The organism is Glutamicibacter sp. BS14, assembly GCF_056934375.1.
The window spans coordinates 625437-1538679 of the sequence record NZ_CM167801.1 but is presented as its reverse complement, the minus strand read 5'-3'; the positions used below and the strand labels follow the sequence as shown (position 1 = coordinate 1538679).

The window sequence follows — 913243 nt, the reverse complement described above, 5'->3', positions numbered from 1 at the left end:
CAAATCGCCAGCATTTCACCGGAACGGTTCCTCGCGCTGTCCAAGGACGGGCAGTTGCGGGCCGAGCCGATCAAGGGCACCCGGCCGCGTGGCGAAAATGAAGAATCAGATCTCGCGTTGAAGCATGATCTGGCCACCCATCCCAAGGACCGGGCCGAGAACATCATGATCGTTGACCTGTTGCGCAACGACCTGTCGCACCATGCGGTTCCCGGGTCGGTGAAGGTTGCCCGGCTGTGCGCGGTGGAAACCTACGCGACAGTGCACCAGATGGTCTCCACCATCGACGCCACGCTATCCGCCCCGCAGCTGGCCGCCGAAGCCCTGCGCGAAGCTTTCCCGCCGGGCTCCATGACCGGTGCACCGAAGCTGTCCACGATGAGCATCTTGGATGAGCTCGAAGAGCACCGTGCCCGCGGCCTGTACTCCGGGGCCGTGGGGTATCTGGGTGCTGATGGTGCCGCCGATTTCTCCGTGGTGATCCGAACCCTGGTGTGCGACCGGCTAGCTGACCAGTCATGGCGGTTGAGCCTGGGCCTTGGCGGGGCAATCACCGCTGATTCGGTGCCCGCTGAAGAGTGGGACGAGGTCATCACCAAATCCCGCGGCGTGCTTCAAGCACTGGGCGCCAGTTTCCCGCAAGACACTTAAGCCAACTGAATTATTGCAAGGTGGCCGTCAAGCGAGCCACATTGTCGATCCAGCGTTGCATGCGAGGACGGCGGCGCCACTGCGAGAGGGTGATTTCCGAGGAAATCCCGCGGTAGTGGTTCTGCACCTGGTTAACCGCATCGACCATTTCCTTGCCCAGCAGCATCACGGAAATTTCCATGTTCAGGCTGAATGAGCGCATGTCCATATTCGAGGATCCCACCACGGCCACGTCGTTATCCACGGTGAAGCACTTGGTATGCAGCACCATCGGTGCCGGGTAGCGGTGAATGCGCACGCCGGCTTCCAGCAGCTGCTGGTAGTAGGACTGCTGCGCGTGGTGCACCAGGAACTGGTCGCCCTCTTCGCAAACATACAATTCCACTTCTACTCCGCGCTGGGCGGCAGTGGTGATGGCATAGAGCAGCGAATCGTCTGGAACGAAGTAGGGGCTGGTGATTTCCAGGCGTTCGGAGGCAGAATAGATCAGCGTATTGAACAGCCTGAGGTTGTTCTCGGTACCGTATCCGGGGCCGCTGGGCAGCAGCTGCGCCAGGGTGGAACCGGGACGTTCCTCATAGGCCAGCGGGTGGCGGGCCTCGGCCATGTCCATCAGCACTTCCTGGTCGTCGTCCTCCTGCCACCAGTCGGTAGCGAAAGTGACGTCGAGGCTGCGCACCAGCGGACCTTCGACCCGGAGCATCATTTCAACCCATTCGCGGCCCACCTTATGCGAGGACTCGCGCTTGTAGCCGGGTTCAATCAGGTTCTGGCTTCCGGTGAAGGCCACCTCGCCATCAACAACGAGGATCTTGCGGTGGTTGCGCAGATCCGGGCGGCGCCAACGACGGCCGATCAGGTCGATGGGCAGCATCGGGCGCCAGTTGATACCGGATTTCTTCAGCCGCTTCTTGAAATCCTTGTAGCCCTTGACGCGCAAGGTTCCCAGGTGGTCGAAGAGCAACCGGACGTGCACGCCGCGCTCCGCGGCCGCTTCCAGCGCATCGAGTACCGGTCCAACATAATCCGGGTCATCGCCCATGATGTAGAACTGGATGTGCACATAGCGGGTGGCGTTATCGATTTCCTTGCGCATGGCATCGAGCGAAGCCCGGTAATCGGAAATGACCTCTACCTGGTTGCCGCCTTCCAGCGGCATGGCACCAAGATTGCGGTTGAGCATGACTGCCGATTCGACCCATTCCTCCTGGGAATGGAATTCTTCGGGCAGCTGCATGTGGCTCGTGGCCTTCATGATTTCATCGTGCGCACGCCGCTGCTTTTCCAAGCGGCGGCGCGACAGGTGCGGATTGGCGAAAAGCCAGTATGCGACAAGTCCCACAACGGGCAGGAAGAAGATAGCCAATAGCCATGCCATGGCGGTGGTGGGGCGCCGGTTGCCCGGAACGATGCCGATCATGAAGTAGCGAACCGCTAGCTCTATTGCGACCAGCACGCTCCAGAGAACGCCGCCAATCTGCAAGAAGACTTCATTACTTGGCCACACTCGGGCACCCCCTTGGCTACACCCCGCGAATTCGGCATTATCGGCCTCTGATCTGCGATGTACAGGCCAAAATCCTTCGCTTAGCTTATCGAACATTGCCGGACTTGTCTGAATCTCCGCCTGCAGAAATCGCGCAGAAGACGCTGGGGTTCGATAATCTGTCTTTATGAGCTCACTTGTATTCTTGGATCCGGCCTATCCGGCTGGTCGTCTTGCAGACATCACTGCACCGCAACTTCTGGTCACAGCACAGGGAGTGACGCGAGGTGATGGCATCTTTGAATCGATGCTCTACACCAACCAGGCCGTACGCAAATTCGAAGCGCACCTGGCACGCTTGGCGACCTCGGCTGAAGTTGCCGACTTGGCCATTCCCGATGCGCGCAGCTGGTTTGCCGCGGTAGATACCGCTGTGGCCGATTTCGATGCCACCGGCGGCGCTGAAGAAGCGGTGGTCAAGCTGGTCGCCGCGCGCGGCGAGCACGACAATGATCCTGCCATTTGCTGGGTCACCGTGACCCCTGCCCCGGCTTTGGGCAGGGAACAGCGTGAAACCGGTGTGGATGTCCTGATGCTGGATCGCGGCTACGACTCGAAGCTGGCCGAACGTGCGCCATGGCTCATGATGGGCGCCAAGACCCTTTCCTATTCGATCAACATGGCCGCCCTGCGCTACGCGCACAAGCACGGCGCCCATGATGTCATTTTCACCTCCGCCGACGGGATCATCCTGGAAGCTCCGACCTCGACCGTGCTGGTAGCCCAGCGCGATGGCGAGACCAAGCGGCTGCTGACCCCGATGCTTGAAACCGGCATCCTGCCAGGCACCACGCAAAGCGCCATTTTCGACGCCGCGGCCCAGGATGGCTGGGAGCTGGGCTACGGCCCGTTGCGCCCGGAAGACCTGTACCAGGCCGATGGCGTGTGGCTGGTTTCCTCCATCCGCCTGCTGACCCCGGTGCGCACCATCGATGCCAAGCCGTTGCGCCTGGACGCTGAGCTCCATGAAGAGCTCAGCGCCCTGAGCGAAGCAATCCGCTAGGACCACACCAAGTTGTAGGTCCCTGCCAGCACGGCCGCAGCCATTGCGGCCGTGCCAAACAGGATCCCCGTGGCCAGCACCATGCCATCACGCCAGGTGAAGGTGGCCGTGCGAATCCATGTGCGCTTGGCCGTGCCAAACCCCTTGGCCTCCATCGTGGTGGCCAACCGTCCGGCGCGGCGAATCGCTTGCACCAGCAAGGCCAGCACCTGGCCGAGGGTTGCCTTGATGCGTTGGCCCACGGTGCCGAAGTTCCCGACACCGCGAGCGCGCCGGGCCAGCGTGAGCGTGGTGAATTCTTCCACCATCAACCCGAGTAGGCGCATGCCGGCCAAGGCCCCGAGCACAAACCGGTGGGGTACCTTCAGCTGCTGAGACAGCGCCCCGCCCAAATCGCTTGGATTCGTGGTGGCCAGCAGCAAGATGCACGGGATGGCCAGCGCGAAAGCGCGCAGTCCGGTGGCAATGCCCCCGGCCACCGATCCCTCGGTGATGCTGAAGGCGCCGAATTGGGCGTAGACCATGCCGCTATCCTGGCCCACCAAGGCGATGCCCCACGCCGCAAGGATTCCGGCAATCAGCAGTGGCCACGCGCGCTTGAGGAATTTCAGCGGGCTCAGCCCTGCCAGGGGGAAGAACACCACGGTCGCCACGATCACCACCAGCGCCGAAACCCAATCCAAGGTGGTGATCAACGGCAGTGTTGCCGCAGCCACCGCACCGAGCTTGGCCAGCGGATTGATCTTCGCCAACCAGCTATGCCCTACCGGCGCATCAAGCACCGGCCCCTGTCGCGGGGTACCAGCTTCCGGGGTGCCGGCAGTGAGCACCAGGTCCCTTGCTTTGAGCACCGAGGCAAAGTGATCGTCGTGGGTCACAGCAATGATCGCGGTGCCCTGCTGCAATTCCTCAACCAGCAGCCCGGCCAGTTCCCTCCACGTATTCGCATCCTGCCCGAAGGTCGGTTCGTCGAGGATCAGCACCTGGGGGGATGCGGCCAGAACAGTGGCCACGGACAAGCGCCGCTTCTCGCCCCCGGAGAGAGTGAACGGGTTCGCGTCTGCCAAATGCGCCAGGCCCAAGCGTTCCAGCAACGCGTCCACGCGCGCTTGGACCTGGGCCGGCTCGTATTTCGGCGCATCGGCGCTGCTGGCCTGCGCGCGGCTGGGAGCGAAAGCCAGCTCTTCCCGAACGCTCTGGGTCACGAATTGGTGTTCGGGTTCCTGGAACACCGAACCGATCCGCCCAATCAATGCACCGGCCTTCCAGGCAAACGGGGAGTTGCCCAGACCGTCGGCCAGTTGCGCGGTGGCCGCCAACCCGCCGTCGGCCGGGACGAGCAATCCGCCCAAGGTCAAGGCCAGCGTCGACTTTCCAGCGCCATTCTCGCCGCGAATCACCGTCGCGGTGCCCGCTTGCACATTCACGTCCACCGCTTGGGTGCGCGGTGCCGTGGCGGTGCGGGCGGATACCAGCTGCTGCGCTTCCAGCAGCGTGGCACCGGCACCGTTCGTTGCCCGAGCCACCTGCGGGAAGTAGCCTGGAATCCACAGCCCGGCAGCAGCCAGCTCCTCGCGCACCGTTTCATCGGTGTACAGCTGCTGCGGGTCCAGATCGTGCGCGACTCCCCCACCGGGCTGCAGCACGATAACCCGGTCCACATGCTGCGCCCAGGCTTCAATCCGGTGTTCCACGACGACCAGCGTGGCACCGGAAAGCCGGGCGGCGTTCAGCACCGCATCGCGCAATAGCTCAATGCTCTGCGGGTCCACATTGGCAGTCGGTTCATCGAGCAGCATGACGCTGGGTTCCATGGCCAGAATGCCGGCCAAGGCCAACCGCTGTTTCTGTCCGCCGGAAAGTTGCTGGGTGCGGTGCTCGAAGGACAGCGCACCCAGACCCGCAGCGTCCAGCACTTCGGGGATCCGCTGGCGGATCAGTTCGGGATCCATTCCGAGGTTCTCGGCGCCAAAGGCCACGTCATCGGCGACCCTGCTTTGCACTACCTGGGTTTCCGGGTCTTGCTGCATCAAGCCCACCGGGTGGCTCCGGATGAAGGCATCGCTGCCATCTATGAGCAGCCGGCCAGCGACCTGATCGTCCTCATCCGCTTCCAGCAACCCGGCCATCGCGTGCAGCAAGGTTGACTTGCCGGCGCCCGATGGACCGACCAGCAGCACCTTCTCACCGGCGTGGATCACAAGGTCCAGTCCCGAGATGGCAGGATTCTGCCTCTCGGAGTGCTGCCAGCCGAACCCCGTTGCGGTGATGGCGGCACCGCGCTGGGTCAGCGAGGCTGCGCCGGAATTGGCAAAGGAACTCATTTTGCGCTTTCCAGGTGCGCACGCCGGCTCGGCAGGGCGCTCAGAGCGCCGGTCTTCGCCAGTCCGCGCGTGGCCAACCAGGACAGAAGCCCTGCGACGACTACGCCGGAAATGCCGGTGGCGATCACGTGGAAGATCTTCATTCCGGCGGTGTACTCAACATAGTAGGCCAGGATGTAGGCCTCGGAAATGCCGGCGAACAAGCCGGCGAACAAGCCTGCCAGCAGCGCCACGCCCAGGTTCCACTTGCGGTAGCGGAATGCTGCGAAGACCAGCTCTGCACCCAGGCCCTGGACCAGGCCGGAGATCAGTACGGTCAAGCCGTAGTGCGAGCCGAGCAGCGCTTCAACTACAGCGGCCAGCAGCTCGCAGTAGATTGCGGCGCCTGGCTTGCGGATGATCAGTGCGCCGAGCACCGCCGGGAAGAGCCACATGCCGGTGAGCAACGCGGTGGCTGGCGGGAAAGCTGCAAAGGCGAGCGAGAACAGGCCATAGCCGGCACTCCACGCCCAGAAAATGACCCCTGAAGCGACGGCGATCACCGAGGCGACGACGATATCAACTACACGCCAGCCGGTCCGCTGCTTCGAAACTGTTTCGTTCATTGCTGGTCCTCCTGTGGAAAGGAGGGGAGATGGACGGAATGAGGGCATACTGCCGCGCCTATCCGCATCCGAGATGCTCGACTTCCTTCGCCGGTACTAGCCGGGGCAGGTTCGAGGGTCTGCGATCTATCGCACTCTCAGCGTCTTGCGACTTTTTAAAAGTCTGACGCTCCCCTGTCGGAATAATTACTGCTCCCCCACCATACCGCAGGTATGCTGGGCAGAGGAACGATATGTCAAGAGCTTGATCGCGAGGAAAAAATGGATAAAGTGCAGAAACTTGCCACTACCGGTATCACCGTTGGCGCTGGCATGCTCGGCGGCAAGCTGGTTGATTTCCTTTGGTTGAAGGCAACCGGCAGCAAAGCACCACGCAAGGGCACTGAGGAAGCAGCGGAAGCTTCTTTCCGCCGTGCCTTAGGCTTCGCAGTCGTTTCGGCCCTGGTCGCAGCAATCCTGCAGACGGTGGCTGACCGCAGCGCCAACAAGGTTGTTGCCAAGTTCACCAAGTAAGCTTCGGCGTTGAGCCAAAAGCGGGAGCCGCCCAGAGGGGCGGCTCCCGCTTTTTCTCAATCTTGTTCGTCTGGCGATCCGGTCTTGGAAACCGGGGTGGTTCCGGTCGGCGGTGTTCCGTTGACCTTGTTGACCACGTGGCTCAGCTCATCGGAGAACAGGGTTTCCTTGGCAGCGTGCTTGGTCCGGTAGCCGGAACGGCCAATCATGTGGGCCGAAACCGGTGCGGTCAATAGCTGCATTCCCCAGGCCAGCACGAGTACCGGGACCACAGCCCAGCTGCGCAGGTAAATGGCCAGTCCAGCGAAAATCAGCAGGAAGCCGAGTACCTGCGGTTTGGTCGCTGCATGCATGCGGGTGAGCATGTCCGGGAAGGTCAGCAAGCCGATACCTGCGATCAATGACATCAGGCAGCCAAGGATCAGCAGGACGGCAACGAGGACATCGAGGAAGATTTCCATTAGGCGTTCCTCTGATCCGAAACGAAGCGCGAGACGGTCACCGAACCGATGAACCCGAGCATGCAGGCGGCCACGACGAACAGCAAGTAGTCGGTGTGCTTGTGCAGCACCATTTCCAGGCACAGCGCGGCGGAGATGATCAGCAGCATCACGTCCAGGGCCAGCACCCGGTCAAGGATTGACGGCCCCTTGGCAACACGGACCAGGCAGGCGACAGCACCGAGCCCGAGCATGATGCCGCAGATCCAAATGACGATATCCAGCATGTTACCCCTTCCTCGCATCAAAGTTCGGTCCGCATTCGCTCTTGATCGCTTCGTACTCGTCTCGGCTGCCAATAGCCATGATCAGCCGGCGTTCGATGTCCCGGATGCCGGCACGCGCCTTCTCCACGTCCGCAGGCGACTCGATGTCGATGTAGTGCAGGTACAGCGTCGACGAGCTGCGGTCCACGTCGATCACGAAGGAGCCCGGGATCAGCGTGAGCACGTGTCCCACGGTCATCACGATCAGGTCCGAGTCGGTGCGCAGCGGGACCGCAATGACCGCGCTGCGGGTGCGCTTCCCGCGGACCAGCGCCAGCCAGGCCACATGGACGCTGGCGGCGAAGACCTGTCCGAGGAACCAGATGAACAGCTTCAGGCAGTACCAGGCATTGATCCGGCCCGAAAGGACCACCGGCGGCAGCGGGAACAGGTTCACGATCAGCAGCGCGATGATCACGCCGAAGACCATGTTCCCCAGGGAGAAGTCCTGCCAGAGAGCACCCCAGACAAAGAGCAGCAGCAGAAGCAGCGGCCATTCCTGCTTGAGTGTCGCGCGGTGGCGCACACCGGAGGTATCCAGCGCATCGTCAATGCGCTGGTCACGCGGTTCAAAGTTCTTGTTCGGCATCATCCCTCCAATCAGAATGGCAAGATCGAGCTGATATACGGTTCGCGGGCAATCAGTTCCGCAGCCACCCGCTGGCAGAATTCGAAGATCGGCCCGGCAAAGACGGTCAGGGCGATGCCCGCAAGCACCAGCGAACCGGTGGCGTAGCGCATGCCCCACGGCAAGGAGTCGGCTTCCAGCTGCTTGGCCAGCTTCAACCCCAAGCGGGGGTTCTGCGCGCCGCCGGCCAACGTCTCGTCGGCAACCTGCGTCGCTTCGGCCACCAGGTCCTGGTTGGGCACCTCGGCATCAGCGGCACGGCGCCAGAACACACGGGCCCACACGCGGATGATCGCCATCAAGGTCAGCAAGCTGGTCAGCAATCCGGCGCCGATCACGACCCAGGTCAACGGATCAGCATCCTGCGCGGCCGCATGCATCAGCCCGAATTTGCCCAGGAACCCGGAGAACGGCGGGATGCCGCCCAGATTGATGGCCGGGATGAAGAAGAGCAGGGCCAATGCCGGGGAGAGCTTGGCCAGCGAGCCGAGCCGGGTGACATTCGAGCTACCGGCACGGCGTTCGATCAGTCCCGCCACCATGAACAGCGAAGTCTGCACGATGATGTGGTGGCCCACGTAGTAGATGGTCGCGGCGATGGCCAGCGGCCCGCCCACGGCCACGCCGAAGATCAGGTAGCCGATGTGGCTGGTGAGCGTGAAGGAAAGCATGCGCTTGAAGTCCGTCTGCGCCAGCGCACCGAGGATACCGATGACCATGGTCAGCGCCGCCACCACCAGCAGTCCGGCGTTGACCGAGCCGCCCGGGAAGAGCAGGGTTTCGGTGCGGACAATCGCGTAGACGCCCACCTTGGTCAGCAACCCGGCGAACACCGCGGTGACCGGGGCCGGTGCGGTCGGGTAGGAGTCCGGCAGCCACAGGGACAGCGGGAAGACCGCGGCCTTGATGCCGAAAGCGATCAGCAGCAGCACATGCAAGATCAGCTGCGGGCCCTGGCCCAGCTCGGGCAGCTTCACCGCAAGGTCAGCCATGTTCACCGTGCCGGTGGCCGCATAGGTCATCGCGATGGCCATCAGGAAGATCACCGAGGAAACCACGGAAACCACCACATAGGTGGTACCGGCGCGGATGCGCTCGGCGGTACCGCCCAAGGTCAGCAGCACGTAGCTGGCGGTGAGCAGGATTTCGAATCCGACGTACAAGTTGAAAAGGTCAGCGGCCAGGAAGGCGTTGGACACTCCGGCCAGCAGGATCAGGTACGCCGGGTGGAATATCGACACCGGTCCGGGCTCGTCCCCGTCGGCCAGGCCCTGGCTGGTGGCGAAGAGCAGCACAGCCAGCGAGACGACGGTGGAGACCAGCAGCATGAAGGCGCTGAACCCGTCGACCATCAGGGCGATGCCGAAGGGCGACTCCCAGCCGCCAATATGGATGGCATAGCTTTCCCCGCCCCATACGGCGGCGAGCATTCCCGCTTCGAGCACCAGGGTCAGGCACAGGATGCCGATGGTGATCAGGCGCTGCAGGCGGACCTGGCGGCGGGCCAGGAAGGCTGCCCCGGCGCCGAAGATCGGCAGCACCACGGCCAAAGGGGCTAGATCCAGGAAATTCACTCTTCCCCCTCGCGCACTGGGCGTCCTTCTTCATCGACGAATTCGGTCGTATCCTCGGCCACTGGCGAGTCTTCTTCCTCGTCGTAGGCGGTCTTCTGGGACACCTTGATATCTTCGGTGTCATCGGTGAGCTCATCAGCGCTGGTCAGGGTCCAGGACCGGTAGATCATCGCCAGCAGGAAGGCGGTCACCGCGAAGGTGATCACAATGGCGGTGAGGATCAGGGCCTGCGGCAGCGGGTCCGAGTACGAGTCGGCCGCCGCATCCGGCTTGAACAACGGCGCCGCGCCCTTGCGCCCGCCGCTGGTGAGGATCAGCAGGTTGATGCCGTTGCCCAGCAGCATGATGCCCAGCAGCACCCGGGTCAGGGTGCGTTCGAGCACCAGGTAGAAGCCGGCCGCCAGCAGCACGCCGGTGACTACGAGGAAAGTGATGTTCACGCTCATCGGCCAACTCCAGTCCGGGAGGCCTGGATCTCGTCGTGGCGCTCCACCGGGCTGCGGCCCTCGGAGAGCGAATCAATCTCACTGCCCAAAGAACGCAGCACGTCCTGCACGAGGCCAAGGACCACCAGATACACTCCAATGTCGAAAATCGTTGAGGAAACGAACTTGTGCTCGCCGAAGAACCAGAATTCCAGGGCATAGGTGGTGAAGATGCCATCACCCAGCAGCAGCGGCACGATGCCCACCAATCCGGCCAGCGCTATGCCGCCGCCGATCAGCATGCCCGGAGCGATGCGCATCGACTCGGAAAGTTCCACGCGGCCGCCGGCCAGGTAGCGGATGGTCAGCGCCAAGCCGGCGATCAGCCCGCCAGCGAAACCGCCGCCCGGGGTATTGTGCCCGGTCAGCAGCGTGTACACCGACATGATCAGCACCGTGTGGAAAATCAGCCGGGTGACCACTTCAAAGATGATCGAGCGGCGCTCGGCGACCAGGGTGCTGCCAGCCATCAACCAGTCCTGGTTGGAGCTGGAGGCAAAGCGGCGGGCAATGCGCAGCTCGGTTTCCTTGGAGTCCTTGCTGCCCATGGCTTCGGAACCCGCGTCGATGCTGCCCGGTGCCACCTGGTGGGCCCGCACCCGGTTGCCGAAGCTGCGCCCGGCGAAGATCAGCGAAGCCACACCGGTGGCAGCCGCTGCCAGCACGGTGATCTCGCCGAAGGTATCCCACACGCGCAGGTCCACCAGGGCCACGTTGACGATGTTCTTGCCGTAGCCCTCGTAGTAGGCCAGATCCGGCCAAGCCAGGGAAATGCGGGCCTCGTTGCGGGCGGCCATCATCGCGATGGCAATGTAGACGACCATCACGGCCAAGGCGATCGACAGGATGGCCCGGCCCCACTTGATCCGGGTCAGGCCCACCCACAGTCGCTTGGGCAGGGCGCGCAAGGCGAGCACGAAGGAAACCAGCACGATGGTTTCCACCAGCAGCTGGGTCAGCGCCAGGTCCGGGGCGCCTTGCAGGGCGAAGATCGCGACCATGCCGTAGCCGGTCACCGAAACCATCAGCACCGCCATGAAACGCTTCGGCGCGGTAATGGAGACCACCGCACCGGCGATGATCACCGCACCGATCAGCAGCTGGGCCGGGTGGTCGGCGATGATCCAGTTCGTTGGCCACGGGGTGTAGACGGTCAGCGCGATGGCCAGCGGAATCACCAGCACCACGACCAGGATGACGCCCAGGTAGAAGGAGAGCGAACCACGCTGGGTGCGACCGGTGATCCAAATGGCCACCTTGTCCAGCACGTTCACCGACATGCGGTAGATTTCCTCGGCCGAGGTGACCATGCGGCGCAGCGGTGCGCCGGTGTCGGTGCGGTGACGCAGCCAGAAGAAGCACAGGCCCAGGCCCACCGAAATGGCGCTCAGCCCCAGTGCCGCGTTGAAGCCGGCAAATGGCAGCAGGTGCATTTTGCCCGGTCCGCCCTGCGCGGCCGACCAGTGGATGGCCAGCGGCTCCACCAGCTGCGGGTACAGGCCCAGGAACAGCGTCGCCGCCGAAAGAACCAGCAAGGGCGCCAGGAAGATCAGTGTCGGGGCCTTGCACTGCAATGCAGGCAGCTTCTTTTTCTTCACGCCGAAAGCCCCGAAGAAGAAGCGCAGCGAGTAGGCCATGGTCAGCGCCGCACCCATCAGGATGCCGACGAGCGCGGCCATCCCCCACCCGGTTTCCAGGTGCAGGGCCGATTCGTAGACCGCTTCCTTGGCAACGAAGCCGAACAGCAGCGGCACGCCGGCCATGGACGCCGCGGCGATGCCGGTGGTCGTGGCCAGGATCGGCATGGCACGGCGCAAGCCGCTGAGCTTGCGGATATCGCGGGTACCGGTGTTGTGGTCGATGATGCCCACGCTCAGGAACAGCGTCGCCTTGAACAGTCCGTGGGCCAGCGTCATGGCCAGTGCGGCAAAAGCCGCTTCGGGTGTGCCGAAGCCGAAGACCGCGATGATGAAGCCCAGCTGCGAGACCGTGCCGAAGGCCAGGATCAGCTTCAGGTCGTATTGCTTGAGCGCCCGGTAACCGCCGATGAGCATGGTGAGAATACCGATGCCTACGGTCATGGGGATCCACAGGGTGGTCTCGGCGAAGCCCGGAGCCAGGCGGGCGATCAGGTAGACGCCGGCCTTGACCATGGCTGCCGCGTGCAGGTACGCGGACACCGGAGTCGGAGCGGCCATCGCACCGGGCAGCCAGAAGTGGAAAGGCACCAGGGCCGATTTGGAGATCGCCCCGACAATAATCAGCGCCACCGCAACATCGGTGAAGGCCCCCAAGGCCACCAGTTCATCGGCCGATGCCATGATCTCCGAGAGCTGGTAGCTGCCGGCCGCCGCGCCGAGCATCAAGATGCCGGCGAGCATCACCAGTCCGCCAAGGGTCGTGATGATCAGGGCGTTCATGGCTGAACGGCGCGCGGTGATCAGGGCCTGGCTGAAACCGATGAGCAGGTAGGAAAGCACGCTGGTGATTTCCCAGAAGATGAACATGATGATGATGTCATCGGCCGTGACCAAGCCGGTCATGGCTCCGGCGAAAGCGACCATCTTCGCCGCGAAGCTGCCGATCTGCGGATCATCATTCTTGAAATAGCGGGCGCAATAGAACAGCACCAGCGCGCCCACGCCGAGGATCAGCAGCAAGATTGTCGCGGCCAAAGAATCCATGCGGAAATTCAGGGCGATATTCAGCCCGGGAATCCATTCCATTTGAACCGATGGCGGCGCATTTGGCGCACCATTGGCCAGGGAATTATCGGCAGAAAGCACCGCCGGCATGCGGGTCAGCAACCAGATGAATCCCACTGCGGGCACGGCCGCCACAACGTAAAAACCGTTTCGTTTCAAGGCCCGGAATATTAATGGGCATAAAACAGCGGTGGCAAACAGCGCAGTGAGAATTATTAGCACGCTTTTCCTCTGTCGGCTGGTGGTGGGCAGAGTATCCAGAGCACTTCGAAAAGCGCCTGCATCTGTAATTTTATCAGCCGTGACCTGCCTGCAATCGCACGAATGTGCCCTTTAAGGAATATTCCCTGCGTTTTCCGCGACCAGCTGATTTTCCAAGCTAGCCGCTATTCTCCAAAAGGTCGTTCCTATTCATCGCCTGATTACCTGTTACAGGTACGATGCCAGCATGGGAATCAATCAGGTCGAACCGTCGGCGATTCGTGAAAAGTGGCTTAATAAGTACACCTGGGCGTGGGCCAGCTGGGATTGGGGACAAGCCGCGATCAACGCTGTCATGATCACTTTCGTGTTCACCGTCTATCTCACCAGCGAGCTATTCGGCGACACCGACCATGCGTCGCTGGTCCTCTCGCAGGCACTGGCCATCGGCGGACTGGCCATCGCCCTGCTGGTGCCCGTCACCGGGCTTCGCGCCGATGTTGCCGGGCGGCGCAAGCTGTGGATCGTGGTCAACACCCTGGTTCTCGTCGCCATCTGCGCGGCCTGCTTCTTCGTCTACCCCGACCCTTCCTACCTCTGGTTCGGCGCGATCCTCGTCGCGGCCATGTCGGTCTTCGGCGAATTCGCCGGCGTGAACTACAACGCGGTGCTGAACCAGATTTCCACCAAGGCAACGGTCGGCAAGGTCTCCGGTTTCGGCTGGGGCATGGGCTACGTCGGCGGAATCCTCGCCCTCGCCCTGGTGCTCTTCCTGTTCGTGCAGCCAATCGTGGACTGGCCAGGTGCCAGCACCGAAGAATCGTTGAACTTGCGCTGGGTGGCAGTGTTCTCTGCCGTTTGGTGCTTGCTCTTCGCGCTGCCGCTGTTCTTCGTGATCCCCGAAGCGCCACCGAGCACCTCGAAGAAAATCCCGCTGATGCTTACCTACAAGGTGCTGTTCAACAACATCAGGGAACTGTGGCGCAGCGACCGCAACCTGCTCTTCTTCCTCTGCTCCTCCGCCGTCTTCCGCGACGGGCTAGCCGCCATCTTCACCTTCGGCGGCGTCATTGCCGCGGGCACCTTCGGTTTCGAATTGACCGAAGTGATCATCTTCGCGATCGTCGGCAACGTCGTTGCGGCCCTTGGCGCGGTGCTTGGCGGCCGCATCGATGACTTGGCAGGCCCGAAGGCGGTCATTGTCGGTTCGCTGATCGGCCTGCTGGTTGCCGGCGCCGGAGTCTTCTTCTCCCCCGAAGCCGCGGGCTTCTGGATCTTCGGCCTGCTGCTGTGCTTGTTCGTCGGACCGGCACAGGCAGCTTCCCGCTCCTACCTCTCGCGCTTGATTCCCGAAGGACGCGAAGGAGAGCTCTTCGGGTTGTACGCGACCACCGGTCGCGCCGTGTCCTTCCTGGCACCGGCGTTGTTTGCCGGAGCCATCGCCATCGCTACCCCGCTGGTGGCATCCGGCCAAGCCCAGCGTTACGGCATCCTGGGCATCCTGGTGGTCTTGGCGCTCGGCCTGCTCCTGCTCCTGCCAATCCGGTCGCCCAAGAAGGTCACCGCGTAGCTTCCAGCCGCAAACGGCGCTGGCCCCAACAAATGTTGGGGGCCAGCGCCGTTTGCGGGATCCTGAGCGGTACTGCCGCTTAGTTCTCGATGATGGTCCGGTGGAAGTTCAGGTGGCTGCGCGAAGCCGTGGGGCCACGCTGGCCCTGGTAGCGGTTGCCGTAGGGTCCCGAACCGTATGGATGCTCGGTGTCCGACGTCAGCTTGAAGAAGCACAGCTGGCCGATCTTCGATCCCGGCCACAGCTTAATGGGCAAAGTAGCCATGTTGGACAGTTCCAAGGTCACGTGGCCGGAGAACCCTGGATCAATGAACCCCGCGGTGGAGTGGGTCAGCAGGCCAAGGCGGCCCAAGGAGCTCTTGCCTTCCAGCCGCGCGGCCACGCCGTGGCCCAAGGTCACCACTTCGTAGGTCGAGCCGAGCACGAATTCGCCCGGGTGCAGGATGAATGGCTCATCGGGGTCGACCTCGACCAGGCGCGTCAGTTCATCTTGCTCCACCGAAGGATCGATGTGCGCATACTTGTGGTTATCGAAAAGCCGGAAGAACCGGTCAAGTCGAACATCCACGGATGCGGGCTGGACCATCTGCGGGTCAAAGGGCTCTAGCCCAATCTCACCGGACGCTATTTCTCGACGAATGTCACCATCTGAATACAACACGCGTATAAATTTATCCTGACTTTCCCCGGCAGCCGAACTATTAGGCCAATTATGTACAGTGAGTCGAGATCACTGGCCGCATCCTGTTCACCAGCTGGTCGCAGATTTCCCACCAATTACCCAGCGTTTCCAGCTATCGTTAAGCTGGGATTTCCCATCATCGCTCCGCAACTCAAGGGTTTATTCAACATGCGCCTAGCCTACGCGCTGACTGGCACCGTACTCGCATCGGCATTGCTGCTCTCCGGCACCGCCGCACTCGCTGCGCCGGCCGAGGATCTGCCTGCCGTCGAGAGCTCGCAGCTGTCGAAGGCATCGAGCCCCTTGGCCTTGATCAACCCCACAACGAAGCTTTCGCCGGAGGACTACGTTCCCGGCAAGCTAGTTGGTGTTGCCGGCAGCTCGATGACCCTGCGTCCTGAGGCGGCAGAGGCCATTGAAGTGTTCATTGCTGATGCGCGCGCTGCCGGCCATTCGATCAAGCTGCTGAGCGCATACCGTTCGTACCAGCGCCAGGCGGTCTTGTTCAACCAGTACCAAGCCAAGTACGGCACCGCTTATGCCGAACGGATTTCTGCGCGCCCCGGAACCAGCGAGCACCAGCTTGGTTTGGCCGCAGACCTGGGCTACACCGATAGCCGCGCCGAATTGAAAGCCGAATTCGGCCAGACCCCGGCCGGCCTGTGGATTGCCGAGCACGCGGCGGAATACGGTCTGATCATCCGCTACCCCCAGGGCAAGGAAGAGATCACCGGCTACAAGTACGAGCCGTGGCATGTGCGCTATGTCGGCGTCGAGCATGCCGAAGCGATGCTTGCTTCCGGAGCGGAAACGTTCGAAGAGTACCACCAGATGCTGGCCGCCTCGATAGCGGATGCCGAGCAAAGCGAAGCAAAGGCAACGGTCGAGAAAGAACCCGCGAAAGCCAAAGACGAAGAGCCGCACGAAAAATCCAAGAAGGCCGGCGAAGATGTTGTCGTGGACGAGGACTTGATGGTCCTGCGTTTCCTTCCGCCGTACCGCGACTGGGGCTTCGGCTTCACCCAGTAGCCCGGTCTGGAACAGGCCGCTGCCAGGTCCACCAGAACCGCCGGAACCACGAAAATTGCCGCTGCGAGTCGCCATTTCGCGGCTCTGCCCGCAATCCGCTGGGCGTTGGGCAGTGCCCGAATCATGGTGCAGCGGGGCATCCAGTACTAGCGTCCAATATTAACTAGTGCCCGGGACGCGAAGCAGCAAGTTCACGCAAAGTAGCTTCGTCAGCACCCTGCCCCTCTGCGGGAGCATCCTGGAATCTGCCCTCCGCACCGGCATGCAATCCCGGGAACGGTTTTCCAGGTTGCGTGCCGCCGGACGGCATGAAAATGCTCCCCAAAAGTTGCTGGCTTCTACAGTCCAACTTTTGGGGAGCAGTTCATGGCAGGTGGTTCCTGCCCAGAGCGCTGGAAAATTACTTCGCGCGCACCGGAATGCCGGTGAAGGTCGGCTTCAAGGTCTCAGCGAAGAAGTCCTCGCCCTTGTCATCGACAACGATGAAGGCCGGGAAGTCCTCGACCTCGATCTTCCAGATCGCTTCCATGCCCAGTTCCTCGTATTCGAGCACCTCGACCTTCTTGATGCAATCCTGGGCCAGGCGTGCCGCCGGGCCGCCGATGGAGCCCAGGTAGAAGCCGCCGTGGGTGTTGCACGCCTCGGTGACCTGCTTGGAGCGGTTGCCCTTGGCCAGCATGACCATCGAGCCGCCGGCAGCCTGGAACTGGTCCACGTAGGAGTCCATGCGGCCTGCGGTGGTTGGGCCGAAGGAACCCGAAGGCATGCCTTCTGGGGTCTTGGCAGGACCTGCGTAGTAGACCGGGTGGTCCTTGAGGTATTGCGGCATTTCCTCGCCAGCATCCAGGCGTTCCTTGACCTTGGCGTGTGCGATATCGCGGGCCACAACCAGTGGACCGGACAGCGACAAGCGGGTCTTGACCGGGAACTTGGTCAGTTCGGCCAGGATTTCGCTCATCGACTTGTTCAGGTCGATCTTGACCACCGAAGAGCCACCGGTGCCGGTGACGCCATCGGTCTCGTCGTCGTGCGCGGCCAGGGCCGGGTGGTCCTCCGCCGGCATGAAGCGGGCTGGATCGGTTTCCAGCTGCTCGACGAACAGTCCCGCTTCGGTGACCTTGGCCAGCATCTGGCGGTCAGCCGAGCAGGATACTGCGATGGCCACCGGCAGCGAGGCGCCGTGGCGAGGCAGGCGCACCACGCGCACATCGTGGCAGAAGTACTTGCCGCCGAACTGCGCGCCAATGCCGAAGTGGCGGGTCAGCTCAAGGACCTTGTCTTCCAGCTCGGTGTCGCGGAAGCCGCGGCCGGTCATCGCGCCTTCGGTCGGCAGCGAATCCAGGTACTTGGCCGAACCGTACTTCGCGGTCTTCAACGCCATCTCGGCCGAGGTGCCGCCGATGACGATGGACAGGTGGTACGGAGGGCACGCGGCGGTGCCCAGCGAGCGCAGCTTCTCATCGAGGAACTTCAGCATCGAGTTCTCGTTGAGGATCGCCTTGGTCTCCTGGTACAGGAAGGACTTGTTGGCCGATCCGCCGCCCTTGGCCATGAACAGGAACTTGTAGCTGGTGTCAGCGCCGTCCTTGGTGTTCGCGTAGAGGTCGATCTGCGCCGGGAGGTTGTTGCCGGTGGCCTTCTCTTCCCAGGTGGTGATCGGAGCCAGCTGCGAGTAGCGCAGGTTCAGGCGGGTGTAGGCGTTGTAGATGCCGCGCGAGAGCGAGATCTCGTCCTGCTCTTCGGTCAGCACGCGCTGGCCGCGCTTGCCCATGACGATCGCGGTACCGGTGTCCTGGCACATCGGCAGGATGCCGCCGGCGGCGATGTTGGCGTTCTTCAGCAAGTCCAGGGCGACGAACTTGTCGTTCGGGCTGGCATCCTCGTCGTCGAGGATATTGCGCAGCTGCTGCAGGTGGGCCGGGCGAAGGTAGTGCGAGATGTCGTGCAGCGCGGTCTCGGCCAGCTGCTCCAGTGCCTGCGGCGCGACCTTCAGGAAGTTCTTTCCATCCGGGCCGGCGACAACTTCGACACCTTCGGAGGAAATCTTGCGGTACGGGGTGGTATCTTCGCCAATTGGCAGAAGATCCTCGTAACGGAATTCAGGCATGCTCAGTCCTTGATTCAATCGTGTGTGCTCATCTGCCATTTTAGGCCTTTACCCCGAATTAACCGCATTCGGCGTTTGCACCTGGGGGTTTATCGCGACATGCTGTAGTACATGAGCAACGAGAACACCTCCGCCGCCGCTGAAGGCCAAGAACCAGACCAGGTCCCGGATGCGATCATCGAAACGCCAATGGACAAGCAGCGGGCACAGCCCAAGACGCATTTCGAAATGATGCTGCAGGCCGGGCTCAACAAACCTGAGCTGTCCGGCTCGGTCATCGGCGCTTTCATGAGCGCCGAGGTGTATTTCCTCTCCCGTGAAGAGGTCACCGGCGAGAACAAGAATGCCCAGCCGATGATGCTGACCAACCCTTCCGGCGAGGCCGTGGTAGCGGTCTTCACCACCTTGGAGCGCATCCCTTCCTCGTACATCGACATGGCGCCCTACGGCGTGAAGGTCCAGGGCGCCACCGTGGTGCGCGCCTTGGAGAACACCGGCTTCGTAGTGAACCCCGGCGACGAGCTCAGCTTCGAGGTCCCGGCCGATGGGGTGGCGATCCTGCGCGAGCAGCTGCTCAACGAGAAGCCCTCCGAATAGGCATTGCGTAACTTTGGCCACGATTTTCCGTGCCGTTTTCCGGTGCGCGGGATTCGTGGGATATGCTTTTGATGCCCGGGCCGTCAATAGGCCGCTCGGTGCACTGCGGGCGTAGCTCAATGGTAGAGCGCTAGCTTCCCAAGCTCGATACGCGGGTTCGATTCCCGTCGCCCGCTCAAGCGAACGCCGGGGCACCAATGGTGCTCCGGCGTTGTTGGTCTTCTGATAGCCAGCGAAGGAGCACGATGACCGGAGTCCTCGAAGGCTTCTCCATCATTTGGGTTGTCATTCTCGTCGGCTACTTGGTGGGCCGCACCGGGGTGCTGGGCGAGCAAGGCCGCCATGTGCTCAGCCGGGTCACCTTCTTCGTGGCCAGCCCCGCCCTGCTGTTCACCACCTTGGCCGAGTCCGATCCGGTTTCCGTGCTCGGGCCGCTGCTCTGGGTTGCCGCCCTGTCCGCGGCGCTGACCGCGGTGCTCTACTACCTGGCGACGGCCCGGATGCTCAAGCGCCCGGCCTCGGAAAGCATCATCGCGGCAATGTCCGCCTCCACGGTGAACTCCGCCAACTTGGGCCTGCCCATCGCGTTGTACGTGCTCGGCGACATGTCCTACGCGGCACCGATCATCCTCTTCCAGTTGGCCCTCTACCAGCCGATCAATCTGGCGATGCTGGATGCCACCACCTCGCGGCACCGCACCACCCCGATCGCTTTGCTGCTGGCCACCGCGAAGAACCCGATGATCATCGGGTCGCTGCTCGGCTTGGCCGTCGCGCTGACCGGCATCGAATTGCCCTCCATCGTGCTCGAACCGATCGACCTGATCGCCGGCGCCTCGATCCCCGCCATGCTCATGGCTTTCGGCATCTCCTTGGTGGGTTCCAAGCCGCTGGAAAAGAAGTCGGGCCGCCGCGCCGATGTGCTGATCGCCGCCGGGGCCAAGCTGCTGCTCCACCCGTTCCTGGCCTGGGCACTGGCCTACTGGGTATTCAATCTGCGTGGCGAGCTGCTGGTGGCGTCGGTCATCATGGCCGGCCTGCCAACTGCGCAGAACATTTTCGTGACGGCCATGCGCTATGACCACGGGGTGGTAATCGCGAAGGACACGGTCCTGGTCACCACCATCTGCGCGATCCCGCTGATGATGCTGCTGGCGATCGTCCTCGGAATTTAGCGTAACTTCCACCTGCAGGAATAAGCGATCATCACTAGAGTGTTCAGTAGGACAACAGCTTTTATCCACTCCCCTAGCGAGGTCACCATGAAGCGCACCGCACCACTGCTGGCTACTGCCGCAATTATCGCCCTGTCACTGAGCGCCTGCGGCTCGGCAGGCCCATCGACCTCCGCAAGCGAATCCGGTGGCGCCAAGTCCTCGGCGGACACCGGAGCCACCTTGAAGAAGGTCCAGGATTCGGGCGTGCTGACCGTGGGCACCGAAGGCACCTACCGCCCGTTCTCCTACCACGAGGGCAACGAGCTGACCGGCTACGACGTCGAGGTCATCGAAGCCATCGGCGAGAAGATGGGCGTCGAGGTCAAGTTCCAGGAAACCCAGTGGGACGCGATCTTCGCCGGACTGGATGCCGGGCGTTTTGATGCCATCGCCAACCAGGTCTCGATCAACCCGGAACGCGAAGAGAAGTACCTGTTCACCGAGCCTTACACCGTCTCCACCGGCGTGGTGGTGACCAAGAGCGATAACAGCGAGATCACCTCTTTCGAGACGTTGGAGGGCAAGACCACCGCGCAGTCGCTGACCAGCAACTTCTACGAGACCGCCAAGGCCGCCGGCGCGAACGTCGAGCCGGTGGAAGGCTGGGCCCAGTCGATCACCCTGCTCAAGCAGGGCCGTGTCGATGCCACCGTGAACGACAAGCTGACGTTCCTGGATGCGCAGAAGACCAACCCGGATGACAGCATCAAGATCGCTGCCGAATCCGCGGAGAAGAGCGAATCCGCTGTAGCCCTGCGCAAGGATTCCACTGAACTGGCCCAGGCCATTGACACCGCGCTCGAGGAGCTGCGCGCCGAGGGGGAACTGGCAAAGATCTCCGAGAAGTACTTCGGCGAAGACGTCAGCAAGTAGCAAACACTATAAGTAGACTGGCTCCACACGTAAGAACGCGTGGAGCCAGTCTCATTTGCGCAAAAGGTAGCCCATGGATTCGAAATGGCAGTTATTCCTCGACTCGCTCGGGCCGTTAGCCCTCGGGGCGATCACGGCAACCATTCCGCTGGCCCTGATCAGCATGGCCTTGGGCCTGGTCATCGCCTTGCTGATGGCGCTGATGCGGATCAGCAAGAACCGGGTCATCTCCTCGATTGCCCGGATCTACATCTCCATCATTCGCGGCACGCCGCTGCTGGTGCAGCTGTTCGTCATCTTCTACGGCATGCCTTCGGTGGGCCTGACCATCGACCCGTGGCCTAGTGCCATCATCGCCTTCAGCCTGAACATCGGCGGTTACGCCGCTGAAATCATTCGTGCCGCGATCCTCTCGGTCCCCCAGGGCCAATGGGAAGCCGGCTACACCCTGGGCATGTCGCGCACGCGCACCCTGTACCGGCTGATCTTGCCGCAGGCCACCCGGGTGGCTGTGCCGCCGCTGTCGAACTCCTTCATTTCCCTGGTCAAGGACACCTCGCTGGCCTCCACCATCCTGGTCACCGAAATGTTCCGCAAGGCCCAGGAAATCACGGCCTCCACCTACGAGTTCCTGCTGCTCTATTGCGAGGCCGCAGCCATCTACTGGGTCATCTGCCTGGTACTTTCGGCCCTGCAAAACTCTGTTGAAGGAAGGCTTGAAAAGTATGTCGCCAAGTAATTCCGCCCTGCTCTCCGTCACCGCCCTGCATAAGGCCTTCGGCGAGAACCAGGTGCTCCAGGGCATCGACTTCACCGTGCATTCCGGTGAAGTAGTTGCACTGATTGGCCCGTCGGGCTCTGGCAAGACCACCGCCCTGCGTTGCCTGAACGGCCTGGAAATCGCCGATGCCGGCACCGTCGGATTCGCCGGCGGGCCGGAAGTTTCCTTCAGCGCCGGGATGAAACCCAAGGCCGCACAGATCCTGCGCAAGCGTTCGGCGATGGTGTTCCAGGGACATCACCTGTTCCCCCATCTGACGGTGCTGCAGAACGTGAGCATCGGGCCGATCGAGGTGCAAAAGCGTCCCAAGGACCAGGTCCTGGCGCAGGCGAAGAAGCTGCTGGCCCGCGTGGGCCTTGAAGCCAAGGCCGACGCCTACCCGAACTCCCTGTCCGGCGGCCAGCAGCAGCGCGTGGGCATTGTCCGCGCGCTGATGCAGCAGCCGGATCTGCTGCTCTTCGACGAACCCACCAGCGCACTGGATCCGGAGCTGGTCGGCGAGGTGCTCACGGTCATCAAGGAATTGGCCCAGGAGGGCTGGTCCATGGTGCTGGTGACCCACGAGCTGGCCTTCGCCCGGGATGTGGCCGACACCGTGGTGTTCATGGATGGCGGGGTGGTCGTGGAGACCGGTCCGGCGGCCAAGGTGCTCGGCACGCCTGCCAACCCCCGCACCCAAACTTTCGTCCAGCGTCTGTTGCACCCGTTCTAAAAGCAATAGAGTGAAGCCATGACCCAGGAAACGAATACTTTGCTGACCAGCCTCGTTGAAGGCTACAACTTCGAATCCGATTGCTTGGAGCTCGGGGCTGCACTGATCGGCGGCAAGGCCGAGCCAACCGCGCAGGTCCGCCTGCCGTTGAAAATGCTCAACCGCCACGGCCTGATCGCTGGTGCCACCGGCACCGGCAAGACCGTCACCTTGCAGACCATGGCAGAACAGCTCTCTGTGGCCGGGGTTCCGGTTTTCCTCGCCGATGTCAAAGGCGATCTGAGCGGCCTGGCGCAGCCTGCCGAACCGTCGGAGAAGCTCAGTGCCCGACTGGCCGAGCTCGGCCACGAATTCGTTGCGCGCACCAACCCGGTCGAGTTCCTCAGCCTGGGTGGCAATGGGCAGGGCGTCCCGGTACGCGCCAGCGTGGACGCCTTCGGCCCGATTTTGCTGGCCCGTGTCCTGGAACTGAACGAAACCCAGGAAGAATGCCTGCAGCTGATCTTCCATTACGCCGATTCCAATAAGCTGCCGCTGGATGACCTCAGCGACCTGAAAGCTGTCATCAGCTTCCTGCTCAGCGACGACGGCGCCCCGGCGCTGGCCGCCCTGGGCGGCGTCTCCTCATCCACCGCATCGGTGATCCTGCGCGGCATCACGATCATGCAGACCCAGGGACTGGACCAGTTCTTCGGGCAGCCGGAGTTCGATACCGCGGACTTCTTGCAGGTGCGCGACGGCGCGGGCGTCATCAACATCCTGGAACTGCCCTCGGTCAGCTCCCAGCCAATGCTTTTCTCCACGTTCCTCATGTGGCTCCTGGCCGACATGTTCGAGGACCTGCCAGAAGCCGGGGACCTGGAGAAGCCCAAGCTGGTGTTCTTCCTCGACGAGGCCCACCTGCTCTTCAAGGATGCGACCAAGGCGTTCACCGATGCGATCATCAACACCGTGCGCCTGATACGCTCCAAGGGCGTGGGCCTGTTCTTCATCACCCAGTCCCCGACCGACCTGCCCGATGAGGTGCTCGGCCAGCTGGGTAACCGCATCCAGCATGCGGTGCGCGTGTTCACCGCCAAGGACCAGAGCGCGCTCAAGCAGATCATCAAGACCTTCCCAACCGGTGAGCTGGACCTGCAGGAAGCACTGACCCAGGCCGGTGTCGGCGAGGCTGTGGTCACCGTGCTGGGCGAGAAAGGTGCACCGACCCCGGTAGCGTGGACCAAGATGTCCTCGCCGGGGTCCAACATCGGCCCGGCCTCACCTGAGGTGATGGCCCAGGTCCGTGGCACTTCGACGCTGGCTGCGCAGTACAGCGCCGCAGTGGATCGTGATTCTGCCCGCGAAATGCTCGAGGCCAAAACCCGGGCCGCGGCGCCGGCGCCAGCGACTGCTCCCGAACCGGCGAAGGAGCCCCGACGGGAAAGCGCCCCACGCCAGAGCCAACCGCGCCAAGAAGAGAACCCGATGATGGACATGGCCATGGGCGCCGCCAAGGTGCTTGGCCGCGAGCTGATCCGCGGCTTCTTCGGCAACCGCAAGCGCCGCCGTTAGTAATACCTGGCTCTTCCAGCACGCCGTTTTCGGTCTGGGCCCGGAAACCAGATAGCCTAGCTACTGATGAACACTCGTAATTCCACGCCGATCTCCGCTGCCCGCCTGGCTCTTCGCTGGGCATTGGCTGCAGCGGCTGTCGTCGTTCTGGTCATTGCCGGAACGATCGCCGCCAACCGTACGCTCTTCTCCCCCCAGCACCAGGTGCAGGCACTGCAGCAGCATCTGGCCAGGGGCGAAGGCGCCGAAGCCCTGGGCCTGATGCAGGCCCAGGTCCCGCAGGGCGATGCTGTTGCCCTGGATGGGGACGTGCTCAAGCGCACCCAGGCCGGAATTACGGATTTCTCCACCGACAAGGCCCAGGCGGTAGAGGGCGATGAGCAGTTGCGCACCGTCACCGCGCATTACAAGGCCCACGGCGTGGACAAGGAATCGACCTACACGCTGCGCCATGCCGGCAAATCCTGGCTGCTGTTCGACAAGTGGGCCTTCGAGCCAAGCACGCTGCCCAGCGTGAAGATCAAGGCCAACACCGTCAACGAGGTCACGGTCAACGAGCAGAAGATCCCGTTATCGGCTGGCGTGAGCACCCTTCCGGTGTTCTACCCCTCGATCCTCGACGCGAGCTTCAGCACCAAGAACTTTGCGGCCGACACCCGCGGGATGGTGGTCACCAAGCCTGCCAAGGAGCCGGTGGAGATCGCGCTGAAGACCGAGCCGACCAAGGAATTCATCGCTGCCATCAATGCCAAGGTGAAGAACTACCTCAACGAGTGCGCCAGCGAGCAGGTGCTGATGCCTGCCGGATGCCCGTTCGCCTACAGCACCTCGGCGCGCGTGGACCCGGCAACCATCGACTGGTCCATCGCGAAGTACCCCACCATTGAAGTGAACTACTACAACGGCGCCTGGGTGCTGTCCCCGCTGAAGGCCACCGCTACCTTGACCCTGACCGAGCAGGATCTGCGCACCGGCGCCAAGGCCAAGAAGACCGTCAAGGATGACTACTCCTTCACCGCGCAGCTGACCACCAGCACCACCGAAGTTTCCGTGGTTCCGGTGGCCGGCGGCGAACAGGTGGCCGGCTAGCGTCCGAGCAGTTCGCGGAACTGGCTGCGCAGCGGCACCGCGTTGGTCTTGAACTTCTGCCAGACCACCAGCGCTGCCAAGCTGGCGGCCAGCGACAACCCGGCGCCAATGGTCACGGCGATCTGGATCCCGAACAGTTCAGCGAACCAGCCGATCAGCGGCGAGCCGATGGGCGTACCGCCCATCACCACCATCAGGTACAGCGCCAGCACGCGCGCCCGGTACTCCGGGGGCACCGAGGTCTGCACCATGGTGTTGCAGCTGTTCAAGAAGGTCAGCGACCCCAGTCCCACCGGGATCAGCACCAGCGCGAATGCGATGTAGTTGGGCATCCACGCACTGGCAATCCCGGCGATGCCGAAGAACACGCCGCCGCCGATCAGGAAGCGCCAGCGCGGAGCCGAACGCCGGGCGGCGAACAGCGCCCCGCCAAAGGTGCCCACGGCCATGATCGAGCCCAGGATCCCGTACTCCCCTGCTCCTACCCCGTAGACCTCGGTGGCCATCAGCGCGTTGGTCATCTGGAAGTTCAGCCCGAAGGTGCCGATCACGCCGGCCAGGAAGAAGATCAGCACCAGGTCCTTGCGGTTCTTCACGTAGGCCAAGCCCTCCCGCACCTGCCCCTTGGCGCGCGCGACCGGCTTAGAGGGGTTCAGCGCGTCCTTGCGCATGAACACCAGTGAGAAAATCACCGCGAGGAATGAGGCGCCGTTGAGCAGGAACGCCGGTCCGGTGCCCACCAGCGCGATGACCGCACCGGCCACGCCGGGCCCGGCCAGCCGGGCCAGGTTGAAGTTGGCGCTGTTCAACGCCACCGCGTTGGCCAGGTGGGTGCCGGGAACCACCTCGGAGACGAACGCCTGGCGTGCCGGGGCGTCGAAGGAGGCGCCGATGCCCAGCATCGTGGCCAGCACGTAGACATGCCACAGCTGCGCCGTGCCGGTAACCACCAGCAGGCCCAGGACCAGGGCGCAGACTCCCATGAAGCTCTGCGTGAGGATCAGCAGCCGGCGCTTGTCGAAGCGGTCGGCGATCAGTCCGGCATAGGGGCCCAGCAGCAGCACGGGCAGGAACTGCAGGCCGGTGGTGATGCCGGTGGCCACTGCATCGTGGTCGGTGAGCTCGGTGAGCACCAGCCAGTCCTGGGCCACACGCTGCATCCAGGTTCCGATATTGGAGACCAGCGCACCGATCACCCACAACCGGTAATTTGGTACTTCCAGTGCACGGAACATTTTCGACGCCATAGCTACCGCCAGATCCCTCCGGCTCCTCCCGTCCTCCAGTCTAGCCACCCGGGCAGGAAAATGCTGAGGTTTCCTCAGATTCTTGCTGCGGCGCTGCCCGGGCGTTCGGCGCCGGGCGCGCAAAAGGCGCACCATCGCTGGTGCGCCTGATGCATGCTTCGGGCCGGGGCTAGTTCACGCCACGCAGGTCAAGGAGCAGTTCATCCTCGCCCTCTGCGTCCAGCACCACCGGGATGCCCCAGTCCTGCTGGTACAGGTGGCAGGCCGCGTGATCGGGAATCTCGCCGCCCGGTTCGCCATCGCAGGCCGCCGCGCGGGCGGTAATGTGCAGCACGCCCTCGGCCACCTCCGGGTTCAGTTCCAGGGTGCGGGACAGGCCCACCGAGGTGCCGGCGCCGTCGAGGATCAGTTCCTCAGGGCTGGCCGAGATCTTCAGCTGGGTCGGATCGCCCCAGCGGTCATCGAGCTTCTGCCCCTTGGGTGCGGCGAAGCGGACCAGGATCCCGTGCTTGCCGGCCTGCACCCGGGTCTTGGGGCGCTGGGTCTGGCTGGCGCCCTGGTCGACCACCAGTGCTTCGGCAGGGATCGGGATGCGCACCAGCTGGTGGGAGTTGGTCTCCACGACCAGCAGCACCGGATCGCCGTCCACGGTGGTGTCCACCAGCACGTCGGCCGGTTCCTTCAGGCCCTTGGCCAGGGTGGAGACAGTCTTGGTGGCCGGATCGAAGCGGCGCACCGCGCCGTTGTAGGAGTCGGCGATGGCAATCGAGTGGTCCGGCAGCACGGCCACGCCCAGCGGGTGCTGCAGGCGCGCCTGCTGCGCATCGCCATCGCGGAAGCCGAAGTCGAACAGGCCGGTGCCCACCGCGGTGTTCACTCTCTTGGCCTTGCCTTCTTCAACCTCGATCCAGCGCAGGGCGCTGGTTTCCGAGTCGGCGATCCACACGTTTTCGCCATCCAGTGCCAGGCCCGAGGACTGGGCGAACCAGGCCTCATCCGGCGCGCCATCGGTTAGGCCTTCCAGCCCGGTGCCGGCGAAGACCGACACGGCGCCGGTGCGCGGATCGAAGGCGAAGATCTGGTGGGTTCCGGCCATCGCGACGATGACCTGCCCCGATGGGTGGTAGAGCACATCCCATGGGGACGAGAGCGAAATATTCAGCGCATCGGTGCCCAGCTCGGTGGGCTGGACTTCTTGGCGGGCGTTCTCCGAATCCAGCAGGCGCTGCACTCCGTTGCCGGCCAGGGTGCCCACGGCGCCGGTGGCCAGGTTCACCGAGCGCAGGCGGTGGTTGACGGTGTCGGCGACGATCACGTCGTAGCCGACTTCGGCGGCCAGTTCCGCCGGCAAGGCGGCCAGCCCCTGCAGTTCGTTGAACTGCGCGGTGGCAGCGTCCCCGTCGGCATAGCCCTTGACCCCGGCGCCGATGGTGCGCACCACGGTGGACAGGTCGCCGGCCAGTTCGACCAGGCGGTGGTGGCCCGAATCGCCCACCAGGAAGTTGCCGTTGGCTAGGGCGATCGCCTTGCCCGGGAAGCGCAGGTCGCCCTCGCGGGCTGCCGGTGCCACGTACGGACCGTTGCCGCGGTGCAGCGTGCCCTTGGCTTCGTGCTCGGCTACCAGTTCCTCGACCAGCGAGCCCAGGCCCTGGGCGTGGCCCTCGCCGGACAGATGCGCGACGATGTAGCCTTCGGGATCCAATACCACCAGGGTAGGCCAGGCGCGGGCACCGTAGGCCTGCCAGGTGACCAATTCCGGGTCGTCGAGCACCGGGTGGTGGATTTCGTAGCGCTCCACGGCGGCGGCCAGCGCATCCGGATCCGCTTCGTGCTCGAACTTCGGGGAGTGCACGCCGACGGTGACCAGCACGTCCTTGTACTGCTCCTCCAGCGGGCGCAGCTCGTCGAGCACGTGCAGGCAGTTGATGCAGCAGAAGGTCCAGAAGTCCAGGAGCACGATCTTGCCGCGCAATGCGTCCAGATCCAGTTGCTTGCCGCCGGTATTCAGCCAGTTGCGGCCCAGCAGTTCGCTGGCGCGCACCTTGTAATTGGCGCGGACGGATTCGGAAGTGCTCATGGTGATCCTTTCGCTGTCGCCGCGGCTGCGGCAATTCGAACCTCAATTATCTGCCACCGCGGCCCGCTGGGGCTAACGGTGTTAAGCAACATTGAGAAAAGTGTGAAACTCGCTCACGGTCTGCTGGTGTAACCGCAGGCCCAGGGCTTCTATTCCCTGCCGGGGCGGCGAGCTAGGGCAGCTGCGCGAGCACGGTGTCCATGATGCCGGTGGCCACCTGGTTGAAGGTGGCATCCTGCAGCGAGGTCGCCGAGAGGAAGGAGACCATCACCGCATACTCCCCGGTGCTCTTGATCAGCACCAGCGAATCCTGCGCATACTGCCCATCACGGCTGTAGTACAGGGCCGAATCGGCATCCTGCACGCCCGGATCGGAGAATGCCAGGGTCTCGCGGTAGTCCAGCCCGTTGAGCTTCACGCTCTTGCATTCCTCCAGGATGGTGGCCACGTTCGCATTGTGCGCCGCCACCTTCTCCGCCCCGTCGCCGAGCTTGGCCACCTCCACCGACCCGGTGATCGACTGGTTCTCGTTGGTGAAGTCGGTGCGCGCCGCCTCGGTGCCCAGCTGCACCGGCGACCAGTTCAAGTCCTCGATCGGAGCCGAGCATTGGGACGGCAGGACCACCAGGTCCTTGAGCGTATCGGTGGGCGGCGTGGCCAGGGATTCGAGGTCCTCGCCCTGGATCTTGGCGCTGGAGGGGAAGCCGAGCTCGGCGGCCATCACTGCGCCGGCCGTGGTGGCCACCTGCGCGGTGGTCATTTCTTCCGGCTGGGCAGGCTCTTGCGGCTCTTGCGATGCGCTGGGCGTCGCGGTGCCCTGCACGGCAATCTTGTGCGTTTCGTCCTGCGGCATTTCGGACTGCGCGGAGCAGGCGCTTGCGGCCAGCAGCGCGCACACCGCCAGGGAGGCGGCGAGGATTTTCTTGGTGCTAGGCACGTGGGTCCCTTCGGTCGGCTTGCTTGAAGCGGGCGAACATTTCGTTGTAGGCAGCCAGCTCGGCGTCGTTGTCACGCTCGGCCTGGCGGTCGTAGCGCTTGGTGTCCTTCTTGTCCTGGCGCAGCCACGAGATGACCACGAAAATGGCCAGGACCAGGGTCGGCACTTCGCCGATCGCCCACATCGCCCCGGCACCCACCACCTGGTCCTCCAGTGCGGTGCCGCCCCAGGTGCGGCCCATGTTCCCGAAGTAATCCGGGGCCAGCAGGGTTTCGGTGCTCATCAGCGCCACCCCGAAGAAGGCGTGGAAGGCGACGGTGGCCAGCAGCACCACCAGGCGCATCGGGTACGGGTAGCGCTTGGGGACCGGGTCGGCGTCCACCAGCGACAGCGCGAACAGGTATCCGGTGAGCAGGAAGTGCAGGTTCATCAGCTCGTGGCCCGCGTGGTAGCGCATGGCCGGTTCCAGCAACGGGGTGAAGTAGAAGACGACGATCGAGCCGGCGAAGTTCACCGCGGCGAAAATCGGGTGGGTGATGACCTTCGAGTAGCGCGAGTGCACCAGGTAGAGGATCCATTCGCGCGGGCCGCGGGTGCCGTCGACGCGCGATCCCAGCACCTTGAGCAGCAGCGTGACCGGGGTGCCCAGGACCAGGAAGATCGGCACGATCATGGTCAGCGACATGTGGTCGACCATGTGGGTGGAGAACTGGATCTTGCCGTACACGGCCACCGCGCCGCTGGTCACGTAGAACAGCGCGAAAAGGCCCACGATCCAGCTGGCCAGGCGCAGCACGCTGGGCTTGTCGCCGCGGCGGGCCAGCTTGATGAAGGCCCACAGGTACACGGCCAGGCCGAACAGGCACACGGCCACCCAGATCCAGTCCATGCGCCAGGTGGTGAACCACGCGGCGGTATCCGGGGCCGGCGGCAGATCGTAGCCGGTGAGCAGGCGGGCCGGGGTCGCTTGCACCGGAGGCTCATCGGAAGTCGGCGGAGCGGTGCGCGCCAGCACGGTGGCCACCGACATCACCGCAGCCATCAGGATGACCTCGCCGGCCACGACCTGCCAGGCCGCGCGCAGCGCCGTGAACTTGCCCTCCAGCAGCCGCGGGATCACCATGCGCCGGTGCCACAGGCCCAGTGCGCCCAGCCCCAGGGTGATCAGGATCTTCACGATCACCAGGATGCCGTACGGGGTCAGCCACTGGTCCCAGCCGGTGATGCGGATCACCGCCGAAGCCAGGCCCGAGCCGATCATCAGGAACACCGCGAAGGTGGCCAGCGCGGAATAGCGCTTGAGCACCACCCCGGCCAGCACCTGCCCGCGTTTGCGTCCCGGCGCTTCGCCGGCCAGCGTCGGAGCGAGCAGGGCCAGCACCATGATGCCGCCAAACCAGAGCACCACGGCCAGCAGGTGCAGGCCGATGGAGTTCACCGCGGCGAAGTGGTCGTCTCCCCCGGCCGCGTGGCCGATGAAGACCAGCGGCAGGATGCCGAACAGCGAGAAGAATGCGCTGAGACCCACCGTGGTCCTGGAGCGCGCGGCCAGGGCCAGCGAACTGGTGATCGCGGCGATCACCACCATCCAGGCCCAGGCCCGCCCGCTGGTGATCGACAGGATGTAGTCCAGGATCGCGGCCGAATACTGCGGATCCAGGCTCATCGGGATGCCGGCCAAATCCCAGAAGGTCAGCAGCATGACGGTGGCCGCGGACAGGGTCCACACCACCGCGGCCCCGGCGGCGATATTCATCGTGCGGGCGAACGCCGGATGGGCCTGGCCTTCGGCATCGCCGGTCACCTTGGCGGACCGCGGGATGATCGCCGCACCGAAAACCAGTGCGGCGATGCTCAGCGACATCGAGGCATGGTGGATGGCCCGGGAGATGGGCAGCGACCAGCGCACGAAAGCCCCGGGATCGGCCAAATCCGCCGGCCGGGCGATCCCGGTGAACAACACCGCCGCCAGGAAGGCCACCGCCGCAGCGAGGATTCCGGGCAGGATGAAGCGGGTGACTGAAACCGTGCGCTGTGCTGTATCCATAACCTTCTCATCATCTCATTTTTCGCCCGGCCGGTCACCGCGCGGCAGCCGGCTTTGGGCGCATCTCACACCTGGCCCAGCAACGCCTCCCCCAGGTAGCCGCCTTCGCGCACCCCGGGAAGGATCGCGTACAGGCCCGATCCCACCGGCTTCAGCCAGGTGTTCAGCGCATCTGCGGCCGCCAGCCGGTGCTGCACCGGGGTGAAGCTGGTGGCCGGGTCGCGCTGGTAGCTGGCGAACAGCAACCCGGAAGCCGCCCCGTCGAAGTTGTAGCCCCGCCGGTGCATGGTTTCGTCCGCGCTGGCCGGCTTGGCCAGCGCCACGTGGGCGTTGGCCGCGATCGCCGGCAGCCCCAGCTCATTGGCCGCGGCCAGGTCCACCGGATCATCCACGCTGGCGCCCGACAGCGGCGCGCCGTCGGACTGCCGGCGGCCCAGGGCATGGTCCCGTCCGGCGCCGTCCACCTCGTCCCAGCCGTCCAGGTCCATCTCGAACCTGCGCAGCGCCAGGGTGGTCCCGTTCTCGATCCAGCCCGGCTGGCCGAACACCGCGCTCTCGCGCAGTTCTCCGCCGGGGTTGTTGATCCCGTCGAGCTGGCCGAACAGGTTGCGGAACCCGCGCCCGCCGGGGTTGATGAACCCGGTCTGGGCGAAGCGCCTGGCGCCCAGCCCGCGCAGGTTCTTGGACACCGCCCGCACCGCATGGTGCAGCACGGTCTGCTCCTGCGCGCAGAACTGGATCAGCAGATCGCACTGCCCGTACTGCTCATCGAGCTGGTCCCCGGCGAAGCGCGGCAGCGTGCCGATCTGCCCGCGCCCGGCCACATCCAGCAGGCTCTGGCCCAGCCCCACGGTCAGCGTCAGCTCGCATCCGGGCTGCGCCATTTCCGGTTCGGTGTCGGCCAGCACCCCGCGGCCACTGGCCAGCCGGGCCGCATCATCGGTGATCATCTGCAGCACCGCGCGCAGCTGCTCCTTCTTGGAGCCCTCGCGCCAGTGCAGATCCCACCCGGCGAAGACCGCGTGGGCCTGCTGGCCGTCGAGGATCCCCGACTGGTACTTCCCGTAGAACGGGCGGTACCCCTGCGGGTTGGCGGTGGCCGCTGGGGCTGGAGCGCTCAGCTTTCCGGTGCCGAACCCGGTGAGCATTCCGCCCAGCGCGGCGGCCGCGGTGGTGCCCAGCAGCAGCCGGCGGTCGACGCTAGTGCCCGGCATGCGCATCCCCGGCATGCTCGTCGTAGCTTTCGTTGGCCCCGTCGAAGTTGCGGATCGGGAAGTCCACCTCGGTGCTCGACCCGTCGGCGAATTCCAGCTTCAGCCTCGCCGTCTGGGCCGCCACCAGCGGTTCCTGCAGGTCCATGAACATCAGGTGGTGGCCGCCCGGTGCCAGCACCGCGTCCTTGCCGGGTTCGATCACCAGATCCCCTTCGAGCTGCGCCATCGTCATCCCGTCGCCGGTGCCGCGCATTTCGTGGATCTGGATCTGATCGCCCTGGGCATTGCTGATCTTGCGCAGCGCAATCGGGGTGCCAGAATTATTGTGCAGGATGCCGAAGGCCGCGCTCATGCCCGACTCGGCGGCCTTGGCCCAGGTTTCGCTGGTGGCCAGCGCTTCGGCTTGCCCGGCGGTTTTCTGTTCGGCGGCCGGTGCGGGCTGCTGCCCGTCGGCGCTCTGCGCGCAGCCGGTGAGCAGCAGTCCAAGGCCCAGGGCCAGTGCAGTGGTTTTGCGGAAATTCATGTTCTCAAGCTTTCGGGTTCGGTGTGCAGGCGCGCCAAAGGCAGCGGTGGCCTCGGGCGCACCGGAAGGGTGGGGGCTACTTGGACTGGCGCATGAACTTGGCCAGCACGCCCAGCGCGCCGCCAAGGATGACTACGCCGATGATGACCCAGACCACCGGGCTCATCGAGCTGCCCAGGTCCTGGACCGGGTTAGCGCCTGGATCCAGGTCGGCGGACCCTGCGGAGTCGCTAGGCGCCGCTGGCGCGCTCGAGCTGACCAGGGTGGGGGCGGCCTGTGGCGCGTCGACGCTGAAGCCGATCTTGTTCTCGATCGGGTGGCCGTCAGACGAGACCACGCGGTAGGCCAGCTGGTACTCGCCGTTGCCCAGCTCCTTGGCCGGGGTGACGGTGACCTTGGTGCCCTTGGTCTTGGCCTCGGTGTCGATCTTTTCCCCATCGAGGGTCAGCGAGACCACCGTGGAGTCCACGCCGGATAGGCTCTGGAGCACGCCGGAGAATTCGAGGGTGATGTCCTCGGGCACTTCCTGGATGGTGGCCCCGGCCTCCGGGGTAGAGCCGATCAACTGGTCGTGCGCGTTGGCGGCACCGATCGAGCCGGCGAAAGCCAGCAAGGAGAATGCCAGTACTGCGACTAGTCGGGTGATGTTCTTGGTTACTACGCTCATGATGTTCCTTCCAAGCCCCTTGCGGGGCGCTTCAATTCTTTACTCAGGCAGCAAGAATGAAGCAGGGCGGACCGCGGCGCTCCGGCAGTCTTCCCAATTGCGCCAGCTTGAGTTGGAAACGCAAGGGGAAGTAGGCACGAAGCGGCCGGGCAGCAGGTACCTGCACGCGAATGCGCGAGAGGATCCGCCGGGCCGTTGAAAGGGTGAGCCAGCCGGCCATGGCCTTGAGCAGGCGTTCACCGCCGTAGAGCACCAGTACGCTGGCGATCGCGGCCAGCACGTGGGCGTAGAGCATCGATTCGGTATGCACGTTGGCGTACTGCGCGGTGATGTCCTGCGCCAGCGCTGGATTGCGCCCCGCATGGTGCGCGTGTTCCAGTCCGGAAAGATCGCCGCCCTGGTGGCTCATCACCGACAAGCTCAGGTGGTAGAGTCCCTGGCTGAGCAGCACGACCAGGCTGGTCGCCCACAGGGAGAACTTCCGGCCCACCAGCACGACGCCGATAGCCGCAGAGACGCAGGTAATGAGCACCATTGCCACCACCGATAGCGCTGTAGGCGCACTGTGGGCGTGCGCGGCAAAGGCTGTCCAGGTGCACACGCTTGCCGCCAACCAGCCGCGGATAACGCGGGTTGCGGGTTTCTGTGACACGATGGGCAGCCATTCTTCGCGGAGTTCTACGATCGAAGCTGATTCTACGCGAAGTAGAAGAGCGCCTCAAACGGTGCTCCGATAAAGCAGAAGGCCCGACCCTGCCTCCTGGATTTCTCCGGAGCGGGTCAGGCCTTGCGCAAAGCTCTAGCGGAAGCTTACTTCTTGGCTACAGCAGCCTTCAGCTTCGACCCAGCGGTCAGCTTGACCGAGTGGCCAGCAGGAATCTGGATTGCTTCACCGGTCTGTGGGTTGCGGCCGGTGCGAGCTGCACGATCGGTGCGCTCTACAGCCAACCAACCTGGGATCGACACCTTCTCACCCTTGGAAATCTGGTCGACGAAAACCTCGAAGACTGCATCCAGAACACCATTAACGGCAACCTGGGAGTTTTCGGTCTTCGCTGCAACAGCAGCAACAAGTTCGCTACGGTTCATAGCCAATGTATGGTCCTCCTGGACTAGTGATCCAAAGCCCTCTTCCGGGCCCCGAACGCCGCACGGTCGCACGGTCTTACCAGTGAGAACATATCAAACGTTTCGCCCCAGAACTGCGGAAAACAGGCGGAAAACCGGGATTTTTTCAACTAATTGCAGATTTCTTGGCTCAACGGCAGCATTTTTGGGTTCAATGAAGGCTTTTGCAACGTTCCTTAACGCCGCAAGGCCCGCCAATCCGGGAACGGACAGCGGGCCTTGCGCAAAGCTCTAGCGGAAGCTTACTTCTTGGCTACAGCAGCCTTCAGCTTCGACCCAGCGGTCAGCTTGACCGAGTGGCCAGCAGGAATCTGGATTGCTTCACCGGTCTGTGGGTTGCGGCCGGTGCGAGCTGCACGATCGGTGCGCTCTACAGCCAACCAACCTGGGATCGACACCTTCTCACCCTTGGAAATCTGGTCGACGAAAACCTCGAAGACTGCATCCAGAACACCATTAACGGCAACCTGGGAGTTTTCGGTCTTCGCTGCAACAGCAGCAACAAGTTCGCTACGGTTCATAGCCAATGTATGGTCCTCCTGGACTAGTGATCCAAAGCCCTCTTCCGGGCCCCGAACGCCGCACGGTCGCACGGACTTATCAAGAGTTGAACTTACCAGCTGAAAGCGACAAAAAGTGCATCATCTTGCGGATTCTGCTGAATTTTCGCCAAATCAAGGGTGTGAAAGTTCACCCGGGACCTACAGCGCGAACGGATCGAGGCCTTCGTTTGCCTCCACGAAAAGTTCCCAGGCTTTGCTTTGCAGCTCCTTGCCGCGGGTCGCTTTCGCCGGGCTGGCCAGTGCCGTTGGACCCTTCGTGAGGTATTTCGGCCCCAAATAGCTGCCTCGGGGCGCGTCTTCGAGTTCCGGCGCCAATGCCGCTTCGACCAATGCCACCGCACCTTCATGTTTGCCCTGCGCGAAACTGGACTGCAATTGGCCAATCAGCCGCTTGGCAAAGTCCGGTTCGTTGATGTTGGGCACCTGCGGGGTCAGCCCGGAAAGCGAATACCCCGGGTGGATGGCCAGCGCGCGAGCCGGCAGTTCCAGCTGGCGCAGCCGGTGGTCCAGGGCCAAGGTGAAGGCTTGCACTGCCGCCTTGGACTGCGCATAGGCACGGTATGGATGGTAGTCGCGGGTCAAGGCCAGGTTTTGCGGATCGGTAGCCAGCATCCGGGTGGACATCGATCCCAGCCCGATGAACCGCAGCGGCTGGGCGAAGCGTTCGGCCAGCTCGCCGACTAGCCGCGCATGCCCGATGAAATTCGTGCTCATGGTCAGCTCATGGCCCAGCAGGCCCTCGACGCGGCTCTGCGGCGCCCGGATGACCCCTGCATTGGCGATCAGCGCATCCAATGGCCGATTGCGCAGTTCAGCTGCCAGTCCCATTGCGGATTCCATGCGCGAGGAGTCGAACTGCATGAATTCCACGCTAGCCGCCGGTACGCGCAGCCGGATCTGCTCCATGGCATGCTCCGCACGGCTCTGGTTGCGGCAGGCCAGGATGACTTTCGCACCGGCTCGCGCCAAGCCGAGGCTCGCGAAGAAGCCAAGGCCGCTATTCGCGCCGGTCACCACAACGGTCTTGCCTTGGCCCAGCGGCGCCCACCGCTGCCGGTTCGCGTAGATGTCAGTTGCGGGTCTCGGATAGCGCGTCGCTGGCTTCATGGAATACACGCTACTACAGGGATAATGCTCGATTGCGGGTGGGACATGGCCGCTAATAGCGATCTCCAGCCACCCCCAGCCGCTTGCTGGGCACTGAATCCTTGGCGAAGCGCCCGAACCCGAAGGGAATGATTTTATCTTCCCAGCTCCCCCATCAATTGCTTCGGAAAGTCCCAGTGCCGTTGCCGGGCTCAGGCACACGGTGGGATCATTGGAAGATGGAGCACAGCGAGGATGCCGCACTGAATGCGGCCCGGTACAAGATGAAGCAGGACAGCGAGCCGTTGCCGGTGGACGAGTATGCGCAGGCCACCGGGATGGCTCCCGTCGAGAAGCAGAAGACGCCGCTGCAGCTGCATGCCGAGGACGAGGCATGGGAAGTGGCCAACTCCGTGCTCGATGAGGCTTTCGCCCGCGGGGACTTCGACAATCTTGCCCTCTCGGGCCAGAAGATCGACCATATCACCAGCAATGACGATCCCGACTGGTGGCTGAAGTCCATGATGCGCCGCGAGCAGCTTACCGGGCTGGGCCCACCAGCGCTGACCTTGCGGGTGGAAGATGAGCAGATGGAGCAGACCTTGGACCGCTTGCCCTCCGAGCGGGCCGTGCGTGAGCATATCGAGGATTTCAATGCCCGCATTATCGAGGCGCGGCGGCAGCTGCTTGGCGGCCCGCCGGTGATCACCGCTTTGCGCGATTCCACCGCAGAGGTGCTTGGTTGGCAGGAACGCCGGGCGGCAGAACCTGCACCGGTGGCAGAGAAAGCACCGGTAAAACGCCGGTGGTGGCGGCGTTAAAAGGCGAAGCCGCCTTCCCGAAAGGGAAGGCGGCTTGCTAAGTCAAAAGACTTGCAGGTCTTACCAGGAAGACTTGGTGATGCCCGGAAGCTCACCACGGTGCGCCATGTCGCGGAAGCGAACACGGGAGATACCGAACTTCTGGAAGGTGCCGCGTGGGCGACCGTCGATTGCGTCGCGGTTGCGAACGCGAATCGGGGAAGCATCGCGTGGAAGCTTCTGCAGGCCTACGCGTGCAGCTTCGCGAGCTTCGTCGGTTGCGTTTGGATCAACCAGGGTCTTCTTCAATTCGAGACGCTTTGCAGCGTAACGCTCGACAATGACCTTGCGCTGTTCGTTCTTTGCGATCTTGGACTTCTTGGCCATGTCTTAGCGCTCCTCTCGGAATTCAACGTGCTTACGGACGACTGGGTCGTACTTCTTCATGACCATGCGGTCAGGGTTGTTACGACGGTTCTTACGGGTTACGTAAGTGAAACCGGTTCCAGCGGTGGACTTCAGCTTGATGATCGGACGTACGTCCTTATCCTTCTTTGCCATTTTTAGAGCTTCACACCCTTCGCAATCAGGTCAGCAATTACAGCGTCGATACCGCGAGCATCGATGACCTTGATGCCCTTGACCGACAGGGTCAGGGTCACCTTACGGCGCAGGGAAGGCACGTAGTAGGTCTTCTTCTGGATGTTCGGATCGAAACGACGCTTGTTGCGACGGTGCGAGTGGGAGATGCTATGTCCGAAGGCCGGAGTAGTACCGGTTACCTGGCAAACAGCTGCCATGATCACTCCTCAGTTAGTTAGTAGTAAAATTCGGCGGTACTCGCGCACAGTGCCCATACCAAAATATCGACACCGCTTCTGCGTTATGAGTCCCGCCAACCAGTGAAACACCGTTAATACTGCACACTAGGAAGGTAACCAGGCTGGGTGAGAACCAACCGAAGAGCCTTAAAGTATGTAAGTCGGTGAACTTCGCAACCGGTCGAGCAATTTCCCCGTACTCAGTCGGCCACGATATTCGGTATTACGGGCAACGCGCAGTTGTTCTGCTGTTAGACGGCATAACAACACACGCGATTAACGCCTGATTAGCTTATCGAGAATTCCTCAGTGTTCCAAATCGAGGTTTTCCGAATTCAGGATCCAATGATCCGCATCAAGCGAAGTTGTAATTTTGCGTGCGATCCGCGTGAGATCGTTAACGTCCTTGTCATCAAGGGTATCGAAGAGAAGTCCGCGCACCGAGGCAACGTGGTGAGGCGCCATCTGCTGCACGGCTTCCCATCCGGCCTGCGTTAATGAGGCGATTTTCACACGGGCATCTTCTGCGGACTGCTCGCGGGTAACCCAGCCGCGCTTCTCCAGCTTCTTGACCACATGCGACAGTCGCGAAAGCGAAGCACTGGTGTGCGAAGCCAGCGTCGTCATGGTCAGCTGATGGTCCTTGGCCTCGGAGAGCATGGCGAGCATGTGGTAGTCGAAAAGCGTGATGCCTTCCAGGCCCTGCAGATCGGAATCCAAGGCCGCCGGAAGCAAAGTCATGACAGCATGCAGTCCAAGCCAGGCGTCGCGTTCAGGCCCGGAGAGCCAAACTGGCTTATCGCTCATGAAGTTTCCAATCGTTCATAGACCTGCACCTACAGGCCAGCAAGGTATCAACCTGTAGACCATATATTGTAAAGCTAAGTATTTACTATATGTCAGATGCCCGCATTTCGGCTCTCTGCCAATATTTCGTTCCGCCAGCCACCCTAATGGCCTTTGGGCGCGGCTGCATCCTGCAGGCAATGGTCCTGCAAATCACCGCAAGAGCAGCAAGCGGCCGGAGGCCTAGCGCCAGTCCAACAACGTGCAGGTCCCAGAGGGTGCAAGGAGCGAGCTGGGTACCGCTCACGCTAGTGACGATCCCTGCTTTTTGACCAGCTGGCAAGCCAAAGGCCCGCGCTGAAGAGCGCGGGCCTTTGGAACCTAGGAATTCTCCAGCTGTTTCTTCTTCCGGTAGCTGATCACCTGTCCGATGACCACCACGAGCAGGGCAAGGATGAACATCGCCGAACCAATGACATTCGCCTGGGCCGGGATGCCGCGGGTAGCTGCCACATAGATGAACTTCGGGAAGGTCTGGAAGGTGCCGGAGTTGAAATTCGTGATGATGAAATCATCAAAACTCATCGCGAAGGACAACAGCGCGGCGGCCACAATGCCTGGCAGCAGCAGCGGGAACGTCACCTTCCAGAAGGCCGCCCGCGGCGAGGCGTAGAGATCGGCGGCCGCTTCTTCCAATCGCGGATCCAGCGAGGAGACACGAGCCCTGACGGTGACGATCACGAAGGACATGCAGAACACAATGTGGGCGATCACGATGGTGGCGTAGCCCAGTTCCCAACCGAGGTTCAGGAACTGTGCCAGCAGAGAAGCGCCGAGCACGACCTCCGGAGTAGCCAACGGCAAAATGATCAGCACATCGGTGAGCTTGCGGAACCGGAACTTGTAGCGGACCAGGCCGATGGCGATCAGCGTGCCCAAGGCGGTGGCGGCAATCGTGGCCACCGTGCCGACCTGCAGCGAGTGCGCCAGCGATTCGCAGACCGCCGGAGCGCCGCAGGGGTTCTGCCAGTTCTCCAGGGTGAAGCCGCGCCAGTCCAGGTTGGTGCGGCCGGCATCGTTGAAGGAGAACACGAAGATGTACGCGATCGGGACCAGGAGGTAGATGAAAGCCAGCCCGCCGACAGCGGGGATGAACCAGCGTCCGATTTTCTGCTTCATGCTACATCAGCTCCTTGGTCCCGAAGCGGCGGATATAGATCGTGACCAGGACCAGGATCGAGACCATCAGCACGAAGCTCAACGCCGAGGCGCCCGGGTAATCGATGACCTTGAAGAATCTGGAATCGATGATCTGGCCGATCATCGTAGTATTGCGGTTATTGCCCAGCAGGGCCGCGTTCACGTAGTCGCCGGCGGCCGGGATGAACGTCAGCAGGGTGCCGGCGAAGACGCCCGGGGCGCTCATCGGCAGCGTCACCTTGAAGAAGGAGGTCATCGGGCTGGCATAGAGATCCCCCGAGGCCTCGAGCAGGCGTGTGTCCAGCCGGCCCAGGTTAGCGTAGATCGGCAGCACCATGAACGGCAGGAAGTTATAGGTCAGGCCCGCGACGACCGCGAACGGCGTGGCGGTCAGGTGCCCGTCGGCTGGCAGGATCGCCAGGAATTTCAGCGTTTGGGCGATGAACCCCTCGTCGGCCAGTATCTGCTTCCAGGCCTGGGTGCGCAGAATGAAGCTGGAGAAGAACGGGGCGATCAGCAGCACCAGCAAGATGCCCTGCAGCAGCGTCTTCTCGCGCAAGCGGACTGCCACCAGGTAGGCCATCGGGAAGCCGATGAGCAAGGCCAGGACGGTGGCGATCAGCGCGAACCCGAAGGAGCGCAGCAGCTCGGGCCAGTAGGCGGCGAGCACCGTGGCGTAGTTGCCGATTTCGAAACCCGGCACGAATTCGCCGATTTCCCCGCCCTCGGGTTTCACGTACAGGCTCATTGCCAGCAGGACAACCACCGGAAGCGCGAAGAACAGGGCGAGCACCAGCATGCCCGGGGCGATCAGGTAGACGCCGGTGCGGCCCTTGCGCCGCTCCGCCCGGATCTCCTCGGGGCTGCGCAGGTCGACGATGCCCTTCTTGGTCATGACCGTCATGGCTGGTCAACTCCGGCATCCTCGTGCTCGGCACCGGCCAGGCCGAAGGAATGCTGCGCCTCCCAGGACAGGTACACGGTGTCGCCTTCGGCAGCCGGCTGCTGGCCGCGATTCTGCGTGAAGGTCCCGAGCGTGCCGATCCCGTCCACCTCGACCAGGTACTCGGTGGTGGTGCCGGTGAAGGACACGTCGACCACGGTGCCGGACAAGCGGTTCTCCCCCGCATAGCCCTCGCGCGAGATCGTGATCTTCTCCGGGCGCACCCCGACGACCACCTCCCCTGAAGCCTGCACGGCGCGGTCGGCCGGCAGCAAGATGGCTTGGCCGTTGACCATGACGCTGAGCATGCCGGCGTCATTGCCGCTGACCGTGCCGCGCATCAGGTTCGACTTGCCCAGGAAGTTCGCGACGAACGCGGTCTTGGGCAGTTCGTAGAGTTCGCGCGGCGGGCCCATCTGCTCGATCCGTCCGCCGTTCATCACCGCGACCACGTCGGCCATGGTCATGGCCTCTTCCTGGTCGTGGGTGACGTGGATGAAGGTCAGGCCGACTTCGGTCTGGATGTTCTTCAGCTCCAGCTGCATTTGGCGGCGCAGCTTCATGTCCAGTGCCCCGAGGGGCTCATCGAGCAGCAGCACCTGCGGGCGATTGACCAGCGCCCGGGCCAGGGCCACGCGCTGCTGCTGCCCGCCGGAGAGCTGGATCGGCTTGCGATTGGCAAGGTGCCCGAGCTCCACCAGGTCCAGCCCGGCCCTGGCTTTCTCCATCGCCTGCTTGTCCTTCTTGCGCTTGAGCCCGAAGGCCACGTTTTCCAGCACGCTCATGTGCGGGAACAGCGCATAGGACTGGAACACGGTGTTCACCGGACGCTGGTGGCTGGCCAGCGCGGTGACGTCCTGGCCGCCGATCGAGATGCTGCCCTCGCTGGGGGCCTCAAGGCCCGCGATCATGCGCAGGGTGGTCGACTTGCCGCAACCGGAGGGTCCGAGCAGGGCGAAGAAGGTGCCCGAAGGGACCACCAAATCCAGGTCCTTGACCGCCACGAAGCTGGAAAAGCGCTTGGTGATGCCCGAGAGGTGCAGATCCGCGCCGGTGGCAGTGGTTTCGGTACGCGTTGCCAAGGTTGTCATGCCCCTATCACTTCCTGGAACTGGTTGTGGAAATCGGTTTCTGCTGCCGGTACAGCACGTGCGGAGGTTGCCCGGTTGACGACGTCCCTGGCGCGGGCCGGGCCCGGACCGCGGCCTTTGGACAGGCGCTGGCAGTTGATGGCTCGTTGGCGAGTCATGGTGTTCCCCGCTTTCTAGGCGCCGATTGCACTCTGGAATTCAGAGTTCAACGCGGTCTCTTCATCCGCTTCCAGCGAGCGGAAGACATGCGCCTTGGCCAGATCCTCATCGGTCGGGAAGATCAGCGGGTTGCCGACCAGGTCCGGGTCGATCTTTTCCATTTCTTCCTGGGCGCCGACCACCGGGCAGATGAAGTTCACGTAGGCTGCGACCTGCGCGGCCACGGCCGGGTCGTAGTAGAAGTCCATGAGCTTCTCGGAGTTGGCCTTGCGTGGCGAGGCCACCGGGACCATCAGGTTGTCGCTCCACAGGGTGCCGCCGGCCTCGGGGATCACGAACTCCCACTGGTCATCGTTCTCGAAGTTCATCTGCACGATATCGCCGGACCAGACGATGCCGGCGATCGCATCGCCCGAGACGAAGTCCTCCTTGTAGGAGTTGCCCTTGACCTGGCGGATCTGGCCATTTCCGATGTTCTCGCGCAGCACGTCGGCGGCGGCGCCGAATTCGCTTTCGCCCCATTGGCCGGCGATGTCCACGCCGTTGTGCAGCATCAGCAGGCCGATGGTGTCGCGCATTTCATCGAGCACGGTGATACGGCCCTTGAGCTTTGGATCCCAGAGGTCCTCGACGGATTTCAGGCCCTTGGGGAATGCCTTCTTATTCCAGGCGATGCCGGCGTAGCCGGACTGCCAGGTCAGCGAGTGCTTGCGTCCCGGGTCGAAGTCCACGTCCTTCAGATTGGGCAGCAGGTTGGCCGAGTTGGGGATGTTCGCCAGGTCCAGCTCCTGGGCGTAGCCCTGGCGGATCATGCGGCCGGCCATCCAGTCGGTCATCGTGATGATGTCCTGGCCGATGTCCTGGCCTGCCTTGAGCTGGCCCTGCACCTTGCCGTAGTAGGTGTCGTTGCCGTCGATATCCTCGCGGTAGTTCACCTTGATGCCGGTCTGCTTGGTGAACGCATCCAGTGTCGGGTAGGTCTTCTTCTCGTCGTCGTAATCCAGGTACAGGGTCCAGTTGGCCCAGTTCACGGTGGGGTCATTTGCGGAAATGTCCTCGATCGACGGTGCGGCTTTGGTGCTGCTTCCTCCGGTGCCGCAGGCTGCGAGCAGCCCGGTCAGGCCCAATGCGCCGGCCGCGGAAAGCACGCTGCGGCGGGAGTAGCTGCGCTGGCTCATGGCCTGGACCAGTGCGCGGACTTGGGGGTCTTGCGGAAGTCGGCGTTGCGAGTGCGACATGGCTGGAATCCTAACGACGAATGTGATCGGCCACACATGAAAGTGTTGTCGTTCATCCTGCCAGCAATGCACAGGTCCAACAAGACCCGAACGCAAGTTTCCTTGTAAAAATTACGTTACGAAAACTGAAAACTTTCAAAAATACCCCTTTCGCAACTGAATCAGTGACGGTAGGGTCTGTGGAAAGTCCCTTAGACCTAGGAGGTCGATATGACGCTGCCCTCGCATACGGCACAGGCCATTGATGAAATTTCCAAGGAGATCATCGAGCAGCTGCAGGAAGATGGCCGGCGCTCCTATGCCGCCATCGGCAAGGCAGTGGGCCTGAGCGAAGCGGCTGTGCGCCAGCGCGTGCAGAAGCTGGTCGAGAGCCGCGTCGTGCAAATCGTCGCAGTCACCAACCCGCTGGAGTTGGGCTTCACCCGCCAGGCCATGATCGGCGTCGTCGCCGCCAGCGACATCAGCGGCACCGCCGACCGGATCGCCGAACTTCCGGAAGTCGACTACTGCGTGGTCACTGCCGGCAGCTCGGACATACTCGCGGAGGTCATCTGCTCGAACGATGAGGACCTGCTGCGCGTGATCGGAACGATCCGCGGGCTCGAAGGCGTGGTCAGCACCAATACGTACACCTACCTTTCACTCAAAAAACAGGAATACAACTGGGGAACACGATGAACACACCACGTGGTACCGATCGCCAGCAAGCCGCTCGCGATCACCTTTGGATGCACATGGCCCGGCACTCCGGAATTTCCAACGGCGCGCACGTTCCGATCATCTCGCGCGGCGAGGGGCACAAGATCTACGACGATGCCGGGCGCGAATACATCGACGGCTTGGCCGGGCTGTTCGTGGTCAACGCGGGGCACGGGCGCGCCGAATTGGCCGAAGCCATGGCCAAGCAGGCCGAGAAGCTGGCCTTCATGCCGCTGTGGTCCTACGCCCACGAACCGGCGATCGACCTGGCTGAGCGCCTGGCCAGCTATGCACCGGGCGACTTGAACCGCGTCTTCTTCACCACCGGCGGCGGCGAGGCGGTCGAATCCGCCTTCAAGCTGGCCAAGCAGCATTTCAAGATGAAGGGCAAGCCGGGCAAAACCAAGGTCATTTCGCGCGCCCTGGCCTACCACGGCACCCCTCAGGGAGCCTTGGCCATCACCTCGCTGCCGGATATGAAGACCCCGTTCGAGCCTTTGGTCCCCGGCACCTTCCGCGTGCCGAACACCAACTTCTACCGCGCACCGCAGATGTTCGCGGACAACGAGAAGGACTTCGGGCTGTGGGCCGCGGAGCGCATCCGCGAAGCCATCGAATTCGAAGGCGCCGACACCGTGGCGGCGGTCTTCCTGGAACCGGTGCAGAACTCCGGCGGCTGCTTCCCGCCACCACCGGGGTACTTCGACCGGGTCCGCGAGATCTGCGACGAATACGACGTGCTGCTGGTTTCCGACGAAACCATCTGCGCGTTCGGCCGCATCGGCTCGATGTTCGCCTGCAACGACTTCGGCTACGTCCCGGACATCATCACCTCGGCAAAGGCGCTGACCAGTGGCTATGTCCCGCTGGGCGTGATGGTCGTTTCCGACAAGCTGTTCGAGCCTTTCACCAAGGGCGATACCACCTTCTACCACGGCTACACCTTTGGCGGGCATCCGGTGGCAGCCGCGGTGGCGATGGCGAACCTGGACATCTTCGAGCGGGAAGGATTGAACGAGAACGTCAAGAACAATGCCGACGCGTTCAAATCCACGCTGTCCAAGCTCACCGATCTGGACATCGTTGGCGATGTGCGCGGCGCCGGCTACTTCTACGGGATCGAGCTGGTCAAGGACAAGGCGACCAAGGAGACCTTCAGCGACGCGGAGTCCGAACGCCTGCTGCGCGGGTACCTCTCCCCGGCCCTGTGGGAGGCGGGACTGTATTGCCGCGCCGACGATCGCGGCGACCCGGTCATCCAGCTGGCTCCGCCCATCACGATCGGGCAGCCGGAGTTCGACCAGATCGAATCCATCCTGCGCACCGTGCTGAAGGAAGCGGCCAGCAAGATCTAGCGCCACGAAGGCTCGCAGGCATCGCCTGCGAGCCTTTTCGCAAGTCAGAGCGTGTTACTTCACGAAGCTGCACGCAATTGGTGCTTTGTGGCATAGGCCACTAGTCTGAGGTCATTAGACGATCAAGATCGCCTTTTGGAAGATTGCAGGAACCTCATGACTTTGGAACCGACCAGAATCAGGTTGGCACGCGAACGTGCAGCGCTGAGCCGGTCCGCCTTGGCCGCCTCGCTGGGTATTTGCGAGCGCGAACTCGCCCATGCTCCCGAGGATCTTTCCCTTGCGCTGGCCGATGCGCTGGGCTGCGCGCCGCAGTTCTTCCGGCTTCCCGCGGCCCAGGGCATCGACACCGAGCGGATCTTCTTCCGCTCCCCGCGCCGCACCAGCACCGCGCAGAAAGTCGCCGCGGCCGCGCTGGGCCGCAACGGCGTGGAACTCTACAACCTGATCACGCGGAACTTCCGGCTCCCGCACACCGGGATCCCCGAGCTGTGCGGCTTCACCCCGGAAGATGCCGCCGCGCATCTGCGCACCGAATGGGATCTGGGATGCGGCGCGTTGCCCGATCTGCTGCATCTGCTCGAAGCCCGCGGGGTGCGGGTGCTGAGCCTGCCGGCCTCGCTCGAAGCGGTCAAGACCTTCAGCTTCTGGGAAGACGGGCAGGCCTTCATCTTCCTGGCCGCCGGCAGCCGCAATGCACAGCGCCTGGCGATGGCCCACGAGCTGGGGCATCTGCTGATGCACTCCTCGCTGGGCGAGAACCGCGAGCAGGTGGCCGCCGCGGAACGCGAAGCCGACGAATTCGCGGCACGCTTGCTCCTGCCCTCCCTGTCCCTGCAGGTTCGGGTCTCCGATTCCCTGCAGATCCCGCAGCTGCTGGCACTCGAAGAGCAGTTCGGTGCACCGGCCCAGGTGATCCTCGCGCATTCGCGTGCCCGCGGCTTGCTGGGCGAAGGCGCCTACCAGTGGTTGTCACAGGAGCTGGCGCTGGAACCGGCCCAGGAGCACCAGCAGCTGGTCTCCCGGGTCTTCTCCCTGGTCTTCCCCTCCCTGCAGCGCGACCATCGGGCCAGCACCGCACGGATCGCCCGCGAATTAGGGCAAACCGCATCGCAGATCCATGAGCTGACCTTCGGGCAGGCGTTCGTGCTGCTCGAAGGAGAGAACCTGCACGACGCCGGCCAGGCGACCCGCGGCCACCTGCACGCGCTCTAGCAACCCCGGGGTTTGGCAGCTACGCTGGTGCCACCAGGCGATGGCGCCGCGGCCGATCGCCGAGCCAAAGGGGATCGCCATGCAAATCAACGCCGACAAATCCAGGCAAGTCGCCGAGGAGTCCCGCGAGCAGTTCGACCGGCCCAGCTTCGCCAAGGGCCTGTACATGGGGGCCGTGGACTTCTCCCTGATCGAACCATTGCCCAGCGCCCTGCATCCAGAACGCGGACAGGAATTCCTGCCGCAGCTCGAAGCGGTCCTCGATGGCATCGACCCGGAGCGCATCGAAGCCCAGGCGCGCATCCCCGGCGAATATATTGCCCAGCTTCGCCGCATCGGCGCCTTCGGCATGAAGATCCCGGTCGAATACGGCGGACTGGGGCTGAGCCTGCTGGACTACGGCCGGGCGCTGATGCGCGTCGGCGTGGTTTCCCCGGCCATCGGCGCGCTGCTCTCGGCCCACCAGTCCATCGGCGTCCCCGAGCCGGTGAAGGCCTTCGGCACCGAGGAGCAAAAACGCGAGTACCTGCCGCGCTGCGCGGCAGGAGCCATCAGCGCCTTCCTGCTCACCGAGAACGATGTCGGTTCCGACCCTGCACGGTTGGGCACCGAAGCCCGGCTCAGTCACGACGGCAGCCACTACATCCTGGATGGCGCGAAGCTGTGGACCACCAACGGGGTGGTCGCCGAGCTGCTCGTGGTGATGGCCGCGGTGCAGCCGCATGAGGCCCTCGGCCAAGAGCCTGCAGGTCGCGGCGGAATCACCGCCTTCATCGTCGAGGCCGATACCGCGGGCATCACCGTCGAGAACCGCAACCAGTTCATGGGCCTGCGCGGAATCGAGAACGGGGTGACCCGGTTCCGCTCGGTGCGCGTGCCGGCGGCCAACCGCCTGGGCAAGGAAGGCTCGGGGCTGAAGATCGCGCTGAGCACCCTGAACACCGGGCGCTTGTCCATCCCGGCCATGTGCGCCGGGGCCGGCAAATGGTCCACGAAGATCGCCCGTGAATGGTCCGCGGCCCGCGTGCAGTGGGGCCACCCGGTCGGCAAGCACCAAGCCGTCGCCGGCAAGCTCGCCTGCATCGCGGCCAGCAGCTATGCGCTGGAAGCGGTGTTCGAGGTGTCCGCCCGGCTGGCCGATGCCGGCATGAAGGATATTCGCATCGAGGCGGCCCTGGCCAAGCTCTGGGCTTCGGAGGCTGCCTGCACGATCGCCGATGAGCTGCTGCAGATCCGCGGCGGGCGCGGATTCGAGACCGCGCAGTCGCAGGCAGCGCGCGGCGAGCGGGCGGTGCCGGTCGAACAGATGCTGCGCGACCTGCGGATCAACCGCATCTTCGAAGGCTCCACCGAAATCATGCACCTGCTGATTGCCCGCGAGGCCGTGGATGCGCACCTGCAGGCGGCCGGGGACCTGGCGCGTGCCGGGTCGAGCATCCAGGACAAGGCCCGAGCGGCGGTGGATGCCTCGGGGTTCTATGCCCGGTGGCTGCCCAAGCTTGCGATGGGCGCAGGCTCGCTTCCGAACTCCTATGCCGAGCACGGCCCATTGGCCAAGCACCTGCGCTATGTGGAGCGGACCTCGCGGCGGCTGGCACGCCAGACGTTCGCCGGGATGGCGCGCTGGCAGGCCGGCCTGGAAAAGCAGCAGGTCTTCCTGGGCCATATCGTGGATATCGGCGCGGAGCTGTTCGCCATGTCCGCGGTGATCGCCAAGACCACTGCGCTGCCGCAGTCCCCGGCTGGCCAGCGCAACTCGGCGCAGGATCTTGCCCTGGCCTTCTGCGAACAGGCCGCGCAACGCTGCGAGGAGCATTTCGGCAGGCTCTGGAAAAACACCACCCGTACCGATGGACGGATCGCCGCGGACCTGCTGGACGGGAAGTTCCAGTGGCTGGAGGCAGGGGTCCGCGATGTCTCCGAAGGCACCGGAGAGTGGATCGCCCAGTGGTCCGATGGAGTTCGCAAAGACGTGCGGTGGCCCTACCCGGAGGATGCCTAGGGCTCCACGATCTCGATGTCCAGTTCCCCGGCACGCCACTTCGCGGTCATGCGCTCGGCGAGGGCATCGGCCGCCAGGGCTTCCTGCGGGGTCATCCAGTAGGTGTTCACCCGGAGTTTCTGCTGCGGGTCGAGTTCCTTGGACAGCAGGGCCATCGGCCGGCATCCAGGGATCTTCACCGCGTGGAACAACCCGCAATGCCTGCCGATATGGTGGATCATGCATCCCAAGGCCGCGGACTCGATGTCCGTGTTGCCGCCCTTTTCCCACGCGTCGAGATGATCCAGTTCGCATCGTTCGGCGGGCATGCTGCATCCCGGATACAGGCACCCTCGATAGGCCGCCCGGATGGCGCGGCCCTGCGCCTTGCTATACAGCCGCTGGGTGCGGCCCAGATCCAGGGGCAGGCTCTGGCCGTTCAGCACCAGCGGATAGATTCCGGCCGTGCACAATGCCGCTCTGGTTTCGCCCGGGGATAGCTGGATCCCGGTGGAAGTGACCGCGAATTCCTTGCCGTCGCGTCTCATCTTCTCGTAATCCAGGATGATGCTCACCTGCGGTACCGCCAACCCGGGTTGTTTCCCTGGCGAACCGCTCTGGTTGCGGTCGGTCATCAGCAAGGCCAGGAATCCTACGAGCCGGCGTCGTTCTGGCCTGAGCTCCTCGAACTGGGTGGCGGCCGGGCCGGCAGGTTCCTCGGGCTCTTCAGGTTCTTCGGGTTCCTCGGGTTCTCCAGGTTCGTCAGGTTTGTCAGGTTCTTCGGGTTCTTCAGGTTCGGCGGATCCCTCGGGTGCCGATCCGGCAGGTTCCCCGTCTTTGGCCCAGTCGGGCATCGATTCCTCGTCATCCCAGCCGCTGCCCTGGGCACCGGTGAACTGCGCCTCGGCGTGCGCCAGGGCTTCGCGGTTCCCGGCCACGGTGGCCGGGTTGTCCAGCGCGTTGAAATACGCTTCGATCATCGCCGCATGGGCGGGCAGGACGCGCAGGACGTATTCGACCAGGCCCTGGCGCATGCCCTTCTTGAAGATCCCGATCCCATCCAGCAGGGCCTGCAACGGGCGCTGGCCGGACTTCACCTGCGCCACCAGTGCGTTGATGTGCCTGCGGGCGGCCTTGGGTTCGCTGCGGATGAAGGCGGCCGATTCGGCTTGCAGCTGGTCCTTCTTGGCCTGCCCGGCCTGGCCTTCGCCGAAGTCCTTGCGGGCCGAATGCAGTTTCAGCGCGGCCGAGGACACCAGCCGGGGATCCACGTCGGGGTCGGCGAATTGCCCGGCCAGTTCCGGCAACCAGGCGGGCAGCGGTTGCCCTGCCTCGTCGACACCGCCCAGCAAGCAATCCACCAGGGCCAGCCGGTCGCGGACCGTGCTGCGCGGGATGTCCAGCCAGCCGTGCAGCAGCCCGGCCGTGTTCTTGAAATGCGTGCGGGCAGTGGTGGTGCGCCCGGCGGCCACCTGGAATGCGGCGAGGCTCGGGTGCTCGCCTGCCTCGGTGACGGCCTGGAAGGATTCCTGGTCGAGCTTGTGGGCACCGGTGCGGCGCAGCGCATGGGCGGCGTGCAGCTGGGTGCGGCTCTGGCGGCGGGCGAGCTTGTCAGCAAGCTGCGCAAAGCAGGCCGCGTGGCCGGGGCTCAATGGCCCGCCGGCAAGGACCGCGGTGGCCGATGCGATGAGTTCTTCCGCGTCGGCCAGGTCCTTCAGCGCCTGTGCCTGTTCTGTGCTCATGCCCCCATGATGTCTGCGGCGTCCTGCGGGGTTTTCTCACCGGGAGCCAAGTGTGGATAGCTCAGCCGTGCATGCGGTACCAGAGCAGCGCCACCTGCAGCGAGGCGCGGGACTCGGCGGAGTCCAGCTGCACCCCGAGCTTGGCTTCGAGCTTGGCCAGCCGGGAGTAGAGGGTGGGCCGCGAGAGGTAGCCGGCCTTGGCCAGCGCGGTTTTGTTCCCGCCGTGGGCCAGGTAGAGATCGAGCAGGTCAAGGGCGGCCAGGTCGAGCGGGTTGAGCAGGCCGGAGAGCTCGGCCAGCGCGAAGGTGCGCAGCTTCGGGTCGCTGCCCATGGCCGAGAGCACCCCGCGCAGGCGCAGGTCGGCGAAGCGGTAGTAGGGCTGGGCGCGGGTGGGCAGGTGCGGGACGATCTGCGCGACCTGCGCGGCTTCCTCCAGCCCGGCGATGCTGGTGGCCAGGGTGCCTTCGGGCCCCACGCCGATGGCCACCGGCGCGGTGAGCTGCTCGGCCAGCCGGCGGGTGAAGCCCTGCAGGGTGGAGTCCAGCAGTTCGCGGGCGCGCAGCGGCAGGATCAGCCCCAGGTACCCGGGCTTGAGCGAGCCGGCCAGGATGCCCAGGTGCAGGGTGTCGGCCAGCTGGTCGAGCACTTCGAGCAGGGCGCGGTCGGCCAGCTGGGTTTCGGTCGGCGTTCCGGAACCGGCCAGGGAGATGACCACCGGGACATAGTAGGGGGCGGCGGCCAGGCCCAGGGCCTGGGTGCGGATGGCGATGTCCTTGTCGCTGTAGCTGTGCCCGGCCTGCAGTTCGTGCAGCGTGGAGGTGCGCGCCTGGTAGAGCAGCTCGCGCTGGTCGCGCCCGGACAGGCGGGCGATGGTCAGCGCCTGGCCGGCCCGTTCCAGCACCAGGGCCGCGCGGTCGTCGTCCTCCAGGATGGCCGGGACGATCAGCCGCCCCCAGCGGCTGCGGACCGCGCCGACCGGGGTCTGCAGCCAGTTCTCGGTGCCGGTGGCGCGTCCAGTGTGCTCCAGGAACCCGACGAAGCGCGAACGGGTGATCCAGTGTTCCAGTTGCGCGCCGGACTGGGCGAGCACGTGGTGGCGGACATCTTCCAGGACCACGGGGGCCGAGAGCAGCTGCGCGGTGCGGTCCACGATCTGCGCTTCGTCGGCCTCGGTCAGCGAGAGCCCGGTGTAGATTTCGTGCACCGTGCGGGAGAACTGGACGGCCTCGAGCTGCTCGGCGACGAGTTTCTGGTGGATGACCTCGGTGATGGACACGAAGCGGGTGGTGGTGCGCAGGGCGATGACCGGCAGGCCCAGGTCGGCGACGTCCAGCGGTGCGCCGGAAAGGTCCTCGATGATGACCCCGACGGCCCCGGCCTCGCGCAGCGCGGTGATGAAGGCGCGCACGTCGCTCACGTTGCGCAGGGTCGTGAGGATCAGCTCGCGGCCCAGCAGCAGGTCGATGTTCTCGGTGGATTCGGTCACGTGCACCCAGCGAAGCGGCGCGTCCATCCCTGTTCCGCAGAGCACCTGGGGGTCGGCGGCCTGGACCACCGGCAGGTGCAGTACCTCGTCTACCGTCAGCATTTTTACACTCCGTCAGCACTAGTGCTTAAATCATGACACAGTGATGGTGTTGTCCCTCACATCCATGACCCATGATGAAGGCAGGCACCCAACTTCGAAAGGCCGATACGATGACCGCAACGCTGACCGGCACACTGCAGCACTGGATCAACAACGCCAATTACTCCGCCGATGACCGCACCGGCAAGATCTACAACCCCGCCACCGGCGAGGTCACCCGCCAGGTTGCGCTGGCCTCCAAGGCCACCACCGAGCATGCGATCGCCGCAGCCGCCGAGGCCTTCCCGAAGTGGCGCGACACCTCGCTGGCCCGCCGCACCGCGATCATGTTCAACTTCCGCCAGCTGCTGGCCGAGCGCAAGGGCGAGCTGGCCGCGATCATCACCGCCGAGCACGGCAAGGTGCTGGACGACGCGCTGGGCGAAGTGGCCCGCGGCCTGGAAGTCGTCGAGCTGTGCTGCAACGCGCCCTACCTGCTCAAGGGCGAGTTCTCGCAGAACGCCTCCACCGGCATCGACGTGCAGTCCATGCGCCAGCCGGTCGGCATCTCGGCCATCATCTCCCCCTTCAACTTCCCGGCCATGGTGCCGCTGTGGTTCTTCCCGGTAGCGATCGCCGCCGGCAACGCGGTGGTGCTCAAGCCATCGGAGAAGGACCCGTCGGCCGCCAACTGGCTGGCCGAGCTGTTCACCGAGGCCGGCCTGCCCGAGGGCGTGCTGAACGTGGTGCACGGCGACAAGGAGGCGGTGGACACCCTGCTGACCGATCCGCGCGTGAACTCCGTGTCCTTCGTGGGTTCCACCCCGATCGCGCAGTACGTCTACTCCACCGGCACCGCGCACAACAAGCGGGTGCAGGCCTTTGGCGGCGCGAAGAACCACATGCTGGTGCTTCCGGATGCCGACCTGGACCTGGCCGCCGACATGGCGGTCAACGCAGGCTTCGGCGCGGCCGGCGAGCGCTGCATGGCGATCTCCGTAGTCGTCGCGATCGACACCATCGCCGATGAGCTGGTGGCCAAGATCGCCGAACGCGCCAAGACGCTGCGCGTGGGCGATGGCACCCGCGGCTGCGACATGGGCCCGCTGATCACCGGCGAGCACAAGGCGAAGGTGGCCGGGTACATCGAGGCCGGCATCTCCGCCGGCGCGGACCTGGTGCTCGATGGCCGCACCGGCACCGTGGATGCTGATGGCGAGGGCTTCTTCCTGCATCCGACGATGTTCGACCATGTCGGCACGGACATGTCCATCTACACCGAGGAAATCTTCGGTCCGGTGCTCTCGGTGGTGCGCGTGGAGAGCTTCAACGAGGGCATCGAGCTGATCAACTCTTCGCCGTACGGCAATGGCACCGCGATCTTCACCAACGACGGCGGCGCGGCCCGCCGCTTCGAGGACGAGATCCAGGTGGGCATGGTCGGGGTCAACGTGCCGATCCCGGTACCGGTGGGCTACCACTCCTTCGGCGGCTGGAAGGCCTCGCTGTTCGGCGACCAGCACGCCTACGGCCCGGAGGGCTTCAAGTTCTTCACCCGCAACAAGGTGATCACCAAGCGCTGGCTGGATCCCAGCCACGGCGGCATCAACCTCGGCTTCCCGCAGAATGACTGATACCCATGACTGAACCACTGGCACAGCCACTGACGCAGGGCGTTTCCGCAGCGGATATCGCCGCTGGCCAGCACGCCTACGAGCTGGACCGCAAGCACGTCTTCCACTCCTGGCAGGCCCAGGGGCCGTTCGCCCCGATGGCCATCCTGAAGGCCGAAGGCTCCTGGGTATGGGACGGCGAGGGCAACGCGCTGATCGACCTCTCCAGCCAGCTGGTGAACACGAACATCGGGCACCAGCACCCGAAGGTGATCGCCGCGATCCAGGAGCAGGCCGGCAAGCTGGCCACCATCGCCCCGCAGCATGTGAATGACGCGCGCTCGGAAGCGGCCCGGCTGGTTGCCAAGCATACCCCCGGGCAGCTGGACAAGATCTTCTTCACCAATGGCGGTGCCGATGCGGTGGAGCATGCGGTGCGCATGGCGCGGCTGCATACCGGCAAGCACAAGGTGCTCTCCGCGTACCGTTCCTACCACGGCGGCACCCACCTGGCGGTGAACCTCACCGGGGATCCGCGGCGCTTCGCCTCGGATCATGCCACCGATGGGGTGGTGCACTTCTTCCCGGCCTACCCGTACCGCTCCTACTTCAATTCGAGCACCCCCGAGGAGGAGACGGCCCGGGCGCTGAAGCACCTGGAGGACACCATCCTGCTGGAAGGCCCCAGCACCATTGCCGCGATCATCTTGGAGAGCATTCCGGGCACCGCGGGCATCTACCTGCCGCCCCCGGGCTATCTGCAAGGCGTGCGCGAGCTGACCGAGAAGCACGGCATCGTGTACATCGCCGATGAGGTGATGGCCGGGTTCGGGCGCAGCGGGCAATGGTTCGCGGTGGACCATGCCGGCGTGGTTCCGGACCTGCTGACCTTCGCCAAGGGCGTGAACTCCGGCTACGTGCCGCTGGGCGGGGTGGCGATCAGCCCGGAAATCTTCGAGACCTTCCGCGAGCGGGTCTACCCGGGCGGGTTGACCTATTCGGGCCACCCGCTGGCCTGCGCGGCGGCGGTAGCCACCATCACCGCGATGGAGGACGAGGCCATGGTGGAGAACGCCCAGCGCTTGGGCGAGGAAATCATCGGGCCGCGCCTGGCGCAGTTCGCCGCCGAGCACCCGAGCGTGGGCGAGGTGCGCGGAACCGGCGTGTTCTGGGCGATCGAGCTGGTGAAGAACCGGGAAACCCGCGAGCCGCTGGCCGCCTATGGAGGCAGCAGCCCGGAGATGAACCAGGTGGTTGCCGCCGCGAAGGCCGCAGGGCTGCTGCCCTTCGCGAACTTCAACCGGCTGCATGTGGTGCCGGCGATGAATATCGAGGACGACGTGCTGATCGAAGCACTGGATCGCCTCGAGCAGGCCTTGGCCGTCGCCGACACGTTCGTTCAATAGCACCGATCTGGCAGGACAGCTCAGCTGTCCTGCCAGTTCTGCATTCAAAGGAGATCGAGATGACTACCGTGGCGACCAGTCCAGTGCTATGCGCCCATCCCCGGGCCTCGCTCGATGAGCAGGACCGCAAGCAGGCCAGCGTGGACCGCTCCGGCTATGTGCCCCCGACCTTTGCCGACGGGGTGATCTTCGCGCAGGACATCGATGATGTGGTGCTGGCGATGCAGTTGGCCCACAAGCATGGCGCCACGATCGTCCCGCGCGGGGCCGGCACCGGGCTGGCGGCAGGGGCCAGCGCCGAGGCCGGGCAGATCGTGCTCGACTTGTCCCGGATGGACAAGATCCTGGAAATCGATCCGGTGGAAGCCACCGCGGTGGTGCAGCCCGGCGTGCTCAATGCGGCGGTGAACCAGGCCGCCGGCGAGCACGGGTTGTTCTACGCCCCGGATCCTGCCAGTACCGCGATCTGCTCGATCGGCGGCAATATTGCGACGAATGCCGGCGGCATGTGGTGCGCCAAGTACGGGGTGACCCGCGAGTCGGTGCTCAGCTTGCTGGTGGTGCTGCCCGACGGGCAGCTGCTGCGTACCGGGCGGCGGACCATCAAGGGCGTGGCCGGCTATGACATGAATGCGCTGATGATCGGTTCGGAAGGCACCTTGGGCATTGTGGTTGAAGCACTGCTGCGCCTGCGCCCGAAGCCCAAGCACACCTCCACCTTGGTCGCCTACTTCCCCGATGAGGATACCGCGGCAAAGGCCGCCTCGGCGGTGATCGCCGAACGGCTGGCCCCCTCGGTGCTGGAGCTGATGTGCGGCAAGACCCTGAAGGCAGTGGATGCGGCGCTCGGAACGGATCACGAAGCGCGCGGCGGCGCGTTGCTGCTCGCGCAGACCGACGGCTACGGCGCGCAGCTGGAAATGCAGGCCCTGCAGGATGCGATCGCCCCGCTGGCCGCGCACATCGAGATCGCCACGGACCAGGAGCAAGCACAGGCGCTGATCGAAGCCCGGCGCCAGGCGATCCCGAGCATGGAGCTGCTGGGCACGGCCTCGATCTGCGATATCGGCGTGCCGCGCAATCGCTTGGCCGAAGCCTTCGCCGGCCTGCAGCGCATCGAGGATGAACGCGGAGTATCGATCTTCACTATCGCCCATGCCGCCGATGGCAACCTGCATCCGATCATCGTGGTGCCTGAAGGCCAATCCATCACCAGCGGCGCACCGAAGGCCGCGCTGGGAGACATGTTCCACCTCGCCAAGTCCCTGGGCGGCACGCTCACCGGCGAGCACGGCATCGGTTTGCTCAAGCAGGATTGGCTGGCCCAAGAGCTGGGCGAAACCTCGCTTGCGCTGCAGCGACGGGTGCGCGCGGTGTTCGATCCACAGGGCATCTTGAACCCGGGCAAGGCGATTTAACCCTAGAAGTCATCCGCTGACATGGGTAGGGTAAATACATGGATGAGTATCTACCGGTGGAATTCAGTCTTCCTCTCGTGTCGCTGGCGGCTTCTGTGATCTTCTTGCTGATCGGGTTGCCCTTGATCATCCACGCCCTGATCCGACGCAAGGGCTTCACGCGCCTGCGTGACGGGGAGCAGACTTATGCGCGACGCGCATCCATCCGCACCGAGTTCATTTCTGCCGGAATTGCTGTGGTGGCAACGGCCATCTGCCTGGTCATGGGCATCACCGGCTACAACACCGCGATGAGCAACCTCGTGGCGAACGTCCAGAAGGAATATTCGCCGACCGAGTTGGAGATCAAGTACTGGAACGGGTCGTGGGCAACAGCAGATATCGCCTTTGCCGATGGCACCAGCTACGTGGATGCCCAGATCTCAATGCAGTCTGCCTACCGTCCACTAGTTGAACCGAAGATGACTCAGGATTAGCTGGCAGAGAACTGTCGCCATGATCCAACTCCAGTATGAAATACTGGCCACAGCATATTTTCACGCCGATATCCTGTGGAGGGAAAAGACAATGACCGGAAGTGGTGCGCCAGCAGGCGATCCGTTCCAGCCGCATCTTGAATGGGGTCTGAAAACCTCGTTCGTGAGCTATATTTCTTCCCTCGCCGACGGACGCATTGAAGCTGCCAACGGGGTATGGCAGGCAGGCAACGCGTTGGCGTTCCCCGTCTCCCCCGCTGCAGAGGTACCGGAAAACGAAATCTGGTTCAACGGGCGTGTGTCCTTCTCCGGGCACGGCGGCATGATGAAGCTGGATCTCTTTGAACCGCGCATCGTGAACCATGACGAGAACATCAGCCTCACGATCGACGAAGCCGGCGAACGCGTTGCCATTGCCGAGCTCACCGAAACCAGCGTTTCGAACGCTTTCGGCCTGGTCAAGACCCGCTTCTCGGCGGTGCTCACCGAGGCAGGTTCGAAGCTGTTCAACGGCCAGTACCCTGCCGGCCAGCAGATGGAAGAAGTCGAGGTCGTGCTGCGCGGTTAGCAGCTCACCAGCAACAGGGCCCGGCACGAAAGTGCCGGGCCATTGGCATATCTATCACCCGTGTTCAGTTGCCGGGGCTGATTTTCTCCCTTTAGCAAGGTAGGTTCGGTTCATGTCTAGAACTTTCCTGTCGAAGATCAGAATCCTGACTGCGCTGAGTATTGCGATGATGGCTTTGTCTTTCGTCATGGCTCATTCGTGGTTATTGCAGATCCTCACGCTGGGTCTAGGCGCTTCGGCACTAATATCGGTCTTCGCCCGTATATGCCAAATAAGGCGCACAAGTGCCGACAACCAGTCACTTCTGCTTCCCTCGCTCGCCATCACCGCGGCAGGTGCATTCATCTTCCGGTCCTTCATCTTGTGGGCGACATCCAGGCCTGCAAGGTACGCCGACTACATGCCCGAGAACGGTGTACCGATCACGAATGGAATTGCATTGAACACGCAATTCTTCCAGTTGCTATCCATGGGATTGATCGTGCTCTTACCGATCTCGTTCTTCGTCCTGCTGATGGTATTTTTTCGTGGAAAGAACATCATAAGCCAAGTGAGTACCGCCAACTAGGGCGCGTACTGATATTCGGGGCTTCAGGATTCCCGGGAGAATTCTGAGGCACGCAATACCTGCTCTTCACTTAGTGCCTGGCCGGTGTACTTCTGAAACTGCGCCGCGGCTTGCAGGGCGATGACTTCTGCCCCGGTAATCACCTGCTTGCCAGCAGTTCGTGTTGCGCGGATCAATGGTGTTTCACTTGGGAAAGCCACCACGTCGAAGACGGTTCGTGCGGCTTCAATCTGCTGAGTGCTAAATGCGTGCTCCTCAGACTGGGCTCCGTCCATGCCCAGCGGCGTTACGTTCACAAGAATCTCGTGTCCTGGAGCCGGGTCAGCACTGGTAAATCGGTAACCGTATTTGTCAGCTAAGGCTTGGCCGGAAACTTCGTTACGTGCCAGCACCGTCAGGTCGTTGAATCCGGCTTCGCGGAAGGCGGCCACGACGGCCTTGGCCATTCCTCCGGAGCCTCGGACAAGCACGGAACTTTCAGGATCCAGCTGATGGCGTTCGATGAGCGTCGCGATCGCCTCGAAGTCGGTATTTGAAGCAACCAGTCGCCCGTTGGTATTCACGATGGTGTTCACCGAGTCGATTGCCTTGGCCGAAGGCTCAATCTCATCGACCATGTTCATCACGTCTTCCTTGAACGGCATGGATACCGAACAGCCACGAATGCCCAAGGCCCGGACACCAGCGATGGCACCAGCGAGGTCTTCGGTCGAGAAGGCCTTGTAGATGAAGTTCAGCCCGAGTTCTTCATACAGGTAATTATGGAACCGGGTGCCGATATTAGATGGTCGACCAGATAACGAAATGCATAGGGTCATGTCCTTGTTCAAAATAGGCACGCGTTACTCTCCAAATACTGTCGTCGGTTCACTTCCCAATATACGTGGCGATACCCGGCCGATCCTTTCATGAACCGGCAATGGCGACTATCGTCTTGGCCTATGAGCAACGAACTTGATGACGGCCCGTTCTTCCACGGCACCAAAGCCGCGCTGCACCCCGGGGATCTGCTGTCCCCCGGTTTTCCCTCGAACTATCGTCCCGAAATCATCATGAACCACATCTACTTCACCGCACTTGCCGATGGCGCGGGGTTGGCCGCCGAAATTGCGGCCCTGGAGGGGACCGCCCATGTCTATGAAGTGGAACCGACCGGGGCGTATGAAGATGACCCGAATGTCACCGACAAGAAATTCCCGGGCAATCCCACGCGTTCCTACCGCAGTGCGCATCCTGTACGGGTGATCCGTGAAGTCCACGATTGGACCCGGCTGTCGCCCGAAGCCTTGCAAAGCTGGCGTGAACGCATCGCAAGGATCACCGATGACCCCACTGCCGAGATCATCAACTAGCCTTCGCACGCAAATGGGCGGTGCCCGATGCCTGGATAGGCACCGGGCACCGCCGGGGAATGCTGGCGAACGCAGTCTCCGTCAGCCCTTGATGATCTGCGGCTGAGCCAGGGACTTCAAGCCGTCAATACCGAATTCCAGGCCGTAGCCGGACTGCTTGGCGCCGCCAAATGGAATGCGCGGGTCGATGGTGCCGTGCGAGTTGATCCACACGGTGCCTGCTTGGATCTGCGCCGCGACTTCTAGTGCCTTCTCGCGGTTGCTGCTCCATACCGAGGCTCCGAGCCCGACTTCCAGGGCATTGGCGTGCTTGATCGCTTCGGCCGTGTCCTTGACCTTGATGATCGGCAGGGCCGGGCCGAACTGCTCCTCGACCACCAGCGGGTTGCCCGGGTCGATGTCGGCAATGAGCGTGGTCGGGTAGAAGTAGCCGGCCGCGTTTTCATCGGGGTTGGCACCGAGCAGCACCTTGGCGCCGGAATCCACGGCATCCTTGACCAGGGAAGCGACGATGTCGTACTGGGCCTTGTTCTGCAGCGGACCCAGCACGTTGTTCTCGTCGAGGCCGACACCCATGGGCATCTGCGCGGCGACGCCGGCCAGTGCATCGCACACCGCGTCGTAGATCGATTCGGGCACGTACAGGCGCTTGAGCGCGGCACAGGTCTGGCCGGTGTTGATGAAGGCACCCCAGAACAGGTCTTCGGCGATGGCCTGCGGATCGGCGTCTTCGAGCACGATGCCGGCGTCGTTGCCGCCCAATTCCATGGTCAGGCGCTTCACGGTATCGGCCGAGGAGCGGATGATGGCCTTGCCGGTGCGGGTGGAGCCGGTGAACATGATCTTGGCGATATCCGGATGGCCCGAGAGCCTCTCGCCGACCTCGCGTCCGCCAGCCACGATCTTCAGCACGTCTGCTGGCAGCACTTCGTTGAGCACGTGGACCAGGGCCAGGACCGAGAGCGGGGTGTATTCGCTGGGCTTCATCACCACGGTGTTGCCCATGCGCAAGCTCGGGGCCAGCTGCCAGATGGAGATCATCATGGGCCAGTTCCACGGGCCGATGGCGCCCACTACGCCCAGTGCGCGGAAGTGCTTGGCTGCATAGGTTTCGCCGTCATCCACGACCACTTCCGGCTCGATTTCATAAGCGGTGGCGGCGCGCAGCCAGGCGGCTGCTCCCCCGACCTCGAAGCGCGCATTCGGCCCGTTCAGCGGCTTGCCCTGCTCACGGGAGAGCAGCTCGGCGAGCGCTTCCGCGTTGGCTTCGATATTGTCCGCGGCCGCATTGAGCACGCGGTTGCGCTCTTCGTGACCCAAGGCATCCCAGGCCGGCTGGGCGGACTTTGCGGCGGCAACGGCCGCGTCGAGATCGGCGGCAGTCTGCTCGGCAACACAGCCAACCAGTTCACCGGTTGCCGGGTCCAGGATTTCGGTGCCACCGGTTGCGGGCTGGATCGCATCCAGCAGTTCTTGGGCGTTTGCGTAAGCCATCTTTGAGCTCCTTGGTACTGAGTTGTTAGGTGACGGGAAGTTTTTCGGCCATCGGTGCACGCCGTTTGGACGAGCGGATGACCAGTGCCAGCACCCATGCGATGAGGCCAGGCAGGATCACGATGCCTTGCAGCACATAACCGAGCATTCCCGGTTCTGCCATGCCAAGCAAGATTTCGAAGTTGATGACGATTTGGGCGAAGACATAGACCAGGGCGATGCCCGAGACCAGCGGAGCGATCACCCGGGTTATCAGGGATTCTCCGCTGCGGTTCGCCTTGAAGTATCCGATGACGGCAAAAGAGGTCAGTGCCATGAGCAGCACCAGCCCGTAGGCCGCCGAGTTGGTCATCCAGGTGAACATCGTGAACACGACATACATCGGATCCTTGCCATGCGAGATCACCGCGAAGACGGCGATAACCGCCAGTCCGAGGGTGGACTGCGCCAGCGAGCCTGCAACGGGGGCGTGGGTGGTGCGCGAAGTTGCGGCAAGGAACTTCGGCAGCGCCCCGCCGCGGCCCATGGAGTAGAAGTAGCGGGCAATGACGTTGTGGAAGGCCAGCAGCGCGGCGAACAGGCTGGTGATGAACAGGATGTTGGCCAGATCGACGAACCAGGCTGGCGCGTTGGCGCCGAAGAACGCGAAAATCAGGTCGGGGCCGAATTGTGCCGAAGCGCCGATGACGTTCGAGGCGCCTTCGCCGACAGCTACGGCGAAGGCCGAAAACGCGTAGAAGCAGGCGATGATGACGACCGCGATCATCGTGGCACGCCGGGCGGTGCGTGCTGGATCCTTGACCTCTTCGTTGTAGATGGTTCCGGATTCGAAGCCCATGAAAGCGGCGATGGTGAAGGCCATGACGGCGCCCATGCCCGGTGCGATGGCGTCAGCCATGTTGAAGGATGCGGCCGGCTGCGGCGCTTCGGGAGCCAGCACGAAGGCCATGATGTTGTAGATGATGACCACGAGGAATTCTGCGGCCACGACGATGCCCAGGATCTTGACGGAGAAGTCGACCCGGTTCATGCCCAGGAAGCCGACAACTGCCCACGCGGCCAGGGCCATGGCCCACCATGGGATGGCGGTGCCGAAGGAGGCATTGGCAAAGGATGCCGCGGCGAATCCGAACATGCCGTAGATGCCGATCTGCATGAGGTTGTAGCTGACCAGGGCGACCATTGCCGCTCCCACGCCCAATGCCCGTCCCAGCCCCTGGGCAATGTAGGCGTAGAAGGCGCCGGCGTTCGGGATGTAGCGGCTCATCGCGGTGTAGCCGATGCTGAAAACCAGCAGGATGGCACCGACCATGAGGAAGGACAACGGCACGGATTCCATGCCGGTCACCGCGTAGTTGGTAGTCACGCCGCCAGCCACGGCGGTTAGCGGTGCGCTGGCGGCAATGATCATCACGACCAGAGCCGGCACCGTCAGTGTGCGTTGTTCGAGTCCCATTCGATCCCCCATTTGCCGAGTGCTTGGATATCAGCATCGCCCAAGTGCTCGGGCTTGTCCTTGGCATTGAGTGCAGGACCATTGGCTCCGCGTGCACAAGAGTGTCCTGCGCCTCAGCCGGCGCAGCGGTATTTGCCCGGGGTGGAACCGAATTCCTTGGAGAACATGCGGCTGAATCCGGCCGCATCGGCAATCCCGACCCGGGACCCGATGGCTTGGACGGGCAGTTCGGCCAGCAGCGGGTCGCGCAGCAGGCGCGCGGCCTCGCGCATCCGCAGATGGCGGATCAATGCGGCAACACTGAGCGGCTGGTTCTCGAAAAGCGCGTGCAGGCTGCGCACGGACATGAAGTGGGCGGCAGCGATGCGTGCAGGTCCCAGGTCGGGATCATCCAGGTGTGCGCCGATGTAGCTGGTGGCCAATTCGCGCTGCCGCTCCTTGGCATCGCCATGGCACTCGGCGCCAAGCGCCCCGCCCAGGGCAGTTGCCAGCAGGTCCACGGTATTGCGCGCCAGCTGGTAGCCGCCGAATTCATCCCATTGGGACAGATTGGCGCCAAGATGGCGCAGCAGCGGGGCGACGGTTCCCGATAGCGGGTGGGTTTGCCTCAGGGCGACGGCGGTGAGCTGGCCGACCTGTTGCTGGGACAGGCGGAACAGACCATGGGGAACCAATGCGACGAGCACCGACGCCGGCTTTTCAAAGGCCAGGGTGTAGGGGCGCTGCGTGTCATAGATCGCCAGGTCCCCTGGGGCCAGCAGGGTCTCGCGACCGTCTTGGATCAGCAGCCCGTAGCCATCGAGCTGGTAGGAGACCTTGTAGAAATCCCCGTCGCCGCTGGAGGTGAGGTTCTCGGTTCGTTGCACTGCGTGGGGTTTGGCATGTATGCGCATCAAACCGATATCGCCGAGCATATTGGCACCCAGTGTGGCGGTGAAATGGCCGCTGGAAATCTGCTCGCATTGCAGCCTGACGAAGGCGTCGGAAATGAGCCGCGACCACGCGGTGAACGAATCGACGTGCTGAAGTTGGTACATGCTTGCCTCCCCATTGAAGCCCATCAACTGTGTCGGGCATCACGAATGAGAGTACGCCGAGCGAAGCGAAAAGTCACTATTTTCTTCGCGCGGAGAATATCCGCCTAGCTCTGGGGGTGCAGGCGGCGCAAGGCATCCAGGCGGTATTGCAGCTGCGCTTCGAGCGACTCGGCGGTGTTGACAGCTTCATCGAGCACGCTGCTGGCCTGAGCGCCCATCAGGAAATTGATCATCGAGTCGCGGGCAACACGCGCCGCGGGATGTTCCGGACCCAGCAGCTGTCCAAGCCATTGGTCGATGAGCTCGCGCCACCGGTCCATAGTTTGCGCATTGACCGCAGCCAGCGCACGGTCCCCGAGGGCCAGATGCCAGAAGTGCACAGCAATGCGGGCTTCATTGCGCCGCAGCTCATCAAGCGGGAGCACTTCGCGCGCGAACGCCTCCAGCGCACCCAGCCCGGCTTGCCCCTGGCACATGCGGGCGATGCGCCGGTCGGTAGCCTCGGCCACGTAGCGGAACGTGGCAACCAGCAGCGAATCGCGCGTCGGGAAGTAGGGCTTGAAGGCGCCATTTGAATAGCCGGCCGCGGCCGCCAAATCACGCAGATTCAGCTTCTCGATGCCTTCGCGGGCAATGAACCTCCAAGTGACTTCGACAATCTCCCGGCGACGCTGATCATGGTCCACGATTTTCGGCATGGTTCAAGATTAGCGAAAAACAATTTATTTCAAGCAAGGGCTTGCGTCACATTGACCCCGTCCGTATTCTCTACAACTAGAGAATAATAAATGCCGCAGATCACACTTCAGTGCCGAAGGAGCCCGTCTCATGCCAATCACCACCGCCACGGATTTCACCCTGCTCAGCGAAGCAGAGGTCGCTACCGCCAAGGATTTGCTGGTCAGCCACCAGCTTTTCACCGAGAACACCCGCATCGCCTACATGGGCTTGGAAGATCCACGCGCTGACCGTCCCGGACGCTTTGTCCGCGTCATGCTCATGGACAAGCTGGCCAACTCCCCCAAGGATGTCGTCCTCGACCTGGGCGCGCAGGCCGTGCTCTCCAGAATCGACCTGGATCCGGCCAAGGTGGGGCAGATGCCCGTGCTGCTGGAGGAATTCGAAATGGTGGAGGCCATACTGATTGGCGATCCGCAGTGGGCGGCCGCTCTGGCCAAGCGCGGCCTGAAACCAGAACAGGTGCGCGTTGCCCCGCTCTCCGCAGGAGTTTACGAAGACGAGTACCCGCAAGAAGCAGGACGCCGCATCCTGCGCGGCCTGGCCTTCCGCCAGGATTTCGCCGAAGACTCGGCCTGGGCCCATCCCGTTGATGGACTGGTGGTTTACATCGACACCATCGCCGGAAAAATCGACCAGCTGCTGGACCTGGAAGTCATCCCGGTGCCCGAAACCCACGGCAACTACACGGACCCGGAACTCACGGGCCCGGTGCGCACCACCCAGAAGCCCATCGAGATCACCCAGCCTGAGGGCGCCAGCTTCACGGTCAGCGCAGGCAACCACGTCGAGTGGGAGAAATGGTCGCTGGATATCGGTTTCGACATGCGCGAAGGTCTGGTTCTCTACAACATCGCCTTCAACGATCGGGGCACCGAGCGCCGCATCCTGGACCGTGCCTCCATTGCCGAAATGGTAGTCCCCTACGGGGACCCTTCCCCGGTGCGCAGCTGGCAGAACTACTTCGACACCGGCGAATACCTCATCGGACGCCTGGCCAACTCGCTGGAGCTGGGCTGCGACTGCCTGGGCGAAATCCACTACATCTCCCCTGTGGTCACCGACGCCGATGGCAATGCGCAGAAGATCACCAACGGCATCTGCATGCACGAGGAAGACGCCTCGATCCTCTCCAAGCACGCCGATGACTGGTCAGGCGTGAAGTACACGCGCCGCAACCGCCGCCTGGTGATCAGCTTCTTCACTACCGTGGGCAACTACGACTACGGCTTCTACTGGTACCTGTACCTGGACGGCACCATCGAATTCGAGGCCAAGGCCACCGGCATCGTGTTCACCTCGGCCATGCTCGACGAGCGCTACTCCTCGGAAATGGCGCCTGGCCTGGGCGCGCCCTTCCACCAGCACATCTTCGGCGCCCGGCTGGACTTCGCCCTGGACGGCGGACCCAGCCGCGTCATCGAAGAAGAAGCCGTGCGCCTGCCCATCAGCAAGGAGAACCCCCGGGGCAACGCCTTCACCCGCAGCCACACGGTGCTGGCTACCGAGAAGCAGGCGGTACGCGATAGCAATCCGACCGCCGGCCGCACTTGGGTGGTGACCAACCCGGATTCGAAGAACTACCTCGGCAAGCCGGTGGGCTACAAGCTGATGTCCCAGGGACTGCCGACCCTGCTGGCCGCCGAAGGATCCTCCATCCATCGTCGCGCAGAATTCGCCTCCAAGGCCCTGTGGGTGACCAAGCGGGAGGACGGCCACCGCTATCCAACCGGTGACTTCGTGAACCAGAACCCGGGCGTTGACGGCATTGGCTCGTGGATCGAGGACGACAAGAACATCGACGGCGAGCAGATCAGCCTGTGGCACACCTTCGCGTTGACCCACTTCCCGCGGACTGAGGACTGGCCGATGATGCCTGTGGACACCGTTGGCTTCACCATCCGTCCCGAGGGCTTCTTCGACCGCTCCCCTGTCCTTGATGTTCCAGCCCCGGTCCAGCACGGCTGCTGCGCCACCAAGGAATCAGACGGTTGCTGTGGCAGCGGCGACTAGCCACGCGGCCAGGGTGCCGGCCGGACACATTGCCCTGGGAGCCGCTTCGCTGGGCCTGGCCGCAACCCACCTGCTGGTTCTGGCACTGATGCCGCACTCCTTGTGGTGGAACCTGGCATTGCTTGCCATGACCTTGTGGTGCATCAAATGCTCCTGGTGCGTGCTGCGCGGCGGTTCTCCCCTGCGCCTGCTGGTGATGAGCGCGCTCATGGGCACCTCCCATGTGGCGATGGTGATCGGCATGCCGTGGTTTGGCGGCCATCACGCGTCCCACGCTGCGCACGGCGCCCAGCATGCACCGGTGATGCTGGGAGTTGCGGCCGCCGAATTCCTCCTGATGTTCGGCGCGGCTTGGCTCAGCCGCCATTTCCCGGGACGGGCGCATCAATTCACTAGCGGCAAACCGGTCGCGGTTCCCGCATGACCAGGCCCGGTCTTCGAAGCAGTGCTTTGCTGTTTCGAAGGCCGGGTTTCGGCTTGGCTTCGGGACCTTGACAACCCCGAGCGGCGCAGGCTTAGATGAGTAATGAATCACATTCAATTTGTATTCATCTTTCCGAGAAGAGGGATAGCCTTGGCCGCCGATTGGCACTCAACTGGCATCCCCGGTGCCCAGCAGACGGCAAAGCCGCACGGACCACTGGTCGTTCCCCTGCCTCGATAGCGCCTGCCGAACCCGCTACCTTCGAGGAAAGAACCAATGAACAGCACCAATGACCTGACTTTTGACAGGCATGAAGCCGAAGTCTCCCCCACCCTGATCTCCCGAGCATTGGCCGGCGCCAAGCGCACCAGCTACTGGCTGGATCATGAGCACCGCCCCGCACCCCACCCGGCGCTGCATGGCTCACTCACCACCGACTTGCTGATTATCGGCGGCGGCTACACCGGATTGTGGACCGCGCTCCAAGCCAAGGAGCAGAACCCCGGCCGAAGGGTCGTACTGATCGAGGGCCAGCGCTTGGGCTGGGCTGCTTCCGGGCGCAATGGCGGCTTCTGCGAAGCCTCCCTGGTCCATGGCGAGGCCAACGGAGAAAACCATCTGCCCAAGGAAAATGCGCTGCTTGCGGAGCTCGGCAGGAAGAACCTCGACGAGTTCGAAGCGACGGTGCGCCGCTATGCAATGGACGTGGACTTCGTCCGCGAGGGCGCGCTCAGCGTGGCCACCGAACAGCATCAGATTGCGTGGGTGGCCGAGGAAGCTGAGGCACCGGGTGTCGACTACCTCGATGCCGGCGCGGTAAGGCAACTGATCAATTCGCCAGACTTCTTGGCCGGCGCCCGTGACCATGACTCAACCGCGCTGGTCCACCCCGCCAAGCTGGTCTGGGAACTTGCCCGCGTCTGCAGCGAGCTAGGCGTCGAGTTCTACGAGCATACCCACGCCGTGGAGATGAACAATGCCGGCACGCAGGTCCAGGTGCTGACCGCCGACGGGCAGATCACCGCCAAGCATGTGGCCCTGGCAACCAATGTTTTCCCGTCTCTGCTCAAGCGCCACCGCTCCCGAATTGTGCCGGTATACGACTACGCGCTGATGACTGAGCCGCTCACTGCGCAGCAGCGCGCGGCCATCGGCTGGGAGAACATGGTGGGCTTGGCCGACCTGAACAACCGGTTCCACTATGCCCGCCCAACCATCGACGCCGAAGGGAACTTCCGCATTCTCTACGGCGGCTACGACGCGGTCTACCACTTCGGGGGCAAGGTCCGCTCCAGCTACGACACCAACCAGCAGACCTTCGAGAAGCTCGCCGCGCATTTCTTCGGCAGCTTCCCGGACCTCTCACAGGTGAAGTTCTCTCATGCGTGGGGTGGCGCCATTGATACCTGCTCCCGCTTCTTCTCCTTCTTCGATCTGGCCTACGGCGGCAAGGTCGCCTACTGTGCAGGCTTCACCGGCCTCGGTGTCGGCGCTACCCGTTTCGGTGCAAGGGTCATGCTGGATCTGCTCTCGGGCCAGAAGACCGAGCTGACCGAATTGGAACTGGTGCGTACCAAGCCGATCCCATTCCCGCCGGAACCTGCCGCATGGGTGGGCGTGAACCTGATGACAAGCCAGCTGGTCAAGGCCGATCGCAATCGAGGCGAGCGCTCGGCCTTCTTGAAGCTGATGGATAAGATCGGAATGGGGTTCGATTCCTGATGCCTGGAAGAATACTTCAAGCCGGCATCGTCCAAGCCGATGCCCTTGAGGTCAAGCATGTTGCCATCGGCGACGAGCAGGTGGTCGCCGGTCAGGCATCCGCAACCGCAGGCTACCGCGAGCTGGGCACCCTCGGGGATGCAGAAATCGGCGTCTGGGAGATGTCCCGCGGCGCCATGCAGGATATTGAAGCGGACGAGTACTTCGTGGTGCTTGCCGGGTGCGCGACGGTGCAGATTCTGGAAACCGAAGGTTTCGGTGCCCAAGAACTGGTGCTGGTTCCAGGCAGCGTTGTCCGGCTCCATGCGGGCATGAGAACCCGTTGGATCGTCACCGAAACCCTGCGCAAGATCTATTTCACCCTCTGAATCCCCCTAGGAGAATTCACATGGCCTACTACGATAGTTCCCTTGGACACCAGTTCATCAATGGCCAGCAGGTCCGCGGGCACGGCCCGGTGCTGGAGCGCGCGAATCCAGCCACCGGAAAGAAGCTGCTGGACGTGGATACCGCGACCGGCGAGCAGGTTGACCAGGCGGTGCAGGCGGCCGCCGGCGCCTTCAAGACCTGGTCCCGGCTGACCCCGGGCGAACGGGCCGACCACCTGCTGGCATTCGCTCGCGAACTGGAAAAGCATGCCGATGAAATCGCCGCCCTGGAAACCGCTCAGACCGGCAAGAGCATCCGCATGTCGACCCAATTCGATGTGCCCGGTTCCATCGACAACGTGAATTTCTTTGCTGGCGCTGCACGCAATTTGCAGGGATTGGCCGCCGGGGACTACGCGGGCAACACCACCTCGATGGTTCGCCGTGAAGCTATCGGCGTGATCGGTTCGATCAGCCCGTGGAACTACCCGCTGCAGATGGCTGCGTGGAAGGTCCTGCCAGCGATTGCCGCCGGCAATACGATTGTACTCAAGCCCAGCGAGCTGACCCCGGGCACCTCGGTACTCTTTGCCCGGGCCGCCAAGGATGCCGGGTTGCCGGACGGCGTGATCAACATTGTCGTTGGCGACGGGCCCAGCGTTGGCTCGCCCTTGGTGCGCCACAAGCTGGTGAAGATGACTTCGTTCACCGGCTCTACCGCCGTGGGCCTGAAGATCATGTCCATGGCGGCCGAGACCGGTACCCGGGTTCATCTTGAACTCGGCGGCAAGGCGCCGATGGTGGTCTTCGATGATGCCGATATCGAAGCTGCCGCACATGGTGCGGTGGCCGGCTCGACGATCAATTCCGGACAGGATTGCACCGCCGCCACGCGCGCGTACGTGCATTCCTCGGTCTTCGAGAAGTTCACCAGCAAGGTGGCCGAACTGATGGAGGCCATGGTGGTGGGAGATCCGACCGATCCCGATACCGACATGGGTTCGATGATCAGCGAAGCCCACCTGCAGAAGGTTTCCTCGATGGTTGAGCGTGCCAAGGATGCCGGAGCAACGGTGCTTGCCGGAGGCAAGCAGCTTCCGGGCGATGGCTGGTTCTACCGTCCTACCCTGGTGGTGGGAGCTGCGCAGGATTCAGAGATCGTGCAGCAGGAAGTCTTCGGCCCGGTCCTGGCGGCGTTGGCATTCGATACCGATGACGAAGCCATCGAATTGGCCAACGACACCCCGTATGGCCTGGCGGCGAGCGCATGGACCAAGAACGTTGACCGCGCGATGCGTGCCAGCGCCGAAATCCAGGCCGGTTGCGTGTGGATCAACGAGCATATCCTGATCGTTTCCGACATGCCGCATGGAGGCTACAAGGCTTCGGGGATGGGCAAGGACATGAGCCAGTATTCCTTCGATGAGTACACCAATGTCAAGCACGTAATGATCTCCCATGATCCCGCCGCCCATCGCGAATGGCAGGATACGGTCTTCAAGCAGCGCTAGGCCCAGAAGGCTAGAGGCTCGAAAGCAGCTGGCTCAGCTTCTTCGTAGCCACCCCGGGTTCTGTGGTGGCAAAGAAGTACTGTGCCAGCTGTTTTTGCGCCCCGGCAACCGAGGATGCGGCAAGATCCGCAACCCGCTGCGCCAGTCCGTTGGCGTTGCCCAGCCGCTGGTCCAATGGCAACCCTGAATGGAGCTTGCTTTGGGGGTCTCCGGCCAGCAGCAGCGGGATGTTGAGCGCTACCGCGTCATAGGCCATCGCCGAGGTGTCGCAGATGGCCACATCCGCCCACACCAAGGACTGCGCCGCGTCGCTGAGCGCATCCACGGTGGCAGCGTAGTTGCTTTTCAGGCTTACCACGGCCTTCTTTGCCTCTGCGGACACATCACCGGTCTTCGGATGAGGACGGAAACGTACTTCGAAACGCTCATCGTTGCTCAGCTGGGCCAGAATTCTCTCGCCCAAAGTAGCCACCGAGGAGTACGCCATGGCTTGCGAGTCGCCCTCCCAAGTCGGTGCGTAGAGAACCCGGATCTTCTCCGAAGGGCCGGGCAATTCCAGTTCATCGAGCTGCGGGCGTCCGATCTGCACCAGATGCGATGGGTCGAAACGGGAGATGTTCTCGGTGATGCGCTCTACCGCGGCAGCACCAGCCACGCAGGCGAAATCGTAGGCCTTGAGCTGGTTGGAGACCATGGAGGCCTTTTCGCTCTCACCGTGGTTCAAGTGAATATGCGCCGGTCCGTTGAAGCGCAGCATCGTGAAGTTCCGCTGGGCGTTGTTCACGTAATTGATGGATTTGGTATTCCACTCGCTCAGCTTATTCTCGATCTGCTCCATGGAACGCGAGAACAATATCGGCAGGTTCGACTCTGCCAGCGCGTGTCGTGCGCTTAATGCGTCCATGAGCACCACGCCGACGTTGAGACCCTGGGCAGCCAGTCGCTCGAAGGTACCCAGCCAGACTCCGAGCTGGTAGAACTGCCCGGGCCCCTCGGCGAAGAAAAGCACATGGTCGGCTTGCTCGATTCCCCGGTCCGAGTGAGCGATCTCCGCTCGAACAGACCGCTCCGCAATGAGGGAGCGTGCTTTACCTGTCGCTTGCGTTATCTGGGAAGAGAACAATGCCATGCATTTAGTTTACGTAGGTTTAGCCGTTGATTGCGGAAGCCAAGTCGGAAATGTAGGATTCCATCCATTCGAGGTAGCTGGAATCATCCTGAATGGTTTCTGCAAAGTCGACTACAGGTACCTGTCCCCGCTCAGCGTTCTTCTTCAGCGCCTTGGTTTCGCTGCCTTCGGTCTGCACGTTGTAGGCAAGCATGTCAGCGTCGCCAGCAACGAGCTTGTCTTCAGCCTTCTTCATGGTCATCGGCGCAACGCCCTCGCCCTCTTCGATGGCTTCGCTCAGCCCTTCAGGAGTGGTGTTCTCCATGCCGGCTGCTTCCAGCAAGTGGAATGGAACCGGCTCGGTCATCATGAAGCTCTTGCCATCCAGCTTGGCGGTTTCGAGCTGGGCTTCGAGTTTCCCGATCCCTTCGTTGAAGGCTGCTGCGTTCTGCTTGTACTGATCCGCGTTGGCGGTATCGGCCTTGGCGAAGGACTCGGCCAGTGCATCAGCAAGTTCACCCATGGAATCCAGGTCGTACCAGATGTGCTCGTTGTAGCCCGCGTGGTCGTGGCCCTCATGGCCGCCCTCTTCAGCGTGCTGCGCATGCTCCTCGGCGCTTTCGCCCTCATGGCCGCCCTCATCAGCGTGCTGCGCATGCTCCTCAGCGCTTTCGCCCTCATGGCCGCCCTCATCAGCGTGCTGCGCATGCTCCTCGACGCTTTCGCCCTCATGGCCGCCCTCATCAGCGTGCTGCGCATGCTCCTCGGCACTTTCGCCCTCATGCCCGGCCTCTTCAGATTCCGCAGCTACCGGCGAGGAGTCCACAGCGTGCATGAGCGTGATCTCTCCAGACTTGCCTTCCGGTAGCGAAGAAACGAGAGAGTCCATGAATTGGTCATATCCGCCGCCATTGGCAAGGACCAGGTCCGCGCTGGAGATCGCCAGCTTGTCGCGTGCGGTTGGCTCATAGGAGTGCGGATCCTGTGCGGCCGAAGTGATGATCTCGCTGACCTCCACGCTATCTCCGCCAATGGCACGGGCGATCTGTCCGTAGACGTTCGTCGTGGCCACTACGCTGATCTCTGCAGATTCCGCGTCCTTCGATTCGCTTCCTGTGGCGCTACCGCATCCGGCAAGGATCAGTCCGGCAGCGGGCAGGGCGACGGCAGCTGCGAGCAGCGAGCGGTAGTTCTTCATGGTGGTCTCCATCTAAATCGGATCGCTATTGAGAACTATTCTACATTACATATGAGAATGGTTCGCACCTAGGAGTCGGAGCTTACACTCTGCAAAGCCCGCTTGCCGTGGGCACCGCCGGTGCCGGTCGCTTTCACCACCATCACTGCAATGGCGGTGGTTACCGGGATCGCCAATACCAATCCGATGGAACCAATCAGGATTCGGATGACCTCTTCAGCCATGGCGCCGGAGCCGAGGGTGACCCCGAAACTCTGGTTGCTCAGCGCCGCAATGGCCAGCACCGGCAGGGCCGCACCGGCGTAGGCGAAGGCGATGGTGTAGACGGTCGAAGCGATATGGTCCCGGCCGATGCGCATGCCGCGGAAGAACAGTTCCCTGGCCGAGGCCTTGGGCGTGCTCTCTGCCAGTTCCCAGACGGTTGCCGACTGCGTAATTGTCACGTCATTGAGCACACCCATGCCGCCAACCAGCACGCCGCAGATCAGCAAGCCGGGCAGGGAAATTTGCGGGGCCACCGTCGATAGGGTGATAGCCGATTCATCGTTGGCTCCGGTCAAAGCGGCCGCATCGGTCAACCAAAGCACCATCGCCGCGGTCACCGCCAGGCCAAAGAGCGTTCCCAGCAGCGCTGTGGATGTTTTCGCGTTCAGACCATGGGCGAAATACAACGCGACAAACATGATGGCGGTAGAACCGGTGAGTCCCACCAGGACCGGATTGCCGCCTTCAAGCAAGGCCGGAACCATGAAGATGATCATGAAGGCGATGCCACCGACCAAGCCGATCATCGCCCGCGTGCCGCGCCATCCGGCGACCAGCACCACGACCACGCCATAGGCGATGGCCAGCAGTGCCATGGGCAAAGTGCGCACGAAGTCAACGAATACGTACGGGCTGCCGCTGGTGGTGTCCACCGCGGAGAGATCAAGGTATCGAATGCTGTCGCCCGCGCGCGCATCACGTGATTGCAGCATTTCCGGTGGGATTTCCAATTGGATCTCCGCGCCTCCGGATTCGGGCATCACGTAGGTGACTTGGCATTCGAGAACCTTGCCACCAACTTCTTCCAACCCTTGGGAAGACGGGCAGTCCTGCACTGCGCTGCGCGTGACAGTGCCCACTTCCATCGTTGCGCCACCGGTAGTGTCCATGGCTCCGTTCAGGGCAAACTTGTCGTAGTTGCCTTGCGGCCACAACAAGATGACCATGACCAGGGCCAGGGCGCCGATAGGCGCAAGCAGCGCCCATAAGATGATCGAGGCACGCCGCCGGCGCCGGGGATCCTGCAAAATCGGTTCGTCATGGTGATGATGGCCCACGTGGTGCTGCTCCAAATCAAAGAAGGCGAATCGTTCTTTCCCAGTGTAAGAGCTAGCCCATTGGAGTTTGCCTTGGATGCCGACCGCGTTGCGAAGAGCTGGTCCTGGATATTCAAAAGGATGACCCGATAAATCCTCCGTAAGGTTCATACCTTCAAACACTGCGGAACGGGAGAATTGAGCCATGAGCTTGCCAATGAACCAGCCACCCTTGCCGCAAGGCGCCGAGGTTGAGATGAACTATTCGTTCCATCGCCTAATGAGACGCAGTGAGAACTACCGCTGGTGGAGGCCGCTGGCGTTCACCGGCATCGGCATTGGCTTCTACGGCGCGGCATTGCTCATCGCCATACTGGCGATGTTCATTGCACTGATCATGAACCCGCTGACGTGGGCTGCGGAGAATCCAGATGAGGCTCCCGATCAGTTCCTCATGGATCCAACCCTGAACATGGCCACGGCGACGGACTTCTCGATGACCATGGTCTCCCTGATCATCATGATCCCGGCGGTCTACCTCGCCTACTTGCTCATCGGACCCAAGCCTGTCGGCTTGCTGATATCGGTCGCCGGCAAATTGCGCTGGCGCTGGTTCGGCCTGGTGTTGGGTGCCAGCGCCATCTTGTTCGCAGTGTATTTCGGGCTGAGTTTCGGGTTGGGCGCCTTGGGCATTGGCGAGTCCGAACCCGTGCCGGCGAGCAGCCTGCCGGCCGATCCGCTGTTCTATGCCCTGCTGGTGATCCTCTTGACGCCCTTCCAGTGCGCAGCTGAAGAGCTTGTTTTCCGTGGCGCGTTCATGCAGGTCATCGGCAGCTGGCTGAAGCATCCACTGTTCGCCATCCTGCTTCCAGTTCCCTTCTTCACCATCGGCCATCTCTACGATGTCTGGGGGCTTCTCGATGTGGCGGCGTTCGCTATCGCGGCAGGCTATCTGACCTGGCGCACCGGTGGGCTTGAAGCAGCGATGGCGATGCACATCATCAACAACACCTTCTTGTTCCTGCTCGGTGCAATGGGCGTAGTTGATCTGAACGCCACGGAATCCAACCCGGTCTCGCTGGTCTTCTCGGTGTGCTTCATGGCCCTATTGACCTTCGTGCTGGTGAAGCTGGCAGACAGGCAAGGCATTGCGCGTACGGCAGGCCCGATTCCAGCAGCAGAGCGCCGTCCGATGCTGCAGCCTTGGCAGATGAACCAGCCACCGGTTCACCCTAGCCAGGCCTACTGGGCTCCTCCGGCCTACCAGCCTGGACAGCAGCAGAACTCCGATCACGGTTCAGATGTTTCCCCACCGGCTCCCCCGGCAGCCGGCCCGTCAGATCGCTAGGCACCAGATAGCTGGAACGCAAAAAACGATCCGCGCAGGATTTCCTGTGCGGATCGTTTCTTTTAATGAACTGTTCAGGATTTGGCCCAGCGCAGCAAGGCTGCGATTCCTGCACCGCCAGGAATCACCGAATCCGGTACATAGCGAATGCTGGCATCGGTCAGCGCAGTGGCCCGCAGGAGCACTTCTGGCGCCGGCCATTCCCCGACGACCAACTCTGCATGGTCATCTCCGTCCTGATGGGCAATCCATGGTTCGGCGCTCAAGGCGCGAAGGGTATGCTCGCTTTGGTACTGTCCAACCAGCACCATTTCGGCTTGCGCCGATTGGAGCGCAGTGACAACTTCATCGAGACCGACAGCAAGCTGCGCTTTGCCGTTGCCGGACTGCGCAGCGATCTTCGATTCCAATTCAGCCAGGGACTTGGCTTTCACTTCCTCTACAAGCTTGGTGATTTGGGCATCGACTTGCTTGGTGTCCGCACCCCCGGTGCGCGTATGCGAGTCGATGACTTCTACATAGTCCTTGAGCGCCACGGGTACTGCCCCGAGCACTAGTTCACGAGCCTTGATGTCGCCCGAAAGAATGATCAGGCGGACGTAGTTCTCGTTGGACATTTCACTGATCAGCTCGGCAACTTCGTCAGCGTTTCGACGAGCCATCTCATCGGCGGCGGCCTGCGCCTTGGGCTGGTCGTATTCCCCGGGCACCTTGCGTGCATGGTGGATTTCCTCGGGCAACCCGACGATGCCACGGCTGCCCAGGCGTTCAGGTGACGCCGTATTGTAGAGGTGCACCTCGCCTCCGTCCTTGCTGACTTCAGCTACGAGGTAGGAGAACGATCCGCCACGGGCGCGGGCCAGCGCCGTGAAGTTCGGGAACGGACCCACATCAACCGATGAAGTTTGGACCTTGAGGCCTGGGATGACTTCGTTCAGGACGATTTCGCCGTCATGAACAGCTACGAACCGTGCTACTGGTGCTCGCAGTCCCTGGGCTGGCTCCAGTGCGCCGATCAGTGCTTGGACATCGCTGGGCTGCGCCTGCTGGCTCTTGAGCAGCTTGGCTACCTCGTCCGGAAGCCGGTCTGCTGCTTCCTGGGCGGCAGTGGTTCCCAACGATGCATCCACGAGAGCTGTGCTCCACGAGCCGTTTCTCCGATAGAGCGAAGCGTCGATTCCATTAGAATCCGCGCGTAGTGCCATGCTGACTCCCTTCCGCACGCGACCCTTGGCCGCGGTGCGACTAGATCCGTGGCACTAACCTAACATCACTATTCAGTGGCTGGAAGAGGTAACCAGAAACTATGTCGTTGTTTGGATGAAATCAGCATGGCAACTTGCGTTTACCAGCGGCCGTGCCAGTATTGGGCGGGGAATGCCATCGGTGCACCCAATTCCTGCGCCGAACGGTTAGCCCACTGCGGATCGCCCAGGGCAGCGCGCCCAACGCAGACGCCGTCCGCTTGCCCGGTCACGACGATCTGCTCTGCCTGCATCGGCTCGGTGATGACGCCGACCGCGGTAACGAAGGCATCCTGGGGCAGCGCTTCCTTCACTGCCTGAGCCAACGGCACTTGGTAGCCCGGACCAGACGGTCCGTTGAACTTGCCAATTCCTGCACTGGAGAGGTCGAAGTGGCGCACACCGTAGCCGTAGAGTTCCTTGGCGATCCGAACGGTGTCAGCAATGCTCCATCCATCGTCCACCCAGTCTTCTCCGGAGAAGCGAATGCCCAGGGCCTTGTTTTCCGGCCACACGGCAGCCACAGCCTCGATGACTTCACGCAGGTATCGAGTGCGATTCTCGAAGCTGCCACCGTATTCGTCGGTGCGCTTATTGGTCAGCGGCGACAGGAATTGGTGCACCAGGTAGCCGTGCGCGGCATGGATCTGGATCAGGTCGAATCCGGCCGCGTCGGCACGCTTGGCCGCATCAGCCCAGTCCTGCACCGATGCCTGGATCTGTTCCACGCTCATCGCGGTAGCTGGCTTCAGCCCGTAGAGCTCGCTGGGCGAGGAAGTGAAGGTTTCCCAGCCGCCATCTTCCGCGCTGATGCTGCCGGATTTTCCAGCTTCTTCAAGATCCTTGAGCCAGCCATAGGTCGATGCCTTGGCTCCGGCGTGCGCCAGCTGCACGCCGGCGGCTGCCCCATGGGCGCGGATGTATTGGGCAATCGGTTTCCAGGCTTCGGCCTGCTCGTCATTCCACAGGCCGGTATCGCGATCCGAGATCCTGCCTTCAGCTGCCACCGCAGTTGCTTCGGCGATCACCAAGGAGTATCCGCCATGGGCCATGGAACCCAGGTGAGCCAAGTGCCAGGTCGTTGGAACGCCGTCGCGTTTTTCCACGGAATACTGGCACATCGGCGGAAGCACGACGCGGTTGCGAAGCTTCAGGCCTGCTCCGCTTCTGGCCGGGACGGTAAATTCAGTAAAGAGCTTGCTATGAGGCATACCTGTTACGACGCTGGGGTGCGCGAATTTATTCCGCGCACCCCAGTGCAGCTGCAGGCTATCCAAGAATCAGCACGGCCACCGACAGGTAGACGATCAGCCCGGCGGCATCCACGAAGGTTGAAATGAAGGGGTTGGAAAATACCGCAGGATCAACCTTGAAGAATTTACCGATGATCGGCATCACCCCGCCGACAGCGGCAGCAATGCTGCACAGTGCCACCAGGCTGATGCCTATCACCAATCCGATGCGCAGTTCGAAAATGCTCCCGGCCACCACCAGCGCTATGGCGCCCAGGCACAGTCCCAGGACCGCTCCGATTCGCACCTCGCGCATCAGCACCCGCCAGAAGTCGCTTCCCCGCACATCCCCCATGGCCAGCGCACGGGTGACAGTGGTCGCCGCCTGGTTGCCGGTGTTCCCGCCAATGCCCACGATCAAGGGGATGAACAAGCTAAGCACCACCATCGACTCCAGTGTCTGCTCGAAACTGGACAGCACCTTGACCGTCAAGGTGGCGCCGATAGCCAGGACCAGCAGCCAGATGACGCGCGCCTTCACCAGGTGGCGCAATGGCGTCCCCAGGTAAGGGCGGAAGAGCGGATCCGTTCCGGAGCCGTACGCGGAGCGGCGCTCTTCGGCATCCTCTAGGATCGCGATCGCCATGGGCAAGGTCAGCACTCCCAGCAGGCGATCTTCCCGATCAAGCACCGGGAGCATCCCTGCCTTCCGATCCACCACCACCCGTGCCGCGCTCGTCTCCGGCTCGCAGGCCTGGACGACCGGGCTCTGGGTGCACAGTTCTCCGATCGTTGTCCCGGCCGGCTCGGTGAGCAACTCGCTGAGCTTGATGGTGCCAAGCAGCCGGCGTTCATCATCGATCACCAGGATGTGCTGCGCGTTCTCGCAGTTCCCGAGGCGTGCGCTGATGCGTTCCAGGGTTTCGGCCACAGACAGCTGCGGGTGGGTCGAGATGAAATCCGGGGACATCGCCCTGCCGGCGCTTGATTCCGGATAGCCCAGCAGGATTCCGGTTTCCTGGCGCGTGGCCGTCGGCAGCCCTGCCAGCAGTTTCGTGGCCACCATCGCTGGCAGTTCATCGAGCAGCGCTACCCGTCCCGCGGCGGGGAGTTGGGCGAAGGCATCGATGACGGTCTGCGACTGCAGCGCCCGCACCAGGTCGGCTTGCACCGGGGCGTCGAGTTCCTGGAAGACCAGTACCGCGGTCTGCTTGTCCAGCAGCCGGTAGGCCAGGGCAGCCTCCGTGGCATCCAGTGCTTCGAGGTGCTCAATGGTCTGGGCGATGTGCAGACCGCCCAGCAGCCCTGCCGCGAGCTGGAATTCTGCGTGATTGAGATGGGAGCGCAAGGCTCGCGAAATAGTAGAGAAGTCTACCTTTTCTGGAGAAAACATGATTTTGGTCCAAATGGTTCATTTGGCGCGTGAATACAAGCCTGCCAGCAACTTCTCACCGCTTGACCACCCCATGAATACAGGGAGATAAATCAGTCAGTATTTGCGTGCAGGACCAGGCGCCGGTGACATGTACAAGAGTCACGAACTCGTTGGGATCCCATGGCGGGATGCTGCCAGATTCGGCTGATTCGGCTACGAGCGTCCGGGTGAGTTCGTGTGCATAGATCGACTAGAACTGTCTTCCACGACACTCACCTCCTCGAAACTGGTTTGCGCTAGCGCGCATCAGGCCTAGTCCCAGTTCTATCAGCTATGGCTGGGAATTGCCGGACTTGGGGGCCAAGATCACATTTAAACAGTTCGGGAGGTCTGCAGTGCAGGCCTCCCGAACTGGGTCATGCGTTACTGGGAAATCAGCATTCCACCACGTTGACGGCCAGGCCGCCCATCGCAGTTTCCTTGTACTTGTCGCTCATGTCCTTGCCGGTTTCGCGCATGGTGATAATGACTTCATCCAAGGTGACGTGGTGTTCGCCGTCGCCCATCAGCGCCATCTTCGCCGCGTTCACTGCCTTGGAAGCAGCGATGGCGTTGCGTTCGATGCAAGGGATCTGGACCAGTCCGCCGATCGGGTCGCAGGTCAGGCCAAGGTTGTGTTCCATGGCGATTTCCGCTGCGTTCTCTACTTGCGCTGGGGTGCCGCCAAGAATTTCGGCCAGGCCGCCAGCAGCCATCGATGATGCCGAACCGACTTCGCCCTGGCAGCCGACTTCGGCGCCGGAGATCGATGCCTGCTCCTTGTACAGCACGCCGACGGCACCAGCGGTGAGCAGGAAGCGTACGACAGCGTCGTGCTTTTCCTCCTCATTCCAGTACTTTGCGCCCGGTGCGTAGTGGGTGGCGTAGAACAGCACGGCTGGGATGATGCCCGCTGCGCCGTTGGTCGGAGCGGTGACCACGCGTCCGCCGGAGGCGTTCTCCTCATTGACGGCCAGCGCAACGAGGTTGATCCATTCCTGCCAGTAGACCGGATCCCGGTCCTTGTCTTCCTTGCGCAGGCGTTCATGCCATTCCGGCGCACGGCGGCGAACTTTCAAGCCGCCGGGCAGCACGCCGGTGCGTTCCAGCGCGGAATCCTTGCAGTCTTCCATCACTTCGTAGATGTGGACCAGGCCGTTGCGGATCTCGTCGCGGGACCGGTAAGCCATTTCGTTGGCCATCATGATGTCGGCAATGGACAGGCCGGTTTCCTTCACATGTTCCAGCAGCTTGGCTGCCGTGGTGAAGGGATAGGGCTGCTTGTTCAGCTTCTCTTCGAGGTTCTTCTCGATGCGGTCTTCGGCGCCTTCGCGCACGATGAAGCCGCCGCCTACGGAGAAGAAGGTCTCGTTGGCGATTTCGTTGCCGTCAGCGTCGAGGGCAATGAACTTCACGCCGTTGGTGTGGCGTGGCAGTACGGTGAGCGGATGCTGGATCATGTCTTCGACCTTGTAGTTCAGGTCCTTGCGCTGATCAAGCTGTTCGGCCAGGTGGAGGATTCCAGTGGCTTCCATGTCCGCCAGACGGTCATCGACCTGTGATGGCAGCACGGTTTCAGGTTCGAAGCCTTCAAGCCCCAGCATGATGGCAGTGAAGGTGCCGTGGCCGCGTCCGGTAGCGGCCAGGGATCCGTAGACATCAACACGGATATTTTCCAGTGCGTCCAGTTGGCCTTCTCGGATTACTTGGGCAATGAATGCGTGTGCTGCACGCATTGGTCCCACGGTATGGCTGGAAGACGGTCCGATGCCAACCGAGAAAAGATCGAATACGCTAACCGCCATAGCGGGTCACATCCTTAGAACTTGGGTAATCCGAGAGCTTCTGCCCCGGATCTGTGGAGTGTGGTTCCAGAGGCTTGCGGCCACCGCACGTACCGTGCAGCGCCTGGACCTCTGGATGTTGAAAGACCGCGGGCCCGAAAAGCGAGTATTTCCACCTTCCGGGCCCACATCCTAATCAGATGATGCTACTCGGAAACCTTAGCCAGTTCCGGGTACAGCGGGTGGGCCGCGGCAAGCTTCAGAACACGATCCTTCAGCTCCGGCAACACCGCCGTATTACCCTCAGCACCAGCAATCAACGTCTGTGCAATGATCTCCGCAACCTCAGCGAACGCAGCCTCCGAGAAACCACGGGTAGCCAACGCCGGAGTACCAATACGCAACCCCGAAGTCACCATCGGCGGACGAGGATCAAACGGCACCGAATTGCGGTTCACCGTGATCTCCACCTGAGCCAAAAGATCCTCACCCTGCTGCCCATCCAACTCGCTATTACGCAAGTCAACGAGCACCATGTGAACATCCGTGCCACCAGTCAAAACGCTGATGCCCTTGGCCACAACATCTTCCTGGGTCAAGCGCTCAGCCAAAATACGCGCACCAGCCAACGTCCGCTCCTGGCGCTCCTTGAACTCCGGCGAAGCGGCAATCTTGAAAGCCACCGCCTTGCCAGCAATCACGTGCTCCAACGGACCACCCTGCTGGCCAGGGAACACCGCAGAATTCAGCTTCTTCGCGATCTCCGCATCATTCGAGAGAACAATGCCGCCACGAGGACCAGCAAGCGTCTTATGCGTCGTGGAAGTCACCACGTGAGCATGCGGAACCGGCGAAGGATGCAACCCGGTCGCCACCAAGCCAGCGAAGTGCGCCATATCCACGAACAGGTACGCGCCGACCTTGTCAGCGATCTCGCGGAAGCGCTGGAAATCCAGCTGGCGAGGGTACGCCGACCAGCCAGCAACGATCATCTTCGGCTGGTGCTCCACAGCAAGGCGCTCCACCTCGTCCATGTCCACTTCGTAGGTTTCCTCGTCCACACCGTAAGGAACGATGTCGAACAAGCGACCCGAGAAGTTCAGCTTCATGCCGTGGGTCAGGTGGCCACCGTGGTTCAGATTCAGCCCCAGCACGGTATCGCCTGGACGCACCAGCGCGTGGTACACCGACGCATTGGCCTGCGCACCGGAATGCGGCTGAACGTTGGCGAACTTCGCCCCGAACAGCTCCTTGAGGCGCTCGATAGCCAACGTCTCAATGACATCGACCTCCTCGCAACCGCCGTAGTAGCGGCGGCCCGGATACCCCTCGGCATACTTGTTGGTCAGTACCGAACCCTGCGCCTGCATAATTGCCTGCGCAGTGTGGTTCTCCGAAGCGATCATTTCCAGGCCGCGCTGCTGGCGAGCCAGCTCAGCGTCAATACGCTGCGCGATCTCCGGGTCCAGCGAAGCCAGCGACTGGGTCAACGTTGCAGCGGCAACGGATTCAAAAGTCTGGTTGCTCATTACTCGACGTTTCCACCGTTCGCGCTTGCGTAGTCAGCTGCCGAAAGCAGCGGACCCTCTTCGGCGACCTCAACGGTGAACAGCCAGCCGGCACCGTATGGGTCTTCGTTCAGGATGCCTGGGTTGTCCACTGCCTCGTCGTTGATGGCAACGATGGTGCCGGTCACTGGCGAGTACAGGTCGGAAACCGACTTGGTGGACTCGACTTCGCCACAGGTCTCGCCTGCGGTAACGGAGTCGCCGACCTCTGGCAGGTCGACGTAGACCACGTCGCCCAGGGCGTCGGCGGCAACCTGGGTGATGCCGATCTTTGCTGGGGACGATGCATCGATCCACTCGTGTTCGGCCGAGTAGCGCAATGACGAAAGAACTTTACTCACGGTATTTCCTCTCCCAAGGGAATTAGCGGGCGATTTGCTTAGCCCTACTGATGTTTAACGTTACTTGGCTCGGGTGTAGAACGGCAGTTCGACTACGACAAAAGGCAAAGTCTTACCACGCAGGTCTACCTCCAGCTCGGTTCCCACTGCACCGAATTCGGCGTCGACATAACCCAGTGCAACCGGGTAGCCCAGGGTTGGCGAAGGCTGGCCGGAGGTGATTTCACCGATGGTTGCGCCGTCCTTGACGATGGCGTAGCCGCCGCGGCCGGCGCGCTTGCCCAGGCCCTTGAGGCCGACGAGCTTGCGTGGCGGGGTCGCACCGCGCAACGCTTCCAGGGCTTCGCGGCCCACGAAGTCCTCTTCCTTCTTGAAGGAGACCACCGGGCCGAATCCGGCATCGAACGGGGTGCGTTCCAGGGACAGCTCGTTGCCGTACAGCGGCATGCCGGCTTCAAGGCGCAGCGAGTCGCGGGCAGCCAGGCCGCAAGGAACCAGCTCGTGGTCCTTGCCGGCGTCAACGCTCTTTTCCCAGAGGGCTGCCGCATCCTCGTTTTCGATGATCAGCTCGAAGCCGTCTTCGCCGGTGTAGCCGGTGCGGGCCAGCAGCACGTCGATGCCGCCGAGCACCACCTTCACCGCAGCGTAGTACTTCAGCTCGGTGACAGCCTGGGCGGTTGCTTCGTCGGCGGCCAGCTTGCGCACAATCGCCTCGGCGTTCGGTCCCTGGACGGCGATCAGCGACTGGCGGTCCGAAGCGTCGTCCACGACGACGTCGAAGCCGGCGGCGCGGGCAGCCAGCTCGGCGGCAACCACCGGGGCGTTGCCGGCGTTGGGCACGACGAGGAACTTCTCCTCTTCCAGGCGGTAGACGATCAGGTCGTCGATGATCTTGCCCTCGGCGTCAAGGATCAGCGAGTACTTCGCCTTGCCGACCTTCATGATGCCCAGGTTCCCTGCCAGGGCGGTGTTCAGCGCCTTGCCGGCTTCCGGGCCGGAGAGGTAGACCTCGCCCATGTGGGACAGGTCGAACAGGCCAGCGGTGGAGCGCACGGCCTTGTGCTCTGCCAGTTCCGAACCGTACTTCAACGGCATGTCCCAGCCGCCGAAGTCGGTGAAGTTGGCGCCGAGAGCTTCGTGCTGCGCGTGCAGCGCGGTGTGCTTGAGTGCTTGGGTAGTCTCAGTCATCTCTAACTCTTCCTTAGTCTTCGAAGGCTTCGGGAGCCGGGCAGGAGCAGATCAGGTTGCGGTCGCCACCGGCGCCGTCGATGCGGCCCACGGTTGGGAAGTACTTGTCGAACTTCAGGGTCGATACCGGGAAGGCCGCCTGCTCGACCGAGTACTTGCGGTCCCACTTGCTGTTGACCACGGCGGAGACCGTGTGCGGAGCGTTGCGCAATGGGGACTCCTCGATGCTGTAGGCACCGGAGAGGACCTCGTCCATTTCCTGGCGGATGGTGATCATCGCTTCAATGAAGCGCTCGATCTCGGCCAGGTCCTCGGATTCGGTGGGCTCCACCATCAGGGTGCCTGCCACAGGGAAGGACAGGGTCGGCGCGTGGAAACCGAAGTCGATCAGGCGCTTGGCCACGTCCTCGGCGGTGACCCCGGTCTTGGCGGTCAGTTCACGCAGGTCCAGAATGCACTCGTGGGCAACCAGGTCCTTGTTGCCGGTGAACAGTACCGGGAAGTGCTCGTTCAGGCGCTTGGCAATGTAGTTCGCGTTCAGGATCGCGTGCTTGGTGGCTTCGGTCAAGCCGTCCCCGCCCATCATCGCGATGTAGGCCCAGGAGATCGGCAGGACGCCGGCCGAGCCGAAAGCGGTCGCCACCACCGGCACGCCATCACGCTCGGAGTAGGTGCCCGAAGCATCGCCTGGCAGGAATGGCAGCAGGTGCTCGCCAACGCCGATTGGGCCTACGCCTGGACCGCCACCGCCGTGCGGGATGCAGAAGGTCTTGTGCAGGTTCAGGTGCGACACGTCGCCGCCGAACTTGCCTGGCTGGGCCAGGCCAACCATGGCGTTCATGTTCGCGCCATCGATGTACACCTGGCCGCCGGCGGCGTGGACCTTGTCGCAGACCTCGCGCACGTCGGAGTCGTAGACGCCGTGGGTGGATGGGTAGGTGATCATGATGGCTGCAAGGACGTCCTTGTTGGCCTCGATCTTGGCATCCAGGTCGTTCGCGTCGATGGTGCCATCGGCTGCGGTCTTCACGACCACCACGCGCATCCCGGCCAGCACTGCCGACGCGGCATTGGTGCCGTGGGCCGAAGCCGGAATCAGGCACAGATCGCGCTGGCCTTCGCCGCGCGAACGGTGGTAGTCCGAGATGGCCAGCAGGCCCGCGTATTCGCCCTGCGAGCCGGCGTTGGGCTGGATCGAAACGCCAGCGTAGCCGGTGATTGCGGTCAGGCGCCCTTCCAGGTCGGTGATCAGCTCGCGCCAGCCCTCGGTCTGCGCTGCAGGCGCGTAGGGGTGGATCGAGGCGAATTCCGGCCAGGTGATGGATTCCATTTCGGCGGCCGAGTTCAGCTTCATGGTGCACGAACCCAGCGGGATCATGGTGCGGTCCAGGGCCAGGTCGCGGTCCGAGAGCCGGCGCAGGTAGCGCATCATCTGGGTTTCGGAGGAGATGGTGTTGAAGATCGGGTGGGTCATGAAGTCGCTGGTGCGCACCTGCCCTGCCGGGATCTCGAAGCCTTCCGGAGCCGAGAGCTCTGCGCCGAAGACTTCAAGCAGGGTCTTGACTACGCCCGAGGTGGTGGCCTCGTCGGTGGAGATGCCCACCTGGGTCTCGCCCACCTTGCGCAGGTTGATGCCTGCTTCGATGGCCTTGGCAATGATGGCATCGGCGTTCTCGACGTTCACCACAACGGTGTCGAAGAAGGAGTCCGAAGCCAGGGTGTAGCCGCCGGAAACCAGCGAGCTGGCGATCACCCGGGCGTGGTTGTTGGCGCGCGAGGCGATCTGCTTCAGTCCGGCTGGGCCGTGGTAGACCGCGTACATCGAAGCGCAGATGGCCAGCAGGGCCTGTGCGGTGCAGATGTTGGAGGTGGCCTTTTCGCGGCGGATGTGCTGCTCGCGAGTCTGCAGGGCCAAGCGGTAGGCAGGGACTCCGGCGTCATCGGCCGAAACGCCCACCAGGCGTCCTGGCATGGAACGGGTCAGGCCATCGGCCACGGCCATGTAGGCAGCGTGCGGTCCGCCGAAGAACAGCGGCACGCCGAATCGCTGGGTGTTGCCCACGGCGATATCGGCACCCTGCTCGCCCGGAGGGGTGATCATGGTCAGGGCCAGCAGGTCGGCAATCACGGTAACCATGGCGCCGGCTTCCTTGGCGGCGGCGATGATCGAAGCGTGGTCCGCGATCGAGCCGTCGTTGCCAGGCTGCTGCAGGACAATGCCGGAGATCTCGCCCTCTGGCAAGCCTGCGGAAAGGTCGGCAATCTCGACTTCGAAGCCCAGCGCGTCAGCGCGGCCCTGCACGACCTTGAGGGTCTGCGGGAAGATGTTGGAGTCCAGCACGGTCTTGCCCTTGGACTTCTTCTTGTTGGCGCGGCGCATCATCAGCACGGCTTCGGCGGCGGCGGAGGATTCATCCAGCAGCGACGCGTTGGCGATGGGCAGGCCGGTCAGGTCCATGACCATGGTCTGGAAGTTCAGCAGGGCTTCGAGGCGGCCCTGGGAGATTTCCGGCTGGTACGGGGTGTAAGCGGTGTACCAGGCTGGGTTTTCCACGATGTTGCGGCGGATCACGGCTGGGGTGATGGTGTCGTAGAAGCCCTGGCCGATCATCTGGGTCTTCATGACGTTCTTCGAGGCAAGCGCACGCAGGTGGGCTAGGGCTTCGGTTTCGCTCAGGGCGTCTGGGATATCCAGTGCGGAGTCCTGGCGGATGTCTGCCGGAACGGCGGTGTCGATCAGTTCTTCCAGGCTGTCGTAGCCCAGGGTCTGAAGCATGGTGGTGACGTCGGAAGGACGTGGGCCGATATGGCGTGAAACGAATTCAGTATTCGCTCGTGCCGAAGTCTGCGTGATGGTCATGGTGCTGGTATCTCCATGGGATCTGTCTTGGCGCATGCCAAAGGAAGGTCTTTTTACCTCCCCATCCCTGTTGCATAACCTGAGAGTTTTACGCATCCAGCAAACCAAGCCGGGCACTTGCACCTTCGGTGAACCGGAACGGGCCGGTTTCTTTCCAGAGTTGCCTCATGATGGCGGTACGGGTGCCTGAGAGTTTCCTGGGGAGGAATTGCTCCTACGGCGCCCGTCCATGGTGTGAACGGGACTCTCCCGCCATCCGTCTATGGCGCGCGCTGCCGGCCGGAGACCTGCAGCACACCACCATGTTACCTGCCCCGCCCCCAAGGTCAAACAGGAGCGGGGTCCGGAAAAGTCATAAATGCGTTCAGTTGGCGTCGGCAGTTAAACGGATGTAATCAGGATATTTCGCTGACAAGGAATCACCCGACGAGGTGCCGGTGATCCGGCGCTTGACCCACGGAGCCAAATGCTCTCTGGCCCAGCCCAATTCCTGCTTCAGCTTTTCGCCGCGCGAGTTCACGGCCAGTTCCGGCAGGGACGGCTGCTGGATCCTGGAGGACCAGTTTCCCTCGGTGATCCGATGGGTGCCGAGCACGTCAAGGACCTTCGAAGCCATCAGCGTGTGGCCCAGCTCGTTCATGTGCAGCCGATCCACCGCCCAGTAGCGCAGATCGGAGAATTCGCGCCACCGCCAGTAATCGGCGATCACCGCGCCGTACTCGTCCGCGATTTCGCGAACCTTCTCGTTGTAAATGGCCGTGCGCGGACGGGTCTTGGAGAACAACGGTGACTCCACGGTGTCGAAACCGGTGAACAGCACGACCGCGCTTCCGGCTTCGGCAAAGCGGCGCACCATGCCTTCATAGCCGCGCATCAGCGCATCCAGGTCCGCCTTCGGGCGCAGGATGTCATTGCCACCGGCATAGATGGTGACCAGATCCGGGGCCAGTGCGAGCGCCTGGTCCAGCTGCTGGTTGATCACCTGCCCGATCTTCTTGCCGCGCACCGCCAGGTTGGCGTATTCCCATTCGCCTTCGGCGCAGAGCACTTCCGAAACCCGGTCCGCCCAGCCGCGGACCTGGTTGGGCCGGGTCGGATCCACATCGCCAACGCCTTCGGTGAACGAGTCACCTAGTGCCACAAACTTCTTCACTTCGCTCCTGCTTCGTTCCATTCCCGATGGGTTTACTACGCGTTGCTGCCGGCAGCCTGGGCCGACATGTTCTTCTGCATGATCAGCTGGCGGGCCAGCTGGCTGAGCTTGACCCCGGTGGAGATCTCCTTGACGCCTTCATTGCGCGAGGGGATGAAACCGAAGCCCAGCTGGTGGGCTGGATCGGCGAAGGCCAGCGAGGAATTCGCACCGTCATGGCCGTAGGCGAAAATCGATCCATAGTTGTTGCGCGCGGTGGCCTTCATGAACCCCAGGGCGAAGGCCTGCAGCAGCCCGTTGGTCCGGTCATGGCCGTAGACCAGCTCGGTGGAAACCTGGGACCAGGTGTCGGCGGTGAGGAATCCGCGGGTGGCGCCCAGTGCCGGCACTGCACCGAATGAGGCGGCATAGATTGCGGCGAGGCCTTGGGCATTGGCGACCGCGCCCATGGATGCGGGGCCCAGTTCGCGCACCTGCGGCGCGTTGGCCAGTTCGTGCCAGTTGTAGACCGGGCCGCTTTCCAGCGCGAAACCGGAGGCCGAGTTCACCGAAAGCCCGGCCGGGGAGAACGGATCGAAGAATTCCGGTGCGGCGTCAGCGCCCGGCAATACATCGCGGTAGCGCGATTCCAGCGCGGGGTCCTGGCCGATGTATGCTTCGGCTCCCAGCGGCTTGCGGATGCGCTCCTCGAAGACTTCTTTCAGTTCCTTGCCGGTGACCCGGCGTACCAGTTCTTCCATGAGCACGCCCATGGTGATCGCGTGGTAGCCGACAATGTTCTGGCCCAGCGGCCAGACGCTTGGCATGGAAGCGAGCACCTTGGCGTATTCGGCGGAGTTCAGGAGGATCTCGCTGGGCACGCCCCCGGGCACTCCGAGCACTCCCGCTTGGTGGCTGAGCACCTCGCCGACGGTGAGCTGGGCTTTCCCGTTGTCGCCGAATTCCGGCCAGTAGGTGGCAATTGGCGCGTTCGGGTCGATCAGCCCATCTTGCACGAGCAGTGCCACGACCAGCGCGCCCAGGCCCTTGGTGCAGGAGAAGACGCAGGTCAGCGCGTCACCAGAGAGGTGCTCGCCGACACTGTGGCTGAGCACCAATTCGCCGCGGTGGTACACGGCCAGCTGCGCCGAATAGCCTTCTTCCTCAGCGGCTCGCGCCTCTAGTGCTTCCGCCAGGGGCGCGAACTCTTCAGTGATCACCGATTGCATCTAAATCCTTCAAAGTGCTTGTCTCTCATCAACTAACCCTAACCGCTTCGATCCCATGGCCCGGTAGTTCCACACGCTGACCCGACACCTAGCATATAGGTACGTCAGCTCACAGCATTGGCTTGTTTAAGCCACTAATCGACATTTCACTACCGCTGGACCCCAAGTTCTGTGAGCCAGCCTTGAAGCCGGTTTGCCCACTTCATGCGCTGACCCTAAAGTTGTAATGTTTGCCTACAAAATTGAAGGAGATGATCTCGATCGCATGACTGTGAACAGTGACACGGCCGTTACCGACGGCAAAGAAACAGAACTCCGCAGGGTGATTGGCCCGAAGCTGCTGCTATTCCTCATCATGGGCGATATCATCGGCGCCGGAATTTTCGCCATCACCGGCAAAGTTGCCGGCCAGGTGGGCGGAGCCGCCTGGCTGCCGTTCCTGATCGCTTTCACGATCGCGACCCTCACCGCCTTCAGCTACCTCGAACTGGTGACCAAATACCCGCACGCGGCCGGTGCTGCCTTGTACATCCACAAGGCATTCGGCATCCACTTCGTCACCTTCCTGGTGGCGTTCACCGTGGCTTGCTCGGGCATCACCAGTGCCGCCACCTCGGCCACCTTGGTGGGGCGCAACCTGCTCATTGGCATTGGCCAGTTTGTCGAGGGTGTTCCCAACACCCCGGAAGCGGGCATGTGGGCAGCTATTGCGATCATCGTGATCCTCGCAGTGATCAACTTCCGCGGCGTGGGCGAGAGCGTGAAGTTCAACCTCGTGCTGACCATAGTTTCGCTGGCCATCATGGCCGCGATCATCGGCATCGGCTTCGCGGTGATCGCCTCGGGCCAGGGTGACATTTCCCGCCTGGTGGTCTTCGAGACCCCCACCGACCGCAGCGTCTTCGCCGCCGTGACCATGGGTACTGCCATTGCGTTCTTCGCGATGGTGGGCTTCGAGGATTCGGTGAACCTGGTTGAGGAAACCAAGAATCCCAAGAAGACCTTCCCGAAGATCATGCTCATCGGCCTGGGCATCTGCGCCTTGATCTACATGCTGGTGGCCGTCACGGTCATCATGGTGATCCCGACCGGCGATCTGCTGAACCCGAAGAACCCGGATGCCGGCATCCTGCTGGATGTTGTGCGCATCGGCCTGCCGAACCTGCCAGTTGACGCGATCTTCCCGTTCTTGACCGTCTTCGCGGTGGTCAACACCGCGCTGATGAACATGCTGATGGCTAGCCGCCTGCTCTACGGCATGGCCCGCCAAGGCGTGCTGCCGCAGTTCCTGGGCAAGGTGCATTCGACCCGACGCTCGCCATGGGCTGCGATCCTGTTCAGCACCGTGCTGGCCATCGCCTTGGTGGTCTACGTGAACTTGAGCAACGGAAGCAGCATTGTCGGCTCGCTGGGCGGCACGACCGCGCTGCTGTTGTTGTGCGTGTTCGCCGTAGTCAACGTAGCCCTGCTGGTGCTGCGCCGCGACAAGCCGGAACCCGATGCGTTCCGCGCTCCAACGATCATCCCGATCCTCGGCGTGTTCTTCTGCCTGTTCCTTGCCGGCCCATGGGCTCGTTCGCGTGAAGACTGGGTCCAGTACGAGATTGCCGGCCTGCTGCTGGTCATCGGCGTGCTGCTGTGGGCCGTGACCTGGTTGGTCAACCGGATCAACTACAAGAAGGGCGTCATCGAAACCCGCCCGGGACAGTACTGATCCCAAACCGTTAAAGCAGTGATGCCCGCCATTTGGCGGGCATCACTGCTTTAAGCGTGTTTTCTATGCGGTCTGCTCGACCGTTTCCTGGCGGAACCGAAGCTTCAGGCCGCCTTCGGTGCTCTGCCACCAGGAAGATACGACAAGCACCGGGCCCTCTGCAGGCTTCATGCGGTACGCGAGCAGCACCATCTGGGCATCCACTTCCCGGGCCGCAAGGACCTGCACCGCACCGGTACTGGGCAGGCTCGCCCCGGATTCCAGCATGGCCCGGACCGTGGCCACATCCAGCAGGCCGCCATGGCGAGTCACTTCCTGGTAGCCCGGATGCAGGAAGTCGTTGAGTTCCGCGAAACTGGTGCGGATCTGCGGGTCGAGGAAACCTTGTTCCAGTTCGAAGACGGTGGCCGCGATGTCCACGCCGGGTTCCGGTGCGGCGGCGGGTTGCCCGCCGGGTGCCAGCACGGCATCTTCAGCCGCTGGAGCTTTGGAAGCCGCTGGAGCTTTGGAAGCCGCTGGGCCGCCGACTGCGGTGTAGCCCGGTCCGGCCTCTACTACAGAGCCCTGCTGGTGCGCGGTCGCAGCCGCACGCGCATGGCCGTCAGCAGCTTCATTCAGCTCATGTCCGGCATGGCCCTTGACCCACTCGAAGGTGTACTTGCGCCCGGCAATGGCCCGGTCAAGTTCCTTGAGGATGTCCTGGTTCAAGACCGGTTTGCCGTCGGCCTTTTTCCAGCCCTTCTTCTTCCAACCCGGCATCCACTTGCTGATGCAGTTGATCGCATACTGCGAATCGCACAGGATCCTGAGTTCTTCTTCTGGCAGGTGCTCGGTGGCCCGGAAGAGTTCGAGCACCGCTTGGAGCTCCCCCATGTTGTTGGTTCCGTGGTCCCAACCGCCAGCGGCCCAGTTGTCCTGGTCCACGTACCAGGCCCAACCTGCCGGTCCGGGGTTTCCTAGGGCTGATCCATCCGCAGCTGCAATGATCGTCATGCTTTAATCCTGCCACGTTGACGCCCGCACTCGGTTCCATGCATTGGGCCATGTCGCCAGCGAATACTTGCACAATGGATCACAGCATCCAGCCAGGTCCATGCCTAGGATTGGGATGTGAAGAAAATCCTGCCTGTACTGGCCATCCTGGTTCTGGTCCTGTCCGCATGCGCTGGCCCCTCGGTTGACGAGCTGCGCCAACTCGATCCCCAGGGCCATACCGCCTGCGTGCATTTTGGCGGGGGCTTGGTTGACCCCGAGGGCATCGGCGCAACGAATATGCAGAAAGCCGCTGATCATGGGGCGAAGGCCTCCACCGAACAGATCAGCGCTGCGGTGGCCGCCGATGAATCCGGGGATCCCCAAATTACTGACTTGTCCGCTTTCCAGGAAGCTTGCGAGGGGCAAGGCTTCGATTTCGAATAGGACAGATCGGCCCAGGACCCCTCGAAATAGCGGGCTCCTGAGCCGATCCGCGGCGGATCGCCAGCGCTCCTAGGCGGGGTACAACGGGTTGTGCCCGGCTTGGACCCGCTCGTCAGCCCGGACTTCGCCCGGTGCTGTACCGTTCAGGAACGGACCGCTCTCGGCCAGCTCATCTCGGCCCGGCGCTTCGAGCCAGTTCGCCAACTCCGGCCCCTTCGGGATGATCCTGGTCGGGTTGATGTCCTCATGCACCACGTAGTAGTGCGCCTTGATCTGCTCGAAGTCGATGGTGTCGCCGAAACCCGGGGTCTGGAACAAGTCCCGCGCATAGCCCCAGAGGTTCGGCATGTCGATGAGCTTGTTGCGGTTGGCCTTGAAGTGGCCATGATAGACCGGGTCGAATCGCACCAGCGTGGTGAACAGCCGGACATCGGCCTCGGTGATGTGATCACCCATCAGGAAGCGGCGGGTGCCCAGCCGATCTTCGAGGTAGTCCAAGGTGGCGAATAACCGGTCGTAGGCATCGTTGTAGGCCTGCTGGTCCCCGGCGAACCCGGCACGGTAGACGCCGTTGTTGACCTCGGTGAAAATCCGCTTGATCAGCGGAAGCATCTCATCGAGCTGGTCCTGCGCAATGAGGTCCGGGGCGCCTTCCCGGTGGAACTCCTTCCACTGCGTGGACATGTCCCAGGTGATCTGCGGGTAGTCATTGGTGACAACCGCACCGGTGGGGATATCGACGATTGCCGGCACAGTGATGCCGCGTGGATAGTCGGCAAAGCGCTTGAAGTAGTTCTCCTGGACCCGCTCGGTACCCAGGACAGGGTCCTTGCCCCCGGGGTCCAGGTCAAAGGTCCAGCTGCGTGCGTCGTGGGTTGGGCCGGGCAGTCCGACGGACAGCGCGTCTTCCAAGCCCAGCAGGCGGCGAACGATCAGGGTGCGGTTGGCCCAGGGGCACGCGCGGGCTGCGACCAGATGGTAGCGGCCAGCTTCCACCGGCCAAAGCCGGGCCCCGTCCGAAAGCCCCGCGTTGGGATGCCCGATCTTGCTGTGGCTGTTTCCCTCGCCATAGTGCTCGGCGCTGGCATCAGCGACGATGCGGTCCTGGATGTAGTTGGTGTCCCGGGTGAATTCTCCGCCGGTGACGTAGGCGCCCTTGGTCGAATATTCCTCGCTCATCGCATTCCTTCCAAAGAATTTTGAAGTCCCGTGCATAAACCATTCACCTCGAGACTATGGCAGTTGGGCAGGTATGGAAATGGCGCAATGCACTTTTCCATTCCCCCGCCGATTTCAACCCGGTCTAGGCGTTGACCGTGGCGCCTTCACGTACGGTGCGCATCGCCTTGCTCCAGGCGAGCACCTGTTCAAGCATGGGCTGCACGCTATTGGCCGACCGTTCGGTCGGAGCGAAAGCCGAGAAGTTCTCGAAGTCGGAGAATAGCGAGAACATGCCGGTCTTCTGCACGTGGGCGATCTGCAGTTCCGAGAGGATCCCGCGCAGGTGCTCCACGGCACGCGAGCCCATGGCGGAGCCGTATCCGACCATGCCGGCGGCCTTGTTGTTCAGTTCTGCATTCAGGTAGCTCAGTGCGTTGGCCAATGCAGGCTGGACGGAGTGGTTGTACTCGCCAACAATGAAAATGTATCCATCGAATTCGCTCATCTTGGCGGCGAAGGCCTTGGTGTGCCCGTTCTGGTAGTTCTGGTAGGCGGCCGGGAACGGCTCGTCGAGCATCGGCAGGTTGAACTCGACGATGTCCACCAGCTCGTAGTCGGCACCACCGAATTCCTGGGCCCTGGCCAGCACCCATTGGGCGACGCCCTGGTTGACACGTCCTGGACGGGTGGAACCGGTAACGATAGCGATCTTCGACAAGTTGCTCTCCTTGGAGTTCTCCGGCCAACAATTTAGTTGACACGTCATCTTCTCTTGCTAAATTCCACTATACAGGAGATGATTGATGCGTCAACAATATTTTGAATGTCCCCCATGGGGACAACATGGTTAGGAAAGAGAATGAAGAGCGAAGAGACCCGCTGGCTCACCGACAGCGAGCAGGACCTCTGGCGCACCATACGCGAGTTCCTCTGGCAGTTCCCCAGTGGCATGGATCGCCAGCTGCTGCGCGATTCGAACATGCTCTCCGGTGAATACTCGGTGCTGGCTGTGCTTTCGGAAACAACCGAACCAAGTCTACGCCCGGCCGACGTGGCGACCGCATTGCGCTGGGACCGCTCGCGACTCTCCCACCTGCTGCGCCGCATGGAAGCCAAGGGCCTGGTCAGCCGCTGCTCAGATGAGACCGACCGCCGCGGGCACCAGATTACGCTCACCGCCCAGGGGCGCAAGACCATTGAGGAAGCCGCGCCAACCCACGTGAGCTTCGTGCGTGAAACCATTTTCGATTCCCTGAGCCCCTCCGAACGCACGGCATTGGAATCGGCGCTGCCGAAGATCCTGGCCTCGCTGGAAAAGCAGGGACTGAAAGATGGCCAGTGCTAGCTGGCCCTTTCGGCCAGTTCGCTCTTGGCTACCAGCTGGGCGAATTGCCCGCCAAGCTGGACCAGCTCGTCAAAAGTTCCCGCTTCGGCAATCCGGCCAGCTTCTAGCACGACGATGCGGTCCGCTCGCATCACGGTGCTCAACCGGTGCGCGATCAGCAAGGTAGTTCGCCCCAGTGCGAGCTCGTCCAGCGCCCGCTGCACCAAAGCCTCGGTGACCGTATCCAGGGCACTGGTCGCCTCGTCGAGCACCAGGACCTTGGGCTTGCGCAGCATGGTGCGGGCAATAGCCAGTCGCTGCTGCTCGCCACCGGAGAAACGGTGGCCGCGCTGCCCCACCTGGGTTTCCAGGCCCTGCGGCAGGCTGCGGACCAGCTGCGCAATCTGCGCGGCTTCCAGCGCCTGCCAGAGCTCTTCCTCGGTGGCCTGGGGCGCTGCCCACAGGAGGTTCTCCCGAATCGAAGCATGCAGCAGGTAGCTTTCCTGGGCAACGACGGAGACCGCCTGGGCGATGCCTTCAGGATCGAATTCCTTCAGGTCAATGCCGTCGAGCAATACCTGGCCCTCGGTAGGGTCAAGCAGCCGGGGCAGCAAGGACCCCAGGGTGGACTTTCCCGAACCGGTGGAACCGACAACCGCGGTCATTGTTCCCGCCTCCAGGGTCAAATCCAGCTGTTCCAGGGTGGCGCGGTCAGCCTCGGGGTAGCGGAAGCTGACATTGCGCAATTGCACTTCGCCACGCAGCTTCCCGGGTTCGACCGCTCGCGGCCGCTGGGGTACCGGCAGCGCCTGGTCCGTATCCAGGTATTCGAAGACGCGGCTGAACAAGGCCAAGGCCGAGACCCACTGGACCGAAATCTGCATCATGCCCATGACCGGACGGAAGATTCCGGCCTGCAGCCCGGTAAAGGCCACCAAGGTGCCGATGCTCATTCCCTGCCCGGTGGCGGGCAGCCCCGCCACGATGTACAGCACCGCGGGGATGGCCGCGAAAATGATGCTCATCGTGGCCATGCGCCAACGCCCGGCCAAAGCGCTTTTCATTTCCAGGTCGATGAGCTTGTGGCTGGACTCTCCGAAGGCCGCCGCATCAGCGGCTCCGGTGCCCATGATCTTGGCCAGGCGGACCCCGGAGATGCTCAGGCGCTCGTCGATCAGCGAAGCCAGGTTCGACATCTCGCGCTGGCGCTTTCCTGTCACGGCGCGGCGCAGTTTCGCGGTTTGCTTGGCAAGCAGCACCGCTGGCGGCAGCACGACCAATGAGATCAGGCTCAGTTTCCACGAGATCGCCACCATCGCGCAGGCGGTGGCCACAACGGTGGTCAGGTTCGAGGCAATGCTCGTGGCCGAATTGGTAATCACCGATTGCATCTGCCCCACGTCGTTGACCAGGCGCGACTGCACGTCCCCGGAGCGCGAGTTGGTGAAGAATCCCAGGGATTGCTTCTGCAGGTGCGTGAACAGCCCGGTCCGCAGGCCATGCATGACGCGTTGGCCCATCAGGGTTGCCCGCCAGGTCTGGACGACTTCCAGAATCGCGGTAGCCAGGGAGATCAGCACCAGTCCCACGGCACCCAAGAGCAGCAATCGGATATTGCTGTTGGGAATCGCGTCATCAATGAGTTCGCGGATGATGAACGGCTGGGCCAGGCCGATGACCGACGCTGCCACGATCAGCACCATGACCGCAATCACCGATCCCAGATGGGGCCGGAAGAGCGCGGCGATGCGCGCCAGGGACACCGGATGCTCGGTGAGCCGCTGCTTGTCCCGGGCGGCGTTGCCGGACCGCCCTTGCCCGCCACCGCCCGGATGCGGCCCCGGCATTCCCATTGCACTCATGGACTCCCCCTCTACCTCTGAATTTCTCAAGTCCAGAATAACAGAGGGAACCTCACTATGTGGTTGCATCTTGAAATTGTACCCAGAAACACACTATCCTTGAACATATGCAGAACGAAGAGCCCAAGCCTGACTTGGCAGATCTTTTCCTCCACGCTTCACGCATGCTTCGCGGCAGATGGAGGGACAGCTTGACTCCCCTGGGCATCACTCCGCACCAATCGAGGGTGCTGACCTTGCTGTCCCGGGCCGATAGGATCGGGCTGCGCAACTCGCAGCTCGCAGAACAGCTGCACATCGCCGCGCGCTCGACCACCGAGGTAGTCGACCAGCTGGAAGCCAAGGAGCTTGTCGTGCGCACCCCCGATCCGGCCGATCGCCGCGCCACGTTGATTGCGCTCAGTGCCACGGGCCGCGCCCAGCTCGGCGAGCTCGCCGAATTGCGCCGTTCGAGCATGGACGGCTATTTCGACAAGCTCGGCGACGAGGACCGCGCCGAGCTCACCCGGCTGCTGGCAATCCTGGACCGCGAGAACCCGCGGCCGGTGCGCAGCGCTTGCAAGAACCCGGCGAAAGAGAACTAGCTGCCAGCTAGCGGATAGAACCCGAGGCCCCAGCATATGCGTGCCGGGGCCTCGGGCGCTGGTTGCCGCTGCCCGCTAGTTCTCGGTCTTCCCGCGGCGCCAGTAGCCCATGAAGGCTACCTGCTTGCGGTCCACGCCGGCATCGCGCACCAGATAACGGCGCATTTCCTTGACCGTGCCGGCTTCACCGGCAATCCAGGCGTAGAACGGTGCGGAATTTTCCTGGCCTGTCTCCCACAGGATGTCCGCATCAACATCGATATCTTCCGGCTCGGCGTTGGTATGCACCACGCCGGCTGCTGGAATCGCGACTACCTGGCGCAAGGCCGACTGCAGCAATTCACCATGCTCATGGCTGCCACGGGTCAGCCACTGCACCGAGACGCCGGAGCGGGTGGAGGCACCGAGGATATCCGTGGTCTCCGGGACCTCGATCAGCGCATGGCCGGTGACGTTGGAGGGCAAGGCTTCGAGGATGGCGCAAATCGCCGGGGCGGCGGTTTCGTCACCGGCCAGCACCACGCGGGTTGCCTCGCCGCGGCGGAACTCGATGCCGCCGTAGCTGGAGTCGTTCAGGGTCTTGTTCGGGCCCAGCAGCAACAGCTGGTCGCCCACCTTGGCCCGGTCGCCGAACTCCGTAGCCGGCCCGCCCTGGAGCTGGCCGTCAACCATGTGCCCGTGCATCACGAAGTCGATATCCAGCTCGGCCGTGGCCCCGATATTGTCCCGGTGCCCGGCTTCGCGGAAGGCCCGCACGGTATAGGTGCGCATGTGGCCGCGGGTATCGGGATCAATCGACAACCAGCGCTTGTACCAGCCCTGCTGCTCGGCAGGACTGGTCATCGCGCCAGGGCGCATCGAGGCGATCTCGTCGGTCAGCGCAGTACCGCCAGCCGGTGGCAGCAAGAGCTTGATGCGCATATCCAGCGGGTGGCTGTTGGTGCCGAAGTACTCCAGGTCCTCGCCGCTGACGGTCACCCGGCGGAAGGATGGCGCGAGCTGCTGGCTATTGACCACAGTGGTGTCAAAGGCCAACGTCGGCACATGCTCATGGGCCGGGCGTTCTGATTGCGGATCAAGGGCGGCGGCTGCTTGGGCAGCTTGCTTCACATTTGCCGCCTGCTTCACCGCAGTTTTCTTTGCCGAAGCTTCGGTACGGAAAATGCCCTGGGAAGCGAGCACCTGCTCGGTGCGCAGCACCCGGTGGCGGCCAATGGGAAGCACCAGCGGAGTGCCGCCCACCGGGTCGGGGATCACGCGGCTGGGCATGCCGAAAACATCCTTGACGGTCTTTTCGGTGACCACATCGTTGGGATGGCCGGCAGCGTAGATCTTGCCGTGGCGCAGCGCCACCAGGTAGTCGGCGTAGCGGGCGGCCAGGTTCAAATCGTGCAGCACGATCACGACCGTGATCCCGCGGCTGCGGTTCAGCTCGCTGACCACATCCAGGACTTCGAGCTGGTGCGCCACGTCCAGGAAGGTGGTCGGCTCGTCGAGCAGCAGCAGGTCGGTCTCCTGCGCCAGGGCCATGGCGATCCAGACGCGCTGGCGCTGACCGCCGGAGAGCTCGTCCACCGAGCGGTCGGCCAGCTCGGTGGTGCCGGTCAGCTCCATGGCGCGATTAACCGCTGCCTCGTCCTCGGCAGAGAAGCGCTTGAACAGGCCCTGGTGCGGGTAGCGGCCGCGGCTGATCAGCTCGCGGGCGGTGATGCCGTCCGGAGCGGTGGGCGATTGCGGCAGCAAGCCCAGGGTCTTGGCGACTTCCTTGGCCGGCTTGGAGTGGATGTCCGCGCCGTCCAGGAGCACCTGGCCCCCGGCTGGCTTGAGCAGCCGCGACAATGCGCGCAGCAGGGTGGACTTGCCGCAACCGTTGGCCCCGACGACGATGCTCACCTGCCCGGCAGGGATATCCAGCGACAGCTCGTCGACGATGGTGACCTTGTCATAGGCCAGGGTCAGATCGCTTGCCTGCAAAGTGGCCATGGGTTATGCCCCGCTTCCAGTTGAGTTTGCGCGCACCAGAATCCAAATCAGGAAGGGTGCACCGAATGCGCCGGTGATAACGCCCACCGGCAGCGAAAGATCCGCGAACAGGTTCGCGGCAAAGAAATTGGCGACAGTCACCAGCGTTGCCCCGGTCAAACCGGAAAGCAGGATGTTGATCGGGCCGCGGTTCAGCGCGGCAGTAATCGGGCCGGCCAGGAAGGCAACGAACGCCATCGGCCCGGTGACGGCAATCGGCAAGGCGCCCATGGCCACAGCAACAAAGACCAAGATCGCCCGGGCCCAGCCCACGTGCAGCCCCAGGGCCGCCGCGGTGTCCTCGCCCAGCTCCAGCATTTTCAGTTGGCGAAGCACCAGGGGCAGCAACAGGATGCCGATGGCGCCAAGGGACGCCAAAAGCAGCATTGCATTCTCCCAGTTGCTCGAGGCCAGCGAGCCGGTCAGCCAGTGCATCACATCGCTGGCCGTATTCACCTGCGCCTGGGTCAGCAGGTACTGGATCAGCGCCTGGAGCATCGCGCCGATGGCCAGGCCCGCCAGGATCAGCCGGGGACCGGTCCGCGTGCCCGAGGCCGAGAGCCAGTAGATCAATGCAGCGACCAGCAGCCCGCCGGCCAGGGCGAAGGCGTTGAGCTTCCAGTCGGTATAGCCAAGGGTGATCATCGCGAAAACCGCGGCCGCCGATGCGCCGTAGCCCACGCCGATCACGTCGGGACTGGCCAGCGGGTTGCCCAGCCAGCGCTGGAACAAGGCACCGGAAATGCCCAAGCCGGCACCGGCCAGGGCACCCACCGCAATGCGCGGCAGGCGGTCGGACATGATGATGAAACTGGTGCCCGGCACCTTTTCACCGCTGAGCACCTGGAAGACTTCGGCAGCTGGGAGGCGGTCCCGCCCCCAGAACAGGTAGGCCGCCACGGCGAGCGCCAGGGCCAAACACATCCACAAGGCGGTGCGGCGCACCCGGGATCTGCGGCGGGCTGCCAGCGCCGGTGCGGCTTTCGAGGCCGGGGCCGTCGCCGGTCCGGCCGTTTCCGTGGTGCTGCGGGGCTGGGTCATGTTGGCTGCTGCCATTTCGCTCGTGCTCACAGGCTCACCGACTTCATGCCGCTGCGCATCATGATGATGAAGATCGGTCCACCCAGCATGGCGCACATGACGCCTACCTGGATCTCGCTGGGCGGGGCGATGATTCGTCCCACCGTATCAGCCAGCAAGAGCAGGATCGGCCCGGCGATCAGGCTCGCTGGCATCAGCCAGCGGTAGTCGGAACCGACCAGCAAGCGCACGGCATGCGGGATCATCAGGCCGACGAAGGCGATGGGCCCGGCCACTGCGGTGGCTGTGCCAGCGAGAATGACCACCCCGATGGAGCCGATCAGCCGGGCGCGGTTCAAGTTGAAGCCCAAGGCGATCGCGGTGTCATCGCCCATGGACACGGCATTGGATACCTTGGCGGTGGACAGCACGATCAGTGCCCCGGCGGCCACCACGGGAATGGCCCCGAGGAAGGTGTCGATGCCGCTGCTGGATAACGTGCCGATCTGCCACATGCGGAAACGGTCCATGGTGGCATCGGAAATCATCAGGATCGCATTGGTAATCGCGCCCACGCCCACAGCCATGGCGGCACCGCCCAGCGCAAGCTTAATGGGCGTGGCGCCTTCACGGCCCACGTTGGCCACGAGATAAACCAAGGCCATCACCCCAGCAGCGCCGAGGAAGGCGGCCACCATGATTCCGGCCAGGGAGCTGACGCCAAGGAACGCGATCGCCAGCACCACGGCCATGGAGGATCCGGCGTTCAAGCCCAGGATCCCGGTATCGGCCAGCGGGTTGCGGGTCAGCCCCTGCAATCCGGCGCCAGCCAAACCCAGGGCAGCGCCAACCACGATGGCTCCGACAGTGCGGGCGAAGCGGGACGCAACCACGCCCTGGTCGCCATTGGACGGGTCGAAATTCCAGATGGCATCGAACACGGTGCCCATCGAGACGTTTCGCGCGCCCAGCAGCAGCGAAGCGAACAGCGCCAGCCCGAGCAACAGGGCAAGGAGCAGCAAGGCGCCGAGCTTCCGGCCAGCTTTTGGCGACTTGGCCCCCGGTGCTTGGCGCGTAATACTTTCAGTCGCGGTCATTGGTTCCTACACTCATTGCTATGGCTCTTCTTCCCTTGCCCACTATTATCACTCCAGGCATCGGCCTGCTTCGCGCGCAGAACCCTTCTGAAATGACGTTGGACGGGACTAATTCCTATCTGCTGTTCGACCCTGCAGTGGATGAACTTCTTCCTGGAACTCCGGTCGTCCTGATTGATCCGGGCCCTGAGCTCGAGGACCATCTGCAGGCGCTGGCGGCCTTCGACATCCAACTGGTGCTCATTACCCATCGGCATGCCGATCACACGGGAAGCATCGATGCGCTCTACCGGATGACCAGTGCGCCGGTGCGTGCCATGCTGGAGCAGTACTGCCGGGATGCCCCGGTGCTCGCCGATGGCGAAACGATCAGCGCCGCCGGCGCCATCATCCAGGTGGTCTTCACCCCTGGCCACACCTCGGACTCGGTGTGCTTCATCCGCCAGGGCGGGGGTGCCCACTTGTTCACTGGGGATACCGTGCTGGGCCGGGGCACCACCATCTTGGAACACCCGGACGGCACACTGGCCGACTACCTGGATTCCTTGCATCGGTTGCTCGCGCTGCCCGATATGGCTTTGCATCCGGCGCACGGCGAGCAGCATGATTCCTCGCATCCGCTGCTGCAGATGTACATCAAGCATCGGCATGCGCGGCTGGACCAGGTGCGTGCGGCTTTGCAGAAACTCGGCAAGGCCGGGGTCCACACGCAGCCAGCTGAATTGCTGGAGCATGTCTACCCCGACCTCGATGCGCGCTTGGTGGGCGCAGCTACCCATTCCCTGGAAGCCCAATTGCACTATCTGTCAGTGAATCCCTAGCCGGAGCTACTTCGCGGCAGCTGCGTTGTCAGCAGCCTTGACGATGCCTGGAACTACGTTATCCAGTGCCCATTCGATGGACAGCGGCGAAGCCGCGGAGATCGCCAGGGTTGCTTCATCGGTGCCTGGCAGTGCCACGGCATCGTTCTTCGCGGCAGGGATCTGGCCGTAGAGCGGCTGGCCCTTGACGACATCTTCCATGGTGTTGCCCGCAACAGCCGAAGCGAAGACGATGTCCGAATCCCACTCGTTGACCTTTTCCGGCGACACGGTGAAGAAGAAGGTGTCCTTGGCGGCGTTCTTCTGCACGTACTCGGCCTGGGTCATGCCCAGTGCGCTCAGGAAGCGCGGGCGGGTGTCGCCTTCGGAGTAGATGTAGGCGGTATCCGGCGCCGAGAGGTCAGCGGCGATGAAGGTGGTGTCCTTCAGCGCTGGGTTGTCTTCGCCGACCTTGGCCAGCTTGCCTTCGATCTCTTCGATCAGGGCGTCGGCTTCTTCTTCCTTGCCCAGCATCTGGCCGGCAACTTCGGTGACCTGTTCCCAGCTGGTCAGGTAGTTAGGCTCGATGGGGCCAACGACCGGAGCGATTTCCTGCAGCTTCTCGTACTGCTCCTTCTTCAACCCCGAGTATGGAGCGAAGATGACTTGGGGCTTGCTGGCGGCGATGCCGGTGTAGTCGATGTCATCGCCCACCTTGTACTGCACGGGCGCCTTCTCGGAGCCGATGGAAGCGCCCTGCTCTTCCAGAGCGGCGTCCTTCCATGCGGTGGAGTTGTTCTCGTTCATGCCGTAGGTGTCGGTGTCCATGCCGACCGGCACGGTATCCAGAGCCAGCAGGGTATCTGCGTTGACCCACGAGATGGTCGCAATGCGTTCCGGGACTTTTTCGATCGTGGTTTCACCATAGATGTTCTCGATGGTGACCGGAGTGAAGTCTTCTGCGGCCTTGGCTGAAGTGTCAGCCGACGGATCCGCTGAGTTGCTCGACGCGCCGCAGGCGGTCAGGCCCAAGGCGAGGATGGCAGTTGAAGCGGCGAAAATTCCGGCGCGACGTGAATTTTTCATGGGTCGGTGATTCCAGACTATGCGAGGTTCTGTCAACGTTTTGTTTAGCTAGGTTAGGCATGCCTATCCGGGCCGTATGCCACGATACGCGTTTCTCTGCGCATTACGCAACACGAAACGTCCCTAATCACCGGCCCTGAAGTGACCCTAACCAAATCGGGCGGTTTTTTCGGTGGGCTGACCAGAGACTTTATTCTCTAGTTGCTAGCAGCTTCCGCGGATCAGCCACCAAAATTGCTCCCCGCACCAGCAGCAAGCCGAGTAACACGGAGACAATTACCGTGATGACCGTCAGCGGCTTGAGCAGGATGGCGGCCCCGGCCAGGGGCAGCACGAGCACCGTGGAGGCGATGGCGAAACCGATCGAGGCAGCCAGCGCCGGGATCATGATCGACTTGGTGCGCGCGGCGTTCATCGTTTCGTAGGGCATGCCCAACCGGTTCAGCCCGCGATACAGCTCAGCGCGATCCAGGGTACTGGCGCTTTGGGAGATCGCCGCCGAAGCGGCCACGCAGATGAAGCTGATCGCCAAGGTCACCAGCACGCCGGTGGTGACATCGGCCGGCACATGCTCCAGCCAGGTGCCCTGATCGAGTTCGCTTCCGGTCAGCTCCATCAAGGCGGCCCCGCTGCCGCCCACCACCGCGACGAACGAAGCCATGGCAACCCCGGATACCTGGCGCCAGGATTCGGCAGGGCTTTCCAGGATCATGCGGGCTGCCAGCAGCTCTTGCGGAGTTCTGGCCTTGCGCAGCTTGGCCTTGCCCACCTTCGCCACCAGATACGGACCGACCAGGTTCATCACCAGCAGGCCGAAGCCGAAACCGCCAACCACCACTGCGATGATCGCGGCGATGGACTGCACGAACTGGCCCATGTTGGAGAACACCATGTACAGCACCAGAATGCCGGCAAGGGTGATCACCGCGCGCAGCCAGCTGGGGGTGGGCACCGTGCTGCGGGTTGCCACCGCCAACGGGGTGATCACCAATTTGCGCAAGCCGGCAGCTGCACTGCCTGCCGAGAGGAGCACGACAGCGACTACTGCTATCGCCAGCACCCACAGCGGCAAATAGATGGCCGAACCGATCGGCGCACCTTGGAACGGAATCAGCGAGGCCACTGGTGCGGCCAGGAGGTAGAGCACGATTCCGGCGAGTGCGCCGGCCAACGCCGTGCCGGCGGCTTGCAGCACGGCCACGAGGCCGATCTGCGCCCCGGTTGCGCCGAGCAAGCGCAAGGACGACAGGGCGCGGTCATTGGACCGCGCGGAGAGCCGGGCAGCGGCCGATCCCAGCACCAGCAATGGGACTACCAGAAGCACCACGGCGAAGGCTGCCAATGGCAGGTACATCCCCTGGGCCGCGGATTCGAAACTGGTAAAGGAGTAGGCGCCTCCCAGCACGATCAGCAGGATCGCGCTGACCATGGCGTAGGCGCTGGCGGTCAGGATCAGTGGTGCCAGCCGGGACTTCGCCGGCCGGCCAAGCATCCATGACAGGTGCAGGATATTCACTTCTGGGCACCGCCATCCACGGTGGCCGATGGGCGCAGGCTGTCGCTGATCAGCTGGCCGTCCTGCAGCTGCACTACACGGTCGCAGCGCGCGGCGACATTGGGATCATGGGTCACCATCACCAGGGATTTTCCGGCACCGACGGTGCATTGCAGCAAGATCTCCAGCACTTCGAAGCCCGTGGTTGAATCCAGCGCGCCGGTAGGTTCATCGGCAAAGACCACCATCGCCCCGGTGACCTGCGCGCGGGCAATGGCTACTCGTTGCTGCTGCCCGCCGGAGAGCTGGCCGATGCGGCGTTGCTCCATTCCTGCCAGGCCCAGTTCCGCCAGGGCCGCCCCGGCACTGGAAATGGCGGCGTTGCGTGGCACGCCGTTGATCATCAAGGCCATGGCCACATTCTCTTCGGCAGTGAGCTCGGGAATCAGCAGTCCGGATTGGAAGACGAAGCCGAAGGATTCACGGCGCAGCCTGGTGCGCGCCTTATCCTTGAGCCCCTGGATATCCACCGGTGCACGGCCCGGGAAGTTCAGCATGATGCTGCCGGCGTCGGGAAGTTCAATACCGGCCAGTGCGTGCAGCAGCGTGGATTTTCCGGAACCCGAGGGGCCCATGATGGCAAGGGACTGGCCCAGTGAAATCTGCAGATCGACGCCGTTCAGTGCAGTGGTGGAACCGAAGCTGCGGTAGAGTCCGTGAGCGGCGAGTACGGGAGGATGGCCAAGGGAATTTTCAAGCATGACCCAATGTTTTCAACAAATGGTACCCGCGCGCATCAGCGCAGGGTTCCAAGTAGCCTCCGGCCAGGCTCATCCCCCGGTAGGAGCAGCCGGCAGCTAGTTCACGACGACAGCAGGAGCAGTAGGCAACAGATGAAGCTGGAACTGTATACGCAACCATTCTGCGCACCGTGCGTGCGCACGCGGCTGGCTGTCGCCCGCGTGCAGGAACTGCTGCCCGCGTTGGAGGTCGAAGAGATCAATGTCGTGGAGCAGGTGGAGCGCGGCGAGGAAATGGGAATCACCAGCACCCCGGTCATTCGGCTATTGCAGGAAGGCACGGAGAAATTCCGTGCCAGCCAGACACCGACTATCAATCAGCTGTTGACCGCTATCGCTGAAGCCAGCGACTAGTCTCACGCCAGCTCGAAGCCCAAGGTGCACGGTTCTTGCCCATTCATGGGGAAGAATAGGTCAAGTGATTACTGTGCCCGGCGTCCAACATGAATGCTTCGAACGTGTTCTAGCCGACTCTTCCAACCGCATTGAGTGGCTCCGCGCACGGGCCCAGGGCATCACCGCAACGGACGTGGCCAAGTTGTCCACCGAGAAGTCCATCAAGAACGCCGCATGGGACAAGCTCTACGGCAATGGCTTCTCCGGCAATCCCTACACCGATCACGGGCGCAAGCGCGAACCGGTCATCGCTGCCTGGGTCCAAGAGAATTTCAATATTTTCCCCTCCTCCCAGCTCTTCCACTCGCAGCATTCGAGACTCCATCTGGCGACTCCCGATGGCTTGGGTTTCGATGCATCGGGAGTTCCGGTTTTGGCTGAAATCAAGACCACCAACAAGCCCTTCAAGAAGATCCCCAAGAGCTACCTGCGCCAGGTGCTCTGGCAGCAGCATGTGATCGGGGCCGAACGCACGTTGTTCGTTTGGGAAGAGCACGATAATTTCGTGCCGGTGCGCGCGGTTCCCGAATACCTTTGGGTGGAACGCGACGATGATTTGATCCAGGATCTCATTGGCAAGGCCGAGTCGCTCATCTCCGCATTGCGCGAAGCGACGGCCCGCCAGGAGCGCTACAACGACTACGGACCCGCTGCGTTGCGGCTCTAAGTCCCCGGAAACGGCAAAAGCCGCTGATCCCAGTTCACAGTACTGGGATCAGCGGCTTCCGTTATGCCGCTAGACCGGGTTGCTTGGAATCATCCGGGGATCCGGCAGGCAATCAGGGTAGTTTTCCACCAGCTCGGCCAGCAGCTTCTCCCGAAGCATATTGCGCAGGTTCCACAGGTCCCCGGCGTTGCGCGCGGATAAATAAATGGTCACTGTTTGCAAGCCGTTTTGCGCGTCGGTCACGAGCAGCTCATTGTCCCGGCCATCCCACCAGTCGGAGGCTTCAAGCAGTTCGCTGCTGCGCTGGCGCAGGTAGGAAATCGGCGCATTGAGCTTCAGCTGCAGTGCTACGTTTCCGGAGATCTCCGTGCTGCGCCGCGACCAGTTCTCAAATGGCGTCGTGGTGAAGTAGGTCGATGGCAGGATCATCCGGCGCCCGTCGATCAGGTGCACCACGACGTAGGAGAGGGTGATCTCCTCTACCGTGCCGCGTTCCCCCTCGACTACCACCGTGTCATCCACGCGAATCGAGTCGGTAAAGGCCACTTGCAAGCCGGCAAATACGTTCGCCAAGGTTGACTGCACGGCCAGGCCAACGACCACCGAAGCCAGGCCAGCCGAGGCCAACAGGCCGGCCCCCAGCGCCCTGACTTGCTCGATCGTCAGCAGCACCGCGGCGATTGCAATGATGCAGAGCACCGCAACCAGTACCCGTCGCATCAGGCCGACCTGCGTCTGGACCTTGGCCAGCCTGCGCCCTGGACCGAATCTCACCTCGAAGCGTGCCATCATGCCGGTCTCAATCACGCGCACCAGCTTGATGATGAACCAGGTGAGGAAGAAGACCAGAATGATCAGGATGGCGAACTGCCAGGGGTTGTACCAAGTGCGTTCTCGATAGAAGACCGCGAAGGCCGACTTGGCAATAATCGAGGTAACCAGGCCGAAGAACGGGAATCTGGTGGCTTTCACGTCGGCTTCGTCCACGCCGATCCGGCGCAGCACGCGGCGGGAAACGCCGCTGAAAACAAACGCCAGGATTGCGGCTACGAGCGCACCGATGAGCAGGACAACCCAAAATTGCAACGATTCGGGGAGGAAGCTTGAGGCTGTAATGACTTCCTCGACGGTTTCGCCGATGGGTTCAACGGGGGTAGGTGACATGTTTAAAGCATGTCATATGGCGCTAAATAAATGCTGTGTGGAACCTGCCTTCCGCCCTACGGCCCGGGAGTTCTCCGGCTCCATTGCAGAAGCGTCTCAGAGTGGTTCCAATTCTTTTCTGCCCTTGCGCTTGCCGCATTCCAGGCCTTTAGTTGACTCACTGGCAGTCCGCTCTGCCTGCGGGCGCAAACCAAGAGAGACGGTGATCCATATGCGCCACGGAAAAATTGGAATCGTTCTAGGCACGGTGGCGGCAGCCTTGCTCGTGGTGACGCCCGCTTCCGCGGCGGCCCCCGCTCCGGCCGCCCTCGCGTCTGCTTCCTGCCCAACGGTTTATTGGGGATCCTTGGCCAAAACCAGCTCCTTGTCCACGCATTCCGCAGTGGAAAATCTTCGGACCGGACGGCACCTGTGCTTTGACCGGCTGGTCATCGATCTCGCAGGACCAGCTGCCAGCCATTCAGCCAGGTATGTCAGCGAACTGACCGGAATCGGTTCCGGCCTGCAGGTGGACACCACTGGCGGTGCCAACCTGGAAATCCTGGTGCAGGCCCCGGTAACCGAGGATTTCAACCCGGGCGCCGAAGTGAAGAATCTGGGCTACACGACGTTCCGCCAATTGGTGTGGCTGGGCAGCTTTGAAGGCCAAACCAAAGTGGGGCTCTCGACCAGGGCACGGCTGCCCATGCGCGTGTTCGCACTGCCTGGACCTGGCGACGGTTCACCCTTGGTCATCGATGTTGCGCACCATTGGTAAAGAAGGTTCATTTCCTTGATGCGTTCGCAACTTTTTGCGTGACGTACCACGTAACACCGGGTCAACCTGCTGATTAATGTGCCACCATGCTAAGTATGTCGCGCACATTCTCTTATCAGCAGGTTGATGTCTTTGCACCCACTGCTTTCAACGGCAATGGCCTGGGAGTCGTGTTCAATGCCGACAGCCTGAGCGATGACCAGATGCAGCACTTTGCGCAGTGGCTGAATCTTGCGGAAACTGTATTCTTCGTCGAGCCCACTGATGAGGAAGCGGACTACGCCATTCGCATTTTCACCCCGAGCACCGAGCTGCCCTTTGCTGGCCATCCGACGCTGGGCGCGGCTCATGCTTGGCTGGAGTCCGGTGGCGAGGCTGGTCCCGCAGGCCATCTGATCCAGCAATGCGGTGCCGGGCTGATTCCGGTGCGTGTGGAACGGGAAAGCAGCGACCGCCACTCGCGGCGCTTGGCCTTCCTCGCACCCCCGCTGACCAGGTCGGGCCCTTTGGAACCAGATGTCCTGCAATGGGCGATTGCCGGGCTGGGCATTCGCGAAGAAGACGTGGTGGACCACCAGTGGCTGGTCAACGGTCCGCATCCTGCGGGCCTGGTGCTGCGTGACGCCGATATCGTGCTGGGCATCGAACCTGACTATGAGGCGCTGCAGGGATTGGAAGTAGGCGCCATCGGCCCCTACACCGCAGCCAGCGTTTCGCAGAGCGTGTGGCAACCGCGCGGATCGGTCATGCCGCGCGTTTCCGGTACCCGCGAAGAGCTGCGTCCGCTGGACTTCTCTGATTTTGAGCGTTCCGAAGAGCGCTTCCGCAATGTGGTGCTGCAGCCTCCGGCGGACTATGAGGTCCGTGCCTTCATTCCCGGCGAGGCTGTTCCGGAAGACCCTGCCACCGGTTCGCTGAATGCTGCGTTCGGCATCTGGCTGACGCAGACCGGTTATGCACCCCAGCGCTATACCGTGCGCCAGGGCACGCGTTTGGGCCGCGAAGCGATCTTGCATATTGAAGCTACCGAAAAAGGCGTCTGGGTCAGTGGCGATGTCGCCACCCGCATCTCGGGCGATGTGAGTTTCGACTGATTTCCTATGCATAGTTTCGCTATCCGTTCCGCACAGGGCTGATAGGGACTAGCCTTGACCAGTGCCTGAAACTGCGAATCCCGAAACACACTTCGACAAGAAAGCCGCCTGGCGTGCCCTCTGGGCACTGGTCATCGGCTTCTTCATGATCCTGCTGGACACCACGATCGTGTCCACCGCAATGCCCTCCATCATGACGTCGCTGGACGCCGATATCTCCAGCATCTTGTGGGTCAACAGCGCGTACCTGCTCACCTTCGCGGTGCCGCTGCTGGTCACCGGGCGCCTCGGTGACCGCTTCGGTCCGCGCAATATCTACCTCATCGGCATGGTGGTCTTCTCGCTGGCCTCGCTGTGGTGCGGCTTGTCCGATTCCCTCGGCTCGCTGGTGGCGGCGCGCGCCGTCCAGGGCCTTGGCGCTTCGATGATTTCCCCTCAGGCGATGACGCTCATTACCCGCCTCTTCCCTTATCAGCACCGCGGTGCAGCCATGGGCCTATGGGGTGCAGTGGCGGGCATCGCTTCGCTGATCGGTCCGATTGCCGGCGGTCTGCTGGTGGACTCCATCGGCTGGGAATGGATCTTCTTCATCAACTTGCCCATCGCGGTAGTCAGCTTGACCATGGTCTTCAAATTCGTGCCAGCCCTTGAATCCCAAGCGCATTCCTTCGACTGGTTCGGCGTCATCCTTTCGGCGTTGGCCATGTTCTGCTTGGTCTTCGGCATCCAGGAAGGCGATGCCACCAATTGGGAACCATTCATTGGCCCGCTGAATTCGTGGCATCTGATTATCATCGGCGCGGTGCTGATGGGAGCCTTCATCTGGTGGCAGTCCAAGACCACGTCTGAACCGCTGGTTCCGCTGCGATTGTTCAAGGTCCGCAATTTCTCCTTGGCCAATGTCGCGATCACCTTCATGGGCCTGACCATCGCGACCATCGCCTTGCCGATGGTGTTCTTCTTGCAGAATGTCCGAGGCCTGACTCCCACCGAATCCGCGTTGATGATTTCTCCGATGGCTTTCGTGGCGATCTTCCTCGCGCCGCAGCTGGGAAAGAAGGTCAATCAGCTCAGCCCGCGGATCTTGGCCGTGCCCGGGTTCTTCCTGTTTGGCGGTGCCACGGTGGTCTACGCCTTCATGATGCACGCCGATATCCCGCTGTGGATGCTGCTGATTCCTTCAGCGGTTCAAGGCATCGGTTCAGCCATGATCTGGCCATCGCTGTCGCTGGCAGCCACCAAGGACTTGACCGCGCGTGATGCGGGTGCCGGTTCAGGGATTTACAACACCACCCGGCAAATCGGTTCAGTGCTTGGTTCTGCGCTGATCGCGGTGATGATGGATGCCCGCATTTCGGCACAGATCGCGCAGGCAGATTCCAAGGATCCTGCGGTGATCATGGAAGCCACGTCTGTTGGCCTGGGACAGGCACTGATGCTGCCAGGCTTCATCGGCGTGGCTGCTGTGCTCGTTGTAGCGTTCCTCAGCGATGGCAAGAAGGCGCAGCGCCACTAGCCAGAGGCAGCTCTTAACGGAGCCAGCGCCTGGTCCGGGACTCGAAAGTCGCTGGATCAGGCGCTGGCTTCGTGGTCGCTAGACCTTGTCTTCAGGTTCTTCGTTGCTATCGCCGTTCTTGAATTCATCGACCTTCTCGCCGATTTTTTCTTGGGCGTCCGCTGCGAAGTTCTTCACGTTCTCGGTAGCGTCGCCTGCGAAGTCCTTCGCGTTTTCGACTGCCTCGCCCAGCTTCTTCTTTGCATCATCTAAGAAACCCATTGGTTCTCCTCTTAGCTTGTAGTTCAAATGTGGCCGCTGAAAACCGCAGTCTCCAAGATCAACTTACGGCGTGCCGAGTGTTTTGCTCAAGCGATTCCGTCCGCTTATTTTGCTTTCTTGATCTTCTTGGCGCCCTTGCGACCAAGAATCAATGCCACAGCGATACCTGCCAGCCATACGTCCTTGGCCAGGGCGGTGCCATCCGCGGTTGGGCGGATGCCGTCGGATTCTGTCATGCCCGGAGTGCGCAGGTAGGAAGCCAGCAGCACACCGGAGAATGCGCCCAGGCCTAAGCCGGCCAGCCGCGATGGGATCAGCGGCAGCAGCAAGGCGCTACCCAGCGAGATCTCGCCGATGGATACGGCCTTACCGAAAACTGCCGGTTCCAGCTCGGCCAGCTGAGGCACGCCGTTGGCTGCCATCTGCTGCAGGCCTGCGGCGCTGGCTTCATCGATGCGCAACTTGTTGATGCCGCTGTTGAGAATGAACGCACCACTGACCAAACGTAGCGCGGCGTTTGCAATCGAGATTCCCATGGGCCCTCACTTCTCTTTCATTTCGTCCAAGAATGGCGTTCCTGCATGGAACGCCCTGATGTTCAGCGTAGTCATGGGCGCAGTAGTTCACAATCATTTGCGCGGCGCGCATAGCTGAACCCAAGAATTTCCCAGCTTGAATCGTGCTAAATTCGTGAATCATGATCGCTTCTTCCGCAGTACCCCCAGCAGCCCTTGATCTACTCATTACCCAGGGCTTCGATGCCACCAGCGTCGACGAGCTGGCAGCTGCCGCTGGCATTTCCCGTTCCACTTTCTTCCGCCGTTTCGGGTCGAAAGAGAATATGGTCTTCGCCGACCAGGAAATGATCATTACACACGTCGAGACCACGCTGGCCGCCTCGTCGGTTGATGCAATCACTACGCTCATCGATGCCGCGCATGTGGTTTTCGACCAGTACACGGTCAACCCCGAAGGTGCCCAGTTGCGCCACAAGCTGCTCTCCTCGGTGCCGTCGCTGCGAGAGCGCGAGCTGGTCTCCACTCACCGTTACGAACGGGCGTTTTACGGGTTCCTGAACCGTCGCGATTTGGCAAAGAGCGCAACGGAGAAGTCGCTGTGCCTGGGCGTTAGCGCTGGCCTGGTTGCGATCCACAACGATCATTTGCGCAGCTGGCTGAAAGACGCGCAATGCACGGACCGCACCAAGCTGGCCAACGATGTGCGCCAGTTCCTGAACCGCTTCGCGGATCTGCTCGACCCCGGACAGGCAGCGGCCGCCCCCAAGCCTGCGGCCCCCAGCGTGGTGGTTTCCGTGCTGGATGCCGGCGCCGATGAGCAGGCGATTCTCCAGGCCGTCTCCCGCGCGCTCAAAGAGCACGGAAACTAATCGATTCCACCCAACTCTTGAAACCAAGTTTCTTGACATGGCACTGCGTTCCACTAGTCTAGGAGTGAAGCTTTTTTCACCGTAGCTATTAGGAGCATCTGAAATGTCCCAGCTGGAGACCGGTTTTGAATTTCCCGCCGGCGTTGTCGAACCCGAATACGACCTGTGGTCCGGAGACGTCAATATCGATCCGACCGGAATCTTCGCAGAAGTAGGCGAAGCGGACAACGCGTGGCGAGCTAAGGCCCGCGCATTCATCCTCGACGACGTCAAGGACGACATCCACGAGTACTGGGACAAGGCCGACTACCCGCTGCATCTGCTCAAGAAGCTCGGCGATGCGGATCTGCTGCGCGATGGCCTGAACCTGGAAGGCTACGAGGAAATGAGCCCGCTGGCTGCCGGCTTGGTCAACATGGAAATGGCCCGTGGCGACGGTTCGGTCTCCACCATTGTTGGCGTCCAGGGCGGTCTGGCTCTGCGCTCCGTGCTGTACTGCGGCAATGCCCAGCAGATCAAGAAGTACGCCATCCCCATGCTGCGCGGCGAACTTCCAGGCGCTTTCGCGCTGACTGAACCAACTCATGGTTCCGACTCGGTTTCGCTGGAAACCCGTGCCGCCAAGGTCGAGGGCGGATACCGCCTGAGCGGTGAAAAGAAATGGATCGGCAACGGCTCGGTCGGCGGCGTGAGCATCGTTTGGGCCCGCGACGACGAAGGCAAGGTCCGCGGATTCATCGTGCACCAGGATGCCGAAGGCTACAAGGCCACCACCATCGAAAACAAGCTCTCCCTGCGCGCTATCTGGCAGGCGCATATCCGCATGGAGAACGTCTTCGTTCCGGACCACGATGTGATGCCCGAAGCCAAGAGCTTTAAGGACACCTCGCGCGTCCTGTTCGCCACCCGGCTGGGTGTCGCCTGGTCTGCCGTGGGCCACGCGACCGCTTGCTACGAGTCGGCCGTGAGCTACGCCAAGCAGCGCGTGCAGTTCGGTCGTCCGCTGGCCGCCAGCCAGATCGTCCAGGAGCGCCTGGCCCGCATGCAGTCCGAACTGGCTACTATCCAGGTTCTGGTCATGCAGGCGACCAAGCGCGAAACTTCCGGTGAGCTGACCGGCCCGCAGGCGTCGCTGGCCAAGTACACCGCTACCCGCACCGCACGCGCCATCGCAGCGAACGCCCGCGACCTGCTCGGCGGCAACGGCATCCTGACCAGCAACCGCGTGGCCCGCCATTTCGCTGATGTGGAAGCAATCCACACCTATGAAGGTACCGAAACCGTGCAGGCCTTGATCATGGGCCGCGACATCACCGGCTTCTCAGCGTTCGCCTAGAACCTGGGCGCCGGAAAGCACGCCGGGACCTGGCTCGTTCTTCCGGACCTCGGCCCCGGCGTGCTTTTGCCTACTGCCGGCCCAATCGGTTCTTGGTCTTTGCCGTTGCCACGTGGTCCCATGGATTCTCCGGCCAAGGATGCTTCGGGTAGCGCCCGCGCATTTCAGAACGCACCTGGGCGTAGGGCCCATTGAAGAAGCTAACCAGGTCATCGGTCACCGCCAGCGGCCGGCCACCGGGCGAAAGCAAGTGGAACTGGACGGCAAGCTTGCCCTTGACCAGCCGCGGCGACTCATCGAGCCCGAAGCATTCTTGCAATTTCACGGCGACGACCGCTGGACCGGTTTCACCGACCTCGGGATAGGCCACGGAAATCCTTGATCCCGAAGGCACCTGGAGCCGTTCGGGCACCAGCGAATCAAAATCATGGGCATGCTCCCACGGCAGCAAGGTCCGCAATGCCGAATACAGGTCAACCTTGGCAGCGTTCTTGCCGGCGGCTACCTGCCGCAAGACCGGCTGCAGCCAGTTGCCCGCCGAGGCAATCAGGGCCTGGTCATCCACCGCGGCAAAGGGTTCGCCGAGCAGGCGATGGGCCACGGCCATCCGCCGGCGCAAAGCATCAAACTTTTCATGGGTGCCGAAGAAGGCTATCCCCTGCGTAGCTATGGCGCTGGCAACAGCCTGCATGCCCAGCTCTGCGGTGGCCTTGACCGGATGGGCCGCCAGCTCGATCTCGCCAAAGCTCTCGATCTGGCGAGCGGTGATCCTGCCGTCAACCAGCTCCGCCACTTCGCGCTTCTGGTGCATCTGCGGCAACAGGTCGACGGCAGTGCCAAGTTCGATGCCAACGGCCCGTCGGATCACCGCCTTGGATCCGGCACGGGAGACCTCGGCGACCGCAAGAAATTCCTCATGCATCAGCTGGCTGCCGCGCGGCAAGGTTGCCCGGGTCCCCGAAGCCAACAGGTATTCCTCCGGGCCGACCTTGCGCGCAATCCATTGCGGGTAGGCCAAAGCGCACACGCCTGCCAAGGCCGCAGCTGCCGGTGCAGGCTGCCGCCCGGTGCGGTTTTCCGCACTGCCCAGGAGCTTTTCCAGGCGCTGCGCTTCATGCTTCCAGGCACGGTGCGCCGGATGCGAACTCCGGCGCACCGCGGCAAGCAATTCATTCAGGTCCGCACTGGCAATGCGTTCCGAGCTGGCCAGCAATGCGACAGCATCCGAGGCAGCCCGGGTGCCGAAAATCCGGCTGCCTTCGAGCAACGCGCGGGCGGCACGCGGGTCTGCTGGAACCTTCATCATCTGCTCGCCCAGGGCGGTGATCTGCCCGGTGCCGTCAACCGCGTCCAGGCTGCGCAGGATCTGCTCGTCGCTGGCCATGGCGCTAGCCGGCGGCGCTTCCCACATGGCCAGCCCCTCGCCACGCGGGGTCCCCCATGCTGCGAGCGACAAGCCGGCGGCGACCAGGTCGCCGGTGCGGATTTCCGGTGTGGAGTGCGCCGGGGCGGCGGCAAAGGACTTGGGGTCCAAGGTCCGCACCACCTTGCCCGGCCCGAGTCGTCCTGCCCGGCCCGCCCGCTGGGTGGCCGCGGAACGGCTGGCCACCACGGTCATCAACCCCGAGAAACCACGCGAGCTGTCTCGGCGCGGCTCGCGGGCGTAGCCGGCGTCCACCACCAGATGCACGCGCGGCACGGTCACCGACGATTCGGCAATGGAGGTGGAGACGATGATCCGCGGGGCGCTGCCAGCCTCCGGCTCACTGAGGATCCGGTCTTGTTCCTTGGAAGAGATCTGCGAGTGCAAGGCCAGGGCTTGCACTCCGGAGGCAGCAATCTGCGAGCAGACGCGGTCGACTTCCCGTACCCCGGGGACGAACACCAAGGTGTCCACCGGGGTTGCGCTTGCTGCGTTGGCTTCCGCGCTGTGGCGTACCGCGACGGCGGCAACGTGGCGCAGGTAGTCATCATTCAGTCCGCGTTCGGTATTCCGGATTCCGGCGAAGCTGTCGAAAGCTTGTTGCACGGCATACTGCGCGGTGTGGGCGCTGAGCACTGGAGCGGCATGGCCACGGGCCAGCAGCGCCGAGAGTTCCCCGGCGTGCAAGGTGGCACTCATCAGGATCAGCGACAGGTCATCACGCAATTCGCTGACCTGGTTGGCCATCGCCAGCAACAAATCCGTATCGATCGACCGCTCGTGGACCTCATCAATGATCACCGCGCTCACACCGGCAAGATCCGGATCGGCCAGCAACCTGCGCAGCATCAGGCCTGCGGTCACGAATTCCACGCGGGTCTGCGCCGAAGACTGCCGTTCCCCGCGCACGGCGAAGCCAACGCGCTGGCCCAGAACCGATCCATCAAGCTGGGCGAGGCGACGGGCAGCAGCCCGGGCAGCGACACGACGTGGCTGGGTCACGATGATCTTGCCAGCCAGTCCTGCCTGGTCCAGGGCGTTGGCTACCGTGGGTGGAACTATCGTCGTCTTGCCGGATCCCGGTGGCGCCTGGATCACCAACGGCTGGGCAGGATTAGCCGCCAAGGATTCATGGAGTTCCTCCCTGCTGGGACCGAAAGCCAGCCCTGAAGCAATCCTGTTCAGGTCGAAGCGGGCCGAACTCATGCTTGGCGTCCAGCCCAGAAGGACTCGATGGCCTTGACCACAGGCTCAATCGGGAACAGGGTGCTGCCGTGGGTTCGCCCCGGCAAGGCCACCATGCGCGCATTGGGCAAGGTGCGGACCATGATCTTGTTCTGGTCGAAGCGCGGCTGGTCCCGGGTGCCGATCAGCAGCAAGGTCGGGATTCTGATCTTGCCCAGCTCGGACAGATTGATGTTCTGCAGGGTCTCGGCGGCCTCGTAGTAGGCAGCCAGGGCCAGCGGGTCGTTGGACTTGAAGGCCATGCGGGTTGCTGGATCCAGGCGTCCATTCTTTTCCTGCCCGGTGACGAATCCTTCGATGTCGCCATTGCGCAGGACCTCGAGGTAGCCGGGGAAGAAGAGCTTCCCGATTTCGCCGGGGGTAATTTCGTAGGTGCCGCCGAGCATGATCAGCGAGATCACCTCCTCTGGGTGGTGCATGGCCAGGTGGAGCCCGGTGCGTGCGCCAAAAGAGTAGCCGACAATGTGAATACGTCCGATGCCCAGGTGATCCATCACCGCGCGGATATCGCCGGCCACCTTGTCCATGGTGTAGTCGGCTACGTCATGGGATTTGGCTGACTTGCCATGCCCGCGCAGGTCCATGCGGATGGTGCGGTGCCCCTGGCCCAACGCCTTGGTGTAGCCGAGTCCTCTCCAGATGGACCGGGACAGGGCGGAGCCATGGAGGAAGAGAATCGGCTCCCCGGCAGCCCCGTCATCGTCAAAGAAGATTTCGGAACCATCTGCGGGATTATTGATCATCGGCATGCCTTCGATTAAATCCTGTATTGACGTTGAAGGCGAAATCAGTGTTTGCCGCCGCCCTCGACATCCGCGGCTAATAGGTGAACACTGAAGACACAGGGTCCAGCCATCCGCAGGGGGTGGCCCACGGAAGTTGGGAGGAAGATCATGCCTGAACAATCAGCTGCTGGGCAGCCCGGTGGCGCTGAAGAGGAAAAGCTGCGGCTGGCCGCAGAAGAAAAGAAGCGCCATGACGAGCACGATGAAGCTCTCGTCGAAGAGTGGGAAGACGAGTCATTCCCGGCTTCGGATCCGCCTTCGAATTATTAGCAAAAGCCTTTTCCCAAGAGACCGCACACCTCGCATTCAGCTACTTTCAAGTTTCAGCTCCTAGTGTGGTTATTACCTTCTCAAGGTGCGAGTGATCTAGATGAACCGATCCGCACAGGCGTTACCTCCTTGGCCTGGCGGGTCGGTTCTTCATTTAATCCCAATCCACGAAACCATTACGCACACAGCGGATCCACCTTTGCGCTATTTATTTAGTTCAGGCTCTGGCCTATTGTGGAAACTGACGTCAAATCGATTTCCGCTCGCCAGCGCTTGACCTGGCAGAAAGGTGCCTCGTGGAATACGAACGCCTCCCGTCCATCCCGGAACTGCACCGTCCCTACACTGCTGCCGCAGACCGCTATGCGCACTTCGGCTACCGCCGCGTTGGCGACTCCGGCCTGCGCCTGCCCCCGCTGTCCCTGGGACTGTGGTGGAATTTCGGCGATAACCGTCCATTCGATTCCCAGCGCGAGATCCTGCGCCACGCTTTCGATAACGGCATCAACCACTTCGATCTGGCCAACAACTATGGTCCTCCGGCAGGTTCAGCCGAAGAGAACTTCGGCCGCATGATGGAAAAGGACTTCAAGCCCTACCGCAACGAGCTGGTCATCTCCTCCAAGGCCGGCTACGACATGTGGCCAGGCCCGCACGGCACCTTCGGCTCGCGCAAGTACCTGCTGGCCTCCTGCGAAGCCTCGCTGAAGAAGATGAATCTGGACTACGTGGACATCTTCTATTCGCACCGTTTCGATCCGAAGACTCCTCTGGAAGAAACCATCGGCGCTTTGGATACCCTGGTTCGCCAGGGCAAGGCCACCTACGTGGGCATCTCCTCGTACTCGGCAGAACGCACCGCCGAGGCTGCCGCTATCGCCAAGGACCTGGGAACCCCGCTGGTAATCCATCAGCCTTCCTACAACATCCTGAACCCGTGGGTAGAGCACGGCCTGCTGCAAACCCTGGAAAAGGAACGCATGGGCACCATTGCTTTCACCCCGCTGGCCCAGGGCCTGCTCACCGATAAGTACCTGGAAACCACTGATGTGGTCCGCCAAGGCGGACGCCGTTCGCTCGAAGCCCAGCTGACCGATCAGAACCTGGCCAAGGTCCGCAGCCTGAACGAGGTTGCGCAGACGCGCGGGCAGTCGCTGGCGCAGATGGCCCTGGCCTGGTTGCTGCGCGATGGCGCGGCAACCTCGGTATTGATCGGCGCCTCGTCCACCAAGCAGCTCGACGAGAACTTGGGCGCGCTGGACAACCTTGAGTTCTCCGACGCGGAATTGGCCCAGATTGCCAAGATCGCCCAGGGCGATGCCGGAATCGACTGGTGGCGTTCTTCCGCTATCGGCTAGTAATCCACTGATCACACAGGTAATACCTGTGTTCTTGAGCCGCGGTTTCCGAGACAAGTCTTGGAAACCGCGGCTTTTTCATTCGCTTCCGTCTGCAACTTCCACTCAAGCCAAATACCTGCTGTTCCTTGGTGGCTGAATGTTGTTTCTGCGGATAAGCTCGGAGTAGACGCAATATGAAGTGAATTACATTCATTTATTGCGTGGAGTCCGCTAGCGTTAGATCCACACGGCTTACGCTGACCACTTTTGTGCATACGACAGGAGCATTGATGAGCGCCCCAACCTACAAGGTCTTGAACCCGGCAACCGGTGAAGTCGTCGAGGAATTCGCCGCGGCCACCGATGAGCAAGTCGAACAGGCGCTGGCTGCCGCGCAGAGCGCCTACGAATCATGGCAGGACGTTGACATCAACGAACGCGCCAAGATTGTTTCCAAGGTAGGCACGCTCTTCGCCGAGCGCGCAGCAGAACTCGGCAGGATCATGACCACCGAAATGGGCAAGCCATTGTCCGAGGCCGTGGGCGAAGCTGAATTCTGCCAGGAGATCTTCGAGTACTTCGCCACCGAGGGACCAGCCTTGGCAGCGGACCAGGAGATCAAGTCCTTCTCCGGCGGCAAGGCCGTCGTTCAGAAGCGCCCGGTTGGCCCGCTGCTGGGCATCATGCCGTGGAACTTCCCGCTGTACCAGGTAGCGCGCTTCGCGGCACCTAACCTGATGCTGGGCAACACCATCATCTTGAAGCATGCCGAGTCCTGCCCGCGTTCAGCACTGGCCATCCAGGAAATCATGGATGAGGCTGGAGTACCGGCCGGCGTCTACAACAACCTCTTCGCCACCCACGACCAGATCTCCACCATCATCGCCGATTCCAGGATCCAGGGTGTTTCCTTGACCGGCTCGGAGCGCGCTGGCGCCATTATCGGCGAGCAGGCCGGCCGCAACCTGAAGAAGGCCGTACTGGAGCTGGGCGGCTCGGATCCATTTGTTGTCCTGGACTCCGATGACGTACCGGGCATCGTGGATACCGCTTGGGGCTACCGCATCGACAACACCGGCCAGGCCTGCAACTCGAACAAGCGCATGATCGTCATGGAAGACATCTATGACGAGTTCGTTTCCGAACTGACCAAGCGTGCCGAAGGCCTGCAGCCTGGCGACCCGATGGCGGAAGCCGAAGGCACCTTCGCTCCGCTGTCCTCCCGCAAGGCGGCAGAGTCCCTGCACGAGCAGGTCCAGGACGCCGTGGCCAAGGGCGCTACCCTGCACGCCGGCGGCGTGCTGCACGACGGCCCTTCGGCCTACTACTCCCCTGCGGTGCTCACCGGCATCACCAAGGAGATGCGTGCCTACTACGAGGAGCTCTTCGGCCCGGTAGCAGTGGTCTACAAGGTATCCAGCGACGAGGAAGCCACTGAGCTGGCCAACGACACCATTTACGGCTTGGGCGGTTCGGTGCACTCCACCGACGTCGAGCGTGCCTCCAGGGTGGCTCAGAAGCTGCAGTCCGGCATGACCAACGTGAATGCAGCCAGCGCAGAGGGTGCAGAAATGCCGTTTGGCGGCGTGAAGCGTTCGGGCTTCGGCCGCGAGCTTGGCCCGCTGGGCATGGACGAATTCGTGAACAAGCGCCTGTTCTACGTAGGCGAATAATTCTTTAAACGATATGGGGTAGCTGAACCAAAAGTTCAGCTACCCCATATTTTTGTGTTTAGCTATCGTCCAGCTGCAACCAGTTCCTTTTCTTCGAAAAGTTCGTCTTCGATCGAGCGCCTTCGAAGAATCTTTCTGTTCACGAATCCAGCGATCGCCGCCCATTCCTTATTGGAAATGAAGAGCAAGTCCAAAGCGATCATGACCAACGAGAACTGCCAGAGACCTGCCAGTAGAAGCGCGATGCCCATGTGCATAGTGAATAGGACCGCCACAGCCCATGGACGCAGCTTGCGCCACAGAATGAAAATGATGAAACCGCCCTGGGCAATCAGAGTCATCCACGATGATATTTTGATGAACAAACTGGACTGCCAAATCAGCTCGTTGAGTCCTGGGTAGATCTGATAAGACTCCAAATTCAAGGCATAGTAGAAGCCCGTTCCATCAAGCCAGTTATCCCCGATGACTTTCAGATAGCTGGAGATAACGTAGACAATGACGATCTGCGCCATGCACAGCAGAAGCACGATATTGTGGACCGCGTTCCATGCTGGCTTGTTCTTGCGATTGACGGTCTTTCCCTTACGTCGCCGCAACCAAGAATCCACTGAGAAATGCTCGTTGAGGTTGGCGAAAACAAGGAAGAGCAAGGTAATTCGCGTTAGCGTATCCCCGCCGTTGGTGAGATATGGGTTGTTGGACTGCAACGCAACGAGGAACAGCAGGAACAACGGCGTGATGTACTTAGTCTTCCAGCCAGCGATGAAGATCAGCACGATGGCTATGAAAGCCATGTACCCAAGGCTGAAGAGCAATTCGTCGCTCTTGGTAAGAATCGTGTCAAAGGTCCAGTAGCCGCGCCGTTTGGCTTCCGGATCAACCCACCAGGAGGCTGGCCCCCAAAGTATGGAACGGTCTTCCATGCTTGGCAGCAAGACGGTGAGCATACCGATGCCGTAAATAATACGCAGCAACGAGAAGCTGATCAGAGAGTGTTTAGATTCGAGAAGCCAGTTACCGAATTTATCAATAAGAGATGTCATTTCCTATCGGCCTTCCTGGCGGTCAATCATGTTCTCCAAATGCTCCACGGCATGTTCGTACGGGCTGGCATCAGCCGCACGCCATCCGAAGGTTCGCACGCTCGTTTCGAATTGCGCGTCGTCCATGAAGCGGTGGTTGAAGTCGTTATTTCGATCTCCGACGATGCGCCATTGCACATCACGTGCTTTCTTCCCGGTATAGGCTTCAGAGTAAACCGTGGCGTAGCGAACAAGCATGTAATCCATACGTACAAAGCTCACTACACGTGATGAGTTTTTTTCTTCACCCTGGATGGCTTTGACGACTTCACTGTCGGTCATGACATCGCGTTTCTTACCGTCAACAGAGACAAAGTTCTTCCGTGCAGTTTCCCGCTGATCGGACTTCAGCTTGTTGAATCGTGAGAGGTAAACACTGGTGGTGTTTTGAGAAAGTTTTTGAATCCGGGAGGGGGCCAAGCTGCCTTTATTCAGTAGTCGCTCTACTTCGGTAACGGGAATCCATTCCGATTCTGTGATTTTCCCGTCGTCGTCATATGCCCGGGAGCGAACCTCCAAGTAGGAGTCGCGCTTCTGAATATTGGGAGCAAAAACATTCCATTTCTGACTGAAGAACGGCGATAATTCGCGCTTCACTGGATTAGATGCTTCCACTGCCATGGATACTGCTACTGCGCTATAACCAAGGACCATTACCAACGCAACAATTACGGCTATCAGCCTTCGCGTGTGACCTTTTTTGGTCATCCTTACCTCTCGAATGTCAGGGCGTCATTCCGCTTGCCGTCATTGCCCAAATTTTCTATCGACATCGGTCTCTGCTGAACACTTTGCCGGGCATTCAGCCAGCTACTGAAATCTTCTGTATCGATTACTCGCCTATTTAAGAGAACTATATTCCAACAGAACAAGGTTCAGATGCGCAGCCACATCTAAGTCATGTGCCAAATAAAAAGTCTTGAGCTGGGCAGCTAATATCAGCTGCCCAGCTCAAGATTTATGGTGCTACTTTACGATAGCTTAGGCCTTCTTACGACGGAGCACGGTTACGGCTCCACCTGCGAGGACCAGCAGCAAGGCGATTCCGCCGATTACCAGTGGAGCGTTTGCGCCGGTGTCGGCCAACTTGTCCTTCTTGGAATCGTTCTTAGAATCGTTCTTGCCCGAATCGTTGCTGTCGTTATCGCCAGCATCGGTAGCGTCAGCATCGGTAGCGTCAGCATCGGTAGCGTCAGCATCGGTAGCGTCAGCATCGGTAGCGTCAGCATCGGTAGCGTCAGCATCGGTAGCGTCAGCATCGGTAGCGTCAGCATCGGTAGCGTCAGCATCGGTAGCGTCAGCATCGGTAGCGTCAGCATCGGTAGCGTCAGCATCGGTAGCGTCAGCATCGGTAGCGTCAGCATCGGTAGCGTCAGCATCGGTAGCGTCAGCATCGGTAGCGTCAGCATCGGTAGCGTCAGCATCGGTAGCGTCAGCATCGGTAGCGTCAGCATCGGTAGCGTCAGCATCGGTAGCGTCAGCATCGGTAGCGTCAGCATCGGTAGCGTCAGCATCGGTAGCGTCAGCATCGGTAGCGTCAGCATCTACTGCAGCTTCAACTACCTGGAAGGTGGTGGTGTCGTTGGTGCGACCGTCATCGGCGAAGACCGAGTATTGGCCAACTTCAACTTCTTCGAAGATTACTTCCCAGTTGCCTTCATCATCTGCCGTAACCACGAGCTCTGGAGCTGCGATGGCGTTCTGGAAGAATGCGAACACCTTTGCAATAGCGGAATCAGCGACTTCGGTAGCCTTGACAGTTACCACAGCATTTGGATCCGAGGTGCCCTTCACGAGCACGTTAGGTCCTTCAACAGTCGAGCCTTCGAGTGGAGTAACGATGTCCACTGGCAGGTATTCACCGTCTTCGTCGCCGTCCACATCCGTGCCATCTGCATCGGTAGCGTCAGCATCAACGGCATCAGCATCGGTAGCGTCAGCATCAACGGCATCAGCATCGGTAGCGTCAGCATCAACGGCATCAGCATCGGTAGCGTCAGCATCAACGGCATCAGCATCGGTAGCGTCAGCATCAACGGCATCAGCATCGGTAGCGTCAGCATCAACTGCATCGGTAGCGTCAGCATCAACTGCATCGGTAGCGTCAGCATCAACTGCATCGGTAGCGTCAGCATCAACGGCATCAGCATCGGTAGCGTCAGCATCAACGGCATCAGCATCGGTAGCGTCAGCATCAACTGCATCGGTAGCGTCAGCATCAACTGCATCAGCATCGGTAGCGTCAGCATCAACGGCATCAGCATCGGTAGCGTCAGCATCAACGGCATCAGCATCGGTAGCGTCAGCATCAACGGCATCAGCATCGGTAGCGTCAGCATCAACGGCATCAGCATCGGTAGCGTCAGCATCAACTGCATCGGTAGCGTCAGCATCAACTGCATCGGTAGCGTCAGCATCAACTGCATCGGTAGCGTCAGCATCAACGGCATCAGCATCGGTAGCGTCAGCATCAACGGCATCAGCATCGGTAGCGTCAGCATCAACTGCATCGGTAGCGTCAGCATCAACTGCATCGGTAGCGTCAGCATCAACTGCATCGGTAGCGTCAGCATCAACGGCATCAGCATCGGTAGCGTCAGCATCAACGGCATCAGCATCGGTAGCGTCAGCATCAACTGCATCGGTAGCGTCAGCATCAACTGCATCGGTAGCGTCAGCATCAACGGCATCAGCATCGGTAGCGTCAGCATCAACGGCATCAGCATCGGTAGCGTCAGCATCAACTGCATCGGTAGCGTCAGCATCAACTGCATCGGTAGCGTCAGCATCAACGGCATCAGCATCGGTAGCGTCAGCATCAACGGCATCAGCATCGGTAGCGTCAGCATCAACTGCATCGGTAGCGTCAGCATCAACTGCATCGGTAGCGTCAGCATCAACTGCATCGGTAGCGTCAGCATCAACGGCATCAGCATCGGTAGCGTCAGCATCAACGGCATCAGCATCGGTAGCGTCAGCATCAACGGCATCAGCATCGGTAGCGTCAGCATCAACGGCATCAGCATCGGTAGCGTCAGCATCAACGGCATCAGCATCGGTAGCGTCAGCATCAACGGCATCAGCATCGGTAGCGTCAGCATCAACGGCATCAGCATCGGTAGCGTCAGCATCAACTGCATCGGTAGCGTCAGCATCAACTGCATCGGTAGCGTCAGCATCAACTGCATCGGTAGCGTCAGCATCAACTGCATCGGTAGCGTCAGCATCAACGGCATCAGCATCGGTAGCGTCAGCATCAACGGCATCAGCATCGGTAGCGTCAGCATCAACTGCATCGGTAGCGTCAGCATCAACTGCATCGGTAGCGTCAGCATCAACGGCATCAGCATCGGTAGCGTCAGCATCAACTGCATCGGTAGCGTCAGCATCAACTGCATCGGTAGCGTCAGCATCAACTGCATCGGTAGCGTCAGCATCAACTGCATCGGTAGCGTCAGCATCAACTGCATCGGTAGCGTCAGCATCAACTGCATCGGTAGCGTCAGCATCAACTGCATCGGTAGCGTCAGCATCAACTGCATCGGTAGCGTCAGCATCAACTGCATCGGTAGCGTCAGCATCAACTGCATCGGTAGCGTCAGCATCAACTGCATCAGCATCGGTAGCGTCAGCATCAACCGCTGCGGCAACTACTTCGAAAGTGACTTCGTCCGTAGAATTCGCATCATCGTCGCCGTCAGTCGCTACTGCAGTCTTTTCACCGGGAGTCACGCCTTCAAACTCGACGGTCCAAGTCCCGTCTTCGCCAACGATGGCTTCCTCGGTCAAATCATCTAGCGTTACGGTGATGGTCTTGCCTGGTTGAGCAGAACCTTCAACGGTAACGACTTCGCCTTCCGGAATCTGTGCACCATTTTCCGGGGAAGTGATGATGACTGATGCTTCATCCGCAGCTCGTACTTCGGAACGTGCAAACGAGATCTTGTTTGCACTATCACCCATTGCAGGCAGCAGCGTCACCGAAAGCGCAGCAACGTAGTCGCCAGCCTCCGTAGAATCCTGCTCGCTATCCGGATCGTCGATTACAGTGGTTCCCTGCTCATTGACGGTGATCTCAACGATCTCGTTGAGAACCCCTTCAACTACTGGTTCCAGAGGATCCGTTACGCCATTGACGATTCCGGTGATGACGCCAGGCAGTCCGTCAATTACCGGATTGACCAAGGTACCCAAGGCACTGCCCACGACATCCACTACACCAGTGGCCAAAGGAGTAATAAGGGCTCCGAGGTCGAGTCCCGCCAGAGTCAGATCGACGTTCGTCGTCGGCTGGTCTTCAACTAATCCCAAGAAGCTAGCAACGCTTCCTTCTACGGTTGCGGTACCTGATGCCAGGGGAAGTAGCAAACGCGCTTCTAGGCCAAGATTTACCACGATGTCGATTTGGTCAAGCGCCGCAACCATACTGTCGCGAAGATCCGTTACTAAATTCGAAAGTGCAAGAGTGATCTCATCTGCAATTTCCTGAACTGCCGTGGTGCTTAGCACTTCATAATTTGCAGGCTTACCATTGAGTCCGCCAGTAGTGATCTTTGAAAGGTCAACGCTAATGTCGCCTGACCCGAGATCAATGGTTACCAGCCCAGTATCAGAAGTGACGACGCCAGTCAGTACGTCGTTCTTGACTTGCGACAAAGCCGCGTCAATACCATTAAGGGCAACCGTTGAATCTGTGACACCGATACGCGCGAGAGGGCGCAGATCGATATCAATTGCTTCAAGGCCAGAAGTAATGGTGCCCAGTACACCTTCAGTCGACAAACCAGTGTTGAGTGTCGTACCAAGATCATCGACAACGGCGCCTAGCGCGCTAGTCAAGCCCTCGACTGCAGGGCTGCTAACGGTGGCAGACGCGCCTGCGACTAGGTATTGCGTATCCAAGGTGCCGTCGGTCTTGTCAGCGGTTGAGCCCAACGCGCCGATCTCCAACGATGCTTCGTCGACAATCTGGTCGGTCAATCCGTCTACACCGAGTTGACCAAGCAATCGGGTCAAGTCGACGTTCGCAGTCATATCGCCCGAGTTAGTGCCGTCGAGACCGATGGTTCCATCAGCACTGACTGCGCCTGCTCCCGCCTTCGCGCTAGTCACACTCGGGGTTTCGGCGTACGAGCTAAGAACTCCAGCTTCACCCAAGGTCAGAAGTCCAGTGCCGTCACCGTTGATCAATGGCACGTTGCTGAGTCCTGTACCCAAGTTGAGGTTCAGAGCACCCAAAGCTTCAACGTTTAGTGGATTATGAACTGGGCCCGGCGCGCTTGGATTGCCAGCATAGGCAAAACCAGCGTCAGCAACAGGAATGTCCAGCAAGTTCAGATCCAGTACGCGACCCAGGGCTTCAGAGCCGTCAGCAGGTGCCGCGTATGCGGCAGTTACGGTAGGAGCCACGAATAGGCTGGCAACGACTGCCCCTGCAAGAACGCGGCGTGCGGCACGCGGTTTCTTGCCATTCTTAGGTGGCAAATTATTTGCTTGCACCACTATCCTCCAAAAGTTGGTTGTGATCTAGGGAACCCCAAAGAGCTCCTATTTGACCCTATGCTGGACGAACCCCGGCTCACAGGTTTCTTTCAGCCATTTCTTTGCATACTCAGGTCAAACTTCTTGGCCATACGGTCAGAATCGATGGCCAACAGGTAATACTGGGCAGTAATTTAACTTCCTGCCATTGGAGAAAATAATGCACTTACAACCACTGACCTGAAAATTTACCCAAACAGTGATGTAACAATATGACAACAACCTCGCAATGCTATCTGTCAAGCCAAGGGATTTGACTAGTTGGCCATAGACTGTGAATCACCTGCTAGCTTTCCCCACCGCAGAACGGGTTAGGAAGGATTGGCCAGGACAACACCAGTTCGTAGTGATGGAGGATTCTTGTATGTCGCACATCCGCATTCATCTGGCTGATAGTGACCATTTCTCACGGGCCGGGATTGCTGGAGTCTTAGCCGAGGCCAGCGACATGGTGATCGAGCATGTTTCGGATTGCATGTCCGAGGCCGTTCAAGCTGCAACCGAGTTGGAGCCGGACCTCGTCATCCTGGAATCGTCGCTGAATGGGACGGATCTGTATTGCTCGATTCGGGAAATCTCCGAGAGTGCACCGAATACCAAGATCGTGGTGTTGGCTGCCCGATACCAGCGGGACGACATCTCCAAGGCCTACGATGCTGGCAGCTCGGGACTGATCTCGAAAAGCTCCATCAGCTCGGAACTGCCCAGCGCATTGCGCATGCTCGCTGCAGGCTACCAACTTTTTGCCCAGCCGTCGGACGGTTGGGAATCGACCGCGAAAATCGTGCGCCGCTCAGACCAGCAATCCGTTGTACGCAAGCTCAGCGAACGTGATCGCAGCCTGGTGCGCCTCGTCGCGGCCGGGCTCACCAATTCTCAGATCGCCCGCATCGCGCACATCTCCGAGGGCTCGGTGAAGCTCCACTTGGCGCGCATCATGGAGGAACTGGGCGTCACCAATCGTGTGCAGCTGGCAGTAGTGGCTACAGAATCCGGATTGGTTTCGTCTGCGGATCTGCAGATCGCCTGAAGCAGAATCGAATCTGGTCAGTACACCGTGCGAAGCTGACTGGCAGGGATCCACATTTCTTCGCCGTCACGGTCAATCTGCCGCCACGCGCCCTGGCGCGCGACGATGACCACGGCCGTGTCTGCTGGGAGAATCCGCACTAGCGAGTAATGGTCGCCAGGACCGCGTCTCGCGTTCAGTCCGATGGTGGTCAGTGCCCGCTGGTTGGGGACGGCGATCAGCCCGCCCTTGGCTGGACGGGAGGGAATCTCCTGCAGGTACATGCTGGGAACCCAGCCCAGCAATTTGCCGCACTGCACCTGGGACCACAATCCCTGCTCGAGCATCGAGCGGACCTTGGACCCCTGGTCAATGACCTTGAGCACCGGATACCCCGTGCCGCTTCCCTTGCGCAGATTCAACGTTGCCGTCGTAGCATGGGTGGCTTCGATCAATGAATAGCGTGAAAGAACTGGCTCGGCCAGCTCCTCATCGTCTTCGGCGACTACCGGCTCGTCAAAGACCGCCGGGATCGCTTCAAGATAGATATTCGGCAGCCAACCGTAGATCTGGTGCACGAGAACATGCGCCCACGAGCCATTGACCTCAATCAGGACCAGCTCTGTGCCGTGCTCCAAGTGGCTCTGCACTACGTAGTGGCGGCCGGCGCCCTTGCGCAGCTTGAGCGAGGCAGTCGTCCGGTGGGTATTGGCAATGGACGACGTCCGAGCCGACTGATGTGGATAGCCCACCTGGTTCACAACCACCTCAAATGAAAAAACTTAGGGAAGCAACCACCGGTTGCTTCCCTAAGTTTATTCCATTTTTAGAAGATGCGTGCTTCGCCGCCTCTTAGGATGCGGAAGAACGCGAGCCGAGCTCTGCATCCAGTCGCAGCAGACCGCTTCCATCGTTGCCGATCATCCTGACTCGATCCAGGATTTCACCAACGGTGGCTTCCTCTTCAACCTGCTCATCGATGAACCAGTGCAGCAGCGGCAGGGAGTCGATGTCGCCCTCGGTCTGCGCCAAACGGTACAGCTCGCGAATCGCTCCGGAGACCTTCTGCTCGTGGGCCAAGGAAGCCGCGAAGGCATCTGCAACGCTGTTCACGTTCACAGTCGGGGCAGGCTGCTCGCCAATCTTCGGGTGGGCCGAGCGGTCGGTCATGTGGGTCATGAACTTTTCCGCGTGCACGATTTCCTCGCCGGCCTGGGCGCGGAACCAGCCAGCAATGCCGGGAAGGCTCAATACGTCCATTTCAACTGCCAGCTGACGGTAAACCGTTGCTGCGGTTAGTTCGAGAGTTACCTGGGTGCTGAAGGCTTCTGCCAGTTTTCCTGTAAGTTCCATGTCATCAGACTAAACCTGTTTTGCCACCTTGTCACCGAAGTTCGGACTCACTTAGTCAAACCTGAATTAGGGAATCATCCCAAGTTGGGATCGAGTTAATGTAGCCGATACTAACCTAACTTAGGCATGCCGATACGATGCTAACCTACTTGCCCAGTCCTGCTCTGCGCAGCGCCTCGGCCATCGCGGTGTTGCCCGGTGCAGCCGGTTTGCCCTGCGCGGGCTGGGCCTTGCGGTTCTGCCCAGTGCGGTTCTGGCCCGAGCGCGCCGAACGGCCAGCTCCCGGTCCCTTGCGTTCGCCTGGTCCGGAGTTCCTGGCCTCCGCGCCAGCAGCAGGCAGTTCGTCATCCAGTCGCAGAGTCAGCGAAATGCGCTTGCGCACGGTATCCACTTCCAGCACCTTGACCTTGACAATCTGGCCGGAACTGACCACTTCGCGAGGGTCCGAAATGAACTTGCTGCTCATGGCCGAGACGTGGATCAGGCCGTCCTGGTGGACGCCCAGGTCCACGAACGCACCGAAGGCGGCAACGTTGGAGACGGTGCCTTCCATGATCATCCCCGGCTTGACGTCCTTGATGGTCTCAACGCCTTCCTTGAGCGTGGCCGTCACGAATTCGCCACGGGGGTCGCGGGCAGGACGGCGCAACTCGGCAATCACGTCACGAATGGTTGGCTCGCCAAACTGGTCCGTGGCGAAGTCCTGCGGGTTCAGCTCTTCAAGCCGGCGGCCCTGCGCCTCCGCGCTGCTCTGCAGGGTCTTGGCCAGAACATAAGCTTCGGGGTGCACCGAGGAAGCATCGAGTTTCTCCTTGCCGCCGGTAATGCGCAAGAAGCCCGCGCACTGTTCAAAGGCCTTGGCTCCCAGACGCGGTACCTTCAGCAGATCCTTGCGGGTGGCGAAAGGGCCGTTGGCGTTACGGTGATCCACGATGTTGCGGCTCAACAGCGGTCCCACGCCGGCTACCCGGGCCAGCAAGGCAGGGGATGCGGTATTCACGTCGACGCCTACGGCATTCACGCAGTCCTCGACCACCGCATCCAGCGCGCGGTCCAGCTTCGAGGCAGTGACATCATGCTGGTATTGGCCCACGCCGATGGACTTCGGATCGATCTTCACCAGCTCGGCCAGCGGGTCCTGCAAGCGGCGGGCGATCGATACCGCGCCGCGCAGCGACACATCCATATCCGGCAGTTCCTGGCTGGCCAGTTCGGAGGCCGAGTAGACCGAAGCGCCGGCTTCCGAGACGATGACCTTGCTGACGCCCGCGCCGCCAAGCACCTTGATGACCTCGGCAGCCAGACGGTCTGTTTCGCGCCCCGCTGTGCCGTTGCCTACCGCAATCAGCGTGGTGCCGTGCTTCTGGGCTAGCTTGGCCAGTACCGCGATGGATTCATTCCATTTATTGGCTGGCGCATGGGGATAGATCGTTGCAGTTTCCACCGATTGGCCGGTCAGGTCCACCACTGCAACCTTCACACCGGTGCGCAGGCCCGGGTCCAAGCCCAGCACGGCCTTGTTGCCGGCCGGCGCCGCCAGCAGCACATCGCGCAGGTTCGCCGCGAAAATCTTCACCGATTCATCTTCAGCGGCTTCGAACAGGCGTGAGCGCAGGTCGGATTCAAAGCGGGTCAGCAGGCGGGCTTTCCACGCCAAACGCACGGTCTGCGCAATCCATTTGGCAGCAGGCGCACCGGTGGGAACGTTCAGTCCCAGGGAGGAGGCGATAGCGTTCTCGTAGGCGCTGCGCGCTTCGTCCAAGGCCTGTTCGTCGCGTGGATCAGCTTCAGCGAGCTGCAGATTCAGCACGCCTTCGCGTTCACCGCGCAACAGTGCCAGGACCCGGTGCGATGGCAAGCGATCAAGTGGTGCCACATAGTCCAGATAATCGGAGTACTTTCCCTGGCCCTCTGCGGTGGCGCCCGAGGCGACGCTGGCACCGATCTTGCCGGTGTTCCACAGGCGTTCGCGCAGTTCACCGGCGAGAACGACATCCTGGGATACGCGCTCGGTCACGATGGAACGCGCGCCGGAAAGCGCATCTGCGTCGGTGGCAAATCCTGCATCCGGGTTCAGGTAGTCGGCAGCCGCCTGCACCGGATCCGTCATTGGGTCCGCGAGCAGCAGATCGGCCAAGGCTTCCAGGCCAGCCTCGCGGGCAATCTGGGCCTTGGTGCGGCGCTTGGATTTGAATGGCAGGTACAGGTCTTCGAGTTCCGCCTTGGTGCTGGCGGCGCGAATCGCCTCGGCAAGCTGGTCGGTCAGCTTGCCGGCTTCGGCGATGGCTTCCAGTACAGCTGCGCGGCGGTCTTCCAATTCACGCAGGTAGCGCAACCGTTCTTCGAGCAGGCGCAGCTGGCTGTCGCTGAGCATGCCGGTAACCTCTTTGCGGTAACGGGCAATAAAGGGAACGGTGGATCCGGAGTCCAGGAGCTCGATCGCTGCCTTGACCTGCCAGGGGGCGACCGCGGATTCCTCGGAGAGTTCCCGGGCCAGTTGGGCAATGATTTGCTGCCCCGTTGCGCTGTCATTTGCGGTGTTCTTCTGCTCGCTAGTCACCGATCCATTGTGCATCATGCCATCCGATCTTCAGATGATCGACTCGGTTGGCATTCAGCAGAAACTCAATCTCCATGGCTATGATTTATTGTTATGGGGATTGAGAAAGTTCGAAAAGCAACAGCGCTCGTTGCGATTTCGTGTATGGCTCTATTGAGCACCGGATGCGCATTTGTTGAAGACACCGCGGCCGACGCGGCTAACCAGCTGACCGATGCAGCGTCCAAGGAAATCGTGCGCCAGGCCTGCGCACCGGTACAGGACGGCACCATTGACGCTAGCGAACTTCGTGTCCTCTCGTCCATTGTGAAGTCGGTCCAGGGCGGTGGCCTGCCGCAAGACTTGGTCGATGTGCTCCAGGAGCTCGCCAATTCAGGAGACCAAGCACCCGAAGCGCTGCAGCAGCGCCTGATCGGGATTTGCGACGAGGCTACGGTTTAGCAGCTTCAGCGGCGCTAGCCATCTGCTGATCTAGAATTTTCCCATGGTCGAAATTCCAAGAAGCGGCAAAGTACGTCTCGATGCGTGGCTGTGGTCAGTACGCATCTACAAGACCCGTTCGTCCGCGACCACTGCTTGCCGTGCCGGACATGTTCGCTTGAACGGCGATCCGGTGAAGGCTTCGCAAACCGTTGTCTCCGGTGATCGCATCCGTGTGCGCAAAGACGGTTTCGACCGCGAGCTGGAAGTCAGCGGGCTGATCTCCAAGCGCGTCGGCGCGCCAGTTGCCGCAAAATGCTACATCGACCACACCCCGCCGCGCGAACGCCTGGTCATTCCCCAGGTACCGATCCGCGAACGCGGCGCCGGCCGGCCCACCAAGAAGGACCGCCGCGAAATGGATCGCTTGCGGGATTCCTGGCAGGCCCCGGATCCAGGTCCTGATCTGTCCTAGGACAGCACGATCGCCGGAACGTCCGACTGGAATTCGAAGATCTGCGCGTAGAAGGCCAACGAGCTTTCCAACGCCTTGATGATGTTCTCCGACTTCCTGAACCCGTGCTGTTCTCCTTCGAAGAGAATGTAGGCATGGGCAATGCCGCGTTCGGCCAGCGCGTCCGCCACGATCTGGGACTGCGCCGGCGGCACCACCTTGTCTTCATCCCCCTGCAACAGCAATACGGGGCAGGAAATCTTCGCCACGTGATTGATTGGCGCGCGCTTCTCGTACAGATCGGCAGCTTCCGGGTACGGTCCGACCAACGTGAACATGTACTGCGATTCGAAGTCGTGGGTGTCCTGCACCAGGCCCACCAGATCCGAAACACCGTAGCGGCTGATGCCCGCGGTGAAGGCATTGGAGAAGGTCAGCGCGCACAGCACGGTCCACCCGCCGGCGCTGCCGCCTTCGATGCCGATGCGTGCGGGGTCGGCAATGCCCTGCGCTACCAGCGCGTTGACCACGGCGACGGTATCGGCAACATCGACTACGCCCCAGGCCCCGCGCAGGCGGTTGCGGTATTCGCGGCCATAGCCGGTGGAGCCGCCGTAGTTCACGTCGACTACCCCGATCCCGCGCGAGGTGTAATAGGCAACCGTGGCACTGAGCGTCGGGGAAGCCTGGCTGGTCGGGCCTCCGTGCACGAAGGTGACGAAGGGCGGCAGTTCGCCCTCCATCCCTGCGTAGCCTTCCTGGGAAGGCCGGTAGAGCAACGCGTGGACGGACTGGCCGGCGAGGTTCTTGCACTCGAACTCTTCAACCTCCGGAAGCACCGCTGGATCCGGCAGCTGCGCAATCCCACGGGTCACCGGGTGGTGTTCCAAGGTGTCGAGGTTGATCAAGGTAATTTCTTCGCCCTGGGTCATCGAGGACGTGCCAGCGAGCAGCCACCCGTCACGCAGCGCGAACGGGCGGATGCCGGTGAATGGCAGCGCGAGTTCTTCCAATCCCCCGGTGTCCGCGTGCAGGCGTGCCAGCTTGGTGGTGCCGGTGCCGTAGGAGCACAGCAGGGTGCGGGCGCTTTCTGCCAGGTACCATCGTGTGCCCACCTGCCAGAGCGGGCCGGCGAATTCTGCGGCACGGTCAACCAGCCGGGTGGTGCGTGCCGAGCTGTCCTGGTAGAGGTAGGGGTTCCACCAGCCGCTGGCATCGGAGATGAAAGCCAACTGGTCATCATCGAGCCATTCCGGTTGCATGACCGAGACTTCTGCTCCACCGGCGATGACGGTGTCCTCCAGTACGCCGTCTTCGGTGAAGTCAGCCAGGTGCAGCTCGGTGGAGTCCCACGGCATATTCGGATGTTCCCAGCTGATCCAGGACAGCCGAGTTCCCGCGGGGTTCAGCCGTGGCGCTGCAACGAATCGCGCTGGGGCGCTGAGGATGCGGATCTTGCACGGGTCCTCGGCTGCGCTGCCGTCCAGGGGAATTTGCACGATGTGGCGTACCGGTTCTGCCCGCAGGTCTTCCATGATGGCCAGGATGCTGCCTTCTGGACCAGGTGTGAATTCGGCGAAGCGCAGCTGCGGGTCTGCGTCGACTCCGCTGGCGGGGGTCAGGGCCGCGGCATCGTGCTCCCCTACGGTTTGCCGGTAAACCCGCTGGTCAGCGAAGTTCGCAAAAACAATTGCCGAGGTGCCGCCCTCGATGAGCATCCAGCTGGAGCCACCGTATTCGTGGACCCGGGAGCGCACGTTGAATGGTGCCTGGATGAGCTCTGCACCGGCAGTGCCGTCGGTGCCGTACTCCATCAGCGTGATGCGCCCGCCTTCGGCAGGACGGCCTTCCTGGACAATGAGCTTGTCCGAGAAGAAGCAGGCTCCGCCCAGCGGCTTGGTTCCGGCAGCGACGTCATGCGCGGAAATCGATGATGGCCATGATCCAAAGGGTAAGTGCGTAGGCATATTCTTGATCCTAGCGATCTTTATGACTCATAACGACCCTCGACAAGCATCAATCCGATGCGCTTGGATTGATCCATGACTAGATACGCCGTATTCCTGCGCGGGGTGAATGTCGGTGGGGTCAAGGTCCTGATGAAGGACCTGGCCAAGCTGCTTCTCGCTGCTGGTTTCACCGACGTGAAAACCCTTTTGGCCAGCGGCAATGCGGTGCTCAGCGCATCCAGTTCTGATCCGTTGGAAGTCCAGGAGCACTGCAATGCGGTTCTGGCCGGGCACTACCAGCGGCCGATTCCCACGCTTGTCTGCACCGTCGCGGAAATCCAGCAGCTGTCCCAGCCCTTCCCGCTGCCCTTGCCTGATCCGGCCAGCGAACACCATGGCTACTTCACGCTCTGCGAATCGGCTGAGGATGCCCAAGCGGTGGGCGCCGCTATCCAGGGACTCGCTGGGCCAGGAGCCTATCTGGTCCAGGGCCGTGCCGTAGCGTGGATTGTCCGCAAGGGCGAAAGCACCGCGAATCCCATCGGGAAGCTCATGGCCGCACAGGCAAAGCAACGCATTGTGACGACCCGTAACCACAACACCTTGGTCAAGCTCGCCAAGATTCTTGGCTGAGATCGCCGGTGAGCAATAATTGACCCTTGACCCACTGATTGACCTGCAAAAGGCCCGGAATGTACATCCTGATCGAGCTCATTGGCATTTTCTTCTTCGCCGTCGCGGGTTCATTGATGGCCGCGCGCCGTGGCTTCGATCTGCTCGGTTCGGCCTTCCTCGGAGGGGTCTGCGGTCTGGGCGGCGGAGTGGTGCGAGATTTGATTCTCAATCAGTCCCCGGCGACTTTCGCGCATCCGGTCTACTTTGTGCCTCCGGTGCTCGCGGCGCTGTGCGTCTACGCGTTTACCCCCGCGGTGCAGAAGCTGCACCGCCTGGTCCAGCTATTCGACGCGGCAGGCCTGGGCCTGTTCTGCGTCACCGGTACACTCAAGGCCCTGGAACACGACTTCAATCCGGTCACCGCGGTCCTGCTTGGTGTCATCACCAGCGTGGGCGGCGGCTTGATGCGCGATGTCATTTCCAACGTCACCCCTGATTTGTTCAACCCGCGCGATATCTACGCGTTGGCCGCCATGGTGGGTGCCGCGCTCACCGCCGTGGCCTGGCATCTGGGGCTGATGAACGTTCCGGTGGGCGCCGGCATTGCCGCCTTGGCTTTTGCCATCCGCGTGGCTTCCATCCGCTTTGGCTGGTCGGTCCCGTTGGCCGCGGGCCATTGGCATCGCTCCCGCCCCACGCCACCGTCCAGCGAGGGTCCGCAGCGCCACTTCTAGTCGATGCGCTCGAGCCTGCCCAGGTCCTCGGTGCCTGGCGAATCATCTTCGATGGTGCGCGGCGGGTTGATGATGATCGCGCCGACCAGCATCACGATGACGCAGCCGCCGAGCATCGAGAAGGCCGCGCCCCATGAATCGGTGGCTTTCTGCACCACGCCGAAGAGCATGGGAACCACCGCGGCACCGGCATAGCCAAGGCCCTGGGCGAAGCCCGAAAGCACGCCTGAACCGTAGGTTGTGCGCGAGCGCAGGTTCATCATCAGCAGCGCAATCGCGAAGGTGCCCTGCCCGAGGCCGGCCAGGCAGATCCACAACGCAGTGTTCTGCGTTGGCGACAGGTAGATGCCAAGGTGCCCGGCAATCCAGCACGAGGTGAAGACCAGGACTGCAATGATCGGGTGCTTCAGCCGAGGCACCCAGAGCGGAACCAGCAGGCTGACCGGCAGGCCGAGGATCGCGAAGAGCGCCAGCATGTTGCCAGCTGCCATTTCGTCGAGGCCGCGGTTCTGCAGGTAGGGCGGAAGCCAGGTGAAGTAGACGTAGGTCTGCGCCGAGTTGCCGGCCAGGAAAATTGCCAGGCCCCAAGCCACTTTGGACTTCCAGGGGTTGATCTTAGCGATAGGTTGCGGATGCCCGCTGGCGTGGACGGGATTATCCGGGCGCTGTGTCCCGCGGTCGGCAAGCAGCTGCACCAGCCATGGCACCAGCACGATGCCCGACAGGGCGGCCCAGGAACCAATGGAGATCTTCCAGTCGCTGAGATTGGCCAGTGGAACAGAGAACTGAGGGGCCATCCAGGTGCCGATGGCCAGCATCGTGACATAGCCGCTGGTGACCATGCCGATACGGTCAGGGAAGTACTTCTTGACCAACGGTGGAAGCACCACATTGCCCATGCCGTAGCCAGCCAAGGTGATGATGGACAGGGCGAGGAAGGAATAGACCTCGGGCATGAAGATCCGCGCTACCTGGCCGATGACAGCTATGCCCAACGAGATCATCAGGGTTTTTTCCAGGCCGAAAGCCTTGATCAACCGCGGAGTGAGCAGGCCGAAGACTGCGAAAGCAATGGGCGCGAGCATGGCCAGCAGTCCGGTGGTGAACTCGGTGAACGCGATATCCGCTTCAATGCGGGAGAGCAACGGGGAAACTGACACCACTGCGGCGCGCAGGGACAGTGCCAGCAGCAGGATGCCAAGTAGCGCTCCAACTCGTCCTCTGATTGGAGAAGCAACGCTCTGGTTCTTCATTGATTTCTACCTGCTCGCTATTCGTTGAGGTTTCCCAACTTTTTTATTTTCGAGACCAACTCTAGTAAGCGATTGAGCTCGCCATCAAAATTGCGTTCGTACCAAGTCCCTGGCAGTGCCAGGTTCGCGTAGAGCCCCTCGCCGGCGAGCATCACCAGATGCGCGATGTCCTTGCTGCCGACTTCATCCAGGATGCACCGGTACCAGCGCTCATTGGTGCTCTCGATTTTTTCCGTCGCGGATTTGACCCCGGCCTGGGCCAGGCGTTGCAGGGCCACGAGGTGCCGATCCAATTCGGTATCGACTTCCGCGCTGGTGCGCACGTAATAAACGGAAGCCCCTTCCGCTGCGGTGCGCATCCCCTCGACATCACGGGCAACATGTTCCTCCGCGGCCTCGATGACCGCGTCCGCCAGCGCATCCTTGGAGGCGAAGTGGTAGAGCAGCCCGCCCTTGGAGACCCCGGCGCGTGCGGCCGTGGCATCCAGCGTGGCTGCCCGCTCCCCCTCTTCGCACAAGAGCGCGATATAGGCGTCAAGCACTTTGCCGCGGGCAGCAGGTGGGCGAGCCATAGTTCTCCGTTCCAAGGTGTAGTTCGTGATCGATCTGACTTTACCAACAATTGTAACTATACCGTCTAGACGGTATAGTTAACAATTGCGGGCAAATCGCCGCGCATTCCACTACCTACCCAAGGGCGAACGTCATGACCTCGAATATCTCCGAACGCGTTACAGTGCTCAGCAAGCCGCGCCGTTGGGCGGCACTGGTGGTCCTGCTGTTCCCTGTACTGCTCATTTCCGTCGACAACACCGTGCTCTCCTTCGCGGTCCCGGCAATCACCGGAGCCCTGTCCCCCTCGGGGAGCCAGCTGCTGTGGATTATCGACATCTACCCGCTGATCCTGGCCGGGCTGCTGGTCCCCATGGGTTCACTGGGCGACCGCGTCGGCCGGCGCAAGCTGCTGCTGATCGGCGCGACCGGCTTCGCGCTGGTTTCCGCCCTCGCCGCTTTCGCCACGGATGCCACCCAGCTGGTGGCAGCCCGTGCCCTGCTTGGCGTCTTCGGCGCAATGCTCATGCCGGCCACGTTGTCCTTGATCCGCAATATCTTCCCGGATGATACCGAACGCCGGACCGCCATTGCGGTGTGGGCGGCGGCCTTCTCCGGCGGCGCTGTGCTTGGCCCCATTGTCGGCGGCGTGCTGCTCGAGCACTTCTGGTGGGGCTCGGTCTTCCTGATGGCCGTGCCAATGCTCTTGCCCCTGCTGATCGGCGGCATGATCCTTGTTCCCGAATCCAAGGACCCGAACCCGGGCCGCGTGGATCCGCTCTCGATCCTGCTGGTGGTCTTCACCCTCCTGCCTTTTGTCTACGCCATCAAGACTGCGGTAACTGCCCCGTGGTACTTCTCGGCCGCGGCCATCGTCCTGGCCATTGTCTGCGGTGCGGCTTTCGTACGCCGGCAGCTCAAGGCCGAACAGCCGATGCTCGATGTCCGCTTATTCAGCAACGCACTGTTCTCTGGCGCGTTGATGGTCAACCTGATCGGCATCTTCTCGCTGGTGGGCTTCATCTACTTCGTCTCCCAGCATCTGCAGCTCATTGCAGGGTTCTCCCCGCTGGTGGCGGGACTGTGGATGACCCCGGGCCTGGTGCTGACCATGGGCTTCGGATTGCTCTCGGTGGCGCTCTCGCGCCGTTTCGGCACGCCGAACATCATGGCCATCGGCCTGATCCTCTCCGCGGTCGCCTACCTGCTGGTGATCCTGGCCGGGGAGGGATCCAATTCCTTCCTGCTCATGACCGCGTTTGCTGTCCTCGGTACGGGAATCGGCATGACCGAGACCTTGTCCAATGACATGGTGCTCTCCGCAGTACCCGCTTCCAAGGCCGGCGCGGCATCGGCGATCTCGGAAACCGCCTACGAAGTGGGCTCGGTACTGGGCATTGCAGTGCTGGGTACCATCCTGAATACGGTCTACACCTCGAGGTTGCTCGCGCCCGGCTCGCTGACCGATGCCCAGCTGCAAACTGCCGGCGAGACCTTGGGCGGAGCGCACCAGGTCGCCGCCGATTTGAGTGCCGCCGATGCGCAAGCTCTGCTGGGCTCCGCAGCCATGGCCTTCGACCACGGAGTCCTGCTGACATCCGGCATCGCCGCGGCGTTGTCCCTGATCGCTGCCGTGGTCGTATTCCGCGTCATCAAACCGGCATTTCGGTGAACTCGGCTCACCGCTTAACCAAATTTCTGATTAATTGGTTCAAAGTTATTCATTTGTCGTCACCAAACACGTAGGCTAGGCAATGTAGTTCCAAAGTAATTCGCGAAGTACCCGTTAGAAGTTTGTGAATGTCGTACCACCTCGGTTGACGCGAGCCCCCTTCTAGACGTGAAGTGAATGACTTGGCTGCTTCGCATTATCCGTTCTCCATCCTGGAATTCGGAGGATGCGCAGATTACAACCAAGCTCGCCAACTAAACCGGCGAGAAACGTCTGAAAGGACCAAATAAGAAAATGGCAACCGGAATCGTCAAGTGGTTCAACGCTGAAAAGGGCTTCGGCTTCATCGCTCCAGACAGCGGCGATCCAGACGTCTTTGCACACTTCTCTGCAATCCAGACCCAGGGTTTCCGCACCCTGGACGAGGGCCAGAAGGTGGAGTTCGAAGTTGTTGAGGGTCCAAAGGGTCTGCAGGCTGCAGACATTCGCGCTCTCTAAAGAAGGTCTTTGGCGCTAACGCCAGACTTAGCCAAGGAACGGCTATCCGCACTGCGGATAGCCGTTCCTTGCGTTTGAGGCCGAAATTACTGGAATACTTCCCGTACGCCACCGGTTGTACCCAGTGTGAAGCTATCTATTCTGGATCTTGCTCCGGTTGAACCCGGAACAACTATTTCCGACTCTTTCAAGTCCTCCGTCCGCTTGGCGCAAACTGCAGAACGCCATGGGTATGAACGCGTCTGGTACGCGGAACACCACAATATGCCCACCATTGCTTCCAGCGCGACCTCGTTGCTGATCAGCCACATAGCCCACCACACCGAGAAGATTCGCCTGGGCTCGGGCGGCATCATGCTGCCGAACCACTCCCCTCTGGTGATCGCCGAGCAGTTCGGCACGCTGGCCGAAATCTACGGCGACCGCATCGATTTGGGCTTGGGCCGTGCACCGGGTACCGACATGACCACCCTGCGTGCCTTGCGCCGCGACCCGTCGGCCGCCGATTCCTTCCCGCACGATGTGCTGGAGCTGCAGGCCTATCTCGCCGGCGAATCCAGGGTTCCTACCGTTCAGGCGACCCCGGGAGCAGGAACCAACGTTCCGCTGTACATCCTGGGTTCCTCGCTCTTCGGTGCCAAGCTCGCCGCCCAGCTGGGACTGCCGTATTCCTTCGCCTCGCATTTCGCACCGGCTGCGCTGCATGAAGCGATCCGCATCTACCGCGAGGAGTTCACCCCCTCAGAGCAACTGGCTGAACCGTATGTCATTGCCGGCGTGGGCGTGCTGGCTGCTGAAACGGCTGAACGAGCTCATGAACTGCTGGACGTTGCCAAGCGCCATCGCGTGGCAAGCTTCATCGGCCGTTCCGCGAAGAAGGAATTCACCGAAGCGGAGATCGATATGCTCATGGATACTCCGCAGGCGCAGCAGATCCTGGACATGATGCGCTACACCGCGGTGGGCACCGGAGAACAGGTTGCCGAATACCTGCGCCACTTCGCTTCGGCAGCGCAGGCAGATGAACTGATCACCATCCATTACCCCACCGAGGAGCACGCTCGACTCGAATCGGTGATGATCACCGCCGAGGCCTGCCAGCTGGCTAGCGCCCGGTGATTCTGATCCAGCGCTTGGCTGCCATCAGCAGCAGCGCAACCAGAGCGAGGGTCAAGCAGAATTCCACGCCAATATAGGCGTAATGCCATAGCGATCCGCCATCGGAGACTCCTGCAAGCACCGCATCGGTACGCGCAGAGAGGCCCGGGCGGATCGCTGCGGTTTTAATCAGCAGCAATAGTCCGACCAGCCCTACGCCCCAGCCCCAGGCCTTGCCGGCAGCTCGCTTGGCCGACCCGGCCACCAGGGCAATGAAGAAGATGATCTCGACCATGTTCATCGCGAAGAAGACGCGGCGTCCAATGCCCAGACCCAAGGGAAATGGTGATTCCGGGTGCGGTGAATTTCAGTGGAGCCTCGATGAATGAAATGCCGATGATCAGGCCGAGCCACAGTGCAGGAATGTAGATGCGTGCAGCCACGGCCCACTGTGCGCCGCGGCCAGCAGGCGCTGGAAGGGGACTAGCCATGCCTCCACAGTACGCCCGGTTCTAGCGTGCTTTGCGCAGTCCTGCCAGTGCCCAGACGGCTAGCACTGCCGCCACCACGGCACAGCCGATGGAGAAGACCAGGATGCTCTGCTGCTGCCCGAAGACCCCGACGGCCCAGCCCAGCGCGATGACTGGAACAGCACTGCCCAGGTAGGTCACCAGGTATATGGTGGACACGGTTTGGGCGTGCTGCTTGTCGTTGACCGCGTCCACCGCTTGAGCGAAAGCAGTGCGGAAGGCCATGCCCTGGCCCAGGCCCACGAATACCAATGCCGCGATGGCCCATGGCAGCTGGCGATGCTCGGCAGCCACGGCCAGCACTACGGTGGAGGCCGCCATCAATCCCAGACCGATAGGCAGCAAGGCCTTGCCGCCGCGCACGACCAGCTGCGACAGGGCGGATATGCCCAAGGGCAGGCCGGCAATCAGGCCAATGACCAGCACCGAATCCAGGCCAAAGGCTTGGGCGAAGTAGCCAGGTGCCAAGGACAGCACGAAGCCGAAGATGGCGAAGCTCAAGAAGCCAACGAGGGCAGCGAGCCAGAACGGTGCCCGGGCCGAGCTGGGGACGCCCAAGCGGCGTGGGGCCAGGGCCTTGCTTCGCTGTCCGCGCTCAGCCAGCGCAATGGCCGGACGGGCCTGCAGGGTGCTCAATGGGACCAGGACCAGCAGCAGCAAGAACGCCTGCACCATGAACACGGTAGTGCGCCCGCCAGGCAGATGAGCCAGCAGCCCGCCCAAGACCGGTCCGAAGGCGACACCGCCCGATGAGGCCAAGAGGGTGAAGCGCGAAGCCCACTCAGGCCGCGCAGGAAGAAGTTCACGCAGGGCCGCGGCGCTAGCACCGGTAGCCAGCGCGACACCGGCGCCCTGCAAACCACGGCCAAGGCACAGTTCCAGCAGGTTGCCGGCCGATCCGAAGACCAGGGTTCCAGCGAAGGAAACAACGACCGCGATCACCAGCGCCGCACGGCGTCCGATATGATCCGACCAATGCCCCACAGTGGAAAGGAAGAGCATCAGCGAACAGACGTAGCTGGCAAAGGCCACGGTGGTTCCCATGGCGCCAAGGTGCAATTCGGATTGGAGTGCCGGATACAGCGGGGTGGCCAGGTTGGCTCCGACCAGCAGCAGGAAGCTGACGGACACGGTGATCACCAGTCGAGCGGTCAGACCGGGGTTCCAGGAGAGTACGCGATGATTCATTGGCTGCATGCGCAGCTCGCTGATAACCGACAAATTCACTCCCGGGATCAAAGTAGTCCAGACCAGCTGGGCACGAAGAATGCCCAGAAAGAGTTTTTACCGGTGGGGCCACTCGCTGCCCCACCGGTTAGTTGAGCGTTCTGCTTGCGTTTGTCTACTACAACAGAGCGTTCACTCACTAATATCCGCCTGCTGAAAGCAACCAGAGAGATTTCTTGCTAGTATTTGAGCAGATTGTTCAAAATTTTGTCCCCGCAGATAACCCGGAGTGAGCATATAGTGCGATTAGACGATGTAGACCTGAAAGTGCTGCTCGCACTGATCAAGGATCCCCGCATCCAAATCTCTGAACTCGCAGATGAGGTCGGTGTTGCGCGCAACACAGCGCAGTCGCGATTGCGCCGTTTGCAGCGTGCCGAAATCCTTCGCGACGGCGGCCGCGACATCGATCTGAGCAAGCTCGGCTACGACGTCCTGGCCTTCGTGACGTTGGAAGTGAACCACCGCGATCTGGATACCGTGGTCACCGCGCTGCGCCAGATCCCCAGCGTGCTGGAAATCCACGAGACCTCCGGACGTGGAGATCTCTGGGTGCGGCTCATCGCCACCGACACCCACCAGCTGCAATCAGCACTGCGCCAGATCCTGCGCGTCAAGGGCGTCACCCGTTCGGAAACAACCTTCGCGCTCCATACGCACCTGGCCTACCGTGCCGCTCCCCTGCTGGAGCACTATGCCGAACATGACCACTGAGAAGTCATTCACTGTCAGCAGCAGAAAACAAGTCTTTCGTTTCCCGAAGCAGCGTCCTAGTCTGGTGATACGAGAAGTCACGAGGTAAATCCCCGGCTTCCGGCGGATCCCTCGTATTCGACGAAGGAGTACGCAATGACGAAGGATTTCGACACCACAGAATTTGCGCCGGAGTTCGGCAACGACATCTACGAACCGGATGACGGACGCGATTCCCAGGCTTATGAGGGCTCAAGCGACATGCCGGAAACCATGCGCAACCTCGACCCGCTGGCACAGCGCAATTACCTCTACGACGATGACCTGGAAACCGAAGACCAGCTCGACAACGAATTCGCCGCAGACGATGACGACGACGAGGAAAGCACAGAGCTTGTTGACCTTGAGGACGAACTCTAGGCCGTGGGCTAAGCAAATCTTTGGCTAAAGGCCATAGACTTTAGAAGTGATTAATCCAGTTCATCTGCGCACATTGCTCGAAGTGGTGGCGCATCGTTCCTTTGCCACGGCCGCAACCCGCTTGGGCTACACGGCCAGCGCTGTCTCCCAGCAGATGACAGCGTTGGAGCGAAGCACCGGTACCACGCTGTTCCTGCGCGGCGCACGCTCCATCACCCCGACGCCAGGTGCCCTGCGCATGGTGCGCCATGCCAAACGGGTGCTCACCGACCTCGACGCCCTCATGGCAGACGTCGCCACCATCTCCACCGAAGCTACCGACCTTGAGGAAATCAAGCTTGGCATCTTCCCCTCGCTGGCGACCTACGCGCTGCCGCAAATCCTCAAGGCACCGGATTGGTCCTCCTTGGGCATCAACCTGCGCCTGTGGATCGGCGAACCCCAGCAAACTGTCGCAGGCCTTGGCACCGGCGGCGACCTCGACCTCGCACTGATCTTCCAGGTGGGACCCGGCGGACTGTCGTGGCCAGCGTCCCTGGAGCGCACTTGGTTGGGCGATGACCAGTTCCGGGTAGTGATCCCGGCGTCCTGGCCCATCGCTGAAGACGCCCAGCTGACCGTGGACCAGTTGGCCGAATGGCCATGGATCTTCCACCACCCGGGCACCTCGGATGCCACCTTGATTTCGCGCTTGTTCTCGTCCTACAACATCCACCCGCAGGTGGCTGCCTACTGCGATGACTTCAATGCCTCGCTGAGCCTGGTTTCCTCGGGACTGGGCGCCGCCCTGGTTCCCGATCTGGCCATGGCCAACGCTCCGGAAGGCATCCGCATAGTGGATGCCCCCGAGATTCGCCTGGCCCGCTCCATCTTCGCGTTGAAACCGGAGAATTCCAAGAAGCCGAAGGCCGCGCTGGTATTGGACCGGCTCGCCCAGGTACTCTCCCGCTGATTCGTTGCGCCGCGGCGCCACTGGTGCCTGCGTCTGTCCCAAGAAAGAGGAATGTCCCGGTGGAGAACCAGACCCCTGCATCTTCCAGCGATGGCGTAGTCATCTCGGCCGTGCATGGACCAATCGGCCACATCGAGCTGAACCGTGCCAGCAAGCTCAATGCGTTGACCCTGGAAATGCTCACCGAGCTGGGCCGGGTGCTGCGTGCGTGGGCCGTGGACCCGTCGATTTCGCTGGTGCTGCTCACCGGCCGCGGCGAACGCGCCTTCTGTGCCGGCGGAGATATCGCCGATTTCCATGCAGCAGTCACCACCGGACGCCATCAGGACTTCGTCGATCTGCTAGCGAGAGAATTCGAACTGGATTACCTGATCTCCACCTATCCCAAGCCCCTGATCACCTTGGCCCATGGCATCACCATGGGTGGGGGCATCGGCTTGGCCTCGCACGCACCGGTGCGCCTGGTGACCGCGAACGCCACCATGGGAATGCCCGAAGCGAAGATCGGCTACACCCCGGATGTGGGAGGCAGCCACCTGCTGGCCAGCGCGCCGGGCCACTTCGGCGAGTTCTTTGCGATGAGTGCACAGTCCTTCACCGGTGCCGATGCCGTACTTCTCGGTTTTGCCGATGCCGTTGTCACCGAGGACTTCGCCCAGAACATCCTCGATGAGCTCGATGAGTTCGCGGGGCTGAATGCCGGAGAGATCGCGGCTGCTATCGAGGTCATGCACGGTGCGCCCGAGTCCTTCGCCTTGGAACTGGACCGCGGCTGGATCGATCATGCTTTCAGTGCCGCCACCCCGCAGGAAGTCTTGGCACGCTTGAAGCAGATGGTCCATCCTTCGGCGCAGCGTGCCGCGCAGATGCTGGCAGCGAATTCCCCGACCAGCGTGGCCAGCGCGTTCTACAACGTGCGGGCTGCACGTGAGGAGCAGGACCTGCGTTCGGCCTTGGACCGCGAACTGCGCCTGGCTCGCTACCTGATGCACCGTGCCGATCTTGCCGAGGGCATCCGTGCCCAGGTCATCGACAAAGACCGCAACCCCACGTGGATTCCGGCTTCGCTGGAGGAAGTGGACCACGAGGTGTTGCGGTCTCTGGCTGCTGATTCGGAAGGCTAGCTGTCAGCTCCCGGCTTGCCTTCTGGCCGGGTGACATCTGCATGCACCGGGCGCACCTTGGCTGAATCCCTGGGCTCGATGCGCGGTGCGTTCACTGCATCGGCTGGTTCGCGAACCACCGATGGGGTGATATCCACGCTCTTGGGCGCGGTGTAGGCCAGCGGTGCATGCTCGCCGAAGTGGTCCGCGTCTGCTTCATCCCAGTCTTCCATCCAGGAACCTGGAATATCCTCGAGCAGTTCGCCGGGACGCAACCACTGGAACAGCGAAGCGTAGGAGCGAGTGGACTGCAGGTTCACCCGGCGGCGCAGCATCCGGGTGTTCAGCTGCTCCGGGCTGGTCAGTCCCATCGATGCCATGATCTGCGCGCATTCGGTGACGGTCAAGCGATGGTAGTTGTAGACGCGGTGGCCCTTGTCCTCCACATCCAGGGCACGCATCAGGCGCTTGTTCTGCGTGGCTACGCCTACGGGGCAGTGGTTGGTGTGGCACTGCTGGGCCTGGATGCAGCCGGTGGCCATCATCATGGAACGCGCCGAGAAGGTGAAATCCGCTCCCTGGATCAGCCGCTTGATGATGTCGGAGCCGTTGGCGACCTTGCCTGCCGCGGCGAGGCGGATTTCGTCGCGCAGTCCGGCACCCACCAAGGTGTTGTGCACCAGCATCAAGCCTTCGGTCAGCGGGGCGCCAACATGGTCCTCGTATTCCAGCGGCGCAGCTCCGGTGCCGCCTTCAGCGCCATCAATGGTGATGAAGTCCACCAGGATGCCGGTTTCCAGCATGCCCTTGCACAGGGCCATGACGTCGGTGCGGGAACCAACGCAGAACTTGATGCCCACTGGCTTGCCACCGGAGAGGTCGCGAAGCTTCGCTACGAAGTGCATCAATTCGCGCGGGGTGGAGAATTCTGCGTGGCTGGCCGGTGAAATGCAGTCCACGCCCATCGGGACATCGCGGGCCTCGGAGATTTCCGCGGTGACCTTGGCAGCCGGCAGCACGCCGCCGAGCCCGGGCTTGGCGCCCTGGGAGAGCTTGATGGTGATGCCCTTGACTCTTTCATGGTTCGCCTTGGCAGCGAAGGTTTCGGGGTTGAAGCGGCCCTGCTCGGTACGGCAGCCGAAGTAGCCTGAACCGATTTCCCAGAACAAGTCGGCCCCGTATTCCAGGTGGTACTTGGTCAGCCCGCCCTCACCGGTTTCATGGACGAATTCTCCCATCGCGGCGCCCTTGTTCATCGCCAGCACGGCGTTGGCAGAAAGCGAGCCGAAGCTCATCGAGGAGATATTCATCAGCGAAATCTCATAGGGCTGCGAGCACTGGCTGGACCCCACCCGTACGCGGTGCTGCGATGCTACCGGGGCCACCGGAGCTGCCGAATGCAGCAGGTATTCGTGGCCGACTTCATTGACATTCAGCTCCGTGCCGAAAGCCTTATGGCTATCGGCGCCCTTGGCCCGCGCGTAGATCAGCGAGCGGGTGTCGCGGTTGAAAGGACGGCCATCGGTATTGCGCTCAATGAAATACTGCTGGATCTCGGGGCGGATGAATTCGAAGAGGTAGCGGGCGTGCCCGACAATCGGGAAATTGCGCAGGATCGCATGCTTCTTTTGCAGCAGGTCCCTGATGCCCAGAAGCACCAGCAAACCGGTGAGCACGACGAGGATCCACCACACCCATTCCCCGGAGGTGCCGGCAAGGATTGCGGTCACCACGAAGCCAGTGAATAGGACAGCCAGGAACAGGAGAACCACTATTCGCATCATGATGCGAGCCTAGTATCTCCCCGCTGCCTTGTCAGTTCCATCCATTGAGCGGGGCGTGGATCAGCTTGGCAAAATCCGGTCCGCTTCGCGCACGGCCATGCGGGAGAACAAGGATTGCCCATCGGCCAATAGCGCTGGCGCCGCACCGCGTTCCAGCACCACTCCTTCATGGAGCACCAGCACGTTCTGCGCCCGGGCCAGGATCGATAGCCGGTGGCTGATCATCAGCACCGCCATCCCTTCACCGCGGCGGCGTTCCACTGCTTCCAGGACCAGCTGTTCGCTGCGTGCATCCAGGGCGCTAGTGGATTCATCGAGGATCAATACCGCGGGGTTGCGCAGCAGCGCCCGGGCCAGGGCCACGCGCTGGCGCTGGCCACCGGAAAGCCGGGCAAAGCGATCCCCCAACCGGGTCTGCAATCCGGCCTTCTGCTTGCGCAGCCACGGACCCATTCCCAGTTCTTCGAGGACTTCTTCCATCTCGGCGTCGCTGATCCCCTCCGCACCCAGCAAGAGGTTCTCGCGCAGCGTGCCGCGGATCATCACCGCTTCCTGGGAAACCAGGATTATCCGGTTGCGCAGTTGCGCCAAGCTTGCGGCCTCCAGCGGCACATCGCCAAAGCTAGCGGTGCCAGCAGCTTCCACCGAGCGCACCAGGGCGGCTGCAACCGACGATTTGCCGGAGCCGCTTTCGCCCACCAGGGCGAGCAAGGATCCCGGTGCCAGCTCGAAGTCCACGCCGTGTACTACCCGATGGCGTTCGAAGGCGACCGCCAGGTCCGCTACGCGCAGGGTGCCAACAGCAGGAAGCGGAACCGGGTTGTCGGTTTCACCAACCGGATGGCTGTCTATCGCGGTGGCATACAGCCGGCGAGCGCTGGCCAGCGAATCCTGCAGGCCCACGATGAAGCCGTCTACCGCGCGCACCGCTTCATAGGATGGGACCAGCGAACAGCACAGTACGATCAACGGGCCGAATTGCCCTGCGGTTCCCAGCAGGGCAAAGAGCGTGAGCAGGCTGCCCCAGACCACCAGCTGGGTCAGCGTGGCCCGTACCGCGCTCAGGGTTCCGGCAGATCGCGCGGCGTGCCGGGTTTCGTCCAGGCTTTCGCGCATCCGCGCCATGACGGGTTTGCCGGCATTGAATCCGTGAATCACCTCGATGCCGGCAAGCGTGTCGGTCAGCAGCTGATTCTGGGTGCCGCGAGCCGCGGCGGTGGCCCGCGCGGTGCGGCGCAGGGCGCCGACGCCAATGGCCGGAATGACCAGGCCGATCAGCGCATAACCGGCGAGCAGCACCAGGGCCGGTTCCATCCCGAAGACCGCCCAGGTGCCCCAGGTTGCCAGGCCGCTGACCACCACGGCCGCCACGGCCGGGGGCAGGGTGTGGGCGAAGAACACTTCGACCTTGTCGATGTCGCTGGTGGCCTTGGCGAGCATGCCGCCGGAGTTCTTGCTGCCCGCGGCAAAGGGCGCTTGGCGTTCGAATGCCTCGTACATGCGGTTGCGCAACCGCGCCAGGGAAAGGAAGGCGACCCGATGGCCTACGTACTGCTCGAGGTAGCGCACTGCGCCCTTGATAAGTCCTAGCAGGATGACCGCAGTGATCAGCGGTCCCCAGCCAAGGCCCAGTGGCAGCTGCGCAGCGCCCAGGTGCAGGGCCTTGGCCAGGCCGAGCCCGGCAACGGCGTAGATCCCCAGGGAGGCCAGTCGAGTGGCGCAGGCCAGCACGCAGGCAAGCAGCAGCGGCGGGAGCAGATCCCTGGTGCTGCCAATCAGCCAGGCCACGGTTTTGAGGGTGGAGATTTTCTGCGTGTGCATTAGTTCCCCTCCCCTAGCTGGCTCCGGCCACTGGCATGCAGCGCATCGGCGCGTTGGCGGAATCCATCCATGGCCTCCTTGAGGTAGCCGTCGGCGGCCAGCAGTTCTTCGCGGCTTCCGGCCTGGACGAGCTGTCCGTGGTCCATGACCAGCACGTAGTCGTAGTCGGCCAGCAACCCCAGCCGGTGGGTGACGGTGATGACCGTGGTGCTGCGGTCCAGGGCTCGCAGGGTCCGAAGCACTTCCGCTTCGGTCTGGACGTCCAAGGAGCTGGTGGGCTCATCGAGCAGCAGTACCGGACGCTGGGCGAGCAGGGCACGGGCTAGCGACAGGCGTTGGGCCTGTCCGCCAGAAAGGCGTGCCCCGCCCTCGCCCAGTGGTTGTGCCAATCCCCCGGGTTGCCCATCGAACCATGATCCCATGCCGACTTGGCGCAGCGCCACGAGCAGTTCGCCGTCGGTGGCCTCGGGCGCACCGAGCAGGAGGTTCTCGCGCAGGCTCATGCCAAAGAGCGTTGCGTGCTGTTCCACCACGGCGGTATTGGCCTTCAAGGTTGCCGGGCCCATGGCTTGGCGGGCATCGCGGATGATGCCGGCCGAAGCTTCGAGCTGGCCTTGGAGCACGCGCAGCAAGGTCGTCTTGCCGCTGCCCGAGGGGCCGATGACGGCAGTACGCGAACCTGCCGGGAAATGCCAGGAAATGCCGGCCAGCGCGTGATGCTCGCTGTCATAGCCGGCGCTGACTTCTTCCAGGATCAGGTCGCGGTGGCGCAGGTCCACGTGCAGCGGGTTGGCCATGGAGCGGTGCATCGGGATTTCGGCGACTGCGGCCAGTTTCTTCTCGGCCGCCTTGCCGGTCATCCCGATGTAGAAGAAGCTGCCGACGTAATTGACCGGGGCGAGCATCAAGAAGCTCAGGATCACCAAGGACAGCGCAGAGCCCGGGGTGATGGCCCCGGAGCCCGCGCGCCACCAGGCCAGCAGGGCGGCACTGGCGAGCAGCAGCACGGCGAAGCTTGAATCGATGACCAGCAGGATCAGCTGGTTGCGGGCCAGCAGTTTCATCACTTGCTGGCGCACGCGTTCGGTGGCCTGCTGGATGCGGGAGCCCATCCACCGGCTGCCGCCGTTGAGCTTGAGCATGCCCAGCGAGCGCAGTGCGTCCAGGAAAGTCGCCGAGAGGATGCCCTGGGCTCGGCGGTACTCTCCGTTCGAGGAGCCGAAGCGCCGCTGGAAGCCCAGGACGATGACCGGGACCAGCGCGGTGGGAATCAGCATCATCAGTGCGCTGAGCGGGTCAATGGCAAAGGCGATGAAGCACAAGATCAATAGCGGGGTGGCTACCGCGGAGATTGCCGGGCCGATAAAGCTGGAACGGTATTTCACAGACCGTTCCACCGAGTCCATCGCTGCATGGACCAGCTCCCCATCGCCGGCGGCGCGCACCGCCAGCGGGCCGATGGACAGATAGTGCTTGAGCAGCTTCATGCGGTGGTAGCCGGTGAGGTCATGGCCGTTGCGCGCGATCACGACCGGGACCAGGAAGGTGGCTACGGCCATGATCAGCAGTTCGCCGATGGCGCTGAAATACCATTGGGGGCCCAGCGGGCGATGGGCCATGAGTTCATCAAGGCCTTGGCCCACGACGATCACCAAGCCGGCGGTTCCGGCCGCGGCAATGAGGCTCAGTGCCACCACGATGGCTGTTGCAGCCGAAAAAATTCCAAAGACCCTACGCACCCTCCTATCCTAGGCCAGAGCCAACCGGCAGCTCCCAGCTACGGGCGCTTGCAGGCAAGGCTGAGCCGTGGAGCGTCATACATTGCCCGTGATGTCCGATGTGCGCGAAACTGGAGTGCATGAGCACTCCGGAGCTGAAACAACGTCCGCATTCTGTCACCTTGCGATTCCTCGCCGCACCGACCGACGTCGATGTCACCGGGATTGTCCCTGCGGGCACCGTGCTGGAGTGGGTCGACAAGGCCGCCTACGCTGCAGCGGTGGGATGGTCCTCCAGCTATTGCGTCACCGCCTATGTAGGCAATATCCACTTCGAAGACCCGATCCACTCCGGGGATCTGGTGGAAGTCACCGCTTCGGTGGTGTACACCGGTACCAGCTCCATGCACATCCATACCGAGGTGTCCTTCAGCGATCCGCGCGAATTGCGGCCGGTGAAGTCCAGCAGCTGCCTGGTGATTTTCGTAGCCGTCGGCGAGAATGGCAAGCCCACTGCGGTCCCGGCGTTCACCCCGGGTACGGCCAAGGAAATCGCCATGCGTGAAAGTGCGTTGGCGCGCATTGAGATCCGCGAGCAGATAGTCGCGTCCATGAATGAACAGGTATACACCGATGAGGGTACCGCCGAGCGCATTACCCTGCGCTTTTTGGCGGCGCCCACCGATGTGAACTGGGGCGGCAAGGTCCACGGCGGCATCGTGATGAAGTGGATAGATGATGCCGCTGAGCTATGCGCTGCCCGCTACTGCCAGCAAGAAACCGTTGCGGTATTCTCCGGCGGGGTGCGCTTCTACCGCCCGCTGCTGATCGGCCACCTGGTGGAGGTGGAGGCGCGCCTGGTCTACACCGGGAGCAAGGGAATGCACGTTGCGGTGCATGTGCGCTCTGGCGATCCGAAGACCCGGGAAATGCAGCTGACGACCTACTGCCTGACCGTGATGGTGACCCGCGATGAAACCGGCACCGCTGTTCCGGTCAAGCCCTGGGTGCCCGTCACCGGGGAGGACAAGCGGCTGTGGAATCACGCCCGCGACTTGTTGGCCATCCGCGCCAACGCGCCTGGCGGTTACACCCCAATCCATATGGCCAAGGAGAACGCGAAGTGAGTGCAGCAAAGCCCTTCGTCAAAGTGTGCGGCTTGTCCACGGCCCAGGACGTGCAAACCGCTGCGGCCCATGGCGCTGACGCCATCGGGTTCGTGCTCACGCCCAGTGCCCGGGAAATTTCCGCGCAGCGCGCCGCCGCATTGGTGAAGGCGGTTCCCGCAGGCATTGCCACCGTGGCGGTATTCCGCGGCGAAGAGATCCAGACGGTGCTTCAGCTTGCGGCGCAAGCCGGCGTGAGTTGGGTGCAGCTGCACGGGCAGCGCACGGCAAAGGATGTGAGCACCGCCCATGAGGCCGGGTTCAAGGTCATCCGCGCGGTGCGGCGCGATGACCCGGAGGAGCAGTTTGCCGATTGGGGCGAAGATCTGCTGCTCATTGACGCCTCGGTCCCCGGCAGCGGCGAAAGCTGGGATTATGCGGCAGTGAAGGATCTGGCCGCTGGTCGGCGCTGGCTGGTGGCCGGCGGACTGTCCCCGCAGAATGTCGCTGATGCCTTGGCTGCGTCCAGCGCTTTCGGCGCCGATGTCTCCTCCGGCGTCGAATCATCGCGCGGAGTCAAGGATCCCGAACTGATCGCCATGTTCATTGATGCGGCCAAGGCTTCGCCGATTCCCGCACGTTGAGTCCCCCCGGCACGGTCCAGCAGGAATTGCGCGAGTGAATTGATTCAGCGGATCCAATTGTGCGGGGCCGGCTTGCGGGTGCTGGGCAGCGCTCCGTCCTGGCGCCACTGGTGCAGCCACTCGGGCAGCACCATGTCTGCTGGCAGTTCCAAGCCGACTGCTGCCAGGATTTCCTTGTTGGAAACCGCACCCTTTTTCGAGGTCATCCGGGTGGCGACATAGGCGCGAGCGTAGATTTCGCCCTTCACGACGATGCGCTGCTCGAAGAAGATGCACTTGTCGTCCATGCCGATCAGCCGGGTTTCCTGGGAGAACTTGGTTCCCAGGCGCACCGACTTGCGGAAGGTGATGGTCTCGGTCTGCACGACCGGAACCCATTTATTCCTGGACATGATGTCCCAGACACCGGAACGGAACATCAAGTCGAAGCGTCCGAGATCGAAGATCGAGAAGTACATGCCGTTGTTGATGTGGCCGGCAAAGTCGATATCGGTCAGCGTGGCACGCATGCCCACTGAGCTGGTGTCGAACATCGACAGCTTGGAAGCCTTCTTGCTGTTCAGGTAAACCATGAGGATTCGGAAAATCATGTGCATACCATCACATTACTGCCTAGTAACCTTTCTGCCTAGCGCATTTCCTCCCGGGTCAACGCCAGGGGTAAGCCTCCAGGCTCATGCCCGGAAAACCGCAGACCGGTAAAGTCGTTTCCAATGCCTGGCCAACGAGATGATCAAGGAACACCATGTACCGACTCCCCGAGCTAGTACACCGGAGGCTCCCAACGCTGCCTCCGGTGGATTGGGAACGTCCGTCTCCGGATAAGAAGAGCTTGCGCCGCGACATTATCGTCGCTTCGGGCTTCCTCCTGCTGGCGCTGGCCATGCACGAACTGCTACTCTCCCTGACCGAGCAAGAGAATGCGCCCGATCCACTTCTCGCCTATCTCGTGCTTGTGTCCCTGATCGTGCCGCTGATGTTCCGCCGGCGCTGGCCCATCACCATGATGCTCATCGGTTCGGCTGCCTTCGTGGGCGCCGGAAGCGAAAATACCTACCAAGTCGGCATGGAGCTCTGCGCGCAGCTGGCCTATTTCATCGGCATCTACACCGCGGTCACGTGGTCGAAGAACCGCCGGGGACTGTGGATAGCGATGAGCGTGGTGCTGCTGTTCATGGCCACCTGGGTGATCGTCACCTTCTTCACCTCCGACTTGCTCACGGCCACCGGAACTTCCATGGTCGAGGATCCAGCAGGCGTGCTGCCGACGTCAACGGCCTTCATCTTCTACAACCTGCTGATGAACCTGCTGTACTTCGGCGGCGCGATCTTCCTGGGCATGGTCAGCTGGACCAATGCCTACGCCAGCCAAATAGTGGAAACCCAGGCCCAGCGCATTGCCGACCAGTCCCAGCAGCTGGCAGACCGTGCGGTCAACGAGGAACGGCTGCGCATCGCCCGCGAGCTGCACGATGTCATTGCCCACCACATCGCCTCGGTGGGAATCCAGGCTTCGGCCGCCCGCATGGTGCATGAGCGCGATCCCCAGCAGTCCATCGAACTGATGCGCGGCATCGAGTCCTCGGCACGCAGTGCAGTCAGCGAAACGCGGGCACTGCTGGGCGTATTGCGCGAACACGGCGGACCGGAGGATTCGCCGAACAGCGCTGAGGGGGCACGGAACCCCGAACCCTCCATGGCGCAGCTCGATGAGCTGATCGCAGCCAATGAACGCCAGGGACTGAGCATCCAGATCTCCCGCGATGAACACCAGCCCGGCTTCATTTCCACCCTGCCGGCAGGCCTGTCGCTCGCGCTCTACCGCATCAGCGGCGAAGCCTTGGCCAATGTCCGTGCGCATTCCACGGCCCGCACAGCTACCTTGTCGCTGCGTTCGGGAACCGATGCCGATGGCGCATGGATAGAAGTCGAGGTCACCGACAGCGGCCGTCCCCGGCCGGATTCCGCCGGTGGCGGCTACGGCCTGCGTGGCATTCGCGAACGCGCCAAGCTGCATCACGGGCTGGTGGAAATCGGCCCGCGCATTCCGCACGGCTGGCGTACCCGGGCCCGGTTGCGCGTGGTTTCCGACGCGGCAACTAGACTGGCAACATGAGCAAAATTACCGTGGTGATCTGCGATGACCAGTCGCTGATCCTCTCGTCGCTGAAACTGATCTTGCAAACCGATCCGCAGATCCAGGTCATCGGCACGGCAGGCAACGGCCAAGCGGGCCTGGAAATGGTTCGCGAGCTGAACCCCACGGTGGCGCTGATGGATATCCAAATGCCGCAGATGGACGGCATCGAAGCCACGAAGCTCATCGCCAGCACCACCCAGACCAAGGTCATTGTGCTGACCACCTTCAACCGCGACGACTACCTCTTCGAGGCCATGGATGCCGGGGCCAGCGGGTTCCTGCTCAAGAATGCAGAGCCTGAAATGCTGGTGGCCGCCGTGCACCAGGTGGCCGCCGGCCACGGGCTGCTCTCCCCCGAAGTCACGCTCAAGCTCATCCAGCGTGGCACCGGCGCGGTCCCTGCCGCGGATTCGGCAGCGGCAACTACCGAGGCCCAGCAGCTGGAAAAACTCACCGAACGCGAACGCCAGGTACTCTGCGAACTGGCCCAGGGCAAGAACAACCAGGAAATCGCCGCAGTGCTCTCCCTCTCGGAAGCCACGGTGAAAACCCACCTGTCGAACCTGTTGGCGAAGCTGCACCTGCGCGACCGGGTGCAGGGCGTGCTATTCGCCCACCGCGCCGGACTCATCCAATAGTTTCATTCTCCAGACGGAGCGCAAATGCTGCTTAGTTTCCTAAGCTGATGAGTAGAAACAATACTTGGCAGAGGAAAACATGCTTGAGCTAAACCATGTGTCACGGTCATTTGCACAGAATTTGGTGCTCGATGACATCAGCTTCACCGTACCTGGCGGCGCGCTCACCGGATTCGTCGGTGCCAACGGTGCCGGCAAGACCACCACCATGCGCATCATCATGGGATTGCTCAGCGCCGATTCCGGTTCTGTTTCGCTCAACGGCCAACCGCTCGATGGAGCCACCCGCCCCAACTTCGGCTACATGCCCGAGGAACGCGGCCTGTATCCCAAGCAGCCGGTCATTGACCAGCTGGTCTACCTCGGACAGCTCCATGGCCTGTCCCGCTCCGGAGCACGCAAACGGGCCATGGAACTGCTGGCCCGTTTTGGTTTGGCTGACCGCGCCAAGTCGAAACTCGAATCCCTGTCCCTGGGCAACCAGCAACGCGTGCAAGTCACCGCAGCACTGCTGCACGAACCCGACGTGCTCATCCTCGACGAACCTTTCAGCGGACTTGACCCGATCGCGGTGGACGCAATGAGCTCCATCCTGCGCGACTATGCAGCGCGTGGCGTACCGGTGCTCTTCTCTTCGCATCAGCTGGATCTGCTCGATGTGCTGGTGGACCATCTGGTGATCATCCAGGACGGCAGGATCCTGGCCAATTCATCGGCAGCCGGGCTCCGTGCGACGCAGGCATCCCGGCACCGGTTGTCCCTGGGCTCCGACACGGGCTGGCTGCGCAATGAACCGGGGGTCACCGTTATCGATATTTCAGGCCATGACGCATTGGTGAATTTCGATTCCGAAGCCGATGCCCAACGCGTGCTCGCCACCGCCATGAGCCGCGGGCCCGTCGCAGAGTTCGCAATCCATCGCCCTTCGCTGGCCGACATCTACCGGGAGATCATCAAGTGAACACCACCACGGCTCCATGGCTCATTGTCGCCTTGCGCGAAGTCGAAACCAAGCTGCGCGACAAAGCTTTCATCATCAGCACCATCGTGACCTTGCTGTTCATCATCGGATCGGTCGCCGTTACCGGATTCCTCGCCAATCGCACGTCGAATTTCGCCGTGGCTGCCACCGACGATGCCAGTTTCCGGGTGCTGGAGCAGGTGATCCAGGATCGCCCCGAAGACGTGGAATTGAGCATTTCCAGGCTCGCTCCTGAACAGGCGGAGCAACAGCTATCCGCTGAGCGGCTGAACGCGACCTTGTCCGGTTCGGCCGATGCGCAGGAATTCACGCTGACCGGTTTCAACGCGGTCGACCAAGAGCTCAGTTCTCTGGTCCGCGAAGCAATGAAAACCGTGAAGACCGATCAGCTGCTGGCCGAGGCCGGACTGGAATCAGCTAGCCTGCCCGATAACGAGGACCTCATTCTCGATCAGCTCCATGGCGATTCCGAACGGGCCGCGATGGCCAGTGCCATGGCGCTGGTCTTCTCATTCCTCTTCTACATGGCCGCATTCCTCTTCGGCATGCCCATCGCCAACTCGGTCATCGAGGAGAAGCAGAACCGCGTGGTCGAGATCCTGGCCAGCACCATCCGGCTGCGCCAGCTGCTGGCAGGAAAAATCATCGGGAATGTCGTTCTCGCAATGATCCAGCTCCTGGCCTTCCTCAGCATTGGCTTGCTGGCTGCCTACATTTCCCCGATCCAGATCCCGTTCCTCGGAGTTGTCACCCAGGTGGCCGGGTGGTTCGTGGTGTTCTTCTTCGGCGGTTTCCTGCTTCTGGCCGGGATCTGGGCAGCGTTGGGCTCCTTGGCTACCCGTACCGAGGATCTGCAGCAATCCAGCGGGCCCGTGGTGGGCCTCCTGATGGCGGTGCTGTTTATCGGGTTGTATGCCAAGGGCAGCTTCCTGGTGGTCGCTTCGTACATTCCTATCGTCTCCTCGGCGGCAATGCCTAGCCGCCTGCTCTCCGGCGAGGTAGCTTTCTGGGAGCCGATTCTTTCGCTGGCAATTCTCCTGGCTGCCTGCTGGCTCGTGCTGCTGTTTGCCGAGAAGATCTACGGCAGGGCAGTGATGCACACCGGTGGCGCGCTGACCTTGCGCAAGGCACTGAAACTCGAGGTCTGAGCCCGCCTGCCAAGAACAGGAAAAGGGATTGCACAGCCAGCTTCATTAGACTTGGCTAAGTGAGCGAAGAAAAACCACTGTTGCATCTGCCGGCCCGCCTGATCATTGTTTGGCTGGTGCTGATCGCCGGCGTCACCGGATCCACGCTGCTGTCCACCGCCGACTATGTCACCGGCGGCAGCCTGCTCTCCCTGATCGCCTTGTGGGTGATCAGGCTCGTGGCCATCGGCAGCTTCTGGTTGCTCGAAGCGCGCAAGGACACCAAGGTCTTCGCGATGCTGCTGGTCCTGCTGTCGCTGGTCCTGGACATCTTGCTGAAGCTGCCGGTACTGGACACCGTGGAGTATGGCGATTGGTTCTTGGTCTCCGCGCTGGATCTGCAGGGGATGTACACCGGCTACTTCACCGTCTGGGGCCTGCTCCTGCCGGTGCTTTCGCTAGTTGGCTGGTTCGTCCTGCGTCCCCGCAAGCTCGCTGGCTGGATCGTCGGCCTGCTCTCCGCGGTGGGCCTGGGATTTGCGGCCCTGTCCGTGGCTGGTTCGGCCAGCGGATCCGTACTCGCCTTTACCCTGGTGACCTTGGCGCGCTACATTCTTCCGGCGATCCTCTCCGCCACCGCGGATATTCTGGTCGCCAAGTACAAGGTACGCAAGAAGTAAAGAGCATCCGGCATAAAGCAGTGGCCAGCATCCAAATAAATGGATGCTGGCCACTGCTTTATGCGCTTGCCTGCTAGATCAGCGAATCACTGAGGTGATTCGGGGTGCCGAAGCGGTGAGCGGTGATGGATACCGCCTGCTCATGCAGGAACGGAAGCATCTCCACCCGTCCGGCAGCGGTCACCGGCGATGCGTAGATGGCCACATCCGGCTTGCCGTTGGCTGCCTCGGCGACAGCCTTCATCGAGCCGCCGATCAGGCGGATGCGGGCAGCGGACTCCGGACCGGTCTTCGCAGCCAGCTTCGCAGCACGGGCGGCGAAAGCAGCAGCGTCTTCGCGCACCACGGTGACCGAGTTATCGGCCAACAGGTTGCGCACGCCCAACGGCAGCTGCACGTCAGCGGAGAAGATCACGCGGGAACCTGCGGTGACACCGGCGGCAATGACGCGCAGCGCCTCGGCCAGTCCGTGGCCGCTGGTGGCTTCTTCGAAGCGCACCGTCACGTCAACCGCGCGGTAGCGGAAGATGTTGCGCTCGGCGACCAGCCCCGAGCGGTCCTTGGCCTGGTTGAACTCGTTGTTCCACCACAGCTTGTCGCTGGCCAGTGCCGAGCCCAGCCACTGCGCCTGCTCCGAATCCAGTTCTGCGGTGTTCAGCAGGCGCTGGTCGAATGCCGAGAGCGCCGCGCCCTGCGTGGCGGGGGCGTCCACCCAGGAGCCCATGCCGACCAGGTAGTTCGGGCCGCCGGCCTTGGTGCCTGCGCCGATGGCCGACTTCTTCCAGCCGCCAAATGGCTGGCGCTGCACGATGGCACCGGTGATGCCGCGGTTGGCGTAGATGTTGCCCGCCTGGATGTTCTCCAGCCAGTAGCCCATCTCTGCCGAATCCAGCGAATGCAGGCCCGAGGTCAGGCCGTAGTCCACCTCGTTGACGATCTCCACCGCTTCTTCCAGGGTCTTGGCGGTCATCACGCCGAGAATCGGGCCGAAGTATTCGGTCTTGTGGTACTCGCTGCCGCGGGCCACATCGTAGCGCACGCCCGGCGAGTAGAGCTTGCCCGAGTCATCGAGCTGTTTCGGCTCAATGGCCCAACGCTCTCCGGCGCCCAGGGTGGTCAGGCCGCGCTTGAGCTTTTCGCCCGGCTCGCCGATCAATGGGCCCATCTGGGATTCGGGGTTCCACGGGTAGCCGACCTTCAGCGACTTCACCGCATCGATCAGCTGGTTGTTGAAGCGGCGGGATTCAGCCACCGAGCCCACCAGCACCACCAGCGAGGCTGCCGAGCATTTCTGGCCGGCGTGGCCGAAGGCCGACTGCACGACGTCGCGCGCAGCCAGATCCAGGTCGGCGTTCGGGGTGACGATGATGGCATTCTTGCCGGAGGTCTCGGCCAGCAGCGGCAGGTCCTTGCGGAATGAGCGGAACAGTTCCGCGGTCTCGTAGCCGCCGGTGAGGATCAGGCGGTCCACGCGCTCATCGGAGACCAGCTGCTGGCCCAGGGAGCGATCGCCCACGAAGACCAGCTGCAGCACGTCCTTGGGCACGCCGGCATCCCACAGGCATTGCACCATGACAGCGCCCACGCGGGCGGCCTGGCTGGCAGGCTTGATGATCACCGAGGAACCGGCGGCCAGCGCCGAGAGGGTGGAACCGGCCGGAATCGCCATCGGGAAGTTCCATGGCGGGGTGACCACGGTCAGCTTCGACGGGACGAACTTCGCTCCATCCACGGTATCCAGTTCACGGCCCAGTTCCGCGTAGTAGTGCGCGAAGTCGATGGCCTCGGAAATTTCCACATCGCCCTGGTCAATGGTCTTGCCGCATTCGGAGCCCAGGACCTCGAGCAAGGTGGCGCGGCGCTCCTCGAAGAGCAGGCCGGCACGGTGCAGGATCTGCGCGCGCTGGGCCGAGCCCAGCTGCTGCCAGCCGGCGGCGGCATCCACGCCCATGGCGATGGACTCGTCGAGTTCGCCGGCGCTGTTCAGGGTGTTGTTCTTGACCAGTTCCTTGCCCAGCGGCGATTCCTGCATCTTGGCCAGGATCTCGCGTCCCCAGGCACGGTTCTGGTTCAGGTCCGGGTCGGTATCCGGGGTGTTGAAGAATTCGGTGGAGCCGTCGGCGAAACCGGCCACGCGGGTGCTCAGCGACGGATCCTGGATCTGGCGGTTCTGCACGCGATGCGGGGCAGGGACCACGTTGGACATGGCTTCCAGGGATGCGAGGAAGCGGTTCTTCTCGCGTTCGAACAAGGCCTCGTTCTTGGCCAGCTCGAAGACTGCGGACATGAAGTTTTCCTGGCTGGCGCCCTCTTCGAGGCGGCGGATCAGGTAGGCGATGGCCACGTCGAATTCCTGCGGGTGCACCACCGGGGTGTAGAGCAGCAGCGAGCCGACGTCCTTGCGCACCGCTTCGGCCTGGCCTGTGGCCATGCCCAGCAGCATTTCGAATTCGATGCCGTCGGTGGCGTTGCGCGACTTGGCCAGCAGCCAAGCCAGCGCGACATCAAAGAGGTTATGCCCGGCGATGCCGATGCGGATGTTCTTCACGTGTTCCGGACGCAGCGCGTACTCCAGCACGGACTTGTAGCTGGTGTCGGAGTCCTGCTTGGTGTGCCAGGTGGCCAGCGGCCAGCCGTGGATGTCAGCTTCCATGGTTTCCATTGGCAAGTTGGCGCCCTTGACCACGCGGACCTTGATCGGTGCGCCGCCTTCGGCCACGCGGGCCGCGGAGAATTCCTGGAGCTGGATCATCGCGCCCAGGGCATCTGGCAGGTAGGCCTGCAGCACGATGCCGGCGGGCAGGTCCTTGAATTCGGGCTTGGACAGGATCTTGGTGAAGACCGCGATGGTCAGCTCCAGGTCCTTGTACTCTTCCATGTCCAGGTTGATGAATTTCTTCTTCGGGCTGTTGGCAGCCAGCTTATACAGCGGCTGCAGCTTTTCCACGATGTGCTCCACGGCTTCATCGAACGCCCAGTGGTTATGCGGGGCGACGGTGGAGGAGACCTTGATCGACACGTAGTCCACGTCATCGCGTTCCAGCAGCTTGGTGGTGCCGTCAAGACGGCGGGCCGCTTCGCCTTCGCCGAGGATGGCTTCGCCGAGCAGGTTGACGTTCAGATCCACACCCTCGCGCTTGATCTTGGAGATCGCGCCGCCCAGCTTGGCATCCGAGGCGTCAATGATCAGGTGGCCGACCATCTCGCGCAAGACCTTGCGGGCGATGGGGACAACTACCTGCGGCACGATTGGGGCCATGGCGCCGCCAACGGCGACGGCCTTGCGCATGTACCAGGGCAGGAAGCCTGGAACCATTGGAGCCAGCGCCTTGAGGTTGGCTGCCGCGACGTTCAGGTCTTCGGGGCGGATCACGCCATCGACGAAGCCTACGGTGAAGTCCAGGCCCTTGGGGTCCTTGAGCACTCCGGCCAGGCGGGCGGCGGCGGCGTCTACGGGGTAGTCGGAAGCTTCGGTGAGCCAGCGGCGCACCAGCTTGATGACGTCGTCAGCGAGTTCGGCCGGCGAGGTGAGCGGGTTGCCGTCGGCATCTAGTGCGGCTGGCACTACGTGCTGGGTGGAGGTGAAAGACACTGGTGGTCCCTTCGATGCAATTCGTACTTGTGGTTCGGCACCGAACGCTGATGTCGTTGTGGCTAATCCGGCGGCCTGCTGCTGCCAGAGGGCCGCTAGGAAAAGCTGTGTGCAAGATCGAGTATGAACCTATATTGTCTTAAGCAAAAGTGAACAAAGCCGAAGATGTTCGTTCGGTTTTGCCGAAGTATTTGGACTCCGTGAGTCCCCATTAACTGAATGGCGGGAAAACCGTGCTTGAACTGAGAAGATTGCGCTTGCTTCGCGAATTGCATATCCGCGGAACCATTGCCGAGGTGGCCGACGCGCTGAGCTACTCCCCCTCATCCGTGTCGCAGCAGCTGAGCCAGCTGGAAACCGAAACCGGGGTGGAGCTGCTGCGGCGCACCGGTCGCACCCTCAAGCTCACCCCGCAGGCCCAGATCCTGGTGGCCCACACCGAAGAGCTGCTCGATTCCATGGAACGCGCCGAAGCGGACCTGTCCGCGGCCATGTCCACGGTGTCCGGAACCGTCCGGCTAGCGGTTTTCCAGACGGCCATGCTCCGGCTCATGCCGCCGGTACTGCGCGAACTGCGCACCAGGCACCCCAATCTGCGGGTGGAAATGAGCCAGCAGGAACCAGCCGACGCGCTGAATGAAACCAGCAGCCGAAGTTTCGATTTGGTGGTCGCGGAGCAGTACTCGGGACATTCCGCGCCGCACTACGACAACCTCGATCGGCGTGTTCTGACTCACGATCCGATCCGCCTGGCCTTGCCGGCACGAGGCGCGGCCGGAAATGCAGAATTCGACCGGGTGCACACCTTGGAGCATGCCAACTCACTGCCCTGGGTGGTGGAACCCGCGGGTGCCGCCAGCCGGCACTGGGCCCTGCAGGCTTGCCGGCTTGCAGGGTTCGAGCCGGACCTGCGCTACGAAACCGCTGATTTGCAGGCTCACGTGCAGTTAGTCGCTTCGGGCAACGCCGTGGCGATGCTCCCAGAGCTGGTCCTGCGCGACCAGCGCAGCAGCCTGCGCACGGTGGATCTTCCCGGCTCTCCGGAGCGCACCATCTTCACCGCCATGCGGCATTCCTCCACCCAGTCCCCGGCCATCCGCGCGGTGCGCAAATCGCTGCACGCGCAGCCCGGAATGAGTGATGCAAGCAACTCCGCGATTTTGGCTACCCCTGCAGACTTCGATACGGTCGACTAGATAACAGAATGATCACAGACCAAATGGCACCCGGCGACAAACCGGAGAATTAGTGCCATAGTGGTGACTCGCACCACAGAAATCCGCGCCTATGGCGGCTGAGAAAAGCCCCAGGCACAAACGGTAATGAGGAAAAATGTCCGACCAGACTTTCCAGATGATTGCGATCGCAATTTACATGGCCGCCATGCTTGGCATCGGCTATATTGCATATCGCCGCACCAACAACATTGACGATTACATGCTGGCCGACCGCGGCCTGAAGCCGTGGGTCGCAGCCCTGTCCGCAGGCGCATCCGACATGTCCGGCTGGCTGCTCATGGGCCTGCCCGGCGCCATCTACCTCGGCGGCCTGCACGAAGCATGGATCGGCATCGGCCTGCTCATCGGCGCGTGGCTGAACTGGAAGTTCGTCGCTCCGCGGCTGCGTTCCTACACCGCGATCTCGCAGAACGCCATCACCATCCCGAGCTTCTTCGAAAAGCGCCTGAAGGACAACAGCCACCTGCTGCGCATCGGCGCATCGGTGATCATCCTGGTGTTCTTCACCTTCTACGTATCCTCCGGAATGGTGGCTGCAGGCAAGTTCTTCGAGGCTTCCTTCGGCTGGCAGTACCTTGCGGGCATGTTCTTCGTGGCAGGAATCACCCTGCTCTACACCCTGTTCGGCGGCTTCCTCGGGGCGTCCCTGACCGACATGGTCCAGGGCTTGCTGATGTTCGCCGCGCTGATTGCCGTGCCGATTGTGGCAGTCATCCAGATCGGCAGCATCGGGGACATTACCTCGAAGGTCACCGAAGTCAATCCCGAAGCGTTCAACCTGTTCTCCTCCTTCAGCGACAACAGCGCGATCCTGGCCGCCGTGGCCATCTTCTCCACCGCAGCGTGGGGCCTGGGCTACTTCGGCCAGCCGCACATCATCGTGCGCTTCATGGCGCTGCGCACCCCGGGCGAAGCGAAGACCGCACGGCGCATCGGCATTGGCTGGATGTTCCTGACCACCCTGGGCGCCATCGCCACCGCGTTCATCGGCGTCGCGTACTTCGCCGATCAGCCGCTGGACAAGGCCAGCAGCGAAACTGTCTTCCTGCTGCTGAGCCAGATCTTCTTCCACCCGCTGATCGCCGGCCTGGTGCTCGCCGCTGTGCTGGCGGCCATCATGTCCACCATGTCCTCGCAGCTGATCGTCTGCTCCTCGGCACTGGTGGAGGACCTGTACAACATCACCGGCCGCAAGGCTTCGCCCAAGGCCCTGGTCATGCTGGGCCGCTCCGGCGTACTGCTGGTGGCCGTCGTCGCCGCCCTGCTGGCGCTGAACCCGAACTCCTCCATCCTTGAGCTGGTCTCCTTCGCGTGGGCAGGCTTCGGTGCCGCCTTCGGCCCTGTTGTCCTGCTGGCCCTGTACTGGCGCAAGCTGACCGCCGTGGGCGGTTTCGCCGGCATGGTCACCGGCGCCGTCGTGGTGTTCATCTGGGGCAACGTGGACGTGCTGGCCTCGGCCATGTACGAGATCGTCCCGGGCTTCCTCGCCGCACTGGTTGTCGCATGGCTGGTTTCCCGGGCAACCTACCGCCCGAACCCGACCATCGATGGCGAGTTCACCGAAATGGAACAGGAAGTCGGCGCCAAGGTTACTGCCTAGCCAACGCCCCGATCCGAAGCTCCCTTGGTCCGCATGGACCAAGGGAGCTTTTCCCGTTCCAGGACCCTGGTGTAACAGTTCAGGCAGGCTTCGATGTCTATCCTGCCGAAGTGCACCGGGCACAGTAGCCTAGAGCTATGCCCGAGAAACCGAGCTGGAAGGAACTATTCCAAGATGAGCACCACGAGTAAATTCACGCACTGGCAGCGCACCGAGTCGCAGTTCCTGGCCGCTGACCCGCAGGCCGTCTATTCGATCGTGGGCAACCTGTCGCAGACCGGCCAGTGGATGAAGAGCTTCGACGGCTTCATCGTGCATGACGACCAGCGCGGCGTGGGCACCAAGGTGGATCTGTTGCCGCCGGGCAAGTTCTTCGGCCCGTTGCACCGCAGCACCGCGCCTTCGGGCTCCATCACCCGGCGCAACCAGGACACCCTCATGGTGGAGTTCACCCAGCCGCAGCCGGCCGGTGAAATGGTCTTGCGCTGGCAGGTAGAGCCCCATGAGCACGGATCCGTGCTGCACTTCACCGCTGAGCTCAACGGCCCGGGCACCACCGCTTTCAAATTCACCGTGGCCAACGCCCTGTGCAAGGACTTCGCCATTGCGGCGGCCCGCCTGTACCGGATCATCGCCCCGGGTGCGCACCGCAAACGCGATGCCCATGTGGTAATCTCCGGCGGTCGCGGATTCCTTGGCCGCAACCTCGTCGCCGATCTGGTCTGCCGCGGCATTTCCGTATCGGTGCTGACCCGCAACCCGGAAAATGATTTCCCTGCCGAGCAGTACAGCTGGGATGGCGTGCACCAGGGGCCCTGGGCCCGCGCGCTGTCCAGCAAGAATCCTGTGCACCTGGTCAATCTGGCCGGCGAGCGCGTCGATAAGCGCAACACCCCGGAGAACATCGCAGCGCTCACCGACTCGCGCGTGGCCTCCACCAAGACCCTGGCCGAAGCCGCAGCCTCGGTGCCCCAGCTGGCCACCTGGATCCAGGCCAGCACCACCGCCATCTTCGGCGACGCCGGCGAGGAAGAGCTGACCGAGTCCAGCCCTGTGCCCAGCGACCAGCGCGCCCTGCCGGAAATGACCGGGGTCGCTTCGGCATGGGAGCAGGCCTTCGCCGAGGCCGCGGTCAACGCCGAGCAGCGCTATCTCTTGCGCACCTCGCTGGTGATGCACCCCGACGCTCCCCTGCTTGGCCCGCTGAACCTGCTGGTGAATACCGGCATGGGCGGTCCGCTGGGGGACGGCAAGCAGTGGTTCAGCTGGATCGGGCTGGAAGACTGGCTGCGCTTGATCCGCTGCCTGCTCGGATTCGAAGAGCCTTCCATCCCTGCCGGCCTGGTGCATGCCGCCAGCCCGAAGCCGCTGCGCAATGCCGAGGTCATGGCCGCCTTGCGATCCATCGCGGGGTTGCCTGGCCTGCCCACCGGGTCGGTGCTGCCCAAGATCGGCGCCGCGGTCATGGGATCCAATGCCCGGGTCGCGTTGACCGGCCGCAAGGTCACCAGCGAAGTCCTGCAGCAGGCCGGATTCGAATTCCAGCAGCTGGATTTCGCATCGACGGTGTCTGGCTAGCAGCCGCCAGTTACCGCAATAAGGAGTAACCTTTACCTAGCTTTGAGCCCGAACCTGCCGTTGCATGCCAAGTCACAGGCCGCATCGGCGGGGGCGGGCTCAATGTTCACCACGCGTTAAGCAGAACGTGTGCCGGTGCTTACGATGAGCGCTGAGCATGAAACTGTCACGCATTGTGCCGTGCAACCGCCCTTCTTCGGACAGTTTCAAAGGACATCTCCACATCATGGCCAACATTCTTGAAGCCCACGCCCCGGCTTCTCGCCACCGCATGCCCAAACCCAGCGATCTGGACAAGCTGCGCCACAAGGCGCGCGTTGTTACCGATCAGCTCAGCGCTAACGTCGCCGTCGACGCGGCCTACAACGAGTCCGAACCCGCGAATCTCCCGGCCAAGGTCCTGCGCATGGACCGCAAGCTGAAGAACATGAGCGAAGTTCGCCATTTCTTCCGCACCAATACCACTCCGATCTTCTTCCTCGGCGCCACCCCGGTCAATCTGCTGGGCCTTGACCGATGGGTCCGCAAATTCAGCTACATCACCTACTACGACGGCTGGGACGGCCACCACCCGCGGGTCTTCACCCCCGCCGAGAAGCCCTATGTCGATTTCCAGAGCGCCGAAGAGATCAACAACTGGCTGCTGGAGAACTCCGAGGTCCGCGAATACATCGATTCCCAGTGCACCCCGGGCGGTCCCCGGCCGAAGATCGCGATGGTCTTCTTCGACGAGGAAACCGAATCAATCTGCGAGGAACTGGGCTACGATCTGATCCTGCCCTCGGCCGCCTTGCGCACCGAACTGGACTCGAAGATCGTTACCACCAAGCTGGGCAATGCCGCCGGCGCACCATCGGTGCCCAACGTGCTGGGCACCGCCGATAACTACGACGAGCTCATGGAACTGGCCGAGGAGGCCGGCTTGGGCAAGGACCTGGTGGTCCAGACCCCCTACGGGGATTCGGGCAAGACGACCTTCTTCATCGACTCGAAGGCGCAGTTCAAGGCGCATGCCAAGAACATCATCGGCGAACAGCTCAAGATCATGAAGCGCATCAACAACCAGCCGGTAGCCGTTGAGGCCGTGCTGACCGAATGCGGCACCGTGGTGGGGCCGATCCTGACCGAACTGGCTGGCTACAAGGAATTGACTCCGTACAAGGGCGGCTGGTGCGGCAATGAGATGCACCCTGATGTGGTCACCGACTCGCAGCGTTCGCGCGCCATCGATCTGGTCCGCAAGGTGGGCAACGGCCTGAAGGACACCGGCTACCGCGGCTTCTTCGAAGTGGACGTGCTGGTGGACACCGACACCGACGAGGTGTACCTGGGCGAACTGAATCCGCGCATCTCCGGGGCCAGCGCCATCACCAACGTCACCGCCGGAGCCTATGCCGACGTGCCGCTGTTCCTCTTCCACCTGCTTGAATTCCTTGATGTGGAATTCGAGCTGGACGTTGACGAGATCAATGCCCGCTGGGAAGAGATGAGCGGGGCTGATGTCTGGAGCCACATGATCATCAAGGAAACCGATGACATCCTGCAGTACATCACCCATGCCCCACGCACCGGAAACTATTACCTCGACTCGCGCGGCAAGCTGCAATTTTCCCGTTCCGCATTGGACTGGCACCAGCTGCAGACCCACAAGGAAGCATTCTTCCTGCGCATCTACGGCGTAGAGGATTACCGATGGAAGGGAGCCGATCTTGGGGTCCTGGTCACCAAGGCCAAGCTGCAGTACGAAGGCAAGAAGAAGACCAAGCTCAGCATCGATGCCAAGCACTTCATCTCCTGCATCCGATCCCAATACAAGGGAATTGACGTTCCGCCATCAGAGCATGGCAACTGAAGCGACTGATGCCGCCGGGCACATGGCGGCCAACTTGGCAGGTCCTCCCAGCAAGACGCTGAACATCGCCACCTGGCAGTACCCGCAGAACATCAAGCGCTCATTCCAGAACATCGCCAGGATCCATCCCACCGTGAAGGTCTCGCGCGGCGATGGCCCGATCGTCAGGCTGCACCTGGCCGAGGAGAAGCTGGGCAAACTGGAAGTGGCCAAGGCGAGCATTACCGACCCGGCGCTGACCGTGCGCGGGGTAATGCACGCGACCAATACCGACGCCGTGCTGGTCATGCACAATGGACGGATCCTCTGGGAGAAGTACTACAACACCATGACGTCGCTGACCGATCATCTGCTGATGTCGGTCAGCAAGACCCTGGTGGGTTCCCTGGCCGGGGCGCTGGTGGACGCCGGAATGCTTGATACCGAGCAGGCGGTAGCCACCTACGTGCCGGCGTTGGAACGCAGCGGCTATGCCGGCGCCCGGGTGCGCGACCTGCTGGATATGCGCTCCGGGATCAAATTCTCCGAAGAGTATCTGGATCCCAATGCCGAGGTGCGCCAGCTGGAGGAGGCCATCGGCTGGGCCCCGTCGCGTGGCGGCATCGGGCCTATCGGGATGTACGAGTTCTTGCTGACCCTGCAGGCCAAGGGACCGCACGGCGGGGTCTTCGAATACCGTTCCTGCGAGACCGACGCCCTGGGCTGGGTGCTGGAAGCCGCCGGCGGCGCCCCGCTGCAGGAACTACTTTCGGATTATGTCTGGTCCAAGCTCGGTGCCCAGCAGGATCTGGTGATGGGCGTTGACCAATTCGGCACCGGAATGTTCGACGGCGGATTCAACGCCTGCCTGCGCGATTTGGCGCGTTTCGGCCATCTCTATGTCAATGGCGGGCGTGCGCTGACCGGCAAACAGGTTCTCTCCGAGGCATGGATCGCCGACACCTTCGCCACCGATCCCGCACTGGTCCAGGCGTTCGCCCAGTCCCCGGGCGACAACATGATGCCCGGCGGGCACTACCGGAACCAGATCTGGTTCCCGAACCCTGCCACCGGGGCCGCGGTGGCCCTGGGCATCCATGGCCAGATGATCTATATGGATCCGGCGACCAAGCTGGTCGCGGTCAAGCTTTCCAGCTGGCCGCTGCCGCAGGATGCTTCCAAGCTGTTCCCGACCATTCGTGCGTTCGAGGCGATCTCGGCGCATCTGGCCGGACGGAAAATACAGCCTTAGGGCTGCTTACGATTCAGGCCCTGATTTGCGCATTCGGTGCGCGAATCAGGGCCTTTGCCGTGCTGGCAGCTATTCTTGCGTGCAGCGTTCTTCGCCGCGGAAGCCGGAACCCACCCGGGGATGCCGGGTGGGTCCGCAAGCTGCGTTCAAGGCAAGCCGCTCTTCGCGCTCAGGGCTGCTGCGCCGCGATCTGTTCCAGGGCTTCGCAGGTGAACACCTGGTAGCCCAGGTCCTGGTGGTAGCCGTGGATCTCTCTGGTATCGAGCCGGTCCATGTAATCCAGAATGCACAGGGTAATGACCTGGCCGGGGACCAGCACCGGGAATCCCGGCGGGTACGGGGTGACGAATACCGCCGACACGACGCGTTCTCCGTTCACCAGCTGGGTGCGGATCTGCGCGGAGGACAGGAAATGCGTCGCCGGGTCCTGGTAGGTCAGGTAGTAGGCCGAGCGCATGTCCCCGCTTCCGCCGCCTCCTGCGAATTCAGGAGCGAAGGCGCTGAAATCCGGCAAGGGAATCTGTTCGGCCGCAGGCTTCTTGCCCAGTGCCAGCACTCTCCCATCCAGGCGACGTTTGCGGTCCAGTTCCTCGGAGATCTTCACCAGCACCTCGATCAGGTGCGCCACGGCCGAACGGGTGGTGCCGATATTGGTCATCAGCAGCACCGAGGTGCGGCTGGTCTTGTTGACCTGGATCGAATGCCCATCCATCAGGTACTCGTGCTTGAAGGTGTCCCCGTCTACGCCGGTGCGGCTGATGTCCAGGGTCAGGCGCGAGGGGTCGACCACGAACTCGTCTTCCGCCCAGGCTTCGTCCCAGGCTGCCAGCCCGTCGCGCACCGGGTTCTGCGTGGTGGACTGGCGGTACTTCTGCGGGATCAGGTCCGTCGAATGCAGGATCTTGAAATACTTGCCCAGCAGCTCGTTGCGCGCCATGGCCCGCGAAATCGACTGCGCCAAATCGACCTGGCGCTGCACCAGCGCATAGCCTTCCAGCTCGGCCTGGCGCCGGCCGATATCCAGCGAGGCGAGGATCTGGTAGTTCGGCGAGGTGGAGGTGTGGGTCATGTAGGCCTCGCGGAAGGCGTTGAGGTTGCGCACCGCGAAGTCCTGGTCGTAGATGTGGATCATCGAGCCCTGGCGCAAGGAGGTCAGGGTCTTATGCGTGGACTGGGTGGAGTACACCCGCAAGCGGACCTGCTCCGGATCCGGAATCAACCGGGTCTCCAGCCAGGCCTGGTCATTCTCCGGGTGCTCCATGGTGCCCGGTGCTGGAAGGGCCGCACGCTGCGCGGCGTAGCGCTGGTGGTAATCCGCGGTTTCCAGCTGCTTTTCCAGCACGGCCGCCACGGTCATGGCGGTGCGCTGGCGGTACACCGGGTGGAATCCTGCGAAGGCGAACCAGGCCTCGTCCCAGAGGAACACCAGATCCGGCTTGATGGCCAGGCATTCTTCCATCACCCGGCGCGGGTCGTAGATGATCCCGTCGAAGGTGCAGTTGGTCAAGGTGAGCATCTTGACCTTGTGCAGCAGGCCCTCGCGGCGCAGCTGCAACAGCCGTCCCTTGATCTCCTCCAGCGGCACCGCCCCGTACATCGAATGCTCGTTGAGCGGGTAGGCCTCCAGGTAGCTCACGTTCGCCCCGGCGAGCACCAGCGAGTAGTGGTGGGACTTGTGGCAATTGCGGTCCACCAGCACGATGTCCCCCGGGGAGAGAATCGACTGGTGCACGATCTTGTTGGCGGTCGAAGTGCCATTGGTGACGAAGTAGGTGCGGTGGCTGCCAAAAGCCCGGGCCGCCAGCTCGTGGGCCTTCTTGATGGAGCTTTGCGGGTCCAAGAGGGAATCGAGCCCGCCGGAGGTGGCCGAGGTTTCGGCCAGCAGCAGGTTCTTGCCATAGAAGTCCACCAGGTCCCTGGCCCAGGGAGAGTTCTGCACCGAACCTGCGCGGGAAATCGGCATGGCGTGGAAGACCCCGCCAGGCCGCTTGGCGTACTTCTGCAGGGCGTTGAAGAACGGGGTCTGGTAGCGTTCGAGCACTTCCGAGACAATCGACAGGTGCAGGTCCATCCGGTCATTGCGCGAGAAGATCCGGCGGAAACGCCCGGTGATCTCGTGGGCAATGGATTCCAGGGCGACCCCGGCGATCAGGTACACCGGGACTTCGGGGCGCAGTTCATCGAGGATATTTTCCAGGTCCAGCAGGCCCTGGATCTGCCTGGTGGATTGGAAGTAGCCTTCCATCCGCCGGGCTATGAAATTCTTGAGCGTCGAGGAGAGCCGGCGACGCGTGCGCACATCAAAGCGGGCGGTCAGCACGACGGACTGGATGCCAGGATTGATCAGGATCGCGGCCAGGGCGTCTTCCACGCTGGGCACCACCACGAAGTTGTAGTGGAACGGATCGGTGCGCTGGCGCTGTTCGGCGATTTCTTCCTTGAAAAGCTCGATCTCCTCCGCCGGGCCATTATCCACCAACAGGATTTCCACCATCGGGGCCTGCACCCTGGCGTTGCCAGGTGCACCGTTGCCCAGCTGGGATGGATCCTGTTCCGCCTCGTCATGGCCTTCAAGGTCAATGTACTGGGTCAGCGTCCTGAAGGTCTGGTTCGCCTGGTAGACCAGCTTCATCGCATCTTCGTACTGCCCGCCGGACATGAGCCGGGAAACCTCGTTGAAGTATTCGATGCCGGGATTCGCCCAGTACGGTTCTATGGCTGCCAGCAGCCCCAGCAACCGGCCGGCTTCCAGCTCATGCTCCGTGCGGCGGTCTTCCTCCTGGTATTCAGAAGAGATCTCGCTGAGCACATAGCCCAAGTGCTCCCACGCGTCCTTGCGTTTGCGCCACGCGCTTTCAGGCGTAGCCGTTCCCTGGTTCGTCCCGTAGGTCAACCTCTTGCTCACGGTTGCCGGTATTCCTTTCACCCCTGCAGCGTTAACTGGTTGTTAACAGCGCGAGCGAAGCCATGCCGCTCGGTATCGTGAGACTATGCCACTTCCGAAGCGGTTCCGAACCCTTGAGGCGATATTACGCATTATTATCGCCTTACGGCGAAGTGTTCACCTGCCGTTCACCTTCCTGGGCCCAGCGGCGAACAGCGGCCAAAGACGAGTTGGACTCCAGTTGAATTCTGGTGCTGCACGACGCGGTTTCCTGATCTGGTTCAGCTACTGATCAGCCGCCCACCGCGTTTGCGGGCGCTAACCACCAGAGAGGCCTTAACTTGCAGCATCGAGTTCCCCCAGGCGCTGTGGGAAATGAAGTCATAGAGCTCGGCCTGGTTGGCCACCGTCACGTCGACCACCAACTGGCAATCCCCGGCCACGGCCGCTGCATAGCGAACTTCCGGTCGGGTGGCGAGTCGCTGGCCCAATTTTTCGACTTGGGATGGCGTCGTCGAAACCCAGAGCAATGCCTCGACCGGCAACCCCACGGCCAGGGGCTCAACCAGGGCGCGAATGGCGATCTGCCCGGTGGATAGGAGCCAATCGATCCGCCGCGCAACAGAGGTCTCGCTCATCGCCACCCGGCGGGCAATCGACTCGAAGCTGGCTCTGCCGTCATCGTGCAAAGCATCGATGATCTGCTCGTCCTTGGAGTTGAGGTTCGGCTGGATGCGCCAGCTCGTGACATCCGGGTCCTTTTGCAAGGCAAGCTCTTCTGCGGGCTTCAAGGATCCCAGGCGCCACCCGCGGATCGTCTTGAAGTACTTCAACACCGGATACACGACAATCGACGAGACCCCCGGCGTAGCAGGCAGTTCCAGCGAGAGCACTTCGGTCACATCTCCGTTGTAGTGCATTTCCACGACGAGATCCTCCCGGCCAGTGACCTGGTAGGAAAAGCTGGTATCCGGCCGGGAAGACAAGGATTCACTGGCAATCCGCCCGGTGCCCGGGGCGCAAGTGCACGCGATCAGCAGCGAATGCTCGCGGTGGCGGATCGCCGCAACCGTAACCAGCCCATTCTCCAGCAGCCACGCGCCATGGCGGGCGACCGAGCGTTCAGGCAGGTCAAGCACGGCAGCTATCTTCCGCCAGGTGGCTCGCCCGTCCACTTGGAGGGCGGCAATGATGCGGCGTTGCACCGTGCTCAGCTCGATCATCCGTTCCTCTGTTCTAGTCATCCAGCGGCGTCCCGCACCTCCTGGTTGGCCGTTTTCGGCCGGCCAATCGATGCATACTTCAGCGCGCGCCGGCCAGGCAGCTGCGCGGCATCTGTCGCCGCAAGCTGCGCAAGCGCCGTGGACACTGCCGCTCCGACTTCCAGCGAGAAGCGCTTCGGAGCGGTGGTCACATCATACTCCTCGGGGACGATCACCTGTACTATCCCCGCACGTCGCAGCGAGTATGCATCGGTTTTCTGGGCATAAGCCAACGGTGCGGCGTGCTCCGTGTCCCGGTACATGATCGCGCTGGCTCCCTCCGGCGGCAACGGGGAGAGCCAGGAGTTTGCTGCGGCTATGGAGATATCAGCCGGCAGCAAGGCCAGTGCGCCGCCTCCGGTGCCCTGGCCCAGCAGCAGCGAAACGCTCGGAACGCCAATGCCCACCAAGGTGCTCAGCGAGCGGGCAATCTGCCCGGCCATGCCGCCTTCCTCGGCCTCACGGCTCAGCGCCGCTCCTTCGGTGTCGATCACGGTGAGCATCGCTATGCCCAGATTCTGTGCCAGCAGCGCCCCCCTCCGGGCTTCGCGCAGGAAGGCAGGCCCCAGCGGATCGAGGTTTTCGGAGTGGTCTATCCGCGACCGGTCCTGGCCGATGACCACCGCCGGCTGGCCCCCGAAGCGCGCGAGCGCCAGGTACATACGCGGATCGCTTTCCCCTTCGGCGCTCCCGGAAAGCTGCAACGCATCGCTGGCGGCGTACTTGATGACGTGGCGCACCGAGGGGCGTCGGGATTTGCGCGTGGCGAGTATGGCATCCCACACCTGGGATTCGGTGAGTCTCCGGTCATCTGCCAAGGGGTAGCCGGCAATCGAGTCGATCGGATCTCCCGGGGCGATGATTGCCAGCACCCGGTTGACCAGCCCGCCCAGCTCATGGACCGGGACCACGGCGTCGATCAGGCCGTGCTTCTGGAGATTCTCGGAGACTTGCACTCCCTGCGGGAAGGGTTTGCCGTAGATGGTCTCGTACACGCGCGGACCAAGGAATCCCAGCAGGGCACCGGGCTGGGCGATGGTGATGTGCCCGGTGGATCCCCACGACGCCATGACCCCTCCGGTGGTGGGATGCCGCAGGTACACCAGGTATGGCAACCCGGCAGCAGAATGCGCCCTAACCGCGGCCGTGATGTGCACCATCGACACGAACGCAGGGGTTCCCTCCTGCATCCGGGTTCCGCCCGAGGCCGGGGAAGCCAGTACCGGCAGTCCTAATGCGGCGGCTTTTTCGAATGCCGAAGCAATCCTGCGGGAGGTGCCCTGGCCTATTGATCCGGCCAGGAATCCGAATTCGGAGAGGACGACGGCCACTTCCCGGCCATTGATTGTGCCGGAGCCGGTTAGCACAGCTTCGTCGGCCCCCGAACGACGCGCCGCTTCTTCCAGCTGGGTCCGGTAGGCGTCATCGGCAAATGAATAATCCGCCGGCTCATCCCAGCTCTCGTAGCTGCCCGCATCGAGCACCTGGTCGATCATGTGCTGTGCACTGATGTGCTCGATTTTCTCCTGCACCATGCTCAACGCACCGCCTGCTGCGCGCGGGTCTTGAGCCATTCCCGGATCCGCTGCTCGTCTTGGTTAAGCAGTGGCGGAGCGGAGTGCCCGGTCCGGGTGACTTCCTTGCCGCCCTCGAAGAACCGCAGCGGCGCGCCTGGGAGGGTCAGCTCCCCTAGCAACGGGTGCTGGACATTCAATGCCAGGCCTTGCGAGCGCACCTGGTCCCATTCGTACACCTCATCCAGGGTTCTGACGATGCCGGCAGGGACGCCGGCTTCACCGAGCATTTCCAGCAGCTGGCTGGTACCGTGGCGCATGAACTTTTCTTCGATGGCTTCGATGAGCTCGTCACGCCGTTCGACGCGATGCTCATTGGTTTCGAACCCCTCGGTTGGCAGCTGGAATGCCGCCACCAGTGAATCCCAGAGCTTCGGGCTGCCCACGCTAATTTGCACAAAGCCATCGGCGCTGCGGAACAGTCCATAGGGCGCGATGGATGGATGGTGGTTGCCCTGGGCGCGCGGAACCTGTCCTGCAACCGTGCTGCGGGTGCCCTGAAAGGCATGCACTCCGATGATCGATGCGAGCAGCGAGGTGCGCACATGCTGGCCTCTGCCCGTGCGCTCGCGTTCCAGCAGGGCCGCCAGCACGCCGTAGGATCCGTACATCCCGGCCAGCAGGTCTCCGATGGGAACGCCGACTTTCTGCGGGTCCTCCGGTCCGGAACCGGTCAGCGACATCAGCCCGGCCTCGCCCTGCAGAATCTGGTCGTATCCGCTGCGCCAGGCTTCAGGGCCGTCATGGCCGAAGCCGGAAATCGAGAGGGTCACGAGCTTTCCGTTAATCATCTGCAGGGCTGCATCGTCGAAGCCGAGCCGGTCCAACACTCCGGGGCGGAAATTCTCTACCAGGACATCGGCCTGCGTCAGCAGGCTGCGCAGGGTCTGGATTCCGTCGGGGCTCTTCAGATCCAGGGCAATGGATTCCTTGTTGCGGTTGCACGAGAGGAAATAGGTCGATTGGCGGTCCTCCTCCGGCCCGACGAAGGGCGGACCCCAGCCTCGGGTGTCATCGCCGCCCTGGATATTTTCCACCTTGATTACTCGGGCTCCCAGATCGCCAAGCATCATCGTGGCATGCGGTCCAGCCAAGGCCCGCGACAAGTCGATGACGGTGTACCCGGACAGCGGTCCGGTGCTGTGCTGTTCCTTGTTCATATTTGCCTCTCTAGAATTCCGGTATCAGGCGCTGGCGGTCTTGACTGCATTGACGGCCACCGACTGCGGATCAGTGGCCAGAACCGGCATCACGTCCGCGAAGCGGTTCTGCTCCTCGTAGCCGGCAGCCCAATTGAGCAGCTGGGCGTCCTTGTAGTGATTCGCCGCCAGCTGCCATCCCACCGGAAGCCCGGACTCGGTGAAGCCTCCTGGCATGGCGATGACCGGCAGGCTCGTGGCCGAGAGCAGGCAGGCAGATCGCATCCAGTCCAGATAGGTCTCGGCGCGGGTTCCAGCGATTTGCTCAGGCCAGCGCTGCGCTGCGTCGAAGGGCAAGACCTGGGTTGCCGGGGAGAGGAACAGATCGTAGCGCGAGAAGTAGCGCTGAACTGCTCGTTCCAGCCGGGTTCGGGCCGCCATCGTCGAAATCATGGCTTCTCCGTCGAGGTCCGTCCCCTTCTTGACATTCCAGAGGACCTCGGGCTTGATCAGCGAGCCGTGGCTCCGCACTAGTCCGCCAAGATTAGTGGCGAAATCGAAGGCCCTGGTGTTGCCGAAGACTTCGTCGGCATCGGTAAAGTCAATGCACGCCTCTTCGACAATTGCGCCAGCGGCCTCGAAAACCGAGAGTTGGCGATGCAATACCTCTACGACCTCGCGCTCGATCGGAACACCGATCCCGAAATCGAAGCTATAGCCGATGCGGACTCCGCGCAATTCTGGTTCGGGAGTGCCGAAATCGCTGGCTGAGAGCTTGTTCGGGGTCGGAAGCCTGTCGTCACCTGCGCTGGCTCGCATGAACAGCGCGATATCCTCCACCGTGCGTGCGATCGGTCCCGAACGGGCCAGCCAGGAGTAGGCATTGGATTCCGCCTCCAGCGGGATGACCCCGTAGGAGGGCCGGAAACCAATGACATTGCAGAAACTGGCCGGAATGCGCAGCGAACCGCCCATGTCTGAGCCGTCACCGAGCGGCTGGATCCTAGCGGCGACCGCGGCGGCTACGCCGCCTGAGGAGCCTCCGGCCGATCGATCCACCGCATAGGGATTCGTCGTGGTGCCGAACAATTCATTGAAGGTATGCGATCCGGCTCCGAATTCCGGGACATTGGTCTTCCCCGTCCTGATCGCGCCTGCTGCTGCCAGTCGGGCGATCTGCAAGTCGTCCTGCTCTGGGACGTTGTCCTTTAATGCCAGCGACCCCTGGGTGGACAGCAAGCCGGCGGTGTTGAACGTGTCCTTGTGCGTCATCGGCAGACCGTGGAGCACTCCAGTCGGCTCGTTTCCCGCCGTGGCTTCATCGGCCTTAGCAGCGAGGATTCGCGCGCGTTCGAAATCCGTGATGACCACGGCGTTGATTTGGGCGTTAACTTCATCGATTGCCTGGATATGGCTCTCCAAGGCCTCACGCGCCGACAACTCGCGCTTGCGGATCTTTGCCGTGAGCTCCGTGGCGCTCAATTGCTGGATCTCGTTCATGGCCGTGCCTTTCTAAAGGATGACTGCATTGCGATATGTGTCACAATCTTCCGCCTACGTTGACCGCAAATGGAATACTCCTCAAGAAAACTCGCCATTTTGGGGGATCTCGCCATAAATATGGCTAATTCCGACATTCCTTGCCGAAGGCCTCCAATAGGAGGAACCTTGAATTCAATGAGACCGGCATCACATCATGCTGGTGAATATCGAAGGAGTTCCGATGCATTTCCCCCTTGCAGCCGGCGATCCAGTTTCAACTGACATCTGGGCCGTCGCCAACAGCCCTTTCCTGTGGTTCTGCGCTCTGGGCGTCTTCGCCGTGATCTTCGTCCAGACCATTCTCTATGTCCGTGCTGCCAAGGCCGCAGCACCCCATGTCGATATGCCCGTCCGCGAAGTCAAGGAAGCCTTCCGTGCCGGTGCCGTCGCCTCGATCGGGCCATCCCTCTCGGTGGTGCTGGTCGCCATCGCATTACTGGCTCTGTTCGGAACGCCAGCCGTTCTTGTCCGCATCGGGCTGATCGGCTCGGCCTCCACGGAAACGGCCAGCGCCAACTTGGCAGCCCAATCCATGGGCTCGATGCTCGGCGGGGATACCTACACCCAACAAGTTTTCGCCGTGGCCTTCATGGCCATGAGCCTATCGGGAGGCATGTGGATGCTCTGCACCTTGCTGCTGACCCCGGTCCTGAAACGCGGCGGCAAGTCCTTGGCCAAGCGCAACCCAGCGGCCATGGCCCTGATCCCCACCGCAGCCCTGCTCGGAGCGTTCAGCATGCTGACCATCGCCGAAATTCCCAAGTCCAGCATCCACATGACGCTGGTGCTGATCTCGGCAGCCTCCATGGCTTTGTTCCTCTTCTTGGCCAAAGTGCTCCAAGCCAAATGGCTCAAGGAATGGGCCTTGGGATTCGCGATCCTGATCTCGATCACCGCCGGCTACCTGATGCACACCGCATAGCGAATTAGAAAGGACAGAACCCATGAGCTCACCAGCAATGACCACTGCGGACGCCTCGATGGCCCGCTTCGAGCAGCAGACCACACGCTACGGTTCACTGACCATGACAGCCGGCTTGATCCTCTCGCTGCTCGGCCCGATCTACCTCGTATTCTTCACGGACCTCGACATCAGCCCTTCGATGATCTGGGTCGCCTTCGCCGCCGTTGCGGCCACCTTCGGAATTTTCTGGTTTGTCGAACCACTGACTTATTTCCCGATCCTGGGTTCGGCAGCTATGTACCAGGCCTTCATGATCGGCAATATCTCCAACAAGCTGCTGCCTGCCGCCATCGTGGCCCAGTCCGCGATCAACGCCAAGCCCGGCACCAGGCGCGGCGATCTGGCCTCGGTGATGGCCATCGGCGGCGCGGCCACCGTCCAACTGACCAGCCTGCTGGTCTTCGTGGGGATCTTCGGGTCCTGGCTGGTCTCGATCATTCCAAACGACATGATCGAGGTAGCCCGAATCTACATCTTGTCCTCCCTGATGGGAGCGGTACTTGTCCAGGCCATCGTCGCCATGAAGCAGGTTCGCCCGACCATAGTTGCCATCGTGCTGTCGCTGACCATGTATTTCGTGGTCATCCCGCTGGTTCCATCCTTGGCCCTGTTCGGCACAGCCCTGGTTGTGCTCTTCTCCATCATCGTTTCGTGGATCGTGCGCGATCGCAAAGCAGTCCACACGCCCGTTGCTGACTAAAGGAGTCACTTTGAATACCCAACCCGCTGGCGCATTGCAAACCGTCCTGACTGGCGAGCAAGCCGAGCTTATGCACGAAATGTATCGCCACCTGCATGCCAATCCCGAACTGTCAATGCAGGAACGCGCGACCGCCGCTTATATCGGCAAGCAACTCGACACCATGGGAATCGAGAACTTCGTCTGCGGCGGTACCGGCGTCGTCGGCATCCAACGCAATGGCGAGGGGCCTGTGGTAGGGTTCCGCGCCGATACCGATGGCCTGCCCATCGCGGAAGATACCGGAGCCAGTTATGCTTCGGAAGCTCGCGGCCAGCTGGCCGATGGCACTGACGTCCCGGTCATGCACGGATGCGGTCACGACACCCATGTCACCGCGGCGCTGACCGCCGCTGCCCGGCTCGCCGAGCAGACGGGGGCGTGGAACGGAACCATCGTGTGGATTTTCCAGCCCGGCGAGGAAACCAGCGCTGGTGCCAGGGCCATGCTCGAAGACGGACTGTGGGACAAGGCCCCGGTACCCTCGGTCATCCTCGGCCAGCATGTCTTTCCTTTCGCCGCGGGCTCGGTGGGCCTGACCAGCGGCCCCGCCATGGCAATGGCTGATTCGCTGAAGGTGACGCTGCACGGCAAGCAGTCCCACGGCTCACAGCCGCAAGACTCCATCGACCCGATCGTCCAGGGCGCGCACACGATCACGCGCCTGCAGAGCCTGGTTTCGCGGGAATTGCACCCTCAGACTCCTGCGGTGCTCACCTGCGGCTCGTTCCACGCCGGGTTGAAGGAGAACATCATCCCGGATCGCGCCGAATTCACCTTGAACATCAGGACCTTCGATGAGCAGACCCGCACCCAAATCCTGGATGGGGTCTCACGCATAGTGAGCGCCGAAGCCGCCGCGTCGAATGCTCCGGCACCTGAGATCGAAACGCTGAATTCCTTCCCCAAGCTGCACAATGATCCGGGCCACACCGAGCAGGTCAAGGAGGCTTTGAGCCGGGAACTCGGGGAAGGCAAAGTTGTCGACCTGCCCGCTGCCATGGGATCCGAGGATTTCGGGGCTCTGGGAGATGAGATTTCGGTGCCGTACGTCTACTGGTTCTTCGGCGGGTTCCTGCCCCGTGACGAGGCGCCACCGGTGAACCACTCGCCGTATTTCCTGCCTGATTACGAGCTTTCCCTGGCAACAGGGGTTCGCGCCGCGCTGGCGGGCCTGGGGCATTACCTGGCCAGGTAGCGGACTCCGGTTCCCAAGTCGATCGCGCCGCCGGCGGCATGCCAAGGCCCGGGTGGAGGAACACTCCTTCCGCCCGGGCCTTCGGAATGTTCTTGCCGGTTTGGCTAGAGCCGGGTACGCCCATCGAGGTAGGCGCCGAGCACCTGCAGCACACCGTGCTCGAGGTTGGAAGGCGCGGTGAAGTTCGCGGCTTCTGCCACCACCGGATGCGCATTGGCCATGGCGAAGGAGTAGGTGGCGGCCTTGATCATTTCCAGATCATTGGGGTAGTCGCCGAAAACTGCCGTTTCATCCGCGCTGATTCCCAGCTTGTCCTGCAAGGCTGCCAGGGCCAGTCCCTTGTGCACGCCATGGTTCATGGCATCCACCCAGTGGCTGCCGGAGATCACCACCTGCAGCGGCACCTGCAGCGCTGCCGCCATTTCCTGCACGGCGCCGGTGCCGACGTTGACGGCCATCTTGATGATCTCGTCCTCGACCTGGGCCAGGTCTTCAACCACCTGCACGGCGCGGTAGTACGGGGCCACGGCGTTGGCGAACTGCTCATCGGCGCGCTCCACATAGGCGGTGCGGCGTCCGCACAGCACCAATCCGGCATCCAGCGCCGCTTGCCCGCGCACGGCCTGGATGACGGCGGCTACCGATGGCGGGTCGATGATGTTGGAGTAGATCTCGTTCTCGCCGTGCATCACGACGGTCCCGTTCTCGGCAATGATCGCGATCTCCCCCAAGGGGGCGAACTGCTCGCGCAGGGTCGCGAACTGGCGCCCGGAAGCTGGCACGAACTTGATGCCGCGGGCCTGGAGCTTGTCGATCACAGCCCACGATGCCTCGGGGATCTTGCCTTCGCCGTCCAGGAAAGTGCCGTCCATGTCAACGGCGACGAGCTTGATCTGGGCCTTCGGGTCAATCGTATGCATAGGTTCCTAGTTGCCGGGTTTCAGCGCGCGGTGCGCAGCGCCCAGTACCCCGGCGGCGTTGTTGAATTGGGCAGGCACGATCTTGGCTCGCAGTTCCAGCTGCGGCAGGAACTTTTCGTGGTCTTCGGAGATCGCTCCGCCGATGATGATCAAATCCGGGCTGCACAGGAATTCCACGTGGGACAGGTAGCGTTGCAGGCGGGCGATGTACTGCTCCCAGCTGAGGTTTTCCTCGTGCATGACTCGCGCGGCAGCCTTGCTCTCGGCATTGAATCCGTCGATTTCGAGGTGGCCGAATTCGACATTCGGGAAGAGCACGCCGTCGCGGAAGAAGGCCGAGCCGATGCCCGTGCCCAGGGTCAGCAGCAAGGTGCTGCCCTTGACCGGCTTGCCATGTTCGGCTCCGGCACCCGCGTAGACCTCGGCCACGCCGGCGGCATCCGCGTCGTTGAGCACAAAGACGTCGCGGCCCAGGATCGCGCTGAAGGTGGCGGTGACGTCCAAGCCGATCCAGGCCTTGTCGATATTGGCCGCCGAGTGCACGACGCCGTCGATGACGATGCCAGGCACGGTGACGCCAGCGGGGATTCCTGCCAGCTCGTCGCCGGTGAGCTCCTGCAGGTCGGCAACGATGCCCGCCATCACCTGGGCGACAGCATCCGGATGCGCGCCCTCAGGGGTAGCTGCCTTGCTGAAGGTGCTCTCAACAAGCTTGCCGTCGGTTCCAACCAATCCGTACTTGATCGACGAGCCGCCCAGATCAAGGCCGATGGCAGCGAACTGCGACATGGATGCCGATGCGTCAGATGGTGCCATCAGTGGTCTCCCCGGTGAAGCAAATAAAATTTTAAGGACTCTTTACAATATATAGCTTGGATCACTTTGGTCAACGTACCCGGTAGTTTTCCCATAAGTTGGCCAAGGCCAGCTCCCTGGCGCCGGCCAAAGCGCCGCGTGCCGCGGCCTCGGTTCCCAAGGTGGAAAGCTGAACATGAACCGGTTTGGGCAGCAGGCTGTTCAGTTCGCTTTCCAGCGCCGAGCACAATTGCGGGGTGAGCCCCGGGCCGATCGCCACCACTCGCTGCGGATCAACGAAGCCGATCAGGTTGGCCAGGACGCGGCCGAACGGAGACAGGAAGGCTGGCCAGTTCCGTTCATCGGCCAGTTTTTCCCAGAGCACGCGGGTCTGGAACATCCCGGCCTCGCCGAGCGCATCGCGCAGGTTCGCGGTGCCTACCAGCTGGGTCTCCAGCTCGCCGGCGGTGCCGTGCTTGCCGCGGTGCAGCGCACCGTCGATGACCAGGCCTGCGCCCAGGCCGGAACCGATGTAGATCATCATCAAGGAACCGGCCAGCTCCCCGGCTTCTGCCAGGGCCATCCAATTCACGTCGTTATCCAGCAGCACCGGAACCCCGCCGGCGAACTGGCCGGCAAGGTTGGCCCCGGAGGAAGGGAAAATCGGGGTGGCCAGGACTCGCAGCCCGCCATCGCGCTGCACCGGGGCTGACTGGCTCACGGCCCCGGCCAGCAATGGGGAGCCGAGCTCAGCGGCCACGCGGGAGATCTCGCGGGCTCCCATTTGCTCTACCTGCGCGGCGGTGGTTTGCGCCGTCAGCGGGTAGAAGCGGTCCACCAGCGTCTTTCCGGCCAGGTCGGTGGCGCGGACCTGCAGGAATTCTGCCTGCAGGCACAGTGCCAGCAGGTGGCCGAAGCCGCTGTCCAGCGCATAGTGCTCGGGAACGCGGCCGCGCTTGGGCTCGTTGTCCCGCTCGATGGCCGAGGCCAGCCCGTTCTCCTGCAGGCGCGAGATCGCCTGCGATGCGGTAGGCTTGGAGATCCCCAGATCCGCAGCGATCTGGGTACGGGTCGCCGGGGCTTGGCAAAGGTAATCGAATACCCGGATGTCAGTCAGCGTTGCCAGGGCACGGGGCCCCGCAGTGGAATCAGTCACCCACCAATCCTACTGGCCTTCTGCCCTGATTTCAGGGCAGCAGAACTTGGCGCACCGACCGTCCCTCGGCTAGTGCATCCAGGGCGTCGTTGACCTCGGCCAGCGGCCTGGTTTCCACGAGTTTCTCCACAGGGAGCTTGCCGGAGCGCCAGAGCTGCTCGTAGTAGGGAATATCCTTCTTCGGCAGAGCAGAACCCATGTAGCTGCCGATGATCGTGCGTGCTCCTGCGGTCAGGCCCAGGGGCTCGATGCTACTCATCGCGCCCGGAGCCGGAAGCCCCACGGTCACCAGGGTTCCGCCCACGCCGGTGGCCTGCAAGGCGGTTTCGAAGGCACGCGGATGCCCCGCGGCCTCGATCACGATTTCGGCGGTGCGCTGCCCCAGGGCCTGCGGCGTGCAGGCTTCATCGGCGCCCAATGCCAGCGCGGTGGCCAGCTTGTCCTCATTGGCGTCAACGGCCAGGATCCTGCCGGTGCTCCTTTGCCCCGCGGCCACCAGCAAGGCGGCCATGCCTACCCCGCCCAGGCCGACGATGGCGACATCCTGGTCGCCGGTTGCCCCGGCGGCATTGCGCAGTGCACCGCCGCCGGTGAGCACCGCGCAGCCCAGCACCGCGGCCACTTCAGCAGGAACGTCCGCGCCCACCGGGATGAGGCTGCGCGCATCCATCACCGCATAGTCGGCAAAGGCCGAGACGCCGAGGTGGTGATGGACCGGCTGGCCATCGAGGGCCAACCGGCGAGCGCCGGTCAGCAGGGTCCCTGCTCCGTTGGACGCGGTGCCGGCGCTGCACGGCAGCTTGCCGCCCTTGGCGCACGCTTCGCAATGCTCGCAGCGGGGCAGGAAGACCGAGATCACCTGCTGGCCGATGTCCAGATCCACCCCATCACCCACCTGCTCGACGATGCCTGCTGACTCGTGGCCCAGCACCATCGGCAGCGGACGAGGCCGGTTCCCGTCGATCACCGACAAGTCCGAATGGCACAGTCCGGCCGCGGTGATGCGCACCAGCACTTCGCCGGGCCCGGGTTCTTCCAGTTGCAGCTGGCGCATCGCCAGCGGCCGGTGCTCGGCATAGGGCCGCTGGTTCTCCCGGCGCTCAAGCACCGCGGCATGGATCTGGCGCATACTCAGCCCGCGGTTGGCTGGTTGGCCTGGGCCGACTCCGGGTTCCACCCGCGCACGCCACCTTCTGGCAGCAGGTTCTTCACGATCAGCGAGCAGTCCTTGTCCCCCAGTCCCTGCTCGATCAGTTCGTCGAAGTGCTCGCGGGCCAAGCTGGCTGCCGGCAGCTGCACCCCGGTGCTTGCGCCCGCGTCCAGGGCCAGCCCGATGTCCTTGCGGGCCAAGTCGGTGCGGAAGGTGGCCTCGAAATTGTTGTTCGCCGCGGCGGTATCGATGATGCCCGGCACCGGGTACCAGGTCTGCTGCGCCCAGGAGCGTCCCGAGGAGACCGAGGCGATCTGCCAGAAGACTTCCGGGTCCAGGCCCAGGGCTTCGGCTAGCTGGGAGCCTTCGGCGCTGGCCATCAGGTCGATGAACAGCATCATGTTGTTGCAGATCTTGGCGGCAATGCCCATGGAGGGGCCCCCGGCGACGATGGTCTTCCCGCTCATCGGGGCGATGAATCCGGTGGCCCGCTCCATCAGTTCTGGTGCCCCGCCGAGCATGAAGGCCAGGGTCCCGGCCGCGGCTCCGGAGATGCCGCCGGAGACTGGGGCATCGACGAAGTGCAGTCCGCGCTGCGCGGAGCCCGCGTGGATGTAGCGGGAAGTTTCGATGTCCACCGTGGAGGAATCCAGCAGCAGCATGTCCTTGCTGGCGTTGGCCCAGATGCCGGCGTCGCCCTCATAGACCGCGCGCACGTGCGCTCCCTTGGGCAGCATGGTGAACACGGCGTCGGCCTGGTCCATGGCTTCGGCGATCGATCCGGCTATCTGGACTCCGCCGCCGGCCGCGGCGGCGCAGGCCTGCTCGTCCAGGTCGTAGCCGCGCACGGTGTGCCCTGCGGCCACCAGATTCGCGGTCATCGGTCCGCCCATGTTGCCCAGGCCAATCCATGCGTACGTGCTCATCTGCACACCCCTCGTCCTTGAGTATTGTCCTTGTCAGGCCAGCGTAGGGGGCGCGGCGTGCCAGACTCAATGCACTTGGGCACGCCAATTGCGCAGGCCTAGTGTGCGCTAGCGCACACGAGGCGTGGCAGACTGTGGACCATGGACCGTCAGATCGATTACCGCCATCTCGAATCCCTCATTGCCCTGCTGACCGTTGCACGCCTGGGCCGCTACACCGCCGCCGCGAATGTTCTCGGGGTGAACCACTCGACGATTTCCCGTCGCATCGACGCACTGCAAAAAGCCATGGGCGGCCACCTGCTCACGCGCTCTCCCAACGGCTGGGAACTGACGGATCTGGGGCGCCGGGCCATGTCAAGCGCGGAAGCCATCGAGCAGGCTGTGGAAGCCATCGGCTCCCAGAAGGAGACCGGTGCATTGGCCGGCCATGTGCGCGTCGCCGCTCCCGACGCCTTCAGCGCCCACCTGGCGGCTCCGGCCCTGGCAAAGCTCCAGCTAAAGCATCCGCAACTGGTCTTCGAGATCGTTTCGGAAACCACCCGTGCACGGCAGACGCGGACCGGCATGGATTTGGAGATTGTCATTGGCGAACCCAGCGTCCGCAAGGCGGCCTCCACGAAACTCCTGGATTACGAGCTGCGGCTCTACGCCACGGCCGAGTACCTGGAAGCCCACGGCACCCCGGCACAGGTTGCCGATCTGGCCGTGCATAGCCTGAACTACTACATCGACACCGCGCTGACGGTGGACAAGCTCGACGAGGCCACCGCCGCCTTGCCGCCGATGCACCGCGCGATTTCCTCCACCAGCATCGCGGTGCAATATGCGGCCACCATGAACCATGCAGGCATCGGCTTGCTCCCCACTTTCCTCTCGGAGCACTACCCGAATATGGTTCCGGTGCTCCATGACCAGTTCACCTACCAGTCCGAGTACTGGCTGGTGGGACGCGAAGAAGCCTTGCGCAGCCGCGCGGTCCAGGAAACGGTGCGTGCGCTCAATGATGCAGCCACCGCCGGAGACTGGTTCATCCCGCCATTCCCGGCGTACAACTTGTCCTCCGGCTAGGCGCCGTTCACCGTGGCCCGGCCGGTTCCCAGTCCACGATGGCCTGCAGCAGCTGCGCCACTGATCGGGCGCTGTCCAGCCGGAGCACCGGACGGGCTTCGTTCTCCAGCCACGCCTCATGGCGGGCGCGGCTGCGTCCGCTGAAGTCCGGGTCATCGTAGCCAGCTGCCCACGCCATGAATTGTTCCAGGGCTCCGAGTTCCAGGGATTGCCCGCTCAGGCGCTGCTTCTCGCGTTCTGCAAGACGGCGCAGGCGCACTTGGGGATCCAGCGCCAGGAAAACGAAGGCATCGCATTGCGACAGGACTTCTTCTCCCCATCCCTGCACTGATCCGGACAGTACCCAAGCCTTGCGCGGAACGAAGACCTGGTTCATGAGCATGGTTCGGGCAGCCGGCGCACGCTGCTCGCGGTATGGCGGATCGGTGGGAACCCAGAAGTAGTCGTCGCTATCGGCATGCGGCACGGACCAGGCATCGGCCACGGCGCGCGCGAGGGTCGTGGTGCCACTGCCGCTGGCACCGAAGATATGCAGCCTGCACCGCTTCATCCAGAGCCCCGGCGGCAACCTTGGCTACTTTTCATCATTCTTCCGGCTGCTCCGGCGCCGCCCGTATGAAGCGCAAGCGGCAATGAAGCCAACACCGAACAGGAACGCCAACAGGTACTCGATTCCCATCTGCCCATGCACCTCGCAATCGCATCATGCTGGGGGCAGTGATGTCCACTCAAACCCCATCCTTCTTGGCTGCCAGACTCGCAGATCGGCAACGGCGGCGCAAGCCGATGGCCCGCCCGCAGGTCGCTGAACACGCCCAAGACCAGCCCCGTCCGTGGAGCTGGTCTTCGGCGTCGTGCTGGATCTTGCGGCTTACTTCTGAATCTTCAGTTCGTCGCGGGCGGCCTTTTCGCCGTTCACTGCCAGCCGGTCCGCCTCGTCGATCTCACCGAGGTCCAGCCCCTTGGTTTCCTTCATGAAAAACACCGCCACCAGGGTGACCAGGGCGGCGAACACGATGTACCCGGCCACCGGAACCCAGGATCCGTAGACCTTGAGCAGGAAGGTTGCGATGATCGGGGCCATGGACCCGGCCACGATCGAGGTGACCTGGTAGCCCAGCGAGACGCCCGAGTAGCGCATGCGGGTCGGGAACATCTCGGCCATGATGGCCGGCTGCCCGGCGTACATCAACGCGTGCACACCCAAGCCCAGCACGATGGTGGCCAGGATGACCGCATCGTTGGCGGTATTGAACAGCGGGAAGGCCACCACGCCCCAGACGGCCATGAGCACCACGCCGGTGGCGTAGACCGGGCGGCGGCCGAGGGTGTCGGTGAAATGGCCGACGATCGGCACCAGGATCGCGTGGATCACGTGGGCAATGAGCATCAGGCCAAGGATCGTGGAGGTGTCCATGTCCAGCTGGGTGGCCATGTAGGTGATGGAGAAGGTCACCACCATGTAGTACATGATGTTCTCCCCGAAGCGCAGGCCCATGGCGGTGAACACCCCGCGCGGGTAGCGCTTGAAGACTTCGCCCACGCCGTAGCCGGCTGCCGCGTTCTGCTCCAGCTCAGCCTTGGCTTCCTTGAAGATCGGGGCATCGGAAACGCGGGTGCGGATGTAGTAGCCGACGACCACAATCACCACCGAGAGCCAGAAGCCGATGCGCCAGCCCCACGCCAGGAAGGCCGCTTCGCTCAGCGTTGCCGAGAGCACCAGCAGCACCACGGTGGCCAGCAGGTTGCCCACCGGCACTGCGGCCTGCGGCCAGGAGGACCAGAAGCCACGTTCCTTGTTCGGCGCGTGCTCGGCCACCAGCAGCACCGCGCCTCCCCATTCCCCGCCCACGGCGAAGCCCTGGGCGAAGCGCAGCACGATCAGCAGGATCGGTGCGGCATAGCCGATGGAGTCGAAGGTGGGCAGGCAGCCCATCAGGAAGGTGGTTGCGCCGACCAGCACGATCGCCACCTGCAGCAGGTGCTTGCGCCCGTACTTGTCGCCGAAGTGGCCGAAGACGATGCCTCCGATGGGGCGGGCAATGAAACCGACCGCGTAGGTCAGGAAGGCCTTGATGATGTTATCCAGATCGTTGCCGGTATCCGGGAAGAAGATCTTGTTGAAGACCAGGGTTGCCGCGGTCGCGTAGAGGAAGAATTCATACCATTCGACGACGGTGCCAGCCATGGAGGCTGCTACGACCCGGCGCAATCCCTTGCGCTCGGCCTTCGATGACGTTTCGCTTGCCACTGTGCGTTCCTTCCGCCCACGCCAGTCCCCCCTTTGGAACCGGCCTCATCAGCGAGTATGACCTAGATCACATCGCGAAAGATAGGCGAAACGAGGCATACTGGGAGGCGGATTCTGCACATTCAGCGTGCATTTTTGCACACGCAGCGGCGGCTGCATGAAAGGTCGAGGATGACGGCTTGGGAAAACCCCGTGCACCAGGTGGCGTTGCGAGGCGTGCGCATGGATGCGCAAACCCGTTGCGCCCACTACCACTCCTTGTTCGATGTGATCGCACTGAAGCACGACTGCTGCGCCACCTTCTACCCCTGCCACCTATGCCATGGCGAACTGGCCCATCACGAGGCAACGCCGTGGCCGGCGGACCGGTTCGATGAACCCGCCGTGCTTTGCGGGGTCTGCAGCACGCAGCTGAGCCCGGCGAAGTACCTCGATGCCACTTCCTGCCCGAACTGCCAGGCCCTGTTCAATCCTGGCTGCAAATTGCATCTGGACTTGTACTTCGAGATGAAGCCAGCCAGCTAGTCCCAGGGCAACTCGTTGTCTTGGGCAGGCTGCTGCGGGATCACCAGCACCGGACGATGCTGCTTGTGGGCCAGCGCCACGGCGATCGACCCGTCCATCAGCTGGGCCATCTTGCTGCGGATCCCCGGACGGCGGGTGCCGACGACGATCATCTGCGCATCGAGCTGCTCGGCTACCGCGGCCAGCACCTTGGCAGGGTCGCCGGCCACGGTATAGCTCTCGAGCTCGACACCGGTAATCACCGAGGTGATTTCCCAGGCGAGTTCCTCGGAGACCGGGCTGGCCGAAGCCAGCAGGTCGCCCTCGGACAGCTTGTCGGTAATCAGGCGCCCGGAATCAGCGTGGATGCACACCAATCGTGCATCCAGCCCGCGTGCCAGCGAACCGGCCGCAGCAAATACCGCCGGGGACATGCCCGATTCCACACCCATGACCATAGTGCTCATCAGCTCTACCCGCTTCCCTTATTGGCAGTTCCGGTCGAAGAAACTGCGGTTCACAAATCCTTGAGCTCCATGGCCTGGTCCGTCAGCCGATCAGCGGCAATTTCCCGACCAACCAGCCCGCGCAGGGTGTCATTGACATCCCAGATATTCACGTTGGCTGCCGCCGTGATCCTCTGGCCGTCCTGCCAGAACAGCAAGAACTCTCCACTCTCGATGCTTCCGCGGACCACCGAGGCGTCATCGGGAGAATTATGCCCGACGTATTCCATCCCCAGATCGAATTGGTCGGTGAAGAAATACGGGAGCCAGTCGTAGGATTCTTCCACGCCCATCAGCGTGGCCGCGGCGAGCTTGGCTTGGCGGATGGCATTGTCCCAGTGCTCAACGCGCAGCTGCCGCTGCAGCCTGGTATTGAAGGCCTGGGCGATATCCCCGACGGCCAGGATCTTGGAATTGCTGCTGCGCAGCGAAGCATCCACGACCACTCCCGAACCCACTTCCAGCCCGGCGGTCTGCGCCAGCTGCAAGTTGGGGCGGGCGCCAATGGCCAGCAGCACCACGTCGGCACGCGACGAGCCGGCGTCGGAGAGCACCTGCAGATGCCCGTCCACTTGCTCGATGCCCTGGGCTCGTGCGGTGCGCACATCCACGCCATGGCGTTGGTGCAGTTCCAGCAGGTAGTGCCCGAAGCGTTCGCCGAAAACCTTGGCCAACGGCACCTCGGACGGGGAATAAACGGTGACGCGCGCACCGCGTTGGCGGGCGGTGGCCGCCACTTCCATGCCAATCCAGCCCGAGCCGATGACCGCCACCTGCGCCCCCTCGGTCAGTTCTGCACGCAGCGACTTCGCATCGGCCACGGTGCGCAGCACGTGCACTCCGGGCAGGTCGTAGCCGGGCATCGGATTCTGCCCGCCCACGCTGGCCCGCGACCCGGTAGCCAGGACCAGCTGGTCGTAGTCCACCGCGCTGCCATCGGCCAGCAGCACCTGCTGGCTGGCAGTTTCGATGCTGATCGCTGCGACCCCCAGGCGCAGGGCGACATCGTGGCGTTCATACCAGGGGCCGTCGTGGACCGTGAAGGAGGCAGGATCGTCCTTGCCTTGCAAGAACCCCTTGGACAGCGGCGGACGCTCATAGGGAAGCTCGGCTTCCTCGCTGATCAGCGTCAGCGCTCCCGCATAGCCGCGCTCTCGCAATTCGCTGGCAACAGTAGCGGCGGCCAGGCCGCCACCGGCAATGACGATCGATTCCATGCTGTCTCCAACTCCTCGAAGGCGGTATACCTCGATCGTGGCACGCGAGCATCGCGCTGGCAAGAGCCGGCGGAAGAACCGGGCATTACTAGGGGGATCCTGATAATTCCGGGCCATTGGGGCGCAACTGCCGCTGGCTGCCGGTAAGGTGCCAAGTACCTCGGAAAACCAGCTTAGGAGCCAGCCATGCACACGTCCCGCCATCAAAGCACCGAAGCCGCTGAAGTCCCGGGCCGCTACGTGCTCGTCTTCGACCAGCCAGCTGCCGGCGCCCCTGGCCTGGCCCAAGTCCAACGCGACACCGAACTGCCCCAGCTGCTGGCCGAGCAGGGCTACTCCACCAGCGAATACTTCCCGATGCTGGGCATCGCGGTGGTCTCCAGCGGCACCGAGCAGCTGGAGGACTTCCGCCAGCGCTGCGCCGGGCATCGGCTGCCGGCCTCCGTGGTGCCGGAACTGGTGTACCGGATCCTGCCCGATGCCGCCAAGGTCCCGGGCCAGTCCTCGTTCGCGGACACCGTGGAATTCACCTGGGGCCTGCAGGCGGTGGGCGCATCGCTGTCCAGCTACACGGGCAAGGGAATCAACGTGGCTGTGCTGGATACCGGCTTCGACAGCGCGCACCCGGATTTCGCCGGCCGCACCGTGGATGCCAAGTCCTTTGTCGATGGCGAGGACGCCAGCGACGGCCATGGGCATGGCACCCACTGCATCGGCACGGCCTGCGGTCCGCGCGACCCGCAGCAGGGACCGGGCTACGGGGTCGCCTCCGAGGCCAATATCTTTGCCGGAAAGGTGCTGGGCAGCAACGGATCGGGTTCCGACTCCACGATCCTGGCCGGAATCAACTGGGCATTGGAAAACAAGTGCGAGGTCATCTCGATGTCACTGGGCGCCGACGTGAAAACCGTGCACCCGCCCTATGTCACCGCGGGACGGCGCGCCCTGGAGCTGGGCTCGCTGATCGTGGCCGCCGCCGGCAACAACGCGCAGCGCTCCGCCGGGAATCCGGGATTCGTCGGCGCGCCAGCCAACAGCCCCTACATCATGGCGGTGGCTGCAGTGGATTCGGCCCTGGCCATTGCCGATTTCTCGGCGCAGGCGCTGGATGCCCAGGGCGGCGCAGTGGATATCGCCGGCCCCGGCGTGGACATCTATTCTGCCTGGCCGGGAGAAAAACGCTACAACACGATCAGCGGCACCTCCATGGCCACCCCGCATGTGGCTGGCGTGGCAGCGCTGCTGGCCGAATCCACCGGGCTGCGTGCCCAGGAGCTGTGGGACAAGCTTCTGTCCACCTCCCGCGATATCCCGTTGCCGGCCGAGGATGCCGGTGCCGGGCTGGCCCAAGCCCCCGCCAGCACGGAAGGCCAATAGGATGTGCGGCGACACAGTGCATATCTATGTGATCACCGTGGTGGCCACGGTGGCCCCCGAGTCCATCGTTGATGAGCTGCAAGCCCGCGGACTGCAGGTTAAGCAAGTGCTCGCTGCCCTGGGCCAGATTATTGGCGAGGGCAGCGAGCAGGTGGCCGCAGCGCTGCGGGAGCTCGACGCGGTCGAATCGGTGGATGCCGAGCAGCACTACCGGGCAATCGGCGAGGAGCGCTAGCTAGCTAGCGCAGGATCACCGTGCGGTTCCCGTAGAGGAAGACCCGGCCCTCGCAGTGCCAGCGCACCGCATTGGACAGCGCCTTGCACTCGGTGTCGCGGCCGGCGGCCACCAGGTCCTGCGGGCCAAAGGTATGATCCACCTCGACGACCTGCTGGGCGATGATCGGGCCCTCATCCAGCTCGGAGTTCACGTAGTGGGCGGTGGCGCCCACGGTCTTCACGCCGCGCTCCCAGGCCTGGTGGTATGGCTTGGCGCCCTTGAAAGAGGGCAGGAACGAGTGGTGGATGTTGATCGTCTTGCCGGTCAGCTCGCGCGAGAGCTCGTCGGAGAGCACCTGCATGTAGCGGGCCAGGACCACCAGCTCCGCTTCGTGCTTGGCGATCAGCGAGAGCAGCTCCGCCTCGGCCTGCGGCTTGGTCTCCTTGGAGATCGGCACATGGTAGTACGGGATGCCGTGCCACTCGACCAGCGACCGGCTGTCCGGGTGGTTGGAGACCACCGCGACGATCTCGATCGGCAATTCGCCGGTGCGGGCACGGAAGAGCAAGTCGTTGAGGCAGTGGTCGAACTTCGAGACCATGATCAGCACCTTGGTCTTCTGGCCGCGTTCGCGCAGCTGCCAGTCCATTTCGAACTGCTGGGCGAGCTCGGCGAATTCTGCACGCATCTGCTCCAGCAGGTCGGCCTGCCCCTCGCCGGCGAAGTCCACGCGCAGGTAGAGCCGGCCGGCGGCCATGTCGTCGAATTGCTTGAGCTCGACGATGGTGCGTTCGTGCTTCAGCAGGAATCCGGTGACCGCGTTGACGATCCCCATTCCCTCGGGGCATTGCAGGGTCAGCACGTGGCGGATTTGCTCGCTCATGATTGCTTCAGGTCCTTTCGGCTAGCGGGTTAAACAGCACTGTGCCAGAGCCGGTGTCCGAACGCCACGAACTGGCCGGATTGTTGCTGTGCATGCTTGTGCTTGCGTGTTTGCTGATACAGGCCAGTCCGGCCCCGCCCCGGCGTCGGGACGGGGCCGGATCAGCCGGTGCGGCTAGGCCACCGGTGGTACGGCGAACTCCGCCATGGCGTCGATCAGCCAGTGCACGGTGTGCTCGGTGAAGGAGGCGCGCGGGAAGATCCGCCAGCTGGTTTCGCCGGTGCGCCACAGCAGTACCGGGATGTTCGCCAGCGAGGTGGTGATCGCCTGGTTCACGCCGAAAGCGCGCGGGTGCAGGTCCGTCGGGCAGCTCTTGCGCAGCACCAGCGGCGCATCCGGGCCTTCCAGTTCCAGCACCGAGCGGTTGGCCGAGAGGCCGACCACCTGCCCGGGCTCATCGCCCAGGGCCGCGGCGAGCGCACCTGCCAGCTCGGTGTTCTCCGGGCTGGTGGCCAGGAACTCGTCCGGGCCCAGCCAGAGCACCGCGGTGCCCGACACGTCGCCGGCCACCTCGCCCACCGTGGCGGGCAGGCCCACGCCGGTGGCCGCAGACAGCGCCGTGTGGGCTGCCCCGCCCGGTGCGCTGCGCAGCGAGATCTGGGTGGTGAAGGCGATTTCGCGCAGGGACACGCGGCCGGCGACGCTGGCCGCCTGCATCTGGGCTGCCAGGTGCTGCGCCGGCGAGCGGCGCACGTCGGTGTCAATCAGGGTGTCGTTAGCCATCACGGCGGCTTCCTTCCGGGTCGAAGAGAACGAGTTCGGAGACCTGGACGTCGACCAGCTGGCCGCCGACCGGGGTCTTGAGCACTTCGCCGATGCGGTTGCGCCCATTCTTGATCAGCGCCAGGCCGAAGGTGCGCCCCAGGGCCGGCGAGTTGTACGAGCTGGTGACCCAGCCTTCCATCGGGGTGATGCCATCGGTGGCCAGCGCGTCGGCGGCAACCAGCGCGGCGCCTTCGGGCAGGCGCAGCGAGCTGTCCACCGGCAGCACCGAAACCAGGTGCTTGCGGTCCTCGCGCACGTTGTCGGCGCGGCTGTAGGAGCGCTTGCCGACGAAGTCCTTGAGCTTGGAGACCACCCATTCCATGCCGGCATCCTGCGGGGTCACCGTGCCGTCGGTGTCCTGCCCGACGATGATGAAGCCCTTCTCGGCGCGCAGCACGTGCATGGTTTCGGTGCCGTACGGGGTGATATTGAATTCCTCGCCGGCGGCGTACACGTCTTTCCAGACGCGCAGCCCGTGCCAGGCAGGGATGGCGATCTCGAAGGCCAGTTCGCCGGAGAAGGAGATGCGGCTGATCCGCGCCTCGATCCCGGAGTCCAGCACCACGTCCTTGAAGGCCATGAACTTGAAGCCCTCGTTGGACACGTCCACCGAGCTGGCCAGCTTCGCGATGACCTCGCGGGACTTCGGCCCGACCACCGCGACGGTGGCCAGCTGCTCGGTCACGGAGGTGCAGGTGACGTCCAGTTCAGGCCATTCGGTCTGCAGCCACTCCTCCAGCCAGTCCAGCACGTCGGCGGCGCCGCCGGTGGTGGTGTGCATCAGGAAGCGGTCCTCGGCCAGGCGCAGGGTCACGCCGTCGTCGAAGACCATGCCGTCGGCCTTGCACATCACGCCGTAGCGTCCCATGCCGACCTTCAGCTTGGTGTAGCCGTTGGTGTACATGCGGTTGAGGAACTCGGCCGCGTCCTTGCCGCGGATCTCGATCTTGCCCAGCGTGGTGGCATCGAGCATGCCCACCGAAGCGCGGACCGCGGCGGATTCGCGGTAGACGGCCTCGTCCATGGTTTCGCCCGGCTGCGGGTAGTACCAGGCGCGCTTCCACTGGCCGACGTCCTCGAATTCGGCACCGTGCTCCACATGCCAGGAGTGCATCGGTGTGATGCGTGCCGGATCCAGCAGCTGCCCGCGGGTGCGTCCGGCCAGGGCGGCGAAGGCCACCGGGGTGTACGGTGCGCGGAAGGTGGTGGTGCCGATCTGCGCCGGGTTCTCGATGCCCAGCACCGCGGCGATCACGCCGATCGCGGCCACCCCGGAGGTCTTGCCCTGGTCGTTGGCGGTGGAGATCGAGGTGTACCGCTTGATGTGCTCCACCGACTTCATGCCCGCGCCGGTGGCGCGCAGCACGTCGGCCACGGACTGGTCGCGCTGCAGGTCCACGAAGTGGGTCTTGTAGTTCGCCGCGTCATCGCCGTTCAGCGAGGGCACCAGCCAGACCGGGCGGGTTTCCCCGGCCGGAACGGCTACCGCCTGCGGTACTTCTGCGATGCGCTGGAAGCCGGCTGCGCTGGCTGCCGCGGCGCCGGTGGCGGCCCCGGTGCTCAGCGCGCTGGCGGTGTCGAAGCGGCCGGTGACCGCGCCGGCCAGGTGCTGGTTGGCCACCGCGGCGGCCGGGACGAACGCATGGATTGCGGTGTCCCAGTCCAGCTTGCCCTGGCGCTGGGAGTGCAGGTGCACCACCGGGTTGAAGCCGCCGCCCACGGCCAGCACGTCGGCCTCGAAGCGCTGCGGGGCACCCAGGTTGCGCTGCTCGTCCAGCTCGGCGACGGTCACTGCCGACAGCTCGCCGGAGGCGTCGGCCTCGGTGTCCACCACGACGGAGCCGGTCAGCACGGTGACCCCGGCGGCCACTGCTTCCGCGGCGGCCGCGGAGACGGTGGTGCGTGCGTCGATGACTGCAACCACCCCGCCGCTGGCGGCCAGTTCGGCGACCAGCTCGTAGGCCGAGTCGTTGGTCGTGGCCACCGCGATCCGCGACCCGGCGCGCACGCCGTAGCGGTTCAGGTAGCTGCGCACCGCGCCGGCGAGCATGATGCCCGGGCGGTCGTTGTTCTCGAAGACGATCGGGCGTTCGTGGGCGCCGGTGGCCAGCACCACCTGCTGGGCGCGGATATGCCAGATGCGCTCGCGGGACACCCCGGGCTGCGACGGACCGTCCAGGTGCACGGTGCGGCGTTGCGCGGCGATCAGGTAGTTCGCGTCGTAGGACCCGAAGACGGTGGTGCGCTGCAGGTGGGTGGTTTCCTCGGCCGCGGCCAGTTCGCCGGTGACCTGCTCGATCCACTGGCTGCTGTCCAGGCCGTCGATCTGCTCCCCGGCGGTGTCCAGCAAGGTGCCCCCGGCCTCGGCGCGCTCGTCGAGCAGCATCACCCGGGCCCCGGAGCGCGAGGCTTCGCGGGCCGCGGCCAGGCCGGCCGGACCGGCGCCGACCACCAGCACGTCGGTGTGCACGTGGACGTGGTCGTAGTAGGCGGGGTCCTCGTTCGGATCCAGCACGCCCAGGCCCGAAAGCAGGGTGGCGTTCAGCGATTCGGTGACCGGGACGGTGGTGGCCGGCAGCATCGATTCGGTGATGTCCTGGCTGTGCCGGGCGCCGACGGTCACCAGCGCGTTGGGCTCTTCGACCCCGGCGGCGAAGATGCCGCGCGGGCGGGCCAGGTACAGCGAGTTGCCGCATGAACGCAGCCCGTTGGCCAGCATTGCGCTGGCCACGGTGTCGCCGCGGTAGGCGGAAAGCTGTTGCCCGTTCACTCTCAGGGCCAGTGCTTCCTCGCGGTTAATGCGGGCGCCGGCGCTCTGCGCGGCGGAAAGGCGCTGGGACTGGCTCATCGGGTGCCTCCTTCGGTGGCCTGGATTTCTGGACGTGCTTCGCCGGCACGGTAGACGGCTTTGAATTCGTAGGTGACGGTGTCGCGCAGGGCGTTGAACCACTTGCGGCAGCCGCCGGAGTGGACCCAGCGTTCGGCGAAGATGCCCTTCTTGTTCTGCCGGTAGAACAGGTAGCGCGACCATTCCTTGTCGCTCAGCGCGTTCGGATCCTCCGGATAGGCCACGTGGGCTTCTCCCCCGTACTTGAATTCGTTCTCGTTGCGTGGCCCGCAGTTCGGGCAATCAATCAGCATCATGGCGGTTGCTCCTAGTGTGCGACGGCTGCTGCGCCGTGCTCGTCGATGAGGTGGCCGGTTTCGAAGCGCTCCAGGCTGAACGGCTTGTTCAGCTCATGCGGCTCGTCGTGGGCGATAGTGTGCGCCATGGTGAAGCCGGCGCCCGGGGTGCCCTTGAACCCGCCGGTGCCCCAGCCGCAGTTCACGTACAGGTTCTGGATCGGGGTCTTGGAGACGATCGGCGAGGCGTCCATGGTGGTGTCCACGATGCCGCCCCAGGTGCGCAGCACGTGCGCCCGGGCGAAGATCGGGAACAGCTCCACCGCCGCGGCCATCTGCTCCTCGATCACGTGGAACGCGCCGCGCTGGCCGTAGCCGTTGTAGCTGTCGATGCCCGCGCCCATGACCAGTTCGCCCTTGTGCGCCTGGGAGACGTAGACGTGGATGTGGTTGGACATGACCACCGTCGGATGCACCGGCTCGAACAGCTCGGAGACCAGGGCCTGCAGCGGGTGGGACTGGATGGGCAGTTCGAAGCCGGCCATTTCGGCGAGCACCGAGGAGTGCCCGGCACCGGCCAGGGCCACCTTGCCGGCGTTGATGGTGCCGCGCGTGGTCTTCACGCCGGTGACTTTCTCGCCATCCTTGATGAAGCCGGTGACTTCGCAGTTCTGGATGATGTCGACGCCCATTTCGTTGGCCTTGCGGGCGAAGGCCCAGGCCACATGGTCGTGCTTGGCGATGCCGGCGCGCGGCTGCCAGGTGGCTCCCATGACCGGGTAGCGGATGTTGTCGCTCACGTTGATGATCGGGCAGGCTTCCTTGACCTGCGATGGGTCCAGCCATTCGGCGTCCACGCCGTTGAGCTTGTTGGCTTCCACGCGGCGCACCGATTCGCGCACATCCCCGAGGGTGTGGGCCAGGTTCATCACGCCGCGCTGGGAGAACAGGAAGTCGTATTCCAGGTCCTCGGGCAGCTGTTCCCACAGCTTCAGCGACTTCTCGTAGATGCCTGCCGACTCGTCCCAGAGGTAGTTGGAACGGATGATGGTGGTGTTGCGGGCCATGTTCCCGCCGGCCAGCCAGCCCTTTTCCAGCACGGCCACATTGGTGATGCCGTGGTTCTTGGCCAGGAAGTAGGCGGTGGCCAGGCCGTGCCCGCCGCCGCCGACGATGACTACGTCGTAGGACTTCTTCGGTTCCGGGTTGTTCCAGAGGAATTCCGGGTGCTCAGGCAGCAGATCAGCCATGGCTATTCTCCAATCTTCTTCAGGTTCGGGTACAGCGGGTGGGCCGCGGCAAGCTGCAGAACACGATCCTTCAGCTCCGGCAACACCGCCGCATTACCCTCAGCACCAGCAATCAACGTCTGTGCAATGATCTCCGCAACCTCAGCAAACGCAGCCTCCGAGAAACCACGGGTAGCCAACGCCGGAGTACCAATACGCAACCCCGAAGTCACCATCGGCGGGCGCGGATCAAACGGAACCGAGTTGCGGTTCACGGTGATCTCCACCTGAGCCAAGAGGTCTTCGCCCTGCTGTCCGTCCAACTCGCTGTTACGCAGGTCAACGAGCACCATGTGAACATCTGTGCCACCGGTCAGTACGCTGATGCCCTTGGCAACAACGTCTTCCTGGGTCAGGCGCTCAGCCAGGATCTTCGCCCCAGCCAAGGTCCGCTCCTGGCGCTCCTTGAACTCCGGCGACGCAGCAATCTTGAACGCCACCGCCTTGCCAGCAATCACGTGCTCCAACGGACCACCCTGCTGACCAGGGAACACCGCCGAGTTCAACTTCTTCGCAATCTCCGCATCATTCGAGAGAATAATGCCGCCACGTGGACCCGCAAGCGTCTTATGCGTCGTGGAAGTCACCACGTGAGCGTGCGGAACCGGCGAAGGATGCAACCCGGTTGCCACCAAGCCAGCGAAGTGCGCCATGTCCACGAACAGGTACGCGCCGACCTTGTCAGCGATTTCGCGGAAGCGCTTGAAGTCCAGCTGGCGAGGGTACGCCGACCAGCCTGCAACGATCATCTTCGGCTGATTCTCGATGGCAAGGCGCTCCACCTCGTCCATGTCCACCTCATAGGTTTCCTCGTCCACACCGTAAGGAACGATGTTGAACAAGCGGCCCGAGAAGTTCAGCTTCATGCCGTGGGTCAGGTGGCCACCGTGGTTCAGATTCAGGCCGAGCACGGTATCGCCCGGGCGAACCAGCGCGTGGTATACCGACGCGTTAGCCTGCGCACCCGAGTGCGGCTGCACATTAGCGAACTTCGCGCCGAACAAGTCCTTCAGGCGCTCGATCGCCAGCGTCTCGATGACATCAACTTCCTCGCAACCGCCATAGTAGCGGCGGCCCGGGTAGCCCTCGGCATACTTGTTGGTCAGTACCGAACCCTGCGCCTGCATGATTGCCTGCGCAGTGTGGTTCTCCGAAGCGATCATTTCCAGGCCGCGCTGCTGGCGAGCCAGCTCAGCGTCAATACGCTGCGCGATCTCCGGATCGAGATGCGCGAGGTCTGCGGTCAGGGAATCTGCCGAGAGAGTTGAAGCTTGTGCCATTGCCCATTCCTAAATGTATGAATTGCCGACAACTGATATATCAATCTGCGATTCACTGTATGATGGAAGTCACAGCCCGGTCAATGGGTAGCCCGAAATTATTTCAGCGTGTAGCAATCACGCAGTATGGAACAGAGAAAACGGAGGCAAGATGACACTCGCCACACAGCTTCCCGTGGGCGCCGAGTCCCTGGCTGAACGCGCCTACCTGGTTCTGCGAGACCGGCTCATCATGATGGACATCGCCCCCGGCGACCCGATCAACGAAGCCCATCTGGTCAACGAACTTGGGGTCGGCCGCACGCCGTTGCGCGAGGCGCTCAAGCGCCTGGAGGTCGACCACCTGGTGCAGTCCTATCCGCGACGCGGCACCTTTGCCACCCGCGTGGACATCACGGAGCTGGCCGATATCACCGAAGTCCGCGAAGCCCTGGAACCCCTCGCCGCGGCCAAGGCAGCAGCCCTGCATGGCGGCAGTGCACGCAGTCGCATCGAGGCAACGCTCCAAGCCGTCAGCCAGCTGTCGGGCGCGAATCTCCGGCGCACGCTGATGGAGAACGACCTGGAAGTGCACCGGCTGATCTACCAAGCGGCCGGCAATCACCACCTGGAGCAGACACTGATCCGCCTGGATAACCTTGCCACCCGCATCTGGTGCATGGCCCTGGATCGCCTGCCGAGCATCGACGAGCACATTGAAGAACACATCTCGCTGCTCCAAGCCATCCTCGACGGCGACGCGCAGCTGGCACAGGAGTTGGCCCTGGAGCATATCGTGCATTTCGAGACGTCGGTGCGATCCGTTCTCTAGCCGCGGCTTCACCGCTGGAGCGATGCCATGCACTGCGAAAAAATACTTATCCTCATTTCTCAGAATCGAAGACATGTTCTAACAAGCGAAGTATAATTAGAACATGTCCGAAGCAAAGGCGCACGGAAACAGCCTCACCCCACCAGCACCCCCCGAGGAATTCGACCTCCACGTCCAAACCGTGCAAAACGACCTCTCCGCCCTCGAGGAACACGGCAGCAAAGCCGACTGCGCCCACGGCATCGAGTTGCTGGAAGCCCTCATCTCCGCAGCACGTTGCAAGCAGGCCGGCCTCGCCCACCAAATCGAAAAAGAATACGTCCGCGACCACGAAGAACGCGGCGTCCACCTCGATGACCAAACCCGCGGCGCAGCCGCCTGCGTCGCCCTGGCCCGCAAGCAATCACCGCACGGCATGCGCAACTACCTGGTCAATTGCCGCATCCTCTTCGAAGACACCCCGAACCTCGCCGCCGCCTGCGCCCGCGGCGAATTCACCGAAGCCCAAACCCAAGCCATCCTCACCCCGCTCCAAGACCTCAAACCCCAGCGCCGCACCGAATTCGACCAGCTCTACGCCCAGAACCCGCACATGTTCGAATCCATGGGCACCACCCAAATCAAGGAAACAGTCCGAAAATTCGCCCTGGCCTACATCTCCGACCCCGACTCCATCAAGCAGAAAACCGTCGAAGAGCAACGCAACCTCACCCTGAAAATCGACGACCAGCACGGCCGCATCATCATCCACGGCGAATACCCCCTGCTGCAGGGCATGTGCCTCAAACGCTACCTCGACGAAGAATCCAAAACCCTGCGCAAAAAAGGCGACCCCCGCACCCGCACCCAGATCCGCGCCGACCTGCTCTTCAGCTACATGATGGTCGGCGAACCCTCCAAAATGCCCATCGCCCTGCAAGTCGCAGTAGTCATGACCGACCGGGCCCTGTTCGCCGGCGAACGCGAACCAGCCTACCTGGAAGGCTACGGCTTCATCCCCGCCCAGAGCGTACGCGAATGGATCAGCGGGCACCAGATCCCCAACAGCCTGACCTTCGACCAAATGGACGCCAAACCCACCACGGAGCTGATCGAACAGCTCGACGTGCGCACCGAACTCGCCCGCCTCTACACCGCACCCGGCGACCAGGACCTGATCGCCATGGACTCCAAAGCCCGGATCTTCCCGGAAAAGCTCAAGAAGTTCATCGCGATCCGCGACCGGCACTGCCGCACCCCGTTCTGCGACGGCATCGTGGAGGAAATAGACCACGTCAAGCAATACGCCCGCGGAGGCAAGAGCACCGTCTTCAACGGCGATGGCCGATGCGCTAGTTGCAACAAGGCCAAGGAAGCCGCCGGCTGGTACGAATACACGAGCTACGGCAACGGCCACACCATCATGATCTGTCCCGGCTCGGCGATGTCCTACAAGTCCACCGCGCCACCAGCCACGGGCTACGCGCACAAGCCGTTCCCGCAATTGAGACGCGACTCGAAATGGATACAGCAACTCAAGGAACGGCTGAAGCCCCCACCCGACCAACCGGATCCATGAGCCGCGAGGTAAACCGATCGTTTGCACCGCTCGCCGCTATTACGCAACCACGCATCACCCCGTCCCACCCCTGCTTGGCGCGCTAATCCAAACCGCCTGGCATGCATCCGCCACGCAACACTTCGATTTTCGTGCACCGCGCAAGCTGGCACCTCGTTACCGCACTGGCTTGGCACCTCTTCTTGCCGCTCATCGTGCAGATGCTGAACCCGCGAGATGCGCCACGACCACCATGCGAAGTTTTTCACCATGAGGCTTGACTGTGACGTGAGCCACTGAAATGATTCAGTGCAACACTGTTGCGCTTCTTGCAACCGTATTCCGATACCGAATCTTTCCCGCCTGCGGCATTACTTGCCCCACGGGTCCAGGAGAATTCCATGCACTCAGTATTCATAGACGAACTCGATGCCCAGACTTACGCCGAGAACGTAGCGCGTACCGGATCCACCATTATCATCCCGGCCGGAGCGACCGAACAGCACGGACCTCACATGCCACTGGGCGTAGATGCCATGCTCTCGCGTTCCATCGCAGAAGCCGTCGCGCAACGCACAGGTGCTTTGGTTGCGCCGGCGTTGAGCTACGGGTACAAATCCCAGCCCCGCTCCGGCGGCGGCAACCACCGCAAAGGCACCACCAGCCTCGGCGGCACTTCGCTTAGCTTGATGATTGAGGACGTAGTTGCATCCTTCATCTCCCAGGGCTTCGATAATGTTGTCGTCCTCAACGGGCATTTCGAGAACTACCAGTTCATCTACGAAGGATTGGACAACGCAGTAGTCAAGTGCCGAGCCGCCGGCGCGGCGTCGCGCGCCATCCTGCTGTCTTACTGGGACTTTGTCGATGAGGAAACCTTGGCCAAGGTCTTCCCCGACGGCTTCCTCGGCTGGGACATCGAGCACGGAGGCATCCTCGAAACTTCCTTGATGCTCCTGCTCCACCCGCACCTGGTAAACATGGATCGGGTTGTCGACCACCCGCCCGCTAAGCTCGCGCCCTATGACATCTTCCCGGAGGATCCGTCACGCACCCCGGACAGCGGTTGCCTCTCTTCTGCGAAGGGCGCCACGGCAGATCGCGGCCAGCTGCTATTCGAAACCGTCACAAACCAAGTTGCCGATGCACTCAAAGGCGAGCTGCTGCTGGGCAACATCAGCATCGAGGTGAAATAGCATGTCTGTGGATAGCTCGACATCCCAAGACAGGAAAAAGTCCGCGAAAGCACCCCGGACCCCTGAAGGCACTAAGAAGCAAGTTGAGGTACCACGTTTCATGGGGCGGCACATACCGCCCATGGATCGACTGCTCATTCGCGTAATCCCCCCAGTACTGATTATCGCCGTGATGATTTGGGTCCTGTCCAATCCAGAAGCCGCCTCAGCCGCGATTTCCGAAATGCGCACTTTCGTCACCGGAAAATTCACCTGGCTCTTCATCTTGTATTCAGTATTCACAGTGGTGGTGTGCATTTGGCTCTCCATGAGCCGAGTAGGCAAGATCCGTCTCGGCGGCCCGAACGCCAAACCGCAGCACAGCAAATTCGCTTGGTATTCCATGCTGTTCGCTTGCGGCCAAGGCATCGGCTTGATCTTCTGGTCAGTTGCCGAACCAATTATGCTGCGCGATGAAAATCCCGTGATCCCGGCAGGGCCAAACGGTGGCGGCGAAGAAGGGGCCATTGTTTGGACCTACTTCCACTGGGGCTTGACCGCCTGGGCCATGTATTGCGCCGTTGCAGTGTGCTTGGCCTACTCGCATCACAACCTCGGCAAGACGTTGACTTTTCGCGAGGCTACCGTGGATATCCTGCCCCGATGGTCGCGACGCGGAGCCGGCGTCATCGTTGAGCTCCTGGCAATTATCGCGACCGTACTCGGCCTGGCTACTTCCTTCGGATTCGCAGCCATGCAGTTCACCTCCGGACTGACTTCCTTCACTGGATTAACCGCCAGCCCAATGATGTGGTTCATGGTCATTCTGATCTTCGCTGGCATCACCTCTATTTCGGCTATCGTCGGCATCAGCAAGGGCATGGCACGGATCAGCGGATTGAACTCGATCCTCAGTATCGTGCTGATCGCAGCGGTGCTGGTTTTCGGCCCATCGCTGTACATCATCTCGAATCTGTCCCAGACCTTTGGCAGCTTCTTCACGAACTTCGCGAATATGAGCCTGTGGACCGATTCAGGATTGGCCGCCAACACCCTGGATTCATGGCAAGACAGCTGGAATGGCTGGTGGACGGTCTTCATCTGGTGCTGGGTTATTGCCTTCTCCCCATTCGTGGCCGGATTCATTGCCCGCATTTCGCGTGGCCGTACCATCCGCGAATTCGTTCTCGGCGTGACCATCATTCCTTCATTGATCGTGATGGTTTGGGTTGCAGTGATCGGCTCCGCAGCACTCTACTACGATGACCAGACTGATCGCGGCATCAGCAGTGCAGTCGCCGGGGACACTTCCTCCGGCTTGTTCGTCATGCTTGATTCCTTGCCTGTCGTCGGCACGGTCCTGCTAGTTGTTTCCACCATCCTGGTGGCCACCTACTACGTGACATCCTTGGACTCTGGCATTTACGCACTCAGTGAATTCGTCTCCGCCCCGGGCAAATCCGGTCCAGTCTTCCGTGTAGTCCTCGTGCTGTCTGTCGCGACGGTGACCACCGTGCTGCTGACCATGGGCGGAACCGCGGTGGTCGATACGGTCCAAACTGGCACCATTATCGGCGCCTTCCCCTTCTCCTTCGTGATCATTTTGATGATCATCAATTTGATCCGGAGGCTGCTCAAACGAGACAAGGCGATCAAGCAGCTGGAAAAGGACATCAACAACCCCGACCCGAATCTGGTCTTCGTAGCCGACCCCGATGGCGGCGGAGCGATCCTCAAGGAAGACCCAGGACAGGACCCACAGAATTAAGCAGTAGAACCCGCATTGGCATGAAGGCCGCGATGCTCGCCATGATGAGCTTCGCGGCCTCCTGCATTACCTCGTGGTTTTCATATTCATGCAGGACAATTCCGATCTTGTGCACTGCAGAAAAAGTTTTCACAATCGCCCTTGACAGTGACGCAGCGCACACATAATCTAAATGCAACGGCGTTGCATTGAGCGCAACACGAACTTCTTCTCCGGCGATTCCCATGAATCCTCGCAATCCATCTGATTGGGCCGGCCTCCCTTGACAGTTGATTTCCCACAAGGAGCCAAAACCATGACTACCGCCAATATCGCCACCAATGTTTCCGAACTGGCCCGACTGAAGACCCTGCACAACGGCGCCAAGGAGCAGCTGACCTTCTCGGATGCCGAGTTCGAGCGCCGCCTGGCCGGCCTGCGCCAGATCATGGCCACGAAGTCGCTGGACGCAGTCATCCTGACCAGCTACCACGGCATCAAGTACTACTCGGACTTCCTGTACACCACCTTCGGCCGCAACTACGCGCTGGTGGTCACCGCCAGCAACTCCACCACCGTCACCGCGAACATCGATGCCGGCATGCCATGGCGCACCAGCTACGGCGACAACATCGTGTACACCGACTGGAAGCGCGACAACTTCTTCTACGGCCTGCAGGAAGCACTTAAGCGCGACGGCGTGAAGGCAACCCGGATCGGCGTGGAAGACGACTTCCTGCCGGGCCGCACCCGCCAGCAGATCGCCGACACCTTCGACGGCGCAACCCTGGTGGATGTCTCGCAGGACGCCATGCGCCAGCGCATGATCAAGTCCGCCGAGGAAATCGAGGTCATCAAGCACGGTGCACGCATCGGCGACCTGGGCGGCGAAGCCATCAAGGCAGCGATCCGCGAAGGCATCAGCGAATACGAGGTCGCACTGATCGGCACCGAGGCGATGGTGCACGAGATTGCCAAGACTTTCCCGCACCGCGAAGTGCGCGATACGTGGGTCTGGTTCCAATCGGGCATCAACACCGATGGCGCCCACAACTGGGCCACCACCCGCAAGCTTGAGCGCGGGGACATCCTCTCGCTGAACTGCTTCCCGATGACCTCCGGCTACTACACCGCGCTGGAGCGCACCCTGTTCCTCGGCGAGCCGGATGCCCGCAGCCTGGAACTGTGGAACGTCAACGTCGAGGTCCACAAGCGTGGCCTGGAGCTAATCAAGCCCGGAGCAGTCTGCAAGGACATCGCAGCGGAGCTGAACGAAATCTACATCTCCCACGGCCTGCTGCCGAACCGCACCTTCGGCTACGGCCACTCCTTCGGCGTGCTCTCGCACTACTACGGCCGCGAAGCTGGCCTGGAACTGCGCGAGGACATCGAGACTGTCCTGGAGCCGGGCATGGTCGTTTCGATGGAGCCAATGATCACCGTCGCTGATGGCGAGCCAGGTGCCGGCGGCTACCGCGAGCACGACATCCTGGTCATCGGCGAGGACGGTGGCGTCGAGAACATCACCAAGTTCGGCTTCGGCCCGGACAACAACATCATCGATGCCTAGGGGCAACTGATAACCGTGGGGCGGGGCCCGAGCCCCGCCCCACGGCTGCTTTAGCCATCTGGGGCGCAGCAAGCAGGGGGCTGTGCCTAGAACCGAAGACCACCCACCGGTCTGTCGAAACACTTCATCATTCCAGCGGCATCAAAGCCAGGACTGGCCAAAGCCGTTGCCCTCCAGAGGCGGTTTCACCCCATGAACCATTCCAGCAATTCCCCATTGCAAGCCCCCACCGGAACCACGGCCGCAGCGTCCACCTGCGTGCCCCAGTCCCGCACCATTGACGCGAAGACCCGCCGCAAGGTGATCGCTGCCAGCTTCATCGGCAACTTCGTGGAATGGTTCGACTACGCAGCCTACGGCTACTTCGCCGTCACCATCGCCGCCGTATTCTTCCCCAGCGACGACCCCCAAGCTGGTCTGCTGATGACTTTCGGGGTATTCGCCATCTCCTTCCTGGTCCGTCCTGTCGGCGGGTTCATTTGGGGGCATCTGGGCGACAAGATCGGCCGGCGTGAAGCCCTGTCGTGGTCGATCCTGCTGATGACCGGTGCCACCTTCTGCATAGCGCTGCTCCCCGGCTACGCATCCATCGGTTTTGGCGCGCCTCTGCTGCTCCTGGCCCTGCGTCTGGTCCAGGGCTTCTCTGCCGCCGGCGAGTATGCCGGCGCCTCCGCCTTTCTGGTCGAGTACGCGCCGGCCAACCGGCGCGGCCTATACGCGGCAGTGGTTCCGGCGAGCACTGCCACCGGCCTGCTCTTCGGCTCACTGATGGCCGCCGGGCTGACCGGGTTGCTGTCAACCGGGGATCTGGAGTCCTGGGGATGGCGCATACCGTTCTTGCTGGCCGCGCCCATGGGGCTCATTGGCCGCTATATCCGCACCAAGCTGGAGGATTCACCAGCTTTCCTTGAAGCATCATCCGAGTCCTCCACTCCTGAGGGATCCCCAGTCGGGTCGTTGCTGAAGAACCACTGGCGCCAGCTGGTCCAGGCTGCGGGTGCGGTGCTGCTGAACGCCGTGGGCTTCTATGTAATCCTTTCCTACATGCCGACTTATCTATCCGAAGAGCTCGGACTGGACGCCACCCGTTCCTACCTGGCAACGACCGTTGCGCTGTTGGCCTACGTTGGTTTCATCTTTGTCACCGGCATGCTTTCGGATCGTTTCGGACGCAAGCGCGTCTTGATCAGCGCATCGATTCTGTTCATCCTGTTCACCGTTCCTGCCTTCATGGCTTTGGAATCAGGAAACTTCCTGGTCATTGTCTTGGTCCAGATCCTGCTCGGCGCGATGCTCACGCTCAACGACGGCACCCTTCCGAGCTACCTCGCGGAAATGTTCCCCACCAAGGTCCGCTACTCCGGCTTCGCAGTGTCGTTCAACCTCTCGAATGCATTGTTTGGCGGAACCGCACCGTTCGTGGCCACATTACTGATTGCCACTAGCGGCAACGTCCTTGCCCCCGGCTGGTACTTGATGGGCGCAGCGGTGATTTCGCTGGTGGCGGTGGCCTGCTCGGTCGAAACCAGCCGCAAACCACTAGTCTGAGCCGTAGGATAGTAGCAACTCAGGAGGGGAAATGACTGAAATTCGCAGTGAAACCCGAGGCACCTCGGTGATCGTCAACGTGCTCGATGTGCTCCGTTGCTTCACCGTTGAGCGCCCGGTAGTGGGCGTCACCGAAATCGCGGAGCAGGTCGGCCTCCACAAATCGAGCGTCTCGCGCATTCTGGCCACCCTTGAGCAGGAACGCGTTGTGGATCGCGACGCGGAAACCCGCAAGTACCGCTTGGGTGTCGGCCTGATTGCCATTGCCGGACCATTGCTTGCCAACCTGGACGTGCGGCAGGTGGCTTACCCCATTCTGGAAGATCTGCGTGAAGCTACCGGCGAGACCGCTGTACTGAACATCTGGGACGGCAGCGAGTCGATTTCGGTAGAACAGCTGCCTTCAACCCATCTGGTCAAGCACACCTCGGTCATGGGGTCGCGGTACCGTTCGGGGCTGAGCGCTACCGTCCAGGTATTCCTCGCCAATGAGGATCCAGTACGCCGCGCGGAGCTGATCTCCAACGGAGAGATCGATCTTGCCGGCACGGCCCCCGCCGAATACCAGGCACGCCTGGATCTTGTACGCGAGCTGGGCTACGCGGTCAACTACGGCGAGACCTCCGCCGAGGAGGTCGGAGTGGCCGCAGGAATTCTCGATCACCGCGGTGAACTCGTCGCCTGCGCCATGACCGCCGCTCCGTTCTACCGCATCGGCGCCGATGAGCTGGAGCAGCTTTGCTCCAGCACCCGTGCCGCAGCAAGGCGAATCAGCACCAGGCTGGGATACCAGGCGGAGGGATAGCCATGGATCCGTTTGAAGCGCGCGATGCCCATGCCTTCGACTACCGGATGCACGAAGGCTCAGCCATGAAGGTCAGCCACCACTTCGCCGGGCACACCGGGATGCCGGTAGCCATCCAGACCTGGGTGATAGAACCAGGCGGCTTCGAGGGCTTCCATCGCCACGAGGGCCAGGGAGCTTTGCAGGAGTTCTACCAGGTGATCGAGGGCCGGGCGCGGATGCGGGTCGGCGAGCGCGTATACGAGCTCGGTCCCGGTGACAGCGTATTGGCCGATGCCGGAGTGGACCACGACCTGTGCAATCCCGGCGGCACGGACCTGCGCGTGCTCACTGTTTGGGGCCCGCCGGGCGCCGCCGACTTCTCGGACTTCGGTTCGCACCAGATTGCGCAGCGCGGTCATCCAGGCGGCCTGGCTTAGCTGGGAGTTTGCCCGAGGGCCTTTTGCCACCCCTCACCCCGGTGCTGAAGTGGTTCCATGGATTACAACATCGGCTATTTCATCGGTTCGCTCGCCACGAACTCCATCAACCGCGTCCTGTCCAAGGCCCTGATAGCCCTGGCACCTGAAAACCTCAGTTTCACGGAAATCCCGATCAGCGATCTGCCCTTGTATAGCGCTGACTACGATGATAATTATCCCGAAGCCGGGACCGCGCTAAAGACCGCCATCGAGGCCTCGGACGGCCTGCTATTCATCAGCCCGGAGTACAACCGTTCAATTCCCGGTGCGCTGAAAAATGCCATCGACTGGGGTTCGCGGCCCTGGGGCACCAACTCCTTCGCCCGCAAGCCCACCGGCCTGCTCGGCGCTTCGGTCGGAGCCATCGGTACCGCGGTCATGCAGTCCAGCATGCGCAGCGTCCTCAGCTTCCTGGATGCCCCGCAGCTGAACTCCCCCGAGGTCTACCTGCAGTACCGTCCCGAAGACTTCGGCGAGGACGGGAGCATCAGCAACCCGGACACCGAGAAGTTCCTGGCCCACTACATGGGCGAATACGCGGCGTTCGTTGAGCGTGTGCTCGATGCGACAGCTGCGGGTCATATCGGAGACGAAGGAATGTAGCCGCCTCCAACGTCCACTAGCCGCGCGAGTACTCGGCAAGACAGACTCCGGAGGCAAAAGACTGCATGTTCTCCAGCCTCCAGCGATCCGGGGCATACCCTGTGTCCCCGAAGAGCTTGATACCCGACCCGAACATCACCGGCTGCACCTTCAGGGCCAACCTGTCGATGTCCGGCCGGAGCCTGGCGGCCAATTGCCCTCCGCCGCACAGCCAGATGCCGTCACCCGGTTGGGATTTGAGTTCCCCGATGACCTCTCGCGGATCCGCACTGGTGAACTGCACCTCTTGGCTTCCTGGAGGTGAAGAGTGCTCGCGCGTGAAAACAATCTGTCTCAGATGCGAGTACGGGCTGGGCAGTGCTGGCAAGCCGACCGCGTAGGTATTCCATCCCATCAGCACCGTATCGAAAGGGCACCCCTCGATAGGCAGTCCAGCCGACTCTGCCAGCTGGGTCGGCGCGGTGCCGCGGTAGCGGTCCCAGATGGGCGCCGCGTGGTCGCCAGCCACCGCGAATGCATCGAATTCGCCGTGAGGACCGGCAATGTACCCGTCCAAGCTCACTGCAACGAAGTAGGTTAGTTCTCTCATTGATTCTCCCTTGGCTCGAAGACGGAATCGTCTGGGAAATTGAGCCAACCCTACAGCATGGCCTGTTGGGAACTTGGGAGAATGCGAAAAAACCGGGAAACATCATTTCTGATGTTTCCCGGTTTTTTTCCATTTGGTGGAGGTAAGGGGATTCGAACCCCTGACCTTCTGCATGCCATGCAGACGCGCTACCAACTGCGCCATACCCCCAAACGAGGTGATTCCAGTGGCTTGCACAACCCCTGAACCGAGATAAAACTTTACCGGAGCACTGCCGAAAACTCCAAATCGGCCGTTCGAGACGCTGGTCACAATCCTCTATTCACACGGTGCTCCCCAAGTGGAAGAATATGGGTCGGGACCTGCCGGCCCCACCCATTCCTTCGAAAGGCGCAATCCCATGACCATCGGACTGACCCCATACCTGCGTTTCGCCGGAGACGCCAAAGAAGCTATGGAGTTCTACCACCAGGTACTCGGTGGCGAGCTTTCCATGATGACCTTCCAAGAAGGCATGAATGACAACAATCCGGCCGTTGCCGACCAGATTATGCACTCCTCGCTATTCGTTGAACGCGGCCTGCACTTCATGGCCTCGGACACCCCGCCCGAAATGGACGTCCGGGGCAATGGCGTGATCGCGCTAAGCAGCGACGGGACGGCCGGAGCCGACGCGGAGACCCTGACCCGGTGGTGGGAAGGATTGGGCGAAGGCGGCCAGATCAACATGCCATTGGAGCGGGCCCCGTGGGGCGACTCCTTCGGCGAGCTGCGCGACAAGTTCGGCGTGGTCTGGATGTTCAACATCACCGCGTTGGCCAGCTAGCCCAAGCGCTAGTGGGTGCGCGCCTGCTCGCGGGCTTCCAAAGCTTCGCGGCCTACGAGCAGGCCCACCTTCTTCGCGCGGATCTGGGTTATCCACGCGATCAGCAGGCCCAAGGCGGCCAGCCCAGCGCCAACCACAGATGGGGCGCGGAAGCCGTAACCGGCGGCAATCACCGCGGCACCCAGGGCGGCGCCCAGCGCGTTGGCAACATTCAGCGCCGAGTGGTTCAGCGAAGCAGCCAGCGACTGCGCATGCGGGGCCGAATCCATCAGCAGCGTCTGCAACGCAGGGATCAGCAGGGAACCCACTGCGCCCATCACGAAGACCATGATCATCGTCGGAACCACCCAGCTGGTCACGGCAGCGAAAATCAGCATGGTGGCGATCATGAAAACGGAAGAAAGCTTGATCGCGCCGAAGATCGACCAGTCGGCAAGCCTGCCACCGGCCAGCGAACCAACGACCATGCCTACGCCATAGAGCGCCAAAGCCAACGGCACCAGCTCAATTGGCAGTCCTGCTTCTTCGGTCAGCGTGGGCGAAATGTAGGAGTACACCGCGAAGAATCCGCCGAAGCCGACAATGCCGGTGAGCATCGCCAGCCACACCTGGGCACTCTTCAAGGCGGTCAGCTCGCGGCGGATGCTCGCCCCGGCATCGGTCTTGCGCCATGGGACGAACAAGCTAATCAGCACAGCGGTCAACACGCCGATCGCAGTGACGACCAGGAACATCGAACGCCAGCCGTATTCCTGGCCGAGCCGGGTCACCAACGGGACACCGGCAACGTTGGCCACCGAGAGCCCGAGCATCACCCAGGCAATGGCGCGTCCGCGCATCGTGGCCGGAACCAAGCTGCCGGCAAGCACACCGGCCAGTCCGAAGTAGGCCCCATGCGGCAGGCCTGCAAGGAAGCGGGTCACCAGCATGGTGTTGTAGTCCGGAGCGAAGAATGAGGAGAGGTTGGCGAGCGTGAAGAAGAGAATCAGCAGCTGCACCGCACGCTTGCGCGGGATCTTGGCAGCCAGCGCAGTGAGCACCGGGGCGCCCACCACCACGCCGATTGCGTAGGCGCTGATCATCAGGCCCATCTGCGCATAGCCCACTTCCAGATCAGCGGCACCTTCCTGGAGCAAGCCCATCATGGCAAACTCAGTGACACCGATGCCGACGCCGCCCATGGCCAAGGCAACAATTGCCAGCAGTAGTTTTCCGCCAGATACATAGGCAGTCATTCAATTTCTCAATTCATGGCAGGGTCTTGGGAAGCGGCTCCCTCGGCGCTCTTATCCATCGTAGTGACTGCATCGGGCGACAGTGGCAATCCCCGAGCGGAAAATTACGAATCCCACAGTATTTTGTGCCACTGTATTAAGTCCTATGCCTCATTCATCGCACCATCGCCTGTCGGCCTCGCGAATAATCGCGAGGTTCTTCTTTGTCATGCTCTGTCTCGCGCTGGCCGGGCTAATGGTGTTCCACCAGCAGATCCCCGATGTCCTGGGTCTCGGATTGATCGTCGATAACCTGGCCCCGTGGATGGGCCTCGGAATTCCAGTGCTCTTGCTGATGGCCTTGGTGGTGCGCGGACGCATCAGCTTCATCGGCCTGCTCGTACCGGTCGTTGTTTGGGCTGTGCTCTTCGGGCCGGCGTTCCTGCCTTCGGACCGGCGCGCACCAGAAGCTTCCCTGCTGGTTGCCACGCAAAACGTCCACGAGTCTGCGGGCGTGCAGGCTGCCCGCGAATTGGCAGCCAACGGCGCGCAGGTCATCACCCTGCAGGAAATCGGTGAAGGCCAGGAGCCGGGAATCACCGCCGAGCTCGCCCAATCCCATCCTTACAGCTACATGGTCAGCACCGTAGGCGTGTGGAGCGCCTATCCGCTGAAGAATCCAGAGCCCCTGGATCTGGGGCTGGGTTGGGACCGCGCGTTGCGGGTGGACGTGGCCAGCGAAAAAGGGGATGTCCGCCTGTACGCTGTGCATGCGGCGTCGGCCAGGCCTACCGGCCATCACGAGCGGGACATGATGCTTGCTTCCTTGGCCGGCTACCTCGCCGATGACGATTCTCCGAAGATCGTTGCCGCCGGAGACTTCAACGCCACCAGCTCCGACCGCCACTTCGCGCCGGTCGCTAACCAGCTGGAGGAAGCCCACTACAGCGACTGGGGCTTGGCCCTGACCTGGCCGCGGTCCCTGTTCCCGATGCTCGGCATCGATCATGTGATGCTACGCGGCGTCGAATCAGCAGGCCTGGAGCGGCTGGAAATCGCCGATTCCGATCATTACGCGCTCGCTGCCACGATCGATCTGGGGAACTAGTTCCTTTCCAGCCCGGTCTGGCGCAGCGTGATGTTAATGCGTCCGCCGCCAAGGCCCAAGCCTGCAGGCGCGGTCCCGGCATGGATCTTGCTCACCCCGTGATAGGCGAAGCGTGAGGGGCCGTCGAAGACGAACAGGTCCCCCGAAGCCAGCCGTATCTCTTGCCATGGCCGGTTGCGGTTCTCGGTATTGCCCAGGCGGAATGTTGCCGAATCGCCGATGGACAGCGAAACCACCGGGGCGTTGATGCGCTCTTGCGCATCCTGGTGCATGCCCATGGCGGCCTGCACGTCGTAGTAGTTCACGATAGCCGCATCAGGCTGGTAGTCCTGCGCGCGCTGCAGGTCCCCCGTAGCTTCTGCGACCGCCTGCTTGCCCAAGCGGACCAGCCAGTCTTCCATGGGCGCCACTGATTGCCCGTCCAGGTCGTCAGCGGTCTTGGAGTAGCGGTTCGGGCTCCAATGCCACCCCAGGCACAAGCTCTGCACGCTCATCGGATGGCCGTTGACGGCTGTGCGGTGCGGCGGAACAGGCCCGCTGCCCCATTCGAAGAAGCGCCGGACGATCCACTGCTGCGCGGGCGCGTCCAGCCACCCCGGCAGGTGCCAGGCTCCTGGGCGCAAGGCTCCCCCGCTACGGGGCAGTGCACTGTCGTCGAACAGGGATTCCATGTTCCCAGCGTGCCCGTTGCAGGCAGAACTCGGCAAGTCTCCCGCGTATTCGCTCACTGAACTTTGCAGGATCAGCCAGGCCGGTGCCTCGCAACAATATTTACATTAGAGACTTTGTGTTTCGTCTTACCCTCGCGAACATTTCGAAAAGGTTAACCTTTACTCGAATTATTGCGCTTGAAACATTTGCGATACCTCCGGGAAAACCTGGGCGCCTAAGCTGGGTGCATCCACTAGTTCAAGGAGAATCCCATGTCACCCCTAGAAACTCGAGCAGAATCAAGGAAACCATGATTGGCATCGACCTCGAACTGCGCGGATGCACTGTGCTGATCGCTGGAAGTAAATCCGGGAGCAAAAATACTGCGCTGCGCTTCCGGGCGGAGGGCGCCACGGTGCTCACCGCCGACGGGCCCTTCCAGGCAGTACAGTTGCTGGAACAAGCCGGCCTGCTGGTGATCTGCGATGCCGAACCGCTGCGCTTCGCCTCGGTGGTGCAGGCCGCGCGCATTCCCGTCATGCACCTTGGACCAGCGACCCGGGCCGGATCCATCACCCTGCTCGGTGGCGGCCCCGGCGCATTGGACCTGCTGACCCTGCGCGGCGTGCGGGCCCTGGCCGAAGCAGAAGTCGTCTTCGCCGACAGGCTCGGTCCCGCAGCGCACCTGCCGTCTCTTGCACCGCAAGCTCAAATCGTGGACGTCGGCAAGCTTCCTGGACACCACAAGCTCACCCAACGGGATATCGAAGCCCTGATGATCGAAGCGGCCCGCGGTGGCGCTGCCGTAGTCCGGCTCAAGGGCGGAGATCCCTTCGTCTTCGGCCGCGGCTTCGAAGAAATCGCGGCCGCTACCGCTGCGGGCATCCCGATCAGCGTCATCCCGGGACTGAGCTCGTGCATCACCGTGCCGGCAGCAGCCGGCATCCCGGTCACCGCCCGCGGGGTGAACACCATGTTCACCGTGGTATCGGCCCACGACCCACTCAGCGATGCGCAGCTTGACCATCTGGCCAAGCTGGGCGGAAGCATCGTGATCCTGATGGGCATGGGCACCATCGAGCAGACCGTCGCCGGGTTGCACCGGGTCGGCATGGACCCGCAAATGCCATGCGCCATCGTCGAATCCGGCACCACCGACATCCAGCGCACCAGCTGCACCCGGCTAGCCCATCTCGCCGAAACAGCCCGCGGCCATTCCAACCCTGCAGTCATTGTCATAGGTGAAGTCGCTGGACTGCCGGCCACCCTGGTGAACGCGGCAGCGCAAGAAGAGCCGGCCACGCTGGCAGCGCAATTGGAAGTGGCCTGATGAGCAGCCCCAAACCCTTGGCCGGCTTCCGGCTGGCCGTCACCAGCGACCGCCGTTCCGCAGAACTCATCGAGGCCTTCGAACGCCGCGGCGCCGAGGTGACCCATACTCCGCTGCTCCAGCTCGCCCCGCTGGACGACGAGCAGCAACTGATCGCGCAAACGCAAAAGCTGATTGAGGTCCGTCCGCAGGTAGCCGTCATTACAACCGCCTACGGACTGCGCCGCTGGGTTGATACCTCCGAGGCTGCCGGCATTGGCGACGAGCTGCTGGCAGCGCTCGGGCAGGCGCAGCTCTACGTCCGCGGGGCCAAAGCCCATGGCGCCGTCAAGGCGCTGGGCCTGGAACCGGCCGCCGTGGCCAAGGACGGGCGCAGCGCCTCCATGCTGGAACTGCTGGAGGGCAAGCTCCAGGGCGCCACCGTCGCCTTGCAGCTTCATGCCGATTCCGACCATGGAATGCCCCAGAGCCTGCGCGAGCTGGGCGCTCGCCGGGTGCTGAAGGTGGAGCCCTACCGCTGGCAGGACACCAGCAGCGATAGCGGGATTTCTGCTTTGGTGGAGGGCCTGTGCGCCGCCCACTTCGACGCGGTGACCTTCACCAGCGCGCCAAGCGTGCACGCGCTGTTCGCCGCTGCCAAGGCGCGCAATCGCTTGCCCGCCCTGCTGCGCTCCCTGGCCGAGCGCGTCGCAGTGGCCACCGTTGGACCGGTGACTGCTGCCCCGCTGATCGAGGCGGGCATCTGCCCGTTGGTTCCCGAGCGCCATCGCATGGGTGCCATGATCGGCCAGCTCGTGGAGCATCTGGCCTCGCTGGGCACGTTGCAGGCCCAAACGGTCCACGGCCAGGTGCAGCTGCGCGGTCGTACCCTCTCGGTCCAGGACGAAAACTGCGAGTTGACGCCCGGGCAGGCCGAATTGGTGCGGGCGCTGATCGAGGCCGGCGGCAGCGTCCTCTCCCGCGACGAGCTGGGGGCCGCACTTCCGGAAGCCAGTTCCAAGCATGCCTTGGATATGACATTGAGCCGGCTGCGCAAGGCGTTGCCGCAACCAGAAATCATCGCCACGGTCATCAAACGTGGGTACAGGCTGAACGTATGATCACCCCGATGGGCTTTTTCCCTCCGGGTTACGTAGGATCGATGTCATGGTTAATATTCAGGTTGCCGGTGAAGCCCTAGTCGATATCGTCGATGGTGTGGCGCATCCCGGCGGTTCCCCGATGAATGTTGCTGTTGGACTGGGCCGATTGGGCCACGAAGTCCTGCTCCAGACGGACATCGGCGATGACGAGCATGGCCGGCTGATCGCCGAACATGTGGCGGCCTCAGGCGTTCAGCTCGCAGCCGGATCGCACACCGATGCGCAGACTTCCAGCGCCACCATCGTGCTGGACGAGTCCGGAGATGCCAACTACGAGTTCCAGCTGAACTGCAAATTGCAGAGCATGGCTTCGACCCAAGCCACCTTGTTCCATTCAGGATCCGTTGCAGCATTCCAGGGTCCGAGTGCCGCTCGAATCCATGAGGCTTTCGAGGCTTCCCCACCGGGCCAGATCCTGAGCTTCGATCCGAACCTGCGCCCGGAGCTGGTCGAGGACCGGGCAGAATCGGTCAAGCAGATCGAGAAGCTGGCCGGGCTGGCGGATATCGTCAAGCTCAGTGACGAAGACGCCCTGTGGCTCTATCCGGGATGGGACACCAATCGCATCCTGGAGCACTTCTTGGAGCGCGGGGCATCGCTAGCGATCATTACCTTCGGCGCACGCGGAGCCGAGGCCCGGACCAGGCAAAGCGAGGTCATGGTTCCCTCGATTTCGGTGCGTACCGTAGATACGGTCGGCGCCGGTGATGCGTTCATGGCCGGGCTGCTCCACGCCATCTTGGACAGCTCGCTGGCCAAGTCCCTTCGCGATGGCACGCAGCTGGACAGCGTCGAGCTGGAGAAGGTCATGCAGATCGCTTCGGTGTGCGCGGGAATCACCGTGTCGCGCGCCGGGGCAAATCCTCCAACCCTTGACGAGCTGAATCATTTCCTCAGTTCCACGACGCGCTAGACCTTTCATTTCTGGCCGATAGTCGCTGGGATCTCCGCCTGGAATGGCGTTGGTCCCAGCGACTATTTATTTCATTCGTTGTGGGTGCCTTGCATTATCCGCCGGCAGCCAGCCCAGCAGCCTGGACTATCGAAGGAAACGGCTGACCAGGTTGCTAGAGTTCCTTGCAGAGCACTATGCACGATTCATTGAGGAGGCCCCATGGGCAGCAAGGTTCCAGCGGCCGATAACACCTTGCGGATCCTCAGGTTGCTGGCCAGCCGGAAGACCCCGACTCCGGCGGCAATGATCGCCACGTTGCTGGAGCTTCCTCGATCCAGTGTCTACCAGCTGCTGAACGTGATGCTGGAGCACGGATTCATCACCCACTATCCAGAGGACAAATCCTATGGTCTGGGTGTCTCCGCTTTTGAGCTTTCCAGCGCCTATACCCGCCAGGAACCGCTGGCACGCCTGGGTGCCCCGCTGATTGCCCAGCTGGTCGACAAGGTCGGGGAAAGCGCCCACCTGGCCGTGCTGCATGGTTCCGATGTTCTCTACATTGTCGAAGAACGCGCCAAGGGCCGGCCATCCTTGGTCACCGACGTGGGTGTTCGCCTGCCTTCGCACCTGACCGCATCCGGCAGGGCAATTCTCGCCGCGCTGCCCAAATCCCAGGTGCGTGCGCTCTACCCCGGTGCCGCCAGCTTCACGGAGCGCGTCGCCGAGTCATCGATCTCCAGCTACTCGCAGTTGCGCCGCGAGCTGGACCAGAGCACGCAGCGCGGCTATGCCGTAGAGCGCGGGGATGTCACCCCGGATTTCCACTCGCTCGCGGTAGAAATCCGGGATTCCAGCGATTGGCCGGTGGCCGCCGTTGCTGTCACTTTCCTGGCCGATCGTGTCCCCGAAGAGCAGTGGGAGACTCTCCTGCTGCAGATCCGCGCCACCGCTTCAGTGATTACTTCGCGGGTGCAGGGCAAGCGTCAGTCCTAGCCAGGGGCTACTGGTTCGAGAATGCCGCGTCGAAGGACGCTTCGGGGCGCTTGAACAGGAGGCTGCGGATGTAGCCCACAGCTTCCTTCGCACCGTGCAAGCGGTCCATTCCCGCGTCTTCCCATTCAATGGAGATGGGGCCCTTGTACCCGTGGAAGTCCAGTGCGCGGAAGGCATCTTCCCAGTTGATGTCGCCGTGGCCGGTGGAGACGAAGTCCCAGCGCCGGCGGGGATCGCCCCATGGGAGATGGGAACCCAGGATGCCATTGCGCCCGTTGGGACGATGCATCCGGGTGTCCTTGCAATCCACGTGGTAGATGCGGTCGGCGAAGTCGGTGATGAATGCGACCGGGTCGATGCCCTGCCAGAACATATGGCTGGGATCCCAGTTCAGCCCGAACGCTTCGCGGTGGCCGATTGCTTCCATGGTGCGCACGGTGGTCCAGTGATCGTAGGCGATCTCGGATGGGTGCACCTCCAGGGCGAACTTCACTCCCTGCTCATCGAATTCGTCCATGATCGGATTCCAGCGATCCGCGAAGTCCTCGTAGCCTGCATCGATGACTTCGCCCGGAACCGGCGGGAACATGGCGACATACTGCCAGATCTTCGAGCCGGTAAAGCCAACCACTACATCGGCACCGAGCTTGCGGGCGACGCGGGCCGAGCGCTTCATGTCCTCGGCGGCCCGCTGGCGGACGCCTTCCCCATCCCCATTGCCCCAGACATAGTCGCGCAGGATGGCCTGGTGGCGGAAGTCGATGGGATCATCGCAGACAGCTTGGCCGCCCAGGTGGTTGGAGATCGCCCAGGCTTTCAGCCCGTACTTGTCCAGGATTTCCAGCCGCGACTGGAGGTAGGCCGGATCCTCGTCGGCACGCTTGAGGTCCAGGTGGTCACCGCTGGCTGCGATTTCCAATCCGTCATAACCCCATTCGGAAGCCAGCCGGGCGACTTCTTCGAAGGGCATATCAGCCCACTGGCCGCTGAATAGCGTCACTGGATGCGTCGCGTTCATGGTGGTTTCTCCTCTAGTCATCGGTGTCGATCCAGTCCCCGGAATCAGCCGATTCCAGAACGGCATCGGTCAAACGGCAGGCGCGGGCGCCATCGGCAAAAGTTGGGAGCCCTTCGGGTGCTTCGCCACGGATCGCCGCGTAGGTGTCGGCCACGAAAGCGGCGAAAGCATCCAGGTAGCCCATCGGGTGTCCTGCAGGTACCACCGACAAGCGTGCGGCATCGGGACTGAGATCAGCGGCCTGGCGGGACAGGATCGAGGACATGGCGGGTTTGCCGATCCACAGTTCTTCCGGCTTTTCCTGCTTGAATTCCAGCGCCGACCGGTCTCCGGACAACTCGATGGTCAAGGCGTTTTTCCGGCCGGCGTTGACCTGTGACACCATCAGCGTGCCGATGGCTCCCGAAGCCATCTGCACAATCAAGGCGGCAGCATCCTCGGTATCGACGTCCACGGCGCCCCGCTGCTTATGGGCAATGGAGGTGGTCGCGTTCAGCCGAACGATCCGCTCCCCCGCAATGAATTCCAGCAGATCCACCAGATGCGAACCGATGTCCGCGAAGGCCCGCGAAGGCCCGCCTTTGGCTGGTTCTACCCGCCAGTTGCTGTCGCTGACCGTATGCATCCAGTCTTGCAGGTACTGGCCACGCACGGTCAGCAGCCGGCCAAGTTTCCCTTCCTGCACGTGAGCCCGGGCCTGCCGCACCATGGGGTGGTAGCGGTAGACGAACGGCACCGAAGCCACCGCCCGGGAACGCGATGCCAGCAAGGCCAGCTCGCCGGCTTCCCGGGCGCTGGTCGCCAGCGGCTTCTCGCAAACAACGGACAGGCCAGCTGCCAGTGCGGAGGCTGCCTGCTCGGCATGCAACGCATTGGGCGAGGTGACATGCACGGCGTCGCATTGGGCGAGCAGCGCTTCGACGCTGCCGAAACCGGGCACGCCCAGGGCGGCTGACGCTTGGCGGGTGGATTGCTCGCCGTTGGACCGCACCCCGATGAGCTGGGCGCCTGCCCGGCGGATCGCATCGGCGTGGGTCCGGGCCATGAAGCCGCCGCCGATGACGCCGACCTTCAGTTCCTGCATGGCCGGTGCAGCCTGCTGGCTGTTCAACTGGGACATGTAATTCCTTGTCTTTTCTTACTTGACCGCGCCGGAGGACAAGCCTGCGACCAGGTGCCGTTGCGCGAAGAGGAAACCGACCAGCACCGGAATCGATACCACCACCGAGGCGGCCATCATCTGGTTCCAGTACACATCGGTCTGCGAAGCGTAGGCCTGCAAGCCGATGGACAGCGTCCTGGTGTCCGAATTGGTGAGCACACTGGCGAAGAGCACTTCGCTCCAGGAAGTGATGAAACAGTAGACCGACACCGCGATGATCCCCGGGCGTGCTATCGGCAAGACCACCTTGAGCAGTGCGCCGAGCCGGCCAAGTCCATCGACCATGGCCGCCTCTTCCAGTTCCTTGGGCATGGCGGCAAAGAAGCCGGTGAGCATCCAGATGGAGAATGGCAGGGAGAACGTCATGTAGGTGACGATCAGCCCCAGGTAGGTTCCGTTCAGCTGCAGTCCCACGGCACGCTCCAGCTGGGTGAAGATCAAGAAGAGCGGCAGCAGGAACAGGATGCCGGGGAACATCTGGGTGGAGAGCACGATCAGCCGGAAGGACCGTGCCCCGCGGAAGTCGAAGCGCGAGAGCGCATAGGCGGCCAGGATCGCGATGGAAACCGAGAGGATGGTGGCGCTGATGGTCACGATCAACGAGTTGGCGAAGTACTTGCCCAGCGGCACCGTGGTCCAGATATCCAGGTACGGGGCCAGCGTGATTTTCGAGGGAATCCACTCGAAGGCGCCGCGCACATCCTTGAGGGGCTTGATGGAGGTCGTGAGCACCACGTAGAGCGGCAGCACGATGATCAGGGTGATGAAGGCTAGTCCGAAAACTCGCAGGATGCGGAAGCCGCGGGTCTCAATCATCGATGCTCTTTCCCTTCGGCATGACAAGTCGGATGTAGAACGCTGAGACGATCAGCAGGGCAATCAGCAGGACGACGCTCAAGGCGCCACCCACGCCGAAGTTCCAGTTGTTGAAGGACTGCTGGTAGATCAACGGGGAAATCAGGGTTGCTTCTTCCGGGGACACCGGGCCGAAGAGCAGGTAGGGGATGTCGAACTGGTTGAACACCCACAGTCCCAGCATCAAAAGCAGCACCACGTTGGCGTGCTTGATCATTGGCAGGGTGATCCTGGTGAACTGCTTCCACAGGCTGGCTCCATCCAGGGAAGCGGCTTCATAGACTTCGTTCGGGATGGATTGCAGGGCGGCCAGCAGCATCAGGAAAGCGAAAGGCCAGAATTGCCAGACGGCGACAACCACCATGACAAAGAAGGAATTCCCGCCCAATAGCCAGAACGGCCCTTCCTCCAGGATCCCGAGGTCTTCGACCAGGAAGCGGTTGACCATGCCATCGCGCTGGTTGAACATGAACGCCCAGGCGATGGTGGTGACGTAGCTTGGCAGTGCGTAGGGCACCAGGAACAGGGTGCGGAAGAATCCGTTGCTGCGGAATTTGGATGCCAGCAAGACCGCGGCGAAGATGCCAAGGCTCCAGGCGATTGCCACTACCAGGAAGGTGAACAGGAAGGTGCGCCCGAGGGCGTCGAAGAATTGGGAACCGATCGGACCGTTGGGGTCCAGCGCGGTGGTGAAGTTCTGCAGTCCCACGAACGGGGCCTTGACCCAGTTGGCAATGGAGAACTGGGTCAGCGAGAGGAAGGCGATCCATACGCCGAGCAGCATCGGGATGATGTGGATCAGCAGTTCCAGGAATGCTGCGGGCGCTGAGAGCGCATAGGGGAAGAACCGATCGCGCTTGATTGAACTGCGCTTGATCGCCCTTGAAGCGTCGCGGGGCTTGAGCGGTTCGCTGATTCGAGGCGGTGTCTGGGCTGGCGCCGACATTCGGTCTCCTTTCATGAAAACGAATTTGGGTGCTGCAACTGGCCGCGGGGGCGCAAGGAGGTCCGCTCCCACGGCCAGTGCAACGTGTCGGGCCGCTAGCTAGCCGGCATCTGCTTCTGCGCGTCTTCCAATGCCTTGCGGACATCGGCCTCGGTGATTTTTTCGCCCTGGGCAATCCTGGCGAATTGCTTGGCGATGGCCTCGCCTACGAGGGATTCCATCTGCCCTTCGGTGGGGAACAGCGGCATCGGGGCAGCGTTATTGGCCAGGATCTCCTTCTTGGCCTGCTGCTCGGGGGTGTCGAAGGCCGGGTCGTCGAAAGCTTCGGTGACCGATGGCAGCGAGGTGTACTTGGCGTTCAGCTTCTTCTGCTCATCGACGCTGAGCAGGTGGTTCACGAATTCAAGGGCGGCATCCTTGTTATCCGAGTTCTCGAAGACGCTCACGTTGATGCCGGCAACCAGCGACTGGGTGGCTTCCAGCCCGGTGGCATCGGCGTTCTTCAGCGGGATGGGCGCCATGGCGTAGTCCTCGAAGTCAGCGGCATTGAAGGACTTGCCCGGGGCCTGGTCGAAGAACATGGCGGCGTTGCCGTCCATGATTTCCCCTGGCAGCACCGAACCGTCATTGATCTCGGCGTTGGACTTGGAGACCACGCCGTCCTCGCCCATCAGCTGGATCCAGTCGTTGACGCCGCTGACGACGCCATCATTGGTGAAGTCCGGCTTGCCGTCCGTGGTGTACAGCTCGCCGCCGTTCTGCATGCCCAGGATGAATGCGGAGTGGGCATTATTGGCGGTACGCTGTCCGGCCAAGGTGAAGCCGTACTGGTCGACCTTGCCGTCGTCGTCGGTATCCTTGGTCAGCTTCTTGGCGGTGGCCAAGAATTCATCCCAGGTCTTCGGAGCCTGCTTGATGCCGGCTTCCTCGAACATCTTGGTGTTGTAGTACAGGCCGTAGGCCATGGAATACAACGGCAGCGAGGTTGGGGCCTGGCCCTCGGCGCCGCCGGTGGCCAGGGCTGCCGGCACGAACTTCTCGGCTCCGCCTATGGCCTCCAGCGCCTCGCCTTCAAAGGGGACGAAGGCGCCGCTGGCCTGCAAGGTGGTGGCCCAGGTGTTGCCGATGTTCAGCACGTCCGGCCCTTCGCCGCTGGAGACGGCGGTGAGGATGCGGTTGTACAGGTCGGCCCAGGGGACGACTTCCAGCTCGACCTCGATGCCGGTTTCCTCGGTGAACCGCTTGATGGATTCGCCCAGGATCTCCTCGTCCTGGGTGACCGAGCTGCCCTGGTTCGAAGCCCAGTAGGTGATGGTCCCGCCGGCTTCTTCCGAGCCGGAGCCGGAAGCCGAGCCGGAACAGGCGGCCAGGCCGCTGAGCGACAACGCTGCGATGGAGGTAATCGCCGTGAAGCGCCCCAGCTTGCTCTTGAAATGTGGTGCAGACATGTTTATTCCTTTTCAGGTGCGGGTGATGCTGTCAAGGGGTGGTGCTTCAGGCAAGGATGCCGGGAGCCGAAGGATCCCAGGCTGGGTCCAGCAGCGCGATGGGCTCGACCGTCGAGGCCACGTCGATGAATGCTCCCGATTCCATTGCTTCCGCGGCGCAGACCATGATGTCCAGGACGTGGAACGCCAGTTCGCCGGGCACGCGTTCCTTGCGTCCCTCGCGGATGGCTTGGGCGAGTTCGGCAACGCCGGTGCCGCGCCCGTAGGTGGATCCTTGGGCGGTGACAACGCTCGGCTCCTGGTCCTCCAGGTGCAGGATGGTGTCTCCGGTGAATTCGTTCGGATCCGGCAGCTGCGCGGTGCCTTCCGTTCCGGAGATCTCCACGAACCCTGCACGCTTGAGCTTGGAGTCGAAGCTGAAGATGCACTGCGCACTGGCCCCGGATTCGAAGGAGAGCAGCGCTCCGACGTGGGTTGGGACCTCGACCGGGAAGCTGGTTCCGGCCTTGGGGCCTGCACCGATGACCCGCTGCGCGCGGGCCTGCGAACCCAGGGCGGCAACCTTGGCTACCGGGCCGAAGACCCGCACCAGGGTGGTCAGGTAGTAGGGCCCGAGGTCGAAGAGCGGTCCTGCGCCGTGGGCGAAGAGGAATTCCGGGCTGTGGTGCCAGGATTCCGGGCCGGGGCCCTGGAAGATGGCCAGGCCCGAAAGCGGGGTGCCGATGGCGCCTGCTTCAATCTGCCGCAGGCCGGTCTGCAGGCCCGCACCCAGGATGGTATCCGGGGCCACGGCGACGCGGACTCCTGCTGCCTTGGCGGCTTCGACCAGCTGCCGTCCGGATTCGCGGTCCAGCGCGTAGGGCTTCTCGCCCCAGACGTGCTTGCCGGCGGCCACCGCCTGCAGGGCTACCTCGACATGCACTGCCGGGATCGTCAGGTTCACGACGATCTGGATGTCTTCGCGGGCCAGCAATTCAGCATAGGTTCCCGAGGCTTCGACGGACCATTTGCGCGCTTGGCTTGCTGCGCGCTCGGTATCCAGGTCGGCGATGAACCGCACGGCGAGGTCCGGGAATGCGGTGAGGTTCTCCAGGTACTGGTCGCTGATGGTGCCGGCTCCGACAATGCCCACGCCCATGGGCTGATTCTGAAATTCCATAGTCCCTAGTTCTTTTCTGCTACGAGGTAGGCGCGGCTTTCGGACACGGCCTGGAAGATGTCGCCTGCGAAGTCATCGAGTTCCACTACATGCAGCATGCCGCTGGTGGCGTCGAGGATCTGGTCGATCGGCATGGATCCGCTGCCCACCGGCACCTGTTCCTTGTGGTTCTTGGACTTCGGCCCGTCCTTGATGTGCAGGGCCACGACGCGGGGAGCCAGCGCTTCAAGCAGCTGGAGCACATCGGCGCCGCCCACGGCAACCCAGTAGGTGTCCACTTCCAGGACGACTTCCGGGTCCAGCAGGCTAGCCAGGTATTCCAGGGCCGTCTTGGAATTGATCTTGCTGGAGATCTCCCAGTCGTGGTTGTGGTAGCCGACCTTGATGCCGTATTCGGCCCCGCGCCGGGAGGCGGCGTTGAGCTTCTGCGCGATGGCACCGATGGACTCGGCATCCTGCCACTGCTCCGCCGGGATGAACGGATCGATGACGGTGCTGATGCCGAGTTTGCCGGCCGCGGCGAAGACCTCGTCGTAGTCCGAGGAGAGCAGCGGTGCGTGCGCCGTTGGCGCGCTGAGTTCGTTCTCGGCCAGCGCCTGTGCATACTGGTCAGCGCGGGCCACGAAGTTGTACGGCTCGACTTGCGTGTAGCCGATGCCAGCTACGCGTTCGAGCGTCGCGGCCAGGTTCTCTGCGATGTGCTCGCGCAGCGTGTACAGCTGGATTGATAGGTCGTGGGCAGGCAAAGGCGTCTCCTGAAAGAAGTGGTGGGTGCGATCCAGATGCTCATGACTTGCATCACACCTTGAGACTAGTTTTACTTTTGTCGATAGTCAATAGAAGTATGTCGACATTCTCATAAAGTGTTTCGGCTTCGCGTCCAAAGCTGTGTTTTACTGGGTTCATGGCCAATCCTTCGAGCCCCCAAAGCATGCAATTCGCCCGCGGCGCCAGTGGGGCAGGCGACGTCTTGCAACTGTTCATGGACGGTGCCGCGCACAGCCGCACGGACCTTGCCGCCCTGACCGGCATGGCTCGCTCCACCCTGCAAGAGCGCCTCGACGTGCTCATCCAGCTGGGCCTGGTTGGCACCATCGCGGATGGCGCGTCCACCGGAGGCCGCCCTCCCCAGCGCCTTGCCCTGCTCCCCGACGCCCGCCTGGTGCTGGCCGTCGATCTGGGAGCAAGCCACCTGCGCGTTGCGCTGACCGATCTGGCCCCCACTCCCCTGGTGCAATCCCAGGCTCCCATTTCCTTCGCCGACGGCCCGGTGGCGATCTTGCAGACCGCGATGGATCTGGCCGATGGCTTGCTCGATTCGCTGGGCCGCACCCGTGACGATGTCATTGCCATAGGCATGGGAGTGCCAGGGCCGGTGAATTTCGAGACCGGCCGCCCCGCCAATCCGCCCATCATGCCCGGATGGGACGACTTCGACATCCCCGCTTGGTTCCAGCAGCAGCTGGAAGCCTTGGTAGTCGTGGACAATGACGTCAACCTCATGGCTATTGGCGAGAAGGACCAGCTGGAGACCGGCAGCGAGGACTTCATTTTCGTCAAGCTGGCTACCGGCATCGGCTCGGGCATCATTTCCGGAGGACTGCTGCAACGCGGAGCGCAGGGCACAGCCGGCGATATCGGGCACGTGCGCATCCGCCGCGGCGATGGCATCTACTGCCATTGCGGCAATGAAGGCTGCCTGGAAGCCGTAGCCGCCGGACCCAAAATTGCCACCGCGTTGCGGGCGCAGGGCATCGAAGCGCACAGCAACACCGATGTGGTCGCCCTGGTGAACTCGGGGAACATCCAAGCGATCCATGCAGTGCGCCAAGCCGGCCGCGACTTGGGCGAAGTATTGGCTGCCAGCGTGAGCTTGCTGAACCCGTCGCTGATCGTGGTCGGCGGTCGGATCTCCGCCGCCGGAGAGCACCTGCTGGCAGGCATCCGCGAGGTGGTCTACCAGCGCGGAGCGCCGCTGTCCACCCAGCACCTGCAGATCCGCACCTCGCGCAGCTGGGAAGTTGGAGCCCTGCGCGGAGCCAGCATGATCGCCATCAGCCAGGCCCTGAGCCCGGAGGCCATAGAACGCAGCGCGCTGGCGCTGATCCCCGCCAGCTAGGAGCTGGAGGCAACCGGAAATTCCTCCGATTCTGAAATACCGGACAGCTCTGCCTATTCCCCGGTACCCAAGCCATGGCCGATAGCCAATGATGGAATCAGTTAGCTACGTTACATCGTAAGGAATTGCCATGAGCCACGAACCACGTGTTGTCCGCGCCCCGCGCGGTACCGAACTGACCGCCAAGTCCTGGGCCACCGAAGCCCCATTGCGCATGCTGATGAACAACTTGGATCCGGAAGTTGCCGAACGCCCCGAGGATCTCGTGGTCTACGGCGGCACCGGCAAGGCAGCCCGCTCATGGGAGGCATTCGATGCGATCGTCCAGACACTCAAGGACCTGGAAGAGAACGAAACGCTGCTGGTGCAGTCCGGCAAGCCGGTCGGCGTCTTCAAGACCAACAAGTGGGCACCGCGGGTGCTGATTGCCAACTCCAACCTCGTTGGCGACTGGGCCAACTGGGAGCACTTCCGCAAGCTCGAAGCCGAAGGCCTGATGATGTACGGCCAGATGACCGCCGGTTCGTGGATCTACATCGGCACCCAGGGCATCTTGCAGGGCACCTACGAAACCTTCGCCGCGATCGCCGAGAAGCGCTTCAAGGGCTCGCTGGCCGGAACCCTGACCTTGACCGGCGGCTGCGGCGGCATGGGCGGCGCCCAGCCGCTGGCCGTGACCCTCAACGGCGGTGCCGTGCTGATCGTTGACGTGGATGAAACCCGACTGCGCCGCCGCGCCTCCAAGCGCTACCTCGATGAGGTCGAGCTGGATCTGGACAAGGCGCTGGGCAAAGTCCTGGCCGCGAAGTCCGAGGGCCGCCCGCTGTCGGTGGGCTACGTCGGCAATGCCGCCGAGGTCTTCCCGGCGCTGCTCAAGCGCCACGAAGCTGGAGAATTCACCTTCGACATCGTCACCGACCAGACCAGTGCCCACGATCCGCTCAGCTACCTGCCGGTGGAATACACCATGGACCAGTGGCACGCCGAAGCCGAAGCCGATCCGGCCGGCTTCACCAAGAAAGCCCAGGCCGCCATGGCCGCGCAGGTCGAGGCGATGGTGGGATTCCAGGACGCCGGCGCGGAGGTCTTCGACTACGGCAACTCGATCCGCGACGAGGCACGCAAGGGCGGTTTCACCCGCGCCTTCGAATTCCCCGGCTTCGTCCCGGCCTACATCCGCCCGCTGTTCTGCGAAGGCCTGGGCCCATTCCGCTGGGTAGCGCTGTCCGGGGATCCCGAAGACATCAAGGTCACCGACCAGGCGCTGAAGGACCTGTTCCCGGAAAACGAGCACCTGCACCGCTGGCTGGATGCCGCACAGAAGCACGTGGAGTTCGAGGGCCTGCCGGCGCGCATCTGCTGGCTGGGCTACGGCGAGCGCCACAAGGCCGGCTTGCTGTTCAACCAGCTGGTCGCCGAAGGCAAGGTCTCTGCACCTATCGTGATCGGCCGCGACCACCTGGATTCGGGTTCGGTAGCTTCGCCGTACCGCGAGACCGAAGCCATGAAGGACGGCACCGATGCCGTGGCCGACTGGCCGCTGCTGAACGCCTTGACCGCAACCAGTTCGGGTGCCACCTGGGTTTCGATCCACCATGGCGGTGGCGTGGGCATGGGCCGTTCCATCCACGCCGGCCAGGTCTCCTTGGCTGACGGCAGCGAAATGGCCGCCGCGAAGCTGGAGGCGCTGCTGACCAATGACCCGGGCATGGGCGTCATCCGCCACGTCGATGCCGGATACGAGCGCGCCGCCGAAGTTGCCGCTGAGCGCGGCGTGCGCATCCCGATGGCCGCACAGGAGAAGTAGGACGCGCACATAGCCTGAGGCACCACTGATTGTGGTGCCTCAGGCTATTTATTCAATTCCAGGACCACGCGGCCCGGTTTACGGCTTGCGGGTTTCCGCGCTGATAAACCAGGCTTGCTGCTCCAGATCCGCAATGTACTGGTGCAGGATATCGGCGGTGGTCGGATCCGCTTCATCCACCGGGTCATGGACCTCTCGCATGACTCCCACAGTGGTCTGCAGTGCCTTGACTACCATGTCCACGGCATTGGTGGTCAGGATTTCGGTATTCACGGGTTGTTCCAGCTTCGTGTACTTCGTGACCGTAGCTGCCAGCCCGTCCGGAGTGGCATGCAAAGCTCGCATCCGCTCGGCGACTTCATCCGAGCCGCGACGCGCGATGTCAACGATTTCGTCGAGGTTCTGGTGCAGGTCGCGGAAGTTGGGACCAACAACGTTCCAGTGGATTTGCTTGCCCACCAATTGCAGGTCCAGCAGCTGGATCAGCACGGTCTGCAAGGACTCGCGCAGCACTTCCGGAGCCACGAACCCGTTTTCTGCGTTTTCGCGATCAGTTTTCTTTGCTGGAGTCTTCTTCGAATTAGCCAATGCTTCTCCTTACGTTGTCATGGACGCTTGGGGCAAGACCTGTCTCGGTGTCCCAGTCTGGACACTATCGATTTACCGGGCGGATTCCGACCGGATGGACAATTCTTTCGGAGAACGCTCAGCTTTCTCTTCGCGCCTGTTGAGCAATTCCAGAAGCCGCCATGGCTGCTGCGGAAAATGCTCCTTAGCCCCTCGGGTTCCCGGGAACGGCGATTCCTTTTAGCACGCAGTGGTGAATATCGGCCGAAGTCTCCGAACACCATGGGTATTGGCTTAACTGCGGGTTTCCAGCGGCTCTGAGCTTCCCCGGAATCCTTGAACCGGGCTTTTTTCTGCGCATAGCGTAGGGCAAGTCAGGAAGCACCGACCCACGGAGGACAGCACATCTGAGCAGGATGCAAACGAGCAGTTCGGGAACTTCGACAACAACGAATCTGAAGGCTTCGAAAGCCAGTCCAATTCAGATTTCGGATCAAATGACAATGGCGGATTCGAAAGCCAGCAGTCAGAACAGCAGTCCTATGGCGGTGGCGAAAGCCAGCAGTCCTACGGCAATGACAGCCAGTCGGAACAGCAGTCCTACGGTGGCGGCGAAAGCCAGCAGTCAGAACAGCAGTCCTACGGCAGCGACAGCCAGTCCGGACAGCAGTCGGAGCAGCAGTCCTACGGCGATAGCAACGAATCCGGTGAGGAATCGTTTGGCGGCGAAAGCCAGTCCGGACAGCAGTCCGATGGCCAATCGTATGGAAACGATGAAAGCCAGTTTGGTTCCGAAGAGCGGAATGAAGGATTCTAGGAACCAAATAGCCCGGTAGGTTCGCCTGCCGGCTCAAATCGTGCCCCTTCTCCCCCTGGGCACTAGTAATCGCTTCACTGCTTGCACTGGGCAAGCGGTGAAGCGATTACTTTTGTCCCCGCACGGAATCGTCAGCAAATTGCATGGTTGCGTGCTCCCGGGGCACGAGAACTCATTCGTTCCTGAGCCGTTCGCGTTGGTCATTTATCGTCATTCAACGCAGAATGTATCTATACCGCGTGTCCAAATGCGCTGGCCGGTTCGATTGACAGGATGGTTATGTTCTCGAAAATTACCAAACGCCTCGCTGGGCCGCTGGCGGTTGGAATCCTTGCAGTCGCACTGGCAGGTTGCGTGAGCATCCAACCCTCCAGCGAAGAGACAAGCGCACCAGCAGAAGAAAGCATGGCACCGGAGAACGCCGGGCCTATCGAAGGCAGCGTCACCCCGAGCTCCAAAGCCCCAGAAGGCGCTTCTACTGGTACTCCCAATGTTCCGAAGGCACCTGCGGACAGCACCTTCCAGTCCGTCTATGATTTCCTCGATGCGCAAGCGACCGAAATCAGGTGCACGGGCGGCATGGATATCTCTGAAATGGGTCAAATGCTGAAGCTCATCGGCGATTGCCAGAACGTCACCGTCTCTGGTTCCGGAAACATGATCGTCGCTCCGCACATCAAGAATCTTGAGCTGGACGGCAGCGGTAATATCGCAGCGGTCAAGAACATCAAGCACGTAACCTTTAGCGGCATCGGCAATTCTGCCGCATCCCTTAACGAGAACGCCAAGGTCACGGACAACGGCTCGTCCAACAAATTTGGCGAGGAAGCCTTCGAAGGCATCACCTTCTGAAACCGGAACCCCTGAACGGGCCTCCAATTGGAGGTCCGTTCTTTTCTCCCTCCAGGGCACTGTCTGGCATTTCGGACAGATGACCCGAATATCAGTGCCGTGCAAACTCGTTCTGCCGAACAATGGAGATTAGAGACCTCATTGCAGCGTAGAGAACGGATTGAAAATCATGGCTACTTCCCCGCACGTAACCCTGGACCTAGCTGGCGCCACCGCCGATGACGTGATTGCGGTAGCCCGGCACAACGCGCAGATTAGCATCGCGCCTCAGGTTCTTGAAGAACTGGCAGCAGTCCGCGCCCACATTGATGCCCTGGCTTCAGCCGACACCCCGGTCTATGGCATTTCCACCGGGTTCGGCGCCCTGGCAACGCGCCACATCGCTCCCGAGGACCGCGCTAAGCTGCAGCGTTCGCTGATCCGCTCGCATGCAGCCGGCATGGGCGACCCAGTTGAGCGCGAAGTGGTGCGCGCGCTGATCTTCCTGCGCGCCAAGACCCTGGCCTCGGGCCGCACCGGCGTGCGCCCGGTAGTGCTGGAAACCATGGTTGGACTGCTTAATGCCGGCATCACCCCGGTGGTGCGTGAGTACGGTTCGCTGGGTTGCTCAGGAGACCTTGCTCCGCTCTCCCACTGCGCACTGGTCTTGATGGGCGAAGGCGAGGCCACTGACCGCGAAGGCGTGAAGCGCCCAGTGCCGGAGCTCTTTGCTGAAGCAGGACTGGAACCTGTCGAACTGGCGGAGAAGGAAGGCCTGGCGCTGGTCAACGGCACCGACGGCATGCTCGGCCAGTTGCTGATGGCACTGGCAGACCTGGAAGAGCTCGCAGACATTGCCGATGCCACCGCGGCCATGAGCGTCGAAGCCCAGCTGGGCACCGACCAGGTCTTCCGTGCTGAACTGCACGAACCACTGCGCCCGCATCCGGGCCAGGGCCGCAGTGCTACGAACATGTTCAGCTTCCTTTCGGGCTCCCCCATTGTCGCTTCGCACCGCGAAGGCGACGGCCGCGTGCAGGATGCCTACTCGCTGCGCTGCTCCCCGCAGGTTACCGGCGCAGTGCGCGACACCATCGCCCATGCCCGCCTGGTCGCCACCCGCGAATTGGCGGCAGCCATCGATAACCCTGTCGTGCTGCCATCGGGTGAAGTCACCTCCAACGGCAACTTCCACGGTGCTCCCGTGGCCTACGTCTTGGACTTCTTGGCCATTGCCGTAGCTGACCTGGGATCCATTGCAGAGCGCCGGACCGATCGCATGCTCGACCCGGCTCGTTCCCGCGATCTGCCAGCTTTCCTTGCCGATGACCCGGGCGTGGATTCGGGCATGATGATCGCCCAGTACACGCAGGCCGGACTGGTCGCGGAGAACAAGCGTTTGGCCGTACCGGCCAGCGTGGATTCCATCCCGTCATCAGCGATGCAGGAAGACCACGTTTCCCTGGGTTGGCACGCGGCGCGCAAATTGCGCACCTCGGTCGCCAACCTGCGCCGCATCCTGGCAATTGAAATGCTGATTGCCGGCCGAGCCCTGGATCTGCGCCAGCCATTGCAGCCTGGCCCGGCTACCGGCGCCGTATTGGAGCTGCTGCGCACCAAGGTCGCAGGTCCGGGCGAGGACCGTTTCCTCTCTGCGGAGCTGGAAGCTGCTTGCCAGTTGCTGGCCTCCGGGGAAGTGCACCGCGTGCTGGAAACCCATCTGCCAAAGTAGCCGTTCGCGGCCAACTGTGTGGGGTGCCGGACAATGCCCGGGCATCTGCGCGCAAGAGGCGTAAGCTTGGATACCGGGAAACCACTTACCTCGCGTGAAAGAATCGTCTAATGCAACGCACCATGTTCAAGTCCAAGATCCACCGGGCAACTGTCACCCAGGCAGACCTGCACTACGTAGGCTCGGTCACCGTTGACTCCGAGCTGCTCGAAGCCTCGGATATCCTGCCCGGCGAACTGGTCAGCATCGTAGACATCACCAACGGCGCCCGCCTGGAAACCTACACCATCGCCGGCGAGCCGGGCAGCGGGGTCATCGGCATCAATGGTGCGGCAGCGCATCTGGTGCACCCCGGCGACCTGGTCATCCTGATCAGCTATGCGCAGATGGAAGACGCCGAGGCTCGTGGCTATGTGCCGAGCGTGGTGCATGTGGATGCCGATAACAAGATCATCCACCTCGGCGATGATCCTGCCGAAGCGGTGGCCGACGGGGTGCAGACCCCGCCGCACGCACTGCTGAACAGCAACTAGTCCAGCTTCACAAGGCCAGCCGGCGCGCAAGGTATTGCGCGGTTCTGCTGGCCTTGTCTTGCGCCACCGCCGTTGGGGTCCCCTCGGCAACGATGCGCCCGCCGCCATCCCCGCCGGCCGGCCCCAAATCGATCACCCAGTCGCTTGCGGCAACCACATCCATCTGGTGTTCCACCACGATGACGGTGTTGTCCTGGTCGACCAGCTGCTGCAGCTGCGATACCAGCAGCTGCACGTCGGCAGGGTGCAGTCCGGTGGTGGGCTCATCGAGAAGATAGAGCGTGTGCCCGCGGCGCTGGCGCTGGAGTTCGGTGGCCAGCTTGATGCGCTGGGCTTCGCCGCCGGACATTTCGGTAGCTGGCTGGCCCAGCTGCAGATACCCCAGTCCGACTTCGCGCAGGGTCGCCAGGGCCCGTGCCGCGGAAGGGATTCCGGAGAGGAATTCTTCGGCTTGGCTGACGTCCAGTTCCAGGATCTGGGCAATGTTCTTGCCCTGGTATTCGACGTCCAGGGTCTGCTGGTTGTACCGGGTTCCGCGGCATTCGGGACATGGCCCGTAGGTCCCTGGCAAGAAGAGCAGCTCGATTTCCAGGTAGCCTTCGCCCTGGCAGTTCTCGCACCGCCCGCCGGCAACGTTGAAGGAGAAGCGTCCGGCACTGTAGCCGCGTTGCCTGGACAGCGGCAGCTCGGAGAAAGCCTTGCGGACCGCGTCGAACAGGCCCGTGTAGGTTGCGACATTGGATCTGGGCGTGCGCCCGATGGGCTTCTGGTCCATCAGCACTACGCGGCTTAGCTGATCTGCGCCGGTGACCTCGGCGATCACCGCGCGATCCGCCGTCGCCTCCGGATCCTCCGGCCCGGCAAGCACCGGGCCGCCCGCAGCCTGGGCCAGGGCACCGCAGACCAGGCTGGACTTGCCCGATCCCGACACGCCGGTGACCGAACAGAAGACCCCCAGCGGGAACGCGGCGTCCACGTCGTCCAGGTTGTGCAGGTCCACCCCGCGCAGCTGCACCCATCCTTGGGCTTCGCGCGGCTCGCGGCGCGGCGCAGGCCCGGGATCGAGGAAGCGCCGGGTCACGGATTCCTCAATTCCGGACAGCCCGGAAACTTCTCCGCTGTAGAGCACCTGCCCGCCGTTGCTGCCCGCGCCCGGGCCGACATCGACAATCCATTGCGCACGGCTGACCACATCCATGTTGTGCTCCACCACGAACACCGAATTGCCTTCGGCCTTGAGTGCATCGAGCACCTCGATCAGCGGCTGCACATCGGCCGGGTGCAGCCCGGCAGATGGCTCATCGAGCACGTAGATGACGCCGAACAGTCCCGCGCGCAGCTGGGTGGCGATGCGCAGGCGCTGCATTTCCCCCGGCGACAGCGTCGGGGTGGCACGGTCCAGGCTCAGGTATCCCAGCCCGAGCTCGACCAGCACCTGGATTCGGCCCAGCAGGTCGGCGCTGATGATGCTCGCGACTTCGGCCTGCGCCTCTGCCTGGGCATCAGCCGCGAAGGGGCGCAAGAGCTCGGCCAGGGAGCTGAGCGGCTTGCCGTTGAATTCCGCGATATCCAGGCCGTCGAAGGTGACCTGTAGCGCATCGGGGCGCAATCCCGTCCCCGAGCACGCCGGGCAATCCTGCGAATGCATGAAAGCCAGCGCCTTGGACCGCAGGTTCTCGCTCTTCGAGGTCGCAACCGTGTGCCGGACGTAGCGTTCGGCACTCCAGAACCGGCCCTTGTACGGTTTGGCCACGCGATCCCGTTCCGGGGTGACTTCCACGACTGGCTGGTCTTCGGTGAACAGCAGCCACTTCCGTGTTTCCGCGGGCAGCTGCTGGAACGGAACGTCGATGTCGTAGCCCAGGTGCGTGGTGATGTCCCGCAGGTTCTTGCCCTGCCAGGCGCCGGGCCAAGCCGCAATCGCGCCGTCCCTGATGCTCAGGGAGGAATCCGGGACCAGCGATTCCTCGCTGACCGAATGCACCGTTCCCGCACCGTGGCATTGCGCGCAGGCGCCGGCCGCGGTGTTGGTGGAAAAGGCATCCGAATCCAGCCTCGCCGCACCCTGGGGGTAGGTTCCTGCGCGGGAGAACAGCATGCGCACGGAGTTGGACAGCGTAGTCAGGGTCCCGACGGTGGAACGGGAACTGGCAGCACCACGCCGTTGCTGCAGGGCCACGGCCGGTGGCAGCCCGGAGATGAATTCCACCTTGGGCGTGTGCCCCTGGGCAATCAGCCGCCGCGCGTAGGGAGCCACCGATTCCAGGAATCGGCGCTGGGATTCAGCGAAGATGGTTCCGAAGGCCAGGGAAGATTTCCCGGAACCGGAGACCCCGGTGAAGGCGACAATGGAATCGCGCGGAATGCGCACTTCGACATTGTCCAGGTTGTTCTCGTTGGCACCCCGCACATGGATGAATCCGTCATGGTCGGCAGGTGCCCGGAAGGATGCAAAGCTCTTCATCTTTCCCACACTATGCGCCTGCACGGGGCGAACTCAATTCGCACCTCGCGCGCTCACCCTTCTGATTGGCAGGCCGCGTCGGGGCATCCTTGCCAGGTCTTCGAGAAGTATCCAACGATATCGGTACCGTGTTCCCACGGGTAGATTTCATCGACCTTCCCGTGGATACGCATCGCCGCCTGCTCCACGGCCAGGTGGAAGAACCGGCAGACCTGTGAGTAGTGCCAGAGATCCGCAATCAGCTCGGCCAGCTGTCCATGGGCCAGCGGCCGGCCGGGTCCGAATCCGGCTGCCGCCATAGCCTGGAGCACGATCTCCTCCGTGAGTTCATGGCCTTTGCCGCAATCGCACCAGGCCAGGCCCTGGCTGGGCATCGACCACACATCAATGCTACTCCCGGCGGCGCCATCGGGTTCCATCTGCTCCTCCATCGTCGAATTCTGCTTGGCTCCCGAATGTACCGGCCGCGACCTACAGTTTGGCCCGGCGGGCCAGCAAGCTCTTGCCTGCACCGGCATTGCTTGGCATAGTCGTTTGAGCCGGCGGGGTTCAACCAGCTGGCGGATTGAGGCCGAGGAGAACAGTGATGATCAAGCGTTCCCACCCCGATACCAGCGATGGCGCACCGCACCGGCAGTGGAACGAGCTGCTGCAGGAAATGCGGGTGATGCAAACTGGTGTGCAGATCCTGGCTGCTTTCCTGGTGGTCCTGCCCTTCCAGGCGAGGTTCGAGATGCTCAGCCGAACCGACGAGGTGGTCTACATCATCTTGCTGGTGGCGGCCACTGTGCTGATTCTGCTGCTGATCACCCCCGTGGCCGTGCACCGGTATCTCTTCGGACAGCGGCTCAAGGAGCAGACGGTCAGCTTGGGCCACGCCATCGTGAAGATCGTGGGCATCGGCGTGGGGTTGCTGGTCTCGGGATGCGTCTGGTTTGTGCTGCAGGTGCTCTTCGGCTGGCAAATCGGGGCCTGGATCGGAGGGCCACTGATCCTGGTGGCCTTGTTCCTGCTGGTGGCGCTGCCACGGATCCTGATCCGGGTTGGACCCGAGAACGGCTCGGGGCACTAGGCTTCGGGCCGGCTAGGCCATCTTGTCGACGCGGCGCAATATCAGCCGCATTGGCGCATGCCTGAGGGCTCGCGGCAGCAGCCGCGTGGCGGCCCTGGCGACGGCGATGACGCGGGCGTTGCGCTGCGCGGCTTTCCCGGTGAGGCGATAGCCGAAGCCTTCGCGCACCGGGGCCGGCAGCTGGGCGATGGTCACGTCGCGCATCAACGGCATGCCGATCCGGACCCACCATGGGGCATTGCGTGCTTCGAAAAGTTCGCGGGCCAGCGCCCGGGTCTGGTTGGTGACTTCCAGCTTCGCTTGATTCTGCGCAAAGTACTGCTCGAAGCCGCCGAGGTCCTGCGGCCAGTAGTCGACCGGCATCTGCAAGGCATCACCGAGCCGTGCGTACTGCAGGTAGAGCTCTTCCTGGTCGGCCTCGTTTTCATCCAGGATCTGGCCGGCAATCACGCGGGCCGAATCATAGAGCGTGGCCGCCACCCACAACTGCAGCCTGGGATCCAGCGCAGAATACGCGGGCCTGCCCTCGTCACGCGTTGCGCGAATGGGCCGGTGCGCCGCGTCCACATGGGCGATGATCTTGCGCTGCTGTTCTGCTGTGCCATTGCTCAATGCATAGATATATCCGAGGGTATGAATCAGCCGGCTGAGCGGGTTGGCGGCGAAATCAGAGTGCTCGGCAATGGCCCGGCCAATCTGCGGGTGGGCCAGCTGAAGCAAGATGGCTCGGCCCGCCCCGAGCAGCAGCCCGGCTTCCGGCGCGATGTTCGAGAAGGGCTCGCCGTTCTCTGCGGCCAGGTTCCTTTGCTTCATGACCTCCATTCTAGGCAGTCGGCTTGCCCAAGGTCATTGGCGCCGATGGCTGCAGGAAGTCGCTCAGGATTCTTGCGTCGCACCCTTCTTCAGCAGGACAACGACGGAAGCTGCGGCCATGAACACGGTTCCCGCGATCACCGCAATGCTCTGGGGCGTCTGGCCCGGGTCGCTGGACAACGCCGGCACGGTGAGAATCAGGACGGCCGCCCCCAGCACCATGAGGGCGAAAGCTGCATAGAACATCTTCTTCACTGCGTCTCTCCTCGGGTAGCGCGCTGCCGCGAAACAGCTGCGGCATCCGGTGCCTAGAATGCTACCCCGCAGTGCAGGATCGCGTTGGCGTAGGGGGTAGCTTCCCCTGTGCGCACAATGACCTTGGCCTGGGGCAGTTGGGCTTTCAGCTCTTCGTGGGAGATGAAGTCCGGGTCCAGGCCCCTGGCCAGGCACAGTTCCTGGACCGGGCCGTTCTCTGCTTCGGCCGCCAGGGTGCTGTTCTCGATCACCATGTTCCGGGCCAGGACCTCGAGCACCTGATCGAAGCTGGGCAGCCCCTGCACCAAGGCCAGATCGATGACCAGTGGGCCTTCGGGCAGCGGCAGGCCGCAGTCCGCTATCACCACGGTGTCGGTATGCCCGCACTTGGCCAGGGCGGCCAGCAGCGGGGCGTTGAGAATTTCGGATTTCAGCACAGCGGCTTCCTTAGGTCTTGCTCGAAAAGGGGTCTCAGAGGTTCTGCAGGGAACGCGGGTAGGAAGCTTGGGCTCCGTGCGCCTGCACCGTCAGCGCGGCGAACTTGCCGGCGAATTCTGCGGCCTGCGCCAGGTCATCGCCCTTGGCCAGGCGGGCAGCCACCGCACCGGTGAATGCGTCGCCGGCACCGGTGGTGTCCACGGCCTGGACCTTCACGGCGGGCAGCGCGCGAACCTGGACCCCGCCGTTCTCCCCTGGGAACCGGTCGGCAACTAGGCAGCCATTAGCGCCGAGGGTGATGACCACGCTGGCGATGCCCTCGTCGACCAGCATCGCGGCCAGGCGCTCGTACTTGCCGTCGAACTGGCGAGCCGGGTGCGGGTTCAGCTGCTGGAGCACGGCTTCGGCCTCATGCTCGTTGACCACCAGCGGGTTGGCTTTGAGCAGGTACTCGCGGTCCAGTTCGATCACCGGCGCCAGGTTGAGCACGATGCGCTGTGTGGCAGCATCCATGGCGGCCTTGATGCCCGAGGCAGGAATCTCGCCCTGCAGCACCAGGATGCCCTCGATGCCCCCGGCGCCCTGCACAGCCTCGCCGGAGACGGTCGAGTTGGCCCCGGAGACCACGGCAATGGAGTTCTCTGCGCCACGGTCCACCTGGATGATGGCTACGCCGGTCGGCTCGCTGGCGCGGGCCACGCGATCGAGTTTCACGCCGGCTTCCTCGAGCTGACCCAGCGCGATTTCGGCGTGCGAGTCGCTGCCGACGGCGCCGATGAATTCCGTGGCGGCACCGGCCAGCGCGGCGGCCAGCGCCTGGTTGGCGCCCTTGCCGCCGGGCGAGAGCTGGTAGGAATCTGCCAGCACGGTTTCGCCCGGGCCGGGAAGGCGGGCCATCAGCGCGGTGATGTCCACGTTGCTAGAGCCCACAATGGTGACCTGGATGTCCTGCTGCATGCTATTTCCTCTGGTTCTCTCCACCCGGCGGCCGATGGGCGCCGGTGCACTGCTTGATTGCCGCTAAGGGCAGATTACTCGCCTGCGTAGTCGGCGATGTTCTTCTCGTCAACCGTGTCAACGGCGACCTGCACGTTGGCTTCGACTTCCTCGCCCTTGATGGCCTTGGCCAGGATCTGCACCGACTGCTTGCCCAGCTCGGCTGGGTTCTGGGCGATGGTGGCAACCAGGGTGCCATCCTGGACTGCCTTGAAGCCGTCGTCGGTGCCGTCGAAGCCGACTACCAACACGTCCTTGCCGGCCTTGTCGCCCAGTGCCTGGATGGCGCCCAGGGCCATTTCGTCGTTCATCGCCAGCACGCCAGCGGCATCCGGGTTGGCCTGCATCAGGTTGGTGACCACGTCCAGTGCTTCGGCTCGGTCGAAGTTGGCGGTCTGCGAGGAGACGACCTCGATGTCCTTGAACTCGGCCAGGCCCTTGTCGAAGCCTTCGCCGCGCTCGTTGGTTGCCGAGGCGCCTGGAACACCTTCCAGCACGATGATCTTGCCCTTGCCGCCCAGCGCCTCGCCCAGCGCCTTGGCAGCCTGCTCGCCGCCGGCAACGTTATCCGAAGCCACGAAGGAAGCGATCTTGGTCTCGCCCACCGCGCGGTCAACCGCAACGATCGGCAGGCCGGCCTCGGCCACCGGGTTCAGGCCGGCTTCAGCGGTTTCGGTATCCACGGCGTTGATGATCAGGCCGGCCGAGCCGTTGGTTGCCGCGGTTGCCAGCTGGTTGGCCTGGGTTGCGGAGTCGTTCTGCGCGTCGACGACGGACAGGTCGATGCCCTGCGCTTCGGCCTCGGCCTGGGCGCCGTCACGCAGGTCGACGAAGAACGGGTTGTTCAGGGTGGACACTGCCAAGGTGGCCGAGCCGGCCTCTGCTTCGGTGCCGCGGTTGCAGGCGGCCAGGCCGGCCACCAGGGCCAGTCCGACGCTGACGGCTGCGGTCTTGCGGATGATGTTCTTCATGGGGTTCTCCTTTGAACTTTTCTTGAATTGCTGGGTACGGAGGGAAAATCTAGTGCTTGACGTTCTTGCGGCGCAGCACGTCGAAGCCCACGGCGATCGCAATCACGGCGCCGATGACTACCTGCTGCCAGAAGGCGGAAACCGAAAGCAGGTTCAGCCCGTTGCGGATCACGGCCAGCACCAGGGCGCCGATCAGGGTGCCGGAGATGCGTCCCACGCCGCCGGAGAGCGATGCGCCGCCGATGACCACGGCCGCGATGGCATCCAGCTCGTAGCCCGAAGCCAGGGTCGGCTGGGCAGAATCCAGGCGCCCGGCAAGGATCATGCCGGACAAGGCCGCGAAGACGCCGGAGATGACGAAGACGGTGACCAGCACGCGCTTGACCGGGATGCCCGACAGGCGCGCGGCTTCGGTGTTGCCGCCCACGGCGAAGGCGTTCTTGCCGATGACGGTGCGGTTGAGCACGAAGGCGGCAAGCAGGCCGGAGACGACCAGGATCAGGATCGGCACCGGGATCGGGCCCAGGTCATCGCCCAGCCAGGACACCGAGGAGCTGGTGGAGATCGGCCGGCCATCGGAGATCACCAGGGTCAGCCCGCGCACCACGGTGAGCATCGCCAGCGAGGCGATGAAGGTGGGCAGCTTGCCGTAGGCGCTCATCGCACCGGTGACCCAGCCGCACAGTGCACCGACGGCCAGGCCGATCGGGATGGACAGGCCATCGGGCAGGCCGGCGGTGGTGATGGCATAGGAGGAGCCCATGGCCGAGAGCGCCGCGACCGAGCCGACCGAGAGGTCGATGCCGGCGGCGACGATCACGAAGGTCATGCCGAAGGCCATCACCGCGATGGTGGAGACCTGGATGCCGATGTTCATCAGGTTCGGTCCGGTCAGGAAGCGCGGGGTGGCGATGAACAGGGCCAGGCAAAGAATGACCAGGCCAACCAGGGCTCCGTTGTTGGCAAGGAATGCCTTGAAATCAAAGCCCTTCTTCGGGGCAGTAGCTACGCTGCTCATTACTTGGTTCCCATTTCTTCTTCGCGGTGCACATTGCTGACGGCCAGGGACATGATGGCGTCCTGGGTGGCTTCTTCGGTGGCCAGTTCCCCGGCGATGCGTCCCTGGCTCATGACCAGGACGCGGTCGGACATGCCCAGCACTTCGGGCAGTTCGCTGGAGGCCATCAACACGCAGCCTCCGGAGGCGGTGATCTCATTGATCAGTTCGTAGATTTCGACCTTCGCTCCCACGTCCACGCCGCGGGTCGGCTCATCGAGCAGCAGCACCTTGGCCCCGGCGGTGAACCAGCGGCCGAACACGGCCTTCTGCTGGTTTCCGCCCGAGAGCGAGCGGATGGGCGCATCGATGCTGCCCATGCGGATGCGCAGGCGTTCGGCGACCTGCTGCGCGCGGTCCTTCTGGCCCTTGCGGTCCACCAGTCCGTTCTTGGCGGTGGCGGCCATGGTGGCGTAGCCGATGTTCTCGGCCACCGAGGCATCCAGCACCAGGCCCTGGGTCTTGCGGTCCTCGGGAACGTGCCCGATCCCAGCGCGGGTAGCTGCCGCGACGTCGAAGCTGGCCAGCTTCTTGCCGTTGACCGCCACGACGCCGCTGGCGTACTTGTCGGCTCCGGCGATGGCGCGGATCAGCTCGGTGCGCCCGGCACCCATCAGGCCGGCCAGGGCAACCACTTCGCCGGGGCGGACTTCCAGCGAGATGTCCTTGAGCATGCCCTCGCACAGGTTCTGCACGCTCAGCAACGGCTTCTGGCCTGGCTCGGTGGCTACGCGCGGGAACTGGGCGTCGATATCGCGGCCGACCATGAGCCGGACCAGCTCGTTCTCCTCGGTGTCCGCCGGCACGGTGGCAATGAATTTGCCATCGCGCAGCACGTTCACGAAGTCGCCGATTTCGGCAATCTCATCGAGGTGGTGGCTGATGAACACCATGCCCACCCCTTGTTGCTTCAAGGTGGCGACCACCGAGAACAGGTGCGCGATTTCGGCCTTGGTCAATGCCGCGGTGGGCTCATCGAGGATCAGCACGCGGGCGTCCAGGCTCAGCGCCTTGGCGATCTCCACGAGTTGCTGCTGGGCCAGGCCCAGCTGGCCCACCGGCGTATCGACATCCAGCGCCAGTCCGAGCTTGTCCATCGCTTCGCGGGCGATCTGGCGCATGGCGCGGCGGTTGATGATGCCGAATTTGCGCGGCACGCGGCCCAGGGTGATGTTCTCGGCGATGGTCATCGACGGGACCAGGTTCAGTTCCTGGTGGATAGTGGCGATGCCCAATGCCTCGGAGGCCTTGGTGTTGGGAATCTTCACGGCCTTGCCGTCCACCAGGATCCGGCCGGCGTCCGGCTCGTGCACGCCGGCGATCATCTTGATCAGCGTCGACTTGCCTGCGCCGTTCTCGCCGAGCAGCACCGAGACCTTGCCGGCATGCACCTCGACGGTGACCTCGTCGATCACCTGTACCGGGCCGAAGGACTTGCAGACCTTGTCCAGGACCAGCAGAGCGTCATTACTCATTTTCGTTCCTTCCATCCTCGCCTATGCGCCGGTGGCGGGTTGCGTTGGGGCCAGCGACTCACGCGCGGTGAATCGGCTGATGAATTCTTGGGGCTCGGGGCTCTTGCCCGCCATGACGTCCTGGAGCGCGGTGACCGCGGCGCGGCCCATGCTGGTCAGGTCGTGGCTGATCGTGGCGATCGGCGGATCGTGCATGAGCATTGCATCCACCTCGTCGAAGGTGATCACCGAGAGCTGCTTCCCGATCCGGATGCCGGCTTCGCGCCACACGGTCAGTGCGCCGATGGCCATCGGCGCATCGGCGATGACCACCGCGGTGGGCTGCAGTTCATGGCCCAGCAGCCAGCGGGCGCCTTCGGCACCCGAGGCGGCGCGGAAGTCGCCGGCAAAGTGCAGGGCAGGATCGGTATCCAGGCCGTTGGCGGCCATCGCCGAGTCGAAGGCGCTGTGGCGTTCGCGGGCGGTGGAAGCGTGGTCCGGGCCGCCCAAGAAAGCGATTTTGGCGTGGCCCAGCGCCTTCAGCCGCGCGATGGCTTCTTCCAGGGCGCCGGTGCTGGAGGCGGTGATGGATGGGATGCGAAGCTCGGGCAGGGTGCGGTCGACGAAAACCAGCGGAGTGCCCGAGGCAATGATGCGCAGCATCATCTGGCTTGGCCGGTCGGCGTCTTCATCAAGGCCCTGGGGAACGAGAATCAATCCGTCAACGCGGCGCGAAAGCATCGCGGCGAGGAACTGGTCCTGCTGTTCGGTGTCCTCGTTGGCATTGCCGATGAAGGTCATCATTCCCGCGGCGTGGGCCTGCTGCTCGACGGCATGCGCGAGATCGGAGAAGTAGGGGTTGCGCACATCGGATATCAGCAGCGCGATGGTGTCGGTTTTGGTGGAGCGCAGGGAGCGGGCCTGGGCATTGGGCACGAAACCCAAATCCTTGGCGACAGCTTCCACTTTTTCGCGGGAAGCGGCCGAAGTGGCGGGGTGGCCGGATAGAACGCGCGAGGCAGTCGCGGAAGATACTCCGGCTGCAAGTGCCACATCCTTGATGGTGACAGCGTTCATGTCGATAAGCCCCTTTGCTTACGTGTAATCGATTCCATGGAATCGATTACACAGTTTTCCGCACAAAGAAATTTAAGTCAATACGCTGCCCCTGGGCCTCGGATAATCCTTATCCGTGGAGCAGAATTTTTAGGCTCGTGACTAGCCGCTTTCAGTTGTCAGAGGTCTCCAGCCCGAATTGCCCAATAATCAAAGTCACCTCGCGACCAGCTGGCCCGATGGTCGCTAAGATGGTGCTTGTGTCGGTCAACCAGCTTTCAGATAGCGCCCAGAACTATCTCAAGATCATCTTCGGTCTCAACGAGTGGTCGAGCGATCCGGTAACCGCCAGCATCATCGCCAGCAAATCAGGCATGAAGCTCTCCACGGTTTCCGGCGCCCTGGGCAAATTGCGCCAGCAGGGCCTGCTCGACCATGCGCCCTATGGCGCCGTAACGCTGACCGAACTGGGACGCGAGTATGCGGTGACCATGGTGCGCCGCCATCGCCTGATCGAAACTTTCCTGGTGCAGATGCTGGGCTACCGCTGGGACCAGGTGCATGACGAGGCCGAGAGCCTGGAGCATGCGGTATCCGATTTCATGATCGAGCGCATCGACAGCTTGCTGGAGCACCCCACCCGCGACCCGCATGGCGACCCCATCCCGACGGCCGAAGGCCGCATTTCCATCCCGCAGGCGTTCAACCTGAGCGAAGCCAGCGATGACGCCCAGGTGGTTGTCGAACGCATCGCCGATGACGATTCGCAGCTGCTGCAGTATTTCTCCGATCATCGGATCGTTGTCGGCGCGCAACTGCGCATTACCGCTGGCGAGCAATTCTCCGAGACAGTGAATGTCCAGGTCTGCTCAACTGGCGAAACCCTGCGCTTGGGTTCGCGTGCAGCCGCGGCCGCATGGGTCTCCCTTCTCCCCTGAATAGCCTTTCCAGGTCCTGGTCAACGGCAAGCGGAAGGCCCGTGGCATCGACGCGTCCCTGCACCCAGGGTGCTGATTGTCCGGCCAATAGTCTAAAGTGATGATCAACCAGGGATACTGCAATGTACAAGTTTTACATGGGGGTACATTGCAGCATTCTTGGCGAACTCCTGCGCTCACACTCTCTTGAAAGACATCACCTTGCCAAGAAAACTCATTGCTGCGCTCTGCGCTGCAGTTTTGGTGCTCGCTGGATGCAGCGCACCGGCAGAACCTTCGGCACTTACCGGGATGGATCCCGCACCGGTTGAAGACCTGCTGGCAACAGATCGGCCATTGCTGGTTGAACGGGCTGCCACCAGCAGCAAGAAGGTCCTTCCCGGGGCGAAGCTCAAGGGCCCCAAGGCCACCGCAATGCTCAAGACCCTGCCGGTAAAGGGCAAGGCGGCCGCCACTGGGTACAACCGGAACAAGAAGTTCGGCAATGGGTGGAAGGACTTCGACAAGGACAAATGCGATGAACGCCAAGACACCTTGTCCCGGGACATGTCCAAGGTGAAGTTCAAGGACCGCAAGAAGTGCACCCTAGCTTCGGGCACGTTGCATGACAGCTACACCGGCAAGAGGATCAACTGGAAGGTCAAGTCAGGCAGCGTCGACATTGACCACGTGGTTTCCCTGAAGAACGCGTGGATCTCCGGCGGCCAGAAGCTTTCCCAGGCCCAGCGCCAGGCTCTGGCTAACGACCCGCTGAATTTGATGGCCGCTGATGCCTCTGCCAATCGCCAAAAGGGCGATAAGAACACAGCTGAATGGCTCCCCAAGAACAAGTCCTTCCGATGCCAGTACGTAGCCACCCAGATCAGCGTCAAGAAGAAGTACGCGCTGTCGGTCACCAAAGCCGAAAAGCAGGCCATGGCCAAAGTGCTCAAGAGCTGCCGCAACCAGAAGGCCGCGAAAGTCACCACGATCAAGCCTGCCGGTTCCAAGCCCAAGGCATCACCGAAGAAGGACGTGCACAAGGCTCCTTCCGTGGTCAAGGGCACCGTGCATCCGGGCGCTTACTGCAAGCAGGCAGACAAGGGAAAGCGCGGCAAGTCCAAGGCCGGCAAGCTCTACACCTGCAAGACCGACGCCAAGGGCAAACTGCGCTGGCGCGCCTAATGCCGCTTGCAGGTCCCGATCGAGCCAACTGATTCAGCTGCCCATCCGGGCGCAGCGCAGGGCAGCGCCCTTCCAGTTAGCAGGGTGGTCGGGTGGAGGTTCAAGCCATGCGCCGGATCGCCCGGATCCGGATCCAGCCATGAATCGAGAGGACCTGCCGCAGCGTTGCCGGCCATGGGAAGTACGCTGATTCGCTGATGCGTGCATCCATTGCCCATCAGCTGTCGCCGGCGAGCGCACGTCTCACACGCCATTTTCCTTTCAGCTGCGGGAAACTTGCCACCGCCTTCTACGTGTTCGCCGCAAGCGCCTTGCGCCGCCCCTTGCTGGCCAGCCGGGTGGCAATGAGTCCTTGCTTCGGACTGAACAGATAGGCAATTCCAAAAATCGCCGCCTGGGCCAGAACCACCATTCCGCCGGTTGATGCATCGAGGTAATAGCTCATGTAGACACCCAGGATTCCTGCACAGGCTGCGAGGATCGGTGCGATCAGGAGCATCTTCCCGAATCGATCGGTCAACAGGTAGGCCGTGGCGCCGGGGATGATCAGCATGGCAACTACCAGGATGACGCCCACCGCCTGCAAAGCCACAACAGAGGTCATGGCCAATAGCCCCAGGAGCACCGCGCCGATGATCCGCGGGCTCATCCCCAAGGCATGTGCGTGCGTTTGGTCAAAGGCATAGAGGGTGAAGTCCTTGCGCTTGAGAATCAGGATGGCGAAGGTGATCGCGCCAAGCACCAGGACCCGCCACAGGTCATTGGCCGAGACGCCCAGCAAATTGCCGAAGATGATGTGGTTCAGATCCACATGGCTCGGCGTGACCGAGACCAGCACCAGCCCGATGGAGAAGAGCGTGGTGAAGACGATGCCAATGGCAGCATCTTCCTTGAGCTTGGTGGTGTCGCGGACTCCCCCGATCAGGGCCACCGCGAGGAATCCGAAGACCAGGGCACCCAGGGCAAAGGGAGCACCCACGATGTAGGCCAGCACGACTCCGGGCAAGACCGCATGCGAGACTGCATCGCCCATCAGCGACCAGCCAATGAGGACCAGCCAGCAGGACAGGACCGCGCACAGTACGGCGGCGATGATCGTAACCAGCAGGGCGCGCACCATGAAGGTGTAGCCCAGCGGCTCAGCTAGCAATTCAATGAGGTTCATTCCCCGCCTCGCTTCATGGGATCCAGCCCGAAGGCCAGGGCCAGGTTTTCTGCCTGCAGCACGAGATCCGGATGGCCATGCATCAGCACCTTGCGCATCAGGAGCACCGCTTCATCGGCAAGTTCCGGAAGCGCGTGCAGGTCGTGGGTGGAAATCAGCACGCTGCCGCCTTCATCAGCAACTCCGCGCAACAGCTTGGTGATCGTTGCTTCGCTGCGTTTATCCACGCCTGCGAAAGGCTCATCGAGCAGCATGATATTGGCGCCCTGGGCAATGCATCGGGCGACGAAGGCACGCTTTTTCTGGCCTCCGGAGAGCTGGCCGATTTGCCGGTTGGCAAAACTGGCCAGCTCCACCCGTTCGAGGGCTTCATCCACGGCGGCGTGGTCCCTCTTCCTGGCTCTCCTGGTCCATCCCATTTGCCCGTAGCGCCCGGTCATCACCACTTCACGCACCGAGATCGGGAAGTTCCAATCCACGGCTTCGCTTTGCGGCACGTAGGCAAGCTGCCCGCTTTTCCGAGCTTGCAGCGGGTCGGTGCCGTTGATGCGCACGCTGCCGGTGTCGGGCTTGATCTGCCCCATGATGGTTTTGAACAGCGTGGATTTGCCCGAGCCGTTCATCCCGACCAGGCCGCAGACCCGACCGCGGCCCAACTGCAAGGAGGCATGGTCCAGGGCCAGCACGGGGCCGTAGTGGACGGTCGCGGCCGAGACATCAATTGCGAGGGCATCGCTGGGCTTCGCGTTCATGGTGTTCCGCCTTTCAAGGCACGGGCGATGGTTCTGGTGTCATGCGAGATCAGGTCCAGGTAGCTGGGTACCGGACCGCCAGGTTCGGAGAGCGAGTCCACATAGAGCGTTCCGCCATAGGAGGCATCGGTGGATTCGACGACTCGTTGCATGGCCGCATCGGAGACCGTGGATTCGCAGAAGACCGAAGGAACATCGTTTTCCCTGACATAGTCAATCGCCGCGGCGACCTTGCGCGGCGTAGCCTGCGATTCCGCGTTGACGGCCCAGAGATACTTTTCGGCCATGGCGGTATCCCGGGCCAGATAACTGAAGGCCCCTTCGCAGGTCACCAGTACCCGCTGGCGTTCGGGGATCTCTGCCAGTGCCGCTTCGAGCTCGTCGTGGACCTTTTGCAGTTCGGCTTGGTAGGCCTTGGCGTTGTCCCGGTAGTCGCGCGCATGGGCCGGGTCCAGTTCGGTAAATGCATCTGCCATGCGGTCCACGTAGATTTTCACGTTCAATGGGCTCATCCACGCATGCGGATTGGGCTTTCCCGCACCTTCTTCCTGGACGATATCGATGGCCTCGATCCCCTGGCTGACGGTGGCATGCGGAGCGTCGTTGCCTTCGACGAATTGCTGGAACCAGGCTTCGAGGTTCAGACCGTTATCGAGAATCAGGTCCGCATGCGATGCCCGGCGCAGATCATCAGGGGTAGGTTCGTAACCGTGGATCTCCGCACCAAGACGGGTAATTGATTCAACGCGCAGGTGATCACCTGCGACATTCTGGGCGATGTCCTGCAGGACCGTGAAGGTTGTCAGCACCACCGGCCGGTGGTCTTGGCTGTCGGCGGGCACGGCACTTTGGCTACCGCCGCATCCAGCGAGCGCGAACAGGCATGCCAAGCCAGCGGCTAGCCAGCCTGCGCGCTGCCCCGCACGTGATCGGGGCTTGAGGGTTCGCACCATTGCACACCATTCCAAATCTCGCCATGACGATTAGTTCGTCCCCCTCAATCATAATGTTTGAGGGGTCGAACATTGCAAGTTCGCGTCGGCAGATTTCGGTGCGGCCTCCTGCTTCAGACCCCCAGCAGGGTATTGACCAGCCTGGCTGCGGTGCGTGCCGTTCTTCCGTCGATATCCAATGATGGGTTCAACTCCACAACATCGACCAGCGCCAACTTGGCACTGCGCGCCAACATCGCGCAGACCCCGTGGATTATTTCCAGCGGCACCCCGAATCCGGCAGGGGCGCTGACCCCGGGGGCGACCGAGGCAGGAAGCACATCCAGGTCAATGGTCAGGTACAGCTTGTCTACGCTCTCCATGAAGTCGGCAACGAACGCCAGGACGGAAGGCAGCTGCCCGGCAGTGCACTGCTCGTCAAGCAGGTAGCGCACTTCCAGGGCGCGGGCCCGCTCGAAGAGGACCCGGGTATTGTTCGGTTTGCTGATGCCCACCACGGCATAGTTGAAATCTTGTCCCGCCGCCTGCAGGTCCTTGGCAATATCCAGGAAAGGGGTGCCGCTGCTCCGCCGCGGAGCACTGCGCAGATCGAAATGCGCATCCAGATTCAAGATGCCCAGCCGGGTTCCAGGCTCTTGGCTGCAATGCCGGAAAAGCCCGTTGAACGAACCGTAAGCCGTTTCATGGCCGCCGCCGAGCACTATTGGAAGCATCCCTCCTCCGAGCAAAGCGCTCACCGACTGCGCCAGCCGCTCCTGCCCTGATTCAAGCTCATCGCCAGAGACCGCGACCTCACCAGCATCAATCAGGAGCCGTGGCTCGTGGATAGCCAGGGAGCCCAAGGCGGCACGCAGCGCCTGCGGTCCTTGCGCCGCTCCGGCCCGGCCCTCGTTGCGCAGCACGCCGGCATCCGAAGCGAAACCGAGCAGCGCTGCCGGTCCCCGCCCGCCGGACTGGCCGGCAGCCTTGCGGTTGATTTGCTGATGCCATCTCAGGTGCTGCTCGCCGGCACCGTCATTGCGCCCGCTCCACGTAGCCGCTGCCCGGTCAACAGCCAATTCCGGCTTAAAATTCTCCATGGTTCCAGCTGACCAGAGACACCGCGAGTACGCCATGCCCCCTGCGCATCTTCGTCTGAAACACCAGACAGCAGCAGATTAGCGGGTTCGCAGCGCCCCGTAGTCCAGCGGACCTCCCGTGGCCGAGTTGCCGTAGACCTCCACATGGATGTGATCCATATGCATCGTGGTGTCATTCCAATTGCCGGTGAACTGGTTTCCGTACTTTCCTGATCCGGAATACGGCGTCCAGCCTGTCGTGGGAAGCCAAATCCGGTCTTGCCAGATCAGGTAATAGATACCCAGCTGGCTGCGGTTATCCAGCAGGAACTGGGCCAGCTTCTTGCCCTGGGTAACCCGCTGCCTGTTCTTGTAGTCGCGAATCATCAGGTCCACGGCCTTCCCGGAGCTGTGCCCGGCAGAGCCGCTTCGAATGGTATGAATGGCGCTGATAGTATCGCCGGTCTTCCCCTGCAACGCAGCGATGACGCGCTGCGCATCGGGTTGCAACGTTCCCGGCTCATTTTTGGAAAGGTAGTTTTCCTTGACCCAGCCGGTGGCCTGGGGAGCGGCGACTTGCGCCCATCCGGAATCGCTGCGCAGGTAGGCGACTTTCTGCCCCGCTGGCAGCACGGCTTTGCTCTGGTGGCTGATTCCCGCGCCGGCGCGGAGGTTCACGTTGGTTGTGGTCCAGCGGTATTCGGCTTTCGGTGCCGGTGCCGGTCGCGGCGCCTGCGGTTTGCTAGTAGCAAGATAGCCATTGCTGATCCATCCGGTGCCCTGCGTTGAGGCAACTCGCGTCCAGCCATTGGCCGTTCCCAGGACGCTGACCTGCTGGCCCTTGGAGATGACCGCCAGTGATTTATGGCCGGTGGAGTACCCGGAGCGCAGGTGCACATTAGCCGTCGTCCAGCGCTTGGCCTGCTTCAGCGGCGTGTAGGCCTTGGCCACCAGTACGCTTGATGGAACCCATCCCATCGTCTTGGAAGTCTTCACTCGCGCCCAGCCATTCGACGTGCCGTGCAGGGTGAGCTTGGACCCCGCTGGCACGGTCCCCAGGGACTTGGCAGAGCCCGAAGCGCCGACGCGCAGGGCGGTATTAGCCAGGATCCAGCGAGCCGATGGGTTGGCGGGCTTGTAGGCGGTGCTGGACAGGCTAGTGCTAGGCACCCAGCCGGTGCCGCGCTGGGACTTGATCTGGGACCAGGAACCTCGGGTTGCGTACAAGCCGACTTTTTCACCCGGCGCAAGGCTTCCAAGGGATGGAGATGAGCTGCGATTGGACTGGCGCAGGACGCTGCTGCTGATCAGCCAACGGTTCCCGATCGTTTTCCGGGTTGCTGCCGGTTGCGACGACAGCTGCTCGGCCGGCAGCCAGCCGCGTTTTCCGGCAGAAATGGCATAGGTCCACGAGCCTGACGTGCGCAGCCACTCGACTTTGGCTCCAGCTGGAACACCCGCAACGCGTGCCGCTTTGGCAGAGGCGGACTTGCGCAGCACTTGCGCGGTTTTCGCATACCGGTACACCGGCGCGGGCATTGCGGTAGACAGCTGGCTGGTGGGCACGAAACCGGTGATCTTGCCGATTCTGATCCGGCTCCAGGAACCGGTTGCGCCCAGGCGCTGGACCTCGGCTTTGCGCATGGCCCCGGTCAAGGCCGCGGATGCCGCCGATGCCTTCTTGCGCACCGGCTGGAAGGAAATCAGATAGCGCACGGCTGAGGTCTTGGGCTTTGCCGGCGCCGGCGCTTTCGGCGTTGCCAGGTACTTGGCCGAGACCCAGCCGGTCTTCTTCATGTAAGTCGCTTGCACCCAGCCCGATGAACCCTTGGACGCGAGGAGCTTGGCACCTTTGGGAATGACTAGCAGCGACGCGGATCGGGCCGATGGCGACTTGCGCAAATTCAGGTTGGTGGTGGTCTGCTTGGCAATTGCCGGAGGAGCGGCAGCGAGTTGCGCCAGGCCGGCTGGAGCCTGCGTTGAGGCGCTGGCGCCAGCTGCGGTCCCGAAGGACAGCATCAGGACCAGCAGCAGGCCCAGTACACGTTTAGAGAATTTCAATGTCAGTGCTTTCGAGCAAGGGCATATTGCCGTTTCCTGCGGCCCACGGAAGTGCACAGCGATCCGCTGTGGTGACAATTGCTGTTACCGCCAAGGAAATCATGACACAGGCATGGCGGTTTCACCGCGCTTGGATTCTAAGGTTCTAGCGTGCCTTGGAAATAACGAAAGCGGTGACAGATCCGGGTTCGATTTCAGTTCGCCCGGCATCCTGGATGACAGGTCCAGCGGCCTGCCGCGACAAGCGGTCGAATTCCTTGCGCGGCAGGTGCTTGATGCCCACCGGAGCATGGGCGTGGAGCCACGCTTCGACCTCTTCCGCTGGGGATTCTGTCAGCCAGGCGAACAGCGCGTGCGCTGCCTGCGCCGCGGCCTTGCCTGTGGACATGTCCAAGGATTTGTTCAGCACGATGCTGATCTGCGCATCCAGGACTTCCTCCGCTTTTGGAAGCTGCGTGCCGGAGACCTGCAACTTGGCAATCAGCTTCGGCAAGTCCGCGGCCGGCAATGGAGGCAAGCCAACGGCTCGGGCCTTGCCCACTTCACTGACCATTTGCTCAGGGAACATCTCCAGCACCTTGGCGAACATCTTGGGATTAGCCCGGCGTACCGATTTGGCGTAGGCCTGTGAAGCCCACTGCTGCCAATCCGGGTTCTGCGGATCTTGCAGATAGGCAATCACAGCTGCTCGCGCCACCGCTGACAGACCCTCGTCCTCGCTCGACGGATCCTCCTTGTCGATTCGCAGGATGATGGGCTGGACCAGTTCTCCGGGGTCGCGATCGCGCAGTTCAGTCATAGTCTTATTCTATGGCGAGTGGTGGCCCTGAAATACTCGGAGCGGACTAGCAGTGCCCCGACTGGCGAAGCCGATTGCTCCCCGGCTTCCACCGCGTGCACAGCGCGGCATTGCGCCATGTTCCAATGCTTGGCTTACTGCTGGCCTATGGGCCCGAGCACTGGTGCTTCGGGGAACGGCAAGCTGACCAGCAAGCTGATTCCAATCACCTCCGCGAACACCACCGTTTCGCCAGTGGGCGTGCAGTTCATCGAGCCCACGGTACGTACCGATGGGCTGGGCACCGTGCTGCTCGATGAGGCTGTCGGCAAATCGTGGTGGACCCTGCTGTTCCGGGCAACGATCCAGCGGAGATCCTGCCGGCGCGCACTCTTGCCAACTACGAGGAGCTGGGCGCGCCTGGTGCCGTTGTCCTAGAAATCCATTACGGATGGCCCGCAAGCCTTTGATGCTGTCTTGGCAGCAATGAACTTCCAGGGTGCAGTTCGCGTCGTTGCGGATATTTGGCCAGCACCGGCTAACTAGCGGCTTGGACTCTTGCCTAGCGCCGCCGCACCTTGCGAACAATCAGCAAGATGACACTGGTAAGCATGGCCGTCGCCAAGCTGACCAGCAGCGGAGTCTGCCACGGAATTTCCAGGACACTTCCGGTGAATTGTTCCCAGAAGGAGCCGACGGTCTTCCAGCCAGTGGTCTTCGATCCAATAACTCTGGCCGCGCTTTCCACGACTGCCGGCATCATCCATTGGATAGCCAATGCGAAAACCCACATCAGCAAGTTCATGATCCTCGAGAACCCGACGAATCCCAAAATGAGGCCGAGGATCAGCGGCCCGGAATACCAAAGGTAAACGTAGTACGACTGGGCGCCCGCAACGAGCGATGCGATGATCTGCAGCCAATAGCTCACGCCCACAGTGAGCGTTGCATAGAAGAGCACCGCTATGGGCAGCCGCAATTTAGTGGCCAGGAAATACCAGGCTTGGCTGACCAGCAGCAGGCCACCGAAAACCCAAAGATGGCGAATCGAACCTGGGGAGAGTTCCCCGTCCAAGAGCCCCGGTTCGAATGCGTGGAGTCCTTGGAACCCCAGGCCCAAGAGTCCCAGGACCATGCCCACGGCAGTCACGATGGCAAAGCCGGTGCGGCTATATCCAATGCGTCGGGCAAACCAGCTGCCCCAGAGGGTGATCACGGAGAAAATCACCAGTAGCCCTTGGGCGTCGTCGCTGGCATGCGGGAGAATTGAGCGGTCTTCCTGACCGATCCATAACCACGGCAACACCACGATCGCAGTGATCAGCAATCCGGCGACCAATTGCATCCACCAGTTTTGCCAGACGCGCCTCATTGAACCCACTCTTACTCCTCGGTGTACCTACGCGCTCATTGTTCCAGAGCCAGAGCGAAGCATCGCGAATGCCGGCAGGCGTTTCCTCCAACTCGCTCGGAGCTTGTGATTCGAACGTCAGCGATTTTGGCAGAAATGCCAGATGGCCCGTGGGCATTCCACCCAACTGGAATGCCCGCGAGCCATCTGGACTATGTCTTCTACCTTGCCTTGGCGTGGGTGGCCAGGGCTCCTTGATCCCGTAAATGCAGATGGTTTACGTCATCAGGCGGTCCTCGTTGATTTCGGCGGTAACCTGTTCAACTTCATCTACCAACAGTGAACTACACATAGATCACACTGTGCAACAGGCATGCTAACAACTAGTCAATATGATCAATCATGCAAGGAATATTCCGTTATTATTCGCCATTTTGCCGTGAGATCTGAATCACAAATTTTGATCAGGAAATGCGGCTGGGACTATTGACCTTGACGTTGCGTCAACCATTAGCGTGGTAGCCATGAAGGATTCAACTAGCCACGAGCCGGCAGTTCACCACTCGATTGCGCATGTCTCAAAATCCGCTGGCATCAGCAGCCGTACCTTGCGGCACTACGACCAGATCGGCTTGCTGAAACCTGACTACGTGTCCGCCAACGGCTACCGGTTCTACACCGACGGGCAGCTGGTCCGGCTCCAGCAGATTCTCCTGCTCAAGCAGCTGGGCATCAAGCTGGAGACCATCGCTGAAATCCTGGACGAGCAACGCGATGAACTGGCCGGGCTGAGCACACATAAGGAACAGCTCCATAGGCAGCGTGCGGCGCTGGACCGGCAGATCGCGGCCTTGGAGCACAGCATTTCAACACTAACGACAGGAGGAAACATGGAACCGGAAAAGAGCTTTGACGGCTTCAACGAGCAGTACAAGCAAGAGGTCGCCGAACGCTGGGGCGCCGACGCGTATGAAGCATCGAATCGCTGGTGGCGTTCCAAAACCGGGGACCAGCAAAACGCATTCATGGAAGAGGTGAAAATGCTCAATCAGGATTGGATTATGGCGGGCAAGAATTCCGTCCCAGCGGACAGCTTCGAAGCCCAGGAATTAGCGGCTCGACATGTGCGCTGGCTCCAGAGCGCCAAGGGCACCCCGCTGGATTCCGGCGATCCGGCACAGCACAAGGCATATATCTGCAATCTCGGCGAGATGTATGTCGCTGATCCGCGGTTTGCAAAGAACTACGGCGGATACGCGGAGCTGGTTCGCGACGCATTGCGGATCTTTGCAGAACGGGCTATCGAGCTGGACTAGGCTGTGGCTGTTCCCGATGGACTCGGGAACAGCCAAGGGCACCGCATTCAGCTCTGGGATTCGTTCGCGATATCGTCGCGGGCCTGCGCATAGCGTTCTTGGATATAGTTCTCCAGTGCAACGCGTTCCACGCGCCACATGCCCCGCCCGCCAATTTGGATGGCCGGCAGCTCGCCGCTTTTCACCAAAGCGCGGACCTGGGGCAGCTTCACATTCAGTTCCTCTGCCACGTCTTCCAACCGCAAAAACCTCATATCAACAGGTTACTGTGATTAGCGCCCATTTGATCTCAGCCTGGTTATTTTGTGGATAAAAGATGGCTTTTCGCCCGAGCATTCGCCCTGTTGACCCCAGTAGCCGACTTGCACGCAATAATATCGGCCAATCCGCGCAACACATTTGGGATTCACTGGTCATATTGACTAAAATCTAGGTTGGTACTTATGCACGCGCAACACAACCTGTCTCAGGAGACCACCACATGAATTCGGATACGTATCAGCTCGATGAAACCGACCGGCGTATCCTTCTGGCACTCGATGCGGATCCGCGTGTGCCGATCATGATGCTGGCGCAGCAGCTGGGCCTGGCCCGCGGCACCGTGCAGACTCGTTTGGAACGCTTGGCCCATTCAGGTGCGTTGCGCCCGAACACCGCGCGAATCCTCCCTGCGTCCATGGGCCGTGGCGTCAGCGCTTTCGTTAGCGCTGAATTGAACCAGGCCAGCTTGAATGAGGCCATCGCCGCACTGCGCCAGATTCCCGAGGTTCTGGAATGCGTCGCGCCGGCGGGAGACACGGACCTGTTGATTCGTGTGGCCGCGACTGACCCGGATGACCTGTACCGGGTCAGTGAAGAGATCCGCCTCTGCCCGGGCATAACCCGCACTTCCACTTCGATGATCCTGCGCGATGTCATCCCATTCCGCACTACCGAGCTGCTCAAGAAGCTGAGCCAGGACTAGCTCCCAGTATGTTGGAGTCCAATGCGTAAACGCCGTTGCCGGCACCGCAAGGTGGCCGGCAGCGGCGTTTGGCATTATGGCCTGTTTGGAACTTCTTCGAGAATGGCAGCGGGCAGATACTTGGCCGAGCGGTACACCTGCATCATGGATAGCAGGCAGAGCACGGCAAGCAGGCCAATGAATAGAGCAGGATGAGCGACCGTGCGCCACAGTGCAAAGAATGTCGGGAAGCTGAACCCGATGAAACAGCACATGTAGAACCGGCCGGTCAATTTGCCGACGTCGGCGCCGCCGGCAAGATCCAATACCTGGCTTAGCCCGGCAACCAGCAAAATGCCATTGGCCGAACCGGCTATGGCGAATGCGATAATTCCCAAGAATTCTGAGCCGCTCAGCGACACTGCGATCATCATTAGCAGTGCAGCCAGCGAGGTAGCCAGTCCAGCCATGAGCAGCTTGATCTTGCCCAAGTCATTGAATCTCTTGACGAATGGCTGGATCAAGGTGCCCATGCCCATGGTGACCGCGACTGCCAAGGTGGTGTAGAACAGGCTGGATTCACCGGCGCCGTTGCTCAGCGCCGGAACCACGGCAAACCCTGTTGCCGCCATGCCAAAGACCCATGGGGCTGCGGGCAAGACAATGCGGTAGAACCGCTGGAGGTTTGCCGGAGTCGTCACGTCGGCCTCCAGGTGATGCCCTGCCCGGTCAGTGACTCGGTCTTCTCGGGCGGTGAACATCAACAGCAACCAGGAAAGCGCCGCGGCGGCATGAACAATGTATGCCAGTTCCGGGCTGCCGCTGGTCCCGACAATTGCCCCTGAAATGACCGGTCCCAGCGCGAAGCCCAAGGACGTGCACAGCGCGGCACGAGTAGCGCCGGCAGCTCCCGGGCTAAGCAGCTTCACCCAGCTGGTGATGGCAACCATGGCCAGGCCCATGCCCAAGCCGGTCAGGATGCGTCCCGCATAGAGACCGGACTCGTGAACCGATCCGAAGATGAGCCCGAGGGATCCCAGAATGGAGCAGGCCAGGGCAAGCAGCGAAAATGGCTTGCGCCCGAACTTGTCCGCCAGCGGGCCGCCGAAAGCCAACGCCGGGATCATGCCCGCCAGGTAGCTGCCCATGACCAGCATGGCCTCGAACTCACTGAGCGCGCGGAATTGCTGGTACCAATTGATCAGCGATACGTATTGGTTGGCACACCAACCAGTGAGCACAAGGCATACGCCCGGAAGCCACCACGGAGTTGCCTTTCGGGTGGTCATGCGAACAGTGATTTCTACCGCTCCAACTCGTGGAACAGTTCACGGACGCGATCAGCAATTTCATCGCGGATCATGTTCATTCTTTCGGCACCGGTGATGCCGTCTTCACTGGGTTCGTAGGTGACCCAGCGTTCGGTCTTGATGGACGGATCGAATTGCGGATTCGCATCGGAGCCAAGGATTACCACGCGGTCAACTTGCTCGACGACGCGAGGGTCGATGGCCTTGGGCGTGCCCTGCGACATGTCCGCGCCGGCCTGCGAGAGCGATTCAACCGCTTCGTGGTTGATGCCTGAACCTGGGTTCGTTCCAGCCGAGTAGCTGGTAACTTTCCCTTCAGAAATGTAGTCCATCAATGCGGCCGCCATTTGCGATTTGCCTGCATTGCGGGAGCAGATGAAAAGTACCGAGTTAGCCATGAACCTATTGAACCATTTGCGCGCCGGTTAGGGGCCTTTGGACGAGAAGGTTGCGAAGCAGGAAAAGACCTGCCCTTGGCGAAAGCAAACAGCACTCCCGCTATAGCTAAAAGTGGCGGATTTGGCTACGGTTGGAAATACTCAGCCCAAGGCAATAGGAGAAAACGTTGCTTGCTCTACATAAGAAGATGATTGTATCCGGCGTCGTCATCGTGTTGGCAGGCGTTCTCATCAGCAGCATCTTGCCAGTCCTGGCGATGTGGAGCTTCGACTCCGGTTTTGGAAGCAGCCCTTTGGGCAGCGCGCCGCTGGCTTTCCTTAATTCATTGATCCAGAGCGCGCTCATCCCCTTCGGCGCCGTGCTGGCCGCCATCGGCGTGGCCAAGCACATGACCCGGGCCGACGCCGCCGACTAGCGGCAAGATAGCTCCTGCGGCGGCGGCACCGAACACGAAGGACCACCCGCGATTCGTTCGCGAGTGGTCCTTCTGGTTCGTTGCGCCGGTCCTACTTCAGCAGCTTGTAGGTCTTGATGGTTTCTCCCTTGAAGAACGCCGGGTGGCGCACCCGCATCCACAGCATGATGCCAACGCCCAGCAGCAGCACGCCGACCCCGAGGATGAACACCATGCCCACTCCCCCGATATTGGAGCCCGAACCGTAGTCCGGATTCATGGATTCGATGGCGGTGGCAAAGAACATCACCAGCAAGACGACGCCACCTGCCAACGGCGCCAAGAACTTGCAGAAGAAGTTCCTGGCATTGGCGAACAGTTCCCCGCGGAAGTACCAGACGCAGGCCAAGGCGGTCAGCCCGTAGTAGAAGCAGATCATCAGGCCCAGCGCCGTGATCGTGTCCCACAATGCGTTCTCCGAGAGCAGCCTGGTGACCACGTAGAACACGGCAGCGGCAGCAGCGGAGGCGAAAGTCGCCACCGACGGGGACATGAAGCGCGCGGAGATCTTCGCGAAGCTGGAGGGCAGCGCCTTGTAGTAGCCCATGGCCAGCAAGGTGCGTGCCGGCGAAACCATGGTGGATTGCAGCGAGGCCGCGGAGGAGGACAAGATGGCCAAGGACATCAGCATCGCCAGCGGGCCCATGACCGGACCGGAAAGCACCGCGAAAATTGATTCCTGGTTCTCCGGGTTGCCTGCGCCCAGGCCCGTGGTGCCCACCCCGGCCCAGTAGATCACCCCGAGGGATACGGCCAGGTACAACGCGATGATCACCAGCACCGTCCAGGTGGCACCGCGTCCGGGGACCTTCTTCGGATCGGTGGTTTCCTCGTTCATGGTCAGGGTGACATCCCAGCCCCAGAAAACGAAGATGGACAGCGAGATGCCCGCGGCGAAGGCCGAGAAGGTATCGATGCCGGCCGGATTGAACATCTGCCAGGTGATGGGTGTCGGATCATTGGGCTGGCTGGAGGTCAGGGCCATGACCGCGAAGAGCAGCAGCACCGCCACCTGGAACCCGACCAGCACGTACTGGAAGACCTTCGTGGCGTTCATGCCCCGGTAGGAGATCCAGGCGGCCACCGCAATGAACACCAGCGTGGTGGGGATGTTGACCCACAGGTTGCCGGTCAGCTCCGCAATCCACGGCTGGCCGGTGAGCTGGGCAATCAGGATATAGAAGAAGTCCACGGCCACTGCCGCCAGGTTGGAGAGCACAATCACCGTCGCAGCGATCAGGCCCCAGCCTCCCATCCAGCCGATCATCGGGCCGAAGGCACGCGTCGCCCAGGTGAAGGAGGTGCCCGAATCGGGCATGGCGCTGTTCAGCTCGCGGTAGCCCAAGGCCACCAGCAGCATCGGCAGGAATCCGGCCAGCAGGATCGCAGGCAGGCTGGTGCCGACTTCGGCCACCGTGGCGCCGAGGCCTGCGGTGAGGGTGTAGGCCGGGGCGATGCAGGAGATGCCGATAACGACAAGCCCCAGAACGCCAACGGTGCCCTTGGACAGTCCTTTTTCGTGCAGTCCGCTCTCGGAGCGTGCAGGCGGCGATGCCTGCCTCAAGTCGTGCGACATGGTGGTTACCTTAAACAATTAGCGAGGTGTGAGTGCGTCGGCCAGAAGTACCGAGCCACCTTCCGTCAGGGGTCAGATGGGCACCGTCCGCGTGCTTCGCGACGGCAAGTGCCCGGGGAACAAGGATCGTGCAGGAATGATGCGCTGCCTTCTAGCTGGCAGCCTCGAGGGTCGGGACGACGCCCATCGGGACGTTGAGCTGGCCCAGGATCCGCTGGGCCTTGGGGCCGATGAACAATCGGCGCGGGGCGGCCAGCCGGGCCGATCCCAGCAGTGCCAGGTCCCCGTCCTGCCAGGACAGCTGGGCGGCCGCTTCGTCCAGGCCGCGCCCGGAGACCACCTCGACTACCGCCTCCAGGCCCAGGGAACCGGTCAGTTCCTGCAGGTAGCTGCGGGTTTGGGCCAGATGGTCATCCAGCTCCAGCCGGGGGTCAGCCAGATCCATATGGGAGACCAGCGTGGCCACGCGCAGCGGCAGTCCGCAGGCGGCGGCGATCCGCGCCGAGAGGCCGATGACTTCCCGTGCCCCCGGGCGGTCCCCCACGAATGCGGTCAGCCTGGTGATCTTCCCGCCGGCTGCGCGCAACGTGGCCAGGGAGGCCGGCGAGGACATGAACACGGCCATCGGCGAGGAATGCAGCAGCGCATTGGCGATCGCCCCGGGGCTGAAGAATCCGGCGCGGTGGCGCTTGCGGCCGCCCAGCACGATCCCGTGGGCCCCGAATTCCTCGCCCAGGCCAATGAGCCCCTCGGCCACCGAGGGCACGGAACGGGCTACCACCGAGGTGGCGATTCCTTCCGGCACCAGGGCCAGGGCCTGCGCCGCCCAGCGGTCCACCTGGTCGGAAAGGATGGAGGAGAACCCATGGTCCCCGCCGGGGTAGACCGCGTTGAACGGGGTGGCGGCAGGCAGCACGATGGCGATCCGCAAGGACGCGTCGCGGGTACCGGCCACCAGGGCGCTGGCCAGTTCGATGGCTTCGGCACCGCGCTGGTCCGCGGTGTAACCTACGAGCAATTTCATGGCCTAGGCACTGGCCTTTTCCTTGGACGGGGTCAGCGTGGCAACGCCATCGTAGCTCTGGTCGTAGGCGGTGCCATCCAGTGCGGCGATGATGCGCGCGGCCGAGCGGCGGCCCATGCGCACCGCGCCGTCCACGTGCTGGAAGCCTTCGCCGGCCAGATCCGAGGAGGAGAAGTAGATCGGTCCGACATTCTCGTTCTGCGCCGGGCCGAAGCGGTGCAGCCCGCCCAGGTCGTAGCTGGTGGCGTAGGCGCCGCGGGTCCATTCCTCGGCGGCGAAGTCCGAGAGGTAGAAGACCTTGGGATCCAGTGCCTTCTCGCCCAGGTAGCCGGCCATGGCCTTGAGGATCACCGCGCGGCGCTGTTCCTCGTCCAGTTCCCACATGGCGTCGGCCTTCAGATCCGAGATGAAGCCGACCAGTGTGCCGGTTTCCTCCCCGGCATAGGTGTTGTCGTAGAGCTCCTGGACCAGGCTGCTCGGGCCGAAGCAGGTGCCCGACAGGCCCTCTTCGCGCCAGAACGGGGTGTCGTAGACGGCGTGGACCTTGATGACCAGGCCCATGGACTGGTGCTGGTGGGTGATCTGCTGCTTGCGCGGCAGCGCCGGGACGTAGGAAATGCGCGAGTACAGGTTCGGCGGTACCGCCAGCACGGCCTTCTTCGCCGAGACGGTCACGGTGCTCCCGTGGGCCACCACCCCGCCATCGAACCATTCGAGCTTGAGCACGGGGTTGTCCAGGAAGACGGTCTGCTGGCCCAGCTTCTCGGCCAGCGTCTTGGATACGCCCTGCATGGTGCCCACGATGCGCCGGTCCAGGATGAAGTCCTCGTCCACCAGGTTGTCGAAGGAGCCGGCCGAGGACGCCATGAGCACCGCCTGCAGCGCGGAGAAGGTGTGCGCCGGCTTGGTCAGCATGCCCCCTGCAATGAACAGGCCCACGTTGTTGCAGGCCAGCTCGTCGGCACAGTGCTGGCGCAGGAAGTGGTGGAAGGAGATCTGGTCCAGCTCCTGGGCCTGAGGGTGCTCCCACGGCTTGTCCGGGTCCATTCCGGCGGCCAGCTGGTTCATGAGTTCTACCAGCTTGTCCATTTCGGCCACGGTGCTGGCGGCCACCGGGAAGTCCTCGCCCTCATAGGCGATCCGCTCGCCTTCCCCGGTGAGGTAGACGCTCTTGCCCGCCTTGTAGCGTTCGAAGGTCTCGATGCCAAGTTCATTGATCAGCGAGTAGAGGCCGGTCTGGTCGGGGCTGATCCACTGGCCGCCGATCTCGATGGTCGCACCGTCCATGATGTCGGTCCAGGTGCGCCCGCCGACGCGGTCGCGGGCTTCGAGCACCGCGACGGACTTGCCGGCCTTGCTCAGCTCATAGGCTGCTGTCAGTCCCGATGGCCCTGCACCGATGACGACGACGTCGCGTTCCAGATGTTGCATGATCGACTCCCTTGCACATTTAAATGAATAAGGTTCATTTACCTGTCATATAGCATAGGGTACGAAGATCCAGTTGTGAAGCACCCCACGTCAGGAAGAGGTCCGCATGAGTGAAACGGAAGCCAGGCGAGCCGGGCGCCCGCGCAAGGCGGTGCTGAATCGGGAGCGCATTACCGAGCACGCGCTGGAACTTGTTTCCGGGGACGGCTACGAGTCCCTGACCATGCAGCGGCTGGCAAAATCCCTGGGCGTCTCTCCATCGGCCCTCTACAACCACGTCGATTCCAAGCACGACCTCCTGCAGTGGATCCAGGAACTGGTCATGGCCGATATAGACACCTCGGTATTCGACCAAGCCGATACCAAGCAGGCTTTGCTTCAATGGGCTACGAGCTACCGGAACGTCTTCGCGCGGCACATTCCCCTGATTCCGGTCATCGCGGTACTGCCCGTCTCCGATTCGCCGCGCACCTTGGGAATGTACGAGCGCGTTGCCGAAGCGCTGGCAGACTTCGGCATGGCAGAGAACGAGATTGTTCCGACGATTGTCGCACTGGAATCATTCATCTTCGGCTCGGCCATGGATACGGCCGCTCCGCATGACATTTTCGACACCAGCAATCACCAGGATCTCACTCCGCATTTCACCCAGGCTGTGGCCGCGCAACGCCGATCAGAGCTTGATACCAGCGACGATTCGTTCCAGCGCGGGTTGTCGGCTCTCGTTGCCGGCTTGCTGGCGAACGGAAGCTGAGCATGGGCTATCCGGAGCAGCGGCCGCCGAAGAAGGGGCTTAGCGCCAAGCAATGGGCAGCTATTGCACTGGTGATCCTCGCGGTGGTCTTCATGCTGCAGAACCTGGCCTTCGTCCGCGTTGAATTCTTCTTGATCCATTCCACGGCCCCGCTGTGGCTTGTCCTGCTCATTACCCTGGCCGCGGGGTATGCCATCGGGTGGTTCTCCAGACGGCGAGGCTAGTCGTCGAGGATTGCCCACTCCCCTACCTGCTCGTTATCCGAGTCGTAGACATCTTCCTGGGCGCCGGCAACGATCGGATACATCGTGATGTTCGTCGACCAGTCGCGCAGAATCTTCTGCAGCTCCTCCAATGGCTTGAGCTGCATGTTCTCGGTATCGAAGTTAACTTCCAAAACAAAACGCATGGCCTGCTCCCGTCCTTCCCGTTGCCGCCATCCTATGCCTGCCGGGCAAGAAATACGAGACTTGCCGCAAGCCCGGCCTCGGAGTAAGCACCTGGTCCGGAAACAGGAAAACGGGATCCCGAGTTGCCTCGGAATCCCGTTTTCCTGGAAATGCTTGCGAGAGCTACTGGCTTGCGCCCATGTAGCTCAGCGACTGGAGAGCTTCATTGCCGCCGACCTTGTACAAAGCCAAGACCAGGCCGCCGAAGACGATGCCCATGATGGCAGAAAAGCCGAGCGAGATCTTGACCAGCGAACGAACTTCGCCGCGGCTAACCTCGGCTTCATCGTTGAGGTAGCGAGCCGCGCCCTGAGTGAAGCTGGCTGCCGGGGTCAATGCGGGAACTGGTGCGGTGAGCAGGTTCGAGGCCGTATCGGTGGCTCCACCGCGCAGATGGGCAACAGTGGTGCGGTTCTTCCGATCCTGGCGGAGCTTGACGATGTTGGCGCCGTGGCGTGCCAAGAGGATGTCTTCACCGAGTGGGATCGAGGCCATTGTTGTTGCTCCTAAAGAATTAACGCTGCTGCATTTCCAGTCATATCCATCATTTCCGACCATTTATCTATTGAGAAGTGGTTTGTTCAGAACCCCACATGCCCCTGTGATGCAATCCGCATGATTCAGGGGTTAAATCGGCTTTTCCGGTGACCGGGGACATAGTTTCCCGGAATTGCGCGAGGTTAATTACCTGCCTGCATTCCGCTGGCACCTGCCGTTTATTCCCGACGCCATTTCCCGGTTCATCAGCTTTGGATAAAGACGGGGCCAGCGGCCGCCCAAGGGCCCTTGACGCGGCTGAGCCCCAGTCCGGAAATGGACTGGGGCTCAGCATCGTCAGCGCATGGGTGCAAACCCTATGCGGTCTTCAGGTCCTGCCCATCCTGCTTTCGCTGGCGCTTTGCCGCGCGGATCTGCAGTACCAGATCGTGGTTAGACAGGTCTTCCGGCGAGGCAACGCCGCGCTTCCGGGCCTTGGCAACCAGGGCCTGGCGGATTTCTGCCTGGTGGGTGCGCTTGTACCGGATCACCAGCACAACGGTTGCGATGGCCAGAACAATCAAGGTCACCAGTGCGGTGACAACAGTTGCGTCAAAATGCATTATCTTCTCGACCTCCCCATTCTTTCAGTCGCAGCTGCGGTGGGGTCCGTTGCTTGTCTGGAGAACCGATCCCCAGCTGCCAACGGGCCGCAGCCATGCTAAGAGAAGAACATCAAGTTTAGCATGTTTCTTCGACCAACGCAGGGCTGCGGGTTGTTCCTGCGAACATGGGCGAGATGGAAATCGGTCAAGAATGGGGCCTAGTACTCTCCGCTGCCGTGGCCGTGTTCGAATACCAGGGAGGTTTGGGTGGTGGCCACGGCCGGATTGGCCGAGAGGTTATCGAGCACGAACTGGCGCACATCCGAAGAATTGCGCACCGCTACGTGCAGGACGAAGTCGTCAGCGCCGCCCAGGAAGAACAGCTGTCGCACCCCCGGTTTGCTGCGCATGTCAGTAGCGAAGTTCGACATCAGGTGACGGGCTCCGGGACGGATTTTCACGAAGATCAGCGCTTCGAGCTCCCGGCCCAGAACCTGCGGATCCACTTCGATGGTGAAGCGCGAAATCACTCCCGAATCGCGCAAGGCATTCAACCGCGCCAGGCAGGTGGACGGTGCTATGCCCAGCTCCTCGGCCAGGGAGTTGTTGGTCCGCCGGGAGTTCTTCGTCAGCAACGCCAGCAGTTTGCGGTCTATGCCATCAAGCTGCGTCGCACGGCTCTCCCGTCCTGATTCGTTCATCGACATTCAGCCGCACCTGCTCCTCATTATTGCGGTTCGCTGGATTCATCATACGACCCGATTGGCGTCGCCTTGGCGTTTTCTCGCCACCAGTTCCTGGCGCCGCGCCGTTTCGGTTTCAGTCGTTGCGCGATGCTGGAGAATCTTCGTCCAGGATCTACGGAACGCTCTTGATCTGGCGTACCAGCACGGCGCCGAAGAGGCTGATCACCACCGAGCACAGGAACAGGGTCGGGTAGCCGCCGAACCAGCTCACCGCCAGCCAGGCGATCAGCGGGGCGACCACCTGCGGCAGCGAGTTGGCAATGTTGATCATACCCAGGTCCTTGCCGCGCGAATCGGCGTTCGGCAATACCTGGGTCAGCAGCGCAAAGTCCACCGCCAGGTAGGCGCCGAAGCCGATGCCCAGGAGCACTGCGGCGACAATGGCGGTGGCGAAGGAGGTTGCCGTCGCCAGCACGCCGGCCGCGGCGGCCACGATGACCGAAGAGATGATGACGTACTTCTTGCGCTTGCCGTCCTTGTCCGAGAGCTTGCCGGAGATCACCGAAGAGAAGATCACGCAGAAGGCATAGATCGCGGTCAGCACCAGTACGCCCTGGGCCGGTTCTGGATGCTTGATGGCATCTTGCAGGAAGAACAGCAGGTAGACCAGGCACAGCTGGCAGCCGAGATACAGCAAGAAACGGGTCAGCCAGGCCCATCCGAAGTCGGCGTGCTTGACCGGGTTGATCCAGAAGCTGCGCACGAACTCCAGCGGCTTGACAGGCTCCAGCGCCCCCTTGGGCAGCGAGACGTCCTGGCGCATCAGCACGAACGGAATGGAGCAAATGGCCACGGCGGTAGCGACGATGGCGTAGCCGAAGACCAGATTGCTGGCTGCGACCATGCCGATCACGGCGCCGATCAGCGAACCGCAGGTTTGGCCCAAGGCCACCAGCCCGCCAACCATGCCGCGCTGCTCTACCGGCACCTTGTCCGGGATGGCCGCGAAGATCGCAGCCAGCGCGGCGTTCCCGGCAGCTTGCATCAGCGCCCAGCCGATGACCAGCGTGCTCACGGTTTGCGAGGTCGACATCAGCAGCAGGGCCAGCGCAGCGCAGATAGTTCCAAAGAACACCCACGGGATGCGGCGCCCGAATTTCGATGTGCTGCGGTCGCTGAGCGCGCCGAACAGCGGGTTGGCTACCAGCGAGACGGCCGCGCCGACGCCGGTGACCAGCGAGAGAATCGCGTTCTTCTGGCTGGCATCCAGTTGTTCGGCGTGCAATCCGAGCAGCACCTGGATCGGTGCGAAGAAGCCGACATTGATACCGATATGGACAATGACAACCGCAGCGATCCAGCCAGGGCCAACCCGTTTGGTGGGCGTCTGCAGGGCCGCGGGAACCTTCAGTGGTTCGGCTGCATTCATAAGTTTCTTACCGGCCTAACTCGCGCGGACCCGTCAGGGGGTCCTTCAATTGTTCAATGCTTGGGGTGGCTGATTTCGCAATGAGCCGTCTCACGGCCTTGGCCATCAGGCCGCCATCGATCATCGAAGCGGACACCAATGAGCCCTTGGCGTCGAGCCCGAAGACCGTCTGGATCTTGCCTCGCCGGTTCAGGCGCGTCACGGTGCTGGCGGCCTGGCTGAAGTCGCCCACGGTTTCCACGTGCATTTCGTGGCGGTCGCTCCAGAACCAGGGCACTGAACGCTTCGGTGCGGCTGTGCCCATGATTGTTGCCGCCGCTTGGGCGGCATCTTCCATGGCAGCTTCCCAGTGCACCGCACGGGGCTGGTTTTCCTCCCGGGCGACGTCGCCGATAGCCAGCACCTGCGGGTTGCTGAGGGAACGCTGCTGGGAATCGACAACGATCCCGTCGTCTACTTCCAGGCCCAGATGCCCGGCGAGCGCGGTTTCAGGTTCGACGCCGATGGCTGCCACGATCAGCTCCGCATCATGGCGCTGGCCATTGGCCAGTGCATAGTTGGGGCCGAGCTCGGTCACCGCACCAGTCAAGGTGGCAATGCCGTGGTTGGCATGATCTGCGTGCAGCTGTTCGGCAAGTTCTTGGCCCAGCACGTGGGCCAGTGGTGCGTTGGAGCTGGAAATCAGGGTGACCTGCGCGCCGGACATCTTGGCGGTGGACGCGAATTCGGCCCCGACCAGTCCCGCTCCGATGACAAGCACCCGCTGGCCGAACATCCCCGATTCCAGGACGTCGGATATGCGGGCGGCGTCAGCAGCGCTGTGCAGGCTGAGCGCATGGTGCCCGCCGGGAACATCCAATGCCTTGGGGGTAGTGCCGGTAGCCAGCACAACCCAGTCGTCAGCGGATTGCGGCAGTTGCAGGCTTTGGACATCTTCCTGGATCAGGCCGACGCCATGGTGCTGGTACCAGGACACCGGTGCGAACGGTTCAACCTGCAGGGACTTGCTCAGCGGCGGACGATCATAGGGCAGGCCCTGGGCATCGCTGATCTTGATGGATCCGGCGTATTGCTGCTGCACCAGGTGCCGGGCCAGTGCGTACCCCGCGACCCCGCCTCCGATGATGTGCACGGAAGGCATTTAGATTTCAAGCTCCAAGAAGCCGTCCACGACGTCCACCTTGTAGGTCCGGGCGTCCACGGTGGCGGGCATGCACTGCACCTTGCCGGTTTTCAGGTCGAAGGTCGAGGAGTGGATGGGGCATTCGATGCTGCAGTCTTCGAGCCAGCCGTCGGAAAGCGAAGCGACCTCGTGGGTGCATTCATCCTGCAGCGCATAGAAGTTGCCGTCTTCGGCGTGGAAGATCGCGATGTCTTCGCTTGCGCCGCTGTCTTTGGCTTCAACCAGCAGCGATTCGCCTTCGGGGACAAGATCTACCGGACCGACTCGGAAACTCACGATGACTCCTTAATAATCACGACGTTCTCCACTAATCTTGTCACCTATTGATTGCCTGCGCCTATTTGAGGGCCAGTTTTCCCCGCTGCCCACGTCTTATGGCTGGGCGCGAAAGCGCGATACGAGGCCTTGCAAGGCGTGGTCCGCTGGCAGGAGGGCCAATCCACGGGCTCCGTCCAGCCCATTTCCCGGCGAATCCTGGACTTGCCCGGCAGGGACCAGCAGGTGCAGCTCCCGCACGAAGCTGCTTCTGGCGAATTCGCCGGCGAGCACTCCCCCGATGGCTGCGACCGGAATCGCTCCGGCCTGTTGTTCCAGCCCCGCGCGGCGCAATGCCGTTGCTGCGGAGCTGGCCAGTTCTGCACCGGCGAGCGCGCAGATCCGGGCGGCCATTTCATCGGTCGCGGCCAATTGGGCAACCCTCTGCGCAAAGGAGGCGACGATGGCCACCCTGTCCGGCATCGCTTGCAGGTCAATATAGGCTTCGGAGAGATCAGGCCAGCGCTTCGCGAGTTCCCCGGTCAGCGCGGTAGCTGGCCCGCGGCCGTCAAAGCCGCGCATGGCCGCATTCATTGCCTGCTGGCCAATCCAATAGCCGCTGCCGGCATCACCCATGATGTGGCCCCATCCATCAACTCGGGCCACAGAGCGGGGGCCTACCGCCAAGGTGACGACACCGGTACCGGCTGCAACGACAGCGCCGTGGCGTTCTCCCAGCGCTCCGAGATAGCTGGTCACCGAGTCGTGGGCCAGCGCAATATGGGAAATAGCGCTGGATCCGATGAGGTCGTAGAGCTGCCGTGCATCATGTTCGGCTTTGACCAGGCCTGTGGTGCCTACGCTCACGGTGCCGCACTCCCATCCGGCGGCAGCGGCAGCTTGGTTAATGGCGCGTGCCAGTTGGGGCAGGACTGGTTCATGGGTTTGCACACCGGGAAGCGCTAATTCTGCAGTTTTGCCATCCTGCTCGAATCTCAGCTTGATTCCGGTCTGCCCGCCGTCTACTGCCAAAAGTCCAGATGCCATTTTTCCATTCCTCTTGCACTTTGTTTTCAGGATACTTTGCGCTCCGCTCATTGGCCGCAGAGCTGGCGGGGTTCGCCCTGCAATCCGCAGGTGCCGCGAACTGATCACCGGCACGGTCAAGCCAGCAGCTTCGCGGCCCAGAACTGCGGGCACCGCGGTGTGGTTGCCTCTGGCAATGAATGGAAGAACGCAGGAACCCAATGGCAATCCACCTCTGCGGGAGTCCAGCTGATTGGCAGTACCCTTCCGACAGGCCATGTCCTGGAAAGTTCAACGGCCGTTGGAGACTCGCATCCCGGTTGCTGGTGCACTCGCGACTCGTCGCACGCAATTGGCTGGAGAGGCTTGCTTGGGCGCAGATCACGACCGAACAGGGTTTTGAGTCATCTGGAAGCCTTGGCCTAAACCGCATGCCCTGTACGGCATGCGCCGTGGCGAATTCAAGGATTGCACCACGCAGAGAGTTAAAGAAAGCAAGAGGAACTTTCCTTCGAACGCGGAAAGGCCGTTGCAATCCCCGGGATCCAGGGATTGCAACGACCGTAAGAACGATGGTTGATTTTCGTTCAGCTATTGGGCTACCGCAGCTTCGATTTCCTTGAACGCATTCTGCGCCGCATCGCTTACGCTCTGGCGCTCGAAGAACACTTCCATTTCATAACGGTAGAGGACATCCTGAACCGCACTGAATCCCATTGGCGGGATTGGTTCCGTGCTCTGAAGTTCGGGTTTCAAGCTCGTCACGAATTCTGCAGAAGAAGCTTCAATTGAATCCAATTTGGAGACGACTTGCTCCCGCACTTCGGTGTTCGAGGGTAGCCCGCGGTCCATCTGATTCAGTGCGCCAGCTTCTTGCGAATTCACCATGAAGTCAACAAATCTCTTGACCTCTTCCGGGTGTTCGGTGCGAGCATACCCCGACATCATCATTGATGACTTGTGCCAAAGACCGTTGTCCTCAGCCTTGCCGGTGTGGCTTGGCAGTCGGAGCGGAACCAAGTCCGAACCAACCGCTGTGGAAAGGCCTCCCAGCTGGTTGCTCCACCACATGCCGAAGGCTGCCACTCCCGTGCCTGTCATAGAGCGGTCTGGGCCTGCATTCTGGTTTTCCGCCAGGACCGAGGCCTTTGGATACGAACCGTTATCCATCAAGTCCTTGTGGTGCTGGAAGTACTTGGCCAGATCGTCAGGCGAGAATCCGAGTGATCCATCCGAGCTCGTCAGATTCTTCTTGTCTTGACGCAACCAGGTCTGCAACCCGGCCGGTTCGTTCGGGGCTTCGGCTCCATATTTGCCGTCGAGCTTCTGGCTCACCGTCTCGGTGATCGTCCGGTAGTCATCCCACGTCCAGGTCTTGTCATCTGGAACTTCCAGACCAGCTTCGGCTAAGACTTTTGGATTGGCGGTCAATGTGAAGGAATTGATTCCGGTAGTAATGCCGACAAGGCCGGCATCGGTCGTACCGTTCTGAACGGCAACGTCTTCGAACTTGGAAACATCTACGCCTTCGAGATCCAGCAATGCGCCTCGGTCCGCGTATTCGCGAAGGTACTTGTCGTCCATCTGGATAATGTCCGGAGCATCGTTGGAGGCAACCTGTGTTGCGAGCTTGTCCCAGTAGCCGCTCCAGTCGGAGTACTCGCCTTGGACATCGATGTCCGGGTTGGCCGCTTCGAAAGCCTCAATAATTTCATTGGTTGCCTGGGCCCGCGAATCCGAGCCCCACCATGAGAAACGAAGCTGGGTTTTCCCGTCTTCACCGTCGGCAGCGCTGCTACCGCCACAGCCAGTGAGGGCCAGGGCGGCTACCGCCACAACTGCAACTGATTTGCTTAGCCGCAGACCGAATTTCCGTCCAGTTTTTCTCGTGCATACCTGCTGAGTCATGAAAATCTTCCTTGGGTGGGGTGGTGATGCGAGGCCATCCTGCAAGCAACACCTGTTTTCGTTGTGGAAAGCGCTTGCCAAACAATCTAGATGTGATTGCGGTCACTGGTCAAGGGGTTTCGGGAATCAAGTCAGTTAGTTTTCGCATGGCACGATTCCCAATGAACATCGCTACTGGCCGTCAGCCAACTGCGTGGACTCGCGCAGGACCGGCGCACCGGAAACCACAATCTTCCGCAGTTCGCCGTGGTTCAGCGCCATCTCACCAGCCCATTTTCCGATTTCTTCCAGAGGAAGTCGAGCAGTGCTGACCGTGGGCGTAATGTCGATAAGGGTCGGGATGTCGTCGAATCCCACCACAGCGATATCTTCGGGAATACGCAAGCGGTTCTCGCGAATCGCCCGAATGGCACCCAGGGCCATGACATCCGAAACGCAGAACACGCACACCCGATGGACACCGCCTGCCGACTTCTGCCGCTTGAGGTAATCGCTCATTGCAACATAGGCCCCCTCGCGCGAGAAGGGGCCGCTGATAACTTCCTCTGCATCCAGGCCACTGCGCTTCAGCTTCTCCAGGAACCCGTTGGAACGGTCCCTTGATGTCAGCAGATTCGCTTCCCCGGCCAATACGACAAACCTGCGGTGGCCGGCACTGATCAACTCGGCCGCCAGGTGCTCGGCAGTTGCCTCGTTGTCGATTTGTATGCCGCCCATATCGGTCATGGGCTGGCCGATAATCATGACTTGGCCACCATTTTCCTGATAATTCTCGATCAGTTTCAGCAACTGCCCATTCTCGCCCAAACTGCGCGATCCCGACAGGATGATAGCGTCCGTCCGTTGCGACATGAATGCCTGAACGGCTTCGATTTCCCGCTCGGGATCGTACTCCGTGCTGGCCAAAAGCAGCTGGACACCGCTATCACCAAGAGAGCGCTGCACTCCCCGGGCGATGGTAGAGAAGTAGGGGTCGGCTATGTCCCTGACCACCAAGCCGATCAGCTTCGTGGTGGATCTGGCAAGCGCTTGCGCTTGGGCATTGGGGAAGTAACCGAGCTTTTCAGCCGCAGCACGCACTTTATCCGAGATTTCCACAGCCGGCTTGCGTGCTGACCCATTGAGCACTCGCGAAGCGGTCGCCAGGGAAACCCCGGCTTCATTAGCCACATCAGTTAGTCGAACAGCCATCTGAAATCCTTATCATTCTCTGCAACCTGGCACAAGCTTATCTTTCACGAACGTGATGGTTGACACTCCAATTACACCTCACTATCGTGGAAAGCGCATTCCCATTCTATTCCCTTACGCATTCCCCGTTTCGAGGAGACCCCAGTGACAGAAACAAAAGTTCTACGCATCGCCATGAACGGCATCACCGGCCGCATGGGATACCGCCAGCACTTGCTGCGTTCAATCCTTCCTATCCGAGACCAGGGAGGAATCACTCTCGGGGACGGTTCGAAGCTGACCGTTGAACCGATCCTCGTTGGACGTAACGAAGCGAAGCTGCGCGAACTTGCGCAGAAGCACCAGGTTGAGCACTACAGCACCGATCTTGACTCCCTGATTGATGACCCGAGTGTCGACATCATTTTCGACGCGTCCATGACTTCCTTGCGTTACGAAACGCTGTCGAAAGCCATCGGGGCCGGCAAGCATATCTTCACCGAGAAACCGACCGCTGAAACTCTCGAAGAGGCCGTGGATCTCGCCCGCCAGGCACAGGCCAAGGGAATTACCGCCGGCGTCGTGCACGACAAGCTCTACTTGCCAGGCTTGGTGAAGTTACGCCGTTTGGTCGACGAAGGCTTCTTCGGACGCATTCTCTCAATGCGCGGTGAGTTCGGCTACTGGGTATTCGAGGGAGATATCCAGGAAGCGCAGCGGCCTTCCTGGAACTACCGTCTTGCGGATGGCGGATCGATGACCACCGACATGTACTGCCACTGGAACTACGTCCTTGAAGGAATCATCGGCAAGGTCAAGTCCGTCACCTCGACCACGGCAACCCACATCCCTACCCGCTGGGACGAACGAGGCGAAGCCTACGAAGCCACCGCAGATGATGCGGCCTACGGCATCTTCGAACTCGAAACTCCTTCCGGCGATGCAGTAATTGCGCAGATCAACTCCTCGTGGGCAGTGCGCGTCTACCGCGATGAACTGGTGGAATTCCAGATCGACGGCACCCACGGTTCCGCCGTCGCGGGATTGAACAAGTGCGTTGCCCAGCAACGCGCCCACACTCCGAAGCCTGTTTGGAACCCCGATTTGCCAGTCACTGAGTCGTTCCGCGACCAGTGGATGGAAGTTCCCGCCAATGCCGACCTGGATAACGGCTTCAAGCTGCAGTGGGAAGATTTCTTGGCCGACGTCGCAGTGGGACGCGAACACCAGTATGGCCTGCTTTCGGCCGCTCGCGGTGTCCAGCTGGCGGCTTTGGGATTGCAGTCAGCCGCCGAACGACGCACCCTCGATATCCCGGAGATCACGCTATGAGTTACGCATCCTTGCCCGAATTGACACTCATTGACGAAAACGGGCAGAACTTTTCCTATCGGTTGAAAGGCCCCGGCGAATTCCAGCGGCCGTCTGCCCCGCTTTCCTCGCGCAAGGCCTATGCCGCAGCCCATGTCATCCCCCTCATGGGAGCAGACAATACGCCTGGCGCACCGGCAAGCATCGATTGGGATGCGACGCTGGCCTACCGGCACGAGCTATGGTCCTACGGGCTGGGTGTCGCCGATGCGATGGATACGGCGCAGCGAGGCATGGGGCTGGACTACGCGGCTACCTGCGAGTTGATCAGGCGATCGGCGATCGAAGCGGCCGTGGTTCTCCAGAAGAACAGCTACCCGGCCTTGGCCGGGCTCACCGTCAGGGATATCCTCGCCTGCGGTGTCGGCACGGACCAGCTGTCGGCAGACACTGTCCAGCCGGGCCAGCTGGCTGAAGTCACCAACGCTTATTTGGAGATGCTGCGCCTTGTTGAAGATTCAGGTTCGAAGGCGATCTTGATGTGCTCCCGGGCCCTGGTCAAGGCAGCGCGCACCTCGCAGGATTATCTGGACGTGTATGCGACTTTGCTCGACGCTGCCAAGCAGCCAGTGATCCTGCATTGGCTTGGAGACATGTTCGATCCACAGTTGAGCGGCTACTGGGGAACACAGGATTTGGCAGAAGCCACCGGGGTTTTCCAGTCCATTCTGGAGCAGCACGCGTCGAAAATCGACGGCGTCAAAGTCTCTTTGCTCAATGCCGAGCATGAGAAGCAGCTTCGTGCCGCATTGCCAGCTGGAGTGCGCCTCTACACTGGAGACGATTTCAACTATCCCGAGCTGATTCACGGTGACGGGCAACTGCATTCCGATGCGTTGCTGGGAATTTTCGCCGCCATCTATCCCGCTGCGTCAACGGCCCTGCAGGCTTTCGATGCAGGCGACGCAGAACGCGGCCGGAAGATCCTGGACTCCACCAGAGAGCTGGGATTGCATATTTTCAGCGCCCCAACTTTCTACTACAAGACCGGGATTGCCTTTCTTTCGTGGCTCAATGGGCACCAAAGCGGTTTCCAGATGATCGGCGGGCTGCACGCCGGACGTTCACTGCCGCACTTGGTGCGCACATTCGTTCTCGCTGATGGCGCTGGCCTGTTGCAAAACCCTGATCTGGCTGCTGGGCGAATGGAACAGCTCCTGGCAATTTCTGGAATCAAAACTACAACTTCGTCCCTGACAGGTGTGTCATGACATTCGAACTATCGCTTAATACCGGCACTACCCCGAATCTCAGCCTCCACGAAGCCGCTGAAGCTGCAGCGCAGGCGGGCCTGAGCCATATTGGTCCGTGGCGGCATTTGCTTGCCGAGGCCGGTGGCGCTGGGCCAGCAGCCCAGATCATCGCTGGGGCAGGGCTCAAAGCCAGCACCTTGTGCCGTGGCGGCTTTCTCACTGCACCTTCTGCCGAAGCCCAAGCTGCCGCGCTGGCATCGAACCGGCAGGCCATCGAGGAAGCTGCCGTCATCGGCGCCAATGAATTGATCATGGTCGTGGGCGGCTTGCCGTCGGCCGCGCATATTCTGGGCGGCACCGGGGATCCAGCAGACAAGAACATTGTCGCGGCGCGTGATCGCGTCGCGCGCGGCTTGGAAGAGCTGGTTCCCATCGCCCTGGAACACGGCGTTCGGCTGGTGCTAGAACCGTTGCATCCAATGTATGCCGCCGACCGAGCGGTGCTTTCCACACTCGGACAGGCCCTGGACTTGGCCAGTCCTTATCCAACCAAGGCCGTGGGCGTTGTTGTTGACACCTTCCATGTGTTCTGGGATCCGCAGTTGCAGCAGCAGATCCAGCGGGCAGGCCTTGAGCATCGCCTGGCCAGCTACCAGATCTGTGATTTCAATCTGCCGATTGCCAGCAATGCACTGCAATCCAGAGGCATGATGGGCGACGGCCATATCGATTTCTCGGCGATTTCCCGATGGGTGTCACAGGCCGGATACCGAGGTCCAGTTGAAGTCGAGATCTTCAATGAGGAGATCAACCAGCAGGATTCCGCGCTGACCTTGGCAACCATGTCCCAGCGCTACGAAACTCTAGTACTGCCCCACCTTGAGCAAGCTGCGGGCGTTCAGCCGGCCAGCGCATTAAACTGATCTGAATTCGAATATCTCTGAAGGAACACGATGAATCAGCAAGCCACCGCAGCGGGATCTGCAACGACTAGTGCCCTGGCAGCGCCAACTGCTCCTGCGGTGGTGCTGATTGGTCTGAACGGATTCGGACGCCAGCATTTGGCAAATATCCATCGACTCGCAGCCGAGGAGAAAATCACGTTCCTTGCCGGCATCGATCCGGTCGATCCCGGGAAAGAGATTCGCGGCAAGGACACGCACGTGTTCGCCGACTTTGATGCTTTCCTCAGCTCCGGATTAACCCCGGACATCATCATTATTTCAACGCCGATCAGTACGCATGCCGACCTGGCGATGAGGGCCTTGCGTACAGGTGCAGATCTCTACCTCGAAAAACCGCCGACAGCGACCCTGGATCAGTATTCACGCCTGCTGCAAGCCGCGGCCGATGCTGGCGCCCACGTGCAGGTAGGGTTCCAGGCCCTTGGCTCGACAGCCTTGAAAACCATAGATGGGTTCTTCGCCGATAACGCGAAGAACTCTCCCATCGGGGCCCTTCGTGCGGTGGGTGCCAGTGGAAATTGGCTCCGCACCACGGGCTACTATGAACGTTCGCCTTGGGCAGGACATCGGAAACTCGACGGCGTCGAGATTGCCGACGGTGTAGTGACCAATCCCCTGGCCCACGCGGTCGCCAGCGCCTTGCACATCGCCGGAGCGCGCAAAGCCCAGGATGTCGCCCATCTGGCCACCGAGCTGTATCACGCCCACAGCATCGAAGCAGACGATACCTCCGTGGTGCGCGTGCAAACGAGCACCGGAATCCCCGTCATTGCCGCGCTGACCGTTTGCGCCAGTGAACAGCAGGATCCATGGATCACCATCTATGGCACCGAAGGCACCGCAACCTTGTACTACACCCGTGATGAGCTGCTGGTTCGACCCAACCCGGACTTGGGGCTTCCAGAATCTTCTGAAGTTTTCGGACGAGTCAACCTTCTCGAGAACCTCGTCGAGGTGCGCAACGGCAGCGAAACCGAACTCTTGAGCTCTTTGGCGTCGGCCGGTGCTTTCATGCGCGTTCTCGAGCAGATACGGACCTCGGATACTCCAACTCAGATCGCAGAAGTGCAGGTTATCCCTGCCGGGGATGGAGCAGATTTCCACCCAGTGATACCGAACATCGAACGATTCATCGACCGAGCGGTGGCGGCGCAGTCCAGTTTCTCTTCACTCGGAGCGCCTTGGGCCTTGCCAGCGAAAACCAGTGGCTCGTTGTCGCTGATCCATCCCGCAACGGGGAAGCAGCGCACCCTTGCGGAGTTGCGGACGGGAGAAGATATTTCCCGCACCAATTCACCGCGTCCCTTCTTGGATAACCTGAAGACCTTCAACGGAGTTGTGGTCAGTGAGCAGCAACCGCTTGACCACACCTGGCATCTAGGTGTCGGGGTTGCATTGCAAGATGTGAACGGGACCAATTTCTGGGGAGGGCGCACCTACACCCGCGACGCCTCACGCTACATATGGCGTGCGGACCATGGACATATCCGCACAGCGTCCAATGCGTTCGCCCGCAATGGCAGCGCTTTGGATTCGCAGCTTGAATGGGTCAGCCACGAACAGGAAATCCTGCTGGATGAGCACCGTTCGATTGAGCTCAATGCATTTGAGGACCACGAAAGCGCCATCACCGGCTGGAGCCTGGATTTCAGTTTCAGGCTCTCGGCGCGCGAACGCCAGGTGTCGCTTGGCTCTCCGGGTACCAACGGCCGTCACAACGGCGGCTACGGAGGTTTCTTCTGGCGTCTGCCTCCAATCGCTGATCCACAGATTTTTACCCCATCGGCTTCCGGGGAATCGCAAGTCCACGGTGTGCACAGTCCATGGCTCGCCTTCAGTGCTACATTCTCTTCGGACTCGGTGGGTTTGGCTGATCTTGCTGAAGGCCACGGGGATGCCACCATTATTTTCTGCAGTGAGCAAGATGACCCATGGTTTGTTCGCAGTTCTGGATATCCGGGTGTCGGCAGTTCGCTGGCCTGGTCTACACCGGTTGTGCTGGACCCTCAGGAAGCGATAACCCGCCAAGTTCGAGTACTCGTGGTTGATGGGAGGGTCCCGGTGCAGACCGTGGCCCTGCTAGCCCGAAAATACGGTTCAGGTTCCAAGGAAGGCTGATTGTGCCCACCACCGCCACTCATGAATACGCAAAGAAGCATGCCCAACTGGTCGAGCTCATCAGAAGCCGCGATGGGCAGTATCTGCTTCTCTCAACCCCCGCTTCGCTTGCCTGGCTCTTGGGCGGTGCCCGCACGCACGTATCTCTTGCGGCACCACCCATTGCCAGGGTTCTGGTTCATGCCCAGGGGTGCGAGCTTGCCACGTCCGTGAGCGAAGCTGCACGGATCCAGCGAGAAGAGCTCGGCAACGTGGAACAAGTTTCGGTGCATGTCACCGCCTGGTACCAGGATCTCGACAATGTCCGAGAATGGTTTCCAGCGGCGAGCGGACAAAAGATCCTCAGCGAGCGGGAAATCGAGTCCGATTTGCGAGCCCTTCGCTCAGCACTCAATGAAACTGAGATTAATAGGTATCGCGCTCTTTGCCGCGACACGGCTGCGCTCATGACCCAAGTGCTGTCGGCCGCCCGTAGCGATGATTCCGAGTTCGACGTGGCAGCCAAGCTGACAGCTGGAGCCGTCGTCCAAGGAGGCGAAGTGCTCGTTGCCTTGGTCAGCGGCGATTCACGTGCCGCAGCCCGGCACCCCCTGCCCACCGCGGCCCCGCTCGGAGGCAAAGCCATGGCAGTGCTGTGCGTAAGACGTCATGGGCTCATTGCCAACATCACCAGGTGGGTGCGATTCGGTGCGCCGACGCCTCAGGAACTCTCTGGAGAAGACGACATCCTGGCTGTCGAGGCAGATATCCTTGCGGCAATTCGCCCTGGCGGCGTTCTCGGTGAATTATTGCCCGTCATCCAGGAATCCTACCCGGAGCATGGTTTCGATGCCGGGGAATGGTCGTTGCATCATCAAGGCGGCATTGCCGGCTACAACGGACGAGATCCCCGGCTCACCCCAGGAGCAACTGATCTCTTCCAGTTGAACCAGGCTTTTGCGTTCAATCCCAGTGCAGCACGCGATGGTCTGGCGTTCAAAGTTGAGGACACCATGCTGCTGACCGAGTCCGGGGATTTTGAGGTTCTCACCTTCGATCCGCTCTGGCCCTCAAACCTGGTTAACGGTTTGCCACGGCCGGCAGTACTTCAACGCTAAGCGCACCCCTAAACAATTATTGGCTGGGAAATCCTTTTGAGGTTTCCCAGCCAATAATTTTATGTACCGATGCCTTTTATACGGTGGCCTTCAATTCCGAGCGCCAGCTGCGTTTCGGTTCCCAGCCAAGGACATCTCGCGCTTTCTGGATACTGAAGGCAGGGCTATCCGTGGTGAGTCCCGCTGCGACGTCCTCGAGCTCCGGATAAATCTCTGGGATCAGCTCTGCGAGCGGACGCGTTGCCATGGCATCCTTTGCACCAACGAAGAACACCGAGCCATTCTCTACGCGGTCAAACCGTTCAAGCAGTACCAGCAGGAAATCTGCCACGTCCCGCGCATCAACGTAATTGAATAGCGCAGGCGCTGACAAGCGAGGATCTTGTAGGCGCTCAGCAACAGTGTGTCCCTGCTGCGTTGGAGCGCCGGCCCACTCTTCCTCTGCGATCACATAGCAGGGCCTGAAGGAAGCGAACTTCACCGAACTTGCCGGTCCCATTTTCGCTGCGAACATGGCGGCAATCTGCTCGGCTACGAATTTGGAAAGCCCATAAGCATGCCATGGCTTGGGAACTTCGTTTTCATCAAGAGGCAGCTTCTCCGGCACCCATCCGCCCGGAGAACCATAGCCCATTATTGATGGGCTGGAGGCCAGCACGACCCTGGTAGCACCGGCCTCCACTGCCGCCGAGGTGACGTTATGGGCAATGGTCGCGTTCGTGTGCAGAAGCACCTCTTCCGGGGCCATGAAAGGAACAGCCATTGCCGCGAGGGACACCACCGCTTGCGGAGCAAGCTGCTCGAATAGCGCATGCGTAGCCTTCGCATCCATCAGATCGATGCAGTGATATTCCACGCCATCGAGAGGTTCTTCCGGAATCTGCCTGTCAAGAGAGATCACTTCATGCCCTGCGTGAGAAAACCCCGCGAGCACGGCACGGCCTAAACGCCCTGCTCCCCCGGTGATGACGACTTTTTCACCCATGGCTCCGTTTACACCTTGACCTTCGGTTGAAACGAAATGTCCACGCCCAGGCCAGCACTCCCGACGTCCACGAGCTGCCTGGTTTCCAGCGATTGATTTCCGCAAATCCCGACAGCAATGGCGCGCACACCGTCGATGAATCCGGCTTGCCGCGCATATCCATCCTCGTTGGCTCCGCGGAAGAGCTCTTCGAGCAGGAGCTTGTCGCCGCCACCATGCGATCCATTCGAGTTTTCGATCTGAATCTCCACTGCTTCTTCCCAATGCCGCTGCAAAAGCAATCTCTCGCCTTTCGACCTGGCATTGCCGCTCTGGCCATCATTGCTATATGAAGGATCCACCGGATGCCCGCCGGCCGCGGGCAGTACTGCTGCCCGTTCGACAACGTCCAGTTCCAGGCGTCCTTCCGTCCCGTTCACCGCAACCCGGTATCCTTCCCATGGGCTGTGCGCGTTCAGGGAATATGAAAGCACCGGTCCGTTTTGATACTCAGCAGTCAGGCTCAAATTGTCTTCGATGGTGATCTCGCCATTGAAGACTCCCTGGTCTCGGCGGTACCCATCAAAGTGTTCGTTCTCTAGATAGAGCTTTTCCAACCGCTCATCGCTGCGAAGATCCAAATCAAACGGATCCTTATCGCTTAGCCCGTGGGTACCGCGTTCGTTGGCTTGGCGGCCCCTGAACTCTGCGTTGTCGGGCCCGTAGAACTTCAGCCCTCCTGTTGCAAAGACCTTCTGCGGTGAATCGTCGAGCCACCAATTGACCAGATCGAAATGATGGCTGGACTTATGGATTAGCAAGCCGCCAGAGTTTTCCTTGAGTCGATGCCATCGGCGAAAGTAGTCTGCTCCGTGAACGGTATCCAGCATCCAGTTGAAGTCCACGGATGTGACTTGGCCGATTTTCCCATCGTCGATGGCCTTCTTCAGGGCTGTATTCCGAGGAGAATAACGGTAGTTAAACGTGACCACGATTTCATGGCCGCTTTCTTCCACCGCCCGAGCTATACGAGCGGTGCTCGGCGCATCAATTGTTAGTGGTTTCTCAACTATCACATCGGCGCCGGCATACAGAGCGGTGCAGATCAGCTCAGCATGCGTGTAGTCCGGGCTCGTGATGATTACCCGGTCAATGTGGCGTTCTCGAATGACTTTGGCCAAGTCTTGCGGGTCAAAGGACCCAACCTTCTCGCCGAAGGTCTGTTCAACTACGTCTTGGTAGTACTCGATTCGCCCCTGGTTGGTATCTGCCAATGCGACAAGTTCAGCGACGTCGCTATGTTCACCGAAGATAGCAGTCAGGTACATTTCGCATCGGTTCCCTGTGCCGATCAGTACGTAGCTGGTGCGTGATGAGCTTCCCATGCGGTTTCTCCTACGATAAGTTTCTGGCGCTTGTGTCTGGTATCGGTCGAGGCCACTGGCCTAGCGCTGTTGTCCTAGGCCAGTGGCATATTCCTGCTATTTGATACCAGTAGTTGCGATGCCCTTGACCAGGTATTTCTGCCCGAAGAGGAAGGCAAGGAATACAGGGACCAACGTGACGATCGACATTGCGAACAGTGCGCCCCAGTTGGATTCTCCGGTGGAGTCTATGAATGCGTTGAGCGCAACTTGCACGGTGTAATTACTCGGGTTGGTGAGGTAGATCAGTGAGGTAAAGAAGTCGCTCCAGGTCCAGATGAACGTGAAGATTGCCGTAGTTGCCAAGGCTGGAACCATAAGCGGCAGGATGATCTGCAGGAAGATCCGTGGATGGCCGGCGCCATCGATTCGGGCTGCTTCATCCATATCCTTAGGGATTCCTCGGATGAATTGGATCATCAGGAAGATGAAGAACCCGTCCGTGGCAAGCAGTTTCGGAACGATGATTGGCCAGAAGGTATTGACCCAGCCGATCTGAGAAAACATGATGTACTGCGGAACGATAATCACGTGGATCGGCAGCATGATGGTCATCAGCATCAGCGCGAACATAATCTTCTTGAACTTGAAGTCAAGCCTGGCAAATGCGTATGCCGCCATGGAGCAGGACACCAAGTTGCCAAGGATGCATCCCAAAACCAAAATCGCAGAGTTCATCAAGTACTTGCTGAAAGGTTCAGACAGCGCGTTCCAACCGCTGGGGTAGTTATTCCAGTCCACCTGGGAAATAACCAAACCGGCCTCGCGGAAGATCAGGTCGTTCGGGCGGAAGGAGCTAGCTACCATCCACAGCAATGGATAGATCATGACTCCGGCACCCAGGATCAGCAGCGCATGCTTTAGCAATGAGCGCATTGAAACCTTGAACTTCGGGCTCTTACCCTTTACGGTCTTGCCTCGTTCATCAGTACCGCCAACCGGCGGCTTTTTTCCGAGAAGTTCTTCCTCATCAAGCACGAGTTCTTGCGGTGACCCACCGCGTACTTGCGAATCTGGAAGTGAAGTTTGATTAGTCATCGTAAAACACCCAATACTTAGAAACGAAGAAGTTCACAGCGGTAAATGCACCAACTATGAGCACCAGGAGCCATGCCATGGCTGAGGCATAACCCATATCGAACTGTTTGAATCCTTGCTGGTACAGGTAGAGCGTGAAGAACATGGTGGAATCGGCAGGACCGCCCGATCCATTGGACACGATGAAAGCTTGAGTGAAGTTCTGGAAGGCCCCAATGATCTGCAGGACCAGGTTGAAGAAAATAATGGGGCTAATCATCGGCAACGTGATACTCAGGAACTGCCGCCATTTGCTCGCCCCATCAATGGAGGCTGCTTCGTAATACATCATGGGAACTTGACGCAGACCTGCAAGGAAGATCACCATCGGTGAGCCGAAGGTCCACACGTTGAGCAAGATCAGGCTTCCAAGTGACGTGTTTGGATCGGAGATCCATCCAATGCCTTGGATACCGACCAATTCCAAGAGCTGATTCACCAGGCCGGTGGTACCGAAAATCTGCTTCCACAGCACTGCGATTGCAACTGAGGAACCCAGCATGGAAGGCAGGTAGAAAATTGAGCGGTAAAAAGAGAGCCCGCGCATTCCCCGGTCAAGCAAGATTGCTACGGCGAGGGCCACTGCCAGCTGCAACGGAACACCGATCAAAACGTAGGTGAACGTGACCCGCAATGAATTATGCAGCCGCTGGTCGTCGAGCATCCGTTCAATGTTCTCAAACCCTGAAAAGGACGGAGCCTGCAAAAGGTTGTAGTCCGTAAACGCAAGATACAGCGACATGGCCATGGGCCCCAGGGTGATAAGGAATAACCCGATCGTCCACGGAATGAGGAAGATATGCGCTGCCTTGTTGTCCTTGGGAGGGACTTTGCGGCCATTGTTCTTGCTGAGGTTCTGCAGTTCGGCAATGGCGCTCATTGACCACTACCTCCTTTCGACGAAACGCGAAGGCAGCCCTTACGAATCGGGACCGACATGAGTGACTCCTTGCTAGAAGCGCTTTGTGAAGATGATTCGAAATCGACTTCAGGAATGCGCTTTCCAATCTCTATTCCTCAACGCTAAACTAAACACCAACGTGAGGTCAACCACACTGGCGAGATAGGTTTGAGGAATCGCCTCGGAGCCACCGCTGGACGCCATCACACGGTGCGAACAGTCGCTGGATGCGTCCATATGAAAATAGGAGATCAGTAAAATGTCGCAGGCCAAAGACGGTTTAAGTGACACTATCGTGTCAATAGAGCCCTATTGGATATCACTGCCTTTTGATGCCGCGCGGCGAAGCCAGGAAGATTCCAATGCGGAATCAATCGATGCTTTCAATGCATCATCACGCACGTTGACCCAGATGGAATCATTAATGGTGAAGGTGCAAACCGCGGATGGGTTCACCGGCTGGGGCGAAGCCTTCGGCCACAAATCCAATCCCGCGACATGGGCTGCCCTTGAACAGATCGTGGCCCCCTTTTTCTTGGGGCGTTCATCGGCCCTCGACGGGAGCATTGCCTCGGCCGAATATGCATTCCACGCCTTCGGGCGCACCGGACCCATTCACTTCGCACTATCCGCAGTGGACATCGCTCTTTGGGATATAGCGGCACGTCGTGCAGGACAGACGCTGCGGGAATTCATCAATATCGATGCCCGCCATGAAATCAATGCCTACGCGTCTTTGGTCCACTATGCCGAGGATCCGCAGGAGGTTGCTTTTCATCTTTCCAGGGCTTTGGAACACGGATTCAAGGCGTTCAAAATCCATGAGTCCTCGATTCCAGCCATCAAGGCCGCACGGCAGGCCGTGGGCTCCCACCCGCTGATGGTCGATGTCAATTGCAAGTGGCATCATCCAGCCGAAGCCGGGTCGTCGATTGCTGCCATGGCGGACCTGGAGCTGCTGTGGATCGAAGAACCGATCTTCCCGCCAGATGATTCGCAATCACTAGCCGCCCTCAATGCTCGTTTCGGCAACGTCTCCGGTGGAGAAAACCATTCAGGGGTCCAGGGGCTGACCTCGGATATGGAACTCGGCGCCCTGCAGTTTGCCCAGCCTAGCGTCGGAAAGATTGGCGGACTCAGCGCCATGCTCAAAATTCGCGAGGCGGGTCAACGGCTTAATGTCCATGTGGTGCCACACTGCTTCTACTACGGTCCGGCCCTCCTGGCCACCGCGCAGCTGATCGCCGCAGACCAGGAAGTCCAGCTTGCCAACGGGTCACTCCGTCCGGAATTGGAAATCCCCTTCCTCGGTTGGGAAACCCAGCTCCACCCTTGGCATGCGCCGCATCAGGGGAAGCTCACTAACGAGGGTACGATCCGTCTGCCAACGGAAGCCGGGCTCGGTTTCACTCCGGATCCAGTCGTTCTTGAAAACCATGCCCTCAAGCATCTGGTCTTGACCACTGCGCCTTGCGAAGGGTAAATGATCCGGCAAGGCAATAGCCGCTTCAAGCATTGCGGACAGCCCGCGATTGCCTGGAGCCCCGCCGTCCAGACGGGAACCTGCCGTGGTTTCAAGCACCCGAGCGGCAGCTCCGGGCGCATTCGACCACAGAGAAGAAAGGGGCAGCAGGCCACCGAAGAAAACACTCGAAAAATCACTTGTGTAATAAGTTTCTTACTTATAGGATAAGTAATTAAATGAGCTTACCCCCACAGTGATCCCAACAGGAGATTCCCGCCATGACCTATACCCCCGACGCCATCCGCCACGTCAAGCTTTCAACGGCCCGGTTGCCGCTGGCCACACCGATCTCCGATGCGAAAGTTTTCACCGGTCGTCAGAAGCCAATGACCGAGGTGGTCTTCCTCTTCGCGGAGATCACCACGGAACAGGGCCATGAGGGTTTCGGGTTCTCCTACTCCAAGCGGGCTGGCGGTCCTGCACAGTACGCCCATGCCAAGGAAGTCGCACAAGCGATGATTGGCGAAGATCCAAGTGACATCGCCAAGTTGTACACCAAGCTCCTCTGGGCCGGCGCTTCGGTGGGCCGCTCTGGTGTGGCGACCCAGGCGTTGGCCGCACTTGATATCGCGCTCTACGACATGAAAGCCAAGCGCGCGGGGCTTCCGCTAGCCAAGTTCCTCGGCTCCCACCGCGATTCGGTGCGCACCTACAATACTTCCGGCGGCTTCTTGAACGCCAGCATCGAGGAGGTCAAGGATCGGGCTACCCAGTCCATCGAGGAAGGGATCGGCGGCATCAAGATCAAGGTCGGCCTGCCGGACAGCGCCGAAGACCTGCGCCGCGTTGCCGCAGTGCGCGAGCATATTGGCCCGGATTTCCCGCTCATGGTCGACGCCAACCAGCAATGGGACCGCGCTACCGCATTGCGCATGGGGCGCAGGCTCGAGGAGTTCAACCTCGTCTGGATCGAAGAACCGCTGGATGCCTACGATGCTGAAGGCCATGCGGCCCTGACCGCTGCCCTGGATACGCCAATAGCCACAGGAGAGATGCTTGCTTCGGTATCCGAGCACGAACGCCTGATTGCCGCACGCGCCTGCGACATCATCCAGCCTGACGCTCCCCGGGTTGGTGGCATCACCCAGTTCCAGAGACTGGCAACTTTCGCTGACCAGGCTGGGCTGGATCTGGCACCGCACTTCGCAATGGAAATCCACTTGCATCTGGCAGCAGCGTACCCACGCGAGCCTTGGGTGGAGCACTTCGACTGGCTCGACCCGCTGTTCAATGAGCACTTGGAAACCAAGGACGGCCGGATGATCGTTCCGAACAGGCCAGGGCTCGGCTTCACCCTGAGCGACCAGGCCCGCGCGTGGACCACCGAAACCGCGCAATTCGGCACCGCCTGAGTCCCCATGACTGGACCTTCGCGCCGGAACCGCCTGCCAGGCGGTTCCGGCGCTTATCCTTTAAGCATGCACAACGCCAAACCCAATCTGGCATCGGCCTTGGTCGGGCACCTGCGCGCGCAGATCAGCGGCGGGGCCATTCCTCCGGGACAGAAGCTGCCCAGCGAGAACGAGCTGATCGCCGAGCACGGGGTATCGCGCACCGTGGTCCGCGAGGCCATTACCCGGCTGCAGGCCGAAGGGCTGGTCTACACGCGGCGCGGCGCGGGCAGCTTCGCTTTGACTCCTCCACCGCCCGCCGAGCCTGCCGCTCAAGCACTGGTTCCGCGTACCGTCGAGGAACGCCGCCAGTTGATCGAGTACCGGGTGGGTTTCGAGACCGAGGCCGCCGCCGTCGCGGCCCGCTCCCGCACCGCGCAGGATTTGTCCGCAATGGACCAGGCCCTGCGGGGCTTCGAGGCCGCAGCGGGCAATGCGGCGGTGAGCATGAGCTGCGATTTCGAGTTCCACCTGGCCGTGGCCAGGGCTACCGGCAATCCCTACTTCGGCCAGGCTGTGGAGAATTTCGGTCCCTCCATGATCGCGATGCCGCGCGGCCGGCTGGATTCGGCCGACACGATCACCGCCGACCGGCTGGGTTCGGTGGCCGCAGAGCACCGCGCCGTGCGTGATGCCATTGCCTCCGGCGACCCGCACATGGCGGCCGCGGCCATGCGCATGCATCTGGGCAACTCCATGCTGCGGCTGCAATCCGAAGCGGGGCTCGGCCCCGCGCTTTAGGGCCGGGACGCGGAAAAGACCTCCGGCTGGCCGTGGCAGCTGCCATCAGCTCCATGTCGCCGAGAGGTCTTTCCTTCAAAGTCCCGTACCGGGCCTAGGTGATCACCAGGTCCAGTGCGAAGACCCCGAGCAACCCGAGTACCGCCAACGTCGTGGTGTAGGTGGTGCGCACCGCGAGCGCCTGCCCGACATTGAGGTTGAAATACTCCTTGAACATCCAGAAGCCCGGGTCGTTCACGTGGCTGAAGGCGATCGAGCCGCAGGCGGTGGCCAGCACCATCAGCTCAGGCGACGCTCCGGTGGCCGCGACCAGCGGTGCAGCGATGCCGGCGGCGGTCGATACCGCCACCGTAGCTGATCCCAGCGCGATGCGCAGGATCACCGCAATGATCCAGGCCAGGAACAGCGGGCTGAGATTCCACCCCGCAGTGGTGTCCGCAATGTAGTCGGCAATGCCGGCGGAAACCAGCACCTGCTTGAAGGCGCCGCCGGCGCCGATGACCAGCAGGATCATGGCCATGGCCCGCGCGGCCTCGCTCATCGACTTGGCGACCTGCGCCATGGAACGGTTGTTCAGCGGGCCGAAGGCGGCAATCGCCACCAGCAGGGCGATCAGCAACGCAATTTCCGCAGAGCCCAGCAGCGCGAGCACATCGTCGGCCTCCTCGCTCAGCGTCACGGTCATGCGCAGGATTTCCGAACCGGCAATCAGCACGATGGGCAGCAGCGCCACCAGGAAGGACAAGGCGCCCGAGGGCAGCTCGTCGTCGGCGAAGTCCTTTTCCGCGAGCAGCCCCGAGGGCATCTGCGGGTTCATCTGCCGCACGAAGGACAGCCGCGGCCAGGCCATCGCAATGGCCACACCGGCCGGAATGGCGATGAGCAGGCCGTAGGCCAGCGTCAATCCGACCGATGCGTTGTACAGCCCGGCCACTGCGGTCGGACCCGGGTGCGGGGGCAGGAAGGAATGCATGGTGGACAGCGAGATGGACATGGGCAGGCCCACCCACAGCAGGTTGACCTTGGTGGCGCGCACCAGGGTGAAGGCGACCGGCACCAGGATCACGAACGCGACCTCGTAGAACATGGTCACGCCGATCAGCATCGCGGAAATGATCATGGCCCACTGCACGCCACGCTCGCCGAAGACCGAGAGGATCTTGCGGGCAATGCGCTGCGCCGCCCCGGCGTCGCCCATGACGCGGCCAATCATGGCACCCAGGCCGATGACGACGGCGGTGCTTCCCAGCTGCCCGCCCAGGCCCTCGGTGATGATCTCCGGGATGTCAGCGACGCCCGCGGGCTCGCCGTCCACGCTCAGCGATCCGGTGGCGACGGCCCAGAAGGCCACGAGGGTGGCGACGAGGATCAGGGCGATGAATCCGTTGAGCTTGAACCTCATCATGAGGATCAGCAGCACGACTACCGCCAGCGCTACGACAAGCAGGGGCATAAAGGGGCTCCGATCTGGGGAATACTTTGGAAAAGGGTGGAATCTCGGCATCGCGGGTGGCGGCGAGGTCTTGGGTTTACGTGAGCTGCCGCATATCGCCATGTGCCTGTAGTCACGTTAGTAAGCCGGGATCGCTCCCGTCCAAGACTCGATCCGCATGTTTTGATACCCAGCCGGCATCGCGTTGCGTGCCCGGGTGGCGGCCATCCCCGCGATCCCGCGACATTCCGGCACTCCGCGCCCGGTAGCGCATTCGGCTCGGCGTTTCGGCGCTCCCCGGGAACCATTCATTGAGTGACGAGCCTCACAATAGTTGAAGCGCTGCAACCATTGAGGAGCCACCGGACCGTGGACGCGCAAAGACCGCGGAAGGCTTCCATTGAAGCCTTCCGCGGCCCTTGGCAGCGGTGCGGTAGCGGGTCAGCCGGCCTTGACGGCCAGCACCGGATGCTGCGCCTGCAGCAGGATTCGCTGGGCGTGCGAGCCCATGATGAACTTGCCCACCTGGCTGCGCTGGCGCAGCCCGATGACGATCAAGGACACCTCGTGCTTCTCGGCCAGCCCGAGGAACTCCTCGGTCAGGTCATCACGATAGCTGGACTCAACGATGCGAGCCTCGACTCCCGCCGCGGCGGCAGCTAGCAGTACGCGTTCCAGGTCCTCGGGCGAAGCGGTGTGCTTGTCCACCAGCGACCCCTCGCGCGAGGAGTTCACGATCAGCAACGGTTCGGCGCGCAGCTTCGCCTCGATGATGGCCGCGTCGACGGCGGCCTGCCCTACTGGGGTGGGGACGTATCCCACGATGATGCTCATGCGTTTTCCTTTTCCTTTACGGCCTGCACGGCCACCAAGCGGTTCTTGCGCTGATCGATGGCGGACTTGATCATCGGCCACACGGCCACGAACACGAACACCACCAGCAGCGTTGCGGAGATGGGTCGGGACAGGAAGCCCGAGGGGTCGCCTTCCAGCACCAGCAGGGATCGGCGCAGGTTGGATTCCAGCAGGCTGCCCAGCACGAACGCCAGCACCAGCGGGCCGGGCTCGAAACCGAATTTCTTCATCAGGTAGCCCACGGCGCCGAACATGACCACCAGCATCACGTCGAACATGGAGTTGCGGATGGTGTACGCGCCCAGCAGGGTAATCAACGCGGTGATCGGCGCCAGGATCGCGGCGCGGATGCGCAGGATCCGTACGAATACCCCGATCAGCGGGATCGACATGATCAGCAGCAGGATGTTGCCGATATACATCGAGTTCACCACGCCCCAGAACAATTCCGGGTCATTGGAGATCAGCTGCGGGCCGGGGGTGACCCCCTGGATCAGCAACGCCCCGAAGATGATCGCCATCGTCGCATTCGCAGGAATGCCCAGAGTCAGCAATGGGATGAACGAGCTGGTCGCCGCCGCATTGTTCGCGGTTTCCGGTCCGGCGACACCCTCGATCGCCCCCTTGCCGAAGCGCGTAGGGTCCTTGGCGGTCTTCTTCTCCAGCGCGTAGGAGGCCAGCGAGGAGATCGTCGCGCCGCCGCCAGGCAAGATGCCCAGGAAGAAGCCGAGCACCGACCCGCGGCCGATCGCCCCGGAGGCCTGCTTCAGGTCCTGGCGCCGCGGCCACACGTTGGCCACCTTCAGCGGGGCGGACACGGCCCGGTGCCGCTCCTCCAGGTTGTAGAGGATCTCGCCCACACCGAACAGGCCCATGGCGATCGGCACGAAGTCGATCCCGTCGGCCAGCGACAGGTTGCCGAAGGTGAAGCGCTCGGCCCCGGTGAAGCCATCGCGACCCACCGTGGCCAGGAACAGGCCCAACGCCGCGGCGATGATCGCCTTGATCTTGGAGCCTCCGGAGATGGTGGCCACCAGCAAGATGCCCAGCAGCGCCAGCGCCGTGTACTCCGGCGGGCCGAAGTCCAGCGCGAAACTGGCCACCAGCGGAGCCAGGAAGGTCAGGCCCACAATGGCGATCGTGCCGCCAATAAACGAGCCGATGGCGGCAATGCCCAGTGCGGTGCCGGCCCGGCCCTGCTTGGCCATGACATAGCCGTCGAAGACCGTCACCACCGAGCTGGCCTCGCCGGGAAGGCGCAACAGCACCGAGGTGATCGTGCCGCCGTACTGGGCACCGTAGAAGATGCCGGCCAGCATGATGATGGCGGTCACCGGCTCGACACCGTAGGTCAACGGCAGCAGGATCGCGATCGTGGCCGCCGGGCCCAGGCCCGGCAGCACGCCGATCAGCATGCCAATGACAACGCCGAGCAGGCAATACAAGAGGTTTGTGGGGTCCAGGACGGTGCCGAAGCCGTCCAGGACTGGTCCGAAGAAGTCCATGGGAGTCAACCTTTAATTGCGACTTAGAACAGTCGGGGAATCGTGGTGCCGAGCGCGGCAATGAAGATGGCGTAGAAGGCCACGACCACCAGCACCGAATACAAGGCGGCAGAGCGCCAGCGCTCACCGCCCAGCCAGCGCATCCACACGAAGCACAGCAGCAGCGCGGGAATCTCGAAGCCGATCAGCGGCATGAGCACCACCATCAGGATCAGGGTGGCGAAACCAATGACGGTGTACCAGCTCATGGCACTGAACTTCTCCCCGTCCTGCCCGCCGCGCCTGCCCACGATGAGCTGCACCACGGCCATGACGGCGGCAATCAGCGTGACAATGAAGGGCCACATCCCGGCGCTGGGCGCCGCGGGGGTGCCCAGCCCCAGGCCAACGGACAGCGCCATGCCGGCGCAGCCCAGCGCGAGCACCACCAGGCTGGAGGCAAGGTTCGCCACCGGTCCGGCCGGTTCCGGGGCCTCGGCTTCCCACTGGGCGGCGAGTTCCTCCGGGGTCAGCGCCTCGGGCGACGAATCGTCCTCGGGCTGCACCGGGCCGGATTCCGCGCGGGGCGCGGCGGGCACCGGCGGGCGTTCAACGTGTTTGGCTTGCATGATGTTGTCCTGTGCTTGAAGTGTTCCGGATCAGCTGGCTGCCGGGAGGCTACTTGCCGGCCAGCGAGATGTCGTACTCATCGGTCAGTTCCTTGTACTTCGCGGCCAGCTCATTCCATTCGGCGGTGACTTCCTCGCCGGAAATCTCGTTCGGAGTCAGCATGTTCTTCTCGTTGAACGAGGTGTAGGTGTCCGTGGCTACCGCGTCCTTGATGGAGGCCACCAGCTTCTGCTTGGCGTCATCGCTCAGGCCCTTCGGGGCTGCGATGGCGCGGTACTGGGAGACCGGGACTTCATAGCCTGCCTCGATGGCGGTGGGCACATCGGGAAGAAACTCATTGCGCTCGGAGGAGAAGACCACGATCGGGGTGACGGTGCCGGCGTCGATCTGCGGCTTGGCTTCGCCCAGCTGCACAGTGGAGACCTGTACCTGGTCGCCCATGACGGCGGTCAGTGCCGGGGAACCCGAGTCGAATGGTACTGTGGTGCCTTCGATGCCCGCCTGGGCCAGGATCAGTTCCTGGGCCAGCTGCGAGCCGGTGCCCACGCCGGTAGTGCCGAAGGACAGCTTCTTGCCGCTGTTCTTGATGTCATCGAAGTTCTCCATCCCCGACTTGGTGCTGGCTACCATGACGTAGTCATCCTGGCTCAGTCCCATGAGGACATCGAGGTCATCGAGCGAAACCGCCTCGTCCGCGGATACCGCCAGCGGGGTAATGGTGATCAACGAGGCGTTGAGCAGCACGAGGTTCTGCCCGTCCGGGGCCATGGCCGCCACTTCTTCGGTGGCCAGCGCGCCGTTGGCGCCCGGCTTGTTCACCACGGGCAGGGCCACGCCCAGGGAATCCGCCATGCCGTCCGCCGCGGCGCGCGCGATCAGGTCGGTGGAGCCGCCAGGCGCCTGGCCGACGGTCAGGGTGATGGGGCCGCTGGGGAATTCGGAGGAGGCCGAGCCCCCGCCGACGTTGCCGCCGCAGGCGGAAAGCGCTAGTACCGCGCCAGTGGCCGAGAGGGCGAGCAGCGAGCGGCGAGTCAAGCGATTTTTCATGGGAAGTTCTCCTGTGGTGTCGAGTGTGGGACCCCGGCCGAGGCCTCGAGTGAGACAGCTCACCTTGCTGGTCTTGGAGTCAAGCGTAGAAACTTGAAGTGATGCATGTCCAAGGTTGAATGTGCATAGAATGATTCCAGAAAGGTATCAAATGTTTACTCTGGACCAAGCACGCAGTTTCGTTGCCGTTGCCGAGGAATTGCACTTCGGCCGTGCCGCCGAGCGGCTGAACATGACCCAGCCGCCGCTGAGCCGGCAGATCCAGAAACTCGAGCGCACGGTCGGCGTGGAACTGCTCGAGCGCGACAACCGCCGCGTGGCCCTCACCGCGGCGGGCCATGCTTTCCTCCAGGATGCCCGCCGGCTGGTCGTGGCCGCCGAGCGTGCCCCGGACAATGCCCGCCGCATCGCCGCCGGCCAGCTGGGCGAGCTGCGCATCGGCTTCACCGCGGCCTCGGGCTTCAGCCTGCTCGGCCCGCTGCTGGGAGAAATCTCGGCGCAGATGCCGCAGGTGCACCTGGAGCTGTCGGAAATGGTGACCGGCGAGCAGGTCGACGCCCTGCTGGACGGCGACATCGATCTGGGCTTGGCCCGCCCGCCCTTCGACGAGAAGCTCTTCGAATCCGCACTGCTATTAACCGAGGGGCTCTACGTGGCAGTGCCCTCCGGCCACCGGCTGGCCCGGCTGCAGCGGGAGGTATTGTTCGATGACCTGCGCAACGAACCGCTGATCATGCACTCCCCCACCAAGGCCCGCTACTTCTACGACCTGGTGGTGCGCCGCGTCGACATCGAGCACAAGAACGTGCGCCATACCGTCAGCCAGGTGCTGACCATGCTCGCGCTGGTCTCCGCCGGGCGCGGTATTGCTTTCGTCCCGGAGAGTGCCAAGCTGCTGGGCGTGGGCGGGGTCAGCTACCTGCGGCTTGGCGAGGTTACCGACGATCCGGTGCAGCTGCACGCCATCTGGAGCAAGTCCTCGCGCAATCCGGCGCTGGAACGGGTGGTCTCGATCGTGCGCCACGCGCTGCACGCTGAATGATGCACAGTAGGTATCAAACAATACGAATATGGGCTTGGACAGGCATCATAGAGGGTTCCTAGGCTGAGGGTAATACCAATGCACCGCCCCCAGCTTTCCCGCCTCGCCTGAGGTGGGAACCAGTCAAAGGAACAAACCATGGCCCAGTACACCCCCGCCGAACTTGCCTCCAAGCTCAAGGACGGGTTGCTCTCCTTCCCGGTCACCGCATTCGACGCGAACCTGGAAATCGACGAGGCCGCGTACCGCAACCACCTGGCCTGGCAGTCCAGCTTCGATGTCGCGGGACTGTTCGCCGCCGGAGGCACGGGCGAAGGCTTCACGCTGACCCCGGCAGAGGCCTCGCGTGTGGTCCGCATGGCAGTGGAAGAAGCCGGCTCCAAGGTTCCGGTGCTGGCCTCGGCCGGCGGTTCGACCAAGCAGGCCATCCAGAATGCGCAAGACGCCGAGGCCGCAGGGGCCGAGGGCCTGCTGCTGCTGCCGCCGTACCTGACCGAATGCGACCAGGAAGGGCTCTACCAGCACGCGTCGGCCATCTGCGCATCGACGACGACCGGCGTAATCGTCTACAACCGCGCCAACGCGATCTATTCGGCGGACACCGTGGCCCGGCTGGCCGATAACCACGAGAACTTCATCGGCTTCAAGGACGCGCTGGGCGACATCGAGCACCTGACCAAGGTGTACGCCAAGAACGGCGACCGCCTGTTCTACCTGGGCGGGCTGCCTACCGCGGAGACCTTCGCGCTGCCGCTGCTGCAGCTGGGCATGAGCACCTACTCCTCGGCCATGTACAACTTCGTTCCGGAATTCGCGCTGGACTTCTACAAGGATGTGCGCGCCCAGGACCTGAAGGCGGTCAACGAGAAGCTGAACCGCTTCGTGCTGCCGTACCTGGAAATCCGCGACCGCGTCAAGGGCTACGGCGTATCCATCGTCAAGGGCGGGCTGAAGGCCATCGGCCGCGACTCCGGCTCGGTGCGCCCGCCGCTGCAGGATCTGACCGAGCAGGACCTGGCGGACCTGTCCGCGCTGATCCAGCAGGCAGGCATCGTTCCCGCCGGCGCGAGCCTCTGACCAGCACTGGCACTTTACGACACACCAATCAGTCGACTCAGGAGCAATTCATGAGCACAACCACGCAGAACCTCACCGGCCAGTCCATCCTCGCCGGCGCCAGCACCGAAGGCAACGGGCGCAAGGTCAACGGCTATAACCCGGCGACCAACGAGCGCCTGGAACCTGCCTACAGCCTCATCGATGAGCAGCAGCTGAAGCTGGCCACCGCTGCGGCGGCCGAGGCCTTCGAGTCCTTCCGGTCCTTGGAACCGTCGAAGCACGCAGAGTTCCTGGAAGCCATCGCGGAGAACATCGAGGCAGTGGGCGCCGAACTGGTCGCTCGCGCCATGGCCGAAACCGGCTTGCCCGAGGCGCGCCTGACCGGCGAGCGCGGACGCACCACCGGACAGCTGCGGCTGTTCGCGCAGGTGGTGCGCCAGGGCGACCAGCACGGCGTGCGCGTGGACCCGGCCCTGCCCGAGCGCACCCCAGCCCCGCGCGTGGACATCCGGCAGCGCAAGATCCCGGTGGGCCCGGTCGCGGTGTTCGGCGCGTCGAACTTCCCGCTGGCGTTCTCCACCGCAGGCGGCGACACCGCCAGCGCACTGGCTGCCGGCTGCCCGGTGGTCTTCAAAGCCCACAATGCGCACCCCGGAACCAGCGAGATTGTTGGCCATGCCATCAGCAAGGCCGTCGCCGACTTCGGGCTGCACCCGGGAGTCTTCTCACTGGTTTATGGCCCCGGCGCGTCGATCGGCCAAGCCCTGGTGAAGGATCCGGTCATCAAGGCCGTGGGCTTCACCGGCTCGCGGGCCGGCGGCACCGCCCTGATGGCCGCCGCGGCCGCGCGACCGGAACCCATCCCGGTGTATGCCGAGATGAGCTCCATCAACCCGGTGATCTTCTTCGAGGGAGCATTGGCTCAGGATCCCGTTGCGCAGGCCAAGGCCTACTTGGCTTCTGTTGTCGGTTCTTCCGGGCAGCTGTGCACCGCACCGGGACTCGTCTTTGTTCCCACCGGAGCTGCCGGCGACGCATTCGCCCGCGCCGTCAGCGGCCAGGCACCGGAAACTTCCGGGCAGACGATGCTCACCGAGGGAATCTACAATTCCTGGACCGCTGGTGTCCAAGCGCTCGGCAGCCAGGACGGTGTCGAACTGCTGGGCCGTGGCACCGAAGGGGCAACCGAGAACGCTCCGGCACCAGCCATCTACACCGCTGGAGTGGAGCAGCTGCTGGCCAACCCGGTGCTGCAAGACGAAATCTTCGGAGCCGCCTCGCTGGTGATTCGCTACGCCGATGCCGCACAGCTGCAAACCGCGCTGGGCCGGCTGGAAGGCCAGCTCACCGCCACCTTGCAGCTGGACGATTCGGATCACGAAGCCGCAGGGCAGATCATCGGGACGCTGGAAACCAAGGTCGGGCGCATCCTGGTCAACGGATGGCCAACCGGTGTGGAAGTGGGCCACGCGATGGTGCACGGAGGTCCATTCCCGGCAACGTCCGACCCGCGGACCACCTCGGTGGGCACCCTGGCCATCGAGCGCTTCCTGCGCCCGATCGCCTACCAGAACTTCCCGGACGCGCTTTTGCCCAAGCCCATCGCGGAAGACAACCCGTGGAAGTTGACCCGCCGGATTGACGGCGTCCTGCAGGCGAAAGGCGAATAATCCATGACTTCCCAGCCCACCATTGCCTCGGTGAAGGTCATCCCGGTCGCCGGGCATGACTCCATGCTGCTGAACCTCTCCGGGGCGCACGGGCCGTTCTTCACTCGCAATATCGCTATCCTCACTGACTCCGAAGGCCGCACGGGCCTCGGCGAGGTACCTGGCGGCGAAGCGATCCGTTCGACCATAGAGGAGGCCGGCACACTGATTACCGGCGCCCCTGTGGCGACTTACCGTTCGCTGCTGCGCCAGGTGGCAGCCCGCTTCGCAGACCTCGATTCCGGCGGACGCGGTGCACAGACCTTCGATTTGCGCACCACCGTGCACGCAGTCACCGCACTTGAGTCTGCACTGCTGGATTTGCACGGCCAGTTCCTTGGAGTGCCGGCGGCCGAACTGCTCGGCGACGGGCAGCAGCGCGACGCGGTTCCGATGCTCGGCTACCTGTTCTACGTGGGCAACCCGGATACGACGGATCTGCCGTATCTGCGCGAACCGCAGGGCAACGACGATTGGGAGCGCTTGCGCCGCGAGGAAGCCATGACACCAGAAGCCGTGGTGCGCCTGGCCGAGGCGGCTCAGGCCCGTTACGGGTTCAAGGATTTCAAGCTGAAGGGCGGCGTCCAGGACGGGGACTCCGAGGTCGATGCTGTCATCGCTTTGAAGGAACGCTTCCCCGAAGCCCGGATCACGCTTGACCCCAATGGCGGCTGGCTGCTCGAAGATGCTATCCGGCTTGGCAAGCGCATGCGTGGAGTGGTGGCCTATGCCGAGGATCCGTGCGGCCCTGAGGGCCGCTTCTCGGGCCGCGAGGTCATGAGCGAATTCCGCAGGGCGACCGGTCTGCAGACCGCCACGAACATGATTGCGACTGACTGGCGAGAAATGGCGCACGCGGTGCGCACCAATGCGGTAGACATCCCCCTGGCAGATCCGCATTTCTGGACCATGTCCGGTTCAGTGCGCGTTGCCCAGCTGTGCAACGAGTTCGGACTGACTTGGGGGTCGCACTCGAACAACCACTTCGACATCTCGCTGGCGATGTTCACCCAGGTCGGCGCCGCTGCTCCGGGCGAGATCACGGCACTCGATACCCACTGGATCTGGCAGGATGGACAGGGCCTGACCGAGGAACCATTGGTGATTCGGGACGGAGAGATCAAGGTTCCGCAGCGGTCCGGCTTGGGTGTCAGCCTGGACATGGATCGGGTCGCCCAAGCCCACGAACTGTACCTGGAACATGGGTTGGGCTCGCGTGACGACTCGGTGTCCATGCAATACCTGATTCCCGGCTGGACCTTCGATTCGAAGAGTCCCGCGCTGGTTCGCTGACAGGCTGCCAGGGAATCTGAATAATGCACCGTGGACGGTAGAGGGAGCTTTCGCACCCTCGCCGTCCACGGCTTCGAGAAGCCCCGGAGCTGGGAACACCAGTACCGGGCGGGAAAGGCAATATGCAAGGAGTTCTACAGGGATTCTCCGTTGTCTTGATCCTCATCGGCATCGGCCTGCTGACGTCGGTCGCGCTGCCGCGACAACGCGCGGCCATTGCCCAGGGGCTGACCCCGCTCATCTTCTACATCACCAACCCCGCCCTGATGTTCACTCTGCTTGCCAGCACCGATCTGCATGCGGTGGTTGGTGTATTCACCCCGATAGCCTTGATGGTTGCCGTGCTGACCGGCTCCGCTTATGCCTTGGTCGCGCGGCTGGTCTTCAATACTCCAGCTCGTCGGCTGCCCGTTGCGGCCATGTCCACGAGTTATGTGAATGCTGGAAATATCGGTGTGCCGCTGGCCCTTTATGCGGTGGGCAGCACCAGTCCCGTAGTGTCGGTGCTCATCGCGCAGTTGCTGATCATCGCTCCCGTCTACCTGTGCATGTTCGCGGTGCTCTCCCGCGCCAAGTCCGGTGGCGCGGATAGCCTGCCCGGTGCGAAAATGATCCTCAAGTCCATCGCCAACCCTGTCACTATTGCGACCTTCCTCGGTGCGGTGTTCTCCTTCTTTGGCCTGGCACTGCCCGAAGTCATTCATGCGCCAGTGCAAATGATTGGCGACGCATCCATCCCCCTGTTGCTGATGTCCTTTGGAATGGCGCTATACGGCCAGCGTCCATTGTCAGATAAGAACCTGCGCGGCGAAATCTATCTGGCGACCGCGTTCAAGGTGTTCTTCATGCCTTTGCTCGCCTGGCTCGTTGCCCGCTTCGTTTTCGGCCTATCCGGAATCGAACTTCTCGGAGTGGTGATCATGGCGGCGCTTCCAACCGCGCAAAACGTCTTGCTGTTTGCCCAGCAATTCAAGTTGCCCGTCGCCGTGCCGCGCGAAGTGGTGCTGGCAAGCACCCTGCTGACCTTTCCCAGTGTGCTGGTCATTGCCTTCTTGCTGGGCTAGATACGTGCAGCACCGGTATTCGCTCCGGTGGGCATCTTGGGCCTGCCGCTGCAAGCCGTTGCCAGCTGTCTCCCGAAGGGTAACTCGGCGGAACTGATTAGTTGGCGAAGCCTCCAGCCGATGAGCTGGCAACCAAGGCGCTATCGGCCATCGCACGGTGCCGAATCCGGAGGGACCCCATTTATTCAATGAATTAGCCAAGATACCTATCACGCTTGGAACACGGCTTCGACGCCAGGAGAGCTGGATCCCGGAATGTACTTCTAGCGTGAAACAACTTCGGAAAGATAGCGTTCGCTATGCAAATAATTATGTGTTTTCCATGGTCAGTGCGGATCTGAAAATTTCGAACTCCCCAAACATGCAGATAACCATCATTCATTTTTCGAATCTGCGAGTCCGCCGGGATAGTTCCACAGAAATATGTGAAACACCTTTTTAGTACATGAGCGAATATAAAAGATTTATTTGAGAAGTACTTCCTTTAGGAGTTGCCGAGCAGTTACGCTCCTACCGGCACACACCACATCGATTGATCACCGACCTTTGTGCGCCCAAAAACCCTACAAGGAGAACATCAATGGCACGTTTTTCTACCCCTCTTCGGAGAACCCTGGCCGTCTCCGCGGCCGTAGTGATCGGCATGAGCGGCTTCGGCGCTGGCGCCTTGCCAGCTACCGCCTCCCCCGTGTCGGCTCCCGCTGAAAAGTCCCTCCCCAAGGCAAATGGCGAAGACAAGGTCAAGATCGGTTCGGTGCAATCAGGCGAGGCCTACGACCAATTCATCGTCACCTACAAGGCTTCAGCCACGCAGACGGGCAAGTCCTCCCGCGCCAAGGCCTGGGGCAAAGCAGCCAAGGCAGCAGGCGTTACCGTCAAGGAAATGCGAGCCATGGCCACCGGCAGCTTCGTGGTGAAGGCCGACAAGAAACTCAAGGGCAACGGCGCCAAGGAGTTCATGGCCGATATTGCGCAGTCTGGTCTCGTGGAATCGGTGGAACCCGATGCCATCATGAAGATTTCCATGACGCCTAACGACACCCGGTACGGCGAGCAGTGGCACTACAGCGGCACCAACGGGATGCGCTTGCCTTCGGCCTGGGACATCGCCACCGGCGAGGGCAGCATCGTCGCAGTCCTGGATACCGGCATCACCTCGCACTCGGACCTGAACGCCAACATCGTTTCCGGCTACGACTTCGTCTCCAGCTCTGCCTCGGCCCGCGACGGCAACGGCCGCGACGCGAACCCCCAGGACGAGGGCGACTGGTACGCCGCTGGTGAATGCGGCGGCAGCTACTCGGGCAATTCCTCTTGGCACGGCACCCACGTGGCCGGCACCGTAGCCGCAGTCACCAACAACTCCAGCGGCGTGGCCGGAGTTGCCCCGGATGCCAAGATCCAGCCGGTCCGCGTCCTGGCCAAGTGCGGCGGCAGCCTGTCCGATATCGCCGATGCCATCATTTGGGCTTCGGGCGGTGCGGTCCCGGGAATTGCCAATAACCCAACCCCTGCAGACACCATCAACATGTCCCTGGGCGGTGGCGGCGCTTGCGGAACTACCTACCAGGCGGCCATCAACGCCGCGGTTTCGCGCGGCACCTCGGTGGTAGTTGCCGCCGGCAACGAAAGCCAGAACGCTTCGAATTCCCGCCCGGCCAACTGCAAAAACGTCATTACCGTAGCGGCAAGCAACCCTTCGGGCGCTCCGTCGTACTACACGAACTACGGCTCGGCCGTTGACGTCACCGCACCTGGTGGCGACACCCGCTACGCCGGCCAGGGCGTGCTGTCCACCATCAATACCGGCACCACTACTCCATCCAGCCAGGGCTATGCCTTCTACCAGGGCACTTCCATGGCCACCCCGCACGTAGCGGGCATGGTCGCACTGATGAAGTCGGCAGACCCTGGGATGTCCCCCGCCTCCGTGGAAACTGCGTTGAAGCAGGGCACCCGCGCGATGCCAGGCGGTTGCAGCATCGGTTGCGGCGCCGGACTGGTGGATGCCGCCAAGATCATGAATGCCCTGGACGGCAGCAACCCAACACCAACCCCGGAGCCAACCCCGGATCCGGAGCCAAGCGGCAACCTGCTGAAGAATGCTGGCTTCGAGAACGGGGCGGATTACTGGACCGCCAACCGCGCCGACACCTTCGAGTCCGGCTCGGCAGCCCGCTCCGGCAGCGGATTAGCTGGGCTGAATGGTTGGGGCAATTCCAACACCTACACCCTGGACCAGAAGGTCGCCATCCCGGCAGATGCCACCAATGCGCAGCTGGAGTTCTACCTGCATGTGCTGACCAATGAAACTACTGCCTATAGCCAGTACGACAAGCTGACCGTACAGGTTCTGGACGGCTACGGAACCTACAACGTGGGCACCTGGTCGAACTTGGATGCCGGCTCGTCCTACGAACTGCAGGCTGTTGACCTGAACAACTTCCGCGGTAAGACCGTTACTTTGCGTTTCAAGGGCGTGGAAGACAGCTCGCAGGCTACCTTGTTCCGCATTGATGATGCATCGGTAGCCGCCAGCTAGAGGATCGACCAGAAAAGTCCACTATTACCTGCGCAAGCGCGGCACCAATCGGTGCCGCGCTTGCTGCGGGAAAGATAGGGAGATCGCCTAGCTCAAGGTCCAGGAGCGCTTGGACAGGCCGTACCAGAAACCGTCAATTGCCGTCTTGGCATCAATTCCACCCGAGGCGTATGCCGCTCCCAGCGCAACGTACAGCGGAGCCCAATGCTCCGAGCGAGGGTGCGCTTCACGGGCCGCCGGGGCCTTGTGCAGGAAGTCGAGGATCGAGTCCACATCCCCGCGGACCATCGCCTCCTCAGCCCAGTGGTCGAACTCGCTGGAGGCCGATGGCGGCGCCGAATCCGGCCCGCCGGCTGGGTTGAACCAGCGCAAGTTGTGGGTGGTGAATCCGGAGCCAACGATCAAGGTTCCCCGCTCGCGCAAGGGTGCCAAGCTCTTGCCCAGATCAAAGAGTCCTGCAGGATCCAGTGTTGGCATGGACATCTGCACCACAGGTACATCCGCATCCGGGAACATTTCCTTCAGCGGCACGTAGGCGCCATGGTCCAGTCCACGCGTCTCGTCGCGCTCCACGTGATGGCCATAGGCCGAGGTCAGCCGTTCGACTTCATTGGCCAGCCCGGGCGCCATTGGCGCATCGTAGCGAACGTCGTAGTACTTCTGGTCGAAGCCCCAGAAGTCGTAGACCAATTCGTTCTTCTGCTGGGTAGCACTCAGCGTCACCGGCGCATTTTCCCAGTGCGCGGAGATCATCAGAATATCTTTCGGCTTCTCGAAAGTGCCGGACCAGCTAGCCAGCTCCTGGGTCCAGCGCTGGTCGTCGGCGAGTGGCGGTGCACCATGGCTAAGGAACAAGACGGGAGGGGTATCGGATAGCTGATTCATGATTAAAAACTACCAACCATTAGTTGAAGCGTCAAGCTTTATTTTCATGAATCCCGATATCCAATTCATGCAAGACCCTCAATGCTCTCCAAGAGGCCCGTGGACAGTGCGGACAGATTCGCCGCACCACGTTGGGTCCAACGCCAGCGGCAACGGAGGCCATGGCTTTCTTGCTCTGCTTCTGAGCGGCGGCGGAAATCTATTGCTTCTCTAATCACGAATGCAATTGGCAAGTCGTACCTAAGCTGCGCCGGAGCAGTGGAACTGTACGGCTTTGCAGGCATCAGGCGTTGCCTGGCCAGTCTTTTCCAAGCCATTAATTACGCTCAGCTGGGGATTCGCAGTACGTTCAACACTTCGGCTTCGAACGGCTGCGGTTTCCAATATCAGACTTATTGACCATTAATCTTTAGAATGGTTTGTATGCAAGAAGAAGAACTGATGCAGACGGTCGAAGAAGAATTCACCGCCATCTTATTGCGCGCCCGCCAGATGCTGATCCGTCGCGCCAAGATCATCCACCCGGACCTGCAGGATCCGGGGTACCGCTTGCTTGCAGTGGTCATCCGTGATGAAGCCCAGCAACAGGGAGCACTCGCAGAAAAACTGCGTCTGGACAAGGCGACTATTTCCCGCCTCGTGCAGCACCTCGAGTCTCTGGAACTTGTCACCCGCACCCAGGATCCTTCCGATGGCCGGGCCCAGCTGGTCTCGGCAACAGAAATCGCCAAGGAGAAGTGGCGCTCCAGCGGTAACACGCTGCGTGAGGAACTGCGCCGCCAGCTCAAGGAATGGGAAGCCTCCGAACTGAAGAATTTTGGAGATCTCCTGCACCGCCTCAACGACAGCTTTGAACAGATTCTCTAGTTCCCGATCTTCAGCTGAAGCCTTGGAGACCTTCTGGTTTCCAAGGCTTCAGCTTTTTAGGCTCACTCCATCAGCGCCAGGAAATCATCGGCGCTTAACGCCGCACTCTGCGCGGCTTGGGCAGTCTCTCCCAGGACATCATTGAACAGCTGCGTCTTCTTGGCCTGCAGCGCGAGCACCTTGGATTCGATGGTGTCCTTTGCCACCAAGCGGTACACATAGACCGGACGAGTTTGCCCAATGCGATGGGCCCGGTCAATAGCCTGGGCTTCGGCCTGCGGGTTCCACCATGGGTCCAGCAAGATGCAGTAGTCGGCGGAAGTGAGGTTAATGCCGAAGCCGCCGGACTTCAGCGAGATGAAGAAGACCGGGAAATCTCCCTCGCCGAAACCGTCAATCAGTTCCTTGCGCCTAGGGCCAGTGGTGGACCCATCAAGGTATCCGTGCTCAATGCCCAGCTCTTCAGCGACGTCGCGTGCCTTGGCCAAGAAACTGGTGAATTGGCTAAAGACCAGAATCTTATGCCCTTCAGAAACCGCGTCCCCCATGAGTTCGCGCAGCATTTCAAGCTTCGCGCTCGGGGCATCGCCCTCCCCTACCAGGGACGGATCCAAGGCCAGCTGGCGCAGCAAGGTCAGCGATTGGAGAATCTGGAAGCGATTCGAATCAACGTCGTCAACCAGGCCCAGGACTTCTTGCCGCACGCGCTGGAAGCGGCGGTCATAGGCTTTGCGGTGCCCCGGCTCCAGTTCGACTTCCAGCACCTGTTCGGTCTTCGCCGGCAGCTCTGGAACGACCTGTTCCTTGGTACGGCGCAGCACGAACGGACGCAGACGGCTCTTCAGGCGCTCCAAGCGCTCCTGGTCTCCGTCAGCAATTGGTTTCTGGTAGTTGTCCTTGAAGGACTTCGCACCGCCCAGCAGGCCCGGTGCAGCCAGTGAGACCAGCGCCCACAGTTCCATCAGGTTGTTTTCCATGGGTGTGCCAGTGACCACGAATTTGCACGGCACTGGCAGCTGCCGGGCCTGCTTATAGCCTTTGGAGGCATGGTTCTTCAGCTGCTGGGCCTCGTCCATGATCATGACGTTGAAGCCGGCTGCTTCAAAATCCTCATAGGCCAGGCGGAAGATCGTGTAGCTGGTAACTACCAATTGGGCATCACCGATCTGCGCAGCCATGCTTTGGCCGCTCTTTCTAGCTGTTGAAGTAATGCCGGTGACGCTCATCTGCGGCGCAAATCGCTGCGCCTCATTGATCCAGTTACCCACCACCGAGGTAGGAGCCAGCACCAGGAATTTCTGTGCAGGATCCTCGACGCGCGCTTGTTCAAGGCAAGCCAGCAGCTGGACGGTCTTGCCCAGACCCATATCGTCGGCAAGGACGCCACCGAGATCATGGGTACGCAAGAAGTTGAGCCAGGATAGGCCGTGGCCCTGATACGGGCGCAGTTCAGCGTTGAACGTTTCCGCTAGCTGGACCGGCTGCATTTCTTCACCGCTTTGCAGCGCCTTCATGGTCTGCAGCCACTGGTTGTGCTGGGCTTCGATAATGCCCAGATCCACCAGTTCTTGCCACCAGTCGATGCTCAACTTATGGATGCGGATCGTATCGCCCTGCACCGTGCCCAGCTCCCCGGCCTCTGATATCAGCTGGCGCAGCTGCGTGAAATCTGCACCATCAATCGGGATCACCGTAAGGTCATCGAGGACGAGATACTCATCTTGCTTGGTCAAGGCCTCCAGCAGCAGTGGGAACGGGACCTTGGTCTCGTCCAGGAGCACTTCCACAGACAAGTCGAACCAGTCCCCCGTGCTTTCGCCGGCTTCGACACTGACAGCGGCCGGCGCGTGGCTGATCCGGTACTTCGGCAGCCTGTTCTGCTCTTCAACGACCACATCGGGATGCTCTGCCAATAGCGGCAATGCGTAGACCAAGAAATCGATGGATTCGGAGGTGCTGAATTCCTTCGGCGGGAAGATTCCTGAAGAGGTCAGTTGCCCCAAGAAAGCCTGCGCGCCGAGCTTGTCCTGCACCGAAGCAGCAATTTCCTTTTCCACGGCATACTGGCGGGGGCCCGCGGAGGCGTACTCCCAGGAATAGCTCACGGTCAGCGGAGTTCGGATGCTCTCCAGGGACAGCTTGAGGCTGGGGCGTGCTGGAACAGGGATGCTGTAGCTGTCATCCTCGCTCTTCAACGGTGCCATCAGGCGCAATCGGTCCAGGTGCTGGCGCTCGAAAAGCTCAACTCCCTCCTGCGGGATGGATTGCGCACCGGATTCAATAAATGTGGCCAGTTCCTTCGTGACCGGTTCAGCGAACCGGGCCAAACCGATTTCCTTGGCCTTCGGCAAGGGGCTGGACGCGTAAGCCAACAAGGTCGGCGGCGTGCCTATGGGCAAGAGGTAGACGTGCTCTTCGCTCGGCCCGCGCAGCTTCCCTTCCATGCTCAGGCCATGTTCACCGCGACGCACATCCACGTGTGCCATGGCTGGTTGCTCGCTGAACTCCACCGGGGCCTTGGCCGTAGAACCACCGTTGACGATCTGCACTCCAGCTTCACGCAGGGCTTCGAACGCATCCAGCAGGTCCTGGCCTGGAAGATCCATCAAGGAGATCCACTCCTTGGGATCCCACGAATGGCGATAAGTATCTTGTTCAACGTGTTCACGCAACCGGTCCAGTTCAACGACCGCACGACGCTGCTTCTTGGAGAACCGCGCATCAAAAGCAACATTGCGCCAGCTGATCCCGGTTTGGATCCAGGGGCTCTTGGTTCCCTGGCGGGCCGGGCGTGCCTGCAAGGTCAGCGCGTCCTCGCCGCCATAACGGGGTTCGCTGACCACTTTCAGGATCAATCCCAGCGGTTCTTCGGCAGCCAGCGGCTCATCGGAAATGACTGGAAGCAGACGGTCAAGGGTACGTTCCCACTGCGGCTTGCTATTGCGTTTCCATGCGTGGGGATCCACCCCGGAGTCGGAGACGAAGAAGCCTTGGTCTTCTTCGGTGGTGACCTCGATGAGCAAGGCGGCGACATCTTCACAGGACTGAACCCCCGGATGCTTCCCGCAGAAGCTGGTGAAGCTGATATTGCCCTCGGTGATTTCCAATTGGGCCATCACCGATTCGCGCAGCACCACACCGGAGATGCGGGTAGATCCCGGTTGCATTACCCGGTTGGCGATCTGCACTTTTCCGGAATCACACAGGAATTGGCCCAGGTTGTATTCGGATTCGGTCACCAAGGTCTGGGCCGCAGAAAGTGTCAGCTGGAATTCCATACTCGCCGTTCATTGTTCGTGCAGTGGGCGCCCGAGAGCTAGATTCCATCTTAGCGAGCCGGAAAGCAAGATGCCCGGTGACGAAAAGTTACTTCTGCCCTTTACCCGCGGGCCCTGCAACCGATAGAAATTAATCACTGAATCACGAGTTCCACTCTTTGAGCCCTGGCTGAGTGGACGGCAACCCTCCTGCGTCATTGTGCGGGGTGCCCCAGGTGAAGATTCGACGCATCTTGACAGCCAAGATGCGTAAGCGATGGCGCCCCTTGCGCCAGAAAGGGGATCAATTCCCCATGACTAATGCAGCATCTGCCCCAACCGTATCCGAAGACCGCGCACAGCGCCTGCAGGAAGCAGGCAAGGGCTGGGGCGAACGAATTTCGGCTGCCCCGCAAAGTGCCCAATTGACTTTCACTGTGGAGGGCGAAGGCTTCGATTCGGTAGCCAGCAACATTGTCTCGGGCAAGCACACCTTCCAGGTCGACGAGCCAGCTGGCCTGGGCGGCAGCGACCTGGCCGCAAGCCCCGTGGAATACGCGCTCGGAGCGCTCATCTCCTGCCAGGTTGTGGTCTACCGCTTGTACGCGCAGAATCTCGGCATCCAGGTGGACGACGTGAAGATCCAGGCCAATGGCCACCTCGATGTCCGCGGACTCTTCGGCATCGACCAGACCATCCGCCCCGGCTTCTCGTCGGTGGATCTGGACATCCGGATTGCCGGACCGGAATCAGCTGAACGCTATGAAGAACTGCGCCGCGCAGTGGATGCCCACTGCCCAGTGCTGGACCTCTTCGCCAATCCGGTGCCGGTGACAACCGCGGTGAGCATCACAGAGATCAACTAGAGTTCGCTGAACTAAAAAGCACCGCGGCGGCCCCCGACTTCAGGGGCCGCCGCGGTGCACTTCTAGCTGAAGCCAACTATTGCCCCAGGAAGTTCAGCAGGACTTTGCCGGAGCGAGCCGAATCCTTGGCCGTTTCGAAGGCTTCAAGCGCATCGGCGACCGGGAACTCGTGGGTTACCGCCTCGGAAACCTGCAGTGAACCGTCGGCCAGGGCAGCAAGCACATGGTCGATTTCGTCGTTGAAGCGGAAGGAACCAACCAGTTCCAGCTCGCGGGTAATAGCCAGCGAAATGAGTGCGGGTTGTTCTCCTGAGGGCAGCAACCCGACCATGACCACTCGACCGCCGCGCACGGCACCGCGCACGGCGGAGGCCAACCCGCGGAAGTTGCCGCTGGCCTCGATCACCACGTCCGCGCCCACCTGGGCAAGAGCTTCCTGGTCATCGGCGCGCAAAGTTGAAGTGGCACCGAGTTTCCCGGCGATTTCCAACGGCTTCTCGTGCATGTCCACTGCGATGATTTCTTTGGCTCCGGCACGCTTGAGCACTGCTACAGCGAGAGCTCCGATCGGCCCAGCACCAATAACCAGCGCCTTCTTGCCGGCGACTTCACCGGCGCGCGACACCGCATGCCAAGCAACCGCAGCCGGTTCTGCCAGTGCCGCATCACGCAGTGCTAAGCCAGCAGGCAGCTCACGCAGCATGCGTGATGGCAGGTTCACTTCGCGGGCGAATGCGCCCTCGGTGTGCGGGTAGCGGGCGGCCGAGCCCAGATAGGTGCACCCCGGGGAAAGATTCGGGCGGTCGGCCGGGTAGGGTTCCCCGGTCTCGCCTGGTGTTGCCGGGTGCACGGCGACTTTGGTTCCGGCTGCCGGCCCGCTGCCGTCAGCGGCGGCCTGCATGACGGTCCCGACGATTTCATGCCCGAGAACCATTGGAGCCTTGAGGATCGATTCCCCGGCGGCGCCGTGGCTCCAGTAATGCAAGTCTGATCCGCAGATACCGCCGTAAGCGATGGCAACGCGTGCTTCATCTGCTCGCGGCGCTGCCAGCTCGATTTGTTCAATACGCAAATCATCGGCTGCATGGGCCACGACGGCCAACGTGCTGGTGGCGAGGGAATTAGACGACAACGCTCATGCCTCCGTCGATGAAAATGGTCTGCCCGTTCACGTAGTTCGATCCATCCGAGGCCAACCAGACTGCTGGTCCGGCCAGATCCTCGACAGTTCCCCAACGGGCAGCCGGGGTGCGGCCCAGAATCCAGGAATTGAATTTCTCGTCATCCACCAGATTCTGCGTCATCTCGGTGTGGATGTAGCCCGGTGCGATGCCGTTGATTTGCAGTCCCGAACCAGCCCATTCGGCGGTCATGGCGCGGGTGAGATTGCGCAGGCCTCCCTTGGCCGCACTATAGGCGGAGATGGTGGGGCGGGCCAAGTCGGTTTGCACCGAGCAGATGTTGATGATCTTGCCTTCGCCACGCTGCACCATGGAGCGTGCGACCTCTCGGCCTACCAGGAATGCGCTGGTGAGGTTCGTGTCAATCACACGCTGCCAGTCGGATACTTCCAATTCCAGCATCGGAACGCGGTGTTGGATACCGGCGTTGTTCACCAATATGCGGATGGGGCCGATGGTCTTTTCAATGGCGGCAATGTTCTCGCGCACGGCGGCATCATCGGTGACATCGAAGCAGACGCTATGGATTCTTTCGGCGCCATAGCGGGTGCCGAATTCGGCGACAGTTTCGGCCAAGCGTTGCGCATCGCGGCCGTGCAGGATGATGGTGGCTCCGGCATCGGCCAGGGCACGGGCAAGTTCGCGGCCAATACCGCGGGAGGACCCGGTCACCAGGGCCAGTCGTCCGGTCAGGTCAAAAAGTTGGCTCATGAGTTCCCTCGCATGAAGTGTCGATGGTTCATCGACGGGAACTCACCAGCGGTATGTACCGGCTGCTGTATCCGAAAAAGTAGCCCCGTCGCTTCCCCAAAAACATATCAGATATAAGAGGTGCGAGGGGCCATAAAGTCCGACTTATTTATTTGAAAACTATCCTGCCGGATCTAGCGGGTCTGCGAGTAGAACCAGTTGATGTGTTCTTCGAGCAGCTGGGCTGCGCGCTCGCGCTGCCCGGTGGCAAACGCGTGGTGGATGGCCTTGTGCTGTCGGCGCAAGACGCGCACCACCGGCTGCCAGGCCTCGTCGCTGGGCACCGATTCGGAAACATAGTCGCTGATCGAGTTGCGCAGCGATTCCATCATCGATTCCACGACCGCGTTGCCGGCCATGGAGGCCAGGAGCACGTGGAACTCCGCATCAATGCGGTGGAAGGCCTCGCGCGAGAGCTGCGCGTCGTCCATGCGCATGATCAGCACCGCGGTGCGGTCAATGACCTGCTGGGCATGGATTGGATCGCGCGGCGTCATTTGCGCTGCCCAGGTTTCCAGCAAGATGCGAGATTCGACGATCTCGCGGACGTTGATCCCCTTGGCCGCCAGATGCAGGCGCAATGCCTGCGAAATGCCAGCCGAGGGGTTGGAGATGATCACCGCTCCGGAGTTGGGCCCGGAGCCGGTTGAAGTCTTGATAATGCCCATCACATCAAGGATGCGGATGGCATCGCGGACCGAGGCCCGCGAGATCCCATGCTGCTCCGCGAGCGCACGCTCGCCGGGAAGCTGGTCTCCAACGGAGAGCTTCTCCTTGCGCAGATCCTCTTCAATTGCTTGGAGAACAATCTGGTACGCACGCGGAGCTGGGTTTACTGGCATCGGATCTATTTTAGCCGTTCACGGCTAAGGCAGCATCCAGGACAGAACCGGGGTGGACTGCAGGTAAACCAAGCAGCACAGCACCAGCAGCATGCCTACGGACCAACCGGCAACCTTCTTGAGGATCACGGACTCCTGGCCTTCCATCTTCACCGAGGTAGCGGCGATGGCCAGGTTCTGCGGGGAGATCAGCTTGCCGACCACGCCGCCGGAGGTGTTGGCGGCAACCAGCAGGTTCGGATCGATGCCGGCATTGATGCCAGCGGTCTGCTGCAGCTTGGCGAACAGCGCGTTGGCCGAGGTGTCCGAGCCGGTCACCGCGGTGCCGATCCAGCCCAGGATTGGCGACAGGAAGGCGAAGAATGCGCCGGTGCCTGCCAGCCAGGTGCCAATGGTGATGGTCTGGCCCGAAAGGTTCATTACGTAAGCCAGGCCGAGGACCGACAGGATGGTCAGCGCGGCGTAGCGCATGTTGTAGACGGTCTTGCCGATTTCGGCAGCACCCTCGGCGAAGGTCATCTTGTACTTGCCGTTGCCGTCGTTCTTCGCGTAGACCAGGGCCACGATCAGGCCGGTGATCAGCAGCAAGGTGCCCGGGGAGGATAGCCACTGGAAGTTGTAGATGGTCGAAGATACCGCTTCGCCATCAGCATTCAGGATCTTGCCGTCCAGTCCTGGCCAGCCGAACTTGATGTCCGTGGTTGCCAGCCATGCAGGAATGTCCACGCCCAGCTTCCACAGCTTGGCCACGCCGAAGATGACGATAACCAGCAGGTACGGGAACAAAGCCATCCAGGTGTTGACCGGGTGCAGCTTCGCATTGGCCTCGTATGGAATTGCGGCGGCTTCAGCAGTCAGCACGCGCTGGCGTGCCTCGTCGGCACCCTTTGGAGTCCAGAAGCGCAGCAGGATCACTGCGGCGGCCAGGCCAACCAGCGCAGCAACGATATCGGTCAGCTCATAGGAGAAGTAGGTCGAGCACAGCCACTGGGCGACACCGAAGGAGATGCCGATGGTCAGCGTTGCCGGCAGGGTCTGGCGCATGCCGCGCCAGCCGTCGAGGATCAGGACCAGGATCGACGGGACGAACAGCGCCAGCAGCGGGGACTGGTGGCCAACGATGGCGCCGATGTCGGCAGCCGGGATGCCGGTCAGGGCACCGGCGGTGGTGATCGGGATCGCCACGGCGCCGAAGGCCACCGGGGCGGTGTTGGCGATCAGCACGGCGCAGGCTGCGCGCAGCGGCGACAGGCCCAATGCCAGCAGCATGGTGGCGGTAATCGCCACCGGTGCGCCGAAGCCTGCCAGCGCTTCAAGCAGGCCGCCGAAGCAGAAAGCAATCAGCACGGCCTGAATGCGCACGTCGCCGCCGCCGATGACGTCGAAGACGCGGCGCAGGTCTTCGAAGCGGCCCGACTTGACGGTGACCTGGTAGAGGAAGATCGCCATGACAACGATCCAGACAATAGGGAAGGCACCGAAGACCATGCCCATTAGTCCGGAGTTCAATGCCAATCCAACCGGCATGTTCCAGCCGAAGATCGCCACGAGGATGGCAACAGCGAGCGAGCCGAGGCCGGCCCAGTGGGCCTTGACCTTGACTACCGCCAGAAGTACGAAGAAGGCTACAAGCGGGATCAGTGCGATGAGCGCTGAAACAGCTATGCTCCCCGCGATCGGATCCGTGGAGGGTGTAAACACGGTGTGGGCGTCCTTACTCGAGATGGTCTGACCATATGTGGTCCGACCACCTAGAGTACAAGGTGAGAGCTATCACAACAAGTCTTGACTATTACGAAGTGCGTGGCATAGTATGGTCTGACCACACCCTGAAAGAGTCATTTATTATGCGAATTGCTCTCTTTGCCACGTGCATTGTGGATGCTATGTATCCGGAAACCGCCAAGTCGACAGTGAAAATCCTGGAACGCTTGGGCCATGAAGTCATTTTCCCCAAGGCGCAAGCCTGCTGTGGGCAAATGCACATGAATTCCGGCTATATGCCTGAAGCCCTGCCCGTGGTTGAAAACCACATCAATGCCTTCGACACGGAAGACTACGACGTCGCAGTTGCCCCCTCGGGCTCCTGCGTTGCTTCGGTCAAGCACCAGCACCCTTTCCTGGCCGAGCGCCTGGGCAAGCCGGAGCTCAAGGAACGCGCAGTTGCCGTGGGCAAGCGCACCTATGAACTGAGCCAGCTGCTGGTGGATGTCCTGGGGATCACCAACGCGGCAGAGCAGCTGGGCAGCTACTTCCCGCAGACCATCACCTACCACCCTTCCTGCCACGGCATGCGTTCGCTGAAACTCGGCGATCGGCAACTTGATCTGCTCAAGACCGTCGGCGGCATCACCGTCAACGAGCTTCCGGAAGCTGACCAGTGCTGCGGCTTCGGCGGTACCTTCTCGATCAAGAACTCCGATGTCTCCACGGCAATGCTCGAAGACAAGATGAAGAACATCTGCTCCACCGGCGCCTCGGCCTGCGCGGGCGGCGACGCCTCCTGCCTGATGCACATCGGCGGCGGACTTTCGCGCACCGGAGCCAAGCCAAAGACCCTGCACCTGGCAGATATCCTGGCCAGCACCATGGAAGAGACGGTGTCACTGTGACTCAGGTATTCCTCGGCATGCCTGCCGGCGGGCAGGGCAACCTGTTCGAGACCGAGCCATTCCCCAAGGCCGCGCACCGGGAACTGGGCAACACCCAGATGCGCAAGAACCTGCGCCACGCCACCCACACCATTCGCGACAAGCGGCTGAACGTTGTCGGCGAGCTTCCGGACTGGGAAGAACTGCGCGACGCCGGCAGCGCCATCAAGAACCTGACGATGGCCAACCTCGAAGAGCGTTTGGAAGAGTTCGAGAAGAACTTCACCGCCCGGGGCGGCATTGTCCACTGGGCCCGTGACGCGGACGAAGCCAACAAGATCGTTACCGAGCTGGTCAAGGCGACCGGCTCGAAAGAGGTCGTCAAGGTCAAGTCCATGGCCACCCAGGAAATCGGCCTGAACGAGCACCTGGAGACCGAGGGCATCGAAGCCTTCGAAACCGACCTTGCCGAGCTGATCGTCCAGCTGGGCAACGACAAGCCAAGCCACATCCTGGTTCCGGCGATCCACAAGAACCGCACCGAGGTGCGCGACATCTTCCTCAAGGAAATGCCGGTAGTGGATCCGAACCTGACCGATGAGCCAGCCAAGCTGGCCGAAGCTGCCCGCAAGCACCTGCGCAAGAAGTTCCTTTCCGCCAAGGTCGCCATCTCCGGCGCGAACTTCGCGCTGGCCGATACCGGCACGCTGGGCGTAGTGGAATCCGAGGGCAACGGCCGCATGTGCCTGACCCTGCCCGAAACCCTGATCACGGTCATGGGCATCGAGAAGGTTCTCCCCCACTGGGAGGACATCGAGGTCTTCATGCAGCTGCTGCCGCGGTCTTCCACCGGCGAGCGCATGAATCCCTACACCTCGCTGTGGACCGGCGTGAGCGAAGACGATGGCCCGCAGAACGTGCACATCGTGCTGCTGGATAACGGCCGCACCCGCGCTCTGGCCGACCGCTTCGGCCGCACCGCGCTGAACTGCATCCGCTGCTCGGCGTGCATGAACGTGTGCCCAGTGTACGAGCGCACCGGCGGCCACGCCTACGGTTCGACCTACCCGGGCCCGATCGGCGCAATCCTCTCCCCGCTGCTGACCGGCATCCAGGTCGAGGAAAACGGGTCCTTGCCATATGCTTCCTCGCTGTGCGGCGCCTGCTACGACGCTTGCCCGGTGAAGATCAACATCCCGGAAATCCTCGTGCACCTGCGCGGCGAGGACGTGGATGCGAACCGCGACAAGCACAAGCTCCCGACCCAGATGGATCTGCTGATGAAGGGCGGCTCCTGGGCGTTGGGCAAGGGCAAGAACCTCGGCCTGCTCGAAAAGGCCTTGCCGCTGGGCCGGCTGATGTCCGGCAAGGAAAAGAAGATCAAGAAGCTTCCGGGCATCGCCGCAGGGTGGACCGCCAGCCGTGACATTCCCGCCCCGCCAAACAAGTCCTTCCGCGACTGGTGGAGCGACGAGAAGGAGTCCAAGTGAGCGCAAAAGACGAAATCCTGGGACGGATCCGCTCGGCACTAGCCGATGCTCCCGTCGCCCAAGAGGTACCCCGCGAATACCGCAAGACCTCGGATATGGGTGAAGCTGAGCTCATCGACCTGCTGGTGGACCGCTTGGTGGATTACAAGGCCGGGGTGGACGTCATTGACGCCGCGCAGATCCCGGAATACGTAGCGGCCAAGCTGGCGGGAGCCTCCAGTGTTGTCTACCCGCATGGCTTGGACACCGGCTGGCTCTCAGGGCTGGGCGAGAAGGTCGAGCAGCGCATCGATGCCCCGGGCGCACGGCTGAGCATCGCCGAACTGGATGAAACCAGCGCCGTGGTCACCTCGTCGGCCGTTTCGGTCGCCGAGTCCGGCACCATCATCCTCGATGGCGAGCCAAACCAGGGCCGCCGCGCGATTTCGCTGGTACCCGACCACCATGTGTGCATCGTGCCGATCTCCTCGATCGTGCGCCTGCTGCCAGAAGCCATGCCGCGACTGGCCATCACCCGTCCGCAGACCTGGATCTCCGGCCCGTCGGCCACCAGTGATATCGAGCTGGAGCGCGTTGAAGGCGTGCACGGCCCGCGTACCTTGGACGTCCTGATGGTTCGCGGCCTGTAAGGCTGGCGCAATAAGCTTTCGCGGCCGGTTCCCCCCTCCTAAACCTCCAGGGGAACCGGCCGCGAGTGCATTTAAGCGTGCTGTCGGCTTCTTGCCCTAGCCGCCGGCAATGAAATCCTTCAGGTCCGCCTCTATTCGATCGCGCGCGGCAAAAACCGAAGCCGGCAGCCCAGCTTCGAACATTTCGCGGAAGCGCACCGGTGGCATCGAAACGCTCAACCCCGCGATGACTTCCCTGGCTCCATCGTGACGGCAATCCGTTATGCTTCCCTTGCCTCGGGTTTTCATTACCGGAGATACCTGGCGCACCCAGCCCGCCAATCCTGTCCAGGCTTGGACGTGTCCATGGCGCTGCCACTGGACGCGACCGGTGAGTTGGGCGAATTCTTCGCTCAATTCATGACTGAATCACCAGTAACTGCCTAGCTGCCGATGCGTCATCTGACCGTGGCGGCTGTCATCCAAAACAGCAACACAGGGCTGATTCTGTTTACAGGGATTAGGCAAGCGGAAGAATCTCATTTGAAGGGCCGGGATGGAGAAACAACAGGACCTTCGGGTTTCGGTACGCACCATTCCCGATTCGGCTTTGCGCTTCGTCGGCTTCCTTTCCTTCTTCGACCGCTATGGCACCCCTCCCATGCTGGTCGCACTTTCGCTGGGCACCTCGCTCAGTTTCGCCCAAGCTGTCCAACTGGTAGCTTCCTATGCCTTGTTCTATGCCATAGGCCAGCCGGTCTGGGGCGTGCTTAGCGATCGTTTCGGGCGTCTGGCGGTTTTGCGCGCGGCGCTCATCGGCGCTGGCCTTTTCGCGGTCGCCAGCATCCTGTTCACCGACTATTTGCCGCTACTCATTGCCCGCTCCGCCACCGGGTTCATGTTCGGCGCACTGTATCCAACCTTGATGACGCTCCTGGGCGATACCCGTACCGGGGTGGAACGCGCTCGCGGCTTATCTGATTTGCAGATCTATTCCTCGCTGGGCACCACTCTGGCGACATTAGCTTCAGGAGCATTGGCAACATACGCGAACTGGCGGCTGGTGTTCCTGTTGCCTGCACTGGGTTGCGTAGCGGCCCTGTACTCCTTGCGGAAGGCGGCAGAGCCCGAGCATTCGCGTTCCGGATTCAAATTCCGTGCAGCTTTGCGTCCCATGAATTTGGCCCTTTATGCCATCGTCTTCCTCGAAGGCGGGCTGCTCATGGGATTGCTGACCTATATCGTTCCCGCCTTGCAAGAATCCGGTGTCGCTATTGGCTTGGCGGGAGCGCTAGGTTGCGCTTTTGCCTTGGGAGTCATTCTGGGTGCACGCTTGATGCGCCGATTGGTGGCACGCATCGGCCGAACATGGCTTATTGGCGGTGGAGGCCTGCTGCTTTGCGCAGCTTTCCTCCCTTCGGCGTTCGCCCCCTCCCCTGCCTCATACACCCTCACCGCGTTCCTCCTGGGTGCCGCGAACGCGATCATGCACTCATCGATGCAGGGGTGGGCGACCGATATCGCGCCTGACGCGCGGGCCACTACCGTTTCACTGTTCGTTTTTGCCCTGTTCGCCGGGGCATCTGCGGCGACCTACTTAACTGCAGATTTAGCGCAGAATGGCCACTACGGACAGATCTTCGGGATCGGCTTGGCACTGAGCCTATTACTTGTGGCGGTGGCGACTGGCACTCATGCGCTGTGGCGCAGAATGCATCCAGCCAGCTGACTTCACTGGCAGGTAGGGGGCATTCTGGCATTGCAGAGAGTTCTTCTAGAGATTAGATGTTATTGCCGGTTGCATGTGAGAATCTTGAATTAAGCGAACGAGCCTCACAAGCGGAAAGCAGGTTGCCATGACCAGTCCAGGCGAAGAACCACGAAACCCCTATTCTTCAGGGCACCAGGGTCAGAACCGGCAGTACCAGCAGCCTGGTTCCTACGATCTCAACGGCGTCCCGCAACAGCCTTACTACAATCAACAGGCACATGGCCAACCGGGCCAGTACCCCCAGGGCAACTTCGGCTATCCGACAGCATCCCAATTTCAAGGCACCCAGCTGGCACAGACCTCGATGATTCTTGGCATTGTGTCCATCTTCGTTGCAGGCGTGATCCTTGGCCCGATTGCTATTTTCAAGGCCAATAAAGCCGAAAGGGAATTCAATACGGTATCCACGGTCGGCAAAGTGACCGGTTGGATCGGCACCATTTTGGGCGTGCTCTGGATCGTGTATGTCGCATTCCTTGTCATCGGTGCTATCGCATTTTCCGTGGACCCGTCATTCAGCGGGTCCTAGGCACTTCTTCCCTCCACTTTAACGACAAAGCCTCCGGCTCACTTTCGTGAGCCGGAGGCTTTGCCGGTATCGGCCCTTGTCCCGTCATCCCCATGACGGCCTTCGGGAAACTTTTACTCTGCGGTTGGCAGTACGAACGAAGCGTCGATTTCGATCTTGACCTTGTCGCTGACCAGAACGCCACCGGCTTCCAGTGCTGCGTTCCAGGTGATGCCGAATTCCTTGCGGGAGATGGTCGTGGATGCGAAGAAGCCAACGCGGGTTGCACCGAAAGCGTCTACAGCTTCGCCGCCGAGCTCTGCTTCGAATTCAACTTCCTTGCTCACGCCGCGGATGGTCAGATCGCCAACGAGAATGAACTCGCCAGCCTCGCCCTTGACCGCAGTGGACTTGAAGGTCATGGTTGGGAACTGCTCGGCGTTGAAGAAGTCCTCGCCCTTCAGGTGGCCGTCGCGGTTAGCGTCCTTGGTGTTGACCGATGCGATCTGGACGGTTGCCTCGACCGAGGAGTCCGCCAAGGTTGCGCCGGTGGTCAGGGTTGCGTCGAATTCAGTGAAGCTGCCGCGAACCTTGGAGATGCCTGCGTGGCGAACCGAGAAGCCGATCTCGGAGTGCGATGCGTCGAGGTTCCAGGTTCCGGTGGTCAGTGCAGATGCAGTCATGTCTAAGTCCTTTCGTCGGGCCATCAAGTAGTTGACGCCTCAATTTGTTTTGCTGATACCAGTATGACACTAATGAAGTTGAAGCGTCAACCACTTTCCCTAAAAAAGTTTCATCTGGCTATTCAAGAGATCCGTATTTTGATACTGACTAGGAAAGTTTCTACTGGAGTCATTTTTTATGCACCCCTTTACTCAGACGCGTACATGGCTAGACTGAGGCCATGAACGCAAATGACCCAGTTCCCGATCATGCCCAAGAAGAAGCCGAGTTATCCGCAGAGCTAGAGGAAATTTGGCAGGAAGAATCCATCACTACCGCTGCCACGACCGAAATCGCCGATGAAGTCGACGGCGAGCTAGGCACCCGGAACCAGCAATAGGTAGATGGCCTCCACCTATTTCTATCCTGCAAGCAAATCCATCCGAGAGAAACCAATCCCCAGTGAATCCTCGGCGACATTGAAATGGATCCCCGGCATCGCGATGCCGGGGATCCATTGCTTAATCCATGCAGTTTTCGTTGCCTCGGTTAGGGATTGGAGACCAAGCCTTGGCCAACCATCCATTCGAAGGCAACATCCGCCGGTTCACGGCCAACCACGTCGACCTGGTAATTCAGGTCCATCAAGACCTGATCAGTCAGCAACGGAGCGATCTTGTCCATGATCTGCTGGATTTCCGGGTGCTTTTCAAGGAATTCTCCGTTGAAAGCCGGGGCGGCGTTGTAGCTTGGGAAATACTTCCGGTCATCTTCCAGCACGGTCAAGTTAAGCGCCTTGATGCGCCCGTCAGTGGTGAAGACTTCACCGAAGTTGCACGCGCCATTAGCGGTTGCCTGGTAAATGGCACCCACGTCGTACAGACCGATATTGTCCTCAGCCACTTCTGAACCACGGTCGATATCGTAGTGTTCCAGCATTGGAGTCAGACCGTCTCGACGGGAATTGAATTCCGGGTCGACGCAGAACGTCAGATCTTCGGGGTCCAGCGTCTGCAGTTCGGAAAGCTTGGTGATACCCAGCCGCTTGGTCGTTTCTTCGTTCATCGCCAATGCGTAGGTGTTGTTCAACGGTGCCGGATTTCCCCAGATAATTCCATTGGCAACATCCTCATCGTGCACCGACTGCCACTGCTCTTCTTCACCCACAACAGGTGATTCGTGGCCCAAGTAGGTCAGCCACGCGGTACCGGTGTACTCCCAGAGCACGCTCGCGTCGCCGGAAAGCAGCAACTGACGTGCCGGCTGGGAGCCAGGAACATTGGTCAGGTCGGTGACGTCGTAGCCGGCGGCCTTGAGCGCGATCACGGTGATCTTCCCCAGCAGCAGCTGCTCGGTAAAGGACTTGGACGTGACGGTCACGGTGGTGTCTTCAGCGTTTTCGACCAGCGGCTTGATCTCGGCGGGGCCGGCATTGGGCACCGTCCCGGTCGATGGGCTTAGTCCGCACCCGGTCATTCCGATCAGGGCGGCCATGGACAAGACAGCTAAATTCAGTTTGCGGTTCACGAAAGTCCTCTCGGTCGTGCCACCTGTTCGACGACACGGCCAAGCCAGTCAATCGTCAAAGCCAGCAAGGCCACTAGCAACGAGCCGGCAATCAGCACCACATTCAGGTTCAAGTTCACACCCGTAGTGATCAAGATGCCCAGCCCGCCGCCGTTGATAAAGGTCGCCAACGTGGCGGTGCCTACCAGCAGCACCAGGGCTGTGCGGATGCCCGATAGCATCACCGGGACGGCCAACGGCAGCTCGACCTTCAACAGCACGGACATCTGGCTCATGCCGATTCCCCGCCCGGCCTCCACCAGGCGTTCATCAACCTGCTGCAGGCCAACAATGGTGTTGGAGAGCACCGGAAGAATCGCATAGATCACCAGTGAGACAATGGCAGTTTTCGGGCCGAACCCCAACCAGAAGGCCAAGAGCACGATGACGCCAATGGCGGGTGCGGCTTGGCCGAAGTTGGCAATGGCGCGCACCGCCGGGGCTGCCTTGCGCAGTCCGGGGCGAGTGAGCAGCACGCCGAGCGGAATCGCGATCAGCAGCACGATGAGCGCCGAGATGACCGTGATGTTCAGGTGGTCGAGGGTGTAGCCCCAAATCGTTGCCGGATCCAGCGTTTGCTGTTCGGTCTCGGTCAGGTCGGCTGTTACCAGCCAACCCACCAAGATGGCGAAAGCAGCTGCGATTCCGGCGATCTGCCAAATCAAGCTGCGGGTTTCGGATCTCATGCCGATTCACCATCCTGCCCGGTGGCCGCACTATCGATATTCACGACGTTGATGGCACCCGAGTTCAGGCCAACCGGCGCCTCGTGATTAGCATCCGTGGTGTTGTTCGCGGCCGCGATCGCCTCCATGACGGTCTGCACCGTGATGACACCCGTGAGCACATCACGGCGTCCCGTTACCAGGGCCGACTCGGAACTGGCCACCAGCATGGTGTCCAATGCGTCGTTCAAGGTGGCCTGCTCACCGACGACCGGCATGGATTCATCGTAGGTACCCTCGATGATCTGGGCACGCGACAGTTGCCGGCGGTCCATGCGGCGCAGCGGACGTCCCCGCGAATCAAGCACTACCGCGTATTTGCGTCCGGCGCCCTGCAGCTGCGAGAGCACCTCCGAAGCATTCTTGCCCGGTGTGGTGGTGATGGCTTCTCCCAGTTCCACTTCGTTCACCCGCGTCAGGGTCAGCTGCTTCAAGCCGGCACCCGAACCGATGAAGTTCTCCACGAACTCGCTGGCCGGATTGGCCAGGATCCTTTCTGGGGAGTCGTACTGCTCCAGCTGCGCGCCTTCGTTGAAGATCGCAATCCAGTCGCCGAGCTTCACCGCTTCGTCGAAGTCGTGGGTCACGCACACGATCGTCTTCTGGACTTCAGACTGGATGTTCAGCAGCTCATCCTGCAGACGCTGGCGGGTAATTGGGTCAACTGCACCGAATGGCTCATCCATCAGCAAGACCGGTGGATCCGCTGCCAATGCACGGGCGACGCCCACACGCTGCTGCTGGCCGCCGGAGAGCTCCTTGGGGAAACGGTCCCGGTAAAGTTCCGGATCCAGCGAGACGAGTTCCAGCAGCTCGTCGACGCGGGCAGCGATCTTCTCCTTGGGCCAACCCAGCATCTTTGGAACCATGGCGATATTGGTCGCCACTGTCATATGCGGGAACAGGCCGCCAGCCTGGATCACATAGCCAATGCGGCGGCGCAGTTCATCACCGTTCATGCCGGTGACATCTTCGCCGTCAATGACGATCTTGCCGCTGGTCGGCTCGATCAGGCGATTAATCATCTTCAGGGTGGTCGTCTTGCCGCAGCCGGATGGCCCCACGAACATCACGATGGACCCGGCAGGGATCTCCAGGGTCAGGCCGCCTACGGCCGATTTCTTTTGTCCCGGGTAGGTCTTGGTTACTTCTTCAAGCATGATCGAAGCGCCAGTGACATTCTGGGCCACGGCATTTTCAGGGATCTTATGTTCAGACACGGATACCTCGCGGGGTAGTCAGTCGGCCAATGCCGAGCAAAATCAAATCAAGGATGAGCGCCAGGATCACGACGCCAACTACGCCGGTGATCACGGATTCCAGGGAGTTCGCGCCGCCCAGACGCGAGAGTCCTTGGAAGATGAACCCGCCGAGGCCAGGACCCAGGGCGTAGGAGACCACTGCGGCGACGCCCATCACCATCTGGGCTGAAATTCGTACGCCAGTCAGGATCACCGGCCAAGCTATGGGAATTTCTACTGATATCAGAGTCTTCAGCCGGCTCATGCCGATGCCGCGCGCTGACTCGATAATGGTTGGTTCGATGTTGTTCAGCCCAACGATCGCGTTGCGCAGAATTGGCAGGGCGGCGAAGAACGTCACCACGATGACTGCCGGAGTAACCCCGAAGCCCACGGGGACAATAAGCAAACCGATCAGGGCAAAGGACGGAATAGTCAGGCCGATGGCGCTAATGCCGTTAGCCAAGCCTGATAGGGGCTTGTTGCGGTATACCAATACGGCAATCAGCACAGCAATAATTGTCGCCAGGATCAAGCACTGCGCGACTAGCGAGAAGTGCTGCCACGAGGCGAAGAGGATATGGCGAGATCGCTCGCCAAAAAAGTCACCCACATTAAAACCTGCTTCACTTTAGTTTCGTATCTAGATCGTTATTTCAAGACTGGTCTCTGGGACCGTAGCTTGCCATGAGTTTAGCCGGGTCAGCGGAGCATGGCCAAGCCACGTTTTCCAGATCAAAGCTCTGGCTCGGCCGTATTTAAGGCCAATTGCTATCAATTGCCGATCACGAAATATGGTGCACTTTCAGCGAAAAGTGTAGTGAGATAGATTCATGAAACTTGCAACGCTCCGCCTCGCCAGCGAACCAGGCCATACCACCGCTGCTGTCATTGAAGATGGCCGCGCCTACTACTTGGACAACCTCGATTCAGTGCAGCGTTTCCTGCGTCTTGATGACGCAACTCAGCAAGAAGTAGTTGCTCGCGCTTTGGTGGGTGATTCCATCGCCGAGGGCGAAGCCGACTACGCTCCGCTGATCCCCAAGCCGGAGAAAATCTACTGCATCGGTTTGAACTACAAGACGCATGCGGCCGAGGTCGGCGAAGACCTGCCGAAGTATCCGACGGTGTTCGCGAAGTTCGCTTCCACCCTATGCGGCGCCAAGGACACCATCGAAATTCCAGTGGAAGACCACCGGGTGGACTACGAAGCAGAGCTGGCTATCATTATCGGCAAGCCGGGTCGCCGCATCAGCCAGGAGGATGCTGCCGCGCATATTGCCGGCTACGCCGTGGCCAGCGATGTGTCGATGCGCGGCTACCAGGGCCGCACCCAAGAGTGGCTGCAGGGCAAGATCTGGGATCGTTCCACTCCCCTGGGCCCGTGGCTCGTGACCCCGGATGAGCTGGATCCCGCCGCCCGCATTACCAGCACGGTCAATGGCACCGTGGTGCAGGACGAACAGATCGATGATCTGATTTTCTCGGCTGACGCCTTGGTTTCCTACCTCTCGACATTCAATGAATTGCAGCCAGGCGACGTCATCCTGACGGGTACGCCCTCTGGTGTTGCGTTAGGCCGCCGCGACGAGAATGGGCGTCACCCGTGGCTCAAGCACGGCGATTCACTTGAAACTTCGATCGAAGGCCTGGGTACCTCTGCGGTAGTTTTCAACGCGCCGCAGAACTGATATTCCTTGTCGCTTCCGGGGGCCTGTCCGCATTGGCGGGCGGGCCCCCGAGGCGTTAAGCCCCGTTCCCAATTTTGCTATTGAGACTCATTCTCATATAAGCTTGAACGCGTGAATCTCATCGTTCTCTCCGCACTTGATACTTCCAGCCGCGACTCCGGCCTCAGCCACCTGGGACACCACCATCCTGACGCCGTCATCTTGCGCTATGACTTCGTCGACGGCAATCGGCTGGTGCGCCACGTCTCCGGATCTGCAGCCGCAGAACATGCCGAAACCGTTCTTGGGCACCCCTGCATCGGCTGTGCCACGAAGTTCGAGATCCTGCCGACGATCCAACGCCTGGCCCCCGAAGATTCCGAGGCCACAATGATCCTGGCGTTGCCCGCCACATGGCATAGCGGAACAGTGCTGGACATGCTCGGAGCAAAGCTCGAACCACTGGAAATCCGGATCAGCAGCATCGTCTTGTCCCTGGATCCCGCCGAATTGGAAAACCAGATGTGGGACCGGCACACCCTCTGGGAATCGGGATTCAACGCCATGGAACGCGATGCGAGGACGTCGGGAGAGTTCTTCTTCACCGAATTAATGCAGGCAGATACCCTCATTCCGGTCGAAGGCCTGGAAACCCAGCTGCTCGAAAGCGCCACCGGTCCACGACGCGCTGGCGGCGCCGACTATGAAGCCGGCCTCGAATTAGCTCGGCAGATGGCACCGCATGCGCATATCTGCGTGCACGAAGAAGGACTCGGCTCCTTCCACCCCGGAGCAGCGCGCCAACGCACCAGGGCCGGGCACCTGCCGCGAACAGCAACCAATGCCCGCACTGCGCCGATCCGCCTGCATGCCGAACGTCCGCTTCATCCCGAGCGCTTCCGCAAAGCCCTGCCGTCCCTGGCTGAATCCTGCACCTGCATCCGCGGAATCCTCTGGGTGGCTAGTGCCCTCAGCGAGCGCGTCGCCATCGGCGGAGCCGGTCCGCGCATCTGGATGGAAAACACCGGCGCGTGGAATTCGAATATCGCCGTCTCGGAATTGCTGCTCTACGGATCCGAACACGAAGCTTCGCAGATCGAGACGGTCTTCGAGCAATGCCAGGTCACCGAAGAAGAACTCAAGGACCTGTTCAGCTCCGCACATCATGAAGGAGGTGAATGGCATGAAAGTTAGGAATTCCATCCGCGCACTGAAGAAGGCGCCCGGCTCCCAGGTGGTCAGAAGACGAGGTCGCGTCTTCGTGATCAACAAGCAAAATCCGCGCATGAAAGCGCGGCAGGGCTGAAGCCCGGAAATTGCCGGCGTCCACTTCGGTGGATGCCGGCAATGCAGCAGCCAGCCCGAGCCCCGGGCCTGATCGTGAAATAAAGTTAAGAAACCGGACATGGCATCCGCCAGCGCGCTTTGTGACACAGTTCTCCCCTTGCCATATGATGGCACTCACATAAGGGGATCGGCTTCTCGCCTGAAACTCTTCATCATCAGTCACTCGCACATAAGGATATTGAGTCCATGGACGCTTTGGGCGATCTCTTCGGGGACATCTCCTCCGTCATTTGGGGACCGTTTGTCCTCATCCCGCTACTTTTGGGTACTGGCCTGTACCTGACCATCCGCTTGGGTGGCCTGCAATTCTTCAAGCTCGCTGCCGCATTGCGCCTTGGCCTGCTCAAGCGCAAGGATGCCGAGGCAGAAGGCGACATCTCGCAATTCCAGGCACTGACCACAGCGCTGGCGGCCACTGTCGGAACCGGTAACATCGTCGGTGTCGCAACCGCCATCGGCATCGGCGGCCCAGGTGCCCTGTTCTGGATGTGGGTCACCGGCCTGCTGGGCATGGCATCGAAGTACACCGAGGCCTATCTCGGCGTGCGTTACCGCGGCACCGACGCCGCAGGCGAAAAGTCCGGCGGTCCGCAGTACTACCTGGAACGCGGCATTAAGGGTCCGCTGGGCAAGTTCCTGGCCCTGTTCTTCGCCATCGCCGCCACCCTGGCCTGCTTCGGCATCGGCAACATGACCCAGGGCAACTCCATCGCCCTGAACTTGGAGAATTCGTTCCACGTCACCCCATGGGTTACCGGTGTCGTGCTGACCGTGCTGTCGATCGCTGTCCTGGTCGGCGGCATCAAGTCCATCGGCCGTGTCACCGCTGGATTCGTTCCGGTCATGATCGTCTTCTACGTGGCCGCATCGATCTACATCCTGATCGCTAACGTCGGCGGCATTCCTGCAGCTTTCGGCGAGATCTTCACCGACGCCTTCACCGGCACTTCCGCTGTTGGCGGCTTCGTCGGCTCGGCCATCATCATCGCTGTCCAGTACGGTGTTGCCCGCGGCATCTTCTCCAACGAATCCGGCATGGGTTCGGCTGCTATCGCTGCCGCGTCGGCACAGACCACCCACCCGGTTCGCCAGGGCCTGGTCTCCATGACCCAGACCTTCATCGACACCATCATCGTTGTTACCTGCACCGGCCTGGTCATCATCACCACCGGCACCTGGAAGGTGATCGATGAATCCACCGGCGAGCAGATCTCCGCTGCGTTGATGACCGGCCAGGCTTTCACCCACGGCCTGCCTGGTGAATGGGGCCACTGGATCGTGACCATCGGACTGGTCATGTTCGCCTTCTCCACTATCTTGGGCTGGAGCTACTACGGCGAGCGCAACATCGAGCGCCTCTTCGGCCGCAAGCTCGTGATGCCATTCCGCATCGCCTTCTCGCTGGTAGTCTACGTAGGCTGCACCACCGAGCTGACCGCCGTTTGGAACTTCTCGGACATGATGAACGGCCTGATGGCGCTGCCGAACCTGATCGGCCTACTGATCCTCTCGGGCATGGTGGCTCGCGAAACCCACTGGTACCTCAAGCATGACCCGAAGCTGGAAGCCAACAAGGCGCAGATCGAGGACTTCATGAATGATCGTCCGGGTTGGGCTGAATGGAAGGCTGGCGACGTCGTCGGTTCCTCTCGCAACCGCGGTGCCCACGAGGCATAGGCACCGCAAGCTAAAAGAACCCGTTCAGCATCTGATTGATTCCAGATGCTGAACGGGTTCTTTGCTGTTGGAAGACAGCTAAAGGCTTAGGCGTTCCACAGGCCGTAGGAGTCGGCCAGGTCGGCGATCTTCTGGGCACGGGCCAGACGCGGCAGGTATGAGCCATCGCCCACCGAAGCGCCGGCGGCGTGCGCTTCGAGCAGTTCCATGGCCCAAGACAGCTCGTCTTCGCTGGGTGCCAACGCGGCGTTAATGCCATCTACGTGATCGGTGGACAACGACAGCTTGCCGGTCATGCCCATGGAGGCGGTGATGCGGGTTTCTTCGGTCACCTTGGCGGCATCGGCACCTGCCGGTGGAGGTCCGTCGATAGCGCCAGGCAGCTTGCCTACACGCGAAGCGATCACGAGCCGGCCGCGTGCGTAGGCCAGTGCCATCGGGTCGTCGGAGACGCCCGTGTCCTTGCGGAAGTCGTTGATGCCGAACGCCAGGCGGAAGGTACCCGGGGCCGAAGCGATCTGCGTGGCGTTCTCGATACCCAAAGCGGTTTCGATCAAGGCCAGGACCGGAGTGCCCGCGCGCAGCCTCATCGCGCTGTAGGTAACCTGTTCAGGCTGCTCGGTCATGGCCAGCATGATTCCACGCAGGCCGGGAGTTCCCGACAGCGCGGCAAGGTCATCGGCCCAGAAATCAGTGTCAATGCCGTTGACGCGCACCCACGCAGTCATGCCATTGGACAGTGCGCGCACTACGTTATCGCGAGCCTGGATCTTCTGGTCGTCAGGAACGGCAGCTTCCATATCAAAAATCACCGAGTCCGCTTCACAAGCCAGCGAAGGAGCGAAAGTTTCCTCCTTGGCCGCATTGACCAAGAGCCAGGAACGGGACAATTTTGCAGGAAGAGCCGCAGCTCGACGATTTCGGAATGCCATACGTCCTACACTACTCACTTGGCCCTCCAAGCTTCCACTGGCCATGTACAGTATTTGCTTCAAGTGAACCAAAAGGCGCGGAATGCAGCGCTGGAGCAGTCCTGTTACGCATTGCCAAGATGGGCCGGGTCATCTTCTGCGCGGTAGAGCTGAACATGGATGCAGTGTTGCCCGTGGTGCTTCCCGGCTCCCGCGTTCCGCCATTTCCGAAGTCCAATTGCAGGTGGGACATACGGGTATTGATCTTCGGTGGTACTGATTCTCCAGATCAACCGCCTCCCGCTAATTCCATTTGCCGGAACCGGAGGATTTCCTTCGCACAATTTCCCGCGGCTTTATTTTCGGGTACATGCCGCCACCCTGCGGTCCAGCAGCATCCAAATGCCCCATTCAAGTGCAGGTTCTGCCCATCTGGCTACTGCGCGAAGCAGCGGGCTGCCTGCCCGAATCCAGTGGCGTATAACCAATTTCACAACTGTTAAGCTTGCTCGCAGTCCACGGTGACGGCCAAATATAGCTGGTCAATATATCTGCGATAACCTCTTCCAGCGGTCTAGTTCTTCTTCCGAGCAGGCCGTCTCCTTCGAAAAACCGAAGGGATCTGCTCATGAAAGGTGCAGCCGTGGCGAACGATTCCACGCAAGTGAAAACCGTTTCCGACGGAACGAAACTTGAGCGCGGCCTGTCCAGCAGGCACATCCAACTCATGGCGATCTCCGGAGCAGTCGGCACCGGTTTGTTCATGGGCTCCGGCAAGACCATTTCCGCTGCTGGACCGTCCGTCATCTTCGTATACATGATCATCGGTTTCATGCTCTTTTTCGTCATGCGTGCCATGGGCGAGATCCTGCTCAGCAACTTGAACTACAAGACCTTCGCAGATTTTGCCGGCGATCTCTTGGGACCTTGGGCTGCCTTCTTCACCGGCTGGACCTATTGGTTCTGCTGGGTTGTCACCGGCATTGCGGACGTAGTCGCGATTGCCCAGTATGTCGCCTACTGGTGGTCCGAGATCCCGTTGTGGCTCCCCGCGCTTTGCTGCATCCTGCTATTGGTCGGGCTGAACCTGCCCACGGTCAAGGCTTTTGGCGAAACCGAGTTCTGGTTCTCCTTGGTGAAAATCGTTGCAATCCTGGCGTTGATCGTTTGCGGCCTGGCAATGATTGCCACCGGGTTCAGTTCTTCCGAGGGAGACACCGCTTCCTTCGTCCACCTGTGGGCGCACGGCGGCATGTTCCCCACTGGTTTCATGGGCTTCGTCGCAGGCTTCCAGATCGCCGTTTTCGCCTTCGTCGGCATTGAATTGGTAGGTACGGCTGCGGCTGAAACCAAGGATCCTGAAAAGAATCTCCCGAAGGCCATCAATTCCATTCCGCTGCGCGTGATCCTGTTCTACGTCGGTGCCTTGACCGTCCTGATGGCAGTCACCCCCTGGTACAAGTTCTCCGCTGATGCATCGCCATTCGTTGGCATGTTCTCGATGGCTGGCTTGGCCGCAGCTGCAGGTCTGGTCAACTTCGTCGTGCTGACGGCCGCCGCTTCAAGTGCAAATTCCGGAATCTATTCGACATCGCGCATGCTGTACGCCCTGTCGCAGGATGGAGATGCTCCGCAGAAGTTCAGCAAGCTTTCTGCCACGCAGGTGCCACGCAATGCGTTGCTATTCTCCTGCATCTTCCTTCTTGCTGCCGTCGTGCTGTTGTACGCGGGTGACTCCGTAGCCCAGGCCTTCACGTTGGTGACCACGGTGTCTGCCCTGTGCTTCATGTTCGTCTGGTCAATGATCCTTATCAGCTATTTGGCCTTCCGCAAGCGCCGCCCGCAGCTGCATGATGCCTCCAAGTTCAAGGTCCCCGGCGGCATGGGAGCCCCCTACATGGTCCTAGCTTTCTTCGTATTCGTCCTGTGGGCATTGACCACGCAGGCCGATACGCGTGCTGCGTTGCTGGCTACGCCCCTGTGGTTCCTTGTAGTTGGAATGTTCTACCTGAAGGTGCGCAAATCCGACGGCCACCAGGCCCTGCGCGCAGCACATCGGGCAAAAGTCCGCGCGGAGAACGAGGCCGCTGCAATCCATCGGCGAAGCTAGGCGCTTGGCAAAGGATGCCAAGGCCTAATTGTGCCGGGCAACTACATATTCGTAAGGGATATCCCTGCCGACGAGTAGGACTTCTAGCAACCCCAGGCTTTCTCCGTACCTCTGATAAGCCAATGGCACCTGCTTGCGGATCCCGGTACTGATCTTGGAGAAGTACAACAGTGTTCCGTCCTTCCAGCGGCCGGTGTGCCCGTGGGCGAAAACCTCATTCCATTCCAGCACGGACGCAGAAAATCCGTTGAGCATCTGAATGCTGTCATCCATGTCCAGCCCTCGAACAAGGAATTCTGGGTGCCCGATGCGACTCAGGCCAACGGTGTAGGCAAGCGATGGGCTGATCCGGTCCGACTCAACAAAAATCACTTCATGTCCGTAGTCGCGGATCCGCTGGTCGATCAGGGCTTCCAGTTGCTTGCGTGTCATGCCATTGCACATATCGCACATGGTCCAGTTCCTTTCCTCTGCCTGCTCATCTTTTGACGATGCGGCGCAGTTCCTAGTGAGCAGACTGTTGCTGGATCACGGCGAAGTCCCTGGGTTGCATGCAATGCAGGGTTCTTATCGGGATGTCGCCAAGGATCAGACTGGTGAGGGGAAGAGTGTTCAGTTCCGCCTCTGGCTCCGAGAAAATGAGCTCGCTAAATAGCGATGTGTTGTGGGTACCTTCGGAAAAGAATTGTCCATGCTCGACGACTTGTGATGCCAGATGCGTGAGAAGCCCAAAAACATCATCTTCGCCTCCACCGATACTGACGATTTCAGGATGCCCTCGTTTCGCCAATCCCAGCGTGTACCCCAGGACCTGTTGCTGCCTTGCCATAGTGCTGAGCACTACGGCATACCCCTTCTCTGATATTTCGCGCAGTGCAACAACGCCAAGTAGCTGCATTTCGGGCAACGAGCTGCGGACACTGAGATGGACGCCTTCAGGATTACGCATCGCATTCCTCCTTGGTTGATCTGATGCCAGCAAGTGTGGCGCGAATTCATCGCCCCGGCAGGAACTTTCTACGATTGTGGATATCCCAAGACAACGGCCTCAGAACAGCCTGGCGCATGAAAAAAGCACTGCCCGCAACGAGTCGTTGCAGGCAGTGCTTTTTCGCCAGCTTTTTCTACCTGGCCTTTTCTGCTTCCGCAGCCACAGCCGCGGCTACAGCAGGCATCACGCGGTCATCGGTTGCCGAAGGAATGATGTAATCCGCTGCCAGATCATCACCAACCAGGTTGGCAATGGCATGGGCCGCGGCGACTTTCATGCCCTCGGTGATCTTCTTGGCACCGGAGTCCAGGGCGCCGCGGAAGATGCCCGGGAAGGCCAGCACGTTATTGATCTGGTTCGGGAAGTCGCTGCGGCCAGTGGCCACCACGGCTGCATACTTCGCGGCAGCATCCGGCATGATTTCCGGGGTCGGGTTGGACAGCGCGAAGATGATGGCGTCCTTGTTCATCTTCGCCACGGCAGCTTCTTCGAAGGTCGATGAGGAAAGTCCCACTACGACATCCGCGCCGTCCAGTGCCTCAGCCAGGCCACCCATGACATCTTCACGGTTGGTGCGGCTGGCCAGGTCGGCCTTGACCGGATTAAGGTCGTCTCGTTCGCGGTGGATGGTGCCACGCGAGTCGAGCACGATGACGTCATCCACGCCGGCCGAAAGCAGCAGGTTGGTGACGGCGACGCCAGCCGAACCGGCACCGGAGATGACGACCTTCAACGAGCTGATGTCGCGCTTGGTCTGGCGGGCCGCGCCGATCAGAGCTGCCAGCACCACCACCGCGGTGCCGTGCTGGTCATCGTGCATAACAGGGATATCCAGCGCCTCGATCAGGCGCTTTTCGATTTCGAAGCAGCGCGGGGCGGAGATGTCTTCCAGGTTCACGGCGCCGAAGCTCGGGCGCAGGCGAATGACGGTTTCGACGATTTCATCGACGTCGGTGGTGTCCAATACCAGCGGGATCGAATCCAGGCCGCCGAATTCCTTGAACAGGGCGCTTTTGCCTTCCATGACCGGAAGCGAGGCAGCGGCGCCGATGTTGCCCAGGCCCAGCACAGCGGTGCCGTCCGAAACCACAGCAACCAGGCGGGAGGCCCAAGTGTGGGTTGCGTGCTTGGCTGGATCATCTGCGATGGCCTGGGATACCTTGGCTACACCCGGAGTGTAGGCGATGGACAGGTCGCGCTTGGTGTTCAGCGGCATTTGCGATGAGACGGAAAGCTTGCCGCCAAGATGGGCGTCGAAAATCTCTTCGTCGGTGATGGTGGACAGGTCTTTAGTGGATTCAACAGACATTGAATAGCTCTTCTTTCAAGAAAGTTCTGATTGACGAAAACGCAGTACCCACGAAATTGGTGGCAGAGCGTAGGAACGCGCATGACCATTCATCCGACCGCAATGGAGCGTGACCCACAGGCAATTAAGGAGGGCGTCAGGCTTCCATGTACACAATTCCCAGAGGGGCTCCGCCGGGTGAGGCTGAAGGATCCGTCATGGTGTGCCGGAAGATGGCTGGTCAGTACTTTCTTTAGACCTACGTTTTCCACCATACGGGAACCGCTTGGCGCTGTACAACCCCCATTCGTCGCATCTGTGTCATAAAGGAGTTGCGACAGGCAGTCCATTTGCAGCGTCATGAGGTGCGTCCGAAGGACATCTCAGGCAAAATAAGGGCCATGGCATCACCGACTTCAGCACTGGGCAGGGTCCGCACCTTCGAGGCGTTAGATGAGAAGACCACCGCGCGGCTACGCCGCGCGCTGGACGAGTCGGATGACACGACCGTGTTCGTCAACGGCACCGCGTTGAAGTTGCCCAAAGAAGCGCACCAGGCGCTGATCGAGGTGCTTTCACGGTTTGCAGATGGCGAGTCCGTCAGCATCGGCACACCCGAGCTGCTCCTTAATACTTCCCAAGCAGCCCAAATGGCCGGGATTTCCAACAGCTACCTGCGCAAGCTGGCCGATGCGGGGATTATTCCGGTGGAATACCGTGGAACGCATCGCCGCATTCGCCCAAGCGCCATCCAGTCTTGGCTGGATTCCCGCACCGAAACCGAGAAGTGAGCCAACCAGCCGGCGAATACGCCAGCGGCCCGCAGGAAGTCGGATGATGGGATCGCCTGCTGATCAGGGTCCCGGGTTATTCCCTGTTCGCATGGATGGGCGCCTCCCGGTCTTGGGTATTTCCGGGCTTCGGCGGACTGCGTCGAATTACTGGTCCTCTTGGTCCGGCAGTGCTGGCTGGCCGGGAGCTAGCCGCGAAACCTTTCCGAGAAACTTCACGGCCGCGTCAATTCGGCGTTGGGCCAGCTGAAGATCGAGGAACGCAACGCCTCGCCTGGAGCAAAGAATCACGTGGTTGAAAACTCAGCTCTTGCCAAGCCTTGAATTTCCTGCTGGAATACCAAAGTATTCTATTTGAAAACAATTCTTGTGCCGCACCCAGCGCAGGAACCCCGCTCCCCCGCCCCGGGAGCCTTGCCGAGGAGAACCATGACCACCGCATCAGAACCGCTGACCACTTCGCACGAATCCTTGCTATCCGAGCGCGCGGCCGGAATCAAGCAGTCCGCGGTGCGCGACGTATTCGAGCTCTCCTTGGACCCTTCCCTGGTCTCCCTGGCCGGAGGCAACCCCTACCTGCAGCTGCTCCCGCTGGAAAAGGTCGGTGAAATGGCCCGGCGCATCATCGTCGAGCAGGGCCCCGAAGCATTGCAATATGGCTCCGGACTTGGCACTCCTGAACTGCGTGCACAAATTATCGATGTCATGGCAGCTGAAGGCATCACGAACGTGGGGGTCGAAGATGTCGTGGTCACCAACGGCTCCCAGTCAGCACAGGACATGGCCTGCAAGGTTTTCTGCAATCCCGGAGACACTGTGCTCTGCGAAGATCCGACCTATGTCGGGGCCCTGAATACCTTCGAGGCCTACCAGGTGTCCGCCCGCCCCGTGGGCACCGATGCAAATGGCTTGATTCCTGATGCCCTGCGTGCGCGCATCGCCGAATTGCGCGCCGCCGGCGAGCGCATCAAATTCCTCTACACCATCCCGAACTTCAACAACCCATCAGGGATCACTCTGGCGGCCGAACGCCGCCAGGAAATCGTGGACATCTGCCGCGAAGGCGGCATCCTGATCCTGGAAGACAACCCGTACGGAATGCTGCGCTACGAGGGAACCCCTGCGCCTACCCTGCGGAGCCTGGACCCGGAAAACGTCATCTACATGGGTTCCTTCTCCAAGATCTTCGCGCCCGGCCTGCGCATCGGCTGGGCAGCGGTCCCGACCCACCTTTTCCGCCGCTTCTACCTGGCCGGCGAGGCGGTAGCCCTGTGCCCACCGACCTTGAACCAGATGATCATCAGCGCCTACCTCAACGAGCATGATTGGAAGGGGCAGATCACCAAGTACAACGACCTGTACCGTTCCCGCCGCGACGCGATGCTCGAAGCATTGGCTAAGTACCTGCCGGCAGGCGTCACCCATACTCGTCCCGAAGGCGGCTTCTTCGTTTGGTTGACCTTGCCTGAAGGCATTGACACCTACGCGTTGCTGCAGCAGGGCGTGAAGGCCGGGGTCATCTTCATCCCAGGCGCGGCATTCAGCCCGAGCGGCCAAGCCGACAACAAGCTGCGATTGGCTTTCTGCTCCGTTGACGAGAAGACCATCGACGAAGGCGTCCAGCGACTGTCGGGCCTGCTCAAGAACGAGATCTCCAAACTCTAAGGCCGGAGGCTTGTACCGGGAGCTCACGGCCCGGTACAAATGGCCGCCCTTGCATCCTTGATGGGAAGCTTGCTGTCCGCCTCGTGGCCAAGTCCGCACAGTTCCAAGCCGGGGCCTGGATCTCCGGCTAGCCCTGCGCAATCCGTGATTCCACGGAAATCTCAAGCAGCTTCTGCTCGGTCGCTTTCAAGACACGGTGCGCAGGCCATATCGCCCGCAGCTCGCGCAACAGCGCCGGCCCATCAAACGGGATCTCGACGAGCAGCCCCTGCTCCAACTGGCTCTCTACCGCCAAATGGCTGAGCACAGCGGGCCCCATTCCGCGCGCCACGCACTGGCAAATCGTTGCGTTCGAGTTGAAGACAGCGACCGGATTCGGGCGTTCGGCATGGGCAATGTAATCCAAGAATGCCCGGGTGCCGGAGCCTTCCTCGCGTTCTATCAGCGCCGTGCTTTGCAATTCGTGCAGGCTCAGCGGTTCCTGCCGTTGTGCCCAAGCATGTGAAGGCGACGTGACCACGAGCATTTCATCGTGAAGTACCTGCCGGCTTTTCAGGCCCAGAGGAATGTGCGGGGTTTCCACGAATCCTAGTCCCAGTTCCTCCTGCTGCACTGCACGAATAACATCTTGGGAATTCATGATCTTCATTCGAGGGATGACTCGTGGCAGGGCACGATGCAGTAGTCCGATCCAATTTGGCGCCAAGAATTCAGCCACCGTCATGCTGGCTCCGAATTCCAGCTCTCCCTCTCCGGTTTCAGCCAGCGAGCGCGCGCCAGCGGCGAAGGTTTCCAGGCTGTCCAGGACTTCACGAGCCCATTGGACGGTCAGCACTCCCTCTGCGGTCAAGCGCGATCCGGTGGTCTTGCGTGCCACAAGCTGGTATCCCAGCCGGCGCTCCAACGTTTTCAATGCGCGGGTGGCATTTGGCTGCGCCATCCCGGCCGCACGGGCACCGGCGCTCAGGCTCCCGTGATCGGCGATGCCGACCAGCAACTCCAATGAGGAGGGTTGAATCCAGCGGGCAATGTCTTCGAGAGATGACGAGCTGCTTTCCATATCATGATCATATGTCCGCGATAGCAAGAAGTGGTATACCGCAATTCGCCATGCCGGAGAAGAATTATTTCCATGCACGACTCCACAAGTTCCATCGAAGAATCCGCCACCTCCAAACGTGACCAGTCCGCACATCGAAAACCTGCTTCGCGTTTCGCTCCTGCTCTTCCGGGACTTCTCCTCTGCCTTCTCGCCGGCATCTTGTGCATGTTTGCCAGCCACTACGTCAATGGCCTGAGCGCCCTGCTGCTGGCTATCCTGCTCGGTGCGCTGTGGCGCAATCTTGCCCCGGTCCCGCAGGCTTTTGCCCCCGGCACGGCAATTGCCGGCAAGAAGCTGCTGCGCCTGGGCATTGTGCTGCTGGGCTTGCAGCTCTCGCTGGGCACCATCCTCGGCCTGGGCCCCGGGGTACTGCTGGTGGTGGTCCTCTCGGTTGGCATCACGTTCTTGGCCACCTTGTGGATCGGCAAGAAGCTCGGCATGGATCTGCCGCAGCGCCTGCTCATCGCCACCGGCTTCTCCATCTGCGGTGCCGCCGCGGTCGCAGGTGCCGAGAATGTCGTCAAGGCCAAGCAGGATCAGGTCGCCACCGCGATCGGGCTGGTAGTGCTCTTCGGGACATTGATGATTCCGCTCATGCCCGCGGTGGGCTTGCTGCTCGGGCTGGATGAACGCAGCATCGGCATGCTTATCGGTGCGTCCACCCATGAGGTCGCACAAGTCGTCGCCGCCGGCGGTTCGGTAGGTGCCGGCGCCTTGGCCGTGGCGGTGACCGTCAAGCTGGCCCGGGTGGTCCTGCTGGCTCCAATCATTGCCGGCGTCGGCGTCTTCATGCGGCGGCGCCAATCGGTGCAAGGCGGCAAGAACCCGCCACTGGTGCCGCTGTTCGTGCTCGGGTTCCTGGCGGCAATGCTGCTGCGCACCACCGGGCTGGTGCCCGAGGCGTGGCTTTCAGTTGCGGCCAGCGTGCAGACGCTCCTGCTTGCCGCGGCCATGTTCGCCTTGGGGCTCGGGGTCCACCTGCGCAGCATCGTAAAAACCGGCGGACGTTCATTGCTGCTGGGGCTGCTGTCCACCTTGGTGATCATCGCCGTGTCGATCGGCGGAACCCTGCTGTTCCCGCCGGCTTAGGCATGGCAGCCATGTGTGCCCGCCGCACCTATTTCGCGCTCCAGCCGCCATCCATGGTGTAGGACGCTCCGGTCACCATGCCCGCGGTATCCGCACTGAGCCAGGCCGCCAGCGAAGCGACTTCCTCTGGTTCAACCAGGCGCTTGATGGCCGATTCGGCAAGCAAGATCTTCTGGATGACATCCGACTCGTCAATGCCATGCGAATTCGCTTGATCGGCAATCTGCCGCTCCACCAATGGGGTACGCACATACCCCGGGTTGATGCAGTTGCTGGTGATCCCGTAGTCGGCACCTTCCAATGCAGTGACCTTCGACAGTCCCTCCAACCCGTGCTTGGCCGCAACGTAGGCGCTCTTGAATGCGCTGGCCCGGAGCCCGTGGATCGAAGAAATATTGATGATGCGGCCGAAGCCGCGCTCGCGCATGCCGGGCAGTGCTGCCCTGATCAGCAGGAAAGGCGACTCCAGCATGAGCCGATGGATCAGCCTCCAGGCTTCGGGGTCGTACTCGTGGATTGGAGCCACCCTTTGCACGCCGGCGTTGTTAATCAGGATGTCGGTATCCACGCTGAGATCTTCCAGCGACGCGGTATCCGAAAGATCCACGGCCCATGCTTTTCCGCCAAGCTCGCGGGCCGCTTCTTCAGCGGCCTGTTCATTGAGGTCGGCAATCGTCACGGTGGCACCGGCGTCGGCCAATGCCCGGGCACTGGCCAGGCCTATGCCGGAGGCGCCACCGGTAACCAAAGCGCGGCGCCCCTTCAGCCCTTGGGGCCATGGGCCAATTTGTTCCGCCATTGCGCTCATCCTCTGCTCGGCTCCCCTGCGGCTTCCAGTTGCGATGCCCGCAGCTTCGCGCAGGTCTCTGTGATTCAAACTAGGCTCCGCCAGGAATCCGGTCAACGGCATTTGCTGTGCAGATTCCGCAGGTCAATGTGCAAGCATGCACAGCGGCTTCTGCCGGTTGCGCGTTTGCTGTGCGCTGGAAGCTAAGCTGGCTCTCGAAGGCTATTCTCACTTCCAAGAGCCAAGGACATGGTAGGCAATGACGACTTCCCCGATACCTGCGACTCCCACCGAGGTCCCGATCCGCAAAGCGGCCAGTGTTTTGCTGCTGCGCGAGGCAGCTGGCGGGTTTGAGGTTTTCGTCCAGCATCGCGTGAACACCATGGACTTCGCAGCCGGCATGGTGGTTTATCCCGGCGGCCGAGTTGATGCCCAAGACGGCCAAGCGGTGGCGGCAGGAGAGCTGGATCCCGCCTTGCTCAGCGAGCACGCCCGGCAATGGGCGCGCACCTCGATCCTTGGGGAAGGACCAGATCGCGCGGAGCATCTGGCCGGGGAGATCCTGGCCGCAGCACGTCGTGAAGTCTTCGAGGAGACAGGGCTGCTGCTGGATCCTGGCCAACTGCGCCCCTGGGCCAATTGGGTCACCCCAGCCGGTTTCCCGCGGCGGTTCGATACGTACTTCTTTGTCGCGGCCTTGCGCCCCGGCCAGGAACCAGTCCACCAGACCACCGAAGCGGTGATCTCCACATGGATCAGCCCCAAGGAGCTCTTCGCTTCCCTGGAACGCGGCGAGATTAAAATGATGCGCCCTACCCAGCGCACCTTGCGGGATGCGATGGAGCAGGGCAGCATCGAGCAGATCATTGCCAGCGAGCCAGCCATCTCATCGATTCATCCGGATCCCCGTGATTCCCTCTCGGGAAACGCTGTGCGGAATTCGGAAAAGCAGTTCAACGCCTGATTACCACCGGTCAGGATTCCAGCAGCGTGCGTCCGACGATGAGCGACATGATCTCGTTGGTGCCTTCCAGGATCTGGTGCACGCGCAGATCCCGGGTGATCTTCTCCATCCCGTAGTCCGCGAGGTAGCCGTAGCCGCCGTGCAGCTGGATAGCGCTGTTGGCGGCGTTGAATCCGGCGTCCGTGGCCATCTTCTTGGCCATCGCGCAGAGGCGGACGCGGTCCGGGCTCTTCGCGTCCAGTGCGGCGGCGGCACGGCGCAGCAAGGAGCGGGCGGCTTCCAGCTCCATGTCCATTTCGGCCAGCTTGAAGACCAGCGCTTCCTGCCTGGTCAGCGGACCGCCGAAGGCCTGGCGCTCCTTCAAATACAGCGCCGACTTCTCCAGCGCGCTCTGCCCGCCACCCAGCGAGCAGGCCCCGATGTTCAGGCGGCCGCCATTGAGTGCCTGCATGGCCATGGAGAATCCCTGGCCTTCCTCGCCCAGCAGGCTGGCGGCGGGAATGCGCACGCCTTCCATGATCACCTGGCGAGTGGGCTGCGCCTTCCAGCCCATCTTCTTTTCGTTCGGCCCGAAGCTCAGGCCCTCGGCATCCCCGGGAACAAGGAAGGCGCTGATGCCGCGCGAACCGGTATCAGCGGTACGGGCCATGACGATGTAGAGCGCCGAGCTTCCAGCTCCCGAGATGAATTGCTTGACGCCGCTGAGCACATACTCGTCACCGTCCTTGCGGGCACGGGTTGACAGGGCCGCCGCATCGGAGCCGACTCCGGGCTCGGTCAGGCAGTAGGAGCCCAGGTCGTCCATGGCGGTCATCGATGGCAGCCATTTGGCGCGCTGCGCGTCGTTGCCGAAGGTGTCGACCATCCACACGACCATGTTGTGGATGGAAATGTAGGCGGCCAAGGTCGGGTCGGCCTTGGCGAGTTCCTCGAAGACCAGCACCGCATCGCTGCGGCTCAGACCGGATCCGCCATGATCTTCAGAAACATAGATTCCGCCCATGCCCAGCTGTCCGGCTTCGGCCAGCACATCCACCGGGAAGTGCTGTTCCTGGTCCCATTTCAGGGCATTGGGAGCAATCCTGGTCTCGGCGAAATCATGGACCATCTCGATCAACGACTTCTGGTCTTCGCTTACTTCAAACAACACCGGCTCCTTTGCCTGCACCTTGCGTCTTTGACCTCAGTCTATGTGACGCAAGATACAATGAGGGCCAATAGGATGAGTTCCGAAGCATTCATTTCGAAAGAGTTGGGCTAAGCGCATGCAAATCCGGACAAGCACCGCCGGGGATTGGCCTGGGATCTTCGGCTTCTACCGCAAAATCATGGATGAGGGGCAGACCTACGCCTTCCCCCAGGGCCAAACCCTTGAAGAAGCCCGCCCCTGGTGGATGGAGACTCCGCCAGGGCAAACGGTCGTTGCCGTGGCAGATGGCAGGATCATCGGTTCGGCCAAGATGGGGCCAAACAAGCCCGGACGGGGAGCCCACATCGCCACCGCGTCCTTCCTGGTCGATCCGGAAAGCCGCAATCGCGGCGTGGGACGAGCACTGGGCGAATACGTGATCGACTGGGCCCGGCAGGAAAATTATCACGGCATCCAGTTCAATGCGGTCGTCGAGACCAATGAGGCTGCAGTGCGTCTATGGCAATCGCTGGGCTTCAAGATCCTGGGCACCATTCCGGGCGCCTTCAACCATCCGACCAAGGGGCTGGTGGGCCAGCACTTCATGTTTCTGCCGCTGCGTCCCGCTGCTCCACCTGGCCATTAGCCGCGCGCGTCGAACCGCTCACGGGCAGCGAGCACTTTGGGCACATGCTCCTCGGACCACAGGCGCAGGATTTCCATGGGTTCCAGGATCCCGCGTCCCAAATCAGTCAGCTCGTAGTCGACCCGCACCGGCACCTGGGCATATACGGTGCGCTGCACCAGCCCGTCGCGCTCCAGGTTGCGCAGGGTATTGGTGAGCACTTTCGGGGTGACCGCGCCGATGCGCTGGCGTAATGCGGAGAAACGTTGCGGGCCGCCAGCCAGGGACAAGAGGACCAGCGGAGTCCATTTATCGCCTAGGCGCTGCATGATTTCACGTGAAGGGCATTGCTGCACGAACACGTCAAAAGAGCCATGGCTATCCATGAGGAAACCTAGTTTCGTTGTAGTGGGCGGTATCTAAAAGATACCATTGTGCCGGACCCAATTTCCCAAGGAAAGAGAACACCATGAAGATTGCAGTTTACGGAGCTACCGGCATGGTCGGCTCGGAAGTCGTTGCCGAAGCCATTTCACGCGGCCATGAGGTCACCTCGGTCTCCCGCTCGGGCAAGGTAATCGACGGAACCACCACCGTGGCCGCCGAGCTGGGCGACGGGGCAACCTACCGCGACCTGGGAAAGAACAACGACGTGCTCGTCATTGCCGTACCGCCATCGCGCACCGGTGGCGACCACCAGGAATACCTGGATGCCTTCGAACAGATCACCGAAACCCTGGTCCCAGCCCGCCTGCTGGTTGTCGGCGGCGCCGGCGCTACCGAGGTAGACGGCGTCCGCCTGGTCGACACCCCGGGCTTCCCGGAGGAATACAAGGCCGAAGCCACCACCTGCGCCGAGGTCTACGACATGTTCACCTCGGTTTCCGGCATCACCTGGACCGTCGCGGCTCCAGCCCCGGTGATCGTGCCTGCACGCCGCACCGGCAGCTACACCCTGGGCACCGATTCGCCAGCAGGCGACTTCGTTTCCTCCCAGGACTTCGCCGTGGCCATCCTCGATGAAATCGAAACCCCGGTCCACCAGAACCGCCGCATGACCGTGGCCAGCGAAAAGTAGATCCCTCGCGCAGTGCCGCTAGCCAGGTTTCGTCGGATCGGAGCGATTCGCTCCGATCTGACGAATGCGTTCCAGATGGCTAGAGTTGGTTTGGTCATCACCACTAGTTCATCGAGGTAAGCCCTTCCCCATGCAACGAAACTCGCGCGCGTCCAGGATCCTTGGCTGCGCTATCGCGCTCCCGCTCCTTGGATCCCTTCTAGCCAGCTGCTCGGCAGGGGCAGGACCCGATGCCCCCGCAGAGGAGGCGAAGCCGGTTGCCGGCGGCACCCTGGTCTATGCTTCGGGCGACGCCGAGCCGGCCTGCCTGGATCCGCATGTGGGCGGCAACTACCCGCAAGCCCTGGTAGCAAGCCAGTACCTCGAATCCCTGTTCACCAAGGATGCGGACGGGAAGATCATCCCGTGGCTGGCCGAAAGCACCGAGGTCTCCGAGGACGGCCTGACTCGCACCATCACCCTGCGCGATGGGATTTCCTTCACCGACGGCACGAAGCTCACCGCCAAAGCCATCGAAGCCAACATCGAGCACCTGAAGGATCCGAATACCGCGTCCTCCACCGGCTATCTGGCCGTGGGCAAGGTCGTGGATATCGAGATCGCCGATGAGCTCACCGCCAAGCTGACGCTCTCCGCCCCGGATAACGCGCTGCTGGAATCGCTGTCCATGCCATGGACCGCCATCGAATCCCCCAAGGCGCTGGAACGCGACCAGGCTACCAACTGCGCCTCACCGGTAGGCACCGGCCCGTTCAAGGTCGAATCCTGGGAGCACCAGAAGGCCGTGAACCTGGTCCGCAACGAAGACTACGTGCCGCCGGTCAAGAACGCGGAGCGCTCCGATTCCAAGGCCTATCTGGAGGCCATCACCTGGCGCTTCATCCCTGAGGCCGCCACCCGCTACGCAGCCCTGGTCTCGGGCGAAGTCGATGTCATCGACAACGCGCAGCCGGACACCATCGCCACGGCAAAGCAGGACGGCTCGCTGGGCCATCTGGACGCCCCGCGCCCGGGTGCTTCCAACCGCCTGGAGCTGAACAGCTCCAAGGCGCCATTCGATGACCAGCGCGTGCGCGAGGCCTTCATCCGTTCCGTGGATGCCAGCGCCGGCGTCAAGGCCCTCTATTTCGGCACCACCGAGCGCAGCTACTCGCTGCTGTCGTCAGCCGAGCCGCTGGGCTACTCCGATGAATCGCTGTTCGGCACCGATGCGGCCAAAGCCAACGCGCTGCTCGATGAAGCAGGCTGGAGCGAACGCGACGCCGAGGGCTACCGCGTGAAGGACGGCAAGCGCCTGTCGCTGGACTTCCCGGTCTCCACCAACCAGTCGGTTCCTGCCGAGCAGTCCCTGTTCGAGCAGTTCCAGGCCCAGGCCAAGGCCGTGGGCTTCGAGGTGAAGATCCAGCTGCTGGACCTGTCCAGCTGGTACGGCGCCCTGGCCAAGCACGATTACAATCTGGTCTCGGCTCCCTACACCAAGGTCGGCCCGTCGGTGCTGCGCATCCTTTACCACTCCGACTCGACCGTCCCGGCGCCATCGGGCTACTTCGCCAACAATGCGCAGGTGAAGAACGAGAAGCTCGATGGGATCCTGGCCCAGGCCGAAGAGGCCAATGATGTAGCCCAGCGCGCTGCGCTGTACGAGCAGGCCCAGAAGCTGGTCCTGGAGGGCTACTCCGTGCTGCCGCTCTACGACCAGCAGAACCACTTCCTCTACGGCAAGAACGTGCACGGCATCGGCGCCACCACCGCGGTGTCTTCGCCGGTCTACTACGACACCTTCATCACCAAGTAGCACCCCTTGGGCACGATTGCTTGGGCCGGGCGCAAGATCGGCGGCGCGCTGGTGGTGCTGTGGCTGGTGGCCACCGCCATCTTCATCGCCATCCGGCTGATCCCCGGCGACCCGGCCGAAGCAATCATGGGCGGCCCCGGTTCCCAGGCCTCGGCCGAAGCGCTGGCCGCGGCCCGCGCCGAGTACGGACTGGACCTGCCGCTCATCTCCCAGTACCTGATGTACCTGGGCAAGCTGGCCACCTTGGACTTCGGCACCTCCTATTCGCTCAAGCAGCCGGTCGCCGGCATCATGGGCGATCTCCTGCCCAATACCCTCTGGCTTGCGCTGCTGGCCCTGGCGGCCGCCTGGGTGCTGGCCCTGGGCTTCGCGGCATCGGCCATGCGGGCCAACCGCTTTGGCGCATGGCTGGGAAATATCGTGGAGATCATTGCCGCCGCCGTGCCGCACTTCTGGCTCGGCGCGGTGCTGATCATGCTCTTCTCCTCGATGCTCGGCTGGCTGCCGGCCGTGGATAACGGCACCGCCCAGGGTTTGGTACTTCCCGTGCTGACCTTGGCATTGCCGCTGGCCGGGTTCCTCACCCAGCTGATGCGCGATTCGCTGAGTGCAGCCCTGGGCAGCCAGTTCGCGCTGGCCGCGCGTGCCCGTGGCGAAAGCCGGCTGGCGGTCTTCTGGCGCCATGGCTTGCGCCATGCCGCCTTGCCTGCCCTGGGCCTGACCGGCTGGGCTTTCTCCTCGCTGCTTTCCGGCGCGGTGGTGGTCGAGGCGATCTTCGCCCGTCCGGGTCTGGGGCGCTCGCTGCTTTCTGCGGTGCTGGCCCGCGACATCCCGATGGTCACCGGCATCGCGCTCTTCTCCGCGCTGGTCTACATCGTGGTCATGGCGATCACCGAAGGCATCGAGCGAGCCATCAATCCGGCAGGGGCGAGCTCATGAGCCGCACCGCAAGAATCTTCGCCGCCGCATTCATCGCCTTGTGGGTGCTCATCGCGCTGGTTCCTTCGGTGCTGGCCCCGGGCGACCCATTGGCCATCAACCCGGCCGAGGCATTCAGCAAACCCGGCGCCGCGCATTTCTTCGGCACCGACGAATCGGGCCGCGACATCTATACCCGTGTCATCCATGGTGCCCGCGACTCGCTGGCTATCGGCCTGGCGGCCACGGGATTGGGCATGGGATTGGCCATCGTCTTGGGCACAGCTGCGGCATTGTCCCCGCGCTGGCTCGACGAGATCATCCTGCGCGTGCTCGAAGCGCTCTACGCGATTCCATCCTTGCTGATGGCACTGCTGATCATTGCCTTCACCGGACCCGGTGTCGGGCCGGCCATCGTCGCGGTGGGCCTGTCCACCGCACCGGGATATGCCCGGCTGGTGCGCAGCCAGATCCGCACGCTGAAGAGTTCGGAAATGCTGGAGGCAGCCACCGTGCTGGGCCGCGGCTCGTGGCTGTTGGTCCGCAACCATTTGGTTCCCAACGCCCTCAAGCCCCTGCTGGCGCTGGTGACCTTGGGGATCGGCCAAGCCGTGATCTGGGCTGCTGCCCTGTCCTTCCTGGGCTTGGGCACTCCCCCGCCAGCTCCCGAATGGGGTGCCATGCTTTCGGCCGGGCGCACCTACCTGCACTTCGCGTGGTGGATGAGCTTGTTCCCCGGCTTGGCGATAGTTGTCGTGGCCGCAGGCGCCACGCTGATTGGCCGCGCGCTGGGCGGAAGGGCAAGGACAGCATGAACGAGCAAGCACTGATTACGGTCAAGGACCTTTCGGTCCATTTCGGTTCCACCGTGGCGGTGAAGAACATTTCCTTCACCGTAAAGGCCGGACGTTGCCTCGCATTGGTCGGCGAATCCGGGTCGGGCAAATCCGTGACCGCCCGCAGCCTGCTTGGCCTCTCCGGCGGCACCGTCAGCGCCGCCGAGCTCGCTGTCTGCGGGCAGAACGCCTTGGAGCTCTCCGACCGCGGCTGGCAGCAGATCCGCGGGAATTCGGTGTCCATGATCTTGCAGGATGCGCTGATGGCGCTCGATCCGCTGCGCCCGGTGGGCCGGGAAATCGGTGATGCGCTCAAGGCGCACGGCAAGATGTCGAAATCCGAGCGCCAGCAGCGAGTGCTCCAGGTGCTGGAATCCGTGCGCATGCCCGAGCCCGGGCGCCGTGCCAAGCAGCGTTCCACCGAGCTCTCTGGCGGCATGCGCCAGCGTGCCCTGATTGCCCAGGCCCTGGCCGGCAACCCGCAGGTAGTCATCGCCGATGAGGCAACCACCGCCTTGGACTCGGCGCTGACAGCACTGGTCCTTTCGCAGCTGCGCGAGCTCAAGGAGCAGGGCCGCGGCGTGCTGATGATCAGCCACGATCTGGCCCAGGTAGCGCATTTGGCCGACGACATTGCGGTGATGCGCAACGGTGCAATCGTTGAGGCCGGCAGCACCGGGCAGATCCTGGGCGACCCGCAGCACGAGTACACCCGCCAATTGCTGCGGGCCGTGCCTTCGGGGATACCGCGCTTCGCCCCGTTGTCGGCAGCCAGCAAGCCGTTGACGGCACCACCGCCAGAAGCACCCGCCACTACTGCCCCCGCGTTATCAGTCACGCAGCTGTCCAAAACGTTCGGCAAGCACCAGGCCGTGGATGCGATCAGTTTCGAACTGCCCCGGGGCAAGACCCTGGGCGTTGTCGGCGAATCCGGGTCCGGGAAGACCACCACCGCGCGCATGGTGCTGGGCTTGCAGAAGCCTGATGCAGGCAACGTCAAGCTGCTCGGCGAGCACTTTGCCCCGGCCCTCGAATCCCAGCGCCGAAAGCTGCGCGAACAAATCGGCGCGATCTACCAGAACCCGTTGGGGTCTTTCGATCCGCGCTATTCGGTGGGGCAGCTGCTGGCCGATGCGCTGAGCCGCGGCAAGTCCAAGCGCGCAGCCGAGTACCGCAAGCCGGCGGCTGAACTGCTCGAACAAGTCGAGCTGTCCACCGAATTGCTGGGCCGCAACCCGCGCGAGCTTTCCGGCGGGCAGCGCCAGCGCCTGGCGATTGCCCGTGCGCTAGCGCCCAAGCCGCAGGTGCTGGTCCTTGACGAGCCGGTCTCGGCCTTGGATGTATCAATCCAAGCCACGGTGCTGGACCTCCTGGATCGGATCCAGCTGGACACCGGAACCAGCTACCTGTTCATCAGCCATGACCTGTCGGTGATCGAGCACATGAGCGACTCCGTTGCGGTGATGCATGAAGGCAAAATCATCGAGCAGGGCTCTACTGACCAAGTCTTCGGCGCCCCGCAGCATGATTACACGAAACTGCTGCTCTCGGCGATGCCGCGGTTGCGCTAGACCAGATCGACCATCTGGTCCTTGACCTGCTTGCGCAGGATCTTGCCCAGCAGCGAGCGCGGCATCTCATCGATCTGCACAATGCGCTTAGGCACCTTGTAGGCGGCCAGCAGCTCGCGGCAGTGGGCGCGCAGCGCGTCCTCGTTCAGCCCGCAGCCCTCTTCGAGCTGCACCGCGGCAACTACCATTTCGCCGCCGCGGGCCAACGGCTTTCCGAAGACCGCGGCATCGGCCACGTCAGCGTGCTGGCGCAGGGCGATCTCGACCTCGGTCGGTGAAACGTTGAAGCCGCCGGTGATGATCAGCTCCTTGGCGCGGTCCACCACCTGGGCGAAGCCGTCCTCGTCAACGGTGACCACATCGCCCGAACGCAGCCAGCCGTCCTCGGTTTTGGCCTTGGCCGTTTCCTCCGGGTTGTTCCAGTAGCCCTGGAACACCTGCGGGCCCTTGATCAGCAATTCGCCCGGTTCTCCCTGGGCCACTTCCCGGCTCGGGTCCTCCACGTCCACGACCTTCATCAGTGTCGAGGGGAAGGGCACGCCGATGGTGCCGGTGCGGCGGCTGGGGTGGAATGGGTTGCCCAAGGCCACCGGCGAGGACTCGGTCATGCCGTAGCCTTCCACCAGCAGGCCGCCGGACATCGATTCCCACAGCTCCACCACATGGTCGGGCAGGTTCATCGCCCCGGAGATGCAGTACTTGGCGCTCTTCAGCGAGACGCCGCGCTCCTTCGCCGCCAGGGCGGTGCGCTCGTAGATCGGCGGCACCGCGCAGTACACGGTGGCCGGGGACTTCTTCCAGGCATCCAGGATCATCTGCGGATCGAACTTCGGGAAGAGCACCAGCAGGCCCTGCTTCTTCACTCCGAAGGTCAGGTACAGGGTCATGCCGAAGGCATGGAACATCGGCAGGATCGCGTAGAGGATTTCCTCGCGCTCCTGCGCCCCGAGCATCCAGGCCTCGCCCTGCAAGGCGTTGGAATAGAGGTTGAAGTGGGTGAGCATGGCACCCTTGGGGTGGCCGGTGGTCCCCGAGGTGTACTGGATGACCGCCAGGTCATCGACATCCGGATGCGGGTGGTTCGCATCCAATTGCGCACCGGAGAGCAGGTCCTTCCATGCCACGGTGCCCGAGGTGCGCGCCGTGAGCGACGCCTTGGTCTCGCGCAGCTTCTTGACCGGCAGGTTCAGCGCCAGGCGCTTGACCGCGGGGAAGGCTTCGAGCAGGTTGACCGAGACGATCGAGTCCAGCTGCACGTCCTTGGGGAATTCCTGGACGTTGGCCACGACCTTGTCCCAGGCAATCGCGATGCGCGCCTGGTGGTCCTCGAACTGGTGGCGCAGTTCCCGCGAGGTGTACAGCGGGTTGTGCTCCACCACGACGGCGCCAAGGCGCAGGATCGCGTAGAAGGCGATCACGTGCTGCGGGCAGTTGGGCAGGATCAGCGCAACGCGGTCGCCGGCGCGCACGCCGAGCTTGCGCAGGCCCTCGGCGGCCTTGGCTACCTGCGCGCCCAGATCGGCGTAGCTGGTGCGGCGGCCGAAGAATTCGGTCGCCGGGCTATCGCCGGCTTCACGCACGGAGCGCTCGAACATGCGGCTGAGCGGTTCGGTGGGCAGCTCGATTTCGGCCGGGACTCCCGGCTGGTAATTTGCCACCCATGCGGGCGCAGCACTATTTTCCATACCTCCAATCATGCCCTGTTACGGGACATGGCGCGATTCCAGGGCTTCCCGGGTGCAAACGACGCGCTGCAGGTGGCGGATCCGCCCGCTGGCAGGAATACCCCGGCACCGCACAGCTGGGATTTTCCTGCGAACACCCGGAGCAGGGCAGCGATCGGCGATAGCGTGTGCGTGATTGCACGGCTACGCAACTACCGGGAGGCATCCATGCCAGCACGCCGAAGCAAACGGCTTCCCATCACGCGCCGGCGCGCGGGAACCGGCTTCTTCTACCTGGAAGGGGCACGCACGGTGAAGGACCAGCACCTGCTGGATCGGATCAGGCAATTGTCGATCCCGCCGGCATGGAAACAGGTCCAGATCGCTGCCAGTGCGCGGGCCAAGGTCCAAGCTCGCGGAATCGATGCGGCAGGACGCACCCAGATGATCTACCACCCCGATTTCCGCGAGCGGCAGGATGCCGCCAAATTCGACCGGTTGCCGGCGTTCGGCCGCGCACTGCCCAATCTCCGCCGCCAGCTGCTGCGGGATCTGCGCCGGGGAAGAAACGACAAGGACAGGGTCACTGCGGCCGTGGTCCTGCTGCTGGATCTGCATCTGCTGCGCATCGGCACGCACGCCTACTCGCGTTCCAACCAATCGTTCGGGGCCGCTTCGCTGCGAGCCAAGCATCTGGAGGTCCAAGGGCATTGCGCCACCCTCGAGTTTCCCGGCAAGAGCGGCCAGCAGCAGCATGTGAAAATCAGGAGCCGGCGACTGGCACGAGTACTGGTCCAATTGCGCGATCAGCCGGGCTACGAGCTTTTCCGCTACCTGGATGACGATGGGCACTCGCACCTGCTCCAGCCTGCGCAAATCAACCGGTACCTCGAGGAGCATCTGGGTAGCGGATTCACCGCCAAGGACTTCAGGACCTGGGGCGGCAGCTTAGCGGCTTTCAGGGCACTGATCGAGGCTCCCGCCTCGGCTATGGCTGCCGATGATGCCAGGAATCTGCGCAAGCTGGCCATCGAGCAGGCCGCCGGAAAACTGGGCAATACTCCCGAAATCGCGGCCGGCTCCTATATCGATCCCCGTGTGCTGGAGCTGGCGGACGATCCGGAAAAATTGGCGGCGCTGCGCCGTTCCAAACGGCAGCTGGGGACCAAGAACCATTTGGATCCGGCTTCGCGCTGCCTGCTGCGGTTCCTTGAAAGGGCCAGCTAGGTTCAGAATCTAGAAGTTCAGTCCTCTGGCCGCTACATCCCATACCTCGCTGGTGCCGTCCTCATGCACTGCCAGCACGTTGTCGACCAGGTTCACCGCGACGCAGACATGGTTCGGGATGACGTGGAGCTGCTCGCCGTGGGCCGGCAGGTCCAAGTGCTCGGGCCACAGCACGGTGGCGTGATGCTCCGATAGTGCGCTGATGCGGGCTTCAGGGCACTGGGCGATGCGCCCGTATCCGGTGGCCCAGGCCGGGCGGTCGCTTCCGAGCACCTTGCTGCCGGCGTCCAGCACGATGCGCCGGGGAATCTGCCCATCGCCTTCATGGCGGCTGATCACGGTGGAGGCGACGGTCAGGGAAATATCCTCCCAGCGCACGCGCCCCAGCTCGAACTGCTGCGCATCGCCGAAGACGTATACCCCTGGACGCACCTCGGTCAGCACCGAGTTGTCGCTCAGTTCGGCGGTCGGGGTGGAGCCCCCGCTGATGCGCTTGATGGCATGCCCGGCCTCGCGCAGCAGGCACGCCGCTTCGGCCAGGGCCTTGTGCTCATCGTTGAGTGCCGCGTCGATGCCGTGCGGCGAGTAGCTGTGGCCGGGGAAAGTGAAGATCCCATGCACGCGCATGCCTGCTGCACGGGCGGCATCGGCTATTTCCACCGCGCCTTGCGGGCTGGTGCCGCTTCGGTGATGGCCGCTGTCGATCTCGATGACGAGCTTGATCTTGGAGGCCTTCTCCCCCAGCATCCTGGCCATCTGCTGCACGGCCTGGACAGAGTCCGTGCCGATGCTCAGCTTGGCACGGCGCATCAGCTCCAGGATGCGTGCCGCCTGGGATTCATTGACCCACAAAGGGTAGGCGATGAAGATCTTCGCGACCCCGTGCAGCGCAAACGCGAGGGCTTCGCCGACAGTTGCCACGGTGAGTCCGGCGGCACCGGCGTCCATCTGGCGTTCGGCGATTTCATGCATCTTGTGCGTCTTGGCATGCGGGCGCAGTTTCAGGCCCTGGCTCGCCACTCGGTGGGCCACCCGGTCAATGTTCTGCTGGAGCTTCGCTACGTCAACGATGACCTGCGGGGTGTTGATTCCGGCCGGGATAGTGCCCAAATTTTCCGTCCTTCTGCACTTGGCTGCGTCACGGGGAATCCTGGAAATAGGCATTCCCGCCGATCTGAAAGATTACCGCAGGAAGCTTTGTACCGGGGAAGGAAAAACTAGCGTGGAAGCGTGCTTGACCGGGCCGACAGCTTGGTGGACAACTCATGCGCGTGGTGCAGCAGCAGGTTGCCCAGCTCTTCGCGGCGGTCCGCTTCAAAGCGCGTGTGGATCCCGGTCAGGCTCAGTGCCCAGGCAGGCTGTCCCGAGTTGTCGAAAACCGCAGCGCCCATGCCCCAGCTGCCCTCGACGATCAAGCCGGGGTTGACCGAATAGCCCAGCTGGCGGGTTTCGGCGACCTTTTTGCGCAGCTCTTCGCGCGAATGCGCCGGCCCATATCCTGGCTCTAGATCGGCATCGCGCAGGTAGCGCTCAATGCCCTGTTCAGGCAGGAAAGCAAGGATCGCGATTCCGGCCGAAGCGACTCCCAGCGGGAAGCGCCGTCCTTCATACAGCACGAACGAGCGGATGGGAAAGGCTCCATCCTGGCGCAGCAAGCACACGGTTTCGTCCCCTCGCCGCGCCGAGAGGAACGCACTTTCCCCGGTCGCCTCGGCCAGCGCGGCAACATGCTCGCGGGCCAGTTCGCTGATGTCGTAGCGCTCGGCTGCCACCGCTCCCATGAGGTAGAGCTCGGGGCCAAGCAGCCAGCGGCCGGTGCGATGATCGTGGTCGCAGAATCCTTCGGTGGCCAACGCGCTGAGCAGGCGATGCACGGTGGGCCGGGCCAAACCGGTGCTCCGGGCAGTTTGCGTCGTGGTGATGCCCTCGGGCATTGCGGTGCTCACGGTGCGAAGCACGGCAGCCAGCCGCCCTACGACTTGGGTTCCAGCCGGGGAATTGCTCATGACCACATTATGGACGATCGGTTACGGGCCGGATAATTCCCTCTTCATACTTTGTCGCCGTACCCCTGTTGCTATCGAGCTGGTCGGCGGATAATTCAGCACATGGAAAATACATGGCAAATCGTCATCGACTGCGCCGGCCCGCAAGCAATGGTCCGGTTCTGGGCCGAAGCCTTGCGCTACGTTCCCGAGCCCGCCCCGGACGGGCATCCCACGTGGCGCGCCTACTGGCAGTCCATGGGCGTGCCGGATGATGAATTGCCGCCCGGAACCGGTGATGAACCGGAGTCGCTGGTCGATCCGCAAGGTGGTGGGCCAAGGATTTGGTTCCAGCAGGTACCGGAGGCCAAGAGCATCAAGAATCGCCTGCATCTGGACTTGCTGGTCAGCGGCGGCCGCGGCGTTCGCTTCGAAGAACGCAGGCAAATCATCACCGACGAGGCAGAGCGCCTGGTGGCCCTGGGGGCCAAAGTCCGCACCGTTCACGACATGCCAGAGATGGGCCATTTCGCTATCTGCATGTTCGATATCGAAGGCAATGAGTTCGACATCGTCTAGCCCTCTCAGCTATGTCCATAATATGGACCGCTTGGCCGTTCCTCCTCACCATCCGACCAGTTACCCGGCAATGCACCGGGTCTATTGCATGCTCACCTGCGACTACGTACGTTAGAGGATAAGCAGATCCGCGCTCCACATAGTGGACACATGGAGGAATCGATGACAACGAAGTTTCGGGATGACGCAGCCGCCGCCTTGGCTGCCGTCGTCAAGGATGGCATGACCATCGCAGTAGGCGGTTTCGGCCTCTCCGGCATCCCCAACCGCCTGATCACCGCACTGCGGGATTCGAAGGCAACCAACCTGACCATCGTGTCAAACAACATGGGCGTAGACGGCAAGGGGCTGGGCATCCTGCTGGAAAATAAGCAGGTCTCCAAGGTCCTGGCCTCCTACGTCGGGGAGAACAAGCTGTTCGCACAGCAGTTCCTCGATGGGGACCTGGAAGTTGAATTCTGCCCGCAGGGCACCTTGGCCGAGCGCTTGCGCGCTGGCGGGGTGGGCATTCCCGCCTTCTTCACCCCCACCGGCGTGGGAACTCCGATCGCCGAAGGCAAGGATGTCATGGAATTCAACGGCAAGCCAGCGATCCTCGAGCGCGGAATCTTTGCCGATATCGCACTGGTCAAGGCGCACCAGGCCGACGCCGAAGGCAACCTGCGCTACCGGATGACCTCGAAGAACTTCAACCCGCTGGCCGCCATGTCCGGCCGCCACACCTTCGCCGAAGCCGAGGAAATTGTCGAGGGCTACCTGGATCCGTCGCTGGTGGAGACCCCCGGCATCTTCGTGCAGACCCTGGTGCAGGCCGATGCGGTCAAGGACATTGAACAGCGCACCGTGCGCAGCCGAAAGGAGGCCTGAGCATGTGGACTCGCGATGAAATGGCGGCCATTGCCGCTAGCGAATTAACCGACGGCCAGTATGTGAATCTCGGTATTGGAATCCCCACGATGGTGGCCAACAACCTGCCGGAAGGCGTTTCGGTCAAGCTGCAAAGCGAAAACGGCCTGCTGGGCATGGGTCCCTTCCCCTATGAAGGTGAAGAAGATGCGGATCTGATCAATGCAGGCAAGCAGACCGTGACCATCCTGCCCGGCGGCAGCTTCTTCGATTCGGCGACCTCCTTCGGCATGATCCGCGGCGGCCACGTCCAGACCGCGATCCTCGGCGCCCTGCAATTGGCCGCCAATGGCGATCTGGCCAATTGGACCATCCCGGGCAAGCTGGTCAAGGGCATGGGCGGAGCCATGGACCTGGTCGCCGGCACCCCGCGCGTGATCGTTCTGACTGATCACGTGGCCAAGGACGGGACGTCCAAGATTGTGGAGAAATGCGACTTGCCGCTCACCGGAGTCGGCGTGGTCAACCGCATCATCACCGACCGAGCAGTGTTTGATATAGAAAACTCGACCTTGACCCTGCGTGCAGTAGCCCCGGGTGAAAGCGTGGAAACCATCAAGGACATCACGGCAGCAGAATTTGCCGTGGATATTGTGGAGGATCTGAAAGCATGACCGCAAAGATTGTGGGCTACGCCCGTACCCCATTCGTGAAATTCAACGGCGCCTTCGCCGCTGTTCCAGCCACCGAGCTCGGCGCCCATGCCGGCAAGGCCGCGCTGGAACGTGCCGGAGTTGATCCCAGCGAGGTCCAGCAGGTCATCGCCGGCCAGGTGCTGCAAGGTGGCGCCGGCCAGAACCCGGCCCGTCAATCCGCTGTGGGTGCCGGCATTGCGCTGGACGTTCCGGCCATCGCCGTGAATGCCGTATGCCTCTCAGGTGCCGAGGCCGTTGTGGCAGGAGCCCGCCTGATCAATAGCGGCGAGGCAGACGTTGTCCTGGCTATCGGCCAGGAATCCATGTCGCTGGCTCCGCATGTGCAGCGCGCCCGTGCCGGAACCAAGTACGGTGCCATTGAACTGATTGACACCCTGGAATACGACGGCCTGACCGATGCTGCCGAGAAGCGTTCGATGGGCGCTTCCACCGAGGAGCACAATGCCAAGTTGTCGATGACCCGCGAGGCCCAGGATACGGTCTCGGCCGCATCCCACCAGCGCGCTGCCGCGGCCCGAGATTTCGCAGCCGGCGAGATTGCGCCATTTACCATTTCCAGCCGTCGCGGCGACACCACGATCAGCGAAGATGATGGCATCCGCGAAGCAACCACCGTGGAATCCTTGGGCAAGCTGCGTCCGGCCTTTGCCAAGGAAGGCACCATTACCGCAGGCAACTCCTCGCAGATCACCGACGGCGCAGCAGCCGTGGTGCTGGCCAGCGATGCGGCCATTGAGCGCCTGGGCCTGGAGCCGCTGGCTGAAATTCTCTCGCACGCTTTCGTTGCCGGCCCGGACCGCACCCTGCACGAGCAGCCATCCAATGCCATCAGCGCAGCCCTGGAGAAGGCCGGCGCCAAAGCCCAGGATCTGAAGGCCGTCGAAATCAATGAGGCGTTCGCCGCTGTTTCGGTGCAGTCCACCAAGGCACTGGGTCTCGATGCCTCCATCGTGAATCCGCATGGTGGCGCGATTGCCCTGGGCCACCCGATCGGCGCTTCCGGTGCACGCATCATTGGCACGTTGGCCCGCCAGCTCCACGAGATGCCGGCCGGCTCGCTGGGCGCCATCGGCATCTGCGGTGGCGGCGGCCAGGGCACCGCAATGGTGCTGCGTTCGCTGTAGCCGCTGTCCGATTAGCCGGTGCGGTTGGGTCTGCCGGGATACAACCGCACCGGCTTGTCCTTTTACCGGTGAAGTGAAAGGCGGAACTCGCTCCTTAAACCCGCCGCATGTTTCTTAACTGGACTTTGTTCCTCCACTTACTTGTTATGTAATTGGAAGGTCATATTCCAATTGTTCGACTTTAAGTTTCCAAGAACGCCCGGATGTGACGCCATCATCGCACCATGTGAGGACTCACCTTGGAATATACGCAATTGCCTGATGATCCAAAGGTGCCACCGGCACCTTTGGATCCATTGCCAGCGCCGGCGGCACCGGCGAACCCGTTCCAGAATGCCGGGCAGAACCGGCAGGTCAGGAAATTCACCAACGCGGTCCTGGAATTGAAGTCGCGTGCCAGCCTGCAGCTTCTTGGATTCCAAGCCGGCGCCATTGCGGCCATTGGCATCGTCCTGGCTCTTTGCTATCTGATCCCCCTGGCCTCGATGGCCAAGGAGATCGGTGGCGGCAGCTCCGCTGAATTCAACGTGGCGTCCCGGCTCAATTCCTTCAAGGCCTTCATCATGGTCTTCGGTGCCGTCCTGGGCGGCGGGCTGAAGATCACCGGATCCGGAGGCGGATTCGGCATGTTCGGCGAGCTCAGCCTCGCATTCGCCCTCGTTTCGGTCACCTCCATCGTGGCAATCTGCGCCGCGAACTACCTGATCGTGCGCAAGCTGCGTCGTGGCGCACGCAACGGCGGTTGGAAGAGCGCTGCATTGGCCTCCGGACTGCACGCGCTGGTCCTGGCATTGGTCTTCCTGGTCATTGCGCTCTTCGGGAAGCTCAGCATCCAGGGTGGCGAATTCTTCTCCGCCGCGGTGTCCCCGCGATATGCAGGTGTCTTCTTCACGATTGCCTTGGCCGTTTTCTTCTCGCAGTTCCTTGCCACCGCACCCCAGCGCGCCAACGCCGGATCCCCATTGATTACCGGCGTCCGCGAGGCCGTGGCCCTGGCCGTTTCGACCTTGGCGGCTTTCGCCTTGGGCGGCATCATTGCCGCATTCACCCAGCGTCCAGATGACATGCCCTGGAGCTTGGGCCTGATCCTGCTCCCGCTGCTGGGAACCATCGGTTCATATGTGGCAGCGTTGGGCTTCCTCGGGGCGCTGGCTCCGAATGTCTCCGGCATGGCCAGCTTCCTGGGCGAATACACCGCCGATGCCCTGCCCGAATCCGTCCTGCGCATCTGGGATATCGCCGACGGCAAGGGTGCTTGGCTCCTGGTCCTGAGCGCCCTCCTGGTACTCCTGGCGGCTATCCGTATTGGCGTGCACCGTGGTCGACTGGCCACTGGTTTCAACCTGCAGCGCGCTTGGCAGCTGCCAGTAGCGGCTTTGGTCCTGTGGATGATTCTTGCCGGGCTGACCAACATCTCCCTGGGTGGCGCTATCACCGCCAACGAGATGGGCAACATGAGCGGCAGCATGTCCTACGGCATCACCTGGTACTCGGTGATCTTCCTGGCACTCGGGGCCGCAGTTGTCTCGCTGCTGGCAGAAGTCCTGCCCTTGCAGGTCTACCGCTTCGCCCCATCCCTGCTGGCAGTGATTGCCGGCAAGGACGCCGCGGCGCGATGGATTTCCGGCCAGGCACCCGCCGTTGCTCCGGCTTCGCCGGTTGCAGCCGCACCCAGCCAGGCTGCTCCAGTTGCCGCCGCAGCCCAATCCACCCCTGCCGCGGCCGCCAACGGCCAGCCGATGGCTGGTGAACCGGCTCCGGCGCTGGCCCCGGCCTCGGAAGAGTCCAAGAAGAAGGCCAAGGCCGTTGGCTTCTCGGTTCTTGCGCTGGCAGTCATTGCCGGTCTGGGCTTCGGTGCCATCGCCTACCTGAACGGGCAGCGCAAGCCCGAAGCTGAAGTTGAGAAATACCTCGCGCTGCTTGCCGAGGGCCAGGCCGGCAAGGCGACCGAGATGGTCGACCCGGGGATCGACAACGCCTCGCGCGTCCTGCTCAGCGACGATGTCCTGGGCAACGCCAAGCAGCGCTTGGAACTCGTTGATGTCATCGAGGAATCCAAGGGCAAGGACTCGGCCCGTGTGCGAGCGATCTACTCCATCAACGGCGAGCGCCACGAACGCTCCTTCAATGTCGACGCGGGCGACAAGGACTTCGGCCTGCTCGATACCTGGGTGCTCAATGAATCATTGATTGTTCCGGTGGAGATCACCTCCGATAAGAGCTCGGAAGTCACTGTCGGCAAGGCCAAGGTCAAGCTGCTTGAAAGCGAGGACTACTACGGCGAGGGACGTTCCTTCACCGGCAGCTTCTATGCCTACCCGGGCATCTATGATGTCTCAGCGCCTGGCAATGAATACCTGACGAGCGAAGCGCAGGAATTGCGCGTCAACCATCCTGATTCGCAGCCGGCACAGGCGGCGCTGGTTACGACCACCACCGAGAAGCTCGACGAGCTGGTTCTGGATGAGGTCAAGAAGTTCGCTACTGCCTGCGTGACCGTTCCAACCAACCTCGATGACGGTTGCCCGAGCACCTTGCAGTCCAAGGACATCGCATCGTTCTCTGTGAAGTCGCATGCTGAAAGCGTGGCCATCGAGGAATCGGGCAGTTTCTCAAGCTCCGAGATCGTCTTCAAGTACAAGCTCAATGACACGGAGTTCATTGATTACGACGAAGAAGAGCTCACCCGCAGCTTCACGGGCAGCGTGGATTGGTACGGCGAGAAGCCCCAGGTCACCGTCGAAGGCGCATCCTGGTGGTAAGCCGCTGCTTCAGCTGCTGCTAGCCCGCCGCTGACTAGAACGCAAAGCCGCGTGCCGGCCATGATCCATGGCCGGCACGCGGCTTTGCCCTTTGCTTCCTAATGCCACAGCGATTCGCGCGAGACGTGGTTGACCAGTAGCTGCGCATCCAGCTCGACATAGGTTCCATTGGCCATGCGCGGATTGCTTTCGCCGGTGAGCGCGGCGATTACCGAGCAGATCAAGGCGCTATGGCTCACGACCATCACGTTCTGCCCGGGATGCTGATGGCAGATCTTGAACAATGCGTTCACTGCACGCCCCACCAGATGCTCTTCGGTTTCTCCGGTGCCAACCAGCAGCTGGCGCTGTTCGTCGGCGCCATCGGCCACCAGGGTGCCTTCGAGATCGCCGAAGTCCTGCTCCATCAGTTCCTGGTTTTCGTGCAGGGCACGGATGCCCAGGCTATTGGCGAGGATCTGCGCTGTTTGGCGGGCACGGAACAACGGGGAGGAATACACCGCGTCCCAAGTACCTTCGGGTGCCAGCTCGGTGGCCAGCTGCTGGGCTTGGCGGATGCCGGTATCGTTCAGTGGCAGGTCGCTGCGTCCATGCAGGCGTCCTGCCTTGTTCCATTCGGTCTGTCCGTGGCGGATCAGGATCAGGTTCTTTGCGCTCATCGTCTTCTTCTTTCTGGCATGCACCGAAGCAACAGGTGCCCGGTGCGAAGTAGTGTTCTTGAAGTCAGTTGCCGGTCTGCGAACTCTTGACCGGCGCTGGCAGCGGGGTGCTCGCGTGCAGCGCGGCGTACTGGCCGCTGGATGCAGCGAACGCGTCGACCGATTTCGCCCCGACCTTGATGACATTGAATCCCGCTGCGGGCTCGTCAACGATCTGCGTCGGGGCAAATGGATTCATGTTGTAGGACACTGCAGGAGCCATGAACACCGGGGTGCTCAACAGCTGGCTGGTGGACGCCTGATGGTAGTGGCCGCAAAGGATTGCACGGATATCGCTTCCGGCGGCGATGGCCGCCAGCTCCATCGGGTTCTCCAGCCCGCGGCCGGCGCGGGCTTCATTGGCGGCTTCCACCGGAGGATGGTGCAGCAGAAGCAGGGATCCGCGCGGCGCCGGAACCGCCAGCAGCGAGGCAAGCCAATCGAGCTGCCGCTGTTCCAAGCGTCCCCGGGCCAACTGGAATCCCCCGCTGTCCAAGCCGATAATCCGAAGCCCCAGGACCTCGTGCACCGTGTCGGCTGGATGCGGACCGGTGGACAGACGCCTGGTGTTGAAGGATTCTCCAATCGCGCCCAACGGATCATGGTTGCCCGGAACGGTGATGACCGGACAATCCAGTTCGCGCTGGGCCTGGTTGAAGATCCCTGCGGCCCGCTCATGGATGTCCGAACCGCGGTCTGCGATATCGCCGGTCACCACAATGGCATCCGGACCCAGATACGCGGCTGCTTCCAGCGCCTGTTCTGTTCGTTGCCACGAATCAATGGATCCGTGAAGCAGCTGCCCTTCGGGACGCAGGTGGGTGTCGCTCAATTGGATTATCGTCAGAGGTTCCATTTTTTCCTCCTTCACGGCTGCTGCATTTCATCCCATTGAACGCCGGGGTTCTTGCCAGCAGGTGAACAGGGTGTCGACGCCATATGAAGTCCTGAAGAATCGGGGTTTTGCCGATAATCGGACAAATCGGCCATGGAAGTCAGGTAAAACTGGCTGACACATGCTTTCTGGCGCATATGAACGGCGAGTAGCATCCAAAACGACTAATCTTAGAAGAGAAGATTTGAATCCACCGAGGAGCTATATCCATGACCGGCAGCAAAGTCGTCGCCTTTGGCCACTTCCAGCCAGAGCGCATCGTCCCTAACACCGAGCTGGAAAAGTTGGTGGAAACCAGCGATGAATGGATCACCCGACGTGTCGGCATCGAAGAACGCCGCTGGGGAACCGGTGTTGAAACCGTAGACTCCATGGCCATCAAGGCCGCAGAGATGGCGCTGGGCAACGCAGCTGGCATCAAGGCAGCCGATATCGACATGATCATCGTCGCCACCTGCACCGCTACGGACCGTTCGCCGAACATGGCCGCACGCGTAGCTAACGCCCTGGGCATGGACCAAGGGCCGGCAGCGGTGGACGTGAACGTGGCTTGCGCAGGCTTTGCCCACGCCGTTGGCCTGGCCCAGGGCACCATTGCCGCTGGCTCGGCGACGAATGCCTTGGTTATCGGCTCGGAGATGCTCACCGACTACACCGACTTCACCGATCGCACCACCTGCGTGCTGACCGCGGACGGCGCTGGCGCCTTCGTGATCACCGCGTCGGAAGACAACGGCATCTCGCCGGTGGTCTGGGGTTCGGTTCCATCCCTGTCCGATGCAGTGCGCATCGAAGAAGAAAACAACATGAAGTTCGCGCAGAACGGCCAGAGCGTTTACCGCTGGACCGTCACGCAGCTGCCGAAGATCGCTTCGAAAATCATCGACCGTGCCGGCATGAAGCCTGAGGAGCTGGATGCCATTGTCCTGCACCAGGCCAACCTGCGCATCATCGAGCCATTGGCAGAGAAAATCGGCGCACCGAACGCGCGCGTGGCCACCGATGTGGTGTACTCGGGCAACACTTCGGCCGCTTCGGTTCCGCTGGCCCTTTCCAAGTTGATGGCTTCGGATGAGCCATTGCCTTCGGGTTCCAAGGCGTTGCTCTTCGCCTTCGGTGGCGGCCTGGCTTACGCCGGCCAGATCATCACGATCCCTTAAGTATTTTCGCCATGAGTGGGCGCTACGGCATTTTGCCGCGGCGCCCACTAGTGCTTTAACGGCGCCTTCCGCATCTGCCCTAAAAAGCTGCTCCGAACCCCTTGCAACAACGCGTTAGTGACTGCTAACGTATTTTTCATGCTTGATCTACTGGAAGTCGCTTCCGAGCCAACGCGCAGGCGCTTGATTCAGTTGCTGGGTTCCGGGGAACGCACGGTGACGGAACTGGCCGCGAACTTCGCCGTCAGCCGCTCCGCCATCTCGCAACACCTGCTGCTGTTGATTGACGTAGGACTGCTGCAAGCCCGCAAGGATGGCCGCAGCCGCTACTACTCGCTGGACCCTGCAGGCATCACGAAGCTCAAGGCCCTCCTTGACTCGTTCTGGAATACCGAACTCGACCTGCTCGTTGCCGAGGCCGCCGAATTGGCGTCGTTCAATGGGCCACCGCACCAGCCACCAGGAGAAAAGCCATGAGCTTTGAACGAACAGTCATCCTCCCCGTTGACGCCGACACCGCCTTTGCACTGGTCACCAACCCGGAACGCCTTCGCCGCTGGCAAACCGTTGCCAACCGCGTTGACCTGCAGACCGGCGGCAGCTACCGCTTCACCATGGGTCCGGGCCACCAGGCCTCGGGCACTTTCACCGAAATCGAGCCCGGCAAGCGCCTGGTCTTCACCATGGGATGGGAAGGTTCGGATGCCGTTCCGCCCGGCGATTCGACGGTTTTCATCACCCTGGAACCGCTGGATCAGGGCACGGCCCTGACCTTGCGCCATGAGGGGCTGGACGCCGAGCAGTCCTCGGGCCACGCCGAGGGATGGAACCACTTCCTGGATCGGCTGAAGGAGTTTGCCGAAACCGGCGAAGCAGCCATCGACGAGTGGAACGCCGTGCCCGAGCCGCAGAATCCGATCGTTTCCGCCGAGGGCTCCGTGGCAGCCCTGCAGTTCATCCTGAACAACATCTGCGCAGCGGACCTGGCCAAAGCCACTCCCTGCTCCGAGTTCTCCGTGAGCGAGCTGCTGGATCACCTTGCGGGTTCGGTCTCGATGATCGGCGGTGCCCTGGGCGCTGCGGTATCCGATGACCCGGCCCTGGCGCCGGAAGCACGCATCGCCAACCTGGTGCAGCCGACCCTGGAGGCTTTTGCCGCTCGCGGCGTTGCCGGCGAGATTGATCTCGGATTCGCTGTCATGCCGGCTTCAGTGGTTGCCGGGATCCTGAATCTGGAACTGATGGTTCACGGGTGGGACTTCGCCCAGGCGACCGGCCAGGAGTTCGCGATCCATCCTGGCCACGCGGAATACGTACTGGGCTTGGCACGTAAGACTGTGGGACCGGCTCAGCGCACCTCCGGTTCCTTCGCGGAAGAAACCATGGTCGCCGAATCCGCCAGCAGCCTGGATTGCCTGATTGCGTTCACCGGCCGCGTTCCCGCAGGAGCCTGAGGACCTCCCATGGTTGACGTCTCCACGAGCATCGCTATCGACCGGCCACGTTCGGTGGTGGCCGGCTACGCGATGAACACGCTGAACGCTCCAGCGTGGTACCGGAATATCCACTCGGTGCGCCGGCTGGATCTCCATGGCTTCGGCCTCGGATCACACACCGCCTTCGAAGCCAGGTTCCTTGGACGGAAGCTTTCCTACACCTACGAAGTCACCAGGTTCGCGGAGAACGAGGAACTGGTCATGGCCACCGCGCAGGACCCGTTTCCCATGCGCACCACCTATCGCTTCGAAGCGATAGGGCCAACGGCGACCCGGGTCCACCTGCGCAATGACGGCGAGCCAACTGGCTTCGGCAAACTGGCCGGCCCGCTGATGGAAATGATGATGCGGCGAGCCAATATGGCTGATCTCCGGGCGCTGAAAAGCATCCTGGAGAAAGACTGAGGACCAGCGGCGAACACCGCGGATACCTTGCCTGTGGCATCGCGTCCGCGGTGTTCGCGCGTCGCTGACCTGAGCATTCCCGATTGCTCCAGTTCCCGACTTGACGTTAAGTGGATCACACCCCAGACTGGTACACGTGAACCTGTCTGACAGCTGGACACCCGGACAGCAACCGATCGAACGACGATCCGCTGCCGAAGGCGTCTTCCATGCACTCCGCCTAGCCATTGAAGCCCAGGAAATCGCCATCGGCGCGAAACTGGGATCCGAAGCTGCCCTCGCGGCCGACTACGGCGTGAGCCGCTCGGTCATCCGCGAAGCGCTGCGCTCCTGCGCGGCCCTGGGCCTGACCCGCACCGAAACCGGGCGCGGCACCTTCGTGGTCTCCCACCGGCCCACCCGCGAGCTGAAACTGGGCACGTTCTCCTCCGACGACCTGCACGAAGCCCGTCCGCATATCGAAATCCCGGCTGCCACCCTCGCCGCCACCCGGCGCACCGCCGAGGACCTGGAGCGGATCAGCGGGCTGATCGAGGCGATGGAGCAGGAAGACGACCCGGCAGCCTGGGTCGAGCTGGACGCCGCCTTCCATGCCGCGATCGCCCAGGCCAGCGGCAACTCGGTGTTCTCCAAGGTCGTCGCGGACATCCGCGAGGCCATGGCCCGCCAGTCCGAGACCGTGAACCTGGTTGCCGGCCGCCGGTCGCCGTCGAACTCGGAGCACCAGGAAATCTACCAGGCCATCGCCGCCCAAGACCCGCAAGCGGCCAACAATGCGATGGCCAAGCACCTCAATGCGGTGCAGCAAGCAGTATCCACCATAGTCAGGAGCAAGAAGTGACCCCCGCCGATCCCCAGACCCTGCGCGCTTCGCTGGTCGTTGAGGCACTGCCGCAGCACGAACCGCTGGTCATCGCCACCCGCGGCGAGGCCGTGGAGTCCATCCACTACGGCTCGGCCGTGCTGCTGGATCCCGCCGGCTCCATCGCCGCCAGCCGCGGCGATGCCCAGGCCGCGTTCTACCCGCGCTCGGCGCTCAAGCCGCTGTTCGCCGTGGGCATGCTGCGCGCCGGACTGCAGCTCGACGACCAGCAGCTGGCCTTGGCCTCGGCCAGCCACTCCGGGAGCCCGCGCCACCTGCAGGTCGCCGAATCCACGCTGGCCGCCGCCGGCCTGGACCACACAGCGCTGCGCAATTCCACCGACCTGCCCTACGGCGTTGCCGAGCGCCAGGACTACCTGGCCGCTGGCGGCAAGGCCACCGCGCTCGCGCAGAACTGCTCGGGCAAGCACGCCGCACTGGCGGCCCTGTGCGAGCTCAAGGGCTGGGACACCGCCAACTACCTGCACGACGAGCGCCTCCTGCAGCTGCTGCAGGACACCGTGGAGGATCTTTCGGGCGAACAGATCTCCGGGGTGAGCACCGACGGCTGCGGCACCCCGGTCTACCGGATGACCCTGGCCGGATTGGCCCGCGCCTTCGGCAAGCTGGCCAGCGCCGCGCAAGGCACCGCCGAGGCACGCGTGGCCGCGGCAATGGCCGGCTACCCGGAACTGGTAGCCGGCGTTGGCCGCGATGTCACCGCCCTGATGCGCGCGGTGCCCGGCTCCGTGGCCAAGGACGGTTTCGAGGGCATCCAGGCCGTGGGCCTGCCCGATGGCAGCGCGCTGGCCGTGAAGATCGCCGACGGCTCGGACCGCGCCCGGATGCCGATCACCGCCAAGCTGCTCGCCGAGCACCTGGGCTCCGAGGCCGCGATCGCCCTTGAACCGCTGGCTACCAGCCCGGCCTTCGGCGGCGGTGCGCCCGTGGGCCTGCTGGCCGCACTGTAATTTTTTCCGTTCCAACCATTTCAACGAATCCTGGAGAAGAATCCACCATGCCTGAAACCTTGCTCAGCGGCCAGACCCGCAGCGAGCATGACCTGATCGGCGACCGCGATATCCCGGCGGATGCCTACTGGGGCGTGCACACGCTGCGCGCCAAGGAGAACTTCGACATCACCGGCACCGAGCTGTCCGGCAACCCGCACCTGATCCGCGCATTGGCGCGCGTGAAGCAGGCCGCGGCGCGTGCCAACCACGAGCTGGGGCTGCTGGACGCCCAGCGCGCGAACGCCATCGACCAGGCCTGCGAGGCCATCGCCGGCGGGGCGCTGCATGAGCAATTCATCATCGACCCGATCCAGGGCGGGGCCGGCACCAGCACCAATATGAACGCCAACGAGGTCATCGCCAACCTGGCGCTGGAAATCCTGGGCCATGCCAAGGGCGAGTACCAGCACCTGCACCCCAACGACCACGTGAACCTCTCGCAGTCCACCAACGACGCCTACCCGACCGCGGTGAACATCGCCACGCACTTCGCCACCCAGCCGCTGCTGGCAGCCATCGAGGTGCTGCAGGATTCGTGCATCGCCAAGGCCGCCGAGTTCCGCACCGTGGTGAAGATGGGCCGCACCCAGCTGCAGGACGCCGTGCCGATGACCGTGGGCCAGGAGTTCCGCGGCTGGGCCGTGACCCTGGGCGAGGACCGGGCGCGGCTGGAAGAATCGCTGTGCCTGGTCACCGAGATCAACCTCGGCGCCACCGCCATCGGCACCGGGCTGAACGCCCCGGCCGGCTATGCCGAGGCCGCCTGCCGCCACCTGCGCGAGCTGACCGGCCTCCCGCTGACCACCAGCCCGGACCTGATCGAAGCCACTTCGGATGTGGGCGCGTTCGTGCACCTCTCGGGCGTGCTCAAGCGCGTGGCGCTGAAGATCTCCAAGATCTGCAACGACCTGCGCCTGCTCTCCTCCGGTCCGCGCGCTGGCCTGAACGACCTGCAGCTGCCGGCCGTGCAGTCCGGTTCCTCGATCATGCCCGGCAAGGTCAACCCGGTGATCCCGGAAGTGGTCAGCCAGATCGCCTACCAGGTGGTGGGCCACGACTTGACCGTGACAATGGCCGCCGAGGGCGGGCAGCTGCAGCTGAACGCCTTCGAGCCGGTGATTGTGCACTCGATCGGGCTCTCCCTGAAGCACCTGGCCAACGGCTGCCTGACCCTGGCGCACAAGTGCATCGACGGGATCACCGTGGACGAGCAGGCGCTGCGCCGCGAGGTGGAGAACTCCATCGGCCTGGTCACCGCGCTGAACCCGCGACTGGGCTACGCGGCATCCACCTCGGTGGCCCTCGAAGCGCTGCACACCGGACGCGGCGTGGCCGAGCTGGTGCTCGAACGCGGCCTGCTCTCGGCCGAAGACCTCAATGAGTTGCTCTCCCCCGAGCGCCTCGCCAACCTCACCGACTAGATCCGAGGAATCATATGGATAATTCCACTCCGCACGCCACCGCGGCGCACGTCCCCGATGCCGCGCTGACGGCCGGCGACAACGATTACCACAAGGGCCTGTCCTCCCGGCAGATGCAGATGATCGCCATTGGCGGAGCGATTGGCACCGGCCTGTTCATGGGCGCCGGAGGGCGCCTCGAGGCGGCCGGCCCGGGCATCGTCATCAGCTACGCGGTCTGCGGCTTCTTCGCCTTCCTGATCCTGCGGGCGTTGGGCGAACTGGTCATGCACCGTCCGTCGACCGGCTCCTTCGTCTCCTACGCCCGCGAGTTCTACGGCGAGAAGGCGGCCTTCGCCACCGGCTGGCTGTACTGGCTGAACTGGGTGATGACCGCCATCGTGGACATCACCGCGGTCGCCCTGTACATGGGCTTCTTCGGCAAATACGTGGGGTGGATCAGCTCGGTGCCGCAGTGGCTCTGGGCGCTGGCCGCGCTGGCCGTGGTGCTCACCATGAACCTGATCTCCGTCAAGGCCTTCGGCGAGATGGAATTCTGGTTCGCGCTGATCAAGGTCGTGGCCCTGGTGGCCTTCCTGATTGTCGGCTGCTACTTCGTCATCTTCGGTACCCCGCTGGACGGGCATGAGGTCGGCTTCTCGCTGCTGGCCGATAATGGGGGGCTGCTGCCCAACGGCCTGCTGCCGGTGCTGGTGCTGATGCAGGGCGTGGTCTTCTCCTATGCTTCCATCGAGCTGATCGGCACCGCCGCGGGTGAAACGGAGAATCCGGAAAAGGTCATGCCCAAGGCGATCAACACCGTGATCATCCGCATCGCCGTATTCTACGTCGGCTCGCTGGTACTGCTCTCGCTGCTGCTGCCCTACACCGCGTACAGCGCCGGGGAATCGCCGTTCGTGACCTTCTTCGGATCCATCGGCGTGCAGGGCATGGACGTGGTGATGAACCTGGTGGTGCTCACCGCGGCGCTGTCCTCGCTGAACGCCGGGCTCTACTCCACCGGGCGCATCATGCGCTCCATGTCATTGAACGGCTCGGCGCCGAAATTCGCCGGGCGCATGAACAAGGCCGGGGTACCCTACGGCGGCATCGTGATCACCGCCGTGGTGGCAGTGCTCGGCGTGGTGCTCAACGCCGTGGTCCCGGCCAAGGCCTTCGAGATCGTGCTGAACTTCGCTGCCATCGGCATCATTGCCTCCTGGGCGATGATCGTGCTGTGCCAGATGGCCCTGATGAAGTCCGCCAAGCGCGGAGAGCAGGATCGACCCAGCTTCCGGATGCCATTCGCCCCGGTTTCAGGCTGGGTAACCCTGGGCTTCCTGGCCCTGGTGCTGGTGATGATGGCCTTCGATAATCCGGTAGGCACCTGGACGGTTGCCTCGCTGGTGATCATCATCCCGCTGATCATCGGCGGCTGGTACCTGTGCCGCGGACGGATCAACGAGATCGCCGAGGCACGGCTGCGCAACGAGCAGCCGGCCAACCAGCCGTAGCAGGATCGCAGAACCGGCCCGGATGCAGCATCGCGCTGTGTCCGGGCCGGTTTTCTGCGTTCCGAGCCTGGCTAGCCGGTGATCTTGGCCTTGAGCAGCACCTGCGCCAGATGCATGCCGCGGACCTCCGTGCCCTCGGCGATCTGCGTGCGGCAGGAGAATCCGTCGGCGAGCACCACATCGTCCTGCGCACGATTGCGGATGGCCGGGAAGAGCTCGCGTTCGCCCAGCGAGCGGGATAGTTCTGCATGTCCGGGTTCGAATCCCCAGTTGCCGGCCAAGCCGCAGCAGCCGGTTTCGATTTCACGCTCGGCAATGCCGATGCTGCGCAGCACGGCCGAGGATGAGCCATGGTCACCCTGCGAACGCTCATGGCAATGGACTTGCGACACCGCGCCGACGTTCAGCTGTTCGAAGGGCCAGCTGGCGCTGGGCTTGCCATCGGCCGGAACATGCTTGGCGATCAGATCCGCGAACGGCACGACGGCCGCCGACAGCGCCGCCGCGCGAGGATCCTCGGGAACCAGCTCGGTGATTTCGTGGCCGAGCATCACCGTGCAGGACGGTTCCAGGCCGATTACCGGGTAGCCGGCCTTGACCAGGGGTTCCATGACGTCCAAGGTGTGCTTGATGACCTTGCGCGCGGTATCCAGCTGGCCGGTTGAGTGCCACGTCAAACCGCAGCAGACGAACCCTTCGGGAATGATCACCCGGTAGCCGAGGGTTTCGAGCACTTCGACTGCCGCCTCGCCTGGTCCGGTATCCAGGTGGTTGTTGAAGGAATCCGGCCAGAGCACCACGGTGCCCTGCGGCGATGCGGCTTCTGTTTCGTTCCGCTTGGCCGCCCAGCGCTGCAGCGATTCGCCCGAGAACGTGATCATCTTGCGTGTCGGTTCAATGCCGCCAACCTTCTTGACAAGCCGTTGCACCGCTTCGAAGCGCAGCACGGTGTTGGCCAAGGATGCCGCACCTGGCACCTGGTGCATCCAGTGGGTAAGCTTGGGTAGCCACCCCATGGTGTAGTGCGCCATCGGGCGGATGCGACCCTCGTAGAACTTGTGCAGGAACTCCGACTTGTAGGTAGCCATATCCACATTGACCGGGCATTCGGAAGCGCAGGCCTTGCAGGACAGACAGAGGTCCAGGGCGTCCTTCACCTCTTCGGACTTGTAGGCATCGGGCAAGGTGGTGCCGCGGAACATCTCGGAAAGCACCCGGGCACGGCCACGCGTGGAGTTGACCTCGTTATGAGTGCCCTGGAAGGACGGGCACATGGCCCCCTCGTCCGAACGGCACAGGCCTACGCCCACGCAGCGGTTGACCGCGTTGACCAAGGAACCCTTGTCGCGCGAGAGCGCATGAACCGGCGTCAGCTCGAAGCTGCGCTGCCCGGGTCCGGGACGCAGCGACTCATCGATGCGTTCCGGATTGACCAATACCCCGGGGTTGAACAGGCCCTCGGGATCGAAGGCCGCCTTGAAGCTGGCGAATGCCTTCATCATCTTCGGGCTGTACATGCGGGTGAGCAATTCCGAGCGCGCCCTGCCGTCCCCGTGCTCGCCGGACAGCGAGCCTCCGTGCTTGGCTACGGTGTCGGCGGCCTGTTCCATGAACTGGCGGAAGATCGCCATGCCTTCTTCGGTGCCCAAATCGAAGGAGATGCGCACGTGGACGCATCCCTCGCCGAAGTGCCCGAAGGGGATGCCGCGCAGTCCATGGGTGTCCATGAGCGCGTACAGGTCGCGCAGGTAGTCGGCGAGATTTTCCGGCGGAACCGCGGAATCTTCCCAGGACGGCCAGGCCTCGCCGCCATCTGGCAGACGGGTGACAATACCGGCGGAGGCTTCGCGGATCTTCCATAGCGTGCGGGCCTCGGCATGGTCCGTCACGACCACGGCATCGATCGCAGCTCCGGTCTGCGCGGCATACGCGGACTGCACCAGCTCATCGGCGATGCTTCGTGCCTGTTCCATGGTTTGCCCAGCAGTCTCGCAGAAGAGCCAGCCGCCGGCCTTGGCTACGCCACCGCGGTTGGCGGCACCCATGCCTGGCAGGTTGGATCCGGCATCCTGCTGCCCGGGGCGGCTACGCAGCGCATCGAGCAGATCTCCGCCCATGCCTTCCGCGGTGGCAAGGCCTGGCCGGCGCAGGGATGCGGCCGCAGCCGCGGCGTCGAAGACCGTTTCAAAAGCCAATACTGCCAGCGCCGTATGCTTCGGCTTCTCGACAAGGCGCACCACCAGCTCGGTGATGACCCCGCAGGTACCTTCGGAACCGGAGAGCGCCTTGGCGACATTGAACCCGTTTTCCGGGAGCAGATAGTGCATGCCGTAGCCGGAGACCTGGCGGGCGAAGCGGCCCAGTTCGGTGCGCAATTCCTTGAGGTTCGCATCGCGAAGCGCCTTGAGCTTTCCGTCAAGTTCTTCGCTGCTGGTGCCGTCGGAGTTGACCTCAACCACGGATCCGTCGCCTAGCATGATCTTCATGGACACGACGTTGTCCGCGGCGGTGCCCCACGCCAGCGAGTGCGAGCCGCAAGCGTTGTTGGCCACCATGCCGCCTACGGTGCAACGGCTATGGGTCGACGGGTCCGGGCCGTAGGTCAGCCCGTATTCAGCAGCCGCATCACGCAGCTGGTCGCAGATGACTCCAGGCTGGATGCGTGCGGTCTTCGCCTCGGGATCGATGTCGAGGATCTTATTGAAATAGCGGGAGGTGTCCAGGATCAACCCCTCGCCGATGGCGTTGCCCGCAACCGAGGTGCCGCCACCTCGCGACGTGATCGAAAGGCCTTCGGCCTTGGCATATTCGATACCCAAGGCGATGTCGGCCTCGCTGCGCACTTCGAGGACCGCTTGCGGAACCCGACGGAATATCGAGGCATCGGAAATATATGCAGCCCGAGTCGTCAGATCGGTCCGTAGCCGTTCCCGCATCTCATTTGCCTCAGGACTCAAGGTCTGGATGCTCGACTGAGCTGACATGGTGATCGCCTCTCGTTGATTCGTCTCATCAGAGTAACATGTTACACACTGTTTAGTTTCTTGATTACGTGAAAACTCCGCAGTCGATTTCAATGAGAGAATCAGTTCATGACCTCCGATCCCCAAGTCCCCGCCCAACATGGGCGCACATTGACCGAACAAGTGATGGACTACGTCCGTTCAGCTGTCATTTCTGGGGAATTGAAGACCGACACCCTCTACAGCGTGTACCAGCTGGCTGATCGATTGAAGATCTCCCGGTCACCGGTGCGCGATGGCCTGTTGCGTCTGGAAGAAGCCGGCTTGATTGAATTTGCGCGGAATCGCGGCTTCCGCATCATTCCGACCCAGCCAAAAGATGTCGCAGAAATTTTCTCGCTACGGCTGGCTCTGGAGGTTCCTGCCGCGTTCCGAGCCGCGCAGGCCTGCACCCCGCAAATCGCAGCGCAGCTAAATGAGATCGTTGGCGGTCTGTCCCGTTGCGCCGAAGCCGAACTGACCGAAGAGTTCTTCGATCTGGACCAGCAGCTGCACGACTTCATCCTTGAAGTCGCGCAATCGAACCGCGGCCGCAACATCGTGAACCGCCTTCGTGTCGCAACGCGGCTGCTGGGCGTTTCCACCGCAGGCAAGCAGCGCACGCTGAGCGACATCATGGTCGAGCATGAACCGATTATCACCGCAATCTCCAGTGGCAACGCCCCGGCAGCGGCCCTGGCGATGCGCCAGCACCTGGTCGCGACAGGAAAGCTTTTGCTCGCACAAGCAGTTCAGGGCCAAGGTTTGGACCTTGACCCTGAAAACTTGTGGACAGAACTGACAGCTGGCTACTAGTCCTGCTCGTCTTCCTTGTATTCCTTTGAATACTGCAGCACGAAGGCACACAGAGCGCACGCTGTCGCGAAACTGAATGTCCACGGGTACAGGACCTGCTTTGCGCCGCTGACCAGGTCGCCATTCAGCGACAGCACACCTGCCAGCTGCGTGCCGACGATTGCCGTGCCGCCGATCATGAACAGCGCCAAGAAGATCAGAAACAGAATTTTCATGAGTCGCATGTTTATCTCCTACGAAATCGGAATCGGCAGCCAGCCCATGCCGACAAGCCAGGCAATGGCGATCATTGGCAGCACGAAGTAGCCCAGCAATGGCATGAACATCTTGGTTGGATTGGTTTCGGCGAAGCCGGCAGCCAAATAGATCGGCGCTCCGACCGGTGGCGAAGAACCCTCGGTCGAGGTGCACAACAGCACTGTCACCACGGCGATGACTGGGTCGATACCCACGCTGGTCAGCGCCATCACTGCCGGTGCACCCACGGCCGCGGCGGTTGCCGTCGAGGACAGCGGGGTGGCTACGACCACAGCCATGACACAGACGATTGCGACAATCGCCGCCTTTGGCATATCCAGTGAACCCAGGAAATCTGAAAGCTGCGGACCGACGCCCAGGGCCTCCATGATGTTCGATGCGCTCAGCGCCGCGAAGAGTGAAACACCAACAGTGGCGAACTGCGGCAGCTCGCGATTCAAGATCACCTTGAACTTCGAATCCGGTGCGAAGATCCGCTTTCGCCCCTCGATCAATGCGATCGCCGAAATCAGAATCGGAACCCAAACGATGATCGAGATCGATCCCATCGAGTCCTTGCCCACCAATTCCGGACGGGATAGGAATTCAAACAGCGGGCCGAAGGTCAGCGCGACGGGGATCGCGATACCCAGGAAGATCAGCAGCGAGCGCCAGCCTTCGCGCAATGCTTGCCCCAGCGTCGCCATGCCATCGCGATTCGCTACGGGAATGCCGTCGGCACGAGCCCAAGTGAACACCAGGATCATGCGGTAGAGCACGCAATAAGCGCCGCCAATGGCCAGTGCAACATATACGTCGCCAGCGGAAATTCCAGCGGCAGCCGGCATGGCCAAGAGGATGAACATGGTGCTGTTCGGCGGGAGCGCGACGCCCAAGCCGGAGTTTCCTGCTACCAGCGTTGCAGCGCGGTTGGAAGACCAGCCGTTTTCCTTCATCCACGGAATGGTTACCGAGCCGACCGTCGCCGTGTTGCCTGCGGTTGACCCCGCCACCAGTCCGATTGCGGCCGAGCCGAGGGTCGAGACGTAGGCCGATCCGCCACGAACGCGCCCGAACATCGAGTTCAGGATATGGATCAGGCGCTCGATCAGGCCTGTCGCCGAGACGATCACTCCCATGAACACAAAGGCCATGCCCGCGAAGGTCACGTCTGATTGGAAGCCGTCTATCACTGCTGCGCTCAACAAGTTCAGCGCATCCGCGCCGCCGACCAGTGAACAAGCTATCAGCGCCAGTACCAGCGCCTCTGAAATACGCCGTTTCAGTACGACGTTAACTATGACTGTCACGGCGATGAATACGCCAAGTGCCAGCACGCCCATGTGTGCACCTTTCACGTTATGACTTTGTGTGCCTACACACAGTAGCATGTTACAGGCCACACAATGTGACATGAGAGTCTTTTTGGGCTTTGGTTACACCGCACAGACGGCACAGCCAAGCCTGCTTTTCGCGGCCACCGGGGTTTCCAACGCACCCTGCATCTTCGCCACTCAGCGGCAATTTCTCCTGCCCGCTTCGATGGTCTTCAGCATCTGCAGCCCTTCCGCACCCTTGCGTGGAACACAGCACACTCGCTACCAATTCTGGGCGCGGAATGCAGCTTCTTGAGGCGTGAAGAAAGGCAACAGAAGCCAGCGCGATCGTCTGATTTCTGTTGCCTTCCCTATGTTCTGGTTGGGCTAGCCGACGGCAGGTTCCACGCTGAGCAGGATGTCGCGCACCAACGCGTATTGCTCGGTGCCCAGGAACTGCTGCGCTTGCTGCTTGGTCGGGTCGTCAGGAACACCATGGTCTTCCAGATAATCCTCTTCAACCCACATCATCGGCGACTGCTCGCCGATCCTGAAGAAGTTCAGGTCCGGGTTCTCATCGCGCTTGCCGAGCTCTTCGTCATCGATCAGGGCAATGTCGAATCCTGAATCCTTCTCCCCATCTTCCTGGTCCGTCGATTCCCAGAACTCGGCAATCAGGCTCGTCGGGCGGAATCCGGTATCCGCTCCGGGATTTTCAAGTTCCTTGCGATCCAGCAGCTCCCGTTCATACAGCGCCGTGTCTCCATCCGGAGAGGTTGCCGTGGTGGGGATCAGGGTCAGCACGTGCTTGCCTTGCGCGTCCTTGATCTCCCATTCATCCCATTCGGTGCACTCGCCGTCGCAGTCGTCCCCGGTGGCAGTCCACTGCTCAGGGGTAAAGACGCGGATGCCGTGCACTTCATGCACTTGGCTCAGCTCTGGCGCCGCCGAGCTTGGCGCATCCGCGCTTGCGGTACTTTGCGTTGGGCTGGATTCGGGGCTGGAAGCGGTCGGCGCGCTGGCGCTTGCCGATGGAGACGTTCCGCTGGGTGCTGCGCTCTGGCTTTCGGCCGGTTCCGGCTCGGCTCCCTGGCAGGCAGCCAGCATCAGCGCTGCCGCGCACATCATCGGGAGCGCGCCTAGACGGGTTCTGGCACGGTTCATCTTTTCCAACTCCTTGATCGATCATCCGGTCATGCAGCTGACATCGCGAGCTCCCCCATGGAACCCATCCTCCATGGCCTTGCAGGTTTTTCCAATAGCTGCAGCATCACGCCTTAGTTGCAAGTTGTCCCGGTCGTGCTCCCGATGCCAGGTAATTTTCGATTTCCGGTAGTGCCCAGCCGCGAACAGTGGCAAGATATGTGAAGTGGAACACTCTAAGCATTCATTTCATAATTTAGATTCATTTATCGGCCTGGGCCGCCTCGGCGGCCTGGCGCTCTCCCCCGACGGCACCAAGCTCGTCACCACCCTCAGCGAGCTTTCCGAGGACGGGACGAAATACGAAAGCGCCCTTTGGTCGCTGGATCCCAAAGGCGAAGAACCAGCACGCAGGCTGACGTTCGGCGAGCACGGCGAATCGCAACCGCAGTTCACCGCCAACGGCGACCTGCTCTTCGTGGCCAAGCGCTCGTCGAAGGAAGACGCCAAGGCCGAAGGCTGGATCCTTCCGGTAGCAGGAGGCGAAGCCCGCTCGGTGATTTCCCACCCTGCCGGGGTGCAGTCCTTGCGGATCTGCCAGCAGTCCCCGCAGACCGTCGTGCTGCGCACCTCGGCCTTCTCCCGTGCCAAGGATCTGGAGGCCGAAGCGGCACTGCGCACCGGCCGCAAGGACAAGAAGGTCTCGGCGATCCTGCACACCGGCTATCCGGTACGCTACTGGGACGAAGATCTGGGACCGGCCACCCCGCACTACTACACCGGGTCCCTGCCCGGCCTGCAGGACGCCACCAGTACCCAGCTCACCGACCTCACCCCGGGTGTCGGTGCGAATCTGGAGGATACGTCCTACGACGTTGCTTCCAATGGCAGTTTCCTGGTCACCGAATGGCAAGTTCCCGAAGGCCGGGCCTCCTCGGCCCCTGGATTGATGCGCATCGACCTGCACACCGGCGCCCACGAAATGCTGCTGGCCCCCGACGACACGTACGAATATACGCTGGGCAAGATCAGCCCGGATTCAACCCAGCTGGCCTACGCCCGCTGGGAGCGTTCCACCGCCGATACCGCCCCGGTCTTCGAGTTGTGGCTGATGGATCTGGCCGACGGCGCCACCCACCGGATCGCCGCCGGCTGGGACCGCTGGGTCAATGACCTGCAGTGGGTTCCCAACGGGCGCTCGCTGCTGCTGACCGCCGATGACAACGGCCACGCCCCGGTCTTCCATCTGAGCCTGTACAACGACAAGATCACCCGGCTCACCGATGACGGCGCGTTCACCGATCTGGCCATCCGCAGCGACTCGCGTACCGCCTACGCGCTGCGTTCCAGCTACCTGTACCCGGCCGAACCGGTAGCCATCGACCTGGCGCATACCGGCGATCTGGAGCCGGGCGAATTCGCGGCCTTGACCGAACTGCGCTCCCCGGTGTCCCGTCCGGCCCTGCCCGGAACGCTCACCGAGGTGACGACCACCGCCGAAGACGGGTCGAGCATCCGCGCCTGGCTGGCCCTGCCCGCCACCGCTTCTGCCGCCGACAAGGCGCCGCTGCTGCTGTGGATCCATGGCGGGCCGCTGGGCTCGTGGAATGCCTGGAGCTGGCGCTGGAGCCCATGGCTGCTGGTGGCCCAGGGCTATGCCGTGCTACTGCCGGATCCGGCCCTGTCCACCGGCTACGGCCAGGAGTTCATCCAGCGCGGCTGGGGCCGCTGGGGCCAAGAACCGTATACGGACCTGCTGGCCATCACCGATGCCGCCGAGGCGCGGCCGGACATCGATGAAACCCGCACCGCCGCCATGGGCGGCTCCTTCGGCGGCTACATGGCCAACTGGGTGGCTGGGCACACCGACCGCTTCAAGGCCATCGTCACCCATGCCAGCCTGTGGGCGCTGGAAGGCTTCGGCAAGACCACCGACGCCGCGTTCTACTGGACCCGCGAGATGAGCCCCGAAATGCGCGAGCAGAACTCGCCGCATCATTCGGTGGGCAGCATCGTCACCCCGATGCTGGTCATCCACGGCGACAAGGACTACCGGGTGCCCATCGGCGAGGGCCTGCGCCTGTGGTACGAGCTGCTGGCCGATTCGGGGCTGCCCCAGAAGGAAGACGGCAGCACCGAGCACCAGTTCCTGTACTTCCCGGATGAGAACCACTGGGTGCTGTCCCCGCAGCACGCCAAGATCTGGTACCAGGTTGTCACCGAGTTCCTCTCCCAGAAGGTGCTGGGCAACGCGCCGCAGGAACTGCCCGAGCTGCTGGGCTAGAACCGCGCAGTGCCGGACTGCCGGGGCGGAGTCATTTCTGTCCCGGCAGTTCCACTGGCGCTGGAGCATCTCCCCCGGCACCGCGGCTGGCCAGCACCAGCGCCTTGGCCCGCCGCGCCACGTCGGCATCGCGTTCGCCCAGCAGCGCTACCAGCCGGGCCAGATGCGCCGCGCGCTGGGCATAGCCGGCGGCAAGGCGCTGGCCCAGGGTCATCGAGGATAACTCCTGGGCTTCGCGCCAAGCCATCATCAAGGCCCGCTCGAACAATCGCTGCCCTGCCTCGTCCGCATTCCCGGCCGCGGTCGCGCCGAGCACGGCCACCGCATTGATCTGCGAATCCTCCAGGCCCATGGCCAGCTGCTCCAGCTGCCGGCGTGATTGCTGCACCGACCGCGAACCGCGGGAGAACCGGGTCAGCTGCGTGCTGGCCCCGAGCAGGTACTGGATCACCTGGAGAACGTTGATTACCGTGAAGAACAGCATGAACACGAGCATCCAGTACAGCAAGGTGGTGTTGTAGTCCGGCTGCTCGTACCCGGCTTGCTTGAGCACCACGGCGAAGTCCTCGGCCGCGCTGGCCGCTTCCATCGCCGGATAGTTCGACTCGTAGATGCTTCCGTGCTCCCACCCGCCGGTCGTTCCCCACGAGGCGGTACCGCTGATGACCGCACCGGAAATCAGCCCTGGCATGATGCCCTTGCCCTCGTCCGTGATCAGCAGCGGAATGATCGTCAAGTCCTCGGGCAGCTCCCCGTTGGCAGGATCAGCGCGATCGGAGTATTCGTCCTTGATCCGCAAGATCGCCGCGCGCACGCTCTCGGGCGTCGAATCACGGTATTCCGAGCCGTCGAAGTGCTTGAGTTCCAGGTAGGCTTCGGCATCGCGCACCGCAACCAGGATCTGCTGCGGGGTGTCGAAGTCCTCTTCCATGTACCGGCGGATCTCGGCCTCGTCAACCAGCTGGCCCTGGTCATCGATTTCAAGTTCCATTCCCCGGCCGGACCCCTCATGGGTGCGTTCGGGTTCGTTGGCTATCGAGGAGACAATGAGCCCCGCGGCGATCAGGCTGCCCACCAGCAGGGCCGCAAGCAGTCCAGACTTCCACGCCCGGCGCAGCTTCGGCGGTTCATCGCCAGCTGCCTTGCGGGTGCTGGCGAGCCGGGCCAGCATGCGCTGCCAGCCAGCAGGTTCGCCCGATGTCCCTCCGGCAGCCTGGTCGGTCTGCAGCGTGTCGCCGAGAATCCCGCGGGCCAGCGAGTTCGCCGTGGCGATCTGCGCCAGCGCACCCTGCTTGGATACCGGCGGCAAGCCCAGGCTGGAGCGCAGCTCATTGTGCTGGGCGCCGATCTGGGGCACCGGCTGCTGCAGGCCCCGCGGATACCGGCGCAGCCGGGCAGCGATCTTCCCGGCGAGCTTCGCCAGCCGCCGTTCGGCCTCGGCCCAGCGCTCGATGGCGGTGCGCTGGCTGGTATCGCCATGGGCGGCATTGAGCAGTTCGCCGAGGGCACTGCGGAAATCCGCCAGGTCCTTGCCGGCCACCATGGTGCCCGGAGCGGTGTCCAGCCGGATCAGCAGCGCCGTGGCCGCATCGTTGATCGGGCTGCTGAGCTTGTCGAAGGTGGATCCGGTGCCAGCCAGGTGCGCATGCACCGAGCCGGCGCCCATCAGCGAGTCGGCCAGTTCCGTCAGCTTGCGCGTGTCGGCCTCGAAGGCCGCCAGCTGCTGCCCGGTGCTCTGTTCCAGGCATTCAGCCCGGGTGAACAGCGAGCGCACCAAGGGCGCTTCGCGGCGGGCGGCATCCAGGGACAGGGATTCGAGCTGCCGCCACGCCTTGGTGAAGCCGGCAGGACGGCGCGATTGGTCGGTGGCCTGGTAGGTGGCTTCCAGTGCTTCGAGGTCCAGGAGCACGCGGGCCAGCTTGCGCTGCGCCGCGGCCAGCCGCCTGTGGCGCGATGCCCACCTCGAGCGGAAGCGCAGGGCGCTGGCCAGGAATGCGGCGGTGAGCATGGCGCTCGCACCCACGGCCGCGAACCAGAAGATCGCCGAGCTGCTGGGCGAATCGTCCAGCAGCACGGCGGCAGTATGCGCGGCGGCCGCCGCCGCCTTGGGCCCATGGCCTACCGAAACGTTCTTGGTGAAGGCGTGCTCGATGTCGAAGCGCAGGTCGGTATGCGCGTCGTCGGATGCTGCAAGGCTGCGGTCCAGGCCCACCCCGGCGAAGCGCTGTTCGGCGTCGCTTAGCCCGGGATCCCTGTTCTCCATCCTGGTCGAGACGATGATCTGGTTTTCCGGCACCTGCCCGCGCAGCAGTTCATCACCCGTGAGCCAGCGGTCGGTGATGACCAGTTCCAGCGGGGCCGTGGCACGCACCGGGTGCCGGGCCATCTCGGCGTCCACCGTCTGCTGGGTGATGTTGAAGCCGTTATCGCCGCGGACCACCACCTGGACCTCGTAGGGGTCCGGGACGTTGGCTGCCTGCACGGCCAGCACCGCGCGCACGCCCAGCGCGGTGGTCACCAGCGCCATGATGATGGCGGCGATGGCAGTCCAATGGTACGGGCGGTGCAGGCGCCGCCCGGTGGAATCATGCATCAAGCGGGCCGGCATCAGCGGGTCCCGCTTCCTGGCGCGAAATTCCGGAGCACTGTGATGGGATCGTCCTCCAGCGGATCGGTTTTCCGCTGCGCGCCCTCCATTGATTCGCCCAGGCCGTGGGGAATCTTCAGCCTCGCCTGGCGGGCTTGGGCCAGTCCATCGTGCAACACGCCATCGAGTTCGTCGCGCAGTTCCCACAGCCTGTCCAGGATCCCCGGGGCCGTATCCGCGCCGGTACTCCTGCAGCTCAGGCGGGTGTGCAGCAGCTGCAGCTCATCGGTATGCGTGATGATCACGGTGCGCGCGGCCTGCGCGCAAGCCAGTTGCCCGGCACCGGGAAGATCGAGGAACAGCGCCAGGTCCTCCAGCCGTGCACGGTGGTATGCGAAAGTCCGGTTCCAGGATTCGCGAGAATCCCGTGGCCGTCCTGCGAAGTCGTGGGCCAGCTGGACCGCGCCGCGCAGCAGCGAGAGTTCGCGTTCGCGGCGGCGCAGATCTGCCAGCTGCTTTTCGGAGACCTGCTGCGACTGCAGGGAATCCGGGGCCGTGTCCAATGCGCGCAAGGCACCTTGCTGGGAGCCGGCCCGTTGCCTTTCAAGTTCTGCCATCACCTGCGCCAAGCGGCTCTCCCCCGCCAGGCCGGGATCGGGCACCGGATGGCGGTTCAGGTAAATGCTTGCCCGCTGGATCCGTGATTCGAGCAGCTCGGCCTGCTTGTTGCGATCGGCGGCGGCTGCCTGCCGGGCCTTGCGGCGCTTGGCACGCCAGGCCCATGCGAGCAGGAACGCAAGGGTCGCGGCCAGCGCGCCCACGGCGATCACCTTGGCCAGTGTCCGGTCCGGCGGTGCCTGCAGCTGCTGCGTGGTGGCCAGCGCGACGGCGGTGATCCCCGCGGTGTAATCCCCGGCGGCGAACTCTCCCTGACCTGCCTCCAGGATCCGCTGCTGGCTTCCCGGTGCGGTTTCGCGCACGTCGCGCCCGGGATCCACGGCGATTTCCACCGGATCCCCGGCTTCCTGGGGAAGCATCACGCCGATGGCGATCCAGCCTTCCCCGACATAGCCCAGGGTCTTTCCGTTCTCCAGCCAGTCATCGCTCAGCGCGTCGCTGTCGCCGAACATCAGCATCCCGCGCACCAGCTGCCCGGCTCCCTTGAGGTTGTTCGGTTCCTGGTCCACCCCGAGCAGGATCTTCGCATCCTGTTCGCCCACGGCCTGCCGGACCTGGTCCATGATCCGTTCCGAATCCACCTCATCGAGTGCCGCATCGGTGACTGCCAGGTAGAAGTTGCCTTCCTGCGAGGTCACCGACGGGATGAGGACGGTGCCTTCATCTGCGGAGTCATCGTCGGGCGTCGCCGAGGGGTAGACCGGAGCCGTGGCCTCTGGCTGAGTTGGATCCGCGGCTGCCTGCGCCGGCACAACGCCCAGTCCCAGGCCCAGGGCTGCGAACAGGCCCGCGAGCAGCAGCTTGCCGGGGTACTTCAGGTCGGTGCAACACGTGCGGTTCATGGGAACAACTGTATCAACAGGGGTTTGAATAACCCTGCTCAAGGAACATTTCGAACCGCAGGGACGACACCGCCCCGCGCAGATCCCCGAAAGGTTCTGCGCGGGGCGGTGGGCTGCCTCGCTGGCCCGGGAGCCCTTAGTCCAGCAGCATCGCCGGTTCCTGCAGGATCGACGCCACGTCGGCCATGAAGCGGGCCGAGAGGTCGCCATCAACCACGCGGTGGTCGAAGGAGCCGCCCAGGGTGGTGATCCAGCGCGGGACCACTTCGCCGTCGATGACCCATGGCTTGTGGCGGATCGTGCCGAAGGCAACGATGGCTACTTCGCCCGGGTTGATGATCGGGGTGCCGGTGTCGATGCCCAGCGCGCCGATGTTGGTGATGCTCAGCGAGCCATCGCGCATGTCCTCGGGACGGGTCTTGCCGGCACGCGCGGTGGTGGCCAGATCGTTCAGGGCGATGGCCAGTTCCTTCATGTTCAGGTTCTGGGCGTCCTTGATATTCGGCACCAGCAGGCCGCGCGGGGTGGCTGCGGCGATGCCCAGGTTCATGAAGCGCTTCTGGTGGATCTCGGCGCCGTTTGCGGTTTCCACCCAGCTGGCGTTCACCGAAGGGTTGCGGGCCGCCGCCCAGATCACGGCACGGGCCAGCACCAGCAGCGGCGAGACCTTGATGCCCTCGAAGTCGCGGGACTTCTTCAGGCGCTGCACGTATTCCATGGTTCGGCTGGCATCCACATCCACGAAGATCGAGACATGCGGTGCGGTGAAGGCCGAGTCGACCATGGCCTTGGCGGTGGCTTTGCGCACGCCGCGCACCGGGGTGCGTTCCACGCGGGCATCGGCCAGCTGGCCGTGGGCCCAATAGGTTGGCGCCGCTGCATGCTCGGCTTCGCGCTGGGCCTGGTAGCTATTGACGTCTTCGCGGGTGATCTCGCCCTGGTTGCCGGTGCCCACCACGTCGTTGATGTCGATGCCCAGCTCCTTGGCCAGCCGGCGTACCGGCGGCTTGGCCAGCACGCGGTCCACGAAGCTCGCCACCGCAGGCTTACGGCGGTCGACTTCGCGGGTCACCGCGGTACCCAGGGACTGCGCGCGGCGCGAGATGGTCTCGGCCAAGGCGGAGCCGGAGGCGCGCACCGCTGCGGTTCGCGCACCGGCCGTCGAAGGAGCGGGGCGGGTGGTGCGTGCCCGGCGCACCGAGGCATCAGCGGTGGGGCCCGATCCGACCAGCGGGCCGGGTTCCTCCGAGGCCTGCGGTGCGGCGGTGCTCAGGGCTTCGGCTGCTTCGGGCACGCCGGTTGGAGGTGCCGCGTTGCCTTCTTCATCGATGGTGATCAGCGGGTTGTCCACGAGTACGGTATCGCCCTCGGCCGCGTGCAATGCGGTGACCACCCCGGCGAAGGGGCAAGGCAGCTCGACCAGCGACTTCGCGGTTTCGATTTCCACGAAAATCTGGTTGACCTCAACGGTGTCGCCCACCTTGACCTTCCAGGAGGCGATATCCGCTTCGGTCAGGCCTTCGCCCACATCGGGGAGATTAAAGACTGTCATTACTACTCCTTGGATTCCGCTTAGTAAGCGAAAGACCGGTCGAGGGCTTCAAGCAACTTGTCGATGTCCGGCAGGTACTGGGACTCCACCTTGGAAATCGGGTAAGGCATGTGGAATCCGCCCACGCGCAGCACTGGGGCTTCCAGCGAGAGGAAGGCGCGCTCGGTGATGCGGGCCGCGATTTCGCCGCCCAGGCCGCCGAAGGTCGGCGCTTCGTGGGTGACAATCAGCCGGCCGGTCTTCTGCACCGATTCGGTAATGGTGTCGAAATCGATCGGCGACAGCGAGCGCAGGTCGATGACCTCGATGGACCGGCCATCTTCCAGCGCGGCATCAGCGGCAGCCAGGGCGATCGGCACCAGCGGGCCGTAGGCGACGATGGTCGCGTCAGTGCCCGGGCGGACCACCTGCGCCTTGAAGGCATCCAGCGCCGGGGTTTCGGTATCGACCTCGCCCTTGAGCCAGTAGCGGCGCTTGGGCTCGAAGAAGATCACCGGGTCCTGGCAGCTGGCTGCCTGCTGGATCATCCAGTAGGCGTCATGCGCGTTGGACGGGGTGATGATGCGCAGGCCCGCGGTGTGGGCGAACAGCGCCTCCGGGGATTCGGAGTGGTGCTCGATGGAGCCGATGCCGCCGCCGTAGGGAATGCGGATGACTACAGGTGTGGTCAGACGCCCCTCGGAGCGGGCGTGCATCTTGGCCAGCTGGGTGGTGATCTGGCTGAAAGCAGGGAAGACGAAGCCGTCGAACTGGATTTCCACCAGCGGGCTGAAACCGCGCAGGGCCATGCCCACGGCGGTGCCGACGATGCCGGCCTCGCCCAGCGGCGAGTCGATGACGCGGTGCTCGCCATACTTGTCGATCAGCCCGTCGGTGATGCGGTAGACGCCACCGAGGCGCCCGATGTCCTCGCCCATCAGCAGGGACTTGCCATCGGATTCCAGCACCTTGTCCAGGCCGCTGGTAATGGCCTTGGCCAGGGTCATTGTGGTGGTCATTTAGTGCTCTCCCTCAGCCGCATCGGCGAATCCTGCTTCGTATTCCAGATGCCAGGCCAGTTCTTCCTGGATCAGTGGATGCGCTTCGGCGTAGACCTGCTCGAAGGACTTGGCCAGCGGCGGGACAGGGAAGGCCATGGCGTCTTCGCGGACCTTGGCAGCCATCGCATCAGCGTCGGCGGCCAGCTGCTCGAAGTAGGCGTCGTCAACCAGGTTGTTCTCGCGCAGGTAGGTTTCCAGGCGGATCAGCGGGTCCTTCGGGGCCCACTGGGCCTCTTCTTCGCTCATGCGGTATTTGGTTGGATCATCGGCGGTGGTGTGCGCGCCGAGGCGGTAGGTGACGGCCTCAATGAGGACCGGGCCCTTGCCGCTGCGTGCGTGTTCCAGTGCCCAGCGGGTGACCGCCAGAACGGCCAGCACGTCGTTGCCATCCACGCGCACTCCCGGCATGCCGTAGCCTGCGGCGCGGTTGACCAGCGGCACCTTGGACTGGACCTCGAAAGGAACGGAAATCGCCCACTGGTTGTTCTGGCAGAAGTAGACCACCGGTGCGTTGAAGGAGCTGGCGAAGACCATGGACTCATGGGTTTCGCCCTCGGTGGAGGAGCCATCGCCGAAGTAGGCGACTACGGCGTTGCCCTCCTTGGCGCGACGGGCTTCATCCCAGCCGCGCTGTTCCATGTTCAAAGCCATTGCGTAGCCGGCGGCATGCGGCATCTGCGCGGCAAGCACCATGGTGTACATGTGGAAGTTGTTTTCCCGGGGATCCCAGCCGCCTCCGGAGATGCCGCGGAACAGGCGCAGCATTTCGGAGAAGGACACATCGCGGGTCAGTGCCACGCCGTGCTCGCGGTAGGTGGGGAAGATGTAGTCGCTTCGGCGGGTGGCACGGCCGGAACCGATCTGCGCCGCTTCCTGCCCGCGCAGCGGGACCCAGAGGCACAACTGGCCCTGGCGCTGCAATGCTGTGGCCTCTTGGTCGAATCGACGGGTCAATGCCATGTCGCGGTAGAAGCCGCGAAGCATGTCATCATCAACGTCACCCAGATACGCATCGTACGTTCCATGGGACTGACGCTGGCCGTCCGGAGTCAGGATCTGAATCAGATCCGGCTCCGTCGCCTCGGTCGCAGCACGCGTCATTTATCATCCTTCGGTCATAAATATGCCCCACACGGAATACATTCCGCATGGGACATATACGGCTTGTCTAATTTCTAAGCCTATAGGCACTGACCGCTAAAACGCGAGAAATCAGCACCAGTTGCCCCTATGCCAGGTCTAGTGATTTCTTGCACAGATCAATAAAACGATCGTTTGCTTCAACTTCGCCGATGGAGACGCGCACTCCTTCGTTCGAGAAGCCGCGCACCGACAGCGCCACGGCGTTTGCCCCCTCGACGAACTCATCGGTCTTTTCGCCCAGCGGAAGCCAGACGAAGTTCGCCTGGGTGGAAGGAATCTTCCAGCCCTGCCCGGCCAGGGCCGAGGCAACTCGTTCGCGTTCCATGACCAAGCCCTCAACGCGCTCAAGCACCTGGTCGATGTGGGCCAGCGAAGCGACCGCGGCATCCTCGGCCACGCTGGAGACGGCAAACGGGGTGGCCACTACGCGGATGTTATCGGTGATCTCCGGGTGGGCCACCGAGTAGCCCACCCTGAGATTCGCCAGGCCGTGAGCCTTCGAGAAAGTGCGCAGGAGAACCACATTTTCGTTCTCGTTGTAGGTATGGATGCCATCCACCGATTTCTCGTCGCGGACGAACTCGGTGTAGGCCTCATCCAGGACAACCAGCACGTTCTTCGGAACCCGTGCCAGGAAGTCATCGACTTCGGCCTGGCTGAGTACCGGACCGGTGGGGTTATTCGGTGTGCACAGCAAGATGACTGAAGTGTTCTCGTTCACCGCTGCGATCATGGATTCCAGATCGTGGCGCCCGTCTTCCAGCAACGGGATTTCAACGGGCAGCGCACCGGCAGTCTGTACGAGGATTGGGTAGGCCTCGAAGGAACGCCACGCATAGATGACTTCATCCTGGATGCCGTCTTCGTTCTGGCCCGCGAAGGCGTTCAGGATCTGCACCAACGCGCCAAGGGAACCGGCCCCGGTCACGATGTCTTCCGCAGGAACGTCCAAGTACTCGGAAAGTGCTTCGCGCAGCTTGGTCGATAGCGGATCAGGGTAGCGATTCAGGCTGGACTGCTCCACGACCGCCCGATGCACAGCGTCCAAGGGACCGAAGGGAATTTCATTCGATGACAGCTTGTAAGCTCTCGCACCTTCAATAGGGGCAGGCGGCTTGCCCGCAGAGTATTTGGGCAAACGTGCAACTACAGAGCGTGGCTGCACCTGATCTTGGGTCACCGGGTTCTCAGTCATACCTCAAAGCCTAGCCCTCACTAAGGGTTTAGCGATATCTGCGGTTCATCCTAATCCCAGATTTCTATGCCAAAGTTAAGGCATGAGCTTTCTGATTCGAGTCATCGTCAATGCGCTTGCCCTCGCCGCCGCCGTCTGGATTGTGCCCGGCCTCAAGATCGTCGCGGCCGGCGAAGGTGCAGTAAGCACGGTCATCGCCTATTTGGCGGTTGGCGCAATCTTCGGATTGGTCAACGCCTTGGTCCGTCCGATCGTCAAGCTGTTCTCCTTGCCAATCACCTGCCTCACCTTGGGCTTGTTCACCATCGTGATTAACGCCCTGATGCTCCTGCTGACTTCATGGCTGACGACCTTCACCCCGATTGAACTGGTCATCGAGCAGTTCTGGTGGGATGCCATCGCCGGCACGATTATCATCTCCATCGTCTCTGCGGTCCTCGGATTGTTCGTCAAGAGCGAGAACGAGTAAGCGGTATTCGACGCAGTACAAGAAGAGGACGGCATCCGACAGGTGCCGTCCTCTTTCGTTAATACCCTATTCGCCGGCCCCGATCAGCGTCCCATCTTCTGCCCTGATCCACAGCACCATTCATCAGCACGGTGATACCCGGTGATGCTGATCCGGCCGGCTGGTTGCAGTTCTTGAGCGCTTTAGTGGCGTGGTGCCATGTGCTTGAGCCGCTCCTTGTCTTCTTCCTTCAGGGGCGGACGTTCTTTTTGCTTGCGCTCCAGCTTGAACATGCGGATTTTCAGCGGGGATTCGGGAAGGTAGAACTGCTTCAGATGCTCTCTGATTTCCAGTTTCGGGTCCTCATCGAGTTCCAGGAGGTGGTCACCGTAATTCTTGAGGTGATGCGACGGGCCAAAGAGCCCGTCTTCGGGCAAGATGTCCTGCATGTGCTCGCGCGGACCTGGGAAAGTGGTGGTGTAGTGCTCGCCCTTGCGGGGATTGGGTCCGCCATCGGTGCCGGGCACCATATCTTTTCGGTCTTCTACGGATAGGCTGCGGACATCCTTTGGCAGATCAATAGTGCCGATGGGAGAACCAAGGGTCAGCACCTTGTTCAGCTTGTACTTGCGCTTCAAGAACTTGTTCTTCGTCAGCTGGGCTACGTGAATGCCTCCTTGCGAGTAGCCGGAAAGGATTACTTCATCGCCCTCTTTCGCTCCGCTGAGCCTTAATGCTTCATCGAGCGGTTCCACAAAATTCTCGGATTCCACCCCGAAGCCGTCAGCGATGCCTTCCGGGCCAAAAGGCGAAGGAACTTCGGCGTCATCCTGCGTCCCCGGAAAGAGCGCGATATAAGTATCATCGTCAGCTTCGACGATCATGATCTTTCCGTTGTTCTCCGTGCCTTCGCCCTCCAGCTTTTCGTGCAGCTGGAAATAGCTTCTCATCTTGCCATCCAGTTCAACCGTCTGAGCTGGATCTTGCCCTGCGAGCTCTATTTCGGTATTCCGGTTTGACCCCAGCAGCCGCATAATCCGCGACAGCGACTTGGCGGTACCTTCGATTTGCTCGGTCAAGGTCATATTCGGCGCCAAGGGCCAGTGCGGGATGTAGGACATCAGCAAGCGCAAAAAGGTCTCCATGCTTTCCCTCGGCGGACGCCAGCCGTTATCGCGGGACTTGGATATGAAGTCCCCGACCAGTACCGCGCTGGTGCTTACGAGCATCATCCGTTCAACTGCGGCTTCGGCAACCTCATAATTCCGCATGGCCGCAGAGACCTTTCCGGTAAGTTCGAACGCTGTGATTTCGCCTTCCCTGGCCTGCTGATAGCTGTCTCTGATCAAATCGCCTAGATGCCCGATGCCATAGCCCCTGGCTTCAATGCCTGCCGCCATGCACTGCAGATTCAGGTCCCCCTGGCAACTGTCCGCAGCCTGCGCGGCCCTGAGTAATGCGTCGGATATGCCATTGATGTCGCGAGCAACCCGCTGGCAGATTTCCCCTGCCTGGGCGTAATCCGGCTCGTTGTAATTGACTTCATATCCCATGGCTACGAGGCCATTCTCTGGTTCATGATTTGCGCTTCGAGGTTTTGGATCTCACGCATGGCAACCCCCAAGTACTCTTCAGCGTTGTTCAGCTCGCCATTGAGCATTTCCAGTCGCTGGCTCAGCTCCTCAACATTGTCTAGAAACGCCTTGCCAGCCTTTGAATTCCAAGTCAATGCCCGGATTGAACCCAACTGTGCGATGGCGAACTTAGTGGTTTTCTGGGCGTCATCGAGCTGACTTGCCACCGTCAGCAGCGTCGCTTGAAACATCATTTCCCTGCTCCGCATCCTTGAGAATTTGTCCACCATCATGGACAGCAACAATGGGGCACCAGCACGTTTGGCGACCGGTTGTGGAAACAGCGGTGAAGTAAAAGATGTGATGTAGCGCCGAGGATGGAAGAATATGAGTATGGCTGAGATTGCGCGCACTTCCCTTGCTAATGAACCACTGGCTTTGACTGCCCTCGACGGACGCTACCGCAGCGCCGTGGCACCGCTGGTCGACTACCTTTCCGAAGCGGCTTTGAACCGCGATCGCGTTCACGTTGAAGTTGAATGGCTGATCCACTTGACCGATAACTCCGTTCTTCCAGGCACCTCCCCGCTTTCTGCGGAACAGAAGGCAGCACTGCGCAAGATCGTCACCGATTTCAACGCTGATTCCGTGAAGGAACTGGCAGAGATCGAAGCTGTCACCGTTCACGATGTGAAAGCTGTCGAGTACTACATCGCCAACCGCCTGGAAGCGATCGGCATTGGCAACCTCAAGCCGCTGGTGCATTTCGGCTGCACCTCTGAAGACATCAACAACCTGTCCTACGCTCTGGGCGTCCAGGGCGGCGTGCAGCAGGTATGGCTGCCGGCAGCCCGCGACCTGGTGGCACAGCTGGCCAAGATGGCCGAGGACTCCCGCGACGTGCCGATGCTCTCGCGCACGCACGGCCAGCCAGCCACCCCAACCACCCTGGGCAAGGAACTGGCAGTTCTGGCGTGGCGCCTGACCCGCCAGCTGGATCGCGTCGAGAAGACCGAGTACCTGGGCAAGATCAACGGCGCTACCGGCACCTATGCTGCCCACTACGCTTCGGTCCCGACCGCTGACTGGCAGCAGATTTCCAAGGACTTCGTTGAGCATCTGGGCCTAGCTTGGAACCCGCTGACCACCCAGATCGAATCCCACGACTGGCAGGCAGAGGTCTACGCAGACATTGCACGCTTCAACAGCATCCTGCACAACCTGTGCACCGATGTCTGGAGCTACATCTCCATCGGCTACTTCGCGCAGATCCCAGTGGCCGGCGCCACCGGATCCTCGACCATGCCGCACAAGGTCAACCCGATCCGCTTCGAGAACGCAGAAGCCAACCTGGAGATCTCCAACGGCCTGCTGAACACCCTCGGTTCCACCCTGGTCACCAGCCGCTGGCAGCGCGACCTGACCGATTCCTCCTCGCAGCGCAACATCGGTACCGCCATCGGCCACTCGGTGCTGGCGATCTCCAACGTTGCCAAGGGCTTGGATCGCCTGTCTGTCGCCGAAGCCGTGCTGGCTGACGACCTGGACCACAACTGGGAGGTTCTCGCAGAGGCCATCCAGATGGTCATGCGCGCCGAGGCTATCGCCGGTGTCGAGGGCATGGACAACCCCTACGAACGACTGAAGGACCTGACCCGCGGCCACCGCGTGGATGCAGCCCGCCTGAAGGAATTCGTTGGCGAACTGGGCCTGTCGGCTGAAGCCGAAACCCGCCTGCAGTCGCTGACCCCGGGCAGCTACAACGGCATCGCTTCGCAGCTGGTTGACCACCTGAAGAAATGACGTCCATTTAGCCGAAATTGCGTAAATAGAAGCGCCGTTGCCCCGGTAAGGTCCGGGTGCAACGGCGCTTCTGTCGTAATGCATGTCGGGCATGATGGCTCAGAACTGCTTGCGTTCGATCAGTGTGCTTTCGATTTTGTGAAACCGACAGCGGACCGCTCCGCTTCTAGCAACGTGCTGAGCCGCAGACCATTACAGCCCCGGGCGTTTTGCAGGGTTCTCAACCGCTTGAAATAACGGTTAGCGGCATCGGCGATGGAGCTCCAGTACGCGGAGATTCAGAACTGCGTAGCTCGTGCCTCGAATACAAGGGGTATGCCGCGTTTTTCGAATTGGTCCAGCATTTGCTCATAAAGGGTCCGGTACTCTATGGCAGGGTAATGGCGAAGCGAAACCCGAACGTATGTCGTTCCATCCTTGGAGTTTCCATTGGGGCCATCCACGGAATCATCAACATAAATTTCCAATGACCGGTTCAGATCGGCTCGGTCCCAAAGGACTTGGACTTTCGCATTATTTACATGCTCGATACCTGTCACCGAGGTAATCGAATCCCAGTTGATCTTGCGACCGCCCCGAACGGTCAGGCCGCTGGCTTTGAATCTCAGGTCGATCGCCTCGTTGCCCTTGCGTGCCGCGCCTTTTAGTGCGGTGACAAGTGCGACGACTCCGAAAATAGCAAGAATGGCTCCGATCACGGTCGGAATTCCTTGCAAAACAATCTGGGATAGATAACTTGATGTCGAGGGTAAATCATTCGCGATTAGATAGATTCCCACGATGCACAGAATCCCGCCCAACAGCACTAGGGAAAACCCCTTGTCGATTCTTGGATATAGATGCAAGGAGTTAGTTACAAAATCTTTGTGTTCGGGGAGCCTGGATCTGGCAGTATTCAATTCTCATCCATTTCACTATCGAATTCATCCTCTTCAAAGTTGACGGCTTCGAAAAAGTCGATCATAGGGTCCATCATGAAGCTCAACGCAGACAGGTCCGAGTCGTAGGCTTCCAGCAGGAATACCAGCCCGTGCGAACGCGCAACGGTCCTCACATGCCCTACGGCAGGCATGACTGCTGTGTCCGCATCTCCTGACCGCGCGTCCATCGCTATGACCGACGTCAACTGGAGAATCTGGCCAACCGACTCCGATTGGTATTCACTGGTTTGGACAGGCGTGGCTGGCTCGTAAATCGGCATGGCCAATTCCGCCAAGCTCTTTTCCGGCTCATCGTCCAGAACTATCAAGTGGGCAGTGCCCAGTGCGTGTCCATCTTCAGGCGAATACCAGAGTGTATGCTCGGCTTCGGCTATCTGGTTGTTCGCCACGTCCAAAGCCAGCTGCTCATAGACCTTCCGCAGCTCAGGATCTTCCGGGATGGCCAATTCCGCAAGGTCCTGTGCCCATTGCTCCGCCGTCTCCCAATTATCTTCAGGAAATGAGCGAGGTACTGGAATCCAGAATTCCAGATCCGGTTCAATCTCGTATGTTGTCATTGAATTGGCACCCATTTGAAAGTTCCCAGTATCGACAAGCCCAACGACCTTAATCCTTCGGCGAATGCCTCACCATTCTCCGACTCAACGTGCGCGTAGGAATAAAGCAACCACAATCCAGCTTTTGGATCCGGATCGATGCTTCCATCCGGCAAAGGACGAGGAACAACCATGTTCAGGCCATTGTTCTTGAGCTCGGGAGCTTCGGCAGTTTGCTCCACGGAAGACCAGAGGTACCAGTCTGCTCCGTCGGCATCTTCGATTTCGATCTGGTTGCCGCCTGCGGCCTTTCGCGCAGCATCCAGCAAAGTGCCGGAGGGCCCCACCTTGAGTGGTGTCAGGATCACGGAAACCGGCATTGCACCGACGGCAAGTTTCTCTACCGGCATTGCGAAGCCAAGTGATCCACGGCGCCTCAAGTACTCGAATGTCTGGTGCATTTGCCGTCGAAGCATCAATACCAGGTCTGCGCGCCCAAGTGCCTTGGGCTCAGCAGTCACCAGCTTCGTCAAAGCCTGCTCGTGCTCCACACTGCTGTTGAATTCGCGCCAACCTGCCGGATAAAGCAAGCTATATCCGATGCCTCGGGGACGCGCCTTCGACGTTGGTGGTGTTGCGCTCATCGTTTCTCCCGCCAATTCAATGTGTAGCTCGGATGTTCACTTTACGGATTGCTCCGCGCCTAAGCTACTTCTCGCGAGTCAAGTCCCAGAGGCTAGGAGGCGCGGTCACTATGACGTTGCCCCGGTCTTCCCAGTTCCCGTGCTTCGCAATCTTTTCCGCCCAGGCCTTAGCTTGGGGACCCACGTCGTCAGGGTTCTTCAGTATGTACGCAGCCATCTCGCGATGCTTTGTCGCGCTTCCCTCCGAGATGTACTTCACGTATGTCTTCCAGTCGCCTTTGAATTCCTTGTTGAAACCATCCAAATACTTATTGCTCTTGCCGGAAACGGTCTGCTGGTACTTTTGCTCGATCTTGCGGTTGTTGCGCCGGATCTTGGCTTTGGTCTGGCGGCTTCCACGGATCGTAGTTTTCGGTGGGCGCTTGGTGCCCGACTTGATGGAAGACCTGACAATGCCGCGCCCCGTGCTGGAACGCGTTTTGCTAAAGGCCTTGATGATGTTCCGAGGTCCCGCTTTGGATCCTGCCTTGATCCCCGAGGGAAATGCCTTGCTTAAGCCGGAGAAGGCTTTTCCAGCAAAACGGCCGAAGGGGATAATTCCGACTACCGCTATCAGCAAACTGGTCCAGTCGCCATCGCCTTGGACCATCTTGATGACCTCGATTGCCACCACGGCAACGGCAGCGATCACCGCAATTGCTGATGCGATCGGTCCCCACACCGGCGAAGTGATGAACAAGGCCGCAATACCCACGCCCAAGGCAATCCAGCCTAGAACCGAACCCAGGGTGGAGAGGAACTTGTCATCGTTGTCCGCGGCTTTGAAGGCATCCTCGATTTCGCCGACTGCCTCATCGTAGGCATCTTCCCAATAGGATACGCGACCGTCGAATTTGCCCCACAGCTCACGCAGTTCTTCTTCGGCTTCTTCGCGCGCAGCGGTTGCTTCTGTCAGGTCGCTTTTGGCTTCCGCTTTTTCCTTGTCGGTCCCTTCGCTGAAGCCGAGGAATCCGTCGGCATCATCTACCGCGCCTTCGGCGGTGTCTTCTTGGCTTCTCTTGGTTTGCACGCTCTGGTGCGCATCCTCGATGTCCGTGATCAGCGCGTTCAAGCTCGTGTACGAATCCACTCCGCCCTCAGCGGTGCACATTTGGAGCGCGCCTTGGACCCGGTCCAAAGCATAGGAATATTTCTTCAGGGCCTGGCCTGTGCCGTCGTATCGGATGGCCGCCTTGCGCAACTCGGGAAATACGTCTCCAGCGTTCTCACGCAGCTTGGCGATAGCTTCAGACTTCAGATCCGACGTCCCGTTACTGATGTCTTCCAGCCTGGCCGCAGAGCGTTCCATCTCCTCGCCCGAGGTGATCAAGTCCTTGGCGCTCCGGAGCAGGTCATCAGGATTTCCGTCGATGAGCTGCAGGGTTGTACCCTTTGGCGATTCCAAGGTCATGTCGTCAACTCTCTCAGTTTACTTAGCTTCTTTGGGGGCATCGGAAGCACGTGAATTCAAGAAGGCCTTCTTCGTTTCCAGATCCCACTCTTCGAATCCATCCTTGATGTCCTTCAAGCCGGTATGCACTCCTTCAAGATTCTTGAGGAGGTCATCTCGGGTATCGTTCCAGTTGTCTTCGAAGTCCTTGACTCGGTCTTTCAGATCGCCTTTGCCCATCGGGTCTCCCACTGAGCCGGCCATGCCCTTGGCAAAGTCAGACGCATTCTCGAAATCCTTAATACTATTGCCTAACTCCGTGACAATTTCTTCCAGGCGCGCCAAATAGATTTCATCGGCCATAGTGCAAACGACTCCTCAGGTATCCAGCGACGACGCTGCAGAACAATTCGGCATTCAAGGATCAGGCGGTGCAAGAAAAATGTGGCCGCCCGTAATTTCCCAAGGCGGCCACATTACCCCGTAAAAAACGGTCCTACTTGCCAGCCATGGAACGGTCGGTGTCCTGGATCTGCTCCATCATGTCGCGCAGGGCGATGGCCATGTCATTAATGCCGTCGAAAGCCTTCTTCAAGCCATCGTTCAGGTCCTTGTAGCCTTCGCCGAACTGGCCCGAAGCGTGCTCGGTGGTGAAGTCTTCGCCCAGCAGCTTGTCCACGCCGGACTGCAGCTGCTCAAGAACGCCATCCAGGTCTTCGCGCCCGGTATCAAGCTTCGATGCCATGGCTTCCATTTCGCCGTAATTGGCCTTGAAATCAGTCACAACAATGCTCCTCAACTCGTCGACTGGCCCGCTTGCCGGGCCACTCTAGTTCGTTCACAGTCTAGAATAATGTGGCAGATGGCCTCCGTTCAATGGGGAGAACTCCCCGTGGCAGGCCGGTATTGAACTGAAGTAGAAAGGTCCCATGGACGTCGTTTCAGCAGCAGCCCTCGCCAAATCCTCCACCCTCGGAATGCGGCCGGCCGAAGCACGCCTGCGCATTTGGTCCTACCTTATCGACTACGCTGTTTCGCTGGCGGCGTTGCTGCCCGCCGGCATCGGCTACGTGATCTTCCGGGTTACCGGGCAGTATTCCACCGTTCCGCTCGTCCTGTCCGCGGTCAGCGCATTGCTGCTGCTGGTCTACCTGATCATCTTGATCGCGATGAACAGCCGCAAGGGCTCTTCTCCCGGCAAGTCCGCGATGCGACTGCGCGCCACCGGACTGGGCCGCTTCGCCGCACCGGGTTTCCCCCGCGTCATGGTCGCGTCTTTTGTCTTCCTGCTTAGCCATCTCCTCCCGCTCATTGGCCCCGTCCTGCTACTGGCCTCCTGCCTGTTCGACAAAGAGCACCGCCGCAGCTGGCTGGACAAGATTGCCCAGACCTATGTAGTCGATGTGCGCAATGGACTGGACCCCACCAACCCGCGGGCGCTGGCCCGTGCCGAATACCTGCTTTCGCGCCCGGACCGGGATATCTCCGAGCATCTGCCGTCATTGGGAACGATCGAAGACGACGCCGGGCGCGAAGAAGCCGCCGTGCCTTCGCGTGCCCGGTCCACCGCTGGCATTGTCGGAGCGCAGAACAGCGACTGGCATTCGCCTTCGGAGCAAGGTCTGGGAATCGTCCGCCGCGCGGCCTTCGCCTTCGACGACGGGTCCTACATCCCGGTTCCCGAATCCGGGCTGATCGGGCGTGCGCCCCAGGCCACCGCGGACACCGGCAATGAACTGCTGGTCGCGCTGAAGGACCCGGAACGTCTGATGTCCAAAACGCATCTGGCCTTCGGCTGCGACGGGGCGAATGCCTGGATCATGGATCTGGGATCCAGCAATGGCACCCAGGTCATCGTCGCCTCCCGCGCCCCGCACAATGCACCGCCCCATGTCCGCCTGCATCTGAATGACGGTGACGTCGTCCAAGTCGGCAGCCGCACCTTCCGCATTACCTTCCAGGAGACCGCCAAGTGAAAATCAAGGCCACGCTCAGGCGACCGGACACCAGCACCGTGGACGTCATCCTGACCTGCGATGCGACCGCCACCGTGGGAGATGCCGCCCGCGCCCTGGCCGGGGAGCAGGTTCCCGAGCATCCCACGCTGCTGGCCACGGCCACCGGCACCGCCCCGGTGCAGCTCGATCCGCACACCCCGCTGGCCGAAGCGGAACTGGGTTCGGGCTTCGCCATCGAAGTCGTGCCGACTACCGACGCCTTCGTCTCGGGCGGCTCGGCGGCCGCGGTGCTGCGAGTAGCCAACGGCCCGGATGCCGGCATGGCCTTCGCGCTGCCCGCCGGCACCTCCTATGTGGGGCGCTCGGAGAAGGCCACCGTGGTGCTCAACGACCGCATGGTCTCCACCCGGCATGCGCGCATCGAGGTGGGCAGCAAGATCGAGCTGGTGGACCTGAACTCCGCCAACGGCATCCTAGTGGATGGCGGGTTGGCCCAGCGCGTCTCGGTGATCCCCGGCCAGCTGATCACCCTGGGCGCCACGGATGTCTACTTCGAGCTGCTGCACGGGACCGCCACGGGGCAGTCCCCGGTCTACGAGATGGGCGGCTCGATCCTCTTCAACCGCTCCCCGCGGGTGGAGATCCGCTACCCCGGCGAGGAACTGCCTCGCCCGGCGATCCCGCAGGAAGCCAGCCCCAAGCTCTTCCCCTGGCCGATGATCTTCGCACCGCTGATAATGGGCTTGACCATTTTCTCGCTGACCCAGCGCGCGCTGTCGCTAATTGTAGTGCTGGTCTCGCCGCTGATGATGCTGGGCAACCTGATCGGCCAGCGCACCCAGAACAACAACAAGCTGCGCCTGGAAATCGAGACCTTCGAACGGCAATTCGAGGCATTGGAAGATGGCCTGCTGGCCGGGGAGGAAGCCGAACGCGCCCACCGGCGCAGCGAAGCCCCAGCCACCGCAACGGTCTTCGAGCAGGCCGAGTCCCTGGGCCAGCTGCTCTGGACCCGGCGCCCGGAGCACTGGAATTTCCTCTCCCTGCGGCTGGGCTCGGGAACCGCCCGCAGCCGCACCACCGTGGCCCCGTTGGCGGACCGGGCAGGACTGCAGGAATACGTCGAACGGGTCGAAGCGCTCACCGAGCAATACCGGATGATCGACGATGTGCCGATCATCGAGCTGCTGCCCTCTGCCGGCGCCATCGGCATTGCCGGGCCCCGGCTGCAGTCCGCCGATGTCCTGCGCTCGCTGGCCGTGCAGCTTTTCGGCCTGCACGCCCCCAACGACCTGTGCACCGCCGCGATCATCGACCCGGCCTGGACCGGGGACCTGGAATGGTTCAAGTGGCTGCCGCACACCACCGGGCCGCGCTCCCCGCTGGCCCAGCTGGCGCTGGCCGATACGCAGACCTCGGGCACCGTGCTGCTCAACGCCCTGGAAGAGCTCATCGCCCGGCGCAACGACCCGGCCTCCTACCGGCTGGGCCCGCTGTCCACCCGCAACTCCTCCATGGAGCTGGGCAAGGAAGCCGGCGAGCAGAACACCAGCCTGCCGGTAGCCAAGGACCTCTCGCTGGTGCTGTTCGTCAGCAATGACGCCCCGGTGGACCGCGCCCGGCTCTCGCAGATCATCGAGCGCGGACCGGCCGTGGGCATCTACACGATTTTCGTGGCCCCCACCGTCCAGTCCCTGCCCGCGGCCTGCCGCACCTTCGTGGATGTCACCCGGGGCCTGGAGGATGCCCGCGTGGGCTGGGTGCGCGCCGGCGAAGAAGCCCGCCAGGTGACCGTGGAAGGGGTCTCGCGCGAGCATGCAGAGCACTTCGCCCGTCGGCTGGCTCCGATCGTTGACTCCAGCTCGCTGGTCCCGGACTCTTCGGATATCCCGGACTCGGTGTCGCTGCTGCGCATCCTGGGCACTGATCTGGCCGAAGCACCGGACGCGGTGCTCGAGCGCTGGAAGCAGAACAACTCGGTGATCGACCGCGCCGCCACCGGGCCCCGGCCGCGGCTCAAGCGCGCCGGAACCCTGCGCGCCTACATCGGCCAGAGCACCCCGGATGCGATGAGCCTGGATCTGCGCACCCAGGGCCCGCACGCCCTGGTAGGCGGCACCACCGGCTCGGGCAAGTCCGAATTCCTGCAGGCCTGGGTACTGGCGATGGCCGCCGAATACAGCCCCGACCGGGTCACCTTCCTCTTCGTGGATTACAAGGGCGGCTCGGCCTTCGCCGACTGCGTGGACCTGCCGCACTGCGTCGGGCTGGTCACCGACCTCTCCCCGCACCTGGTCCGCCGCGCGCTGACCAGCCTGCGTGCCGAGCTGCACCACCGCGAGAAGCTCTTCCACCGCAAGAAGGCCAAGGACCTGCTGGAGCTGGAAAAGCGCCAGGACCCGGAGACCCCTCCGGCCCTGGTCCTGGTGGTCGACGAGTTCGCCGCCCTGGCCGGGGAGGTCCCGGAATTCGTGGACGGCGTAGTGGACATCGCCCAGCGCGGCCGTTCATTGGGAATCCACCTGATCCTGGCCACCCAGCGCCCGGCCGGGGTGATCAAGGACAACCTGCGCGCCAATACCAACCTGCGCGTGGCCCTGCGCATGGCCGACGCCGCCGACTCCAATGACGTGGTGGAGGACCCCATCGCCGCCGGCTTCGATCCGTCGCTGCCCGGCCGCGGCATCGCCAAGACCGGCCCGGGCCGGCTGGTGCCCTTCCAGTCCGGCTACGCCGGAGGCTGGACCACCGACGAGCCCGAAACGGCCGAAGTGCGGGTGGAGGACCTGCGCTTCGGCGGCGCGCGCGTCTGGGAGCAACCCGAATCGGGGACACCGGACATCGAGGAGAACAGCGGCCCGAACGACCAGAAGCGCCTGGTCTCCAGCTTCATCGCGGCATCCAACGGGGCCGGGATCCCGGCACCGCGCCGGCCATGGCTCGATGATCTCTCGGCCACTGTGGACTTGCGCGAGCTCGCCCCGGATTCGGACAGCCGGATCCCGCTGGCCCTGGCCGACATCCCCGAGCACCAGGCCCAGGAAACTGCTTGGTTCGAACCCGATACCGACGGCCACCTGCTGGTCTACGGCACCTCCGGCGCGGGCAAGTCGGCGGCCCTGCGCAGCATCGCGATCGCCGCGGGAGCCAACCCTTCGGCCGGCACCGCAGCGGTGTACGCGCTGGAATTCGGCACCAGCTCGCTGCGGTCGCTCGATCCGCTGCCGCATGTCGGCGCGGTGATCGGCGGCGATGACGTGGAGCGCATCCAGCGCGTCTTCCGCATCCTGGCCGAGCACCTCGATGAGCGCTCGGCCCGGTACGCGGCCGCGAACGCCGCCTCCTTGAGCGAATACCGCCAGGTCACCGGCGACTTGTCCGAACCGCGCATCTTCTTGCTGATCGACGGCTTCGGCCAGTTCCGCAGCGACTGGGAGCTGGGCCACGGCCGCGGCGAGTACTACCAGGTGTTCATGCGCATCGTGGGCGAAGGCCGCCCGCTGGGCGTGCACGTGGTCACCACCGCCGACCGCTTCGGCGCGGTGCCCACCGCGATCAGCGCGAACATCACCCAGCGCGTGGTGCTGCGCATGGCCGACGAGCAGGCCTACAACGTGCTGGGCGTGGCCAAGGATGTGCTGGGCGAACGCAGTGCCCCGGGTCGCGCCATCATCAAGGGCCACGAGGCGCAGATCGCCGTGCTGGGCGGCACCGCGAACGTGGCCGAGCAGACCGCGCTGACTACCAGCTGGGCCCAAGAGCTGGCAGCTTCCGGTGCCCTGCAGGCGGCCGGAGTCGAGTCGCTGCCGCAGGAATTCTCCGCGGCGGCGCTGCCCGACACGGTCAACGGGCAGCCGGCCATCGGCCTGTCGGATGCCACCCTCGCACCCTGCGGCTTCGAGCCCATCGGCACCTTCGTCATCGCCGGGCCGCCGCAAAGCGGGAAGACCAACACCATGCGCGCCATGGTCACCGCGCTGGAACGCGCCAACCCGGCCACCCAGTTCTTCCACATTGGCGGCCGGCGCGCCGAGCTGCGCGGCTGGCGGACTTGGAACGGCGCGGCCTCGGGCCCGGCTCAGACCCGGCAGTTCGCCAAGGACATGCTGGATCTGGTCGCCGACGATTCCATGCCGGGCAAGATCGTGTTCGTTGTGGAGAACTTCACCGAGTTCGCCGATTCGGATGCCGAGCGCCCGCTCAAGGAACTGCTCAAGGCCATCAACCGCTCCGACCACTTCCTGATCGCCGACGGAGACATCAACGCGTTCTCCTCCAGCTTCGGACTGCTCGGCGAACTGAAGTCCAACCGCCACGGCATCGCGCTCAAGCCCGACGCCTACGACGGGGACTCGCTGTTCAAGGTGCCCTTCCCGCGCGTCAAGCGCCACGAATTCCCGCCGGGCCGCGGATTCATGGTGCAAAACGGGCAACGCACACTGGTCCACCTTCCACTCGTGGAACAGTAGGGCCGCAGGACTCTGCGCCGGTTCAGTTTCCCGCGAACGATCCCGCACTTTCGGCTTCACGCTGCGGGCTGAACACCCCAGCGCCATGGCGCCAGCGGTAATAGGCCAAGCAGGCAAGGGTGAACGGAACACCGAAGTACAGTGCTGGACGCTGCACTGGATCAAAAGCCACGCCCACCAGCGAAGCGCCAAGCAGCACCAAGGCGATGATCGGCAGAATCGGGAACAATGGTGCCCGATAGGGCAGGGAATCGGTGGATCCATGCAGGGCTACGTAGTGCCGGCGGAACGACAGATGCGATGCACAGATCACGATCCACACCGCTACTACCGCAAACCCGGCAATGGATACCAAAGCCATGAAGAGCGACTGCGCCGCGATGAAGCTGGAGAACAGCGATACCAGTCCGCCGAGGATCGACAGGCTCAGGGCCAGCATCGGAATGCCCCTGCTGTTGGTCTTGGACAGGGCTTTGGGCGCCTGGCCTGCGGCTCCCATGGAATGCAGCATGCGAGCGCATGAGTACAGTCCGGAGTTGCCTGCCGAGAGCAGGGCGGTGATGATCACGAAGTTCATGATGTCCGCACCGGCTGGCAGGCCGGCGACATCCAGGACCGTGACGAACGGACTCTCATTCGCGCCCGCCTCGGCAAACGGGATAATTGCGGCTACGACCACGATGGCACCGATGAAGAACACCGCCAAGCGAACCACGGCGGTGCGGATGGCCCGCGGAATGCTCAGCTGCGGGTTCTTCGCCTCGCCGGCCGCTACGCCGATCAGCTCGGTACCGCTGAATGCGTAGAACACCGAGAGGACGGTGACCAGTACTCCGGTAATCCCCGCAGGGAACAGTCCCCCTTCGGTGCTGAAGTTGGACAGGCCAATCACGCCGGCGTCACTGGCCGGGTTGATGCCGATGATCGTGGCGGCGCCAACGACAATCACCAGCAGCACCGCCGCCACCTTGATCAGCGCAAACCAGAATTCGGTTTCGCCGAAGACCCGCGATGAAGTCGCATTCAGCGCAAACAGCAAAGCAGCGAAAACCAGTGAGAAGACCCAGACGGAAATCGAGGGGAACCAACGTTGCATCAGCAGCCCGGCTGCGGTGAATTCGCTGGCCAGGGCTACCGCCCAGCACAGCCAGTAGAGCCACGCCGTAGCAAAACCCCACGCTGGTCCAAGATCACGGGTGGCGTGTGCATGGAATCCTCCTGCCACCGGATGCCGCGCCGATAGCTCTCCCAGCCCGCTCATCACCATGTAGGCCACCAAGGCTCCGACTGCATAGGCCAGCACCGCGCCCAGCGGCCCGGCTTGGGCAATGGTGTATCCGGAGGAAACGAACAGGCCCGAGCCGATCACCCCGCCCAAAGCGATCATCACCAGATGACGCGAGGTCATGGTTCTTAGCAGTCCGGAATCGGCTGGTGCAGTCTCGTTGGTGCTGACGATGCTCTCGGTCATGGGGCTCCTTGTGGAATGAATGCGCTTGCAGGATATCGAGCTTGGACGGCAGTCCCGGACGGGCATGTCATCTGTGGTCACACGGCGTCAAGGTCGGTCATCCAAGCACTCGCCGTGTACCCTCGATGACGTGCATATCCCAAACCACCCCAGCAATTTCCGTGACGCATTGCGCGCCGAAGGCAGCCCGCCAATCATCCTCGACGGCGGTCTCGGCACCCATCTGGCCGATCGCGGCAATGACGTGACCGGGCACCTGTGGTCAGCGCAGATCCTCATGGACCGCCCCGAAGAGGTCCGCGCGGCACACCAGGACTTTTTCGCTGCCGGCGCCCAAGTTGCCACGACCTGCTCCTACCAGGTCAGCTATGACGGCCTGGCTCAGGTGGGCTCCGAGCAGAAGATGGAACAAATGCTGCGCACCAGCGTGCGCCTGGCGCGAGAAGCCTCCAGCGCTGGGCGCACGGACACAGCACGCTGGGTGGCCGCCTCGGTGGGGCCCTACGGTGCCGGGCCGGGCGCCGGGACCGAATACGACGGCGCCTATCGCAAGACGGCCTCCGAGCTGGCTAACTGGCACCGCAAGCGCTTGGAAATCCTGGCTGATGCCGGTGCCGATCTGGTCATCTTTGAAACCGTGCCCAGCCTGGCAGAAGCAGAAGCATTGACCGTATTGGCTCGGGAGCTGCAACTGCCGGCGTTGCTCAGCCTTGCGGTGCGCGCCGATGACCAAGGCCGAGTGGTTCTGGGTGATGGCACCGATCTGCGAGTCGTAGCCGGAATCGTTCAGGAATCCGGCGTGTGGGACGCAGTCGGCGTGAACTGCTGTCCGGTACCCCAAGCGGTGGCCGCGTTGCAGATCCTGGGAGAAGAAACCGGCTTGCCGCTGTCGGCCTACCCGAATAGCGGTGAAATTTGGGACCACGAAGCTCGTGTGTGGGTCCCAGGAACTGAAGGCAGTGATTTGCCCGGAGCGGTTCCCGAACTCGTGGCCGCAGGCGCTCGCCTGATCGGCGGTTGCTGCCAGGTCACCCCGGGACAGATCACCCGGGTCCGCGAAGCCGTCCAGCTCGGCTAAAGCCCGTCCAGGCACTTCGGCTTCCGCTGAGCCAGCGGCTTGTCCGTAGCCCTGGACAGTGCGCGAAAAAGCCGGCAGCAACACGCAGTTGCTGCCGGCTTGAGACCAGTTACTAGAACTCGAAGTCGCCGAAGTCCCCACCGGCACCGCCGAGGAAGTCCCCGAACATGCCTTCGGCCTGGCCGCCCAGGCCTTCACCGGCCGCGGAGAGCTGTTCCCCGGCACCGGATACGGTATCGCCCAGGCCCTCGGCCATGGAACCGAACTCTTCGCCGATGCCGGCGAAACCATCAAGCAGCGGTCCAGCAATGGCCGTGCCGATGAACGCACCTGCCACGCCGCCGAGCAGGCCAACACCCAAGCCGCCGGCCGCGCCGGCAGCCATGCCCATGCCCCGTCCCTTGCCGCCGGAACCCAAGATCTTGTCCATGAACCCGGGACGCGACATCTCCGCGCGGGTTGCCGAACGGGCCAGGTCCCTTGGGTCCTGGCTCATCGGGCGTTCTGCTGGCGGCAACTGCTCGGAGAGTTCATGATGCAGCAGTTCGCGTTGCTGCGGGGTCAGCCGGGCGAAAGCCTCGGCGTGGGCGCGTTCCATATCCTGCGGCGGAGCGGTACGGAGCATGTAGCGGTACTTCTCGATCGCGGCCTGATCCTCGCGCGACGGTGCCGAGGCCGGCTGGTTGCCGTAGCCGCGCTCGCCGTAGTTCTGGTGCTGCGGCTGCTGCTGGTAGCCGCCGGGATTCTGCTGGTAGCCGCGTTGCTGGTTATTGGAGCCGCGCTGATTGCTATTGGAGCCGCGCTGGTTGAGCTGTTCCCGGACGTACTCGCCGGCCATTTGCTTGCCCTTGCGCAGCAGCTTGTCGAACATGGACATGGAATTGGCCTCCTAGACGTTGCGGGCGCGGTGCACGAAGCACCGCTCTCCCCTGTTTAAACTCCCCGGCATTGCTCCTTGTTCCCCACGTTAGACAATTCTCATAATCGCCCGTCGGCCCCGCATCTAGGCGCTGCGCACCGGCTGCTTTGCCCCGGACGTGATCCTCGCCAGCAAGTCGGCAGCCACGGACACCGCAATCACCGCCGGCTGCTTGCCCCGCACCTGCTCGATCCCAATGGGGCACTGGATCGCCGCGATCTGTTCGTCGCTGAAGCCGCTGGCACGCAGATTCTTCTGGAAGCGGGCCCACTTGGCACTCGACCCGATCAATCCAATCGATCCCAAGCCCGGGTGGCGCAACGCGGCATCGCACAGGTGGAAATCCTCGGCATGATCGTGCGTCATGATCAGCACGTGCGTTCCCCCAGGCAGGCAGCTGAGCACCTGCTCCCCGAGCACCGCCACCGCCGAATGGATCCGCGCCACGCTGGGTTCAAGGGCCGGCAGGTCCTCCAGGAATTCCGGGCGCGAATCAACCAGATGCAGCTCCAGGTCATGGCGGGCGAGAATGCGGGCCAATTCCATTCCCACATTTCCCACCCCGAAGATCGCCACCGTGGCAGGAACCGGCAAGGGCTCTAGCAGCACCGTGATCTCGCCGCCGCAGCATTGCCTGCCGTACTTGGCCGGGGCCTTGTCGCTGAGCTTCATGGTGATGCTCTGCGGCTGGTTCCCGCCCGCGCTGATCATCTGCCGGGCCCGTTCCATGGCCGCCATTTCCAGGTTGCCCCCGCCGATGGTTCCGAAGATCTCCTGGCTGGCAATCACCATTTTCGCGCCGGCCTCGCGTGGGGCATGCCCGCGCACCGCGGTGATGGTGGCCAGCACCGCGGGACGCCGTTCATTGCGCAGCGCGGTGACAGCTTCAATCCACGACAGCATGGCTACCGCTCCTCCCGCGCCGCTTCGATCGCCCAGAACACCGCTTCCGGAGTCGCCGGGGACGCCAGCGGCACCGGACGCCCGGAGCGGCCGAAGGAGGCAATGGCCTGCCGCAGTGCCTCGCGCACCGAGAAGGCGAGCATCAGCGGCGGTTCTCCCACGGCCTTGGAACCGTAGACCGCGCCTTCCTCATGCGCCTTGTCCAGCAAGCTGACGTTGAAGACGTCAGGCATCTCGGAGAAGCTCGGGATCTTGTAGGTGCTCGCGGCTTGGGTGGCCACCCGTCCGCGGCCCGGGCCATCGGAGGTGTCCCAGCGCAAATCCTCCAGGGTCAGCCAGCCAGCCCCCTGCACGAACCCTCCCTCGATCTGCCCCAGATCCACCAGCGGCGAGAGCGAATCGCCCACATCATGGACGATATCCACGCGGCGCAGCACATAGGAGCCGTCAAAGCCGCTGACTTCCACCTCGCTGGCCGCCACCCCGTAGGAGAAGTACTTGAACGGGCTGCCCGTCATCTGCGAGAGGTCCCAATGCAGCCCTTCGGTCCGGTAGAAGCCGGCGGCCGAAAGCTGGACCCGCTGGAAGTACGCGGCGTTGACCACTTCTTCCCAACCCAGCGATTCGCTCTTGCCCAGCGCGGTGACCCTGCCGCGGCTGAAGCGCAGATCTTGCGCCGGAACCCCCAATTTTCCGGCGGCCACCTGCGCGAGCCGGCCGCGGATCTGCTCGCACGCATCCTTGACCGCGCCGCCGTTCAGGTCGCTGCCCGAGCTGGCTGCGGTGGCCGAGGTATTGGGCACCTTGTCGGTGCGTGTGGGGGCAATGCGCACCTTGGATAGCGGCAAGCCCAAGGCGGTGGCGGCCACCTGCAGCATCTTGGTATGCAGGCCCTGTCCCATTTCGGTGCCGCCGTGGTTGACCAGCACCGAACCGTCCTTGTAGACCAGCACCAACGCGCCGCCCTGGTTGAAGGCGGTGAGGTTGAAGGAGATGCCGAATTTCACCGGCGTCATCGCCAGCGCCCTTTTGGCGTGCTCGTGCCCGGCATTGAATTCTGCGATCTGCTCCTCGCGCGCGGCGATATCTGCCGAGCCGAGCAGCTGGGTCCAAGCAGCCTCCAAGCGCTCGGGATGCCGGACCGGCTGGTAGTACGGGGTGTCCTGTCCCTGGGTGTAGAAATTGCGGCGGCGCAGTTCCCGGGCGTCCAATCCCAGCTGCGGGGCCACCCGGCCCAGGATGTCTTCCATGACCAGCATGCCCTGCGGACCGCCGAAGCCGCGGAACGCGGTCTGCGAGGTCTTATGGCATTTGGCGATGCGCCCGTTGACCCTGATATTCGGGATCCAATAGGAATTGTCGATATGGCACATCGCGCGGGTCAGCACCGGTTCGGACAGATCCAGGCTCCACCCGCCGTCAGCGGTCAGCTGGGCCTGCAGGGCCAGGATCTTGCCCTGCCCGTCGAAGCCGATTTTCCAGGTTGCATGGAATCCGTGGCGCTTGCCGGTCATGGTCATGTCCAGGGTGCGGTCCAGCCGCACCCGCACCGGCCGTCCGGTGAGCACCGCACCGAGGGCCGCCACCGCGGCATAGCCATGGGGCTGCATTTCCTTGCCGCCGAAGCCGCCTCCCATGCGCAATACCTGCACGGTGACCTCGTGGGCGCCGATGCCCAGCACATGCGAGACGATGTCCTGGGTTTCGGTGGGATGCTGGGTGGAGCAGTGGATCATGATCTGCCCGCTCTCATCCACCATCGCCAGCGAGTTCTGGGTTTCCAGATAGAAGTGCTCCTGGCCGGCGAACTCGAAATCACCCTCGAAAACGTGGGCCGCCTGCGCGAATGCGGCCTCCGGATCGCCCTTGGAGATCTCGGGCTGGATGCCGTGGAAGCTGTTGGCCGCGATCGCGTCCTTGATGGTGATCAGCGAGTCCAGCGGTTCGTACTCCACGCGCACCGCCTTGGCCCCGGCCTTGGCAGCTTCCAGGTCTTCACCCAGGACCCACGCCACCGGTTGGCCGAAGAACATGACCTCGTGAACCGGGAGCAGCGGCTCGTCGTGCTTGGCGCCCTGGTCATTGACCCCGGGGATGTCTTTCGCGGTGATGACCCGGACCACCCCGGGTACCTGCTGTGCCGCGCTGGCATCCAGGCCCAGGATTTTTCCATGGGCGCAGGTGGACTGCACCGGGTAGGCATGCAGAACCCCGGCCAGGCGCGCGGCCAGGTCGTCGGTATACAGCGCGGTACCGGTGACGTGCGCGGCGGCGGATTCGTGGCGGTGGCGCTGGCCGACTACCGGAGCGTCGGGGCGTTGGGATAGCTGGCTCATGAGTTCTGCTCCTGTCCTGCTTCCAAGCTGCGTTCAAGCTGCTGGGCATAGAACCGTTCAAGCGAGGAGGCCAGCATGGCCTTGCGGTAGTTGGCGCTGGCCCGGTGGTCATCCATCGGGGTTCCTTCGGTGCCCATGGTGCGTGCCGCGGCCCGGATGGTTTCCAGGTTCCACGGCTGGCCTTCCAACAGTGCTTCGGTGGCCACGGCGCGCAGCGGGGTTGCGGCCACGCCGCCCAGCCCGATCCTCGCCGTGGTAATCATGCCGTCCGACACCGTGAGCGCATAGCCGATGGCTACCGAGGAGATGTCATCGAAGCGCCGCTTGGAAATCTTCTGGAAGCTGGTCAGCGGCGCCAGCGGCAACGGGATGCGGATCGCGGTGATCATCTCTCCCGGCTCGCGCACGGTCTGCCGGTAGCCGGTGAAGTAGTCCGAAAGCGCCACCATCCGGTTGCCGCGGATGCTGGAAAGGACCAGTTCGGCCTCCAGCGCCAGCAGCGCCGGCGGGGTGTCGCCAATGGGCGAGCCGGTCCCCAGATTGCCGCCGATGGTCGCGCTATTGCGGATCAGCCTTGACGCGAACTGCCCGAAGAGCTGGGAGAGCAGCGGAACCTGCCCGGCGAGCTTGCGTTCCAGTTCGCTCAGGGTGCAGCCTGCACCCAATTCAAGGTACTGCTCGTTCCAGTGGATCTGGCGCAGCTCGGGCAGCCGGTCGATGGCCAGCACCGAGCGGGCGCGGGCGCCCTTGATGTTGACCTCCACGCCCCAGTCGGTGGCACCGGACACCAGTACGGTCTGCGGTTCGGTTGACAGGATCTGCAGTGCCTGGTCCAGGTCCGCCGGCCGGCGGAAGCGGCCCAGGTCCCCGGTAGGGGTATCGGCGCGCTGGATGTCGGTGGCCACCGGTGCCGGGGCCCGGTGCTGGGTCCGGGCAGTCAGCGGGTCATCCGGCTCGGGCTCGCCCAGCGCGTAGGCGGCGTCGCGGATCGGGCGGTATCCGGTGCAGCGGCAGAGATTGCCCGACAGTGCGTGCAGGTCGAATCCATTCGGTCCGCACTCGTGCTCCCCGCCATCACCCGCGCTGACTGCGGGATTGGCGGTCCGCTCGGGGCGGTAGTATTCGGCGGCCATGGAGCAGACGAATCCGGGGGTGCAATAACCGCACTGGGATCCGCCGCGGTTGGCCATCTCTTCCTGCACCGGATGCAGCGCCGCGACGCTGCCCAGCCCTTCGGAGGTGATGATTTCCTGGCCGTCGAGCGCCGCGGCCGGCAGCAGGCAGGCGTTGGCCGCCGTCCACCTGCTGCCTTCCCCATCGCTGCGGGCCACCAGGATCGAGCAGGCGCCGCACTCGCCCTCGGCACAGCCTTCCTTGCATCCGATCAATTGCTGCCCGCGCAGGAAATCCAGCGCGTTGGTATGCGGCGGCCCGTCGAATTCCCGGACCTTTCCGTTGACCGTAACCTGGCATTTTGTCTCTTGCGTTGCCTCGGCGCTCATGCCGTTGACACCTCCTGCGCCCGGGTATCGCCGGACGCACCATGAATGAATTGGATGATGGGTGGGATCTGGCGCCCTGCCGGAGGTTCCAGGCTCGTCCAGGGCGCCGCCGCGTGCTGCGGCGGGATCAGTTTCCGTGCGCGATCTGGCCCTTGGACCAGGCGAGGCATCCGCCCATGATTACCCTCCAGAATTCGGATCATTCACATCCATGCAAACCATCAAGGTGAGCCACCTCACCTCAGTGGATCCTTACTATAGCCCGTATCAGCTCAGGCCAGTAGGGCCGTAATCGGGCCCCGTGCGAAGTACACCAGGAAGCCCAGCGCCACCACCCACAGCAGCGGGTGGATCTTGGCGTACCGCCCGGCCGCGGTGTTCACCACCACCCAGGCGATGAACCCTGCGCCAATGCCATTGGCAATGGAGTAGGTCAGCGGCATGGTGATCAGGGTGAGGAACGCCGGCATGGCGCTGGAGAACCGCTTGAAGTTGATCTCGCGGATCTGCGCGCACATCAAGGTGCCCACCAGAACCAGTGCCGCGGCAGCCACCTCGATGGGAACCACCGAAGTCAGCGGCGTGAAGAACATCGAACCCAGGAACAGCACCCCGGTGATGACCGAAGCCAGCCCGGTGCGCGCCCCTTCCCCGATGCCGGCCGCCGAATCCACGTAGACGGTATTCGAGGAGGACGAGCCCATGCCTCCAGCCACCGCGCCCAGGCCCTCGACCACGAATGCGGCCTTCAGCCGCGGGAAGGTGCCGTCCTTGCGCGCCAGACCGGCATTCTTGGCCAGTCCGGTCATGGTGCCCATGGCGTCGAAGAAGTTCGTGAACACCAAGGTGAACACCAGCATCGTCGCCGCCAGCGCGCCGATCCGCCCGAAGGATCCGAACAGGTCGAACTCCCCGGCCAGCGACAAATCCGGCAACGAGACGATATTTCCCTGCAGCACCGGCATGTTCAGGTGCCAGCCATGCGGGTTATCCGCGCCGGCTGGCCCGATCCTGAACACCAGCTCGGCGATCATCGCCAGCACCGTGGAGATCACGATGCCGATCAGGATCGCGCCCTGCACCCCGCGGGCCACCAGCGCACCCATGATCAGCAACCCCACCACGAAGACCATGGTCGGGATCGAGACGATCGACCCGCCATCGCCCAGCTGCACCGGAGGCCCGGCGGCGGTACGGGTGACGAAGCCGGAGTCCACGAACCCGATGAAGGTGATGAACAGCCCGATGCCCACCGTAATGGCGGCCTTCAGGTCCTTGGGGATGGCCCGGAAGATCGCGGTGCGCACCCCGGTCATCCCGAACAGGACGATCAGCACGCCGTTGACCACCACCAGTCCCATGGCCTCAGGCCAGGTGACGTCCTGGATCACCGAGACGGCCAGGAAGGAGTTGATGCCCAGCCCGGCGGCCAGGCCGAAGGGCAGGTTGGCGATCAGCCCGAACAGGATGGTCATGGCCCCGGCGGTCAGCGAGGTCATGGCCCCGACCTGCGCGGCCGGAAGCCAGTTGCCGGCCACATCCACGGGTGCGGCCTCGGCACTGAATCCGCCGAGGATCAGCGGGTTGAGTATCACGATGTAGGCCATCGTGAAGAAGGTGACGATCCCGCCGCGCAATTCCCGCGCCAGCGTGGACCCGCGTTCGGTGATGCTGAAGAACGCGTCCAGGATGCCGCCCGGCCCGCCCGGCCGGCGCGGCTTGCTGCCGCGCTGCGCGCCCTGGGGGCCAGCTGGCAAGCGACTTGTCGTGGTCATGGTCCTGGACCTTTAGTAGTCGGTCCGGGATTCTTGCGAATCCCATGCCTTGAACGGCAACAGGTGCTCGCCGCCTTCGGACTGGAAGCAGTTCACCGGCATCAGCGAGCGGTTGGATTTTGCTTCGAAGTAGTCGTAGAACACCGCGTCGTCGAACCCGGCGGCAGCCGCATCATGCCTGTTGGCCGCGAAGAAGACCTTGCCGATGCGGGCCCACAGCGAGGTGGCCAGGCACATCGGGCAAGGTTCGCAGCTGCTGTAGAGCACGCAGCCGCTCAAGTCGAAGGTCCCCAAGGCGGCGGCCGCGGTGCGGATGGCCACCACTTCGGCGTGCGCCGATGGATCATTGTTGGCCGTGACGCGGTTGACCCCTTCGAAGACCTTGCCGTCGGGGGCGACCACGACGGCGCCGAAAGGCCCGCCGGCGTTGTGGACATTTGTGGTGGCAATATCGATGGCCATCGAAAGATAGTCTTGGCCAGTGGTAGTAACGCTCATCGCGTGGCTCCTCATGCTTTGGACAAGAGAACCGCAGCGCGCTGCTTGGCGCTAGCTACCGGTTGCGCTTGTCACCTGAAATCGATCAGTTGCATGCCCGGTAGATAGCGACCCATCAGGTGGGTGCCCGCCATAGACAGCTACGAGATTATCAGCGGATTGTGACGCACGCAACACTTCTTTTGAAATCTCTTTTTCGCATCATGAACAAAAACTTGCCGTCTTGCCGCTCATCCCCTCTCCCACTTGCAGCGATCCGACGGGACTGGCCCCTCCCTCCAGCACCGCGAATCCCGAAGCTGGATCGTTGCCCCGGGGCTCGGGTTTCCAACACATTACAGCCGCCTATCGGCGCACCGATCCGGCGGGTGAATTTAAGTTCCCTTCGGCGCAACAACCTGAGCACCTAGGCGAAATACCTCTTTGAGAAGCTCAGATGCATCAAGTGCTAGAGAAGGGATCGGATAACGTGAGCGCACAGCTAGAAGCATCTGACACATCGCAGGCACTGCAGGTGCAACCAGGACGCTGGGTCAGCAATTGGACCCCGGATGATCCAGAATTCTGGAAGCGCACCGGATCTGCGGTAGCCAGCCAAAACCTCAAGTGGTCCATCTTCGCCGAGTTCCTCGGATTCAGCGTTTGGCAGCTTTTCGCCATTGTCGTGGTCTATCTTCCAGTAGCGGGATTCAGCTACAGCACCACGCAGCTGTTCTGGCTGATCTCCATCCCGAGCCTCGTCGGTGCCACACTGCGCATCCCCTACACGTTCATGGTGGCCCGTTTCGGCGGGCGCAACTGGACGGTCATTTCCGCGCTGCTCCTGCTGATTCCGGCCGGCGGCATTTCCCTGGCCCTGGCTGATCCGTCCACGCCATTCTGGGTCATGCTCAGCCTTGCGGCGCTGACCGGCTTCGGCGGCGGAAATTTCGCTTCCTCGATGGCTAATATCACCTATTTCTACCCCGCTTCCCGCAAGGGGTGGGCGTTGGGCCTCAACGCCGCCGGCGGCAACCTCGGCGCGGCGGTCGCCCAGCTGCTTGTACCGGTCATTGTCACGGTCTTCGCCGCCGGGGCGTTGCAGCTTCCGCTGGCAGGGATGCTCTGGATCCCGTTGATTCTGCTCTCCGCATGGGGTGCCTGGAAATACATGCACAACCTGTCGTCGGCCCGCTCAGATATCCGCGGCGCCATTGCCTGCCTGAAGGTAAAGCACCTGTGGATCATCTCCGCACTGTATGTGGGAACCTTCGGCTCCTTCATTGGATTCTCGGCAGTTTTCCCCAAGCTGATCGTTGACACTTTCCCTGAATACGCGGCCTTGCCGTTGGGCACCGCAACCATCACCTTGGCTTTCCTCGGCCCGCTGGTCGCGTCCCTGGCCCGTCCATACGGCGGCAAGATCGCTGACAAGCTCGGCGGCGCACGCATCTCCGTGGCGACCTTCGGAGCCATGGCCTTGATTACCGCTGCGCTAGTGCTCAGCCTGCCACGGGCCAACTTCTGGATGTTTCTCTTCCTGTTCTTGCTGCTCTTCACCGCAAGCGGCATCGGCAATGGCTCGACCTACCGCATGATCCCGGCAGTCTTTGCCCTGAGCGACGAGGGAAAACAGGCAAGCCAGGTGGATTCTTCGCGCAAGGCGGCCGCAGCCCTCGGTTTGATCTCGGCCATTGGCGCCTACGGCGGCTTCCTGATTCCCCAGGCCTTGGGCCTGTCCGTATCCAGCACCGGCGCCTACACCACGGCGTTCATCATCTTCATCGCGGTCTACCTGCTGCTCATGGCCACCGCATGGTTCGCCTATGCACGCTCAGGCACCCGTTTCGCCCAGCACGGAGTCTAGGATGACCGACACTCATTGCCCCTATTGCGCCCTGCAGTGCGGCATCACCCTGGAACCCAACCAGCAGGATCACGGCACCGAACCGGTGAGCCTGAAGGGACGGGACTTCGAGACCAATGGCGGGGCGCTGTGCCGCAAAGGCTATAGCGCCGCCACGCTGCTCGATCACCCAGAACGCCTGCAATCACCCCTGCTCCGCCAGCCCGATGGAAGCTTTGCCCCGGTTAGCTGGGAGCATGCGCTGGATCTGGTTGCCGAAAAGGCGCTAGGCATCCGGGCCGACTCCGGAGCCGACGCACTCGCGGTCTTCGGTTCCGGGTCGCTGACCAATGAAAAGGCCTACCAGCTGGGCAAGTTCGCGCGGCTGGCCCTAGGTACCTCGCGGATCGATTACAACGGACGGTTCTGCATGTCCTCGGCGGCCGCCGGCACCAACCGCGCCTTCGGCTTGGACCGGGGATTGCCTTTCCCGCTGGCTGATCTGGATTCGGCCGGGATGATCCTGATGCTCGGTTCCAACGTGGCCGATACCATGCCGCCCTTTGTCCGGCATCTGGCCGGGGCCCGTGAGAACGGCGGGCTGATCGTGGTTGATCCGCGCCGTTCAGCTACAGCCGAGCTCTGCGCCGATAATGCTGGCTGGCACCTGCAGCCGACCCCCGCCACCGACCTTCCGCTGCTGCTGGGCTTGGCCCACGTGCTGGTGGCCGAGTCCCTGGCCGATACCAGCTACTTGGCCGCCCGCACCAACGGTTTCGATGCAGTGAAAGCCTCCTTGGCCAGCTGGTGGCCAGAACGCACCGCCCAGGTCACCGGCGTTCCTGCCGAGCAGATCCGGCGCACCGCCCGGGCCCTGGCCCAGGCGGCCAGCGAAGCGAAGGCCGGCGGCAAGCCGGTCTACATCCTCACCGGCCGCGGCATCGAGCAGCATTCCAACGGCACCGATACGGTCACCGCCGCGATCAACCTCGCGCTGCTGCTCGGCTTGCCCGGAACCCTGGCCGGCGGCTACGGCACCATCACCGGCCAGGGCAACGGGCAGGGCGGTCGGGAACACGGGCAAAAGTGCGACCAGCTTCCCGGCTACCGCAAGATCACCGACCCGGAACACCGTGCGCATGTAGCCCGCGTCTGGGGTGTTGACCCCGAAACCATTCCCGGTCCCGGGCTTCCCGCCGTTGAACTCCTTGACGCGCTAGGTTCCCCCACCGGTCCGCGCATGCTGATGGTCCACGGGGCCAACCCGGTGATCTCCGCACCCGATGCGTCACGCGTGATCCACGCACTGTCCAGGCTGGATTTCCTGGTGGTCTGCGACTTCTTCCTCTCGGAGACTGCAGCCCGAGCGGACCTGGTCCTGCCGGTGCTGCAATGGGCTGAAGAAGAAGGCAGCATGACCAACTTGGAGGGGCGGATCCTGCGCCGCCGCGCTGCCTTGGCGACACCGGAACATGCGCGCGGCGAACTGTGGATCCTCGCCCAGCTCGCCCAGCGGCTGGATGCTCCCGGCCACTTCTCCCCCGATCCGCGGGAAGTTTTCGAAGAACTCAAATTGGCTTCGGCCGGTGGCCTGGCGGACTACTCGGGGGTGCGTTGGGATGACCTCGATGCCGGGGCGGCCATCTACTGGCCGTGCCCTGCAGGCACCGAAGTGAAGGCCAGGCGCGGCATCCGCAATGGAACCCCTCGGCTATTCCTTGACGGTTTTGCGCATGCGGATCGGCGTGCAGTGCTGGTGCCAGTTGCTTTCCAACCGGAACCCCGGAAGAACAACGCGGCCGTGTCCCTGGTGACCGGCCGGCTGCTGGAGCACTACCAGTCTGGCGCCCAGACGCGCCGGGTCCCCGAGCTGGCCCAGGCCGCTCCGGAACCGCTGCTGGAAATCCATCCGGCAACCGCCCTGGCCCACCAGATTGCCCAGGGGCAGAAGGTCGTGATCAGCAATGAACGCGGTGAAGTCACCGCCCGCGCGCTGCTGACCGCCGATGCCCGGCTGGACACGGTCTTCCTGCCCTTCCACTACCCGGATTCCGGTACCGCAAACCTGCTGACCGAGGCGAAGGTCGACCCGCACAGCAGGATGCCGGAATTCAAGCACGCCCATGTTTCGCTGAGCGCTGTGAAAGAGGAACAATGAACGAGCAACGCCCGCAACGCATTATCATCATTGGCTTCGGCCCCGTCGCCGCGTCCCTTGTCGAAGGGCTGCTCCCGGCAGCGGCGGCCGGCCACTGCGCCATCACCATCATCAGCGCCGAAGACCACCTGGCCTACAACCGTGTGCTGCTCGCTGAACTGGCAGCCGGAGCCGCCGAGTTCGAACACCTGAGCATGGTGGATCCGCAGCGCTTGGCCGATGCCGGAGTCGACGTGCGCTTGGGCGTGCAGGCTACCGGCATCGATCGCTCACGGCGCCGGATCCATCTGGGCGGCAACGACTATGTGTCCTACGACCGGCTTGTTTTCGCCACCGGCGCCCGAGCGGTGATCCCCACGCTCAACGGCCTGAATTTCGATCCGCACGCTGATGCTTCACTGCCAGCCGGAGTTTTCGCGCTGCGCACGGTGGATGACGCCCACCAGCTGCGGGAATCGATCGGTCTGGGCCAACGCATTTTAATTCTCGGCGGCGGAGTTCTGGGTATCGAGGCGGCCTTGGCCATTGCGCGCACCGGCGCCCAACCGGTGCTGGTGCATCATGGTTCGGCTCCCTTGGGACGCGTCGTGGATGCAGATGGAGGGGCGCTGCTGACGCGTAATCTGCGTGAAGCAGGTGTCGAGGTGATCCCTGGTGCGAAGGCCAGTGGCATTCAGAAGGATGCACAGGGTTTCACCGGCCTGATGACTTCCACCCACGGACTGATCCAGGCTGATGCCCTGCTCATTTCCACGGGTGTGAGAGCCAGAACAGAGCTGGCCTCGGGCTGTGGATTACCGGTGGGCCGCGGTATTAAGACTGATGAATTCCTTTGCGCCGATACCGAGCAGCGAATTTTCGCCCTCGGCGACTGTGCCGAAGTTGCCGGACAGCCACCGGTCGGACTGCTGGCCCCGGGCTGGGCCCAAGCCGCATGGTTGTCCCAGCAGTTGTTGCGGCTGGCTGGTTCCTCTGGCTCCGAGCCGCTTGCTGCCCCGGACTTCTCTGCTTCTGATGTATTGATGCTCAAGGGACAAGGCATCGAGCTGACTGCAGCCGGCGATATCAGCGCCGGTTATTGGGACGATACCGATCTGCAGGCAACCGTCTATGCAGATCCTGCGCGCGGACGGTACCTGAAGATCGTCACCCGGCAGGATACGGTCACCGGATTCCTGGCCATGGGATTGCCGCAAACCAGTGCCGAACTCGTGCTGGCCTATGAACGGGCCACCGCATTGCCTGAAGACCGTTCGGCCCTCTTGCGGCTGGATGATCCGGCAACGGATCAAATCGCTGCTATCCCCAGCGATGATGATCAGCTGTGCCGCTGTTCGGGCGCTACCTACGGCCAGGTAACCCATGCTGTAGGCGCTGGTTGCACCACCGTCGCCGAGGTCGGCGAGAACTGCCGTGCGGGCACCGGATGCGGCGGGTGCAAAGCGAAGATCGAAGAGTTGCTGGCCAAGGCGCCTGCCCTGGCGTAATGACTCCAATGGGCGGTCGGCTCCCAGCTAGCTGGCCGCCCTTGCCTATGCCCGGCCGGAACGCAAAATCGCAGGGACGAAAGCCGTGAGCTTTCGTCCCTGCGTTTGGATGATGATGCGAGTTGCCTTATTCTTGCACGCCACCGCTGGAAAATGCGATAGCCGGAGCTAGTTGGTTGCAAGCGAATCCGTCTCGTCGTTCAGTTCGTACCAGCCTTGCCAGGCCGAATGCTCGACGTTCAGGCTGCGATCTGATTTGATACTCATTTGCTCTGCTCCATCCATAGCTGTCCCTCGATTTCCATGAGCCGCTGCACTGGCAGCGGCAGCGAATCGGCGTTCAGGCATTCGCCGGTATCCAGTCGGTACACTTCCTTGTGCAGCGGGCAGGCAACGGTGGCCACGCTGGTTCCTTCGACCATGGTGTCGCCCAGAATGCCGCGGGCCATGACCTTCGCGCCGCTGTTCGGGCAGTGATGCGAGGTTGCGTAGAAGGCATCTTCTTCGGTACGGAACAGGGCTAGCTGTGTGGCCTCGAGCCACAGCGCTTCTCCCCATCCACGCTCCAGCTCTGCACTGCGGCAAAGCGGAGCCAAGCTCAAAGTAGCTTCACGGGTGTCTTCTGCAATTTGCGTGCTCATGAACGTAAGCCCTTCGTGGTTGGCATCTGCTGACATACCGAGCTTAGAAGCCGCATGTTTCGCCCGATGCTTCCAGCCGTTGCCAGTCCGTAAAGCATGCCTAACAGCAAAAATGGGCACCGTGAATCCTGGATTCTCCCGGAAATCCGCTGGTTTATCCTGTCCAATTGCCTTTGCGCAACGATTGCCCATTGCGAATGATTCGAATATGTTTCAGCCGCTTCACCTGGCTTTCGTCTGATGGTGGAGAGAATTGCTCCGGCCGAAACACAAGGGTAATTGCGGCGCAAAGCATGCTTTCTACAGTGGACTCATCAGCCTGAAACTCACCGTTTCCCAGCGAAAGTCGAAATTGATCATGGGTACTCCACACAATGCACGCAACATCCTGGTTATCGGCGGCGGTCCCGCAGCCCACCGCTTCACCGAAGCCCTGGCCAGCCGCGCACCGCAGGATCTGAGCATCACGGTATTGACCGAAGAAACCCACCTTCCCTATGATCGCGTGGCGCTCTCCCAGGCGTTGACCAACCCCGGAGTCGATCTCACCCTCGGCGATCCGAAGCTCTGGGAAGCCGAGCATGTCACCTTGCAAACCAACGCCAAGGCCATCGCTATCGACAGCACCAAGCGCACGGTAACCACGGAAGACGGACGCATTTTCAGCTACGACGAATTGGTGCTGGCCACCGGTTCCAACGCGGCCACGTTGCCAATCGCCGGCAACGAGCACACCTTTGTGTACCGCACGCTGGAAGATGTCTGGTCCATCGCGCAGAAGGTCAAGGAACTTTCAGCTTCCCTGGGCCGCACCCCGGTGGTAGCTACCATCGGTGGCGGGCTGCTCGGTTTGGAAGCTGCCGCGGGTGCCCAAGCACTGGGTGCGGAGGCAGTGGTCATTGATGGCGGCAAATGGCTGATGGGCACCCAGCTGGATGAAGGCGCTGGCCAAGCCATGGGCCGGCTCATCGAGCAAACCGGATTCACCGTCCACAACGGCGTTTTCCCGCAGGAAATCCTGACCAGCCAGGAGTCCGGCAGCACGGCTGTCACCGGCGTGCTGATGGCTGATGAACGCACCATCGATGCGGATATGGTGGTCGTTTCGATCGGTGTTCGTCCCCGCGATGAACTGATCCGCAATTACAACGCGGCCCTTGACGAAGCAGGAAGCCCGGCACCCCGTTTCGGCATGGGCCCACGCGGCGGCGTGGTCATCGACGCGCATTGCGCCACCGATATCGAGCACATCTGGGCTATTGGCGAGGTCGCGAACTACGAGGGTTTCTGCATTGGCCTGGTCGCTCCGGCCAACGCCATGGCGGAAATCGTGGCCGAACAGCTGGCCGGGGGCGAAGCCGAATTCGCCGGCTTCGACACCGCCACCAAGCTCAAGCTCTCCGGTGTGGATGTGGCCAGCTTTGGCGATGGCTTCGCCCGCGCCGAGGGGGCGCTGGAAGTGGTCTATGCCGATGCCCCGCGCGGCCTGTACCAGAAGCTAGTGGTGTCCTCCGACGCCAAGACACTGCTCGGCGGCATTTTCGTTGGCGATGCCACCCCGTACCAGTCGCTGCGTCCGCTGCTCGGCCGGGAACTGCCCGGAGAGCCAGGCGCATATCTGAGTGCATTAGGCGGCGAAGCGCCGGAGGGCGAACTGCCCGATGATGCGGTGCTGTGCTCCTGCAATTCCGTGACTGCTGGCACCATCCGCGATGCCGTCTCGGGTTGCGGTTGCTTCGAGGGCGAAGCACCGGTGACCACGGTCTCCGGCTTGAAGGGCTGCACCCGTGCCGGCACCCAGTGCGGGTCATGCGTGCCGATGCTCAAGAAGCTCATGGAAGCGCAGATGCTCAAGGACGGCGCGGAAGTTTCCACCGCCCTGTGCGAGCATATTTCCTTCTCCCGTCCGGAGCTCTACGAAGCCATCCGCGTGGCCGGGTTGCAGGCCTTCGGCGAGGTGATGGAACGCTTCGGCACCGGCCAGGGCTGCGATATCTGCAAGCCGGTGATCGCCAATTTCCTCTCCTCGCAGACCAGCGCCCACCCTATGGATGCAGGTCTTGCCGGCGCCCAGGACACCAACGACCGCGTGCTGGCCAATATGCAGAAGGACGGCACCTATTCGGTGGTGCCGCGCATCCCGGGCGGGGAGATCACCCCCGAGAAGCTCGGCGTGATTGCAGCGGTGGCACAGAAATACGGCCTGTACACCAAGCTCACCGGCGGCCTGCGCATCGACATGTTCGGCGCCCGCTTGGAGCAGCTGCCCGAGATCTGGCGCGAGCTGGTGGACGCCGGCTTCGAATCGGGCCAGGCCTACGGCAAGTCGCTGCGCAATGTGAAGACCTGCGTCGGTTCATCCTGGTGCCGATACGGCATGCTCGATTCCACCGCGCTGGGCATCGAAATGGAGCTGCGCTACCGGGGCCTGCGGGCACCGCACAAGCTGAAGATGGGCGTTTCGGGCTGTGCCCGCGAGTGCGCCGAAGCCCGGGCCAAGGACATCGGCGTAATCGCCACCACCGATGGCTGGAACCTGTATGTGGGCGGCAACGGCGGCGCCAACCCGGCCCATGCCCAACTGCTGGCCGGCGGGCTGGATGACCAAACGCTGTTCAAGTACATCGACCGCTACCTGATGTACTACATCCGCACCGCGGACAAGCTGCAGCGCACCGCGCATTGGCTGCAGGACCTGGATGGCGGATTGGAACGGGCCAAGCAGGTGGTGATCGGGGATTCGCTGGGCCTGGCCGACGAGTTGGAAGCGGCCATGGAAACCCACGTGGCCAACTACGAGGATGAATGGGCCGCCACCTTGGCCGACCCGGTGAAGCTCAAGCGCTTCCGTTCCTTCGTGAACACCGCCGCACCGGATACCGAGCTGGAATATGTTTCCGAGCGCGGACAGCAGCGCCCCGCCGAGCCGGTGGCACTAGGTGCCAGCATCCGGGTCGGGGCGCCGCAAGGCTAGGAACGGCATCCCACCCGTGCTGCCTACCAGCGCGGGTGGATCTGTTCGCGCAGCTTGGCGTCGTAGAGATCGCGGACCGAGGCGTTGAATCCCTCGGAAATCTGCAGCGAACCGGCTGCCGCGTTGGCGCGGGCCTGCTGCGCATTGCGGGCTCCGGGGATGATGGTGCTCACCCCGTCCTGGGCGGCCAGCCAAGCCAAAGCCACCTGGGCACTGGTGGCTTCGGGCGCCTCGGCGGCAGCTAGCTTGGCGAACTCGCCAGCGGCTTGAAGACCGGTGGCGTAGTCCACGCCGGAGAAGGTCTCCCCGACATCGAAGGAGGAGCCATCGCGGTTGAAGTTGCGGTGGTCGTCCTTGGCGAACTCGGTCTGCAGGGTGTAGCGGTTGGTCAGCAATCCGCTGGCCAGCGGCACCCGGGCGATGATCCCCACCCCTGCCTCGCGGGCTGCCGGAAGCACGGTTTCCAGCGGCTTGTGGCGGAAGGCGTTGATGATGATCTGCACGGTGGCGATGTTCGGGCGGGCAATAGCCGCCAGCGCCTCGTCCACGGTTTCCACCGAAACGCCGTAGTTGGCCATCCGGCCTTCATCCACCATGGTGTCCAGCGCATCGTAGATCGCATCGGTGGAGTACACCGGGGTTGGCGGGCAGTGCAGCTGGACCAGGTCCAGGGTGTCCACGCCCAGGTTCTTGCGGGAGCGGTCATTCCACGCGCGGAAGGCATCCAGATTGTAGTTCTCCGGCAGCTGCTCGACACGGCGGCCCATCTTGGTGGCCACGGTGACCCCGGCGTCCGGGTTGGCCTTCAGCCAAGTGCCGATCAGCTGCTCGCTGCGGCCATCGCCGTAGACATCGGCGGTGTCGAAGAAGCTCACGCCGGCTTCATAGGCGGCATCGAGTACGGCTAGCGCGTCGGTCTCGTCTACCGAGCCCCAGTCAGCGCCTAGCTGCCAGGTGCCCAGGCCAATGGCCGACACGTTGCGGTGGGTACGTCCAAGTTCTCGTTTTTGCATGCCTCCGAGTCTAGTGCCCGAAGTGCCTATTTCCGGTCGATAGCAGATCATATTTCTGTGTTGCGGTGTCTGAATTTGTTCTCAATTATCTAAACGATAGAATATAAATTACCGTCACACCATCGAGGAGATCATGTTCCCCACTATTCTTGCGGTCATTTGCGCCGTCGTAGGATTGCTCGTCATGCTTGCCAGCAAATCCATGAAGCCAGAAAACAAGAACCGCTCTTCCACGCGCTTCACCGGAATCAGCATCTTCATCGTCTCGCTGATTGTGCTGGCCATCATGTCCACCACCATCGTGCAGCCACGCACTGTAGGCGTGAAGGTCGCGCTGGGCAAGCCGACCTCCGTGGTGAGCAACGGCTTCCACCTGAAGTGGCCATGGGAAAAGGTCGAGAAGCTGGATGGCTCGGTGCAGAACGACGTCTACTCCGCCAGCAGCGCCATCCCGGTTCGCCTGGGCAACAACGGCCGAGCCGACGTTGACGCCTCGATCCAGTGGCAGCTGAAGACCGACGATGCGATGGACGTGTTCCTGGATTACCGCACCTTCGAGGGCATCCAGTCCAACCTCGTCGACCGCAACTTCCGCGCCGCTTTGAACGAGGTCATGGCCACCTATGATCCGCTGGAATACGGCGAACCGGCCAGCGGCGGCCAGGACCTGGAAGGCCTGGCGAAGTCCGTCCAGGAAAAGATGCAGGCCAAGGTCAAGACCCAGATCGAGATCCGCTCGGTTACCTTGCCGATCATCAACTTCGACGAGCCGACGCAGAACCGCATCAACGAGCTGCAGGCGGAAACCGCCAAGACCCGCGTGGCCCAGCAGCGCAAGCAGACCAGCCAGGCTGAAGCCGAAGCCAATAAGATCCTGGAACGCTCGCTGACTCCGGAAACATTGACGTCCAAGTGCCTGGATATCGTCGCCGAATCCGGCCAGAGCCCTATCGGCTGCTTCCCGAATTCAGGGGTCCAGCCCATTACGATGACTGGCGACAAAGACAGCAAATAGCCCCCTTTGATCATCGCCCCCGTCCACAGGACAGGGGCGATGATTAGCTTAATTTTGGACCTGCACCAATGAACTACGTTGCGCTGGTGTTTAGGGGGTGACTCGTGGGGAAAAGTTTTATGGATCGCTACTTGCTAATGAGATGAGCGGGTCAAGTTTCTGAAACAGAGTCGTTGATGATCCCTCAATACTTTCAAGCCGCGAACCTGTCGGCGATGTCTGAGGCGTTTTCCACTGGCTGTTCAGCCGAGTCGTCTTAGAAGGTCTTGTCGTGTTTTTCCGAGCCTCTTTCTATCAATTGGTTGGAAGTCCTACACAGTTCATCTGGCTGGCTTCGCGCGAGTGCAGGCATGGTTCAGATCCATCTCGCGTGAAAGTGCTGAAAGGGATCATCGAGACTGCTCTCTACAAGAACTCAGTATTTAATCTGGAGGAAGACCTGCTCTCCGCAAGCCGGAGCAGGTGGCAGCCGATGAGGTCAATGAATTTGAGCACGCCCCAGTGCCAAGTTTCTACGACACCGAAAATCGGCGTGACTCCTATGTGTTCGCGTCTGAAACTGAACGGTCAATAACCGTGCGGGCGCGCTTCGAATTTGACTACACAAATACTGCACTGATCTAGTCAGCTTCCAATAGGAGCAACAGAACCCCTAACCGTATTGGCCAGGGGATTCTGTTGTTCTCAACCACGTGATAGCTCAAGAAACTTTGGTCACACAGCGGTCACTCGCAGCTTTGAGCTCTCCACTCGTAGCGGATATTTCCGACAACAGAAAAGCTTTTCGATGATTTCAAATCTGTCTTATAAATAACCCGAAGCTGTGAAACTTCAGCGTTTTCCACACCATTCTTCACGGCACCTTCGAGACCTACCTGCACATTTTCCCCGGCAGGGACTTCGATGGGACTATCTAAAGGTGCTAATCTCTTAGCGATTTCTTTGAATTCTGCCTCTTTGAGGCTCTCATTAGTCCACGCCATCAAGCTAGTCTCACCTTCGGGTAGCAGTGCTGCCACGGATCGCTTTGACTCCCAGCCCGTAGCCTCTACAGCTTGCACGTCAGTGATCCATAGCGGATCCTCTGAAGTGCTGGATGCTACATCGCCGACAAAGTTCTGCTCGTGAAATACTCCGCACAAAGTGTTTTCGACGTCGCCTTCAGGAGCGCCTAGGACCAATGCCCCAGTCTGCGTGGCTTGAACCCCGCCGCAAGCGGAAAGGGCACAAATAGTTGCTAAAGCAAGACAACCTGAATAGATCTTACGTATCATCATTTGAGCTAATGCTACCGGGATTCTGCCCCGGCCAATCGCGATGACCGCACGCGATTTACCTTTGATTAAAGTCATGTTCTTGTCGAATTTTAAACGTGGCTAAAATGTCCCACATTCTAGGCGAGCGCCAACGCGTCTGAATCCTCAGAATGTACCAGAATCCGACCGATGAATGGCTTGGAAACTGTTCATATTCAAGGTCAGGATGAACGGCTATGCGCCCAATCCTCGATTCAGATTTGGGCTCGGTAGACGAATGCTTTCGCGGGGCTAGCCCTGCGGCATCGGACGGTCACCGGCGTGGCCTGGCTGCTCGGAGATGACCTGGATTTCCAGGCCCTTCGAGTCGTACAGCTTGCCATCGATCAGGCGGTCGCCGTCTTCAAGGCCGGCCAGCTGGTACTTGTAGACGGTGCGCAGCGACGTTTCCTTCTTGCCCCAGTTCAGCTCGTTGAAGATGATGTTCAGCAGCACCGCCATGATGGTGGCCGAGGAGATGCTGGACTGGAAGATGGTGCCAACCCAGGCAGGGAATTCGGCGTAGAAGTCGGGCTTGACCATGGGAATGCAGCCGAAGGCCAGCGAGGTCGCGATGATCAGCATGTTCATGTTGTCATCCTTGGCCTTGGCCAAGGTGCGGATGCCTGCGGCCGCTACCGAGCCGAACAGCACCACGCCGGCGCCGCCCAGCACCGGGGAGGGGATGGAGGCGACCACGCGGCCAAGCACTGGCAGCAGGCCGAGGACCACCAGGATGCCGCCACCGGCGGCCACCACGAAGCGGCTCTTCACACCGGTAATGGCCACCAGCCCGACGTTCTGCGCGAAGGCCGACTGGGTGAAGGTGTTGAAGATCGGGGCGACGGTGGAGGAGAGCATGTCGGCGCGCAGGCCGTTGGCGATGCGTCGCGAATCCACCTTGGATCCGGTCACCTCGGCCACGGCGAGCATGTCTGCGGTGGTTTCGGTATAGGTCACCAGGATGACGATCATCATCGAGATGATGGCGCCGATCTCGAAGACCGGGGCGCCGAAGGCGAACGGAGTGGGAACCGCGAAAATGTCGCCGGTGAGCACCTGCGAGAAATCGGCCATGCCCATGAACACTGCCACCAGGGTGCCCAGCGCAATGGACAGCAGGATGGACAGCCGCGAGAGCGCAGGGATGCCGGACTTGGACAGCGCCAGCAGGATCAGCAGGGTAATGGCGGCCAGGGCGACGTTCTTGATCGAGCCATAGGAATCCCCTGCGCCCGCCCCGCCCATGGCCCAGTCGGCGGTGACCGGGAAGAGCGAGACGCCGATAATCGTGATCACCACGCCGGTGACCACCGGCGGGAAGAAGCGCAGCAGCTTGGCGAAGAACGGGGCAATGACGATGCCTATGGCGCCCGAGGCGAGCACCGCGCCGAAGACTGCCGGCATGCCTCCCCCGCCGTTGAGGATGGCGATCATGGTGGCCACCCCGGAGAAGGACGTGCCCTGGACCAGCGGCAGCTGGGCGCCGAAGAATGGCACGCCCAGGGTTTGCAGGATGGTGGCCAGGCCGCCGATGAACAGGCAGCTGGCGACGAGCACGCCCATTTCGGCCGTGTCCATTCCCGCAGCCCCGCCCATCACCAGCGGCGGAGCGATGATGCCGCCGTACATGGTCAGCACATGCTGGAAACCGTAGGCCACGGTTTTCGGCGCAGGCAGGCGTTCGTCTTCGGGTCTGATGCTCTCAGCGGATTGGCTGCGGGCAGCACTCATGGGGAATTTCCTCTTCGGTGGACTGCGAATTGGCGCACCCCATGCGTTCGGGATGCGCCCCGCCGTCAATTCTCCCGCACCAGCCCGCCAGGTGGACAACCGGTGAAGCGCAAATGGCTGCGAGGTGCATTACGTCAAGCGCTTAGCCTCGCCCCAGGTCAGCTATCCAGCGTGCGTCCAGGCTGCTGGGTGTGCTCGACGAAACGCACCATCATCGCCTTGAAACCCGGGGTGTTGGACTCGCGGGCCACCAGATCGCGGTGCACCAGCGCGTTGGCCTCCGGGTAGTAGGCCGCCACGCAGCCCTTGGCCGTCGGATAGGACACCAGGCGGAAGCGGTTCGCGCGGCGCTCGGAGCCGGCGAAGGTGGAAATCACGTCCACCAGGTCCCGGTCGCTGTACCCGGTCTCGGCCAGGTCCTCCGGGTTGATCAGGATGACGCGGCGGCCGTCCTTGATCCCGCGGTAGCGGTCATCGAGCCCGTAGAAGGTGGTGTTGTACTGGTCGTGGCTGCGCATGGTCTGCAGGATCAAGTGGCCCTCGGGAGCCTCCAGCGCTTCGAAGTCCGAGACGGTGAAGCGGCCCTTGCCGATGTCCGTGGCAAAGGAGCGGGTATCGCGCGGCGGATTGGGCAGCACGAAGCCGTTCTTCTCCCGCACCCGGGTGTTGAAGTCCTCGAAGCCGGGCAGCACCTTCTCGATGTGGTCGCGGATCACGTCGTAGTCCTCGGCCATGGCACGCCAGTTGACCGGGTGCCCATCGCCCAGGATGGCCTGGGCCATGCGGGCAACGATGACCGGCTCGGCCAGCAGGTGCTCGGAGACCGGGGTGAGCCGGCCGCGGGTGGACTTGATCACCGACATGGAGTCCTCCACCGAAAGGAACTGCGCACCGGTGGGGTGCTTGTCGTCCTTGTCGGTGCGGCCCAGGGTCGGCAGGATCAGCGAGGTCTTGCCGTGCACCACATGCGAGCGGTTGGGCTTGGTGGAGATGTGCACGGTCAGCTTGGCACGCTGCATGCCCGCCTCCAGCGCTTCGGTGTCCGAATTGGCCAGGGCGAAGTTGCCGCCCATGGAGACGAACACGTCCACTTCGTCCTTCTCGAAGGCATGCAGGGCCTCGGTGGAATCGTAGCCGTGGGCGCGCGGGGATTCGATGCCGAATTCGGCGTCCAGCGCTTCGAGCAGCTGCTCGCCGGGCTTCTCCCAGATGCCCATGGTGCGATCGCCCTGCACATTGGAGTGCCCGCGCACCGGGCAGGCGCCAGCACCTGGCTTGCCGAAGTTGCCCTGCAAAAGCAGCAGGTTGATGATTTCCTTCAGCGTCGGCACCGAGTGCGGCTGCTGGGTCAGGCCCAGCGCCCAGCAGATGATGGTGGCCTTGGACTTGGCCAGCAGCATCGCGATCTCGGTGATCTGGGTGCGGGTCAGTCCGGTGGCCTCCTCGGTAGCTTCCCAGTCCAAGGTGGCGCGCGCGGCCTGGTAGGCCTCGAACCCGTCGGTGACCGCGGCGATGAACTCGTGGTCCACCACGGTGCCCGGATGCTTCTTCTCTTCTTCGAGCAGCAGGTGGCCGAAGGCCTGGAACAGGGCCAGGTCGCCACCGACCTTGATCTGCAGGAAGTCGCTGGAAATCGGGTCGGCCTTGCCCAGCATGCCGCCCACGGTCTGCGGGTCCTTGAACCCGAAGAAGCCTGCCTCCGGCAGCGGGTTCACGGCAACGATGCGGGCGCCGCGCTTGCGCGCATCGGCCAGCGCGGAGAGCATGCGTGGATGGTTGGTGCCGGGGTTCTGGCCCACCACGAAGATCAGGTCCGCATGATCGAAGTCTTCCAATGACACGGTGCCCTTGCCGATGCCGATGGTCGGGTTCAGTGCGCTGCCCGAGGATTCGTGGCACATGTTCGAGCAGTCGGGCAGGTTGTTGGTGCCCAGCGAGCGGGCGAGCAGCTGGTACATGAACGCGGTCTCGTTCGCGGTGCGCCCGGAGGTGTAGAACACGCACTTGTCCGGGGTGGTCGCGTTCACGTGCTCGGCGATGGTCGAGAAGGCCTGCGCCCAACTGATCGGGGAGTAGTGGGTCTCCCCCTCGCGAATGATCATCGGAGCGGTGATCCGGCCCTGCGAGCCCAGCCAGTATTCGGTCTTGTCGCGCAGGTCCTCGATGGAGTGCTGCGCAAACCACTCCGGGGTGACGGTGCGGGCGCTGGCTTCCTCGGCGATGGCCTTGGCGCCGTTCTCGCAGAACTCGGCGGGCTTGCGCTTGCCGGTGATGGATTCAGGCCACGCGCATCCCGGGCAGTCGAAGCCGTCGTGCTGGTTGACGCGCAGCATCGAACGCAGGGTACGCGACGGGCCGGCTTCGGCGAAGCCGCGCTCCATGGATACCATCACGGCCTTCAAGCCGGCGGCGGCGTGCTTGGGTTCGCTGACCTTCAGTTCATCTTCGTTGATGTCCTTTTTGGGTGCCGAACGATGCATGAGACCCTCCTATTGGTAGCGCGGCCGGTACTGATATCCAGCTCACATATTACAAGGCTACGCCCTGATCACCCGATCCGCATGTGTATAAATGTTCACGCTGTGCCTGCGGGAAAAAGCGGCCAGCGTCAGACCCGATTCCTCGGCCAGGTCAGCGGCCAGCGACGAGGGCGCACTGACCGCTGCGAGCACCGGAATTCCAGCCATCGCGGCCTTCTGCACCAGCTCGAAGGAGGCGCGTCCGGAGACCTGCAGGACGGTGTCGCCCAGCGGCAGCAACCCGTCGCGCAGGGCCGCTCCGATGACCTTGTCCACCGCATTATGACGCCCGACGTCTTCGCGCAGGATCAGCAATTCCCCGGCGGTGGAGAACAACCCGGCCGCGTGCACTCCCCCGGTAGCGGAGAACAGCTGCTGCGATTCGCGCAAGGTGTCAGGCATGCCCAGCAGCGTTTCCAGCCCAACCCGCCCCGATTCCGGGGAGGGTGCGAAGGCGGCTTTCTTGCGCACTTCGTCAATGGAGTTGGTGCCGCAGATCCCGCATGCTGAACTGGTGACCACATTGCGGGCAGCCAGGAGATCAGGATGCTTCGCCCCCGCGCCCAGCTGCACCTCGATGACGTTATAGGTCTGGTTGCCTGCTTCATCGGTGCCGGCGCAGTAGCGCAGGGAGGCCAGATGCTCGGGCGCGGAAATGATTCCCTCGCCCACCAGGAATCCGGTGACCATGTCGAAGTCGTCGCCCGGAGTGCGCATGGAGGTGGTGTAGGAGGTATGGCCGAAGCGGATCTCCAGCGGCTCCTCGCCAGCCAGCTTCTCCTCGCGGACGCGGGAGCCCTCCAGCGTTGCCCTGACCACGCGGCGGCGCACGATCTTGCGACCCATTTAAACGCTCCTTGTGCTACATCTTGCGGCTTCCGCCGCTTGCCGCATACTGCTAGAGGACACTCTACGTTTACAGACCCCGGCTCGGCCAACCCCCATGCTGGATTGAGGCAAATCCAAGGCTCCACCGGGGCCGCAATTCGCTGGGCCCAACTATTTCGCGGTGCTGCCTAGCCTGCTTCGTTGCCGTCTCCACTCGGCGCTGCAGCTTCCAGCAAAGGTGCCTGCAGGCGCGTGTCGCAGCGCAGCTCCCTCATAAGCGACATCCCCAGCAGCGTCACAATCACCGTGAACGGCACCGCCGAGAGGATGGCTGCCTGCTGCAGGGCCTCGAGCCCGCCCACCAGCAGCAACACGATCGCGCAGACGCCGGTGAGAAGTCCCCAGACCACTAGGACCGGCCTCTTGGGGTACATATTTCCGCCGGAGGTCAGCGTGCCCAGAACATAGGTATTGGAATCCGCGCCGGTAATGAAGAACAGCACCACGAGAATTACTGTGAATGCCGAGGTCACTTCCGGTATCGGCAGTTCGGCCAGCATCGCGAAGAAGGTGCTGTTGGTGTCTTCCAACGTTGCCTGGCCGATCCCAGAGCTGCCGGTCATCTCCTGGTGGATCGAGGTGCCACCGAAAATGCTGAACCAGATGCTGAAGACCAGAGACGGGACACCCATCACCGCAATAACGAATTCGCGAATGGTCCGGCCCTTGGAAATCCGCGCCAGGAAGATGCCGACGAAGGCGCCCCAGCTCAACCACCAGGCCATCATGAAGTACGTCCACCATTGCATCCACTGCAAGTCTTCGGCTCCAGAGGGAGTCAGCAGCGCCACGGCCGGGAACTCGCCCAGGAACTGCCCCATGGAACGGAAATAGATGTTGGAAATAAATCCGGTGGGACCGGAAACCAGGACGAAAACCCCGATGGCGGCGGCACCGATCATGGTGCCCTGGCTGAGCCATTTGATGCCCTTGCCAACGCCGGAAAGCGCCGAGAGAGTGAATACGATGGTAACGCCTGCAATGATCACGATCTTGACGAACAGATCCGTGGGAATCCCGAACAGGCTGTTCAGCCCCTCGGCGATTTGCGAAGCGCCCAAGCCCAGGGAAGTGGTCGTGCCGAAGAGGGTGGCCAGCACGGTGAACACGTCAATGGTCTTCCCGAGCCATCCGTCCATGGATTTTCCAAGAACTGGCCTGAGCATCACCGAGACGAGTCCCGAGTTGCCCCGGCGGTGCGTCGAGTAGGCAATGGCCAGGCCGAACACGCCGAACAAGGCCCAGGCGTTCGGACCCCAGTCGAAGTACGAGAACTGCAAGGCCAGCACTGCCGCATCCATGCTTTCCGGCTCCGCCCGTCCGTGCGGAGGGACCATGAAGTGGCTCATGGGTTCGGCCGCGCCATAGCTGATCAACCCGATGCCCATCACGGCACCGAGAATCATCGCGATCCAGGCCCATGTGGAGAACTCGGGCCGGTCCGCGTCCTTGCCCAGCCTGATGCCTCCGTAGCGCGAAAAGGCCAGGAACAGCATCAGCACGATGCAGCCGAGAGTCACCAACAGGTAGCTCCAGCCAATGTACTGCGCTGACCAGGTGGATGCCCCGGACATCAGTTCATTGAGCCGGCCCGGTGCAATAGCCGCCCAGAGCACGAACACCACGACCAGCGCCAGCGAAACGAAAAGGACACTGCCCGGACGCTGGAGTTGCTTGTAGACCTGTTTCGATTCGTTCTTGTCCGCGGCCCGGCGCAATTTGCCGCCGGTGAGCGTGGGCCCTCCGCGTGGCCCCTTGCCCTGCTTTTCGTTGGTTTCGGTTTTCATGGCTCTCACACTTCGTTGTATTGGAGGAATCTGCCGACGCCGGGCTATAGCGCGGTCAGTTCGGCGCCGTCGTAGAACCGGCCGGCCTTGTAGACCATCGGCTCAAGCTGGGCGACTTCGGAATGCTTTACCTTGGCGATGAACACGGTATGGGTCTTGGCTTGGAAGCGCTCCTTGATTTCTGCTTCGATGGAAGCGGCCGAGCCATCGATCAGCGGGCTGCCGTTCGGCCCCTGATGCCATTCGAGCTCGGCGAACTTGTCATCACCCTTGGAAGCGAAGGTGCCCACGGTGTCGCGCTGCCCGTTGCTCATGATGTTGATGCCCAGATGGGTGGACTTGAACAGCGATGCATAGGTGCTGGTGGTCTTCTGCACGCACACCAGCACCAGAGGCGGCTCGAGCGAAACTGACACATATGAATTTGCGGCTAGCCCGCGAGGCTTGCCATGTTCATCCATGGTGGTCACGACAGTCACGCCGGTAATGAATTGGCGGTTGAACCCCTTGAGCGCATCGAGATTCGGCACGCCGCTCAAATCGTCCACTACCACGCCATCATCCGTGGACTCGAAGGCGGACTTGAGCGATGGGACCCCCACGTCTTCGAGCAGCTCGCTCTGGTCCCAAGTCACCTGCTCCGAGATGATTTTCCCGTCCTGGACTTCCATCAGGTTGGAACCGCGGGTCTCCACGGTGTTGCCCGTGGCCGGCACACCCTGCAGATCGTTGGTGAACGTTCCGGTGGTGTGCCAGAAAATCGCGATGGACTGCTCCTGCTCATCCACGAGCAGATGGTCGATTTTTGTCACCAGATCAGGGAAGGCCTCCCGCACGGACAAAATCTCTTGCTTCAGCTCTCGGATGGTGGTGACGTTTTTGGATTTCTTGCTGATTCGCCGGAAGTCCGCGTGGAAGATCTCGTCCAGTGCATCGACCTGGCCCCGATCCCATGCCGCTTCCCAGGCGTTGACGAGTGATTCTTTGACAGGCTGGAGTGAATTTACAATTTGTTGCATGCAAGAAATGCTAGCAAAGGTTGTGACGGAGTCAACATGTTTCAGGAAATTCTCTTAAATTTAGCGGATTAAAGGCGATTCCTTGAATTTCTGTTGCATACAAGAGAATCTATGGATAGAGTTCTTGTATGCAAGAGAGTTCAAGCGTGGAATCAAAAACCAGGAGCACCCCGGAGACGCCGTTGCTGGGCCGGCTCCGTCAAATGATCGTCACTGGAGTTGTTCAACCCGGAGACCTATTGGCAGAGACAGCCCTGGCGCAAGACTTCGAGGTCAGCCGTACTCCAATTCGAGAAGCATTGAAGCAGCTGGAGCGCGAGGGCCTAGTTGAGGTGCGTTCGCGGGTTGGAACATTCGTCAGGAAGCCCACCCAGCGCGAAATTCACGAGATGTTTTCCCTGAAGGAGGCCTTCGAGGGACTAGCCGCTGGCCTGCTGGCCAGACGTGGAGCCGTACCTGAATTGGAGCAGCTCAAGGAAAACGTTGCACGCAGCCAACGGGCCGTCGAGCGCGGCGACGCGGAACTCTATTCGCAACTGGTCCATGAATTCCACAGCACGTTGGTTGCCGGGGCTGACAACAGGAAGCTCACCGAGCACTATGACCTGTTGATGAACCAGCTGGCCTACCATCGCATCGTTTCGCAGACCCTGAGCTTGCCCGGGCGCTTGCAGAATTCGAAGGACGAGCACCAGGCAATCATCGACGCCATCAGCTCCAAAGATCCGTTGGCCGCAGAACTTGTGATGCGCAGGCATGTTGCCGCATCAAGCCAGTCGGCGGCCCTGGCCGCAATGAAAGAAGAAGACGAAGAACAACCGGGTTAGCCCCAAAATAGCCATGCAAAGGAATACCAGATGAATTCTCCACTGGCCCAGCCGCCTCAGCTCATTGATTTGAGCACCCGATCAACGCTCGAAGACTACCAGGATTTGGCCCAGGCCATTGGTTTGCGCAAAATCTCGTGCACGGTGGAAGAAGTTCCCCACCACGAATTAGGCAGCATCACCCGCGCGACCGCCACCGCAGTCATCCCCAATCCTTGGCTCGGCACCGGAACGTCGCAAGATTTATCCGAGCGGACCGAGGCCATCGCCCCATTGCTGGCCAAGCTGCTGTCGGATCGCCTGCTCAATGCCCTGGGCGGAGCCGAACAAGTTGAAGCTTTCGGCAAGGCCGCATTGGTTGGCAGCGATGGGGAATTGGAGCATGCCGGAGCGCTGATCCACACCCCGTTCTTCGGCAACCTGCTGCGCGAAGCCCTCGGCGGCACCTCGATCATCTGCTTTGTCGACGGTCGCGGCGTTCCTGGTGAATCCCTGCGAGTACCGATGTGGCATAAGACCGCAGCTGCCACCCGAACCCACTACCAGACCCTGGAGCTGTCCTTGCCCGATGCCCCGCATGCTGGCGAGATCGCGGTCATTGCCGCGGCATCAAGCGGCCCCCGGCCACATGCACGCATCGGCGATCGAACCACCGACCGAACGGTCACTTCCGAAATACTGAAGGGAATACAACTATGAACTACCGCAAACTGGTAACCATCGTCGAGGAAATTGCCACAGAGGGCGGACGCCCGGTGGATCCGGTAGCCCGCGTGGTCATTGTCGCCGCCGTATTCGACAACCCGTGGGCAGGGCAAGGATTCGTCGAGGACTTGAACCCGGGAATCGACTCGGCAGCCTCGGACCTCGGAGCGCTGCTGGCACCGCGGGTCATCGAAGCGCTGGGCGCCCCGCTCCAGGCCTATGGCAAGGCTGCAATCGTCGGCCTTGACGGTGAAGTCGAGCACGGCTCGGCCCTGATCCACACCCTGAAATTCGGCAACCACTTCCGCGACGCAGCCAAGGCCACCACCTTGCTGCCGGCCGTGGAAAAGCGCGGACAGGCCGGAGTGCAGTTCGACATCCCGCTCAAGCATTTCACCGATGCCACGATCCGCTCGCACCACCAGAGCGTCGAGGCCAGGATCGCCGATGCTCCGCATCCTGGCGAAATCCTGATCGCCCTGGCCGGCGCAACCCGTGGCCGGCCGCAGGAACGCCTGGCCCCGCTGTCCACCGAACAGTAGCAGAGCGCATCAGCCGGAACGGAGCGAAGCACGCATGACAAGCACGAAGCAGCCATTGGTTGTCCTCCTGCATGGAGTCGGATTGGACCGGGCCATGTGGAAGCCGCTGCGCGAGCAGCTGGCGCACGAATCAGTGGCCCTGGACCTGCCTGGGCACGGGTTACGCCCGCCCCTGCGCAGCGAGCAGAATCTGGCGAGCTTGGCCGCCGATGTGCTCGAACGCCTTGAAACTCGCGAGCCTGTGCATCTTGTGGGATTCTCGCTCGGTGCCTTGGTTGCCCAGTACCTTGCGCGCTTCGCTCCCGGGCGCGTGCTGACCTTGTCTGCGGTGAACTCCGTATGCCGGCGCACCGCCGAAGAGTCGGCCGCGGTGGAAGAGCGCCTGGCTACCGCCGGCACGAACTTCTCCCAGGGAGTGGACCGCGCCATCGAACGCTGGTTCCCGGCCGCGGCCACCACGGTGGACGCGCAGCTCATCGAGGCTACGCGCCAAACTATGGCGGGCAACGATCTCGAATCCTATCTGCACGCCTACGCGGTTTTTGCCCGCGGTGACCAGGAGATTGCCGGCGAACTCGATGCGATCAAGCAGCCGACACTGGCCATCACCGGCGAGCTGGATCCCGGATCGACCCCGCAGATGTCCCGCCGGTTGGTTGCCGCCGTGCCTCATGGGCGGCTGCGCATCATCCCCGGAGCACGGCACATGCTTCCGGTCGAGAATCCGCGAGCTTTGGCCGCGGAATTAAACAGTTTTTTCAGCGATAACGAAGGGAAACAGGCATGAGCGAGCGTTACATGCATTTCATCAACGGCGAGCACATTGCTCCCAGCGAAGACCGTTTCTTCACCAGCACCAACCCGGCGACCCTCGATGAGCTTTACGAGGCCGCGCGTGGCAATGCCGAAGACGTGGATCGCGCAGTCAAGGCCGCCCACGAGGCATTCTCCGCACCCTCGTGGAGCACCCTGAGCGCTACCGCCCGCGGGCATCTGCTGCGCCGCCTGGGCGATCTGATCGGCGAGAACGCCGAGAAGCTGGCCCGCTTCGAATCCCTGGACAATGGCAAGCTGCTGCGCGAAATGCGCGGCCAGCTGGCCACCCTGCCCGAGTACCTCTACTACTATGCGGGACTGGCTGACAAGGTGCAGGGCGCCCAGATCCCGAGCATGAACCCGGCGATCTTGAACTACACCCAGCGCGAAGCATTGGGCGTGGTCGGAGCCATTACCCCCTGGAACTCGCCGCTAACGCTGACCACCTCGAAAATCGCCCCGGCGCTGGCTGCTGGCAATACCGTGGTAATCAAGCCGAGCGAGTACACCTCGCGGACCGTGCTGCTGCTGGCAGAGCTGGCAGACCAGGCCGGATTCCCTCCGGGCGTCATCAACGTTGTCACCGGCTTTGGAGCCGAGGCCGGCGCCGCGCTGGTCAGCCACCCGCTGCTGGCCAAGATCTCCTTCACCGGTTCCACTGCCACCGGCTCGAAAATCGCCGCCGAGGCCGCCAGCCGCTTCATCGGCTGCACCCTGGAACTGGGCGGCAAGAGCCCGAACATCGTCTTCGATGACGCCAACGTCGCCAATGCGGCCATGGGCGTGGTGGCCGGAATCTACGCCGCGGCCGGCCAGACCTGCATTGCCGGCAGCCGGGTCTTCGCCCACAGGTCTGTCTACGACGAGCTGCTGGAACGGGTTACCGAACGTGCCAAGTCCATTGTCATCGGAGATCCGCTCTCCGATGCCACCGAGCTAGGCCCGCTGGCGTTCGCCGACCAATTGGAAAAGGTCGCTTCCTATGTGAAGATCGGCGCAGACGAGGGCGCCAAAGTACTGGCCGGCGGCACCCGCCCCGAAGGCCTGGACCTGCCGGGCTACTATTTCTCCCCCACCGTGCTCACCGACGTCAATAACGACATGCGCGTGGTCCGCGAGGAGATCTTCGGCCCGGTGGCTGCGATCATGCCCTTCGAGCACGAAGACGAGCTGCTGTCCATGGCCAATGACACCGAGTACGGGCTGGCCGCCGGCGTGTGGACGCAGAACCTTGCCCGCGCCCATCGCATGGCCCGGAGGCTGGAGGCCGGCACGATCTGGGTGAACACCTACCGCGCGATGTCCCCGATGTCCCCTCGCCAAGGCTTCAAGAACTCGGGCGTTGGCATCGAGCACGGCCTGGAATCCATGAACGAATACACCCGCCTCAAGAGCGTATGGATCAACACCGACGAGTCCCCCGTCGCAGATCCGTTTGTGATGCGCGGCTAAGGAAAGGGAACCCCATGCCACTGATCGATGTATCCATTGCCAAGGGCCGCAGCCCCCGGCAGCTGCGCGCCCTGATCGACGCCTTGCACCGGGCCGCCGAAGAAACCGTTGATGCGGCCCCCGAGAACATCACAGTCATCGTGCGCGAAGTCGACCATGAACATTGGTCCCGGACCAACCAAACCATCGCCGAACGCAACCGCACCCAGGCAACTGCCTAAGGGCAGCAGAGCAACGAAAGAAGGACAGATATGCGCTTTTCACTGTTCATCCACATGGAACGCTATGACGACTCGATCAGCCACGCACAGCATTTCGAGAACCTCGTCGAACTGACTCAAATGGCCGAAGCCGGTGGCTTCTCCACAGTCTGGATCGGCGCACACCACTCGATGGAATACACCGTCTCCCCGAACCCGATCCCGCAGCTTGCTTACCTCGCGGCTCGGACCTCCACGATCCGGCTCGGAGCCGGCACCATCATCGCACCATTCTGGAACCCGATCCGAGCAGCCGGCGAACTCGCGCTGCTCGATGTCATCAGCAATGGCCGTGCCGAATTAGGCGTGGCACGCGGTGCCTACCAATTCGAATTCGATCGCATGACCGATGGCATGAAGGCCACCGACGGCGGAGCCTCCATGCAGGAGCTCATCCCGGCAGTCAAGAAGCTTTGGGAGGGCGATTACGCCCACGACGGAGAAGTCTGGCAGTTCCCGACGTCCACTTCGGTGCCCAAGCCCGCGCAAAAGCAGATCCCTGTCTGGGTTGCCGCCCGCAGCCCCGAGTCACACGAGTACGCTGTGGCCAACGGGTGCCACGTCATGGTGACCCCGCTGATGAAGGGCGACGAAGAAGTCGAATCATTGGTCCAGAAGTACGAAGCCGCCATTGCCGCCCACCCGGAGGTGCAACAGCGCCCCGACATCATGGTGCTTCGCCACACCTATCTGCACTCCGCCAACGAGCCAGAGGCCTGGCGCCCGGCCGCCGAAGGCATCAACAAGTTCTACCGCACCTTCGATGCGGTCTTCGGCAACAAGGCGGAGCCGGTCAACGGCTTCATCGATCCCAGCCCGGAGGAGAAGTTCTCCGAACGCGAGGAATTCACCCCTGAGTCCCTGCACCGCACCGCAATGATCGGCACACCGGACGTGGTTGTTGAGCGACTGCGCCACTACGAAGATCTGGGCGTCAGCGAATACAGCTTCTGGAGCGACAACGCCCTGAGCCACGAGGAAAAGAAACGCTCGCTGAAGTTGTTCATTGACGAAGTTGTGCCGAATTTCGTGAAGTAGGCTGCGAAGAACCAGCCCGAACCGAGGCCGCCGTGCATCCGATTTTTCGGTGCCGGCGGCCTTTGCCATCAGGCTTCAGATTCCTGTTTGCGCGACGGGGCGATGATCGCGAACTCTGCGCCGGTGACGTCGCTGAGCACGGCCATGCGGCCGAAGTAGGAATCATGGGGCTCATGGATGATCGTGCCGCCGAGCTTCTCGGCGAGCGCCACGGTCTGTTCGGCATCCGCCACCGCGAAGTAGGCGCGCCAACCGGCCTTGGAATCCGGATAGCTGGAGATGTCGAAGATTCCGGCCACCGCCTCGGAACCTTGGCCGTAGGTGTGGTAGCGGAATTCGTCCGTGTCCGAGACCGGGGACAGGCACCAGCCCAGTGCTACACGGTAGAAGCGGGCCACCGCCTCGAAGTGCCTGGTGTGCAGCTCGTTCCAGATGCGGGTGCCCGGTGCGCGGCTGGCGGTTGTGTCTGCTGATTGGAATGCCTGGAAGAGTCCAACGCCGGTTCCCGCTGGGTCCCCGATGATGGCCATGGTTCCCTGGCCGGGAATGTCGATGGGCTTGAGATAGACCTTGCCGCCGTGCATCTTGGTGGCATAGGCGGCGGCGTGCACATCGGTCACATTCAGGTAGGTGGTCCAGGCATCTTGCACCTCGGAATCCGGGTCATTGGCAATGAAGCCGGTGGCCATTTCCCCGTTGAGGTAGACCTCGGCATATCCCTCGTCGCGGGTTTCCTCGTCATGGCGGACTTCCCAACCGAAAAGCTGCCCGTAGAACTGCGTGGAGCCCTCCATGTCGCTGGTGAGCAAATCGACCCAGCACGGCTCGGCTCGAGGATCCTTTGGTGCCGGCATCGCTTCCCCATTCCACAATTCATCCAGCTCGTTTGGGCTGAGTCTATGTCCTTTTTACCCAGATCAGCAACGGAAATTTTCCATTGTTCAAGATATTTCGAAACTCAATACCTCGTACTGAACCGCAGTTCCAATATGGTTTAATGTGACACAACACACAATGCACTGCTGGGCGACCCGAGGAGTTCACCATGAGCGTTTCCACATCCAATCTCACTGTTTCAGTGGCGGCCATCCTCGCAGAAGGGGCTGCCCGCTACGGCGAGCTGAACGCCATCACCGTCGATGGCCGCAGCACCACCTATGAGCAGCTGTGGGAGCAGGCCCGGCAATACGCCGGAGCTCTGCAAGCCCAAGGCATCGAGGCGGGCGACCGGGTGGCCTTGCTCATTCCCAACGTCACGGACTTCGCCCGCGCCTACTACGCGGTTCTGGCCCTGGGCGCCGTAGCGGTACCGGTCCACGCGCTGCTCAAGGCGCGCGAGATCTCCTACATCCTGGAGGATTCCGAAGCCAAGCTGATGATCTGCGCCGCACCCCTGCTCGCAGAAGGAGCAGCGGGGGCCGCCGCTTCCGGGGTGCCGGTGCTCAGCGTGCTGGCTCCGGAGGAATCGGGCGCCATCCGGTTGGAAGACCTGGCCCGGCACGCCGCGCCGATTGGCACCTACCTGCCGCGCCGCCCCGAAGACCTGGCCACGATCCTGTACACCTCGGGCACCACCGGCAAGCCCAAGGGGGCGCTGGGCACGCATCTGGCGTTGATCGAGCAGACCCACACCACGTTGCTGAACACCATGGAATTGCGCCGCGGCGACAAGCTCTTCGGCGGGTTGCCGCTGTTCCACACCTTCGGCCAGACCTGCGTGCTCAATACCGGGCTGCGGGTGGGGGCCGAGGTCATGCTGTTACCCAAATTCACCGCCGAAGGGGCCCTGGAACTGTTGCTGGAGGCTGGCATCGACGTCTTCTTCGGGGTGCCCACGATGTATGTGGCCCTGCTCGAAGCGGGCAAGCAGCGCGAAGGGATGCCGGAAAAACTGCGCTACGCCATTTCCGGAGGGGCCTCGCTTCCGGTATCCATCCTCACCGCCTTCGAGCAGCGCTTCGGCGCGCGGATCCACGAGGGCTACGGGCTGACCGAGACCTCTCCGGTGGCTTGCTTCAACCATGTGGGCGTCGACCCGCGGCCCGGAACCGTGGGCACCCCGGTCTGGGGCGTGGATGTGGAAATCGCCGATCCTGCCTGCCCCGATGAAATCCGGCTGCTGCCGCGCGGGGAGCTGGGCGAGCTGGTGGTGCGCGGGCACAACTTGTTCTCCGGCTACCTGAACCGGCCCGAGGCCACGGCCGAAGCGGTGGTTGATGGCTGGTTCCGCACCGGGGATCTGGGGACCAAGGACGAGGATGGCTACCTGCGCATCCTGGACCGGACCAAGGACATGATCCTGCGCAACGGCTACAACGTGTACCCGCGCGAAATCGAAGAGGTACTGGTTTCCCATCCGGAGATTTCCAATGCCGCCGTGTACGGGGTGCCGCACGAAACCCACGGACAGGAGATTGCCGCATCGGTGACCTTGGAGGCCGGCTCCACGCTGGGCGCGCAGGAGCTGGTGGCGTGGGCCAGCAAGCAGATGGCCGCGTACAAGTATCCGCGGCTGATCGAGATCGTCCAGGAATTCCCGCTGGGTCCCAGCGGGAAGATCCTCAAGCGCGAACTGGTTGCGCAGTTCACTGCCGAGCAGGACTAGCGAACACTACTGGGGCCGTCCACCGTAATCCGGTGTGCGGCGCGAGCAGAACGCGGATCTGCCTTCGGCCAGGTCCGCGTTCGCCCCGTTCTCTTCCCACATCGCTTCCCACCAGCCCTCGGTGGCTTCTCCCTGGCGCACCAAGTTGATGGCCTCATTGGTGCGCGCAATGGAATATGGCGAGTTCGCGGACAGCTTGCCCAGCAGTGCGGCCAGCTCTTCTTCGAGCTGCCCATGGGCAATCACGCGGGTGAACATGCCCCAGCGTTCCGCCTCGGCAATGGAAATCTCCGCGCCGGAAAACAGCAGGTACTTGGCCCGGTGCTCCCCCACGGTACGCACCAGCCGTTCGATGCCCGGCCGCGGGAAAACCAGCCCGATTCTTGCTGGGGTGATCGCGAGTCGCACGTTATCCGAGGCCAACTGGATATCGCAGGCCGAGGCCAGCTGCCAGGCCCCGCCAAAGCAATGGCCTTCCACCACCGCGATGGTGGTTTTCGGGCAGCCCACGATGATCTTGTCGAGCAGGTCGAAATGGTTGATCAGCTCCCCGTCGGCGTCCCGGTCGAAGAGCACCTGGTCCATCTCGTCGATGGCAATTCCAGCGCAGAAGTTCCCTTCCGCGCCGCGAACCACAATGGAACTGACCTCGTCGTCGGTCGAAAGGCCGGCAAAGGCGCCCACCAGCTGCAGGCACATGTCCTTGGTGAGCGCGTTGAGTTGGCCCGGGTTATCCAGCAGCACCACGGCAGTGGACCCGGCTATTTCTACGCTGACCCGTGCTTCATTGTCCTTGCCCATCAGGTTCCTCCCAGTCGCGTGCAAGCCGCAGAAGTTTTAGAGGCAATAGCAATGCCCCCACTTCGCAATCTATCGCGAAATGGGGGCAAGCTGTTGTCCAGGCTGGAAATTATTACTTCCCGGTTCGTTGTACGCGAATTGGAGCTAGGTGGCTGGATACGACCCAGGGCCCGGTACGCTAATACCGGGCCCTGGGCCCTTCCCTTCCGGGCTTAATTTCGCCGCAAGGTAAGAATTCGTTGCAAGACCACGAAGATCAGCAGCAATCCGCCGATCACGATCTTGGTCCACCAGGAACTCAAGGTTCCCTCGAAGGTGATGATGGTTTGGATCAGTCCGAGCACCATCACGCCAACCACCGAGCCGAGAATGAAGCCCATGCCGCCGACAAGCAGGGTTCCACCGATAACCACTGCGGCGATCGCGTCGAGCTCCATGCCCACACCGGTCAGCGCATAGCCCGAGCGCGAGAACATGGCGAAGAGGATTCCGCCCAGCGCCGCACAGGTGCCGGAGATGACGTAGACAACCACCTTGGTGCGTGCCACACGCAATCCCATCAGGGTGGCTGATTGCTCGCCGCCGCCCACCGCGTAAACGGTGCGGCCGAAACGGGTGCGGTGCAGCACCCACCAGGACCCGGCAATCACCAGCACGGCGATGACCACGGCCGCGGTCAACCGCCAGCGCCCCGCAGAAACACCCCAGCTCGACAGGGCGACAAAACCCTCATCGCGGATCGGCACGGATTCCGGGGCGAAGATGAAGCACAGGCCGCGGGCCAAGAACATGCCGGCCAAGGTAGCCACGAAGGGCTGCACCTCGAAGTACTGGATCATCACTCCCATGCCCAGGCCGATGATCGACCCGCTGAGAATCGCGATAGGCAGCACCAGGGACAACGGGATCCCGGCATTGAGCATGGTTGCGGTGATGACCGAGGACAGGGCCAGCACCGCACCGACCGACAGGTCGATGCCGCCGGTGAGAATCACGAACGTCATTCCTGCTGCCAGCACGATCAAGTGGGCATTGTTGATGAACAGGTTGGATAGTACAGCGGGCGAAAGGAAATTCTCGTAGCGCACTCCGCCGATGACGAGCATCAGCCCGAAGACGACCACAGTGCCCAGAACCGGCAGGTAGCGCCGGTCCACATTCAATTTGGATACGGACTTGCGCGGAACACTGAGGATGCTCATGCTCCCACCTCCTGGTAGCGGCGGCGTTCGCGCAAGGAACCGAGCATGGCGCGCAGCCGGGTTGACATCATCAAGGTCACGGCAATGACCACGATGGCTTTGAATAGCGAAGTGACCAGCGGTGAAACGCCCAGAACGGTCACAGCCAGGCTCAGGGTGGTAATGATCAGCACGCCAATCATGGTGCCCGCGAGGTTGAACTTGCCGCCGGCCAGGGACGTGCCGCCGATAACCACGGCGAGAATGGCATCCAGCTCTATGAACAGTCCCGCATTGTTGGCATCAGCGGCCATGGTGTTGCCGGCGAAGATCAGTCCGGCCAGGCCCGATAGCAGGCCGCACAACACATAGACGGTGAATACCAGAGTTCTTGATTTCACCCCTGAAAGCCGGCTGGCTTCCGGGTTGATGCCTACCGCTTCGAGCAGCATGCCCAGCGCAGTACGCCGTACCACGAGGGCCACCACCGCAAACACGCCGTAAGCGATGATCGCGGCCACCGGCAGGCCCAGCACATAGCCCGAGGCCAGTTTGCTGAAAGGTGCGCTATTGACCGTGGTGATCTGGCCGTTGGTAATCAGCATGGCCACACCGCGGCCGGCAGTCATCAGGATCAGCGTGGCGACGATCGGCTGGATGCCGAAGTTCGCCACCAGCACGCCGTTGAATGCGCCGAGGATCAGGCACAGCCCCAAGGCCACGATGACGGCGCCGACGGCTGTACCTGCGGATCCCGGATTGGCCGAGCTGGCGATGAATGTCAGCGCCACGGCTCCGGAGATCGCGACGGTGGCACCCACCGACAGGTCGATGCCGCGGGTGGCGATCACCAGAGTCATGCCCACGGCAACCAGCAGCAGCGGCGAGCTATTGCGCAGGATGTCTATGGGGGCACCGAACAGGTGCCCGTCCAGCACGCTGATGCCCAGGATGTCCGGGCGCTTGATGGTGCAGGCTAGCAGCAGCGCGAGCAGCGCAATCGCTGGCCAAAACAGGCGATGCTTGTAAATACGGGTCATTTGTTTTCTTCCCCGGTGGCGATGATTTCGATCAGGCGTGGCACATCCACATCTGGAGTGCTTGGAATTTCGGCAACCTTGGCGTGATCGCGCATCACAACGATGCGATCCGAGAGGCGCAGGACTTCTTCTAGCTCAGCGGAGATGAAGACCACCGACATGCCCTGTTCAGCTAGTTCGGAGACCAGGTTCATGATTTCGGTCTTCGCGCCGATGTCGATTCCGCGGGTGGGCTCATCGAGGAGCAACAGCTTCGGAGCGGTGGCGAGCCAGCGGGCCAGCAGAACTTTCTGCTGATTCCCGCCCGAGAGGTTCTTGAGCAGGGCGTTCGGATTGGCCGGACGGACGCCCAGTGCCTTGATATAGGCGTCCACGATTTGGGTGGCTTTGGTCTTGGGCAGCGGGCGGATCCATCCGCGCGCTGCCTGCAGGCCGAGGATGATGTTCTCGGCCACGGTCAGCTCCCCCACAACCCCTTCACCCTTGCGGTCTTCGGATGTGTAGGCGATTTTGCGGCCCAGGGCCTGCCGGGGAGTTCGCAGCTTCACCGGTTTCCCGCCCAGCTTGATCACCCCGTCATCTGCCTTGTCCGCTCCGTAAAACAGGCGCGCGAGTTCGGTACGGCCTGAGCCCAGCAGGCCGGCCAAGCCGATGACTTCCCCGGGATAGAGGTCCAGATCGAAAGGCTGCACCGCTCCCTTGCGCCCGAGTCCCACTGCCTGCAGCAACGGTTCGGCGTCGGCCGCGCGTTCGGTTGCGGCGGTGCGTTCATTGGCGCCGCCCACTTGGGCATCGGAGGTGCCAGCGATCATCAGCGAGACCAGTTCACGTTGCGGCAGCTGGTCCTTCTCTCGTTCTTCCACCAATTGCCCGTTGCGCAGCACGGTAATGCGGTCGGCAATGGCGTAGATCTGGTCCAGGAAGTGCGACACGAAGAGGATCGCCACACCATCATCACGCAACTTCCGCATGACCTCGAAGAGCTGGGCCACCTCGTCGGTATCCAGGCTCGAGGTCGGTTCATCGAGAATCAGCACCTTGGCGTCGACCACCATGGCGCGGCTGATGGCCACCAGCTGCTGGACGGCCAATGAATGGGACCCCAGCGAGCTGGCCGGGTCTATCTTCAGCCCCATCCGCTCCAGATAGGTTTGGGCCTGGCGCCGCATGGTTCGCCAGTCAAGACCACCGAAACGGCGAGGCTCGCTGCCGAGCATGATGTTTTCGGCCACGGTGAGATTGGTGCAGAGATTCACCTCTTGGTACACCGTAGAGATGCCGCGTTCGCGGGCATCGGCGGGGCCTGTGAAGCGGGTGTCGTTGCCGTTAACCGTGATGGTTCCGGAAGCGATCGGATTCACTCCAGTCAGAGCCTTGATCAGGGTAGACTTTCCAGCGCCGTTCTCCCCCATCAGGGCGTGGACTTCACCGGGAAAAAGCCGGAAGCCAACGTTGTCCAATGCTTTGACCCCGGGGAACTCCACGGAAATTCCAGCCATTTGAACGATGGGCTTCGTTGTAGGAGAATGCTGCACGGTGATTTCCTCAGTCCGTGACATGGGTGTTGAATCAATCATTAACTTGCCTCTGCGAGTTGCTTGTCCTGCCACCTGGTGGTGAACCGGCGGGCCAGCTTGTGGCCCGCCGGTTCGTGCTCTTGCCTGCGTTTCTAGTAGGTGCGATCGGCCAGGACCTCGGCCGCTTCATCCTGGGTGAAGGCGGCGTCTTCAACGACGATGCGCTTCTCCACAGATTCGCCGGCTACAACCTTCTTGGCGATTTCTGCCAAATCCTCGCCCAGCAGCGGGTTGCATTCGACGATGTAGTTGATCTTGCCGTCAACCAATGCCTGCATGCCGTCCTTGACCGCGTCAATGGTGACAATCTTGATGTCCTCGCCTGGCTTCTTGCCTGCTGCCTCGATGGCTTCAATGGCGCCCAAGCCCATGTCATCGTTATGGGCGAAGACCAGATCGATATCGTCATGGGAGTTCAAGAAACCTTCCATGACCTGCTTGCCGCCTGCACGGGTGAAGTCACCGGTCTGCGAGTCGATAATCTCGATGTCCGTGCCCTCAATGGCCTTTCCGAAGCCTTCCTTGCGGTCGATGGCCGGTGCTGAGCCGGTAGTTCCCTGCAGTTCGACAACCTTCAGGTCCTTGTCCAGATTCTCTACAACCCAATCCCCGGCCCGCTGTCCTTCTTCAATGAAGTCGGAGCCGATGAACGAGGCAAAGAGCGTGTCATCGGTGGTGTCAACGGCGCGGTCCGTGAGGATCACCGGGATATTGGCGCTCTTGGCTTCTTGCAGCACAGCATCCCAGCCCGTTTCTACCACTGGGGAAAACGCCAGGACGTCAACGCCCTGCGCGATGTACGAACGCAGAGCCTGGATCTGGTTCTCCTGCTTCTGCTGGGCATCAGAGAAGCTGAGCTTGAAGCCGTTTTCTTCGGTCAGGGTGTCTTGGATGTCCTTGGTATTCGCCGCGCGCCACCCGGACTCGGCGCCAACCTGCGAGAAACCGATGGTAATGGTCTCAGAACCGGATCCTCCGCCTTCGCTGCCACTGGAATCCGAGCCGGCGCATGCGCTCATGGCTGCCATAGCTGCGATGCTGAGCGTTGCCAAGCCAGTGCGCAAAAAGGTCTGTCGTTTCATCGTGAGTTCCTCCTCGTAGGTCCCCGCCGGATAATGGTGGAGTGAATGGTCTCCGGCACCAGAACAATGTGTCGATGGTCACAATGTTAGCGCTAACAATTTAGGGTGTGAAGAGCCTTCCGGCTTTTGATTTCTTTTTCCATTGCCAACGGGCGACGCTTTTCAATCTAAATCGATATCCGACTAGGTAAAAAGGAATCAATGAGAGAAGGGAAATTATCCGGATTTAATCAATTGTTTGTTCGTCAGCTCGGCATTCGGAACAAATATCCCTGAATTCTTGTCCTGCTTGACGGTGCGCCTCATGCAAGGATGCAGTGTGCGAAACTGGGCATGTGGATGCACAAATTATTTACACGATTATCGCCGGGCTGCTGCTAGTTGTATCGGCATTGGGCACCATCTTCCCGGTGCTGCCCGGCTCGTTGCTGACGATCGGCACGCTCTTGGGCTGGGGCTGGCTGCTGGGTTCCGGCGCTTCCTGGTGGGCGGCCGGCCTGGGCATGGCGATCGCCCTGCTGGGCTGGTCCGCCTCTGCGATCCTGACCGGCAAGAAACTCAAGGAACATCAAATCCCCAAGGGTTCCATTCTCTTTGCGGTCGTGGGTGCCATCGCCGGTGCTTTCCTCATTCCCGTGATCGGCATGTTCGTCGGTTTCGCAGTGGGCCTATTCGCCGGTGAAAGCGTGCGCCGGCGCGAAGTCTCCGGCGCGCTCGGCTCATCCTGGGCCGCGTTGAAGGCCATGGGCCTGGGCATCGTCGTGGAATTCGGCTGCGTGCTGCTGGCCTCCTCAATTTGGGTCATAGGCCTGATTACCCACTTCGTAACGCGCTAGATCCAGCCCATCTCGCGGGCGTAGCGCGCGGCCTCAATGCGGTTGGCAGTGCTGGTTTTGCCGATCGCATTGGACAGGTGGTTGCGCACAGTTCCCACCGACAGGTGCACCGCCGAGGCAATCTGCGATACCGGCGAGCCTGAGGCGGCCAGTGAAAGGATCTCGCGCTCACGCCCGGTTAGCGGGTTGCTGCGGCTCTCCACGCTGAGCATGGCACGCTGCGGATCCACTACCTTGTCCCCGCAATAGACCCTGCGGATGGCGGCAATCAGCTCGGCCGGCGGAGAATCCTTGACCAGGAAGCCGTGCGCTCCGGCTTCGAAGGCCTGGCGGAAATATCCGGGACGGTCAAAGGTGGTCAGGATCAGCACCTTCACCTCGGCGTGGCTGGCCTTGAGTTCTGCTGCGGTGCGCAGCCCGTCGTGCCGCGGCATCTGCACATCCAGCAACGCGATGTCGGCGGGGTGCGCATCCAGTGCGGCGGCGACCTCGTCACCGTCGGCGCATTGCGCAACGACGTGGATGTCTTCTTCGAGGTTCAGCAAGGCTGCCAGTGCGCCCCGGACCAGGTGCTGGTCATCGGCGATGAGAATCCGGATCACGCTGCACTCCCCTCTGCCTCGAAGGCCACTTGCACGCTGGTTCCGCCCAGCCGCGATGCCCCTACTGTACAACTGGCACCGAATTGCTTGGCGCGTTCCTGCATTCCCCGGATGCCGTGGCCTGGCGTGCTGGCTTGCAGGCCATCCCCGTCGTCATCGACGCTGACTTTTCCGGGTTCCAGATGCAGCACGATGGTGCTGGCGTGCGCGTGGCGCAGCACATTGGTGACCGCTTCGCGCAGGATCCATGCCACATGCGAACGCAGCTGCATCGGGACTTGCTCGGCGGTTCCTGCCACCGTGAATTCGAGGTTGTTGTCGTCGCACGCCTGCTGCAGCTCGGCCAGTTCCCCGGCCAGGTCCTGGCGGCTGAGCCCCTGCACCGTCGTGCGCACGGAGTCCAGCGCGTCCACGGCCAGGGCGCTGAGTTGTTCCAGTTCCCCGCGGGCCTGGGCGTACTGTTCCTGGTCCATCAGGCGCAGGGCCAGCTGCGCCTTCAAATTCAATGCGGTCAGCGAATGCCCGATGCCATCATGCACGTCCCTGGCCACGCGTTCCTGCTCGGCGACCAGCAGGTAGTCGCTGCGGATCTTTTCTGCTGCGGCCGAGCGCCGAATGGCGGCCACGGTAATCGCGTACACCACCATCAGCACGAGGTTCAGGCCGATCAGGAAGATCGCGTCCATGAACTGCCCGTAGACGATCGGCAGCGCGAAACTGAGCACCAGCACCGCGGCGTAGGCCGCGATGGCCCACTTCCTGCTGAGCAAGAAGATCGCGAAGGAGGTGATGAAGGGGAAGAGCCCCATGGTGGTCAGCCCGATGACCGGGATGCCCAGGGCGATAATCGCGCAGAGGACCAGGAAGTTCGCATGCGCCCTGCGAGCGCTGGTTCCGCCTTGCCCGATGTTCTGGGAGAATTTGGCGTACGACTGCAGGTAGACGGCGGCGAAGAGGGCGATCAGCGCCAGGCCGATGATCCGGGTGGGCAGCGTGTAGTCTTCCACGAGAAGGTCCAGCACCGGGAAGACCAGGAAGATCACCCAGACGCCGGCGATCAGCCAGCCTCGGCGATCCCAGAATTTCTGGTCCTCGTCGATCTCGCAGAGCGGATCGTCCGCTGGCGCGGCGCCGGGCAGGTTGCGGCTCACTGGCGTGCCTTGGCCTTCCTGGTGGCGAGTACCGCGAAGAGAACGAAGATGAGTGCCCATGCCACTAGGTTAGCGGTTGGGATCCACAATGCGTCCGGGGCCATTTCGACTCCGGCGGGCATGTCCTTGAGCAATGGGTAGCGGGCCAGTGCTACGTAGCCGTACATCGGGGTGAAGCGGGCCGCGTCGAGCATGCCTCCTTCCAGGGGCATGAAGACATTGCCGAAGAAGGCGAAGAACACCATCAAGCCTGAGGCCAGGCCCAGGGCCGATTCGGATTTGAACACCATGCCCACCCCGATGCCGTAGCAGGCGAAGACCATGGCGCCGAGCAGGATGATCAGGTAGCTCGCTCCCCAGATCCAGCCTTCTTGCACTTCGGCTCCAGTCGCGGCGCCCAGGGCGAAGACTACTGCTGCCGAGGCACCGGCTACGGTGGCCGCGACGATCATCTTGCTGCTGACGAACATGGCCGGCGGCATTTTGGTCAAGGCTATTTGCCTGCCCCATCCCTGCATGGTTTCGGTGGCCACGGTCCCGGCGATTGCCACAGTGCTGACCGCCGCCCCGTAGGCTGCCATGGAAATCATCAGATAGAACTTCACGTTGCCTGCGCCCAGCTCGAACTCGGTGTAGCTGGGGATGTTGCCGAACAGGATGTACATGGCGGCGGGCAGCAGCAGGGCGAAGATCAGGTTGTACCCATCGCGGAAGTGCCGTGCGAATTCCACGCGGATGTAGGTGCTCATCATGATGCGTCCTTGGTCAGCTGGATGAAGGCCTCTTCCAGGCTCGGCGAGGAAATTTCCAGGTCGTAGCCCTGGTAGTCGGCGAGCAGGGCGGCCGCGAAGCGGTCCGAATCGACGCTGTGGAAAGCGAAGCGCAATCCGTTGCGTTCGGCTACCTGCACCGAATTATCAAAAGCTCCGGCTCGTTCGGCATGCTCCGCCGAGGGGAAGGAAGCGCTGACGGTGCGTCCGGAGATGAGCTTGCGCAGCTCTTCGGTGGCGCCGTCGGCGACAATGCGGCCTTGGCTCATCAGCACGGTGCGTTCTGCGAAGTTCTGGGCTTCTTCCAGATAGTGCGTGGCGAAAATGACGGTGCGCCCTTCGGTAGCTTCTTCTCGCATCGTGGCCCAGAAATCCCGGCGGGCCATCACGTCCATTCCGGCAGTTGGCTCATCGAGGATCAGTACATCCGGGTCGGGCAGCAGAGCCAAAGCGAACTTGATGCGCTGCTGCTCGCCGCCAGAGCATTTGCCCACGCGCCGCTTGGCGATTTTATCCAGCCCCGTGCGTTCCATGACCGGCCCAATGCGATCTGCTTGCTCATGCATGTGGGCGATGACTGACACTGTCTCCTTGACGGTCATATCGCGCAGCAACCCACCGGTTTGCAAGACGGCAGAGACCCTTCCAGCGGAGATGGCTTGGCGCGGATCCAAGCCGAGGATTTCCACCGACCCTCCTGTGGGTTGGGTCAGGCCCAGGATCATGTCCACGGTTGTCGTCTTGCCAGCTCCGTTGGGTCCTAGGAAGGCCACGATCTGTCCGGTCTGGATCTGCAGGTCAATGCCCTTGACTGCTTCAACTTTGCTGCGCGGCGTTGAGAAGGTCTTCTTCAAGCCGCTGAGCGAAACTGCATTCGTTCTAATCAGCGTTTCCATGCTTCTTAGTCTTCCCCCTTTGCCGGGTGTGCAGAAGAGCAGAAAGTCATGCGTTGTCCATGACCGTTGTCATGGACCGAATCCAGGTGGCTCGATGCAACCTCGCCGACTTTTACGTCGAATCCCGCTGTGAGCTTGGCAACTTGCCGCTTCCCAATGCTCCCTCGGCTCTCGTTGCTGGCCCCGTGAAAAGCCATGATCACTACGGGTCAACGAACAACTTGGAGATTTTCGCCCTTGTGGCCGGGTTGTCCCCCATCAGAGATTACGGATGGCACTCTGGGAAACTCACAGCGTACTCACGTAGGATTTTTGCTGTGCTAGATCATTCTTCGTTTCTTTCCCTTGTGACCGATTATGCGGCTCCAACCATGGGCGCGGCTTTCCTGCCCGACTGGTTGAACCCAGTCGTCTTCCTGAACAACCCCGCGCTTGGCCCATGGGTCTTGCTGCTGGTTTGCGCCATTGTCTTCGCCGAGACCGGCTTGCTGGTGGGCTTCTTCCTGCCAGGCGACTCGATGCTCTTCACCGTTGGCATGCTCATTGCCACCGGCACCATCCAAATTCCGTTGTGGCTCTTCGCCGCCGCGATCTTTGTCTGCGCCTTCGCAGGTGACCAGACCGGCTACATCATTGGCAAGAAATCCGGACCTGCCATCTTCAAGAAACCGGATTCCCGCTTCTTCTCGCAGAAGAACGTTGAGCGGGCCCACGAGTTCTTCGAGAAGTTCGGCGGCCGCGCGGTGATCCTGGCACGCTTCGTTCCAGTGGTCCGCACCTTCGTCCCGGTAATCGCTGGCGTAGCGAGGATGAACCACAAGACCTTCATCCTCTACAACCTGATCGGTGCCGCCCTGTGGGGTATCGGCGTCACATTGCTGGGTTATTGGCTGGGCCAATTCACCTGGATCGAAGAGAACATCGACCTGATCTTCATCCTGATCGTCCTCATCTCGGTGATCCCTATTGGTGTTGAACTGCTCAAGGCCCGCAAGCCGAAGAGCAAGACCCCCGAAAACTGATCTTCAAGCACTTCGGCGGCGGAACTGACCGCCGCCCCACTGTACGCCGCGGCGCATCAACCAATGTTCACATGGTTGGATTGTGCCGCGGCGTACTCCTTTGCAGACAAGATTTTCGTCATTGTCCACGGCTTGAATCGCTTCACGCGTGATCGGGCGGATGGCATTGGCCAGCACTTCGCAGTCGCAGAATCCGCCCAGCAGCTGCATTTTCCGGTCAATCGCGGTAGCTCGCGGAGCGCTCGCATCGCGATAAGACAAGAGGAAGAGATGGGTCCCGTCGCATCCTTGCGCGCAGACCGCACGATACAAATAGCACGCAAGGCATTCATGTTCGACAGGTTCGAGTACTGCAGGCATTGGTGGCTCCTTGAAACAGTGGATGGCAGTAACGAAGCGTTACTGCCATCCACTGTCCATTTTGAAGCGCCGCGCGCAGCGCATTGCTCACCTAATGTGGAAAACTAGCTTCCTGCCAAGCTCTGCCGTAGGAAAGCCGCAACGCGTTCCAGGGCTTCTGCCACACGCTCATATCCGGCCGCGAAGGACAAGCGGATAAACAGGTGGCCTTCGAACGGATCAAAGTCGCCGCCAGGGGTCAGCGCAACATGCGCATGCTCCAAAACCGCTTGGCAGTACTTGCCCGCAGAACCGAAATGCTCCAAGACTTCGGGGGCCAACCGGCCGTAGAGGTAGAAAGCCCCATCGGCGGGAGCTGCCTCGCTGATGCCCAAGCTGCTGAAGTGCTCCAACACGTGGGCTCGGGTGCGGGCGAACTCGTCCACGCGCTCATTGGCTTCATCGAGGCTCCGCTGTTCAAAGGCAGCTACCACCGCGCGCTGTGCTGGCGCTGGAGCGCACAAGGCGAGGTTCGAAGCCAGTGCGTCCACCGTTGGCACTAGCTCATCGGGCACGATCATCCAGCCCAGGCGCCAGCCGGTCATCCCCCAGTATTTGGAGAAGGAGGAGACAACGATGGACGAGCGGGAGAACTCCCACGAGGTATGTGCCTTGCGGTCTGGGACGAATTCAATGCCGTGATAGATTTCATCGCTAATCAGCCGCACATCATTTGCTTCGCACCAGGTGGCCAAGTCCGAGAGCTCGCCTGCGCTGAACATGGTTCCGGTGGGATTATTCGGCGACGCAACAACCAGCCCATCGAGGCGTCCATGCTCCTTCTTGGCCGCCTCAAGCAGCTGCACGGTGGGCTGGTAACGCTGCGCTGCACCGGTGGGCAGGTCGACAACTTCCAGCCCCAGGGCACCCAGAATATTGGCGTAGGCCGGGTAGCCGGGACGGGCCAGCGCCACCACGTCTCCAGCATCGAAGGCTGCCAAGAACGAAAGCTGGAATGCACCGGAGGAACCTGTGGTCATCACGAAGTTCTTTGCGGGGATCTGTAAGCCATAGGTATCGAGGTAGTGCTTCGATAAGGCCTGTCGGGTTTCGAGCAGTCCCGCAGTTGAGGTGTACCCGAAGTCGGCATGCTCGGCATGCAGCTTCGCGGCCAGGTCATTCACGGCCGCTGGAGCACCGCCGCCAGGTTCTCCCACGCACAACGAGATCACGTCGTGGCCGGAGGTCCGCATCGTGGCGACCTGATCAACAATTTGCATCACTTCAAAGGGAGCTACCTTGGAACGCTGGGAGGCTTGCACTGTTTGTCCTTCTTTTCGCAGGCGTGGAAAACCGAAGCGCCCTCGCTTTGGTCTTCTCAGCTATCTGCTTCAAGGCTATCGGCTCCAGCTTGGTATTAGTGCGCGAGACAGCCGGTGAGCAGGCTCACCGACCCAGTTCACCCTTCGTTTGCCTCATATCCACCCTTGGGGCACGCGCCCCGGGCATCCTCAAGGTACCCGCCTTTTGCAGGCGACACCTCGCACAGGAGAACGCACTATGAACAACAAGCCCCTCTCGGCCGCACTTGCCGCCGCTGTATTGATCCCGTTGGTCTTGGCGCCGGCAGCCAGCGCCGCTGCTCTGCCAGGAACCGCTGCTTCCGCGCTTCCAGCGGTAACGGCCTAGTCCCCAGAACCGGGTTTCCGCGTACTGCCCTACCTCCAAGCTCCTGCTGCCACGTCGATGACCATCAACTGGATCAGCGAAACCGATGAGCCGGGCACGATAAGCCTCTCGGGACCGGGACTGGGAAAGTCCGGGAAGCAGAGCAGCGCACCACAGTACCTGGATCTCATGGAATACACCCGGGCCGAACTTGATCAGCAGATCGAGGGCTTGGAACAGGGCTCGTGGTTGAAGTCGAATTCGAACTACAAGCACTCGGTGACCCTCCAGGGCCTGCTGCCCGGAAAGTCCTACAACTACACCGTGACCCAATCAGGAGAAACCCACAGCGCGGCTTTCAAAACAGCTCCCAAGGGCGGGGCGTGGAAAAACGTGCGCATCATTGCGTTCTCAGATTCTGAAACCGAACCACGCGGACGCACCGAACACCGCGAGTGGGAGCTCTCCCCGGTCAACGGCTACACCGCAGATTCCATCCAGCGTCCGGGCGCGGGGTCCAAATGGGACCAGCAGTTCGGCATGACCACCCGCAACGGCGAACCGACCCTGCGCTACCCGCTGGACCAGTCCACCGCATTCAACGAGAACCTCAAGCACATCGAAGCTGCCGATCCGGACCTGGTCATGATGGCAGGCGATCTCACCCAGGGTTCGGGATACCAGCCGGCGTGGGATGAGTTCTTCGGCCATGTGGCCGGCGAGCATTCGGACTTGGCCTCCAGCGTTCCGCTGCTTCCAGCTTTGGGCAATTGGGAAACCTATGCGGCGCTGAACGGCGGCTACGGCACGGAAACCGACCTTGACCCCGGTTCACATTTTCCCCCAGCAGGATTCGGAATACCAGTTGGAAAAGACCGAGCGACGCGCCTATGACGACGTCGTGAGCTTCGCGGTAGGCAAGGATGGCGTGCCGCTGGCGAAGTAGTGCCCACGGCAGCGACGACTTGTCGCCACGGCTGCACGTAGTGGAGTATTGAAGCAGACGGCAAGACGCTGGTCAGAGCATCGTAGAGAGTAAGGCAGCAGATGAGTGAGCAACGCGTTTTCAAGGCAGTAGTCGGCAAGGAAGGCGGCTGGTGGAACATCTGGGTTCCGGAATTGGACCATGTGACGTCCACCCGGAAATCACGCAAGATCGCCCTTTACACCCGCTCACTGATCGCTGCGGTTCTGGGGATTGACGAGTCTTCATTCCGCGTGGAACGAGAAGTGGTCAGCGCCGAGGAATTCGAACGCCGCTACACCGAAGCCGTACGCAAAGCCAACGCCTGAGTTCGTATTGGCCGCCGTTTACCCCCACCCGGGCAAACGGCGGCCTTTTGCTATTTGTCCGCCTTTTCCAGTTCGCGTTCCTTGACCGGGTGGCGCGAAAGGATGGAAATCCTGTTGAAGGCATTCATGGCGACGGCGATCCATTGGATGGCTGCCACTTGCTCATCGCTGAGCACCAGCCGGGCCGAAGCCACCGCTGCTATGCGCTCATCGGGATTAGGCAGGTCCGTGGCGGCTTCTGCGATGGCCAACGCTGCGCATTCTTCTTCGCTAAACAGGCCGCCGCATTCATCCCAAGTGCTCAGCAGGTTGATGCGTTGCAGACTCTCCCCTGCGTCCAGTGCCTTGCGGGCGTGAAGGTCCAAGCAGTAGGCACACCCATTGATCTGCGAGACGCGCAGGTTGATCAGCTCGGCGGTGCGGTCGCTGATTCCGGCTGCGCGGTAGGACTTGGCGACATCTTTGGAAAATCTGCCAATCGAGTTCCATAGCTCTGGATTGGTCTTATCAAGGAAAAGCGGGTCTGAAACGGCCATATCAGAACCATACATGCAGTCGTAGACCTCCTGCACGAAGAGGGGTCGTTAACGCACCGTGGAGACCAGCGAAAGCTGGTCTCCACGGTAAATGCTACTTGTCGCCGTCGGCTGCGAGCTGGCCGCAGGCGCCGTCGATTTCCTTGCCTCGGGTATCGCGCAGCGTGGTTGGCACGCCGAGCTCATCGAGGCGGCGAACGAACTTGGATGTGATATCCGGTTCGCTGCGGGTCCAAATGGAGCCCGGCACCGGGTTCAGCGGAATCGGGTTCACGTGCACCCAGCCGCGGCCGCGCGCGTTCAGCTTCTTGGCCAGCATTTCTGCACGCCATTCGTGGTCGTTCATGTCCTTGATCAGCGCGTACTCGATGGAGACGCGGCGACCGGTCTTCACGTAGTAGTCGTACGCGGCATCCAGTGCCTCGTCGACCTTCCAGCGCGAGTTGACCGGGATCAGCTCGTCGCGCAGCTCGTCATCCGGCGCATGCAGCGACAGCGCGAAGGTGACCTGGACATTCTCCTCGGTCAGCTTGCGGATCGCCGGAACCAGGCCAACGGTGGAGACGGTGATGCCGCGGGCGGCCATGCCCAAGCCCTCAGGGGCATCGGCGACCATGCGGTGCACGGCGTTCATCACGCGCTTGTAGTTGGCCAGCGGCTCGCCCATGCCCATGAACACGATGTTGCCCACGCGCTCCTCGGGGTGCTGGCGTCCGCCCAGTCCGCCTTCGGCGATCACGCGGTTGGCCTGGACGATCTGGTCCAGGATTTCAGCGGTGGACATGTTGCGGGTCAAGCCCGCCTGGCCGGTGGCGCAGAACGGGCAGTTCATGCCACAGCCGCACTGCGAGGAAATGCACAGGGTGATGCGGCCCGGATAGCGCATCAGCACGGACTCGACCAGCGAGCCGTCGAACAGGCGCCAGAGGAACTTGATGGTCTTGCCATCATCGGTTTCCAGGCGCTTGACCTCGGTGAGCAGCTTCGGGAACATGGCCTCGGCCAGTTCCGCACGGCGCTCCTTGGGAAGATCGCTCATCTTCTCCGGGTCGGTGGTGTAGTGCTGGAAGTAGTGCACTGAGAGCTGCTTGGCGCGGAAGGCCGGCAGTCCCAGTTCCTTCAGCTTGGCCTGGCGCTCGGCCAGGGACAGGTCAGCCAGGTGCGTTGGCGGCTGGGAGACACGGCGCTTGGTGGCGAACTGCAGCTCTGGACGACCATCGGCACCCATCTCCTGCTTCCAGCCTTCGGCGGTTGGAACGACCTGGGCGCGGCCTTCGGCTTCGGCTCGGGACTTGGAGATGCGCATCTGCTGGGCGCGCTGGGCCGCGGCCTGCTCATTGCGCAGTGCCTTGCGTTCTTCGGCGGAAAGTGGGGTGGAATCGATGGAAGTCATTGCTACCTATTGTTTCATGTATCCGCGAGTATTTGGCGGTGAGTTTGGGCACGCAAAAACAGTGCCGCACCGCCAATCTACCGGCGGCGCGGCACTGCTGCATTCGGGTGTTCAGTACTTGAAGGATTCCTTCAGGTGGCCGAGGTTGCCCACGGCACCGGCAAGGTCCATGTCCCCCAGATGCCCGCTGGTGGCAGAGGCCGGTCGGTCTTTGCTCCAGTGCCGGAATCCATCTTGATGCTCGCGGGTGACCACCGTATCACCGGTGCCGGCCATGACCGCCTCCAGCTGGAAGGTTTCGCCCCAGAGGGGCTCGCCATGGTCGGTTTCACCCAGGTAAGCCCTGACTTCTCCGCTGACCGAGCCGTTGGCGAGCTGCTTGTCGATGTGCATTTCCTGCGCCGTTGGGCGCCATCCGGATAGATGCTCCATTCGCAATCAGTCTTCGAAACGTTGCCATTTCGTCATGCGACGGGAACCGAACGCTGTCCGGGACCGGTCATCGTGAAGTCGCGCGCCACCTTCTCATGCAGCCAGGCACTGGAGGCCAGCCGGGAAAACGCCGAATCCCGCAAAGGGACGGCCCAGCGCGGCAGTGCACGGCCCAGCAGCATGTTCGCCTGCGCACGCCGGGCCGCACTGCGGGCGGCCCCGAGCCGCAGGTCGTCCAAGGCTTCAAGGGGTGCCCTGGCGGCAATGAGCTGCACCACCGCCTGCGCATCAGCCAGCCCCAAGCTCAGCCCCTGCCCACCGATCGGGCTGATCTGGTGGGCCGCATCGCCCAGCAGCACCACGCGCCCATGGAGCATCGAGGGCACCATCCGGGTGGCAGTGCCGAAATTGCTGGTCATCGTGCAGGCCTCGGCGTCAAGAAGGTATCCGGTGCGGTCCAAGATGGTCTCGGCCAGCATGCCCGGCGAATCATCGACCTGCGTTTGCTCGATGCGCACCACCCAGCGCCGCCGCGCAGCGGGCAGCGGGAAGGATTCGACAATCCCCTGCTGATGCAGGAAAAGCGCGGCAGTGTGCGCCAGCCCAGTGGTCTCCGGGAAGTCCCCCATCAGGTAGCGGTCCCGATGGTCCCTTCCGGCAAAGCCCACGCCGAGATCCCTGCGGACCGCGGAACGGACCCCGTCGGCTCCGGCCAGCCACAGGGCCCGGTGAACCACGCCGCCAGCGGCAAATTCCACCGCCTGCTCTGACTGCTTAAGAACCTGCTCGAAAGCGCAGTCCATCATCAATGACCCCGGTGCCAGCTGTTCCAAGCGCTCGCGCAGCAATTGCTCGGTGTCCTGCTGCGGCAAGGACAGCACATACGGGTATTGGCCGCCAATAGTGGAGAAATCCATCGAAGCGATACTCCGCCCGCGCGAGATCCCCAGTCCGCCGCGGATCTGCACGCCGCCGCGCTGCACCGCCGGTCCCACGCCGAGCCGCGCCAGGACCTCTTGCGCTGGAGGATGCAGGCCGATGGCGCGCGAGTGGGCTACCGGTGCGCCGCGCTGCTCGAAAACCCGAACGGCATGCCCGCTTTGGGCGAGCTCTATGGCCAGCGCCAGGCCCACCGGCCCGGCGCCGATGATCGCGGCGTCATCCATGGCCGCCAGCTTCCCAGAGCAGCAGGTTGCGGTAGGGCCGCTGCGTGCGCACCTCCCAACCAGGGCGGAGCAATGGCCCCAGTTCCCCCGGCACGAAGCTGCGCCGAATGGAGGTCAGGCCATCGCGCCGGATCAGCGAACTGCCTGCCAGCGGCAGGGTCGCCAGCCCGAACAGGCCCAGCGCCACCGGGGAACGCCGGATATCGCTGTGCAACCCGATCCCGGTGCACAATTGCTCGGTCTCGTCCTGCAACTGGCGCAGCTGGTCCGTACCCAGATGGTGCAGCAGGTGGTTGGAGAGCACCAGGTCGAACTGCTCGCCGTCGGCCGCTAGCCGGGTGCTGGTCGTTTCCCGGAATTCCAGCACCCCGCGCGGCAGCTTGCAGCGTTGCAGCGCTTGCCGGGCGTAGGAGATGGCCCGGGGATCCGGGTCGATACCGCACACTGCCACCTCGAACCCGTCGGCGAGCGCCCAGCGCGCCAGATTCGCCGCAATGTCTCCTCCCCCGCAGCCCACGTCCAGTATCCTGGCCCGGACCCGGCGCGCCAGCAACGGGCGGATGCACTGCACGTAATTGCCCCGCCAGCCGGCTACTATCCGGTTCACCAGAGGGAACTGGGCGTAGGTGCGGCGCAGCAGCACCGGGTCGCAATCCGGGCGGTCCATTTCCTCGATGGCTTCCGCTGCCCGCGCCAGCCGGAGCATTATCCTTGCCGGCATATGGTGAACAGCCCGGATTCCACGGTCAGCCCCGGACCGAATGCCATGGAGCAGACCCTTTCGCCCTGGTCCGCAGAGGCCGCTTCCAGGATTTCCTTGAGCACGAATAGCACCGTGGCGCTGGACATGTTCCCGTAGCGATCCAGGATCGCGCGGGCTGGCACCAGCTGCTGGTCATCCAGGCCCAGCCGGTTTTGCACCCGGTCCAGGATGGCCCGGCCCCCGGGGTGCAGACCCCAATACTGGATCCGGTCCACGGAGAGTTCCGGGTCGGCGTCCTTGGCCAAGAGCGGCTGCAGCGCCCCGGTGATGTGCTCGTCGATGATGTGCGGAACGTAGGTGCCCAGCACCATCTCGAATCCATGGTCGCCGATATTCCAGGCCATGGCCTCCTCGCCCACCGGGGTGAGCACGGTTTCGAAGCCGTCCATTTGCAGCAGCCCGCTGCCCTGCGCCGAGACGATCACCGCCGCGGCCCCGTCGGCGAAGATGGCCGAACCCATGATGGTGTCCGGGTCATTGGAGCTGTGCACATGCAACGTGCACAGCTCGGCGCAGACCACCAGCACGGTGGCTTGAGGATCGGCCAGGCAGAAGTCGCGGGCCGCGCGCAGGGCGGGGAACGCCGCGTAGCATCCCATGAAACCAAGGTGGTGGCGCACGGTGCTCGGTGCCAGCCCCAGCGCCCGCACGATCTGGTAGTCCGGGCCCGGGTTGTAGAACCCGGTGCAGGAGACGGTTATGACGTGGGTGATATCTTCCGGGGCAAGGTCCGGGCAGGCGTCGAGGGCCTTTTTCGCGGCGTTCGTGAACAGCGCGCTGGCCTGCTTCGCATAGATGCCGTTGCGTTCGGCGGTGCTCGGGGAGAGCAACCGGCCTTCAACCCGGTCGTAGAACAGCGGAGTTTCGGGTTCGGGCAGGGAGAGGTCGAATTCATCGACGCAGCTGTACCTGGTGCTGATCGCGGCGGAGTTGAACGAGGTGGCGATGAGCCGTTCACCCAGCCGGCTCAGGTTCGGCTGGCTGGCGAAGACATCGCGGATCTCTTCCTGGGCCAGGGTCGTCGCGGGAACTGCGGTTTGAATCGTGCGGATCTTCACTGACATGACCCGAGCCTAGGACCGACGCGGCGGAAGGTAAACAGTTTTGGCGAATTACCAGCAATAGCCCGGGTATTCTGTTCCGCCGTGCGCGTGGATTATCTATCCCCTGCGAAGAATATGATTATTGTTATTAACATCAGATTCAATCGATCACGCATGAAGAGGTCAGCTTGGCAAAGGCATCAGTTCATTCCCTGGAGGGTATCCGCCGAACCATCCTTGATGGCTTCTGGTCCCCCGGCGACCGCCTTCAGCCGACCACTTTGGCAGAACAGTTCGAGACCAGCACCACCGTGATCCGCGAATCGCTGACACGGCTAGCGGGGGAAAACCTGGTGGTCATCCGCCCAAACCGCGGCTTCTTCGTGCCGGATCTGAACCTGCGCGAACTGGCGGATATCACCGAACTGCGGTGTTCCACCGAGGCACTGGCCGCCCGCTTGGCGGTGGAGCGCGGAGATGTCGCGTGGGAATCGAACTTGATCGCAGCCCACCACAAGCTTTCGCGCACCCCGCGGCGTTTGCCGGAGGAACCTGGCACCGTCAACCCCGCATGGTCCGAGGCGCACCGCGAATTCCACCATGCATTGCTGGTACCGTGCGATTGCCAGCCGATGCTCAAGCTCTCTGCCGACCTTTCGAACTTCACCGAGCTGTACCGCCGCTGGGCTGCCCCGTCGAAGGCCGCAGGCAAGCGCAACGTTGAGAAGGAGCACCAGGAAATCCTGGATGCCGCCTTGGATCGTAATGCAGCCCTGCTCGGCGAGCTGCTCAATAGCCATTACCGCTCCACTATCCAGGTGGTCATGGATGCGGGATTGAGCACCCTGCGCTGAATCATCGCGCAGTAGTCTTTCCTTGCGGGCGCCGTCCAGCTATTTCTTTCCGGGCGCGGGCGGAATGACGCGCTGGGTAACGATGGCGGCGTTCATCGCTGCCACTGCCCGTTGCGCTGAATCGGCTGCCGGTGAATCCTGTGCGAGTTCCGCAATCCGGGACTGCGCTTGGCTTCCCGACATGGGTGCCAGCTCGTCTTCCAGCACATGGTTCACCAGGCCTATCGCCTGCAAGATCGCGAGCACGGTGGTATCGCTGGTTCCCGGGATCTTCTGTCCGTGCAGGGCGCCTTGTAAATCGGTCCGGATCTGGCGCTGGATCTGCTGGTTGATGAGGCGGACCCGTTGCTTGCCCAAGCCCAGCAGTGTGCGTTCGCCGTATTCGATAATCCCGGCCTTGGCCAAGGAATCGGTCAGCGAGCGGGCATCGCACAAGGAATTGATCTTCACCGCTTCGTCGAGGCTCAGATTGCCTCTCTTTTCCAGCTTTTCCAAAGGCGCGGCGAGAACTGGATCCGGGCAGGGGCCGGCACCGATGAGGTGGATCTGCCGATGCTGATCCTCGCTCAACGCCACACGCCCAGCGATCATCAAGTCGGTGATGATGGCAGCATTCATGCCGTATCCCGTAGCTGATACAACTGTCTCCGGCTTTTCGGAGTCATCGGCCATTAGCAAGTAGAGCTTTTCCGCAATCAACATATTTTCAGGCTACCGGCCCGCAGAGGCGAAATGCTTCAGCCTTCCGACGGATATTCAAGTTCAGCCGCCCTTGGCCGCGGACTTCTTCGCCTTGGCTACTTCGGAAGGCGAGTGGGTGGTTCGGGGTTCTGAACGGTCCTGGGTCATCGCCGAAGTCGTGCGGATGAACACCGAGATCCAGCTGAACATGATGGCCACGACCGAGAGCTCGAAACCGGTCAGGTTGTAGTAGGACCATTCGCTCCACAGCTGGAAGGCCGCCCAGATCGCGCCAATGGCCGCGTAGGACAGCATATGGAACACCGCAGGGTAGCCAGGCAGCAGCACGACGGTGCCCAGCAGCAAGAAGATCATGGCTGCCGAGACCATCTGCACGAAGGCCGAATGCACTTCCATGGCCACGTCGAAGGGAACCAAGCCAATGCCGATAATGCCGACCGAGACAATCAGCAGGCACCAGCGCACGAGCCACGGCCGCGGACGCACCATTCGTGCAATCCTGTATCTTTCCAGCGCCGGGCGGCAACGGTAGGACTGCGCCAGGCGGACCAGGTCGCGGGTCAGGAACTCGGTGAAGGCCGCCAGCACCAAACCGGAAATCACCAGGGTGAGGTTGAAGGTCCAGAAGGAGCCCATGCCGGCCTGCGTTGTTCCCAGCGAAGAGAACATGCTCTGCCACCAGCCTTGGTCTTCAGCCAGCAGCATGCTGATCAGCACGCCAGCGCCCATGAAGATGCCCAGCACCACGGAAAGTGATTCCGCGTTGATCCGCGCGGTTGCTTCCAAGGACAGGTAGGCGGAGATGCCCGTGGCGACGCTGACCGCCAACGCGCCTGCCAGCACATCCAGATGCAGCCCGTAGAAGGCCTGTTGGAACAAATGGAACACAACCAGCAGGATCATGACAGAACTGGCTACGTGCACCAATACGAGGCCCAGGGCCGTGATGATCTGGCGCCATTTGGGGATCTTCTTCAGCCACGGTTCACGTGCCCGCAGCATCGAACGGAAAGCATAGGCGCTGCTGGTTCCGGCCGAGACAGCACCGCAAGCGGCGGAGACGATGCCCACGGACAGATCGCCAAAGAGCGGCGGACGCTCGCCGGCAAAGACAATGAGCCCCACAACCAACCCGAATAGGGAACAGAACAGGCCAGCCCACAGGGCACGGCGCTCAATGTCTAGTTCGCTGACTCGTTTGCTGAGAGTTACATCGGGATATTGGGAATGCACGGAGTACATTCTCTCATTTTCATTGAAGAACGTGTACCGCTCGCGGCGCCGCCGCACACCGCGCAGCAGCGCACTGCGCTAGTGGGAGGCCAAGTCGACCAAGCCGCTTGCCATGAGGCTCAAGGCACCGCCGAAGGCAATCAGTATCACGAATGCGCGACTGAATTTTTGCGGGATCCTCGGAGCCAGGTAATTGCCCAGCAAGATGCCCAGCACCATCGCACCAAGACAGGCACCCCACTGCTGCCAATCCAGTTGAGGCATGCCGCCCTTGGCGGCCAGGGACGTCAGCGACAGCACCAGGAAGTAGAGCTGCACGGAGATGGCGAATTGCGCCTGCGGCCAGCGGCTGGCCACAGCGTATCCCGCGATGGCCGGGCCGGAGACACCGGCCGTCACCGACATGAAACCGGAAACTGCCCCGGCACCGACGGCCAATCCCTTGCTTTGGGCCAGCGCTAGATTTCGAATCATGAAACTCGAAACCAGTGCCAGGATCACCATGAACGAAATGCCGATGGAAAGCCATGGACCCTCCAGCGAGTTCGCCAGCCAAGCCCCCGGAACGGTCATGAGCATGGCCGGTATGAGCATGAAGGCGACCTTCCGGTACTCGACCTGACGGAAGACCTGCGCAAAGATCAGCAAACTGCTGCAGGCGCCGAGCAGGTTGACCAGCATGACCCCCTCATGGGGTCCCAAGACCATGACCAGGAAGGGCGAGGAGACCAGCGCGAACCCCATTCCAGAGATCCGTTGCGTGGAGGCTCCCACGAAAACCGCAGCTGCCAAGCCGATTACCGCCACTAGTTGCACGCTGCCTCCGCTTTCCCGATTCCCATCCTCTATTACGTTAGTCCACGGCCAATGAGTCAATTGAATGGAGCCCGCTTCAGTTGGAGTTTTACGCTGTAGAGGTGAGCAATGACGTAGATTTCCTGATTATCGGCGGCGGCGCGATGGGCTCGGCGGCCGCGTGGTCCCTGGCCTCTGCCGGGCACGAGGTCCTGCTGCTGGAACGCTTTGCCCCGGGGCATATGGAGGGCGCCTCGCACGGAGCAACCCGCAACTTCAATCCTGCTTACACCGAACTGGAGTATCTTCGCCTGCTGCAGCGTTCCGACGCTTTGTGGGATTCGCTTTCCGAGCAAGCCGGCACTCTGCTGCTGGAACGCACCGGATTGGTCAATCACGGAATCGTTGCCGAACAACGGGCAATGCAGCAGAGCCTCGCCCACGCAGGATTCGGCAGCGAGCTGCTGAGCATCGCTGCGGCAGAAGAGCGTTTCGCGGGAATGAAGTTCGAGACCGAAGTCCTGCATATCCCCGCCGGCGGCCAGATCAATGCCGATCTTGCGGTAGCTTCGCTGCAGAAGCTGGCCGTAGCGCACGGAGCTGCCGTGGAATACGGGCACCGGGTGACCGCTCTGCAGGTGCTTGCCGATGACCGTGTCGAGGTGCAAGTCCAGCACCAGGGCACCGTTTCGGCTATCCGGGCCCGCCATGCCATCGTCACCGCGGGGGCTTGGACCGCGCTGCTGCTGGGCGATGCGCTCAAGCTTCCTGCCATCCACGTCACCGAAGAGCACCCGGTGCATTTCGCGCAGAAGGACCTGCCGGCGCACTGGCCGGGGTTCAACCACACCCTGGATCCGGCACGGGATATCGGATCACGCGTCTTCGGGCCCATCTACGGCATGCGCACCCCGGGGGAAGGCATCAAGGTGGGCTGGCATGGTTCCGGACGGATCATCGATCCGGAGCACCGGCCGCACCAGGCCAGCGACGAGCAGCTGCGCGGACTGCAGGACTACGCGGCACGCTGGCTTCCGGGAGCGGATCCTTCGCGCTACGAAACGGTGTCCTGCACCTACGCCAACACCGCCGACGAGCACTTCATCCTCGATTCGCTGGGGCCGGTCACCGTCGGCGCGGGATTCAGCGGCCACGGCTTCAAATTCGTGCCCGCCATCGGCGAATACCTGGCCGACCTGGCCCTGGGCCGGCGTGCGGCCGACCCCCTGTTTTCCGCGACTCGCACGGCGGCGAAACCGGTCTTCCTGGAACGCCGCCGCGCGGTCGGCCTGGGCTAGGGGCCTATTCCCGTTCGGTGGCGGGCAGCTGCTGGGTGATGCAGTGGATGCCGCCGCCGCGGGCGAACAGCTCGCGCGCATCCACGCTGGCCACTTCCCGTCCGGGATAGGCCGCCTCCAGGATGCTCGCGGCCTGGTGGTCGTTGGGATCATCGAAGCTGCAGGCGATGACCCCGCCGTTGGTCACCAGGTGGTTGATATAGGAATAGTCCACCCAGTCCTCGGCATCGCGCAGCACCGTCGGCGCCGGAACGGCAATGAGCTCCAGCGCCCGTCCCTGCGCGTCGGTTGATTGCTCCAGCCGTTCGCGCACCGCCTGCGAAATCGCGTAGTCCGGGTGCCGCGGATCCTGCTGGTCGTGGTAGAGCACCACGCCGGGCCGGGCGAAGCAGGCGACGATGTCCACGTGGCCGCGCGTGCCGAATTCCTCGTTGTCGCGGCTCAGCCCGCGATCGAGCCAAATGGTCTTCCGGGTTCCGAGCAGCCGGGCGAACTCGTCCTCTATGTCCTTCTCGGTCTTGCCCGGGTTGCGGCCCGGATCCAGCTGGACGCTGCGCGTGGCCAGTACCGTGCCCTCGCCGTCCACGTGGATCCCGCCGCCCTCGTTGGTGATCGACGCCCGAATCTCCTCTGCGCCAGCAAGGCGCGCGACATGGCCCGCCACCAGTCGGTCCTTGTCCCAGGACGCCCAGCTCTGCGCGCCCCAGCCGTTGAAATTCCAGTTCACCGCCTTGAGCTGGCCCTGTGCGGTGCGCACGAAGCTCGGGCCGGAATCACGCATCCAGGCATCGTCCAGCGGGTGCAGGCAGTAGCTGACCGCATCACCCAGATGGCGCCGGGCTGCGGCTTCGCTGGCCGGGTCCACCACCATCGTGACCGGGGTGAAAGCGCTGACCGCCCGGGCCACGGCGCTCCAGGCGGCGCGGGCCGCTTCGGCCTGCGCTTCGGTTTCTCCCAGCGTGTAGCCGCCGGAGGGAAATGCCATGAAGATGCGCTCATGGGCTTCGGTTTCTGCCGGCATGCGCAACTCAGGCATGGGTCTGCGTCCGTTCTCCCAGCTGGGCGTCTTCGCGCGGCGCCGCCAGCGCCGCGTAGGTATCGGGACGGCGGGTGCGCAGGAAGGGGAAGAGCTCCAGCCAGTCACGCCGGGCGTCCAGGTCCAAGGTGGCCACGAGCACCGCTGAGGCATCGCGCGGGGCGCGGGCCAGGATGCGGCCGTAGGGGTCCGAGATGAATGACGAACCGTAGAAGTCCAGTGCTCCCTCGTCGCCCCACCGGTTGGGGACAACCATGAACAGCCCGTTGGCAATGCCGTTGCCGATGATGGTCTGGCGCCACAGCGGCTCGGTGTCGAAGTCCGGGTGGTCCGGCTCGGAACCGATTGCGGTGGGATAGGCCAGCAGGTCCGCTCCGGCCAGCGAATAGATGCGCGGCGGCTCGCTGAACCATTCATCCCAGCAGGTGGGCAGGCCCATGGCCAGGTCCCCGAGCGCCGCGATGCGGTGCACCGGATAGGGCTCGTCATTGGGCCCTTCGCGGAAGTATTTGTCCTCGTAGTAGCCTGCGGTCCGCGGAATATGCAGCTTGTTGGTCAGCGCGACGATCCGGCCCTGCGGGGAAAGAACCACTGCGGTGTTCAGTCCCAACCCGTCGGCGGCCGGAGCCTTGCGGAACAGCGAGATGTGCACGTGCAGGTTGTACTTCGCGGCCATCTCGCGGGCGAAGGCCACGGTCGGCCCGTTCTCCAGATCCTCGGCGGTCTCGTCCGCGGCGTCGGCGTCCGGGATCTCGAAGGCCGGATATTTGCCCAGGGTCAATTCCGGGAGGAAGACGATGCGCGCGCTATGCTTGGCCGCGCGGGCAATGCCGTCCTCCAGTTCCCCGCGCAGTTCCCGCGGGTCTTCACGCCAGCGGTGCTGCACCAGCGCAATGGTGATCTCGCCGCGCGACTTGGCTTCGGCACGCGCTGGGGAAACGGGTGGTTCAAGGGCCAGGATCTCTTGCATTGGGCTCCCCTTCAGATATTAAACGAATGGTATTCGTTTACAGATTAGGTCCAGCGACGGCCTCGGCGCAAGAGATTTAACGAATGACTTTCGTTTATTTGTGTAAGCTCTACCCAGAACCTTCAACAACGGGAGAATTCATGGCCAGGCCTTCCAAGCCGAAGCTCAGCACCGCCGCGATCGCCGATGCCGCACTCAAGCTCGTCGACGCCCATGGCGAGTTCACGCTTCCGCAATTGGCCAAGGCCCTCTCGGTCTCCGCTTCGTCCCTGTACAACCACGTGTCCGGCAAGGATGAGATCATCGAGCTAATGAGAGGCCGGGCCATGTCGGCGATCAGCCTGCCAGATAGCGTTTCCAGCGACTGGCAGGAGATCGTACAGCAAATTGCCACGTCCTACTGGGAGTCGTATTCAAGGCACCCACGGCTGATCCCGCTGCTCACCAGCCACACAGTCCGCGACAGCACCACGCTGCGCGTCTACGATGCACTGGCCGAGGCCTTCGCTATGGCCGGGTTCGAACCGAAGCGGCGGCTGCAGGCCATCACGATCGTCGACTCCTTTGTGCTCGGATCCGCCTTGGATGCGGCGGCACCTGAGAATGTATGGGAAATCGACGGAGAGTCGACACGCGCTTTCAGCGAGACACTGGCCACTGCCCTGGGCGACGAGGACCGGGCGTCAAAGACCTTTGCGGTGGGCCTTGATCTGATTATCAATGGTCTATATTCGCTGCCAGGCTAGTGCGGTTGGCAGGTTAAACGCTTGTTGCTGCCCAGAAGTCCAGCGCTGCCATGAATTTGAGTAAAGCTCACCGGGGCTGAACTCCATGATCCGTAATTCGCCCTGATCGCCACCGTGAATTTTCTGTCGAAGCCTACGAGCAAATCCAGCAGGGCACCCAGTAGACCCTGGCTCGAAGACAGGGATGTCGTGTAGCTTCGCGTGTTGCCAGCAAGCGACTCTGTCTTTACCGTCGAGCTGCCATTGAGTTGTCCGGTGATGGTATAGGACGTTGGTTCTGGTCCGGAAACTGACCAATCGAATCGGATGGTTTGCTGGTCCCCGACATTGCCTGTGCATTTAGCGTTGGCTGGGGGCAGAGCCGTGAGCGCAGTAGCCGTGGCGGAAGCCGCCGCTTGGCTGGAGAAAGCTGCCTGGGTTTGTTCGATTTGAATCGGCAAAAGGCACAACGTGAGCATTGAAAACATGCCAGCCATCTGAATCAGGGTCCGTCGCCGAGATCGTTGCGACATGGATTCCCGACTAGCTCCGGATACCCGAAATTCAGTGGCTTGATGCTCGCGACCAGCAAAAGGGCCTGGGTCCATTTCGGCCTCATTCATGCCCTGCCCGGATGAAAGTCGGCCGCTTCCACCATCCCTCTTGATGAACGCGACATAGAGCAGGTAGGCGCACAGCAGTCCGCCGAGAAAATAGGCCCATGGCTGGGACAGCCACGATACGACGTAGCCCAGGACCGGTACACTGGCCAGCAGTTTGTCGACGCTGTCCACCGCATACGGTTGCAGGTCCGCGACGGGATTGGCATCACCCTTGAGGACCAGCCCCGCGTCCGTCTTTTCGACAACCCGGTGCGTCACCCGCACTTCGTCACTGATCACCACCGAAACCACGTCGCCCACGGCGACGTCCTCTACCGCGGTCGGAACAGCCAGCCCCAGGGAACCGGTGGGGATGCCCGGTCCCATTGATCCCGAGGCGAAAACCAGGGGCTTGATCCCGAAAGCCAACGCCAGCACCGCCATGACCAGGCACAGGGTCCCGGCCGCGGCGCAGGCGTTCAGCACGAGGCGCTGGAACAGCGTCAGCGAAGATCCTGTGCGGGGTCCAGTTCGATTCAACTTCATCTCATGAACCCACCGTCGAGGTGAAGTCCAGGGTGATTGCCGTCGTGGCGCCCTGCAGGGTATTGGCCGCGGTTACTGGCAGCGAGTACTGCACGCACAGGGTTTCGCTGCTGCCGGCGGCCAAGGGCCTGGCGGCCGAGGCACTGCCGAACTGGGATCCAGCGTTCTTCGACAGCAGCGTGGTTCCGCCCGAGCAAGTAACGCTGGAGCCGGTGCCGCTGACCGTGGCGCCTGTTTTTACAACGATATTGAGTGCCGCCCCCAGCGCAGCGTTGCCCGATTCGGTGATTCTTCCGCCGAAAACATAGGGCGCCGAGATGGAACCGGTGTTCTTCACTGTCACGACGGATGCCGATGTCGAGCCCGGAAACAGGTTATTGCCGCTGATGGGCATCTGGTAGCTGGCCGAGGTTGCGCTGGTCGCAGTAGCTCCAACTCCCAGGGCAACGGTGGCCGTGCTGACGTTCGAGGTAGCTGTCGCTTGTCCGGTCCATGAGGCCAGCGTCGAGACGGTGCCGAATCCTACGAGGACGCCCAAGGACAGAATTGCCTTGATGCGCATTGAACGGTCGCTCATTCTTCCACTCCGTCCGTTTCAAGTTCCTTTTGTTTCCTTCGTTGCGCAGCAAGCAACGATAATCCCCCGATACCCGCGATGCCTGCCGCCGCAAGCAGCGCCGCACCGCGGAACCCGGTATCTCCGAGCCCATCATGCCGCTCGGGAGGATCCGATTGGGGCAGCTCTTCCCTCGGCGCATCACTGTCGGGCGAATACCCTTCGTCAGGCGGCCGCGAAGAATCCGGAGCTTGCCCATCTCCGCCTGCTAATTCGACGGCGTCGATGCGCACCTGCAACGAAGGCACCTGCTGGTCCTCCGACTCATTTTTCGCCGACCAGGGCAGTCCGACCCTCAGTCCGAATTCCGCGGCTTTGTCCGGTTCCAACCGGACTACCGTGGCTCCGGCTGTTTCGAAATAGATCCTGGTTGACGCAGCGGGCTCGATCGTCCGGATGCGGACTTCGATATCCGACTCCCGGTCATTGCGAATCCACAAGGATCCTGTGGATTCAACGCCCGGCGCCAAGACCGGGGCTCCTCCAAATACCTGCGGTGGGGCATCGGAATAGACCCGGCCGTCCAAGCTGTAGCTTAGGCCCTGGTCAGTTTCCGCGGCTGATGCGGGCAGTGCCAGGCCGAGTGCCGCGCAGGGAATCACGGCCGTCATGGCCGCGCGGGCTGCAAGAAAACGGAGCTTCATCGATGCCCTTTCCCCTGCCGTTCACGCCATGCCCCGCCGAACATCACCAGCGAATACACGATCAATCCGCTCGTTGCGATCCAGGTCAGCCACGTTCTCTGCTGGAGTGACAGAGCGCTGTTCACGTATCCCAGGAGCGGGACGGAATACCAGAGCTTGCCCCGGATCTGTTCGGGTTGCACCGGCTCGTCATCGGCATTGTTTGCATCCCCGCGGAAAATGAATTGTTCTTCCCCGCCCAGGCTCGCGCCGATAGCGGAAACACGGTGCGTAACGACTTCAGGCTCACCTGATTCCAGCTGGTAGGTGGCAACCTCGCCAATGCGAAGGTGCTGTGGGTCAATCGGCTTCACCACCACCAAAGTACCGGGCGGCAAATGCGGCCGCATGGATCCGGTGAGCACGGTATACGCCGTCGCCCCGCCCAATTTCGGAACCACGATCATGACGGCAATCAGGGCAAGGACGATGAACAGCACGAGCCAGGAAAGCACCTGACCGCACCACCACCGGATCCCTGTGCGTTCCTGCTGTTCCCTGCGCCGGACGCGATTCCCAATTGTCATCGTTGCTGCCCCGCGAACCCCAGCTTGAGCGCTACTTTCCCGCCGGAAGCCGTTTGAGGTGCCCCGGAGGGAACCGAAACACGAATGCACAAGGCCTCATTCGCCATCGCCGGCGCGGCGCGCAGCACCCTGGCAGCTGCGAAGGAGGCGGTGGATCCCAGCGGCCCGGCATACAGCCGTTCCCCGGCCAACGGCTGGTCGGCTTCGCAGGCCGCTTGGTCCATGCCGGAATAGATGCTCAGTTGCAAAACGCTGGACAGGGCACGATCAGCGGCAGTCGGCGAAGCGGTCGCATTGACCGCCCCATCCAGCTGATAGGTCAAGTCCACAGTGCCAGCATTGCTGATCACCAGTGATGCTTGCGTAAACGCCCCGGGGATCAGCTCGCTGCCGGACAGCTTCGCGAACTGGTGCTCGGTTTCGCCACCGGCCAGCAATGCCAGCGAACCGGTTTTCAAGGCTGGCGGATCCACCGTGCTTTCGGCGCGCCAAGTTGCGGCCGTGCCTTGCGCGCTGATACCCAGCATCAAGAGCACAACCGCGACTATGGCGAACTTCAAGGGTTTGGGCATGCACCAGCCAATCCACGATCCATGACTAAGCGCGGACTTGGTCCAAGGTCAGCGTCAGCGCTTCAAGATCCAGCGGCTGGTCGTAGGTCGACGGCGGGGTGTCCCCTACCGCTCCTTCGGCAAAGGTGACGGTGATCAGGAATGGAACTGAATAGGTGCCCGGATCGGCAAAGCTCAGTGTGCCGTCAGCTTCCTCCGTAATCCCCGGCGCCGATGCGTCGACCTGCAGAGCGACGGTCACGTATCCTTCCAACGCTCCCAGCGCCGTAGCCGCCTGGTCGACGCTCAGGGATCCAGCAATGTTCTTGCCTTCGGCATCGATGGTGGCGGTCTGGCTGAACGCAACGACGTCGCCGGGAACGAGCTGCTGGGTTGCCGGGTCGAACGGCTCGGGCGCTTCCGGATTGCTGATGTCCTGCCAGTTGCCCTCCCCGTTGGTCGTCAAGTTCAGGTGGCCGGTTTCCACGGTGCCCGCGTCAATAGTCTGCTGCGCCTGCCAGCGCGCGATCGTTCCAGCGCCGCCGAGCAACAGCGCTCCGGCTGCAACAGCAGCAATGGTTGCCTTGGTTACTTTCTTCATGAATTACGCATCCTCAAAGTTTAGGTGCCCCCAGTGACACACACTTTAAGTAAAGCTTGTTTAGTAGGTTTTACAACCCCCGGACGTCACATGACAATGCCGCCGGCTTGCACCGCTAAAGGAAACAAGACAACCGCCGTGAAAACGTATTCTCATGCCATCGAAAATTCTTGCTAACCAGCAGCTGACCAGTTCCTTTGCGCGAGGATTTCAACTCTCGAAACGATCCGGCGCCAGATGGCGAAAGATGGACGGCAAAGGCCATCCACCTGTCCATAAAAGTTTAGCTAGTTAGCGAATCAATCCGCCTTTTGGATAATGCGCGAAACGCCCGGGATCAGCTTTCCCGATCTGGCGCCGACGCAAACAGATTCAGGCCCATGGCACGCGAAAGCTGCCCGATGGCCAGCTGCGCGCGCACCGAGTTCCCGGCCATATCCAAGGGCGGCGAGAACGCGCCGATGGCACCCTTGCCCGGAGCTACCGCGACAATACCGCCAGAAACCCCGGACTTCGCCGGGATCCCGATCTCGAATAGCCACTCGCCAGAACGCTCGTACAAGCCGTTGGAGGCCACGGTCGCCAGGGTATCGCGGCAAACGTCTGCATCGACGACGCGCTTTCCGGTCACCGGGTTCACTCCGCCATCGGCCAGCGTCGCGCCCATGACGGCAAGATCATGCGCGCTGATATTCAGCGAGCACTGCTTGGTGTACACATCAACGGCATCCGCAGGTTCGTTCTCCAGCCGCCCATAGCTCTTGAGCAAATGCCCCAAGGCCTTGTTGCGCTCGTTGGCCAGCGATTCTGAGTGGTAGACCTCGTCATCCAGGCTCAGCGCCCGGCCGGCAAAGGCGGATAGCCCTTCCCGGACGTTCTCCCACTTCTTGGCAGCGGTCTTGCCGGGCATCATTGCTGTCGTGGCGATGGCGCCGGCATTGACCATGGGGTTCATCGGCAAGCCGTTGTTCAATTCCACGGCCATCACAGAGTTGAAAGACATGCCCGTATTGTTCACGCCGATGCGTTCGCGAACGACCTCGCGCCCGTGCTCTTGCACCACTAGCGCGTAGACGAACATCTTGGAGATCGACTGGATCGAGAACAGATGATCGCAATCGCCAACCATGTGGACAGAGCCGCCGACGTGGGACATGGCGATGCCAAAGAGATTGGGGTCCGCTTGGCCCAGGATCGGAATGTAGTGGGCAAGGAGCCCGTCGTCTGCATCCGCGTATCGCTCATGGGCTTCCTTGAGCAGGGAATCGATGCGATCATGTTCCAGCTCACCGGTAGAAACTTGCTGAACGACGTCGTCGAAATCGGTGGGAATAGTTTCGTTATTCCCTTCCGAAGGATAGGTCATCTTCACCTGCCTTTTAGTCCTGGGTCCGTTGATTCATGCTGCTTGATTTGACCTTATCAACAGCATTGCCGCTTAGCACCTTGGAACAGCCGTGAGCAGACAGGAAGCATTGGGCCAGTTCTCCCGGCACCCGCCCCAATCACGCGTCCACTTGGTATTCAATGCATGAATCGCATGTGTTTTCCCCTACATTGTGGAGCACCTTACAGCGCAATGCACCCGATCTGACTTAGCATTTTGTGTATGGCTAAGGGTATTACTTTTCATACGCGCAAGTGGGTTCGCCCAGAAGACTTGAACGCAAACGGCACGCTGTTCGGCGGCAGCCTGCTGCGCTGGATCGACGAAGAAGCTGCGATCTACTCGATCATCCAGCTGGGCAACAAGCACGTTGTCACCAAGTTCATGTCCGAGATCAACTTCATCGCCTCCGCAAAGGAAGGCGACCTGATCGAGATGGGCCTGACCGCTATCGACTTCGGCCGGACTTCGGTCACCCTGCGCGCAGAGGTGCGCAACATCTTCACCCAGGAATCGATCCTGACCATCGAGAAGATCGTCTTCGTGAACATCGGCGAAGACGGCAAGCCGGCACCGCACGGCTACGACCACATCACCTACACCCGCGATCGCATCCCGCTGGAAATCACCAAGGCACTGATCTAGTCCCCGCTTGAATGCCCGAAGCCCTCAAGAATTCAAGGGTTTGGTTCAAGGCCCCGCACGGCCGCGCTTAACTGCGTGCTCTAGCGGGGCCTTGTTTCATTTCAAGGTTAATCCCGCATAGCTCTTGCGCTCGGTTCATGCGTCCAGCAAAGTTGTTTTTGCACTGAGGAATTCCCCCGACGCAGAAGCGAGAAACCCATGGGCCAGATGATTTTCGTCAACCTACCGACCGCTGATCTAGCCAGAGCCGACAAGTTCTACGAGGCCATGGGCTTCACCAAGAACACGACGTTCTCCGATGAAAATGCCACCTCATGGATCATCGCCGAGAATATTCTCGTGATGGTGCTGCGCCAGGAGTTCTTCGCAAGCTTCCTGGTCAACGGCGATAAGCCGGCGCTCGGAAGCGGCCTGCGCGAAACCCTCAATGCCCTGTCGGCAGAAACCCGCGAAGGCGTCGACGACTTCGTCGCACGGGCCGAGGCCGGTGGCGGCAGCATCTACCGCCCGGCAGATGAGCCATTCCCGGGCATGTACCAGGCAGCCGTCCAGGACCCGGATGGCCACGTCTGGGAAATCGCGTGGATGAGTCCAGAAGCAATGGAAAACCCAGGCAGCTAGGCAGCTAGCCGACCTCGGAATTCCGCAGGTGCCGCAGCTCTTCTGCTTTGCGGCGCTTGCGGAACTGCTTCTTCATCCCCTTGGCCGGATGCATCGGCTCCGGCCAGCGGGGACGCAGCTGGTCCCCCAGGGTAATGCCGCGCATGCGCCGCCCGAACATCGGCAGCACCCACTGCCTCAGCCACTCCACGTCGCGCTGCGTGGCCTGCCAGAATCCGACCCGGTCCGCGGCGCCAAAGGGATCGAAAACCAGCTGGTGTGGATACCCGAGGATCTCCAGGATCCTGATGGCCATGTAGCGATGGCCGGCACGATTCATGTGCAGCTTGTCGATATCCCACATGCGCTTATCCCGGTACGCCTCCCAATTCCAGTAGTCAACGAGCACTACTGAGTCCGGATAGCGTTCAGCGAGCCGGCGCACGTGGTCATTGAAGCGCCAGTTGCGCCGCTTGAACGGGGCGAGCACCGGGTGCACGGGGATATCGAACCCGGTGAACAGCAGGACCTTGGCACCCGTGGAAACCAGGGCTTCGACAGCTTGCGAGTATCGGGCAAGGAATTCCTTCATGTCCTTGCGGAATTCCAGGATGTCGTTGCCGCCGGCATAAAAGGTGATCACCTCCGGCCTGAGTTCCAGGGCTATGGGGATCTGCTCGTCGATAATCGACTGGAGCCGTCGGCTGCGGATTCCCAGGTTCACGTACTGCCACTCGGGATCCGCTTTGGATAGCTGCTTGGCCACGCGATCGGCCCATCCGCGTACCCCGTTGGGCAGCCTCGGTTCCCAGTCCCCCACGCCTTCGGTAAAGGAATCCCCGATCGCCATAAACAGCCGTCCCATGATTGGCTAATCTACAAGGAACAGTTGACTAAGCAATGACGGGAAAACGAACTCCACCACTCTTTTAGATGACAATGGCGTGCAGTCGGTCTATTGGCATAAGCTCATCGTGCCGCAGACAAGCTCTTCATCACCGATAAACCCGGAACCATAACGAAATCCTCGGATACAAGCCGAGCAATATCGTCTGCAATGCCAGAGGTGTCCTTCCCCATGTTCGGTCCGGCTAGTTCGGGAAGCTCGCGCACCACGCTGACGGCAGCAGATTCAATGGCCATTGCGGCCCGCTCTTCTCCTAGATGCGCGAGCATCATCGCACCAGACAGGATCGCACCGACAGGATTGGCCCAGCCCTTTCCGGCAATGTCGGGAGCCGAGCCGTGGATGGCTTCGAACATGCTAGGTGAGTTTCCATCCAGATTGAGATTCGCGCTTGCTGCAACGCCCAGGCCACCCTGGATGACGGCTCCAAGGTCCGTGATGATGTCTCCGAAGAGATTGTCGGTAACTACTACATCGAATCTTTCCGGGGCAACAGGGAGATGGAAACACATGGCATCGACATGAACGTAGTCGACTTCAACTTCGGGATAGCGCCCAGAAACGTGGTCCACGACTTCCTGCCAAAGCTTCCCAGCTTCGATAAGTATGTTCTTCTTATGGCACAAGGTAAGTTTCTTACGCCGGCTCATAGCCAGCTTGAAGGAATACTCCACTACTCGCGAGATCCCCTGCCGGGTGTTGACCGATTCTTGGAGCGCCACAGTGTGAGGTGTATTTGCGTGGACTGTCGAACCTTGGCCAATGTAGGCACCTTCGGTATTCTCACGGACGATCACCAGATCGCAACGTTCAGGTGTCAGCCCGGCAATGGGGGTGGCGACGCCCGGGTAGAGCTTGACCGGGCGCAGGTTCACCGCCTGCTCGAATTCCTGGCGCATCGCTAGGATAAATCCGCGCTCAAGTATGCCTGGCTGCACTGCTGGATCCCCCATCGCGCCGAAGAGTATGGCATCATGGCCCCGCAGCTTTCGAGTCAACTGCGGGTTCCATAGCTCGCCGGTCTGCAGATAATGCTTAGCACCTGCGTCATAAGTAGTCAGATCCAGCGCGAAGCCGAATTTCTTCTCAGCTGCAGCCAAAACGTCAAGTGTTCCCCCCATGACTTCCGGGCCGATCCCGTCTCCGGGGATGACGGCAACGCTGTAGGTTTTCATTGGATAGGCCTTTCACTAGCGGCTAGGTGGTTTTGAAGTTCGTTGAAGTATTCGCGTACTCGGCGTTGTGCAGCCTTACCGTCTGATTCGGCTAAACACTCCAGGATGCCTACCTGGAGGTTCCGCAGTTTTCCGGTATTCGTCGGGAACCACGCGGTAGCTGGCAAATGCACTTCCTCGGTTATCCGCACAAGGGTCGAGAATCCTTGAAGATAGCGATTGCCCGATGATCCCAGCAGCAATAGGTGCACCTTGGAAGCATTATGTGGCGTGGCGGTTCCCGAGTTGCGCAACGCTTGAAGCAGGTCGGCGAGCAAGGGCCTCGATATCTTATCGACTGCCATGCCGCAGGCTGCCGATTCCAATAGTTCGCGGAATTTCAGTGCTTCACGCAGATTCGTTATGTCCATCTTCGTAACCGTGGCTCGCCCGTAGGAATCGAGCTGAACCACGCCTTCATGCTCTAGCAAGGCAAAGGCTTCACGCAAGGGTGTCCGACTGACGCCAAGCTCTTCGGAGAGCCGCTGCTGCGCCAAGACTTGTCCTGGCGCATACCGTCCCGAGAAGACTCGCTCACTGATGACGCCAGCAGTTTCCCGAGCCAGCGAAACGTTGCTCCTCCAGTCAAAAGCCACCGCCACCGCCTGTACTCGCACATCCGAATTTCTCGGTATCCCGAAGTGGAATTGTGAGCATTACTGTTCCCGGAGTTTCGCTTAATGTCAATGAATTCAACGTTTTAGAAGTGTGAAAGGGTCATTTTCCTCAAACCCGTTGACTGCGAGCTAGATCACTGATTAGCTTTGGTCATCTACTGGTCAGACCAGTAGGACTTCCATGGCGCCAATTCGAAAGTAGGAACGATGACTTCTCACTCAGATGCTTACCCTGCGGGATTGCCCATCGGCGATCGGTGGGTGCACTGCGCGGAAACAGCCCCCGTTATTTTCCCTTTCGATGGTTCAGTAGTTGCGCACGCGCCTGTAGGCTCCGCGGCACTAGCCAGCCAGGCATTGGACGCCGCCCAAAGCGTCGCCAAGGAAGTTGAGAGGCTGAGCACCGGCACCAAGCGGTCAATCCTCTTGGCGGTCCATCACAAGATTTCCGAGCACCGCGAAGAGCTCGAGAATCTCCTGGTCCTCGAAACCGGCAAACCCCTGGTGGACTGCCGGGTAGAAGTTGCGCGCACCCTGACCACATGGGCCGCGGCAGCCGAAGAAGTTGCGAACCTGCGCGGCGAAACAGTACCCCTGGATCTGCAGGCCAGCGGCGATGGCATGATTGGGTACTGGACCCGTAAACCGGCAGGAATCGTGATCGGCATCGCCGGTTTCAATTACCCTTTGCTCTTGGCCAGCCATAAGCTTGCGCCAGCGCTGGCGGCTGGGTGCCCGATCATCATCAAGCCAGCACCGAATACTCCTCTGTCCACGTTGTGGGCTGTGCACTTGATCCGCGAAGCCCTCGCCGCCCATCAGGTCAGCACCGCAGCGGTGCAGCTGGTTACCGGCGGCATTGACGTTGGCGAGACATTGGTCGCAGACCCTCGCTCAGCGGTGGTTTCCTTCACCGGGTCCGCGGCCGTCGGCCACCAGATCGCCAAGAATGCGGCACCACGCAAGGCAGTGCTGGAGCTGGGGTCTAACACCGGTTTCATTGTCGCCGAGGACGCCGACATCCATGCAGCAGTCGATGCCGTGCTACGCGGGGGGTTCTATGCCAACGGGCAAGCCTGCATCTCTGTTCAGCGCGTTCTGCTCGATGAGAAAATCGCTGGCGACTTCCAGCGGGAGCTGCTGGCGCGCATCGGCGAAATAGCGGTTGGCGACCCCCGCTCGGAACAGACCCGGGTGGCTCCACTGATCAATAAGGCATCCACCGGACGCGTGCTGTCATGGATCGAGAAGGCAAAAGAACGCGGAGCACAGGTGCTGACCGGCGGAGGCTTGCTAGGAGAATCCATCCAGCCCACGATTCTGAGCGGCGTCCCGTCCGATGCAGAACTATGGTGCGAGGAAATATTCGGTCCTGTCATCTGCTTGCGCACGGTGCCTGACCTCGATGCAGCTTTTGAGCTGGTGAACGATTCACGGTACGGACTGCAGGCAGCCATTTACAGCAAGTCGCTGAAGACGGCCTTCCGCGCCATCGATGAACTGGAAGTTGGCGGTGTCGTAGTGAATGAAATCCCGGGATTCCGGTCAGACATCATGCCCTATGGAGGAGTCAAGGACTCCGGGATCGGCCGTGAAGGCCCCCGCTTCGCAATGGAAGAATTCACTGTCACCCGGATGGCCATCATCCGCCCGTAGCCCGAGGCAACATAAACGAAGGACAACACAATGGATTACACGCAGCTCTTCCAATTTGCCGGCCAGCGCGTCATGGTCATCGGTGCAGGCAGCGGCATTGGCCGTGAAGCGGCTCTGGCCCTCGACGCCCACGGCGCCCACGTGATTTGCGCCGACCGCGATGTCGAAACCGCGCAGGAGACCGCCGACATGCTCAGCAGCGGTTCCACGGTTATCGAGCTCGACGTTCTGGATATTCAATCTGTTCAGGCCGCTTCCAATGAATTCAATGACATCGCTGCCCTGGTGTTCACCGCTGCCACGAATGTCCGAAAGCGCATCGTCGACTACACGATGGAAGAATTCGACCGCGTGGTGAATTTGAACCTGAGGGCTTCATTCGGACTGATCCAGGCCTTCGCACCTCGGCTGGCAGCCAATGGCGGCGGATCCATCATTGGCATCTCGTCCATTCGCGCATCAGTTGTCGAGCCCGGGCAAAGTGTCTATGCGGCCACCAAGGCTGCACTGGTCCAGCTGGCCCGTACCGCGGCCGCCGAATTCGGCCCGCAGGGTGTCAGGGTCAATGTTGTTGCCCCAGGGGTTGTTGAAACCCCTCTGACCGCACAGATCAAGGCCAACCCCGGCTGGTACAACGCCTACGCCCAGAAGAGCGCCTTGGGCCGCTGGGCCAGGCCAGAGGAAATGGCTGGAGCCATTGTCTATCTTGCATCGCCGGCATCGAGCTTCGTGACTGGTTCGGTGCTCACCGTCGATGGCGGTTGGACCGCCATCGATGGTCGTTTCACCCCACCGAACTAGGCGGTGGTGCCAAGGATTCTTCAGACAGACCACCACGAAAGCGACTTAAGATGTCACAGACACCAGAGGTGCCAGCTGCAACTAAGACGCGCGCTTTTGAAGCCATCGTCAGTTCCATTGAAAGCCAGGTACTTAGCGGCGAACTGAAAATCGGGGATCATCTGCCCGGAGAGCGTGAACTTGTAACCCAGTTTGAGGTGAGTCGTTCATCGGTGCGTGAAGCGATGCGGGTCTTGGAAAGCAACGGGATAGTTGCCTCTAGGCCGGGTGATCCGCGCGGAGCGGTTGTCCTCTCTCCCACGTCAGCGCCTTTGCGCAAAATGATAAGCCGTTTGGCCACGACCTCTTCGTCGAGCCTCGCGGATCTGCTCATTTATCGCATGACCATGGAATCTTCGGCCAATTCGCTGGCCGCAACGCGACGTTCCGATGCGGACTTATTGAAGCTCGAGAAGGCGATGGCGCGGATGCGGGCGGCGCGTTCGCAGAGCCAAAGCGCTTTCAGCCAGGCAGACCTCGATTTCCATGACGTGATCGCGCAGGCCAGCGGCCATGCACTGCTGCAGATTACCGGCGAAGCAGTCCGCCAGTCCATCGAGCAGCTCATCACGTCCAGCATTGAACAAAGTTCCGATGACGAGGCTTTGATGCAACGCACCCTCGACCATCATCACGAGGTCTTCATGGCCATCCAGAAGCAAGATGCGCATCTGGCTGAGCATCTTGCCCGCAGCAGCCTGTTCGAATACTACGGTCATCTGGTACCTGCCGATGACCGGACAGCTCTTGCCGCGCTGGCGTCCTTCGGACAGGCCACGCAAACCAGCTGATTTCCCGATACTGCAGATCAGAACAACAAGCAGGGCACAGCAACTGCGGTGGTTGCTGTGCCCTGCTTATACGGGATTTTCAGTCCAAGTTCGACCACTGCGGTTTGGCGCTATCTGGCCGAGCTGCCTCATACCAGCTGGCTGCGCGAAGCACATCGTCATCGGTTCCAACTGCTCCGGCCAGCTGCACGCCAATGGGCTTGCCCTCGGACGTGAAACCGCAATTGACGGTAGCCGCTGGCTGACCGGACATGTTGTACGGGACGGTGAAGGCAATATGGCCCATGGTGGCGTCAGGATCCACCACTGGCATCGGTTGTTCCGCAGGAAAAGCAGCCATCGGGGAGACCGGAGAGATGATGAGGTCATACCCGGCGGTAGCCGCGATGGTCACCTTCTGCATCTGGTCGATCGCACCGAAATTCCTGATCGTGTCGGCGCCATCGAACTTGGCTCCTCCTTCGCACCAGCGCACGATGTAATCCAGGACCTTCGCCTGCTCGCTTTCGCTCAGTTCACGGAAATCGGCCCAGGACCGGGTACGCCAAAAGCGGTCAAGCTGGTCAAGCATGCCTTGGTCGATGAAGGGCGGCAACTCTTCCACCCTGGCACCGTCCTGCGCAAAAGTGTCCGCTACCGACTGCACCGCCGATCGGATTTCGGGGTCGACAGCGACCCCAGCGTTAGCTTCAAGCTGCAACCCGATTCTCATCCCGCGGACGCTGCCAAGCTTTGACTGCCATTGCATGGCCGGATAGGCCCGTGCCGAATAGTCACGGATATCTGGTTGTCCGAGCACTGACATGAAAAGGGCAATGTCATCCACGGTACGTCCCATCGGGCCGGCCGCCCGGCCAATGTACGGGACATCCAGGGGAATCAATCCTGCACTGGGTTTCAGTGTTGCCAACCCCTGCCAGCCGCCGGGCAGGCGAATGGATCCACCGATGTCGGTGCCGACATGCAGTGGCCCGTATCCAGCAGCAGCCGCCGATCCCGCACCCGCACTGGAGCCACCGGTGGTCCATCCAGGGTTCCAAGCGCTACGCGATATTCCGTGAAGGCTGGAAACACCCGAAGAGAGCATGCCCCAGTCCGGCATCGTAGTCGAGCCAGCCAGGATGCCGCCGGCTTCAAGAATCCGATCGGTGATCGGCGCGTTCTGCGTGGGCACCTTGGGGTTGGATAGGGCCGTTCCCGAAGGCATCGGGATGCCCTTGCGTGCTATGTTCTCCTTGACCGTTGCCGGCACCCCGTCTAGTGGACCGAGCGCTGTTCCGCTGGCCCAGCGTTGCTCGCTTTCGCGTGCCTGGCTCAGCACGTCTTCCGGATCGAACTGGTACATCGCGTTGAGTACCGGTTCACGTTCCTGAACCCGTTTGATGACCGACTCTGCTACATCCACCGGCGAGATGTCCTTCGCAGCATAGGACGCGTGAAGTTCCTGCGCGGACAGCTGGTGCAGTGCGGTGGTGTGTTCAGAAAGCTGGGACATGATGGCCTCTCAAGGAAAATGAGCATTACTAGCGCAGGGCCAGTTCGTTGCGCAGGGACATGGATGAATTCACCAAAGTCCGCGTATACGCATGCTGCGGACTGTCATAGATCTGTTCGGTTGTTCCGCTTTCGACGATCCGCCCTTCATTCATCACCACGACGTTGTCGCAGATATGCCGCACCACGCCAAGATCGTGGGAGACGAAGACGAGGGTCAGTTGGTAGTCGTCGACCAAGTCCGAAAGCAGGTTCAGTACTTGGGCCCGGACGGAGACATCCAGAGCGCTGACCGGTTCATCAGCCACCAGCACCCGAGGCTCGCAGATCAGCGCACGAGCAATGGAGATTCGCTGGCGCTGTCCACCGGAGAATTGATGCGGGAAGCGTTCCGCGGCATCGGCCGGCAGTCCCACCGATCCGAGCATCTCTGCGACCATCTTCCGGTGCTTGGCGCTATCCACCTTTTGCCCCGGAACAAGCAAAGGCTCAGCGATAATGTCGCGGACACGCATCCGCGGATCCAGCGATCCCATGGGATCCTGGAAAACGATCTGCAGCTGCTGGCGCAATTGGACCAGATCCCTCTCCTTGGCCCCTGCAACCTCGCTTCCTGCCACACGAACACTGCCTGAGGTGGGTTGGTCCAGACCTGCCAAGATGCGCAAGAGGGTGGATTTTCCGGAACCGGATTCACCGACCACACCGAAACGTTGCCCGGCAGCAACGTCAAAGGAGACGCCTTTCAACGCATGCACCTCCGAACGCTTCCCGAAGAGCGACGAGCGTCCGACAGGATAGAATCGCGTCAGGTCCTTGACACTGATCAACGAGGGTACTTCGGGAGCAATGTCCCCCGCGGCCTGATCGTGTTCCCGGAGATCGCTTATTTCCGCGTTTGCTGCTTCCACGACTGGCTGCGCTTCGGCCAAAGGCGGAATGTAGGAAGCGGCCGAAGCCACGGTGAATAACCTGCCGTCGGCATCTGTGGCATTCAGGTCCGAGGCGGCCAGCAGTCCTCGGGTGTAAGGGTGTTGCGGATTGCTGAATACCTCTCCAGTATCGCCTTCTTCAACCACTTGGCCGTTGTTCATCACCAGCACCCGGTCGCAGACGTTGGCGACCACCGAAAGGTCATGGGTGATGAACAACAACCCGGTGCCGCGTTCTTGGACCGATTCCAAGATCAGATCCAGAACCTGGCGTTGAACCGTAACGTCCAAAGCCGTGGTCGGTTCATCGCAGAGCAAGAGACCCGGGTTATTCGCCAAGGCCATCGCCAGCATGGCGCGCTGTCGCTGGCCTCCAGAAAGCTGGTGCGGATAAGAGCGGGCGGCCCGTGCCGGATCCGGGAGCTTAACCGATCCGAGCAGTTCCACCGCACGAGCCTGAGCCGCTGATTTTGAAGCAACGGTCTTATGACTGGTCATAATTTCCGCGACCTGCGGACCGACTTTCATCAGCGGATTCAATGCGGTCAGCGGCTCCTGGAAGACCATGCTCATATCATTGCCACGGATTTTCTGCAGTTCCCTGTCAGTTGCCTCGACCAGATTCCGTGGGTGACCCGCAAGCTGGATGGAGCCACTGGCGCTGACACCTTCCGGGAGCAACCCCATAAGGGCGGATGTGGTCATGGACTTTCCGGAACCAGATTCGCCAATCAGCCCTACACGATCCCCCGGATTCATGCGCAGATTAAAGTTCGAGACAAGCGTGCGGTGCTTGGTGCTGATTGTCAGGCCCCTGACATCTATCAGAGCGCCGGTAGTTGTTTTCTTATCCATGGATTACCGATCTCCATTCAGTTTCGGATCGAACCGATCACGCAGACCGTCACCAAGCAAGGTGAAGCCCAACACTGCAACGGCAATGGCGGCGCCCGGCCAAACGGCGAGCATCGGGAAGGTCCCCAGGAATTGCTGGGATTCTTGCAGCATGCGGCCCCAGGATGGGACTGGTGGTGGAGTGCCCAAGCCAAGGAAGGACAGCGCTGCTTCGGCAAGTACCGCAATTGCGAACGATACCGAGCACTGCACCACGACCATGCCGATGATATTGGGCAGCACATGGCGCCGGGCGATACGCCAGCTGCTCTGGCTGGATGCCTTGGCAGCCATGATGTATTCGGTGCTCATCACCTGCAGGGTGCCGCTTCGCGCAACACGCGCAAAGCCGGGTATCGAGCCAATGCCGATTGCAAGCATGGCCGTGAATGTGCTGGCTCCAAATACGGCGCCAAACATGATCGCTACCAGCAACGCGGGAAAAGCGAGGAGAATATCAGCGCCACGCATGGTAACTTCCTCGGTGATGCCGCCTCGCATGCCAGCCAGAATACCTAGCGGCGTCCCAATGATCAGGGCGATACCTACCGCAACCAAACCCACCAGCAAGGTAATGCGCGCTCCGTACAGGATTCCCGAAAAGACGTCGCGTCCGTACCTGTCGGTACCCATCAGATGGGTGACGCTGGATCCTTGCAAGCGATCCTGGGGAACTGCTTGTACCGGATCGAAGGGGGTCCAGACAAAGGAGACGAGTGCAGCGAGCACCACGAGAGCTACGAGGATGCTGCCTACCAGCAGCGTCACGGAGAGTTTTCGACGGGTGCTTGAAGCGGTAACTGGTTCTGCAGACATTACGCGCCCTTTCGAATGCGTGGATCCAGGATTGTGTAGAGAACGTCCACGACCAAGTTGATGATCAAGGTAATCGCGACGAGCACCATGACCACCGATTGCACGGTAAGAAGATCGCGGTTGCCCACCGCGTCGAGCAGCATGGACCCAAGGCCTGGGATCACAAACACCCGTTCAATGACCACCGCGCCAATGATCAATGCCGCTAACTGCACGCTGGTAACTGTCAGAACTGGGATGGAGGCGTTGCGCAGACCATGCTTGATCAGCGATTCAAGCTTCCCGAGGCCCTTGGACCGTGCGGTCCGCAAGTAATCCTCGCTCATCACTTCCATCACCGCCGAACGGACATAGCGAGTCAGGATAGCTCCCTGCACGGATGCCAGAGCGAGCACTGGCAGGACGACGCGGGAAATGAAATCTCCGAAGTCCTCGCCGGGCGGTGTCCACCCGTTGGCCGGAAGCCAACCCAGGCCCACGGCAAAGACGACCACCAGCAGAATGCCGGCGAGAAAGTTGGGAATGGCCACGCCTACCTGGCTGATTCCGCTGACAATGATGCCGCTCGGATTGCGGTGCTTGACCGCCGCGTAGGTGCCGAAGGGAATCGCAATCGCCAAGGCGAGGACCATTGCCAGCAGTACCAGGATCAGGCTGACTTGCACCCGGTCGACAATCAGCGGACTGATATCTTGCCGCGTGACGTAGGATGTGCCGAAGTTGCCGGTGGGCAACCCCAGCGCCCAGTCAAAGTACTGGACGATCAGCGGCCGATCGGTCCCGAACTCGGCTCGCGTTTTGGCCAATAGCTCCGGGGTGGCGTTCACACCCAGGGCAATCTGGGCAGGATCTCCGGGAATTGCTCGCATGAAAAGGAACACTGCAACCGTTGCAATCACATAAGTGACAACGAATCTTGCCAAGTTGATCAGTAATCTAATACCCACGTGATTTTCCCTTTGTCGGTGCGGCTATGGAAGCTATTTCCAGCCGATATTGGTCATATCCAATGCTTCGGTCACGGAGTTGGCCGGAATGCCGGTCACCTCTGCCCTGGCTACCACGATGTTCGGGAAGATGAACAGGGTATCTGCAGCTGCATCATCAACGATGGTGCGAACCACCTTTTTCATGCCATCCACGTATCCGGCTTCGTTGGCAGCATCGGCTTTTGCGGCAAGCTCCTCAATGCCTGAATTGTCGTAGCCCAGGTAGTAGTCCGGGTTGTTGAACATTGCCAAAACATCTCGGCTCTCCACTGCCAGGACGACCGACATCTGGTAATCGTGCTTGGTGAAGACCTCGTCGAGCCAGACCGCGGGGAATTCGGAGGACTCGATCTTAGCGTCGATTCCGACATCAGCCAGTTGAGAGACGACTATTTCAGAGACTGCGGTTGCGTAAGGGCGAGTTGGAACCTTGAAAGTGATCTGCAGGTTCTCGGCTCCAGCTTCCTTGAGTAACGCCTTGGCCTTCTCCGGGTCGTACGGGTAGATATCGTTCAGATCCTCGTAGTACGGGTCGGTGGTCGGAACCGGTCCGCCCACCACCGTGCCGTAGCCGTTCCATGCGGTGTCGACTACAGCTTGGCGGTCGATGGCATACATGACGGCTTGGCGCACGCGCTTGTCATCGAACGGAGCTTTTTTGTTATTCATTGACAAGACGATCTCGCCATTGGAGGTGCCGTCAAGGACCTGGTACTTGTCGTTTGATTCGAAACCGGACAGCAGTTCCGGGGACTGCATGTTGTAGACGACATCCACGTCGCCGGATTGAAGTGCATTGGTCGTGGCTACCGCATCGGCGAAGTAGCGCAGTGAGACCTTTTCAACCTGCGGTTTCTCGCCCCAGTAGTCATCGCGTGTCGCGAGTTCGATGGACTGCCCGCGGTTCCACGCATCAATTTCGTATGGCCCAGTCCCAATGGCGGTCGAAGCTAGTTCGTCAACGCCGCTTGGATCGAACATGGCTCCGACCAAGGTGCCCATGTCGAAAAGCCAGGCATTACTCGGCTGCTTCAGGGTAATGGCGACTTCGGAATCACTGAGGACATCGACAGAGTCCACGATTTCCATTTTCGTCTTCAAGCTAGAGACCCAGTCATCGGATTGGACTCGTTCGATACTGAATTTGACGTCATCGGCAGTGAACGCTTCGCCATTGGAAAAGGTTGCGCCTTCGCGAAGCTTGAACGTATAAGTCTTGTTCCCGTTGCTCAGCTCCCACGATTCGGCGAGCAACGGCTGGATCTTTCCTTCTTGGTCGATCTCGACCAATCCTTCATAGACATTGGACATGAGCGCTTGCGGAATAGCAGCGCCTGCAGTCGTGGTGAAGTCCAGATTGACCGGTTCACCAGTTAGCGCGACGGTCACTGAAGTGTTTTCGGCCGAGCCTTCCGACGAAGTCCCGCCTGATCCTGCAGAGCACGCGGTTAGCGCCAGAGAGCCAACCAGCACTGTCGCCGCAAGCCGACTGTAGTTCTTTTTCTCTTTCATGGGATCTCCATCGGTCAACATGTCCATTGAGTGATGTGATCCATACAACACCATATATGCTGATATTTCTACTAAGTTTTCTGGTCTTACCAGTTGTCGAAATATTTGGCTGGGGCGGTGCCGCCCCGGAGAACTGCAATACCTTGTCCGCTAACCGTTTCCACTCGCAGCTAAAGGAAGGCCCCAATTGAGCAAGCTAACTTTCACGCCGGCCGTGCCAACATTGACCTACGAGCGAGTAGTGCAACAGATAGAGGAAGCGATTCTGTCCAAGGAAATTGAACCTGGCCAGCACCTTCCCAGTGAACGCGAGCTCATGGTGCAGTTCTCCGTCAGCCGGCCAACGGTCCGCGAGGCATTGCGAGTATTACAGAGCCAAGGCCTCATTGCGTCGCGTCCCGGTAGCCGCAGCGGTCCAGTTGTCTTGCCGGTTTCCACGGATAATCTGGGCAGATCCTTTGCCAATATGGCGCGCATAGCTACCCTCTCACTCTCGGAATTGGTTCAATTCAGAATCGTTCTGGAGAGTTCCGCCTGCCAGCTAGCGGCCGTAATGCATAGTTCCGAGCAATTATCGGTCATGCGCGATGCAGTTGAACGCATGGAATCTGAGGCGGCTGCGGGCTCCGGATCCTTCAACCGAGCCGACCTCGATTTCCACGCGGCCGTATGGGAAGCCAGCCACAACAGCCTGTTGCGGATCTGTGGCGAGGCGGTATCCGGTGCCATCTTGAGCGTCATGAATGACCAGATGAGCCACGCGGACAACGAGTCCCTAGAAATGAAAAAAGTGGTGGCATTGGACCGAGCTATCTTCGATGCAATTGAAGCCAGAGAGCCAGTCACCGCCGGAAACGCAGCCAAGACGGCCATTTCCACGTATTTCAAACCTCGTCTGGATGATGAAGGGGTGCGCGGCGTTGAAGCGCTGACGGAACCTCGCTAATTCACGCCGGTTCCTTATCCCGGTGCCAAAGCGGAGCAAATGCAACACAGCGTCACCGGGTCAGAGCAGTTTGCGCATGATCAGCCGGGGCATCCTGCTGGCCTGGGCGTCGCTGACCCCGACGACCTCGAACCCGGCCTGCTCGAACATCTTCCTGGTTCCGACGAAGGCCATGGTCAGGTCCATCCGCCCTGCCGGATCCACGGGGTAGGCTTCGACCGCTGGCGCCCCGAGGTCCCGCGCATACTGCACTGCGCCTTGGACCATTTCCCGATTCACGCCTTGGCGGCGGTAGCCGCTGCGCACCACCATGCAGGTGATGCTCCAAGCCTCCAGATCATCCACGGACCTGATGAGCTTGGACTTTTCCAGCAGTGGGATCCTCGATCGCGGAGCGATGCTGCACCAGCCCACCGGTTCCCCTGCGCGATAGGCGATCACTCCCGGGGCAATCGGCTCGGTGCTCAGTGAGCGCATGGCGGCGAACCGGTCCCCTGCGCCTCGTTCCCTGATCTCGACGGCACCGATCCGGTGCGACAAGCACCAGCAATGCTTCTGCCTCCGGCTCGGATTCACTACCGTCGCGAAGTCGTCCATGCGTTCTTCGGCCAGCGGCCTGATCTCGATGGGCGCTGTTCCTGCCGCCTGCGGATCCTGGTTCGTGTCCATCTGTCCATCCTGCGCTCCGAAAAGCCCAAAGGGCACCCTGGGAGGCAAATTCTTCGGGTTTTCCATAATGAAGAACTCCGGTTCCCTCGGTGTTGGCGCTGACCTGCGCGCTCTAGTGTTGAGGTATGACTTCGACACCTAAGGTTCTACCGGGCACCGCACCTGCCCGTCCCCCGCTGAGATTGGGCATGACGCTGCTGCATATGGCATTGTTCGGGTCTGCCGGCCTGATCCTGTTTTCGCTGCTGCTGGCCTGGCTCTCGGTAGGCGTCGCGCTGACCCCGATCCTCGGTTTGGGCCTGGTCGTCTTGGCCGGATTGGTCTATGCGCTCTTCGGCCTGGCCCGCTTCGAGCTGACTCGAATCAGCAACCTCTACGACATGGACGTCGCTCCGCTGACCTGGCGGCCACGCCGCCGTGAAGGCTTTGGCGAATACGTCCGTTCGCTCGGACGCAATGTGTCCAACGGACGCATGTGGGCGCTGCTGGGAAGCTTGCTCTTCTCCTGCCTGGCCGGCTCGCTGATGCTCACTGCCCTGCAAATGGCCGTGCGTTCGTCCATCGTTGCCTTCGCCCCGGTCTTGCAGGCAGATAGTGCCGACCCGCTGGGAACCGTTCCCGGGCTGTGGGGCTTCCAGACTCCAGTAAGCCAGGCACCTTGGCTGGTGCTGGCGGCGCTGCTGGGAATAGCAGTGGTTATCGGCTTGGTTTTCTTGCACCGGATGGTCACCGTGGGAATCGTCGGTTCTATTGCCCGCGAGAGTGCACTGGTCGAACGCGTGCGCACCACCGCGGTGCAGCGTGAAGGAGCGGTGCGCGCCGCAGAGGTGGAGCGCACCCGCATCGAACGCGACCTGCACGATGGGGTCCAGCCCCGGCTGGTCTCCGTGGCCATGACCTTGGGGCTTGCGCACCAGCAGATCGACAGCGATCCGCGCCAGGCCAAGGAACTGGTGGCCGAGGCCCATGCTTCAACCAAGTCCGCGATTACCGAACTGCGCCAGCTCACCCGCGGAATCTACGCGTCGGTACTCGATGACCGCGGACTGGATGCGGCGCTCTCGGCTATCGCAGGCCGCTCGCATATCCCGGTGGGCCTGGATATCCAGCTCAATGGGCGCTATCCGCGCGTGGCCGAAGCGGCGGTGTACTTCGCCATTGCCGAGGCGCTGACCAATGCTGCCAAGCATTCGCGGGCCCAGCGCTGCCAGATCACCGTGAGGGTCCGGGAGCATGAGGGCCAGCAAAGCCTGTGGGCCCGCATCGAGGACAACGGCACCGGCGGGGCGCGCATCACCCCCGGCGGCGGCCTGGATGGAATCAATAATCGGGTGCTCGCCGCCGGCGGCACCTTTAGCCTGGACAGCCCCCAGGGCGGGCCAACTGCAGTGGAGGTGAACGTGCCATGCGCGTACTGATTTGCGAGGATTCGGTCCTGCTGCGTGAAGGGCTGGTCAGGTTGCTGGCCCACAGCGGCCACCATGTTGTCGCGGATTTGCCCGAAACCAGCGGGCTGATGGATTTCCTGGACAACTCGTCCGCCGATGATTTCCCGCAGATCTGCATCCTGGATGTCCGTCTCCCGCCGACCTACACGGATGAAGGCATCCGTGCGGCGCTGGAACTGCGCAAGAAGTATCCGGATCTGCCGGTGCTGGTGCTCTCCCAGTACGTCGAGGAGCGCTACGCCTCGGAACTGATTTCCACCCAGTCCGGAGCGATCGGCTACCTGCTCAAGGACCGTGTTGCGGATGTCAGCGAGTTCATTGCTTCGCTGGAGCAGATTGCAGGTGGTGGAACCGTCTTGGACCAGGAAGTGGTGGCACAGCTGTTGACTCGACGCAATCACGATGACCGCATGCAGAAACTGACCGACCGGGAACGCACAGTCCTGGCCGCACTGGCCGAAGGAAAATCCAACCAGGCGATCGCCGCGCTGCTCTTCCTCTCGGAGGCCAGCGTAGAAAAGTACATCACTTCCATCTTCCAGAAACTCGGCTTGGAAGCCGACGGAACGGGCAACCGGCGCGTGCTGGCAGCCCTGGCTCATATTGAAACCCTGGGCACCAACCGCACAGACAGGACAGGATCATGACTACCACGCAAACCATGCCGCTACCGCCAAACCCACCGGCGCCACCCAACAACGGCAAGCCGCTGAATATCATCCTCGCGGTGCTCGGCGGGCTGGTCATTCTCACCTTGGTCATCGCCACGGCACGCAGCGCCTTTGCTTCGGTCTCCCGGGAGCATTCGGTCCACGAAGCAGAGGTCTCCGGGGTGACCGCCTTGGAAGTTTCGGCGAGCTCGGGACGCTTCGATCTGGTCTTTGCGGACACCGACAAGGCAACACTTGAAGTCAAAAGCGCCAAGTCCGCGAGCTGGAAGCTGCATCGGGAGCGCGATCGGCTCATCGTCGAAGCCCCGAATGCCTGGGACAACTTCTGCTTCTTCGGCTGCGGATTCGACGACAACGAGGCAACGCTGGTGCTTCCGCAATCCATGGACAACGGAAGGCTGGATGCGGACTTCGAGCTGTCCGCCGGATCCTTCAACGCAGTCGGCGCCTACAAGGACCTGGTGGTTGAAGTCGGTGCCGGGGAGCTGAACCTCACCGGCAGCGCGCACACCGCCGATATCGACTTGGGCGCAGGGGAAGCAACGGTGCGCCTGGACAATGTCCGAAGCGCCCGGTTTGATATCTCGGCCGGCGAACTCATTGGCGAACTCTCGGGCACGGCGCCCAAGAGCATCGAGGGCAGTGTCAGCGCCGGCTCGCTGGAGCTGGAACTGCCCGAGGCCACCTACGACCTGCGGCAGAATACGGCCGCCGGATCCGTCGAGAACCTGCTCGCCACCGATCCGAACTCCCCTAACAAGATCACGATCGATGTCTCCGCAGGCAGTGCCACCTTGCATCCAGCAGGCACCGCCCAGGAATCGGTTGGCCGCTAGACCCGGTTCCCACGAAAAAGGCAAAGCGTCCCTTCCCGGATCAGTAGTGATCCGGGAAGGGACGCTTTGGCGCTTGTGGCTAGGACCTAGACCCTATGAGTAAGAGGTTTTTTCGCCAGGCCTCTTGCGGATCAGGGCCTCACGGTGCAGATTCGTGGATCATCCCCGAGAACGGCTCGGGGATGCCGACATGCAGCGGAGGCCCTGATGTTTACCCAGCGTACTGCGATCGGACTGGATGTGCACGCACGATCCATCCGCGCAACAGCCCTCGACACCCGCACGGGTGAAGTCCTCGAAGCGAAACTCCCCGGCGGGAACGAAGCCGTCACGACCTGGATCACCGGGATCGCTGCCGACCACGGACCCGTCGCGGTCGCCTACGAAGCCGGTCCTACCGGATTCAGCCTCGCACGCACCCTCGCGGGCATGAACTACCCGGTGACCGTCGCGGCCCCGTCGAAGCTCCTGCGCCCTTCCGGGGACAAGGTCAAAACCGATGCCCGCGATGCCCTGCTGCTGGCACGACTGATCAAAGTCGATGAACTCGTGGCAGTGCGAGTGCCGACGCTCGTCGAGGAATCCGCCAGAGACCTCGTCCGAGCACGCGAGGACGCCAGAGTTGAGCTGATGATGTGCAGGCATCGGCTCTCGAAGCTCCTGCTGCGCCATAGCTTCATCTATGACGGCAGTACGTGCTGGGGCTCCAGGCATGAGGCCTGGCTGCGGCGTATCAGGAAGAACGAGCTCGCAAGCCTTGGCACCGGAACGTTGGCGGCCTTCGACGCTGCCTTCGATGCGGCCACTTTCGGTCTTGCCCGGCGTGACCGGCTCGATGAGCAGATCAGCAAGATGGCTGCCGAATCCCAGTTCACTGCCGTGACCAACAGGCTGTGCTGCCTGCGTGGCATCAACACCCTGACCGGGTTCGCTCTCGCAGTCGAGCTCGGTGGCTGGGAACGATTCACCGGCCGCACCATTGCGTCCTATCTTGGCCTGGTGCCCAGCGAATATTCCTCGGGGACCAGCAGGTCCTTGGGCGGGATCACGAAGACCGGGAACACCCATGCCCGCCGGCTGCTCGTCGAGGCTGCATGGCATCACAAACCGCGGTACCAGCCGGGGAAAACCATGACCGACCGGTGGGCCAAGGCATCGGCCCAGGCAGCGGCACGGGGCGATGCCGGGAATCGGCGCCTGAACCAGCGGTGGAATACCTTGGCCAGCCACAAGAAGAAGCACACCGTCGCGTGCACCGCGATTGCCCGTGAACTTGCCGGTTGGTGCTGGTCATTGGCCGTGATGGACGAATAATTCTGCAAGTCTCGCCTCTCATATCATGCTAAGTGGAGCATGCAGCGTGAAGAGCGCATCAGCGGAAGGCCTATGAGCAGCATCCCAAGAGGTGCCACGCTCGATCCTAGACAAGCTGGTTGCTCTCGCCGAAACAGGGTCATGCGGTAACCAACCCGCGTATGTCAGACTGACCACGCGTCACCAAGACACGCCGCACCACCGGGTCGATCAGGGAGGTGAAAAGCACCCGCTCGGCAATCCAGCCGAGCGGGTGCTAACCCATGCCTACTTGACAATTACGGGCACATATCAGGCCTGGTTCTTCTTCAAGGCAGCCAGGCGTGCTTCGATCTCGGAAACCTGCGGTGCGCCGGCTTCGATCTGCGCTGCGCCGTCGGCTTCCTCGAGGATGTCCTGTGGGGCGTTGCTGGCCTTCAAGGCTGCCAAGCGCGCATCAACTTCGGTCTCGGCACCGAGGTCTTCCAGCTGCGCGAACTGCGCATCCAGGGAAGAGGCCGCCAGTTCCTGCGCACCGCGGACCTTGGCTTCGTCCTGGCGGATCTGCTGCTCGAAGCGGCTGATCTCGCTGGTCGGGTCGTTGATGTCCAGGGCCTTGAGGGTGTCCATCATCTGGTTCTGGGTCTTGGCATTGCGCGCGCGGGCCACCAGCTCATCGCGCTTGGCCACCAGTTCCTGGCGCTTGGTCTGCATGGTGTTCAGACCGGTCTTCAGCTTGGCCACGACATCACGCTGGGTGGTGATCGTGGATCCCAGGTTCTTGGCGCGCTTCTCGGCGTCCATCTGGCGCTGGATGGCCACCGTGGCCAGCTGGTTGAACTTCTGCTGGTTGGTGCTGTCACCGGCGGCAGAATATTCGTCAGCCTTGTTCGACGCGGCCAGCGCCTTGTTGCCCCAGTCCTTGGCTTCCTGCTGGAACTTGGCGTGGTCGTCCTCGGCCATGCGCAGGTTGCCGATGGTCTGGGCAACCGCCTGCTCGGCCTGGGCAATGTTGTTGGTGTATTCGCGAACCGACTGGTCCAGCATCTTCTTCGGATCCTCCAGAGCATCCAAAGCGGCGTTGGCGTTAGCCTTGCCGATACCGAACATTCGAGCCCAAATTGAGCGCTTCTTGGCCATAGTGCGTCCCTTCGTCTTCCGTTGCTTAAAGCTTAGGGGAATTAGCAGCGCCGCTCTAACCGAAGACCACGCTGCGTCGGCAATCTAGTCATTGAAATGGCGCAGGTACCGTCCCGGGGCATCCAGGAAAAGCCGCCAGTTCCGCACCATGTCCAACTCGTCGTAGTCCGATTCGCGGATGCCCCACTCCCCGATTTCATAGATTCGCGCCTCCGGCAAGGAAGCAAGAATTGGCGAGTGGGTGGAGAGAATTACCTGGGAACCGGAACGCAGCAGATCTGCAATATGCGAGATCAGCATGAGGCAGCCATTGAAGGACAGCGCTGATTCGGCTTCGTCGAAAACCCACAACCCATTGACATACGAGCGCTCGGTGAAGAACTCGACGAAGGATTCGCCATGGCTCTGGAAATTGTGCTTTCCGCGCGAGCCGATGGAGCCCAGATAGGCGAAGTGCCCGTGCATGGTTTCCGCGCGCAAGAACACGCCGGCCTTGGACGCACCGGCTCCGCGTTCCAATTGCAGGTGCGAGGACAACCCGGATTCGGTTGGTTGGGTCTGGTGCATGCTGTTGCGGGTTCCGCCCTCGGCATTCAGCCCAAAGGCCGCTGCAATCGCCTCGACGAGTGTCGATTTTCCTGCGCCGTTCTCCCCCACCAGCACAGTCAGCTGGCCTAGTTCAAGGCCCTCGTCAAGCAGTTGCTGCACCGCCGGGATCTGGGCGGCCCAGTCGGAACGATCCATGGGTGCCTTGGGATGTTCGGTGACGCGGCGAACCGGCAGCGTGTCGAAAAGTGCGCTCATGCACCCGAGGCTACCAGCAGCGCGCGACAGCTTGGCGGCAGTTATGCAGGCTTGGCCCCTTGGCCGCACCCATGGTTCAGCAGGGTGCGGCCAAAAGAGCCAATAGGGTTTTCTAGCCGTTGACCGGAAGCATGTTCCCGGCGAAGAACCCGGCGATCTCCTCACGCGCATCCAGCGGGAAGATCCCGGCGACGTACTGATCCGGGCGGACCACCACGATGGCGCCGTTCTTGCTGATTTCGCGGTCGCGGAAGATGTCGCGGCCGTGGCCGGCTGCGAATACCTGGTTGATGTCGTGCAGGCCGTACGGGACCTTCAGCGGCTGGAAGGCCTTGGGCACATCATGCAGCTCGACCTGCGTATAGTCCTGCTGGTAGATGGCCTTGGTATCGAAAACGGCATCCTCGTCCCCGCCTGCCGGGGTGTACAGGTTGCGCGGCGATGCCGGATCGGCGCTCCACCAAGCGGCGAAGTCGGCCATTGCGGTGCCCTCCAGTGCCGGTGCTGCCGCATCGGCGAAGGCGTAGATGCGCCAGCGTCCGTCAGCCTCGTGGAAGTGGCCCAGGTGGCGCCAGCGGTTATCCGAACGGCGAATGACCTCGGCGGATTTGAAGCGCTTGCCCACCGGGAAGCCCGGGGCCAGATCCTGGTGCTCCAGGCCGGCGGTGATCGGCGATTGGGTGTACTGCGTCATGAACCCGGCAGGGAATTCCTGGGTCTTGGTGTAGTACTTCTCCAGCTCGTCAGGGTCTTCCCAATCGTCCACCGACTTGGCCATCAGGGTGGACCATTCCTTGTCGAAGTCGATCAGGTTCTGCGCGATGACCTTGCGTTCCCCGGCGTAGGTATCCAGCAGCGCATCCGGGGCGCGGCCTTCGAGCACGGCGGCCAGCTTCCAGCCCAGGTTGAAGCCGTCCTGGATGGACACGTTCATGCCCTGCCCGGCCTTGGCCGAGTGGGTGTGGCAGGCATCGCCCATGATGAAGGCGCGCGCGCAGCGGGTGCCGCGCTCCTCATCGGAAACGTCGTCGAAGCCGTCGGTGATCCGGTGGGCCACCTCGTAGACCGAGAACCAGGCGACGTTCTTCACGTCCATGGTGTACGGATGGATGATGCGGTTGGCCGTGGCCACGATTTCCTCGACCGGGGTGTTGCGGATGGCCCCGGCATCCTCGGCGGTCAGCTCGCCCAGGTCCACGTAGAAGCGGACGAGGTAGCCGCCCTCGCGCGGGATGAGCAGGATATTGCCCGCGTCGTGGGACTGGATGGAGCATTTGACCTGGATGTCCGGGAAGTCGGTGTTGACCATGACGTCCATGACGCCCCAGGCATGCAGGGCCGCATCGCCGTGCAGCTTGTGGCCCAGCGAGCGGCGCACCTGGCTGCGCGCACCGTCGCCGCCAACCAGGTACTTGGCCTTCACGATGCGCTCTTCGCCAGTACGCGGCCCCACCACGTACTTGATGCGCGCGGACACCGGGTACTCGGCGTCCGGGTCGATCTCGCAGCCGAGGTATTCCACGCCGTAGTCCGGGGTGATCTTGCCCGGCGCGCGTTCGGCGTCACGCAGGAAGTAGTCCAGGATGCGCGACTGGTTCACGTAGATGTGCGGGAATTCGCTCATTCCGGTGGAGTCGTCGGCAGCACGCGAATGGCGCTTGATGTTCGCCGGGTTCTCGGGGTCCGGGGTCCAGAAGCACATTTCGACATTGCGGTAGGCCTCTTCGACAACCTCGTTGGCGAAGCCGAAAGCCTGGAAGGTTTCCACCGAGCGGGCCTGGATGCCGTCGGCCTGGCCGACGTCGAGCCGGCCCGGGCGCATCTCGATGGCGCGGGCGTTGATGCTCGGGAAGCGCGAGAGCTGCGCGGTCACCACGGCGGCCGCCGGACCGGTTCCAACGATCAGCACATCCATTTCATCGGGAATTTGCTCGGCGCGGTCAATGCCGTAGCCGGCTGCTTCCTTGACCCGTGGATCCCCGGAAACGTATCCCCTGTGGTGAATCTGCATAATGTGGCTCCCCTATCGCTGTGCCGCTGAACTTCATTGTCTCTATAATTGCGACACTGTTCTAACTATAGAAACAATCGTAGCTTTCACGTAGGCTGTAGGCAAGACGTGGATCACACCGGGAACAGCACGGCAGGCATCTGCGCAGGCCAGATGGAATGATTGGAACATGAGCAAAACCACCGAAGGCGGTTCGCAGACCCTGGGCCGCGGGCTAGAGGCACTGACCCTGATCGGGGAATCCGCGACGCCGCTGAGCGTCTCGGAACTCGCCGGACTGCTGGGCGTGCACCGCTCCATGGCCTACCGGCTGGTCAAGACCTTCGAGCAGTACGGTTTCGTGGAACGCAATCCGGCAGGCGAGCTCGAGTTGGGAGCCCGCCTGGGCGCGCTGGCGCGCAACGTCGCCAAGTCCCTGCAGGCCGCGGCCGCACCGCATCTGGCCACCGTCTCCGATGAGCTGCAGATGACGGCGCTGCTTGTCGTCTTCGATGGCGAGGCAGCCGTTACCCTGAGCACCGCAGAACCCCGGCTCGCCGATGCCACCGTAGCCCAGCGCCCGGGCACCCGTCATCCGATCGACAACGGCGCACCGGGACGGGTCATCCGTTCCATGCTCAATCCCCAGGAGCACCCGGCCAAGGACTTCGAATTCAGCCATGACGAAGTGATCCCGGGACTAACCTCGATTGCCGTTCCGCTGGTGCTCCCGCAGGGCAAGCCCGCGGCCATCGCCGTCATCTACCCGCCACTGGAACGCGATCGCAACCACATTGCAGCCGTGCTTACGGCCGCCTCGGCACGCATCTCGGCAAGCCTGGGTATCCGCTCGTGAGCGGTACCTGCCCGCACGCTGCGCTAGCTAGGCGGTGCAGGCCTCATTGGAGCACCCCGCATCACGCGGACGGTAGGTCTGGGTTCCTTCAACCTTCTCCCACACTATGTGGCGGTGCTGCCCGCAGCGATCGCATGAAGGAGCCAGGTACGTGGCCCGCTCTTCCATGGTGTATGCACGAAAATCACCCATCACAACCTCCGATGACCAGCCGCGAAGCGAAGTTCGCGGGCCTGCTGGACCTGCTTGGTGCCTTCACTCTACGCGCGGTTTGCACAACCGGCTAGGGTCCACTGGCGGCAGTTACCCACAGCCCCTCAAGCAGGGCTCTGCACCTCGTGGCAAACTAATGCAGAGAACCGGATATGACCGCTTCGCCACCGCCGGACCGCTAGCAAGGAAGAAGCCATGAGCACCTCTGAGCAAAAGCTGCAACGCTTGAAAGAACGCATTGCCCTATTGCTGAACAAGGCCGAGAACACCACTTTTCCGCACGAAGCGCAGACCTTCCAGGAACATGCCGAACGGCTCATGGTGCGCTATGGCATCGGCCGTGCGGAACTGGATGCCGACTCGGCCCACCGGGGCAAGAAGAAGGAAGCCATTATCGAGGAGCACTTCGATATGCGCGGCGTCTACCGCCTGGGACAGCGCGATGGCCTGTCCGCTGTGGGCCGGGCCTTCCGCACGGTGTCCATGCTGCAAAGCAACTACTCGACCTCGTGCAGGCTGTACATCATCGGCCATGAATCGGATGTAGCTACCGTCAAGAATCTCTTCGCCTCCTTGGTTGTCCAGGCGACTGCCGCCATGGCCCACTGGTGGGCACAGGAGGGCAAGCTCTACGCGAACTGGTACACCGATTCCGAGAAAACCATTGAACGCCGCGAATTCCAGCGCAGCTTCTACCTGCAAGTCGCTTCGCGCATCGCCATCCTCTACCAGGAAGAAAGCGTGCACAGCGGCAGCGGGACCGAACTGGTCCTGGCTAGCCGCAAGGAACAGGTCGACGAATTCGTCAGCAACCAATATCCGTTCCTGCGCCGCAGCAGGAACCGCGCCGCAGCCGGAAGCGCCAATGCCTCATTGGCCGGACGGGTCGCAGGAAGCCAGGCAGATCTCGGTTTCGACAAGCACGTCGACTCAGCCGCGACCGGCGAAGTCGCCAGCTAGCGCACTTGCTCTAGTTGCGTGTCCTCGATGTAGCGCGGACGCCCGGCCATGATGCCGACCAGGGTCTGGAAAACGATCAAGCCGGCAATAAGCCACATTGGCGCAACCCATGAACCCGAAGTTTCGTGCAGCACCCCGACCAGGAACGGACCGGGGAACGCCAGCAGATAGCCCGCAGACTGGCCGAAGGTGGAGAGCTTCGAGACACCCGCGGCGGTGCGGGCCTTCAAGCCGATCATGGTCAAGGCCAGCGGGAAGTTCGACCCGCAAATGCCCAGCAGCACCGCCCACAGCACCGCTCCCTGGACCGGAGCAAGCAGCATGCCGATGATCGCGATGATGCCCACGGCACCGTTGAAGATCACCAGTGGCGCCTGATTCGAGAATTTGGCAGCGAGCGCCGGCATCACGAAGGACAAAGGCACGCCCACACCCAGCAGGATCGCCAGCAGGGATCCAGCGAATGCCGGCGAGACTCCCAAGTCGATGAAGATCTTGGGCAGCCACCCCATGAAGATATAAGCCACGGCGGACTGCCCGCCGAAGAACAACGCCACCCACCATGCGGTGGCGTTCTTGCTCATCGGCCCGATGCCGGCCGCATCATTTGAGTTACTGGCAAGATGCTGCTGCTGGGCTGCGATTTGGTTGCGCATCCCGAAGTACACCAAAAGCCACAGCACCAGCGCCAGCAAGGCCAGAATTGCCCAGAATCCCAAGCCCACGCGCCAGTTTCCGCCGAGCATCTGATTCACCGGCACGGCGACCCCCGCAACTCCGGAAGCACCCAAGGCAACCGCCGTAGTGTAGGCGCCGGTGACAATCCCGATCTTTCCCGGGAACCAGCGCTTGACCAGTACCGGCATGAGAATGTTGCCCACCGCGATGCCCGCAAGGGCCAATGCGGTGCACAGCAGGAAGAATCCGGTCCCCGGAGCCACCGCGCGCAGGGCAATGCCCAACAGGACAGCACCCATGGCTGAGGCCACCACTAGTTCCGGTCCGCGCTTCCCGGCCAGCCGTGGCGCCAAGGGACCCAGCAGCGCGAAGCACAGTGGAGGGATGCCGGTGATCATTCCGGCCACGAAGCCATTCATCTGCAGGTCGCCAATCACCAGATCAAGCAGGGACCCCAAGGAGGTGACGGCAGGACGCAGGTTCAGCGAGGCCAGGATGATGGCAAGGATCAGCAGTGCGCCAGAGCCCTTGGACAGGGTGGCGCGGTTTTTCGGGAAGTCAGGCATGGTATCCACAGACTATCTGCTTCAAAACCCGGATCCCATCCCCGTTGCCTGGACTACGGCAACGGGCCGCCCCAAAAGTTGGACGGCCCGTGCCGAATGAAAAGTCCAGTGTTGGCTAGCCCAGTTTGGCGCGCACCATCTGGGAGACAGCCTTGCCATCGAAGCGGCCAGCGATTTCGGCGCCGACCAGCTTCATGGCCTGGCCCATGTCCTTCATGGTCAGGTCGTGATCGGCTGCAAGTTCGGTCATGATCCTCTCGACAATGTCCTGGGCTTGCGCTTCGTCAAGCATCTTGGGCAGGTACGTGGAGATGAAGGCGGCTTCGGCCAATTCGCGTTCAGCCAATTCGGTGCGGCCGTCCTTGGCGGCCAGGCCAGCAGTTTCCTCGCGGTTGCCGACTTCCTTGCGAAGCAGGTTCTCGACATCCTGGTCGTTGAGCTCGCTGGGGTTCTTTCCCGACTTCTCCTTGGTGCCGATGGCACTGAGGATATTGCGCAGGGTCGTCTTCTCCAGCTCGTTGCCGGCCTTCAGATGGGCGATGCTGTCATCGCGCAGGCGATCTTTCAAACTCATGGGAACTCGCTTTCAATACGTGTGCTTGAAATTTTACTCGCATTATGCCGTTACCGTTTTCCGGAGTACCAGCGGTCAAGCATGAGGTCGCATTTGATACAGTAGCCAGATGAATTCACTGCGCGCTGGAGCTAGCGTCATCGCACTGGCTCTTATCGCAGCCATCCTGGTGATCTGGCAGCCATGGAATTCCTGCGACGCGCCCGATGAAGTTTGCGATTTCGTTGCAGCCGTCGAGGACCGGGACGGGGTCCTTGGCGTCCAGATGTCCTCCGAGGTCATGGATCACGATGCCTTGGCCGCACCGGATCTGTCAGTTGACCTGCAATTCGTGCTCTCGGATCAGCTCGATCCTGTGCAAGCGGAAGAAATCGTGCGGGAGATGGCACAACAGATCCAGGCTGGGGCCCATGCCCTGAACTTGCGGGACATCGATCTGGCCTTTGTCGCCGGTGAACCCCAAAATGTCCCAGGCTCAAAAACGAAAACCTACCCTCTGGAAGTCTCCGACAATTTTTCGCACTTTGGAGGCGAAGAGCAAGCGAAGCCTGGTCTTCTCGGCGAGCGAGCTTCATTCGCATTCCGCCTACGCGAGCTGGGCGCGGCAAGTGCGGCTAACTACTCGGCCACGGCGCTTAGCTTGGAGCAGCTGCTGGCGCTGGGAAAATTCGCTGCACAGGCCAAGCACCCCACCGATTTGGCACTAGCAGATCGATCCGTGCGCTATTCGCCCGCGAATCGCACTGATATTCCCGAGCTCCAGCTTCTTATCGAGGCGGCCAAGCGAGGTTTCTTCGAGAGCGCCAGCATTGACCATTCCGGATTGAACCTGGTCCTCGGCAACGAGGCGCCAGCAGAGGCGGAAAAGGAAACCCGCTTATGGCTGGAGCGGCATGGTCCCTTTGGCGAGCCCATGCCCTACAAGCTGGCATCGCCTCGATACGAGGTCCTTGCTGAAGGCTGGGTTGGAAACAAGAAACCACAATGGCTGATCCCCAAGCCTGTGGTTCTTCCCGACAAGGTCAAAAGCTGGCCAGCGAATCAGCCAGCTCCGTTGTGCGCAGAGGGGGACTTGGAAATAGCCCTCGGCGCACCCGATGCAGCTGCCGGTTCACGGTACATGGCGGTCTACGCCAAGAACATTTCTGCTCGCTCGTGCGCGTTGCAGTCCTACCCGCAGATCGATTTCCTCGACGAGGCCGGCGATGCCCAGCCGGATATCGAGCTGCAGCCCGAACCGGATATCCTCCTTGAACGCGTTGCCATCCCTTCCGGCAAAGCGGTGATTTCGACGCTGGATTGGAATGCCATGTCAACGTCCCAGGATCCGGATGAAACCGTTGCCCTGGTCATCGCCGCAGCCAAGGGGATGAAACCGGTCCAGCTCGCACCCCAATACGATGGCCAGCCGACGTCCCTTGACATCCTGGACGGGGCGCAGATCGCCCAAAGCCCCTGGGTCCAGGCGCGCGACGGGTGGGCAATTCCTGGAGACGCCTTCAAACCGCAACCACCGGCCACTCCTAGGCCCTAGGCCTGGGCAAGCCTACTGGGTGCGCGGAGGGAACGCCTTGAACTTGCGGTAGTGGTTGGCCGCATTCAACAGCAGATAGAGCTTGCGGCGAGGGTTCTTCTCGGCTGCGAACTTCAACGGGTTCGAGACCTTGCCGGCCTTGAGCAGTGCTTCCGCCTTGCGGCCGGTTCCGCTGTCCAGGAAGCGGCGCAGCAAGTGGTGCGGCAGCACGGTGAATAGCCGCTGGCGCGACAGCTGCAAGACACCTGTGCCGGTGTCCACCACCGCGTCGGTTTCCGGGTTCGACTGATCGAACTGCGCGCCGAGGAACTCGGTGACATAGAAACGGGCCGGGTTCACCCCGGCTGCGGTCAGGTAGAAGTGGTTGCGGCCCAGGCGCGGGTTGATCTCGAAGAATTTGATCTGGCCATCGCGGTGATCGTATTTGGCATCGATCATGGCAATTCCGCGCCAGCCCAGTTCTTCGAGCATGCGCGCGCCATCGGCGGCCATCGCATCGTTGCGACCGGTGACAATGGCGGCCGAATTGCCCAGCACCAGCGGGGCATGCTCCTCGATCACCACTTCGCCGTAGCCGGCGAAGATGACCTTTTCTTCCTGGGTGGCGAAGTAGGTGCACAGGCGCATCGCGTCATCTCCGCCCGGAATGTACTCCTGGAAGATGTAGCCCGAGTCGTAGCCGCTGCCATCGATTCTGGAAATCAGGGCTTCGAGGTCGGCGCGGCTGTCGATGGTGTGGATCTTCTGCTTGCCCTCGAACTTGGCGGCGATCCAATCCGCGGAGCTCGATGGCTTGCCGATGACCGGGTAGTCGAAGGAACCAACCAGCGAATCCAGCGGGGCTCCCGGGTAATACACGGCGGTGCGCGGATGGGCGATGCCCAATTTTTCGGCGAGCGCGTAGAAGTTCTCTTTCAGTGCCGCACCCTCGATGGTTTCCAGCTGGGGGTACGGGATGACGTACTGTTCCTCAAGCTGCTCACGGTTCTTGGCGATCAGCATGATGTGGAAGTCCAGGGAGCCGAAAAGCATCAGCGGCCGATCCGCCGCGGCCTTCAGCTCATCGGCCAGCTCGGCCAGGGCCGCTACTACGCGTCCCTCGTCGGCCATGGAACCGATGGGGCGCAGTTCGATGGCTACCGAGTGCTCGATGACGCCGTTGCCGGCAGCCGGCAGAACCACCGAGCGCACCCCGTAGGCCTCGTAGAATTCGCGCGCCAAGGTGTAGGTGCCGATGTCCCCGCCGAGGATGACCGGGACAAATGGCTGGGTTGGATCGATTGCCAAAGTGGTGTTTTCCCTACTTCTTGCGCCAGTTCATGTATTTTTCGAAGGCCCACGCCAGGGGCTTGTTCAGCGCCAGGTCCCACTCGCCGTTGGTCTGCACGATGTCGCAGCCGGTGTTGGTCTTGAACTTGGTCAGCCCCGAGAGGTGGTGCTCCTTGTCCAGGGTCGCGCTCACGCCGCCCTGGTCCAGATAGCGGCAACCTGCCTCGATGGAATCGATGACCATGTGCTGCATGATCGCCTTCGGCGCGAACAGCTTGCGCTGCTCCGAGGAGGAAGCGCCGTACAGGTACCAGGCCAGGTTCGAGGAACGGATGACAATGGATGCGGCCAGGTCCACGCCTTCATTGCTGGCGATGTACAGGGTGCAGGAGCCCGGCACCGCTTCGTTGAGCACGGTGTGCATCTTCTCGAAGTAGCCCAGCGGGCGGCCGGTGAAGTCCTGGCGATCCGCGGTGTGGTTGTACAGGGCATGGAAGCGGGCCATGTCCTTGGTCTGGCCGACTTCGATTTCCAGGGTGCTCTTCAGCGCCTTGCGGGTCTCGTTGCGGGTGGTCGCCGAGTAGCTGGCCATGACCTGGTCCACGTCCAGCTGGTTGCCGTCATCATCTTGCAACGCCACGCGGGCCACGAATTCCGGCTGGCCCGCAGCGAAGTCCAGTCCCACATCTTCTTTGGAGAAGCCCATTTCCAGCAAGGCGTCATTCAGCGCTAGCGCGGTGCCTGAGGTGCTCTGGGTTTCAAGGTCAGCGAGCTGGGTGAACCCTTCCTTGCCCAGGTTCTTGCGCACCGCGGCGGCACCCCAGGTGCGCACGGCCAGTCCCGGGCCCATCTTCAGCTGGAATGCGCCACGATTCTTCAGGTAGGCGGCCAGCGGCTGGATTACCTGTCCAGGAGCATAGGTGCCGAAGTCGATGACCGGGCCATCGGGGATGTAGGCGAGGGTCTTCTTGATGACCGGGGCTGCACGATGCAGCACCAGTGCCGCGCCTACCAGCTCGTCTTCCTCGAACCAGCCGAGGGATTCACCGCGCCAGCCGCCCTTGACCTGGGCCCATTCGGGACGCTGCAGGAAGCTGACGTCTTGGGCGGTCTCAAGGAATGATGAGTGCTCGGTGCCGGAAATCGGACGCACATGAAGTTCGTTGTGGCTCACGGGTGAAATCCTACCGTGCTTCCCTCTCCGGCTGGGGGATGCTGGATACCCCCAGGGGGTACTTGACTTAATACCCCTAGGGGGTATGATCGTTATATGGATACCAACCACACGCCACATGAAACAGCTGAGCACCACGGCTATCACGCGGATAAAAGCGCCTTGGAACGACGCCTGAAGCGCATTGAAGGCCAGGTGCGCGGAGTGGCCAAGATGGTAGATGAAGACAAGTACTGCATCGACATCCTGACCCAGATCTCCGCTATCAACGCGGCATTGCACAAGGTCAGCGTGCAGCTGATCGATGACCATATCGGCCATTGCGTGGTTGATGCGGCCAAGTCATCCATCGAGACGGGTGATCCATCCATCGTGCAAGACAAAATCGCCGAGGCCACGGCCGCCATCTCCCGTTTGGTGCGCTGAGCGCGCCCCAACGGACCCATTTCCAATTCACACAGAATTCATCGAAAGAGAGCAAGATCATGAGCCACAACTGCAATTGCGGATGCTCCTCGGAAAAGAACTCCAACCAGGGCCTGCAGATCATTCCCCGCGAGCAGAGCACCCCGCTGACTAGCCATGTGGAAATCAAGATCTCCGGCATGACCTGCGGCCACTGCGTATCCTCTGTCACCGAGGAGCTCAAGGAGCTTGACGGGGTGCAAGAGGTGGAAGTGTTCCTCGATGCGAAGGGCGTGTCCACCGCCAACGTCACCACCAGCGCAACCGTAAGCGAAGAGAGCATTCGCAATGCCATCGACGAGGCTGGTTACACCGTCGAAGCAATTAACGCCTAGCCGCAAAAAAGCCAGGCACCAAGCCACAACGGCAAGAAAGTGCAAGGTCGTAAATCATGACTTCCCATGCCCCGCATGAAACAATCCCCGAATTGCGCACCGTCGATCTGGACATCCAGGGAATGACCTGCGCCTCGTGCGTGAATCGGGTGGAACGCAAACTCGGCAAGCTGCCCGGTGTCAGCGCGACGGTGAACCTGCCCCTGGAAACCGCCAAGGTCCAGGTCCCAGCCGATGTCACCGATGAAGCACTGATCGATACGGTGCACGCCGCCGGCTATACCGCTTCCCTCAAGCACCCGCCCAAACCCGCCGGTTCGGATCACCAGGGACACGGGGAGCATGATCACGGCGGGCACGAGCACATGGTGCCCAACCACCTGCTGCGCCGCCTGCTGGTCTCCGCGATCTTCACCATTCCGCTGTTCATCATTTCCATGATTCCCGCAGCGCAGTTCCCGCATTGGGGTTGGGTCGCCTTCGCGCTGGCCACTCCCGTGGTCTTCTACGGCGCCTGGCCTTTCCACAAGGCAGCGGCCGTCAACGCACGGCACCTGGCCTCGACCATGGACACTCTGGTTTCCCTCGGTGTGCTCGCGGCCTACTTCTTCTCTGCAGTGCAGCTGATCCTCGATCCGCAGCTGACCGCCCATATCGGCATGTCCATGTCCGAGCATGCGCTCTACTTTGAAACTGCCGGCGTCGTGGCCACCTTGCTGCTGCTGGGCCGTTTCCTGGAGCACCGCGCCAAGTCCTCGGCATCCGATGCGCTGAAGTCCTTGCTGAACCTGGGCGCCAAGGATGCAGTGGTGCTTCGCGACGGCGCCGAAGTGAAAATCCCGGCCGTGCAGGTGCAGGTCGGGGACCATTTCGTGGTGCGCCCCGGCGAGAAGATCGCTACTGATGGCGTGGTCATTGACGGCGCCAGCGCGGTAGACACCTCGCTGCTTACGGGCGAATCGGTCCCGCAGAAGGCCGGGCCCGGCGATGAAGTCACCGGCGCGACCTTGAATGCCTCGGGCCGGCTGGTGATCGAAGCTACCCGCGTTGGCGCGGACACCACCTTGGCCCAGATGGGCAAGCTGGTCTCCGAAGCCCAATCGGGCAAGGCGCCCATTGCCCGCCTGGCTGACCGGATATCCTCCGTCTTCGTGCCGATCGTACTGGCCATTGCGCTGCTCACGTTCGTGACCTGGTTCTTTGCCAGCGGCGATCCCTACCAGGCGTTCACCGCTGCGGTCGCCGTGCTGGTCATCGCCTGCCCCTGCGCGTTGGGCCTGGCGACCCCGATCGGCTTGCTGGTCGGTACCGGCCGCGGCGCGCAGCTGGGCATCCTGATCCGCGGCCCGCAGGTCCTGGAAGATACCCGCAAGCTGGACACCATCGTGCTGGACAAGACCGGCACCGTGACCACCGGGGTCATGGCCCACCAGGGCACCCAGGCCATCGACGGAGTCGATCCCGATGAGGTCCTGGTCTTGGCCGGTGCCGTGGAACACCATTCCGAGCATCCGATCGCCCAGGCCATCGCCAAGGCCGCAGCCGGCTTGGGCCCGCTGCCCGAAGCCAGCGACTTCGATTCCGATCCGGGCGGCGGCGTGGTCGGCACGGTCAACGGGCATCGCGTTGCCGTAGGCCGCTTCAGCTGGCTCGAAGCCCAGGGCGCGTCCTTGGATGACTCCGCCAAGGCCATGCTCGCGGAAGCCGAGCAGGCCGGCGCGACCGCCATCCTGGTCGCGGTGGACCAGCAGTTCCAGGCAGTGATCTCGGTGGCGGACAAGATCAAGGACAGCTCCGCAAAAGCTATTGCCGAACTCCAGGAGCGCGGCCTGCGCGTGGTGCTGCTGACCGGCGACAACCAGTCGGTGGCTACCGAGGTTGCCGCCCAGGTAGGCATCAAGGCCGAGGACGTATTCGCCGGGGTCTTCCCTGCCGGCAAGGCCCAGGCGATCACCTCATTGCAAGAGCAGGGCAAGGTCGTGGCCATGGTGGGCGATGGGGTGAATGACGCGCCAGCACTGGCGCAGGCCGACCTCGGCATCGCCATGGGCTCGGGCACCGATGTGGCCATCGAAGCCGCGGACATCACCCTGATGGGTAACGACCTGCATCAGGTCACGCAGGCCATCGACCTGTCGGCCCGAACCCTGTCCACCATCAAGATGAACCTGTTCTGGGCTTTCGCCTACAACACTGCCGGCATTCCGATTGCGGCCCTGGGCTTGCTGAACCCGATGATCGCCGGAGCGGCCATGGCAGCCAGCTCGGTGCTGGTGGTATTGAACTCGCTGCGGCTGCGACGGTTCGGGAAGTAGCCCTCCGTACCTCCCCACGCGGGGCATCGGTTGAACCGATGCCCCGTTTTGCCGCATCCATGCCCTTGCTTCCCGAATCATTACGAAGCGGAGAATCCCCCATTTCGCCAGCCACTTTCCACGATTGGCGTGGCCAAGCGGTTATCCGGGGCCCGAAGTGTGAAATTGCGACTTGCACCACGTTCATTTTTCTGCGCATACTGTGATGGCAATCACCACATATGCCGTTGATGCGTGGCGGGAGAGATCCGCTCACACCATGGGCGGGCGCCGTAGGAGCAATTTCCTCCCCGGGAAACTCTCAGGCACCTGTACCGCTACGAACAGGCACCTCTGGAAAGCAGCCCAGGTTCGTCCGGGCTCACCGAAGGAGCAAGCTTCACCCAGTATTCGGGTGGAAGTGAAAACTCTCAGGTTGTAATACAGATTGGGGAGGGACCAAGAACAGTGCCGCACCGAGCGCACCAGTTTCGAGGGACTCCCCGTGGCATTCGCAGCAACTGCTCTGAGCGCAGCATGCCGCGCAATGCCCAGCTGGAATCCTTCCTAGTCGGATGCGTTCTTCAAAGCGAGCAGCTGCTCTCCAAGCCTTCAGGGCTTGGGGGCAGGAGCGCTTCGAGGCGTCACACCACACTCCTGGAAGGCAATCAGCATGAGTACCACCAGTTCTGGCCCCGCACTCGAACGAGGGCTCTCCAATCGTCACATCCAGCTGATCGCCATTGGCGGCGCCATCGGCACCGGCTTGTTCATGGGCTCCGGCAAGACCATCTCGGTAGCCGGCCCGTCGGTCATCTTCGTCTACATGATCATTGGCTTCATGCTGTTCTTCGTCATGCGCGCCATGGGCGAACTGCTGTTGAGCAACCTGAACTACAAGAGCTTCGCCGACTTCGCCGGCGACCTGTTAGGCCCTTGGGCCGCATTCTTTACCGGCTGGACCTACTGGTTCTGCTGGGTTGTCACCGGCATCGCCGACGTCGTGGCCATCGCCCATTATGTCGCCTTCTGGTGGGGCGATTTGCCGCTATGGATCCCGGCACTAGCCTGTATCGTGCTGCTGCTGGTTCTGAACCTGGCGACAGTGAAGGCTTTTGGCGAAACCGAATTCTGGTTCTCGCTGATCAAGATCGTCGCCATCGGCGCACTGATCGTGGTTGGCCTGGTTATGGTGATCACCGGTTTCGAGCACAACGGTGCTTCTTCATCCTTCGCTAACCTGTGGAACGACGGCGGCATGTTCCCGACCGGCTTCATGGGCTTCGTAGCCGGTTTCCAGATCGCGGTCTTCGCCTTCGTTGGCATTGAGCTGGTTGGCACCACCGCGGCGGAAACCAAGGACCCCGAAAAGACCCTGCCCAAGGCAATCAACTCGATTCCTGTCCGCATCCTGTTCTTCTACGTTGGCGCGCTGATCATCCTGATGGCCGTGACCCCCTGGGATCTGTTCTCCGCTGCGCAATCGCCATTCGTGGGCATGTTCGCCCTGGCCGGTCTGGCTGGCGCCGCTGGCATCATCAACTTCGTGGTCCTTACCTCGGCGGCTTCGAGCGCCAACTCGGGTATCTACTCGACCTCCCGCATGCTCCGTGGCCTGTCCATGGAAGGCGATGCACCGAAGACGTTCACCAAGCTGTCAGGCCGCAAGGTTCCGCGCAACGCCCTGATGTTCTCCTGCATGTTCCTGCTGGCCGGCGTCGCACTGCTCTACGGCGGCGATTCGGTCATGGGAGCATTTACACTGGTCACCACCGTCTCGGCCCTGTGCTTCATGTTCGTCTGGACCATCATCCTGCTCAGCTACCTGGTCTTCCGTGCTCGTCGCCCGCACCTGCACGACGCATCGAAGTTCAAGGTCCCTGGCGGCAGCTTCATGCCATATGTTGTGCTGGCATTCTTCGGCTTCATCTTGTGGGCCCTGACCACCCAGACCGATACCCTCATGGCTATGGCCATTACCCCGATCTGGTTCCTGATCCTGGCTGCAGGCTACCTGGTCATCCGCCGCAACCCCCAGCACCAGGCACTGCGCGCCGCGCACCTGGCCAAGGTGGCGCACGAACGCTATGAGGCCTCCGCCTACCGTGATGCGGAATCCTTCGCCAAGCGCGAAGCGGAAACCGCCGCACAGGTTGCCGAGGACATCCGCCAGTAGCCCGAGCACTTGACAGCTCTCTCAGCCGGGCCCCGGCATCACCAGATGCCGGGGCCTAACTGCATAGTCGCTGGGATCGCTACCGCAATAGCCGGGGTCGATGCGATCATGATGGCAGGCAGCAACCACTTGCATAGTCCGACCCGCTGCCGCTTGGAGGAGAGAACCATGGCATCAACCGGTCCGTTACCGCGCTTCGAATTCGATCAGAGGCTGGGCGCCTTGCCTGATTGGAAGCGTGATGACTTGGGTTTGCGGGCCGCTTACCGTTTCGATTGCGCGAGCACGGCCTTGCAGTTCATTGTCCAGGTAGGCCTGCGCGCCGAGCAGGACAACCGGCATCCGCACCTGGAGTGGCGGGTTACCATCGTCGAGCTGCGCCTAACGCACAACCAGCCCGAGCATCTGGGAACACTGGACCTGGAATTAGCCCGCCATATCTCCATCGAGGCCGGCAAGCTCGAAGCGCAGGTTGTCACCGAGCACTGGTAGCCCCCGGCGTTCGGCCTTGGCGGCGGCGGGCCACCAGCAGCGAAATGGCGATGCTCTGCACCGCACCCACCAAAGCGCCCAGCGCCGTCATGGAAATGCGGTCGATGAGCAGGGACGCGGCCGGTTCAGGGCTGACCAGGTGGACCATGAGCAGTGCGGTGACCGTCATGAATACCATCCCCACCGCATAGTTGCGCAGAATCACCAGCTCGATGACGAACTGCGAGGCCAGCGCAGCGGCCAGGATTACCCAGACCGGGGAATCGAAGGCGAAAACTATTGCGGTCAGCGCTACGCCAATGCAGGTGCCTGCGCAGCGCTGCAGCCCGCGGGCTACCCGCGCATAGGCATCAGCGCCGGTGACTGCGGCGATCGCGCCGAGACTGGCCCAGTACCAGTGGCCGTCGCTGAGCAGATGCCCTGCGATTCCCGCCAGCAGCACGCCCGTGCCCATTTGGAGCGATTGGGCCATGGCCCGGCGCGAGGGCGACCAGGCGTATCCGGAGCGCAGGGTATGAAGCAGGTTGGCTTTGCGCATCGACAGGCCAAGCATCAGCAGCATGCTGAAGGCCATTGTTCCGCCGCCGGCCAGCAGCACCCCGGTGAAGCTTTGCGAAGTGGCCGGGATGCCCAGGCAGGCGCCGCCGGCGAAGACCGCGAAGACCGGTCCCGGCGGCATCCAGCGCGTGGCATGGGAGACGTAGTTGGCGCCAAAACCAATGAATGCCAGCACGAGCACGCGTACCGGGAACGGTGCCTCGATGAGCGAAAAATAGGTGCCCAGCAGCATTGCGGCCAGTTGCACGATACCTGCCGAGAGCTGCTGCCAGAAACGCGGCGCGTACGCGTCGAAACGGCCGAAGACCGCGCAGAAGGCGCCGAACGCTGCATACATTGCCCAGTCAAGGCGGCCAAGGCCGGCCAACAGGATCAGCGGCGCGGCCAGGCTGATCGTCGCCTTGGCTGCCGGGATGAGCGACGGGCGGTGAGGGGCCACGACGACGCTGCGCTGCACTATTTCTTCTAAGTGGCGCTTCACTGGCGTGCCTCGCCGTCCTGCGTAGCGACCAGCTGCAGCAAGGCGCGCAGCTGCTCCCGCTGCGGCTCATCCAATGCGCCGAAGACCTTGGCTTCGTTATGCGAGGCAGCCTCCATCGCCCGGGCAGCGAATTTCCGGCCCTCGGGAGTCAGCGTGATGACGTTGCGGCGGCGGTCCTCCGGATCAACTTCGCGTTCCAGGATCCCACGGCTCGACAGCTGATCGAGGTAGGCCACCAGATGGCCGCGGTTCACATTCGAGCGATCTGCCAAGTTGTTCTGGGAGATGCCGCCGAACTCCTCCAGCGCGCAGATGATGGTGAAATGATGCCGGGACAAGGACTCGGATTCCATCAGCTCGGTGAGCTCCTGGGTGCCGATGCGTCCGGCTCGGGCGGTGAGATAGCTCAGCGAGTTCCATTGGAACTGCGGAATCCGGTGTTCGTTCATCCCTTCAAAATATCATTTCAGCTTGAAACGATTTCGCCCTGAAGCAGTTTATTCGATGTATCTCACACGCAGCTGGCGCGCGTTCCATCGCCAGCTGCGGTCCACGGAATCATCGTCTCTTGGAATGTGAGGGCTCGTTCTCCTTGGCCGCCGCCATAGTGCGCCGCCTGTCAGAGCCGAAGATCAGCCAGGAGGAATTTGGCGCCCAGCTCGCCGATGAGGATGGCCGGGGCATTGGTGTTTCCGGTGGTGATCTTGGGCATGATCGAGGCATCGATGACGCGCAGCCCTTCCAAGCCGCGTACCCGCAGCTGCGGATCCACCACGGCCTGCGCATCCGTGCCCATGCGGCAGGTACCCACCTGGTGGTGGTAGGTCACTACGTTGTTCCGAATGTAATCCTCCAGCTGCTCATCGCCGCGTATTTCTTCGCCCGGGTAGATTTCCCTCGCTCCCCAGTCCCCGGCCAAGGCATCTTGCTCCACCATCGCGCGGCATTGCTTCATCGATACCAGGAATGCCTGCATATCCCGCGGATCATCCAGCGCATTCAAATCGATGTTCACCGGGTCATCCAGGCCGGGCCCGCCCAGGGTGATTTCGCCGCGGCTGTGCGGGGTGACGATCCCGGAGTGCAAGGTGAAGGCAGTGCCGTCGACCGGTTCCATGCCCGGGGAGTACATGGGCACGGCGAAGAAGATCGGCTGGGTGTCCGGGCGATCCAGGCCCTCGCGGGATCGGGTGAACATGTGCGATTGCGAGACGGAGACCCCGGCACGCGGGGCGGGTATCGCGCGGGTGGTGGTTTCGGCAATCACCGGTGCCAGCAGGTGGTCATGCAGGTTCTTTCCGACCTGATCCAGCTCATGCAGCGGCATGACGCCCGCGGCTTCGAGCTCGGCCACCGGGCCGATGCCTGAGCGCAACAGGATTTGCGGGGATCCCAGGGCACCGGCGCTGAGCACCACCTCATCCGCGCGCAGCTCCTGCAGCTGCCCGCCGATCCGATAGCGCACGCCTACCGCGGATCCGGATTCGAGGATCACCGAATGCACCTCGGCGTCCGTGATGATTTCCATGCACTCGCGCACCGGCTTCAGATAGGCCTTCCAGGTGTTGATGCGTTCGCCGCCAGCAACGTTGATCTGCTCCTTGGAAACGCCTTCCAGCTGCTCGCCGTTGTAGTCGGGATTGAACCGGATTCCGGACTGCACCGCGGCGTCGATAATCGACTGGTGGATCTCATCCAGCTCGTAGTCGTTGTCCACCGGCACCAGCCCATCGCTGCCGTGGAATTCGCTGGCGCCGCCAGAGAAGTTCTCGATTTCCTTGTAGATCGGCAGGACATTCTTCCAGGCCCACTGCTCGCCGCAGTCCTTGGCCCAGTCATCGAAATCCTGCGGGGCGCAGCGCACCCAGATGGTCGCATTCAGCGCGTGGGAACCGCCGAGCACCTTGCCCCGTGGCAGGTGCATCGGCTTGTTCGCTGCCCCGGCCATCGGGACGGTGTGGTAATCCCAGTCGTCCTTGCTATGCCACAGCTCGCCCATGCGCGAGAGGTCGTGGATGGCAGGGTTGGTGTCCTCGGAGCCAGCTTCGAACAAGGTCACCCGCGCCCCGGCATCCACGAGCCGGCGCGCGACCACCGAGCCAGCCGAACCTGCGCCTACGACTATGACCGACTTGCTGCCCATGGGTATTCCTCCAGCTAGGATGCCTGCGAAACTTGTTTCTCCCAGCCTGTACAGGCCAGCGGGTTTTCCCTTGGCATCCGGCGCACAACAATTGGCATCGCGTGCGCGTTTTTACCCTACGGGCCGCTTAGATCCCCTTGCGTGCCGCACGCAGTTCATCGACACGCACCAGCACCACGCCGCACACAATCAGCAGGCCGCCGAACAGCTGCACCGCACCCGGCAGCTCGGAGAGCAGCAGCCAAGCCCACAGCACCGCGAAAAGCACCTCGGTCAAGGAGATGAAGCTGGCCACCTTGGACCCCAGTTCCCGGGCGGCCATCACACCGGTGGTGTAGGAGAACACGGTGGCGATCAGGATCAGCCCGGTCAAGGCCAACCACCACGGGGTTTCATATCCAGCAAATGATCCGCTGCCGGCGGCCCACTGCATTGGAAGGATTCCCAAGCCGCCAACCAGCAGCATGGTTAGCGCGCCAACGGCCATGCCACCGGCCGACAGCATGATGGGTGGCAGCGCGCCATCGACCTTGGCGCTAATGAAGAAGTAGACCGTCAGGCCCACCGCTGCCCCCAAGCCCCAGAGCACGCCGATCGGATCAATCCGCGTGGTGCCGGTCAGATCCAGCACCGCCACCAGGCCTGCCAATGACAATAGGGTGCCAGCGATCGTTGCCGCCGACGGGCGCTTCTGGTGCTTGGCCCAGAGCACCAGCACGATGAGCACCGGAGCCAGATACTCCAGCAGCAAAGCCACCCCGACATCCAAGCGCTGCACCGCCAAGAAATAGCACAGCTGGCAGGCTCCCACTCCAAACAATCCGAAGAGCACAATCGACACCCAGTTGGTGCGCAGCAACGTCCAGCGGCCGCGCATCGCCAGGACCGCAGGGATCGCCAGGACCAGCGCGGCGCCGGCCATGCGTGCGGCCACGGCCGCAGTGGGACTCCACCCTGCTTCGAAAAGCCCCTTGGCGAAGGAGCCGGAAATCCCGAAGGCCGCGGAGGATGCCAGCGCAATCCAGATCCCCCGGGACTGGCTTTGACGCAGTACTGGACTGCCGGCAGTGGCGGCCGGAAGGCCGGAATCAGACAGGTCGCTCATGAGGGTCTTTGAAGTCTTTCGCGAAGAATTTCATGCCGCCGTTCAGGGGCAAATGGGGGTATGAGCATGACGATACGGTTAGGCTTGAGTGGCAGTCAATCTACCCAGCTTCCAGGAACGAATTATGACCTTTGCACCAGATATCGAAGCTTCATTGAAGTCCGTGGTGAACCTTCTGAATACCGAGGTGCAAATCGTGGATATGCTCTCCACCGTCGCTGATCTCGATGAGTTCCTTGATGCCGAGAATTTCGAAGGCTCCCGCGCGCACAACCAGGCAGAGCTTCGCTCCATTCGCCAGTTGCGTTCCCAGCTGAAGAACATCTGGATAGGTACCGAAGAAGAATCCGTCTTCCGGGTCAATGCGATCCTGCGCAACGCCAACGCCCAGCCTCAATTGATCAAGAGCGAATCGCTGGGTTACCACCTGCACGCCACCACCAACAGCACCCCGCTCTACGACCGCATGGCCGTGGACGCCGCGATGGCACTGGCGGAAGTGATCCGCTCCGGCGGATTGCAGCGGCTGCGGATCTGCGCCTCGGAGGACTGCGAGGCGGCCCTGCTGGATCTGTCGCGCAACCGCTCCAAGCTGTACTGCGATACCGGCAACTGCGCCAACCGCGAGCACGTGCGCGCCTACCGTGCGCGCAAAGCCGGAAAACGTATCGACTAGCCAGAACCCCGACACTGAGCACACCAAGTCTAGTTTCGTCCGTGATCGGCCAGCGCCCCTGCGCACTTCATCACCACGCTGCCATCCCAATCTCGGTGGCAACACCCCCCGGATCATTGGTTAGACAGGGGCAAGACACCATGCCGAGATTGGTCGGCCGACAGTCCCTATGATCCTCTTTTTAGGGACTATCAAAAAGATAACGGGCCAGCACGTGGCCAAAATGGCGTTGGGCGATGCCCCTCGCCTTTTACCTTGCCCGGGCCATATGATGAACACACAACCGGGATACCGGCAGTTGCAGTAGTGGAAGGGGCAGGTCATGACTCAGGAAACCCACGCTTCGGATGATTACGAGGCACGGATAGAAGCAGCTGAGAGCGGACCATTGAAAGCCGCGGCCCGCTGGGTTGTAGCTCTGGCTTCTGCCACGCTGGGCGATGCCGAGTACGAAGCGAACGAGCCCCAGGTAGTCGTGCATTCCCGCCAAGACGATTCGGTACTGCTGCGCATGACAACCTCCAGCCTCGAAGAAGCTGAGCGGCTGATCGTCCAGATCCGCGCGGATTTGGAGGCCTTGGGCACCGAGGAGTTCAAAGCGGAATGGGAAGGCGCAGGCGACAAGCCCTAGCTGGATGGGCCAGCGGCTAGTTTTCGACAAGAATCCCGTCGATATCCGCATACACCATCGCGCCCGGTCGGACCTTCACATCCCCGATGCTGATCACTTCATCCACCGAACCGTGCGAGCGCTTGACGGTTTTGCGCGGGTTGCTGCCCAGTGCCTTGATCCCGAGTTCCATCTCAGCCAGTGCCGCACGGTCGCGTACGGCGCCGCTGATGATGACCCCGGCCCAGCCATTGGCTTCGGCATTCGCGGCAATCATGTCACCCATCAGGGCGTAACGCAGGGATGCTCCCCCATCGACCACGAGCACTGCGCCATTGCCCGGGAAGCTCAGGATCTCCTTGACCAGGCCGTTGTCCTCATGGCACTTCACGGTACGTGCCGGCCCGTGGAAGGACAGCCGCCCGCCAAAGTCCTGGAATTGAGCCGAGACGGACTGCAGTGCATCCCCATGCTGGTCGTAGAGGTCGGCGGTGCTGATCGGTTCCTGGTGCATGGTGTTTCCTTCATGAGCTGCGATAGTGGTCCACCACACAGCTTAGCCCGCAGTGCCCGCAACCCCAGCGCATGACGAAAGTGTCAGAGATTCAGTTCCGCTTCATAGGCCTTGGCGTCCAAGGCGCCGAGGCGCGAATTGCGGCGGCCGAAGCCCAGATAGATCGCAGCTCCCACAGCCATCCAGATGGCGAAGACCAGCCAGGTGATGCCAGCCAGGTTGAACATCAGGAACAGGCAGGCAGAGATGCCCAGAATCGGGGTCACCGGATACAGCGGGACGCGGAAGGTCCGTGGGGTATCCGGCTGGGTTTTGCGCAGGTACATTACCGAGACACCTACCAACGAGAAGGCGAACAGGGTGCCGATGCTGGTCGCTTCGGCCAGCTGGCCCAGAGGAATCAGCGAGGCGGCAATGGCCACGACCGCGCCGGTGACGTAGGTGCCGATGACCGGGGTGCGGGTGCTGGGCGAAACCTTGGCGAAGAAGCGAGGGATCAAGCCGTCGCGGCCCATGGAGAGCAGGATGCGGGTCTGCCCGTACAAGGTGGTCAGCACCACCGAGACGATCGCGATCACCGAGGCCAGGGCGAAAGCCAAGACCATCCACTTCTGTCCGGTGATTTCGGAAACAATCTGCACCAGGGCGGCTTCTGACTCGGCGAACCAGTTCCACTCCCGGGCGCCAATGGCAGCTACGGCAACCAGCACGTAAATGGTGGTTACCAGCACCATGGCGATCATGATTGCCCGCGGCAGGTCCTTCTGCGGATTCTTGGCTTCCTCGCCGGCGGTCGAGGCCGCGTCGAAGCCGATGTAGGAGAAGAAGACCATGGACGCTGCCCCGGTCACGCCCGCGGCGCCCATGGGCAGCAGCGGAGCGAAGTTCCCGGCATTGAAAGCGGTGAAGGCGACCACCACGAAGAAGACGAGGATGGCGATCTTCACGATCACCATGACGGTGTTGGCCAGTGCCGATTCGCGGGCACCGCGAACCAGCAGCAGGGTCGCCAAGATGACCACGATCAATGCCGAGAGGTTGATGACGCCGCCGTCGCCCGGGCCGGCGGCCAGGGCTTGGGGCAAAGCCAGGCCGAAGATCTCCAGCGTCTGGTTCACGTAGGCGCCGGCACCCACCGCCACCGCTGCCGCGGAAACTGCGTATTCCAAGACCAGGCACCAACCGCACACCCAGGCCATGCCTTCGCCCAGCGTGGCGTAGGAATAGGAATAGCTGGAGCCGGAGACCGGGACCATGCCCGCCATTTCGGCATAGGAGACCGCCGAAAGCAGCGCGGTGATGCCGGCCAGCACGAAGGCGATCCAGATCGCCGGGCCGGCGACCGGAACGGCAGATCCGAGGATCACCAGGATGCCGGTGCCCAGGGTGGCTCCGACGGAGATCATGACCAGCTGGGTGACGCCCAGCGAGCGCTTGAGCGTCCCGAGCCCGGCGTTGTTCGCGGCGTCGTTGGCCATCGCCTGGATGGACTTGCGCCGTCGCAGCTGCTTGCCCAGTGGGGTGCGGCCATGCTGATCAGAGATACTCGTGCTACTCACTTGAAATCCTTGGTGCGTGCTTGAGGCGTCCTGCCTCGATCAATTGGCCCGGCAAACGACAACGCGCTGGGACTATCTGTGGATGGACAGTCTCAGCGCGTCATGCCGCGTGGCTAAGCTTTATTATCAGTCTTCAAACTTCTTGTCCGGGTTGGATGAGGATCGGTTTACCCCGGTCCCCTTTCCCAGGTCAGGATCATTGTCCTTGGCAGCCATGGTCATCACCGAGATGACCAGCAGGCTTGCGACAAAGGCGATGCCGAAACAGGCCAAACCGATATCGAAGCGCAAGGGATTCTGCGATCCGCCGGTGGAGCTAACCAAGCCGACCACGCCGGCGACGATGGCCAGGATCAGCGAGAAGCTCAGTGGGCCCTTGATTGACTGGCTCCACGGTTGCTTCTTCTTGTTGTTTCCCACCAGGAACTCCGTTTCTACTTTTACTGCAGACCTAAAGACTAGTTGCTTTCCTGGTCCGGCGAATTGATCGTGGTCGGGGCGGCTGCCTTCATTTCATGGCGATGGCCGAAGGCGGCAATCAGCGCGAAAACGGCCAGAACGATAGTTCCGCCGCCAATCAGGCCGAACAATGCGTGCACATCCATGCCACCGCTGAAGCACAGCGAAATGGCCAAGATCACGCCCACCGCGCCGGTAACCAGCTGGTTCCTGAACGGCGGGAAGGCCTCGCGATGCTTGGCAAAGACGATGAGCTCGGCAATGCCTCCGGCCAGGAATGCAAAGGCACCCACATAGCCGACCCAGGCAATCGAGCTGACGAAGATGGTGGCGATACCAGCCAGAAGCATCAATCCCGCACCCAGCGCGTAGGGGGCGCGCGACTTCTCCGGCGCGCTTTCCACAGATACGTACTGCCACATGAACACGCCAGTGACAACGAGGAACGCTGCCGTGGAGTAAGTGACAACTTTGTCATCTGCGCCGATCCAGAAAATCGACATCAGGGCATAGGCCAGGGCCGTCAGGCCGCGCAGGAAGACCGGGCGGAAAACATCTGAAGCTTGAACTGGGGTGGTTTTTGGTGCAGGCACAATTTCTATTCTACCGCTCATAGAACTAACCGCCACTTCGCCCGGGGTTAATCACATCAGCCACGGCGGCGAATCAGCGACTGGTCCAGATCCCCGATGCTCGCCGCGCCCATCAGCTGCATAGTCACTTCCACTTCCTTGGCCAGCAATTCGATGGCACGGCTGACGCCTTCCTCTCCCCCAGCCATCAGGCCGTAGAGGTAGGCGCGGCCAATCAGCACGAAGTCCGCTCCGGCACACAGCACGGCGACAATGTCCGCGCCGGACATGATGCCCGAATCCATGATGATTTCCATGTCCTCACCGACTTCGGCACGCACTTCGCCCAAGGCCTCGAAGGCGATCGGCGCGCGGTCCAGCTGCCGTCCGCCGTGATTGGAGACCACCAGTCCGTCAGCACCGGCGGCCTGTGCCTTGGCAGCGTCTTCGCTGGTGAGCACGCCCTTGACGAAAAGCTGGCCCTTCCACAGCTCGCGGATCCATTTCAGATCCTCGAAGTCCAAGGAGGAATCGAACATGGAGTTGATGATCGTTGGCAGGTCTGCCGACGTATCCGACAGCGATGCGAACTTCAGCGAATCGGTGGTCAGGAAGTTGTACCACCATTCGGGTCGGTACGACGCATCGAGCACGGTCTTCACGGTCAATTCCGGCGGGATCTTCATGCCGTTGCGGGTATCGCGGTGGCGCTGGCCGGCTACCGGGGTGTCCACGGTGACCAGCAAGGTGTCATAGCCCGCTGCAGCAGCACGTTCCACCAGCGCCCTGGACTTTTCCCGGTCCTTCCACAGATAGAGCTGGAACCATTTGCGGCCCTCGGGTGCCGCCTCGGCGACCTCCTCGATGGATCGGGTGCCCATGGTGGACAGGCTGAAGGGAATCCCTGCTTTCTGGGCAGCCCGCGAGCCGCCGATTTCGCCCTCGGAGTGCATGAAGCGGGTGAAACCGGTGGGGGCGATGCCGAAGGGCAATGCCGATGGGGCACCGGCAATGGTGGTGGAAAGATCCGACTGCGCGGTTCCGTGCAGGATTCGCGGCAACAGCTCAACGCTGTCGAACACCGCTCGGGCGCGGGTCGCGGTGATTTCTCGCCCGGCAGCGCCATCGACATAGTCGAAGGCCGCGGCGGGGGTGCGGCGCTTGGCGATCTTGCGCAGATCCCAGATGTCGGCGGCACCGGCCAGCCGGGCGGCGCGAGGGCTAGTGGAGGGGAGCTTGAACTTCATCAGGCTGACCAGTTCGGCCACGTCGGGCAGTTGGCGCTTGAGATTACCCATGGATTGTTCCTTTACTTCGGTGGAAATTGCCGGTCTAGTACAGGGTGCGCGAGCTTGCGCGGGTGCCGATGAAGATTGCAATGGCCGAGGACAGGCAGCACAGCGCCAGGTATCCCGCTGGCATCGCGATGGAGCCGTTGCCCGCCTGCAAGAGCGCAGCGGCAATCAGCGGCGAGAGCCCAGCGACGATGGCGCCGTTCAGTTCGCGCGCGATGGCAATCCCGGAGAAGCGCACCGAGACGGGGAACAGCTCGGTGAGGAAGGCCCCTTGGGCACCGGAAGTGCACGGGATCACCAGCGCGTAGCCGGCGGCGATGCCCAGGAACCCGAGGGCGAACTCGCCGGTGGAGATCAGTGCGAAGATCGGGAAAGCGAGGACCAAGCCTGAAATGTTTCCCGCCGCCAGCACCTTGGAAGCGCCGAACCGATCGGCGAGCCAGCCGCCCACCGGCGTGAGCAATACGGAGACCAAGGAGCCCAGGGTGACCGCCAGCAGCGCATGGCTGCGTTCCATGCCGCTGGTGACCATCAGGCTCAGCGCGAAGACCGCAAGGATGTAGTTCACCGCGTTATGCCCGGTGATGGCCAGGAAGCCCAGGGCCACGCGGCGCCAGTGCGCGGCGAAGACCTGCACGATGGGGAGCTTGGCCTGCTGCTGCTCGGCACGGGCCGAGGCCATGGCGGCGGCATAGTCAGGGGTCTCTTCCAGCTTGTTGCGGATGTAGATGGCCACGACGAACAGCAGTGCCGAGACCAGGAATGGGATGCGCCAGGCCCACCCGAGCAGTACCACGTCACCGGCCAGCGAGACCAGGAAGAAGCACACGGTGGCCAGCGCGATGCCCAGCGGCGGGGTGGACAGCACCAGCGAGGTGTAGAACCCGCGTTTTCTCGGCTCCACGTATTCGGCCACCAGCGTCATGGCACCGGTCAGTTCCGCGCCAGCGCCGAATCCCTGGATCAGGCGCAGCAGCACCAGCAGGCCCACGGACCACACGCCCCAGGTCTGCGCGGTCGGCAGCAGGCCGATGCCCACGGTGGCGATGCCCATCAGGATGACCGAGAGCAGCATGGCCGGGCGGCGCCCGAACCGGTCCCCCAGGTGGCCGATGAGCACACCGCCCAGCGGGCGGGCCACGAAGCCCACCGCGAAGGTCGCAAAGGACGCGATCGAGGCCGCCGCTTCTCCGGCTCCGGCGAAGAACAGCGGACCGATCACCACCGATGCGGCCGCGCCATACAGCGCGTAGTCGTACCATTCAATGGCCGTGCCGAAGACAGAGGCGAACAGGGCCCGGCGCCGGTTGCGCGCTTGCTGCGTGCTGGCAGAGTTCTGGGTGATCGGCACAGTCGTAGTCCTTGCGATAAAGTGGTGTTCCGTAAGATACCTGAAATATATTTAATCCCAGACTAGAGTGTTGCCCAGAGCGATAGCTAGATCAGGTCGCCAAGTTACGCCCCTTAGGAATCGGAAAACCATGGCCAGCTCGCTCTCCGAACAGCTCACGCTCACCTTGCGCGAACGCATCAACCGCGGGGAACTTGCCCCGGGAAGCCTGATCATCGAACCGGCACTGGCCCAGGAGTTCGAGGTCTCCAAGACCCCGGTGCGCGAGTCCCTGCGCCAGCTCACCAGCGAGGGCCTGCTGCAGGTGCTGCCCAAGAAGGGCTATCTGGTTCGCGCCATCTCGATGAATGATGTCTATGAAGTCCTGGAACTGCGCAGCTTGCTCGAACCGCATGTGGCAGGACAGGTAGCCAGCATGCATTCGGCCGCGCTTGTGGTTTCCCTGGCCGGGCACCTTGAAGCCCAGCAAAAGCTGGCGGTCTCCGACCCCATTGCCTCCATGCATGCCGCCCAGTGCTTCCATAGCGAACTGGCCGCGGCATCGCGCAACTCCCGCATTGTGGACAGCCTGGAGAACTGCTTCACGCAAACCGCCCGAGCCCACTACGTCTTGCCTTCCATGCAGCCATACATGTCCCAATCGGACGAGCTGGCCGAGCACCAGTCGATCTTTGCCGCCATACAGAATTCAGATCCTTCAGCGGCCGCCGAGGCCATGACGCTGCATCTGGAATCCATCCGCCGAGCCATGCTGGGACATCACTAGCGGCCAACCACTGGTGCATCATGGGCAAGGCACACAGCATCGCCGTGCTTGCCGGCGCTGGCGTCAGCACCGATGCCATGCCAGAAGGCCTGCGCTCACTGAACGAGTCCGCTGACGACTTTCTGGTTCAAGCTGGATCCAACGCCAAGCACAGGCAGATGATGCCCGATAACCGGATTGAGCGGCTTGGCGTGCATGACTCGCTCTTCTCCTGCGCCGTGGGCAGCCTGCTGCAATTCCGCCAGCCAGGGGACGTGGACTTCTTCGTGGTCCGCGAGAACATCTTCGAAGGCATCGAACGCCGTCATCCGGAAAACGGTAGCGTCCTGTACCGGTATCGGCCACGCCCTCGAATACGCATTGGAGCTCGCGCAAACCGGTAGCGCCAAGCACCTGACCAGCCCAGCGCAACAGCTCGTTGCCCAGCCCGGATCCGGGTGCCGGGGCACCACCAGCTCACTGGACCATGCGGTCACCCATGAGATTGCCGCCCAGGCAATGGAGCTCCAGGAGTAATCGGTGGCGAGCGGCCCGGTGGCCTGGGTTCAGCTGCCCAACCGCATCCATGCACTATTCCTGGCACGCAGGGACAGGCTCACGCCGCGAGCTGCCATGTAGCCGATGGCGAAAGCAACCCAGATCCACAGAATCGCTGACGTGGAATCCTTGGCAAAGACCTGAACCGCCCAGAGCATCGGCACGTAGAGAACAAGGTTGGCTATGCCCACCAACCCGAGATAGCGGGCATCCCCCGCACCGATGAGCACGCCGTCCAGCACGAACACCAAACCGCACAACGGCTGGGACAATGCCAGCACCCACAGCCCAACGGTGGTCAGCTGACGGATTTGCTCATCCGGGGTGAAGATCATCGGGAAGACCCACGAGGTGGCAAGCAGCAGGATCCCGGTGACCACGCCGAAGCAGATGCCCCAGCGGCTCATGATCCCGGTGAGCTTGCGGACCTGCTCTGCATCCCCGCGGCCCAGCTCCTGGCCAATCATGGCCTGGGCCGCAATAGCCAACGCATCCAGTGCAAAGGCCAGGAAACTGAAGATCGTGAAGACCAGCTGGTGCGCTGCGAGTGTCTGGGTGCCGGCGTTGGTGGCGACAAGAACCGTGAGGAGCAACGCCGCGCGCATGCTCAGGTTGCGCAGCATCAACCAGGAACCGACTTGCCCGGTGGAAATGAACCCGGACCAGCTCGGCGCCATGGAAATTCCTTGCTTGCGGATTCTTGGCAAGATCATCCACAAATACACCACCGCCATCATCCACTGGGCGATCGATGTGCCAAGCGCGGCACCGGCTACGGACATATCGGCCCAGTAGACCAGCACGAAGTTCAGGACGATATTCAAGCCGAAGCCAGCGGTGGCCACGATCAACGGTGTTTTCGTGTCCTGCATGCCACGCAGCACGCCGGTGGCTGCCAGGACCAGCAGCATCGCGGTCAGGCCAGGCATCGAGTAGCGGATGTAATCGACGGCGAATCCAGCGGTTTCCCCTTCGCCGCCCATCAAGCCCACAAGCCGATCGGCACTGAAGTATCCGAGCAGCGACAGCACCACCCCGAGGACTATGGCAAACCACATGCCATCACGCCCCGCCGCCATGGCCTTGCCGGGGTTGCCTGCGCCCAGGGCCCTGGCTACAGCTGGCGTGGTGGCATAGGCCAAGAAGATCATCAACCCCACCGCAGTGTGCAGCACCGTGGTGCCCAGTGCGGCGCCGGCCAGCTCGGCCACGCCAAGGTGGCCCACGATGGCCGAATCGGCCATCAAGAACAGCGGCTCGGCGATCAAAGCACCCAAGGCGGGAACTGCCAAGGCAAGGATCTGCCGGGCCAAGCTCCGCGGGGATTCGGTGGGGGTTGAAGGATTCACAACCTCAACTCTACGAAGCAGAGTGGACTTTCACCATTTGCTTGCGCGCAGGAGGATTCCCGGTGCAGTCCTCTTTCCTGCGTCCGGAGCGAGTACTAGGTTTGGAAGCAAGCAGGGCACAGCCAGCACCGCCACCAGAAAACAGGTTTCCCATGGGACAAGAACATATTGGCCATTGGCAATGCGCGGGTTGCGCCGTGGAGTTCCCGCCGGGCCCGCAACCCACCGGCACCTGCCCCATCTGCGCCGATGAACGCCAGTACATTCCGGGCGGAATCCAGCGTTGGGTGCGCACCGAAGACCTGGCAGCAGCCGGCCACCAGCTGACGATCACTTCGCTGGAGCCGGGACTGAATGCGATTGCTTCTCCCGAAATCGGCATAGGCCAAAGCTCCTTGCTCGTGGAGACCACCGCGGGCAACCTGCTCTTCGACGTGCCCGGGCTGATTACCGGAGAAATCATTGATTGGCTGGATAGCCGCGGAAAGCTGGCGGCCATTGTGGCGAGCCATCCGCACATGTACGGGGTGCAGCAGCAATACAGCCAGGCGCTGGGTGATGCGCCGATCCTCGTCGCCGAGAAAGATGCGCAGTGGGTCCAGTATTCCTCAGCCGCCGTCAGGACCTGGTCCCAGCCTTTTGAGGTGCTGCCCGGGATCAGGCTGATGCAGCTCGGCGGCCACTTCCCGGGCAGCACTGCGGCTGTTTGGGAAGCAGGGGCCGATGGCCGCGGAGTCCTGCTGGCTGGCGACGCGGTTTTCCCCGTGGCCGATGGCAATGCGACCTTCTTGCGCAGCTACCCCAACCGCATCCCGCTCTCGGCTGCCGTGGTGCGGCGCATGGCCAAGGATCTGGAGCCGGTGAAGTTCGACCGCCTCTACAACAACTTCGCGGCCCGCATCCAGGCCGATGCCCACCGGGTGGTCCAGTTCTCTGCGGAACGCTATGCCAGGTGGGTATCAGGAGAATTCGACCATCTGACCTGATATTCCGCGCAAAGTTGAGTATTCCGAATGCGGAATATGAATTATCCGCGAAGGGATGGGTCCCTTTTGGAGAGCAAGGAAGCCAGGATCAGGGCAACCACCTGCAACGCGCCAACGCAGAGCACGACGCTGGCCCAACCGTAGTGCATGAAGGGGATGCCGATGAGCCAGCCAAGCAGTGACGAGCCCACGTAGTAGAACAAGTTGTACAGGCTGGAGGCCTGCGCCCTGGCTCCGGTGGCCAGCACCGGCACCCACCCGCTGGCGACCGCGTGGGCCGCGAAGAAGCCAGCGGTGAAGATCAGCAACCCGCTGATGATCACGACCAGGTTCCCGGCCAGGGTCAGCAGCAAGCCCAGGGCGCTGGTGAGAATGCTGATGCGCAGGGTATTTCGCCGTCCAGCCTTGGCGACGAGTTTGCTGCTGGCCACCGAGGTGTAGGTTCCAGAAAGGTAGGCCAAGAAGACCAGTGCCGCCCACGAAGCCGGAATCAGGTAGGGCGGTGCTTCCAGCCGGAAAGCCAGGTAGTTGTAGACGGCCACGAATCCGCCCATGAGCAAGAATCCCTGGGCATAAACCAGTGCCATTTTGCCATGCAATGCATGTGCGAACTTCTTGGCGATGCTGCGCAGGTTCTGGCTGTGGATGGGGTCGAAGCCCTGGGCGCTGGGCGCCTTGAACAGGAAGAAGAACGTCGCCAGGCCAGCCATGATGCTCACTGCCGCGACCCCCCAGCGCCAGCCGGCCGGGTCTGCGACAAAGCTGGCGACCAAGCGTCCGGCCAGCCCGCCAAGGGTGGTGCCGGAGATATAGGTGCCGCTGGCCACGGCAACGGCTCGCGGATTGACCTCGTCAACGAGGAAGGCCAGTGCAGAGCCGGGAACACCTGCCAAGGCAATTCCCTCGAAGAACCGGATCGCCACCAGGAACTCGAAGCTTGGCGACAGGCAGCTGAGCAGTCCCAGGGCAACCGAAGAGATCAGGGCGATGCTGATGACCTTGCGGCGCCCGACGCGGTCGGAAATGATGGCCCATGGAGTCACGGCCAATGCCAGCCCCAGGGTCGCTGATGAAACGGCAAGTGCCGTGTGCGAAGAGGTGATGTGGAAATAGCCGGCGATCACCGGCAGCAGCCCCTGCACCGCATAGAGCTGGGAGAACGTGGCAACGCCGCCGGCAAAAAGCGCCAGCAGCATGTCCCGATAGGCGGGGGTGTTCGGTTCGAGTCCGGTAAATGCCACTGCCTAGGCTCCCACAGGAAGCAGCGGGTAGATCAGGTACACCACCAGCAACGCTACTGCATTGTTAATGACATGCAGCATGTAGGAGTAGGCCAGCGACTTGCCGCTGAGGATGTAGGCAACACCCATCATGACGCCCAGCATGAAGTACGGCACGACTTCCAGCCAAGAGCCGATGCCCGCGCCAATGAAGTGGATGCTGGCGAACAGCACCGTGGAGATCAGTGCGCAAATCCAGACGTTGAGCTTGCGTGAAAGCTTGCCAATGAGCAGATGGCGGAACAGGTATTCCTCGACGAATGGGCCGAAGAGCGCAGTGACGACCAGCATGACCGGCAGCGGCACCGTTCCGGCCATGGATTCCAGGGCCGCCTGGTTCTCGCTGGTGGCCGCTTGGCCCGTCAATGCGACGATGATTCCGTTGGCCATGATGGTCAGGAACCAGCCACCGGGCAGCATCAGCCATTTGGCCCAGGGGTGGTAGCGCATGGTCTTGAACGACTCGAAGAACTGCGGACCGCACTGGATCATCGCGAGAATGAAGAAGGTGACATACAGGATCAGGTTGATCCCGAACAGCGCCTGTTCCTGGGTGGAGAAGGCGCCCATGTAGCCAGGGATCAAGCCGATGAGGCCTGCTGCGCCCCCGACAAAGAAGACGAGGTAGGCAAGAACTGTCCAGAAGTCGCCCTTGGTGAATTGACCGGCGTTGAAGACGCGTTGCTTGGGCCGCGGAGCCGAATAGGGGTTCATGTACTCTGGCCGTTGTTGCATATGACAAGCCTAATCGCCTTCCATGTGGATTTCCCAAGTTCATCGTTCCACGTGAAAGGACGAACCCAGTCCAGCCGACGTCGAAGTCTGCTGGACTGGGTTCAGCGAGTTGCGGTAACCGCGAGCTCCCATCATCTGCTAGTTCTTGTCGAAACCTTCGCGACCCTTGTCCACGAAGGCCGGGAAGAGCACCTTGTAGCTGACACCGGCAATGGCCGCACCGATAACCGGTGCCAGGATAAACAGCCATACCTGGCCCAAGGCTTCCGGGCCGGCGAACCATGCGACGCCCAGGGAACGTGCCGGGTTGACCGAGGTATTGGTGATGGGAATGGACACCAGGTGGATCAGGGTCAATGACAGGCCGATAGCGATCGGCGCGAAACCCTGCGGCGCGCGCTTGTCGGTGGAGCCGAGGATCACGTACAGGAAGATCGCAGTCAAAACGATCTCTGCGACCAGTGCCGCAACCAGCGAATAGCCATCTGGCGATCGCTCCCCATAGCCATTGGAAGCGAAACCGGATTCGACTGCGTTGAATCCGTCCTTGCCCGAAGCGATCCAGAACAGCACGGCACCCGCCACCGAAGCAGCGACGATCTGCGTGACGATGTACGGGAGGACATCCTTCCACGGGGTGCGCCCGGCAAAGGCCGTGCCCAGGGTGACGGCAGGGTTGAAATGGCCGCCGGAGATATGCCCTACTGCGTACGCCATGATCAGCACAGTGAAACCGAAAGCCAGAGCTACGCCCAGGAATCCGATGCCCATGTTCACGGTTTCATCTGCGATGACCTTGGCTGCGAAGATCGCTGAACCACAGCCACCGAAGACCAGCACGAGTGTGCCCAAGAATTCTGCCGATAGTTTTGCGCCAACAGTTGGCACAGCTGCATCAGACATGCTTTTTCCTTATCCTCGATGAATTATGCGAGTTCAAGGCCAGCTTATGTCCTGCCGATGGGGCTGCGGTAGGCCTGCGGCTACTTAATAGATCTCGTTCGTCTTATTTTTCTTCTGGGTTCATGCTTCTGATCTGCCGCGCCGCAGTTGCGGAGTTTCTAGATCGTGGTTCGGGGCTGCCGTTCGAAAATTGAAGCGGCCGCAATGCCGACAACGACACCGAGAAGATTTCCCATAGCGCAGTCCCACACCATCTGGGATCCGCTCTTCGGATTAGCCAGCTGAAGCATCAGGATAATCAGCGGCGTGAAAAAGCTGAGGGCAAGGCCGTAGTTCCGGACCATATAGGCCTCGGTTGGGAACATCAGCAAGATGATGCAGCAGCCGATCATCAGTTCGCCGGGAGTCAGGGCCGTGATCCCAAACAACACGCCTATACCGGCCAGGGTTCCCCCGATGCGGTGAGCCCCACGTCGCAACCGTCCCCGGGCATTGCCGACGGCAAGCGGAACGGCCGCCCCGGCCATGGTCCATTGGAGATGCTCGACCTGCAGAGTAATCCCGACAGCTCCAGCTAGGAAGACAACTATCAGGTAGGTGCATGCCCTGCGCAGGATGCGGGGCCATGGAAGCGCGAGGCCTTCCGAGCCGCACTCTTCCACTCGTCCGAAGCGTGCGGCTTGGCCGAGCAGGATGCTGAACAGAGCGGTGGCGACGAACGCGGCCAGGCCTTCAAGGGCGGGAAGCTCCCCCACCGGCAAAGTTCCCAACGCACCAAACGCAAAGAGCGGAAAGAAGGCACCGCCGGGCTTGAGCCCATATCGATCAGCGATCAATGAGCTGAAGGCCGCCCAGAACATTCCTCCGGCAATCAGCGTCCACCCGCGCATACCCAAGGGGGCCATGGCGATCCCGCAAATTCCCGCACACAGCATCAGTGCAGCTCCGAGCACCTGGTCCTTCAGTCGCTGCGAGCGATGCGGATTTCGGCCGTACATCCCGACAATGGAGCCGAAAACAGCGTAGGCAAGGAGGTCCGTTCTGCCAATCAGCAGCAGTGCAATCCCCGGAAGTCCCAATCCGAGGCCTACGCGCAGGGCCGGGCGGATCTCTGGGCTGTGCGAAATGGCGAAGAGCTGCCAATTCACGAGCGAACCGCGCGTGAATTTGAACTTACCAATGGCTGTGGAGACCGGAGCTGCTCTGCCTGCCGTCATCATGGAATCCCGAGTAGTCCTGGCAATTATCTGATTGCCTGCATCCCTCGGATCCCATGGTGCCTCAAGATGGTCAGGTTCCACTGTTCTCTCCGCTCCCAGTTGCACGGCCCAATTCCTAAGCGACTTGGGGTCTGGTTCTAGGTTCAGGGATTACCATTGATCAGATCCAATAATTAGATCCGATGATTCAGTAAGTGCTACTTATGATTCCTGCTGAGATGCATATCGACCGCAGGGAATGTGCTAGAAATTATCTTTTCGAGCGCCTGCGACATCAGGGTTAATGGACTACTGTCTTCCATTACAAGAGAAATTTGCGAGGTAACTTGCGGATCATCCAGCCTGTAAAGCTCAATACCAGGCAGAGCTCCCAAGGGTGGCAACCACTGGCGCGGAACTATGCTGGCCCAGTTCCCGGTGGACACATGCGCGAGCAACGTGACTATCGAGTCGCATTCGATTCGCGGCGAGACTACCAGATCGTGCCGGCTGAGCGTCTGGTCGAGGACCTGGCGCCCTCGAAGAGATGAGTCGAGGAGGCATAAGGGCAACTCCAACGCCGTCGCCCAAGCCGTCGTTGCGCCCTCGGGGAGCATCCCCGGCGCAGTGAGCAGCACATGTTCCTCGGCATAGAGCGAATAGACCAGCAGTCCAGCTAGGTCCTGCGGCTCCGCGTAGATAAGGCCCGCGTCAAGCTCGTAGTTCCTGATCTGACGGACGATGTCCGCCGAATGGAGACTCGCCTGGACGTTGATGCCCACTTGCGGATGCGCACGGGCAAACTTGTCGGTGAGGGTTGCAACAGTTGAAGAGGCAGCAGGAACCGTTCCCAATCGAAGTGTTCCGTTCAGGCCATTCTCGTAATGGGAGATTTCCTGTCTCAGCGAGGCATGGTCTTTCAGGATTTTCCGAGCCCATTTGAGAACCGTCTCGCCTTCAACGGTCAGTCCTTGGAAGGCATGGCCCCGGCGGACCAATGGCGCGCCCAGTTCCTTTTCGAGTTTTCGAATGCCCTCTGATAATGCTGGCTGGGAGACCGCGCATTCTTCAGCTGCCCGGGCAAAATGTCCCTCATTGGCCAGTGCCACCAGATATTCCAACTGTCTAAGCATCATGTTCATATTGCATCATTTCCTGCAGGAACAAGTGCTATCGATGGCCTGGGGGCGTGCCGCAGCGGTTCGATCAGAAGCAGGCCTGGCAATGCAAAAAGACCCCGGCACCGGCAGTGAAAATCTGCCAGATGCCGGGGTCTTCGCGACTCAAGGTCCTACTCGGTTTCTTCCTTTGCTTCCGGTGCCATGTCACTGGCCACCGTGGCTCCGGCCGCTACCGCGGGCACCGCAGCCGTATCCGGATTCGCATCCACATCCTCGGCCGGGCCGGCGAACTGCGACTGGTACAGCCGGTAGTAGGCGCCCTGGGTCCCCAGCAGGTGCTCGTGGTTGCCCTGCTCCACGATCCGGCCGGACTCCATCACCAAGATGGTGTCCGCGTCGCGGATCGTGGACAGCCGGTGGGCAATCACGAAGCTGGTGCGGTCGCTGCGCAGCGCGGCCATCGCCTGCTGCACCAGCAATTCGGTACGGGTATCCACCGAGCTGGTCGCCTCGTCCAGGATCAGCAGCGACGGGTTGGCCACGAACGCGCGGGCAATGGTGATCAGCTGCTTCTCGCCGGCCGACACGTTGGTGCCTTCCTCGTCGATGATGGTGTCGTAGCCATCGGGCAGCGCGCGCACGAAACGGTCCACGAAGGTCGCCTTCGCGGCCGCGATCACTTCCTCATCGGTCGCATCCAGCCGGCCGTAGCGGATGTTCTCCATGATGCTTCCGCCAAAGAGCCATGCGTCCTGCAGCACCATGCCCACCTTCGAGCGCAGATCAGCGCGGGAAAGATCGGTGATATCGCGGTTATCGAGCATGATCTTCCCGGAATTCAGCTCGTAGAAGCGCATCACCAGGTTCACCAGCGTGGTCTTGCCCGCGCCGGTCGGCCCGACAATCGCCACGGTGTGCCCCGGATCCGCATCGAAGGACAGGTCCTCAATCAGCGGCTTGTCCGGGGAGTAGGAGAAGGACACATTCTTGAAGGAGACATGCCCGTCGGCGCGGGCAGGAAGGCTGTCCTGCGCGTCGTCCGGTTCCTGTTCCTCCGCGTCCAGCAGCTCGAAGGTGCGTTCAGCCGAAGCCACGCCGGACTGCAGCATGTTCGCCACGCCGGCAATCTGGCCCAGCGGCTGGGTGAACTCGCGGCTGTACTGGATGAACGCGGTCGCGTCGCCTAGGCTCATCGTGCCCGAAGCCACGCGCAGCCCGCCCACCACGGCGATGCCCACGTAGGCCAGGTAGGACACGAAGTTCATCACCGGCATGATCATGCCCGAGACGAACTGGGCGCCGAAGCTGGCCTTGTACAGTTCCTCGTTGCGCGCGGTGAAGCGGTCCACCATGTCCGCTTCGCGGCCGAAGACCTTCATCAGCTCGTGGCCGGAGAAGGATTCCTCGATCTGCCCGTTCAGCGCCCCGGTGTTCTTCCACTGCGCGGTGAACAGCTTCTGCGCCCGGGTGCCGATAATGCCCGCGGCAGCTGCCGACAGCGGCAGGGCCACCAGCGCGATCAGCGCCATCTGCCAGGAGACCACGAACATCATGATCACGATGCCGATAACGGTCATGGCCGAGGAGACCAGCTGGCTCAGCGCCTGCTGCAGCGCATTCTGGATGTTGTCCACGTCGTTGGTCACGCGCGAGAGCAGATCGCCGCGCTGGCGCGTGTCGAAGTAGTTCAGCGGCAGCTTGTTGATCTTGTCCTCGACGTCCTTGCGCAGGTTGTAGACCACGCGCATGACCAGCTTGTTCAGCAGCCAGCCCGAGGCCCACGAGAAGAGCGAGGCAACGAAGTACATGGAGAGCACGATCAGGATGTACTGCGAAAGCTGGGTGAAGTCGATGCCCTGCCCGGGGACGAAGTCCACCTTGGAGAGCATGTCGGCTTGGGTTCCCTGCCCGGAGTCGCGCAGCTGCTGGATCACCAGCTCCGCGGGCGTGCCGGCCGGGATGTTCTTGCCGATCAGCCCGGCGAAGATCACGTCCATGGCCTTGCCCAGGATCCGCGGTGCGATCACCGAGAGCACCACGTACACGGTGATCAGCGCGAACACCAGGACCATGCCCAGCTTGTACGGGGACATCAGCCCGACCAGGCGCTTGGCCGATGGCCAGAAATGCTCGGCCTTGCGCACCGGGGCGCCGCCGCTCCAGTCGTCGGCTCCCGCCGCGGCATCGAATTCATTGACGTCCGCAAGCTCGCTTTCGAGCTGCTCCGGATCGATATTCTTCTGCTTCTTCGCCATTTAGGCCACCTCCTCCACACTCAGCTGGGATGCCACGATTTCCTGATAGGTTTCCGAGGTTTCGAGCAGTTGCTCGTGGGTACCCCGGGCCACGATTTCGCCATGGTCCAGGACCAGGATCTGGTCCGCACCGGTAATGGTCGATACGCGCTGGGCCACGATGATCACCGCGGCGTCCTTGGTCGGTTCGGCCAGGGCCGCACGAAGCCTGGCATCGGTGTTCACATCCAGGGCCGAGAAGGAATCATCGAACAGGTAGGTGCTCGGCTTCGCGGCCAGGGCCCGGGCAATGCATAGGCGCTGGCGCTGTCCGCCGGACACGTTGGTGCCGCCCTGGGAGATCTTCGAATCGAGCTGGCCTTCGCGTTCGGCGACGAAGCCGTCGGCCTGGGCCACTCTCAGCGCATCCCACAGGTCATCTTCGGTAGCGTCCTGGGCGCCGAAGCGCAGGTTGCTGGCGATGGTCCCGGAGAACAGGTAGGGGCGCTGCGGCACCGCGGAGATGTTCCGCGAAATGGTGTCGCGTCCCAGTTCCCTCAGCGGCACCCCGCCGATCAGGATCTCGCCTTCGGTGGCGTCGTAGAGCCGCGGGATCAGGTTCAGCAAAGTGGTCTTGCCGGCACCGGTGGAGCCGATGATGGCAGTGGTCTGCCCCGGCTTGGCGGTGAAGGAGATATCGTTGAGCACCGGCGCCTCGGCGCCGGGGTATCCGAAGCTGACGTTCTTGAATTCCACGGTGCCCGGGGTGGGCAGCGCGATTTGCCGTTCGGCGGCGTCGAGCATGCTCGGCTCGCTGTCGAGTACCTCGGAGATGCGGTCGGCCGAGACCATGGCACGGGGAATCATCATGGCCATGAAGGTACCCATCATGACCGCCATCAGGATCTGCAGCAGGTACTGCAGGAAGGCGGTCAGCGCGCCGACCTCCACCTGGTTGTTATCCACTCGGTGCCCGCCGAACCACAGCACGGCGGCGGTAGACAGGTGCAGGATCATGGTGATCGCCGGGAACATCAGCACGAACAGGTTGCCGACCTTGACACCGAGGTCGGTCAGCTTCTGGTTGGCATCGGCATAGCGCTGCGTCTCATGCTCTTCGCGCACGAATGCGCGCACCACGCGGATGCCGGTGATCTGCTCGCGGAGCACGCCGTTGATCCCGTCGATGCGGGTCTGCATATCGCGGAACAGCGGCATGAGCTTGATGACCAGCAGGCCCACGACTATGAGCACCAGCGGTACCGAAACCCAAACGAGCCAGGACAGTCCGGGATCTTCGCGGATCGCCATGATCACGCCGCCGATGGACATGATCGGCGCGGTGATCATGAAGTTCAACGCCATCAAGGTGAGCATCTGGATCTGCTGCACGTCGTTGGTGCCGCGGGTGATCAAGGTGGCGGCGCCGAATTTGTTGACGTCCTGTGCCGAGAAGGTCGAGACCTTCTCGAAGACCGACTGGCGGATGTCGCGGCCCACGCTCATGGAGGTCTTGGCCCCGAAATAGACGGCGGCCACCGCGGTGGCTACCTGGATGAGGGCCACCACCAGCATCAGTCCGCCGGTACGCCAGATGTAGTCGATATCGGCTTCGACCACGCCGACGTCGATGATCCTGGCGTTCAGGCTAGGGAGATAAAGAGTGGCCACGGTGGTGGCCAGCTGCAAAATGACTACGGCAATGATCCACCCCGTGTACGGCTTGGAGTGTTTCAAGATGAGCTTGAGAAGCATGTGGGAAATCCTCGCTGGCATCAAGCTCTCCGGCATGCTGGACCTTCGGATTAAGGGCAGCGTGATTGAAGAGCGATTGCCAGTCTAGCGCTCGCCTTGGACACTTTGAATCATCCTTGCGATTGATTTTTATCAATCGCTGGCAGGCACCCGCATTCCCGCAGGATCCCGGGCATGGTGGCGTTAATCATAAACCGTGTACTTACCGGCAGGACAGGTGCCGGTTACTTGCCACCAGCTCCTCTTGCGGTGGACATCACCGTTCTGCCGAGTCCTGTGCCCCGCGGCCCAGGTAGGCCAGCGCGGCCACCACCTGGGTGCGGGTCGCGGTTTCCAATGTCGGGTTGATGGCCGGGGCGAAGAACGGCGAGTGGTTTGCCGGAATCTTCGAGGCGACAGTCCCTTCGGCGAGCGCTGCCTGGTAGGTCTTTGGATCGGCGCAGCCCACGGTCCAGTAGACGTACGGGATCCCAAAGGCATCGGGAATGGTGCTGAAGTCTTCCGAGGCGGTGGCCGGGTCAGCCTGGTAGACCTGCCCGTCGGCGAAATGCTCTTCAAAGGCCTTGGTGACCTTCTCGTTGGCCGCCGCGTCATTGCTGGTCAGCGGGAACTGGTCGTAGAACTCGAAGTCCGGTTCCTTGGGCGAGCCGGCCGCGGCGCATTCGCCGCGCACGATGCGTTCGATGGAGTCGATGACGTGCTGGCGCAGCTGGAGATCATAGGTGCGAATGTTCAGCAGCAGCTGGGCCCGGTCCGGGATGATGTTCGCGGCGCTACCGGCATTCAACGCGCCGACGGTCAATACTGCGAACTGCCCGGGCCGGGTTTCACGCGAAACAATGGTCTGCAGCTTGAGCACGATGGACGAGGCCAGGACTACCGGGTCCACCGAATTATGCGGCATCGAGCCGTGCGCACCGCGCCCGTAGACGGTGATGCGCAGGCTGTCGCCGGCGGAAAGGATCGGTCCCGCGGTGGTGCCGATCCTCCCCGCTTCGACGGGCATCACGTGCTGGGCCAGCGCCGCATCGGGCTTCGGTATCCTCTCCACCAGCCCGTCGGCCACCATGGCCTTGGCCCCTGCGGCGGTCTCCTCGGCTGGCTGGAACAACGCCAGATAGGTGCCGGACCAGCGCTCGCGGTTCCCGGCCAGGAACTTGGCCGCGCCCAGCAGGGTGGCCATGTGCATGTCATGGCCGCAGGCGTGCATGGCACCGGGGACCGTGGAGGAATATTCCAGCCCGGTGTCCTCGGCGACCGGCAGGGCATCCATGTCGGCCCGGGCCAGTACCACAGGCCCCTCGCCATTGCGCAGGATTCCGACGATTCCGGTACCGCCGATCAGGCAGGTTTCATAGCCCAGATCCTCAAGTTCCTCGCAGATTCGCGCCGAGGTCTCGTGCTCGGCCAGGCCCAGTTCCGGGTGCCGGTGGAAATGCTTATAGAGCTCCTCCTGCCAGGGCAGCTGCTGCGAGATCGAGGCGGTGATTTCCTGTGCAGTGCCCATCGGGTTCCTTCCATCGCGCCCAGCATCCGAGCCGCCAAGGCCCCGCTGGCTTATCCGCTGTCAATCTATCCCCTGGCCGGCAGGACAGTCCAGATTCCGGCCGATTGCAACGGGAGCAATGGCCGGCTCAGGCCAAGGCCGCTAGCGGTCCTGCTCGGTGCAGATGCAGAAGCGGTTGCCCTGGTGGTCGCTGGCTATGGTGAAACCCGGAGCGCTGCGCTCATCGAGCACCGCACCTTGGCTTTCCAGCCGCGAAAGCACGGCAGCGCTTTCGGCGTGGGGAACCCACACATCCAGATGCAGCCGGGAGGGATGAGGCGTCGGGGTGCGCTGGAACCAGATGGCCGGCAATCTGCCCGCTGGATCGGCGAGGCTGCCGTCGGGCTGCTCGCGGTAGCCCAGGCCGGCGGCCCACTGTCCGGATATGGCTTGGGCGTCGTCGGTGTCGATGCCGATTTCCACCACCTTGATCAAATCCAGGCGCGCTTTGGCATGCAAGGCGGCGGCCCGCTGCGAGATTTCCGAGGCCAGCGCGAGGTCCCTTTCGGTGATGTCGCCACCGGCGTCGTGGGACACGGTCGAAACAAACAAGAGGTTGTAGCGCCAGTCCACATCAGGATGGTGGTTGGCCATCTGCGCTGCGCCAGCGATATCGCTGAACAATTCGATGGCCTCTGCCGAACTCTTGGTCTCGTACACCGCGCAGAGCTTGCCGGCCAGCTTGCGCCACTGCGGCAGAGTCTCCAGCCGGGAGGCCAATTCGGTGCTTTCAATGCGGTCGTTTACGGTCATGATCTCCTCCTCCTGGTGCAACTGTGGCACCACTTCCGGGCCGGCTCAAGCGGTCGGCCGCAATGCACAGGTTGGCAACAGCGCCAGCCGCTGCGAACTGGATGCCGCCTGTGAACCGGAACTCGGCTGGTCCTGGCGCAGGCGAATCGGCTTAGCCTCGATAGCAAGAGCGCAAGGAGGGCAGAATCCCATGCTGAATATCTTCCAGGCCAAGATCAGCGACTCGACGCTGGATGACATCACCTCGGAGGACAGCAATCGCAGACGCCGGCTGCTGAGCCTCGCCGCCCTGCTCGTGATTGCAGCCTTCGTACTGGCGGCTCTGCTCGGCGCATTCGACCAGAAGAAGAGCATTGAACAACAGGCCGACGGCTTCACGGTCCAGCTGCAGTTTCCCGCGGTGGTCCGTGCCGGCAATGAAATCCAGCTGAGGATTGGGATCAGCTCTGCCGACCCTTTGCCCGAGACCATCACGCTGGACCTGAGCGAGGACTATCTCGTGCTCTTCGAGGACTTCTCGGCCTTTCCCGAACCCGAGTCCGAGTCGAGCCGAGCTGACGGAACCATTGAATTCGAGGTGGCCCCGGCACCGGGGTCGCGGCAGATGGTTGCCACCCTCACGGGCCGGGCTTCGGACGAATGGTCGCCGAGCGCCAAGGGCGTGCTCGGAATTACGGTCAACGGCGAAAGCACCGACCTGAAGATCAGAACTTTGAGGATCCCCTGATGGAAATAGTCATCCGCGCAGCCACCGCCTTCATCATCCTGTGGCTGGTCACGCGCGCCGCCGGCAGATCGACCCTGGGCGAGCTCAGTTCCTTCGAGCTGGTGCTGTTCGTCGTCCTGGGCGACCTGGTTCAGCAGGGCATCACCATGGAGGACCGTTCGCTCACCGGCAGCCTGCTGGCAGTATTCACCATGGTGGTCTTGGCCGCTGCGCTGAACTTCGCCAATATGCGCTGGCCCAAGCTGGGCAAGCTGATGCAGGGCCGCCCGATTGTCCTGATCCGCGACGGGGTCCTGGACCGCAAGGCCCTGCACAACGAGCGCATTGGGCTGGACGAATTGAGCATGCTCGCCCGCCAGGCAGGCATCGAGAACTACAGCAGCATCCGGCTGGCGATCCTGGAAGCCAGCGGCAAGATTTCCTTCTTCACCCAGGAAGCCGAATCCCGCCCGTGACCACGGGTTGGCAATGGCAGAAGGGGCATCCCTGCACGGGATGCCCCTTCTGCGGTTCTCAGCCCACCGGTGCGCTACTGCTGATCGGGTGTTTCGCGCTGGTCCGGCAGGTTGGCGGTCCGCTCGGCGTCCAGCCCTTGCTCGTCATCCTGGTCGGGGTAGTCCAGCAGCGTATCGTCGACCGGACGCTGCCCGTCAATCGATTCGGGTAGCAGCGTTTCGGGATTGAGCGCCAAGGGATCGCCGTCGCTTTCCTCCAGCACCCGGTCTGCTCCGCGCAATGGATCCTCGGCGTCCTGGGCTTGGGGTGCATCCGATGACCCAGCCGCCGGCTGGCTATCGCGCCCATCCAACGGCTCGTCCGTGTCCGAGTCCTTGCGCACGTCGTCGAATTCAGAATTATTCAGTGACATTCCAGCTCCTTCTCGTGTTTCCAATCGGAAATGATTTCCAAGGTGGTCTTCAGCTTCTGCCGATGCTGCTTGCGCATGAATTCCAAGGTAGTCCCTTCGAAATCCGGGTCGGCCGATGCGGTGGCGTCGGTGGCCACCGCCACCGGCAAGTTCGCAGCGAAGGCATCGGCCGCGGTGGCGGAGATGCACGTCTCGGAGGAAACCCCGGCGAGTACCAGCGAACTAGCGCGGTGCTGCAGCAGCAGGTCCTTGAGCTCCGTATCCCAGAACGCGCTGTCCCGGCGCTTAACCACTTCGATGGCCCCGTCCAGTTCCAACTCCGCCAGGTACGCGGCCTGCTCCGTTCCTTCGAACAGGTAGCCCTGGTCGTCTTCGAGCATCTTCAGCGTCCAGGTGGATTTGTCTTCCTTGTGCACGGTGCGCACGCTGATCACCGGGTACCCGCAGGCCCTCGCCGCTACGGCCAGCTGGTTGCAGCGGGCTGCCAGATCCTGGCGGGCCAGCGCCAGTGCCGGGTCCTCGAAGAATCCTTCTTGCAGGTCAATGAGCAGCAGCGCGGGATGGCTGAAGTCGCTTGTCGCGCTCATTGCTCAGCGTGTTCGGCGCAGTGCTGGCAGCAGTACGCCTCCTGGCCGTGGTGTACGGCGTGGCCCAGAATGGCGCAACCGCAGTGCGTGCATCTTTCGGCCATGGCGTGGATGGCGCATTCGAAACTGTCGAAGCGGCCCGAATGCCCGTTCCGGCTGAGCGTGAACACCGTTTCGCTCGCATTTCCGCAGATATCGCAGGTCTGCATGGTTTGCCTCCTGAACTCGGTTTGGCCATGGGACAGCTAGCGGTCCCCGTCGCCTTCGGAATACTGGTCTTCCGGGGAATCGTCGAGGTCCGGGTCGGCTCCTTGGACAGGAGGCAGGTGATTGCCGGGCTGCTCCAAGCCCTCTTCTGCCGGTTCCCCGGAATCGGCTGGCAGGTGCTCGTCGTCGGGTTGCCCCAGCGGCCAGAGATTCTCAACCAGGTCCTTGTCGGGATCCTTGAATCTGTCGGCAGCATGCGAAATGGCATCTTTGGCTTTGTCGATGAATCCCATGGTCATTCTCCTCACGTTGCGTTTCCCGGTGCTCTACCAACTACCAGCTATTGGCGGCACAAGTACATGATTAATCGGCTGTTGCCAGAGTCGAGGGGGCGCATCTGCAAGCTCGTTGGCAATGGTTGAAGACGTGCTTGTTGTGCTGGAGCGTGGAGGGTGTCCCACAAAAATACGCGAAAGGAGCACGATCATGGTTGCAGCCAAGGAACTAATGACCTCGCCTGCCAAATGCGTCAAGGAGCAGGACTCGATTCAAGTGGCCGCCCAGATGATGAAGGACTTGCAGGTCGGCATGCTGCCCATCTGCGGCAAGGATGACCGGTTGGCCGGCACGATCACCGACCGGGACATCGTCATCAACGCCGTGGCCGACGGTGTGGTCACTTCCAGCACCAAGGTCGCCGATTACGCCCAGGGCAAGCCGGTCACCATCGGAGCCGATGATTCGGTCGAAGAAGCCATCCGCACCATGCAGGAGCACCAGGTGCGCAGGCTTCCGGTCATCGACGGGCATTCGCTGGTCGGAATGCTCGCCCAGGCGGATATTGCCCGCTATTACGACGAGCAGAGCACCGGCAACCTGGTCGAAGGGATTTCCCAGGACTAGGATCTCCCAGCCCAGCAGGATCGCAAGGGCAGAGCGTCCGGGAAAACCATGGTTTTCCCGGACGCTCTGCCCTTGTTCTGCTGCGATTCTCCTCAAGGGATCGCCGTCACCGTCCGTTGGCGTCGGTGCCGGCGCGTGGATCATCCAGTGAGCTCGGTCCGCGAATGATGCGGTACAGGCCGTAGATGAAGACCAATGCGCCCCAGCCGGCCACGATCCATAGCGGCCCCGAGGTGCTGTCCGGCGCTGCGAGCAGCGCATAGATGGCGAATCCTACGGCCACCAGCCCGCCCACAATCGCCAGCCACAGGCCTGGCCGGCGCCTGCGGGTGCTGTCCACTGGTTTGCCAGTCATGGCGTGTCCTTTCGCTGGCAGGAGAGTTCAGCCCGCGTCATAGCGTTCTTCCCTTTCCTCGGATTCATCTTCGGTGTTCTCGTTGATGCTGCCGCGGCGAACCACGCGCTCGTCCCCTGGCTGGGCATCCTCATCCGGTTGGGTGGTGCGAGCCGGATTTTCAGGCTTCTCGCGTTCACTCATTGCTTCTCCTTCCATGGCGGTCTGCTATGAATTGCGCAGGGCTTCGATGAGTTCGGCCTTGCGCATTTTCGAACGGCCATTAATCCCGATTTCCTTGGCCCGGTCCTGCAGTTCCCGGACCGTCCAGTCCTCGTAGTCCCCGGCCTTGCCTCCGCGCTGGCCCACTGCTGACCGGCCATCGCGGGCGGCGGCGTTGGCGATGCGCGCCGACTTCTGCTTGGAGTTCCCCTCCTCGCGCAGCTCCTCGTAGAGTTCTTCATCCTTGATCCGGCTCTTGCCTGCCATGGGTTTCCTCCCTCATACGCTTCGCCAGCTGGCTCCTTGCAGTGCCAGCACTGTGAGTTCCACGCTAGCCACTTCACTGATCAGGGGACAGTGCCCCTGCCGGACTTTGCGCTGAATCCCAGACTTCAGCGGTAGCACAATTCATGCAGCGGGGTGCGAAACTGGATCTTCGCAGAAAAAAGTCTGGCTGTTGCCGCCGAAGGTGGAGGTGATCCTCGCACAGCGGAAGGCCCGGAGCAAACTGGAATTGAACCCGGACGCCGCTGAGCGCACCGCGCCGGCGTCCTGCCGCAACAGCAGGAGGAGATCCCATGCCCGAGAAGAATCCCCAGGACCGCACTGAGCCGCTCGGTACCGGAAGCGAAGGCCGCGCCGGCAAGGAAAAGATCAGCCCGCCCGAACAGCGCCAGGAGGAACCCGGCCTGGACCGGGACCTGAAGCCCAAGGCGGATCATGGCGAGCGCAGCTACAAGGGCCGGGACCGGCTGGCCGGAAAACGCGCCCTGGTCACCGGCGGCGACTCCGGCATTGGCGCGGCGGTGGCTATCGCCTTTGCCCGCGAGGGAGCCAAGGTCGCCTTGGCCTATCTGCCCGCCGAACAGCCTGATGCCGACGCCATCGCCGGGGTCCTGGAAGATGCGGGAGTCGAAGTCCACCTGCTGCCCGGGGACCTGCGGGACCGCAATTACCGCGATTCATTGATCGATGAGGCGGTGACCGCGCTGGATGGCTTGGACATCCTGGTGAACAACGCCGGCAAGCAGATCAGCGTCGAGTCCCTGGAAGAGCTGAGCGACGAGCAGGTCGAAGCCACCTTCGATGTGAACATTTTCGCGATGTTCGCCTTGAGCCGCGCAGCCCTGCAGGTGCTTCCCGAAGGCGGCTCCATCATCAACACCACCTCCATCCAGGCCTTCGATCCGTCGGATCACCTGATGGACTATGCCGCCACCAAGGGCGCGATCAGCAACTTCACCAAGTCGCTGGCTTCCCAAGCCGCGAAGAAGGGCATCCGGGTCAATGCCGTGGCGCCCGGCCCCATCTGGACTCCATTGCAGCCTTCGGATGGCCAGCCGATCGAAGCGCTGCCTGAGTTCGGCCACGATACCTGGCTTGGCCGGGCCGGCCAGCCGGTGGAAGTGGCCCCGGCCTATGTGTTCCTGGCCAGCGATGAGGCTTCCTACGTGGTCGGTTCCACGGTGCACGTGAACGGCGGCAAGAACCAGCCGTAGGACGGTGAACCGGTCCCCGGGCGATTGGGCCCGGGGATCATTCCACGTCATCCTTGCTGATGGTGAATTCCATATTCCTCCGCTCGTATTCGCGCTGGCTGAAGGTGGCGCGCTGGACTTCCTTGACTTCGTCAAAGCTGGAGCCGATGGCCCCGCCCATGGTTCCCAGCGAGGATGCCAGCCAGGCAAGGTTGATGTATTCGGCCAGCGTGACATCATGGCGCAGCTGGTAGGCGAGATATTCCTGGTCAATGACAATCAGCGAGCCTGCCAGCAAGGCAAGGAACAGGAGCAGGTACATGACTGTCGCGGCAAACCCGACCGTCAGCACGGTGGCCGCGTTGTAGACGACCATCCGCTCGCGGCGGCGGTTGCCCTTGGGCCTCTCCCACAACCGGTTGTGCAGCAGCAGCCAGAGCGTGAGGATCAGGATGCTTGAGACCGTGATCAGCGAAAGCCGCCCGGCAGGCAGGTAGTCGGCCATGGACCAGATGCTCGTGTAGAACACGCCGAAAGCACCGGTGGCCGCCGCACCTGCCATCGCGGAGGAAAGCCGCGGCACCAGTTTCCACGGCTGGTTGCTGCGCACCATCCCGGCAATCAGCAGCAACCGCCCGCGCAAACCCTCGATGCTCGAGATGCGGTTCTGCTCGTTTTGCCCGTCCTGCCGGCTGGCGTGCACGCTCATCACCCGTCCCAGCGGGGTCGGAGGCGGAGCCGGCTGCTTGCCGGTAGCCAATTCCCTGACCAGTTCGGCCAGTTCCCGTGCCACGGTGCGCGGTCGGGCCATCCCGAGGCTGGGCATGGAAAGCACGGCCGAGGCATCCTCGACGGAAATCACCGAACGCACGGGTCGGTTCTGCACATAGTGCGGGGCATCGGTGAGGTAGATGATGAAGTCCCAGCCATGCTTTTCCCGCAGCCTGGGCACCTTGTCGTTCAACGCGACCCGTCCGCTCTCCCCCAAGGGCAGGGAAAAGGGAGCTACCTGCACGTCCCATTGCTGTTCGTGCTCCTGCAGCTTCTCCATGACCCCTTCCAGCCGGGCAGCGATCCGATTGGCCATCGCGTCGGCTATGCCAGGGTCGGCAATTAATCCCACCGTGCGCTTCTCGGGCTCTTGCACGCTCATCAGCACCTCGCAGCTCTCAGGGCAGCAGCTTGGCCCGCTCCCACAGCACACACTAGGAAGTCGCGCCCGGGTCTGCAGTGCCGTTCAGCAACCTTGCAGGAATCAGCACCGGCAGTGCACGCTGGATCCCCGGAATTCCGGGGATCCCCGACTCACAGGCAATGCCCATCAAACTTGCCTTGTTGCCTGCTGCCCGGTGTGGAATGGTCGGTGCCATCGCCCATCTGATGAAGAAAGGACCATCCATGGAATCCAACCAGCCAGAAGAAGAGCAGCACGCGGGGATCACTCCAACGCCCGATGAGCCCGCGGAGGAAAAACAGAATTCTGTCGGGGACCACGAAGACGCGTTCGAGCAGCCAGCCGAGGAGCAGGACCCGGACCAGGTTGACACCGACCAGTTCAATACCGACTGATCCGCGTTTGTATTCCGCCGGCAACGATACGACTAGGAGATAACCTCTTGAAAGCATTGACATGGCAAGGCAAGCGAAAGATCGGTTTCAGCGATGTCCCGGATCCGGTGATTCAGGATCCCGGGGACATCATCATCAAGGTCACTTCCACCGCGATTTGCGGATCGGACCTGCATCTCTATGAGCTGCTGGGCCCCTACATGCATGCCGGCGACGTGCTGGGCCACGAAACCATGGGCATCGTCCAGGAAGTCGGCAGCGGCATAACCAAGCTGTCGGTAGGCGACCGGGTAGTCATCCCGTTCAACATCTCCTGCGGCCACTGCTGGATGTGCCAGCACGACCTGCAGTCGCAGTGCGAGACCACCCAGGTGCGCAAGCACGGCAAGGGCGCCCAATTCTTCGGATACTCCGAACTCTACGGACAGGTGCCCGGCGGCCAAGCCGAATACCTGCGCGTGCCCCATGCCGATTACGGTGCGGTGAAAGTTGGCGACCAGCTGCCCGACCACCGCTACCTTTTCCTCTCCGATATCCTGCCCACCGCGTGGCAGGGCGTGCACTATGCCAATGTCCCCGACGGCGGAACTCTCGCGGTCTACGGGCTCGGGCCGGTGGGCCAGCTCGCCGCGCGCATCGGCCGGCACCTGGGCTATGAGGTGCTGGGCATCGACCCGGTGGCAGAACGCCGCGCCATGGCTGAGCGCCACGGCATCCAGACCCTGGACTTCACCAAGGACACCGTGGGCGAATTGCGCGGGCGCACCGGTCGAGGCCCCGATGCCGTGCTCGATGCGGTGGGCATGGAAGCCCATGGTTCCCCGGTCTCCTCGATGTTCCAGCAAGCCACCGGGTTGCTGCCGGACAAGGCCGCGCAGCTGGCCATGGAGAACGTCTCCGCGGACCGCACCAGCGTGCTGGATTCGGCCATCGATGCCGTGCGCCGCGGCGGCACCCTGTCGATCAGCGGCGTCTATGCCGGGGCCGCCACCCCGATGCCGATGGTGAAGCTGTTCGACAAGCAGATCCAGATCCGACAGGGCCAATGCAATGTGCGCTCATGGACCCAGAAGCTGCTGCCGCTGGCCGAGGATGCAGCCGATCCGCTGGGCCTGGACGACTTGGTCACCCACGAGCAGCCGCTCTCGAACGGTCCGCAGATGTACGAGACCTTCCAGAAGAAGCAGGATGCGTGCATCAAGGTGGTGCTCAAGCCCTAGCGGCTAGGCGCTTTTCTTCCCGGAACCGGAGGCCTTCTTCTTGTGTGGCGAGGAGGAGGCCTCCTTTGCCGTTGCCTTCTTCGTGGCCGGCTTCTTGGCTGCCGTTTTCTTCGCAGGTTTCTTCGCTGCTGGCTTCTTCGCCGCCGCGGCCTTCCCATCCTTGGCTGCCTTGGCCGGGGCCTTGGCCTTGCGCCCGTCGATGCTGCGCTTGAGCGCCTCCATCAGATCGATGACCTCCCCGGACTCGCTGCTCTGGTCCGGGGAACCGAAGGTCGCCTCGGTATCCAGGTCCTCACCCTGCTCGATTTTCGCTTCGATCAGCGCCTGCAGCTGGACTTGGTAGTCATCCTGGAACTCGTGCGGCGTGAAATCACTGCTGTACTGGTCTACCAGAGCGGCAGACATCTTCAGTTCCTGCTCGCTGATCCGCGGTGATTTCTCCGGTGCCACTGCCTCGGCATCGCGCAGCTCGTCCGCCCACATGACCGCTTGCAGCACCATCACCTTGGATCGGACACGCAAGATGCCCAGCCGGGTCTTCTGGCGCAGGGCGAAGCGCACCACTGCCAGCTTCTCGGTGTCCTGAAGCGTTCGGCGCAACAGCTCGTAGGCCTTGGGCGATTTGGAGTCCGCCTGGAGATAGTAGCTCTTCTCCAGCATCAGGGGATCTACTTGGCTGGCCGGGACGAACTGGACCACCTCGATTTCGCGGCTCTTCTCCGCAGGCAACGCGTCCATGTCCTCATCGGTGAGCACAATGGTCCGTTCTCCGTCCTCATAGGCCTTGTCCAGATCCTTGTAGGCGATTTTCTTCCCGCACACTTCGCATCGGCGCTCGTAGCGGATCCGTCCGCCGTCCTTGTCATGGACCTGGTGCAGGTCGATGTCGTGGTCCTCGGTGGCGCCGTAGGCCTTGACCGGCACGTTCACCAGGCCGAAGGCAATTGATCCAGTCCAGATAGCTCGCATGGGCATAGTGAAGCATCTTTCCAGCCAGTGTGTCACTGCCCTAGTGATTCTGGCAGGCGGCGCTGAGGTTCGGCAGCGCGAAACGCAAAGCTTGCTTGGAACGCTGGATTCCCCGGCGCCGCTCGGGAAGATTGGTCCTCATAAGGCAAAGCAAAGGACAGCGCATGGCACGCAGGGAGCAAACCGTCACCGTCGCGGGGCACACGCTGAAGGTCAGCAATCTGGATAAGGTCCTGTACCCGCAGACCGGGACCACCAAGGGCGAAGTCATGGACTACTTCCAGCAGGTGGCCCCGGTGCTGATTCCGCATGCCGCGTGGCGCCCGGCCACCCGCAAGCGCTGGGTGGACGGCGTGGGGACCCCCGAAGAACCGGGCAAGGTGTTTTTCCGCAAGGATCTCGAGGACTCTGCCCCAGGCTGGATTCCCTCGGCCAAGCTGCAGCACAAGACCCACTCCAATATCTATCCGCTAGTCAACAACGAGGCGGTGCTGGCCTGGATGGCCCAGGTGGCTGCGCTGGAAATCCATGTTCCCCAGTGGCGCTTCGATTCCTCGCTGGAACCTGCCAATCCGGACCGGCTGGTGCTGGACCTGGATCCCGGTCCGGGCGCGGGCTTGGAGCAGTGCGCTGAAGTCGCCTTGATCTGCCGAGAGATTCTCGACGGCATGGACCTGCCCAGCTTTCCGGTGACCTCCGGTTCCAAGGGCATCCACCTCTATGCCGGACTGGATGGCAAATACACCTCGGAGCAAGTCAACGAGGTGGCCAAGGAATTGGCCTCCACCTTGCAGAAGGAGCATCCGCAACTGGTTCTCGCCAGCATGAAGCGCTCGCTGCGCGAGAACAAGGTGTTCGTGGACTGGAGCCAGAATAACGCCTCGAAGACTACCGTCTGTCCGTATTCGCTGCGCGGCCGGGCACGGCCCACTGTCGCGGCCCCGCGAACCTGGGAAGAAATCGAAGCGCCGGGTTTGGAGCAGCTGGACTTCCACGAGGTGCTGGACCGCATTGCTGATGGAATCGATCCGCTGGCGCAGCTGGCCTCGGGACAACAGCAGGACCCGGATCGTCTGGCGGTCTACCGCTCCAAGCGCGATGCGGCGCTGACACCTGAACCGGTGCCGGAGCAATCCGGGAATTCCCAGTCCGGTCAGCCGGGCGGAAAGGACGGCACCGGGCTGTCCTTTGTCATCCAGGAACATCATGCCCGCGCGCTGCATTGGGATTTCCGCCTGGAGCACGAGGGAGTGCTGGTCTCCTGGGCGGTGCCCAAGGGTCCACCCCTGGAACCCGGAATCCAGCGCTTGGCGGTCATGACCGAAGACCATCCGCTCTCCTACGCAAGCTTCGAAGGCAGCATCCCCAAGGGCCAATACGGTGCTGGGGAAGTATCAATCTGGGATTCGGGCAGTTGCACCATCGAGAAGTGGCGCGAAGGCAAAGAAGTCATCGCGGTGCTCACCGGCTCCCGCGAGGGCGGGCTGGGCGGAGTGGACCGGCGGTTCGTGCTGATCCAGGCCGCAGGGATGGGCGGCAAGGACAATTGGCTGCTGCAGCTGGCCAAGGAACAGCCGGCCGGAGCCGAGGCGGGAACGTCCGCTGATTCCGGTGGCGGAGAACCGGAGGCTGCTCGCGAGCCTAGCGCCAAGCAGGCCGTGGCTGATCTGTCGGGCCAAGCGTTGCGCCCCATGCTGGCCACTGCCGGCACTGCTCGGGAGATCTCAGGCGAGCGGGGTTGGAGCTTTGAAATGAAATGGGACGGCTACCGCGCGTTGGCAGTAGTCGATGGCGCCAAAACCAAGCTGATCAGCCGCAACGGCCACGACCTGACCGGAGACTTCCCGGAACTCGAAATCCTCGGTTCGCTGCTGCCGGAACGCTGTGTGGTGGACGGGGAAATCGTCGCCCTGGATTCTTCGGGCCGCCCTGACTTCTCGCTGCTCCAGCAACGGGTGGCCCACCAGCGGAAGAAACGCACGAAGCAGGCCTCGGCCATCAGGATCCAGTACCTGGTCTTCGACGTGCTGCAGCTGCCATATGACAAGGATGCAGGACTGGTGGATCTGACTGCTCTGACCTACGAACAACGCCGCCAACGGCTTGCGGGCCTGGATCTCGACCACCAGTACGTGCAGGTGCCACCGGCCCACACCGGGACCTTGGAGCAGGCCATCGAGACCAGCCGTGCGCTGGGCCTGGAGGGCGTGGTGGCCAAGGAACGCGACTCCGTCTACGAGCTGGGCCGGCGCAGCACCAGCTGGGTGAAGCTCAAGCACCAGCGGCACCAGGAAGCTGTGGTGATTGGCTGGCGGTCTGGACAGGGGTCGCGTAGCCGCAGCCTGGCATCGCTGCTGCTGGCCATTCCGGGAAATGGCGGCTTGGAATACGCCGGCCGGGTGGGCACCGGATTCAGCGACGCGCAACTGGCCGAAATCCGCGAGCGGCTTGAAAAGATCGAACGCAAGACTCCCCCGGCCAAGAACATCCCGGCAGCGCATCAAAGCGATGCGCACTGGGTGAGCCCGAAATACGTGGCAGAAGTCCGATACAGCGAACTGACCTCGGACCGCCTTCTGCGCCATCCGGTGTGGCGTGGCTGGCGCGATGAGAAGCAACCGGATGAGGTCCGCTGGGAACCGGCGGAGCCGACCGGGAACCAAACTCCAACTAACCGCTAACAGAGGAGCAGAACATGAAATTGCTGGTAAAGATCTTCGGAACCCTGATTTCGCTCGGTGCAGGCTGGCTCGGAGCCAAGCTCGTCTCCGGGGTCTGGCATAAAGCCATGGGTGAAGAACCGCCATCGCTGGCCAACCCCGAAAAGCAGCAGCAGGCCGCCGTAGGCAAGGTGCTGGCGTTCGCCGTGATCTCGGGGGCAAGCGCTTCTGCCATCCAGGCCATGGCCAAACGGTGGACGCGTTCCCTCGAAGCCAAGGCCGCCAACCGCTAGCAGGCCGCATTCTGGCCGGTAACCGGATGCACCGGGTCGCGCAGCTGTTGCCAGTTGCCCGCCTCGGTGTTTTCGTTGGTGCAGGGCAGCTTTCTGCGCGGTGTCCACTGCCCTAGTGCATCGCGGATGGCTGAAGGCCTGCGGGACTCGCATGGTGATCAATTGGCCGGGCGACAGTTTCGCCAGCACGCAGAACTGCCAACGGGAAAGCAATCTTTTGCACCAGCCAAGCCTTCCTTGATGCCTTGTAAGCGTGCATCACGGTCAATGGCGAGGTTATTGCCTTCCAGAAGTCGTTGGATCGCTCCCGGCTGGCGTTCTGCTCTGGCAGGCAGGAACACCCCGGAAAGTTCGGTAACCGCGAGGACACCAGAGCATCAGGGCGCGAATGCTCAGTGGTCCAGTCCGTTGGAAATATATCCCAGAAGTCTCTGGCATTGAGTGCATCCACTGAATTAGAATGAAAACAAAATATCACTATATGAAAGTTGAATCGATGACTGCCCATTCTTCTCCGCTCACCGCCGGCCAGCCAGCGCCAGCCTTCTCCCTGCAAGATGCCAAGGGAGAGACCATCTCGCTTTCGGATTATTCAGGGCAGAAAGTCATCGTGTATTTCTACCCCAAGGCCGCGACTCCCGGCTGCACCACCGAGGCCTGCGATTTCCGCGACAACCTCAATTCGCTGCAGGCCGCAGGATTCTCCGTTCTGGGCATCTCCCCGGACGCGCCAGAAGAGCTGGCAGCCTTCGCTAGCGATGAATCGCTGAACTTCCCGCTGCTTTCCGACCCGGGCAACGAAGTTGCCAAAGCCTACGGCTCCTACGGTGAAAAGAACATCGGGGAAAAGACCGTCGTGGGCACCCTGCGCTCCACCGCTGTCATCGATGAAGACGGCAGCATCCGGCAAGTTGAATATGCCGTGGATGCCCAGGGGCATGTGGCGCGACTTCGCGATTCCCTCGGAATCTAGAGGATTCCGCACCCGGATCTTTCCGGTGCCAGCCCGGATGCTTCGAGCCGGGGCCAGCTTTCACCGGCCCCGGCCACACCCTGCAGTCTGCAGTCTGCAGTCTGCCGTCTGCGTTGAGGATCCCTGGACGGCAAGCTACATCTGCATCTCGGAATGGGCATTGGCCAACAGATGCGTGAAAGCACCACGCTCGAATGCAGCCCGCTGGCGAACCGCTCCATTGCCTGTCTCCAGCATGTTCCTGAGTGAAATCACGGCATAGTCGTAATCTCCATGAGCCCTCAATGCGTCCTCAATGAGTCGGAGCATTCTGCGGGCCAGTTCCTCCACAGCGACCTGCTCTCCGGTTCGCGTGTCCACGTGCACTCCGGTGATTCCGTTCTTGGCCGCTTGCCACAATGAGAGGTCCAGGACTTCGGGCAGATACTCGATCGCATCGAATTCGCCGGCCACCGCAGTCTCGACCAGCCCTCGCATGAGCACGGCCAGCAATACCGAATCCTGCGCTCTCAACTGCGAGTCCGCGACCCGAATTTCGAGTGTCGGGTACTTTTCCGACAACCGGGCGGACCATCCGATGTGGCCTGGGTCGGGAACTGCATCGGTTCCATTGATTCGCGCAAGCCGAGTCCCATAGTCTTTCGAATCCTTGAAGTACGGCGGAATTCCCTGGACGGACCACTTTCGATAGTGAATGGTTCTCCACGATGAAAAGTTGCTGTCGCCCCCTTTCCAATACGGAGAATTGGCGCCCAGGGCGCAAAGAAATGGCAGCCATCCGCGCAAGAAGTTCAGCGCACGAATTCCCGCTTCGGAATCAGGGATGGACACATGGACGTGCAAACCGCACATGTAATGCTCTGACGCTATTCCGGAAACGAAGTTGCCGATTTCCCGATACCTTGCATTATCGGTCAGCTCCGGAGCCTGCTGGGCAATCATCGGCGCCGCGCCCAAACCCGCGACCAGCAGGCCGCGGGAGGCCGCTTCGCTTGCCAGAGCACTGCGGAAACTTCCCAGCTCATGCAGGGCCTGATCCCGGTCTTCGCAGATGGCGCTGGCATGTTCTATTTGGCAAGCAAGCAGTTCGTTCTGCACTTCGCCATTGCGTTGCGAATCCAGCGCTTGCCGTAACGCTTCTTTATCCGTGCTGGCCGGCAACCCTGTTTCTGCGTCGAACATGAAGAATTCTTCTTCAATGCCAAAGGTGCTCATTTCGTGCCTCCCGGAACATGGCTGCTAGGGCGTCGGACCAGCAACCGGCCTGTGTTGACTTACTGCTGGCTAACCTGGCCTGCCTGATGCGAACTAGCGGGGAACTGCTCATCATTCTTCTTGCGCGGAACGGATTGCCGCATGATCAATCCCCTTTCAGCTAGGCTGCGAATATCCGGATGGCCGCAGCTTCATCCGCCTCGGCGGCTTGCGTTCTGCGTAAGCGGATTCTGAAACAGTAGATCCCGTAGCCTGGCTGCATCTGCTTGCCCGATGGATTCTCATGGTTTTCCCATCAACCCAGAATGAATCGGACATGAAATCTGAACTAGCTGTGAGGTTCAGGGACATTGTTTAGTCGGGCGAAGGGTGCGCAGCCAATCGCTGAGTGGTGTCGGTGGTGGTTGTAGAAGTGGAGCCAGCCGGGCAGAGCCAGGCGTCGCTCGGCGTTTGAACCGTAAAACTTGGCATAAGCCCACCCGCCCCCGAGTGTGCGGTGGAACCGCTCGATCGTCCCGTTCGTCTGCGGCTGATAGGAAGGTGCTCGCTTGTGTCTGATGCCAAGCCGAGCGCAGAAGTCCCTCCAAAGGTGGGATCTGTAGGCCGACCCGTTGTCGGATAGGACTCGCTCGACGGTCACGCCCCGTTCAGCGAACCAGGCCACAGCGCGTTCGAGAACTCCCACCGCTGTGCTTGCCCGCTCGTCCATGCAGATCTCTGCACACGCGGCTCGGGGGTGGTCGTCGATCACTGTGTGAACGAACGCCGTTCCGGTCCGCGGCTTGTGGTCTTTGCCTCTGGGCAGTCCCGGAGTGGCGGTTCTGTTCCGTGCGCCTTGCTGCCGACCAACGTAACGATGTCCACCACCGTCGGGGATATTCCCGAACTTCGTGACATCGACATGGATCAACGATCCCGGATAAGGGTGCCCATGTCGCCGCAAGGGCTCACCAGTGACACGATCGATATGGGAGAGGCGGTTCACGCGGCAACGGGCGAGGACCGCGTGAACCCTGGACGCCGGGAGACCAAGTCACGCAGCGATCTGGGCTGGACCAGCCGAAGTCGCAAGCGCAGATTGATGATCTGCTTCTTCTTGGCATGCTCGGGCGTCCTGCCTGGACTGCAACGCGGCCTGCTGGAGCGATGCTGCATCCCATGCCCACCCTCTTCCCGTCAACGACCGGCCCCCTTCCGGGCAGTGATCGGAGAGAGCATATACATCTTCGCTGCCATCCTGGCCGGATAGCCGTCTTCAACAATCAGACGGGCTATCCGGAGATGGGTACGAGGCGTGAGCAGCGCATTTGGATCAGTCATCGATTGGCCTCCGCAGTGGTTTCCAAAAGCGTGTGCCGGCTCAGCACCATGGTCAAGAGCGCGGCCGCCGCCAATGCCGCGGCCACCCAGACCGGCGCGAGCACCCCCAACCCTGCCGCGAGCCCGAACGCGCCAAGCACAGGACCCGCCGCGGCACCGAGGTTCAATGCCGCGGTTGCGTACGAACCGCCCATCGATGGAGCAGCCGACGCTGCATACAGCACACGCGTGATCAAGGTGCTGCCAATGCCGAACGACAGGAAGCCCTGAACGAAGACGAGGACGATAAGCGCAACGGGATGCGACGCGACCAATGCCAATCCGATCCATCCTGTCAGCAGCAGCGGGCCGCCGACTGCAAGCACGACGCCGGGGCGTTGATCTGACAGTCGCCCAGCGATCGTGACGCCAAGGAATGATCCGACGCCGAACATCACCAGTGCGAAGGACACCCACCCATCAGCCATCCCCGCAGTCTCGGTCACTACGGGGGCGAGGAAGGTGAACGCCGCAAAGGTCCCTCCGTTGATCAGCGCTCCAAGTGCCATGGCCAGGATGAGCCGCGGCTTCGCCAACTGGCTGAGCTCGGCACGAAGCCTTGGCGAGGACCCGGCAGTTGCGGTCTGACCGGCATTGTTCGTGATCCCTCGAACGACTCCGAAGACCGCCGGAATACAGAGGATGGCGACTGCCCAGAACGTCGTTCGCCAGCCCAACGCTGTGCCGAGCAGAGACCCAGCGGGGACACCCGCGACGGTTGCGATCGTCGTGCCGGAGAGCAGGATCGACAGTGCACGCCCCTTCTGGTTCGCTGGCACGAGAGTAGTGGCCGTGCTCAGTGCTACGGCGAGGAATCCTGCGTTTGCAAGAGCGCTGAGCACCCGGGTGATGAGGAGGAGAGCGAACACGGGTGTCATCGCTCCGATGACGTGGCTTCCCGCGAACACGAGAAGGCAGACGATCAACGTGAGCCGCGGTGGCCAACGGCGAGCGAATGCCGCCATCACTGGCGCGCCGATGACCATACCGATCGCGAAGGCCGAAGTCAGCAGGCCCGCCGTGCCGACCGAGACGTCAAGCTCGGTCGCGATCGCGGGGAGCAATCCCGCGAGCATGAATTCTGAAGTGCCCATGACGAAAACCGCCAAGGCAAGCATGTAGAGAGCAAAAGGCATCGAGTACTCCGAGGTGAGAAATCAAGAAATGGTTCTTCTTGTCACCACGGCCAGCACCCCGGGTACGCCAGACATACGCCCACACAGATCGTGGGCGTCGTAACTACTGGTTGAAGGGGCTGGCGGTATGACCGACAACCCCGGACTTGTCTGACTCGGGACTCGACATATCCCGAACTCTACAGCGCTCGACTGCGCGTGGTGTGGATAGACACGTCCCTAATCGGCACGACGTCGTTGCGCGCGGGGGCAGAACACTGTCCCTGGACATCACAACTGGCTCTGGAAGCGGCAACGATCTGCCCGCAGCTGCGGCGAACAGCAAGCACGGCTGTGGACCTTGGAAATGCGGTCCGTTCCGGCGTACATACGAAGCCTAGCGACGGGCAGTCCGCGGCAGACCAAACAAACTACTGACTAGGCCGGAAGCTAAGTTCAAAAAGCTCTCCTCTGAGCCTGAAAATTAGCTGAGAACCCAGGGGCACCCCTCCCGGTCGTAGACCAAGTGGCCTAGATTTAAAGCACACTCCGCTTCTCAACGACGGCGAACCTTGCCTGCTGGCAGACTCATCGGCAATCTGCGAAGTGGCGTGACTTATGGGGTGCACTCGAGAGTTACGAACAAAGTGGAGGTAGTACTAATGCCAGGACGTATAGTCAGGTCCAAGACTGCTGAACGTGTCGCCGAACTCCTGGGGTCGCGCGAAGGACGCTCCCATCTGAGCGAGTACGGGTGGATCCAAGGAATGCCCGTGATCATTGCACAACTCAACGAGCCGGTAGACGACGTCATGGGCCTCGCTTCCGTTCACAATTGCGCTGTTCTCGTGGCGATACTGGACGCCCAGGGCGAGCAGCTTCGTTTCATCCATGTCTCGCCTCCCAACGGTGCTCTTCGGATCGTCGATGAGACTCCTGCGAATACCCGGATCTGCACGCTCTTCGAGCAAGCGGAGGAAAACGGCATGCTGGCCTTCCGAGTTCGGTATTGGACCCACACGGCAATTGCCAACGCCCTGCCAGTCTTCACCCCGGAAGAACAGTGGCCGGTGGCGATGACGCGCAGCTAGCTGCCGGGGCACTGGAGGCCCCGCCCAGGTGCCGCTGATTCAACGGCTCGCTGCTAACCGCATATAGGCCATTTTCGACTGACGGTCCTGGCTTACCCGGAATTCTCCGGGGAAGCCAGGACCGCTGCCGCAATCCCCTGTCTTAGCGCCCAGCGATCTTCACCAGCTTGTGGTTGATGAATTCGTCCATGCCGTACTTGCCCAGCTCGCGGCCGATGCCCGAGCGCTTCACGCCGCCAAAAGGCAGCTCAGGGTAGGAAGCCGAAGGCTCGTTGACGGCCACCATGCCGCTTTGCAGCTGCACGGAAACGCGCTCTGCGCGTTCCATGTCCTGGGTGTGGATGGAAGCTCCCAGCCCGTAGTCGGTGTTGTTGGCCAGGGCCACGGCTTCTTCTTCGCCATCTACCTTGTAGAGCACGGCGACCGGGCCGAAGAGCTCCTCGGAGAAGGCACGCATCTCGGGGGTCACCCCGGCAAGGATGGTCGGCTCGTAGAATGCGCCCTCGCCCTGGATCGGCTTGCCTCCGGCCAGGACCTGGGCACCCTTGTCGATGGCGTCCTGCACCTGTGCGGCCAAGCCGTCGCGGGCCGCGGCCGAGGACAGCGGGCCGAGGAAGTTCTCCGGCTGGGCCGGGTCGCCCACCTTGATTCCGGCCACCTGCTCCACCAGCGCCTGGGAGAAGTCCTCGTAGACCGAGGAATCGATAATGAAGCGCTTGGCCGCGTTGCAGGCTTGGCCGGTGTTCCCGAAGCGGGCGCGCATGCCCAGCTTGGCGGTGCGCGCCACGTCCGCGTCGTCGAAGACCACGAATGGATCCGAGCCGCCCAGTTCCAGCACCACCTTCTTCAGGTTGCGCCCGGCAATCTCTGCCACGGCCGCTCCGGCGCGCTCGGAACCGGTCAGGGATACTCCCTGCACCCGGCGGTCGGCGATGATGTCCGCGACCTGGTCATTGGTGGCGAAGGTGTTCACATACGCGCCTTGCGGGGCTCCTGCTTCCTTGAAGATCTCCTCCATGGCCAGCGCCGACTCCGGGCACTGCGGCGCGTGCTTGAGCAGGATGGTGTTGCCGTTCATCAGGTTCGGACCGGCGAAGCGTGCCACTTGGTAGTACGGGAAATTCCACGGCATGATGCCCAGCAGCGCGCCGACCGCTTCCTTGCGCACCAGCGCCTTGCCGCCCGAAGCGATCTCCAGCTCCTCGTCGGCCAGGTACCCCGGGCCGTTCTTGGCATAGTAGCGGTAGATCGCCGCCACGATGCCGATTTCCCCCAGCGACTGCTTGATGGGCTTGCCCATCTCGCGGGTGATGATCGCGGCCAGCTGATCGGCGCGTGCCTCGTAGCTGTCAGCCACCCGCTCCAGCAGGGCGACGCGTTCCTGAAGCGCGGAGACCGACCACTGGGTGTAGGCATTGTGCGCCTCGGCGATGGCATCCTGGATCTGCGCATCGGTGGCAGTCGGGTAGGTTGCTTCGACTACGCCGGTGGCGGGATTGGTAACGGCATAAGTGGACATGGTGCTCCTTCGAAGATTCGCTTGTTGGACACTTAGCGCCCAGTCTTCCAGCTCCCGTCGCCAATGCCCCGGACTGTTCGGGTATTGGCGTGTTCGCCACGGAAACTGCCGCTGCTCCTCCAAAGCCGCGGACTGGGCCGCAGCAGGGATTGCAGTACTGCTGGACTCCTCGCAGCTGCGCCGGGTGGTGCGCTGGACGCTCGGGATCCGGCTCGATCCTACTCGCTTGCCTCCTGCTTTCCTGGAGCCTCCGAGCTGTCGCCACCGAACCTGAATGCTTCCTGCGCATTGGCCGCGATCCGTGACCTGCGGCGCGCTCTTGCCTAGCGTCGTAGGCAACCAGCAGCGCTCCGCACGGACTGCGGAGCCGGATGCGCGGCCACCTGCCGCGCCACCCGCAGCTGACGACAGCAGCAGAGGAAGGGAAGACATGAGCACCAACGATCACACCAGTTCGAATCCATTCCCCGATGACCCGCGCAGCACCCCGCTACCCGGAACCGTCCGCCACGGCTTGAAAGATCCGGATCCGTTGACCGAGCCGCAAACCGACCTGTTCCCGTCGGGCACTGTCGAACCGGTACCGGCCGACGCGCATGATTCCGATGACCGGCAGTCCGCAGGAAGCGGCAGTACGTCGGGCAAAGCGCAGGCAGCCCAGGATCTGGCGCGCGAGGGCCAGGAATCCGCCACCCACGTGCTTGACAGCGCCAAGCAGGAAGCCTCGATGCTCGCTGAGCAGGCCAAGGACCAGGCCACCCACCTGTGGGATGAACTCGGCTCCGACCTGAAGGAGCAGACCTCCGCGCAGCAGCGGAAGGTCGCGGCCAACCTGCGCGACATCAGCGATGAGTTCCGCGCCATGCTCGACCAGTCCAGCGCGAGCGGAACCGCCTCCATGCTGGTGGACCAGGCTTCGCATCACAGCGGACAGGCCGCCGATTGGCTCGAACAGCGCGAGCCGCACGACTTGCTGGATGAGGTCAAGGGATTTGCACGCAAACGCCCTGCCGCCTTCTTGGGGCTGGCGCTGGGCGCCGGCCTGCTGGCAGGACGCATGACCCGGAATGCCAGCGAGCCGAAGAAAGGCACAGGGCGCCGCGACCAGGAGCCACGCCCCGGCACCACCAGCGCACCGAACGCAGCGGCCGGAGATGGACCGGGGCCGGTGCGGGTTGACCCGTCCTTCCACGGAACCACCCGCGTGGATTCTGCAGGCAACCCGGTCCATGCCGATTCGGTGGACGTTGACCCGCTGCGCTCCTACCCTCCTGGGGATCCGCGCAGCACCGACTACCGCTAGGAGCATTCGATGACTCACACGACGCCAGATCCCGATTCCGATTCCGCAGAACATGAACGCAGTTCCCTCGGCGCCCTGTTCAATGACCTGACCCAGAACGTATCGCTGCTGGTTCGCCAAGAGATCGAGCTGGCAAAGACGGAGTTGAAGGAGTCGGCCAGCTCCGCCGGCAAGGGTGCGGGCATGTACGCCGGTGCCGGTGTTGCCGGCCATTTCGTCTTGCTGTTCCTTTCCGTTGCGGCTTTCTTCGGATTGTCGCTCTGGATTGGCTACGGCTTCTCGGCCTTGGCGGTCGCCGCCCTCTGGGCGGTGATCGGTCTGGTCTTGGCAAGCGCAGCCAAGAAGAAGATGCAAGAGATCAAGGGACTGCCTAATACCGCCGAGACAGTCAAGAGGATCCCATCAGCTTTTATTCCGAAGGATGATGCACCATGAGCAAGAATTCAGAAGAACTCCGCGCGGAAATCGCCCAGACACGAGGCGACATGCAACAGGATGTGGATGCGATTGCCGACAGGGTCAGTCCCAGCCACATTGCCCACCGACAATCCGAAAAGGTCAAGGACTCATTCAGGAAGGTGAAGGACTCCGTCATGGGAACCGGTGAATCAACAAGCGACCAGCTGCACCACTACAGTGAAGACGCCGCGGAAGCCGTCAGGGACGCACCGCACAGGGTGGTGGAGCAGACCAAGGGCAATCCGCTGGCCGCCGGAATCATCGCCTTCGGGGCAGGACTGCTGGCCTCGTCGCTGCTTCCGGGGACCCAGAAAGAAGCCGAGCTGGTCCAGCGGGTCAAGGACAAGGCAGAACCGCTGGCCGAAGAGGCCAAGGATGCGGCGAAGCGGATTGCCGAAGACCTGCGGGAGCCTGCGCGGCAGGCCGCCGAGGACCTGCGGGATTCCGCGCAGGAATCCGTGCAGACCGTGAAATCCGAAGCCAACTCCGAAGCCGAGCATCTGCACGGCGAAGCGAAGGACACGGTCAAGGAGATGGGTAACGGCTCCTGATCCCTAGGCGCGGCAAGAGGCTGGTGCGTGCAATCACTGATTGGAACCACCAGCCTCTTGCTCTGCCCGGTAGGCGCTGAGCCAGTCGGGGAATCCACCGTGATTTAGCTAGCTAAGCTAAATAACCACTAGGATGAGTCCATGGAGAATCCCAAATGACTCAGTCTGCTTTGCCTACGCAGCTGGTATGGTTCCGCGATGATCTGCGCACCAGCGATCACCCAGCGTTGGATGCCGCGCTTTCTTCCGGTCCGGTGATCGCGGTGTATGCCCTGGACCAGGAATCTGCCGGCATCCGCCCGCTGGGCGGCGCGGCCAAATGGTGGCTGCATCAGGCGCTGGAGGACCTTCGCAGATCGCTGGAAAAACTGGGAATCCCGCTCATCCTGCGCCAAGGGCAGGCCGCCGGGATCATCAGCGAACTCGTGCACGAAGGCAACGTGCAGACCGTGCACTGGAACCGCCGCTACGGACACGCCGAACGCGCCGTCGACATGCAGATCAAGCAGGACCTCCACGCGCGAGGCGTCCACGCCCACAGCTACAGCGGGACGCTCCTACATGAGCCCTGGGAGCTGCTGACCAAGAACAACACCGGCTACAAGGTCTTCACGCCCTTCTACAACGCGTTGCGCGACAGCGAGATCCGGCCTCCGTTGCCCGCGCCACAGGCACAAGAACCCCTCCCGGACACTAATCTTCCCGCCAGCGACGAGTTGGAGAGCTTGGAATTATTGCCGGCTTTGGACTGGATTGACGGGCTCGCCGCGCAATGGGAACCCGGAGAAGCATCTGCGCGCCAGCGCCTGGAGCAGGTGCTGGAATCGATCGCCGAAGACTACCCGGAGCACCATGACCGCCCCGATCTGGACGGAACGTCTGCCCTCTCCCCCGCCTTGCGCTGGGGGCATGTCAGCGCAAGCCAGATGTGGGAGGCGCTGGGCCGTCTGGCCGCCGTAAATCCCGAGGCTTCCGACGGTGCCACCGCGATGCGCCGCCAGCTCGCCTGGCGGGATTTCTGCTGGCACCTGTACTACCATCACCCGCAGCTTCCGGAGCGGAATCTGCGTGCGCAGTTCGATCATTTCGACTGGGCCTGGCCTGAGGCAGACCCGCAGGCCGCGGAATATATGAGCTGTTGGCAACAAGGACGCACCGGTTTCGGTCTAGTGGACGCCGGCATGCAGCAGCTTTGGCAGACCGGATGGATGCATAACCGGGTGCGGATGGTGGCAGCCAGCCTGCTGGTCAAGAACCTGCAAGTGCATTGGAAGGTCGGCGAGCGCTGGTTCTGGGACACCTTGGTAGATGCGGATCTCGCCAGCAATACTGCCAATTGGCAGTGGGTCGCTGGAAGCGGCGCCGACGCGGCACCGTACTTCAGGGTGTTCAACCCGGAACTGCAGGCCAAGAAATTCGATCCCCAGGGAAGCTACACGGCTCGATTCGCGCCGCTGGCCGCGGAGCCCATTGTGGACCTGAAGCAATCGCGGCAGGCTGCATTGGATGCTTACGAGCAGATGAAACTCAGCTCATAGTCGCGAAGCGTCTGGCAGCGCGAAGATGAAGCCCGCAGATCCACGATGACCTGCTATTCGCTGTTTCGGCCCAACGCATCTTCGGCTCGCTCTCTCAACGCATCAGCTTCCTTGCCGAGGGATCCAGAGCCTCCCCAACCGAACACCAATGCGAAAACGCCTACCGCATCCTTGGGTGCCTCCGGTGCCGGCAAATAAGTCCAATCAAGACCAATCCGCCTTCCGTCCTTCTCCGAAGAACTTCTACAGGGTTCCTTCCGGAACCCGCAGAACTCGACACGGACTAGAATCCGTGTCCCAGGAAGGACTGATTGCCATGCGCACATCGCCTAACCGCTTGCTCGCAACGATTTTCGGGGCCGTGTACCTCCTTGTCGGCCTGCTCGGGTTCCTTGTCACTGCCGGCGTGGATTTCTTCGCAACAGAGGGCGGGAAGCTGATCATTTTCGAGGTCAATCCACTTCACAACGTCATCCACCTGGCCATCGGCGCAGCACTGCTCATCGCTGGGCTCGGATCCGTGCGTGCTTCCAGGCTCGCCAACACCACGGTGGGCGCCGTCTACCTCCTGGTTGGCATCCTCGGCCTCTTCTTGGCCTCTACAGCACTGAACATCATTGCCCTGAACGGTGCGGATAACGTCCTGCACCTAGCCAGCGCGATTGTCCTGCTGTCGGTAGGCCTGTCCCAGGACCGGACGTCAGCAGCCCATACTGCACGGTCATGATTTCCCACGAGGCCATGGAGCCTGCCACCGAACCTGCCACGCAAGGGCGAGATGCAGTTGCGGGCTCCGTTACCTTCGGCGGCCTCTATGCCGGGATCGCTGGACTGGGAGTCGCGGCGCTGGCCGCGGCCTCCTCCGCCAGCCTGGCATCGGCATTCGGCGACGGGTCCGCCTCAGCACCGTGGTGGGCGTGGCTCGGCGCGATAGCATCCGCGGCCTGGGCCGGGGTGGCGCTGGTGTACGCCGTTGCCAGCCTGCTGAAGGCAGCGGCCCCTGCCGTGAAGCTTGCGGTCCCCTGCCTGGCGCTCGTCTCCTCCGTGCATTTAGCCAGCATTGTTGCCGGTCTTTGGGGGTTCCCGGAGGGAGCGAAGAATCTGGATCTCACTATTGCTTCCTTGCTGCTGCTTGAACTGTCGGTGCTGGCGGTCTTCGTGTGGCAGCGCAAGCGGCGGAAGAACTATCCGCACCGGGCAGTGCGTTCCAGCAGCCTAGTTGTCCTCGGGAGCATGTTTGCCGGTTCAGTTGCGGTTGCGGCGGTTGCCAGTTTGGGGTTGGCAGCTTCGTCCGCCGGAGAACTGGCGGTACCGCATTCCGAGCACGGCACTCATCATTCGGGAGACATCGACCCGGGAATCATTGGGAAAATGAAACAGGCAGAACACCACCACTAGCCGCAGCCAGGGGGCCAGTGCCAGTGATCCAACTGGCCCCGATAGCTGCAGGCTAGGCCCGCGGATCAACAATGATCTTCACGTGTTCCTCATTGTTGTTGATCAGCTGGTCGAACCCTTCGGAAACCAGCTCGTCGAGCCCGATGCGCCCGGTGATGAACGGGGCCAGGTCCAGTTTGCCGCTTTGCACCAGGGCAATGGTGTCCGGATGGTCATTGGCGTAGCCGATGGTGCCGCGCAGGTCGATTTCCTTCAAGACCAGCTTGGGCATGTCCACTTGCGGCTTATGCCCCCAAATCGAAACGTTGACGATCACCCCGCCGGGAGCCACCGCGTCCAGGAGCATATCCAGCACCACCGGGACCGAGGAGCACTCGAATCCGGCATCGGCCCCGCGTCCTCCGGTCGCCTCGCGCACCTTGTCCGCCACGTCCCCGTCCCTCGGATCAAAGACCTCGTCGGCAACCCCGGTTTCCCGCGCCTTGGCCTTGCGGGCCTCGGAGAGTTCCGAGATGTAGACCGTCAGCCCTTTGGCCTTAAGCACCGCTGCGGTCAGGAGGCCGATCGGGCCGGCACCGCCCACGATGGCTATCTGCCCTGCCTGGACGCCGGAGCGGACGAAGGCGTGGTGGGCCACCGACAGCGGCTCGATCAGCGCGGCCTCATCCAGGGGAATCTTGCCGATCGGATGCACCCAGCGGCGTTCCACGACAATTTTCTCCGATAGCCCTCCGCCGCGACCGCCCAGGCCGATGAAGTTCATGTCCTCGGAGAGCTGGTACTGCTGGCCCTTGCCGGTGTCCACATCTTCATGGATGATGTACGGTTCCACCACGACGTGCTCGCCGACTTCAAGTCCGGTGACGCCCTCGCCCAGGGCGGTAATGGTTCCGGAGAACTCATGGCCCATGGTCACCGGCGCGCTCTCTCCCGAGATCGGGTGCGGATGCCCGGCCGGCGGGATGAAGATCGGGCCCTCCAGGTATTCGTGCAGATCGGTGCCGCAGATGCCGCACCAGGCCACGTCGATGGCCACCGTTCCGGGCTTCAGCACCGGCTCATCGATGTCCTCGATCCGGATGTCCTTCTGGCCGTAGTACCGTGCTGCGCGCATGGCTCCCCCTCGATTCTTCTGCCTGTTGCCGACCGGCCCGATCCCGGCCGGCCATTCCAGCTCCAAGCTACTGCGGCAGCCAAGGTTTGGGAACCGTTGCAAGAGGTTTCATCCGATGGCACCGGCAAGCCATCCAGCCAAAGCCCAGCCAGCAGTGCGCGGCCTGTTCGCGGCGCACAATGGACTATGGACATCATGTCGGCGGCGCAGCGTTCGGCGCTCATGTCGCGCATCTCCAGCAAGAACACCGGACCGGAACTGGTCCTGCGCCGGTTGCTGCATGCCGCCGGGTACCGCTACAGCGTGCACGGCGTCCTGCCCGCACGGCAAGTTGCCCAGCTGCGTGCTGCGCATCCCGGCATCCCGCTGCGGGGCGGAAAGCTTCCCGGATCCCCGGATCTGGTCTTCAGCGCCCGGCGCAAGGCCATCTTCGTCAACGGCTGCTTCTGGCACGGCCACGACTGCCCGGTGGGCCAGCGGCGCCCCGCATCCAATACCGGGTACTGGAACCCCAAGCTGGATGCCAACATCGCCCGGGACCAGCGCAATCGCGATAGCCTGGCGGCACTTGGCTGGGAATCGCTGACGCTCTGGGAATGCGAGCTGAAGGCGATGGATGGCGTCTTGGACAGGGCAGCAAGTTTCCTCGGACCGGTACGGATCCTGCCGGGCAGCCCCGGCGGGCAGGACCCGTCCCAGGGCACCGGAGTTGGCTAAGATCAAAGAGTCCGCCCGATCTGCCCGCAGCGCACCTGCCCGTTCCCCGAGGTCCATGAAAACCAGCACGTCCCGCTTCGAAGTCCCGGTACTGCTGGGAACCCAGACGCTGTTCAATATCGGCTTCTACGCCGTGGTTCCCTTTCTTGCCGTAGTGCTGGCCAACGACTTCCTGTTGGCAGGCGCCGCGGTGGGCCTGATCCTGGGCATCCGGACCTTCGCCCAGCAGGGCCTCTTCCTGGCCGGAGGCAGCCTGGCCGATCGCTTCGGTGCCCGGCGCATGATCCTTATTGGCTGCGCAGTGCGCGCCGCCGGGTTCCTCACGCTGGCCGCCTCGCTGTCCTTGGGCGACCCGAAGCTCTGGTTGTTCATCCTTGGTACATTGCTCACCGGATTCGGCGGGGCGCTTTTCTCTCCGGGCCTGAGCATTCTGGTGGGCGCTGCCCAGAGCGCGCGCGACAGGGGCCAACCCACGGGAGCCAAGCGGGCCACGCTCTTTGCCTGGCTGAGCGTCACCGGAGAAATCGGCGCGGTGGCCGGACCGTTGGTGGGAGCGGCACTGTGGGACTGGGGGTTCGCGGCCGTTGCAGGTTTCGGGGCAATCTTCTTCATCGCCATCGGACTGTTCCTGGCTGCGGCATTGCGCCGCTACGCTCCGGAAGGCACTTCACCGGATCATGCCGGGCCACGAGCCAAGCGGCAGGCCCGGCCTGGCAGCCTGCGCCGATGCCTGGCGGACCGGAAATTCGTGGCCTTCTGCGCCTTGCATGCCTCTGACCTGCTGGCATACAACCAGCTCTATTTGGCCATTCCCCTGGAATTGGAACGCACGGGTCTGCCCACCCAGTGGCTGGGACTGGTTTTCGCGTGGATCTCCGTGCTGACCCTGGGCTTGCAATTGCCCATCGCATGGCTCGCCGCACGGATCGGCGCGGCAGCGACCCTGCGTTGCGGATATGTCTCCAGCGCCCTGGGTTTCGGCGTACTCGCCTTTCTCCCCGCCACGGCTTTTGGCGAGAATACCGCTGCGGTACGCATCTTGTGCGCGGTCACCCTGCTGGCCTTGGGGCATATGAGCGTGCACCCTGCAGCTCTTTCGCTCGTTCCCGGATTCGCCGGACACCGGGGTACCGGATCCTACTTCGGCTTGCTGTCCAGTTGCGGCGGCCTGGCGGTGCTACTGGGGAATTTGCTGGTGGGCTGGCTCTTGTCCCAGGCCGGCCAGGGCCACGTCCCCGGATTCCTGCCGTGGCTGGTTCTCATCATTCCGCTGGTCGTTGCTTCTTGGCTTGGCGCATCGCTCGTGAGGCGCTCAGGCCTGCAGACCCAGGGTGCGTGAACTGCGACACATGACGCGCTGCCCTCGCAGAATTTCCACGGGGCACCCCAAGTTTGCACTACTCAGCTTCCACTCTTTCCAGGCTCTCTGCGGGGGCTTTTCCTCCGCTTTCCCTGCCGGGTCATAATCAGCAAAACGAGGCAACTAATTAGGGTACGCTTACCGAGGCTCTATTGCATTAGATGCCAATCCATCACGTAATACCGAAGGATTTCCATGAAACTTGGACGATTGAGCGTTGCCGCAGGTTTTGCGGCCATTGCCCTGGCGCTGACCGCCTGCAGCTCCACCTCTGCGAGCTCCGCCCCGGAACAAGCCGCGGACTCGGAAGCCCGCGTGGTCGTGGCCAATTTCCGCGCCCCGGTATCCAACTGGGCGTTGGAAAGCGACGACGCCTATGTGCTCTCCATCGCCGGTTGCTTGGAAACCCTGGCCAAATACAACCAGAGCACCAAAACCGTTGAACCGATGCTCGCTGCTTCCTGGAAGCAGTCCTCGGATACCGAATGGGATTTCGAGCTGCGCAAGAACGTACTGTTCCAGGATGGCACCGCCATGGATGCCAAGGCCGTTGCCGGCTCGCTGAACCACGTCCTTGAGGCCACCGCTCCAGCCCGTGCGGTGAACCCCAAGACCATCAAGAAGGTCCAGGCCCTCGACGCTGATACCGTGCGCGTCACCACACCCGCCGCGGATCCGTTGCTGCCCTACCGCATGGCCAGCGTGAACGCCGGAGTGCTTTCCCCTGCCGCGTACACCGGCAAGGGCATCGACCCGATGAAGCACTGCACCGGACCATTTGCCCCGGTCTCCGAAAAAGCCGGGCAGTCCCTGACCTTGGACCGCAACGCGAATTACTGGGACGGAGAGGTGAAGCTGGCCGGCGGCGAAATCCGCTACATCACCGAAGGCGCCACCCGCGCCACCCAGGTCCAGACCGGAGAAGCGGACATTTCCATGTCCATCCCGACCACCAGCCTGGCGGCGCTGGAAGCCGATAGCAAGATCAGCGTGCTCAAGGCCGACTCGCCTCGCACCTCGACCTTGTACCTGAACAACTCGCGCGCTCCATTCGAGAGCAGGGAGCTACGCAAGGCCGCCACCATGGCCCTGGATCTGCCGGCCATGGCCGCCAGCATCTACGAAGGCGCAGCGCAGCCTGCCACCGGCCCCTTCGCCCCGAGCGAGCCCTGGGCCAACCCGGATCTGGCCGTACCGCAGGTGAATATCGAAGAAGCCAAGAAGCTGGTGGAAGCTTCCGGATACCAGCAGGACAAGCCGCTGGAAATCATTGCGATCACCGAACGCGCGGAGTTCGCCGGCGTGGGGGCCATCATCCAGGAGCAGCTCAAGCAGATCGGCTTGCAGGCCAATGTGGTGACCAAGTCCTACGGCGCCGCAGAACCCGATGTGCTGGCCGGCAACTACGACATGATCCTCAGCCAGCGCAACCGGATGATCGACATTGCCGATCCGATCGGTTTCCTGCAGTCCGACTACACCTGCGAGGGCGGCTACAACCTGAGCCACTACTGCAACAAGGACTACGACCAGCTGATCGGCCAGGCACTGGCAGAGAAGGACGAGGCCCAGCGCCACGACCTGTACCGCCAGGCAGGGGATCTGCTCGCCGACGACGCCGCGAACCTCTGGCTGGTCAACGAGCAGGCTATCGACGGCGTGGGAGCCAAGGTCCAGGGCTATGTCCAGGACCCGCTGACCCGCTACGTGCTGACCAAGGATCTGGCGAAGACCAGCTAGCGTGTCTCCTCTAGCCATCATGCTGCGCCGGGCCATTGGACTCGGCGCAGCAGTTCTGCTCTCATCCTTCGCGGTATTCCTGGTCCCCTTCGTTTCCCCCGGGGACCCCGTGCGGTCCTTGCTGCGCGCCCGCATGGACATCGGGGCCGCCGACGAGGCAACGGTGCAGGCCTACGCACAGCAATTCGGCCTGCACGACCCGATGCTGGTGCAGTTCGGACGGTGGCTGGGCCGCTTCGCCACTGGAGACATGGGCATCTCGCATATCAGCGGCACCCCGGTAGCCGACCAGGTGCTGCCGGCTATTGGCGTCACCCTGTCCTTGGCCGGCAGCGCCCTGGTGGTGGCCATCGCCGTGTCCATTGTCCTGGGAGTGCTTTCGGCCACCCGTGCCGGGAGGTGGCCCGATAGGCTGATCACCTCTGCGACCCATGCACTGATCGCGATCCCCGAATACGCGCTGGCTCCCCTGTTAGTCCTGCTCTTCGCGGTGCGTTGGTCATTGCTTCCCTCTGCCGGTTTCGATTCCCCTGCCTCGTTGGTGCTCCCGGTCTTCATTCTGGCCTTGCGCCCCATCAGCTTCTTCACCGTAGCGGTGCGTTCGGGGGTGTGCCAAGCTTTGGACTCCGAGCATGTGCTGGCGGCCCGTGCCCGCGGGCTGAGCAGCACCCAAGCTTTGGTTCGCCATGTGGTTCCCCATGGATTGCTGCCGTTGTGGACCATGGTGGGTGTCTGGTTTGCCGGGTTGCTGGGCGGGTCGGTCATCGTGGAAGTCATCTTTGCCATTCCCGGAATGGGCCGGCTGATCTTCGACTCCATTGTTGATGCCGATATCCCGGTAGCCCAGGGCGGCGTGGTGGTGGTAGTGACCTGTGCCGTGGTGGTGACCGGAATCGTTGACTTGGTGCACAAGATCAGTGATCCCAATGTGAGGATTGGTGTACGACATGGCTAGGAATCATTCCAGGGAAATCCTGCTTTTCCCTCCCGCGTTCATCTTGCTGGCGGTGGTCGTCCTGACCATCGCCGCTCCGTGGATTTCCCCCTACAACCCCGACGCCCAGAACCTGGCGGACCGGTTGCAAGGTCCCAGCCTGTCCCACCTGCTGGGCACCGATGCCCTGGGCCGCGACACCTTGAGCAGGGTGCTGCACGGTGGCCGGTTCTCGCTATCGGTAGCACTGATCACCACGCTGTTCGCACTGCTGGTTGGCACCGCACTGGGCCTGCTCAGCGCGGTGCGCGGCGGGTGGCTGGATGAGCTCTTCCTGCGCGTGAACGACTTGCTGCTCGCGCTGCCCGAAATCGTGATTGCGCTGCTGATCATCGCGGTCATGGGTCCCGGATTCTTCACCATGGTGCTTTCCGTGGGCGTCGTGGCATGGACTCCCACCGCACGGTTGGTGCGTTCCATGGCGGCCCAGGCGTTATCCACCCACCATGTCGAAGCCTCCAGGCATGTCGGCGCTTCGCGCTGGTTCATCCTGCGCCACCACGTCCTGCCCTTCGTGGCTGGACCGGTGCTGGCCCAGGCGGCATTGCGCTTCGGGCTGCTGCTGGTATTGCTCGGCTCATTGTCCTATCTGGGCATCGGCGTCCAACCGCCGCAGTCCGACTGGGGTTCAATGCTGGCCGAAGCCCAGCCTCATGCCATCCGCTCCCCTTGGGGCCTGATTGCGCCGGGCGCGGCCATCTTCCTGGTCAGCTTCTGCGTCACCTTGCTGGGCAATCGAATCACCCACGTGCTGGGCGGGCAGGACGTGCTGGCCACCGAAGCCAAGGCGGAAGCCCATGACTAGAGAACTTGAATTCATTGATCTTTCGGTCAGCTCCGGCGATCAGCGATTGCTTTCCGAAGCACGCGGCGCCCTGCGAGCCGGCGAATTGGTGGCGGTTGTCGGACGTTCCGGTTCCGGCAAGACGCTGCTCACCAAGGCGATCATCGGCCTGCTGCCCCAGCAGCTGCGTGCAGAGGGCCAGATCCTGCTTGACGGCCAGCGCCTTGACCAGCTGGGCGAGAAGGCCATGGACTCGGTGCGCGGACGGCGCATCAGCATGCTGTTCCAGCAGCCCAAGCGCGTGATGAACCCGCGGCTGACCATCCGCGCGCATCTGCTTGAAGCCCTGGGAGCCCACGGCTGGGGCAAAGCCCGCCAGCACGAGCAGCAGGTGCTGTCCTTGCTCGAAGAAGTAGGCCTGTCCCCTGCCCAGCAGATTGCCGGCCAGCGCCCGGACCAGCTTTCCGGCGGGATGGCCCAACGCGCCATGCTGGCCATCGCCTTGGCCGCTGACCCGGAGTTCATTTTGGCTGATGAACCAACGTCATCCTTGGACTCGATTCTCAAGGCCGAAGTGCTGCAATTGTTGCGCCGCAAGCAGCAGGAACGTGGCGTGGGCGTCCTGTTCATCACCCACGACATCGCCAGCATCCAGCACATCGCCGACCGCGTCGTAGTAGTCAGCGACGGGCAAATTGTGGACCAGTGCCCCACCGCGCAGATCTTTTCCAGGGACCGTCACGCCAAGACACGCGAGCTGGTGGAAGCCAGCTTGCCTCCCCTGCGCACGCCACGCGTTATGGATTCCGCATGCTTGCTGGAAGCGGTGGATGCGGGCAAGAACTACACGCGCCGCGCGAAGGGACCGGCAGCATTGAAGCCCACAAGCTTGCGCCTGCACGGCGGCCAGGTCCTGGGAGTGGTGGGCCGCTCCGGTTCGGGCAAGAGCACCTTCGCCAGGCTGCTGGCCGGGTTGGAAGAGCCGACGACCGGACAGATCATCGATACGCACCACAATGGCGAAGCGACGCGGGTGCAGGTGATCGCCCAGGAACCGTACTCGTCCTTCGATCCCCGGCTTTCGATCCGCACGTCGATGAGCGCGGCGGTGCACCGGCTGCCGGCAATCCAGGCCGGCGAACGCATGACGCAAGCCATGGCCCAGGTGGGATTGGCCGAGCAATTACTGGATCGCCGGCCCGGCCAGTGCTCCGGCGGCCAGCTCCAGCGCCTGGCTATCGCGCGGGCGCTGCTGACCGAACCCCAGGTATTGATCTGCGATGAGTCCACCTCGGCACTGGATTCGGTAGCCCAGCGCCACGTCCTAGACCTGCTGCTTGATTTGCGCGAGCACATGGGGCTGAGCCTGGTGGTCATCTCCCACGACATGGACGTGATCCGCTACGTGAGTGACGACGTGGCAGTGTTCTACGAGGGCAAGCTGGTGGAGCATCGTCCGCTCAACGAGTTCCTGGGCAATGCGGAACATCAGCACAGCAAGGATCTCGTGGCCGCGCTGGACCTCACCGCAGCGGTTCCTTCCGCCGGCTGATTTCTGCTCGCGTAAGAAAACCCGGAACTCTTGTGCCCTGACTTGGACCGCTTATAGATTGATGGACTATGACCGACAGTTCGCAGAAGAATCCGTCCATCACCCGCCGCTTGCCATTGCTGGCCCTATGCGCAGCCTTGTTCCTTGCAGGCTGTTCCGCTCCAGCCCCGGATTCCGGCGACGCCCAGGAGCCAGCTTCCGAGAGCACCCGGCTGGCCAGCGTAGCTGAAGCCGGAACGCTGAAGGTCTGCACCACCGGGGACTACCGGCCGTTCACCTATCTTGACCCGGACACCGGGCAATGGTCGGGAATCGACATCACGATGGCCAAGAATCTTGCCGAGTCGATGGGCGCAGAGCCCGAGTTCATCCAGACCTCCTGGAAGGACTTGATGCCGGACTTCCTCTCCGAATGCGATATCGCCGTGGGCGGGGTATCCATTTCTATGGAACGCGCCCAGCAGGCCTACTACAGCGAAGCCACCCTGGACGAGGGCAAGACGCCCATCACCTTGTGCGAGAACGTGCAGAAGTACGACACGGTCAAGGAAATCAACCAGCCCGGGGTCCGTTCCATCACTCCGATTGGCGGGACCAACGAGAAGTTCGCCGACGCGAACTACCCGAAGGGCGAGATCATCCGTTTCGAGGACAACAACAAGATCTTCGATGAGATCATTGCCGGGCGTGCCGACGTGATGACCACCGACGCCTCGGAGACCCGCTGGGTGGCCAACGAGCACCCCGAGCTGTGCGCGGTGCACCCGGATCAGCCATTCAATTTCTCCCAGAAGGCGTACCTGCTGCCGCTGGGCGATGACGAGTTCCAGGAATACGTGAACCAGTGGCTGAACATGGCCAAGAACGATGGGACTCTCGCGGCTGCCGAGAAGCCCTGGTTCGGATAGCCGCCGCCAGAACATGACAATAGGCCAGCGGCCACGCCCCGAACTTTCTCGGGGCGTGGCCGCTGGCTTCTTCTTTTCCTTGTACTGGCACAAGCCAGGAACTGCTAATGCATGTGGCTGCCACCGTTGATGTCAATGGTGGTGCCGGTCAGGTAGGAAGCACCTTCTGAGGCTAAGAAGCCAATGACCGATGCGACTTCCCCAGTGGCTGCGGTGCGCCCAATGGGGATGCCCGCGGCAATGGCCGCCTCCTGCTCGTCGGTGCTGCCAACACGGATGTTGGTATCCACAGCGCCCGGCGCAATCGCATTGACGGTGACGCCGCTGGCCGAGATTTCGCGGGCCAGCGCCTTGGTGAACCCGAGGATTGCCGCTTTCGCCGAGGAATAGGGGACTTTGCCGAAGACTCCGCCGCCCCGCTGGGCAGAGACAGAGGACATGTTGATCACACGTCCCCATCCGCTCTCGATCATTTCCGGCAGGAATGCCTTAGTCACCAGGTACGTGCCCGTGGCGTTGACGTTCATGATCTTGTTCCAGATCTCCAAAGTCGTATCCAGGAAATCCACCGGGGAGGTAATCCCCGCGATGTTCACGACGGCACCGGTAGGAGGCAGTTCCCCCGCGGCGACGCGGGCTGCCACCGCCGCCTGGGCCGCGGCGACCGAGGATTCGTCGGCAACGTCGATCTGGTGGCCGAATGCCGGCACGCCAAATTCCTCTGCAATCTCCGTGGCTACGCGCTCGGATGCGGAGTGGTCCAGATCCAGAATCGCTATGCCCCAGCCTTCCCGGGCCAGGTGCCGGGCGGTTTCGATGCCGATCCCCTGTGGCGAGGTGGCACCGGTTAGTACTGCAGTGCGCTGGGTTTGATTCATCGGATTCCTGCTTTCAATACGGCCCGCCCGAACAACGATGAGGCGAACTTGGTGGTTGCGGTGCTCTGCTCTGGACAAACGCACCAGAAGTTTGTGGTGCACACCACGATAGTTTTGTTTACTGTTGACAGTCAACTGTTAAATTTTCTCTTGACAGAACTTGTGCCGTCGCTCACACTTCTATTAGTGTTGACTGTCAACAATGAAAATTGCCCGCATCCCACAACTCACGAAGGGAGCCACTCATGAGCAGCGAAGCTCTAGAAATGCGTGGCCCGATCCACGGCACCAAGGACGCCAAGCGCGTCGCGATAGGCTCCAGCGTTGGAGCCACCATTGAAACCTACGATTTCATCGGCTTCGGCACCGCGGCCGCCCTGTATTTCGGACACGTATTCTTCCCCGGCGCTGACCCGCTCACGGGAACGCTTGCATCCTTCGCCACCTTGGGCGTAGGTTTCGCTGCCCGTCCCTTGGGCGGGATCATCGGCGGCCATCTCGGTGACAAGATCGGGCGCAAGCCGGTGCTTGTCACTTCGCTGATCGTCATGGGTCTTGCCACATTCTTCATCGGCGTGCTGCCCACCTACGAGCAGGTCGGCGTGCTGGCTCCAGCGCTTCTGGTCTTCGTGCGCATCGTCCAGGGCCTGGCCTTCGGCGCCGAATGGGGCGGGGCAATCCTGATGACCTACGAACACGCGCCATGGAAGCAAAAGGGCAGGTTCACCGGGATTGTCCAGTCCGGATTCCCGGTAGGGCTGCTGCTGGCCAATCTGGTGTTCCTGGTCAGCGTGCAGTTGCCTGGCGACTGGGGATGGCGTGTTCCGTTCCTGGCCAGCCTGCTGCTGGTGATCGTGGGACTGGTCATCCGTTCGAAGGTCCCGGAGTCCCCGGTCTTCGATGATGTGAAGAAATCAGGGCAGATCGTCAAGTCGCCGATCAAGGATGTCATTCGCACCGACTGGCGCAATATCCTGCGCGGCATCGGGCTTCGCATTGCCGAGACCGCGGGCTACGCGGTCTCCATCACCTACATGATTTCCTACCTGCACACCACTGGCTTGGCCGCGAACTGGCAGACGCTGACCGCCTTGAGCATCGCCTCGGCCATCGGCATCTACGCGACCTACCGCTGGGGCCGGCTCACCGACCGCGTTGGACGTCGCTCCGTCTACCTCTTCGCTTGCGCCTTTGCCGCGCTCTTCGGCATTCCGATGTTCCTCATGGTCAACACCGGCTCGTTCCTGATGATCATTGCCACGATCGTGATCTCCTATGCCATCTGCCAGAACTCCATGGCAGGTGCCCAGGGGGCCTGGTTCCCGGAGCTCTTCCAGGCCAAGACCCGCTCCTCCGGCGCCTCACTGGCTTACCAGATTTCGGCCATGGTTTCCGGTTTCACCCCGTTCATCACCACTTTGCTTTTCATGCAGTTCGGCTGGATGGGCCCGGCCGCGCTCTTCATCGGCTACGCGCTAATCGGCCTGTGGGCGGCTCTGGTGACCAAGGAAACCTGGGGCCCTCGCGAACGCCACCTTGCTGACCAAGCCATCGCCGAGAATCCGCAGGCAAGTTGCGTCTGACCCCGGGCAGCCACCCCGAACACCGACCCGTTGAATTCCCGAAAGGACATCCCATGGCAATTGCAGCCACCGAAGACCAGGCGCTGAATCTGGACCAGCGCACCAAAAGGGTCCACGACGCCGCGTACCGCATCCGCCACCACTCGCTGAATATGGGCGAGGTGCAGGGCCAAGGTTACGTCGGGCAGGCATTGGGCGCCGCGGACATGTTCGCCGCCGTCTACGCGGACCAGCTGGACTTCCGCCCGGCAGAACCGGACTGGGAAGACCGCGACCGCTTCCTGCTTTCCACCGGCCACTACGCCATCGGCTTCTATGCCGCACTGGCCGAAGCGGGAATCATCCCGGTGGAAGAGCTGGAAACCTACGGTTCGGACGATTCCCGGCTCCCGATGTCCGGAATGTCCACCTACACCCCCGGCATGGAGATCTCCGGAGGCTCCCTGGGGCACGGCCTGTCCATCGCAGTGGGCATGACCCTGGGACTGCGCCACCAGAACAGGACCCAGCGGGTGATCAATTTCCTCTCCGATGGCGAACTGGATGAAGGCTCCACCTGGGAAGCGGCCATGGGAGCCGCCCACCACCAGCTGGGCCAGCTGACCGCCATGGTGGACATCAATGCCCTGCAGGCCGATGGCGCGACCGCCGGGGTGCTGCGCACCGAACCGGTCACCGAGAAATGGGAAGCCTTCGGCTGGTACGCCCAGCGGATCAACGGCAATGACCCGCGAGCGCTGCTGCAGGCCTTCGACAACATCGCGGCCCAAGCGGCCCTCGCCTCGCGCCCCTCGGTCATCCTGTGCGACACCAAGGTAGGCCGCGGCGTTCCGCTGCTGGAAAACCGCGAGAAAGCCCACTTCATGCGCATTGAAGACAACGAATGGCAGATCTGCCGCGACCAACTCACCGAAGGCTTCGAAGGGAGCAACTCCTAAATGTCTGCCACCGCTAAACCACGACTGAAAACCTCGGCCATGATCGCTTCCTTCGCGGAGCCGGGCCAGAAGACCGCGCCAGCGCCTTTCGGCCATGCCCTGGCCAAGGCGGCCGACCAGGATCCGCGCATCGTGGGCCTGACCGCCGATCTGGGCAAGTACACGGATATGCACATCTTCGCCCAGCAGCATCCCGAACGCTTCTTCCAGATGGGCATGGCCGAGCAGCTGCTGTTCGGAGCCGCCGCGGGATTCGCCGAAACCGGGATGATCCCCTTTGCTTCCACCTATTCGGTGTTCGCGGCCCGACGGGCCTATGACTTCCTGTGCCTGGATATCGCCGAGCCGAACCTCAATGTGAATATCGTGGGCGGCCTGCCCGGGCTGACCACCGGCTATGGCCCGAGCCACCAGGCCACCGAGGACATTGCCATTTTCCGCGGGATGCCGAACCTGACCATTGTGGATCCCTGCGACTCGGTGGACATCGAGCAATCGGTGCCGCAGCTAGCGGCCTGCGAAGGGCCAACCTACCTGCGCCTGCTGCGTGGCAAGGTGCCTACCGTCCTGGATGAATACGACTACAGCTTCGAATTGGGCAAGGCAAAAGTACTACGCGGCGGACGTGACGTCGTCTTCGTCTCCAGCGGCCTGATGACCATGCGCGCGCTGGATGCCGCGAAGGAACTGGCCAAGCACAACGTGGATGTTTCGGTGGTGCACTCCCCCACCATCAAGCCCTTCGACTCGGAAACAGTCCTGAAGGAGGTTGGAGGGGACCGCCTGGTGGTCACGCTGGAAAACCACTCGGTCATCGGCGGGTTGTTCGAGACCCTGGCCTCCACCATGATCCGCGGCGGGGTTTCCTCTAAGGTCGTTCCCATCGGCCTGCCCGATGAATTCTTGGACGCAGGCGCGTTGCCGACACTCCATGACCGCTACGGGTTGTCGATCAGCGCAATTGTGTCCAAGGTCCTCTCCGAACTCGGCTAGCTCGCCGGGTAATCCACCAGAACGATCGCCTTTGGCGGGTGCGTTGCTCTCGACGCACCCGCCAAAGGCGCTAAAATCAACAGTTAACAATCAACAGTTGATCTCCAAGATTGAGGGGCGCTTTATGGCTATGGCCGATTCTTCCTTGGTGGGGCTTCGGAAAAAGAGCCTGCGCGAGCAGGCTCTGATCGCCCTGCGCCGCGCCATCACGACCGGTGAACTGGAGCAAGGCACCCACCTAGTGGAAACAGAGCTGTCTGCCTCCATGCAGATCAGCCGGGGCACCTTGCGCGAAGCCTTGCGCCAGCTGGAGCAGGAGGGCCTGGTCTCCGCAGGCGAACGCGGCCGGTTGTCAGTTCGCCACCTGGACAACAAGGAAATCCAGGACATCTTCGCGGTGCGTGCCTCGCTGGAAACCCTGGCGGCAACGACGTTGCTGCAGCGCGAAGACCTTTCAGACGCTCTCGCGCAACTGCGCTCCGCGGTCAGCACCATGGAGCAACTCGAGGGCCATGAAATCGAGGAGCGGATCGAAGCGGATCTCGAGTTCCACCGCACTCTGTGCCGGCTGTCCGAGAATGACACCTTGCTGCATGCCTGGGAGCAGCTTGAGGGCTCCATCCGCATGTCCATCATGTTCGGCGGCTACGAACGCGGGGTGCGCAATATGGATGTCGCACGGCATTTCAAGCTGGTGGACACCATCGAAGCTGGCGACAGGGCCGCGGTAAGCGCGGAAATCTCCGAGCATATGCGCATTGCCGCCGAAACCCTGATGGGCTCATAGGACTCTTCTGCGGTCTGCCCATCTCGCTCCTCGAGGTGTTTGTGCTACGCCTCGATGCGGCGGGGCCCAACCGGACTTGTACCGGTTACGGTAATACGGTCTGGAAAGCCGGACGTTCATCGAACAAAGCGTTCAGTCGCCCCTGACAATGGTGCCGGACGGGATCGTTGATCCGCTCCTTTTTCCACGTGCTGCTCCTCGACTGGTTACGTCGCCACCACGAACCACCAAGCGGATAGTGATAGCAACACGGATCCTTACTATCATTTTCTAAGAAAGTGATAGTAAGGGGAATTCATACCATCGCTTTGGAGGGACCCATAGCCGGCTCCCTTTACGCCTGGCCTGCGTTCAGCTCCCCTATTTTGAGGTACCAAGAGCACTTCTGACTGCCGAAAATCCTCATACTCTTTTCCGGTGCTGAAGTTCGGCGATCGAGATGACCTGGACTTTGCGCAAATGAAAAAGCTCATCAAGAGCGATTTGACGCAAAAGCTTTCGCTATTGAAACCTCCCTGTTGCCCAGTGACCTAAGCCTACGCGCACGATCATTCACATTAATCAATGTGAACAAACGTATACTTTCGTAAAAGTGTACGTATATTCACCTTCTTGATTGTGCACGTACGTTCACTTATAATAATGTGTATATACGTGCACAACAGGAGGTTTCATGAATCGCGACGTTTCGACCCAAAAGGAACTCGGAGCTTTCGTGCATGATGCCCGGATGAAACTCGGCCTCACTCAAGAAGCCCTAGCCGACCGCGCAGGCGTTTCGCGCAAATGGCTTATAGGCCTGGAGCAGGGTGTACGCACGAGAGCTGAACTCGGCAAGGTGTTAGATACCTTTGAAGCACTCGGGATATCAATAAATCTTTCTTTCAATGCTGAACCCGAAATCGAGTCATCAGATGAAGACCGCTACCATTCGATAGCTCGTATCTCTCCGGCCGCGTCGGAAGCAATTAGAAAAGCCTCGAGTTTGGATCAGTCCTCTTTCCCAAGATTGGCACCCTCGAACATAGGTCAATCGGCCTTCCGAAAACTAGCCGCATCGGGTCTCGGCGAATCCTCATTCCAAAAGTTCGCCAAAGAACTGCGCAACCAAACAGGCATCCGAAACCTAGCCGCCTCCGATCTCGGTCAATCGGCGTTGCAACAGTCCCTTAGAAAAGGGTTGCCTAGTTCAGATGCTTCGACTTTCGATCGCAACTCAAGCACCGCGAACGACGTAGAAAGCGAGCAGGATCAAGCACTTCTTGATAATGACGAATGCAATGAACCGGACAATAAAGATGAGAACAACGAACAGGGCCCGCGATGAAAGAACTCGTGACCTTTTTATACGGGCAGCCTGTCGGAATCCTTCAACAAGATCATTCCGGTAACAGAAAATTTCAATTCGTCCCACAAGATTCTAGACAAGCCAGATTATCCCTGGCAATGCCCTATCGAGAGACCCCTTACCAGCGCTCTATTACTGATCCGTTCATCGAGGGGCTAATTCCGGAAGGCGAAGCTGTCCGCCAGTCGTTCGCTGATGACTTTGGCATTTCGGCAAAGAATCCCTTCGCCTTACTTGAGCATATTGGGTTTGAATGTGCAGGAGCAGTGCAGTTCGTACGGCCGGATGAAATTGATGAGTTAACGCGTTCCGCAGGTGAACTCGTGGCTTGCAACGACAATGAAATCGGTCAACGCATCAGGGTTTTATTTTCGTCTCCGAAAGGATCGTGGACTGTCGGTCGTGAAAGGTGGTCACTAGCTGGAGCTCAAAGCAAATTCGCTTTGAGATGGCAGGACGGATGGCATGAAGCCACTGGCAGCGAACCGACAACCCACATTTTCAAGCCCGGCATCCAAGATTTTCGAGATCAAGCACTCAATGAGCACCTATGCCTGAAGACTTTGGGACGCATGGGATTACAAGTTGCCGAAACCAACTTCACGCAGTTTGACGGGCAATCGACAATCGTGGTGAAACGGTACGATCGGCTTATTGAGGGAAACAACGTCTATCGGGTCCATCAAGAAGACTTCTGCCAGGCCACTTCGACCTTACCTACAAACAAGTACGAGTCGAACCGAGGACCCAGCGCACTCAAGATCATTAAGACCCTTCGAGAAGCTCGTGCTCCTGAAACTGAAGTTCAAAAATTCATTGAAGGCCTAATAGGAAATTACCTTTTGGGAGCTCCCGACGCACACGGCAAGAACTACTCGATACTCCATCTCCCTGATGGCCGTGTGCAGCTTGCGCCATTTTATGACATCGCATCTGGCTTGCCCTACGAACACGTTAGTAACGACGGTTTTCCGAAGAAAAACGATGGATTGCGGAAGGCCGCCATGTCCATCGGGGGCGAGCGACAGTTCGGGAGAGTCTCATCAAAGCATTGGTCAAGATTTGCTCGTGAAGCAAAAATAGATGAAGAGTGGTTGCGGATGACAGTGAGTGCGATGACGTACGCTCTGCCTATCGCCATGGCAGAAGTTTTCGAAAACGAATCCGAGGCCATAGGCAACAGCGAACTACCGAGCAAGCTTTATCCAAAGGTCGAACATCTCTGTGCGACAACTCAAACTCTTCTAGAGCATGACGTGTAGCTCGCTGGATCTGGAGAAGCCACCGCTTCCGTTTACGAACGGAAGCGGTGGCTTCATCTAAACTAAGTCAGAAGTTTTAGAGGCTAGTTCTCCCAGAATGGGTAGTCGATGTAGCCCTTTGGACCTTCAGTGTAGAAGGTCGCAAAATCTGGTTCATTCAGCGGCAGCTGTTCCTTCCAGCGGCGCACCAGATCCGGGTTGGCAATCGCAGGGCGTCCCACGACAACCGCTTCGCCCCAGCCTTCGGAAGCCACGCGTGCGGCTTCCTCATAGGTGGTGATCTCCGCGAAGCCGGTGTTCAGCAGCACCGGTCCGCCAAATGCCTCGCGCAGCGACTGGACCAGCTCGCCGGCTGGGTCATGGTGCAGGATGCTCAGGTTGGCCAGCCCCAGTGGCGCGATGCCCTGGACCAGCGCAGTGTAGGTAGCCAGCACATCCGCACGATCGTTTTCCACGGCACCCTGGACATTGTGTTCCGGCGAAATGCGCAGGCCGGTCTTGCCAGCGCCAATGGCGTTGGCTACTGCGGTCACGACTTCGATGACAAAGCTGGCCCGGTTCTCCGGGGAACCACCGTAGTTGTCGTTGCGGGTGTTGGCCGAAGGCGCCAGGAACTCGTGCAGCAGGTAGCCGTTGGCCCCGTGAAGCTCCACGCCGTCGAATCCGGCGGCGATGGCGTTGCGCGAAGCGGTGACGAATTCTTCGATGATCCTTGGGAGTTCTCCGGTGGCCAGGGCATGCGGAACCGGGTACGCGTGCTTGCCGGTGTAGGTGCGTGACTCGCCTTCAACTGCTATGGCGCTTGGCGCCTCGACGTAGTTTGCACCGGTGGTTTCCGGGTGGGTGACTCGTCCGGCGTGCATGATCTGGGCAACGATGAGGCCGCCTTCGGCGTGCACCGCATCGGTGACCTCCTTCCAGCCGGCAATCTGCTCCTCTGTGACCAGGCCCGGCTGGCGGACGAAGCCCTGGCCGGCAAAGCTCGGGTAGGTGCCCTCGCTGACGATCAGGCCCAGGGACGCGCGCTGGCGGTAGTACTCGACTACATCTGCGTTGGGCACGCCGTCCTTGCCAGAGCGAGAGCGGGTGAGCGGTGCCATGACCAGGCGGTTGGACAGCTTGAGGTCGCCGAGGGCGAGAGGGGAAAACAGATCCATGGGGCGGGACTCCTGAATTGGAAATTGTAGTTGCACAGCGTAACTACCTCCGCAAGCAACTTATTCCGTTTCGGCTAAAAACATGAGCTGGCTAACGGCTCCAAGGCATTGGAATCGCCTGAGGCTCATTGCTTGGATTCGCGGGCTCGCCAGGAGCAATAAACCAGCGGATGCGGCACAGCTCCGCACCGCATCCGCTTGATCCGACGGGCTATACGGCGGTGTAGCCACCGTCGACCAGGTGGTAGCTGCCGGTCACGAAGGACGCGGCATCGCTGGCCAGGAAGGCCACTAGCGCCGCCACTTCTTCCGGCTTGCCCAAGCGGGCGATCGGGTGCTTGTCGACCAGCGCGTCATAGGCTTTCTTGGGCATCTGCTGCAGCAGCGGGGTGTCGATGAAGCCCGGGGCCACGCTGTTCACGCGTACCCCTGAGGTGGCATACTCCACGGCGGCCGTCTTGCTCAGGCCCACCACGGCATGCTTCGTGGAAACGTAGGCGGAGCTGCCGGCGAAGCCCACCGAGCCGAGGATCGAGGCCATGTTCACGATGGACCCTCCCCCGTTCTCGCTCATGGCGTTGGCCTGGGCGCGGGTTCCGCGGAAGACGGCGTTGAGGTTCACGGAGATGACCTTGTCCCAGTCCTCGTCGGTCAGCTCGCCCACCTTGGCGGCGCGGCCGCCGATGCCTGCGTTGTTGACGCCGATCTTCAATGGAGCCATGGCGTTGGCCGCCTTGATGGTTTCGTCGATGACAGCCGAAGAACTGGCATCTCCTGCAACAGCTACGGCTTCTCCGCCTGCGGCCTTGATGGTTTCCACGGTAGCGCCAGCGGCCTGTGCATTGAGGTCCTGGACCACCACTTTGGTTCCGTTGGCGGCTAAGAGGATGGCGATAGCCTGCCCAATGCCCGAACCGGCGCCGGTGACTACTGCCGAACGATCTGCTACATCATACTGAGCCATGATGGACCCACTTTCCGTTTCAAGATGGTCACGGGATTTCCGTTGGCCTCATACCTTGGACGCTACTCCGATCCATCTCGAAAGTCGATGACGTGTCAATCAAAGGTCTATGAGCTCAGTCACTGCTCCGCAGAGCCAACCAGGCGACGCAGGTTGCTGCACGCCAGCATTGCCCGGGCCTATTCCCCGGTCATCGAAACGATGCGTCGGCGTACCATCTTGGCACCTTCGAGCAGGCCCTCGATCTTCTGCACTTCCAGCTTTTCAGTGTCCACACGGTGGCGCGGTGCCATGTAGGCGAGCATTCCGATGAGATCGTTGCCAGCGCCGCGGATCGGGACCGCCACGGAAATGATTCCCACTTCCAGCTCGTCAATGGTGCTTGCCCAGCCGCGTTCGCGGATCTGATCCAGCTCGGCGTCCAAGGCTTTCCATGTGGTGATCGTTTGGCTCGTCAGCTTTTCCAGCTTGCTTCCGGTAGCAATGCGGATCGATTCCTTATCCAGTTCGGAAAGGAGCAGCTTTCCGGTAGCCGAGGCATGCAATGGCCAGCGCTGGCCCTGCAGCTCGGTCATCGACATGCCAATGGCGCGCGGAGACGCTTGCTGCACGAGATCCAGGTCGTACTTCCCGTGGCGCACGCTCAGCGTCACCGTTTCGTTGAGCATGTCGGCGATCTCCACTACCACGTCGCTGACCCTGGATAGCAACCCCGGGGTGGGATCAACGTCCTGGGCAATGCGGGCCAGATCCCAGCCGAGGGTGTAGTGCGTGTCCTGGCGGTCGACGAACCCTTCTTCTTCCAGGGTCAGCAAGAGGCGGAAGACCGTGGCCCGGGCCAAGCCGATCTGCTTGGCGATCTCCGTGACCGTCAAGGGTTCCCCCCTGGCGGCAAGGGCGCGCAGCACCGCGATTGCCCGTGAAACCGACCGGTTTGCCGCCATGCCGCCAGAGGATTTTCCACTTGTTTCTCCCATGGAGGGGAACCAGCCTTTCGAATAGTCTTCTATTCAGCCTAGCCGGTTGACCGCAGGGTGAACACTCTGCCCATAAATCGAGCCAAGGCCCGATTACCCTTCGAGTGCGGCGCGCACCTCACGGGATACCCGCAACCCGCTCTCGATAGCACCGTCGAAGAAGCCGGCCCAAAGGTTGGCCAGGTCGCTGCCGGCCAGGTGCACTGCCCCTTCGGCACGCTGCAGCTCGGCTTGGCCCGTGGTGTAGGCCTGCGGCCGGTGGATGAGCCAGGTTTCCTTGGCGTAGGGATCCGCGTTCCAGTCGTGGGCCGCGATTTCCAGGACTTCCAGGTCATCGCGCCAGGCACGCAGCGCTTCCTGCACGTCCTCGATACTGGTGATGTCCAAGCGTGAGGCGTCGGCGCCGAAGGAGACCAGTACTGCATCCTCTTCGCCCACGAATTCCGTGCGTACCACCGAGAGCGGGTGCTCCTGGGTGGAGTACGCGAAGAATGGCTTGATCGGACCCTTCACCCGGATCCAGAGCTTGAGCCCCTGTGATGCGGTACCTGCCTGGCTCACCTCGCGCTTGACCGGCGACAGCGCAGGCTGGATATCCAGCTCGTGCAGGATGTTCAGCGGAACGGTGACAATGACCCGGCGAGCGCGCAAGCTCTCGCCGCTTGCCAGTACCACGGTGGCGCCCTGCTCATCGTGGGCAATCGAGGCCACTGGCGCATTCAGGCGGATCTCTCCGGGAACGTCGGATGCAATGGCCTTGACCAGCTGGTCATTGCCATCTTCCAGCCGGTAAACGGCGCTGGCCTCATGCATGACGCGCCATGCTCCGGAGGTGGCCGCGGTCCAGCGGATCGCTGCGCTGAAGCCGACCTGGTCCAGCGGCCCATTGCAATGCCCCACCCAGGCCGCTTCATTGGCCTGGCGCTCGTCATCGCTCAGATCCAGGCGGTCAAGGGCCTGCTGCAAGGTCAGCTGATCGGCCTGCGCGAACTGATCGTCATTGGAGACCAAGTCGGGGCGCGGCAGGAGCTTTCCGCTTTCGCCTACCAGGGCGTGCATGCCGTGGTCGATCAGGTCCATGAAGCCGGCCAGGTCCCCGCGCTGCACCTTGCCATCGGCATACCAGAAGGTCTCCTCGGACTTCGGGCCGCGGCCCGCGCGCAGTCCGTAGCGGGTGACCTCGGCCCACACGTGCGGCTGGGTCCAGTGCAGCCAGTTTCCGCCCAGCTCCAGGTGCTTGCCCAGGCGGTCCTCGGTGTAGAGGCGGCCGCCCATGCGGTCGCGCGCTTCGAGCACGGTGACCGAGTAGTCGGCTGCGCCCAGTTCGCGGGCGGCGGTCAGTCCGGCCAGGCCGGCGCCGATGATGATGACATCTGAGTCGTAAGTGTTGTCCATGGTTTTCCGGTCCTTTTCATGTGCCAGTCGTGTACTGGTAGCCACTGTATGGTGCGGCATCCCGGAGATCACTTATGCGGATGTATGATATTCATACTATTTTCATCACTGCGCACAAAACCCTGGAGAAAAGATGGCGGAACTGCTCACGATCGCCAAACTCATTTCTGATCCGGCCTTGGATACCAAGGTGATCGCCGGCCAGTCAGGCCTTGGACGCATCGTGCGCTGGGCGCAGACCAGCGAATCCGCTGAGCCGTGGCGCTGGCTGGGTAACGAGGAACTATTGATGTCCCTGGGCCTGAATATCCCCGCGGAAGCCCAAGAGCAGGCCGATTTCGTCCGCAAGGCGGATGCTGCGGGGATTGCAGGGCTGATCATTGGCCAGGATGGGCTCGCACCCGAGCTCACACGCGAGATGCTGCAGGCGGCCGATGAACTGACCTTCCCGGTGCTGTCCACGGGACCGCAAACCCCCTTCGTGGTGATCGCCCGGACAGTGGCCGCCGTGACCACCAACCAGCTGAACCGCTCGGTCCTGCTACTTTCCCGGATGTACCAGGAAGCCGGATCGCAGAACCGGAAGGGCAAGCGCAGCGGCGACTGGGTGGAAAAGCTGTGCTCGGTGGACATTGCTGTCCAGGACACGATGACCGGATGCCCAGTGATCGGCACACTGCCCACGAATGCGCATCGCCGCCACTCCCTGTCCACCATCCGCCCCACCCAATTGCTCGTCCCGGCCGACGCGCAACTGGATGCCCTGCTGCTGGTGCACCTCAAGCAGATCCTCGCGGTCGATGCCAATTCGCTGCTCCAGGATGCCGGCAATGCCGTCGCCGCGGCCGAAACTTCCCTGCGGCTGGGCCTGGCCGGCAAGCTGGGCGAACAGGATATCGATGGCGGTGCATGGATCACTGGGGAGCCCGGATTCCGGGTCGCCTGCGCCCCGGGAAAGCTGCTCGATGCCGTGGCGATGTCCCTGTCCTTGCACGGGTTGATGCCGCTAGCCACGTCGTGGAAGAACAACTCCATCGCCGTAGTGCGCGAGAAGGATCTTCCGGTGCTACGGACGATCGCCAGCGAATTGCAGGCCACTTTCGGACTAAGCTCACCGCAGCAGCGCTTCGCGGACCTCGAAGGCGCGGCGCAAGAAGCGCAGGGGGCGATTCCTTCTGAACCCCGGCCCGGAGAACTCGTTGAATTCTCCGGACTGCAGGTGTCACTGCTGGCCCGATCCGCCTCGGAAGCCGAGCGAATCGTCAGCATGGTGCTCGGCCCGCTGGCAGGCTCCAGCAACCAGGTAGCCGTGTACCGGGATTCCCTTTTCGCCTTGCTGGACCGCGACCTGCAATGGCAGCACACCGCAAATTTCTTGGGCATCCACCGGCAGACCTTGGCCTACCGGATCAAGCAGGCCGAATTGCTGACCGGGCGCAGCGTACGCAAAGTAGTGGATATCTCGGACTTCTACCTCGCGCGCAAGGCCTGGCCCGTGGTGCAGGCCTAGCCAGTACGCACCGGCTCCAGCGGATAATTCCCGCAATGCAAACCGCCCGGTGCGCGTTCCCTCCATCGGGAACGCCCACCGGGCGGTTGCTGCGAGGCATATCGAAGCTAGCTACTTGTTTCCGGAGCACGCGCTGGCACTGGGGCGAGAAGCATGGTGGAGGTATCCAGCAGCTCATTTTCATCCTGTCCCTTGGCCAGGGCCAGCGCTTCTTCGCGCGTGCGCACCACGGGCACCGAACCTAGCAGCGGACGAGATGCCGTCTCGCGCAGCTTGAAGGTGGCACAGAGCGCAATAACCGAGAAGAACATGATGTAGTAGGCCGGCGCGAAGTGGTTGCCCGTGGTATTCACCAGGATCTGGCTGACCAGCGGCGTGGTTCCGCCGAAAATGGAAATCGACAGGTTGTGGGTGACGCCCATTCCGCCGTAGCGCGAAGCGGTGGGGAACAGCTCGGACATGACAGCTCCGGTCATGGCCAGGAAGAACGCGCTGGGCAGGGCCACCATGAACAGCGAGAGGTACAGCGACCACATCGTGCCAACATGCATCAGCGCGAAGGCCGGCACCAGCAGGACCAGGTTGCCGATGGTCGCGATCATGTAGATCGGCCGCCGACCGATCTTGTCCGACCAGTTGGCTATCACGGGGATCAGCACCGCCTGGAGGACCAGCACCACCACAGCTGCCACCGCGGTATGCACCGCTGGCGAGCCGATCTCCGCTTCGAGATAGGTGGGCATGTAGCTGGTGAGCATATATCCGGAGGTGCCGTCCGCGGCGATCAAGGCGCAGCCGATGAGGATCTGCGGCCAGTAGTGGCGGAAGATGTTCGGCAGATTGTGGCGGACGAACATTGGATGGACCTCGCCGACCTCGGCAGCCTCGCGGGCCGCTTCGAAGGTCGGGGATTCCGGGATCTTGCTGCGCAGCGAAATCGCCACGATGCCCAGCGGCAGTGCCACCAGGAACGGAATGCGCCAGCCGCCGGCGAGCATCGCATTCTCGCCCCACGCCGAGGTGGTGATCGCGGAGGTGGCAGCGACAACTGCCGCACCGGCAGCGAAGCCGAGCATCGATCCCGAGTTCAGCAGGGAGGTCATGAATCCGCGGCGGTCATCCGGGGAGAACTCGGCCACGTAGGTTGCGGCGCCGGAGTATTCGCCGCCGGTGGAGAAGCCCTGCAGCATCTTGAGCAGGTACAGCGGGACGATCACCCACAGGCCGACCTGCCCAGCGGTGGGAAGCAAGCCAATCAGCGTGGTGGCTCCGGCCATCAGGGCGATGGTGAAGAACATGACCTTGCGCCGGCCGATCTTGTCCCCGAGCGGGCCCAGGATCATTCCGCCCAGCGGGCGGACGATGAAGGATACGGCGAAACCGAACAGCGTTACCAGCAGGCCCATGCTCTGGTCCATGCCTTCGGTGAAGACCGCGGTCATGGTCACTGCCAGATAGCCGTAGACCCCGATGTCATACCATTCGATGAAATTGCCAATGCCCGCGCCGATCTGTGCGCGGCGCAATTCCTTCTTGTCGACGACAATGCAGTCATCGGCGCGGAGCCTGCGCGATACCTTGGGCAACGCGGGACGCTGCATTCTCGATGATTCGCTCATCGTATTCTCTTTCCTGCCGGGAATTGGTTTCGAGATCTGATGCTCTCGCTGCGCATGAACTGCTGTGGAATTTTCACTTGCAATAGCGAAACAAGAACTTCATAACGTTCACCAGATGATCATGCTAGTTATCTAGTGAACACGACACTTCGGTGATGCACAACACATTCAGCAAAACATTTCATCGTCGGACCCAGCTCCGGGGCCCGGAAATTCAAGGAGTTCAGCTGCACGAACGGAGCTGACAAGGAGACTGAGATGATTTTTGCCGCCCTGGGCGTTGCGCAGAAATGTCCCGGATTAAACCCGCGACGGCGCAGGAGCATTGCCCATATGACCGGGCCCATAGCGGCACGAGGGCACCAAGGCAGCACCAGAAAGCCGCGCGAGACAGCGGGATGATCCCGCGGAGATTCGCGCGGCTTAGTTGGAGAAGGTACCAGGAATTTTGCCGACGGCGCGTCAGTGCCGCGGCGTCCAGCGCCTGGGAGCCAGGGGCCCACTCCAGCACGCCCGGTCGCTGCAGGAAGCTACTTCCCGCTGTCCATGTAGTGGATGCAACGGCGGGCCAGGCTCTTGCTCACCCCGGCCTTTTGCGCGATGCGCTTGGCATCGCGGATCGGCACCGGGATGCCCTGGCGTTCAATGACGGTCGCCACCCGCTGCACCGCCCAGGACGGCGGCGCAGCCGGGGGCGCCATTGCGATCCCGCTCATGCAAGGACGCTTTCCCGCAGCTGTGCCGCGCGTCGCGTCTCGGCCACATCCCGATGCAGCTGCTCCACCAGGGTTCCAGCATCCGCATATTCAACTTGCGGGCGCTGGAATTCCAGTAGGCGCACCACCAGGTGCTGACCGTAGAGGTCCCCGGAGAAGCCGAGCAGATGCGCTTCGAGCAGCACCTGCCCGCCGGTGCGGTAGAACGTGGCGCGCCGGCCGATGGACACGCAGGCAGGCACCTGGCGCCCATCGGGCAGCAGCACTTCGGCACCCCACACGCCATCGAGCTGGTCATCTTGCAGCATGGGGATATTCGCGGTGCGGAAGCCGAGTTCTCGCCCGCGGGCGTCTCCGTGCTCGACGATTCCTTCAATGGCATGCATGGGCTATTCCCTCGTGTTGGTACTTCGCGGTTCCGCTCAGCGGCCGCGCGGCTGGCCGTTGACCAGCTGCGGAACGCTATCCGGGTTGGCATCCTGCAGCTGTGCCGGGAGCAGATGCTGCGGGAAGTTCTGGTAGGCCACCGGGCGCACGAACCGCTCGATCGCGGCGGCACCGACCGAGGTGGTCCCCACCGCGGTGGTGGCCGGGTAGGGGCCGCCATGCTGCTGGGCGTAGGTCACCGAAACCCCGGTGGGCCACTGGTTCCACAGCACGCGTCCGGCCTTGTTCGCCAGCACCGCGACCAGCTCTTTGACGCGGTCGCCTTCTTCGCCGTGGATGGTTGCGGTCAGCTGGCCCTCGAAGGTCTGCGCCGCAGCCACCAGCTGCTGCTCGGAGTCGTATTCCACGACCAGTGCAGTCGGCCCGAAGCACTCGGCCTGCAAGGCCTGCGGATCTGCCAGCAGCTCGTCGATGCCGGTGATCAGCAAGGTGGGCGAAGGCTGCTCGCCCAGCGGTTCGCCGCCCTGCGCGAGCACCTCGACACCGGGGTGCGCGGACAGCTGGTCCAGCACCTGCCCGTAGCCTTCGCGGATGCGCTGGTTCAGCAGCCCGGCCCCAGCCGGGAGCGCGGCCTCGGACAGCAACGGGCGCAAGCCCGAGCCGCGCGGGATGAACAGCGTTCCGGGCTTGGTGCACAGCTGCCCGGCGCTGGTGGTGAAGGAGCCGATGAAATCGGCGACGATCTGCTCGCCGCGCACGCTGGCAGCCTGCTCGGTGACGAACACCGGGTTGTTGCTGCCCAGCTCCCCGTAGAAGGGAATTGGTTCATCGCGGGAAACAGCCAGGTCCATCAGGGCCCGGCCCCCGGGGATGGAACCGGTGAATCCTGCGGCCTTGATCCGCGGATCCAGCAGGACGGTGCGCCCGGCTTCGGTTCCGAAGACGACCTGGAATAGCCCGTCTGGCGCGCCAGCCCCAGCCAAGGCATCGTTGACCACCTGGGCGGTGAGCCGCGAGAGTTCCAGATGCCCATGGTGCGCCTTGACGATGACCGGGTTGCCCGCCGCCAGCGCCGAGGCGCTGTCGCCGCCGGCCACCGAGAAGGCGAAGGGGAAGTTGCTGGCCGCGAAGACCACGACCGGACCGAGCGGAATGCGGGTGCGCCGCAGATCCGGGCGGGCGGCTCCCATGGGCCACTGCGCATCGGCATGGTCGATGCGCGCGTCGAGGTATCCGCCATCGCGCAGCAGTTCCCCGAAGAAGCGCAGCTGGAAGGTGGTGCGCTTCAGTTCCCCGCGAAGGCGCAGCTCGGGCAGGTTGGTCTCGGCCATGGCTACCGGAACCAGCTGGTCCGCGGCGGCATCCAGCGCATCGCCCACGACGTCCAGGATTCCGGCTCGCTGGGCCGGGCTGGTAGCGGCCCAGGTGCCGAAGCTGTCCTGCGCGGCGGCAAGATAGGCTTCCAGCTGCCCGGTGGTGGTGTTTTCGGTAGTTGGCGCAATGCTCAGGGACATTTTCAAGCTCTTTTCTGCTCTGTGGAGCGGTTCAGGAATGCGTGGCGGAACTAGGTTCCGGCGTGTAGTCGAAGGAGATTTCTCCCCAGCCTTCGAAGCGGCCGGTGACCGCCGTGCCGGGGACCATCTTCTCGGCGGCCAGGCAGCTGCCGGGCAGGATGAATTGGCCGGCCTTCAGGGTCACGCCGTATTCGGCGATGCGCCGGCATAGCCAGGCGATGGCCGATACAGGATTGCCGTGGATGGCGTTGGTGTTCCCGCGGGCCACTTCTTGGCCGTCGAATTCAATGCAACCGGGCTGGTTCGCGAGATTGACCTCGGAGAGCTTGCGCGGCTGCCCGCCGAGAATCACCCCTCCCACCGAACCGTTATCGGCCAGGGTGTCGAACAGGCCAATCTTCCAGTCCTTAATCCGGGAGTCGATGATTTCCAGTGCGGGCACCACGAAGTCGGTGGCGGCCATGACGTCCGCTGCGGTGACATGCTTGCCGCCCAGGTCCTTCTTCAGCACGAAGCCAGGTTCAAGATCAATGAAAGGCTCTATGAAGTCGGCGGCGCTGATCGGCAGGTTCTCCGGGTAGAACTGGCTGGCCAGCAGGTAGCCGTAGTCCGGTTCATCCACCCCGAACTTGCTCTGCATGGCCTTGGCGATGTTGCCCAGCTTGAAGCCGGAGATGCTGTCTCCCGCTTCGACATTCAGCCGGATGATCTCCTGCTGCACGCGGAAGGCATCGGCCACCGTGGGGCCTGCGGAATGATCGATCAGGCTTTCCAATGGCTGGCGTGATTCCTTGGCGGAAATCAGGCGCTGGGCAGTCTGGGTAATGTTGATTGGCAAAGGGATCTCCATCCTCACCTCGGGCGGCACGGGCCGCCGGAATGTCTTGGGCAGACGGGGCGGCGGCTTGCCTGCCGCCCCGTCGCTGCTGCTTGCTACTTCTTGATCCGCTGGTCGCCCAGGTGCCAGATGCTCATGGCCGAAAGCATTTCGCGTGGATCCCAGACCACCGATTCTTCGGTGACCTTGCCATCGCAGTGGCTGATGAAGGTCGCGCCGGTCACGGTCACCGTGCGGCCGGTCGGCGGGACGCCCATGAATTCGCCGGTGTGCACCCCGGTGCTGCGCCAGTGGATTGCTGCCAGGTTGTCATCCTCGATAGCCCGCAGGATTTCCATGTTGAAGTCGCTGAAGGCCTGGTGGGATTCGGTGATCTGGTTCAACAGGTCATCGATGCGCTCTTCGCCGGTCTTGGAGTAGCGCACGTAGTCTTCGGATACCAGATCCGCGAAAGCCGCGGTATTGCCCTTGCTCCACGCCTCGGTCCAGGCGGAGGTGATGCGTTCCAGGATTGATGCCATGATGCTAGGCCTTTGCAGTTGGGGCCGGTGCCGGCCAAAGGTTGAAATCTCCGAATTTTCCGCCGCGGAAGAGCAGCGCTTCGCGCTCTGTGGCTTCCATGGTTTCCACTCCACCGACAATCATGTAGTGGTCTCCGGCAACGACTTCCGAGAGCACTTCGCAGTCGATCCAGGCCGAGGCGCCGGCGATGCGCGGGGTGCCGTTGGCACCGATCTCGTAGTCGATGCCCTCGAACTTGTCCACGCCCTTGCGGGAAAGCGCCCGGCTGACCGGAAGCTGCTCGGTGGACAGGATGTTCGCGGTGAAGCGGCCCAGGGAGCGCAGAGTCGGCCAGGTGCTCGAGCCCTTGTCGACGCAGAAGGTGACCAGTGGCGGTTCCAGCGACAGGGACATGAAGGTTCCCACGACGAAGCCCATGGGCTTGCCGGCGGCGGTCATGCCGGTGATGGCGGTGACGCCGGTGGGCAGGGCGCCGAAGACCTTGCGGTATTCGGCCGGATCAATCCCCGTGTTCTGCGGGGTCACAATGATGGACATGGGGAACTCCTAGCTGGCTTGTGCGGTGGTCTGCTGGTTCAGTGCTGCGCCTGGGTGGTCCAGGGGCAGCCGGGCGTTGCCTTCTCCGAAGAGCGTCTCGCGCAGGGTGGACCCGGCGAAGGAGGTGCGCATGGCGCCTCGGCGCTGCAGTTCGGGAACGACGAATTCGGCGAAGTCCTTGATGTCCTGGAACTTGATGGCATTGGCCAGGTTGAAGCCGCTGGCCCCGGTCTGCTCCATCCAGGAAATCAGCTCATCCGCGCAGGTTTCCGGTCCGCCCACGATGACTGGCGAGGTGCCGCCGATGCCGATGTACTCGGCGATGTCGCGGGTGGTCCAGTCCTTGGACGGGTCCATCTTCAGGAAGAAGTTCAGCATGGTCTGCCCGGCGTTCGTATCGATCTCCTTCAGCGGGACATCCGGGTCGAAGGCCGACAAGTCCACCCCGGCCCAGCTGCTGTAGCGGGCCATGGCCCCGTCGTAGGAGACCAGCTTGAGGTACTCCTCGTATTTGGCCTGCGCCTCTTCATCGGTGGCAGCGCTGATGACGGTGATCATCTGCAAGGTGGCGATGCTCTCCGGGTTGCGCCCGAATTCCAGCGCCTTGGCCTTCAGCCCGTCGACCTGCTTCTTCAGCGCTTCCTTGGTCATCGCATTCAGGAAGACAGCCTCGGCTGTCTTGGCGGCCAGGGCCACGCCGCGCGGGGATCCGCCAGCCTGGAAGATCACCGGGGTGCGCTGCGGCGAAGGTTCGCACAGGTGGATGCCCGGAACGCTGAAGTGCTCGCCCTGGTGCTCGATATTGTGCACGCGGCTGGGGTCCACGTAGGTGGAGGTCGAAGCGTCGCGCAGCACTGCGTCCTCGTCCCACGAAGTCTCCCAGAGCTTCATGGCCACGGTGATGAATTCCTCGGCGCGGGCGTAGCGGTCGTCGTGGGCTTCGGCGGCTTCGAGCCCGGCGATGTTCCGCGCTGCGCTGTTGGTGTAAGAGGTGACTACGTTCCATCCCACCCGGCCATCGGTCAGGTGATCCAGCGTGGAGAACTTGCGGGCCAGCTTGTACGGGGCGTCGTAGGCGGTGGAGGAGGTGACGCCGAAGCTCAGGTTCTTGGTTACCGCGGCCATGGCTGGAATCAGGTATGAAGGATCATTGGCCGGGATCTGAGCGGCGTCCTTCAGGGAATCGTTCACCGAGCCCTTGTAGGTCTCGTGGTAGCCGTCGTTGTCGGCAAAGAAAATCCCGTCGAAGCAGGCAGCTTCGAGCAGTTTCGCGTATTCGACCCAGTAGCCAAGCGACTTGTATTCACCACCCCGGTCCTTCGGGTGGCGCCAGGTGCCAGCGGAAAGATGCGCCGGGCCGTTGAAGTCGAACGCGAAAACGCGCATCTCTTTTGTCATGTTGAATCCCTTCAATATGTTCACTAGATGAACTATGTGTTTATTCAGTGATCACAGACTAGGGTGTCGAAGGCCACACCGTCAAGCGGTAAAGGAGTTCTATTTCACATGGATCGGCAATTGTGACAAGCAAGCTCGCAGGCGGGCTTTGCAGCAAAAGCCAGCCGCTTCCGATTCCTCCACGTCACTTCGCGTACGCGTGGGTTGAAGGCATGAAATCTGGTGACGCCAAGAGAATGTTGGTGCGAGGAGGAACCAGCGGAGCAGCCGGCGCAGTTCTCTCGATGAGCTGACCTACGACTGCGTTTTTACCTTGGTTTGGGACTAATTCCTTGCAGGCCGGAATGATGACTCTGCACGCTAAGTCCAGTAATGGCTGACCGAGAAGACGAGTACCCACAATCCACCGGGGCAGAAGGGTGTGAATTCACCGTACGGCGTGCACGGCGCAGAAACTTGGTCACTCCGGAGAGCACCGGGAAGAGGCTTGGCCTAAACGCGGGAGCCTGTCCCGCAGCAGAAAAATTGCTACGACAGCTGGTGCACCCTGTGCGCGGTGGACAACATGAACCGCTCATCATGGGATGAGAACAGCACTGCTCCCCCGCGCTCGAGTACCGAATCGATTGCCTCGTGCAGGCAATGCAGCCCAGCCATATCCAGCGCCTCGGTTGGTTCATCAAGAAGGAGCAGCTGCGGTTCGCGCACCAGCACGGTGGCCAAGGCAACGAGTCGGCGGGCCGAAGCCGGCAGTTCATAAGGATGGGTCTGCGCATAGGATTCCAGGCCCAGCTGTTCAAGCACCAACGGCACACGGGCGCGTTGGATGCTCTTCTTGGGAAGGCCGAAGGCGACCTCCCGGGCTACCGTACGTTCGAAGAGCTGGTCCGAAGGATTCTGTAGGAGCATTCCGGCATCAGCTGTCACCCGCACCTTTCCGGCAGCTGGCTTGATCAGCCCTGCGGCGGCTTTGAGCAGCGTGGTCTTGCCCGTTCCGTTGGCGCCGGCCAGCCCCACGCATTCACCGGCTCGGACTTCGAGGTCAAGGCTGGAGAGGACCGGGGCGCTGGCGCCTTTGTATCCGAGTTGCACGCCGGAAAAGCCCACCAAGGGCTTTGCAGATGCAGCGGGGACAGTTGGTCTTTTTGACTTGGAAAGCAACGCAGTGGTTGCAGCGCCTGCAGTTGCCCGCTGCAAAGTACCGTCCGCCAAGTTCCACAGTGAATCCGCTTCTGCGTCCCATGCTTCTGTCGTCCGGCTCAGCACCACAAGTGCAGTGCCTTCAGCACGCAACCTGGTGATCATCGAGGTCACGGCCTGAGTTGCCTTGGAATCCAACCCGGCCAACGGTTCATCGAGCACAATGATGGAAGGTTTGGCTGCGGACAACGCGGCCAGTGCGACCAGGCGTTCTTGGCCTCCTGAAAGCTTGGCGGGATCGCGTTCAAGCAGATGTTCCAGGGACAGCCGCGTGGATAGCTCGGCGATGAGCTCTGCCATCTCTTCACGGGGCATTCCTTCGTTCTCCCGCGCGAAGACCAGCTCTTCTGCAACCGTCTGGCGAATCCCCGAGAGGTAGAGCCCGGCATCTTGGGGCAACAGTCCCACGTGCTTGGCCCAGCCTGCGACGTCGATTCGTGGCGAATGCTCCGGAGAATAATCGATCCGTTGCCCCGCCAGGGTGACCGTTCCCTCGCATTGGTCCGCTCCTGGCCGCGGAAGCATGCCAGCGAGTACTCCGCCCAGCGTGGACTTTCCGGATCCAGAGTCGCCGGCAATGACAGTCAGGGAACCCGGGGAGAATTCCAACTCGATCTCGCGCAAGGCCTCGGCGTGCGCCTCGGAGTAGCTGAAGCTTCCCAGCCTGAGGTGCAGCGCCGCGGTGGTTCCGGCAGGTGCACGGTGTTCCATATCCATCATGAGGCTCCCCCGAGTGGCACCAGAATCGCTACCGGCACCAGCACCGAACAGAGCAGGGCAACCCAGCGGACGCCCCTTTGGATCTGCGAGTCCGCGACGTGGCGCAATCTGCTGTGCTCACCGCGGGCGGGGAAACCGCGCGCGGCCAGATGCACCGAACGGTCATGGGCATCTTGCACCGAGGAGAGCACCAGCGGTACTGCTCGCAGCCTCAGGCGCTGCAGCCAGCCGGCCAAGCCCCGGCCGGTTCCTGCTTTCCGCAAGGCCTGGGCTTGGCCAATGGCATGCTGCTTTTCCATCATCTGCGGAAGAAGGAACAGCGTGGATGCCAACAGGTATCCCGCCTGCGGCGGAGCCGGAGACAAGTCGATAGCTGCCACCAGCTGGTGCTTGTCGATCAGCAGACCGCAAAGCAAACCCGCCACCACCAGCACGGCGGTGCGTAAGGCCAGGGCCATGGCGATCTCCGCTCCCCCAAGCGTCAGGCTGACTGGCCCCCATGCGGCGATCACCGCCGACGAATCCTGTGAAGCCAGTCCATGGATCATCAGCAAGGACAGGAGGGTCGGGAGCATGATGGCACCGCTGAGCGCCGCGAGTTTGCGGGCCTTGCCCGCAACTGCGCCAATGGCCAGGCAAAGCGCTATTACCGCGCAGCTCAGCCACCAGCGGCTGGCAGCCGTGGCCACCGAAACGGTGAGCACGGCTAGGCAAAGCACGGTAAAAGGATGCAACTCAGCGATGCGGCGCTTCATAGGTGGCCTACTTGTTTCCGCTCTTGCCCAGCACCTTGTAGCGGCGGATGAATTCGAAAGAACCGCTCAAGCGCTTCGGCAAGGCGAAGACCAGTAACGCCGCGATGAGGAAGACAATTGCCTTGTCTCCCGGGTCAGAGATCAGGGCCTGTTTGGTGACCGCGGAGAGCAGCGAATCCCCCATGGAGCGGAAGGCCGCAACCACTGCGCCGGTACCGACACCCGAGGTGCCGCCGTAGACGAAGGCAGCCACCGGGGAGGAGACTACGCCAACCAGTACACCGGAAACCAGGCCCGCGATTGGGGCAAGGTATGGCCGGCGCAGGGCGCCGTAGCGAGCGGCGGTTCCCGCAAGGAAACCGACCAGTGCGGCTCCGGCAGCGAACGGCAAAACGGTGGGGGCAAACAGCGACCAGATCAGCGTGCTGAGCACACCGGTGGCGGCACCAGCACGGCGGCCGGCCAGAAAGCCCACCAGAACAGTACCGATGGAATCCAGGTAGAGCGGGACCATGACGGACCCGACGAATTGGCCCAGGATGATGTTCAGTGCCAGCGCGACCGGGATCAGTGTCAGGGCGGAGACCGGCAGATCCGGCAGCACAGCGAGCAGCAGCAGGACGGCTGCAATCAGGTAGGCAGCGAAAGTTGCCAAGGCAACTCCCTGGCCCAGGCCCTCGACGATTCCCGCGGGTTGGGTGATGACCAGGAACAGGTAGGTTCCGACGAGCAACAGGGTTCCAGCTGCGCCGAGCACCCTGCGGCGCAGGAGCTGGGTCGCTGATGCTTCGGGCAAAAGAAGGTTCGGTGACATGATGAGGCAATCCTGGGGATACGAGTTTGGCTGCGCGCAGGATTGCTCCCGCAACGCGCGAATGGCGGGTCTATGTCACCTCGACCCGGTAGACGATTCTAGCCCACCTGCCTGCGCTCAGGAATTCTCGTTGAGTTTCCTTGCCAGCGCACCGAGGCGCTGGACCAGTTCGGCAAACCCTGCTTCGGGGTCATTTGCGACGACCACCTGGGCGTTCGCCGGCTTGCCCCACAGTCCGCGGAAATCGGCCACGGTGGTACCAAAGAGCAATTGCGATTCTGTCTCTACGTCCACCGTTGCGAGGCGGGTTTGGTACTCAAGCGTCCCCGCGGCGACACCAGCGGCAAAGTAGTCGTGCACGTGGGCAATGTAGCCCTGGTCGTATTTCCTGTGGAATTCGAAGTAGAAGCGCAGGGCATCGGAGAGATAGCGCACCAGCGGACTGGAGGACTTGCTCAACGTCCCCTCCGGGTCGCTGGCCTGGACTATTTCCGGTTCATCGCATCCAGCTTCAATGGAGAGCTTCGTCAGGAACTCCGGCTGCATTTCGAAGCGCTCCGTGGTGTCCAGAGAGCAGACAATCGGCAACTTCGAGGAGTCCAATCCTTGTTCAGAGGCAGCAGAGTAGGCAGCAAATACTTCCTTTGCGGCGTGCGGGTCTACGTGTGTGTTCCACTCGGCCGTCGGTGTTGTATTCCCTTGGTAGTAGAAAGCACCGCCCATGATCACTACCTTGCGCAGCAACCAGGGAAGTCTAGGTTCTTCGCGTAGCGATAGTGCGAAGTTAGTCAACGGGGCGCTGAGCAGGACCGTCAGCTCTCCGGGGTTAGCTCGGGCTGCTTCAATCCAGTAGTCCACTGCGCCAACATCTGTTGAAGATTCGGATTCTGAATCTGGAAGAGTCGCGTAACCAACACCTTGCGTACCGTGAGTTTCCGGTGTGGTCACCAGCGAAATCTGCAGAGGCTCCCGTGCACCAATGAGTACCGGAACTTCGGGGCGGCCGCAGAGCGCCAACAGAGCTCGATTATTCGCAGCGACTTGTTCGACGTCGACATTTCCAGGCGTGCTGGTGAGGGCCTCTATCTTTACGTGGTCGCAGGCGCACAGGAACGCGAGCGCCAAGGCATCGTCGATACCTGTGTCGTTATCAATTAGAAGACGAATCTGTGGTTCGCCTTCATCCCGTTCCGCATCGGATCGTACTGCATTCAATCGCACTCCTAGAAGCTCTAGAAAATCATCGGCCAGACTACGTCAGGTTTACATTCGGGCTCAAATAGTCGTACAGAGCGTTGTCGATCGCTTTCTCAAAATGCAGGTTCATCGTGACAACGTCAAGCTGCTCTTGGTTCTTTCCAGACATGTGAGTCTGCTCGGCATTACGTGAATCGGCCTGGCCTAAGTAAAAGAATTCGGTACCTTCCGCATCGTCTTTCTTAACGAAGACGTACAGATCAACCTCGTTATCCACTATTCGCCGGACTTCATCGCTCTGTAGCGTTCGCCTTGATCGCGTGAACCATCGCAGATGGGAAGGATCAACCAGTTCATCCTGGTACGCGGTACTAGCCGAGATATCGTCAGATTTGTGCAGCGTCACAAAAATCGGGCAGGTCTTCGATTCTGGGTCGACTTTGTACCCGTAAAGCGTCGAAGTCCACTTTCGTGGCAGTCCCAGAAGACGTGTCACTTCCTTTCGGGAATACTGTCCTCCAACGATAAACGGATCTCCAGCAACATACCGGTCTCGCACTAGGGCCATGCCCGTTTGTATGATGTCGTCCACTTCGTTGGTGAATGCACGGTGTGAACGATATGAACTGAGAAAACCAGGATCAGCCGATATGGACTCTCCATCGATGTTCGCCAAGCGAATTCCATATCGACTTTGATCAACTTGTCCGTGATTAGCAAGATTCAGAGTTTCTACGGTGCTCATCAATTCGCGATGGGCCGCGTCGATTCCTTCGTTGAGGAGCGCTGCTTGGAATTGGGGCAAGGTTACCGACCCGTGTGAAAGCAACTCACGGACAAGCACGAACTCATGAATTCTCTTCGACGTCAGGACTTCATGCGATAGTAGTGACAACGCTTTGAGCTCATCCTGGCTAAGCTCATGATCAATCCGCAAAAGACTCTTGACCAACGCTGGATAGTTTTCCTTCTTCGTTGCCAGCAATACCGGATCGACCGATTCAAATCGATAAAAATCAAAGAGCTTCGGTGCGCGTCCGACGCGGTTCTGCATCGACTGCATCGCACCGCGGAGCTTTTGAATGCTGTCCAGAGCAGTTGTACGGATGGAATCAAGTACACGCTGCTGCGAGACCTTATCGAATCGAACACTCGATAACCCTGCAAGTACGCCCGCCTGTTCGGTGGAAATAAGCTTCTCTTTCAGCGACTCTTTGTTCAGCGATTCATCGCCGAAAAGCGCGATCGGGATCATGTAGTTGTTCGCGTAGTTGCCAATGAAGTCGATCACCACCAAGTAGTCCTTCATCGGTGCTTTACGCAAACCGCGTCCAAGCTGCTGCACGAACACTATGGCCGATTGCGTTTGGCGAAGCATCACAACCTGATTCACTGTGGGGATATCCACCCCCTCATTGAAGATGTCGACGGTGAGGATGTAGTCGAGTTCTCCGCGTTCCAGCTGCCCAACTACTCGTTCTCGCTGTTCCACGGAATCGTCACCGCTGAGACTCACCGTCCGCAAAGTTTTCCCTCGCAGTTGCTGCTGGTTCAGCGCTGCAGATAGAGCAGCAGCTTCCATTTTACGAGAACAGAAAATAAGCCCCTTCGGGGCAACACCCGCCTGCCCATATTTAGCCAGCGCGTCAATAATGTGGTGAACACGGTCCGCCGTAACTAGATGTCCCAGATCATCTGTGCTGTCTAGGATCGTCTGGTCATCAAGCGTTACGTCGGCTATCCCGTAGTAATGAAATGGGCTCAGCATGTTCTCTTCCAACGCGTGATTCAAGCGAATCTCATACGGCACGTTGTAGTCGAAAAACTCAAAAACATTGAATCCATCGCTACGTTCTGGTGTGGCTGTCAGGCCAAGCAGGAAAGTAGGTTCGAGGTATCCAAGTACCTTCTTGTATGTTGGAGAACCAACGCGATGCGCCTCGTCAACGATGATGTAGTCAAAAGTGTCTGATTGAATTTCGTGCAGCACACTATCTTGGGACAATGTCTGCACCGTTGCGAAAACAAACTTGCGGTCGCTTTGTTTGGAGACACCCGCAAGTTTGCCAAAATCGTTGTAGTCGCTACCGATGACGCGGCGGTACTCTTGGATGGTTTTATCGAGGATCTGCTCGCGGTGAACGATAAATAAGAACCGGCCAGGATGAGCTGCCCGTACTTCCAATGCCGAGAGGATCGTCTTTCCCGTACCGGTAGCCGAAATAACTATGGCCTTCGACGCCCCGCTCGTCCGAACCTGTTCCAGCGCTTTGAGCGCCTCCGTTTGCATCTGATTCGGGAGGATCGGCATGAGCAACTCGGACGACACAGCACTATCCAGCGACTGGCCGCTCACTTCAAGATCTTGTTCAGCCGCTATCGGCAGAAGATGCTCATCAACGTCAGTTCGAGGGGCAGTTGCTACCTTCCGACGTATCGGAGGAGGCGTGTACTGTTCCGCATACGCATCTATCCACCGTTGGCTCAGTGCTTCGGATTCTTCAAGCTGGTTCTGGGTCAACAAAGATAGCTGGTCAGCTAGATCGCTGCCCTCGGATGCAGAAACTTTCAAGTTCCATTCATGATTTTTCACGATGGCGTTACCGGTCAAATTTGAACTTCCGATCATGGCCGTAACCATATTCTCGGTTTTGAAAATATAACCCTTCGGGTGAAAGGCTCCCGCTTTGTGAATTCGAACGTTGATCCCTAGAGTTTCAAGGTTCAGTAACTCGCTAAAAGCCGATGGCGAATTAAAGCCCAAATAGTCGGAGGTGACAATCGTTCCTCGACCCGAAAATTCCACGAGCTCCTGTTTAAGTAAAGCAATCGCATTCGGGGTTACAAAAGCGACGGAGAAAATGAATTCATCACAACGGGCAAGCTCTTCGCGAAGGATGCGCAGAACTGTATTTCCGTCAGCGTTCAATACGACACGAGGGTGGTGATGGCGGCGAGATTGCTGTTTCCCGTCTAAGAATCCAAAAGTGACGTCTCTTGAGAGACCACTACCAAGAACGAGATCAGCGCTAGTATTCACTATGCCGCCTGGATGAGTTCCACCGCTGGAATGTCCGCTGGCGCCCACTCCAGGGACATGAGTTCATCGCGTTTGAGCCACTTTGCATCTTCATGCTCCGTGAGCTTCGGTTCTCCTTCAACTAACTCGCAATAGAAGGTTGTCAGAGTAACAATTCCGAAGTCATATTCATAGGTGGTACTCGTAACTTCATCATCTACTTTGACTGTGCAGAGTAGTTCCTCTCGGATCTCACGTTCGAGTGCTTCGCGAGGAGTTTCTTTTGGCTCGATTTTGCCACCAGGGAATTCCCACATGCCGCCGAGACTTCCATTTAGGCCTCTTTGAGCGCAGAGGATTTCATCATTCCTGATGATAACGGCACCAACAACATTGATTTGCTTCTTCAAGCTAATTCTCCTCTGACGTAGATCTCGAATAACGACTTCCGATAGTTGCGATCCTATCGGTCTGTTCAGACGGAATCACACTGGACCGCATGCTGAACGTCTTCGAGCATGTATTTTCCGCCTCCATTTATTTATCGCGCAATCAGGTGGACTTCACTCACCAAACGTTTGAAAGCAGAACAAGATTTACTCGATAAGTTGGTGCAGAGCGTCGACGACGCCTCTGACAGACTATTGCTGAAGGGACACAGCCCCGAAGCTACGAGTAGGACCTACTTCCCTAGGTTTTCACCGGAACAACCCACTCGTTGCTTATTGGTCTACTCGAAGAAGTCCTCATCGATGTCCACGACATCGTAGCTTCTCTCAATTTGGACGCCAACGCGGTACTTAATCATGAGAGAGACTAGGCGATTTCCGTCGATCAGAATAGTGCGAGTCGGGATGCCGGACGCATAGTCTTTGGCATGCTGGGTAAAGGCACTAGTCGTGATGAACACGCCCTTGGTTGCCGAAACCCCATGTAGGGCGCCTACGAATGCCTGGATCGTTTCTCGGCCAATGTTGCTTCCTTCGGCGTATCTCTTCGCCTGCACATAGATTCGGTCAAGGCCCAGTGCATCCTGGTCAATGACACCGTCCACTCCGCCGTCCCCCGAACCGCCAATACGACGACCACGTTGTTCGGCTCCTCCGTAACCCATCGCCAGCAATAGTTTGACCACAGCTTCTTCGAAGAAGTCTGGGTGACTTTCTCGCAGACGCTTAAGGAGGGAATCCCCGACGTCGGATGTTATCCGGTTAATACCGGCTTCAATTTGCTCAATTGGATCTGCAACATCAGTTACGACGAGTTCAGTTGCTTCCACCGACTGCGTCTTCTGCACCTGCGGCCAAAACTCAGCGAAAATCAGATTGGCTTCGGAGAAACTACGAATGCCCTCCGGATGTTCAGCAAGCCACTGTCTGCCTTTATCAGTAATCCTGTAGTTCGCCCGTTTAGGCCGCTCAATCCACCCTGCCTTGAACAGGTTGCTGATGGCCCACCCAATACGCTGAACGGAGCGAAGCCCACCAGAGTTGAGAGTCTCTGCTCGGGCAGCCACAGACAAGTCGGCGGCGTCTATAGTGCGGCTGACCATATCACGCCTGTGTAGAGTCTCCCCTGAATCAAGTACTTCGAGAACATACCTTAATAAATGAGGCCAGATGGGAACTTCCGATTCAACGGTCTCATCCAAGCTTTGGGTCATCTAGTTTCTCCTCGTTAAACCTGAACTGGTTATTAGCAGACAGTGAATATCCATCATAGGACCGGGTAACGACAGGCAGTAACTCTTCAGACACTTCGACTAGGCACTACAGCCCAAGGTCCATGGCGCAGGCAACCTCAAGTTTAATGTTGTTTACACTTTGACATCGTCCGCCGACCCGGCAGGCCAGCTTCGTACGTAATTCACCAGGTGCAACGGCATTTGCTGCTTCTCACCTCGGCCGAAGACTATGCCTGCCCTAGACACAAGGGCACAACAGCGCAGATGCAACGACAAGTGACTTCCGTCCGCGAGTGCCGTCGAGGTAAGGGCCTCCCAATGCTTTGCTTACATTAGCATTGGCATCCGTACTTCAAATGCAGTGGCCACACGCTGTATGTCTTCGCATTCAAGGCTCCGCTGCCCAGATCCACTAATGCCTGCGCACCAGGCATAACGTGCCCTGGCAAGCGCCTGTCCACGTATTCAGGGAGGCGACGCAGTCCGTGCGAGGCGTACCCCGCCGATTTCGAAGTAATCAGCTTGCCTACCATGTACTCAGCGTCCGTCTCGGACGCGCCAACAGCCTATATACAAACGACCCTGAAGCGGTTCAATCGAACCGGTGGGCTAGTCATCGCGGTGAGCTGGTTAGACATGGATTTCTTGGGATCGCTGGATGCTCCGTGCATCATAGTTGGACTCATGGACATAGAAAGGCTCGCTTGACTATTTTCTGAACAGAAGCGAAGTGCAAGTTTGAGGCATTGAAATTGTTATGATCTAGGAGGGGACAGAGGGGACACATCATGGCGCGTATAGGAAAGACAGAAATTGTCGATGAGCTACATTCTCTTGGATATTTCGGACTACAAGCCATCGGCCTTCTCCTAAAGCTCACGGAGGAGGAACTGCGAAGATTTCCAGCATTAACTTCAGACGGGGTGAATGACGCTGAGGACTATGCTCAAAGTTTCTTTCTTGCGTGTGGCTTGCCTCTAACAACGGCAGTTAGTTTAGAAGCAGCAGACGATGAAGTTCTAGGACGCATGTTTCGGCGCTGGTTACGCAATTGGCTGGTGGACCAAAACACCGAAACGGCAATGGGTGCCTTGCGCGACCGGCTCGAGAAGAGGCTCGATCGTGACCCGAGATTCCAGCGTTCGCCCGTTCAACATTTCTGGTTTCTGAGTGGCGAACTTGCAGAGGCAGGCACCGATGACGTCACTACACTTAGTACAGTTGCCCGTCGGGTCCACGTGACCTATTATCCGGAGCCGCCGGGAGGAAAACGACGCGCGCAGCTGGGGAAAACCGGTGAGCTAGAAAATCTTCTAAAAGAGCTCTTAGTCTCGGCACGGGGCAGTTTACACATCAGCACTCTTGTAGCAGTCGTCGCGAATCGTTTTCCCCACGTTCTAGACCCACATACCATTTACCCTGACGAAGGCGAAAACACATCGATAGAGTCGGTTGCGGATCCGAATCCGTCACCTTTGACTGAATTGATGCAAGAAGACGAAGATGAAAATTTTGGTTTGCTGGCCGAAGTCGCCTTCAGGCAACTCACGCAGGAGGAGAAAGAACTCGTGCTTGTTCTGGATGATCTCAAAGAAGCCATGAAACTGCTTGGTCTCCAGCGCAGTTCTGCTTCGCTCCGCATCTCACGTTTCAAGTCGCGCCTGATCGAAATTGCTGGAAACGATTCAAATAGCCGAGAAATTCTCCGAAGGATTATCGGACTATGCAACCTCTCATATCATCCGGAAACCGGGGTGGCGATGGACAACACGGGGTTTGTCCCGTCAACACAAGGTGGAGGACTAAACCTATGAATAAATCACCCAGCGCAGCAAACCGTTTACTTGAGCTAGCGAAGATCACCACCACACCACCGCTTTTGCGATCCGCAGCCGCTGCAACCCCGGATATTGATTCTTCCCAGTATCAAGTCCATAGTGACTTCCTTTGGTGGGCACGATGGGAGGGAAAGAGTGTCCTACTCCTCACCTTGAATGAACCTTCCACACCAAGAACCGTTCGAACAGCCCCGGTAACGATCGAGCCTGGCTTGGAGGACAAGGATTCGGTGGTTCTGGCAGCGGAAGCTTCCGGACTCGGTCTACCGCTGACTGTCTGGATTGGGCTTGCACAAGATGTGCCGATACGCGCCCTTGAACGTCCCCTTGGCCGCGTTACAGCGGACTTCTCATGGAACGATCTTCGACAGAGAATTACCTCGCCGTCCACTGGTTTCAGAGCGGGAACCAATCGATCCGAATCATCCCCCAGTGCAGAAAAACGTGCTGAGCTTGAGGACTTATTGGAAGATTGGGCAGAAGGACTGAAACCTCTGCCATCTGTAGAAAGAACACAGAAATCGCCACAGAAAACCCCCTTCACGTTAAGGCAGGTAGTGGACGCGTTAGCAATTCCCCAACGCCAAGCCATGGATATTGTTCGCGGATCACACAATCTCACCCCGAGCGAAGCTGAAAGACTCGCGGCATTCATCGGTTCCACGCCTGCGGCAATCATGGCAACTGCCGAGCCGCTACCAACCGAACTGCTGCTGGAAATCGAGCAGCCACGCTGGAGGCACCTCGTCATTTCAGAGATGAAACCCGATGAGTCCGATGAAGTGCTACCACAGCTTAGAATTGCCCGACAGGCTTTCGCCCTGGCAGCACGCCAGAGCGGCCAGGGGCAAGACGTGTGGCACCAGCGTCTGAGGACGATCGCACTCGGCTACCAAAGCATTAGCCCGGATGCTAAGGAAAAATTGTGACCAGGTTGTTCGAAAATACTGCTACACAGGTCGAGGGAATGCTGACAGCCCTCGAGCGTTGGCATCCTGGCGCCAGTGTGCGTCTCGCGTCGAATGTTTTCGCCGAAATCGAGTCCTGGGATCAGCTTCGAATAGCTCTGGTTCCGGAAGAAAAGGATGTGCCATCGGACGCAAGGCGAGGTTGTTCCGTTGCTGGAGGATACCTATGGCAGACCAATCCTCCCACGCTAGTAGTGAGCCAATCGATGTCACGGCGTCGCCAACGATTCACTCTTTTACACGAGCTCGGGCACCACATTCAAAGCAACGACATGGAACTCGGCAGCTTCCTGATGGAGTGCGATGAATCCGAAGCATTTGAAGATGCTGCTTGCGATGCCTTTGCCGCTCGCATACTCCTGCCGCCGGAGCTTGTGCGTCAGTCGATGCCAAGTTCGGGTCCTGACGCCAATAGCGTCTTAAATCTCTACCAAAAATCCAAGGCTTCACGTGCGGCAATCTGTGTCCGGCTGGCGTCTGAGCTTAGGACCCCGGGTGTCATTGCCGTGTTCAGCCCAGAAGGCATTGTCAGCTTCGCTGCCGCGCGAGGAACTACCTACCCGCCAGCGAAAGGATCCGACCAGTCAAGCAATGTACTCGTTGCCGCAGCTATGGTTGGATCTCTAGATACTCATGCCATCACCCGGGATAATGCGCGCATAAGCTATTCGACGGGGCGCACCTCGAACCAGCTTTATGGTCAAATCACTTGGTGTGAAGGTTATCTGGTTGCGGTAATGGTCGAGTACAGTGCCTCGTGGAAATCGTTCTCCCCTCCTCGTGAAGGCACTGCGATGGTGTCAAAAACGAGCAGGTGGCAGGACTGTGAAACATGCGGAAGCAATTTCATGATCAAGAGCCGATGCGCATCCTGCGAAGAGCCCCGCTGCGACAACGGCCATTGTGCTTGTACGAGAGCTGCCGAACGGTCCTGCACAGAGTGTTTCGTTCTCAAGCACCCGGCGCAATTTTCCTGCGGCAACGAGGTCTGCCGGGACTGCGCTGACTAACAGTCGGACGAATTCTACGTTGTCCCGTCAGCCATGGTTGAGACGGGAAGGACCCGGCTCTTTAGGAAAGGCGGAGGGCCCTGATGGGAACCACAGCAGATATTTTGGCAGAAATCCGGGTAGATATCGACGCCGATTATGAGGCACTGACCGAAGCTCGCGCTCGGCTGAATTTGGTAAAGAGCGCGGGAATTTCCTACCACGGAGCGCTTCGGACCTACTCGAGCGGTTCCCTTGCAGTTCATACGATGAATGGACCGGTCACGGACGGTGACGGAGGACTAGTGCTGGACCGTCGGTACTATCCACGGCTCGGCCCAGACGGCGGCAACGAGTCACCCCAGAACGTTGTCGAAGACCTTTGTAAGTTCATTGGGCCCATTATCCGCGAGGCATACCCTAAAGCGAAGATCAACACCTCCAAGCGTGGGCCAATGGTCACGTTCGCTGCGCCGGTCAACGATCAGAACCCGACAGTCGACCTGGTAGTTGCACTGACCAGAAAGGAAGGGGAAGGTCTGTGGATTCCGAACCTTGCCAAAGACACTTGGGAACCTTCGGACCCCGAGGCGCATGTTCTCCTCCTCAATTCCGGCGCAACATCTCACCGTTCCATGCGCCGCAAGGTGATCCGGTTGGCCAAAGCGTGGAACAAGCAGTTCACGGTCCCTGGTGTCTCATCGTTCATGCTGTCCGTCTGGGCACACGAATTCATGGAACCCGGCATGGGTGTCCCTGCTGGCCTCCACGCATTGTTCGAAGGAGCAGCTTCCCGCCTCGAGGCTGGACGCTCCACACCTGATCCTGTCGGAGTATCTGCCAACCTCAAACTATTGCTGCCAATTGACAAGGTTCGCCCCCGGCTTCGCAAAGCAGCGGACGCGATCGCCGAGTCGTTGGCCAACGAAGGCGATGACCAAGCAGTACGGGCATCCCTGGCGAAGATTTTCTGGAAATACATCGAAATTCCAGCGTCAGCCAGTCTTGCGGCAGCCGCAGATACTTTGTGGGCAAAAACCCCGATGACGACAACAGCACTGGGCCTAAGCACCGTAAGTGCGACAGTCCCTCCGACGAGAGCTTTCGGTGGTTCGCTGTGACACCCCGCAAAGGCCGACGTCATCCCCCCTGGTTCGCTGCCCCCGCCCAACGCATCAGGTTCCTGTATGAGCTCGGCATGGATAACCCCGGCGTCAAGGCCATTCGACCGCGTCGCGCATACCGAGGGGGATTCGCTCTAGCGACACGGATTGCGCCCACAGGGGTCCCGGAGCGCAAGATCGAAATTCATTTCTCACCGGGGTCGCCCGATGTGCCCCGCGTATTCTCAGATGGGCCTTCAGAGTCACCACACAGATACAGCGATTCGAGTTTGTGCATGTGGTACCCGTACGACCCGACAGATGCACGCTGGCGACCTGCGAACGGACCAGCTGCCTTGCTGGGACATATCGCCGCGCACCTCATCAAAGAACAGTGGTACCGCCAGACTGGAGACTGGCCTGGCGATGAAATCGGACACACCGCGATTAGTGCATTAGACGACGAACGAAGGACACGCCCACTGTGTTGAGCACCATCACGCCCGCGGTTTTGTTGACAAGTGCAGTATTCGCGGCGCTATTAACCGGCACCTTCAACGTCATCCTCGCGCGCAGAAAGAGCCGAGAGGAAGAACGCTCTCGGGTGCGCACAGTCTTTGCCGAGGCATTTGCCGCCTACGCCGGCTATAAGGAATATCCATACGTCATACGTCGCCGAAATGCCGATAAGCCGGGGGAGGAACGGGTGAGAATCTCAGAGCAGGTACGCCAAACGCAAGAACAAATCAGCTACTTTCTTGCCTGGACACAAGCCGAATCCAAACCGGTCGGCGAGACCTATGCGGCACTAATCCGGCAAGTAAGGGCCTCCGCTGGCATTGCCATGACGGAAGCATGGCAAGCAAGCGCGATAACGGAAGACGCCGATATGGCCATTCCAACATCACTAGTTGACCTCGGCGACTTGAGGCCCCGCGAGGCCGCGTACTCCCAGGCCGTTGAGAAACACTTGAACAAGCTAGCCCCCTGGGGGACGAAGTAGCTATCACCTTGGTGGTGTGCAGGGCGTTCGCTGAGACCGACTATGATCACCAGCGCCGAAAATGGCACGTAAGTTTCGGCTCAGGAGTCCTTGAAGATCTAACCAATTTTCAATCGCAGAAGGGCAACTGCTGCATGGATCCTAGCGCCGAGCGCTTGAGATCTCAAAGAAAGTCCCGGTCGATGTTGTCGCGACGAGGCAGGAGCCAGACACATTGTTAAGACCGTTAATTTCACTGCGCCATTGAATATTATGCTCTACAAGCTCTTCGTCCCGGTCCAGCCCAGGTCTTATGGGCGAATCCTTTGGTGAAACAGCTCTCCGATGAACAACGGACGCGAACCATACTCATCCGCGAGACAAACATCGCCTAAGGCAAGCACCCACAAATTCAACGACACAGAACACAGCTATACGGAAGCCCTACTGTCCAGCGTGACAGGGATGTTATCTCCGGATTAAGTAGGCAAACACTCGGTAGAATCTTGCCTGGGCAGATGCAAAAGTGGATCGTCCTGCATTAGGAATGGCGCATTTGCGCCGCAACGTTAATCGACAAACACCATGTCTTAGGAGGTTTCGGTGGCCCGTCTTTTGGTCTTTCTTATTGGATTGCTGGTTTCGTCAGTTGTGATGTCCATAGCCGCTCCAGAAGGCGTAGCCTTCGTAGTATCCAGCGGTTTGATGATTGGCTTCGCAATTCCATTGCTGGATACCTTGATCATCCAATTTCGGTTTTTGACGATGGTTTGGTACTCAATCCGCACTTGGCGGAGCCGCGTCCGCATCTCCGCTTCGTACCTTTTCCGCATTCGAGTTGACAATGAATACCTACTCGTAAAGGGGCAGCGGTTCGACCATTTTCAACCAGTCGGCGGTGTCTATAAAGCGCATCCGTCGTCATCGGGCAAGCGTAATGCCATGAAAATTCTAGACGACGACCTATTGACCCCGGATGCAGTCAGTAACGGCGATCTGCGGGTGCGTGTCCCCGGCAAGAAGTTAGTTCCATTCATACGGTGGTTCGAGTCGGAGGCCGGACGTGAGACAGACGGCTGGCGTGAGTTCTATGAAGAACTTATCGCTCCAGGAATCCTTTCCTCAGAGGCCTTCCGATACGTAAAGTATGACCGAATTGAACGTCTCTATCGTCCGATGAAATTCAGCCCCTGGGCAAAAAGTCAAGAAATTTTGATCGCTGACATCTTGGAACTTCTCCCAACATCTGAGCAGATTGTCCAATTGCAGGCATTAAAGACCCGTTCAGATCTCCCGATCCTATGGGCTTCTGAGGAGCAGATTCGCCGCATGGGAGCAGCAGATGGTGCATCCAGCCAAACTACCCGGATCGCAGAGACAGCGGTGTGGACGGTCGACGCCGGCGCATGAGAGCAACGCCCTTGCTTGTGCACTGTGCTAGATGGACTTGTTTAGAAGGAATCCGCATGAGTCATAACCCGGTAGCAGGTTCCAGAATGTTTTCTGGAGTCCTAACGGCTGGATGTGCACGACTCGCCATTCTGGCTGTGGCCACGGATATTGTTGATATCAAATTATATCGTTCGGTTTGGAGATAATAGTCTTCACCCTGGTTTCAGCGGCACCCCTGAGTAACACGCGGCGGTGGGAGTTGCTTTTGTTTTTGAAGTGGACCGATCGGGACCCTTGTGCCGTAACCCGCCAATGACCGAACGTGCCGAAGTGACGTTTGCCGGCGCCACTACGGCAGCGGCAACGTAGTAGCCGTTGGGCTTCGACTCATCGACTAAAACGTGGACACTGCAGAGTACTCGAAGACCATCAATCACCTTAGAAATGTGCACAAGAAGCCCGCGATCAGCATGCTCGGATATCAGCATGTATGAATGGGCCAACCTCAACTTTACCGACCCGCACCCACGGTGCCGAACTACATCGATGGATGCTCCGCTTTCTTGACTATAAGAACTGAATGCCGTGGAGATAATGAATGAAAATCCTTCCAGCACCCTATTTAAAGGAATCCGGAGTGCCAGCGGGGTCGGCTCAAGGTTCTCGCGCGGGCTTGGAGATAGATGTTCATGCACAAGCAGACTTCCGGCCACCAATGTTCGGAGCGAAGACCAATTCAGTCAATCGCGAGTTTCAGGACAATTAACTAACGCTGCCTTCCGTTGTAGCCTGATAGTCGGCATTCGACTCGGGATCTGGGGAGGACACAAGTGCAGCAGGGCAAGAATCACAAAATCGGGGCAGCAGGACATACCTATGTGAAGGCGCAGTTCGAGGAGCTTGGGTGGGGGGTAAACAACAATTACGAACACGACTTAGGCACTGACTTATGGGTCATTCCTCAGGATGAACGCGACGTCAATCTCCTTTCAATTGCTGGAGTCCAAGTAAAAACCAGCGCGGATAAAGGTCCTACATCCTATTTCAAAAAACCCGTAAAAGCCGCCGACGGATCAATTTCCGGCTGGTGGTACTACGACAGTGACAGCAGGCACTTCGACTATTGGACAGCACACGCAGCCCCCCACATCCTCGTGCTACACGATCTAAGCTCGAAGGAATCATACTGGGTACATATGGTCCCCGACCTCATAGAACCCACTGGTAAAGGGTCACAGATCTTCGTTCCTTCGACCCAGCTGGTGAATGCCGCGCACAACCGGTCCCTCATCGAAGTCGCGACTAGCAAAAGACCCGCCCCGCTGTGGGAGGGAAGCGCCTGGAATGAGGACCAGAAAATCCAGAAGGATCAACAGCTGCGGTATGCATTGCTAACCCCTAGGCTCATTGCACCCCATCAAAACGGCTTGCCCACGATTCTTGACCCTGAGCAGGCGCTCGCGTCTCTCGTCCTCCTTCGCTCGGAGGTGCTCGTAGGTCGTTGTCCGGCGCTCGAATCGGAAAATCAGTCGGGAATCTGGGAGTGGAAGTTTGTTGCGGCGCTTTCTGGATACCTCGTGGTAGATGATTCGGTCATCTTTGAAAGCATCTGGAAGGAAGCGACGCATACGCACCAGATTGCAGCTGCAGCATGCACGTGGGCGGCAGCCCTCATGGAACATGGGGAAGCTCAACATGCGTTGGAGGTTGTTGATGAAACGATTTTGAAGCTCAAGCATGAGTCCCCCCAAGACCATGCATGGTTGCAAGTTCAACGTTCACGGTGTCTCCTAGAACTGGGAAAGAAGGACACCGCCAAATCTGCAGCAATCAACGCATACTTGGCCAGGTCTTCAGCACCGGATGACCCCACCCTAACGGCTATATCCGGCGTCGCTGCGCTGATCCTATTCGCCCTGTCACCTCTCGGCGAGAAAGACGTGCGCCTTGCAATTTCCAATTCTGACACTCTCGCAGGATGGTGGCGCAATCAGGTTTCGACATTGGGCCTTGCTGCACATTTCGAGTCCGAGTTCACGGTTTGGTCGCGCGACCCCTCAACCACAATCAGCAGCAAGGACGTAGCCTGGAGTCATCTTCGTGCCGCTGCATTGTTGAGCAGTCTCATTGGTGATCAAAGCGCATGGCGTCATGCCAGCGGACGGCTGGCAAAGCTGGAACTCATGCGCAGTGATGAGCACTCAGCAGCAAGTGATGTTGCTGAATCACTTTCAAGGCTTCGTAGGTCTGGTGATCACAAGGCGGTCAAGAACTCGACCCGCAAAATCGTTCTGGATGGCCCAGCAATTTCAGCAAGGTTAGCAAGTGGACTGATTGATTTGGATCAATCAACCAGAACAACCTTGCAAGCTGATATGACCATGTTGGAAATGGCTGCCGATGTTCTGGAGCCCGGAGTCGCGGCAGCTGCCTCGCGCTGGTGCATAAATGGTCTTGGAGACATCGAGGCTTTCCACAAACTCTATGACCCGACTTTCTACGCACCCGCCAAGATCCTTGATCTCCTCGCCGCCATTGTTCATGTGTTGGACGACAGCGGCCGGCAGTCAGTTATGTCGTTCCTGGTCGCTCTGCCGCCACAGCCCGACCAGCTCATTGCCAGGGGCTATGCCAAGGTATTCAAGACACTCAACCGTAAAAGTTGGACCAATGATCAGGTGGTAGTGCTCGGGCATTGTAGAAAAGGTGACCACAATGAGTTGAGCGCTGAAATCGACAGAATCATGGCTTCAGCAAGGCCCGCATCTCGGAACGAACTCCTTCCCCGGATTCAAAATGGTGACATCACCGCACTTGTGGCATTCGGAGATGTGCGAGACCTTACCAAGGATGCACTTGCGGGCATGCGTGGGCATCTGGCCGTCAGAGTGCGTGGGCTTGTTCAGGAGGATGGGGCATACTCGTCTAGCACACCGGATCCTCTATATGTTCTAGCGCTGCTCAATAGTTGGCATCCTCTTCATGCAGACTGGCAACCAGTGTTGGAGATACTTGAAGCCGAGGCCGTCCATCCAAACTATTTGGCTGGGGCCTTGGAAAATATTGCGTTATCCCAAGATCTGAAATTTCCGGAACCAGAAAGGGCAGAGTCCGCTCTGCGACGCATAATGAAAGCCGATACTGACGTAACCAACGTTCTGATGCAGATGATCTCCCCAACGGACATACGGGGACTCGCAGCTGAAGCTCTTGACAGCATTTCTCCGGATTCACTATCCCCGGACGATCTTTGGCCCATGCTGCGTGGAGTCACAACATTGCAGGTTTCTGCAGTACGGATCCTCATTAAGTGGGGTCGGCATGAAGACTTCGGATTGCTTGTTGTCCTGTCCGGCGCTGAAGCTCAAGAAGTCAGGATGGCAGTTGCCTTGGGTTTAGCCGATTGGATATCGCGCGATGTTCTTGCGGACCGCGCAATGGCTCTCCTTCAGAGCATGCTCCAGAACACTGGGACACGACTGGCCATCAACGTGGCTCACGCTGCTGCTGACAAACCTGATGCGAATGCTTCGAACATATTGCAAGATGTGCTACGTGACTACCCGTCTGCGAGAGTCAGAAATTCCCTGAGTGCCTAGGAGCAAATTGAATCATTCCGGAATTCATCGCGTCACCTAGGGAGGGGCTGAAAACTAGGACATTTGGGGTCTAACGCAAATAACGGCACATATAAAATCTCGAAATTCTCCTACTGCAGAATCCGCTGAATAGGTCTCGGTGATATAGCGTCTCCGTCGCTAGGCGCGTTGTTTCCGAAAGCCCCGTCGTTAACAGGGATCGTTGGTGGCCGAGGCGCACATGTGCGAACGAGACCACGGCGCCGCTTTCATCCCTCGAGCGCGCCAACCTTGATCAAAATCTTCGAAGTCGCAGCCGAGTCCAGCGCCATGGCGAAAGCCGCCTCGGCCTCATGGAGTAGGAGGTCGTGGCTGATGCCCTGCGCCAAGAACGGGTGCTCGACCAACAATTCGACGGCCTCGTCCAGCTCGGTTTCAAAACGCTGCGAACCGAAGACGGTCAGCTCACTCAGTCCCAGCTCCGAGAGCGAGATCGAAATCTTGTCCTTGGGAAGGATCCCCGGCTGCACCACGGTTCCGCAGCGGCGCCGGCGGCTTCCACACTCACGTCATAGCCGAGCGATTCCGGACCTTGTCCCTGCAGGATGTTGAAGGTCTCATCAATGCCCATGGAACTGGCTATTTCAGGTGCACGCGGCTACAGATCGGAAATCGCCACCGATGCCGTGCCGCGCGGTTTCAACACGGCTGCGGTCAGAAGGCCGATCGGTCCGGCACCGCTGACGAAGCGGCGCGCTCCCTCGATGCGGTCCGCCGCCTTGTCGATTCCGTGTAGGGCAATGGCCTGCGGCTCGGCCAATGTGGCGGTGCACAGCGCCAACCCCTGGGGGCAAACGGCGCAGCTGTTTCGCCTGGGAGTGCAGCACCTCAACCAGCCCTCCCTAGGTGTGCGGCGTGGTGCCCGCACTGCCCAGAAAGGTGCCTCCCTGGATCAGGTGCATACCCGTTGGTTTTGCTCCAGGCTCGGGCAGGCGTTGCCGGGTGGATCGCCACGGCATCCCCCACGCGCCAGCCGGTGACGTCTTTTCCGAGCGCACGCACTCGCCCGACCACCTCGTGGCCTATGACCAGCGGTCCATAATTGCGAAAAGACCATTGCACCATGCTGCCAGTAGTGCAGATCCGAGCCGCAATTCCCGGAGCTACTAGGGATTCGGGATCTGCACAGCGCGCAGGTCCTTGGGCCCGTGCACCACTACGGCTTTCACCTCAACTACTGGATTGCCTATCTGGTCTGCTGGCATCAAGTATCGAGAACTTCTTAGAGAGCCACCGGTTCGCTCTGCTCCAGCATCCCGAGCTCATCGCGACGCGGCATGCCTTCCCAATCACCGCGAACCATACAGGCGAATGCTCCGGTGCGTACCGCCGTGTCCAGCCGCTGGTGAGGATCAAGTCCATTCAGCAATTCGGCGATATACCCGGCAACGAATGCGTCCCCGGCACCGACCGTGTCAACAACGGCCACCTTGATGGCATCTCGCTGGTAGTCGTTGCCGTCGATGAGCGCCAAGGCTCCGGCATCCCCCAGCTTGATGATGACTTGCCGTGGACCTAGCTCGGCGATCCGGCGGGCCAGCTCCATAGGGTCTTCGCTTGGCCCCACTGCGATGGCCGCTTCCTCATCCCCGGTATAAACAATGTCTGCCTTGGCCAGGATGCCGCCCCAGCTTCTTCTTCACTCCACAGTGCCGCACGGTAGTTCAAGTCGAAAAATATCAGCATTCCAGCGGCATTGCTGAGTAAGTTCCGCTGCGCAACATGGCCGAATCGTGCGAAGTCTCAAACCTAGAGTTCTTCTTAGTCTGCGGCATGGAACATGGCATCGATGGCGATTTGACCTCGTCCTACGACGCTTGAATGACCAGCCGTGGCCTGCAGCCGGTAGCGCTGTGCCCCGCCGAAGATTCCGCAGGCACACACGTCATCGACGAGCTACTCAGGGCAAAAGGCCCTTACTCGGTGGCGTCAGGGAACTGCGCGGCCAGCCGTTCCAGGGTGCGTTCCATATTGGGCCCGGTGCTCCGGGTGAAGCCCATCAGCCTCAGCAGCCATTGGTGCCGCACCCGGCTCGCGTCCCAGGTTTCGCTGACCAGCGTCCCGGACCCGACAGCTTCCAGCTCGTAGCGCCACCGATGCCCGCTGAAGTGCCGCCAGGCGATCTGCCGGTCTTGCTCGAATTCCACCACGGTATTGCTGATCCGGTACGGGACACCCAGGCGCATCTGCATGCCGAACTCGCTGCCCAGGATGAGTTTGCTTCCCTTCGCGTTCGAGGCCCGCACCGTTCCGGAGCCGTCGATGACCGGGTGCATGGCGGGATCCCTGAGCAGTTCGAAGATCTCTCGGGGCGCGGCGGCCACGAAGCGGCGGCGGGTTTGCAGATACGGGGATTCACTCATCAGCCCATCCTAGGCAGCAACTGATCCCGTGCCCGGCAGCCGGGCCTATCCCCAACGATATTGTTGTGCCATTCTTGGTTGACCTGCACCATCAGGAAGGGAAATCGATGAGCCACCGAAACGATCAGGACCTTGTACTTGGCCCGATGCTCCGCCACGTGGATTCCACCTCAGCCAGTATCTGGGTGGAGACAGCTCGGTCTTGCACCGTCGAGGTCCGTTGCGGTGAAGACACATGGCGTGCGCCGACTTTTGGTGCCCACGGCCACCACTATGCGTTAGTCGAGGTGACGGGACTGGAGGTTGGAAGCGTCAATCCCTACAGCGTGCATCTTCAGGGGAGCGCTGTCTGGCCGCGCGAGGATGGCTTCCCCGATTCCATGATCGCCACCATCGACCCCGCCAAGAATCCACGGCTGGCCTTCGGGTCCTGCCGCACCAGCATTCCGCACGACGCGGTGGGCAACCGCAAGCACGGTGTTGACGCGATGCGCGCCTATGCCCTGTCTATGGCGAGCCCGTCGCACGGACCCTGGCCGGATTTGATGCTCTTCCTCGGGGATCAGGTTTATGCGGACTCCACCAGTGATCAGATGCGCGAGTTCATCCACAGCCGGCGCGATATCAGGGACGACCCCGGGGCGGAATTGAAGGATTTCGAGGAATACGCACACCTTTACCAGTTGGCTTGGTCGGACCCGGCCAACCGTTGGCTTCTTTCCACCCTGCCCAGCGCCATGATCTTCGACGACCACGACATCCGCGACGATTGGAACTCCTCGCGCAGTTGGAAACAGGACATGGAGCAGACCAGCTGGTGGCACGAACGCATTGTTGCGGGACTCGGCTCATATTGGACCTACCAGCACCTGGGCAACCTCTCCCCCGAGGGGCGGGCTGCGGATCCACTGTGGCAACGCATCGCGGCCCACACCGGCCCCGAAGAATTAGATATCACTGCCGACTTGGACCGGTTCGCCGAGCGCGTCGATGCCGCACCGGAAGAATACCGCTGGAGCTACTGCCGCGACTGGGATACGGTGCGGCTGATCGTGGTGGACTCCCGTGCCTCCCGCACCCTCGAGCCCGAAGCGCGTGCCCTGCTCGATCCACCGGAAAATGCGTGGCTCGACGAGCACATGCAAGGCGGATTCCGCCACCTGCTGGTCGCTACCTCATTGCCCTTCCTGCTGCCCATGGGCCTGCATCATGTGGAAGCGTGGAACGAGGTCTACTCCTCAGGGGAACGCGGCCAGATCCGGGCGTGGCTCGGGGAACGACTGCGCCGGGCCGTGGACCTTGAGCATTGGGCGGCGTTCCAACAAAGCTTCCAGGACGTGGCCCGGTGGTCCACCGAGGTCGCCGATGGGCAGCGCGGCCCCGCTCCGCAGTCCGTCACGTTCCTCTCCGGCGACGTGCACTTCTCCTACGTTTCCGAAGTCGAGCGCGAGAACGGGAGCAGAATCCTGCAAGCTGTGTGTTCGCCCATCCGCAACCCACTGCCCCGGTTGATGCGCTACTTTGCCGCAGCCTTGGCCTTGGGACCGGCCGTTCCGTTCGGGGCTTGGATGGCGCACAAGGCACATGTGCCAGACCCGCCTTTTCGCTGGAACGGCATCAAGGGGCCATGGTTCGACAACAACCTAGCCATCCTTCAGGACACCGAAGACGGGCTGGTGGTCAGCTGGGTCACGGGGGTGGTTGAGCACGGAGACCACCTGAACCCGAGGCTGGAAACCGTCGTAGTGGCAGCGATCCAACCGCGCGAGAAATGACGCGACCGTCAGGTATCTCGGTGGGTCTCCACCATGGCTTCGAGGTGAGTGGTGACGTCAGCACGCTTGGCGTGCAAGAAAAACAGCTGCCGAACCATCGGCGGAATGACTAACCCGATTGCATCGGTACCGATAATAATGACGCCTTGCTCGTCTAACGCATCCATCATGGCCGCAGCCTAGGCGCTATGCCGGCGAGCTCCATGTTTCTTTAGCTTCGCATCGATACGACGGGTGAATTGAAGGACTAAGAGTTCCTGCGCTTTCCGTGGTCATTGCTCGCCTCCAGGAGTGTGGGATCCAGCAGAACTGCTTTTCATGTGAAACAGGGAATCGATTCATTTCATCGCTTTTCGGCAAATCCATGCGTGGAACGCATCACTGCGTAGAACGATCACGGATCCCGAGGCGACCTCAAGGAAAAAATCCAAAACTTCGCAACTACCGTTCTTGTACAACGGCTAATCCAGGAATCCGCGCAGCAGAGTCGCAGTGCCATCAAGATGTTCTTGCATCAGCTTCTTCGCGCTGGCTCCATCGCCGCGGAGGATGGCGTTCAAGATGTCCTCGTGCTGGCGGCTGGAGTGCGCGATATTCGGCTTCAGGAACGGAATCCGATCCAGCAGCTCGCTGGTTGCGTCGCGAGCCTCTGCAACCGCTTTTGCCAGCATGCTCGAAGCGGACAAATCGGCGATCATGACATGGAGCCGGGCATCCAGCGGCCGGTAGTTCGTCGCGTCGGCCGAATTGACGGCTTCGTGCGCCAGCATCAAATTATTTCGCTGGGTTGCAGTGAGCGATGCTCCCGCGGCCAATTCAGCTGCGGCAGGTTCCACGACCGATCTGAATGCAAGCACATCCTCAATGCGTGCACGGTCCGAACCATCCAATGGATTCTCATGCGAATTCGGATGAGCCGCAACAACCGTTCCGCCGTATCGGCCTCGCTGGACCTGCAAGTAGCCTGCGCTCTGCAATTCCGCCAACGAGTCGCGCAATGTTGCTCGTGAAACACCCAGGGCTTCGGCAAGTTCCCTCTCCGCAGGCAATTTTTCGCCGGGCGGGAAGACACCTAGCCTCATGGCGCGCAACAGTTGCCCGAGGGTCTCCTCGAAGACGTTTCCCCGGCGCACTTGCCCAAGGAACCTCATCCCATCCCGGGAATCCAATGGTTTAGTTTCGGCCATGATCTAAGAATGGCACACAATTTGGTTCAAGAAAACACCTTTCATTTTCTCTTACCAGCTCCATTTTCAAACTAACCTATTGACTTTCTTTCGTGACCCCTGCCACAGTTGAGCGCATGCAAAGGACTGATTTCAGTCCATTAGATTCAGGACTCATGGACCGAGGAAGCTCACATGACCAAGAATTCACACATCGACTACGCATCGGTCGACAAAGACTATCTACGACACAGGCAGCTCAAGAAAGGCGCCGCAGGTTGGGTCCTGCTTGCCGGTTTGGGTATTGCCTACGTCATTTCCGGTGATTTTTCAGGCTGGAATCTCGGCTTGGCCGCTGGTGGCTGGGGCGGATTGCTCATTGCCTTCGTGCTGATGGGCATCATGTACACCTGCATGGTATTCGGCCTGGCAGAAATGTCCTCGACGCTGCCCACAGCTGGTGCGGGCTACGGTTTTGCCCGCAGGGCCATGGGACCGCTGGGCGGTTTCGCCACCGGCATGGCAGTGCTCATCGAGTACGCCGTGGCCCCTGCCGCTATCGCCACCTTCATCGGCGGCTACATCGAGGCCCTCGGCCTGTTCGGAATGACCAATTCGTGGCCCGTCTACCTGGTCACCTACATTGTTTTCATCGGCATCCATATGTGGGGTGTAGGCGAAGCACTCAAGCTGATGTTCGGCATCACCGCTATCGCCATTGTGGCGCTGGTAGTCACCGTCTTTGGCCTGATACCGCACTTTGAGCCAAGCAACCTCTTCGACATCGTGCCAGACGGTTCGGCCGGTTCCTCAGCCTTCATGCCGTTCGGCATTTCCGGAACCCTTGCCGCGCTGGTCTTCGGCATCTGGTTCTTCCTCGCAGTAGAGGGTGTCCCACTGGCAGCCGAGGAATCGCAAGACCCGAAACGCGATATGCCCAAGGGCATCATTACTGCAGTCATCTTCCTGGTCTTTTCCGGTGCTGCCATGCTTATCCTGGTGCCAGGCGTCGCGGGCGCCGAAGCCATGAGCGTCTCCGGCTCCCCTCTTCCCGAAGCGCTGCGCGAAGCCTACGGGCAGAATTCGGCGCTGGCGAACTTCGTGAATTACGCGGGCCTGGCAGGATTGGTGGCCAGCTTCTTCTCTATCGTCTATGCCTACTCCCGGCAGCTGTTCGCCTTGTCCCGTGCCGGCTACTTGCCCCGGGTCCTCTCCCTGACCGGCTCCCGCCATACACCATGGGTGGCCCTGCTGGTTCCAGGCACCATCGGATTCATCCTGGCAGCAGTCATCCGCAATGGCGACCAGCTGATCAATATCGCGGTCTTCGGAGCCACCGTCTCCTACGTGCTGCTGAATCTGAGCCACATTGTCCTGCGGATCAAGGAACCCGACCTGCCCCGTGGGTATCGCACCCCGGGCGGCATCGTCACCACGTCCATTGCGCTGGTGCTTGCTCTCATTGCCCTCATCGCAACATTCGTCGTGGACATCCTCGCCGCAGGAATCACCGCAGGAGTCTTCGTCCTGGCACTCGCGTACTTCTGGTTCTATAGCCGGCATCGCCTGGTTGCCAGCGCGCCCGAAGAAGAATTCGCCATCCTGGAGTCCGAAGAAAATGCCCTGAAGTAAACCGGACCCAGGCCACAGAACCACACCCCGACAATCGAAGGAACATTCTCCATGCAAGACATCCAAGAACTCGTCAAGGCCGCCAAGAACGAACGCATGCTGAGCGTTGAACAGCTGACCGAGGGCATCCGCACCGGAGTCTACGATTCGGTCATTCTCGCCTTCACCGACATGCAGGGCCGGCTCCAGGGAAAAATCGTCCACGCGCAGTTCTTCCTGGACACCGTGCTGAACCACGGCACCGAAGCCTGCAACTACCTGTTGGCAGTGGATACCGAGATGAACACCGTGGAAGGCTATTCGCTGACCAGCTGGGACACCGGCTACGGCGACATGGAGTTCGTGCTGGATTACGACACCATCCGCCCAGTCCCGTACTTGGAACGCACCGCACTGATCCAGACCGACTTGGCCACCACGGACGGACGTCCGGTTCCAGTGGCCCCGCGGTCCCTGCTCAAGGCGCAGCAGGAGAAAGCCGCTGCGCTGGGCTTGCGCGCCATGGCAGGTACGGAACTGGAATTCTTGATCTTCAACGACTCCTACGAAGATGCGCAGCAGCGCGGCTACCGGAACCTCACCCCTGCCAACCAGCACAACGTGGACTACTCGATCCTGGGCTCAATGCGTGTCGAGCCGCTGCTGCGCGATATCCGCAACGCCATGTACGAATCGGGCATGATCGTCGAATCGGCCAAGGGCGAGTGCAACTTCGGGCAGCACGAGATCGCTTTCAAATACGACGACGTGGTCACCACTGGCGATAACCACACCTTCTACAAGCTCTCGGCCAAGCACATGGCCTCGCAGCGCGGGCAATCCATCACCTTCATGGCCAAGCCCAACCAGCGCGAAGGTTCCAGCTGCCATATCCATATGTCGCTGCGAAAGCTCGACGGATCCTTGGCCTTCTGGGACGAAGCCCGCGGAGAACGCACGGAGATGTACAACCACTTCATCGCCGGAGTCTTGGCCACGATGCGGGAGTTCACCCTGTTCTACGCCCCGAATATCAACTCCTACAAGCGTTTCGCCAAGGGGTCCTTCGCGCCTACCGCCGTTGCTTGGGGCCTGGACAACCGCAGCTGCGCGGTCCGGCTGGTGGGCAAGGGATACGGCGCACGCATGGAGAACCGCCTGCCGGGAGCGGACGCCAACCCGTACCTGGCCATGGCCGCCATGCTGGCGGCCGGTCTCTACGGCATGGAGAAGAAGCTGGAGCTGCCCGAGATGGTGACCGGAAGCGCCTACGACTCCGGATCCCAGCATGTGCCCCAAACCATGGCCGAGGCCCGAGAGCTCTTCGCGAACTCGGAAATCGCCAAGGAAATCTTCGGCAAGGAAGTAGTGGAACACTACACCCGCTACGCGGACGTGGAAATCGAGCAGTTCAACGCGGCGGTCACCGACTGGGAAGTCTCCCGCGGTTTCGAACGCCACTGATCACGAAGGACAACGACAAGTGAACTATCCATCGGACCCAGCAGCGCAGCGCAGGCCGCGCATCGGGCTGACCACCTACTGGCAGGAAGCCAAATGGGGTGTCTGGGAAAGTACCGCGGCCATTGTCCCGGGCAAGTACATCATGTCAGTGGTTGCAGCCGGTGGTACGCCAATGCTTCTTCCACCGGTTGCCACCGACGCATCCGTCTTGGACGTTCTGGATGGGCTGATTGTCATCGGCGGCGTGGATGTGGATCCTGCTAGCTACGGGCAGCAACCTCATCCGCGCACGGCGGCGCAACCCGAGCGGGACCTGCACGACATGGCTTTGGCCGCCGCCGCGCTGGAGCGGGCCGTTCCGCTGTTCGCCATCTGCCGTGGCGCCCAGGTGCTCAACGTGCAGCAGGGCGGAACCCTGAACCAGCACCTGCCCGATGTCCTTCCGGATGCTGCCGAAAAGTACCAGCCAGCTCCCGGGGTCTTCGGCACAGTGGATTTCACCACCGCGCATGGTTCTCTGGCGGAGCAGATCCTGGGCAACCAGGCCAGTGCTCCGTGCTACCACCACCAGTCCCTGCAGGAGGTAGCCAAAGGTCTGGAGGTCACCGCCCGCGCCAGCGACGGGACGGTGGAAATCGTTGAAATGCCGCAGGCCCGAGGCTGGGTTCTGGGCACGCAATTCCACCCGGAAGAGAACTTGGAAGATATCCGGCTCATGCAGGCTTTCATCCAGGCTGCGCATGACTACGCCACCAGCAAATCTATTTCGACACCACAGGAAGCGCTATGAGCACTGATACCGCAGTGAAAGACACCTTTACCGTGATCAACCCGGCGACTGGGCAAGCAGTCCAGGACGTCGCGCTGGCTGATACCGCGCAGGCGGATGCCGCAATTGCCCGGGCCTCCGAGGCTTTTCCCGCCTGGAGCCAGGTCGCTCCTGCTGAGCGCGCCGCGCTGCTGCGCAGATTCGCGGCCGCAGTAGACCGCGATCTGGAGAATCTGGCCCAGCTGGAAATGCTCAATGCCGGGCACACCATCGGCAACGCCCGCTGGGAGGCCGGAAACGTCAGGGATGTGCTGAACTACTACGCAGCAGCCCCGGAACGGAACTTCGGCAAGCAGATTCCCGTCGCAGGCGGAGTGAACGTGACCTTCCACGAACCGCTGGGTGTCGTCGGGATCATCGTTCCATGGAATTTCCCCATGCCGATCGCGGGGTGGGGATTCGCCCCGGCACTGGCTGCGGGCAATACTGTCGTGCTCAAGCCAGCGGAGCTGACACCGTTGACCGCCATCCGCCTGGGCGAGTTGGCCCGCGAGGCCGGTATCCCCGAGGGTGTCTTCACCGTCATCGCGGGCAAGGGCTCGGTAGTCGGCGAGCGCTTTGTCACCCATCCTGACGTCCGCAAGGTGGTTTTCACCGGTTCCACCCAAGTGGGCCAGGGCATCATGCGCGGATGCGCGGACCAGCTGAAGCGTGTCACCTTGGAGCTGGGCGGCAAGAGCGCCAATATCATCTTCGCCGATGCCGACCTCGAAAAGGCGGCCGCCCGGGCACCGGGTGGTGTCTTCGACAACGCCGGACAGGACTGCTGCGCCCGCTCCCGGATCCTGGTGCAGCGCAGCGTTCTGGATGCGTTCATGGAGCTATTCACCCAGGCCGTCGCGGCGGTTACTGTCGGGGATCCGAGCGACGAAGCTACGGTGATGGGCCCTTTGGTCTCCGCCAAGCAGCTGCAGACGGTGTCGTCCTTCCTGCTCGATGAGCAGGGAAATCCCCGCAATGATATCGCCTATCAGGGAAAGATCCCGCAGGGCGGGGGCTTCTGGTTCCCGCCTACGGTCGTGGTTCCCGAAGATCCGCAGGACCGGATCCTGCGCGAAGAGATCTTCGGACCGATCGTTGCGGTGATCCCATTCGAGGATGAGGCCGATGCTATCCGCATTGCCAATGACTCGGAGTACGGGCTCTCCGGATCCATCTGGACCCGGGATGTGGGCCGCGCCCTGCGCGTGGCCCGCGCGGTCGAGGCCGGGAACCTGTCGGTGAACTCCCATTCCTCGGTGCGCTATTCCACTCCTTTCGGCGGCTACAAGAAATCCGGACTCGGCCGCGAGCTGGGACCAGATGCTCTCGAAGCCTTCAGCGAAGTCAAGAACGTCTTCATTGACACCGAAAGCTGATTTACCGCAAAGCATCATCCAACTAAAACAAATCACTAGCAAGGAGAACCATCAAATGAGCGAAACTGCCCCGTACAACGGCTTGGTCACCAATCGGCTTGCCGGACGAGTCGCCACTATTACCGGCGGAGCCTCCGGCATCGGGCTGGCCACGGCCAAGCGCTTGGCCCATGAAGGCGCCAAGGTGGTCATTGGCGATATCTGCGCCGAGGAAATCGGCCAGAAAGCCGCCGCGGAAGTCGGCGGGCTTTTCGTCCGCACCGATGTCACCAATGAGGAAGACGTCAAGAACCTGTTCGCCACAGCCAAGTCGACCTACGGTTCGGTGGATATCGCATTCAACAACGCGGGGATTTCCCCGGCAGACGACGCTTCCATCCTGGATACCGGCATCGACGCCTGGCGCAAGGTCCAGGAGGTCAACCTGACCAGCGTGTACTACTGCTGCAAGCACGTGCTGCCGTACATGCAGGAACAGGGCCGGGGCTCAATCATCAACACCGCGTCCTTCGTCGCTGTCATGGGTGCGGCAACCAGCCAGATCAGCTACTCGGCTTCCAAGGGCGGGGTGCTGTCCATGAGCCGCGAACTCGGTGTCGAGTTCGCCCGGCAGGGCATCCGGGTCAATGCGCTTTGCCCCGGCCCGGTAAATACCCCGCTGCTAAAGGAGCTCTTCGCCAAGGACCCGGAGCGAGCAGCACGTCGCTTGATCCATGTGCCGCTAGGTCGCTTCGCAGAACCGGATGAGCTGGCAGCGTCAGTTGCCTTCTTGGCATCTGATGATTCCTCGTTCATCACCGCGAGCCAGTTCCTCGTTGATGGCGGAATCGCCGGCGCTTACGTCACTCCCCTATAAACGGCCTAGAGCATCGAACGGTCGGAGGTGAACCTGAAATTTCAGGTTCACCTCCGACCGTTCGTTTCGGAGCCGAGGGCCCCGGATGCTTCCTCTAGGTAACGCCTAGCCCTCGACGCGCTGCACCTTGCCCACCAAGAAGACGTAGGAGAGTATTCCGACCGCCGCGATGACCGTCATGTAAATGAACGCCGGACCGAAGTCCGTGGCCGAGACCAGCAGACCAATCACGATTGGGGTGGCAATAGAGGACAGGTTGCCGATGAAGTTGAACATGCCACCGGTCAAACCAATCAGGCGAGACGGTGCCAGTGCAGATACCAAGGACCAGGTAATCGAAGCCAGGCCATTGCCGAAGAAGGCAATAGACATGAAGGTGATGACCAGTGCGGTGCTGTCCGTGAAGATTGCACCAATCATGCTCATGGAGAGCAACAGCCCGGTGATGATTGGCAGCTTGCGGGAAGTACCCAGGCTCACCCCACGCTTGAGCATGAGGTCAGAGAGAACACCACTGATCAGTACACCGGCCAACGCCGCGATGAATGGAAGCGACGTCAGGAATCCCGTCTTGATGTAATCCATCTGACGGTAGGTCACCAAGTAGGTTGGGAACCAGGTCAAGAAGAACCACAACGTGGAGGTCAGGCAGAACTGGCCAATATAGATTCCCCACAGCTTCTTGCGTCCCAAAACCAAGGCAAAGTCAGCCTTGCTCAGCTTCGGTGCAACCGTCTTGGCCTTCTTGCTGCCAAGGTCAACAAGTCCGCCGCCCTCGCGGATGTACTCGATTTCAGCGGCATTGGCTCTCTTGGAATCCACCGGATTCCGGTACATGACGAACCAGATCAGGCCCCATACGACGCCTACCGCACCGGTAACCACGAAGACCCAGTGCCAGGTCAATGCATGCTGAAGCCACAGCAGGACGGGGGTCAGCAGCGCGAGACCTATGAACTGGCCAGAGGTGTAGAAGCCAATAGCGGTGGCGCGCTCACGTTCAGGGAACCAGGCAGTGACCACCTTGTTGTTGATTGGGTACGCAGGGGCTTCGAAGCCACCGACAGCCATTCGCAACACGATCAAAGCAATGAAGCTTCCGGCCATGCCCATGAAGATTGTGGCCACCGACCACAGCACCAGGCAAATTGGGTACAGCAGACGAGGCTGAACTCGGTCTACCAGCCAACCGCCCGGTAGCTGCATGGCCGCGTAGGTCCAGCCAAAGGCAGAGAGCAACAGGCCTTGCTGTGCTGTGTCCAGGCCGAATTCCTCGGAGATCAACGGCGCTGCAACCGAGAGGTTTGAACGATCCATGTAGTTGATTACTACGGTGAGGAACAACATGAAGGCTACGGCGTAGCGCGTCTTTGTAGCTTTGCCAGCACTCTTGAGTGTTGCAGCTGACGACAGTGTCGACTGAGACATACGATTTACCATTCTGCGAAGGATCCGTCCTTGTGACGCCAAATTGGGTTGCGCCAGCGGTGACCTTCAGCTGCGCGTTCAATGACGTACTCTTCATTTACATCAATGCCCAGACCCGGACCTTCAGGAATGGCAACCATGCCATCCTCGTAGGCGAAGACCGACGGATCGTTGACGTAGTCAAGGAGATCGTTGGATTTGTTGTAGTGGATTCCCAGGGATTGTTCCTGGATAAATGCGTTGTATGCACCGGCATCGATCTGCAGGTTCGCGGCTAGAGCGATTGGGCCAAGTGGGCAGTGCAAGGCGACTGCAACGTCATAGGCTTCAGCCATCGCCGCAATCTTGCGGGCTTCGGTGATGCCGCCACAGTGCGAGGGATCCGGCTGGATGATGTCCACCGCTCCGCTGGCCAAGACATCCTTGAAGTCCCAACGGGAGAACAGCCGCTCGCCCAAGGCAATCGGAGTACTGGAATTGCGCAATGGCTCCAGCATGGAGTTCACGTTTTCACTGAGTACCGGTTCTTCGATGAACATCAGCTTGAATGGTTCTAGTTCCTTGAGCAGGACTTTAGCCATTGGCTTGTGCACTCGGCCATGGAAGTCAACGCCGATGCCTACGTTCTCGCCTACTGCATCGCGGACAGCCTGAACGTTCTCCAAACACCCCTGAACCTTGTCCCAGGTATCGATGTACTGGAGTTCTTCGGTGCCGTTCATTTTCACTGCAGTGAAGCCACGTTCAACAGCGGCCTTCGCGGCGGCTGCGGTATCCGACGGGCGGTCGCCGCCAATCCATGAGTACACGCGGATCTTGTCGCGCACCTTGCCACCGAGTAGCTCGTAGGCAGGAACCCCAAGGGCTTTGCCCTTGATGTCCCACAGCGCCTGGTCGATGCCGGCCAGGGCGCTCATCATGATGCCGCCACCGCGGTAGAAGCCACCGCGGTACATTACCGTCCACAGGTCCTCGATGTTTCGCGGATCCTGGCCGATGAGGTAATCCGAAAGTTCCTCAACTGCTGCGGCAACAGTGGATGCGCGGCCTTCGAGTACTGGCTCGCCCCAACCGACAATTCCCTCGTCGGTTTCGATCTTCAGGAACAACCAGCGAGGTGGCACCATGTACGTGGTCAGTTTTGTAATTTTCATGCAGACTTCCTCATCTCATGGATCGTTTGGTAGGCAGAGACAAGATTGCCTGCCCTCGTTTTCAGGTCTTCAAGGCTTCGTCCGGACTTGTAAAGGGAGGAGCCAATGCCAAAACCTGTGGCTCCGGCTTCCAGCCATTGCGCCATGTTCTCCTCGTTGATGCCCCCGACAGGGATCAGGCCAATGCCGGAGGGAATCACAGCGGTCCACGCCTTGAATCCCGCCAGGCCTACTTGCTCGGCAGGGAAAATCTTGACGTTCTTCGCTCCGGCTTCAATGGCGTCAAAGGCGTTGCTCGGAGTAGCAGCACCTGGGAACGAATCCATGCCCAGCGCCACCGTTTCTTGGATAACCCGCACGTTGGTATTTGGGGAAACAATGATTTGGGAGCCCGCCTCGTGGCACGAGCGAACTTGGTCTACGGTGAGCACAGTACCTGCACCAACTACTGCGTCTTCAGGTAGCGCACCGCGTAGAATTTCGATGCTCTTCAATGGCTCCGGGGAATTCAGCGGTACCTCCAAAGACCGAAAACCGCTGGCATAGAGCGCTTCACCAACGCCTTGAGCTTCTGAAGGACAAAGGCCTCGCAAAATGGCTACGAGTCCGGCAGCCTTCAAAGTTGTCGTCAGTTCATTCACGGCAAAACCTTTCTTGATAAATCGTGTGGCTAGTTGGTGGCTCAGTCCGAGGCGGTCTGCAGGCGTCCTTGTGCGCTTGCAACGGCCCAGATTCCCCGAGGGGCTGTGCCTTGCAGCTCGCGCACCTGATCAATTCCGAAAATATTCAGCGCCCTGGTGTACCTGGAGCTGAGTTCCTTTTTGCCGCAGATGGTCAGCGACAGGGCGTCGTTGGTGGCTTGCTTGCCAAGAACGGAACGGATTTCAGCACCGATCATCATGCCAGAGAGATAGTTACTGACTTCGTTTTTTTCCAAACGCTCGGTCAGAACCAAGGTTCTCGCGGAGAAGGCCGTGAGCATCAGATCCGCAGCGCCCTCGCCCGATTGCGATACCTTCACACCTCGCTCAAAGGCCGACCAATTCGCCGATGGTGCTGGCTCGATGAGCTTGGAGAGGATGGACTGGGTGCTGAGCAGTGCAAACGTCTCACCAGTCATGGAAGTGCAGAATTCGGTAATCGTGCGTCCGGAGACCTTGACCCATTTGGAGTGCGTCCCCGGGAGCAGGAACAGCTGCTCTTCGGAGTCATCTGCGTTCAGGGCGGCAAAATCAATGGCACCGAGGATTTGAGTTTCTTCGCCCCGCATGACGTCTGGAAGTTCTTTGAGGTCCAAGACGCCGGGAATGATCTGCATCGTTCGGCCCGGAGCGATCTCCACTGATGCCAACTCGAATTCTGGATCAGCCAAATTGGCTGGAACTGGTCGGTAGGCCGCTTCGGTCCAGCCTTGCTGACTGCCCACCATTCCGCAGGCGATCACGGGGACATTCTCGAAGTTATCCAGCCAATCGCCGCACAGTTCGGTCAGCGTCGCCTTGAAGGCCTCATCGAGGGACTGGTTCTCGGCTTGTGCCTTCGAGGCCACTTGCATGATGCCAAGAGCTGCACTGCGTTCCGCCACGATGTGGCCATCGGCGCCCATGAGGTAGGCGCGTGCGGACGTAGTTCCCCAGTCCAAGGCGATCAACTGGGCTTCGGCGATGTTTGTCATAACTCCTGTTTTCATTTCATGGACTGCACAAGATCGTTCAGCTGTGCTCCCCTTCACATCTGAATAGTGTCCGAGGTATCCCAATAGTTCAAAAGGCGTTGTATATAGTGGGATGAAATACTTTGATCATTTCATACCAAGGAACACGTCATGACCATGAATCCCGAACCCACCACTGACGATTCAATTGACGCTCCTCCTCCGGGCACGCTCACACTTGCTCGAGGACTGGAAATTCTGCGCGCTGTTGGCCGCGGTGCGACGAATCTGAATGAAGTGGCAGCCGCAGCCAATATCGGAAAGAGCGCTGCGCAACGCATGGTGAAGCTCTTGGTGCAGCGCGGATTCCTGCGCAGCACCCATGGCACCGACTTCAGCCTGGGCCCGGCACTGATCGAGCTGGGTTTCCACGCCCTCTATCAAAGCCCGGTCCCTGTTATTGCGAAACCCATTTTGGAAGAGCTCGCCCGCAAGTACCAGGACACGGTGCATCTGGCGGTGGAAGACGAAGCACAGGTGCTTTATGTCGACAAAGTCCCCGGAACTCGCGGCGCGCAAATGCGCTCACGAGTCGGACAGCGCATGCCTCTGAGCCGCACCGGCATCGGCAAAGCGCTCCTGCTTGATACTCCCCTGCGCTGGGAATCCACCTTTGATTCCGAGTCGCCTGTAGAACAGGCCTCGCATCAAACCAAGGAGGCGTTCCTATCCAGGATGAAAGCCTACGCAAAAGAAGGCATCGCCTTGGACCTGGAAGACAATGAGCCTGGCATCCGATGCGTCGCCGCACCGATCCGCGACGGCAGCGGCCAGATCATCGCCGCCATCAGCATGTCTGCCACTAATCCCTACATGCCTGACGAGCGGATGAAAGCGCTCAAGTCCGTGATGGGATCTACCGCCACGCAAATTTCGCGCAAGTTGGGCTACTCGGGCAAGACCTTCTAGGACGCTTCGCATTTTGAGCGCGAAACGGCAGTCCCATACCTAGATGTGGACCGGATGTCCCTCCGCCTATTCGACATCGACAAGCACCGATTCCGCGAAGTCCGCCACGCTTGGGACAGGACTAGGAAAGTCGTGCGGATTGAGCCCTGGTCGATCGTGGTTACTGATCTGGATAACGGAAAGAACTTGGATACCGTGGACGGTCGCCGTGGCACCGCAGTGAAACGATGGTAGAAATCCCGGCCACGGTATTGGTATCAAAGTGTGCAGTACGTCGCAATCTACAAGTCATCGGAATTCTGCAAGGCGGTGCGAGATAATCTGCCGAAGGCTAGGGTCAGCGTGGATCATTTCCACGTGATTCAGCGGGCGACTCTGATGATCATGCAGGTCCGCCGGCGCAGCTCCCACGAAGTGCACGAGCGTCGCGGCCGGGCGGCTGATCCGGCCTTACAAGTACCGGCAGCTGCTGAGCTGCAACTAGGAGAACCTGTCGATCGAGCAGGTTGAACGATTGAAGGTGATCATGGAACTGACGCGGAATTCGGGGTGATTCATGCGAACAAGGAGCGCGTGCGGCAACTGTTGAAAGCCGCGGATACCCATGAATTCCAATCCAGATGGGCGGTGCAGCAGAAATCCCTGATAACAACAAAATGGTTGAGGTGAAGTCGATGTACCGCACATTCGCTGCGTGGAGGAGTGAGTTTTTGGTGTTCAGCCGAACGAGGCTGACGAACGCCAGGAAAGAGGAAGCGAATCTGACAGCGAAGAACCTGAAACGGATTGGTCGGGGTTATAGGAATCATGGGCATTATCGGCTTCGGATATTGTTATACACGGCAGGGTTGCGGCCCTGCCGAGCACTCTGCACCACGCTTAACTTTTAAGAGCCCGTGAAGACCTTTCTTGTGGCGCCCGGCCGACAAGCACCCCGGCCAGGAACGCCACCGCGCTCATGTACCAGTTATTCGTCGCCGCCAGGTTGATCCCGGGGGTTAGCACCACCATCGCCGCATCTCAGAGCCTGCACCCAGCGATCCGGACCGCCACCTACAAGAAGTTCAGATCGAAGAATGCCAGCGCCCAGTCGAATTCGGTTCCCGTGGTGGCGGACGCGTTCTCGGCGAACCTGCAAGCGTCGAAGAGCGCGGTCCAGTCCGAACAGCAAGGTTCAGGTGTAGGCGTTCTTGAAAGCGACGGCCACCAGTGCGACCACCACGTTGAGGAGCACTAGCACTCGCTCGATGGTGCAGAAGCACGGGTTGTTCCGCCCCGGATTGCTGTATTACCCCAGCGGACCGCCGATAAGCACGGTGAACTTGCGCAAAAACGCGTCGCTGCGGCTGAGCACGCTGTTTTGCCTCGTCATCGACGCGCCACTCAAGGCAAAGGGACTCTTACTCGGAGGCCTCGGGGAACTGCGCGGCCAGCCGTTCCAGGGTGCGTTCCATATTGGGCCCGGTACTCCGAGTGAATCCTAGGATCCGTAACACCCACTTGTGCCGTAACCGGCTCGCATCCCAGGTTTCGCTGACCATGGTCCCGGACCCTATAGCTTCCAGCTCGTAGCGCCACCGATGCCCGCTGAAGTGCCGCCAAGCGATCTGCCGGTCCTGCTCGAATTCCACCACGGTATTGCTGATCCGGTACGGGACACCCAGACGCATCTGCATGCCGAACTCGCTGCCCAGGCTGAGCTTGCTGCCCTGCGCATTCGAGGCCCGCACCGTTCCTGAGCCGTCGATGACCGGGTGCATGGCCGGATCCCTGAGCAGTTCGAAGATCTCTGAAGGCGCGGCGGCAACGAGGCGGCGGCGGGTTTGCAGATACGGGGATGGATTCATCAGCCCATCCTATTCCGCATCTGGTCCTGAGCCCGGCAGCCGGGCCTCTCCTCAACGATTCAGTTGTGCCACTCGGGTTTGACTTGTACCACCAGAAAAGTCACAGGTGCTTCGGCTCTGCTTCCTCGCCCGACTCGCCGATGCCTGCCCGGTCATGCGGATACAACTCCGCTCCGGTGCGAATTATCAATCAGCCAATCAGCCCGCCATGGCCAAGAGCTATCGGCCAGTGGCGGGCTCTTGGCGGGTCGGCAAGCAAGCTTGCTGCATCCAGACCTCCTCGGCACTCCAGCCCTGCCCGAAAACGACCGAATTTGGTGTCCTTCATGGCCTTTGCCGCGATGGGCGCAAGAATTCCTGGCATCGCCATGCCCAAGAGTTAGTCCAGTTCGAGGATCCGGGTCATGTAGATGCTGTTAGGGTCCTCCAGATAGGAACCGAAGGGCTGGCATTGCTGGAAGCCGTGCTTTCGGTACAGCGAGCGTGCAGGTGCGAAGAACTCCATCGCTCCCGTTTCAAGGGATATGCGCGATAGCTTGCGCTGCGCGGCATCCTCCAGAGCATGGAGCAGCAACCGGGAAGCGACGCCTTGCCCGCGGAAGTCCGGGTCCGTCCGCATGCTCTTGAGCTCCTCGTGGCCCGGCTCCAATACCGCCAACGCACAGGTGCCCACGATGCGCTGGTCCTTCTCCGCTGTCCAGAGCCGGACGGTTGGCTGGCGTAGCGCAACCAAGTCCAATGCATGCTGGGACTCCAGCGGCGACTGCGGCGCCATGTCAGCAAGGTGGGCTTCGAGGAAGGCTCTCAGGGAGGGATCCTCGAAGTCTGCGGGTTCAATGGACAACGTCATGAGCGACAAGATATCAGCAGTTTGTATCGGAGATGTTACGGGCAGCTAGTTGCCCTTTGGCCACCACGGCTCACAAATGCTCGGGCCCGGCTTCTTCTGTGTGGCCTCCCGATTCTCCGGTGATGCCCTCCTGCGGATATAGATCAGCTCCGGTGCGATCCTTCAAGGTCAGGGTGGCGATCAGCGAAGCGCCCACCCAGATGAACAGGTAGGTGGAGACCGCCACGGTGGTATTGAACTGGCCCACCAGCGCCGCGGCAATGGTCGGGGCGAACGCGCCACCAATCACCGAGCCCAGGGCGTAGCTGATCGAGGAACCGCTCAGACGGATGCGGGCCGGGAACAGCTCGGCATACAACGCTGGCAACGGACCGTAGGAGAAGCCCATGAAAGCGCCGAAGACCACCAGGGACACAGTGACCCAGGCCAGGTTCCGGGTTTCGATGAGCAGGAACAACGGGAAGAGCCAGGCCAGCAGCAGCACCCAGCCGATGATGAACATCCTCTTGCGCCCAATGCGGTCCGAGACCACTCCGCCGATCCAGGTGGAGATCAGCCAGGCCAGCGAGCCGATGGTGATGATGTTCAGGATGTCGCCAGCCTGCAGTTCCAGCTTGTTCGTTGCATAGCCCAGGATGAAGCCGCCGGTGAGCATGTACCCGGCAGTGTTGTTGCCCATGAATACCAGCGTCGCCTGGATGACCTTCTTGGGGTGCTTGCTGAACAGCGTGGACAGCGGGGCCGACTCGGTCTGCTTGGTCCGGGCCATTTCCTCGAAGACCGGGGACTCCTCCACGCGCTGGCGGATGTAGTAGCCGATGAGGATCAGCACGAAGCTGAGCAGGAACGGGATGCGCCAGCCCCAGGCCATGAACTGCTCCGGAGAGAGAACGGCGGCGATAATGGCGCTGACCGCGGAAGCCAGCAGCATGCCGGCCGGGACGCCGAGCTGCGGGAAGGCGCCGAATTTGCCGCGGGCATGATCCGGCGCGTGCTCCACTGCCATCAATGCCGCACCGCCCCACTCGCCGCCGGCGGAGAAGCCCTGGACGATGCGCAGGAAGATCAGGAGAATCGGAGCCCAGATGCCGATGCTCGCATAGGTGGGCAGCAAGCCCACCAATGTGGTGCCGACGCCCATCAGGACCAGGGTAATGATCAGCACCGCTCGGCGGCCGTACTTGTCGCCCACCCGGCCCATCACGATCGCGCCCAACGGCCGGAAGAGGAAGCTGATGCCGACGGTGGCGAAAGCGATGATGGATCCCAGCGACGCTTCGGCGGGAGTGAAGAATTGCGGGGCCAGGACCAGGGCCGCCGCATTGGCGTAGATGAAGTAGTCGTACCACTCCACGGTGGTGCCCACCATGGTCGCTCCCGCGACGCGTTTCTGCTCCTTGGTCATGCGCCCGGGTACTGCAGCTGGAGTGCTCATGATTCCCCCTCGTTGTTGCGAGTATGCAGGAATCACTTTCCTCCGCCCCAGCACCCCAGTGCTGGCCGTTCATGCAGGATCGACTCCCTGCCTTGATAGTAGGCCTCTGCCGAACCCGCTACAAGCGGTATTTCTCCATGCGCGCCGCTCCCCTGGTTGTTCGCGTTGCTCCTGCAAAAACCTGTCAGGCTTGCGCGAACAGCTTGGTCGCATCAGCCATGACCTGCTTCGCTCCGCCCTGGTTCCAGCTCTCGAGTTGGCGCGTGGCACCATTGCCGAAATTCGCGAGCGAGTCCAGGTAATCGGCCACGAACTGTTCATCGCCATTGCGCTGCAATTGGCGGCCCGCGTAATCGAGCACCCGCTGGATCATGGCCTTGGCAGGCACGGGAGTCCTGGCTTCGCTATCGAAATAGGTGCCTTCCACTCCCGACTTCGCCGCTTGCCACAGGCCCAGGTCGAGAACTTCGGACGCTGCCGTGGTGGCAGGGCTGTCCGTTTCCGAAGCGGTATCCACGATGGCCCGGATGAGCAAAGCCAGGGCCACGGATTCGCCGGCTGCCATCTGCGTGTCCGCCGCCCGCACTTCAATGGTCGGATGGTTCACCGATAAGCGGGCAAACCAGCCGATATGTCCCGGATCAAGCAACGCCCCGGAGGTGATCATGTCCTCAATGCGCTGCTGGTATTCCTGCGCCGTCGCAAACGCCGGCGGGATGCCTGCCGCAGACCATCTGCGGTAGTGCACCGTCCGCCACGACGCGAAGCCGGTCGGCTCCCCGTTCCAGATGGGAGAGTTCGCGCCCATTCCCGCAATCAGCGGCAACCAGCCGCGCAAGGCATTCAGCGCCCGGACTCCGGCGGCGGCATCCGGGACATGCACATGGATGTGCAGTCCGTTGATGAAATGCTCGCGGGCGATCCCCGGGACGAACTCGTGGATGGTTGCGTAGCGCTGGCCCTTGGTGAACTCCGTAGAGCTCGGAAGTCCCAGCGCCGTTCCCGAAGCAAAGGGAAGCACCTGGTGCTCGCGGCAGATCCGCTCAATGGCGGCGCGCCGCCGCACCAGCGCTTCCACGGCTTCTTGCGCAGAGGTGCAGATCCCGGTGACGATTTCCAGCTGGCTGGCCAGAAGTTCGCGGTGGACCGTGGTGCCCTGCAGATCGAGGCCAAGCAGCTGGGCGCTGAGCTCATCGGCCATCGGCACCGGGGCGGCAGTATCCGGATCCACGAGGAAGAATTCCTCTTCGATCCCAAAGGTCCTGGTCATGGATGCTGGTTCGCCTTCCCTGTACAGCAATACGAACTGAACATTAGACGGCAGCTGGCCCCGACGGCCGTTCCCGGCAGGAAACCCAGCGATTTTCCAGCTTCGCCGCAGGTGCGGACGCGGCTGTTCTCAGGCGCCCGTTCACCCGCCTCGCCCTACGCCCGATAGCTCCCCCGGGCACTTGCTGACTGCTTTTCACAGCTGCTACTGAGCTTGCGGCCATGCAAGCACAAGCCCGAGTGCAAGGGCTTGCAAAGTGTGCCACGCTCTAATCACCGCGGCTTGTCAATGCACTGCAAGAAGCCAAGCTGCGGGCCGTCACGCCCACTTGGAGGCGCAGCTTCAGCCGGCCGGCCACTGGCCAGCCGGACTGGAATTACTGGATTGATCCGAAGTCGAACGCAGCAGGAGGACAGACCCATGATCAGCACAGAACAACTTCAGGAACTCAGCGCAATTGGCGGCACCGTCATTGGCCCCGACGGCCAGAAGATCGGCAAATTCGGCCAGATTTTCCTTGACGACCGCAGCGGGCAGCCGGAATGGGCGACCGTCCGCACGGGCCTCTTCGGCCTCTCCGAGAGCTTCGTTCCGCTCAGCCAGGCAACCGTCGCCGGCGATACGCTCTCGGTGCCCTATAACAAGCAGACCGTCAAGGACGCCCCGAACATCGATCCGGAGGGCCAGCTCACCCCAGAGCAGGAGCAGGAGCTCTACCACTACTACAGCCTGTCCTACCAGGAAGCTGACCAGGCCGCCGTGCAGCCCGGCGTCCCGGAGACCGATACCCGCGCCGAGTATGCGCGGGAAGACGTGCGTGATCCGGGGGCCGGCACTTCCCAGGCCTCTGCCATCCGTTCCGAGGAGCGGCTGCATGTGGGAACCGAAAGCGTGGATACCGGCAAGGTACGCCTGCGCAAGCACGTGGTCACCGAGGATGTGGCTACCACGGTGCCGGTGAGCCATGAGGAAGTGAGGCTTGAGCGCGAGCCCATCACGGATGCCGAAGCCGCTGGCACCAGCGGAGAACTGGCTGAAGACGAGCAGGAGGTGACCTTGCACGAGGAGCGCCCCGTCGTAGAGAAGACTGTTGAGCCAGTTGAGCGGGTCAGCCTGGAAAAGGAAACAGTCATCGAGGAAGAACGCCTCGAAGCGCAGTTGCGCAACGAACAGGTTCAGGCCGAGGGCTGGGAAGGCGGCCGGCAAACCCGCTAGCGCCGGCGCGCTGGCTTAGCGCAGGAGCTGAACCTGCACGCAGCGGTGATCGGGGTGGAATCCGGCGGGTGCCGGGTTCCGCCCCGATCCACGCACCTCCGTTGCTGGACGTTCCCTAGGTACTGGAAGATTCCCGTGCCATCCAGCCGGCAATCCCCTAGCGTGGCTAGCATGACGGCGGCCGGCATACCGGGCCAACGTTTCCTTCCGATCGCAACAGCCAGAATGAAGGAGCAAGATCATGGAACATCCAAAAGATCCTGTCATAGCAACACGTCCGCTGGTGCAGAAGGCCGCCCTGGCGGTCGGCATCGTGTTCTTTCTGGTCGGTGTCCTCGGATTCATTCCGGGAATCACCACCAACTACGAATCGCTCTCTGGTGCCGGCCACCACTCTGAAGCCAAGCTGCTGGGCATCTTCCAGGTCTCGTACCTGCACAATGCCGTGCATCTGCTCTTCGGTGTTGCCGGCTACCTGATGGCGCGAACCGTGCCTGCTGCCCGCAGCTACCTCATTGGCGGCGGAATCATCTACCTGGCCCTGTGGGTCTACGGGCTAGTCATTGATTTCGACAGCGCCGCCAACTTCATCCCGCTGAACGATGCCGATAACTGGCTGCATCTGGGGCTCGGTGCGCTCATGATCATCTTGGGATTGCTCCTCTCCCGCAAGGCGACCGGACAGCATCGGGACCCGCACGCAGCTTGACCAGATGCTCAATTGCTGAAGCGGGCACCCCGGCATGCCGGGGTGCCCGCTCTGTCCACGCAGCCATGGCAAAGTCCTCAGCGTCATCGCCATACCCAATTCCTTGGAACGCCTGGATGGCCGAACGCCGGGATTCTGGGAATCCCAGGAATCTAGGCGAGTTCGCTGGCGCAGTCGCGGCAGATGACGCCTAGGCCAGTCTTCTGCACGGCTTGGCTGCGGTGGCGGATAGTGAAGCAACTGGCGCAGAGGAACTCATCCGCTGCTTGCGGGAGGACTTCAACGCTCAGGTCTTCCTCTACGATGGCGCCAGGGAGCTCCACGCCATCGGAAAGGTCGGTTTCTTCAAGCTCGGCCACAACGCTCTTCGCGTCGGGGGCATCGGCTTGTTGCACGTCCTTGAGCGTCTTCTCGGACGCCGCGGCGAAATCCGGACGAACCTCGTCATAATCTGCAGCCATGTTCCTGCGTCCACAGGTGGGAGAATACGCGACAACCACAGCGTGGTGGCGTGCCCTTCGATCGCCAAAGCCCTGGATGACGGGCTCCGGTCCAGCGCAGCGAAGCCGCCGTCCGGAAGGCTGGCTTCGACGGCGGCTTGGCCGGCTGGCGGCCAATTGCTAGGAGCTGAGCTCCGCGGCAATGGCGCTGTTGAACGCATCAAGGTCGCCTGGATTGCGCGAGGTAATCAGCACGAAGCCGTTTGCCGGGCAGCGGAAAACCTGTTCGTCCTTCCAGGTGCCGCCGGCATTGACGACATCGGTCTTGATCGAGGTGTACGAGGTCAAGGTCTTGCCCTTGGCCAATCCGGTTTCCACCAGCAGCCATGGCCCATGGCAGATGGAAGCGATCGGCCGGCCCGAACCGGCAAAGGACTTGGCAATGCGCTGGGCATCGGCATCCAAGCGGAGATTGTCGGCATTCAGCGTCCCGCCGGGGATCAGCAGCAGGTCGAAATCCTGTTCGTTCACTGCCGCCAGCGCTTCACCGGCTTGGAAGACCTCCCCCAGATCCCAATCGCCGACCAGCGACTTGACCTGGCCGGCCTCCGGGGCCGCGATCACCACTTCCGCACCGGCTTGGCGCAAGTGCTCCACTGGCTTCTTCAGCTCATCCTGCTCGACTCCGCGGTTGGAAACTGCCGCAAGAACTTTCTTGCCTGCTAGGTCTGGCATATTCATGCTCCTTTCATCGTCCACAGCCCACTGTGCTCTGGGCAGCTACCGCAGGCAAGCAGCAGTCAGGAAGCATCCAGCTGCCGGCTTCGGATCGGGCCTTCGCAGTGCTGCCATGCGCCTTGAACGCGCACAGCAGGCCTTGCCGCGGTAGAAGCGGCAAGGCCTGCTGTGCTGGGAAGAAGATGATCAGGCGTTGATCAGCTCGGCATCTTCCTTGGCCTTCTTGCTAGCACGCACGTGCTTGTAGGCGGTGAAAGCCAGCGTCAATGCGAGGATCGAGTACAGGGTGATCGTGATTCCGCTGGAAACCAGGATGCTCGCATCGCCTTCCGAGACGGTCAGTGCACGGCGCAGCTCGGTTTCGGCCAGCGGGCCGAGGATCACTGCAATCAGAACCGGAGCCAAGGGGATCTCGTAGCGGCGCATCACGAATCCAACCAGTCCTACACCCAGCAGGATCCACAGATCCAGCAGCGCGGCGCTGATGGCGTAGACGCCGAGGACCGAGAGCACGGTAATGCCTGCGTACAGGTAGTGGCGCGGAACCAGCAGCAGCTTGGCCCACAGCACCGCGAACTGCATGTTCATGACCAGCAGGATCACCAGTCCGATGAACAGCGAGGCCAACAGGGTCCACACCATGGGGCCGCTGCGTTCGAACAGCAGCGGGCCTGGCTGCATGCCGTACTGCTGGAAGGCGGCGATCATGATGGCCGCGGTAGCGCTGGTGGGCAGGCCCAGGGCCAGCAAGGCGCCCATGGCGGTGCCCGCGGTGGCATTGCCAGCGGCTTCCGGAGCAGCCACGCCTCGGATGGAACCGATCTGGCCGAATTCGATATCGCCGCGGCGCTTGGCCAGGCGCTTTTCGGTGCCGTAGGCCAGGAAGGTCGGCACCTCGGAACCGCCAGCAGGGATGATGCCGAAAGGCAGGCCGAAAGCGGTACCGCGCAGCCATGCAGGCAGGGCCTTCTTGATGTCGTGGCGGTGCAGGCGCGGACGGCCGCTTGGCTTGATCTTCACGGCTTCCGGGTCGCGGTGGATGCGCGAGGCAATGTGCAGTACTTCGCCCAGGGCCAGCAGGCCCACGGTGATCACCACAATGGAAATGCCGTCGAAGAGCTGCGGCAGGCCCAGGGTGTAGCGGATGGTTCCCGAAGGCCCATCCACCCCGACCATGGCCAAGACCAAACCGATGCCCAGGGCCACCAGGCCCTTGACGATCGAATCGGAGACTACCGAGGAGATTGCAAGGAAGGCGAAGACCGCCAGCGCGAAGTATTCAGCCGGACCGAAAGCGGTGGCCAGCTTGACCAGGGTCGGGGCGAAGAACACCACGACGGTGGTGGCCAGCAGGCCGCCTATGAAGGCGCCCATGGCCGCAGTTGCCAGGGCCTTGGCGGCCAGGCCGCTGCGGGCCATCCGGTGGCCTTCGAAGGTCGAGGCGATCGCCGAGGAATTGCCTGGCGTATTGAGCAGGATGCCGGAGGTGGAGTCGCCGAACAGCCCGCCGTAGTAGACGCCGGCGAACATGATGAACGCGGCGGTGGGATCCAGCGAGAAGGTAATAGGCAGCAGCAGCGCCACGGCCATCGCCGAGCCCAGGCCGGGCAGCACGCCTACGGCGGTGCCCAGCAGGGCACCAAGCAGCACCCACAGCAAGTTCATTGGGGTCAGTGCGTTTGAGAATCCCTCAAGCAGCAGATTGAGCTGTTCCATCTAGAGCAGTCCTTCCAGGAATCCCGCAGGCAGGTTCAATCCCAGTCCGGCGTTGAAAGCCAACTGGATCACGCAGGAGAAGAGCAGTGCAATGCTCACGTCGAATAGCGCCTTCTTGCTGCCCAGTGCGCGGGCAACGACCCAGAACAGGGCTGCCGCGCTGAGGATCCAGCCGGCGTAGGGCAGGATCAGGATGAAGCCGATGACGCCGGCAACCACCATGCCCATGGTCTTCCAGTCCGACTGGGTCTTGTACTGCTTTTCTTCCGCGGCCGGCGCGGCTGCGCCGCCACGCGGGGAGCGGAAAATCTGGATGGTGTGGGCGATGACCACACCGTAGAGCAGCACGCACACAATGGTCGGGAAGAACTGCGGGCCGGGGACCGACTTGCCCAGTACCTCCATGGTGGCGGTCTGCCAAGTCAGGAAGACCGCCAGGGCCAGTACCAGAGCCGGGACGACCAGTTCGCTGCGCCCGCTGAAGAAGTTCTGGGCAGGGGCGTCGTTACGGCGGGTGCCGGTGCCGTTGCCGGTGCCTTCTGTTGCTTGGGGTGCTTGAATGCTCATAGTCCCAGTCCCTTGACGATTTGTTCCGTGACTTCGATTTCGCTGTCTACGTAGTCTTCGAATTCCTTGCCGATCATGAAGCTGTCGGTCCAGTTATTGCGCTCCAGCGCATCTTTCCACTGCTCGGATTCATGGATTTCGTGGACCATGTCCACGAAGACCTGCTTGTCCTCTTCGGTGATGCCCGGGGCACCGACGAAGCCGCGCCAGTTGGCCATGACCGCGTCAACTCCCTGTTCCTTGAAGGTCGGGACGTCGACCCCCGGCAGCCGTTCTTCCGAGGAGATGGCCAGCGCCCGCAGGTTTCCGGCCTCGATCTGGTCAGCTACTTCGTTATAGCCGGACATGCCGCCAACGGTGGTGCCTGCCAGCATCGAGGTCAGTGCCTCGCCGCCGCCGGAGTAGGCGATGTAGTTGGCCTTGGACGGGTCGATGCCCACTTCCTGGGCCACCGCACCGGTGAGCAGGTGGTCAATCGAACCCAGCGAACCGCCGGCAATCGAGGTTTTCCCCGGGTCCTTCTTCCAGACCGCGATGAACTCGTCCAGGGTCTTGATCTCGGACTTGGCCGGCACTACCAGCACCGCGTAGTCATCAGACATGCGCGCGACCAGCTCCACGTCCTTCATGGTGGCTTCGGAGTTGGCCAGCTCGATTGCGCCGATCATCACCCCTCCGGTGGCCATGAGCATGTCGTGGCGCCCGGTCATCTGCACGAATTGGCTCAAGCCGATGGTGCCGCCAGCTCCGGGGATGTTCGTGACCTGCACGTTGTTCACTGCGCCGATGGACTTCAGTGCCTGCTGGGCTTCACGGGCGAAGCCGTCCCAGCCGCCGCCGGGCGAGGCAGGTGCCATGATGACCAACTTGTTCCGCGCCGAGGACTCTCCGCCCGACGCTGCCGCGTTGGTGAATGCGAGTCCCGCTACCGCCACGACGACAACGCCGTACAGGGACCGGCTCAAGATGCGTTTGCTCACCATTTTCCGTAACCTCATTGTTAGTGATTCACCTCACCGATTCCCGGTGCGGCCTTTCCCAGTGTGCAGTCAAAGTGAGCCGAAACACATCGGGAATGCGGTTCTGGTCATAACGGGCAATTAAGAAAATAAAAACAACGGGAGCAAGCGGGTCCACCATGCAATGGATAAAGAACAGCCAGCGCTTCCGCGTTCGCATCCTGTTCCTGCAATTAGCCATCGTGCTGATCACGCTGCTGGCAGTTTCGGTGATCGTGATGCGCTTCGAGATCAACCGGGTGGAGGACAGCGCTTTCAGCCGCGTCGCCCTGGTGGCCGAGGAAACGGCCCAGCTGGCCCCGATTGGCCACGCGCTGGCCGAGGATCCCGGAAACGCAGCCGAAGTCGTCGCACCGCTGGCCCACCTGGCCGAATCGGCATCCGGAGTGGACTATGTGACCATTGCCGATCTGAACGGCATCCGCGTGGCCCACCCCGATCCCGGGTCCATCGGCCAGCCGGTTTCCTCGGATCATGAATCCATCCGCAACGGCGAAACCTTCAGGGGCGTGGAGGAAGGCCCCCTGGGCGTCACCCTGCGGGTGAAGCAACCGGTCTTCGATGAGGGGAAGATCGTTGGCACCATCTCCGTGGGCATCCTGCAAAGCAAGGTGCGCGCCAGCCTGGTTGATATCGTCTGGGCATTCGCGCCGTGGATTATCCTGGCCGTGGCCATCGGCTCCCTGGCGGCCGCGCTGGCCGAACGGGCCATCCGCAGGATCTATCGGGTTGATCCCGAAGAGGTGGATTCGCTGAAGCAGGCGCAGCAGGCGGTGCTCTACGGAGTCAGCGACGGCGTGCTGGGCGTGGATGGCAATGGCCGGCTCACCTTGGTCAACGGAGAAGCGCGCCGGCTGCTGGACCTTCCCGAGGACACTGTGGGCCAGCAAGCCGAAGAGGTCCTGGACCAGAGCCTGGTGGACCTGCTGCGCAGCGACTCCCCCGAGGCCGAATCGGTGCAGAACGTGCTTTCCGGAGAACGGGTGCTGATTGCCACCCGCCGCGAGGCGATGCTGGGTCCCAAGCACTATGGACGCACCCTGACCTTGACCGACCATACCGAGCTGGAAGAGACCTTGCGCGAGTTGCGCGGCCAGAGGTCCTTGGCCGATACGCTGCGCGCCCAGGCCCACGAATTCACCAACCGCTTGCACCTGCTCTCGGGGCTGATGTCCATCGGCGAATACGAAGAAGCCAAGGAGCATATCCAGCGTTTCTCCGGCGCTCGCGGCGAGCATCCGGAAACGCATCTGGGCGACCCCACCCTGTCAGCGCTATTCGTTGCCAAGCAGGCCGTGGCCAGCGAAGCCGGGGTCCGGCTGGAGCTTAATCCTTTCTCCGCGGTGGTTCCCGGAACCGCGATTGACGACGATGCCATCACCGTCGCCTCGAACCTGCTGGCCAACGCCATCGAGGCCGCCGGCGATGGCGGCGTGGTGTCATTGCACTTGAACGCCGGGCCCACCGGCATGCGCATCGCGGTCAGCGATTCCGGCCCGGGCATCAAGGAAGGCGACGCGGCCCGCCTGGTGCAGCTTGGCTACAGCAGCAAAACCGGGGCGCCGGGAGCAGTCCACGGACGGGGCATCGGCTTGGCCCTGGTTGACCGCATCCGGACCCGGCGCGGTGGCGTGCTGAAGTTCGGGTCCAGTGATCTGGGCGGAGCCGAGGTCATCGTCGCCTGGCCTCCGTCGAAGCGACCTATGGTTAAGCAGAGCATTCCCGTTCCCGCGCAAGGAGATTACTTCAATGATTAAGACACTCGTGGTCGATGACGACTTCGCAGTGGCCGGGCTGCATCGCCGCTACCTGCAGGGCATGGAGCATTTTGAAGTGGTCGGCGTGCTGGAGCGCGGTTCCGGCGTGGTTCCCTTTGTGCAATCCGGGCAGGTGGATCTGGTCTTGCTCGATGTGCACCTGCCGGATCTGACCGGGCTGGAAGTCTTGGCCCAGCTGCGCGCAGCTGGGTCCGACGCGCACGTCATCATGATTACCGCCAACAATGAACGCGATGCGGTGCGCCAAGCAGTGGGCCACGGCGTCGAGGATTACCTGGTCAAGCCCTTCACCGTGGACGAGTTCAAGCAGCGTCTGGCGCTCTATGCCCAGCGCGTTTCGGAGCAGCCCGGAGCGGTGGCGCAGCCAGAGGAGCAGATCGACGAGCTGGGCCAGGCCGAGATCGACCAGCTGCTCCAGGCCGCCAGTGGACGAGGGGATGCCAGGATCCCCGAAGTCCTCGAACTGGCCCCCGGGGCCGTCACCGGCGCCCAGACCGAACGATTGCCCAAGGGCTTCACCGCGCCCACCATGGCACTGGTCGGAGAAGCCTTGCGCAGCGCACCGGGCCATCCGGATGGCACCCTGTCTTCCTTGGAGGTTGCCGAAATTTGCGGGATCTCCCGGGTCAGCGCCCGGCGTTACCTGGACTTCCTGGTCACGGCGGGCAAGGCCCAGCTGCGTCCGCGCTACGGTTCGGCAGGCCGTCCCGAGCACCGGTATTCGTGGGTCGGCTAAATTTCCTGCACTCCACTGGCTTTTAATGCACATTAGTGTATACACTAATTTCGGATCCACGTTTTCCCACGTCTTCATTTCCGAAAGGCCATCTCATGACAACCCATGCTCAGGAAACCGCTGCCAACGTCGCAGACGTCATCGTGGTCGGCGGCGGCAACGCGGCCTTCACCGCAGCACACGCGGCAGTGACCCGCGGCCGCAAGGTTCTGCTCCTGGAAAAGGCTCCGCGCGACCAGTTCGGCGGCAACAGCTACTACACCGCAGGTGCAACCCGCATCGCGCACAACGGCCTGGAAGACCTGCAGGACCTGGTCGAATTCGATGAGCGCCACCCGCTCTCCGAAGTTCCGCCCTACTCCGAGGCCGACTACGCCGGCGACATCGCCAAGGTAACCGAAGGCCGCAACGACAAGGAAATGACCGAAGTCCTGGTCAAGGAAGCAGCACCCGGCCTGCGCTGGCTCAAATCCCTGGGCCTGAAGTACCGGCTGATGTACGAACGCCAGACCTACAAGACCCCCGAGGGCGGCTACCTGTTCTGGGGCGGCCTGCACGTGGGCAACGTCGACGGCGGCGAAGGCCTGATGAAGGACCACCTGGAAGTAGCCCAGAAGCTGGGCACCGAAGTCCGTTTCGAGCAGGACGTCTACGGCCTGATCGTGGAAGAGGGCAAGGTGGTGGGCGTCAAGGTCCGCGCCAACGGCGAAGAGCAGGAACTGCGCGCCGAGTCGGTCATCCTCGGCGCTGGCGGCTTCGAATCCAGCCCGCAATGGCGCCAGGAGCACCTGGGCGAAGGCTGGCAGAATGCCAAGGTCCGCGGCACCCCATTCAACAATGGCGAGATGCTGGCCGCCGGCCTGGAAATCGGCGCTGCCAAGGGCGGGGACTGGAGCACCTGCCACTCGGTCCAATGGGACGCGCTGACCCCGAAGAACGAATCCAACCGCGAGCTGACCAACCGCCTGACCCGCCAGTCCTACCCGTTGGGGATCATCGTGAACAACCGCGGCGAGCGCTTCCTGGATGAAGGCGCGGACTTCCGCAACCTGACCTACGCCAAGTACGGCAAGGTGATCCTGCAGCAGCCGGACTCCATCGCCTACCAGGTCTTCGACGCTTCGCTGCGTCCGATGCTGCGCGCCGAAGAGTACGAGATGCCGGAGATCTCCGAGGTCATCGCCGACACCGTTGAGGAATTGGCGCAGAAGATCGGCGTGGATCCAGCGGCGCTATCCAAGACCGTCTCGGAATTCAATGCTTCCATCGACACCTCCATCGCCTACGACCCGAACGTGCTCGATGGGCGCGCCGCGAAGGTAACTCCGCCTAAGAGCAACTGGGCCAACCCGCTTGAGACCGGCCCGTTCTACGCCTACCCGGTCACCTGCGGCATCACCTTCACCTTCGGTGGCCTGAAGGGCAACACCGACGGCCAGGTGCTGGACGAGAACGGCGAGATCATCCAAGGCCTGTACGTCTGCGGCGAAATGCTCGGCGGCCTGTTCTCGGCCAACTACCCGGGCGGTTCCGGCCTGGCTGCCGGTGTGGTCTTCGGCCGGCGTGCCGGTAACCTTGCCTAAGTACTAAATCCCATTGTTCCGCCAGTACGCCTGTACTGGCGGAACAATGGTTTTACCCGCCATCCAGCCTTAGACGAGAATGGGGATCATGGCCAAGCTCGATTCGGATTCAATCCATGCCCAGCTCAAGGACGACTTGCTGCAAGGCGCATTCCAGCCCGGGGATGCCCTGCGCGAGGTCGCCCTGGCAGAACGCTTTGGAGTTTCCCGCACCCCGGTGCGCGAAGCCCTGACCCGCCTGCTGCATGAAGGGCTGCTGGAGCGCCGCGCCCGCGGTCTTTTCGTCAAGGAAATCGACCCCGAACAGATCATGCAGGTCTACGACCTGCGCATCCTGCTCGAAGGCCAGGCCGCCCAGGAAGCCGCCTCGATGCGCACCGAAGTGGACCTGATGCGGCTGCAGGCCCTGGTTGACCGGGACCGCGCACTGGCCGAACCAGATGACGCCACCCGCTTGGCCACCAACATCGAGTTCCACCGCGCGCTCTGGCGCGCCGCGCACAACCCGGTGCTGGAGGATCTGCTGGAGCGCCTGGCCACCCACCAGATCCATGCCCCGACATCCACGCTCTCGGTTGGCTCGCGGTGGACCGAATCCCTGGATGAGCACCAGTGCATCGTGGACAACATCCGCGAGCGCGACAGCGCCAAGGCCAGCGGACTCATCCAGGCGCACATGGCCACCGCCAAGGCGCTGCGCTTGAAGATGTTCGCCAGCCTGATGCATTAGCGTCGGGCCCACGGCAGCCGGGACGTCTCGAGTTAGGCCAATGCATCGCTGGTCTGTAGACTGGAAGCATGGCTCTGGTTGTCTCAACGCATGCGCAGCGGCTTCTCGCTGCCGTTTTCCCCAAGGGAAAACTGCTGACCAAGCTAGCCAGCGGCACCAATGGGTGGTTGAGTTCCTGGGGAACCAACGCCCACGGCGAGATCGCCGGCTGCCCGCCACCGCGCCACTAGTTGCGCGGTCCCGATTCCTGGTTTTTCTCCGGTGGATTCCGCGCGCCCTCGTGCCCTTTTCCCGGATCCCAGAAAGACCCGTTACTTTGCCATACCCCTCAACTGGCGTATCCCGCCAAGCACCCCACGCCCTGTGGCGTGGAATCCGCCAAACCCTCAAGCAGGACTCGATGGGCGGGCTGCTGCTGCTCTGCGCCACCCTCGCCGCCTTGGTCCTGGCCAATTCCCCTGCAGCCCCATGGTACGAGGGGTTGCGCGACTTCCGTTTCGGCCCCGAGTCCCTGCACTTGAATCTCTCGGTCGGAGCCTGGGCCGCTGACGGCCTGCTCGCCATCTTCTTCTTCGTTGTCGGCTTGGAACTCAAGGAAGAATTCGTTGTCGGCAAATTGCGCAATCCGCGCACGGCGATCGTTCCGGTGGCCGCAGCCGTAGGCGGCGTGGCGCTGCCGGCACTGTTCTATGTCCTTGTCATCTCCGCATCGGGAAGCTCCGCCATCAACGGCTGGGCAATCCCCGCAGCCACTGATATCGCCTTCGCGATCGCCGTGATCGCAGTGGTGGGCAAGTTCCTGCCCCCTGCCCTGCGCACCTTCCTGCTCACGCTGGCGGTGGTCGATGACCTGCTGGCCATTTCCATCATCGCCATTTTCTACACCGATGACCTGGCCTGGCTGCCGCTGCTCCTCGCGCTGCTGCCACTGGCGGCATTCGCGCTGGCAGTGCAGCGCGGGGTCCGCGCCTGGTGGGTCCTGATCCCGCTCGGCGCCACCGTCTGGGCATTGGTGCATGCCTCGGGAATCCACGCCACGGTGGCCGGCGTGCTGCTGGGCTTCATGGTTCCGGTGATTGCCACCCAGCGGGCGCATGTGCGCACCGGGAGCACCGAGCAGGGCGAAGTGATCCACGAAGGCCTGGCCGCCCACTTCGCGGACCGGTGGTCCATTCCCTCATCCATCATCGCCATTCCGGTGTTCGCCTTCTTCGCTGCCGGTGTTCCGGTCGGCGGCCTGTCCGGACTGGGCGAAGCGCTGGCCAGCCCGGTGGCACTGGGCATCATTGCCGGCCTGGTGCTGGGCAAGTCGATGGGCATCACCGCCGCCACCTTCCTGGTCACCAGGCTCCCGGGAATCAAGCTGGATGGCAGCATCAAATGGCCTGATGTGCTGGGGCTGTCCTTCGTGGCAGGCATCGGCTTCACCGTCTCCCTGCTGGTCGGCGAGCTGGCCTTCGGCCAGGGCGGCGAGGAAGCGCAGTACGTGAAGGTCGGGGTGCTGTGCGGTTCGCTGCTGGCCGCGGTCATCGGCGCGGCGCTGCTCGGGTCGCGAAATCGCGCGTACCGCGCGGCGGCCAAGACTGCTGCATAGCTAGCCCTGCTGCATCCTTCCTGCGGATGGATGCAGCAGGGCTGTTCGCCCGAATCAGGAGCGCGCGGTGATCGAATCGATGGCTTCGCGGGCATCTTCGGCCAGCTGCTGCGGCATCGGCGCGCTCTTGGCCGAGTCGGCTGCGGTCTTCTGCCCCTGGTCGCTGACGACGTACTGGCCGAAGGTCTTGGCCAGTTCCACGGTCTGCGGATCCTCGTAGCCGCTGCAGAACAGCAGGTAGGAGACCAGCACCATCGGGTACGCGCCGGCGGCGGTGGTCTTGCGGTCCAGCTCCAGAGCGATATCGTGCTCACCGCGGCCGTGGACCCGTTCCGATTCGGCCACTGCCTTGGCCGCTGATTCCCCGCTGACTGCCACGAATTCCTCGCCGACCTTCAGCTTCACCTTGCCCAGCGACTTATCCACCAGGGAGTCATCGGCATAGGTGACCGCGCCCACGGCGCGGGTCACGGTGGTCACCACACCGGCATTGCCCTGGGCCTTCTCCAGGCCGGTGGCATCCGGCCAGCCGCCATCCGGCTCGTGCGGCCAGGCTTCGGGAGCAACCGCATGCAGGTACTCGGTGAAGTTCTCGGTCGTGCCCGAATCGTCGGCGCGCGCCACCCCGGTGATCGGCAGGTCGGGCAGCTGGACCTGCGGGTTCAGCTGGGCGATGGCCGGGTCCTGCCAGGAGCGGATCTCACCGGAGAAGATCCTGGCGATCGTTGGGGCATCCATGTTCAATTCCTTGATGCCCGGCAGGTTGAAGGCAATGCTGATCGGGGAAATATACGCCGGGATATTGATCGCGCCCTGCGGGCCGCAGGTCTCGATGGAGCGCTGGACTTCCTCTTCCTTCAGGTAAGCGTCGGATCCGGCGAATTCGGTGCCGCCTGCCAGGAGCCCGGCGCGTCCGGCGCCGGAGCCCACCGAGGCGTACTGCACCTGGACCTGGGGGTGCATGGTGGAGAATTCGGTGGTCCAGGCGTTCATGGCGGAATTCTGCGCGGTTGATCCGCCGCCGGTCAGCGTGCCTTGGAGGCTAGAGCTATTCGATTCAGCGGCCTTGCGCTGCTCTTCTCCCAGCGGGTAGTCCGACCCGCAGCCCGAAAGCAGCAGGACCAGGCCCATGCTGGCAATCGCGGTGAAAGCGGCGGTTCGAGGCAGAGGTGGCCGGGCAGGTCCGGTGGTTCGCAAAACTTCTCCTGGGGTCCAATGTGAACGGCGGGTGTACTTGAAATTCCAGTGAATCATCATCCCTGCACTTTCCGAAATCATTCCCTGGCCACAGCCGATGAATACTCGGCGGGCCCGCGGGCGTTGAACTGTGTTTCCCAGTCTCCTAATCCCCGCCGGTGCCAGTTGCCGAGTCGATAGCAGCGAGGTCCTGCGTCGCCGGCCCCTCCAAAACTTCCCCGGCCGGACTGAACCTGGACCCGTGCAGCGGGCAATCCCAGGATTTCTCCGCGTCATTCCACGACAGCACGCCACCTAGATGAGTGCAGATCCCGGACACCCGGCAGGTGGCCCCGACCATTGTGGACACGGCGACCGGGCGCAGGCCCTCGCGCAGCACCAGACCTTGGCCCTCGGCGGGCGGAGTCCGCTCCTCGCCAAACACGCCGCCTGCATCCTGCGCGGCGCCCTTGCCTGCTTCGCCAAGCAGCGAGCGTTTCCATCCCTCTACGAGTTTTCCAGCAACCCGGGAGTTGATCTTCGCCCCGGCGACCAGGTCGGCCGGGGTGGTCGCGCGCTGCGACAACGCCTGCGTCCAGGCGATATTTCCGCCGAGGATGTTCGCGCTGAGCTGGAGGGCGGCGGCAATCGCATTGGCCATCCCCCACTTGTTGTAGCCCGTGGCCACATGGATGTTCCCTCCCCCGCGGGGCAATTGGCCAACGAACGGAACCATATTGGCCGATCTGTAGTCCTGCGCCGACCATTGGCCGGCGAGTTCGGCCCCGGGGAAATGCCTTCTGGTCCAGATATCCAGGTCCTTGAGCTGGCCGAGCTCGGAGAGCTGCTGGCCCACCGGATGGCCGTTGCCGCCCACCAGCAGCAGCTCCTGCCCGTCGAGAGGAACCGTCCGCAGCGAACGTGCTGGCTGGTCGATGGACAGGTACATTCCCTGGGGCAGCGCACCGGCGGCTGCATCAATTCGATACGCGACCACGTAGGAGCGCGATGGCTCGACTTTGGCGAAATACAGTCCCCGATCCAGGATGGGGATACCCGTGGCCAGGATGACCTGCTGGGCACGGTTCTCGCCTTGGCTGGTATGCACTGTGGCCAGGGCGCCGGCGCTGGCATCACGCACCCTGACGCCATCGACGATTCTGCCCCCGCGCGAGCGCAGGTCGCTGGCCAAGGCCTGGAGCACTTCCATGGGGTTGAATTGCGCCTGGCCAGGCAGGGCCAGCGCCGCGGCCACGGGAAACGGCAATCCGATGTCCGGGCCGCACCAGCTGGCCTCCACCCCGGCGCTGCGGGCTGCCTCGGCTTCCTTCTCCAGACTGGCACGTCCGGATTCGGCTTCGGTGTACGTGTAGGCATCCCGCCGCTGCACGGCGACATCCCGCTCCTCCAGATAGCGCAACAACCACGACTGCCCTTCGAGATTCCCCTGGACATAGGCGTCCACAACCTCTTGGGAACAATGCTCCCGGATCCCGGAGAGCACCGTGCCCTGCAGCAAGCTGAGCTTCGCGGTGCTCGCTCCTGTTGTTCCGGCCCCGGCGAACCTGGCTTCGAGTACCGTGACGCTCAATCCGGCCCGGCTCAGCAGCACGGCGGTGGCCAGCCCGGTCAGCCCCGCGCCTACGACGATGGCGTCATGGGTTGCGCCCGGCTGGAATTGGTCGGCTCCACCGGAAGAACGCTTCGCCTGCCATAACGACTCCATCATCGCTTTCTCCTCTTGCTCAGTTTGCTGCCGCACCCTGATTCCACGGTATGCACAAGCGCCGAGGTTCGGTACGGCCACGAAAAATTAGGCGAATTCACCCAGCTTGGCCAGCAGCCGCGGCCCGCCACGGCCGCCTTGCCGATTCCGCAGGCTGATTTGCGCTGCCGAGAAAACTTAAGTGATAATGATTCTCATTATGACTCTTGAAGAGCCCGGGCTCGCCCGCCAGCCCCGCGCCCCACTGCCGCCCAGCCCGGCCTTGTGCCTGCGTAACGCGCGCCTGGGACTGCCCGGCGCCGCCAGCCCGCTGCTCGACGTCGAGGAGTTCATGCTTCTTCCCGGCGAGCGCGTGGTCATCACCGGCCCGTCGGGTGCTGGCAAGTCGCTGCTGCTGTCGATGATCACCGGGAACTGGGCACCCGGACTGGAATTCACCGGAACCCGCACTCCCGGATCAACGCGCATCGGCTACATCCCGCAGCGCGGCCAGGACGCCCTGCATCCGCTGCTGCCGCTGGGACGGCAACTGCGCAAGGCCACCGGCGCCAGCGCGCAGCAAGTCCGCGGCATCCTGCAAGACGCCGGGCTGGGCGATCCGCAACTGCTCGCACGACGTCCCGCAGAACTCTCCGGAGGGCAAGCACAGCGCGCCGCCATAGCCCTGGCCGTGCTCAGCCAGGCCCCGGTGATCCTTGCCGATGAACCGACCAGCGCCCTGGACCACACCGCCCGGGACCTCATCCTGGAACTGCTGGGCACCCTGCTGGGCCAGCAACAGGCCCTGGTGCTGGTCACCCACGACGCGGCAGTTGCCCAGGCGCTGGCCACCCGGCACCTGGTCCTGGACTCCGGGAAGATCGCCAGCACCCGCGCGCCCCGGCTGGAACGGGTACCGGCTTGAGCATCCCCGCATTGGAAGTATCCGCGCTCAGCGCACTGCGCGGGCACGGCGCAGCCCGCCGACTGGTCCTGGAGCCCCTTGGCTTCACGCTGGCCCCGGGCGAATCGGTGGCCGTCACCGGGCCATCCGGCGCCGGAAAATCCACCCTTGCCGACATCGTGCTGGGCCTGGAACTGCCGGACTCCGGAGAAATCCGCGTGCTGGGCCAGCACTGGAGCGCACCGAAGCGCAGCCACGCGCCAGCACGCCGCCGGCTGGTCCAGGGCGTGCCCCAGGATCCTGCCGCCGCCTTCGTGCCGCGCTGGAGCATCCGCACCTCGCTGCAGCAGGCCATCCACCGGCTGGCTCCCCCAGCCGGCCCCGGAACGGGCATCGACCGGGCTGCCGAGCTGGCGCAATTCGACACGGCACTGCTGGATCGGCGCCCGCACCAGCTCTCCGGAGGACAGTTGCAGCGGGCCGCGCTGGCCCGCGCCGTGGCAGTGAACCCCTCGGTGCTGGTGGCGGACGAGCCGACCAGCGCCCTGGATCCGGACACCGCCCAGGCAGTCGCCGGCCAGCTGCTCTCCACCGCCGCCAACTCGGGCATTGCCTTGCTGCTGATCACCCATGACCCGCAGCTGGCCGCGCAATGCTCGCGCACCATCGCCATCCGCCCACCGTCCCGATAACCCGCCCACCAGCTGATCACCCATCACCGATCACCCATCCCCAAGGACCTCGCACCCATGAATCGACCCCGCCCCAAGACCCTGGCTTTGCTCACCATCCCGCTGGCCGGGGCACTTGCCCTCAGCGGCTGCTTCTCCGCGGCCGCCGAGCAGGCCGGAAGCACCGACCGCATCTCCGTAGCCCACATGCAGCCGCCCCGCTCCGGGCTCAGCCCGCTCAGCGACGACGCGTTCAAGCTCTCGCGCTGGTCCACCGCCGAAACCCTGGTCAATCTCGACGCGTCCGGGGACGCCCAGCCGGCATTGGCTACCAGCTGGGAACGCAGCGGCGAGCTAGCCTGGGACTTCGAGATCCGCGAAGGCGTCAGCTTCCACAACGGCCAGCCGCTGACCGCCCAAACGGTGGCGAACTCCTTGCAGCGGGCCATCGACTCGACCCCGGTGCCGCGCATCCTGAACGGAACCGCATTGAAGGTCGCGGTGCGCGGGGAGCACGGACTGCGGATCACCACCGCGGACCCCGACCCGCTGTTGCCCCAGCGGCTCTCCAGCCCGCAGCTGGCCATCTTCGCCGCCGAAGCCTACACCGCCAACGGGGTGGATCCGGCCGGCCACGGCACCGGCCCCTTCCAGATCGTGGACGTAGACGGGATTTCCGGGGCCACCCTGGACCGGTACGAGGGCTACTGGGGCGAAAAGGCCGCAGCCTCGGGCATCGACGTGAAGTTCGTGCCCGATGGCACCGCCCGCGCCGCCGCGCTGCGCACCTCGGAAGCAGATGTCATCGAGGCCATCCCCGCCGGGCAGGCCGCCACGGTGGACCAGGAGCTGCTCACCGAAGTGCCGATGCCGCGCACCAACACGCTGTACCTGAACACCGAGAAGGGCCCGTTCGCCGACCCGGCGGTGCGCGCCGCGGCCCGCGAAGCCATCGACCGGGCGGCCATCGTGGAGTCGGTGTACGAGAACCGCGCCGATATAGCCGAGGGCCTGCTCGGCCCGGCCCTGCCCTACGCCGCCGGGCTGCGCGATTCTGGAGAATACCGGCAGCTGCTGGCCCAGCGTGCCGAACCAGCCAAGGTCAAGGACGTGGAAATCACCCTGGGCACCTTCACCGACCGCGCCGAACTGCCAGAAGTCGCGGTGATCCTGGAGCAGCAGCTGGAAGCGGCCGGATTCATCGTGAAGCAGGATGTGCGCGAATACCAGTACATCGAGGCCGACGCACTGGACGGCGCCTTCGATGCCTTCATCCTCTCGCGCGCCACCGTGCTGGATTCCGGGGACCCGGTCGCGTACTTCGCCTCCGACTTCACCTGCGAAGGCGGCTTCGCCATCGCCCAGCTCTGCGACAAGGACGTGGACCAGGCCATCGCCCGGGCCTCGGAAACCGAAGCCGGGGAACAGCGCCAGCAGCAGATCATGCTGGCCGAAGCCCGGATCCTGGGCACCGACGCGGCCATCGCGCTGCTGCACGAACGCGTGATCCAAGGCGAGGGCCCCGCCGTGCGCGATGCCGCGCAGGATCCGCGCGAACGCGAGCTGATCACTGCGCAGACCCGCCTGGACAGCGAGCAGGAGCCGCAACGCTGATGAACTGGTTCGCCCTGAAGGCGCGGCGCCTCTCCTGGCCGTCCTTCGCATCCTGCCTGCTCAGCGCGCTGGCCCTGCTGCTGGTAGCCGGCGCGCTGCCCTGGCTTTCGCGCACGGACCCGGCCGCCGCGGTGCTGCGCGCACGCTATGCCGAACTGGAACCCACCGAGCAGGCGTTGGCCTCCGTGCGCGCGCAGCTGGGCCTGGACCAGGGCCCGCTGGCCACCAGCCTGCACTGGTGGTCCGGGGTGCTGCACGGGGATCTGGGCAGCTCCTGGGTCAGCGGGGCAGAAATCGCTCCCGGCGCCTGGCGGGCCCTGTCGGTCTCCGCCACGCTCACCGCCTTCGCCACCATCATCGCGCTCGCCGTGGCCTTCGCCCTGGTGCTGCCCGCCGCGCTGCGCGTGCTGCGCAACCGGCAGCATTCAGGTTCCGGGCCGCTGGGCGTGGCGCTGACCGCCTTGCCCGAATTCCTGCTGGCCAGCTTGCTGCTGGTACTGGTGGCGGTGCAGCTGCAATGGCTTCCGCCCTACGGGTGGACCGGGCTGGACACCGCGATCCTGCCCGCGCTGGCCCTGGGCATCCCGGCCGGCGGATTACTCGGCCGGCTGCTGGCCGACGCCATCGCCTCGGTGGCCGCCGAACGCTGGGCCGGGATCTGGCACCTGGCCGGAGCTCCGGCGCCGGCCATCCTCTCCGGGGTGCTGCGCCGGGCCGCCGCGGCAGTCATCGACCAGCTCGGCCTGGTGTTCATCGGCTTGCTCGGCGGCGCCGTGGCCGTAGAGCAGGTCTTCGCGGTGCCCGGACTTGGCCGCTATCTGCTCGGGGCGGCCAATGCGCAGGATATTCCCGCCTTGCAGGCCGGGCTGCTGCTGATGGCGGGATCGGCGCTGCTGATCGGAATGCTCACCGCAGCGGCCCGGCGCGCGCTGCGCGGCGGCGCCCTGCCCGCAGGATCGCTGCCAGCCCCGCCCGAGGCGCGCGGCAACGGCAGGATCCAGCGCTGGACTGCGGCGATCACCTGCACCGCGCTGCTGGCCATCCTGGCTTTCGGACTGCCGCGCGACCCCTACACCCTTGCCTTCCAGAGGCTGCAAGCCCCGGGGGCCGGTTTGCCATTCGGCGCCGATTCCAGCGGACGGGATCTGCTGGCCCGCGTGGCCCACGGAACCTTGGGCACGGTAGGCCCGGCGCTGGTGATCGTGGCCTGCGCAATCCTGATCGGCCTGCTGCTAGCGGCAGCAGGCGAGATCTCGCGCGGGCCGGCGGTAATTGCCAACGCGACTCCGCCGATTCTGGCCGGGGTGGTCATCGCGGCCCTGCTGGGCCCGTCGGTGGGCGGTGCGGCGCTGGCCGTGCTCTGGGTCAGCTGGCCTCCGCTGGCCACGCATGCTGCCTCGCTGCTGGACGAAGCCCGGGCCATGCCGCATATCCGCTGGCTTCCGCTCTCGGGGGTGCCGCGCGGCCGGATCTGGGTCCAGCATTTGCTGCCCGCGGTGCTTCCGGCCCTGCTGAGGCACGGGATGCTGCGGTTGCCCGGGGTGGCACTGGCTTTGGCTGCCCTCGGATTCCTCGGGCTCGGGGCTCAGCCGCCCACCCCGGAGTGGGGCCTGCTGCTGGCCGAAGGCATCGGCTATGTCGAGCGGGCTCCGTGGACTGCCATCGCCCCGGCTACCGCACTGGTGCTCACTTCCGTGTGCGCGGTGGCGCTCGCCGGAATCCCGGCGCCGCAGCGTGCCGGTACCCGAGGCACGGCTGCGCAGCAGGATCCGGCGGCCAGGAACACGCCGGTCCCGGTGAGCTGAAACGCGGGCCTATCCCGGCCCTGGAAAGAAAATGGAGCCAAGGGGCAACGCGGCATATGCCGCGCTGCCCCTTGGCTCCATCGAGTTTCCGTGGCGATCGCCCCTTGCCCAAGCAGGCTTACTGGGCGGCCACTTCGCTGTTGCCGTGCCGTGTTCCTGTGGCCAATCCCAGGCTCACCGGCTGCGGCGAGGTGCAGCAGCCGGCCGCTTCGGCGGGCTCGGTTCCGCTGGCGGTGCCGCCGTCCGCGGGGGCATCGCAGGAACCGCCCAGATCCGTGGAGCAGACCCCGGTTTCCGGCAGATCCAGTTCAACCCGGCCTGCCCCGTCGGCATCGCCGGACAAGGCAGCGGCAATGGAGCGCACCTGCTCGTAGCCGGTAGCCATCAGGAACGTCGGAGCCCGTCCATAGCTCTTCATTCCAACGATGTAGAAGTTCTTTTCCGGGTGCGCCAATTGCTTTTCGCCGTGCGCGCTGACCGTTCCGCAGCTGTGGAATTCCGGATCGATCAATGGCCCGAGCTGGCGCGGGGCTTCAACGCATTCATCCAGGTCCAGGCGCAGTTCGGAGAGCATCTGCAGATCCGGGCGGAAACCGGTGGCCGCGATGATGCGGTCAACGCCCAGCTCCCGTCCGTCAGCCAACGATACGGACAGCCGCTCCCCCGCGCTCATCGAAGCGACGGAGACATTTTCCAGCAGTTCCACGTTGCCGTTCTCCACCAGCCGGCGCAGCGACGTGCCCAGCTGGCCCCGGGCTGGAAGCTGGTCAGCAGCTCCGCCACCGTAGAGCCGGATCGGGTTGGCCGCCCCGCGCAGGCCCCAGAGGATCCGGGTGTCCGGGAACTTCTTCTGCAACCGGCCCAGGGCAATGACGGTATTCGCCGCCGAATGCCCGGCGCCAAGCACCAGCAATTTCTTGCCCGCGAGCTCCTGCTCATCGGCGCCCAGCGGATCAGGCAGCCCGCAGATGATGAAGCCGCGCTCGCGCGCCTGCGCTTCGCCGATGGCCTGGATTCCGGCCCGGCCTACCGGGCTTGGCTGGTTCCAGGTGCCACTGGCATCAACCACGGCACGGCCGAGAAGATCCACCGGGCCGCCAGGAGTTTCGGTGCGCACCAGGAACGGGGCTTCATCGCGGTGCGCGGTGCGTGCCTTGTCGGCACCGCGGCCGTCGGCCAGCACGCGGCTGATCTTCGCCACGCGGTGGCCGTAGCGGATGCGCGGTGACAATTCCGGGTGGGCGGCCAGCGGCTGGAGATATTCGCTGACCAACTCCGCGCCGGTGGGAAGCTTGGTGATCCGCGGCGCTTCCCAGCCTCCTGCGTATCCCTCGCTGGGGGTTTCCAGCAGCCGGCGGGCGGCCGCATCGATATTGAAGCGCCATGGGGAGAAGAGCTTGATGTGGGACCACTGGGCTATTGCGGCGCCGGCGCTGTCCCCGGCTTCCAGGACAAGCACTTCCAGCCCGCGTTCGCGCAGGTGGGCGGCGGTGGCTAGGCCGATGGGGCCGGCGCCGATGACGATGACTGGAAGGTTCTCCTGCATGGGTTTCTCCTTGGCTACTGGAATTCTGGAGACGGTCTGCGCTTAGCTGGCCGGCAGCAGGTCGGCGATGAGGTTCTCAATCCGGGCACGGATTTCATCACGGATTGGCCGCACACCGTCAATGCCCTGCCCTGCGGGGTCTTCCAGCTTCCAGTCTTCATAGCGCTTGCCCGGGAAGAATGGGCAGGCATCTCCGCAGCCCATAGTGATCACCACATCGGAGTCCTTCACGGCTTCGGTGGTCAGCACCTTGGGGATTTCCAAGGACATGTCGATGCCGACTTCTTTCATGGCTTCCACGGCGGCCGGATTGACCGAATCAGCCGGGGCGGATCCGGCCGAGCGGACCTCAATGCGCCCTCCGGACAGGTGGGAGAGGAAGGCGGCGGCCATCTGGGAACGCCCTGCATTGTGCACGCAGACAAAGAGAACTGAAGGCTTTTCGGCAGCAGTCATGGGTGTTGTCCTTAGGAAGAAGTAGTCGAAGTGCTTACAGCCGGGAAGAATTTCCGGGACCACAGGGCCACGTAGACCAAGGCAACCAGGATCGGCACCTCGATCAGCGGGCCGACCACGCCGGCCAGGGCCTGGCCGCTGGTGGCACCGAAGGTGGCGATGGCTACCGCGATGGCCAGCTCGAAGTTGTTGCCGGCGGCGGTGAACGCCAGAGTGGTGGTGCGCGGGTAACCCAGCTTCAGCCAGTGCCCGATGAGCATTCCGGCACCGAAGACCACCACGAAGTAGATCAGCAGCGGGATCGCCATGCGCAGCACATCCAGGGGCTTGGAGATGATGTTATCGCCCTGCAATGCGAAGAGCAGCACGATGGTGAACAGCAGCCCGTACAGTGCCCACGGCCCGATTTTCGGCAGGAATTTTCCCTCGTACCAGTCGCGGCCCTTGGCCTTTTCGCCCAGGGTACGGGTCAGGTAGCCGGCCACCAGCGGAATGCCCAGGAAGACCAGCACCGAGGCGGTGATGGCGGCAATGGAGAACTCGGCGCTGGTGGTTTCCAGCCCCAGCCACGATGGCAGCAGCTGCAGGTAGAACCAGCCCAGGGCACCGAAGGCGATGACCTGGAAGACCGAGTTGATGGCCACCAGCACCGCGGCCGCTTCCCGGTCCCCGCAGGCCAGATCATTCCAGATGAACACCATGGCGATGCAGCGGGCCAGGCCCACAATGATCAGGCCGGTGCGGTATTCGGGCAGGTCTGCCAGGAATACCCAGGCCAGGACGAACATGAACGCCGGGGCCAGGACCCAGTTGATCACCAGCGAGGTGATCATCAGCTTCTTGTCGGCCAGCACGCGGCCGGTTTCGTTGTAGCGGACCTTGGCCAGCACCGGATACATCATGACCAGCAGGCCGATGGCGATGGGTACCGAGACCCCGGCCACGGTGAAGCGGTCCAGCAGCTCGCCCAGCTGAGGGAAGATGCGGCCCAGACCCAAGCCGACGCCCATGGCCAGCAGGATCCACAGGGCCAGGTAGCGGTCCAGGAAGGAAAGTTTTGCCGCCACGGGGGCAGTGTCTAGCGCAGGCGCGGGTGCCACTGATTCATCACTCCAAGAATAGGCATCGACGATTGTCGATGTTTTGAGTATGATGAAACATATCGACGTTTGTCAATCTCTGGCGCCAGAAGAAAAGAGCCAAGGCCCGTGAGCACAGCCACCGTGAATCCTGCCGGAGAAACTTCCCCAGTACCGGCAGCCGACGCCTGCTGCACGCCATCCCAAGGCGAGGCAATCCTCAACGCCGGGCAGGCCGAAGCGTTGGCGCTGCGCTTCAAGGCCCTGGGCGATCCCAACCGCCTGCGCATCCTGTCCATCGTCTCCGCCAGCGAATCGGCCGAGACGTGCGTCTGCGACCTGCCCGAACCATTGGGCCTCAAGCAGCCGACGGTCTCGCACCACCTGAAAATCCTGGTGGAGGCCGGAATCCTGCACCGCGAAAAGCGCGGGGTGTGGGCGTACTACTCCGTCGTCCCTGGCGCTTTGGAATCCCTAGGATCCAGCCTGGCACCCAAGGGCTAGGCCGCAGACCCACCTGGGCAGGGCGCTACCTAGAGCCTGAGCTCATACAGGACGGTATCCAGCCACTGCCCCGCCACTGCCCCTCGGGCACCCTGGGCAATCCGCTCGCGCCGGCCAACCTCGCGGAACCCTGCCCTGGCATGCAGCGCCCTGCTGGCTTCGTTGCCGGCAATGACGGCCGACTGCACCATCCAGTAATCTTCTTTCCTTGCCCGGGCGATCAGCTCGGCCAGCAGCCGGGCGCCAACGCCGCATCCGGCATAATCCGGATCAATGTACACGGAGTGCTCCACCACGCCGAGGTAGGCCGGGCGGGCCGAAACCGGGCTGGCCGCAGCCCAGCCAAGAACCTTGGCATCGGGCGCAACGGCCACCAGCGACAATGCAGGAATTTTCGCCGCGAAGAACTTCTCGCGTGCCGGCACCTCGGATTCGAAGGTGGCCAGGCCGGTCTCGATGCCGCTGGCATAGATGCGGGCGATATCCGCCCAGTGGTTCTGCGCCATCGCGGCTAAGCGGATCTCCATGCTTCCGGCCTACTTGGTGCGAAGGTCCGCGATGAAGGACTCGGCACGCTGCAAGTTCAGCGCGAGCTTGTCGCGCTTGGCGCTGGCACGCTGGGTGTAGTCATCGAGCTTGGCCCGGGCGACGGAGTCCTGCGGATCTGCCGCGAGCGCGTCCACCGCGTCAAGCAGCTCCCCCATTTCCTCCAGCGAGAAGCCCAGCGGCTTCATCGATCGGATCACCAGCATGCGGGCCAGATCCGAGTCGGTATAGATCCGGAAACCGCCTTCGCTGCGGGTGCTCGCCGGCAGCAACCCCACCTCGTCGTAGTGGCGGATGGTGCGATGCGACAGGCCGGTAGCCTCGACCATGTCACCGATATGCATCGAACCGCCCGCACCTTCGGTCTTCGCTTGATCCATGAAGTCCTCCGTTTCCTCCAATTACAACCCTACCCTTACGTTAGGTTAGAGTTATATTCGACGGCATCAGGTCTACGACCGCTCCGGCAGCTCTTGCCTCGTCTGCGGCGCAATGATGCCCATCCCATGAATTCTACGCACTGCACGTGCCCCACGCTTACTGGCTTGAAACGAAGGGAGCTCATCCATGAGCACCAGCACCACAGCGGATCCTTCCGCACTGAGTCCCACCGAGCGCCAATCGGTATTGCGCACCCTGAAATCACCGCGGCTGCTGAAAACAGAGGTGCTGGCAGGCCTGGTCGTGGCCCTGGCCCTGATCCCCGAGGCCATCGCCTTCTCGATCATCGCCGGAGTTGACCCGCGCATCGGGCTCTTCGCCTCCTTCACCATGGCCGTGTCCATCTCCTTCTTCGGCGGACGCCCCGCGATGATCTCCGCGGCCACCGGCGCCATCGCGCTGGTCATCGCACCGCTGGTAGCCAGCCACGGCGTGGACTACTTCATCGCCGCAGTCATCATGGCAGGCGCCTTCCAGGTGGTACTGGCCCTGCTGGGCGTGGCCAAGCTGATGCGCTTCATCCCCCGCCAAGTCATGGTCGGATTCGTCAACGCGCTGGCCATCCTGATCTTCCTCTCCCAGGTCCCCGAGCTGCTCGGGGTCCCGTGGCTGGTCTACCCGCTGGTGGCCCTGGGCCTGCTGATCGTCTTCGGCCTGCCCAAGCTGACCACCGCCATCCCCGCCCCGCTGGTGGCTATCGTGCTGCTGACGCTGATCACCGTATTCGCCTCGGTTGCCGTACCCACCGTGGGAGACAAGGGCCAGCTGCCCGAGTCCCTTCCAACACTATTCTTCCCGGATATCCCGCTGAACCTCGAAACCCTGCAGGTGCTCTTCCCCTACGCACTGGCCATGGCCTTCGTCGGCCTGCTCGAGTCCTTGATGACCGCCAAGCTGGTCGATGACGTCACCGACACCCACTCGAACAAGACCCGCGAATCCTGGGGCCAGGGCGCGGCGAATATCATCACCGGATTCTTCGGCGGCATGGGCGGCTGCGCGATGATCGGGCAGACCATGATCAACGTCAAGGCCTCCGGGGCACGCACCCGCATCTCCACCTTCCTGGCCGGAACCTTCCTGCTGATCCTGGTCGTGGCACTGGGCGACATCGTGGCGCTGATCCCGATGGCCGCACTGGTCGCGGTAATGATCTTCGTTTCCATAGCCACCTTCGACTGGCACAGCATCCGCCCTTCCACGCTGCGCATGATGCCCAAGAGCGAAACCACGGTCATGCTCATCACCGTGGCTTTCACGGTCGCCACCCACAACCTGGCCATCGGCGTCGGGGTGGGCGTGCTCACCGCGATGGTGCTCTTCGCCAACCGGGTGGCCCATCTGGTCACCGTGGAACGCCGCCTGGCGGAGCACTTCGGGGAGCAGATCGCCAAGTATGAGGTCAATGGCGAGCTCTTCTTCGCCTCCTCCAACGATCTCTACACCCAGTTCCACTACGCCGAGGATCCGGACCGCGTGGTCATCGACATGTACAACTCGCACCTGTGGGACGCCTCTACCATCGCATCGCTGGATGCCATTACGGAGAAGTACGAGAAATACGGCAAAACCGTTCAGATCGAGGGTCTGAATACCGCCAGCCTGAAGATGCGCGAACGCCTAGGCGGAAAGCTCGGCGGCGAGCACTAAGAGGGCGCAGGCAAGCACGGGCAGCCAGGCTGCCGATAAAAATCCGTGCAAATGCTCGGCGGGGGTTTTGAACTGGTCCGCGATAGTTGGCCCAGTTAGAAGAATTCGAACCGCTCTTGGCGCAGGTTCTCGCTTACCAGCCGGTGGCCTCACCGTTTTCCCGCGGCGCCTCGGACTCGATCTGAGCGCAGAAATTCGCGGTAAGAGCTGCAATTGAAGCCCATGCAAACTAGCTGGGTGCTGCGCGCCGGGTTCTGCGAAAGCTTTCTACTATCCGCACTAGGGAGTATGCGGTTTCCAAACCAAAAGGCCTGGCAGACGCCAGGCCTTTTGGCGTTGAACTAGGACTCACTGGAAGCATGGAAGCCATGCCTGCCCGGCTCCTCGCCAAGAGCGAGACTAGGTGCCCTTGATACGCTCCCACAGATCGTTAACGCGAGTCTCGATATCGCTGAAGATCTTGCTGGTCTTCTCGAATGTCACATCCTGCGGATCGGCGATTTTCCAGTCAAGGTATTCTTTGCCCGGGAAGAATGGGCAGGCATCTCCGCAGCCCATAGTGATCACCACATCGGAGTCCTGCACGGCTTCGGTGGTCAGCACCTTGGGGATTTCCAAGGACATGTCGATGCCGACTTCTTTCATGGCTTCCACGGCGGCCGGATTGACCGAATCGGCCGGGGCGGAACCGGCCGAGCGGACCTCGATCCGCCCTCCGGACAGGTGGGAGAGGAAGGCGGCGGCCATCTGGGAACGCCCTGCATTGTGCACGCAGACAAAGAGAACCGAAGGCTTTTCGATAGCAGTCATGAGTTTTTTCCTTAGGCAGAAGTAGCGGGAGCCTTGGCAGCTGGGAAGAATTTCCGGGACCACAGGGCCACGTAGACCAAGGCAACCAGGATCGGCACCTCGATCAGCGGGCCGACCACGCCGGCCAGGGCCTGGCCGCTGGTGGCACCGAAGGTGGCGATGGCTACCGCGATGGCCAGCTCGAAGTTGTTGCCGGCGGCAGTGAACGCCAGAGTGGTGGTGCGCGGGTAACCCAGCTTCAGCCAGTGCCCGATGAGCATTCCGGCACCGAAGACCACCACGAAGTAGATCAGCAGCGGGATCGCCATGCGCAGCACATCCAGGGGCTTGGAGATGATGTTATCGCCCTGCAATGCGAAGAGCAGCACGATGGTGAACAGCAGCCCGTACAGTGCCCACGGCCCGATTTTCGGCAGGAATTTTCCCTCGTACCAGTCGCGGCCCTTGGCCTTTTCGCCCAGGGTACGGGTCAGGTAGCCGGCCACCAGCGGAATGCCCAGGAAGACCAGCACCGAGGCGGTGATGGCGGCAATGGAGAACTCGGCGCTGGTGGTTTCCAGCCCCACGATGGCCGCAGCTGCAGGTAGAACCAGCCCAGGGCGCCGAAGGCGATGACCTGGAAGACGGAGTTGATGGCCACCAGCACGGCGGCCGCTTCCCGGTCGCCGCAGGCCAGGTCATTCCAGATGAACACCATGGCGATGCAGCGGGCCAGCCCCACAATGATCAGGACTGCTCCGTCGTCCCTGACGCTTTGGAATCCCTGGGCGCCAGCTTGACGGCCAAACCCTACGCAGGCTTGCCGCAACTGCATTCCAGGCGGCTGGGATCGCGCCACCCGGGATCCACCAACTAGCCGCATTCCCGCGTCCGCGCAGGCAGCTCGGCGAACGGCATCAAACGCTGCAGGTCCCGGCAGTGCCGGCCCGCTGCGGACCGGATGCGCAATAGCCCGTTTCAGGAGCCAGTGTCCTACTTCGGGCGCTCGAACTTCATCAGCTTGTGCGTGCCATCGCAAAAAGGCTTGATGGCAGAGCCCCCGCAACGGCATAGCGCGACCGGCCCTTTCCGGGCCTCGATGGATTGCCCCTCGGCATCCACGATTTCAAATTCTCCCCTGAGCAGCAATGGGCCCTGCGGGCAAACAGTAATCATGGCCGCTTCCGAAGCGCTGCGCCCCTCGCTCATACCACTGCCCCCGCTCCGGCATGCAACGCCGACCTTCCAGCTTCCCACGCGTCCAAGTACTTCGCGCCTGCCAACGCGTCAACCGCTGCCGCGGCTTGGGCTCCGAAGAGTATGTCGGGCACCAGATCCGGTTCGTCTTCAGCCAGTCCGCCCGCGAGGTCGCGGCCGGCAATTTGCTCATGGACAGCATCAGCTTCCACATGCTCATCGAAGTAATCGGTCAGCGGGGATTCATATCCCAGGCGCCGGAACCCGCGGGCATAAGCGGCCTGGGGTATTGAGGAAGTCATCTCGTACAGTGCCAGGTGGCCAGTGATGGCTCCCCGAAGGCGCCGGTGCATGCCGAAGAGCGAAATCATGTTCACTGCCGCCAGCGTCACCGCCGGTATGCGGTCCACGTACGCGCCGAAATCATCACGCAACCCCACGCCCTTCATGGTCTGCCTGAACAGCTCGCTATGCATTCGCGGCAGCTGCCCATTTCCGTATTCATCAGCCTGGATCTCCACCATGGCGGCTTTTGCACGGCCTTCGAGTTTCGGGATCGCCCAGGTATGCGGATCAGCTTCCTTGAGCTGGTAAATCGACTTCAGTATCAGGAATTCGCGTGCTTGGCCGGCAGTGGCCTTGCGCTGGATGAACTTCGAAACCGACGGCCCAGCATCATCAGCAGCAAGCTCGAACAGGGCTTGGGCCACTTTCGCGGAGCTGGGTTCCACGCTTGGAATCGAGCCTGCCGCCTCGCGCAGCGCTTGCTCGAAAGCCTCCTCGATCCGGGCCCGAAGCGAAAGGAGCCCGGGGTCCCATTCCCAGCGGTCATCGACTTCTTCAAATCCCCGATAGTGCAGTTCGTAGAGCACGAAAAGGCTCAGCTGCAGGTCCCCGTCATCCAGCACATCCGAAGCCGCAGCCAACCGATCAGTTGCGACCGTTGCCAAATAGGCTGCGTATTCCTCCGAGGGGTTGCACAGCAACGCATTGTTCAGCGCTTGGGACAGGTCTCCGCGGGGTACGGGCAGATGCATGATGCTCCTTTGTTCACGCTGATCGCACGGTCAGCAATAGTGGCAGTAGGATGATCGTGCCAGCATCCCCGGGATATAACCACCATTGGGAGGAAAAGCCAAGGTAAGCCCCTGATCGTGCTCCCCAGCTATGTTCTCGACAGCACCTTATCCCTGAGGAACATAGGGCTGTCGGCCGGCCAATCTCGACATGATGTCTTGTCCCAGCTTTTCCATAGCCAGTGGGAGCTGCGACCGGGATTGGGTTGGGATCATGATGGCAACCGATTAGAGGCAGAACTTACCGGAGTCGTCAGGGAGCACCTGTCGCCGCCCACTCTTATTGGCACATTCAATCTGGCAAGTAAGCAGGTCATGCCGTGTAAAACTGCCGACAATACTGGCGCCCAGAAGTTGCTCGCACCTCTGACAACAAACCCGGTCCAGAATCTTTTGCTCCATGTCCACACCCAACTGCTAGGTGTCGACTCGTTCATTTCCCCAAGATGAAAAACAGGTTCCCTAGGGCTGTCGCGTTGCCACTTTAGTATCGAGTAGGCCCGTCTGCTACTCCAGCAAGGGACCAATTACTTGGCATCAATCACTCGCTCGCACTTTCGAATAACGAACTTTCAGGGCCGCACTGGTCGTCAGGTCCGTGCTCGCTAATCAAGGAGAGTCATGCCCCTAAGCCACTAATGTCACAGCTTTGAAGCAGTGGGCCCGGGCACTTCAGAGGCACTGGAAGTTTCACAGAGTTACTACAGTTGCTCCATGGGCCCTACTGCGATCGATTATTCGGGATCCAGCGCTGGGCGCTTGGCAGGCGCTGTATTACGAGAAGCTGCTCCCTCAATACCCTGCTAGGCTCAAGATGCTGCCGACGTTGCGCCGCGTGTACGGAAGAAACATCCGAATTTATCTTCATCGATGGGAATATCTCATGGGCAACAGCCCTGAAGCAGCACTAGGTATCGCACTACTGACATCACTGGTCCGCCAAGACCGAGAAGCCTTCCTGATCATCGCCTCCGAGCTGGAAGGAGGCAACACGCAAGCCGTGGCCATCCTTGCACGGCTAGGTGAAGCAATGGTCGCGATGATCGCTGAGCTGCTGCAGATCGGCAACGAGGAAGCGCTCACACGCATCGCAGCGTCACTGGCCCTCAAAGCTGGATAGAACTCAAAGAAATATGTGAAAGAGCAGAATCTGACAGCGGAAGAACAGCGAGAGCGGCCGTGAACCTGAGTAGAATGGGGGTAATAGGCTCGGTCGGGTAATTTATTGTTCACGACGCAGCGAGCTCTTTCAATCAAGGATTATATTTGCCTCGCAGTTCTCTGCTGGACGCTCCAGCACCCACCGTTAAACCCGGTGATCCTCAAAGTTTCTTCCACGTCAAGAAGCTGGTCACCGAAGCTGGACTGGTCGGCCGCCGCCGCGGGCACTATCTCGGGTTGGGCATCGTGCTGACGGTGCTGCTAGCCGGCACCGTTACCGGTTTCATCCTCCTGGGCGACAGCTGGTTCCAGTTGCTGATGGCCGCAGCCTTGGGCCTGCTGCTCACCCAATTCGCGTTCCTGGCGCACGAGGCGGCACACCGCCAGATCCTGGCTTCGCACAAGCGCAATGACAAGCTGGGCCAGTTCCTGGCCAATATCGTCGTGGGCATCAGCTACCAGTGGTGGATGAACAAGCACAACAAGCACCACGCCACCCCCAATACCGTGGGCAAGGATCCGGACATCGAGTGGGACACCATCTCCTTCCAGACCGAGGACGCCAAGCGCCAGCGCGGCCTGCTCAAGTGGATCACCAACCGCCAGGGCTACCTGTTCTTCCCGCTGCTCACCCTTGAGGGCTTGAATCTGCATATGCATTCGATCAAGTACCTGTTCAAGGCCGGCCGGGTCAAGAACCGCAAGCGCGAGATGACCGGCATTGCACTGCGCATCGCCATCTACCTGGCGATCGTGTTCTACTTCCTGCCAGTGGGCATGGCTTTCGCCTTCCTCGGCGTGCAGCTGGCAGTCTTCGGCGTCTACATGGGTGCCTCCTTCGCCCCGAACCACAAGGGCATGCCGATGGTTCCCCAGGACGCCCGCATCGACTTCTTCTCCCGCCAGGTACTGACCGGACGCAATGTCATGGCCAAGTCCAGCTGGGGAAACCGCGTGCTCTCCCACGTCTACGGCGGATTGAACTACCAGGTAGAGCACCACCTGTTCCCGTCCATGCCGCGCGCCAACCTGGCCGGCGTCTCGCGCATCGTGCGCCAGTACTGCGACGAGCACCAGGTCCCGTACACCGTGGCCAGTGTCCGCGAATCCTACGCACAGGTGATCACCTACCTGAACAAGGTCGGGCTATCGGCCCGGGATCCATTCGAGTGCCCAATCATCTCCGGATACCGAATCCCATAACGGTCTTGCTGCAGGCACAGAACAACGAAATCAGCTCCCCTGGCAGGACTTCGGCTTCCCCTCACAGCAAACCGGCGAGATTAAGTGAGCTCCTCATGGTAGTCTAGATATTAGAGCCAATAAGGAAAATTGAAAATTCCTATTGTTCCTCCCTTGGATTTTTAATAAGCGTTTCCTCGGAATTTTTCCCATGAGAGCGAATCGCATCACTTGAAATATTCGTCCCCACTTCCGTGGTGGGGCAGTCGGTTTGAAACTGCGTTTCTATAGAACCTCTTCGACCGCTATTACATGCGTCTCCAGTGAATTCTTACTCCAGAACTCAGAATTCGATGTTCTGGCTCTCCAAGCTATTCATGCTTGATTAAGTTTCACGGGATGCAACAAAAATAATGGCTTCAGTGCTGCTACGGTGGCACAAGCTCAAATCGCGACATATCGCGAATTACGATTTAGGAATACACATGGCTACTGGCACTGTAAAGTGGTTCAACTCCGAAAAGGGCTTCGGTTTCATTGAGCCTTCTGATGGATCCGCTGACGTTTTCGCGCATTACAGCGCAATTCAGAGTTTCGGATTCAAGAATCTTGAAGAAGGACAATCGGTCGAATACAAGCTTGAATCCGGTCCAAAGGGACCTCAGGCTGCGGACATCCAGGCACGCTAAGCGCGTTTAGGCCGATCACCCCAAAAGCGGGGCAGGCGGTCGACGGGTTCTAACGGTCGTTGCAACATCCTGAACAATCAGGCGTTGCAACGACCGTACCTTTTTACGCCAAAGATCAGCACCCAGCAACCCGACACGGTCCTGAAGAGCAAGACCAACACCGGGCTAGACGCAACGCTTCGATCATGAGCCGGACTAACGAAAGATTTCAAGCCAAGCGAGACCAACGAGGGTTATATAGCCTACAGTTATATTCCTTCCAAGCACTTGACCGGCTCGTTGATACGCGCCGCTTCAGGCATCTGAAGCTTTTCCGGGACCTGCGCGGTCCAAAACGCTCTGGGTATTGAGTGCAGAATTACTTCGATCCACAGCTTTAAGAGGCGAAACAGGAAAGTGCCCATTCGCTATTCATTCAATTCTTCGACTCTAGTTAGCCCGGCAATCTCGTTCTGCTAAATGGATCTCTGCTCCACTGCTTGCGCAGGGACATCCCACTTGAAAACCTGCGAATTGCACCACATTGGGCATGTGTCCACATAAGGCGCCGCTCGGCGGTTGGAAACAAGATGTATTATCAGAAGAACACTCCACGATGAACACCGAGCGCCAAAGGCGAAACCCGGGGGATTCCGCGGCTTTATGCCGCAGAACTTCGTGGGCGGTCACCTTTCGGAGAGCTGCCATCAGCGGAGGATTAAATGAACATGCCTGAACTAAATATGCGCGCCATGCACCGCGTCGAAAAACTTTTGCATTGCCCCGAGGCCAGAACCCATCTCACTGCGTACGGCTGGATGGAGGGCATGCCCGTGGTATTCGCGCAACGCACTGATCCAGTAGATGAAGTAATGGGCTTCGTATCGGTCCATGGCCGGGCTGTACTCATGGTTCTTGACGATGACCAAACCGATGACCTGCAGCTATGGCACATCACGGTACCCAGCCCGCTGTTTCCCAAAGTTCCCCATTTGCCAGCTGGAACCACCATCAGCGAACTCTGCTCCCGGCAGCACACGGAGAAAATGATGCCCTTTCGCGTCGCTTTCTGGTCCCATAGCGCGGCAATCCATGAGATTCCCTGCTTCGTGCGCAGTGACTGGCCTGGCCAAGTAGCCACGTCACCCACCGATATCGGCTAGTCCGGCGGGGCAGCCAAGGCGGGCTGCTAGCTCCAGCGCCAGCACCCTGCCTCGCCGGTTCTCCTCGCCGGATCGCGGTGCTTCCACTGCGCTTCAAGCGAAGGGCCCGGGCCTCGGTTTTCAGTCCTGCTTGAGGAACTCAGGCAGCTCGGGAACTATCGTCACCACCACGTCATACGCTTTCCAGTCGGTTCCCTCTAGCACTTTTCGCGCTTCCTCGGATTGGGCCAGCGTCACGGTATCGGATTCCGGAACGATGAACGCTTCCGTGTGCTGGACCTGGCCGAGTTCGCGGACCCTCAATCCCGCAGTGCGAACCCAATCCAGGGCATGGAGCTGTTCCTCCATGGCCGGGATCAGCGGGTGCGGATCCGTGCCGTCGACACCTTTGGAACGGCGATCCAGCAAATCCGAGGTTGCGGACTTCGTGCTGTCCCAGCCGTCCTTGAGAATGCCGGCAGCGATCACCAGCGCCGCGGTGGAATCAAGCCACCACAATCCAACGCCGATTCCGGCAACACCGACGATCGAAGCAGCATTGGTCTGCCAGTCGGCCTTGGCCATCTTGGAGTCGGCGTAGAGCAGCTTATTGTGCAGCGGTTGGGCAATCTTGATTTTCAACCGTCCCAGCACCACGGCCGGTGCCGCGATCAGCGCCATGACCGCCATCATGATCCATCCTTGCCATACCGTATGGCCAAACAGGTTCATGGTTCCGATGGTCGGGTGCTCCAGTTTAACCAGAGCCGATACCGATTCGTACGCGAGCATCGCTCCGACGACCAGCAACGCCACTCCTGCGACCAGATGCCCGGCTCCCATGGACCGGTGGTAGCCGTAGGGGTGCGAGCGCCGACGAGCCCTCCGGGTGAACTGCAGTGATGCCAAAAAGGCCAGCTGCGGCAGGACTGAGAGCATGTCTTCGATCCACGCTGTGCGCATGGCCTGCGAATTTCCCACCACTAGTGCCACAAGGGTAATGGTGAGCGCCGTGTATCCGATGCTGATCCACTCGAGCTTCGCAGCGCGCGCCATGAGTTCGCGTTGCTCGGGAGGCAAGTGCGTTCCGGCAGCGTTTTTCATGGCATCTCCTGCGTCTGGTCCAGGAAGTACTCCAGCTCGGACAGGAAAGCATTTTCGCCTGGAGGCACGAGCAGGACTATTTTCCTTTCCTTGCCCTTGGCGTCAATGGCGGTCGTGTAGGGACGAGTGACTCCAGCCTTTTCCGACCACGGCGTCTTGGAGGTGATGCCTCCCGCCACCAAATCCAGCTGGCCTGCTTCCAGCTGCTTCACTAGCTGTTCTTCGCCACCAATGGTCCATTGGATTTCGGCACCTGCATGCTGGGCAAAGTCTTCTATGAGCGCTGGTTCGGCGCCCTGGGGTACTCCATCCCGGATTTCCACGAAATCCGAAGCAGGAGATACTCCGGCCCGAAGCGTCCCGGAACGAACCGTGTCCAGGGTTCCTTCGGGGTCCACCGGCACCGCTGGGAAGCAGGCTGTCGCCATGAAGACGCATCCAAGAGCCGCTGCTGCCTTCACTTGCCGGGTGCGGGACGAACTGTGCCGGAACACCATTCCTCCTGAGCTTGATCGGCCGGGTTGGCCTCCAAACTACTCCGAGGACTCGTGCTGCAATGCAACGCCCGGGAAATATCGGCGAACTCTCAGCTCGCACCTGCAACCTGCCGAAGGAGAATTCGCCCTGGGCTAGTGGATCCAGCCCGGAGTTCCGCCGGCAGGGATTCCCGTTCAATGACACGAATGCCGGATCGCTGCCCGGCCCGTGCCACAATCCGAAGTGGACAATAGCGCCGAGCACCAGTTGGCGCGTCCTATGCGAGGAGGCATCGGCGGCAGTGCAAGCCAAAATGGAACAAGTCCAGCAACGGACCAACGCGGCCTGGATCATCATCGTGGCCTCCGGCGTGGTGGCCGGCCTGCACATCTGGAAGCTCGCCCCCGCGCTGACCGTGATCCAGGACGAATTGGGCTTCTCGCTGATTTTCTCCGGCGTGCTGCTGGGCGTGGTCCAGGTAGCCGGCATGGCCGGCGGCCTGGCCGTTTCCCTGCTTTCGGAAGTCATCTCCCAGCGCCGCACACTGATCCTCGGCTTGCTGCTGCTGGTGCTGGGCAGCGCGCTGGGCGCCTTGTCCCCCAGCGCTCCGCTGCTGCTGGCCACCCGCGTCCTGGAAGGGGCGGGCGTGATCATGGCTACCGTCATGGGGCCGGGGCTGGTGCGCCTCCATGCCCCCATCCGGAACCTGAACATGGCCGTGGGGTGGTGGGCCGCCTACATGGGCATGGCCACCTTCATCGGGGTCTTCTCCACGGCGCTGGTGCTCCAGCACCTGTCATGGCACCTGTGGTGGGGCATCCTCGCGTTCATCACCCTGCTGCCGATTCCGCTGATCCTCAAGTTCGTGGGTGCGGATGAACCCGCCGGATCGGCGGCCCTGCGTGAGGCCGCCCGGCGCATCGCCATCACCGCCCGGGCATCGCGCGTGTGGATCAGCGGCCTGATTTTCGGCTGCTACACGGTGCAATGGATGGCAGTAGTGGGGTTCCTGCCCACCATCTACGAGGAATTCGGCCTGGATCCGGTGGCCGGTGGTTTGGCTTCCGCCGTGGTGGGCGGGCTGAACGCGGTGGGCGCGATCATCTGCGGAGGGCTGCTCCAGCGTGGCGCCAATGGGCGCACGCTGCTGCTAGCCGGCTTCGCGCTGATGTCCCTGGCATCGTTCTGCACCTTCGCCTTCGACTACCCGCCTGGGTTGCTGTGGATCCAGATGATCTGCGTTGGCTTCTTCTCGCTGGCCGGAGCGGCCATCCCGACCACCATGACCCGCGTGGTGGTCGATCTGGCTCCGCCCGGCGGTTCGGCCCCTGCCTCGATGGGCTTGACCCAGCAGATCTTCAACATCGGCAACTTCACCGGCCCGATGCTGCTGGCATCCATGGCCACAATCACCGGCGGCTGGAATGCCACCTGGTTGCTGACCACAGGCTTCGCGCTGCTCGGGGCAATGCTGACCTTGCTGCTTTCGCGCAAGAACTCGCCCTTCGAGTCCGCTCGGCGATCCCGGTAGCTGATGCCAGCCCGCGGCGCTTGACCACTGCACAAAAGGCTGCGGGAACTACCCCGTTAGCCAAACTTGCGCACCAAGAGCCCCGGCTATCCGGACCGGTTCCCAAGCAGTCAGGAAGCTCGTATCCAGCCCGGTTCATGGGATGGTCTCTAAACTCCCCCACCAAGGCTCAACCAAGCGACCGGGTTCTTGCCCATGGCAGCATCTTGCGCCGTGGGCCACCCCGGATCCGAGCTATCAATCGACTGATTTCGGCGCGGACTCGTGACGCAGCCTGCCGGGGACGGCGACCATCATCGGACCGGATGTCACCGGATCGGGGTGAATCTCGCAGTGCACGCCAAATGCCTCGCCAAGGCTCTGCGCCGTAATGACATCTTCTGGTGCGCCGGAAGCCAGTATCTTTCCGCCACGCATCATCACCACGGTGTCGGCGTATCGCACTGCCTGATTGATGTCGTGCAGCACCGCGACCACGGTTTTTCCCGCATCGCGTTGCCGGGCGAACAGGTCCAGCAGCTCCACCTGATGGGCGACATCCAGATAGGTTGTCGGCTCATCCAGCAGCAGAATGGGTGCCTGCTGGGCCAAGGTGGTGGCCGCCCAGACCCTCTGGCGCTGGCCGCCGGAAAGCTCGGCCAGCCGGCGGGTGGCCAAGGGAAGGGTTCCGGTCGCGGCCAGTGCAGCGTGGACCGCCGCTTCATCCTGCTCGCTATGCTGGGCCAGCAGCTTCTGATGCGGGAAGCGGCCGCGGGCTACCAGCTGGGCAACGGTGATCCCCGAGGGAGCGATGGCTTGCTGGCTCAACAGCGACACTTCCCGTGCATAGGCCTTGGGCTTGTAGGATGCGATGGGGTTGCCATCCAGCAGCACCCGGCCGGCCATGGGCTTCAGCAACCTGGCCAGCGCGCTGAGCAGCGTGGACTTGCCGCAGCCGTTGGGCCCGATGATCGCGGTGAATTTGCCCGCTTCGAAGGACGCATCGAGGCAATCGATGACTGGCTCACGGCCATATCCCAGCTGCACCCCCTGCACCTCAAGCCGAGGCGCTGGCTTCCGCGCCACCATGCCCGCTCTTACCGCGTCGGCTGCCTGCTGAGCGGGTTCGGTTCCCAATGCGCTCATGCGCGACTCTCCCTTATCAATAGCCAAATCAAATACACTCCGCCAAGGCAGACGGTCACAATGCCGACCGGCAGCTGGATCGGCATGAAAGCTATGCGTGCCACGGTGTCCGCCGACACCAGCAGCAACGCTCCGAAGCATCCAGCCGGAACGAGGTCCAGCTCGGCACGGCCGCTGAGCCGGGCCGAGATCTGCGGGGCCACCAGGGCCACGAAGGCGATCGGCCCAGCCGCCGCGGTGGCCACCGCCACGAGGCCAACTCCTACAACCACCATCGACGCGCGCACCAGCTTGGCATTCACGCCCAGCGAAATGGCCAGCGGATCCCCGCATTCCAGGATCCGGGCATGGCGTTGCAGCAGAACCGCGGCAAGCGTGAAAATGCCAATGCCCAGCAGCGAAGGACCCACTACGGCATTGCCGACCGAGTTCAGCGAACCAGCACCCCATACCGCTGCAGACATGGCTACCTGGCGTTGAGCTGCCAACAGCATGAACGTGTTGGCCGAGGCCAGCATGGCGCCAACGCCAATACCGACCACAATGAGCCGGAACCCTGTGGTCCCGTTGCGGCTGGCGATCATGAAAACCAATGCCGCGGCCGCCAGGCCTCCGGCAATGGAACCCACGGCAATCTGTGCGGCACTCGCGGTGGTGAAAAGCATCAGCGCCAGCGCCGCGGTGTAAGCCCCCGAACTGAAGCCAATCACGTCCGGGCTGCCCAGGGGGTTCCGGGTCAACGATTGGAAGAGTGCACCAGAGATTCCGAGGGCGAATCCGAATGCCAGTGCCAGGACCACCCGGGTCAGCCGCCAGTCGCGGACCACCACTTCATAACGGTGCTCGGAGTTTCCCAGCAGCGCGGGAATCACCTGGTCCATCGGCACACGCACATCCCCGAGGGCCAGGGATATGAGCCCAACCAGCAGCCCGCACAGGGCCAGGGCCGTACCCACCAGCAGCGAGGTGCGATCAAGCCGCCAACTCCAACGGCCACGACCGATCCGCACTTCCCGTCGTCCGGTTGGCACCTGGCACCCTTGCACACGCGCACCGGCTGCCTCAGCCGGTGCTGGGATCAGGGGCTTGAGGCTCATAGGGTACTCGCGTTCTTGCGCCGGGCCAAGGCCAAGAGCACAGGTGCACCGGCAAAGGCTGTGATGATTCCCGCCGAGACCTCCGCATTGGGCAGGATCACCCGGCCCAGGATGTCGGAACCAAGCAGCAGCACAGGGGCCAGGACGATGGTGAAAATCAGGATCCAGCCCTGTTGCACGCCAAACAGCCAGCGCACCACGTGCGGAATCATGAGTCCGACGAAACCAATCGGGCCTGCCAGCGCGGTTGCCGCGCCGCAGAGCAATGTCACCGCGGCGATGACCGCGATCCGCACCGGGGCGATGCGCACGCCCAGCGCCTTGGCCGGAGCATCCCCCAGGGCAATCGCATTCAGCGACCCGGCGCAGCACAGCGCGATGGCAAGGCCCACTGCCACGAAGGGGACAATCAGCAGCACTGCTGGAAGCTCGTGGCCGTTGAGATTTCCTGCGGTGTATACCCGCATCATGTCGAAAATCTGCGGACGCAGCAGCACCAGCGCGGTGGTGATCCCCGACAGCACCGCGCCGAAGGCCACACCAGCCAGCACCAAGGTCGACGGGTCGGCGGCGCGTCCTCCCTTGGAGAGGGTTAATCCGTATACCGCCAAGGTTGCGGCGAGCGCACCGCCCAAGGCCCACCAGATGGCACCGAGCACACTCAGCGAACCGAAAGCAAAACTTGCCATCACCAAGGAGAATTGGGCTCCGGCGTTGACGCCCAGGATGCCTGGATCCGCCAGCGGGTTGCGGGTCAGCGCCTGGATCAGGGCCCCGGCTACGCCCAACGCGACCCCGGCCAGAACGCCCAGGACCGTACGTGGAACCCGCAACTGCCGGATGACCTGCGCCTCATCGGTATTGAAGGAGGGATTGGTGATGGTCTGCCAGGCCACGGACAGGTCGATCTGGCGGCTGCCGAAGGCCAGCGAGCACAGCACCGTGAACGCCAACAGGGCAATCAGGCCGGCAAGCCATACCAGCTTGGCTCCCGGTGAACCCACCAGCACCCGGTGCCGTTGGTCCGCATCGGTACCGGCCGCGCTGCCCGGTGGTGCTGCGCCGGGTGGGGCCAGCAACAGCCCGGGGTCCCGTGTGGTTGCCACCGTGCTCAGAGCCCCAGGCGTGCAAGTTCGGACTCGTATGCGATCAATGCCTCGTCGTGGTCTTCGAAGCTGTCCCAGAGGGCATCAAGGGCCTCCTTTATACCGGCATCCAAGGCATCCCACTGGGCACGCCACTTCTCGGCTTGCTCGACCCAGTAGCCAATCACCTTGTATTGGGTGCTTGGCCACCGCAGTTCCCGGTGCAGCATCTTGCGGATCTCACGCAGCGCAGCGGATTGCCCGGCCACCCAGACGTACGGGCGGGTTTCCGATCCGGCCGCCGCCTCAACCGCCTTGCGTGCCACCTTGGGCAACACGCTGGGGGCCACGCCGTTTCCGGCCACAATCCACTGCACGCCCAGGTTCGGCAAACCCGACAGGTCCAGGCGCGAGGCCTCATCCGGGATCTCCACCACCAGCTCGGTGCGCACCTGTTCACCGGTCAGTTCCACCAGCCGTACCGCGGCCGGCAGCCCGGTCAGGTCGCAGATCAGCACCTGCGAGGTTGCTTCCGGCGGGCAATCGTACAGCCCGGTCGGTGAGTTCAAGCCGATCCGGTCTCCTGGTTCGGCGGCCAGTGCCCACGCGGCGGCAATGCCTCCGTCATGGACCACGAAATCGATATCGATCCACCCCTCGCCGCAGTCGCGGATGGTGTAGGTGCGCATTGGCGCGTCCGGCTGCCCCGGAGGCGTGCGCCAGGTATCCCCATCGGCTACCGGAAGGCACAGCAGGCTGCGGTCCTCGGTATGCGGGAAAAACAGGCGAACATATTCGTCGCCGACCCCCGTGCTGGTGAAGCCCTGCACCGCGAAGCGCAGCCGCTTCAGCGTAGGCGAGAGCAGGCGGGTGGATTGCACGGTTGCTTCAAAAATTTCCATGAAAGGATCCTGAATCTGGGGGCGTCGGCTGCTTGAAGTGCGAACGCAGGAGGGGTGGTTGAGCTGCGCTCAGGCGCAGGCAATGGCCGTATCCGTCCGGCCGGGAAACTTGACGGGGCCGGACGGATGCGGCCATGGCTGGATTATCCGGCGAGGTCGCTGCGGACCTGCTGCAGGAACGCTGTGGCGCCCGACGGCGAACCGTAGGCCATTTCCATGTTGTAGGTGTAGATCCGCTCATTCTTCACAAAGGGCAGATCCTTCCAGTAGGGCGACTTGGCCATGGAGGCGATGGACTTGTCCAGCTCGGCCTTCGCATCCTCGCCAACGCCGGTGGACATCCACACCGCGTCCACGTCCTTGAGCCGGTCCAGTTCCTCCAAGCTCAGCGACAGGCCTTTTTCGCGGCTCAACTCGGTGGTCTCCAGGCCAATGGTGTCAAAGACTCCGCATTCGAGGTAGGCGTAGCAGTCGACGTTGACCTTGCCATCCCAGTACCCCAGGGTGGCGACGGTCAGGTCGCCGTTTCCGGCTTCGTCGATAGCGGCTTTGGCTTCGGCACCCGCCTGCTGGTAGTCCTGCAGCCACCGGTCGTACTGGGCCTGCCGGTCGAGGTCCTTGGCGGTCCGCTCGAAGTGCGACTGCCACGTTTCGCCGTCAAAGGCGTTGGTCGTGTAGGTCGGGGCAATGGCCGCGAGCTTCTCATGCACCTCGGCGTCATACCCTAGGCCGTTGAGGATGAAGTCCGGGGCGGCGCCGAGGACGCGCTCGTAGTTGAATTCCGGGTAGTTGGCGAACGGGGTGACCCCCTCCAAGGCTTCCTGGTCGAAGTAGTCCGGGAAGGTAGTGAAGCCGGAGTCGCCGCGAATTGGCTGTTCAGCGGCCAGCGGCACCTCCAGGATGGTCAGGATATCCACGTCGGTGGTGTAGAAACCCAGGGCTGCGGCGGGTTGCTGCTCCAGCGAAACTTCGTGGCCTTGCGGGTCCACGGTCTTCAGCGGGGTTCCTTCGGCCGCCGGGGACGATGGCGCCTGGGAGGCCTCGGAGGACTGGCCGCAGCCGGTCAGGGCCAAGGCCGTGGCGGCAAGCAGCGCGGCTGGGGCCAACAAAGTGCGAGTGATCTTGCGGGTCATGCGGGTGATCCTTAAACGGTCGGCCGCCGGGTGCGTGGACTGCGAGGTCCCACGGAGCGCACCACAAATCGGCACTTAGCATAGGCTAACCTATGTGAGTTACGAAAATAATTAATAGCATATTATGGGTAGCATGTCCTCATCTATGCTCACCGGGCGCACTCTGCTGCGCGGCATGCTGCGAGCCGAACGCGGCCGCATCATCGGCGCCATCGCCCTCCTTTCCTGCTGGACAGCGGGCGAAGCGCTTGTCCCCGCGCTGGTCGGTGCCACCATCGACCACGCCATCGCCGGGCAGAGCTTGCCGCTGCTGGTGGTGTGGCTCGCCGCCCTCGGCCTGTGCTTCCTCATGCTGTCCTCCGGCTACCGCTTGGGTGCACGGCTGGGCAACTCCGGAATGAACCGCCAGGTGCACCTGATGCGAACCCGGATCGCCGAGCATGTCTTGGACCCCGGCTATCGGCCTGCCACCGCACGGATGCCCGGGGAAATTGCTGCCATCACCTCGGTGGACACCACCGTCACCGCGACGATCATCCGCCAGGCTTCCCTGGGCTTCAGCGCCTTGGCGGGCCTGCTGGTCTGCGCCGGATACCTGCTCTGGGCCAACCTCTGGGTTGGCCTGGCGGTGCTGGCCATCACGCCACTGGGCATGGCCGCCCTGCGCTGGCTGACCCCCAGATTGAGCCGGGCCAGCGACCGGTTGCAGTCCGATATCGCCGCATCCGGCGCGGCGGCCGCCGATCTCATGGCAGGAGTCCAGGTACTGCGTGGCATCGGCGGCCAGGACCAGGCATCCGAGCGCTACCGTGCCGCCAGCCGCAGCGCCGCCACCGCGGGGGTGGCCTCCGCTTCGGCCACCGGACGGATCGAGGGCGCCCAGGTATTGATCTCGGGGCTGGTCCTGCTGTCCGCCGCCAGCCTGGGCGCCTGGCAGGTTGCTGAAGGAGCCATGGGCATCGGCACCTTGCTGGGTGTGCTGGGCGTGGCCCAGTTCTTGTCCACGCCGCTGGGCACCCTGGTCTCAACGGTGGAAGCCGGCACCCGGTCCATCGCCGCGGCGGATCGCGTTGCCGCATTGCTGGCCGACGGCGGGCGGCAACCCGGAACCCGGCGTCCGGCGGCCCAGCCGGATGCAGCACTTGCCTTGGATGTGCCCGGGCTTGGCGAACGCCCGCTGGTTTTCGTGCCCGGCAGGTTCACCGTGCTGGTCTGCGCCAACGACAGCATGCGCCACCGGCTGGCCAAGCTGCTCAGCGAAGGCTCGGAAAATCCTGGCACCGCGGCAGTCCGCGAAGGTACAGCGGCGGCGGCCGCGCGGCTGCTGGTTGATGGAATCGACGCCGCGCAGATCGATCCCGCCTACCTGCCGCAGCTGCTGCGCATGGCCCCGCATCAGGCGCACCTCATCGAGGGCAGCGTGAAGGAAAACATTGTGGGCGACGCAGCGCTGCCCGACCCGCAGACCCTGCAGCTGCTGCTGCGCGCCAGCGGCGTCGACGAGCTGCTGGGCACGCTGCCCGATGGGCTCGAACACCAGGTCCAGGGCCGTGGACATAACCTTTCCGGCGGCCAGCGTCAACGCATCGCACTGGCCCGCGCATTATCCGGCGGACCGTTGGCGCGCGTGCTGCACGATCCAACCAGCGCAGTGGATTCGGTCACCGAGGCGAACATCGCCCAGGGCCTGGTCCAGCTGCGCGCGCATGCCGCCAGCAACGGAGCCGGGGCAGGCACCTTGCTGGTGCTGAGCACATCCCCCACCCTGCTGCATGCCGCAGATGAGGTGCTTTTCCTCGCGGCCGATGGAAGCATCACGCGTTCCACCCACCGCGCACTTGCAGAAAATACGACCTATGAAAAGGTGGTCGGCCGATGAGCGCTGTTCACGACCGGGCAGAACCCTCCGCTCCCGCCCTGCCGACCGCCAGCGCCGCTGCGGCCTGGCGGGCACTGCGGCGAACGCTTCGCCCGCACCGCCTGCTGATCACCTGGGCATCCGTGATCACCCTGGCTGCCTCCGCAACGGCCATGGTCCCGCCGTTTGCCATTGGCATCCTGGTGGATGCGCTGGGCACCGGCGCACCGGGCTCCGCCCTTGTGTGGTGCCTGGCCTCCATTGCCGCCTCCTTGCTCGGCGGCGCGCTGCTGACCTGGTACGCCCGGGTGCTGTACGCGCGCATTGCTGAGCCGACGGTGGCCACGCTGCGCGAGGACGCGGTAGAGCACGCGCTCCACCTGGAGTCGGGAATCCTGGAGCGCGCCGGTGATGGCGAGCTTGTCTCGCGTGTCTCGGATGACTCGCGCCTGATCTCCCAGGCAGTAGCCTGGCTGCTGCCCGCGTTGTTGTCCGCCGGCACGCTGCTGGTGCTGTCGGTTCCAGGGCTGTTCACCCTGCACTGGGTGCTGGGGCTCACCGGGCTGATCGCTGTCCCGATGTACCTGCTCTCGCTGCGCTGGTACCTGCCACGCAGCGCACCGCTCTACCGCGAAGAACGCGAGATCCTCGCTCGACGCACCAATACCTTCTTGAACGCATTCCATGGCCGGGCTATGCTGCATTCGCAAGGCTGGGCGCAAACGCAAATCGATGCCCTTGAACACGCAAGCGACGATTCACGCCACGTCGCGGACCGGGTTTTCCGCATGCTGACCCGCTACTTCGCACGCAACAACCGGGCCGAATTCATCACCATGGCCGCGCTGCTGACCTCGGGGTTCTTCCTGGTCCAGGCCAATGCAGCGACGGTTGGCGCTGTCACCACCGCGGCTCTGCTCTACCATCGGCTGTTCGACCCGATCTCCGAGGTGGTCACCTTGTTCGACATGCTCCAGGAAGCGGGGATCGCGTTGCGCCGGGTGACCGGAGTGTTGCTGGCCGCTCGGCGCACCCCGCTGGCCAGATCCGCGGTTCCCTCAGCTTCTTCCCCTGCCGAGGGACTGATTCTAAGTGGTGTCAGCCACCGTTTTGAGACCGGCCCGCAGGTCCTGGGCAATCTCGACCTGCATCTGCGCGATGGCCAGTGCGTCGCCTTGGTCGGTTCGACCGGCGCCGGGAAATCCACAGCAGCCAAGATCTTGTCCGGCGTCATCGAGCCGAGCTCAGGCACCGCCGCGTTGGATGGAACCGCGCTGGCCGCCCTGGACACCGCGACCCTGCGCCGCAACATCGCATTAATTTCGCAGGAGACCCATGTCTTTGCGGGAACCGTCCGGGAGAACTTGCTGCTGGGATCCACGGCGCCGTGCACCGATGCCCGGATTCAGCAGGCGTTGGAAACCTGTCACGCTGGCTGGATTAATGCACTGCCCGAAGGCCTTGATACCCTGCTCGGCTCCGATGGGCATCAATTGACGGCCCACGAACAACAGCACCTGGCGTTGGTCCGCATTGCACTGCTCAACCCGCGCATCATTGTGATGGATGAGGCCACGGCCGAGTCCGGATCCAGCAATTCGCGGGTGCTGGATGCGGCTGCCGCCGCGCTGGCTGCCGGGCGCACCGCCTTGGTGATTGCCCACCGGCTTTCCCAAGCGCGTTTGGCCCACCGGATCATTGTGATGGAGCACGGTCAGATCATTGAGGATGGCAGCCATGAGGAATTGCTGGCAGCCGGTGGGCGCTATGCCCAGCTCTGGGCCGCGTGGGAAGGATAGTTCACGTTCTCCTGGCAGCCATGTTCAGTCCGACGTCGAATAGCTGCTGGCTACGGGCTTCGCACCGCTCGGGGCGGCGCTGGTGCTCTCGCGCAGGATTCCCCCTATGCCAAGGCGCCGTGATGCCCTGGACGAGCAGGGCTGGAGGCCCGAGATGTCCCATCCTGCCTCCAGCCCCTGCCCGGTGCTTTATTGTCCGGCTTGCGCGGCTAGCTTGCGCTGCGGTGCTCGTCCCTGATCTGGCCGACCAGCTCTGCGAGCATGTCTTCCAAGGTCACCATGCCGGTGACCTTGCCCGTTTCGCCATCACGCACCAGGGCCAAATGGGCTCCGGAGAGCTGCATTTCCTGCAGCGCGGTGCGCACGCTTTGCTGCTGCCCGAAGGACGGCAGCTCGCGGATGCCGCTGCGCTGCAGCGGCTGCGTCCGGGCTTGCGCATCGGCGCCCAGCACGTCCTTGACGTGGACATAGCCCACCGGGGTGCCGCCGGCGTCCACCAGCGGGAAGCGCGAGAAGCCGTGCGCGGCCGCCGCCTCGATCTGCTCTATCGTGGCATCTACCGGCAAGGTCTGCACCTTCTCGAAGCTGATCGCCACGGACTCGATGCTCCGGGCATCGAAGTGCAAGGCGCCCAGCAGCAGCTGCTCGTCATGCGCATCGAGCAGGCCTCCCTCCCGGGATTCGGCCACCATGGAAGAGACCTCGTCGCGGGTAAAGGTGCTGGCCACTTCGTTCTTCGGAACGACGCCGAAGATCCGCAGCACCAGGTTGCCCATGGCATTCATCAGCCACAGCACCGGGCGCAGCACCTTGACCAGGATGACCATGCTCGGGCCCAGGATCAGCGCCATGCGCTCGGGTCCGGCCAAGGCCATGTTCTTGGGCACCATCTCGGCGAGCACCACGTGCAGGTAGGTCACCGCGATCAGCGCCATCGCGTAGGACAGCGCGTCGATCATGCCTGTCGGAACGCCGATGGCTTCGAAGGGCCCGGCCACCGCGTACTTCACCAGCGGCTTGGTGACATAGCCCAGCGCCAGCGAGCAGACGGTGATGCCCAGCTGGGCACCGGCCATGACCAGCGAAACGTTCTCGATGGCCCATAGCGTCATCTTGGCGCTGCGGCTGCCTTCCATGGCCTTGGGCTCGATGATGCTCCGGCGTGCGGAGATCAGCGCGAATTCGGCGCCGACAAAGTAGAAGTTCGCTGCCAGCAGCGCGACAGTCACCAGAATTCCCATAAGGTCGCTCATCGCGCGTCCTCCCCTTCTGCCTGCTCGGACACCGTCACATCGACACTGGCGATCCGCTGCCCATCGGTGGCGTGGATGGTGAATTCAAGTTCCTTATGCGGTCCACCGGGCTCGCCCGGGACCACGAGGCGCACGACATCGCCCACCTCGCCGAACTTGCCCAGCTGCACGGTCAGCAGTCCTGCCAAGGTCTCGTAGTCCGAGTCCTCGGGGATCTGGCAGCCCAGCAGCTCATTGGCCTCATCCGGCCGCAGTGCCGCATCCAGCCGCCAGGAGTTCCCGGAGAGCACCTGGATGGTGGAATCCTCCGGGTCGTGCTCGTCGCGCACTTCGCCGACGATTTCCTCCACGAGGTCTTCCAGCGTGAGCATCCCGGCGACGTCGCCGGTCTCGTCGATCAGTACCGCCAGTTGCAGCCCGCCGTTGCGCATCTGGTCCATCAGCTCATCGAGTTCGATGGTATCCGGGACCAGGAAGGCATCTTCTGCACTGTCCCCGGCCGCGGACTGCTGCCGCTGCGCGTAGGGGATGGCGAGCAAGGCGCGGATGTGCACCATGCCCAGCACGCGGTGCCCGCCCTCGTCCACCAGCGGGAAGCGGGAATGCCCGGTCCGCGCGGCAAGCTCCAGCACTTCGTGCACCGTCTCCTGGGCGGTCACGGTGATCATCCGCGATCGGGCGGTCATCACATCATGGGCCCGGCGGTTGCCGAAGGCCACGGTCCGGCGCAGCATTTCGGCAGTTTCCGAGGGAAGCAGTCCCTCGCGGGCCGAGTGCCCCACCAAGGCCACCAGTTCCTCGGCCGAACGGGTCGAGGCCAGCTCTTCTTGCGGCTCGATGCCGAAGCGGCGGACAATCCAGTTGGCGTTGCCGTTGAAGAATGAAAGGAAGGGCTTGGTCACGACGCTGAAGCCGCGCTGGAACCCCACCACGGCCTTGGCTGTTTCGAAAGGCTTGGCAATGGCCAGGTTCTTGGGAACCAATTCGCCGAAGACCATGGTCAAGATGGTGGCCAGGATCAGCGCAATGGCAATGGAGACCGAGCGGGCCAGGGTTTCGTCGAGGCCGAAGTCCTGCAGCGGCCCGACGACCAGGGCCGCGATGGCCGGCTCGGCGAGGAAGCCGATGCCGAGGTTGGTCAGCGTGATGCCCAGCTGGGCGCCCGAAAGCTGGGTGGACAATGTTTCCATGCCCTTGAGGACACCGGAGGCGCGGCGGTCGCCGTTCGCGGCGGCCTGCTTGACCTGATTCCGGTTTACCGTGATCAGCGCGAATTCAGCGGCAACGAATAATCCGCAACCGAGAATGAGGAGAAGCGCTATGAGTAGCGAGATCCATTCCAATTACATGCACCCCCTGACCTGCGGAGCCTGGCCGGCATGCCTTCCGGGCAGAGGGTTGGAACTATGAGATCTACTGTCGCCTGAAGCGTCCATCATTCCCTTCCGACCGGAGTATCTTCCTCCGGCCTGCTGTGTTCCATCAATTATCCGGCATGCTGCGCGCCAAATTGGTTGAACCGTACAATTGTTTGCCCAATCCCCTGCTCTTGCATAGAGATTTCACAAGATTGCCAGTTGCCTCTTGCGCGGTCAAGACACCGAGTTCCCCGTACTTCGCAAGCCATTGGAAATTGGGTTCCTCCGTGGAATGGCGTCCGGGTACCAAGTTCAGCATCGAGTGGAATCCCGGGCCGCCTGCGCTCCCCTTGCGGGAGCGGGCGGTCCCTCCGCCAACCCCCGGCTGCGTTGCTTTCATCCTGGATGAGACCTCGATAATCCAGAATCCGCCGAACAACTCCCTGGTCTCGCCGCAGGAGACGCCAGTGACCAGCGGTTCTTCGGACATTAAATCGACGGCAAAGCCCTGCGCGGCTGAACGTCCCAGAATTCCAGCAACTTCTGCAGGCACTTTCTGACCGGCCGTAAGCATGGGTACACGGCATAGGGCGCTCTTGCCGATAGGGTGGGCCGTAACCGGAACAATGGCAGAATCCACCCGAGATCCAAGAGGAAATGGCACCATGAAGAATCCGATTCCCGATTACCTCCACGAAGTGCTCGATGCGCTGCGCGACGACACCTCCGGGCAGCGCGCCGGCTACATTCCCGAACTGGCCGACGCCAATCCGGATTTCTTCGCCCTGGCCGTGACCACCGCTATGGGCAGCACCTACAGCGCCGGGGATGCCGGGATCGAGTTCACCATCCAGTCCATCTCCAAGCCCTTCGCCTACGCGGCGGCCATCATGGACCGCGGGCTGGAGCATGTGCTGGAACATATCGGGGTGGAGCCTTCGGGCGAGGCCTTCAACGAGCTGTCGCTGGAGGATGGCACCAATCGGCCGAAGAACCCGATGATCAATGCCGGGGCGATCGCCGCCCACGGCCTGATGGTCGGCGCCGACGCCACCGGCGAGCAGCGCGTTGACCGGGCACTGGATTTGTTCTCCGCACTGGCCGGGCGCCGGCTGCGCATCGACGAAGCGGTCTTCAACTCGGAACTGGGCACCGCGGACCACAACCTGTCCATGGCCCACATGCTGCGCAAGCACGGGATCATCGGCGATGACCCGCATGAGGTGGTCACCGGCTACACCCGCCAGTGCTCCATCCTGGTCACCGTGGCGGATCTGTCGGCGATGGCCGCCACCTTGGCCAATGGCGGGGTGCAGCCGTGCACGCACGAGCGGATCATGGACGAGGCCACGGCCCGCCAGGTGATGTCGGTGATGGCGGTGGCCGGAATGTACGACGGGGCCGGCGACTGGCTGACCCGCGTCGGGATCCCCGCCAAGAGCGGGGTGGCCGGCGGGCTGGTGGGCGTGCTGCCGGACCAGGTGGGCATCGGCGCGTTCTCGCCGCGGCTGGATTCGCACGGCAACAGCCAGCGGGCGCGGCGGGCCTTCGAGCGGCTGTCCACGGACATGGGCATGCACCTGCTGGCCCCGAGCCATGGCCGGCTCGATGTCATCGACGTGCAGCGCGGCGCCACGCGCGAGACCTTCTCGCTGCAGGGCAACGTGCAGTTCACCGCTGCTGCCGAACTGCTCGATATCATGTCCGAGTCGCGTTTCGACGGAGACGTGCACGTGGATATTTCCCGGGTCTTCTCCTTCACCGATGTGGCCCGGCGAATGACCTTGGAAGGGCTGCGCCGGCTGCGCAATGAAGGGCGTCGGGTGTTCTTGCATGATCCGTTGCAGTCGCTGGCAAATCCGGATTTGGGCGATGGCACCTATCCGGAGACGCCCTGAGCGCCGGAATCTAGCGGAAGATGTCCAGGTACGCCAGCGCGGAACCCACCCGGTACTCCGCGGCGGGGTTGTTGGCCACCAGGTAGCGGTCCCGGATGGCCAGTTCCACGTTGTCGGTGACGATGCCGTCCACGCCGAGGCCCAGCAGCTCGCGGATGGTGGACTCGTCATTAACGGTCCAGGCATACACCTCCCGGTCCAGCGCGTGGGCCTGCTCCAGGAATTCGCGGGTGAAGGAGGCCTGCTCCAGGGTGTAGAAATCGGCGTTCGCCTTCGGCAGCCCGCCCACGCTCATGGCCACGGTCAGCCCGACCCGCAGCTCGGGGCGCTGCGCCTTGATTTCCTTGACTGCCCGGGGGCTGAGCGAATGGTAGATGTTCTGCGTGGTGGTCCCGGTCGCGTCCAGCTGCGCCAGGAAGCGCTCCAGGTAGCCCTTGGATTCGTGGCCGGTGACCTTCAGCTCCACGAGCACCGGGATGCCCAGCTCATCGGCGTGCTCCAGGTACTCCTGCATGGTGGGGATGCGGTCGGCGAAGCCGCCTTCGCGCACGGTGACCTTCCGGACTTCGGCCAGGGTCATCTCGTGGATGTTCCGGTTCACCCCGGCGACCACCAGCAGGTTGGTATCGTGGCTGGCTACGAAATGCCCGTCCGCGGTTTCCTGGAAATCGGCCTCGACGATGTCGGCCTGATGCGTTGCCGCGGCTTCCAGGGCTCCCAAGGTGTTTTCCACCCCGCCCGCCGAGTAGCCGCGGTGGGCCAGGATCTGCGCGTCCCCGGCTCCCGTTGCGGTCTGCCCCAAGGCAGGGGATGCGGCAAAGCTCGCTGAAAGCACCAAGGCCGCGGCCGCGGTCCCGGCGGTGGCCTTCAGTGCGCGCGACTGCGCGCTGCGATGCCGCTGCGAGCGCTCCTGCAGGGTGACGGGCAGTGCCAGGTGCTCGCGGCTCAGGGCCACCACAATCTGGATCGCCACCACGGTCGCGACTCCGATCAGCAGGAAACCGAGCGTGTGTCCCACGCCGATGCACAGGGTCGCCACCAGCGCGGAGTTCTGCACGCCGAGCAGGCTGGCGGCCAGATCCGAGGTCCATACCAGCGCCTCGACCAGCAGCGAGGCGCACAGGGCGCAGACTCCCAGCGGGATCCCGATCAGCAGCAGGTAGCGCAGGCTGTTGCGGTGCGTGGCCTTCAGGCTGGTGCCCAAGGCAGCCAGCGGCCGCTTCGGCCCGACAGCCAGCAGCGGCAAGGTGAGCACCAGGCGGAGGTTGGCGTAGATGATCGCCCCGATCATCAGCAGGTAGATCCCCGTGCTCAGCGGCGCCTTGAGGTACTCGCGGGTCACGAAGGGCGGGATCCCCACACCCTGGATCAGCACCGAAGACAGGCCCAAGCCGCCCAGCGGCAGGGCGAGGAAAAAGTACACCATCATCAGCGGCGAGGGGTAGGACAGCATCCGGCCAAGGCAGGCGGCGGTCTCGCGGCACTCGGCCCGCAGGTTGGGAGGCTTCCCGGATTGCTGGCGGTTGACCATCACGATCAGTGCCACGAACTGCACGCTCACCGCGCCCAGTGCCAGCACCGCGATGGCCAGCAGGAGCAGCACCGAGACCGGATGTGCCAGCAGCACGGTGTAGGTCCGGTCGGTGACGTTGTTCAGCTTGCTGATTTCCAGCGCCAGGCCGAAGAGGTACTTGATCGCAGGGATGACCAGCAAGCCATTAGCTGCCTGCAAGGTGGTGATCACCGCCAGGTAGCGGAAAACGCGCACGTGCCCAAGCTTCAGCACGCGCAGCAGGAAACCGAGGATCTGCCTCAGGGCAGGCAGGCCGCGGCCCGAGGGCAGCGCAGCGGCAGGATAGTTCTGCCTGTCCTTGCGCGATGAAATCCTTGGGTCCACTGCTTTGCTATGCCTTCCCGCCCGCCGGGTACACCTCGGCGGCTCCTTGCAATCCTATCGCCGCCACGTGCCGTTCGCTGAGCGCCTGCTGGATGGCACCTGCGGGTAGCTTGCTGGACAATGGGCGAGTGTCGCCGCCAACGGGCAAGACCCAATACGAACTAGTCGAGAAGAACCCATGGATATTTTAAGTTGGATCGTTTTGGGACTGATCGCCGGTGCTATTGCCAAGGCCATCAAACCCGGAGAGCAGGGCGGCGGATGGCTCGCTACTTTGCTGCTGGGCATCGTCGGCGCAATCGTAGGTGGCCGGATCGGCTCAGCAGTCTTCGGCGAAGGCGTGGACCAGTTCTGGTCCCTGTCCAGCTGGCTCCTGGCCATCGGCGGGTCGCTGATCGTATTGGTGATTTGGGGATTGTTCACGCGCAAGCGTGCCTAACTGCACCTGCAAAGCAACGGTCCACCACGGAATAGTGGTGGACCGTTGCCGTATGAGGAAGTGCCTCTCGCATGCCTGCGCCGGATGCTCACTGGCGAGAATCGGATTCAAAGTCCCGATCCCGAGCCGAATCAACCTCGGGGCCAGTGTCCGCTTCCTTGGTGGAAGACTCGCTCTGTTCGAGCTCGTCAGTACTGTGCTCGTGAATCGTCTCGCGTAGACCCTCGACTTCCTGGGCCCGTCCTTCCCAGTAGGCCGGCTCTAAGCCGAAGCCATTAGTCGCTTCTTCGGCCATCTTCTTGAAACCATCTCGATGGTCCTCCAGAGCGTTATTCAGATCCTCGAACTCAGCATGACTGACACTTACATCAACGTGCTTTCGTGGCATTTGCATCATCCTAACTTGTTAGAAAGGCTAAATACTTTCTGGTTTCGTCTAACTTACGCGTCCAAGTTGCCTGCGACAGCTACCACAAGGTTTTCCTCAGAAACCTGTCTTCAAAAACACAGGAACTAGGCCCCTCGCGCGTCAGACGATCACTCAACTAGAGCACGTGGAGAATCAAAATCACTGAAGGAAACTAAACGGGCTACTATCCCTTGGTCGGTCTGCTAACTAAGGTATCGGTCAGATCTTCCAGCGTGGATAAAGCGGTGCTATGCGCTCTGCACCTACCGGGAAGACGCGGTGCTCTCCGCCATCTGAGATTTCCCCCTGGAAGGCTGGCTTGGCTCGTCCTCGATCTCGACGCTGCGGATCATGGCCTTCAGGAACTTGGCAACCGCAATCCTCTCGGCCTCGGAGAGAGTGGATACGGCATCCATCATCTGCTCATGCATCCGATGCAGCGTTCCTCGAACGTCCGTATCACTGTAGTCAGTGGGCACAATTCCCACAGACCGCCGATCTGCAGGATGCACAATACGCTCGGCATACCCATCGCGGCATAACCGGTCGATCAATACCGACACCGAGGCATTGGAGATCCCCAGTTCCTCAGCAAAATCCCGCTGGCGGGGAACCAACCCCTTACGGTGCGCAGCGAGCAGGAAGCGCAGCGCCGACATATCGGTCTCATTCATTCCCATCGAACCGCGGGTCGCAGCTCGCATCTTGCGCTCCGCCTCACGGTACTTGCGCATCAGATTCAGCAAATCCACCGCTTCGGGCACCGAACGGCCCTCGCCGTACCAATACCCACTGGCTTGATACCTACTCATGAAAACTCCTTCCGCCGGATGCGAACGCCATGCCCGCAACCCCTGGGGTTCCAATACCCTTCTTCGCGAGGTCCAGCTTGCTCAACACAGAAAAAATCATGTAACCTATCTAATAGTTAGCTTGTCTAAAGATATTCTACTACGAAACAGCTATCAGTACCGGAGTGAAAGATGAAAGAATCCTTAGCAGTTCCCGTAGAAACAACGATGCATGACACCAATTCGTGGACCACGCGAATCCACAAGATCGCCGCCTTCGCCTCTGAAGAGTGTCGGAGCCGGGACGCGGTGCATTCAGCAATATGCACCATTACCGGGTCCCCGGAGCAGCTGGTCGTGAATTTGGCCTGCACCGCGAAGAGTGAACGGGACGTATCCTCGCTGATGCAATATGTCAACGACACCCTCATGCCGCAGATGGAGACAGCGCTCGGTGTCCGATTCGAGGTGAAGAATCTGCAGTTCGCCGTCGCCGGCAAGGAGAGCCTGCTCGCAGCACCAGAGCACGCGCCCGAAGCTGGACTCCCAGCACATTGGCTCGATCAGCCTTCCACCGCACCTTCGCTGGCCCCCACCACTGGTTTAGGGTTCGAACCTACCAGTTTGGGAAGTGAATCAGATGGATCCCATGCAGATTTGAGCATGGCCTAGGATCTGCAGCACCCGCCGCACGCCAAGAGCGGCACCACCAAAACGACGGGACCTTTCCGAAGCGCATCTCACTGCGGAGAATTACGTCCACATCGATATTTTTCATGAGCAGTGCACGAAAGGGAAGTATCTAAAATGCCAGGTCGAATCGCACGAACCCGAACCGCAGTCAGAGTCGCTGATTTTCTCGCCACCCGTGAAGGCAAGTCCCACCTGTCCGACTACGGCTGGGCGCAGGGAATGCCGATCGTCATGACGCAGCCTGCCGAATCGCTCAACGATGCCATGGGCATGGCATCAATCCATGGCCGTGCAGTGCTGGTGGCCATGCTCGATCCGCAAACCGAAGAACTGCACATGATGCATGTCACCGTCCCCCAAGCAGCACTGAAAGTCACCAGGGCCTGCGCTGATCGACTCACCATGGAAGAGTTCTTCGAACGCCTGGCGACCGAGCTCATTGCTGAGTTCCGTGTGAAATTCTGGAAGAACACTGCCGTCGCCCACAAGATCCCAGCCTGCCCCGCTATGCAGTCGCGAACCACCTCACCGGCTCGATATCCTCTCCCGGAACGCTGCCACGCAGAAGCGCCCGTCGCGGCGGGCGCCAGCCAGTAAGCCCTTCAGCCCAGCGGTCCTGGCTCATTCTCATGGCTGGTCAATACCCATGTTGGGTTGGACCGCTAATGGGCCAGAACCGGGCTTCTTCTGGGGGCTAGTTGTTGGCCTCGGTCCTCTATCCAGGGTTGCGGATACCAGGATCCAGAACAGCCACTAAGCCACAACAAAGTGCACAAAGCGTGATGGCATTACCCATGAAGCGATGATGCTCCCCTTTCGTAGCCTTCGAACCGGGATCTTCTGCCTGCCAGTTCCCTTTCAATGACGCCTTTTCGTGAAAATCATTAAGAAATGCTCACCATCAGCACGTAAAGTTACCTGGGACGCAGCGTCCACTTCAGTCGACTGCCTCCTTTCGTTGGAACTTCGGCAGTTAAACGTTTAAGGACGGATTCCAGGAGCTCAGCGAAAAATTTCATCCCCTACCGAGTTATGCTCGATATTGACCGCGAAGACGACAGCTACTGCCTCTTTAAAGCGCTCCAGCATTACGGTCGATAGCTTAGCGACCACAGCCGGCTCATGGTCACCGAGCACGGCGTCTAGAGGGTCGACTCCTTGCCCGAAGCACTCCCTCTTCACCGGGCATGAAGACCTCGGTGCCAGCATATTCTCGGTTCTTCCCCTAGAGATCGGGCAATTTTATTCGCCTGGGTGTCGGCGTCTAATCCGAATTGGCCCTTTGACACCGTCAGCTTCCACGGGCTCGCCATTTTGAGTTGCAACGACTTCACCTTGCACGGCCAATGCCGCGGCAATCTGGCGCACTTGTCCCATGTACTTACGCCACCCTTCGTCCGGCCCGCCCACTATGCGTGCAACATCACTCGGGCAGATTGACGTGTTTGCCCTATGGCTCAGCAAGCTGCGAATGGTCGCGCGAATTCGCTCTCCCATTGAATCCGATTCCGGCTCCTCCCACCACGGCTGTCCACGTTCGCCCAGTGCGAGCTTGGCATTATTCACACGCTTGCTAGCGCCGATTTCGCCTTGCTTGACTGCCCGGCGGGCTGACATCAGCTCGTTGACCAGCTCTTGTCGTAATTTCGCAGGGATCGAGGGATCACTGGCTCTCCACCGCCGCCCCTTGATTATCAGGTAGCGCCCGTCGGTGGTGGTTTGTACTGGCTTCTCTGAAGGTGCCATCCTATACCCCATCTCCATTCAAAGTCCGACTCCCGAAGCGCACCGTCGCGCTGATCGCATCCTATGGCGAATGAGTCAACTACTAGAGAATTTGCTTTCTATAAATCGTCGAAAATTAACTTGATGAAGGGCAATTGCATTCGCGGACTGCCGCAGGGTTACAGCTGTTTGATAGCTGCAGGGCTTCGGCATTTTATCTTCGTGGCTAGTGCCAGATAGGCGCTGGCACTCCCCCGACCTCTGGGGATGCTCGCTTGGTTTCGGAGCACGCCAACTACTCATCAAATGCTTCCGATACCCGCTCCGATCATGGTTTGGCTGATGCCGGGTTCAATTTTTCCCCGAAGGCAGGGGTCGTTACGGCGCATTCCACGCGTTCGCCGGGCTTGCCGGTTTGCGCCGCGATCTCCTTTACCCCGTCGAGCAGGATCCGGCAGGTGGCGGTGCTGCCTGCGGCAGGCGTAGCCGCGATGGCTGCATCCTTTTCGGCCGTGATGACGCTCTGCGCAGTCCAGATTGATTCGCTGTTCTTGCCAGCACCGCTGGTCGTGGCCACCGCTTGCTCGGTCACTTCGGCCGAGTCTTCGCCGCGGCTGGGCGAGTCCAGGTAGGACACATCACTCAGCGCATCGGCGGCTTCCCCGCTCACGGTGATCTCGTAGGTCACCGCCCAGGCATCCGCAGTCGATTTGTCGAAGCTTTCAATGGCGCCGCATCCAGTCAGGCCCATGCCGAGGACAAGCGCTGCGGAACTGGCCGCCAGCCAGGTCGAAGTGCGGTTGGATGCTGAACGCGAAGTGCCGTGCATGGGATTCCTTTTCTCAGGTGGACGCAGCTGCTGCTTTCTCTACGTGTCAACACTAGTTCCGCGCGCCGGCGATGTCCTCCCGACTGGGAATGATATCCGTTGCCCCGCCTCCCCCCTCAGGGTGGAGGCAAGGATCGCCAGCGCTCCCCTGCTTGCCGCGTCTTGGATGCCCCGCTGCCCTGCGCAACGCGGTAAGCTCACTGACTGGACCCTCGCCGTTGAAAGGACATGATCATGCAGCTGCAGCTTGCCCCGGAGAATCGCAAAGCAGGCCTGCCTGCATGAGGCTTTCCATACTTGACCAGGTCCCGCTCACCGAGCATGCCCCCACCGCAGGCCAGGCCCTGTCCAGCGGCCTGCAATTGGCTCAGGATGCGGAAGCGCTGGGCTACCACCGCATCTGGTTTGCCGAGCACCACCACTCGAAATCCTTCGCCAGTGCCGCCCCGGAAATGATGACCGCGCTGGCTTTGGAACGCACGGAAACCATTCGGGTCGGCACCGGTGCCATCTTGCTGCCGTACTACCAGGCGCAGAAGGTCTCCGAAGCCATGGGCCTGCTGGCCGCCGTGCACCCGGACCGGGTGGACATCGGCGTGGGCCGCGCTGCACTCTCGGACCCGCATTACGCGCAGAAGATTGCCACCCTGGTGCATGATCTGGACGCCGTCCACGAGCCCTCGGATACCGAACCGGCAGGCCGCGTCTGGGTACTGGGCGCTGGCGGTTCCACCGCGCCCTTGCCTGGAATGCTCGGGGCGGGCTACGTCCATGGGCACTTCCTGCGCCCTGCTGGCGGCGAGCCTGCCACCCGGGCCTACCGCGAGGCCGCGGCCAACGCAGGGCACGCCGCCCACACCGTGCTGGCCGTTCGCTTTGCCACCGCCTCAACCGAAGAGAAGGCGCAGGCCCTGGCCAATGCGCTCTTGCTCTGGCGCGTGCGCAAGGACCTCGGCCACGATGGACCGATCCCCTCGACGGCAACGGCGGCGAGCCACCCGTGGAATACGCAGGAACTGGCCCGTGCCGAGGAGCGCAGCAAGGCGCTGATCGTAGGCACCCCGGACCAGGTCCACGACCGGTTACTGGCCTTGGCCGAGGAGCACGGTGCCGACGAGCTGATGCTCAATACCTTGGTCTGCGACCCGGCAGACCGGTTGGATGCCTATCGCCTGCTCGCCGAGAGTTTCAACGCCTGAGCTCGGCTTCTGCGTCATTGCTGTGCATCCCGGTCAGCTGTTCATGGCCCAGCACGCAGGGATGCACCCCGTATCCCGGGATCCCGCGTTCCTGCCAGGGTGCCGAGCCTCTGCCTGCTTCGCCTAGCGCCTTGAACAGAGGATTCTCCTAATTGGCCGGCTCGGCGACACGGACAGCTCCACCTTCAACTCGCTTGCCCGTTCCGCGGCGCCAAACGAAAACTGGCTGGGTTGCTATCGATTGAGCACGAAAGTGTTCAGGTCATCGAGGGTCTGCTGCATGTGGTTGTCCATTGCCTGGCGGGCTTGGGAGCTGTCGTGCCGCTGAAGCGCAACCAGGATGTGCTCATGCTCGGCGATGGCGTGCTGCTGGATCTGCGCGAAGGCGCTGGTCTCACGCCGCCGTGAGGAGAGCACTCGGCCCAGCGGCTCGTAGAGCGCCGAAACGAAAACATTTCCCGAGGCCCGCAGGATCACGTCGTGGAATTCCAGGTCCGCTTCGACAAAGCCGTCCAGATCGGCGGCCGCGTGTGCTGCGCGCATGGCTTCGAGCAGTTCGCCCATTGCTGCCAGCTGCTCCTCGGTGATCCGCGAAGCGGCCAGCTCGCAGGCGCCGGTTTCCAGCATGCGGCGCAACTCGATCAGCTGCACGGCGGCCGCGGCCGCCCCCACGCCGGCGGTTGTGGCGCGTACTACCGCCTCCAGCGAGTTCCACATGTTGACCGGATTCACATAGGTCCCGCGGCCCCGTTCGACGCGGATGATGTTCTGCGCCGCGAGTGTCTTGATCGCTTCGCGCACCGTCATCCGGCTGACTTCCAGGGTCTCGCAGAGTTCCAGCTCGCCAGGAATCAACTCGTCAACCGACAGTTCACCGCTGACTATGCGGTCCAAGACGCTGTCGGCGACCTCTACGACCAATGACTTCCGGGCCATGCTTCCTCCATCCCCGGGACAATTCATCCCGCCAAAGACCTGTCCAGTCTATGTCCCGCAGGCAGTTGCGGCTGACCGCGATCCATGTAACACTAATCGTCATGACAGATGTCTGACATCTTACCTATGATGCCGAGGCATTGCCCAATGACAAAGGAGTCCTTGACCATGCTTGAGTCCGAGTTGCTCGCCGGATACCTCCCGGAGCGCGAGATCGCGCCCGCGAAAATCGCCGAGGCCGCGCGCTCCACCGGCAGCGTGCTGGTGGTCCTGGATGACGACCCGACCGGAACCCAATCGGTCAGCAACCTTCCGGTGCTCACCAGCTGGGAAGTCGAGGACTTCCGCTGGGCCTTCGCCCTGCAGCTGGATGGCGAACGCCCGCTGGCCGTCTACGTGCTCACCAACACCCGCTCCCTGGACGCCGACGACGCCGCACTGCGCAATGAGCAGGTAGCCCGGGCCGCCTTGCAGGCAGCGGCGGAAACCGGCCTGTCGGTGTCCTTTGTCAGCCGTAGCGACTCCACCCTGCGCGGGCATTTCCCGCTGGAAACCGACACCTTGGCCGCCACCGTGGCCGCCGTGGATCCGGATTCCTCGGTGGATGCCGTGCTGATGGTTCCTGCTTTCGGCGAAGCCGGGCGGATCACCGTGGCCGGCGAGCACTACATGCGCACCATCGATGGCCAGGTCGCCAAGGTCAGCGAGACTGAGTTTGCCAAAGACGCCACCTTCGGATTCAGCACCAGCTATCTGCCGGACTACGTCGCCGAGAAGACCGCCGGGCGCATCGCGGCCAAGGACGTGATGGTCCTGGACTTGGACACCATCCGTTCCGGCGCTTCCTCCATCGCCGGCCGCCTGGCCGAAGCTTCCAACGCACAGGTCGCCACCGCGGATATCGTCACGGAAAACGACCTGCTGGCCTTGTCCGAGGGCCTGCAGCAGGCCGAAGCGGCCGGAACCCGCGTGCTGTGCCGCGTGGGCCCGCCCTTCGTGCGTGCCCGCATCGGCCAGCAGCAGCGCCAGCCATTGTCCGCCGAGGAGATCTACGCGGGCAACGGCGCCGAGCGGCGCACCGCCGGCGGGCTGATCGTGGTGGGCTCCCACGTGGGCGTGACCACCCGCCAGCTGGCCGACCTGACCAGCCGGCACTCGAATGCCACGGTGATCGAGCTGGACGTCCCGGAAATCCTCGCCGACGGCTCCGAGGCCTACCTGAAGGGCAAGGCCGCGCAGATCAGCGCCGCCCTGGCCACCCAGGATGTCATCGTGCACACCTCGCGCAAGCTGGTGAAAACCGATGACGCGGCGCAGTCGCTGGAGATCGCCCGCACCGTGAGCGCTGCGGTGGTTTCGGTCGTCAACCTGATCCTGCACGCCACTCCCCCGCGCTTCGTGATCGCCAAGGGCGGGATCACCTCCTCGGATGTCGCCGCCCATGGCCTGGAAATCCGCCATGCCATCGTGCGCGGGCCGATGCTCCCGGGCATTGTCTCGCTCTGGGAATCGGTGGACGGACCTGCCGCCGGCATCCCCTACATCGTCTTCGCCGGCAACGTGGGCGACGACAGCTCGCTGACCGCCGTCACCGCCAAGCTGAGCGCCACTTTCTAACCATCTTTACAATTTCCTGGAGATCCCAATGAGCACTACCAAAGTTGCAGTCCTCGGCCTGGGCGCCATGGGCCTGCCCATGGCAACCCGCCTGGCCACCAAGCTGGAAGTCAACGGATTCGACATCTCGGCCGAACGCATGGCCCTGGCCAGCCAGTCGGGCATCACTACCTACGCTTCCGCCCGCGAAGCGGTCACCGGCGCTGATGCACTGCTGCTGGCAGTACGCAACGGCGAGCAGCTGGATGCCGTGCTCTTCGGCGAGCAGGGCGTGGCCGGGCAGCTCAAAGCCGGCGCAGTGGTCATCCTGACCTCCACCGTTGGCCTGGAAGCAGTGCCCGCCACCGCCAAGCGCCTGGCCGAACTGGGCTTGGGCCTGGTGGACGCGCCGCTCTCCGGCGGCCCGGTGCGCGCCGGCGAAGGCGACCTGCTGATCGTGGTCGGAGCCGAGCCGGCTCAGCTGGAGAAGGTCCGCCCGGTGCTGGAGCTGCTGGCCTCCACCCTGAGCATCGTGGGCGACAAGCCCGGCGATGGCCAGGCCCTGAAGACGGTGAACCAGCTGCTGTGCGGCGTGCACATCGCCGCGGCCGCGGAGGCCCTGGCCCTGGCGGACAAGCTCGGCCTGGACCAGGCCACCACCCTGGAAGCGCTGCAGGCCGGCGCCGCGAACTCCTTCATGCTCGGCAACCGCGGCCCTCGCATGCTCGAGGCCTACTCCGAGGATGGTGCCGAAGTGCTCTCGCGCCTGGACATCTTCGTCAAGGACATGGGCATCGTGACCTCCGCGGCCCGCTCCCTGCACCTGTCCACCCCGGTGGCCTCGGCGGCCGAACAGCTCTACCTGCTGGGCGAAGCCCACGAGCTGGCCGCGGCCGACGATTCCGCAGTCATCAAGGTCGTAGCCCCGAAGGCTGCCCAGTAAAGTCATCAGCGCGCGAGTTCGACACCCGCGCACCGCGTCAAAGGAGACGACACAACCCATGAGCCCGCTAATGCTGCTACTGATCGCAGTGGCCGGAGTGGCCCTGCTGCTGCTCGGCGTCATCAAGTTCAAGATGCCCGCCTTCATTGTCCTGCTGCTGGTCAGCATGCTCGTGGCTCTGGCCGCGGGCATCCCCATCCAGGAGGTGGCCGGCCTGGTCACCGAGGGCATGGGCGGCACGCTGGGCAGCGTGGCCGTGCTGGTGGGCCTGGGCGCGATGCTCGGCAAGGTCATCGAGATTTCCGGCGGAGCCCAGGTGCTTTCCACCCGCTTCACCGCGCTCTTCGGCCCGCGCCGGGTGATCGCCGCGCTGACCACCGCGGCCTTCCTGCTGGCCATTCCGGTGTTCTTCGACGTGGGCTTCATCGTGCTGGTGCCGATCATCTACGGCTTCGCCAAGGCCCTGGGGGTCTCGCCGGTGAAGATCGGCCTGCCGGTGGGCGCAATCATGCTGGCCATCCACGTAGTGGTTCCGCCGCATCCGGGTGTGGTCGGCGGCGCAGAGATCCTCGGCGCCGATATCGGCTGGGCCACCATCCTGGGCCTGGCGTTCTGCGCCCCGCTGGGCGTCCTGAGCTACTTCGTGGCCAAGCGGATCAACCGCCGCGAGATCCCGATGCTGCCGGAAACCGCAGAGCAGTTCGAATCCTTCGGCTCCGGCCAGGGAACTAGCGGGGGCAGCACCATGGTGGAAACCAAGGCCCCAACCTCGTCCATGGTCATTTCCATGATCCTGCTGCCGATCGTGATGATCATGCTCGGCACCGTGGGCGGCTCCCTGGTCGCCGCGGAATCCGCTGCGGCCAACATCCTGGGCTTTGTCGGATCCCCTGCTGTCGCGCTGCTGGTCACCGTGCTAGTTTCCTACTACCTGCTGGGCGTGCGCAGCGGCTGGAGCAGCGAGCAGACCGGCAAGGTCATGGATTCGGCCCTGGCCCCGGCGGCCATCGTGATCCTGGTGACCGGCGCCGGCGGGGTGTTCGGCAAGGTGCTCACCGAATCGGGCATCGGCACCGTGCTGGCGCAGTCCCTGGCTGCGGCCGGCCTGCCGATCATCGTGATGGCCTTCATCCTGGCCGCCATCCTTCGCGCCTCGCAGGGCTCTGCAACGGTCGCAATTATCACCACCACCGGCCTGCTGGCCGCAGCCGTGGAAGCCGGCGATTTCTCCACCGTGCAGACGGTGCTGATCCTGGTCGCTGTGGGCTTCGGCGCCTTCGGCCTGAGCCACGTGAACGACTCGGGCTTCTGGATTGTCACCCGCTTCCTGGGCCTGTCCGTGGCCGAGGGCCTGCGCACCTGGACCGTGCTGACCACGGTGCTGGGCGTGGCCGGGTTCGCGCTCACCGCCATTACCTACGCCATCATCACCGCTGCAGGAGTGTAATAATCCCGATGCTCACCCCCATGAACCAGATGGCCGCCCAGGCCATTGCCGCAGGGCACGCCGTCCCCGCCTTCACCTGCTACGACTTCACCACCGCGCTGGCCGTGGTCGCCAAGGCCGAAGCCCAGGACCGCGCGGTCATCCTGAATGTCGCGCCGAAGGCCGCCAGCTCCACCGCGGGCCTGCGGCTGATCTCCGCCCTGCGCACCCTGGGCGAGCAGGCCGCCGTTCCGGTAGCCATCCAGCTGGACCACGCCAGCGACGCGCAGCTGATCGTGCGGGCGGTGCAAGCCGGCGCCACCGCGGTGCTGGCCGACGGCTCGGCCGGGACGCTGGAGGAGAATACCGCCTTCGTCCAGCAGGTTCGTTCGCTGATCGGCCCTGAGGTGGTGCTGGAAGCCGAGCTGGGTGCCCTGCCGGGCAACGAGGACAAGGCCTTTGAGCAGAGCGCCTCCCAGCTGACCGATCCGGCGCAGGTGGCCCGATTCGTCCAGGACAGCGGCGCGCAGCTGCTGGCCGTGGCCATCGGCAATGTCCATGGCCGGTACAAGGGCGAACCGAAAATCCACTGGGATGTGCTTGAAGCCATCCACGCCGAATCAACGGTGCCGCTGGTGCTGCACGGGGCTTCGGGCATTGCGCCTGCGGACCTCTCGCGGTCCATTTCCTTCGGGGTGGGCAAGGTCAATTTGAACACCGAGCTGCGCACCGCGACGCTGGCCGCACTGGCTGGGCAGCTGGAAGGCCGCCGTTCCGATGGTCAGAACGTGCTGGGCTTGCTCGGCGACTGGGAGCGCGCGGTCACCGAGGTCGTTTCGGCGACGTTCGTCGCGCTGCGCGCCACATAGCTTGCTGCCTTCGAAGGCCGCGGCGCAGGGACTTTCCGGTTCCGGCACCGCGGCCTTCGGCTTATCCGGCGGCGGAAGTGCCGGCACGATCCAGCGATTGCTGGTGGGTGCGCAGCTGCAGCAGCGCGGCATCCAGCAGCGGGGCGGCCACACCCAGCTGCTGTGCCCGGGCGGCCAGATCCCCGATGATGTGCTCGGCCTCGACGGGAGTGCCGTGGCCCAGGTCGCGGTAGAGCGAGGCGGTGAACGAGCTGCCCGGCTCGGTCAGCAGCCCGATGGACTGCTCATGCCCCGCCTCGCTGACCGGATAACCGGCCGCGGACGCGATCCGTTCGCATTCGCCGACGGCTTCGCGGATCTTGGGCTCTCCCCCGGCGGCGAGGATATCGCCGATATTCCCGCGGAACAGGCAGGTGATCACCCCGGCCGCGGCGATGAAAGCCCACTTCTCCCAGAGCCGGGCGAGAACATCGTCGAGCACTCCAAGCTCGATGCCACCCACATCAAGAGCCTCGATGATCGGCTCGGGGATCTCCTGTCCGTGCAGACCGCCGAGACCCAGCTGGCACAGGCCGGTCAGCTGCTGGACGACTGCCTGCTCATCCAGCGTGGCAACGATCTTCACAATGCCGCCGAGCACCCGCCCGCCGAAGGCCTGCTCCAGGGCGTCGATATGGGCCATGCCGTTGAGCAGCGGCAGGATGCGGGTGCGATTTCCCATAGCGCCGGCCAGTTCCGGGATCAGCGAGGCCAGCGCAGGGGCTTTGACCGCGACGATCACCAGGTCGAAGGGCTCTTCACCCGCGATAGCGGTGACTGCCCGAACCGGCCAAGTACCTTGGGAATCCGGGGCGCTGAAGCGCAGTCCATGATCGGCAAGCTGGGCCTGGCGGCGTTCGCGCACCAGAAAAGTCACGTCCCTTCCGGCCGCCAGCAGGCGTGCTCCCAGCGCGCCGCCGGTCGCACCGGCACCGGCAATCAGAATGCGGGTCATTTGCTCTTCCTTTCCAACAGGCAGCCGATGAGCGCCCTATCGATTTCGTGGTTTACCGGTGCCATCCGGCAATCGGATCAGCCAGCCCCAGCACCGCGGCAGCTAGTAGTCCGAGGGCAATTGCCACCAAGGATACCCCGCCGGCCAAGGTCACGATGCGGCCGGCGGATGGCGATCGATGCACTCCGGAGAACCGGATGACCGTGATGGCCCCGGCCCACCACAGACCGGCCCCGAGGACCACCGTTGCGCAAAGCAACGCGGTCCGGACTGAGGCGCCTTCGGCTTGCCCGATGAACTGCGGCAGGATGGCAGCGAAGAACAGCAGTGCCTTGGGGTTGGTTGCATTGGTGAGCAGCCCGCGGGCGTAGCCGCTCCGGGCCTGTGGGGTCTGGGCCGGCACGGTGTTGTCCGCCCGAGGCAATCCGGCGCGCAGCATGCTGGCCCCCATCCACAGCAGCACCACGGCACCCAGAATCTGGGCGGCGGCCATGGCCCCTGGCGCCGAAATCAGCAGCGCGGTCAACCCGGCCACCGCCAGCAGCGCATGCAGCATCAGCCCGGTGACTACTCCTGCAGCCGTGGACACGCCTTGCTGGACCGAGCGCGTGGCCGCCTGCACCACCAGGGCCAGGTCGGGGCCGGGCACTGCCAACGCCACCAATAGCGCCAGGGCAAATGCCACCCATGATTCGATCCCCATGCCATCCCTCCAGCCTCAACTGCTATTCCAGATTCAGACTAGGGGTCAAATTCGCTAGAATCAGTCCATGAGTGACTCAGAAATGAAATCAATCAAATCTCCCGAATTGGATTCGGTAGATTGGGCAATACTGGAATTGCTGCAGGTTGATGCCACGATGCCGAACAAGCAGATCGCGGCCGAGGTGGGGGTCGCGCCCAGCACCTGCCTGGAGCGGATCCGGCGCATGCGCCGCAATGGCACCATCGTGGCTACCCGCGCCCATGTACTGCCTAGCCTGCTGGGCAAGGGCGAGCAGGCGTTTTTGGGAATCCAGATCCGTCCGCACGCCCGCGACACTGCCAACGACTTCGTGCAGAAGGCCCTAGCTTTGCCCGAAACCCTGGCGCTGTACAACGTCAGCGGCAGCGAGGACTATCTGGTCCATGTCGCGGTGGCCAACAGCACTGAGCTCCAGACACTGATCATCGACAAGTTGCTGGCACTGCCCCAGGTGGCGCACTGCCGCACCCAGCTGATCTTCGGCGAGCCGTGGGTGGCTTCGCTGCGCCACCGCTAGCGGTAGCACGTCCCGTCAGTACGGTTTTTCGACCGAGAGCACTTTCAACCCTTCGGCCACCACCCGCCCGTCGTGGATGACGGTGCGGTCGGTGCCCCGGTCCATCACGGTGGAGGCAATGCTCTCGCCATCCACCAGCACCAGATCGGCCCGGTCCCCCACGGCCACCCCTGGGCGGTCGGCCACCGAAGCCAGGCGCGGCACCGAGCGGTCCATGATCGAGGCACCGCCCATGGTGGCCACGGCCAGCGCATGCCCGATCAGTTCGTCCTGGCGGAACCCGTTGACGAAAGCCAACTGCCAGGTCCGGTCCAGCAGATCGCAGTTCCCGTAGGGGCTCCAGTAGTCGCGCTGCCCGTCCTCGCCCAAGCCGAAGCGCACCCCGGCTCCAACCAGGTCCACCAGCGGCAGATGATTGGAGGTGCTGGGCGCAACGGAGGTCAGCGAGATGTCCAGCTCGGCGAAGGTGTCGATCAGCCGGTGGCTGGCAGCCTCGCTGACACTGCCCAGCTCGTAGGCATGGGACAGGTTGACCCGGCCCTGCATGCCCAGCGCCCGGGTGCGTTCGGCAATCAGCTCTGCCGAGAAGACGGCGAGCGCACCGGGCTCGTGCAGGTGCACGTCGATATCCACCTGGTATTTATCGGCCAGCCCGAACACCACGTCGAGGTGGCGGACCGGGTCGCGGTCCAGTGCGCAGGGGTCGATGCCGCCCATGGCATCCGCACCGGCTTCCAAAGCGTCCTCGAGATGCTTGACGGTACCCGGCTCGCGCAGGATCCCGGCCTGCGGGAAGACCATGATCTGCACCTCGGCCTCGTTGGCGAACTTCTTTTTCGCGGCCACCACGGCCTCGTATTTCTCCAGCTTGGAATCCACATCCACCTGGGCGAAGGAACGCACACGGGTGGTGCCGCGGGCAATCATCCGTTCCAGGGTTCCGGCCACGCGCTCGGGCAAGGTGATTTCGGCGTCCCGCCAGTTCTCCCGGTCGTTGCTCATCATGCCCCACACCCCCGGGCGTCCAGTGTGCTCGCGGAAGGGCAGTCCGATGCGCGTGGAATCCAGGTGCACATGCACGTCGGAGAAGGAGGGGAGAAGGATGCGCCCGCGGCCATCGACGTCCGCAGCGTTGCACACCTGCTGCGGGTCGTGCACGGAGATCGCTGAAATCTTGCCGTCGCCAATCAGGATGTCGCTGGGCGGACCGCCCCAGGGGCGGGCATTGCGGATGAGCATGGTTCAGCTTCCTTGCCGGTATGGACAGTGCTAGTAGAAACGTACCGCATGCGCCCCTAGGGCCAGCAGCGCTTCGGGCCGAGCGCGGTTCTCCTGCTCCAGGCAGGACAATGGCGGGCCCTTGCGGGCCCGCCATCAACTGGATCGGCTATTCGTCAGCCTCTTCTCCGGGCAACGTCGACTGCTCCGGCAGGCTGTCCCAGAACGAGGTGTCCATGGTTTCCACGGAGCCATCGGCTACCGCCTTGATGGTGCTCTCCAGGGTCAGGATGGTCTGCTGGCGCAAGTAGCCATTGGATTTCTGTCCCAGGACATAATCCGGGTTGCTGTGATCGCTCATGCCGCGCATTTCGAAGAGCAAGGTGGAAATGCCGTATTCGGCCGCGATGCCATTGCGCGCAATGGTGTTGGCGGTCCCGCCCACGTACTTGCCCAAGTGGCCCCAGCCGGTCCGGTCGACATTCTGGTAGACCACTGCGCCCAGGCGCTTGGAACCCTCGCGGACTTCCTCAGGCACGTCCGGGGTCGTCGGGTAGAGGATCGAGCCGGACACCAGCTTGCCGTCCACCGCCGAGCGGGTGCCCTGATGGTGCAGGTCGATCATGTAGTCGATGCCGTAGGCGGAGAGCACATTGTTGTGCAGCGCCTGGATTTCCGGTTGCGTCTTGGCCACGTGGTCCCGGTTGATGTCCACGTTGTTGGCGTTGTAGCGGGTCAGGTGCCGGTCCCCCGAGGCGATGTAGTCATCGAGCGGGAAGTCCACATCGCCCATGGCGCCATCCGGGTTCAGCATCGGCACCACCAGGATGTTGACGTCCTTGAGCACCTCCTTCATCCGCCCCGAGCCCAGGTGCTTGATCACTTCCAGGGTCCCCTCGGTGGTCAGCTGCTCGTTGCCGTGCTGCTGGGTGAGGAACATGATCGTGGGATTTTCCGGGTTAGAAAGGTACTTGGCCAGGAACAGATCGCGTCCCTTGGCGGATTGGCCGATGACTTCCAGTTCCATCGCCGATTGCTTGGCATCCTGCTTGCGCAGTTCGGCGGCCATCGACTCGTGCGTATGCAGGATCGAGGTGTTGATGGTTTCATTTCCGGTGTAGTCCGGCCCGTTGCCTACGGCATTGGCCGGGACAAGCCCCAAGCCGAGGAACAGTGCCGAGCCGACAACGATGCAGGAGCCCTTCTTCAGCAACTGAGCGGGGAACTGCTTTGGCATATTCTTCATTGAATCTCCGATGTCTTCCTGTGGTGGGATGGATCTTGGTCATTGCGCCGTCCTCCGGCGTTTCCAGTCTCAGCTGCCGATGATGAAGTAGCCGCCGTTCAGTCCGTCCACCATGACGCGGTAGGACTTTTTCTCCAGGCTCGCTTCGATCATCCAGTTGGGTTTCCAGACCTTTGCGACACTGCTCTTTTCCCGGACCCCGCCGCGCCAGGCCAGCCGGGCCCGGCGCAGCGCCTCGGTGGACAGCAGGGCCTTGGCCCGCCGGCGTGCGGTGTCGAAATCGATGGTGTTCCACTGCGGATCAGCCACCCGGTCCAGCACTTGGCCGGTTTCCGCATCTTCGGCTTGCCACGGATCGCAGACGAAGGCCTTGCCCGAGTAGTAGTCCACCAAGGCGTGCGCCTGCCCTGACCGCCCGGCCAGCTGCGGCACCTCGAAGATGAACCCCGCAAAGGGATGATGGCGCAGCTTGGCCGACTCGACTCTCAGCCCTGGCGCCTTGGCGGCAAGGATGCGTTGCGCGTCCTGGTCATCGACCAAGGTTTTCAGCACCAGTTCATTCACCGCGGGCCGCCATTTCCGCCTGGCTGGCCAGCAGTGCATCCTGGCCCATGAGCATCTTCTTCGGGATCGGGCCGATCTTCGCGGTCTCATCCAGGGCCCGGCCAATATGCTCCGGCACGGGATGCGACTTCTGGCTGGCCAGGCTGCCGATGACCATGGCCGCGGTGGAGGCCAGGATGCCGGTGACCATCGGATCAATGCCGGTGGCATCCGGCGCGCCGGACACCTGCCAGAGCACCGAGACCAGTGTGCCGGCGGCCATCGAGGAGATCGCGCCAACGGTATTGGCCTTCTTCCACCACACCGCGCAGATATAGGAAGGGACAAAGGCGCTGCCCAGCACGGTCGTTGAGAAGATCACCACGGCGGCCACCGCGGGAGGATCAAAAGCGGCAATGCCATAGCCGATGATGGCCAGGGCCAGCACGGTGATCCGCGAGACCCAGACCATCTGCGCATCGCTCATCTTCTTGTTGATGAACCGGGCGTAGATGTCCTGGCTGGCGATGGTGCCGGCCTGCAGCAGCAGGGCATCGGCGGTGGACATGATGGCTGCCATGATCGCTGCCATGACGATGCCCACGGCGAAGGTCGGCAGCACCGCGTCGGCGACCTCGAAGATCGCGGTTTCCGGGTTGGCCAGGTTGGGCAGCAGGATCAGCGCGAACAGGCCCACCAGGTAGGGGCCGGGGATGAACAGCAAGTTGAATACCAATGAGTAGACCCCTGCGGTGCGTGCCACCGATGGCTTCTTCATGGCCATGTGGCTGACCACCACGTGCGGCCAGCCCATGTAGCCGATGGAGAAGACCAGCAGCGCACCGAGAATGACTCCCCACTGTCCCTGGTAGCCCAGATCCGCTCCCCACATAGTCAGCAGGTTGGGGTTGATCCCGCCCACAGTCTCATTGCCCTTGGTGAAACCGCCCACGGCCATCAGCGTGGCAACCAGGATCCAGACCATGCCGACCACCATGATGATGGCCTGCACGAAGTCGGTGTAGGCCACAGCCAGGTAGCCGCCCAGGAAGGTATAGAGGACAATCACGCCGATGGCGATCGCCAAGGCCACCGGGAAGGACACCCCGGAGACCATTTCCAATCCGCGGCCGCCGGCGATGAACTGGGCCAGCACGTAGAAGAACATGCAGAACAGCGCCACGGGAGCGGCGATGAGCCGGATCCACTTCGAGGGATAGCGGTGCTCCAGGTACTCGATGGAGGTGATGGACCCCAGGATCTGGGATAGCTTGCGCATGCGTCGGCCCAGGACCGAGAGGTTCAGGATGCCGCCGCCCAGGTCGCCCAGCGCGTACCACATGCTGAAATAGCCTTGGGTGTAGCCCATCGATCCGGCACCCATGAACATGTAGCCGGACATGGAAGAACTCTGCAGCCGCAGCGCGGTGACGCCGGGGCCGAGGCTGCGTCCGCCGAGCAGGAACCCTTCGGCATCTTGCTTACCGCGCTTCATCGCCCAGAAGCCGATGGCGGCCATGGCGATGAAATAGATGACCAGGAACAGGATCTCGATGCTCACTGCTGCTCCTTCGCATCCTCGCGCTTCCAGCCGCGGCTGAGCCACAGGAAAACAGCTGTGTAGATCACCCAGAGGGCCGGAACCCCGATGATGACCATGGTCGTGAACGCCGGTAGTCCAAACATCGACACATTCCTTCTGGGAGCCGCTGGTTCTTATTTCATGAGCTGGGTCACAAGCACCCGCTTGATCCATAGCCTTGCATAGCCCCAGTGGCCAAGACAAGGATAATTCCTAGGTTAACTTGGGAAAACTTCCGTGCCCCTGCATTCGACCGCACTGTCTTCCCGGCCTTTGCGCCTCCGGTCGAGCGCCTCCGGGCCCAAACGGCGGGCAACAGCAAAGGCCCCGGCCGGGTTCGGCGGGCATCGTCATATGATGTCCGTCGAATCCCCGCCGGGGCCTTTGGCCCGGAGGGTGCTAGCGCAGCACCACAGTGCGCGAGCCGCTGAGGAAGACCCGGTCTTCGCAGTGCCAGCGCACCGCATCGGACAGGGCTTTGCACTCGGTATCGCGTCCGGCGGCCACCAGGTGCTCGGGCGCGTAGCTGTGGTCCACTTCCTGGACGCGCTGGGTGATGATCGGCCCCTCGTCCAACTCCGAATTCACGTAGTGCGCCGTGGCGCCCACGGTCTTCACCCCGCGTTCGAAGGCCTGGTGGTAGGGCTTGGCCCCCTTGAAGGAGGGCAGGAACGAATGGTGGATGTTGATGGCCCGGCCGGTGAGCTTGCGGGTGAGATCATCGGAGAGCACCTGCATGTAGCGGGCCAGCACCACCAGATCCACCTCGAAGCGCTCCACCAGGTCCATCAGCTTGGACTCGGCCTCGGGCTTGGTCTCAGGGGTGACAGGAATATGGAAGAACGGAATCCCGTTCCACTCGACCTGCTGCCGGTGGTCCGGGTGGTTGGAGACTACTGCCGCGATCTCCACCGGCAGCTCCCCCATCCGGGCGCGGAACAGCAGGTCATGCAGGCAATGGCCGAACTTGGAGACCATCACCACCACGCGCTTCTTGTTGCCGGCCGGGCGCAAACCCCAGGTCGCCTGGTGCTCATCGGCGAGCTGGCCGAGGCCCGACTCGAGTTCGGCGATCTCGGCAGGGATATCCTCCGCCGCGGCGACCTCGAATTCGATGCGCATGAAGAGCGTCCCGGAAAGCTGGTCGTCATGCTGCTTGAGCTCCCGGATGTCGCCATGGTGCTTGAGCAGCAACCCGGTGACCGCATGCACGATGCCCGGGCGCTCGGCGCAGGTGAGGGTCAGGACATACTTGTTGTTCGGTTCGGTCATCGTGCCGCTCCTTGGTTTCGCCGAGATGGCATTAGCTTCGCCATGGCTCGTAGTGGTTTTTCGGGGGATTTTCATGCGGTTGCACCTGGCTTCCGCGCAGTGCTCTGCGCCGCGGATTCAAAGCCGTCCGGTCTGAGTTTTCCCAGCGGAACTGCGCGCCGCCCCTGCCTTCGGAAGCAGCTGCGGGCAGACTCGCCAACCTCTGGCCGGATACTGATATATCAATTGATGATCACAATACTATGTGTGCTTCAGCACAGCGTCAACAACTTTTCCGGCGGTTCTTCCTGGCGTCTTTCCCAGCGCCCCCAGTACGGTTTTCCGCTCTGCCGCTGGCCGGCAAGCCAAGGGCTGTTGAGCGCATCGGCACAGGAAAAGCGCCCAAATCGAAGCCGGGGCGATACTCTTTGTGTGTCGGCAATTGATTTTTGAACAGTGATAGAGAGCGATATGCCAAGGCCCACCGAACTGACCAGCGCCGCCACCGAGCAAGGCTCGATGGCTGATCGAGCCTACAACGCATTGCGCGACCGGCTGGTGCTGCTCGAAATCGCTCCGACGCACCCGATCCACGAGCCGCAGCTGGCCGAAGAACTGGGCATTGGGCGCACCCCGATGCGCGAGGCTCTCAAGCGGCTGGAAACCGACCATCTGGTGGTGTCCTATCCGCGCCGCGGCACCTTCGCCACGGCCGTGGATTTCCATGAGCTGAACTACATCTCCGAAATGCGCCAGGTGCTCGAGCCGCTGGCCGCGCGCAACGCGGCCGCGAACAAGGACCCGCAGATCCGCGAGCAGCTGGCCAGTTACCTGCAGCAGATCGATGCCCTGGATCCCGCCCTGGACCAGCGTTCGCTGCTGCTGCTGGATGTGCGCATCCACCGGCTCATCTACAAAGCGGCGGCCAACAAGTACCTGGAGGAAACCCTGGTGCGCCTGGATAATCTGGTGACCCGGATCTGGTGCCTGGTCATCGACCAGATGCCTCCGATCGCAGAGCACATTTCCGAGCATTCGGCCCTGCTGCGCGCCATCCTCGACGGCGACGCGCAGCTGGCAGCGCGGCTGGTCTCCGAGCATGTGGCCCACTTCGAGCAGGCCCTGCGCCGCGCCCCCTAGCTGGATGCCGGCGACGCGAACCGGCCGCTAGCGGCCGGCGCCCTCGGGTTCCAGATCAGTTTCGGGCCGCGGCTGCGGTTCGCGCACCGGGGCTTCCAGCTCCTGGGCCACCGGCTCCGGCCGGTCTCCAGCCGGCAGGCCCGACGCGGCCACAATGGAGTTCTCCCTGGTCATCAGGCTGAACTGCTCTCCTTCGTGGCGGTCGATTCCGTCATCCACCGCCTGCTCCAGCACCTCCATCGCCACCTTGCCGCGCAGCACCAGCGGATCACGGCACAGGTCCTTCCACAGCGCCACGCACAGCAGCAACATCACCAGCACGAAGGGCAGCGCCGAGACGATGGTGATGTTCTTCAGCCCGTTCAGGGCCGCCGCCGGATGGTCCCCGCCGGCCAGCAACATGACCGCGGCCACCGCTCCCACCGAGACGCCCCAGAAGACCACCGATTTCTTCGAAGGTTCTTGCGCGCCGCGTTCGCTCAGCGCGCCCATCACGATCGAGGCGGAGTCCGCCCCTGTGACGAAGAAGATGGCAATCAGCACCACGGCCAGGGCCATCAGCGCGATGGAGAACCACTCGGGGAACGGCAGTGCGCCCAGCAGCTCGAAGAGCACCGAGTTGAAGTCGATGTCCGGGGCCCCGTCCACCATCTGGGCCAGTGCCTGGCCCATGTCCCCGTTGCGCTCGGCCCGCTCCTGCAGGCCGATGGCGCCGCCGCCGAAGATGGCGAACCAGAACAGCGTGACGGTGGAAGGTACCAGCAGCACCCCGGTGACGAACTGGCGGATGCTGCGCCCGCGCGAGATCCGCGCGATGAACAGGCCAACGAACGGGGTCCAGGAAACCCACCAGGCCCAGTAGAAGATGGTCCAGGAGGAAAGCCACGCGGCCATGTCGCCATCCCCGGAAGCCGCGGTCCGCGATGCCATTTCCGGCAAGTCAGCGATGAAGGAGCCCACCGCATTGGGAATCACGTTCAGGATGAACAGCGTGGGCCCGCCGATGAACACGATCAGCGCCAGGATCACCGCCAGCACCATGTTGATATTGGACAGCCACTGGATGCCGCGCTCGATTCCGGAGACGGCCGAGGCCACGAACAAGGCGGTGAGCACCGCAATGATCAGTACCAGGACCCCCGAACCCACCGAGGACAGCAGCCCGGCGGACTGGATGCCGCCGCCGATCTGCAGCGCGCCGAGCCCCAGCGAGCAGGCCGAGCCGAAAAGCGTGGCCAGGATAGCCAGGATGTTGATCGTCTTCCCGCCCCAGCCGTGGACGACCCTTTCGCCGAAGATCGAGGTGAACATCGAGGAGAACAGCTGCGGGCGGCCCAGCCGGAAGCTGCCGTAGGCCATGCCCAGCCCGACAATCGCGTACATGGCCCAGGGGAACAGCGTCCAGTGGAACATGGTGGTGCCCATGGCCGTGCCCACCGCGGCCGAGGTCTGCCCGCCCACGGTTTCCGGCGGCGGAGACATGTAGAAGTACAGCGGTTCGCCCACCCCGTAGAAGACCAGCCCGATGCCCATGCCGGTGGCGAACATCATCGAGATCCAGGAAACCGTGCTGAACTGCGGCTTCTCCCCGTCCTTGCCCAGCGGGATGCGCCCGAAGCTCTTGGCCGCGACCACCAGCACGAACAGGGTGAAAACGGTCGCGGCGATCACGAAGACCCAGCCGGTGTTCGTAATCACCCAGTCGAGGGCCTTCCCGGCCGCGGAGCCCAGCCCTTCGGGCGAAGCGAAGCCCCAGGCGATGAACGCCAGGGCGAGGAGTCCGGCAATGCCGAAGACCCAGTAGTCGGTGCCGGAGGACAGGTATCTTCTGGGCCGGCGCCGGCGAGCCGAGTGCAGCTCGCTGACCAGGTCGTTCACGGGTTGCTCAGTGCGTTTCATTTCGGTTTCCTTCAATAAAGGCAATAGGTGGCGGGCCGGCAGGGGAATGCGGGCGCGCCGAATCAGCCGGGGTCCCGGGGTTGCTCGTGAGTGGTGGCCGGGGCCGGCAAATCGGCCGGGCTCAAGAGCCGGCCGGAAGTGCGCCGTGCAGGCCGGGAATTGTTCCCGGCCGGCACGGCGGGCAGCGGTTAAATGCGCGTCAAGCGCGGGTCAGGCGCTGATCAGCCCGTGCGGGTCGAGCACGAACTTCTGCGCGGCGCCTTCGTCGAAGGCCGCGTAGCCCTGCGGGGCCCGGTCCAAGCCAATGGCCGTGGCGTTGACGTTCTTGGCAATCGAGACCTTGTCCGAGAGGATCGCCTGCATCAGCCCGCGGTGGTACTTCATCACCGGGCACTGGCCCGTGACGAAGGTGTGGGACTTGGCGAAGCCCAGGCCGAAGCGCATGGACAGCGAACCGACCTTGGCCGCTTCGTCCTCGGCGCCCGGATCCCCGGTGACATAGAGCCCCGGGATGCCCAGGCTGCCGCCGGCACGGGTGATTTCCATCAGCGAATTGAGCACCGTGGCAGGCTGTTCCTTGCCAGCGTCGTGCCCGTGCCCGCGCGCCTCGAAGCCCACCGCGTCGATGCCGCAGTCGACCTCGGGCACGCCCAGGATCTGGGCGATCTGCTCGGCCGGGTCGCCCTGCGAGACGTCCACGGTTTCGCAACCGAAGCTGCGCGCCTGAGCCAGCCGGTCGGCGTTCAGGTCCCCGACAATCACGGTGGCCGCACCCAGCAGCTGCGCGGAGGTGGCCGCGGCCAGGCCCACCGGGCCGGCGCCGGCGACGTAGACGGTGGAACCGACGGTGACCCCGGCGCCGATGGCTCCGTGGTAGCCGGTCGGGAAGATGTCCGAGAGCATGGCCAGGTCCAGGATCTTCTCCATGGCCTGGTCGCGGTCGGGGAATTTCAGGGCGTTCCAGTCAGCGTAGGGCACCAGCACGTATTCGGCCTGGCCGCCCACCCAGCCGCCCATGTCCACGTAGCCGTAGGCGGAACCGGGGCGGTCGGGATTGACGTTCAGGCAGATGCCGGTTTGCCCGACCTTGCAGTTGCGGCAGCGGCCGCAGGAGATGTTGAAGGGCACCGAGACGACGTCGCCGACCTTGAGGAATTCCACATCGCGGCCTACTTCCACCACTTCGCCGGTGATCTCGTGGCCCAGCACCAACCCGACGGGCGCGGTGGTGCGGCCGCGGACCATGTGCTGGTCCGAACCGCAGATGTTGGTGGCGATGGTCCGCAGGATGACCCCGTGGTGCACCTGCCGCCCGACGTTTGCCGGGTGGACCCCGGGCCCGTCCTTCAATTCGAATTCGGGGTACGGGGTGTCGATCAGCTCGACCTTGCCTGCCCCGGCGTAGCTTACTGCCAAGTTGCCCATAGCGGACCACTTCCTTGAAATATCAGTTGGATACCAAATCGGATGTGCCCAAGTCTGACCACTGGATGTGATCCATGTCAATAGCCCGGCGAGAAATCCGCCGGGCCCGGCAGCCCGCCAGCGACCGGCTACCCGTCCAGTTCCTCGGCCGAGCGCAGGGAAATGATGTCCTTGGCGGTGCGCTGCAGGATATCCAGGGATTCCTCGATCAGCGGCGAGCCGCGGCTGCCCTTGCGGGTCACCGCCACGATGCGCCGCGAGGGCTTGGCCGCCCCGGAAATCCGGCGGCGCACCACGTTCTGCGCATCGCCCAGGGTGGCCAGCCGGGGCAGCAGCCCCACACCCAGGCCCGCCCCGATGAACGCGATCATGGTTTCCCACTCCACCGCCTCGTGGGCGATATGCGGGGTGACCCCCAGCGAAGTGAAGGCGGCAACGAACAGCGCCCGGTAGACCGACTGCCCGGATTCGGAGATCCACGGGTCATCGGCCAGGTCCTCCAGGGCCACGGACTTGTGCTGCGCCAGCCGGTGCGTGGCGGGCAGCACCACATCCAGCGGGTCATCGAGCAGCACGGTCTGCTCGAACCGGTCCCTGGCGGCAGAACCCGCGGACGTCTGGCTGGCCACGATCACGGCCAGGTCGATCCGCTCCGCGAGCAGCAAGTCCAGGCAGCGCTGCGGCTGCGCTTCGATCAGCTGCACCTCGGTATCGGGCCGAGTGGCTCGCAGGTTCGCGGCCAGCGGGGCAAGCAGCTGCGCGGCAGCGGTGGAGAAACCGCCCAGGCCGAACTGCCCCTGCACCTGCCCGGAGGCGTTGCGCGCGGACGCCGCGAGCAGCTCCCATTGCGTCACAATCCCGTCCAGGCCCGCAACGAAATGCCGGCCCGCGGAGGTCAGCCGCACCCCGCGGCCCTCCTTGGTGATCAGCTTGATGCCCAGGGTGCGCTGCAGTTCGCGCAGCTGCGCGGAGACCGCCGAGGCCGAGTAGCCGGTCAGTTCCGCGGTGCGCGCTACCGAGCCTGTGGAGGAGAAGACCCGCAGGGTGGCGAAGCGTGGATCGATCATGCACCAATTGTGCACGGTTCCGTTCAATTTCTTGCGCTTTTCTTGCCGACTATTTCTTCCTAGTCTCGATTCATGCGGTGACCGGCCTCACATCGGCCCGCGCAACCACAGCCAGAGGACGCCAGCCGCGTCGTGTTCCAAGGAGTAACAGATGACCGCTTCGGTAAGCGCACCGCGCACTACGCGTGGGAAGCTCGCTACGTCGGTGAACCAAGAACAGCTCGCCGAGATCACCGAACTCTTCCGCAACCGGCGCAAGGGCTACTCGCTCGAAGCCCCGCTGTACACCGACCCCTCAGTATTCGATGTCGAAATGCAGGCCATCTTCGGGACCCACTGGCTGTTCGCCGCGAGCATTGCCGAGATCCCCGAGCCCGGGGACTACGTGACCGTGGACTACGGTCCGCATTCGCTGATCGTGCTGCGCACCGAGGAGGGAGGGGTCAACGTGCTGCACAACGTCTGCCGGCACCGCGGCGCCCGCGTGCTCACCGAAGCTTCGGGCAGCACCGGGAACCTGGTCTGCGGCTACCACTCGTGGACCTACTCCCCCGAAGGGGACCTGATCCACGCCTCCGCCCCGGGCGAAGGCAAGTTCGACAAGAGCTGCTTCGCGCTCAAGCGCGCCCACGGCCGGGTCCATGCCGGGCTGGTCTTCGTTTCCCTGGCCCAGGACCCGCCGGCGGACTTCGACGAGGTCGCCGGCATCTTCGAGCCCTACCTGGCCCCGCACGATATCGCCCGCGCCAAGGTCGCCTACCAGCAGGACATCATCGAGGAGGGCAACTGGAAGCTGGTGATGGAGAACAACCGCGAGTGCTACCACTGCGACGGGCACCCCGAGCTGGCCTGCTCGCTGTTCCCCACCTGGGGGCTGAGCGACGACACCGTTCCGCCGCACCTGGAAGAGGTATGGGAACGCAACCAGCAAGCCCAGGCGGCCCTGGAGGAACGCTGCCGCCGCTACGGATTGCCCTACGAGGTCGTGGAGCAGCTGGACACCCGCATCGCCGGCATCCGCATCTCCCGCGAATCCCTGGACGGCGACGGGGAATCCTTCTCCGCCGACGGGCACCGCCTGTCCAAGAAGCTGCTCGGCGAGCTGCGCGACTTCCGGCTGGGCCGCTGCTCCATGCACCTGCAGCCCAACAGCTGGTTCCATTTCCAGTCCGACCACGTGATCACCTTCGCCGCCTTCCCGATCAACGAGCACCAGACCCTGGTGCGCACCACCTGGCTGGTGGCCGATGACGCGGTCGAAGGAGACGACTACGATCTGGAGAAGCTCACCCACACCTGGAAGCAGACCAACCTGCAGGACAAGGCCTTCGTCGAGCTGTGCCAGAAGGGCGCAGCCAGCCCCGCCTACCAGCCGGGCCCGTACATGAAGAGCGAATACCAGGTCGAGGCGTTCATCAACTGGTACACCCAGCGCGTGCTGGAGCACCTGGCATGAGCGCAGGCGCCCAGCTGGCATCGAGCGTAGCGGCCCAGCGCATCCGCGGGCTGGAAATGCCGTGGAACCGGGTCCTCAGTTCCCAGGAAGGCCCGGCGAGCGCGGCCCGCGCGCTGGGACCCTGGCACCCCCAGGAGTTCCTGGCCGAATGCGTGCAGACCATCGAGGAAGCCGGCGGGCTGATGACCTTCGTCTTCCGCCGCGCCGATGGCGCCCCGCTGGCCTTCCGCGCCGGGCAGTACCTGAACATCGCCTTCCCGGTGCATGGCGAAGACCAGGACCCGGTGGACCGCAGCTACTCGATTTCCAGCGCGCCCACCGTGCCCTGGACCTTCAATGTCAGCATCAAGCGCGATCCCAAGGGCCTGGTCTCCTCCTGGGCGCATGAGAACCTGCGTCCGGGCATGGTGCTGGAGATGCTCGGCCCGGTGGGCGCCTTCCACCTGGGCGATTCCGACCGGCGCGCCCGCTACCTGTTCCTTGCGGCCGGAGCCGGGATCACCCCGATCATGTCGATGGTGCGCACCATCCACTCGCTGCCCGGCCAGGCCGATGTGGTGGTGCTCTGCCACGGCACCGTGCCCGGGGACTTCGCTTTCTGGCCCGAGCTGGAATACATTGCGCAGGTCGATTCGCGGATCAAGGTGTTCTACTCGCTGGGCGACCGGGCCAAGCCCAAGAGCTGGAAGGGCTTTGCCGGGCGGCTGACCACGGCGACGATCGACGCGGTGGCCCCGGACGCCAATGGCCGCAAGGTGTTCGCCTGCGGGCCGGAAGGGTACCTGAATTCGGCCACCCAGCTGCTGCGCGAGGCCGGGGTGGATGACACCTCGGTGTTCATGGAGTTCTTCTCCGGGGACCGCAAGACGCTGCTCGAATACCAGGAGGAAATCGCCCTGGCCGGGTCCATCGCCGAGGAGGTGGCCGAATCCGTGGAGGAGTTCTACGAGAGCCAGCCGCCGGAGCTGGGGATGTACGAACCCGAGTACGACCAGAGCGGCACCATCGAGGCCAGCGGCCAGAAGCTGGTGGCGGTCGATTCCAATGCCCCGCTGCCGCCGGCCTCACCGCTGGTTCCCGCGCAGGACTCGCCGGATACCGCTTCCTTCCCCACCGTGGGCGAAGGCGAGCTGACCATGACCTTCCTGCGCACCGCGGTGAATGTCCGGATCAGTTCCCAGGAGCACATCCTGGGTGTCGCCCAGCGGGCCGGGGTGCGCATCGGCGCCAACTGCCAGGAGGGCATGTGCGGCTCGTGCAAGGTCGTCAAGCTCGAAGGCGAGGTGGCGATGAACCACCAGGGCGGCATCCGCGCCCGTGAAATCGCGGCCGGGAAATTCCTGCCCTGCTGCTCCACCGCCCAATCGGATCTGGTCATCGACGCCTAGCGCGCCGGCCACCACCACACCATCAGCTTTCAAGGAGTCCCCATGTCCCGTCTTTCCCCTCGGATCCTCATCATCGGCGCCGGCATCGTCGGCGCCAACCTCGCAGACGAACTGGCCGCGCTGGGCCACACCAATACCCTGGTCATCGAGCAGGGTCCGCTGGATCTTCCCGGCGGCTCCACCTCGCACGCCCCGGGCCTGGTCTTCTCGTCCAACCCGTCCAAGTCCATGACCGAATTCGCGCAGTACACCATCGAGAAGCTCACCGGCCTGGTGGGCGCCGACGGGCGCGGCTCCTTCCTTCCGGTGGGCGGACTGGAAATCGCCACCACCGATGAGCGCCTGGCCGACCTGCATCGCCGTGCCGGCTGGAACCGCTCCTACGGGGTCGACGCCGAAGTCATCGACGCCGCCGCCTGCCTGGCGAAGTTCCCGATGCTCAACCCGGAGAAGGTCCTGGGCGGCCTGTTCACCCCGGGCGACGGGCTGGCCCTGGCCGCCAAGGGCACCGCGCTGGTCATGGAACGCGCCAAGGCCGCGGGAGTCGAGTTCCGCGACCGCACCATCGTCACCGATATCGAGGTCTCCGGCGGCAAGGTCGCCGCGGTCATCTGCGGCGAGGAGCGCTTCGCGGCGGACATCGTGGTCTCCTGCGCAGGCTTCTGGGGACCGAACATCGGCAAGTTGGTGGGCACCTCGATCCCGCTGCTGCCGCTGGGCCACCAGTTCGCCTGGAGCACCCCGGCCCCGTCGCTGGCCGGAGTCAACGAGCTGCCGGCCGGTGCCAGCCGCCCGATCCTGCGCTACCAGGACCGCGACCTCTACTACCGCGAGTGGGGAGATCGCATCGGCATCGGCTCCTACGCCCACCGCCCGATGCCGGTGGACCTGGACACCTTGCAGGCCTACCGCCCGGAAGAGATCACCCACGAGCGGATGCCTTCCTCACTGGAATTCACCCCGCAGGACTTCGCCGCCGAATGGGAAGCCAGCCAGGAGCTGCTGCCGGATCTGCGCAATACCCGGATCCAGCGCGGCTTCAACGGCATCTTCTCCTTCACCCCGGACGGCGGCTCGCTGGTAGGCCAGTCCAGGGAAGTGGACGGCTTCTACGCGGCCGAGGCCGTGTGGGTCACCCACGCGCCGGGCATCGCCAAGGCCGTGGCCGAGCTGATCACCACCGGCACCTCCACGACGGACCTGAGCGACTGCGACCTGAACCGCTTCGAGGACGTGCAAACCACCAAGGAGTACGTCAGCGAGACCTCGCAGCAGAACTTCGTGGAAATCTACGATGTCCGCCACCCGCTGGAACCGCGCACCAAGCCCCGCGCCGTGCGCACCAGCCCGTTCTACTCCCGCCAGCAGAAGCTGGGCGCCTTCTTCCTGGAGGGCACCGGCTGGGAGCGCCCGCACTGGTACGAGGCCAACGCCGCGCTGCTCGATGAATTGCCGGCGGAGTGGGCGGCCCCGGAGCGCGACAGCTGGTCAAGCAAGTTCCACTCGCCGATTGCCGCGGTGGAAGCCTGGAAGACCCGCACCGCGGTGGCCATGTTCGACATGACCCCGCTCAAGCGCGTGGAAGTCACCGGCCCCGGTGCCGGGCCGATGCTCCAGGGCTTGACCACGGCGAATATGCTGCGTGCCCCGGGCATGGTCAGCTACACCCTGCTGCTGGACCATGCCGGCGGCATCACCAGCGACATCACCGTGGCCCGGCTCTCCGAACAGGTCTACCAGGCCGGCATCAACTCCAACGTGGATGTCGCCTACCTGGACCGCGAAGCGCGCAAGTTCAATGAGGCCAACCCGGGCCAGTGGGTGGCAGTTCGCGATATCACCGCCGGGACTTCCTGCATCGGCCTGTGGGGCCCGCTGGCCCCACAGGTCATGGCCAAGATCAGCGACGACGATATGGGCAACGAGGGGCTGAAGTACTTCCGCACCAAGCAGATCTCCATCGCCGGCATCCCGGTCACCGCGATGCGCCTGTCCTACGTGGGCGAATTCGGCTGGGAGCTCTACGCCTCGGCGGATGTCAGCGCCAAGCTCTGGGATGCGATCTTCGAAGCCGGGCAGGAGCACGGCATCATTGCCGGCGGGCGCGAGGCGTTCAACTCCATGCGACTGGAGAAGGGCTTCCGTTCCTTCGGCACCGATATGACCAGCGAGCACGAACCGGAACAGGCCGGTTTGGGCTTCGCGGTGAAAGCCGCCAAGACCGCGGACTTCGTGGGCAAGTCGGCGCTGGCCGAACGTGCCGCGGCGGCCACCAAGCGCCTGCGCTGCCTGACCGTGGATGATGGCGTGTCCATGGTCCTGGGCAAGGAACCGGTCTACGTGGATGGCAAGCCTTCCGGCTACGTCACCAGCGCCGCCTACGGATACACGGTCCGCAAGCCGATCGCCTACGCGTGGCTGCCGATCTCGGTGGAAACCGGTGACCCGGTGGCGATCGAGTACTTCGGCAAGCAGATTGCCGCCACCGTGGTCGATGATCCGCTGTACGATCCGCAGATGGACCGCTTGCGCGGAGTTTCGCTGGCTACTTCGGCCAGCTAGCGGCTAGACGCACATACCCGGGGCCGGGCACCGCTCATGCGAGCGGTGCCCGGCCTGTCGTCGTTAACCTGCGTGGCTGCCTGCACGCCGAGGCGGTACGCCATGCATTCATGCCTCTTAATAGGGGTGCCCTGCCGATAGCGGCCGCGGATGGCCTTCCGCTGGAGGGCAACGGGCCGCTCAGAAGGCGCGTTCGGCAACATTCACGCGAGCCGCGGAATCCAGTGCTGCCTTGACCTGGTCCGCTGGTGTTGGCGCTGGAATCGAGGAAAGCAGCTGGTCATCCGGGGTCGTGGAATCCGCCAGGTAGATGCGCGTATATCCGGCGGATTCGGGCTCGAATTTCCACGTTTCCGCGAGCGCGCCCGCGTCCAGCGTATCGAAGCCGAGGCGTTCGATGATTGCCGCTGCTTGCTCCTTCGCTTGGGAATCATCGGAGGCAATGGGAAGCGCAGAGCGGCCAGCAGCCTCGGCGGGACGGGCCAGCAGCGGAATGTGGTGGGCCAGGATGTTGCCGAAGGCTTTGACATAGCGAGCACCATCGAGCCAGCTCGCCACCAGTTCGCTGGTCGTCATCGTCCCGCTGTCGAGTTCGGCAATGCGTGCATCCCTGGATGGATAGTAGTTGCTGGTGTCCAGCACTGTCTTGCCGTGCAGCAACCCGGCTGGCAGCTCACGTACCGCAGCGAGCGGAATGGACAGCACCACGGCTTCGCCCGCTTCGGCCACCTCTTGAACCGTGCCGGCTGCGGCCAGCGGCCCCAGCTCGGCCACGAGTTCCTGCAGCGATTGGACTCCGCGGGAATTCGCAATCACCACGTTCACATTCGCGGCAACGGCCAATCGGGCGATTGCAGATCCGATATTCCCGCTTCCGATGATTCCCAGCGTTGGCATTCCATTTCCCTTCAGCAAAGTCCGGCATTGCGGGTGCCTGCCGCTCTTCGCAGCAGCTATCCCCTTTGGTTGAACTGCCTTCCGGGCACCAAAATTCCCTACGTGACATACTGGCGAAGCTATCCAGTGCTTGCGCGGCAACGCTCCCAGCGGGGCCGCATCCGAGGCGGCCTTGAACGCCCTGGCGCCCGTTTCCGAGCGAAGGTAGACGCAAGGGAGCCCGGGGAGAAATCGCCAGGCCAGCGGCATTAACCCGGGCGAACTAAAACCGGCGGGCAGCAGAAAGCCACCGCATCATCAACCTCCCAATCGATGATGCGGCGGCGGCACGTGGTGCATCTGGCCGGCGGCAGATCCCAGTTCATGTTCCTCTCCGGCGTGCACTGTGCACGTAATTCGCTTCGCCATGGCAATTGCGGTTCCGGCATTCCGGGTTCCGCTGCACGCTGGCTTGCCCGCAGCGGAACCCGGAACACCGGCCAGCCAGCTACCGGCGTCCGGCCATGCGCGCTCCCTTCGCCGGGGCCGCCTGCAGGCTTGCCTCCGCGGCTTGCGCGGCATGAAGGACCAGCAACGCTGTGGTTACCGTGCCCACGCCCCCCGGAACCGGGCTCAGGGCCCGCACCAGCGGGCGCACCGATGCCGCATGGACGTCCCCCACCAGCTTGCCTTCAGCGTTGACATTAGTTCCGACATCGATCACCACGGAGGTTTCATCCACCTCACTGCCGGTAAGCAGGTTCGCCTTGCCCACGGCCATGACGACCACCGCGGCGGACTTCGTTAACTGGGCCAGATCGACGGTCCTCGAATGGCAGATGCTCACCGTGGCATCGCGCTGCAGCAGCAGCTGGGCCAACGGCTTGCCCACCACCGCAGAGCGTCCGACCACCGCGACATGCTGCCCGGACAGCGGGATCCGGTAGTGCTCCAGGATCTCGATGACCGAGCGTGCGGTAGCCGGGGCAAAGGCCGGCTGGCCGACACTGAGCCGTCCCAGGCTCAGCGGATTGGCCCCGTCAATGTCCTTGGCCGGGTCGATCAGCGCCACCAGCGCCGCGGCATCCACCCCTGGCGGCAACGGGGTCTGCAAGATGATTCCGTGCACCGAGCTGTCCTCGTTCAAAGCGGTGATCGCTTCGGACAGCTGCTCCTGGCCGGACCCGGTCAGATCCACGACCTGGCAGTCCACCCCGAGCTGCGCGGCGGCCCGTTCGATCGAGCGCACATACCAGGCGGTGGCCTCGTTATCGGTGGCCAGCACGACCGCGATCCGGACACTGGTGCCCTCGCTGGCCATGCGCACCACCAGTTCTGCGGTGCGGGCGCGGATCGCTTCAGCCACCGGCTGCCCGGCTAGATTGCGTGCCGTCATGCTGCCACCACCGCACGGGCGTGCGCGCTGAGCTCTTCGGCGTGGGCGATCGCCTCGCTGGCCTGGCTGGCCGCCTGGACCAGCCGGTCGCGCTGGGCGATGTCCTTGATTGAGCTGATGTTCATTTCCAGGGTGGCCAGCGCGGTAGCCAAGGCCGCCCGGGCAGCTTCGGCCGCGGCGGCCACGTCGCTGAGAACCGATCGGTTGCCAATGGGCAGCAGGCGCTGGCCCAGCTTGATGACCTCAATGGAGGCCTCGACGGTAGAGACCAGCGGTGCGGCGGCGGCGATGGTGGCGTTTTGAATTGCCGCGCTGCGCTCCGACTTCTGCTCGCTGCTTTCCTTGGGCAGCTTGTACGCGGCACCCAGGGCGCCGAACAGCCTTTCGTCTTCCTGAGCGGCGAAGAGCCCCTGGCGCATCAGCAGCCGGGCATGCTCGGAAATCTGCTGGGCCTGCTCCTGGACGTCCGCGTACCGCGGTCCGGAAGTGAATTCGGCAACCATGGACACCAATGCCGCGCCCTGCGCCGCATGCAGGCCCGCGGCCGCGCCCCCTCCTGGCGTCGGGGCGCCCGAGGCAAGCCGCTCAAGGTAGCTGCTGACAGTTTCATTGGAGATCAATGGGGTTTCCCCTCGTTCGGGACGCATGGAAGTTGATCCCTGCACCGTTCGGCGGGATTTCCGGCGCGCAGGACCACGGTCCAGGCCGCCGGAACCCCTTAGTATCCGACTGGTATATCAGGTTATCTTGAAGCCTAGAGCACCTACCGAACGCCGGTCAAGGGTTTTCTGCCGCCCGGAACACCCCCGGCATCCAAGCGCCACGCGACCGGATCCCCCGCTAGCCCATCCAGGTCTTGCACATGCCGGCCAACAGGGTCCGGAAGGCATTTTCCCTGCGGCGCACACGCGGTCCCGGCGCAGGGCCAGGAGTGCGCGGCACGAGCCGGAATCCATCAGGAGCGCACCAAAACGACAACCACTTACTACGGCGACATGCCTGCGAGCCACGGGGCCAAGCGAGCGAGTACCGCCTTCTCGCGCCCGATGGATCGGGGCAGTGTGCAGCCTCACGAGCATTCCACAAGAAGCTTGTACAAGTTAATTGTATTCTATAGCTATGGAAATTGATCCCGAGCCCGCAGACCTTCCCCAGCAAATGCTCGAGGTGCTTTCGCCATTGCTGAGCCTGATACGCACGGCACGATCCATCTCCCCGGGCAAACTGGGAATCCTGCACACCTTGGCCACCGAAGGCCGGGCCAGTGCCGCCCGGATGAGCCAGGCCATCGGGGTCAGCCAGCAGGCCATCTCGCTGACGACCAAGGAATTGGAAGGCCTCGGACTGATCGAGCTGCACCGGGACGAGGCCGACCGCCGCAAGCTCTGGTTCCAGCTCACCGATGACGGCCGCCAAAAGCTGGACCAGGAAATCCTGCTCGGCCGGACCGCGCTGCTCCAAGCCATGGGCGAGAACCTGAGCGAGGAGGACCGTTCCCTGATCCGCTCCGCCTTGCCCGCGCTCAAGAAAATCAATACCGCGGTCCGCCCATGAGCCGCAACGCATCCAACCAGAGCCCGCTGGTGCCCACGCTGGTCTTCGCCGCGCTGGCCACGGCAATCGTCTCCTCGCTGGGCATGCTGCTGGTCCCCTCGATTTCCTTGCGGTTCAATGTCGATATTGCCGCCGCCCAGTGGATGCTCACCGTGAATCTGCTGGCCGGCGCCGTGGCAACACCCATCATGGGACGCCTCAGCGATGGACCGCATAAGAAGCGGCTGCTGCTCGTCTCGCTGGCGGCCATGTTCCTGGGTTCTGTCATGGCAGCGTCCGCACCGAGCTTTGGCGTGTTTCTTGCCGGACGCGTGCTCCAGGGATTGTCCTACGGCATTGTTCCGGTCACCATCGCCATCGCCAGGCGCTATGTAGCGCCCGAGCACGTGCAGAACACCATCTCCACCTTGTCGGTGACGGTTGCTTCCGGAATCGGCATCGGCTATCCATTGACCGGCATCATCGCTGGCATTTTCGACTACTCCTACGCGTTCTGGTTCGGTGCGCTATTCGTGCTGGCCACCATCTGCGTGGTGTGGAAAGTTGTTCCTGCAGGCCCCGATACCCAGGCCGAGCAACGCCCCTTCGACTACACCGGCTCCGGCTTGCTGGCCCTGGGGCTCACCTCCCTGCTGCTGGCCATATCCGAGGGGCCCAAGTGGGGCTGGGCTTCACCTGCCACCCTTGTTTTGGGCGGTTTCTCGGTCATCGTGCTGATCATCTGGGTGAGGGTAGAAAACAGCCTTGGCCTCCCGCTGATTAATCTGCGCACGCTCAAGCAGGGCGAAGTCCTCCTGGCCAATATCTCGGCCATCGCCCTGGGCGCCGCACTGTATATCGGCATGTCCGTATCATCACTGGTAGCCCAGGCAGATGCGGCAACGGGCTACGGGCTGAGCCTGCCGGTCTTCTGGGCAGGATTTGTCATCTTCCCGCTCTCGGTAGGCAGCTTGGCTGCCAACCGCGTGGTGCGCATACTTGCAAAACGCGTTGGCATCCAGGTCATGCTTCCCATTGGAGCGATCATCATGGCCGCAGCAGGCACCATGCTCTGGCTGCTCCACTCGGCGCTCTGGGAGATCTTGCTGAGCATGCTGGTCTTCGGCATCGGCATGGGCGCAAGCTATGCGGCCATGCCGGCATTGATCGCCCGCAGCGTAGCGACCAAGGAGCTAGGCAGCTCGGTAAGTTTCAACCAGGTGCTGCGTACTGTAGGTTCTTCCTTCGGCACGGCGATTTCCGCGGCCATTATCGCCACCCACCCCGGACTCAATGGCGAGGCCAGCCCGGAAGGCATCGACATGACCTTCTTGATCGGCGCACTGCTTTGCATCGCCTTGGGTGCTGCGTTGCTGGCCGATTCGGCACGGCGCAAGTTCAAGGGACGCAGGTAGGCGAAAGGGTCCTGGATGCAGATAACGCCCCGATACCACGAAGGCATCGGGGCGTTGCCCGCAGGCTGCTGCGCCTAGAATTCGACGATCTCGAATTCGAGAAGTTCAGCGCCGCTGGCCACTGGCTTCTTGGCATCGTTGCCAGCATGGGCCGCATCAGCGCGCTGGGTACGCCAGTTCTCGAAGTCCTCGCGGGTTGCCCACTGGGTGTACACGAAGTACTTGTCTCCACCATTGACCGGACGCAGCAACTTGAACCCTTCGAACCCCGGTGAAGAATCCACTGAATGCTTGCGAGCAGCAAAACGCTTCTCCAGTTCCGGTCCAGCTTCGCCGGGAACCGATAGGGCATTGATGACGACAATCGACATGTTCAACCTTTCTTTTCCGGGCTTCTTTCACGGGAAACCCTCTGTCTCCACCCTACGCCCGCGCGTTCTCGACCGCAGGCCAGCGTGACGAAGTTCGACCGGCTAGTCGGCATGCTCCTGCGGCCAGCAAATTTCAAAGCGTTCCAAGACCAGCTCTCCCCCGGCTTTGGCGGTGTCTTCAGGGTTCCAGTCGATTCCTATGGATTTCTGCGTTCGGCGCCAGAATTTTTCATGTTCTGCGCGCCAGTATTCCAGCGAGAGATCCCCTTCGCCCTCGGCCGCGGCAAACTGCGCGTCTACCTCGAAGAACGAGGAACGCTCGACGGAAAGTACTCGCAAAATTGCTCGCGGCTGCCCTTGCCCATCGCAGACAATGCAGTGGTCTTCAGGTTGCGGGACACGTTCGTTGTAATAGGCATAATCGCTAGCCAGAGATGAAGTCGCTCGCTTGGTTCCGTGCAGCATTTCATCCAGAAGCTCATCGGCAAGCGCAGGATGATCACCGAACGATTCGGCGACATAGTGCGGTGCCTCGGTCCGCGGAATCCCCTTGCTCACCAGGTACGCAGACCACATCTGTTCAGCAGCTTCTGCATTGACAGGCGGCAACACTGGAAGAGATTTTTCAGTCATGGAACGATCCTAGCCGCGAAGCACATTCCGGATGGCCCTGGAATGGCAATGGAAGGACGATTGGGCTGCGTCTAGAGTCCTGGAATCTTGAATTCGAACTTCTCCTTCGAGTTCCCTTGGCTTTCAAATGCAATAGTCCGGCCCCCAAGGAAGTAGAACTGCTTCAGCTTTATAGTCATTGGGCCTTCGCAGCTTAGCCTGAACGAATTAGCTCGCATGTTCGAGGGAACGCAGTTCCCCTTGTACGTCATGTTATCCACCCAAAGCCAGTTGAGCCGCACCTCGAAACTTATTGGATCGCTTTCAGAAGCTCCGCTGATATCGAAGGTGTAATTCGCAAAGAATCCACCTTCCTCTTGTGCCATGATGACCTGGAATCCAGACCCGTCTTGGTCGTCTTCCGGCTCAACTGTTGGTTCCGAGGTTGGTTCCGAGGTTGGTTCCGCAGTCGGCTCCACCGTTGGCTCCGGGGTCGGTTCTGCAGTCGGCTCGACTGAAGGCTCCACCGTAGGATCCACCGTTGGTTCCGGGGTTGGTTCAGGAGTCGGTTCCGAGGTCGGTTCTGCAGTCGGCTCCACCGTTGGTTCCGGGGTTGGTTCCGGAGTCGGTTCCGGAGTTGGTTCCGGAGTCGGCTCCACCGTTGGTTCCGGAGTTGGTTCCGGAGTCGGCTCCACCGTTGGTTCCGGAGTCGGGTCGACTGTAGGCTCCACCGTTGGTTCCGGAGTCGGTTCCGGAGTCGGTTCCGGAGTTGGTTCCGGAGTCGGCTCCACCGTTGGTTCCGGGGTTGGTTCCGGAGTTGGTTCCGGAGTCGGCTCCACCGTTGGTTCCGGAGTTGGTTCCGGAGTCGGCTCCACCGTTGGTTCCGGAGTCGGGTCGACTGTAGGCTCCACCGTTGGTTCCGGAGTTGGTTCAGGAGTCGGTTCCGGAGTTGGTTCCGGAGTCGGCTCCACCGTTGGTTCCGGAGTTGGTTCCGCAGTCGGCTCCACCGTTGGTTCCGGAGTTGGTTCCGGAGTCGGCTCCACCGTTGGTTCCGGGGTTGGTTCAGGAGTCGGTTCCGGAGTTGGTTCCGGAGTCGGCTCCACCGTTGGTTCCGGAGTTGGTTCCGGAGTCGGCTCCACCGTTGGTTCCGGAGTCGGGTCGACTGTAGGCTCCACCGTTGGTTCCGGAGTTGGTTCAGGAGTCGGTTCCGGAGTTGGTTCCGGAGTCGGCTCCACCGTTGGTTCCGGAGTTGGTTCCGCAGTCGGCTCCACCGTTGGTTCCGGAGTTGGTTCAGGAGTCGGTTCCGGGGTTGGTTCAGGAGTCGGGTCCGCAGTCGGCTCCACCGTTGGTTCCGGAGTCGGTTCCGGAGTCGGCTCGATTGAAGGCTCCACCGTTGGCTCCGCAGTCGGCTCAAAAGTAGATTCAGAGGTCGCTTCAGGCGACGGTCTTGCCGCTGGCATATGTGACAGCGGGAAAAACGGCTTCGTGGATGGCGATTCCACTTGGTTTGTGAATTCTAATTCGTCTTTCGCATCAGGAACAGTTCGTCCAGTCAGGTCCCGCAAGAACATGGCACGGCTCATGACGGCAGATGGCTCGGCCCCAACAATCGGGGCTTCGACTCCTTCCAGCTGGGGCTGGACTGCGCTTTCGGGTGCGGCCCATTCTCTTTCATCATGCACGATCAGTTTCGGTATCAGACCGATGGCGGACGCTGTTACGGCGACACCCACCAAGCCAACGCCTAAAGTAACTGCCAGGCTACTACCTCCTGCAATACTCACACCGGCCCCCGAAGCAACAGAAGCTGCTGTCCCGGCAGTAGCTCCACCAGCAGCCGTTGCCGTGGCTGCCGAAGCTCCCATTCCTGCAATACCTCCCGAGGCAGGAATCCCCAGCGCAGTAATCCCTCCAACGACCAGAGGAAGGACGAAAGCACGCAAAGTAGCACCGATTTCGTCCAGTTCCCCGAACACTACTGCGCAATTCGCGCACGACTTCAAGTGCGCCTTGACTCCACGCTCGTTCCGGCTCCCCAGCGTTCCACGGATAAAGGCCGGCAGATGTTCACGAATATCGGAACAACTTGCGGGCAACCCTGACTGGCCATTCATATGCGCAGCCAAGTAGGCTTCGCGCAGTCCCTCTCGCGCACGTACTGCCAATGCGGAAACCGCATTGGGTGTCATGCCGAGCATTGGCGCAACGTCTCTCGGCGGCAGTTCCTCTACTTCGGTGAGCCACAGGACCGTCTTCCAGCGCTCGGTCAAGGCCTTGAACGCGAGGATGGCAAAGGTGGATTCATGGCGTTCCATCGCCTCGTCCGCGTGCGCATCGCCTGGCAGGAAGTCCTGGACGTCTTCGACGGTAATCTGCTTTGAGGCTGATTTGTTCCTGGAAAAGGCTTCGCGCGATACCGCAGTCAGTAAATAGGCGCGGAAGAACTCATCAGGCCCTGCCCCACGTTCGATGATACGGAAGACCCGCAGGAAAGCTTCGGAGACGACATCCTCGGCATCGGAAGGAGAGTTCGTATGCCTAAACGCTACGTTCAGCGCCACTTGCCTGTGCCGTCGATACAGGTGGTCCTGGGCCTCGCTGCTTCCGTTCCTAACGCCACGAATTAAATCTGCATCGCTGACGTCAGCAAAGCGTGCCCCAGAATCTATTGTCATTACGTCCCCATAACGTTTCACGCGACAGCGCCGGTACCCGCCGCCGATCGCCCCAAGGATTCCCCAATCCCCGGAGCCGGCAATCGGCAACCAATGCCCCGTCGACAATGCCGCCCGACTTTGGACGGCATTTTCATCCTTTAGAACCTATCAGGATTTTTCCAATATCTCTATGAAATGGGTTCGAAAATCCTGAAAGGTGGGCGAGCTCCATCCCCCAAGCTTGCAACTCGCCCACCCGTCAGCATCTTCCCCATAAGACAACTGGACGTCTCGAAACCTCATAATTCCTTGTTGCCCAGTTCAGCGCGTACATCACTTAGATACGCGGAAAAGGGAATCATGACGCAAGAATCCGGATTAATCTGAAATTTTTTCTTCGAGCCGGAATTCGCATAGATTCCGCGATTAGTCCGCACCCGGGCGAGTAGCAGGAACCTGGCTCCAAGCACCCTCCAATGCGGACCATATGCTGTCGTCCATTAACGAAGTGGGGGTAACGGAGACATGCAGCAATGAATGGTCCTCGGCATTCAGCAGTTCCTTGCTCACGGAACTGCTGTCCATGGAGCCTGCGCCTTCCCAAAGCCCGATTTCCAAGGAATACTTTTCAGGTTCCTGCTTCATGTACCGCTGTACCAATTCGTCTGTCGAAACCCGATTGGACGATGCGATGCCCCGAAAATTCCAGATGTTCAGGCGGTCAACCACGTTCAGAAGCTGCCCGTAGTCTTGGCCGGAATCAGGGCGTCCCCTTGGATCTCCGTTGGCAGGTGATCGCACATCCATGGTGAGCACCGGACCGGTTTCGTCCAGACTTCCAGCCACTTTCTTCATGATCGAGGTGACTGCGTTTGACCGCCATAGGTAGATTTGCTCTGACGTGGAATCAATCGTTCCGTCAGCAGACCTCGGCCAATCAGGGCGCTCGCTGAACTTCGCAAAGTTCTCCAAGTCATCCTCGCCGAACGTGTAGCTGGGAAACATCAGCTCCGTGACGTTGATGCCATCGGGTGCATAGCGCCGAACGGCTTCACTAACCAGCTCGACAAGCCTGGTATCAAGTCCATCCTCTTTCCACGCCGAGATACTTGCCCAGTTCTTGGAAGGATGCCCCTCGGAGTTGATTCCTGCTAGCGATGGACGGCGCTCCAGCTCTCTGCCCAGCAACGTATCGATATTCAAGTAGATTGTTCGAGGTCTACCCTGCTCATCGCAGCGGAAGGCACTAATCGCTTCAGCAACATAGTCCCGCCCGGTTTGCGTGACTTCGCTGGATTCGACATCGCGTTGGGCTGGCCAGGGGAAAGCCACCCAGTCGAGACGTCCAATGGAGAGCGATACTCCTGTCGCCCTGACCGAATTTAATCGACGGGCAATTTCCGGGATACGGGCAGGATCTTCGGCGGTAATATCTTCAAAACCGACGTTCACAACTCTGGAAAATCGGGGAAGTTGGGTGTCTGTCTTGGAGTGGCGCATGCCGAGGTTGTCTCCTGGGGAACTGGTGCCCTCTGCGCGAGGGGAATCTTGGCAGGCATGCTGCGGAGGCATCGGCTCGACCACCGTGGGGTCCGGCGTCGGGGTCGGTTGATGCGCTGCAGAAGTGGGGAATCTGGTCATGTAGCAAGCAGCCGCCAGCAAAAGAAAAGTCACCAAGCCCGCTATGGCTGCCATTGCCAGTTTCCGGCGTTGACGCTGCATCTTGGCCGCGCTCATGATCCGCTTCCAAGAATGGCAGAGAACTCACCGCTGGAAATGACACCGGTTCTTTGCAGCTTGTTCCATTTGGCGGGCCTCCCGCGGATCTCAAACGCTACCGCTGCGAGCATGGTGAGCCCCATCCCCGTGGCATAGAACGGCCATAGCGGTAGGGTCCACAGGTTCGCCAAATCCCTCCATGCAGTGTTCAGCGCAATGCCAAGAACCACCGAAGCCAGCGTGATTCCGATGCCAATCCAACCGACCACCATCGCGGTGCGACCAATTAAGGTTGCTTCTTCTTCGCCGCCGAAGGTAATCAGCCCGGCCGGGATGAAATAGAGCAATCCGGCAAGCACCAGGATCTGAGCCAGTGGCACCACCACCATCGTGAGAAAATTGAACAGCAGGAACACTCCGAACGGCCCGAACCGGGGGTTGCCGTGCATCCGCCAATGTATCTTGATCGATTGCAGCAGGCCCCGTGCCCAGCGGACTCGTTGCTTCCACAGCGCCTGCAGCGTAGAAGGTGACTCCGCCAAGACAATCGCGCGTGGTTCAAAAGCCACACGATACCCGGCACCATAGAAGCGCCAGGTCAATTCCAAGTCCTCTCCAACCGTATCGGTGCGGAACCCGCCAAGATCCCTGACCAGATCAGCACGGAATGCACCTATATTCCCGGAAACTACCGGCAAGCAATGAATCAGGGACAACGCCCGCCGAACAACCCCCGTTCCCAGATGCGAAAGGACCGAAAGCATCTTGGTCAGCACCCTATCCAGGTTTACAGGCCGGTCGTCACCGCAAACCGCCCCCACCTTCACATCGCGGAATCCAGTGAGCAACCACGGAATAGTCACCGGCGAAAAAATTCCGTCGGCATCGACAAAAACCAGTATCTCTCCAGTCGCGAGGGCAATTCCACGATTAAGTGCCGCGCCTTTGCCGGCATTCTCCTGGCTGATGGCCTGCACCAGGCGATGCTCTTGAGCCAGCTCACGCATCAGCCGTGCGGTGCCATCGGTGGATCCGTCATCGACAATCACCACTTCAGCGAGGTTTCCCTTGCTTCGGACAATTGATTCAACGCAGGCGCGCAATACCACTTCCTCGTTATAGGCCGGGATGATTACCGATACCCTGTAGTCCGGGATCTGCCCGAAATGCCTCGACGCCCGGGTTCGACGGCGGGGCCGCAGAATAGTGTTTGCCGGGCTGCCAGGAGGCAATGACGACAGCTTCCCGTAGCGGGTGAAAAGCAGACCCCGGCGGCATTCGAAAAGCAACGCCAAGGGGATCAACCCCAGCTTGAGCACACCGACGGAAAGGATGACTGCGGTCAGTGTGTAATAGCCAAGAACGAGTGCCGAACTCATGCACAGCCAACTTGCGCTGTGGACGCCACCCCGAGCAAGCGCAATGCAGCATCCAGCAGTTCCGGCGCGGACTGGCTATTGGCTCCGAAACGGGCATTGACCTCGAGCACCACCGGTTGCCCATCGCCACCCAGGCGCACGTCCATGTCTACCGGCCCGACCAGCTCCAGCGACTGCACTGCATTCTTGGCCACCCACGCAACATGAGCGGCTATTGGATCATTCGACTCGCAGCGGCGCACCGATACTGCGTTGCCCACGAGCCCCTCGCGCAGCTCGGTCTTCTCCACCACCACGCAGACCTCGATCTCCCCGGAATCAGGGTTCCTGAAGATCATCGGCGCGAATTCGCGTCCGGGGGCAAAGCGCTGCACAAGATCCCGCGTACCAGCCGGTACGCGGCCTGCCCCGAGGTCTCCTGCCGTAGCCAAGCGGACGCCCCGTCCTCCGCGCGATACGCGTGGCTTGATGATGATCTGCTCTTCCGGGCTGAACTGCGCCAAGGCTTCGCCACTGCCAGCGTTGATCCGGGCAAAATCGGGGACGGGCACGTTATCCCCTCGCAAAGTCAGCATCGTGTAGTACTTGTCGTCGCTGATCAGCACGGATTCTTTCGAGGAAATCAATAATCGGGCTCCGGCCGATTCCAGCAGCTCTCGGATACTCTCTGCCGAAAGCACCGGGAGTTCTTCGCTGACGGTCGGGATAACCAGTTCAGCTGAGTGCTGGAGAACAATCTCTTGAAGCCGAGTGGGGTACTGCTGGTGACCGGCTGCTGGCACCTGGTGGAAGGCGTCGAGCAGCGGATCAGTTATCGGCACCATGTCAGCGCCGATGACGCTATGTCCTCGCGCGTGCAGCTGGCGCGCAAGCGAGCTTCCTGCTGGACCTCCGACCCCGGTGACTAGGATCTTCATTAGAAATCTCCCACTGTGGTTGATACGAGGCGCATTACTTCAAATCCTTCGGCCCGCTGCTGCTTGACCTGGTTGCCACGGAAAGTAGCCATGGACTCGATCCGCGCACGGGTCATATAGGGCTTGTTCCGCTGATCGGCATGTAGCTTGATGGCTTCGACCTTGACGTCGGTGTAGTTCTCGACGTCAACGAAGAAGCTTGGAGAGAAATCATTGCCCACCGAGGGGCTCTCGAAGCAGAGTATGGAGGGCAGTCGCCTCCCGGCGCGCATTACTGCACGGTGCACCGCCTCATGGTCTTGGTGGATATCAGTAGCAGAATGAGTCAGCACGACATCCGGTCCGAAAGCAGCGATTTCCTCCTCGATCGCTGCAACCATCAGGTTGGAATTCTCCGACAGCCGCGTATCGCAAAAGGACCGCACCGTATGGGACTGGGCACCCAGGTAACCGGCTCCGCGTCGGGCTTCTTGAATCCTGCGAGGAGCATGTCCGCCACTTTCACCCTGCGACATGACCACGATACGAACATCATGGCCGGCATCCACCAATTTCGCGATGGTCGCACCGCAAGCCAGCTCGACATCATCAGGATGTGCTCCGACTGCCAGGAAGCGTCTCGGACGGGTGTTGTTCTGAGGCCTTCGTTGCAGCGTCAACATGGACAGGCAGAAAATCAACAATGAGATGGCCATCATTATGGCCACGACTGCCCCGATGTCCGACTGCCCTTGGAAGAGAAGATGCCAGCAGGCCGCGGCTACGAACACCAAGTTGCCAGCAATCCAAGCAACAAGGATGGTCTTGTAGTGCGTAAAGTCACGCACCAGCCATCGTCGTCCCCGCCGGCTCAATGCACTGAAGATCGCGGTTATAGAGGCCACAATGCCGAAGATTGCGAGTGACATACTCATGACGTTCTCTTTCTATGGAGCGTTCAGAAGCGGATCCTTTGCGTTCTTGGCTCTGGTCCTCCTGATAGCGAAGAAAGCCGCATCCCCATGCTGCGCCCGGATTGCTGGGAGATTCCTAAAGCGCATGCTTTCATGCCATCAACGAGTGTCCATTCGATGGATCCATAGAGTTAGAGGGCGCCTGGGTTCACTTCGTGACGGCACTTTCGCAGGAAATCCGAAACTGCGTGTCGGCGAGCAAGCAATACCGATGGCAGTGAGAGCTACAACTGTTAGCTCACTAATGGTTTCAACCGAGGTCCTAGATTCTGGTGACTCATCGCTGCAGGTTCACAGTGCGGAGGGAACCAGACCGGCGAAGTTCAGATGAGAACACCGGGCGGAGAGGCCATCAGCAACGCACCAAATAATCCGGCCGGTTGAGTCAAGCTCAGGACGGTCTGAAACAGCTGCCCGTTTTTTGCACATCGTCCAGATACGCAAAACGCCCGACCGGAAAATTAATTCCAGTCGGGCGTATGCGCGAACTATCTGCAAGAGCCTAGACGATCGGTCCTACGACGATCGCAAGAGCCTGCTCCGCGAACAGTTCACAGCCTCATTCGAATCCTAGGCTTTAGCCATGTCGGCGGTTGCTGCGCCGAGAAATCAGCACACCAGCAGCTGCCAAAAGGAGTCCAGCGATCAACACGTACATCGCAGTGAAACCTGTGTCCGCAAGCTTGTCATCCTTTTCAGATGGCGGCGGAGCTTCGGCTGAGCCTTCAGCCGGAGCTGCCTTCTGAACGAGATCTTCCTCGGCTTCATCGGATTCAGTAAGTTCCGTAGGATCCACAGTCGGCTCAGTCGGGTCAACTGGCTCAGTCGGGTCAACAGTCGGTTCCGAAGGCTACCTCATCTGCTGTCCTCTAAACCGCGGTTCAAGGCCCCGGTCCGGCGCAGGTCCCCGAGCGCCGAAAGCACTTCAATCCGCGGTGCTGGGAGTTGACGGGTACCGCTTGCTGGACTCGGAGCCTCATCACGCTCGGCCGGACGCTGATCAGCTGGAGAACCGTTGGCATGCCGGCGCCAATGGGCATAGGTCTTGAGCCCGAAGGCAAGGAGCACAGCCATGAGGATTGCGCCGAAGACCAGCGACACCTGGACCACTTCGCCCAACGCCAGATCGTCGACTTCTTTGCTCATAATCGAAGCAGCAGTAATCGCGTTCATACCCATTTCCTGTATTCAGAGTGACGGCTGCTCTATCCCCATAGTGCTGACAGTCTATGAGCTGGGCAGCCCAATCCTTTAACGCCACATCCAATCGATACCTGTTTGTTATGCGCCAGGGAAATAGCCTGCGTACCACCGGTGAATACGCTGCGAATCTGCGGTAGCCAAAGCACGCCGGGGCTATCATTGCCCACGGCGCGGCAGAGCCCCCGTCCTGCGGACAGGGGCTCTGCGAGGTACCGGTTCCTAGCTCTCGCGGCGGATCAGCTGACCCGTTGGATTCTGGAAGTCCACGTCGGTCCCGGCAATGATGGACCGGCGGACCACGCCGCTTAGCGTCTTGCCCTGGTACGGGGAGATCGGGTTCTTGTGGTGCAGCTTCTGAACGTCCACCTCGAAGGTGTCCTCCGGAGCGAAGACCGCGAAGTCGGCATCCTTGCCTTCCTCGATGCTGCCCTTGGCGCTCAGGCCGGCAAGCTTCGAGGGATTCACGCCCATCCACTGCACAACCTGTTCCAGCTTCAGTCCGCGCTTCTTCGCCTCGCTCCAGATCAGGGGCAGGCCCAGCTGCAGCGACGCCACTCCGCCCCAGGCCACGCCGAAGTCGCCGTTCTCCACATCCTTCAGATCGATGGTCGATGGGGAATGATCCGAAACGATGCAGTCGATGACGCCTTCCTCCAGGCCCCGCCACAGCAGCTCGCGGTTGTCGTTCTCGCGGATCGGCGGGCAGCATTTGAAGGCGGTGGCGCCGTCGGGGATTTCCTCGGCCAGCAAGGTCAGGTAGTGCGGGCAGGTTTCCACGGTGAGCAGCACGCCCTCGGCCTTCGCCTCGCGGATCATCTGGAGCGCATCCGAGCTGGACAGGTGCAGCACGTGGGCGCGCACTCCGGTTGTGCGGGCGCGTTCGATCACCTGCGCGATGGCGGTGTTCTCGGCATCGCGCGGGCGCGAGTCCAGGAAGCCGGCGTACTTGCCGCCCACCGGTTGCGGGGAGTTGCCGATGATATCGGAGTCCTCAGCGTGCACGATCATCAGCGAGTCGAAGGACGCCAGTTCGGCCATGTCCTCTTCCATCTCGCCAACACTCAGGGACGGGAACTCGTCGACGCCCGAATGCAGCAGGAAGCATTTGAAGCCGAAGACTCCGGCTTCGTGCAGCTCGCGCAGATCCTTCTTGTTGCCCGGGATGGCACCGCCCCAGAAGCCGACGTTGACATAGGCGTTCTTGGAAGCGGCCGCGCGCTTGATTTCCAGCGCTTCGAGGTTCACCGTGGGCGGGATGGAGTTCAGCGGCATGTCCACGATGGTGGTCACCCCGCCGGCAGCGGCGGCCTTGGTCGCCGACTCGAACCCTTCCCATTCGGTGCGTCCTGGCTCGTTCACGTGCACATGGGTATCAACGAGTCCGGGCAGCAGGACCTCGTCGGAGGCCACCTCGATGACGCGCTCTGCGGCCAGTCCGGCACCCAATTCCTGCACGGCGACGATCTTTCCGTCGCGCACGCCGATTTCGCGCGGGCCAATGCCCTGCGCGGTCAGCACTTGCTGGCCGCGCAGCACCAGGTCATAGGTTGTTCCGGTGGCGGTGGGGGAGGATGTGCGGCCAACAGCTTCGTTGATGCTCATGAGGTGTTCCTACTCGTTAATTGCTAGGTGTTCTTGGGGCTCGGCAGCTCTATGCCAAGTCTAGGTTGTTGTGGCGCGGGGCACACCCGTATTGGTGAACCGGTGCCCCGCGCCAAACTTTGCGGGTTGCAGGTCAGCGACGACTGCCCTTTCACGCACCCACGGTGGCCGAGGCTGCCATCGGCACCAACGCGGTTGGTGCATCGGCGGCGTCCAAAGCCAGGTCTTCGAATTCATTGACTGCATCCAGCTGCGCGCCCATGGCGATGTTGGTGACCTTTTCCAGAATCACTTCCACCACAACTGGCACCTGGTGCTCTTCGGCCAGCGCATTGGCCTGCGCGAATCCGGCAGCCAGCTGGCTGGGATCCTCGACGCGCACGGCCTTGCAGCCCAGGCCCTCGGCGACCTTCACATGGTCCACGCCGTAGCCGTTGGTTTCCGGGGAGTTGATGTTATCGAAGCCCAGGGACACGTGGTAATCCATCTCGAAGGCGCGCTGCGATTGGCGGATCAGTCCGAGGTAGGAGTTGTTGACCACCACGTGCACGTACGGCAGCTTGAACTGGGCGCCGACGGCCAGCTCCTCGATCATGAACTGGAAATCGTAGTCTCCGGAGAGGGCCACGACCTTTTCCCCCGGCTTGCCGCGCACGACGCCCAGGGCGGCCGGTCCGGTCCAGCCCAGCGGGCCGGCCTGTCCGGCGTTGATCCAGTTGCGCGGCTTGTAGACATGCAGCATCTGCGCGCCGGCGATCTGGCTGAGCCCGATGGTGGACACGTAGGTAGTGTCCTGGCCGAAGGCGGCGTTCATTTCCTGGTAGACGCGCTGCGGCTTGATCGGCACGTTCTCGAAGTTGGTCTTGCGGTGCCCGGTGGACTTGCGGGCGGTGGCCTCGTTGGCCCAGGCCGAGTAGTCCGGCAGGGTGCCGGCGGCCTTGCGCTCGCGCACGACTTCCAGGATGGCCTCGATGGCGGCGCCGGCATCCGAGGTGATCCCCAGGTCCGGGGAGAACACCCGGCCGATCTGCGTGCCTTCGATATCCACGTGGATGAATTTGCGTCCGGCGCGGTAGGTGGCCAGATCCCCGGTGTGGCGGTTGGCCCAGCGGTTGCCCAGGCCCAGCACCATATCCGATTCCAGGAAGGTCTGGTTGCCGTACTTGGTGTGCGTCTGGATGCCGACCATGCCCGACTGCAGGCGGTGGTCATCCGGGATGGCGCCCCAGCCCATCAGGGTCGGGGAGACCGGGATGTCCAGTTCCTCGGCGAGTTCGACCAGCTGCGCGCTGGCGTTGGCGTTGATCACGCCGCCGCCGGCAATGATGATCGGCTTGCTTCCGGAGAGCAGCAGGTCCACGATCTTCTCGGCCTGGCCGCGCGTGGCCTTCGGCTTTTCCACCGGCAACGGCTCGTAGGCATCGATGTCGAAGTCGATCTCGGCCATTTGCACGTTGATCGGCAGGTCGATCAGGGCCGGGCCCGGGCGGCCCGAGCGCATGATCTGGAAGGCCTTGGCGAAGGTGCCCGGAACCAGTCCCGGCTCCAGCACGGTCGAGGCGTACTTGGTCACCGGCTTGGCGATGGACTCGATGTCCACGGCCTGGAAGTCCTCCTTGTGCAGCACATTGGTCGGGGCCTGCCCGGTGATGCACAGCATCGGGATGGAGTCGGCGATCGCGGCGTACAAGCCGGTGATCATGTCGGTGCCGGCAGGACCGGAGGTGCCCAGGCACAGGCCGATCTTGCCAGTGGCCCGCGAGTAGCCGTCGGCGGCGTGGCTGGCCCCCTCGACGTGGCGGTGCAGGGTGTGGCGGATGCCGCCGTGAGCCTTCATGGCCGAGTACAGCGGGTTGATCGCGGCTCCTGGCAGGCCGAACGCCTCGGTGGCGCCCTCCTTGGCCAGGATCTGGACGACGGCGTCGATTGCGCGCATCTTAGGCATGGGAATACGTCCTTTGGAACGAGAAGAAGAAAAGAAGGATACCTACGGCGGGAAGCCAAGGTGCATGAGTCACCACAACGCCGCTTCCTTGAGCACCAGCTAGCGGCGATGAACTGGAACAAAGCCCATTGCGCAGCGGATACGGCGCGTCGGGCCCCTGCCGTGTACCAGGGGTCCGGCGGCACCGGAGCGTAGCCGGTATTGCGCGGCCGCTAGCTGAAGAAGCGGGTTACCTAGTTGTCCCCGCCGTAGGAAGATTTGGTGGTGCTAGGCAGGGACCGGGGCGTCGATCTTTCCGGCCAGGCGCTGCACCCCGCGGAAGAGGCCCGAATGGTCCAGTGCCCCGTCGCCGGAAGCCACGGTGGAGGTGACCAGCTGGGCAACCAATGCTCCCAGGGGCAGCACGACGCCCGCTTCGCGGGCCGCGGAGGTCACGATGCCCATGTCCTTGTTGTGCAAGGCCAGGCGGAAGCCCGGGGCGAATTCGCGGTCCAGGATCTTCTGGGCCTTCTGGTCAAGCACCTTGGAGCCGGCCAGGCCGCCGCCGAGGACCTTGATGGCCGCGTCGGTGTCCACGCCATAGGCTTCGAGGAAGACCACGGCTTCGGACAGGGCCTGGATGTTGGCCGCAACGATCAGCTGGTTGGCCGCCTTGACCGTCTGCCCCGAGCCCGAAGGGCCCACCAGCACGATGGTCTTGCCTACGGCTTCGAGCACAGGTTTGGCGGCCTCGAAGTCAGCCTGCTCGCCGCCGACCATGATGGACAGCACGCCCTCGATGGCGCCGGCTTCGCCGCCGGAAACCGGGGCATCCAGCGGGCGCAGTCCGGCGTCTCGGGCCGAGGCCGCAAGCTCGACGGCCACGTCGGGACGGATCGAGGAGTTGTCGATCCACAGGGCTCCGGCCTTCGCATTGGCGAAGACGCCCTCCGCGCCGAGGGTGACGGCCTGGACATCCGGGGAATCCGGGACCATGGTGATGACCACGTCCGCATTGGCCACGGCTTGCGCGATGGAGGCGGCCTTGGTTCCGCCAGCGGCGGCCAGCTCATTGCCGGCCTTGTCGCTGCGGTTGTAGCCGGTGACGTGATAGCCGGCGTTGACCAGGTTCTTGGCCATCGGCAGGCCCATGATGCCCAGTCCGATGAAGGCGATGTTCTGCGACATGTGATTCTCCAAAAATTCTTGTGCGAAAAGGTGTTCTCTAGACTGCGGCGCTGCTGCTGGCGTTCTGGAGCCAGTCGAAGGCGGTGGCCGCTTCCTGCTTGTACTCCAGGGCGACCTTGCCGGTGTAGCCCAACTCGCGCGAGCGCTTGATCCAGTCCTGCAGCGGCAGGTCCCCGGTGCCCGGAGCTCCGCGGCCCGGCGCATCGGCGATCTGGATATGGCCGAAGTCCTTGGCATGCGTTTCAATGACGGCGGCGACGTCATCGCCGTTGACTGACAGGTGGTAGAAGTCGGCCAGCAGCGCGATGTTCCCTTCGCCCTGGGCCTTGACAGCCTCGACGACTGCAAGCGCCTGGGCCGCAGTTTTCAGCGGGTAGGCTTCCGTGCCGGAGACCGGCTCGATCAGCACGGTGCCGCCGACCTTGGCCACGCCCTGGGCCGCGGCCACCAGGTTCTCCAAGGCCAGCGCATCCTGGGCCGCCGGGTCGGCGCCCTCGATGCGGTTTCCGTACAGGGCGTTGAAGGCCTTGCAGCCGGTAGCTTCGGCGATCGCCACTACCGCGTCGACGTTGTCCTTGAATTCGGACTCGCGCCCCAGCCATGAAACCAGTCCGCGGTCGCCTGCCGGCATGTCTCCGGCGAAGAAGTTCAGTCCGTCCAGCTGGACGCCGGCATTGGCCAGCGAGGCGAGAAATTCGTCGACCTGCTTGCCGGAGGGGGCGGCTTCGCCAAATGGCCACCAGAATTCGACGCTGTCGAAACCCGCCTGCTTGGCGGCATCCGCGCGCTGCAGCAGCGGCAACTCGGTGAGGAGGATCGAGCAGTTCAGAGTGTAGGACACTGGATTTCCCTTCAAGAACACCTTCCAAAGATTCCGCTTTATGGAAGTTAGCTTTTGCTTTATGAAAACTCTAGGACGAGACGCCAATCACTGTCAAGAAGGTTTCGGGACGAAGTGCCGATGCGCGCAGAGTCGCACAGAAGGGCGCTGCAGTGGCATCAGGACAGGAATGGCGCCCGGTGCGATCCTGATAAAAGCAGGCTCATCAGCGGATTCCGAGAATGGAATAAAAGGCTCCGGAATCCGGCCAAAATACCATCTGGTGAAATTATCATTTTCTATTGCGGGAATGTGATCCAGTGCATACAGTGGTGGTTACTCACCTGGCACATATCTCGGAGTGACTTCCTAGCTCAGGAGCAGCCATGCTTTTTCCACCGTGCATCACGCACAGCGCACAGCGGCTTGCCGCTGCGCCGCGCCCGGCCATGCCGCTTCTCGGCTCGCCGGCCGAGTTCTACGTTAATTTCGGACAGCCGATCTACCCGTAAGCGGGCCCGCCTACCTGTCCTGCGTCCCCGCAGGCAGGCACGGGCCGTTCCCCTGAACGCTCCGCTTCCCCAGATCTGTCATCTTCCCCTGCCGCAGTGCGCCCGAATGCGCCTGCCCGGATGCATGACCCTTTGACAAGGATGTCCATCATGTCGCAAAAGACCCCTGAAATGGTGCCCGAGGCCGCACCGCAGGAAAACCGGCCCGCTATCGACCGGGCCAATCCCTTCGAGTTGAGCGCGTCGCTCTACAACCAGGACCTGGCACCAACCACCCGCTCCGGACGCACCTGGAGCTCTTACAGCATCTTCACCCTGTGGGCCAACGACGTGCACTCGCTGGGCAACTACACCTTCGCCATCGGGCTCTTCGCGCTGGGCATGAGTGGCTGGCAGATCCTCGGCGCGCTGGGCATCGGAGCGGTCCTGCTCTTCGCGCTGCTGAACTTCTCGGGGTTCATGGGCGAGAAAACCGGTGTCCCTTTCCCGGTGATGAGCCGCATCGCCTTCGGCATCAACGGCGCCCAGATTCCCGCGCTGCTGCGCGGGGCCGTGGCCATTGCCTGGTTCGGCATCCAGACCTACCTCGCCGCCCAGGTCCTCGCCGTCATGGTGATTGCCGTGGCCCCGGGGTCCGCAGCCCTGGAGCAGACCAGCTTCCTGGGACTGAACGCCCTGGGCTGGATCTGCTTCGTCGCCCTCTGGGCGGTGCAGCTGGTCATCGTCAGCTACGGCATGGAGATGATCCGCAAGTACGAGGCGTTCGCCGGCCCGGTCATCCTGGCCACCTTCCTGGGCCTGGCCATCTGGATGCTCTTCGAATCGGGTTTCAACGTCTCGATGAGCACCGGCGAATCGAAGACCGGCATCGAGATGTGGACCGCGATGTTCGGCGCGGCCGCGCTGTGGGTCTCGATCTACGGCACCTTCGTCCTGAACTTCTGCGACTTCACCCGTGGCGCATCTTCCAAGAAGGCGATCGTCAAGGGCAACTTCTTCGGCATCCCGCTGAACATGATGTTCTTCGGCGCCATCGTGGTGGTCCTGACCGGTACGCAGTTCTCCATCAACGGCCAGGTCATCACCTCGCCGTCGGATATTGTCGGCGCGATCCCGAACACCTTGCTGCTGCTGCTGGCCTCCGCCGCCCTGCTGGTGCTGACCATCGCGGTGAACCTGATGGCCAATTTCGTGGCACCGACCTACGCATTGACCAACCTGCTCCCGAAGAAGCTGAACTTCCGCACCGCCGCACTGATCTCCGGAGTCATCGGCCTGGTCATCCTGCCCTGGAACTTGTACAACTCCCCCGAGATCATCAACTACTTCCTGGGCGGCCTGGGCGCGCTGCTTGGCCCGCTGTTCGGCATCATCATGGCCGACTACTGGCTGATCCGCAAAGCCCGGATCAACGTCATGGACCTGTACCGCTCGGATGCCGAAGGCACCTACTACTTCACCCGCGGCGTGAACTACCGGGCTGTCGGCGCACTGGTGATCAGCTCGGTGATCGCACTGGTGCTGGCCTTCGTCCCTGCCCTGCACATTGTCGGTCCGTTTGCCTGGTTCCTGGGTTCGAGCGCCGGTGCCCTGGCCTACCTGGCCTTGGCCAAGCGCCAGCACGATCTGGCAGACATCGATGGCGAGCCGATCGCCGTGGCACCAACCCACTAGGAAAACTCATGCGCATTCTGATCCTGAACGTCAACACCACGCAATCCATGACCCGCGCCATCGGGGATTCCGCCCGGCAGGTCGCCTCGCCCGGTACCGAGATCATCGAGCTGACCCCGGATTTCGGGGCTGACTCCTGCGAAGGAAATTTCGAGAGCTACCTGGCGGCCATCGCCGTGATGGACAAGGTGGTCCGCTACACCGAGCCATTCGACGCGGTCATCCAAGCAGGCTACGGCGAGCACGGCCGCGAGGGCCTGCAGGAACTGCTGGATGTCCCGGTCGTGGACATTACCGAAGCCGCCGCCTCCACGGCGCAATTCCTCGGCCACAAGTATTCGGTGGTCACCACGCTGGACCGCACGGTGCCGCTGATCGAGGACCGGCTGAAACTGGCCGGCCTGACCGACCGGCTCGCCTCGGTGCGCGCCAGCGGGCTGGGCGTGCTGGAACTGGAATCCGATCCGCAGCGCGCGGTAGCGGCCATCGTCGAGCAATCCCGCCAGGCAGTGGAGCACGACAAGGCCGAAGTGATCTGCCTGGGCTGCGGCGGCATGGCCGAGCTGGAGGAACAGGTGCGGCTGGCCACCGGCGTGCCAATTGTTGATGGCGTGCGCGCAGCGGTGACCATCGCGGAGTCGCTGGTCCGCATGGGGCTGAGCACCTCCAAGGTGCGCACCTACGCTCCCCCGCGGCCCAAGACCGTGAACGGCTTTCCCATGACTCCGGCGGCCGTCGTTCCGGCGGGTCTCTGAATGCCAAGCCAAATGGCAGGCTCAGCCCAGCGCGCTCACAGTCAGCCGTCCTAGAGTTATAAGTACCTCATGAAGGTGCGAGTGATGACAAAAGGAAACCCCGGTGCTTCGGCACCGGGGTTTTCTTCTTGCCCTGCTCTCCATCGAGGACCGGATTGGCCTAGGAGAATTCAGGCACCTTCGGCAATGCCATGTTCTTCGAGAAGAACTCGGCCAGTTCCGCGCGGGCAGTCAACGGCAAGACCTGGGCGACATACGTGTCCGGGCGGACGACAACCAGGGCTCCGGGCCGGTCGATCTTGCGCTCCGTGAAGATATCCTGATGCGGGATCGCGGCATAGACCTTCTCCCAGTCGGTGATCTGGACCTGGCCCACCTTCGGCATTGCCCGCACCCGGTGCGATAGCGCCCAGCACGAGGGCCGGATCCACGGCAGACCAGCCGATATCGTGCAGCAGCATGGCCAGCAGCACGATATTGGCACCGGCTTCCGGGTGATGGCCCAGCAGCTGATGGGCCATGGACACCGAATACAGGGTGTGCGCATAATTGCTCCGGAACGCGAGAAGCTCCTTGGCGTCCTCCCACCGCTTGCCCGCGGGCAGAAGGCTCCGCATCCACTCAGTGGAAGCCGCAGAACTTTCATCCGCAGACGCAGAACAGCCCTGCCCCCGTTGCGGAGGCAGGGCTGCGGCTGCGCATTCCTAGACGATCGCTTCCACGATCGGCATGTTCCCGTTGTAGAAGTTCACGGTGGAGCGGCGTGCTGCATTATTGGCCACCACATGGGTGATCACTTCGGCGACGTTCTCGCGCGAGGTCTGCGATGCCTCGCCTTCAACGTCTGCTCCGTTCACCTTGCCTGCCTTGTCAGCCAGCACCACGCGCTGGCTGGCCGGTTCCAGGGTCAGCGCCCCCGGGCCCAGGATCGTGTAGTCCAGCTCCGTGCCGCGCAAGTACGCGTCGGCGTCGTGCTTGGCCTTGGCATAGGTGTAGAACGAGTTGGCCGGATCCAGGCTGTCCACATCCACCAGGGCGCGGCTGTAGGAGACCATCACGAAGCGGTCCACGCCGGCCTGCTTGGCGGCCTGCATGGAACGCACCGCGGCATCATAGTCCACGGCGCGGGTGCGATGCTCGTTGCCGCCACCGGCACCTGCGGAGAAGACGATGGCGCTGGCACCGGAAAAGGCCTGGGCCAACTGATCCACGCCAGCGCTTTCGATGTCGATGACTACTGGGGTGGCGCCCGTGGCGCTGATGTCGGCTGCATGCTCCGGGTTGCGGATCAGCGAGTTGACCGCGTAGCCGCGCCCAACCAGCTTGGGCGCTGCCAGCAGGGCAACCTTCCCATGTCCGCCAATGAGAACTACTCGATTTTCTTCAGCCATGAACTGCTCCTTCTGATCGATGCTCGTATTCGGCACAACAAGGCCTGCCACGAGCCTATTCCCGGCGAGCTTTGGCGACGACTTTCTGAGTGCCAGCTTGATAGCGGTCATTTCGGCTGGCAATGGGCGTACGCTCGGGTTCATAGAATTCGCACTCGACCCAGGATGAAGCTCATGAAGCAGAGAACCTTGAACTTGGAACTGAGCAATGACCAATTCGCGGACCTGGCCAATGCGCTGGAGGACCACCGGGACTATTTCAAGAAACGCGCCGATGAAGCAACACTCGGCTTCGGGCTCGACACCGGCTACTGGCAGTCCCGTGCTGCCGAAGTCGAAGAGCTGCTCCAACTAGTCCTCAGCTCCGCCAAGCACGATCAGCATTAGCCCCGCCCCTTCCCCACCCAAGGAGCCAGCATTTTGCCCGCTGGAATTTTCACCATTGGACATTCGGCACGATCCATCGAGGATTTCCTCGCACTGCTAACGCAGTACGGAGTCACGAATGTTGTGGATGTCCGCAAACTGGCCGGCTCCCGCAAATTCCCGCAGTTCAATGCGGATGCCTTGGAAGCCTCCTTGAGCACAGCAGGAATCAGCCTGCACCACGAAGAAGCGCTGACCGGCAGGCGTCCTGTGAGCCGAAGCGTCGATTTCGCAGTCAACGCATGGTGGACGAACCGCAGCTTCCATAATTACGCCGACCATGCCCTCGGGGACGATTTCCTGCAGGCGCTCCAGCGGTTGCAGGCGCGGGCCGCCGGCCAGAAGACGGCGATCATGTGCGCCGAAGCTGTATGGTGGCGTTGCCATCGCAGGATCATTGCTGATCATCTGCTGGCCCGCGGTGCCGAGGTATTCCACATCATCGATGGGCATCCGGCCAAACCTGCCGAGCTGAGCCCGGGCGCGGTGATCGACCAGCAGTCGCGGATCACCTACCCGGCAGCCTGATACCGGCGCGCAAAACGGGCATCAATGGCAGCATCTGCGCCATGGCTCGGCTCATGCAATGAGCTGGAGGTGCAATTCATTACGCTGTCTGACGCAGCTTCCTCCATGCCTCCGGACACTAATTAAACAAGGCCGATGATCGTTATTTCTCCCTGAAATAGCCCAGTCAGCTGGGGCAAGCCTCAGCAAGAGCCGCATTTGCGGACGGTTCCGGCCTTAAATTCGCGCATTTGGGTGACTTAGCTAACACAAGAGACGTTTGGCTTAATTCGCTCAGATAAGGCTAAGCTAATTATCAGATCACTCAATAGCGCAACCAACGCCGGTTGCTGTCCGAAGAAGGAAAACATGGCCTCGATTAAGCTTCGCGCCGCTGCTCTGCTGAGCATCGCCGCACTGTCCCTGACCGCTTGCGGTTCCGCAACCGATACGGCTGCTGAGGCCAAGGCCGGCGACACCAAGACTGTCACCGTTACGGACAACGAAGGCGAGAAGACCGTCAAGTCCCCTGCGCAGTCGGTCGTTGCCACGGATAACCGCACCTTCGAGACCCTGGATTCCTGGGGCATCAAGCTCACCGCAGGCGCTGTCTCGCTGATGCCGGATACCATCTCCTACACCAAGGACGAGAACATCCTGGACTTGGGCAGCCACAAGGAACCGAACCTGGAATCAGTTGTCACCGTCGACCCTGACCTGATCATCAACGGCCAGCGCTACACCCAGCACGCCGCGAAGTTCAAGGAACTGGCTCCGGAAGCCGCCATCATTTCGCTGGACCCACGCGAAGGCGAGCCATTTGACGCTGAGCTGGAACGCCAGGTCACCACCCTGGGCGAGATCTTCGGCAAGCAGGCCGAGGCCAAAAAGCTCGTTGAGGACTTCGAAGCCGCCGAGAAGCGCGTCACCGATGCCTACGACAAGGACCAGACCGTCATGGGCCTGATCGCCTCGGGCGGCGAGCTTGGCTACTCGGCTCCTACCACCGGCCGCACCGTCGGCCCGATGTTCGACTTCCTGGGCCTGACCCCGGCGCTGAAGCTCGACGAATCCTCCACCGACCACGAGGGCGACGACGTTTCGGTCGAAGCCATCGCCAAGTCCAACCCGGACTGGATCATCGTCATGGACCGCGACGCAGCGGTTGAAGCCGACGGTGCGGACTACCAGCCGGCAAAGGACCTGCTGGAGAAGTCCGAGGCGCTGCAGAATGTCACCGCCTCGAAGGAATCCCAGGTTGTCGTCATGCCTGCTGACACCTACACCAACGAGAGCATCCAGACCTACACCGAGTTCCTGAATACTTTCGCTGACGCGCTGGAAGCTGCCAAGTAGCATTCCGGACACCCCAGCCAGCTAGTGGCGAAGCCGAATTCCGGCTTCGCCACTAGAGCTGTTTTCCCACCACTTATTTCCACGGCGGCATAATGACAAGCACGACCTCCCCAGCCCGGACCAAGAGCAAGGCCCTTTCCGGAAAACTCGCATTGGGCATCCTCGCAGTACTGGTGCTGCTGGCGTTCTCCCTGTTCACCGGCGTCTACGACATCTTCGGCATGGACGACGGCGCCATGATGTTCGCCGTCACCCGCATTCCGCGCACCCTTGCGCTGGTACTGGCCGGAGCGGCCATGGCCATGAGCGGATTGGTGATGCAGCTGCTGACCCAGAACCGTTTCGTGGAGCCGACCACCACCGGCACCACCGAATGGGCGGGCCTGGGCCTGCTGACCATGCTGGTGCTCTTCCCCAGCGCGTCGCTGCTGGCCAAGATGAGCGTCGCGATTGTCTTCGCCTTCATCGGCACCATGATCTTCTTCCTGTTCTTGCAGCGCATTTCGCTCAAGGCCTCGCTGACCGTGCCGATCGTGGGCATCATGCTCGGTTCCGTGGTCGGCGCCTTCTCCACCTTCTTCGCGCTGTCCACCGACAAGCTGCAGTCCATGGGCATCTGGCTGGCGGGTTCCTTCACCTCTGTGATCCGCGGGCAGTACGAGGTGCTGTGGATCGTGGCCATCGTCGCCATTGCCATCTACATCGTGGCCGACCGCTTCACCGTAGCAGGGCTCGGCGAGGAAATCGCCACCAACGTCGGGCTGAATTACCGCCAGGTGATGCTGCTGGGCACCGCGCTGATCGCGGTCGCTACCGGCGTGGTCACCGTGGTCATCGGCAACCTGCCATTCCTCGGCCTGATCGTGCCGAATATCGTCTCGATGGTCCGCGGTGACGACCTGCGCAGCAACCTGCCCTGGGTCTGCCTGCTGGGCATCGCGATCACCACGGTGTGCGACCTGATCGGCCGCACCATCATCATGCCGTTCGAGGTCCCGGTCTCCCTGATCCTGGGCGTGCTCGGCGCGGCCGTCTTCATCTTCCTGCTTCTGAGGCAGCGTAAAGTTGGCTAATCTCATGACTCACCCCGCTTTGGGCATCCACCACTCCGGCCGTTCTGCCGGGCCGCTGCCCACCAAGAAGGTCCGCAAACGCTACTGGATCACCCTGTCCATCATGATCGGGCTGGCCCTGTTCTTCGGGATCGGCTTGCTCGCCTGGGATAACCCCATGCCCTTTGGCTCCGACGGATTCTGGATCATCGCCAAGCTGCGCGCCAGCAACATCCTGACCATGGTGATCGTGGCCGCCTGCCAGTCCATCGCCACGGTGGCTTTCCAAACGGTGACCAACAACCGCATCATCACCCCGTCGATCATGGGCTTCGAAGCCTTGTACCGGGTGGTGCAGACCGGTGCGATCTTCGTGCTGGGCGTTGCCGGGGTGACCTTCTTCACCGGTGTCAGCCAGTTCGTCCTGCAAGTGGCGATCATGGTGGGCCTCTCGGTGGCGCTGTACGGCTGGCTGCTTTCGGGCAAGCTGGGCAACATCCAGATCATGCTGCTGGTGGGCATCATCATCGGCACCGGGCTGGGCTCGATCTCGACCTTCATGCAGCGCCTGCTGACCCCGAGCGAATTCGATGTCCTCACCGCACGCCTGTTCGGCTCGATGGCCAACGCCGACATGAGCTACATGCCCGTGGCCATCCCGCTGGTGGCCATTGCCGGCGGCTACCTGGTGCTGTCCTCGAAGAAGATGAACATCCTGGCCCTGGGCAAGGAAACCACCATCAACCTGGGGATCAACCACCGCCGCGAGGTCATGAAGACCTTGTTCTTCGTATCGATTCTCATGGCGGTCACCACCGCACTGGTGGGCCCGCTGACCTTCCTCGGCTTCCTGGTGGCCACCTTGGCCTACCAGCTGGCGGACACCTACGACCACCGCTACATCTACCCGATGTCCTTCCTCATCGGCTTCGTGGTCCTGGCCGGCGCCTACTTCGTCATGAAGAACATCTTCTACGCAGAAGGCGTGGTCGGCATCATCATCGAAGCCGTCGGCGGCATTACATTCCTGATCTTCATCCTGCGAAAGGGCCGGCTGTGATTACCCTCAATTCCGTCAGCAAGAAGTACAGCTCCACGGTCTCCATCGGCCCGGTCAGCTTGGAAATCCCCACCGGCGGCATCACCGCCCTGGTAGGCCCGAACGGCGCCGGCAAGTCCACCATGCTCACCATGGTCGGGCGCCTGCTGGGCATCGACCAGGGTTCCATCGAGGTCTCCGGCTACGACGTATCCAAGACCAACTCGAAGGATCTGGCCAAGATCGTCTCGATCCTGCGCCAGGAAAACCACTTCGTGACCCGCCTGACCGTGCGCCAGCTGGTGGGCTTCGGCCGCTACCCGCACTCCAAGGGCCGGTTGACCCAGGCCGATGAAGAGATCATCTCGCGCTCCATCGACTTCCTGGACCTGGGCGAATTGGAAAGCCGCTACCTCGATGAGCTCTCCGGAGGCCAGCGCCAGCGCGCCTACGTGGCCATGGTCCTGGCCCAGGACACCGACACGGTGCTGCTCGATGAGCCGCTGAACAACCTGGACATGAAGCACTCGGTAGTGATGATGCAGCACCTGCAGCGCGCTGCCCGCGAGCTGAACCGCACCATCGTGATCGTGCTGCACGACATCAACTTCGCCGGCCACTACGCCGACTACATCTGCGCAATGAAGCAGGGCAAGGTCGTCGAGTTCGGCACCCCTGATGAAATCATGTGCGATGAGGTGTTGACCAAGGTCTTCGAAACCCCGGTAAAGGTCATCCCGGGCCCCAATGGCCCGCTGGCGGTTTACTACTAGGCTCATTCCCCGCTGCAGCAGTCCGCTTGTTTCCGGGCGTCTTGGTCCAATGCGCAGCCGGCATGCGCTGGCAGTTGACCGGAATCATTCCCGTCAGCGATCAGCGCAGAAGCCGCCGTCAGGTGATGACGGCGGCTTCTCTTATACTGCCAAGATTCGTAGCGAACTTGCCAAGTCGCGATCACGCCTTGATTCTGGAGTCCTCCGACGGAATCAGCGCGCGCAGGTTATTTTCTGCGGCGTCCTGCGCCATAGTCAGCTCGAGCACCATTTCAAGGTTGGCCGACGGGACAACGACGAGCCCATCCTGATCACCGAAGATGCCGTCACCGGGGTTGCATACGACATTGCCGCAGGCCACCGCACGCCCGATGGTTCCTGGCCCGTATTTAAACGGTCCCGCAGGGTTAACACCCCTGGCGAAAACTGGCAGACCAAGTTCTGATAGGTCGGCAACGTCTCTAGTCGCGCCATCGATGACGACACCAGCGATGCCCTTGCTCACGCACAGTTCGCCCAAGATATCTCCGAAGCAAGCCCTGTTGGTTTCGCTATTTGCATTTATGACTAGAACGTCACCCTCACGAGCATCATCCAAAGCACGGTGGATCGCCAGATTGTCGCCTTCCCTCGTCAGGATCGGAAGCACGGAACCAGAAAGCGCCAAGCCCGTGGTGATTGAGCTCAATGCTGAATTCATGACTCCCATGCGCCCTTGCGCGTCCGCTATGAGCGCCACGGGAAAATGTGACAGCTTGGCGATGGTTTCCGGGTTTGGACGCTCCCACGCAGCGTTTATCTGCAGGGAATCTGTTGGGGCTGAGATGATCATTATTCTTCCTTTTTCTTGCTTTTCAGACCAAAGACACGAGGTTGAGTGCTGCTGAGGGCACCTTGCCCCGCAACGCACTGTCGATGGATTCGAATGCCTGGATGCCGGCAGCCAGGAATGCTTCGGCGCTTTGACCAGCAACGTGCGGAGTCAGGATGAGGTTGGGCAGCCCGGCGGCCGCTAGGACAGAATGTGGCAGCGGGTTCTTCATATCAACGCTTTCGCTCTGCAAGACGTCTAAAGCTGCTCCATGCAGGTGGCCGTTTTCCAGGGCCTCAAGCAAAGCCTGCTCGTTCACCAGCCCGCCGCGGGAAGTATTGACCAGAATGGCGCCCTGCTTCATATGCGCCAGCGCCTGGGTACTAATAATTTCTGCTGTCGAATCGGTTAGCGGCAGATGCAGGCTCAGCACATCTGACTGCGCGATGAGCGCGTCGAAATCCGCGGGGCCGGCACCGGCGGCAAGTATGTCGCTATCAGAGACAAACGGATCGTGCACTAGAACTTTCATGCCGAAACCTGTTGCAATCGCGTGAACCATCCTGGATATGCTCCCGTAGCCCAGCAATCCCAAGGACTTTCCATGCAATTCGAATCCGAGCATGTGGGGTTTGGCTTCAGACCAGCTCCCTTGGCTGACTGCTTGCACGCCGTAAGGCGTTCTGCGCGCTAGCGACAGCAGCAGCGCAAAAACATGCTCGGCCACTGCGCGGCTATTGCTTCCCGGTGTACTGGTGACCCAGATACCGGCACGCGTCGCCGCCTCGATGTCGACGTTGTCCGTGCCAACGCCATGACGAGCGATGACCTTGAGTTTCGGAGACGCTTCGATTTTTTCTGCATCGAAGATTTCAGCACGAAGCATGACTGCATCGATCTGCTCGCTGACGGATTCATATGCAACTGCATGCTCTCCGTACCCCTGGTACACAGTTCCCAAAGCGCTGAGTTTCTTCAAAGCTTCGGCATGGATGGCATCCGAAACATAAATTGCTGGCATTGGGTATTCCTATCGGTAAATATGGGAGAGTGATTTGCCGTTGGTGCGGACAGTGCCCAGGACTACTGCAAGCCCGATGAGCCCGAAAAGCACAAGCATGTAGGCGGGGACCAAAGTGTCTCCTGTGTTCCCGATGAGCCAGGTTGCAACGTACGGTGCGCCGGCGCCTCCAAGCACCGCTCCAACCGAGTGGCCAAAGGAAACTCCCGTCTGGCGAACCTCAACAGGGAAGAATTCCGGCATCGAGGCATAGGTGCCGGCTTGGCATAGCGCATAAGGGATCATCCCGAGCAGCAATCCCAGGATCGCCAATTTCATGCTTCCCGCGTTCATCATCGAGAAGGAAGGAATGGTGATGACAATGTATGCAAGGTAGGAGATAACAAGGATTTTCTTACTCCCGATCTTGGTGCCCCACTGTCCGGCGACCGGAATGAAGAAGGCAGCTGCAATTACCGCAATGAGTACGATTGTTGATGATTGCGCCTTGCTGAATCCAAGAATCGAACTGAAATAGGTAGCAACGAAGACAGTGCCAATGTACGTGCCGACATTCTGGACCAGCGCAATGGAGAACACTTTGGCAAGTGCCGGACGATGGTCCCGGAACATCTCCTTAAGTGGAGTATGCTCGCGGGTTTCCGAAGCGGCTTTCTGGCTGAACTCGGGGCTGTCTTCGATCTTGAGCCGCATGATCAGGCAGGCAATACCCAACGGGATAGCTAGCAGGAAAGGCAGTCGCCAGCCCCATTCCAGCATTGCGGCCGCCGGCACGAGTGTGGCAGCCAGCGCGGCCAGTCCAGCCGCAAGGGCTTTGCCCATCACGGCAACGCTGGGAATCAGCGAAATGTAGAAGTTGCGTCGTTGCGCCGGGGCCCACTCCCGGATGTAGCTGGCAGCACCACCGATTTCCCCGCCTGCTGAGAATCCTTGCAGCATGCGGCAAATGCACAGAAGCAGTGGCGCCCATAGTCCGATTTGCGCATACGTCGGAAGCACCGCAATCAAGGCAGCTGCCACGCTCATAAGGATCACGGAGCCAATGAGGCTTGCCTTGCGACCGTACTTATCGCCAATGTGCCCGAAAACGAGCGCTCCGGCCGGGCGGACGACAAATGCCGACCCGAACACCAGGAAGGTGTTCATGATGCCTGCCATCGAGTCGCCGCTCGGGAAGAATACGACTGCGATCGTTGCCGCGACGTAGCCGAAAACACTGAAATCGTAGTACTCGATAAACGTACCGAGAACGGCTACTCCTGTGGCTTTCTTTGCCTTCTTTTTGTACAAGTCATCTTTGACCGATACCGAAGTCATGGTCGCCTCCAATCAGAATGAGTTTAAAAACTGGGACAGTGTCCTATTATGTAATTAGAGTGTGAGGGCACGCACATGGTCGTGTCAAGTGCATGAACTCGATTTACCGATCGCTTGCCCCGGGGTAGAGCCCAGCAGCAGATAGCCAAGCCGATCGAATTCTCGGGTAAACCCGCGAGCCAATAAACGATGCTGGCAATGGTGGAACAGCTACGACGTGCGAGAATTGAGAAGTCTCATCTTCAGGTTTCCCGGTACGGCAGATTTGCTTTCTGGGAAATAGTGCTTAGGTGGAAAGGAATTACGGATCGCCCGGGAACGTGTTATCACGATTGTCTCGGCGGGAATGTCATGACTGAAATTGTGGCCAATAACGAGCGTATTCTTGCGGTTCTCCATGCTCTCATCACGAGGACCGAAGCCATCGGCGTGCGCGAACTCGCTTCAGCCCTCGAATCGAGCCGAAGCACCATCAACCGCATCCTCCTCGGGCTTACCGAGCATGGGCTGGCTGTCGCTTCGCCACAAGGAACCTATACCTGCGGTCCAAGGCTCAGTGTCCTAGCATGCGCTCTCCAGGACCGCCACCCGCTTTTTGCGTTGGGAAGAACGCTGACCGAGGACCTCTCGGTCAAAACCGGGGCCACTGCTTTAATGGCTGTCCACGATGCGATGAACCGGCAGGCCGTCGTGCTCACATCGCACTCCCAGCCTGGTCCCGTGGCCTACTCCCTCGATCCAGGCACCGAACTTCCACTCCATGCCGGCGCTACTGGCAGAGCCATTCTCACGCGTACCGGAATTGAAGCGCTCGGCCAGCTGCCCCTTGAGCCGAGAACTGCGGAGACAGTGACCGACTACGAGGAACTGGGCAAGCTCCTGCGACATGATCGAAAAGTCGGCTATACCATCAGCGTCGGGCACCAATTCCCCTTGGCTGCCGGTGCAGCTGCGCCCTTTGCCTTTGGCAATCTCATCGGTTCCGTTTCGATAACCCGCCCAACCTACTCGACTAGTGACGAAGACCTAACCGTATTCGGCCATATGGTCCGCCAAGCCTCAGATCAGATCTCCAGTTCCCACGCCACGGATGTATCCCTGCAGAGCACGGACAGAATCACCAATCCTGCAGGGGCAACGGCACTCGAACGCGTCGTTCGTCTTTTGACAGCATTGTGCACCTCACCCCTCAGCGTTTCGAGCGGGAAGTCCCTGGCGAGCAGAATCAATGGAAATCCCGCAACGACCAACCGTCTGGTGTCCAGCCTCGTCGCTGTAGGCCTCGCCACCGAAGACGCAGGGGTGCTGCAAGCCGGACCTCGCTTGCTGCACTGGGCCGCATTGCTTGGTCCGCAGTTGGACTTCTCTTCCATGGCGCGGCCAATTCTGGAGAATCTTTCCCGGGAAACTGGTGAAACCATTGGCTTGTCAGAATACAGTCGTGAATCGGCGAACGCCGAAATGACGCTGGTCATCAATGGCGTCAAGCCGCTTCATTACCGTCTCGCCTCCAACGTTCCCATCCCGCTCCATGCGGGCTCCGCTGGAAAATCGATTCTGGCATTCTGCGACGAGCGCGTCCTGGCTTCCGTTCCGCTAGATCCACTGACCGAGAAGACACCGGTTAACCGCAAGGACCTAGCCAAGGATCTTGCGGAGATTCGCGAACGCGGCTGGGCAATCGGCCATGGAGAACGCTTGCCAGATGCGTTTGGAATCAGCGCCCCGATCTTCCAAGATCGCGTCATTGCGGGGTCTGTTACAGCAACCATCGCTCAGGTGCGTCTGCCGGAAACCGACCTGGATCTGCTCATTGAAAGTGTCCAAGGCGCCGCAGCCCAAATTACGCGGTTGCTCTCGGTCGAATAGCCGCGAAGCTCCGGCTGCTGGCCCGCACTAGGCCGGCAAGGACCCGACGCGAACACTAATCCTGCACGGCAACGGAACCAACCAGGCAAGGCCAGCGGCAGGCCAACCGATATTGGGGTCGATTGCCGAAGCCATAGACCCAGCTCCCCCAACCCGGTAGGGAGGCAACGATGCGCCCGATCCATGAAACAATGACGCGAAAGACCCCGCAACACGCATTTTCATGGCTTTTGGCTCCAGCCAGCAGCGTCGTTCATACCGTGCTCGCCCAACAGAATTTTCCGGCTCCCTCAAGTATTCTCTACGCCAATGAAGCCGTCCCGGACTAGCTATCGCCGAAAATGAACTGTCGACACGAAAGACCATCCCCGAGCATCAATGCACTCCGGCTCGCACCTCAAGTGCAGGACAGTTCACGATCGCCGATCTGTGGGCGGTGGCTCAGTTTGGGGTGTTTTGTTTCTGTTCGGCAAGGCGATCCAGCTCGCTTCGCGAGCACGCACCTTCGTGCATGCCTACCTTGCACGGACAGTTTTGGCTATTGCTTGGTTTTCCCCAGCGCATTGATCGCGTCAACCATCGTCGCGCCCGGATGCTGACGGCGGTATTCCTTCACATCCCTGGGTGAGAGCCCCTGTGCATCGACGGTGATTTCCTGGGGCTTCGGACTGCCAGTCCAGCCCCAAAGCATCAAGGTCCAGCTGCCTACGAGCAACCCCCAGGTAGGTTCCTCCGACAGCGCCATGAGCAGAATTGCGGCGGTTGCCAGCGCCAAAAGAACACTGGTGCGCGTTGATTTGCCCATGGGACCGCCTAGCTCGCTGGGATGGTGCTGTTCTCTTCCAGCCTTTCAAAGAACACACCGGCGATCAAGGATCTATCCCTCATCCTTTAGCAGGAGGCCTGGGCCGTCCATTCCTCAGCCAACAGCGCGTAGCCCATGGAATCCATCCATTCCCCGCTGCGATGCAGGCTGTCCTTGCGGCCATGGAATTCCTTGCGCATCCCCAAGCGCTCCATCAGTCTCCATGATGGCTCATTGGCGGCAAAGCACTCGGCAGTAACCCTGCGTAGGCCAAGCGGGCCGAAGCACAGGCCCATGGCAGCGGCAACGGCTTCGGTGGCGTAGCCCTTGCCACCGAAGGAGGGATCGAAGCTCCAGCCGAGGTTGCCCTCAACGCCCTTGGCGTGCTGCTCAATTTCGCTTTGCCCCCAGCCATCCACGATATCCAGCATGACCGTGCCAATCAGCTGGGTCCCCTGCCCGGTGTCCAGTTCCACAGCCAGGTTCCTCAGCGGATAGTCCTTCGCGAAGAACAGCGAACGGAATTCTTCCAGGGTTGCTGGGCCAGCGGTAATCCACTGGGTGACATCGGCAAGCTGCCGGTAGCGCCAGAGGTCTCCCGCATCCGCCGAATTCACGCGACGCAGGGACAGGCGTTCAGTGCGTACCGGCCAGCTGATCTTTTTCAGCGCATCTTCCATTCCCCAAGCCTAGCCCTACGGTTTCCAGGCGGTCCTGGCCGCCACGTTCGCTCGACTGGGATCTGCCTGGTCTTGTCGATGATGGCCTTCGTAGCGGAGGGCGCCTTGCATGCCAAGCTGGATGATTCGCGCTGCACCTGGCCCCGCGCTGTCCTGGGCACTGCAGGTTCCCACCGGCATCATGCAGGCGTTGCGGCAGAAGGAAACGGGCGGGATCCATAAGGATCCCGCCCGTTCCCATTAGCCAGCGCCATCAGGCTGCAGGCAGTTCAGCGCATGCCCCTAGTCGCGTTTGCTGCTGACAAAACCCCAAATGACCAGGACCAGCAGCGAGCCGCCGATGGCCAGCAGCCAGGTGGACAATGACCAGAACTCGCTCACTCCGACACCGAAAACTGCCGAGCCAATCCAGCCTCCCAGCACCGCCCCGACCACGCCGAGCAGCAGCGTGGCAAGCCAGCCGCCTCCCTGCTTTCCGGGCTTGATTGCCTTCGCGATCGCACCGGCAACGAGGCCAAGGATGATCCAACCGATTATTCCCATGCATTCCTACTTCCCCAAGAGATGCGGCACGATGCCCGTGCCGTTAATGGCTATTTCTTGTTTTCCTGGGCCGGCTCAGATGAGCACGGCCTTATTCGAATTCTGCTTTTCCGGCTTCTGGAAGCTGAACGAGATGTGCTTGCGGGAGAAAGGCACCCCCAGCACCATTTCAAGGTCAGGTACCACGCGGCCATTGACCAGCTCGATCCCTCGATTCGCCGGAGCGTCGGCGCGCAGGGTGAATCGCGCATAAAGCACGGGTTCAGCTGCATTGCCGCCAATTCGAACGTTCGCATCCACGATTTCCGGTTGCGTTCGAGCGGCCGTTTCCGCGGCTTTGGCTATTACCGAAGTCTCGATCTCGCTGACTCCTTCGCTGCTCGATTCGTATCTGAATTCATGCGCCGATGGGCGGCGCGGAATGGCAGTGATCAGCACCGCCAGCGAGAGCACGATGCCGGCAATTCCGAGCGCGAGTCCCAGTGGCAGCAGGTACTGCTGATCGATCGGCAGGCTGCTGGCAATCCGGGCTTGGCCGAGGCCAGCGCCTTGGCCAAGCCCCCACCAGACTGCTGCGAGGCCCGAGGCACCGGCCGCCAGCAGGACCAAACCGAAGATTGCCAGAATAAGTCGTTGGCGCACCACATGCGTTCTGAACATTTCTAGTTTCCCCCTCGGCGTTGCACTGAGACCTTGACCTTGGGAGCGCGCTGCAATGGCAACCCGTCGATCACACGCTGCGCCCGCGCCTGCGCGTTTTCCCGCACGCGCTGAACCGAGTGGGCTGGAGTCTGCACGGTAACCTGGACCAGGGCCGGGCTGGTTTTCACGCTCGCGCGGGTCACCGAATCGGTTCGCTCGACCTCATGCCCCACCAAGGTTGATATTCCACGGCATGAGATTGCCTGTTCCGACCCCGCTGAAGGATCATCGGTAGTCAGCAGGATGCTCTGCCGGGGCCCTGGAATGAGCGCGCTGAGCAACAGCAGCAGACCGAGCACCGCAAGAACCACCATGGCGATCACTGCCAGGTTGTCATTGAAGCGCAAGTTGCTGACCGCGTTAATGCCCTGCTGGGCAAAACCGGGCCATTGTCCGCTGGTCAAACGCAGCAGGCAGGATAGCGCCAGGAGAATGCTCGTGGCCAACACGACGATGAAGCTGATCATCAAGGCCAGGGTGCGGGCACTGCGAACGTGCCAGAACCTGCTCATCGCAGCCTCCTGTTGCTAGTTCCTTCATCCGGCGTTGACATCCAGCTCACCCGTATATCGGTTTGCACCTGCTCAACGCCCAGATACTTGCGCAGATCAGCCGCAACCATGTTCCGCACATCTTCGCAGGCTTGCTGGACATTGCTCGGATAGCTCAATCCAAGGTCCAAATCGACCACCACTGCACTTCCAAGCACCTCGGCCTTGGCCTTGGGCCGGCTGTCAAAATCCTTGTACTTCCCCAACCCCAGGATCCCACCCGCGGCAGAGCCGACAACTGGCACCTTATAGGCTGCTTGGGCAGCGATTTTTGAATAGACGGCCGTGTTCACCGTGGTGCTTCCACGGCTAGAGGACAGCTCTGCCATCTGCTTCACCGCCGACGTTTGCTGAACACTTGGCCGAGGTCAACCCTGTCCTGCAAAAGCCATCCGACTCCAGCGCCGATGATGGCGAAGAATGCCACCACCACGAACTGCGTGAATGATCCGAAGGCAATCAGCAATCCGGCTAGGCAGCCGATGGCCAAACCCCACTTGACGTGTAACATGTTCTGCTCCTTAGATGAGGACAGTTATTTCAGGCCATCGCGGGGCTCGGCGTCATCGTCATCGTCTTCTGGCAGGTGCACGTCGGTGACTTCAATGTTTACCTCGATGACTTCCAGACCGGTGGCGCGTTCAACCTGGGCGATGATATTCGAACGGATCTCGTTGGAGACCTCAACGATCGAGAACCCGTAGGAAACTACGATCGACACGTCGATGGCGGTCTGCTGCTCGCCCTTTTCGACGCTCACGCCTCCGGCCGCGTTGGCTTGGGCACCGGGGATGCGTTCGGCCAGCGAGTTGAAGGTCCGGCGGGCGGCGTTGCCCATGGCGTATACGCCGGAAACTTCGCGGGTGGCGATGCTGGCAATCTTCTGGACCACACGGTCTTCGATGGTCGTCTTGCCCAGTTCGGTGTGCAGCGGACCGCGCAGCTCTTCGTGGACCGGCGTGTCATTTGCGGCCTTTGCCTTGACCTGGCGTTCCAGCTCTTCGCCGGTTGGCTTGATGATTGGCCCTTGTGAATCGCGTTGCACCATGATGGTCTCCTCATTCATTGAACGGATATTTTTGTGCCTTACACTCATACAGACGAGAGCTACAGATTAATCCTCACACATTACGAGTGTGATATAGATCACTTAAGGAGGGGTGTTTGGAACCGACCCGGTTGACCGTGCTTGTTGGTCGTTCAATGGAGGGGGACCCCGAGGCCTTCGGCGAACTCGTCACCGCGCTGACACCCGGCCTGCGCCAATACTGCAAGACTTTTTTCAGCAGCTGGCACGATGCGGAGGATGCCACCCAGGATGCCTGGATCCGCGCGTGGCAGTCATTGGGCTCGCTGCGCGAACGTGCCGCGTTCAAGACTTGGCTCTACCGCATGGCACGAAATATTTGTCTTGATCGCATCCGCCAGCGTGCCAATGACCAGCAAACCGTGGATGATGAAGTGCTAGAGCAAACCCCAGTCCCTGACCGTGAATTGCCAGAAAACGTCGCCGTGCAACGCGGCGAGATTGCCGATGCCTGGCAGATCATCAACGGATTGCCTTCGGCGCTTCGCCAGGCGTTCGTACTGGTCGCGCTCCAAGGCATGAGCTATAAGGAAGCGGCCCTGGTGACCAACGTTTCAGAATCAACTGTGCGAGGGCGACTCGCACGGGCACGCAATGCAATCAGCGAGGCGGTGTCATGAAAACCCTTCCCTGCGGACGTACTACCGAAGACGTTTTGCTGAACCTGGATGAACCTGCAGATCTGCACGAATTGCAGTGCCGGTGGTGCCACGCCGAACGGCAGCGGCTCAAGGACCAGAACGGATTCATCACCCAACTGCTGCACAGCTCGACCCCGGAGCACCAGCCTGAAGCATTCTCGCAGCGAATATTGGGCAAAATAGCCGAGCACTCGCCATTCCAGCGGATGTGGGATGTGCAAGATGCGGGCACGGGACTGGCCAAACGCGTATCGTCCCTGGAATTGATCAAGGCGATTCGAGCGGCATTTTCCGAGTCGCCGACATCGCAATTGAACTACACGGAGATCAAGGCGACTGACACGCAGATTCCCCACTTTAACTGGAGGGTGCAATGCCATGTCAGCATGGCTGGGAATAGTTCGGTTCAGGTTATCGAGCAGCAAGTACTTGACTATGTTCGCTGTGCCATCAGCCCGTTGATCAGCTGGAGGGAACTGGTAGTTAATCTGGTCATTGAAGACCTGCACGGAGAAGCCATCGAGTCCATCACGCTTCAGGGCGAAAACTAGCTACGGCTTCCTTGCTCCCCTGTTCCATCGCTCCGCGGGTTTTGTCCACGCAGCACTGGCGAGCAAGCAAGCACCAAAAGTCCAGCAATGGGGAACACCATCAGGGCCATGCGCAACCCGAAGTTCTCGGCAAGGAAACCCACTAGCGGCGGGGAGAATAAGAAGCCCAATCGCATGAGCCAGGAGACGATGCTCAGCCCAGTTCCCGGAGGCAGGCCGGGCAGCTTGTCGGCCTGGTCCATCACCGCCGGGACCAGGGTTGCCGAGCCGAATCCAGCCGCGGCAAATCCCAGCAGCGTGCCCGGAACCGTGGGGAAGAACAACGCCAGACCCATACCGATTGCTATCAGCGCTCCCCCGAACTGGGCCATGCCGCGCTGGCCAAAGCGGTTGACCATGCCATCGCCGAGAATTCGGCCAATGAACTGGGCCCCGACCAGAGCGATGAACCCGCTGGCCGCCAGCGCCGCTGGCGCCCCCAGCTGGCCAAGATACAGCGTGGACCATGAATTCCCGGCGTCTTCAACCATTACTCCGGCTACGGAGATCAAGACCAGGGCGCTCATCATCAGCAGCAGCCGTCCGCGGGATCCTGCGGGGGCCGCGGCCCGGGCGGTTCCGGGTGCAGGTGGCGCAACAGGTTCTATGACCGCCAGTTCGGCGGATCGAGGCAGGCAGAATTTCAGGGCAGTCAGTGCCACCGCGGCGAAGAGCACCATCGATATGCCCAAATGCACTGGCAATGCCAAGTTCATCTGGATCGCTCCAGCGGCCATCAAACCGCCGATCACCGCTCCGACAGACCACAACGCGTGGAAGGAATTCAGTATCGAACGCCCATAGCGCCGTTGCACCACCAGCCCGTGCGCGTTCTGCCCGACATCCGTAATCGAATCCATGGCGCCGCCCAGGGCAAAAGCCAGCACGACCAAGACCACACCCGGCGCGCTGCCGGCGGCCAGCAAGGCCGCACCGGTAACTATCGTGCCCACGACGGCAACCTGCGCGGAACCAAAACGGCGCACCAGCGCACCTGCAGCCAACCCTGCAAGGATTGCCCCAACAGGCCATGCGGTGACCAGCAAGCCGTAGCCGGCGGTGTCCAATTCCAGTTCCCGCTTCAGCTCGGGAAGGCGCGGCGCCATATTGGCAAAGAGTGCTCCGTTTGTGAGGAACAGGGCCGCGACTGCAGCGCGGGCGCGGGAGTTGACGCTGGATTCGCTGGCTGCCATGGGGCCTTTCACTGCACGTGCATGCGGATTCTTCACGGGGAATGCTTCACTAGCATCCAGCGTCGAGAGTACCAGTGCACCTGCTGGCAAATCCCGAAACCGTGCCGAAAGGCCCGGGAATGGGTGTTTTGCGTCTGACCAGCTGCATCAGGATAGCGGCGAGCTGGCCATCCGCCGGTATTCGCGTTTCGGCTGCAACCTTGGAAGCCCAGCTGGTCCAGCAGCTGGATCGCCCCGTTCGCCAGATGCCCTGCCGCCGTGGAGCCTGCGCTCAGCGTGGCCATAGGCATTGTCAATATCGTAGAAACAACCTCAGCGAGGGTGCGAGTGATGATCGCAGAAGTTCCCGCCGGTTCCACCGGCGGGAACTTCTGGTTAATTCGCAACCGGAAAATCGGAGCTAGCCATCGAGCCAGCGCACTTCTCCGCTGTCCAGGTCGTAGACAGCTGCCACCACCCGGGTCCGCTTTTCTTGCACTGCCTCGCGAATGATGGCAGATCGCTCCAGTAGCTGCTCGGTGACGGCACGGGCATTGGCCTGCACCACTTGGTCCACCTCTTCGCTACCCGAACCTTCAACTTTTGCCTTGCGTGCTACAGGAGCAATCTGTTCAGCGAAGTCGACCATCTCGCCGGGCAATTGCGGATTCTTGGCATCTTCTTCCATTGCCTTCAAAGTGCCCGCCACCGCACCACAGGCCGTATGGCCGAGGATCACCAGCAACGGGACCGAATAGGGACTGGAAACAGCGAATTCCATGCTGCCAACCAAGGTGTCATCGAGCACTCCGCCGGCGGTCCGGGTGACGAACAGGTCTCCGATCCCCTGGTCGAATAGGAGCTCGGGGGTCACGCGGGAATCCACGCAGCCGTGGATCAGGGCGAAGGGGTTCTGGTGCTCGGCCTGCTCGCTGCGCCGTTCAGTTGCTTGATTGGGGCGTTCTGGCATGCCGTCGGCGTAGCGCTGGTTCCCGGCGCGCAGTACCTGCAGCACTTCATCGGGGGTCTGCGGGGGTCCGGCGAGGTTTGCCCTGTCCGCGTCCGTGGCCTGCGGCGATGCGCAGGCTGCCAGTCCGGCCAGGGCAATGAGCCCGGAGGCACCGGCGAGCAGGCCGCGGCGCGACGGTCCGGCTGGGGTTGGGTTTTGACGGTTGAGGAAACGTGGTTCAGGTTGCGGCATCATGCCTTCCAGTGGCGTCTAATCAGCTGCCCAGCAGAATTAACTAGAGCTTGACAGTAAATAACATCAAGCAGTCTAGTGTTTTGCATTTGATTCATAAATAGCAAACGTCATATTTCGGCCCCTTTTAACACGAGCGTTGCATGAGGTGCGGATGGCAGCGCCACTCGGTGTCCCCGTCCGCGGAAGATGGTGATTGACACCACACTTTTTCTTCGGTTGGATGGAAGCAGTCAATCGATTGATTGGCTCTTGAGTCACAGGGTGGTGTCCATGGAACTGGGAAAGGTCCAGCAAGCAGCCGTAGCCTGCTTTGCCCAGCGCGGTTTCGCCGCCACCGGCATCCGCGAACTAGGCAGTGCCGTAGGACTGAACTCGGCGACCCTCTACCATTACGTCGGCGGCAAGGAAGACCTGCTGGTGGGCATCATGAACGACTGCCTGGCCGCCATGATCTCCGGTGCCGAGCAGGCGCTGGCCGGCAGCAAGGACCCGGTACGCCAGCTCGCGTTGCTCGTGGCCTTCCACGTGGGGTTCACCGCCACCAATCCCAGCACCGCACGTGTCACCGAATACGAGATGCGCGCGCTATCGGCCAAGGCCCGCGAGCAGATGCAGGAACTGCGCGACGCCTACGAGCAGCTCTTCGCCGACGCGCTTCAGGCCGGCGAGCGCCAGGGCAGCTTCAGCACCGTGGACCTGGGCATCGCCCGCTTGGCACTGATGGAAATGGGCACCGGTGTCTCGCACTGGTACCGCAAGGACGGCCGGCTCACACTGGCCCAAGTGCAGTTGAACTTCATTTCCCTGGCCATGCGCATCCTGGCCGTGCCCGACGAATTCCCGTTGCCTGCGCAGCAGCTGCCCGTACCCCGGGTGATCGCCAGCGAACCGACCAGCAAGGACTGACTTCGTGAAGACCCTCTCCTCCCACTTGAACCCCGAGCAGTTCGAGCGCAACGCCGCCGACCAGGCACCACTGCTGGCCGAACTGCACGAACGGCTCGAACGCGCTGCGCGCGGCGGCTCCGAGAAGTCCCGGCAGCGCCATGTGGATCGCGGCAAGCTGCTGCCCCGCGAACGCGTAGACGCGCTGCTGGACGACGGCTCGCCCTTCCTGGAAATCGCACCGCTGGCCGCCGAGGACATGTATGACGGCGCCAGCCCCGGCGCCGGAATGATCGCCGGCATCGGCCTGGTGCACGGCCGACACGTGCTGGTCATCGCCAACGATGCCACCGTCAAGGGCGGCACCTACTTCCCGATGACGGTCAAGAAGCACCTGCGCGCCCAGGAAATCGCGCTGGAGAACAAGCTGCCCTGCATCTACCTGGTGGATTCGGGCGGGGCGTTCCTGCCCATGCAGGACGAGGTCTTCCCGGACCGCGAGCACTTCGGGCGCATCTTCTACAACCAGGCGCAGCTCTCCGCGAAGAAGATCCCGCAGCTGGCTGCGGTGCTCGGTTCCTGCACCGCCGGCGGCGCCTACGTTCCGGCAATGAGCGACGAGACGGTCATCGTGCGCAACCAGGGCACCATCTTCCTGGGCGGCCCGCCGCTGGTGAAGGCCGCCATCGGGGAGATCGTCACCGCCGAGGAGCTGGGCGGCGGCGACCTGCACGCCAAGACCTCGGGCGTGGTGGACCACCTGGCCGAGAACGACGAGCACGCGCTGATGATCATCCGCGATATCGTCTCCACCCTGCCGGCCAACCCGGCCCCCGCGTGGACCATCGAGAGCCAGGTCGCCGAGCCGCTCTACCCGGGCAGTGAACTGGCCGGGGTGGTGCCGGTGGATGTCAACGCGCCCTACGACGTGCACGAGATCATTGCCCGCATCGTCGATGCCAGCGAGTTCCACGAATTCAAGGCCGACTACGGCACCACCCTGGTCACCGGCTTCGCGCAGATCCACGGGCACCGGGTAGGCATCATCGCCAACAACGGCGTGCTGTTCTCCGAGTCCGCGATGAAGGGCGCGCACTTCATCGAGCTGTGCGACCAGCGCGGCATCCCGCTGCTCTTCTTGCAGAACCTCGCCGGATTCATGGTGGGCCGCGACTACGAGGCGGACGGCATCGCCAAGCACGGGGCCAAGATGGTCACCGCCGTGGCCACCGCCCGGGTGCCCAAGCTGACGGTGGTCATCGGCGGCTCCTTCGGCGCCGGCAACTACTCGATGTGCGGGCGGGCCTACTCTCCGCGCTTCTTGTGGATGTGGCCGGCCGCGCGCATCTCGGTGATGGGCGGGGCCCAGGCCGCGTCGGTGCTCTCCACGGTCAAGCGCGACGGGATCGAGGCGGGCGGCGGCAGCTGGAGCGCCGAGGAGGAGGAATCGTTCAAGGCCCCGATCCGCGAGCAGTACGAATCCCAGGGAAACCCCTACTATTCCACGGCCAGATTATGGGACGACGGGGTCATCGACCCGGCAGATACCCGCCGGGTGCTCGGCCTGGCCCTGGATGTCTGCGCCCGCCAGCCGCTGCCGGAGACCAGCTTCGGCCTCTTCCGGATGTAGTACGAGGAAAACACCATGACTACGAAGCTCTTTGACACTGTTCTGATCGCCAACCGCGGAGAAATCGCGGTGCGCATCATCCGCACCCTGCGGGCCCTGGGCATCGAATCGGTCGCCGTCTACTCCGATGCCGATGCCGGCGCCCTGCATGTGTCCGAAGCCGATCGCGCGGTGCGCATCGGCGCGGCTGCGGCCAATGAAAGCTACCTGGATATCGACGCGGTGATCGCCGCTTGCCGGCACACCGGTGCCCAGGCGGTGCACCCGGGCTACGGGTTCCTCTCCGAGAACGTGGACTTCGCCCGTGCGCTGGAAGCTGCCGGCATCACCTTCATCGGCCCGCCGGTGAACTCCATCAATCTCATGGGCGACAAGATCCGTTCCAAGAACCATGTCCTCTCCCACCAGGTGCCGGTGGTTCCCGGCATCGCCGAACCCGGCCTCGGCGATCAGCAGCTGCTCGCCGCTGCCGCGGACGTCGGCTTCCCGCTGCTGATCAAGCCTTCGGCCGGCGGCGGCGGCAAGGGCATGTTCGCCGTGGATTCCGCCGCAGAACTGTCCGAAGCGCTGGCCAGCGCCCGGCGCACCGCACGCAATGCTTTCGGCGATGACACCCTGTTCCTCGAACGCCTGGTGCGCAATCCGCGGCATATCGAGGTGCAGATCCTGGCCGATGCGCATGGGAACACCGTGCACCTGGGCGAACGCGAATGCTCCTTGCAGCGCCGCCACCAGAAGGTCATCGAGGAAGCCCCGGCTCCGCTGTTCGAGAATCTGGAGCACGGCGCGGCGATCCGCGAGCGCATTGGCGCCGCCGCGGTGGCCGCTGCGCAATCGGTGGGCTACGTCGGCGCCGGAACTGTCGAGTTCCTGGTGAGCGACCAGAACCCCGACGAATTCTTCTTCATGGAAATGAATACCCGCTTGCAGGTGGAGCACCCGGTCACCGAGGAAGTCGTGCGGGTGAACGGCGCAAAGCTGGATCTGGTCCAGTGGCAGGTGCGCATCGCGGCCGGACAGCCACTGGACTTCACCCAGGACCAGGTGGCATTGGAAGGCCATGCCATCGAGGCCCGGCTCTACGCCGAAGACCCGTCCTCCGGCTTCCTGCCCTCGGTGGGCACCGTGCTGCACGTGCGCGAGCCGGAGAATGTCCGGGTGGATTCCTCGCTGCGCGACGGCCTGGCGATCAGCGCCCACTACGATCCGATGCTTTCCAAGCTCATCGCCTGGGGCCCGGATCGCACCGAGGCGCTGGCCCGCTTGGATAAGGCACTAGCCGGCACCGTGGTGCTGGGCGTGCTGACCAACAGCGAATACCTGCGGCTGCTGCTGGCCGACGAGGATGTGGCCGCCGGGGCCCTGGACACCAACCTGATCGAGCGGAAGATGGACCAGTTCGGCTTCCGCCAGGTCGGGTCCCGCGAACTGGCACTGGCAGCGCATCTGGAGGATCGGCGCATTCCAGCCGCGAATACCCCGTGGGGCCTGCGCGACGGATGGCGGGCCCAGCATCGCCGGGCCAGCATCGGGCACTTCGACGTCGAGGCCGCCGAGGGCAGGGCCGCGTTGCTCAGGGACCCCGATTCGAGCCGGGTGCGCGTGGGCGCCGAAGAATTCACCGTGCGGCAGGAACCGGATGGAACCCTGTCCGTCAACGGCCAGCGCACAGCACTACAGCACGCCTTCGCCGCCGATGGCACGCTGTGGCTGTGCGAGGAAGGCTGGACCGCGGCGGTGCGCAAGCTGCCCCGCGAAGAAGTCCTCGAACGCCAGCTGGCCACCATCGCCAAGCAATCCGGGACCTTCTCCCCGCATGTCCTCTCGCCCATGCCCGGCACCGTGATCAACGTGCAGGCGGCCGATGGCGATGCGGTCGCCGAAGGCCAGCTGCTGCTGAGCATCGAAGCGATGAAGATGGAGCACCAGCTCTTCTCCCCCGCGGACGGCATCGTGCGCATGACCGGGTTGAAGACCGGGGATCTGGTCAAGGCCAAGCAGGTCGTGGCCACCGTGGAAGCAGCGCAGCCAACCGAAGCACAGCATCAGGAGCAGGACGCATGAGCGAGCAAACCCACAAACGTGTCGAGCAGCGCGGCCTCTACTTCGATGAGCTGCAGCTGGGGGCCACCTACGTGCACAAGCCCGGGCGCACCCTGACCGAAGCGGATAACGTCGCGTTCACGACGATGACCATGAACAACCAGGGACTGCACCTGGACGCGGCATGGGCATCCACCCAGCCCTTCGGCAAGCCGCTGGTCAACTCCCTGCTCACCCTGAGCACCATGATTGGGCAGTCGGTGGGCCAGCTGACCGAGGGCACCATCGTGGGGCAGCTGGGCATCAATGACGTGCGCTTCCCGCACCCGATGTTCCACGGCGATACCCTCTACACCGAAACCGAGATCACCGCACTGCGCGAATCGAAGTCCCGCCCCGGGCAGGGCCTGGCGTCCATGACTCACACCGGCCGCAACCAGCACGGCGACATCGTTGCCACCGCCACCCGCACCTGCCTGATGTGGACCAGGCAAGCACACCAAGATTCGATGCAGGCCAAGGGAGGAAAAGCTGATGACTGAGTTCCTGATGGGTCCTTCCCTGCTGTTCTGCCCGGCCGACCGGCCCGAGCGCTACGCCAAGGCGGCACAGCGTGCCGATGCGGTCATCATCGATCTGGAAGACGCTGTGGCTGCCGGGCACAAGGACGCGGCCCGCCGCGCCTTGCTGGATACGCCGCTGGATCCCGCGCGGGTCATCGTGCGCGTGAACCCGGTCGATAGCGAGCACTTCGCCAAGGACCTGGCAGCGCTGGGGCAAACGGCCTACCGCACCGTGATGCTGCCCAAGTGCGAATCGGCGGCGCAGCCGGCCGCGCTGGCGGGCTACGAGGTCCTGGCGCTGTGCGAAACCGCCAAGGGCATCACCAATGCCTCGGACATTGCCGGGGCGCAGAATGTCGTCGCGCTGATGTGGGGCGCGGAAGACCTGATCGCCTCGCTCGGTGGCACTTCTTCGCGGGGCGAGGATGGCAGCTACCGCGAGGTGGCACGGTTCGCGCGGTCGCAGGTGCTGCTGCATGCGGTGGCCCAAGGCAAGGCCGCAATTGATTCCGTGTACCTCGATATTCCAGATCTCAAAGGCCTGGGCGAGGAGTCCCGCGATGCCAAGGCCTCGGGATTCGCCGCGAAAGCCTCGATCCACCCGAACCAGATGCCGGTCATTCGCGAGGCGTTCGCACCGACCGAAGCAGAACGGGAACGTGCCCGGCGGGTCCTCGACGCCGCGGAGGCGAATCCCGGAGTTTTCGCTTTCGAAGGGCAGATGGTCGATGAGCCGCTGCTGCGCCAGGCCCGGGCCACCTTGGGCAGATAAGCTGTTTCCTGCCATGGGCTACAGTGTGTAGCAATGACCGCCGACAGCTGGCCAACGGAGGTTCAAATGCCTGTCGTGAAGAAACCCGGAGCCGATACCCTGGTGTATTTCTGGTTTGCGGTGGGGTTGGCCGTGCTCGGCATGGTCATCCAGCAAATCGGCGCCGTCATGATGCTCAACGGCTCGCTGGAGCTGAACGTCCTTGAAGTGACCACGCTTCACCTGGTCGCCTGGGGCTGCTATGCCGGATCGGCCATCTTCACCATCGTGGTCATGCACAAGGCCCTGGCCATGCTGATTTATCTCGTGCACCATCGTCGTCCGCTGCCGCCACGCAGGATGCCGGTGATCCGCGATGCCCCGGTGACGGCCCAAACCGCCGAGGCAGCCGCAACAGGCCAAGCCTCCGCTGCCCCATCGGCCATGGCCGATCCGCTGGACCAGGACGAACCGCCTTCCGGGGCCAAGCTAAAAACCTTTCCGCGGCAGGCGCTGGGTGCGCCGGCCCCGCAGGACCGGCACCCTCGCAGCCGGCGCCAGAACCCCAGCAACGGCAACGACCCCGCATAGCGAATAAGCAGAGCCGATCAGGCGCAAAAACTGAGTCTGCCGCGCTTCGCCATGCACAGCTAATCCCGGCGAGGCAAGGCGCTCCACCTGTTTCGGACATCAATATTTGTTCTTCGCACGTCACGAACTCCAACGCCTGTTAGCGCCGGTGCAATGCTTAAAGCAACACCCAGAAGGAGCATGCGATTGAACTCCCCGAAGCCATTGCGGATCCATCGAGCCTGGCTGGTCGCCATCGTGACCACGCTGGCGCTAGTCGCCACGGCGGCGTTCCGCTCGACCACCGGCGCGTTCTTTGAACCACTTGAATCCGAATTCGGCTGGCTCCGCTCCCAGTTATCGACCGCGGTGACCATCAACCTGGTGGTCTACGGCCTGGCAGCTCCTTTCGCCGCGACTTTGCTGGAACGGTATTCCATGCGCAAGGTGGCTGCCATCGCTCTGGCATTGGTGGCCTCCGGAGCCGGATTGTCCGTGTTCATCAGCCAGATCTGGCAGTTGTGGGCGCTCTGGGGTGTGCTGGTTGGACTGGGCACCGGGGCGATGGCGTTGGTTTTCGGTTCTGTGGTTGCCAACCGCTGGTTCTGCGAACGGCGCGGCCTGGTGATGGGCATCTTCTCTGGCGCGAATGCCGCCGGCCAGCTGGTGTTCCTGCCAAGCATTGTGCTGATCATCGAGCAGTACTCATGGAGGGCCGCGGCTCTGGTTGTTGCGGTCTTCGCGGTGCTGATCATCCCGTTGCTGCGCTGGCCCTTCGCCAATTCCCCTGCCGAAGCCGGTGTACTGCCTTACGGCGGGGCCGGAGCTGCAGCCGCGCCGGCATCCGGAACGCAGCAGGGTTCGATGGCTGCCGCGACTCTCAAGGCCCTGTTCGCGGCCTCACGCTACTCGGCATTCTGGGTCTTGGCGATGACCTTCTGGATCTGCGGATGGTCTACCAACGGGCTGGTGCAGACGCACTTCATCCCTGCGGCGCACGACCATGGCATGCCGGCAACGACCGCTTCCGGGTTGCTGGCGCTGGTTGGCATTTTCGATATCCTCGGCACGGTGTTCTCCGGGTGGCTGACCGACCGTGTACGCCCGTGGCTGCTGCTTGCGGTGTACTACGCGTTGCGCGGACTGTCCCTGATGTTCCTGCACTCGCTGATGGGTCCAACCGTCGAGCCGCTGATGTGGATCTTCATTGTCTTCTACGGTTTGGACTGGGTGGCCACCGTGCCTCCTACCGTGGTGCTCTGCCGCCAGTACTTCGGTCCGGTTAGAGCCACCGTGGTCTTCGGCTGGGTCTTCGCCTTCCACATGATCGGCGCAGGCGCCGGCTCGCTGACCGCAGGGCTGTCGCGGGAAACCACCGGCAGCTACCTGGCCGCGTGGATTACCGCTGCGGTGCTGTGCCTTGCGGCAGCCGTCAGCCTGCTGTTCTTGCCGCGCATGCGCAAAGCCTACGAGCATCCTCAGCTCGAGAAAGTTGGGGTGTAGCCCGAATCAGCACCAGCAGCTCTCACGGCTTAACGGAAAACCTCGCAGAACAGATCATTGCTGATCGCTCTGCGAGGTTTTGCTTTTCGTGCTTAGACGAGCGCTACGTCCTTGGAAGGAACGTGGAGCTCCTTGTTGCCGTAGTGCACCGAGAAGAACCAGCCGATACCGGTCACGATATGGATCAGGGACAGGCCCACAGCGGTAGCGGCATCTGCTGCGTTCATGATCGGGAAAACGATCGAGACTACCGCGATGAGCAAGCCAGCCCACTGCGCGATCTTGCAAATGCCCTTGTTTGCCCGTCCGATCAGGAAGACCACCAGGCCGAAGAACAGAATCGGGATCAACGTGAACTGCAACAGGTGGTCAAAGGCGACAACATCAGTTGAATTAGGACCAATCCGGCGGGATGCCCCAGCGGCGCCAGACAGGAAGAAAATGATGACATTCAGGTAGCTGGTACCCAGCGCACCGATAATCACCTGAATGAAATTGAATGGGCTATTGGGTTGTCCCTTAGACGTCATGGCACTCCTAGAATTGTTGATAGTTCACAACTATTCTATTCCCGAGTGCCTGTGCCACGGCTCTCAGGAGCCCGTGAGAACCGCGACACTTAGCAGGGCTATAGGTTTTCCAGGGCCGCGATCTCGTTGAACTTCCTATTCGAGTAGTTCACCGCGATATACCAAGACGCTGCAACAACCAGGTGCATAATCGCCAGGGTCAGCGCGGTCCCCCAGTCCTCGGCGAAGAACCACTGCACCACCGCTGAGGTCAAGACGGCGGCAACGCCGACCCACTGGGCGATGCGGCAGAAGCCCGGCTTGGCCCGGCCGATCAAGAAGGTCAGGAAGCCGAGAATGAGAATGGGCAGGGCAGTGAATCGCACGATGTGGATGAAATCCAGGTTCCGGAATAAGCCGCCGGAGTACTCCATGGATGCGCCGATAACCCTGGCAACAAAATAGGCCAAGGTGCTAAGCCCCATGGCTCCGAAAGCCGCAATAACCACCTGGGCGAAATTGAACGGCATCTTGAATCTAGCGTCAGCCTGCATCGCGAATCATCCCCTTTTACAGCGAATTCGAGCTGGACCGGTATTTTCACTGTACGCGCATTCCCGCCCGTTGGACCCCGAACTCCGGAACATTCAAGATCGGGCCCCGCATTAGCCGCTGGCGGTTTCCGCTGGCCTCCCGCGCCATGGCCCGGACCGCGACAGGGTGACGCCCCTCGGCAACACAAGCCGTTGCAGCCGCGGGCACCCTTCGTCGCTTCACTTGGCCATTTTCCGGTCCACAACCGGGAAACCGGAGTAGACTGGAATTGGATCTAACTTCCGTAGAAATGCCGTCATCGGAAGCACTTCCTACCGGCGTAGAGCTTTTGTGCCCTCCTCATTGCCGAGGACGGCGTTCAGATTAACGCAGCAGTGTTGAACCGGGATCTTTATCGAGGCGGCTCGAATTAACTGCCCGCTTCCTTGCGCTTCTCCCATTTGCCCGATAAGGGTTGCCCGCCAGGAACGAATCACAGTTTTGCTCCAGCAGCCCACAGCCCGGTTCGGTCCGCTAGTGGCGAATCATGCAACCAGCACAGCCGGACACCACCTTTGAAGCCGACAGTGCAAAACGGCAGTACGCGCACAACTGCCGCGGTCCCCGCGATGCCCAACTCAAGAAATGGTACGGCGTTTCCCGTGGAACCGGCCTTGAACTGCAGCACCGAGGGCAGAGCACGGCAATAAAAACGACTATGCAGCAACGGAGGGAATGTCATGGACAAGCCGAACAGCTGTCCGAGGTGCTACAGAAATACCTTGGTTGAAACAGAAACCCGTCGATTCGTCGATGATCAAAACCAGCTCAAGAGATGGGACAACGAAGGCGGCCACGAAGCTGGCCAGCGCCAGGACATGCTGGTAACGATGCGTGAAGTGCTCTGGACCTGCACCTCATGCGGATGGCGCAAGGTTGCCTACAGTTCGCAAGAACCACTACAGGGACCAGAGCGCCGCGTGGACATCTTGCCTGCTACGGGCCAAGCAACCCTACGGCAAGCCTAGCTGAGCTGGCGCCAGGCGCTGCTGCCCACGGCAGAGCACCCTGGTCGCCGGCATGGAACGGACATGGAAAGGAAAAGCCATGATGGACTTCTCCCGCACTCTTGGCAAGAAGCACCAGCCGCTGAAGATAGGCCCGGTGCTCATGAACTCTCTGCCGGGAACTTTGCTCAGCGACAAGGCGCCCGGCGCGTACCGGGTTGCCGCCGTTTTCAACCGCCAGCCCGAAGCCGAAGAAACAGAGTTCTTGACCAGCGATTTCATGCGCGGGCAACTCGATGCCGCCGGCTACCCTGATGCAGTACTGAGTGCAGCTAACCGAAGATTGGAAATTTCCAATACCTCTCTGGAACAACTGCGCGACGGATTGGCAGCATTAATTGCCCAAGAGCTGGCTCGCGCCGGAAAGAAGTTCGCGGCTGATAGGGACGAAAGAAATTCCCAGTTCAGGAAGGAGATCGATGCGGAGTCACAACGATATGCGGCGGTGCAAAAGCTCGCGGAATCGGTAGCATTTGGTTCCGCGGAGATTCGAGAGCCCCATGAGCCTTGATCCTTGGGATAGTCCGGGTCCCCAGCGCCGGCACAGCAATCGCGGCGCGCCTGCAACTCCTCTGGCCGCTACTTCCGCAGCCTCGTTGAACCTGCGCCTAGCGTGCGCCTGGCACTAGACGCCGAGCACAAGGATGACCGCGCAAGCACCCAATGCCAGCAGCACCGCTGTTGTCAGCAGCACGGCGAGAACATCCGCGCTGACGCGTTCAGCCTTCACACCTTGCGCCATTTTCCGGTACCGGGCACGCTGCGAGAGCAGAATCCCGAATGCCATCGAGGAAGATATCGCAATCAGCAGGATCACGGCCAGGCCATAGTGCGGAAGCCAGCGCAGGAAGACCGCGGAAACCACGAGAAATGAAACCATTGTCCGGTTCCACGCGAAGACGGTGCGCTCTGGCTGCAACCCCGGGTCGCTGATCTCGATGGGCTCTTTCATCACGAGCTGAGGGACCAGAAAATCATGGCGATCGCCGCTAGTGAGGCCACCACGGCACCGAATGCCAGCAGCGGGACAATGGCGGGAATCGGCAACGGCCTGCCGGTGCGCATGCTGCGTTCCACGCGGACCCAGCGCACGGCTGCACCGGCAGCAATCAGGATGCCGACGCCGATCACCAGCACCGCCAGCCAGGTGCGAACTGGCGACGGGAAGGCCTCTGCGGCGAAGGCCTCCAGCGCTGTGCCGCCCGCGAGGAAGGCTAGCGAAGTTCGAATCCAGGCCAAGAAGGTGCGCTCGTTGGCCAGCGTGAAGCGCGGGTCAGGCTCACTGCCCCGTGGCAATATCCAGCGTGAAAGCCGGCTGCGATCTTGCTCGGACATGACCCTCCTTGGTTTGCGTCGATGCTATGAGCATACCCAACCTATTATCGGCTAAACCTATTTAGTTGGTTGATAAAAACAGTTTTACGAATGTGATCCAGCGCATAAGAATTGAATGCAGCACTTGAACCAAAGAAAGGGCGCATTCCATGGCCTCCACCAATCTCAATCCCCACGTCGTTACGCTGGGCACCGCCGGCGGACCCCGCTGGTGGACCGGCGAGAACGCCGGCAAGCGGGCGGGAATTTCCACCGCCGTAGTCGTGGGCGAAAGCGTCTACCTGGTGGATGCCGGAACCGGCGTGGGCAACCAGCTGATGAAAGCCGGCTTCACCCCTGCGAACCTTCGCGGCATCTTCCTCACGCACTTGCACTCCGATCACACCATCGACCTGGCTTCGCTGGCCATCTTCGGAATGTTCACCCTGCCAGCGGGCAAGGCTCCGATTTCCATCATCGGCCCCGGCGACCGCGGCGCCCTGCCACCTGCCTCCCCGCGCGCAGTGACCGCCCCGCAGCCGGTCTTCGCGCAGAACCCGACCCCGGGCACTGCCTCGATGTTCGAGCATCTGATGCAGGCCTACGCCACGGACCTGAATGACCGCGTGATCGACGCCCTGCGCCCCTCCCCGCTGGACCACTTCATCGCCTCGGATATCGAGATTCCGGCCGGCAGCGGGTACCACCCCAACGAGAACCCGACACCGAAGGGCTTCGCGCCGTTCGAGATCTACCGCGACGAGCTGGTCACGGTGACCGCAACACTGGTCAAGCACCCGCCGATTGCTCCGGCCTTCGCCTTCCGCTTCGATACCGCAGAAGGCTCGGTGGCCATTTCCGGAGACACCGCGCCCTGCCAGAACCTGGTGGCCCTGGCGAAGGATACCGACCTGCTGCTTCATGAGGCCATCGACTTCGACTGGGTGCAACGCGCCTACGGTTCGGTTGGCACCTTGGAAGCCCAGGCTTCGATGGACCACCACCGCGCCTCGCACACCTCGCCGGAGCAGGCGATCGAGATCGCGCACCAGGCCGGGGCGCGCACCCTGGCCCTGCACCATCTGGTCCCCGGAACTACGCCTTTGCAGGTCTGGGAAGCCCACGCCGCGAAATTCTCCGGCAACTACCTAGTGCCCAACGATCTGGACACGATATCCTTTTCCCTCGTCAACAGTGAAATGGCGGCAGTACGATGAGCAGCACCCTGAATAATGGCAACGGCGTGGAGGCACAAGCGTTGGTTCCCTCGCTGACATCCCCGCAGATGCGCCGGATCCTGGCTTCCAGCTTCATCGGCAGCGCAATCGAATTCTACGATTTCATCCTCTACGCCACCGCGGCCTCGCTGGTCTTCAACAAGGTCTTCTTCGTTGGCCTGACCCCGGGCGTAGCCATCTTCGCTTCCTTTGCCACCTTGGCCGTGGGATATCTGGCCCGACCGCTGGGCGGCATCGTGTTCGGCCACTTCGGCGACAAGATCGGCCGCAAGGGCGTGCTGATCACCTCGATGGCGATGATGGGCGGTGCCTCGACACTGATCGGCCTGCTTCCTCCCACCGCGCAGATCGGCATGCTGGCCCCGATCGCGCTGATCATCTTGCGCATCGTCCAGGGCCTGGCCGTGGGCGGCGAATGGGGCGGGGCCATGCTGATGGCACTGGAGCACGCGCCGAAGGAGCGCCGCGGCTTCGCGGCGAGCTTCGCGAACATGGGCGGCCCGGCCGGCGCCGTGATGGCCACGTTGGCAGTCTCGGCCGTCTCGCTCATGCCCAATGAGCAGTTCCTGGCCTGGGGCTGGCGCATTCCGTTCCTGATCAGCATCGCGCTGGTGGGCATCGGGCTGGTCATCCGGCTGAAGGTCACCGAGTCCCCGCTGTTCCTCGCGTTGGAAAACAAGGCAGAAGAGCGCAAGACCCCCTTCATGGAGGTCATCACCAAGTACCCGAAGTCCGTCATTCGCGGAACCCTGGTGGGCATGAGCTCCTACACGGTGCAGGGCCTGATGACCGTCTGGGCCATCTCCTACGTGGTCGAGGAAGTCGGCATGGACCGCACTGCGGTACTGAACATCAAGGCCATTGGCGCCGCGTTGACCGTGGTGGGCATCTGGGTTTCATCGCGCTATTCAGACAAGCTGGGCCGCCGCCCGGTCATGATGGTCGGCATCCTCGCCGGCGCCGTGGCCGCCCTGCCGATCATGTGGATGCTGGAACTGGGCCAGCTGTGGCTGTTCGCCATCGCGCTGTTCGTGGCCAACGGCATCATCCAGGCCTTCATCTTCGGGCCGTTCGGCGCGTTCACCGCGGAGCTGTTCCCAACCCGCATCCGCTACACCGGCGCTTCGCTGGTCTACCAGCTCTCCTCCACCGTGGGCGCAGGCTTCACCCCGATGATCGTTGCAGGCCTGGTGCTGCTGGGCGGCGGATCACTGTGGATCGCCGGAGCCGTTTGGGCCGCCGCGTTCATCGTCGCCGCCCTGGCCATGCGCGGCATCAAGGAAGGCCGCGACGCCGACCTCGAGGCCGAGGAAATGAGCCACTAGCCTCCCGACTGGCGAAAGCGCGGGGCCGGTTGGAACCTGCGGGTTCTAACCGGCCTTGCGCTCTTTCTCGGCTCCGGCTTCCTCGCAGAAATCCAAGAACGCGCGCAGCCGCAAGCTAGGGCGGTCCGAAGCGGTGTAGGCCACGCAGATATCGCTCACGCCAACCTCGCCCTCGATCTCCAATACCGACAGCGGCAAGCCGTCGTAGCTCAGGTTGACCGGCGGGCGCTGCACCAGAACGGTATAGCCCAAACCCCGAGCCACCATCCCGCGCACCGCCTCGAAGCTCTGCGAACTCCACCGCACCTTGGGGTCCAAGCCCGACATGCGAAGATTCACCAGCTGGTTATCGCGCACCGTGGGGATGTCCAGGGAGACGAAGTCGTCGTCGGCCAGTTCGCTCAAGGCGACGGAGGTGCGATCGGCCAGCCGGTGATTGCCTCCCACCAGCACATAGGGCCGGCCCGACATCACCGTACGCGAAGAGACCTGCGGCAGCAGGTGGCGGGTATGGGTGAGCACCGCATCCAGGTGGCCCTTGAGCATGCGCTCCTGCAGGTCGGCCCCGTCCCCCTCCACGAGGGTGACCTGCAAGTCCGGGTGCACATTGGTGAAGCGTTCGCAGATCACCGGGATCCAGAAAGCGGCCAGCGAGGAATAGCAGCCGATCACCAAAGGGCCGGAGAGCTTGGTCTGGCGTTCGACAATCTGGTCCTGCACTTCTTCGGCATGGCGCACCAGGGCCCGCGAGTCCAGCAGGAAGTCGGTGCCGACAGCCGTGAGCACCACGCCGCGGGCACGTCTGCGCACCAGCAGCTGCGAGCCGACGGCGCGTTCCAGCTCGTCCATGGACTGGGACATGGCTGCCTGGGAAATATGGCACTGCTTCGCTGCGGCGGAGATGGAGCCGAGTTCAGCGACGGCGACGAAGTACTGCAGCTGGCGCAGGGTGTAGTTGATCACCCGCCCAGTCTAGCCAGCGGGCAGCGGACCGCTGCCAACTAGAAAATGTTATGAGGCGAATAATCTATTATTCCTTGACTACTTCATTGCCTCCGCGGATGATGGCATCAGCTTGCCGATGAAATAACCCGTCTACAGGAGACAGATGAAGCCAGTGATGAAGACCGGAATGCATGCAGTGGCGCTTGGAACTGCTGGCGGCCCGCTATTGAGGCCGGATCCAGGAACCGGTCACCGTCGCGGAATTTCTACCGCGATCGTTGTGGACGGCCACGCTTACTTGGTGGATTGCGGCCATGGCGTCGGTTTGGGCCTGGCTGAGATCGGGATTCACCCCACTGCCCTGCGCGGAATTTTCATTACCCATCAGCATTCAGACCACGTCATTGACCTGAATTCTGTCATGGTCCTGGGCGGCCTTGGGTTCCGCGGCCCGAGGGTCGGCAGGTTCCTGTTTTCGGACCGGGTGATCGAGGAGTGCTGCCCTCGATGCAGACAGCGGCCGAAGAGCCGGAAGCCATATTTCCGCAGTCGCCCACACCCGGGACCAACGCCATGGTCAACTTGCTGCTGCGCGCCCATGCGATAGATCTCAACGATCGCCGACGGGATTCGGCGGCACCTGATATTTCGGATATTTTCCATGGCGTAGATATCGGGATTCCCGCCGGCACAGGCTTCCACCCCAACCACAACAACCATCCGGACATGGAGCCTTTTGAAATATACGCTGATCGGCATGCAAAAATTAGCGCTATCCTGGTCCAGCACCAACCTATCGCTCCGGCATTCGCATTCCGCTTTGATTCGAGATATGGATCGGTCGTGGTTTCCGGCGATACAGCGCCAAGCGCAAATCTTGCGCGCCTGTCCCAAGGCTGCGACTTGCTGTTCCATGAAGCTATTGATCTGGAGGCCATCGCTCGTAGCTACCCGCATGCTTCATCCTCCGAACTGGAAGCGAGCATGGGACATCATCGGCGCGCGCACACCACCGCAGAAGACGCAGGTCGAATCGCCCAGCGGGCTGGAGCACGGAACTTGGCGCTGCATCATTTGGTTCCCGCTGGATCTGGAATGGAAATTTGGCAGCGGGCTTCGAAACAGTTCTCTGGCGGCCTCTTCGTACCCCGCGACTTGGATATCTTCCATATCGCAAGTGGCACGGTTACCCAGGTGCGCTAGGGCCAAGGCCGGCAGCTATCCGTCAGGCGACTGGAACGATGGTCGATCAATTGCCCCGGGCCGACGACCACGAGCCCAGCACCGGCAAAGGATGCTGGGCTCGCAAGACCATGGAATCTACTTTGATGCACCAATCGCCCACACGCGCGGAAGCTCGGTGCCATTGACCGCCAGGTCGCCAATCAACCGCGCCTTGAACACCCAGGGGTTGTGGTTGCCGGCGGTACGGGCATTGCGCCAGTGCCGGTCCAGGTTCTTGGTAACGCTCGTGGCGCTGGCGGCCAGCGCATCAAAAGCGTGGGTGATCGCGTTGAGGACCAATGGCGTGAGCACCACCTGCGCCTGGGCGCTGGCCAACTCTGCCGCATCGTTGGCTGCTTCGTCCTCTTCCCCGGTCACCTCGCCGGTGTGCAGCGCCTGCGCAGTTTCATAGGCTCCCTGCAATGCCGTCGACACTCGTTCCACCGTTGCCGCGGCAGCGAAGGCCGCCGCGGAGACCTCGCCGATCACCTGCAGCAGCTGCGGGTCTTCGGCCGCCAGATTGGCCGCGGCATGGCTGAAGGTCCGCTTGCGCGCCTTCAGCTCGGCGGCGAAGTCGCGCTCGGCTGCTTTGGCGGAGCCGGCCAGAACAGCGAGCAGCACCTGCTGGTAGAAAGCTGTCTGGTACTTGAAACGCGTATCGAAGTCGATGAGGTCTTCTTCGGCGACAATCGCATCGGTGAAGGTGGAGGTGCCGGTACCCGTGGTGCGCTGGCCGAAGCCATCCCAGTCATCGGCCAGCTCGACGCCGGGCTGGTGTCGGTTGACTGCGGCGATCACGCGCTTTCCGGTGTCGGTGCGCTCTGCGTAGGTATCGAGCCAGTCGGCGAAGATCGAGCCGGTGGAGTAGTACTTGGTGCCGTTGATCTTGAATCCGCCCTCGCCGTCCGGGGTGACCTTGGTGATCACGTCCCCGACCTTGACGGTGCCGACCTCGGTCCAGGAGTTGCCCACCAGTTCTCCCGCCACGAAGCGGGCCAGCCACTTGTCGCGCCCCGGGCCGGGGGCCGCAACCAGACGGTCCTCGACGAAGGCGAAGTGCGCGCGCAGCGCTTGGGCAATATTGGAATCCGCGGCCGCGAGATCCACGAAGAGCTCGAAGAGTTCGGGCAGCGTAGCACCGGCACCTCCGTGCGATTCCGGGATCCGAACCGCACCAAAGCCGGCAGCAGCCAGGTCCGCGACCTGCTGGTAGGGCAATTCGCCGGTGCGGTCGCGTTCGGCTGCGCCCTGCGCAATGCGCGAGAAGAGCGGTGCGAAGCGGTTTTTGAGTCCTGCGAGTCGATTGCCAGTTGCAAGTACAGTCATCGTTCAGTCCAATCCGGGAGAAGTTTTCTTAGGTGTACAGCGAGAGCGGCTGGGACTCTCCGCGCAGGAAGTAGGCGCCGACCTCGATCTTCTTGTAGTCCACTGGGTCGTGCAGCGAATGGGTGCGCACATTGCGCCAGTACAGGTCCAGACCCACCGAGTTCGCAGTCGAAGATGAACCGGTCACCTCGAAGATCCGGTTCGCCACATCCACTCCCACCTCAGTGGAGACCACCTTGGCTTCAGCAATTTCCACGGCCAACGCCGCTCGTTCGGGCTGGGTGACTTCCCCGGCCTTCGAGAGCAGGGCATCGAATTTCCGGCCCAGCTTCTCGGTCAGCGCCGCCACTGCTGCAGTGCGGGCTTTGAGCTCTCCGACGGTGCGCTGGAAGATCGCGTCCTGCGAGTAGGTCTCTGCCTGCGAGAACAACCAGGCGTTCTTGCGGCCCAGCAAGATCTGCTTGCCGCGCTCCAGTGCTCCTTGGGCGATGCCCAGGTAGAAGTTGGCGAAGGCCAACTGGATACCGGGGGTAAGCAGGGTGGAGACCGGTTCATCGGTGACGAATCCCAGCAAGTCCCCTGCTTCGAGCCGCACGTTGTGGAACTTCAAGGAATTCGACGCGCTCAGCCGCTGTCCCAGGTAGTCCCAGTCGTCAACGATTTCCAAGCCATCGATATCGCGTGGCAGAACCAACGCGAGAATCTGCCCGTCGTATTCGCCGCCCTGGACCAGCGCGTTGATGACGATGACCTCGCCAACACCGGAACCCGTGGAGAATCGCTTGGCTCCATTCAGTCGGTAGCCGTCCCCTTCGGCGCTCAGCGTCAAATCCGGATCAACTGGATTCACCGAATCGCCCCAGAGCCAGCCACCTTCCACGGTGCGCTGCCACCATGCCCCTTGGGCTTCTGCCGGGGCGTAGAACGCAATGCCGGACTGGTTGATGTAGTGGTAAGCCAGCAACTGCGAGATGGAGCCATCAGCTGCGGCCAGTATGCGGACCGCTTCGAAGGCCGTTTCCCAATGGGCTCCGGCTCCGCCGAATTCTGCAGGCACCAAGAGATTGAGCAACCCGGCTTCGCGCAGCAGCTGCACTTCGGCGAAAGGCTGGGCGTTCTTTCGGTCGCGTTCGAGCGCGTCAGCCGCCAGCTTGTCAGCTACTTGCTGGGCGACGTCGCGCCAATGAGCGAGTTCAGCTTCATCAGCAGTGCCGGTGTAGGGCACGCGCGGCAATTGGGTATCCAGTATAGTCATCTTCGTTCTCCTCTTGGGCTATGGATTCCGAAGGATGCAGAAAATCTGCGGATCCATCGAACCTGGCGTTAGCACTACCTGCGGAGTGCAGGCTTGCTGCGGCGTCTCGGAGCCAGGTCTCTTAGCCGCTCTGGATGGGTTGTTCTCCATCAGTGAAGCACCGACGGCCTCCGCTTGGCAGGGAAGATGTCATAGGACGGAACATCGTCATGAATCGACATTTTCGAGGCCTTCACAGGGGCCTCAGTGGCCGTCATATTTCCTCATGTGTCACCGGGCGCCTAGTACAGCTTCAGGTGTTTGGCTCGCTTCGGATTCCGCTGCCGAGGCCTTTCCCGCATAAGCCCCGCGATAGGCGGCTGCCGGGTGATCGTCAGCCACTCGCGTCGTGCCGGGACCCGCCAGGTATTCGCGCAGGGTGTTGCCTTCGTATCCTGCCCAAGTTCTTCCGCGCTTCCGCAACTCGGGAACCACCAGATCGGTGAACTGCTCGAAGGAACCTGGGGTGATGGCATAGGCCAAGTTGATCCCGTCCAATCCTGATTCATCCACCCAACGCTCGATTTCGTCCGCCACGGTTTCCGGCGAACCGACGAGCACCGGTCCGATGCCGCCAACTCCGAGGTAGTCGGCGATGGCATTCGGGGTCCACTTCTGCTGCGGATTCGCTGTAGTGAAAATCGATACCGCCGATCGCGCCGCGTTGGTTTCCAGATATTGCAGCTCCTCATCCGGCGCGTACTGGCTCAGGTCCAAGCCCGACCACCCGCCATAGAATGCCATGGCACCTTCGCGCGAGGCATAGGACTGGTATTCGCGGTAGAGCTTCTGCGCCTGCGCGTCTGAATCAGCCACCACAGTGGTCATCAGCGCATAGATTTTGGCGGCGTCCCGGGGCCGACCCACCAGTTCGAACTCATCGCGGATCGCATCGGTCTGGCGGCGGGTGACCGCGGTATTGATCGAATTCAGGAAGATGCCCTCGGCATGCTGCGCGCCAAAGCGCCGGCCGCGCGAAGAAGCGCCCGCTTGGAAGATCGCCGGGGTGCGCTGGATGGAAGGCTCGGAAAGATGGATGCCCGGCACGTTGAAGTACTGGCCGTGATGGTTAATCGGATGCACCTTGGAAGGGTCGGTGTAGACGCCACGTTCGCGGTCCTTGAGAACCGCGTCTTCCTCCCATGATCCCTCCCAGAGCTTGTAGACCACGTCCATGAATTCATCGGCAATGTCGTAGCGGGCGTCGTGATCCAGCTGCCTGGCCATGCCCAGATTGCGGGCCGCCGACTCCAAGTAGCTAGTCACCACGTTCCAACCGATGCGCCCGCGGGTGAGGTGGTCCAGCGAGGAGAACTTCCGGGCCAGCGCGTAGGGTTGCTCATAGGTCAGCGCGCTGGTCACCGCGAAACCGAGATTCTTCGTGGCCGCGGCCATGGCGGAAACCTGCATGAAGGGATCGTTCAGTGGCACCTGGTCGGCATCGAGCAAGGCTGGACCGCTGGAATTCTGGTACACGTCATAGATGCCAAGTACATCGGCGAGGAACAGGGCATCAAAGCCACCGCGCTCCAGGGTCTTGGCCAGATCCACCCAGTATTCAAGGGTGTTGTATTCGTCGGCTCGATTCTGCGGGTGCCGCCACAGCCCAGGGCTCTGGTGGCTGACGCAGGTCATGTCAAAGGCGTTAAGGTGGATGCGCTTGCCCATTATTTTCTGTTTCCCTTCGCGGTGTTCGTCAGTGCCTGATGCTTGGTCGTGCGCAATAGCGCGAAGATGCCGGTGGCCGGCCGACTCTTGGCCCTCCCGAGCACCACGGCGGCGAGCAGGATGGACAGGAGAACCAGCCCTCGGGCCAGGTCTTGCCAGAAGAAGGACAGGCCAATCAGGTTCAGCCCGTTATCCAGCAGGCCAAAAATCACCACGCCGATCAGCGTTCCGCCCACGGACACTCGCCCGTAGCGGCTGATGGTTGCCCCGATGAAGACCGCGCCAATGGCATCCATCAGATAGGCCTGTCCGCTGCCCGGGACATATCCGTTGGAGCGTGCTGCCAGCACCACTCCGGCGAATCCGGCGATCACCGCGCACAACAGGTAGGCGCTGGCGATCAGCGCATTGGTCCGCAGGCCAGATATTCTTGCGGCGCTCGGCTGTTCGCCGGCCATGGTCAGCTTCCGCCCGTAGCGGGTGATGCCAAGCAGCAGGGCCACCACCAGGGAGATGGAGACCGCGTTGACGATGGCGGCGTCAATGCCCAGGAAGTATCCGCGCCCGATCACGGCAAAACCGTCCGGCACCAGGGGCGCCGACAGGTAGATCGGTGCGCCGCCGCCGGTGAGCAGCTGCTGCACGCTGGTGCCGGCAAACCACACGCTCAGCGTAGCCAGGAAAGCCGGGATTCGCAGGATCACGATCAGCAGCGCATTCACCGCTCCCACCGCCAAGGCGCAAAGCAGCCCGCCGGCCACGGCCACCCACGCACGGTAGCCGTCATGGATCAGCCAAGCGCTGGCCAAGGCTCCCAGATCCAGGGCCACGCCAATCGACAGGTCGATGCCTCCGGCGCGCACCACCAGGGTCAACCCGATGGCGGCCAAGGCGAGCAAAGCCACCTGCCCCAGGATTCCGAAGAGGTTTCCCACGGTGAAAAACACCGGGCTGAGCACCGAGAACACGATGAGGATCAGGGCCAACGTACCCGGAGCCACCAGCCTCGATGCTTGAAGCGTGCCGCGTTTCTTTCCGCTGTAGGCTGCGACCGGTCCGGGGCTCGGCTCCACGGGTGCGGCCAGGGTTTCAATGGTGCTCATCGGTTCTTCCTTCCGCGCAGGGTCACGCTGGCCAAGACCAGCAGGATCAGCAGGCCCTTGGCAGCACCCACCCACTGGCTGACCACGCCCAGCAGCGTCAATCCGTTATCCAGGGCGGCCACAAATACCGCGGCCAGAACGGTGCCGACCACACTGACCAGCCGCCTGCGCGAAAAGATCATGGACATGTAGGCCACCAGGATGATGTCCAGGAGAATTTGGGTTCCGATGCCTGGAACGGCGGCCGAAAGCCTTGCCACCAGCAGCGTTCCGGCCAGGCCAGCCAACGCCGAGCTGAGCACATAGCCAGCTAGCCGGTATCGGCGCGGGTCAAGTCCCGCCACCTGCGCGGCGGTCGGATTCTGGCCAACCGCATAGGAATTCACTCCCCAGCTGGTTTTGCCATATACCCACCACACCGCTGCCCCGATGAGCGCCATAAGCCAGGCCACCAATGGGATGCCGAAGAGCACGCTGCCCCGCGCCGCTTCGAAGAAGCCACCGGTAACGGCGATCTTCAAGTTCTGGCTGAAGACCAGTTCCAGCGAAGCGGCCACCCCCATGGTGGCCAAGGTGGCCAGCAGCGGACGCAGGCCCAAGGTGACCGAGAGGCCATTGACGACGCCGATCGCGGTGGCAACGAGGACCCCGTAGAGCACCGCGACCATGCCCGGGGTTCCGGCAGCCGCGGCCAGCGCGGTCACCGTTCCGGCTAGTCCTGCCACCGCGCCGGTGGACAGGTCGATGCCTCCGTTGAGCACGTCGTCGCCGCCAGCGATGATCACAATGGCCAGCCCCACCCCGGCAATGCCGAAGACCGACGCTTGGGTCAGGATGGTGGCGATATTCGAAGCCGTCAAGAAAAATGGGGAACCGAAGGCAAAGAGCAGCAGCACCGCGGTGATGCCGGCGTAGCCGATCCAGGCCGCCAATCTCGGCTTCGTGCGGGACGCGCCAGGCGCAGGTGCTTCGTCGACCGGAACAAGGGTGGCGCTCATGCTTTGACCTCTTCGCGTGATGTTCCGGCGGTTTGGCCGCTGGATGCCAAGTGAAGAATTCTTTCCGTACTCGCCTCGCTCGACGGCAGTTCGGCGATGATCCGACCGCGATAGAGCACCAGCACTCGATCGGCCAGTCCCACTACTTCTTCCAGGTCAACGCTGACCAACAGCGCGGCGGCTCCCTGCTGGACCAACTGGGAAATCTGCGCGTAGATATGCGCACGGCTTCCCACGTCGACGCCCGAGGTGGGTTGGTCCAAGACGAGCACGTCCGATCCCTTGGCCAACCAGCGGGCCAATACCGCTTTCTGCTGGTTGCCGCCGGACAAACCCGAAGCCACGGCTTCTGGATTCGCCGGACGGATATCCAGGCGCTGCACCAGTTCGCTGGCTGTGTCCCGCTCTTTGCGCGCATTCAACAAGCCCAGCCGGCGGCCAAGCTTTCGCAGGCTGGCCGCTGCAATATTTTCGCGCACGGTGTTGCGCAGGAAGATGCCATCTGAATGCCGGTTCGACGGGACGTAGGCGCCTGCCCGGGCGGCAAAGTCCGCCGCAGATGCCACCGGCCGGCCGTGCAGCAGCGCCGAGCCGGTTTGCGCACGATTGCCGGTGGCCGCGTCGGCGAGCACCTCAATCCCCGATCCCACCAATCCGGTGACGGCCACGATTTCTCCGGGCGCCACCGAGATATTGATGCCGCTCAATGTTCCGGCCACCGAGAGGTCCACCAGTTCAAGGGCAGGCTCGCCCTGAACGGCGGGCGGCTCGCGCCTCTGGTGCGAGAACTCGTTAACCTGGTTGCCCAGCATCAAGCCGATGACATCTTCGATACTGTCACCGTCCGCGAAACTGGCGTCACCGGCATTTCTGCCGTTGCGCAGCACCGTAATCCGGTCGGTGATCTGCCGCAGTTCCTGGAGATAATGCGAGATGAAAATGATCCCTACCCCGCGGTCCCGCAGATGCCGGATCGTGCCGAAGAGCTGTTCAACTTCATCATTGGCCAACGGTGCCGTCGGCTCATCGAGAATCAGCACCTTGGGTTCGGCCAGTACGGCACGGGCAATCTGGATCAGCTGCTGCTGGGCAACGCTGAGCTCATCAACGAAGGCACCGGTGTCCAGCTCCTGGCCGGTGGTTCGCAAAATATCCGCCCGGGCTGCTGCCTGCGCGGTGCGCTCGTGGCGCCAGAGCCCACGACTCTTCGCGGTGCCCAGATACAGCTGTTCGGCGACGGTCAAGCGGCCGGCCAGATGGCGGTCCTGGTGAATCACTTCAATGCCTAGCGCTTCGGCATCGGCAGGCCGGCGAATTTGCACCGGCTGGCCGGCAAGTTCGATCTGCCCCGAGTCCAGGGTGTACAGCCCGGTGAGTATCTTGATCAGGGTGGATTTTCCAGCTCCGTTTTCGCCCACTAGGCCCAGAACCTCTCCGGCCCGAAGCTGCAGGTGCACATGGTCGAGCACGGCGACCGTGCCAAAGGACTTGTTGATGGCGGCCATGCTCAGCAGTTCCTTAGATTCCGTTGTCATGGCGCACCTGATTCACGTTGTCCTTGTCGACAAAAATCGGCTCGGCATAGCTGGTGCTCGGAACCAGATCGGTTTGCCCATCGAGGAACAGGGCGATATTAGTGGCCGAGGCAGCGGCAATCTGCTTGGTGGGCTGAGCGACGGTGAACTGGTATGAACTGTCCGGGTTCGCTATCAAATCCAGGGCCCCGGGCTCTGCGTCCACTCCATACAGCTTGATGTCGCCACCAGTGGGATCGATGGCCTGCGCGGCACCGATCAGCGGCATGTCCCAGCAGGACCAAATCGCGTCAACTTCGCCCTCGGGCAGCCTGCGCAGTTGGTCCTGGATCTGGTTTTTGGCATCCTCGATGGTGCCTTCGTATTTGTCCTGGAGTTCCGGGGTGATCTTCTCGATATTTGGGTAGTCTTCCAGCACCAGGTTCAGGCTGTTGTAGCGGATCCGGCAGGGAGTCACACCGGGGAAGCCGTTGAAGACCAGAATCTTCCCCTTGCCGTGGAGGTCTTCAGCCATGGTGCGAGCCAGCGTGGTGCCGACGTTCCAGTTGTCGCTGGTGACGTTGTTCTTCGAGTATTCGCTTTGGAAATCGATGGTGAACAGCGGGATCCCGGCGGCGTCCACCTTGGCCAAGGCAGGAGTGAGCGTTTGGGCATCGCCCAGGATCACCACGATGGCATCGGGCGACTGGGTGATCAGGTTTTCTACGTCAGAGACGTGCTTCTCGTCTTTGGCTTCGGCTTGGGTAGCGATGACCTCGCCGCCGAGCTCTTTGATGCGCTCTTGGATCTGCTGGTAGACCACGCGCGAGTAGTCGTGCAGGATATCCTTGGCCGCGATGCCGACCTTTTTGCCTTTGAGTGATGGAACGTTGTCGAGCTTATGCTCGGCTTGCGGATTACTGCTTTGCGCCACAACCGGCGCTATTTCCGGCCGTGGTTCTTTCAGCGAGCAGCCAGTCAGCAGTGTTGCTGCCGCCATCGCTGAAGCCAGAACTTTCAAGGCGTTCGGACGAGTACGAGTCATGTCGTCCCTCTCTTAGACAAATTGAACGAGGGATCCCGAACAGAAGTTCATGCTTCTAGACCCGGGAGTTCCATCGAACCTGGCGTTAGCACTACCTGCTGGTGCAGGCTTGCTGCGGCGTCTCGGAGCCAGGTCTCTCAGCCGCTCTGGATGGGTTGTGCTCCGAGTCAAGCATTACTGGCAGGCCCTCGGGAAGGGCGCTGTCATGCGGAGGAACAGCAGGACAAAATACGTCATCTTCGCGCCTTCGCCCTGCCGGAAAACGGGCAGATAAGACGTCATATGACCTTCGCATGACGCAATTGGCATGCCGGAACTGGATCTCAAGAACGTTCCCGCAGGCATCGATTGGGAACACAGCGTGGATCAGGGCACTTCCATGCGACCGCATAGAATGGCCATTCAAGATCAATCGGCAGAAGAGGCGGCAAGTGGATCCAGCAGGCGTGATTGCCTTCATGTTCGGGTTGCTGAGCATAACGCTGGTCGCAGCGTTCCTCGCCCCGATGGCACGGAACCGGAAGCTCGCTCGCAATGCGGCGATCGGCATCAAGACGCGCCACACCTTGGCCAGCGATGACGCCTGGTTCGCCGGGCATCAGCAGGCTGCGCCCCTGCTTGCCGCGGCTTCCTGGGCCGGTTGGGCGGCATTGGCCAGCGCAGCAGTTCTCTGCCTGCTGGGCCAATTCGGTTTCGCCTTCGCCGCGACCGGAACCGGCTACCTGGCCGCCATCGCGTTGCTGGTGATCTCGACTGCCACAGCGAATAAGGCCGCGCGGAGCTTCCCGGCGGCAGGCCTGGGCTAATCCAGCACTGCTTAAAGCAACGGATCGCGCCATCTGCCGATGGCGCGATCCGTTGCTTTCTTGGAAGGCGTGCTGCTAAAGCAGTACGGCTCCCAGGACCAGTACAGTCAGGAACCCCGCGGTGCCCTGGATGGCGGTAGCCACGCTCAGGGTCTTGTAGGCGGTGATCACCGGAATGCGGCTGAGCTGCGAGACGACCCAGAAGTAGGAGTCGTTGGCGTGCGAGACAACCATCGCACCGGCGCCTACTGCCAATACGGATAGCACCATGCCCAGCTCCGAACCCAAGCCCAGGGAGCCGAGCATCGGAGCGACCAGCGCGGAAGTGGTCACCATTGAGACGGTGGACGAGCCCTGTGCGGACTTCAGTGCAGCGGCGATCAGGAATGGCACAGCCAGGCCCAAGCCCAGTCCGCTGAGTGAATCCGAAAGAATCGTGGTCAGATCCGACGCGGCCAGGACCGCCCCGAAGCCGGCGCCGGCACCGGTGATCAGCAAGATCGGAGCAGCGGTGCGTACAGCTTCGTTCATCTGCTCATTGAAGACCGCCAGCTTGCTGCCACCGCTCAAAAGAAAAGTCGATGAGATCAAGCCGAAGATCAGCGCAATAACTGGCGTCCCCAGGAAGGAAAGGATTTCCAGGGCAGCGCCTTCGCCCATCGGGTGCGAGGGCAGCTTCGCAATGGATGCGGCACAGATCAGCACCAGCGGAACCAGGATCGGCATGAAGGCCAGCGCCGGGCTGGGCAATTTTCCGAAGCTTGCACGCAGCTGCTCATAGTCGAGTTCGGAGATGTCATTGTGGTCGTCGCTTGGCAACGGGGTCCATTTGGACTTGTTGAAGCGGCTGGCGTAGGCCAAGCCGGCAAGGGCCGAGATGGCCGCAACGGGCAATCCGACAGCGATGATCAAGCCCAAGTTATCGGCAATGCCGATGCTTTCGGCTGCGGCCAGCGGGCCCGGAGTTGGAGGCACCATGGTGTGGGTCGCGTACAGGCCGGTCATCAGGGCGATGGAAGTTGCCAGCCCAGAGATCCCGGTACGCAGGGTGATCGCTTTGCGCAGCGAGTTGAGCACCACGTATCCCGAGTCGCAGAAGACCGGAATGGAAACGATGTAGCCGATAATCGATAGCGTCAGGTTGGGGAACCGGGTACCCAGGACCTTGATCAGCGCATCTGCCATGGAGATCGCGGCGCCGGATTTCTCCAGGATGACACCGATCATTGTTCCGAACAGGATCACCAGTCCGATATTTCCCATGGTGCTGCCGAAAGCCGTGGTGACCGTCGAAGCCACGTCGGCCAGCGGAATCCGGTAGGCGAAGGCCGCCAGGATAGCGGCGCCAACGAGGGCGAGAAATGGGCTGATCTTCAAGCGTGCTGTGACCATCACGATGGCCACAACAAGGATCAGCAGAACTAGCAGTTCGTACACGGCGGGTTGGCTCCTTTGCCAATATCGGTAGTTCAATGCGCCCAGCCCGCAATGGCTCAACGGGTGGACCAGCCCTATCGGCAAAGCCGCTCAAGGCTTTGCCCGTTGGGCTAGATGCCACCGTGCCACCCCGGGTTTCGGGCGCAAAGATCGATCATCCTGCCAATACTAGGAAAAGTGACCCCGAATACCTATGGGCACACGACCACATTTGCCTGGGTTCGAAAGAGCCAATGTGTGCAAACATCCCACCCTTCCCAGCCCCGGCGCCAGCTCCCCTAGTTTCCAGGGCCTAGAAAACATGCAGCTGGCCCAAGGCCACTCTCGCGTAGATGGCATGCTGGAGTTTCAGGGACTCGCTGGACCGCCGAATATCGATGCCGCTGACCTGGCTTATCCGCTCAAGTCTTTGAACCAAGGTATTGCGGTGAATATGCAGATCCGTGGCTGCTTGGCTCATCGAAGCAGCTGTCGCAACGACCAGCAGGGTTCTGGCTTGTTCCTCATTGAGCTGCATCGCTGGAGCAGCTGCATGGTCCAGGCTGCGGGCTGGGGTGCGGGCGATAGCCACAGCAATTTCCCGGCTCCACATGCGGCGCCGCGCGTGGGATGGCACGAGTGCCGGATAGCCCACCAATACGCGCAGCACTTCGGTTTCGGCCATGAGATCCTCGGCCTTTTCGACAGGCGCGGAGACCAGGAAACGTTCCTGGTCCATGCGCTCGGGAGCGAAAGCTGTCTCACTGGCAGCGCAAAGCCTCCAGTACGCGCCGGAAAGGCTAATCCATGACGTGCGGTGATGATCCTTCGCCGGCTCTTCGAGCGACGGATCCCCCACGCTTCGGGGCAGCCAAGCTTCAATGCATTTCGGCCCGCGCAAACCATGCGCTGCGAGCGAGCGGTCGATCACTTCAGGTGCAACGCGACCGGCGATCAACGCAGAAATAATGTCGCGGGCTTCGGTCTCGCGCCGCGCGCTGCGAGAGTGCTCGCGTTCTTGGGCAAAGAGCAATTGAACGGTCAATGCAATCAGGCCGGCCAGCGGTTCCACCTCGTGGGGAGCTCCGGTCACGCCCACAACGCCGCAGAGCTGGTCGTTCAGCACCAGCGGCACATTGACCCCTGGCTGGGTTCCGGCCGAGCCGTCGGCCTGGCTGACACGGATGATGCCGTTGCGTCGGATCGCCTCTGCGCTGCCGTCGTGGTGGGTACCGATACGCGCAGCATCCGTAGAAGCAATGATGACTCCGTGAGCATTCATGATGTTCACATTGCGGTTGATGGTCGGCGCAATCGTGTCGACGACTTTCTGCGCCAACGCGCTAGCCAGCCGGGGTTGCTCCTTTTCGCTCATGAGCTCATCCTAACGGCCCGGGACTGCGCAAAGCAGTCCCGGAATAGAACATTGCCGCTAGTCGAGCTTGACGGTGACCGACTTCAGCGAGGTGTAGGCCTCGATGCCTTCACGGCCATTTTCGGCGCCCCACCCCGACTGCTTGAATCCGCCGAACGGCATGTTCGCATCCATGCCGGCACCGGTATTCACCCTGACGTTGCCGGCCTGGATTTTCTTGGCGAAGGTCAACGCGCGGGAAATGTCCTGGGTGAAGATCACCGAATTGAGGCCGTAGTCGGTGTCGTTGGCCCGGCGCAGCACCTCAGCCAGCGAATCCTCGTCGCCGAAGGTGCTGACCGAGAGCACCGGCCCGAAGATCTCATCCTTGGCGATGGACATGTCCGGACTGACATTTTTCAGCACGGTCGGCTGCACGAAGAATCCTTCTCCGCCTTCGGCCAAGCCACCGGCAACGAGTTCCGCGCCATCAGCGATGCCCGCCTCGATGTACCCCAGCACGCGCTCGCGCTGCACCTGGGAGATCAGCGGGCCCAGCTGGGTTCCGTCTGCCAGGCCAGCGCCCAGCTTGAGGCTCTTCGCGAATCCGGCGATGCCTTCGATGACCTGGTCTGCGATGTCTTCGTGGACATACAGTCGCGACCCTGCCGCGCAGACCTGGCCGGAGTTGCCGAAGATGCTCATGGCCGCGGCCGGAATGGCCTTGTCCAGATCCGCGTCGGGATAGATCACCACCGGGGATTTGCCGCCCAGCTCAAGGCTCAGCCGCTTGAGATTGCCCGCTGCCGACGCCAGCAGCTTCTTGCCTACCGCGGTGGATCCGGTGAAGGAGAGCTTGTCGACATCCGGATGGTCGGCGAGCGCTTGGCCGGCCACCGGCCCCAAACCCTGGACAACGTTCAGCACACCGGCCGGGATGCCTGCTTCAAGCGCAATCTGCGCCATGCGCACGGCGGTCAGCGGGGTCAGCTCCGCGGGCTTGAGCACGACGGTGCAACCGGACGCCAGCGCCGGAGCCACCTTGGACAGCGCAATGGTGAAGGGGACATTCCATGGCACGATCAGTGCGGCCACGCCCAAGGCTTGGCGCTGGGTATAGGCGTGCCAGGTTCCTGGCAGGGAAATCTCGCGGGTTTCGCCGTTGAGCTTGGTGGCCCAGCCGGCGAAGTAGCGCAAGGTTTCGATGCCCGCGGGCAGCTCGCCAAAGCGGGCGACGTTGAAGGGCTTCCCGCAGTTCAGGGACTCCAGGGTAGCCAATTCATCGAGGTTCGCTTCCAATGCGTCAGCGAAGCGGTGCAGCGCCCGCTGGCGTGCTGCCGGGGTCATTTCTGCCCAGGGCCCGGACTCGAACGCTGCACGGGCGGCAGCTACTGCGCGGTCGATGTCCGCTGCGGTGGCAGCCGTCGTCTCGGTCAGCAGCTGGCCAGTGGAGGGATCGGTTACCGGCAGCTTTTCCCCCGAGCCAGCGACCTCCTGGCCATTGATCACCAGCGGAAGGGGCGTGGCCGCCAAAGCGGCGCGAAGCTGCTGAGCCAGCGGAACGGCGGAAAGATCTGTTGCTGTCATGGAATGTATCTCCTGGTCTGCCCGGCGCGCTTCGTCGTTGGCATCATTTTGAATGTGAGTCTTGCCACACAATCATACTAAAGATATATTGTGATTCAAGGAATACATTTTGATGCTCAATGTACTTCTTCTTCCGGGAGCCGACCCCGGTCGACAACTCGCAGCCTTCGCCTAGGCACCAAGCTTTCAAGGAGATCCCCATGGTCACGAAACGACGTTTTGCACGGAAGGCCTTCTCCGGCCTCGCAGTCTCTGCCCTCGCAATCGGCACCCTGGCCGCGTGCGGATCCAGTGAGGAGGCCAGCGCCGACGGCCCGGTGAAGCTGCGCGTCGCCATTGCTCCGATCCAGTTCGAAACCGCACGCATCGCTGAAGAGAAGGGCTACTTCGAGGACCAGGGCCTGGACGTTGAATTGGTCAATGGCGCCGACCCCGCCGCGCTGCTGGCCCAGGTGGTCTCCGGTGACGTGAACGTTGCCATCGGCTCGTGGATCAACGTCGCCACCTCTTTCTCCCAAGGTGTTCCGATCCAGGTCATTGGCGGCAACGGCATGGTCGACCCGGAAGCCGACAACTCCGGTGTCATGGTGGCCAAGGATTCCGGGGTCAAGGAACTGGCAGACCTGAAGGGCAAGACCATTGGCGTAGTTGGCGTGAAGTCCGGTGGCGACATCCCCGTGCTCCAGGCATTGGAAGCGGCCGGCGTGAAGGAAAAGGAAGTCACTGAAGTTGCTGTTCCCTACGCGGGCATGGAAGCGGCCTTGGAACAAGGCACCGTGGATGCAGTAGTGCCTGCCGACTCCTTCTACCACCAGATGCTGGAGAAGGGCTACCAGACCATCTCCAACCCGGTACAGGAATTCCAGTCCAGCATGCCGGTAACCGTTTGGACCGTGCAGAAGCAGTGGCTGGAGCAGAATGGCGAGACCGCCAAGAAGTTCGACGCAGCTATGCAGGATGCCGTGAAGTTCTACTCGGACCCGGCCAATCTGGAGGAAGTCCGCAAGGTCCACGCCGAAGCCAACCAGATCGATGTAGCCGATGCGCCCAAGACCTTCGTCCCGGCGGACGTCACCTTCAACGTGGCTGAAGCCCAATCCGGCATCGATGCCATGGTCCACTTCGGCCTGGTCGAGAACAAGGTCATCGTCGAAGATGTGCTCTGGGACGAAGCCCCTACCCGGGCTTCGGCAGACGCCAAGTAGCCCACGTCCTCTTCGCCCCACCGGTGGCGCCATCCCCTGCGCTGGCGCCACCAGCACCCCTAGCTTGCAACTGCTTACTCAAGGATTCCCATGAAAGAGTCAACGATTTCACCGGGTCTGCTCTGGACCCTGCGCATCGTGGCCATCGCCGCCCTGCTGGGCATCTGGCAACTGGTGATCGCCTCAGGAACCATGCCCTCCATGCTCCCCGGCGTGGAAAAGATCTTCTCTGCCATCTCCGAAGCCCTGGGCCAAGCGGCCTTCTGGGGCGGGCTAGGCAAGACCCTGCTCGCAGCCCTCACCGGCTGGCTCATTGCTTCGGTCGTGGGTGTCGTCCTGGGCCTGGTCATTGGATCAGTTCGCTTCCTCGACAACTCCACCTCGATTCTGATCGATTTCGGCCGTTCGTTCCCGGTACTGGCCCTGATGCCGGTAGTGATCATGCTGCTCGGCTCGAACACCATGATGGAAATCGTCGTCGTCGCGCTGTCCTGCCTGTGGCCAGTGCTGATCCAGACCATCTACGGTGCACGCCGCCAGGAAGCCGCGGTTGCCGACACCGTCGCCGTCTTCCGCATCCCGCCGATGCTGCGCTTCACCAAGGTCCTGCTGCCTTCTGCCCTGCCGCTGATCGCGACCGGTGTGCGCATTTCCTCGGCCATCGCCATCCTGGTGGCGGTGGGCGTTGAAGTGATCTCCCAGGCGCCAGGCATTGGACGCCAGATCACGCTGATGCAGCAGGCGCAGCGTTGGGATCTGGCCTTCGCCTACCTGTTCTTCGCCGGCCTGACCGGATGGGCCATCGCCCTGCTCTTGCAACAGGCCGAAAACCGTTTGCTGAAGTGGAAGAGGCAGAACGATGACTAACGCAACTTTGAACGCCCCCGCAGTGCCATCACGCGCTTCGAAAGCCAAGGCTCCGAGTTCCTCGGCGGCCGCCGGACGCAAGATACTGGTTTCTTCATGGCTCATCGTTGCCGTGGTTGCGGCTTGGTGGTTCGGCTCGGCAAACTCCACGAACTTCTTCATCCCCTCGCTGGAGTCCATCCTCGAAGCCTTGGTCCGCGACCTGGGCAACGGCGTGATTATTTCCGGCGCCTGGTACTCGCTGTCCAATCTCTTTGTCGGCTTGGCCCTGGCTGCCTTCTTCGGCATCTGCGGCGGACTGCTGCTGGGCGAAGTCCCGTTGCTGCTGAAGATCGTTGACCCGATCATCCACTTCTTCCGCGCTGTCCCGCAGGCAGCACTGGTTCCGATGATCATCGGCGTCTTCGGCATGGGGCAGGGCCCGAAGATGGGCACCATCGCCTTCGCCTGCATGTGGCCGATCCTGCTGAACACCATCGACGGCATCTTGGGCATCGAGCCAACGGTGCGCAAGTTCTCCAAGGTCTACCGCATTCCCCGGGGCCTGCACTTCCGCCGCGTGATCCTGCCCGGTGCCACCCCGCAGATCGTGGCCGGTATCCGCGTCGCATTGCCGATCGGCATCACCGTGATGGTGGTTTCGGAAATGTTCGCCTCCATTGAAGGCCTGGGCTTCTACATCCTGAATTCCTCGGCCACCTTCAAGGTTCCGGAGACATGGGCCGGCGCACTGCTGGTCGGTGTCATCGGCTACATCATCTCGATCCTCTTCGTGCTCGTCGAAAAACGGATCCTGCGCTGGTACCACGCCTCCGGCGCCCAGTAGCCTCCGTTTCCGTCCGACCTTCCATCTTCTGACCAAGGAGAATCCCATGACCACCCAAGCACCCGTTGAAACGACCATGGAAACCAAACCATTGCTCATGAAGGTTCGCGGCATGTCCATGAGCTATGGCGCCGGCCCGGCCGAAAACAAGATCCTGGAGAATTTGGATCTGGACGTGGAGTATGGCCAGTTCATCTCGATAGTCGGCCCGTCGGGCGTCGGCAAGACCACCTTGCTGCGATGCCTTTCCGGCTTGCTGAAGCCAAAAGCCGGAACCATCGAGGTTTCCGGCACGAAGATCAACGGCCCGCACCCCGATCTCGCCGTGGTCTTCCAGGACTACTCGCGTTCGCTGATGCCGTGGATGACCACCCGCGAAAACGTGGCCTTCCCGCTGCAGGGCAAGGGCATCGGCAAGGCCGAGCGCAACAAGCTGGCCGATGAGCATCTGGCTGCCGTGGGCCTTGAAGGCCAAGGCGGCAAGTTCCCCTGGGAAATGTCAGGAGGCATGCAGCAGCGCGTGGCCATTGCCCGCGCCTTGGCCTACAACGCGAAGGTGCTGCTCATGGATGAGCCCTTCGCCTCGGTTGATGCGCAGACCCGCTTCGACCTCGAAGACCTCGTGCTGGACTTGCAGCACAAGCTGGGTGTGACGATCCTGCTGGTCACCCACGACATCGACGAGGCGCTGTACCTGGCCGACAAGGTGGTCGTGATCGCGGAGAAGCCGGCCACCGTAGTCGACGAGATCGTCACCGGTTTCGGCGAGACCCGCGACCAGCTGGCCACCAAGGCTGACCCGCGCTTCACCGAGGCCCGCGCACGGATCCTCGTGCGCCTGCGCCAGGACTGATCCCCATGGCACTCAGCGCACGGGCAGCACTGGCAAGGCACGGCGATGGCAGCTTCAGCATTGAGGACATCCACGTTGATGCTCCGCTGGGCGCGGAATTGCTGATCGAAGTCAAAGCAGTTGGACTGTGCCAGTCCGATGCCCACCTGGCGGGCATGGATCTGGGCCTTCCTGCCCCGCTGCTGCTGGGCCATGAAGTTGCCGGGGTGGTGCTCAGCACCGGCAACCAAGCCTGCGGTTTCACTGCGGGAGACCACGTGCTGGCCAGCTTGATCCAATACTGCGCGCAGTGCGCCCTGTGCCTTTCGGGCCAGGAATACCGTTGCGCCAACCGCCCCAGCACGCTGCGCACGGCCGGCCAAGCACCGCGCGCCAGCTGCAAGGATCAGCCGGTGATGCAGATGTTCGGCACCGGCGGATTTTCCCAGTACACCTTGGTGCATGCCAACCAGGCAGTAAGGATTCCCGAGGAGCTGCCCTTCGCCCAAGCCGCGGTGATGGCCTGCTCCACGCTGACCGGTGCCGGGGCAGTGTTCAACTCCGCCCAGGTGGCCCAGGGGCAATCCGTCGCAGTCATTGGCGCTGGAGGCATCGGGTTGAACGCGATCAATGCCGCCCAGATCGCCGGCGCTTCGAAGATCATCGCAGTGGATCTGAGCGATGAGAAGCTGGAACTGGCCCGCGAATTCGGGGCAACGCACACGATCAATGGCGGCAGTGGAGACGCTGTCGCCAAGGTCCAGGAAATCACCGGCGGCGGGGTGGATCATTCCTTCGAGATGATCGGCCTGCAGGCCACCAGCTTGCAGGCGGTGCGCATGACCCGTGTAGGCGGGGATGCCTATCTGGTCGGGTTGCATAAGCCCGGCGCGCAACTGCCGCTGGATGCCATGTCCGACATCATTGGGCCGCAGCGCAGCCTGCACGGGATCTATATGGGCTCTTCCAGCCCGCAACGTGATGTCCCCAAATACACCGAGCACTATCTTGCCGGGCGCCTCAAGCTCGACGCGCTCGTTGCCCGGGAACTTCATATCTCGCAGATCAACGAGGGCTTCGCAGCGATGAAGGCCGGGCAGGGCGTTGCCCGTTCGGTCATCACAGATTTCAGCTGATTGCCTGCCACTTCATATCCCCTTCAAGCACGACGAGGCCATCTTGAGAACTCCATCTTCCGCGCGCCGGGCCCTGCCCCTGTCCGCGGTCCTGCTCGTTTCCACCATGGCCTTGGCCTCTTGCGGCAACGCTGGGCAAGGCGCCGAAACACCGGGCGGCTTGATCCCGCTGAAGGTCTCGGTGGCCGGCATCCAGTTCGAGCCGGCTTACCTCGCCGAATCCCAAGGCTTCTTCGAAGACCATGGCTTGGACGTTGAAATCATCAATGGCGCAGACCCCGCCGCCCAGATTGCTTCTGCTATCTCCGGCGAGGTGGACATCGCCACCGGTTCCTGGGTCAACGTCGCCACCTCCGTGTCAAAGGGCCTGCCGATCGAAGCGCTGGCTTCGAATGGCGTGGTCGACCCGAACGTCGATAACTCCGGAGTGCTCGTCGCCAAGGACTCTGGGATTGCGAGGCTTGCCGATCTCAAGGGCAAGACCATCGGTGTCATCGGCGTGAAGACCGGCAGCGATCTGCCGGTCTTCCAAGCCCTGGAAGACGCAGGGGTGGGCGCCGAGGAGTTCAGCGAAGTGGGCATGCCCTACGCCGGGATGCAGGCCGCGGTGGAGACCGGGACCGTTGACGCGGTCGTCCCCAGCGACGTCTTCTACCACCAGATGATTGCGGCCGGCTTCCCCTCCTTGGGCAACCCGGTCCGCGAGTACCAGGGGAATCAGCCGGGCACTTTGTGGCTAAGCACTTCCCAGTGGGCCGGTGCGAATCCAGATACTGCCAAGGCCTTCGTATCGGCCATGAAAGAGGCAGTGGAGTTCTACTCCGATGCAGCAAACCTCGAGGAAGTGCAGAAGATACACGCCGAGGTCAACCAGATTCCGGTGGAAAAAGCTCCAACGCGGTTCGCCTTGGCAGGCACCGCGTTCGATGCAGAGGCTTCCCAGTCAGGCCTGGATGCAATGGCACGCTTCGAGCTCATTGACAAGCCCGTAACAGTGGATGAAGTGCTCTGGGAGCACGCGTCTCGCAAATAACCAGCACCGGCAAATCCTTGGACAGGGACTGGCGCGATGCTAGGCTCACGGGAGCACGTTCTGCCCACGGAAGGTTCACCATGAGTTCGGCAATCAGTTACCTCACCGGAGGATTTCTGGTGTCTCTGCTTGTCACCCTGAACATGACCTGGAACCAGCACCTGCCCGGCATCACCGGGTCCGTGGCGGTTGCGCTCAGCTTCATCGGGTTGCTGGGCTGCGTCTTGTACGCCACGCGCATACAGCGCCGCGCGCAGACCGGAGAGTAGCAGCACCCCCAGAACATGAAACAAGGCCAGCAGATCAGTGGACTGCTGGCCTTGCTTCGTTCAGCGACCGGCGTCGATAAATCTAGAAGGTAATCACGCTTCGGGCCACCGCACCGCCACGCAGCTGCTCGTATCCCTTGTCGATTTCATCCAAGCTGATATGCGCTGACACCAGTTCGTCGAGCTTGAAACGGCCCTGCAGATACAACTCGGCGTACATGGGGATGTCCACCTGGATGTTGCTCGACCCCATGGCCACGCCACGGATGCCCTTCTGGCGTCCCATCAGGTCTCCAAATGGGGTGATGCTGATCTGCGCGCCGGGCTTGTGAACGCCAATCAGGTACGCGGTGCCGCCGATTTCCAGCATGGCCACCGCCTGCTCGCTGGTGGCTTGCAGGCCGATGACCTCGAAGGCATGCGTCACTCCCCCGCCAGCAATCCGCTTGACGGTTTCCACCGCATCGCCCTCCCCGCCGTTGATGACGTCGGTGGCACCGAAGACCTTGGCCAGCTCCAGCTTGGCCGGCTGCAGGTCGATAGCGATGATGCGGGTCGCGCCAGCCAGTTTCGCGCCCTGGATGACGTTCAGCCCGACACCACCGGCGCCGATCACGGCAACGGTATCGCCTGGACGGATGCGCGCGGTATTAATAGCCGCGCCAGCACCCGTGACCACTCCACAGCCAAGCAGCGCCGCGCGGTCGAACGGGATAGCGTCCGGAACCCTTACGACGGTGTTCTCATGCACCAGCACCTGTTCCGCGAAGCCGCCAACACCGATGAACTGGGTGAGCCGCTGCCCACCCAGGGACAATCGCGGATTCTGCTGCGCGGTGCGGTCGGTGTGCGAGGGCACGCGGCACTGGTAGGGTTTGCCGGTGCGGCATCCCTTGCAGACCCCGCAGCTGTGCACTGGAGAAGTCACCACGCGGTCCCCCACCGAGAGCGAGGTGACAGCCGAACCGACGCCCACGACCAGACCCGAGACTTCGTGGCCGAGCACCGCTGGCATGGGGAAGCCGATGTCCGACGTCGCCACGTGCAAATCCGAGTGGCACAGGCCGCTGGCCTTCACGTCAATGAGGACTTCATGGGCTTCGGGGTTGTCAATGCTGATGTCCAGGACATCAAAAGAGCCGGCAACTTCAGAAACGACTGCTGCTTTCATGCTTCCTCCGGAAAATAGTCGCGCAAAGGGGGTGACGCAGAACACTAATAAAAATATACTATTAGAAATAATGCATTTTTAGAAGAAGAATCTAACGAAGGATCTGCAATGCGCGCAGCGGTCATCAACTCCATCGGCGAAGGTTTCAGCATCGAGGAACTCGAAGTCGACGAGCCGCGGGGGCAAGAAGTTCTGGTGAAGGTCGAAGCCGCAGGCCTGTGCCACTCGGATCACATAGTTGCCACCGTAGACCGCGGGCGCCCCTTGCCGATGGTGGTCGGCCACGAAATGGCCGGCACCGTCATCGCGCTAGGCCCCGAAGCCACCGACTTCGAAGTGGGAGACCATGTCATCGCCACGGAAATCAGCTTCTGCGGGAGCTGCGAAGAATGCGTCAACGGAGCGACCTACCGCTGCTTGAATCCCCAGCATGCGCTGCGCGGACCGGATACCCCGGCACGCTTGACGCGCAACGGCGAGCGCGTAGAAGGCTTCGGCGTGGCCGGTTTCGCCGAGTACACGGTCCTGCACCAGAACAAGCTGGTCAGGGTGCCCAAGGAAATCCCATTCGCGCAGGCTGCTGTGCTTGGCTGCGCGACAGCCACCGGCGTGGGCGCGGTGCTCAACGCCGCCAAGGTTTCCCCCGGGGAAACCGTCGCGGTCATCGGCTTGGGCGGCATCGGCCTGAATGTCATCCAGGGAGCCAAGCTGGCCGGCGCCAAGACCATCATCGGCATTGACCTGCAGCCAGAGAAGCTGGAGCTGGCCAAGAAATTCGGAGCCACCCATGTCATCAACGGCGGCACGGAAGACGTGGTCAGCGCCATCCGCGCCATCACCGGCCGCGGAGTCCACCATTCCTTCGAAGCCATCGGCATTGCCCCCACGCAGCGCCAGGCCCTGGAAGTCGCCAAAACCGGCGGACACGTGTATTTCATCGGCATTCCCCAGGGCAAGCCGCTGGAAATGAATATCATGCTGGACCTGCTGATCCCGCAGCGCAATCTCCACGGCATCTACATGGGCTCCTCCACGGTCCGCAATGACATTCCCTACTACGCCGAGCTCTATCTGCAGGGCCGGTTGAATCTCGATGACCTGGTGGCGCAGGAGATCCAGCTCGACGAGATCAACGAAGCCTATGCAAAGCAGGAAACCGGGTCCATCGCCCGCAGCGTGATCCGCTTCTGATCCGCATGAGCAACAAGCTGCAGGCCGCGAACCAGTTTCCTGGTTCGCGGCCTGCAGCCCAGCTAGTGGCGGCCAGCCTCTATTTGCCTTCCTTGGCGGCCCGCTCCTTCTCGATGGCTTGGACCTGGGCAACCATGTCCGGAGCAAAGGCATAGAGCTTGCCCTCTGACTGATGGACCCAGAAGCGCCCGCACAGATCAGTCGTCTCGCTTTGGCCATCGGCTGGCCACCAGTCGGCATCCAAGGTGCGGGTAGCTGAGATCTCGTCAGGCTCGAGGTTCTTGGTGCGCGGGTCAGAAGCGTAGGCCTTGGCCAGTTCGGCTTCGGTCGGATTCCCAACGGTTTCCAGCGCCTTGCACTGTTCGCTGTCCAGCTTGCCGTCGTAGTTCAGCATGAAGATGCGTTCAGCGCCGGTATTGCGCTGGACCAGCTGAACGTCGGTGCCGCCGGACGGAACCCAGTCGGGCAGCACGCCATCGGCCACGGCCTTCTCTGAAGTTTTGGCAGTTCGAGTGGTGGATTCATCGTACTTGTCGACGAAGAGATCAGAACCGCTGCAGCCGGTGAGCAGGAGAGCGAAGGGAAGGGCGAGCGCGCCAGTGGCGAGGTACTTTTTCTTGAGCATGATTCCATCGTAGAAATTTCCGCGGCCCGGGGAATCAGCGATGCGAGGTAACTATCCCGTGCCCGGCTCATACCCTCGGCTGATAGTTTCCACTTCTGGGATCAACCCTGAAACTCCATCTCACCCAGTAAAAGCACTCGCTAATATCCGCACATCGCCACTGCTTATTGGTAGATTGCCTACGAACCAAACGCTACTTAGGAGCCATCACCGTTGACGACTATTGACCCTGCGGCACTTGAATCGGAACTGCGCATCGCAGAAGAACGGCGCCTTTCGGCCATGCTCGCCCGTGACCTCGAAACCTTGGGGAACCTGCTTGAGCCGGATTTGCAGTACACCCACTCCACCGGTCGTGTCGATGACCGCGACTCATTGCTGGAACTGCTCGGTTCCGGAGCCGTCGAATATTTGGCGCTCAGCCACGACTTCGAGTCCGTTACCCAGGAGGGCAACGTGGTGGTCGTCGAAGGCAGCATGAAAATGCATCTGATTTCCGGAGGCGTCGAAAAGCATCTGGCAACTGCCAACCGCACGGTGTGGGCCAAGACCGGCGGCCAGTGGAAGCTGCGCCTCTTTGTCGGGGCCACAGCCCAATAGGCCCGCACTTCGACGCTTTATAAAGCCACGGCGGCAGGCTGGATCTTCCAACCTGCCGCCTTTCCACAGTGGCTATCGCCTCAATGCCTAAACCTGGCCGCCATGGCGGGCCACTGCTTCACGAGCCAGCGCCTTGCCGAACTCGGTGTGCGCGGCAAGCGCTGCCTGGGCCGCTGGCGCGTCACCGGCAGCCAGCGCTTCGGTCAATTCTGCAACGTGGCGGTGGTCCAGCTGGCGCGACCACTGCTCTGCGGTCAGCGCTTGGCGCCAGACGGTGCCAATTCCCAAACGGCGGAAGGAATCCACCAGCTGGCTGGAGCCGGCAACGCCAACCAGAGCATCGTGGTAGGCGACATTCAGGGCCAAGAACTCTTCCAGGTCGGATTCCGAAGTCTCACGCAGGTCAGCCAGCTTCGCGGTGATCTCGCGCAGGCTGGAAATGGTCTCTTCGGAAATCTTGCCCAGGTGCGAGGCGATCACCCCGGACTCGATGGTGGCGCGCGAGTCGTAGGCCGAATCGGTCAATTCTGCGGTAATCGGCTTTGGCTGGTATTTTCCGGTTTCGGTGCGGAAGACCAGGTGCTCGCTTTCCAGCTTCACCAGCGCGTTGGCTACATGATCAGCGTCGGCCCGGGAAGCCGCGGCGATGGCATCCACGTCGAGGTCTTCGCCCAGTGGACTGGTGCGCAGCAGCACCCAGGTGCGGGTGGCCTGGTAGGCAGCCAACTCCTTGGTGGGCTCGAGGCGGCCCATGGTTCCGCGGTAGTAGGCCAGCGGTTCGCGGTCATGGGCTTCAGCGTGGCTGACCAGTCCCAGGAAGACGGTGTGGGTACCGCCGGTCGGGGTTTCGGCCACATGGCATACGATCGTGGCCAATGCGCCGTCAATCAGCGGGATGCCCTCCGCGGAGAGGGTATGCGGCACGGTGGCGAACTTGTCCTCGCCCTTGCGGCCGAAGTGGAAGGCCAGCGCGCCCTGGTCCTCGGCCAGGATGTTGATGCCGAAGACGCCTGCTTCAACTACCCGGTCATGGGTGGAGCTGGAGCGGTTCAGGCAAGCGAGCATCATTGGCGGTTCCATCGACAGGGAGGACACTGCCGAAGCGGTGGTGCCGTAGAGCTGGCCGTCCACGGCCGTGGTGATCACCGTGACGCCGGAGGCGAAGTGGCCGACGACGTTGCGGAAGGTGTTCATGTCTACTGGGGTGACCGATTCAAGGTTGGTGATGCTCATGGGAGTTGCTCCTGGTAATTCGGGGTGAAGTTTCTAGCGGGGTCCAGCGCCGCCATCAGATCAGTCAGATCCGGTGCGCTGGCGAGGTGTTCGAGCTGGTGCTGCAACGCGTCCTTGCGTGCTGCCAGTTCTGGATGCGAGAACTCGAGATTCTTCGAGAACTTCTCAACTACCTGGTCATGCTCCAGGGGTGTGCGCAAGATGTTTCCGTCCGGGTGCTCCACGCGCACGTGGCGCACCTCGCCGCTGCGCAGCCGTGCAGTGATCTCCGCCGTCAGCCGCTGGCTGTTGGGCAGGGTGCCGGCTAGCTCGATGCGCCCGAGCATCTGCGCCAGCTCCGGGTCCGCCAGCGCGCTGGCGGTCAGGTGCTCGGGGCGAACCGTTCCGTGGATCAAGGCGATCGCCGCGGTGGCGTGCACCGAGAACAGGGCTGCCACGGTGCGGGTGTCCCCCGCCTCGAAGCGCGCCCCGACGAATCCGTTCAGGGTCCGCTCGCTCAGGTGGACGGTGAGGCATTCGATGTCCTTGTAGCCCACCGTGCCGTCGGCCACCAGTTCCGCGCAGGCCTGCAGCGAAGGCTGCGCGGCCCGGCAACTGGCAAAGGGCTTGATCGTGCAGTCCCCATGGAAGCTCACGCCAAGATCCGCCACCGCCAGTTCCGGCTGCGCGTCGATGCCGAACAGCTGGAAGTAGCCGTGCTTGCCGGTCAGCGGATCATCCGCCGCCTTCATGCCGGCTTTGGCCAGCTGCGCGGCGGAAATTCCGGCGCGGGCGGCGAAGGCCATGGGCAGCTTGAAGCCGTTGGCCCCATCGAAGATCGCCGCCACATTGCCCGAAGCCTGGTTGACCGCAATGCCGATGGCATGGCGTGCCTGCGCCTTGTCCAGGCCCAGCATCCGGCTGGCGATTCCAGCGGCGGCCAGGGCATTCAAGGTGCCGGTATTATCCTGCCCCGAGTACACGTCGAAGCCGCCGGCGATGGCCAGGCGGGCTGCCAGGTCATCGCCCAGCGCCAGAGCGGCCAGTGCTTCTTCTCCGGTGGCGCCGGTGGCTTCGGCCAGGGCCAGCACGACGGCCACGGTGGTTCCGGAGATGTGGGCGGCGACCTGCTTGCCGGCCGGGCCTTCGGCTTCCACCGGTTCGAAGTCGAAGGAGCGGATCAGGGCCGCGTTGACGAAGGCCGCGGAGGTGGCCGGAAGCTTGATTCCGGTACCCAGCACGGTTGCTTCATCGCCGTGGCCCCAGGCCTGCGCCGCTTCGATGAGTCCGGCAATGTCGTCGGCGCGGTGCCCTGCTAGCCCAACGCCCACCGAATCCAGCAGGCGCTGGTTCACGCGCTGGATCGTGGCCGTCGGCAGCTGGCCGTACTGGGTTTCCAGCAGGTGCTCGAGCAGCGCATCGAGCACATCGGGCGTCGGGTTAGCCATGATTTTCCTGCTTCCCTAGGCGCGCGTTGCCGCGGCGTCCAGGTCCAGTGCGGCCTGCTCGGCGATCACCGGGCTGATGCCCACCTCGGCGAACATCGCCTCGAAGGCACCGGTCTCGCCCTTCATCTGCGCCTTGCGGTGATCCAGCCCGCGGGCACGGCTGACCGACCCCAGGTAGAAGCGCTCGTACAGTTCGATGCGGCTGCCCAGGGCGGATCCGGCGAAGTCCCAAGCGGTGCGGAAGATCTTGGCGCGTTCCTCCGGCGCGATGCCGTTGGCTCCCGGCAGGTACTTCTTGAGCAGTGGGCCCAGGCGCGGGTCCTCGAAGGAGGCCGCGGTCGGGGTGGCCAGCAGGTTGTGGCTGCCCATGGACTTGATGATGTCGTTCACGCGGGCCATCCAGATGGGCATCATGGTGCGCAGCGCGGAGATGTCGTCGTGGCAGAAGAACGCCCCGCCGCCACATTCGGACGCGTTGACCTCGGCCGAGTGGATCACGGCGCGGGCGATGCGCAGGTAGGAATAGATCTCGCCGAGCATCGATGCGGTGTCCGGCTTGTTGTCGGTGGCGGTGACCTTGGCCATCTGCACGCACAGGTCGTAGGCGAACTCCAGCTTCACCGAGGCGCGGATGGCGGTCTGCTGCTGGGTGTTGCCGGTGGCGGTGCCGGCGTTCAGGGAATTGTAGACATCGAGCTGGCCGTCGATGAACACGCGATCCCAAGGGACCAGCACGTCGTCGAAGATGATGACCGCATCCTGCTCGTCGAAGCGCGAGGAGAACGGCTTGTCCACTACCGGCTGGTCCACGCCGTAGTGGTCGCGGCAGACCGAGACCACGCCGCTGGTGGCGACCGGGATCGCGAAGGACAGCGCGTATTCCTCGTAGCCCTTCTGGATGGGCACCGCCGGGTAGACATAGAGCTCGTCGGCGATCGGGCCCAGGGTGGCGAGCATCTTCGCGCCGCGCACGATCAGGCCTTCAGCGGTGCGGTCCACCACGCGCAAGGTCAGCTCTTCATTGATGCCCTGCAGTTCGCCAACCGACTTGTCGATGGCCGCGTGCACGATGGTGTGGGTCAGCGCCAGGTCGTTTTCCTGCACATGGCGCCAGTAGTTCTCCAGACGCTCGTAGTAGACCGGGTCGCCGGACTTGGCGAAGATGTCCGGGCGCGAGGCGTGGCCGGCGAGCACCACGTTGACGTAGTCGGGGGTGCGGCCGAGCATGCCATTGGAGTAGCGGGCCAGGCGGTCGAACGCGCGGTGGCGGCGGGCGATGTCTTCTGCGTTCTTGGGACGCAGCAGGGAGACGTTGTGCTGTTCGCCAGTCTGTTCGTCGTTCATCAGGCAGTCATCGGCGTACTTGTGCTGGTAGTCGAAGTAGGCGGCCATGCCGTTGATCGAGCCGGCAAATGCCGGGTGCTCGGTAACGTCAATGCGCTGATCGCCCAGCCAGACCTCGCGGGAATCCTTGAGCCCTGCCAGGTACTGCTCTCCAGTGCGTGCACTCATCTTCGCTGCTCCTTATCGGGCGTCCCGCTGAGCGGGTTCAAAAATATATTCTGTGCATCAGTTTATATAACTCATGTGACCCAGATCAAGCTCTGGGCCGAAGAATTTTTCCAAACCCGCAAGATTACGCGGTTTTCAAGGGCCAAAGAAAATATTATCCGTCTTAAAATGCGTAAAAAGTGGACAAGGTTAGTGAAATGAGCCACTATGGCTTAAGTCACATCAGCGATCAGGAAGGGTTCTCGACGTGTCCGACTCGCAACAGAACCAGCCAGTGCCGGCAATGGAGCCAAGCGACTCCCTCAACACCAAGGATTTGCGCCGCATTCTCGGATCCAGCTTCTTGGGCAGCGTCATCGAGTACTACGACTTCATCTTGTACGCCACTGCGGCGTCGCTGATTTTCGACAAGGTCTTCTTCGGCAACCTGAGCCCGGGCTTGGCACTCTTCGCCTCCTTCGGCACCTTGGCCGTCGGATACATTGCCCGCCCGCTGGGCGGCATTGTCTTCGGCCACTTCGGCGACCGCCTTGGCCGCAAGAAGATGCTGGTGCTTTCCATGATGATGATGGGCGTAGCCACCGTTGCCATTGGCCTATTGCCGACTACCGCAACCATTGGCGCAGCTGCCCCGGTCATCCTGGTCTTGCTCCGCGTGGTCCAGGGAGTCGCAGTTGGCGGCGAATGGGGCGGCGCCACCCTGATGGCCCTGGAACATGCACCCGCTTCCAAGCGCGGTTTCGCAGCTTCCTTCGCTAACGCCGGCGCACCGGCCGGTGGCCTGCTGGCCACCTTCCTGGTTTCCTTCATCTCCTTCTCCACCGGTGATGCGTTCCTGGAATGGGGCTGGCGCATTCCGTTCATCTTCTCGGCAGTCCTGATCATCATCGGCATGGTGATCCGCCTGAAGGTCGCAGAAACTCCGGTCTTCCAGGAGCTGGATGCCAAGGCCGCCGAGCGCAAGCAGGAGCGCAAGACTCCTATCTCGCTGGTGCTGAAGAACCATTCGCGCACCGTCATCATCACCCTGATCGCTTCCCTTGGCTTCTACACCTGCCAGGGCGTGCTGACTTCGTGGGGCGTTTCCGAAGCAGCGGCCCAGGGCGTGGACCGCTCCTTTGTGCTGAACACCAAGGGCTACGCGGCCATGGTCACCATCGTGATCTGCCTGCTGGCCGCCAAGCTCTCGGACAAGTACGGCCGGAAGATGATCCTGACCATCGGCGGCACCGCCGGCATCCTCTGGGCCTTCCCGGCAGTCTTCCTGATGAGCAACGGCACCGGCTGGGGCTTCGCAGTTGCAGTCATCGTCGGCAACGGCGTCATCCAGGGCATCCTGGCCGGACCGATCGGCGCCTACATCTCCGAGCTGTTCCCAGCTGATGTCCGCTACACCGGCGCCTCACTGGCCTACCAGGGCTCCTCGACCCTTGGGGCCGGCTTCACCCCGATGATCTGCACCGCGCTGGCCGTCAGCTTCGGCATCACCGCCGTAGGCATCTTCTGGGTGGCAATCCTGATCGTCGGACTGGTCGCCATCCGCATCAGCCCGGAAGGCGCCGCCCTGCCTCCCAAGGCAGCCGCGTCAGCGCCGTCCAACGCAAAGCTGAACGCCTGAACCCCGGCACCGGTCCGCGTATCAGTTGATACGCGGACCAGCTCTTAACACCAAACATCAATTTTTCTGAACGCTATGGCGCAAAAGTTCTCCATTTACGACTTTAGAGACTCTTGAAACCATGGACTCAGTGCTTCCCGTCACATCCGCAGGAAAGGATGAGTTTCAATGACTCCCAAGAACCCCCAGCACATGGTGCTCACGACCTTCATGCTCCCCGCTGGCTACCACAAGGATTCGTGGCGCATGGATGGCTCGCGCTCCGAAGAGCTGGCCAACCTGGAATTCGTCTACGACCTGACCAAGATGGCTGAAGACGCCAAGCTGGACGCCATCTTCTTCGGCGACATCGTCCATGCCAACACCGTAATGCGCGGCGATATTAAGATGAACGGCTTCTACGAGCCGATCTCGGTACTTTCCGCACTGGCAGCACGCACCAAGAACATTGGCCTGATCGGAACCGTTTCCACTTCCTTCTCGGAGCCTTACAACCTGGCCCGCCAGATGGCCGGACTGGACCACATGTCAGGTGGCCGCGCCGGGTGGAACATCGTGACCAGCTCCGATGGTTTCCAGAACTTCGGCATGGACTGCGCGCCGGATCCGGCCACCCGCTACCGCCGCGCCACCGAGTTCGTCGAGGTAGCCAACCAGTTGTGGGATTCGTGGGAAGACGACGCCGTCACCAACGACAAGGAGTCGGCATGGTACGTGGACACCGACAAGATCCATCCGATCAACCATGAGGGCGAATTCTTCAAGGTGCAGGGCCCGATCAACATGCCGCGCAGCCCGCAAGGCCGCCCGGTGCTGGTGCAGGCCGGCTCTTCGGGACCAGGCATGGAACTGGGCTCCTCGGTGGCCGATGGCATCTACACCGCGCAGCCGCTGAAGGAACCATCGGTGGAGTTTTACGCCAAGTTCAAGGCGATGGCGGCTGCCAAGGGCCGCAACCCCAACGACATCAAGATCATCCCGGGCATCCTGCCGATCCTCGGCGACACCCAGGCCGAAGCAGATGAGCTGGCCGAGGAACTGGCCAACCACATCCACCTGGAAAACGGCCGCGTGCAGGTGGGTGCCGATCTGAAGATGGATCTGTCCTCGCTGGACTTCAACGAGAAGATTCCCGCCGAGTGGTTCTCCGATGACCCCGCCCTGGGTTCGCGCTACCAGATCTACCGCCGCAAGTCGGTGGACCAGGGCATGACCCTGCGCGAGCTGATCGTTGACCTGGCCCGCTCCACCGGACACCAGTGGATGGCCGGCACCGCCTCGGCAGTGGCAGACCGCATGATCGACTGGTTCGATTCCAAGGCCTGCGACGGCTTCAACCTGAACGCCCCGTTCAACCCAGGCGGCTTCAAGCTCATCTGCGACAAGCTGATCCCTGAATTGCAGAATCGTGGCTACTTCCGCACCGAATACGAGGGCACCACCCTGCGGAATAACTTCGGATTGTCCTACCCGTCCTCGATCCGCACGCGCGTCTAGCCGCTAGCTGCGCCGGCCCGCATTCTCGAAGAGTTCCGCGGCGACTTCCACCCAGGCTTGGGCACGGGAGTTCAGCCGCGAACTGCGGGGCCAAGCCACCGAAACCGGAACCACGGCGATATTTTCGTCATCGAGTTTCAGCGGCTTGAGCACCACGTTCAGCTCTTCATAGGGTGCTTCCAGGGCCGGCTGCTGGAACAGCACAGCCACCCCGCGGCCGGTACTGACCAGCGAGCGCACGGTCGCATAGGAACGCGAGCGGTGCCGGATCATCGGTTCCAGCCCGCTGCCCTGGTACAGGCCGAGAATGCGCTGGGTGATCGGCTCGGATTCGAAGAGGACCAGCGGCTCCTCGGCAATTTCACGAAGCGACACTGAGGGGTTGCCCGCCAGCGGATGCCCCGAAGGCAGCAGTATCTGTGCTTCGGCCATCGCCACGGTGGCCGAACGCAGGGCCGGGGAGATCTCCGATCCGTAGAGGAAGGCGACATCGATGGAACCATCCAGCAGTGCATCCTGCATTTCCTGGTGGAACCCCTCCAGGAAATCGACCTCCACTTTCGGGCATTGCTGGGCGAAGGCGCTGAGCATCGGAGGAATGATGACCGGGCCCAAGGGCATGAAGCAGCCAACTGTCAGCGGGCCGGCAAGCTCTTCGCGGGTTCCTTGCCCCATGGTCTCCAGATCATGGGCCCGGTCAAGCAGCTCGCGGGCCTGGAGCAGCACCGTCTTGCCACTCGCGGTCAGCGTCAGCCCCTTGGCCCGGCGCTTGACGGCCAGCTCGGCACCGACGATGCGCTCGAGTTCGGCGATGGACATGGAGATCGCCGAGGGCGCGAGGTGCAGTCGCCGGGCGGCTTCGGCCATGGTTCCGGCTTCGGCAGCGACAACGAAATGCCAGAGCTGGCGCAAGGTCAGCTGCGGGTGGGACACAAGGCTCATGACATCAAGCTTATTGATGATGACCGCAAACAAAACAAGATTTTTAGATTAAGACAGTGAGGCCGCGGCGCTAGCCGGTGGCCAGTAGAAGGGTGAATCATGGATCGTCGTGAAGAATTTCTTCGGGCAGCCAAGGAAATCGTTGGCGCAGAAAACGTTGTTCCCTTGGGAGATTCCGAGGGCTATCTTGATCCCTACCCGTTGAACCCGGGCCGTGCCCCGTGGCCCGGTGTCCGCCCGGCCAACACCCAAGAAGTCCAAGGCATCGTCAAATTGGCCACCGAGCACGAGGTCGCGTTGTGGACCTTCTCCTGTGGCAAGAATCTGGGCTACGGCGGCCCGGAGCCACGCGATACCGGCATGGTGGCGCTGGACCTGAGCCGCATGAACCGCATCATCACCGTAGATGACCGCCTGTGCTACGCCGTGGTGGAGCCCGGCGTCACCTTCTTCGACCTCTTCGAATACATCAAGGAACGCGGCCTGAAGGTGTGGATGTCGGTGCCGGCGCTGGGCTGGGGCTCGGTGATGGGCAATATGCTCGACCGCGGCTACGGCATGACCCCGCTGGGCGACCACGTGAAGTCCCTGTGCGGCATGGAAGTAGTCATGCCCGATGGCGACCTGGTCCGCACCGGCATGGGAGCGATGGACGGCACCGAGCTGGGCCCGATCTTCCAGGGAGGCTTCGGCCCGACCTTGGATGGGCTGTTCACCCAGTCCAACTACGGAGTGGTTACCCAGGTCGGCCTGTGGCTGATGCCAGCACCGCACACCTACGTCAATGGCGATATTTTCGTCGATGACGAGGCGCACCTGCCGCAGCTGATCGACATCCTCACGGCTCTGCGCCGCGAGGAAATCATCCAGAACAACGCGCTGTGCGGCAACGTCGTCCGCGCCGCGACCATGCGCGGATCCCGTGCCGACTTCTGGGACGGCGAAGGCTCCATTCCGGACTGGCGCCTGGAAGAAATGCGCCAGGAATTCGGTATTGGCCAGTGGAACTGCAAGTTCGCTTTCTACGGCGACCGTGAACTATGCGAACGCCGACTGCAGATCGTCAAGGACCGGATCAGCGTGATCCCCGGTGCCCGCGTTGACGCCCGGTTCTACTCGGGCGAAGAGGGCCTGGCCTTGCAGCATGAGGACATCGCCACCCAGGACCGCACCCAGATGGCAGGCGTCCCGACCTTGAAGCCGCTGTCCACCGTGGGCTGGGCCGCCGAAAACGGCGGACACATCGACGCTGCGCCGATCATCCCGGCTCGTGGCGAACTGGTGGCCGAGTTCTACCAGGAAGCCAAGAAGCTCTACGAGAAGCACGGATTCGACCTGTACATCGGGTACCACCTGTATCCGCGCCATATGGTTCATGTGACGATGATCTTCTTCGAGCGCGGCAACGAAGAGATGCTCACCCGTGCGCGCGCCCTGTACTCCGAGCTGCTCGATGCTGCCCGCGCCCGCGGCTACGCACCGTACCGCAGCCACGTGGACTACATGGACCGCATTGCCGACGGCTTCGATTTCAACGGCAACGCAGCACGCCGCCTGCAGGAGAAAATCAAGGATGCGCTGGATCCAGCGGGCGTCCTGGCCCCGGGCAAGCAGGGCGTCTGGCCTGCACGCTTCCGCGAGGATCGTTCAAGCGTCCAGAGCTAGGCATTGGCGCTTGAGCCGCAACAATCCCCTTGCCGCACCAGCGGCAAGAGGATTTCTTGCCAAGATGCAGGCCGTATCCCGATAATATCCCAGCGGAGCTGGCAGGACAGGGTAGTGGGCGCAATTCGGATAGAACAGGTGGCAACTCGACAAGCCTGACCGCCAATGACGCTCGCAATCCAGTGCCTGCCCCCTATCAAGCAGGAGCAAAGTAGACTGAAAACCAGTGGGACAAGCCAGCGAATGCAACGTATGGCAACGGGAACAACGCCACGCACCAATTGCTCGCCAGCATGGGGCCGAGCCATCCATTCCGGCCCTCGGCACGAATCAAGGTGAGATGAAAGAGCAAGCCGTACAGAGCGAACCGTATATCTTGGTTCCGCACACGGTGACGGACCTCGACGATTTCGTCGCGCATCCCGAAAACTACCTGGTGAGCATGTTCCAGGAGCCTGAACGCGCCGCCGGCATTTGGCGGGATCGATTGAACAGAAACCCGTACGGCAGTGAAGGTTTCCTCTCCCTGTCGTACCACGGGATCGTTTTGATTCCGGGCGAGCTGTGGGGTGAAGTGACGGGAATCTGGTTCGAGTTGATTGAACTTGTCGAGGAGTACCTGCAAACGGGTTCGGCTGAACGGCTGTTTCCAGGCCAGCCCGTACCACTTCGCCTGGAAGCGAGGGGACGGTCGACGCTTTTCACTGTGAACCAGCTGAAGCACCGCGTTGACCCCAGCGACTTCATTCCTGGAATCCTGAATGAAGCCCATCGCTACTTCACTTGGGTTGAAGAAAACATCGGAACCGGCGAAGGCCAGGCTCTCCAAGCCGTAGAATCCTTGCGCTCCAGTTTCTCGAACAGGCGCATTCCCACGCGAAAATCGCGATTCTGACGTCTGAAGCTGGGTTGCCGCGGAGGCGCCGCAAAACAGGCTCGCAGATCCGCCCATCCCGACCCGGGTGCGGACTTGCCGTGAAGGTTCTGGCTACTTGAGCAGCTTGACGTGCGGCAAGCAGGCCAAGCCCACCTCGCCGCCATTTTTCACCGCGCTGAGCGTGGTTTCGTAGTGGGCGCGCAACAGCTGCCCCGCCAAGTCGGCATCGCGATCCAATGCGGCGTTCAGGATGTCGCGGTGCTCCTTATCCAGATCGCGCTTGGCGTCGCGAGTTGCCGGCCCGGCCCAGCGCCCGTAGAGCTGAATCAAATCAGACAGGGTGCGAGTCACCTCGGTGAGCAGCGGAACACCACAGGCCTCTACGAGCTTGTCATGGAAGTTCTGGTGCGCGTGATTCCATGCCGGGGTGTGATTATCCGGGTCTTCGTCCGAACGGCGCGGGGTGCGCTCCAGGGTGTGGTGCGCGGCCATCAGCTCGCTCTCCCACTCCAACGGTGCACGCTCGAAGCCCAGCGAGATCGCCAGCTGCTCGTTGACGCAACGCATCTCCACAATGTCGGTCAGTTCTGCCAGCGACAGCTCGGGGACGAAGAATCCCTTGTTAGGGCGAAGGGTGACTAGCTTGTCCCCCACCAGCCGGGTCAACGCTTCGCGAATGACCGTACTCGAGGTTTCGTAATGCTCAGAAAGATGCGTGAGCTGCAGCCGGGCACCTGGTTCCCAGCGCCCATCCAGGATATCGGTGCGCAGGGTGTCGCGGATGTGCTTTGACATCGTCTCTGAATCGGTGCGTTTCGCCATGACACAAATCATACCAAAGTCGGCAAAGAATACATTTTTAGTTGACTTATGCATAACCAAGAGGTGACACTGGTTACATCACGCGCCTGCCGGCCCTGTCGCGCACGGCCCGAAAAGACTTGCTAGGAGTAACCAATGAGCGAATCACTGATCGAGACCGCCGCCACCAAACAGGTAGATGACCTGTACTGGCGCGCAAACTACTCTGCTATCACCGAAAGCGACGAGCAGCTGCGCAAGATCGTTGCAAGCACCGACCTGCCGCCACTGATGGTGGCCCTGGCCGCGGCAACCGGCGATTACTCGATCCTTCGTGATGAGCTGCGTCCACCGCAGCCGCCGGTTGATACCGTGGGCCAGCCGCACGGCGGCATGGACGCCGCAGCTCAGGAAGCGGCCCGCGAATTGGCCTTCGAAGCACTGCGCCGGATCCGCGATGAAAAAATCACCTCAGTGGAGACCCTGGACGACGAGCAGGCCACCACGATCCTGGACTGGATCACCAACCAGGCCACCACCGATTACCACCAGATGCTCAAGCACGACATGGCATTGGTTCCCGAAGTGAGCGGCGCACCGGCCTTCACCAAGGAACAGGTTGCTCCCACCCGCGACTTCACCGTGGCCGTCATCGGCTCGGGCGTGGCCGGCATGGCTGCCGCCTACCGCCTGAAGCAGGCCGGTTTGGACTACACCGTCTTCGAGAAGGGCCACGAAGTGGGCGGTACCTGGTGGAAGAACACCTATCCGGGCGTGCGCCTCGATACCCCCAACTACGCCTATTCATTCTCCTTCGCGCAGCGCGATGACTGGCCCCAGCAGTTCTCCGAAGGCCCCGAGATCCACAAGTACACCCGCGACGTCGCAGAACGCGGCGGCATCACGCAGAACATCCAGATGGGCACCGAGGTGCTTTCGGCTACCTGGGATGAAGAAGACGGACGCTGGGTACTGTCCATGATCGTGGACGGCGGCGAAGTCCAGGAACGCCGCTTCAATACCGTCCTGACCGCCGTCGGCCAGCTGGACCGCCCGAAGTTCCCCGATACCCCGGGCCACGACACGTTCGCCGGCATCCACGTGCATTCGGCCGAATGGAAGCCGGGCATCGATTTGAAGGGCAAGAAAGTTGCCGTCATCGGCACCGGCGCCAGCGCCTACCAGATCGTCCCAGCCATCGTGGACGAGGTCGAAGAGCTCAAGATCTTCCAGCGCTCCTCCCCTTGGATGCTGCCTACCCCGTTCTACTACGAGGACATGCCCGAATCGGTGACCTGGCTAGTCGAGCACCTGCCGCAGTACGGCCAGTGGCTGCGCTTCTGGCAGCACTGGCTGGGCGTCGAGGGCCGCCAGCACACCACCGCCGCGGATCCTAACTGGACCAAGGAAGGTTCAGTGTCCGCGGTCAACGAGCGCGTGCGCCAGCAGCTGACCGAGATGCTCAAGGAGCAGTACGCCGATCGCCCGGACCTGCTGGCCAAGGTCACCCCGGACTACATCGTGGGCGGCAAGCGCATGCTGCGCGATAACGGCGTGTGGGCCAAGAGCCTGAAGAAGCCGCAGACCACCCTGGTCACCTCGGGCATGAGCGAAATGACCGAGGCCGGGATCATCGATGGCGACGGCACCCTGCACGAGCTGGACGTCATCATCTACGCCACCGGCTTCCAGGCTTCCGAATTCCTCGAGCCGCTGCGCATCACCGGCCGCGAGGGCAAGGACATCCACGAATACTGGGGCGGCAACGCCACCGCCTTTGCCGGGGCCACCGTGCCGGGTTTCCCGAACCTGTTCATCGTTTCCGGACCGAATACCGGGCATGTGGTCAACGGCTCGCTGTTCTCGATGATCGAGTACGGCCTGACCTACATCCTGGATGCACTGAACATTGTGCTGGAGAAGGATCTGAAGGCACTGGACCTGAAGCAGGAGGTGCTCGATGCGTTCGTGGCGGATCTCGATGCCGCCAACGCGCAGAAGGCCTGGGGCCACCCCGAGGTGCACACCTGGTACAAGAACAAGTTCGGCCGCGTCTCGCAGATCTGGCCTTACCCGATCGTCGAGTACTGGAACATCACCCGCGCGGTCGACCAGTCGCAGTACACGGAAATCCGCTAGGCATGGGGGTTTACAGCTACGCGCAGCGCAGCGCCGGGCGCTTCGGCAAGCTCAGTGAAGCCACCGGACTCACCGCAGCGCAGCCGGCAATTTTCCCGCAGGCCCCAGGTTCGCTCGACTGGCTGCTGGGCCCTGCCTTGCAGGAACTGCCGCAGTCCGAGGATGCTTTCCAGGTTGCGGTGTTCGCGCCCGAGAGCGCCCAGGACCTTCCGGTGATGGTTTTCCTTCCCGGCGGCGGCTTCGTTTCCGGCGCGGGCACCGTGCGCTGGTACGACGCGCAGGACTTTGCCGAGAAGCAGAACTGCGTGGTTGCCGTGGTCAACTACCGCATCGGATTGCTGGCCCACAACCAGCAGGTGGGCGGCGGGAATACGCCGCCCGAAGAACTGCTCTTGGCCCTCGAATGGGTACAGCGCAATATTGCTGAGCTCGGTGGCAACCCGCAGGAAGTCACCCTGGCAGGCCAGTCCGCAGGTGCCTTCTGGGCCTTCGCATTGGCCCAGCTTGAGGCAGCCCGTGGACTGTTCGACAGGCTCTACGTTGGTTCGCTGTCCTTCCAGCCGCCGATGGGTGAAACCCAGGCGCAGGAACGCAATGCGGTGATGGTCCAGGCGCTTAATGGCACCGCCTTGGCCGAGGCAAGCACCGAGCAGCTCTTGGCTGCCGGCACAGCACTGGCCCAGGCTTGGGCCGGGCGCGGCTTGGGTCTCTACCCGAGTGCCGATGAGTCCGTTCCGGCGGATCTTTTTGATACCGCGCGGGCAGTCGAACGCCTGCATGTGAAGCAGCTATTGCTGTCCTACACCGCCGATGAGGCAAGTGCCTTCATTGGCATGGCCCCCGAGCAGGCATTCACCCTCGATAGTGTGCGCGGGTTTATTGCAGGGAACTTCAATGAACCGCAAGAAGTCTTCGACGCACTGATTGCCGCAGAACCGCAAGCAACGGCCAAGTCACTCATGGTTAGGGCGATGAGCCTGCACCAGATTCAACTCTATGCCGTGGAATTGGCCGATGCGGCAGCCGCTGCCGGCATCCAGGTGCAGCTCCTGGGCTTCGAAGTTCGCTCCCCGTTGCCTCACGCTGGTTCGGCCCACTGCTTAGAGCTGCCGTTCCTCTTTGGCAACCGTGAGCGCTGGCAGGATGCCCCGATGCTCGATGGCGTGGCCGATGAGCTCTTCGAGCAAACGGCGAAGGTTCTGGGTGATGCCCTAGGGTCATTTATCCGCCTGGGAACCGCAGCTACCAGCGATAATAACGCTCTTGCTGTGCATCAGAAGGGTGCTCAATCGCTGACAGCACTGGGGGAAACAGGCCTGATCAAGCGCGAAATTCAGCGTCAGTTCAGCACCAGACGCCCGGTCTTGGCCTAGTCTTTGCGCGCCTGTTCTTGCGGACCAGCAGGTCCGCTTGGGCAGGCGCGCGAGTCTTTTTCCGAAAACACTAGACAATCTAACTTAATGTGAATAATCTAATTATCTAGATCATAATATTTTTATCGTCTACAGAAGGGATCCACCATGGCTTGGGGATTAATCAGGGAAATGGGCCACGTGTCCATCCAGACCAATGACATCGAAGGATCCATCTTCGACGCCACGCAGCTGCTCGGCCTGCGCGTCACCGAACGCACCGGCAACGAGGCCTACCTCGCAGCGAACTCAGTGCACCACGAGCTGACCTACGTCGAGTCCGAAGTCAACGGCATCCACTCCCTGGGCCTGATCGCGCAGAACGGCGACGCGCTGCGCGAGATCCGCAAGCGCGTAGCTAACGAGAACTTCAGAATCGTCTCCGAAACCCCGGTCTCCGCCGGCGTGCAGGACGGTTTCTCGTTCATCGGCCCCGAAGGCTGGATCTTCGAGGTCTACACCGGCATGCAGCACAACGACCGCGGCCTGCTTTCCTTCGGCCCGGACCGCTACGGCCACATCAATTTCCACCCGCGCGACGTGCGCGGCATGATGGAATTTTTGCGCCGGATCTTCGACTTCCGCCTCTCGGATGTCATCGGGGATGACTTCGCCTACTTCATGCGCTGCAACCCGGATCACCACGGCATCGCGCTGATCAAGGGCCAGGGCACCTTCCACCACCACGCCTGGCAGGTCCAGTCGATCGGCGACCTCGCCAAGCTCGGCGACCGCCTGGGCGCGGCCGGCCGCGAACTGATCTGGGGCCCGGTCCGCCACGGCGCCGGCCACAACATCGCCGCCTACTACGTGGAAACCTCCGGCGCGGTCGTGGAGCTCTACACCGATTTGGAGCAGATCTACGACGATGAGCGCGATCCCATTGTCTGGGGCGAAGACGAGAACTGGTGGAACATGTGGTCCAACCGCCGCACCGAGGACTTCCGCACCTTCGGCATTCCCACTGTCACCGAACTGAAAACCTTCATCTAGAACACCCGAAAGGCACCACCATGCAGTACGTATCCTTCAAGGCAGCTGACGGCACCGAAACCTGGGGCGTGTCCATCGACGGCACCGTCTACGACTTGGGCCCCACCGGCAAGAACCTGGCCGCCAATACCCGCGACGCGATCGAAAAGGGCATCTTCGGCACCCAGCTGGACCTGTCCGGCGCGCCAACCATTGCCGAGGCCGAGATCGACTTCCTGCCCTCGGTGACCAACCCGGGCAAGATCATCTGCATCGGCGTGAACTACCTGGCCCACCAGGAAGAGTCGGGCAAGACCGGGCAGACCGCACCGACCGTCTTCACCCGCTTCGCCGACTCGCAGATGGGCCACCTGGCTCCTGCGGTCAAGCCGACTTCCACCACCAAGTTCGACTACGAGGGCGAAATGGCCCTGGTCATCTCCAAGGAAGCCTTCCACGTGGAGAAGGAAGACGCCTGGGACCACATCGCCGGCTACGCCTGCTACAACGACTTCTCGGTGCGCGACTGGCAGAAGGCCGCCAGCCAGTGGATCCCGGGCAAGAACTTCCCGGGCACCGGCGGCTTCGGACCGTACCTGGTTCCCGCAGCCGATCTGGGCGACATCACCACCGCCGTACTGGAAACCCGCGTGAACGGCGAAGTGCGCCAGAACGCCCCGGTATCCAACCTGGTCTTCGACATCCCCACCCTGATCAACTACGTCACCGGCTTCACACAGCTGAACCCGGGCGACGTGATCGTCACCGGCACCCCGGGCGGAGTGGGCCTGTTCTACGGTCCAGAGGGCCTGATCAACCACGGCGACGTCGTCGAGGTCGAGATCACCGGCCTGGGCATCCTGCGCAACACCGTGGCCGACGAGGCTACGCTGCTGGCCGGCGCACAGGCCACCGCCGGCGCCACCGCCTGACGCGCAGCCGCGCACTGTTAATACACGAAGCACAAAGGAAGTAGCGGGCAGTGGCACAGTCTCATGAAATCGACGTCCTGGTCATCGGCTCGGGTCCCACCGGCCTGACCGCCGCCAACCTGCTGGCAGATACCGGCCTGCAGGTTGCATTGATCGAGAAGAACCCGGGCAGTGGCGATGAGCCACGTGCCATCAGCGCCACCGATGAAACCCTGCGCGTCATGGCGCACCTGGGAATCATGGATGAGCTGGGACCGCAGATGCTCGTGGACACCGGTGCCCGCTACTTCGGCCTGGGCGGCAAGGTCATTGCCGACGTTCGCCCCGGCACACCCCGCCTAGGCCAGCCCGGCAAGAGCCAGTTCGACCAGCCAATCATGGAAGGCCTGCTCTACGAGGCCGCCACACTGCGCCAGAACCTGGGCCTGCACTACGCCACCGCGGCCACCAGGATCGAACAGCATGCCGACCACGTGATCGTGCACGCCACCCGCACCGGCGAAGCCACCACCGGATTCAACGGCTCCAAGGCAGCAGACACCGGGCAGAACCCCTACGCAGTAGCAGAAGGCGAAGAAACCGCCCTCGAGTTCAAAGCCAAATGGGTACTTGCCTGCGACGGCGGTCGCTCCTTCACCCGCCGCGAACTGGGCATCGGCCTGCAGGGTTCCACCCAAACCGAACGCTGGATCGTGGTGGATCTGCTGGATGTGCCCGGCAACCCCGAACCTTTCGCGTCCTTCCACTGCAACGGGCAGCGCCCGGCCGTAGTGGTCCCCGGGGTCGGTGGCCGCCGCCGCTATGAATTCATGCTCTTCGATCACGAAGATGGCGACGCGATGATCACCCCCGAATCCATCACCGCCCTGGTCGCACCATTCCAGGACACCAACGTGGTCTCCGTACGCCGCGCCGCGGTCTACACCGCACACCAGCGCATCGCCGACACCTACCGCAAGGGACGCATCCTGTTGGCCGGCGACGCCGCGCACCTGATGCCGCCCTTCGCCGGGCAGGGGCTGAACGCCGGCATCCGCGACGCCGTGGGTGCTGCCTGGCGCCTGGCCGCGGTCATCAAGGGTGAAGCAAGCGAAGTGCTCATCAATGACTACGAAACCGAGCGTCGCCCGCATGCCGAGGAAATGGTCAAGCTTTCCAAGCGCATCGGCTGGGTAGTGATGAACACCAACCCCGTGATCACCCGCGTGCGCGATGCCGTGGTCACCAGCACCCGCATCATCCCACCGCTGAACCGCTGGCTAACCGGCATGCGCTTCCTCAAGCAGCCTCACTACACCACCGGCACCGTCGCCGCACCGGTTTCCGGGGTTCCGCACCTGGCCCAGAACTTTGCCGGTCGCATGCTTCCGCAGCCAAACCTTGAGGTCAATGGCGCCACTGTGATGCTCGACGAGCTGCTGTCGGCCGGCTGGAACACCATTGAGGTGGCTGCCGGATCCCAGGTGGTCTTCACCAATCAGGACGGCGATAGCGTGAGGGCCAAGGACATCAACCGGGTCTTCGATACCGCCACCGGTACCGTACTGCTGGTGCGTCCAGACTACTATGTAGCAGGCATTGCACCAGCACGCGAGGTCGACCAACTTCTGGAAGCGCTCAGCGCCAAGGCCACCGTGCTGCGCACCTTCGGTGCCGCCAAGCAAGGAACTCGTGGCTAGGCCAGCAGAAGCTGCCCTGTCCGGCATCCGCGAAGCCATCCTTGATGGCGCGTGGATGCCCGGCGAGCGCCTTGCTCCCCCGCATCTGGCCCAGCGTTTTTCCACCAGCACCACCGTTATCCGCGAATCCGTCACTCGGCTTTCCGGTGAGGGTTTGGTGGCGGCGATCCCCAACCGTGGATTTTTCGTACCGGAGCTGAACCTGCAGCAGTTGCAGGATCAGACCGAGCTGCGCTGTGTCACCGAGGAATTGGCGGTCAATCTGGCCATCACCCGCGGGGATCTGGAGTGGGAGTCCGCGCTGATTGCCACGCATTACAGGCTGTCCAAGGCACCGCGCCGGCAACAAGATAACCCGGAGCAGTTCACCCCTGAATGGGGTAAGGCGCACCGCGATTTCCATCAGCTGCTGCTGGCTCCATGCGCCTGCCCGCCGATCCTTGAGCTGTCGGCCAACCTGGCCAATTCCACCTTGCTCTACCGGCGTTGGGCGGCCGCTTCGCAGGGTGCCACGCACCGAAATGTTGAGGCCGAGCATGAGGCCATGCTGCAGGCGGCACTTGATCGGGATGCACCTGCCTTGGCTGCGCGCTTGCGAACCCACTATGAGGCTTCGGCCAAGATTATTCTGGATGCCGGCCTGCTCAAGCTGGATATTTTCTAGCGCCTAGCGCAGGAAGGTTCGGGCCACGCTGAAAGCTGTGCGCTCGGCTAGCTCCATGGTGTTTGCTGAAAGTTCTGCCAGCGTGGCCGGACCTGGCGCAATCGAGTACGCGGCCAGGATTCCCGAGGCCTCCAGCTGCTCATCGGACAGCTGCACCGAACCGGCCACCACGATCACCTCGGCCTGTTCACCGGCAGCCTGCAGCACCCCGGAAACTACCTTGCCGTCCAAGGATTGCGCATCCAGCCGGCCTTCACCGGTGATCACCAGGTCAGCGTCGGCCAGAATTTCATGGGCACCAAGTACCTTGGCCACCAAATCCCAGCCCGGCACCAGCTCCACCTCGAAGTAGGACCCTAGGCTCACCGCAATCCCGCCGGCAGCCCCCATGCCCGGCTGCTCACGCAGTGCCCGGCCGGTATTGGCTTCCAAAACATCGGCCAGTTGCGCCAACCCCTGATCCAGAATCTGGACATCATTTTCACTGGCGCCCTTTTGCGGACCGAAGATCGCAGCCGCACCCTTGGCGCCCAGTAGCGGGTTGGTGACATCGCAGGCGATTTGCCAGTTAACCTGCCCGGCCCGGGCATCCAGCTGCGAAACGTCGATCCGCGACAGCTGGTTCAGTGCCCCGCCCCCTGCGGGAAGCTGCTCCCCGTTGGCGTCCAAGAATTTTGCGCCCAGTGCGCTGAGCAAACCCGTTCCGCCATCGGTGGTTGCTGAACCGCCTAGGCACAGGATGATCCGGGCGACCCCTAGGTCCAGCGCGTGAGATACCAGTGTGCCCAACCCATAGGTAGTGGCATCCAGTGGTTGCCGTGGCACGTCGCTCACCTGCGGCAACCCGGCTGCTTCGGCCGCTTCCACCACCGCGATTTTCCCGTCGGCCGAAAGCCCCAGCCGGGAGGTGACCGGGCGCCCCAAGGCGTCGGTGGTCTCCAGTGCGATCGCCTCGGTCCCCCAGGTGTCGATCAACGCTTCAAGGGTTCCCTCGCCGCCGTCGGCGAAGGGCACCGCGGTAATCTCGACCGCCCGCGACCGGCTAGCCGCACCCTTGCTGAAGCCTCGTGCCAAGGCCGCGGCTACCCCGCTGGCGCGGGCACTTCCCTTGAAGGAGTCGGGCACAATGGCCACCTTGCAGGGCATCGAATGCTGGGTTGAAGTCATACCCATCAGCCTAGGCACTCTTGAGACCTGCACCTATGGTCTTTTGACTGTAGTTCGAGCGAAGTTCGGGGCCTGCTTATGTGCATTTGTCTGGCTCGCAGATGCTTTTCACGTGCATCGCTAATAGCTAGCTCTGCCAAAGGAATGGCACAGAAAGCGACATTAGAGTTTAAAACACCTCTTGAAGGTGCGAGTGATGATCGTAAGGATTCCCGTCGGATATTGCCCGGCGGGAATCTTTCTTTAACCAAGTTCGTGATTAGTCCCGCTGGGAGTCGCGGTACTCCTCGATGGAAGCGTTGAAGCGCTGCAGGTAGCCGGCGAACTGCTCAACATCCTCAGCCTCCCACTCATTCAGGATTCGATCCAGGGCATGGAGGGTTACTTCGCGGGCATGCTCCAGCTTCGCCAACCCCAGGTCGGTCAGCGTGATCTTACGCGCGATATGGCCATCGGGATCTGCGATGCGTTCTAGGTAGCCATCGTCGATTCCATGGGTTACCTGGCGTTGCAGGGTGGAGTTGTCCAGCCTCAGCCCGTGGCTTAGTTCCGCGATACTCAGCGGACCCTGGGCCTGAATGCGACTCATCAGCAGGTACACGCTGCGATCGACACCACCGAACTGGCGCTGCTGCGCGATGGTGTAGCGGCTGAGCATGAGCTGCTCGTATTCGATCTGTTCCAGATGGCGCTTCATTCCGAACTTCTCCAATGTGTAAAATACATACAGTATGTAGCTTACACATTTATCCCGGAAGGCTCTTGTGCCCAACCCCACCCCCACCGGACATCCGAAATCCGGACTCGCCGTCGGCATCCTCGCCACGGCAGGCATCGCCTCATCGCTCACCCAGACGATGGTTGCCCCACTGATCCCCCAGCTGCCTGGAATCTTCAGCACCTCACCGGATAACACCGCATGGATCATCACCGCGACCCTGCTGGCAGCTGCCGTAGTGATGCCGATTTCCGGTCGTCTCGGTGATATGTTCGGCAAACGCCGAATGATCCTGATCCTGGCCATCCCGCTGATCCTCGGTGGAATCATCTGTGCTCTGGCACCAAATGTCACCGTCATGATCATCGGCCGGGCCTTGCAAGGCTTTGGTTCAGGCATGATCCCTCTGGGTATCGCAATGTTGCGCGACCTCGTGGATAAGGCGCATCTGCCGGCAGCCATCGCCACGGTTTCAGCCACCCTTGGTGTGGGCGGTGCGATCGGCCTGCCGCTCTCCGCAGCGCTGATCGAGTTCTCTTCCTGGCGCGTGCTGTTCTTCTTCGGTTCGGCGATTACCGTTGTGGTGGCCGCACTGATCTTGAAGTTCATTCCGGCAATTCCAACCATCGGCGCGAAAACCCGCTTCGATTGGCTTGGTGCCATCGGCCTGGCCATCGGCTTGATCGCCCTGATGCTCGGCGTTTCCAAGGGCTCCACCTGGGGCTGGGCTTCCCCGCTGGTACTGAGCCTGCTGATCGGCGCGGTCATCGTCTTCCTGCTGTGGGGAGTATGGGAACTACGCACCAGTGCACCGCTGGTGGACCTGCGCACCGCCGCAATACCCCGGGTGCTGTTGACCAATATCGCCTCGATCTTCGTGGGCTTCGGCATGTATTCCAGCTCGCTGGTGATGCCGCAGATCCTGCAGATGCCTACCGAGGCAGGCTACGGACTGGGGCAGGGCGTACTGGCCGCCGGCCTCTGGATGGCTCCAGCCGGCCTGATGATGCTCTTCCTCTCCCCTGTGGGCGGTCGACTGACCAGCGCCAAGGGCCCAAAGTTCACCCTGGTGCTGGGTATTTTCATCATGTCCGCTGGCTACGCGGTAGGCCAGATTGGCATGGGCAGCCTCTGGGGCCTGCTGATCACCAGCCTGGTCATCAACTCTGGCGTGGCCCTGGCCTACGGCGCAATGCCAGCCATCATCATGGGCGCAGTGCCACGCAGCGAAACCGGTGCCGCCAACGGCTTCAACACCCTGATGCGTTCGCTGGGTACCACCTCGGGTGCGGCAGTGATTGGCCTGGTTTTGGCCCAGATGACCACCGACTTCCACGGCACGGTGCTGCCCTCCGAAGCCGGGTTCCACATGACCCTGTGGCTCGGTGCGGGAATCTCCTTGCTGGCGGGGTTGATCGCCCTGTGCATCCCGGCACTGGCCAAGCCCGCCCCGGAGAAGATCTAGTTCGCCTCCAGGGATCCATGGCCTACGCGCAGTGCATGCTTACCGCATCCACAGAATGCCAACTTAGAGTATTAAGTACCTCATGAAGGTGCGAGTGATGACGTAGAAACTGGCACTGTCGGTCTTGCGACAGTGCCAGTTTCTGTATCCAAAACCTTTTTGCTCGTGTCCAGCAGTCCGCCGGCCCTGCGGCCCGCCCTCATGGAGTTGAAGCAATTCCCCAAACCTGCAGTTGGCGCTCAGCGCCGGCATAGCTTTGCACCCTACAGTGGTAAATACCTCATGAAGGTGCGAGTGATGATCGAGTAACCCCGGCAAAGCAATTCGCCGGGGTTACGATTTTAACCGGCCGGCGGATAGTCGGGTAGTTGGGTGCCCACTTTAAGTGAGTTGCCCTACAGAGCTACTCGCCCTTTATTGAACAGATTGGATCAACGACCCGCCCTCTGGCCTCAATAGCGCCTTGCCCTTGTTCCACCTCGGAGGCACTACTTACCATGACGATACCCCACGTTCGGCAAACACTTGTTCCGGTCGATCGCAGCTCGCTCACCTGCAACTTTTGGCTCCGCTCACACACGCTTTCATGGATGGACATATCGAAAAGGGTATACATTTTGGCATTGAAAGTCGTTCGTGAATCTAACCCCGATTCGCCCCCCGGGGCTATCATGTCCTGAATTTCTCAATACTTTTATCCGCGGTCCTCGGCAACAGCCTGGTCCGTCCACAAGTCTTACGATCTAGGTGCCATCTGCGACCTGATTTAGTGACCCCGATGTGAATCGGTCGGCTGAGGGGCTAAGTCGTGCCTGTCCTATATGCATTAACGTCGGGCTTAAAAACATCCGGAGTGACTGAATTGTGACTATTAATTTCGCTTGACTCCTATATCGCAGCTCCGGCTGACGGTTATGGGCTCCTTGTAAGCAGAACCTTATGTCTAACCATCAAGAAATACGAAGGCGCGGCCCAAGATCTCGTAACCAACGGCATCGACCGTGCGAAGGAGAATTTGGGCATCATGATTACGGCATGGAAGGAGAGCTGCGATCAGGGCTACCAGGGGTATCAGAATGGCCAAAGTTCCTAATAACCGCACCCCGCGGCCGTGGAACCTAAATTCCATGTGCGGACTTGGACCAATGGTAGATTCTCGAAAATTGGTTACACTACTATCGATAATAAAAACGTACCATTCATATCTAAATGTTTAATATTCGGCTTAGGCCATAATGATGAAATTTTCCTTTGTTGCATTACCCCTTGCATTGTCTTTGGTGACTGTATCGCCGGGGACGGCGCAAGCTGTTGAAACTCCGGTTGGCGAAACCTACACGTTGTAGCAGTCCTCGGAATACGCCCTTTCAACGAAAGATTTTTTCTCCGAAAAGACCTCTGCAGAATCCAACTACATTGAAGCGGCATCACCTGCCGAAGCAGTAGCCAAAATGAACATGATGGATGAACTGCGTCAAGCGGGATTCAACGTGGGGACCATGGCAAAGGTTAGCTATGGGCCTTGCAAGATCGTGGCCGAAGGTTTTCACACCGGAAAATCCGGGAAGTACGAGACGGGTGGCTTCAAATCCACTACCTATTGCACCAAGAAAGTCACTGCGATCCACCATCCTTCCCAGGCACGTTTTAAGCGGCTTGCGTGGTGGGTCAAGGGTGGTCGCGCGATTGGCCAGCCAGCCCAAAAGATAAAAGCTGGTAAACATAATGGCACCTACTACCCGACTGTCTTCCAGCAGACAAATCACGCGCTGACATGTAAATCTGCAAAAACGACCACTTGGTCAGGTCGCACCCTCGGAACAATTGTCTACAATGGCAAGACTTACTATGCTGATGCTTATGCTCCTGTGCAGAAGGGGGTTCGATGCCGCCTCTAAGCAATATCCTGACAAAAATCAAGAATCGTCTTAGATCGAAATATTCAGAGGAACTGATGGTTTTCGTTGTCTACGGTAAACAACCCAGCCCGTTTCCAGATCTAGAACACATAGAGCCAATAATTGCGATCGTGGCCAGTGAGCGTGAATGCTATGAGATTCAGGAAAAGTACCCAGAAACTCAAGTCAGCTGGGAAGCTCGGAAGGTCCAGAATACTGAAGGCATGGAACTGACAGGGGGCGGCATTCTGTATCTCACGCATACTACTTTATTGCCGTACGACGAGGATGGCGATGGGAATCCAATCTTCGGAATCATGGAGTCCCCACAGCCTGCAGGCCTACATTGCAGTCGGGACACCGCTGAGCAAGAAGCACCGGGTCAATATCTGCACAGAGTCAGCCTCGGTGAAATAAACCTTCGCGGTGTCGGCGAGCTTTTGTGATAAGCATCCAGTTCCTTACGCCAGTATGTGAAGTTGCCGAACGTGAAAAGGGGGCAAACCAGGCGTGGCTTCTCAGCGTGATGATGGCCGCACCAAAGGAGACAGGTTGACCCGTACCGAACATCGCTGAAATTTTCAGCATTGCTCATGCAACCGGCTGTCAGACCAGCAGACGAGCCATCGAGCCTACAATTCAATATTGTGATTCAGACACTGCATTTGGCCTCCGGTCATGTGGCATGCCGATGGAGGCCATACGATCTGGTTCAGCAGTTAAATAAGTCGGCTGTGCCTACCGTGCGCTTCAATTTCTCCGACTTAGACCCACAGCAGGGTTGTGACGGCAATTTTGATATTCACCCCTCACCGGCACCAAAGTAACGATTCGCAGGACCGCGCAGCACTGATGAAATCCGTGCGAACAAAGTACCGACCTTCCTCCATGTGGATTCGAGCATGCACCGCTCGTCACCACGAAACTTCGACAGCGGAATGGAAATCTCGTCGATAGGAACATTCAGTAGTCGTAACCACAACCCACCGTGGATTGATTGGCTCCGCAGCGTAATTTGGCAGGAAACGGTGCTTTCTCAGTAAAGACCTCGTGGAGAGTACCAGGCCTGGGCTCTGACTGTTGAGCAATCTGTTCATTCTCCCAACCGGCGAGCGCGTACCTCCCGAATGACGGTCAGCGCCTGCGTCCGATCTGCAGCCCTGAGCCCAATCGGGCATAGGTGCGATAACGTAGACGGGTTCCCAATTTCCCTTCCCTGGGACATCTGACGAAACGGAGCCCCGGTGAGTACCGCGACCGCTGAACTGACGCCCCTGCAACGACAGTCGGTGCTGCGCACCCTGAAGTCCCCGCGATTGCTCAAGACAGAGCTGCTCGCCGGCCTGGTAGTCTCCCTGGCACTGATCCCCGAGGTCATCGCCTTCACCGTGATCGCCGGAGTCGACCCGCGCGTGGGCATCTTCGCGTCCTTCACGATGTCGGTGGTCATCGCGATCACCGGCGGGCGCCCGGCGATGATTTCGGCAGCTGCCGGCGCGGTGGCTCTGGTGGTCGCACCGCTGGTGCGCACCCACGGGGTGGAGTATCTCTTCGCCACGGTGGTCCTGGCCGGCATCATCCAGGTATCACTGGCGCTGCTGGGCGTGGCCAAGCTGCTGCGCTTCATCCCGCGCCAGGTGATGATCGGCTTCGTCAACGGCCTGGCCATCTCGATTTTCTGGGCGCAGATGCCCGAGCTGCGCAATGTCCCGTGGATGGTCTACCCGCTGGTGATCCTGGGCGTGGCCATCGTGTGCTTCTTCCCGAAGATCACCAAGGCGGTTCCGGCTCCGCTGATCGCCATAGTGGTGCTCACCGCGATCACCATCTTTGCCAAGGTCGCCGTTCCGACCGTGGGCGGCAAGGGCGAACTGCCTGATTCGCTGCCGATCTTCCACCTGCCCGGGGTGCCGCTGGACCTGGAGACCCTGCAGATCATCGCGCCCTACGCGATCGCGGTGGCCTTCGTGGGGCTGCTCGAATCGCTGCTGACCGCCAAGCTGGTCGATGACATCACCGATACCCCGTCAAGCAAGACCCGCGAGTCCTGGGCACAGGGCACCGCGAATATCGTCACCGGCTTCTTCGGCGGCATCTGCGGCTGCGCGATGATCGGCCAGACCATGGTGGGCGTGAAGGTCTCCGGCGGGCGCACCCGCATCTCCACCGCCTTCGCCGGCATCTTCATGCTGCTGCTCGCGGTGCTGCTCGGCGACATTGTCGCGCAGATTCCGATGGCGGCCCTGGTGGCGGTGATGATCGTGGTTTCGGCGACCACCTTCGACTGGCATTCCATCCGACCGAGCACGCTGAAGATGATGCCCAAGAGCGAAACCTTCGTCATGGCCATCACCGTGGCGCTCACCGTGATCACCAGCAACCTGGCCATCGGCGTAGGGGCGGGCATCCTCTCGGCGATGGTGCTTTTCGCCAATCGCGTGGCGCATATGGTCACCGTGGATCGCAGCGCAACCCCGGATGCCGCCGTGTACAAGGTCAACGGCGAACTGTTCTTCGCCTCCTCGAACGACCTGTACACCCAGTTCGACTACGCGCAGGACCCCGAGAAGGTCATCATCGACATGTCCGATTCGCACCTGTGGGACGCCTCGACCATCGCCGCCCTGGACTCGATCCGCACCAAGTACCAGAACTACGGGAAAACCGTGGAAATCCGCGGCCTGAACGAGGCCAGCCAGAAGATGCAGGACCGCCTGGGCGGGAAGCTGAACTAGGGCACGGAGCTCAGCTTCCCTCCGCGCTCTTTCCGCGTTCGGCCGTCCGCAGGCGCTTGGAGGAGTACATGTCCCGGTCGGCACGGAGAATCATCGTGCTCAAGTTGTCATCCGTGCGGGCTTCTGCCGTTCCGAAGCTCCACGCCAGCGGCGATGTAAGCTCGATGCGCTCCATCAGCACCTGAGCCTGGCCACGGGTCGTATTAGGGAAAACCAGCACGAATTCATCGCCGCCCAAGCGGCTGACCAGGTCCCCGGCCCGCGTGGCACTGCGCAGATGCCGCACCAGTTGCTTCAAGGCAAGATCCCCGGCTTCGTGGCCGCCTTGGTCGTTGATCTCCTTGAATCCGTCCAGGTCCAGCAGCGCCACAGCCAGGGGCCTGCGGTATTTCCGGGAGGAGAGCAAGGCGGCATCGCCGCGCACGGCCAGCCCGACGCGGTTCAAGGCCCCGGTCAATGCGTCGATCTGGGTTTGCTGGCGGAACCGGCGCTTGACGTAGAGGCCGACGAACATCCCGGCGACGGTGAAGAAGACCAAGCTCAGCACGTTCAACAGCCCGCTTTGGTGCTCGGTGCCCACAGCAGGGCCGAAGAACACCGAGTAGGGAATCGTGAAAGCCATGATCGGGTAGATGGTCCACCGGGTGACGGCCGGGGGAAAGAGCCACGACATGTACAGTGCGATGAGCGGAAATTCCTGGAGCCTGAAGACGATCTGCTCATGGTTGAGCGAAAAACCCACGAAGACCACGAAGGCCGACAGTTCGGCCAGGGCCCCGAGATAGGCGATCCACAACGGAAAACGATCCAGCATCCACCACACGGCGATCACCAGCCCCAGCGCCCCGGCAACCCTGGCTACCGCCAGCTTCTGGAAGAGCGGAGAGCTGAAATCATTGCCCAGGTTGACCACATAGAAAAGCAGCAGGAAAACTGCCACCATCCCTGTGACAGCCACTTCCAATCGCTTGATGCGGCGGAGCCTGGCTGGCAGGAACCGGCTCCACCAAATTCCGTCGTCGTTTGACCGCCGATCCATTGTCCTCGGCATGCCATCACCCGCTTTCTCTTTAATTCATCTTAACCGCGTGATCCCGGCCAGTGGCGCGGTAAGATCTCATTCGTAGCAACAGCCTAATCAGCAATCAAGTTGCCAGCCCATACCGCCAGGTTAGGTAGTCCATGAAGTTCGTATTCCAGCCATTGATCAACCTGCGTTCCACAACGCTGCTGGGTTTCGAGGCACTGGCGCGCTTCAGCGACGGGCGCAGCCCTGACGAGCATTTCTCCGCGGCCCGGGCCGAAGGCAACCTGGTAGAACTTGAGCTTCGCGCCCTGGAGCGCATCGTCGAATCCAGCCAAGGCCTGCCCGACGGGCTGCTGCTCACCATGAATGCTTCGGGTCCAGCGATCAGGGCGTTCGCGCACTCAGAGCCGGCACTCGATCCCCGGCTGCTCTGGGGCCTGGAACTGCACGAGCAGTCCGCGCCGGAAGTTTGCGATGCCGCCCGCATCCATGCAGATGAGCTCGGCTGCCTGCTGCTGGTTGACGATGCCGGCATCGGCTATGCAACGCGGGGGCGCATCCTCCGGCTGAAGCCGCACATTGTGAAGCTGGACCGTTCGCTTTTCATCCGCTACCTGGCATCGACGCAGGCTCGCGAACACGTTGGCATCCTGCTGGCCGCTGCCCGCGAGATCGGTGCCAGAACTCTGGTCGAGGGGATCGAAACCGGGGAACATCTGGATCTGGCCCGGAAGCTGGACTTCGACTATGCGCAGGGCTTCTATTTCAGCCCGGGCATAGAGCTTGCGGGGTTGCCAGCTGCGATGCATGAGCTACACGGACGCCTCGGGATCGATATTCCGGGTTTCTGAGCGCCGTTCCCGTCCCCGCGAGCTGCGGATCCGGATCACCGGCAGCAGCTTGGCCAGTCCCAGGACCAGATAGAGCACGGTGTTGATCGCGACGAACGAAGCGAGCACCGCGAACCAATCACTGAGCAGAACGCTCTCGGGAAGAATGATTCCATGTGGAATCTGGACGAGGTGATTCATCATGAGGTGCTTTCCTTACGTGCGGCGCCCGCGTGGTCGACGTGCTTCCAATCCGCGCTCCGGGCAAACGCGATATCCCCTACGCCCTTGAGGAACGCAAGGTCCAGGAAGGCGTCATAGACCAATTCCGGAATCACCAGCGCGGCGATGATCCTGGCTTTCCAGCCGCCGTGCCAGACCGTGACCACGCGCTCGACAGCGAAGAGCGCTCCAAGCAGCATCCAGAAGGGGAACCACACCCAGTTGTCCATGGAGACCAGCATGATGATCATCAGCGCGAAATAGCTGAACAGCGCGATCACGCCGTAGCCGATGCCGATCTGCTGGGCCCAGTACCGCGTGGTCTGCGGGGTGACTCCGTACGCGCCCAGGTTCTCCAAGGCGCCGCGCTGCCAGCGCAGCCGCTGCGCCCACAGCATCTTCCAGTTGGGCATCAGCTCGGTGACCACCGTGCAGTCCTGCGGCGATGTGGTCAGCGCGCCGAGGGTTTTCAGCGCGATGGTCAGTTCGTTGTCTTCGGTCAGAGCCTCCGTGTCGTAGACCTCGCCGCAGGTGCCCGGCAGCATGCTCCCGCGTGCCGCAGCCACTTCGCGCAGGGCCGTCGCGCGGAATACCGAGGCCGTTCCGGTCAACACGAAGACCCGGCCGTCGCGACGGCCGATTTCGCGTTGGTAGCGGGTGTACTCATTGCGCTGGAACTGGCCGATCAGCCCATGGCCCTCTTCTCCGTGGAACAGCCCGCCCACGGACATCAGCGCGCGGTCCCAGGTGAAGCGGTCCCGGGCGGTTGCCAGGAAGTCCGCGCCGATCTGGCTGTCGGCATCCATCACCATGACGCAGTCGTTATCGCCCATCCCGGGCAGGATGGAGTGCAGCGCCTGGTTCAGCGCGCCGCCCTTCTTGTGCTTGTTCTCCACCGATTCGAACACCTCGACCCCGTGCTCGCGGGCAACTTGCACGGTCCGGTCGGTGCAGTTGTCGGCAACCACGATGATGCTCGAGGGGGCAAAGCTCTGCTCTTCCAGTGCTTTCAGGGTGTACGGCAGGGAGGCTTCTTCATTGTGCGCCGGGATCAGCACGGTCACGGTCACCGGCCCGGCGTAGATGCCCCGCGTCCGGGCCATCACCGCTTTGGGCGCCAGCGGCCGGCTCGATTTCTGGATCGGCGTCCGGCGATAGCGCCAGGTGACAAAGCGTTCGCCCAGGACCACCAGCAGCACCAGGAAGACTGCTGCGGCGACGGCGAAAGCGAGGATGGACAGATCCGGCAGCTCGGTGCTGTAGAAAGTAGTCCAGAGTTTTCCGATATGGACCTCGATCGGGTTCCACATCAGCGCAGGCTTCCCGCTCATGCTCAACGCCCAGGCCAAGAGCGAGGCCGCGAGAACGACGATCAAAATGACAGCGATGCCCACTAAGCGGCTGAAATGTTTCTGCAAGTACGCGCCCCATTCACGTTCGGATTCCTTGGCAACCCCTGGCCTGGACCTGATCTGGATCAGCGAATCATGCCGGGCTTGCCCAAGGCAAGCTACTTGGAAAACTAGTAGTCGGAAAAATCATCGACGCAGTATTTATGTCCAAGGTCACCTCCACCCAAAGCAACGCTGTGCCTTGCGCCCCTGCCTGGTGGCATTTGGCTACAGTTCGAGCACTTTCGCCGCATCCTCGCGCAGCTGGTTCTTGCGGATCTTCCCGGTGACGGTGGTCGGGAAATCCTGCAGGATCTGCACGTAGGCGGGGATCTTGTAATGCGCCAGATGCCCGGTGCAGTATTCGCCGATGGCCGCGACGTCCAGGGGTTCGCGGCCGTCCCTCATGCGGATGCAGGCGCAGATCGCCTCGCCGTACTTCTCATCGGGCACCCCGATCACCTGCACGTCCTCGATATCCGGATGCTTGTAGAGGAATTCCTCGATTTCCGCCGGGTAGATGTTCTCCCCGCCGCGGATCACCATGTCCTTGATGCGGCCCACGATGGTGCAGTACCCGTCCTCGCGCATCACCGCCAAGTCGCCGGTGTGCATCCAGCCCTCGTCGTCGATGGCCGCCCGGGTCTTGTCTTCGTCGTTCCAGTAGCCGAGCATCACCGAGTAGCCGCGGGTGCAGTATTCGCCGGTTTCCCCGCGCTGCAGGGTTTCGCCGCTCACCGGGTCCACCACCTTGATTTCCACATGCGGGTGCACCCGGCCGATGGTGGAGGTGCGGCGCTCGATATCGTCGTCGCTGCGGGTCTGGCAGGAGACCGGCGAGGTCTCGGTCATGCCGTAGGCAATGGACACCCCGTCCATGCCCATCTCGTCGATGCAGCGGCGCATCACCTCGACCGGGCAGATGGATCCGGCCATGATGCCGGTGCGCAGCGACGAGAGGTCGAAGACCTTGAAATTGGGCAGGTTCTGCATGGCGATGAACATCGTGGGCACCCCGTACAGGCCCGTGCACTTCTCCTCCGCCACTACCCGCAGCGTGGTGTCGGCGTCGAAGCCCGGGGCCGGGATGACGATGGTCGCGCCCCGGGAGGTGCAGCCCAGGTTGCCCATCACCATGCCGAAGCAGTGGTAGAACGGCACCGGGATGCACAGCCGGTCATGCTCGTCCAGGTCGATCATGCCGGTGACCTGGTAGCCGTTATTCAGGATGTTGCGGTGGCTGAGCACCGCGCCCTTGGGGTAGCCGGTGGTGCCCGAGGTGTACTGGATGTTGATCGGATCCCCGGGCTTGGTGGCCGCCAGATGCCGGGCCAGCTCCTCGTCGCTGACCTGCTCGCCCTCGGCCAGCAATTGCGCGAAGTCCCCGGTGTCCACGTAGACCACGCGTTCGAGGCTCGGGGTGTCGGCGCGGGTCGCCTCCACCATCGAACGGTAGTTGCTGGTCTTGAATTCGGAGACCGCCAGCAGCAGGCGCACCCCGGAGTGGTTGACCGCGTAGGCGTATTCGTGGGTGCGGTAGGCAGGATTGACGTTGACCAGGATGACGCCGATCTTCGCGGTGGCGTATTGCGCGAATACCCATTCCGCGCAGTTAGGCGCCCAGATGCCCACCCGGTCTCCCGCCTCCAGGCCGGCGGCCAGCAGGCCCTTGGCCAGGGCGTTGATCTGCGCATCCAGGTCACTCCATGACCAACGCCGTCCGCTGGCCGCTTCAACCAGTGCTTCTGCCGGGCCGAAGCGGGCAGCGGTGCGTTCGAAGTTGGCTCCGATCGTCTCTTCGATCAGCTGCGGTCCGCTCTCGCCCTGGGCATAAGCCTTCATCTGCGTACCCCTTCATGGATCGCCTCGTCGGAATTGGCGCGGACACGAAACATGTGCCCAGCGTCACATTCACACCCTAGCCGCGAGCTGTCCCGCTGCCAAGCGCCAGGAAGGAGCCATGCTGGTGGCCAAGTGGCGACATGGGGCCGTGGCGGTCCGTGGCAGTCCAGTGCCTCCCGGCATGATTCAGGTCTGTAAATCAATCGTCGAATACAGTGCGGCCCAGTCATTCATACTTGTAGACTCTCAATCGACCCAGAATAAGTATTTCACCCTCTTGGACCGCCGCGTTAGAGTTGCCAGCAAGCGTCTTCTGCGCATTCGACGCGCGGTCCGACGATCGGAGCACCATGGACACGAGACTACTTCGCTACTTTGTCGCCGTCGCCGAAGAACGCCATTTCGGCCGCGCAGCGACGCGCCTGCATATCGCGCAGCCCCCGCTCTCCCAGCAGATCAAGCAGCTCGAAGAAACCCTGGATACCCAGCTGCTGATCCGCACCACGCGCAAGGTGGAACTGACCAACGCCGGCGAGCTGCTGCTGCGCCGCGGACGCATCCTGCTCGCAGAGCTCGACCAGCTCTCCCGCGACGTGCGCACCGTGGGCCAAGGCGCGCTGGGCGTGCTGCGACTGGGTTCCACCGGCAGCGCCACCTCGCGCATCATGCCCAAGCTCATCGAAGCCAGCTCCCAGCAGATGCCGGGCCTGCAGCTGAATGTGCAGGGCGAAATGCTCACCCCGCAGATGGTCGAGGGACTGGTCGAGGGACGCCTGGACCTGGCCATCCTGCGCCCGCCGGTGCGCGGCACCGAGGTGGACTACATGCTGCTGGACCGCGACCACCTGGCCGTGGCGCTGCCGCTGGGCCACCCGCTCGCCGCCCACGATGAGCTGGACCTGGAACAGCTGGCTGGCGAGAAGTTCATCTGCTACCCGCCATCCTCCGCGGTGAACAACATCATCATGGACTCCTGCCGCCGAGTGGGCTTCGCCCCGCAGATCGCGCAGGTGGCCAGCGAGACTTCCACCCTGCTCACCTTCGTCGCCGCGGGCCTGGGCATCGGGTTGCTGCCCACCACGCACTACCTGCCGCACAGCACCCGGATCACCTTCCGACCGCTGCGCAACGCACCGGCCGTCGACCTGGCGATCGCCTGGAAGGCCGGCAACGAGTCTGCGCTGGTGCGCAACTTCCTGGAACTTTGCACATTGCTCAACCCCCTAGAAAGGCTGGACCCCGATGCGAATCCAGCGGATTGAAACAATCCCCTACGCCATCCCCTACAACCACCCGCTGCGCTTTGCCAGCGGCGAGGTGCACACCGCCGAGCACGTGCTCATCCGCGTGCACACCGACGAAGGCGTGATCGGCACCGCCGACGCCCCGCCGCGCCCGTACACCTACGGCGAGACGCAGAAGTCCATCGTCGCGATCGTGCAGGATGTCTTCGCCCCGCAGCTGATCGGCCTGGAGATCATGGACCGCGCCAAGATCCGCCAGGTGCTGGATAGGACCATCCACAACCAGGTGGCCAAGGGCGCGATCGACATCGCCGTCTGGGACGCCATCGGCCAGGCGCTGGGCACGCCGGTGCACAAGCTGCTCGGCGGCTTCACCGACTCGATGCGCGTGAGCCACATGCTCGGCTTCAAGCCCGCCCAGGCGCTGCTCGACGAGGCCCTGCGCTTCGGCGAGCAGTACGGCATCACCACCTTCAAGCTCAAGGTCGGCCGCCGCCCGCTCGCCCTGGACATCGAGGCCTGCCGCGTGCTGCGCGAAGGGCTGGGCGAGGACGTGGAGCTCTACCTGGACGCCAACCGCGGCTGGAGCGCGAACGAGTCCATGGAGGTGCTGCGCCAGACCGAGGGCCTTGGCCTGACCATGCTCGAAGAGCCGTGCGATGCCAAGGAAGCGATGAGCCGACGCCGCCTGGTCGAACGCTCCCCGATCCCGATCGTCGCCGACGAGTCCGCGCCCACCGCGGGCGATGCCTCGCGCGAACTGCTCTCCGGCGGCGCGAACGCAATCTGCATCAAGACCGCCCGCTCGGGCTTCACCGAAGCCACCGAAATCCTGGGCCTGTGCACCGGACTGGGCGTGGATGTCACCATGGGCAACCAGATCGACACCCAGGTCGGCTCGCTGGCCACGGTGACCTTCGGCGCGGCCTTCGAAGCCACCAGCCGCCGCGCCGGCGAACTGTCCAATTTCCTGGACATGGCCGATGACCTGCTCGCCGAGCCGCTGCAGATCGTCAACGGCCGCATTCCGGTGCGCACCGTGCCCGGCGTGGGCGCCGCCATCGACGAATCCAAGCTGGCGCGCTACCGCCAGGACCACGTGCTTTCCACCTCGAACTGAAGGAGATCCCCATGTTGTTCCTCGCCCGTATGGACGTTGTTTTCCCGGACCACCTGACCAATGAGCAAGTCGCTGACTTCCAGGCCCGGGAAAAGGAGTACTCCGCAAGCCTGCAGCGCAGCGGCAAGATGCAGGGCATCTGGCGCGTGGTCGGCGAGTACGCGAACCACTCGCTGTACAACGTCGAATCCAACGACGAACTGCACGAAATCCTCAGCGGCTTCCCGATGTACCCGTACATGAAGATCAAGATCACCGCGCTGGCCAAGCATCCGAATTCGCTGGCCTAGGACTTTTCCGGACCGGCGGATACCCTCCGTGTCCCAGCCCACAAGCATTGATATTCAAAACGTTCCAATGGCCGACAAATGAGTATTTCACTTGGCATAGACGCTGCACTACATTGAATATCAATCACCCGGGATGATGGGGGTCACAGTATGGATCCGCATCCGCCACACCACATAATTTAGGGGAGTCACCATGACCACTGAAACTCCAGCAGACGCAACTGCAGCCAAGTCCGGCAACGCCGCCACCGACAGCTTCCGCAACTCCGGCAAGCTCGGCAGCATCGCGACCTCCACCGAGCGCGTGAACATGCTTGCTTCCAAGCTCGTCAAGGCCGCCAACGACATCATCCTCGAAGAGCGCGTGAGCTACGACGAGTTCAATGCCCTGAAGGCATGGTTGATCAAGGTTGGCGACGACGGCGAATGGCCATTGTTCCTGGACGTGTGGCTGGAGCACTCGGTGGAAGAGGTCGCCACCGACCACCGCGAAGGCAACAAGGGCTCGATCGAAGGCCCTTACTACGTGCCCGAAGCGCCTTCGCAGAACACCCCTGCCACCATCTCGATGCGCGAGGACGAGAAGGGCACCAACCTGCTCTTCCAGGGCCAGGTCCGCTCCACCGACGGCTCGGCGCTGAAGAACGCCAAGATCGAGCTGTGGCACGCAGACGAAGAGGGCTTCTACTCGCAGTTCGCCCCTGGCATCCCCGAGTGGAACCTGCGCGGCACCTTCATTGCTGACGAGGAAGGCAACTTCCAGATCAACACCATGCAGCCAGCCCCGTACCAGATCCCGACCGACGGCGCCTGCGGCCAGCTGATCGCCGCCGCCGGCTGGCACGCGTGGCGCCCAGCGCACCTGCACCTGAAGGTCTCCGCCGAGGGCCACGAGTTGCTCACCGCCCAGCTGTACTTCCCGGGCGATGCGCACAACGACGACGACATCGCCACCGCGGTGAAGCCGGAACTGATGCTCGACGTGCAGCCAGCAGCATCAGGCAACGGCAAGCAGGTCACCTACGACTTCGTGCTCGACCCTGTGAAGTAAGCCCCAGCGCGCCTCAACACGGCGGGGGTCCCGGCAGCATTGGCCGGACCCCCGCCGTTGCCGTACTCGGAACCTCGACGAACGGGCGAACACCCGCCAATCCAATGGGAGTGCAGCATGAATGCTTCAACACTGAACGATCCAGCCGGGAAGTTCCAACCCCAATCCATCGCGCACCGAGCTGCCGATGCCAGCGAACCCCAGAACCACTGGGCCTGGACCGGATGGATACCAGAAGAGGAGCACGGCATCTCGATGCTTGCCGCCTAGGCTATTGCCCACAGTACTACCGACGCGAAGCGGAAGGTCCCGACAGCAATGACGCTGCCGGGACCTTCGGCGCACTTGAGGACGGACTCCAGGCAATGCGGCTGCCTGCAGCGGGCGCACTGTTCATCTTGCGGCCAGCTAGCTTGCTCGGGATCAGCCCGCGGCCTTCTTCACCAGGTCCCGGATCCTGTCTTCCGTTGCAGAATCCAGCGAGGTGATAGTCCATGCAACTGGATGCATGTGGGAGCCTTCCTCGTAGGCAGGATTCACGACTTCTCCAAAACCGAAAGCTACGAAGTCCTTGTCAGGCTTGATGTAGCAGACGTCTTTGCCATCCCGGACGTAAAACGGAAGTCCCCAGCGGACGATCGGCTCCAGCGATGGTGCGCTCTGCATGATTATGGTGTGAAGCCGTTCGGCAATCTCGCGATAGGGTGCTGGAGCTGTGCTGAGCTTGGCCAGAACTGCGGCGTCGCCTTTTTTGGTGAAGATCATCCCTAGTCTCCTTCTAACGGTTGGCGCCTCATTGCGGCGCTGGGTGGTATCGCTCGCGCGATCGCTTTGGGCTCCCGATCGGCACATAATGCACCTTACCGACTAAGGGCATCTGATTCACGGATTCTTGCACTGGAATACAGGCAGCTGGCCTCAGGACAGCTTGATCGTGCAAGGAAGTAGCATGGACGCCCAACTCATACGCGTATTGGTTATCCCACCGAGTTGACTAGTGCACTGTTAGGCTACTGACATGCGTAAACTTCTAGCCATCTCCGGGTTCGCCATGATCGTGGCTTACGCGGCTTACGGCTCACTGCTCATGAACAATTGGGCCGTGACCGCAGCAAGTGGACTCTCCCTCGATGAAACCATTTCCGAGATGGCCTCAATGGACCAGAATTACGACTCGCTTGGAGGGTGGGTCTTCGCAGCCACTGGAACCGCCCTCGCCATTTCTTGGCTCGTTCCGGTAGTTTCCGCCGGACGCAAGCTGCCCGCCTGGGCGGCTATCGGAGCTTGGAGCCTGATCATTGCCTTAGGCGCACCGGCTTATTTCTTCGCTTCCTTCGCCAATATGAACTCGGTGGGCGACACCTTTGCCGATTGGAACGCCGATGCCGCCGCGGATCTAGCCGCACCCCTGTACATGGCCAGCGTCCTCGCCTTTGCCATACTCGCAGCCATGGCAGCCTTTGGCATCCGAACTGCCTTCACCCGCCCGCCGCGCCCCCTGCATCCAACTAGCAACTAGCACGGCACCCATTACTGCCTTCCCTGATCTAGCGATTTTCGCGCCGGAATCACGCTTAATCGCATTCGTATAAACTTTCTAGAACTTATCCACAATTGGTTTCGAACCAGAAGATACTGTCGATAATCTGCGCGAACGTTAACTATGACTATTCCCGCATATCTAGACGATCACGACGATGAACATCGCCTTCCACTGCGCCCGCCGGGCACCCGCATGGAGTCGCACAGAGCGTCAGCGCTCGACGCCCATCGCGAGCACCAGTTGTTCTTCGGACCCATCAAGCAGGTTGCCGACGAACTATTCAATGCGGGCCCCGTGGATGGGCCCGGAGACGCATTGGAACGCCTGAAGAAACTCCAACGCCTGATGAGCAGCGCTGAAGCCGCTATCTGCGTTTTACTGGCAGACGGAGTCGAGCAGGTCAGCGCGTCCTTCAATGACCTGATTGCCACCGAGCATGCCCACACCCCAGACGAGGAAGCCGAAGCCAGCAAGAGTGCCGAATACTATGGCATAGACCGTGGCAGCGAGCAGGTCATCAACTCCAATTTCGTAGCTGAGTCAGCTGTCGCATTGCGCGAATCCGTCCGTAAAGCCAGCAAGCGGATGTTCCATGCCAAGGGCTTGCGCCACGCCTGCAAAGCCACCCTTGCCGCGCTCGCTGCAGGTGAGATTACCGTTAAGGCCGCCCACGACATCGTCAAATACTCGCAAGACCTTTCCCCGGAGCAGGTCGGCCACATGGAGGAAAATTTGCTGCCTCTGGCAAGAACAGCCTGCGACGAGACCGTCTACCAGCGGGCCCGTCGCTTTCACGACCGGATGAATCCCAATTCGGCAGAGAACCGGCAGAAGAACGCATTCGCAGCCCGTAATCTCAAGGTGTGGAATGAGGAGAATGGCATGGCTACCTTGCAGCTGCATCACCGCGCTGATGTCATCCATTCGATTCGCAACTCGATAAAGCAGGCAGCCGCCCAGATCACTGATTCCAAGGATCTGCGCACGCAAACGCAGGTTGAAGCCGATGTGCTTGCGGACGTGTATCTGCATGGCTGGCCCGGAATGGAAGGCATGCCGCTGAAGCCACGGGTTGCCATCACGATCCCAGCCATTGAAATGCTCGCGAATCCCGCTCGCGCCCTCGCTGATTTGGAAGGTTACGGGCCGATCCCAATCGGCGTAGCGTTGGAAATCGCCGCGGATGCTCCGTCGTTCCAGCGCGTTCTGACCGACCCGTGGACGGGAGCCGCAATTGATGTGGAGCCCAAGAAATATCGGCCTTCCCAGGGGTTGCGCGATTTGCTGCGTTACCGCGACCAGCATTGCGGTTTCCCTGGTTGCCGCCGCCTGCCCGATCGTTCGGAAATTGATCACATCGAAGCGTATGGACAGGGCGGCCACACTACCCGGCAGAACACTCATCTCTTGTGCAAGCAGCATCAGATGTACAAGCACGCGCTTGGCTGGAAGGTCTTCGCTTGCCCGGATGGCTCCAAGACGTGGGTATCTCCGCACGGGCTGCGGTCAATCACGGTTCCCGAGAGCGTGGACAACGTGGAGAAATTTGATCATGTCAACGATCGTTGTCCTCAACGTCCCCAGGAGGCTGCGGCCTGCGAGGTGCAATTGACCCCCGAAGTGCGGCGAGTACTGGGGCTCGGCCAAGATGAGGGCCTGCCCGGAACCGAAACCAGCTAGAGCCAGTACCTGATTTGGATTTCGAGCGATAAATTTTTTCAGTCACTAGCACCACCACACCACCCATACTTCGCAGGAGCAACGGCTTTGAGTCTGGTTGCAATGCTGGACGCGGCCTGAATCAAGAATCCCGGCCGCGTTCGATTCAAGCGATTCGTGCTGAATGAAAAAAATCTACAGTCACAGCGCGTAGGTCAACTCGAACTCCGCATGGTTCTGCTGCCCTCGGGAATGAAAATTTTTTTCAGTCGGAAGGCACTATCCTTCAAGGTCGAAACGCGCCAGCGCAGCAAGCTCAGTACGGTTTGAGACCGCCAGCTTCGTGTAGATCTTGGTCAGGTGGTATTGCACTGTCTTGGTTCCTATATACAGCTCTTCAGCGACACGTCGATTGCTTGCACCTTCGCAAACCAGCTTGGCCACGGCTTGTTCCTGCGCCGTCAGCGTCGACCAGTCAGCACTCTCCCTGCGCAGCATCCCGGTTCCGCTTGCCTGGAGCTCACGAGTGCAGCGGTCGATGTACACGGATGCATCGAAGTGCGTGAAAATCGCCAGCGCGCGGGTCAACGGCGCAACGCATTCGGCTCGCTTGCCGGCTCGGCGCAGGCATTGCCCGTAGTAGAAATCAATTTTTGCCCGGTGGTAGACCGACCCGATGCCTTCCAAACGGCGGATGGCATCTTCAAAGGCCAAACGGGCTGCGTCGATATCACCGCGGGCTGCCAGCAAGGTGCCTTGCACGCTCAGGAATCGAGCGGCTCCGCTCTGGTGGCCTGAAGCGAGAGCACTCTCCAGCAACGGCTGTACGAATTTTTCTGCTTCATCCAGGCGTTCGCAACGGATTAGCGCCATGGCGTATGTATCCTGCCAGGTCCAGAAACCTGCTTGGTCGATGCCCTGCGTACGGTCCAGCCGAAGCAATGGTTCCAGCGTCCGCACAACCTCTTCATGGTTTGCCTGCGCCCGGGCAATCTCGGCCCGCGCCATCCGGTAAGGCATCTCCATAATGGCATAGCTGCCGGTGCGTGCCCACGACTTGCGTAGGTGCAGATCCGCCTGCTCCCAATTGCCGCGCAATGCGTGAATCTGCACCGCGGTCAGCTGGATCAGCGGACGCAGGATCTGGATTTCAGAACGCTCCTGCAGGGACTGCGCGGATCGAACCGTCTCCAGCGCTTGGTCCCAGTCGCCCATGAGGAATTCAGCGCGCGCCGACCAGGCTTTGGCCCACAGCGAGATGCGCAGGGAACCATCGCTGAAGTCCGTGGAGCTGGCTGCGGAGAGCTCGTGCCGGGCTAGCTCCACGCGATCGGTCGCGAGGTAGACCCAGCCCAGTGACATTTCCGCGCGCTGGCGCTGTGCTCCCGCCGGAAGGGTGGCCAGCAGGTCCATCAAGACCTGTTCCCCCTCATCAGCCCGGCCCATCATTGCCAGGCCGAGCCCTTGGATGGCTGCGTTCTCAATGGCCAGCGGGCTGCCCACCTGGGCAAGGCGCAGCGATTGCTCAGCCCAGTCAATGATCTTCTGCCCCTTCAAACGGCACAGCGAATCGAGGACTTGGCGTTGGGCGATCGCGGCCATCACATCGTTGTCCTGATGCTGGACCGCGTTCTGCCAGGCACTGGACAGCCAGCGCTGCGCGGTGTTGGCGCGGCCTTGCAGGATCGAGATGTATCCGGAAAGCACGTCCCGTTCCGGACTGCTTTCCAAGCTCGAAAGCTGATGCGCGAAGGTTTGCGCCCGCGGCAGCTCGCCGGCGGCGACAATCGCATCCACTGCGTTGAGCAGCAGGGAGTCGCGGCGCATCGGTTCCGGGGACAAGTGCATGGCCCTGAAGTACGCGGTAGCGGCCGAAGACCACTCGCCCCGCTTGCCTTGGGACCGCGCGTAGTCTTGCAGTTCCATCGACAAGCTGCCATCGGGCAGGATGCTCGCATCGGCCCGATGGCCCAGCTTGGCCCCCTGGTCCTCGACGATGTCCGCGGCGCAAGCATGCAACCGGATGCGGGTGCTCAGCGGGATCTGATGGTAGACAGCCATTTGGGTCAATGCGTTCTCGAACCCGAGCCGCACCTTCCCGCTATGGCCGTGGGTTTGCGCCAGCGAGGAGTCGAGAATCTGCTGGATCGGCAGCAGCGGATTATCCTCGCCCACCAGCTTGGCGATATTGTCGATCCGGGCCTGCGCGCCGAGCACCGCGGCCGCTTCCAGCAGCGCCCGCGCCCGCGGTTCCAACCCCTCCAATAGCTCGATGACGTGCAAGGACAGGGCGTGAGGGGCAGGCGGCCAGCGGTCGAACTGCTCCCAGCTGTGCTCCGGATTCTCCTGGGCCAGCTCGATGACCACCTGCAGGTTGCCCTCGGTGTAGTCCACCAGCTGCTCGACGGCCATGGGCGGCAGGTCGATCCCCGTCCTGGCGCAGATAATCTCGCGCGCATGCGTTGGATCGGGCACTTGAAGCTGCAGGATCTTCAATTGGCTGTCGGCCAGGAATTCCCGGGTTTCCGGTGAAAGCCTGGCCAGGTTCTGGTCGCGCATCACCAGCACGATGAGTACCGGTTCATTGCGCAAGCGGCGCCAGGCGTAGTGCAGCGCCTGGAAGCTCAGGTCATCGACCCATTGCGCATTTTCCAGCACCAGCACACGGGGTTGCGGCGCCTCCCTGCGCAGGTATTCCAGCAAGGCCTCGCCCAGCGCCCCGGCCGAGCCTGCGTGGCTGCGTTGCAGCAACGGGCCCAAGGCCGCTCCGGGCTGCGCGGTTTCCCAGCGCGAGGCGGTCACCAGCTGCACCGATTGGCTGGCCAACCGGGTTAGCAGCGCCTTGATGATGGTGCTCTTGCCGCTGCCGCGCGGACCCTTCAGCACGGCCAGGGTACTGCCAGTTTGCTGGACTTCGCGGGAAAGGCCGATGAGCGCATCCTGGCCCTGCTGGGCACTGAGCATGGCGTTCACCAGCCTTCCTGCGTCGCCGCGTTGCGTTTCGATGTGCTGCTACTTCCCTGCTCCCGCGGCAGCCAGCTCTTCTTGCGCGCTGCGCTGCGCGGCCGAACGGGTCATCGGGACGCAGGTGGTGACCAGCGTTCCAACGATAGCAACTGCGGCGAAGACATAGAATGCGGTTCCCGGGGAAACTCCCGCCGAAAGCAGCACTCCGCCCAGCAGCGGGCCGAAGATCCCGCCCAGCCTGCCGAATCCGGCGCACCAGGCCACCCCGGCCCCGCGGGCGGCACTGTGGTAGTAGTTCGACACAAAGCCGTAGATCAGCACCTGCGTGCCGATGGTTCCCACACCTGCCACTGCCACCAGGGACAGCAGCAAGCCCAGCGGGAGCTTGAGGGTCAGCAGCACCATCGCCAGCGCGGCCAGGAAGAAGGTCAGCGCCACGACCTGCTTGGGTCCGACGCGGTCGGCGGCCACCGAAGCCAGCAGCCCGCCGAAGACCGCGGCGAGGTTCAGCACCAGCAAGAAGAGCAGCGAATGGGACTTGCCGTAGCCTGCCTGCTGCATGATTTCCGGCATCCAGGTGTTCAGCCCATAGGTCAGCAGCAGCCCGGCGAAGCTCATCATGCCCAGCAGTGCGGTAGGCAGCGCGTAGCGCCTGGTGGCCAGCGCGGCGAAGCCGACACGTTCGGCCTTCAGCTGCCCGGCATCGGCGTCGCTGGGAAGTTCCAGCAGCATTCCGGTGCGCGCAGCCACCTCGCGGGCTTCGGCCACGCGGCCGCGGGAGAGCAGCCACTGCGGGGATTCGGGCAGCTTGAACCAGGCCATCGGCAGCAGGAACAGCAGCGGCAGCGCGCCGATGAGGAACAGCCCGCGCCAGCCGATCACGTCGCTGAGCACCATGGCCAGCAGCGAGGCGAGCACGCCTCCGGCCGGCACGCCCGAGTAGACGATCGCGTTGTAGTAGTTGCGGCGGTTCTTCGGGGCGAACTCGGCCACCACCGCGCCAGCGGTGGCCACGATCGCACCCACGCCCATGCCGGTGAGGAAGCGCAGGATGCCGAACCACAGGGTGTCGGGGGCCAGCGCGGTCAGGCCCATGCCGACGGAGAACCAGATGATGCCGGTGATCATCGCCTTGCGCCGGCCGATGTAGTCGCCGATCGCGCCGGTGGACAGCGCACCGACCATCACGCCGAGCAGCGCGTAGCTGCCCAGCAATCCGGCGGCGGCTTCATCGAGCTGGCCGAGCTGGCTGGGGTCCGCCAGCAGCGTGGAGACGATGGTTCCGAAAACCACCAGGTCGTAGCCGTCGAAGATCAGGGCGATGGCGGCGATCACCACCACCCAGCGCACGGCGCCATTGGCGGCATTGCTGGATGTCATTGGGCTGGTATTCACGTGTTTTTCCGTTCGTTTGCGGTGACCGGGGAACCTCGTTGTTCCCCGGAAAATACGTGCCCGGCGCTGGAAGCACGGCCGGGTTGGTGCTGGATGGAACAAACGGCCCGTGATCACGAGCCGTTTGTTCCATGGTGGTGCGTTTGTGGTGCCGGTACTGCCGCTAGCCGAGGTCACCTCCGGCCACCGCGAGGGTGGAACCGGTGATGTAAGAGGCCTCATCCGAGGCCAGGAACACGATGGGCGCCGACTGCTCGTCCAAGGTGCCGTAGCGCTTGAGCAAGGTGGAGTCCACGGTCTGGTCCACGATGGCCTGGTACCAGGCCTTTTCCTGCTCGCCGGTGGGCACCGGCCCGCGCTTGACTACCCGCTCAGGGGCTTCGGTGCCGCCCGGCGCGGTGGCGACCACGCGGATGCCCAACTCGGCGCCCTCCATGGCCAGCGCCGAGGTGATGGCCTTGACCCCGCCCTTGGCCGCCGCGTACGGGACGCGGTTCATGCCGCGGGTGGCGACCGAGGAGACGTTCACGATGGTTCCGGATCGGGCCTGGACCATTTCCTCGAAGACCGCACGGCACATCCACAAGGTCGGGAACAGCGATCGCCGGATTTCCTTTTCGATCTCCTCGGGCGCGTAGTGCTCGTAGGGCTTGGCCCAAATGGTTCCGCCCACGTTGTTGACCAGCACATCGATGCGTCCGAACTGGTCCTTCGCGGCGGTGACCGCAGCCAGCGCGCCCTCGTAGGTTTCCAGGTCGGCGGTCACGCTCAGCGCGGTGGCGCCGTCGGCGCGCAGGGCCCCGGCCACCTCGTGGATCAGCGCCGCGCGGTCCACGAGCACCATTTCCCCGCCCTCGGCGGTGATGCGCCGGGCCACGGACCAGCCGATGCCCTGGGCGGCGCCGGTGACCATGACGACCTTGCCGGCAAAGCGTCCCGGATGGAAGGACTCGGGCAGCCCGGCGCTCACTGGGCCGCTGCCTTGGAAGCGGCGGCCATGGTGGCCTTGGCGTGCTGGTTGTGCGCGGTGATCGCTGCGCGGGCAGCGGCGATGTCCTGCTTCTCGAAAGCGGCGACGATGCCCAGGTGGTCGGCGTCCACGGCCCCGTCGATCCAGTGCTCCTGGCGCAGCACGGCGGCCATCAGCGCCGGCACGTCCAGGCGGCGGTAGGCCTGCAGCAGGTGCTCGTTGCCCACGGCCTTGAACAGGAATTCGTGGAAGGCGTCATTGGTGACGGTGAATTCCTCGGCGTTGATGAACTTCTCGCCGTCCAGGGTCTTGCCGGCCAGTTCGGCCAGGACCTTGAATTCGCCCAGCTGGCCCTCGGCCAGCTTGCCCATGGTCAGCTCGACGACGGCCAGTTCCAAGGCCATGCGCGCATCGAACTGGGCCTCGAAGCTGGCGTGCTCCTCGCCGATTTCGTAGCCCTGGTCGGCGGCGGCTTGCGCGGCGGGCGCCTCGGCAGCCGGGGCGGCAGGCTCGGCGTCCGGAACGACGGCCAGCGCGAACTTCTCGTAGTAGAAATTCTGCGGCTTGAGGCCTTCGGCTTCCAGGTGGCGGCGCACGCCCTCCACCATCGGAGGCGGGCCGCAAAGGTAGATATCCACGTCGCCCTCGGCCAGGTGCTGCGGCTCGAAGTGGTTGGTGACGTAGCCCTTCTTCTGTGAAGCGCTGTCCGGGTCACCCACCACGGTGTCGAAGCTGAAGCCCGCGATGCGCTGGGTGTAGTCCTGCAGCACATCGAGTTCGACCAGGTCGATGTCGGTGTTCACGCCGTAGATCAGGTGCACCGGGTGCGGGTTGTCCATGCCGGCCAGCTTCTCCAGGATGGCCAGCAGCGGGGCCAGGCCGGTACCGCCGGCGAGCAGCAGCGATTGGCGCTTGGGTTCGCGCAGGAAGAAGCTGCCCATCGGGCCGGTGAAGGTGATGCGGTCGCCCACCTGCGCGGTATCGCGCATGTAGGTGGACATCAGACCGCCATCGGTGATGCGGATCAGGAAGGAGACGATGTCCACTTCCGGGCCCGAGCTGAAGGAGTAGGAACGGGTTTGCCCGCCGGAGCCGGGGACCTCGATGTTCACGTACTGGCCCGGCAGGAAGGAGAGGTCTTCGCGCTTGTCCACCTCGAGGCTGAAGGCGTAGGTGGTTTCGGAGATGCGGCGGATCTCGCTCAGCGTGGATTCGAAGGAGGTGGCCGAGGTCTTGGCGACATCCGAGGTGGTCGGGATCTGCAGCACGAGGTCGGATTCGGGGACCATCTGGCAGGGCAAGCAGTATCCGGCCTCTGCCTCGTCGTCGGTCAAGGCTTCTTCGATGTAGTCGCCGCCGTCGTACTTGCCCGACTCGCAGAAGGCCTTGCAGGTGCCGCAGGCGCCGTCGCGGCAGTCCAGCGGGATGTTGATGCGGGCTTTGTAGGAGGCATCGGCGACGGTTTCGTTCGCGCCGACCTTGATGAAGCGGGTGATTCCGTCTTCAAAGGCGAGGGCTACCTGGTGGGACATGGCATGCTCATTTCACAGGATTCGGGGATGGGCGATTCGGCGGGGCCTGCACTGGCCCCGCCGCCCAATGGGTGTCGCTTAAATGTGGTAGATGTCCACGACGTGGTGGATGTAGTCGTTCTTCAGGACGACCTTCTTCGCGGTGATCACCGGCGCAGTGCCGGAGTAGTCGATCGTGTAGAACGAGGTGCCGAAGTAGGTGTCCACGTTCTGGTAGCGGTAGTACAGGGTGAACCAGTTGAAGCGGATGTCCACCTTGTCGCCGTCCACTGCAACGATCTCCACGTTGGTGATGTTGTGCCCGGTGCGCGGCTCGGGCAGCGAGGTGGCCGAGGAGCGGTCGGTCTTGATGCGGAAGACGCGGTCTTCCAGGCCGCCGCGGTTAGCGTAGTAGATCAGCGAGATCTCGCGCTGCGGGTCTTCGGTCAGCTGCTCGTCATCGGCCCAGGCCGGCATCCAGAAGGTGGCTTCCGGGTGGTAGCAGTCCAGCCAGCGGTCGAAGTCCCGGTCATCGAGGAAGCGAGCTTCCTGGTAGAGGAACTGCGCGATATCCGCGGTGGTGACTGCGCCGTTGGAAGTCGGCGCCTCGGTCAGTGCGATGGTGCTCATCTGTCTTGTCCCTTCGGCCTTAGTTCTGTGCTTCGCGTTCGTTATCCACGGCTTGGCGCATGGTCTGCAGCCAGTAGCCGTGCTGGATCGGGTACAAGCCCTCGTCCTCGGTGCGCGCTCCGGAGGAGATGGGCTTGAGGCCCACCTTGTCCGCGTTCTCATCCGGGCCGGTGATCTGGTGGGCCTGGCCGCGCGAGAGGTCATTCCACTGCGCCGAGGTGGCCAGGTAGGTCTTCTGGCAGGAGCGGAATTCTTCCAGGTCATCCGGGGTGGCCATGCCCGAGGCGTTGAAGAAGTCCTCGTACTGGCGGATGCGGGCCGCGCGCGCGGTGTCCGATTCGCCCACCGGGGCGAAGCAGTAGATGGTCACCTCGGTCTTGTCCACGGAGATCGGCCGGAAGACGCGGATCTGCGAGCCGAACTGGTCCATCAGGTACACGTTCGGGTACAGGCACAGGTTGCGCGAAATGCCGATCATCCAGTCGGCCTTGGCTTCGCCGAACTTGGCAACCAGCTCGTCGCGCTTCTCGGCCAGCGGGCGGTTGGCCGGGTCCAGCCATTCGGTCCACAGCAGCAGGTGGCCGTGCTCGAAGGAGTAGTAGCCGCCCTTCTGCTTGTCCCAGCCGCCGGCGTCCATGGTCTTGGTGTCGTTGGAGGATTCGCCGTTGGCGCGGCGGGCCTGGGTGGCGGCGTAGTTCCAGTGGGTGGCCGAGACGTGGTAGCCGTCGGCGCCGTTCTCCGCCTGCAGCTTCCAGTTGCCGTCATAGGTGTAGGTCGAGGCGCCGCGCAGCACTTCCAAGCCTTCTTCGGACTGGTCAACCATCATGTCGATGATCTTCGTGGCCTCGCTCAGGTGCTCTTCCAGCGGCAGGACATCGGCGTTCAGCGAGCCGAAGAGGAAACCGCGGTAGTTCTCGAAACGGGCGACCTTGGTCAAATCGTGGGAGCCGTCCTTGTTGAACTGCTCCGGGTAGCCAGCTCCCCGCGAATCCTTGACCTTGAGCAGCTTGCCGGAGTTGTTGAAGGTCCAGCCATGGAACGGGCAGGTGAAGGTGGTGCGGTTATCGGTCTTGCGCCGGCAGAGCATGGCTCCGCGGTGGCTGCAGGCGTTGATCAGCGCATTGAGTTCGCCCTGCTTGTTGCGCGAGATGATGATGGGCTGGCGGCCGATGTTGGTGGTGTAGTAGTCGCCGATGTTCGGGACCTGGGACTCGTGGGCCAGGTACACCCAGTTGCCTTCCCAGATGTGCTTCATTTCCATCTCGAAAATCTCTTCGTCGGTGAAGATATTTCGGTTGGCGCGGAACTCTCCGGTTTCCGGGCTGTCAACCAGCGCGTTATCCAGCAGGCTGGATACCTCGTTCAGGGTCTCGGTCATGGCGTGGTGTGCTCCGTCCATTCAATGCTCGTTTAAAGGGGAAACCGCTGCAGCCGGTTTGCATGGATTCAACCTTGGCAGAAAGTGCGGGCGGTCACACTAGGGTTATGCCTAGGCTTGGGCTAGGCATCTGACTACTATGTTTTCGATCGTCTGAATTCACACCTGTTGCCTATCAATGCATCGGCGTATTCTTTTGCTACGACCACCAGCCACTTTTTCGAAGCAGGCTTGCCCATGCGCGATGAAGGACCCCCTGATCTCCCGCCGGCCCACGGCCAGAACCCCGAAGTTCCGCCGCAGGGCCAGCGCTCTTTCATGCACATACTGGTCAACACCGCCGTCGCGAACCTCACCACCAGCTACCTGTGGTTCGCGCTGACCTTCTGGGTGTACCTGGAGACCGAGAACGTCATGGCCACCGGCATCATCGGCGGCGCATTCATGCTGCTGATCTCCGTGTTCTCCATGGTTTTCGGGACGATCGTGGACAACCACCGCAAGAAATCGGTCTTCGTCTTCTCCGCGATGATCACCGCTGTGGCCTTTTCCCTGGCTGGGCTGATCTACCTCTGGCTGCCCACGAAGGACATCCTGGATATCGGCGGATGGCAGTTCTGGATCTTCTGCCTGGTCATCCTGTTCGGCGCGATCGTGGAGCAGATGCGAGGCATCGCGCTGTCCACGACGGTCACCTTGCTGATCCCGGTCGAGCGCCATGCCAACGCCAACGGACTGGTAGGCACGGTGCAGGGCATCGCCTTCATCATCACCAGCGTGTTCTCCGGGCTGTCCATCGGGCTGCTGGGGATGGGATGGACGCTGGCCATTGCCATCGTGATGGTCGTGGTCACGATGCTGCACCTTTTGGGCATCTCCATCCCGGAGGAGGAACCGGAAAAGGAGGAAGGGCGGACCAAGACCAGCGACCTGCGCCTGGGCTTCACTACAGTGATGGCCATCCCTGGCCTATTCGCGCTGATCATCTTCTCGATGTTCAACAACTTCATCGGCGGCACCTACATGGCGCTGATGGATCCCTACGGGCTGACCATCATGCCGGTCGAAGCCTGGGGCATCACCTTCGGGCTGGCATCCACCGGCTTCATCATCGGCGGCTTGGCCATCGCCAAGTTCGGTCTGGGGGCCAACCCGATCCGCACCATGCTCCTGCTGGTTGCCGTCATGGGATTCCTCGGCGCGATCTTCACCATCCGCGAATGGACGTGGCTCTATGTGCTGGGCATCTGGCTCTACATGATGCTGATCCCGGCGGTGGAAGCCTCGGAGCAAACGGTGATCCAGAAGGTGGTCACCTTCCGCCGCCAGGGCCGGGTGTTCGGCTTCGCCCAGATGATGGAAGCCGCCGCGGCGCCGATTACCGCTTTCCTGATCGCGCCGATTGCCCAGTACCTGGTCATCCCCTTCATGCGCTCGCCAGCGGGCGACGACCGATTCGGCTGGCTGGTGGGGCAAGGCCAGGCGCGCGGCATCGCCTTGATATTCCTGGCCGGCGGGCTGATCATGATTGTGGTGGCGCTGCTGGCCATGGGCACCAGCCAGTACCGCAAGCTGTCGACAATTTTCCAGGCCGAATCACCTGGAGCACCCGAGGAGGCATCACTTGCCAACAAGTCAGAAGACCCTTCCAACTGAGGCCAGCGTGGAGGAATTCATTGAGGCGGCAACCCCGGCCAAGCGCCGGGTTGACGGCCACGAACTGGACCGCATCTTCCGCGAAGCCACCGGCGAGCAGCCGGTGATGTGGGGACCGAGCATGGTGGGCTACGGAAGCTACACCTACATCTCCCCTGCCAATGCGCGCACCACGGGCATCTGGCCCAAGACCGGTTTCTCGCCGCGCAAGGCCCAGCTCTCGCTCTACGGGCTGAAGGACCTTCCCGAGGGCGCCCAGCTCTTGCCGCAGCTGGGCAAATACACCGAGGGAGCCGGTTGCGTGTACGTGAAAAAGCTGGAGGACATCGACCTGGAGGTGCTGCGGAAACTGATCTCCATCGCTGCCTCGCGGCAGGACGACCAGGCTCGATAGCCTCCAGGGGCTTCGCTCCGCCGCCTAGTTCGCCACGGCGGCCAGCCGGGCCTTCCTGAAACCCCTGAAAATTGCCCGCCCGCCTGCAACTGCACCCAGCACAATTGCCACCGCACCCGAGAATAGCGAGACGGCCATGGGAAGCTGCGGGCTGGCGGAATCCGGGAAAGCGTCAAAGAGCAGTAGCGTCCAGAAAAGGCCGGGAATCACCCCGGCGGCCAGGGCGCTGAAGCTGAACACCAGAGCGTGCAGCCAGCGCTCGGTTGCGCTTCCCAGCCATGCCATCACGCCGGCAACTGCCAGCCATGGAAGCAGCGGGAACGCCAAGGGCACCCACAGGTCGGGTTCGGACCACCATGGGGCATCCGCGATCAGCGGATCCACGATCAGCAGCAGCACCGCGAAGAGGATCCCGCTGGCTGCAGGCAGCCAGCTCATTGGCCGATTATTTTTCTTGCCCATTAGCGATTGCCTGCTTGCTACTAGCGAATATCTTCCTAGGTTGGATGATACCCGCAGACTGGTGCCGCTGCGGGTATCATCCCCTGCCTTATTCGGCTTCTTCGAAGAAGGCCTCGACCTCTGAGATGCCGGCGGAGATGACCGGAACCAGGCGCTCGTCGATGCTGTAGTGCTCGCCGTCCTTGGAAATCAGACCGTAGCCGACCAAGGAATCCATGGCGATGCGGGCTTCTGGAAGCACGGCATCGTAGATCTTCGGACCGCAGTTGCGGCGCAGGCCCTCCAAGTCCCCTTCGCGGCCGGTGGATGCGGTGACCAGCAGGTTACGCAGCACCAGGTAATGGGCTTCATCCCGCAAGGTGACATCGAAGGTCGGGTTCAGGTGCGCCTGGACGCAGCCGACAGCCATCTCGAAGAGCAGCTGCGCGCTGCCCGCTTCCTCGCCGGCAACCAGCAATTCGTAGGCGTCCGGATCCGTGCGCAACACCGATCCTTCCGACTCCACGACGGACATCCGGCCGGCGCTCCAGATGTAGTTGAAGGCTAGTGGCGCCGGGCCTTCCGGGTCGAAGGTTTCGGCATCCAGGCCAACGGCAGTCAATACCTTGGCGCGCGGCGCTTCGGCTGCTGCACTGAAGTCCTCCATGTCCACGCCTTCGGCCACCGCCTGGGCATAGGCCTTGACCTGGCTGAACAACCTGGTTTCGCGCAGCAATCCGCATAGCTCCGCGTCGCCCTCGGCAAAACCATTGAGCGTATCTTCCAGCATCTCGCGCAGGGCTTCGAGGTTCTCCGCAGGGCCCTGCCAGAGCATGCGCTGCTCGATGAAGCTGAAGTATTCCAGCCATGTGGTGAAGATCGGCTCCGGAGCCAAGGATTCCGGCAGGTTGCCCAGGTGCTCGGCCAGAGTCTCACCGAAGACATCGATGTCCAGGTCGAACAGGTTCGAGCTGCGGGCGTTCTCGGCGTACTGGCCGGCGATCTGCCCGATGACGTCCAGCTGCATGCCCGCTGCCTGCGCCGCCTGTTCAGGCGAAAAGGCAGGAACCTGCTGCGCTACCCAAGTTGTGTAGTCCTGGCGAAGCGCATTGATCTGCTGTTCAGCCTGGATCAGGAACACGCTGCGACCGCGCGCTGCCGCCTTGGCAGGATTTCCTGCGCCCGAGTTCTTCTTGCCTTGACGCTTTTTGCTGGCCATGAGCCGTCCTTTGGTTCCGAAATTGGTCTCTGGTTAAAGCCTACGGTGCCCGCCCGAAGCCGGGCGAATAGCGCGATGCGGCTCACCTGCGTGGAAGCATGCCCGGATGACCCCGCCGGACCGTGGACCTTTGGTGTTCAAGGTGCTCACTTGCTGTTTTCTTGTCCACTTTCATTGACCAATGGCGCTGAATCCGACAAGATGAACAGCAAAGACAGACGTAGCCTGCGACACAATGCTTTCAGCTCTGCAGAAAATCTGCGCCGTGGCCTATTAATGAACTTGGATTTCCTAGTAGTTTCGGCGGGGGCCGCTTCAGTGGTCCGCGAAGCCCCGGATCATTGGTGATTTCCGGCCATCGGCTGTCCTGGCAGATGCTACTGCGATAAGAGGGAGAAAATAATGAAGATCGCGGTTTTGATCAAAGAAGTCCCAGATACCGGAGAGGACCGCCTGCTGGATCTGGAGACCGGCCTGGCCGACCGTGCCGCTTCAGAAGTGGTGCTCGATGAAATCGGCGAGCGGACCCTGGAAGTTGCGCTGAAGCATGCTGATGCGAACCCTGGAACTGAAATCACCGTGCTGACCATGGGCCCGGATTCAGCTCAGGCCACCCTGCGCAAGGGTTTGGCCATGGGTGCTGCCAGCGCCGTGCATATCAGCGACGAGGAGCTTCTCGGCGCCGATCTGGTCCTCACCGCGCAGGTCCTGGCGGCGGCTTTGCGCCGAGGCAGCTACGATCTGGTCCTCACCGGCAACATGTCCACCGACGGCTCCGCGGGCATGCTCCCGGTCATGCTGGCCGAGCTGCTTGATCTTCCGGCGGCGACCTCGTTGTCCTCGGTAGAAATTGCCGACGGCGCGATCAGCGGATTGCGCGAGCTGGATGGCGCTGCCGCCCAGATCAGCGCTCCATTGCCAGCGGTCGCTTCGATCACCGAGGCATTGCCAGATGCCCGCTTCCCGAATTTCAAGGGCATCATGGCCGCGAAGAAGAAACCGGTCGAGTCCCTGTCCCTGGCCGATTTGGGCGTCGAGTCCCTGCCTGCGGATACTGCGCGTTCCATCATGGTTTCGGTGGCCCAGCGCCCGCCCCGCACCGCCGGAACTGTCATTGCCGATGACGGCGATGCCGGTAACGCAGTGGCCGAATTCCTCGTCAAGAACAACCTGGTGTGAGCGGAAAGAAAACCATGACTTCCTTTGCTTCTGATTCAATTCTTGTTTTCCTCGAGACCACGGCCACTGGAACGCTGGCCAAGAACCACGCGGAACTGCTCGGCGCCGCCTCTGCCGTGGGCACCCCGGTAGCGCTTCTCGCCGCTCCGGCCGGATCCCTTGATTCACTGGCGGCGCAAGCCAGCGAGTCTGGCGCCGCGCAGGTACTCACCGCCGCCGTCGATTCTCCGGTGCTGACCGCGCCGATGGCTGACGCGCTGCAGCAGGCCTTCGGGCAAATCCAGCCACAAGCCGTGCTGCTGGGGCATACCCTGGCTTCGCGCGAAGTGGCCGCACGCTTCGCGGTGCGCCACCGCTTGGCGCTGAGCGTCGATGCGCTCGGTGTTTCGCGTGATGACCAGGGAATCATCGCAGCCCACTCGATCTACGGCGGCGCGTATTCGACCCACAGCGCCCCGACCTTCGGCGCGCCGGTGATCACCGTGCGCGTGGGCAGCATCGAAGAGCGTGCCCAGGCCCAACCGGCGAGCGCGATCCCGCTGGAGGTAGCCGCCAGCGCCAAGCCGGAGGTCGAGGTCAAGGAACTGAGAACGGCCGAAACGGCATCCACCCGTCCCGAGCTGCGTTCCGCGGCACGCGTGGTCTCCGGTGGCCGCGGGTTGGGCAGCGCGGAGCAGTTCGACCTGGTGCACCAGCTGGCCGATGCCTTGGGCGCTGCCGTGGGCGCGTCGCGTGCGGCGGTGGATGCCGGATACGTCGAGCATGCCGCCCAGGTGGGCCAGACCGGCGTGGCAGTTTCTCCCCAGCTGTACGTGGCACTGGGCATTTCCGGAGCCATCCAGCACAAGGCGGGCATGCAGACCGCCAAGACCATCATCGCCATCAACAAGGATGCCGATGCGCCGATCTTCGAGATCGCCGACTTCGGCGTGGTGGGGGATGTCTTCAAGGTCGTGCCCCAGCTGATTTCCGCCTTGGAAGCACGCAAGGCCTGATCGCCATGAACGCACTAAACCAATCCATCCGCCAGGGGCTGCCGCGCGTGGCAGGCGGCGATCCCTGGCCGCCAGCCGAGCTGTTCGCTCCCGCTGCAGGCGCCGCGGTCCCGGCAGGGCCTAGCGCGGTCGAGGATGCTGCAGAACCAGTTCTCGACCAGCCCGTTGGCCCGTCGGTGCCTGCGGAACCAACGCCTGGCCAAGCATCTGCTAGTTCCGGAGCCAGCGCACCGGCCGCGGAACCTGTTGCAGATCAGGGCGCGGTTGCCGGGCTTCTTCGCCAGGGCCTGCCACGGGTTGCCGGCGGCGGGCCGTGGCCGCCTGCGGGAACGCCGGTCGCCGCGAACGCTCCAGCCGCATCGCAGAACGCTTGCGCTGCACCAGCACCCGAGCCGGTTGCCGAGCTAGTTGGCGAACCGGTTGCCGAACCGGTAGCTGAATCAGCGCCGGCGGCCCCCGAACCAGTTGCCACCGCGGGTACCGCCCCGGCCACAGCGGTTTCCAGTGCCGGGGCACCAGCAGTTCGCCGTGGCCTGCCGCGCACCGCCGGTGCAGAACCGTGGCCGCCAAGTTCATTCGTGGCAGCTCCCGTTGTTGCCGCAGCTCCAGCGGCTCCAGCGCCTGCGCTCCCGCCGGCACCGGTTGCGGAAGCTGCCCAGGCCCAGGCCGCACCGGCCACCCCGCCGAGGGCAGAGCCAGCACCCGCAGATCCGGTGGCCCAGGCATCCGGCGCCGCGCTGGCCTCGGAGCCTGCGGCCGCCGAGGCGCAGGCTGCTCCTGCCCGTACCCGCATGGGTGCGCAGGAACCTGCCGCGCCAGCAGCCGCGGCAAGTAACGCGCCGGCCGCCGGGCGCGCGACCAAGCCGGCACCCCAGGCAGCGGCAAAGAGCAAGAAAGAAGCGGCCAAGCATGGCCCGCTGACGACCAAGCAGTGGGTGCTGGCTGGAATCCTTGGCGCATTCTGCGCCTTGGGCATCGCCACCGCCGTGGTGCTCGTTGCCCGCGGCATTGCCGGCATCGATGCCGTGGAGTCATTCATGGAACGCTACCCGGGTGAGTACCACCTGCCGGACTCGGCACCTCTCGGGTTCCCTGGCTGGCTGGCATGGAACCACTTCTTCAACTTCTTCCTGATGGTCCTGATCATCCGTTCTGGCATGCTGGTCAGGCACCAGAAGAAGCCGCCTGCCTATTGGTCCTCGAAGCGCAGCCCGAAGGTGAGCATCAACCTCTGGCTGCATCAGGGTCTAGACCTGCTGTGGATCATCAATGGCCTGGTGTTCCTCGTGCTGCTGTTCGCCACAGGCCACTGGATGCGCATCGTCCCGACGTCGTGGGAGGTCTTCCCCAACGCGATTTCGGCGGCCTTGCAGTACCTGACGCTGGATTGGCCCACCGAAAACGGCTGGGTGAACTACAACTCGCTGCAGCAGCTGGCCTACTTCACCACCGTATTCATCGCGGCCCCGGTCGCGGCGATCACCGGCTTCCGGCTCAGCGCCTTCTGGCCGAAGAACATGCCAGCATTGACCGCGAAGTACCCGATCGAGGTTGCCCGCACGCTGCACTTCCCAACCATGCTGTACTTCGCTGTGTTCATCCTCGTGCACGTGATCCTGGTGTTCTCCACCGGGGCGCTGCGCAACCTGAACCACATGTACGCGGCCCAGGGTTCCACGGATCCAGCCGCGTACGCGGATAACTGGACCGGACTGCTCTTCTTCGCGCTCTCGCTGCTCGTAATCGCCGGCGCCTGGCTGGCCTGCCGGCCAATGATCCTCGCATCCATTGCCCGGCTCTTCGGCAAGGTCAGTGCAAGGTAGGAGCAGCGATTCTTGCCTCTGGCGCAAAACTGATCGCGCATGGGGTCGATCGTCAGTAGGGTCGATAACAACGGCCTTACTGACGAATGGGGAACAACGAAAATGAGCCACCACCACGAACACCACACCAAAGAACATGATGATGTCGCCTTCTGGGAGAACCACTACGGCCAGTCCGAGCGGGTCTGGTCAGGCAAGGTCAACCAGGTCATCGAGAACCTTGTCGCCCCGCTGGCCCCCGGCACGTCGCTGGATATCGGCTGCGGGGAGGGAGGCGATGCGCTGTGGCTGGCCACCCATGGCTGGAAGGCTACCGGGGTCGACATCTCGCCCACCGCGGTGAAGCGCGCGCAGGAAGAAGCGGCCAAGCACGGTCTGGACGCGGGGCAGACCCGCTTCATCGCCTCGGATCTGGCTGCGTGGAATACCGGGGAAACCTTCGACCTGGTGACCTTGAGCTTCTTCCAGGCACCCTTTGAATTCCCTCGCGCCAGCTTCCTGCGCAAGGCAGCGACCCTGGTCGCACCCGGCGGCCACCTGCTGGCCCTGTCCCATGCATCGATGCCGTCCTTCGCCAGCAAGCCCGATCACCAGATGCCCGTGTTCCCCAGCCCCGAAGAGGAACTGGAAGCTTTGGCTCTGGATCCGGCGCAGTGGGAGGTGCTGTGCGCCGAGGTCCGCGAACGCACCATCATCGGTCCCGATGGCAATCCGGCGACCCTGGAGGATGCCGTGGTATTCGTGCAGCGCAAGGTGTAAAAAGTTCGACCCTCCAGCCCCATCGGGCTGGAGGGTCAACGACGGCCTAGATATCCCACACGGATCTAGGCCAGCTTCAGGGCCTGCGACGGGGCGTAGGCGCCTAGCGGCACCGAGTCGCGCACCACGTCGCGCAGGTTCAATGCATCACCGCCCGCAGGCATAGCCGCTTGCAACTGCACGAGCACGTTGCCCAGGGCGGTGCATTCCACGGGTCCGGAAATGACCGGCACGCGCGCATGGTCTGCAGTGCGCTGGCACAGCAGCTGGCCTTGCGAGCCGCCTCCGACAATATGGATGTTCTCCAGCTCGAATCCACCCAACCGCGCGGCTTCTGCAGCTTGGCGGGCGAAACTCTGAGCCAGCGACTCGACGACCACCCTGATCACTTCGGCAGGTGAGCACGGGCGCTGCCCGCCGGCGGCTTCCACCGCATCGCAGATGCGCTGGGCCATCTGGCCAGGAGCCAGGAACCGCTCGCTTTGAGGATCGATCAGCACCTGCGGAACAGGCAATTCCGCGGCCTCGGCAAGGAGCTGCTCCAAGCTGGTTTCTTCCCTTCCGGCGGCTTCCGCGTCGTCGTTCCATTGGCGGATCGACTCGCTGAGCAGAAAGGTTCCGGCGACGTTCTTCAGGAACCGGACACTGGAATCCAGCCCCAGCTCGTTGGTGAATCCCGCTTGATGCGCTTGCTCGGTGAGTACCGGGCGGTCCAGCTCCACACCAACCAATCCCCACGTTCCGCAAGAGATATAGGCGGATTGCCCGCTGGAGAGCGGGGTCGCGACCACTGCGCTGGCCGTGTCGTGGGAAGCGACCGCCACTACCTGGACTTCGTGGCTGGCTCCGAATTCCGCAGCCAGCTCGGGCAGCAGTGCGCCCACCGGCTGGCCAGGGTGCACTAGCTGCGCGAGCTTTCCCGAAAGCCCCAGTTCAGCAACCAGATCCTCGTCCCATGTACCGGTGCTGTGGTTCAGCAACCCGGTAGTGGAAGCGTTCGTCCACTCGCTGCGCCGATGCCCTGTGAGCATCCAGTTGAAATAGTCGGGAACCAGCAGCAGCGCCTCGGCGTTCGCCAACCGGTTTTCCAACTTCTCGGCTTGCAACTGGTACACGGTGTTGAACGGAAGGAATTGCAGCCCATTGCGTGCAAACAACTCGCGCCGGCTGAATTTCTGTTCCAGCGCAGCAACCGCGCGCTCATTGCGCGGATCCCGGTAATGCCGCACTTCTCCCAGGCGCTTGCCGTCCTTGAGCAACGCATAGTCCACCGCCCAGGAGTCCACCCCGATGCTGGCGATATCCCCGCGCTGCGCGAAAGCCAGCGAGAGGCCGTGGCGAATTTGCGCCCAGAGCTCATCGATATCCCAGGCCAGCGCTTCTTGCCGCGCCCCTGGTTCCAGGCTCGACAGCGGAACCGGTCCGTTGGCGAAACGGTGGACGGCAGTGAGCTGGAGCTTCCCGTCCACCATCTGGCCGATCATGACACGTCCGCTGGTGGCGCCGAGGTCGATAGCTGCGACCGGCGCGCTCTCTGCTTGCTTGCTCATCGCAGGAAGGCTGCCGCCACTCCGGAATCCACCGGAATGTGCAATCCGGTGGTCCGGGTCAGTTCCGGCCCGGTCAGCACGAACACGGCATCGGCAATGTTCTCCGGGATGACCTCGCGCTTCAGGATCGTGCGGTTTGCGTAGAACTGCCCCAGATCCTCCTCTGCCACGCCATAGGTCGCCGCACGCTGGGCACCCCAGCCGGAGGCGAAGATCCCGGAGCCGCGCACTACGCCATCGGGGTTGATGCCGTTCACGCGCACGCCATGCTCGCCCAATTCTACGGCCAGCAAGCGCACCTGATGCGCCTGGTCGGCCTTCGTGGCCGAGTAGGCAATATTGTTCGGACCTGCGAAGACCGAGTTCTTGGAGGAAATGTAGATGATATCGCCGCCGAGCTTCTGCTCGATCAGCACCTTGGCCGCGACCTTGGAAACCAGGAACGATCCCTTGGCCATCACATCATGCTGCAGGTCCCAGTCGGCCTCGGTGGTTTCCAGCAAGGGCTTTGAAAGCGAGAGGCCCGCGTTGTTCACCACCAGGTCCAATCCGCCAAATGCCAGCACCGCCTCATCGATGGCACGTTGCACGGCGTGCGCATCGGCCACGTTGGCGGCGACGCCAACGGCCACATCTGCTGTACCCAGCTCCGCCGCGGCGGCCTGCGCCTTGTCCAGGTCCAGGTCTGCGATGACCACGCAGGCTCCCTCGGCTGCCAGCCGCTGCGCCACGGCCTTGCCGATGCCCGACGCGGCACCGGTGACCAGGGCGATGCGCCCGGCATGGGATTTGGGCTTGGGCATGCGCTGCAGCTTGGCTTCCTCCAGCGCCCAGTATTCAATGCGGAACTTCTCGGCATCGGAAATCGGCGTATAGCTGGAGACCGCTTCGGCGCCGCGCATGACGTTGATGGCATTGAGGTAGAACTCGCCAGCGACCCGTGCGGTCTGCTTATTCGCCCCATAGGAGAACATGCCGACGCCCGGGACCAGCACGATCAGCGGGTCGGCCCCGCGCATCGCCGGAGAGTCCAGGTCCTTGTGGGCCTCGTAGTAGGCCTGGTAGTCAGCACGGTACTGCGCATGCAGTTCTTCCAGGCGCGCGATCTGCTCCGATACGCCTGCGGTAGCGGGAAGATCCAGCACCATCGGCTTGATCTTGGTGCGCAGGAAGTGGTCCGGGCAGCTGGTGCCCAGGGCCGCCAGCTGCGCCAGCTTCTGGCGCGAGAGGAAATCCAGGACTCGCTGGTCATCGCTGAAGTGCCCCACCATGGGCTTGTCGGTGCTGGCCAGGCCGCGGATGCTCGGGGCCAATGCGGCGGCGCGGGTCCGGCGCTCCTCCTCGTCCAGCGGCTCGAATCCGGGAACCACAGGACCGAAGGGCTCCGGTGCGCCGTGCTCGTCAAGGTAGGCAGCGGCGGTGTCGATGATCCACAGCGAGTTGGACTCGGATTCCTGGGAGGTATCTCCCCAGGCGGTGATGCCATGGCCGCCGAGGATGCAGCCCACGGCTTGCGGATTGGCGTCCTTGATCGCGGCAATATCCAGTCCCAGCTGGAATCCGGGGCGGCGCCAGTCAACCCAAGCCACCTTGTCGCCGAAGATCCTTGCGGTCAGCTCCCGGCCGTCCTTGGCAGTGGCAATGGCAATGCCGGAGTCCGGGTGCAAGTGGTCGACGTGGTTTGCGTTGACCAGCCCATGCATTGCGGTATCAATGGATGGCGCGGCGCCTCCCTTGCCGTGCAGGCAGTAATCGAAGGCCGCGACCATCTCGTCTTCGCGCTCCACGCCCGGGTAGGCGTCCACCAGCGAGCGCATGCGGTCCAGGCGCAGGGTCGACAGCCCCTTTTCGGTCAACGTGCCGAGGTCCCCGCCCGATCCCTTGACCCAGAGCAGCTCAATTTGCTCACCGGTGACCGGGTCTTTCGCGGTGCCCTTGGCCGAGGTGTTTCCACCGGCGTAGTTGGTGTTCTTCTTGTCTGCACCCAACCGGTTGGATCGTTGAATCAGTTCCTGTGCGGTGGTGCGTGTCGCGATGGTGTTGCTCATGGTGTTCTTGTCTTCCGACTCGTTAATGTGCATGGGGGCAGTGGTTCTCAGGCGTCGACTTTGGTGGCCCTGGTTTCATATCCATAGCGCTCCAGTTCGATCTCTTCCAGCGACTTGCCTCGCGTTTCCGGCGCCCAAATGGTGCCGATCAGCAACGCGACGACCAGCAGGCCGATGATCAGGAGGCCAAGCTTTTCCAAGCCCAGGTTGGTGAGCAGTACCGGGAACACCAACGAGAGCAGGCCGACAAGCACCCGGGCAAGCATGAACAGCACGCCCTGTGCACTGGCGCGGTAGCGCGTGGCGAAGAGCTCCGCGGTCCATAGCCCGTAGAAAGCCTGCGCGCCGATACCCGCCGAGATGCCCCAGGCCACTGCGTAGAACAGCAGGGAGAAGGCACCTGGAGGAGCGAAGATCAGCACGGTCCAGGCCGCAACACCCAGCAGGGCGCCACCGAAGTAGAGCCAACGCCGCGAGACCTGGTCTCCGTATTTCATGAATCCGAAATAGGTTGCGGCGGCGGTCAGCACCCAGACCAGCACCTGGAGCAGGTTCTGCTGGGTAGCGGATTCAACGCCAGCGGCAGCATAGACGCGAGGCTGGAAAATGCCAGCCTGCCCTGCCACGGTATTCCATAGCCCATAGACGCCGAGCAGGAAGAAGAGCGCGCTCCAGTTGCGGCGGTCGGCCAGCAGCCCGCGCATGCCGGAGAAGAACGAGGCTTTCACGCCAGCAGCCGTTTCCGCGGCACGTTGCTCCTTCCACCTCCTGGACTCGGGCAATCCGCGGCGGACCCACCAAGTGACAGCGGCGATCAGGAAAAGATGGAAGAAGATTGCCCGGGAGCCGTTCACGCCCCAAGGCTCAACCAGGATCGCCAGCGCGAAACCGATGGCTGGGCCAATCGACCACGCCAGCTGAGCGGTGCCCACGTGCGCAGCACGCGATTCCTGCGGAGCCTCCTCGGCAATGTAGGTCCAGGAGGCTGGAACGCCTGCGCCCACGGCAATGCCCATGAGGACCACGCCGATGATCAGCAGGCTCGTACCGGAGGAGAAGGTGATCATCAGGGCGCCGACCATGAACACGATCAGGTCGTAGGTATAGATGAACTTGCGGCCCAGACGGTCGCAGAGCGGTCCGCCGATCAGTGCACCCAGGGCCGCGCCGAACGCGTTGGCCGACACGGCAGCGATGACACCGACCAGCGCGTCGTCGAATCCGAACGCGCCCTGCCACAGGCTGAGGCTGGTGGCCAGCGCAATGATGGCTCCGGCTTCTATGTAATTGCTCATGGCTACGGCAATGGTGGCTTTCCACCCGGAGATGCCGCGCTTCTTTGCTGCGGTGTTCATGATCAGGCTCCCCATCCTGCTTGCACGCCACCAGCGCGCGATGCTTCGATTCGGCTCTGGTAATCGGAGGTGCGGAAGGCCTGCATCGGATCGGCTGGCAGGCCGCGCGTTGCGCGCCATGCTTCCAGGTCGGCCCGCACGTCGGTGTAGAAGGCATCCATGAAGATCTCGTTGGCGGCCAGGACATCACCGGAAATCTGTGCTTCAGTTAGCGCTACGCGGTCGATCAGCAACGCCCGGGCCGTCATTTCCTGCACGTTCTGGACGCTTCTGATCTGGCCCAGGATCTTGTTCTCCACGTTGTGGCACTGATCGAGCATGAAGGCCACAGGCGTGTCCTGGTCCAGTCCGCCACCGCGGATCACCTCGCCCATGATGCGGAACAGCTGATACGGGTCTGCCGAGCCAACGATCAAGTCGTCATCCGCGTAGAAGCGGGAATTGAAGTCGAAGGATCCGAGCTTGCCAAGCCGCAGCAGCTGCATCACGATGAACTCGATATTGGTGCCTGGCGCATGGTGCCCGGTGTCCAGGCAAACCATGGCCCGATCCCCCAAGGCCGCAACCTGGGCATAGGACGTTCCCCAGTCGGGCACGTCGGTGTGGTAGAAGGACGGTTCGAAGAACTTGTACTCCAGCACCAGGCGCTGGTCTCCGGAAAGCCGCGCATATATTTCGGCCAGCGAATCGCCTAGCCGGTCCTGGCGCCCGCGCATATCCGCTTGGCCTGGATAGTTCGAGCCCTCTGCCAGCCAGATTTTCAGGTCCTGGCTTCCGGTGGCATCCATTACGTCGATGCATTCGAGGTGGTGGTCGATTGCCTTGCGGCGGATCTTCGGATCCTCATGGGTCAAGGCGCCGAACTTGTAATCGTCATCCTGGAAGGTATTCGAATTGATGGTTCCGAGGCTGACGCCCAGGCCTTCTGCATGCTCGCGCAGCACGGTGAAGTCCTCGACCTTGTCCCACGGAATGTGCAGGGCCACCGAGGGAGCCAGTCCGGTCAATCGGTTGACTTCAGCCGCATCGGCGATTTTTTCGAAGGGATCGCGCGGGGTCCCGGGGGTCGAATAGACCTTGAAGCGGGTGCCCGAATTTCCATAGGCCCAGGAAGGGACTTCGATGGCAAGGCGGTCAAGGATTTGCAGGTGCTCAGGGCTCAGCTTCGAGCTCATGGAACTCTCCATTTCTAGTAATTCTGCGGGCTACTACTGCTGGGATGCGGCAAGTGCGGCCAGCTGGTTTTCGAGATTGAAGACCTCGCGCAGACGCGGCGCTTGCTGATCTGGCCGGCCGCCCAGGCTGAGGAAGAATCGGCTCATTTCCGCTTCCCACGCTGCGGTGCGCGGGTCGGAGTCCAAGGCGGCCTGGGCAGCGCTGTCGTCATCGGTTTCGTAATAGCCGATCAGCAACCCGTCCTCGCGCAGAAAGAGTGAGTAGTTGCGACGCCCGGCTTCTTCGATGGCTTGGAGCATCTGCGGCCACACTTCCCGGTGGCGCGACACATACTCGTCGATCAGGTCGGGATTGACCTGCAATTGAAAGCAAACTCGCATCGTACTACTCTTCCGGAGCGCTGGAACTGGGTGGGCAAAACTGTGCGATCCGATTCGCTTTGCACAAAAATGAATCGTTTCAATCGCTTCGAAATTCGAGTGTAGAGCAGGTCACACTTGAATTGCAAGCGGTCGGTCGATCGAATGCCGCATTCTTTTGAATCCTTTCAAAAAGCTGTTGGGATTCCAGTTCCCATCCGTGCGCCAGTTATACTCGCAGAAGAACAACTCACCGAAGAACAGGAAAGCTCTGTGGCCGTCAGCGTCAAGGAAGTTGCCGCCGAGGCGGGCGTTTCTGTAGGCACCGTCTCCAACGTGCTCAACCGGCCCCAGGTTGTTTCCGAACACACCGTTTCCAAGGTCACCGCAGCCATCGAGAAGCTCGGCTTTGTCCGCAACGATGCGGCCAGGCAACTGCGTGCCGGCCGCAGCCGGAGCTTCGGGCTCGTCGTCCTCGATGCACGCAACCCGTTCTTCATGGACGTCACCCAGGGCGCCCAGCATCGTGCCTTGGACAACGGCTACACCGTGCTGATGGGAGCCAGCGACAATTCCCTGAGCACCGAACAGCAACTGCTGGATCTCTTCGAAGAGCAACGCGTCGCCGGAGTACTCATCTCCCCCTTGCACAGCGACTTGAGCCGGCTCTGGCGGATCCGCGAAGCGGGCACGCCAGTGGTGCTGGTGGACCGCGGAAGTGGCGACCGCAGCTTTTCATCGGTCTCCGTGGACGATGTGGAAGGCGGAAGAATTGCCGTACGGCACCTGCTGGACATTGGCAGAAAGCGGATCACCTTCGTCGGCGGACCGCAGAGCATCGAACAGGTCCAGCACCGATTAACGGGAGCCCAATCGGTATTGGCCCAAGCCCCGGATGCCGTGCTGGAGCACATGCCTACCAAGAACCTGACTGTGCTGGAAGGACGGGCAGCCGGAGAGCGTATTCTTGCCATGGATCCTGCACAGCGCCCCGACGGGATCTTTGCGGCCAACGACCTGCTCGCGTTGGGCATACTGCAGGCCCTGGTGATGTCCGGCGAACTCAGTGTTCCCGAGGATATTGCTCTGGTGGGATACGACAATATCGACTTCGCCGAGTCGGCCGTCATCCCGATTACCACCGTGCGCCAGCCAGCAGAAGAAATCGGGCGAACCGCTGTCGACGTCTTGCTGCGCGAAGCAGAAGCGGGCGATCAAGCGGTCCGCGAGCAATTCGTTTTCACTCCCAAGCTCGTTATCCGTGCATCGACTGTGGCCCCGAGCCAAGCGCGCTGACGTTTACCTTAGGGGTTCCTGAAAAGCGGGTTCTGCAGCTTCTGATGCCCAGCGGTTCTTGCTAGGTTGGCATTCCAAGCAACGAGAGGGATGGATTTATGAGCGAGAACAACCCTGAAGCCCGACTGCACAAGGCAGAGGCCGAAGAGCCCGATACCATTTCCGACCCTGCTTTGAATGATGAAGTTGGCCAGGACTGGACCGATGAAGGCGGAGCGACGCCGCATGGAGCCGCGCTAGACGACGACTAGGCCAGAGGGCCAACCAGCCGAAAACCAAAAATGCCCGTGGGTTGCCAAGTTTGAAAGTTTGGCAACCCACGGGCATTTTCACTGGCTTGAATCAGCCGCCTAGAACTCGAACTCCAGGTGGGCATTGACTTCGTCCTTGTTGAAATACGCCGGATCGATCTCGTATTCCTCTTCGTAACCGAAGTTCGAAAGCCAGTCTTGCACTTCCTCGTACTCCGGGTCCGTCGGATCATCGAGAATATCCAGCTTGGCTTCCCAGCCACCGATCCCGCCGCTGTCCTCCATCGGAGCCATGCGCCGGCCGCCGGTGCATCGCGGCAGCTGGCCGCCATCGGCATCCAGGATCTTCTCGACGTCGATGCGCACTTCCCAGTTGTCCCCGAAGTCGTACAGGTAATCCAGGCGGTCTTTTTCCTTCTGCAGCAACGAGGAAACCAGGGTTTCCGCTTCGTTCTTCTGGTAGTCCATGTCGTCAATCTCTGGACCATATGAAGTGCCGCCGAAGCCACCCTCGTAGAAGCTGTGCAGGTGCCCGTCGTACCAGTCGAAGCTCGCTTGGATGATGTCGTGCAGGTCGCCAAGGTTCAGGTCCATGGGCACCAGCACGCGACGCCAGATCGGCGGCTTGGCGTCCTTGAGGGTCAGCTTCAGCTGCAGCACCTTGCCGGTATACGGTGTTTCGCGCTTCAGGCGTTTCGGCTCGTCATCGTCCGGCCCGAACATCGCGTCGAGATCAGTGTCGTCGAATTCATCCTCATCGAGCAGGTCCTGTTCAACGTCGGTAATCGCCAGGCGGACGATAGTGGGCACCGAGTACGCTTCGCCATCTTCGATAAGGCCAAGTACGCGCAGTTCATGCATGCGCACATGCGCGGTTTCCCATACCTTTGGCGACCATTGATCATCTCGCGGGTCAGCCACGCGATGCGGGTTGCCTTCGATCCCCTCGACGATCCAGAACGCTGCCAGCCCCCAGGCTTCAAGGCTGGCGTCATCGCCGCCTTCCGGCTTTTCCAGCAACGAGTCCAGGCAGGCCTGGATGAAGTAGAAGTTCGGCTCGAAGGAGTCGGCGTCTTCATGCTGCATGATGTCTTCGTACGTCACGCCGCGCTCCGGCTTGCCCTGTTCGGGCAGCTTGATGGCGCTGACCGATTCCAGTGCCGAGAGCACGACCGCAACCATCAGGCCCCTGCGCGATTCGTGGACTTCCGGAGGCAGCTGGTCGGCGAGCGCTATTGCGGCCGTTTCCAAGAATTCAGACGCCGGCAAGCTGGCCCACAGATTCTTGCCCTCGGTGAGGGTCCAAGCCAAGAAGGCACGGCCCAGCTTGCTGATCCGCATGGCGGCGATTTCAGCCAGGGCCGCTTGAGAGGCCTCGTCAGATGCCATGATCTCGTCAATTTCATCGTTTTCATCGATGCCGTCATCACCGGCGAATGGATCCTGGGCTTCCAGCGACTTCCGGAACCACTCCAGGCTTTCGGCCTCGCGCTCCCACAGACCGGCATCGCGCAAGAACTCGACGTAATCCGCCCAGGCCATATAGATCATGGTTCCCAGCCCATTATCGGCGGCATCGGGATTCTCGGCCTCTTCGAATTCAATCATCGAGCTGAGCACTGCCAGCAGTTTGGGCGGATCAAAATCGGTAACCTTGTCCAGGCCGACGACTTCGGCGTAGATGCCCAGGGTTTCGCGCACTGCGGCAAGGACCATCAGGGCCAGTTCTGGGTCATCGCGGTTCTCGGAGAACCAGCGTACGAACTGCGGCGTGAGCGCGTCCAGGCCGCGCCCCACCTTCACCCGGTCCAGGGAGACGACGCCCTCTTGCAGGCGTGCCGGATGCCCCTGCTTGGGCTTCTGCTTCTTCTTTTTCTTCGCCATCGGACTGCTTTCCTGGTCGTTTGCTTCTCCCCCTAGGCTACGTGGCTGCTGGTTCCTGAAGAAGCATGCCTGGCACGTGTTCTGCTGGACAGCTTCCTGCCGTCGCAGCCAGGCACCGTCAGGGCCCGCACGGCGCGGATATGAATCGAGTCGCTTTCGATATCTATGGCGTAACCCGTACTGCTGGAGCGCCCGCGTTGGTAGGGTGACTTCATGATCAATACTGCTCGTTTGCACTCGGACCTGTCACGACTCAACCGCGAAACCGCGATGATGTCGGCCACGATCGAAACCCTGTCCACCGAAGAAATGGCCGCCGCCTCGCTGTGCGAAGGCTGGAGCCGGGCGCAGGTCATTGCGCACTTGGCCTCCAACGGCCGGAGCCTGGTCAAGCTCATCGACTGGGCCACCAGCGGAGAACCGCAGGAGCTCTACGCCTCGCGCGAGGCCCGCGACGCGGAGATCGACGAGCTGGCGGCCCTGCCGCGCGAGGAACTGGTCAAGAAGTTCCAGGACGCCGCCGCATACTTCGCCGAGCAGTGCGAACGGCTCAGCGGCGAACTGGCCGTGGAAGAGGTGGACCTTCACGGCAAGATCATTCCGGCGACCTCCATCGTGGCCCTGCGCATCTCAGAGGTGGTCATCCACCACCATGATCTGGATACCGCGTGGACCATCGAGGAAGCCGATCCGGATTCCCAGGAGAACGCCGTCGAGGCCGCCGTGCGGACTATGCGCGTGAAGAACGCTCCGGGCATGACGCTGGTGACCGAAGAGGGCGACGAATGGGTCATCGGCGATGGCGCGCTGAAGGTGCGCTCGGACCGCGAAGGCTTGATCGAATGGCTGGCCCGCGGCCAGGCCCGGCATATCGAGGCCGATGGCCCGATTCCGGTATTGCCTTCCTGGTAACCATCTTCTGGCAGGCGTGTCAGCACGCGGCAACGGTTGGCCCAGCAAGGAGAATGGATTCGGCCCGCTTGTCGAAGTGAAAAGGAGCCGGCATTGATCCCTGTCATCGTGCTCACCGGATATCTGGGTGCAGGCAAGACCAGCCTGCTCAACCGCTTGCTGACCCGCCCGGGTACCCGCGTCGGGGTCATCATCAACGACATCGGCAAGGTCAACGTGGATACCGGGCTGATCACCGGCCAGATCGATGCGGCCGAATCCATTGCCGGCGGCTGCGTTTGCTGCCTGTCCGATAGCAGCGGCCTGGACGAGCTGCTGGAGAAGCTGGGCCAGCCGAAGCTGCGCCTGGATGCCATCATCGTGGAGGCCAGCGGCGCGGCCGACCCGCTGAACGTGGATCGGCTGCTGCGTTTCGGCAAGGCCCACGGGGTACGCTTCGGCGGCATCATCGACGTGATCGACGCGGTGGAGCATGAGCACACCGTGGATACCGCGGCGATGGCCCCGGCCCGCTTCAGCGCCACCAGCATGGCGGTGGTCAACAAGCTGGACCGCATTGCCCCGGAACACCGCGACGCGGTCCTGGCCAGGATCAGCGGACGGATCCGCGAAATCAACCCGCACGTTGCCATCATCCCGGCGTCGCACGCCGCCATAGACCCCGAGCTGGTCTTCGACATTGCCCTGAACGAAGACCCGATCGACGAGTTGCCGTTGGCGGCTGCCTCCCGCCCGCAACACGACCACGAGCATGCTCCGCACGCCAACGCCGTGACGGTGCGCTGCCCCGAGGTCGCGGATCCGGGTGCCATTTTGGACCTGCTGGAGCACCCGCCGGTTGCGGCCTACCGGCTCAAGGGGCATGTAAAACTGCGCACCGATCGCGGCACGCAGCGTTTCCTGGTCAATATGGTGGGCCGGCAGATCCATTTCGCGAAAGCAACGGCCCACAGCGATCCGGCCAATGACGCGCTGGTCGCCGTGGGAATGAACTTGGACGAGGAAGCGGTTGGCGCGGCATTAGCGGCCGCCTTGGAACCAGCACGACTTGATCCTTCGCCGGGAAATCTCACCCGTTTGGAACGGCGGTTGATTTTGAGCAGCGATGCAGCAGATGCTCCGGCCAAGGTTGACGCTGAAGAGTTCTAGCTGCTGCGGCACTGATGCCTGCGAGTTGGCAACGAGGGCATCCGCTGCCCCGTCTCGACCTGCAACATCGAGCTGCGTTCGCATCCAGTTCGCGCCCGGTGCATAGGGGCACGTCCCAAACAGGCCAAGCCTTCGGAAATAACTCAAGTACTGCCCGCGACTCCAGTGATGAGTCCCAATTCCAACCCGTCCAACGTTGGACGATTCCGTGCTCCCCGCGATTGCCGGGATGACGCCCGGTATTGCCGATGGTTTCGATGAGCGGTTCCAAGTGATCCTTGGATCTTCACGAAACAGCCCCGGGTCGCCAAAACCGAAGGCCGCATCCCGCGCGACCCTGCCGTCAGCCCACCATGTCCGAGCAAAAGAAACATCACTGGAACATGAAATGGACACGGTGCGCCGATGGCCGGCGGGTCAGCGCGGGGTGCAGCCCCGGCAGTCTCTGGAAATGAACGCTTACAACGCGATCTGGCGGTTCTGGTCCTTGTAGAGCAGGTACCGGAAGTTCTCCGGGCCGCCGGCGTAGCAAGCCTGCGGGCAGAAGGCGCGCAGTGACATGTAGTCCCCGGCTTCGACCTCGACCCAGTCGCCATTCATCCGGTACACGCCCTTGCCTTCAAGCACGTACAGGCCATGCTCCATGACGTGGGTTTCGGCGAACGGGATGGATGCGCCCGGTTCGAAGGTCACGATATTCACGCCGAAGTCGAAGGCCACGTCGTTGGGATCGAGCATGCGGGTGGTGCGCCACTTGCCATCGGTGCCCGGCATCGGGCCAGGTTCGATGTCGCGCTCATTGCCCACCACGGGAGCCGGTGCGGCGACGCCTTCAAGCACTTCGTAGCGCTTGCGCAGCCAGTGGAAGCTGGTGGTCTCGGTGCCGTCATTGCGGGCGGACCACGTAGCGCCGGCTGGCAGGTAGGCGAAGCCGCCGTCCACCAGCACATGTTCGGTGCCCTCGATGAGAAGGGTCAGCTGCCCGGTGAGCACGAAGATGAATCCCTGCACCTGGGCCTGCGGCTCCGGCTTGGTGGCGCCGCCGCCCGGGGCAACTTCCACGATGGCTTGGGAGAAGGTGGTGGCCCCGCCGGCGACCGGGCGGTTGAGCACCCAGGCACGGGTGTTGGTCCACTCGGGGAAGACGCTGGTGACGATGTCGCGCAGCACGCCCTTGGGGATCACGGTATAGGCCTCGGTGACGATGGCCCGGTCGGTGAGCAGATCGCTCTGCGGCGGGTGGCCGCCGAAGTCCGAGTAGTACGACGAGGAGTTCTGGATGGCTGGAACAGTCATGGTGTTGTCCTTAGGCGTGGGAGCGGTTCAAGGCGATCGCCTCGAGTTCGGGCAGGGTGATCTGGGCTAGTTCGGTGACCTCGTCGGCGCTGACCGCACCGCAGGCCACCCCGCGGTGGATGTAGCGGGCCAGGGCCCGTGCGGTGGCCGGCTCGTCCATGATGGCCGAGTTGATCTGGTGGACGTAGTTGCGCAACCGGGTTCCGGCTGCCTGCAGGCCTTCGCGGAAGAAGGCGAAGGTGGCCAGGTAACGGGTGACCAGCTGATTCTCGTGCATGTCCCAGCCCTGGTAGATGCCGCGGGACAGGTGGCGGGAGACCAGGCGGGCGTGCAGTTCCCAGGCGGCCGCAATGTTCTCCGGGTCGCCGGCCGGGATGATGTTGGTGGAGCCGTCGGACAGTTCCACCCCGGTGCCGGCTACGGCCACCTGCATGACGTCCTTGGCGAAGTCCGCTACCGGGTGCTCCATGGACTGGTATCCGGCGGCCACGCCCAGCGACGCGGAGTAGTCGTAGGTTCCGTAGTGCAGCGAGGATACCCGGCCCTTGCCCGCGGCGATCAGCTGGGCCACCGGATGGGTTCCGTTGGCGGCCAGGATGACCTGCGGGGTTTCCACCTGCACTTCGAAGCGGATGCGTCCGGCTTCCAGCCCGTGGGCTTCTTCCAGCTTCTCGGCCAGGTAGACCATGGACTCGACCTGGGCCACGGTGGTCACCTTGGGCAGGGTCAGGCGCAGGCCCTCGGGCAGCGGACCGTTGGCCAGAAGCCGGGTGATGAACAGGTCCAGGGTGCGGATCCCGCGGGCCCGGGTGGGTGCTTCGAAGCATTTGAAGCGGATGCCGATGCAGGCCGGGGCTTTGCCGGCGGCCACCGCGGCGGATACCGAGTCGGCCGCGGCAAGCACTGCGGCGTCCTCCTCGGCATCCGTGCGGTTGCCGTAGCCGTCCTCGAAATCGAGGCGCAGATCTTCGATGGGTTCGCTTGCCAGCTTCGCGCCAACCAGTTCCGCCAAGCGCTCTGGTTCGGCCAGCTTGAGCTTGGCCGCCAAGGCGGATAGGCCAATCAGTCCTCCGGCAGTGGCTACTGCGTTGTGGCCCCAACGTTCTGGGAGGTCCACGGTGTACTTGTCCCCGGGGACGTACACGGTATGGATCGGCTGGCGGGCTCCGGTATCCCCCGGGTAGGAGGTTTCCAGCAGCCGGTCGGTGGCGGCCAGCTTTGCTTCTACGCTGGCAAGCGTGGACTCATCGAAGGTGTTGCTCATGGCTTGGTCACGTATTCCTTTTCCAAGAGTTCGTAGGCTGGGGTGGTGAGGAAGTCCGCGAAATCCTCGTCCTTGCCGCTGGTCAGTTTCGAGATCAGTTCCGCTGCCGGCTGGTAGTAGGCGTTGAAGTGCTCTTCATTGTCGACCTCCGCGCGCAGGCGTTCAACCTCTTCGGCGAGAATGCCAGCAACCAGTTCGGCGGTGATGGTGTTGCCGGTGTCGGCGGCGACCACCTGGTTGCGGATCTGCTGCCAGATCTGCGAGCGCGAGATCTCCGCGGTGGCGGCGTCTTCCATCAGGTTGTGGATGGCGACCGCGCCGTTGCCCGAGAGCCACACGGCCACGTAGTTCACGGCCACGTAGAGGTTGGCGCGCACGCCGGCCTCGGTGACATCGCCAGGAGCGCTGGCCACGTCCAGCAGCTGGGCCGCGGTGACCTCGACCTCCGGGCGCTGGCGGTCGATCTGGTTCGGCTTCTCACCGAGCTTCGCGTCGAAAATCTCCTTGCACAGCTCAACCAGGTCAGGGTGGGCGACCCAGGAGCCGTCGAATCCGTCGTTGGCCTCACGGGACTTGTCCTCGCGGACCTTGTCGAAGGCGGCGGCGGTAACTTCTGGTTCGCGGCGGTTCGGGATGAACGCCGCCATGCCGCCCATGGCGAAAGCCCCGCGCTTGTGGCAGGTCTTGACCAGCAGCTCGGTGTAGGCGCGCATCATCGGCGCGGTCATCGACACGGCCGAGCGGTCGGGCATGATGAACGCTTCGCCGGCTTCGCGGAAGGTCTTGATGATGGAGAACAGGTAGTCCCAGCGGCCCGCGTTCAGGCCAGAGGCGTGCTCGCGCAGCTCGTAGAGGAATTCCTCCATCTGGAAGGCGGCCGGGATGGTCTCGATGAGCATGGTGGCGCGCACGGTTCCGTGGGCGATGCCCAGCTCGGCCTGGGCGAAGGTGAAGACCTCGTTCCACAGGCGCGATTCCAGGTAGTGCTCCATCTTCGGCAGGTAGTAGAACGGGCCCTGTCCCGATTCGGCGAGCACCTTGGCATTGTGGAAGAAGTGCAGGCCGAAGTCGACCAGTGCACCGACCGCCGGCTTGCCGTCGATGAGCACATTGTTCTCCGGCAGGTGCCAGCCGCGGGGGCGGACCACCACGACCGCGCGCGGGGCGTCGGTGCGCAGTGCGTAGGACTTGCCGGTTTTCGCATCGGTGAAGGCCAAGGTGCCCCGGGCGGCGGCCGAGAGATTGGAGATCGCATCGATGACATTGAACCAGCTCGGAGTGGAAGCATCTTCCAGGTCGGCCAGCCAGACCTTGGCGCCGGAGTTCAGCGCGTTGATGGCCATCTTGGCCGGGGAGGCCGGGCCGGTGATCTCCACGCGGCGGTCGCGCAGCGCCTCTGGGGCTTCGGCGACCTTCCAGTCGCCAGTGCGCACGGATTCGGTCTGCGGATCGAAGTCGATGGACTTGGCATCGGAGAACTGCTGGCGGCGCACGCCGCGTGCGGCCAGCAGCTGATCGCGGGTGCCAGCGAACTTCTGGTGCAGCTTCTCGATGAAGGCCAGCGCTTCGCCCGAGAGGATCTGCTGGGCATCGGCGACGTCGGGGATGCTGGTGATTTCAATACTCATGGGTTGTTCCTTAACTTCTTGTGCTCTGTTCCAATGAAGGGTGCGTTGACATGCACCCTAAGGTCTTGCTGCGCAGCGCCTACTTGGCGGCGGCTGCGTCCTGCACTGCCATGGCCACATCGGAGGCGACCTGTGGGTCGAATACCGACGGGATGATGAATCCGGGGTTCAGCTCTGATTCGCTGACCCGCGCGGCAATGGCGTCCGCGGCGGCCAGGAGCATGGCGTCGGTGATCTCGGTGACGCCTGCATCCAGCAGCCCGCGGAAGAAACCTGGGAATGCCAGGACGTTGTTGATCTGGTTGGGGAAGTCGCTGCGCCCGGTGGCGACCACCGCCGCGTGGCGACCGGCCAGTTCCGGGTCCACCTCGGGATCCGGGTTGGCCATGGCGAAGACGATGGCGCGCTCGTTCATGGCGGCGATATCGGCTTCGTCCAGCACGTTCGGGGCCGAGACGCCGATGAAGACGTCCGCGCCGGCGATGGCTTCCTTCAGGGTGCCGGTGAAGTTCTGCGGATTGGTGTTTTCCGCCAGCCAGGTGCGGTGCGCATCGGCGTAGGCTTCGTTGCGGGTGATCGCGCCATTGCGTCCGCAGGCGATGATGTTCTGCGCGCCGCGGGCCATGAGCAACTGGATGATCGCGTTGCCGGCCGCGCCGACCCCGGAGACCACGATGCGCAGGTCCTCGATCTTCTTGTCCACGACCTTCACCGCGTTGAGCAGCGCGGCCAGGGTGACAATTGCGGTGCCGTGCTGGTCGTCGTGGAAGACCGGGATGTCCAGTTCTTCGCGCAGCCGGGCCTCGATTTCGAAGCAGCGCGGGGCGGCGATGTCTTCGAGGTTCACCCCGCCGTAGACCGGTGCCAGCGCCTTGACGATCATGATGATCTCCTCGGTGTCCTGGGTGTCCAGGCAGACCGGCCAGGCATCGACATCGGCGAACTGCTTGAACAGCGCCGCCTTGCCTTCCATGACCGGCAGGGCTGCGGCCGGGCCGATATTGCCCAGCCCCAGCACGGCCGAGCCGTCGGTGACCACGGCGATGGTGTTGCGCTTGACCGTCAGGTTGCGCGCATCGGCAGGGTTCTCGGCGATGGCCATGCAGACGCGGGCGACACCCGGGGTGTAGGCGCGGGAGAGGTCATCGCGGTTGCGCAGGGCGACCTTGGGGGTCACCGAGAGCTTGCCGCCAAGGTGCATCAGGAAGGTGCGGTCCGAGACGTTGCGCACGCTTACGCCATCGAGGTTATCCAGCGCCGCGCGCACGGTCTCGCCGTGGGCCACGTCGGTGGTGTTGCAGGAAACGTCCACCACCATGTGGGTGTGGTTGGACTCGGTGACATCCAGGGCGGTGATGTGCGCGCCGGCCGAACCGACCGCGCCGGCCAGCTCGCTGGTAGCGGTAATCGACGCAGGTGTCTGGACGCGAAGCGTGAGTGAATATCCCGGGCTTGGTGCTGCCATCTGATCCTCCTGTAAAAGTTTCCGTATAGTGGATACTATTATCCTCAAAATGAAAATGCAAGAGTGTTTTGTGGCGCCCGGCACGATTTTTTGCCGAGTTAATATCGGATCGTGGAAGAAAAGCCTGATTCTGCGCTATTCTTGGGACTAGGATTTCGCATCGTAGAAGTAATGCGTAGCCCTCTTCCGAAACCAGTGCCTTTATTAGGAGCAAAGATGACGCAGACTTCCAGCAAGTCCACCACCGGCGGCGTCCAGTCCGTCGAACGTGCTTTCGAGCTCCTGGAAGTCATCGCCCGTGCCGGCGGAGAAGCCGCGCTCAGCGAGCTTGCCGCCGATACTCCCCTGCCATTGCCGACCATCCACCGCCTGCTGCGCACCCTGGTCGGAGTGGGCTACGTGCGCCAGCTGCCCAACCGCCGCTATTCACTGGGCCCGCGGCTGATCCGGCTGGGCGAGGTAGCCAACCGCCAGCTGGGCGCCTTGGCCTCCCCTGCGCTGAAGGATCTGGTCGCGAAGCTGGGCGAATCGGCGAATATCGCGGTGCTCGACGGAGACATGGTCACCTACATCGCCCAGGTGCAGTCAGCCCACTCGATGCGCATGATCACCGAAGTCGGACGCCGCGCCATGCTGCACAATTCCGGGGTCGGCAAGGCCGTGCTCTCGGTGCTGGATGACGAGCGCGTGCAGCGTTTGGTCTCGCAGGCGGGCATGCCCCCGAAGACCGCGAACACCATCACCACCCTGGGCAAGCTGTTCACCGATGTCGAGGCCACCCGCGAACGCGGCTACGCCATCGACGAGGAAGAGCAGGAACTAGGGGTTCGCTGCATCGCCGTGCCAGTACCGGGCGCGCCAACGCCGATGGCCATCTCGGTTTCCGGGCCGGTGACCCGCGTTGACGAGGCCTTCATCGACAGCGCGGTGCCGGTATTGCAGGAGGCGGCCCGCGAGCTGGGACGCCAGCTGGTGGCCGCGGCGGACTAGCCGCGCTTGGCGATTCCGGCACGCAAGCAAAGATGCCCGCCTGGGCAGTCGATGGCATCGACCGCCCAGGCGGGCATCTCAGTTCGCGCTGGTGCCGGAACACCTATGGAGCCGGCGAACAGGCGTGCTACTGCGCGAACTGGGTTTCGTGCAGCTCGCTATAGCGTCCGCCAAAGGCCAGCAGCTCGCTGTGGGTTCCGCGCTCGACGATGCGCCCGCCCTCCACGACCAGGATCTGGTCCGCCGAGCGGATGGTCGACAGGCGGTGGGCAATGATCAGCGCCGTGCGGTCTGCCAGCGCCTCGCCCAGCGCCGCTTGCACCGCCGCTTCATTCGACGAGTCCAGGGCCGCCGTCGCCTCATCCAGGATGACTACCTGGGGTGCTGCCAGCAGCAGACGGGCAATGGTCATGCGCTGGCGTTCGCCACCGGAAAGCCGGTAGCCCCGCTCGCCCACCACGGTATCCAGGCCATCGGGCAAGGAAGCGATCACCGGCTTCAGCCGGGCACGCTCCAGCGCCTCCCAGATCTGCTCTTCGGTCGCTTCGGGCCGGGCCAGCGTCAGGTTGGAGCGGATGCTCTCGTGGAAGAGGTGCCCGTCCTGGGTCACCATGGACACCGTCGAACGCAGCGAATCGAGCTCAAGCTGGCGGATATCCTCGCCGGCCAGTTCAACACTGCCCGAATCCACGTCGTACAGGCGCGCCAGCAGCGAGGCGATGGTGGACTTGCCCGCACCCGAGGAGCCGACCAGCGCGTAGGTTTGGCCCGCGGGGATCTCGAAGTCGATATCGTGCAGGACCTCTTCGCCGCCGCGGGTGTCCAGGATGGCGACTTCTTCCAGCGAAGCCAGCGAGACCTTGTCGGCGCTCGGGTAGGAGAAGCTCACGTGGTTGAATCTCACCGGCACCGCCCCGGCCTCGAGGCGGCGGGCGTTCGGGGCATCGGCAATCAGCGGCTCCAAGTCCAGCACCTCGAAGACCCGGTCGAAGCTGACCAGCGCGCTGGTGATTTCCACGCGCGCGTTGGCCAGTGCGGTCAGCGGCGTGTAGAGGCGGGTGAGCAGCATGCCCAGGACCACCACGTCGCCGGCGGCCAGATCGCCACGTACCGCGTACATGCCGCCCAGACCGTAGACCAGGGCGAGTGCCAGGGCCGCAACCAGGGTCAGTGCGGCGACGAAGTAGAACTGGCGCATGGCCATCTTGACGCCGATATCCCGCACCTTGCCGGCACGCAGCGCGAACTGCTCGGACTCGTCCTTGGGACGGCCGAAAAGCTTGATCAAGGTGGCGCCGGGGGCGGAGAAGCGCTCGGTCATCTGGTTGCCCATGGTCGCGTTCAGGTCCGCGGATTCACGGCGCAGCAGGGCCACGGACCTGCCGAAATGGCGGGCGGGCAAGAGGAAAATCGGCAGCAGCACCAGAGCGATCAGCGTGACCTGCCACGAGGTGGTGAACATGACCGCAGCGGTGAGCACCAGCGCCACGGTATTGGAGACCAGCCCGGAAAGGGTTCCGGCGAAGGCGGATTGCGCGCCGATGACATCGTTGTTCAAGCGGCTGACCAGCGCACCGGTCCTGGTGCGCGAGAAGAATGCCACCGGCATCTTCTGCACATGGTCGAAGACTGCGGTGCGCAGGTCATAGATGATGCCCTCGCCCAAGCGCGAGGAGAACCAGCGGACCACTACGGACACCACCGCATCCAGGATCGCGATCCCCGCCATGACCAGAGCCAAGTTGATGATCGTCCGCACCCCGGATTGCGCGACGACTTCGTCGACCACCCGTCCAGCGAGCACCGGGGTGATCACGGCCAGGACTGCGGCGAAGATGGAGAAGACGACGAAGACCAGCAGCCGGGACTTGTAGCTGGCTGCGAACTTCAGCACTCGCTTAGGCGTGGTTGGAGCGTAGGCCTTGCCCTTGTCTCCTGACAGCTTCCATAGCGAATGCCAGGCGGCGCTTTCCATGCTCATAAGTGAGTGCTCTCAATCCTGCTGGAAGTAATCGGTGGGTTCCACCTTTGTCCATGATCCCAGTAAGCCATCCGCGACATCCAGGTAGGGTCAGCTTACGGCGGCCAGCCCGGACGACACAGCCCGATTGCCCGACGCGCAATAACCGGGATCCCTGCATCAAGAGGGATCCCTGCATCAAGAACAGCGGTACCCCCGGGTTCATTCCTCGCCGGCCCCGCGCGGCACAGCACGAGCCCCCGATGGCGCGTGACACGCCCAACGCTGCCGCCATCGGCACAGCGGTACTCGGAGCCAGATAAATGCCTATCAAACACGGATTAATTCCATAATCCAGAAGGAATCCATTCCGCATAACGAAATTATCTTTTTTCATTGCGGAATATTGTGACGTGCCTTACAGTTGACACCATCCAAGCCACGGGCACATACCTCGGAGCGAGTCCATCCTCAGGAGCAGCCATGAAAATCAAATCCGCAGACGACTTCCGGGTCGCTGAGCCAACCCCCAAGAAACCTTTCTACACTTCCCTGTTCTTCCAGCTTGGCGTCGCAATCGTCGCCGGCGTCTTGATCGGCCACTTCCTGCCGAAGGTCGGATCCGAGTTGCGCCCGCTGGGCGACGGATTCATCATGCTGATCAAGATGATCATCGCCCCGCTGATCTTCCTGGTGATTGTCACCGGCATTGCGGCGGTGGGCGATGTCAAGGCAGTGGGACGCGTTGGCGTCAAGGCATTGGTCTACTTCACCTGCGCCACACTCTTCGCCCTGGTCTTCGGCCTGATCATTGCCAACCTCTTCCAGCCAGGCGCCGGGTTGAACATCGACCCGTCATCCCTCGACGCCGGGGCCATCGAAGAGAAATCCGGAGAGGCCAAGGGGGCCGCCGACTTCATCCTGGGAATCATCCCGGTCAGCGTCATCGGCGCCTTCGCGGATAATAACTTGCTGCAGGTGTTGTTCTTCTCGGTCTTCTTCGGCGCAGCCATCGTGGTGGTCGGCCAGGAACGCTGCGCACCACTGCTCGCGGTGTTCGAGAACGTCCTGGAGCTGATCTTCAAGGTCATGAGCTGGGTCATGCGGGTCGCACCCGTGGGTGCCTTCGGCGCCATGGGCTTCATCATCGGCCAATACGGCATCGAGACACTGGGCACCTATGCGAAATTAATTCTCGCCTGCTACGCCGCGGCCCTGCTGTTCATCGGCATCCTCTTCCTGATCGCCTGGGGATTTGCGCGGGTTCCGCTGTGGCAATTCATCAAGTACACCCGCGAGGAATTCCTGCTGGCCCTGGGCACCGCATCAACCGAGTCGGTGATGCCTCGCATCATGACCAAGCTGACCAACGCCGGATGCTCCCGCGCCACCACCGGCTTGGTGGTCCCGACCGGATATTCCTTCAACCTCGACGGTGCGGCCATCTACTTGTCCATCTCGCTGCTGTTCCTGGCCCAGGCGTTCGGCCACAATCTCAGCTTTGGCCAGCAGCTTGCCGCCCTGGGCATCCTGCTGCTGACTTCCAAGGGCATGGCCGGCGTCCCTGGATCCTCGTTCTTGGCCCTATCGGCGACGGCAGCCGCCCTGGGCATCTTCCCGGTGGCCGGCGTGGCCCTGTTGCTGGGCGCGGACCGCATCATGGATTCGATGCGCGTTGCCGTGAACCTGCTGGGCAACTGCGTGGCCACCTTCGTGGTCGCCAAATGGGAAGGGCAGTTCGACCGCGAGGCAATGAAGCGCGCCTTCGCCGGGGAAATCACCAATGAGGACTCGGCCCGCATGCTCGGACGCGATGAGGAATGGGAAGCCATGGAGGCCGAACGCGTAGCCAACGGCGGCCAGCCTTCACCGAAGTTCGGCGGTGGCCCCACCCCGGAGGCCCTGCTCAAGTTCGATATGAGCCCGGCAACCGAAGCCGAAGCAGCTGCGGCCACGCAAAAAAGCTACCCCGATGAGGAACGCGCAGAAGCGCGCAGCTGAGTCAGACGGTTGCCGCACGGAAAACTGCGGGGACCTTGAGAGCTAATCGGCCGGGGTGCACTGGAGCTTTCCAGTGCACCCCGGCCGATGGCCGTTCCACCTGCTGGCAGGGAAACTCGTCTCCAGGCAGGCCTTGCTAGATGGCGCTCCAGCCGGTATCTGAAGCCAGGACCACGCCGTTGATGTTGGTGCTGTCCTCGCTGAGCAGGAAGGTGATCGAGGCGGCGAGCTGGCTTGCGGTAGCCATGCCCGGAATGGTGCCCATCAGCGGAGGGATTACCTGCTGGGCAAATTCGGAGGCCATTGGAGCCTCGATATTGGTCTGCACCGCACCCGGAGCCACTGCGTTGAAACGCAGCCCCTTCTTGCCGTACATGACAGCCGAGTTCTTGGTCATGCCGATGACCGCGTGCTTCGAGGCCGTGTATGCGACGCCGGCGGCCGAGCCGCGCAGGCCAGCTTCCGAAGCCACATTGACCACGTTGCCCTGGCCGGCCTCGAGCATCAGCGGGACCACCGAACGGGTCAGCTTCAGAACGGAATTGACGTTCACATTCATGACCCGTTCCCAGGTCGAGTCCTCGATCTCGTGGATCGGCTCGAACTTGTCCATAATGCCGGCGACGTTGGCCAGCGCATCGATCCGCCCCTCGCCAGCTGCCACTACCTGGTCCACTACCGCTTGGTCGGTGATGTCGCCGGCCACAACGGCAACGTCCAGATCCGGGTTCTCGGCAACAAGCTCATCGAGCCGTTCGCGGCTGATGTCCGCGGCGATCACCTTGCCGCCTTCCTTGGCCACGCGCAGCGCGGTGGCCTTGCCGATGCCCGAACCGGCGCCAGTGACCACCACTGTCTTGCCGGCAAAACGTTCTGCGGTGACCTTTTCCTGCCATGCGTTTTCCATGCCCATAACCGTTCCTTCTGGTTGCCGATGAATTGGTAGTTTCATGTTATGACACACTGTGTCTTAACTCAATGGGCCATAATTGGGATATGCCTGACACCCGAGATTCCGTTGCCACGCACCTGCCTGGGCGCCCGCAGTCCATTGATCCCGACTCCGTGGCCCGCACCGGCCTGGCGCTCTTCGCCAAGCATGGCTATGGCGAAGTCTCGATGGCGCAAATTGCCGAAGAAGCGGGAATCGGACGCAAGAGCCTCTACCGCTATTTCGCTTCCAAGGCGGATTTGGTGTGGGGCGGCCTGCTGGAAGCTTCGGCCATTTCAGACGGCGCCTTCGCCTCGGCGAAGCAGGAGGGCCACGACCTGGTGGGTGCCATGCACGCTGCTGCGGTGGCAGCTTTCGATTCGCTGCCGGATCCGGAGGTCACGCGAGGACGCCTGCGGCTTATCGCTGACCAGCCCGAGCTCCTGGCCCAGGCCTCGATGCGGATGGGCAAGGACAACGAGCGGGTGCTGCGGCATTTCTCGGAAGGCGGGGTCAGCGCGCAGACGGCGCCCTACCTGGCGCTGGCCTTCGGCACGGTGACTTTTGCAGCATGGATCAGCTGGGCGCAATCTGCTGACCCCAGCCCGGAACCGTACTTGGCCGAGGCGATCAAGGTGCTTCGCTTGCCGTAGCCTGTAGCGGTTGCTAGCGCTTCTCCGCCCAGTTGTCATCGATCATGGCCGCGAAGTCGAAGGCTTCATCGAGGATCTCGCGAAGTGTACTGCCCGCCGTCCCAACCCAACGGGTCAGTGCATGGTCGTAAAGGGCCAGACCCAGCAACGCGGCGGTTTCAGCCAGCCGCTGGTTCGCGCAGAACGGCGACAGCGCCTGGGCCAGCGCTACCTGCTGCTCTCGCCGGGATTCCTGCCAGCTGGCCCGGAGCGCAGGGGTGCTCCTGACCAGCTCAATGCGGCCCTGCATCGCCACCGGATCCTGCTCAGCGAATACTACTGCCGATTCAAAGCTGCGGCGCAAAAGCTCCAACAAGCTCTCGCCCGGATGCGAAGACATGGAGCTGGCCATGTCGGAGAAGTGCGCGGTCATGGAACGCAACGCAGTAACTACCGCGTCCTCTTTTGACGAGAAGTACCGGAAGAACGTGGCACGGGATATTCCGATTGCCTGGGCTGCCTGCTGGGCGGTGACGTTCTCCATGCCGCGTTCGGCGAACACGGCATAAACCTGTTCCGCCAACTCGACTTTCATCTTTTCGCGCACTCGATCGCGAACCACGCTTCCCATGGCAAGAATTTTACTCTGAGATTCAAGGGCAGAAGTGAGACACAGTCTCTTTATGCTGGTCATTGCCACTTTAGCTACGGTGTGTCGTTTCGGCCGCAGTTCACGGAACTCAATAAATCACGGAACATGATGACCGCTGAATCCTGCTTCGCTAGGCTCAAGAAGAGAGAAACTGACTACTCGAAGGACCACCATGGCACAGCAGATCGCAAACAGCATCGACCTCGGCCAGGGGTTGGAAGCCACCTCGCAGGGTTTTGGTTGCATGTCCCTGAGCGGGCCCTACGGATCGGCCGACGATGCCGAATCCCTGCGCACCTTGAACCATGTTCTTGATCGCGGCGTCACGTTCCTGGATACCGCCAACATCTACGGCGAAGGGCACAACGAAACCCTGCTCTCGCAGGTGCTCAAAACCCGTCGCGGCGAAGTCACCCTGGCAACCAAGGCGGGCATCGTGCGTCCGAAGAATCCGGGAGACCCACGCGCTAATGGCGACCCGGACTTCATCAAGAAATGCATGGATGCGAGCCTGCAGCGGCTGGGCGTAGACCACGTTGACCTGTACTACTACCACCGGGTGGATTCCCGGGTGCCAATCGAGGAGACTGTCGGAGCCTACAAGGAGCTAGTCGAAGCAGGGAAGGCCCGGCACATCGGCTTGTCCGAAGTGACTTCCGAGGAGCTGCGCCGAGCCCACAAGGTGCATCCAATTTCCGCGATCCAGATGGAGTACTCGATTTTCAGCCGGGACATCGAAAGATGGCTCTTGCCAGCCGCCAGTGAACTCGGCGTGGGCCTGGTGACCTACGCGTCGCTGGGTCGCGGGTACTTCACCGGAGAAGTTGATTCCCTGCAGCAGCTTGAAGCCAACGACATCCGCCATAACTTCCCGCGCTTCGAAGCGGCCCGCATGCAGCACAACCATCCATTGCGGCAAGTCATCGCGGAGGTGGCCCAGCGCGAAGGTGTTTCAACCGCCCAGGTGTCACTGGCGTGGGTTTATGAAAAAGCACGCGCATTCAATGTGGCCGTCTCCCCGATTCCGGGGACCCGCTTCAGCGCGCACTTCGAGGATAATCTGGGGGCGCTGGATGTCCGCTTATCCCTGGAATCAATGTCGCAGCTGGATGCCTTGGCTGCCCAGGTGGACGGTGAGCGCCAAAAGGACGTGATGTCGGTGTCCAAGGGCCGTGAAGAGGTGCAGATGGCCCGGATGTAGCTTCGCTGATCGCTACTGCGTAGAGTCGTGAAGGTAGCGCATAGCCAGCAGCTGGCAGCAGGAAAGGACTATCCCATGAGAATCGCTTTGGCGCAGGTTCTGAGCACCGCTGATCCGCAGCGCAATCTGGTAACAGTGCGCGATCATGCGCGCCGGGCAAAGGAAGCAGGCGCCTCGCTGGTGGTCTTCCCCGAGGCCATGCAGGTTTCCTTCGGCCACGATCTCGCCAAGTACGCGCAACCCCTGGATGGGCCCTGGGCTACACTGATCCGCCAGCAGGCGCGGGATATAGGCATCACCATTGCCGTGGGCATGTTCACCCCCGGTGAAGGCGGCCGGGTACGCAACACCTTGCTGGTCGCCGGTGAAGGCGTAGATACCCACTATGACAAGATCCACCTCTACGATGCCTTCGGCTATGCCGAGTCGGATTCGGTGACGCCCGGAACTTCTCCGGTGCAGTTCGAGCATGAGGGAACGACGATCGGTTTGGCCACCTGCTACGACTTGCGGTTCCCGCGCTTGTTCACCCGCCATGCGAAGGCTGGTGCAGCGGTCAATATCGTCAGCGCTTCGTGGGGCCAGGGCGAGGGCAAGGCCGAGCAGTGGACCACCCTTGCGCAGGCCCGCGCCTTGGACGCGACGACGTTCGTGGTGGCAGTGGACCAGGCTGATCCTGAAAGCATTGGACGCAAGATCACCGGTACCGCGCCTTTGGGCGTCGGGCATTCGGTGGTGGTTGATCCGCTAGGACGCATTATTGCCCGGGCCGGTGCAGAACCCGAGCTGCTGGTAGTCGATCTGGATCTCAGTCAGGTCCAGGCCGCTCGCAAGCAGCTGCCGGTGCTGGCCAACGCGGTCGACCTGTAGCCAGGCGGTTGGCTCAGCAATTGAGGCTTACCAGCCAGCCCATCGCTGGCGCCGGCGGCGAGGATGGGATCCCGGATATTACTGCGCGCTTCCAGCAGGACCCTTGAGGGGATGTGCTCGCCCAATCCGAGTTTCCGCCCGTGCGCTTTTCGATGCCATGGCCCACCGCTAAGTGCGAGAAGCCCGCGAGGCTACCGCCCGCCCGCTGCGCGATAGCAGGGATATTCCGCTGGATCTAGTCGCGAATTCAGCGAAAGCGAGGCAGAAGCGTAGCGGTGTTGCGGTCGCCAGATGAATCGCCAGCACTACTCGCGGCCCGCCTGCCGGCCTGCCAACCGTGGCCCGGACGCTGCCCTTGGCGGTCACGAGGATGCACACTGATTAACCGAGGATGCCCTGGGGCCGCATACCGCTAACCCCAGATGCTGCTGATCGGTGAATAGTCGTTGGAATACTGCTCTTCCCCCGCCTTGCGCCTTCCACTAGTCTGATTAGGATCCACCATGAATTTTGCCTGCCATCGGAGCCTTCAGTGCCACTAGCCTTACCCGAATCCACGCTGCCCCATCCCTCCTCGGCTCCTGCGCTGAATTGGGGCATCCTCGGGCCGGGGTGGATCGCCTCGCAGTTTGCCGCATCGCTGAACGACTTGACCGCCAGCCGGCTCGCAGCAGTCGGCTCGCGCACCTTGGCCCGCTCCGAGCAGTTCGCACGCACCTACGGAGACGCCGGAACCCGGGCCTTCGGCTCCTATGCCGAGGTGCTCGGGGACCCTGGGGTGGATGTCGTCTACATCGCCGTCCCGCACAGCGGCCACGCGGAACTTGCGCTCGAGGCGATCGCCGCGGGCAAGCATGTCCTGGTGGAGAAGCCAATGAGCCTGGACGCCGGGCAAACTTCCCGGATCATCGAGGCGGCCAAGGCTGCCGGAGTTTTCGCCATGGAAGCCATGTGGTCACGATTCCTGCCCATCGGCAATGTGGTTTCACAGGTCGTCAAGTCCGGAATCCTGGGGCAGATCATCACCGTCCAGGCTGATTTCGGCGCCAAGTTCGAGGTCGACTACGACTCGCGCATCTACGACCCGGCGCTCGGCGGCGGGGCCCTGCTGGATGTCGGCGTCTACCCTATTGCCTTCAGCGCCATGGTCTCCCCTGCCAAGCAGCTCCTGCACGCTTCGGGACGCATGGCCAAAACCGGGGTTGACGCTACCTTCACCGCGGTCCTTTCCAATGTAGACGGTTCCACGGCAATGGTCTTCAGCAGCATCGAAACCGATTCGCCGCAGGGCGCATGGATTGCCGGCACGCAGGGCACCTTGGAACTCCAGCGCCCGATTTGCTGCGGTTCCGGGCTGGTGCTGCGCAGTGCCGACGGCAAGATCGCCGACAGCCGCGAGTTCACGGAAACCTCGCCTACTGCCGGTTTGGGCTGGGAAGCGGCCCACGTGGCCCAGTGCATTGCCCTGGGCCTGGCCGAATCCCCGGTCATGCCGCTGGCTGAATCGCTGGCGATTGCGCAGACCATGGACCAGATCGCGGCCACGCTGCGCACCAGCTAGTTTTCCAGGCCGCTGCGCTTCAGCTTGGCGCAATCAGCCGCGCTGGGCCGAAGCCTTCCAGGCGCTGTGGACCATCTGCTGCAGGCTATGGCGCATCTGCCAATCAAGGTCGCGGGCGGCCAGCTTCCCGTCGGCGACAATGCGCGCCGGGTCGCCCGGGCGGCGCGCTTCTTCCACCGCGGTGAAACCGATGCCGGTGGCCTTCGCTACCGCATCCATGATCTGGCGCACCGAGACGCCATCGCCGGAGCCCAAATTGTAGACCGGCTCCAATACCTCGCCGGCTTCCAGTTTCCTGGCCGCCTCCACGTGCGCCAGCGCCAGGTCGGCGACGTGCACGTAGTCGCGCACGCAGGTGCCGTCCTCGGTGTCGTAGTCGGTGCCGAAGATCTTCGGCGTCTTTCCGGCATTCAGCGCCTGGAACACCAGCGGGAACAGGTTGTGCGGGCTGGCATCGTAGAGTTCTTCGCTGCCCGAGCCGACCACGTTGAAGTAGCGCAGCGAGGTGTGCTTCAGCCCGGTAGCCACCGCCTGGTCGCGGATCAGCCATTCCCCCACGAGCTTGCTCTGTCCGTACGGGGATTCGGGGAAGGTGCCGGTGGATTCGGTCACCACATCTTCGTCCGGGGTGCCGTAGACGGCTGCCGAGGAGGAGAAGACCATGTTGTGCACGCGGGAGGACGCCATGGCTTCGAGCAGGTGCGCGGTGCCGGTGACATTCTGCTCGAAGGCCAGCAGCGGGTGCTTCACCGATTCGCCGGCATACTTGTAGCCGGCCAAGTGGATGACCCCGGTGACCTCGTGGCGCTTCATGATTTCCACGAGCTTTTCGGTCTGCAGGATGTTCAGCTGGTAGAACGGCACCTGTTCGGGAACGAAGCCGTGCACCCCGCTGGACATCGAGTCCACGACGACCGGCTCAAGGCCTGCCGCGGACAGCGAACGCACCACGTGGGATCCGATATATCCGGCTCCGCCGGTCACTAGCCAACTCATGCCCGGCCTGCTCCTTCGTCTGCAATTACGGTGAAAATGGCCGGCTCGACATAGCCGGCCTGGTCAAAGGCTTCGCGGACGGCCTGGCAGACCGGTTCGATCTGCTCGCGCTTGACCAAGGCAATGGCGCTGCCGCCAAAACCGCCACCGGTCATCCGGGCTCCGATCGCCCCGGCCGCCATGGCCGCTTCCACGGCGGCGTCCAGTTCCTCGCTGGAAATCTCGTAGTCGTCGCGCATGGATTCGTGCGACTGGCAAAGCAGCTTGCCCACCGCGGGCAGGTCGCCTTCGCGCAGCGCGAGGACAGTATCCAGGACGCGGCGGTTCTCGGTCACGATGTGCTTGGCGCGGCGCTTGGCTACCGGGTCCCCAATGGCCTCCAGCTCTTCGATGCTGTGCACCTCGCGCAGCGATGCTACCTCCAGCACCGCGGCGGCCTGCTCGCAGCTGGTGCGACGGGCGGCGTAGCCGCCATCCACGTGCGAATGCTCTACGCGGGTGTCCATGACCAGGACCACCGCGTCATGCTGCGCCAGCGGCAGCGGCACGGATTGGGATTCCATGGATCGGCAATCCAGGAACAGCGCATGCTGGGCATGGGACATCAGCGAGGCGCTCTGGTCCATGATCCCGGTCGGAGCACCCACGAATTCGTTCTCGGCACGCTGGGTCAGCTGGGCCATCTGCACCTTGGACAGGCCCAGGCCGTAGAGATCGTCCAGCGCCACGATGGTCGCCACTTCCAGGGCATGCGAAGAGGACAAGCCCGAGCCCACCGGGACATCGGAGTCCACCATCAGCTCCAGCCCGCCAATGTGCACGCCATCGAGCTGGCTCAGCGCCCACAGCACGGCGGCCGGGTAGGCGGCCCAGCCGGGCACCGCGCGGGGCACCAGCTCATCGAGGGTAATGGAGGTGACCGGCGGTTCGTCGCCCGCCCCGTAGGTGGAGGCGAAATCCAGCACCTGGCTGCCCGGCTCCAGCTGCGACTTGCGGCGCACGGCCACCAGCGCGTTCTTGTCGATGGCGAAGGGCAGCACATAGCCCATGTTGTAGTCGGTGTGCTCGCCGATCAGGTTCACCCGTCCCGGGGCCCGCCAGATGCCTTCCGGGTGGTGGCCGTAGGCCTTGGTGAACTTCTCGCGCAGGGCGTTGACGCGCGCCGCGGTTTCCTTCGTTCCGCTGCGGCTCATGGCATGACCTCGCGCAGCCGTGCAGCAGTCTGCTCGGCCGGGACGTCGTTGATGAAAGCGCCCATGGCAGCTTCCGATCCGGCCAGGAACTTCAATTTGTCAGCGGCCCGGCGCGGGCTGGTCAGCTGCAGGTGCAGCCGTGAGGCCTTGCGGGCCACGGGCTCCAGCGGAGCCTGGTGCCAGGCGGCGATGTACGGGGTGGGCGTCGGGTACAGCGCGTCGAATCCGCGCAGCAGGTCCCGGTACATCACGGCCAGCTCGGCTTTTTCGTCCGCATTGAGCGCGGCGAAGTCCGGCACGTGGCGGTGCGGCACCAGGTGCGCTTCCAGCGGCCAGCGGGCCGCGTAGGGCACGAACACGGAGAAGTGCTCGCCCTCGGCGACCATGCGCGTGCCCTCCTTGCGCTCGAAGTCCAGGATGTCGCCCATCAGGGTGCGCCCGGTCTTCTCCAGGTGCGCGATGCCCTGGCCGGCCATCTTGGCGGCGGTTGGCGCCAGGTACGGGTAGGCGTAGATCTGCCCATGCGGGTGGTGCAGGGTCACGCCGATATCCTGGCCGCGGTTCTCGAAGACGAACACCTGCGCAATGCCCTCCATGGCGGACAGGGCGGCGGTGCGCTGCGCCCAGGCCTCGATGACGGTGCGCGCCCGGGCATCATCCAGCGATGCGAAGGAACCGGTGTGCTCGGGGGTGAACACCACGACCTCGCAGCGCCCGTAGGCCGGGGCCGGCTGCTGCACCGGTGCGGCCGCTGGAATCCGGCCCAGTGCCGGGCCCAGGGACGGGAAGCGGTTCTCGAAAACCACCACGTTGAAGTCCTCGGCAGGGATTTCGCTCTGCCGCCCGTGGACGCTGGGGCACAGCGGGCATTCTTCCTTGGGCGGGAGGTAGGTGCGCGACTGGCGGTGGGCCGCTACGGCCACCCAGTCCCCGGTCAGCCGGTCGTAGCGCAGTTCGCCAGGCTCCCCGCGCGGATCCAGCGGCCGGGTGTCGGCCACCGGTTCGGGCACGGCGGCATTGGCGTCGGCGAAGAAGATCGCCTCGCGGCCATCGGCCAGGTGATGGACCCGGTGGGTCGGTTCATGTGCTGCGGAGCCCTGCGGCATTGCAATCTCTCCAGTTGACTCGTGGTGGTTCCAAAGGTGGGTGGCGCCTGGGGTGCTAGCGCGGCTGGACCGGGCCGATCAGCCAGCTGGCTTCGTGGCTGGCGCCCGGTGCCAGGGCGATGACGTCCTGGCCGGAGTTGTAGCCGCCCGGCGGGCAGGTCATCGGCTCGATGGCCAGGCCGGTGCGGTCCAGGGCCGGATCATCGCGGTCGGCGGTGTGTATCTGGACCCACGGGCAGGCTTCGTCCCAGGTGATGTGCGATCCGACGCCCCCGGCGTCGGTGATCTCCGCGCGGAAAGAACCGTCCGCGCGGGCAGCCAGGCCAGTGTAGGCATGGTCGATGAAGAGATCCCCGATGGGCTTCGGGGCGCGGAAATCCAGCTCGGTGCCGGCGGCCTGAACCGTGTCGCGCGGCAGCAGGCGCGGGCCTTCGGTCAGCTGCACCTTGCCAGCTGGCAGGGTGAAGGTCCATTCATCCGCCTTCTTGCCCGGGGCGACCAGGTAGGCGTGCGAACCCCAGCCGAAGGGCGCGGTGCCCGTCCCGAGGTTGGTGGCGGCAGCGACGGTGCGCAGCCCGCCGGCCTCCAGCCGGTAGCCGATCACCAGCTGCACCTCGTACGGATAGCCGGCGCTCGGGGCGATGACGGTGCGCAGCTGGGCGAAGTCGGCACGGTGCTCGATGATCTCGAAGCCGGTATCGATCACCAGGCCGTGCAGGGCATGGCCGCGCTCCGGCTCGGTGATCGGCAGCTGCAGCTCTTGGCCTTCCCAGCTGTAGGCCCCGTCGATCACCCGGTTGGGCCACGGGGCCAGGATGGCGCCAGCGAAAACCGGGCGCGGCCCGTGCGGGTCGAAAGCGCGCACCAGCGGGCGGGAGCCGTACTGGAGGGAAACCAGGGTGGCGCCCACCGTGGCCACTTGCGCGGTGAAGCCATGGGCTTGCAGCGTCAGCACCGTTCCATTGGCGGTGTCCTTCAGGGGCAGTGCGAGGCGGTCCATGTCTTCATCCTTCTTGCTGGGCCATCGAAAACGTCGGGCACGCATGGGCCCTCCCGCAATCGCGTGCGGGAGGGCCCATGGCACCAGCGGCAGGCTAGTTGCCAGCGCCCGCGCGGCGCTTGTTGTAGATGTCGAAGGCGACTGCCAGAAGCAGCACAACGCCCTTGACGATCTGCTGGGTGGAGGCGCCCACGCCCATCAGCTGCATGCCGTTGGAGAGCACCGCCATCACCAGGCCGCCGACGATCGCGCCGGTCACCCGGCCCACGCCGCCGGTGGTCGAAGCGCCGCCGATGAAGCAGGCCGCAATGGCGTCCAGCTCGAACATGTTGCCGGCACCCGGCTGGGCGCCGTTGGAACGCGAGGAGAAGACCACGCCGGCCACGCCCGAAAGCAGGCCCATGTTGATGAAGATCCACATGTTGATCTTCTTCACGTTCACGCCCGAAAGCTTCGCGGCGGACAGGTTGCCGCCGATGGCGTAGACGTGGCGGCCGAAAACGGTCTTGGTGGTCAGCACGTGGTAGCCCAGGATCAGGGCAGCCAGGATGATCAGCACGATCGGCATGCCGCGGCTGGTGGCGATCTGCCAGAAGAACCAGAGGATGATGATGCCCGAGATGATGTTCTTGGCCAGGAACATGGCCATGGATTCAACGCTCTGGCCGTACTTGGCGCGTCCAGCGCGGTTGCGCCACTGCGAAACGAACAGTCCGGCCACGGCGATCACGCCGATGATCACGGTGAACAGGTCGAATCCGTTGCCGCCCAGCAGCCCGTTGAGGAAACCGCCGGCGATCTGGCCGTATTCGCCGGGGAACGGCGAGAGCGACACGTTGCTCAGCACTTCGTAGGTCAGGCCGCGGAAGAGCAGCATGCCGGCCAGGGTCACGATGAACGCGGGAATGCCCACGTACGCCACCCAGAAGCCCTGCCACAGGCCGCACAGGGCGCCCACGGCGATGCCGGCGAGCATGCCGACCCACCAGGGCAGATCCCCCTTGATGACAATGACCGCGGAGACCGCACCGGTCAGCGCCACGAGGGAGCCGACCGACAGGTCGATGTGCCCGGCGACGATCACCAGGATCATGCCCAGGGCGAGGATCAGCACGTAGGAGTACTGCAAGATGATGTTGGTGATGTTGATCGGGCTGAGCAGCAGCCCGTTGGTCAGGATGGTGAACAGCACCACGATGAGCACGAAGGCAATGTAAATGCCCGAGGTGCGCAGGTTCTTGGTGAAGATATCCTTCAGCTCGCTTGTGATGGTCATCGGGTGCTTTCCTTCTCGATGGTCATGAGTTCCATGAGGCGTTCCTGGGTGGCTTCGCTGCTGGGCAGCTGGCCGGTCATTCGGCCGTAGGCCAGGGTGTAGATGCGGTCGCAGATGCCCAAGAGCTCTGGCAGTTCGGAGGAGATCACCAGCACGGCCTTGCCGGCAGCCGCCAGCTCGTTGATGATGGTGTAGATCTCGTATTTGGCTCCGACGTCGATGCCGCGGGTGGGCTCGTCGAGGATCAGCAGCTCGGGTGCGGTGTGCAGCCATTTGCCCAGCACGACCTTCTGCTGGTTGCCGCCCGAGAGGTTCCCGACCTTCGCCATCACGTTCGGGGTCTTGATGCGCATGGACTTGCGGTAGTGCTCGGCAATCTGGATCTCCTTGTTGCCGTCCACGAAGCCCTTGGAGGAGATCTTGTCCAGGCCGGCCGCGGTGGTGTTCACGCGGATGTCCTCGATCAGGTTCAGCCCGAACTTCTTACGGTCCTCGGAAACGTAGGCGATGCCGGCCTTGATGGCCTTGCCCACGGTGGAGGTGTCCACCGGCTTGCCGTCCATCTTGACCGTGCCGGTGATGTTCCGGCCATAGCTGTGGCCGAAGATGCTCATCGCCAATTCGGTGCGCCCGGCGCCCATCAGTCCTGCAATGCCGACGATTTCGCCGGCGCGGACCTCCAGGTTGGCGCCTTCCACCACGGTGCGGTCCTGCTGGACCGGGTGCTGGACCGACCAGTCCTGGACCTCGAAGACCACGTCGCCGATCTGCGGTACGCGTTCCGGGTAGCGGGAGGACAGTTCGCGGCCCACCATGCCGCGGATGATGCGGTTCTGGTTGGACTCGGGATCGGCCATGTCCAGCGCCTCGATGGACTGGCCATCGCGGATGATCGTGGTGGTGTTGGCAATGTCCTCGATCTCGCCGAGCTTGTGCGAAATGATGATCGAGGTGATGCCCTGTTCGCGCAGTCCGCGCAGCAGGTTCAGCAGGTGCTCGGAGTCGTCGTCATTCAGCGCGGCGGTCGGTTCGTCCAGGATCAGCAGCTTGACGTTCTTGCTCAGCGCCTTGGCGATTTCCACCAGCTGCTGCTTGCCCACGCCCAGCTGGCCTACCGGGGTGACCGGCAGTTCGTCCAGGCCCACGCGGGCCAGCAGGTCCGCGGCGCGGTGGTTGGTCTCGTTCCAGTCGATGAAGCCGCCGCGCGCGGTTTCGTTGCCGAGGAAGATGTTCTCGGCCACCGACAGGTACGGCACCAGCGCCAACTCCTGGTGGATGATCACGATGCCCTGGGCTTCGGAGTCCTTGATGTTCGAGGCCTTGAGCTCTTCGCCTTCGAAAATGATCTGGCCCTCGTAGCTGCCGTGCGGGTAGACCCCGGAGAGCACCTTCATGAGGGTGGATTTTCCGGCGCCGTTCTCTCCGCAGATAGCGTGGATTTCGCCCTTGCTAACCGAAAGGTTGACGCCGTCCAGCGCCTTGACTCCGGGAAAAGTCTTGGTGATGTCCTGCATGTGCAGGATCGTGGTGTCCATAGTGCAGACGTCCTTGGTGTGTGCTGTGAGCGGTGCATCCGGTGGGCGGGAGGGCGGCTTGCCCTCCCGCCCACCGGATTGCGGCCTGGGAGACTACTTGGTCTGGCCGGCCTTGACTTCCTCGGCCGTGTAGTACTCGGAGTCGACCAGCAGGGAGGTGATGTTGTCCTTGACGACGATGTCCGAATCCAGCAGGTAGGAAGGAACAACCTTCTTGCCGTTGTCGTAGGTTTCGGTGTCATTGGCTTCCGGCTCGCCGCCGCCTGCGTAGGACTTCACTGCCTCGACAGCCTGGGTAGCCAGCTTGCGGGTGTCCTTGAAGATGGTTGCGTACTGCACGCCATCGTCGATCAGCTTCACCGAAGCGATTTCTGCATCCTGGCCCGAGATGATCGGCAGGCCGGCCTCGATGGTCTTGCCGTAGCCGGCGTTGGACAGTGCGGTGATGATGCCGCGGGAGATGCCGTCGAATGGCGAGAGGATGCCGTCGATCTTGGTCTTGCCGCCCTGGTAGTGGGCGGTGATCAGGTCTTCCATGCGCGACTGGGCTTCTTCCTGGCTCCAGCGCAGGGTAGCTGCCTGCTCGATCTTGGTCTGCCCGGACTTGACCGTCAGGGTGCCGTCATCCAGGTAGGGCTTGAGGGTATCCATGGCGCCCTTCCAGAAGAAGTGCGCGTTGTTGTCGTCGATCGAACCGGCGAAGAGCTCGACGTTGAACTTGCCCTCCTTGCTGGTGCGCTTGCCTTCCTCATCGGCCAGGCCCATGCCGGTCAGCAGCGAGGTTGCCTGCTGGACGCCGACGTTGTAGTTGTCGAAGGTGACGTAGAAGTCGACGTTCTCGGTGCCGTTGATCAAGCGGTCGTAGGAGATGATCGGGATGTTCTGGTCCGCTGCGGCCTGCAGCTGGGTGGACAGCGCGGTGCCGTCGATGGAGGCGACTACCAGGATGTCGCTGCCCTTGGTGATCATCTGGTCGATCTGCTGCTGCTGGGTGGGGATGTCGTCATTCGCGAACTGCAGGTCGACTTCGAAGCCAGCGGCTTCCAGCTGGGACTTGACGGCTTCGCCGTCGGCAATCCAGCGCTCGGAAGTCTCAGTTGGCATTGCCACGCCCACCTGGATGTCCTCAGGTGCAGTCGACTCGCCTTCGCCGGCTCCTGCTCCGCCGCCAGCGCCACCGCCGCTGCACGCTGCCAATGCGCCGACCAGTGCCAGCGATCCCATGGTCGCCGCGGCCTTGCGGGTCCAATTATTCCATGCCATCTTTTCCTCCTTGAAAGGTTGCCATATCTGCGAGTGAGACTGGACTCACACTATGTTAGCGCTAACACAGTGATTTCAGCCACCCTCTATGTAAATAAATTAAGATTCCTTACTCATTGGTAATGCACGCCCCGCAACGGGGCGCGCATTACCTGGGCAGGTGTCCTTCGAACCGCTAGAAACCCTGCGCCAAGCGGTAGTAGCTCTGGTTCACGCGAATCTGCTGCGCGAAGTTCCGGCGGGTGGTTTCCTCATCGATAACCAGCAGCTCGGTGCCTGCGATTTCGGCGAAGATCTCGAAAGCCTCGATCCCCGCGGCCGTGGACATCACCGTGTGGTGCGCACCGCCGGCAGCCAGCCAGGACTCGGCGGAAGTATTGAAGTCCGGCCGCGGGCTCCACACCGCGCGCGCCACCGGCAGATTCGGCAGGTCCGCCGGCGGGGTGACCACATCCACCACATTGGCAGTCAGGCGGAAGCGCTCGCGCATATCGGCCATGGACACGACCACCGCACCTTCGGCAACGTCCGCGTTGAAGACCATGCGCACCGGATCCTCGCGGCCGCCGATGCCCAGCGGGTGGATTTCAACCCGCGGCTTGGAGGTGGTCAGCGACGGGCAGACCTCGAGCATGTGGGCGCCGAGGATCAGCTCCTTGCCGGGAGTCAGGTCGTAGGTGTAGTCCTCCATCAGCGAGGCGCCGCCCGGCAGGCCCTCGCCCATGACCTTGGCGGCACGCACCAGTACCGCGGTCTTCCAGTCGCCTTCGGCGCCGAAGCCGTAGCCCTTGCCCATCAGGCGCTGCACAGCCAGGCCCGGCAGCTGCTTGAGCCCGCCCAGGTCCTCGAAGTTGGTCGTGAACGCCATGGCGCCGGCCTTGGACAGGAAGGCTTCCAGCGCAATTTCCTGGGATGCGGCATAGCGCAGCGACTCGTGGCGGGCACCGCCGGCGCGCAGTTCGGGCACGACGTCGTATTCGCGCTCGTACTCGGCGACCAGCGCATCGATGTCGGCCTCGGCCACGGCCTGGACCGCTTCGACCAGGTCGTTGACGGCCCAGGTGTTCACCGAGACGCCGAAGCGGATCTCCGCCTCGGTCTTGTCCCCCTCGGTCACCGCGACGTTGCGCATGTTGTCGCCGAAGCGGACCAGGTTCAGGTTTTGCACGGCGTTGAAGCCGGCAGCGCCGCGGATCCAGGTGCCCACGCGGCGGGATACGGCCGGGTTGGAGACATGGCCGACCACGGTGGTGCGGGCCGCGCCCAGGCGGGTGGCCAGGTAGGCGTACTCGCGGTCGCCGTGGGCGGCCTGGTTCAGGTTCATGAAGTCGAAGTCGATCGAATCCCAGGGCAGTTCGACATTGGCCTGGGTGTGAAGGTGCAGCAGCGGCTTCTGCAGGGCCTTCAGGCCGTTGATCCACATCTTGGCCGGGCTGAAGGTGTGCATCCAGGTGATGACGCCCAGCACTTTGTCATCCGAGTTTGCTTCCAGCATTGCGCGGCGGATCGATTCGGAGTCCTTCAGGACCGGCTTCCACACGATCCTTGCCGGAACGTCGGCGGACGCATCCAGCGCCTGCGCGACCTCGGTGGACTGCTGCGCCACCTGGCGCAGCGTCTCTTCGCCGTACAGGTCCTGGCTGCCGGTGAAGAACCAGATTTCTTGGGTGTTATATGCCTTGGCCATGATGTCCTTACTGTCCGTAGACGTTCTGGTAGCGCTCGTAGAGCGAGTCGATATGCTTCTGGTCGATCGCGACCGGGTTGCCTAGCTGGCGCGAGATGTGCACGGTTCGCGCCACCTCCTCGCACATCACTGCGGCTTTGACTGCGGCCTTGGCGTCCTTTCCGATCGTGAAAGGACCGTGGTTGCGCATCAGCACGGCCGGGCTGCGGGACTCGCTCAGCGTGGACACGATGCCGCGGCCAATCGAATCATCGCCAATGATGGCGAAGGGGCCTACCGGGATCGGGCCGCCGAATTCGTCGGCCATCATGGTCAGCACGCAGGGAATTTCCTCGCCGCGCGCCGCCCATGCGGTGGCGTAGGTGGAGTGGGTATGCACCACGCCGCCCACCTGCGGCATGTGCTCGTAGGTGTAGGCATGGGCCGCGGTGTCCGAGGACGGGGTGCGGGTGCCATCGAGCAGCTTGCCGTCCAAGGTGCAGACCACCATGGACTGCGCGGTCAGCTCGTCGTAGGCGACGCCCGATGGCTTGATCACGAACAGGTCCGCGGAGCCGTCGGCGATTTCCGGGTGGCGCACGCGCTGCGACACGTTGCCGGCAGTCCAGACCACCAGCTCATAGCGCGGCAATTCGGCGTGCAGGTCGGCAACAATCTGGCGGACCGTGGCCACCTCGTCCTGCATTGACTGCGGGTAATCCGCCAGGATTCGTGGTTGATTCATCGGTTTCTCTTTTCGTCCGAAACTGTGTGCGATGCCTAGATGGCGGTAATGGCGGTGCGCTGAATGGCCAGGCCGGCTTCATAGGTTTCCAGGTAGGCCTCGAAGCCGGCACGGTCATCGGCCTGCGGCTCCGCGAGGCTCAAAGCGGCACCGGCGAAGACTTCGGAATCCAGGAATTCAGGCAGGGACTGCTGCAGGCCATCGAGGACTCGGCGCCGGTACGCTGCCAGGACGGCGATGCCCCATGCACCTCCGTGTCCGGCGCTGTCCCCGACAAGGACGGGAGTGTTGATCGCAGCGGCCAGCAGCCGTTGGGCCACCCCGGCGGTGCGGAAGATGCCGCCATGGGCAAACATCTGCTTGACCTCGACGCCTTCGGCGGCCAGCACGCGCAGTCCGAGGCTCAGCGTGGCGAACATGGCGTACACCTGAACACGCACGAAGTTGGGCAGGTTCAGCGTGGAGTCCGGGGTGCGCAGGATGGCCGGACGGCCTTCGGCAAGACCCGCTACCGGTTCGCCGGAAAGATTGTTGTAGGCCAAGAGCCCCGCACCATCGGCAGCACCCTGAAGGGCCGAACGCAGCAGGGTTTCGAAGACCGCGTTGTCGTCGGCGTCGCTGCCCAGCGCCCGGGCGAACTGCCCGAAGACCTGGGCCCAGGCGGCAAATTCGCTGGCGCCGTTATTGCAGTGGACCATTGCTACCGGATGCCCATCGGGCGTGGTGACCACGTCGATTTCGTGGTGCACTTCCTTGAGCGGCGCGTCGAGGACCACCATCGCGAAAATGGAGGTTCCGGCGGAGATGTTGCCGGTGCGCTGGGCTACCGAATTGGTGGCCACCATGCCGGTTCCGGCGTCTCCTTCCGGTGGGCACAGCGGGCTGCCAGGCTGGAGCTGGCCGGTGGGGTCCAGGAGCAAGACCCCGGCTTCGCTAAGCGTGCCAGCATCTGCACCGGCGGGCAGTGCCGCGGGCAGCATTGAGGAAAGCCCTGCGGTCGCGCCATGCCGGGCAGCCACCGCGTCAAAGGCGGAAAGCATCCGTGCATCGTAGCTGCCGGTGGCTGAATCGATGGGGAACATTCCCGCGGCATCGCCCACGCCAAGCACAAAATTTCCGGTGAGAAGCTCATGCACGAATCCGGCCAGCGTGTTCAGGCGGGAAACTTTCGACACGTGCTCTTCGCCGTTGAGCAGCGCTTGGAAGTAGTGCGCTACGGACCAGCGCTGCGGGATATTGAAGTCCAGTTCCTCGCTTAGCATCGCCGCCGCTTTTGCCGTGGAGGTGTTGCGCCAGGTGCGGAAGGGAACCAGCAGTTCCCGGTCGGCGTCGAAGGCGAGGTAGCCATGCATCATCGCGGAGATTCCAACGGCTCCTAGCTGCGTTGGGCGTACTCCGTGGCGCTCTTGGGCATCTGCCAGCACCTGGGCCATGCAGTCCTGCAGGCCGGCGACGATGGCTTCGCGGGAGTAGGTCCAATTCCTGTTTTCGTACTGGTTCTCCCAGGCGTGGCTTCCGCTGGCAAGCTGCTGGTGGCCGGGGCCGATCAGGCTGGCTTTGATATTCGTTGAACCGAACTCGATGCCCAGCACGGCTTCGCCGGTGCTGATGATCTCGCGGGCGGTTGGCCCGTTGAGCTGTGTTGCCATGAAATCTCCGTTCGCACAGCTCGGTGAGCAGCGCCATAGCCATCGTTTCCTGCTCCACTCGCGAAAAATGCGCTGGCAGAACAAAACCTCGATCCAATGTTAGCGCTAACAATTTGTGATCCGCAATACCGGATCCCGGACTCGGGGAATGAAGCGCTTGGCTAGCGGGCGTTGGGCGGTGCGGTACTCGCCCGGATTACCAGCGTTGGCGCAATCACTTTCGGGACCCTGTCAGCCGTGGCGCCTTCCAGCAATTCCATCAGCGCAGCATGGCCGACATCGCGGAAAGGCTGGCGAACCGTGGTCAGCGAAGGGATCAGGAAATTGGAGATTTGCAGGTCGTCGAAACCGATAACCGAAACGTCATTGGGCACTTCCAGCCCGGCTTCCCAGAAAGCACGCAGAACACCGGTGGCAAGGTAATCATTCGCTGCGAATACTGCCGTAACTTCGCCGGCGCGTATCGGGTCAACCAGACGCTGGCCTGCCTCATAGCCGCTCTGGGCCTGCCAGGATTCAGCTGGCACCTCAACAATCGGGGCCTTGGCTTCCAGCATTTTTTCCCGCCAGCCGATCTGCCGTTCGGTGGCGTCGAACCAGCCGGTCGGCCCGGACACGTGGACGATCTTGCGGTGCCCCAGGGCCAGAAGATGACCAGTGGCCAAGCGCGCGCCTTCACGCTGGTCGATGTACACGTAATGCGCCGGATCCGCGTCGGGAACCTCGGTGCGAGCGGCCACGACCACCACTGGAATCGTCAGCGCAGCATCATCCAGGGCATCGATCACCTTTTCGAAGGGCGCAACCATCACCACGCCATCAACGCCCTGGTCCACCAGGTGGCTGAGGGCTTCGCTCGCGCTGTGCGCGTCATAGCGATCCAGTGCGGTAACGGTCACGAAATATCCCTGCGCACGGGCAGCGGCCTCGATGGCCAGCACGGTGGATTGAGGTCCGAAGAATTCGCTGCCGATGGTCAGAATGCCGATAGTGCTCGAGTGCGATGTGGCCAGTGCCCGCGCGGCTCGGTTGCGGCGATAACCCAGCTGACGGATGGCATCCAGCACCTGGTCGCGGGTTCCCGCCCTGACGTTTGGATGGTCGTTGAGCACGCGGGAAACCGTCTGATGGGACACCCCGGCCAAGGCCGCCACATCCGCCATCGACGGGGGCCGGTTTCCTGGGCGCCCTTCACCGGGCTGAGCAATGTTCACAACGGTCATTATTGCAAACACCTTCGAAACAGCCACTGTCGCGGGCGAATATCCAGTCAATCAGCGAGCCGGATTACTGCATTCCCTTGAAGGTATATAACGCACTTTCGCCTTGAACCATTGAAAAACCGGTGATGAACAGACGTATCCTGCACTCGCAGACCAGCCTAGCGGCGGCTCGGAAAAAACTCATGGAGAATTTGCCCGAGCGTATTACTTTCCGGGGAGCAGTGGGCATATGATCTTGGAAGCACCTTTGTACTGACAACTGTACATTTTGTTTCCACGCATGCATTCCACACGCCAAGGAGGACCAATGGCAAAACTGTCCATGAATGTCACAACAAGTTTCTACGGGAATGTTGCCACCGACATTGCAACGGCACGGTCGGCCGGATTCGGCGGCATCGAGCTGCAAAGCCCGAAACTCTATCGCTATCTTGATGCCGGCTTTTCTGTGCACACGCTTCCAGAAATGCTCACGGGCCTTGAAGTGACAGGAATCGGCGCAGTCCTTGACCTTGAACGCCAAGGCACCGCACGGGATGACATGCTCCGGGAAGTCAGGCGGATGGCCGAAATCGCCACAGTGGTCGGCGCACCGATCCTGCAAATGTGCACCGGGCCAGTGGACTGGAATGTGGTCAAGGATTTAAAGTCCGGAAAACTCGCAGCATCTGATGATCGCTACCGCGGGACACTCGGCCTCTCGGAACCGGAAGCCATGGCCATTGCCGCCGATAATGTATCTGCTGCCGCCGGGATCGCCGCAGAGCACGGGCTGGAGATCTACTTGGAACCGCTGGCTTGGTCCAATATCAATCGGTGTCGGCAAGCCCTGGAAATTATTGAGCGCTGCGGCCGCGAGAACGTTGGCATCGCCTTGGACACCTGGCATTTCTGGACCGTCGGGGACACCTTGGAAGAAGTGGCCGCGTTGCCCAAGGAACTGATCAAGGCGGCCCATATTTCCGACGGGTTGGATCTGGATCGGCGCCATGAGGTTCCGGCCCAGGACGTGCACCGCAATGTCGTCATCGGCGGTGGCGCCATCCCATTGCAGCAGTGGGTGGACGCGATCAAGTCCACCGGCTATGACGGCTGGTGGGTTTCCGAGATGTTCTCTGACCGCGCCAATGAGCACGACTTCCACAAGGTTGCCAGCACCATGCACAATCTTCTGGACATCATGGTCTCCTGACTTCAACCAACTTCACGAGGTGCCTTCAATGCAAAGATTCGCCCTGATCGGCGCCGGCTTCATCGGCTCGGTGCATGCACACAACTTGGCCGCACACCCGGAGATCGACTTTAAACTGGTCTACGACATTGACCCTCAGCGAGCTGCTGCTCTGGCCTCGCGACATGGCGCCAAGGCAGCAGCAACGCTCGACCAGATTTTCGGCAATGACGGCCTGGACGCAGTGTTCATCGCGTCATCAACGGATTCCCACGCCCAGAACCTCCGCCTTGCAGCCGATGCGCGCCTGGCGGCTCTCGTCGAAAAGCCAATCGACCTCGACTTGGAAACGGCAAAGGCGACGGTAGCCTACGTTGAACGTTCAGGAATCAAGGCCATGGTCAATTTCAACCGGCGCTTCGATCGCGCTCACGCAGAGCTCAAGGAGCTCGTGCACTCCGGGCGAATCGGCGATCTGGCTTTGCTCCAGTTGACTTCGCGTGGCCCAGCATTGCCACCACTGGATTACCTGAAAAATTCTGGCGGCCAGTTCCGCGATCAGGCCGTGCACTTCTATGATTTGGCACGCTGGATATCAGGCCAGGATCCCCTGCAGGTGCACGCCTTCGGCTCGGCCCTGTCCGCCCCGGAGATTGCGGAATTTGGCGATGTGGACACTTCGATCAGTTCGCTGCAGTTCCCTAGTGGAGCGATGGCCCAAATAGATTGTGTGCGCCATACGAATTATGGCTATGACGAACGCATCGAAGCGCTGGGGTCTGAAGCCATGGCCGCATCTGAACGGCAACCCTCGGGGCACGTCAGCCTGTTCCAGGGGCAGCACGCGCAATCCCACGGGCTGCACGGCAACTGGTTCGACAGGGTCCAGCCAACCTATGCCGCCAGCTTGGGAGCCTTCGTTCAGGCACTGGACGAAGACCGGGAAGTACCTGTCACGTTGCGTGAGGGGCTCAAATCCCAGGCCATCGCCCAGGCCGCGGTGCGTTCCATCGCTACTGGCCATAGTGAAATGATTGACTACTCGCTCTAAGCAATGGGACAGCTAAGGCCTGGGCTTCTTCACCATCGCGAAGAAGCCCAGGCCTTAGCTGCGGTTGGGTCAGGCTGTTGCTTGAGAGTTCGCGCCCGCCTCTGCCTCTGCCAGCTCTTCATCATGTCCACCAAGCTGTTCAAGCTCATGAGCCAGTTCAGCGAGTTCAGCGCCACCGGCCATCTGGGCGGTCAGCTCTTCGACGGTGATTTCCGACTTCGAGTAGTACCCGATGGAGCGGCCGCGTTTCAGCAACAGGAACGAGTCCCCTACCGGATACGCGTGATGCGGGTTGTGCGTAATGAAGATGACACCCAACCCGCGGTCGCGCGCCTGGAGGATGTAGCGCAGCACCACGCCGGACTGCTTGACGCCCAAGGCGGCGGTGGGCTCATCGAGGATCAGGACCTTGGCTCCGAAATATACCGCGCGAGCGATGGCTACGCACTGGCGTTCACCGCCGGACAGCTGGCCGATCGGCTGCTCGACGTCACGCAGATCAATGCCCATGTCGGAGAGCTCCTGCTTGGTGATGTCCTTCATTTTCTGCACATCAAGCTTCTTGAACGGCCCAACCCCGGTGGTCAGTTCCGAGCCGAGGAAGAAGTTGCGCCAGATCGGCATCAAAGGAACGACCGCCAGGTCCTGGTACACCGCGGCGATGCCGGCATCCAGTGCGACGCGGGGACTCTTGAGCTTGATGGCCGAGCCATGCAAACTGAACTCTCCTTCATCGTGCTGGTGCAAGCCGGCGATGATCTTGATCAGCGTGGACTTGCCGGCGCCGTTATCCCCGAGAACGCAGGTGACCTTGCCCGGATCCACCACCATGTCGACACCGCGCAGGGCGATGATGCTTCCGTAGTGCTTGCCAACTCCCTTGAGGGTCAGCAGGTTGTCGCTGATCTTGGGCTCGAGCTTCTCGAGCAGGTCTTCGGTCTTCTTATTCTTGCGAGTCTTCATGATTTTTGTCCTTGGCTTCCTACTTGCTGGATTCCGCACGCTTTTTCACCACGATGTTGACCACCGTAGCCAAGAGCAGCATCAGGCCAAGGAAGAACTTGAACCAGTCCGGATTCCATTCCGCGTACACGATGCCCTTGTTCGCCATGCCGAAAATGAACGCCCCGATAGCGCCGCCAATGGCTGAACCGTAACCGCCGGTGAGCAGGCAGCCGCCGATGACCGCGGCAATGATGTAGAGGAATTCATTGCCGATGCCTTCGCCGGACTGCACCGAGTCAAAGGCGAAGAGGTTGTGCATGCCCAGCACCCAGCCGCAGAATCCAACGGCCATGAAGAGTCCGATCTTGGTGCGGACCACTGGAACGCCGACGGCGCGAGCGGCCTTCTCATCCCCGCCTACGGCGAAGATCCAGTTCCCGATCTTGGTTCGGAGCAAGATCCAGGAAGCGATGATCACCATGGCGATCCAGATGAACACGGTGATCTTGACGTCGATCCCGGCGATATTGACTGAAGAGGCAAAGACCGCCTTTGCGCTCTGGAATCCTTCAATATCCGCAATAGATGGAGAGGACACCGAGCCGCCAATGGCTCGCGTCAGGCCCAGATTCAGGCCGGTGAGCATCAAGAAACTGGCCAGCGTCACGATGAAGGATGGCAGCTTGGTCTTGATCAGGATGATTCCGTTGATGAAACCGATCAGCAGCGAGACGACCAGGGCCAAGGCAATGCCGACCCAGACGTTGAGACCGAAGTACCAGGAGATCATCGATGCACTGAGCGCCGAAGAAATGACGGCCACACCGGTGGATAGGTCGAACTCGCCACCGATCATCAGCAGTGACACGCCAACGGCCATGATGCCGATGGTCGAAGCCCCATAGAGGACGGTGGCCAAGGATGCGGGAGCCAGGAAGACCGGAGCGACGACGGCGAAGAATACGAAGAGGGCGATGGCGCCCACGAGAGCACCGATCTCCGGACGGCCCAGAAGGATAGACAATGCGCTTTTCTTGCCGACGCGCTCGTCCAGAGCCGGAGATTTTCTCTTTTGAGAGGGTGAAGCTGTTATAGATGACATGGGATTTCCTCCGTGTCCAGGCTGCGCGCCGGATCGCCGCTACCGGCAGATCAGGCGCGCGCCGAGGGGATGTGGCTAGCGGACGCCTTCTTGGGCGAAACTGGTAATTTGCTCAGCGACGGCTTTGTCTACAACAGCCGGGCCGGTCAACGTCGCCTGTCCACCGCCGATGGTGAAGCCGCCACGGTTGTTCTGCCACAGCGCATCAACTGCCATGTAGCCCTGCAACCAAGGCTGCTGGTCAACGGTGAACATCACATTGCCCTTGGTGATTTCTTCAACCAACTGCGAGTTCATGTCGAAGGAAGCTACCTCGACCTCGGACTTCGCCGTGGCTTTAGCCTTGAGCAGTGTCATCGTGATGGGTGCGCCCAGGCCGATGATCGCGTCGGCTTGCTTATCGGCTTGGAGCTTTGCGGTTGCCGTTGATTCAACCTGGGTCATGTCAGTGCCCTGCACGTAGAGTATTTCGGTGTCTGGGACGATTTTCTTCACGCCGGCGCAACGTGCTTCAAGCCCAACGTGCCCCTGTTCCTGGATGACGCATATCGGCTTCTTGATTCCCGCCTCCTTCAGCTTTTCGCCAGCGGCCTGGCCTGCAAGCTGCTCATTGGAACCGAAGTGGGCAAATGCTCCGAGATCCTTGAATCGGGCTTCACCGGCATTCAAGCTGACAATGGGGATCCCGGCATCGGCAGCCTTGCCTAGCGCTCCAGCCATGGCGTCGGGCTTGGCCAGGGTCACGGCGATGCCGTCGACGCCCTGGTCAATAGCCTGCTCGATCAGCTGGGACTGGCGTCCGCCATCAGGATCACTCAGATACTGGAGTTCTACGTTGTCCTTGGCCGAAGCTTCTTCAGCGCCCTTTCTAAGAATGTCCCAGAAGGTATCTCCTGGAGCCGCGTGGGTGATGACCGCGATTTTCATGCGGTCAGTAGCCGCCACCGCACCGCCACCGGCATTGCTTTCCGGTTCCGGTGCACGCCCGCCAGTGGACGAGCAAGCCGCCAGCCCCAATGCTGGAATGATGGCGAGCGTGATTGCGAGTTTGCGCCAAATTGGCTTTCCCATATTCGTTTCCCCTTCAGGAATCCCCGGCGCACCCCGATTGTCCCCTGGGGCGGGCCGCCTTAACAAGATGTTCCGTGACTTGAATCACAAGATGCCTAAAGTGTGCGTGACGAAAAGCGATCCGTCAAGACTTTGTTAAGACATAAGGATGTGAAGACGAGTAATTTGCCGACCTCGACAAGCACGGCGAAACGCCGCTTTCACAGGGTTCAACGGTGCAGCTGCGACGAGGAGCGCACGATAAGCCGCGGTGGAATCATCAACTGACGTGCAAATTTTCCTTCCGGATTCCGCATCAATTGGAGCAGCAGCCGCACGCTGCTGCGACCGAGATCTTCCGAATCCGAGCCGATGCTGGTCAGCGAAATTCTTCCCAGCGACGATAGGGAAATATTGTCGTAGCCAGTCACCGCCGCAGACACGCCAGCCTCATCCAGAGCCTGCAGCGCCCCAATGGCGGAAAGATCATTGAAACAAGCCAGCGATTCAGGCCGTGCCCCCGAGGCCAGCAACCGCGCTACGGCTTCATGCCCGGCCTGAATCGTTGGCCCGGCTTCCACCACCTGTACATGCTGGCGCAAGCCATGGCGCAGCATCGCCCGATGATAGGCAGCTTCGCGCGTCGCAGAAACCGGACCAGCGCCACCGGCTATATGGGTAATCCGCGCATTTCCGCAATCGACCAAGTGGTCAATCACCAAACCGAAGCCCTGCTCATCATTAACCGAAACCGCGCCAGTGCCTGATTGGGCCTGGCGCCCGCCGCCAACAAATACAGCGGGAGTCTCACCCAAGGCGGCTTCGAAGCTGACGGCGTCATCGGCTGATCCGACGACGAGAATTCCGCTGACCCGCAAATCGCGCAAGGTCTGCAGTTCCGCGGGCCCAACGCCCTGCCCGTCGTGGATCGCGGCCGCACTGAACAGCACGTCAAGCCCTGCTGCTTGCAACTGTTCGCGAACCACTTCCGCGACGCTCAGAACCCAGGGATTATGCAGTTCCCCCAGGACGACGCCAATGGCATGCCGGTTCTCGGCCGAAAGCGAGCGCGCTGCCAGGTTGGGCTGATAGCCCAACTCGCGGATGGAGTCCTCGACCAGCGAACGCCGCATCGAACTGACCTTGCTAGGATCCGAGAGCACCAGGGAGACCAAGGATTTTGAGACCCCGGCATGCTTGGCGACGTCCCGGATCGTGGGGCGGCGGCGCGACGAGTTAGGCATGGCGGTCAGTATTGCACACTCGCAGCGCGCACCGGCTCATCCAGCGCCTGCCACGTGCCGCTTGCGGCAGATGCTTCGGCCGCTTCGACCACTGCGGCTGCCGCCACCGCATCGGCGATGGTGGAGTTCGTTTTCTCGCCACCGGCGACAGCCAGCAGGAACTTCTTGGCCTCGATGGTCTTGAGGTCGTCAAAGCCCATCGCGTTCCCTGGGCCTGGCTGGAACCGGGAGTATTCGCCATGCTTTGGCGAGCCGATCACCGTCGTGAATCCCTGCTCTTCATTGTCTCGACCGAGCACGACTTCCAGTTCATTCATGCGTTCAAAATCCCACTTGACCGAACCTTCCATGCCGTAGATTTCCAGTCGGTAACCGCACTGCGGTCCCACAGCCACCCGGGATGCCTCGATAGTTCCGATCGCGCGGTCCGCCACGCCTTCTGGGCTGAAACGCACCAACGCTGCGGCGTAGTCCTCATTCTCGACCTCACCTTGCTCACCGACTTCGATCAGGTCGAAATGCGTGCCCTGGCCCATGGATAGTTTCGGCCGGGACGGGATCATGACATTGGTGGATGCGGAAATGCCCTGGATGTGGCCGACAACATGGCTGCATAGATCAGCTGCATGGCTGAACAGGTCAGCAAGCACCCCGCTGCCGGCCAGCTCCCGGTTGAAGCGCCACGACAGAGCGGCCCGGGGGTCTGCCGCATATCCGGCAAGGAAGCTGGCGCGGACATTCGCGATGGATCCCAGCCGGCCTTCTTGCACCAGCTGGCGGGCGCGTGCGATAGCTGGCGCATGCCGGTAGTTGAACCCGACCGAGGTGACCACGCCATTGCGGATGGCGGCTTGCTCGATAGCCTGCGTTTCGGCCAGGCTTCGGCCGGCGGGCTTTTCGATCCAGAAGTGCTTGCCGGCCTCCGCTGCGGCGATCGCCATGTCGGCGTGCAGGAAGTTCGGAGCGCAAATCGAGACGACATCCACCTCGGGATCGGCTAGCACCTGGTGGTAGTCCAGTGTTCCGCGCTCGAAGCCCAGTGTTGAGATCGCGAAGTCGACTCGCGACTGCTCGGTGTCCGCGGCTATGACCAGTCTTGGCTTGATGCCCAGCTCTGGATAAGCATAGGGCACCGAACTGTAGGCGCGAGCGTGCAGCTTGCCCATCCATCCCACCGAGATCAGCCCCACGCCGATGCTGCGCTGTTCATTCATGATGTTCTCCTGTCTGCGGCGTTTAACGCCGTGATTCCCTGTGGCCGCCGCGGCTCACCTCAAGTCTTGGACCGTTCCAAAAAACCATATGTGCCACTGGAATCCTCGGGCAATGGAATCTGCCGAATTTTTTATCTGGACAATTGGACAATCCAACCTGTTGTCCAATTCCCCTTGTCGGACCTCATGTCTGACTCGAACCCCGCGGTTGGCAACCCCGCTGGGATCACCAACTTGCGTGGAGAATGCTTTGGAATGATTGGATTTCCAGCCAAAGGATGCCCAAATCGTGAACTTTCATATATAGTTTGTCCTGTCAAAGCGACATATCATGACAAAGTCGCCGGCAAGGAGCAGCTGTGAGCACACCACTGAGCATCAAGATCGACCGATCTTCGCCAATTCCCCTCTACCACCAGGTAGCGCAAGGCATCGAAGGCGCGATCCGCGACGGTTCGCTGGCCTCGGGCACTCGACTGGAAAATGAAATCGAGCTGGCCCAGCGGCTGCGGCTTTCGCGGCCCACCATTCGCAAGGCCATGGATGACCTAGTCCAGTCCGGCCTGCTGGTGCGCAAGCGCGGTGTGGGAACGCAGGTTGTTTCCAGCCAGATCCGCCGGCATCTTGAGCTGTCCAGCCTGAATGACGACCTTGAGCGCGCCGGGAAGAAGCCTTCTACCACCCTGCTCAGCTTCGAGCACATTCCCGCTCCGCCGGAGATCCAGGATCTTCTTTCGCTGCCCAAGGACGTCTCTGTCTACCACTTCACCCGGCTGCGTTCTGCCGGAGGCAGCCCGCTGGCCCTCATGGAGAACTGGGTTCGCGACGACATTGTCGAGCTGGACGAAAAGTCCTTGCAGGCCCATGGCCTCTACGAGCTCCTGCGCGAAGCAGGGGTGAACTTCCGCCTGGCCCAGCAGCGCATCGGGGCCACGACCGCAGATGAAGCCCAGGCCAAGACCTTGGACACAGCGGCCGGTTCGGCCCTGGTGACCATGCAGCGCACCGCGGTGGATGACACTGGGCGCAACGTGGAAACCGGCTCCCATGTTTATCGAGCAGACGCCTACAGTTTTGAAATGACCTTGGTGCAACGCTAGGCACCTGTCCCCCGCCGTCGAAAGGATCGACTGATGACCGATTGGATTTACCCTGCAGGTTCGGCCGCTAACGGAGAATGGAGCATCTCGCTCGGTGCCCATGACTCAGCCGTTTCCATAGACGGCTGGGCACACACCGGACTCAAGGTAGCTGAGCTGGCCCCTGGCCAAACAGTTGAACTGGAGGCCTGCAGCGAAGAACGGATCGTGGTCCCGCTCAGCGGCGAATCATTCACTGTCGCCATGGCAGGAACCGAACATGTTCTCAAGGGTCGCGAATCAGTCTTTGCTGGACCTGCTGATGTCCTCTACACCGGCATCAACACGGCGCTGTCCATCAGCTCCGCCAAAGGGGGCCGGGTCGCCGTCGCACTGGCCCCGGCCAAGCAGTCCTACCCGACCCGGCTGATCAGGGCAGAAGAGACCCCTGTGGAGCTGCGCGGCGCAGGAAACTGCTCCCGCCAGGTCCACAACTTCGGCACCCCGGCCGCCCTGGAAGCGGACCGATTCATCGTCTGCGAAGTCATCACTCCGGCGGGCAACTGGTCTTCCTACCCTCCGCATAAGCATGATCAGGAGAAGGAAGGCGAAACCAGCCTCGAGGAAATCTACTACTTCGAGACGCAGCTAGCCCAGGGCATGCCCGCCGAGGCGGCAAGCGATCCCATCGGCTACGCGCGCGTTTATGCTTCGGATGAACGCCCCATCGATGTAAATGCCGAGGTCCGCACCGGGGACGTTGTCCTGGTCCCCTACGGCTGGCATGGTCCGGCCATGGCCGGGCCGGGATACGACCTCTACTACCTGAACGTCATGGCCGGCCCGGGGCGGGTGCGCGATTGGCTGATCAGCGATGATCCCCACCACGGCTGGATCCGCCAGACTTGGGATTCGCAGAGCATGGATTCGCGCTTGCCTTTCGGCGCTGGCGCGTAGCTTCTCGGAACGCACGCCAAGTGGCGGCAGCAGGTTTTCCTGCTGCCGCCACTGGGCTTTAGACTCTCATTCCGATGCTCGGTGCATGATGCTAGCGCGCCACGGGCTTGGACAGCGGTGAAAACGCCTGGGCAAAGGCCGCGATGGCTCCTTCGGAATCTGCGCTGGCGTAGGCCTCCATGCCGATCGGGCCAGAATAACCCAGCTCGGCCAGCACACGGGCGACGGCCAGATAGTTGATCTCCCCGGTGCCCGGCTCGCACCGTCCGGGTACGTCTGCGACCTGGATTTCCCCAATGTGCGGAAGCGCCGAGCGCACCAGTTCGATGAGGTTCCCCTCGCCAATTTGGGCGTGGTACAGGTCCAGCATCATCTTCACGTTCGGGTGCCCGACGGCCTTGACCAGGGACATCGTGTCCTTGGCGCGTCCCAGCGGGATTCCAGGGTGATCCAGGATCGTGTTCAGGTTCTCCAGCATGAAGGTGACCTGGTGCTCTTCGCCGATGCGGCCCAGTGCTTCCAGCGTTCGCGCTGCGGTGAGCCACATCTCTCCGGTAGCCCGGAATTGCGGGCTGGCCGCCTGCCCGTCAACGAGCTGGGCCGGATGCACAACTAGCCGGTGGATGCCCAGCTGCTGGGCTGCCGGGATCAATTCCTTGGCGGTGCGAACAACTTCGCCCGCGCTGTCCGGATCGCAGAGGCTGCCAGCGCTGTAGCCTGTCATGGAGCCGAAACGGGCGCCGGTGGCCGCCAACGCCGGCAGGTCCTTGCCCCGGATATCCCAGAGTTCTATTTCAAAGCCGGCCTCGTCCAGGCGCTTCACCCGGTCGATCAGCGGAAGGTCCAGGAAGACCATTTCGGCACAGACCGCCAGTTGCCCGTTCATGGGTTCACCGCAAGGCGGGTGGCGGATTCCAACTTGACCGGCAGCCCGGATTCTGCGGATTCCAAGGCCGCCAGTGCGATGCGCAGGGCTGCGCGGGCGTCGGCGCCGGTGGGGACCGCCAGGGCCGCATCAGCCGTATCCTCGCGCAAGCCCCGGATCTTGCGGGCGAAGACCGAGAGCTGCTCGCGGTAGGCCTGGGCGAATAGCTCGATGTTCAACCGTTCGGTTGGCGCATGCGCTCCCTGGCTGTCGAAGCTGGCCGCGGCCAGCTGCACCGGATTGCCTGCCTGCACCATGCCCTTTGAACCGAAGACTTCTCCGCGCACGTCATAGCCGTAGCTGGCCGAGAAGTTCGCCTCGGCCACGGCGATTGCCCCATTGGAGTAGCGCAGGCTCACCACGGCGGTATCCAGCAAACCGGAGCCCCGGTGCTCAGGGGCCACCAGCGCATCGGACATGACGTGGACTTCCACTGCTTCGGCTCCCGGGTTCAACCAGTTCAGGGTGTCAAAATCGTGGATCAGGGTTTCAGTGAAAATGACGTGGGAACGGATCTTTGCCGCGTTGGGCAGCCCGCCGGCCACTTCTGGATCCCGGGTCAGCGAGCGCAGCAGTTGCGGGGTGCCAATAACTCCGGAATGCACCTGTTCCGCCACAACGGCGAAGTCCCGGGAGAAGCGCCGGTTGAAACCGATCTGCAGCAGCACCCCGGAAGCCTCCACGGCGTCAAGCGCGGCGTCCAAGTCCGACAACGCGTGCGCTGCCGGCTTTTCGCAGAAGATGTGCTTTCCGGCTGCGGCGGCTTGGGCGATCAAGCCGGCATGGAAGCTCGAAGGCGCCCCGATAACCACGGCGTCCACGCTGTCGTCGGCAAGCACGTCGGCGATGTCTTCGGTGTAGTTCGGGCAACCAAGCTCAGCGGCCAGTTCAGCGGCCCGGCCCGGCGCCGGGTCCGCTATGACATGCAATAGCGCATCCGGCAGATGCTGCGCCACGGTGCGGGCGTGGAATGCTCCGATCCACCCGGTACCGATAACGGCCAGGCGCAGCGGCTTTACTGAAGTTTCTGGCAGGGTCTGGTAAGCCATGAAGTCTCTCCTAGAACGTTCTAGATTTAGTGTTCAGGAAAATCATGGCACACTGGATAGCAACTGTCTATAACGTTCTAGAAGAAAGTTCCGCCCATGCCGACACCCCCTGCAAAACGCCCCACACTGGCCGACGTCGCCCGCGCCTCTGGGGTCTCGGTAGCGCTGGCCTCGATTGTCATGCGCGGTGCCGAGGGTGCCAGCGAAGAATCCCGGTCCCGAGTCAAGCAGGCGGCCGCGGAGTTGGGTTACCGCCCGGATTCGCGCGCGCGGTCGCTGCGCAGCAGCCGCAGCCGGACCATCGGTCTGGCCCTGGCGCTGGGAGAACCGTTGCATGCGGAATTGGCCGATGCCCTGTACGAGCAGGCAGACCAGAACGGCTTCGAGATCATCCTGGGCGCTACCGGCAAGCACCGCGATGAACGCCGAGTGCTCAATACGCTGATCGATGCGGGAGTCGAAGCGGTGATCGGCCTGTTCCCGGAACTTCCGCCGGCTCAACTGGTCCACGCCTCCAAGCAGCTTCCCATAATCAGCCTGCTGCGCACGATTGACGGCATCCCATCCGTCATTACCAACGAGGCTGCCGGCGTTGAACAAGCCGTCCGCCATGTGGCCCAGCTCGGCCACACCCGGCTGCTGCATCTGGATGGCGGATCTGCCATCGCGGCACAACAGCGGCGCGATGCCTTTGCCGACTCCGCCGCCCGCGCCAACGCGCACGGCCAAGTGCTCCCAGCTGGCCCCGATGACGCCACCGCTTTCACGGTCCTGCGCGAATACCTGGCAGCAACTCCCCCAGCCGAACGCGCCACAGCGGTACTGGCCTTCAATGACCGTGCGGCACTCGGCGCCCGCCAAGCAATCGACCTTGCCGGCCTGCATGTTCCCGAACAGATCTGCCTGGTCGGCTATGACGACAGTGAATTCGCCAGGCTGGCGCACGCCGATCTGACCAGCGTTCGGCAAGATGTCGCGGCACTGGCCCAAGCCGCCATGCACGCGGCCCTGAACGCCCCGGGCGCTTCCAGCACCCATGCCCCGCAGCTGGTAGTGCGAGGCAGCACGGCAAGGCCCCGGGCATAGCGGCGAGCCCAGCCCCTTGCCATGCGGCGGGGGCTGGGCTTGCCAGCTCAGCGATGCGCCGGGATTCAGGCGTTGACCACAGGCTTGACGTGGTAGATCGCTCCGGTGGAAACATCCTCTTCCAGCGCTTCCAGCGAGCGTCCACGGGTTTCAGGCACCTGCGTGGCTACGAAGAACAGTGCCAGCACACCGATGCCAGCGAAGATGAAGAAGGACCCGGTAATCCCGATCCCGGAGACCAGCGATGGGAAGAACAGCGCCAGCACGCCGTTGGTCGTCCAGCCGAAGAACACCGAGATGCCAATGCCCAGTCCGCGCATATGCAGCGGGAAGATTTCAGCCAGCCATACCCAGACGGCCACGTTCAGGAATGTCTGCATGGACATCACGAAGGCAACCACCAGGATCAGGATCACCACTGGCCGGATCGGGCTGCCAACTGGCAGCAGCATGCCCGCGATAGCCACCAGCAGGTGGCAGGTGGTGGTCAGCGACAGGCCAATCAGGAACGTCTTGCGGCGGTCCATGCGGTCCATGTTGCGCAGGGCGATAATTCCGCCAATGACAGCAACCACGCCAAAGGCGATATTCGCCAGTACTGCCTGCTGCTCTGACATCCCGGATTCTTCCAGCACGCGCGTGCCGTAGTACATGATCGAGTTGATGCCCGTGAGCTGCTGAGTCATGGAAACGCCGATGCCGATGGCGATGATGCGCATCAGCCATTTGTTCTTCAGCACCGCTTTGATGCCCACCGGCTTGTTAGCCAGCTTTTCCTCGTCGGCGACAATCTCGATCTCGTGGACTTCGGCCAGTGCGCGTTCAGGCGAGCGCACGGTCTTGAGCACCCGCAACGCCTCGGCATAGCGGCGCTTTTCCACGAGCCAGCGAGGGGATTCAGGCATGCGCAGCATGCCGAAGAACAACGCCAATGCCGGCAAGGCGCAAATCGCGAACATGATACGCCAGATGCCATCCACGGTCCCGCCCAGAACGGTTCCAATGATCGCGTTCATGACGAAGGCGGCCAGCTGGCCCGAGACGATGGCCAACTCATTGCGGCCGGTGATCGAGCCGCGAATTTCATACGGTGCCAGTTCAGCCAGGTATACCGGTACGACCGTAGATGCGCCGCCGACGGCCAATCCGAGCATGATGCGTCCGGCAATCAGCACGCTGTAGCCAAAGGGCGAGAACGTTCCCAGTTCCGGTCCAGCAGGCGAAAAGACAACCAGCAGGCTTCCCGCGAAGAAGAGGACTGCCAGCATGATGATGGTTTTCCGCCGGCCCCACACGTCAGCGATCTGCCCACCGACCAGTGCGCCAATTGCGGCGGCGAAGACCAGCGAGCTGATCACCACGCCAATCTGCAGGAGATTCAGGCCCAGCTCGGCGGCCATCGGGCCTTCAGCACCGTTGGCAACACCTGTGTCATAGCCGAAAAGCAGGCCGCCGAAACAGGCAACGATGGAGATTAAACCGAGACGTTTTGCATGGGGGCCCGGACTAAGGGGCGGCAGACTCGACTCTGCAGAAGCACTCTGCGCACTGGACATGGGGACTCCTTTGGATTGCCCGGGTGGAAGCGTGGCTGGCCTGCGGCCATCCATCGGATCAACTGCGATCCGGCTTCCTCCACTCGGTGCGGCGGGGGCCATTGAGCATTATTCCGGCCCCGTCGATAATTGAAAGTGATGGGCTTCACAGCCCTTATGTAAGGACAATACGTCATCAGTGTTTTCTGGGCAAGCATTCTTGGACATTTTGTCCTGGCGGATACTGCTTTTTGGACTGCCGCAGCCTCCCGGTCCGCCACTTCCCGGGACCATGCCCACAGATCATCACGGCATTTTGCGGCTCTTGCTGGATCCGCCTTCTGCGCAGGATGGCCCCTGGCAGGACGACGAAAGCCGAACCCTTGCGGATTCGGCTTTCGTCATGTTGCAATTCGGCTCGGGAAGCCGGTTTGGCTAGGCGCGCACGGCACGGGCAGCGTCAACGCGGCTGCGCATCTGCTCCAACTGGTACTTGGCGACTGCTACGGCGTTCTCGTTCTCGGCAAAAACGCAGGAGACCATCACGCTGTCCTGGCGGTCGGCAAATCCGTTGGCCACGAGGCCGGAGAAGAATTCGTCCCAGTTCACGTCGCCATCGCCAAGCTTCAGATGCTGGTGCACGCGCACCGCATTGCCCGGCGGGTTGGTGATGTAGCGCAACCCGTGCGAGGCATGATGGTTCATGGTGTCCGCCACGTGCACCACGCGCAGCCGCTCTCCCACTGCCTGCATGATA

Annotated in this window: 841 protein-coding genes, 2 tRNA genes, 4 pseudogenes and 7 riboswitches (2 of these 854 only partly in view); of the genes and pseudogenes, 372 read left to right on the top strand and 475 right to left on the bottom strand. The window is 62.2% G+C overall.

The features are described from left to right. A protein-coding gene (locus tag AC1Z36_RS07255) for a chorismate-binding protein (protein ID WP_483561888.1) crosses the window boundary here: on the top strand, window positions 1-651 show its 3' portion. It extends 1359 nt beyond the left edge of the window; only the last 651 of its 2010 coding nucleotides appear in the window; the start codon falls outside the window, past its left edge; its stop codon occupies window positions 649-651. A 10-nt stretch (window positions 652-661) separates the two neighbouring features. On the opposite strand, the gene cls is transcribed toward AC1Z36_RS07255, so the two are convergent. Further along, window positions 662-2158: a cardiolipin synthase gene (gene cls / locus AC1Z36_RS07250; RefSeq protein ID WP_286134130.1), complete on the bottom strand. Its 1497-nt coding sequence runs from the start codon at window positions 2156-2158 to the stop codon at window positions 662-664. Window positions 2159-2324: 166 nt separating this feature from the next. On the opposite strand from cls, the gene AC1Z36_RS07245 reads away from it, so the two are divergent. Further along, window positions 2325-3200, top strand: coding sequence for an aminodeoxychorismate lyase (locus tag AC1Z36_RS07245; RefSeq protein WP_105657010.1), 876 nt, complete (start codon window positions 2325-2327; stop codon window positions 3198-3200). On the opposite strand, the gene AC1Z36_RS07240 is transcribed toward AC1Z36_RS07245, so the two are convergent. Both AC1Z36_RS07240 and AC1Z36_RS07235 read right to left on the bottom strand, forming a co-directional pair. Beyond that, window positions 3197-5524 carry an ATP-binding cassette domain-containing protein gene (locus tag AC1Z36_RS07240; protein WP_448937606.1) on the bottom strand — a complete coding sequence of 776 codons (2328 nt, stop codon included), beginning with the start codon at window positions 5522-5524 and terminating at the stop codon, window positions 3197-3199. The genes AC1Z36_RS07245 and AC1Z36_RS07240 overlap by 4 nt on opposite strands. Then, entirely contained in the window at window positions 5521-6129 is a 609-nt protein-coding gene (locus AC1Z36_RS07235) for an ECF transporter S component (protein ID WP_105657012.1), read from the bottom strand. Before AC1Z36_RS07235 ends, AC1Z36_RS07240 begins: the two co-directional genes overlap by 4 nt. 65 nt (window positions 6130-6194) lie before the next feature. After that, window positions 6195-6315: riboswitch (TPP riboswitch) on the bottom strand. A gap of 84 nt (window positions 6316-6399) precedes the next feature. Between AC1Z36_RS07235 and AC1Z36_RS07230 the strand changes: the two genes are divergently transcribed. Then, on the top strand, window positions 6400-6642 hold the full coding sequence (locus AC1Z36_RS07230) for a DUF4235 domain-containing protein (RefSeq protein ID WP_105657090.1): 243 nt from the start codon (window positions 6400-6402) through the stop codon (window positions 6640-6642). Window positions 6643-6698: 56 nt separating this feature from the next. Here AC1Z36_RS07230 and mnhG read toward each other — a convergent pair whose 3' ends face one another. From mnhG to AC1Z36_RS07200, 6 genes are read right to left on the bottom strand one after another with little or no spacing between them, the layout of a single operon-like run. After that, complete coding sequence (gene mnhG / locus AC1Z36_RS07225; protein ID WP_105657013.1) at window positions 6699-7103, bottom strand: monovalent cation/H(+) antiporter subunit G; 405 nt, start codon at window positions 7101-7103, stop codon at window positions 6699-6701. Then, on the bottom strand, window positions 7103-7369 hold the full coding sequence (locus AC1Z36_RS07220; RefSeq protein WP_105657014.1) for an MrpF/PhaF family protein: 267 nt from the start codon (window positions 7367-7369) through the stop codon (window positions 7103-7105). The genes mnhG and AC1Z36_RS07220 overlap by 1 nt, the downstream gene beginning before the upstream one ends. A 1-nt stretch (window position 7370) precedes the next feature. Further along, entirely contained in the window at window positions 7371-8000 is a 630-nt protein-coding gene (locus AC1Z36_RS07215) for a Na+/H+ antiporter subunit E (protein ID WP_105657015.1), read from the bottom strand. Between the two features lie 8 nt (window positions 8001-8008). Then, window positions 8009-9610 (bottom strand): Na+/H+ antiporter subunit D, encoded by a 1602-nt coding sequence (locus AC1Z36_RS07210; protein WP_483561887.1) that lies wholly within the window; start codon window positions 9608-9610, stop codon window positions 8009-8011. Next, a complete protein-coding gene (locus AC1Z36_RS07205; protein WP_105657017.1) occupies window positions 9607-10056 on the bottom strand; it encodes a Na(+)/H(+) antiporter subunit C in 450 nt (149 codons plus the stop codon). The genes AC1Z36_RS07210 and AC1Z36_RS07205 overlap by 4 nt, the downstream gene beginning before the upstream one ends. Further along, complete coding sequence (locus AC1Z36_RS07200; RefSeq protein WP_483561886.1) at window positions 10053-13022, bottom strand: Na+/H+ antiporter subunit A; 2970 nt, start codon at window positions 13020-13022, stop codon at window positions 10053-10055. Before AC1Z36_RS07200 ends, AC1Z36_RS07205 begins: the two co-directional genes overlap by 4 nt. Window positions 13023-13248: 226 nt before the next feature. Here AC1Z36_RS07200 and AC1Z36_RS07195 point away from each other — a divergent pair, with 226 nt between their 5' ends. Continuing rightward, window positions 13249-14571: an MFS transporter gene (locus AC1Z36_RS07195; protein WP_402695824.1), complete on the top strand. Its 1323-nt coding sequence runs from the start codon at window positions 13249-13251 to the stop codon at window positions 14569-14571. 79 nt (window positions 14572-14650) lie between these two features. Here the strand turns inward: AC1Z36_RS07195 and dcd are convergent, their stop codons facing one another. Continuing rightward, the gene (dcd, locus tag AC1Z36_RS07190) at window positions 14651-15232 is read right to left on the bottom strand and encodes a dCTP deaminase (protein WP_013349886.1); all 582 of its coding nucleotides are present in this window, start codon (window positions 15230-15232) and stop codon (window positions 14651-14653) included. 189 nt (window positions 15233-15421) lie between these two features. On the opposite strand from dcd, the gene AC1Z36_RS07185 reads away from it, so the two are divergent. Further along, a complete protein-coding gene (locus AC1Z36_RS07185) occupies window positions 15422-16282 on the top strand; it encodes a M15 family metallopeptidase (protein ID WP_483561885.1) in 861 nt (286 codons plus the stop codon). A 400-nt stretch (window positions 16283-16682) separates the two neighbouring features. Here AC1Z36_RS07185 and AC1Z36_RS07180 read toward each other — a convergent pair whose 3' ends face one another. Beyond that, window positions 16683-18389, bottom strand: coding sequence for a fumarate hydratase (locus AC1Z36_RS07180; protein ID WP_483561884.1), 1707 nt, complete (start codon window positions 18387-18389; stop codon window positions 16683-16685). Between the two features lie 111 nt (window positions 18390-18500). Between AC1Z36_RS07180 and AC1Z36_RS07175 the strand changes: the two genes are divergently transcribed. The 8 genes from AC1Z36_RS07175 to AC1Z36_RS07140 all read left to right on the top strand — a co-directional run bounded on the left by AC1Z36_RS07175 (window position 18501) and on the right by AC1Z36_RS07140 (window position 25212). Then, window positions 18501-18986 carry an SseB family protein gene (locus AC1Z36_RS07175; protein ID WP_105662527.1) on the top strand — a complete coding sequence of 162 codons (486 nt, stop codon included), beginning with the start codon at window positions 18501-18503 and terminating at the stop codon, window positions 18984-18986. Window positions 18987-19091: 105 nt separating this feature from the next. Continuing rightward, window positions 19092-19162, top strand: a tRNA-Gly gene (locus AC1Z36_RS07170). A 69-nt stretch (window positions 19163-19231) separates the two neighbouring features. Continuing rightward, entirely contained in the window at window positions 19232-20161 is a 930-nt protein-coding gene (locus tag AC1Z36_RS07165) for an AEC family transporter (RefSeq protein ID WP_133833550.1), read from the top strand. An 87-nt stretch (window positions 20162-20248) separates the two neighbouring features. After that, window positions 20249-21076: an amino acid ABC transporter substrate-binding protein gene (locus tag AC1Z36_RS07160; RefSeq protein ID WP_483561883.1), complete on the top strand. Its 828-nt coding sequence runs from the start codon at window positions 20249-20251 to the stop codon at window positions 21074-21076. A 73-nt stretch (window positions 21077-21149) separates the two neighbouring features. After that, entirely contained in the window at window positions 21150-21815 is a 666-nt protein-coding gene (locus AC1Z36_RS07155) for an amino acid ABC transporter permease (protein ID WP_105657025.1), read from the top strand. Continuing rightward, window positions 21802-22569 carry an amino acid ABC transporter ATP-binding protein gene (locus tag AC1Z36_RS07150; protein WP_483561882.1) on the top strand — a complete coding sequence of 256 codons (768 nt, stop codon included), beginning with the start codon at window positions 21802-21804 and terminating at the stop codon, window positions 22567-22569. The genes AC1Z36_RS07155 and AC1Z36_RS07150 overlap by 14 nt, the downstream gene beginning before the upstream one ends. An 18-nt stretch (window positions 22570-22587) precedes the next feature. Then, a complete protein-coding gene (locus tag AC1Z36_RS07145) occupies window positions 22588-24123 on the top strand; it encodes a helicase HerA-like domain-containing protein (RefSeq protein ID WP_332485897.1) in 1536 nt (511 codons plus the stop codon). Window positions 24124-24189: 66 nt separating this feature from the next. Next, window positions 24190-25212: a zinc ribbon domain-containing protein gene (locus AC1Z36_RS07140; protein WP_133833547.1), complete on the top strand. Its 1023-nt coding sequence runs from the start codon at window positions 24190-24192 to the stop codon at window positions 25210-25212. Here the strand turns inward: AC1Z36_RS07140 and AC1Z36_RS07135 are convergent. The 11 genes from AC1Z36_RS07135 to AC1Z36_RS07085 all read right to left on the bottom strand — a co-directional run bounded on the left by AC1Z36_RS07135 (window position 25209) and on the right by AC1Z36_RS07085 (window position 36722). Next, the gene (locus AC1Z36_RS07135) at window positions 25209-26447 is read right to left on the bottom strand and encodes an MFS transporter (protein ID WP_332594843.1); all 1239 of its coding nucleotides are present in this window, start codon (window positions 26445-26447) and stop codon (window positions 25209-25211) included. The two genes, AC1Z36_RS07140 and AC1Z36_RS07135, sit on opposite strands and share 4 nt — an antisense overlap. 181 nt (window positions 26448-26628) lie before the next feature. After that, window positions 26629-28536 carry an NHL domain-containing thioredoxin family protein gene (locus AC1Z36_RS07130; RefSeq protein ID WP_400341955.1) on the bottom strand — a complete coding sequence of 636 codons (1908 nt, stop codon included), beginning with the start codon at window positions 28534-28536 and terminating at the stop codon, window positions 26629-26631. Between the two features lie 172 nt (window positions 28537-28708). Beyond that, window positions 28709-29473 (bottom strand): hypothetical protein, encoded by a 765-nt coding sequence (locus AC1Z36_RS07125; RefSeq protein WP_483561881.1) that lies wholly within the window; start codon window positions 29471-29473, stop codon window positions 28709-28711. Continuing rightward, window positions 29466-31520, bottom strand: a complete 2055-nt coding sequence (locus AC1Z36_RS07120) for a bifunctional copper resistance protein CopD/cytochrome c oxidase assembly protein (protein ID WP_483561880.1) — start codon at window positions 31518-31520, stop codon at window positions 29466-29468. Before AC1Z36_RS07120 ends, AC1Z36_RS07125 begins: the two co-directional genes overlap by 8 nt. A 65-nt stretch (window positions 31521-31585) precedes the next feature. Then, entirely contained in the window at window positions 31586-32734 is a 1149-nt protein-coding gene (locus AC1Z36_RS07115; protein WP_483561879.1) for a Dyp-type peroxidase, read from the bottom strand. After that, window positions 32721-33257, bottom strand: coding sequence for a copper chaperone PCu(A)C (locus tag AC1Z36_RS07110; RefSeq protein ID WP_332485891.1), 537 nt, complete (start codon window positions 33255-33257; stop codon window positions 32721-32723). Before AC1Z36_RS07110 ends, AC1Z36_RS07115 begins: the two co-directional genes overlap by 14 nt. 76 nt (window positions 33258-33333) lie before the next feature. Further along, window positions 33334-33924 carry a copper resistance CopC family protein gene (locus AC1Z36_RS07105; RefSeq protein ID WP_105657035.1) on the bottom strand — a complete coding sequence of 197 codons (591 nt, stop codon included), beginning with the start codon at window positions 33922-33924 and terminating at the stop codon, window positions 33334-33336. Between the two features lie 43 nt (window positions 33925-33967). Beyond that, complete coding sequence (locus tag AC1Z36_RS07100; RefSeq protein ID WP_332485890.1) at window positions 33968-34576, bottom strand: hypothetical protein; 609 nt, start codon at window positions 34574-34576, stop codon at window positions 33968-33970. Window positions 34577-34734: 158 nt separating this feature from the next. Next, a complete protein-coding gene (locus AC1Z36_RS07095; RefSeq protein ID WP_013349906.1) occupies window positions 34735-35019 on the bottom strand; it encodes an HU family DNA-binding protein in 285 nt (94 codons plus the stop codon). Window positions 35020-35294: 275 nt separating this feature from the next. Beyond that, window positions 35295-35579 carry an HU family DNA-binding protein gene (locus AC1Z36_RS07090; RefSeq protein WP_013349906.1) on the bottom strand — a complete coding sequence of 95 codons (285 nt, stop codon included), beginning with the start codon at window positions 35577-35579 and terminating at the stop codon, window positions 35295-35297. A 174-nt stretch (window positions 35580-35753) separates the two neighbouring features. After that, a complete protein-coding gene (locus AC1Z36_RS07085; protein WP_483561878.1) occupies window positions 35754-36722 on the bottom strand; it encodes an SDR family NAD(P)-dependent oxidoreductase in 969 nt (322 codons plus the stop codon). Window positions 36723-36940: 218 nt separating this feature from the next. On the opposite strand from AC1Z36_RS07085, the gene AC1Z36_RS07080 reads away from it, so the two are divergent. Continuing rightward, on the top strand, window positions 36941-37522 hold the full coding sequence (locus AC1Z36_RS07080; protein WP_166650710.1) for a DnaJ family domain-containing protein: 582 nt from the start codon (window positions 36941-36943) through the stop codon (window positions 37520-37522). Between the two features lie 60 nt (window positions 37523-37582). On the opposite strand, the gene rpsN is transcribed toward AC1Z36_RS07080, so the two are convergent. The 9 genes from rpsN to AC1Z36_RS07035 all read right to left on the bottom strand — a co-directional run bounded on the left by rpsN (window position 37583) and on the right by AC1Z36_RS07035 (window position 43739). Beyond that, on the bottom strand, window positions 37583-37888 hold the full coding sequence (gene rpsN, locus AC1Z36_RS07075; protein WP_013349909.1) for a 30S ribosomal protein S14: 306 nt from the start codon (window positions 37886-37888) through the stop codon (window positions 37583-37585). A gap of 3 nt (window positions 37889-37891) precedes the next feature. After that, on the bottom strand, window positions 37892-38062 hold the full coding sequence (rpmG, locus tag AC1Z36_RS07070) for a 50S ribosomal protein L33 (protein WP_013349910.1): 171 nt from the start codon (window positions 38060-38062) through the stop codon (window positions 37892-37894). A 2-nt stretch (window positions 38063-38064) separates the two neighbouring features. Next, the gene (rpmB, locus tag AC1Z36_RS07065) at window positions 38065-38301 is read right to left on the bottom strand and encodes a 50S ribosomal protein L28 (RefSeq protein ID WP_013349911.1); all 237 of its coding nucleotides are present in this window, start codon (window positions 38299-38301) and stop codon (window positions 38065-38067) included. Between the two features lie 327 nt (window positions 38302-38628). After that, window positions 38629-39129, bottom strand: a complete 501-nt coding sequence (locus AC1Z36_RS07060) for a MarR family winged helix-turn-helix transcriptional regulator (protein WP_105657039.1) — start codon at window positions 39127-39129, stop codon at window positions 38629-38631. A gap of 360 nt (window positions 39130-39489) precedes the next feature. Then, on the bottom strand, window positions 39490-40287 hold the full coding sequence (locus tag AC1Z36_RS07055; RefSeq protein WP_105657040.1) for an ABC transporter permease: 798 nt from the start codon (window positions 40285-40287) through the stop codon (window positions 39490-39492). Window position 40288: 1 nt separating this feature from the next. Next, complete coding sequence (locus tag AC1Z36_RS07050) at window positions 40289-41212, bottom strand: ABC transporter permease (RefSeq protein WP_105657041.1); 924 nt, start codon at window positions 41210-41212, stop codon at window positions 40289-40291. Then, on the bottom strand, window positions 41209-42342 hold the full coding sequence (locus tag AC1Z36_RS07045) for an ABC transporter ATP-binding protein (RefSeq protein WP_105657042.1): 1134 nt from the start codon (window positions 42340-42342) through the stop codon (window positions 41209-41211). Before AC1Z36_RS07045 ends, AC1Z36_RS07050 begins: the two co-directional genes overlap by 4 nt. After that, the gene (locus tag AC1Z36_RS07040; RefSeq protein ID WP_181148813.1) at window positions 42339-42500 is read right to left on the bottom strand and encodes a hypothetical protein; all 162 of its coding nucleotides are present in this window, start codon (window positions 42498-42500) and stop codon (window positions 42339-42341) included. Before AC1Z36_RS07040 ends, AC1Z36_RS07045 begins: the two co-directional genes overlap by 4 nt. Before the next feature lie 15 nt (window positions 42501-42515). Further along, window positions 42516-43739, bottom strand: a complete 1224-nt coding sequence (locus AC1Z36_RS07035; protein WP_105657043.1) for an ABC transporter substrate-binding protein — start codon at window positions 43737-43739, stop codon at window positions 42516-42518. A gap of 210 nt (window positions 43740-43949) precedes the next feature. Here AC1Z36_RS07035 and AC1Z36_RS07030 point away from each other — a divergent pair, with 210 nt between their 5' ends. The 4 genes from AC1Z36_RS07030 (at window position 43950) to AC1Z36_RS07015 (ending at window position 49010) form a co-directional block, all read left to right on the top strand. After that, a complete protein-coding gene (locus AC1Z36_RS07030) occupies window positions 43950-44417 on the top strand; it encodes an Lrp/AsnC family transcriptional regulator (protein ID WP_105657044.1) in 468 nt (155 codons plus the stop codon). Continuing rightward, window positions 44414-45793, top strand: coding sequence for an aspartate aminotransferase family protein (locus tag AC1Z36_RS07025; protein ID WP_105657045.1), 1380 nt, complete (start codon window positions 44414-44416; stop codon window positions 45791-45793). Before AC1Z36_RS07030 ends, AC1Z36_RS07025 begins: the two co-directional genes overlap by 4 nt. A 156-nt stretch (window positions 45794-45949) precedes the next feature. Next, window positions 45950-47008, top strand: coding sequence for an ImmA/IrrE family metallo-endopeptidase (locus AC1Z36_RS07020; protein ID WP_105657046.1), 1059 nt, complete (start codon window positions 45950-45952; stop codon window positions 47006-47008). Between the two features lie 79 nt (window positions 47009-47087). Continuing rightward, complete coding sequence (locus tag AC1Z36_RS07015) at window positions 47088-49010, top strand: acyl-CoA dehydrogenase family protein (RefSeq protein WP_353615989.1); 1923 nt, start codon at window positions 47088-47090, stop codon at window positions 49008-49010. Here AC1Z36_RS07015 and AC1Z36_RS07010 read toward each other — a convergent pair. Beyond that, entirely contained in the window at window positions 49007-50731 is a 1725-nt protein-coding gene (locus AC1Z36_RS07010; RefSeq protein ID WP_483561877.1) for an HNH endonuclease signature motif containing protein, read from the bottom strand. The two genes, AC1Z36_RS07015 and AC1Z36_RS07010, sit on opposite strands and share 4 nt — an antisense overlap. Window positions 50732-50792: 61 nt before the next feature. Then, window positions 50793-52319: a PucR family transcriptional regulator gene (locus tag AC1Z36_RS07005; RefSeq protein WP_483561876.1), complete on the bottom strand. Its 1527-nt coding sequence runs from the start codon at window positions 52317-52319 to the stop codon at window positions 50793-50795. 110 nt (window positions 52320-52429) lie between these two features. On the opposite strand from AC1Z36_RS07005, the gene AC1Z36_RS07000 reads away from it, so the two are divergent. The 6 genes from AC1Z36_RS07000 (at window position 52430) to AC1Z36_RS06975 (ending at window position 58347) form a co-directional block, all read left to right on the top strand. Further along, complete coding sequence (locus AC1Z36_RS07000) at window positions 52430-53932, top strand: CoA-acylating methylmalonate-semialdehyde dehydrogenase (RefSeq protein WP_332485879.1); 1503 nt, start codon at window positions 52430-52432, stop codon at window positions 53930-53932. Between the two features lie 5 nt (window positions 53933-53937). After that, window positions 53938-55317 carry an aminotransferase class III-fold pyridoxal phosphate-dependent enzyme gene (locus AC1Z36_RS06995; protein ID WP_483561875.1) on the top strand — a complete coding sequence of 460 codons (1380 nt, stop codon included), beginning with the start codon at window positions 53938-53940 and terminating at the stop codon, window positions 55315-55317. Between the two features lie 59 nt (window positions 55318-55376). Continuing rightward, complete coding sequence (locus AC1Z36_RS06990; RefSeq protein ID WP_133833530.1) at window positions 55377-56735, top strand: FAD-binding oxidoreductase; 1359 nt, start codon at window positions 55377-55379, stop codon at window positions 56733-56735. Between the two features lie 38 nt (window positions 56736-56773). Beyond that, window positions 56774-57211 carry a hypothetical protein gene (locus AC1Z36_RS06985; RefSeq protein WP_133833529.1) on the top strand — a complete coding sequence of 146 codons (438 nt, stop codon included), beginning with the start codon at window positions 56774-56776 and terminating at the stop codon, window positions 57209-57211. A gap of 19 nt (window positions 57212-57230) precedes the next feature. After that, window positions 57231-57779: an HtaA domain-containing protein gene (locus tag AC1Z36_RS06980; protein ID WP_105657053.1), complete on the top strand. Its 549-nt coding sequence runs from the start codon at window positions 57231-57233 to the stop codon at window positions 57777-57779. Window positions 57780-57891: 112 nt separating this feature from the next. Then, window positions 57892-58347 (top strand): hypothetical protein, encoded by a 456-nt coding sequence (locus tag AC1Z36_RS06975; RefSeq protein WP_332485876.1) that lies wholly within the window; start codon window positions 57892-57894, stop codon window positions 58345-58347. Between the two features lie 23 nt (window positions 58348-58370). Here the strand turns inward: AC1Z36_RS06975 and AC1Z36_RS06970 are convergent, their stop codons facing one another. Next, window positions 58371-59186 (bottom strand): shikimate 5-dehydrogenase, encoded by an 816-nt coding sequence (locus AC1Z36_RS06970; RefSeq protein ID WP_105662520.1) that lies wholly within the window; start codon window positions 59184-59186, stop codon window positions 58371-58373. Window positions 59187-59288: 102 nt separating this feature from the next. Here AC1Z36_RS06970 and arr point away from each other — a divergent pair, with 102 nt between their 5' ends. Next, a complete protein-coding gene (arr, locus tag AC1Z36_RS06965) occupies window positions 59289-59699 on the top strand; it encodes an NAD(+)--rifampin ADP-ribosyltransferase (RefSeq protein WP_133833527.1) in 411 nt (136 codons plus the stop codon). Between the two features lie 81 nt (window positions 59700-59780). Here arr and AC1Z36_RS06960 read toward each other — a convergent pair whose 3' ends face one another. From AC1Z36_RS06960 to AC1Z36_RS06945, 4 genes are all read right to left on the bottom strand, one after another. Next, window positions 59781-61193 (bottom strand): aldehyde dehydrogenase family protein, encoded by a 1413-nt coding sequence (locus tag AC1Z36_RS06960; protein WP_332498503.1) that lies wholly within the window; start codon window positions 61191-61193, stop codon window positions 59781-59783. A gap of 25 nt (window positions 61194-61218) precedes the next feature. Then, window positions 61219-62649, bottom strand: a complete 1431-nt coding sequence (locus AC1Z36_RS06955) for an APC family permease (RefSeq protein ID WP_133833525.1) — start codon at window positions 62647-62649, stop codon at window positions 61219-61221. Window positions 62650-62762: 113 nt separating this feature from the next. Beyond that, window positions 62763-63686 (bottom strand): AraC-like ligand-binding domain-containing protein, encoded by a 924-nt coding sequence (locus AC1Z36_RS06950; RefSeq protein WP_166650707.1) that lies wholly within the window; start codon window positions 63684-63686, stop codon window positions 62763-62765. 104 nt (window positions 63687-63790) lie between these two features. Beyond that, a complete protein-coding gene (locus AC1Z36_RS06945; protein WP_133833523.1) occupies window positions 63791-64384 on the bottom strand; it encodes a TetR/AcrR family transcriptional regulator in 594 nt (197 codons plus the stop codon). A gap of 130 nt (window positions 64385-64514) precedes the next feature. Here AC1Z36_RS06945 and AC1Z36_RS06940 point away from each other — a divergent pair, with 130 nt between their 5' ends. From AC1Z36_RS06940 to AC1Z36_RS06920, 5 genes are all read left to right on the top strand, one after another. After that, the gene (locus AC1Z36_RS06940) at window positions 64515-66437 is read left to right on the top strand and encodes a primary-amine oxidase (RefSeq protein ID WP_483561874.1); all 1923 of its coding nucleotides are present in this window, start codon (window positions 64515-64517) and stop codon (window positions 66435-66437) included. Continuing rightward, complete coding sequence (locus AC1Z36_RS06935) at window positions 66421-66861, top strand: hypothetical protein (RefSeq protein ID WP_105657062.1); 441 nt, start codon at window positions 66421-66423, stop codon at window positions 66859-66861. Before AC1Z36_RS06940 ends, AC1Z36_RS06935 begins: the two co-directional genes overlap by 17 nt. A gap of 276 nt (window positions 66862-67137) precedes the next feature. Next, a complete protein-coding gene (locus tag AC1Z36_RS06930; RefSeq protein WP_133833520.1) occupies window positions 67138-68583 on the top strand; it encodes an NAD(P)/FAD-dependent oxidoreductase in 1446 nt (481 codons plus the stop codon). Then, window positions 68583-68951: a cupin domain-containing protein gene (locus AC1Z36_RS06925; protein WP_105657064.1), complete on the top strand. Its 369-nt coding sequence runs from the start codon at window positions 68583-68585 to the stop codon at window positions 68949-68951. The genes AC1Z36_RS06930 and AC1Z36_RS06925 overlap by 1 nt, the downstream gene beginning before the upstream one ends. A gap of 20 nt (window positions 68952-68971) precedes the next feature. Then, window positions 68972-70462 (top strand): gamma-aminobutyraldehyde dehydrogenase, encoded by a 1491-nt coding sequence (locus AC1Z36_RS06920; protein ID WP_133833518.1) that lies wholly within the window; start codon window positions 68972-68974, stop codon window positions 70460-70462. A gap of 10 nt (window positions 70463-70472) precedes the next feature. On the opposite strand, the gene AC1Z36_RS06915 is transcribed toward AC1Z36_RS06920, so the two are convergent. The 3 genes from AC1Z36_RS06915 to AC1Z36_RS06905 all read right to left on the bottom strand — a co-directional run bounded on the left by AC1Z36_RS06915 (window position 70473) and on the right by AC1Z36_RS06905 (window position 74090). Continuing rightward, the gene (locus AC1Z36_RS06915) at window positions 70473-71591 is read right to left on the bottom strand and encodes a CDP-glycerol glycerophosphotransferase family protein (protein ID WP_146112246.1); all 1119 of its coding nucleotides are present in this window, start codon (window positions 71589-71591) and stop codon (window positions 70473-70475) included. 19 nt (window positions 71592-71610) lie between these two features. Then, entirely contained in the window at window positions 71611-72768 is a 1158-nt protein-coding gene (locus AC1Z36_RS06910) for a metal ABC transporter solute-binding protein, Zn/Mn family (RefSeq protein ID WP_483561873.1), read from the bottom strand. A gap of 68 nt (window positions 72769-72836) precedes the next feature. After that, entirely contained in the window at window positions 72837-74090 is a 1254-nt protein-coding gene (locus AC1Z36_RS06905; protein WP_483561871.1) for a YibE/F family protein, read from the bottom strand. Window positions 74091-74349: 259 nt separating this feature from the next. Between AC1Z36_RS06905 and AC1Z36_RS06900 the strand changes: the two genes are divergently transcribed. Further along, window positions 74350-75417 (top strand): CPBP family intramembrane glutamic endopeptidase, encoded by a 1068-nt coding sequence (locus AC1Z36_RS06900; RefSeq protein WP_166650705.1) that lies wholly within the window; start codon window positions 74350-74352, stop codon window positions 75415-75417. Between the two features lie 74 nt (window positions 75418-75491). On the opposite strand, the gene AC1Z36_RS06895 is transcribed toward AC1Z36_RS06900, so the two are convergent. From AC1Z36_RS06895 to AC1Z36_RS06850, 10 genes are all read right to left on the bottom strand, one after another. Next, window positions 75492-76622 (bottom strand): baeRF2 domain-containing protein, encoded by a 1131-nt coding sequence (locus AC1Z36_RS06895; RefSeq protein ID WP_286134138.1) that lies wholly within the window; start codon window positions 76620-76622, stop codon window positions 75492-75494. 140 nt (window positions 76623-76762) lie between these two features. Next, entirely contained in the window at window positions 76763-77872 is a 1110-nt protein-coding gene (locus tag AC1Z36_RS06890) for an oxidoreductase (protein ID WP_483561870.1), read from the bottom strand. A 58-nt stretch (window positions 77873-77930) separates the two neighbouring features. After that, window positions 77931-79286, bottom strand: a complete 1356-nt coding sequence (mgtE, locus tag AC1Z36_RS06885; protein WP_105662516.1) for a magnesium transporter — start codon at window positions 79284-79286, stop codon at window positions 77931-77933. A 416-nt stretch (window positions 79287-79702) separates the two neighbouring features. After that, window positions 79703-81112, bottom strand: a complete 1410-nt coding sequence (locus AC1Z36_RS06880) for an L-serine ammonia-lyase (RefSeq protein WP_105657073.1) — start codon at window positions 81110-81112, stop codon at window positions 79703-79705. A gap of 185 nt (window positions 81113-81297) precedes the next feature. Further along, window positions 81298-82620, bottom strand: a complete 1323-nt coding sequence (glyA, locus tag AC1Z36_RS06875) for a serine hydroxymethyltransferase (RefSeq protein WP_483561869.1) — start codon at window positions 82618-82620, stop codon at window positions 81298-81300. Beyond that, window positions 82620-83000: a glycine cleavage system protein GcvH gene (gene gcvH, locus AC1Z36_RS06870; protein ID WP_105659073.1), complete on the bottom strand. Its 381-nt coding sequence runs from the start codon at window positions 82998-83000 to the stop codon at window positions 82620-82622. Before gcvH ends, glyA (AC1Z36_RS06875) begins: the two co-directional genes overlap by 1 nt. Window positions 83001-83060: 60 nt before the next feature. Then, a complete protein-coding gene (gene gcvT, locus AC1Z36_RS06865) occupies window positions 83061-84188 on the bottom strand; it encodes a glycine cleavage system aminomethyltransferase GcvT (protein ID WP_483561868.1) in 1128 nt (375 codons plus the stop codon). A gap of 13 nt (window positions 84189-84201) precedes the next feature. Beyond that, on the bottom strand, window positions 84202-87048 hold the full coding sequence (gcvP, locus tag AC1Z36_RS06860) for an aminomethyl-transferring glycine dehydrogenase (protein ID WP_483561866.1): 2847 nt from the start codon (window positions 87046-87048) through the stop codon (window positions 84202-84204). 164 nt (window positions 87049-87212) lie between these two features. Beyond that, window positions 87213-87310, bottom strand: a riboswitch (glycine riboswitch). Window positions 87311-87412: 102 nt separating this feature from the next. Further along, window positions 87413-88189 carry an SGNH/GDSL hydrolase family protein gene (locus AC1Z36_RS06855; protein WP_442904123.1) on the bottom strand — a complete coding sequence of 259 codons (777 nt, stop codon included), beginning with the start codon at window positions 88187-88189 and terminating at the stop codon, window positions 87413-87415. A gap of 47 nt (window positions 88190-88236) precedes the next feature. Continuing rightward, the gene (locus tag AC1Z36_RS06850; RefSeq protein WP_483561865.1) at window positions 88237-89409 is read right to left on the bottom strand and encodes a serine hydrolase domain-containing protein; all 1173 of its coding nucleotides are present in this window, start codon (window positions 89407-89409) and stop codon (window positions 88237-88239) included. A 265-nt stretch (window positions 89410-89674) separates the two neighbouring features. Between AC1Z36_RS06850 and AC1Z36_RS06845 the strand changes: the two genes are divergently transcribed. Next, on the top strand, window positions 89675-91123 hold the full coding sequence (locus AC1Z36_RS06845; protein ID WP_402695774.1) for an APC family permease: 1449 nt from the start codon (window positions 89675-89677) through the stop codon (window positions 91121-91123). A 63-nt stretch (window positions 91124-91186) separates the two neighbouring features. On the opposite strand, the gene AC1Z36_RS06840 is transcribed toward AC1Z36_RS06845, so the two are convergent. Continuing rightward, window positions 91187-92116, bottom strand: coding sequence for an RNase H family protein (locus tag AC1Z36_RS06840; RefSeq protein WP_402695772.1), 930 nt, complete (start codon window positions 92114-92116; stop codon window positions 91187-91189). A 117-nt stretch (window positions 92117-92233) separates the two neighbouring features. Between AC1Z36_RS06840 and AC1Z36_RS06835 the strand changes: the two genes are divergently transcribed. Beyond that, the gene (locus tag AC1Z36_RS06835) at window positions 92234-92542 is read left to right on the top strand and encodes a hypothetical protein (RefSeq protein WP_483561864.1); all 309 of its coding nucleotides are present in this window, start codon (window positions 92234-92236) and stop codon (window positions 92540-92542) included. Window positions 92543-92611: 69 nt separating this feature from the next. Here the strand turns inward: AC1Z36_RS06835 and AC1Z36_RS06830 are convergent, their stop codons facing one another. Together AC1Z36_RS06830 and AC1Z36_RS06825 are read right to left on the bottom strand one after the other, a co-directional pair. Then, window positions 92612-93721, bottom strand: a complete 1110-nt coding sequence (locus AC1Z36_RS06830) for a glutathione S-transferase family protein (RefSeq protein WP_332595049.1) — start codon at window positions 93719-93721, stop codon at window positions 92612-92614. Window positions 93722-93845: 124 nt separating this feature from the next. Continuing rightward, window positions 93846-94421, bottom strand: a complete 576-nt coding sequence (locus AC1Z36_RS06825) for an NADPH-dependent FMN reductase (RefSeq protein ID WP_332489107.1) — start codon at window positions 94419-94421, stop codon at window positions 93846-93848. Between the two features lie 141 nt (window positions 94422-94562). Between AC1Z36_RS06825 and AC1Z36_RS06820 the strand changes: the two genes are divergently transcribed. Next, window positions 94563-95048, top strand: a complete 486-nt coding sequence (locus AC1Z36_RS06820; protein WP_105659082.1) for a MarR family winged helix-turn-helix transcriptional regulator — start codon at window positions 94563-94565, stop codon at window positions 95046-95048. Here AC1Z36_RS06820 and AC1Z36_RS06815 read toward each other — a convergent pair. Continuing rightward, on the bottom strand, window positions 95045-96889 hold the full coding sequence (locus tag AC1Z36_RS06815; protein ID WP_402695770.1) for an ABC transporter ATP-binding protein: 1845 nt from the start codon (window positions 96887-96889) through the stop codon (window positions 95045-95047). The two genes, AC1Z36_RS06820 and AC1Z36_RS06815, sit on opposite strands and share 4 nt — an antisense overlap. Before the next feature lie 191 nt (window positions 96890-97080). Here AC1Z36_RS06815 and AC1Z36_RS06810 point away from each other — a divergent pair, with 191 nt between their 5' ends. Continuing rightward, the gene (locus AC1Z36_RS06810) at window positions 97081-97473 is read left to right on the top strand and encodes a MarR family winged helix-turn-helix transcriptional regulator (RefSeq protein ID WP_332498785.1); all 393 of its coding nucleotides are present in this window, start codon (window positions 97081-97083) and stop codon (window positions 97471-97473) included. 75 nt (window positions 97474-97548) lie between these two features. Here AC1Z36_RS06810 and AC1Z36_RS06805 read toward each other — a convergent pair whose 3' ends face one another. From AC1Z36_RS06805 to AC1Z36_RS06795, 3 genes are read right to left on the bottom strand one after another with little or no spacing between them, the layout of a single operon-like run. Further along, the gene (locus tag AC1Z36_RS06805) at window positions 97549-99456 is read right to left on the bottom strand and encodes an SIP domain-containing protein (RefSeq protein ID WP_105659085.1); all 1908 of its coding nucleotides are present in this window, start codon (window positions 99454-99456) and stop codon (window positions 97549-97551) included. Window positions 99457-99459: 3 nt separating this feature from the next. Further along, complete coding sequence (locus AC1Z36_RS06800; RefSeq protein ID WP_286172314.1) at window positions 99460-100566, bottom strand: FecCD family ABC transporter permease; 1107 nt, start codon at window positions 100564-100566, stop codon at window positions 99460-99462. Further along, window positions 100563-101612 (bottom strand): FecCD family ABC transporter permease, encoded by a 1050-nt coding sequence (locus AC1Z36_RS06795; protein WP_133834853.1) that lies wholly within the window; start codon window positions 101610-101612, stop codon window positions 100563-100565. Before AC1Z36_RS06795 ends, AC1Z36_RS06800 begins: the two co-directional genes overlap by 4 nt. 20 nt (window positions 101613-101632) lie before the next feature. Between AC1Z36_RS06795 and AC1Z36_RS06790 the strand changes: the two genes are divergently transcribed. Continuing rightward, window positions 101633-102433, top strand: a complete 801-nt coding sequence (locus tag AC1Z36_RS06790) for an MBL fold metallo-hydrolase (RefSeq protein ID WP_483561863.1) — start codon at window positions 101633-101635, stop codon at window positions 102431-102433. Between the two features lie 6 nt (window positions 102434-102439). Here AC1Z36_RS06790 and AC1Z36_RS06785 read toward each other — a convergent pair whose 3' ends face one another. The 3 genes from AC1Z36_RS06785 to AC1Z36_RS06775 all read right to left on the bottom strand — a co-directional run bounded on the left by AC1Z36_RS06785 (window position 102440) and on the right by AC1Z36_RS06775 (window position 105754). Then, window positions 102440-103498: an ABC transporter substrate-binding protein gene (locus tag AC1Z36_RS06785; RefSeq protein ID WP_133834855.1), complete on the bottom strand. Its 1059-nt coding sequence runs from the start codon at window positions 103496-103498 to the stop codon at window positions 102440-102442. Window positions 103499-103688: 190 nt separating this feature from the next. After that, on the bottom strand, window positions 103689-105014 hold the full coding sequence (locus tag AC1Z36_RS06780) for an FtsX-like permease family protein (RefSeq protein WP_388025229.1): 1326 nt from the start codon (window positions 105012-105014) through the stop codon (window positions 103689-103691). Beyond that, a complete protein-coding gene (locus AC1Z36_RS06775) occupies window positions 105011-105754 on the bottom strand; it encodes an ABC transporter ATP-binding protein (RefSeq protein ID WP_388025231.1) in 744 nt (247 codons plus the stop codon). The genes AC1Z36_RS06780 and AC1Z36_RS06775 overlap by 4 nt, the downstream gene beginning before the upstream one ends. A 132-nt stretch (window positions 105755-105886) precedes the next feature. On the opposite strand from AC1Z36_RS06775, the gene AC1Z36_RS06770 reads away from it, so the two are divergent. Further along, window positions 105887-106147, top strand: coding sequence for a glutaredoxin family protein (locus tag AC1Z36_RS06770; protein ID WP_133834858.1), 261 nt, complete (start codon window positions 105887-105889; stop codon window positions 106145-106147). Window positions 106148-106211: 64 nt separating this feature from the next. Beyond that, a complete protein-coding gene (locus AC1Z36_RS06765) occupies window positions 106212-106856 on the top strand; it encodes a YqaJ viral recombinase family protein (protein ID WP_286134416.1) in 645 nt (214 codons plus the stop codon). 69 nt (window positions 106857-106925) lie between these two features. Here the strand turns inward: AC1Z36_RS06765 and AC1Z36_RS06760 are convergent, their stop codons facing one another. Further along, window positions 106926-108020 (bottom strand): mechanosensitive ion channel family protein, encoded by a 1095-nt coding sequence (locus AC1Z36_RS06760; RefSeq protein ID WP_365943121.1) that lies wholly within the window; start codon window positions 108018-108020, stop codon window positions 106926-106928. 382 nt (window positions 108021-108402) lie between these two features. Here AC1Z36_RS06760 and AC1Z36_RS06755 point away from each other — a divergent pair, with 382 nt between their 5' ends. The 3 genes from AC1Z36_RS06755 to AC1Z36_RS06745 all read left to right on the top strand — a co-directional run bounded on the left by AC1Z36_RS06755 (window position 108403) and on the right by AC1Z36_RS06745 (window position 111387). Next, window positions 108403-108777: an AMIN-like domain-containing (lipo)protein gene (locus tag AC1Z36_RS06755; RefSeq protein WP_483561862.1), complete on the top strand. Its 375-nt coding sequence runs from the start codon at window positions 108403-108405 to the stop codon at window positions 108775-108777. 95 nt (window positions 108778-108872) lie between these two features. After that, complete coding sequence (locus AC1Z36_RS06750) at window positions 108873-109871, top strand: PhzF family phenazine biosynthesis protein (protein ID WP_483561861.1); 999 nt, start codon at window positions 108873-108875, stop codon at window positions 109869-109871. A gap of 61 nt (window positions 109872-109932) precedes the next feature. Next, window positions 109933-111387: a DHA2 family efflux MFS transporter permease subunit gene (locus AC1Z36_RS06745; RefSeq protein WP_105659094.1), complete on the top strand. Its 1455-nt coding sequence runs from the start codon at window positions 109933-109935 to the stop codon at window positions 111385-111387. A gap of 78 nt (window positions 111388-111465) precedes the next feature. Here AC1Z36_RS06745 and AC1Z36_RS06740 read toward each other — a convergent pair whose 3' ends face one another. Together AC1Z36_RS06740 and AC1Z36_RS06735 are read right to left on the bottom strand one after the other, a co-directional pair. Next, window positions 111466-111648 carry a hypothetical protein gene (locus tag AC1Z36_RS06740; RefSeq protein ID WP_105662724.1) on the bottom strand — a complete coding sequence of 61 codons (183 nt, stop codon included), beginning with the start codon at window positions 111646-111648 and terminating at the stop codon, window positions 111466-111468. 104 nt (window positions 111649-111752) lie between these two features. Continuing rightward, entirely contained in the window at window positions 111753-112184 is a 432-nt protein-coding gene (locus AC1Z36_RS06735; RefSeq protein WP_105659096.1) for a DoxX family membrane protein, read from the bottom strand. A 161-nt stretch (window positions 112185-112345) separates the two neighbouring features. Here AC1Z36_RS06735 and AC1Z36_RS06730 point away from each other — a divergent pair, with 161 nt between their 5' ends. Next, complete coding sequence (locus AC1Z36_RS06730) at window positions 112346-113035, top strand: TetR/AcrR family transcriptional regulator (protein ID WP_332595055.1); 690 nt, start codon at window positions 112346-112348, stop codon at window positions 113033-113035. 103 nt (window positions 113036-113138) lie between these two features. Then, window positions 113139-114371, top strand: coding sequence for an acyl-CoA dehydrogenase family protein (locus AC1Z36_RS06725; RefSeq protein WP_426733650.1), 1233 nt, complete (start codon window positions 113139-113141; stop codon window positions 114369-114371). A 70-nt stretch (window positions 114372-114441) separates the two neighbouring features. On the opposite strand, the gene hrpB is transcribed toward AC1Z36_RS06725, so the two are convergent. Then, complete coding sequence (gene hrpB, locus AC1Z36_RS06720; protein WP_483561859.1) at window positions 114442-117000, bottom strand: ATP-dependent helicase HrpB; 2559 nt, start codon at window positions 116998-117000, stop codon at window positions 114442-114444. Then, window positions 116997-117788, bottom strand: coding sequence for an alpha/beta fold hydrolase (locus AC1Z36_RS06715; protein WP_402695758.1), 792 nt, complete (start codon window positions 117786-117788; stop codon window positions 116997-116999). The genes hrpB and AC1Z36_RS06715 overlap by 4 nt, the downstream gene beginning before the upstream one ends. Before the next feature lie 144 nt (window positions 117789-117932). Between AC1Z36_RS06715 and AC1Z36_RS06710 the strand changes: the two genes are divergently transcribed. From AC1Z36_RS06710 to AC1Z36_RS06700, 3 genes are all read left to right on the top strand, one after another. Then, complete coding sequence (locus tag AC1Z36_RS06710) at window positions 117933-118094, top strand: hypothetical protein (protein ID WP_166650864.1); 162 nt, start codon at window positions 117933-117935, stop codon at window positions 118092-118094. Window positions 118095-118390: 296 nt separating this feature from the next. Beyond that, complete coding sequence (gene mgrA / locus AC1Z36_RS06705) at window positions 118391-119452, top strand: L-glyceraldehyde 3-phosphate reductase (RefSeq protein ID WP_402695756.1); 1062 nt, start codon at window positions 118391-118393, stop codon at window positions 119450-119452. Window positions 119453-119724: 272 nt separating this feature from the next. Continuing rightward, complete coding sequence (locus AC1Z36_RS06700) at window positions 119725-121107, top strand: NAD-dependent succinate-semialdehyde dehydrogenase (RefSeq protein ID WP_105659101.1); 1383 nt, start codon at window positions 119725-119727, stop codon at window positions 121105-121107. 62 nt (window positions 121108-121169) lie between these two features. Here AC1Z36_RS06700 and AC1Z36_RS06695 read toward each other — a convergent pair whose 3' ends face one another. The 3 genes from AC1Z36_RS06695 to AC1Z36_RS06685 all read right to left on the bottom strand — a co-directional run bounded on the left by AC1Z36_RS06695 (window position 121170) and on the right by AC1Z36_RS06685 (window position 127676). Further along, window positions 121170-122153, bottom strand: a complete 984-nt coding sequence (locus AC1Z36_RS06695) for an HTTM domain-containing protein (protein ID WP_133834863.1) — start codon at window positions 122151-122153, stop codon at window positions 121170-121172. A gap of 3 nt (window positions 122154-122156) precedes the next feature. After that, a complete protein-coding gene (locus AC1Z36_RS06690) occupies window positions 122157-122813 on the bottom strand; it encodes a DUF5819 family protein (RefSeq protein ID WP_133834864.1) in 657 nt (218 codons plus the stop codon). A 360-nt stretch (window positions 122814-123173) separates the two neighbouring features. Further along, the gene (locus AC1Z36_RS06685) at window positions 123174-127676 is read right to left on the bottom strand and encodes a choice-of-anchor G family protein (protein WP_483561858.1); all 4503 of its coding nucleotides are present in this window, start codon (window positions 127674-127676) and stop codon (window positions 123174-123176) included. Window positions 127677-128097: 421 nt separating this feature from the next. Between AC1Z36_RS06685 and AC1Z36_RS06680 the strand changes: the two genes are divergently transcribed. Continuing rightward, window positions 128098-128763: a response regulator transcription factor gene (locus tag AC1Z36_RS06680; protein ID WP_402697614.1), complete on the top strand. Its 666-nt coding sequence runs from the start codon at window positions 128098-128100 to the stop codon at window positions 128761-128763. Window positions 128764-128780: 17 nt separating this feature from the next. Here AC1Z36_RS06680 and AC1Z36_RS06675 read toward each other — a convergent pair whose 3' ends face one another. The 3 genes from AC1Z36_RS06675 to AC1Z36_RS06665 form a co-directional block, all read right to left on the bottom strand. Continuing rightward, window positions 128781-129494 carry an SH3 domain-containing protein gene (locus tag AC1Z36_RS06675; protein ID WP_483561857.1) on the bottom strand — a complete coding sequence of 238 codons (714 nt, stop codon included), beginning with the start codon at window positions 129492-129494 and terminating at the stop codon, window positions 128781-128783. Window positions 129495-129594: 100 nt separating this feature from the next. Then, window positions 129595-130095 (bottom strand): ferritin, encoded by a 501-nt coding sequence (locus AC1Z36_RS06670; protein WP_133834868.1) that lies wholly within the window; start codon window positions 130093-130095, stop codon window positions 129595-129597. Window positions 130096-130240: 145 nt separating this feature from the next. Next, window positions 130241-132670, bottom strand: a complete 2430-nt coding sequence (locus AC1Z36_RS06665; protein WP_402697656.1) for a Tex family protein — start codon at window positions 132668-132670, stop codon at window positions 130241-130243. A 129-nt stretch (window positions 132671-132799) separates the two neighbouring features. Here AC1Z36_RS06665 and AC1Z36_RS06660 point away from each other — a divergent pair, with 129 nt between their 5' ends. Together AC1Z36_RS06660 and AC1Z36_RS06655 are read left to right on the top strand one after the other, a co-directional pair. After that, on the top strand, window positions 132800-133096 hold the full coding sequence (locus AC1Z36_RS06660) for a hypothetical protein (RefSeq protein WP_286172318.1): 297 nt from the start codon (window positions 132800-132802) through the stop codon (window positions 133094-133096). Between the two features lie 43 nt (window positions 133097-133139). Further along, window positions 133140-133550 carry an RNA-binding S4 domain-containing protein gene (locus AC1Z36_RS06655; protein WP_133834871.1) on the top strand — a complete coding sequence of 137 codons (411 nt, stop codon included), beginning with the start codon at window positions 133140-133142 and terminating at the stop codon, window positions 133548-133550. Here AC1Z36_RS06655 and AC1Z36_RS06650 read toward each other — a convergent pair. Beyond that, the gene (locus tag AC1Z36_RS06650; protein ID WP_483561856.1) at window positions 133547-135496 is read right to left on the bottom strand and encodes a S9 family peptidase; all 1950 of its coding nucleotides are present in this window, start codon (window positions 135494-135496) and stop codon (window positions 133547-133549) included. The genes AC1Z36_RS06655 and AC1Z36_RS06650 overlap by 4 nt on opposite strands. Before the next feature lie 75 nt (window positions 135497-135571). On the opposite strand from AC1Z36_RS06650, the gene AC1Z36_RS06645 reads away from it, so the two are divergent. Both AC1Z36_RS06645 and AC1Z36_RS06640 read left to right on the top strand, forming a co-directional pair. Then, window positions 135572-136111, top strand: coding sequence for a DUF1697 domain-containing protein (locus AC1Z36_RS06645; protein ID WP_359192537.1), 540 nt, complete (start codon window positions 135572-135574; stop codon window positions 136109-136111). A gap of 59 nt (window positions 136112-136170) precedes the next feature. After that, window positions 136171-136827, top strand: a complete 657-nt coding sequence (locus AC1Z36_RS06640; RefSeq protein ID WP_105658855.1) for a trimeric intracellular cation channel family protein — start codon at window positions 136171-136173, stop codon at window positions 136825-136827. Here the strand turns inward: AC1Z36_RS06640 and AC1Z36_RS06635 are convergent. Beyond that, window positions 136824-138080, bottom strand: coding sequence for an MFS transporter (locus tag AC1Z36_RS06635; protein ID WP_483561855.1), 1257 nt, complete (start codon window positions 138078-138080; stop codon window positions 136824-136826). The genes AC1Z36_RS06640 and AC1Z36_RS06635 overlap by 4 nt on opposite strands. 17 nt (window positions 138081-138097) lie before the next feature. Next, on the bottom strand, window positions 138098-138652 hold the full coding sequence (locus AC1Z36_RS06630) for a TetR/AcrR family transcriptional regulator (RefSeq protein WP_483561854.1): 555 nt from the start codon (window positions 138650-138652) through the stop codon (window positions 138098-138100). Between the two features lie 134 nt (window positions 138653-138786). On the opposite strand from AC1Z36_RS06630, the gene AC1Z36_RS06625 reads away from it, so the two are divergent. From AC1Z36_RS06625 to AC1Z36_RS06615, 3 genes are all read left to right on the top strand, one after another. Continuing rightward, window positions 138787-140304: an MFS transporter gene (locus AC1Z36_RS06625; protein ID WP_483561853.1), complete on the top strand. Its 1518-nt coding sequence runs from the start codon at window positions 138787-138789 to the stop codon at window positions 140302-140304. A 294-nt stretch (window positions 140305-140598) separates the two neighbouring features. Further along, window positions 140599-140802: a cold-shock protein gene (locus tag AC1Z36_RS06620; RefSeq protein ID WP_013349999.1), complete on the top strand. Its 204-nt coding sequence runs from the start codon at window positions 140599-140601 to the stop codon at window positions 140800-140802. Between the two features lie 126 nt (window positions 140803-140928). Next, window positions 140929-141921 (top strand): LLM class flavin-dependent oxidoreductase, encoded by a 993-nt coding sequence (locus AC1Z36_RS06615; RefSeq protein ID WP_105658859.1) that lies wholly within the window; start codon window positions 140929-140931, stop codon window positions 141919-141921. Here the strand turns inward: AC1Z36_RS06615 and AC1Z36_RS06610 are convergent. Together AC1Z36_RS06610 and AC1Z36_RS06605 are read right to left on the bottom strand one after the other, a co-directional pair. Beyond that, a complete protein-coding gene (locus tag AC1Z36_RS06610) occupies window positions 141908-142237 on the bottom strand; it encodes a hypothetical protein (RefSeq protein ID WP_483561852.1) in 330 nt (109 codons plus the stop codon). The genes AC1Z36_RS06615 and AC1Z36_RS06610 overlap by 14 nt on opposite strands. 175 nt (window positions 142238-142412) lie before the next feature. After that, a complete protein-coding gene (locus AC1Z36_RS06605) occupies window positions 142413-143651 on the bottom strand; it encodes an MFS transporter (protein ID WP_105658902.1) in 1239 nt (412 codons plus the stop codon). A gap of 243 nt (window positions 143652-143894) precedes the next feature. Here AC1Z36_RS06605 and AC1Z36_RS06600 point away from each other — a divergent pair, with 243 nt between their 5' ends. From AC1Z36_RS06600 to AC1Z36_RS06585, 4 genes are all read left to right on the top strand, one after another. Continuing rightward, window positions 143895-144371, top strand: coding sequence for an Lrp/AsnC family transcriptional regulator (locus AC1Z36_RS06600; RefSeq protein WP_133834920.1), 477 nt, complete (start codon window positions 143895-143897; stop codon window positions 144369-144371). 135 nt (window positions 144372-144506) lie between these two features. Continuing rightward, complete coding sequence (locus tag AC1Z36_RS06595; protein ID WP_105658861.1) at window positions 144507-144770, top strand: hypothetical protein; 264 nt, start codon at window positions 144507-144509, stop codon at window positions 144768-144770. Window positions 144771-144816: 46 nt separating this feature from the next. After that, complete coding sequence (locus tag AC1Z36_RS06590; RefSeq protein ID WP_105658862.1) at window positions 144817-145722, top strand: LysR family transcriptional regulator; 906 nt, start codon at window positions 144817-144819, stop codon at window positions 145720-145722. Window positions 145723-145781: 59 nt separating this feature from the next. Continuing rightward, complete coding sequence (locus AC1Z36_RS06585) at window positions 145782-146846, top strand: enoyl-CoA hydratase/isomerase family protein (protein ID WP_483561851.1); 1065 nt, start codon at window positions 145782-145784, stop codon at window positions 146844-146846. Here the strand turns inward: AC1Z36_RS06585 and AC1Z36_RS06580 are convergent. From AC1Z36_RS06580 to AC1Z36_RS06570, 3 genes are read right to left on the bottom strand one after another with little or no spacing between them, the layout of a single operon-like run. After that, window positions 146843-148609 (bottom strand): FMN-binding glutamate synthase family protein, encoded by a 1767-nt coding sequence (locus AC1Z36_RS06580; protein ID WP_105658864.1) that lies wholly within the window; start codon window positions 148607-148609, stop codon window positions 146843-146845. The genes AC1Z36_RS06585 and AC1Z36_RS06580 overlap by 4 nt on opposite strands. A gap of 60 nt (window positions 148610-148669) precedes the next feature. Continuing rightward, window positions 148670-150430, bottom strand: a complete 1761-nt coding sequence (locus tag AC1Z36_RS06575; RefSeq protein ID WP_332487991.1) for an amino acid ABC transporter ATP-binding/permease protein — start codon at window positions 150428-150430, stop codon at window positions 148670-148672. Next, window positions 150430-152169 carry an ABC transporter ATP-binding protein/permease gene (locus AC1Z36_RS06570; RefSeq protein WP_332487993.1) on the bottom strand — a complete coding sequence of 580 codons (1740 nt, stop codon included), beginning with the start codon at window positions 152167-152169 and terminating at the stop codon, window positions 150430-150432. The genes AC1Z36_RS06575 and AC1Z36_RS06570 overlap by 1 nt, the downstream gene beginning before the upstream one ends. Before the next feature lie 119 nt (window positions 152170-152288). On the opposite strand from AC1Z36_RS06570, the gene AC1Z36_RS06565 reads away from it, so the two are divergent. Both AC1Z36_RS06565 and AC1Z36_RS06560 read left to right on the top strand, forming a co-directional pair. Continuing rightward, entirely contained in the window at window positions 152289-153275 is a 987-nt protein-coding gene (locus AC1Z36_RS06565; RefSeq protein WP_483561850.1) for an acyl-CoA thioesterase, read from the top strand. Then, on the top strand, window positions 153272-153898 hold the full coding sequence (locus AC1Z36_RS06560) for a phosphoribosylanthranilate isomerase (RefSeq protein WP_332487997.1): 627 nt from the start codon (window positions 153272-153274) through the stop codon (window positions 153896-153898). Before AC1Z36_RS06565 ends, AC1Z36_RS06560 begins: the two co-directional genes overlap by 4 nt. A gap of 44 nt (window positions 153899-153942) precedes the next feature. On the opposite strand, the gene AC1Z36_RS06555 is transcribed toward AC1Z36_RS06560, so the two are convergent. Continuing rightward, a complete protein-coding gene (locus AC1Z36_RS06555; protein ID WP_332487999.1) occupies window positions 153943-154494 on the bottom strand; it encodes an acyl-CoA thioesterase in 552 nt (183 codons plus the stop codon). A 200-nt stretch (window positions 154495-154694) separates the two neighbouring features. On the opposite strand from AC1Z36_RS06555, the gene AC1Z36_RS06550 reads away from it, so the two are divergent. From AC1Z36_RS06550 to AC1Z36_RS06530, 5 genes are all read left to right on the top strand, one after another. After that, the gene (locus tag AC1Z36_RS06550) at window positions 154695-156014 is read left to right on the top strand and encodes a sensor histidine kinase (RefSeq protein WP_332488001.1); all 1320 of its coding nucleotides are present in this window, start codon (window positions 154695-154697) and stop codon (window positions 156012-156014) included. Next, on the top strand, window positions 156011-156676 hold the full coding sequence (locus tag AC1Z36_RS06545) for a response regulator (RefSeq protein ID WP_105658871.1): 666 nt from the start codon (window positions 156011-156013) through the stop codon (window positions 156674-156676). Before AC1Z36_RS06550 ends, AC1Z36_RS06545 begins: the two co-directional genes overlap by 4 nt. Before the next feature lie 79 nt (window positions 156677-156755). Continuing rightward, entirely contained in the window at window positions 156756-157637 is an 882-nt protein-coding gene (locus tag AC1Z36_RS06540) for an ABC transporter ATP-binding protein (RefSeq protein WP_332488003.1), read from the top strand. Further along, window positions 157634-158806, top strand: coding sequence for an ABC transporter permease (locus AC1Z36_RS06535; protein ID WP_332488005.1), 1173 nt, complete (start codon window positions 157634-157636; stop codon window positions 158804-158806). The genes AC1Z36_RS06540 and AC1Z36_RS06535 overlap by 4 nt, the downstream gene beginning before the upstream one ends. Before the next feature lie 59 nt (window positions 158807-158865). Beyond that, complete coding sequence (locus AC1Z36_RS06530) at window positions 158866-159465, top strand: hypothetical protein (protein ID WP_332488007.1); 600 nt, start codon at window positions 158866-158868, stop codon at window positions 159463-159465. A 73-nt stretch (window positions 159466-159538) separates the two neighbouring features. On the opposite strand, the gene AC1Z36_RS06525 is transcribed toward AC1Z36_RS06530, so the two are convergent. After that, on the bottom strand, window positions 159539-163057 hold the full coding sequence (locus AC1Z36_RS06525; protein WP_483561849.1) for a proline dehydrogenase family protein: 3519 nt from the start codon (window positions 163055-163057) through the stop codon (window positions 159539-159541). Between the two features lie 233 nt (window positions 163058-163290). On the opposite strand from AC1Z36_RS06525, the gene AC1Z36_RS06520 reads away from it, so the two are divergent. The 5 genes from AC1Z36_RS06520 to AC1Z36_RS06500 all read left to right on the top strand — a co-directional run bounded on the left by AC1Z36_RS06520 (window position 163291) and on the right by AC1Z36_RS06500 (window position 170556). Further along, window positions 163291-164253, top strand: coding sequence for a LysR family transcriptional regulator (locus AC1Z36_RS06520; RefSeq protein ID WP_133834891.1), 963 nt, complete (start codon window positions 163291-163293; stop codon window positions 164251-164253). A 136-nt stretch (window positions 164254-164389) separates the two neighbouring features. Then, window positions 164390-165895 (top strand): sodium/proline symporter PutP, encoded by a 1506-nt coding sequence (putP, locus tag AC1Z36_RS06515; protein ID WP_105658877.1) that lies wholly within the window; start codon window positions 164390-164392, stop codon window positions 165893-165895. Window positions 165896-166069: 174 nt separating this feature from the next. Further along, the gene (locus tag AC1Z36_RS06510) at window positions 166070-167473 is read left to right on the top strand and encodes an NAD-dependent epimerase/dehydratase family protein (protein ID WP_332594925.1); all 1404 of its coding nucleotides are present in this window, start codon (window positions 166070-166072) and stop codon (window positions 167471-167473) included. A gap of 226 nt (window positions 167474-167699) precedes the next feature. After that, window positions 167700-169325 carry a biotin carboxylase gene (locus AC1Z36_RS06505; protein WP_332488015.1) on the top strand — a complete coding sequence of 542 codons (1626 nt, stop codon included), beginning with the start codon at window positions 167700-167702 and terminating at the stop codon, window positions 169323-169325. After that, complete coding sequence (locus AC1Z36_RS06500; RefSeq protein ID WP_332488017.1) at window positions 169315-170556, top strand: serine hydrolase domain-containing protein; 1242 nt, start codon at window positions 169315-169317, stop codon at window positions 170554-170556. Before AC1Z36_RS06505 ends, AC1Z36_RS06500 begins: the two co-directional genes overlap by 11 nt. 169 nt (window positions 170557-170725) lie before the next feature. Here the strand turns inward: AC1Z36_RS06500 and AC1Z36_RS06495 are convergent, their stop codons facing one another. From AC1Z36_RS06495 to AC1Z36_RS06475, 5 genes are all read right to left on the bottom strand, one after another. After that, window positions 170726-173461 carry an aminotransferase class I/II-fold pyridoxal phosphate-dependent enzyme gene (locus tag AC1Z36_RS06495; RefSeq protein WP_483561848.1) on the bottom strand — a complete coding sequence of 912 codons (2736 nt, stop codon included), beginning with the start codon at window positions 173459-173461 and terminating at the stop codon, window positions 170726-170728. Between the two features lie 260 nt (window positions 173462-173721). Further along, window positions 173722-174684 (bottom strand): Lrp/AsnC family transcriptional regulator, encoded by a 963-nt coding sequence (locus AC1Z36_RS06490; RefSeq protein ID WP_286134385.1) that lies wholly within the window; start codon window positions 174682-174684, stop codon window positions 173722-173724. Further along, window positions 174681-176276, bottom strand: a complete 1596-nt coding sequence (locus AC1Z36_RS06485; protein ID WP_388025270.1) for a carboxyl transferase domain-containing protein — start codon at window positions 176274-176276, stop codon at window positions 174681-174683. Before AC1Z36_RS06485 ends, AC1Z36_RS06490 begins: the two co-directional genes overlap by 4 nt. Then, entirely contained in the window at window positions 176240-177436 is a 1197-nt protein-coding gene (locus AC1Z36_RS06480) for a CaiB/BaiF CoA transferase family protein (RefSeq protein WP_133834897.1), read from the bottom strand. The genes AC1Z36_RS06485 and AC1Z36_RS06480 overlap by 37 nt, the downstream gene beginning before the upstream one ends. 24 nt (window positions 177437-177460) lie before the next feature. After that, entirely contained in the window at window positions 177461-178915 is a 1455-nt protein-coding gene (locus AC1Z36_RS06475) for an amidase (protein ID WP_332488025.1), read from the bottom strand. A 223-nt stretch (window positions 178916-179138) separates the two neighbouring features. Here AC1Z36_RS06475 and AC1Z36_RS06470 point away from each other — a divergent pair, with 223 nt between their 5' ends. From AC1Z36_RS06470 to AC1Z36_RS06460, 3 genes are all read left to right on the top strand, one after another. Beyond that, a complete protein-coding gene (locus AC1Z36_RS06470) occupies window positions 179139-179879 on the top strand; it encodes a DUF5058 family protein (RefSeq protein WP_105658905.1) in 741 nt (246 codons plus the stop codon). A gap of 22 nt (window positions 179880-179901) precedes the next feature. Further along, the gene (locus AC1Z36_RS06465) at window positions 179902-180621 is read left to right on the top strand and encodes a hypothetical protein (RefSeq protein ID WP_483561847.1); all 720 of its coding nucleotides are present in this window, start codon (window positions 179902-179904) and stop codon (window positions 180619-180621) included. Window positions 180622-180691: 70 nt separating this feature from the next. Next, window positions 180692-181858: an amidohydrolase gene (locus AC1Z36_RS06460; protein WP_105658906.1), complete on the top strand. Its 1167-nt coding sequence runs from the start codon at window positions 180692-180694 to the stop codon at window positions 181856-181858. Between the two features lie 104 nt (window positions 181859-181962). Here the strand turns inward: AC1Z36_RS06460 and AC1Z36_RS06455 are convergent, their stop codons facing one another. The 5 genes from AC1Z36_RS06455 to mmsB (AC1Z36_RS06435) all read right to left on the bottom strand — a co-directional run bounded on the left by AC1Z36_RS06455 (window position 181963) and on the right by mmsB (AC1Z36_RS06435) (window position 186805). Further along, window positions 181963-182778: a Cof-type HAD-IIB family hydrolase gene (locus AC1Z36_RS06455; protein ID WP_133834900.1), complete on the bottom strand. Its 816-nt coding sequence runs from the start codon at window positions 182776-182778 to the stop codon at window positions 181963-181965. Between the two features lie 6 nt (window positions 182779-182784). Continuing rightward, window positions 182785-183594, bottom strand: coding sequence for a polyphosphate--glucose phosphotransferase (gene ppgK, locus AC1Z36_RS06450; RefSeq protein ID WP_426733607.1), 810 nt, complete (start codon window positions 183592-183594; stop codon window positions 182785-182787). 70 nt (window positions 183595-183664) lie between these two features. After that, window positions 183665-184729 carry an ROK family transcriptional regulator gene (locus AC1Z36_RS06445; RefSeq protein ID WP_332499328.1) on the bottom strand — a complete coding sequence of 355 codons (1065 nt, stop codon included), beginning with the start codon at window positions 184727-184729 and terminating at the stop codon, window positions 183665-183667. 31 nt (window positions 184730-184760) lie between these two features. Further along, entirely contained in the window at window positions 184761-185858 is a 1098-nt protein-coding gene (locus AC1Z36_RS06440; RefSeq protein WP_426736223.1) for an alcohol dehydrogenase catalytic domain-containing protein, read from the bottom strand. A gap of 2 nt (window positions 185859-185860) precedes the next feature. Continuing rightward, entirely contained in the window at window positions 185861-186805 is a 945-nt protein-coding gene (gene mmsB, locus AC1Z36_RS06435; protein WP_483561846.1) for a 3-hydroxyisobutyrate dehydrogenase, read from the bottom strand. Window positions 186806-186946: 141 nt separating this feature from the next. On the opposite strand from mmsB (AC1Z36_RS06435), the gene AC1Z36_RS06430 reads away from it, so the two are divergent. Continuing rightward, window positions 186947-187876 (top strand): LysR family transcriptional regulator, encoded by a 930-nt coding sequence (locus AC1Z36_RS06430; RefSeq protein WP_483561845.1) that lies wholly within the window; start codon window positions 186947-186949, stop codon window positions 187874-187876. A 7-nt stretch (window positions 187877-187883) separates the two neighbouring features. Here AC1Z36_RS06430 and AC1Z36_RS06425 read toward each other — a convergent pair whose 3' ends face one another. Both AC1Z36_RS06425 and AC1Z36_RS06420 read right to left on the bottom strand, forming a co-directional pair. After that, the gene (locus tag AC1Z36_RS06425) at window positions 187884-188426 is read right to left on the bottom strand and encodes a P-loop NTPase family protein (protein ID WP_483561844.1); all 543 of its coding nucleotides are present in this window, start codon (window positions 188424-188426) and stop codon (window positions 187884-187886) included. A 321-nt stretch (window positions 188427-188747) separates the two neighbouring features. Next, the gene (locus AC1Z36_RS06420) at window positions 188748-190127 is read right to left on the bottom strand and encodes an MFS transporter (protein ID WP_483561843.1); all 1380 of its coding nucleotides are present in this window, start codon (window positions 190125-190127) and stop codon (window positions 188748-188750) included. A gap of 171 nt (window positions 190128-190298) precedes the next feature. On the opposite strand from AC1Z36_RS06420, the gene AC1Z36_RS06415 reads away from it, so the two are divergent. Then, a complete protein-coding gene (locus AC1Z36_RS06415; protein ID WP_332488039.1) occupies window positions 190299-190652 on the top strand; it encodes a CHY zinc finger protein in 354 nt (117 codons plus the stop codon). On the opposite strand, the gene AC1Z36_RS06410 is transcribed toward AC1Z36_RS06415, so the two are convergent. Together AC1Z36_RS06410 and AC1Z36_RS06405 are read right to left on the bottom strand one after the other, a co-directional pair. After that, entirely contained in the window at window positions 190649-191098 is a 450-nt protein-coding gene (locus AC1Z36_RS06410; RefSeq protein WP_332488041.1) for a universal stress protein, read from the bottom strand. The genes AC1Z36_RS06415 and AC1Z36_RS06410 overlap by 4 nt on opposite strands. A 50-nt stretch (window positions 191099-191148) precedes the next feature. Then, complete coding sequence (locus AC1Z36_RS06405) at window positions 191149-192354, bottom strand: NAD(P)/FAD-dependent oxidoreductase (protein WP_332488043.1); 1206 nt, start codon at window positions 192352-192354, stop codon at window positions 191149-191151. A 186-nt stretch (window positions 192355-192540) separates the two neighbouring features. Between AC1Z36_RS06405 and AC1Z36_RS06400 the strand changes: the two genes are divergently transcribed. Together AC1Z36_RS06400 and AC1Z36_RS06395 are read left to right on the top strand one after the other, a co-directional pair. After that, window positions 192541-193731, top strand: coding sequence for a S8 family serine peptidase (locus tag AC1Z36_RS06400; protein ID WP_332488045.1), 1191 nt, complete (start codon window positions 192541-192543; stop codon window positions 193729-193731). 1 nt (window position 193732) lies between these two features. Then, entirely contained in the window at window positions 193733-193966 is a 234-nt protein-coding gene (locus tag AC1Z36_RS06395; RefSeq protein ID WP_332488047.1) for a hypothetical protein, read from the top strand. A gap of 4 nt (window positions 193967-193970) precedes the next feature. Here AC1Z36_RS06395 and purU (AC1Z36_RS06390) read toward each other — a convergent pair whose 3' ends face one another. From purU (AC1Z36_RS06390) to glyA (AC1Z36_RS06365), 6 genes are all read right to left on the bottom strand, one after another. Continuing rightward, window positions 193971-194831: a formyltetrahydrofolate deformylase gene (purU, locus tag AC1Z36_RS06390; RefSeq protein WP_332488049.1), complete on the bottom strand. Its 861-nt coding sequence runs from the start codon at window positions 194829-194831 to the stop codon at window positions 193971-193973. Between the two features lie 174 nt (window positions 194832-195005). Further along, window positions 195006-195614: a sarcosine oxidase subunit gamma gene (locus AC1Z36_RS06385; RefSeq protein WP_332488050.1), complete on the bottom strand. Its 609-nt coding sequence runs from the start codon at window positions 195612-195614 to the stop codon at window positions 195006-195008. Continuing rightward, window positions 195607-198504 carry a sarcosine oxidase subunit alpha family protein gene (locus AC1Z36_RS06380; RefSeq protein WP_483561842.1) on the bottom strand — a complete coding sequence of 966 codons (2898 nt, stop codon included), beginning with the start codon at window positions 198502-198504 and terminating at the stop codon, window positions 195607-195609. Before AC1Z36_RS06380 ends, AC1Z36_RS06385 begins: the two co-directional genes overlap by 8 nt. Continuing rightward, window positions 198501-198800 carry a sarcosine oxidase subunit delta gene (locus tag AC1Z36_RS06375; RefSeq protein ID WP_038991587.1) on the bottom strand — a complete coding sequence of 100 codons (300 nt, stop codon included), beginning with the start codon at window positions 198798-198800 and terminating at the stop codon, window positions 198501-198503. Before AC1Z36_RS06375 ends, AC1Z36_RS06380 begins: the two co-directional genes overlap by 4 nt. An 11-nt stretch (window positions 198801-198811) precedes the next feature. Beyond that, window positions 198812-200029 carry a sarcosine oxidase subunit beta family protein gene (locus AC1Z36_RS06370; RefSeq protein WP_038991586.1) on the bottom strand — a complete coding sequence of 406 codons (1218 nt, stop codon included), beginning with the start codon at window positions 200027-200029 and terminating at the stop codon, window positions 198812-198814. Between the two features lie 2 nt (window positions 200030-200031). Beyond that, on the bottom strand, window positions 200032-201348 hold the full coding sequence (glyA, locus tag AC1Z36_RS06365) for a serine hydroxymethyltransferase (protein ID WP_483561840.1): 1317 nt from the start codon (window positions 201346-201348) through the stop codon (window positions 200032-200034). Between the two features lie 151 nt (window positions 201349-201499). Between glyA (AC1Z36_RS06365) and AC1Z36_RS06360 the strand changes: the two genes are divergently transcribed. From AC1Z36_RS06360 to AC1Z36_RS06345, 4 genes are all read left to right on the top strand, one after another. Continuing rightward, entirely contained in the window at window positions 201500-202159 is a 660-nt protein-coding gene (locus AC1Z36_RS06360; RefSeq protein WP_105662740.1) for a GntR family transcriptional regulator, read from the top strand. Between the two features lie 103 nt (window positions 202160-202262). Further along, a complete protein-coding gene (locus tag AC1Z36_RS06355; protein WP_483561839.1) occupies window positions 202263-203717 on the top strand; it encodes an HNH endonuclease in 1455 nt (484 codons plus the stop codon). Between the two features lie 380 nt (window positions 203718-204097). Then, window positions 204098-204892, top strand: a complete 795-nt coding sequence (locus tag AC1Z36_RS06350; RefSeq protein ID WP_105661928.1) for a creatininase — start codon at window positions 204098-204100, stop codon at window positions 204890-204892. Between the two features lie 121 nt (window positions 204893-205013). After that, window positions 205014-206639, top strand: a complete 1626-nt coding sequence (locus tag AC1Z36_RS06345; protein WP_286134618.1) for a BCCT family transporter — start codon at window positions 205014-205016, stop codon at window positions 206637-206639. Here the strand turns inward: AC1Z36_RS06345 and AC1Z36_RS06340 are convergent. Continuing rightward, the gene (locus AC1Z36_RS06340) at window positions 206605-206865 is read right to left on the bottom strand and encodes a hypothetical protein (RefSeq protein ID WP_146112936.1); all 261 of its coding nucleotides are present in this window, start codon (window positions 206863-206865) and stop codon (window positions 206605-206607) included. The two genes, AC1Z36_RS06345 and AC1Z36_RS06340, sit on opposite strands and share 35 nt — an antisense overlap. Before the next feature lie 69 nt (window positions 206866-206934). On the opposite strand from AC1Z36_RS06340, the gene AC1Z36_RS06335 reads away from it, so the two are divergent. The 5 genes from AC1Z36_RS06335 to AC1Z36_RS06315 all read left to right on the top strand — a co-directional run bounded on the left by AC1Z36_RS06335 (window position 206935) and on the right by AC1Z36_RS06315 (window position 211605). Continuing rightward, on the top strand, window positions 206935-208188 hold the full coding sequence (locus AC1Z36_RS06335; protein WP_105661930.1) for an aminopeptidase P family protein: 1254 nt from the start codon (window positions 206935-206937) through the stop codon (window positions 208186-208188). Between the two features lie 192 nt (window positions 208189-208380). Then, window positions 208381-209736: an MFS transporter gene (locus tag AC1Z36_RS06330; protein ID WP_105661931.1), complete on the top strand. Its 1356-nt coding sequence runs from the start codon at window positions 208381-208383 to the stop codon at window positions 209734-209736. Between the two features lie 31 nt (window positions 209737-209767). Continuing rightward, on the top strand, window positions 209768-210541 hold the full coding sequence (locus AC1Z36_RS06325; RefSeq protein ID WP_105661932.1) for an IclR family transcriptional regulator: 774 nt from the start codon (window positions 209768-209770) through the stop codon (window positions 210539-210541). Between the two features lie 2 nt (window positions 210542-210543). Then, window positions 210544-210960, top strand: a complete 417-nt coding sequence (locus AC1Z36_RS06320) for a cupin domain-containing protein (RefSeq protein WP_105656362.1) — start codon at window positions 210544-210546, stop codon at window positions 210958-210960. 57 nt (window positions 210961-211017) lie between these two features. Continuing rightward, window positions 211018-211605 (top strand): NADPH-dependent FMN reductase, encoded by a 588-nt coding sequence (locus AC1Z36_RS06315; RefSeq protein ID WP_105661933.1) that lies wholly within the window; start codon window positions 211018-211020, stop codon window positions 211603-211605. Window positions 211606-211621: 16 nt separating this feature from the next. Here AC1Z36_RS06315 and AC1Z36_RS06310 read toward each other — a convergent pair whose 3' ends face one another. Together AC1Z36_RS06310 and AC1Z36_RS06305 are read right to left on the bottom strand one after the other, a co-directional pair. Beyond that, window positions 211622-212194 (bottom strand): dihydrofolate reductase family protein, encoded by a 573-nt coding sequence (locus AC1Z36_RS06310; protein ID WP_105656360.1) that lies wholly within the window; start codon window positions 212192-212194, stop codon window positions 211622-211624. Between the two features lie 134 nt (window positions 212195-212328). Continuing rightward, window positions 212329-212404 (bottom strand) — tRNA-Ala (locus AC1Z36_RS06305). 190 nt (window positions 212405-212594) lie between these two features. Here AC1Z36_RS06305 and AC1Z36_RS06300 point away from each other — a divergent pair. After that, window positions 212595-213020 carry a VOC family protein gene (locus tag AC1Z36_RS06300; RefSeq protein ID WP_105656359.1) on the top strand — a complete coding sequence of 142 codons (426 nt, stop codon included), beginning with the start codon at window positions 212595-212597 and terminating at the stop codon, window positions 213018-213020. An 8-nt stretch (window positions 213021-213028) separates the two neighbouring features. Here the strand turns inward: AC1Z36_RS06300 and AC1Z36_RS06295 are convergent, their stop codons facing one another. After that, window positions 213029-214255 (bottom strand): MFS transporter, encoded by a 1227-nt coding sequence (locus tag AC1Z36_RS06295; RefSeq protein WP_105656358.1) that lies wholly within the window; start codon window positions 214253-214255, stop codon window positions 213029-213031. A 208-nt stretch (window positions 214256-214463) separates the two neighbouring features. Here AC1Z36_RS06295 and AC1Z36_RS06290 point away from each other — a divergent pair, with 208 nt between their 5' ends. Next, window positions 214464-215342 carry an endonuclease/exonuclease/phosphatase family protein gene (locus tag AC1Z36_RS06290; RefSeq protein WP_181149044.1) on the top strand — a complete coding sequence of 293 codons (879 nt, stop codon included), beginning with the start codon at window positions 214464-214466 and terminating at the stop codon, window positions 215340-215342. Here the strand turns inward: AC1Z36_RS06290 and AC1Z36_RS06285 are convergent. Then, the gene (locus AC1Z36_RS06285) at window positions 215339-216013 is read right to left on the bottom strand and encodes an alpha-ketoglutarate-dependent dioxygenase AlkB family protein (RefSeq protein ID WP_105661935.1); all 675 of its coding nucleotides are present in this window, start codon (window positions 216011-216013) and stop codon (window positions 215339-215341) included. The two genes, AC1Z36_RS06290 and AC1Z36_RS06285, sit on opposite strands and share 4 nt — an antisense overlap. A gap of 290 nt (window positions 216014-216303) precedes the next feature. On the opposite strand from AC1Z36_RS06285, the gene cobA reads away from it, so the two are divergent. The 4 genes from cobA (at window position 216304) to AC1Z36_RS06265 (ending at window position 220353) form a co-directional block, all read left to right on the top strand. Beyond that, complete coding sequence (cobA, locus tag AC1Z36_RS06280) at window positions 216304-217323, top strand: uroporphyrinogen-III C-methyltransferase (RefSeq protein WP_105661936.1); 1020 nt, start codon at window positions 216304-216306, stop codon at window positions 217321-217323. Beyond that, window positions 217323-218423 carry a uroporphyrinogen-III synthase gene (locus AC1Z36_RS06275; protein WP_105661937.1) on the top strand — a complete coding sequence of 367 codons (1101 nt, stop codon included), beginning with the start codon at window positions 217323-217325 and terminating at the stop codon, window positions 218421-218423. The genes cobA and AC1Z36_RS06275 overlap by 1 nt, the downstream gene beginning before the upstream one ends. 46 nt (window positions 218424-218469) lie before the next feature. Next, window positions 218470-219378, top strand: a complete 909-nt coding sequence (locus AC1Z36_RS06270) for a carbohydrate kinase family protein (RefSeq protein ID WP_483561838.1) — start codon at window positions 218470-218472, stop codon at window positions 219376-219378. A 201-nt stretch (window positions 219379-219579) separates the two neighbouring features. After that, complete coding sequence (locus AC1Z36_RS06265) at window positions 219580-220353, top strand: IclR family transcriptional regulator (protein WP_402735141.1); 774 nt, start codon at window positions 219580-219582, stop codon at window positions 220351-220353. Between the two features lie 7 nt (window positions 220354-220360). Here AC1Z36_RS06265 and AC1Z36_RS06260 read toward each other — a convergent pair whose 3' ends face one another. The 7 genes from AC1Z36_RS06260 to AC1Z36_RS06230 all read right to left on the bottom strand — a co-directional run bounded on the left by AC1Z36_RS06260 (window position 220361) and on the right by AC1Z36_RS06230 (window position 227687). Next, window positions 220361-221371, bottom strand: a complete 1011-nt coding sequence (locus tag AC1Z36_RS06260; RefSeq protein ID WP_483561837.1) for a sugar phosphate isomerase/epimerase family protein — start codon at window positions 221369-221371, stop codon at window positions 220361-220363. 13 nt (window positions 221372-221384) lie between these two features. Beyond that, on the bottom strand, window positions 221385-222491 hold the full coding sequence (locus tag AC1Z36_RS06255) for a Gfo/Idh/MocA family protein (RefSeq protein WP_483561836.1): 1107 nt from the start codon (window positions 222489-222491) through the stop codon (window positions 221385-221387). A gap of 18 nt (window positions 222492-222509) precedes the next feature. After that, complete coding sequence (locus tag AC1Z36_RS06250) at window positions 222510-223349, bottom strand: carbohydrate ABC transporter permease (protein ID WP_483561835.1); 840 nt, start codon at window positions 223347-223349, stop codon at window positions 222510-222512. Continuing rightward, window positions 223342-224334, bottom strand: coding sequence for a carbohydrate ABC transporter permease (locus tag AC1Z36_RS06245; RefSeq protein WP_105656350.1), 993 nt, complete (start codon window positions 224332-224334; stop codon window positions 223342-223344). Before AC1Z36_RS06245 ends, AC1Z36_RS06250 begins: the two co-directional genes overlap by 8 nt. A gap of 95 nt (window positions 224335-224429) precedes the next feature. After that, window positions 224430-225782, bottom strand: a complete 1353-nt coding sequence (locus AC1Z36_RS06240) for an ABC transporter substrate-binding protein (RefSeq protein WP_133833997.1) — start codon at window positions 225780-225782, stop codon at window positions 224430-224432. A 46-nt stretch (window positions 225783-225828) separates the two neighbouring features. Next, window positions 225829-226941 (bottom strand): Gfo/Idh/MocA family protein, encoded by a 1113-nt coding sequence (locus AC1Z36_RS06235; protein WP_332503317.1) that lies wholly within the window; start codon window positions 226939-226941, stop codon window positions 225829-225831. A 5-nt stretch (window positions 226942-226946) separates the two neighbouring features. Further along, entirely contained in the window at window positions 226947-227687 is a 741-nt protein-coding gene (locus tag AC1Z36_RS06230) for a sugar phosphate isomerase/epimerase family protein (RefSeq protein WP_483561834.1), read from the bottom strand. 158 nt (window positions 227688-227845) lie between these two features. On the opposite strand from AC1Z36_RS06230, the gene AC1Z36_RS06225 reads away from it, so the two are divergent. Both AC1Z36_RS06225 and hutU read left to right on the top strand, forming a co-directional pair. Further along, window positions 227846-229060: an ROK family transcriptional regulator gene (locus AC1Z36_RS06225; RefSeq protein ID WP_483561833.1), complete on the top strand. Its 1215-nt coding sequence runs from the start codon at window positions 227846-227848 to the stop codon at window positions 229058-229060. Window positions 229061-229190: 130 nt separating this feature from the next. Further along, window positions 229191-230867, top strand: a complete 1677-nt coding sequence (gene hutU, locus AC1Z36_RS06220; RefSeq protein WP_483561832.1) for a urocanate hydratase — start codon at window positions 229191-229193, stop codon at window positions 230865-230867. A 78-nt stretch (window positions 230868-230945) separates the two neighbouring features. Here the strand turns inward: hutU and AC1Z36_RS06215 are convergent, their stop codons facing one another. Together AC1Z36_RS06215 and AC1Z36_RS06210 are read right to left on the bottom strand one after the other, a co-directional pair. Continuing rightward, window positions 230946-231455 (bottom strand): Dps family protein, encoded by a 510-nt coding sequence (locus AC1Z36_RS06215; protein WP_105656344.1) that lies wholly within the window; start codon window positions 231453-231455, stop codon window positions 230946-230948. A gap of 604 nt (window positions 231456-232059) precedes the next feature. Then, the gene (locus tag AC1Z36_RS06210; protein WP_483561831.1) at window positions 232060-232194 is read right to left on the bottom strand and encodes a hypothetical protein; all 135 of its coding nucleotides are present in this window, start codon (window positions 232192-232194) and stop codon (window positions 232060-232062) included. A gap of 411 nt (window positions 232195-232605) precedes the next feature. Here AC1Z36_RS06210 and AC1Z36_RS06205 point away from each other — a divergent pair, with 411 nt between their 5' ends. The 3 genes from AC1Z36_RS06205 (at window position 232606) to panD (ending at window position 235347) form a co-directional block, all read left to right on the top strand. Further along, the gene (locus AC1Z36_RS06205) at window positions 232606-233103 is read left to right on the top strand and encodes a DUF3060 domain-containing protein (RefSeq protein ID WP_483561830.1); all 498 of its coding nucleotides are present in this window, start codon (window positions 232606-232608) and stop codon (window positions 233101-233103) included. A 169-nt stretch (window positions 233104-233272) separates the two neighbouring features. Beyond that, window positions 233273-234814, top strand: a complete 1542-nt coding sequence (gene hutH, locus AC1Z36_RS06200) for a histidine ammonia-lyase (protein WP_483561829.1) — start codon at window positions 233273-233275, stop codon at window positions 234812-234814. Between the two features lie 110 nt (window positions 234815-234924). After that, window positions 234925-235347, top strand: coding sequence for an aspartate 1-decarboxylase (panD, locus tag AC1Z36_RS06195; protein ID WP_332487588.1), 423 nt, complete (start codon window positions 234925-234927; stop codon window positions 235345-235347). A 7-nt stretch (window positions 235348-235354) separates the two neighbouring features. Here the strand turns inward: panD and AC1Z36_RS06190 are convergent, their stop codons facing one another. Together AC1Z36_RS06190 and AC1Z36_RS06185 are read right to left on the bottom strand one after the other, a co-directional pair. Further along, entirely contained in the window at window positions 235355-237811 is a 2457-nt protein-coding gene (locus AC1Z36_RS06190; protein ID WP_483561828.1) for an excinuclease ABC subunit UvrA, read from the bottom strand. Window positions 237812-237864: 53 nt separating this feature from the next. Further along, a complete protein-coding gene (locus tag AC1Z36_RS06185) occupies window positions 237865-238242 on the bottom strand; it encodes a hypothetical protein (protein ID WP_105656338.1) in 378 nt (125 codons plus the stop codon). A gap of 155 nt (window positions 238243-238397) precedes the next feature. Here AC1Z36_RS06185 and AC1Z36_RS06180 point away from each other — a divergent pair, with 155 nt between their 5' ends. Further along, window positions 238398-238883 carry a DUF6328 family protein gene (locus AC1Z36_RS06180; RefSeq protein ID WP_105656337.1) on the top strand — a complete coding sequence of 162 codons (486 nt, stop codon included), beginning with the start codon at window positions 238398-238400 and terminating at the stop codon, window positions 238881-238883. A 12-nt stretch (window positions 238884-238895) separates the two neighbouring features. On the opposite strand, the gene AC1Z36_RS06175 is transcribed toward AC1Z36_RS06180, so the two are convergent. The 8 genes from AC1Z36_RS06175 to AC1Z36_RS06140 all read right to left on the bottom strand — a co-directional run bounded on the left by AC1Z36_RS06175 (window position 238896) and on the right by AC1Z36_RS06140 (window position 245944). Then, the gene (locus AC1Z36_RS06175; RefSeq protein ID WP_483561826.1) at window positions 238896-239696 is read right to left on the bottom strand and encodes an oxygenase MpaB family protein; all 801 of its coding nucleotides are present in this window, start codon (window positions 239694-239696) and stop codon (window positions 238896-238898) included. Window positions 239697-239759: 63 nt separating this feature from the next. Next, on the bottom strand, window positions 239760-239951 hold the full coding sequence (locus AC1Z36_RS06170; RefSeq protein ID WP_105661953.1) for a TRADD-N-associated membrane domain-containing protein: 192 nt from the start codon (window positions 239949-239951) through the stop codon (window positions 239760-239762). Window positions 239952-240004: 53 nt separating this feature from the next. Next, window positions 240005-240388 carry a D-ribose pyranase gene (gene rbsD / locus AC1Z36_RS06165; protein WP_365943729.1) on the bottom strand — a complete coding sequence of 128 codons (384 nt, stop codon included), beginning with the start codon at window positions 240386-240388 and terminating at the stop codon, window positions 240005-240007. A gap of 34 nt (window positions 240389-240422) precedes the next feature. Next, window positions 240423-241346 carry a ribokinase gene (locus AC1Z36_RS06160; RefSeq protein WP_483561825.1) on the bottom strand — a complete coding sequence of 308 codons (924 nt, stop codon included), beginning with the start codon at window positions 241344-241346 and terminating at the stop codon, window positions 240423-240425. 74 nt (window positions 241347-241420) lie between these two features. Continuing rightward, a complete protein-coding gene (locus AC1Z36_RS06155) occupies window positions 241421-242356 on the bottom strand; it encodes a substrate-binding domain-containing protein (RefSeq protein ID WP_483561824.1) in 936 nt (311 codons plus the stop codon). A 49-nt stretch (window positions 242357-242405) separates the two neighbouring features. Continuing rightward, window positions 242406-243374, bottom strand: coding sequence for an ABC transporter permease (locus AC1Z36_RS06150; protein ID WP_105661957.1), 969 nt, complete (start codon window positions 243372-243374; stop codon window positions 242406-242408). Further along, window positions 243374-244888, bottom strand: coding sequence for a sugar ABC transporter ATP-binding protein (locus tag AC1Z36_RS06145; RefSeq protein ID WP_483561823.1), 1515 nt, complete (start codon window positions 244886-244888; stop codon window positions 243374-243376). Before AC1Z36_RS06145 ends, AC1Z36_RS06150 begins: the two co-directional genes overlap by 1 nt. Before the next feature lie 21 nt (window positions 244889-244909). Next, entirely contained in the window at window positions 244910-245944 is a 1035-nt protein-coding gene (locus AC1Z36_RS06140; RefSeq protein WP_483561822.1) for a LacI family DNA-binding transcriptional regulator, read from the bottom strand. A 239-nt stretch (window positions 245945-246183) separates the two neighbouring features. Here AC1Z36_RS06140 and AC1Z36_RS06135 point away from each other — a divergent pair, with 239 nt between their 5' ends. Together AC1Z36_RS06135 and AC1Z36_RS06130 are read left to right on the top strand one after the other, a co-directional pair. After that, the gene (locus tag AC1Z36_RS06135; RefSeq protein ID WP_105662148.1) at window positions 246184-246861 is read left to right on the top strand and encodes a metal-dependent transcriptional regulator; all 678 of its coding nucleotides are present in this window, start codon (window positions 246184-246186) and stop codon (window positions 246859-246861) included. Between the two features lie 291 nt (window positions 246862-247152). Continuing rightward, on the top strand, window positions 247153-248025 hold the full coding sequence (locus AC1Z36_RS06130; protein ID WP_286134624.1) for an HNH endonuclease family protein: 873 nt from the start codon (window positions 247153-247155) through the stop codon (window positions 248023-248025). A gap of 289 nt (window positions 248026-248314) precedes the next feature. On the opposite strand, the gene AC1Z36_RS06125 is transcribed toward AC1Z36_RS06130, so the two are convergent. The 6 genes from AC1Z36_RS06125 to AC1Z36_RS06100 all read right to left on the bottom strand — a co-directional run bounded on the left by AC1Z36_RS06125 (window position 248315) and on the right by AC1Z36_RS06100 (window position 254813). Next, on the bottom strand, window positions 248315-249190 hold the full coding sequence (locus AC1Z36_RS06125) for a metal ABC transporter permease (protein ID WP_483561821.1): 876 nt from the start codon (window positions 249188-249190) through the stop codon (window positions 248315-248317). Continuing rightward, window positions 249187-249942, bottom strand: a complete 756-nt coding sequence (locus tag AC1Z36_RS06120) for a metal ABC transporter ATP-binding protein (protein WP_483561820.1) — start codon at window positions 249940-249942, stop codon at window positions 249187-249189. The genes AC1Z36_RS06125 and AC1Z36_RS06120 overlap by 4 nt, the downstream gene beginning before the upstream one ends. Beyond that, a complete protein-coding gene (locus AC1Z36_RS06115) occupies window positions 249939-250895 on the bottom strand; it encodes a metal ABC transporter substrate-binding protein (protein ID WP_483561819.1) in 957 nt (318 codons plus the stop codon). The genes AC1Z36_RS06120 and AC1Z36_RS06115 overlap by 4 nt, the downstream gene beginning before the upstream one ends. 113 nt (window positions 250896-251008) lie before the next feature. Beyond that, window positions 251009-251974 carry a formimidoylglutamase gene (hutG, locus tag AC1Z36_RS06110; protein WP_483561818.1) on the bottom strand — a complete coding sequence of 322 codons (966 nt, stop codon included), beginning with the start codon at window positions 251972-251974 and terminating at the stop codon, window positions 251009-251011. 78 nt (window positions 251975-252052) lie between these two features. Next, window positions 252053-254014: an SH3 domain-containing protein gene (locus AC1Z36_RS06105; RefSeq protein WP_483561817.1), complete on the bottom strand. Its 1962-nt coding sequence runs from the start codon at window positions 254012-254014 to the stop codon at window positions 252053-252055. A 145-nt stretch (window positions 254015-254159) separates the two neighbouring features. Then, a complete protein-coding gene (locus tag AC1Z36_RS06100; protein ID WP_105661963.1) occupies window positions 254160-254813 on the bottom strand; it encodes a peptidyl-tRNA hydrolase in 654 nt (217 codons plus the stop codon). A 147-nt stretch (window positions 254814-254960) separates the two neighbouring features. Between AC1Z36_RS06100 and AC1Z36_RS06095 the strand changes: the two genes are divergently transcribed. Continuing rightward, window positions 254961-255230 (top strand): hypothetical protein, encoded by a 270-nt coding sequence (locus AC1Z36_RS06095; RefSeq protein WP_105661964.1) that lies wholly within the window; start codon window positions 254961-254963, stop codon window positions 255228-255230. Between the two features lie 124 nt (window positions 255231-255354). On the opposite strand, the gene AC1Z36_RS06090 is transcribed toward AC1Z36_RS06095, so the two are convergent. Further along, window positions 255355-256173 carry a hypothetical protein gene (locus AC1Z36_RS06090; RefSeq protein ID WP_146112939.1) on the bottom strand — a complete coding sequence of 273 codons (819 nt, stop codon included), beginning with the start codon at window positions 256171-256173 and terminating at the stop codon, window positions 255355-255357. Between the two features lie 494 nt (window positions 256174-256667). Here AC1Z36_RS06090 and AC1Z36_RS06085 point away from each other — a divergent pair, with 494 nt between their 5' ends. Beyond that, complete coding sequence (locus AC1Z36_RS06085) at window positions 256668-257459, top strand: MerR family transcriptional regulator (RefSeq protein WP_483561816.1); 792 nt, start codon at window positions 256668-256670, stop codon at window positions 257457-257459. A gap of 47 nt (window positions 257460-257506) precedes the next feature. Here AC1Z36_RS06085 and AC1Z36_RS06080 read toward each other — a convergent pair whose 3' ends face one another. Next, the gene (locus AC1Z36_RS06080) at window positions 257507-257713 is read right to left on the bottom strand and encodes a helix-turn-helix domain-containing protein (protein ID WP_105656318.1); all 207 of its coding nucleotides are present in this window, start codon (window positions 257711-257713) and stop codon (window positions 257507-257509) included. A 227-nt stretch (window positions 257714-257940) separates the two neighbouring features. Here AC1Z36_RS06080 and AC1Z36_RS06075 point away from each other — a divergent pair, with 227 nt between their 5' ends. Beyond that, on the top strand, window positions 257941-258423 hold the full coding sequence (locus tag AC1Z36_RS06075; protein WP_105656317.1) for an Lrp/AsnC family transcriptional regulator: 483 nt from the start codon (window positions 257941-257943) through the stop codon (window positions 258421-258423). Window positions 258424-258497: 74 nt separating this feature from the next. On the opposite strand, the gene AC1Z36_RS06070 is transcribed toward AC1Z36_RS06075, so the two are convergent. Further along, window positions 258498-259691, bottom strand: coding sequence for an MFS transporter (locus AC1Z36_RS06070; protein ID WP_105661967.1), 1194 nt, complete (start codon window positions 259689-259691; stop codon window positions 258498-258500). Between the two features lie 14 nt (window positions 259692-259705). After that, complete coding sequence (locus AC1Z36_RS06065) at window positions 259706-260110, bottom strand: arsenate-mycothiol transferase ArsC (protein ID WP_105656315.1); 405 nt, start codon at window positions 260108-260110, stop codon at window positions 259706-259708. Between the two features lie 167 nt (window positions 260111-260277). On the opposite strand from AC1Z36_RS06065, the gene AC1Z36_RS06060 reads away from it, so the two are divergent. Then, window positions 260278-260526: a hypothetical protein gene (locus AC1Z36_RS06060; protein ID WP_483561814.1), complete on the top strand. Its 249-nt coding sequence runs from the start codon at window positions 260278-260280 to the stop codon at window positions 260524-260526. Between the two features lie 91 nt (window positions 260527-260617). Here AC1Z36_RS06060 and AC1Z36_RS06055 read toward each other — a convergent pair whose 3' ends face one another. The 3 genes from AC1Z36_RS06055 to AC1Z36_RS06045 form a co-directional block, all read right to left on the bottom strand. Beyond that, complete coding sequence (locus AC1Z36_RS06055; RefSeq protein ID WP_105656313.1) at window positions 260618-262141, bottom strand: APC family permease; 1524 nt, start codon at window positions 262139-262141, stop codon at window positions 260618-260620. 151 nt (window positions 262142-262292) lie between these two features. Then, window positions 262293-263165 carry a universal stress protein gene (locus AC1Z36_RS06050; protein WP_105661970.1) on the bottom strand — a complete coding sequence of 291 codons (873 nt, stop codon included), beginning with the start codon at window positions 263163-263165 and terminating at the stop codon, window positions 262293-262295. A gap of 3 nt (window positions 263166-263168) precedes the next feature. After that, window positions 263169-264596 carry a flavin monoamine oxidase family protein gene (locus AC1Z36_RS06045; protein WP_133834020.1) on the bottom strand — a complete coding sequence of 476 codons (1428 nt, stop codon included), beginning with the start codon at window positions 264594-264596 and terminating at the stop codon, window positions 263169-263171. 106 nt (window positions 264597-264702) lie between these two features. Between AC1Z36_RS06045 and AC1Z36_RS06040 the strand changes: the two genes are divergently transcribed. Both AC1Z36_RS06040 and AC1Z36_RS06035 read left to right on the top strand, forming a co-directional pair. Then, complete coding sequence (locus AC1Z36_RS06040; protein WP_105656310.1) at window positions 264703-265350, top strand: TetR/AcrR family transcriptional regulator; 648 nt, start codon at window positions 264703-264705, stop codon at window positions 265348-265350. 2 nt (window positions 265351-265352) lie between these two features. Further along, window positions 265353-265574: a LapA family protein gene (locus AC1Z36_RS06035; protein WP_105656309.1), complete on the top strand. Its 222-nt coding sequence runs from the start codon at window positions 265353-265355 to the stop codon at window positions 265572-265574. Here AC1Z36_RS06035 and AC1Z36_RS06030 read toward each other — a convergent pair. From AC1Z36_RS06030 to AC1Z36_RS05985, 10 genes are all read right to left on the bottom strand, one after another. Beyond that, the gene (locus AC1Z36_RS06030) at window positions 265571-265759 is read right to left on the bottom strand and encodes a hypothetical protein (protein WP_038993331.1); all 189 of its coding nucleotides are present in this window, start codon (window positions 265757-265759) and stop codon (window positions 265571-265573) included. The two genes, AC1Z36_RS06035 and AC1Z36_RS06030, sit on opposite strands and share 4 nt — an antisense overlap. Before the next feature lie 163 nt (window positions 265760-265922). Next, window positions 265923-266294, bottom strand: coding sequence for a hypothetical protein (locus tag AC1Z36_RS06025; protein ID WP_105656308.1), 372 nt, complete (start codon window positions 266292-266294; stop codon window positions 265923-265925). Window positions 266295-266653: 359 nt separating this feature from the next. Then, on the bottom strand, window positions 266654-266899 hold the full coding sequence (locus AC1Z36_RS06020; protein WP_105656307.1) for a hypothetical protein: 246 nt from the start codon (window positions 266897-266899) through the stop codon (window positions 266654-266656). A 200-nt stretch (window positions 266900-267099) separates the two neighbouring features. Continuing rightward, on the bottom strand, window positions 267100-267588 hold the full coding sequence (locus tag AC1Z36_RS06015; protein WP_105661972.1) for an Lrp/AsnC family transcriptional regulator: 489 nt from the start codon (window positions 267586-267588) through the stop codon (window positions 267100-267102). Between the two features lie 151 nt (window positions 267589-267739). Then, a complete protein-coding gene (locus AC1Z36_RS06010; protein WP_483561812.1) occupies window positions 267740-268996 on the bottom strand; it encodes an MFS transporter in 1257 nt (418 codons plus the stop codon). A 7-nt stretch (window positions 268997-269003) separates the two neighbouring features. Then, window positions 269004-270137: an NAD(P)/FAD-dependent oxidoreductase gene (locus AC1Z36_RS06005; protein WP_483561810.1), complete on the bottom strand. Its 1134-nt coding sequence runs from the start codon at window positions 270135-270137 to the stop codon at window positions 269004-269006. Then, window positions 270138-270455 (bottom strand): bifunctional 3-phenylpropionate/cinnamic acid dioxygenase ferredoxin subunit, encoded by a 318-nt coding sequence (locus AC1Z36_RS06000; RefSeq protein ID WP_105656303.1) that lies wholly within the window; start codon window positions 270453-270455, stop codon window positions 270138-270140. 96 nt (window positions 270456-270551) lie between these two features. Next, a complete protein-coding gene (locus AC1Z36_RS05995; RefSeq protein ID WP_483561809.1) occupies window positions 270552-271481 on the bottom strand; it encodes an N-acetylglucosamine kinase in 930 nt (309 codons plus the stop codon). 570 nt (window positions 271482-272051) lie between these two features. After that, window positions 272052-273368, bottom strand: a complete 1317-nt coding sequence (locus tag AC1Z36_RS05990) for an ABC transporter substrate-binding protein (protein WP_402735126.1) — start codon at window positions 273366-273368, stop codon at window positions 272052-272054. Between the two features lie 171 nt (window positions 273369-273539). Further along, window positions 273540-274559 (bottom strand): LacI family DNA-binding transcriptional regulator, encoded by a 1020-nt coding sequence (locus AC1Z36_RS05985; RefSeq protein ID WP_483561808.1) that lies wholly within the window; start codon window positions 274557-274559, stop codon window positions 273540-273542. 174 nt (window positions 274560-274733) lie between these two features. Here AC1Z36_RS05985 and AC1Z36_RS05980 point away from each other — a divergent pair, with 174 nt between their 5' ends. From AC1Z36_RS05980 to AC1Z36_RS05960, 5 genes are read left to right on the top strand one after another with little or no spacing between them, the layout of a single operon-like run. Next, entirely contained in the window at window positions 274734-275870 is a 1137-nt protein-coding gene (locus tag AC1Z36_RS05980) for a Gfo/Idh/MocA family protein (RefSeq protein ID WP_105656298.1), read from the top strand. 11 nt (window positions 275871-275881) lie between these two features. Continuing rightward, complete coding sequence (locus tag AC1Z36_RS05975) at window positions 275882-277120, top strand: dihydrodipicolinate synthase family protein (protein ID WP_402696964.1); 1239 nt, start codon at window positions 275882-275884, stop codon at window positions 277118-277120. Then, window positions 277117-278025, top strand: a complete 909-nt coding sequence (locus AC1Z36_RS05970; RefSeq protein WP_133834027.1) for a sugar phosphate isomerase/epimerase family protein — start codon at window positions 277117-277119, stop codon at window positions 278023-278025. Before AC1Z36_RS05975 ends, AC1Z36_RS05970 begins: the two co-directional genes overlap by 4 nt. Before the next feature lie 30 nt (window positions 278026-278055). After that, a complete protein-coding gene (locus AC1Z36_RS05965; protein ID WP_105656295.1) occupies window positions 278056-280185 on the top strand; it encodes a DUF6807 family protein in 2130 nt (709 codons plus the stop codon). 2 nt (window positions 280186-280187) lie between these two features. After that, on the top strand, window positions 280188-281282 hold the full coding sequence (locus tag AC1Z36_RS05960) for a M24 family metallopeptidase (protein WP_105656294.1): 1095 nt from the start codon (window positions 280188-280190) through the stop codon (window positions 281280-281282). Window positions 281283-281358: 76 nt separating this feature from the next. Here the strand turns inward: AC1Z36_RS05960 and AC1Z36_RS05955 are convergent, their stop codons facing one another. The 4 genes from AC1Z36_RS05955 to AC1Z36_RS05940 all read right to left on the bottom strand — a co-directional run bounded on the left by AC1Z36_RS05955 (window position 281359) and on the right by AC1Z36_RS05940 (window position 285627). Next, the gene (locus tag AC1Z36_RS05955) at window positions 281359-282267 is read right to left on the bottom strand and encodes an NAD-dependent epimerase/dehydratase family protein (RefSeq protein WP_105656293.1); all 909 of its coding nucleotides are present in this window, start codon (window positions 282265-282267) and stop codon (window positions 281359-281361) included. A gap of 8 nt (window positions 282268-282275) precedes the next feature. Continuing rightward, window positions 282276-283631 (bottom strand): Gfo/Idh/MocA family protein, encoded by a 1356-nt coding sequence (locus AC1Z36_RS05950; protein ID WP_105656292.1) that lies wholly within the window; start codon window positions 283629-283631, stop codon window positions 282276-282278. Between the two features lie 96 nt (window positions 283632-283727). Then, on the bottom strand, window positions 283728-284708 hold the full coding sequence (locus AC1Z36_RS05945; protein WP_286134060.1) for a carbohydrate ABC transporter permease: 981 nt from the start codon (window positions 284706-284708) through the stop codon (window positions 283728-283730). After that, window positions 284701-285627: a carbohydrate ABC transporter permease gene (locus AC1Z36_RS05940; RefSeq protein ID WP_105656291.1), complete on the bottom strand. Its 927-nt coding sequence runs from the start codon at window positions 285625-285627 to the stop codon at window positions 284701-284703. The genes AC1Z36_RS05945 and AC1Z36_RS05940 overlap by 8 nt, the downstream gene beginning before the upstream one ends. 280 nt (window positions 285628-285907) lie before the next feature. Between AC1Z36_RS05940 and AC1Z36_RS05935 the strand changes: the two genes are divergently transcribed. From AC1Z36_RS05935 to AC1Z36_RS05925, 3 genes are all read left to right on the top strand, one after another. Then, window positions 285908-287131: a mandelate racemase/muconate lactonizing enzyme family protein gene (locus AC1Z36_RS05935; RefSeq protein WP_483561807.1), complete on the top strand. Its 1224-nt coding sequence runs from the start codon at window positions 285908-285910 to the stop codon at window positions 287129-287131. Between the two features lie 260 nt (window positions 287132-287391). Next, on the top strand, window positions 287392-288525 hold the full coding sequence (locus AC1Z36_RS05930; protein ID WP_105656289.1) for an L-talarate/galactarate dehydratase: 1134 nt from the start codon (window positions 287392-287394) through the stop codon (window positions 288523-288525). Window positions 288526-288591: 66 nt separating this feature from the next. Then, complete coding sequence (locus AC1Z36_RS05925; RefSeq protein WP_105656288.1) at window positions 288592-289305, top strand: FadR/GntR family transcriptional regulator; 714 nt, start codon at window positions 288592-288594, stop codon at window positions 289303-289305. A 94-nt stretch (window positions 289306-289399) separates the two neighbouring features. Here AC1Z36_RS05925 and AC1Z36_RS05920 read toward each other — a convergent pair whose 3' ends face one another. From AC1Z36_RS05920 to AC1Z36_RS05900, 5 genes are all read right to left on the bottom strand, one after another. Continuing rightward, entirely contained in the window at window positions 289400-290758 is a 1359-nt protein-coding gene (locus AC1Z36_RS05920) for a GntT/GntP/DsdX family permease (RefSeq protein ID WP_105656287.1), read from the bottom strand. A 420-nt stretch (window positions 290759-291178) separates the two neighbouring features. Further along, window positions 291179-291571, bottom strand: a complete 393-nt coding sequence (locus AC1Z36_RS05915; protein ID WP_105656286.1) for a universal stress protein — start codon at window positions 291569-291571, stop codon at window positions 291179-291181. Further along, window positions 291568-293097, bottom strand: coding sequence for a tripartite tricarboxylate transporter permease (locus AC1Z36_RS05910; RefSeq protein ID WP_105656285.1), 1530 nt, complete (start codon window positions 293095-293097; stop codon window positions 291568-291570). The genes AC1Z36_RS05915 and AC1Z36_RS05910 overlap by 4 nt, the downstream gene beginning before the upstream one ends. Window positions 293098-293120: 23 nt before the next feature. Then, complete coding sequence (locus tag AC1Z36_RS05905) at window positions 293121-293705, bottom strand: tripartite tricarboxylate transporter TctB family protein (RefSeq protein ID WP_105656284.1); 585 nt, start codon at window positions 293703-293705, stop codon at window positions 293121-293123. A gap of 49 nt (window positions 293706-293754) precedes the next feature. Continuing rightward, entirely contained in the window at window positions 293755-294753 is a 999-nt protein-coding gene (locus AC1Z36_RS05900; protein WP_105656283.1) for a Bug family tripartite tricarboxylate transporter substrate binding protein, read from the bottom strand. Between the two features lie 151 nt (window positions 294754-294904). Here AC1Z36_RS05900 and AC1Z36_RS05895 point away from each other — a divergent pair, with 151 nt between their 5' ends. The 6 genes from AC1Z36_RS05895 (at window position 294905) to AC1Z36_RS05870 (ending at window position 303462) form a co-directional block, all read left to right on the top strand. After that, window positions 294905-295795, top strand: a complete 891-nt coding sequence (locus AC1Z36_RS05895) for a LysR family transcriptional regulator (RefSeq protein WP_105656282.1) — start codon at window positions 294905-294907, stop codon at window positions 295793-295795. Window positions 295796-295933: 138 nt separating this feature from the next. Continuing rightward, window positions 295934-296872, top strand: coding sequence for a 5-dehydro-4-deoxyglucarate dehydratase (gene kdgD / locus AC1Z36_RS05890; RefSeq protein WP_105656281.1), 939 nt, complete (start codon window positions 295934-295936; stop codon window positions 296870-296872). A 50-nt stretch (window positions 296873-296922) separates the two neighbouring features. Then, on the top strand, window positions 296923-298524 hold the full coding sequence (locus tag AC1Z36_RS05885; protein ID WP_105656280.1) for an aldehyde dehydrogenase (NADP(+)): 1602 nt from the start codon (window positions 296923-296925) through the stop codon (window positions 298522-298524). A 3-nt stretch (window positions 298525-298527) separates the two neighbouring features. Beyond that, window positions 298528-299856 carry an enolase C-terminal domain-like protein gene (locus AC1Z36_RS05880; RefSeq protein WP_105656279.1) on the top strand — a complete coding sequence of 443 codons (1329 nt, stop codon included), beginning with the start codon at window positions 298528-298530 and terminating at the stop codon, window positions 299854-299856. A 122-nt stretch (window positions 299857-299978) separates the two neighbouring features. Next, window positions 299979-300920: an AEC family transporter gene (locus AC1Z36_RS05875; RefSeq protein ID WP_402473566.1), complete on the top strand. Its 942-nt coding sequence runs from the start codon at window positions 299979-299981 to the stop codon at window positions 300918-300920. 580 nt (window positions 300921-301500) lie between these two features. Beyond that, window positions 301501-303462 (top strand): S8 family peptidase, encoded by a 1962-nt coding sequence (locus AC1Z36_RS05870; RefSeq protein ID WP_483561805.1) that lies wholly within the window; start codon window positions 301501-301503, stop codon window positions 303460-303462. Window positions 303463-303549: 87 nt separating this feature from the next. Here the strand turns inward: AC1Z36_RS05870 and AC1Z36_RS05865 are convergent, their stop codons facing one another. Then, complete coding sequence (locus AC1Z36_RS05865) at window positions 303550-304347, bottom strand: dioxygenase family protein (RefSeq protein ID WP_359185434.1); 798 nt, start codon at window positions 304345-304347, stop codon at window positions 303550-303552. A 423-nt stretch (window positions 304348-304770) separates the two neighbouring features. Here AC1Z36_RS05865 and AC1Z36_RS05860 point away from each other — a divergent pair, with 423 nt between their 5' ends. Further along, window positions 304771-305214 (top strand): MarR family winged helix-turn-helix transcriptional regulator, encoded by a 444-nt coding sequence (locus AC1Z36_RS05860; protein ID WP_166650777.1) that lies wholly within the window; start codon window positions 304771-304773, stop codon window positions 305212-305214. 62 nt (window positions 305215-305276) lie between these two features. On the opposite strand, the gene AC1Z36_RS05855 is transcribed toward AC1Z36_RS05860, so the two are convergent. Next, complete coding sequence (locus AC1Z36_RS05855) at window positions 305277-308492, bottom strand: DEAD/DEAH box helicase (RefSeq protein WP_483561804.1); 3216 nt, start codon at window positions 308490-308492, stop codon at window positions 305277-305279. A gap of 140 nt (window positions 308493-308632) precedes the next feature. Beyond that, window positions 308633-308754: riboswitch (SAM riboswitch) on the top strand. A 31-nt stretch (window positions 308755-308785) separates the two neighbouring features. On the opposite strand from AC1Z36_RS05855, the gene AC1Z36_RS05850 reads away from it, so the two are divergent. Continuing rightward, window positions 308786-309337, top strand: a complete 552-nt coding sequence (locus tag AC1Z36_RS05850) for an OsmC family protein (RefSeq protein WP_483561803.1) — start codon at window positions 308786-308788, stop codon at window positions 309335-309337. Window positions 309338-309413: 76 nt separating this feature from the next. On the opposite strand, the gene AC1Z36_RS05845 is transcribed toward AC1Z36_RS05850, so the two are convergent. The 4 genes from AC1Z36_RS05845 to AC1Z36_RS05830 all read right to left on the bottom strand — a co-directional run bounded on the left by AC1Z36_RS05845 (window position 309414) and on the right by AC1Z36_RS05830 (window position 313811). After that, the gene (locus tag AC1Z36_RS05845) at window positions 309414-310469 is read right to left on the bottom strand and encodes an L-idonate 5-dehydrogenase (RefSeq protein WP_105656272.1); all 1056 of its coding nucleotides are present in this window, start codon (window positions 310467-310469) and stop codon (window positions 309414-309416) included. After that, window positions 310459-311229 (bottom strand): SDR family oxidoreductase, encoded by a 771-nt coding sequence (locus AC1Z36_RS05840; protein ID WP_105656271.1) that lies wholly within the window; start codon window positions 311227-311229, stop codon window positions 310459-310461. The genes AC1Z36_RS05845 and AC1Z36_RS05840 overlap by 11 nt, the downstream gene beginning before the upstream one ends. A 173-nt stretch (window positions 311230-311402) precedes the next feature. After that, complete coding sequence (locus tag AC1Z36_RS05835; protein ID WP_483561802.1) at window positions 311403-312110, bottom strand: FadR/GntR family transcriptional regulator; 708 nt, start codon at window positions 312108-312110, stop codon at window positions 311403-311405. A 24-nt stretch (window positions 312111-312134) separates the two neighbouring features. Further along, window positions 312135-313811, bottom strand: a complete 1677-nt coding sequence (locus AC1Z36_RS05830; RefSeq protein WP_105656269.1) for an L-lactate permease — start codon at window positions 313809-313811, stop codon at window positions 312135-312137. A 146-nt stretch (window positions 313812-313957) separates the two neighbouring features. On the opposite strand from AC1Z36_RS05830, the gene AC1Z36_RS05825 reads away from it, so the two are divergent. Genes AC1Z36_RS05825 through AC1Z36_RS05815 form a run of 3 tightly spaced genes read left to right on the top strand, consistent with a single transcriptional unit; the run spans window position 313958 to window position 316820 of the window. Beyond that, window positions 313958-314722: a (Fe-S)-binding protein gene (locus tag AC1Z36_RS05825; protein ID WP_105656268.1), complete on the top strand. Its 765-nt coding sequence runs from the start codon at window positions 313958-313960 to the stop codon at window positions 314720-314722. Between the two features lie 17 nt (window positions 314723-314739). Further along, window positions 314740-316191, top strand: a complete 1452-nt coding sequence (locus AC1Z36_RS05820; protein ID WP_105656386.1) for a LutB/LldF family L-lactate oxidation iron-sulfur protein — start codon at window positions 314740-314742, stop codon at window positions 316189-316191. Continuing rightward, window positions 316188-316820 carry a LutC/YkgG family protein gene (locus AC1Z36_RS05815; RefSeq protein WP_105656267.1) on the top strand — a complete coding sequence of 211 codons (633 nt, stop codon included), beginning with the start codon at window positions 316188-316190 and terminating at the stop codon, window positions 316818-316820. The genes AC1Z36_RS05820 and AC1Z36_RS05815 overlap by 4 nt, the downstream gene beginning before the upstream one ends. Before the next feature lie 96 nt (window positions 316821-316916). Here AC1Z36_RS05815 and AC1Z36_RS05810 read toward each other — a convergent pair whose 3' ends face one another. Next, window positions 316917-317216 carry a hypothetical protein gene (locus AC1Z36_RS05810; RefSeq protein WP_146112215.1) on the bottom strand — a complete coding sequence of 100 codons (300 nt, stop codon included), beginning with the start codon at window positions 317214-317216 and terminating at the stop codon, window positions 316917-316919. A gap of 139 nt (window positions 317217-317355) precedes the next feature. Between AC1Z36_RS05810 and AC1Z36_RS05805 the strand changes: the two genes are divergently transcribed. Together AC1Z36_RS05805 and AC1Z36_RS05800 are read left to right on the top strand one after the other, a co-directional pair. Further along, window positions 317356-318528, top strand: coding sequence for an MFS transporter (locus AC1Z36_RS05805; RefSeq protein WP_483561801.1), 1173 nt, complete (start codon window positions 317356-317358; stop codon window positions 318526-318528). Window positions 318529-318655: 127 nt separating this feature from the next. Next, complete coding sequence (locus AC1Z36_RS05800; protein ID WP_105656265.1) at window positions 318656-319099, top strand: DUF4190 domain-containing protein; 444 nt, start codon at window positions 318656-318658, stop codon at window positions 319097-319099. 113 nt (window positions 319100-319212) lie between these two features. Here the strand turns inward: AC1Z36_RS05800 and AC1Z36_RS05795 are convergent, their stop codons facing one another. Beyond that, window positions 319213-319761, bottom strand: coding sequence for a YceI family protein (locus tag AC1Z36_RS05795; protein WP_105656264.1), 549 nt, complete (start codon window positions 319759-319761; stop codon window positions 319213-319215). 221 nt (window positions 319762-319982) lie between these two features. Here AC1Z36_RS05795 and AC1Z36_RS05790 point away from each other — a divergent pair, with 221 nt between their 5' ends. Next, entirely contained in the window at window positions 319983-320141 is a 159-nt protein-coding gene (locus AC1Z36_RS05790) for a hypothetical protein (protein WP_166650780.1), read from the top strand. Window positions 320142-320290: 149 nt separating this feature from the next. On the opposite strand, the gene AC1Z36_RS05785 is transcribed toward AC1Z36_RS05790, so the two are convergent. Genes AC1Z36_RS05785 through AC1Z36_RS05770 form a run of 4 tightly spaced genes read right to left on the bottom strand, consistent with a single transcriptional unit; the run spans window position 320291 to window position 323886 of the window. After that, a complete protein-coding gene (locus tag AC1Z36_RS05785) occupies window positions 320291-321268 on the bottom strand; it encodes a glycine betaine ABC transporter substrate-binding protein (protein ID WP_219844107.1) in 978 nt (325 codons plus the stop codon). Beyond that, window positions 321265-321993 (bottom strand): ABC transporter permease, encoded by a 729-nt coding sequence (locus AC1Z36_RS05780; protein WP_105656263.1) that lies wholly within the window; start codon window positions 321991-321993, stop codon window positions 321265-321267. The genes AC1Z36_RS05785 and AC1Z36_RS05780 overlap by 4 nt, the downstream gene beginning before the upstream one ends. After that, entirely contained in the window at window positions 321990-323252 is a 1263-nt protein-coding gene (locus AC1Z36_RS05775) for a betaine/proline/choline family ABC transporter ATP-binding protein (RefSeq protein WP_105656262.1), read from the bottom strand. The genes AC1Z36_RS05780 and AC1Z36_RS05775 overlap by 4 nt, the downstream gene beginning before the upstream one ends. Next, window positions 323245-323886: an ABC transporter permease gene (locus AC1Z36_RS05770; RefSeq protein ID WP_105656261.1), complete on the bottom strand. Its 642-nt coding sequence runs from the start codon at window positions 323884-323886 to the stop codon at window positions 323245-323247. The genes AC1Z36_RS05775 and AC1Z36_RS05770 overlap by 8 nt, the downstream gene beginning before the upstream one ends. A 220-nt stretch (window positions 323887-324106) precedes the next feature. Between AC1Z36_RS05770 and AC1Z36_RS05765 the strand changes: the two genes are divergently transcribed. From AC1Z36_RS05765 to AC1Z36_RS05750, 4 genes are all read left to right on the top strand, one after another. Beyond that, a complete protein-coding gene (locus tag AC1Z36_RS05765) occupies window positions 324107-324964 on the top strand; it encodes a fumarylacetoacetate hydrolase family protein (RefSeq protein ID WP_105656260.1) in 858 nt (285 codons plus the stop codon). Between the two features lie 111 nt (window positions 324965-325075). After that, window positions 325076-326137 (top strand): GTP-binding protein, encoded by a 1062-nt coding sequence (locus AC1Z36_RS05760; protein WP_483561800.1) that lies wholly within the window; start codon window positions 325076-325078, stop codon window positions 326135-326137. Then, on the top strand, window positions 326127-326249 hold the full coding sequence (gene ykgO, locus AC1Z36_RS05755; RefSeq protein WP_081461171.1) for a type B 50S ribosomal protein L36: 123 nt from the start codon (window positions 326127-326129) through the stop codon (window positions 326247-326249). The genes AC1Z36_RS05760 and ykgO overlap by 11 nt, the downstream gene beginning before the upstream one ends. A 227-nt stretch (window positions 326250-326476) precedes the next feature. Then, window positions 326477-327967 carry an alanine/glycine:cation symporter family protein gene (locus AC1Z36_RS05750; protein WP_483561799.1) on the top strand — a complete coding sequence of 497 codons (1491 nt, stop codon included), beginning with the start codon at window positions 326477-326479 and terminating at the stop codon, window positions 327965-327967. Window positions 327968-328053: 86 nt separating this feature from the next. Here the strand turns inward: AC1Z36_RS05750 and AC1Z36_RS05745 are convergent, their stop codons facing one another. Next, window positions 328054-328899 (bottom strand): HpcH/HpaI aldolase/citrate lyase family protein, encoded by an 846-nt coding sequence (locus AC1Z36_RS05745; protein WP_105656257.1) that lies wholly within the window; start codon window positions 328897-328899, stop codon window positions 328054-328056. Window positions 328900-329506: 607 nt separating this feature from the next. Here AC1Z36_RS05745 and AC1Z36_RS05740 point away from each other — a divergent pair. After that, window positions 329507-330988 (top strand): amino acid permease, encoded by a 1482-nt coding sequence (locus AC1Z36_RS05740; protein WP_105662001.1) that lies wholly within the window; start codon window positions 329507-329509, stop codon window positions 330986-330988. Between the two features lie 24 nt (window positions 330989-331012). On the opposite strand, the gene AC1Z36_RS05735 is transcribed toward AC1Z36_RS05740, so the two are convergent. From AC1Z36_RS05735 to AC1Z36_RS05725, 3 genes are all read right to left on the bottom strand, one after another. Beyond that, window positions 331013-331420, bottom strand: a complete 408-nt coding sequence (locus AC1Z36_RS05735) for a DUF4262 domain-containing protein (RefSeq protein WP_181148764.1) — start codon at window positions 331418-331420, stop codon at window positions 331013-331015. A gap of 73 nt (window positions 331421-331493) precedes the next feature. Continuing rightward, a complete protein-coding gene (locus AC1Z36_RS05730) occupies window positions 331494-331937 on the bottom strand; it encodes a DUF4262 domain-containing protein (RefSeq protein ID WP_483561798.1) in 444 nt (147 codons plus the stop codon). A 175-nt stretch (window positions 331938-332112) separates the two neighbouring features. Further along, window positions 332113-333288 carry an NAD(P)-dependent malic enzyme gene (locus AC1Z36_RS05725; RefSeq protein WP_105662003.1) on the bottom strand — a complete coding sequence of 392 codons (1176 nt, stop codon included), beginning with the start codon at window positions 333286-333288 and terminating at the stop codon, window positions 332113-332115. Between the two features lie 380 nt (window positions 333289-333668). Between AC1Z36_RS05725 and AC1Z36_RS05720 the strand changes: the two genes are divergently transcribed. Both AC1Z36_RS05720 and AC1Z36_RS05715 read left to right on the top strand, forming a co-directional pair. Then, window positions 333669-334058: a helix-turn-helix domain-containing protein gene (locus AC1Z36_RS05720; protein WP_105662004.1), complete on the top strand. Its 390-nt coding sequence runs from the start codon at window positions 333669-333671 to the stop codon at window positions 334056-334058. A 429-nt stretch (window positions 334059-334487) separates the two neighbouring features. After that, a complete protein-coding gene (locus AC1Z36_RS05715) occupies window positions 334488-335723 on the top strand; it encodes an aminotransferase-like domain-containing protein (RefSeq protein ID WP_483561797.1) in 1236 nt (411 codons plus the stop codon). A gap of 127 nt (window positions 335724-335850) precedes the next feature. Here the strand turns inward: AC1Z36_RS05715 and AC1Z36_RS05710 are convergent, their stop codons facing one another. Next, the gene (locus tag AC1Z36_RS05710; RefSeq protein ID WP_105656249.1) at window positions 335851-336783 is read right to left on the bottom strand and encodes a LysR family transcriptional regulator; all 933 of its coding nucleotides are present in this window, start codon (window positions 336781-336783) and stop codon (window positions 335851-335853) included. Window positions 336784-336855: 72 nt separating this feature from the next. Here AC1Z36_RS05710 and AC1Z36_RS05705 point away from each other — a divergent pair, with 72 nt between their 5' ends. Continuing rightward, a complete protein-coding gene (locus tag AC1Z36_RS05705) occupies window positions 336856-337914 on the top strand; it encodes a YeiH family protein (protein ID WP_105656248.1) in 1059 nt (352 codons plus the stop codon). A gap of 28 nt (window positions 337915-337942) precedes the next feature. On the opposite strand, the gene AC1Z36_RS05700 is transcribed toward AC1Z36_RS05705, so the two are convergent. Beyond that, the gene (locus AC1Z36_RS05700; RefSeq protein ID WP_105656247.1) at window positions 337943-338713 is read right to left on the bottom strand and encodes a 3-hydroxybutyrate dehydrogenase; all 771 of its coding nucleotides are present in this window, start codon (window positions 338711-338713) and stop codon (window positions 337943-337945) included. A 247-nt stretch (window positions 338714-338960) separates the two neighbouring features. On the opposite strand from AC1Z36_RS05700, the gene AC1Z36_RS05695 reads away from it, so the two are divergent. Continuing rightward, window positions 338961-339665 carry an NUDIX hydrolase gene (locus AC1Z36_RS05695; protein WP_286134052.1) on the top strand — a complete coding sequence of 235 codons (705 nt, stop codon included), beginning with the start codon at window positions 338961-338963 and terminating at the stop codon, window positions 339663-339665. Window positions 339666-339675: 10 nt separating this feature from the next. On the opposite strand, the gene AC1Z36_RS05690 is transcribed toward AC1Z36_RS05695, so the two are convergent. Then, window positions 339676-340812 (bottom strand): acyl-CoA dehydrogenase family protein, encoded by a 1137-nt coding sequence (locus AC1Z36_RS05690; protein ID WP_105656246.1) that lies wholly within the window; start codon window positions 340810-340812, stop codon window positions 339676-339678. 118 nt (window positions 340813-340930) lie between these two features. Here AC1Z36_RS05690 and AC1Z36_RS05685 point away from each other — a divergent pair, with 118 nt between their 5' ends. Next, the gene (locus tag AC1Z36_RS05685) at window positions 340931-341440 is read left to right on the top strand and encodes a GNAT family N-acetyltransferase (protein ID WP_105656245.1); all 510 of its coding nucleotides are present in this window, start codon (window positions 340931-340933) and stop codon (window positions 341438-341440) included. Here AC1Z36_RS05685 and AC1Z36_RS05680 read toward each other — a convergent pair. Next, complete coding sequence (locus AC1Z36_RS05680; protein ID WP_105656244.1) at window positions 341437-341805, bottom strand: winged helix-turn-helix transcriptional regulator; 369 nt, start codon at window positions 341803-341805, stop codon at window positions 341437-341439. The genes AC1Z36_RS05685 and AC1Z36_RS05680 overlap by 4 nt on opposite strands. An 83-nt stretch (window positions 341806-341888) precedes the next feature. Between AC1Z36_RS05680 and AC1Z36_RS05675 the strand changes: the two genes are divergently transcribed. The 5 genes from AC1Z36_RS05675 to AC1Z36_RS05655 all read left to right on the top strand — a co-directional run bounded on the left by AC1Z36_RS05675 (window position 341889) and on the right by AC1Z36_RS05655 (window position 347617). Beyond that, window positions 341889-342497, top strand: a complete 609-nt coding sequence (locus AC1Z36_RS05675; protein WP_105662006.1) for an NAD(P)-dependent oxidoreductase — start codon at window positions 341889-341891, stop codon at window positions 342495-342497. Window positions 342498-342627: 130 nt separating this feature from the next. Continuing rightward, a complete protein-coding gene (locus tag AC1Z36_RS05670) occupies window positions 342628-344292 on the top strand; it encodes an ABC transporter substrate-binding protein (RefSeq protein ID WP_105662007.1) in 1665 nt (554 codons plus the stop codon). A 6-nt stretch (window positions 344293-344298) separates the two neighbouring features. Continuing rightward, entirely contained in the window at window positions 344299-345231 is a 933-nt protein-coding gene (locus tag AC1Z36_RS05665) for an ABC transporter permease (protein WP_105656241.1), read from the top strand. Further along, entirely contained in the window at window positions 345228-346025 is a 798-nt protein-coding gene (locus tag AC1Z36_RS05660) for an ABC transporter permease (protein ID WP_105656240.1), read from the top strand. Before AC1Z36_RS05665 ends, AC1Z36_RS05660 begins: the two co-directional genes overlap by 4 nt. Beyond that, complete coding sequence (locus tag AC1Z36_RS05655; protein ID WP_105662008.1) at window positions 346022-347617, top strand: dipeptide ABC transporter ATP-binding protein; 1596 nt, start codon at window positions 346022-346024, stop codon at window positions 347615-347617. Before AC1Z36_RS05660 ends, AC1Z36_RS05655 begins: the two co-directional genes overlap by 4 nt. On the opposite strand, the gene AC1Z36_RS05650 is transcribed toward AC1Z36_RS05655, so the two are convergent. Further along, a complete protein-coding gene (locus AC1Z36_RS05650) occupies window positions 347614-349302 on the bottom strand; it encodes a long-chain-fatty-acid--CoA ligase (protein WP_105656238.1) in 1689 nt (562 codons plus the stop codon). The genes AC1Z36_RS05655 and AC1Z36_RS05650 overlap by 4 nt on opposite strands. 207 nt (window positions 349303-349509) lie before the next feature. Between AC1Z36_RS05650 and AC1Z36_RS05645 the strand changes: the two genes are divergently transcribed. Continuing rightward, on the top strand, window positions 349510-350508 hold the full coding sequence (locus AC1Z36_RS05645) for a DNA topoisomerase IB (protein WP_181149049.1): 999 nt from the start codon (window positions 349510-349512) through the stop codon (window positions 350506-350508). A gap of 9 nt (window positions 350509-350517) precedes the next feature. Here the strand turns inward: AC1Z36_RS05645 and AC1Z36_RS05640 are convergent, their stop codons facing one another. After that, complete coding sequence (locus tag AC1Z36_RS05640) at window positions 350518-351618, bottom strand: alanine racemase (protein WP_483561796.1); 1101 nt, start codon at window positions 351616-351618, stop codon at window positions 350518-350520. Between the two features lie 107 nt (window positions 351619-351725). Then, on the bottom strand, window positions 351726-352514 hold the full coding sequence (locus tag AC1Z36_RS05635; RefSeq protein WP_105656236.1) for an IclR family transcriptional regulator: 789 nt from the start codon (window positions 352512-352514) through the stop codon (window positions 351726-351728). 102 nt (window positions 352515-352616) lie between these two features. Here AC1Z36_RS05635 and AC1Z36_RS05630 point away from each other — a divergent pair, with 102 nt between their 5' ends. The 5 genes from AC1Z36_RS05630 (at window position 352617) to AC1Z36_RS05610 (ending at window position 358520) form a co-directional block, all read left to right on the top strand. Further along, window positions 352617-353072, top strand: coding sequence for a VOC family protein (locus AC1Z36_RS05630; RefSeq protein ID WP_105656235.1), 456 nt, complete (start codon window positions 352617-352619; stop codon window positions 353070-353072). Between the two features lie 162 nt (window positions 353073-353234). Continuing rightward, on the top strand, window positions 353235-353939 hold the full coding sequence (locus AC1Z36_RS05625; protein WP_105656382.1) for a CoA transferase subunit A: 705 nt from the start codon (window positions 353235-353237) through the stop codon (window positions 353937-353939). A gap of 2 nt (window positions 353940-353941) precedes the next feature. Continuing rightward, complete coding sequence (locus AC1Z36_RS05620; RefSeq protein WP_105662011.1) at window positions 353942-354592, top strand: 3-oxoacid CoA-transferase subunit B; 651 nt, start codon at window positions 353942-353944, stop codon at window positions 354590-354592. Continuing rightward, the gene (locus AC1Z36_RS05615; protein ID WP_332498838.1) at window positions 354589-355758 is read left to right on the top strand and encodes an acetyl-CoA C-acyltransferase; all 1170 of its coding nucleotides are present in this window, start codon (window positions 354589-354591) and stop codon (window positions 355756-355758) included. The genes AC1Z36_RS05620 and AC1Z36_RS05615 overlap by 4 nt, the downstream gene beginning before the upstream one ends. A gap of 239 nt (window positions 355759-355997) precedes the next feature. Further along, window positions 355998-358520 carry a hypothetical protein gene (locus AC1Z36_RS05610; RefSeq protein ID WP_483561795.1) on the top strand — a complete coding sequence of 841 codons (2523 nt, stop codon included), beginning with the start codon at window positions 355998-356000 and terminating at the stop codon, window positions 358518-358520. 98 nt (window positions 358521-358618) lie between these two features. On the opposite strand, the gene AC1Z36_RS05605 is transcribed toward AC1Z36_RS05610, so the two are convergent. Continuing rightward, window positions 358619-359179 carry a histidine phosphatase family protein gene (locus AC1Z36_RS05605; protein ID WP_483561794.1) on the bottom strand — a complete coding sequence of 187 codons (561 nt, stop codon included), beginning with the start codon at window positions 359177-359179 and terminating at the stop codon, window positions 358619-358621. A gap of 64 nt (window positions 359180-359243) precedes the next feature. After that, the gene (locus AC1Z36_RS05600) at window positions 359244-360074 is read right to left on the bottom strand and encodes a metallophosphoesterase family protein (RefSeq protein WP_105662015.1); all 831 of its coding nucleotides are present in this window, start codon (window positions 360072-360074) and stop codon (window positions 359244-359246) included. 248 nt (window positions 360075-360322) lie between these two features. Here AC1Z36_RS05600 and AC1Z36_RS05595 point away from each other — a divergent pair, with 248 nt between their 5' ends. The 8 genes from AC1Z36_RS05595 (at window position 360323) to AC1Z36_RS05560 (ending at window position 367963) form a co-directional block, all read left to right on the top strand. After that, window positions 360323-361273 (top strand): beta-ketoacyl-ACP synthase III, encoded by a 951-nt coding sequence (locus AC1Z36_RS05595; protein WP_105662016.1) that lies wholly within the window; start codon window positions 360323-360325, stop codon window positions 361271-361273. A gap of 138 nt (window positions 361274-361411) precedes the next feature. After that, window positions 361412-361750 carry an ArsR/SmtB family transcription factor gene (locus tag AC1Z36_RS05590; RefSeq protein ID WP_105656228.1) on the top strand — a complete coding sequence of 113 codons (339 nt, stop codon included), beginning with the start codon at window positions 361412-361414 and terminating at the stop codon, window positions 361748-361750. Beyond that, window positions 361747-362727, top strand: a complete 981-nt coding sequence (locus AC1Z36_RS05585; RefSeq protein ID WP_105662017.1) for a TIGR03086 family metal-binding protein — start codon at window positions 361747-361749, stop codon at window positions 362725-362727. Before AC1Z36_RS05590 ends, AC1Z36_RS05585 begins: the two co-directional genes overlap by 4 nt. A 9-nt stretch (window positions 362728-362736) precedes the next feature. Continuing rightward, entirely contained in the window at window positions 362737-363174 is a 438-nt protein-coding gene (locus tag AC1Z36_RS05580) for an SRPBCC family protein (RefSeq protein ID WP_483561793.1), read from the top strand. 136 nt (window positions 363175-363310) lie between these two features. After that, complete coding sequence (locus AC1Z36_RS05575) at window positions 363311-364015, top strand: FadR/GntR family transcriptional regulator (protein ID WP_105656225.1); 705 nt, start codon at window positions 363311-363313, stop codon at window positions 364013-364015. Continuing rightward, window positions 364012-365007 (top strand): asparaginase, encoded by a 996-nt coding sequence (locus AC1Z36_RS05570; RefSeq protein ID WP_286134627.1) that lies wholly within the window; start codon window positions 364012-364014, stop codon window positions 365005-365007. The genes AC1Z36_RS05575 and AC1Z36_RS05570 overlap by 4 nt, the downstream gene beginning before the upstream one ends. A 47-nt stretch (window positions 365008-365054) precedes the next feature. Further along, entirely contained in the window at window positions 365055-366470 is a 1416-nt protein-coding gene (locus AC1Z36_RS05565; protein WP_105662019.1) for an aspartate ammonia-lyase, read from the top strand. 14 nt (window positions 366471-366484) lie between these two features. Continuing rightward, entirely contained in the window at window positions 366485-367963 is a 1479-nt protein-coding gene (locus AC1Z36_RS05560) for an amino acid permease (RefSeq protein ID WP_105662020.1), read from the top strand. A 71-nt stretch (window positions 367964-368034) separates the two neighbouring features. On the opposite strand, the gene AC1Z36_RS05555 is transcribed toward AC1Z36_RS05560, so the two are convergent. After that, a complete protein-coding gene (locus tag AC1Z36_RS05555) occupies window positions 368035-370947 on the bottom strand; it encodes an FAD-binding and (Fe-S)-binding domain-containing protein (protein WP_286134629.1) in 2913 nt (970 codons plus the stop codon). Window positions 370948-371055: 108 nt separating this feature from the next. On the opposite strand from AC1Z36_RS05555, the gene AC1Z36_RS05550 reads away from it, so the two are divergent. Beyond that, window positions 371056-371781, top strand: coding sequence for a GntR family transcriptional regulator (locus AC1Z36_RS05550; RefSeq protein ID WP_105662022.1), 726 nt, complete (start codon window positions 371056-371058; stop codon window positions 371779-371781). On the opposite strand, the gene AC1Z36_RS05545 is transcribed toward AC1Z36_RS05550, so the two are convergent. The 3 genes from AC1Z36_RS05545 to AC1Z36_RS05535 form a co-directional block, all read right to left on the bottom strand. Continuing rightward, window positions 371778-371996, bottom strand: a complete 219-nt coding sequence (locus tag AC1Z36_RS05545) for a hypothetical protein (RefSeq protein WP_219844362.1) — start codon at window positions 371994-371996, stop codon at window positions 371778-371780. The two genes, AC1Z36_RS05550 and AC1Z36_RS05545, sit on opposite strands and share 4 nt — an antisense overlap. Window positions 371997-372014: 18 nt before the next feature. Next, window positions 372015-373376 (bottom strand): TRAP transporter large permease subunit, encoded by a 1362-nt coding sequence (locus tag AC1Z36_RS05540; protein ID WP_286134630.1) that lies wholly within the window; start codon window positions 373374-373376, stop codon window positions 372015-372017. 345 nt (window positions 373377-373721) lie between these two features. Next, window positions 373722-374498 carry a hypothetical protein gene (locus AC1Z36_RS05535; protein ID WP_105662025.1) on the bottom strand — a complete coding sequence of 259 codons (777 nt, stop codon included), beginning with the start codon at window positions 374496-374498 and terminating at the stop codon, window positions 373722-373724. 205 nt (window positions 374499-374703) lie between these two features. On the opposite strand from AC1Z36_RS05535, the gene AC1Z36_RS05530 reads away from it, so the two are divergent. Next, window positions 374704-376761, top strand: a complete 2058-nt coding sequence (locus tag AC1Z36_RS05530) for a S9 family peptidase (protein ID WP_105662026.1) — start codon at window positions 374704-374706, stop codon at window positions 376759-376761. Between the two features lie 31 nt (window positions 376762-376792). On the opposite strand, the gene AC1Z36_RS05525 is transcribed toward AC1Z36_RS05530, so the two are convergent. The 6 genes from AC1Z36_RS05525 to AC1Z36_RS05500 form a co-directional block, all read right to left on the bottom strand. Further along, a complete protein-coding gene (locus AC1Z36_RS05525) occupies window positions 376793-379369 on the bottom strand; it encodes a hypothetical protein (protein ID WP_105656220.1) in 2577 nt (858 codons plus the stop codon). After that, window positions 379369-380868 carry a hypothetical protein gene (locus tag AC1Z36_RS05520; protein WP_105656219.1) on the bottom strand — a complete coding sequence of 500 codons (1500 nt, stop codon included), beginning with the start codon at window positions 380866-380868 and terminating at the stop codon, window positions 379369-379371. Before AC1Z36_RS05520 ends, AC1Z36_RS05525 begins: the two co-directional genes overlap by 1 nt. A gap of 136 nt (window positions 380869-381004) precedes the next feature. Continuing rightward, window positions 381005-382420, bottom strand: coding sequence for a dihydrolipoamide acetyltransferase family protein (locus tag AC1Z36_RS05515; protein ID WP_105656218.1), 1416 nt, complete (start codon window positions 382418-382420; stop codon window positions 381005-381007). 20 nt (window positions 382421-382440) lie between these two features. Next, window positions 382441-383418: an alpha-ketoacid dehydrogenase subunit beta gene (locus AC1Z36_RS05510; RefSeq protein ID WP_105656217.1), complete on the bottom strand. Its 978-nt coding sequence runs from the start codon at window positions 383416-383418 to the stop codon at window positions 382441-382443. Continuing rightward, the gene (gene pdhA / locus AC1Z36_RS05505; protein WP_105656216.1) at window positions 383419-384561 is read right to left on the bottom strand and encodes a pyruvate dehydrogenase (acetyl-transferring) E1 component subunit alpha; all 1143 of its coding nucleotides are present in this window, start codon (window positions 384559-384561) and stop codon (window positions 383419-383421) included. A gap of 127 nt (window positions 384562-384688) precedes the next feature. Next, window positions 384689-385798 carry a histidinol-phosphate transaminase gene (locus AC1Z36_RS05500; RefSeq protein WP_483561791.1) on the bottom strand — a complete coding sequence of 370 codons (1110 nt, stop codon included), beginning with the start codon at window positions 385796-385798 and terminating at the stop codon, window positions 384689-384691. An 82-nt stretch (window positions 385799-385880) separates the two neighbouring features. Between AC1Z36_RS05500 and AC1Z36_RS05495 the strand changes: the two genes are divergently transcribed. Beyond that, window positions 385881-386267, top strand: coding sequence for a phage holin family protein (locus AC1Z36_RS05495; RefSeq protein WP_105656214.1), 387 nt, complete (start codon window positions 385881-385883; stop codon window positions 386265-386267). A 182-nt stretch (window positions 386268-386449) separates the two neighbouring features. On the opposite strand, the gene AC1Z36_RS05490 is transcribed toward AC1Z36_RS05495, so the two are convergent. Further along, the gene (locus AC1Z36_RS05490; protein ID WP_105656213.1) at window positions 386450-387799 is read right to left on the bottom strand and encodes a hypothetical protein; all 1350 of its coding nucleotides are present in this window, start codon (window positions 387797-387799) and stop codon (window positions 386450-386452) included. A gap of 2 nt (window positions 387800-387801) precedes the next feature. After that, window positions 387802-388233 carry a hypothetical protein gene (locus AC1Z36_RS05485; protein ID WP_105662028.1) on the bottom strand — a complete coding sequence of 144 codons (432 nt, stop codon included), beginning with the start codon at window positions 388231-388233 and terminating at the stop codon, window positions 387802-387804. Between AC1Z36_RS05485 and purB the strand changes: the two genes are divergently transcribed. Continuing rightward, on the top strand, window positions 388214-389623 hold the full coding sequence (gene purB / locus AC1Z36_RS05480) for an adenylosuccinate lyase (RefSeq protein ID WP_105656211.1): 1410 nt from the start codon (window positions 388214-388216) through the stop codon (window positions 389621-389623). The two genes, AC1Z36_RS05485 and purB, sit on opposite strands and share 20 nt — an antisense overlap. 278 nt (window positions 389624-389901) lie before the next feature. Here purB and AC1Z36_RS05475 read toward each other — a convergent pair whose 3' ends face one another. The 6 genes from AC1Z36_RS05475 to AC1Z36_RS05450 form a co-directional block, all read right to left on the bottom strand. Further along, complete coding sequence (locus tag AC1Z36_RS05475; protein ID WP_105662030.1) at window positions 389902-390522, bottom strand: hypothetical protein; 621 nt, start codon at window positions 390520-390522, stop codon at window positions 389902-389904. Next, complete coding sequence (locus tag AC1Z36_RS05470) at window positions 390519-391121, bottom strand: hypothetical protein (RefSeq protein WP_105656209.1); 603 nt, start codon at window positions 391119-391121, stop codon at window positions 390519-390521. The genes AC1Z36_RS05475 and AC1Z36_RS05470 overlap by 4 nt, the downstream gene beginning before the upstream one ends. After that, window positions 391118-391744: a hypothetical protein gene (locus AC1Z36_RS05465; protein ID WP_146112212.1), complete on the bottom strand. Its 627-nt coding sequence runs from the start codon at window positions 391742-391744 to the stop codon at window positions 391118-391120. The genes AC1Z36_RS05470 and AC1Z36_RS05465 overlap by 4 nt, the downstream gene beginning before the upstream one ends. Before the next feature lie 64 nt (window positions 391745-391808). Next, window positions 391809-393194, bottom strand: coding sequence for a hypothetical protein (locus AC1Z36_RS05460; RefSeq protein ID WP_105656207.1), 1386 nt, complete (start codon window positions 393192-393194; stop codon window positions 391809-391811). 18 nt (window positions 393195-393212) lie between these two features. After that, on the bottom strand, window positions 393213-393536 hold the full coding sequence (locus AC1Z36_RS05455) for a hypothetical protein (RefSeq protein WP_105656206.1): 324 nt from the start codon (window positions 393534-393536) through the stop codon (window positions 393213-393215). 133 nt (window positions 393537-393669) lie between these two features. Continuing rightward, window positions 393670-393957, bottom strand: coding sequence for a WXG100 family type VII secretion target (locus AC1Z36_RS05450; protein ID WP_066141890.1), 288 nt, complete (start codon window positions 393955-393957; stop codon window positions 393670-393672). A 145-nt stretch (window positions 393958-394102) separates the two neighbouring features. On the opposite strand from AC1Z36_RS05450, the gene AC1Z36_RS05445 reads away from it, so the two are divergent. Further along, window positions 394103-395149, top strand: a complete 1047-nt coding sequence (locus AC1Z36_RS05445; protein ID WP_105656205.1) for an RDD family protein — start codon at window positions 394103-394105, stop codon at window positions 395147-395149. Next, complete coding sequence (locus tag AC1Z36_RS05440) at window positions 395146-399600, top strand: FtsK/SpoIIIE domain-containing protein (protein WP_483561790.1); 4455 nt, start codon at window positions 395146-395148, stop codon at window positions 399598-399600. Before AC1Z36_RS05445 ends, AC1Z36_RS05440 begins: the two co-directional genes overlap by 4 nt. Window positions 399601-399622: 22 nt before the next feature. Here AC1Z36_RS05440 and AC1Z36_RS05435 read toward each other — a convergent pair whose 3' ends face one another. After that, window positions 399623-401071 (bottom strand): amino acid permease, encoded by a 1449-nt coding sequence (locus AC1Z36_RS05435; RefSeq protein ID WP_105656203.1) that lies wholly within the window; start codon window positions 401069-401071, stop codon window positions 399623-399625. Window positions 401072-401201: 130 nt separating this feature from the next. Between AC1Z36_RS05435 and mmuM the strand changes: the two genes are divergently transcribed. Beyond that, window positions 401202-402149: a homocysteine S-methyltransferase gene (gene mmuM / locus AC1Z36_RS05430; protein WP_286134047.1), complete on the top strand. Its 948-nt coding sequence runs from the start codon at window positions 401202-401204 to the stop codon at window positions 402147-402149. Window positions 402150-402261: 112 nt separating this feature from the next. Here the strand turns inward: mmuM and AC1Z36_RS05425 are convergent, their stop codons facing one another. The 6 genes from AC1Z36_RS05425 to AC1Z36_RS05400 form a co-directional block, all read right to left on the bottom strand. Further along, window positions 402262-403026, bottom strand: a complete 765-nt coding sequence (locus tag AC1Z36_RS05425) for a hypothetical protein (protein ID WP_105656202.1) — start codon at window positions 403024-403026, stop codon at window positions 402262-402264. Window positions 403027-403152: 126 nt separating this feature from the next. After that, complete coding sequence (gene xdhC, locus AC1Z36_RS05420) at window positions 403153-403971, bottom strand: xanthine dehydrogenase accessory protein XdhC (RefSeq protein ID WP_105656201.1); 819 nt, start codon at window positions 403969-403971, stop codon at window positions 403153-403155. 2 nt (window positions 403972-403973) lie between these two features. Then, window positions 403974-406307, bottom strand: coding sequence for a xanthine dehydrogenase molybdopterin binding subunit (gene xdhB / locus AC1Z36_RS05415; protein WP_105662032.1), 2334 nt, complete (start codon window positions 406305-406307; stop codon window positions 403974-403976). Further along, window positions 406304-407809, bottom strand: a complete 1506-nt coding sequence (locus AC1Z36_RS05410) for a xanthine dehydrogenase small subunit (RefSeq protein WP_105662033.1) — start codon at window positions 407807-407809, stop codon at window positions 406304-406306. The genes xdhB and AC1Z36_RS05410 overlap by 4 nt, the downstream gene beginning before the upstream one ends. Before the next feature lie 272 nt (window positions 407810-408081). Then, the gene (locus tag AC1Z36_RS05405; RefSeq protein WP_105662034.1) at window positions 408082-409584 is read right to left on the bottom strand and encodes an NCS2 family permease; all 1503 of its coding nucleotides are present in this window, start codon (window positions 409582-409584) and stop codon (window positions 408082-408084) included. A 12-nt stretch (window positions 409585-409596) separates the two neighbouring features. Beyond that, entirely contained in the window at window positions 409597-410082 is a 486-nt protein-coding gene (locus AC1Z36_RS05400; protein ID WP_105662035.1) for a nucleoside deaminase, read from the bottom strand. A gap of 436 nt (window positions 410083-410518) precedes the next feature. Here AC1Z36_RS05400 and AC1Z36_RS05395 point away from each other — a divergent pair, with 436 nt between their 5' ends. The 3 genes from AC1Z36_RS05395 to AC1Z36_RS05385 are packed head-to-tail and all read left to right on the top strand — an operon-like array spanning window position 410519 to window position 415552. Then, window positions 410519-411928: an MFS transporter gene (locus AC1Z36_RS05395; RefSeq protein ID WP_105662036.1), complete on the top strand. Its 1410-nt coding sequence runs from the start codon at window positions 410519-410521 to the stop codon at window positions 411926-411928. A 1-nt stretch (window position 411929) separates the two neighbouring features. Further along, window positions 411930-414065, top strand: coding sequence for a molybdopterin oxidoreductase family protein (locus tag AC1Z36_RS05390; RefSeq protein ID WP_105662037.1), 2136 nt, complete (start codon window positions 411930-411932; stop codon window positions 414063-414065). Beyond that, the gene (locus tag AC1Z36_RS05385; protein WP_105662038.1) at window positions 414062-415552 is read left to right on the top strand and encodes an FAD-dependent oxidoreductase; all 1491 of its coding nucleotides are present in this window, start codon (window positions 414062-414064) and stop codon (window positions 415550-415552) included. The genes AC1Z36_RS05390 and AC1Z36_RS05385 overlap by 4 nt, the downstream gene beginning before the upstream one ends. A gap of 263 nt (window positions 415553-415815) precedes the next feature. On the opposite strand, the gene nirD is transcribed toward AC1Z36_RS05385, so the two are convergent. Continuing rightward, window positions 415816-416193: a nitrite reductase small subunit NirD gene (gene nirD, locus AC1Z36_RS05380; RefSeq protein WP_105662151.1), complete on the bottom strand. Its 378-nt coding sequence runs from the start codon at window positions 416191-416193 to the stop codon at window positions 415816-415818. Window positions 416194-416551: 358 nt separating this feature from the next. Here nirD and nirB point away from each other — a divergent pair, with 358 nt between their 5' ends. Next, window positions 416552-419167 (top strand): nitrite reductase large subunit NirB, encoded by a 2616-nt coding sequence (gene nirB / locus AC1Z36_RS05375; protein WP_483561788.1) that lies wholly within the window; start codon window positions 416552-416554, stop codon window positions 419165-419167. Window positions 419168-419190: 23 nt separating this feature from the next. Here the strand turns inward: nirB and AC1Z36_RS05370 are convergent, their stop codons facing one another. Next, on the bottom strand, window positions 419191-420180 hold the full coding sequence (locus AC1Z36_RS05370; RefSeq protein WP_105662039.1) for an aldo/keto reductase: 990 nt from the start codon (window positions 420178-420180) through the stop codon (window positions 419191-419193). Window positions 420181-420313: 133 nt separating this feature from the next. On the opposite strand from AC1Z36_RS05370, the gene AC1Z36_RS05365 reads away from it, so the two are divergent. Beyond that, on the top strand, window positions 420314-421195 hold the full coding sequence (locus AC1Z36_RS05365; protein ID WP_105662040.1) for an SPFH domain-containing protein: 882 nt from the start codon (window positions 420314-420316) through the stop codon (window positions 421193-421195). A 725-nt stretch (window positions 421196-421920) separates the two neighbouring features. Here the strand turns inward: AC1Z36_RS05365 and AC1Z36_RS05360 are convergent. The 6 genes from AC1Z36_RS05360 to AC1Z36_RS05335 all read right to left on the bottom strand — a co-directional run bounded on the left by AC1Z36_RS05360 (window position 421921) and on the right by AC1Z36_RS05335 (window position 430437). Next, window positions 421921-422547 (bottom strand): hypothetical protein, encoded by a 627-nt coding sequence (locus AC1Z36_RS05360; RefSeq protein WP_146112944.1) that lies wholly within the window; start codon window positions 422545-422547, stop codon window positions 421921-421923. A gap of 195 nt (window positions 422548-422742) precedes the next feature. Then, window positions 422743-424224, bottom strand: coding sequence for a nucleobase:cation symporter-2 family protein (locus AC1Z36_RS05355; protein ID WP_105662042.1), 1482 nt, complete (start codon window positions 424222-424224; stop codon window positions 422743-422745). 158 nt (window positions 424225-424382) lie between these two features. Further along, the gene (locus AC1Z36_RS05350; protein WP_105662043.1) at window positions 424383-426704 is read right to left on the bottom strand and encodes an FdhF/YdeP family oxidoreductase; all 2322 of its coding nucleotides are present in this window, start codon (window positions 426702-426704) and stop codon (window positions 424383-424385) included. A 57-nt stretch (window positions 426705-426761) separates the two neighbouring features. After that, window positions 426762-427589: a formate dehydrogenase accessory sulfurtransferase FdhD gene (gene fdhD, locus AC1Z36_RS05345; RefSeq protein WP_105662044.1), complete on the bottom strand. Its 828-nt coding sequence runs from the start codon at window positions 427587-427589 to the stop codon at window positions 426762-426764. Window positions 427590-427759: 170 nt separating this feature from the next. Continuing rightward, a complete protein-coding gene (locus tag AC1Z36_RS05340) occupies window positions 427760-429418 on the bottom strand; it encodes a BCCT family transporter (RefSeq protein ID WP_105656186.1) in 1659 nt (552 codons plus the stop codon). 44 nt (window positions 429419-429462) lie between these two features. After that, window positions 429463-430437 (bottom strand): flavin reductase, encoded by a 975-nt coding sequence (locus AC1Z36_RS05335; RefSeq protein ID WP_105656185.1) that lies wholly within the window; start codon window positions 430435-430437, stop codon window positions 429463-429465. Window positions 430438-430565: 128 nt separating this feature from the next. Here AC1Z36_RS05335 and AC1Z36_RS05330 point away from each other — a divergent pair, with 128 nt between their 5' ends. From AC1Z36_RS05330 to AC1Z36_RS05300, 7 genes are read left to right on the top strand one after another with little or no spacing between them, the layout of a single operon-like run. Continuing rightward, a complete protein-coding gene (locus tag AC1Z36_RS05330) occupies window positions 430566-431264 on the top strand; it encodes a GntR family transcriptional regulator (RefSeq protein ID WP_105656184.1) in 699 nt (232 codons plus the stop codon). 30 nt (window positions 431265-431294) lie between these two features. Then, window positions 431295-431963 (top strand): amino acid synthesis family protein, encoded by a 669-nt coding sequence (locus tag AC1Z36_RS05325; RefSeq protein WP_105656183.1) that lies wholly within the window; start codon window positions 431295-431297, stop codon window positions 431961-431963. Further along, entirely contained in the window at window positions 431960-432511 is a 552-nt protein-coding gene (locus tag AC1Z36_RS05320; RefSeq protein WP_105656182.1) for an amino acid synthesis family protein, read from the top strand. Before AC1Z36_RS05325 ends, AC1Z36_RS05320 begins: the two co-directional genes overlap by 4 nt. Window positions 432512-432545: 34 nt before the next feature. Further along, window positions 432546-433298 (top strand): alpha/beta fold hydrolase, encoded by a 753-nt coding sequence (locus tag AC1Z36_RS05315; RefSeq protein WP_105656181.1) that lies wholly within the window; start codon window positions 432546-432548, stop codon window positions 433296-433298. Next, on the top strand, window positions 433295-434779 hold the full coding sequence (locus tag AC1Z36_RS05310) for an aldehyde dehydrogenase (protein WP_105656180.1): 1485 nt from the start codon (window positions 433295-433297) through the stop codon (window positions 434777-434779). Before AC1Z36_RS05315 ends, AC1Z36_RS05310 begins: the two co-directional genes overlap by 4 nt. Window positions 434780-434793: 14 nt before the next feature. Then, window positions 434794-435000: a tautomerase family protein gene (locus AC1Z36_RS05305; RefSeq protein WP_286134045.1), complete on the top strand. Its 207-nt coding sequence runs from the start codon at window positions 434794-434796 to the stop codon at window positions 434998-435000. A 30-nt stretch (window positions 435001-435030) separates the two neighbouring features. Next, window positions 435031-436077 (top strand): LLM class flavin-dependent oxidoreductase, encoded by a 1047-nt coding sequence (locus AC1Z36_RS05300; RefSeq protein ID WP_483561787.1) that lies wholly within the window; start codon window positions 435031-435033, stop codon window positions 436075-436077. Window positions 436078-436145: 68 nt separating this feature from the next. Here AC1Z36_RS05300 and AC1Z36_RS05295 read toward each other — a convergent pair whose 3' ends face one another. After that, entirely contained in the window at window positions 436146-436931 is a 786-nt protein-coding gene (locus AC1Z36_RS05295; RefSeq protein WP_105656177.1) for a VOC family protein, read from the bottom strand. Between the two features lie 191 nt (window positions 436932-437122). Between AC1Z36_RS05295 and AC1Z36_RS05290 the strand changes: the two genes are divergently transcribed. Next, entirely contained in the window at window positions 437123-438682 is a 1560-nt protein-coding gene (locus AC1Z36_RS05290) for a long-chain-fatty-acid--CoA ligase (RefSeq protein WP_105656176.1), read from the top strand. A 6-nt stretch (window positions 438683-438688) separates the two neighbouring features. Here AC1Z36_RS05290 and AC1Z36_RS05285 read toward each other — a convergent pair whose 3' ends face one another. The 5 genes from AC1Z36_RS05285 to AC1Z36_RS05265 form a co-directional block, all read right to left on the bottom strand. Continuing rightward, the gene (locus AC1Z36_RS05285) at window positions 438689-439483 is read right to left on the bottom strand and encodes an enoyl-CoA hydratase/isomerase family protein (protein ID WP_105656175.1); all 795 of its coding nucleotides are present in this window, start codon (window positions 439481-439483) and stop codon (window positions 438689-438691) included. Window positions 439484-439695: 212 nt separating this feature from the next. Next, a complete protein-coding gene (gene yjfF / locus AC1Z36_RS05280; RefSeq protein ID WP_105656174.1) occupies window positions 439696-440685 on the bottom strand; it encodes a galactofuranose ABC transporter, permease protein YjfF in 990 nt (329 codons plus the stop codon). Further along, window positions 440682-441704: an ABC transporter permease gene (locus AC1Z36_RS05275; protein WP_105656173.1), complete on the bottom strand. Its 1023-nt coding sequence runs from the start codon at window positions 441702-441704 to the stop codon at window positions 440682-440684. Before AC1Z36_RS05275 ends, yjfF begins: the two co-directional genes overlap by 4 nt. Then, window positions 441701-443263 (bottom strand): sugar ABC transporter ATP-binding protein, encoded by a 1563-nt coding sequence (locus AC1Z36_RS05270; protein ID WP_105656172.1) that lies wholly within the window; start codon window positions 443261-443263, stop codon window positions 441701-441703. The genes AC1Z36_RS05275 and AC1Z36_RS05270 overlap by 4 nt, the downstream gene beginning before the upstream one ends. Window positions 443264-443373: 110 nt before the next feature. Continuing rightward, window positions 443374-444363, bottom strand: a complete 990-nt coding sequence (locus AC1Z36_RS05265; protein ID WP_105656171.1) for an ABC transporter substrate-binding protein — start codon at window positions 444361-444363, stop codon at window positions 443374-443376. A gap of 335 nt (window positions 444364-444698) precedes the next feature. On the opposite strand from AC1Z36_RS05265, the gene AC1Z36_RS05260 reads away from it, so the two are divergent. Next, the gene (locus tag AC1Z36_RS05260) at window positions 444699-445199 is read left to right on the top strand and encodes a DUF456 domain-containing protein (RefSeq protein ID WP_208294262.1); all 501 of its coding nucleotides are present in this window, start codon (window positions 444699-444701) and stop codon (window positions 445197-445199) included. On the opposite strand, the gene AC1Z36_RS05255 is transcribed toward AC1Z36_RS05260, so the two are convergent. Genes AC1Z36_RS05255 through AC1Z36_RS05240 form a run of 4 tightly spaced genes read right to left on the bottom strand, consistent with a single transcriptional unit; the run spans window position 445196 to window position 448618 of the window. Further along, window positions 445196-445801, bottom strand: coding sequence for a response regulator transcription factor (locus tag AC1Z36_RS05255; RefSeq protein WP_105656169.1), 606 nt, complete (start codon window positions 445799-445801; stop codon window positions 445196-445198). The two genes, AC1Z36_RS05260 and AC1Z36_RS05255, sit on opposite strands and share 4 nt — an antisense overlap. Continuing rightward, entirely contained in the window at window positions 445798-446952 is a 1155-nt protein-coding gene (locus tag AC1Z36_RS05250) for a sensor histidine kinase (RefSeq protein ID WP_181148762.1), read from the bottom strand. The genes AC1Z36_RS05255 and AC1Z36_RS05250 overlap by 4 nt, the downstream gene beginning before the upstream one ends. Further along, window positions 446949-447704, bottom strand: a complete 756-nt coding sequence (locus tag AC1Z36_RS05245; RefSeq protein ID WP_105656167.1) for an ABC transporter permease — start codon at window positions 447702-447704, stop codon at window positions 446949-446951. Before AC1Z36_RS05245 ends, AC1Z36_RS05250 begins: the two co-directional genes overlap by 4 nt. Further along, window positions 447701-448618, bottom strand: coding sequence for an ABC transporter ATP-binding protein (locus tag AC1Z36_RS05240; RefSeq protein ID WP_105656166.1), 918 nt, complete (start codon window positions 448616-448618; stop codon window positions 447701-447703). Before AC1Z36_RS05240 ends, AC1Z36_RS05245 begins: the two co-directional genes overlap by 4 nt. A gap of 347 nt (window positions 448619-448965) precedes the next feature. Between AC1Z36_RS05240 and AC1Z36_RS05235 the strand changes: the two genes are divergently transcribed. Further along, on the top strand, window positions 448966-449640 hold the full coding sequence (locus AC1Z36_RS05235; protein WP_388023432.1) for a DedA family protein: 675 nt from the start codon (window positions 448966-448968) through the stop codon (window positions 449638-449640). A 3-nt stretch (window positions 449641-449643) separates the two neighbouring features. On the opposite strand, the gene AC1Z36_RS05230 is transcribed toward AC1Z36_RS05235, so the two are convergent. Both AC1Z36_RS05230 and AC1Z36_RS05225 read right to left on the bottom strand, forming a co-directional pair. Then, a complete protein-coding gene (locus AC1Z36_RS05230; RefSeq protein WP_105656164.1) occupies window positions 449644-450000 on the bottom strand; it encodes a DUF2695 domain-containing protein in 357 nt (118 codons plus the stop codon). 104 nt (window positions 450001-450104) lie between these two features. After that, a complete protein-coding gene (locus tag AC1Z36_RS05225; protein ID WP_105656163.1) occupies window positions 450105-451301 on the bottom strand; it encodes a pyridoxal phosphate-dependent aminotransferase in 1197 nt (398 codons plus the stop codon). Window positions 451302-451539: 238 nt separating this feature from the next. Between AC1Z36_RS05225 and AC1Z36_RS05220 the strand changes: the two genes are divergently transcribed. From AC1Z36_RS05220 to AC1Z36_RS05210, 3 genes are all read left to right on the top strand, one after another. Beyond that, window positions 451540-451668 carry a hypothetical protein gene (locus AC1Z36_RS05220; RefSeq protein ID WP_286134044.1) on the top strand — a complete coding sequence of 43 codons (129 nt, stop codon included), beginning with the start codon at window positions 451540-451542 and terminating at the stop codon, window positions 451666-451668. A gap of 24 nt (window positions 451669-451692) precedes the next feature. After that, complete coding sequence (locus tag AC1Z36_RS05215) at window positions 451693-452541, top strand: fibronectin type III domain-containing protein (RefSeq protein WP_286134067.1); 849 nt, start codon at window positions 451693-451695, stop codon at window positions 452539-452541. A 153-nt stretch (window positions 452542-452694) separates the two neighbouring features. Continuing rightward, on the top strand, window positions 452695-452940 hold the full coding sequence (locus AC1Z36_RS05210) for a hypothetical protein (protein WP_105656161.1): 246 nt from the start codon (window positions 452695-452697) through the stop codon (window positions 452938-452940). A gap of 50 nt (window positions 452941-452990) precedes the next feature. Here the strand turns inward: AC1Z36_RS05210 and AC1Z36_RS05205 are convergent, their stop codons facing one another. From AC1Z36_RS05205 to AC1Z36_RS05180, 6 genes are all read right to left on the bottom strand, one after another. Next, the gene (locus tag AC1Z36_RS05205) at window positions 452991-453476 is read right to left on the bottom strand and encodes a carboxymuconolactone decarboxylase family protein (protein WP_286134043.1); all 486 of its coding nucleotides are present in this window, start codon (window positions 453474-453476) and stop codon (window positions 452991-452993) included. A 94-nt stretch (window positions 453477-453570) separates the two neighbouring features. After that, window positions 453571-454782, bottom strand: coding sequence for a dual-specificity RNA methyltransferase RlmN (gene rlmN / locus AC1Z36_RS05200; protein WP_166650787.1), 1212 nt, complete (start codon window positions 454780-454782; stop codon window positions 453571-453573). A gap of 198 nt (window positions 454783-454980) precedes the next feature. Next, a complete protein-coding gene (locus AC1Z36_RS05195) occupies window positions 454981-455301 on the bottom strand; it encodes a hypothetical protein (RefSeq protein WP_146112211.1) in 321 nt (106 codons plus the stop codon). Between the two features lie 32 nt (window positions 455302-455333). Further along, window positions 455334-456467 (bottom strand): FAD-dependent oxidoreductase, encoded by a 1134-nt coding sequence (locus AC1Z36_RS05190; RefSeq protein WP_105656157.1) that lies wholly within the window; start codon window positions 456465-456467, stop codon window positions 455334-455336. After that, on the bottom strand, window positions 456460-457188 hold the full coding sequence (locus AC1Z36_RS05185; RefSeq protein WP_286134635.1) for a methyltransferase domain-containing protein: 729 nt from the start codon (window positions 457186-457188) through the stop codon (window positions 456460-456462). The genes AC1Z36_RS05190 and AC1Z36_RS05185 overlap by 8 nt, the downstream gene beginning before the upstream one ends. Continuing rightward, window positions 457173-458294, bottom strand: a complete 1122-nt coding sequence (locus AC1Z36_RS05180) for a type III polyketide synthase (protein ID WP_105656155.1) — start codon at window positions 458292-458294, stop codon at window positions 457173-457175. Before AC1Z36_RS05180 ends, AC1Z36_RS05185 begins: the two co-directional genes overlap by 16 nt. Before the next feature lie 167 nt (window positions 458295-458461). On the opposite strand from AC1Z36_RS05180, the gene AC1Z36_RS05175 reads away from it, so the two are divergent. Then, window positions 458462-459127: a GntR family transcriptional regulator gene (locus tag AC1Z36_RS05175; protein WP_105656154.1), complete on the top strand. Its 666-nt coding sequence runs from the start codon at window positions 458462-458464 to the stop codon at window positions 459125-459127. Between the two features lie 39 nt (window positions 459128-459166). Here AC1Z36_RS05175 and AC1Z36_RS05170 read toward each other — a convergent pair whose 3' ends face one another. From AC1Z36_RS05170 to AC1Z36_RS05160, 3 genes are all read right to left on the bottom strand, one after another. Beyond that, window positions 459167-459829, bottom strand: a complete 663-nt coding sequence (locus tag AC1Z36_RS05170) for a GOLPH3/VPS74 family protein (protein ID WP_105656153.1) — start codon at window positions 459827-459829, stop codon at window positions 459167-459169. A 60-nt stretch (window positions 459830-459889) separates the two neighbouring features. After that, the gene (locus tag AC1Z36_RS05165) at window positions 459890-461062 is read right to left on the bottom strand and encodes a hypothetical protein (RefSeq protein ID WP_146112210.1); all 1173 of its coding nucleotides are present in this window, start codon (window positions 461060-461062) and stop codon (window positions 459890-459892) included. A 78-nt stretch (window positions 461063-461140) separates the two neighbouring features. After that, window positions 461141-461878 (bottom strand): sulfite exporter TauE/SafE family protein, encoded by a 738-nt coding sequence (locus tag AC1Z36_RS05160; protein WP_146112945.1) that lies wholly within the window; start codon window positions 461876-461878, stop codon window positions 461141-461143. 101 nt (window positions 461879-461979) lie between these two features. On the opposite strand from AC1Z36_RS05160, the gene AC1Z36_RS05155 reads away from it, so the two are divergent. Then, complete coding sequence (locus AC1Z36_RS05155) at window positions 461980-463155, top strand: FAD-dependent oxidoreductase (protein WP_105656150.1); 1176 nt, start codon at window positions 461980-461982, stop codon at window positions 463153-463155. Between the two features lie 4 nt (window positions 463156-463159). On the opposite strand, the gene AC1Z36_RS05150 is transcribed toward AC1Z36_RS05155, so the two are convergent. Both AC1Z36_RS05150 and AC1Z36_RS05145 read right to left on the bottom strand, forming a co-directional pair. Then, complete coding sequence (locus tag AC1Z36_RS05150; protein ID WP_219844106.1) at window positions 463160-464191, bottom strand: agmatine deiminase family protein; 1032 nt, start codon at window positions 464189-464191, stop codon at window positions 463160-463162. Next, window positions 464184-465161 (bottom strand): nitrilase-related carbon-nitrogen hydrolase, encoded by a 978-nt coding sequence (locus AC1Z36_RS05145; protein WP_105656149.1) that lies wholly within the window; start codon window positions 465159-465161, stop codon window positions 464184-464186. Before AC1Z36_RS05145 ends, AC1Z36_RS05150 begins: the two co-directional genes overlap by 8 nt. A gap of 140 nt (window positions 465162-465301) precedes the next feature. Here AC1Z36_RS05145 and AC1Z36_RS05140 point away from each other — a divergent pair, with 140 nt between their 5' ends. Further along, a complete protein-coding gene (locus AC1Z36_RS05140; protein WP_105656148.1) occupies window positions 465302-465907 on the top strand; it encodes a TetR/AcrR family transcriptional regulator in 606 nt (201 codons plus the stop codon). Here the strand turns inward: AC1Z36_RS05140 and AC1Z36_RS05135 are convergent. From AC1Z36_RS05135 to glsA, 7 genes are all read right to left on the bottom strand, one after another. Continuing rightward, a complete protein-coding gene (locus AC1Z36_RS05135) occupies window positions 465904-466974 on the bottom strand; it encodes a signal peptidase I (RefSeq protein WP_483561784.1) in 1071 nt (356 codons plus the stop codon). The two genes, AC1Z36_RS05140 and AC1Z36_RS05135, sit on opposite strands and share 4 nt — an antisense overlap. Before the next feature lie 61 nt (window positions 466975-467035). After that, window positions 467036-467611: a hypothetical protein gene (locus AC1Z36_RS05130; protein WP_105656146.1), complete on the bottom strand. Its 576-nt coding sequence runs from the start codon at window positions 467609-467611 to the stop codon at window positions 467036-467038. Further along, window positions 467608-468294: a hypothetical protein gene (locus tag AC1Z36_RS05125; RefSeq protein WP_105656145.1), complete on the bottom strand. Its 687-nt coding sequence runs from the start codon at window positions 468292-468294 to the stop codon at window positions 467608-467610. The genes AC1Z36_RS05130 and AC1Z36_RS05125 overlap by 4 nt, the downstream gene beginning before the upstream one ends. Continuing rightward, window positions 468291-468860 (bottom strand): signal peptidase I, encoded by a 570-nt coding sequence (locus tag AC1Z36_RS05120; RefSeq protein WP_105656144.1) that lies wholly within the window; start codon window positions 468858-468860, stop codon window positions 468291-468293. The genes AC1Z36_RS05125 and AC1Z36_RS05120 overlap by 4 nt, the downstream gene beginning before the upstream one ends. Continuing rightward, window positions 468857-469432 carry a hypothetical protein gene (locus tag AC1Z36_RS05115; RefSeq protein WP_146112207.1) on the bottom strand — a complete coding sequence of 192 codons (576 nt, stop codon included), beginning with the start codon at window positions 469430-469432 and terminating at the stop codon, window positions 468857-468859. Before AC1Z36_RS05115 ends, AC1Z36_RS05120 begins: the two co-directional genes overlap by 4 nt. A gap of 25 nt (window positions 469433-469457) precedes the next feature. Further along, on the bottom strand, window positions 469458-470012 hold the full coding sequence (locus tag AC1Z36_RS05110; protein ID WP_105656142.1) for an alternate-type signal peptide domain-containing protein: 555 nt from the start codon (window positions 470010-470012) through the stop codon (window positions 469458-469460). A gap of 337 nt (window positions 470013-470349) precedes the next feature. Continuing rightward, complete coding sequence (gene glsA / locus AC1Z36_RS05105) at window positions 470350-471378, bottom strand: glutaminase A (RefSeq protein ID WP_105656141.1); 1029 nt, start codon at window positions 471376-471378, stop codon at window positions 470350-470352. 243 nt (window positions 471379-471621) lie between these two features. On the opposite strand from glsA, the gene AC1Z36_RS05100 reads away from it, so the two are divergent. Both AC1Z36_RS05100 and AC1Z36_RS05095 read left to right on the top strand, forming a co-directional pair. After that, window positions 471622-472044 carry an acyl-CoA thioesterase gene (locus tag AC1Z36_RS05100; RefSeq protein ID WP_105656140.1) on the top strand — a complete coding sequence of 141 codons (423 nt, stop codon included), beginning with the start codon at window positions 471622-471624 and terminating at the stop codon, window positions 472042-472044. A 198-nt stretch (window positions 472045-472242) separates the two neighbouring features. Then, a complete protein-coding gene (locus tag AC1Z36_RS05095; RefSeq protein ID WP_105656139.1) occupies window positions 472243-472665 on the top strand; it encodes a VOC family protein in 423 nt (140 codons plus the stop codon). A gap of 4 nt (window positions 472666-472669) precedes the next feature. Here the strand turns inward: AC1Z36_RS05095 and AC1Z36_RS05090 are convergent, their stop codons facing one another. From AC1Z36_RS05090 to AC1Z36_RS05080, 3 genes are all read right to left on the bottom strand, one after another. Further along, window positions 472670-473509: an SGNH/GDSL hydrolase family protein gene (locus AC1Z36_RS05090; RefSeq protein ID WP_105656138.1), complete on the bottom strand. Its 840-nt coding sequence runs from the start codon at window positions 473507-473509 to the stop codon at window positions 472670-472672. A 104-nt stretch (window positions 473510-473613) separates the two neighbouring features. Beyond that, entirely contained in the window at window positions 473614-474726 is a 1113-nt protein-coding gene (locus AC1Z36_RS05085) for a 3-isopropylmalate dehydrogenase (RefSeq protein ID WP_105656137.1), read from the bottom strand. Beyond that, complete coding sequence (locus AC1Z36_RS05080; RefSeq protein ID WP_286134066.1) at window positions 474723-475361, bottom strand: GntR family transcriptional regulator; 639 nt, start codon at window positions 475359-475361, stop codon at window positions 474723-474725. The genes AC1Z36_RS05085 and AC1Z36_RS05080 overlap by 4 nt, the downstream gene beginning before the upstream one ends. A gap of 228 nt (window positions 475362-475589) precedes the next feature. Between AC1Z36_RS05080 and AC1Z36_RS05075 the strand changes: the two genes are divergently transcribed. Genes AC1Z36_RS05075 through AC1Z36_RS05065 form a run of 3 tightly spaced genes read left to right on the top strand, consistent with a single transcriptional unit; the run spans window position 475590 to window position 478669 of the window. Next, a complete protein-coding gene (locus AC1Z36_RS05075) occupies window positions 475590-477038 on the top strand; it encodes an aldehyde dehydrogenase family protein (protein WP_105656135.1) in 1449 nt (482 codons plus the stop codon). 30 nt (window positions 477039-477068) lie between these two features. Beyond that, complete coding sequence (locus tag AC1Z36_RS05070; protein ID WP_105656134.1) at window positions 477069-477839, top strand: SDR family NAD(P)-dependent oxidoreductase; 771 nt, start codon at window positions 477069-477071, stop codon at window positions 477837-477839. Window positions 477840-477889: 50 nt separating this feature from the next. After that, window positions 477890-478669: a FadR/GntR family transcriptional regulator gene (locus AC1Z36_RS05065; RefSeq protein WP_105656133.1), complete on the top strand. Its 780-nt coding sequence runs from the start codon at window positions 477890-477892 to the stop codon at window positions 478667-478669. A 79-nt stretch (window positions 478670-478748) separates the two neighbouring features. Here AC1Z36_RS05065 and AC1Z36_RS05060 read toward each other — a convergent pair whose 3' ends face one another. The 5 genes from AC1Z36_RS05060 to AC1Z36_RS05040 are packed head-to-tail and all read right to left on the bottom strand — an operon-like array spanning window position 478749 to window position 485306. Continuing rightward, window positions 478749-480164, bottom strand: a complete 1416-nt coding sequence (locus AC1Z36_RS05060) for an amidase (RefSeq protein WP_105656132.1) — start codon at window positions 480162-480164, stop codon at window positions 478749-478751. Window positions 480165-480192: 28 nt separating this feature from the next. After that, a complete protein-coding gene (locus AC1Z36_RS05055; RefSeq protein WP_388023493.1) occupies window positions 480193-481950 on the bottom strand; it encodes a dipeptide ABC transporter ATP-binding protein in 1758 nt (585 codons plus the stop codon). 3 nt (window positions 481951-481953) lie between these two features. Beyond that, window positions 481954-482805 carry an ABC transporter permease gene (locus AC1Z36_RS05050; RefSeq protein ID WP_105656130.1) on the bottom strand — a complete coding sequence of 284 codons (852 nt, stop codon included), beginning with the start codon at window positions 482803-482805 and terminating at the stop codon, window positions 481954-481956. Further along, on the bottom strand, window positions 482805-483752 hold the full coding sequence (locus AC1Z36_RS05045) for an ABC transporter permease (protein WP_133834157.1): 948 nt from the start codon (window positions 483750-483752) through the stop codon (window positions 482805-482807). The genes AC1Z36_RS05050 and AC1Z36_RS05045 overlap by 1 nt, the downstream gene beginning before the upstream one ends. Before the next feature lie 33 nt (window positions 483753-483785). Continuing rightward, entirely contained in the window at window positions 483786-485306 is a 1521-nt protein-coding gene (locus tag AC1Z36_RS05040) for an ABC transporter substrate-binding protein (RefSeq protein WP_483561783.1), read from the bottom strand. Between the two features lie 214 nt (window positions 485307-485520). Here AC1Z36_RS05040 and AC1Z36_RS05035 point away from each other — a divergent pair, with 214 nt between their 5' ends. Further along, window positions 485521-486252, top strand: a complete 732-nt coding sequence (locus AC1Z36_RS05035; protein WP_286134041.1) for a FadR/GntR family transcriptional regulator — start codon at window positions 485521-485523, stop codon at window positions 486250-486252. A gap of 60 nt (window positions 486253-486312) precedes the next feature. Here AC1Z36_RS05035 and AC1Z36_RS05030 read toward each other — a convergent pair whose 3' ends face one another. Continuing rightward, a complete protein-coding gene (locus tag AC1Z36_RS05030; RefSeq protein ID WP_388023499.1) occupies window positions 486313-486921 on the bottom strand; it encodes a GNAT family N-acetyltransferase in 609 nt (202 codons plus the stop codon). Window positions 486922-487046: 125 nt separating this feature from the next. On the opposite strand from AC1Z36_RS05030, the gene AC1Z36_RS05025 reads away from it, so the two are divergent. The 4 genes from AC1Z36_RS05025 to AC1Z36_RS05010 all read left to right on the top strand — a co-directional run bounded on the left by AC1Z36_RS05025 (window position 487047) and on the right by AC1Z36_RS05010 (window position 491190). After that, a complete protein-coding gene (locus tag AC1Z36_RS05025; RefSeq protein WP_454090377.1) occupies window positions 487047-488339 on the top strand; it encodes a sensor histidine kinase in 1293 nt (430 codons plus the stop codon). Then, the gene (locus AC1Z36_RS05020; RefSeq protein ID WP_332727922.1) at window positions 488327-489016 is read left to right on the top strand and encodes a response regulator transcription factor; all 690 of its coding nucleotides are present in this window, start codon (window positions 488327-488329) and stop codon (window positions 489014-489016) included. Before AC1Z36_RS05025 ends, AC1Z36_RS05020 begins: the two co-directional genes overlap by 13 nt. Continuing rightward, window positions 489013-489876, top strand: coding sequence for a hypothetical protein (locus tag AC1Z36_RS05015; protein WP_400341368.1), 864 nt, complete (start codon window positions 489013-489015; stop codon window positions 489874-489876). The genes AC1Z36_RS05020 and AC1Z36_RS05015 overlap by 4 nt, the downstream gene beginning before the upstream one ends. 207 nt (window positions 489877-490083) lie before the next feature. Further along, window positions 490084-491190 (top strand): IS110 family RNA-guided transposase, encoded by a 1107-nt coding sequence (locus AC1Z36_RS05010; protein WP_483561782.1) that lies wholly within the window; start codon window positions 490084-490086, stop codon window positions 491188-491190. A 291-nt stretch (window positions 491191-491481) separates the two neighbouring features. Here the strand turns inward: AC1Z36_RS05010 and AC1Z36_RS05005 are convergent, their stop codons facing one another. The 3 genes from AC1Z36_RS05005 to AC1Z36_RS04995 all read right to left on the bottom strand — a co-directional run bounded on the left by AC1Z36_RS05005 (window position 491482) and on the right by AC1Z36_RS04995 (window position 495124). Then, window positions 491482-492309, bottom strand: a complete 828-nt coding sequence (locus AC1Z36_RS05005) for a PspA/IM30 family protein (protein WP_105656123.1) — start codon at window positions 492307-492309, stop codon at window positions 491482-491484. 84 nt (window positions 492310-492393) lie between these two features. Then, window positions 492394-493113 (bottom strand): AAA family ATPase, encoded by a 720-nt coding sequence (locus AC1Z36_RS05000; protein WP_483561781.1) that lies wholly within the window; start codon window positions 493111-493113, stop codon window positions 492394-492396. 112 nt (window positions 493114-493225) lie between these two features. Then, complete coding sequence (locus AC1Z36_RS04995; RefSeq protein WP_105656121.1) at window positions 493226-495124, bottom strand: FAD-dependent monooxygenase; 1899 nt, start codon at window positions 495122-495124, stop codon at window positions 493226-493228. Window positions 495125-495293: 169 nt separating this feature from the next. Here AC1Z36_RS04995 and AC1Z36_RS04990 point away from each other — a divergent pair, with 169 nt between their 5' ends. After that, window positions 495294-495959 carry an IclR family transcriptional regulator gene (locus tag AC1Z36_RS04990; protein ID WP_105656120.1) on the top strand — a complete coding sequence of 222 codons (666 nt, stop codon included), beginning with the start codon at window positions 495294-495296 and terminating at the stop codon, window positions 495957-495959. Between the two features lie 408 nt (window positions 495960-496367). Then, on the top strand, window positions 496368-497132 hold the full coding sequence (locus AC1Z36_RS04985; protein ID WP_105656119.1) for a DUF2786 domain-containing protein: 765 nt from the start codon (window positions 496368-496370) through the stop codon (window positions 497130-497132). Here the strand turns inward: AC1Z36_RS04985 and AC1Z36_RS04980 are convergent. Together AC1Z36_RS04980 and AC1Z36_RS04975 are read right to left on the bottom strand one after the other, a co-directional pair. Next, complete coding sequence (locus AC1Z36_RS04980; protein ID WP_286134065.1) at window positions 497129-498376, bottom strand: CynX/NimT family MFS transporter; 1248 nt, start codon at window positions 498374-498376, stop codon at window positions 497129-497131. The genes AC1Z36_RS04985 and AC1Z36_RS04980 overlap by 4 nt on opposite strands. Before the next feature lie 115 nt (window positions 498377-498491). Next, the gene (locus AC1Z36_RS04975) at window positions 498492-498950 is read right to left on the bottom strand and encodes a GatB/YqeY domain-containing protein (RefSeq protein WP_105656117.1); all 459 of its coding nucleotides are present in this window, start codon (window positions 498948-498950) and stop codon (window positions 498492-498494) included. 109 nt (window positions 498951-499059) lie between these two features. Here AC1Z36_RS04975 and AC1Z36_RS04970 point away from each other — a divergent pair, with 109 nt between their 5' ends. Next, a complete protein-coding gene (locus tag AC1Z36_RS04970) occupies window positions 499060-500484 on the top strand; it encodes a DUF4232 domain-containing protein (RefSeq protein WP_483561780.1) in 1425 nt (474 codons plus the stop codon). Window positions 500485-500496: 12 nt separating this feature from the next. Here AC1Z36_RS04970 and AC1Z36_RS04965 read toward each other — a convergent pair whose 3' ends face one another. Further along, window positions 500497-501771 carry a carboxylate--amine ligase gene (locus AC1Z36_RS04965; RefSeq protein WP_483561778.1) on the bottom strand — a complete coding sequence of 425 codons (1275 nt, stop codon included), beginning with the start codon at window positions 501769-501771 and terminating at the stop codon, window positions 500497-500499. Window positions 501772-501784: 13 nt separating this feature from the next. Further along, complete coding sequence (locus tag AC1Z36_RS04960) at window positions 501785-502927, bottom strand: lipid II:glycine glycyltransferase FemX (RefSeq protein ID WP_105656114.1); 1143 nt, start codon at window positions 502925-502927, stop codon at window positions 501785-501787. Window positions 502928-503023: 96 nt separating this feature from the next. On the opposite strand from AC1Z36_RS04960, the gene AC1Z36_RS04955 reads away from it, so the two are divergent. From AC1Z36_RS04955 to AC1Z36_RS04935, 5 genes are all read left to right on the top strand, one after another. Continuing rightward, a complete protein-coding gene (locus tag AC1Z36_RS04955) occupies window positions 503024-503353 on the top strand; it encodes a metal-sensitive transcriptional regulator (protein ID WP_105656113.1) in 330 nt (109 codons plus the stop codon). A gap of 59 nt (window positions 503354-503412) precedes the next feature. Beyond that, window positions 503413-503727: a heavy-metal-associated domain-containing protein gene (locus tag AC1Z36_RS04950; RefSeq protein ID WP_105656112.1), complete on the top strand. Its 315-nt coding sequence runs from the start codon at window positions 503413-503415 to the stop codon at window positions 503725-503727. 56 nt (window positions 503728-503783) lie between these two features. Then, complete coding sequence (locus AC1Z36_RS04945; protein ID WP_483561777.1) at window positions 503784-506042, top strand: heavy metal translocating P-type ATPase; 2259 nt, start codon at window positions 503784-503786, stop codon at window positions 506040-506042. A gap of 228 nt (window positions 506043-506270) precedes the next feature. Continuing rightward, a riboswitch (glycine riboswitch) is annotated at window positions 506271-506369 on the top strand. After that, a riboswitch (glycine riboswitch) is annotated at window positions 506370-506478 on the top strand. Between the two features lie 216 nt (window positions 506479-506694). After that, window positions 506695-508197 carry a D-serine/D-alanine/glycine transporter gene (cycA, locus tag AC1Z36_RS04940; protein ID WP_105656110.1) on the top strand — a complete coding sequence of 501 codons (1503 nt, stop codon included), beginning with the start codon at window positions 506695-506697 and terminating at the stop codon, window positions 508195-508197. A 168-nt stretch (window positions 508198-508365) separates the two neighbouring features. Then, window positions 508366-508689 (top strand): 4a-hydroxytetrahydrobiopterin dehydratase, encoded by a 324-nt coding sequence (locus AC1Z36_RS04935; protein ID WP_166650861.1) that lies wholly within the window; start codon window positions 508366-508368, stop codon window positions 508687-508689. On the opposite strand, the gene AC1Z36_RS04930 is transcribed toward AC1Z36_RS04935, so the two are convergent. The 4 genes from AC1Z36_RS04930 to AC1Z36_RS04915 form a co-directional block, all read right to left on the bottom strand. Continuing rightward, the gene (locus AC1Z36_RS04930) at window positions 508673-509728 is read right to left on the bottom strand and encodes an FUSC family protein (protein ID WP_332502702.1); all 1056 of its coding nucleotides are present in this window, start codon (window positions 509726-509728) and stop codon (window positions 508673-508675) included. The two genes, AC1Z36_RS04935 and AC1Z36_RS04930, sit on opposite strands and share 17 nt — an antisense overlap. Next, on the bottom strand, window positions 509725-510177 hold the full coding sequence (locus tag AC1Z36_RS04925; RefSeq protein ID WP_483561776.1) for a MarR family winged helix-turn-helix transcriptional regulator: 453 nt from the start codon (window positions 510175-510177) through the stop codon (window positions 509725-509727). The genes AC1Z36_RS04930 and AC1Z36_RS04925 overlap by 4 nt, the downstream gene beginning before the upstream one ends. 170 nt (window positions 510178-510347) lie before the next feature. Next, the gene (locus AC1Z36_RS04920; RefSeq protein WP_332502704.1) at window positions 510348-511871 is read right to left on the bottom strand and encodes a GMC family oxidoreductase; all 1524 of its coding nucleotides are present in this window, start codon (window positions 511869-511871) and stop codon (window positions 510348-510350) included. A gap of 127 nt (window positions 511872-511998) precedes the next feature. Further along, complete coding sequence (locus AC1Z36_RS04915) at window positions 511999-512976, bottom strand: EamA family transporter (RefSeq protein WP_105656105.1); 978 nt, start codon at window positions 512974-512976, stop codon at window positions 511999-512001. A 124-nt stretch (window positions 512977-513100) separates the two neighbouring features. Between AC1Z36_RS04915 and AC1Z36_RS04910 the strand changes: the two genes are divergently transcribed. Together AC1Z36_RS04910 and AC1Z36_RS04905 are read left to right on the top strand one after the other, a co-directional pair. Beyond that, window positions 513101-513652 carry a CGNR zinc finger domain-containing protein gene (locus AC1Z36_RS04910; RefSeq protein ID WP_105656104.1) on the top strand — a complete coding sequence of 184 codons (552 nt, stop codon included), beginning with the start codon at window positions 513101-513103 and terminating at the stop codon, window positions 513650-513652. A 322-nt stretch (window positions 513653-513974) separates the two neighbouring features. Continuing rightward, window positions 513975-514283 carry a hypothetical protein gene (locus AC1Z36_RS04905; protein WP_105656103.1) on the top strand — a complete coding sequence of 103 codons (309 nt, stop codon included), beginning with the start codon at window positions 513975-513977 and terminating at the stop codon, window positions 514281-514283. Window positions 514284-514299: 16 nt separating this feature from the next. Here AC1Z36_RS04905 and rraA read toward each other — a convergent pair whose 3' ends face one another. From rraA to AC1Z36_RS04875, 6 genes are all read right to left on the bottom strand, one after another. Next, complete coding sequence (rraA, locus tag AC1Z36_RS04900; RefSeq protein WP_105656102.1) at window positions 514300-514776, bottom strand: ribonuclease E activity regulator RraA; 477 nt, start codon at window positions 514774-514776, stop codon at window positions 514300-514302. An 83-nt stretch (window positions 514777-514859) separates the two neighbouring features. Then, the gene (locus tag AC1Z36_RS04895; protein WP_286134649.1) at window positions 514860-516254 is read right to left on the bottom strand and encodes an amino acid permease; all 1395 of its coding nucleotides are present in this window, start codon (window positions 516252-516254) and stop codon (window positions 514860-514862) included. A 207-nt stretch (window positions 516255-516461) separates the two neighbouring features. Next, window positions 516462-516755: a hypothetical protein gene (locus AC1Z36_RS04890; protein WP_286134039.1), complete on the bottom strand. Its 294-nt coding sequence runs from the start codon at window positions 516753-516755 to the stop codon at window positions 516462-516464. A 38-nt stretch (window positions 516756-516793) separates the two neighbouring features. Then, window positions 516794-517387 carry a DUF308 domain-containing protein gene (locus AC1Z36_RS04885; RefSeq protein WP_483561775.1) on the bottom strand — a complete coding sequence of 198 codons (594 nt, stop codon included), beginning with the start codon at window positions 517385-517387 and terminating at the stop codon, window positions 516794-516796. 56 nt (window positions 517388-517443) lie between these two features. Next, a complete protein-coding gene (locus tag AC1Z36_RS04880; protein WP_483561774.1) occupies window positions 517444-518664 on the bottom strand; it encodes an alpha-hydroxy acid oxidase in 1221 nt (406 codons plus the stop codon). Between the two features lie 34 nt (window positions 518665-518698). Continuing rightward, on the bottom strand, window positions 518699-520012 hold the full coding sequence (locus AC1Z36_RS04875) for an MFS transporter (protein ID WP_483561773.1): 1314 nt from the start codon (window positions 520010-520012) through the stop codon (window positions 518699-518701). A 130-nt stretch (window positions 520013-520142) separates the two neighbouring features. On the opposite strand from AC1Z36_RS04875, the gene AC1Z36_RS04870 reads away from it, so the two are divergent. From AC1Z36_RS04870 to AC1Z36_RS04860, 3 genes are read left to right on the top strand one after another with little or no spacing between them, the layout of a single operon-like run. Then, complete coding sequence (locus AC1Z36_RS04870; RefSeq protein WP_105656097.1) at window positions 520143-520778, top strand: GntR family transcriptional regulator; 636 nt, start codon at window positions 520143-520145, stop codon at window positions 520776-520778. 20 nt (window positions 520779-520798) lie between these two features. Further along, on the top strand, window positions 520799-521161 hold the full coding sequence (locus tag AC1Z36_RS04865; protein ID WP_105656096.1) for an isocitrate/isopropylmalate dehydrogenase family protein: 363 nt from the start codon (window positions 520799-520801) through the stop codon (window positions 521159-521161). Continuing rightward, complete coding sequence (locus AC1Z36_RS04860; RefSeq protein ID WP_166650859.1) at window positions 521139-521294, top strand: hypothetical protein; 156 nt, start codon at window positions 521139-521141, stop codon at window positions 521292-521294. The genes AC1Z36_RS04865 and AC1Z36_RS04860 overlap by 23 nt, the downstream gene beginning before the upstream one ends. A 29-nt stretch (window positions 521295-521323) precedes the next feature. On the opposite strand, the gene AC1Z36_RS04855 is transcribed toward AC1Z36_RS04860, so the two are convergent. Next, window positions 521324-522664, bottom strand: a complete 1341-nt coding sequence (locus AC1Z36_RS04855) for an MATE family efflux transporter (RefSeq protein ID WP_105656095.1) — start codon at window positions 522662-522664, stop codon at window positions 521324-521326. Between the two features lie 152 nt (window positions 522665-522816). Between AC1Z36_RS04855 and AC1Z36_RS04850 the strand changes: the two genes are divergently transcribed. Next, the gene (locus AC1Z36_RS04850) at window positions 522817-523650 is read left to right on the top strand and encodes an MBL fold metallo-hydrolase (protein WP_483561772.1); all 834 of its coding nucleotides are present in this window, start codon (window positions 522817-522819) and stop codon (window positions 523648-523650) included. Window positions 523651-523691: 41 nt separating this feature from the next. Here the strand turns inward: AC1Z36_RS04850 and AC1Z36_RS04845 are convergent, their stop codons facing one another. From AC1Z36_RS04845 to AC1Z36_RS04805, 9 genes are all read right to left on the bottom strand, one after another. Then, window positions 523692-524891, bottom strand: coding sequence for an MFS transporter (locus AC1Z36_RS04845; protein ID WP_483561771.1), 1200 nt, complete (start codon window positions 524889-524891; stop codon window positions 523692-523694). Between the two features lie 3 nt (window positions 524892-524894). Further along, a complete protein-coding gene (locus tag AC1Z36_RS04840; RefSeq protein WP_483561770.1) occupies window positions 524895-525665 on the bottom strand; it encodes a lysostaphin resistance A-like protein in 771 nt (256 codons plus the stop codon). A gap of 138 nt (window positions 525666-525803) precedes the next feature. After that, entirely contained in the window at window positions 525804-526568 is a 765-nt protein-coding gene (aqpZ, locus tag AC1Z36_RS04835) for an aquaporin Z (RefSeq protein ID WP_483561769.1), read from the bottom strand. A gap of 158 nt (window positions 526569-526726) precedes the next feature. Then, window positions 526727-527716, bottom strand: a complete 990-nt coding sequence (locus AC1Z36_RS04830; RefSeq protein WP_483561767.1) for an FUSC family protein — start codon at window positions 527714-527716, stop codon at window positions 526727-526729. 269 nt (window positions 527717-527985) lie between these two features. After that, the gene (locus AC1Z36_RS04825; protein WP_483561766.1) at window positions 527986-528909 is read right to left on the bottom strand and encodes a LysR family transcriptional regulator; all 924 of its coding nucleotides are present in this window, start codon (window positions 528907-528909) and stop codon (window positions 527986-527988) included. Between the two features lie 149 nt (window positions 528910-529058). Then, window positions 529059-531143, bottom strand: coding sequence for an ABC transporter ATP-binding protein (locus AC1Z36_RS04820; protein ID WP_105656089.1), 2085 nt, complete (start codon window positions 531141-531143; stop codon window positions 529059-529061). Further along, complete coding sequence (locus AC1Z36_RS04815) at window positions 531144-532877, bottom strand: ABC transporter ATP-binding protein (RefSeq protein WP_105656088.1); 1734 nt, start codon at window positions 532875-532877, stop codon at window positions 531144-531146. Window positions 532878-533133: 256 nt separating this feature from the next. After that, on the bottom strand, window positions 533134-534384 hold the full coding sequence (locus AC1Z36_RS04810; RefSeq protein ID WP_402696768.1) for an amidohydrolase: 1251 nt from the start codon (window positions 534382-534384) through the stop codon (window positions 533134-533136). 141 nt (window positions 534385-534525) lie between these two features. Next, complete coding sequence (locus AC1Z36_RS04805) at window positions 534526-535176, bottom strand: 4a-hydroxytetrahydrobiopterin dehydratase (protein ID WP_402696767.1); 651 nt, start codon at window positions 535174-535176, stop codon at window positions 534526-534528. A 190-nt stretch (window positions 535177-535366) separates the two neighbouring features. Here AC1Z36_RS04805 and AC1Z36_RS04800 point away from each other — a divergent pair, with 190 nt between their 5' ends. Next, on the top strand, window positions 535367-535903 hold the full coding sequence (locus AC1Z36_RS04800) for a hypothetical protein (RefSeq protein WP_402735051.1): 537 nt from the start codon (window positions 535367-535369) through the stop codon (window positions 535901-535903). Then, entirely contained in the window at window positions 535903-536358 is a 456-nt protein-coding gene (locus AC1Z36_RS04795) for a DUF421 domain-containing protein (RefSeq protein ID WP_133834812.1), read from the top strand. Before AC1Z36_RS04800 ends, AC1Z36_RS04795 begins: the two co-directional genes overlap by 1 nt. Before the next feature lie 74 nt (window positions 536359-536432). Here the strand turns inward: AC1Z36_RS04795 and AC1Z36_RS04790 are convergent, their stop codons facing one another. The 3 genes from AC1Z36_RS04790 to AC1Z36_RS04780 all read right to left on the bottom strand — a co-directional run bounded on the left by AC1Z36_RS04790 (window position 536433) and on the right by AC1Z36_RS04780 (window position 537858). After that, complete coding sequence (locus AC1Z36_RS04790; RefSeq protein WP_483561765.1) at window positions 536433-536771, bottom strand: hypothetical protein; 339 nt, start codon at window positions 536769-536771, stop codon at window positions 536433-536435. Next, window positions 536762-537358, bottom strand: a complete 597-nt coding sequence (locus AC1Z36_RS04785; protein WP_332727878.1) for a cysteine hydrolase family protein — start codon at window positions 537356-537358, stop codon at window positions 536762-536764. The genes AC1Z36_RS04790 and AC1Z36_RS04785 overlap by 10 nt, the downstream gene beginning before the upstream one ends. A 245-nt stretch (window positions 537359-537603) precedes the next feature. Beyond that, complete coding sequence (locus AC1Z36_RS04780) at window positions 537604-537858, bottom strand: hypothetical protein (RefSeq protein WP_146112202.1); 255 nt, start codon at window positions 537856-537858, stop codon at window positions 537604-537606. Between the two features lie 193 nt (window positions 537859-538051). On the opposite strand from AC1Z36_RS04780, the gene AC1Z36_RS04775 reads away from it, so the two are divergent. Further along, the gene (locus AC1Z36_RS04775; RefSeq protein ID WP_483561764.1) at window positions 538052-538468 is read left to right on the top strand and encodes a CBS domain-containing protein; all 417 of its coding nucleotides are present in this window, start codon (window positions 538052-538054) and stop codon (window positions 538466-538468) included. A 106-nt stretch (window positions 538469-538574) separates the two neighbouring features. Here the strand turns inward: AC1Z36_RS04775 and AC1Z36_RS04770 are convergent, their stop codons facing one another. Genes AC1Z36_RS04770 through AC1Z36_RS04760 form a run of 3 tightly spaced genes read right to left on the bottom strand, consistent with a single transcriptional unit; the run spans window position 538575 to window position 539291 of the window. After that, window positions 538575-538823, bottom strand: coding sequence for a hypothetical protein (locus tag AC1Z36_RS04770; RefSeq protein WP_146112949.1), 249 nt, complete (start codon window positions 538821-538823; stop codon window positions 538575-538577). Window positions 538824-538850: 27 nt separating this feature from the next. Beyond that, complete coding sequence (locus AC1Z36_RS04765; RefSeq protein ID WP_181149051.1) at window positions 538851-539006, bottom strand: hypothetical protein; 156 nt, start codon at window positions 539004-539006, stop codon at window positions 538851-538853. Between the two features lie 24 nt (window positions 539007-539030). Beyond that, complete coding sequence (locus AC1Z36_RS04760) at window positions 539031-539291, bottom strand: DUF7218 family protein (protein ID WP_105662080.1); 261 nt, start codon at window positions 539289-539291, stop codon at window positions 539031-539033. A 311-nt stretch (window positions 539292-539602) separates the two neighbouring features. Between AC1Z36_RS04760 and AC1Z36_RS04755 the strand changes: the two genes are divergently transcribed. After that, window positions 539603-540523: an SDR family oxidoreductase gene (locus tag AC1Z36_RS04755; RefSeq protein WP_105662081.1), complete on the top strand. Its 921-nt coding sequence runs from the start codon at window positions 539603-539605 to the stop codon at window positions 540521-540523. Between the two features lie 37 nt (window positions 540524-540560). On the opposite strand, the gene AC1Z36_RS04750 is transcribed toward AC1Z36_RS04755, so the two are convergent. Further along, complete coding sequence (locus tag AC1Z36_RS04750) at window positions 540561-541655, bottom strand: hypothetical protein (RefSeq protein ID WP_483561763.1); 1095 nt, start codon at window positions 541653-541655, stop codon at window positions 540561-540563. Window positions 541656-541900: 245 nt separating this feature from the next. Between AC1Z36_RS04750 and AC1Z36_RS04745 the strand changes: the two genes are divergently transcribed. Then, window positions 541901-542071, top strand: coding sequence for a hypothetical protein (locus AC1Z36_RS04745; protein WP_402741540.1), 171 nt, complete (start codon window positions 541901-541903; stop codon window positions 542069-542071). Window positions 542072-542118: 47 nt separating this feature from the next. Next, complete coding sequence (locus tag AC1Z36_RS04740) at window positions 542119-543291, top strand: alcohol dehydrogenase catalytic domain-containing protein (protein WP_105656074.1); 1173 nt, start codon at window positions 542119-542121, stop codon at window positions 543289-543291. Window positions 543292-543294: 3 nt separating this feature from the next. On the opposite strand, the gene ku is transcribed toward AC1Z36_RS04740, so the two are convergent. Further along, window positions 543295-544260, bottom strand: a complete 966-nt coding sequence (gene ku / locus AC1Z36_RS04735; RefSeq protein WP_105656073.1) for a non-homologous end joining protein Ku — start codon at window positions 544258-544260, stop codon at window positions 543295-543297. Between the two features lie 164 nt (window positions 544261-544424). Here ku and AC1Z36_RS04730 point away from each other — a divergent pair, with 164 nt between their 5' ends. The 3 genes from AC1Z36_RS04730 to bcp all read left to right on the top strand — a co-directional run bounded on the left by AC1Z36_RS04730 (window position 544425) and on the right by bcp (window position 548186). Continuing rightward, window positions 544425-546941, top strand: a complete 2517-nt coding sequence (locus AC1Z36_RS04730) for an ATP-dependent DNA ligase (RefSeq protein ID WP_483561762.1) — start codon at window positions 544425-544427, stop codon at window positions 546939-546941. A gap of 14 nt (window positions 546942-546955) precedes the next feature. Next, window positions 546956-547213, top strand: a complete 258-nt coding sequence (locus tag AC1Z36_RS04725; RefSeq protein WP_105656071.1) for a DUF4235 domain-containing protein — start codon at window positions 546956-546958, stop codon at window positions 547211-547213. A 496-nt stretch (window positions 547214-547709) separates the two neighbouring features. Next, window positions 547710-548186, top strand: coding sequence for a thioredoxin-dependent thiol peroxidase (bcp, locus tag AC1Z36_RS04720; RefSeq protein WP_483561761.1), 477 nt, complete (start codon window positions 547710-547712; stop codon window positions 548184-548186). Window positions 548187-548321: 135 nt separating this feature from the next. On the opposite strand, the gene AC1Z36_RS04715 is transcribed toward bcp, so the two are convergent. The 4 genes and pseudogenes from AC1Z36_RS04715 to AC1Z36_RS04700 all read right to left on the bottom strand — a co-directional run bounded on the left by AC1Z36_RS04715 (window position 548322) and on the right by AC1Z36_RS04700 (window position 551971). Further along, complete coding sequence (locus tag AC1Z36_RS04715; RefSeq protein ID WP_105656070.1) at window positions 548322-549401, bottom strand: carboxylate-amine ligase; 1080 nt, start codon at window positions 549399-549401, stop codon at window positions 548322-548324. 328 nt (window positions 549402-549729) lie between these two features. After that, a pseudogene (locus tag AC1Z36_RS04710) lies at window positions 549730-550721 on the bottom strand (IS481 family transposase). After that, window positions 550718-551896, bottom strand: coding sequence for a Cmx/CmrA family chloramphenicol efflux MFS transporter (locus tag AC1Z36_RS04705; RefSeq protein WP_483561760.1), 1179 nt, complete (start codon window positions 551894-551896; stop codon window positions 550718-550720). Before AC1Z36_RS04705 ends, AC1Z36_RS04710 begins: the two are co-directional and overlap by 4 nt. A 21-nt stretch (window positions 551897-551917) precedes the next feature. Then, entirely contained in the window at window positions 551918-551971 is a 54-nt protein-coding gene (locus AC1Z36_RS04700) for a chloramphenicol resistance leader peptide (RefSeq protein WP_124770126.1), read from the bottom strand. Window positions 551972-552648: 677 nt separating this feature from the next. On the opposite strand from AC1Z36_RS04700, the gene AC1Z36_RS04695 reads away from it, so the two are divergent. Then, on the top strand, window positions 552649-552966 hold the full coding sequence (locus AC1Z36_RS04695) for a hypothetical protein (protein WP_483561759.1): 318 nt from the start codon (window positions 552649-552651) through the stop codon (window positions 552964-552966). Window positions 552967-553108: 142 nt separating this feature from the next. Here AC1Z36_RS04695 and AC1Z36_RS04690 read toward each other — a convergent pair whose 3' ends face one another. After that, entirely contained in the window at window positions 553109-554485 is a 1377-nt protein-coding gene (locus AC1Z36_RS04690) for an NAD-dependent succinate-semialdehyde dehydrogenase (RefSeq protein ID WP_483561758.1), read from the bottom strand. A 430-nt stretch (window positions 554486-554915) separates the two neighbouring features. On the opposite strand from AC1Z36_RS04690, the gene AC1Z36_RS04685 reads away from it, so the two are divergent. The 6 genes from AC1Z36_RS04685 to AC1Z36_RS04660 all read left to right on the top strand — a co-directional run bounded on the left by AC1Z36_RS04685 (window position 554916) and on the right by AC1Z36_RS04660 (window position 559734). After that, window positions 554916-555788, top strand: a complete 873-nt coding sequence (locus AC1Z36_RS04685) for a hypothetical protein (protein ID WP_483561757.1) — start codon at window positions 554916-554918, stop codon at window positions 555786-555788. Window positions 555789-555797: 9 nt separating this feature from the next. Continuing rightward, the gene (locus AC1Z36_RS04680; protein ID WP_105656065.1) at window positions 555798-556223 is read left to right on the top strand and encodes a phage holin family protein; all 426 of its coding nucleotides are present in this window, start codon (window positions 555798-555800) and stop codon (window positions 556221-556223) included. After that, a complete protein-coding gene (locus AC1Z36_RS04675) occupies window positions 556220-556798 on the top strand; it encodes a DUF3618 domain-containing protein (RefSeq protein ID WP_105656064.1) in 579 nt (192 codons plus the stop codon). Before AC1Z36_RS04680 ends, AC1Z36_RS04675 begins: the two co-directional genes overlap by 4 nt. A gap of 155 nt (window positions 556799-556953) precedes the next feature. Beyond that, window positions 556954-558336, top strand: a complete 1383-nt coding sequence (locus AC1Z36_RS04670; protein ID WP_181148758.1) for a cryptochrome/photolyase family protein — start codon at window positions 556954-556956, stop codon at window positions 558334-558336. A 316-nt stretch (window positions 558337-558652) separates the two neighbouring features. Next, window positions 558653-559063, top strand: coding sequence for a DUF4383 domain-containing protein (locus AC1Z36_RS04665; RefSeq protein ID WP_105656372.1), 411 nt, complete (start codon window positions 558653-558655; stop codon window positions 559061-559063). Beyond that, window positions 559060-559734 (top strand): hypothetical protein, encoded by a 675-nt coding sequence (locus AC1Z36_RS04660; RefSeq protein WP_105656063.1) that lies wholly within the window; start codon window positions 559060-559062, stop codon window positions 559732-559734. Before AC1Z36_RS04665 ends, AC1Z36_RS04660 begins: the two co-directional genes overlap by 4 nt. A 52-nt stretch (window positions 559735-559786) precedes the next feature. Here AC1Z36_RS04660 and AC1Z36_RS04655 read toward each other — a convergent pair whose 3' ends face one another. Further along, window positions 559787-560848, bottom strand: a complete 1062-nt coding sequence (locus AC1Z36_RS04655; protein ID WP_105656062.1) for a 2,3-butanediol dehydrogenase — start codon at window positions 560846-560848, stop codon at window positions 559787-559789. Between the two features lie 186 nt (window positions 560849-561034). On the opposite strand from AC1Z36_RS04655, the gene AC1Z36_RS04650 reads away from it, so the two are divergent. The 7 genes from AC1Z36_RS04650 (at window position 561035) to AC1Z36_RS04620 (ending at window position 568903) form a co-directional block, all read left to right on the top strand. Beyond that, window positions 561035-561565 carry a very short patch repair endonuclease gene (locus tag AC1Z36_RS04650; protein ID WP_219844105.1) on the top strand — a complete coding sequence of 177 codons (531 nt, stop codon included), beginning with the start codon at window positions 561035-561037 and terminating at the stop codon, window positions 561563-561565. Between the two features lie 55 nt (window positions 561566-561620). After that, on the top strand, window positions 561621-562904 hold the full coding sequence (locus tag AC1Z36_RS04645; protein WP_181148757.1) for an MFS transporter: 1284 nt from the start codon (window positions 561621-561623) through the stop codon (window positions 562902-562904). Between the two features lie 216 nt (window positions 562905-563120). Continuing rightward, complete coding sequence (locus tag AC1Z36_RS04640) at window positions 563121-564665, top strand: ABC transporter substrate-binding protein (protein WP_105656060.1); 1545 nt, start codon at window positions 563121-563123, stop codon at window positions 564663-564665. 1 nt (window position 564666) lies between these two features. Further along, window positions 564667-565620: an ABC transporter permease gene (locus AC1Z36_RS04635; RefSeq protein WP_286134035.1), complete on the top strand. Its 954-nt coding sequence runs from the start codon at window positions 564667-564669 to the stop codon at window positions 565618-565620. Continuing rightward, window positions 565613-566464, top strand: coding sequence for an ABC transporter permease (locus AC1Z36_RS04630; RefSeq protein ID WP_286134034.1), 852 nt, complete (start codon window positions 565613-565615; stop codon window positions 566462-566464). Before AC1Z36_RS04635 ends, AC1Z36_RS04630 begins: the two co-directional genes overlap by 8 nt. Beyond that, a complete protein-coding gene (locus tag AC1Z36_RS04625) occupies window positions 566457-567995 on the top strand; it encodes an ABC transporter ATP-binding protein (RefSeq protein WP_105656058.1) in 1539 nt (512 codons plus the stop codon). Before AC1Z36_RS04630 ends, AC1Z36_RS04625 begins: the two co-directional genes overlap by 8 nt. Before the next feature lie 68 nt (window positions 567996-568063). Further along, window positions 568064-568903, top strand: a complete 840-nt coding sequence (locus AC1Z36_RS04620) for a transporter substrate-binding domain-containing protein (RefSeq protein ID WP_181148756.1) — start codon at window positions 568064-568066, stop codon at window positions 568901-568903. Window positions 568904-569007: 104 nt separating this feature from the next. Here the strand turns inward: AC1Z36_RS04620 and AC1Z36_RS04615 are convergent, their stop codons facing one another. Beyond that, window positions 569008-569781 carry an SDR family NAD(P)-dependent oxidoreductase gene (locus AC1Z36_RS04615; protein ID WP_105656057.1) on the bottom strand — a complete coding sequence of 258 codons (774 nt, stop codon included), beginning with the start codon at window positions 569779-569781 and terminating at the stop codon, window positions 569008-569010. A gap of 245 nt (window positions 569782-570026) precedes the next feature. Between AC1Z36_RS04615 and AC1Z36_RS04610 the strand changes: the two genes are divergently transcribed. The 6 genes from AC1Z36_RS04610 to AC1Z36_RS04585 all read left to right on the top strand — a co-directional run bounded on the left by AC1Z36_RS04610 (window position 570027) and on the right by AC1Z36_RS04585 (window position 576692). Further along, the gene (locus tag AC1Z36_RS04610; RefSeq protein WP_105656056.1) at window positions 570027-571364 is read left to right on the top strand and encodes an MFS transporter; all 1338 of its coding nucleotides are present in this window, start codon (window positions 570027-570029) and stop codon (window positions 571362-571364) included. Between the two features lie 53 nt (window positions 571365-571417). Beyond that, window positions 571418-572302: a transketolase gene (locus AC1Z36_RS04605; protein ID WP_105656055.1), complete on the top strand. Its 885-nt coding sequence runs from the start codon at window positions 571418-571420 to the stop codon at window positions 572300-572302. Then, window positions 572303-573295 carry a transketolase family protein gene (locus tag AC1Z36_RS04600; protein ID WP_105656054.1) on the top strand — a complete coding sequence of 331 codons (993 nt, stop codon included), beginning with the start codon at window positions 572303-572305 and terminating at the stop codon, window positions 573293-573295. Between the two features lie 124 nt (window positions 573296-573419). Then, on the top strand, window positions 573420-574082 hold the full coding sequence (locus AC1Z36_RS04595; RefSeq protein ID WP_105656053.1) for a GntR family transcriptional regulator: 663 nt from the start codon (window positions 573420-573422) through the stop codon (window positions 574080-574082). A 673-nt stretch (window positions 574083-574755) separates the two neighbouring features. Continuing rightward, window positions 574756-575409: a helix-turn-helix domain-containing protein gene (locus AC1Z36_RS04590; protein ID WP_105656052.1), complete on the top strand. Its 654-nt coding sequence runs from the start codon at window positions 574756-574758 to the stop codon at window positions 575407-575409. Beyond that, window positions 575406-576692: a type II toxin-antitoxin system HipA family toxin gene (locus AC1Z36_RS04585; protein WP_133834786.1), complete on the top strand. Its 1287-nt coding sequence runs from the start codon at window positions 575406-575408 to the stop codon at window positions 576690-576692. Before AC1Z36_RS04590 ends, AC1Z36_RS04585 begins: the two co-directional genes overlap by 4 nt. An 83-nt stretch (window positions 576693-576775) precedes the next feature. Here the strand turns inward: AC1Z36_RS04585 and AC1Z36_RS04580 are convergent, their stop codons facing one another. The 4 genes from AC1Z36_RS04580 to AC1Z36_RS04565 form a co-directional block, all read right to left on the bottom strand. Further along, window positions 576776-577849, bottom strand: a complete 1074-nt coding sequence (locus tag AC1Z36_RS04580; RefSeq protein WP_105659175.1) for an alkene reductase — start codon at window positions 577847-577849, stop codon at window positions 576776-576778. 211 nt (window positions 577850-578060) lie between these two features. Continuing rightward, window positions 578061-578813, bottom strand: coding sequence for an SDR family NAD(P)-dependent oxidoreductase (locus tag AC1Z36_RS04575; protein WP_105659174.1), 753 nt, complete (start codon window positions 578811-578813; stop codon window positions 578061-578063). A 179-nt stretch (window positions 578814-578992) separates the two neighbouring features. Then, window positions 578993-579790 (bottom strand): IclR family transcriptional regulator, encoded by a 798-nt coding sequence (locus AC1Z36_RS04570; protein WP_105659173.1) that lies wholly within the window; start codon window positions 579788-579790, stop codon window positions 578993-578995. Window positions 579791-579883: 93 nt separating this feature from the next. Then, entirely contained in the window at window positions 579884-581185 is a 1302-nt protein-coding gene (locus tag AC1Z36_RS04565) for a flavin monoamine oxidase family protein (RefSeq protein WP_133834785.1), read from the bottom strand. 133 nt (window positions 581186-581318) lie between these two features. On the opposite strand from AC1Z36_RS04565, the gene AC1Z36_RS04560 reads away from it, so the two are divergent. Next, on the top strand, window positions 581319-582695 hold the full coding sequence (locus AC1Z36_RS04560; protein ID WP_402696741.1) for a PucR family transcriptional regulator: 1377 nt from the start codon (window positions 581319-581321) through the stop codon (window positions 582693-582695). Window positions 582696-582802: 107 nt separating this feature from the next. Here AC1Z36_RS04560 and AC1Z36_RS04555 read toward each other — a convergent pair whose 3' ends face one another. The 15 genes from AC1Z36_RS04555 to AC1Z36_RS04485 form a co-directional block, all read right to left on the bottom strand. After that, window positions 582803-584314, bottom strand: a complete 1512-nt coding sequence (locus tag AC1Z36_RS04555; protein ID WP_286134432.1) for an MFS transporter — start codon at window positions 584312-584314, stop codon at window positions 582803-582805. 530 nt (window positions 584315-584844) lie between these two features. Then, the gene (locus tag AC1Z36_RS04550; RefSeq protein ID WP_105659169.1) at window positions 584845-585030 is read right to left on the bottom strand and encodes a hypothetical protein; all 186 of its coding nucleotides are present in this window, start codon (window positions 585028-585030) and stop codon (window positions 584845-584847) included. Next, on the bottom strand, window positions 585027-585416 hold the full coding sequence (locus AC1Z36_RS04545; protein WP_402696740.1) for a riboflavin kinase: 390 nt from the start codon (window positions 585414-585416) through the stop codon (window positions 585027-585029). The genes AC1Z36_RS04550 and AC1Z36_RS04545 overlap by 4 nt, the downstream gene beginning before the upstream one ends. A 36-nt stretch (window positions 585417-585452) precedes the next feature. Continuing rightward, entirely contained in the window at window positions 585453-586931 is a 1479-nt protein-coding gene (locus tag AC1Z36_RS04540; protein ID WP_402696738.1) for an aldehyde dehydrogenase (NADP(+)), read from the bottom strand. A gap of 31 nt (window positions 586932-586962) precedes the next feature. Then, on the bottom strand, window positions 586963-587769 hold the full coding sequence (locus AC1Z36_RS04535) for a 2-keto-4-pentenoate hydratase (RefSeq protein ID WP_483561755.1): 807 nt from the start codon (window positions 587767-587769) through the stop codon (window positions 586963-586965). A gap of 95 nt (window positions 587770-587864) precedes the next feature. Then, complete coding sequence (locus tag AC1Z36_RS04530) at window positions 587865-588290, bottom strand: ester cyclase (RefSeq protein ID WP_332489374.1); 426 nt, start codon at window positions 588288-588290, stop codon at window positions 587865-587867. A gap of 4 nt (window positions 588291-588294) precedes the next feature. Then, window positions 588295-588828 carry a flavin reductase family protein gene (locus tag AC1Z36_RS04525; protein ID WP_208294291.1) on the bottom strand — a complete coding sequence of 178 codons (534 nt, stop codon included), beginning with the start codon at window positions 588826-588828 and terminating at the stop codon, window positions 588295-588297. Window positions 588829-588837: 9 nt separating this feature from the next. After that, entirely contained in the window at window positions 588838-590226 is a 1389-nt protein-coding gene (locus tag AC1Z36_RS04520; RefSeq protein WP_483561754.1) for an LLM class flavin-dependent oxidoreductase, read from the bottom strand. 528 nt (window positions 590227-590754) lie between these two features. Next, window positions 590755-592146, bottom strand: coding sequence for an ATP-binding cassette domain-containing protein (locus AC1Z36_RS04515; RefSeq protein ID WP_483561753.1), 1392 nt, complete (start codon window positions 592144-592146; stop codon window positions 590755-590757). Continuing rightward, on the bottom strand, window positions 592143-592901 hold the full coding sequence (locus tag AC1Z36_RS04510; RefSeq protein WP_483561752.1) for an energy-coupling factor transporter transmembrane component T family protein: 759 nt from the start codon (window positions 592899-592901) through the stop codon (window positions 592143-592145). Before AC1Z36_RS04510 ends, AC1Z36_RS04515 begins: the two co-directional genes overlap by 4 nt. Window positions 592902-592908: 7 nt before the next feature. Continuing rightward, entirely contained in the window at window positions 592909-593715 is an 807-nt protein-coding gene (locus AC1Z36_RS04505) for a glycosyl transferase family 9 (protein WP_105659162.1), read from the bottom strand. 117 nt (window positions 593716-593832) lie between these two features. After that, complete coding sequence (locus AC1Z36_RS04500; protein ID WP_483561751.1) at window positions 593833-594930, bottom strand: nucleoside hydrolase; 1098 nt, start codon at window positions 594928-594930, stop codon at window positions 593833-593835. A 37-nt stretch (window positions 594931-594967) separates the two neighbouring features. After that, complete coding sequence (locus AC1Z36_RS04495) at window positions 594968-597952, bottom strand: DEAD/DEAH box helicase (protein WP_483561750.1); 2985 nt, start codon at window positions 597950-597952, stop codon at window positions 594968-594970. Further along, entirely contained in the window at window positions 597952-598341 is a 390-nt protein-coding gene (locus tag AC1Z36_RS04490) for a (deoxy)nucleoside triphosphate pyrophosphohydrolase (RefSeq protein ID WP_483561749.1), read from the bottom strand. The genes AC1Z36_RS04495 and AC1Z36_RS04490 overlap by 1 nt, the downstream gene beginning before the upstream one ends. Before the next feature lie 320 nt (window positions 598342-598661). Continuing rightward, window positions 598662-599594 carry a restriction endonuclease gene (locus AC1Z36_RS04485; protein ID WP_483561748.1) on the bottom strand — a complete coding sequence of 311 codons (933 nt, stop codon included), beginning with the start codon at window positions 599592-599594 and terminating at the stop codon, window positions 598662-598664. Window positions 599595-600403: 809 nt separating this feature from the next. Between AC1Z36_RS04485 and AC1Z36_RS04480 the strand changes: the two genes are divergently transcribed. The 8 genes from AC1Z36_RS04480 (at window position 600404) to AC1Z36_RS04445 (ending at window position 610486) form a co-directional block, all read left to right on the top strand. Next, the gene (locus tag AC1Z36_RS04480) at window positions 600404-601429 is read left to right on the top strand and encodes a hypothetical protein (protein WP_483561746.1); all 1026 of its coding nucleotides are present in this window, start codon (window positions 600404-600406) and stop codon (window positions 601427-601429) included. Further along, the gene (locus AC1Z36_RS04475) at window positions 601426-602382 is read left to right on the top strand and encodes a hypothetical protein (RefSeq protein WP_441721927.1); all 957 of its coding nucleotides are present in this window, start codon (window positions 601426-601428) and stop codon (window positions 602380-602382) included. Before AC1Z36_RS04480 ends, AC1Z36_RS04475 begins: the two co-directional genes overlap by 4 nt. Next, complete coding sequence (locus AC1Z36_RS04470; protein WP_483561744.1) at window positions 602379-603431, top strand: ImmA/IrrE family metallo-endopeptidase; 1053 nt, start codon at window positions 602379-602381, stop codon at window positions 603429-603431. The genes AC1Z36_RS04475 and AC1Z36_RS04470 overlap by 4 nt, the downstream gene beginning before the upstream one ends. 83 nt (window positions 603432-603514) lie before the next feature. Then, the gene (locus AC1Z36_RS04465) at window positions 603515-604531 is read left to right on the top strand and encodes a hypothetical protein (RefSeq protein ID WP_483561743.1); all 1017 of its coding nucleotides are present in this window, start codon (window positions 603515-603517) and stop codon (window positions 604529-604531) included. A 77-nt stretch (window positions 604532-604608) separates the two neighbouring features. After that, complete coding sequence (locus AC1Z36_RS04460) at window positions 604609-605004, top strand: type II CBASS E2 protein (RefSeq protein ID WP_483561742.1); 396 nt, start codon at window positions 604609-604611, stop codon at window positions 605002-605004. Beyond that, window positions 605001-605516, top strand: a complete 516-nt coding sequence (locus AC1Z36_RS04455) for a hypothetical protein (protein WP_483561741.1) — start codon at window positions 605001-605003, stop codon at window positions 605514-605516. Before AC1Z36_RS04460 ends, AC1Z36_RS04455 begins: the two co-directional genes overlap by 4 nt. A gap of 582 nt (window positions 605517-606098) precedes the next feature. Next, window positions 606099-606905: an SMODS-associated NUDIX domain-containing protein gene (locus AC1Z36_RS04450; RefSeq protein WP_483561740.1), complete on the top strand. Its 807-nt coding sequence runs from the start codon at window positions 606099-606101 to the stop codon at window positions 606903-606905. Window positions 606906-607717: 812 nt separating this feature from the next. After that, a complete protein-coding gene (locus AC1Z36_RS04445; protein WP_483561739.1) occupies window positions 607718-610486 on the top strand; it encodes a DUF4365 domain-containing protein in 2769 nt (922 codons plus the stop codon). 248 nt (window positions 610487-610734) lie between these two features. Here AC1Z36_RS04445 and AC1Z36_RS04440 read toward each other — a convergent pair whose 3' ends face one another. From AC1Z36_RS04440 to AC1Z36_RS04420, 5 genes are all read right to left on the bottom strand, one after another. Beyond that, window positions 610735-610998: a hypothetical protein gene (locus AC1Z36_RS04440; RefSeq protein ID WP_483561738.1), complete on the bottom strand. Its 264-nt coding sequence runs from the start codon at window positions 610996-610998 to the stop codon at window positions 610735-610737. A gap of 125 nt (window positions 610999-611123) precedes the next feature. After that, window positions 611124-611285 carry a hypothetical protein gene (locus tag AC1Z36_RS04435; protein ID WP_483561737.1) on the bottom strand — a complete coding sequence of 54 codons (162 nt, stop codon included), beginning with the start codon at window positions 611283-611285 and terminating at the stop codon, window positions 611124-611126. A gap of 68 nt (window positions 611286-611353) precedes the next feature. After that, window positions 611354-611590 carry an alcohol dehydrogenase catalytic domain-containing protein gene (locus tag AC1Z36_RS04430; protein ID WP_483561736.1) on the bottom strand — a complete coding sequence of 79 codons (237 nt, stop codon included), beginning with the start codon at window positions 611588-611590 and terminating at the stop codon, window positions 611354-611356. Window positions 611591-611747: 157 nt separating this feature from the next. Further along, window positions 611748-612092 carry a carbohydrate kinase family protein gene (locus AC1Z36_RS04425; protein WP_483561735.1) on the bottom strand — a complete coding sequence of 115 codons (345 nt, stop codon included), beginning with the start codon at window positions 612090-612092 and terminating at the stop codon, window positions 611748-611750. A gap of 349 nt (window positions 612093-612441) precedes the next feature. Next, window positions 612442-612888 (bottom strand): SRPBCC family protein, encoded by a 447-nt coding sequence (locus AC1Z36_RS04420; RefSeq protein ID WP_483561734.1) that lies wholly within the window; start codon window positions 612886-612888, stop codon window positions 612442-612444. Between the two features lie 107 nt (window positions 612889-612995). On the opposite strand from AC1Z36_RS04420, the gene AC1Z36_RS04415 reads away from it, so the two are divergent. After that, entirely contained in the window at window positions 612996-614663 is a 1668-nt protein-coding gene (locus AC1Z36_RS04415) for an alkaline phosphatase D family protein (RefSeq protein WP_483561732.1), read from the top strand. Between the two features lie 20 nt (window positions 614664-614683). On the opposite strand, the pseudogene AC1Z36_RS04410 reads toward AC1Z36_RS04415, so the two are convergent. Next, a pseudogene (locus tag AC1Z36_RS04410) lies at window positions 614684-614893 on the bottom strand (IS110 family transposase); the annotation flags it as partial. A 231-nt stretch (window positions 614894-615124) separates the two neighbouring features. After that, window positions 615125-615850, bottom strand: coding sequence for a FadR/GntR family transcriptional regulator (locus AC1Z36_RS04405; RefSeq protein ID WP_483561731.1), 726 nt, complete (start codon window positions 615848-615850; stop codon window positions 615125-615127). Between the two features lie 174 nt (window positions 615851-616024). On the opposite strand from AC1Z36_RS04405, the gene eat reads away from it, so the two are divergent. From eat to AC1Z36_RS04380, 5 genes are read left to right on the top strand one after another with little or no spacing between them, the layout of a single operon-like run. Continuing rightward, a complete protein-coding gene (eat, locus tag AC1Z36_RS04400; protein ID WP_483561730.1) occupies window positions 616025-617461 on the top strand; it encodes an ethanolamine permease in 1437 nt (478 codons plus the stop codon). Window positions 617462-617512: 51 nt separating this feature from the next. Then, window positions 617513-618904 carry a glutamine synthetase family protein gene (locus AC1Z36_RS04395; protein ID WP_483561729.1) on the top strand — a complete coding sequence of 464 codons (1392 nt, stop codon included), beginning with the start codon at window positions 617513-617515 and terminating at the stop codon, window positions 618902-618904. 19 nt (window positions 618905-618923) lie between these two features. Further along, entirely contained in the window at window positions 618924-619694 is a 771-nt protein-coding gene (locus AC1Z36_RS04390) for a gamma-glutamyl-gamma-aminobutyrate hydrolase family protein (protein ID WP_483561728.1), read from the top strand. Further along, the gene (locus AC1Z36_RS04385; RefSeq protein ID WP_402741509.1) at window positions 619691-621091 is read left to right on the top strand and encodes an aldehyde dehydrogenase family protein; all 1401 of its coding nucleotides are present in this window, start codon (window positions 619691-619693) and stop codon (window positions 621089-621091) included. The genes AC1Z36_RS04390 and AC1Z36_RS04385 overlap by 4 nt, the downstream gene beginning before the upstream one ends. A gap of 55 nt (window positions 621092-621146) precedes the next feature. After that, a complete protein-coding gene (locus AC1Z36_RS04380; protein ID WP_402741508.1) occupies window positions 621147-621947 on the top strand; it encodes a 3-oxoacyl-ACP reductase in 801 nt (266 codons plus the stop codon). 105 nt (window positions 621948-622052) lie between these two features. Here AC1Z36_RS04380 and AC1Z36_RS04375 read toward each other — a convergent pair whose 3' ends face one another. The 4 genes from AC1Z36_RS04375 to AC1Z36_RS04360 are packed head-to-tail and all read right to left on the bottom strand — an operon-like array spanning window position 622053 to window position 626204. After that, on the bottom strand, window positions 622053-623375 hold the full coding sequence (locus AC1Z36_RS04375; RefSeq protein WP_105662120.1) for an MFS transporter: 1323 nt from the start codon (window positions 623373-623375) through the stop codon (window positions 622053-622055). Window positions 623376-623380: 5 nt separating this feature from the next. Next, a complete protein-coding gene (gene dgoD, locus AC1Z36_RS04370) occupies window positions 623381-624529 on the bottom strand; it encodes a galactonate dehydratase (protein WP_013350471.1) in 1149 nt (382 codons plus the stop codon). Then, a complete protein-coding gene (locus AC1Z36_RS04365; RefSeq protein WP_443453573.1) occupies window positions 624526-625170 on the bottom strand; it encodes a 2-dehydro-3-deoxy-6-phosphogalactonate aldolase in 645 nt (214 codons plus the stop codon). The genes dgoD and AC1Z36_RS04365 overlap by 4 nt, the downstream gene beginning before the upstream one ends. 41 nt (window positions 625171-625211) lie before the next feature. Continuing rightward, a complete protein-coding gene (locus AC1Z36_RS04360; RefSeq protein WP_483561726.1) occupies window positions 625212-626204 on the bottom strand; it encodes a 2-dehydro-3-deoxygalactonokinase in 993 nt (330 codons plus the stop codon). Between the two features lie 150 nt (window positions 626205-626354). Between AC1Z36_RS04360 and AC1Z36_RS04355 the strand changes: the two genes are divergently transcribed. The 3 genes and pseudogenes from AC1Z36_RS04355 to AC1Z36_RS04345 all read left to right on the top strand — a co-directional run bounded on the left by AC1Z36_RS04355 (window position 626355) and on the right by AC1Z36_RS04345 (window position 628389). Beyond that, entirely contained in the window at window positions 626355-627152 is a 798-nt protein-coding gene (locus AC1Z36_RS04355) for an IclR family transcriptional regulator (protein WP_287041613.1), read from the top strand. Between the two features lie 42 nt (window positions 627153-627194). After that, a pseudogene (locus tag AC1Z36_RS04350) lies at window positions 627195-628042 on the top strand (ISL3 family transposase); the annotation flags it as partial. Window positions 628043-628110: 68 nt separating this feature from the next. Further along, entirely contained in the window at window positions 628111-628389 is a 279-nt protein-coding gene (locus tag AC1Z36_RS04345; RefSeq protein ID WP_105662125.1) for a hypothetical protein, read from the top strand. 163 nt (window positions 628390-628552) lie between these two features. Here AC1Z36_RS04345 and AC1Z36_RS04340 read toward each other — a convergent pair whose 3' ends face one another. The 4 genes from AC1Z36_RS04340 to AC1Z36_RS04325 all read right to left on the bottom strand — a co-directional run bounded on the left by AC1Z36_RS04340 (window position 628553) and on the right by AC1Z36_RS04325 (window position 632554). Then, window positions 628553-628999 (bottom strand): SRPBCC family protein, encoded by a 447-nt coding sequence (locus AC1Z36_RS04340; RefSeq protein ID WP_402741503.1) that lies wholly within the window; start codon window positions 628997-628999, stop codon window positions 628553-628555. Window positions 629000-629378: 379 nt separating this feature from the next. Next, complete coding sequence (locus tag AC1Z36_RS04335; RefSeq protein ID WP_483561725.1) at window positions 629379-629849, bottom strand: GNAT family N-acetyltransferase; 471 nt, start codon at window positions 629847-629849, stop codon at window positions 629379-629381. 70 nt (window positions 629850-629919) lie between these two features. After that, complete coding sequence (locus AC1Z36_RS04330; RefSeq protein WP_483561724.1) at window positions 629920-631284, bottom strand: MFS transporter; 1365 nt, start codon at window positions 631282-631284, stop codon at window positions 629920-629922. A 184-nt stretch (window positions 631285-631468) separates the two neighbouring features. Continuing rightward, window positions 631469-632554: a carboxylate-amine ligase gene (locus tag AC1Z36_RS04325; RefSeq protein WP_483561723.1), complete on the bottom strand. Its 1086-nt coding sequence runs from the start codon at window positions 632552-632554 to the stop codon at window positions 631469-631471. A gap of 420 nt (window positions 632555-632974) precedes the next feature. On the opposite strand from AC1Z36_RS04325, the gene AC1Z36_RS04320 reads away from it, so the two are divergent. Both AC1Z36_RS04320 and AC1Z36_RS04315 read left to right on the top strand, forming a co-directional pair. Further along, window positions 632975-633769, top strand: a complete 795-nt coding sequence (locus tag AC1Z36_RS04320; RefSeq protein WP_483561721.1) for a YsnF/AvaK domain-containing protein — start codon at window positions 632975-632977, stop codon at window positions 633767-633769. Between the two features lie 241 nt (window positions 633770-634010). Beyond that, on the top strand, window positions 634011-634478 hold the full coding sequence (locus AC1Z36_RS04315) for a DUF4383 domain-containing protein (protein WP_105658756.1): 468 nt from the start codon (window positions 634011-634013) through the stop codon (window positions 634476-634478). A gap of 152 nt (window positions 634479-634630) precedes the next feature. Here AC1Z36_RS04315 and AC1Z36_RS04310 read toward each other — a convergent pair whose 3' ends face one another. The 5 genes from AC1Z36_RS04310 to AC1Z36_RS04290 all read right to left on the bottom strand — a co-directional run bounded on the left by AC1Z36_RS04310 (window position 634631) and on the right by AC1Z36_RS04290 (window position 638922). Continuing rightward, window positions 634631-634939 (bottom strand): DUF4193 family protein, encoded by a 309-nt coding sequence (locus AC1Z36_RS04310; RefSeq protein ID WP_402741499.1) that lies wholly within the window; start codon window positions 634937-634939, stop codon window positions 634631-634633. 159 nt (window positions 634940-635098) lie between these two features. Then, a complete protein-coding gene (locus AC1Z36_RS04305) occupies window positions 635099-635653 on the bottom strand; it encodes a type 1 glutamine amidotransferase domain-containing protein (RefSeq protein ID WP_402741498.1) in 555 nt (184 codons plus the stop codon). Between the two features lie 189 nt (window positions 635654-635842). After that, window positions 635843-637372, bottom strand: a complete 1530-nt coding sequence (locus AC1Z36_RS04300; RefSeq protein WP_332499253.1) for a tripartite tricarboxylate transporter permease — start codon at window positions 637370-637372, stop codon at window positions 635843-635845. Then, window positions 637373-637939: a tripartite tricarboxylate transporter TctB family protein gene (locus tag AC1Z36_RS04295; protein ID WP_402471533.1), complete on the bottom strand. Its 567-nt coding sequence runs from the start codon at window positions 637937-637939 to the stop codon at window positions 637373-637375. Continuing rightward, entirely contained in the window at window positions 637936-638922 is a 987-nt protein-coding gene (locus tag AC1Z36_RS04290; RefSeq protein ID WP_402471535.1) for a Bug family tripartite tricarboxylate transporter substrate binding protein, read from the bottom strand. Before AC1Z36_RS04290 ends, AC1Z36_RS04295 begins: the two co-directional genes overlap by 4 nt. A gap of 155 nt (window positions 638923-639077) precedes the next feature. Between AC1Z36_RS04290 and AC1Z36_RS04285 the strand changes: the two genes are divergently transcribed. The 6 genes from AC1Z36_RS04285 (at window position 639078) to nhaA (ending at window position 645379) form a co-directional block, all read left to right on the top strand. After that, window positions 639078-640715: a sensor histidine kinase gene (locus AC1Z36_RS04285; protein ID WP_402741497.1), complete on the top strand. Its 1638-nt coding sequence runs from the start codon at window positions 639078-639080 to the stop codon at window positions 640713-640715. After that, window positions 640708-641472, top strand: coding sequence for a response regulator (locus AC1Z36_RS04280; RefSeq protein WP_402741496.1), 765 nt, complete (start codon window positions 640708-640710; stop codon window positions 641470-641472). Before AC1Z36_RS04285 ends, AC1Z36_RS04280 begins: the two co-directional genes overlap by 8 nt. Before the next feature lie 95 nt (window positions 641473-641567). Next, complete coding sequence (gene tcuA, locus AC1Z36_RS04275; RefSeq protein WP_332595331.1) at window positions 641568-643055, top strand: FAD-dependent tricarballylate dehydrogenase TcuA; 1488 nt, start codon at window positions 641568-641570, stop codon at window positions 643053-643055. A gap of 88 nt (window positions 643056-643143) precedes the next feature. After that, window positions 643144-643785 carry a GntR family transcriptional regulator gene (locus tag AC1Z36_RS04270; RefSeq protein WP_483561720.1) on the top strand — a complete coding sequence of 214 codons (642 nt, stop codon included), beginning with the start codon at window positions 643144-643146 and terminating at the stop codon, window positions 643783-643785. Window positions 643786-643853: 68 nt separating this feature from the next. Beyond that, window positions 643854-644015, top strand: a complete 162-nt coding sequence (locus AC1Z36_RS04265) for a hypothetical protein (RefSeq protein ID WP_166650850.1) — start codon at window positions 643854-643856, stop codon at window positions 644013-644015. An 86-nt stretch (window positions 644016-644101) separates the two neighbouring features. Beyond that, the gene (gene nhaA, locus AC1Z36_RS04260; protein WP_332731193.1) at window positions 644102-645379 is read left to right on the top strand and encodes a Na+/H+ antiporter NhaA; all 1278 of its coding nucleotides are present in this window, start codon (window positions 644102-644104) and stop codon (window positions 645377-645379) included. A gap of 54 nt (window positions 645380-645433) precedes the next feature. Here nhaA and pstS read toward each other — a convergent pair whose 3' ends face one another. Both pstS and AC1Z36_RS04250 read right to left on the bottom strand, forming a co-directional pair. Further along, on the bottom strand, window positions 645434-646510 hold the full coding sequence (gene pstS, locus AC1Z36_RS04255) for a phosphate ABC transporter substrate-binding protein PstS (RefSeq protein ID WP_365945430.1): 1077 nt from the start codon (window positions 646508-646510) through the stop codon (window positions 645434-645436). A gap of 211 nt (window positions 646511-646721) precedes the next feature. Continuing rightward, window positions 646722-648284, bottom strand: a complete 1563-nt coding sequence (locus AC1Z36_RS04250; protein WP_483561719.1) for an FAD-dependent oxidoreductase — start codon at window positions 648282-648284, stop codon at window positions 646722-646724. 196 nt (window positions 648285-648480) lie between these two features. On the opposite strand from AC1Z36_RS04250, the gene AC1Z36_RS04245 reads away from it, so the two are divergent. Genes AC1Z36_RS04245 through AC1Z36_RS04230 form a run of 4 tightly spaced genes read left to right on the top strand, consistent with a single transcriptional unit; the run spans window position 648481 to window position 653254 of the window. Next, window positions 648481-649185 carry an ATP-binding cassette domain-containing protein gene (locus AC1Z36_RS04245; protein ID WP_105662163.1) on the top strand — a complete coding sequence of 235 codons (705 nt, stop codon included), beginning with the start codon at window positions 648481-648483 and terminating at the stop codon, window positions 649183-649185. Then, the gene (locus tag AC1Z36_RS04240; protein ID WP_105658744.1) at window positions 649182-649856 is read left to right on the top strand and encodes an ATP-binding cassette domain-containing protein; all 675 of its coding nucleotides are present in this window, start codon (window positions 649182-649184) and stop codon (window positions 649854-649856) included. Before AC1Z36_RS04245 ends, AC1Z36_RS04240 begins: the two co-directional genes overlap by 4 nt. Before the next feature lie 57 nt (window positions 649857-649913). Next, on the top strand, window positions 649914-651449 hold the full coding sequence (locus AC1Z36_RS04235; RefSeq protein ID WP_402741493.1) for an ABC transporter substrate-binding protein: 1536 nt from the start codon (window positions 649914-649916) through the stop codon (window positions 651447-651449). Next, the gene (locus AC1Z36_RS04230) at window positions 651449-653254 is read left to right on the top strand and encodes an ABC transporter permease subunit (RefSeq protein ID WP_332499368.1); all 1806 of its coding nucleotides are present in this window, start codon (window positions 651449-651451) and stop codon (window positions 653252-653254) included. The genes AC1Z36_RS04235 and AC1Z36_RS04230 overlap by 1 nt, the downstream gene beginning before the upstream one ends. 118 nt (window positions 653255-653372) lie before the next feature. Here AC1Z36_RS04230 and AC1Z36_RS04225 read toward each other — a convergent pair whose 3' ends face one another. Genes AC1Z36_RS04225 through arsB (AC1Z36_RS04215) form a run of 3 tightly spaced genes read right to left on the bottom strand, consistent with a single transcriptional unit; the run spans window position 653373 to window position 656323 of the window. Continuing rightward, window positions 653373-654800, bottom strand: coding sequence for an FAD-dependent oxidoreductase (locus tag AC1Z36_RS04225; RefSeq protein ID WP_483561718.1), 1428 nt, complete (start codon window positions 654798-654800; stop codon window positions 653373-653375). Window positions 654801-654842: 42 nt separating this feature from the next. Next, a complete protein-coding gene (locus AC1Z36_RS04220) occupies window positions 654843-655256 on the bottom strand; it encodes an arsenate reductase ArsC (protein WP_426736095.1) in 414 nt (137 codons plus the stop codon). An 11-nt stretch (window positions 655257-655267) separates the two neighbouring features. Beyond that, window positions 655268-656323 (bottom strand): ACR3 family arsenite efflux transporter, encoded by a 1056-nt coding sequence (arsB, locus tag AC1Z36_RS04215; RefSeq protein WP_426736093.1) that lies wholly within the window; start codon window positions 656321-656323, stop codon window positions 655268-655270. 141 nt (window positions 656324-656464) lie between these two features. On the opposite strand from arsB (AC1Z36_RS04215), the gene AC1Z36_RS04210 reads away from it, so the two are divergent. Further along, entirely contained in the window at window positions 656465-656839 is a 375-nt protein-coding gene (locus AC1Z36_RS04210) for an ArsR/SmtB family transcription factor (RefSeq protein ID WP_332489430.1), read from the top strand. A 29-nt stretch (window positions 656840-656868) separates the two neighbouring features. Here AC1Z36_RS04210 and AC1Z36_RS04205 read toward each other — a convergent pair whose 3' ends face one another. Then, on the bottom strand, window positions 656869-657366 hold the full coding sequence (locus AC1Z36_RS04205) for a GNAT family N-acetyltransferase (RefSeq protein WP_426736090.1): 498 nt from the start codon (window positions 657364-657366) through the stop codon (window positions 656869-656871). A 9-nt stretch (window positions 657367-657375) separates the two neighbouring features. Further along, window positions 657376-657765, bottom strand: coding sequence for a MerR family transcriptional regulator (locus AC1Z36_RS04200; protein WP_286172296.1), 390 nt, complete (start codon window positions 657763-657765; stop codon window positions 657376-657378). A 187-nt stretch (window positions 657766-657952) separates the two neighbouring features. On the opposite strand from AC1Z36_RS04200, the gene AC1Z36_RS04195 reads away from it, so the two are divergent. Further along, window positions 657953-659476 carry a SulP family inorganic anion transporter gene (locus AC1Z36_RS04195; RefSeq protein ID WP_426736089.1) on the top strand — a complete coding sequence of 508 codons (1524 nt, stop codon included), beginning with the start codon at window positions 657953-657955 and terminating at the stop codon, window positions 659474-659476. Window positions 659477-659875: 399 nt separating this feature from the next. Here AC1Z36_RS04195 and AC1Z36_RS04190 read toward each other — a convergent pair whose 3' ends face one another. The 4 genes and pseudogenes from AC1Z36_RS04190 to AC1Z36_RS04175 all read right to left on the bottom strand — a co-directional run bounded on the left by AC1Z36_RS04190 (window position 659876) and on the right by AC1Z36_RS04175 (window position 662499). Beyond that, entirely contained in the window at window positions 659876-660286 is a 411-nt protein-coding gene (locus AC1Z36_RS04190; protein WP_483561717.1) for an arsenate reductase ArsC, read from the bottom strand. Between the two features lie 11 nt (window positions 660287-660297). Then, window positions 660298-661016 (bottom strand): annotated as a pseudogene (arsB, locus tag AC1Z36_RS04185) (ACR3 family arsenite efflux transporter); the annotation flags it as partial. A 242-nt stretch (window positions 661017-661258) separates the two neighbouring features. Beyond that, window positions 661259-661474, bottom strand: coding sequence for a CDGSH iron-sulfur domain-containing protein (locus AC1Z36_RS04180; RefSeq protein WP_133834746.1), 216 nt, complete (start codon window positions 661472-661474; stop codon window positions 661259-661261). Next, window positions 661471-662499 carry an iron-containing redox enzyme family protein gene (locus tag AC1Z36_RS04175; protein WP_426736086.1) on the bottom strand — a complete coding sequence of 343 codons (1029 nt, stop codon included), beginning with the start codon at window positions 662497-662499 and terminating at the stop codon, window positions 661471-661473. Before AC1Z36_RS04175 ends, AC1Z36_RS04180 begins: the two co-directional genes overlap by 4 nt. A 922-nt stretch (window positions 662500-663421) precedes the next feature. On the opposite strand from AC1Z36_RS04175, the gene AC1Z36_RS04170 reads away from it, so the two are divergent. The 4 genes from AC1Z36_RS04170 to AC1Z36_RS04155 all read left to right on the top strand — a co-directional run bounded on the left by AC1Z36_RS04170 (window position 663422) and on the right by AC1Z36_RS04155 (window position 666712). Next, window positions 663422-663658: a hypothetical protein gene (locus AC1Z36_RS04170; RefSeq protein WP_105658704.1), complete on the top strand. Its 237-nt coding sequence runs from the start codon at window positions 663422-663424 to the stop codon at window positions 663656-663658. A 146-nt stretch (window positions 663659-663804) separates the two neighbouring features. After that, window positions 663805-664902 (top strand): fatty acid desaturase family protein, encoded by a 1098-nt coding sequence (locus AC1Z36_RS04165; protein WP_426736084.1) that lies wholly within the window; start codon window positions 663805-663807, stop codon window positions 664900-664902. Window positions 664903-665366: 464 nt separating this feature from the next. Beyond that, entirely contained in the window at window positions 665367-665570 is a 204-nt protein-coding gene (locus tag AC1Z36_RS04160; RefSeq protein WP_105658961.1) for a cold-shock protein, read from the top strand. 707 nt (window positions 665571-666277) lie between these two features. Beyond that, window positions 666278-666712, top strand: a complete 435-nt coding sequence (locus tag AC1Z36_RS04155; protein WP_426736082.1) for a hypothetical protein — start codon at window positions 666278-666280, stop codon at window positions 666710-666712. Window positions 666713-666832: 120 nt separating this feature from the next. Here AC1Z36_RS04155 and AC1Z36_RS04150 read toward each other — a convergent pair whose 3' ends face one another. Beyond that, on the bottom strand, window positions 666833-667795 hold the full coding sequence (locus AC1Z36_RS04150) for a cation diffusion facilitator family transporter (protein ID WP_332489439.1): 963 nt from the start codon (window positions 667793-667795) through the stop codon (window positions 666833-666835). Continuing rightward, window positions 667792-668223 (bottom strand): transporter substrate-binding domain-containing protein, encoded by a 432-nt coding sequence (locus AC1Z36_RS04145; RefSeq protein WP_332727624.1) that lies wholly within the window; start codon window positions 668221-668223, stop codon window positions 667792-667794. Before AC1Z36_RS04145 ends, AC1Z36_RS04150 begins: the two co-directional genes overlap by 4 nt. A gap of 350 nt (window positions 668224-668573) precedes the next feature. On the opposite strand from AC1Z36_RS04145, the gene AC1Z36_RS04140 reads away from it, so the two are divergent. After that, the gene (locus tag AC1Z36_RS04140; protein ID WP_388025859.1) at window positions 668574-669803 is read left to right on the top strand and encodes an MFS transporter; all 1230 of its coding nucleotides are present in this window, start codon (window positions 668574-668576) and stop codon (window positions 669801-669803) included. 237 nt (window positions 669804-670040) lie between these two features. Here the strand turns inward: AC1Z36_RS04140 and AC1Z36_RS04135 are convergent, their stop codons facing one another. The 5 genes from AC1Z36_RS04135 to AC1Z36_RS04115 form a co-directional block, all read right to left on the bottom strand. Next, on the bottom strand, window positions 670041-670928 hold the full coding sequence (locus tag AC1Z36_RS04135; RefSeq protein ID WP_286134397.1) for an ABC transporter ATP-binding protein: 888 nt from the start codon (window positions 670926-670928) through the stop codon (window positions 670041-670043). Beyond that, window positions 670925-672025 (bottom strand): FecCD family ABC transporter permease, encoded by a 1101-nt coding sequence (locus tag AC1Z36_RS04130; RefSeq protein ID WP_426736079.1) that lies wholly within the window; start codon window positions 672023-672025, stop codon window positions 670925-670927. The genes AC1Z36_RS04135 and AC1Z36_RS04130 overlap by 4 nt, the downstream gene beginning before the upstream one ends. Continuing rightward, entirely contained in the window at window positions 672022-673131 is a 1110-nt protein-coding gene (locus tag AC1Z36_RS04125; RefSeq protein WP_105662362.1) for a FecCD family ABC transporter permease, read from the bottom strand. The genes AC1Z36_RS04130 and AC1Z36_RS04125 overlap by 4 nt, the downstream gene beginning before the upstream one ends. A 5-nt stretch (window positions 673132-673136) precedes the next feature. Further along, complete coding sequence (locus tag AC1Z36_RS04120) at window positions 673137-674012, bottom strand: siderophore-interacting protein (protein WP_105658956.1); 876 nt, start codon at window positions 674010-674012, stop codon at window positions 673137-673139. A 143-nt stretch (window positions 674013-674155) separates the two neighbouring features. Beyond that, entirely contained in the window at window positions 674156-675145 is a 990-nt protein-coding gene (locus tag AC1Z36_RS04115; protein ID WP_133833967.1) for an ABC transporter substrate-binding protein, read from the bottom strand. A 133-nt stretch (window positions 675146-675278) separates the two neighbouring features. On the opposite strand from AC1Z36_RS04115, the gene AC1Z36_RS04110 reads away from it, so the two are divergent. Together AC1Z36_RS04110 and AC1Z36_RS04105 are read left to right on the top strand one after the other, a co-directional pair. Next, window positions 675279-677024: an ABC transporter transmembrane domain-containing protein gene (locus AC1Z36_RS04110; RefSeq protein WP_402741454.1), complete on the top strand. Its 1746-nt coding sequence runs from the start codon at window positions 675279-675281 to the stop codon at window positions 677022-677024. Then, a complete protein-coding gene (locus tag AC1Z36_RS04105) occupies window positions 677021-678802 on the top strand; it encodes an ABC transporter ATP-binding protein (protein WP_105662359.1) in 1782 nt (593 codons plus the stop codon). The genes AC1Z36_RS04110 and AC1Z36_RS04105 overlap by 4 nt, the downstream gene beginning before the upstream one ends. A gap of 209 nt (window positions 678803-679011) precedes the next feature. On the opposite strand, the gene AC1Z36_RS04100 is transcribed toward AC1Z36_RS04105, so the two are convergent. The 3 genes from AC1Z36_RS04100 to AC1Z36_RS04090 all read right to left on the bottom strand — a co-directional run bounded on the left by AC1Z36_RS04100 (window position 679012) and on the right by AC1Z36_RS04090 (window position 682053). Continuing rightward, window positions 679012-680055 (bottom strand): hemolysin family protein, encoded by a 1044-nt coding sequence (locus tag AC1Z36_RS04100; RefSeq protein WP_483561715.1) that lies wholly within the window; start codon window positions 680053-680055, stop codon window positions 679012-679014. Then, the gene (locus tag AC1Z36_RS04095) at window positions 680052-681398 is read right to left on the bottom strand and encodes a hemolysin family protein (protein WP_332502756.1); all 1347 of its coding nucleotides are present in this window, start codon (window positions 681396-681398) and stop codon (window positions 680052-680054) included. The genes AC1Z36_RS04100 and AC1Z36_RS04095 overlap by 4 nt, the downstream gene beginning before the upstream one ends. Before the next feature lie 139 nt (window positions 681399-681537). After that, a complete protein-coding gene (locus AC1Z36_RS04090) occupies window positions 681538-682053 on the bottom strand; it encodes a YciI family protein (protein ID WP_483561714.1) in 516 nt (171 codons plus the stop codon). A gap of 25 nt (window positions 682054-682078) precedes the next feature. Here AC1Z36_RS04090 and AC1Z36_RS04085 point away from each other — a divergent pair, with 25 nt between their 5' ends. Beyond that, the gene (locus AC1Z36_RS04085; protein ID WP_483561713.1) at window positions 682079-683311 is read left to right on the top strand and encodes a glutaminase; all 1233 of its coding nucleotides are present in this window, start codon (window positions 682079-682081) and stop codon (window positions 683309-683311) included. A gap of 10 nt (window positions 683312-683321) precedes the next feature. On the opposite strand, the gene AC1Z36_RS04080 is transcribed toward AC1Z36_RS04085, so the two are convergent. Further along, the gene (locus AC1Z36_RS04080) at window positions 683322-685208 is read right to left on the bottom strand and encodes a glycerophosphoryl diester phosphodiesterase membrane domain-containing protein (protein WP_483561712.1); all 1887 of its coding nucleotides are present in this window, start codon (window positions 685206-685208) and stop codon (window positions 683322-683324) included. A gap of 178 nt (window positions 685209-685386) precedes the next feature. Between AC1Z36_RS04080 and AC1Z36_RS04075 the strand changes: the two genes are divergently transcribed. Then, entirely contained in the window at window positions 685387-685647 is a 261-nt protein-coding gene (locus tag AC1Z36_RS04075; RefSeq protein WP_402741449.1) for a GlsB/YeaQ/YmgE family stress response membrane protein, read from the top strand. Window positions 685648-685735: 88 nt separating this feature from the next. On the opposite strand, the gene AC1Z36_RS04070 is transcribed toward AC1Z36_RS04075, so the two are convergent. Next, complete coding sequence (locus AC1Z36_RS04070) at window positions 685736-686035, bottom strand: hypothetical protein (protein ID WP_105658941.1); 300 nt, start codon at window positions 686033-686035, stop codon at window positions 685736-685738. A 284-nt stretch (window positions 686036-686319) separates the two neighbouring features. Next, window positions 686320-686868, bottom strand: coding sequence for a MarR family winged helix-turn-helix transcriptional regulator (locus AC1Z36_RS04065; RefSeq protein ID WP_483561710.1), 549 nt, complete (start codon window positions 686866-686868; stop codon window positions 686320-686322). A 207-nt stretch (window positions 686869-687075) separates the two neighbouring features. Here AC1Z36_RS04065 and AC1Z36_RS04060 point away from each other — a divergent pair, with 207 nt between their 5' ends. After that, window positions 687076-687519: a hypothetical protein gene (locus AC1Z36_RS04060; RefSeq protein WP_332488113.1), complete on the top strand. Its 444-nt coding sequence runs from the start codon at window positions 687076-687078 to the stop codon at window positions 687517-687519. A 135-nt stretch (window positions 687520-687654) separates the two neighbouring features. Continuing rightward, window positions 687655-688137, top strand: coding sequence for a hypothetical protein (locus AC1Z36_RS04055; RefSeq protein WP_105658938.1), 483 nt, complete (start codon window positions 687655-687657; stop codon window positions 688135-688137). 645 nt (window positions 688138-688782) lie between these two features. On the opposite strand, the gene AC1Z36_RS04050 is transcribed toward AC1Z36_RS04055, so the two are convergent. Both AC1Z36_RS04050 and AC1Z36_RS04045 read right to left on the bottom strand, forming a co-directional pair. Then, window positions 688783-689286: a DUF3253 domain-containing protein gene (locus tag AC1Z36_RS04050; protein ID WP_105658963.1), complete on the bottom strand. Its 504-nt coding sequence runs from the start codon at window positions 689284-689286 to the stop codon at window positions 688783-688785. Between the two features lie 307 nt (window positions 689287-689593). Next, window positions 689594-690094, bottom strand: coding sequence for a hypothetical protein (locus AC1Z36_RS04045; protein WP_105658936.1), 501 nt, complete (start codon window positions 690092-690094; stop codon window positions 689594-689596). A gap of 281 nt (window positions 690095-690375) precedes the next feature. On the opposite strand from AC1Z36_RS04045, the gene AC1Z36_RS04040 reads away from it, so the two are divergent. Then, window positions 690376-691293, top strand: coding sequence for an MsnO8 family LLM class oxidoreductase (locus AC1Z36_RS04040; protein WP_332488110.1), 918 nt, complete (start codon window positions 690376-690378; stop codon window positions 691291-691293). Window positions 691294-691527: 234 nt separating this feature from the next. Here AC1Z36_RS04040 and AC1Z36_RS04035 read toward each other — a convergent pair whose 3' ends face one another. Continuing rightward, complete coding sequence (locus AC1Z36_RS04035; RefSeq protein WP_105658934.1) at window positions 691528-692229, bottom strand: FadR/GntR family transcriptional regulator; 702 nt, start codon at window positions 692227-692229, stop codon at window positions 691528-691530. A 147-nt stretch (window positions 692230-692376) separates the two neighbouring features. On the opposite strand from AC1Z36_RS04035, the gene AC1Z36_RS04030 reads away from it, so the two are divergent. The 4 genes from AC1Z36_RS04030 to AC1Z36_RS04015 are packed head-to-tail and all read left to right on the top strand — an operon-like array spanning window position 692377 to window position 697063. Further along, the gene (locus tag AC1Z36_RS04030) at window positions 692377-693846 is read left to right on the top strand and encodes a four-carbon acid sugar kinase family protein (protein ID WP_483561709.1); all 1470 of its coding nucleotides are present in this window, start codon (window positions 692377-692379) and stop codon (window positions 693844-693846) included. 28 nt (window positions 693847-693874) lie between these two features. After that, on the top strand, window positions 693875-694768 hold the full coding sequence (locus AC1Z36_RS04025; RefSeq protein WP_105662339.1) for an NAD(P)-dependent oxidoreductase: 894 nt from the start codon (window positions 693875-693877) through the stop codon (window positions 694766-694768). A 58-nt stretch (window positions 694769-694826) separates the two neighbouring features. Next, window positions 694827-696215 carry a GntP family transporter gene (locus AC1Z36_RS04020; RefSeq protein WP_483561708.1) on the top strand — a complete coding sequence of 463 codons (1389 nt, stop codon included), beginning with the start codon at window positions 694827-694829 and terminating at the stop codon, window positions 696213-696215. Window positions 696216-696235: 20 nt separating this feature from the next. Continuing rightward, on the top strand, window positions 696236-697063 hold the full coding sequence (locus AC1Z36_RS04015) for a class II fructose-bisphosphate aldolase (RefSeq protein WP_483561707.1): 828 nt from the start codon (window positions 696236-696238) through the stop codon (window positions 697061-697063). A 61-nt stretch (window positions 697064-697124) separates the two neighbouring features. On the opposite strand, the gene AC1Z36_RS04010 is transcribed toward AC1Z36_RS04015, so the two are convergent. Then, a complete protein-coding gene (locus tag AC1Z36_RS04010; RefSeq protein ID WP_388025909.1) occupies window positions 697125-698057 on the bottom strand; it encodes a 2-dehydropantoate 2-reductase in 933 nt (310 codons plus the stop codon). A 52-nt stretch (window positions 698058-698109) separates the two neighbouring features. Next, entirely contained in the window at window positions 698110-698760 is a 651-nt protein-coding gene (locus AC1Z36_RS04005; RefSeq protein WP_332727783.1) for a LysE family translocator, read from the bottom strand. A 67-nt stretch (window positions 698761-698827) separates the two neighbouring features. Between AC1Z36_RS04005 and AC1Z36_RS04000 the strand changes: the two genes are divergently transcribed. Then, window positions 698828-699319, top strand: coding sequence for an Lrp/AsnC family transcriptional regulator (locus tag AC1Z36_RS04000; RefSeq protein WP_402741442.1), 492 nt, complete (start codon window positions 698828-698830; stop codon window positions 699317-699319). Window positions 699320-699334: 15 nt separating this feature from the next. Here AC1Z36_RS04000 and AC1Z36_RS03995 read toward each other — a convergent pair whose 3' ends face one another. From AC1Z36_RS03995 to purU (AC1Z36_RS03970), 6 genes are all read right to left on the bottom strand, one after another. Then, complete coding sequence (locus AC1Z36_RS03995; protein WP_483561706.1) at window positions 699335-700558, bottom strand: amidohydrolase family protein; 1224 nt, start codon at window positions 700556-700558, stop codon at window positions 699335-699337. Between the two features lie 148 nt (window positions 700559-700706). After that, window positions 700707-701783 (bottom strand): M14 family zinc carboxypeptidase, encoded by a 1077-nt coding sequence (locus tag AC1Z36_RS03990; protein WP_402741440.1) that lies wholly within the window; start codon window positions 701781-701783, stop codon window positions 700707-700709. Window positions 701784-701852: 69 nt separating this feature from the next. Next, a complete protein-coding gene (locus tag AC1Z36_RS03985; protein ID WP_388025918.1) occupies window positions 701853-702347 on the bottom strand; it encodes a hypothetical protein in 495 nt (164 codons plus the stop codon). Continuing rightward, entirely contained in the window at window positions 702340-703887 is a 1548-nt protein-coding gene (locus AC1Z36_RS03980) for a sodium/proline symporter (RefSeq protein WP_105658924.1), read from the bottom strand. The genes AC1Z36_RS03985 and AC1Z36_RS03980 overlap by 8 nt, the downstream gene beginning before the upstream one ends. Beyond that, the gene (locus AC1Z36_RS03975; protein WP_286134668.1) at window positions 703884-704012 is read right to left on the bottom strand and encodes a hypothetical protein; all 129 of its coding nucleotides are present in this window, start codon (window positions 704010-704012) and stop codon (window positions 703884-703886) included. Before AC1Z36_RS03975 ends, AC1Z36_RS03980 begins: the two co-directional genes overlap by 4 nt. A 295-nt stretch (window positions 704013-704307) precedes the next feature. Continuing rightward, window positions 704308-705180 carry a formyltetrahydrofolate deformylase gene (gene purU / locus AC1Z36_RS03970; RefSeq protein ID WP_105658923.1) on the bottom strand — a complete coding sequence of 291 codons (873 nt, stop codon included), beginning with the start codon at window positions 705178-705180 and terminating at the stop codon, window positions 704308-704310. A 450-nt stretch (window positions 705181-705630) separates the two neighbouring features. On the opposite strand from purU (AC1Z36_RS03970), the gene AC1Z36_RS03965 reads away from it, so the two are divergent. Next, window positions 705631-706299, top strand: a complete 669-nt coding sequence (locus tag AC1Z36_RS03965) for a GntR family transcriptional regulator (RefSeq protein WP_105658922.1) — start codon at window positions 705631-705633, stop codon at window positions 706297-706299. Between the two features lie 27 nt (window positions 706300-706326). Here the strand turns inward: AC1Z36_RS03965 and AC1Z36_RS03960 are convergent, their stop codons facing one another. From AC1Z36_RS03960 to AC1Z36_RS03950, 3 genes are all read right to left on the bottom strand, one after another. Next, window positions 706327-708198, bottom strand: a complete 1872-nt coding sequence (locus AC1Z36_RS03960) for a BCCT family transporter (protein WP_105662331.1) — start codon at window positions 708196-708198, stop codon at window positions 706327-706329. Window positions 708199-708408: 210 nt separating this feature from the next. After that, entirely contained in the window at window positions 708409-709623 is a 1215-nt protein-coding gene (gene fdhA / locus AC1Z36_RS03955; protein WP_133833949.1) for a formaldehyde dehydrogenase, glutathione-independent, read from the bottom strand. A 128-nt stretch (window positions 709624-709751) separates the two neighbouring features. Next, window positions 709752-710690 carry a LysR family transcriptional regulator gene (locus AC1Z36_RS03950; RefSeq protein WP_400290047.1) on the bottom strand — a complete coding sequence of 313 codons (939 nt, stop codon included), beginning with the start codon at window positions 710688-710690 and terminating at the stop codon, window positions 709752-709754. Window positions 710691-710841: 151 nt separating this feature from the next. Here AC1Z36_RS03950 and AC1Z36_RS03945 point away from each other — a divergent pair, with 151 nt between their 5' ends. From AC1Z36_RS03945 to AC1Z36_RS03935, 3 genes are read left to right on the top strand one after another with little or no spacing between them, the layout of a single operon-like run. Beyond that, window positions 710842-712146 (top strand): aromatic ring-hydroxylating oxygenase subunit alpha, encoded by a 1305-nt coding sequence (locus AC1Z36_RS03945; RefSeq protein WP_105658918.1) that lies wholly within the window; start codon window positions 710842-710844, stop codon window positions 712144-712146. Next, window positions 712143-713534, top strand: coding sequence for a flavin reductase family protein (locus AC1Z36_RS03940; RefSeq protein WP_483561704.1), 1392 nt, complete (start codon window positions 712143-712145; stop codon window positions 713532-713534). Before AC1Z36_RS03945 ends, AC1Z36_RS03940 begins: the two co-directional genes overlap by 4 nt. Before the next feature lie 42 nt (window positions 713535-713576). Further along, window positions 713577-716096, top strand: coding sequence for a GcvT family protein (locus AC1Z36_RS03935; RefSeq protein ID WP_426736034.1), 2520 nt, complete (start codon window positions 713577-713579; stop codon window positions 716094-716096). 180 nt (window positions 716097-716276) lie between these two features. Here the strand turns inward: AC1Z36_RS03935 and AC1Z36_RS03930 are convergent, their stop codons facing one another. From AC1Z36_RS03930 to AC1Z36_RS03920, 3 genes are all read right to left on the bottom strand, one after another. Further along, window positions 716277-716993, bottom strand: coding sequence for an NADPH-dependent F420 reductase (locus AC1Z36_RS03930; RefSeq protein WP_483561703.1), 717 nt, complete (start codon window positions 716991-716993; stop codon window positions 716277-716279). Window positions 716994-717480: 487 nt separating this feature from the next. Next, window positions 717481-718368 carry a bifunctional 5,10-methylenetetrahydrofolate dehydrogenase/5,10-methenyltetrahydrofolate cyclohydrolase gene (locus tag AC1Z36_RS03925; RefSeq protein ID WP_105658914.1) on the bottom strand — a complete coding sequence of 296 codons (888 nt, stop codon included), beginning with the start codon at window positions 718366-718368 and terminating at the stop codon, window positions 717481-717483. Beyond that, on the bottom strand, window positions 718365-719015 hold the full coding sequence (locus AC1Z36_RS03920) for a cyclodeaminase/cyclohydrolase family protein (protein ID WP_105658913.1): 651 nt from the start codon (window positions 719013-719015) through the stop codon (window positions 718365-718367). The genes AC1Z36_RS03925 and AC1Z36_RS03920 overlap by 4 nt, the downstream gene beginning before the upstream one ends. Before the next feature lie 472 nt (window positions 719016-719487). On the opposite strand from AC1Z36_RS03920, the gene AC1Z36_RS03915 reads away from it, so the two are divergent. Both AC1Z36_RS03915 and AC1Z36_RS03910 read left to right on the top strand, forming a co-directional pair. Next, window positions 719488-719922, top strand: a complete 435-nt coding sequence (locus tag AC1Z36_RS03915) for a MarR family winged helix-turn-helix transcriptional regulator (protein WP_483561702.1) — start codon at window positions 719488-719490, stop codon at window positions 719920-719922. Further along, window positions 719919-721316: an MFS transporter gene (locus AC1Z36_RS03910; protein WP_483561701.1), complete on the top strand. Its 1398-nt coding sequence runs from the start codon at window positions 719919-719921 to the stop codon at window positions 721314-721316. Before AC1Z36_RS03915 ends, AC1Z36_RS03910 begins: the two co-directional genes overlap by 4 nt. Window positions 721317-721390: 74 nt before the next feature. Here AC1Z36_RS03910 and AC1Z36_RS03905 read toward each other — a convergent pair whose 3' ends face one another. From AC1Z36_RS03905 to AC1Z36_RS03845, 13 genes are all read right to left on the bottom strand, one after another. After that, window positions 721391-721687, bottom strand: a complete 297-nt coding sequence (locus tag AC1Z36_RS03905; protein ID WP_332488065.1) for an antibiotic biosynthesis monooxygenase family protein — start codon at window positions 721685-721687, stop codon at window positions 721391-721393. A gap of 102 nt (window positions 721688-721789) precedes the next feature. Next, entirely contained in the window at window positions 721790-722320 is a 531-nt protein-coding gene (locus tag AC1Z36_RS03900) for an ASCH domain-containing protein (RefSeq protein WP_133833939.1), read from the bottom strand. Window positions 722321-722391: 71 nt separating this feature from the next. Further along, window positions 722392-724974 (bottom strand): sigma-70 family RNA polymerase sigma factor, encoded by a 2583-nt coding sequence (locus tag AC1Z36_RS03895; protein ID WP_483561700.1) that lies wholly within the window; start codon window positions 724972-724974, stop codon window positions 722392-722394. A gap of 408 nt (window positions 724975-725382) precedes the next feature. Beyond that, window positions 725383-726693, bottom strand: coding sequence for a glycoside hydrolase family protein (locus AC1Z36_RS03890; RefSeq protein ID WP_133833937.1), 1311 nt, complete (start codon window positions 726691-726693; stop codon window positions 725383-725385). Beyond that, window positions 726690-728054 (bottom strand): glycosyltransferase family 2 protein, encoded by a 1365-nt coding sequence (locus AC1Z36_RS03885; protein WP_133833936.1) that lies wholly within the window; start codon window positions 728052-728054, stop codon window positions 726690-726692. The genes AC1Z36_RS03890 and AC1Z36_RS03885 overlap by 4 nt, the downstream gene beginning before the upstream one ends. After that, on the bottom strand, window positions 728051-728971 hold the full coding sequence (locus AC1Z36_RS03880) for an ATP-grasp domain-containing protein (RefSeq protein ID WP_133833935.1): 921 nt from the start codon (window positions 728969-728971) through the stop codon (window positions 728051-728053). The genes AC1Z36_RS03885 and AC1Z36_RS03880 overlap by 4 nt, the downstream gene beginning before the upstream one ends. Next, the gene (locus tag AC1Z36_RS03875) at window positions 728971-729885 is read right to left on the bottom strand and encodes a PIG-L deacetylase family protein (RefSeq protein ID WP_133833934.1); all 915 of its coding nucleotides are present in this window, start codon (window positions 729883-729885) and stop codon (window positions 728971-728973) included. The genes AC1Z36_RS03880 and AC1Z36_RS03875 overlap by 1 nt, the downstream gene beginning before the upstream one ends. A gap of 616 nt (window positions 729886-730501) precedes the next feature. Then, complete coding sequence (locus AC1Z36_RS03870; RefSeq protein WP_133833933.1) at window positions 730502-730720, bottom strand: LPXTG cell wall anchor domain-containing protein; 219 nt, start codon at window positions 730718-730720, stop codon at window positions 730502-730504. Between the two features lie 59 nt (window positions 730721-730779). Then, window positions 730780-731097, bottom strand: a complete 318-nt coding sequence (locus AC1Z36_RS03865) for a hypothetical protein (protein ID WP_133833932.1) — start codon at window positions 731095-731097, stop codon at window positions 730780-730782. A 249-nt stretch (window positions 731098-731346) separates the two neighbouring features. Beyond that, window positions 731347-732729: an allantoinase AllB gene (gene allB / locus AC1Z36_RS03860; RefSeq protein WP_483561699.1), complete on the bottom strand. Its 1383-nt coding sequence runs from the start codon at window positions 732727-732729 to the stop codon at window positions 731347-731349. Window positions 732730-732880: 151 nt separating this feature from the next. After that, window positions 732881-734674 carry a glyoxylate carboligase gene (gcl, locus tag AC1Z36_RS03855; RefSeq protein ID WP_483561698.1) on the bottom strand — a complete coding sequence of 598 codons (1794 nt, stop codon included), beginning with the start codon at window positions 734672-734674 and terminating at the stop codon, window positions 732881-732883. Window positions 734675-734941: 267 nt separating this feature from the next. Then, window positions 734942-735853: a 2-hydroxy-3-oxopropionate reductase gene (locus AC1Z36_RS03850; protein WP_483561697.1), complete on the bottom strand. Its 912-nt coding sequence runs from the start codon at window positions 735851-735853 to the stop codon at window positions 734942-734944. A 25-nt stretch (window positions 735854-735878) separates the two neighbouring features. After that, a complete protein-coding gene (locus tag AC1Z36_RS03845; RefSeq protein WP_483561696.1) occupies window positions 735879-736682 on the bottom strand; it encodes a hydroxypyruvate isomerase family protein in 804 nt (267 codons plus the stop codon). A 365-nt stretch (window positions 736683-737047) separates the two neighbouring features. Between AC1Z36_RS03845 and AC1Z36_RS03840 the strand changes: the two genes are divergently transcribed. The 3 genes from AC1Z36_RS03840 (at window position 737048) to AC1Z36_RS03830 (ending at window position 739602) form a co-directional block, all read left to right on the top strand. Further along, window positions 737048-737173, top strand: coding sequence for a hypothetical protein (locus tag AC1Z36_RS03840; RefSeq protein ID WP_402471666.1), 126 nt, complete (start codon window positions 737048-737050; stop codon window positions 737171-737173). Window positions 737174-737323: 150 nt separating this feature from the next. After that, a complete protein-coding gene (locus AC1Z36_RS03835; RefSeq protein ID WP_286172183.1) occupies window positions 737324-738847 on the top strand; it encodes an NCS1 family nucleobase:cation symporter-1 in 1524 nt (507 codons plus the stop codon). 8 nt (window positions 738848-738855) lie between these two features. Then, window positions 738856-739602, top strand: coding sequence for an aspartate/glutamate racemase family protein (locus AC1Z36_RS03830; protein ID WP_133833927.1), 747 nt, complete (start codon window positions 738856-738858; stop codon window positions 739600-739602). Window positions 739603-739762: 160 nt separating this feature from the next. On the opposite strand, the gene AC1Z36_RS03825 is transcribed toward AC1Z36_RS03830, so the two are convergent. Beyond that, the gene (locus tag AC1Z36_RS03825) at window positions 739763-739987 is read right to left on the bottom strand and encodes a hypothetical protein (protein WP_208294249.1); all 225 of its coding nucleotides are present in this window, start codon (window positions 739985-739987) and stop codon (window positions 739763-739765) included. 319 nt (window positions 739988-740306) lie between these two features. Continuing rightward, window positions 740307-740993, bottom strand: a complete 687-nt coding sequence (locus AC1Z36_RS03820) for an SDR family oxidoreductase (RefSeq protein ID WP_105656618.1) — start codon at window positions 740991-740993, stop codon at window positions 740307-740309. A 174-nt stretch (window positions 740994-741167) separates the two neighbouring features. Between AC1Z36_RS03820 and AC1Z36_RS03815 the strand changes: the two genes are divergently transcribed. The 6 genes from AC1Z36_RS03815 (at window position 741168) to AC1Z36_RS03790 (ending at window position 746146) form a co-directional block, all read left to right on the top strand. Continuing rightward, entirely contained in the window at window positions 741168-741380 is a 213-nt protein-coding gene (locus tag AC1Z36_RS03815; RefSeq protein ID WP_105656406.1) for a hypothetical protein, read from the top strand. Window positions 741381-741413: 33 nt separating this feature from the next. Then, window positions 741414-741947, top strand: a complete 534-nt coding sequence (locus AC1Z36_RS03810) for a DUF488 domain-containing protein (protein ID WP_332488733.1) — start codon at window positions 741414-741416, stop codon at window positions 741945-741947. 348 nt (window positions 741948-742295) lie between these two features. Further along, complete coding sequence (locus tag AC1Z36_RS03805) at window positions 742296-743282, top strand: ABC transporter substrate-binding protein (protein WP_332488731.1); 987 nt, start codon at window positions 742296-742298, stop codon at window positions 743280-743282. A gap of 92 nt (window positions 743283-743374) precedes the next feature. Further along, complete coding sequence (locus AC1Z36_RS03800) at window positions 743375-744355, top strand: ABC transporter permease (protein WP_181148775.1); 981 nt, start codon at window positions 743375-743377, stop codon at window positions 744353-744355. Between the two features lie 4 nt (window positions 744356-744359). Further along, window positions 744360-745394: an iron chelate uptake ABC transporter family permease subunit gene (locus AC1Z36_RS03795; protein ID WP_332488727.1), complete on the top strand. Its 1035-nt coding sequence runs from the start codon at window positions 744360-744362 to the stop codon at window positions 745392-745394. Further along, the gene (locus AC1Z36_RS03790) at window positions 745391-746146 is read left to right on the top strand and encodes an iron ABC transporter ATP-binding protein (protein ID WP_105656411.1); all 756 of its coding nucleotides are present in this window, start codon (window positions 745391-745393) and stop codon (window positions 746144-746146) included. Before AC1Z36_RS03795 ends, AC1Z36_RS03790 begins: the two co-directional genes overlap by 4 nt. A gap of 181 nt (window positions 746147-746327) precedes the next feature. On the opposite strand, the gene AC1Z36_RS03785 is transcribed toward AC1Z36_RS03790, so the two are convergent. Genes AC1Z36_RS03785 through AC1Z36_RS03775 form a run of 3 tightly spaced genes read right to left on the bottom strand, consistent with a single transcriptional unit; the run spans window position 746328 to window position 749295 of the window. Next, a complete protein-coding gene (locus AC1Z36_RS03785; protein WP_359195257.1) occupies window positions 746328-746978 on the bottom strand; it encodes an RraA family protein in 651 nt (216 codons plus the stop codon). 22 nt (window positions 746979-747000) lie between these two features. Next, entirely contained in the window at window positions 747001-747978 is a 978-nt protein-coding gene (locus AC1Z36_RS03780; protein ID WP_483561695.1) for a hydroxyacid dehydrogenase, read from the bottom strand. A 9-nt stretch (window positions 747979-747987) separates the two neighbouring features. Beyond that, window positions 747988-749295, bottom strand: coding sequence for an MFS transporter (locus AC1Z36_RS03775; RefSeq protein ID WP_400341692.1), 1308 nt, complete (start codon window positions 749293-749295; stop codon window positions 747988-747990). Window positions 749296-749493: 198 nt separating this feature from the next. Here AC1Z36_RS03775 and AC1Z36_RS03770 point away from each other — a divergent pair, with 198 nt between their 5' ends. After that, window positions 749494-751164, top strand: a complete 1671-nt coding sequence (locus AC1Z36_RS03770; protein ID WP_483561694.1) for an IclR family transcriptional regulator — start codon at window positions 749494-749496, stop codon at window positions 751162-751164. Window positions 751165-751702: 538 nt separating this feature from the next. Here AC1Z36_RS03770 and AC1Z36_RS03765 read toward each other — a convergent pair. After that, window positions 751703-751969, bottom strand: a complete 267-nt coding sequence (locus AC1Z36_RS03765) for a hypothetical protein (RefSeq protein ID WP_332488722.1) — start codon at window positions 751967-751969, stop codon at window positions 751703-751705. Window positions 751970-752055: 86 nt separating this feature from the next. Next, the gene (locus AC1Z36_RS03760; protein WP_332488720.1) at window positions 752056-752649 is read right to left on the bottom strand and encodes a GNAT family N-acetyltransferase; all 594 of its coding nucleotides are present in this window, start codon (window positions 752647-752649) and stop codon (window positions 752056-752058) included. A gap of 109 nt (window positions 752650-752758) precedes the next feature. Between AC1Z36_RS03760 and AC1Z36_RS03755 the strand changes: the two genes are divergently transcribed. Further along, window positions 752759-752893, top strand: coding sequence for a hypothetical protein (locus tag AC1Z36_RS03755; RefSeq protein WP_483561693.1), 135 nt, complete (start codon window positions 752759-752761; stop codon window positions 752891-752893). A 38-nt stretch (window positions 752894-752931) separates the two neighbouring features. On the opposite strand, the gene AC1Z36_RS03750 is transcribed toward AC1Z36_RS03755, so the two are convergent. The 6 genes from AC1Z36_RS03750 to AC1Z36_RS03725 all read right to left on the bottom strand — a co-directional run bounded on the left by AC1Z36_RS03750 (window position 752932) and on the right by AC1Z36_RS03725 (window position 755511). After that, on the bottom strand, window positions 752932-753192 hold the full coding sequence (locus AC1Z36_RS03750; protein WP_105656414.1) for a GlsB/YeaQ/YmgE family stress response membrane protein: 261 nt from the start codon (window positions 753190-753192) through the stop codon (window positions 752932-752934). 75 nt (window positions 753193-753267) lie between these two features. Next, window positions 753268-753852 carry an Asp23/Gls24 family envelope stress response protein gene (locus tag AC1Z36_RS03745; RefSeq protein ID WP_483561692.1) on the bottom strand — a complete coding sequence of 195 codons (585 nt, stop codon included), beginning with the start codon at window positions 753850-753852 and terminating at the stop codon, window positions 753268-753270. 2 nt (window positions 753853-753854) lie between these two features. Beyond that, a complete protein-coding gene (locus tag AC1Z36_RS03740; RefSeq protein ID WP_105656416.1) occupies window positions 753855-754406 on the bottom strand; it encodes a DUF6286 domain-containing protein in 552 nt (183 codons plus the stop codon). Continuing rightward, window positions 754403-754774 carry an Asp23/Gls24 family envelope stress response protein gene (locus AC1Z36_RS03735; RefSeq protein ID WP_146112224.1) on the bottom strand — a complete coding sequence of 124 codons (372 nt, stop codon included), beginning with the start codon at window positions 754772-754774 and terminating at the stop codon, window positions 754403-754405. Before AC1Z36_RS03735 ends, AC1Z36_RS03740 begins: the two co-directional genes overlap by 4 nt. A 5-nt stretch (window positions 754775-754779) precedes the next feature. Beyond that, window positions 754780-754956 carry a hypothetical protein gene (locus tag AC1Z36_RS03730; RefSeq protein ID WP_181148776.1) on the bottom strand — a complete coding sequence of 59 codons (177 nt, stop codon included), beginning with the start codon at window positions 754954-754956 and terminating at the stop codon, window positions 754780-754782. A gap of 24 nt (window positions 754957-754980) precedes the next feature. Further along, on the bottom strand, window positions 754981-755511 hold the full coding sequence (locus tag AC1Z36_RS03725; protein WP_483561691.1) for an Asp23/Gls24 family envelope stress response protein: 531 nt from the start codon (window positions 755509-755511) through the stop codon (window positions 754981-754983). A gap of 98 nt (window positions 755512-755609) precedes the next feature. Between AC1Z36_RS03725 and AC1Z36_RS03720 the strand changes: the two genes are divergently transcribed. Both AC1Z36_RS03720 and AC1Z36_RS03715 read left to right on the top strand, forming a co-directional pair. Then, window positions 755610-756152 carry an RNA polymerase sigma factor gene (locus AC1Z36_RS03720; protein ID WP_133833920.1) on the top strand — a complete coding sequence of 181 codons (543 nt, stop codon included), beginning with the start codon at window positions 755610-755612 and terminating at the stop codon, window positions 756150-756152. Then, the gene (locus AC1Z36_RS03715) at window positions 756149-756724 is read left to right on the top strand and encodes a hypothetical protein (RefSeq protein ID WP_483561690.1); all 576 of its coding nucleotides are present in this window, start codon (window positions 756149-756151) and stop codon (window positions 756722-756724) included. Before AC1Z36_RS03720 ends, AC1Z36_RS03715 begins: the two co-directional genes overlap by 4 nt. On the opposite strand, the gene AC1Z36_RS03710 is transcribed toward AC1Z36_RS03715, so the two are convergent. Both AC1Z36_RS03710 and AC1Z36_RS03705 read right to left on the bottom strand, forming a co-directional pair. Next, entirely contained in the window at window positions 756721-757992 is a 1272-nt protein-coding gene (locus AC1Z36_RS03710) for an MFS transporter (RefSeq protein WP_483561689.1), read from the bottom strand. The two genes, AC1Z36_RS03715 and AC1Z36_RS03710, sit on opposite strands and share 4 nt — an antisense overlap. Window positions 757993-758356: 364 nt before the next feature. Further along, window positions 758357-759139, bottom strand: a complete 783-nt coding sequence (locus AC1Z36_RS03705) for a carbonic anhydrase (protein ID WP_105662309.1) — start codon at window positions 759137-759139, stop codon at window positions 758357-758359. A gap of 270 nt (window positions 759140-759409) precedes the next feature. Between AC1Z36_RS03705 and AC1Z36_RS03700 the strand changes: the two genes are divergently transcribed. From AC1Z36_RS03700 to AC1Z36_RS03670, 7 genes are all read left to right on the top strand, one after another. Continuing rightward, a complete protein-coding gene (locus tag AC1Z36_RS03700; protein WP_105656422.1) occupies window positions 759410-760045 on the top strand; it encodes a TetR/AcrR family transcriptional regulator in 636 nt (211 codons plus the stop codon). 4 nt (window positions 760046-760049) lie between these two features. Then, window positions 760050-761654, top strand: coding sequence for a carboxyl transferase domain-containing protein (locus AC1Z36_RS03695; RefSeq protein ID WP_483561688.1), 1605 nt, complete (start codon window positions 760050-760052; stop codon window positions 761652-761654). Between the two features lie 15 nt (window positions 761655-761669). Then, a complete protein-coding gene (locus AC1Z36_RS03690; RefSeq protein ID WP_483561687.1) occupies window positions 761670-763718 on the top strand; it encodes an acetyl/propionyl/methylcrotonyl-CoA carboxylase subunit alpha in 2049 nt (682 codons plus the stop codon). Then, window positions 763715-764239 (top strand): MaoC family dehydratase, encoded by a 525-nt coding sequence (locus AC1Z36_RS03685; RefSeq protein ID WP_483561686.1) that lies wholly within the window; start codon window positions 763715-763717, stop codon window positions 764237-764239. The genes AC1Z36_RS03690 and AC1Z36_RS03685 overlap by 4 nt, the downstream gene beginning before the upstream one ends. Next, window positions 764232-765032 (top strand): HpcH/HpaI aldolase/citrate lyase family protein, encoded by an 801-nt coding sequence (locus tag AC1Z36_RS03680; protein ID WP_483561685.1) that lies wholly within the window; start codon window positions 764232-764234, stop codon window positions 765030-765032. The genes AC1Z36_RS03685 and AC1Z36_RS03680 overlap by 8 nt, the downstream gene beginning before the upstream one ends. A gap of 66 nt (window positions 765033-765098) precedes the next feature. After that, a complete protein-coding gene (locus tag AC1Z36_RS03675; RefSeq protein ID WP_105662305.1) occupies window positions 765099-765602 on the top strand; it encodes a hypothetical protein in 504 nt (167 codons plus the stop codon). Window positions 765603-765782: 180 nt separating this feature from the next. Continuing rightward, window positions 765783-767084, top strand: coding sequence for an MFS transporter (locus tag AC1Z36_RS03670; protein WP_402697157.1), 1302 nt, complete (start codon window positions 765783-765785; stop codon window positions 767082-767084). 92 nt (window positions 767085-767176) lie between these two features. Here AC1Z36_RS03670 and AC1Z36_RS03665 read toward each other — a convergent pair whose 3' ends face one another. Both AC1Z36_RS03665 and AC1Z36_RS03660 read right to left on the bottom strand, forming a co-directional pair. Continuing rightward, complete coding sequence (locus tag AC1Z36_RS03665; protein WP_483561684.1) at window positions 767177-767614, bottom strand: DUF6069 family protein; 438 nt, start codon at window positions 767612-767614, stop codon at window positions 767177-767179. 98 nt (window positions 767615-767712) lie between these two features. Further along, complete coding sequence (locus AC1Z36_RS03660) at window positions 767713-768123, bottom strand: DUF6069 family protein (protein WP_286134073.1); 411 nt, start codon at window positions 768121-768123, stop codon at window positions 767713-767715. Between the two features lie 786 nt (window positions 768124-768909). Between AC1Z36_RS03660 and AC1Z36_RS03655 the strand changes: the two genes are divergently transcribed. Continuing rightward, window positions 768910-769155: a hypothetical protein gene (locus AC1Z36_RS03655; RefSeq protein ID WP_105656430.1), complete on the top strand. Its 246-nt coding sequence runs from the start codon at window positions 768910-768912 to the stop codon at window positions 769153-769155. A 79-nt stretch (window positions 769156-769234) separates the two neighbouring features. Further along, the gene (locus tag AC1Z36_RS03650; protein WP_434689704.1) at window positions 769235-769705 is read left to right on the top strand and encodes a hypothetical protein; all 471 of its coding nucleotides are present in this window, start codon (window positions 769235-769237) and stop codon (window positions 769703-769705) included. A gap of 114 nt (window positions 769706-769819) precedes the next feature. Here AC1Z36_RS03650 and AC1Z36_RS03645 read toward each other — a convergent pair whose 3' ends face one another. Next, entirely contained in the window at window positions 769820-770146 is a 327-nt protein-coding gene (locus tag AC1Z36_RS03645; protein ID WP_483561958.1) for a DUF202 domain-containing protein, read from the bottom strand. Further along, window positions 770146-770529, bottom strand: coding sequence for a YidH family protein (locus tag AC1Z36_RS03640; RefSeq protein WP_105656433.1), 384 nt, complete (start codon window positions 770527-770529; stop codon window positions 770146-770148). The genes AC1Z36_RS03645 and AC1Z36_RS03640 overlap by 1 nt, the downstream gene beginning before the upstream one ends. 149 nt (window positions 770530-770678) lie before the next feature. On the opposite strand from AC1Z36_RS03640, the gene AC1Z36_RS03635 reads away from it, so the two are divergent. Continuing rightward, entirely contained in the window at window positions 770679-771725 is a 1047-nt protein-coding gene (locus AC1Z36_RS03635; protein ID WP_483561683.1) for an MBL fold metallo-hydrolase, read from the top strand. Beyond that, window positions 771722-773071, top strand: a complete 1350-nt coding sequence (locus tag AC1Z36_RS03630; RefSeq protein WP_483561681.1) for an MFS transporter — start codon at window positions 771722-771724, stop codon at window positions 773069-773071. The genes AC1Z36_RS03635 and AC1Z36_RS03630 overlap by 4 nt, the downstream gene beginning before the upstream one ends. A 45-nt stretch (window positions 773072-773116) precedes the next feature. Here the strand turns inward: AC1Z36_RS03630 and AC1Z36_RS03625 are convergent, their stop codons facing one another. After that, window positions 773117-774034, bottom strand: a complete 918-nt coding sequence (locus tag AC1Z36_RS03625; protein WP_105656436.1) for a LysR substrate-binding domain-containing protein — start codon at window positions 774032-774034, stop codon at window positions 773117-773119. Window positions 774035-774179: 145 nt separating this feature from the next. Here AC1Z36_RS03625 and AC1Z36_RS03620 point away from each other — a divergent pair, with 145 nt between their 5' ends. Both AC1Z36_RS03620 and AC1Z36_RS03615 read left to right on the top strand, forming a co-directional pair. Then, entirely contained in the window at window positions 774180-774623 is a 444-nt protein-coding gene (locus AC1Z36_RS03620; RefSeq protein WP_483561680.1) for an MBL fold metallo-hydrolase, read from the top strand. Continuing rightward, complete coding sequence (locus AC1Z36_RS03615) at window positions 774599-775219, top strand: MBL fold metallo-hydrolase (protein ID WP_483561679.1); 621 nt, start codon at window positions 774599-774601, stop codon at window positions 775217-775219. Before AC1Z36_RS03620 ends, AC1Z36_RS03615 begins: the two co-directional genes overlap by 25 nt. Window positions 775220-775336: 117 nt before the next feature. On the opposite strand, the gene AC1Z36_RS03610 is transcribed toward AC1Z36_RS03615, so the two are convergent. From AC1Z36_RS03610 to AC1Z36_RS03580, 7 genes are all read right to left on the bottom strand, one after another. After that, window positions 775337-776566: an acyl-CoA dehydrogenase family protein gene (locus AC1Z36_RS03610; protein ID WP_483561678.1), complete on the bottom strand. Its 1230-nt coding sequence runs from the start codon at window positions 776564-776566 to the stop codon at window positions 775337-775339. Window positions 776567-776594: 28 nt separating this feature from the next. Beyond that, a complete protein-coding gene (locus tag AC1Z36_RS03605; RefSeq protein WP_483561677.1) occupies window positions 776595-777821 on the bottom strand; it encodes an acyl-CoA dehydrogenase family protein in 1227 nt (408 codons plus the stop codon). A gap of 50 nt (window positions 777822-777871) precedes the next feature. Then, window positions 777872-777962: riboswitch (SAM riboswitch) on the bottom strand. A 129-nt stretch (window positions 777963-778091) separates the two neighbouring features. Beyond that, window positions 778092-779528, bottom strand: a complete 1437-nt coding sequence (locus AC1Z36_RS03600; protein WP_133833908.1) for an LLM class flavin-dependent oxidoreductase — start codon at window positions 779526-779528, stop codon at window positions 778092-778094. Continuing rightward, the gene (locus AC1Z36_RS03595) at window positions 779528-780631 is read right to left on the bottom strand and encodes an ABC transporter permease (protein WP_402735458.1); all 1104 of its coding nucleotides are present in this window, start codon (window positions 780629-780631) and stop codon (window positions 779528-779530) included. Before AC1Z36_RS03595 ends, AC1Z36_RS03600 begins: the two co-directional genes overlap by 1 nt. Beyond that, window positions 780628-781629 carry an ABC transporter permease gene (locus tag AC1Z36_RS03590; RefSeq protein WP_483561675.1) on the bottom strand — a complete coding sequence of 334 codons (1002 nt, stop codon included), beginning with the start codon at window positions 781627-781629 and terminating at the stop codon, window positions 780628-780630. Before AC1Z36_RS03590 ends, AC1Z36_RS03595 begins: the two co-directional genes overlap by 4 nt. Beyond that, on the bottom strand, window positions 781626-783164 hold the full coding sequence (locus AC1Z36_RS03585; RefSeq protein ID WP_483561674.1) for a sugar ABC transporter ATP-binding protein: 1539 nt from the start codon (window positions 783162-783164) through the stop codon (window positions 781626-781628). The genes AC1Z36_RS03590 and AC1Z36_RS03585 overlap by 4 nt, the downstream gene beginning before the upstream one ends. After that, complete coding sequence (locus tag AC1Z36_RS03580) at window positions 783148-784188, bottom strand: substrate-binding domain-containing protein (RefSeq protein WP_105656443.1); 1041 nt, start codon at window positions 784186-784188, stop codon at window positions 783148-783150. The genes AC1Z36_RS03585 and AC1Z36_RS03580 overlap by 17 nt, the downstream gene beginning before the upstream one ends. Before the next feature lie 67 nt (window positions 784189-784255). Then, a riboswitch (SAM riboswitch) is annotated at window positions 784256-784345 on the bottom strand. Window positions 784346-784619: 274 nt separating this feature from the next. On the opposite strand from AC1Z36_RS03580, the gene AC1Z36_RS03575 reads away from it, so the two are divergent. Further along, a complete protein-coding gene (locus AC1Z36_RS03575) occupies window positions 784620-784994 on the top strand; it encodes an SdpI family protein (protein WP_483561673.1) in 375 nt (124 codons plus the stop codon). 75 nt (window positions 784995-785069) lie between these two features. On the opposite strand, the gene AC1Z36_RS03570 is transcribed toward AC1Z36_RS03575, so the two are convergent. The 3 genes from AC1Z36_RS03570 to AC1Z36_RS03560 all read right to left on the bottom strand — a co-directional run bounded on the left by AC1Z36_RS03570 (window position 785070) and on the right by AC1Z36_RS03560 (window position 789351). After that, window positions 785070-786431, bottom strand: coding sequence for a GntP family permease (locus tag AC1Z36_RS03570; RefSeq protein ID WP_105656445.1), 1362 nt, complete (start codon window positions 786429-786431; stop codon window positions 785070-785072). A gap of 292 nt (window positions 786432-786723) precedes the next feature. After that, complete coding sequence (locus AC1Z36_RS03565; protein WP_105656446.1) at window positions 786724-787785, bottom strand: CdaR family transcriptional regulator; 1062 nt, start codon at window positions 787783-787785, stop codon at window positions 786724-786726. 57 nt (window positions 787786-787842) lie between these two features. After that, a complete protein-coding gene (locus AC1Z36_RS03560; RefSeq protein WP_105656447.1) occupies window positions 787843-789351 on the bottom strand; it encodes an aldehyde dehydrogenase family protein in 1509 nt (502 codons plus the stop codon). Window positions 789352-789551: 200 nt separating this feature from the next. Between AC1Z36_RS03560 and AC1Z36_RS03555 the strand changes: the two genes are divergently transcribed. From AC1Z36_RS03555 to AC1Z36_RS03525, 7 genes are all read left to right on the top strand, one after another. Then, window positions 789552-790556 (top strand): ABC transporter substrate-binding protein, encoded by a 1005-nt coding sequence (locus tag AC1Z36_RS03555; protein WP_181148780.1) that lies wholly within the window; start codon window positions 789552-789554, stop codon window positions 790554-790556. Window positions 790557-790646: 90 nt separating this feature from the next. Further along, window positions 790647-791423 (top strand): ABC transporter permease, encoded by a 777-nt coding sequence (locus tag AC1Z36_RS03550; protein WP_105656449.1) that lies wholly within the window; start codon window positions 790647-790649, stop codon window positions 791421-791423. Beyond that, window positions 791416-792249 (top strand): ABC transporter permease, encoded by an 834-nt coding sequence (locus AC1Z36_RS03545; protein WP_105656450.1) that lies wholly within the window; start codon window positions 791416-791418, stop codon window positions 792247-792249. The genes AC1Z36_RS03550 and AC1Z36_RS03545 overlap by 8 nt, the downstream gene beginning before the upstream one ends. A gap of 46 nt (window positions 792250-792295) precedes the next feature. After that, window positions 792296-793102, top strand: coding sequence for an ABC transporter ATP-binding protein (locus AC1Z36_RS03540; protein ID WP_105656451.1), 807 nt, complete (start codon window positions 792296-792298; stop codon window positions 793100-793102). A gap of 5 nt (window positions 793103-793107) precedes the next feature. Beyond that, entirely contained in the window at window positions 793108-794217 is a 1110-nt protein-coding gene (locus tag AC1Z36_RS03535; protein ID WP_105656452.1) for a zinc-binding dehydrogenase, read from the top strand. 43 nt (window positions 794218-794260) lie between these two features. Continuing rightward, window positions 794261-795250 carry an ABC transporter substrate-binding protein gene (locus tag AC1Z36_RS03530; protein WP_105656453.1) on the top strand — a complete coding sequence of 330 codons (990 nt, stop codon included), beginning with the start codon at window positions 794261-794263 and terminating at the stop codon, window positions 795248-795250. A 119-nt stretch (window positions 795251-795369) separates the two neighbouring features. Further along, window positions 795370-795519, top strand: a complete 150-nt coding sequence (locus AC1Z36_RS03525) for a hypothetical protein (RefSeq protein ID WP_166650762.1) — start codon at window positions 795370-795372, stop codon at window positions 795517-795519. Between the two features lie 82 nt (window positions 795520-795601). On the opposite strand, the gene AC1Z36_RS03520 is transcribed toward AC1Z36_RS03525, so the two are convergent. Continuing rightward, window positions 795602-796690: an alcohol dehydrogenase catalytic domain-containing protein gene (locus AC1Z36_RS03520; protein ID WP_105656455.1), complete on the bottom strand. Its 1089-nt coding sequence runs from the start codon at window positions 796688-796690 to the stop codon at window positions 795602-795604. Between the two features lie 108 nt (window positions 796691-796798). On the opposite strand from AC1Z36_RS03520, the gene AC1Z36_RS03515 reads away from it, so the two are divergent. Further along, window positions 796799-797881: a zinc-binding dehydrogenase gene (locus AC1Z36_RS03515; RefSeq protein WP_105656456.1), complete on the top strand. Its 1083-nt coding sequence runs from the start codon at window positions 796799-796801 to the stop codon at window positions 797879-797881. A 79-nt stretch (window positions 797882-797960) separates the two neighbouring features. Here AC1Z36_RS03515 and AC1Z36_RS03510 read toward each other — a convergent pair whose 3' ends face one another. After that, on the bottom strand, window positions 797961-798506 hold the full coding sequence (locus AC1Z36_RS03510) for a hypothetical protein (protein WP_105656457.1): 546 nt from the start codon (window positions 798504-798506) through the stop codon (window positions 797961-797963). Window positions 798507-798719: 213 nt separating this feature from the next. On the opposite strand from AC1Z36_RS03510, the gene AC1Z36_RS03505 reads away from it, so the two are divergent. Then, window positions 798720-799106, top strand: coding sequence for a nuclear transport factor 2 family protein (locus AC1Z36_RS03505; protein ID WP_105656458.1), 387 nt, complete (start codon window positions 798720-798722; stop codon window positions 799104-799106). Window positions 799107-799193: 87 nt separating this feature from the next. Here AC1Z36_RS03505 and AC1Z36_RS03500 read toward each other — a convergent pair whose 3' ends face one another. The 3 genes from AC1Z36_RS03500 to AC1Z36_RS03490 are packed head-to-tail and all read right to left on the bottom strand — an operon-like array spanning window position 799194 to window position 803278. After that, the gene (locus AC1Z36_RS03500; RefSeq protein ID WP_105656459.1) at window positions 799194-800339 is read right to left on the bottom strand and encodes a flavin reductase; all 1146 of its coding nucleotides are present in this window, start codon (window positions 800337-800339) and stop codon (window positions 799194-799196) included. Next, the gene (locus AC1Z36_RS03495) at window positions 800336-801766 is read right to left on the bottom strand and encodes an MmgE/PrpD family protein (protein WP_105656460.1); all 1431 of its coding nucleotides are present in this window, start codon (window positions 801764-801766) and stop codon (window positions 800336-800338) included. Before AC1Z36_RS03495 ends, AC1Z36_RS03500 begins: the two co-directional genes overlap by 4 nt. 15 nt (window positions 801767-801781) lie before the next feature. Continuing rightward, entirely contained in the window at window positions 801782-803278 is a 1497-nt protein-coding gene (locus AC1Z36_RS03490) for a 4-hydroxyphenylacetate 3-hydroxylase N-terminal domain-containing protein (RefSeq protein WP_105656461.1), read from the bottom strand. A gap of 247 nt (window positions 803279-803525) precedes the next feature. Between AC1Z36_RS03490 and AC1Z36_RS03485 the strand changes: the two genes are divergently transcribed. Together AC1Z36_RS03485 and AC1Z36_RS03480 are read left to right on the top strand one after the other, a co-directional pair. Beyond that, window positions 803526-804896 carry an MFS transporter gene (locus tag AC1Z36_RS03485; protein WP_286134075.1) on the top strand — a complete coding sequence of 457 codons (1371 nt, stop codon included), beginning with the start codon at window positions 803526-803528 and terminating at the stop codon, window positions 804894-804896. Between the two features lie 168 nt (window positions 804897-805064). After that, complete coding sequence (locus tag AC1Z36_RS03480) at window positions 805065-806393, top strand: NtaA/DmoA family FMN-dependent monooxygenase (RefSeq protein ID WP_105656462.1); 1329 nt, start codon at window positions 805065-805067, stop codon at window positions 806391-806393. 3 nt (window positions 806394-806396) lie between these two features. Here the strand turns inward: AC1Z36_RS03480 and AC1Z36_RS03475 are convergent, their stop codons facing one another. Further along, window positions 806397-807335 carry a LysR family transcriptional regulator gene (locus AC1Z36_RS03475; RefSeq protein ID WP_146112225.1) on the bottom strand — a complete coding sequence of 313 codons (939 nt, stop codon included), beginning with the start codon at window positions 807333-807335 and terminating at the stop codon, window positions 806397-806399. Between the two features lie 99 nt (window positions 807336-807434). Between AC1Z36_RS03475 and AC1Z36_RS03470 the strand changes: the two genes are divergently transcribed. Next, a complete protein-coding gene (locus AC1Z36_RS03470; RefSeq protein WP_105656464.1) occupies window positions 807435-809000 on the top strand; it encodes an FAD-binding oxidoreductase in 1566 nt (521 codons plus the stop codon). A gap of 226 nt (window positions 809001-809226) precedes the next feature. Continuing rightward, entirely contained in the window at window positions 809227-809895 is a 669-nt protein-coding gene (locus AC1Z36_RS03465) for a hypothetical protein (RefSeq protein ID WP_332486465.1), read from the top strand. 93 nt (window positions 809896-809988) lie between these two features. Here AC1Z36_RS03465 and AC1Z36_RS03460 read toward each other — a convergent pair whose 3' ends face one another. Continuing rightward, window positions 809989-810699, bottom strand: a complete 711-nt coding sequence (locus AC1Z36_RS03460) for a GntR family transcriptional regulator (protein ID WP_181148781.1) — start codon at window positions 810697-810699, stop codon at window positions 809989-809991. A gap of 135 nt (window positions 810700-810834) precedes the next feature. On the opposite strand from AC1Z36_RS03460, the gene AC1Z36_RS03455 reads away from it, so the two are divergent. The 6 genes from AC1Z36_RS03455 (at window position 810835) to AC1Z36_RS03430 (ending at window position 818476) form a co-directional block, all read left to right on the top strand. Continuing rightward, complete coding sequence (locus AC1Z36_RS03455) at window positions 810835-812817, top strand: flavin-containing monooxygenase (protein WP_105656467.1); 1983 nt, start codon at window positions 810835-810837, stop codon at window positions 812815-812817. 2 nt (window positions 812818-812819) lie between these two features. Then, window positions 812820-814190 carry a carboxylesterase family protein gene (locus tag AC1Z36_RS03450; RefSeq protein ID WP_105656468.1) on the top strand — a complete coding sequence of 457 codons (1371 nt, stop codon included), beginning with the start codon at window positions 812820-812822 and terminating at the stop codon, window positions 814188-814190. A 147-nt stretch (window positions 814191-814337) separates the two neighbouring features. Continuing rightward, window positions 814338-815222 carry a VOC family protein gene (locus AC1Z36_RS03445; protein WP_105656469.1) on the top strand — a complete coding sequence of 295 codons (885 nt, stop codon included), beginning with the start codon at window positions 814338-814340 and terminating at the stop codon, window positions 815220-815222. Window positions 815223-815242: 20 nt separating this feature from the next. Beyond that, window positions 815243-816133, top strand: a complete 891-nt coding sequence (locus AC1Z36_RS03440) for a fumarylacetoacetate hydrolase family protein (protein ID WP_105656470.1) — start codon at window positions 815243-815245, stop codon at window positions 816131-816133. Between the two features lie 50 nt (window positions 816134-816183). Beyond that, window positions 816184-817812: an FAD-dependent monooxygenase gene (locus tag AC1Z36_RS03435; protein WP_483561670.1), complete on the top strand. Its 1629-nt coding sequence runs from the start codon at window positions 816184-816186 to the stop codon at window positions 817810-817812. Next, on the top strand, window positions 817805-818476 hold the full coding sequence (locus AC1Z36_RS03430; protein ID WP_105656472.1) for a GntR family transcriptional regulator: 672 nt from the start codon (window positions 817805-817807) through the stop codon (window positions 818474-818476). Before AC1Z36_RS03435 ends, AC1Z36_RS03430 begins: the two co-directional genes overlap by 8 nt. Before the next feature lie 3 nt (window positions 818477-818479). On the opposite strand, the gene AC1Z36_RS03425 is transcribed toward AC1Z36_RS03430, so the two are convergent. Next, a complete protein-coding gene (locus AC1Z36_RS03425) occupies window positions 818480-819643 on the bottom strand; it encodes a glycerate kinase (protein ID WP_181148782.1) in 1164 nt (387 codons plus the stop codon). 259 nt (window positions 819644-819902) lie between these two features. Next, the gene (locus tag AC1Z36_RS03420; protein ID WP_105656474.1) at window positions 819903-820340 is read right to left on the bottom strand and encodes a MarR family winged helix-turn-helix transcriptional regulator; all 438 of its coding nucleotides are present in this window, start codon (window positions 820338-820340) and stop codon (window positions 819903-819905) included. Window positions 820341-820407: 67 nt separating this feature from the next. On the opposite strand from AC1Z36_RS03420, the gene AC1Z36_RS03415 reads away from it, so the two are divergent. The 4 genes from AC1Z36_RS03415 (at window position 820408) to AC1Z36_RS03400 (ending at window position 826459) form a co-directional block, all read left to right on the top strand. Then, window positions 820408-821826, top strand: a complete 1419-nt coding sequence (locus AC1Z36_RS03415) for an MFS transporter (protein ID WP_286134076.1) — start codon at window positions 820408-820410, stop codon at window positions 821824-821826. 1451 nt (window positions 821827-823277) lie between these two features. Next, window positions 823278-823724 (top strand): hypothetical protein, encoded by a 447-nt coding sequence (locus AC1Z36_RS03410; RefSeq protein ID WP_483561669.1) that lies wholly within the window; start codon window positions 823278-823280, stop codon window positions 823722-823724. Then, a complete protein-coding gene (locus AC1Z36_RS03405; RefSeq protein ID WP_105656476.1) occupies window positions 823712-824170 on the top strand; it encodes a hypothetical protein in 459 nt (152 codons plus the stop codon). Before AC1Z36_RS03410 ends, AC1Z36_RS03405 begins: the two co-directional genes overlap by 13 nt. Before the next feature lie 798 nt (window positions 824171-824968). Beyond that, the gene (locus tag AC1Z36_RS03400; protein WP_105656477.1) at window positions 824969-826459 is read left to right on the top strand and encodes a SulP family inorganic anion transporter; all 1491 of its coding nucleotides are present in this window, start codon (window positions 824969-824971) and stop codon (window positions 826457-826459) included. Window positions 826460-826469: 10 nt separating this feature from the next. On the opposite strand, the gene AC1Z36_RS03395 is transcribed toward AC1Z36_RS03400, so the two are convergent. Then, window positions 826470-827417, bottom strand: coding sequence for a GGDEF domain-containing protein (locus tag AC1Z36_RS03395; protein ID WP_166650757.1), 948 nt, complete (start codon window positions 827415-827417; stop codon window positions 826470-826472). A gap of 224 nt (window positions 827418-827641) precedes the next feature. Here AC1Z36_RS03395 and AC1Z36_RS03390 point away from each other — a divergent pair, with 224 nt between their 5' ends. Beyond that, window positions 827642-828337, top strand: a complete 696-nt coding sequence (locus AC1Z36_RS03390; RefSeq protein ID WP_105656479.1) for an EAL domain-containing protein — start codon at window positions 827642-827644, stop codon at window positions 828335-828337. Here AC1Z36_RS03390 and AC1Z36_RS03385 read toward each other — a convergent pair. From AC1Z36_RS03385 to AC1Z36_RS03375, 3 genes are all read right to left on the bottom strand, one after another. Continuing rightward, the gene (locus AC1Z36_RS03385) at window positions 828299-828520 is read right to left on the bottom strand and encodes a hypothetical protein (RefSeq protein WP_286134077.1); all 222 of its coding nucleotides are present in this window, start codon (window positions 828518-828520) and stop codon (window positions 828299-828301) included. The genes AC1Z36_RS03390 and AC1Z36_RS03385 overlap by 39 nt on opposite strands. Beyond that, window positions 828517-829956: a glycosyltransferase family 2 protein gene (locus tag AC1Z36_RS03380; protein ID WP_286134078.1), complete on the bottom strand. Its 1440-nt coding sequence runs from the start codon at window positions 829954-829956 to the stop codon at window positions 828517-828519. The genes AC1Z36_RS03385 and AC1Z36_RS03380 overlap by 4 nt, the downstream gene beginning before the upstream one ends. A 201-nt stretch (window positions 829957-830157) precedes the next feature. Continuing rightward, complete coding sequence (locus AC1Z36_RS03375) at window positions 830158-831771, bottom strand: AMP-binding protein (RefSeq protein ID WP_105656480.1); 1614 nt, start codon at window positions 831769-831771, stop codon at window positions 830158-830160. A 350-nt stretch (window positions 831772-832121) separates the two neighbouring features. Here AC1Z36_RS03375 and AC1Z36_RS03370 point away from each other — a divergent pair, with 350 nt between their 5' ends. The 5 genes from AC1Z36_RS03370 to AC1Z36_RS03350 all read left to right on the top strand — a co-directional run bounded on the left by AC1Z36_RS03370 (window position 832122) and on the right by AC1Z36_RS03350 (window position 835746). Beyond that, window positions 832122-833033 carry a LysR substrate-binding domain-containing protein gene (locus tag AC1Z36_RS03370; protein WP_105656626.1) on the top strand — a complete coding sequence of 304 codons (912 nt, stop codon included), beginning with the start codon at window positions 832122-832124 and terminating at the stop codon, window positions 833031-833033. Beyond that, window positions 833014-834135 (top strand): enolase C-terminal domain-like protein, encoded by a 1122-nt coding sequence (locus AC1Z36_RS03365; protein ID WP_105656481.1) that lies wholly within the window; start codon window positions 833014-833016, stop codon window positions 834133-834135. The genes AC1Z36_RS03370 and AC1Z36_RS03365 overlap by 20 nt, the downstream gene beginning before the upstream one ends. A gap of 11 nt (window positions 834136-834146) precedes the next feature. Continuing rightward, window positions 834147-834425 carry a muconolactone Delta-isomerase gene (catC, locus tag AC1Z36_RS03360; protein ID WP_483561667.1) on the top strand — a complete coding sequence of 93 codons (279 nt, stop codon included), beginning with the start codon at window positions 834147-834149 and terminating at the stop codon, window positions 834423-834425. A gap of 193 nt (window positions 834426-834618) precedes the next feature. Beyond that, entirely contained in the window at window positions 834619-835476 is an 858-nt protein-coding gene (gene catA / locus AC1Z36_RS03355; protein ID WP_388024814.1) for a catechol 1,2-dioxygenase, read from the top strand. Between the two features lie 117 nt (window positions 835477-835593). Next, entirely contained in the window at window positions 835594-835746 is a 153-nt protein-coding gene (locus tag AC1Z36_RS03350; protein WP_483561666.1) for a hypothetical protein, read from the top strand. Between the two features lie 153 nt (window positions 835747-835899). Here the strand turns inward: AC1Z36_RS03350 and AC1Z36_RS03345 are convergent, their stop codons facing one another. Beyond that, window positions 835900-836241, bottom strand: a complete 342-nt coding sequence (locus AC1Z36_RS03345; RefSeq protein ID WP_332486432.1) for a DUF1801 domain-containing protein — start codon at window positions 836239-836241, stop codon at window positions 835900-835902. A 253-nt stretch (window positions 836242-836494) separates the two neighbouring features. On the opposite strand from AC1Z36_RS03345, the gene AC1Z36_RS03340 reads away from it, so the two are divergent. Both AC1Z36_RS03340 and AC1Z36_RS03335 read left to right on the top strand, forming a co-directional pair. Then, on the top strand, window positions 836495-836995 hold the full coding sequence (locus AC1Z36_RS03340) for a hypothetical protein (RefSeq protein WP_105656484.1): 501 nt from the start codon (window positions 836495-836497) through the stop codon (window positions 836993-836995). 144 nt (window positions 836996-837139) lie between these two features. Further along, window positions 837140-838699 carry an HNH endonuclease signature motif containing protein gene (locus tag AC1Z36_RS03335; RefSeq protein WP_483561665.1) on the top strand — a complete coding sequence of 520 codons (1560 nt, stop codon included), beginning with the start codon at window positions 837140-837142 and terminating at the stop codon, window positions 838697-838699. Window positions 838700-838957: 258 nt separating this feature from the next. Here the strand turns inward: AC1Z36_RS03335 and AC1Z36_RS03330 are convergent, their stop codons facing one another. The 6 genes from AC1Z36_RS03330 to benA all read right to left on the bottom strand — a co-directional run bounded on the left by AC1Z36_RS03330 (window position 838958) and on the right by benA (window position 847529). Beyond that, the gene (locus AC1Z36_RS03330; RefSeq protein ID WP_483561957.1) at window positions 838958-841642 is read right to left on the bottom strand and encodes a helix-turn-helix transcriptional regulator; all 2685 of its coding nucleotides are present in this window, start codon (window positions 841640-841642) and stop codon (window positions 838958-838960) included. A gap of 48 nt (window positions 841643-841690) precedes the next feature. After that, window positions 841691-843025: an MFS transporter gene (locus tag AC1Z36_RS03325; RefSeq protein ID WP_332486427.1), complete on the bottom strand. Its 1335-nt coding sequence runs from the start codon at window positions 843023-843025 to the stop codon at window positions 841691-841693. 178 nt (window positions 843026-843203) lie between these two features. Beyond that, the gene (locus AC1Z36_RS03320) at window positions 843204-844010 is read right to left on the bottom strand and encodes a 1,6-dihydroxycyclohexa-2,4-diene-1-carboxylate dehydrogenase (RefSeq protein ID WP_483561664.1); all 807 of its coding nucleotides are present in this window, start codon (window positions 844008-844010) and stop codon (window positions 843204-843206) included. Continuing rightward, complete coding sequence (gene benC / locus AC1Z36_RS03315) at window positions 844007-845542, bottom strand: benzoate 1,2-dioxygenase electron transfer component BenC (protein ID WP_332594569.1); 1536 nt, start codon at window positions 845540-845542, stop codon at window positions 844007-844009. Before benC ends, AC1Z36_RS03320 begins: the two co-directional genes overlap by 4 nt. A 78-nt stretch (window positions 845543-845620) precedes the next feature. Then, complete coding sequence (gene benB / locus AC1Z36_RS03310) at window positions 845621-846151, bottom strand: benzoate 1,2-dioxygenase small subunit (protein WP_105656489.1); 531 nt, start codon at window positions 846149-846151, stop codon at window positions 845621-845623. A gap of 19 nt (window positions 846152-846170) precedes the next feature. Beyond that, window positions 846171-847529, bottom strand: a complete 1359-nt coding sequence (benA, locus tag AC1Z36_RS03305; protein WP_483561663.1) for a benzoate 1,2-dioxygenase large subunit — start codon at window positions 847527-847529, stop codon at window positions 846171-846173. Between the two features lie 237 nt (window positions 847530-847766). Between benA and AC1Z36_RS03300 the strand changes: the two genes are divergently transcribed. Together AC1Z36_RS03300 and AC1Z36_RS03295 are read left to right on the top strand one after the other, a co-directional pair. After that, complete coding sequence (locus AC1Z36_RS03300) at window positions 847767-849185, top strand: MFS transporter (RefSeq protein ID WP_105656491.1); 1419 nt, start codon at window positions 847767-847769, stop codon at window positions 849183-849185. Then, complete coding sequence (locus tag AC1Z36_RS03295) at window positions 849154-849579, top strand: DUF1801 domain-containing protein (RefSeq protein WP_105656492.1); 426 nt, start codon at window positions 849154-849156, stop codon at window positions 849577-849579. The genes AC1Z36_RS03300 and AC1Z36_RS03295 overlap by 32 nt, the downstream gene beginning before the upstream one ends. 24 nt (window positions 849580-849603) lie before the next feature. Here AC1Z36_RS03295 and AC1Z36_RS03290 read toward each other — a convergent pair whose 3' ends face one another. Both AC1Z36_RS03290 and AC1Z36_RS03285 read right to left on the bottom strand, forming a co-directional pair. After that, on the bottom strand, window positions 849604-850017 hold the full coding sequence (locus AC1Z36_RS03290) for a hypothetical protein (RefSeq protein ID WP_105656493.1): 414 nt from the start codon (window positions 850015-850017) through the stop codon (window positions 849604-849606). 112 nt (window positions 850018-850129) lie between these two features. Then, window positions 850130-851239: a hypothetical protein gene (locus AC1Z36_RS03285; RefSeq protein WP_105656494.1), complete on the bottom strand. Its 1110-nt coding sequence runs from the start codon at window positions 851237-851239 to the stop codon at window positions 850130-850132. Window positions 851240-851641: 402 nt separating this feature from the next. Between AC1Z36_RS03285 and AC1Z36_RS03280 the strand changes: the two genes are divergently transcribed. The 4 genes from AC1Z36_RS03280 to AC1Z36_RS03265 all read left to right on the top strand — a co-directional run bounded on the left by AC1Z36_RS03280 (window position 851642) and on the right by AC1Z36_RS03265 (window position 855995). Further along, on the top strand, window positions 851642-852418 hold the full coding sequence (locus tag AC1Z36_RS03280) for an electron transfer flavoprotein subunit beta/FixA family protein (protein WP_105656495.1): 777 nt from the start codon (window positions 851642-851644) through the stop codon (window positions 852416-852418). Window positions 852419-852432: 14 nt separating this feature from the next. Beyond that, window positions 852433-853413: an electron transfer flavoprotein subunit alpha/FixB family protein gene (locus AC1Z36_RS03275; RefSeq protein WP_105656496.1), complete on the top strand. Its 981-nt coding sequence runs from the start codon at window positions 852433-852435 to the stop codon at window positions 853411-853413. Window positions 853414-853418: 5 nt separating this feature from the next. After that, entirely contained in the window at window positions 853419-855236 is a 1818-nt protein-coding gene (locus AC1Z36_RS03270; RefSeq protein ID WP_483561662.1) for a cytochrome b/b6 domain-containing protein, read from the top strand. A gap of 102 nt (window positions 855237-855338) precedes the next feature. Further along, window positions 855339-855995 (top strand): class I SAM-dependent methyltransferase, encoded by a 657-nt coding sequence (locus AC1Z36_RS03265; RefSeq protein WP_105656498.1) that lies wholly within the window; start codon window positions 855339-855341, stop codon window positions 855993-855995. Between the two features lie 65 nt (window positions 855996-856060). On the opposite strand, the gene AC1Z36_RS03260 is transcribed toward AC1Z36_RS03265, so the two are convergent. Genes AC1Z36_RS03260 through AC1Z36_RS03240 form a run of 5 tightly spaced genes read right to left on the bottom strand, consistent with a single transcriptional unit; the run spans window position 856061 to window position 862504 of the window. Then, window positions 856061-857545 (bottom strand): rhamnulokinase, encoded by a 1485-nt coding sequence (locus AC1Z36_RS03260; protein ID WP_105656499.1) that lies wholly within the window; start codon window positions 857543-857545, stop codon window positions 856061-856063. Next, window positions 857542-859593: a bifunctional aldolase/short-chain dehydrogenase gene (locus AC1Z36_RS03255; protein ID WP_483561956.1), complete on the bottom strand. Its 2052-nt coding sequence runs from the start codon at window positions 859591-859593 to the stop codon at window positions 857542-857544. Before AC1Z36_RS03255 ends, AC1Z36_RS03260 begins: the two co-directional genes overlap by 4 nt. A 47-nt stretch (window positions 859594-859640) precedes the next feature. After that, window positions 859641-860948: an MFS transporter gene (locus AC1Z36_RS03250; protein ID WP_208294243.1), complete on the bottom strand. Its 1308-nt coding sequence runs from the start codon at window positions 860946-860948 to the stop codon at window positions 859641-859643. 2 nt (window positions 860949-860950) lie between these two features. Then, complete coding sequence (gene rhaI, locus AC1Z36_RS03245) at window positions 860951-862123, bottom strand: L-rhamnose isomerase (RefSeq protein WP_483561661.1); 1173 nt, start codon at window positions 862121-862123, stop codon at window positions 860951-860953. 33 nt (window positions 862124-862156) lie between these two features. Further along, window positions 862157-862504 (bottom strand): L-rhamnose mutarotase, encoded by a 348-nt coding sequence (locus tag AC1Z36_RS03240; protein ID WP_105656501.1) that lies wholly within the window; start codon window positions 862502-862504, stop codon window positions 862157-862159. A 252-nt stretch (window positions 862505-862756) separates the two neighbouring features. Between AC1Z36_RS03240 and AC1Z36_RS03235 the strand changes: the two genes are divergently transcribed. Both AC1Z36_RS03235 and AC1Z36_RS03230 read left to right on the top strand, forming a co-directional pair. After that, on the top strand, window positions 862757-863779 hold the full coding sequence (locus AC1Z36_RS03235) for a LacI family DNA-binding transcriptional regulator (RefSeq protein WP_208294242.1): 1023 nt from the start codon (window positions 862757-862759) through the stop codon (window positions 863777-863779). Window positions 863780-863877: 98 nt separating this feature from the next. Further along, window positions 863878-864030, top strand: coding sequence for a hypothetical protein (locus AC1Z36_RS03230; protein WP_166650735.1), 153 nt, complete (start codon window positions 863878-863880; stop codon window positions 864028-864030). A 99-nt stretch (window positions 864031-864129) separates the two neighbouring features. On the opposite strand, the gene AC1Z36_RS03225 is transcribed toward AC1Z36_RS03230, so the two are convergent. Further along, the gene (locus tag AC1Z36_RS03225; protein WP_105656503.1) at window positions 864130-865914 is read right to left on the bottom strand and encodes a plasmid pRiA4b ORF-3 family protein; all 1785 of its coding nucleotides are present in this window, start codon (window positions 865912-865914) and stop codon (window positions 864130-864132) included. A 213-nt stretch (window positions 865915-866127) separates the two neighbouring features. Here AC1Z36_RS03225 and AC1Z36_RS03220 point away from each other — a divergent pair, with 213 nt between their 5' ends. After that, window positions 866128-866826 carry a maleylpyruvate isomerase family mycothiol-dependent enzyme gene (locus AC1Z36_RS03220; protein WP_105656504.1) on the top strand — a complete coding sequence of 233 codons (699 nt, stop codon included), beginning with the start codon at window positions 866128-866130 and terminating at the stop codon, window positions 866824-866826. 93 nt (window positions 866827-866919) lie between these two features. Continuing rightward, window positions 866920-867975 carry a CobW family GTP-binding protein gene (locus tag AC1Z36_RS03215; protein ID WP_483561660.1) on the top strand — a complete coding sequence of 352 codons (1056 nt, stop codon included), beginning with the start codon at window positions 866920-866922 and terminating at the stop codon, window positions 867973-867975. 459 nt (window positions 867976-868434) lie between these two features. Here AC1Z36_RS03215 and AC1Z36_RS03210 read toward each other — a convergent pair whose 3' ends face one another. The 4 genes from AC1Z36_RS03210 to AC1Z36_RS03195 form a co-directional block, all read right to left on the bottom strand. Then, on the bottom strand, window positions 868435-869271 hold the full coding sequence (locus tag AC1Z36_RS03210; protein WP_105656506.1) for a bifunctional allantoicase/(S)-ureidoglycine aminohydrolase: 837 nt from the start codon (window positions 869269-869271) through the stop codon (window positions 868435-868437). A 10-nt stretch (window positions 869272-869281) separates the two neighbouring features. Continuing rightward, window positions 869282-870535, bottom strand: coding sequence for a DUF6986 family protein (locus AC1Z36_RS03205; protein WP_483561659.1), 1254 nt, complete (start codon window positions 870533-870535; stop codon window positions 869282-869284). Continuing rightward, complete coding sequence (aceB, locus tag AC1Z36_RS03200) at window positions 870532-872163, bottom strand: malate synthase A (protein ID WP_483561658.1); 1632 nt, start codon at window positions 872161-872163, stop codon at window positions 870532-870534. The genes AC1Z36_RS03205 and aceB overlap by 4 nt, the downstream gene beginning before the upstream one ends. A gap of 79 nt (window positions 872164-872242) precedes the next feature. After that, window positions 872243-873628, bottom strand: coding sequence for an NAD-dependent malic enzyme (locus AC1Z36_RS03195; protein WP_332486400.1), 1386 nt, complete (start codon window positions 873626-873628; stop codon window positions 872243-872245). A 216-nt stretch (window positions 873629-873844) separates the two neighbouring features. Here AC1Z36_RS03195 and AC1Z36_RS03190 point away from each other — a divergent pair, with 216 nt between their 5' ends. Then, window positions 873845-874618 carry an IclR family transcriptional regulator gene (locus tag AC1Z36_RS03190; RefSeq protein ID WP_105656510.1) on the top strand — a complete coding sequence of 258 codons (774 nt, stop codon included), beginning with the start codon at window positions 873845-873847 and terminating at the stop codon, window positions 874616-874618. Window positions 874619-874745: 127 nt separating this feature from the next. Here the strand turns inward: AC1Z36_RS03190 and AC1Z36_RS03185 are convergent, their stop codons facing one another. Continuing rightward, window positions 874746-876599 carry an ABC transporter ATP-binding protein gene (locus AC1Z36_RS03185; protein ID WP_105656511.1) on the bottom strand — a complete coding sequence of 618 codons (1854 nt, stop codon included), beginning with the start codon at window positions 876597-876599 and terminating at the stop codon, window positions 874746-874748. Between the two features lie 462 nt (window positions 876600-877061). On the opposite strand from AC1Z36_RS03185, the gene AC1Z36_RS03180 reads away from it, so the two are divergent. Then, a complete protein-coding gene (locus AC1Z36_RS03180) occupies window positions 877062-878579 on the top strand; it encodes a cation:dicarboxylate symporter family transporter (RefSeq protein WP_402735434.1) in 1518 nt (505 codons plus the stop codon). Between the two features lie 136 nt (window positions 878580-878715). Here AC1Z36_RS03180 and AC1Z36_RS03175 read toward each other — a convergent pair whose 3' ends face one another. Next, window positions 878716-879492, bottom strand: coding sequence for an SDR family NAD(P)-dependent oxidoreductase (locus tag AC1Z36_RS03175; RefSeq protein ID WP_483561656.1), 777 nt, complete (start codon window positions 879490-879492; stop codon window positions 878716-878718). An 83-nt stretch (window positions 879493-879575) separates the two neighbouring features. On the opposite strand from AC1Z36_RS03175, the gene AC1Z36_RS03170 reads away from it, so the two are divergent. Then, window positions 879576-880163 (top strand): TetR family transcriptional regulator, encoded by a 588-nt coding sequence (locus AC1Z36_RS03170; protein WP_483561655.1) that lies wholly within the window; start codon window positions 879576-879578, stop codon window positions 880161-880163. Window positions 880164-880176: 13 nt separating this feature from the next. On the opposite strand, the gene AC1Z36_RS03165 is transcribed toward AC1Z36_RS03170, so the two are convergent. Further along, window positions 880177-880773, bottom strand: a complete 597-nt coding sequence (locus AC1Z36_RS03165) for a TetR family transcriptional regulator (RefSeq protein ID WP_181148784.1) — start codon at window positions 880771-880773, stop codon at window positions 880177-880179. A gap of 193 nt (window positions 880774-880966) precedes the next feature. Here AC1Z36_RS03165 and AC1Z36_RS03160 point away from each other — a divergent pair, with 193 nt between their 5' ends. The 3 genes from AC1Z36_RS03160 to AC1Z36_RS03150 all read left to right on the top strand — a co-directional run bounded on the left by AC1Z36_RS03160 (window position 880967) and on the right by AC1Z36_RS03150 (window position 884426). Then, entirely contained in the window at window positions 880967-881995 is a 1029-nt protein-coding gene (locus AC1Z36_RS03160; RefSeq protein WP_105656516.1) for an aldo/keto reductase, read from the top strand. A 75-nt stretch (window positions 881996-882070) separates the two neighbouring features. Further along, window positions 882071-882865, top strand: a complete 795-nt coding sequence (locus AC1Z36_RS03155) for a carbon-nitrogen hydrolase family protein (protein WP_105656517.1) — start codon at window positions 882071-882073, stop codon at window positions 882863-882865. A 532-nt stretch (window positions 882866-883397) separates the two neighbouring features. Continuing rightward, window positions 883398-884426 carry a Gfo/Idh/MocA family protein gene (locus tag AC1Z36_RS03150; protein ID WP_181148785.1) on the top strand — a complete coding sequence of 343 codons (1029 nt, stop codon included), beginning with the start codon at window positions 883398-883400 and terminating at the stop codon, window positions 884424-884426. A gap of 33 nt (window positions 884427-884459) precedes the next feature. Here AC1Z36_RS03150 and galE read toward each other — a convergent pair whose 3' ends face one another. The 11 genes from galE to AC1Z36_RS03095 form a co-directional block, all read right to left on the bottom strand. Continuing rightward, window positions 884460-885422: a UDP-glucose 4-epimerase GalE gene (galE, locus tag AC1Z36_RS03145; protein ID WP_105656519.1), complete on the bottom strand. Its 963-nt coding sequence runs from the start codon at window positions 885420-885422 to the stop codon at window positions 884460-884462. After that, on the bottom strand, window positions 885419-886615 hold the full coding sequence (galK, locus tag AC1Z36_RS03140; protein ID WP_105656520.1) for a galactokinase: 1197 nt from the start codon (window positions 886613-886615) through the stop codon (window positions 885419-885421). Before galK ends, galE begins: the two co-directional genes overlap by 4 nt. Continuing rightward, a complete protein-coding gene (gene galT, locus AC1Z36_RS03135) occupies window positions 886612-887721 on the bottom strand; it encodes a galactose-1-phosphate uridylyltransferase (RefSeq protein WP_105656521.1) in 1110 nt (369 codons plus the stop codon). The genes galK and galT overlap by 4 nt, the downstream gene beginning before the upstream one ends. Window positions 887722-887776: 55 nt before the next feature. Next, on the bottom strand, window positions 887777-888721 hold the full coding sequence (locus tag AC1Z36_RS03130) for an aldose 1-epimerase family protein (protein ID WP_483561654.1): 945 nt from the start codon (window positions 888719-888721) through the stop codon (window positions 887777-887779). Between the two features lie 94 nt (window positions 888722-888815). After that, window positions 888816-889997, bottom strand: a complete 1182-nt coding sequence (gene mmsB / locus AC1Z36_RS03125; protein WP_105656523.1) for a multiple monosaccharide ABC transporter permease — start codon at window positions 889995-889997, stop codon at window positions 888816-888818. Beyond that, entirely contained in the window at window positions 889994-891532 is a 1539-nt protein-coding gene (gene mmsA / locus AC1Z36_RS03120) for a multiple monosaccharide ABC transporter ATP-binding protein (RefSeq protein ID WP_105656524.1), read from the bottom strand. Before mmsA ends, mmsB (AC1Z36_RS03125) begins: the two co-directional genes overlap by 4 nt. 93 nt (window positions 891533-891625) lie before the next feature. After that, window positions 891626-892795 carry a multiple monosaccharide ABC transporter substrate-binding protein gene (gene chvE / locus AC1Z36_RS03115; protein WP_105656525.1) on the bottom strand — a complete coding sequence of 390 codons (1170 nt, stop codon included), beginning with the start codon at window positions 892793-892795 and terminating at the stop codon, window positions 891626-891628. A 175-nt stretch (window positions 892796-892970) separates the two neighbouring features. After that, the gene (gene araA, locus AC1Z36_RS03110) at window positions 892971-894482 is read right to left on the bottom strand and encodes an L-arabinose isomerase (RefSeq protein WP_105656526.1); all 1512 of its coding nucleotides are present in this window, start codon (window positions 894480-894482) and stop codon (window positions 892971-892973) included. A gap of 7 nt (window positions 894483-894489) precedes the next feature. Next, complete coding sequence (locus tag AC1Z36_RS03105; protein ID WP_105656527.1) at window positions 894490-895206, bottom strand: L-ribulose-5-phosphate 4-epimerase; 717 nt, start codon at window positions 895204-895206, stop codon at window positions 894490-894492. A 35-nt stretch (window positions 895207-895241) separates the two neighbouring features. Next, the gene (locus tag AC1Z36_RS03100; RefSeq protein WP_105656528.1) at window positions 895242-896855 is read right to left on the bottom strand and encodes a xylulokinase; all 1614 of its coding nucleotides are present in this window, start codon (window positions 896853-896855) and stop codon (window positions 895242-895244) included. A gap of 161 nt (window positions 896856-897016) precedes the next feature. Beyond that, entirely contained in the window at window positions 897017-898078 is a 1062-nt protein-coding gene (locus AC1Z36_RS03095; protein ID WP_105656529.1) for a LacI family DNA-binding transcriptional regulator, read from the bottom strand. A 307-nt stretch (window positions 898079-898385) separates the two neighbouring features. Here AC1Z36_RS03095 and AC1Z36_RS03090 point away from each other — a divergent pair, with 307 nt between their 5' ends. Together AC1Z36_RS03090 and AC1Z36_RS03085 are read left to right on the top strand one after the other, a co-directional pair. Beyond that, window positions 898386-899270: a sugar phosphate isomerase/epimerase family protein gene (locus AC1Z36_RS03090; RefSeq protein WP_105656530.1), complete on the top strand. Its 885-nt coding sequence runs from the start codon at window positions 898386-898388 to the stop codon at window positions 899268-899270. Between the two features lie 28 nt (window positions 899271-899298). Beyond that, window positions 899299-900300, top strand: coding sequence for a Gfo/Idh/MocA family protein (locus tag AC1Z36_RS03085; RefSeq protein ID WP_105656531.1), 1002 nt, complete (start codon window positions 899299-899301; stop codon window positions 900298-900300). Between the two features lie 69 nt (window positions 900301-900369). On the opposite strand, the gene AC1Z36_RS03080 is transcribed toward AC1Z36_RS03085, so the two are convergent. The 5 genes from AC1Z36_RS03080 to AC1Z36_RS03060 form a co-directional block, all read right to left on the bottom strand. Continuing rightward, window positions 900370-901263, bottom strand: coding sequence for an ATP-binding cassette domain-containing protein (locus tag AC1Z36_RS03080; RefSeq protein ID WP_105656532.1), 894 nt, complete (start codon window positions 901261-901263; stop codon window positions 900370-900372). 19 nt (window positions 901264-901282) lie between these two features. Beyond that, window positions 901283-902347, bottom strand: a complete 1065-nt coding sequence (locus tag AC1Z36_RS03075) for an ABC transporter permease (protein WP_105656533.1) — start codon at window positions 902345-902347, stop codon at window positions 901283-901285. A 75-nt stretch (window positions 902348-902422) separates the two neighbouring features. Then, the gene (locus AC1Z36_RS03070; protein ID WP_105656534.1) at window positions 902423-903418 is read right to left on the bottom strand and encodes a substrate-binding domain-containing protein; all 996 of its coding nucleotides are present in this window, start codon (window positions 903416-903418) and stop codon (window positions 902423-902425) included. 209 nt (window positions 903419-903627) lie between these two features. Then, window positions 903628-904641 (bottom strand): LacI family DNA-binding transcriptional regulator, encoded by a 1014-nt coding sequence (locus tag AC1Z36_RS03065; protein ID WP_105656535.1) that lies wholly within the window; start codon window positions 904639-904641, stop codon window positions 903628-903630. Between the two features lie 5 nt (window positions 904642-904646). Next, window positions 904647-905855 (bottom strand): Gfo/Idh/MocA family protein, encoded by a 1209-nt coding sequence (locus tag AC1Z36_RS03060; protein ID WP_483561653.1) that lies wholly within the window; start codon window positions 905853-905855, stop codon window positions 904647-904649. Between the two features lie 359 nt (window positions 905856-906214). On the opposite strand from AC1Z36_RS03060, the gene AC1Z36_RS03055 reads away from it, so the two are divergent. Both AC1Z36_RS03055 and iolB read left to right on the top strand, forming a co-directional pair. Next, the gene (locus AC1Z36_RS03055; protein ID WP_105656537.1) at window positions 906215-906955 is read left to right on the top strand and encodes a GntR family transcriptional regulator; all 741 of its coding nucleotides are present in this window, start codon (window positions 906215-906217) and stop codon (window positions 906953-906955) included. 33 nt (window positions 906956-906988) lie between these two features. Continuing rightward, a complete protein-coding gene (iolB, locus tag AC1Z36_RS03050) occupies window positions 906989-907891 on the top strand; it encodes a 5-deoxy-glucuronate isomerase (protein WP_105656538.1) in 903 nt (300 codons plus the stop codon). A 91-nt stretch (window positions 907892-907982) separates the two neighbouring features. Here iolB and AC1Z36_RS03045 read toward each other — a convergent pair whose 3' ends face one another. Then, entirely contained in the window at window positions 907983-908777 is a 795-nt protein-coding gene (locus tag AC1Z36_RS03045; protein WP_105656539.1) for a TIM barrel protein, read from the bottom strand. Then, on the bottom strand, window positions 908774-909865 hold the full coding sequence (locus AC1Z36_RS03040) for a Gfo/Idh/MocA family oxidoreductase (RefSeq protein ID WP_105656540.1): 1092 nt from the start codon (window positions 909863-909865) through the stop codon (window positions 908774-908776). Before AC1Z36_RS03040 ends, AC1Z36_RS03045 begins: the two co-directional genes overlap by 4 nt. A 96-nt stretch (window positions 909866-909961) precedes the next feature. Between AC1Z36_RS03040 and AC1Z36_RS03035 the strand changes: the two genes are divergently transcribed. Further along, window positions 909962-910951, top strand: coding sequence for a LacI family DNA-binding transcriptional regulator (locus AC1Z36_RS03035; RefSeq protein WP_105656541.1), 990 nt, complete (start codon window positions 909962-909964; stop codon window positions 910949-910951). A gap of 65 nt (window positions 910952-911016) precedes the next feature. Here AC1Z36_RS03035 and AC1Z36_RS03030 read toward each other — a convergent pair whose 3' ends face one another. Together AC1Z36_RS03030 and AC1Z36_RS03025 are read right to left on the bottom strand one after the other, a co-directional pair. Then, window positions 911017-912507 (bottom strand): sugar porter family MFS transporter, encoded by a 1491-nt coding sequence (locus AC1Z36_RS03030; RefSeq protein ID WP_105656542.1) that lies wholly within the window; start codon window positions 912505-912507, stop codon window positions 911017-911019. A gap of 414 nt (window positions 912508-912921) precedes the next feature. Then, on the bottom strand, window positions 912922-913243 hold the 3' portion of the coding sequence (locus AC1Z36_RS03025) for a sugar phosphate isomerase/epimerase family protein (protein WP_105656543.1). Its footprint extends 563 nt past the window's final position; 322 of the gene's 885 nt are visible here — the last part of the coding sequence; its start codon lies off the right edge, out of view; its stop codon occupies window positions 912922-912924.

Bases quoted from the DNA above. Each gene is read 5' to 3' on its own strand.
- AC1Z36_RS04005 (WP_332727783.1), bottom strand. From the start codon at position 698,760: ATGGGGATCGAATCATGGGTGGCATTTGCCCTGGCGCTATTGGTGGCG.
- AC1Z36_RS07015 (WP_353615989.1), top strand. From the start codon at position 47,088: ATGCAAATCAACGCCGACAAATCCAGGCAAGTCGCCGAGGAGTCCCGC.
- AC1Z36_RS04865 (WP_105656096.1), top strand. From the start codon at position 520,799: ATGGGCAAGGCACACAGCATCGCCGTGCTTGCCGGCGCTGGCGTCAGC.
- AC1Z36_RS05465 (WP_146112212.1), bottom strand. From the start codon at position 391,744: ATGAGCGCAACACCACCAACGTCGAAGGCGCGTCCCCGAGGCATCGGA.
- AC1Z36_RS04655 (WP_105656062.1), bottom strand. From the start codon at position 560,848: ATGCGCGCAGCACGGTACTACGGCCAGAAGGACATCCGGATCGAGGAC.
- AC1Z36_RS05030 (WP_388023499.1), bottom strand. From the start codon at position 486,921: ATGGACACGAACCAGGATCCGCAGGCGGCAGGAACAGCGCCCATCGAG.
- AC1Z36_RS05340 (WP_105656186.1), bottom strand. From the start codon at position 429,418: ATGAAAACCGAAACCAACGAAAAGCAGGGCAAGGGGCCACGCGGAGGG.
- AC1Z36_RS04430 (WP_483561736.1), bottom strand. From the start codon at position 611,590: ATGGTGCAATGGTCTTTTCGCAATTATGGACCGCTGGTCATAGGCCAC.
- AC1Z36_RS06880 (WP_105657073.1), bottom strand. From the start codon at position 81,112: ATGGCGGTTAGCGTATTCGATCTTTTCTCGGTTGGCATCGGACCGTCT.
- AC1Z36_RS04290 (WP_402471535.1), bottom strand. From the start codon at position 638,922: ATGGTGAGCAAACGCATCTTGAGCCGGTCCCTGTACGGCGTTGTCGTC.
- catA (WP_388024814.1), top strand. From the start codon at position 834,619: ATGACCACTGAAACTCCAGCAGACGCAACTGCAGCCAAGTCCGGCAAC.
- AC1Z36_RS03250 (WP_208294243.1), bottom strand. From the start codon at position 860,948: ATGAACACCGCAGCAAAGAAGCGCGGCATCTCCGGGTGGAAAGCCACC.
- AC1Z36_RS03205 (WP_483561659.1), bottom strand. From the start codon at position 870,535: ATGAGCAACACCTTCGATGAGTCCACGCTTGCCAGCGTAGAAGCAAAG.
- AC1Z36_RS04120 (WP_105658956.1), bottom strand. From the start codon at position 674,012: ATGGAAATTTTTGAAGCAACCGTGCAATCCACCCGCCTGCTCTCGCCT.
- AC1Z36_RS06295 (WP_105656358.1), bottom strand. From the start codon at position 214,255: ATGACTGCCTATGTATCTGGCGGAAAACTACTGCTGGCAATTGTTGCC.
- AC1Z36_RS03805 (WP_332488731.1), top strand. From the start codon at position 742,296: ATGGCCTCGATTAAGCTTCGCGCCGCTGCTCTGCTGAGCATCGCCGCA.
- nirD (WP_105662151.1), bottom strand. From the start codon at position 416,193: ATGAGCACGCAAATTGCAGAAGACACCCGTGAAGCTACTTTGAGCTTG.
- AC1Z36_RS04605 (WP_105656055.1), top strand. From the start codon at position 571,418: ATGGCAATTGCAGCCACCGAAGACCAGGCGCTGAATCTGGACCAGCGC.
- AC1Z36_RS04235 (WP_402741493.1), top strand. From the start codon at position 649,914: ATGAATCGACCCCGCCCCAAGACCCTGGCTTTGCTCACCATCCCGCTG.
- AC1Z36_RS05005 (WP_105656123.1), bottom strand. From the start codon at position 492,309: ATGGCCAAGAAGCGCTCAATTTGGGCTCGAATGTTCGGTATCGGCAAG.
- AC1Z36_RS04670 (WP_181148758.1), top strand. From the start codon at position 556,954: ATGACTCAGTCTGCTTTGCCTACGCAGCTGGTATGGTTCCGCGATGAT.
- AC1Z36_RS03645 (WP_483561958.1), bottom strand. From the start codon at position 770,146: ATGAAAGAGCCCATCGAGATCAGCGACCCGGGGTTGCAGCCAGAGCGC.
- AC1Z36_RS04505 (WP_105659162.1), bottom strand. From the start codon at position 593,715: ATGTCACCGAACCTTCTTTTGCCCGAAGCATCAGCGACCCAGCTCCTG.
- rpmB (WP_013349911.1), bottom strand. From the start codon at position 38,301: ATGGCAGCTGTTTGCCAGGTAACCGGTACTACTCCGGCCTTCGGACAT.
- AC1Z36_RS03280 (WP_105656495.1), top strand. From the start codon at position 851,642: ATGAAGATCGCGGTTTTGATCAAAGAAGTCCCAGATACCGGAGAGGAC.
- AC1Z36_RS06355 (WP_483561839.1), top strand. From the start codon at position 202,263: ATGTCCGAAGCAAAGGCGCACGGAAACAGCCTCACCCCACCAGCACCC.
- AC1Z36_RS06335 (WP_105661930.1), top strand. From the start codon at position 206,935: ATGACTACCGCCAATATCGCCACCAATGTTTCCGAACTGGCCCGACTG.
- AC1Z36_RS05595 (WP_105662016.1), top strand. From the start codon at position 360,323: ATGACCGGCAGCAAAGTCGTCGCCTTTGGCCACTTCCAGCCAGAGCGC.
- AC1Z36_RS03640 (WP_105656433.1), bottom strand. From the start codon at position 770,529: ATGTCCGAGCAAGATCGCAGCCGGCTTTCACGCTGGATATTGCCACGG.
- AC1Z36_RS05605 (WP_483561794.1), bottom strand. From the start codon at position 359,179: ATGAGCGCAAAGAACCTGATCCTGATCCGCCACGGACAGACCGAATGG.
- AC1Z36_RS03995 (WP_483561706.1), bottom strand. From the start codon at position 700,558: ATGCTCATCCGCAATGCCCGCCCCTGGGGCGGTCCGCCCAGCGACATC.
- AC1Z36_RS06415 (WP_332488039.1), top strand. From the start codon at position 190,299: ATGACGGCTTGGGAAAACCCCGTGCACCAGGTGGCGTTGCGAGGCGTG.
- AC1Z36_RS05850 (WP_483561803.1), top strand. From the start codon at position 308,786: ATGACTAATGCAGCATCTGCCCCAACCGTATCCGAAGACCGCGCACAG.
- AC1Z36_RS04555 (WP_286134432.1), bottom strand. From the start codon at position 584,314: ATGAGCGAATCATCGAGAATGCAGCGTCCCGCGTTGCCCAAGGTATCG.
- AC1Z36_RS03665 (WP_483561684.1), bottom strand. From the start codon at position 767,614: ATGACGTCTAAGGGACAACCCAATAGCCCATTCAATTTCATTCAGGTG.
- AC1Z36_RS03785 (WP_359195257.1), bottom strand. From the start codon at position 746,978: ATGATCATCTCAGCCCCAACAGATTCCCTGCAGATAAACGCTGCGTGG.
- AC1Z36_RS03755 (WP_483561693.1), top strand. From the start codon at position 752,759: ATGCCAAGCTGGATGATTCGCGCTGCACCTGGCCCCGCGCTGTCCTGG.
- AC1Z36_RS04335 (WP_483561725.1), bottom strand. From the start codon at position 629,849: ATGACGTTGTCCATTGAACCCGCAGACTTCGAGGATCCCTCCCTGAGA.
- AC1Z36_RS06980 (WP_105657053.1), top strand. From the start codon at position 57,231: ATGATCCAACTCCAGTATGAAATACTGGCCACAGCATATTTTCACGCC.
- AC1Z36_RS05205 (WP_286134043.1), bottom strand. From the start codon at position 453,476: ATGGCCGTTTCAGACCCGCTTTTCCTTGATAAGACCAATCCAGAGCTA.
- AC1Z36_RS06740 (WP_105662724.1), bottom strand. From the start codon at position 111,648: ATGGGTTTCTTAGATGATGCAAAGAAGAAGCTGGGCGAGGCAGTCGAA.
- AC1Z36_RS05730 (WP_483561798.1), bottom strand. From the start codon at position 331,937: ATGCGTAATCCTGAAGGCGTCCATCTCAGTGTCCGCAGCTCGTTGCCC.
- AC1Z36_RS05400 (WP_105662035.1), bottom strand. From the start codon at position 410,082: ATGAGCGTTACTACCACTGGCCAAGACTATCTTTCGATGGCCATCGAT.
- AC1Z36_RS04530 (WP_332489374.1), bottom strand. From the start codon at position 588,290: ATGGCATCAATCCTGGAACGCATCACCTCCGCCTGGACCGAGGCGTGG.
- AC1Z36_RS07180 (WP_483561884.1), bottom strand. From the start codon at position 18,389: ATGCCTGAATTCCGTTACGAGGATCTTCTGCCAATTGGCGAAGATACC.
- AC1Z36_RS06370 (WP_038991586.1), bottom strand. From the start codon at position 200,029: ATGGCTGATCTGCTGCCTGAGCACCCGGAATTCCTCTGGAACAACCCG.
- AC1Z36_RS05040 (WP_483561783.1), bottom strand. From the start codon at position 485,306: ATGAAAGAGAAAAAGAACTACAGTCGGCTTGCGGCGACAGTGCTGGTT.
- allB (WP_483561699.1), bottom strand. From the start codon at position 732,729: ATGAGCATCAACGAAGCTGTTGGCCGCACATCCTCCCCCACCGCCACC.
- AC1Z36_RS03170 (WP_483561655.1), top strand. From the start codon at position 879,576: ATGCCTGACACCCGAGATTCCGTTGCCACGCACCTGCCTGGGCGCCCG.
- AC1Z36_RS03775 (WP_400341692.1), bottom strand. From the start codon at position 749,295: ATGACTTCGGTATCGGTCAAAGATGACTTGTACAAAAAGAAGGCAAAG.
- AC1Z36_RS04345 (WP_105662125.1), top strand. From the start codon at position 628,111: ATGTACCAGTTATTCGTCGCCGCCAGGTTGATCCCGGGGGTTAGCACC.
- AC1Z36_RS04615 (WP_105656057.1), bottom strand. From the start codon at position 569,781: ATGAATCAAACCCAGCGCACTGCAGTACTAACCGGTGCCACCTCGCCA.
- AC1Z36_RS03900 (WP_133833939.1), bottom strand. From the start codon at position 722,320: ATGACTGAAAAATCTCTTCCAGTGTTGCCGCCTGTCAATGCAGAAGCT.
- AC1Z36_RS05385 (WP_105662038.1), top strand. From the start codon at position 414,062: ATGAACGAGCAACGCCCGCAACGCATTATCATCATTGGCTTCGGCCCC.
- AC1Z36_RS03910 (WP_483561701.1), top strand. From the start codon at position 719,919: ATGAGCCGCAACGCATCCAACCAGAGCCCGCTGGTGCCCACGCTGGTC.
- AC1Z36_RS04790 (WP_483561765.1), bottom strand. From the start codon at position 536,771: ATGTCACTGAATAATTCTGAATTCGACGACGTGCGCAAGGACTCGGAC.
- AC1Z36_RS03560 (WP_105656447.1), bottom strand. From the start codon at position 789,351: ATGACAGCAACAGATCTTTCCGCCGTTCCGCTGGCTCAGCAGCTTCGC.
- AC1Z36_RS03445 (WP_105656469.1), top strand. From the start codon at position 814,338: ATGGCTTGGGGATTAATCAGGGAAATGGGCCACGTGTCCATCCAGACC.
- AC1Z36_RS03190 (WP_105656510.1), top strand. From the start codon at position 873,845: ATGACGCAGACTTCCAGCAAGTCCACCACCGGCGGCGTCCAGTCCGTC.
- AC1Z36_RS03565 (WP_105656446.1), bottom strand. From the start codon at position 787,785: ATGAGCGAAAAGGAGCAACCCCGGCTGGCTAGCGCGTTGGCGCAGAAA.
- AC1Z36_RS06945 (WP_133833523.1), bottom strand. From the start codon at position 64,384: ATGCCGAAAATCGTGGACCATGATCAGCGTCGCCGGGAGATTGTCGAA.
- AC1Z36_RS04750 (WP_483561763.1), bottom strand. From the start codon at position 541,655: ATGAGCGTGCAAGAGCCCGAGAAGCGCACGGTGGGATTAATTGCCGAC.
- AC1Z36_RS04755 (WP_105662081.1), top strand. From the start codon at position 539,603: ATGCCCGAGAAGAATCCCCAGGACCGCACTGAGCCGCTCGGTACCGGA.
- AC1Z36_RS03820 (WP_105656618.1), bottom strand. From the start codon at position 740,993: ATGGCTGAAGAAAATCGAGTAGTTCTCATTGGCGGACATGGGAAGGTT.
- AC1Z36_RS05065 (WP_105656133.1), top strand. From the start codon at position 477,890: ATGTCACAGACACCAGAGGTGCCAGCTGCAACTAAGACGCGCGCTTTT.
- AC1Z36_RS05745 (WP_105656257.1), bottom strand. From the start codon at position 328,899: ATGGCATTCCGAAATCGTCGAGCTGCGGCTCTTCCTGCAAAATTGTCC.
- AC1Z36_RS05710 (WP_105656249.1), bottom strand. From the start codon at position 336,783: ATGGAAAGCAGCTCGTCATCTCTCGAAGACATTGCCCGCTGGATTCAA.
- AC1Z36_RS07000 (WP_332485879.1), top strand. From the start codon at position 52,430: ATGACCGCAACGCTGACCGGCACACTGCAGCACTGGATCAACAACGCC.
- AC1Z36_RS04220 (WP_426736095.1), bottom strand. From the start codon at position 655,256: ATGACTGCTGCCGAAAAGCCTTCAGTTCTCTTTGTCTGCGTGCACAAT.
- AC1Z36_RS05075 (WP_105656135.1), top strand. From the start codon at position 475,590: ATGACTTCTCACTCAGATGCTTACCCTGCGGGATTGCCCATCGGCGAT.
- benA (WP_483561663.1), bottom strand. From the start codon at position 847,529: ATGACCGAGACCCTGAACGAGGTATCCAGCCTGCTGGATAACGCGCTG.
- AC1Z36_RS04035 (WP_105658934.1), bottom strand. From the start codon at position 692,229: ATGGCCCGGAAGTCATTGGTCGTAGAGGTCGCCGACAGCGTCTTGGAC.
- AC1Z36_RS06240 (WP_133833997.1), bottom strand. From the start codon at position 225,782: ATGTCTGCACCACATTTCAAGAGCAAGCTGGGGCGCTTCACGGCGATT.
- AC1Z36_RS05965 (WP_105656295.1), top strand. From the start codon at position 278,056: ATGAATCAGCAAGCCACCGCAGCGGGATCTGCAACGACTAGTGCCCTG.
- AC1Z36_RS04010 (WP_388025909.1), bottom strand. From the start codon at position 698,057: ATGACCCGCATTCTGATTGCCGGTGCCGGTGCGACCGGCGGCGCGCTG.
- AC1Z36_RS04970 (WP_483561780.1), top strand. From the start codon at position 499,060: ATGAATTCACTGCGCGCTGGAGCTAGCGTCATCGCACTGGCTCTTATC.
- mmsB (WP_105656523.1), bottom strand. From the start codon at position 889,997: ATGACCATCACAAGCGAGCTGAAGGATATCTTCACCAAGAACCTGCGC.
- AC1Z36_RS05910 (WP_105656285.1), bottom strand. From the start codon at position 293,097: ATGGACTTCTTCGGACCAGTCCTGGACGGCTTCGGCACCGTCCTGGAC.
- AC1Z36_RS03180 (WP_402735434.1), top strand. From the start codon at position 877,062: ATGAAAATCAAATCCGCAGACGACTTCCGGGTCGCTGAGCCAACCCCC.
- AC1Z36_RS04810 (WP_402696768.1), bottom strand. From the start codon at position 534,384: ATGGGCACTGCACAGGAAATCACCGCCTCGATCTCGCAGCAGCTGCCC.
- AC1Z36_RS04065 (WP_483561710.1), bottom strand. From the start codon at position 686,868: ATGAGTAGGTATCAAGCCAGTGGGTATTGGTACGGCGAGGGCCGTTCG.
- AC1Z36_RS04580 (WP_105659175.1), bottom strand. From the start codon at position 577,849: ATGGATCTGTTTTCCCCTCTCGCCCTCGGCGACCTCAAGCTGTCCAAC.
- AC1Z36_RS03040 (WP_105656540.1), bottom strand. From the start codon at position 909,865: ATGGCTTACCAGACCCTGCCAGAAACTTCAGTAAAGCCGCTGCGCCTG.
- AC1Z36_RS05315 (WP_105656181.1), top strand. From the start codon at position 432,546: ATGACAAGCACGAAGCAGCCATTGGTTGTCCTCCTGCATGGAGTCGGA.
- AC1Z36_RS05995 (WP_483561809.1), bottom strand. From the start codon at position 271,481: ATGGCATCTGGACTTTTGGCAGTAGACGGCGGGCAGACCGGAATCAAG.
- AC1Z36_RS04610 (WP_105656056.1), top strand. From the start codon at position 570,027: ATGAGCAGCGAAGCTCTAGAAATGCGTGGCCCGATCCACGGCACCAAG.
- AC1Z36_RS04405 (WP_483561731.1), bottom strand. From the start codon at position 615,850: ATGGCCGAAACTAAACCATTGGATTCCCGGGATGGGATGAGGTTCCTT.
- AC1Z36_RS05750 (WP_483561799.1), top strand. From the start codon at position 326,477: ATGGACGCTTTGGGCGATCTCTTCGGGGACATCTCCTCCGTCATTTGG.
- araA (WP_105656526.1), bottom strand. From the start codon at position 894,482: ATGGCCAAGGCATATAACACCCAAGAAATCTGGTTCTTCACCGGCAGC.
- AC1Z36_RS04145 (WP_332727624.1), bottom strand. From the start codon at position 668,223: ATGGCGACAGCCTGCTTCCCAGCGGTGCCGGTGGACCCCGAAGGAACC.
- AC1Z36_RS05245 (WP_105656167.1), bottom strand. From the start codon at position 447,704: ATGATGAGCACCTACATCCGCGTGGAATTCGCACGGCACTTCCGCGAT.
- putP (WP_105658877.1), top strand. From the start codon at position 164,390: ATGTCCGACCAGACTTTCCAGATGATTGCGATCGCAATTTACATGGCC.
- AC1Z36_RS04355 (WP_287041613.1), top strand. From the start codon at position 626,355: ATGACCATGAATCCCGAACCCACCACTGACGATTCAATTGACGCTCCT.
- AC1Z36_RS06680 (WP_402697614.1), top strand. From the start codon at position 128,098: ATGTCGCACATCCGCATTCATCTGGCTGATAGTGACCATTTCTCACGG.
- AC1Z36_RS06025 (WP_105656308.1), bottom strand. From the start codon at position 266,294: ATGGCCTCGATCCCACTCGGTGAAGACATCCTCTTGGCACGCCACGGC.
- AC1Z36_RS04225 (WP_483561718.1), bottom strand. From the start codon at position 654,800: ATGCAGGAGAACCTTCCAGTCATCGTCATCGGCGCCGGCCCCATCGGC.
- AC1Z36_RS04420 (WP_483561734.1), bottom strand. From the start codon at position 612,888: ATGAGTGAATCCCCGTATCTGCAAACCCGCCGCCGCTTCGTGGCCGCC.
- AC1Z36_RS06350 (WP_105661928.1), top strand. From the start codon at position 204,098: ATGCACTCAGTATTCATAGACGAACTCGATGCCCAGACTTACGCCGAG.
- AC1Z36_RS05870 (WP_483561805.1), top strand. From the start codon at position 301,501: ATGGCACGTTTTTCTACCCCTCTTCGGAGAACCCTGGCCGTCTCCGCG.
- glyA (WP_483561840.1), bottom strand. From the start codon at position 201,348: ATGGCACAAGCTTCAACTCTCTCGGCAGATTCCCTGACCGCAGACCTC.
- AC1Z36_RS05460 (WP_105656207.1), bottom strand. From the start codon at position 393,194: ATGACCTTGGAATCGCCAAAGGGTACAACCCTGCAGCTCATCGACGGA.
- AC1Z36_RS05150 (WP_219844106.1), bottom strand. From the start codon at position 464,191: ATGCCTGAGTTGCGCATGCCGGCAGAAACCGAAGCCCATGAGCGCATC.
- AC1Z36_RS03220 (WP_105656504.1), top strand. From the start codon at position 866,128: ATGATCAATACTGCTCGTTTGCACTCGGACCTGTCACGACTCAACCGC.
- AC1Z36_RS06645 (WP_359192537.1), top strand. From the start codon at position 135,572: ATGACTAGATACGCCGTATTCCTGCGCGGGGTGAATGTCGGTGGGGTC.
- AC1Z36_RS07205 (WP_105657017.1), bottom strand. From the start codon at position 10,056: ATGAGCGTGAACATCACTTTCCTCGTAGTCACCGGCGTGCTGCTGGCG.
- galK (WP_105656520.1), bottom strand. From the start codon at position 886,615: ATGAGCCGCAGCGGAACGAAGGAAACCGCGGCGCGCGTCAACGCCCTG.
- AC1Z36_RS03770 (WP_483561694.1), top strand. From the start codon at position 749,494: ATGGTGGAACAGCTACGACGTGCGAGAATTGAGAAGTCTCATCTTCAG.
- AC1Z36_RS04150 (WP_332489439.1), bottom strand. From the start codon at position 667,795: ATGAAAAACGCTGCCGGAACGCACTTGCCTCCCGAGCAACGCGAACTC.
- AC1Z36_RS06075 (WP_105656317.1), top strand. From the start codon at position 257,941: ATGAATTCGGATACGTATCAGCTCGATGAAACCGACCGGCGTATCCTT.
- AC1Z36_RS06015 (WP_105661972.1), bottom strand. From the start codon at position 267,588: ATGTCGATGAACGAATCAGGACGGGAGAGCCGTGCGACGCAGCTTGAT.
- AC1Z36_RS05840 (WP_105656271.1), bottom strand. From the start codon at position 311,229: ATGAGCCAACTTTTTGACCTGACCGGACGACTGGCCCTGGTGACCGGG.
- AC1Z36_RS03740 (WP_105656416.1), bottom strand. From the start codon at position 754,406: ATGAGCAGGTTCTGGCACGTTCGCAGTGCCCGCACCCTGGCCTTGATG.
- AC1Z36_RS06340 (WP_146112936.1), bottom strand. From the start codon at position 206,865: ATGGGAATCGCCGGAGAAGAAGTTCGTGTTGCGCTCAATGCAACGCCG.
- AC1Z36_RS04070 (WP_105658941.1), bottom strand. From the start codon at position 686,035: ATGCCACGAAAGCACGTTGATGTAAGTGTCAGTCATGCTGAGTTCGAG.
- AC1Z36_RS05935 (WP_483561807.1), top strand. From the start codon at position 285,908: ATGTCGCAGGCCAAAGACGGTTTAAGTGACACTATCGTGTCAATAGAG.
- AC1Z36_RS06260 (WP_483561837.1), bottom strand. From the start codon at position 221,371: ATGAACGCGACGCATCCAGTGACGCTATTCAGCGGCCAGTGGGCTGAT.
- AC1Z36_RS05925 (WP_105656288.1), top strand. From the start codon at position 288,592: ATGCACAACGCCAAACCCAATCTGGCATCGGCCTTGGTCGGGCACCTG.
- AC1Z36_RS05800 (WP_105656265.1), top strand. From the start codon at position 318,656: ATGACCAGTCCAGGCGAAGAACCACGAAACCCCTATTCTTCAGGGCAC.
- AC1Z36_RS05405 (WP_105662034.1), bottom strand. From the start codon at position 409,584: ATGACCACGACAAGTCGCTTGCCAGCTGGCCCCCAGGGCGCGCAGCGC.
- AC1Z36_RS04025 (WP_105662339.1), top strand. From the start codon at position 693,875: ATGAGCACTACCAAAGTTGCAGTCCTCGGCCTGGGCGCCATGGGCCTG.
- AC1Z36_RS03715 (WP_483561690.1), top strand. From the start codon at position 756,149: ATGAAAACCCTTCCCTGCGGACGTACTACCGAAGACGTTTTGCTGAAC.
- AC1Z36_RS03335 (WP_483561665.1), top strand. From the start codon at position 837,140: ATGACTATTCCCGCATATCTAGACGATCACGACGATGAACATCGCCTT.
- AC1Z36_RS05625 (WP_105656382.1), top strand. From the start codon at position 353,235: ATGACAACGAAGTTTCGGGATGACGCAGCCGCCGCCTTGGCTGCCGTC.
- AC1Z36_RS03965 (WP_105658922.1), top strand. From the start codon at position 705,631: ATGCCAAGGCCCACCGAACTGACCAGCGCCGCCACCGAGCAAGGCTCG.
- AC1Z36_RS07030 (WP_105657044.1), top strand. From the start codon at position 43,950: ATGACGCTGCCCTCGCATACGGCACAGGCCATTGATGAAATTTCCAAG.
- AC1Z36_RS06065 (WP_105656315.1), bottom strand. From the start codon at position 260,110: ATGGCTAACTCGGTACTTTTCATCTGCTCCCGCAATGCAGGCAAATCG.
- AC1Z36_RS04850 (WP_483561772.1), top strand. From the start codon at position 522,817: ATGGGACAAGAACATATTGGCCATTGGCAATGCGCGGGTTGCGCCGTG.
- AC1Z36_RS03895 (WP_483561700.1), bottom strand. From the start codon at position 724,974: ATGACAATAGATTCTGGGGCACGCTTTGCTGACGTCAGCGATGCAGAT.
- AC1Z36_RS03460 (WP_181148781.1), bottom strand. From the start codon at position 810,699: ATGGCGAAACGCACCGATTCAGAGACGATGTCAAAGCACATCCGCGAC.
- AC1Z36_RS03990 (WP_402741440.1), bottom strand. From the start codon at position 701,783: ATGAAGAATATGCCAAAGCAGTTCCCCGCTCAGTTGCTGAAGAAGGGC.
- AC1Z36_RS05900 (WP_105656283.1), bottom strand. From the start codon at position 294,753: ATGAAAAATCGCTTGACTCGCCGCTCGCTGCTCGCCCTCTCGGCCACT.
- AC1Z36_RS07115 (WP_483561879.1), bottom strand. From the start codon at position 32,734: ATGCCGGGCACTAGCGTCGACCGCCGGCTGCTGCTGGGCACCACCGCG.
- AC1Z36_RS05860 (WP_166650777.1), top strand. From the start codon at position 304,771: ATGCAAGAAGAAGAACTGATGCAGACGGTCGAAGAAGAATTCACCGCC.
- AC1Z36_RS03375 (WP_105656480.1), bottom strand. From the start codon at position 831,771: ATGAAGGCTTATGCCCAGGGCGAGAGCGGACCGCAGCTGATCGAAGAG.
- AC1Z36_RS06315 (WP_105661933.1), top strand. From the start codon at position 211,018: ATGGATTACAACATCGGCTATTTCATCGGTTCGCTCGCCACGAACTCC.
- AC1Z36_RS05230 (WP_105656164.1), bottom strand. From the start codon at position 450,000: ATGCCTGCAGTACTCGAACCTGTCGAACATGAATGCCTTGCGTGCTAT.
- AC1Z36_RS04945 (WP_483561777.1), top strand. From the start codon at position 503,784: ATGACTTCCCATGCCCCGCATGAAACAATCCCCGAATTGCGCACCGTC.
- AC1Z36_RS03450 (WP_105656468.1), top strand. From the start codon at position 812,820: ATGGGGGTTTACAGCTACGCGCAGCGCAGCGCCGGGCGCTTCGGCAAG.
- AC1Z36_RS03925 (WP_105658914.1), bottom strand. From the start codon at position 718,368: ATGACGGCACGCAATCTAGCCGGGCAGCCGGTGGCTGAAGCGATCCGC.
- AC1Z36_RS03830 (WP_133833927.1), top strand. From the start codon at position 738,856: ATGCGCATTCTGATCCTGAACGTCAACACCACGCAATCCATGACCCGC.
- AC1Z36_RS04680 (WP_105656065.1), top strand. From the start codon at position 555,798: ATGACTCACACGACGCCAGATCCCGATTCCGATTCCGCAGAACATGAA.
- AC1Z36_RS05835 (WP_483561802.1), bottom strand. From the start codon at position 312,110: ATGCCAGTAAACCCAGCTCCGCGTGCGTACCAGATTGTTCTCCAAGCA.
- AC1Z36_RS06670 (WP_133834868.1), bottom strand. From the start codon at position 130,095: ATGGAACTTACAGGAAAACTGGCAGAAGCCTTCAGCACCCAGGTAACT.
- AC1Z36_RS03045 (WP_105656539.1), bottom strand. From the start codon at position 908,777: ATGAACGGGCAACTGGCGGTCTGTGCCGAAATGGTCTTCCTGGACCTT.
- AC1Z36_RS06395 (WP_332488047.1), top strand. From the start codon at position 193,733: ATGTGCGGCGACACAGTGCATATCTATGTGATCACCGTGGTGGCCACG.
- AC1Z36_RS05220 (WP_286134044.1), top strand. From the start codon at position 451,540: ATGAACAACAAGCCCCTCTCGGCCGCACTTGCCGCCGCTGTATTGATC.
- AC1Z36_RS06790 (WP_483561863.1), top strand. From the start codon at position 101,633: ATGGCTCTTCTTCCCTTGCCCACTATTATCACTCCAGGCATCGGCCTG.
- AC1Z36_RS03160 (WP_105656516.1), top strand. From the start codon at position 880,967: ATGGCACAGCAGATCGCAAACAGCATCGACCTCGGCCAGGGGTTGGAA.
- AC1Z36_RS03545 (WP_105656450.1), top strand. From the start codon at position 791,416: ATGACTAACGCAACTTTGAACGCCCCCGCAGTGCCATCACGCGCTTCG.
- AC1Z36_RS06080 (WP_105656318.1), bottom strand. From the start codon at position 257,713: ATGAGGTTTTTGCGGTTGGAAGACGTGGCAGAGGAACTGAATGTGAAG.
- AC1Z36_RS06845 (WP_402695774.1), top strand. From the start codon at position 89,675: ATGACTGTGAACAGTGACACGGCCGTTACCGACGGCAAAGAAACAGAA.
- AC1Z36_RS05985 (WP_483561808.1), bottom strand. From the start codon at position 274,559: ATGGCTGTTCGACTAACTGATGTGGCTAATGAAGCCGGGGTTTCCCTG.
- AC1Z36_RS03405 (WP_105656476.1), top strand. From the start codon at position 823,712: ATGCCGCCTCTAAGCAATATCCTGACAAAAATCAAGAATCGTCTTAGA.
- purU (WP_105658923.1), bottom strand. From the start codon at position 705,180: ATGACCGAACCGAACAACAAGTATGTCCTGACCCTCACCTGCGCCGAG.
- AC1Z36_RS06130 (WP_286134624.1), top strand. From the start codon at position 247,153: ATGGATCCCGCACCGGTTGAAGACCTGCTGGCAACAGATCGGCCATTG.
- AC1Z36_RS03060 (WP_483561653.1), bottom strand. From the start codon at position 905,855: ATGAATGAACAGCGCAGCATCGGCGTGGGGCTGATCTCGGTGGGATGG.
- AC1Z36_RS04105 (WP_105662359.1), top strand. From the start codon at position 677,021: ATGAGCGCTGTTCACGACCGGGCAGAACCCTCCGCTCCCGCCCTGCCG.
- AC1Z36_RS06225 (WP_483561833.1), top strand. From the start codon at position 227,846: ATGGCCAATCCTTCGAGCCCCCAAAGCATGCAATTCGCCCGCGGCGCC.
- AC1Z36_RS05620 (WP_105662011.1), top strand. From the start codon at position 353,942: ATGTGGACTCGCGATGAAATGGCGGCCATTGCCGCTAGCGAATTAACC.
- AC1Z36_RS03230 (WP_166650735.1), top strand. From the start codon at position 863,878: ATGAGCGAGAACAACCCTGAAGCCCGACTGCACAAGGCAGAGGCCGAA.
- fdhD (WP_105662044.1), bottom strand. From the start codon at position 427,589: ATGGGTCGCAAGATCGTGCGCCGCCGCGTGGTCAGGGCAACGCTGGAG.
- AC1Z36_RS04705 (WP_483561760.1), bottom strand. From the start codon at position 551,896: ATGCCTTTTGCTCTCTACATGCTTGCCTTGGCGGTTTTCGTCATGGGC.
- AC1Z36_RS04665 (WP_105656372.1), top strand. From the start codon at position 558,653: ATGCGCACATCGCCTAACCGCTTGCTCGCAACGATTTTCGGGGCCGTG.
- yjfF (WP_105656174.1), bottom strand. From the start codon at position 440,685: ATGAGCATCCTCAGTGTTCCGCGCAAGTCCGTATCCAAATTGAATGTG.
- AC1Z36_RS06465 (WP_483561847.1), top strand. From the start codon at position 179,902: ATGAGCTCACCAGCAATGACCACTGCGGACGCCTCGATGGCCCGCTTC.
- AC1Z36_RS05915 (WP_105656286.1), bottom strand. From the start codon at position 291,571: ATGAGCATCATCGTGGGATACGTCCCCACCCCAGTAGGGCAGGCCGCC.
- AC1Z36_RS06245 (WP_105656350.1), bottom strand. From the start codon at position 224,334: ATGTCGGCGCCAGCCCAGACACCGCCTCGAATCAGCGAACCGCTCAAG.
- AC1Z36_RS03745 (WP_483561692.1), bottom strand. From the start codon at position 753,852: ATGTTCAGAACGCATGTGGTGCGCCAACGACTTATTCTGGCAATCTTC.
- AC1Z36_RS04805 (WP_402696767.1), bottom strand. From the start codon at position 535,176: ATGACCGTAAACGACCGCATTGAAAGCACCGAATTGGCCTCCCGGCTG.
- rlmN (WP_166650787.1), bottom strand. From the start codon at position 454,782: ATGCGCATCTCCAAGTCCCGAGCCGAAGCCGAAGGCCGCGCCCAGGTC.
- AC1Z36_RS05455 (WP_105656206.1), bottom strand. From the start codon at position 393,536: ATGGCCGATGAAATCTATTTGGCGCGCCTGGAAGAAATTGTCACGGAG.
- AC1Z36_RS07105 (WP_105657035.1), bottom strand. From the start codon at position 33,924: ATGAGCGTAGTAACCAAGAACATCACCCGACTAGTCGCAGTACTGGCA.
- AC1Z36_RS04155 (WP_426736082.1), top strand. From the start codon at position 666,278: ATGCCTGAACTAAATATGCGCGCCATGCACCGCGTCGAAAAACTTTTG.
- AC1Z36_RS06380 (WP_483561842.1), bottom strand. From the start codon at position 198,504: ATGAGCCAGTCCCAGCGCCTTTCCGCCGCGCAGAGCGCCGGCGCCCGC.
- AC1Z36_RS03340 (WP_105656484.1), top strand. From the start codon at position 836,495: ATGCGTAAACTTCTAGCCATCTCCGGGTTCGCCATGATCGTGGCTTAC.
- AC1Z36_RS05015 (WP_400341368.1), top strand. From the start codon at position 489,013: ATGACTACCACGCAAACCATGCCGCTACCGCCAAACCCACCGGCGCCA.
- AC1Z36_RS06510 (WP_332594925.1), top strand. From the start codon at position 166,070: ATGAGCACCACGAGTAAATTCACGCACTGGCAGCGCACCGAGTCGCAG.
- AC1Z36_RS07040 (WP_181148813.1), bottom strand. From the start codon at position 42,500: ATGACTCGCCAACGAGCCATCAACTGCCAGCGCCTGTCCAAAGGCCGC.
- AC1Z36_RS07165 (WP_133833550.1), top strand. From the start codon at position 19,232: ATGACCGGAGTCCTCGAAGGCTTCTCCATCATTTGGGTTGTCATTCTC.
- AC1Z36_RS04280 (WP_402741496.1), top strand. From the start codon at position 640,708: ATGATTAAGACACTCGTGGTCGATGACGACTTCGCAGTGGCCGGGCTG.
- AC1Z36_RS05210 (WP_105656161.1), top strand. From the start codon at position 452,695: ATGAGTGAGCAACGCGTTTTCAAGGCAGTAGTCGGCAAGGAAGGCGGC.
- AC1Z36_RS04675 (WP_105656064.1), top strand. From the start codon at position 556,220: ATGAGCAAGAATTCAGAAGAACTCCGCGCGGAAATCGCCCAGACACGA.
- AC1Z36_RS05970 (WP_133834027.1), top strand. From the start codon at position 277,117: ATGACATTCGAACTATCGCTTAATACCGGCACTACCCCGAATCTCAGC.
- AC1Z36_RS04560 (WP_402696741.1), top strand. From the start codon at position 581,319: ATGGCGGAACTGCTCACGATCGCCAAACTCATTTCTGATCCGGCCTTG.
- AC1Z36_RS05050 (WP_105656130.1), bottom strand. From the start codon at position 482,805: ATGTCTGCAGAACCAGTTACCGCTTCAAGCACCCGTCGAAAACTCTCC.
- rpmG (WP_013349910.1), bottom strand. From the start codon at position 38,062: ATGGCAAAGAAGGATAAGGACGTACGTCCGATCATCAAGCTGAAGTCC.
- AC1Z36_RS05335 (WP_105656185.1), bottom strand. From the start codon at position 430,437: ATGCAACAAATTGTAAATTCACTCCAGCCTGTCAAAGAATCACTCGTC.
- AC1Z36_RS05705 (WP_105656248.1), top strand. From the start codon at position 336,856: ATGCACGACTCCACAAGTTCCATCGAAGAATCCGCCACCTCCAAACGT.
- AC1Z36_RS04285 (WP_402741497.1), top strand. From the start codon at position 639,078: ATGCAATGGATAAAGAACAGCCAGCGCTTCCGCGTTCGCATCCTGTTC.
- benC (WP_332594569.1), bottom strand. From the start codon at position 845,542: ATGTCCCACCAGGTAGCCCTCGCCTTTGAAGACGGAATCACCCGCTTC.
- ku (WP_105656073.1), bottom strand. From the start codon at position 544,260: ATGCGAGCTATCTGGACTGGATCAATTGCCTTCGGCCTGGTGAACGTG.
- AC1Z36_RS07005 (WP_483561876.1), bottom strand. From the start codon at position 52,319: ATGCTGACGGTAGACGAGGTACTGCACCTGCCGGTGGTCCAGGCCGCC.
- AC1Z36_RS05590 (WP_105656228.1), top strand. From the start codon at position 361,412: ATGCTTGATCTACTGGAAGTCGCTTCCGAGCCAACGCGCAGGCGCTTG.
- AC1Z36_RS04800 (WP_402735051.1), top strand. From the start codon at position 535,367: ATGCTGAATATCTTCCAGGCCAAGATCAGCGACTCGACGCTGGATGAC.
- AC1Z36_RS05615 (WP_332498838.1), top strand. From the start codon at position 354,589: ATGACCGCAAAGATTGTGGGCTACGCCCGTACCCCATTCGTGAAATTC.
- AC1Z36_RS04950 (WP_105656112.1), top strand. From the start codon at position 503,413: ATGAGCCACAACTGCAATTGCGGATGCTCCTCGGAAAAGAACTCCAAC.
- AC1Z36_RS05140 (WP_105656148.1), top strand. From the start codon at position 465,302: ATGGCCAGGCCTTCCAAGCCGAAGCTCAGCACCGCCGCGATCGCCGAT.
- AC1Z36_RS05515 (WP_105656218.1), bottom strand. From the start codon at position 382,420: ATGACAGTCTTTAATCTCCCCGATGTGGGCGAAGGCCTGACCGAAGCG.
- AC1Z36_RS06900 (WP_166650705.1), top strand. From the start codon at position 74,350: ATGAGACGCAGTGAGAACTACCGCTGGTGGAGGCCGCTGGCGTTCACC.
- AC1Z36_RS05685 (WP_105656245.1), top strand. From the start codon at position 340,931: ATGCAAATCCGGACAAGCACCGCCGGGGATTGGCCTGGGATCTTCGGC.
- AC1Z36_RS05300 (WP_483561787.1), top strand. From the start codon at position 435,031: ATGCGCTTTTCACTGTTCATCCACATGGAACGCTATGACGACTCGATC.
- AC1Z36_RS03780 (WP_483561695.1), bottom strand. From the start codon at position 747,978: ATGCCAGCAATTTATGTTTCGGATGCCATCCATGCCGAAGCTTTGAAG.
- AC1Z36_RS04760 (WP_105662080.1), bottom strand. From the start codon at position 539,291: ATGGCAGGCAAGAGCCGGATCAAGGATGAAGAACTCTACGAGGAGCTG.
- AC1Z36_RS06805 (WP_105659085.1), bottom strand. From the start codon at position 99,456: ATGGCCACTTTGCAGGCAAGCGATCTGACCCTGGCCTATGACAAGGTC.
- AC1Z36_RS06405 (WP_332488043.1), bottom strand. From the start codon at position 192,354: ATGGAATCGATCGTCATTGCCGGTGGCGGCCTGGCCGCCGCTACTGTT.
- AC1Z36_RS04060 (WP_332488113.1), top strand. From the start codon at position 687,076: ATGCATGACACCAATTCGTGGACCACGCGAATCCACAAGATCGCCGCC.
- AC1Z36_RS05675 (WP_105662006.1), top strand. From the start codon at position 341,889: ATGAAGATTGCAGTTTACGGAGCTACCGGCATGGTCGGCTCGGAAGTC.
- gcl (WP_483561698.1), bottom strand. From the start codon at position 734,674: ATGCCTAAGATGCGCGCAATCGACGCCGTCGTCCAGATCCTGGCCAAG.
- AC1Z36_RS05680 (WP_105656244.1), bottom strand. From the start codon at position 341,805: ATGGATAGCCATGGCTCTTTTGACGTGTTCGTGCAGCAATGCCCTTCA.
- AC1Z36_RS05990 (WP_402735126.1), bottom strand. From the start codon at position 273,368: ATGACTCAGCAGGTATGCACGAGAAAAACTGGACGGAAATTCGGTCTG.
- AC1Z36_RS05930 (WP_105656289.1), top strand. From the start codon at position 287,392: ATGACCTATACCCCCGACGCCATCCGCCACGTCAAGCTTTCAACGGCC.
- mmsA (WP_105656524.1), bottom strand. From the start codon at position 891,532: ATGGACACCACGATCCTGCACATGCAGGACATCACCAAGACTTTTCCC.
- AC1Z36_RS05120 (WP_105656144.1), bottom strand. From the start codon at position 468,860: ATGACAATTGGGAATCGCGTCCGGCGCAGGGAACAGCAGGAACGCACA.
- AC1Z36_RS06145 (WP_483561823.1), bottom strand. From the start codon at position 244,888: ATGAGTAATGACGCTCTGCTGGTCCTGGACAAGGTCTGCAAGTCCTTC.
- AC1Z36_RS04385 (WP_402741509.1), top strand. From the start codon at position 619,691: ATGAGCACTGATACCGCAGTGAAAGACACCTTTACCGTGATCAACCCG.
- benB (WP_105656489.1), bottom strand. From the start codon at position 846,151: ATGAGCACCATCGCACTGACCGAGGCGCCGACTTCCAACGGCGCAGTC.
- AC1Z36_RS06360 (WP_105662740.1), top strand. From the start codon at position 201,500: ATGACACTCGCCACACAGCTTCCCGTGGGCGCCGAGTCCCTGGCTGAA.
- AC1Z36_RS04100 (WP_483561715.1), bottom strand. From the start codon at position 680,055: ATGAGCGACCTTATGGGAATTCTGGTGACTGTCGCGCTGCTGGCAGCG.
- AC1Z36_RS03875 (WP_133833934.1), bottom strand. From the start codon at position 729,885: ATGAGTATGTCACTCGCAATCTTCGGCATTGTGGCCTCTATAACCGCG.
- AC1Z36_RS03825 (WP_208294249.1), bottom strand. From the start codon at position 739,987: ATGCCGAAGGTGGGCCAGGTCCAGATCACCGACTGGGAGAAGGTCTAT.
- AC1Z36_RS07080 (WP_166650710.1), top strand. From the start codon at position 36,941: ATGGAGCACAGCGAGGATGCCGCACTGAATGCGGCCCGGTACAAGATG.
- AC1Z36_RS06085 (WP_483561816.1), top strand. From the start codon at position 256,668: ATGAAGGATTCAACTAGCCACGAGCCGGCAGTTCACCACTCGATTGCG.
- AC1Z36_RS05865 (WP_359185434.1), bottom strand. From the start codon at position 304,347: ATGAATCAGCTATCCGATACCCCTCCCGTCTTGTTCCTTAGCCATGGT.
- AC1Z36_RS05945 (WP_286134060.1), bottom strand. From the start codon at position 284,708: ATGACTAATCAAACTTCACTTCCAGATTCGCAAGTACGCGGTGGGTCA.
- AC1Z36_RS05955 (WP_105656293.1), bottom strand. From the start codon at position 282,267: ATGGGTGAAAAAGTCGTCATCACCGGGGGAGCAGGGCGTTTAGGCCGT.
- AC1Z36_RS03975 (WP_286134668.1), bottom strand. From the start codon at position 704,012: ATGTTTGGACTACCGGCGTTCACGACCATGGTCATCATCGGGGTTCCG.
- AC1Z36_RS05470 (WP_105656209.1), bottom strand. From the start codon at position 391,121: ATGACAACATACGAGATTGAACCGGATCTGGAATTCTGGATTCCAGTA.
- hutH (WP_483561829.1), top strand. From the start codon at position 233,273: ATGGCTACTTCCCCGCACGTAACCCTGGACCTAGCTGGCGCCACCGCC.
- AC1Z36_RS07120 (WP_483561880.1), bottom strand. From the start codon at position 31,520: ATGGATACAGCACAGCGCACGGTTTCAGTCACCCGCTTCATCCTGCCC.
- AC1Z36_RS05365 (WP_105662040.1), top strand. From the start codon at position 420,314: ATGTTCCCCACTATTCTTGCGGTCATTTGCGCCGTCGTAGGATTGCTC.
- AC1Z36_RS03690 (WP_483561687.1), top strand. From the start codon at position 761,670: ATGACTACGAAGCTCTTTGACACTGTTCTGATCGCCAACCGCGGAGAA.
- AC1Z36_RS05435 (WP_105656203.1), bottom strand. From the start codon at position 401,071: ATGACCGAGAGCATCGTCAGCACCAACGAGACTGCACCAGCCGATTCC.
- AC1Z36_RS05025 (WP_454090377.1), top strand. From the start codon at position 487,047: ATGACTTCGACACCTAAGGTTCTACCGGGCACCGCACCTGCCCGTCCC.
- AC1Z36_RS06990 (WP_133833530.1), top strand. From the start codon at position 55,377: ATGACTACCGTGGCGACCAGTCCAGTGCTATGCGCCCATCCCCGGGCC.
- AC1Z36_RS04620 (WP_181148756.1), top strand. From the start codon at position 568,064: ATGACCGACAGTTCGCAGAAGAATCCGTCCATCACCCGCCGCTTGCCA.
- AC1Z36_RS06930 (WP_133833520.1), top strand. From the start codon at position 67,138: ATGAACAGCACCAATGACCTGACTTTTGACAGGCATGAAGCCGAAGTC.
- AC1Z36_RS03905 (WP_332488065.1), bottom strand. From the start codon at position 721,687: ATGTCGATTGTCGTCATCAATGCCCTATCGGTTCCCGGCGAAGCTGGA.
- AC1Z36_RS05110 (WP_105656142.1), bottom strand. From the start codon at position 470,012: ATGAAGAAAGTAACCAAGGCAACCATTGCTGCTGTTGCAGCCGGAGCG.
- AC1Z36_RS05885 (WP_105656280.1), top strand. From the start codon at position 296,923: ATGAGCACAACCACGCAGAACCTCACCGGCCAGTCCATCCTCGCCGGC.
- AC1Z36_RS03350 (WP_483561666.1), top strand. From the start codon at position 835,594: ATGAATGCTTCAACACTGAACGATCCAGCCGGGAAGTTCCAACCCCAA.
- AC1Z36_RS04040 (WP_332488110.1), top strand. From the start codon at position 690,376: ATGAGGCTTTCCATACTTGACCAGGTCCCGCTCACCGAGCATGCCCCC.
- AC1Z36_RS03510 (WP_105656457.1), bottom strand. From the start codon at position 798,506: ATGCTCAAGAAAAAGTACCTCGCCACTGGCGCGCTCGCCCTTCCCTTC.
- AC1Z36_RS07045 (WP_105657042.1), bottom strand. From the start codon at position 42,342: ATGACAACCTTGGCAACGCGTACCGAAACCACTGCCACCGGCGCGGAT.
- AC1Z36_RS03105 (WP_105656527.1), bottom strand. From the start codon at position 895,206: ATGAATCAACCACGAATCCTGGCGGATTACCCGCAGTCAATGCAGGAC.
- AC1Z36_RS04270 (WP_483561720.1), top strand. From the start codon at position 643,144: ATGGCCAAGCTCGATTCGGATTCAATCCATGCCCAGCTCAAGGACGAC.
- AC1Z36_RS06385 (WP_332488050.1), bottom strand. From the start codon at position 195,614: ATGGCTAACGACACCCTGATTGACACCGACGTGCGCCGCTCGCCGGCG.
- AC1Z36_RS04295 (WP_402471533.1), bottom strand. From the start codon at position 637,939: ATGAGCATTCAAGCACCCCAAGCAACAGAAGGCACCGGCAACGGCACC.
- AC1Z36_RS06640 (WP_105658855.1), top strand. From the start codon at position 136,171: ATGTACATCCTGATCGAGCTCATTGGCATTTTCTTCTTCGCCGTCGCG.
- AC1Z36_RS03255 (WP_483561956.1), bottom strand. From the start codon at position 859,593: ATGAGCAACACCATCGCGACACGCACCACCGCACAGGAACTGATTCAA.
- AC1Z36_RS05875 (WP_402473566.1), top strand. From the start codon at position 299,979: ATGCAAGGAGTTCTACAGGGATTCTCCGTTGTCTTGATCCTCATCGGC.
- AC1Z36_RS04575 (WP_105659174.1), bottom strand. From the start codon at position 578,813: ATGGCTCAGTATGATGTAGCAGATCGTTCGGCAGTAGTCACCGGCGCC.
- AC1Z36_RS06160 (WP_483561825.1), bottom strand. From the start codon at position 241,346: ATGCAGCAGGACATCCAGGTCACCATTGTGGGCTCTAGCAACGTGGAC.
- AC1Z36_RS07140 (WP_133833547.1), top strand. From the start codon at position 24,190: ATGAACACTCGTAATTCCACGCCGATCTCCGCTGCCCGCCTGGCTCTT.
- AC1Z36_RS05310 (WP_105656180.1), top strand. From the start codon at position 433,295: ATGAGCGAGCGTTACATGCATTTCATCAACGGCGAGCACATTGCTCCC.
- AC1Z36_RS04510 (WP_483561752.1), bottom strand. From the start codon at position 592,901: ATGAAGCGCCGCATCGCTGAGTTGCATCCTTTTACCGTGCTTTGCCTA.
- AC1Z36_RS04935 (WP_166650861.1), top strand. From the start codon at position 508,366: ATGGCATCAACCGGTCCGTTACCGCGCTTCGAATTCGATCAGAGGCTG.
- AC1Z36_RS05290 (WP_105656176.1), top strand. From the start codon at position 437,123: ATGAGCGTTTCCACATCCAATCTCACTGTTTCAGTGGCGGCCATCCTC.
- AC1Z36_RS03490 (WP_105656461.1), bottom strand. From the start codon at position 803,278: ATGAGTGCACGCACTGGAGAGCAGTACCTGGCAGGGCTCAAGGATTCC.
- AC1Z36_RS06100 (WP_105661963.1), bottom strand. From the start codon at position 254,813: ATGACTGAACTGCGCGATCGCGACCCCGGAGAACTGGTCCAGCCCATC.
- AC1Z36_RS03635 (WP_483561683.1), top strand. From the start codon at position 770,679: ATGGCCTCCACCAATCTCAATCCCCACGTCGTTACGCTGGGCACCGCC.
- AC1Z36_RS06490 (WP_286134385.1), bottom strand. From the start codon at position 174,684: ATGACTAGAACAGAGGAACGGATGATCGAGCTGAGCACGGTGCAACGC.
- AC1Z36_RS04375 (WP_105662120.1), bottom strand. From the start codon at position 623,375: ATGTCTCAGTCGACACTGTCGTCAGCTGCAACACTCAAGAGTGCTGGC.
- AC1Z36_RS06140 (WP_483561822.1), bottom strand. From the start codon at position 245,944: ATGAACGCTGTCACCATCAAGGATGTGGCACTTGCAGCCGGAGTATCT.
- kdgD (WP_105656281.1), top strand. From the start codon at position 295,934: ATGGCCCAGTACACCCCCGCCGAACTTGCCTCCAAGCTCAAGGACGGG.
- AC1Z36_RS06690 (WP_133834864.1), bottom strand. From the start codon at position 122,813: ATGGCAGTGGAAGCATCTAATCCAGTGAAGCGCGAATTATCGCCGTTC.
- AC1Z36_RS03130 (WP_483561654.1), bottom strand. From the start codon at position 888,721: ATGGACCGCCTCGCACTGCCCCTGAAGGACACCGCCAATGGAACGGTG.
- AC1Z36_RS04955 (WP_105656113.1), top strand. From the start codon at position 503,024: ATGGATACCAACCACACGCCACATGAAACAGCTGAGCACCACGGCTAT.
- AC1Z36_RS06625 (WP_483561853.1), top strand. From the start codon at position 138,787: ATGACCTCGAATATCTCCGAACGCGTTACAGTGCTCAGCAAGCCGCGC.
- AC1Z36_RS05660 (WP_105656240.1), top strand. From the start codon at position 345,228: ATGAGCCGCACCGCAAGAATCTTCGCCGCCGCATTCATCGCCTTGTGG.
- bcp (WP_483561761.1), top strand. From the start codon at position 547,710: ATGACTGCCCATTCTTCTCCGCTCACCGCCGGCCAGCCAGCGCCAGCC.
- AC1Z36_RS03585 (WP_483561674.1), bottom strand. From the start codon at position 783,164: ATGACAACGGAATCTAAGGAACTGCTGAGCATGGCCGCCATCAACAAG.
- AC1Z36_RS06270 (WP_483561838.1), top strand. From the start codon at position 218,470: ATGGTTAATATTCAGGTTGCCGGTGAAGCCCTAGTCGATATCGTCGAT.
- AC1Z36_RS04545 (WP_402696740.1), bottom strand. From the start codon at position 585,416: ATGCATGCCATTGAAGGAATCGTCGAGCACGGAGACGCCCGCGGGCGA.
- AC1Z36_RS04595 (WP_105656053.1), top strand. From the start codon at position 573,420: ATGGCTATGGCCGATTCTTCCTTGGTGGGGCTTCGGAAAAAGAGCCTG.
- AC1Z36_RS03330 (WP_483561957.1), bottom strand. From the start codon at position 841,642: ATGCTCAGTGCCCAGCAGGGCCAGGATGCGCTCATCGGCCTTTCCCGC.
- AC1Z36_RS07220 (WP_105657014.1), bottom strand. From the start codon at position 7,369: ATGCTGGATATCGTCATTTGGATCTGCGGCATCATGCTCGGGCTCGGT.
- AC1Z36_RS04785 (WP_332727878.1), bottom strand. From the start codon at position 537,358: ATGAGCGCGACAAGCGACTTCAGCCATCCCGCGCTGCTGCTCATTGAC.
- AC1Z36_RS06440 (WP_426736223.1), bottom strand. From the start codon at position 185,858: ATGCGCCAGATCCATGCCGCGGTGCTTGAGCGCCGGGAGAACCAGCGG.
- AC1Z36_RS05585 (WP_105662017.1), top strand. From the start codon at position 361,747: ATGAGCTTTGAACGAACAGTCATCCTCCCCGTTGACGCCGACACCGCC.
- ppgK (WP_426733607.1), bottom strand. From the start codon at position 183,594: ATGGCACCATCTGACGCATCGGCATCCATGTCGCAGTTCGCTGCCATC.
- AC1Z36_RS06830 (WP_332595049.1), bottom strand. From the start codon at position 93,721: ATGAGCGAGGAATATTCGACCAAGGGCGCCTACGTCACCGGCGGAGAA.
- AC1Z36_RS04460 (WP_483561742.1), top strand. From the start codon at position 604,609: ATGGATAACCCCGGCGTCAAGGCCATTCGACCGCGTCGCGCATACCGA.
- AC1Z36_RS06580 (WP_105658864.1), bottom strand. From the start codon at position 148,609: ATGATGCGAATAGTGGTTCTCCTGTTCCTGGCTGTCCTATTCACTGGC.
- AC1Z36_RS04880 (WP_483561774.1), bottom strand. From the start codon at position 518,664: ATGGGTAATCTCAAGCGCCAACTGCCCGACGTGGCCGAACTGGTCAGC.
- aceB (WP_483561658.1), bottom strand. From the start codon at position 872,163: ATGAGTATTGAAATCACCAGCATCCCCGACGTCGCCGATGCCCAGCAG.
- AC1Z36_RS05700 (WP_105656247.1), bottom strand. From the start codon at position 338,713: ATGGCGGAACAAATTGGCCCATGGCCCCAAGGGCTGAAGGGGCGCCGC.
- AC1Z36_RS06265 (WP_402735141.1), top strand. From the start codon at position 219,580: ATGGGCAGCAAGGTTCCAGCGGCCGATAACACCTTGCGGATCCTCAGG.
- AC1Z36_RS03080 (WP_105656532.1), bottom strand. From the start codon at position 901,263: ATGAAGACTCGCAAGAATAAGAAGACCGAAGACCTGCTCGAGAAGCTC.
- AC1Z36_RS07155 (WP_105657025.1), top strand. From the start codon at position 21,150: ATGGATTCGAAATGGCAGTTATTCCTCGACTCGCTCGGGCCGTTAGCC.
- AC1Z36_RS04640 (WP_105656060.1), top strand. From the start codon at position 563,121: ATGAAACTTGGACGATTGAGCGTTGCCGCAGGTTTTGCGGCCATTGCC.
- AC1Z36_RS06635 (WP_483561855.1), bottom strand. From the start codon at position 138,080: ATGAAGAACCAGAGCGTTGCTTCTCCAATCAGAGGACGAGTTGGAGCG.
- AC1Z36_RS03455 (WP_105656467.1), top strand. From the start codon at position 810,835: ATGAGCGAATCACTGATCGAGACCGCCGCCACCAAACAGGTAGATGAC.
- AC1Z36_RS05325 (WP_105656183.1), top strand. From the start codon at position 431,295: ATGAATTCTCCACTGGCCCAGCCGCCTCAGCTCATTGATTTGAGCACC.
- AC1Z36_RS05655 (WP_105662008.1), top strand. From the start codon at position 346,022: ATGAACGAGCAAGCACTGATTACGGTCAAGGACCTTTCGGTCCATTTC.
- AC1Z36_RS04630 (WP_286134034.1), top strand. From the start codon at position 565,613: ATGGCTAGGAATCATTCCAGGGAAATCCTGCTTTTCCCTCCCGCGTTC.
- AC1Z36_RS04310 (WP_402741499.1), bottom strand. From the start codon at position 634,939: ATGGCTGCAGATTATGACGAGGTTCGTCCGGATTTCGCCGCGGCGTCC.
- AC1Z36_RS03390 (WP_105656479.1), top strand. From the start codon at position 827,642: ATGAAGTTCGTATTCCAGCCATTGATCAACCTGCGTTCCACAACGCTG.
- rraA (WP_105656102.1), bottom strand. From the start codon at position 514,776: ATGCACCAGGAACCGATCAGCACCGCCGACCTCTACGACCAGCATGGG.
- AC1Z36_RS06915 (WP_146112246.1), bottom strand. From the start codon at position 71,591: ATGGCATTGTTCTCTTCCCAGATAACGCAAGCGACAGGTAAAGCACGC.
- AC1Z36_RS05130 (WP_105656146.1), bottom strand. From the start codon at position 467,611: ATGAGCGACCGTTCAATGCGCATCAAGGCAATTCTGTCCTTGGGCGTC.
- AC1Z36_RS05740 (WP_105662001.1), top strand. From the start codon at position 329,507: ATGAAAGGTGCAGCCGTGGCGAACGATTCCACGCAAGTGAAAACCGTT.
- AC1Z36_RS06730 (WP_332595055.1), top strand. From the start codon at position 112,346: ATGATCGCTTCTTCCGCAGTACCCCCAGCAGCCCTTGATCTACTCATT.
- AC1Z36_RS06785 (WP_133834855.1), bottom strand. From the start codon at position 103,498: ATGAAAAATTCACGTCGCGCCGGAATTTTCGCCGCTTCAACTGCCATC.
- AC1Z36_RS03685 (WP_483561686.1), top strand. From the start codon at position 763,715: ATGAGCGAGCAAACCCACAAACGTGTCGAGCAGCGCGGCCTCTACTTC.
- AC1Z36_RS05895 (WP_105656282.1), top strand. From the start codon at position 294,905: ATGTTTACTCTGGACCAAGCACGCAGTTTCGTTGCCGTTGCCGAGGAA.
- AC1Z36_RS04770 (WP_146112949.1), bottom strand. From the start codon at position 538,823: ATGACTGGCAAACCAGTGGACAGCACCCGCAGGCGCCGGCCAGGCCTG.
- AC1Z36_RS05070 (WP_105656134.1), top strand. From the start codon at position 477,069: ATGGATTACACGCAGCTCTTCCAATTTGCCGGCCAGCGCGTCATGGTC.
- AC1Z36_RS06975 (WP_332485876.1), top strand. From the start codon at position 57,892: ATGTCTAGAACTTTCCTGTCGAAGATCAGAATCCTGACTGCGCTGAGT.
- AC1Z36_RS04715 (WP_105656070.1), bottom strand. From the start codon at position 549,401: ATGAGCACCTTTGGCATTGAAGAAGAATTCTTCATGTTCGACGCAGAA.
- AC1Z36_RS04525 (WP_208294291.1), bottom strand. From the start codon at position 588,828: ATGTCCATCATTGTGACCCCGCAGAACACGGGGATTGATCCGGCCGAA.
- AC1Z36_RS04995 (WP_105656121.1), bottom strand. From the start codon at position 495,124: ATGCAGATTCACCACAGGGGATACGTTTCCGGGGATCCACGGGTCAAG.
- AC1Z36_RS06470 (WP_105658905.1), top strand. From the start codon at position 179,139: ATGCATTTCCCCCTTGCAGCCGGCGATCCAGTTTCAACTGACATCTGG.
- AC1Z36_RS06725 (WP_426733650.1), top strand. From the start codon at position 113,139: ATGTCCCAGCTGGAGACCGGTTTTGAATTTCCCGCCGGCGTTGTCGAA.
- AC1Z36_RS04465 (WP_483561743.1), top strand. From the start codon at position 603,515: ATGGGAACCACAGCAGATATTTTGGCAGAAATCCGGGTAGATATCGAC.
- AC1Z36_RS05670 (WP_105662007.1), top strand. From the start codon at position 342,628: ATGCAACGAAACTCGCGCGCGTCCAGGATCCTTGGCTGCGCTATCGCG.
- AC1Z36_RS06375 (WP_038991587.1), bottom strand. From the start codon at position 198,800: ATGATGCTGATTGATTGCCCGAACTGCGGGCCACGCAACGAGAACGAA.
- AC1Z36_RS03290 (WP_105656493.1), bottom strand. From the start codon at position 850,017: ATGAGCTGGCTGCCTGCAGCCAGCGGGATCCTCTTCGCGGTGCTGCTG.
- AC1Z36_RS05790 (WP_166650780.1), top strand. From the start codon at position 319,983: ATGAACGCAAATGACCCAGTTCCCGATCATGCCCAAGAAGAAGCCGAG.
- AC1Z36_RS04645 (WP_181148757.1), top strand. From the start codon at position 561,621: ATGAAAACCAGCACGTCCCGCTTCGAAGTCCCGGTACTGCTGGGAACC.
- AC1Z36_RS06595 (WP_105658861.1), top strand. From the start codon at position 144,507: ATGACGAAGGATTTCGACACCACAGAATTTGCGCCGGAGTTCGGCAAC.
- AC1Z36_RS06410 (WP_332488041.1), bottom strand. From the start codon at position 191,098: ATGAGCACTATGGTCATGGGTGTGGAATCGGGCATGTCCCCGGCGGTA.
- AC1Z36_RS06650 (WP_483561856.1), bottom strand. From the start codon at position 135,496: ATGCCTACGCACTTACCCTTTGGATCATGGCCATCATCGATTTCCGCG.
- AC1Z36_RS05370 (WP_105662039.1), bottom strand. From the start codon at position 420,180: ATGCAAAAACGAGAACTTGGACGTACCCACCGCAACGTGTCGGCCATT.
- cycA (WP_105656110.1), top strand. From the start codon at position 506,695: ATGAGTACCACCAGTTCTGGCCCCGCACTCGAACGAGGGCTCTCCAAT.
- AC1Z36_RS04600 (WP_105656054.1), top strand. From the start codon at position 572,303: ATGTCTGCCACCGCTAAACCACGACTGAAAACCTCGGCCATGATCGCT.
- AC1Z36_RS03730 (WP_181148776.1), bottom strand. From the start codon at position 754,956: ATGTTACACGTCAAGTGGGGTTTGGCCATCGGCTGCCTAGCCGGATTG.
- AC1Z36_RS05390 (WP_105662037.1), top strand. From the start codon at position 411,930: ATGACCGACACTCATTGCCCCTATTGCGCCCTGCAGTGCGGCATCACC.
- AC1Z36_RS03555 (WP_181148780.1), top strand. From the start codon at position 789,552: ATGGTCACGAAACGACGTTTTGCACGGAAGGCCTTCTCCGGCCTCGCA.
- AC1Z36_RS03750 (WP_105656414.1), bottom strand. From the start codon at position 753,192: ATGGGAATAATCGGTTGGATCATCCTTGGCCTCGTTGCCGGTGCGATC.
- AC1Z36_RS05820 (WP_105656386.1), top strand. From the start codon at position 314,740: ATGCCTGCCGGCGGGCAGGGCAACCTGTTCGAGACCGAGCCATTCCCC.
- AC1Z36_RS05855 (WP_483561804.1), bottom strand. From the start codon at position 308,492: ATGGAATTCCAGCTGACACTTTCTGCGGCCCAGACCTTGGTGACCGAA.
- AC1Z36_RS05765 (WP_105656260.1), top strand. From the start codon at position 324,107: ATGAAACTTGCAACGCTCCGCCTCGCCAGCGAACCAGGCCATACCACC.
- AC1Z36_RS07055 (WP_105657040.1), bottom strand. From the start codon at position 40,287: ATGAAGCAGAAAATCGGACGCTGGTTCATCCCCGCTGTCGGCGGGCTG.
- AC1Z36_RS03365 (WP_105656481.1), top strand. From the start codon at position 833,014: ATGCGAATCCAGCGGATTGAAACAATCCCCTACGCCATCCCCTACAAC.
- AC1Z36_RS06925 (WP_105657064.1), top strand. From the start codon at position 68,583: ATGCCTGGAAGAATACTTCAAGCCGGCATCGTCCAAGCCGATGCCCTT.
- AC1Z36_RS03480 (WP_105656462.1), top strand. From the start codon at position 805,065: ATGACTCCCAAGAACCCCCAGCACATGGTGCTCACGACCTTCATGCTC.
- AC1Z36_RS04475 (WP_441721927.1), top strand. From the start codon at position 601,426: ATGAATAAATCACCCAGCGCAGCAAACCGTTTACTTGAGCTAGCGAAG.
- AC1Z36_RS04990 (WP_105656120.1), top strand. From the start codon at position 495,294: ATGAGCAAAACCACCGAAGGCGGTTCGCAGACCCTGGGCCGCGGGCTA.
- AC1Z36_RS04570 (WP_105659173.1), bottom strand. From the start codon at position 579,790: ATGGGAGAAACAAGTGGAAAATCCTCTGGCGGCATGGCGGCAAACCGG.
- AC1Z36_RS03735 (WP_146112224.1), bottom strand. From the start codon at position 754,774: ATGGCAGAGCTGTCCTCTAGCCGTGGAAGCACCACGGTGAACACGGCC.
- AC1Z36_RS05145 (WP_105656149.1), bottom strand. From the start codon at position 465,161: ATGCAAGAGATCCTGGCCCTTGAACCACCCGTTTCCCCAGCGCGTGCC.
- AC1Z36_RS07050 (WP_105657041.1), bottom strand. From the start codon at position 41,212: ATGACGGTCATGACCAAGAAGGGCATCGTCGACCTGCGCAGCCCCGAG.
- AC1Z36_RS05095 (WP_105656139.1), top strand. From the start codon at position 472,243: ATGGGCCAGATGATTTTCGTCAACCTACCGACCGCTGATCTAGCCAGA.
- AC1Z36_RS03795 (WP_332488727.1), top strand. From the start codon at position 744,360: ATGACTCACCCCGCTTTGGGCATCCACCACTCCGGCCGTTCTGCCGGG.
- AC1Z36_RS03840 (WP_402471666.1), top strand. From the start codon at position 737,048: ATGCTTTTTCCACCGTGCATCACGCACAGCGCACAGCGGCTTGCCGCT.
- AC1Z36_RS05580 (WP_483561793.1), top strand. From the start codon at position 362,737: ATGGTTGACGTCTCCACGAGCATCGCTATCGACCGGCCACGTTCGGTG.
- AC1Z36_RS04625 (WP_105656058.1), top strand. From the start codon at position 566,457: ATGACTAGAGAACTTGAATTCATTGATCTTTCGGTCAGCTCCGGCGAT.
- AC1Z36_RS06750 (WP_483561861.1), top strand. From the start codon at position 108,873: ATGTCGCGCACATTCTCTTATCAGCAGGTTGATGTCTTTGCACCCACT.
- AC1Z36_RS07060 (WP_105657039.1), bottom strand. From the start codon at position 39,129: ATGAGCGATAAGCCAGTTTGGCTCTCCGGGCCTGAACGCGACGCCTGG.
- AC1Z36_RS03270 (WP_483561662.1), top strand. From the start codon at position 853,419: ATGAACGCACTAAACCAATCCATCCGCCAGGGGCTGCCGCGCGTGGCA.
- AC1Z36_RS04915 (WP_105656105.1), bottom strand. From the start codon at position 512,976: ATGAGCGACCTGTCTGATTCCGGCCTTCCGGCCGCCACTGCCGGCAGT.
- AC1Z36_RS06055 (WP_105656313.1), bottom strand. From the start codon at position 262,141: ATGTCGCACGACTTGAGGCAGGCATCGCCGCCTGCACGCTCCGAGAGC.
- AC1Z36_RS05600 (WP_105662015.1), bottom strand. From the start codon at position 360,074: ATGGAACCTCTGACGATAATCCAATTGAGCGACACCCACCTGCGTCCC.
- AC1Z36_RS05715 (WP_483561797.1), top strand. From the start codon at position 334,488: ATGACCACCGCATCAGAACCGCTGACCACTTCGCACGAATCCTTGCTA.
- AC1Z36_RS05920 (WP_105656287.1), bottom strand. From the start codon at position 290,758: ATGCCCCTGCTTGTCGTAGCGCTGGCGGTAGTCGTGCTGCTGATCCTC.
- AC1Z36_RS04265 (WP_166650850.1), top strand. From the start codon at position 643,854: ATGGCTCTGGTTGTCTCAACGCATGCGCAGCGGCTTCTCGCTGCCGTT.
- AC1Z36_RS03865 (WP_133833932.1), bottom strand. From the start codon at position 731,097: ATGAACGCGATTACTGCTGCTTCGATTATGAGCAAAGAAGTCGACGAT.
- AC1Z36_RS03275 (WP_105656496.1), top strand. From the start codon at position 852,433: ATGACTTCCTTTGCTTCTGATTCAATTCTTGTTTTCCTCGAGACCACG.
- AC1Z36_RS05550 (WP_105662022.1), top strand. From the start codon at position 371,056: ATGACCTCCGATCCCCAAGTCCCCGCCCAACATGGGCGCACATTGACC.
- AC1Z36_RS04975 (WP_105656117.1), bottom strand. From the start codon at position 498,950: ATGAGTTTGAAAGATCGCCTGCGCGATGACAGCATCGCCCATCTGAAG.
- AC1Z36_RS04395 (WP_483561729.1), top strand. From the start codon at position 617,513: ATGCAAGACATCCAAGAACTCGTCAAGGCCGCCAAGAACGAACGCATG.
- AC1Z36_RS04195 (WP_426736089.1), top strand. From the start codon at position 657,953: ATGAGCACCAGCACCACAGCGGATCCTTCCGCACTGAGTCCCACCGAG.
- AC1Z36_RS05305 (WP_286134045.1), top strand. From the start codon at position 434,794: ATGCCACTGATCGATGTATCCATTGCCAAGGGCCGCAGCCCCCGGCAG.
- AC1Z36_RS04230 (WP_332499368.1), top strand. From the start codon at position 651,449: ATGAACTGGTTCGCCCTGAAGGCGCGGCGCCTCTCCTGGCCGTCCTTC.
- AC1Z36_RS04540 (WP_402696738.1), bottom strand. From the start codon at position 586,931: ATGTCCCTGAGCATTGCGCCAACTACCGAAAACACCACCACCGGGCAG.
- AC1Z36_RS04135 (WP_286134397.1), bottom strand. From the start codon at position 670,928: ATGAGCGCATTGGGAACCGAACCCGCTCAGCAGGCAGCCGACGCGGTA.
- AC1Z36_RS06775 (WP_388025231.1), bottom strand. From the start codon at position 105,754: ATGCTTGAAAATTCCCTTGGCCATCCTCCCGTACTCGCCGCTCACGGA.
- AC1Z36_RS05395 (WP_105662036.1), top strand. From the start codon at position 410,519: ATGCATCAAGTGCTAGAGAAGGGATCGGATAACGTGAGCGCACAGCTA.
- hutG (WP_483561818.1), bottom strand. From the start codon at position 251,974: ATGGAGAATTTTAAGCCGGAATTGGCTGTTGACCGGGCAGCGGCTACG.
- AC1Z36_RS03595 (WP_402735458.1), bottom strand. From the start codon at position 780,631: ATGAGCACCATTGAAACCCTGGCCGCACCCGTGGAGCCGAGCCCCGGA.
- AC1Z36_RS03915 (WP_483561702.1), top strand. From the start codon at position 719,488: ATGGAAATTGATCCCGAGCCCGCAGACCTTCCCCAGCAAATGCTCGAG.
- AC1Z36_RS06540 (WP_332488003.1), top strand. From the start codon at position 156,756: ATGCTTGAGCTAAACCATGTGTCACGGTCATTTGCACAGAATTTGGTG.
- AC1Z36_RS04895 (WP_286134649.1), bottom strand. From the start codon at position 516,254: ATGGCCAACGACGCCGCGAACAACGCCGGGCTCGGGACGCTCAAGCGC.
- AC1Z36_RS03240 (WP_105656501.1), bottom strand. From the start codon at position 862,504: ATGCGAGTTTGCTTTCAATTGCAGGTCAATCCCGACCTGATCGACGAG.
- AC1Z36_RS04825 (WP_483561766.1), bottom strand. From the start codon at position 528,909: ATGAACATGATGCTTAGACAGTTGGAATATCTGGTGGCACTGGCCAAT.
- AC1Z36_RS03225 (WP_105656503.1), bottom strand. From the start codon at position 865,914: ATGGCGAAGAAAAAGAAGAAGCAGAAGCCCAAGCAGGGGCATCCGGCA.
- AC1Z36_RS05185 (WP_286134635.1), bottom strand. From the start codon at position 457,188: ATGCCGGCAAGGATAATGCTCCGGCTGGCGCGGGCAGCGGAAGCCATC.
- AC1Z36_RS03630 (WP_483561681.1), top strand. From the start codon at position 771,722: ATGAGCAGCACCCTGAATAATGGCAACGGCGTGGAGGCACAAGCGTTG.
- AC1Z36_RS03535 (WP_105656452.1), top strand. From the start codon at position 793,108: ATGGCACTCAGCGCACGGGCAGCACTGGCAAGGCACGGCGATGGCAGC.
- AC1Z36_RS05265 (WP_105656171.1), bottom strand. From the start codon at position 444,363: ATGAAACGACAGACCTTTTTGCGCACTGGCTTGGCAACGCTCAGCATC.
- AC1Z36_RS07235 (WP_105657012.1), bottom strand. From the start codon at position 6,129: ATGAACGAAACAGTTTCGAAGCAGCGGACCGGCTGGCGTGTAGTTGAT.
- AC1Z36_RS06460 (WP_105658906.1), top strand. From the start codon at position 180,692: ATGCACGAAATGTATCGCCACCTGCATGCCAATCCCGAACTGTCAATG.
- AC1Z36_RS04190 (WP_483561717.1), bottom strand. From the start codon at position 660,286: ATGACTGCTATCGAAAAGCCTTCGGTTCTCTTTGTCTGCGTGCACAAT.
- AC1Z36_RS04170 (WP_105658704.1), top strand. From the start codon at position 663,422: ATGGGCAACAGCCCTGAAGCAGCACTAGGTATCGCACTACTGACATCA.
- AC1Z36_RS05725 (WP_105662003.1), bottom strand. From the start codon at position 333,288: ATGTCTGTTGAATCCACTAAAGACCTGTCCACCATCACCGACGAAGAG.
- AC1Z36_RS03800 (WP_181148775.1), top strand. From the start codon at position 743,375: ATGACAAGCACGACCTCCCCAGCCCGGACCAAGAGCAAGGCCCTTTCC.
- AC1Z36_RS06555 (WP_332487999.1), bottom strand. From the start codon at position 154,494: ATGCACATGATTTTCCGAATCCTCATGGTTTACCTGAACAGCAAGAAG.
- AC1Z36_RS06255 (WP_483561836.1), bottom strand. From the start codon at position 222,491: ATGTCCCAGTTGAACAGCCAGCAGGCTGCACCGGCCATGCAGGAACTG.
- AC1Z36_RS03175 (WP_483561656.1), bottom strand. From the start codon at position 879,492: ATGGGCATGGAAAACGCATGGCAGGAAAAGGTCACCGCAGAACGTTTT.
- AC1Z36_RS06430 (WP_483561845.1), top strand. From the start codon at position 186,947: ATGGACCGTCAGATCGATTACCGCCATCTCGAATCCCTCATTGCCCTG.
- AC1Z36_RS06890 (WP_483561870.1), bottom strand. From the start codon at position 77,872: ATGCCTCATAGCAAGCTCTTTACTGAATTTACCGTCCCGGCCAGAAGC.
- iolB (WP_105656538.1), top strand. From the start codon at position 906,989: ATGACCGATTGGATTTACCCTGCAGGTTCGGCCGCTAACGGAGAATGG.
- AC1Z36_RS04520 (WP_483561754.1), bottom strand. From the start codon at position 590,226: ATGACAAAAGAGATGCGCGTTTTCGCGTTCGACTTCAACGGCCCGGCG.
- AC1Z36_RS03815 (WP_105656406.1), top strand. From the start codon at position 741,168: ATGAAGCAGAGAACCTTGAACTTGGAACTGAGCAATGACCAATTCGCG.
- AC1Z36_RS03760 (WP_332488720.1), bottom strand. From the start codon at position 752,649: ATGGAAGATGCGCTGAAAAAGATCAGCTGGCCGGTACGCACTGAACGC.
- AC1Z36_RS04905 (WP_105656103.1), top strand. From the start codon at position 513,975: ATGACTCAGGAAACCCACGCTTCGGATGATTACGAGGCACGGATAGAA.
- AC1Z36_RS06715 (WP_402695758.1), bottom strand. From the start codon at position 117,788: ATGCCGATGATCAATAATCCCGCAGATGGTTCCGAAATCTTCTTTGAC.
- AC1Z36_RS05410 (WP_105662033.1), bottom strand. From the start codon at position 407,809: ATGAGCGCCGAGGCAACGCAAGAGACAAAATGCCAGGTTACGGTCAAC.
- AC1Z36_RS03070 (WP_105656534.1), bottom strand. From the start codon at position 903,418: ATGGGAAAGCCAATTTGGCGCAAACTCGCAATCACGCTCGCCATCATT.
- AC1Z36_RS06285 (WP_105661935.1), bottom strand. From the start codon at position 216,013: ATGGAATCCCTGTTCGACGACAGTGCACTGCCCCGTAGCGGGGGAGCC.
- ykgO (WP_081461171.1), top strand. From the start codon at position 326,127: ATGAAAGTTAGGAATTCCATCCGCGCACTGAAGAAGGCGCCCGGCTCC.
- AC1Z36_RS06985 (WP_133833529.1), top strand. From the start codon at position 56,774: ATGGATGAGTATCTACCGGTGGAATTCAGTCTTCCTCTCGTGTCGCTG.
- AC1Z36_RS04325 (WP_483561723.1), bottom strand. From the start codon at position 632,554: ATGACCAGGACCTTTGGGATCGAAGAGGAATTCTTCCTCGTGGATCCG.
- AC1Z36_RS05905 (WP_105656284.1), bottom strand. From the start codon at position 293,705: ATGCAAGCCAAACACGTTGAACGCCCGCCGGTGCCCGCCGCGCCCCGC.
- AC1Z36_RS04480 (WP_483561746.1), top strand. From the start codon at position 600,404: ATGGCGCGTATAGGAAAGACAGAAATTGTCGATGAGCTACATTCTCTT.
- AC1Z36_RS03475 (WP_146112225.1), bottom strand. From the start codon at position 807,335: ATGAGCCTTGTGTCCCACCCGCAGCTGACCTTGCGCCAGCTCTGGCAT.
- AC1Z36_RS03600 (WP_133833908.1), bottom strand. From the start codon at position 779,528: ATGGGCAAGCGCATCCACCTTAACGCCTTTGACATGACCTGCGTCAGC.
- AC1Z36_RS03610 (WP_483561678.1), bottom strand. From the start codon at position 776,566: ATGACTGTACTTGCAACTGGCAATCGACTCGCAGGACTCAAAAACCGC.
- AC1Z36_RS06500 (WP_332488017.1), top strand. From the start codon at position 169,315: ATGGCAACTGAAGCGACTGATGCCGCCGGGCACATGGCGGCCAACTTG.
- AC1Z36_RS03075 (WP_105656533.1), bottom strand. From the start codon at position 902,347: ATGTCATCTATAACAGCTTCACCCTCTCAAAAGAGAAAATCTCCGGCT.
- AC1Z36_RS05980 (WP_105656298.1), top strand. From the start codon at position 274,734: ATGAACGGCATCACCGGCCGCATGGGATACCGCCAGCACTTGCTGCGT.
- AC1Z36_RS04745 (WP_402741540.1), top strand. From the start codon at position 541,901: ATGGAATCCAACCAGCCAGAAGAAGAGCAGCACGCGGGGATCACTCCA.
- AC1Z36_RS07025 (WP_105657045.1), top strand. From the start codon at position 44,414: ATGAACACACCACGTGGTACCGATCGCCAGCAAGCCGCTCGCGATCAC.
- AC1Z36_RS03945 (WP_105658918.1), top strand. From the start codon at position 710,842: ATGACCGCTTCGGTAAGCGCACCGCGCACTACGCGTGGGAAGCTCGCT.
- AC1Z36_RS06050 (WP_105661970.1), bottom strand. From the start codon at position 263,165: ATGAAATTGCTCGTAGGTTACACCGCGGACCAGCGCGGTGCCGAAGCC.
- galE (WP_105656519.1), bottom strand. From the start codon at position 885,422: ATGAGTTGGCTAGTGACCGGCGGAGCCGGATATATCGGATCCCACGTG.
- AC1Z36_RS04250 (WP_483561719.1), bottom strand. From the start codon at position 648,284: ATGATGGAGTCGTTATGGCAGGCGAAGCGTTCTTCCGGTGGAGCCGAC.
- AC1Z36_RS04980 (WP_286134065.1), bottom strand. From the start codon at position 498,376: ATGCCTGACTTCCCGAAAAACCGCGCCACCCTGTCCAAGGGCTCTGGC.
- AC1Z36_RS03300 (WP_105656491.1), top strand. From the start codon at position 847,767: ATGCGCGATGAAGGACCCCCTGATCTCCCGCCGGCCCACGGCCAGAAC.
- AC1Z36_RS04110 (WP_402741454.1), top strand. From the start codon at position 675,279: ATGTCCTCATCTATGCTCACCGGGCGCACTCTGCTGCGCGGCATGCTG.
- AC1Z36_RS06425 (WP_483561844.1), bottom strand. From the start codon at position 188,426: ATGAAGCGGTGCAGGCTGCATATCTTCGGTGCCAGCGGCAGTGGCACC.
- AC1Z36_RS03495 (WP_105656460.1), bottom strand. From the start codon at position 801,766: ATGGCTAACCCGACGCCCGATGTGCTCGATGCGCTGCTCGAGCACCTG.
- AC1Z36_RS06250 (WP_483561835.1), bottom strand. From the start codon at position 223,349: ATGATTGAGACCCGCGGCTTCCGCATCCTGCGAGTTTTCGGACTAGCC.
- AC1Z36_RS06505 (WP_332488015.1), top strand. From the start codon at position 167,700: ATGGCCAACATTCTTGAAGCCCACGCCCCGGCTTCTCGCCACCGCATG.
- AC1Z36_RS03660 (WP_286134073.1), bottom strand. From the start codon at position 768,123: ATGCCGTTCAATTTCGCCCAGGTGGTTATTGCGGCTTTCGGAGCCATG.
- mgtE (WP_105662516.1), bottom strand. From the start codon at position 79,286: ATGTTTTCTCCAGAAAAGGTAGACTTCTCTACTATTTCGCGAGCCTTG.
- AC1Z36_RS06180 (WP_105656337.1), top strand. From the start codon at position 238,398: ATGATCAAGCGTTCCCACCCCGATACCAGCGATGGCGCACCGCACCGG.
- AC1Z36_RS04330 (WP_483561724.1), bottom strand. From the start codon at position 631,284: ATGAGCACTCCAGCTGCAGTACCCGGGCGCATGACCAAGGAGCAGAAA.
- AC1Z36_RS04085 (WP_483561713.1), top strand. From the start codon at position 682,079: ATGAAGAATCCGATTCCCGATTACCTCCACGAAGTGCTCGATGCGCTG.
- AC1Z36_RS03935 (WP_426736034.1), top strand. From the start codon at position 713,577: ATGTCCCGTCTTTCCCCTCGGATCCTCATCATCGGCGCCGGCATCGTC.
- dgoD (WP_013350471.1), bottom strand. From the start codon at position 624,529: ATGAAAATTACAAAACTGACCACGTACATGGTGCCACCTCGCTGGTTG.
- AC1Z36_RS03100 (WP_105656528.1), bottom strand. From the start codon at position 896,855: ATGGCAACACAGCTCAACGGGCCAACCGCCCGCGAGATCATCAGCACC.
- AC1Z36_RS04585 (WP_133834786.1), top strand. From the start codon at position 575,406: ATGAAAGAACTCGTGACCTTTTTATACGGGCAGCCTGTCGGAATCCTT.
- AC1Z36_RS05085 (WP_105656137.1), bottom strand. From the start codon at position 474,726: ATGAAAACCTACAGCGTTGCCGTCATCCCCGGAGACGGGATCGGCCCG.
- AC1Z36_RS06895 (WP_286134138.1), bottom strand. From the start codon at position 76,622: ATGGCACTACGCGCGGATTCTAATGGAATCGACGCTTCGCTCTATCGG.
- AC1Z36_RS07240 (WP_448937606.1), bottom strand. From the start codon at position 5,524: ATGAGTTCCTTTGCCAATTCCGGCGCAGCCTCGCTGACCCAGCGCGGT.
- AC1Z36_RS05950 (WP_105656292.1), bottom strand. From the start codon at position 283,631: ATGGGAAGCTCATCACGCACCAGCTACGTACTGATCGGCACAGGGAAC.
- AC1Z36_RS05490 (WP_105656213.1), bottom strand. From the start codon at position 387,799: ATGGGATATGAAGTCAATTACAACGAGCCGGATTACGCCCAGGCAGGG.
- AC1Z36_RS03470 (WP_105656464.1), top strand. From the start codon at position 807,435: ATGGATCGTCGTGAAGAATTTCTTCGGGCAGCCAAGGAAATCGTTGGC.
- AC1Z36_RS07215 (WP_105657015.1), bottom strand. From the start codon at position 8,000: ATGATGCCGAACAAGAACTTTGAACCGCGTGACCAGCGCATTGACGAT.
- mmsB (WP_483561846.1), bottom strand. From the start codon at position 186,805: ATGAGCACGTACGCATGGATTGGCCTGGGCAACATGGGCGGACCGATG.
- AC1Z36_RS03410 (WP_483561669.1), top strand. From the start codon at position 823,278: ATGAACATGATGGATGAACTGCGTCAAGCGGGATTCAACGTGGGGACC.
- AC1Z36_RS05635 (WP_105656236.1), bottom strand. From the start codon at position 352,514: ATGAGCAATTCCCCGGCTGGAACCCAAGTCGTAGGGCGGCTGGCTGCC.
- AC1Z36_RS04320 (WP_483561721.1), top strand. From the start codon at position 632,975: ATGATCAGCACAGAACAACTTCAGGAACTCAGCGCAATTGGCGGCACC.
- AC1Z36_RS03195 (WP_332486400.1), bottom strand. From the start codon at position 873,628: ATGGCAGCACCAAGCCCGGGATATTCACTCACGCTTCGCGTCCAGACA.
- AC1Z36_RS03620 (WP_483561680.1), top strand. From the start codon at position 774,180: ATGAAGCCAGTGATGAAGACCGGAATGCATGCAGTGGCGCTTGGAACT.
- AC1Z36_RS04245 (WP_105662163.1), top strand. From the start codon at position 648,481: ATGACTCTTGAAGAGCCCGGGCTCGCCCGCCAGCCCCGCGCCCCACTG.
- AC1Z36_RS04360 (WP_483561726.1), bottom strand. From the start codon at position 626,204: ATGACAAACATCGCCGAAGCCCAGTTGATCGCCTTGGACTGGGGAACT.
- AC1Z36_RS06480 (WP_133834897.1), bottom strand. From the start codon at position 177,436: ATGAACAAGGAACAGCACAGCACCGGACCGCTGTCCGGGTACACCGTC.
- AC1Z36_RS04305 (WP_402741498.1), bottom strand. From the start codon at position 635,653: ATGCCAGACCTAGCAGGCAAGAAAGTTCTTGCGGCAGTTTCCAACCGC.
- AC1Z36_RS03540 (WP_105656451.1), top strand. From the start codon at position 792,296: ATGACCACCCAAGCACCCGTTGAAACGACCATGGAAACCAAACCATTG.
- AC1Z36_RS04130 (WP_426736079.1), bottom strand. From the start codon at position 672,025: ATGAGCCTCAAGCCCCTGATCCCAGCACCGGCTGAGGCAGCCGGTGCG.
- AC1Z36_RS05645 (WP_181149049.1), top strand. From the start codon at position 349,510: ATGCCAGCACGCCGAAGCAAACGGCTTCCCATCACGCGCCGGCGCGCG.
- AC1Z36_RS07110 (WP_332485891.1), bottom strand. From the start codon at position 33,257: ATGAATTTCCGCAAAACCACTGCACTGGCCCTGGGCCTTGGACTGCTG.
- gcvT (WP_483561868.1), bottom strand. From the start codon at position 84,188: ATGACTGAGACTACCCAAGCACTCAAGCACACCGCGCTGCACGCGCAG.
- AC1Z36_RS03930 (WP_483561703.1), bottom strand. From the start codon at position 716,993: ATGCCAACGCTGGGAATCATCGGAAGCGGGAATATCGGATCTGCAATC.
- arr (WP_133833527.1), top strand. From the start codon at position 59,289: ATGAGCAACGAACTTGATGACGGCCCGTTCTTCCACGGCACCAAAGCC.
- AC1Z36_RS06665 (WP_402697656.1), bottom strand. From the start codon at position 132,670: ATGCACAATGGATCGGTGACTAGCGAGCAGAAGAACACCGCAAATGAC.
- galT (WP_105656521.1), bottom strand. From the start codon at position 887,721: ATGCCGCAGGGCTCCGCAGCACATGAACCGACCCACCGGGTCCATCAC.
- AC1Z36_RS04075 (WP_402741449.1), top strand. From the start codon at position 685,387: ATGGATATTTTAAGTTGGATCGTTTTGGGACTGATCGCCGGTGCTATT.
- AC1Z36_RS03670 (WP_402697157.1), top strand. From the start codon at position 765,783: ATGCGATTGAACTCCCCGAAGCCATTGCGGATCCATCGAGCCTGGCTG.
- AC1Z36_RS05720 (WP_105662004.1), top strand. From the start codon at position 333,669: ATGGCATCACCGACTTCAGCACTGGGCAGGGTCCGCACCTTCGAGGCG.
- pdhA (WP_105656216.1), bottom strand. From the start codon at position 384,561: ATGACGCGTGCTGCGACCGAGGCGACGGAGCCGGATCTGATTCAGATC.
- cobA (WP_105661936.1), top strand. From the start codon at position 216,304: ATGATTGGCATCGACCTCGAACTGCGCGGATGCACTGTGCTGATCGCT.
- mnhG (WP_105657013.1), bottom strand. From the start codon at position 7,103: ATGGAAATCTTCCTCGATGTCCTCGTTGCCGTCCTGCTGATCCTTGGC.
- AC1Z36_RS03700 (WP_105656422.1), top strand. From the start codon at position 759,410: ATGGAACTGGGAAAGGTCCAGCAAGCAGCCGTAGCCTGCTTTGCCCAG.
- AC1Z36_RS06920 (WP_133833518.1), top strand. From the start codon at position 68,972: ATGGCCTACTACGATAGTTCCCTTGGACACCAGTTCATCAATGGCCAG.
- nirB (WP_483561788.1), top strand. From the start codon at position 416,552: ATGGGTACTCCACACAATGCACGCAACATCCTGGTTATCGGCGGCGGT.
- AC1Z36_RS07085 (WP_483561878.1), bottom strand. From the start codon at position 36,722: ATGAAGCCAGCGACGCGCTATCCGAGACCCGCAACTGACATCTACGCG.
- AC1Z36_RS03520 (WP_105656455.1), bottom strand. From the start codon at position 796,690: ATGAAAGCAGCAGTCGTTTCTGAAGTTGCCGGCTCTTTTGATGTCCTG.
- AC1Z36_RS03765 (WP_332488722.1), bottom strand. From the start codon at position 751,969: ATGGGCAAATCAACGCGCACCAGTGTTCTTTTGGCGCTGGCAACCGCC.
- AC1Z36_RS05170 (WP_105656153.1), bottom strand. From the start codon at position 459,829: ATGTTGATTGCGGAAAAGCTCTACTTGCTAATGGCCGATGACTCCGAA.
- AC1Z36_RS07020 (WP_105657046.1), top strand. From the start codon at position 45,950: ATGACTTTGGAACCGACCAGAATCAGGTTGGCACGCGAACGTGCAGCG.
- AC1Z36_RS06010 (WP_483561812.1), bottom strand. From the start codon at position 268,996: ATGAATGCAGCCGAACCACTGAAGGTTCCCGCGGCCCTGCAGACGCCC.
- AC1Z36_RS07035 (WP_105657043.1), bottom strand. From the start codon at position 43,739: ATGTCGCACTCGCAACGCCGACTTCCGCAAGACCCCCAAGTCCGCGCA.
- AC1Z36_RS04160 (WP_105658961.1), top strand. From the start codon at position 665,367: ATGGCTACTGGCACTGTAAAGTGGTTCAACTCCGAAAAGGGCTTCGGT.
- AC1Z36_RS06955 (WP_133833525.1), bottom strand. From the start codon at position 62,649: ATGGGACTCGAACAACGCACACTGACGGTGCCGGCTCTGGTCGTGATG.
- AC1Z36_RS03880 (WP_133833935.1), bottom strand. From the start codon at position 728,971: ATGAAGATCCTAGTCACCGGGGTCGGAGGTCCAGCAGGAAGCTCGCTT.
- AC1Z36_RS06910 (WP_483561873.1), bottom strand. From the start codon at position 72,768: ATGAAGAACTACCGCTCGCTGCTCGCAGCTGCCGTCGCCCTGCCCGCT.
- AC1Z36_RS05565 (WP_105662019.1), top strand. From the start codon at position 365,055: ATGCCTGAAACCTTGCTCAGCGGCCAGACCCGCAGCGAGCATGACCTG.
- AC1Z36_RS05940 (WP_105656291.1), bottom strand. From the start codon at position 285,627: ATGAGCGCCATTGCCGAACTGCAGAACCTCAGCAAGAACAATGGCCGC.
- AC1Z36_RS03425 (WP_181148782.1), bottom strand. From the start codon at position 819,643: ATGACTTCAACCCAGCATTCGATGCCCTGCAAGGTGGCCATTGTGCCC.
- AC1Z36_RS05445 (WP_105656205.1), top strand. From the start codon at position 394,103: ATGGACGTCGTTTCAGCAGCAGCCCTCGCCAAATCCTCCACCCTCGGA.
- AC1Z36_RS05000 (WP_483561781.1), bottom strand. From the start codon at position 493,113: ATGAGCGCACTTTTCGACACGCTGCCGGTTCGCCGCGTCACCGAACAT.
- AC1Z36_RS05320 (WP_105656182.1), top strand. From the start codon at position 431,960: ATGAACTACCGCAAACTGGTAACCATCGTCGAGGAAATTGCCACAGAG.
- AC1Z36_RS05355 (WP_105662042.1), bottom strand. From the start codon at position 424,224: ATGAGTGCTGCCCGCAGCCAATCCGCTGAGAGCATCAGACCCGAAGAC.
- AC1Z36_RS07160 (WP_483561883.1), top strand. From the start codon at position 20,249: ATGAAGCGCACCGCACCACTGCTGGCTACTGCCGCAATTATCGCCCTG.
- AC1Z36_RS06700 (WP_105659101.1), top strand. From the start codon at position 119,725: ATGAGCGCCCCAACCTACAAGGTCTTGAACCCGGCAACCGGTGAAGTC.
- AC1Z36_RS03500 (WP_105656459.1), bottom strand. From the start codon at position 800,339: ATGAGCATCACCAACCTTGAATCGGTCACCCCAGTAGACATGAACACC.
- AC1Z36_RS07010 (WP_483561877.1), bottom strand. From the start codon at position 50,731: ATGAGCACAGAACAGGCACAGGCGCTGAAGGACCTGGCCGACGCGGAA.
- AC1Z36_RS06030 (WP_038993331.1), bottom strand. From the start codon at position 265,759: ATGCGTTTTGTTTTGGAAGTTAACTTCGATACCGAGAACATGCAGCTC.
- AC1Z36_RS05695 (WP_286134052.1), top strand. From the start codon at position 338,961: ATGACGACTTCCCCGATACCTGCGACTCCCACCGAGGTCCCGATCCGC.
- chvE (WP_105656525.1), bottom strand. From the start codon at position 892,795: ATGGCATGGAATAATTGGACCCGCAAGGCCGCGGCGACCATGGGATCG.
- AC1Z36_RS04030 (WP_483561709.1), top strand. From the start codon at position 692,377: ATGACAAAGGAGTCCTTGACCATGCTTGAGTCCGAGTTGCTCGCCGGA.
- AC1Z36_RS03285 (WP_105656494.1), bottom strand. From the start codon at position 851,239: ATGGCCAGCAAAAAGCGTCAAGGCAAGAAGAACTCGGGCGCAGGAAAT.
- AC1Z36_RS07130 (WP_400341955.1), bottom strand. From the start codon at position 28,536: ATGAGCACTTCCGAATCCGTCCGCGCCAATTACAAGGTGCGCGCCAGC.
- AC1Z36_RS06045 (WP_133834020.1), bottom strand. From the start codon at position 264,596: ATGCAACATCTGGAACGCGACGTCGTCGTCATCGGTGCAGGGCCATCG.
- AC1Z36_RS06310 (WP_105656360.1), bottom strand. From the start codon at position 212,194: ATGAGAGAACTAACCTACTTCGTTGCAGTGAGCTTGGACGGGTACATT.
- AC1Z36_RS03420 (WP_105656474.1), bottom strand. From the start codon at position 820,340: ATGAAGCGCCATCTGGAACAGATCGAATACGAGCAGCTCATGCTCAGC.
- AC1Z36_RS06005 (WP_483561810.1), bottom strand. From the start codon at position 270,137: ATGCCTTCCGTGCACATCATCGGAGGCGGGGTCGCGGGGTACGCACTG.
- panD (WP_332487588.1), top strand. From the start codon at position 234,925: ATGCAACGCACCATGTTCAAGTCCAAGATCCACCGGGCAACTGTCACC.
- AC1Z36_RS06820 (WP_105659082.1), top strand. From the start codon at position 94,563: ATGAAGAGCGAAGAGACCCGCTGGCTCACCGACAGCGAGCAGGACCTC.
- AC1Z36_RS03725 (WP_483561691.1), bottom strand. From the start codon at position 755,511: ATGAATGAGGAGACCATCATGGTGCAACGCGATTCACAAGGGCCAATC.
- AC1Z36_RS05780 (WP_105656263.1), bottom strand. From the start codon at position 321,993: ATGAGATCCGAAACCCGCAGCTTGATTTGGCAGATCGCCGGAATCGCA.
- AC1Z36_RS05795 (WP_105656264.1), bottom strand. From the start codon at position 319,761: ATGACTGCATCTGCACTGACCACCGGAACCTGGAACCTCGACGCATCG.
- AC1Z36_RS05495 (WP_105656214.1), top strand. From the start codon at position 385,881: ATGAGCTTTCTGATTCGAGTCATCGTCAATGCGCTTGCCCTCGCCGCC.
- xdhC (WP_105656201.1), bottom strand. From the start codon at position 403,971: ATGCTGTCGTGGATTGAAGCTGTCACCGCGCTGCGCAATGAACGGCGT.
- AC1Z36_RS03590 (WP_483561675.1), bottom strand. From the start codon at position 781,629: ATGAGCGCCACCCTTGTTCCGGTCGACGAAGCACCTGCGCCTGGCGCG.
- AC1Z36_RS05115 (WP_146112207.1), bottom strand. From the start codon at position 469,432: ATGCCCAAACCCTTGAAGTTCGCCATAGTCGCGGTTGTGCTCTTGATG.
- AC1Z36_RS04485 (WP_483561748.1), bottom strand. From the start codon at position 599,594: ATGACCCAAAGCTTGGATGAGACCGTTGAATCGGAAGTTCCCATCTGG.
- AC1Z36_RS03065 (WP_105656535.1), bottom strand. From the start codon at position 904,641: ATGCCTAACTCGTCGCGCCGCCGCCCCACGATCCGGGACGTCGCCAAG.
- AC1Z36_RS04315 (WP_105658756.1), top strand. From the start codon at position 634,011: ATGGAACATCCAAAAGATCCTGTCATAGCAACACGTCCGCTGGTGCAG.
- AC1Z36_RS06630 (WP_483561854.1), bottom strand. From the start codon at position 138,652: ATGGCTCGCCCACCTGCTGCCCGCGGCAAAGTGCTTGACGCCTATATC.
- AC1Z36_RS06475 (WP_332488025.1), bottom strand. From the start codon at position 178,915: ATGAACGAGATCCAGCAATTGAGCGCCACGGAGCTCACGGCAAAGATC.
- AC1Z36_RS06190 (WP_483561828.1), bottom strand. From the start codon at position 237,811: ATGAAGAGCTTTGCATCCTTCCGGGCACCTGCCGACCATGACGGATTC.
- AC1Z36_RS06125 (WP_483561821.1), bottom strand. From the start codon at position 249,190: ATGAACCTCATTGAATTGCTAGCTGAGCCGCTGGGCTACACCTTCATG.
- AC1Z36_RS05500 (WP_483561791.1), bottom strand. From the start codon at position 385,798: ATGACTGAGAACCCGGTGACCCAAGATCAGGTGCAGCCACGCTCTGTA.
- AC1Z36_RS06840 (WP_402695772.1), bottom strand. From the start codon at position 92,116: ATGACGATCATTGCAGCTGCGGATGGATCAGCCCTAGGAAACCCCGGA.
- AC1Z36_RS06290 (WP_181149044.1), top strand. From the start codon at position 214,464: ATGCTCTGTCTCGCGCTGGCCGGGCTAATGGTGTTCCACCAGCAGATC.
- AC1Z36_RS03920 (WP_105658913.1), bottom strand. From the start codon at position 719,015: ATGCGTCCCGAACGAGGGGAAACCCCATTGATCTCCAATGAAACTGTC.
- AC1Z36_RS05520 (WP_105656219.1), bottom strand. From the start codon at position 380,868: ATGAACCGCACGTGTTGCACCGACCTGAAGTACCCCGGCAAGCTGCTG.
- AC1Z36_RS06485 (WP_388025270.1), bottom strand. From the start codon at position 176,276: ATGGCTCAAGACCCGCGCGCAGCAGGCGGTGCGTTGAGCATGGTGCAG.
- AC1Z36_RS06035 (WP_105656309.1), top strand. From the start codon at position 265,353: ATGGGCTATCCGGAGCAGCGGCCGCCGAAGAAGGGGCTTAGCGCCAAG.
- AC1Z36_RS03835 (WP_286172183.1), top strand. From the start codon at position 737,324: ATGTCGCAAAAGACCCCTGAAATGGTGCCCGAGGCCGCACCGCAGGAA.
- hutU (WP_483561832.1), top strand. From the start codon at position 229,191: ATGAGCCACGAACCACGTGTTGTCCGCGCCCCGCGCGGTACCGAACTG.
- AC1Z36_RS04300 (WP_332499253.1), bottom strand. From the start codon at position 637,372: ATGGAACAGCTCAATCTGCTGCTTGAGGGATTCTCAAACGCACTGACC.
- AC1Z36_RS05360 (WP_146112944.1), bottom strand. From the start codon at position 422,547: ATGACTTTAATCAAAGGTAAATCGCGTGCGGTCATCGCGATTGGCCGG.
- glsA (WP_105656141.1), bottom strand. From the start codon at position 471,378: ATGACCTATCCTTCGGAAGGGAATAACGAAACTATTCCCACCGATTTC.
- AC1Z36_RS06760 (WP_365943121.1), bottom strand. From the start codon at position 108,020: ATGTCACCTACCCCCGTTGAACCCATCGGCGAAACCGTCGAGGAAGTC.
- AC1Z36_RS04050 (WP_105658963.1), bottom strand. From the start codon at position 689,286: ATGGCACCTTCAGAGAAGCCAGTACAAACCACCACCGACGGGCGCTAC.
- hrpB (WP_483561859.1), bottom strand. From the start codon at position 117,000: ATGAGTTCGGCCCGCTTCGACCTGAACAGGATTGCTTCAGGGCTGGCT.
- AC1Z36_RS06095 (WP_105661964.1), top strand. From the start codon at position 254,961: ATGGGCCCGAGCACTGGTGCTTCGGGGAACGGCAAGCTGACCAGCAAG.
- AC1Z36_RS03650 (WP_434689704.1), top strand. From the start codon at position 769,235: ATGATGGACTTCTCCCGCACTCTTGGCAAGAAGCACCAGCCGCTGAAG.
- AC1Z36_RS04000 (WP_402741442.1), top strand. From the start codon at position 698,828: ATGAGTGACTCAGAAATGAAATCAATCAAATCTCCCGAATTGGATTCG.
- AC1Z36_RS06020 (WP_105656307.1), bottom strand. From the start codon at position 266,899: ATGCATTTTGACGCAACTGTTGTCACCGCACTGGTGACCTTGATTGTT.
- AC1Z36_RS04910 (WP_105656104.1), top strand. From the start codon at position 513,101: ATGACCTTTGCACCAGATATCGAAGCTTCATTGAAGTCCGTGGTGAAC.
- AC1Z36_RS03515 (WP_105656456.1), top strand. From the start codon at position 796,799: ATGCGCGCAGCGGTCATCAACTCCATCGGCGAAGGTTTCAGCATCGAG.
- AC1Z36_RS06655 (WP_133834871.1), top strand. From the start codon at position 133,140: ATGGTCGAAATTCCAAGAAGCGGCAAAGTACGTCTCGATGCGTGGCTG.
- AC1Z36_RS06155 (WP_483561824.1), bottom strand. From the start codon at position 242,356: ATGAAGAACATCATCCGCAAGACCGCAGCCGTCAGCGTCGGACTGGCC.
- AC1Z36_RS04795 (WP_133834812.1), top strand. From the start codon at position 535,903: ATGGAAATAGTCATCCGCGCAGCCACCGCCTTCATCATCCTGTGGCTG.
- AC1Z36_RS03885 (WP_133833936.1), bottom strand. From the start codon at position 728,054: ATGAGTTCGGCACTCGTTCTTGGCTATTACACACTGACCGCAGTCATC.
- AC1Z36_RS04340 (WP_402741503.1), bottom strand. From the start codon at position 628,999: ATGAATCCATCCCCGTATCTGCAAACCCGCCGCCGCCTCGTTGCCGCC.
- AC1Z36_RS03440 (WP_105656470.1), top strand. From the start codon at position 815,243: ATGCAGTACGTATCCTTCAAGGCAGCTGACGGCACCGAAACCTGGGGC.
- AC1Z36_RS06115 (WP_483561819.1), bottom strand. From the start codon at position 250,895: ATGGTGCGAACCCTCAAGCCCCGATCACGTGCGGGGCAGCGCGCAGGC.
- AC1Z36_RS05735 (WP_181148764.1), bottom strand. From the start codon at position 331,420: ATGACACGCAAGCAACTGGAAGCCCTGATCGACCAGCGGATCCGCGAC.
- fdhA (WP_133833949.1), bottom strand. From the start codon at position 709,623: ATGGGCAACTTGGCAGTAAGCTACGCCGGGGCAGGCAAGGTCGAGCTG.
- AC1Z36_RS03550 (WP_105656449.1), top strand. From the start codon at position 790,647: ATGAAAGAGTCAACGATTTCACCGGGTCTGCTCTGGACCCTGCGCATC.
- AC1Z36_RS06175 (WP_483561826.1), bottom strand. From the start codon at position 239,696: ATGAAGCAAAGGAACCTGGCCGCAGAGAACGGCGAGCCCTTCTCGAAC.
- AC1Z36_RS06325 (WP_105661932.1), top strand. From the start codon at position 209,768: ATGACTGAAATTCGCAGTGAAACCCGAGGCACCTCGGTGATCGTCAAC.
- AC1Z36_RS03095 (WP_105656529.1), bottom strand. From the start codon at position 898,078: ATGACCGTTGTGAACATTGCTCAGCCCGGTGAAGGGCGCCCAGGAAAC.
- AC1Z36_RS05510 (WP_105656217.1), bottom strand. From the start codon at position 383,418: ATGACCACCACAATGACCCTGGCCAAGGCCATTACCAGCGGCCTGGAC.
- AC1Z36_RS06695 (WP_133834863.1), bottom strand. From the start codon at position 122,153: ATGACATCTCTTATTGATAAATTCGGTAACTGGCTTCTCGAATCTAAA.
- catC (WP_483561667.1), top strand. From the start codon at position 834,147: ATGTTGTTCCTCGCCCGTATGGACGTTGTTTTCCCGGACCACCTGACC.
- AC1Z36_RS06275 (WP_105661937.1), top strand. From the start codon at position 217,323: ATGAGCAGCCCCAAACCCTTGGCCGGCTTCCGGCTGGCCGTCACCAGC.
- AC1Z36_RS03165 (WP_181148784.1), bottom strand. From the start codon at position 880,773: ATGGGAAGCGTGGTTCGCGATCGAGTGCGCGAAAAGATGAAAGTCGAG.
- glyA (WP_483561869.1), bottom strand. From the start codon at position 82,620: ATGAGCAACCAGACTTTTGAATCCGTTGCCGCTGCAACGTTGACCCAG.
- AC1Z36_RS06455 (WP_133834900.1), bottom strand. From the start codon at position 182,778: ATGCATACGATTGACCCGAAGGCCCAGATCAAGCTCGTCGCCGTTGAC.
- AC1Z36_RS04415 (WP_483561732.1), top strand. From the start codon at position 612,996: ATGAGCCACCGAAACGATCAGGACCTTGTACTTGGCCCGATGCTCCGC.
- AC1Z36_RS06660 (WP_286172318.1), top strand. From the start codon at position 132,800: ATGGCTCTATTGAGCACCGGATGCGCATTTGTTGAAGACACCGCGGCC.
- AC1Z36_RS04590 (WP_105656052.1), top strand. From the start codon at position 574,756: ATGAATCGCGACGTTTCGACCCAAAAGGAACTCGGAGCTTTCGTGCAT.
- AC1Z36_RS06320 (WP_105656362.1), top strand. From the start codon at position 210,544: ATGGATCCGTTTGAAGCGCGCGATGCCCATGCCTTCGACTACCGGATG.
- AC1Z36_RS03940 (WP_483561704.1), top strand. From the start codon at position 712,143: ATGAGCGCAGGCGCCCAGCTGGCATCGAGCGTAGCGGCCCAGCGCATC.
- AC1Z36_RS06120 (WP_483561820.1), bottom strand. From the start codon at position 249,942: ATGAACGCGAAGCCCAGCGATGCCCTCGCAATTGATGTCTCGGCCGCG.
- AC1Z36_RS04565 (WP_133834785.1), bottom strand. From the start codon at position 581,185: ATGGACAACACTTACGACTCAGATGTCATCATCATCGGCGCCGGCCTG.
- AC1Z36_RS03705 (WP_105662309.1), bottom strand. From the start codon at position 759,139: ATGATGCCGCAACCTGAACCACGTTTCCTCAACCGTCAAAACCCAACC.
- AC1Z36_RS03185 (WP_105656511.1), bottom strand. From the start codon at position 876,599: ATGAGCATGGAAAGCGCCGCCTGGCATTCGCTATGGAAGCTGTCAGGA.
- AC1Z36_RS04870 (WP_105656097.1), top strand. From the start codon at position 520,143: ATGGCCAGCTCGCTCTCCGAACAGCTCACGCTCACCTTGCGCGAACGC.
- AC1Z36_RS06565 (WP_483561850.1), top strand. From the start codon at position 152,289: ATGAGCACTCCGGAGCTGAAACAACGTCCGCATTCTGTCACCTTGCGA.
- AC1Z36_RS06995 (WP_483561875.1), top strand. From the start codon at position 53,938: ATGACTGAACCACTGGCACAGCCACTGACGCAGGGCGTTTCCGCAGCG.
- AC1Z36_RS04660 (WP_105656063.1), top strand. From the start codon at position 559,060: ATGATTTCCCACGAGGCCATGGAGCCTGCCACCGAACCTGCCACGCAA.
- AC1Z36_RS04200 (WP_286172296.1), bottom strand. From the start codon at position 657,765: ATGGATCAAGCGAAGACCGAAGGTGCGGGCGGTTCGATGCATATCGGT.
- AC1Z36_RS06795 (WP_133834853.1), bottom strand. From the start codon at position 101,612: ATGACCGCGACTGAAAGTATTACGCGCCAAGCACCGGGGGCCAAGTCG.
- AC1Z36_RS04815 (WP_105656088.1), bottom strand. From the start codon at position 532,877: ATGCTTCTCAAGCTCATCTTGAAACACTCCAAGCCGTACACGGGGTGG.
- AC1Z36_RS05805 (WP_483561801.1), top strand. From the start codon at position 317,356: ATGGAGAAACAACAGGACCTTCGGGTTTCGGTACGCACCATTCCCGAT.
- AC1Z36_RS03675 (WP_105662305.1), top strand. From the start codon at position 765,099: ATGCCTGTCGTGAAGAAACCCGGAGCCGATACCCTGGTGTATTTCTGG.
- AC1Z36_RS05180 (WP_105656155.1), bottom strand. From the start codon at position 458,294: ATGTCAGTGAAGATCCGCACGATTCAAACCGCAGTTCCCGCGACGACC.
- AC1Z36_RS05090 (WP_105656138.1), bottom strand. From the start codon at position 473,509: ATGGGACGGCTGTTTATGGCGATCGGGGATTCCTTTACCGAAGGCGTG.
- AC1Z36_RS05275 (WP_105656173.1), bottom strand. From the start codon at position 441,704: ATGACCCGTATTTACAAGCATCGCCTGTTTTGGCCAGCGATTGCGCTG.
- AC1Z36_RS05630 (WP_105656235.1), top strand. From the start codon at position 352,617: ATGGAAAATACATGGCAAATCGTCATCGACTGCGCCGGCCCGCAAGCA.
- AC1Z36_RS06575 (WP_332487991.1), bottom strand. From the start codon at position 150,430: ATGCACACGCAGAAAATCTCCACCCTCAAAACCGTGGCCTGGCTGATT.
- AC1Z36_RS04015 (WP_483561707.1), top strand. From the start codon at position 696,236: ATGAACCAGATGGCCGCCCAGGCCATTGCCGCAGGGCACGCCGTCCCC.
- AC1Z36_RS03580 (WP_105656443.1), bottom strand. From the start codon at position 784,188: ATGACTCGTACTCGTCCGAACGCCTTGAAAGTTCTGGCTTCAGCGATG.
- AC1Z36_RS03680 (WP_483561685.1), top strand. From the start codon at position 764,232: ATGACTGAGTTCCTGATGGGTCCTTCCCTGCTGTTCTGCCCGGCCGAC.
- AC1Z36_RS06950 (WP_166650707.1), bottom strand. From the start codon at position 63,686: ATGTACCAACTTCAGCACGTCGATTCGTTCACCGCGTGGTCGCGGCTC.
- aqpZ (WP_483561769.1), bottom strand. From the start codon at position 526,568: ATGTCTGATGCAGCTGTGCCAACTGTTGGCGCAAAACTATCGGCAGAA.
- gcvP (WP_483561866.1), bottom strand. From the start codon at position 87,048: ATGACCATCACGCAGACTTCGGCACGAGCGAATACTGAATTCGTTTCA.
- AC1Z36_RS04180 (WP_133834746.1), bottom strand. From the start codon at position 661,474: ATGAGCGAGGGGCGCAGCGCTTCGGAAGCGGCCATGATTACTGTTTGC.
- AC1Z36_RS05010 (WP_483561782.1), top strand. From the start codon at position 490,084: ATGTTTACCCAGCGTACTGCGATCGGACTGGATGTGCACGCACGATCC.
- AC1Z36_RS07135 (WP_332594843.1), bottom strand. From the start codon at position 26,447: ATGTTCCGTGCACTGGAAGTACCAAATTACCGGTTGTGGGTGATCGGT.
- AC1Z36_RS04925 (WP_483561776.1), bottom strand. From the start codon at position 510,177: ATGAACGAACACCGGATTCCGCAGTTCCAATGGAACTCGCTGAGCTAT.
- pstS (WP_365945430.1), bottom strand. From the start codon at position 646,510: ATGGGCCTGGTCCTGCTGCTTTCGGGCTGCGGGTCGGACTACCCGCTG.
- AC1Z36_RS05240 (WP_105656166.1), bottom strand. From the start codon at position 448,618: ATGGAAACGCTGATTAGAACGAATGCAGTTTCGCTCAGCGGCTTGAAG.
- AC1Z36_RS05555 (WP_286134629.1), bottom strand. From the start codon at position 370,947: ATGTCAGCTCAGTCGAGCATCCAGACCTTGAGTCCTGAGGCAAATGAG.
- AC1Z36_RS07245 (WP_105657010.1), top strand. From the start codon at position 2,325: ATGAGCTCACTTGTATTCTTGGATCCGGCCTATCCGGCTGGTCGTCTT.
- purB (WP_105656211.1), top strand. From the start codon at position 388,214: ATGGCTGAGATTGCGCGCACTTCCCTTGCTAATGAACCACTGGCTTTG.
- AC1Z36_RS04820 (WP_105656089.1), bottom strand. From the start codon at position 531,143: ATGGCGAAGAAGCAGAAGAATATCGATCCGGAGCAGCTCGAAAGCGAG.
- AC1Z36_RS04690 (WP_483561758.1), bottom strand. From the start codon at position 554,485: ATGTCCACTTATGCCGTTACCAATCCCGCCACCGGCGTAGTCGAAGCA.
- AC1Z36_RS05525 (WP_105656220.1), bottom strand. From the start codon at position 379,369: ATGCCGGCCCGCTTGATGCATGATTCCACCGGGCGGCGCCTGCACCGC.
- rpsN (WP_013349909.1), bottom strand. From the start codon at position 37,888: ATGGCCAAGAAGTCCAAGATCGCAAAGAACGAACAGCGCAAGGTCATT.
- AC1Z36_RS05060 (WP_105656132.1), bottom strand. From the start codon at position 480,164: ATGTCCCAGCTTTCTGAACACACCACCGCACTGCACCAGCTGTCCGCG.
- AC1Z36_RS05100 (WP_105656140.1), top strand. From the start codon at position 471,622: ATGGCTAAGGGTATTACTTTTCATACGCGCAAGTGGGTTCGCCCAGAA.
- AC1Z36_RS03950 (WP_400290047.1), bottom strand. From the start codon at position 710,690: ATGATCGATCCACGCTTCGCCACCCTGCGGGTCTTCTCCTCCACAGGC.
- AC1Z36_RS05330 (WP_105656184.1), top strand. From the start codon at position 430,566: ATGCAAGAGAGTTCAAGCGTGGAATCAAAAACCAGGAGCACCCCGGAG.
- AC1Z36_RS03090 (WP_105656530.1), top strand. From the start codon at position 898,386: ATGGCAAAACTGTCCATGAATGTCACAACAAGTTTCTACGGGAATGTT.
- AC1Z36_RS04840 (WP_483561770.1), bottom strand. From the start codon at position 525,665: ATGCAACAACGGCCAGAGTACATGAACCCCTATTCGGCTCCGCGGCCC.
- AC1Z36_RS03960 (WP_105662331.1), bottom strand. From the start codon at position 708,198: ATGAAACGCACTGAGCAACCCGTGAACGACCTGGTCAGCGAGCTGCAC.
- AC1Z36_RS06330 (WP_105661931.1), top strand. From the start codon at position 208,381: ATGAACCATTCCAGCAATTCCCCATTGCAAGCCCCCACCGGAACCACG.
- AC1Z36_RS03345 (WP_332486432.1), bottom strand. From the start codon at position 836,241: ATGATCTTCACCAAAAAAGGCGACGCCGCAGTTCTGGCCAAGCTCAGC.
- AC1Z36_RS04765 (WP_181149051.1), bottom strand. From the start codon at position 539,006: ATGAGTGAACGCGAGAAGCCTGAAAATCCGGCTCGCACCACCCAACCG.
- AC1Z36_RS05285 (WP_105656175.1), bottom strand. From the start codon at position 439,483: ATGGGCAAGGACAATGAAGCACGGGTCAGCGTAGAAATAGCCGGGTCC.
- AC1Z36_RS06770 (WP_133834858.1), top strand. From the start codon at position 105,887: ATGAAGCTGGAACTGTATACGCAACCATTCTGCGCACCGTGCGTGCGC.
- AC1Z36_RS05270 (WP_105656172.1), bottom strand. From the start codon at position 443,263: ATGTCACGGACTGAGGAAATCACCGTGCAGCATTCTCCTACAACGAAG.
- AC1Z36_RS06850 (WP_483561865.1), bottom strand. From the start codon at position 89,409: ATGCAATCGGTGATCACTGAAGAGTTCGCGCCCCTGGCGGAAGCACTA.
- AC1Z36_RS03265 (WP_105656498.1), top strand. From the start codon at position 855,339: ATGAGCCACCACCACGAACACCACACCAAAGAACATGATGATGTCGCC.
- purU (WP_332488049.1), bottom strand. From the start codon at position 194,831: ATGAGCGAGCAAATCCGCCACGTGCTGACCCTGCAATGCCCCGAGGGA.
- AC1Z36_RS06070 (WP_105661967.1), bottom strand. From the start codon at position 259,691: ATGACCACCCGAAAGGCAACTCCGTGGTGGCTTCCGGGCGTATGCCTT.
- AC1Z36_RS06300 (WP_105656359.1), top strand. From the start codon at position 212,595: ATGACCATCGGACTGACCCCATACCTGCGTTTCGCCGGAGACGCCAAA.
- AC1Z36_RS06345 (WP_286134618.1), top strand. From the start codon at position 205,014: ATGGATCGACTGCTCATTCGCGTAATCCCCCCAGTACTGATTATCGCC.
- AC1Z36_RS04515 (WP_483561753.1), bottom strand. From the start codon at position 592,146: ATGATGGATATGGAACACCGTGCACCTGCCGGAACCACCGCGGCGCTG.
- AC1Z36_RS07175 (WP_105662527.1), top strand. From the start codon at position 18,501: ATGAGCAACGAGAACACCTCCGCCGCCGCTGAAGGCCAAGAACCAGAC.
- AC1Z36_RS05825 (WP_105656268.1), top strand. From the start codon at position 313,958: ATGCGAATTGCTCTCTTTGCCACGTGCATTGTGGATGCTATGTATCCG.
- AC1Z36_RS06040 (WP_105656310.1), top strand. From the start codon at position 264,703: ATGAGTGAAACGGAAGCCAGGCGAGCCGGGCGCCCGCGCAAGGCGGTG.
- AC1Z36_RS04650 (WP_219844105.1), top strand. From the start codon at position 561,035: ATGGACATCATGTCGGCGGCGCAGCGTTCGGCGCTCATGTCGCGCATC.
- tcuA (WP_332595331.1), top strand. From the start codon at position 641,568: ATGACAACCCATGCTCAGGAAACCGCTGCCAACGTCGCAGACGTCATC.
- AC1Z36_RS05295 (WP_105656177.1), bottom strand. From the start codon at position 436,931: ATGCCGGCACCAAAGGATCCTCGAGCCGAGCCGTGCTGGGTCGATTTG.
- AC1Z36_RS07150 (WP_483561882.1), top strand. From the start codon at position 21,802: ATGTCGCCAAGTAATTCCGCCCTGCTCTCCGTCACCGCCCTGCATAAG.
- AC1Z36_RS05195 (WP_146112211.1), bottom strand. From the start codon at position 455,301: ATGGAGCATCTATCCGGATGGCGCCCAACGGCGCAGGAAATGCACATC.
- AC1Z36_RS05545 (WP_219844362.1), bottom strand. From the start codon at position 371,996: ATGAAAATTCTGTTTCTGATCTTCTTGGCGCTGTTCATGATCGGCGGC.
- AC1Z36_RS03155 (WP_105656517.1), top strand. From the start codon at position 882,071: ATGAGAATCGCTTTGGCGCAGGTTCTGAGCACCGCTGATCCGCAGCGC.
- AC1Z36_RS04055 (WP_105658938.1), top strand. From the start codon at position 687,655: ATGCCAGGTCGAATCGCACGAACCCGAACCGCAGTCAGAGTCGCTGAT.
- AC1Z36_RS03085 (WP_105656531.1), top strand. From the start codon at position 899,299: ATGCAAAGATTCGCCCTGATCGGCGCCGGCTTCATCGGCTCGGTGCAT.
- AC1Z36_RS07185 (WP_483561885.1), top strand. From the start codon at position 15,422: ATGCGCCTAGCCTACGCGCTGACTGGCACCGTACTCGCATCGGCATTG.
- AC1Z36_RS06545 (WP_105658871.1), top strand. From the start codon at position 156,011: ATGAGCAAAATTACCGTGGTGATCTGCGATGACCAGTCGCTGATCCTC.
- AC1Z36_RS06710 (WP_166650864.1), top strand. From the start codon at position 117,933: ATGCCTGAACAATCAGCTGCTGGGCAGCCCGGTGGCGCTGAAGAGGAA.
- AC1Z36_RS03325 (WP_332486427.1), bottom strand. From the start codon at position 843,025: ATGACATCCAGCAATGCCGCCAATGGCGCCGTGCGCTGGGTGGTGGTG.
- AC1Z36_RS05425 (WP_105656202.1), bottom strand. From the start codon at position 403,026: ATGTCCATGTTCGACAAGCTGCTGCGCAAGGGCAAGCAAATGGCCGGC.
- AC1Z36_RS04205 (WP_426736090.1), bottom strand. From the start codon at position 657,366: ATGGAGATCCGCTTAGCCGCGATGGCGCAGAACCACTGGGCGGATATC.
- AC1Z36_RS07195 (WP_402695824.1), top strand. From the start codon at position 13,249: ATGGGAATCAATCAGGTCGAACCGTCGGCGATTCGTGAAAAGTGGCTT.
- AC1Z36_RS07145 (WP_332485897.1), top strand. From the start codon at position 22,588: ATGACCCAGGAAACGAATACTTTGCTGACCAGCCTCGTTGAAGGCTAC.
- AC1Z36_RS03030 (WP_105656542.1), bottom strand. From the start codon at position 912,507: ATGTCCAGTGCGCAGAGTGCTTCTGCAGAGTCGAGTCTGCCGCCCCTT.
- AC1Z36_RS06735 (WP_105659096.1), bottom strand. From the start codon at position 112,184: ATGGGAATCTCGATTGCAAACGCCGCGCTACGTTTGGTCAGTGGTGCG.
- AC1Z36_RS03890 (WP_133833937.1), bottom strand. From the start codon at position 726,693: ATGAGCGCGGCCAAGATGCAGCGTCAACGCCGGAAACTGGCAATGGCA.
- AC1Z36_RS04985 (WP_105656119.1), top strand. From the start codon at position 496,368: ATGAGCACCTCTGAGCAAAAGCTGCAACGCTTGAAAGAACGCATTGCC.
- AC1Z36_RS04730 (WP_483561762.1), top strand. From the start codon at position 544,425: ATGGCACGCAGGGAGCAAACCGTCACCGTCGCGGGGCACACGCTGAAG.
- AC1Z36_RS05020 (WP_332727922.1), top strand. From the start codon at position 488,327: ATGCGCGTACTGATTTGCGAGGATTCGGTCCTGCTGCGTGAAGGGCTG.
- AC1Z36_RS04550 (WP_105659169.1), bottom strand. From the start codon at position 585,030: ATGAGCGGGATCGCAATGGCGCCCCCGGCTGCGCCGCCGTCCTGGGCG.
- AC1Z36_RS04725 (WP_105656071.1), top strand. From the start codon at position 546,956: ATGAAATTGCTGGTAAAGATCTTCGGAACCCTGATTTCGCTCGGTGCA.
- AC1Z36_RS06940 (WP_483561874.1), top strand. From the start codon at position 64,515: ATGCCAATCACCACCGCCACGGATTTCACCCTGCTCAGCGAAGCAGAG.
- AC1Z36_RS03370 (WP_105656626.1), top strand. From the start codon at position 832,122: ATGGACACGAGACTACTTCGCTACTTTGTCGCCGTCGCCGAAGAACGC.
- AC1Z36_RS05190 (WP_105656157.1), bottom strand. From the start codon at position 456,467: ATGGATGACGCCGCGATCATCGGCGCCGGGCCGGTGGGCCTGGCGCTG.
- AC1Z36_RS03385 (WP_286134077.1), bottom strand. From the start codon at position 828,520: ATGATGAATCACCTCGTCCAGATTCCACATGGAATCATTCTTCCCGAG.
- xdhB (WP_105662032.1), bottom strand. From the start codon at position 406,307: ATGAGCCAGCTATCCCAACGCCCCGACGCTCCGGTAGTCGGCCAGCGC.
- AC1Z36_RS06185 (WP_105656338.1), bottom strand. From the start codon at position 238,242: ATGGAGGAGCAGATGGAACCCGATGGCGCCGCCGGGAGTAGCATTGAT.
- AC1Z36_RS04775 (WP_483561764.1), top strand. From the start codon at position 538,052: ATGGTTGCAGCCAAGGAACTAATGACCTCGCCTGCCAAATGCGTCAAG.
- AC1Z36_RS04020 (WP_483561708.1), top strand. From the start codon at position 694,827: ATGAGCCCGCTAATGCTGCTACTGATCGCAGTGGCCGGAGTGGCCCTG.
- AC1Z36_RS04920 (WP_332502704.1), bottom strand. From the start codon at position 511,871: ATGGGCAGCAAGTCGGTCATAGTCGTAGGCGCAGGTTCGGCTGGCTCG.
- AC1Z36_RS05535 (WP_105662025.1), bottom strand. From the start codon at position 374,498: ATGAACCGTGCCAGAACCCGTCTAGGCGCGCTCCCGATGATGTGCGCG.
- AC1Z36_RS04685 (WP_483561757.1), top strand. From the start codon at position 554,916: ATGAGCACCAACGATCACACCAGTTCGAATCCATTCCCCGATGACCCG.
- AC1Z36_RS03210 (WP_105656506.1), bottom strand. From the start codon at position 869,271: ATGACTGTTCCAGCCATCCAGAACTCCTCGTCGTACTACTCGGACTTC.
- AC1Z36_RS06815 (WP_402695770.1), bottom strand. From the start codon at position 96,889: ATGAGTGCAATGGGAATGCCGGGGCCGCATCCGGGCGGTGGCGGGCAA.
- AC1Z36_RS05560 (WP_105662020.1), top strand. From the start codon at position 366,485: ATGGATAATTCCACTCCGCACGCCACCGCGGCGCACGTCCCCGATGCC.
- AC1Z36_RS03035 (WP_105656541.1), top strand. From the start codon at position 909,962: ATGCCGACACCCCCTGCAAAACGCCCCACACTGGCCGACGTCGCCCGC.
- AC1Z36_RS05125 (WP_105656145.1), bottom strand. From the start codon at position 468,294: ATGAAGCTCCGTTTTCTTGCAGCCCGCGCGGCCATGACGGCCGTGATT.
- AC1Z36_RS04175 (WP_426736086.1), bottom strand. From the start codon at position 662,499: ATGCATCTGCCCGTACCCCGCGGAGACCTGTCCCAAGCGCTGAACAAT.
- AC1Z36_RS05350 (WP_105662043.1), bottom strand. From the start codon at position 426,704: ATGCATCGTTCGGCACCCAAAAAGGACATCAACGAAGATGAACTGAAG.
- rhaI (WP_483561661.1), bottom strand. From the start codon at position 862,123: ATGAGCTCGAAGCTGAGCCCTGAGCACCTGCAAATCCTTGACCGCCTT.
- AC1Z36_RS05055 (WP_388023493.1), bottom strand. From the start codon at position 481,950: ATGGATAAGAAAACAACTACCGGCGCTCTGATAGATGTCAGGGGCCTG.
- AC1Z36_RS04780 (WP_146112202.1), bottom strand. From the start codon at position 537,858: ATGGGATTCATCGACAAAGCCAAAGATGCCATTTCGCATGCTGCCGAC.
- AC1Z36_RS06400 (WP_332488045.1), top strand. From the start codon at position 192,541: ATGCACACGTCCCGCCATCAAAGCACCGAAGCCGCTGAAGTCCCGGGC.
- AC1Z36_RS05880 (WP_105656279.1), top strand. From the start codon at position 298,528: ATGACTTCCCAGCCCACCATTGCCTCGGTGAAGGTCATCCCGGTCGCC.
- AC1Z36_RS06620 (WP_013349999.1), top strand. From the start codon at position 140,599: ATGGCAACCGGAATCGTCAAGTGGTTCAACGCTGAAAAGGGCTTCGGC.
- AC1Z36_RS04115 (WP_133833967.1), bottom strand. From the start codon at position 675,145: ATGACCCGCAAGATCACTCGCACTTTGTTGGCCCCAGCCGCGCTGCTT.
- AC1Z36_RS03260 (WP_105656499.1), bottom strand. From the start codon at position 857,545: ATGAGCAAGCAAGCAGAGAGCGCGCCGGTCGCAGCTATCGACCTCGGC.
- AC1Z36_RS06150 (WP_105661957.1), bottom strand. From the start codon at position 243,374: ATGAGCAGCGTAGCTACTGCCCCGAAGAAGGGCTTTGATTTCAAGGCA.
- AC1Z36_RS05650 (WP_105656238.1), bottom strand. From the start codon at position 349,302: ATGGAAAATAGTGCTGCGCCCGCATGGGTGGCAAATTACCAGCCGGGA.
- AC1Z36_RS03605 (WP_483561677.1), bottom strand. From the start codon at position 777,821: ATGACTATACTGGATACCCAATTGCCGCGCGTGCCCTACACCGGCACT.
- AC1Z36_RS06235 (WP_332503317.1), bottom strand. From the start codon at position 226,941: ATGGAATTTCAGAATCAGCCCATGGGCGTGGGCATTGTCGGAGCCGGC.
- AC1Z36_RS04380 (WP_402741508.1), top strand. From the start codon at position 621,147: ATGAGCGAAACTGCCCCGTACAACGGCTTGGTCACCAATCGGCTTGCC.
- eat (WP_483561730.1), top strand. From the start codon at position 616,025: ATGACCAAGAATTCACACATCGACTACGCATCGGTCGACAAAGACTAT.
- AC1Z36_RS06960 (WP_332498503.1), bottom strand. From the start codon at position 61,193: ATGGCTTACGCAAACGCCCAAGAACTGCTGGATGCGATCCAGCCCGCA.
- AC1Z36_RS04045 (WP_105658936.1), bottom strand. From the start codon at position 690,094: ATGCACGGCACTTCGCGTTCAGCATCCAACCGCACTTCGACCTGGCTG.